The organism is Thalassolituus oleivorans MIL-1, assembly GCF_000355675.1.
GTDB lineage: Bacteria > Pseudomonadota > Gammaproteobacteria > Pseudomonadales > Oceanobacteraceae > Thalassolituus > Thalassolituus oleivorans.
The window spans coordinates 1,383,090-2,305,835 of sequence record NC_020888.1 but is presented as its reverse complement, the minus strand read 5'-3'; the positions used below and the strand labels follow the sequence as shown (position 1 = coordinate 2,305,835).

The window sequence follows — 922,746 nt, the reverse complement described above, 5'->3', positions numbered from 1 at the left end:
ACCACGATTACGGTATGAACGATGGCGATTATACTTTTCCAGAAAAAGCGAGCGCTATTAAGGCTTTCTTAGAATATTATCCTTTACCTGATCTACCAAATCCTCAGGCTGGCCCTTGGTATAAGTTCCGGTACGCACAAGCCGAATTCTTTGTATTAGATACTCGCTCTAATCGCGATCCGAATGGCGATGTCGATGACGCCAATAAATCTATGCTCGATGGCGAAAATATCGAGAACGACCAGAAAACTTGGCTGTATGATAGTTTGCTAACTTCCCCTGCTAAATGGAAGTTCATTACTTCTGGTAGTCCATTTAATCCGACGTGTAAGCCTGCCGATGGTTGGGGAGCCTTTGTTACTGAACACGACGAGATTGTCGATTTTGTTAAAGACAATAATATAAAAGGCGTGATTATTTTATCCGGCGATATACACTCAGGCGGTGCAATGGATGATGGTACAAACTCTGGGTTAATAGAGTTTTCGGTTCCTCATACCAATATGCAAATGTCGCCAGTTAATGGTGGTTTTACTACAACGACTCCAGGTGATTGGTCAGAGTATTTAAACCCTGGGGTAAGCGCAGGTGGCAGCAGTAATGCGGGGTTTGGTTGGATTAATGTATTGACTAATCCTGATCGGGTAGAAATTCAAGTTGTTCATGAAAATGGTGACGTGACAAATAGCGATACTATTGTTTTTGATGAAATGTGAATACTAATAAAGCCGGCTTAGCCGGCTTTATTAGTTTTTGTGTAGAGCATTTATTGTACTGCGGTTTGAGCTTCGATTAAATTATCATTATTAGTAATTAAGTCGCTTAACTGTGTGTTGGCTAAATCGTTGTTCCAGATTTCCATGTAGTAGAAACCATTATCGATTGCTAATTGCAGAGCTGCTGCAAGTTGCTCTTCTGTGAGAGGGTTCAATCCAGTGCTGACGGCTCCTACCAATTGCACGCCTGCAAAACTCTCTTTCTGCACGTTTTTCAGAATTGTAAACATGGATGTGTATACATTTTTAGCATTGTGCTCACTCCACCACGCCGCTAACACGCCGAATCGTTTGCCGTATAGAGCTAAACCGTGATCAACAACATCGGTTGCGATTTTATCGCTGAAGAACACAGGGTGTACTTCGACATCGATGGGCTTATTCGGAAATGCAGTTGCATACGCATCAATAATGGTTGTCCATGAGTTGATGAGCAGTTCTTCGGTGTATCCCGCTGTTTCGAAGTCAGTAATTTGTGCAGAATTGAATGTGTACTGCATTTCGAAGCCATTGGTCGTTGAATTGGTGATGTGAACCAAGTCAATGAATTCATTACCACTGTAGCGCGCGCCAAGCTCTTCAATAAAGGCTTGATAGTAGCTTAGGTATACGGTGTCCCATGGTAACGGAAGACTCACGACATTTCCGCGTAGAGTGTATTCGAACATGGTCGCTCCTTCTTCGGCCAGCCAAGTAGGTGCGTAGGGTCCGTTTAAAATAGCTAGCGCAATTTTCGTGTTGCGTTGTTCGGCGTAGCCGATTTGTTCATCAAGGTAAGACCAATCGTAGATACCTGCTTGCGGGTTCATATCAGCCCACGAAATACGCACCAATACACCGTCTAAATAATCAAGATTTTCGGTATCGCGGTTAATTGATGAGTTGGTCTGAGAGGTTGGGCCACAGCTGCAAAATGTACCTGATACTTTATAAGTAGGTTCAACAACAGGATCAGTAACAACAGGATCAGTGACAACAGGATCAGTAACAACAGGATCAGTGACAACAGGATCAGTGATAACAGGATCAGTAACAACTGGATCAGTAACAACTGGATCAGTAACAACTGGATCAGTAGTCGGTGTATCGTTTGAATTTGATGGAGGATTTAGATCAATAGGAGCTGCTCCACCGCCACAGCCAACTAATAGTAAGCTGGATAGTACAAGAAACAAGATTGAAGTTAGCGCGTCCGATGCATTTTTAAAGGGGGCTTTATTGCCAATTTTATTGTTGAGGGTTTGCATAAATTACTACTCTTTTTAGGTAATGCTGTCGGTTTTTTTGCGCTCGTTATTTTGTTTAAGGAGCTTTTTTATACTATTGACAGCGCTGAGTTCGAGCCACTTCATCCTGTAACGTTCAGATTTGAATTGTAATTGGAGGGTAATATCGCCACTCCGAATTAGACCGGATGCGCTACTTGGTGGTTATTCGTAGGTTGGGTGTGATGCGGCTAGGCCATTTTTGCCGATTGAGTAGGTTTACAGTTGCAGCCGACAACGATAAAGTACTGCCTCTTTTATTTTCATGTGGCCTGTCGTGGGGGCCACCACTGACGAGGTCGATATGCCTGTTATTACCCTTCCTGATGGTTCTCAACGTAGTTTCGAAAATCCAGTAACTCTGATGCAAGTTGCCGAAGATATTGGCCCCGGTTTAGCGAAAGCAACTGTGTGTGGTCGTATTAATGGTGAATTGGTCGACGCATGTGAACTCATCACAGAAGACGCTAACGTCACCTTGATTACCGGTCGTGATCAAGAAGGATTAGAAGTTATTCGTCACTCTTTTGCTCACTTGGTTGGTCATGCGGTGAAGCAGCTTTACCCAACGGCGAAGATGGCCATTGGTCCTGTGATTGAAAACGGCTTTTATTACGACATCGATTACGAACGTCCATTTACACCAGAAGACGTTACTGCAATCGAAAAACGTATTGGTGAGCTCATCAAAACCGACTATGACGTCGTTAAAAAGATGACACCTATAAAAGAAGCGCGTCAGGTCTTCCTAGACCGCGGTGAAGATTACAAGGTTGAGTTGATCGACGACTTGATCGAAAAAGGTGAAACCTCTGTTGGTTTGTATCACCACGAAGAATATACCGACATGTGTCGCGGCCCACACGTACCTAGCACTCGTGTGATGCGCATCTTCAAGTTGCAGCGCGTATCGGGTGCCTACTGGCGCGGCGATGCTAAGAATGCGCAGCTTCAGCGTATCTACGGTACTGCGTGGAACGACAAAAAAGAGATGAAAGCGTATCTCACTCGCTTAGAAGAAGCAGAGAAACGCGATCACCGTAAACTGGCGAAGCAATTGGATCTATTCCACTTGCAAGAAGAAGCGCCGGGTATGGTGTTCTGGCATCCAAACGGTTGGACCATTTACCAAGTACTTGAACAGTACATGCGTAAAGTACAAAACGATGCCGGTTATTTAGAAATCAAGACGCCACAAGTGGTAGACCGTGTGCTGTGGGAGAAGTCTGGCCACTGGGAGCACTATTCAGATGCGATGTTCGTAACTGAATCAGAAAAGCGCACCTATGCGGTTAAGCCTATGAACTGCCCATGCCATATTCAGGTATTTAACCAAGGCCTGAAGAGCTACCGTGATTTGCCAATGCGTTTGGCTGAGTTTGGCTGCTGTCACCGTAATGAGCCATCAGGTGCATTGCACGGCATTATGCGTGTGCGTGGTTTTACTCAAGATGACGCGCATATTTTCTGTGCTGAAAACCAAATTCGCAAAGAAGCGGCCGACTTTATTAAGTTGACCCTCGACGTATACAAAGACTTCGGTTTTGATGACGTTGAAATGAAATTATCGACTCGTCCAGAAGGACGTATCGGTGATGAAGCTTTATGGGATCAAGCAGAGTCTGCACTTGAAGACGCTTTAAATGAAGCGGGCTTGAAATGGGAACTACAACCGGGTGAAGGTGCCTTCTATGGCCCTAAAATCGAATTCTCACTACGCGATTGCATTGGTCGCGTGTGGCAATGTGGTACTATCCAGCTCGATTTCATGTTGCCAGAACGCTTAGGCGCACAATTTGTTGACGAAGATGGCGAGCGTAAGACGCCAGTGATGCTACATCGTGCTATCCTAGGCTCGTTCGAACGATTTGTGGGTATCTTGATTGAACATTATGCAGGTGCGATGCCGCCATGGTTGGCTCCCCAGCAAGTGTCAATTTTGAACATTACCGATAATCAGGGTGAATATTGCCAAAATCTTGCGCAAAAACTCAAATCAGTTGGCTTCAGGGCTAATGCGGACTTGAGAAACGAGAAGATCGGCTTTAAAATCCGCGAGCACACTTTACACAAGGTACCTTACCTGCTTGTGGTAGGGGATAAAGAAGTAGAAACAGACACTGTTGCTGTGCGTACACGTAAAGGTGAAGACCTTGGCGTGATGAGCATTGATGCATTCGTTGAGATACTGAATGGCAGCATCGCGCAGCGCGGGCGGTTTGGAATGGAGAATTAGATCATCAGACGTGATAACAGAAAGGGCGGCCGTAACGATAGAGCCGCGATAAACGATCAAATCCGTGCCACAGAGTGCCGATTGATTGGAGCGGATGGCGAGCAAGTTGGCGTCGTCACTATCGAAGAAGCACTGCAGGCCGCACAAGAAGCCGCACTGGATCTAGTACAGATCTCAGATGGCGACCCAATTGTCTGTAAGATCATGGATTTCGGCAAGAAGCTTTACGAAGAGAAAAAGCAGAAAGCCGAAGCCAAAAAGAAACAGCATCAGGTCCAGATTAAGGAAATGAAATTCCGTCCTGGAACTGAAGAGGGCGATTACCAAATTAAATTACGTAATTTGGTACGCTTCCTCGAAGGCGGCGACAAAGCGAAAGTTTCGCTACGTTTCCGTGGTCGTGAAATGGCACACCAACATATTGGTATGGAGCTCCTGAAGCGCATCGAGAAAGACCTCGAAGCACTGGGTACAGTTGAGCAACATCCTAAAATGGAAGGTCGCCAGATGATCATGGTTATCGCCCCTAGCAAAAAGAAATAGTCTGGTCTGCAAATGAAGGTCAATACCCTAGCTTTCGGGCTGGGGTTTGTTCGTTCTACCAGCTATTACAGAGACAAGTGCACATGTGTGCAGCGAGTTTCTGTTGATATGGCAGATGTAGTACAGGGTCTTAGTTTCTGTGCGCATCACTAACTTTTGGAGTAACCCATGCCTAAAATCAAAACTAAGAGCGGCGCTGCGAAGCGCTTCAAAAAGACCGCAAACGGCTTCAAACACCGTAAAGCGTTCCGTAGTCACATCCTGACCAAGAAGAGCACTAAGCGTAAGCGTCACCTACGCGGAATGACTCAGGTACATGCATCAGACAAAGCTCTGGTTGCACGTATGCTTCCTAATCTTTAATTGGTCTGTTCAGGAGATAAACTATGGCTCGTGTAAAACGTGGTGTTGTCGCTCGTCGTCGTCACAAAAAAATTCTGAAGCAGGCTAAAGGTTACTATGGCGCTCGTAGCCGTGTATTCCGTGTAGCTAAGCAAGCGGTTATTAAAGCTGGTCAGTATGCTTATCGTGACCGTCGTCAGCGTAAGCGTCAGTTCCGTCAACTGTGGATCGCGCGTATCAACGCCGGTGCTCGTGTTAACGGCTTGTCTTACAGCAAGTTCATCAATGGCTTGAAAAAAGCGACTGTTGAAATTGACCGTAAGGTTCTGGCTGATTTAGCAGTAAATGAAAAAGCAGCGTTTGCGGCTTTGGTTGAAAAAGCCAAGTCCAGCCTGTAATTTCATCGGTTAATAACCGAAAATTGATGCCACTTCGGTGGCATCTGCGGAATAGGGGAGTGGCTTTTTAAGGCATTCCCCTATTTTTTTGTCAAAACGAACTCAACCGCTGGAAAACAACGATGGAAAACCTTGAGGCTCTGACCCAACAAGCGCTGGCTGCGACAGAAAGTGCACAAGATGTTGCTGCGCTAGACCAAGTGCGGGTGCAGTACTTAGGCAAAAAGGGCGAAATTACTTCCCTGATGAAAAACCTAGGCAATGTCGCACCAGAAGATCGTCCAAAGATCGGTGCTGTCATTAACGTTGCCAAGGATCAGGTACAAGACGCAATTAATGCGCGCAAGCTGGCTTTAGAAACCGCCGCGCTTAATGCCAAACTGGCGTCTGAAACCATCGACGTCACCTTACCTGGCCGCGCCGTGCAGGAAGGTAGCTTACACCCAGTAACGCGTACCCTAGAGCGTATTGAAGCTTTCTTCAGTAATGCCGGTTATCACGTTGCTGAAGGCCCAGAAGTGGAAGACGACTTCCATAACTTTGAGGCACTCAATATTCCATCTCATCACCCTGCGCGGGCGATGCACGATACCTTCTATTTTGATGCCACCACACTGCTGCGCACGCATACGTCGCCGGTGCAGGTGCGCACCATGGAATCGCAAGAGCCACCAATCCGCATTATTTGTCCGGGTCGTGTGTATCGCTGCGATTATGATCAAACTCACTCGCCAATGTTCCACCAAGTGGAAGGCCTGTTAGTGGATAAAGGCATTAGCTTTGCTGACCTAAAAGGCACGATTCAGCAGTTTTTGAGCGTGTTCTTTGAAAAAGACCTAACCATACGTTTGCGTCCTTCGTATTTCCCGTTCACTGAGCCATCGGCTGAGATTGACATTGAATGGGTTATTGAAACACCAGAAGGCACTAAGCGTCGTTGGTTGGAAGTGGGTGGTTGCGGCATGGTTCACCCTGAGGTGTTCCGCCACGTCAATATCGATCCTGAAGAATACACCGGATTTGCCTTCGGTATGGGTGTAGAACGACTCGCGATGTTGCGCTACGGCGTTAACGATTTGCGCTTGTTCTTCGAAAACGATCTGCGCTTCTTACAGCAGTTCCGTTAATTTTCACCCCATCGTATTAGAGCAATTTAGGTAAAGGGTTACACAGATGAAATTCAGCGAACAGTGGTTACGCGAATGGGTACAGCCAACAGCCAGTACCCAAGAATTAGTAGATCAGCTAACGATGGCGGGTCTTGAAGTTGATGGTTTTGAAGCCGTAGCAGGGCAATTTACTGGCGTTGTGGTTGGTCAAGTGGTTAGCCGTGAACAGCATCCAGATGCTGATAAGTTGAGCTTATGCCAAGTGACCGATGGCACCGAAACCTTCCAGATAGTGTGCGGTGCAGCCAACGTGCGCGAAGGTTTGAAAATTCCCTTCGCTAAAATCGGAGCAGAGCTTCCTGGCGGTTTTAAAATCAAAAAAGCCAAGCTGCGCGGCGTCGAGTCATTCGGTATGTTGTGTGCCGAAGCTGAACTCGGCATGGCAGAAAGTTCTGATGGCTTGATGGAGCTGCCAGACTCAGCACCCGTTGGCCAAGATATCCGTGTTTATTTAGGTTTAGACGACGCCATTATCGACGTTGATCTAACCCCTAACCGTGGCGACTGTTTAAGCATTGCCGGTATGGCGCGTGAAGTGGGTGTATTAAACCAAGTGCCAGTGAATGGCCCTGTGATTAATGCCGTTCCGCCGTCTATTAGCCAAGCACCTGAAGTTCAAGTACTCGCACCAGACGCCTGCCCACGCTATTTGGGCCGTATTATTCAAGGCATTAACGTTAATGCTGAAACCCCGTTATGGATGGTTGAAAAACTACGCCGCAGCGGTATTCGCTCAATTGATGCCGTGGTCGATATTACCAACTACGTTTTGTTGGAACTTGGCCAGCCGATGCACGCGTTTGACTTAAACAAAGTTGAAGGCGGCATTCGCGTGCGCATGGCCGAGCAGGGCGAAAAGCTAACTTTACTCGATGGCCAAGAAATCGAACTCAACAGCGATACGCTAATGATCGCCGACCATGCTAAGCCATTGGCCATTGCCGGTATCATGGGTGGTGAATTCTCAGGTGTGAGCGGCGACACCCAATCACTGTTGCTCGAAGCTGCGTTTTTCAACCGCATCACGATCGCTGGTAAAGCGCGTGGTTATGGCTTGCATACCGATTCATCACACCGTTTTGAGCGCGGTGTCGATTTTGAATTGGCTCGCACCGCGATGGAACGTGCGACTCAGCTCATTATGGATATCTGTGGCGGCCAGCCCGGCCCAATCACCGATGTCACCAGCGAAGCCGACTTACCGGTTGCGGCCACGATTCCACTGCGTAAATCACGTATCGAACAAGTGCTTAGCCTAACCTTGCCTGACGTGGACATCGAAAACATGTTAACGCGTTTAGGCATGGTGCTGACGTCCACTACAGAAGGTTGGAGCGTCGCTGCCCCTAGCTATCGTTTTGATATGGCGATTGAACCCGATCTTATTGAAGAAATTGCCCGCATCTATGGCTATAACCGTTTACCAGTGCGTACTCCTGCAGCGGCCACACCGCTCGCCAAAGTACCAGAAGCTAAGATGCCGATTAAAGACCTGCGTCGCCAGTTGATTGCTCGTGGTTACCAAGAAGCAATTACCTACAGCTTCGTAGAACCTGAACTGCAAAAAGCCCTCGACCCTGAGCATGACGCACTGGCTCTGATGAACCCGATTTCAGCAGAAATGTCCGTTATGCGTACCAACTTATGGGCGGGTTTGGTGAATGCAGCGTCTTATAACCTCAAGCGCCAACAACCGCGTGTTCGCATGTTCGAAACCGGTTTGCGTTTTGTGCCAACCGCCGACGGACTTCAGCAGACACCAACATTGGCCATGCTGATTACCGGTACACGCTTCACCCAAAGCTGGACTGAAGGTGAAACACCAGTCGACTTTTACGATTTAAAAGGCGATTTGGTTAGCTTATTAGCGCGTGGTGGTGAGACTGAAGCGTACCAATTTGTTGCCGCGTCGCATCCCGCCTTACACCCAGGCCAGTCGGCCCAAGTGCTGAAATATGGCAAAGCGATCGGTTGGGTTGGAGCCATCCACCCGAATACACAAAAGCAACTAGGCCTTAAACAAGCCGTATTTGTTGCTGAATTGGATCTTGAAGCTGTTCGCGATCTATCTGTTCCACGCTTTGCCGATATCTCACGCTTCCCAGAAATGCGTCGTGATTTGGCGGTTGTGGCGGAGCAATCTATCCAAGTAGACCAGATTTTCAGCACAATTCGAGCCGCGGCAGGGGATTACCTCACAAAGCTCAACCTGTTTGATGTGTATGTGGGCAAAGGCATTGATCCTGATAGAAAAAGTCTCGCTTTGGGCTTGACCTGGCAGCATCCTTCGCGCACTCTAACTGACGAAGAAGTGAACGATTCGGTGCAATCCGTACTCGCGAACTTACAAGAGAGTTTAGGAGTTACGCTAAGGGGTTAGCATGACCGCTCTGACCAAAGCAGAACTAGCAGAAAAATTGTTCGAAGATCTTGGTCTAAACAAGCGTGAGGCAAAGGACATGGTGGATCTCTTTTTTGATGAGATCCGCGACAGTCTAAGTCGCAACGAGCAAGTGAAGTTGTCGGGTTTCGGCAACTTCGATTTGCGCGATAAACGCCAACGACCAGGACGCAATCCAAAAACCGGCGAAGAGATACCAATCTCAGCGCGTCGCGTTGTCACATTCAAACCAGGGCAAAAGCTCAAAGTGCGGGTAGAAGCGTATGCTGGAACCCAGCCACAATAACGAACTGCCCCCCATACCAGCTAAACGCTATTTTACCATTGGTGAAGTAAGCGAGCTGTGTGACGTAAAACCGCATGTTTTACGTTATTGGGAACAAGAATTTCCGCAACTTAGCCCAGTAAAGCGGGCAGGTAATCGTCGCTATTATCAACGCCAAGACGTCATCATGGTGCGCGAAATTCGTGCTCTGTTGTACCAAGATGGCTACACCATTGGTGGTGCGCGTCAGCGTTTAGACGAAGCCGGAGACTCCAACGCCGTCGCCATGGACAAAGCCCTCATCAAAAATATGATTCGCGAACTCAAAGAGTTAGAAGACGTGCTCAAAGGGTTTTAATTAAACCCTGTTGATCACACAAAAAACTTCACCTTTTCAGACACTTAAGTATACTTACCCGACCTGTTCGCAGGTAATTGTCGGGGCGTAGCGCAGCCTGGTAGCGCACTTGTCTGGGGGGCAAGGGGTCGCAGGTTCAAATCCTGTCGTCCCGACCAATTTCTTATCTGCAATTCAAAAGCTTAGTTTTACTCACGCTTTAATCGAATATCTTCCCATCAATAAAACCGTCTCGTTTATCTGAAAGCTCGCATTGGTTTTATCGCTGTATTTTATTAATAAACAGATAGGCACTATTTCAATAAATAGAGACATGCTGACCAAACTTATGTTTGGGTACTTGAATATCTACATGTCCGAATATTGTAAGCGTAGAAACTGACATATTTCAGCGGGGAATTTGGCTATGGTTATCCGTGACCTCCGTTTGTAAATGAGTACTGTTTATGTACAGTATATTTTTAAGGAAGCAATAAACTGCGGCACACTTTACAAATCCGGTTGCACGCTTTGCTGGTGGGTGATAGCTTAATCTTCACTTAAATCAGCAAGTTACAAACTTGGTTTACAAATTAGTGTGCCATACAAAACCGAAATAGTGTGCGCGCACACTTTCACCGAATGGATTAACAGTGTAATGGAATACGCCCCTTTTAAAACAATGAGTTACGGTAAAATCGGAACTTTGTCAAAACCGGCAAAGTGTGCCGGCATACTATTACGCTGTTAGGTCTCAACACTAGGAGTGTGCAGATATGAACGAATACGATGCCACGACCATAGCCGTTAGTTTTTTAATTACTTGGAGTATTGGTTTACTACCCCCTGCATTAATCCGCTATGCAATTATCAGGCGGCCTATATCAAAATGGGTGGCCATAGCAGTTTGTGCTGTATTTTGGTTCGCCAACATCATTATATTCACGGCTTTAGGTAGTCAAAGCAAAACGCACGCTGCGCTTTATCTGATTGCGTTTGTCTCCTATTGGATACTGCGAAAAGAGCCAAAATCTGTAACGTCAGGTGAAGAAAATGCTGATAACTCGGTGCAACATGAAACAAAGTAAAAAAATTCTAGGGCTTTTGTCCTTGCTGATGGTCAGTAGCTCAAAAGCCGAAATCAACCCCCATTTTTCATGCGAGTTTAATCAGTCTGTATTCGTTGACGCCTTAGGTCTTTATGAAGCGTCAAAATGGTCTTCTAAAGGATTTAGCATTCAAGGCGATTATGTTGTTTTAGATAAAGGGAACCTAAAGCTAAAACTAACAACCAATATTGACAAGTTCGGCACAATTATTCTTAGAGGTGCTGAGCAACGCGAGGGTTATCAATTCAGCCTAGAAAGCGGGAAATTCATTTATGTCCAGCTGATGCTTCCACTTGCTAGATCATGGACAGTAACCGGCACATGCAGCAAAGACTAAAATACAAACGACCTAAAGACAATAAATCAATAAATAAGACAGTCAAGATAAGAAGATAAGAGAGTAGCCGGCAATTTACTCTTTTAAATTTTCGCGACAAGATTTTATTGGTGCTGTAGGAGTATGCGGCGGACTTTTCGGTGATATTGCTTAATATCAGCGATTTTTAGGCGAGACTAAATCTCAGAAGGCTTCTGAATTAGGATGGGGTGTGTTCAATTAGATTGTCGAGGTTAAGAAAGCCTTAATTTACAGGCTTGAATTCCTGCTGTTCGTCGTCGTTCTCTTTGTTTATCCCAAAAACAACTGATTTTTGATTTCACTTCATTGACAGCGCCAACGACGCCTTTGAATTCAGATTCAAAATTCTGGGTAATATAGAGCCAGTGTTCTGCATCGATTCCAAGCCGGTGCATGATAGCGGGTTCGCATTCTGAAATGGAGCCTCGTTTATTTTCTCTGATTTGGCGGCCAGTCCAGTCGACTAATTCTAAATAGTCCGTCAGGCGCATTGGTATGCCCTCAGGCATATCCTGTTTCGGATTTCCGGCAAAGTTGAGAAGTTCAGGCACTTGTTGCTGGGGGTGGTTGGGGGAGTAGGCTTCTTTTGCTTTCTCAGCACGTTTTTTAACCGATGTGTGCTTAGATTCTTCCGGTGTTTTTGCTATGGCTGCGCGCACTGGATTTAAATCGACGTAGGCCATGCATGCGGCTAGAGCTTTTTCATCCAGCAAGGCTTGGGATTTAAATCGGCCTTCCCAGAAATGGCCCGTGCATTCATCTTCATCATTTGCTAAGCGCGCGACTGTTTCATTTAACCGGCGCATAAACCAGCTGATGCTCATTAATCGTGAGCGCCATTCTTCGATATTTCGTCGCAACAATATCCATTGATCCTCCCGCAATTCCTCGCCACGTTCAAACTGCTGTGAAACGAGGGTGCCTTTATATAACTGATGCCAGCGTTGAACGACTTCAATGTCGGTTAACCCTTTAGACTTGGCTTGGTTGATATGAAGTACTGCGTGGAAGTGGTTCGACATTACAGCGTAAGCTGCGATATCAATACAGTAGACCTTGGCTTGTTCGAGTAGTAGATGCTCGATCCAGCCGCGCCTATGCTCAAAACTACGACCTTCCTCGTCTGTTCCACATAGGAATGCACGCCTGACACAGCGCGAAACACAGTGGTAGTAGGGTGTGGCTTCGATTGATATAAGCTCTTTTCTCGGTTTAGGCATCCTAGCCTCCTGCAACTTGCTTCGTATTTTCAAACTAGCGGTATTGACGTTCCTGATCAATCGGGCATTCTTCTTAGGATGACTGTCCATACACGCGCTGGTAATTACATGCTGCGTAGAACTAAAGAAGAGCGTTTAAAAGGACTACCGACCAAAACAATTGTTTCTGGATTACAGCAGCCTCAGACCGAAGTGGTAGTGAGACCTGAACTTGCCGTTACAATGACTGGTAAACAGCTAGAAGCCTATGATGATGCTATAGAAGGTTATAGAAATAAACGTGCTGAAACTGATGCTAGGGGCTTGGCTTTAACCGTACTAAGCCAACTGAGAGCTATATCTTTACACCCAGCACTTAGCGAAATAGATCGTTATTTATTGACGGTTCGTTCAGCTTCGGATGCCCGCTTACAGATGTTTGAGTCAGCTAAGCTTAAGGCATTACTTGCCATCCTTGATGAAGTCAGTAAAAAAAGCGAAAAAATAATCTTGTTCATGACAACTAAAAGCCTTCAGAGGGCTTTAAAATTTTGGCTCGACAAAATTTATGGATTAAATATCTCTGTTATCAATGGTGATACTAAAGCTGTTCAAACTCGTTCTGACGTACTTAGCCGTAAGCAATTGATCTCACAATTTGAGGCCGTTCCCGGTTTCAATATACTTATAATGTCTCCAGTAGCAGCGGGGGTGGGGTTGACTGTAGTTGGTGCTAATCATGTTGTTCATTTAGAGCGGCACTGGAACCCGGCGAAAGAAGCTCAGGCATCTGATCGTGTATATAGAATAGGGCAGGAGCGAGCGGTTAGCATATATTTACCAGCATCTCTTCATCCAAATCTAGATGCGTTTGATGTACACCTTGATAGATTACTACAGGGTAAGCTTATGATTAAAGATGCTGTTATTACTACTTCTGATGTATCAGAAAGCGATATGGCAAAAGCGATGGGGCTTGCTTAGAAATTACTAACTGATTTGAATAGGTCTTGCCTTCTATAGTGATATTTATTATTACTATGCAATAGTAATTGTAGTACTGGTTTGAATCGCCCCTAGTTTCCTAGACACTCTTTAAAGTTACAATGTATTTAAAGAGGAGGCCGAGATGGCTGGTGAACGATATAACGAAGAATTCAAGATCGCAGCAGTAAAGCAAGTGACCGAACATGGTTACTCCATTGCTGATGTTGCTCAGCGTTTAGGCATTACAACTAAGAGCTTGTACAACTGGCGTGATCGTTACGGCGAGAATGCGCAAGCCTACCACGAGAAGCAATCCAGTCATGAAGAGCTGCGTAAGCTTAAAGCGGAGCTAAAACGTGTCACAGAGGAGCGTGACATATTAAAGGAGGCCGCCGTGTTCTTTGCTGCCGAGTCAAAGAAAAATACACGTTCATAAAATCTCGAACAGATCGCTACTCCGTTCGTACCCTGTGTCGAACACTTGAAGTTCATCCCAGTGGGTTTTATGCCTGGTTAGCGAACCCCGAAAGTACACGGCAGAAAGTTGATGAGTATCTACTCGGATTTATTAAGCAATTCTGGCTTGAGAGTGGTTGCGTTTATGGCTATCGAAAAATCCATAAAGATCTAAAGCATGCAGGAGAACACTGTGGAAAAAATCGTGTTCATCGACTGATGCAGCAGGCACAAATACAGGCAGAGCGGGGCTACAACCGAAAAACACGCTATGACAGCGGCGAGTTATCCACCGTTGCCCCTAACCTACTGAATCGTGAATTTGATGTATCCAAACCGAATACCGTATGGGTCACCGATATTACCTACATTCGTACCGATGAGGGCTGGCTGTTTCTAGCGGTAATCATTGATTTATTCTCACGGCAGGTCGTTGGCTGGTCGATGAGTGAACGTATTAATACCGATTTGGTACTGAATGCAATCACGATGGCGTGCTGGCGAAGGAGCCAAAAGGTGAGGTGATCGTGCATTCCGATCAAGGTTGCCAATACACAAGTTACGACTGGCAAAGCATGTTAAAAGCCAATAACTTAACCGTCAGTATGAGCCGTAGAGGGAACTGTCATGATAATGCCTGTGCGGAAAGCTTCTTTGCCTTGCTAAAGCGAGAACGTATTCGCCGTAAAATTTATCGCACAAGAGAAGAAGGAAAAGCGGATATATTTAATTATATTGAGCTGTTTTATAATTCCACACGTCGTCATGGTAATAATAATGACTTGTCGCCAAGGGACTATGAAAAGAATTATTTTTTGAAGCAAATGGGTGTCTAGGAAACTAGGGGCGATTCACGCTACAGATAAGAGTCAAATATTCGAAAATAACAAGTACAAGCCATACTGTGAAAAGGTGCGAAGCATTGCGGCTCTCGATTTTTTATCTCTTTCGTATGACCAAATAAATGGCAGTGGTTATGTGGTGGATTCTTTAGAGTCTGCGCCTTGGTGCTTTATGAACGCATCCACATTCGAAGAGTCGATACTTCTTGCTGCAAACTTAGGTAACGATGCAGATACAACCGCTGCAGTTTGTGGGCAGATATCGGGAGCTTATTATGGTGTGGATTCTATCCCTGAAAAATGGAGAACAAAACTAGCCATGAGTAAGGAAATTGAAGCCCTTGCTTTGGCTCTGTTTGGGAACCCCGAGAGCTAACAAGCTTGTCTAGTTGACGCTTGATCTTCCCCCGTTTTAGCGCATCATATTTAATAAATATTTAGAGATTGTCCGTAGAACTATTCACTAATTCCAAAAACCTATGCACAATTTTCCATATCAAAAAACATTAAACTTTAAGAATTCTCTGTATGAATTTACCGAATATCACCTTGTTGGCAAAGATGCGGTGCTGGTTGCCCCAGTGCTGGGTATCATTCGCGATAGGCTAGGTCGAGCAGGGCTGCGCTTTGAGGAAGTACTTTCGGTGCCAAACGGTGATCAGATATTTTAAGGTAATCAATGAATAAGTCAGTGCAGTCGCTTGGTTTGGTCGCCGTGGTGTTAATCGCTTTTGCGGCTAATTCGCTGCTGTGCCGTTGGGCATTGCTGGTATTTCATTACGATCCTGTCGTGTTTACTGTGTTGCGTTTATTCAGTGGGGCAGTGACTCTGGTTGGGTTGTTGTATTGGTTGCCGTCGAAGCCCCGTTTGCGGTTGCTACCTTTTAGTTCGCGCCGGTTTTGGTTGTTGGGTGCGAGCTTGCTGTTGTATGCGCTCATGTTTTCGTTGGCTTATGTTCAACTCGATACCGGCGTTGGTGCCTTTATTTTGTTTGTTGCTGTGCAATTAATGCTGTTATTGGTTGCGCGGTTTACCGGTCAACGACTCAATAAACAACAGGTGCTCGGCGCTTTGATTGCGATTGCTGGATTGGCATTACTGCTGTTACCGAATGCGGATGGCACTTATATCGGCTACGCGGGTCTGATGCTGTTAGCAGCAATGGGCTGGGCCGCGTTTGTGTTGTTAGGCAAGGGCTCGGTCGCACCACTTGTGGATGTTAGCTCTGCGTTTGTTGCTGCAACTCTGTTGATGTTGGGTTTGTTTTTTGTATTAAGCATTCCATTCGGGCAGTCATTCGATATCGACTGGTTTTCTAACGCTTTCTTTTTGGCTGTTACTTCTGGCGCATTAACGTCTGGTGTTGGTTATTATCTGTGGTATCGAGTGTTACCGTTAATTGGCGTACAAAAAGCCGCGCAGTTGCAGTTATTGGTGCCTGTAATAGCAACCGTTATGGGTAGCCTAGTATTGGGCGAGGTATTGACGTTTATTGCTGTGATAGCGAGTGCTGTGATTGTCTTTGGCGTTTGGTTGTTTTTGGTGGCGGCTGTAGAGAAGTGATAGATTTCTTGTAAGTGTCACCTGTAGTTAATAAACTCGAAGTTTCAAAAGACAGTAACGTCATTATTTACAAAATGGATTTTAAAATGAGTGAGATTCTGCTCTGCAATCAATCGTTAAGCCCTCAAAACTTTCAACTTCAATGCGGTATTGAAATTGATCAAATATCGGCCTTTAGCTGCTTAAAACCAACAATTATGGCCGCTAACACGCCATATGTTATTGGTAACGACCAATCAGGTGCTAGCCGAAGTATTCTCGCTCAGCTTTCTCCTGCACCCGTAGCAAAAGAACTAACCAATCTCTCTTTATCGTACGGTGGCGACAATATCGTGGCATTGGCTGAAATCACCGAAAAGCTTAAAGAGTACAATATTGGCCTCATGGGCGCTTCGACAAGTGTCTATGCTAATCGATTGGGTGGGTTTGCAGGCTCTGTTAAAGATTACCAAGCGGCTTTAATGGAATATCGCCAGGCGATTGTCTCTAAGTCACCAATGAAAGCTGCTATGAAGCTGAAGGCGCAGGTTGCATTTGAGAAGATGCAGAGTCAGTTTCGTAATGAGTTAAAAATGGTTACTGCGCAAGTAAAAGCCCGCCGTGGTATTCCGCTGACCAATGTTGAAAGAGCGACGAATATTGCAGAAAGTAGCCGTAATGTTGCCAAACTAAATGTCACGAGTCAGGTTCAAGCTAATAATCTAGTGAAATTTACCAAGTACGCTAAAGTCCTAGGTAATGGACTTGCTGTTATCGATTTTGGTAGTCGCGCTGGTAATATCCATAATAGCTATCAAGCCGGTGATAATTGGGAACGTGAACTATTTGTTGAGTCGAGTAGTTTTGCTGCTAGTGCTATTGCAGGGACTGTTGCAGTCAACGCCGGGGTCGCAGCGTTAACTTTACTTATAGTGGCCACTCCGGTTGGATGGGTCGGTCTACTAGTGGGTGGTGCTGCTGTTGCAGCTTCTGCTGCGGGCGCATCAATGTGGATTAATGGTCAAGTCAAGGAAAATGGTGGCGACTGGTATGATCGAATTATGAACGGGATTAAATAGAATGAGTTTACTTTCTCAACTTCTAGCGATTGCTTGCGTAATAGGTTTTTTTGCAGCTATATTTTATGTGCTTTTTGGGCAAATAACAGTGCGAAAACTTAGAAAAAATCCTAAAACTAAGGATAAGCTAGGATTTGAGTATGTTAGTGGGTGGGATATTATTAACGTAGCCCAGTCTCTCTCTATACCTCGTAAACTAAGTAAAAAGCTTGAAAATACTCCATTATCTTTCTTGTACGCTAATTCGGAGCTACTGCATGATCAAACAAACCTGTCAGATCGTATTTTAGCTGCAATATTTTATTGGTTGTTAACAATATCGGGAGTAATGATGATTTTCTTAGCGATTGCGGATACTTTAGGTTTTTTCGATTCGTGAAAATTGCTTGCTTTGAGTGTATTTTAGGTTTTCTGGAACGATATTTTGTATGTAATATTGGTTGCTAAATCATTAAACACTGTAATACCAACACTTAAGGAAGAGTGATGTATCCATCATCTTACCCTCACGATGAAATAGTTAGCTTGTATCCAGGAGTCTATTTTTTACACGGCAGTATAAAAATGGGGCCCGGGATGCGAATGAATCGAAATATGGTCATTCTTAAAAGCGGGCAGGAGCTAACGTTAATTAATCCTGTTCGTATGAGTGAAGAAGGGCTTTCTAGTTTAGATGAGCTTGGCGACGTCAAACACATAATGAGACTTGGCGACTTCCATGGGCTTGATGATGCATTTTATTTAGATCGGTATCAGTGCGAATTCTGGGCGCAAGCAGGGCAGGTTACTTACCCTCAGCCGAAAGCAACTCAATTGATAACGACAAACTCAGTTAGCCCATTTCCAAATTCAGAATTTTTTATTTTTGAGTCTGCTAAAAACCCTGAAGCGGCTTTATTTCTTAAAGATAATAAGCTTCTGATTACAACCGATAGCGTGCAATATCATGCGGATTGGAGCTATTTTACTTGGTTCACTAAAATTGCCTTTAAACTGCTTGGCTTTAAAATCGGAGTGAATATTGGTCCGCCGTGGCTCAAAGGCGTGACACCTAAAGGCGGATCACTCAGGTCTGACTTTGAAAAATTGTTAGCTCTCGATTTTGACGCCATTGTCTCTGCTCATGGCCGACTTCTTGAGTCTGGTGCAAAGGAAGCTCTTACTGCGGAGGTTCGGAGAATCTATAAATGAGTTCAAAAAACGCTCAAGCTTTATTCATCCCTTAGCGCTACTACTGGGCTAAGCTTCGAGGCTTGCCAAGCAGGCCTTATCCCTGCAATTAATCCAATGATTACCGAGCTAATTAAGGCGCTGAAAAGGTAGATGACATTGGGTGTCATGGGAAACTCGGGTAGGGCGATGCTGAGTATGCCAAGCACGAGTAGGGCAAAGCCCATTCCGGCTAAACCCCCTAATAGCGATAGCGCGATTGCTTCACCAACAAATATTCCCAGTAATTGACGTCGTGATGTGCCAATGGCGCGTAGTAAGCCTATTTCGGGAATGCGCTCGGCTAGATTGGTGGTCATCACGGTAAATATTCCAACGCCGCCGACAATGAGTGAGATCGATCCCAGTGCGGCTATGCCGAGGGTCAGCATAGATAAAATGCGGTTTAAGCTGGCGAGCATTTCGTCTTGGGTGACTAAGGTAAAGTCTTCTTGGCCGTGACGGGCAATCAAGCGTTGTTTTATTAAGCTGGCCATTCGGTCTGAGGTGGTGGCGGCTGAAAACACGACATCAATTTCCATTAGGCCTTCACGATCAAATAAGCTAAGTGCTCTATCGGCGGGGATATAGACCATGTCGTCGAGATCAAATCCTAGCATTGAGCCTTTTTCTTGCATTACACCGATCACTCGATAGCGTTGTCCTCCTACGCGAATAATCTCGCCTAGCGGATTGCTGGTGGCAAATAATTCGCTTTTTACTTTGTGGCCTAGCACGGCGTAAGCGGGGGAGTTTTGGCGGTGGTTATCGGGTAAAAAGCGTCCGCTGGCCACTTTAAAATCCCATGCTTTTACCATGCTTGGGGTGGTTCCATAGATTGTGGTGTTGCGGACTTTTTCTCCATGGCGAATAGGGCCAGAGCCTTGAACGTTAGCCACTACATGCTCGGCCCCCGGTAGATTTTCCAGCAGGCGAAGGTCGTCCATGGTGAGTAAGCGCACCGAGCTAATAAGGCTACCCATCCCTGAGGTTTCGGTTTTACCTGGGCTAATGGCAATGATGCGGGTGCCAAATTGCGAGAAGTTATCAAGCACATAGTGGCGTACGCCTTCGCCGAGTGAGGTCAGCAGCGTAACGGCGGCTATGCCTATGGCAATCCCTAGAGCGGTTAATAAGCTTTTAAGTGGGCTCGCTAATACGGATGAAAGTATCAGTCGCAGCCAATCAAGCCAGCGCATCGCTATTTACCCCCGCGTTTTTGCAATGCCAGCACGGGTGCTTGAGCGGCAGCGCGTCGTGCTGGCAGCCACGCAAATAAGAGTCCTGTGCCGGCGGCAACACCTACGGCGGTTACGCTTGCCCACCATGGGGCATGAAAGGGCACGTCGGGGAATTGTTGGCGCGCTAGCCAGAGGCAGGCTTCGGCAGTGACTAGTCCAAGCGCGGCACCACAAACAGAGAGCATTGAGGCTTCAGTAATAAATAGTATTTTCACTTCGTGACTCGATGCCCCCAGTGCTTTTAATAAGCCAATTTCTGCGCTGCGTTGCGATACGCTAATAACGGTCATATTCATAATCAGAACACCGGCAACGATAAGGCTGATGCCGCCGATACCGGCGATGGCGAGGGTAAGTACCAGTAGAATATTATCGAAGGCGGCGAGAAGAGAGTCGGGTGTTGTCACCGTAACGTCGAGTTGGCCGTCATGCAGCATTGTCATTTGTTGTTCGATGTTAGAAATTAATGCGGGTATTGCTTGCACTGAGCGCACATCAATCATTACGCGAAATAAGCCTTCGGTATTAAACAATTGCATGGCATTAGCAACAGGAATAATTAATGCGTCGCTCATATTAATGCCAAGCCCTGTGCCGGTGTCGGCAAGAATACCGATCACCCGACAGCGGTATTGCGAAAGCTTTAACCACTGGCCAATCGCTATGCGTGGGCCAAATAACTCGTGCTTTAATTGCGCGCCGATTACGCAGTCGGGTTGGGTTTGATTTAAAGGAATGTCCGCTAATATTTTTCCTTGGCGAACTTCGAGTTGTCGTACCGCAAAGAAGGCGGCATTGGTGCCAATAATTAACGATTCGCGGCTGCGGTTACCGGCACTGATACTGGTATTACCGACGACTAAAGGTGCGATACGCTCGACATTGCGCAAGCGCAGCAAACTGGTGGCATCATCAAGGGTGATATCACGCGTGCCTTCGCCGCTAAGTGGTGGCATGCCGCCGCTGGTTTCTTTGCGTCCTGGCAGCAAAAGAATGGTGTCTTTGCCGAGGGATGAAAATTCGGTCAATACGTATTGGCGACCGCCTTCTCCTAGGCCAGTTAATAGCACGACTGCTAATACACCGATGGCCATAGCCACCAATTGCATGATGGTGCGAAAGCGTTGCCGCGTGATGGCGATAAGGCTAAAGCTGATTTGATCGCGCAGGGTCATCACGCGCGATTGTCCTCAACAATACGACCATCGACCATGCGAATTCGGCGGCCGGCACGCAAACCGAGATCGGTATCGTGGGTGACGACGATTAGGGTGGTGCCGTTGTGATTTAATTCTTCTAATAAATTCACCACTTCTTCACCGGCTTGGCTATCAAGGTTACCTGTTGGTTCGTCGGCGAGCAGCAGTGGGGCGTTCATAATTGTTGCGCGTCCGATGGCAACTCGTTGGCGTTGGCCGCCAGATAGCTGTTCGGGCTTGTGGCCGGCGCGATCAATTAGCCCTAAACGCTTGAGTACAGGGTCGATACGACGACGGCGCTCACTAGGTGCTATGCCTGCAAGCATGAGTGGAAGTTCGATATTTTCGCGGGCGCTTAAGCGTGGAATTAAATGATACGACTGAAAAACAAAACCAATGTGATCGCGGCGAAAAGCGGCACGCTGTTCTTCGCTCATAGGTACGGTATTTTTACCGGCTAACCAATATTCGCCATCGTCTGGTACATCGAGTAATCCCAACATATTGAGTAGCGTCGATTTCCCTGAGCCAGACGGCCCCATCACGGAGATGTATTCGCCTTTATCAATATGCAGGTGAATATCATTGAGCGCGTGAACGGGTTGATCGCCAAGAATAAAAGTGCGATGAACACCTTTAACATCAATCATCTTTTGTTATTCCAGAGTCGCTTGCTGGTGTAATTTTTACTTTGATTCCTGGGTTTAAATCGGGAATATCCAAACTATTAATCACAGCATCACCAGCCTTGAGTCCGGCCGTCACTTCGCTCCATGTCCAGTTGGTTAAACCCAGCGTTAATGGCACTTCTGCGATGGCGTCGTTTTGTACCGTTAGTACTTTGTTGCCTTCCAGCAATAATTCGGTAGGAATGCGCACAACGTTATCACGCGATGCGGTAATGACTTCGATATCGGCGCTGTAACCAATAAGTAGGTCGATATCTTGTGGCAAGCTACTGAGTGTGACGTCGACATCGACGGTACGCGCTTGTTTTTCAAGATCCTGAACATAGGGTGCAATCCGGCTAACAAGCCCTGTGAATGTTTGATCTTGGAAGGCATCTAAGGTAACCCGAGTTTCCATGCCGATTTTGACTTGTGCAGCATCGACTTCATCAATCGGCGCACGTACATACAGGCATTCTTGATTGATCAGATCAATGGCTGGTGGGGTGGCAACGCCCGGAGGCGAGGGCGTGGCATATTCGCCAACTTCGCCGTTAACCTCGGCAATAATTCCGGCGAACGGAGCGCGTAATTCAGTTTGCGCTAGACGAGCTTGTTGTAAATCGAGGGCGGCTTGTACTTGCTGAATTTGTGCATCTTGCTGCTCGCAGGCGAAACGGCTGATGTCGGCAACGGTATTGGAGCGATCTAGCTGTTCTTCCGATGCCATGTTCCTTTTGCGTAAGTCGCGCAGGCGTTTGGCGTCGCGTAAATCGGCTTCAGCTTGGCGGCAGCGCGATGCTTTATTGGATTGTGCGATGGCTACTTGGGCCTGAGCTTGAGCGATGCCCGCTTTAATGTCGTCGTTCCACAAGGTCATGAGTAATTGCCCAGCGACGACGGTATCGCCTTGCTGCACTAATAACTGATTCACCTGCCCACCTTGGGTAAGGGATAAATGCGAGCGTAAACAGGCTTGCACGGTTCCGGAACGAGTGTTGGAGACTAACGACTCTACCTTGCCAACCTGAACAGGAGTGGTGGTAACTGCAACTGGGGTTTCAGGCCAGAGGCTTATCGCCGCAATGATGGCAACAACAGTGCCGCCAATGATCAGTGCCGATTTCATGATGAGCCTCCTAATTTGGGTATTTCACCTTACGGTGTTTACACAAAAATAGGAATGATACAGGTCAGTTTGATATCGTCATTTCACAAAAACATAATTTTGCTAAGGAAGCTACGTTATCAATTTTGACGATGGCGCATCTTGTTACGACGGCGTTGGCGGTAAGCAATCTTTGATAATGTTGTAAAGCTCTGGCCGGTTATCACGAATTTCCTCTGTGCTTAACCCCTCTAATGAATGAGGGTATTTAAGCCAAGCGTCAGTTTCGTAAAGGTAATAGTCGGGCACTCGGTTGGTGCGATTTCGCGCTGGCTTGAAGTAAGGAACGGCAATGCGAATATCGTGTGGTGTATTGCGGCGTGCTAGGCGGGTTAGCTCATTGACTATGGCTTCGATGGAACGACCACTGTCGAATACATCGTCGACGATCAGCAAGCTATCAGAGTGCTGAATATTTTTTACTAAATAGCCGAGGCCATGCACAGCCACTTGCCGCGCTTGTTGATCTATCCCTTGATAGGACGAGGTTCGAATGGCGATGTTATCGGTATCAATGCCGTGATAGCTGAGATATTCCTGTACCGCGATGCCGATTGGTACGCCGCCACGCCATACGGCGATCATAAAGGTTGGCCGAAAGTCAGATTTAAGTATTTGCTCAGCTAGTTTCCATGAGTCTTCGAGCAGCCCTTGCGCGCTGAGGTATTGCTTGTCACTCATGTCGATCTCCTGTTTACCAAGCAGAGCTGCCAAAGTTATTATCTGACCAATCGGTCAAGTGTTAACATAGCCTGTACCTGGTTTGGTTAACAAGAGGAAAGGTGATGCAGAAGCAATTTATCGCGGAACAAGCCGTCATTGAGGACGCTTTCCGCTTAGGGGTAGAAATTTTCCGTAGTGATTTTCGCCCCACCTGCATTGTCGGACTTTGGCGTGGTGGCAGTTCAGTTGGTATTTATGTGCAAGAGTGCCTGCAAACATTGGGAGTTAAGACAGACCATATTGCCTTACGAACGTCATATCGAGGCCAGCCGGCGTATCAAAGTATGGTGAATGCGCCGCAAGAAATTCGAGTTCACGGCACTCAGTATTTAATCGAGCGGTTAAATGCGGAAGACAACTTGCTCATTGTCGATGATGTTTTTAGCACCGGCTATAACGTTAATGCTGTTATTCAACGGTTAGAAAGTAAGTTGAAACTGAATATGCCAGAGCAGGTGAGAATCGCGACCTTATATCGACGCCCCAGTTTGAATCGCACGAATTTATCCCCAGACTTTTATCTATACGAGACAAATGATTGGTTAGTATTTCCGTATGAACTTAAGGGATTGAGTCGTGAGGAGATCGAACAATTTAAACCTTCACTTGCGCCATTAATGCACTTTCCATAGCCAGTGGATGAGCTGTTATAAAACGAATCCGCTAGATGGAGGCGCATTTCTTAAGTGACGCCTTGCCTTGCTGAGCGTGTAATGTTTATGCTTACTTCCAGAATAAAAATCTTTCTATCTAGAAACAGGGACAGTATCTATGACTCCTACTCAAGACCAAGTGCTCGCAGGGCAAGCGGTTTATACATCTAAAACATTATCGCTTTATGATTTTATTGTTTTGGGGATATCGAATCGTTACATCTGGAAGTGTCCGACGCCACGGATTGAAGCGCACTACAATGCGCACGTAACGGCGAACCATTTAGATGTAGGGGTTGGCAGTGGTTATTTTCCCGATCATTGCCAATTTCCGACAGCGACTCCTCGCGTCGCTTTGATGGATATGAATGACAGCACGTTAGTTTATGCATCTGAACGTATCGCGCGTTATTCGCCCGAAACTTATCGCCAAAATGTTCTCGAACCTGTGACGGCGGTGATTAAACCGTTTGATTCGTTGGGTATTAATTATTTGTTTCACTGCGTGCCCGGAAAAATTAGTGAAAAAGCCATCGCATTTGATCATCTCATTCCATTGATGAATTCAGGTGCAACCGTATTTGGTTCTACGATTTTACAGGGTGATGTGCCGAGAAATTGGATGGCGAAAAAGCTGATGGGTTTTTATAACAAAAAGGGCATCTTCTCGAATTCAGAAGACACCCTTTTTGAGTTAAAACACGCTCTGGAACAGCGCTTCGATAAGGTCACATTAGAAGTACAAGGCTGCGTCGCTTTGTTCTCCGCAAAAGTACGCTAACGGACGAGTTACCACATCAAATCATCTGGAATTTGATACGCGGCGTAAGGATCATCCTCCGCCAATACGTCGGCTTTTTTGTCTGCAACTAAGATGAAGAGGTTGTCGGCGCGCTCACGGATTTTATCCGCGACGGGCACGGGAATAACCGCGTAGCTGTTGCCGTGGGCAATGATCGCCAGTTGTCCGCGCGAGAGGCGATCCCACACCGCTTGATCGACATAAATATGCTTAACCTTCGTGCCATCAACAAATTGATATTTAATATCACCATATTGTGCAGCAATGGCATTATTGGTTACTAGTTGGCGCACTTGTGCGGCAATGGCTTTTAAGCGGGCTTCTTCTTCGCGTTGACGGTTTAATTCGCGATCGCGTTCAGCTTTTTCTTTGCGAACAGCTTCTGCCTTGGCTTTAACATCATCCAATTGATTGTCTTGACCAGTGCGTTGCAGGTGTTCCTGCTTTTTCATTTCTTTCGCAGCTTTTTTGGCTTTTTGTTTATCGGCCAATCCGGCTGCGAGCAATTGTTCTTGTAAAGACTTTGCCATAGTTCGCTCGCTTAGTGTTTTGGTGGCCAAACGCCAGCAGGGATAAGAGCACCGAGTTGCGTAATGGTGGCGTCGCGTTGTGCTTCATCATCGGCCACTACCGTCACATGGCCAAGTTTGCGGGCAGGGCGCGCTTCTTTGCCATACGAGTGACGGAATGCATTGGCGATATTTTCTGCCGCAACGGCCGGTTCTTCATCGCTGATCACGTTGAGCATAGCAATAGCGTTGTGACGAGCGCGTGTTGCGCCTAAATCTCGGCCAGTAATTGCCAGCATGTGATTGCGGAATTGGCTGGTGTCTGCGCCTTCTATCGACCAGTGGCCAGAGTTGTGGACGCGAGGAGCCACTTCGTTAGCGACTAAGCCTTTTTCTGTTTCGAACAATTCTAAGGTGATGGTTCCAACATAATCTAAGCTATCCGCGAGTTGGCGAATATAACGCTCTGCTTGAGCGGCTTTTTCATTGCTCAAGCCGACAGCTGGATAGAGGCTGTAACGCAGGATGCCTTCGTGGTGAATATTTTCTGTCATCGGCCAAACGACCATGTTGCCTTGACGATCACGGCTGGCAATAACAGAGGTCTCACGCAAGAAAGGTACAAAGGCTTCAGCAATCAGTTCGCGATTCCCAATGCTTATCCAAGCAGGTTCGGCATCGGTCGGTGCGCGTAGAACATATTGGCCTTTGCCATCATAGCCTTCGGTCGTGGTTTTCAACACAATCGGAAGACCAAGCGTATTAATGGCTTGTTTTAAATCATCAAGCGAATTTACTGCGCAGAAATCGGCAGTATCAATGCCGGCAGCTCGCAGAGCATTCTTTTCCAGCAGGCGATTCTGAAATGTTTTGAGCGCCGTCAAACTTGGATAAAGCTTATCGGCAATGCCTTCAAGCTGATCAACAATCGCCGCAGGAATGTTCTCAGTCTCGTAGGAAACCACATCTACATTGGCAACAAACGCGGCCAGATCGGCATCGTTGTGCGCGCGCAGGTCATATAAAGAAACCTCAATGTCCGCCAGATCTTTGATGCTGTCAGATAGCATTTGGCCAAGCTGGCCGTTACCTAAGATACCTACTTTCATTCTTTATCCTGTATTCATCTAACTGCCACAGGGTGGCCGTTTAATTACGACTCGATTCGCGGATCTGGCTGAGCCAAAACGCTGTCGGTTTGTTCTGCGCGGAAGGCGTCAATACGTGCTAACAAAGTATCATCGCTAGTGGCTAATATCTGCGCCGCGAGTAAACCCGCATTTTTGGCTCCAGCATCACCAATGGCCAACGTGCCGACGGCGACGCCACCTGGCATTTGAACGATTGATAACAAAGAGTCGATGCCATTCAGTGCGCGAGATTTAACTGGAACACCTAATACGGGTAGCGAGGTTTGAGAGGCCGCCATACCCGGTAGGTGGGCAGCACCGCCAGCGCCAGCGACAATTACTTTGATGCCACGAGATTGCGCGGTTTTAGCGTAGTCGAATAATAAGTCTGGGGTGCGATGAGCAGACACGACTTTGACTTCATAGCTTACGCCGAGTTTGTCGAGCATGTCGGCGGTATGTTGCATTGTGGGCCAATCGCTTTTAGAGCCCATGATGATTCCAACTAATACAGTCATTTGAGGCTATCCTCGTCGATCCAGAAAGCGGCGCATTCTAGCACAAGGCTGGCGGCAAGACAGCGATTGCGAATTAGTGATTGAAAATGCGTACTATTTGCTATTTTTTTTGTATGCTGGCGTTATATACCCATTTGAACATTTTGGTCATCCACCGTACTATTGAACAACTACTCAATAGCGATAAAAGCTAGGCAATAGCTGCCTCATGGCCCGCTTTGACAAAGGATCTGTCATCATGATTATAGAATCGGACAAACCGATGAAATCTCAAACTGAAGTATCACCGCCTAAGCGCAAGCCTAGTGGTGCCAATGGGGATGATCGCCGACTCGCGGGAATCTTAACCTTAGACGCGAGTGGGTATGTAGAGTCCTCAAATGTGGCTATGCAGCATTTGTATGGCGATATTTGTCGTAATGGGCAACATGTTTCAGTTTTTTTCCAAACTCCCATCGCTTTAGGCAACACTGCAGATACCATCAGCACTAAGTTGACGGGTAGTAATCCCATTCCTGTGAAAGTGACAATCAGCCCGTTAACCTCGTCGGTCATTCCGCAAGGTTATGCGGTTTTGGTTGAAGCCATTAGCACAGGTGAATTACTGAACAATCGCACTTTCTTGGCGGCCCTCAGTCATGAGTTGCGCACGCCACTGAATAGCGTACTTGGTTTTAGCCAAATATTGCGCACAGAGTTGTCTGGCGAGCAGGCTGAATCGGTTGAGATGATTGAGTTTGCAGGGCAGCATTTGTTGGCGTTAACCGATCAACTATTGGCAATGCTGCAACCTAATGCAGCGCCCGAAGAGAATGAAGCGTTTTCAACTGAAACCTTAGCGAAAGACTGTGTACGCCTAATGACGCACCAAGCACGAGCTAGGGGGATTAGTCTGCATATCGAGCCTAATAGCCGTTGGCCGGTGATTCGGCAGTCGCGTTTAAGAATGCAGCAAGTTCTAATTAACTTTTTATCGAATGCTATTAAATACAATCGCGCTAACGGGCATGTCCATGTGCGCGGCATGATGTTGCAAGAAGCTGGACAGCCTTGGTTCCGGTTGGCAGTAAGAGACACAGGATTTGGTATTGAAAACGGCAGCGATGATGCCGTATTTGAACCTTTCGTACGCCTTGAGCAATCTAAAATGCAAGCCAGTGGTTTAGGTTTGGGATTGTCGATTTGTCAGGAGATGGCGAAATTGTTGGGCGGGCGTATCGGTTACGTCAGTGAACCTGGCGCGAGTACGACGTTTTGGATTGAAATTCCAGTATCGCCACCGGTGAGAGATACATCTAAAAAATAAATGCAGCTTAGGTTCAACATTGAATCTAAGCTGCGCTTAACTACAAGCTGATTTCAGCGTTATTAATTTTCGTTTCAATCTCGCTGGTTAATACCTCATAAATACTATTTTTCGAGGTTAAGACCAGTAGAGGTTCATCAACCTTATCTAAATGATAAGCCTCTTCTTTTAACTCTACCTTGCGGTATTTAAATGTTCCTGTGACTTCTTCTTCTTCACGAATGCGAAGAAATAACGGAATGGCATAGGCGGGTAATTTGTTGCGTACATGACGTGTTACGCTGTCCCAATCCATTTGATCAAGCGGAATTCGTGGAGTGATGGTTGCCATGCCGGCACGACCATCCGTGTGCGGAATTTCAACACCGTAAACGACCGCATGTTGAATGTCGGCATGTTCCATTAATACCGATTCAATTTCGGTGGTGGCAACGTTTTCGCCTTTCCAACGGAAGGTATCACCTAAGCGATCCGCGAAGGATACGTGCTTCCAGCCTTGATTATTGACTAAGTCACCGGTGTTAAACCAACAATCACCTTGTTTGAATACATCGCGGAAAAGCTTCTTATTGGATGCTTCTTCGTCGGTGTAGCCTTCAAACGGCTGTTTGTCGTTAACTTCAGTAATCAATAATCCAGTTTTACCAGCTTTGATTGGAATCATATAACCGGCGGCATCACGACGTGGTTTATCTTCTTCAATATCGTAATCAACAATATTGTATGAAAGAGGACAGAAACCGGCCGTTTTATCCAGATTAAAACTGTTGGTGAAGACCAAATTGCACTCACTCGCTCCATAGAATTCATTAATGTGATGAATGCCAAAGCGATTTTTAAATTCCATCCAGATATCAGGGCGTAAGCCATTACCAACGACGACCCGAATATCGTGATGACGATCGGTATTTTTGGGCGGCGTATTTAATAGGTAGCGGCAAAGCTCACCGATGTAGCAAAACGCAGTGGCGTTGTGCATGCGAACTTCATCCCAAAAACGCGATACGCTGAATTTACGCGAAATCGCGATACAGGCACCGGCACCTAGAACGGCGGCAAGTGATACTGTTAGGGCGTTGTTGTGATAAAGCGGCAGACTGACATACATGATGTCGGACTTGCGCAATTTCATGGACGCTAAGCCCATGCCTGCCATCGACTTAAACCAGCGGTAATGACTCATTACCGAGGCTTTTGGCAAGCCTGTTGTACCTGAAGTAAAGATGTAATAACACGGTTGATGCATACGCACTTCACCTGTGCTTGCCGGGTTTGAACGTGCTTGGTTGGCGCAGGCGGCATCGAGATCTTTATAGTGTTTAGGACAACCGACGCTGCCGTTGTCGCTGAGGTAATAAAGCGCAGAGCGGACGTCATCGTTTAAGTCGGCTTCGACGGTGCCAACGTTGTCTAGCATTTCTTCGCCAACAACGATGAGTTTTGGCTGTACCAAATTTAAACTATGTAACAACACTTCACCGCGTTGGGAGGTGTTGATCATAGAGCAAATAGCACCAAGTTTAACGGCAGCAAAAACGCACACTAATGTTTCAGGGCGATTTTCTAATACCACCGCAATGGTATCGCCTGAAGAGATACCTTTCGATACAAAAAAGTGCGCCATTTGGTTCGCACGTTCATTGACCTGTGCGTAAGTTAGGGTGATATCTTGGTAGCGAACAGCAATGTGATCGGGCTGTTGGCGAGCGTGTTTTTCCAACAATAAACCGATGGATTTTTTCTTCTCTGGTTTCGAGGTCACGAGTTCGAACACACCCTTTAACATAACAGGGATATCGGGAATTTGACCAATCAGTTGGGTCGCAATATTAACGAGAGATACGTTTTTTTCTGGTGTACTAGCCATGGTGTTCTTACTGTTAGCCTCTGATTGGTTGACGTCGGAAACGGTCATGGGGTTAGTTTTTTATATTTTTTATAGGATCGTTGAGGGCTAGTGTTAACACTAGCCCTCAATCGAACTTATTTCAGCTGAGCAGATGATTTGCCCAATAAACGACGGGCAACAATCAATTGCTGAATTTGCTGCGTGCCTTCGAAGATATCTAGGATCTTCGAATCGCGCGCCCATTTTTCCAGCAGTTCATCTTCACTGTACCCTAAGCTACCGAGCATTTCGACACATCCAAGGGTAATGGCATTGGCGGCACGTCCAGCTTTTGCCTTCGCCATAGAAGCTTCCATCGAGTTTGGTTGACCATTATCGGCCATCCAAGCTGCACGTAATGTGAGCAGACGAGCGGCTTCCCATTCGGCTTCGTAACGATAAAGCTGGGCTTCTAACTGAGCACTGGTTTTTAACGGACGATTGTAGGCCGCATCAATTTTGAGTGATTTTAAAATTTCGCGGGTGCGATCAAGCGACGCCTTCGCCACACCAATGGCCATTGCAGCAACCACAGGGCGAGTGTTGTCGAACGTTTGCATTACCCCAGCAAAGCCTTTCTCGACGTTTACTTCTGGGTCACCGAGCAAATTACTTGCAGGAATTCGGCAGTCGGTAAAGGTAATTGCGGCCGTATCGGAAGCTTTAATGCCTAGCTTCTTCTCTAAGCGCACAACTTCCATGCCGGGTGTGCCTTTTTCAACGATAAAGGATTTGATCGCGGCACGACCCAATGAACGATCGACGCTGGCCCAAACCACAACGCAGTCGGCGCGTTCACCAGAAGTCACGTAGATCTTTTCACCGTTAATGATGTATTCATCACCGTCTTTGATCGCAGTGGTACGAACAGCTGCAGAATCTGAACCAAAACCAGGCTCAGTAATAGCCATTGCCGCCCATTTACCACCAAAGCGCTTGAACTGTTCGTCGTCGGCAACGGCTGCAATGGCCGCGTTACCTAAGCCTTGGCGTGGCAGAGTCAAGGACAAACCAACGTCGCCCCAGCACAGCTCGGCCAAGCTTAGAACGGTTGATAGGTTGGTGCCGTTCTGAACACCTTCGCCTTTATGCTTGTTATCTTGCTTTAGTTTGCCTGCACCGGCGCCTTCACCTGTGGTGCCATCGTTCATACCATCCATGATGGCAGCCAGCATATCCAGTTCTACCGGATAGGCATGCTCCGAACGATCATATTTTCGTGATACCGGACGGAATACGTTTTCAGCAACCTGACGTGCCTGATGTACTAGGCCACGGAATTTTTTTGGATTCTCTAAATTAATCATCTTGCCAACTCCTTACAGGTGTAAACCGCTGTTAACGCATGCCAATACACGTAAATCACGATACCAACGTTCAGCTGGGTGCTCTTTGGTAAAACCATGGCCACCTAACAGCTGTACGGCATTTGTACCAATCTCCATGGCTTTATCAGCACATAGAACATGAGCTAAATAAGCTTCACGATGGAAAGGTTTACCCATCTCGGCCAAGGCTGCCGCGCGCCAAGTCATCAGGCGCATAGATTCCATTTCAATGCCAATATTCGCCACCATAAATGCCACCGATTGACGATGACTGATAGGTTCGCCAAATGCCTCGCGCTCATTCACATAAGGAATCAGATAGTCTAGCGCCGCCTGACAAGCACCAATGGCAAGGGCGCACCAGTGCAATTGCCCTAGGTCGATAAAGGACTGGTAGTTGAAGGTGTCGTCCCCAAGCATGGCATCTGAGTCAACATGAACGCTGTCGAGTTTAAGAGTACCGGTCGCGGTGGCGCGCAAGCCCATTGCTGGAGCAGCTTTCCAGCTAACGCCTTCACTGTCTCCGCGTACAAAGAACAAACGAGGCTGTTTTTTGTAGCGAGCAGCAACTAAATAAAGGTCGGCTTCACCACCAAACGGCAAAAGGGTTTTAACCCCACTAATTTCAAAACCCCGTTTGGTTTTCTTTGCCTTAGTTGCCAACATTTTAGGGGCAAACAAGGCATTAGGTTCTTGTACTGCAATTGCAGCTTTAACGGGTTTTTCGCCTAAGTAGTTAGGCAGGTAGGTATCTTTTTGCTTGGGCGTTCCCCAGCGTACAATTGCATTCGCTACACCAACCGGTGCTAGAGTTGCGAATGCTAGGCTCATATCACCCCAAGCGAGTTCTTCGGCAATAATGGCACTGGTGGTAGGGCTGTAGCTTTGTGCTGCACCACCAAGAACTTCAGGTACTGAGAAAAAGTTAAGACCCAGTGCTTGAATGTCTTCAAGGTAATTTTCAGGTAGGGTCATCGCTTCGTTAGCATCATGTGCTAAACCGCGAACGACTTCTTCAGCATACGAACGAACAGTGTCTTTGATCATTTGCTGTTCGTCGGTCAGGGTTAGATCAAACAACCCATGAGCGGCAGGAGCTGCTAGAAGTAGCGGATCAGCTGCTTTCTTCTTGGCTTTATCGGCTTGTAGCTTGCCTACAAATTGAAAGCCTTTTTTGGTCCATAGGTATGCAATACGTTCGGCCGGTTTACGTAGGCCGTATTTTTTCGCTAGTTCACTGCCAGCGAAGCGACTGGCTAAGCCTAAACCGAGTCCCTGAATATCTTTTGACATAGAAATTGCCTTTGTTATTTGGGGTGTACGTTAACCATAAACTCTGAGCGTTTCATCGCTGTCGATGTAACGCAATATTGTCATACAGTTTGACAGATTTAGCTTGCGACTCATTGGCATGGGTGACTGGCGAGCTTGGTCCGAAATGTCAGTCTACCTTGGTTGTCGCCGAGATTGATGATTTCTATTGACTCGATATAGCACCTTATCTTGGGCTAACCCTTTTGTATGGGTATGATGTTCGGCTTACTTGTTTTATCAGGACGTGTATCACCTATGCTGACATTGCTTTCTCCAGCCAAAACACTCGACTTCGATACGCCACCGACGACTGATCGTTTTACACAACCGGATTTTTTAGAAGAATCAGCCCTGTTAATTGACGGTTTACGTCATTACTCACCAGACGAGTTGGGGTCATTAATGAAGCTAAGCCCAGCCTTGTCAGAGTTGAACGTACAACGCTATCACGATTGGCAATTGCCGTTTACGCCCGATAACGCTAAGGCGGCGTTATTGGCTTTTAAAGGTGATGTTTATACTGGTTTGGATGCGAATACGCTTAGTGAAGAGGATTTAACATTTGCTCAGCAGCATGTTCGCATTCTCAGTGGGTTGTACGGTTTATTACGTCCGTTAGATTTGATTCAACCGTATCGTTTAGAAATGGGGACGCGCTTTAAGAATGATCGAGCAGGGGACTTGTACGGTTTTTGGGGAGCAAGCATTACAGAAACATTGAATGGCTTGCTGGCAGAACAGAAAACGCCAACGATCGTGAATCTAGCCTCTAACGAGTACTTTAAGTCGGTTAAAACTAAGCAATTGGCTGGCGAATTGATCACACCCGTATTTAAAGATGAGAAGAACGGAAAATTCAAGATCATCAGCTTTTACGCTAAGAAAGCGCGTGGCATGATGGCTGCGTTTCAAATTCGGGAACGAATTGATCGAGCGCATGATCTCAAAGCGTTCGATGTAGCAGGTTATCGTTTCAATGATGAAGAATCTACGGCGACGACCTGGGTGTTTAAACGAGCAGAGAAGGACATACCGAATGCGTAAGTTAGTAGTATGCGCAGCACTGACGCTGAGTTTGAGTGGGTGTGTACTCGCGCCACAAGTGATTCAACTCAATCAAGAAGCGACCGTGACTGCCGGACAACTAAGTTTGAGTCGCGATGCGCTCGTCCGCGTTGTCGATGATCGTATGGTGGATGGTCGTCAACCTGAGCCCAATGAATTGGGAAGTCGTGGTGGTCGATTGGCTGAAAACTCTCCACTTAATAGCGAGAATAGCTTAAAAGATGTGCTGACGACTCGCATGCAAAACTCACTTACTCAGCTAGGTTTTGGTGCCGCAAGTCCTCTAGAACCATTGAAATTACAGTTAAGCGTAAAAGAATTTAGTTACGGTTGTAATGACGGCATGATGGTTAATGATTGCAGCGTGCGTATGCGCTTTGAGCTGACAGTTATTGATGGCGCAACGACTTTTACCAAGCCTTATGGCGCTAATGAAAGTCGTCGAGTGGCCACCGCGCCAGTTAAAGAATACAACGAAAAGTGGGTTAACGAAGTGCTCGATCGTTTATGGCAGTACATGTTTAATGACGATGAGTTACGTGCAGCCCTTGGTGTTCAATAACCATAGGTTGTAGCTTTATAAGATATAAAAAAACCGGCCTGACGCCGGTTTTTTTATAGTTACGATTTTTTAACCGTTGGATGTACGTTTAGTTATCTAAGCGCTGAGCTGTCATCGCGCCTTGGGTCATATGCTCATAGTCGAGCAAGATATAACCGGCTTCTTCTAAAATAGCATCCTCTTCTTCTGGTTTCTTAGTCTCGTCTGACTTATCTGCTTCAGCTTTGGCGGGCGTCTCTTCGCCATTACTTGCAGCATCATCAAGTGCTGTTAGAAGTTCCATACCTTTCGCTTTACGGCGCTTGTTTTCTAGCGATAAGCGGCGCTCGTCATTGGCTTCACGTTCTTTTTTGCGCACTTCTTCGTTCAGTGATACTTCTGTTTTGTCGCGCATTTCCGTAATCATTTCTTTTTGTTCACGTAGGAATAAAAAGTCTGGATTGTGTTCAATGCGGGCATCGTGTAATTCACGCAAATGCGGCAGAGTCGGTGTAATCGTGTTAATGCCTGCTTTGCGCGCAGGTTGGATGGTATCCCATGGTAAGGCGGCTTTAAGAGCGCTTTCACCGATCTTCTCTTTATCAAACAGAGAAGGGAACAACACATCAGGAATAACACCTTGATGCTGCGTACTATCACCCGACACACGATAGAACTTAGCTTGAGTGATCTTCAATTGGCCCTGAGTCAGCGGACGCAGCGATTGCACCGTGCCCTTACCAAAGGTCTGACCGCCGACAATTAAGCCGCGACCGTAATCTTGAATAGCTCCAGCGAAAATTTCAGAAGCAGAAGCGCTTAAGCGGTTAACTAAAACAGTCATAGGGCCATCGTAAAGCACTTCTGGGTCTTGATCTTGTAGTACTTCAACGCGGTCACGAATCCCACGTACTTGCACGACAGGACCTGTAGGAATAAATAGCCCGGTTAAGTCGATGGCTTCTTCTAAAGAACCACCACCGTTGTTGCGCAGATCAATAATCAGGCCATCAATGCCTTCTTCTTTCAACTCTGTAATAAGCTTACGAACATCGCGAGTTGTGCTTTTATAATCTGGACGGTTTTCCATACGACCTTGGAAGTCGATGTAGAAGGTTGGGATATCAATCACGCCAATGCGACGGGTTTTGTCGCCATCTTTTAGCTCAATGATTTCTTTCTGGGCTGACTGTTCTTCCAACTTAACTTCGTCACGCACGATAGAAATGACTTTGCTATCACTACCGCTGCTATCTGCCGGTAGGATTTCTAAGCGAACTGTGGTGCCGCTAGCGCCACGAATTAAATCGACCACTTCATCCAAACGCCAGCCGATAACATCAACAATCTCACCATCGGCATCTTGTCCAACGCCGACGATTTTATCCGCTGGCGACAAGTTGTTGGCTTTGGCTGCCGGTCCACCAGGCACAAGACGCACGACCTTAGTGTGTTCATCTTCGGTTTGAAGCACCGCGCCAATCCCTTGCAAGGATAGGCTCATATTGATATTGAAGTTTTCTGAATTGCGCGGAGAAAAATATTGCGTGTGTGGATCGAATGTACGAGTCACCGCGTTCATGAATGTTTGGTAAGCGTCTTCCGGCTTGGATAGATAAACGCGATTGAGCTGATTTTGATAACGGCGGGTTAGCAGCTTGATGATGTCATCTTGCTCTTTGCCTGCCAGTTTAAGATTCAGAATCGAGTTCTTTAAGCGTTTGCGCCATAACTCATCAAGTTCTGCTGCGGTTGTTGCCCATGGGGCATCTTCGCGATCAAGCTCTAAGGTTTCGTCTTGTTTGTAATTGTAGTCTTTGACGTGGTTGCTCAGTTCGTTCAATAAAAACGATAGGCGCTCTGCCACGCGTTGCTCGAAGCGATTGTAGATAGAGAAGGCTGGAGCCATGTTGCCGCGACTGAGGGCTTCGTCTAACGACGTACGATATTGCTCAAATTCTGCAATGTCGCTGGCCAGCATGTAGCTGCGAGTACTGTCGATATCATCGAGTAACGTATCAAGAACTTGCGATGACATCGCGTTGTCTAAGCGTTTGCGCTCGTAATGTCCCCGTAACAGATTACTCATAATCTGTTGTGTTGTGACTGCATGTTCCTGTGCCGGTTGAAGCGGTGTAAATGGTGTACCGGGAGCGATATCTGGAATTGTTGCAACCGACGCCATTGAGAACATAGCCAATAGGCCAGTACAAAGAGGGCGCAAAATGTATTGTTTTTGGGAAAACATAGGCTGAATTGTATTCCTTTTTGTTGTCCATTTGTGCTGTATGTCCAGCATCAATTAATTGTCATTCAACATTGTGTTGCTTATGTATAGCAAACACTGAGATGATTTGGACCTATTTGTTATATCAAAAACATAGACGTCTAATTCAATAACTGCCCAACTACATACTAGTAGAACCTATTGGATTGGTTGTTACCACTATAATTCCCGCACTTTTGTGAAGAAGCGTAGGGAATTCCTAAGTTCTACTAGGAAAGGAGTCTATTTTGGCACGCGTTACTCTCGATTTACCGGATAAGTTCACATTCATTACTCGCATGGCCGTACGAGTATCTGATATTAACTATGGCAACCATCTCGGCAATGACCGTATGGTGTCGTTGTTACACGAGGCGCGTTTGCGCTATTTGCGTAAATACGATTTTGGTGAGTTCAACGTTGGTGGTGTCGGTATCATGGTTACTGATATCGCGGTTAGCTTTTTGCAACAGTCGTTTGTCGGTGATGATCTGACTTTTCAGGTCGGTATTACGGATTTCAACAAATATGGCTGCGACTTTATCTACATGGTTACCAATGAGTCACAGGATCGAGTTATCGCTACCGCGAAAACCGGTATCGTGTTTTATGACTATGACGAGCGCAAAATAACACCCGTTCCACCAGTGTTTTATGAGCGTTGTGCACCAGATCAAGTATTGGCCATGGAAGAATAAGGCACTCGTAAACCTGTTACGAGTGACTGAAATAAGCCGTGATGAAATCTAAAAACGCACGGCTTTTATTGGCAAGGTAGCGATTCTGTGGGAACACCACCTTGATCGTTCGAACAGGGATGTCCATCTCGCTAAACAATCTAACTAACTCCCCACTATTTAAATGGCGCTCGGCGATGTACGTCGGTAAAGCTGTAATCCCCATTCCTGTAATACAGGCTTCATAGACCAGATCAATATCGTTTACGGTGAGCTTGCGCTCTATGCTCGCTAAACTGAAACCATGATCTTTTTCAAACTGCCGTAACCAATTGATCCGCGCATACTCGGCATTCGCAACGACTAAGATACGGTGGTTAGCTAGATCTTCGAGGGAGGTTGGAGTCCCCCATTTTTCTAGATATTCAGGTGAAGCACAGATGACGATGCGTTGTTCGGCGACCGGCTTCGCAATAAGACGCGAATCTTCTAACGAACCGATGCGTAACGCGAAGTCGAATCCCTCTTTAACAATGTCTACCGGACGGTCGGATATGTGCAGGTCAAAACTGATGTCTGGGTATTTATTGGAAAAGTCGTTAAATATCCGAGCGAGTTCACGGCGACCGAAATTCGACATCGCGGTGATGCGCAATCGCCCCTTAGGGGTATCATCGAAGTCGGTGACAAGCTTTTCGGCTTCGCTAATGGAATCCAGTATATTTTCACAGTGCTGATAGAACATCTGTCCAGCTTCTGTTGGGCTAACCGAACGTGTTGTTCTGTTAAGTAGGCGTACACCTAGCCGTTCTTCAAGAGTGCTGATCTGCTTACTGACAGCCGATGGAGTGACCCCTAGGGCGTCGGCAGCGGAAGTAAAGTTGCGAGTACGAACGACGGCGACGAAGGTCTGAAGCGGATCGATACGAGACATAAGTGAATTAAACTCCATAAACTAAAACATAATGTCATTATAATTAAGTTAATGGAAATAAATAGCTCAAATTGTCCTAGGTGAGACCAATAGCTAACGAGACTTATATTCTTGTTATGTTATGGGGTCCTAGTGCTTCGATTTAGGTTGGTAGAGATTTAGTAATCCTGCGCTAACAATCAGGGTAGCTCCCAGCCATGTGGTCCATAGCGGGAGTTCATCCCAGAAGTACCACCCCATGACGGCGCCATAGAGCACAGCGCTGTAGGCATAAACTCCAACCTTGCCGGTAGGGGCAATTCGATAGGCACGGGTGAGTAATAGTTGCCCAACCGTCGCCACTAGGCCCAATAATAAGATCCAGCCCCACATATCATTGGGCACTGGTTGCCAATTCAGTGCCGCCCCCGGAGCCGAAACAATAGCGGCGATCAGTCCAAAGTAAAAAACAATGGTCTGACTTGATTCAGTGGCCGACATACGGCGTATCGTGACCTTTGCTAAAGCGGCGAGAAAGGCGCCTAGTAAAGCGACTAACGCAATAAATGTGAAGGTACTGTCATCAGGGCGCAATATGCACGCGACCCCGGCAAATCCAACAGCGACGGCTAGTAGGCTGTAACGCCCGGCACGCTCACCTAGCCAAAGCAGGCCGATGAGTGGCATAAAGAATGGGCTTGATAGCTTCACCAAAAAGGCTTCTGTTAATGGCATATGGCCCAAAGCCCAGAAGTAGCAATACATGGCGGAAACACCGACTAGTCCGCGCATGAGATGCCAATGCCACACTTGGGTGTGCAGAAGCTTTCTTCCTTGTTGCAGCACGAGTGGCGCAAGTATGACTAATCCAGCGGCATTGCGAAAAAACACGATTTGCTCTGTGGAAAGCGTATCTGATAGATACTTGATCATGCCGCCCATAACCGCCAGTAATGCTTCGCCCATCAATAGAAACAGGGCGCCCTGACGGAGTTGATGTTGATGCACGTCGTGTCCTTAATACCGAGAAATTTGACCTATGCTGCACTTGTGAAATCAAGCCCAAGTCACCATATATGCCTGACTAGCCAGAAGGTCGGGTTGTGCATTATACGTCAGTGGTTATGCAACTTGCTCTGGATCAATACAGATAATCATTAGAAATTCTAAACTTTTAGCATTGGTAACTTGAATTTTATTAAAGTGACCGCATCTTAGCGTTAACAGAATTGAATCCCAAGAATGGGGAGCAGGAGACACACTATGCGTATGGATCGTTTAACGACCAGTTTGCAAAACGCCTTAGCTGAGAGTCAAAGCTTGGCGCTGGGCCAAGACCATAATCAAATCGATACTGTGCACGTACTATTGGCATTGTTAGAGCAGCCAAGTAGTTCTATTAAAGATGTTTTACGTCGCTGTAGCGTCAACGTGCCAGAGCTTGAAAAAACCTTACGTGGCGTTTTGAAAGATCAGCCCCGCGTCAGCAGCCCTGATGGCAATATTCAAATCGCACCTGAGTTAGGTCGATTGTTAAATTTGGCTGATAAAGAAGCGCAAAAACGCGGTGATCAGTTTGTATCGAGCGAACTCTTCTTATTGGTCGCTTTGGGGGATAAAGGTGCCACTGGGCGAGCCTTAGCTGAGGTTAAATTAACATCGGATGCGATTGATAAAGCCATTACTGAAATGCGAGGAGGCGAAGCCGTGAATGATGCCAATGCCGAAGACAATCGTCAGGCTCTGGGCAAGTACTGTATTGATCTCACCGAGCGCGCAGAAGCCGGAAAGCTCGATCCTGTCATTGGCCGTGACGATGAAATTCGTCGCACCATTCAGGTATTGCAACGTCGTACTAAAAACAACCCTGTCTTAATTGGTCAGCCCGGCGTTGGTAAAACAGCCGTGGTGGAAGGTTTGGCGCAACGCATCGTGAATGGCGAAGTACCAGAGAACCTTAAAAATAAGCGCATTTTGTCGCTGGATATGGGGTCTTTACTGGCCGGTGCTAAATACCGTGGCGAATTTGAAGAGCGCTTAAAGTCAGTACTTAAAGATGTGCAGAAAGAAGAAGGGCGCATCATTCTTTTTATCGATGAATTACATACCATGGTTGGCGCTGGTAAGAGTGACGGTGCAATGGACGCGGGTAACATGCTTAAGCCTGCGTTAGCGCGCGGTGAGTTGCATTGCGTTGGCGCGACTACGCTGGACGAATACCGTACTTTTATTGAAAAAGATGCGGCTCTAGAGCGTCGTTTCCAAAAAGTGCTGGTGGATGAACCGAGCGTAGAAGATACCATTGCCATTTTACGGGGCTTAAAAGAGCGTTACGAAGTGCATCATGGTGTACAGATTACCGATAGCGCGATTATTGCAGCGGCGAAATTATCGACTCGTTATATCGCTGATCGTCAATTGCCGGATAAAGCCATTGATTTGATCGATGAGGCAGCATCGCTGATTCGGATGGAAATCGACTCAAAACCACACGATATGGATAAGCTCGAACGTCGTTTGATTCAGCTTAAAATTGAGCGCGAAGCACTGCGCAAAGAAAAAGACGATGCGGCTAAGCAACGCTTGTCGGATCTTAATGAAGAAATCAATAAAGCTGGCCGTGCCTATGTTGAATTAGAAGACGTTTGGAAGAAAGAAAAGGCCTTGCTCGAAGGCGCTAGTAAATCAAAAGAATTGCTCGAACAAGCGCGTATTGAAATGGATGCTGCGCGTCGCGCAGGTGATTTGCAGCGCATGTCGGAGCTGCAATATGGCACCATTCCAGAGTTAGAAAAGCAGTTGGCGGCAGCGAGCGAAGCGGAAGCTTCTGGTTCGCAAGAGTTCACCTTGTTACGTAACAAGGTCACGGAAGATGAGATCGCCGAAATCGTGTCTAAATGGACCGGCGTACCCGTCAGTAAAATGCTCGAAGGTGAGCGTGAAAAATTATTGCGCATGGAGTCTGTGTTGCATGACTCGGTTGTCGGCCAAGATCAAGCCATTGCCGCGGTATCGAATGCGGTAAGGCGCTCGCGGGCAGGCTTGTCAGATCCTAATCGCCCTAACGGTTCTTTCTTGTTTTTAGGACCAACTGGCGTGGGTAAAACAGAATTGTGCAAAGCGTTAGCGAATTTTATGTTCGATAGTCGCGATGCCATGATCCGTATCGACATGTCGGAGTTTATGGAGAAACATTCGGTGGCGCGTTTAATCGGTGCGCCTCCAGGTTACGTTGGCTATGAAGAAGGCGGGCATTTAACCGAAGCGGTACGCCGTAAGCCGTATTCAGTGATTTTATTAGATGAAGTAGAAAAGGCGCATCCGGATGTATTTAACATCTTGCTGCAAGTATTGGATGACGGTCAGTTAACCGATGGGCAAGGTCGTAAGGTCGATTTTAAAAATACCGTCTTAGTCATGACTTCTAACTTAGGTTCGGACGTTATTCAAAGCATGTTTGCCAATGAATCGTACGAAGCCATGCGCGATGCTGTTATGGAAATTGTGGGTGCGCACTTCCGCCCAGAGTTTATTAACCGTATCGATGAGGCTGTGGTTTTCCATCCACTAGAAAAATCGCAAATTCGTGGTATTGCTGATATTCAGTTGCAGTTGCTGCGTGATCGCTTAAAAGATCGTGATCTCGGTTTTGAAATGTCGGATGGTGCGATTGAACGTTTGGTTGAGGTTGGTTACGACCCTATATTTGGTGCTCGACCACTCAAGCGCGCGATACAGCGTTCGATTGAGAATCCACTGGCGCAGGATATTCTCGCAGGGCGGTTTATGCCGGGCAGCACCATCGTCGCTGAAGTAAAAGATGGAGAATTGGTATTCACTGGTCGTTAACATTGGTTAAGGCTTGATTTGGACGCTAGCCCTAAGCCCGATATACTGCGGCAACTTCACAATTAAATAGTGAAGTTGCCGTTTTTATTTGGGGGAAGGCAGTATGACAAGACTCATGGGTCTAGTGTCAGGGATAGTTTTTGTCGCGACGGCAGTGATGGCAGGGTGCGCGGGACAGCCGGAGCATATTAATCTGCCAAGTAATGCTGCTTTGAATTGTGTCGTCATGGAAAGCGTTGTGGTGGTTGATGGCAAGCTGACTATCGCAGCAGGAGAAAAACCAACACCTGGCTATAGTGTCGAGTTGAGTAAGCAACAGCATGAAGATGGGGATCTCATGGTTGAGTACTTTATTGCGACGCCACCATCTGGGCGCATGTTGCCGCAGATGATGACCAGTCCTTGTCGTCGTATCGAATTACCGCGCGACTGGCATAGTGTTACGGTGGTTAATCGCGATACGAGTCAGCAATGGGTGTTTGAACATCCCTAAGCACAGCGATAAAAGGCAGCCTTATGGCGATTATTCTCGGTATTGATCCAGGTTCACGTTTAACCGGATTTGGTGTGATTAATACGGTTGGACAACGAATAGAATATATTGCCAGCGGATGCATTCGTACTGGGGCCGGCGATCTTGCCGATCGTTTGAAAGTCATATTTGAAAGCGTCACGCAATTGATCGAATTACATTGCCCGCAGCAATTTGCCATCGAGCAGGTGTTTATGGGGAGTAATGCCTCGTCTGCTCTTAAGCTAGGGCAAGCAAGGGGGGTCGCTATTGTGGCGGCTAGTATGCAAAATTTGCCAGTACACGAATACGCACCGCGCACGATTAAGCAGGCGGTAGTGGGGACTGGTGCCGCTGACAAAGAACAAGTGCAACATATGGTTCAACGGTTATTAAAACTTCCTGGTATTCCTCAAGCCGATGCCGCCGATGCCCTAGCCATTGCGATCTGTCATGCGCATACCACTGCCAGTTTAATCAGCCAAGCTGGGCTTACCCAATTTCGTCGTGGTCGGTCGCGTTAATCGAGCGCAAAACTCAATGATGCGTTGAGTCTCAGCGTCTTTTGCTGATAGGCTAGCCGCTTTCAGTCATCCCTTCGTTGTGTCGTCATCATGATCGGTCGTTTACAAGGTTTTATCATTGAGAAGCAAGCGCCAGAGCTGCTTATTGATGTTCATGGCGTGGGCTACGAAGTCCAAGCGCCGCTATCTACTTTCGCAGTACTGGGAAAGCTCGGTGATCCCGTCACTTTATATACCCACCTCGCAATTCGCGAAGATGCTCACCAGTTGTATGGCTTTAGCGATAAGAGCCAACGTAGTCTCTTTCGTACCTTGATTAAGGTGAGTGGTGTTGGTCCAAAACTAGGTTTGGCCATTTTGTCAGGAATGGACGTCAGTGCGTTTGCGCGCTGTGTTCATCAAGAAGACATTTCGGGTTTGACCAAATTGCCCGGTGTTGGCAAAAAAACCGCTGAACGGTTAATTGTTGAAATGCGAGATCGTTTAATCGAATGGCAAGCGCCAGCGCCGCTATGGGCGGCGGTTGAGCAAAATGAGCAAGCGGGTAAAAACCAACTACTGCAAGAAGCAGAAGGTGCCTTGGTTGCTTTGGGCTACAAGCCTCAAGATGCGAGCAAGATGCTGATGAAAGTGGCGGATACCTGCACCAGTGCTGAAGATATGATTCGCCAAGCTCTGCGCAACACCTTAGGTGGCGCATGATAGAGAATGATCGCTTTATTGCCGCAACACCATTATCAGGTGAAGAGCGCGTAGAAGAGCGTCAAGATCGCGCTATTCGTCCGCGTATGCTCGCCGACTATATCGGTCAGCCCATTGTGCGTGAACAGATGGAGATCTTCATCGGAGCCGCTCGCGCTCGTGGTGAAGCGCTTGACCACACTTTGGTTTTTGGTCCTCCTGGGTTAGGCAAAACCACCTTGGCTAACATTATTGCCGAGGAAATGGGCGTACAAATTAAATCGACTTCTGGCCCGGTGATGGAGAAAGCAGGTGACCTTGCTGCCATGCTGACCAATTTAGAAGAGGGCGATGTTTTATTTATCGACGAAATTCATCGCTTAAATCCAGCGGTTGAAGAAGTTTTATACCCAGCGATGGAAGACTACCAACTGGATATTATGGTTGGCGAAGGTCCATCGGCACGTTCGATAAAAATCGATTTACCGGCATTTACCCTTGTGGGAGCGACAACGCGCGCGGGCTTATTAACATCTCCTCTGCGTGATCGCTTCGGCATTGTGCAGCGTTTAGAGTTTTATAACGTTGATGACTTGAGCCATATTGTTGCGCGGTCGGGGCGTTTAATGGAGCTAGAACTCGATAACGCAGGAGCGCGCGAAATTGCTCGTCGTGCCCGTGGTACTCCGCGTATCGCTAATCGCTTGCTGCGTCGAGTGCGGGATTATGCCCAAGTAAAAGGCACGGGAATTGTTGATCAAGACATCGCCAATGCCGCGTTAAATATGCTCAATGTCGATGCTCAAGGTTTTGATCACATGGACCGACGCTTATTGCTGACCTTGATGGAAAAATACGATGGTGGCCCTGCCGGTGTAGATAGCCTTGCAGCATCCATTGGCGAAGAACGCGATACCATCGAAGATGTACTTGAGCCGTATTTAATGCAGCAGGGATACATCACGCGCACGCCACGTGGTCGTATCGCCACTAAGCTTGCGTATTTGCATTTTGGTCTCGATTTACCTAGCCGTTTCAACTCGGAATCGAACGATGTTTGAATGGCCGTTACGGGTATATATCGAAGATACAGATGCCGGCGGTATTGTTTATTACGCCAATTACCTTAAGTTTTTTGAGCGTGCTCGTAGCGAGTGGTTGCGTAATATCGGATTTGATCAACAGGTATTAATGCGAGACGCTATTCGTTTCGTGGTGCGCGAAGTGAATGTGAAATATCGTCAGCCAGCTTTGCTGGATGATGAAATCATCGCGACGGTTGAAGTCGCCGCGCTGGGAAAAGCGAGTATGACATTGAACCAGCGCATTGTTCGCCGGTCGGATAACCAGAGCCAGTTATCCTCTAGTGAGCAGATGTTAGCCGAAGGTTCGGTCAGTATTGCCTGTATAGATGAAAACGGACGTCCTAGGGTAATTCCTAAGGATGTCGCCCAACAAATTTCAATGACAGTGACAACTCAGGAGTCGTCGTGAACGAATCGATGTCTATTTTTAATCTGGTGATGAACGCAAGTTTTGTCGTCCAGCTCGTTATGTTAATGCTGGTGGTTGCCTCCGTTGTTAGCTGGGTCGTAATTGTACAGCGTACGCGCTTGCTATCTGCTAACCGTCAACAAAATCTTGAGTTTGAAGAGCGTTTTTGGTCGGGTGTTGATTTCAACGAGTTATATCGTGAATGTCAGCAAAGTGAAGTGCCGAGTCCGATGGAAAGCGTGTTTATGGTGGGTTTAAAAGAATTCGGCAAAATGCACAAGCAAAACAATAGCGATCCAGAGACTGTTATGGCGGGAGTGCAGCGTGCGATGCGTGTTGCTATTACTCGTGAAAGTGAAAACTTAGACAACAATCTTTCGTTCTTAGCGACGGTTGGTTCAACCAGCCCATATGTTGGTTTATTCGGCACTGTGTGGGGGATTATGCACTCGTTTCAAGGCTTGGCTAGCGTTAAGCAGGCAACGATTGCAACGGTTGCTCCTGGTATTTCAGAGGCCTTGGTAGCAACCGCTATGGGTCTTCTGGCGGCTATTCCAGCCGTTATTTTTTACAACCGTTTTGTATCTCAGGTCGACAAAATGGTGAGTAACTTGCACACCTTCGGCGACGAATTTTCTTCATTGTTGTTCCATCGTTTGCATAAGATTCAGCAATCAGCACGCGCAGGGGCAGCGGAGAAGTCGTAATGGAAACTATGCAGCCTGCACAAAAACGCCGCCCAATGGCGGAGATTAACGTTGTTCCTTATATCGATGTCATGTTGGTGTTGCTCATTATTTTTATGGTGACGGCACCTATGCTGGTGCAAAGCGTGCCCGTTGATTTGCCGGACGTAGACTCGACGCCAACAGAAATTGATCCAGACGACAGCACCATTATTATTTCGGTAAATGACCGTGGTTTGTATTTTATTGAGCGCGATGAGGCAACGCCGAAAGCGATGACATTGGCTGATGTAACAAGCTATGCCGACAAAGTTCATAAAGCGACGCCAGCGACTCGAGTATTGATTCGCGGCGATGAAAAAGTACCCTATGGGCGTGTCGTGTCGCTTATGGGAGGGCTGCAAGCGGCGGGTATTAATAACGTTGGTCTAATTACTGAAGCGCCAGATCCACAGGCGCGCCCATAGTATGAGCTGGAAAAGTCCGAACAGCTATCATCTGCCCGTTGTTGCCGCCGTATTGATTCATGCTTTTGCAGCATTCTTGCTGGTGGCTGAATGGCGACGCAGCGAGCCGCATATGCCAGAGCCTGTTCCTCAGCATCTTATTGCCAATGTCGTACAGACCGAAAATCAGGCAGTAAAGCAGCGTGAGAAAGAACAGCAGAAGAAAAGGGATGATAAGGCTAAGCGCGAAAAATTAGCCCGAGAGAAAGCTGCAAAAGAAAAAGCGGCGAAAGCAGCTCAAGAAAAAGCAGCTAAGGAAAAGGCCGCAAAAGAAAAGGCCAACAAAGAGAAAGCCGATAAAGCTGCGAAAGACAAAGCAAATAAAGAAAAGCTAGCAAAAGAAGCAACGCTTAAAGAGAAGGCGGCGAAAGAAAAATCCGCAAAAGAGCAAGCGCAGCGCGAAAAAGCAGCTCAGGCAGCAGCCGAGCAGGCTTTACTAGAGCAAATGGCGCTAGAAGAAGCCTCAGCAGAAATGGCTCGGCAAGAAGCCGCTGCTAAAAAGGCTGCCGATATTGAAAGATCGAAACAAATTGCTGCGGACAGCCAAACTCAGATTCGTTTAAAAATCGAATCTGTCTGGCAATACCCTCCAGCGGTTCAGCCTGATCAAGAAGTGGTTATGAAGTTAGTTCTAGTACCAACTGGGCAGGTTATACAAGCGCAAGTGGTTAAGGGCAGCGGTAATGCGGCGCTGGACCGTTCGGTAGAGCAGGCGATATATAAAGCGTCGCCACTACCTGTGCCGCAAGATATTCGAGTTTTTGAACAGAACTTCCGTACATTTACAATGAAATTTAGACCGGAGAATGCATCGTGGTAAAGCGCTATAGTTGGTTGTTGTTTTTATTTGTGATGAGCACGGCACGAGCTGAGTTAGTGATTGAGGTAACTCAAGGTAAGCAAAGTGCAATTCCGATTGCTGTTGTGCCTTTCGAATGGACCGGTGCGATTGCATTACCCGAAAATATCAGTCAAATCGTCACCAATGATTTGGCCAGCTCGGGCTATTTTAAAACCTTATCTAGCGCCTACATGATTAGTCAGCCAACAGAAGTTGCTGATGTTATCTATGCAGATTGGTCGCGTTTGAAACAAGATTTTGTGGTGATTGGACGTGTGACGGCAGCCGAAGGCGGGTACGCCATCGAATTCCATGTACTTGATGTTCATCAGAAAATTGAATTGCTGCGTCACCGTGTGAAGGCTACGGCTGGTCAGCTACGTGATTTAGGCCATTACATCAGTGATTATATTTTCAAGCGCTTAACGGGTGTGCCGGGCGTTTTCTCTACGAAATTAGTTTATGTCACGACCAATCGTGAGCGTACCGCCTTTAATTTGAACTTTGCTGATGCTGACGGGGCGCGCGAACAGCTAATTTTTAAATCTAAGCAGCCGATTATTTCTCCTGCTTGGTCACCTGATGGTAAAAAAGTGGCGTATGTCTCGTTTGAAAATGGGCGTAGTGAAATTTACTTCCAAGAGTTAGCCACAGGTAAGCGCGAAAAAGTCGTCGCTTTCAGCGGATCGAATAGTGCGCCATCATTTTCACCTGATGGAACTAAATTAGCCTTTGTTCAGTCGAAGCTTGGTAATCCGGATATTTACGTCATGGATTTGAACACCCGTAAGGCAACTCGTATGACGAGCCATTACGGTATTGATACTGAGCCACAATGGTTAGCCGATGGACGCCATATTGTATTTACGTCCAGTCGAGCGGGAGGTCCACAGATTTACAAACTGGACACTAAAGACCAGTCGGTTGAACGGATTACCTTCGAAGGCAGTTACAATGCACGTGCACGAGTGACTGCAGACGGTCGCAAAATGGTATTTGTGCATGGTAATGGCGACTCATTTCATATCGCTTCCCAAGATTTAGAAACGGGAACGGTAAGAATATTAACGACAGATACAAATTTGGATGAATCACCTAGTGTTGCACCTAACGGAAGTATGGTAATTTATGCCGCAAGTGAATCAGACCGCAGTATTCTGGCCGCTGTATCCGTGGATGGAGAAGTTAAATTTCGCCTTCCGTCAAAATATGGTGACGTTCGGGAACCAGCGTGGTCACCCATTTTAAAATAATCTCCTCTTAACTACTCGATTGGGAAAACTGTTATGCAAACAACAGCACTATATAAAGCTTTGGGTTTGGCCTTTGGCGCTCTTTTGGTTACTGCTTGCGCAAGCAAAGGTGACATGGAAGAAGGCGCGGGTTCTTCAATGACTGCGACTGAACAACAAGCGAACGAAGCGGCTGATGACGCAGCAACTCGTGGTGTTGAAACAGCTTCTCTCAGTGGCGAAGCTTTGCAAGCAGAAGCAAATGCTGCACAAGCTAAGTTAATGGAAATGACTGTTTTCTACTTCGATTTCGATCAAACCACGATCAAAAGCGATAGCAAAGCAGCATTGTCTGCACACGCAGCGTATTTAGCCGCTAATAAGTCAGCTCGCGTTGTATTAGAAGGTCACGCTGATGAGCGCGGTACTGTTGAATACAACCTAGCTCTTGGCGAGCGTCGTGCAATGGCTGTACGTCGTTATTTATTGGCTAATGGCGCTGCTGCTGGTCAATTAGAAGTTGTTAGCTTTGGTGAAGAGCGCCCAGCAATGATGGGTCATGACGACAAGAGCTGGTCTAAAAACCGTCGCGTTGAAGTGAAATACCAGAGCCGTTAATGAATAAAACAGTCCTCACACTGGCGCTGGTCGCTGTTGCGGCCGCCGCAAGCGCTGATGACGACTGGGTTTCAGTTGGTGCTACCCGTGTGGTAGCACCTGCTAGTTCAACCCCTGTCGATACTACTCAAAGAAACTTTTCTCCTTCCATAACTCAATCCGTTGCCGCTCCAGCAGCAGATAACACTCTCGTTTCCGAACTGCTGACTCAAATAGAGCAAATGCAGGAGGAGATCGCGATGTTGCGTGGTCGAGTAGAAGAGCAAGACAATCAAATTCAAACCATTCAGCAAGAGCAGCAAGATCGTTATTTAGATCTTGATCGTCGTATTGCTGCCCTGATGGTTGCAGAACCCGTTATTGACGATGTGCCTAAAGTCGTCGCCACTAGTGGCTCAAATGTCGCGTCCTCAACGCCAAGCGTCGCGCCTGGTGATGCTTACAAGGCTGCGATGACACTGGTGCGTGAAAAGAAGTTCTCAGAGGCTGGTGCTGCGTTTGATACCTTCGTCAGTCAGTATCCTAGCGATCCTTTAGTGCCAAACGCTCGATATTGGTCGGGTGAGGTGAATCTGGTGGATGGCCAACTTGATCGTGCGGCAGAGCGTTTTCGCACCGTGATTGGTGATTTTCCTGATAGTGCCAAGGCGGCTGATGCGGCTTATAAGCTTGGGGTAACGATGCATCGTAAAGGTGATGATCAGCAGGCCCGTATGTGGCTACAGCAAGTGATTGATCGTTATGCTGGAAAAGCTGATGGTACTGTGTCGTTAGCTAAGTCTTATTTAGGTAAAATTGGCCAGAAAGCGCCATAAATCCCAGTGTTTTTGGGCGATTTATTCGACGATCGCCCCTTTGAATTCCCCGTAATTCCTTACCTAAGTCCCTGATAGTGAAACTTTTTTTAAAAAAAGTCTTGCGGGTTTCTAAAAATTAAGTATTATATGCGCCTCTTCCGGGTCGTTAGCTCAGTTGGTAGAGCAGTTGGCTTTTAACCAATTGGTCGCTGGTTCGAATCCAGCACGACCCACCACTATTATCCTCTGCGGATAATTAGGGAAAAGGAAGATCTAAGTTGCTGAATTTGTTGATCTTTTAATTTATTTTGTTAAGATGCACAGCAGCTAAGGGTCGTTAGCTCAGTTGGTAGAGCAGTTGGCTTTTAACCAATTGGTCGCTGGTTCGAATCCAGCACGACCCACCACTTATTCTAAAGGGGGAGAAAGTTTACTTTCTCCCCTTTTTTTATTTGTACTACCCCTCGCTTTTATTTGTTTAAAACAGTGTTGTGATAAAATGCGACGGCCTACCTCAGCGTCATGTTTTGCTGAGATATTGAGTTTAATGATACGAGAGCATTATGTCTGTTGTTACTAATGAACAATTGATTGTCCGCGATTTTTGGGCGAAACCTTCTGGTGATATGGACCCAGCGTATCGTGACGCCTTAATTGAAGAAATCCGTGAATTGTTAGTAAAAGAAGATGCCGTGATCGTCGCTCATTACTATACAGATCCTGAAATTCAAGCCTTGGCAGAAGCAACTGGTGGTTGCGTATCAGATTCTCTTGAAATGGCACGATTCGGTGCTCATCATCCCGCCAGCACATTGTTGGTTGCTGGTGTGCGTTTTATGGGGGAGACTGCAAAAATTTTAAGCCCAGAGAAGCGCGTATTAATGCCAACTCTTGAGGCTACTTGTTCTCTTGATATTGGCTGTCCGGTTGAGGAATTTTCTGCGTTTTGCGATCAGCACCCAGATCGTACCGTCGTAGTGTATGCCAATACATCGGCAGCAGTGAAAGCGCGTGCTGATTGGGTAGTGACCTCTAGCATTGCATTGGATGTCGTTAATCACCTAAAAGACCAAGGCGAGAAATTAATATGGGCGCCTGATAAACACTTAGGTGATTATGTCGCCCGTGAAACCGGCGCCGATATGTTGCTTTGGGATAGCGCTTGTATTGTACATGACGAATTCAAAGCTAGGGCTTTGGAAGATCTAAAACGCGTTCATGCTAATGCCGCCATTTTAGTTCACCCAGAGTCACCAAAAGCAGTGGTGCAGATGGCCGATGTTGTTGGTTCAACTAGTCAGTTGATTGCCGCAGCTAAGAATCTGCCAAATGACACTTTGATCGTTGCGACTGATAAAGCTATTTTTTATAAAATGCAGCAGGCCGCTCCGGATAAATTGTTAATCGAAGCGCCAACAGCGGGCAATGGAGCAACATGCCGTAGCTGCGCTCATTGTCCTTGGATGGCAATGAACGGTTTAGAAAATATTCGTGATGTATTAAAAAATCACGATCAAGAAATCATTATCGAAGAGACGCTGCGCCAGCAGGCAGTGGTCAGCTTGCAACGTATGTTGCAGTTTAATCCAGTACCTGTGGTCTGATCGCTTTTCCTTTTGGTTGAGAGTTGTGCATCCTCAGTGCAATTATTGCAGTGATGTGGGACTCTCGGTCATTGCTTTTAAGCGTTCTTTGAGCGCTGCCTCCTGATAAAAATCATGACGTTTACGCGCTTCTAACAGCGCCACATCCATTTGTTTTAACGCGTTGCTGCGTTGCCCGCTAAAGTACAAATATTCAGCCAAAGCGCGATGCGCAACAATCGGTTGATTAGCCTTGTAGGCTACGTTACTCAACTGCTGCCATGCACTTGGTTCGGTTGGGTAGAGTTCGGTTTGCTTACGTAACAATTGGCTGGCTTCGGTTGCGCGCCCAGCCTCCACCAGTAATGGTGCATACGGTTTTACTAAAATTCGATCATTGGGATTCAGGCGCAGAGCATCGTTTAATACTTTGATGGCTTGATCATTATTGCCATTGAGTGCGAGCAGGCGTGCTTCTAGTGCTATGGTCGCACTATGTTGGCGCCAAGGGGATTCTATTTGCTCAATCTGAGCTAGGCCCTTGTCTGGATCACGGTTGTTGAGGTAGATATTGGCGAGGTTGTAATGCAAAGCCGCGTTTTTAACACCGGTTGTTCTGCTTAGTTCTTGAATAAATTGTTCTTCTGCCTTGCTATCTTTTAGTTGGTAACGGCGGCGAGCATCATTGCGTAACACGCTAAATTCGAAGCTGGCTAAGCGTGGTCTCGCTGGGTATTGTTCAGCACGGTTGGCAGCATCAGCAACACGACTAGAGGTAATTGGGTGAGTCAGTAAAAACTCGGGCGGGGCTTCGCGGTAGCGGTTGGCGTTCAACATGGCTTCGAACATGCTTGGCATTGCTTGAGGATCTAACTCTGCTCCTGCTAAGGTCAGCATACCTAAGCGATCGGCCTCGCGCTCAAAATCACGACTATACGCTAGCTGGTTGTGTATGCTGGCGGCCTGACTTGTCACTAATCCGGCAAAGCCTGCATCGGGATTATTGGTGGCGATTAATAAAATACTCGCCAGTAGCGTTGCTAGAGCGATGGGGTCACGACGCTCGGCATTTTCGATCTGCCGGGAGAAATGGCGCTGACTTAAGTGAGCCAGTTCGTGTGCAAGCACCGCGGCAAGTTCGTCGGTGTCATTAGCGTACAAAAAGATACCGTCATTAATGCCGATGATGCCACCAGGCACAGCGAAGGCGTTTAATTCGGGGCTATCGACGACAATGAATTCCAAATCCATTTCTCGCAGTTCGCTGTGTGGAACTAGGCGATATATCAGATCTTCGAAGTAGGTGAGTACTAAGGGGTCGTCTAAACTGGAAACTTGGGAACGAAGCTGCCTTAACCATAAGCGCCCAAGGTCGTGTTCTTGTTGCATGGAGACATAGCCAGACGCTCGGTCGCCTAGTGCCGGAAGTTCGCTGTCGGCAAAACTGACAGAGGAACCCATTAGCAAACCTGCGATCAGACTGATCGTTCGAACATTCAAGAAGTCGTTCCTAAAAATGATACGTTGGTTAGACACAAACCTTAGTAAGAGTTCGCATAGAATATCGCGTTCGGACAGTAACGTGCATAGCGCTCTGGCGGCACTTCCGTATAATGCACAGCCCAGTTTGGCAAAAGGTGGTAAAGGTGTCTAATTCTATCGCGTCTGCTGCTCAATTGGATGCTAGCGAGTTAATGTGTCCTATGCCGTTATTAAAAACAAAGCTGGCTCTGCGTAATCTTTCGGTGGGGGACGTGCTGCATGTCATTGCTACAGATTCTGGCAGTTGGCGTGATATTCCGCGATTCTTGCAGTTGAGTACGCACGAACTATTGGCTGCAACTGATGTTGATGGCCGTTATGAATTTTGGATTAAGAAGGGAGCTTAACTATGCTGAAGGTCGTTCGCGGCTGGATTGATCGCTATTTCTCTGATGAAGAAGCCTTGTTGTTGCTTTTCATTATCGGCGGTTTGCTGCTCCTAATTATGGCCTTGGGTTCGGTGCTGGCGCCGTTTTTAACGGCGATGGTCGTGGCTTATCTTCTTCAGGGCGCTATGAACTTCTTTAAGGGTCTTGGTCTAGGGCACTTATCGGCCACTGTGGTGGTATTCCTGCTGTTCTTGTCAATTTTGCTGACGCTGCTGTTGATTATTTTGCCCGCCACTTGGAAACAAACGACTCAGTTCTTTTATGAATTGCCGCGCATGGCAACGAAAGGGCAAGAGTTGATGATGTTGTTGCCAGAGAAATATCCTGATTTAGTAACGGTAGAGCAGGTTAAGCTTTGGACGCAGCAAATTCGTGATGAAATAGCTTCGATTGGACAGTTGGCGCTGACCTTCTCGGTATCGGGTATTACTGGTGTTATGGGGCTACTCATATACTGCGTTTTAGTACCGATTTTAGTTTTCTTCTTGCTGAAAGATTCCACCAAAATCGTTCAGTGGTGTACCGCCTTTTTGCCAACCAAGCGCAATTTATTGAATAACGTTTGGGCAGAAATGGATGTGCAAATTGCAAATTACATCCGCGGTAAAGCGGTTGAAATCATTATTGTTGGTGGCGTGAGTTATGTAGCGTTTGTCATTATGGGAATCAACTATGCAGCACTTTTGGCGATTGGCGTCGGCTTGTCGGTATTGATTCCATATATTGGTGCGGCAGTGATCACGGTGCCTATTGCGCTTGTTGGTTATGTGCAGTGGGGGTGGACCAATGATTTTATTTATCTACTCACTGTGTATGCCATCATCCAAGGTTTGGATGGTAACGTGCTAGTGCCTTTGCTATTTTCAGAGGTGGTAAATTTGCATCCGGTCGCGATTATTGTCGCCGTTCTTGTTTTTGGTGGCCTTTGGGGATTCTGGGGTGTCTTTTTTGCCATCCCCCTAGCAACTTTATTCAAAGCGGTGATACGAGCTTGGCCCGCGGGCACAACGAACGCGCCAGTATAGAGTAACTGACTTGTCACATAATGGTTGCGCCAGTAGTATTGCGCCTCTGAATTTTTCGCTCATCGCGACCCTTTTTATTGGGAGTAGTGTTTCATGATTACCGGCAGTATTGTTGCGTTGGTTACCCCTATGCATGCCGACGGCCAAGTAGACTGGCAAAGTCTCGATCGCCTGGTGGATTTCCATATAAACGAAGGTACTGATTCCATCGTTGCTATGGGAACTACCGGTGAGTCGGCCACTCTCACAACAGAAGAACACATTGGTGTTATTGAAGCCGTGGTCAAAAAGGCTGCGGGTCGTCGTCCTATCATTGCGGGTACTGGGGCGAACAATACCGCTGAAGCGATTGAGTTGACCCAAGAAGCAAAACGCGTCGGTGCGGATGCTTGCTTGTTGGTGACGCCTTATTACAACAAACCGCCACAGCGTGGTCTGATTAAACACCATGAGGCCATTGCGGCTGCCGTTGATATTCCACAAATTTTGTACAACGTACCTGGCCGCACAGCGATTGATATGCTGCCAGAAACCATTGCCGCGTTAGCGGATGTTGAGCAAATCATCGGAGTTAAAGAAGCGACTGGTGATTTAGACCGTGCGCGTAAGCTGATTGATCTGGTTGGTGACCGCTTGGCGGTATACTCAGGTGATGATGAAACAGCCTACGAACTGATTTTATTGGGTGGTAAGGGGAATATCTCGGTTACTGCCAACGTTGCGCCGCGACTAATGCATCAACTTTGTATGCTGGCATTGGACGGCAAAGCCGATGAAGCGAAAGCACTTAATGATTCATTGATGTCTTTGCATAACGCTATGTTTGTTGAAGCAAATCCAATTCCAGTGAAGTGGGCTTTAACACGCATGGGATTGATGCAAAATGGCATTCGATTGCCTCTTGTTGAATTGGATGAACGTTTTTATCCAAAAGTAGAACTGGCTCTGTCAGCTCTAAAACTGATTTAACGGAATACTATGCGAATTCTTTTCCTGCTTGTGCTGGCATCTTTAAGTGGATGCAGCTGGATGTTCGGAGACACTTTTCGTGACCGAACCAACGATTATCTGAAGGCAGAGGAAGCGCCTAGTACTCAGTTACCCACGGACATGGCTCCTTTGGTGGAAGATCGTTTTGCTATTCCTGACGCGCCGCAATCTGAGACGTTAGCGAGTGGCGAAGAGCCGAAAAAGTTTAAGGTGCCAAAGCCGGATCCAATGCCTGATGAAGCAGCGATGGACGATGAGTCGGCGACGTTAAGTCAGTACCGCGATGACAGTTTGAATCCGCGTCTTGAGCGAGACGGTGCTGGCAGCCAAATTTTGCGCTTAGATAGTGGCTTTGCTAACGCATGGTCGAAAGTAGCGGATGCGTTAACAGAAACCTCATTTAAGCTCTCTGATCTCAATCGCAGTGTGGGTACGTACTATCTTGAACTGCCAGCACCTGTTGCCGAAGATGCCGAGAAGAAGAGTTGGTGGGGACGTTTGTGGAGTAGCGACGAGCCAGAGTTTGTGACTTACCAACTGAAGATGAATCGTGCCCGTTTGGGTGTGTATTTATCCCTCTTGTTAGATACCGAAACTTTGGCAGACGATGCTCTGACCAAAGAAGTGCTGACTGAGATTAAAACCCAGCTAACGAAGTGAAATACGCATCGTTAGGTAGTGGCAGCAAAGGAAACGCCACGATAGTTCAGCAGGATGATGTGTGCGTACTGATTGACTGTGGCTTTTCTAAGCGCTCGCTGATGCAGCGCTTATTAGAGGCTGGTGTCGATCCAGGTCAGCTGCATGCCTTATTTGTTACTCATGAACACGGTGATCACGCACGCGGGGTTGTTGCTGTTTGTGATCATCTCAATATTCCCTTTTATGCATCCTTTGGTACTGCCCGAAAAATGGACTGGGTTGGACACGACCGTTGGCGGTGCATACGAGCAGATGAAGCGGTTCGTGTTGGTAGCCTAGAAATTATCCCTGTTGTTGTTCCTCATGATGCTCAAGAGCCACTACAATTCGTTTTACAGAATGCAGATGGCCACAGGCTTGGTATACTATCGGACCTCGGCTCGCTGACACCGCATTTAGTCGATGTGTATCAGGGCTGTCATGGCTTACAAGTTGAAGCAAATCACGACCCGCAGCTATTGCAAACAGGGCCATATCCGCCTAGTTTGCGTGCTCGCGTTGCTGGTGCATTTGGTCATCTTAGTAACCAGCAATGCGCAGAATTTATACGACGGGTAAACTGGCCCGGCTTGCGCCACATAACGGCAGGGCATATCAGTGAAAAGAACAATGACCGATATTTGGTAAGCCAAGTATTGGCCGAGGCAATCGGTTGCGAGCCGCACGAAGTGACGTTGCTCGAACAAGATATGATATCCCCGTGGTATCACCTCAATGACCAGTAATTATTGACCAGTAACGAATTTTGAAATTATTTCCGGAGAACCCCATGGAAAAGCGCGAATTACTCTACTCAGGTAAAGCAAAATCTGTGTACACCACAGATGATGCGGACTACATGGTACTGGAGTTTCGTAATGACACCTCTGCCTTCGACGGTAAGAAAATCGAACAGCTTGACCGCAAAGGTATGGTGAACAACAAGTTCAACGCCTTCATTATGACCAAGTTGGCAGAAGCGGGTATTCCTACTCACTTTGAAAAACTACTGTCTGATACTGATTCTCTCGTAAAACGTTTGGACATGATTCCTCTAGAGTGTGTTGTACGTAACGTCGCTGCGGGTAGCTTAGTACGTCGATTAGGCGTAGAGGAAGGTATTGATTTAGTGCCACCAACGTTTGAATTGTTCTTAAAGAATGATGCGCTGGGTGATCCTATGGTTAACGAATATCATGCGCGCTCTTTCGGTTGGGCCGAAGAAGAAGAACTCAACAAAATGAAAGAGCTAACCTTTAAAGTGAACCAAGTGTTAAAAGCTTTGTTTCTTGATGGTGGTATGTTGTTGGTCGACTACAAGCTTGAGTTTGGTTTATTCAAAGGTGAAGTGGTGTTGGGTGATGAGTTTTCTCCAGACGGTTGTCGTTTGTGGGATAAAGAAACTCGTGAAAAACTCGACAAAGATCGCTTCCGCCAAGGTTTGGGCAATGTGATTGAATCGTATGAAGAAGTGGGTCGCCGTATCGGTGTTCAGTTCTGATCGAGCGTTTAATAAAATCTTAATCATTTGTGGGCGATAAAAGGCCCGCAAATGATTGGCAAAGTTTCCAATTGTGTGCAAACTAAGGCAACTGGTTTAGACCGGTTCCGTAGGAACAGATCACAACAATAGGAATATTCTGATGAAAAAGACGGCCATTGCAGCCTTTATCGTTGCGCTAGCACCCGTTGCATCCCACGCAGATTTATTGTTCACCGTTGGTGCTAAAGCCAGCGTATGGAACGCCGAACCAACAGGCCAAATTGACGACGACATTTCTGTTGATAGCAGCAATAACGGTTTAGGTCTCGACTCTGAAAATGGCACTCAGTTGACTGTGTTTTTTGAACATCCAGTGCCTATGCTACCGAATATCAAGTTAAAGCAAACCAGCTTAGACCTTTCTGGTGACGGTACTCTTGCTCTTTCTACTAGTTTTAATGGTCAAGCGTTCGCAGGACCTGTAACGAGCGATCTTGATTTGTCCCATACCGACGTAACCCTATACTGGGGCTTGCCGTTGCCACTTCCATACGTCGATATTAACTTTGGTTTAACGGGCCGTATGTTTGATGGTTATGCTGAAGTTAGCAACACACTGTCTGGTACTGAGCGTGTTGATTTAGATGCCACCGTTCCTATGGTTTACGGTGCAGTAAAAGTGGATACGCCTTTTGGTGTTTATGCTCAAGTTGATGTGAATTACATTGGCTACAGCGGTAATACTCTGTCAGATATTTCTTATGGTTTAGGTTACGACCTTCCAGTGCCAATTGCGGATATCGGCCTAGAAGCTGGTTACCGCTCTTTAAGCATGAAAACAGATGAAGATTTAACAGATATCGCGACAGATGTTGATGTGTCTGGTCTTTATTATGGCGCTTCGGTTTCAATCGGTTTTTAAGATTTGAAGCGAGCTAAAAAAACCGACGTTAACGTCGGTTTTTTTGTTTAAGGCTTAGACTCAAGTGCCGCTGCGTTTTCGGCACGATCTATTCGTTCTTTTATATCTGGGTGGGTATGCAGTAGTTCCTCCCAGCTATAATCATCGCTGTCGGCTTCTGGATCAACACCATGGGATGCCGCGAGTGATCGCATGGCTATAGCGAAATCATTCGCAGAAATACCAATATCTGGTGCGTGGTTGAATGCAAAGTTATCGGCTTCAGCTTCCATGTCGCGACTATAAGCATTTTGTAATAAACCTACGCCCGCACCGATCACGGCCTCTCCGGCACCATCAATGTCACCAGCCAGCATGGTATATATAACAGCGGTAATCGTGCTTTGGGTGATCATTTGCAGGCTATGTCGATATTCAATATGACCAATTTCATGCAATAGCACGGCTTTTAGTGCATTTGGTTTGTCGGTTAGTAAGGTAATTAAATCGTCGGTTACAACCACAGTACCATCAGGAAGAGCAATTGCGTTGGCACCGATAGCGCTATCTCTAAATAATAGTTGATAGTGTGGGTGTGCTAGAGGCAATGGATTGATTACGGCAAACCATAAGTCATTGATGCTCGCTTGCTGCTCGTCGCTTATCGAGGTGTCATCGAACATGCTTTTGTCTAAAAGGGTTAGGGTATGCTCACCTAAAACGTCTGCGACACCGGTAGGTAAGTGGGGTACAACAAGTGCGGTTGTCGTTGGAACTGCGCGGGTGATAATCCACCAAAAAATAATTGGTACCAGAATTGTCGCGGCAATGATTGCGACTATGTGTGATTCCAACCATTCAATGAAGCGCGACCCTTGGCTCAATGATGGCCAGCGAAAATATACATCGTCGGGTGTAAAAGTTGCCTTATCTGCAAAAATTAGATCTACGGGAAGGCCAGGAATCGCACTGCCAAGGCTAACTGAATCAGCCGTTGCGGATCGAATCGGCGCATCATCTAATAGTTTGTGTAACCTGATGTCGCCGTTATCTAGCAGAGTAAGTCGCGTTTGTTGACTAGCGGACTCGCCAGCCAACAAATATAGTCCGGTTAACGTTCTCATTAAATCAATGAAACGTCTGCATCGAACAATCCAGCAGCTTCTTCGCCAAATGCACTATCAGTAATACCAACAGTATTAATCAGTTCGTTCATCTTAGGCAGAACTTGCACTTGGGTGCACTTCGATAAATAGTCCAATTTACGTATCAGAGCGATTGGGTGTCCTAGGCCGATAGTGAATATTAAGATGATTGCATTTGATACGGTCAACCACATGTAAGGAATAACTTTAACCGAGGACGAAAAACGAGCGACGTTTTCAACTTGTAAGTTATTCACTACATGGTTGCGAATCATGGCGTTAAACAACGCCATTGATAAATAGCCAGTTAAAAACATAAGGCCGTAAAGTGGCAAGAAGATGGAAAGTATGAGCTGCTTAGAAGCTTTTGGGTCTTCGCTTTTGAATGCGGTGAAATCGACGCCAGAAAAGATTAGTGTTGCCCCGATGGCAATGACCGCGATACTCAATAAGAAAGCTGCCAGTGCCGCCAGATAGTACTGTCCTGTACTGGTGTTAAGACTGAACTTCTCACCGCCGAAGGTAATATTGTTCATCATAAATAATTGAATGCGGCGCATTACCCAAGGCATCGCTAAATACAAGGTGAATATCGATAAAATCGGTAACACAATGAAGTTAATGAGCGCATCGGTATAAGTTCCAGTAAAAGAGAAGCGAATATTACGATAGGCCGTCATATGAAGTGTGAAGCGAATGCCTTGAATGATTAGCCACGGGAGGGCGAGTAATAATACGCCGTATAAAATTAGGCCAGCTATCGGAAAAAAGTTAGCGATTGTGCTTAGGGCAACAAAAGCGATAACCGCAATAAAGCGGCCTCTAAGAATTTGCAATGGTGTTGCTAGGTAAGCTAAACGATGCCCATCAACCTGAGTGTGCCCGTAAAGGTACTGAGTATTGCGTACTTTCGCCCATGCGCTGTAGATACCTAGCGTTACTATCGAGAGCAGTAAATTGACATGCCACAGTTTAAAGTAGCCAAATTTAGTCGCAGAAAATTGCACAGGAAGTGATGGGGCAGACGCAATGCTTGCCCCATTTATCGGATTTGTCATTCTAACATCCTTGTTTAGGCTGGTATTAAACCAACTAGGTAATAATTTTTACAATAATAAATAATATGTCGGGTTATGTCTTTTAAAAATTATAGGGCATCACGCACAAATTCGGCCAGAATGTTGTCAGTGTCACGATTACCAATAGCTATGCTAATAACATCGGCTCGTACTCCATGGATTGCATGCTTGCGATAATTGGAGTCTAAATAGCAGCGATCAAGAGGGCAAAAGCGGAAACCTATTTGCATTGAAAGGGAACGACTGCTGGTTTGTGGATAAGCAACTTCTGGTGGAACATGCCAGCTGATGTCATCAAACAAGCCTGGCTCCCAGCGCCAACTATTTTGCAAAGTTACTAAAGATTCGTAATCTTTAAAGTTGAGCACAGCAGCGACCCAGCGTTGCCCATCTTCGCGCTCAACCAACTGGGCCATTTGATTTTCTTCTTTTTCGTCTCGCAGGGTAAACTCAAGCACAGATTTGGCTTTTTGTCCTGGCTGGTAGAGAGCATTTTCGTCGGGAAATATCGGGCTGTAAACTTTACTGCTCGGTAAATTACGCATGCCAACAATGGTGAAACTTTGTTTATCTTCGCCGTAATTGTAACGAGCTGCTTGCAGCTCAAATTCAACAAAATACGTTTTTCCTGCAGTGAGTTGGGCACCGTGATTCTCAAACAGTGATGTGATGTCGATGCTGGTTAAATTACGATCATTTTCCCAGGCGTTGTGTGCGTCGTTAAGACGAGTTTGAATTCGAGTGTCGCGTTCAGCGGCGAGCTTTTGTGCTTCTCGTGCTGCTTCTTCTGCGCGTTGTGCTTCAAGCATTTGTAGGCGTCGAAGTTCGGCGGTTGATTGCCCGCTGCAGCCTGCAATAAATACCAGTATGAGAGATAGCGAAATAATGCGTAGCATGGTGTGTCCTTGATATCTTCTTTTGCTGAGATTATACCCATTCTTCGCAGTTATGGGGTTTTAAAGCAGGCTAACTTTTGCATGATATTCCTTTATTCTTTGTTATTGTGGCCTGAGTCGCCAAACGGTGGACAAAACTTTGAGCATATGACACGCTTCAACGTGGATTAAATAGTCATGGTGATTTGCGTGCGATATCTATTTATTGCTTTAGCAACCCTATTAGTGGCATGTCAGCCGTCGAATATGGCCGGTGTGCCCGATAAAGAGTTGCGCCAGCGTAATTATAAATGTGCAATGGCTAGTGGGCTTTCGCCTGCGGAAATCCAAGTGTGTAAAAACATTCGACGCGAATGTGATGAGCGTGCGAGTAAGGGTAATTACGTCTGTTAAGGGTTATCGTCTAGAGTCGGCAAACAATCCTTTACGTTTATGGTCATAACCGCCGTAGGAATTGCTGCTTGGCTGTAGTAGGGTATTCGCCTTTATAATCTCTTCTTCAGGAAAGAAACATGAAATTATTAAAAATGGCTCCAGCGTTATTGTTGGGTACTGTATTGTTGACCGGTTGTGGTCAGGAGGAATCTGTGAAGTTAGAAAGTGCCGCTGATCAGGCAAGTTATGGTGTGGGTCTGAACATTGGTCGTCAATTGTCTCGCGAACCATTCGAGATGAATGCTGAAGCAGTTATTGCAGGTATTCGTGATGCGATTGGTAATGTAGAACCAAAATTGAATGAAGAAGCGATTCAAGCTGCATTCCAAAAAATCACCGAAGAGCAAGAGCGTAAGCAGCAAGCATTGAATGATGCAGCTGCTAAAGCTGGTCAGGATTTCTTAGCCGAAAATGCTAAGCGCGAAGGCGTGAAAACGACTGAATCTGGCTTGCAGTATGAAGTGATCACCGCAGTGGCTGAAGGTGCGACTCCAGCAGCCACTGACCAAGTGCGTGTTCATTACCATGGCACTCTAATCGACGGTACTGTATTCGATAGCTCGGTAGAGCGTGGTGAGCCTGCTCAATTCCCAGTGAATCGCGTAATCCGCGGTTGGGTTGAAGCTTTGCAAATGATGAAAGTGGGTGAGAAGTGGAAGTTGTTTATTCCGGCTGACCTAGCTTACGGCGCGCAAAGCCCAAGCCCTAAAATTCCAGCTAACTCTGCTTTGATCTTTGAAGTTGAATTGTTGGAAATCGTTGGTCAAGATAAAGAGTAAGTTCTTTATTCTGATCTAAAAAATGCCTCCTTTTGGAGGCATTTTTGTTTTTACAGTACCGTTATATTTGCTAGGCGAAGGATTCGCTACTTTCAGCGTCGGCGTGGTCTGTTGTGGCGGTTTGGTATAGTCCGCAATTTTGCAAATGTGAAACGGTTCTTTTTAAGGTGGCGAGTTGTTTGTCATTCAATGCTTGTTGGTGTTGGCAACGACGACACTCAAATGTTTTGCTTTGTAGCAAGACAGACGCAGGGTTTGATGTATAGAAGTTACATTCCGGACATGGAATCGGGTATTGAACAAGAGGAGCAACAGAAGACATAACAGCCACAACATAATAATTTGTTGGGTGGTATTTATACACGATTTTGGAATGTTTTTTAAGACTAACTGAGCAGAATGTCAGCTATAAAGAGTTGGTCGGGGTAGAGAGATTCGAACTCCCGACATCCTGGTCCCAAACCAGGCGCGCTACCAGACTGCGCTATACCCCGAACTTGCTGTTTGTTGGCTCCCCGAGTTGGACTTGAACCAACGACCAATAGATTAACAGTCTACTGCTCTACCGACTGAGCTATCGGGGAACTTCGTAACAGCGAGGCGTATATTACGGAGCGTTTCGTTTTTCGTCAATGGCTTTTTTCGATAAAAAACAAAAAGTTGGGGCTGTATCGTCGAAATGATGAAGTTGTGAGGCGAATAAGCAATTCGCCTCACAATTTTCCTGCTTCCTGACTACATTTTCATGTTTTCAGGAGAGTGTGCGATCAGTCTTTCTTAAACACGTTGTTGTACACGTAGTTTGTTGCTTCAACAAAACCGTCGATGCTACCGCAATCAAAACGACGGCCTTTGAATTTATACGCCAGTACGCAGCCATCTTGAGCCTGTTTCAGTAGCGCATCGGTAATCTGTACTTCGCCATTTTTGCCTGGCTTTGTGTTCTCAATAAGTTCGAAGATGTCCGGAGTCAGGATGTAACGACCGATAATCGCTAGATTGCTTGGTGCATCTTCTTTGGCTGGTTTTTCAACCATGTCGGTAACACGGTACAGACCGTCTTTCATGTATTCGCCAGCGATTACGCCGTACTTGTGTACCTCATCTTCAGGTACTTCCTGAATAGCGACGATAGAACAGCGGAACTGCTTGTATAGCTTAACCATTTGCGCCAATACGCCTTCTTCGCCTTCGTCAACAACACATAAGTCATCGGCAAGAACAACGGCAAAAGGCTCATCGCCCATCAGATAACGACCAGAAAGGATGGCGTGGCCTAAGCCCTTCATGTGATTTTGACGTTTGAAGGCAAATTCGTTTTCGTCGATAAGCTTACGAATAGAGGTCAGCAGCTCTTCTTTGCCGCTACCAGCGATTTCGCGCTCTAACTCATAGCTGATGTCGAAGTGGTCGGCAATGGAGCGTTTACCGCGACCAGTGATGAAACCGATGCGGTTCAAACCCGCGGCTGCTGCTTCTTCAACGCCGTACTGCACCAAAGGTTTATTAACGATTGGTAGCATTTCTTTAGGCATAGCCTTTGTTGCAGGCAAAAAACGTGTGCCATAACCGGCAACAGGGAACAGGCATTTGCGAATCATATTTTTCTATCCTTGTCTGATACAGATGAGAAGGTGGAGTTTGCATAGATTATGTCAGATTTGTTGCGGTTTTACGTCAACCCTAAAGGGCGTTCACCGTGACCAACAGCTCTTATGCTAAAACGTGCGTGCATTATATCAGCATCGCTCTGATTCACTATGGTGCAAAGATAATGCCGACGGTATAGAACCTGCTTGTCTACACTAGTAATACGACTATTTTGTGACAGGCGTTAGGTTGAGGGGGAACCCAAAGCATGACGTGGTCTACAGAGGCGTCAAATGGTACTAGCAGACTTGGCATGGACGTGACAGGATCTCTACGAGATGTTTTAGCACCATCAAGCAATTAGATTGAGGCGAGTTGTTATAGCGGCGCCCTGAAATTGAACAGCGGAGGTGAACGATGCACATTAATGCACCATATGAGCTGGTGTTATTTGGCGGGCTTGGAGATTTAGCATTACGTAAGTTAATGCCGGCGCTATATCTACTGTATCGAGATGGTCGTTTACCCAGCGGACGTATTTTCGCCGCCACTCGCCAAACACTAGAGCGCGAGGATTTCTTAGGGCGTATTGAAAAAGCGCTCAAATCACATCTGCCATCTGAATATTTAGAATTAGCAACGTGGGAAGGTTTTAGTCAGTGCCTGCATTGCTTGACGATTGATCTTAATAGCGCGCAAGGTTATCTCGATCTCGCTACGACATTGGGCAGCGATGATCCAAATCGTGTGTATTATCTAGCAACAGGTTCCGATCTTTATACTCCTATCTGCCAAGGGTTACACGATAGTGGGTTGATCAAAAGCAACAGTAAAATCGTCCTCGAAAAGCCCATCGGCCATGATTACGAATCGGCATCTGCCATTAACAATATCGTTTCTGAATATTTTGACGAATGTCAGATTTATCGTATTGATCATTATTTAGGTAAAGAGACGGTACAAAATCTAATGGTGCTGCGCTTTGCCAATTCATTGTTTGAGTCGCAATGGAATCAGCATTATATCGATCATATACAAATCACTATTTCAGAATCTATTGGAGTCGAGAAGCGCGCCGAGTTTTATGAACAAGTGGGTGCAATGCGCGATATGTTTCAAAATCACCTGCTGCAATTGCTGTGTATCACGGCAATGGAGCCTCCGGCTCGGTTAGATCCGGATTCTGTACGCGACGAAAAAGTAAAAGTATTGCGCGCCTTAAAACCGATTGTTGGCAATCACATTAGCGATAACGTTGTTCGCGGCCAGTACGATGCCGGTGTTGCTGAGGGCAAGCCAGTTCCACGCTATCGAGATGAGCCGGGCGTACACCCTAAAAGCATGACTGAAACTTTTGTCGCGGTAAAAGTCGAAATTGATAACTGGCGTTGGGCGGGGGTTCCATTTTATTTACGTACAGGTAAACGTCTGGCTGAGCGAGCATGTGAGATTGTGGTGCATTTTAAAGAAATACCGCACTCAATATTTCCATTGCAACATAAAAGCACTATGGCTAATAAATTGGTGTTTCGTCTGCAACCGGATGAAGGCGTGCGCTTAATGTTGTGCGAAAAACGCGTAGGCCCAGGTATGAATGTGCGACCAATGAATTTAAGTTTAAATCCTGCAAATCATAAGCAAACCCGAGTGCCAGAGGCTTACGAACGCTTGTTGTTCGATGTGTTGAGCGGGAATGCGACTTTATTTTTACGTGATGATGAATTACTAGAAGCGTGGCGTTGGGTTGATCCTATTTTAAGCTATTGGGAAGAAATCGAACAACGTCCAGAACCCTATACTTCTGGCTCTTGGGGTCCAGCGGCAGCCACATTGCTGTTAGCGAAAGAAGGGCGGTTATGGGACGAAAATAGCTAAATATACTGTATTTATCTTAATCGGTAGAAACAGTTGAGGAGTTTAGAATGAGTGGTAATCGATTTAAAAGTTCGGATGTATTAGCCAAACAATTAGCGGATGATCTTGCTGAGCGCATGGCTGAAGCAATTGAAGTTCGAGGCCGAGTGTGTATCGCCGTCAGTGGAGGAAGTACGCCAATCCGCTTTTTTGAAGAACTGTCCACACGAGATATCCCTTGGCAAAAAGTATTAATTACATTAGTTGATGAACGTTGGGTTGATGAAGACAATGCAGCGAGTAATGCCCGTTTAGTACGCGAGCATTTATTGAAAAATAAAGCGGCGAGCGCCTACTTTTTACCCTTAAAAAATCGCGCGAAAGATCCGGTCTCTGGGTTTATGGAGTGCGAGAATAAATTGCATGAATTGATGGTACGCCTAGATTTTGCTGTGCTAGGTATGGGTAACGATGGGCATACTGCTTCTTGGTTCCCTGATTCCGATGCCTTAAGTAAATGTCTAAACGAAGGTGGTGCCGCATGGTGTTGTCCGGTTATTGATGAGCCTATTGAACTTCCGCGTATGACGCTCACATGGGGTCTTCTGTCTAATTGTCGTCACCTGTATCTGCATTTTGAAGGTGCTGATAAAAATGCCGTATATGAGCAGGCAACGGAAAAAACAGAACGCCAAAATATTGCGGCAATGCCAGTGAGAACCTTGCTGTACCAATCTCAAGTGCCTTTGAGTATTTACAGGAGCGAATAATGCATCCCGTTATTGTTAGTGTCACCGAGCGAATTAAGCAGCGTAGCCGACAAACTCGTGCGGCCTATTTGCAACGCATAGCCGATGATTTGGCGAACGGCCCTGTGCGAGGACAGCTTAGTTGTACTAATTTAGCTCATGATTATGCTGCGGCTCCAGACAACGATAAATTGATTTTAAAGTCGAGTCATCGTGGTGCAAATATTGGAATTGTTACGGCGTATAACGATGTTTTATCGGCTCACGCGCCGTACCAAGGTTATCCCGATATATTGAAACGAGCTTTGCTCAAGGCTGGGCATGTTGGCCAAGTAGCCGGTGGTGTTCCAGCAATGTGCGACGGCGTTACGCAAGGACAAACCGGTATGGAGTTGTCCTTGTTTAGTCGTGATGTTATCGCCATGAGTACCACTATTGCGTTGTCACACCAAGTTTTTGATGGCGCTTTAATGCTCGGCATCTGCGATAAAATCGTTCCCGGTTTATTAATGGCGGCGTTACGCTTTGGTCATATCCCTGCGGTATTTGTTCCGGCTGGGCCGATGCGCAGTGGTATTAGTAACCAAGCTAAAGCAAAAGTAAGACAGGCGTTCGCTGCAGGAGATGTCGGCGAAGAGGAATTGCTCGATAGTGAAATGAAGTCTTACCACAGCAGTGGCACCTGTACTTTTTATGGCACTGCTAATTCCAACCAAATGCTGATGGAAATTATGGGATTGCAGTTGCCGGGGTCTTCATTTGTGAACCCCGATGATGCTTTACGCCAGCCATTAACCGAATTAGCGGCGCAGCGCGTGAGCGAAATAACGGCATTGGCGCCCGATTATACTCCGATAGGGCAAATGGTTGATGAACGTACCATAGTCAATGGCATTGTCGGCTTACTGGCGACCGGCGGCTCAACGAATCATAGTATTCATTTAATCGCCATTGCGCGCATGGCTGGTATTCAAATCGACTGGCAAGACATGACAGATTTATCGGATGTTACGCCTGCTTTGACACGAGTTTATCCTAACGGAAGTGCGGATATTAATGCCTTTCATCAAAGCGGAGGCATGGCATTTTTAATGCGCGAACTCGCGGATGCTGGACTACTTCATACCGATGTAAAAACCATTATGGGTAATGGATTACATCACTATTTTCAGGAACCATGGCTCGACGATCATGGCGTTATTCAATGGCGTCCAGCTGTCAGTGAAAGCTTGGATTTATCGGTATTAGCCCCTGCACATGCGCCGTTTATGCGCGAGGGTGGAATGAAGCTAGTGCACGGTAATTTAGGTCGCGCCATGATGAAAGTATCGGCGGTTCCTGATGATCGTTGGGTTATCGAAGCGCCTGTTCGAGTATTTACCGATCAAGAGCAAGTGTTGGCAGCTTATAAAGCAGATCAATTAAATTGCGACGTTATTGTTGTGGTTAAAGGGCAAGGGCCGCGGGCAAACGGTATGCCGGAATTGCATCAGCTGACTCCCGCACTAACTAACTTACAAGATAAAGGCTTTCGTGTTGCCTTAGTAACCGATGGACGATTATCCGGAGCGTCAGGGAAGATTCCAGCCGCGATACATCTATCCCCTGAGGCTCTCGTTGACGGCCCTCTGCACATGGTCAAAGACGGCGATGTTATTCGCTTAGATGGACACGCAGGAACATTAAACGTATTAACCGAGGACTTCGCACAAAGGAATATATCAGCCTTTGCGCCTTTGGATGTGAGCAGTTCAACGATGGGTGTGGGCCGAGAATTATTTACGGTATTTCGTCGCAACGCCGGTTCTGCCGACGAAGGTGCGATTAGCATAGGATGGGAGTGAAGGATTATGTGGGATTTATGGTTAGAGCGCGCAAAACCTGTGATGCCTGTTATCGTTATTGATGATTTAGACACGGCCGTTCCTATGGCTCAAGCCTTGGTCGCAGGAGGGGTGCGTTTATTGGAAGTTACCTTGCGTACTGCGCACGGATTGGAGGCCATTAAAGAGATTAAAAACGCGGTGCCCGAAGCTATCGTAGGCGTAGGGACAGTGACCTCAAGTAAAGATTTAGAAAATGCTCTAAAAGAGGGCGCGGAGTTCGCAGTAAGCCCCGGATTTACCCGCGATATTTTAGCCTGTGCGCGCGAGTGGGGCGGTCCATTTTTACCGGGTGTATTGACGCCGACAGAGGTTATGCAAGTTCGTGACGCGGGCTTTATGTGGCAGAAATTCTTTCCAGCAGCAGCGGCTGGCGGCGTGGATATGCTGAAATCCTTAGGTGGACCATTTGCCGATGTGCGTTTTTGTCCGACCGGTGGAATTGGCCCTGAAACCTATCACGATTATTTAGCTTTAAAAAATGTCTTTGCCGTGGGAGGAAGTTGGTTAACGCCGAAGGAGGCAATGTCGGCACGAAACTGGCAAGCCATTACGACTATCGCTATCGCTACCTAAGGATGTTGAATGTCAGATGCTGCGCTCGGACAGTTCGCTTACCGTTTAAAACGGATTTATGGAAACTCAACAGACGTCGATGCACTCGCTAACGACCTTCTGCGTGTCTGCCAAAACTATGTTGAAGCAAATCAGCGCACGTTACTCCAAGTGCCGACCAGTGCAGATTCTCCGCGCTGGTCTGAACAAGACGTTATTTTAATTACTTACGGCAATAGTATTCAGGCGCCCGGAGAGGTGCCTATGCAAACACTCGCCAAATTTTTGTCTGAGCGCTTGTCCGGAACGGTCAACGCTGTGCATATTTTACCGTTTTTTCCCTACAGTTCGGATGATGGTTTTTCGGTAATTGATTATCGCCAAGTCAATCCGGAGTGGGGTACTTGGGATGATGTTGCGAGTATTGCTGCGTCGTTTGATTTAATGGCCGACCTAGTCATCAATCATTGTTCACGTGAAAATTTGTGGTTTGTTGATTACATCGGTAATCATGAACCCTATTCGGAATACTTTATCGAGGTTGATCCAAGTACGGATGTTTCTTTGGTCACGCGCCCACGCAATACGCCGTTGTTGACTCCTGTGCATACCCATCGAGGTGTTCGCCACGTATGGGCGACTTTTAGTGAAGACCAGATAGATTTGAACTTTGCCAATCCCAAAGTATTGCTCGAATTTATTCAGATTTATTTGTTTTATATTGAACGCGGGGCACGCTTTATTCGACTCGATGCCGTGGCCTTTTTGTGGAAACAAATTGGTACGCGTTGTTTGCATTTGCCGCAGACTCACGAGGTGGTAAAACTGCTGCGTGATGTCGTCAATTTTGTAGCTCCTGAAGTCGTCGTAATTACTGAAACCAATGTGCCAGTTGTCGAAAATCTAAGCTATTTTGGTGAATCTGACGAAGCGCATATGGTATATCAATTTGGCTTACCTCCTTTGGTATTGCACGCTTTAAATCGAGGCAATTCATCCTTTATATCGGATTGGGCTGACTCTATTCCTGTATTGCCTAAAGGATGTACGTATTTAAACTTCACGGCATCGCATGATGGCATTGGGGTTCGTCCTGTGGAGGGGATTCTACCTGAGCGGGAGGTACAAGATTTAATCGACTGCATGCATCGTTTTGGTGGCTTTGTGAGCATGAAAGCGAATAGCGATGGTAGCGAAAGCCCATATGAAATAAACATTACGCTATTCGATGCGTGTATGGGGACAAGGCGCGGGGTTGATCATTTTCAAGTTCAGCGCTTCTTATGTTCTCAAGCTATTATGTTGGCGATGCAGGGCATTCCTGCACTGTATATTCATAGCTTTACTGCATCGGCGAATGATTTAGCCCATGTGGAGCAAACAGGACGTACGCGATCCATCAATCGTAAGGTTTGGGATAAAGACGAGCTAGAATATTTGTTATCGAATTCGGTAACGGCACAAGCGGAAGTTTTTCACGAATTGAGTCGTATGATTCGGATTCGACGCAAACAACCGGCGTTTAGCCCTGATGCTCGCCAAGATGTGGTGAAAATTAACTCTGACGTATTTATTTTAAAGCGTACCAGTGTTGATGCTTCGCAACGTATCTATGCGATATCGAATGTGACGGAGCGGATACTTAAATTGCCGTTAGCGGCATTGGGATTTTTAGAAAATGGCTTGATGGATATTCTTGCGTTGGAACCAACGACTTTGATCGACGAGCTAGTCTTGTACCCCTATCAAACGGTTTGGCTTACTCAAAGTGTTTAGCCAATAAAAAAGGCAGTCGCGTTTTGTAACGGCGACTGCCTTTGACGATTTGAGCTAGTTTATTACGCTATGCGGCGTGTTTTAACTCAGTGCCTCTTCTTTCGCACTTGTGCTGGTGACGGCAGGTTTGACTTCTTCTTTCTTTTTACGGAATGGTTCGACCAGTTGCTGCCAGTAGTTGTGAAGCGGATAGCCCGTTTCGTCACCTAAGCCGATTTTGGTCGGCATGTCACGATCTCGCGGTAAATAGAAGGTACCGAACATGTGGTCCCAAATAGTAATAATAGAGAAATTCTTAGCTTCTGACATTTTGGTCGAGTGATGCCAGCGGTGATTTTCGTTGGTCGCGAAGATGTAGTTAAACCAGCCGTGACGTAGATCAACGTTCAAATGGGTAACCGTACTTAGAACCGAACCAATAATCGAAGCTGCGATAAAAGCTTCGTGGCTAATACCCGTAAGCATCACGAAGAAGAGCGGAACGTAGCGGCGGAACATGGCATCTACAGGGTGCACACGGTACGCATTCATAAAGGTTACTCGATGTGCGCAATGGTGAATGGCGTGGAAGTTCCAGAAAAATGGAACTTCATGCGCCATGCGGTGAGTAACATAGAAAAAGAAGTCCATGATCAATAGGCCAAGTACTACTTGTGCCCAGTATGGCAAGCTAGCTAAGCCAAACTCAGCATCGATAATGCCGTAGTGGATCAACAAGCTAGAAGACGATAGGGCAAAAACAACACCGACACCCCAAGTCTGGATGGTGTTTACGAGGCCGATTGTTACCGAGTTAGAAATGATATCCGTCAGCAGCTCGTTCTTTTCTAACGGTGCTTTCACCTTAGGTGCAATCAATTGGAAGGTTAAGCTTACAACGTAGAATGGCAGTACAAAATATAGGAACAATTTACCCATATCGTCGCCGATAAGGTAGATAGCCACGAAGGCCAGTATAAGTGAGATGTAGGTAAACGTTCGAGTTAGTAGCCAATGAAGTGCTTTCATCGCTCTCTCCGCGGTAGTTAATAGTTATTATGGTCTTAGTCTATCGTATCTGATGACTTTAATAATAAGATAAATCAGGCCAAGTCGATGTTTTGTGTTGGGAGATAGAGGAAAAATAGAATTGTTGTGCTAAGAAGCCAGTCCATGGCTCTATTCGATACAAATTTGAAGGTTAAAGATCATCCTCATCGTCATCTTTGAGCCGTTCTTGGCGTTCTTGTTCTTCCGCTAGTACAGCTTTGATCTCTTCTAACACTGCATCGACGTCGGCTTCTTCGGTTGGCCCATCAAAGTGTCCGGTGAGCTCAATATCAGGATGCAAGTCTCCTTCCTCGTACAAGGCCCACATTTCTTTTGCGTATTGAGTGTCCAGTAGTTCCGGCGCGAACTGACCGTAATAGCTGCGGATTTTATTCACATCGCGAGCCAGCATGGCTTCTGCATTGTTGTTCGCGGCAGCATCCACGGCTTGTGGAAGGTCGATAATAACGGGGCCATATTCGTCGACTAAAATATTGAACTCGGACAAATCACCGTGAACGATACCAACGCACAGCATACGAACTATGTATTCAATGACTACTGCATGATCTTCAATCGCTTGCTCGGCCGACATAGTCACTTCGCCAAGGCGTGGCGCGACATAGCCATCTTCGTCGGTTATTAGCTCCATCAGCAGTACGCCATCGATGCAGGCATAAGGCGTTGGTACTCTAACGCCAGCGTCGGCCAATTTATAAAGCGCATCGACCTCGGCATTGTGCCACGTCGCTTCTTGTTGCTTACGACCAAACTTGGAGCCTTTTTCCATCGCCCGAGCACGACGGCTGTTGCGTGTTTTTCGCCCTTCTTGGTACTGCGCAGCTTTTTTGAAGCTGCGTTGAGCGGCTTCTTTGTATACTTTTGCGCAGCGAATTTCAGAGTCGCTGCGGACAACGTATACATCGGCTTCTTTACCGCTCATAAGGCGGCTAATAACTTCATCGACAAGGCCTTCGTCGATTAGGGGCTGGATTCGTTTCGGAGTTTTCATGTCGCCTTTTTACAGGATTCCTAATAAAAAATATACGGCCAGTAGGGATACTGTATGTGGGTCAGAGTGGAAGTGTGAGCTGATCATCAAACAAGGCTGCAGTATATAGCAGCCTTGTGTGATTTTGCCCTAGGCGTTGTCTTCTTCGACCGCTTCGTAAATACGGTCGAGAATGTCAGGCACCGCTGAGATTACTCGGTTCCAGCTAGGGATAAAGGGAGTTTCCATGGGGTTGGCTAAGAAATGTTCGCCCGCATTCATGATGTTTTCTGCAAACAGCTCTACCGCTTTCTCTTCGCTGTGGCGATCAACGGTTAGTCCATTCATACGCGCATCATTGTAATAAGTTTCAATAAAGTCTAAGGCAATCCGGAAGTAGGTCGCCTTGATACTGCGGAAGGTTTCGGTGCTGAATACTTCGCCTTGGGTCGCTAGTTTGCGGAAAATAGCTTTGCAGATATCGGTGCTCATTTTCGACAAGCCGGCCGCTGCATCATCTGGGGATAGTGGTTGGTGTTTATGATCGTAGTTATCTGCGATATCTACTTGGCAAATACGATTAGTCGAGTAGTTGCGACGCATTTCAGATAGAACACCAATTTCTAAGCCCCAATCACTTGGAATACGGATGTCATTTAGCACGTCGGCGCGCATCGAAAATTCACCTGATAATGGATATCTAAAGCTATCTAAGTACTCCAAGAAGTCGAGAGAACCATACACTTTTTTCAGTGCGCGAATTAACGGCGTTACGAGTAAACGGCTGACACGGCCATTGAGTTTTTGATCGGCAATGCGTGCGTAATACCCTTTAGCGAACTCATAATTGAAACCAGGATTTGCAACAGGGTAAATCAGACGGGCAAGTAGGCTGCGGTCGTAGGTGATGATGTCACAATCATGTAAGGCAACGGATTCTGCACGACCTGATGCCAAGACATAGCCATAGCAATACCAAACGTTACGCCCTTTACCCAGCTCGGTGGGAGCTAAACCTTGCTCGGCCAACATCGCATCTAGCTTCTTCAGGCGCGGGCCATCGTTCCATAAAATACGATGGTGTTGCGGTAATCGTGAGAAAAAATGCTTAGCATGTTCGAACTCGGCTTCGGTGGCGCGATCAAGACCAATCACAATTTCATTGAGATAAGGCACTTGGGTAAGTTCTGTGATGATGTTATCAAGCGCTGGGCCTTCAAGTTCGGAGTACAGCGATGGAAGTACTAACGACATTGGTCGAGTTCGAGAAAAACTCATCAGTTCTTTTTCTAAGTCTTCTAACGGTCGATCGACTAAATTGTGTAGCGTAGTGATGATGCCATTCTGATAAAAATCAGCCACTGCGAGTCTCCTTCAGCAGTTGTTCTAATAGAGGTAATAGTGTCTGGTTCCAGCCCTTCGGACCATGACTCGTTGCGTACTGCACAGCACTATTATTTATTTTAAGTGTCGATTTCTTGCCTGGAATAACAATTGGATAGTCGGCCGCTTCTAACATGGCTCGGTCGTTATCGCTGTCACCCAAAGCAATTACAATAGGGTTAGCTTGCCACAATTCTTGATAGTGGTGGCGAAAAAAGATTACGCCTTCGGCTTTATCAACTTGCGACATAACGTGAAGAAAACGTCCCCCTTCGAGAAGTTGTAATTTGTGTTCAGTAAGGGCTAGCTTAAATGCTACTAATTCAGCTTCGCTGCCTTGCCATAGAACGGGCTCTGTACCATCACGAGACTTAGCGCTATGGGCGTCTTCGATAGAAAGCCCTGTCAGAGCGGCTACCTCTGTAGCTGGCATATCGTTGAAGCCTCGAAAGTGAAATCCCTGCTGACGCAATTGATGAAGCACTTTCAATATGGCGGAGTAACGCAGTCCTATAAACTCGGTGTTGTAACCTGTCCCTTCTGCTTTGGGGATGAAAATAGCGCTGCCGTTTTCACACACAAAAGGATCGTGGTTATCTAACGTCCGTCTTAGCTGATAGACCTCATTATAGGTCTTACTGGTATTGAATATTAACGGAATCTGATGGGTGTGAAGCCAAGTTAATGCGGGTTTGGCTGCCGCAGTGCTGTAGTTATCATGGTCCAGTAGTGTTCCATCCAAGTCGGTCATGACCACGATTGGTAGGGCAGGACGAATGGATTCTTCTATCATGCAAGCCTCCCGTCAGTCTGTATCACGCTGTCGACACAGTGCTGATGATTGATGGTAAGTACTAAGTCAGCATAACTCGGAAGTGAACTTAATGCCTCCTCTGTCAGCCGCTGATAGTGTTGAATAAAACGGGCTAGCGCTATTTCATCCAAGCTGCGGTCTTCACCGTCACCGCGGCGATTACGAATATTCTCTTCCTCCTGTTGGGTGCGCCAGCGGCTAACCGCTTGCATATCAGGTACTTTGAGCATGACCAATGTATCAATGGCATTGAACCAGTCGTGGTAGTGATATTTCAGCTGCTCGTTAACCCAGCGTCGCCAGTGTCCGCCAATGTCTTCTTTTTCTTCTAAGTCATTGATTGGCTGCTCTAATGCTTGTTCTGGAACGGCCTGACAGCCAACACACCAACCCTCAAACAGAATCATGTCGATAGGACCTTCTATTTGATGCCATTGATCTTCTGGCAAGCGATCATCGGATACCTTATCGAACGCTGGAATGGCTACTTTATGGCCCGCGCTTAAGCGCCGTAATTTGCCGAATAGGGTTTGTCCTAGTTCATAATCATGCGTGCCCGGTACGCCACGAGTAATTAATAATGGGTGAACAGTAGCTGCAAGTTCTTCGCGTTCGGCGTGAGTTAGGTACAAATCGTCAATGGAAACGATAGCGACGTTCCAGTTAAAGGCTTCTTTATAGATTTTGGCTAAGGCTAAACTGAGAGTGGACTTTCCTGAACCTTGCCCGCCATGAATGCCAATAATGGGCGGCAGTGCTGCATATCGCTTCTTGCTAGCGAGCCATCCTGCAAGCGGCAGCCAAACCTCTTGCCATTGGCATAACCAAGTCTTCGGAAAGTTACTCAAAACGACACTGGCTTGATCCAACAAGGCCAGATCTTCGGAGTCTTGGGCTAATTCCGCAGGCCAAAGGTTTTCATGTGTTTTCATAGTGACTGTCCGTGACGGTTTCCCTATTGATACTTCGGACTTGCAGTCTCTGTGCCAGTACTCGCCGTCCCGTCGGCTTCATGCGATCATGGCATTTGGTAAAATGAGTTTAGATTATTGATGCATTATATTGGTGCGTGCAATGACTAATGAATATGATTGCACTTATTTGGTGCGAAAGGAGTGTTAAAATTATGCAACGTGTTGCTTATCAGGGAACTCAGGGTGCTTATTCGCATTTAGCGTGCAGCCACGTTTTTCCCGAATGGGAAGCCGTTGCTTGTGAAGACTTTTTTTCTGCCATGAATATGGTTAGTCAAGGTTTGGCCGACCGCGCCATGATTCCACTGGAGAATTCTACGGCGGGGCGTGTGGAAGAAATCTATCGCCTGATACCTAAGACCCAGTTGTTTGTTACTGCCGAGCATTTTGAGCCTGTTAATCATTGCTTATTGGCTCTACCGGGTGTTCGATTAGAAGATATTCGCGAAGTATCTTCGCATCCTCAAGCTTTGGCGCAGTGTTACCAGCGCCTGCATAGTTTGAATATTAAGGCTGTTGCAGCGGTCGATACGGCTAAGTCTGCACAAGTATTGAGTCAGGGAAATAATCGTCAGGCGGGAGCGATTGCTTCAGCATTAGCTGGCGAGTTGTATGGCTTGGATATAGTGCAAGAGAACTTTCAAGATGTGACCGGCAATACCACTCGCTTTCTCGTTTTTAGCCAACGAGAGGAGCATCAAACCTTTATTCCAGATGCTAAGTACATCACTAGTTTATTGTTTTCTGTACGGAATATTCCGGCTGCTCTTTACAAAGCATTGGGCGGTTTTGCGACGAATAATGTCAATATGATAAAGCTAGAAAGCTATATGGATGGTGGCACTATGCACGCGAGCCACTTTCATGTGGATATTCATGGGCATCCACAACAAACCAACGTTGCTAATGCCTTAGAAGAGTTAGCGTATTTCGCACGCGAGTTGAGAATTCTGGGCAGTTATCCCGCTCATAGTCATCGCAGTCGAGCAGCTTTTATTTGATATAAATCGATCAAATAAGAGGCGTTTTCTTGTTCGGTGACCATTGCTGGCACAGGCGGTGGAGGGCTTCTTTGCGAATAGGTTTGCTGATAATACCGTCCATTCCGCTTTCTTTGGCTTGATCCTCTAGGTCTCGAGCAGGGTGGGCGGTTAAAGCAATGATGGGAGCTCGATGCCAATTATTGGTGGCTTCTGTTGAGCGAATATTAACGGTTGCTTCGAAGCCATCCATGATTGGCATTTCACAATCCATCAGAATTAAATCAGGCTTTTCGTGACTGAGTTTATAGGTCTCAAATAACTCCTGGCCGTTGTCGAACACTCGATAGGTTACCCCTAAGTGTTTTAGCAGGCCGCCGATCACTTTTTGATTTACAAAATTGTCCTCAGCAATCCAGATCACAGGTGGGGATTCATTTGAACAATGTTCTTGCTCAAGTAGCTGCTTTTGCTGCAATCGTAGTAGAGCATTCAATAATTCAGTGGTACGTAGTGGACGTTGCAATTGAATGTCTGAAGAGAAGCGTGACCAGTGCTCGTCGACTAACAATAGTGAGCTGGAATAACCGCGAGGGCGATTGTCGGGCGAATCGGTTATTAATACCACATTATTAGTGCTGTGCTGGTTTTCTGCGTGCATACCTAGCGCTAACAAAAAGTCGCTGACTGTACTCTGCTCGATTGGATTATTTAATTGTAAGTGAAAGTGGCTATAGCTTAATGAAGGGAGATCTATTTTGTCGGCAGGCATTACATTGGGTAGCTGCAGACGAAAGCTAGCCCCCTCACCAATGGAACTGCTAACTTGAATTTTAGCTCCCATGGCATCGGCTAGACGTTTACAAATTGCCAGTCCTAGTCCGGTTCCACCGTGGGTGCGGGAAGTCGAAATGTCGGCTTGAGAAAAACTATCGAATAACCGTGTAATGTACTCTTTGTCTATACCGATACCTGTATCTGTGACGGTTAGTATTAAATCATTATTAGCAATTTCTGCACTGACACAGACATGGCCATGTTGCGTAAATTTAATGGCGTTACTGATAAAGTTGAGCAATATCTGCTTGAGTCGTAATTCATCCGCGATGATAGTGCGGAATAAGGGAGGATGAATGTTTGCGACCAGTAATAACTTTTTTTCGCGGCTTTGACGACTGTAGAGCATTAAAGCGTTGTTGATCAGCTCGTGAAGGTCTAGCGGCCGGTGTTCTATTTGTAATTTGCCCGACTCAATTTTAGAAAGATCTAGAATATCATTGAGAATACTGAGTAAGGATTCACCAGAATCAGCGATGGTGTCGATATACTGGCGCTGTTGCTGATCTAAGAGCGTGTGCTGGAGTAATTCAACCATACCGAGTACTCCATTAAGTGGAGTGCGAATTTCGTGGCTCATCATTGCCATAAATGCCGATTTTGCGCGGTTGTCGGCTTCACTTTGATTGCGATTTTTTACGGCTTCTTGCAATCTTTTTTGCGAGTTTATCGATTCTTCTTGCGCTTTTAACATGGCGCGCTGGCTTTTAATTAAGGCCAAACGTTGTTCACCTAAACGCCAAACAATGGCAAGACTATGCACCAGAATTAGCCCAGCAGCACCAATATGAGATACATATTGCAATGGCAGTGACATAGGAATAATTCCTTGACGACTTAGGTCGTGCAGAATAATCGCCAAAGCCATTAAATACAGGCCGATAATATATAGTCTTCCTGAACCGCGTTGAGATAGTCCCGCCATCGTAGTGACTATGATTAACAGAATAGGAATGATTAGTGCCAGAGTCATCATCACTGAAATTGCGTCGGGGTAATCAGGTATTTGTGTGGCTATAATTGCAACTATTGATAATGCGATGGCCAAATTCTTCATCGCCTTTACCACCTTGGGAAAACGCGGCTTTGCGTCTAGAAATTCCGAAGAAAATAATGATGCAAAGAGTAGACAGAATGACGACATGAAGATGGTTGCTCGTTCTTCAAACCAAGGGAAATCTGGCCAGATATAGCGGTATCCCATACCGAATAAGGCGATAAAGAAAATCGTGTAGCTGGATAAAAAAGAAACAAAATACAGTATGTAACGACGTCGAATGGCAATGTAGAGTGCAAAGTTATAGATACCGATGGCAACTAAGAAACCAATATAAATGCCGAGAACGATGTCACGATTTTGCGAGTGATTTTTTAATTCAGCTTGTGTCCATAAGCTGAGCGGAAATTGCAACATACCAGAGTTCTCAATTCGAAAATACAAGGTGTAATTACCTGTGCTTGAGAAATCTAAAGGCACTTGAAACTCAAGATCATTAACTAAGCGTTGTTCATAAGGCAGGTGATCGCCCAGTTCGTATTGCCCTATGAGAGTGTCTTGCTGGAATACGAATACATCCAGTTTGTCGATCAGTGCATACCCAATTAACGCCGACCATTGATCATAAGGCGTTGGAACATCGACTTGCAGACGATACCAGATAGGATGACGTGTGATGCCAGGGTTGGGGATTTGTGCCGTTTGCGGCTGCCAGTCGAAAACTTGCTGCTGGATATCTTGCGGATTAGTTAATGGTGTGACTTCTTCCCAAGCGTCGAGTTGGCGTCCGAGTAAATTGCCAGAAATACTTGGTTCTAGTGTAAGAGCCTGCGTCGGTGCTGTTGTAACCAGTAATAATAAAACAAACAGCACAAGTTGCATTCGAACTTATCTCGGCAAAATTGATAGTTTAATCAGTTTATAGCCTGATTCTACCGCTGTCATCGTTTGGGCAAGTGTAATCTACCTGACTTTGATGGAACTAAGTGATGGTTATTGCGAAGCCTTTCTCTGATTTGCGCGGTAACTACCAGGAGTTACCCCCGTCCATTTACGATATGCCCGTTGAAATGCACTGCTTTCAGTGAAACCAAGGTAATCTGCAATGTCGCGAATGCAGGTATCACTCTGGGCAAGCAAGCGCGAAGCCTCTTGTTGGCGAAAGGCATCTTTCAATTGTTGATAGGATATTTGCTCTGCAGCAAGGCGGCGTCTTAGGGTGGCTGCCGATGTACCGAGAGTATCCGCGGCTTGATTAAGGCTAGGTAAGTTATTTGGCTGTGATTGTTGCAACAGCTTACGTACCCGCCCAGTCATGCTTTGATGCGGGTTTGGCCGTGCTAAAAAATCCGCAGGTGAGTGCTGCAAAAAAGCGCGTAAACTCGCTGGCGTTTGAATAATGGCTAAATCTAAAACACGCGCAGGTACGATTAATGCCGTTGCATCCGCATCAAAGTTAATTGGCGTGGCAAAAACCGTTTGATACAAGGCTGCATGTTGAGGTTTAGGGTATGCACAACTAACCGATAGCAATGGAATACCTTGACCTACAAGCCAGCTACTAAAGCGATGCCAGACCGCGAGTAGGGATTCACTGAGAAAACGATCCGGATCGAATGAAGGATTGTGTTCAATGACGATTCGAGCAAGGTGCTCACTCTTTTCTATGCGTATACCGGGCGCGCCAGCAACTAAGCTGTAAAAACGCTGTGCTCTATGTAGGGCATGATCAAGCGATGTACAGGAAATGACGGCCTTAGCCATCATCGCAAATGTACCAAAGCGAACAGGAGTCGGGGCAAAGCCCATGCACTCGTCGTTACAATGTTTCCAGATCGCTATCATTAACTGGCTATAGCTTTGGGCGTCTAACCCAGCTTTGCAGTTGTCGAGGGCATCGGTGCTTAGTCCGGCTAACCCCAATATTTCTTTGCGGTCAAAACCAAAATGAGTCGCTCCGCGAAGCGGCGGGTCAATAAATAAGCGAGAAATTACTTGGGCAGACATAACGCACAATGGTGATTAATTAAGTGCGCCACGTTAACGCCTGTTGATAGAAGTCACAATGGCCTTTGTGGCCAAATTAGCTGGGCCGGTGCTGATAGAGGGTTGTTTGATTGCGGCCACTTTCCTTTGCATGGTAAAGCGCCTTATCTGCGCTTTGTAACCATTCATGAGCACTATGAGTGTCTTTTGCTAATGAAGCTACGCCAAAACTAGCGGTTATCTTGGGGATATTTGGGGTGTCATTTCCGGAATTTAATAATAACACTGCGCGGCGGAGTTTCTCCGCCGTCGCCGTTGCTTGCTCACCGTTTTGGCCGGGAAGCAGCAGCCCGAAAACCTCACCACCGAGGCGAGCTGATAAACGTAGACCAACGGCTTTTTCGAGTAATTTCCCAATATTACTAAGCACTTGATCACCTTGCTGGTGGCCGAAGTGACCGTTATAGGCACGAAAATTATCTAAGTCGAAGGTGACTAAGCTGCATTCATTTCCGGCTGCTTGGCATTCGTTAAATTGCTGTATTAACTGAGGTTCCCAACCAGCGCGATTCCATAAACCCGTTAACGGGTCTTTGCTTTGAATTTCGGTCAGTGTCTTATTCGCATTTTTCACGTCGGCACGACTGACAGCAATATCAGTTACGTCATAAATAATGACGCAAATATGATTTACCTGCCGGTCGAGAGATTCTAGTGGAATAATACTCGTGTTTTGGAACATAAACGCCGTACGGCCGGTGATCGGCCGCGAGTTTTTAAAGCGAAATAAGTAGGGGCGCTGCTCCCAAATGGTGAAGGTGCGAGTTTTTAGTTGAAATACCGGTTCGGATTTTTGCCGAAACCACGCTTCAGGAATTTCTTCAAATAATTTAAAGAGATTTTGTCCTTTGGCCTTCTGCGGACTGATGGCGCTATGACTTTCCATAAAGCCATTCCACACATGGATGTTGTAGTCGCGATCTAACACGACTAGCCCAACATCAATATTTTGTAGTATATCCATCAGCCAATGGATATCGCCGATTTCAATATGGGTTTCGCTCATGCATTAGTCCAATAAGAAATCAATTTTTTGATTGAGGCGTGCTACAGAATCTTCGGTAAACAGCAGTAGCAGGTCGCATTCAATGTTCACATGTTCGATGGTGTAGTGGATTTCGATTGCCAGCGTACGCTGCCATTGTTGATTGCCACTTTTTAATATGTCATCGACTTTACAGTGCTGCCCTAAAACGACGGGATGCCCTTGGGTAAAGTGAATTTCTAGTTGTTCGCCGATACCATGAGTACAGGCACCAATCAAAATTGAACTCACATCCATCAGGAGTTCCAACTCGGCTTGGCGGTTAAGTGGACCGGTGTAACTCATAAGTTTGGCGAGGTCGGCAAAACTGGTGTCGTTGAAGAGTAGTAATGCTTCACCAGCAATACCGGAACCAATAAACCCTTGGCATACGGCTGAGACAGCGGAATCGGTTTCGGCATCTTGAATTGCCATATGCAGGTCGCTGCATTCAATAATATTGACCCTTGGAATGGGCAGCACGACATAGGCGTCTAGCAGTCGTGCTAGGCGATCGGCAGCTTGCCCCATAGCAACGTTGGTCAATTCTTGATAACAGTCGCGTTGATCTTCGTTGAGTATTTCGTGCGCAGCACTCATATCAAGCCTCAGTCATAATGCCGTACTCAACCAGCACTTGGCGGGCCTTGTCGGCATCTATGGGTTTCTTGATAAAGGCCATAGCACCGAGTTTGCGAACTCGCTCTTGTGCATCAGGTTGAATATCGCCAGATACGACGATAACCATTGCCGGTAAATCGCGTTGTCGGATGGTTTCGAGCACTCCATATCCATCGAGATTTGGCATCGTCAGATCAAGAAATACCACTTCACCGAGCCCTTTGCTGATGGCTTCTACACCTTCAACGCCGTCGCAGGCGAAGTGGACTTCTACGTCCCAACCGCTCGGAATCGCTCGCGCCATTTGTTTACGAGCAAAGCTGGAGTCGTCACAAATAAGTATGTTGATCGTCATAGATTGGATTCAAAGTTGCAAAAGCATGAGTAAGTAATAGTTGCCCCTAACCATATGGGCAACTTTATTACGGTAACTTTTTGCAGTCTGTAACGACTATGAATCGTAAGTTTGGCGCAAGCCTATGGAAGAATACGTCAATTTGCTAGTCACGGCGGTCATAGACCACAACGAGCTGACGACTTAGGGCGAGCAGGGCGCCATCTGCTGAGAAAATACGCGCTTCTGTATGTGCGTAGCCGCCGTGGGCCTCACGTATGTCAGCTTCGTAATACAACCAGTCTTTGCCTTCTATGGGTTTGGCTAAATCGGCTAATGGTGTGATCATTTCAACGTTCCAAGTAACGCTGGCACAAGGTGCAACACGCTTTAGCTTTTGCAAGGTTGTCGGCGGCCAAGCATCAATCAGCGCGAGTAAATGTGCATCGGTAATTTGGGTATCGCAATCGCTAAACCGCATCCAACCATGAACATGGTCGTGTGGACTGTTGGTAAATGGGATACCACCGCTAACATAGGTAAAGTCAATGTGCTTAACGAATTCGGGTGTCATTCCGGCAATGTAAGGTAGCTTTTGCCCCGAACCAGCCTCGCCGCAATTTTGGTTGGCTGGACTGACAACGATGTCCGAGTTCCGCGTACTGCCATAACAGGCATTGATGACGGTGCAGCATTCGTCATTTTGGTGTACTTGGGCTTGCCAATGGCTCACCGAACGGCCTTGGCGTAAAGATTGTGTTGCGATATTGAAAGGCACTTCCGTTTGTAAGGGACCACAAAAACTAACGCTGACAGAGCGTAACGGCTTGTCACTATCGGAATCTATTGCAGCTTCGATAGCGGCTAAAGCCAGTGCTGCAGACATTCCACCAAACGTGGTTTTACCTTGTCCCCACGACCCATCTAATGTGATATCTGCCTGAGTTTCTGCGGCCTGATAGTAATGATCAAATTTTTGCATAGTGTCTTACTCATTCACTGGGTCTGGTTTTCAATAACCCGTATTGAAGCAATAAAAATGAGCATAAGGCTAGTAGTGACTACATTGCTCAGATGGAAAAGATTGTTCTGAGCATTTATGTTAGTCATCGTGTGCGTTTTGTTCATTGTGATTAAAGGAAATTCGGGTATAACGACCCATATCGAAAGCTCACCATTTGCGCCACCACGATTCTTCTAACGGAGAACTGCTAGTCTGGTGCAATAACGCTTATTGGTGCTAGCCCGCATTGTCGGAGTAATTATGAGTAATATGCAGGAAAAACATATCGCCAATACGGAGAAAGCCGCGCGCTTCTTACCCGTGTTACCCCATTGTAAATTACTAGGAATGACCATTGAGTTTGTTGATGATCAAATCTTGGTGATGCGCTTGCCTTACAGCCCAAGTATCGTTGGTAATCCATTAACGGGTACGGTGCATGGGGGCAGTTTGACGACCTTAATGGACACCGCTTGTGGTACTGGCGTATTTACCTTTTTGCCTGGACATGAGTTGTGTCCGACACTGGATTTACGGGTTGATTATATGAAAGCCGCGACAGCAGGTTTGGATTTATTCGCCGTGGCAAAGGTGACCCGGATTTCGAGCAGCGTTGTATTCACTCGTTGCGATGTCATTCAAGGGAAAACTTACGCGGAGGCTGTTGCGAATGCAGAATCTGAAGGCTTAACAGGTGATTTAGTAGCAACCTGTGCCGCCGCCTTTATGCGTATAGGCCAAGCGATGGGGACAGCGAAATCGGGGGATGCAAAATGACATTTGAACAAGTATTAACCGCGGCGCGTAATAATAAAGATTATCGCGCCCTGATAGAGTCCATCCCTTATGCTCAGTTGATTGGTTTACAGCCGGTTGATCAAAGCCAGCGCACAGATGGCTTGAGCGCGCCGCGATTTTATTTACCCAAAAACCCGAATAATATCGGTAACCCAATTTTACCCGCGATACATGGTGGCGTTATTGGTGGCTTTATGGAAATGTCGGCGTCATTGCATTTATTGATGACGATGGACAGTTTGGCCATGCCGAAAATTATTGATTTTTCACTCGATTATTTACGGGCGGGCCGACATCAGGATACCTACGCTGAGTGTCAAGTTTGGCGTCAAGGTAACCGCGTGGCAAACGTCGCGATTACTGCTTGGCAAAACGATATTGATCAGCCTATTGCCACGGCGCGTGCGCATTTTCTGTTGGTGTAACGGATTATCGATGAGTGTTTCGTGCTCCTAAATTAGGGGCTTGTTCAACTTCCAAGGTCGTCGTACACTCCAAGCTCAACTCTGTCGGGGTGCCTGATCGGTTTTTTTAAACCACACAGGCTGAGATCGCAATTGCGGGTCCCGTTGAACCTGATCTGGTTAGTGCCAGCGTAGGGAACAGAAGTCAGCACAAAATCGCTTGGTTATTTTTCAAATAGCCTTTTGTGTGCACTCGCTGTTGTCAGTTCTTGGCATTATTACGGCGAGTCCCTTCTTTCTTCGTCGCTGCTGCGCCTGATCCTTTAATCAAGGAATCGAGCATGGCTAAACTACAATCCGAATACTCATTAGATACATCTGCACACTTGCGAGATGCGCCGCTATCCAATCAATCCTTTCCGGGATCTCATAAAATATATGTGGAAGGCGACGGCCGCTCACATAATGTGAAGGTTGGTATGCGTGAAATTGAATTAAGCCCGACAATTCATGCGAATGGACGAGTCGAGTTCAATGCCAAGCTACGTGTTTATGATACCTCTGGCCCATACACCGATCCAAAACAAATAATGGACGTTTACGCAGGGCTGCAACCACTGCGAAATGATTGGATTGAGAGCCGCGGTGATACTACCGAACTTCAACAATCAACGTCGGAATACGCTCGTCAGCGCGAGCAAAATATCGCACTTGAGGCATTACGCTTGCACCGTCGTAGGCTGTCGCGGCGAGCAATTTCTGGCGCTAATGTGAGTCAGATGCACTACGCACGCCGCGGCATTATTACTCCCGAAATGGAGTATGTAGCGATCCGTGAAAATCTCGGGCTCAGTTATCAAAGTTTGGAACAGGCCAAATCTGAACATCATTCAGGCCAATCATTTGGTGCCTGCATTCCTACCATGATCACTCCCGAGTTTGTGCGCTCCGAAATTGCTGCAGGACGCGCGGTGCTGCCATGTAATGTTAATCATCCCGAAAGCGAACCTATGATTATAGGTCGTAATTTCCGCGTTAAAGTGAACGCTAATATCGGTAATTCAGCAGTCACATCGTCTATTCCTGAAGAAGTCGACAAAATGATTTGGGCAACTCGCTGGGGCGCGGATACGTTAATGGATTTATCGACTGGCGATAATATTCATGAGACTCGTGAGTGGATTATTCGCAATTCCCCAGTGCCTGTTGGTACGGTACCTCTGTATCAAGCTTTAGAAAAAGTGGGTGGTATTGCCGAAGATTTAACGTGGGAAATATATCGCGACACATTAATCGAGCAAGCAGAACAGGGGGTGGATTATTTTACCATTCATGCGGGAGTACGCCTTGCTTTTATCCCTATGACAGCGAAACGTTTAACTGGGATCGTAAGTCGCGGCGGTTCTATTATGGCAAAGTGGTGTTTAGCTCATCATCAAGAATCTTTTCTTTATACCCATTTCGAAGATATCTGCGCCATTATGAAGGCCTATGATGTGAGTTTTTCGTTGGGGGATGGTTTGCGCCCGGGGTCCATTGCCGATGCTAACGATGAAGCGCAATTTGCAGAGTTACGCACGCTAGGTGAACTAACGAAAATAGCGTGGAAGCACGACGTTCAAACCTTTATCGAAGGCCCTGGTCACGTGCCGATGAATTTAATTCGCGAAAATATGGAAGAGCAATTAAAGCATTGCCATGAAGCGCCATTTTATACGCTAGGCCCCCTGACCACTGATATCGCTCCTGGTTACGACCACATTACCTCTGGCATCGGCGCGGCATTAATAGGTTGGTATGGCTGCGCCATGTTGTGCTACGTCACACCTAAAGAACATTTAGGATTGCCCAATAAAGAAGACGTAAAACAAGGGTTGATTACTTATCGAATTGCAGCCCATGCCGCCGACTTGGCAAAAGGACATCCGGCAGCACAGTTGCATGATAATGCCATGTCGAAAGCACGGTTTGAATTCCGTTGGCAGGATCAATTTAACTTAGCCTTAGATCCCGATACGGCCCGCGCTTATCACGACGAGACGTTACCGAAAGAAGGTCATAAAGCAGCGCATTTTTGTTCTATGTGCGGGCCTAAGTTTTGTTCGATGAAAATATCTCAGGAAGTGCGCGCCACAGCAGAAGATAATGAAGAAGCGTTAAAGAAAAAGGCTGAGGAATTCCGTCAGCAAGGTGGAGAGATTTACCTATCAACCCCGGGCCAAGATGAGGTGTTGTTATGATGTCTTTATCTGCAGACTCCAGTTGCCGAAAGTCGATGCAAGGGCGCAAAGTGATTATTGCTGGTGCCGGATTAATGGGGCGTTTAATTGCTTGGCGCTGCGCTCGGATGGGGGCGCAGGTTAGGGTATTTGATAGCGCGAGTGAAGCCCAGCCAACCAGTGCAGCACACACTGCAGCGGCAATGATTGCCCCCTTTAGTGAGCGTCCTTTGTGCGATTCTCAGGTATTCAATTTGGGTTGTCAGTCGCTTAATTTATGGCCTGAATTGTTAGAGTTGCTGAGTCAAGATTCGGCGATCGCGGTACGCTATTTACAGGCCGGTAGCCTGCTTGTATCACATCCAGCAGATAGCGCAGAAAGTGAACAATTTGCAGCACAGTTAGATCATCATCAACGCCAGCAACCACAAATTTACAAAGATGCTGTGCGACATTTAAACAAAGCCGATATAGAAACGCTGGAGCCGCATCTTGCCAACCACTTTCAAACCGGTTTTTGGATGCAATATGAAGCGCAGGTGGATAATCGTGCCTTGTTGCGCGCGTTGAGAGAAGCAGCCGAGCATTACGGTGCTCGATTTGTTTTTGAAAACCCGATTCACGTTAGCGATAACAGTTGGTTTTGTCAGGATGAGCTTTTGTTTGCCGATGACTACTTCGACTGTCGCGGTATAGGGGCGAAAAAAGACGTCGAGGGTCTGCGAGGGGTTCGTGGCGAAACTATATGGGTGACGTGTCCTGAGGTTGATATCAGTCGGCCGGTACGTCTGCTACACCCTCAATATCACTTATATCTCGTGCCGCGCGGCAATGGCGTTTATCAGTTGGGCGCCACTGAAATTGAGAGTGAGGATCGCTCTGCCGTGAGTGTGCGCTCGGCGATGGAAATGTTCAGTGCACTTTGGTGTCTGGCCCCAGCATTGGCAGAGGCACGCATAATTGCGTTAGAAAGCAATCTTCGTCCGGCTTGTTTGGATCATAAACCTTTGATCCAGAAAGACGGAAAAGTCGTTCGTATAAATGGTTTATTCCGCCACGGTTACTTATTAGCACCGGCATTATTAAATATTTTAGAAACCGAATTTAATTTTGAATTAGGAGTAGCGCAATCTAAATCGCTATTGCTAGGCGGTCATAGTTATTTTGCGGAGGCTGCTGTATGTCGAACCTGCTGATCAAAATAGTATTCAATGGCGAGTTAAAATCGGTTTCTTCTAAATTCACGTTATTGCAAATTTTAGAGCAAGAGGGTTATCCAATTCCGCCAGACTCTAAGGATGCGGAACGGAATGAAACTGAACACGGGAAACGTTATATCGCAGCAGTAAATCAACGTATTATAAGCGCGGATGACTATTGGCAAATTCGATTACAGCCGAATGATACGATTGATGTATTAGGAGTCATTACTGGTGGCTAATTTAGTAATTGCAGAGCAACTTTTTAATAGCCGATTATGGTTAGGTTCTTCTTTGTATCCTTCGCCTACTGTAATGCTAGAGGCGTTTGCCGGTGCTCGTCCCGGTGTGGTTACCTTATCGTTGCGACGGCAGACGGCTGGAGAATTACACAGTAATGATTATTGGCAAGTATTAAAAAATTGGGCAGTAAATAATAACGTCCTGCTATTACCCAATACCGCTGGTTGTCATAGTGCTAAAGAAGCAATTTTACTTGCGCATATGGCTCGCGAATTATTTTCAACTCCGTGGATTAAACTAGAAGTCATTGGTGATGAGCAGACCTTGCAACCTCATCCGTTTGAATTAGTGCGCGCAGCGGAGCAGCTGGTTAATGATGGCTTTAATGTCCTGCCTTACTGTACTGATGATCTTATTTTATGTCGTGAATTACTGGCTGTCGGTTGCCCTGCGGTTATGCCTTGGGCAGCGCCTATCGGTACTGGAAAAGGTTTGTTGAATCGCTATCAATTGCAAAACTTACGTCAGCGTTTGCCGGATGCGGTTTTGATTATAGATGCAGGTATTGGTAAGCCATCTCAAGCGATGGAGGCCATGGAGCTTGGTTTTGATGGCGTGCTATTAAATACCGCGGTAGCGCGTGCGATCGATCCTGTTGCAATGGCACAAGCTTTTAAAGCGGCAGTGGAAGGTGGGCGCATAGCATGGCAGGCTGGACTTATGGTCGAGCGCAGCGCGGCGGCGCCATCGACGCAGTCATGGGGATTACCTTTTGGCGGGCAGCCGCCGCGAGAAGATACATTATGAGTACGCTCGATACGCTATTACATCGCCCTCGTGTTTGGTCTATCGCAGCTTCTGACAGTTCGGGTGGGGCGGGAGCGCAAGCTGATTTAGCCATGACCCATGCACTCAATGTCGACTGCGTGACCTTAATTTCGGCAATTACTGCGCAAAATAGTGTCGGAGTTCAAAATCATTATTCATTGCCGGTAGAGCAGTTGGAGCAGCAATGGCAGTCGAGCTTAATCGACGGGTTGCCTAGCGCTATTAAACTCGGTTGGTTACCTCCGAGCGAAGAATTTAGAACATGGCTTTTAGCTCGATTGTCGGATGTGGCTTGTCCTATTATTTGGGACCCAGTAAAACAAGCCTCGGGCGACGGCTTGCCGACGCCTGATGATGATTTATTTTGGCGCGATTTATTGCCATTGATCACGGTCATTACGCCGAATTTAGTCGAAGCCCGATGGTTAATTGCCGACGAACAAGCGTCACTTCAACATGCGATAACGGCGTTGCATGCATTTGGGGTTGAAACTGTCTGTATTACCGGCGGTGATGATGTAAACGATAAAGCGGTATTAACCTACGTAAGTCATCAAGCGGAGACACTGCGTTCAGAAGAGCCGGAATGCCAAGTGCTCCCGCAATTCGCTATTAAACAAACTCGATTCGCTTGGCAGGCGCATGGCAGTGGTTGTCATTTTAGTGCCGCGTTAGCCGCCAATATTGCAAACCAACAACGGTGTTACGATGCCATTTTATTTGCAGCAATTTATGCGCAAGCGGCGTTTCAGAATGCATCTTATCGGGGGAGCGGCTATCACAATTGTTTTGCCATTAATCAATTACCCAGCATAGATGCTTGGCCTGAAGTTATACCGTTATCTTCATTAATGGCTAATGCTGTTAAATCATCACCAAAAGTCGGTAGTTTGGGCCTGTATGCGTTGACCAGTGAATTAGCGCATCTAGAGCAATTGTTGGCGTTAGGTGTGGATACCCTTCAATGGCGGGTAAAAGATCCAACCGCCGATTTTACTGCGCAAACGCGCACGGCTATGCAGTTATGCCGTGATGCTAATACGCGCTTCATTATCAATGATTACTGGCAGCTCGCCATTGAATTGGGTGCAGACGGTGTGCATTTGGGACAAGAGGACTGCGTTACCGCGGACTGGCAGGCTATTCGTAATGCAGGCTTGATTACTGGCATTAGTACTCACACTGAATGGGAAATTGCTCACGCCCGAGGTTATCAGCCCAGCTATATTGCTTTTGGGCCTGTGTATAAGCCGCTGTCAAAAACCTTACGATATCTGCCATTGGGCTGCGAGCAAATCGCCGTTTGGCAGCAGAGGTATGGTTCGGAACGAGCTTTAACCTGTATCGGCGGTATTACCGGAGATCAAGTGGCTGATGTTGCCGCTACGGGCATTCCCTCTATTGCCATTGTAACGGCCTTGTTGCCTGGGCCGATGCAAGTAGAGCAGCATTGTGCAATGCGTCAACATTATCCGCGACCTTAGACCTAGCCTAGCGTTTTGTGCGTCATGCACTGAATTCGAGCAAAACACAAACTTGCTCTTGAAATGCTTCTTCTTACCCCCACATTAGATTTATCAGATTTGATGTGGCTCTATTAAGGAGAAAGCAATGAACGCTGCAAGCAAAGAAACATTAGGATTTAAGACCGAAGTTAAGCAACTACTGCACCTAATGATTCACTCTTTGTATTCGAACAAAGAAATCTTCTTACGTGAACTCGTGTCCAACGCCTCGGATGCATGCGATAAATTACGTTTTGAAGCACTGCAAAACGATGCCTTGTTGGAAGGTGGTGCAGATCTAAAGATTGATATTCATTTCGATAAAGACGCACGTACCGTGACGATTGAAGACAATGGTATTGGTATGACACGCGACGACGTGATCAACCACCTTGGTACGATTGCCAAGTCGGGCACGGCTGAATTCTTAGGTAAATTAAGTGGTGACCAAAAGAAAGATTCACAACTGATTGGTCAGTTCGGTGTGGGCTTCTATTCTGCCTTTATCGTTGCTGATAACGTTGTTGTAGAGACACGTCGTGCCGGTGAAGATGCCGCAAATGCTGTTCGCTGGGAGTCTGCCGGTGAGGGTGAATTCAGCCTAGAGAACATTGAAAAAGCAGAGCGTGGTACGCGTATTGTTTTGCACCTAAAAGAAGGTGAAGAAGAATTCGCTGATAGTTTCCGCTTGCAGTCATTAATCAAAAAATATTCGGATCACATCGCGATTCCGGTATTTGTCCAAGCCGACGCAGAAGAAGCCGCTGGCGAAGAGGGGGAAGAAGCAAAAGCCCCTGAAGCCGTTAACCAAGCCAAGGCCATGTGGACTCGTAGTAAATCAGACTTAACAGACGAAGATTACACCGAGTTTTACAAGCACATTTCACACGATTGGAATGCGCCATTAACTTGGATGCATAACCGTGTTGAAGGTAAGTTAGATTACACCAGCTTGCTTTATATTCCGGCGAAAGCACCGTTTGATATTTGGAATCGTGATGCTAGCCGTGGTTTGAAGTTATACGTTCAGCGCGTATTTATTATGGATGACGCCGAACAGTTCTTGCCTTTATATCTGCGCTTTGTAAAAGGTGTACTGGACTCTAACGATTTATCGTTAAACGTATCACGCGAAATTCTGCAGCAAGATAAGCAGGTCGATAGCATGCGCTCTGCGTTGGTGAAGCGTGTACTGGATACCTTAGAAAAAACCGCTAAAAACGAACCTGAAAAGTATCAATCTTTCTGGGATCAGTTTGGTGAAGTGCTAAAAGAAGGCCCTGCTGAAGACTTTGCTAACCGTGAAAAAATCGCTGGATTGTTCCGCTTTGCTACTACGTTAAGTGAAGGCGAAACCGAGAATGTTGGTCTTGCTGATTATGTCGCGCGCATGCGTGAAGGTCAGAAGAAAATCTACTTTATTACCGGCGACAACCACGCAGCGGTTTCTACGAGCCCGCACTTGGAGTACTTCAAGCGCAAAAATATCGAAGTGCTATTGCTGACTGATCGCGTTGATGAGTGGATGGTCAGTCACTTAGCAGACTTCGACGGTAAGGTGTTCCAAGACGTCACGAAAGGTGAGTTGGATCTTGATGAGCTGGCTGATGACACTGAAAAGGATCAACAAAAAGCACTTGAAGATAGCCATAAAGATTTAGTCGAACGTATTGAAAAAGCATTAGAAGGCGAAGTGAAATCGGTGCGCGTGACCTCTCGTTTAACCGACTCACCGGCTTGTATGGTTGTTGGCCAGTACGACATGGGCGGTCATTTACGTCGCATGATGGAAGCTGCTGGGCAAAAAATGCCAGAGCCTGAAATCGCTCTTGAGGTTAACCCATCACATCCACTGATCGAGCGTTTGGACCAAGAGCAAGATGAAGAGCGCTTCGTCGACCTTGCTCGTTTAATCCATGCCCAAGCCCAGTTAGCGGAGGGCAGTCAATTGAAGCAGCCCGCTTTATACGTTGCTCGTTTGAACAAGCTGTTGCTAGATCTGATGAAGTAAGGCAATGAATCGGGTGGCGACGGCATTTAAACGCCGTCGCCACACTGTTATCATGCCTAGTCTAAACGCGACGTGATTGCTCACCGTCGCGATTTTTTATATTTGGGGAAGACGATGAAATTGACCATAGCAAAGATGGCGCGATTGTTCGCCGTTGGTGCGCTGACAGTAAGTGGTAGCTTGGTTCACGCTGGTGGTTCACTCGATTTAAGCCTGTCAGACGACAACGTTCGTTTGGCATACGATGCAACGCAATTGAGCACAGGCATGCACCTGAATGCCGCTGTGTTACACAACTCCAGTGATGGCGACATCATTTCTGGTGGCGTGCATGTGGTTGATGTTCGTAACAATCAGAGCGATCTTTACATTGGTGTTGGCGGTAACGCATACGCAGTGATTACTGATAACGCCGATGGTGCTGCAATTGGTGTGGGTGGTTTTTTCCGCTACAGCATGCCGTTTAATCGCGATCTCGCGTTAGCCGGTTACGCCTACTATGCGCCGCCAGTTATTTCGTTTTCAGAAGTCGAAAATATGGTCGATTCTGATATTCGTATTCAATATAACTTGCTGCCAACGGCCCACTTGTACACTGGATTTCGCTACACCAGCATTCAGTTTGAAAACGCCAATAGTCGTTACAAGTTAGGCGAAGGTTTACACCTTGGCTTTAAATTGGATTTCTGAGGACGCTTACTTGTCTAAGTGGATCGGTTTTACCAATCAAAAGTTATATCAAGTACGCTTGCTGCTAGAGCAGAGAGAGCGCTTGGACGGTCCTGAGGCCTTGCTTGATGGATTAGAGCAGGGCGCTCAGTACTTGTTGTACGATGCTTACGTTTCTTATCTAAACGAATTGGCTGAGATGGCGAATTATCGTCAGCCAGTTGCCACACTTGAAGATTTATTAGCACATACACCGCTCGTAACGGGTGAAATGAAAGAAATACAGTTTCTTCGTGCTGACAGTTTTTCGTGGCTGACTGCTATGCTCAAAGCAGTTGCCGAACAGGCGCAGCCAACTTCATCAAGGACTATTGAAGTCGACACCTTCGATCCGTTTGGTGATGCAGCAAGTTTAAATTCCATTACTTTGCTTCAAGATAACGCGTCACCTGCTAGCAAATGGTTAAGTCAGTTGAGTGATTTGATCGATGCTCAACGCGAGAATCGCCAAGAAAGCTAAATAGACAGTTCAAGGATTACAGTTACGTGCCACTTTAACTTAGTGTTAAAGGTGCATGCTGTGATAAACTCCCGCGCCCACTTTTGAGAGGCGGATATGGCACGCTTTTTTGAAATAGTTGAATTATCGAACGGTGACATTGCGTTGCGCCGTGCGGATGAACAAGACGGTGATGCACTTGTGTGTATCCACTTTTCTGAAGACGCTAAGGCTAGTTTACAGGCCCATCATATGGATGTGGCTCGCGTAATGCTTGAAGCCGGAGTGCGTAAGGTCGGTGAGCTATCTGGCATGGAAGTAGAGCGCGAAGATTTCGATGCGCCAGAACACCATCGTAGCTTGCATTAATTGCTTAAGTTTTAGCTTGCGGTTACGACGCCCAAAAAAAAGCCCCATCCCAATGGGGCTTTTTTATGTTTTGCATACAGTAATCGTTTTGATTATGACTTCATAGCGAACGGGTCAATACAACATGGCTGCCGCTATTGATCGCTAAACTGCGAATCTCAGCGCGATCCTCAGTACTAAGATCGCCACACCACTCGATAATCAAATGGCTTGTTTTCGCCTGCAGAATGCGTTGACAAAGGGTTAGTTGCGATTCGCAGTTGCTATCCAGGTGAACCACGGGGGAGTCACTAAGACCCACGCTTTTAAGCCAGTGCTTGTTCATGCTGAGATTTGGACTGAGCCACATTAACCAACGCTGATGGGCATTGCAGTGCGCTAGCATAGGTAAAAGTTGGAAGGGCTGAATGGCTCCACCTTCACTTACTATTACCTCCGTTAAGCTACCGCTGTTTGTGTGGCCTAACTTTGCGTGGTCAACCATGCGACCTAACGATGGTGTGATACTCGTACTCGCAGACATTGCTGGCTGTTCAATTTCAAAGCTTAACTGGCGCATAACAATCCCCTTAATCAAACGTACTACTTATCTAATCAATTAACTGCGACGAACCACACCAACGTACAGACCTTCCACGGCAAACTCCGTTTTTTTTAAGTCGACCTCAATCGGTTGATAGTCTTCATTTTCTGGGAATAAGGTGACGTGATTACGGTTCTTTTGATAACGCTTAACGGTCACTTCTTCACCTACCCGGGCAACGATAATTTGGCCATTGCGGGCGGTATCCATCTTGTGAACTGCTATGAAGTCGCCATTCATGATGCCAATGTCTTTCATGCTGTCACCGTGTACTTCAAGTAAAAAGTCGGCTTCAGGTTTGAAAAAGGATGGTGGGATTTCGCAATAATCGTTGATGTGCTCTTGTGCCAAAATAGGCTCTCCAGCCGCCACTCGACCTATGATAGGTAGGCCTAGATTCGCTTCTTCGACGATACGTAAGCCACGTGATGCACCAGGCATCATTTCGATAGCGCCTTTGCGAGCAAGGGCTTTTAAGTGCTCTTCAGCGGCGTTGGGCGACTTAAAACCTAGCTCTGTTGCTATTTCAGCGCGAGTCGGTGGAAATCCTGTCTCCTCTAATGAAGAGCGGATAAAGTCCAGAACCTGTTGCTGCCGTGCGGTGAGCTTAACCATGATGTTTTGTCCAAGCTGTTAATTCATACAGTAAGTGGAAATATATACAGTGTTTTTTGCTCTGTAAAGCCCCAGAAACCGCTAAATACTAATTTTTATCATTGTCCACTGTGCTCTTAGCTCGGAATTTGGCGGTTTCTTACTTGCGAATAAAGCGTTTTAAACGTATGTTTCAAACACTCGTTAGTTGGATGCTAGAGACATGGCACAGAAAGATACGGCGAAGTGCATATTGGATGCCGCCGAAGAATTATTCTCAGAGCGGGGGTTTGCTGAAACCTCCCTGCGTAACATCACGACCAAAGCCGGTGTCAATCTGGCGGCTGTGAATTATCATTTTGGTTCAAAGAAGTCGCTAATTCAGGCCGTGTTCGCGCGCTTTTTAACGCCTTTTTCTGAAAACCTTGCTGAAGCATTAGAAGCTTACAAATCTCGCCAAGCTGACGACGGCATTGAGCTGCATGGTTTATTGGTGTTGTTATCTGGTGTTGCCTTGCGCAGTGGCGGTACTCGGCCACAGCGTTTGGATATTTTCATGCGTCTGCTCGGTTTAGCATATACCCAAGGCCAAGGACACTTACGCAAATTCTTGAAGTCTGAATATGGCCCTGTGTTCCAACAGTATATGGCCTTAGTGACAGCGGCTACACCTGAGTTATCGGATGCTGATCGCTTTTGGCGAATCCACTTTATGTTGGGCGCTACCATGTTTACTTTATCGGGCGTTGATTCGTTAACTGCCATGGCGGAGCATGATTTAGGTGAACCAACCAATGTGGCGCAAGTCGTAGATCAACTCTTACCTTTCTTAGGGGCTGGTCTAAAAGCTCCGGCTCTGAAAAAATCGGTGTAGTTGTTTTTAGCGTCAGCTTCTTGGAGCGAACATGTCGGACGAATGTCTGATCGAAATATCTATTGAAGACCAGCTTCTGCGCTTTACCAGCGCAGGGCTATGTATTCAATATCCGGTATCGACAGCGCTGAATGGAGCTGGAGAGGCAGAGGGGTCTAATTGTACTCCTCGTGGATGGCATAAAATTAGAGCCTGCATTGGCGCTGAACAGCCGCTTAACAGTGTTTTTGTTGGTCGTCGTCCCACAGGTGAACGTTATTCGCCTGAGCTTGCTCAGCGTTATCCTAATCGAGATTGGATCTTGTCTCGTATTCTTTGGTTACAAGGGCAAGAAATCGGTCGCAATCGCTTTGGTAATGTCGATAGTGCACGTCGTTATATCTATATTCACGGCACACCGGATAGTGAGCCTATGGGGGTGCCGCTGTCACATGGTTGTATCCGTATGCGTAACCAAGATGTCGTTGATCTATTTGATCGTGTATCTGCGGGTACCCCCGTTTGGATTCAGGCACACAGTTTTAGGACTATCCCATGTCGCAACCTTTAATCATTCAAAATAACGCTATCGGTGTGGTTGCTGATATTGCGGGGTTTGAGCTAACCGCGAATGATAAAACCTTTTTAATGCAGCCAGAAATTTGCGGTTTAATTTTATTTAGTCGTAATTATCAATCGCCGCAGCAATTGCAGCGCTTAACCCAAGCCTTACATGAAATACGCCCTGATCTATTGATCAGTGTGGATCAAGAAGGCGGGCGAGTGCAGCGTTTTCGCGAGGGCTTTACAAGGTTGCCCGCGATGCTGAGTTTCGAAAATGACTACCTGAAAAACCCTGACCAAACCCTGCAAGATGTTCGAGATCTTGGTTGGTTAATGGCGGTAGAGTTGCTGCAACACGGTGTCGATTTAAGTTACGCGCCAGTACTGGATATTGAACGCGATTGTTCGCGGGTAATTGGTGATCGTGCTTTTGGTCATAACGCTGAAAGCGTTATGGCATTATCGCAGGCGTGGGTTAGTGGTATGCAAGATGCTGGAATGTGCGCTGTTGGGAAGCATTTTCCTGGGCATGGGGCAGTTATTGGCGATTCGCACCACGAGTTGCCGATTGATAATCGTTCTAGCGCCGAGATTAACGGTGACATTGCGCCGTTTAAGCATTTAATGGATCGACAGCAGCTTGTCGGCATTATGCCGGCACATGTGCGTTATCCTGCCGTTGATGCCGATAACACTGCTGGATTTTCAGCGAAGTGGCTACAGGGCTGTTTGCGCACTGAATTGCAATTTACTGGTGTTATTTTCAGTGACGACTTATCAATGGCGGGCGCAGCCAGCGGTGGTGATTATTTCCAACGTGCCAGCCTTGCTGCACGTGCGGGATGTAATGCTCTGCTTGCTTGTAACAACCGCGAAGGCGCCGAGCATATTGTGGCGGCAGTGCGCGAGCTACAGAGCAACGGTTATCAGAGCTTAAGCCTAGCGCAATTAATACCCGCCAGTTACGACATTGACCCAGAGCGCTATCAGGCCGTAAAAGCGCGCCTGTTATTGGCCGGACGCATTGCCTAGAAAAGTTAATCAAACGAATTTAAGTACGACGTAATAGAGAATTTTGATGCAAGACATTCCCGTAGTGACATCGCCAATGCAGCCACTGATTGCCATTATTGGTGGTACTGGATTGACCGAATTAGAAGGGCCTGAGTTAACTCAAACTCACGACATCAATACCGCGCTGGGTAAGCCCTCGTCATTGATTCAAGAGGGAACTTGGAATGGCCAGCGTGTATTATTTTTGGCTCGTCACGGGCATCCTCACGCTGTGCCACCGCACAAGGTAAATTATCGCGCAAACATACTCGCCCTTCAGCAACTTGGTGCGACCCATATTGTGGCTGTGAATGCGGTTGGTGGTATCCATTCTGAGATGGTTTCTGGCCGTATTGCCGTGCCGCATCAGATCGTCGATTACACCTATGGACGCGAGAATACCTTTTTTGATGGTGACTTCCGTCCTCTGGATCACATTGATCTTACTCACCCATACGATGAAACTTTGCGCCAAGCACTTATGGTCGCAGGAAAGCAAGCGGGCTTAAGCGTCAGTGATTTTGGTGTGTATGCCGCGACGCAAGGCCCGAGGCTGGAAACTATTGCTGAGATCGTGCGTCTTGAACGTGATGGCTGTGATTTGGTTGGTATGACGGGTATGCCCGAGGCGGCTTTAGCCCGTGAGCTTAATATTCCTTACGCCAGTATTTGTTTGGTGGTGAATCCGGCAGCGGGCAAAAGTGATGGCGAAATCACCATGGACGAGATTCGTGCTGTTATTGGCACTGGGATGGGTCAGGTGCGCGACATGTTGGGCGCGTTACTGGAGAAGTTTGCCCAAAGCTAATGCTTAATTGGTGGGCTAGGCTTGAGCTAAGGCTGCCCGTATGGGTGGCCTTTTTCGTTTGTTGTGGGTCTTTATTCGCCACTATTTCAAAAGCGTGGCCATAATCAACCGTTTCTTTTCGTTCTGTAAAGTCGGTAACCGACTGTAACAAAGTGTTGCCGCTCGGAAATATCTCTCATATATTGAACGCACTGTCAGGTATCGCCGGGAGGGTATTTGAGAGTAGGGCGTCCAAGGTGCTGTTGATCGCCAGTGATTAAAGATTCGATATTTATCAATAATTACTCGCCCAAAACGAAGTAAGCTAAATGCATAAAAATAATAATTACCGACACTAAATTTCACCTTAATAAGAAATGTTAGTGTCTCAGATCGAGGCCTCCACATGATTGCTAAGTCGCCACGTTTGTCTTGTAAGTTTTTTGCGATTAACCAAGTGTCTGTACCTATGTTGATAGAAATGCACACCATTTTTAATAACTACTACGAGAATGCCGATCTAGATACTTTCATTTTGGATATGAGTAAAAAGTCGGGTGTGTTTGTATTAAAAGATCTAACCAATAAGCGTATCGTTGGCTTTAGTACTTGGACTGAAATGCCAATTACTTATAAAGGTGAGCAGGCAATTGGTGTATTCAGTGGTGATACCATTGTCGAGGAGGCTTACTGGGGTAATAAAGCAATGCATACTGCATTTGCATTGCAGGCGGTAAAAACAAAATTAAAAAATCGTGGCGCTAAAGTATTTTGGTTATTGATCTCTAAAGGCTACAAAACCTTTTTGTTAATGACTAATAATGTTCCTGTACATTACCCGAGCATAAATCCAGATAACCAGCGTAATGCTGATTTAAAAGAAGTCGTCGATACGTATTGTAAGGCTTTATATCCATATGCTTATGACGAAAAAAATCAGTTGTTAGATTTTGGTGATAACTACCATGCCCTAAAAAGTCACGTTGCAACTATTTCGCCGAGTATGCGTGCCGAAAATCGCAATATTCAACTGTTCGAACGCTTAAATCCTACGTGGCAGCGTGGCACAGAATTGCCATGTGTCGCTGAGATTTCACTAGATTGTATAGTTTTCTTTTTCAAGAAACTGATGTTTGGTCGTCGTAAAGTTCGCGCAGAAAAATTCGGCAAGAGTTTGGCTTGATCTTTATCATTTGGTCGACAATGAACCTTGGGTTAGAGTGGTGCTGTTGCCACTCTAATCGAATAGGACGTCGTCATGGTTCCTCCCTCGGATACAGCAAAAAATCGCTTAATTGAAAGAATTTCGCAGTGGCGCGATGAGCGTTATCATGCTCAGCGACGCTGGAGTTTCGCTCATCACCTCGTTTTATTCGGCTCTATAATTGCCAGTGTTCTTGCTGGTACGCTGATTCAAATCAATATGACCCAGCATGCTTCTTTGCTAACGACGTTAGCCGCAGTATTGACTGCTATTGCTGCGTCTGGCGGATTTGAGCGTAAGTGGAAGAGTAATCGTTTAAGCCGTAGTCGAGCAGATCGAATGCTACTCGCGCTTGATGACGATGAAGCGGATTTGCATGATGTAAGAGCGCAATTAGCTCAAGCCATTGAAAAGCATGATATGGAAGTCGTTGGCGAGAAAGACGACGTCGATGATTAATCGCCTTTCTCTATCGTTAAGTGGTATTACTCGATCGGAGTAACCTTCACCACAATGCCTAGCATTGGATGGTCGAGGTAATGTAATTCGCCGCTGCGCATGCGGCGGGTTTGACGAATAGTGGATGCACGCAATGGAATGCTGTGGGGTTGAGCTTCTGATTGTTCACCGCTTGGCAGCCACTCGCCTGATTGGTCACTGCTGGGTAGTGTTAATACATCCAACGGCGATTCCGCTACATCATGGTAGTGCTGCACTAAGATATCGGTATTAAAGTGCAAATAGCGACTGCGATGCAGGCTAAATTGCCCGGTTATTTCGATATCCATGTCGCGCTTCAATTCAATATGTAGCGGGTGTGGTAGTGCCAATCCTTCTTCTTGAATCGGTTCAGCCCATACTTCATGCCATACCACTGTCATATCACTACGGTAGTTGATACGGTCGATGGCATCATTGAGTTCAGGTGCTGCTAACTCTAGTTGCTTAGCGGTTGGTACATCGGAAAAATCATATCCAGCCAGTAGCGCATTATAGCGCTGCTGGACTGCACTTGGGTTTAACCACCAAGTCATAGAGTTAATTGGGTCGATTAATGGCTCAGTCGTTGTCTCTGTTGCAAGATTTGAGTCGGTATCGCTAGCGATAGCGGCAGCCCAGTGCTCTTGCGCCATATTTGCCTCATCGAGATAGGCAACGATCATCACCTCCACGCGATACCACGGAGTAGCACAAGCCATAGAGGAGCATAACAACATGAATGTCGCGGGAAGAGCGGTACGCATTGTATTAACCACGAACTGAATCACGAATTAGGGTCCTTTTGCAGGTCGGTAAGAATCTGGTCGACGGTTTTGAATCGACTTTCGATAGTGTCCATTGGGAAGAAGAAACGCAAGGTATGTCCATCTTCAAGTCGGAAACTGGCCGAGCGTGTTTGCACTAGTTTAATCAACACAAACGGGTTGATCGAGGTTTCACTACCAAATTCGATCTTACCTTGGCTGGCAGAGGCGTCCAAACGCACGATGCCTAATGGTGTTAAACGCAATTTGAGTGATGTAACTCTAAATAGTTGCTTCGCTGGCTCTGGTAGCAAACCAAAACGGTCGATCATCTCTACTTGCAGCTCTTTCAACTGATGATCATCGGTCGCACTGGCGATACGTTTATACAGGGTTAAGCGGCTGTTTACATCGGGTAGATAGTCGCCTGGGATTAACGCTGGGGTATACATATTAACTTCGGCGCCATGTGGCATGGATAAGTCGACGGAAGGTTCTTTGCCCGAGCGAATGGCTTTTACGGCTTGTTCTAGCATTTCCATATAGAGAGTAAAGCCAATGGCTTCAATCTGCCCGCTCTGTTCGTCACCTAACAATTCACCCGCACCACGGATTTCCAAATCGTGGGTAGCCAGCATAAAGCCTGCGCCTAAATCTTGAGCTGCTGAAATCGCCTCTAAGCGTTTTTCCGCGTCCTTAGTAACCTTACGATCTACTGGCGTGAGTAAATACGCATAGGCTTGATGGTGAGAACGGCCAACACGGCCTCGCAACTGGTGCAGCTGCGCTAAACCAAATTTATCGGCGCGATCAATGATAATGGTGTTGGCCGATGGAATATCGATACCCGTTTCAATAATGGTGGTACATACCAACATATTGAAGCGTTTGTGGTAGAAGTCGCTCATCACGCTTTCTAGTTCGCGTTCTGACATTTGTCCATGAGCAATGCCGACGCGGGCTTCGGGAATCGATTCTGCTAAATCCCGGGCTACTTTTTCGATGGTTTTTACTTCGTTGTGTAAATAATACACTTGGCCGCCACGTAATATTTCACGCAGTACCGCTTCTTTAATGGTGGCGTTATCGCTTTGACGAACAAAGGTTTTAACACTTAATCGTTTCGCTGGCGGTGTGGCAATAATCGATAAATCGCGAATACTCGCCATCGCCATATTCAAAGTACGTGGAATAGGCGTTGCTGTTAACGTAAGAATATCGACTTCGGAGCGAAGCGATTTAATACGCTCTTTTTGCGTTACACCAAAGCGGTGCTCTTCATCAATAATCAATAATCCGAGATGTTCAAACTTCACATCTTTTTGCAGTAATTTATGCGTGCCGACAACGATATCGGTTTTACCTTCCACCATACGTTCAAGCGCGGCTTGGGTTTCTTTGGCGGAATTAAAGCGCGAAAGCACATCCACTTTTACAGGCCATTCAGCAAAGCGGTCAGCAAAGTTCTGATAGTGCTGCTGCGCTAGCAGGGTCGTGGGGACTAATACAGCAACCTGCTTACCACTTTGTACGGCTAAAAATGCGGCGCGCATAGCGACTTCTGTTTTACCAAAGCCCACATCGCCACACACTAGGCGATCCATAGGACGAATATCAGTCATGTCGCTAATTACGGCATCAATTGCAGTTTGCTGGTCGGGTGTTTCTTCGTATGGGAAGCCCGCGGAGAAGCGTTTGTAATCGTCATCGGGTTCGGTAAATGCAAAGCCTTTACGCGCTTGGCGACGCGCGTAAATATCCAATAACTCGGCTGCCGTATCGCGGATTTTTTCGGCGGCTTTACGCTTCGCTTGGCTCCATTTATCGGTGCCTAATTTATTTAACGGCGCATGTTCATGTTCTGCACCACCGTAGCGAGAGATTAAATGCAAGGCAGAAACAGGAACATACAATTTGTCGCCGTTAGCATATTCCAGTAATAAAAATTCGTTAACTTGGCCGCCAGCGTCGAGAATTTGTAGGCCCATATAACGACCAACGCCGTGATCCAAATGGACGACGGGGGCGCCTTCTTTTAATTCCGATAAATCACGAACGACTAATTCGCTATCAGTTTTCTGCTTTTGTCGGCGACGACGTTGTTGAATGCGTTGGCCAAATAATTGATTTTCGGTAACAACGAATAAATCGTCACCAATTTGTGCGCCTTGCTCTAATGGCCCAATAATTAAACCTAGCGGTTCGTCGCCGTCGATAAACTCTTGCCACTCAACGACATCTTGCGGATGAATATGAATGCGGCCTAACAGTTCGCGCAGCGCTTCACGCCTCCCGGCGGATTCGACGCAAAATAAAACCCGACCATTGGTGTTGCTCAACCAAGTTTGCAAGCGCTGCAGCGGTTGCTCTAAGCGTGAATCAACACTGACATCGGGCAGTGCTTGGGTATCGAAGTCGATAGCGCCCGAGCGCTTTGGCGCACCCTCTAAAAACCACTGAATTTGTGGGTAGTCGTTGAGTTTTTCAAATAGTTGGTTGGTCGCTAAAAATAATTCAGCGGGCGCCAGAATAGGGCGCAAGCGATCATAGCGCCGACTTTCATAGCGTTGTTCAACGTCTATACGAAATTGGCTTGCTGCTTCTTCTAAACGAGCATCGTGAATAATCAGCGTATTTTTCGGTAAATGATCAAAAATATTGCCAAGATCATCGCTAAAAAATAGTGGTAAGTAATATTCGACACCGGCTGGTGCAATACCTTGAGTGACATCGGTAAAGACGGGGCACGCTTTAGGGTCATGTTCGAAAAAATCAAACCAACGTGCTTTAAAGGTACGAATAGCGGCCGTGTTTAATGGAAACTCACGCGCAGGCAAAATACGTATGGCATCTACCTTGTCGATTGTGCGCTGGCTTTCCGGGTCGAACGTTCGCAGCGAATCAATTTCGTCATCGACGAGATCGACACGGAAAGGTAGCTCTTGGCCCATTGGATAAATATCCATAATGGCACCACGAACTGCAAACTCACCGTGCTCATAAACGGTATCGACACAGTGATAACCCGCGATTTCGAGTTGGCGACGGGTATGCTCAGGATCAAAATTACCACCGACATCTAAAACAAAACTCTGCCCTTGATAAAAGCTATTAGGTGGTAAGCGATGAAGCAGGGTAGTGACTGGAACAATGAGCACCCCTTGTTTTAGATCATGCAGTTTACTCAGTGTGGCGATGCGCTGGGAGACGATGTCTTGGTGTGGCGAGAAAACGTCGTACGGCAAGATTTCCCAATCGGGGAAATGCAGAACAGGTAGATGCGGAGCGAAGAAACGAATTTCTTCTTCAAGGCGTAAGGCGCTACCGGTATCGGTAGTAATTACCAGTGTTAGACCGGCCTGTTGCTGTGCTGCGGCGGCTATGGCTAATGCTTGGCTGGCGCCCTGCAAACTCCCCCAGAACCGACGCTCGGCAGCGCGATTATGAATTTCAGGGCTGAGTGGACTGACCATGGATGCTCCGCAGAAGGTGTAAAAAGGCGGCTAGTGTAACGAATGGCATACACACTGTTAACCAAAATGGTGATATTGGCAGTGCCAAACATTTGTGAAACCGATTGTATCTGGGCATAATGTGCCCCCGAATTTTGCCCACTGATTTTTAACGGAAGGTGAACCCGTGAGCCAAGACAAACACGACGTCTGTTTGCAGGACTGGATGGACCGTGAAGCCATCGCTGAATCTATGATTCCTCTTATTGGTACTTTGTATCGTAAGAAGAATATCGTTACTTCAATCTACGGTCGTCCGGTTGTTAACCGCTCCGTTATCGATTTGCTTAAAGCGCACCGGTTTGTGCGTCACATGGAAAAGCAAGCACTGTCAGTGCATGACACTTTCCCAGTTGTGAAAGCATTGCTGGAATTAGATGTTGCTCAAGCGCACATCGACATTGGTAAATTGGCGGTTAAGTTCGCTGCAGAAGCCAACGGTCGTGACGTTGCAGCATTTGTTGCAGATGAATTGAAAGACGTTATTGGCCATGCTGCTCCAATTTCTGAAGATCGCGATGTTGTTCTTTATGGCTTCGGCCGTATTGGTCGTTTACTCGCACGTATCATGATTGAGAAAGCGGGCGCAGGTAATAGCCTACGTTTACGTGCAATCGTGGTTCGTCGTGGTAAAGGTGATGACCTAGTTAAGCGTGCGAGCTTGCTGCGTCGTGACTCAGTACACGGTACTTTCCGTGGTACTTTGAGCATTGATCACGAAAACGAAGCCATCATTGCGAACGGTAACTACATCAAGATCATCTACGCCAATAACCCTGCTGAAATTGATTACACTCAGTACGGCATCAAAAACGCATTGGTGATTGATAACACTGGTGTATGGCGCGATCAAGCTGGCCTGTCTCAGCATTTGGAAGCGAAGGGCACTGCGCGTGTATTGCTGACTGCTCCTGGTAAAGGCGAGTTGAAGAACATCGTTTACGGTATCAACAATGGTGATATTGAAGCATCAGATAAAATTTTATCGGCGGCTTCTTGTACTACCAACGCTATTACACCTGTGTTGAAAGTTATGAACGATGCCTACGGTATTGTGAATGGTCACGTTGAAACTGTGCATTCTTATACCAATGACCAAAATTTGATTGATAACTATCATAGCGGTGATCGTCGTGGTCGCTCAGCGCCATTGAACATGGTTATCACTGAGACTGGTGCCGCTAGCGCGGTTGCCAAGGCATTGCCTGAATTGAAAGGTTTGTTAACTGGTAACGCTATTCGTGTACCAACTCCAAACGTTTCTATGGCCATTTTGTCATTGAACTTGAAGAAAGACGTTACCGTGGAAGAAGTTAATAACTATCTACGCGAACAGTCTTTGCACTCAGCGGTACAAAAGCAAATTGATTGGGTTAATTCTCCTGAAGTTGTTTCAACTGACTTCGTGGGTAATAGCCATGCAGGTATTGTGGATGCGAAAGCAACCATCGTTAACGGCAACCGCGTAAATCTGTACGTTTGGTACGATAACGAGTACGGCTACAGCCGTCAGGTTGTGCGTATTGCGCAGCAAGTGTGTGGTGTGGAATATCCGACCTATCCAGCACGTGGTTAATTTATAAACAATTAAATTAACTGAACGAATGTAAATTCGTTAATTTAAAAAAGCCGTTGCCTATGCAACGGCTTTTTTTTGTCTAAGCTTTGAACAATATTGGAAAAGGGCCACGACAAACGTCGTAATCGCGCCGTAATTGGCAGTATCACCGGTGGATTATTCGATGTGTGGTCTTTATACTTAGCGCGATTTTTTACTTGGGAAAGAAGTCCAAGTGCTTGTTTCCTGTGCAAAAAGATATTTTACGTTCCGCGAACCCAATTCGGGTCTTTGCTGTGCGTGTTTTTTTGCATCTATCAGGAGCATTCACATTGGAACTACACGTGATTAGGCGAGGCGTATGATCAATATCAAGAAGGGTCTCGACTTACCAATCACCGGCAACCCTGAACAAACCATTACAGACGGCCCAAAGGTGACGCAAGTTGCTGTTATGGGTCCTGATTATGTTGGCATGAAGCCAACAATGGCGGTTCAGGAAGGTGATCGAGTCAAGAAAGGCCAGGTGTTATTCACCGATAAGAAGACGGAAGGGGTGCAATATACGGCTCCTGCTGCTGGTGTGGTGAAAGCCATTAACCGTGGAGCGCGTCGTGTATTTCTATCTGTTGTTATCGAACTCGATGGTGACGAAGAAGAGACCTTTACGAGTTATACGCCAGAGCAATTAAATTCTCTGGATGCGAAAGACGTTGAAGCAAACCTAGTTGCATCAGGTTTGTGGACGGCTTTGCGTACTCGACCATATTCGAAAGTACCGGCACTGGGTAGCCGTCCAAAAGCGATCTTCGTGAACGCTATGGATACCAACCCGCTAGCAGGTAACCCTGAATTGGTCATCAAAGGACAAACTGAAGCCTTTAAAAATGGCTTACGTGCGTTGCGTCGCTTAAGCGAAGGCAAGTTGTTCGTGTGCAAAGCACCAGGTGCATCCATTCCTTCTGCGGGCGTTGAGCAGACGGAAGAGTTTGCTGGTCCGCACCCTGCAGGTTTGCCGGGTACTCATATTCATTTCTTGTACGCCGCTAGTGCTAATCGCACGGTATGGACTGTGGGCTATCAAGACGTCATTGCGATCGGTAAGTTGTTTACTACGGGTAAACTATTTACCGATCGTGTGATTGCGTTAGCTGGCCCGCAAGTGAATAAGCCGCGCTTAGTTCGCACGCAATTAGGTGCTTCGCTTGCTGAAGTGACTAAAGGCGAATTGAAAGACGGTGAAAACCGCCTGATTTCAGGTTCTGTGTTTGGTGGACGTACTGCGTCTGGCGAATTGAACTTCTTAGGTCGTTTTCATAACCAGGTATCGGTATTGCGCGAAGGCCGTGAGCGCCCCATGTTGCATTACTTAACACCGGGTACTAACCGTTTTTCTGTGATGCCTATCTACTTGTCAAAATTGATGAGCAAGGTATTCGACTTTACTACTACAACCAACGGTAGTGAGCGCGCCATGGTGCCGGTCGGTTCTTACGAGCGCATTATGCCTCTCGATATTTTGCCAACTCAACTGCTGCGAGCGTTGATTGTAGAAGATATGGAAAGTGCTATTGCTCTGGGTGCGCTGGAATTGGACGAAGAAGATATCGCGCTGTGCAGCTTTGTTTGCCCAGGTAAGTACGAGTACGGTCCGATTTTGCGTAAAAATCTCACCCGAATAGAAGCGGAGGGTTAATTATGGGCCTGCGTAGTATGTTAGATAGTGCCGCTCCTCACTTCGAGAAGGGTGGCAAGTTTGAAAAAATGTATCCGCTATATGAAGCGATTGATACTGGCTTATATTCACCACCGAATGTAACCAATAATACATCGCATGTGCGCGATGGTATCGACCTCAAACGCATCATGATTACTGTGTGGATGTGTACTTTCCCAGCAATGTTCTTCGGTATGTACAACATTGGTTTGCAGGCGAACGATGCCATTGCAGCGGGTGCGGGTACAGCGATGGAAGGCTGGCGTGAAATGCTAATTGCTCTTTTGGGCGGTAGCGCACACAACGCAGCCAGTATCTGGGACAATTTTGTTTACGGTGCTGCTTACTTCCTTCCTGTTTATGCCGTTACCTTCATTGTTGGTGGCTTCTGGGAAGTATTGTTCGCAACGATCCGTAAGCATGAAGTGAACGAAGGTTTCTTCGTGACCTCGGTGTTGTTCGCTCTGACTTTACCGCCAAGCATTCCATTGTGGCAGGTTGCCCTTGGTATCAGCTTTGGTGTTGTGATTGGTAAAGAAGTTTTCGGTGGAACCGGTAAAAACTTCCTGAACCCAGCCCTTACCGGTCGTGCTTTCTTGTTCTTTGCTTACCCTGCCAATATGTCAGGTAATGCGGTATGGACGGCAGCCGATGGTTATACCGGTGCAACAGCGTTAGGTATGGCAGCTGAAGGCGGCGTAGATAACGTGGTTCAAGGTGGCATCAGCTGGATGGATGCATTCCTAGGGTTTATTCCTGGTTCTATGGGTGAAGTGAGTACATTAGCCATCATGATTGGCGGTGCTGTGTTACTCATCATGAACATTGCTTCTTGGCGCATTGTTGCCGGTGTCATGATTGGTATGGTGGCGACATCATTGCTATTGAACGGTATTGGCTCTGACACAAACCCAATGTTCGCATTGCCTTGGTACTGGCACTTAGTGGTGGGTGGTTTTGCTTTTGGTATGTTTTTCATGGCGACCGATCCGGTATCGGCATCGATGACCAATAAAGCAAAGTGGTACTACGGTGGCTTGATCGGCTTTATGGTTGTGCTCATCCGCGTAATCAACCCTGCTTTCCCTGAAGGCATGATGCTAGCCATTCTGTTCGCAAACTTGTTCGCACCTTTGTTCGATCATTTTGTGGTTCAGGCAAACATGAAGCGGAGGATTGCCCGTGTCCAGTAATAACGACAGCATTCAAAAGACCTTAATTGTAGCGATCTTACTGTGCTTGGTGTGTTCCGTTATCGTGGCGGGTGCTGCGGTAGGTCTGCGCAAAGAACAGCAAGCGAACAAGCTGCTGGATAAGCAAAAAAATATTTTATCTGCAGCCGGTTTACTTCACGGTGATAAAAGTATCGCTGAACAGTTCAAGCAAGTAACGACTCGTATTGTTAACTTAGAAGCAGGCCGTTTCGCAACGGACGCAGAATTAGCTGAAATTAAAGCGGCTGGCCTTGATCCGAAAAACTTCGATCAACGTAAGTCGTCAAAAACGCCAGCTTTGTCGCGTGCACTTGATGGCAATGAAGACCCTGCCAGCATCAAGCGTTTAGAAAAATACGCAGCGGTGTACATTGTGAATAACGATACTGGTATCGAAACCATCGTATTGCCTGTTCATGGTTACGGCTTGTGGTCGACCTTGTATGGGTTTATCGCGCTGAAAGGCGATATGGACACCATCGTTGGCTTAGGTTTCTACTCACATGCTGAAACTCCAGGTTTGGGCGGTGAAGTAGACAATCCTAAATGGAAAGCCCTCTGGGAAGGCAAAGAGCTATACGACGATCAAGGCAACGTTGCCATTACGGTTGTTAAAGGTTCAGCTGAAGCGGGTAATTCACACCAAGTAGATGGTTTGTCAGGCGCTACCTTGACCAGCCGCGGTGTTAAAAACCTAGTGCGTTTCTGGGTTGGTGACAAAGCATTCGGTAGTCTGTTAACTAAATTGAAAGAGCAGGGGGCCTGAGATGTCTGATATTAAAACTGTCCTCACGGAACCGTTATTCAGCAAAAACCCAATTGCTATCCAAATTTTGGGGATTTGTTCGGCGCTGGCAGTAACAACCAGCCTAAAAGTAACCTTGGTAATGTGTATTGCATTAACGGCGGTAACGGCATTTTCGAACTTTGGTATTGCCTTAATTCGTAACCATATTCCGAATAATATTCGTATTATCGTGCAGATGATTATCATCGCATCCTTGGTAATCGTAGTAGATCAAATTCTGAAAGCCTACGCCTATGATATTAGTAAGCAGCTATCAGTATTCGTCGGTCTAATCATTACCAATTGTATCGTGATGGGACGTGCTGAAGCGTTCGCAATGAAGAACGGTCCTGTATTGAGCTTCTTTGATGGTATCGGTAACGGTTTAGGTTATTCCGTTGTGTTAATCACAGTGGGTACTATTCGCGAATTGTTTGGTGCAGGTAAATTGTTGGGCTTCGAAATCCTACCATTGGTAACCGATGGTGGCTGGTATCAGTCTAATGGTTTGTTACTGTTACCACCGTCTGCGTTCTTTATTATCGGCGGCTTTATTTGGGTATTACGTACCGTACGTAAAGATCTAAATGAAAAAGCGGACTTCAAAATTTTGCCTAATACCGAACATTCAGGAGGCCACTAATGGAACATTATGTCAGCCTTTTAGTTAAGGCGGTTTTTGTTGAGAACATGGCACTCGCCTTCTTCTTGGGTATGTGTACTTTCTTAGCCATCTCAAAGAAAATTGAAACGGCGATTGGTTTGGGCATTGCGGTGGTTGTCGTGCAGACGATTACCGTTCCTGCTAACAATCTGATCTATACCTACTTGTTGAAAGAAGGTGCTTTGTCTTGGGCTGGTGAAGAATACGCTAGCGTTGATTTAAGCTTCTTAGGTCTGTTGACTTATATTGGTGTGATTGCAGCGATTGTTCAGATCATGGAAATGGTTTTAGACAAATACGTACCAGCTCTTTACAACGCGTTAGGTGTATTCTTACCTCTGATTACCGTTAACTGCGCCATCATGGGCGGCTCGTTATTCATGGTAGAGCGTGATTACAACTTTGCAGAAAGTACCGTTTACGGTATCGGTTCTGGCTTAGGTTGGGCACTAGCGATTGCCACATTGGCTGGTATTCGTGAAAAGTTGAAGTACAGCGATGTACCTGCTGGCCTGCAAGGCCTAGGTATTACCTTCATGACCGTCGGTCTGATGTCGCTGGGTTTCATGTCATTCTCTGGCGTATCACTGTAAGGAGTCGATTGTGGAACTTGAAATCATACTCGGCGTTGTCATGTTCACTGGGATCGTATTGGCACTGGTTGCCATCATCCTTGGTGCACGTAGCAAGCTGGTCAGCTCCGGAAAAGTAAAAATTCTGATCAACGGTGAGCGCACAGTTGAAACAGAAGCGGGCGGTAAGCTGTTGCAAACACTTGCATCTAACAACATCTTCTTGTCATCTGCTTGCGGTGGCGGTGGTACTTGCGCCCAGTGTAAGTGCATCGTGTCTTCCGGTGGTGGCGAAATGCTGCCTACTGAAGCGTCTCACTTTACTAAAGGTGATGCTCGTGAAGGCTGGCGCTTGTCTTGTCAGACTCCAGTTAAACAAGACATGGTTGTTGAAGTACCTGAAGAAGTGTTCGGTGTTAAGAAGTGGGAAACGACCGTTGTTTCTAACCCTAACGTAGCGACCTTCATTAAAGAGCTTACGTTGCAACTACCTGAAGGCGAAAGTGTAGACTTCCGTGCAGGTGGTTATGTGCAGCTTGAGTGCCCGCCATACGAGATTAATTTCTCTGATTTTGATATTGAAGAAGAATATCGTGGCGACTGGGAGCGTTTTGGCTTCTTTAACCTGAAAGCGGTTAATAAGGAAGACACCATTCGTGCTTATTCAATGGCGAACTATCCAGAAGAACGTGGTCTGGTGAAATTCAACATTCGTATCGCGACACCACCTCCGGGCACTAAAGATATCAACCCAGGCATCATGTCGAGCTATGTGTTCAACCTGAAGCCAGGCGATAAAGTGACAGTGTATGGTCCATTTGGTGAATTCTTCGCCCGTGATACCGATGCCGAAATGGTATTTGTTGGCGGTGGTGCAGGTATGGCACCAATGCGCTCGCATATCTTCGACCAGCTAAAGCGTTTGAACTCCAAGCGTAAGATCAGCTTCTGGTACGGCGCACGTTCATTGCGTGAACTGTTCTATAAAGAAGACTACGACATGTTAGCGGCTGAAAACGAAAACTTCGAGTGGCATGTTGCTATGTCTGATCCTCAACCAGAAGATAACTGGGATGGCTTAACTGGGTTTATTCACAACGTACTGTTTGACGAGTACTTGAAGAACCACCCAGCTCCAGAAGATTGTGAGTTCTATATGTGCGGCCCGCCAATCATGAACCAATCTGTCATCAAGATGTTGCTGGATCTCGGTGTTGAGCCAGAAAACATCATGCTGGATGACTTTGGTGGTTAATCACTAAGGTTATTCAAGGAAACCGCACTTCAGTGCGGTTTTTTTTGGCCTAGAGAAAATGGAAATAGTGGTTGTCCATTAATGAGTTGTGGGAATATATGCCGTGAAAGTGGGCCAGAGAAGTCAAAAATGGCGAAAACTTTACCTATTTAATGATCTCCGTCCATTATGCGAGCGGTCTTTCTTGTCAGAATACGTTATGATGACGCATGGCTGTAACAGGCCTGCGCTAAGCTGAGAATGTCTATTTTTTATACAGAGAATTCCATGAGCGAACAACATAATAAAGAAAACGCACCGATCAACTGGGTGCCGGCAATTATGTTTGCCGTCACAACACTCGGTGTTCTTACCATAGTGCCATGGTACGGAATCACCTATGGTTACAGCACGTCTGCATGGGTTGCATACGCTGTAATCACTTGGCTAACCGGCATGAGCATCACCGGCGGTTATCATCGTCTATGGTCTCACAATAGCTATGAAGCACATCCATTACTGCGTATTTGGTACGCACTATGGGGCGCCGCAGCTCTTGAAAATACTATTTTGCACTGGTCTTCTGGCCACCGTGTTCACCATCGTCACGTTGATGACGTTGAGTTAGATCCATACTCTGCAAAACGCGGTTTTTGGTTCTCTCATATGGGTTGGATGCTACGCGAATACAAAAGCGGCATTCCTAACTTCGACAATGTCAAAAATCTAATGAAAGACCCAATTGTAATGTGGCAGTACAAGTACTACGGCCCAATCGTACTGGTTATGAACATCGGTGTGCCGTTGGCGCTCGGTTTTATATTCGGCGATGTATGGGGCATGTTACTACTGGCTGGTTTGTTGCGTATTGTGACTACTCACCACGTAACTTTCTTCATTAACTCAATTGCTCACAAGTGGGGCTCGCAGCCATACACAGATGAGAACACCGCACGTGATAACGCATTCTTCGCGTTTTTAACACACGGTGAGGGTTACCATAACTACCACCATATTTTCCAAACAGATTACCGTAATGGTATTCGTTGGTATCACTGGGACCCAACCAAGTGGTTCATCGCCGCCTGTTCATGGGTTGGTTTGACTAGCAATCTCCGCGTCGTGCCAGATTTCAAAATCGAACGCGCGAAAGTGAAGATGCAGTTTAAGCATGCCCAAGAAAAACTAGCAAAAGCTGAAAACTCAGAGAAGTGGACAGTACTGCTAGAAAAAGAATACGAAGAGTTCCGCGAAATGCTGAACGAGTGGACCGAGCTTCAATCAGAACGATTGGATGAAACTCGTAAGCATTTACGAGAGAAGTGGGAATCCGCAGCGATTCATACGCGCTTTAAAGAACTAGATTATTCTTTGAAAATGCAGAGCAAGCGTCTGCAAGCAATGATGGCGGAAGCTCGCGTTGCTTAATTAATTAGATAACTCTAATTAAATAGAAACCACGCCTCGGCGTGGTTTTTTTATGGGCGTAAAAGGCATCAATGCTTAAGCGCTGACCATGTTGATTTTCCGACGATACCATCGATGATTAAACCTTTCGATTGCTGAAACGAAACGACGGCAAGTTCGGTCGCGGCACCAAAATCGCCATCAATTGAAAGCCGATAGCCTGCGGCAGCAAGTAATTTCTGTAATTCAATTACTGCGTTACCGAACGAGCCGCGTCTTAGCACCACGGTATTTCCACCTTCCTGAATAGCCACCCGAATACCTTCTAAGTTAGCTATTGCCGTTTTCGATTTTTGTAGATACTTACGTCTATCTTCCAAACCGTTCTGGCCACCATTAACAAGCGTGGTTACCTTGATTAAATCATCGCCATCCGCAATCTCATTTATGTTGCGGCGTTTCCAATATTCGCAGGCGATTTTTAATGAGATAACAGGTTCGGCCGCAATTTCTGGATGCTCTTCTAGTGGTAAATCCAATATATCGCCGATTTTTTTATAGTTATAGCGCCCCGTTAATTGAATCAAGCCACGACCCTTATAACGCTTGCCATCGCCTGCGTGTATATTGCCCAAGTCAGTTCGGCCTTCGTAAGCTGCACCCGAGGCAAATTCCTCGGTCGTGCGGAAGCCCGCACACTCATGAGTTATTTGTCCCATAAAATGGGCAATGCGTAATTTGGTATTAATATCGTAAGAGTCGAGAATTGGAGCAAATACAGCGGATATTTGCCCTACAATATGCGCCTGTGCCTCCGCTTTCGATCCTGAAAAGCGAGGTGCAACGGCTAAAATAAAATTGCCATCGACGGGTATCATTCACTTGCCCTCCGTTGTAAATGATTTATTCAGTACACCGAATAAAACTATTCCAGCTAAGCAAACTACTTATTTTGATGCTTCCCATTTTTTAGCACTCACGACCATTAGGCGCAAGTGAACTGTATATTGGCTGACACGATACACAGGTCGCTGACTTATATTAAAGCCCCTATCGCTGTAATCTAATAACGCCTGTACAGACGTTGTCATAAAAAGTCGGTACTATGTCGCCATCCGTATGGGTACATATATTATGTGCTAACTCAACTACAGGAGCAGATGATGGCTAACGTTGTTATTACCGGTGCAAACCGCGGAATTGGCCTTGAATTGGCTCGTCTATATGAAGCGCGTGGCGATTCAGTTACGGCGATATGCCGTGAAGGGAATGAAGAGATTGAAGACATTGCTGATCAAGTGATTGCGGGCATTGATGTGACCGATGAAGAGAATCTTCCTAAGGTCGTGGGGATGTTGCATAAGTTGCTGGATGGCCCTGTCGATATCCTCATCAACAATGCCGGTTTGTTTACCAATGAAACGGTTGCAAATATGAGCCTAGAGGGTATTCGCCAACAAATGGAAGTGAATGCCATAGCACCGCTGAACGTTACCATGAACTTCCTGCCGCTTATGACAGAAGGTAGCAAGGTCGCGAATATTACTAGCCGCATGGGCTCAATCGCCGATAATACATCCGGCGGGTATTTTGGTTATCGCGCCTCGAAAGCAGCGCTAAACGCAATTGGTAAGAGTTTGGCAATTGATTTGAAACCCGCCGGTGTCGCAGTGGCCCAAATTCATCCGGGTTATGTACAAACGCGCATGGTCGGTTTTACCGGTGATATCACACCGGCTGATGCCGCAGCGGGTATAGCAGCACGTATTGATGAGCTAACACTGGAGAACAGTGGTGGCTTTTGGCATTCCAATGGCCAGGCATTACCCTGGTAACAACACGTTAAGGACACATGATGGCTAAGCCTCGTATCGTTAAAAAGCAACACAGCCGCTTGTTAGGCGATTTCTTGATCGACTGTAGTCAAGATGCAGCTTGGACAGACAAACTAAAGAATCTGACGCTAGAAGGTAAGTTGGATACCGCAGTTGATGGTTTTCCTGCTGAGTTTTTAGGTTTCTGCCCAGAAGCTGAATACTTAAAACTGCAATACTGCATCGAACGCGTTGAACTGGCTGATGTGCCGCGCGCTGCTTCATGTTGGTGGCCGGTAGATGAGAATACACATTACTATGTGTGTTACCCAGCTCAGTTCCCACAAACCACCGTATTTATGGCGATGGATTTTGACGAACACGGCGCTTGCTGCAACTAAGCACCAAGCATCTGAGTGAGGATGGTTAAATCAATGCAGCCATTGGCATTAACACCCGATGTACTCAAACAGCGTTTGCGTGAGCAACGTGATTTGTTTAATCAATCTCACTCAACCCGCCTGCATCGCGCCATCAGTTGGTGGCAAGCGGCGTTAGATCACAGCGCTGATGATGACATGCGTTTTATCGCTGCATGGATCAGTTTTAGCGCTTGTGTTGTCACCGACAGAGACAATCTAAGCCTTGCAGAACAGTCGGCATTTAACGACTTTATTGCCCGCTTAGTTGCGTTAGACAGTGACGAACGAATTTACGACTGTCTTTGGCATCAATATTCAGGCTCAGTAAAAGCCCTGATTAAAAACCCCTATGTATTTGCGCCGTTCTGGCAATCGCAACGCTCAGGTGACGAACACTGGAAATCGCTTTTCGATCAATCCTCAGTCGCTGCGTTAAACGCATTAAGCCGCCGTAAAGTACCCGAATTACTCGCCATCGTATTAGATCGCTTATGCGTACTGCACCAACAGGTAGTCAATGGCGGAGCAACCTACAAAAGCCAAGTGAATCGAGATCAAGTTATTGATGGTGGTAATTTACTACTCACATTAATGCCAATCATTATTGCCATTATGCTCGACGCCGCCGACCAAGAGTGGGGCGAACTTGCCTATCCCGTTGTCGGTAACGCTAGCTCCTAACGTCATAACATCACTTAGCGTTAGCCGCATTTAGTTATGGAACCTGTTAACTCGTCCTTTGTCCAACCCAGTACATGCATCATACACACGCCGTGTAAGGGGTAATATCATGGTCAGTAAGCAAGCATACCAAGAGCAATTGGAGGCTCGTTTGCTCGTCATGCAGACGGAAATCGACCAGCTAAAAGTAAAATTGCGACAGGCAGAACGTGCGCTAGAGGAATATAAGGTCGATTTTGATTCGGACGGTGCCTTGGAGGAAATGAATGAATACTTCGAAGAAATCCGAATTACCCTTTACGACCTAAAAGCCGCAAATGATGAAGTATGGCAGCCTTTAAAGACAGGCATTGGTGAAGCGTGGAATGCGCTTAACGACAACCTAACTGATATTCATCATCGAATAAAATAGACTCACGTATCCTTCCCGTAATAAATGCAAAGCCAATGAATTTAAAGCAACCTTCTGAGTGTTGATCGAGACATCAGGTTCATTCGAAAGGAAGCTTAAAAACATACCCACATGCTCGGCACTTAACTCCGTTGGGTGCCGTAACCTATGAAAGCGGATATAAAAACGAATCCAATAGATATGCGTGTTTTATATATATGCGTGTTTTAAGGACGAATACTGTACCGATTTAAAAGCATAAACTGACGTGTACCCGTCAGGAATTTGCTCTTGGCCATCCATGACCTCCAATTGTAAAGATATACTGGTTGTTTGTACAGTATATTTTTACAAAGGCAAGGAGTTGTGGCACACTTTACAAATCGTGTTGCACGCTTTGCCAGTGGGTGATAGCTTAAACTCCACTTAAATCAGTAAGTTACCAAACTGGTTTACAAATTAGTGTGCCATACAGAACCGAAATAGTGTGCGCGCACACTTTCACAGAATGGATTGTCAATGTAATGGAATATGCCCCTTTAAAATCAATAAGTTGCGACCAAGTCGGAACTTTGTCAAGATCGGCAAAGTGTGCCGGCACACTATTATGCTGTTATACGGTGGTCGTAGTAAGTCTGATTTCGACCCTAAGCGGACGTTTGAAAATTATATTCTTCAGCCTGAATAACCTGTTTCTGATAGCTAACGGGATTCTAAAATACCTAGACATGTCAAGAGAAAGATTAAGTGATTAAGCCAAATTGGGATATTTTTAAAGCTAAGTTTAGTGAAAATCCTCAATCGAATTTTGAGTGGTTCTGCTATTCACTTTTCTGTCAAGAATTTAAGGTTCCGGCTGGTATTTTTAGATATAAAAACCAATCTGGAATAGAGACAAGTCCGATTACCAAGGGCCATGAAGTAGTCGGCTGGCAATCAAAATTCTATGACACTAAGTTGTCAGACAATAAGTCTGAGCTGATAGGGATGGTTGCAAAAAGCAAAAAGAATTATCCAGACCTAACCAAGATCATTTTCTACACCAACCAGGAATGGGGACAAGGTAAGAAGGAAAGTGATTCAAAGACCAAGAAAGAAGTCGAAAATACAGCAAAAGCATCAGGCATAGAGATAGAGTGGAGAACAGCAAGCTTTTTTGAGTCTCCATTTGTAACAGTTGAGAATGAGACATTTGCAAAACACTTTTTCTCCCCAGATAAAAGCATCTTTGATCTATTGGAAGAGAAGCAGAGGCACACATCGAATGTGCTGAATGAAATTCAAACTGATATGGGTTTCAACGATAAAAAGATCGAGATAGACAGATCTTATCTCTTAGAGAGTCTGCGTAAAAACCTGGATCAAAAACAGATTCTCATCGTAAGCGGCGTGGGCGGTGCTGGGAAAACAGCGGTCATCAAGAAGCTTCATGAAAAAGAGAAGGATAGTATTCCTTTTTATGTCTTTAAGGCTAGCGAATTCAATAAGGACTGTATTAATGACCTATTTAAGGAATATAGCTTAGAGGGTTTTTCGGCCGCTCACCGAAAGGAAACACACAAAATCATAGTGGTTGATTCTGCTGAAAAGCTTTTGGACTTGACCAACACAGATCCTTTTAAGGAATTCCTAACGATTTTAATAAAAGATAATTGGAAAATAATCTTCACTACTAGAAACAACTATTTGTCAGATTTGAATTATGACTTTGTTGATATCTATAAGATAAGACCAAGCAACTTTAGTATAGGCAATCTGAGTCAGAAAGAATTATCAGAAATAGCACATGCAAATGGTTTCAACCTTCCTAAAGATGTGAGGTTGTTGGAGTTGATCACAAATCCTTTCTATCTGTGCGAATATTTAAGGTTCTATACCGGCGAGAATATCGACTATGTGAATTTCAAAGAAAAGCTATGGAACAGGATAGTTGTTAAAACGAATCCGGCCAGAGAACAATGTTTCTTATCAACGGCTTTTCAGAGGGCTGGTGAGGGGCAATTCTTTGTCACCCCATCCTGTGATTCGAAAGTTTTAGATGCGTTGGTCAATGACGGAATTCTTGGCTATGAGACAGCTGGCCACTTTATTACACATGATATTTACGAGGAATGGGCGTTAGAAAAGAAGATTGCCGTCGAATACATACGCAAGGTGAACAACAAGGATTTCTTTGAAAAGATTGGAGCATCTCTGCCAGTCCGTCGCAGTTTTAGAAATTGGGTGTCAGAACGTTTGCTATTCGATTGGGAGTCCATAAGGCAATTTATAGTTGAAGTAATTCAGAGTGATGACATCTCCAACTTTTGGAAAGATGAGCTATGGATATCAGTCTTGCTTTCCAATCATTCAGAAACAGTTTTTGAATCGTTCAAGGGAGATTTGATTAGTAACGATCAGAGATTGTTAAAAAGACTGACCTTCTTGCTAAGGCTGGCTTGCATGGAAGTTGATTATGACATTCTAAAAATACTGGGAGTTAATGACTCAAACCTTCTTTCCATTAAATATGTGCTGACCAAGCCAAAGGGAATGGGCTGGCAGAGCGCGATTCGTTTCATCTACGATAATTTAGACGAGATAGGTGTCAAAAATATCAACTACGTATTGCCGGTGATTCATGAATGGAACAAAAAATCCAAAGAGGGTGAGACGACCCGGTTATCTAGCCTGATCGCTCTTAGGTATTATCAATGGACCATCGAAGAGGATGTCTATTTGTCTCGGGGAGACCATAAGGAAAATTTATTACAAACTATCCTCCACGGGGCAGGCATGATTAAACCGGAGATTGAAGAAATATTCGGAGATGTTATAAAAAATCGATGGAACAATCATAGAGATCCATTTTGCGATTTAATGAAAGCAATCCTGACCGACATGGATGCTCAGCCTGTCTGGATAACTCTTCCAGAACATGTCTTACAGATTGCTGATCTGTTTTGGTATCGTCAGCCTCAAAAAAACGGAAGTTTTTATAGTAGGATGGACGTTGAAGATGAGTTTTGCCTGAGTGGTTCTCATCACGATTACTTTCCTGAAAGTCCGTATCAGACCCCCATCTATTGGTTGCTACAGTCAGCGCTAAAAAAAACCATCGACTTCATTGTAGATTTTACAAATAAGACAACGGAATGTTTTGCTCACTCTCGCCTTGCGGGAAATGAAATAGAAGAAATTGATGTGTTTATCGGAGAGGGGGAGTTTGTCAAGCAATATATATGCAACCGGTTATGGTGTTCGTATCGAGGAACACAGGTTTCCACCCACTTGCTTTCATCTATTCACATGGCCTTAGAAAAGTTTTTTCTTGAGCACTGGAAAGACGTGGATTCCGAAATACTGGAACGCTGGCTTCTTTATCTTCTGCGTAATACTAAATCAGCATCCATTTCAGCAGTGGTGACAAGCATTGTCCTGGCTTACCCAGAGAAGACGTTTAATGTCGCTAAAATACTTTTCCAGACAAAGGATTTCTTCCATTTTGACACGAATAGATTGGTGCTGGATCAATCACACAAGAGCTCACTTATCTCGCTGAGAGATGGTTTTGGAGGCGCAAACTACAAGAATGCTCTCCATGAACAAGACAGAATAAAGGCTTGCGATGATCCTCACAGAAAAAAATCTCTTGAACAGCTTGCTTTGAGTTACCAGGTTTTCAGAAGTGAGGATACATCTGAGGAAGAAGCTGAGAAAAGGCAGAAGGTTTTATGGGGTATCTTTGACAAATACTATAGCCAGCTTCCAGATGAAGGCCAGGAAACCGGGGCCGATAAGACCTGGAGGCTTTTCCTGGCGAGGATGGATCGACGAAAGATGAAGGTTTCCACCGAAGAGAAAGAAGGGGGAATCGAGATATCTTTTAATCCTGAAATTGACTCTAAGCTCAAGGAGTACAGTGAAGCATCATTAAAGAAGAGTTCCGAGCCGATGAGATACACTTCTCTGAAGTTATGGGCAAGCTATAGAAAGGACAAGGACGAACGCTATAAACAATATGAGCAGTACGAGAAGAACCCTCAACTAGCCTTAAAAGAAGCTAAGGAAATAATCGAGAGGCTCAATTCGGATGCTGATGAAAGTTTCAATCTATTTAATAGTGCCATACCGGCGGATGTTTGCTCCATCCTGACTATTGAGTATTTCAATCAGCTTTCCGAAGAAGAGAGAGAATACTGTAAAGATATTATTTTGGAGTATACGCAGATTCCACTGATGCCTAATTACCAATATCAGATATCAGACGGAACCACGTCGGCCATTTCAGCACTGCCAGTAGTGTTTCAGAATTTTCCGACGGAAAGGGATGGCATCAAGGTATTATTACTCCTAACATTGTTTGATGATTACCCTATTGGTATGGGAGGGAGTAAGTATTCCATCTATCCTAGTATGGCGATTCATAAGTTATGGGATGACCATTTTGAAGATATGCAGTCTCTGTTGATTGGATATTTTATGCTCAAACCAAAGTATGAAGGATTGAGAATAAAACTTCGCAATGAGGGCTACGAAAAAGGAGTCTATGAGATTGACGAACAAAAGTTCAGCGAGAATTTCTTCAAGGAGTATGAACACGACCTGCAAAAAGTAATCGGGAATACGGTTTCGATAGATGACTTAAAGGAGCTGGATAAAACTGATCTACATATATTAAATACGGGTTTTCAATTGATTCCCATGAAAACGGACAATGCTATACATAAACAGATTGCATTATCCGTAATCGCCACATTTGCAGCTCCTCTGTTATCTCGTGAGCGAGAAGATAAAATAGACTATTCAGTCCGCCATGCCTTTCTGGAAAGGTTTGCGTATTTTGTTCTTAATGCTTCAGAGCAAGACATTCCCAATTATTTGAAACCATTTCTTGATGACTTCAACGGATCAGAGCCTATCGCGGATTTATTTAACGAATTAATTTTAGCAGAAGATAGGTTGGATACTTACGATAATTTCTGGAAGGTCTGGAATCTATTTTTAGAGAAGATGGTTAATCTGTGTAAGGATGGGGATGGATACTGGCATGTGGATAGAATTATAGAAAGCTATTTATTTGCACGAGTTCCTTGGAAAGAAACAGCTACTGATTGGCATACATTCAAAGATAGCAATAACCAATTTTTCTCAAAAATAGCCAAGAATATTGGTCATTGCCCATCAACGTTGTACGCTCTGGCTAAATCGCTGAATAACGTCGCTAGTCGGTATCTCAATCCCGGTATAGCCTGGTTGTCTGAAATGTTGACTAGCAACGAAGGATTGTGGGAAGCCAAACTCGAAGCCAATACAGTTTATTACCTAGAAAGTCTCGTCAGAAAGTATATCTACAAAGAGCGTGAAAAAATTCGAAGGACAAAGCAATTGAAAGAAGAGATTTTGGTAATATTGGAGTTCTTGGTAGAGAAGGGTTCTGTCGTCGGGTATATGTCACGAGAGAACATATTATGACGCCCTAAATCAGGAATGTCCGATTAACAGGTGCCTTATAGTGATAATATTAATGGAAGTCATATTGAAGTTTCCCTTTGATCAACAACGAATGTCCGCTATTGGCCGAAATTAGACATCACGAAGATGGTGCAGGTAACGTATAACAAACGCAAGCACTCGGAACAATTTCGGCTTCGCTCCAAATTGTCCGGTGTTGCGGGCGTTATGTGTACGGATAACGGACAATGAAGTGCCAAGAATGTAAGAAAAATGGAATCAACCCATTGAGTAAAATGGGCTTAATTTTTGGTCTGGAGGTTCGGTGCTCGCAATGTGGTACAGCTTATCGGCTTCACAAAGGGCTTTCGTTCTTCATTTCGGTAGCTCTCCAGTTCTCAATATTGGTCTCGATTTTTTACGCGTTTGTTCAACTGGAAAAATATATAGCTTATGTAGGAGTAGTCCTAGGTTTCACGCTACTGGGAGCTATTGCCTTGGTGCTTCCGGTAAAAAAATTGCCCGGATTAAAGCTACGAAGGACTAGAAGTTGACACATAGCCAAACCATTAAATATGCTCCCTTCGGTCGCCGGACCTCGTTGCACTCGGCCGTTTATGGTGGGCGTTAGGTGTAAAGGAAGTTCAGAGTTGTTCGAATGGTTCAGGAAGCGAAAACAACCATATAACGAGAATCAAATTCTAAATGATGGTTTAGATTATGCCATGGAGTTTGGCTCAAATTGGTTGCAACCAATTCAATCCCGACTTGTTAAGTTATACCCTAAACTCTCAGACATTGAACTTGATGATTACAACTCAAAGTGCCAAGCCGCAATGAAAACCGGACACGATCAAGTTTATGCTTTAGCTGAAGAATCAGGAAAAGATGCATCATTTGATGCTTTTGTCGCAAGCTATTCGAAATCATTCCCTTGGGTAAATGATAAAAATTTAAAGCATATTTTTTCTCAGGGTATGTATTATGCTTGGAAAGATATGGGGTGGTAATTTACACCTAACAAGTTACTCAAAAGGACGCAAAACGCTTGGCTTGCGCTCCTCCGTCGCTAATTTTAGCCAAGCATTTATGCGCCCATTAGTAAGGCGTTAAATTTACAAGGAGAGTCCTCGAAGAATGGACGAGTTTTTTAAAACTAAAGTTGGTTTTACTATAGGGTTACTGGCTGCAGTTTTCACCATAAAGCCATTGATAGATGCCAACAGTGACCTTGGATTTCTCGTTTTTGGTCAAAAGATTACCATTGAGTGTGCATATCTTTTCTTGATGGCCAGCCTAGGGCTGGCTGTATACTTTATATCATTACAGTTTGCTTCGCAGAGACATGTCGGCATTTTTGATAAGGCAAGTAATGCCTGTTATGCAATTGCTCTAGCTACTCCTCCGGTATATGGGGCATTCTGGGGGCTCACGGTTATAGCGGGTTTTATCGGCACGTTAGTGGTTCAAATACCTCCAAATATACTGACTTTAACCTCAGGTGCTATATCGGGAATTTTGGGAAACTATTTGTTCAAATTTCTTACCAAATCGATACAGTTGAAGTTTTATAAGGCGGAGAAGGAAGAAGAAAGAAGGGAAGATCTTCGCTTGTTGGCAAGAGCTTCAGACCTATTCAACTCGGGAATGTATGACCTTTCTGTGCTAGAAGCCAGCAAGGTAGTCGAATCTCTGATTAGACGATTGCTTGAAACTAGAGAGTCAAATTTCAAAACTATATCAATGTATGAGCTGATTCAGCTCGCAAAAAAGCATCATTTACTAGCTAGTGATGATATCAATCTTCTTCATGAGATACGTAAGTATCGAAATGACTCGGTTCATAAGTTAGATGCAGTAACGAGAGAGACCTCTGAGCGAGTTTTAAATCTTTCAAGAGAACTAATAGTTAAACTCGAATTAACTCCAGAATCTATCGGCTATGAATGGCTAGAAAAAAATAGAGAAAAAGTTCTTGAGATATTCAAAGAAGGCGATCCCAAAAAATGTAAAAAACCTATTGAAATGCTAAAAACTGCTTGGCGGGATCGGGATGGTGCTATTTGGTTAGAAATATCAGATTTCTTTGAGGTGGCTCTAATTCATAATCCAGGCCTAATTGTAAGCATGTTTGTCGGGGATGAGTGCTTATTAGAAAGCTGGCTTGAGTGCGCAGACGTTCAGCTTTTCACCGACTTTAGGGGCGGAGAAACCGCGCGCTTAGAGTATTCTCAAAAGCTCATACTGAAAGCCTTATCTGAGTATATAAAGACTGAAAAATCTCCAGACAGTTTAAAAGTCGCAGACAAGATACTTTCCACTATTGAATCTGCCTCTGTTCAAGAGATTGTATGAAATTTAACAAACGCGTCAATTAGGACGCTCGCAAGCTCGCGCCTATTACGCGGGCGTTAGAAGTATCGAGATATGAGTGAAATAAAATTTTTGTGCTTTAATCAAGTGAATCCAGAAGACTTCTTGGCGATTGTCAATGAGGAATCTTTGAGAATACATTTAATCGATCATCCATATTTTGATGCCACCAGCCTTCAAGCGTGGATGGAAGATAAAATTAGAGTGGATGCGATACAAGGCTGTCGTATTCGGGCAGTTAATATAGATGGTGAATTAGCCGGTTGGTGTGGAATTCAGCCAGATGATAATGGTTTTGAATTAGCTATTGTTATCTCACAAAAATTCTGGGGTTTTGGTATACCCATTTTCAAAATGCTCATGTGTTGGGCTAATGAGCTGGGGCATAAAGAAATACTATTTCATCTACTTGATAGTAGACCTGAGTACAAGGCACTAATTAAAATGTCTACAAAAGTTCATAAAACAAAACAATTAGGTCGGTGTTTTACGACCTACCATATTGCAGTAGGTAAATAGTGCGCGTAAAAACTTCTAACAAAAATAGTCAAGGCGACCCCAAAAAACGGCGCGCTTGCTGTTGGCGTTATGTTGCTATGAGAGAATATGAGGCATGAATATAGATTGGAACTTGGCAGCAGCCGTAGGAATGCCAATACTTACACTATTCCTAGGCGCTTTAGTTAATCACCTCATAGAAAGTCGGCCAAAACTTATTAGCTATTTAGGATTTATTTCTTCACATCGCCTTGCGCCTCAAGCCGACGGATCTCCTGGACCAATAGTCAACACTCATTCGGTAATCATAAAAAACACAGGGCGCAAAGCGGCATCAAATGTTCGCTTAGGTCACAACTTTCTACCAAACGTTAATGTCTATCCGGATGTAATGTATGAGATCAGGGATCTTCCTGGTGGAGGAAAAGAGATATTATTTCCAACCCTCGTTCCTAAGACCGAGGTAAGCATCAACTATCTTTATTTTTCTCCCGATACTTGGGAGAAAGTAAACACACATATCCAATCAGATGACGGACCGGCCAAAGTCGTAAATGTTCTTCTCCAGCCACAAGTCAAACCTTGGTTACTTAGGTTAATTTGGGCATTCATCGTTACTGGGGTTATCACATGTGGGTACTTGTCTGTAAAAGCAGTTCAGTGGCTAGCAACATAACAATCGCATGCAGTCGGATGCTGATCTAGCCGCCGTGCTGGATTCATGGGAAGTGGCTACGCGTCTAGCGCATACCTTTATGACGGATGAGTTTATCGCCCAAGAACGTAAGAATGTTGCGGAAATTTATATCCCCAATACTGATACCTGGGTTGCCGAGATCGACGGCGTCGTAGAAGGCTTTGTCGCTTTGATCGGTAACGAAGTTGGGGCGATATTTTTGCAGCCAAATTGGCATGGAAAAGGCGTGGGTAAGGCGCTAATGGACAAAGCGCACGCGTTGCATGGGGATTTGGAAGTCGAGGTGTTCAAAGAGAATACTATCGGCAGGGCATTTTACTTGCGCTACGGTTTTGAATTTTTAGAGCAAAAATTGCATGAACCTACAGGACAGCAAGTGCTGCGGCTAAGATTTAAGGCCTAGTCAATAAAGCCAGTCGTTGACTGGCTTTATTGTTGTTACACGAGTGAAAACTTACTTTTCTAGCACTTCAAAGGTAACACCGGCGAAGTCTTGTAAGCGATCGATGTAGCGTTGATCGAAGATAGATCCCGGAGTCCAGAAACCGCCTTCTTTATCGCATTTTTTCCCATCTTTATGAAAATCCAATGCTAAACCCGCAGCCGCTTGGCCGAGTAGCTTGCCGGTTGATCCGTAGCCTGGGTCCATGTCGCCGGTGACGCGCGTTAAGATGTTGCGGCCATCTTTGGTTAGGCCGGCAAAACGGATATCGTAAAATCCTGCTTCTTGAGCTTTTGGACTAGGACCCTGACCAGGTTTAGGTAATACGAAGCGTTCTAACAGCCAGCGTGTCGGTTTAATTGCAGCACCTGCCATAAAAGCACCTAAACCAAGGGTAATACCAGTGGCCATGGCGCGACCTTTGGCACCGCGTCCAGTGAGCATGGTTTCTTCATAGGTAAAATCGTTGCCGTATTTCTTACCCAGTAACGCATTGCTACGATGAACAACGCGGGTATTGATCGCAGCCATAATAAAAGGCGCTGACCAAGCTTTGAATTGTGAATCGAACTTTGCGCCACGCTGGTCTACTTGCTTGGTGCTAAAGCGATGTCCTGGAGGGCAGATTGAATAGGGGTCGGCCAGTTCTTTCCGCAGACTTGGGTTGGCAATGTATTCTTTGGTTAGGTTGACGATGCTGGCGATTGTACCGCCCGACATACCGCCCTTGGCCGCCTTTACGCGCATTTTAACGCTAGGTGCAACACAGCCAAATTCCTGCTCTGCTTGTTGTTGTAGGAAGTAGACGCCCATATCCGATGGCACTGAGTCGAAACCGCAGCAGTGGACAATACGCGCGCCAGAGGCTTTTGCTTTGGCTTCGTACTTTTCTAACATGCGTTTTATCCACTGGGGTTCGCCGGTTAAGTCGCAGTAGTCTGTGCCAGTTTCGGCGCACACTTTGACTAGCGGTTCGCCATACAGTGCATAGGGCCCAACGGTGGATACAATGACGTTGGTTTTTGCACATAAGTCACGTAGTTGCGCTTCGTTAGCGGCATCGGCAATCAGCATAGGGACATTTTTAGCGTCGTCACCTAGGGCTTTCACTAGAGTGCCACGAACTTTTTGTAATTTGATCTCCGAGCGGCCAGCAATAGCCCACTTAAGTTCTTTGTTTAATCCAAACTGAGCGGCGATATAACGTGTCAGGATGGCTCCTACGAAGCTAGTAGCACCAAAAATAATAAGATCGTATTGGCTTTCACTGGTTGTCGGTGTCGCTGCTTTTGCCTTCGCCGGTTGACGGGTGCGCGTTGTTTTAGTGGGTTGCTTAGTCGCTTTGGTCATGGCGCGAATCCTTCGTTATTCGAGTGATTGATTAACTCATGGGTTAACTGTCTGTGAACGTTAGCAGTCTTTACTCTGGGTGATAAGGGCCGATTACGCTAAGTATGCAGCGTTCTTCAATATGGTATCCTTAGAAAATTAATATATGGAATTCCATATATGTAGAGCGGGTGATACCATCATTACCAATAAATTTAAGGTGTGGGTTCTGATGGATTCGCTGACAGTTTGTAAAGCACTCGCTGACGATACACGTTTGTGTGTCCTACTTCTTTTACTCGAAAGGGGGGAGTTGTGTGTGTGTGATTTGATGGATGTGCTGATACTCAGTCAACCTAAAGTCTCTAGGCATTTAGCTATGTTACGAAATGCCGACTTGGTGTGCAGCGAACGCCGAGGGCAGTGGATGTACTATCGCTTAGATCCAAACTTACCCGCTTGGGTAACTTCTATGTTGCAAGCTGCTACGCAGGGTTATGTCGCGCGCATGCAGGAATTGACTATCAATAGTGATAATGGAGGGCAGCCATGCTGCCAAACCGCATGTTAAAACTTCTTTTTATTTGTACCCATAACCGCTGTCGCAGCATTCTCGCCGAAGCGATTAGTCGCCACGTTGCCGGAGACGTGTTTGATGTCCGCAGCGCGGGCAGCCAACCTGCAGGTATTGTGTTCGATGGTACGCTGAATTTTTTGCACGAGCAGGGCATCTCGACTGCTGGTCTGCGCAGCGAATCCTGGGATGTTCATGAGGCGTTTAAGCCGGATGTGGTCATTACGGTGTGCGATAGTGCAGCAGGTGAAGCCTGCCCCTTGTGGATGGGCAATGCTATTCGCGTGCATTGGGGTTTGTCTGATCCTTCTAAAATGAGCGATGGCAAAGCGCAGCAACAAGCCTTTGCCAAGGTGGCCGATGTATTGACTCAGCGAATTAAAAATTTGGCGACAGAAGATTGGACGAGTCACAACAAAGAAAGTATTCAGCAATTATTTAATCAGCAGGGAGCCGTTCGCTAATGGGCTTGTTTGAGCGTTTTTTAACCCTTTGGGTTGGTGCGGGTATGTTGGCAGGTGTAGCGCTTGGTTTGTTTTTTCCTGCGGTATTTACCTGGGTGGCAGGGGCAGAAATTGCGCATGTGAACTTAGTCATCGCGGTTCTAATTTGGTTAATGATTTATCCAATGATGATTCAAATAGATTTTGGCGCTATTCGCGATATCGGTAAAAAGCCCCAAGGCTTGATCCTCACCCTAGTGATTAACTGGTTAATCAAGCCGTTTACGATGGCGCTGTTAGGGTGGCTGTTCTTTAAAATCTTTTTCGCTAGCTGGGTCGACCCGCAAACAGCGAATGAATATATCGCCGGTATGATTTTATTGGGCGTCGCACCTTGTACCGCGATGGTCTTCGTTTGGAGCCAGTTAACCAAAGGTGACGCTAATTACACGTTAGTGCAGGTATCGGTCAACGACGTCATTATGATTTTTGCCTTTGCACCGTTAACCGCTCTATTGCTTGGCGTCACTGACATTTCAGTGCCTTGGGATACTTTATTAATCTCGGTGGTTTTGTATGTGGTTCTTCCACTGATAGCGGGTATCGTTACTCGACGGTTGCTGCAAGCTGATAACGTTGCGAGCTTTGTTGGCAGGTTAAAACCATGGTCGATTGTCGGTTTGATTTTAACGGTAGTGATATTGTTTGCACTGCAAGCTCAGGTCATTACCGAGCGCCCGTTAGATATCCTGTTAATCGCGATTCCATTGATGATTCAAACGTACGGTATTTTTGCCATTGCCTACTTCTTGGCATTGAAAATGAAGTTGGCGCATAACATTGCAGCCCCCGCTTGTATGATTGGCACCAGTAACTTTTTTGAGTTGGCGGTTGCGGTCGCGATTTCACTGTTTGGTTTGCATTCCGGTGCAGCATTGGCCACGGTGGTCGGGGTTTTGGTCGAAGTACCCGTTATGCTGTCGCTGGTGGCGTTTGCTAATCGTACGCGGCATTGGTTTAGTTGAACGATTGCATGCCAGTGGGGCTGGGCGATGAGAAAGCTCATGTGCGGGTGTACATAGCGAATCGCCCACCGCTCAGCGACTACCTAGAGTTAGCGGAATGCCGACCTATGGTTATCGGTGAGATTGCTCGTATTGCGCAAGAAACGGGTAATCATTGGCGCAAAATTTTTAACGTGTACGCTAAGCTAATGGCTGAATATCGTAGTGAGGCCATGACTTCAACTTGGCAAGCGTGGCGTGACGACGTCTTATTGCAGCAGGGCTCAGATACGGCTTTGTTATTTTCCACCGTGCCTGATTCGAACCTTGGAGATACTATCCCTATAGAAGCCATACATCTGTGGATGGGTAAGGGCTTCGCCAGTGAGAATGGCTTTTTCGCAGAGCAGGGCAGTGAGTGGTTGGATGCACACTTTGCAATTAATCGTCGTAAGCGCTGGATACTGTGCCCTTATTTTGATTATCGTCAATTGTCGAATGAGCGTATTCAACGCTTAGCCGTTTTGATGAAGTCGTTTTCAGTTTGATGTTTTTCGAGTTTTACAGGATATGACGTTACTTATGGCCGAACTAAATGAAATGGGCTCGTTGAATTTTATTTGCCTCGGCATTTTTCTGTCGTGCTGGATTGGTTATGCCCGTTTTGCTCATTTTATGGCTAAGCGCACTGCGTCGTTATCGTCGGTGCTGCATGTCCATCGAATTAATTGGATGCGTCGCATGTTGCAGCGTGAAGTCCGTGTCGGTGATGCAGCGCTTATTGCCAACATTGAACGTAATGTGAATTTCTTTGCATCGTCTTGTGTGTTGATTATTGCTGGTTTATTAACTGCGATTACTGCTACTGAGAAAATTAAAGATATGCTAGGTACAGTATCATTTACGGCGGGAGATACTCTGCCGCAACTCGAACTTAAATTAATGGTGTTGTTAGGTATTTTTATTTATTCGTATTTTACTTTTACTTGGTCAATGCGTCAGTTCGGTTTTGCGTCGGTATTAATCGGTGCCGCTCCGTCGCCAGACGATACAACGGTCACGGCAAATGATCGTCGTAGCATGGCGATTTACAGTGCAAAAGTCATTGATCAAGCAAGTCGCAGTTATAACAATGGATTGCGCGCCTTTTATTTTTCTATGGCAGTATTATCGTGGTTTATTGGGCCTTATGTATTTATTGGTGCCTCGCTCTTGGTGACTACCGTTTTGTATCAGCGTGAATTTTTATCGAGTTCATTAAAAGCGTTAAAGCAGGCAGAGAACGTCGGCGAAAAAGTATTTACCGACGATAAAGAGCTTTATCGTCGCTAGAGGGTCTGTCCCGAACATACGGACTCACTTTATTCGCTCGTGATATCGTCCTCATCTGCGATCAAATCATCATTGCCGCGCAGTAAGTCTGCATTACCGCCTACCGCGCTGGTATTTATGGTGCGGGTGCGCTCTGTCGCAAAACGCAATAGATAATTAGGCCCGCCGGCTTTCGGTCCTGTTCCTGATAGCCCCATGCCGCCAAAAGGTTGTACCCCAACGACCGCACCAATTTGATCGCGATTCACATAAACATTGCCTACTCGAATACCTCGTTCAATGCGGCTGGCAGTATCGGGATTGCGACTATGAACGCTTAGAGTCAGGCCGAATCCCAAGCTATTAATGTTGCTGATGAGGGTGTTGAGTGATTTTGCACTGTAGCGATAGATATGCAAAATCGGTCCAAAGTGTTCTTCGCGTAGGGCTTCAAAGTCGGTAATTTCATAGGCAACAGGAGTGACGAAGGTGCCTTCTTCAGGGGCTTTGGGTGCCTTGCCGACGCACTTCGCATGTTGCTCTAACCAGCGAATGTGACGCAGTAAATAATGTTGGGCACGGCTATCAATGACTGGGCCCACGTCCGTGCTGAGCGAGAGTGGGTCGCCCACACTCAGTTCTAGCATGGCACCGCTGAGTAGCCTGATTACCTCGTCAGCAATGTCGTCTTGCAGGCAGAGTACACGCAAGGCGGAACAACGTTGACCGGCACTGCCAAAGGCGCTGCGTAACACATCGCGTACTACTTGTTCGGGTAAGGCGGTGGAATCAACTATCATGGCATTTTGACCGCCGGTTTCGGCGATAAAGGGCACCATTGCACCATTGCGCTGTGCCAGTTGCAGGGCAATTTGTCGAGCTGTCTTATGTGATCCTGTAAATGCAACACCGGCTAAATTAATATCGTTAAATGCGGCGCTGCCAATGTCTACACCACTGCCGGGCAGGAATTGTAATAAGTCTTTTGGAATGCCAACTTGATGAGCAATTTCTACGGCGCGCGCAGCAATGAGTGATGTAGCTTCAGCGGGTTTGGCGATGACCGAGTTTCCTGCTGCTAAGGCGGCGGCAATTTGTCCAATAAAAATGGCCAAAGGAAAATTCCAAGGACTAATACATAGCCATACACCGCGACCTTCGTAATACAGCTCATTGCATTCACCGGTTGGCCCAGTGAGCTTATTGGGTTGCGCGAAATGTACATCAATTTGGCGGGCATAATAACGACAAAAATCCACTGCCTCGCGTAATTCATCAATACTGTCTTGTACGGTTTTTCCGGCTTCTAATACACACAGCGTTATAAGCTCAGCGCTGTGGTTTTCGAGCGCGCTGGCGAGCAGCATCAGCCAGGCTTTGCGCTCTTGGTTGGCATAGCGAGGGGCGAGTAAACGCCAGCGCTCAAATCCTGCCGCTCCAGCATTCATGACGGCGGCAATATTATCAGGGTTGAACCACTGGCTGCGACCAATTTGGTATTGCGCTGTGAAAGGAGCGATGACCGGTTTGTCGGCGAGTAGAGCGCCTTTACCTGTGGTTGCGGTAATGGGTCTGGCTTCCCACTGATGACTGCTCCAGCGGCGCATATCATCGAATAATAATTCGCGTTGCAATGAGATATTTAAATTAATCCCATGTGAATTTCGACGATTCTTGCCATATATATCGCAGGGTAAAGGGGTGGCTGGGTTTGCGGAATAATTTAGATCGCGCGCCAGTTCTAATGGCGATCGAGTGAGTGTTTCGGGGGCTACTTCGTCGTCCCATAAGTGATGCACGAATGACGTGTTGGCACCGTTTTCCAATAGTCTTCGCACGAGGTAAGGCAATAATTGCTGATGTTCGCCGACGGGAGCGTAAACTCTAACGGGTTCGTTTCTGCGGGTGTGCCAGTGCGCATAAAGCGCTTCCCCCATGCCATGTAGGCGCTGAAATTCATAACTAGGTGTGGGCTTTAGTGCATCCGCCATATTGGTAATCGCAGCCACTGTTTGGGCGTTGTGGGTAGCAAATTGGGGGGTAAGCCCAGGGGTGTGGCACAGTAAAAAACGTGTACAGGCTAAGTAAGATATATCCGTGTGTGCTTTACGTGTGAAGATCGGATAACCCTCAAGGCCACGTTGTTGGCAAAGCTTGATTTCAGTATCCCAATACGCGCCTTTAACCAGCCTTACTTTGATGTGAGTGTCGTGCTCTAGTGCCAGTTGGTTGAGCCAACCGAGCACGGGTAAAGCGCGTTTGCTATAGGCTTGCACGGCCATGCCAAAACCGCCCCAGCCGATGGCTTCTTGTTCGAATACCGACTGAAAAATACTGAGCGATAGTTCTAAGCGATCGGCTTCTTCAGCGTCCAAGGTGATGGCGACGTTAAGTTGTCTTGCCTCTCTTACTAAGCTTGCTAAGCGTCCTCCTAATTCTGAAATCAGGCGAGGATGTTGGCTTTCTTCATAACGCGGATGAAGGGCCGAAAGTTTAATGGACAATGAGTGTGGGTGGCCGTCGGTCTTTTGACTTGCGGCTATGCGTTGTAGGGCCATTAAGTAGCTATTGGCATAGCTTTCGGCGTCGTCCTCTGTCATCGCGGCTTCGCCAAGCATATCGAATGAGTAACATATTTTATCCGATGCCATACGGCCTGCATTGCTAAGGGCTTGATCGATGGTATGGCCTACGACAAATTGGTCTCCTAAAAGCTGCATAGCTCGTTGCAGCGCAGCGCGAACAAAAGGTTCACCTGAGTGGCCGACAAGCTGCTCGAAGATAGTTCGGCTACGTTGACTTGGATCGTCATTGTGATCTTGGCTCCAGCTAGCGAATGTGGCACCTGCTATGAGCCCTCGGGTCGCCATATTGACCCAAAAAGAATCTGAGTGACCTAAGTGCTGCTTCCAGTTCACATGGCTCATTTCTGCCCGAATAAGTGCATCACGGGTGCGTCGATCTGGAATGCGTAACAAGGCTTCGGCCAGCACCATAAGGGTTAAGCCCTCTTGGCTACTCAGGCTATATTCCTGCATAAAACGTTCGAATAAGGGCAGGTGTTCACGCTGTGCTCTGAGCTCGTGAACTAAAGTAGCCGCTTGCAGGCTGGCTTGATGTACTTGTTGCGAGGGAACGGAGGCGGCTAGTGATCTCACCCAACTGGTTTCGTCAGGGGCATAAAGGTGACGAATGTGTTGAAACCACTGACTGCAACTTAAGGAAGCATAAGAACCGTTAACGATGGCATCGGGTTGTAATGTCTCAAGCATGCAATTGCTCCTGCGCTGGGTCTTGTCAGTATGATCTTAGGGCGACACGGATAGCGAGCAGCCTGTCGCATTCCTTTGCGATCACGATAATCTGACAGGTTAGATACATTATAGGTCTATTGAGAGGTGTTGCTGGTTTCGATGCAACTCGGTTTCTGATGGCGGGAATAATGTGCATAATACGGGCATTGAAATTTGATCTGGAGTGCGTCGTTTGAATATTTTGTTGATCGTGGTGATTGCTGCTTTGCTTGTTTATGGCTTAATGCGCGCAGGTGTTGGTGGTAAAGGTGCGGCGGCAACCGCGGCAGAAGGTGAGGCTTTTTTGGCCGAAAATCGCGATAAGCACGGTGTCACTGAAACCAGTTCAGGACTGCAGTACGAGGTACTCAAGCAAGGGCATGGTGATCGTCATCCTACGGCTTCCGACAAAGTGCTGGTGCATTATCATGGCACGTTACTGAACGGTAATGTTTTTGATAGCTCGGTTAAACGTGGTGAGCCGATTGCGTTTGGCTTAAATCAAGTGATTCCTGGTTGGACCGAAGGTGTTCAGCTCATGACCGTTGGTGAAAAAACACGTTTTTATGTACCGGCAAATTTAGCATACGGCAGCCGTCGCGTTGGTGATATTCCTGCGGGGTCGTTATTAATTTTTGATGTCGAATTGCTCGAAATTCAAAGCTAGATCTATTGCATCTCGAATATAAGGTTGTTGCCAATGTGGAAGGCATTTAAAGCTCAGTTAGCGCGTTGGCTGGGCTTATCTTCGGAGGTGGCTTTGCCTGAATGGCAAGCCTCTTGGTCGCAGTTTTTATCTCAGCATGTTGCCTTTTATCGGCACCTTTCTCTTGATGATCAGCGTTTGTTTGAGCAACGTTGTTTATTATTTTTAGCCACCACTCCGGTGATTGGCGGCGTTGCCGTTGATGTCACGGATGATGATCGTTTGCTGGTGGCCGCCAGTGCCGTGATTCCGGTTTGGGGCTTTCCGCATTGGCATTACGTTAATTTAAAAGGCGTATTTCTACTGCCAAGCCGTTTTAATGAACACTTTGAATGCGGCGGTCCCGATGCGCTGATTTCCGGCATGGTGGGTACAGGCCCTATGGCCGGTAAGATGGCCTTAAGTAAACCGGATTTACATCTCGGTTTTAATAATGACCGCGACAAACATAATGTCGGCATTCATGAATTTGTGCATTTGGTCGATATGGCCGATGGTGCTTGTGATGGCTTTCCTGAGCGGTTATCTGAGTTTGCGGTGAGCTTGCCTTGGTTGAGTTTTGTGCAGCAAAAAATTCGCGAAGTAGAACTGAATAATTCCAATATTCGTGATTATGCGGCGACCAATTCGGCGGAGTTTTTTGCTGTGGCTTCGGAGTATTTTTTTGAACGGCCGAAAATGCTGCAGCAGAAGCATCCGAAGCTGTATCAATACTTAACCGATTTTTATCAGCAGAATATGGCTGAAATGCAGAGCGACTTACAGCCCTTTAAAAACAGTCCTTGCCCATGTGGTAGCGGTAAAAAATATAAGCGTTGCTGCATGAAAAAAGCCTAGCAATTTCTTGTTAGGCTCTCTTATTAGGCAGTTCTGTACTTTTACTACAACGATATCTAGCGAATCAGTCAATACTGCGCTTGGTTATATTCTTACGGCCAGCAAATAACGAGTTACCATTATTCTCGGCAGAGCGATCGCCACCGGCTTTTTTGCGTTCACCAGTACCGGTATTACGCGGCGGCGTCGCTTTATTGCTACGACGTTTGTTGGCTTTTTTACCCAGCGGTTGTTCTTCTTTGCGCTTGCGGCTTTTAGGCGCGCTATCGGGCACGCGGTGATTCGGTACGTGGCCAATTAAATCTTTGCGCGGCAGTATGCGGCCAATCAGTTGTTCGATCTCGCTGAGCGTATCAATTTCGTGCGCCGCCACTAATGAAATCGCCACGCCTTTTTCACCAGCACGACCGGTACGACCAATACGGTGAATATAATCTTCGGCCACTGGCGGGAGATCGTGGTTAACCACTGCTGGTAGGTTTGCAATATCTAAACCGCGAGCCGCGATGTCGGTAGCAACTAATATCGGTAATTTATGCGTTTTAAAGGCATTTAAAATACGATTGCGTTCGCTTTGGTGTTTATCACCATGTAATGCTTCGGCTTTAAAGCCTTCTTCTTTTAATTGCTCTAATAAAACATTAGCACCGGCTTTGGTCTTAGTAAAAATCAGCACTTGTGACCATTTATTTTCGCGCAGCAGGGTGATGGTCGCGTTGCCTTTATCGGTATGATCTACTGGCACTAGCCATTGCTTAACATCAATGCTGGTGCGGTTTGCTTGAGCCTGACCGAGTGCGGTGGCATTGGGCATGATCATAGCGGCCAGTTCACGTACTGGCTCGCTTGATGTCGCGGAGAACATCAGATTTTGGCGGGTGGCCGGTAAGCGTTTAATAATCAGCTGTAAGTCATCGGCAAAGCCCATATCTAATAGGCGATCAGCTTCATCCAAAATCAAACACTGCAATGCTTCAAAATCGAGGATGCGGTTATTCATCAGCTCGTATAAACGACCTGGCGTCGCGACAACAATGTCGCAGCCTTTGAGTGCGTCTTGACGCTGGCGTGCGTTATCTTGCCCGCCACAAAGCATGAGTACTTTTTGATCGGTTAACTTGCCGTATTGATTTAGGCTGGCTTCGAGCTGTTGTGCTAGTTCACGCGTGGGCGCAATGACCAACACTCGCGGTAAGGCTTTATCGTATTCATTCAACGGACGCGGGTGTTGCGCCATCAGTTGTAATACCGGCAATACGAAGGCGGCTGTTTTGCCGGTTCCGGTAGGTGCTGCAGCCATTAAATCTTTACCGGCAAGCACCAAAGGAATGGCAGCTAGCTGAATCGGTGTAGGGGATTCGTATTTTAATTGCGCTAAACGTTGTAGTAGCAGCGGGTGTGTTAGTAGGTTTGAAAACGTTGCCATAGCTGAGTCTCAGTGTTTCGCGGCTTGCAAAACAGTTGGTTGAATTTCAATGCTACGATCCGTATTCCCTAACCATAAGGTAGCGTCTTGGATGCTTGCCTGTAAGCGCATGGTGCGCTGGGCTAGGGTATCCAACTGTTCTATTGCTGTTGGGTTCAGCGCAATGACCGCTAAGTTATCAAAGCGGCTGCATTTTTGTTGGTTTTGCTGCCACCAGATATCGAAAGCATTGCCATGATAACCATAGAGGATGACTTGGCGCGAACGACTGCAGGCTTTGCGCAGGCGTTTTTCATCCGGACAGCCGAGTTCAATCCAAAGCTCGATCTCATCCGATAGGCTTTTTTGCCAAAGATCTGGCTCATCATCCGTGCTCAGACCTTTAGTAAACTCTAAACTTTCAGAAGCATTTAATACGAAGGCGGCAATACGAACCATCATACGTTCGGTGGTTTCCGACGGATGTTGTGCCAGAGTTAAGTTATAGGTCTGATAATGATGACGATCCATATCAGAGACGGATAACTCCGCTTTGTAGATGGTTGCTTTAATAGCCATGAAACTTTGCCGATGCTGAATAGGGGTTGAGCGAGAGCGGGTACTCTACTGCTTTTCTGGCATGACGCAACGCTTATCCTTACTTGTCGGAAACTTTATCTAATTTAAGTGTTCATATTTGATAGATAGTGGCCTATATTGTCATTAATAATTCATATGTGAATATTTATGGAATACTCATCAGTTAGTAATTTAGTCGTGCTAGAGCAGTTGGGTGAGCGTTTTCGCAGTGCTCGTTTAAGCCGGAACTTAACTCAAGCGCAGTTGGCTGAGGCATCGGGCGTCAGCTTGTCGACGCTAAGGCGTTTGGAGAGCGGGGCGGATAACGTCAGCTTAATGAATATTATTGCCTTAATGCGCGCCCTGGGTGTGGTCGATCAACTCGAATTGTTACTACCGCCTCAGCCTCCTAGTCCTATGGCGAGCTTGCAGAATAGCGGTGCAGGGCCGCAAGTCGATAACGGCAGCGAGCGGCAGCGTGCATCTGGCAGCCGTCAGGTAGCCGAAGATAAGGGCACTTGGACATGGGGCGATGACGCGTGATTTCTGTGGCAGAAGTGCGTCTCTGGGGTATAACCATTGGTGCTGTGCAATGGGATGCGCAGCGTCAGCTTGGTTTCTTTGAATACGCTAAGCCTTTTTTACGCTCGGGCATTCAGCTTTCGCCATTGCATATGCCGCTGGGTGCCGGCGTGTTTTCATTTCCTGCTTTGAATAAAGAATCGTACAAGGGTTTGCCAGGTATGTTGGCGGACTCTTTGCCTGATAAATTCGGTAATTTACTGATAGATCAGTGGTTAGTGAGTCAGAATCGCGAACCGGGCAGTTTTAACCCGGTGGAACGTCTTTTATATATGGGCATACGTGGTATGGGCGCGCTTGAGTATTTACCAGAAACTCCACGCACTCGCATTCCTGATCAGCAATTAGAAATGACTAAACTGGTGGATTTGGCTAATCGAGCCCTAGCTCAAAAGGATAGCTTGGCTGCTAAGTTTGGTTATTCTGCCAATGACTCTATGGCCGATACTCAAGCCTTGCAGCAGATTATTTCTGTGGGTACGTCGGCTGGTGGTGCTCGCGCTAAAGCCGTGATTGCATGGAATGAGGCAACTCATGAAGTTCGCTCTGGGCAATTGGATTGTCCTGAGGGTTTTGAGCATTATTTGTTGAAGTTCGATGGTGTGCAGGGTAACCGTGATAAAGAGTTGAATGATCCACAAGGGTTTACTCGTATCGAATATGCCTACTCGCAAATGGCTAAAGCCGCTGGGATCGACATGATGCCGTGTCAGTTGTTAGAAGAAAACGGGCGCGCGCACTTTCTAACAAAACGCTTTGATCGAATTGGCGGCAAAGATAAATTGCACATGCAAACGCTCTGTGGTGTTGCGCACTTCGATTTTAATATGGCGGGTGCGTATTCTTATGAGCAAGCGTTTCGGGTGATGCGCCAAATGGGCTTGCAGGATTTGCATCTAGCGCTTGAGCAGCAATTTCGTCGTATGGTGTTTAACGTTATGGCACGTAATCAGGACGACCATACGAAAAATATCGCCTTCTTAATGAATAAGCGCGGTGAATGGCGCTTGTCTCCCGCTTATGATGTGACCTATTCGTATAATCCGAGCGGCGAGTGGACATCGAGTCATCAAATGAGTGTTAACGGCAAACGCGATGGATTTGTGCTGGATGATCTGCTTGCTTGTGGCGCGATGGCGGATGTCAGTGAGCGCCGTGTTAGAGCGATAGTGGGTGAAGTGGCGGAGGTATTAAAAACTTGGTCTCAATATGCTGACGATGCGGGTATTGAGGCAAGTTGGGCGACTAAGATTGGCGCCAGCTTCCGTAAAATATAAGTGATCATATATGAGCGTTTATCGGTTTTTATTTCGATAAGTGCTCATATTTGATTGTTTGTGTTCTTGTTTAGGTGTTATCACGAGCCCATAGTTCTAGCATCAAACGTACGCGTTCGTCGCAAGGCTGGTGGCTGAAATCAAGATCCTCATACAGCTCAGTAATGCCGCTAGCATTGCTGATCTCGTCACTTAAACGACCAATTTCCATACTCACTTCGCGACCGCAGCTGTCATAGAGTTTATCGAGCAACTGAGTTACTCGCTCCATATCCTCGGCGATAAGGAAGGGTTGTTCTAGGTCGTGTTCTAGTTCGCGAATAACCGACCAGCCCGTTTCTCCGCGCTGGAACAGGGTGTCTTGAGTGATGCCGTGCAGATCTTCTAATGCGTAGTCCCAGTCTTCCCAATCGTCCTCTGGTTGGACAAGTGTTGTTTTGATTGAGCCATCATCGAGTGACCAAGCAATCGCAATTGGGTGCGCTTCCTCTTCATAAGAGCTGCCATCAATCGCGATAAAGTGTGGATACTTCACAATAATTTCTGCCTCTCAACTCGTTCATGGAGGCAGGAATTTATAGGCAACGTTGGCGTTTGGCAAGTCGCTCGCAAGTTCGGTCGGCTGGGTGCAGATACAAGCTTGCCTGTTCTGCGCTAACGGGGTGACCGTAATAATAGCCTTGTGCAAGATCGCAACCATTGCGAATAAGGAAATCCGCCTGCTCGGCATTTTCGATACCTTCGGCGACAATTAACATATCTAGGTTTTTACCTAAGGTGATAATCGAAGCGGCAATGGCTTGGTCGGCGCTGCTTGAACTGAGGTCTTTGACGAAGGTTCGATCAATTTTAATCGCGTCGACAGGAAGATTTTTAAGATAATTTAGTGAGGAGAAGCCCGTACCAAAATCATCCAGATAGATAAATATACCGTTTTCACGGAAGTATTCGAGTACCGCGCGGGCATGACTTAAGTCTTGCATCAACAAGCTTTCGGTTATTTCTATCGAAATAAGCTCCACGGGAACGTTCATGTCGCGAATGATTTGTATAATTTCGTAGTGAAAGTTTGGAATTAAAAACTGCCGTGGCGAGATATTAATACTGATGTTGGCACTATAGCCTTGGTCGTACCAGTCTTTGGCTTGCAAGCACGCTTGTTGCAAAATCCAATAGCCTATTCGCCCAATCATGCCGGCATCTTCGGCTATATGAATAAAGCTCTCTGGTGAGATAAATCCGCCATTAGCTTGAGGCCAACGAAGTAGGGCTTCAAAACTGTGAAGATGGCCAGTTTCCATACCATCGGGCAGATCGCGCAAGCAAACTTTTGGTTGATAAAATAGTTCTAGCTGGTTCTTTTCTAGGGCACTACGGAGGTTGGTTTCTAATGACATGCGTTGCAGTGCAATGCGCTCAAGGGCAGGGGTAAAAAAGTGGAAGCAATTCTTGCCGTTAGCTTTGGCGCGGTACATGGCAATATCGGCGTTACGCATTAATATCCCCGAGTCTTCGCCATCGGTTGGATACATAGCGATTCCCATTGAGGCACCGATAACAAATTCACGTCGATCAAGTCGAATAGGTTCGTAAAGCGTTTTTAGTACACCTTCAGCTAGTGTTAGGACATCTTCATGCCCTTCAACTTGTTCGAATATCACCACAAACTCATCACCGCCAACGCGAGCTAACGTATCTTGTTTTCTGAGGTTCGCTTGCAAACGTGCGGATACTTCTTTTAGTAATTCGTCACCATGGTTATGGCCAAGACTATCGTTAATGGTTTTAAAGCCATCAAGGTCTAGGTAGCACAGTGCAAAACGTCGATGCTTGCGCTGAGATGTTGCAATGGCCTGTTCTAGGCGCTCTTGCAAACGTACGCGATTTGGCAGGCCTGTCAGACTATCGTGGTACGCCTGAAAGGTAATGGTGGCCTCTTTTTCGTATATCTCACTGATATCGCGCAGCATCCATATTAATCCCGCGACGCTGTGGCGGCAGGCGTAGACCTCTAACCAGCGGCCATCTTTCAGGCGATAGACTTCGTGGCTATCGCTGCCAAGCGCACTCAATGCATCTACTTGTTTGTATAGTAAGCTCGGGTTAGTCGCGAGACTTAGGAAATTACGAAATAAATCGACGCCAGACATAGTGCTCATACGCTCTTGGTCGAGCATTACTAACTCTATGTAGCGACTATTGAAAGCAATAGGAGCATCATCTTGTCCAACAACTAACACACCTTCCTTTGAGGCGTTTAATGTCGCATTTAAAATTTCGTATGAGTGTGCAAGGTTTCCCTGCGCTTGGCGCTGGTTTTCGATATTGCGAATAAGGCTATCATTGCGTTCTATTAAAGTGCGCGCACTCATTTCTAGCGATTCTTCAAGCTGAGCACGCTCCAGCTCGTTGGCACTATAGGTATTACTGATGCAGGCCAGCAGGGCGGACATATCGTCACTGAGTGGCGCATCTCCCGAAATGAATTTCTGTACTTGTTGTTTCAGAAGCTGGTGCATGAGGTGGTAAAACCTTCTTTGCTAATGGCCCAAGTCGTTATGCTCGGGCTTATTTTTATTATTGGTACTCATTTGATGAGGTATCGTCCTCATCGGCTCTTCGATTATGAAGGGCGAATATCTGCTTCGGGCCGTATCAGACTGTCTAAAGTATTAATTACTTCGGCCTAATCGGCATCATTTTCAACTGCTTCCTACAAGAATGCCCTTTGTGATTTATTAAAGAAAGACATTTGATGGATATAGATCTCATCCCCTACGGGCTTATGTCGTTCAATAAATCCAGCGATGTGTCATCGTTGGAAGGCAATCCTAATTGGTCAAACAAACAATTGAGTGTGTGAATGGGTTGTTCCATTTTCAAACCCTCTCTTGCTTGAGTGTTCGATCATTCTAACAGGTCTGCGGATCAGTTTGCGAACTGGCCTCTTTGGAGTCATGGCGCCCCATGTCTCGTAAGTGGCGATAATGCCCAGCTAATGCGGCCCAGAGCGTAGGATAACTACGTAATTCGTACCCTAACTCTTTTGCGCGTTCTTCAATTAATGGGTGAAGAGCTGGATAGTGAACATGGCTGATTCGTGGGAATAAATGATGTTCTGCTTGGAAATTTAAACCGCCTAATGCCCAAGTTAAGAAACGATTATTAGTAGCGAAATCCACTGTTGTACGCATTTGGTGTACTGCCCATTCGTCTTGCAAAGCGTCGTTTTCATCTGGGCGAGGGAATTCTGCTTTGTCGACTACATGAGCCAGTTGGAAGACAACTGCGAATAAAAAGCCTAATGCTGCGTGCATAATCAGGAAACCCCAGATAACTTGCTCTGTCGTCATCACCATGGCGGGAAGTACCAGATATATGCATAAGTAAGCCGCTTTAGATATCCAAAATTCAGCGTGATCACCAAATGACATTGGCTGGCTATAGGCGCGTTTAGCTATTTTTTGGCTTTTATAGGCTTTGAAGTCCAGAGCAAAAAACCAAAACAAGGTTGTGATGAGGTACAAAAACCACACGTATATGTGCTGAAAGCGATGGAAGGGGCGGCGTTGTTGGTGCGGGCTCATGCGAAATAGGCCTAGTGCGTCAATATCTTCATCGGCTTCATCGACATTGGTAAAGGCATGGTGATTGCGATTGTGCTTCTGAGCCCAGTAGAAGCGATTGCTGCCAATCAAATTGAACGTCAATGCCATAAGACGATTGAGTTTGCGCGATGAACTGAAAGAGTCGTGTGCGCCATCGTGCATGATGTTAAAACCAACTAACGCGGTAGCAACACCGTGCAGCAGCCAAGCAGCCATGGCCCAATTACCTGGCAACCAATACAGCGCAGAGTAGGAAAATGCATACATAGCCAGAATGACTAAAGCTTTATTGTGTAATCTTCTATCGCCCGTTTTATTAAGCCCAACTGCTTTGAAATAGCCATTTGTTAGGGCTGATAGCTGCTGATATACAGGACGCTGTCCGCTAGGGAAGTGAATATTACTCATTATATCTCTTATTCTTTTTTATGGTGAGTTAGTGCCATAGGCTGGCTTCATAATACGATATTAGACGCACAGCGCCACAAATATGTCGTAATGTTGCTGTGATTTAGTTACGCAGTGTTACCCGACTGTGCTCTAGATCACACTATCAAGCACTTTTTTGTGTCTGCTTACGAAATGTACGGGGAGACATACCTAGCCAGCGGCGAAACGCCCGGCCGAAGTTGGAGGGATCGTTGTAGCCAAGCTGATGAGCAATCTCTTCGACACTAATGCGCGTATTTTGCAGTAAGTGCATTGCTTGCTCACGCCGTGCTTCATCGACAATGTTTTGATACGTCGTATTCAGCTGCGCTAGCTTGCGGTTAATTGTTCGCGGGCTGGAGTTTAAAGTTGATGCCATCACGGTCAATGTTGGAAATGCGTCCATTTTTTCCAACTGGCGTCGAATGCGTGTTACTAAATCCTGCCCACTATCGAGCTCTGACAATAATTTTTCACATTCAGTTTCAGCCATACGTCGCGCAGTGTTGTTTGCTGTCGAGACTTTGACGTCAAGTAAGCTGCGTGGAATGCAGAGTTGGTTATGTGCTTGCTGCAAATACACCGGCAATCCCAATAATCCTTCGTAACAGGACACAGGGCGCACAGGTTTTTCAGTTAGGCGCACAATGGCATTTAATTCCTGTTCGCCGCGAGTGAGAAAGCGGGCAATCGTCACGAAGGTTGAAATGATGTTGTGAACGACAAATGAGAAAGTCGTTGGCATGGCTGCTAAACGGTTGATTTGAATAATCGCTGAGTCATCGTCGTGGATAAATCGAATATCAGCCAGCAGAGTGCGAGTGCGGGCGTAACGAATTGCAAGAGATAGAGCTTGCCCAAGATTGTCGCTGGCCATAATGGCGAATCCTAAGAAGCCATGGCTAGAAATGCTCATGCGTTTGCCATGCTCAAGACCTAGCAAAGGATCGCCACTCAAAATCAGCGCATTTTCAATGACCTTGTGGTATTGCAACGGTGAAATAAACTCATCCGGAGAGGCTAGCGATTTAACAGACAAGCCAGTGCCTTGCGATAACTGCGCAGTATTTATACCTTGTTGGGCCAGTAGGTCGATTAACTGGGACAGGTATTCAGTTGAAATAAAGGCGCGTGATGCGGCACTAATGCTGCTGCTCGACATAGAAAACGTTAAAACTCCAAAGTTCCGTGGCGTTATATGACCAGAATCATGTCACGAAATCCACTGTTACTTAGATGTCCTTTCCGTCATAGTCTTGTCATTAAAAAAACAATGACACAAGTCTATGAGGAGCAACCGACGTGGAAGCACAATTCTGGAATGGTAAAAGAGCCCCTGGCGTAAGCGATACTATTAATTTGGATGAGTACGATTCCGTTGTAGAGGTGATCGAGAGCGCTTTCAAACGTTACGCTGATCGTCCTGCATTCACCAGCATAGGTCACACACTGAGTTACCGTGATATTGACAATTATAGCGCGGCTTTCGCTTCTTACCTGCAAAATCACACCACACTGAAAGCGGGTGATCGTATTGCGATCCAAATGCCTAACATTCTGCAATTTCCAATTGCTATGTATGGTGCTCTGCGTGCAGGCATGGTGGTCGTAAATACGAACCCGCTGTATACCGAACGTGAGATGTTGCATCAATTCAACGATTCGGGTGCGAAAGCCTTGGTGTGTATGGACGTGTTTGCGCGTTCTGTACAAAACGTATTGAAAGATACCGGTTTGAAGCACGTCATTGTTACCAGCTTGGCCGATATGTTGCCGCAGCCAAAGCGTACTTTGATCAACTTTGCCGCGAAGCATGTTAAGAAAATGGTCCCTGGCTACAGCCTACCTGACGCTATTGGCTTCCGTAAAACGCTTAAGTTGGGTGCGCGTGCAGGCCGTTATCGTGCAGAACACTTGATTGGCTCACAGCAAACCATCATTTTGCAGTATACCGGTGGTACTACGGGCGTTGCCAAAGGTGCAGAATTAACCAATCAGAATTTGATCGCTAACATGCAGCAAGCGCGTTCGTTGCTGATGCAAATTGATGCCAGTGGTAAACCAATTAAGCCAGAGGGCGGTGCGAAGGTGGTTGCGCCGTTACCTCTTTATCATATCTATGCATTTACTGTGCATTTGATGGCCCTATTTGAGATGGGTGATCAAAGTATTCTTATCGCTAATCCGCGTGATACAGGCATGTTTGTGCGTATGATTAAACCTCATAAGCTGACCGGCTTTGTTGGTTTGAATACCTTGTTTGTATCCTTGATGAACCACCCAGAATTCAAAAACTGTGACTTTAGTGAGCTTAAACTGACTTTGTCTGGTGGTACCGCGCTGGTGGCTGATACCGCTAAACGTTGGAAAGAACTGACGGGTAGTGGCATCTCTGAAGGTTACGGCTTAACCGAGTGTTCGCCTGTGGTGTGCGTTAACCCGACCGGTGGTTTGGAGCGCTTGGGTACCGTTGGTCAGCCAGTTCCTGGTACGGCATTAAAATGCATTGATGACCAAGGTAATGAAGTGGCGATCGGTGAACGCGGCGAATTGTGTGTCAAAGGCCCACAAGTTATGAAGGGTTACTGGAATCGTCCAGAATCTACTGCTGAATCATTTACCCCTGATGGTCAATGGCTGCGTACTGGCGACGTCGCTGTTATTGATGAAGACGGTTTCGTAAAAATTGTTGATCGTATTAAAGATATGGTTTTGGTTTCTGGCTTTAACGTTTATCCAAATGAGATTGAAGACGTAGTTGCAACGCATCCTGGGGTTGAAAACTGTGCGGTTATTGGTGTTCCAGATGTGAAGACAGGAGAAGCTGTTAAGCTCTTTGTTGTCGCTATCGATAAGAACCTCACTGCAGACGATATTATGGCCCATTGCCGTTTGAGCCTCACAGGTTACAAGCTGCCCCGCCATATTGAATTCCGCGACGAGTTACCAATGACACCTGTCGGTAAAATTTTACGTCGCGAGTTGAAAGACGAAGAAGCGGCGAAGCGCACTAAAGAAGCGACGCCAGCCTAACGCTATCACGGCTCAAATCGTCATAGTGCAATTCAAGCGCCCGCCATACACTGGCGGGCGTTTTGCTTTTGGTCGATAGTTTTACGATTCTTAGTAAATTCACCCATTTGACGCCTATATAAGGCAGTCTAGCCAATGGCTAGGCGGCTTTCGGCTGTAAGAATGCCAACGTTTACACCTCCATAAGAAGAGATGGTTTTAATGATTCAGTATAAAGCGCCTATGCGCGACATTCAGTTTTTGATTAACGACGTTTTTGATTTTCAATCTCACTACAAAAATATCCCTGGTGGCGAAGAAGCTTCTCCTGAAATGGTTGATGCGATTCTTGGCGAAGCTGCACGTTTCAGTGAAGAAGTATTGTCTCCGCTTTATCAAGTGGGTGACGAAGGTTGTACCTTCGACAATGGCGAAGTAACCACACCTAAAGGCTTTAAAGAAGCCTACAAGCAGTATGTTGATGGTGGCTGGCAGGGTATGTCTGCTCCAGTGGCTTACGGCGGCCAAGGTTTACCATTGTCATTAGGCGTTGTTAAGTCTGAGATGATGGCGACGGCTAACTGGGTTTGGAACATGTACCCAGGCTTGTCTATGGGTGCTATGAATACTGTGTATATGCACGGTACTGAAGAACAAAAGCAAACATACTTAATTCCAATGACCGAAGGTCGTTGGACCGGCACTATGTGTTTGACAGAACCACAATGTGGTACTGACTTAGGCCAAGTAAAAACCAAAGCGGAATTAAATGCGGATGGTAGCTACAACCTAACCGGCACTAAGATCTTTATTTCGTCTGGTGAACACGATTTCACTGACAATATTGTGCACATCGTATTAGCACGTCTACCAAATGCTCCAGAAGGTACTCGTGGTATTTCTTTGTTTATCGTGCCTAAGTTCAATGTGAATGCTGATGGTTCATTGGGCGAACGCAACCCAGTTACTTGTGGTTCTATCGAACACAAAATGGGTATTCACGGTTCTTCAACCTGTGTGATGAACTTTGATAACGCTAAAGGTTTCTTGATCGGACCTGAAAACAAAGGTTTGCAGTGCATGTTCACGTTCATGAACACGGCACGTATCGGTACCTCTATTCAAGGCGTTGGTGCGGCTGAATTGTCATTCCAAGGTGCATTACCATACGCACGCGATCGTCGTTCTATGCGTTCATTGAGCGGCAAGAAGAGCCCAGATAAAGTAGCTGATGCCATCATCGTTCACCCAGACGTACGTCGTATGCTTCTGACTCAGAAGGCGATTGCAGAAGGCGGTCGTGCCATGTTGTATTACGCTGCCATGCTGGCCGACAAGATGACAGCTGCTCATGATCGTGGTGATACAAAGGGTTATGAAGAGTGGGATGATAAATTAGGTTTCCAAACGCCGATTTTGAAAGCCTTCTTAACCGAACTTGGTTATGAAGCCGCTAACCACGGCGTACAAGTTTACGGTGGTCACGGCTTTATTAAAGAATGGGGCATGGAACAAATTATCCGTGATACTCAGATCGCTAAGTTGTACGAAGGTACAACCGGTGTTCAGGCGCTCGATTTACTGGGCCGTAAAGTATTGATGGGTAAATTGAAGCCATTCAATGATTTCCGTGAAGTGGTTAGTGAGTTTATTATAACTCATGAGAACAAAGCTGAAATGAAGCCATTCATTAAGCAATTGAAGCGTTCTATGTTGGCATGGCGCATCAACACTATGCGTATCGCCTATAAAGCATCGAAAGATCGCGATATGGTTGGTTCTGCGTCGGTTGATTACTTGATGTATTCAGGTTACATCGTGATGGCATTCTTCTGGGCGAAAATGGCTGATGCTGCCTTTACTCAGTTGAAGAGCGGCGGCGATGCTGATTTCTATCGTGCAAAGATCCAGACAGCTGAGTTCTACTACGACCGCATGCTTCCGCGTGCAAAAGGTCACGGTAAAATGATGTTGAAAGATCCGAAGTCTCTGATGCAGATGAAAGACGAACACTTCTCTTTCTAAGCTGTAGTGGAGCAAAAAAATCCGGCTTATAGCCGGATTTTTTTTTGCCTATTATTTTTTAAGCTGTCGTTCTTAAGTATCCATTTGATCAGGAAACAGGGAGAAGCTGTAACGCGTTTCTAGGCGGTTTGGAGATACCAGTTTGCGCGACAACTCACCACGAAAGCGAGAGGTCACTATAAAATGACTGAGGTCGACATGCGGATGTTCAGGCGTCTCTTCAATACCATCAATGAGGTCAAAGGTAGCGACTACAAATGCCATATCATGATCAACACGCAGCTCTAATTCGAATTGACGGCAATTTTCTAGTACCGGTTCTTGTTCAAATAGGTGCTCTAACAGAAACACAACTAACCCAGGGTTCTCATTCATCATCAATGAAAAGGGTAGCTTCGTATTCGTTTGAATATCTTTAAAAGATTCAGATTCTCGTAACCAGCTTTGAATACAAGAGGCCATGTCGATAGCGGTTGTTTGGTCGTTGAGCGAAATATTTAAATATTTTTGGTAGACCGCTAAGCAAGAGGTCGCCTCAATCTCATTTTCTGCCGATAGCTTTTCTAGTTGCTTGAGTAGTAGGCCGTCGAAATGCATTTGGGTGACGCTGCTACTGTCGGCTTCCATACGGTCTAAGCGGGTTTGCAGTTTACGAATGGTGGCGTTAGCGCGCTGTTGCTCGTCATACAACTCCTCGGTGCGCTGTGTGACCTTATTCTCTAATGACACTGCCAATTCTTGAGCCTGACGACTGGCGGTGTGTTCTTTGGTCTTATCGACAATGCAAATCAAAACTTCATGTGGACGGCTTTCATTGTACTGAATGATTTGAAAGGTAATGTCGAAGTAACATTTTTCGTTGCGGAAGTTCACCATAGTGAACTCACCATGAATTCGCGATATACGCCCGTATAAGAGTTGATTGATGCGTTCGCGTTGTTCCGGCCCTTTGATGCCTCGAATAAGATCGCGGAAACGATCCATTGGATGCGCCATTGATTCAAGTTCGGTCTGGGTGGTGGCTAACTGGCGTGCAAAGTGGTTATTGCACGTTAGGCGGTCTTGATTAGGGTAATACTGACAAAAGCCAAGCGCGGCATTGTCGATGGCAACGGATAGTTGTTCTTTGGTGTCTTCCAGTTGCTGCTGCGACTTCTGTCTATCAATCATGTCCAGTTTGAGCGTATTTCTCATTTGATTGATGGCTGCAGCCACCATATCCAGTTCATCGTTGCGTTGTTTGTTACCGGAAAAGGTGAGCTCTTGATCGAGATTTTTTAGGTTGAAGGCGCCGGCCCATTCAGCCATGGTCGACAAGCGTCGGGTGATTAACTGGCGCACCATAAAGAGGACGAATATAGAAACTGAAAATGTTTTGAGAAACTGGCTGACGAGAATGTTAACGGCTTTATGTTTCAAATCATCATAGAGGCCAGAGTAATCAACATTGATGTATAAACTGCCTAACTGATACGACTGAGCTGCACTCTGATGGGTGAGTTCGAAGGAATACTGATGATCCGTACGGGCATAAATATCGCCGGCGCTTTGAATCAGTTTGTTACGACTTTCAATATATACGTAAACAACGCCTGGAAAGTTAAGAATACCGTTGAGCTGAGATTCTATCTGGCGATTATCAAAGTTCCATAGGCTGTAGCTGACACTTTGCTGGTAACTTGACTGGATTTGATTGAGATTGTGGCTTACCTGCGATACGCCGCGTTTATAGTCAGAAAATAAAATAAACGACGATGTCGCCATCGTTACTATAAAACTGAATCCTAAGATGTACGACAACAGCCGCAGGCCGACATGACTGCGTTGAACAAAGTCGTTATCCGGTAAAGAGTGTTTCAAAGCCTCAATATCCCTCTGTTTTCGTAAACGCCTATTGGCCCGATCTAAATATAGGCCATGCTTGGCTATTTTTCTTTTTTTTCATGACTGGAATGGAAAACTTATGCCACATTTGGGTGAATTAGCCAAAATGTGTACTCTAGTTGATCTGGAACACGGTAACTATTGGCTATAAAAGACACATCCTTTATTTCTTGATGTACATCAACGTCGCATTTCATCCAAGTCGTAACCTGCACTCATTCCGTTACTGCACAGACTAAGGAGTGCACTATGAAACTGTTAAAAACCCTGTTAGCCACCGCGATCGTAACCTCTACGATTCCAGCTATGGCGTACGAAGCAGGCGATATTGTGGTGAAGGCAGGGATTATTAATGTTAATCCTAAGTCTGATAGTGGGATTGATGGCGTCACGGTAAAGGATGATACCCAGCTTGGTCTGACAGTGACCTATATGGCTACGCCTAAGATTGGTGTTGAGGTACTCGCTGCCACGCCGTTCAAACACACAGTTGAGGCCGGTGGTGAACGCATTGGTACGGTAAAACACTTACCACCAACGATCTCAGCACTGTATTTTCCATTGTCTGGCGAATCGAAGTTGCAGCCTTACCTTGGCCTTGGTGTGAACCACACGTTTTTCTTTGATGAAGAGGGTGCGGTTGCTCATTTAGGCAAGAGCACAGGCTTAGCCATGACGCTTGGAGCTAACTATGATTTGGGCGACAACATGTTGGCGAGTATCGCGGCGTGGAAAGTTGATATTGACGCTGAGTTAAATGACAGCGGTACTGATGTTGAAATTGATCCAATCGCGATAATGGTATCTTGCGGATATAAGTTTTAAGCTGTTATCCCATCGTTAGATGAAACAAAAACGCCATGCTAAGCATGGCGTTTTTGCTTTAAAAAGTCTGAATCTTTGTTTTAGAACATCTTAGCAACGACACTATCGGGCATTTTTTTCATTAATATCCTGAGGAAGTTCCAAGGCCATGCTGGCACGGTTGCTTCCTTTTTGCGCTTACGAATAGCTTCTGCCATTAATCTTGCGGCTTTCGGTGCTTCGATGACAAACGGAAATCTCTCCATGTTGTCGGCTAAGTCTGTTTTGATAAACCCTGGGTGTATGGTCGTTACTTGAATATTTTTTTTGTGCAGCTCAGTTCGCACTGCCTCAAGGTAATTGCTAAGGGCTGCTTTACTCGCTGAGTAAGCGGCACTGCCCGGAATGCCACGGAAAGCCGAGAACGAAGAAATGCCTACGAGATGTCCGCGATCTTGTTCGCGGAAGATAGCAATCGCGGCGTCAATGGTCGCAATTGCGCCGAGCAAGTTTGTTTGGATAATGCCGACGTCAATATCCAGTTTGCCGTTACCTGTGCGGCGTACACCTGTGACTCCTGCGTTAGCAATCAATACATCGATACTACCTAAGCGTGCGGCTAGGGTCTTTAAAACGGGGGCGACACTTTCTAGATTATTTACATCTAATGTTTCGTAAATAAATTGCTGTGATGGGTAGCGAGCGTGTAATTCAGTGCAAAGTACTTCCATGTTTTCAGCTCGGCGAGCGCATAGTCCAATATCGTAACCACGGCCGGCGTACTCCCATGCTAATGCGGCTCCGATACCTGAAGATGCCCCGGTGATGACGATGCGCTGCGACATGTTAATTCCTCTAACGATAGATGTTGTTATTAGTATGGGGGGATTTTTAGATACCAGTTATAAAGTAAAAAGGGCCAATTGACCATTGCTAGAGATACTGCAGGCGCGATCTTTTACAGCCGCATTTAAATCGTGGATGAACGCCTTAAAAATTAGAGCAGCGGTGCCATTAGGCGGCATATTTTACCAAGAAGCTGTTTGTGCCAACGTGAGTCAACGAGCGTTGGATGAGAGTGCTGGAAATCTTCAAGCAACATGATTTCGATTTTCCTCGCAAAGTCATGATCTTGTACCAAAGCATTTGCTTCAAAATTAATACGTAGAGAACGGTTATCAAGATTGGCACTACCGACACAAGCCCACTCATCGTCGATCAAGGCAACTTTTTGATGCAAGAAACCATCGTCGTAGGTAAAAAACTGGATACCTGAGCGCTTTAATATTTGAACGTACTCTCGTGTTGCTTGAGTTACTAGCCAGCTATCGGATTTACCAGGAAGCAATATGCGAATGTCGACACCTCGTAATGCTGCTAGCTGTAATGCAGAAAATACGGTTTGATCCGGAACAAAATATGGGCTAACAAGCCAACAGCGTTCTTTTGCTTGATGTATTAAATGGGTAAAAAATAAGCTGCCACTTTCGTAAAAATCAGCGGGACCGCTGTTAATGCACATGACCTTTTGCTCGCCAAATACAAACGGCATGTCCCAATTTAATTTTGGTTCGATACCGGTTGCCCAGTGCCAGTCTTCGGTAAACGAAAGTTGAAAGGCTAAGCTCGCAGGCCCTGATATACACATGTGAGTATCGCGCCAGCGCCCAATTTCTTGATTCAATCCCAGGTATTCTTCGCCAATATTATAGCCACCTGTGTATGTTACTTGGCCGTCGATAACGACGATTTTACGATGATTACGAAAGTTTAAATGAGTTCTGTTGCGTAGTTTTATGGGGTTGAAGCGGCTAACTTCTACGCCGCTAGCAATCAGGCGGTGCAAAAACTCGTCGTCTAAACCACCAGAGCCTAGCTCGTCGTATAACAGATAAACGCTTACCCCAGATGCTGCCTTCTCGCACATAACATCAGCAAAACGTTGGCCTACCTGGTCATCGCGGAAGGTATAAAATTGCACGCACAGAGTTTGTTGTGCGCACTGCATGCTGTTCAATATAGCGTTATAGGTTTCGTTGCCCGTGGTCAAAATATCACAGTGATTGCCGTCCAGTTGTCCGATTCTAAAGAGCCTTTCTAACGGCTTTGTTATCGGATTGGTTGGGCATTTGTGTGCGGCTAAGACATTACGGGCTTGGCATTCAGTGGCGCTGATTCGGTCATCGCCATGACGGCGAGCACGACGGTAAGCTTGGAAGCGCCGAGAACCGAAGAAGAGGTAAAAGGGGAGCGAAAGTGCAGGCATTAACAGGAGAGCAAGAACCCAAGCGATCGTTCCTTGTGACGTTCGCCCTTGCCATAGCGCATCGATGGCCGCCAGTATGCCGAAGCTATACAGGAATATTGGCCAGATCCACCATTCGAGTTCTTGCATTATTCTCCCGTTAAGCGATGACCTTTTTACAGACCAACTAAACGCATGAACTCGTCACGCGTAGCTTGATTTTCGCGGAATGCGCCTTTCATGACAGACGTGCGCATCATAGAGTTTTGCTTTTGCACTCCTCGCATCATCATACACATGTGTTGCGCTTCGACAATAACACCGACACCACGACAGCCGGTAATTTCTTCGACTGCTTCGGCGATTTGTTTGGTCATATTTTCTTGGATTTGTAAGCGACGGGCAAACATATCGGTAATACGAGCGAACTTAGATAGGCCTAGTACATTTCCGTTGGGTAGATAACCAATATGGCAACGCCCGATAAATGGCAACATGTGATGTTCGCACAGCGAATAAAATTCAATGCCTTGTACCACGACCATTTCGTCATTATCGCTGGTGAATACGGCATTGTTGACGACTTCATGGAGATTGGTCTCATAGCCGCTTGTTAGAAACTGCATGGCTTTGGCGGCGCGTTTCGGAGTGTCTAGCAAGCCTTCGCGATTTGTATCCTCGCCTAATTCAGAGAGGACCTGTTGGTACAGGGTTTCAAGATTCGACATGTGATTACCGTAGTTAAATTCTATACCTGAGTATTTTACTCAAATTTTAAATACTTATACAAAGAAACTTCTATGTATAAGAAAATTCTTTTACAGAGAGCGGTGCTGCGTGGGAAATTGGGCCCATTTGGCTAAGAAACGTCTCAGCAGCAGTCGGCATTTGCTTGGCGTCTGTCCATAACAGTTGCAATTCACCACTTTTGTTATCGTCTAGTATTACTGGCAATAATTGTTGTACACGTCGCGCGATAGCGTTACCCGAGTCAATCCATTGAATCTTCGGCCATTGTTTTTGTAGTAATGGATTTAACAGGGGGAAGTGTGTACAGCCTAATACTACATGCGTCATGGTAGGAGTGGAGTCGATCCACTTTCCAACATGCTCTATTAGAGCGCTGTTTATGTCATAACCCAGCATAAATTCTTCTGCCAATAACACCAGTTCACTACTGCCAAAGCGATGAACACTGCAACCTGATGCAAATTCTGCGATCAAATCGTCAGTGTAAGTACGATTGATGGTTGCCGGAGTGGCCAATAGCCCTATGTGACCACCAGGTGCGGAATTTGCCGCTACCTTTATTGCAGGGACCACACCAACAACGGGGATAGAGAGTTGCTGCCGCAATGCAGGCAAGGCGATGGTACTGGCGGTATTGCAAGCGATGATCAGTAGATCTGGTTGCAGTACTTCTACCGCACTGCGGCAGACGTTCACTATGCGGCGCAGCAGCACATCATCCGGCTGTACGCCGTATGGGAATGCTGCGTTATCCATCAGGTAAGAAAGCGCTAAGTTCGGAAGTAATTGTCGAACTTCTTGCAAAATACTGAGGCCGCCGACACCAGAGTCGAAAATGAGAACCGTATGTTTCATTGCACTGCAAAAAAATGAAAGGCGGCAGTTTAGCAAAGAAATGCAAATCTTTCCCCAGCCCGAGCGAAATGACAGCAAGCATCTATACTCTTTTCAACTTGATAGGAGCTGTAAGCGAGTGGAACTAAAGGAATTACTGGAGAATGCCCGCCGTAATGAAGCCTTGTTACAGCGTTTACAGGCATTCGAACTGCAATTGTTATCCGCCCAGTCTTGGTTAGATTTTCTGACGCTGTTACTCGAAGCCTTACCGTCTCAATTCGAATTGGATGCCGTTACCCTGAAGGTCTGTGACCCCGAAGGCGTTCTCAAGGCTTCTATGCTCCAATCTCTCGATTTAGAACAAGGTACTTTACTGAATCAAATTGAATTTAAAGCATGCTTGCCTATGGTCAAAGCGGAACCGATTGCACCGCCACCACCATGGCGAACTGGATTGGGCTTACCCTTAATTCGAAATGGCGAATATCTAGGGCAATTGTGCTTGTACTCATCAAACTCCGATCGTTTTCAGAATGGCATGGCAACTGACTTTATGCAGCACTTGGCGGCGGTGATCGCTGCTTGCTTAATCATGGTGAAGCAGTCTGAAGAGCAATCGCGTTTGGCACTAACCGATCCGCTTACCGCTACGGAAAATCGTCGTGGTTTTGAGCGCAGTTATCAACGCGAATGGTCGCGCGGGCAGCGTCAATATCATGTGTTCGCGATGGTATTGCTGGATATTGATCATTTTAAAAAGGTGAATGATATTCATGGTCATGGCACCGGCGATCGAGTATTGAGACAGCTCTGTAAGACATTGAAAGGCGTTATGCGCCCAACGGATCATATTGGGCGCTTAGGTGGTGAAGAATTTGCCTTATTGTTACCAGGCTGTCAGCCGGATCAGTTAGAAATGGTGGCTGCGCGTATACAGCAAGCGATCCGCGATATGGATGTGCGTAATGATGACGGTAAGCAGGTGCCGATTACCTCATCTGGCAGTTATTTGTCAGTTACTCCGCGCCCTCATCAAAACTTGGGTTTAGCGGATTTGTTAGACCATTTAGACGGATATCTATATCAAGCGAAGGGGAAGGGAAGGGACTGCTTCATTCATGCTGCCGATTGAATTGGATCCGCTCTTACTCAAAAAATAAGAGCGGGATCTATTAATTAATCACGCAACTTTTTATCATCGCGGTAATCAGTCGGAAATTTACTCTGGCTTAAACGTCAGGGTAAAGGTCACTGGCACGACTTCAGAAATGCGCTCTAATCCAGCCATCTCCCGTAATTTTTGAATGCCAGCAACCAAATCAAATTGATTAGCTTGGATTAGAATTGGCAAGGCGCTGCTAACAACAACAGAGCCATCCGCTACGGGTGAAATAAATACAGGCAATTGGATTGGCACTTCTTTACCGTGTAGCGATAGTAGGCCGGACAAATCTAAACTTTCTAATGAACCTACGTTCGCTTTGCTCATCATGTCTGCTGGTATTTGCGCAGTAAACGTCGCGGTTGCAAATTTTGGCGTTTCAAATAAAAACTCCTGCATGCGTTCGTTTCTAATCGGTATGCCTGTTTCGACACTGGTGAGATCAACGATCAAGGTTGCTTTTCCATCGTTGGTGACGCTACCCGTTAGGTGCTTAAACTCATGCACTTCTGTTTTATGAGTATTTTTCGTCGATAAGAAATGTATATGCGATGGCTCTGACAACTGCCAATCAGCACTGGCTGCCATCGAAACCAATAGAGTAGAAGCCATTAACAATGAGCGCATAATATCGTCCTCCAGAACGGGGTTATTGCAAAAGTGTCACTTGCGGAAAAGAGTAACTGCTAAGCCAACGGAACTCTCGCTCTATCGCCGCTTTATGTTGTTCTTCTAGCCTAAGACGACGGCTATCCAGTGCAAATTGCTCTTTTCTCGATAGTTCTTTGTACGCTTGTAAAATTGGCATGTCACGCGTTGCATCATAATGATTACGAATCATGTGTAGTTCTTCGCGTGCCCATACCTCGGCATCAAGGCCGTGCAATAAATAATGGGTACGTAAAACGCCTTCAGTAATTTCACATTGACCAGCAATCACGGCACGGGCAATAAAACGAATATCGCCAACCAATTCTTCTTGGTGTTGGCGAAGGTGTAATTCACCTGCGGCTTCTTCATCTTGCTGTGCTTGCTTCATGGCGCTGACTTGACGTGTCAGACGCCATGCATAGAGGGATAGGCCAGCAATGATAGTAACGGCCAGCACCAAAAATACGAGGGTGGTGGTTGTCATAGTGGTAGCTCCTGCAGAAGGGCGATCATGATAACGCGTCGTTCTATAAATGCCCAAGTGTTCTCAGTGCATCACTTGCGGTCATGAAAATCTGTCCCGGCTGCAACTGAGTGAGCAGATTGGTTTTCCCCAGTTGATCCATAACGGGACCTTTGAATTCCGCGAAGTGGAGTTGGATGCCTTGACCTCGTAATTGTTCCAATATTCGTTCGAGCGATTCAAAACCGCAAAAGTCGATGTAATTAATGGCACTGCCGACAATGATCACGTGTTTCACCGATGACTTCGGAGAAATGCGGTCATAGATGTAGTTTTCTAAGTACTGGCTATTGGCAAAATATAGATTTTCATCAATACGGACGATGAGTAATTCTGGACTCGTTTCTACTTGGTGGCGCTCGATACTGCGTAAACGCTCGGAGTCACCTAAGCGCCCAATTTCGACCACGTGGGGTTTACTCGTGCGGCGCAAGTATAGAATTAAAGAAATTCCTATACCGATGACAATTCCTGTTTCGGCTCCCCATATCAGAACCCCCATAAACGTTAGCAGCCAAATGAGACCGTCACTGTATTGAAAGCGCCACGCGCGCCAGCCATCTTGCCAGCGAATTAAAGACCAAACGGCGATGGTGTTAATGGCTGCTAGAACAGCGTGCGGAAGAGTCACAAAGAGATGGCTGGCGAATAGACAAACAAAAATAACACTAATGAGAGTGACGAGTCCTGCGACTTGACTACGGGCTCCAGCGCTCATGTTCACCATGCTGCGGCCAAAACTGCCAGAGATGGGGTAGGCCTGAGATATCGCTGCGCTTAAGTTGGCAACACCCAAGGCCAATAGTTCTTGATTAGGTGAAATTCTGTGACTTTGCTGCATTGCCATCGCGCCGGCGATCGAGATGTTCTCAAGGTACGCAATAAGAGCAATCACAAAAGCAGGAGCGATTAAGCTGCGCCAATCGACGTCACTGAAGGCGGGGATTTGCAACGACGGCAGCCCTGCGGGAATATCACCGACAGTCGATATCGGTAAGTCCGCAACTTGAGTCAGTAATATACCGACCACCACAATGATTAAAGGCCCTGATTTAGTCACGAAAGGCAAAATGATTGCGGACATTTTCCAGCGCGACATTATTTTGGGTACATAACCTTGCCAAAATATCAGAACAAGAATTGATGCCACGCTCATCATTAAAGCCATCGGCACCGCCTCATGCCAATGTTCTAAGGTATATGCAATCGGAAACCAGCTGCCGCCACCATGAGGAATATCAATACCCGTGAAGTACTTTAGTTGATTGATAATAATGACGATGGCCGCAGCACTGGTAAAACCCGATATGACCGAGTGACTCATAAAAGAAGTCCAACTACCCAAACCAACCGCAAAAAATACTAATAGCCAAATTCCTGTTAATCCCGCCAAGACGGTCGCATGTGCTGCGAATTCAGCAGTACCTGCTGCTGCGAAAGGTAAGAGGGCGTCTAACGTCATGAGAGAAACAATGGCGACTGGGCCAATAGCGAGGGTTGGGCTGGTACCTAAAAAAGCATAAACGGCTAGCGGTAGAAGTGAGGCGTATAGCCCGGCTACGGGGGGCAGTCCAGCCAGCAGGGCATAGGCAATACTCTGGGGGATCAGCAGAATAGTCACAATTAAACCAGCGGTTATATCTGCCGGTAGCCATTGGCGCTGATAGCCACGCAAGGTATTTGAGAACTTCATGCGCTGGCATCTCCATGCTCTGGTTCGCAGTAAAGTTGATTTAACAATTGAATGATTCGGCTTACTTTATCATCACACAGACGGTAGTAAATGCACTGCGCCTGACGGCGAGTAGTGACTAGCTTTTGGCCGCGTAACCAAGCGAGATGTTGAGATAGGGCTGATTGGCTTAGAGGCAGGGTGCGGCTTAATTCGCTAACCGCTACTTCGCCATCGCGTAAACTGCATAAAATACTGAGGCGGTGCTCATTGGCCATCGCTTTGAGGAGTTGTATAACCGCTTCGCGATTAACAGAATTAGTCTCATCTGTTAGTGAATGGGTCGTAGCTACCATAATGCCTCCTCAAAAAGTGGCGATACTGGTATTAACTCATTACGGGTGTTAACACCAAGCAAGTTAACAGAGTGTATATTAAATATTGCTAAATAAGAATATTCTAATTTAGTAATTTTTATGGCAAGGTAATCATCTGTCTATTGCTCGAAGCTAACAAAGGGGCCGGTAATGAAGGTTGATATTCGCACTTACTTTCACGACGACACGTCGACGTTCACGCATTTGTTAATAGATACAGCGACGTCTTATGCCGCGGTAATCGATCCTGTGCTCGGCTTTGATCAAAAATCAGGGCGCACAGATACTGAGTTCTTAGATGAGATCTTGGGAGATATTCAGCGGCTGCAATTGACCTTGCTGTACATCATGGAAACCCATGCCCATGCGGATCATTTGACTGGCGCTATGTACCTGCGGGAGAAAACCAGTGCAGAGATTGTCATCGGATCCGCAATTACCGAAGTTCAGAGTATATTTAAGCGAGTTTTCAATGAAGGCGAGGCATTGGCAACCGATGGTTCGCAGTTCGATCGACTATTGCGGTCTGGTGATACTTTAGTATTGGGTGAAAGTGAAATTGGTATCATTGCAACCCCAGGACATACGCCAGCTTGCGTGAGTTATACCGTTAACGACTCTGATGTTTTTGTTGGTGATACACTTTTTCCACCGGATGTAGGCACGGCACGCTGTGATTTTCCGGGCGGAGATGCAGGTACTTTATTTGATTCAACTCGAACACTTTTAGCCTTGAGGGATGACGTTGTTTTGCATCTGTGTCATGACTATCCACCGGAACCTCGGGACATTATAAGTTGTGTGACGGTAAAGCAGCAGCGAGCCGAGAACATTCATGTGCACGACGGTATTAGCCGTGAGTCTTTCATCGAAATGCGCAATCAAAGGGACAGTGGCCTAGAGATGCCGCGCTTAATATTACCGTCCTTGCAGGTGAATATTCGTGCTGGCGCATTCCCAGAGGCAGAGGCAAACGGCGTCAGTTATTTGAAGATCCCTCTAAATGCACTCTAAAAACCTGTTAACTCTGTGTTTTTACAGCAAATATGGTGATTTCTAGGCGTTTTCCCTCTGGCATTTTTTAATTTATCCGTTAGGCTAAATTCAGTTACATAAAAAGGAATAAGCCATGCTGGTGAATAACCGTTGGGTGAGGGCGTCTGGAAGCCTGCAAGATAAGCCCATCAGTATCCAGTTTCGCGAAGATTGGCAGCTTGCCATGAATAGCGAAAAGTATTCGATCTGCGTGCAGATCGCTTGGCATGCTTCAAGTATTGACGATAGCACCGGTTTCCCCGGTATTGCTGAACAAGCCAGAATCGTCGAGTTCACCGAACTTCTGCAAACGCGTTTAGAGCTTGGCGAAACTGCGGTTTTGGCCATGATGATTACCCATGACGGTATTAACCAATGGATAATATACAGCTCTGATCTAGAAAAATTGCAGGCTGGCTTAGATACTATCCCGACCAATAATGGCTTGTATCCCATCGAGGTCGTCGCTGATGACGACCCAGAGTGGAATACTTTTACTCAGGTTTATCAGCGGATTCAGCCAGAAGCAACAGTCTAGCCGCTTCGATTACGGCGAGTTCTTGTTCAACCATAACGGGCGTTTCCAGCGTGATGCGTCCGATTTTTCCCGCCCGTAGTTCATGCAGTACTAATTCGGATGCTTTGTGCAAATCAGTGACGCCACCAGGGCGTAGGCATCCTCGTTTAGCACCAATTTGTTGTAGCCCTTCGTCGCCGGTTGCGGGTATTGCTTTTAATTTATATCTTTCTTGCAGCTCTTTGCCGTAATGATTTAGCAAAAAGCCAACTGCAAACGTTGCGACATCAATGTATTCGATAGCGGTGTCTTTAACCGCTCCGCTAGCGGCAAGACGGTATCCGCTCAGTTCATTTTCAAATTTTGGCCACAGAATCCCCGGAGTATCCGACAAAATAATGCCATTTTTGAGATCGATCATTTGATTGGCTTTGGTCACGGCGGGTTCATTGCCGGTGCGCGCGATGTAACGTCCTGCCAACGCATTGATCAAAGTAGATTTTCCAACGTTCGGGATACCCATAATCATGACGCGAATCGACTGTTTCTTTTCGCTGCGTTTAGCGCCAATCTGTTTGCATAGGGTTATCAGTTTTTTAACCTGACTACGATCTTCTGCGACTAACGGCATTGCTTGGATGTTGTGTTGCTGATTGTAGTAATCCACCCAAGCTTGGGTGACAAGGGGATCGGCTAGATCGGCTTTATTCAATAGCTTGATACAAGCCTTGTCTTTGCACAATTCTTCGACAAATGGATTGGTGCTTGAAAAGGGTAGGCGTGCATCGACCACCTCGATAATAAGGTCAATGTCTGGCATTGCCTCGGTGATCTTGCGGCGGGCTTTGTTCATGTGCCCAGGAAACCATTGAATGGCCATAGTGACGCTTTCCATTTGACGAACGAGTGAAAGGGCGGCACATTGTAAAGCATGACCCACTAAGAGCAACTGCCTTGGGTCAGAGAGTGACACAGATTCGTCATGAACGACGTGTACTCTTACGGGATGGCAAGTGCCCGTATGAAGTGTTTGGGATTGGAGACAACAGATGGATGTCTTACCTGAAGATTTTGCACAAACTGCCAGAAAGCAAGGGAGACAAGCTTCAGCAACGGTTTCTGGCCGTCGCCGAGCGGGCTTTCTTGTTGGCAATAAGTTTGTCTTTTCAGATCAATACGAAATTCTCTGGATGCAAGCTGGGCCAGGTGAATTTCGCGAATTGCGTCTTTGGCGTAAATAAGTAGCGAAACATTGCTACACATTAAGCCGGCAGCGAGATTTCGCCGCCTGCTTTTCAATTGAGGTTTGCTATTAATTAGCGAGCACAGAGGCTTCTTGCGCTTCGTTTTCCTCAACGGCGTCTTCGTCGTTTGTTTCAGCTTCTAGGTCTGTCTGCATTTCTAAGGTCGCTGAAACCGTGTCGATAGCGGTCGTTTCTGATACTTGAGCAGTGCCCTCAAAACTACCTTCAAACTCACCGGTGTCGTTTTCGTTGACTTGGTCGGTTGCCGCTATTGTGTCGGCTTCAGATTTTTTAGCTTCAGTAGTAACGTCCACTTTCTTTAGTGGTTTTTTCTCTAGTTTTTCTTTTTGACGTTCTATTTTGCTGAATTGGCGGTCGTGAGCCGTCCATACACCGGTGCGTATAGGTACATCACGGATACCATTCTCTTCAGCAATTTCTTCTGCAATCGATTTCGCGGCTTCGTCTGCATCGCGCGCCATCAATTTGCGCTCGCCGGGTTCAATGCGACTCAACAGATCGACAAGTGCGCTCGATAACACCTCTTGCGCGACCTGATCACGGCTTTTCTGAAAACGACGGGCGATAACACCTAGCATGGCTAGATCATTGGCATCGAGGCGCAAGCCGAGTTCTGCCAATGTCATTTCTTGTTCGCGTTTAGCGCGTTCTTCTTCGTAATAGCGGTCGATGAGGGAATGAGTATTGGGTGTGTCGATATCTTGCATAGGTCGTATCCGCGCTAATTGAATAGCCGCGTACTGTAGCGATAATTCGTGTTGGTGTGCAACCTCAAGGGAGTGGTTTATAGTAACGGTCAGATTTTTTACACACTTGTTCTGTTATCGGGGCAAGGATAATGGCGGTTTATAGGAGGCGGCTAGATGAATACCGTACAAAGTACTATCGAGCGTAAGCTAGGTGCACTGACCCCCTTACATGTTGAAGTCATAAATGAAAGCCATATGCACTCTGGGCCAGCGACCGATTCTCATTTTAAACTTGTGGTTGTGTCTGCCGCGTTTGAAGGGATTAGAGCGGTTGCTCGTCACCAGCGTGTTTACCAGATATTGGCAGAAGAATTGGCTGGAGAGGTACACGCTTTAGCATTACACCTTTATACTCCTAACGAATGGCAGGTAACGAATAGCGTTCCTGCATCTCCTAACTGTAAGGGTGGTAGTCTCGTTGATTAAATTTCTGCAGGGAAGCGTGTTGGTGGTGTTAAGCGCGCTGTCGTTCTCGGTAGTTGCAGCTGATGATTGGAATGAAGCAACCTACGATGAAGAGGACGACATTCGAGTCTACACTCGTCATGTCGAGGGTTCAGATACCTTGGCGTTTAAAGCCATTACCTATGTGTCTGGGAGTCTAACAGCGGGGGTTGCCTTGCTTCAGGATGCACCAAGAACCAAGGATTGGGTTTTTAATTGCAAAATCATGGAAGAGATTGAGTTAATCTCCGACACCCAAGGCATATACTACATGATCACTAATATGCCTTGGCCCGTAAAAGATCGCGATAGCATTACTGAAACTCGGGTTAGCCAAGATCAAGAATCCTTGGTGGTGCGGGTCGATATGAAGGCACGTAACGATGTGTTTCCATCCAATGACGATTTTATTCGCATCCGAGAAATGAACGGTTATTGGCTATTTACACCGAAAGAAGGCAATCAAATTGAAGTTATATACGAAGCGCACGCTGATCCTGGCGGCGGTTTGCCGTCTTGGTTGGTCAATAGTTTTTTGGTAGATGCGCCTTTAAATACGCTGCGCGGTTTTCGCCAGTTAATCGGCGAAGAGATTTATCAAAAGGCCAACCGAGCATTTATTCGCGAAGCTAAATAGCTATCAAATAAACAACAATCGCCCTTGGCGAGGGACTTTTGTTGTTTTATTCGGTTATTTTTGGCCTTCTTTATCTTGAATGTCACAATTGTCATAATCCTGTAACAATTCCAGCGTACCGTTCGGCCAGTCCAATCAAGGTAGTTTCTGATGATGACCCAACGTCTGCGCTTTGCATTTTCTGCTGTTTTTCATTTCTGTGCCTCAATGGCGATTATTCTTGCTCCAGCTACCAACGCTGAAGAACTGAGTTCGTCACTTTTTGCGGCAGTACCAACTTATGATGATGTCCAACTGTTTCGTATTGACGGTTCTAATACGATTGGGGCTGAGTTAGCACCGCGTTTAGTAAAAGCCTGGATGGAGGCTCGCGGTACAGATAAAGCCGAAATTCGTACAACAGACATTGAAAATGAGGTTGATATTATCGGCTATCACGCGGCGACCAATAGTCGTCTAACAGTGCACGTCGCCGCTCATGGTTCTGGAACAGGGTTTTCCGCATTACGTGACGGTGTTGCACAAATTGCAGCAGCTTCCCGCCCTGTAAAGAGCAAAGAAGAAGCACTATTTCCAGGGTTAAATTTAACGAGCCTTGATAGCGAGCATATTATTGGTATCGATGGATTGGCAGTGATTGTTCACCCTCGTAATCCGCTCAATCGATTAAGCGTGCAGCAAATAGAACGTATTTTTAGTGGTGTTGTAACCGATTGGGCTGACGTTGGCGGAACTCCGGGCAAAATAGAAGTACTGGCTCGTGACAATAAATCAGGCACTTGGGATAGTTTCAAATCTATGGTGCTGGGCAAGTCGGAATTGCTGACAACGGCCCGCCGTTTTGAATCCAACTCTGAGCTTTCCGCAGCCGTTGCTAATAACACCAACGCCATCGGTTTTGTCGGCCTATCGTCCGTTAACAACAGCAAAGCCTTGGCGGTTTCTGATGGACAAGTGAAAGCCTTATCGCCCAATCAATTGACGGTTGCAACAGAGGACTACGCTTTGTCGCGACGGTTATTTATGTATACACAAGGTGTATCTGATAATACCTATGTGCGAGATTTTCTAAATTTTGCATTGGCGAATGAAGGGCAGCGTTTAGTTGCTGATACCGGATTTGTCTCGCAGGAACTGCATGCCGTAATACCAGAAAACTATGATGAGCTTCCAGCCGACTTCCGCGAATTGACATCGGGTGCCCAGCGTTTATCGATTAATTTTCGTTTTATGGAAGGTAGTGCTCAGCTAGATAATAAAGCACAGCGAGATCTAGATAGATTGGCGGCGTATTTAAAACAGCAGCCTAATGGTGAAGTCGTATTGGTTGGTTTTGGTGATACACGTAAAACTGAATCACGCTCGCAACTATTGTCGAAGCTACGAGCTATGGCTGTTCGACGTGAACTGGTGCGTCAAGGTATCTACCCTGATAAAACTGTCGGATTTGGTGATGAGCTTCCAGTCGCAGCGATTCAAGGCAATGACGGTCGAGTGAAAAACCGTCGAGTTGAAGTCTGGCTGCGTAATGGATACGAAGCTGTAGAGCCGAGTGCTTTAATTGCAGACGAAAGCCAAGCTGCCCGATAAAGCATTATGAATAAAAAGCCCCGTTGAAACGATATTTCAGCGGGGCTTTTTTATGTTCTGATATTTGTATTTAATTCAGCGGGTTAGTTACTTATTTGCACCATTTAGCTGCAAATACAGTTCAATAATACTCACTGGAATGTTGGCACACATCTGGTCGGACAGTTCAGAGTCTTCGTCGATATCGGCCATTTCAGGTTCATCCATGAATAAACCGGATGCGTACATGATCGGGAATAGGAACTGAGCAATCAGTTCTTCATTACTGGCGTACCAAGCTTCTTCTTGCAATAGTACGGCGGACATAAAGCCCATCGCCCAGCTCTCTAGTGGTGGTTCGCCGTCATCGTCCATTAAGCTAAGATCGGTTGGTACTGGGAAGTCCTGTCCTGAATCCAGCCAAGCTTGGATTTCTTTGCTCAGTTTCACCATTAAAGCGGTCACTGTGGCTTTGTTTGCCGGTGTGAAACTGGTGGTTTCGTCGAAAGCGCAATCCCAAACGTCTTGCACGTCGAATTCAACTGGGCCGGTAAGTAGGGCGGTGATAAAGCCATGAACGGCAAAGAAGTCGAAGCTGTCGTTACGATCAGCTTCATCTTCCAGCAAGTTACCTAAGGTTTCGAGTTCTTCTTCCGATAAGGCTGGGATACTATTCAGGTCAGTCATACAATACTCCAAAGTTTGCGCAATCCTAACAGGCTTATGAATCAGCGGAAATCCTACAAGCGTGAAATGTGGCTCGAAGTTGCAGGTGAGTCAGTACGCGTGCTGATTTCGGCATCGGCGCGTAAGACCATGCGTCTGCAAATTACCGAAGAGGGTGCGGTGGATGTACGCGTGCCTTTGCACTGCAATCAAGGCGATGTCTTAGCCTTCGTTAATGCCAATCATAGCTGGTTAAAAGAGCGACGCGACATTGCTAGCGAGCGATTACAGCAACGTGAAGGCAAGGTCGTGATCTTGGGTAAGGAGAGAGTGATTACCCCCAGTGCGTTAGACTCCTTCTTAGTAACCGATCAGTTGGTCTGGGTTCCGGAAGGTTGGGATACGGCTAAAGTTGATAAAGCAGTGGATCGTTGGTTACGTGCGGAAGGTCGCTTGATATTTGAGCAATTGATTGATCAATGGTGGCCTTTTTTCAGCAATTTCAATGTCCGCCGTCCAACCCTGCGCATCAAGAAAATGCGAACTCGGTGGGGCAGCTTATCAACCCGTGGCTATATCAACCTGAATTTGGCGCTGATGCAGTTACCGCTAGACTTAATTGAATTGGTCGTTGTTCATGAGCTTTGTCATCTTAAACATTTTGATCATGGTCCCGGTTTTCGTCGGTTAATGACAGAGTGTTTACCTGATTGGCAGCAGCGCGATAAGCAGTTAAACCACTTATCGCAAAATGTGCTCTAGCCGTTTAGCGATTAGCCACTGCCATATTGATCCATAACTGCGAATACCAATAGAAACGGCCGGGTTGGCTGCGACTAGGTGCTGTGCAGTTATAACGACTTCTGCCAGCGGTAATCGCATTTTGGGCTTGTACCGTTAGGCTTAATAGTTGATTTTTTTCTTGGCGTCGAACGGCTACTTCACCCTCACCGCTGGCGTAACACTGTACGAGATTTGGCGTAATATCATCGCGATTGAATGAGAGTGAAAGTACCGGCGGATTATTTTCTTGCAATATCGGATTTAAAACCTGCTCGGCAGGCACAGGTAAAGCTAAGGAGTGCAGCTTGGTACGTAAGGTATCGATACCCGCGTAAACACCAGACGCAGGGTAGCGCGGTAGTATCTGCGCATGGCTGGTGCTACCAATTGCGCCGCTCTGTTGACCAAAAGCGATGTAATTATTGTCTTTTAACCATTCCGCTATGGCTAAATTGTACTCGCCGTATGGGTAAGCAAATAATCGCGGACTATGACCAATTTCACTTTTTATGCGCTGCTCTGCTTGGCCAATCTGCTGAGTTAGCCAGTCGTTATTATCCATTCCTTGAGGCGGTTCTAGTAAGTAAGGATGCCCAACGCTGTGATTAGCGATACGCACTCCGTGGCGGTCTAGTTCACGTAACTGATCCCATGACATCGCCACGGTATGACCTTCATCAACCGCTTGAGTGTTAACAAAAACGGTAAACGGCCATTGGCGTTCTTTAAGTAGCGGCCAGGCATTTTCATAAATTGATAAATAAGCGTCATCAAAAGTGATCGCGACGGCGCGCTCCGGTAATTTTTCTCCAGCGAGCACAGTACGGACAGCATCATTCAAGTCGACGACTGTCATATTTTCTTGCTCAAGCAAGGCCATATGCTTGGCAAATCCATCTGGACTGATACTCGTCACCGCTGGGCTGTCGTTAGCGATATGGTGATACTGTAAAACAACGAGGTCAGCTTGTGTGCCGACGGAAAATCCCAATAGCGTAATGGTAAAAACCAAAGTCCATAGAGAGGTCAATAGATATTTCATCATTCTAGACCTTAAAATTGCAGTTTTAACCGCTGATAGGCGGCAGTAATTTCGCGGAAGCTAGCATCATCACCACCGCGATCCGGATGATGTTGCATGGCTAGGCGGCGGTATTGTAAACGTATTTCTTGGTTACTCACGGGCTCAGATAGTTCCAACAGGGCTAAATCTTGATCACGATGACCGGGTTCAAGCATGAGCAACCAAAAGCTGGATAGTAAGTTTTCGACGCCTTGGCGATCAGTACTGAGATTATTGATATCTAGATAGTAAGCCGCTAATGGATCTGCGCTCGTTAGAGGAGTGTTCGCAGTTGGCTCACCTGATCTTTTTTCGGCGTTGTCTGCCTGCGGCCAAGGTTCTAATACTATGTTCAATGCACTGATGTTGAGTATACCTGCTTTCGCGTTTATCAAGCGTTCACGCAACTGATAAAGCCAATGCATCAGCATAAAATGCGTTTGGAAGAGTGTTAGGTTATCGCTCATCGCATCCTTGCGGAAAACGCTCTGCTCGGGCTGCTGCAGCCAGCGGATGATGTCATATTCGCTGTAAGAGGAACCATCGGCCAAACAGCACGCCAGCAAGTCGAGCATAGGCTCGCTATCCAGCGCCTCAGTAGGCGACAAGTTAAGAAGAGGGCCTGAGGCCGATATAAGGCTAGTCATGGCGCTAAGCTTAGCACAGAGGGCAGGTCGGTTGTGTTCAGGGACTAATCAGGCTCAGTGTCATCGAGCAAGCGGCGAGCGAAACCCGGCAGTCTATGGCGAATACGTGATAATTTATCTGAAATTTTACGAAAGCGGCTGCGCAGTGCTTTAAGCTTGCGTTGCAGGGCCGGCCAAGCGCTCACCATCAATGACAAGCCGAGTATGATCATGATTAGCCCTAGAGGAACAGGCATGGGCATAACAATTAAACCAGCGATAACAAGTAAGATACCGAAAACCAGATTAACACTGCGCTTCATCATGTAGAGTGATTCACCAAAATATTGAGAATAGCCAATCGCCGCAATGACGCTGACACGCAAACATTGCGGAACCATGACAATGCGGTATGGCGCCGAATAAAAATAGATAAAACTAGGAAGATCATGAGCGATAGTGAAAAAACATTACCTAATCGTAGCGACTTAATAACCCCTGAAGGAGAACAGGCGCTACGCGACGAATACGATTTTCTATGGCGCAAAGAACGTCCAAAAGTGACGCAAGAGGTATCAGATGCGGCAAAATTGGGTGATCGATCTGAAAATGCTGAATATATTTATGGCAAACGCCGTTTACGTCAAATTGATAGCCGCGTTCGGTTTTTATTAAAGCGTATTGAACATGTCACTGTAGTCGATCGTATACCTGCCGATACAAGTAAGGTGTTTTTTGGTGCGTGGATCGAGCTAGAAGATTTGAATGGTGAGTTATACCGTTATCGTATAGTGGGTGCCGACGAAATCGATTTGCCGCGTGGGTATATCAGTATCGATGCACCGTTAGCACGCGGCTTAATGGGTAAGTCACTCGACGATGAAGTGGTGGTTACATTGCCTAAAGGTAAGGTTAGTTATGACGTGGTCAGTGTTACCTATCAACGCCCTGATTGGGACACAGGGCCAAGTGCTGCCGGTCAACCAGCTTGGGTTAAATAGCCGTCCTGATATTGTTGAGTATTAGCATGCACGGCAAAGCGAAAAGGACTCTGCTAGTCTGCATAGAGGAGGATGTACTAATGACCCTACAATTATTGGATCTAACCAAGCAAGTAATATTGGCTGCCAGTATAAGCCTTGCGCCAGCTTTGCTACATGGTGCAGATGCAGATGTTCAAGACGCAAAAATTGCTGAGGTTATGGCACCAACCGATATTACAGAATCCTACGTCATGCCTGTTTGGGTCGATCAGGTTCAGCGTGTTTGCCCTTGGCGTTCTAATGCTGGCGAGGGGTATATCCGATTGATTCGAAGTGAGCACGACGGCCGCCATGGAATTATTTTGCAGTGGATCCGCAAAGGTATCGCTGGCGCTCCGACGCAAGCGATATCAACGATTGCGGTTACTGAACTTGATACTACGTACCAAGTACGAGTGAAAATGCCAGAACCAGAATTGTCAGACTATGCTTGTTACTTAACGGCGATGGGCGAAGATATGATGACAGAGCAGCGCTATAAATTTGATTGGATACTCAAAGGTCCAGGCGAATACGAATTTCATGCGACGCATATGTTAAACGGCGGAATGTAAAAAGGCCGAGAACCCCCTCAGCCTTTTGCGATACTTTGATTCCTAGTATTGCCGTTTAGTCGATCTGTACGACATCCAAACGGGTAAATAAATGCCCTTTATCTTGTTGGTCTTGTAGGTTGTTGAAGTCCCATAATTGGCGGTCACCTAACTGAGAGGGAGCAATATTGCAAATTGCCGAGAAGATATTCTCGCTACGCCCCGGCTGTTCACGCTCCCACTGTTGTAGCATCATCTTGATGTTTTGACGCTGCAAGTTTTCCTGAGAACCACATAAGTTGCATGGAATAATCGGAAACTCTTTCGCATTAGAATAGGCTTCGATGTCTGTCTCTTTGCAATACGCCAGAGGACGGATCAATACATGCTTCTTATCATCGCTAAGTAGCTTAGGTGGCATCGACTTAAGTTTGCCGCCGTGAAACATGTTTAAGAATAACGTTTCGATGATGTCGTCTCGATGATGACCAAGAGCGATTTTGTTGGCACCGATTGACTCTGCAAAGCCGTACAAGGTGCCACGGCGCAGGCGAGAACATAGGCTACAGGTAGTTTTACCTTCTGGAATGATTTCTTTCACCACACTGTAGGTATCTTTTTCCACGATATGGAAGGGTACCCCAATTTGGCTTAGGTATTCGGGCAATACATGCTCAGGGAAGCCAGGTTGCTTTTGATCCATGTTGACCGCTATGAGCTCAAAATTAACAGGTGCGCTTTTTTGCAGACCCATCAAAATATCGAGCATAGTGTACGAATCTTTGCCTCCAGACAGACAAACCATCACACGATCACCTTCTTCGATCATGCAATAGTCTTCAATCGCTTTGCCGACATTACGACGTAAGCGCTTTTGAAGTTTGTTGAATTCTAGTTTTTCTTTGCGGTCATCGACGGATTCGATCATTGGCTCACCCCACTGATTGGCGTGCGCTTTATATCAAAATGACGGCATGAGAGGAACCCTAAGCAGGCTAGAAGACAGCTTAAGCACAGTTGTTACTGGCTAGACGGCTGCACAGACAAGATTAAGCGGCAGCCACTTTCATCGGGCGAATTAGCTCTTTGTACCTTGCTATAAAATCGGCGATGCTCAGATCGTCGCGGGGGTGATAGTATTGCTTCCATAGCTCCGCAAGCAATTCAGGCGTCGGATTATCTGGAAGTACAAATTCGGGGTGACGTAGATACGCTAAAAGTGCAATGGCAGTAGCGTAACTTAGATTAGTGGTGAGTTCGGCATGTGGATGAGTAAGAAAATCATGCTGACTGGCTAGGCCACGCACTTTACTCGCTAGCTCAGGCTGATGTCCTAGGTAGTCATCCCAAATATGGCGATGAGTTAAACCATGCATCTGGTAGACCCCAGAGGTACGCTGCCCCTCGGCTTTTAAAAAGGAGCCGAGTTCAGATTCAACGGCGGCTGTGGCAAGTAATAACGCCTCCGCACCAGCACTTTGAACGCCTAAACGTTGTAATGTTGGCTGAATAATACAGCGTTTAAAGTCTTCTGCAGCTATTCCCATTAGGGGGCTCCTAAGTACGCACCGTTAAACGTGTGGTGCTGTTTATACAGTATGTAGGACAAATTCAATTAATCTGCTTTGCCTTGTGCGAATAACGTCATTTTTTGGACATATTTGCGATTAAACTCACATTCTTAGCAAAGATAACGCAAAGCTCATGCCTACTTCTGAACGGGAGGCATTTTTGATCCTGCCATACGCTACAGTTGCCGTATTCGGCAATTGCTAACGGGTTAGTTACGCTTGAACATGACGAATGGATGAGCGTGCGATAACAAAAAGCCGGTTAAAAAACCGGCTTTTTGTTACTCGTCGTGCTTCTCACAATGCGTCGATGATACTAGCCCCGCCATTTCGTAAAGCGCATCCATGTCGCGCAATATAATTTCTTTGCCTTGGGTTTCGATCAGTTCGTTATTTTGGAAGCGAGTAAATACGCGACTAATCGTTTCTACGGCTAAGCCTAAGTAGTTACTGATATCAACGCGAGACATCGGCAAACGGAAATGGGAAGCGGAAAAGCCACGGCGCTGATAACGTTGTGAAATATCGAGTAAGAAAGAAGCAACGCGTTCTTCGGCGTTTTTCTTACTCAATAACAGCATCATATTTTGATCGTGGCGAATTTCAGTACCCATGGTGCGCATCAACTGTTTACGTAAGTCGGGTAGTTCATCAGCCAATGTATCAAGCTGCGGTAAAGGAATTTCACAAACCGTCGTGGTTTCTAATGCTTTTGCCGTCAACGGATAGCAGTCAGCCTCATAACCTGAAAGTCCAATCAGTTCGCTGGCAAGATGAAAGCCAGTAATTTGCTCTTCGCCGTTACTCGCCAGTGTGTAGGTTTTTAGGGCACCTGTACGAACAGCAAATACCGATTGGAAGGTTTCGCCTTGCTGGAATAATAATTGGCCTTTTTGAATCGGGCGACCACGACGAATAATATCGTCCAGACGTTCCATATCCGTATCTTTAAGCGATAGCGGCAAGCACAGAGCATTAAGAGAACACGTTTGGCAATGTGGTTGAGTACCACGTAATGGTGTGCTGGAAGTAGGAGAGGTTGATGGCGTCTTCATGATCGAATTCCCGTTAATCAATTTGCACTGGAGCGAATATCGCCGATATTACTTGTGATTTATACTAACTATTCGCAATAGGGAGCCAAACTGATACTAAGGTCCATAGCCCGTAGAGCATCAGTAGTGCGCCCGAGATTTTCCGTACGATAGCACGATTAAGCATTTGCATCAGTGTTGCCGCAGCAAGACTTGCTGAAAATATAGCCGGTAATGTGCCTAGCCCAAAAGCAAACATAGCCAGAGCTCCATCGAGAGGTTGTCCATTGGCAGCAACCCAGCTCAGAGTGCTGTAAATGAGTCCGCAAGGTAACCATCCCCATAACGCGCCGAGTAATAACTGGCTGCGCATGGTTGGGCGTCCTAGCTGCTTCTGCGCAAGTGGACGAATAAGACCCCAAAGGCCTTGCCCTAAGCGCTCTACTTGGGTCAGCCAAGATGCCCACTTAGCAACATACAATCCCATTAAAATTAACATTGCACCTGCAATCGTCCGCAGACCGAGCATTAACCATTGATGTTGCGATTGCAGCCACAACCCGAGTGCACCGACGAGAGCCCCTGCTAAGGTATAACTGGTAATGCGCCCTGCATTGAACAAAATAGCAGCGCGGATTCTATGCTCGCGATCCGTATTTCCGGCAGCGGCGGCAATACCCCCGCACATGACAAGGCAATGACTGGCGCCAAATAATCCCAGTAGGATTGCAGTAATAAATGACAGCGGTTCTGTCATTGCTTATCAGGGTCTTCATTAGAGTCAGCGTTAGAATCATCTTGCTTATCTTTGCGCTGAATTAAGTGCTCGTCATCATCAAATAGAATCTTGTGTGCTGGCGACTCTAGATCATCGAATTGCCCGCCTTTTACCGCCCAAAAAAATACGAATACAGCAATACCGATTAAGGCAATAGAAAGGGGAACCAAGACGTAAATAATATCCACGATCAAGCCTCGTTAAGGGATAGTGGGCGATTGCGAATTAAACGCAGGGCGTTAAATACAACCAAGAGTGAGCTAAACGACATACCAATGGCAGCGGCCCAAGGTGGAATTAATCCAGCAGCGGCCAACGGCAATGCAATCAGATTGTACAGTAATGCCCAGCCAATGTTTTGACGAATAATATGGCGCGTACGCCGAGCAACATCAAGTGATGAAATAAGCGCTTCGAGTCGACCGTTGGTGAGTAACATATCGGCATTGGTTTTGGCGAGGTCGGATGCTTCATTGACCGCCAACGATACATCAGCACCGGCAAGAACAGGGACATCATTGATGCCATCTCCAACCATCATGACGCGTTCACCTTGTTGCTGCCAATGTCTGACCGTTTTTAACTTCTCTGCGGGACTAACCCCAGAGCGTACATCGTCGATACCAAGGCTTGCGGCAATGGTTAGAGCAGCAGGGCTTGGGTCGCCGGTTAGTAGCGATACCTGAATACCGCGATCTTTAAGTGCCTTAATGACGGGTTCGGCACTGCGACGTACTGAATCGTTCAATAAAAACCAAGCTAACGGTTGCTGTTCATCTGCCAGTAAAAGCCATTGTCCGGTGTCGCTATGTGGATGCTCAATGCCATTTGGCCAAGCGAAATCAGCCCGTCCAAATCGTAGCGTTTGACCATTAATTTGGCCACTAACGCCTTGGCTTGGGTGATGAAGTACATCACTCGCTTGAATATTTAACTCGGGGACAATACTGGTGAAAGCACGAGCAATCGGGTGCGTAGCATGTTGTTCAAGGGATGCTACTAAGGCTATTGCTTCGTCGGTCGGTAAGGCTGTCAGGATTTCTACTCGCTCTAGCGTTAATCGGCCTTGAGTTAACGTGCCGGTTTTATCGAATACAACCCGCTGAATGGTGGTTAGTGCTTCAAGTACATGCCCCTTACTGATCAAAATACCCTGTTCGCGCAGCGCCGTCGTTGCTGCGGTAAGGGCAGTAGGTGTGGCTAGTGACAGTGCACAAGGACAAGTGACGACCAGCACTGAGAGCGCGATAAAAAATGCATGCTCGTTGCCCATTAGCCACCAATAGCCAAAGACAGATCCGGATATCAATAAAACGGCGGCGACAAAGCGGCTAGCGATACGGTCGGCGAGTAAGGCGATTTGCGGCTTTTCTTGCTGTGCTCTATCCATTAAACGCATGATGGTGGAGAGCTGAGCTTCAGCACCTGTCGCGCTTACCTGCATCAACAAGGGGCTTTCTATATTGATAGTTCCGCCGATCAGTTTGGCTCCGGGTGCTTTCGCTATGGGTAAATATTCCCCTGTTAATGCAGCTTCATCGACGCTGCTTTGTCCCTCGATAACGATGCCGTCGGCAGGAATTGGATGACCCGGTTTAAGCAGTAAAATATCGCCAATGCGAATATCTTCGGTGGCAATTACTTGCTCATTTTTATCACTAACTGAATCCAGTCGCAGTGCCACATTCGGCAGCAAGGTCATTAAGTTGTTGCCTGCTTTACCCATACGATGACGGGCACGCATTTCTAGAAAACGTCCCAGCAATAAGAAAAATGTGAACATACAAACGGAATCAAAATAGACTTCGATTCCTTGATTAAATGTGCTCCAGACACTGGCGCAAAACGCTAAAACAATAGCCAATGATACAGGAACGTCCATCGTCAGATGACCAGAACGAAGGCTACGAATTGCAGCATCAAAAAATGGTCTAGCAGAAAACAGCACCACAGGTAAAGTCATAATCATAGCGGCGAAGCGCATGAATATTTCGTATTGCGTTGCCATACCGACATAGAGTGGTACAGACATCATCATCACTTGCATAGTACCAATACCGGCAACCGCCAAACGACGAATCGCTTGTTTCCCTTCTCTAGCTTGAGTTGTTTCTTGCTCTGTTGCGGAAAACGGCGAAGCTTTATAACCAAGCCGATAAATCGCTTCAATGATTTGCGATAACTGGATGTCCGTATCTTGCCAGCGCACGACCAAACGATGATTGGATAAATTCAGTGTGGCTGTTAGCACACCGTTCAACTGGCTAATACGATGTTCGATCAGCCAAGAGCATGCAGCACAACTTATGCCATCAATAATGAGTGTTGCTTCAGCGTAGTCTTTACTGTGTGCGACGAAGCGACGCTGTAACGCTTCACTATCATACAATTGCAAAGTTTCGCGGACAGTAAGTTCGCTGACGTCATCTTCTGCAGGAGAAAGATCAGGTAATTCGGTGCGATGGCGGTAGTAATCTTTCAGCCCTGAAGCAACGATAGTTTCTGCCACCGCTTTACAACCAGGGCAGCACATAGGTTGCTCAACACCATCAATGATGGCCGTCCATTGATGGTTGCCTTTGGTAGGCTCACCACAATGGAAACAAGCTCCGGACAATTGGCTAGCAGCAGCTAAAGAACTCATTGTTTGCCGAGGGTGAAAGCCTTATTTTCTTCAATTATTTCTGTCTCGCGAATGCGCCATTTTTGCTCGCCACTCAACAACCATACGTGACGCTTTTGCGGCAATTCTAAATCGTTGATACCTACATAGCTGCCATCGTCTAAGCGTTGCATTAAGACGGTTTCATCGAGGTCTTGCAGAGTAGGATGAATCAATTGTAATTGCAGGGTATTTGGTTGCTCATCGAGATAACCGCGCAAATTTATGTGTATTTCATCGCCGATAAAAACAATGTCTGCAGCGATTTGTAGGCGTTGTGCGTATTCATCGTGTTTAAGATCTTCGGTGTAGTTCACGCCATCCTTGTAGTAGGTGTCGTTTACTAATGAATCTTTGGTGTTAACTGCCAAATAAAGCATCACCATTCCCCAGCAAACAGAGATCAAAGGTAAGCCTATTACTAACAGCATCATAGGTTCTTTGTGCCACGGGCGGTGTTCTTGCTTTTCAGTATTCATTAACTTCTCTTTTCGTGAATAGGCATCTATCGACGTTTGCAATACTTTGAGAATGCGTACTTTGTATCTAGCAATGGAAATCGCTGGATAGCAAAAAGCGCTCAAGTGTAACCACTTGAGCGCCGGTTCTCCAGTATCGAACTGTCAAGTTTAATCAACCGCGTGGAGCTATAAAGCGACTTTCCTCACGCGCGATTTCTTCCCCGGTATCTTTATCGTACACAACGAATTCAATATCCGTCTTACTGCTTGGAAGTTTGGCTTTTTCTGGATCGATTTCCAAATCGACAATAACCTCTTTGAGTTCGTTTACACGCAATGTGTACTCCGTGAGGCCATCCATTTTATAGTGCTCAAGGCCTTCCATTTTAAGCACGTAGATGTGCGGCTCTTGCGACATGTTGATCATTTTAAGTGTGTAACTATTTCGTACAGTATCGTTTGCCGTTAACTGATATAGCTGGCCACGGTCGCGCTCAATATCTAACTGGAATGGTGTACGTGTAGCAATGGTGTAGGTTAAAGCACCCATCATAGTTAGCAGGACCGCTGCATAGCCAAAGAGGCGAGGGCGCATAATATGCGTTTTCTTACCCTCTAAATTATTCTCAGTGGTGTAGCGAATTAACCCTTTAGGTTTATCGAGTTTTTCCATAATGGAATCACAGGCGTCAATGCACAGTGCACAGCCGATACATTGATATTGCAAACCATCACGAATATCGATACCGACAGGGCATACCTGTACACACAAAGAGCAATCGACACAGTCGCCAAGTTTGGCTTGTTCTTCTTGGTTTTCTACTTTTTTACTGCGCTTGCCGCGTGGTTCGCCGCGATTGTAGTCGTAAGAGACCGCTAAGGTATCGTTATCGTACATCACCGACTGAAAACGAGCGTAAGGGCACATGTAAATACAGACTTGCTCACGCATCCAACCGGCATTGATGTATGTTGCAACACCAAAAAATAAAATCCAAAACAGCGCCCAACCATTAATATTGAGCGTAAAGAAATCTGGGACTAATTCGCGAATTGGGGTGAAATAACCAACAAAGGTGACGCCGGTCCAAACGGCAACCACAATCCAACCAATATGTTTAATGGCTTTTTTGCGGAATTTAGTCGCGCTCATCGGTTCTTTATCGAGCTTTATACGTGCATTGCGTGTACCTTCAACACGCTCTTCAATCCACATGAAAATAAACGACCAAGCGGATTGTGGGCAGGTATAACCACACCAAATTCGGCCAGCTAGGTTAGTAATAGTGAATAAACCAAAGGCACAAATGATTAAAATAGAAGACAGCAATACAAAATCTTGCGGCCAAAAGGTCATGCCTAAAATATGAAATTTGCGTTCAGGCAGATCAAATAAAATTGCCTGTCGGTCGCCCCAGTTAAGCCAAGCCGTACCAAAATAGCCGAGCATTAAAGCCCATAACGACCAACTACGAATTTTTTGGAAAACTCCAGATATAGCGCGCACGTAAATTTTTTCGCGCTTTTTGTACATACTTTGGAGTTCAGGCTCTGGTGTGACATTTTTGACCGGAATTTGACTCATAACGGTAAATCACCCTCGTTAGTAAAACTAAAAGAAGAGTCGAGCAAAATAGGGGGATGAACAATTATCTAACACCCTCTATATAACGCTGTAATCATATAGTTTTTACTAGGCTTCTTTAACGAAAAAAGCGGCACTCGGCCGCTTTTTTCATATTTTGTTGCCGTAGCTCAATTTCTAACTTCGGCAGGGCGTGGGGTAGCGACTACCCCACTGGTTCAACTTACTTCTGTGATAAAGAATAGATGTAAGCTGATAATACATGCACTTTATCTTCACCTAAGATTTCAGATTGTGCAGGCATTTTACCGTTACGACCGTGCTTCAAAGTAAATTCGATTTGCTTTGTTGCGCCGCCGTACAGCCATACGTCATCGGTTAGGTTCGGAGCACCAACCAACTGGTTGCCTTTTCCGTCTGCGCCGTGACAAGCCATGCATAGTTGCTGGTACTTAGGAGCGGCTTTTTCAGCAGCTTCTGTGCTGTGTTCTAAACCAGACAAGCTACGAACATACTGAGCCATTTCAGCAACGCCTTCATCACCCAATACAGGGCCCCAAGCTGGCATTGCACCCTGGCGACCGTACATAATGGTTTGCTTGATGTTCTCAGGCTTACCACCATACAACCAATCGTTGTCGGTTAGGTTAGGGAAGCCCTGAGCGCCTTTAGCAGCAGTGCCATGACACACGGAACAGTTGCTTTTGAACAGACGTTGGCCAGTTTGCAGCGCGTCTTCGTTCTTCGCTAGTTCTGCTATATCGGTTGCGCGGTATTCAGCGTATAGCGGCGCGATCTCTTTATCGAATGCTTGAACTTCCGCTTTCCACTGGTTAGTTGACGTCCAAGTTACTTCCTGATCATCAACCGTTACCGTTAACCAACCGTCATAGTTACCTAAGCCGTAAGCGGATAGGTAGCCAAAACCAAATACAATGGTGCCCCAGAACATAAATACCCACCAGCGCGGTAGCGGGTTATCCAGTTCTTCGATGCCATCATAAGCGTGACCAGTAGTCTGGTCGGTTTCTTCCTTACGCTGCCCTTTGCTGGTGTACATAATCAGCAAACCGCAGCCAATCATGGATCCCAGCACAATCGCTGCGATCCACACTTGCCAAAAAGTGCTTAACATATTTTATTTACTCCGATCGTTAGCGTCGTGCGCAGGCATTTCCTCGTTCTCTACGAACGGGATTTTAGCGTCGTCATCAAAGCGTTTCTTGCGGCTCGAGCCGTATGCCCACCAGATAACTCCGGAAAAGGCGATAAGAGCAAAGATTGAGCCGAGGCCGCGCACGTCGTTAATGTCCATGGGATTACCGTTTAGTGATCACAGTGCCCAGGTGCTGCAAATAAGCAACCAGAGCTTCGATTTCAGTTACACCGTCAACCGCTTCTTTAGCACCTTCGATATCAGCATCTTCATACGGTACGCCGACCATACGCAGAGCTTCCATTTTCTTAGGTGTTAAACGCCCGTCAACCTTGTCCTCGAATAGCCACGGGTAAGATGGCATAACCGACTCAGGAACAACGTCACGAGGGTTGTACAAATGAGCACGGTGCCATTCATCTGAATAACGACCGCCAACACGAGCCAAATCTGGACCAGTACGTTTAGAACCCCATAAGAATGGATGCTCGTAAACTGACTCGCCTGCAACAGAATAAGGGCCGTAGCGCTCAGTCTCTGCGCGGAATGGACGAACCATCTGAGTATGGCATACGTGACAACCTTCACGGATGTAGATATCACGGCCTTCCAGTTGCAACGCAGTGTATGGCTTTAAACCTTCAACTGGCTTGTTGGTATCACCATGCCAAAATAGTGGAACAATTTCTGCCAAACCAGCCCAGCTGAGAGCGATAACTATCATCACAACCATCAGTGGGAGGTTTTGCTCAATTTTAGAGTGATTCATTTAATAAACTCCTTATGCCTGAGCTGCAGCGGTGTTGTTAGCTAATGACTTATTGGCATCGCGTACGGTCATATACACGTTGAACAACATCAACAACATACCTGTCAGGAACAAAGCACCACCCAACACACGAACCGCATAGCCCCAGTGTGAAGCGGCGACTGACTCTACGAAGCTGTAGGTCAAGGTGCCGTCAGCGTTAACTGCGCGCCACATCAAGCCCTGCATAATACCGTTTACCCACATCGCAGCGATGTAGAATACGGTACCGATAGTCGCCAACCAGAAGTGAGCGTTGATCAGCTTGGATGAGTACATCTCACCCGCTTTACGACCGAACATAATAGGAATCAAGTGATACAGAGCACCGATAGATACCATAGCAACCCAACCTAACGCACCAGAGTGAACGTGGCCGATGGTCCAGTCAGTATTGTGAGACAGAGCGTTTACGGTTTTGATCGACATCATTGGGCCTTCGAAGGTAGACATACCATAGAAAGACAAAGAGACAACCAAGAAGCGTAAAATAGGGTCTGTACGTAGCTTATGCCATGCACCAGACAGGGTCATCATACCGTTGATCATACCGCCCCAGCTTGGCGCTAACAGGATCAAAGACATCACCATACCGGAAGTTTGCGCCCAATCTGGTAGTGCAGAGTAGTGCAAGTGGTGAGCACCAGCCCAAACATAGATAGAGATCAATGCCCAGAAGTGAACAATAGACAAACGGTAAGAATAAACTGGACGGCCAGCTTGCTTAGGTACGAAGTAGTACATCATACCGAGGAAACCTGCAGTCAAGAAGAAACCAACTGCGTTGTGGCCCCACCACCACTGGATCATGGCATCAATAGTGCCCGGCCAGATAGAATATGACTTAGTAAGTGATACCGGTACCGCAAGGTTATTACCTACATACAGGATCGCAATCATGATCATGAATGCTGCGAAGAACCAGTTAGCTACATAGATATGGCTTTCTTTACGAATTGCCAACGTACCCAAGAAGTTAACGACGTATGCAACCCAAACCAGAGTTACCAAAATATCGATAGGCCATTCTAGCTCAGCATATTCTTTGGTAGAGGTTAGGCCCATCGGCAAAGTAATAGCTGCTGCAACGATAACGGCTTGCCAACCCCAGAAGGTGAAGCTTGCTAATGTGTCGGAGAACAGAGAAGTACGACATGTGCGTTGCACGATGTAGTAAGAAGTTGCAAATAAGGCGCAACCGCCAAAGGCAAAAATAACCGCATTGGTATGCAACGGACGTAAACGACCGAAAGAAAACCAAGGGGTATCAAAGTTGAGTTGTGGCCATGCCAGCTGAGCGGCGATGAGAACACCAACCGCCATGCCAACAATGCCCCAAACAACGGCCATGATGGCAAATTGTCTTACCACCTTATAGTTGTACTCGGGATGGTCAAATGCTGTGCTCATGATCATATTCCATTTAACAGCGAGGGATTGAGGGTTAAAAAAATCGGCGCAATTATGGTGTTTGATGACAATTTTTGCAATCAATCCCCCAAAAAACACCTGAATTTACAGAGGCTTATAGCCAGTTTTTTGAGTAATTAGACTTGCAAATAAGAACAACTCTCACCAAAGAGCGAAACAGTACACTGCTAAACTCCTTATGCCGGCCGTTCCAGCATAGCCCAACACGATGCAAGAATGGCAAAGTGAATAATATGGTTGTCACAAAGGCGCATCTTGACCTAGAGCAACTTGTCACATGACTTTCACAACTGGTTACAATATTGACATCGCAATCCATAAAGTAAAAATAGTGTACAAGACTTATACAAAAAACGGCAACCCTGAAGATCCATTGTTTATTTTTGCCCATGGAGCCGGGGCTGATAGTCAAAGTCAATTTATGACTGACATGGCTGAGCGTATAGCGGCCTTTGGCGTTTATGTTGTTCGATTCGACTTTCCTTATATGGAAAAGCGTCGTGAAGATGGTAAAAAAAGACCGCCCGATCGTGGTCCTAAACTTATCGATGACTGGCAAACCGTTATTTCTGACCTAGATCGACCCTGCGTCATCGGTGGTAAATCCATGGGGGGGCGTATAGCCAGTATTGTTGCTATGGCCGAGGATCAATCTGGTCTAGTTAAAGGGTGTGCCTGTTTAGGCTATCCGTTTCATCCTGCGGGCAAACCAGAAAAGCAACGCACTGAGCATTTGATGAAAATAGGTAAGCCACTACTAATCGTCCAAGGCTCTCGCGATACCATGGGTACGTTTAACGATGTATCGAGCTACGGTATAGACCGTGCAATTGAATTCGAATGGTTGGAGGATGGTAATCACGACCTAAAACCAAGACGAGTTTCAGGGTTTACTCACGAACAGCACCTGCAAAAGACTGCGGAGAGAGTTGCGAAGTTTGTTAAAGCCAATCAGTGATGTGTACTAGGTAAATCTGTAGGAGGTACTCAGGTGAATCTGTAGGAGGTACTCAGGTGAATCTGTAGGAGGTACTCAGGTGAATCTGTAGGAGGTGCTCAGGGAGCGAAGCGAGCAGTGCCGAATTGTGGCATTGAAAAATCTCAGCATTCACCGCGATCACGAATAAAAAACGTTCGTTGAGTCGCTCCTACAGGCAAGCGAGCAGAACAATTAAGCCGTTAAAATCGTAAATTTCTCCGGCTGGGTCAAAATCGGGCGAATACTACCAATGACGCGTTCTCGCTCGTCTGACTTAGACCAAGTCGTCCAAGCTTGTAGGCTTTGCCAGTTAGTAATAATCACGCGGTGATTGCTATCTTTAGCGTCCTTATAAGTCGCACCCGATACATAACCATGTGCTGCTACCATCGCTGACAAGGTATTTTTAATGGCTTCATCGTATGTTGATTCCATACCATCTGCGATCATGCGCTCGATAATGACCTTAATCATTTTGTGCCTTTCCTTACTCATAAATTTCTACCGTGTAAGGTAGGGGCGAGCAGGGTGGATTGCAATTATAAAAACAAAAAAAGTGTGCAAAAAACGCAAATCAGCCTCAGCATTCTCGATACCAGTAGGCAAAGCTTGAGCGCTTATCTTCAAATTGCTAACGTCTGCGCAATATGACTCGCCATAGGCCATTCAGGTAAGGGTAAGACAACAATGGAAAAATTTGATCTCATCCAAACCATTCACCGACGTCTGCAACAGAATCCCGAAGGTATCAATCGGCTGACGCTGACGCTCGAACTTAATTGCACTCCTCCAGAACTCAGTGATGCGATCGCGATGATGCGAGACGAATATGGTGCACCGATTCAATACCGGGAGTCAGATCGCACCTATTATTACGATTCCGCCCAACTTGCATTTCAGCTCCCAGGAGTTTGGCTAACAGCCCAAGAACTTCGCGGCATAGTGACCGTGCTTAATATATTGCGTGAATTAAACGATGGTCTAGTCGCTACAGAACTCGAGCAAGTGCAGCAGCAACTGCAAGACTATATGCAGCAACGCGGCTTAAAACCCGGCGATATTACTCAGAGGATAAAAGTGCTGAGTGTAGGACGACGTAGCGTTAATAACGTCGTATACCAACAAGTAACCGATGCCTTATTTAGCCGTAAACAAATTGAAATCCAATACGCTTCTATCAAGCAAACGATCAGCCGTCGTAATATAAGCCCACAAACACTCGTGTTATATCGCGATAACTGGTATCTCGATGCGTATTGTCATCAGCGTCAACAACTGCGCACCTTTATGCTTAGCCGAATAAATTCAGTCGTCATGAGCGCAAAAAATGCCATTGAATTTAATAACGAAGAATTAAAACAGCATTTTCATAATAGCTACGGCATATTTTCGGGTGAGAACACTCATACTGCAGAACTACTATTCAGTACTCACGTTGCGCACCAAGTCGCGCAACAACAATGGCACCCCCATGCCAAAGGGCAGTGGCAAGGTGACGATTACCAATTAACGCTGCCATACAATGATCAGCGAGAATTATTGCGCGACTTATTAGCCTATGCTCCCTATGTACAAATTATCGCCCCAGCAGAGCTCAGAGAAGCTTATATTCAACGTCTTCGAGATGCGTTAAGTATTAATCAGTAGTCGCGATCCAAGTGCTGAAAATAATACCGTTGCAGTTGATATGCTTTATGGGCATTGAGCACATTAGCAAGGTAACGGGGCAGGGGCGTAATACCGAGTTCGCCCATCTCGCCAAACAGTACAATGCATTTACTCCGCTCCAATCCCCCTTTATTGTCGAACCTAATAAGGACATACCAAGAGGGGAGATCCCATGAGTGAAGATGCACTGCTTCAAGCCCCAGCCGTTAAATACAATAACCTGCAAAGCTACCGGCTAATTGAGCTAGTAGCCCAATGGGAAGGGCGCTTAACCGTTAACCATTTGAGCGACGTGTTTGGTGATAACCGCTCAACGGCCAGTCAACTCATTCAAAGTTACATAGAACAGTGCCCTGATAGCTTGATATACAACCCAGCGATTAAGGGCTATGAACCAACGGAGGAGTTTATTCCCAGCTTCTGTAGCGGTACGCTCGACGAATATATGCAACTAATGCGGCCGTACCTGTCGCAAAATACGACAGGTACTCAGGTGCAATTCAACATCGAACCCGATCCGCGCCTAAGCCCGGAGCGCCAGCGTATAGTTGCACTTGATTATGATATGAATACCACACTGGATGGTCGCTAAAAGCGCACCTATAGAGTCCGAGCTGCATTACTTATTTATTGGTTGCAGCACCTACGCCTTGATCGGTACCGTGAAAAAGCCGAAGGTCAGCAAATCATTATCAGTCCCGAAAGCCAAATTACACTCGCTCCTTACATGCCAAAATGATTTTCGCGGCTTCGATTCTCTGCAACGCTACCCTTTGAGCTTACATCCTGTATGATCTTGGCATCGATTATTAGGGGGCATTATGGCCAAGAGTTTTGAAGTGCAGGGGATTATTCACTCTATCGAAGAAACGAAAACCTTCGGTAACAATGGTTTCACTAAGCGCGAGTTTGTCGTTAAGTTAAGTGGCGAAGGCGAGAATGCCGATTACCCGAATTATGTAGCGCTTGAGCTAATCAAAGATAAATGTGCCTTGATGGATCAGTATCAAATTGGCGACGAGGTGAACGTTCATTTCAACTTAGGCGGTCGTTTGTGGAACGCGCCAGGTAAACCAGAGAAGTGTTTCACTAGCTTGCAGGCATGGCGCGTTGAACGCTTAGGTGCAAGTGCTGGTCAATTTGGTGGCGGTCAGCAATTTGGTAGCGCGCCAGCGCCATCGCAAGCATTTGATAATTTTGATGATGACGTGCCTTTTTAATAGGTACTGAAATATGCGTATTCTTGTGGCCGGTTCCTCCGGTGGTATTGGTAAAGCCGTAGTTTCGTTATTGCGAGAGCACGGTCATACGGTGTTTACCGTTAGTCGTGCTGGCGAAGTCGGTGCTGCTCACTGCATTGCGGATTTGACGAGTCCTGAATCAGTGGCGCAAGTTTCGCAATTTCTAAATCGGGTTTTACCACCGAAAGTGTCGCTAGATGCGGTGTATTGCTGCGCCGGTATTTTGCATACGGGCTGGAATATGCCAGAGAAAACCTTAGTGCAAATGTCTGCCGACTGGTTACAGCAAAGCATGGCAGTGAATGTGCTAAGTCATGTTCATCTAGCACAAGCGATCGCCCCGTTAGTGACTCGCAGTCAGCCTTTACGTTGGTTATCGTTATCGGCAATGGTCGGCAGTGCAACCGATAATGGTTTGGGTGGCTGGTACAGCTACCGTATGAGCAAAGCTGCGTTGAATATGTTTGTTAAAAACCTGTCGATTGAGTGGGGCCGAAAAAGTCCTCAGTCGGTGGTTGTCGCGGTTCATCCTGGCACGACCGACACCCTGTTATCGCAGCCATTTCAGGCGGGAATAGCTGAAGGTAAATTGTATACACCCGAGCAAAGCGCCGAGCGTATGGTGGCGGTGATGGAGGGCTTAAAGCCGGCTCAAAGCGGGCACTTTTTACACTGGGATGGCTCGGTGCTACCCTTCTAAAACTCAACTCGAATATCCCAACCCGGTAATGTTAAACCCCGAGCATTAAGTTGTAGTTCTTCTGGATGTGGTTGTTGTTCTTTATCTTTGTACGGCAGTGGTAAATTTCTGACTCGCATCGCATTTAAGTAGGCGTTTTGCCGTTGTTTTATCTGTTCGTTTTTATCTAGATAGACTTTCCATAAATAGTGTTGATTGTCTCGTATTAACGCTTGCTCGATATTCTCTCGTGTTGCTCGACCACTTAAGACCCAGCCTGTAGCGTTATTGCCGCCAAAACCTTTGCTGTTAATAAAGGCTAGATCTAGCCGTTCAGAGCGTTCTTGTTGATGGCTTAGGCGTATATCTAAATTGTCTTGAATTACATCTTCTGCAATCGCATCAGCCGTCGTTATTCCCGGTAATATGCCTGTTTCCCAACTCCCTAGTGTCATTAATAATTGGTCGGCAGAAGCGGCGGCAATGGAGTGTCCGATATGCGCCTTAATTGCGCAGACAGGCCAGCGCTTTATGCCAAAGGCGCCCGCGCAGCGTGACAAAAGTTCTGATTCGGTTGTGCGATTGTGCGGCGTGCTGCTGCCGTGGGCATGAATAAAACTGCGTTCTTTTACAGCATATTCCCCTAATGATTTTTGCGCGCTTGCTAGTGCTTTACCTAGACTTAAATAGTTGCCGATACCAGGCGCCGATATTGAATTTTTGTGGCCGTCAGCATGAATAAACACATCACCAACGCTGCCGTAAATGGTTAGACCCATTTCTAGCGCTAACTCTCTATCGGCAAGCACAAAACACTGAGCCGACTCAGCGATACTAAAACCTGCGTTGTTGGCGAATGGGCGGCTGGCTTTTTGGTAATTCGGTGTTTCAGTTTCACTTAATTCGTCGAGGGCACGCAGTCGTTGCTCGGTTGCGAGTGCGGTCATGGCATTAAAGCCTTCGACAATGCCCGGTAATATTGGCGCTTCACTATTACCCACTAAAACTAAGCGGCGGCGTTTGCTGCGAATATCATCCAGACCCATGCGTAAATTGTATAAAAAGCTCGCACAAGCACCATTGCTGCTGCCTGTAGCGCCCGCGTTGCCAAGAATATACGCATTAATAAAGTCTGCTGGCATGCTGCTCATGCCTAAGGGCAATTGGCGCGACGAGTTGCGTTGGCCTAAATGTGCGGCGCTGAGCATACCGCCGAAGCCTTCTGGATCAAGCTGACCAGCCGCTGACCCGCAATACACGGCAATTTGGTCAGGGCTGAGGTGATGCTTAATATCTTCAACCGTTATCCCTGAACAACCGAGTGCATCAGCGGCGGCATACAGTGCCATTTGTAATCCGCGAGGATGATGACGTGCGGGGTAGAGGCTAGAAGGATCAAAGCCTTTGGGTAACTGGCCGCCGCTTTGAACGTCACTGCGTTTACTGGTGATACGGAAACATGGGTTGCCCTCAGCGTCGGTAAACGGTTGGTTAAACGGCATCGCATTGGCGTCCCAGCTAATGTTATCCCAGGCGCGCACGCAAGAGTGTTGAAGTAGGTTTTCATTTGCAGGAGAGCTTGTCAGGGTTGCCAGTTCGGCAAGGGTTTGTTGTTTTAGTTCAGGGCTTAGGGCGTCGTATACCACACGTCGAAATGCTTGATGGCCTGATGAGCGGCCAGCGGCGTTAATACCGCCAAAGCCTGCAATAACGACATCTTCATGGTGGGTAGACATAACGCGGGCCTCGCTGTCGAATAAGTCAGATTGTATTGATCTAGTTTAGGGTGCTTTAAATTTGCTAAATAGAAAGATAAGGTCGTTTTATGGTACGTTTTAGCCAGTGCTCAGTTGCTTTTAGATCAATAGTATTAAGGAATAATCACAGATGACTGCCGATGCTCCAATTCCGCTAAAGCACGTTACTCTGCTGCAGCTTGAAGCGATGTTGCTATCGAGTATTGCTATGCCTCTAGAAATGCTCGAGGCATTAAGAGCAAGGCTAAGGTTGCGAACATCGACTCGTAGGCAAGCAAACTTTGTGACCGAGGTCGGGCAGTACTCTGTAACAGGCGAGCAACCACAACCGCTTGGCGGGCTGGTGTTGGAAGGACAGCGCTCAGTCTTGGATATCGCAGACACCGACGTGATTATTATCCCAGCCTTGTGGCGGCAGCCCGAAAAGTACCTAACGAATGCTAAGCCCCTACTGGATTGGCTGATAACTCGATTTCAGCAAGGAGCAACTATCGTTGCGATTGGTTCTGGCGTTTGGCTACCAGCAAAAGCCGGGTTGTTGAATGGCTTACCAGCGACCACGCACTGGCACTCTTTGGCGGCCTTTACCGCGATGTTCCCTAAGGTTAAATGGCAGCATGATCATTTACTCACCCAAGCTGGGCGTATTTTTTGCGCAGCAAGCATTAATTCGGGGGCGGATCTTATTATTCATTTGATTGGCTTGAATTACGGCCGCGATTTAGCTTTACAGGTTGAGCAGCAGTTTTCCCCTGAAGTAAGAAATCCGTTTGAGAAGCGCGTGTTTCAAGCGGACTTGGCTATGCAGCATGCCGATGAGGCGATAGCTTTGGCCCAAAGCTGGTTACACCAAAATATGAACGAAGTATTAAGCCTACCTCTTTTGGCATCTTTGGCTGATCTGAGCGTGCGCCAGTTTAGTCGCCGGTTCGTCATGGTTACAGGAGAAACACCAGTACGCTATCAACAAAGGCTACGTTGTATGGCTGCCAGGGACTGGCTGCAAAACAGTAACTTAGGTTTAGCTGATATTGCTAGCCAATTGGGCTTCAGTGACGCTAGCCACTTTGGGCGGGTATTTCAGCGTTGGGCTGGAGTAACCCCCGGAGTGTATAGGAATCAGGTGCGGCGAAAAATCTTTGCGGTGTCGCCATCTTCCGAAATAACGTGAGAATCTACTGATACGGCTGTTAATAGAGGGATAGCCTTAACGCCTCATAAATGTTGACTATACTTTGTGCAGACGGGTCAGAATAGAAGGGGAGAACATGGAAGTAACTCGCGGTAATAGTCGGCCGGAAGAGACCGCAGACTCTCGTTTTTTAGCGCTGAAATCCGGAGCGTTCGATACATTTCTGCATCATTCTGATATGGGTGTCGCGATTCTTGATTCTGATCTTTGCTATCGCGCTATTAATGCAACCTTAGCGCAATTTAATGGTGTGTCAGTCGAAGGCCATATCGGCCGTTCTGTTAGTGAGATTCTGCCGAAGCTCGCTCCAATCGTTGTTCCCGCTTTGCAAGCAGTGCTTACTACTGGCGAAAGCTTGGTTGATATCGAGATTAAAGGCGAAACACCTAGTACTTTAGGTAGAATCGGTGTTTGGAAAGCATCGTATCTGCCTATCAATGACGACTCCGGCAATACCGTCGGTATATTGGCTATCGCCGTAAATAGAACGATCGAGCATGAGTTGGCACAAGCTAAGAAGGAATCTGATGAACTCGTACGTCGCGTACTAGACGGTCTATTCACCTTTGTCGGTATGTTGACTCCAGATGGCACTGTTATCGATGTCAATAAGTCACCTCTTGAAGCTGCTGGTATTTCTATCGATGACGTTTGTGGTAAGAAGTTTTGGGATTGCTATTGGTGGAATTACGATCCTGATATTCAACGACAGCTTCGTGATGCCTTAGAAAGCGCAAGAGCTGGAAATGTCGTTCGCTATGATGTTGTCGTTAGGATGGCTGGTGATAGTCGAATGACGATTGATTTTATGTTGTCTCCTTTACGGAATGCACAAGGTGAAATTACGCATTTAATTCCATCAGGAAATGATGTCTCCGCGCGGGTAGTAAGTGAGCAGAAACTCCGCTACAGCGAGGAGCGCTTTCGTCGGGTGGTGGAATCCACAGCTGATGGATTAATTATGATCGACGAAAATGGCAGTATCCTGCTGGCCAATAGCCGCGCAGCGAGTATGTTCGGTTATAGCAAAAAGGAATTCTATCAATTAACGATTGAAAGTTTAGTTCCCGACAGCATCCGAGATCATCATAGCGCCTTACGCGAAGGCTACCAAGCGGCGCCCCAGGCTCGCGGTATGGCATCAATGCAAGAACTCTACGCTAAGACCAAAAAAGGCGATTTATTTCCTGTAGAGATTGGATTAACACCGTTATCGTTCGAAGGAGGAACTCGAATTTTAGCGACTGTTATGGATATCACGATTCAAAAAGATATACAGAAAAATTTAATTCGAGCGCTGACTGAAAAAACGTCACTATTAAATGAAGTTCACCATCGCGTGAAAAATAATCTACAAGTTGTATCGAGTTTACTTAGTTTGCAAGCGCGGAGTGTGCCTGAGGAAGCTAAAATTCATTTTGAGGAAAGTCAAAGTCGAATTAAAGCGATGGCGCTTATTCATCAGCTTCTGTACGAGCAAAAGAATTTTGATAGGGTTGAGTCCGTTGCCTATTTACAGCGCTTAAGTGATTTGTTACGTCGTAGTTATTCTAATGCATTTCATCGAATTACTATGACTGTAGAGTCTAATAATGAATCATGTTTCTTAAGCTTAGAGCACGCCTTACCCTTCGGTTTACTGGTTAATGAATTGGTCACTAATGCTGTTAAACATGCGTTTGTGGGACGAGATTCCGGACATATTAATCTAGTAATGGAGAGAAAGGGGGATAATGCAATTTTAACAGTCAGTGATGATGGCGTCGGATTGCCGGATGGATGTCGCCCTGGCACTGGCGGCTCTTTGGGGTTTCGGCTAATTCCAGGCTTGGTGGATCAAATGGATGGCGTTCTTGAAGTATTGGATACTAGTGGCACTGGCTTTCGATTAATGCTGAAGCTCGCGGGAGATAGCGAATGAAGCATCGAAAAATATTAATTGTCGAAGACGAGAAGATAACAGCCCTAGATTTAGAATTAACGCTTGTCGATTTGGGTTATATCGTCGTCGGTTCGGCGGCGAATGGCGAAAATGCAATAGAAATGGCGCAGCAATTAAAACCTGATTTAGTGCTCATGGATATTCATTTAAATACCCCTATGTTAGGAACAGAAGCCGCGCGTATTATTGTTGAAAAGCAGCAGCTGCCGGTCGTATTCCTTACTGCTTATACAGACAATCGAAGCTTAGATGCTGCGAGCAACTGCTTGCCGTACGGTTATTTAGTTAAGCCATTCGAAAAGCGTGAAGTGGATGCGACTATTCGTATCGCATTTGCGCGCTACGATGCTGATATCGAAATCCGCTTGTCCGAACAACGTTTACGTTTGGCTCTTGATGCAGCGCACATGAGTGTTTGGGAGTGGCAGTCGCCATCGACGTTGAATACGACTAATACCGCTCAATTGGTTGCTGTTGATCCTCCAGGTGTCATTTCCCAGCCGTTGGATATGCTTTTGGAACATATCCACCCTGAGGATCGTATTGCTGTTCAGCAGGATGTAGAAAACTCCGCTCATTTTAGTCGTATCATTCGTATGCGTAAGTCGCAGCAAAGTGAATACCGCAGAGTAGAGTTATTTGCTAATTTATTTCTCTGGTCTGACAACAATTGTCGCGTAGTCGGTGTTGCGCAAGATGTCGATGATAGATATAAGGCGGATGAGAAACTTCGCCAAGCAAGTGCTGTTTTTAATTGTACATCTGAGGGAATTGTTATCACCGACGGTGGCCGGAAAATTATTTCTGTTAATCCTGCATTTGAAGAAATTACTGGCTATGAATTAAGTGAGGTTAAAGGATTAGATCCTGACGACTTCCTTCACGCCCGCCGGCATAGCGACCAATTTTACCCGCGACTGCACGACGAAGGTAAAAATTTCTGGAGCGGAGAAATTGGTTGCAGCACTAAAAGTGGCCATAGATTTCCCGCTTGGGAACATGTCTGTTCGGTTTACGACGAAGTTGGTCATTTAACCAACTATGTATTCACTTTTTCTGATATTTCTGAACTACGTCGAGCAGAAAAAAATCTTGCGAGAATGGCTTACTTAGATGCCTTGACGGGCCTTGGTAACCGCGTACATATGGAACGAGTGTTAGAAGATGCAATGGAGAGACGCGACGATAGTCGCTCATCCGTTGCTGTACTTTATATGGATTTAGATGGATTCAAAGTAGTTAACGACACATTAGGACACTCTGAAGGTGATCGATTATTACAAATATTGGCGCAGCGTTTTCAGGATTCTGTGCGCGAAGGCGATATCGTTACTCGTATTGGCGGTGATGAGTTCGTTATTGTTGTTCAAGATATCGAAAGCGAAGTAGGATTGCGGAAAATGGCGCAGAAGTTATTGCGTGCGGTGCAAGCGCCCATTGAGTTAAATCGTGAAACGGTAGAAGTCTCCGTCAGTATAGGCGTGGCGATATCAAAACCATCAATTAAAGATTTTGATGAATTACTGCGCGCAGCCGATACAGCGTTGTTTGAAGCTAAGCACCAAGGTAAAAATAGAATCTGTTTTTACGATTTCGTCTTGGCGATGGAGTCGGGCGAAAGATTGCGTATAGAGCGCCATTTAAAACAGGCGTTGAATAACCATGAATTGACTGTTGAATACCAACCACTTATTGATATTGATAATCAACGTGTGCGTGGTGCAGAGGCTTTGTGTCGTTGGTACCATCCCGAGTTAGGCATGATTCCGCCAGATCGGTTTATACCGATTGCTGAGCAAAGTGACATGATCATTAATATTGGTGCTTGGGTATTACAGGAAAGTTGTCGAGCAATTCGAGGCTGGCTTGATGCTGGAATTAAAGATGTTTCGGTTGCCGTGAATGTCTCGGTTCGTCAATTGTGTGATACGTCATTTTGTAACATCGTTGCAGCCGCATTGAAGAAATACGATCTCGATGTATCAAGTCTTGAATTGGAGATTACTGAGAGTGCTTTGCAGTCAAACGATAGAGTAAGAAATCAGCTAGACCAGCTTCGAACGCTCGGGGTACGTTTGGCTATTGACGATTTTGGTACTGGATATTCATCATTAAGTCGCTTAAAACACTTACCGATAGACAGAGTTAAGATAGACCGTTCTTTCGTGAAAGATTTACCTAACGACGAAAGTGACATAGAAATTTGTCGAGCGATTCTTGCCTTATGCAAAGTGTTAGATATGCAAGTGACGGCAGAGGGCGTAGAGAACGAAGCGCAGCTTAATATGCTGAGAGACATGGGGTGTGGATGTATTCAGGGCTATTATTTTAGTCGCTCGCTAGTGTATGAACGCTTTATTGAATGGGCTAAAGCCTACAATAAAATCGCCTGAAACCCTGTTGTGGTTGAGGTATCATTCTAGCCAGTTGTTACTTTGCTACGGATGAAACTATGACACCACAACACGGTTTATTTGAAGAGCCAGGCAACCGCGCGCAGTATTTAGAGTATACCCTTAAACAGGGTGTTGCTCTTGACGATATTAAGTGTGCGTTACGTCGAGCTACCAGCCGACTTCCAAATGTCTTTATTGCTATTGCCTTTGGTTCAAACTGTTGGAATTCTCTACAACCTCTTTGGAGGCCAACGCAGTTAAGTGACTTCGTTGAGCAAGCTTCTGCTAAAGGGCACTTAATGCCTGCCACTCAGCAAGATATTTTCTTTTGGGTTCATGGCGAAACATCAAGCGATGTTATGCCTGCGGTGATTCAGGTGAGTCAAGCAATGGCTGTGATTGCTGATTTAACTTTAGATCTTAATGGCTATAAAGCGCCAGATGCACGCATAATTACAGGCTTCGTTGATGGAACCGGTAATCCTAAAGGTGATAAGCGACACACTGCGGCTGTAGTGCCTGATGGGCAAATAGGCGCGGGTGGTTCGTATGTACTTGGTCAAAAGTGGACGCATAAACTGCCTGAGTTTTTGCAACTAAGCGTGCCTGCGCAAGAGCAGGTTATGGGTCGCACGAAAGAAACCAATATTGAAATGGAAGGCGCAGCCATGCCGACGAATTCACATGTGGCGCGCACGGATATTGATGTTAATGATACTCCAATGAAAATGTATCGCCGCGGTACACCGTACGGCAATGCCGGTGATTATGGCTTGTACTTTTTGGCATTTGCGTGCGAACAAACGCGCTTTGAACACGTGATTGACAGTATGCTTGGCAAGGATGACGGCGTTACCGACGCCATGATGGATTATAGCGATGCGAAAACAGGATCGTATTGGTTTATGCCGAGCCAAGAGGACTTAGATGCTTTGCTAATGGCATAATCACTGATTGAGGAAATAAAAATGCCCGCAAACTTGCGGGCATTTTTATTTTAGGACGAGCCAATCACTACAAAAAATTAAGCTTCGATGGGCGAAGCCCAAAGGTCGTATTCGTCGGAGTGGTCGATTTCAACTTCAATAAAATCGCCGGGTTCACAATCGGTGAACTCATTTAAATACACCATGCCGTCGATATTTGGTGCATCGGCCATAGAACGTCCAATAGCGCCTTCTTCATCTACCTCGTCAATTAATACTGTCATGCGCTGACCAATACGACGAGCGAGTTTTCGGGTACTGATTTCTTGCTGCTTGGCCATAAATCGGTCCCAGCGCTCTTGCTGGATATCTTCTGGAACATGATCAGGTAAATCGTTGGCCTTAGCACCTTCGACTGGACTGTATTTAAAGCAACCCACGCGATCTAATTCTGCCTCGTCTAACCAATCCAACAGTATCTGAAAGTCTTCTTCAGTTTCGCCAGGAAAACCAACGACGAAGGTAGAGCGAATCACAAGTTCAGGGCAGATCTCACGCCATTTTTTAATACGTTCTAGCGTGTTTTCTGCGTGCGCAGGGCGTTTCATTAACTTAAGAATATTTGGACTTGCGTGTTGGAAAGGAATATCCAAGTACGGCAGGATCTTACCTGCTGCCATCAGTGGAATAACATTGTCCACGTGAGGGTAAGGATAAACATAGTGTAGACGTACCCATACGCCCATTTTACCTAGCTCTTCACAAAGGTTGAGCATATCAGTCTTGACCGGCTTGCCATCCCAAAATCCGGTGCGGAACTTCATATCTACACCATAGGCGCTGGTATCTTGAGAGATCACTAGTAGCTCTTTAGTGCCCGCAGCCACCAATCGTTTAGCTTCATCTAATACGTCACCAATAGGGCGACTCACGTGCTTGCCGCGCATGTCTGGGATGATGCAGAAGGTACACTTATGGTTACAGCCTTCTGAAATTTTCAGATATGAATAGTGACGAGGGGTGAGTTTAACGCCTTGTGGTGGCACTAGATCGGTAAATGGATCATGTTTCTTTGTTGGTGGAACCCATTCGTGTACCGCTGTCATGACTTCTTCATAGGCCTGTGGGCCTGTGACGGCAAGTACTCCGGGGTTCTTTTCTTTAATGAGAAGAGCGTCCGCACCTTTACCCATACAGCCGGTAACAATGACTTTGCCGTTTTCGGTCATGGCTTCATTAATTGCATCTAGTGATTCTTGTTTGGCATCGTCGATAAAACCGCAAGTGTTAACAACCACGACATCGGCATCGTTGTATGTGTTAACGACTTCGTAGCCGTCTAATCGCAACTGTGTAAGGATACGCTCTGAATCTACTAGCGCCTTTGGGCAGCCGAGGGATACAAACCCTACCTTACCATTGCTTGAGCTTGGTATTACGGCACCTTCGGCCATAGGGATTGTAGAAATATCATCAGACATAGCAGAGCGCCTCACACGGGAAATGCACTGAATCTTATGATGTTCAGCGCAGTTATGAATATCGGGGCGGGATTGTACCGAGTTTAGGCGTGGGAGTCATCGACCGCTTAGTCGATGTGAATCTAGCTGGCTTTGGGCAAACTGCTCAACACTGTGCAGTTGCGGCCTTTTCCTTTCGCTTCATATAAGGCTTTATCAGCACGTTTGATCAGTTGATCAAAACGTAAGTCGCGATTGCTTAATTGGGCAACACCAATGCTGACGGTAATATCAATATTTGCCGGTTGAAGCTTTTCAATATCCTTACGGATTTCTTCAGCTTTGGCGATTGCTTGCTCTTCATTGCAGGGCTCTAAAATAACCAAAAACTCTTCACCACCAAAGCGCGTGATGGAATCTTCGACGCGGAACTGATCTTTTAGGAATTCACCAAGCTGTCTTAGCACAAGGTCTCCGGTTAAATGGCCTCGGGTATCATTAATACTCTTAAAATGGTCAATGTCGATGAGCAGGATCGACAACGGCGTTTTATGACGCCGTGATCGCGCTAGTTTTTGTCCGACCACTTCAAGCATATAATGCCGGTTAGTTAACCCTGTTAACTGATCAATCATGGCGAGTTCGTGCAGCTTGTCTTGCTGTTGCTTCAGGGTAATGTGCGTATCGACACGGGCAGACAGGATTAATGGCCTAATCGGCTTGGTAATATAATCTACGGCGCCCAAGCGTAACCCTTGCTCTTCATCATTGACCTCATCACGACCGGTAACGAAGATGATTGGAATATACTTGGTTTCTGGTAGAGATTTTAGCTTTCGGCAAACGGCGAAGCCATCCATGTCTGGCATGACGACGTCGAGTAATATCAGGTCTGGCTTATGTTTGGTCGCGATAGCGATGCACTGCTCGCCAGATGTTGCAGCCTTGACCTGATATCGTTGTTCTAGAATAGCTGCCATTACCTGCAAATTTGTAGTTGAGTCATCCACAATCAATACAGTGACTTTAGCTTTAGTCATTTAGGCCGAAGTTCTTTAGTTTGCTATTGAGTCCCTTAAGAGTAGCTTGTGCTGCGAAAGTATCAAATTGCAGGATTTCGTTCGTCAGTTGCTGGCATAACCCCTCCAATTCACTATTGCATAACGGTAGGCGTAAAGGATTTAGGCTATCTGGGCTAATGTAGTCGTCTTGTTCTAATTTCTCTTTGAGATCTGCGAGAATCGGTAGGATCGCTTTGGTATTTTTCAGAGTGTCGGTTTTTGTTGCAGAAATTACTGGTGAGTCACTTGATTTTTTTATAAATAGTGCAAGAAACTGCTTGCTAGCTATCTCTAATTCCTCCCAAAGTTGAGGTAATTCCTCTTTTTGTTCAAGTCGCGCTGCCTTTTCCATTTTTGCGGCTATCTGCTGCAGTTGATTGGCCGATAAATTGCCTGCAACTCCCTTTAGCGTGTGTGCTGTATTGATTAACGTGATTAAGTCGTGATTATTAATGGCCGTGCGAATTTCGCGCATACGAATGGGTTGATCTTGGCAAAATAGATCGACCAGTCGATTTAATAACGATTCATTATTTAGCACACGATCTAGCGCGCCTCTTTTATCCCAAATCTTGACGTCGCGGCTACCTTGGATAGTTTCGGAGTTGGTAGTAAGTTGGTTTTTTTTTGTTTTAACGATTTGACCTTTTGTCATTGGTTGAATCCAAAGGCATATTTTTTCAATAAGTTTGCGAGGATCGACAGGTTTAGACAGATAATCATTCATACCAGAATTCAAACACTTATTTCTATCGCTCTCCATTGCATGGGCTGTCATGGCAATAATGGGAATATCTTTTATATGGAGGGTTGAGTTTCCTTGCCGTATCTCACGAGTAGCTTCATAGCCATCCATCACGGGCATTTGACAGTCCATCAAAATAAGTTGATAGGGCGATGTTGATGGTTTTGAAAGCATCTCTATTGCTATTTTTCCGTGCTCTGCAATATCTACTTGCAAGCCAAGTTCGAGCAAAATTTCACTCGCTACCAGTTGATTAACAGTATTATCTTCGACTAATAGAACTCGTTCGCCATTAAATCGAATGTGATCAATGGTTGCACTATTTATCCCTCTGTCAGCAGTTACTTCTTGCTTCGACAGATAAGGACTCGTATGGCGTAATAACGTTAATAGTGAATCGGTTGTTGTTGGTTTCGTGGTATTGATATCGAAAACTTTGTGATCCATATTTTGATCGTTAACATCTAATTTCATGGTGCTTACGAGTGCGAGTTTCATAGTGCCTAATATGGGAATTTTTCTTATGTGATTGCACAATTGAACACCATCCATTCCGGGCATATCCATGTCGATAATGGCTGTGTCGAAAAGAGGGAGTTCGTCATCTAATTGCTGTTGACAAGTCGCTAAGGCTTGCAGACCACTTGTGCATTCAACAACGGTACAACCCCATTGACGTAGCTGCGCTACAAGAATTTTACGATTACTATTATTGTCATCCACGACCAATATGTTGCGTTCTTTACAGTCTGATGGGATTTCGGGTAACCGAGTCGTAGCGCACTTATTTACCTTTACACTAGCAACGAATCGACTACCTTCATTGGCTGCGCTGTTAAGGCGAATATCGCCGTCCATTAGATGACATAAATTTTTAACGATGGCGAGCCCTAATCCGGTCCCGCCAAATTTTCGAGTTGTGGATGAGTCTACTTGGCTAAACGCTTCAAATAGATTGCTTTGCTTCTGTTTATCAATACCTATGCCTGTATCTTTTACATCTATTGATAACTGCCATTGGGTTGCATTGCTTGTTGTTAGGCTAACGCGAATAACGACTTCTCCGGCATCGGTAAATTTAATCGCGTTACCTACCAAATTGGTTAGAATCTGTCGGATTCGTCCCGAATCACTGACGATGAAATCATCACATAAGTCCACTACGTCTAATATAAGTTCTAAGCCCTTCTCTTGGGCCATTGGCGCCATACCTTCGGTGAATTCTCCAAGCATAGTGCGTAGATTAAATTCTATGTTTTCTAGTTCTAGCTTTTTGGCCTCGATTTTAGAGAAATCAAGAATGTCGTCGATTAAAGCTAGAAGCGAGCGAGCACTGCTCTGAGCTACATGGAGCCTATGTGCTTGGGTTTCGTTGAGAGGCGTATTTTTTAATAGCCCTAGCATACCTAGCACACCATTCATGGGCGTTCGGATTTCATGGCTCATACTTGCCAAAAATTCACTTTTTGATTTTGCTGCGGCTTCGGCTTCGGCTTTGGCTTCTACTAGCGCCGTTTCAGCCAATTTTTGCTCGGTAATATCGCGAAAACTCCAAACTCGACCTCTTGGAATGTGATGAATACTCATTGGTAGCGAGGATACTTCGATAGTACGACCGTCAAGGGTTTGTGCGATATCGAATGTGCCTTCTGTAGAATTAGATTGAAAATTAATATGATGTTTTGCTATTGAATTACCGTTAATTTGCTGCTTAACATGACGAAATATTTCTTTTGGATTATTAATTTCTTCCTGATTCGATAGAGCCCATATTGTGGAGAATTGTTGATTAAATCGCTCAATTTCTCCTTGGTTATTAACCACCAAGATTCCGTTATCGGTTGACTCTAGTGTTGATTCAAGTAGAGACAAAGTTTCAAGATTTTCTTGTTCTGCTCTCTTCTTATCGCTGACATCTTGAAATGAACCAAATAGGCGCACGCACTTGCCATTTTCAAACTCTGCCTCTCCGCGCGCAACGACCCAGAGCGCTGTCCCCTTGGCCGTGATTATTTCTAATTCTTCCGTCCAGGGATCTCCATCGATGATGGCGCGCTGTACTGTATTCGCGATCCTATCTCTGTTTTCTCCGGGTTTGTAAAAGCTAAGAGAGGTCTCCATGTCGGGAACAAACTCCTTGGAAACTTCATGAATTTCTTTGGTCATAGGTGACCAATAGAGTTCATTAGTAACCATATTCAATTCCCAAGCACCGATACGAGCTTGTTGACTCATAGCATTAAGTAAATTTTGTTGGCGGCTTAGCTCTAAATCGCTTTCATGGCGTGAAAATTCATCACCGATCCATTTAGAAAATAGTTGAATTAAACTTAAATCATTATCGCTAAAGGGGCGTTGACGTGCTTCTGGACCCGAGAAATTGATGGTGCCATAACGTACGTTATTGACAATCACAGGGGCTCCGATATACGACTCTAGGCCGAATCCCTGATAACAAGGGTGATCCTTAATATTGCTATTACCTGCGTTGTGGTAGGCCAGAGGACCATTTGCCGCAAGTGTATGAGTGCAGTATGTATTGCCTAGTTCAAACTCATCTCCAGGGGCGATTTCATTGTTAGGCGTTAGAGTATAATCAACCGTGTATATTGGATCTTCAATATGACTAATAATCGCAATAGGCAAATTAAATATTGAGCGACCAAGTTCTAATATTTCATTGATTTTAGTTTTAAGAACCGTCGATCTATCCGCGGTAATCTCATGTAAACGCCTTACCGCTTCTAAAGTTGTGCGTTGATCGGTTATGTCATTTCTAATAGCGATATAGCCCTGAAGCTTATTTTCGCTATCGCGTAATGCAACAATTGTTGTATCTACCCAGTATAATGTCCCATCTTTGCGGCGGTTACAGATTTCTCCGTGCCAAATTCCGTCCCGCTTTAAAGAAATAAACATGGTTCTAAAGAAATCTAAGTCGTGAATGCCAGACCGCAATAAGCGATGATTTTGACCAATGAGCTCTTCGCGAGAGTAGCCGCTAATATCACAAAATTTGTCATTAACGTGTTTAATGGTTCCATGGATATCAGTAGTAGCAACGATCGCATGTTGATCCAGTGCAAATTTCTGCTGCTGAAGTTGATGTAAGGTTTCCTCTGAAGGATTGACCTTACTCTGGGCAGGGATCTGAATCGTGGCCATATTTGTCCTTTCCAGTGTTTTTACGTCAAATATCAATGGTTTAACAGTGAATAGCACTTAGTATAGTCAAGCCTCAGGATTGTGTAGGCCAACGACTTCATTGAAGCTGATCTCGGTTCTTCCGATTGGTGTGCTGTGCTAGCATCGGGAAACGATTCAATCAGGGAGAGGACTTTCCGTGAAATACCTAATGATGATTTTAGTAGTAGCGAGTAATGGCGCACTAGCAGGGCAGTATTATGAGTGTAAGGACGCACAAGGGAAGAAGCTGTTTTCACAGATGCCGTGTCCGAGTCAGTATGTCGATGAAGAAGTGAAGGTGTTTAAAGACGAAGGATCAAGCATGGCAGGTGAGGCCTCCCGTGAAGAAGCACCATTACGGCGTGATTATGCGCAAGAGCTATCAGATAGTAACAACTCTATCAGGCTTAATCGCCAGATTGAACGTTCAGAGAAGAAGCTTGAAATGCTTAGGCAGTCTTATGAACGCGATACATCGAAACTTAAGGTCGATGCCATGGAGATCAGCGGAGTTAACGCGCGTAATCGAGCTCAGCAGGTTATAGATCAAATTAATGCTCGCGAGACTAAGTACATCGCTGAGAGAAAGAAAGAGGCAGAAACACTGGAAGCAGCCAAGAAAGCGTTAAAAGAACTTGAAAATTAATTTGACTAATGACTTCTTAGTAAGTGCTTAAGGCCGATGAATATGAGTATTTTGCAATGGCTTAATCCGCGCCGAATAGTTGATTATCTGCGCGTGTTTGATGAACAAGCCGAACAAGAACGCGTTGGTCTCGATCAACATAATGAGAAGCGTCGCGTATGGTATGTTATAGCTGTTGCGTGTTTATGCTTGTTATTGGTTCATTATGTTAAGTACAGCAATAATGTTTCACTGGTATTGACCTGGTGGGATGCTTTAACGGATTCGAACCTACAACGTTGGTATCGTAGTCATGAATATCGAGAATTAATCGGATATGTGTGGTGGGGGTTTTGGAATCTAGCCGGATTTCTTTTTATACCTATGCTAGCGATTAGGTTTATTTTACGTGATTCGTTAGCGAACTATGGTTGGCAAAAAGGCGATGTCGCTGCACATTGGCTTGGTTATGTTTTACTGGCATCTCCCATTCTCTGCTTCGCCGTTATAGCCAGTTTTGGTAATGACTTTTCGCGGCATTATCCCTTCTATAAAATGGCTCATGCCAGTTGGTTTGATCTACTTGCATGGGAAACTATATATATTCTGCAATTTGTTGCAGTTGAATTCTTTTTTCGAGGATTTTTAGTCAACGGCTTGCGACGCCAATTTGGCAGCTTAAGTATTGCTGTGATGTGTTTGCCCTATCTGATGTTGCATTTTCCTAAGCTATGGCCTGAGTCTTTTGGTGCTATTTTATTTGGCTTTTTTCTCGGCGTGCTCGCTTTACTATCGCGATCAATCTGGGGCGGGGTGGGGGTACATGTAGGCATTGCGTTAACGATGGATATCGCCGCGCTATTGCAAACACGCGGCTTACCTGACAGCTTCTGGCGTTAGTGGATCGAGGCTTTTGGACGCTTAGCGGCGTCCATTGAGTTCGTCTAACTGTTTTAACATCGTGCCCATGATTTGCTGGTAAAGCAGGTTGCCGCTATGAAGATCTTCAACCCCCATATCAATGCTAGGGTTGTCGTTAACTTCAATAATGACAGCGCGATCGCCACTTTCTTTTAGATCAACGCCGTAAAATCCATTCCCCATACACTTTGCCGCTTTAAGAGCTGTTTTAATCACTTTCTTCGGAACCTTATCAACCGCCATTGCGTCGGCGTTGCCGGAGCGATGAGATCGGGCGCTATGGTTATATATCTGCCAGTGGCTTTTCGCCATAAAGTAGCGACAGGCATAAATCACTTGGTTATCCATGATGCCTATACGCCAGTCGTAATCGGTTGGCATAAATTCTTGTAGCAAAAGTAAGGCTGAGCGTTCGCTTAAGCGGTCGATGCATTCGACTAAGTCAGCGCGCGTTTTGGCCTTTTCTACACCAATAGAAAAAGAACCATCCGGTACTTTAACAATGATGGGAAGACCTAGGTCGGCAATAAGCTCGTCAAGATCGTTATCTAGTTTACCCATAATGAGCCGAGTTTTAGGGGTGTCTACTTCATAGCGATGTAAGCGCTCGTGCAGATATACTTTGTTGGAGCAACGCATGATGTCCGTTGGACTATCAATCACGAGCAAGCCAAGGTTCTCAGCATTCTGAGCTATTTGATAGGTGTGATGGTCTACGCGTGTTGTTTCGCGAATAAATAACGCATCATATTCGCCGATGCGAGATGCCTCTTTGTGGGTAATGAAGTCAACATTAAGGCCGATATCCTTACCTGCTTTTTCAAATGCTTTCAAAGCACCTTTATTGGATGGTGGCAACTGTTCATCGGGATTTACCAGAATGGCAAGATCGTATTTGTAGCGTTTACTACTACGACGGTTGCGCCAAATTTTATGGCTGAAGGCATCCAGTGCAGCAGCAAATTGAGTCTCGGCGGCTTCATCTAATTCATCCAAAGAGCGTGCTTGGATATTACTAATAGTCCACACACCAGCCTGATGTCGAGTGAGAGTGACATCCAATACTGGAAAACCAAAGGTATCGAACAGGCGTTTAGCCACCCCCACCAATTCGCTATTTTCGGTTTGGCCGAAGTAACAACGCAAATCAATGTTATCTTCGTTTTTGTGTTTTTTCCAAACGCCGTCCAATACTCGCCCATGACGGAGTGGGAGTGGTTGACCTGCCTCGAAACTATTGAGTTCTCGTATGGCGCGTACCGACGGAAATACCTGTCCGCCGCGGGCTTCTGCTAATAGTGATCCGTAATATCCAGAGCTTAGATAGCTATAGTCGCGGCACAGGTTGATGACATAGCCTCGGGTCTCGGCAAAGTCACTCAGGTACTGCTCAATCGCAACGACTTGATTGGTTGGATAATAAGGGCTCCAGTCGGTCAACTGGTCTAACAGAACGAGCAATGGTTTCATGAGGGGTCCATAACAGACAAAGAAAGAACAAAAATCGATTCCCGATTTCTGCTTATAGTAGGACTAAAAATTGTTGTATGCCAATAAAAACCGAAATACGACTAAATAATTTTTTTTTGGTTTAGATGAATGAAAAAAATAAACTAAACACTTTTTTTTAGCCTAGCGTAGGACTATGCTCAGCGCTTTCCGGCGACCCATTTGCTGACGCCGCAGCTTAGTGTTTTGGATGCTGTATAAGATGAATATGGAGCCTCGTTTGGCGACACTTGCTGATGTAGCCGCTCTTGCCGAGTTAGAGCAAGCGAGCTTCACTGGCGACAGTTTATCGGCACGGCGTTTTCGTCACTTCATTCGCAGTGAGCACAGCGAGCTTTGGTGTTTAGGAAATCCCATTCAAGCTTATGCATTAGTGCTATTTCATCGCGGAACATCGTTGGCTCGCCTTTATTCTATCGCTGTTGATCCAGCCGCCAGAGGACGCGGTTTTGGCAGTCAGTTACTGCATTGTGTCGAGCAGCAGGCATTGCGACGTCATGTGTTGTTTATGCGTTTAGAAGTTCGTCAAGATAACATGGCCGCTAAAACACTATATGAATCTTCGGGCTATCGGATTATTCGTACGCTTAAGAGTTACTACGAAGACGGTGCCGACGGTTGGCGTTTAGAAAAGCATTTAAAACCTACTGTAGCCATCCCTCATGATTTGCCCTTTTACGCCCAGACAACGCCATTTACCTGTGGTCCATCTGCGCTGATGATGGCGCTTCATAGCATTGATCCTGACTTTACGATGACTCGCTTAGAAGAGCTTAATTTATGGCGTGAAGCGACAACGATATATCTCACGACTGGGCATGGTGGTACGTCTCCGCAAGGATTGGCATTGGCAGCGCTTAAACGCGGTCACGACGTAACTATGTGGTTATCTGATCGCTCGATTGCGTTTTTAGACGGGGTGCGTAGCGAGCACAAACGCGAACTAATGACGCTAGTAGGTGAGGATTTTCAAGCCCGCTGTGATCGTGATGGCGTGACGACCGATACCGGTGTGCATACGGTTGCCGATTTGCGCTTAGCATTGGCGCAGGGGAACCGTATTTTATTGCTGATTAGCACTTATCGATTAAATCGTAATAAGGCACCTCATTGGGTATGGCTGGTTGCGATTGATGACGACTATGCCTATTTGAATGATCCTGACATTGATGAAGAGCTCGATCAGGTTGCAACCGACAATATGTATGTGCCGGTGAGCTTAGATAATTTTGGCGCTATGATTCAGTACGGAACGAAGCGATATATGGCCGCGCTTCTTATTCGATAGCTTGAATATACTGGCCAAGGATCAATTAGCTTCGTGGATGTAGGGTTCTTCTTTACTGCCATCCACGAGTTCATCGAGTTCTGGTGCGCGACCTGCTCGTAGAGCAACCCAAGCGGCGACGTCTTCACGCCATTCTTCCATTGGCCGTAATTTAGGGGCGGCGAGTAATTTCGCTTCTGTACCTCGGCTAGCAAAAACCAAGATGTGTTCAACTTTGTACGCTCGTAATGCCATCGGTGTCACCTTACGTTAGACGCGCGCAGTTATAACAAACCAGCCGTCATTGGGCCAGCCTTGATGAGACGATGTTTACTCACTGTCATGCAGGGTAAAGCCGTCGCGAAATGGCAGTAAGGTTTTGGCATCGCGTTGATAAGCTAATATGTGTTGGCGTTCTTCTGCTAAAAAATTATCTACGGCGTCGTGGAATTGCGAATGCACTAACCAATGAGCACTGTGTGTCAGCATAGGCTCAAAGCCGCGACTGATTTTATGTTCGCCTTGAGTGCCGGGGTCGAAGTGACCGATACCTTGTTCAATACAGAATTCAATCCCTTGGTAGTAACACGCCTCGAAATGCAGAGAATCGAAGTCGTCGATGGCTCCCCAATAACGCCCATAAAGGTTGTCGTCATCGTAAAAACATAAAGCCGCTGCAATCGGCTGTTCGTCTTTATGTGCTAGCACCATCATCATTTGTGAGTTCATCGTAGATCGCAATTGTTGAAAGAAGGCTTGATTTAAATAGCCTTGCGAGCGACGGCGTAAATAGGTGATTTGATAACATTGGTAAAAGAACGCGACATGTTCAGGCGTTATTTGTTCATGGGTAAGGCGCGTCATACGAATGCCTTGTGCAGCAATTTTTTCTCGTTCTTTGCGCACGGCTTTGCGTTTGCGGCTGGTGAACTGATTTAAGTATTGGTCAAAGTCTTGATAGGCGCGATTGTACCAGTGAAACTGGCAAGCATTACGGATCAAAGAAGCTTGATTATTATCTGTCTTAAATTTTTTAACCTGTGCGAGCGTATTCGTTTCGGGGAAATTGATATGCCATCCCGATAATCGTTTTGTTAGGCAGTATTCGCTGATGGCTGCTAGAGCATCAGGCCATAGAGATTGATCACCGATTAAACGCGGCCCAGTAGCTGGGGTAAAAGGAATAGCGGCTAAAAGTTTAGGGTAGTAGGCTAATCCATTGCGCTGATAGGCATCAGCCCAACTCCAGTCAAAAACATACTCGCCGTAACTGTGCTCTTTTATGAAGGCGGGCATAGCCGCGATTAATTGCTGGTTTTCAAATGCCGCGAAGTAGGCCGGTATCCAGCCGCTGTCGTCACCAATGCATTCAGTGTTTTCGAGTGCTGCGAGGAAATCGTAGTCTAAAAAAGGATAACGAGTATCTCGTAACGCTTGCCATTGAGGGCGCGATAACTGAGTGATACTGCCTACTTGTTCGAAACTCGCCATAAATCAGTGACCTGCTGCCTGAGTACACCTATCATTAGAGCTATCATATAGGTTTTGTTGAATGTGTTTGGAGAGTGATTATGTTCCGGTTAGATGAACGCCTGCAAGGTGATACCGTATTTGTAGGTCGCTTGCCGCTATGCCAAGTGTTGTTGATGAACGATAGCCGTTATGTGTGGTTGATTTTGGTGCCTGCGCGCAATGACGTGTTTGAGTATTATCATTTGTCGGCGCAGGAGCGTGCGCAGTTGATGGAAGAATCGACTTGGGTCGCAGAAAAATTAGCCGATCATTTTGCTGCTAAATCGATGAATATTGCCGCATTGGGTAATGTTGTTCCACAGTTGCACGTTCATCATGTGGTACGGTTTGCTGATGATCCTGCTTGGCCAGGGCCTGTTTGGGGCCATAGCCCAGCAGTAAAGTACAGCGCTGAGCTGTTAGAAGCGCGTGTAGCGGAAATAAAAGATTTATTGTCGAGTCATTTTGTGTCGGATTCATACTTGGAAAACGATGAAGAAAATACGGTTTACTGGTAACAAGAGGCTTAGCTATGCGTATTTATCGCCAGTTTATGAATAATCCATTACGTAATTTTAATTATTTAATTGCGTGTGAAGAAACTGGGCAGGCTATTGCTCTTGATCCATTTAATGGTGAGGCCATGTTAGCGTTAGCTCAACAAGAAGGCTTAACAATTAAGTTGATTATAAATACGCATGAACATCATGATCATATTGAAGGCAACCCTGTTGTGCAGGCTGCAACAGGCGCTAAAATTTGGGCGCATAAGAATGCTTTAGGTAAAATTCCTAATCAAAGCCATGGATTGGTAGCAGGGGATTTTATTGACCTCGGTAGTATTCATTTAACTGTACTATTTACTCCTGGCCATACCCCGGTTCATTTATGCTTACTAGCGAAAGAAGATACTGCAGAGCCGGTACTATTTTCAGGTGATACTTTATTCAATGCGTGTGCTGGCAATTGCTATAACGGTGGTGATGTGGATGTAATGTACGATACTTTCGTATCACAGTTGATGCCACTACCCGATAGCACTTTGATATATCCCGGCCATGATTATATGAAAAATAATTTAGCTTTTGCCAGCGCTCGCGAACCTAGTAATAACATGATTAGCTATTGGCAGGATCAGGTGTCGGCATTCGCACCAGATGAAATGCCTATTATGACGTTGGGGGAAGAGCGACAATATAATCCATTTTTACGGTTGCATGAAAAATCAATTCGAGAGCAATTAGAAAGAGAATTTCCCCATTTAGGATTGAGTGATCGTGATGTATTTAAAGCATTGAGAACGATGCGTGATAAATGGTGAGGAATCAGCATAAAAAAAGCGGCTTGCGCCGCTTTTTTTATGTTTCTTTTTTCAAAGATACAAATTACAGAGTCATATCTTTCAGCTTTTTCAGCGGTAACACTTTCAAACGAGTAGTGGCTGGCTTAGCTGCAACGTCCATTGTTTCGCCCGGACGGAACGGGTTTGGAACGTTTTTACGCGCTTTTTGAGCTGGCTTCTTAATGGTCTTGATCTTCAATAGGCCTGGTAGGGTGAATTCGCCTACAGCACGCTTCTTGATGTGACGTTCAATCACGATGCCCAGCTCTTCTAAAACTGCATTCACTTCCTTACGAGTAAGGCCTGTGTTTTCAGCAATTTCATTTAGAATCTGAGTTTTGGTGTACTTGTCTTTTAAAGCAGTAACTTTGCGTGCAGCTGGAGCTGCGGCAGGTGCAGCAGTCGTCGCAGGGGCTTTTTTCACAGCCATAGTGTATTCCTTGTTATCAATATACCGGAAGAGCGTCACTCGAAAACCGAGAGGCTCAACGATTCTTATGCAAAAAAGAGAGGCGTGCAAGCGGCAAACCCCTATTTTTTAGGGCTTATGTCACCAATTAGCCCATCTTTTTTAAGAACCAAGCAAATACGTCGCTGTATTTCACTGGTACGATACGTTGAATACGATCCATGAGGCGAGCATCTGGTCCAATTAGAATGCGACGCTTACCGCCTTTGACGCCATTTAGGATCACGTCCGCGGCCTGTGCAGGAGTCGTGCGAGCCAGCTTTTCAAATTCTTTGGCTTGCTGCTCTAATGATTTGTCGCCGGTCATTGATGTTTTCATTCGACCATTGTTAACGATATTCGTTTTGATACCGCCAGGGTGCACCGTCGTGACGAAGACATTGGTGTTCTTTAACTCTTGGCGTAACGACTCCGTGAAGCCACGAACCGCAAACTTAGTGGCGTTGTAAGCTGACTGAGTAGGTAGGGCGATAATCCCGAAGATGCTTGATACGTTGACGATGGCAGCTTCTGGACGTGCTTTTAATAGCGGCAAGAAGGTTTTGGTGCCGTAAACAACCCCCCAGAAGTTGATATTTACAATCCATTCCATATCTTCATACGTCATACGTTCGACGGTTTCAGATAATGCAACGCCCGCATTGTTGATGATCATGTCAACCTGGCCATGATCTTCTAACACCTGTTCGGCATAGGCTTCAAACGCTGCTCGATTAGATACATCGAGCGTATGTAGGGTGACTTTGCCTTTGCCATGCAGAGTGCTGCGGGTTTCTTCTAAACCATTCATATTAACGTCAGATAGCGCGAGGTTTGCGCCTTGCATGCTGAGCTGTTGTGCTAATGCACGGCCAATACCTGACGCCGCGCCAGTGACAACGACGACTTTATTTGCGAATGATTGCATGAATAGATTCCTTCGAAATTCTTTGTTGTTGTGTTAGTGAAGTTGAGATGCAGACTACAGGAGCCACGGGGCATCTCAAGGTGCATTTACGTCGTAGTTCGGCGTTTTTGCTGCAATTACCCGTTTAACACCACCTTTTGTTGCAACTTGCCTTAACAGCTAGCCGTTCTATTCGCTATAATGCCCCGCTTATTTATTGATGCTCGCTGTCCTACGTTCAGGAATGTTTGTTACAGTGAGTCGCGGTCGACGCTGATACTGGGTCGAATCGCACCGAGAATATACAAGAATGCATAGGGCGCCCCTAAGGTGTTGGCCCTCAACTTATGACTACTGATGCAGGACCAAGCAATGCGCACTCACTATTGTGGTGATATCAACGAAGCTTTGATCGACCAAACCGTAACTTTCTGTGGCTGGGTGCATCGTCGCCGTGACCACGGTGGTGTGATTTTCCTTGATGTGCGCGACCGCGAAGGTTTGGTGCAGGTAGTATTCGATCCCGATACCATTGAAGCGTTTAATACTGCCGACAGTGTCCGTTCGGAATTCGTTATCCAAATCACTGGTCGTGTTCGCGCTCGCCCAGAAGGCACTACGAACGCGAATATGCGCACCGGTATGATTGAGATCTTAGGTAAAGAGATCACAATCCTAAATAAGGCCGTAACTCCGCCGTTCCCGCTAGATGGTTACAGCGATGTGGGTGAAGAAGTTCGTCTGAAATACCGCTACATGGATATGCGTCGTCCAGAGATGCAAGACAAGCTGCGTTTCCGTTCGAAAGTAACCTCATCTGCGCGTCGCTATTTAGAAGATAACGGTTTCTTAGATATTGAAACCCCGATTCTGACTCGTGCTACGCCAGAAGGTGCGCGCGATTATTTAGTGCCTAGTCGTACGCACGAAGGCTCGTTCTTCGCATTGCCGCAGTCACCACAGTTGTTTAAGCAGTTGTTGATGGTTGCTGGTTTCGATCGTTATTACCAAATTGCTAAATGTTTCCGCGACGAAGATTTGCGTGCTGATCGTCAGCCTGAATTTACTCAGATCGACGTTGAAGCTTCTTTCATTAATGAAGAAGACATCATGGGCCTTGCCCAAGGCATGATTAAGCAAATTTTTGAGAAAGAATTGAATGTGGATTTGGGTGATTTCCCACGCATGCCATTCTCAGAAGCCATGAGCCGTTACGGTTCAGACAAGCCAGATTTGCGTATTCCAATGGAATTGGTCGACGTTGCCGAATTCTTGCAAGATATCGAATTCAAAGTATTCGCTGGCCCAGCAAAAGATCCTAAAGGCCGTGTTGCAGCACTTAAAGTGCCGGGCGGTGCAGAGTTAAGCCGTAAGCAAATCGACGAATACACTAAGTTTGTTAGCATCTATGGTGCTAAAGGCTTGGCGTGGATCAAAGTTAACGAAATCGAAAAAGGTGTAGAAGGCCTACAGTCGCCAATCATCAAGTTTATCGGCGATGACAACACCATGAAAATTATGGATAAGTTGGGCGCTAAAAACGGCGACATCGTATTCTTTGGTGCCGATAGCACAAAAGTTGTAAACGAAGCGTTAGGTGCATTGCGTTGTAAAATTGGTGAAGATCTCAACATGTACACCGCAGAATGGGCGGCATTATGGGTTGTTGATTTCCCAATGTTTGAAGAGAACTCAGACGGGTCTATCTCTGCGTTGCACCATCCGTTTACTGCACCGTCATGCAGTGCTGAAGAGCTACAAAATGCGCCTCTTGAAGCATTATCTCGTGCTTACGATATGGTACTTAACGGTTGTGAGTTGGGCGGTGGTTCTATTCGTATTCATGATGAATCTATGCAGCACACAGTATTTAAAGTGCTGGGCATTAGCGAAGAAGAACAACGCGAGAAGTTCGGCTTCTTATTAGACGCATTAAAATTCGGCGCACCCCCACACGGTGGTTTGGCGTTCGGCCTAGATCGTTTGATCATGTTGTTGACTGGTGCTCAATCTATTCGTGAAGTCATTGCCTTCCCGAAAACTCAGTCGGCGGCCTGCGTTATGACACAAGCACCGGGTGAAGTAAGCAACCTACAGTTGCGTGAGTTGCATATCAAACTGCGTGAAAAAGCGAAGCCAGTGGCTGAGTAATACTCACCATTCAGCTCGTTAAATAAGAAAGGCGCCTCGGCGCCTTTTTTATTGAATTGATTTCTCAGCATCAACTCAAAGCATTAGTCGGTGTCAGACTGACTATCGTGACTTTGTCACCATTTTGAAAATCATTGGCCTAGTCGCAACAAACTGCTCACTGCCTGCGGCATTGCACTGGTTAAACGCAAACTCCTCTCGTTAAGCTCCTAAATCTTCTCCGTAGTGATGCGGGAGGACCAATAACACCATTCTCATTAAAGGGATATTTATGAACAATCCGAGATACTCTCGCCTGACGAAAGCCATATTGGCTACGACCGTCGCAGTGACCTTAGGGCAGGTTGCTAATGCCGCCGCCGACGTTGATATAGATGATGACGGCCTAATTGAAATCAGCACACTACAACAGCTCGATTTAATGCGTTACGACCTTGCTGGTACAAGCTTGGCGATAGCACAGGTTGTCCTGCCACTGGCTGTAACGGTTATGAGCTGGTTAATGATCTGGACTTCGATACTAACGGCAATGGCGTTGCCGACGCAGGTGATGAGTTCTGGAATAATGGTTTGGGGTGGACACCGATAGGTTGGATATCTCGGTATTCTATTTCAAATTTTACTGCGATATTTGAGGGAAACTCGCACACAATTTCTAATCTTTACATGTCTGGATTTAATAGTAATTACGCCGGGTTATTTAGTAAGGTAATTAACGCAGAATTTAGAAATATCGAATTGGATAGTCCAAAAATTCTAGCCAATGGAATTCAGTCTCGTAACTATGTCGGTAGTCTGGCTGGTTATGCCAAAGGCTCAATACTAAATAATATTTCAGTAAATAATATTACAGTGGAAGGGTATAGCTCTGTTGGAGGCGTTATTGGTTCTTTCAAGGATGCTATATCGGCAACGGATATAGCGGTCACTGGTACGTTGAATACCTATTCGAATACGGGGGGGATTTTTAGTTCTGCAATGGGTGTGTCTCTCGGTAGTTTATTAGTGTTAGAGAATCTTAGTTTCAATGGCACTATTTCGACAGACGACAATGCTGGAGGAGTTGCATCAATAATGAGTTTTAGCAGTCTTACTAATTGTACTATCAGTGGCGAGGTTTCTTCTTATGGTTTTAGTAATGGTGGTGTAGCTTCACTTGTAGCTGATTCAACTGTTAGCCAATGTCAAGTGCAAGCAGATGTTATGGCTAAGCAGGAAGTTGGCAGTCCATTTACAACTACATCTTATTTCACGGGTGGATTTTTTGGGGATATGAGAAGTTCGCAATTAACTCGTTCTAGCTTCACTGGGAATATTCAATCTATAGATCGTTATGTCGGTGGGGTAACCGGTGCCATTTCGGGTAGTTCAGTTATTCAAGATGTTTCTGTTAGTGGAAACATTAATGCAGATGATTGTTGTACCGGAGGAATTGTAGGGGCTGCGGTTTCTTATATCGATTACGATTTAACGTCTGTTGAAATTGATAATGTTATTGTTACAGCAACGATTAACTCGGGTGCTAGTCAGTGGGCGGCAGGCATACTAGGCTCTAATTGGGCGTCTGCTGAATTGGTTGAAAGTGCATTTAACGTAACAGATACTTATTGGGATGCTGATTTAGCCAGCGGTTTGCCAGCATCAGTCAATAATATTCCTATGGGCGGTGACGGCAAGTTAACCTTCGAACTCCAATGCCCAACAGCCCCAGGCGATGTAAGTTGTGATCCAACCATCTTCGCCGATTGGGATGCCACCGTTTGGGATTTCGGTACTTCTACCGATTATCCAGTACTGCGGTAAGGTGTTTATCTAACTAAGTGCAAACTTGGTGGATGAAAAATTAAACAGGCGCTTCGGCGCCTGTTTTTTTATGTCCATTGTTTTTAGGCTTTTCTTCTGCATTGGTACGGTTGAAATAGTCTTTGTGGTAATGTTTGCCAGTACTGCCGGAACCCTATTTAGCCTCGGCGGTTATTCTCATCTTAAAGAGGAATGATAATTATGAAACACACCGTATTAGCTCTTATCATGGGCACAGCATTAGCTTTGCCTGTATACGCCGACGATTCTAAGCAATTGACGCCAGAGCAAGTCGAAGCGATTAAGCAAAAGCGTGATGAAATGCATCCTGAAATGAAAGGCAAAAAGGCCGAGATGGATGCTAAGAAAGCAGAAATGGATAGTAAGCGCGCTGAGCTAGAAGCTCGTAAAGCAGAACGCGAATCCATGGAGAAAAAGAAAGCTGAGTTGGATGGTAAAGCTGGCAAAAAAGCCGAGATAGAAAAAACAAAAGCTGAACGTGATGCAAAACGCGCTGAACTTGAAGAGCGTAAAGCTAAGCGTGAAGAAATGGATTCAAAACGTGCAGAGCTTGAAGATCGTAAGGCTAAGCGCGAAGAAATGGACGCAAAAAAGGCTGAGCTTGAAGAGCGTAAGGCGAAACGCGAAGAAATAGAAGCTATGGAAAAGAAGCGTGCTGAAGTAGAAGATCGTGCTAAAAACGAAGCTGCACCTGCGAAAGAAGCTGCAAATAAAGCAGAGAAAGAAGAAAAGAAAGAGAAAAAATGGTGGCAGTTCGGTGAATAATGACTGAATTATCATCCAATAAAAAACCCGCATAATGCGGGTTTTTTATGGTTCAAAATCGTTCAGTAATTACTGAGCTTGATAATCGAACATAGAGAACCAGCTCTCCGCTACATGAGAGTCGTGCTCTGCACCATTAAAGTAGCTTTCTGCGGCTTGGTTATCTTTTAGCTGCACTTCTAAGAATGCAGTTACTAGAGTGCGGAACTTAGCTTTTTGATCTGGGTTGCTGCTGCCGAACCAGTCAAAGTGGCTAGCACCAGTATAAATTGCCAAACCTCGCTCGATATTGGTTGGCAATGAGGCGTAGAAAACATCGCTGTAGTAGGCGAGTTCGTCGTTTTCACTGCCTAGCACCAGCATTGGCTCTTGAATGTTTTCGTATGAAGGTGAGTATTGACCTAACCAAGGTGCTAGTGCGATAGCGCTCTTATAGCCAGTTCCCATTTCTCCGGCTGCTAATAATACGCCGCCGCCGCCCATAGAAAAGCCCATAAGGTTACGGTTATCAAGATCAATTTCGCCTTTGATAGGGCTGCCAGTGCGGCTATTTTCAGTTGCCAACATGTCAAAACCACCATGTTGTGCTGTTGCCCATACTGGTGGAAATCCTAAAGTGTTAGTTGGTGTCATGGTGATAACAACGTAACCATGAGTGGTCAGATGCTCAGACAGCCATTCCATTTGTTCTTTAGTATTAGTAAAGCCGCCAGTTAACGTAGTGGCAGGGTACGGGCCATCATTCAGATCGCAAGGATAAGTAATACGCGCAGATGCGTAGCTACTAGAAGCGATGCCGTCTTCGTATGAGCATATTTCGTAGCTACCTGGATTAGTTAAGTCTTGAGCGGTTGGATCTGTGGGTTCTGTTGGTGCACCGCCACCAAAACAACCTTGAAGGAGCGCTGCACACGCAATCGGTGCAATACGGAAAGCGGTTAAATATTTCATACCTGACCCTGCTATTTTTATAATTAGTAGGGCCAGAATACGGATCTCAAGTGTGACGTCATTCGCTTTTTTCGACTTTTTCTAAAGTAGTCCCATCGGGGTACATAATTGGCCATATATGACGATGAATCACAGAGTTTCGGTGATCATTAGGTATCAATAGGAGCGATGGCGAGTTCCGTTCGATACCCTAATGAGCTATCTGATGTCACCGCGCAAGGACAGTACACGTTCTTGTAAATATTCTGGTGACGCATCCATGGGCTGAACTTGGTCGCCTGCAATCAGCTCTACTCGTGACCAAAAGCGACGCGGCATGCGGGTGAGGGCTGGGCTACCTTTATGGCTGAAAAAGCTGCCCCATAAACCACGCAATGCCATAGGTATAACGGGCACGGCATCACTTTCCAAAATTTTGCTTACACCATTACGGAAAGTGTCCATTTCTCCGGTGGTTGTCAGCTTTCCTTCTGGAAATATACACACCACTTGGCCATCACGTAATTCTTCAGATATGCGTTGGAACGCCATTTCATACGCTTCTGGATCGGCTTTCTTGGAGTCTATTGGTATGGCTTTGCCAGTACGGAAAATAAAGTTGAGAACGGGGATGTTAAAAATGGGCTTAAACATTACAAAGCGAACAGGGCGTCGACAAGCCCCGCCGATAATTAAGGCATCCATAAACGAGACATGATTACACACGAGTACGCATGGGCCTTCTTGCGGAATTTTATGCAAGTCGGTATGAGTAACACGGTAAATAGTATGGGTGATCATCCAGATTAAAAAGCGCATCGCGAATTCTGGAATCACGGTATATATGTAGATAACAACCAGAGCATTCAGTACTGCCAGCAAGGCGAAGAACTCAGGAATGCTCCAATCAAATATACCTAACAGTACAAAGGCGGTTGCTGCTGAAAGTACCATAAATAGAGCGTTCATAATGTTGATCGCGGCGATTGTCCGCGAACGATGTGCTTCTTCCGAACGCTCTTGCACCATGGCGTATAACGGCACTATGTAAAAGCCGCCAAAAATACCGATCAGGGCAAAGTCAGCGATGACGCGCCAAGCACCCGCCTGGCTAATAAATGTCTGAGCATTAATAAGCTCGGTTCCGGCCGCGATAAGTGGATGGAAATATAAATCCAAGCCGAAAATAGTTAATCCGATAGAGCCAAACGGTACTAGTCCGAGTTCCACTTTATGCCCAGATAAACGTTCACAAAGTAGAGAGCCTAGGGCGATACCGATAGAGAAGGTGGCGAGAAGAACGGTCACTACACTTTGATCACCGCCAAGGTTTAAACGCGTAAATCCATAGAGTTGCGTTAGGTAGGCCGCACCTAAAAACCAAAACCAAGAGATTGCCATAATGGCTAAAAAGACGGGTTTATTAGTGCGACTAAAAGCAACCGTCCGCCACGTTTCGGTAAAAGGATTGAAGTTGATTTTAATATCATTACCTAACGACGGCGCACTAGGTATCTTACGGCTAGTGATATACCCCAGTAAGGCGATAGCGATAATAATGGCGCCAATAATCTCTGGACCTTGGTCGCTGATAGCGAACAGGCCTGCTGTAATCGTGCCGAGAAGAATCGCAAGGAAAGTACCCATTTCTACCAAGGCATTGCCGCCCACTAATTCATCGGAACGCAAGTGCTGAGGAATAATGCTGTATTTCGCTGGGCCAAAGAAGGCCGACTGTGTGCCCATTAAAAATAGCAACAGCATTAAGCCCCATGTATAACCCATTAAGAAACAAGCACTGCCAAGAATCATAATGACGATTTCAAGCAATTTGACGTAGCGAATTAAATGAGACTTCTCATACTTGTCAGCCAATTGTCCTGCCAGCGCAGAGAACAAAAAGAAGGGCAAAATAAAGAGGAGGGCACCAAGATTATTCATCAAGTTAAGATCGAGTCCCGAGCTTAATAAGCCGAAGGTCACCATGGCCATCAACGAATTCTTAAACACGTTATCGTTAAATGCGCCTAAAAACTGGGTCCAGAAGAAGGGGGCAAAACGACGAGAGCCCAATAGAGCGAATTGCGAATGTTCGCGCGGGGCAGGATTGTTGAGTGGCTGTTTGTTTTGGCCTTCCATGTGCGTTCCTTGTGAAATTGTTATTAGCTAACCAGATTATCTATCTTACGTTGCTTCCTGTCAGTAGGCTTATTTGTCAGGGGTATTTGCAGCGAGGTGCAAATCAATTTGTTGAGCCTGATAGCACCAAAGTATGTGTTCGTCGGTTTCGCTGCGGAAACGTCTTGTATAAGTATGTTGGAACGGCGTTTCCAGAACATTGTGTTGAATGAATTGAACCTCGCCTTTCTCATCTTGCTCTCGCCAGCAAATCATTCCAGCTTTGTCTTTATAGAACAGCAAGTCTCCTAAATTCCAGCCTAATTTAGGAGTTTCTTGCACTGAAATATCGTTATTCGTGCGGATGCGTTCAATGGATGCAGAAATTGAAAATTTGTCATTTTTCCATTCGAGATTTTGCAGGTCGGTTGGGTAATTTAACGGGTTACCACGGCGATCCGTATGCTGAAGTCGAATAATAAGTTGATAATGGAGCATGATGCGCGCACTGAATTTGAGTAAGGCGACATTATATCAGTTACAGATCCGGCCACCCACCGACACTGGCGGTTATGAACCTTGGCCCAACGTGCAAACCTGCTTAAATGGTTCTCAGTGAATAACAAAAAATTAGCTTTAAGGTATTTCTATGAATCTCATTGGCAAAATTGTTCTCGTAACCGGCGCAGGCAGTGGTATTGGTCGTGAAACCGCCAAAGCCTTTGCAAAGGAAGGGGCTAAGCTCGTGCTATGTGATATCAAACCCGAAGCCGTGGCCGAAACTGCGGATCTTATCGGTAGCGCGGTGGTTCTTACTGACGTTGTTGATGTTGCGAGTAAGAATTCGATGAAAGCGTTTGCTGAGCGGGTATCTGCAGAAGTCGGCGTTGTCGACGTATTGGTGAATAATGCCGGTGTTGGCTTAGCCGGTGGTTTACTGGATGTATCGGAAGAAGACCTTGAGTGGGTGATGAACATCAATCTTTGGGGAGTAATGCACGGCTGCAAACAGTTTGTACCGAAAATGGTAGAGCGTAAGCAGGGTGGGCATATCGTTAATGTCGCATCGGCTGCCGGTTATTATGCGTCTGCGGGTATGTTGGGATACAACACATCCAAATTTGCAGTATTTGGTTTTACTGAGGCGTTGCGTGAAGATATGCGTCCATTCGGTATTGGCGTTACTACCGTATGCCCGGGGGTTGTACATACCAATATTATTAATGAAACCCGTATGGCGGGGGCGGCTGATGAAGCAGGCATTCGCAATAAAATTGATAAAATTTATGCCAAACGCGGTTATGGCCCCGATAAAGTTGCTGCGGCGATTGTTAAGGCCGTGAAAAAGAATAAAGGTATATTACCGGTCACTCCGGAAGCTTGGGTAATGTACGTTATGAATCGCATTTCCCCTGTATTTTCGCATTGGCTATTTGGCAAAGTGGAACGTGCTTCAACTCCTGAAACAGCAGGATCTTCGTTTACACATCCGCAATATAAACGCTGACTAAAGCATGAAGTGCTGCCATTCTGACAGCACTTCTATTTCTACCGGACTTACTCGTTATTGCTTAATATTCAATTCGTAGCGACTCAATAATTCCTCATTTGTGCCAACGTCTTTTCGTATGGTCTCGAGATATTTGGCCGCTGACTTATCACCCTTTAAATACAGATCAAACCAAGCAATTGCCATGGCTTTATAGCTTTCACGATTGGTGGTGATTTCTGCCCGATACCATTGTTGATGACGACCGTTACGATAAACAGCCAGCGCATTATCAACTCCAGCGCTGGTCACTCGGCCGTAGATCTCTTCAATAGACTCGTTGGTTACGAGTAAGTCACGATCTCCCGCAAGAATCATGGTGGGTACTGCAACGTTTACTTTTAAGCGATCTTCCGCTTTCAAAAATGGTGCAAAGGCCGCTAATGCTTTAACGTCTTTTTGCAGTTCACTACCGGCTAGTAGGGTCCCGCCACCGCCCATGGAGAAACCAGCGATGCCGCGGCGTTCGATATCGATTTTGCCTTTTAATGGGCTGTCGATTCGGTTGTTTTCTGCGATGAGTGTTTTTTGTCCGCCAAGATGAGCCGCTGTCCATTGCGGTACGTCGCCGTAGATATCAATTGGGGACATTGCGAGTACAACGTAACCTGCGTCGGCCATTGCTTCGGCCATCCATTGAAGATTCCGATAAGTATTGTTGTAGCCTGCAGTAAGGGTGGTTGCAGGTGTTGGCGCCGATAGCTCACATGGGTAAAAAAATACGGCCTCTTTATAGGCTTCGGTAGCGGGCATTTCGTGTTGGCAAGTCTGAGCCAGAGCTTTTACCTGAATTGAACTTAGAATGAGTGCTAGCAGTAATCGTATAGGCAGACGTGTAAATTGGGTTGTCATACGTATTCCATCTTTTTATTGTTTTTAAGTAATGATTTATATGAAACCTAAACGGCTTGAAGAAGAGTTGCAACTTTCTATTCATAATAAAAAAGCCCGCTAGTTTCCTAGCGGGCTTTTTACTTTTATTTCAGGCTAGCTGAGATAAAAGAGGGCAGTCTTACTTATCTGAAGCAATCAGAGCAGTGGCTCTAGCTGTTGGCGGCGATAATATCGCGCAACACCATCGGCAGAATGCCCTTGTGGCGAATCTGCTCAAGCTCCGATGAGGTATCCACGCGCGACAGTAGCTCGACCTGTTCGGTTGAACCGTCAGTCCGCTTGATCGTCAGCGTCACAGAGCCACGTGGCGCCATAGTATCAATGCCCGCCAGATCAAAAGTCTCAGAGCCATTCAGGTTCAGAGAACCCAGCGTCACGCCTTCTGGCAATTGCAGTGGCAGTACACCCATGCCGACTAAGTTGGACTTGTGAATACGCTCAAAGCTCTCGGCAATAATCGCTTTCACACCCAACAGCGCCGGGCCTTTTGCAGCCCAGTCCCGTGATGAACCCGTGCCATACAGCTTGCCGCCGAATACGACGGACGGCGTGCCTTCCTGCTGATAGCGGGATGCGGCATCGTAGATCGACATCTTCTCCGCGTCGCCGTTAGTGTTGTAGTAATTCGTCACCGCCCCTGTGGTGCCCGGCAGCATCAGGTTTCTTGCTTTGACGTTACCGAAGATACTGCGCAGCATAACGTGGTGATTACCGCGACGTGCGCCGAGGGAGGTCAGATCATTAGCATCAACGCCGATCGACAACAGGTACTCTCCCGGTGGTGAATCCGGGCGGATGCGGCTCACAGGCGAGATATGGTCGGTAGTGGTGTTGTCATCACACATCACCAGCATACGTGCGTTGCTGATGTTGTTCAGTGAATCTTCTGGTGTCTCCAGAGCGAAACCATCGAAGAAAGAGATTTCCTGAATGTAGCTGGATTTTTCGTCCCACTGATACACCGGGCCGGTCGGTGATTCCAGCGTCTGCCAGGTCTCCGGGCCAGCGAGTGAGTTTTCGTAGGTTTCACGGAAGGCTTTCGGGTCCATGCATTCGTGCATGGTTTGCGTGATTTCCGCGTTGCTCGGCCAGATATCTTTCAGGAATACATCATTGCCCTGAGCGTCTTTGCCCAGCGGCTCTTTAGTGACATCAATATTCACATTACCGGCGATGGCCATAGCAACGACCAGCGGCGGCGACATCAGGAAGTTGGTGTCGACATCTGGGTGGACGCGGCCTTCGAAGTTACGGTTACCGGATAACACGGAAGACACAATAACGTCGTGGTCACGCAACGCCGCTTCAATACTCGGTGCCAGTGGGCCAGAGTTACCAACACAGGTCGTACAGCCGTAACCTGCGGTGTTAAAACCGAGGGCATCGAGGTGCGCCTGCAACCCAGCTTTGGTTAAGAAATCGGTTGCCACCGGTGACCCTGGGGCAAAAGAGGTTTTTACACCATCGGGCACTTTCATGCCCAGTTCATTGGCTTTTTTCGCCAGCAAGCCTGCGGCAATCAACAGACCCGGGTTGGAGGTGTTGGTGCAGGCGGTAATCGCCGCGATCACAATATCGCCGTCTTTCAGAGTACGCTCCGGCAGCGATTGGAAGATACCGGCTTCGTCAGCCTTAACAGGCGTGACAGTGACTTCTTCCGGGGTGCGCGAGCCAACCGTTGCTGTCTGTTGGAATACTTTGCCGATATCGCCCAAAGGTAGACGGTCTTGCGGTTTTTTAGGTCCGGCAACGGAAGGCTCAACTGTCGATAAATCAAGGTGCAGCAGGTCAGTGTAGCGCGGGAGTTTCTGGCCAGCTTTCCACGCCATGTTCTGCGCCTGATAGTAGGCCAGCGGCAAGTCGCCATCACGGCCAGTCGCCTTCATGTAATCAGCGGCGATTTCATCAAACGGGAAGAAGCCCATGGTCGCGCCGTATTCTGGTGACATGTTGGCAATGGTCGCGCGGTCAGGCAGTGACAGATTAGCGCTGCCTTCACCCACGTATTCAACGAATTTGCCCACAACACCGCGCGGGTATTTACGCAGCATTTCGGTGATGGTTAATACTAGGTCGGTTGCGGTCACGCCTTCTTTCAGAGCGCCCGTCAGCTCAACACCAATCACTTCTGGTGCCAGCATCTGCATTGGCTGGCCCAGCATGGACGCACCGGCTTCAATACCACCCACGCCCCAGCCAACAATACCCAGCGCGTTGGCCATTGGGGTGTGGCTGTCCATACCGATGAGCGTATCCGGGATCATAAGGTCATCTTGATTGAGGTAGCCCTGAGCCAGATACTCCAGATTCACCTGATGCACGATGCCCGTTTGCGGCGGAATAATACGAATAGTATTGAACGCCTGCGCCCCCCATTTGAGAAAGCCATAACGCTCTTTGTTGCGTGCGGCTTCCAACTCGCCATTAATGCGCAGCGACGCCGGGCTGCCGGTGTTATCCATAGTCACCGTGTGGTCGATCACCAGATCAGCACGCACCAGAGGCTCAATGATCGCTGGATCAAGACCCATACGCTGTACCGCAGAGCGCATCGCCGCGAAATCGACGATGGCTGGCGTACCACTCAGATCGTGCATGATCACACGACCCGCCGTGAACGGAATCTCTACCGGCTCGGTGCCCTGATGCGCTGGCCAGTTACCCAGAGCCTGCAGCTGCTCAACCGTGATGCCGTTTTTGCCGACATTACGAGCGATGCCCTCAAGAATCGGGCGCAGAGAGAAGGGCAGTTCATCGAGATTGATACCTAAGCGCTCTGCCGTCTCTGGCAGGCTGTGAAAACGATGGGACGTGCCTGGCAGAGTCTTGATCGAGCTGGATGGGTCAAAATTAGTGGCTGATGTCATGCTGGGTACCTAGTGAGAACAGGGTGTGCCGGAAGCTTATGAATTGTCAGCAATTTTAGCGACATGAGGGGGTAAATCAAGGTTTGCGAGCGCCGGTTGGGCGGGATTGTATACAACTTTGCGTAATTCAAGCGTAAACGTCAGCACTCTTTGTGTCAGGGAGCGGGTGATAGTGCTATAAAATATCGCAGCCCACGACCAACCCCCTCCGACCGTACGCATTTCTTGGCGAGTAAGTCACCCAAATCACGGGTCGCGGTGGCCTTGGAACATTTGCCTAGCGCGGCGTATTTTTGCGCGCTTATCCCGTTAGGGAAGCCTTCTTTCCCAGCTTTGAATACCTTGTTTAAAACCGTCTTCTGACGCTCTGACAACTCCGTATTCTTGTGTCGCTGCCAGAAATCGGTTTTCTCAAATATCGTCGCTACCTTATCTGCGGCTTCTCGTTGTGCAGCCATCAGGGTTTGGATAAACCAGCTGAGCCAGGCAGTGATGTCGAGCACGGCAGGGTCATCCAGTTCAGACGTGTCGCAGCAACTTGCGGCATTCAGTTGGCGATAATATTCCTTTTTGCTCTTTTCTATATGTGTCGACATGCTGAGTATGACTGGCATGCCCAGGTCTTGCGCAAGGGCATATTCGATGATGGCACGGCCGATACGGCCATTACCGTCATCAAACGGGTGAATAACCTCAAACCACAAATGCGCGATGCCGGCGCGAATCACGCCCGGCACTTGCTGGCTGTCTGGATTATTAAACCAGTTCAGGAACTCAGCCATTAACTCATCGAGATTCTGAGCGGCCGGTGCCTCGTAGTGCACTCGCTCATATCCAACCGGCCCAGAAACGATCTGCATGGGCTCTGGGCTATCACGCCATTGGCCTACAGTGAGTTCGTTGTGCAGGATATTGTCTTCAAAGCCTGCGAGCACCATACGGTGCCAGTTGAACAGCATCTCTTTGCTGAGTGGCTTATTGAAATGTTTGCGCACGTCCACAAGCAGCGCCGCCATTCCCTCGGCTTTAACGTCAGCGACGTTGATGGGATTAGGGGTCAGGTTCAGATAGTTCTGTAATGAGGAGCGCACACTGGTCGGGTTCAGGCTCTCACCCTCAATCAGGCTGGTATTGATCGCCTCATCCACCATAAGATCCAACTGAGCGGCGATAGAGTCCCTCTGATCCGTCTGCGACAGGCGGCCGGACAGCTGGGAGGCTTGCTTGGCGTATTGGTAAGCCAGAGCTGATAGCTTGCTGCTGTCGTAGCTGAAGCTGGGCCAATGTTTGTGTTGCCAGATGTAGTTCATGGACTGCCCGGGTGGTTGTGTTGTGCCTTGTTTATAGTGCTATGAGCCGCAAATTTCACATTTGCGGCTCATTATTGTTGGTTATTTGAGCCGTAAAGGCAAGTTTTGCGGCTCAAGCAGTTTTCTGCATGAGCTGAGAATGGTAGCTTTGTGGCTGATTATGGAGCTAAACGCTATTAGGGTAAGCTGGGTGTCGGTAGGAGGTAGAACCCGAGAAGCAAGAAACCAAGGCAGATTATCTTTATATCAGGCTGTGAGGGACAGACTATGAGCAATGAAAAAGTCAAAAGCGTGGCGGAGAAGCGGAGTGAGATGAAAGCCGAAACGATTCAGGGTGCCATCAAGCGGACAAAGCAGCTTATCCGCAACAATAACGCAGACAATCTTGAAGAGCCGGAGGGGCTCGCGTCGGGGGATATGAAAAAATTTCTGAGTGGCCCTGACGAATATGAAAAGGATGATAAAGATGACTAATATAAAAGATTCCAGCCAGGTGTCAGAGCAGGATAAGCAGCTGAAGCCTCTTGCTGGTGAAATCGATGCCAAAGATGCAAAAATAAAAGTATTTCTGGCAATGCAAAAAGCGAAAAATAAAATTTAAAAAATAGCAGCTTTTAAAATTTTCAGTCAGTTTTTCTGCAGTATATGAAGATGATGGGTTGGTCTGAATTACGCCGACTGTTCAAAGCTGGTACAAACCTGCCGGCCTATCAATTGTCAACAGTCTCTTACTATGACCGTCCATGTAATTCAGCAGTCTACCTTGATACTAAAAATGTATTAATGGTCATGGTGCTCTATAAATAAAATTCGAACTACATGATTAATTCCATGGTGGCTTTATCAAACCTTAACTCTTTAAGGTCTTTTTGGGATATTCTAAATTGAAGACAGTCCAAATCTCCGAATCCCCACATCATCGTATCATCAAAACCAAGTTGTAAAAGAAGAATTGAATCTTGATATGAACCTTCATCATAAGTCCTAGCTCCATCGGGTATACCATAGCCAAGCACTTGGTGAGGCTGACGGCAACTTACTTTTATATAGCTCTCAATTCTCTCTAACTCAATCTTGTTAAATGTTGATGTGCCATTTGCTGTTAGATCAATTAACCAATTACGAGCTTCGGGAAAGCTTGAAATTGATGTTTCAATAGCAATGCGTATTTTAAATAGAACTTTCGATTTAGAAGTGTTATGTACAGAAGAAAGATAACTATTAGTTACCCAATTTTTGAATTCGGAAGATATATTTCTAGGTACTTTCTGATCAAACTTCTGGAGTTTTGATTGATAAAGCCAGTTATCAGTTTCTTTTTGCAGTTCTAATAATAACTGATAATTTTCGTTTACTTCTTGAAGTTGATTCCCTCTTTTAAGCTCCTTTGTTAATACTGTGCAGAAAAACTCTATATGTAACCAAGCTTGTGGCCAATTTTCTACAAAAGTACCTTTTTCAATTCGGTTGCCCATATATTCGATTTGCCCAACGAGCCATTGAGGTAAGTTTTCCCGTCCAACTACTTCGTAAATTGATAGGTCGGTTTTATATTGGTGCTCAAAGCAATTTATTTTGTATGTTAAGTCTATTTGATCTGAAATGATTCTGTCTTGTTCATCCCGTCTGTCATCCCGGTTTTCTTCATTGTAGCTATAGATTGGGTTGCCAATGTCTTTAAATTTTACTGGGGATATTTCATATTTTGGGAAGCAAGCTCTTGGATAAGATTCAATGACCTCTTTATGACGGAAAAGAAAAAGCCCCGTCATCATCATCTCATCGTTAAATGAAGGTAGCATTTCAATCGTAGGTAAAGTTATTTCATTGCAGATTGAGTCAGAATAAACAACACAGACAGGATAGGGGCGGGCACGTTCATCAAACGTTATGTCGTAAAAAAAATATAAAATGCCTGCTTTTGGGAGTTCTTCTTGTGTTTCACTTAAGTCGGCTAAATTAATTTGAGCAAGAAAAGGGAGTTGTACTACTTTTCCTGAGTACATGGTCGTCGGCCATTTAATATTTTTAGGTAAAGTTGGATATCCACCAAAATAACTAAGCTTTCCAGTGTTAAAAATAGACTTAAGTAGAAAGAACGCATCTTTACCAAATTTAGAAATATACTCGTCTTTACTATAAGTCATCTGAAGCTCCATCTCATTTTTATTACATAATAATGCAGTGTTTCTGGTTGTCACAATAACAAAAAAACCGGCGCCTCTTTCGAGTGCCGGTTTTTTATTTGCTTAGCCCGCTGCCTCAACCTGAAGATCAGGGCAGCGGGCTATTTCCCTCAAAAGCTTAAACAGCTTTCAGAGGGATCGCTGGACGCGCTAGATCTTTAGAAGGTGGCGCGAAGCTAGTTAGGTTAATACCGTCTACTGCTTCTTTGTACTCTTCTAACGTCGGGAAGCGACCTAGGATACAAGAAAGCACAACCATTGGTGTTGAACCTAGTAGTGATTCACCTTTCTTCTCGGCGCTGTCTTCTACTACACGGCCTTGGAAAAGACGGGTAGAGGTGGCAAGAACAGTATCACCTGCTTCTGCTTTCTCTTGGTTACCCATACATAGGTTACATCCAGGGCGCTCTAGGTACATGATGTTTTCGTACTTAGTACGTGCTGCTTCTTTCGGGTTGGCATCAGAGAATTCGAAACCAGAGTATTTCTCTAGTAGTTCCCAATCACCTTCTGCTTTTAGCTCATCAACGATGTTGTAAGTTGGCGGCGCGATCACAAGCGGTGCTTTGAAGCTGATTTCTTTGCCTTGTTTTTCCATGTTACGGAACATTGCAGCGATGATTTGCATGTCGCCTTTGTGAACCATACAAGAACCAACGAAACCTAGGTCAACTTTACGGTCGTTGTAGTATGACGCTGGACGGATAACATCGTGGGTATAACGCTTAGATACGTCTTCGTTGTTTACGTCTGGGTCAGCAATCATTGGCTCGTCGATTTGGTCTAAATCAACCACGATTTCAGCGTAGTACTTAGCAGTATCGTCTGGCGCAAGCGCTGGCTCTTCACCAGACTTGATGCCGGCAATACGCTTGTCAGCTAGGTCGATTAGACCTTGTAGCATGCCCGCTTCGTTTTCCATGCCTTTGTTGATCATGATCTGGATACGTGACTTAGCAAGCTCTAGAGACTGAATTAGAGTCTCGTCAGTAGAGATACAGATAGACGCTTTCGCTTTCATCTCTGCAGTCCAGTCAGTGAAGGTGAATGCTTGGTCAGCCAGTAGCGTACCGATTTGTACTTCGATGACACGACCTTGGAATACGTTTTCGCCACTGAATTGCTTAAGCATTTGTGCTTGAGTTGAGTGAACAACATCACGGAAATCAATGTGGTCTTTCATGTGGCCTTTAAAGGTCACTTTTACAGACTCAGGGATTGGCATGGCACATTCACCAGTCGCAAGTGCGATGGCAACCGTACCAGAGTCAGCACCGAACGCGACACCCTTAGACATACGAGTATGAGAGTCTCCACCAATGATGATTGCGCGATCATCAACAGTGATGTCGTTCAATACTTTGTGGATTACGTCGGTCATTGAGTGGTAAACGCCTTTCGGGTCACGTGCAGTGATTACGCCGAATGCGTTCATGAATGCCATCAGTTTAGGCGTGTTGGCTTTCGCTTTGTTGTCCCATACAGAGGCTGTGTGACAACCAGACTGGAATGCACCATCAACGTCTGAAGAAATAGTAGAAGCAGCCATGGCTTCTAGTTCCTGACAGGTCATTGGGCCAGTGGTGTCTTGAGAACCTACGATGTTCACTTTAACGCGAACGTCAGAACCTGTGTGTAGAGGAGTCTTAGACTTAACACCCACTGCGTTGCGGTTGAAGATTTTTTCAACAGCCGTCAGGCCTTGGCCTTCAATAGAGATTTCTTTAGAGGCAGCGTAAACAACCGGCGCTTCAATGCCCAGAGTTTCAGCAGCGAAGGTTTGCAGTTTCTTACCGAAGGTTACTGCGTAAGAACCGCCAGCTTTCATGAATTCCACTTTTTGTGGAGTGAATGCTGATGCAACGTCTACCAGTACATTGCCTTCGCTGTCGAGCAGCTTCTTGGCTTTGGTGTCGATGGTCAGAACGGTACCTGTCTTAACAGAGTAGGCTTCTTCCAATACTGGGTCGCCATTTGCGTCTTTTACTAGGTTACCGTCCGCATCTACTTTCTTAACCCAGTTTTTCAGGTCAAGACCGATACCGCCGGTTACACCAACCGTGGTCAGGAAGATAGGTGCGATACCGTTGGTTCCAGCAACCACAGGGCGGTTGTTGATGAACGGGATGTATGGAGAGGTTTTTTCACCGGCCCACAGTGCCACGTTGTTCACACCAGACATACGGGAAGAACCTACGCCCATGGTGCCTTTCTCAGCGATCAGCATCACTTTAGCGTCTGGGTTGTCTTCGCCCATTTTTTTGATTTCTTGCTGAGCTTGCGGAGAGATCATGCACAGGCCGTGCAGTTCACGGTCAGCACGTGAGTGTGACTGGTTGCCCGGAGATAGAAGGTCAGTAGAGATGTCACCTTCTGCAGCGATGTAGGTGATGACCTTAACTTGCTCTGGAATGTCGTCCAGCTTGGTGAAGAATTCCGCTTTCGCGTAGCTTTCTAGAAGATCTTTCGCAATGGCGTTGCCTGCTTTAAATGCAGCAGATAGGCGCGCATAGTCAGCATCGTATAGGAATACTTGAGATTTAAGTACTTCACCAGCGGCTTTTGCGTTCGCGTCGTCAGACAGGGCGATGTCGAGTAGCGCTTCAACAGAAGGGCCGCCTTTCATGTGAGACAGTTGCTCTAGTGCGAATTCAGCAGAGATTTCTTCTACTTTTTCTTGACCAAGAACGATCTCTTTTAGAAATTTAGCTTTAACAACCGCTGCAGGGGTAGTACCAGGCAGAGTGTTGTAGATAAAGAAGTTAAGAGAAGCTTCGCGGTGCTCATTGCCGGTGTCTTTAATTTGGGCAATGATTTCAGATAGCAGTTCTTCGCTATCGATTGGTTTTGGGTGTAAACCCAGATCCTTTTTACGAACCTCAATTTCTTCCAGATATTCTGAATACAGACTCATTAGCGACCCTCTCAAAGCCTCAGTAGCAACGTATGGGCACTTTAGTCAGCAACGAGGGATAGTGTTTCGTTCTGACTAAGTACCATTAAGTATGAAGGTAGTTTTCTGAACAGACGATCAGCCTATGCAGGGATCTACCTTTTTTAAGATAGCATGCAGTATACAGCAATAATGGCGTCAGGCGCATTAGTCCCCTTGATGTGCATCATTCATAAAAATAATGAGTGTCAGGTCTAATATTTCTCCGGCTTATCTGAGCATTCGGCTGCGGCTGACATGATTATCAGGGGCTTTCTGCTGTTTGTTTTTGCTGTCTTTGGGCGTGTATTAGCCGGGGAGGTACGGCTTAGTTGCGCCTCTTGTGGTACGCCCTGGCTGTCTTGAATTTTGTTGTCCGGAATTTGGCATAAATGGCCTGCTCCGAGCCATTGAGTAGTCTGTATAGTCAGTAAAAACAATAATCCCGGTCTCTGCCGGCGATCAGCAGCTAGGACGACAGCATGACTATTCAGACGCATAAACGCACCTGCAGCCTGTGCGAGGCCACCTGCGGTATTGAAATTGAATTTAATCCTGCAACGGAAGAGATACTGTCAATTAAGGGAGATAAAGACGACCCTTTTAGTCAAGGTTACATCTGCCCTAAAGCGACGGCGCTGCAAGATCTGCATGAAGATCCGGACAGAGTAACGACGCCAATGTTGAAAACCGAGTCTGGTTGGCAACCGATAGGCTGGACGCAAGCGCTGGACATTGCCGCCAAACGGTTTGCTGAGATTCAAGCTAAGCATGGCAAAGATGCTATTGGTTCTTATCTAGGCAACCCTAACGTTCATAACTATGGCAATTTGTTGTTTGGACCTTTGTTGCTCAGGGCTTTGGGTTCAAAAAATAAGTTTTCTGCTACATCCGTAGATCAGCTTCCGCATCATATGGCGAGCTTGCATATGCTTGGCCATCAACTTTTGTTGCCGATTCCGGATATTGATCGAACCGACTTCATGATCATTATGGGTGCGAATCCGTTGGCGTCGAATGGTAGCCTGATGACAGCACCAGATTTTCGGGGGCGTATCCGCGCCATACAAAAACGCGGTGGTAGAGTGTTGGTGATTGATCCGCGTCGCACCGAAACAGCCAAGGTAGCGGATGAGCACTGGTTTATTCGTCCAGGGCAAGATCTGGTTTTGTTGTTGGCGATTTTAAATATTTGGACCAACGAACAGCGCGATGAATTGCCAACGTTACCGGACTATGTCGAGAGTCTTGATCTTGCAAGTTTATGCGCAGGATTCACTCCCGATATCGCTGCCAAGGCGACCGGCATTGATGAAAGTAATATTCGTCAGCTAGCGAAGCAGTGGTTAGCAGCCCCATCGGCTGTTTGCTATGCCCGAATGGGCTTATCCGTGCAGCAGTACGGCGGTTTATGTCAGTGGTTGGTGAACGTATTGAATATCGTCAGTGGCAATTTTGATCGCCCTGGTGGCGTGATGTTTACTAAGCCAGCAATTGATTTACCGGCTATTTTGGCGGCTCGTGGTGGACGCGGACATTTTGATAGATATCGTAGTCGTGTGCGTAAATTGCCTGAATTTGGCGGAGAATTTCCTGTCGCTGTAATGGCGGAAGAAATTCTTACTGGGGGGCAAGGGCAGATACGTGGCATGCTGACGGTCGCAGGCAATCCAATCATCTCAACGCCAAACAGTGATCAGCTTAACCGTGCCTTTGAATCTCTCGATTTTATGGTGTCGATAGACTATTTCATTAATGAAACGACTCGTCACGCCGATCTAATTCTTCCCCCTTGTGGCCCGTTAGAGCGTGATCATTATGATCTGATTTTCAATACGTTTGCGGTGCGTAATGTGGCGAAATATGCGCCTGCTTTGTTCGATAAACCAAAGGGCGGCAAAGAAGATTGGGAAATCTTGTTAGGTTTGGCTAAGCGTTTAAATCGCGGTTCTCTAAAGACTCGACTCCAAACCTCACTAACCTATGCCGTTATGAACTGGCTCAAGCCAGTGGGTATTCTTAAAGTCCTGCTTAAACGAGGACCGTATCAGTTGGCATTGAAAACGTTGATTGAAACGCCAGAAGGTTTAGATCTTGGTGCGTTGGAGTCTTCCATGCCGAATCGTTTGTTTACTAAAAACAAGAAGTTATCGCTAACTCCTAAGGTTTTTGTCGATGAGCTTCAGCGGTTGCGCACAGCATTGTTAGCGCCACAAAGTGACGATTCACTGTTAATTGGTCGCCGCCACGTACGCAGTAACAACTCTTGGCTACATAACAGCCGTCGTTTAACCAAAGGGCCAAGACGTGATCGGTTGTTACTGAACCCTGTCGACGCCGAACGTTTAGGTATTGCAGAAGGGGACACGGTTAAGGTGACGTCGAGGGTGGCGACGCTCACAGTGCAAGCTGAGCCTTGTGACTCCATGATGTTGGGTGTTGTGAGCTTGCCGCACGGTTGGGGTCATGATGAAGATGGCGTGCAACTGGCTCAAGCGCGACAAGCGGGTGGGGTGAATACTAATCGTTTAACTGATGATCATTATTTGGATGAGTTGACCGGAAATGCGGCCCTTAATGGTGTCTCGGTAACGATTACTCGCGTCGCTTAAAGATGCTTTAGCTCGTGATCATTGTGTTTGACGCGAGCTATTGCCACAATGCCGATTCCTTACTGAATAGAGTGTTACCCAGTGCAAATCGTTGCCGACGAAAATATCCCGTTACTTGATCAGTTTTTCTCAGAATTTGGAGATATCGTTCGAGTGCCAGGCCGAACTATGACGGCTGCTGATGTAGCGGATGCCGATATCCTTATCGTTCGTTCCGTTACTCAGGTGAATGAGCAGCTGTTGGCAGGCAGTAAGGTGAAGTTTGTTGGTACTGCGACGATTGGTACAGATCATATTGATCTCGATTATTTAGAAAAAGCAGGCATTGGTTTTCGTAGCGCGCCGGGATGCAATGCTCAAGCCGTGGTCGATTATGTGTTGAGTGCACTGAGCGTTCTTGTTGATAGCCGCGGTATTGCCTTTACTGAATTATCAGTTGGTATTGTTGGGCTGGGCAATGTCGGATTGCTGTTGCGCAATAGGCTAGAAGAGATGGACGTTGAGGTGATTGGCGTTGATCCATTTAAAGATCCGGAAGACGTGGGAGTTTTGTCCTCCTTTGAAGAAGCTCTAAGTGCGGATGTCGTGACATTCCATACGCCCATGACGAAAAGCGGTGACCATCCTACTTGGCACATGCTGAACGCTGAAACCCTCGCCAAGATGAAACCGGATGCTTGTTTGATTAACGCAGCTCGTGGGGCGGTTGTCGATAATGCGGCCTTGTTAGAACACTTGAAAGCAAACGACGACTTCTCTGCAATCTTGGATGTTTGGGAAGGTGAACCCGAGATAAATACTGAGCTGTTAGATTATTGCTGGCTAGGTACTCCCCATATTGCGGGATACTCGTTGGATGGCAAGATGCGCGGTACCGAGATGGTATATCACGGTGTTTGTGAATTCTTTGGCTTACCTATCCGCTGTAAATTGGCGCAGTTTTTACCAGAACCCGGAATTAAACGCGTTAACTTTACCGAGCAAGCGCCGGTTCATCAGGCTTTACGCACGGCTATTCGGGCTGCTTATGAAATTCGTGTGGATGATGGCGTGTTGCGATCAGCGATGCGTCGATCTAAGAATTTACGCGAGACATTTGATCGCTTACGTAAAGAGTATCCACTGCGTCGTGATACACCAACGTTACGAGTTGGAGTTCCAGCGCGAGCGCATGATTTGATGGATGCCTTGACTTCGGCAGGATTTGACGTTCGCACTAAGTAGCTATTTAGCTACGATTCCTTGATTAGATACGTTCGTAACAGAAAGCTCACTCGTGTGGAATCTTGTTCCATGCGAGCGCTCTCCAGTATTTGAAACACGGGTTGGTTTGCTATTGGCTCAAGCGCTAATAACCGTGAAAACGCTTTACTGGTAAGCACAAAATTATCGACGGACTCCTGTCGGTCCATAGCACCAAAACGAACAAAACCTTCATCTTTGAGCCAGCACAGGGCACCAAGTGCAGCGATGTGTCTGGCGCTATGAAGTCCAAATTCGTCCATATCGTCAGGGCCCGCGATATCTTCCACAAACAGAGTTTTTGCTGCAGGAAAAGACTGCAGGCCCATTAGTAGGGCTACTGCGCAATCGTTAAAAAATTCGTCGATATGAACGTCTAGCATACTTATCTGCAGCCTGTTACAGCTGCTGATAGGTTTCGAAGAAATGCTTGGTTTTATCCAAGGCGTTGGTCAGATCTTCCGGGCGTGGTAAGAACACAACGCGGAAGTGGTCTGGGGCTGGCCAGTTAAAGGCCGTACCATGAACAATCAAGATTTTCTGCTGTTCAAGTAAATCCAATACCATGCGCTCGTCATTACGAATATTAAAGCGTTTCGCATCCACTTTGGGGAAGCAGTACAGCGCCCCTTTTGGCTTAACACAGCTAATGCCAGGAATATCGTTGAGCATTTCATAAGCGATATCGCGCTGCTGACAAATACGACCCGTAGGGGCGACTAAGTCATCAATGCTTTGATAGCCACCAAGCGCGGTTTGAATAGCGTGTTGCGCTGGAACGTTGGCACACAAACGCATGCTCGCTAGCATTTCCAGACCTTCGATGTAGTCTTTAGCTTTGTGCTTAGCACCGCTGATAATCATCCAACCAGAACGGAATCCAGCCAAACGATAGTTTTTGGATAAACCGTTGAAGGTAATAATCAATAAATCGTCGGCAAGGGCGCCGGTTGAAGTATGCGTTGCACCATCGAACAATATTTTGTCGTATATCTCATCTGAGAAAACGATAAGGTTGTGTTCGCGCGCAATTTCTAGCATCTCAAGCAATAAAGCATCAGGATAAACTGCGCCCGTCGGGTTGTTCGGATTGATCAACACCATGGCGCGCGTTTTATCGGTGATCTTGCTGCGCATATCATCAAGGTCGGGATACCAATCTGATTGCTCGTCGCAGATGTAGTGCACCGCGCGCCCACCAGCTAAGCTGATCGCGCCAGTCCAGAGCGGGTAGTCTGGCGCAGGAACTAATACTTCATCACCATTATTCAGTAGACCTTGCATGCACATCACGATCAGTTCGCTGACGCCGTTGCCTATGATGATGTCTTCAATTGTTACATTGGCTATGCGCTTTTGCTGAGCGTATTGCATGATAGCTTTGCGCGCAGAAAATAAGCCCTTTGAATCACAGTAGCCTTCAGAGTCTGGGAGGTTATAGATAACGTCCTGAATGATCTCTTCTGGCGCGTCGAGTCCGAACGGTTTTGGATTGCCGATGTTAAGCTTCAGAATTCGATGACCTTCTTCTTCCATGCGTTTGGCCGCCTGTAGTACAGGTCCACGTAGGTCGTAGAAAACGTTAGCCAGTTTGTTGGATTTTAATATTTCCTGCATGGAACTCGATCTGCCTGTGTTGCATCGAAAAGAAAAGGAGGCATCATACTCCGACCCCGTGCGCTTCGAAAGTGGGAACACCTATGAAAAAGCTTGTTAAAACAGCCGATGAATGGCGTAAGACCTTATCTCCTGAATCCTATCGCGTTACTCGAGAGGCTGGAACAGAGAGACCATTCACTGGGCAATACTATGATAGTAAAGATGAAGGCACCTATCGCTGTGTCTGTTGTGGTGAACCTTTATTTTTATCTGACAGTAAATTTGATTCAGGTTGCGGCTGGCCAAGCTTCAGTGCTCCCGTATCACACGAAGTGATTGATGAGCGTACCGATACGAGTCATTTTATGGTTCGTACCGAAGTAACTTGCAAGCATTGCGACGCGCATCTAGGTCATGTATTTACCGATGGGCCAGCACCGACTGGATTGAGGTATTGTATTAACTCGGCTTCGTTAACCTTCGATAAAGCATCTACCAAAGAATAGGCACCTGGGGAAATAGCCTGAATTCAGAAGGCTGTTCTCGGTTGTTAAAGTATATTGTATGCAATATAGTTTCGTGCAATGTAAATGCAGCCGCGGTTGCGCTATAAACGGGAGAGAGTTGAGATGACGGTTTTAAATTACACTATGCCATTACTTAATGGTGTTGAGCAGGATCTATCCGAATACGCAGGCAAGGTTGTATTGGTCGTGAATACCGCAAGTAAATGTGGTTTCACATATCAATATGAAGGCCTTGAAAGCATGTATAACGCCTACAAGGACAAAGGCTTGGTCATTTTAGGCTTCCCTTGCAACCAGTTTGGCAAGCAAGAGCAGGGCAGTGAGGCGGAAATTGGAGCGTTTTGCCAAAAAAATTATGGTGTCTCCTTTCCAATGTTTAGCAAAATTGAAGTGAATGGCGACGACGCTGCGCCTTTATATCAAGCGCTTAAAACGGCTGCTCCCGGATTGATGGGAACTAAGGCGATAAAATGGAATTTCACGAAGTTTTTAATTAATCGTCAAGGTGAAGTCGTGCGCCGTTACGCACCAACCACCAAGCCAGAAGAATTATTAACCGATGTCGAGACTGAATTGGCACAAGCGTAATGTCGATTAAAAAATACCCTCATTTGTATTTGTCGAATCAAACTTGTTTTGCGGCTTATACCGTGGCGCGACAAATTACCCAAGCCTACCACCCGCTATTAAAGCTACTTGGCCTGACCTATCCCCAATACTTAGTGATGCTAGTGCTATGGGAAGCGATGGAAAATAATCAGCAGTGGTTAAAAGTCGGAGATATTTGCGATGAGTTGATGCTGGATACGGGCACGGTTACGCCGTTACTCAAGCGTATGGAGACTTCGGGATCTATCGTTCGTCAGCGCTCGGAAAGTGATGAGCGTATCGTGCTTGTGGGGTTAACGGAACAGGGAATGTCATTGCGTGAGCTGGCTTCAACGGTGCCGAGTAATTTGATGTGCCGAGCTGGAGTCTCTATCGATGAGGTAGCCTCCCTGAGGGACCACTTGTGGGGCTGGATAAAACGCTGGCAGAAGGCAAAAAATCAGTCGTAGTTCTTCTTTTTCCAAGCCTCGTCGGCCTCTGCTAGCTCTTCCGTTTCTGCCGACAGCCGTGAGCTGGTATGTGTTTCATAGCGCTGCTGCTCTAAGTTAGTTATTTCTTCGGATAGTGCACTCATTAACTCCTGCAAATCGTGCGGGAGTTCCCCTAGCGCTCGAAGTGCGTCTTCAGCACGTTTCAAAAAATGGATAGCCTGATTCGGACTGTTCTGCTTTAACGCATTTTGAGCACGAGCTTGATAAACACCGATGCAGATTCGGGTGTTGAGCATGCGTCCTTCTTTAATGACTTGGCGAGCGATGTTTGTTTCGACAATTTGATGCCCGTAGGCTTCTTTCACAAGCTCCAGCAAGGATACGACTGATTGACGCAATGCCTGCGCTTTTTTTAGGTCTTTTGGCATTGGGTAGCTGAGCGGTGGAGGAGGGTTGTTTTGCCATTCTTCGGCCATCGCCGCTGCGCGATTGGTGCGCGCATTTGGCGGGATTCCGAGTAATTGGATTTGTTCTTGGTGGTATTGAATGACTCGAGCAATGAATTGCAGTGCTTCTGGGCTTAACCATTTACTGAGTTCTTCTCCGTAGAGGCATGCCTTATTCATGTTGTCGCTATGCATTACAGCCTGCCTTAAGCGTTCCAGACGGCGCTGTTCTAACCATCGACTGAAGGTTAAAGCAGCGAGCGCTGCAAATGCAGTGACGATGGCAATAGCAATTAGCAAACTGGTGCTCATGGCGTCTTATTCCTGTCCCTTCGGGCCTGATTGAGGTTCACCTGCTGTGTTAGCTCTGACTGAAATATAACCAGGAGCATTAAACATAACGTCTAAAACCAGTGTAGACCGAAAATTTTACATTGCAGGGCTTGACGACTCGTCGATACGAAAATAGAATGCGCGCTCTTTGATTAAGACGTCCCCATCGTCTAGAGGCCTAGGACACCGCCCTTTCACGGCGGTAACAGGGGTTCGAATCCCCTTGGGGATACCATCAAAAATGTTTTGCGGGAATAGCTCAGTTGGTAGAGCACAACCTTGCCAAGGTTGGGGTCGGGAGTTCGAATCTCCTTTCCCGCTCCAAATATTTTTGTTGGTATTACGCCAGACGCTTGATCAATAATGTTGTTGAAAAAGTAAGAAAAAACGCTTGCAAATCAACAACAAAGCGCTAGAATGCGCAGCACTTAACGCGATGTCCCCATCGTCTAGAGGCCTAGGACACCGCCCTTTCACGGCGGTAACAGGGGTTCGAATCCCCTTGGGGATACCAATCTTTTTAAGATTCGGTATACACCAGGCAGAAGCGTTAGGTAATAAGCGGGAATAGCTCAGTTGGTAGAGCACAACCTTGCCAAGGTTGGGGTCGGGAGTTCGAATCTCCTTTCCCGCTCCAAATTCAAAAACCTCAGTGCGAAAGTACTGGGGTTTTTTTATGCGAGAAACTCCCGACCCAAGGGTCGAGAGCTGGAGCGCCAGTCCGATCGATCTCCTTTCCCGCTCCAAATTCAAAAACCTCAGTGCGAAAGTACTGGGGTTTTTTTATGTGACAGAGTTTGAGAGCTGGAGCGCTTTTGGGGCGCTCCAAATCGACGACTATTATCGCAATGCGCCATGCGCTGCCTGATAGTCGAATGTTTTACCGTCACTTTCAGCTTCTGCTGCCATGTCTTCTAAACGCTGAAAGCGTTCTATCTCGTCATCTGCTAGAAAATGCAGGCAATCGCCACCGAAGAACCATAGTAAGTCGCGATCGATAGCGGGCATTAGTTGCGGGTGGTGTGTTGCGATATTGGCTAATAGATCATGGCCTGATTCATAACCTGAACCAGTTTGTTGCACCAGTTGGTCAATAACGAGCTGTAATTGCTGTAGAATCTCTTCCGAAATTGCTGTGCTGTCCTGCTTGCTCGCATTTAGCAGACGAGTTTGGGTGTTTTTAAGTAGCCCTAAGTGATAGTCCAGACGTTCGCTCATTCGATCTCTCATAAGGTTATAGGTATGGTTCCGGCATTAATGGTGGAAGGCCTCGCTAAGGTATATGGCAACGGCTTTGAAGCCTTAAAAGGTATAAACCTCACAGTACAGCAAGGCGATTTCTTTGCTTTGCTGGGGCCAAATGGTGCGGGTAAGTCAACCACCTTGGGTATTGTATCGAGTCTGATACAGAAAACATCTGGTTCGGCATCTATTATGGGCTTTGATGTGTCCAAGCAGGCATTTGATGCCAAGCGTCATTTGGGCGTCGTACCGCAAGAATTCAATTTTAACCAGTTTGAAAAAGTGTACGACATTGTCGTTACTCAAGCGGGGTACTTCGGTATGACTCGCAAAGAAGCAGCAACCAGCACTGAAAAGTTGTTACGTCAGCTTGATCTATGGGACAAGCGTGATCAGCCGTCAAGAATGCTTTCTGGTGGTATGAAGCGTCGTTTGATGATTGCTCGTGCTTTGGTGCATGGTCCGAAAGTCTTGATTCTGGACGAGCCAACCGCGGGAGTGGATATCGAACTACGTCGTTCAATGTGGGCTTTTATGCAAGAGCTCAATAAAAGCGGTACTACCATTATTCTTACGACCCACTATTTGGAAGAAGCGGAGCAGTTGTGCCGTAACATCGCCATTATCAACAAAGGGCATATTGTTAAGTGCATGAGTACCCGCGAGTTACTGAGTCAACTTAAGACCGAAACCTTCGTGTTCGATTTGATATCCCCGGTTGCTGAATCATTCAACTTGCCGGGTTTCGAAACGAATATTGCTAATTTAGAAAGCATTGAAGTCACGGTTGAAAAGGGGCAAAGCATTAATCAAATTTTTGCTTTGCTAACCGAACAGGGGGCTGAAGTTCGTAGTATGAGAACCAAGTCAAATCGTTTAGAAGAGCTATTTGTCGGCTTAGTTCAGGGAGACAACGCATGAGCTTAATGCGCGTACAATGGGTAGCCTTCAATACCATTCTAGTGAAGGAAGTTCGTCGATTTATGCGTATCTGGCAGCAAACCTTATTGCCGCCAGCCATTACGATGACACTCTACTTCGTGATTTTTGGTACTTTGATCGGTTCGCGAATTGGTGAAATGGGCGGCGTAGATTATATGTCCTTCATTGTTCCTGGTTTAATCATGATGAGTGTTATTACTAACGCGTATGGCAATGTGTCGTCGTCGTTTTTTAGTAATAAGTTTCAACGCAGTGTTGAAGAAATGATGGTGGCTCCGGTTCATCCGGTGACAATTTTATTAGGATATCTTGGCGGTGGTGTCGTGCGCGGAGTTCTTGTTGGCGCTATCGTAACGCTTCTGTCGTTATATTTTACCGACTTGAAAATCTATAATATTTGGATCGTGGTCAGTGTCATACTGCTATCGGCTATTTTGTTCTCACTTGGTGGTTTTATTAATGGAGTTTTCGCTACTAAGTTTGATGACATTGCCATTATACCGACCTTCATTATTACGCCTTTGACCTATTTAGGCGGTGTGTTTTATTCCATTAATCTTCTGCCTGAGTTTTGGCAGGGGGTATCAAAGTTAAATCCAATTTTGTACATGGTGAATACCTTCCGTTACGGCGTGATGGGGGTGTCTGATGTCAGTGTTGTATTTGCATTTGGTATGTTGATTTTCTTTATCGTCATTTTAGCCGCGTACAGTGTTTGGTTGTTGCAGCGCGGCGTAGGAATGCGACAGTAGTAGGAGATAGTGTTATGGCATCAGTTCACAGCGACAACAATCCATTGGGTCAGGTATCTGCCTATCGCGATACCTATGATCCGAGTGTGCTGTTTCCAATTGAGCGTGACGAAAGCTGGAGGGCACAAGGATTAGACCGCAATCAATTCCCCTTTTTCGGCGTTGATATTTGGAACGGTTACGAGATTTCTTGGTTGAATGCCAAGGGTAAGCCCTTGGTTTGCACGGCGGAGTTCCGGATTCCAGCCACTAGCCGTTATTTGATTGAGTCTAAGTCATTCAAGCTCTATCTGAATTCCTTTAATCAGTCGCGCTTTGACAGCGTAGACGCTGTAAGGGCGCTCATGGTTGCCGATTTATCTGCTGCGGCAGGTGTGGCTGAAGGGACGTTTGTAGACGTTATCTTTCATGGCTTTGATACGCAATTTCCGTTAGCGCCAGAGGCGAAATGCTTAGATGATATTGATATCGAAGTATCCAGCTACGAACTTGATCCTGAATTTCTGCGCGCTAATGGGGATGAAATTTTCGACGGCTGGCTCTGCAGTCATCTGTTGAAGTCGAATTGTCCTGTGACAGGGCAGCCCGATTGGGGCAGTATCTTCGTTTATTATCGAGGATCCAAGATCGACGAAGCGGGCTTGTTGCAGTACTTAGTGTCCTTACGTCAGCACCAAGATTTTCACGAGCAGTGCGTCGAGCGCACCTTTAGGGATATTTCAGCACGCTGTCAGCCGGAAGCATTGACGGTTTATGCTCGCTATGTGCGACGTGGCGGTTTGGATATCAATCCGTTCCGTAGTTCTATGACGGATGCAAAAGCAGAGAATTTCAGGCTGTTTCGGCAGTAATTGGGATTTTTCGGTCGTGTCATTAAGTGCGTCAGGCGACGCACTTTCCGCGTAACTTGCGTGCTGCTTTTTCTAGCGCGTCAGCCACTTTATCTTTATCTTCTTCGCGAATTTTATCCGTTTCCATGTGTAGGGCAAAGCCTTCGATATCGTGGTTAACATAGTTATTATCGATACCATTATCTAGGCGATAATCGACCACTTGAAAGGTGGGTATCGGATCGCGAAAACCTTTAACAATTGCATTGGATCGACTTCTACATACGATTCGGTCTCGTACTAAGCTGTAGGTATCTTGGGATATTAAAATTTCTCCCGCTTCAGCTTCGGTCTCTAGGCGGCTGGCTAGGTTAACTTCTTTACCGATAATGGTGTAATCCATGCGGCTTTCTGTACCAAAGTTACCGACTGTGCAGTAGCCCGTGCTGATACCCATTCGGATCTGTAAGGGCGTTGTTAATCCATGCTCAGCCCAGCGTTGGCGAAGTTTGTCCATATGACGACGCATTTCGATGGCCATAGATACACAAGCGAGTGCATCGCGTTTGGTGCCTTTGGTTTTGGGATCTCCAAAGAAAATCATGATGCCATCACCAATAAATTTATCGATGGTGCCGCCATATTTCAGCGCGATTTGCGACATATCGGTTAGATAGGTATTCAGTAAGTCGGTGAAGGCTTCCGCTTCCATTTGTTCTGATAATGCGGAAAAGCCGACGATATCTGAGAAAAATACGACTAGTTTTTTACGTTGTGTTTCTAGACGAGCTTGTCGGCGTCCTGAAAAGATCGACTCCCATACCTGCGGGGCAACGTACTTAGATACCTGATGCGATAGCGCTTGGAAGCGCTCTACTTGCCCTTGAAACTTCAGTTTCAAACGAATAAGGTCGCGGGCTTGGCGATAGCTGTTATACGCCGTAAGAGCCAGATGCACACCGACGCCTGTTGCAGTAATTAAAAATACTTCTGTTGGTAATTGAGGCATAGGGGTATAGCCAATCACGAGGTAGGCTGCCGCTGCACCTGAGATAAGCGAGACAATACAAAATGCCCATGCGGTGAAGCTACCCACAACAATAAAGCTGGTGTTGATCATGATGAGAAAGAGTACAACCAGCTCCATTGGGAAATTAATGTAGCCAAGAAACAGACCACACCAAAGTGCGTCACCATGAATAAGAAATTGGCGTGTAATATAAGCGCGACGACGACGGAAAGGGCGACTTAGTATATAAATGAGATGTGGATACGTTAGCGCAATGACTGGGACTATCATCATTTGCTCACCGTAGTAACCATAATGCATGGCCGCAAACATCGCTAATGCAGCGACCCCGTAGCCAAATATGCGAGCTACATAGTCCTGTCTTGGCAAGGTCGTCTCGGAGAAATGAGAGAGGTCTTGTGGACTAGCCATGCTCACATCCTAGATTGTTATTATTATGTTAGGTAAAACCTATCACTTCTAGTGACATAGTCTTAGATCTAAGTATATACCGTTAAATTAAGGGCGCAGCAATAGCCTGTCTGGAATGTCATGAACCATGTTGGGTATTATGCGCCAAATGAATAACTAAAGAGAAGGTCAAAAAATGGACGCAATTAAGGCGATTACTGAACGAGTTTCCGTCCCTCAATTGACAGGGCCCGACATTACTATGGCGCAAAAAGAGACATTGTTTCAGGCTGCCTTGCGAGCTCCTGATCACGCATGGTTAAGACCAAGCCGATACATCACCATTAGTGGAGACGCACGATCAACGCTAGGGGAGATCTTCTTGCAATCAACACCGGAGTGGGAGAGCCTCTCTGAGGAGCGCCAACAGAAGCTGAGAGGCATGTTGCAGCGCGCTCCATTGGTTATTGTTGCGGTCACGCGGGTACAAGATCATCCCAAAGTGCCACGGGACGAACTATTACTATCAACCGGTGCTGGCATACAAAATATGCTGACAGCTGCTTGGGCTCTAGGATTAGGAGCAATTTGGCGCACCGGAGATATGGTGCATAGCGAAGGTGTCCGTCAGGCATTGGAACTAACCACTGACGATGTCATCACTGGGTTCGTTTATATAGGCCACGTTAACTGCACACTGAAGCAACCGCCAGTGATGCTATCTACCGACTTTGTTAGCGAATGGAATGGCGAAACTCTTGTAAAAACAAACGACTAGGCAAAGTGTATTGACGCTTCGTAAGTGCCTGCGTATAGTACGCGACCTCTGAATTGCGCTTTTAAGGCGTGCATTTAGAAATTGGTGAGGTGTCCGAGTGGCTGAAGGAGCACGCCTGGAAAGTGTGTATAGGTTTATCCCTATCGAGGGTTCGAATCCCTCCCTCACCGCCAATATTTAAGAAAAAGCCCCGTAATTCGGGGCTTTTTTGTGTCTGTTTGATTAGTCGTCCCCCAATCCGTCCCCTAATGCTTTTGAGAATTTTGTGACCTGGTGTGTTGTAAATTTGCAGGGTGAGTGCTTCAGTGCAGTCACGTTTTCGACTTTAGTCCTTCACGTAATAGTCTGACGATTAACTCGTTTCTTTTGATTCCTTTGTTTGCCGCTGTTTTGTCCAATTTTTCGATCAAATCGTTAGGGATCATTGAGTTTATTTGCTTCGCATCTTTGTTTTTTGTGCGATAGTTACTTGAATTGAATTGATTTCTTAACTTTCCTATCAATAGTTTGACTCCAGCCAGTCCATCACTATGTATCAAGGCGTCTAGGGCTATTATTACCTCGATTTCGCTATCAAATGGACCGTTAAGTAATGAGCAGGTATTCACATTATCATTTATAAGGGATAGTTTTGCGCTAGTATCGTCCTTAAAAAATCGTGAAATGAATATCGTTTGCTGTTGATGCGACTTCCAACTATTTTGTAGTTCTTCTGCAATAACCTCTCTATGAGGTCTGTCGTTTAAATTTTTTGATGTGGAACGAATAGCATCAAGAAAGGCAATAATGTGTTCTTTATCAGTCGCATTCATAGCTTTTAGAGATTCTTCGTACATGCGTTTATCAATCTCCTTCTCTATATCCGATTTGCCGAAGAGCTCCCATTCATTACTCACTTGAATGGGTATATTTCTCAATAGCCATTTGAGTTGACGCTGATCGGTTTTTATCCAGTCAATGACATTATTTTGAGCAACTGAATCGCCCCTAGTTTCCTAGACACCCATTTGCTTCAAAAAATAATTCTTTTCATAGTCTGAATCGCCCCTAGTTTCTTAGACACTCTTTAAAGTTACAATGTATTTAAAGAGGAGGCCGAGATGGCTGGTGAACGATATAACGAAGAATTCAAGATCGCAGCAGTAAAGCAAGTGACCGAACATGGTTACTCCATTGCTGATGTTGCTCAGCGTTTAGGCATTACAACTAAGAGCTTGTACAACTGGCGTGATCGTTACGGCGAGAATGCGCAAGCCTACCACGAGAAGCAATCCAGTCATGAAGAGCTGCGTAAGCTTAAAGCGGAGCTAAAACGTGTCACAGAGGAGCGTGACATATTAAAGGAGGCCGCCGTGTTCTTTGCTGCCGAGTCAAAGAAAAATACACGTTCATAAAATCTCGAACAGATCGCTACTCCGTTCGTACCCTGTGTCGAACACTTGAAGTTCATCCCAGTGGGTTTTATGCCTGGTTAGCGAACCCCGAAAGTACACGGCAGAAAGTTGATGAGTATCTACTCGGGTTTATTAAGCAATTCTGGCTTGAGAGTGGTTGCGTTTATGGCTATCGAAAAATCCATAAAGATCTAAAGCATGCAGGAGAACACTGTGGAAAAAATCGTGTTCATCGACTGATGCAGCAGGCACAAATACAGGCAGAGCGGGGCTACAACCGAAAAACACGCTATGACAGCGGCGAGTTATCCACCGTTGCCCCTAACCTACTGAATCGTGAATTTGATGTATCCAAACCGAATACCGTATGGGTCACCGATATTACCTACATTCGTACCTATGAGGGCTGGCTGTTTCTAGCGGTAATCATTGATTTATTCTCACGGCAGGTCGTTGGCTGGTCGATGAGTGAACGTATTAATACCGATTTGGTACTGAATGCAATCACGATGGCGTGCTGGCGAAGGAAGCCAAAAGGTGAGGTGATCGTGCATTCCGATCAAGGTTGCCAATACACAAGTTACGACTGGCAAAGCATGTTAAAAGCCAATAACTTAACCGTCAGTATGAGCCGTAGAGGGAACTGTCATGATAATGCCTGTGCGGAAAGCTTCTTTGCCTTGCTAAAGCGAGAACGTATTCGCCGTAAAATTTATCGCACAAGAGAAGAAGGAAAAGCGGATATATTTAATTATATTGAGCTGTTTTATAATTCCACACGTCGTCATGGTAATAATAATGACTTGTCGCCAAGGGACTATGAAAAGAATTATTTCTTGAAGCAAATGGGTGTCTAGGAAACTAGGGGCGATTCAATCCACCGATACACATGGTGTTAATCATGTGAACTTTGCCTTGCTGGACTTGTTTGGGTACACATTTGCACCCCGTTATGCCCAGTTTGGAACAGTAATATCAGATCTTTTTGATGTGAGTGAGGGGGAAGAAAACAAGGCGACACTCTCGTTGAAAAAGCCTATCAATACCACGTTAATTGTCGATGAGTGGGATAGTATTCAACGGATCATAATATCGTTACAGCAAAAGACGATAACGCAGGCAATGCTTGTGAGAAAGCTTTCTGGCTACAGTCAAAACCACCCTTTACTGAAAGCGTTAACTGAGTACAACCGAATGCTCAAGGCCATGTATTTATTAGACTATATTGATGACGCCAGCCTAAGAACTTATGTCCAACGAGCTTTGAATCGCGGGGAAGCCTATCATCAATTACGTCGCGCTATTGCTCATGTAAATGGAAATCGTTTTCAAGGAAAGTCAGACGATGAAATCGTCTTATGGAACGAATGTGCAAGGCTTTTAACGAACGCCATTATCTATTTTAATTCGCTGATCTTGAGCCGATTACTAGAGCACTTTAAGGCAGAGGGTGACGATCAAAAATTGGAAATCATTAAGCAAGTTTCACCAGTGGCATGGCATAATATAAACTTGAACGGAACTTACAGCTTTAGCTTTGAACAAAACTTACTTGATTTAGATGAAATTATGCAATCAATAGTACAGAATGAAAATTAAGAGGCCTGTGAATGTCATGTTAGCTGTGGGTTGTAGCGATAAGTGTTACATTAGGCGGGGATGTCCCCAGAACCCCAATTTTAGTCATTTAAACACATGCAAAAACCGTATCATCGAAGCTGAGTATACTGTAGTGGATAAAGAGCGAAGTAAGTAAATCGTGCGTATTATGTTGGTAGAAGATGATGCTCCATTAGGTAATGCAGTTAAACTTGCACTGCATGATGCGTCCTATGCGGTAGATTGGGTTCAAGATGGAGAGTCTGCCTTACGCGCTATAGAGCTTGAAGAATATGCACTTATTTTACTTGATCTTGGTTTACCTAAAAAAGATGGCCTAGAAGTTTTACGCGAGCTTCGAAAGGACAAAAATAAACTGCCAGTCATCATCATTACTGCACGTGATGCAGTAGAGGACCGAATACGAGGTTTAGATTACGGTGCCGATGATTATTTAGTAAAACCATTTTCCATAGACGAGTTACATGCCCGTATTCGTGCTGTGATCCGTCGCAATCACGGTGTTGCTGATCCAGTTTTAAGCAATAATATAATTACACTTAACCCAGTTAACCGCGAAGTGTCTCGAAATGACCAAACTTTTCAGCTCACCGCTAAAGAATATGCTTTGCTGCATGCCTTGATGCTCAGGCTCGGTGCAATTTTATCTAGAGAAAAACTCGAAGAGAGTATTTATGGTTGGAATGAAGAGGTGGCGAGCAATGCCATTGAATTTATTATTCATGCTTTGCGTAAAAAACTCGGTAAAGATGTGATAAAAAATGTACGGGGAATGGGCTGGATGGTGAGTAAATGAACCGGAAACTATCCTTACAACGAGAACTAAATAAGTGGATCATTCTTAGTTCGTTAGTATTGGTCTTGCTCGGTGGTGTGATTGCAGGAGGTATCGCTTTTTTTCAGGCTAGGGAGCTGCAAGATAATACCTTAACCAATATCGCTAACTTAGTTCGTACCGGAAAACTACAACAGTTAATACTCGATCATCAAGATTCAGAAGAAGAAGAATCTATTATCATCCAAGAACTTGGTAAACAAACTTACTTTTCGAATATTCCCTCCACTGTTAAAGATGGACTGCAAACCTTAGTCTTAGATGATGAAGAATGGCGAGTATTCACTACTACACAACAGCAAAGTCAGCGTCGATTTGTCATCGCCCAACAGACCGAATTGCGTGACATGATTGCCTGGAGTAGTAGTTTGGCCGTTTTTTTGCCCATCGCGTTGCTGGTTGGTATTCTGCTTATCCTTATTCATGTGATTATCCGCGCGCAATTCTTGTCACTGGGTAAACTGACCAAGGTAATGGATAAGCAGGATGGCATGCACTTAGCGAAAATTAACGAACTTTCCTCTAAAGACGTGCCAATTGAAATCGCTCCATTTGTTTTCTCTATTAATGCCTTATTATCGAGAGTTGGACAGGCGATGCAAAAACAACAGCGTTTTATAGCCGATGCGGCCCATGAATTACGCACCCCCATTGCTGCTCTGGCTTTACAATCCGAAAATCTTGCTCATGCAACGACAGAACAAGACAGAGAAGAACGACAACATGTTTTACAACAAAGTTTGCTGCGTTTACGAAATTTGGTTGCGCAACTGCTTGATTTGGCTCGTTTACAAAGTGAAGAAAACGTCAGCATACAAGAAATATCCTTTAACATGGTGGTTCAGGATGTTAGTGCAGATATGTTTCCAATTGCAGAAGCTGCTGATATAGATCTTGGAATGCTCAGACAGGACGAAAATATTATTGTAGGTGATAAGCAAGGGCGATTAGGTCAGCTGGTGCGCAATGCGATTGAGAATGCCATACATTTTACTCCTCACGGAGGAAAAGTGGATATAAGCCTATACAAACAGGACGGCAAAGCTGTTTTAATTGTTGAAGATAGTGGCAAAGGCATTCCAGAAGCAGAGCTAGAGCAAGTCATGCAACCCTTTTACCGGGTTATGGAGGGTGTGCAGCCGGGAAGTGGTTTAGGCTTGGCAATAAGTCATGAGATTGCACAACGCCTAGGTGGGAGCATAATACTAGCGAATCGTGAACACGGAGGGCTGCAATTTAAGTATGAGCAACCTTTACTATAAATGTTAGTTTTTTTGTTTGAGTTGCTGGGGACATAATAACCAATTGTCTTAAGTCACTATGTAATCCTTTAAATTCAAATTTCACAGCGAACTGCCACTTTGCCACAGACATAAAACGTAGGTCAGAAAATCATGTTTTATAAAAGAGATACTCAAATTTAATCAAAATCACGCCTGCTTTTTAGCAGTAAATATAAGTGGCAGGGTCAGCGAAGCCATTTGGGCTTTTAAAACAATAGAATGAACGGTAGTCGGCTAGGATTACAGCAAAGTAATGTGTGAGTAATCACTTGGAAATGTTCGAGGAGTATATTACCATCGTTATCACTTGCTCAATTCATTTATTCAACTGTAGGTAGCTAATTTTTTACCTGCGATAGATACCAATAGTCCATTTGAAAGCAACATAATTAATTTTAAGTGACTGTTTTAGAAGCAACAATAAAATTTTATTAGTGCTCGTTACAGCAGCTCGATTGCCATATTTTTTTCAGTTTAATCGTTATTTTACAGGGGGATTCATGAACTCAAAACTTTCTCATAATCAAGCTAGGCGTCGTTTTGTGAAAGGTACTGCTGCTTTAACTGCACTCGCTTCAACCGGAATGATGAGTTCCTTTACTTGGGCTAGTCCACCAAATAAACAATTGACCGGCAAATTTTTTAACTTAGATATTGGTGAAAAAGAAGTCAATGTCACAGGAAGTACAGCCAAAGCCACATTGGTTAACGGTTTGCTTCCAGGGCCAGTATTGCGAATAAAAGAAGGTGACGAGGTAACAATTAAAGTAACCAATTATCTCACAGAAATGACTACAATCCACTGGCACGGAATGATATTGGATCCAGAGATGGACGGTGTTCCGGGCATTAGCTTCCCTGGAATAGAGCCTGGTGAATCGTTTGACTACAAATTTAAGGTCGTCCAAAGCGGCACTTACTGGTATCACGCGCATACATTAGCTGAACAAACTGGTGTTTATGGGGCATTAATTATCGATTCTCTCAATCCCCTCGAAGAAGAAAGAGTTGATCGAGATTATCCCGTAGTTTTAAGTGATTGGACTGATGAAGATCCCGTTGATGTCTATCTTAATTTAAAGAAAATGGGAGGGTATTATAACTATCAGCAACTTACAGCAGGCGATTTTATCAATGATGTATCCAATGTAGGTTTGGCCAAAGCGTTTAAGCAACGTCAACCTTGGAACAAAGCAAGAATGAGCCCGACGGATTTTAGCGACATAAGTGCTGCAACATATACCTATTTAATGAATGGAAATTCACCAGCTAGCAATTGGCACGGAATAGCCAATAAAGGTGAAAAAGTCCGTTTAAGATTTATTGGAGCCTCGACAGCCACATTTTTTGATATTCGTATTCCTGGCCTCAAGCTAAAAGTGGTTTCAACCGATGGTCAAAATGTTCAACCGGTAGTTGTAGATGAATTCAGGATTGGTCCCGGTGAAACCTATGATGTGATAGTCGAAATTCCAGATAATCAAGCATATTCGGTTTTTGCTCAGGCACTTGACCGCTCAGGCTATGTTAGTGGTACGTTATCAGCCCAAAAATCGATGAAAGCATCACCGCCACCAATCGATGCGCCGGTACTTCTATCTATGGTTGATATGATGGGAGAGATGGGAAAAAGCAGCAGTGATAAAGGTATGCAGATGATGCCTAATCACCTTGCGATGCAAAAGATGGAAAATCAGGGCTTAGCTAAGGCTAGTAAACAGGTGAGGCATGCTTCAACCGAGTTCGGGGCTGGAGTTGATATGCGAGTCGATATGCCCAGAACAAATCTTGACGATCCAGGGGCAGGTTTAAGAAATACCGGCAGACGAGCATTAACCTATGCCGATCTGAAAAGTTTAAAAGTTCCAGAAGATACGCGCACACCGACTCGAGAAATCGAAATGCACCTTACCGGAAATATGGAACGTTTTATTTGGTCAATCGATGGCCTTAAATTAAACGAAGCAAAACCTCTCCATTTTCCTTTAGGTGAGCGCATCAGAGTCATATTACATAACGATAGCAATATGCTGCACCCTATGCATTTACATGGGATGTGGTCTGACTTAGAGTCACCAGAAGGCGGTTTTCAGGTGCGAAAACACACTATTACCGTACAGCCAGCTCAACGAGTGAGCTTTCTTGTTACTGTTGATGCGCCTGGGCGCTGGGCATTTCATTGTCATTTACTTTACCATATGGCCGCAGGCATGTTTAGGGAGGTGGTAGTAGCATGAAAATTTTTAATCAACACTCAATCAATGGTTTTTTAATTACCCTCTTTCTGAGCATAATGTTGCCAAATATGGTGCGGGCTAGTGAAAAGGATACTTCAGTAAATAACGCTAGAATGAAAATGGATTCGAATCAAAGCAAAGAGAAGGAAAAACCTCAGAGCTCAATGTCCATGAAAACTGATTCAAATGAAAGCATGGGAAAAGAAAAAGCACCGGATTCAATGTCCATGAAAATGAATTCGAATGATAACAAAGCAACAGGTACACGCGACCCCTTTGCTAATTCAGGAGGTTACGAATATACAGGTATGGGAGGCTGGGAAGAAACTGATGAAATGACTGTTAGTAAGGTCATATTTGATCAATTAGAGTACCGAAATGGAAACAATACAAAACTTAACCGCTGGGATATGCAAGGTTGGCGAGGTACAGACTATGAAAAGTTTTGGGTTAAATTTGAAGGCAGAGACATTAAATCCGAAAGTGGTGGTGAATTTGAAGTTCAAGGGCTATACAGTAAAGCCGTATCGGCGTATTGGGATATTCAGTACGGCGCACGATATGATCGTGCATACGGCAGTGGAAAAAACGATGAACGCTATTTTGGTGTAATTGGTGTTCAAGGGCTGGCACCCTATTGGTTTGAAGTTGAACCCGCTCTTTTTGTTGACAGTAATGGTAAAATATCGGCTCGTATAGTCGCAGCTTACGATCTTCTGCTTAGCCAACGATTAATTTTACAGCCAAGAGCAGAAATAAACGCTTCTGCAAGCGATTTACCGGAGCTTGGCATTGGGCAAGGTGTCAATGATTTTCAACTTGATCTGCGTCTTAGATATGAGTTTAAAAGAGAGATTGCGCCGTATATAGGTATTACTTGGCAGAAAAAATACGGAGACTCTGCCAAATATTCTCAACAACAAGACAGCTCATCTGAGTTTACTGAAGTTGTGTTAGGTGTTCGAATTTGGTTTTGACCTTAGCGCTATAAATACTATGTATACCTTGTGAAATGATAAGTCTAAAAAACGTTACTCATTAAATGGAACTTATCAATTTTTATTTGCATTTTGACATGACCTATTAAATCGATAATTTTAAAATAAAAGAGGCAAGCATGAGTAACAAAGAATTACACCGTTCAGACCGAGTAGGGTGGCTAAGGGCAGCTGTATTGGGTGCCAATGACGGCATTGTTTCTACTGCCAGTCTCATTATTGGTTTCGCTGTTGCTAGTGCCACTCAAGAAAACATCCTCCTTGCCGGGATCGCTGGGTTAGTTGCTGGCGCAATGTCGATGGCTGCTGGTGAGTATGTATCTGTTAGTTCCCAATCAGATACAGAGAATGCCGATTTGGCGCTTGAAAAAAAGTCTCTAGAGCAAGATTTTACGTTTGAGTTAAATGAACTATCGAAGATATATGAAGGCAGAGGACTTGAGCCTGATTTAGCGGCAGAAGTTGCAAAACAGCTAATGGCTCATGATGCTTTGGGGGCACATGCAAGAGATGAGATCGGTATATCTGAAAATGTAAATGCGCAACCTATTCAAGCGGCTTTTTACTCCGCAGGAACCTTTACAGTCGGTGCAGCACTTCCACTGCTAGTCGCCTGGTTTATCCCTGGTAATCTTTTAATATATACGGTTGCAATCCTTTCACTTGTTTTTCTAGCGCTTCTTGGTGGACTAGCAGCCCGTGCGGGAGGTGCTTCCATTACTGTCGGTGCTTCTAGAGTTGCATTTTGGGGAGCACTCGCAATGGCATTAACGGCTGGAGTGGGCAGGCTATTTGGCGTCGCCACCTAGTAATATTCCACAATTAATTTTAATAACCCAAAATAAGATATTCAATGAATATATTTAATACAACAAAGCAGTACCTGCAAGAACGTCAAACAAGATCAGTTAGCATTCTTCATGTAGCAATTATTGTTCTAATTTCAAGCCAGCTCATTGTTAGTAATTTTATGGCTTTTAGTGACACCGGAGATTTAAGTTCTAACACAATCGAGTTTTACGGAACTTGGCTGCATATCATCACAGGACTTTTTCTTATACCCGTAGCTATTACGTTTCTTATTGTGGAATTAAGGCGGCATAGCCTTAAACATTTTTTTCCCTATCTTTATGGGGAGTTCACTCAGCTAGGCGGTGACATCAAGCATTTATTGAAGTTTAAACTTCCTGAAGCAAGTGATTATGGTATTGCTGGCAGTATTCAAGGTCTAGGTTTAGGAGCATTATTTTTAGTCCTATTTACTGGCTTGTTATGGTTTATTACTTGGAATGCTAATCTCTCATGGTCACATGATATAGAAGATGTGCATAAGCTCTTAACGGGATTAGTACAAGCATACATGATTGGACACGGTGTTATGGGCGTTTTGCATATTTTTGTCTATTCAAAGTCTCTGAAAGGCGGCTAACAATAAAATGGATAGGCAATAACAAATTTGGCCCCTACAATAGCATTCGCCCCCCGACTCCCAATAATGGCAAAGCTGGTATATTTCTCGTAATACCATCGATCGAACAACTAGATTACCAAGCACTTATTAAAAATAGTGATGGTTAACCCAGCGATCAAATACCCAAATAATAATCCGGAAATTTGTGATCAGATAAACTTAATACTGCTTATTTAAATTGGATTGAATGTCTTTTGTATTGCACTGTATGTTACATACCGCTCTTTGATTAATTATAATAATCATTAAGGCGACAACAATCCTGGCACAGGGTGTGTTTTTTTAAAAAACCATCTGGCATCAGCACTTTTGACTCACATGTATTATCTATAATAGTTTTAGTTTATACACTTTTTTAGAATACTAATGATTTCAAAAATCTAAACTGATTAACCTAATTTTAATTTTCCTCGTTAGGCAAAACCAAAGTCAATATTAAGTGAACAATCAGCGCACGGTAAGCAGTTCTTAAGAATAATTGAATATCATACAGGCACTTAACAAGGTGTTCGTATGAATCCAAAACTCCCCTATATTATTTCCTTAGTCGCTTACTTATGTGGAGCCAACCTCGTCCTTGCTGCAAGCGAAGAGGCACAACCTAATTGCGATCAAACCACTAACCTAAATCTTAAGACTAATGACATTTTTGATTTAACCGATCCAGACACCATATTTTTACATCACTGGGCAAATTTATTACACATAAAAACAAAAGACATCACTCTAATAAATGAAAGCGCATTTTTTATCCAAAAGTGCGACATCGCACAAGCTGATATTGATGAACTGGAACGCCACCTAAGAAAGCAAAAATATATCCGTGAAGCAAAAGTCACGGTGAATGATGATAATAAAGTTGATGTTGAGACCTGGGATAATTGGTCACTTATGCCAACAGTCGACTTTGGAAGAAAGGGGGGTATTAATAAATATGCCATTGGCATAAAAGACCGCAATTTGCTGGGTTTAGGCATTGATGCAGAGCTTGAATATTTTAGTAATAACCAGAGAACCGGTTACAAGTTTGACACTCATTTCCCACTTTTTTTAGACCGAAATATTAATGCTAGTATTAGGCTAACAAGTAGTGACGACGGCAGTTCACGAGCCATTTTCCTAAACAAAAATTTTGTAAGCTTTGATACTGAACAGGCCTATAAGGTCGGCATCAATAACTTTAATCAAATTGATACTCAATTCCAAAATGGCGTTACGGTTGCTAAATATAATCACGACCAATCCTATGCCGTTGCACATTGGCAATGGCTACTCAGCGACTCTAATAATGAAACGTTGAGATACGGTATTGGTTATATACGAGATAAACACCAATTCTCTGACTTAGCTATCCCAACGCTTTTTACTTCAGGCTATCTACCTGAAAACAGAGACTACCAATATCCCTTCTTGAGCCTAGAGTATCTGCAAAAGGACTATAGGAAGTTAACCAATTTTAACCTAATCAACCAAATTGAAGACTTTAACATTGGCTGGCACGTTTACGGGCTAATCGGTCGGGACTTTTCAAATACGCCTCAATCGCCTGATGCAATTTGGGAGTTTACGTTTTCTAAAGGGCTCCAAACGTCTGAAAACGGGTTTCTGTTTTTCGATGGCCAATTTAAAGGGGAATTTAATTCAACTTCCGTAACGCAGGACCGAACGCAACTATCGTTTTCAACTGAGTATTTCCATAAGTTTAATAACAATTGGGGGGCCTATTTTAAAAATTCTAACACCATCAGCAAGAACCCATTCTTAGATGCCCCTATAGCACTAGGAGATGACTCAGGTGTTAGAGGATACCCTTTAAATTATCAGCATGGTAAGAGCACAACCCAATTCACTCTAGAGGCTAGATATTATCCTCACATTAACATTTACAAGTTATTTGAATTGGGTGGAGCAGCCTTTATAGACACCGGCAAAGCCTTTGGAGATAGTCCAATTGGCAATGTGAACAACTCTACTCTTACATCCGTGGGCTTAGGAGCTAGGTTTTACTCTACGCACTCCAGTGAAGCTCAGGTCATTCACATTGACATAGTCAAACCGCTCTCCACTGATATGGGGTTCTGGGGACATCTGAATCGCCCCTAGTTTCCTAGACACCCATTTGCTTCAAAAAATAGTTATTTTCATAGTCCCTTGGCGACAAGTCACTATTATTACCATGGCGACGTGTGGAATTATAAAACAGCTCGATATAATTAAATATATCCGCTTTTCCTTCTTCTCTTGTGCGATAAATTTTACGGCGAATACGTTCTCGCTTTAGCAAGGCAAAGAAGCTTTCCGCACAGGCATTATCATGACAGTTCCCTCTACGGCTCATGCTGACGGTTAAGTTATTGGCTTTTAACATGCTTTGCCAGTCGTAACTTGTGTATTGGCAACCTTGATCGGAATGCACGATCACCTCACCTTTTGGCTTCCTTCGCCAGCACGCCATCGTGATTGCATTCAGTACCAAATCGGTATTAATACGTTCACTCATCGACCAGCCAACGACCTGCCGTGAGAATAAATCAATGATTACCGCTAGAAACAGCCAGCCCTCATAGGTACGAATGTAGGTAATATCGGTGACCCATACGGTATTCGGTTTGGATACATCAAATTCACGATTCAGTAGGTTAGGGGCAACGGTGGATAACTCGCCGCTGTCATAGCGTGTTTTTCGGTTGTAGCCCCGCTCTGCCTGTATTTGTGCCTGCTGCATCAGTCGATGAACACGAGTTTTTCCACAGTGTTCTCCTGCATGCTTTAGATCTTTATGGATTTTTCGATAGCCATAAACGCAACCACTCTCAAGCCAGAATTGCTTAATAAACCCGAGAAGATACTCATCAACTTTCTGCCGTATACTTTCGGGATTCGCTAACCAGGCATAAAACCCACTAGGATGAACTTCAAGTGTTCGACACAGAGTACGAACGGAGTAGCGATCAGTTCGAGATTTTATGAACGTGTATTTTTCTTTGACTCGGCAGCAAAGAACACGGCGGCCTCCTTTAATATGTCACGCTCCTCTGTGACACGTTTTAGCTCCGCTTTAAGCTTACGCAGCTCTTCATGACTGGATTGCTTCTCGTGGTAGGCTTGCGCATTCTCGCCGTAACGATCACGCCAGTTGTACAAGCTCTTAGTTGTAATGCCTAAACGCTGAGCAACATCAGCAATGGAGTAACCATGTTCGGTCACTTGCTTTACTGCTGCGATCTTGAATTCTTCGTTATATCGTTCACCAGCCATATCGGCCTCCTCTTTAAGTACATTGTAACTTTAAAGAGTGTCTAGGAAACTAGGGGCGATTCATCTAGCAATAATCGCGCAGATCAGTTTAGTCATTGGGGCGATGGTACTATTCGCAGAATGGGAGGAACATCTGTTGATTGGACACCTTTCCAGCAGCCGCTCAGAATTAAGACGAGTGGCCGAACCACTAGATTCGAATACGAACCGGGTGGCAAACGCATGCGTCAGGCAACTGCCAACTTGAGTACGACCTATATCGATGACGACCTCAAACATATCATTGATAGTGGGGAGAGCGTAGATAAAGAAAGCTGGATACATACAATCAAAGTTAATGGCCAGGCCGTTGCGGTCATAGATAAAACGCTAGGCGAAGCAGATAAAGTATCATTCATACACCGTGATCTGGTCGGTAACGCTGATACCGTCACCGACATCCACGGCAACATCATGCGTATCACCAAAGCCGACGAACAAGTTCCTGCTTATCCTGTGTACGCTCCATACGGAGAGCTTTTAGGGTACGCTTCCAAAACAGATAACGCGCTCGAGGGTGAGGGAACCGTTGCAGAACAAGGGAGTTATCGCGAAGCCTTTGAGCGTAAATCCAGTGCTAATGATGAAATCGCTGAATTCATTGACATCAAAATGAAAGAAACCGGCATTAACGTGAATAACTGTACCCTCGGAAAAGTCTGCTCCCAATCAACAGGCCAGACCCGGGTTACATTTACGGCTGCGAGTCAAGCGAGCTTCCAAGGCCAGATCATAGACCAACTGCCAGGCTTTACCGGGCATGAGACGTTGAAAGAGCATGGTCTGGTACACATGAATGGGCGTATCTATTCACCTAAGTACGCGCGCTTTTTGAGTGCTGACCCAACGGTGCCTTACCCTACGCGCTGGTATTCGTACAATCGCTATATGTATGTGGGTGGTAATCCTGCAAGCCGATATGATCCGAGTGGGTTTACGGACTTGTATGCAGATGGACAATGTCCATCCTGCAATGAACCACCTATTGTCGTGACTGCTCCGGCTCCGCCACCACCGCAGCCGTTTGATCAGTATTGGGCGCAGCAGATAACAACGAATGCGATTAATCAATCGATAAATCAGACGAATAATTCTTTTGCACAAAAGGGGTATTCACCTGAGAAAGGTGGATGGCATGACTACACTGTGGGGCCTAACTCAGTTTGTGCAGCAGCCTTAGCGTGTACACAAAAAGAAATGGTTGATCAATTCGCTAGGTTTGCAGTCCCAGGGCAGGACCCGTCGAAACCTGTTTCTGATGGTAGTACATATTGGGTTTTTGATCCCAGAAATGGAATTCCGGCAGGAAAGGTTTTAACAACGGTTAGTGATAACGGTATGTCAATTATCAATACAACTCTTTCGTTGCATGTTTTGCATGATGGACAAATAACACGAAATTTGTCTCAGGACGATCGCGGAGCTTGGTTTGTAACGACAAGAGGTATTGGGAATAATGTCATTCCATTAACGTCGATAGGTTGTGATACTTGTGCGTCCGTAAATTCATGGCAAGGTCCCAAAATCTTTAATTATGTCGATGCCCAAATGAGGGCAAATATCGAAGCTCATCATCGCTAGGCCCATTGGAGTTATTGATGAAAATACAACGTAATAAATTTACTGTAATTACATTTTTTTTATGCGGCCTAATATTTTTTATAGCTGTAGGAATGCAAGTTTTGGCAAATAAAAATACAACACAGTTGGCTGATGAGCCAATATATGCACTTAATGTCTTTATTGATGATGTAGAACAGAGAGATCGTCTTTTCGATCAGTTAAGGAGGTTTTCTGATAAACATGCATTTGCTATACGAATTGCACCTACTACGCCTGAAGATAAGAATCTTATAAGCCATATGTGGCGAGAAGACATTAAGCTAGTGATGGTTAATCCGTTTGAGGAAGAAAAATACAGGATTTATTTTTATAAAAATAGTGCTAATGCTGTACCGGAAGATATTTTAAATCTATTGGTTTTGGAGCTTAAATCCTTTTTAACTGACACTCCTAGTGTGATAGTTACAGAGAGAAAATAAGCTTATTTGATTAAAAAATATCAAGAAACTACAGCTTTTGTAATAACATAAGAAAGTTTTGATATGAGGAATATTCGGCAACGTCATGTGGATCATGAAAGCTGACGAGCAAGTACCCGCTTATCCTGTATATACTCCTTACGGAGAGCTCTTAGGGTACGCTTCCAAAACAGATAACGCGCTCGAGGGTGAGGGAACCGTTGCAGAGCAAGGGAGTTATCGCGAAGCCTTTGAGCGTAAATCCAGTGCTAATGATGAAATCGCTGAATTCATTGACACCAAAATAAAAGAAACCGGCATTAACGTTAATTACTGTACACCCGGAAAGGTCTGCTCCCAATCAACAGGTCAGACCCGGGTAGAATTTACGCTGGCGAGTCGGGCGAGTTTCCAAGGGCAGATCATAGATCAGCTGCCTGGATATAATCGTCAAAGACAGCGACTCTAAATATGGTAGGTCTTTCATATCCGAAGGCTTCATTTTCGAACAAAATCTCAGCCATAGCTTTGCAGGTAGAAGTTAGGGCTAATAAGGTTAATAGCAGATGAAAGGGTCTTGCCTGCATGGCTCTAAATCTCACTGAAGTGTTGCGATGAGTATAAGTATAACCGTTGTTTTCTTACTTGATTGAGAAGAAGGCCCACTTCCTTGTGGGCTCAGGTGCCGTAGCAAGCATACTTGCCTGGCAGCTGGAATATTTGCAGACCTTCCCGATGTGGTACATCATGAGAAAGTAGTAGTTTTAGATGATAAGCAAAAAGGACTCGCCCTAGGGGAGTTCGCATCGTTAATGGCAAATCGCTATTTTTACACCACTGAGGTGTGGGGATGGCTTACACCGATAATCTTCAGGTGGATGTAGCGACCTTCGGCTGGCCATTCAATAGAAGCTCCTTTATTCAACCCGATCAGAGCTTCCCCAGCAGGGCTGAGAATAGAAATTTTATCAGATGAACCTCTGCATTCTCCTGGGTAGGCCAGTTCTAATTGGTACGAGGCTCCAGTATCTTCATTTACGAAATTGACAATTGAGTTCATGGTGACGACATCCTCTGGGATCTCTCCTTCAGCAACACGCTTTGCGCGATCCAACTCTTCTCCTAAGCGTTCGGCAAGGCCAGTTTGATTTGGTAACTGATCGAGGATCTGACAAAGGCGTTTATAATCGCTGTTTAGTAAAACGATGGGCGGAAGTGTGGGCATTATTGTCTCCTGATAGTGAATTCTTGTGATTGAGGGCAGCTAAGCGCCGGACCTCAATGTAAAACTCGCTCAGGTCCGGCGATAAGAATGGAAGGCAGGCGTCTCCAGCACGCGATCTCCCCGCGTGCTAATGATCTTCAATGGTAATGTGTTTGATATGCTCACAGAGTTTTTTTCTCGATGCGATTCTGTTGGTCAAAAAGAACTATACCACTGGCGTCTATTGTTGTCAGTGGTATGTAGGCTACTTCTCTCAGGACAGGATTATAGTTGCTCGGCAGGGCCGAAGAACTCGAAATGGAGTAGAGAGGGGGGAACTTGGAGTTCCGAACATATCTGTTTTACGCACGCCATGAACGGTGTTGGCCCCAGACAGAATACCTCAGCATTGCGATCAGCAGGCAGGTGTTGTCCGAGTATGCTGAAATCTATATAACCGACTGCATCAGGCGTATCTATTTCGTCTGGTTGTTCGTAGATGGTGACGCATTTCAGGTTGTCATGCTGTCGCTCCAGTTCGCTCAGGAGCTCCTGGAACGCTTGGTGGCGACCATTGATTGCTGCATGAATGAAGGTCACTTTCTGGCCGCTGGCAATGCAGTCATTGAGCATACTTATGGCTGGAGTGATACCAACGCCTCCGGTGACTAACAAAACGGGACGTGAAAGTGTTGAAGGTAATACGAAGTCACCAGCGGGAGCGGTCAACCATACTTCGTCATCTATGCGTGCTTTATTGTGAAGGTACGAAGAGACTAATCCATTGCTTTCCTTTTTAACCGAAATGCGGACGCCTCGCTTTCCAGGAGCGTCAGACAAGCTATAGTTGCGCCGAACCGGTTGGCCATCAATCGTGAGTACAATTCCGACGTATTGACCCGGTGTGAAGTCAATTACGACCTCACCAGTATCGGGGGTGAGATAGAAAGATGAAATTACATCGCTTTCCTTTTCTATACGCTCAATCAGGAATCGCCTTTCGCCTCGCCAGCCACCCTGGCGCTTGGCGTGAGCAGCATACAGCTCTTCTTCCGTTTGAATTAGTAGACTGGCAAGCTGTTGGTAGGCGGCTCCCCACGCGTCTGCGACTTCTTCTGTGACGACATCTCCCAGAATCTCACTGATCGCTTCCATAAGGCACTCGCCGACGATGGGGTAGTGTTCTGGCAAGATGTTCAATGAACAGTGCTTGTGCGCAATAAGGCTGACGGCATGACTCAGAACCCCTAGGTGATCGATATTAGTCGCATAGGCGACCAAGGCATTTGCTAGCGCCTGTCGTTGAGTGCCTTTTTGCTGGTGTGTCTGATTAAACAGCCCAATTACTTCTGGATAGCGTTCGAACATCAACGGGTAGAAGTAATCGGTAATCTCACGCGCGTGCGCGCCCACTACTGGCGCGGTCGTTTTAATGATATTAATTTGGTGAGTGTTTAGCATGAATGATCTCTGTATGTAGTTAGTTGTTGTCGATGTCGTTATTACGACTGAGGATGAGGCTGTGTGTCGGTGGTTGTGGAGGCTGAGCTTTGGTAGCTAAGGGCGTGTTCGCGTGCGCATTCCACTAGCTCTGCTAAATCCTCGGGACTGATATCAATAAATGAATCTTGTTGGCGTAGCGCGTACTGATAATCTTCCACAGTCAATTCAATTAGGTTGTTTTCGCTAATTGAAGGGTGGGGATGCGGCGTGTGATACACCAGTGGTACCGGGTAGCGTCGCCATGGATAGGCATAGTTGTATATGACAGCCGCACCGACTAGTGTGCCAGCGTTTAATAACGCAGGTACCATAATGAACTGATATCCCATTGCCTCAATATCGGCCCCACCAGTGACTGCGACCAGTGCAACCGCTGCCCCGGGTGGGTGAAGACAGCGAAGATAGTGCATGCATATGACCGAAAAGCCGACAGCGGTTACTGCAGCCGCCGCATCATGCTGAATCCAGTGGCTACACGTGACTCCCAGGGCAGCTGATGTTAAGTAACTTCCCATGACAGGCCATGGTTGCGAGAGCGCACCATGCGGTACTGCAAATACCAATACTGCAGATGCTGCGACCGATGCCATGACCAATGTAAGGGGGTGGTTGGTGGGGTATGCACTGAGCACGCTATATATGGCGAGAATACCTACTGCCGCTCCGATTCCAGAAATTAGCTTCTCTGTGTGGGATGTTGTATCAGACTGAACTCCTAGATAATGAAGCACGCTATATATCAGTAAAGAATTTCTTTTCATCGTTTTTGTTGCGCTTGGTACTGAAGACGAAGGATGTAGCCTAGTTTGATGCCTACCGCGCTGACCATGGCAGTGCCATGACCCGCTACCAGAAGATGAATAGGTAATGATTGCTCAAAGATCGTCACGATGGCTAAACAGACAAGTACGAGAGTTGTTGAAATGCTCATCGCGAGAAGACTAATAACGTTCAGATTCATGCTTACACTCCGCTAGTAGGAATGCGATGCACTATATATGGTCTTAATATTTTTAATAAATGATAAATTATTGTACTTTATATAAATAAATTTAATATAAAGTGATCAAATATGGACGCTGTCCTAGTTCGTACTTTTCTTGAGGTTGTTTATGCTGGAAGTTTTGTTCGAGCAGCAGAAAGCCTTCACGTCACACAAGCAGCGGTCACTGCCAGAATACGTAGCCTTGAAGATTCGATGGGCGCTCGCTTGTTTGTCCGTAACCGGGCAGGCGCGTCTCTCACTCCGGAGGGAGAGCGCTTTCTGCCCTATGCAAATACGATCATTTCCGCTTGGGGCAGGGCTCGTCAGAGCATAGCTATTCCTGAAGGGCATACTGAACGTCTCAGATTGGGCAGTGAAGCGACATTATGGAATCCTCTTCTGACGCAGTGGGTATCTTGGTTGGAGGCTGAGCTGCCGGAGGTCGCGGTCGATGCCTCCGTCGCTGAAGCTAATGACCTGAATCGAGCGATGGAAGAGGGGCATTTAGATGCTGTCATTTTGCATCGACCTAATTACTTTGCTGGGTGTTGTGTGGAGCAATTGTTGGAGGAAAAGCTAATTCGTGTGCAGAGTCCTCTGGGGGCTGAGCCAGACATTTATATCGACTGGGGTAGGGGTGTAGAGAAACAGTATTTAGCCTCGTTAGCGTCGCGAGAACAAAGTGCATACTCTTTTAATTTCGGACCTGCAGCTTTGCAGTTTATGCTTGCTGTTGGCGGTAATGGGTGGTTTCGTAGTCGTGTGGTACAGCCTTACCTCGATAACGGAAGGCTGATTCGTATGCCTGACTCCGATGAATTTACTTATCCTATCTTCCTTGCATATCGGTCTGGTCGAGGTGAAAGCCTCGATAGAGCCTTGAAAGGTCTTCGTGAGGTGTCAGCAATCAATACTCCCTGGTTCTTGTGATTGATGTGTATTAAAAATCATTAAAAAGTTGTAATTCCATAGTACTTCAGTTTTTACGATTAAGGATGTACACGGCAGATGTTGGATGCTAGAAACCATTTGGTGGAGGAGATTCTGGGCGGGGCCCTCATCGATCAATGTTAATAAAGCCCTTTGGTCCTTACTCATCAAGCTGGTATCGCAAAGCTTTTCATTCCAGCGTTGAGTCTATTGATATTAGAAAAATAAGAAAAATACTAAAGAATATTTATGCTCAAAGTCTCCAATCATAGCTAATCATTGGGCAATGTATGACTTAGACAGTGCTCCAGAAAAAGCTTTACCTCCTGAAATAAACGTCGAGTATATTTGCAGTTGCCGGATATTAATGGCGATGATGTTGCGCAGTCGATCGTTAACTTGATGGGCGAAGATGCTCCAAAAATTATTATTATAAGTGCATATGGACGGGCATTAATCGGGAATGAATTTGGCGATGACATACCAGTTTATAGTGACTTTTTAAGTAAACCGATTACACCTTTGCAGTTATCTGAATCGGTAGAGCGAGTGTTGAATAATCGGGAAAATCCTGTAGTCGAAAACAATGGACGTTTGCAGCGTTTAAAGGGTAAGCACTTGTTAGTGGTAGAAGATAATATTATTAATCGTGAAATAGCTTATGAACTTTTAGCTGCCGAGGGCGCTAACGTGGATTTAGCGACAGGCGGGATTGAGGGGGTTGATAAAGTTATATCAGGCACTTGTGTTTATGACCTTGTTCTTATGGATATTCAAATGCCCGATATCGATGGCTTAGAAGCCACACGAAGAATTCGTGCTGATGGCCGTTGGAATAATCTCCCCATCGTGGCTATGACGGCTAATGTCTCATTAGAAGACCGTGAGGCTTGTGCTGCGGTTGGAATGAACGCTCATATCAGTAAACCAGTTGATCTTGAAGAGCTAGTAAATACGGTCTTATTGGTGGGGATGGGAACCTCAACTGAGGATAAAAATGTATCGACGAACGATAGCTCTTATGAATTGATTGAAGATAAGTTAAGTCTTCTGCGAAGATTCAATAATAATAAGAACCTATTTAAAAGAATGCAGAGTATGTTTGTACCAGAAATGCAAACAATCATTGAGGAAGTTGCTTTGTGTTGGCAAACCAAACAATGGCATGAAAGCACGAAAGCCCTACATACGTTAAAGGGTGCCGCTGGAACAATGGGGGCCGTTCGTCTTTCTCGACGTGCGCGAGATATGGAGGAAAAGTTTAAATTAATAAATGATGATAATGCTGTCGATGTTGAATGTTCTGGCTTATTAGTAGAGCTTATAGAGTTAGTTCAGCTCAGCGATGGGGCATTGGCTAGTCTGATCGATAATGACGAAAGATAAGCGCTAATGGATACTTTCACTTGAGCCTAATGGTGGATAAGAAGCATTTACATTGTGTTTGATCGTTGCCTAAAATCCGTTTACCTGTCTTGTTGTAGCTATTTTTACTAATGATTCAGTTCTTTTCTGGATGGGCGGAATAAAGCGCCTGTCCTTCTTAGATTGAATAGTTGTAGAGAAGTTATTTCTTAGCTTGTTTTCAATGTGGCTTTAAATGCCATATCTTTTGCGTATTCTTTAGGGGGAAAATCCAGTCCTCTACAAAGGTATGTTTGTAATCTTGCACTCATTGCTACATTAATAATTATAAAAACGACAAGGTCATCACATGGATACTAGTAGTGAATGTATCCCTCTTGGGCACATTCAGACGTATTTTGATTTACGCCGCACATTGAAGCTGGATGCTACTTGGCTTATGGATAGAGCGAAACTGAGCGTCCAAAAGCCTGATGAAACGCTGGAAGCTATACTCGGTATTGACGAGCAGCGCTTTTTTAAAAATGCCAATATTGAGCTTCGACCGGGTGAAGAAGGCGGCTTTATCAATACTAAGCAGTGTGTAGCCTTGGTTGATCAGGCCGTAAAACAACTCGATATGCCATATCTTGGTTTGGTCATGGGGAACCTAATGACTGCAACTTCGCATGGCATGGCTGGTTTAGCTGCAGTAACTCAACCGACTTTATGGGATTGTGGTCTGGCCGTAACTCGTTATTGTCAGGAGTTATTTCCACCACTGGAAATGTCTGTACGCCTTGAAGGCCCTATAGGTATGTTTGTTATCGAAGAGAACATTTCGTTAGCTCCGTATACCCATTTCTTCATGGAGTTGAATGTCGTTAGTTTTTACAACATTTTTTGTGATTTAGTTGGCGCGGATGATGAACCACATTTGGTCGAATTTGGCTATCCTGAGCCTGCTTGGGGTAATATCTATCGTCGTTATTTTCGCTGCCCCGTTGTGTTTGACTGTCCCGAAACTCGCATTGTCGGGAAGTCGTCCCTGAAAGACAAAGAGTTACCATTAGCTAACCGACTAATGGCGATAACTGCTGAAAAAACCTTATTTGAAAATATCCCAACCAAGGCTATACGGTTATTACCATTACGACTTAGGCGTTTGCTTGTGCGGTACTACGGTGCTTTTCCATCCCTTGAAAAAGCCGCCAGTGAGCTAGGCATGAGTGGACGAACGATGCGCCGAAAATTAGCGGAAGATGGAACGTCCTATCAGTCTGAACTTGATAGGGTGAGGGAGAAATTCTCACGCGAATACTTTGCTCGTGGGGGGAACTCGATTACTGAGTTGGCATTACTGCTCGGTTTCGCAGATTCATCAGCGTTCGCCAAGGCATTTCGGCGCTGGACCGGTATGGCCCCTACCGAATATTTAGAACGGCGCAGTCATCACAATTAATTGGAACGCATTAGTTATTGGTGGCCATATAAAGCCGAGTATTGGCCGCTTAAAATTGGATGGATAATGTCGCTTCAATTCGCTTCAAATGAACAGATATTTAATTTATAAATGGCCATTAATAACCGACTACTGTCCGCTTACGGCCAGCAAGTTAACACTCTAGGGAGTACTGTTGTTACAAGGTTTCATCGTTTCCTAAATCGTGAAATCTAAAAATAACAACAATATTCCCTAGGAGCGCATCAATATGATGTCCAAACGTATTCTTAAAGCCGGTTATATCGGCTTGTTAGCTTCAATGTTACCTGTTGGCGTAGCGATGGCTGCACCGTCAGTGGGTCCATCTGGAATGGATTTCTACGAAGTGCCGTCGATTTATGCCGGTAGTAACGGAGATCTTATTTGGTATCGTTCTGCCACTGTTGATGTAGGTGCTAGCGTAGTGTCTAAAGCGTGGAACGTTATGTATCGTTCTACGGATTCTTTAGGTGCAACCAACACAGTTACCGGTACAGTTATTGTTCCTAACGCTGCATGGACTGGCCCTGGTGAGCGTCCAACCCTAAGTTACGCCGTAGGTACTCATGGTTTGGCACAAGGTTGTGCACCATCACTGCAATTGGCCGGTGGTACTGACTACGAAAATCGTAACATTGCTGCGGCGTTAGCAAAAGGTTATGCGGTATTAGTAACGGACAACGCGGGTTACACCACTGGTGATTCACCAACCTACCTAGCAGGCGAATCGCAAGCGCACGCAGTTCTGGATATCTTCACTGCGGCATCGCAAATTCCTAATGCTGGCATCAGTGCAAATGCACCTGCAGTAATCTGGGGTTACTCTCAAGGTGGTCAAACTGCATCTTGGGCTGGCGAAGTACAAAAGTCTTATGCTCCAGACCTTAACCTAGTCGCTATCGCTGCTGGCGGTACTCCTGCTGATTTCCCATCCACTGCAGCGTACTTAGATGGTAGCGCAGGTGCTTCTTTCCTATTGGGCGCGGTTGTTGGTTTGGCTGAACAATATCCAGATGATATCCCACTAGATGAGCTAGCAAGTGCCAATGGTCATGCTGCTATTGCAGTTGCTAAAGACCAATGTGTATTTGAATCTTTGTTCGACTTTATGAACGACAGCATTTCTGAATACACTGTCGGCTCTAAAGGCTTAACAGAACTGTTAGCGATTCCATCGGTTAATGATGCTGTGACTGCGCAAAACTTGGGCGACGGAAAGCCTTCTGTGCCTGTATACCAATATCATGGTCAAGCGGATGAATTCATTGAAATTGAACAACACGCAGCGTTGAAAAAACGCTATTGCGGTAAGTTTGCAAAAGTGACATTTGATATCTTCCCAAGTGAGCATATCGTTACTCAATTCCAAGCGGCTCCGCATGTGTTGGAATGGTTTGACGAGCGCTTTGCCGGCACCTCAGTTGATAACAGCTGCTACAGCTTCTCTCAAGCGCCTAAGTCAAATGCCAATCCTGGTGGCGGTGATTTCGTCGTATCTCTGAATGATTGGAATCTAGGTGCAACAATCCATCTTGCGACCTTAGATCAGGATGTGATCCTGCCTGAAGATTCTTCTTTGACAGCTGATACGAACATTACTCAAGGCACCTTGATGGGGTCAATGTCGGTGCCAGATTTTGATACTAAGTTGAACATCCTAGTGAATCTAGATGTGAACCTGAGTATTGAACCTGTAGGTCCAATTACTGGTACTGCTGGCTTAAGCCGTGATGGCATGTTGAATATTGACGGTCAAGCGGACGCTAATGTTCTGATCAATGCTGCTGGTTTTGGCTGGTTGAAATTACCGTTTAACTGTACTACCACAAGCCCTGTTGCTTTCCCAATTGCCTATGAAGGCCCAATTGGTGATTTAGGTGCAGGATACCTAGAGTTTAATGGCACGACTGAGTTCTCTGAACTTAAGTGCGGTTGGATGACGAGTTTGTTCAACAGCTTGGTTGCAGGCCCTGGTCAACAGTATCAGTTCACTGTTACACCTCCAGCTCCTACTCGTTGGTAAGCAGTAAAGTGTGATAAATAAATGTGCCGAGAGTGTTTGCTCTCGGCCATTTTTAATTCATTAGAGGAATAGGCGATGAATAATAAAAATACAGCCATTCGTGTTGGTATAGCTTGCTCATTACTTACCATAGCAGCTGTCGGTGTTGTTGTTTGGTTAACACCTGATAGTACGACGGTTAAAAATACTGTTGTGGCTTCAGCTGACTATAACGTACCAACAACTACGACGTACTCGAAAGAAGAGCTGTCTAAAATGGACGCTAAAGATATTATTAAAATGCAAATGGTTGCAGAAACTGCGGCAATTGCTGCCGTTGAATTGGAACCTGTCGTTGCTCCCTTAACAGAACGCCCGGAATATGTATCTTCTCCGGAATGGATTATTTTGAATGGCGTTGCATCGCGACATGAAACTCCCGATCTAGAACTTGTGCGTTTAGTTAACTTATTGCGCTTTAACAAGCAGATGGAAGCGTTAAACAAAGCAACGGACGACAGTGTTCGCATAAAGCTTGCTGAGGCGATACTACGACAAATGCCAGATCGTGTTAGCAATAAAGAAATGTCGATTGAAAAAGCACAGTCTATTCAATTGTCTCTAATCAATACGCTCTATACAGATCCCGAACAAGTTCGAGAACGCGCGGCTGAAGAAGCTGAACGCATTGGTGCGCAATTTCAAATTCGCCAATCTTAAAATTAAACAATGGGATGCGACATTGTCGCGTCGTTGTTCCGAAGAGGCCAAGGCTTGCATGCCTTGGCCTTTTTGTTTCCTCTCAGAATTCTATTTTCGGCAGATCTGTGGCGTGTGCTATCTGGCTACTTTACAAGTATCAACTATAGTTAATTCACATATGGGTTGGCGTCTGCCACGGGAATTTAGTGCTCGAATTTGGTGGTTTGGGGGTATCGGTGTTTTTCAAACAAAAAGAACGAGGGCCATCGTTGGCCGAAACTGAGGCGATGCGTCGTCGTCTTGAAATGTTGGAACGAGAGAATGAAGTTCTGCGCAAAATCAAAATTGTAGCGGATATGCGCAGTCAATATAGTTTAGAGCAGCTGCAATATACGACCTCATTGCAAAAGCTATGGTTTTCTTCTTCGGTTACTGTGGACGATATTCGTAACACAATGGCAGCCTCTGCGGCGCGTCTCGCAGGAGAAAATGCACAAGTTGATGCTTCCGTTGCTAAGGTCTCAGATATCAGAGGTACGCTGGCGAATCTTGCCAGTCAATTGACGGATATCCGTGATAAATCTGCGGATGCCTCCGAGGCTGTTAGTGGTCTAAAGAATGTCGCGTCGGGTATTGAGAATTTTGTCGGTTTAATTCAAGGCATTTCAGAACAAACTAACTTGTTGGCTTTGAATGCTGCGATTGAAGCGGCACGAGCAGGTGAACAAGGGCGTGGTTTTGCCGTTGTTGCAGACGAAGTACGCACGCTTGCTCAACGAACAGCAGAAGCGACGGCTGAGATCGGAAGTTTGATTTCAACCGTGGGTAGCGAAGTCGACAGGGTGTCTGAAGGTATTGGAGCCGTGGGGGATCACGGGGCTGCTTTATCTGATGAAGTACGTTTGGTTTCTGAGCACATCAATGCAATAGGGGATGTGTCACGCCATGTTTCCAATAGTTTCTCTCATACCGCGAGTGAAAGTTTTATTGAAACTGCAAAGTTGGATCATGTCGTTTGGAAAGCTCAGGTATATCAATGCATTTGGCAAAATAAACCACAGGTATGTGAATCTCTTGCAGATCATACTCATTGTCGCCTGGGTAAGTGGTATATCGAAGGTGAGGGGAAGCAGCGCTACAGCCATCTTGCTAGCTTTGCCCGATTGGATGAGCCTCATCGGCAAGTGCACGATTCGGGCTTTAGGGCGATGGCTGCCTTCAAAGATCAGGATCGCGAAAAAATGTTGAAAGAGCTTGAGCGTATGGAGTCTGCTAGCACCCAAGTCATTCGTATCCTTTCTGAAATGGAACGAGAAATTAACGCTAAAAACTAATGCTAAGACTATTTTCTCGTCTGAGGTTGTTCGGATGCGGTGCTAAGTGGGTGCGATTTCTCTATAATCGTGCCCACTTTTGTTTATTCGTATCTGAAATAGAGATTCCTTATGACGGTTCGTACCCGCGTTGCACCATCTCCTACTGGCGATCCTCATGTTGGCACTGCCTACATAGCGCTATTCAATCTTGCATTTGCTCGTCAGCATGGTGGTGAATTCATTCTACGTATCGAAGATACCGATCAAGTTCGTAGCACTCCAGAGTCTGAGCAAGCAATTCTGGATAGTCTGCGTTGGCTGGGAATTGAGTGGTCTGAAGGCCCGGATGTTGGTGGTCAGTACGGTCCTTATCGTCAAAGCGAACGCAAAGACATTTATGTTGAGCATGTGGAGCAATTGTTGGCTTCTGGTTATGCATTCCGTTGTTACCGTACCGCTGAAGAATTGGATGCCATTCGTTCACAGTTGCAGCAGGATGGTACTAACTCGGCTCTGAAAGCATCGCATTTAGAATTGCCAGCAGAGGAAGTGGCTCGCCGTGAAGCCGCAGGTGCCCCTTATGTAATCCGTATGCGTGTACCAGAAGAGGGCGTGTGTGTTATCAATGACATGTTGCGCGGCAGTATTGAAGTGGAATGGTCACAGGTTGATGCTCAGATTCTAATGAAGTCTGATGGTATGCCAACCTATCATCTAGCCAACGTCGTTGATGATCACTTGATGGCGATTACGCATGTGATTCGGGGCGAGGAATGGATCAGTTCCGCGCCTAAGCATAAATTGCTGTACGAATATTTTGGCTGGGAAATGCCGACTATCTGTCATATGCCTCTGTTGCGTAATCCAGATAAAAGTAAGCTGAGTAAACGTAAGAATCCGACCTCAATTATGTTCTACGAGCGTATGGGCTTTATGCCGGAAGCGGTACTGAATTACCTTGGCCGCATGGGTTGGTCTATGCCTGACGAACGTGAAAAATTCAGCCGTGACGAGATGTTTAGTCATTTCGATATTCAACGCGTGTCGTTGGGTGGCCCCGTATTTGATATGGAGAAATTACGCTGGGTAAATAGCCTATGGCTACGCGAGTTGGATGCAGAAACCTTTGCACAACGCTTTGCTGCGTGGGGATTACGTCCTGAACGTTTGATCCCAATCATTCCGCATATTCAGCCGCGTGTAGAAGTCTTCTCTGATGTGGTACCACTAGCCGGGCATTTCTTAGCAGGGCTAACGCCGTTGACGGCTGCTCAATTTGAGCATAAAGCCTATGATGAAGAGCGTCTGCTAAATGTACTGCAATTTGGTTTGTGGCAGTTAGAAAGCATTCGCCATTGGGAGCCTGCAGAGATCGAAGCCGCTTTGTTTGGCTTGGCTAAGCAAATGGATATTAAGATTCGTGATTTCTTATTCCCATTCTTTATCGCCATTGCGGGAACTTCCGCGACGATTTCAGTGTTGGATAGCATGGTTATTTTAGGCCCAGACATGAGTCGTGCGCGTGTCCGTCATGCTCTGGGTGTTATCGGCGAAGTCGGTAAGAAAAAGCTAAAGAAGATGGAAAAGGATTACCAAGGTTACCTTGCGGCAATGGCGGCTGAGCCTGTTGCTGCGCAAGAGTAATTTCTTGTCGGTAGTTACGACGCATATTAGGGCAAATGCTCGTTTGGTTTTTGGTCAAGCGGGCTACAGATAACCAATGTCTCGTAAGTCCTTGTTTTAGAGAAATATTTCTCTAAGTTCTTGTTGACAGTGTTAGGGGGCGTAAGTAAGATACGCCCACGTTTTGAGACGGGGCCTTAGCTCAGCTGGGAGAGCGCAACACTGGCAGTGTTGAGGTCAGCGGTTCGATCCCGCTAGGCTCCACCAAAAACGTATCTGTTCGTCCTTGTGTCCCCATCGTCTAGAGGCCTAGGACACCGCCCTTTCACGGCGGTAACAGGGGTTCGAATCCCCTTGGGGATACCAACGAAATTATCGCTATAAATCCTTCCGATTTTTCTGCTTTACCCTATAAATTTATTATTTTTATCCGCGACAACAACTCACACTTTTGACGGTTAATCGGTACAATATCGCCTTTTCAATTTAATGGAATCGGTATCATGGTGCACATCCCGAACGCGATTAAAGAAAAAGCACGGGCTGTTCGTATGGTGGTGTTCGATGTAGATGGCGTATTGACTGACGGAACGTTAACGTATTCGGCTTCTGGTGAAGAGGTCAAACACTTCAATGTCAAAGACGGCGTTGGCATTAAACTGCTGAATCAATACGACATTATCACTGCCATTATTTCCGCTAAAAGTTCTGCGCCGTTACAAAAGCGGGTAGAGGATCTCGGCATTACGCATTTTTTTCCAGGCACTAAAGATAAGTGGGCTGTTCTGTCTCAATTGATGGATGAGCTGCTGATCGATTCTGGTGAGGTCTGCTACGTCGGTGATGATGTTATTGATTTAAAAGTCATGCGTCGTGTTGGATTAAGCATTGCTCCTAAAGATGCATTTTGGATGGTACGTGAGCATTCGGATTTAATTACCGATGCTGAGGGCGGAAAGGGCGTCGCGCGCGAAGTTGCCGATATTATATTAGCCAGTCGCATGCCCCTAGAAGAAGCCTATATTAAGGCCATGTTGCCAGAATTTGAGGAATTAAAATCGTGAAAATATTAGTTACTGGTGCCGCTGGTTTTATTGGTGCATTTACCAGTCAGCGTTTTATCGAACAAGGTCATGAAGTTGTTGGTATCGACAATCTAAACGATTACTACGACGTTAATTTAAAATATGGCCGCTTGGCGTGGTTGAATGCCTTGCCTCAGTTTGAATTTAAGCAAGTTGAATTGGGCGATACTCAAGCGGTTAATGCTGTATTTGCAGAGCATCAATTTGATCGTGTTGTACATTTAGCCGCTCAGGCGGGTGTGCGTTACTCAATTACTAATCCGCACGCATATGTAGAAAGTAACTTAGTGGGTTTTGTTAATATTCTAGAAGCGTGTCGCCATAATAATATCGAGCATCTGGTTTACGCATCCTCTAGTTCCGTTTATGGATTAAATACCGATATTCCATACAGTACATCAGACCGCGTGGATCATCCGGTATCTTTGTACGCGGCAACAAAAAAATCCAATGAGTTAATGGCTCATACGTATTCGCACTTGTATGGTCTACCGACAACCGGCTTGCGGTTCTTTACGGTATACGGACCTTGGGGGCGTCCTGATATGGCGTACTTTAGTTTTACTAAGGCTATTTTAGAAGGTAAAACCATCGACGTTTATAACCACGGAAAAATGCAACGCGACTTCACCTATATCGACGATATTGTTGAAGGTGTTACACGTATTGCAAATAAAATTCCTACTGGCGTTGAAGGCTGGTCACCAGAGTCTGGAGATACCAGTCGCAGCTCTGCGCCCTATAAAATTTACAACATTGGTAATCATAATACTGTTGAACTTGGTACCTTTATTGAGACTATTGAGAAGGTGCTGGGGAAAACTGCCGATAAGCGTTACCTCGATATGCAGCCAGGTGATGTGTTGGCGACGTATGCCAATGTTGATGATTTAATTGCCGATGTGGATTTTGCGCCTAACACGTCACTAGAAGTGGGGTTAGAAAAATTTGTTCGTTGGTATCACGAATTTTATAAGGTTTAACATTCATGTCGGATTATAAAATTGTTATTCCAGCTCGTTATGCATCAAGCCGACTGCCGGGTAAGCCATTAATTGATTTGGCTGGTAAGCCAATGATTCAGCATGTATATGAACGTGCGTTGGCAGCGGGTGTTTCAGAGGTAGTGATTGCAACGGATGATGAGCGCATTAAATTGGCCGCAGAAGCATTTGGTGCCGAGGTAGTGATGACCTCACTGGATCATGAAAATGGTACTGAACGCATTGCCGAAGTTGCACTCATCAAAGGCTGGGCTGACGATGTGGTCATCGTTAATCTACAAGGGGATGAGCCGCTAATTCCACGTGAATTAATCGAACTAACAGCGAAGGGTTTATTAGATAATCCGGAAGCGGGTATGAGTTCTGTGTGTACTCCTATTCACGATGTGGAAGAAGCATTTGATCCCAATGCCGTGAAAGTGGTTCTGGATCAGCGCCAATTTGCTATGACCTTTAGTCGTGCTCCGATTCCTTGGGATCGCGACTTATACAAACAATCACGCGATACATTGACGAGTCGTATGCCGGTGTTGCGTCATATTGGTATGTACGGTTATCGAGTGTCGTTTCTTAAGGCTTATCAGACTATGGAGCCTTGTGCATTAGAGCTAACGGAGTCGTTAGAGCAGTTACGGGCACTCTGGTATGGCACTAAAATCCATATGTCGGTTATTGAACAGGCACCGGGGCACGGTATTGATACCCCCGCAGATGTGGAGCGTGTAACTAAATTGCTACTGGCGTTGTAATTTAATTATTCATGCTTGCTATCAAAGCCACTGTAAAAGTGGCTTTTTTTTTGAATGTTATTCTACACTGAAGGTCTGATTTTAGATTTTATTATTATCAAGGAGTTCTCGATGGCGTTATCTTTAACAGAAAAGCTTGGTGCTGCTGGCTTGCTGCCTTTTGTCGCAACGACTGCTTCACTGTATTTGGGGGTCGATTACGCTGAGCCGCTATTTCGCTTGTATTCTTTTGCTATTTTGGCCTTTATGTCCGGTAGTTGCTGGGGTATGGCGCAAGGAATTACCGATGAATACGGTGCGAAAGATAATACGACGCTCGTGGCCGCTATTGGTGTTTTTTTATTAGGATTATGCGCGTATTTTGTACCGCTAGTTTTTGCGACTGGCTTGTTTTCATTGGGCTTTATTATTTTGTTGTGGCTAGAAATGCGTGCAATTATTCGCCGTGTTTATTCGTATCGTTATAAACGCCTACGCTGGTCATTAACCTTAGTTGTTGTTATTTGTGAAGCGATTGTGTTTAGCATTTCAAGTGGTATTTTACCAAGCGCCTAAATCATTAGGCGCCGACCTTCTTTTAGTGGTGTTGCTTGTTGCAAAAGCGTTTTTGCTCTTTCGACATAGTGTCGAGTCCGTGCGGTATCCGACATTGAGGCAAAGCCTTTATTTTCATCCATTAGGGTAAGCCAACCCCAAGATTCTAGTAATACTTGGCTGTGTTTTATGGTGCTATTTACTTTAATATTTATGCGGCTGCTTAATCGTTGTTGTAATTTAATGAGCGGATGAGACGACTGTGAACCGTGTTCGGCTCGCAAAATGATCTCAACCTGTCGTTGGCGGGACGCTCTTAGGTACCGATTTATGGCATTGAGGAGTGTGGTATCCGACCATAAAGGATGGGTGAGATCTTCGATCAGTAAAAAAACTCGAACAGGGCCGCCTTGTAGTGCAATTTGTAGCCAGCTAGAAATTGAGAGTAAATCATTCAGTTGGTATCGTTCTGAATCGATTTTGGGTGTGAGTGTTGTCGTTTGGTGTGGTGATCCAATTGCCTTGTGCATCGGCAAATGTGGAATACCGGCATCTAGAAAAAACTCCGGATTTGCGGTGAACCCATTGCGATGGTAAAAGCCAAATGCATGAGTCTGTACGTTTGCTTTGATCTGCTTTACGGGTAGATGGCTGCGAGCGTGTTGTTCTATCGCTCTCAGAAGGCGACTTCCCCAGTGTTGTTGACGGTGTTCGCGTAATACGGCCATGCGGCCAAAGTGTCCGTTGTTTAGCAGTCGCGCACAGGCCACCGGACGTTTGCCATCATAGACGATGAAGTGGGTGGCTTTTAGATCGTCGTCATCCCACTCCAGCTCTTCAGGTACACCTTGCTCCTCAATAAAGACGCGGCGACGTATGTCACGCAAGGCATCGCGGTGCTTACTCCAGTCAGTCGTTACAATCTCCATCAAAAACTCCTTGAGTATCACTTTCTACGTAGATCATTTGCTGAGCCCAAAGCTGTAGCAGCAAACTTTTTCCTTGATCGTCGAGTGCGAGATGTTGCAATTGATCTATCGAATACTGCCGATAATCCCCCAGAGTGGCAACCAGTTGGGTGCATGACTTTGGTAGAACAGTGCATTCGCCATGATTGAAGAATAGGCACTGGTTGTCGTCTGTAAAGTAGGCGAATCGTGCGTGTTCGTGGCGTAGCAGTGATTCGCCTTCAACGGTGTCGAGCCATTCGTCCCAGGTGATTTCGTTTTCCGCTTCTGGAAGAAGCTCGCTGTACTTGGGTTCCGTCATTAGCTGTCCAAGAATTTTGGCAAGAACTTCTGGTTTTTGCAGTTCAGAGGTGAGTAGATTTGCCAAGCGCTCAGTTGCTTGCTGGTCGATCCTAGATGCAGATACAGCGGGTTGAATTCCTGCATCGCAGTAACGTTGGTTTTCGGTCAGGGTTGGCAACACAACATCAAGACTTGTTTCCAGCAACTGGCTAACCGATGGTGCTCGAAAACCGATGGAGTAAGTCATGCACTCGCCTTGGGCAATGCCGTAATGCGCGAGTTGCGGTGGTAGATACAGCATATCTCCGGGGTTTAGTACCCAGCGTTCGGTTTCTTCAAACTCGCTAAGAATACGCAGGCGGGTATTGCCAATAATTGGTGAGTTACTGTCACAGTGCTGACCGATTCTCCATTCTCGTTGTCCTTCGGCTTGCAATAGAAATACGTCGTATTGATCGTAATGCGGGCCAACGCTACCGCCATCGACTGCATAGCTAATCATTAGGTCGTCAATGCGCCAGCTCGGGATAAAGCGAAAATGCTCTAGTAGCTCTGCGGCTTCCGGCACCCAGTGATCAATGGCTTGGATCAGTAAGGTCCAATGACTTTTTGGGAGTGAGCGATAATCTGTCTCTGAGAATGGACCTTTGCGAATTTCCCACGGACCATCTTGCCCTTGTTCTAGTATTAAGCGCGACTCAATATCGTCCTCAAGACTTAATCCAGCGAGTTCCTGCGCACTTAATAGTGGCTCAAAGTTAGGCCAAGCATTGCGAATTAACACGGGTTTCTGCTGCCAGTAGTCACGCAGAAACTCGTCGATGCTTAGGTTGCCAAGAAGATGCATAGTCATCACTCAATAGAATGGAATCGATGGTAAAACGGTCAGTTAAAAAAAAGCCTCCAAAGTGGAGGCTTTCATCATCAGTTATTTTAACAACTGGTTAAACGGCCTTCGCCTGCGCAGCGGCATTACCTACATAACTTGCTGGGGTCATGGCATTCAGCTCGTCTTTTGCCGATTGCGGTAACTCTAGAGTTTCAATGAACTCGATCATAGCGTCACGCGTAATCGCTTTGCCACGAGTGAAGGCTTTTAGTTTTTCGTATGGCTGTTCGATACCATAACGACGCATAACCGTTTGAACGGGCTCAGCCAATACTTCCCAAGCTTTATCCAGATCTTCTGCCAAACGCGCAGCGTTGACTTCTAACTTGCTGATACCTTTAAGGCTGGCTTGGAACGCTAATAGGCTATAACCAATGCCAACCCCCATATTACGCAGAACTGTTGAGTCGGTAAGGTCACGCTGCCAGCGAGATACAGGCAGTTTGGTCGCCATGTGAGCGAATACAGCATTGGCTAGGCCAAGGTTGCCTTCCGAGTTTTCGAAATCAATTGGGTTAACTTTATGCGGCATTGTTGAAGAACCAACTTCGCCAGCAATCGTACGTTGTTTAAAGTAACCAAATGAGATGTAGCTCCAAATGTCGCGGTCAAAATCAAGCAGGATAGTGTTGAAGCGTGCCATCGCATCAAATAGTTCAGCGATGTAATCGTGCGGTTCAATTTGCGTGGTGTATGGGTTAAAGGTTAAGCCCAATGAGGATACAAATACCTGCGCGTTATCAGCCCAATCAATGCTTGGGTAGGCTGAAAGGTGAGCATTGTAGTTACCGACAGCACCATTGATTTTGCCAAGGATTTCGACATTCTCGACCTGACGAATTTGACGTTCTAAACGAGCAACGACGTTCGCCATCTCTTTACCAAGGGTCGTTGGCGACGCAGTTTGGCCGTGTGTACGTGATAGCATTGGCAATTCGGCGTTGTCGTGAGCCAGCTTACGAATGGCGTTAGCGACTTCTTTCATCATAGGAACAACAACGTCATCGCGGCCGGCTTTTAGCATCAAGCCATGAGACAGATTGTTGATATCTTCTGAAGTACAAGCAAAATGCACGAATTCAGTAACAGCTTGAAGTTCGTCGTTGCCTTCGAATTTTTCTTTAATGAAATACTCAACCGCCTTTACGTCATGGTTGGTGGTTGCTTCAATCTTTTTAATGCGTAGAGCGTCGTCTTCGCTGAACTCACTCACGATAGCGTTCAGTTGCGCATTGGTTGCTGCTGAAAATGCAGGGACTTCAGCAATGCCTTGATGATCGGCCAAGCGTTGCAACCAGCGAATCTCAACTTCAACACGGGCACGAATAAGGCCGAATTCAGAGAAAATAGCGCGCAGCGGTATTGTTTTGCTGCCATAACGGCCATCTAGTGGAGATATTGCGGTTAATGCAGACAGTTCCATGGATACTCTCGACGGGATCAAATGGTGAATTAGGAAGGCGCAGGATTTTACCGGATTTTTTCTCTTTTCTCAGCCCCGAATCGTAAATTTCCTCATTGAAATTCTGTCAAATTCAAGTGATCGCATGTTATTGACAATAATTTGCCTAGGCAAACAAGGCACTTTTGTTACAATCGCCGGTCAAAATTTTGGATTGTCCGCCATATTCCTATTGTCGCGGGTGATTCTGTATAGGAAGCACACAGGTAACATTCTATGCTAGATAGTTTGTTGGGTTACTCCGATAGCCCGTATTGGTTGGTCCTTGTCATTATTGTATCGACGTTCGCCTTGGAAGATTTGGCGATTATTGGTGCTGCGTTGTTGGCGGCAAGTGGCCGCGTGGCACCTGAACTTGCTTTTGTCTCAGTCTGTGCCGGTATGTTTATTGGCGACACCGCTTTGTATCTTTTGGGGCGCCTGGCTCATTCATGGCCTTGGTTATCGCGTCACCTGCAGAGCCCTATGATTCAACGCCAAATTCAACCTTTGCAACAAACCCCTTGGCATCAGCTGGCATTAATTCGTTGCATGCCAGGATTGAGAACTTTTGGTTATATTGCGTGCGGTATTGCTCGGGTTCCTTTACTGCCGTTCTCATTTGCTAATGCCTTGTCGATTGTTGCTTGGGCTGCGGCGCTGTTTTTTGTAGCTTTTTTCCTTGGTCAACAATTTGCAGATTCGATGCATGAATGGCTAATGTGGCTTGTGCCTGTCGCTTTGGTCGCTTTCTTTTGGGGGCAGTGGCGATTACGACAAAATATGGAAGGTGCGGTGTAATACCGTTCCGTACCTTCATAAAAATCATGTATAAAAAAAGCATTCCTAGGAATGCTTTTTTTATACATGCAATACCGCACTAGGCGCTGTTACAGTGCTACCATTGCGCCTTTATTAACACCTTCGAATGCTCTTACGCAGACTTCGACGGAAGGGTGGTCACGCTTTATTTCTTGGGCTAGATGGGCGGCTATCAGCTCAACGGTCGTATCCGTATCCATCAGGTAGCAACAATCTTTAGGAAGGCTTAGGGTGAATTCACCCTGTTGTGCATGATAGTGGAAGTGCAGGTGCTCTTCTGTCTGATTCGACAGATCTTCAACCGTTCCGAGATAAATGTCTTCCCAAGTGTTGGCCCAGTGCTGTTCTAAGCTGGGATTACGTTCACCATCAATAAATATTTCAATACGGGAACGATGACCATGCGCTATTCGCTGACAATTGCCATCATGCTTCTTAAGACCATGACTGTAGTGGTAGTTGGCACCGTGAATGTTTTCGTTTTCAAACGTGAGTGATAACTGCTCAATACTTCCAGGAAAAGAAGAAGATAGCTGAGTGATCGACCATTCGGCGACGGTTAGGTCATTGATTACCTCTGCGTCAACCAAGGCAACGGCTTGCTGCGGAGCTGTCATGGTTAAGTGCTGACCATGACCGAAGTGCCAAGTTAAGGTTATCTTGTCGTCATGCAAGCAGTGCTGCAAAGCAGGGGAGCGAACCGGTATCAAAAGACGATGGTCTAGCTCTAAGTCGAGCCAGTTTCGTAAGGTTTTTTTTACGATACCAAAATCGCAAACCATTCCTTGTTCATCGAGTGCGCCCTCTAAAACAGCCGAAGCCCACCAAGTTTCTCCGACGAGACCTCGGTGTGGATCGAGATAGCTAAAATCGACGTTGGTCAATTGGTCTACGAATAAATGCATACAGCCCCCTTCAGGTGTGGCGGCATTTTATCGGATTATTGGTCGCGGGGAACCTTTTGCTTGCAAATCATTACTTAGTCTTTTGTTGTTCGGGCTAGTGGTCGGCTTAAAGCCTGCTATGATAGCGGCATTTGTTGGCCGTCAGACCCCCGTTGGCAGGCCGTCGTTAAGGAAATGTGTGTGTTGAAATTACGAGTATTAGGCAGTGCGTTGTTGATTCCCGCTTTATTAGCAGGGTGCAGTGATAATGGCAGTTCTAGAAGTAGCAGTTTTATTAATGTCTATGTTCAGGCCGGGCAGGAAGACTTTTCTGATGCTTTGATTCGTTATGTTGCGGTCACTGAAGCTGGGGCGTTGGCGGAAAATAGCGATAAGCAGTTGGTATCGACTACTTACACCTCCAACAACGAAGCGGAAGCGACCGTCGCTATCTTGGCTGAAGAGTTATCCTACTTCGATATTATTGGCCGTGTTGCTGATGCCGATGCGGACGTTGCTGCCACGTCTCGTAAGTGCCAAGTGGCCAGCGGTTGTACTTACGGTGATGTTAGCGTTGCTTTTGGTGAAACGTACAATCCGGTAACAACCCCAGAATGGCGAGCCGTTGCTTATTCGTTGGCGAATAAAGAGCGTGTTCGTGTTACTCCGTTGACTGATTTGGCGGCGCAATTGGCGTTTGCGAAAGTGTATAGTGAGGCTAGTTCTGACACCCAAGATGGAGGTTGGTTAGATACCGGCTATTACTCAGCCTATTCTGTTGAGCAATCGGTATCTCAAGTCTCCCGTTTGTTTGGAATTACCAATATCCAGACCGCTGAGCCGGCTGATTTAACTCAACTTAATGATTGGCGCAAAGCCAACTCCGTTGATGCAATCAATAGTATTCGCTACGGGGCACTATTGGCTGCTTGGCAATCTTTAGAATTAAGTTACACGCCAACGTCCGATTTACCTACTTATGCAAGCGCGGTGGGCGCCGATTTAGTCGCTAACGATGGACAATTGTTTGAGATGGGTGGAAGCCAAACACTGAGTCTTGATGATTTGTATACCTTAGCCAAAGATAACTTAGCTGCAATCAGTGTCAGTAATGCCACCGTACAGGGTTTTGTTGATTCAGTGATCAGTGGTTTTGAGGCTGATCAGGCTGGGTTTACAGCGGACACCTTAACGGTGGTGACACCAGATACGCTCGCTAATCTTTTTGGTACTAACTATAGCGATTTCACTATTGGTTTACAGCGCACTAAGGCCTTTGTCGATATCCTGCGAGATTATCAAGAGACTTTTTTTGAGAGCGGTTATAAGGCCCAAATTGATAGCTATACCGATCAGCTAAAAGCAATTGGCGAAGCTCACGCCGATGATCTCGACGCCATTGTGCTGGCTTTCCGTCAAACACAAGAACTCTATGTTGATTGTTATTTGAATGGTGCTTGCCCTGCGCTTGATTCAGGTTGGACTTGGTTGACCGATGCTAACTATGACGCAGCAACGGCAACGTTAACGCTGAATGGTGGGGCGATTACGGTGAACTACATGGTCGCTGACGTGAATCTCACGGATGCTGACACAACGCCAACCAGCTCAAAAGCTATTGATATATTGATCCGAGGTACCTATAACGAAGGTGATTTACGTTTCATTGTTGATAATACCTATGCCAATGACGATCCAAACGATGACATATCGTCCAGCTCTGGCGTGCGTATTTACTATACGGAAGCCGTTTCGGCACCCGCTGATAGCGCCTCGAACCCTATCTTAGGGTATGAGATTCGTTGGTCTGATTTTAGTCTTTATGATGTTGCAACAATTTCGTCAGACGCAGAGAACGAAGTAACGGGTTCGTTCCGTTTGTTCTATCGCGGTGTCGCTGATCCTGAAACCTCCGGGTCTATGCACTACAACATCGATACTGTTGTTCTAAACGGCAGAATTTCGGATGTTGTGGGTGATGACGGTGATAATGATCAAAATATCACTACCGTTTTCATCTCGGCTAGTAGTGCTAATGCAGATTCCTATTATGGTGAATCCGAGTTTGCGTCATTCAATGGTTTCTTTAATCCAACGGCTTCGACTACTTATGTGAAAGGGCAAGTCGAAACGGCTGTAGCCTCTTATAAGTTAGGCAATGAAACCTTGAATGGAAACGATATTGAGTATCTCGATTACTATGTGCCGTCGGCAGAATCTTATCGCTATCGTTTTTATCCAACCGTTTACCGCGCTGATACGAGCGATATTGATAAAGATGGCGACATCGAAGAATTGATCCCTACTCATTATCTTGAGCAATGTTTGCTAGAAAATACGGGTTCGGCATGGAGCGTCGTCAGTTGCGAGCCTCGTCAGCGTCTTAATGCTGAACGTGATGTGCAGCAAGCCATTAATGACCTTTGGGAAATTGGTGTGTTTGCTCGTCTGGATGTTCCAGGGCGCGGTGCATACTTCATTGAGTGGCCCGTAAATGCTCCGGATGAAAATGGTTGTTTGACCTTAGCGGATTTGTCGACCGATGAAGTTTCGTTTGACGGTGAGCTTTATGATCCTGAAGTACTTGGATTGACGACAGCGCGGTTTACTAGTGAGGTGGTTCTTGAATACGACGGACGCACGTCCACCTCTGAACCAAGAACCGTGCTGGATGTCTTGGTAAGCGCTCCAACTGCAGATTCAATTGATGTAACGGCAGCGTTATCTCATGATTATTCATCATTAACTCTAAATGATGTGTATCTTGGTGCCGGGTCGCAATTGGATCGTCTTTTGGTTAATTATAATACCCAGTCCGCATTCGGAGAGGACGGAAGCGTTGCCATATATAAAGACGGTGTGTCACTCACGTTAGATGATGGCACCACGAGTAGCGTTGACAGTGAGCTAACAGCTTATGCCAACCTAGATTACCAATTAGGTTCTGAGCCTTATCGCTATGTTCTCGACCAAGAAGGTAATTATGACCGCTGCGTGACGTCTAATGTTGCCGAGTATGGAGAGACCCGTAATTTAGATGATGCTGTTTTTTATCTCAACTTTCGCGATGTCGTTTATGGACGTATCGCCAAAGAGAGTGGCGTGTGGATTATTCGCTACATTGATGGCTCGTGGGAAAGTTTGTTGTAACGCGTTTACTAAAACCTAAACAGCCTTAAATAAAAAGGGCCGCTATCAGCAGATAGTGGCCCTTTTTGTTTTGCCGAATATCTCGATGGACTAGAAAGATCCATAAGAAATCGGGCTGTGAATCCTTACTTGAGTATTCGGGCGTTGACCTTGTAGTGAGTGAGCGGGGGCGCTCTTATCACCACTTAAACCACTTTCAACCTGATCGATATGCCCACCTTTTGCTAAAAAGGCTTCGATATCCTTTTGTAGTTGAGTACGGCGGTCTTCTAGCTGCGCTTGGGGGTGCTTTTTAGATGCCATGTGCAATCTCCATGATTGAGTTGAGATTTACTTGTATCATATCTGAATTAGTTTTGTATATGTTTTGTATAGGTATATTTGTATTGTGGTTAACTAGAAGGGGCACAGCATAAAAATCCAGAGCAACGGCCGCCTCGAGCCATTAGCAGTCCGGAATGACTTGCGTTATACTCCGCAGCCTTAAATTTTCACGTTATCTACCTTTATAAGTGGGTGACATTGGTCTGTGGCTCGGTTGAAATCCGAGCCCCTTGATTGAGGCGAAACAATGACTGATTACGTTCAGAAGGGTGGCATTCAAGTTGCTCGTGAGCTTTACGATTTCGTAAACGACAAGGCAATTCCTGGTACTGGTATCGATGCAGAGAAATTCTGGTCTGAGTTCGATGTATTAGTTAACGAATTAGCGCCAAAAAACAAAGCCTTGCTTGCTAAGCGTGATGATCTTCAAGCTAAGATCGACGCCTATCACACCGAACGTAAAGGGCAGCCGCACAATCACGCTGAATACAAAGCGTTCCTGCAAGAAATCGGTTATTTGCTACCTGAAGGCCCAGCTTTCGAAGCTGAAACTGCAAGTGTAGAGCCTGAGATCGGTCAAATGGCTGGTCCTCAATTGGTTGTGCCTGTTATGAATGCGCGTTTTGCACTGAACGCTGCCAATGCGCGTTGGGGCTCTCTATACGATGCACTGTACGGCACGAACGTTATTTCTGAAGAGAACGGTGCTGAGAAAGGCAAAGGCTACAACAAAGTACGTGGTGATAAAGTTATCGCTTATGCTCGTGGCTTCTTAAATGATGCTGCGCCGTTGGCGTCGGGCGATCACGTTGGTAGCACCAAATACGCAATTGAAGCAGGCAAGCTAGTGGTTACATTAGCCGACGGCTCAACAACTGGCTTGAAAGACGCTTCTCAGCTAGTTGGCTTTAACGGCGACATGGCTGCTCCTACGTCAATTTTATTGAAGAACAATGGCCTGCATTTTGAAATTCAAGTAGACGCTTCTACTCCTGTTGGTTCTACTGATACCGCGGGTATTAAAGACGTATTGATGGAAGCGGCTTTAACCACCATCATGGATTGCGAAGACTCAGTTGCTGCGGTAGATGCGGCAGATAAAGTTGTTACTTATGGCAACTGGCTGGGCTTAATGAAAGGTGATTTGGCAGAAGAAGTTTCTAAAGGTGGCCAGACTTTCACTCGTACCATGAACCCTGATCGCGAGTACATGGGCTTGAACGGTGAAACCGTTAAGCTGAAAGGTCGCTCGATGCTGTTCATCCGTAACGTTGGTCACTTGATGACTAACCCTGCAATTTTGATTGCTGACGGTAGCGAAATTCCAGAAGGTATCATGGACGGCATGATCACTACTTTGATCGCTATTCACGATTTGAAAGGCAATGCGCCATTCCAGAACTCAACTGCGGGCTCTGTAAACATCGTTAAGCCAAAAATGCACGGTCCTGAAGAAGTTGCATTTGCTAACGAGTTGTTCGGCCGTATCGAAGACGCACTTGGCTTGCCACGCTTCACTATGAAAGTGGGCATTATGGATGAAGAGCGTCGCACCACGGTTAACTTGAAAGAGTGTATCCGCGCCGCCAAAGACCGCGTAGTGTTCATTAATACTGGTTTCTTGGATCGTACTGGTGACGAAATCCATACTTCAATGTTGGCGGGTCCTTTTGTACCTAAGACCACGATGAAGCAGCAGACTTGGATCAATGCTTACGAAAACTGGAACGTTGACACAGGTTTAGAAACTGGCCTGCAAGGTCGTTCGCAGATCGGTAAAGGCATGTGGCCAATTCCAGATGAAATGGGTCAAATGATGGAACAGAAGATTGTTCATCCTAAAGCGGGTGCGAACACGGCTTGGGTTCCATCACCAACAGCCGCTACTTTGCACGCAATGCATTATCACTTGGTTGATGTATTTGCCGTTCAAAATGAATTGAAGAGCCGTGAACACGCGTCTGTCGACGATATCTTGACTATCCCACTGATGACTGCTGAACAAGCCTCTGCATTGACTGCTGAACAGGTTCAGAAAGAAATCGACAACAACTGCCAAGGTATCTTAGGTTATGTTGTTCGCTGGGTTGATGCAGGTGTTGGTTGCTCAAAAGTACCTGATATCAACAACGTAGGTTTGATGGAAGACCGTGCGACACTGCGTATCTCTTCTCAGCACATCGCTAACTGGTTAGAGCACGGTATCTGTACTCGTGCGCAAGTTGAAGATGGCTTGAAGCGTATGGCTGTTGTGGTTGATGGTCAGAATGCTAATGATCCAGCTTACATTGCGATGGCGCCTGGTTTTGATGGTATTGCCTTCCAAGCTGCGTCAGATTTGATATTTAAAGGCAAAGAGCAACCTAGCGGTTACACTGAGCCATTGCTACATGCATACCGTCTAAAGTTCAAAGCTGCGCAGTAATTTGTAAGGCTCTTGACCTTCTTAGACAAAAACCCGGCAACTGCCGGGTTTTTTTATGTAAAATCGTCGTAAACAGAACACTATTCGCTATTCTGTGTCATAGGCATAGTTACAATGAACTCAGTCATAATGAGTAAAAGAATAATATGAAATCAATCTCACGCTTAACCTTGTTGGCCCTAGCCGCCGCTCTCGTCACCTCATGTAGTGGTAATTCCAGTTCAACAAAAGGCGGTACTGTCGACGACAACACATTTCTAACTGGTTACGTCGGCGCTAGTGATATTAGCTTATCGAAGGTGCATGCTGTGCCTCTGGATTATGAGGGGCAGCCGGATACCGAGGTAGATGCCAACGGCAACGTCAGCTTCAAGGGGCAAGTAACGACCAGCTCGCTTACCACTGGGTTTTATCAAGTTAACTTGGCAACATCTTATGTCGGTGCGCCGCTTATTTTGATTGCTGAAAACAAAGATGGACGAACTACTTACAAATGTGAGTTGGTTGATGGTTGCGGTGCTGTAGCCTACAAGGGTGATGTGCCATTGGATACGGATTATCAAATTCGTGCGGCGGTAGGTGAGTCACTTGAAGCTATGCGGGTGAACATCAATTGGATTACCGATTTGGCCAGCTCACTCGCAACCACTGTTTATATTGATGCTAATGGCGATAACACGACCGATACTGAGAAGACGGGTTTTTATTCGGAATACTCTATCGAGATTGCTAATTTACATGTATCAGAAATGTTTGGTATTAGCGATATTATTTCGGCGACTCCTATTTCCCCGGCGAGTTTAGCATTCGAAACAACTCTGGCGAGTTCAATGCTGGAAGAAGGGATAATGTACGGCGCTTATGTGGCAGCTGTGCAAAAACTTGCTGTGGATCGTGATATTGATTATTACGCAGCTGTAAATTTAGTTCTCGAAGAGTTTCTGCTGAATCAAGGTCAGATTTTCCAGAAAAATACTGCGAGCAGTGAAGTGTCACTGTACGAGTTAACAGAAGCGGCTGCAGACATACTCGACGCCAACATTGCTTATCTAGAATCCGTAAACACGATTGTTCCTGCGGAAGCTGATCGTGCAAGTACCTTGTTGCGTAATCGTGCTGCTAGTTTTATTGATGGTGAATTAACTGCTGTCCAAATTGATGTGCCAGAATCACTCGCGTCTTGGCAAACCAGCTTGGAGAAATCAAAGACATTTATTACAGACCTTAATAAACGTTTCTTGAACTTTAAAGGTGATAATCCGAATGAGGTTAGTTTTATTGATGGCGGTTATGCTGACTCTTTAGAGCTTTATTATGATGGTTACACGAATGTTTATAATGCTATTTCTCCACAATTAGACGCTGTGTTACAAGATGTTCGTGACGGTATTTCTTATTATCTCGATTGTCTCAATAGCTCGACCACCTGCGCTAGTTCTACGACCACTAATGGTCGTTCCCTAGTATATTCTGCGAGTGATAAGACGGTATCTATAAGCGGTACATTAACCCTGTCTTATGATGCTTTAGACACGGGTAGTATTGTTGAAAACTCAATTACAACCTATTTGGCATTTGACGTTTATACCGAGGGCTTCTTAGCATTAAATGCAACTGCTACAACGGATGCTACTAACGTAACGTTCGATACATCAACTAACTCGATCGATGTTGAAGAGCGTCCGCATTTCCGTTTAATTTACAATAGCCATTATGAAGTGCCTCCAGCATTTTCTACTGATGAGGCAGGCGGTATAGACGTTGCTTGGCCTTCGGTGAAACTTAATGTCGCCATTAATGATGAACCCCATGAAGTAGAAGTTCTATTTGAGACCAGCTTGTTTGGCGTTTCTGACCCATATGATTCTGCAGTTGAGGTTCATTATAACCCTACAGCAGTAGTTTTTTGGTTGCGATCTAGCGGTGAGGATTTAGGCGAAATTTCCAATAGTACTGGAGGGACGTCTACTCTACAAAATTACACAAGCTTGATAATGGAGGCGTCTACTGTAAACGGAAACGTTTATTATGCCGATTCTAAGTGGCCGGAATTCAGTAATCTTTTCATTAAGCGCCCAGAAAGTGCTCTGGTTACAAATGTATCTGATTTAGCTACTTTCTACCGCTCGACGGAACAAGTAACGACTGATACAGGCGCTACCGACTCGACTTCTGATGATACTGTTGAAACGGCGGAATATATCGATATTGCCATTGCAGGCGGAAGTATTGGACGCTATAGGATCTTTCCATATAACGCCAGCTTAGACGCCAGTAATCTCCAGATTTGTACTATGTCCGATACCGCTGACATCACCGCACGAGAGGAACTCGCTTGTGGTTCTATTACCCGAGTCGGAGGGATAACTAATCTCGATGATTTCTTGCAGTTGCAATTTGAGGGAGGCGTACTTGACTATCACGAAGTGGCAGCTCAGGGGGGCTACAAAATTACGTTGCCTACGGACGCTGATGGTTTGCTTATTCCATTTGCAGAAGATGTTGAAGTTGCCTTCGATGGTGTATTAGAAAACACCTATCAGCTCGGGATTGGAGCATTGTATTTAACAGCGACCGCGAATTACGTTACTGACGTAGAAAACCGAGAGCTGACACCGACGATTTTAGACACGTCATTAATTCGTAAAGTTAAAGATTATTTCGAAGTAACCACAGTCTTTGGTTATGACTACGATTATATTTTATCGAATATCCCTACGGGAGCTAACGCCCAAAGTTTTAATATTTCTTATCTTGTTGAGTATTCAGAAACGTCAAATGTGAATATCGAGGTGGGATCACTGGTTGTTTTGCGTAGCGGAGTCACCTTATTTGGTGCTGCAGAGTCGATAGGGTTGCTTTCAACATCTCGTGTTGAGTACAGCGTTGGCGATACCAACAATGCGTGCGGCGCCTACAATCGCGATGAATTAGTATCTGGCGATGATTGCGAGGCGGTTGCCTATTTGCGCTATCGCGGTTCGCTGATGGCAACGATCCGTGAAGAGCGTCCGGGTGTTTATATCGTTCGTTACGTTGATGGTACTTGGATTATGCTTGGTGAGAGTTAATATCACTGCTGGGCTGTTTCTATGTGCGAGTTGTATAGCCCATGCCGACGGTAGGATATACAGTTACTTGGATGTAGAAGCTAGCTCAGAGCCTGTTCCAATTGGCGATATGATCGATGGTTGGGATAGTACTTTCAAAAGCGGCGATTATGCCTATGCCAACGCATCGGCAGTGATTGGTGTTGATGTAAACAGTTGGATATTAGAACGAGAAACTCGTTGGTATTACTATTTGACATTTAGCCCAGATACGGCGGCTTGGTACCGAGATTTAGATCAAGGAAATGAGCGTACATCCCAAGATCAAATAGAGCTCAGTGCTAAAGTCCTAGAGGCTCAAGGATTGCGCTTTGGCCATCGATTTGAAGGCGAGCGCTGGCAGATGACACCAAAGTTGGCTGTTTATAAAGTTGGTCATTTTCAGTTTGGTCAATTAAACGGTGTGTCATTTGATGGTACGGGGCGTAATGTTTCAGTAGAGCTCAATTCATACTTTGATGAAGATAAGGTTCTAAACTATAAAGCCGATGTGCCGGAAGGTACTGGGGTGAGTTTGTCTATTGCTGGTGATTGGCAAATTACTGATCAATGGGCAGTGGATTACGAATTCAATGATTTGTTTAATCGCTGGGTGTTCGAGGATGCAGCTTTTAATAAAGGGTGTGTTAACCTCGGTAGTGTTGACGAAACAGTGTGCACCAGCAGTAGCTCAGCTTCCGGTCGATCTGGTCAAGAGAGGTTAGTTGAGACCATCCCTGTCACCAGCAAAGCAAGACTTATTTACCAACCACTAGGATTAGCTCTCGCAGGGACCATGCATGGTCGTTATGAGCGTTTGAGTCTCGCTAAGTTTTGGTCGTTGGATAAAATTGATCTTGGTGCATCGATATACAGCACCAATCAATTCGGTCTGCATGTTCATAATCGCTACTTTCAGCTTGATGTGATTTCTGATGATCGGCGTATTCATTACGCTCGTGATGCCGAAGTAACTCTCGGTGTTAGCTTGCCTTGGTAGGGCTGTCGTTTAATACTCAGACATGAGGCACTGGTAACGCCTGCGGTTTTATCCAAAATCCGCTATCATGCGCCTTCAAAATATTTCCACGGATACGGCATGTACCTCGAGTACTTTGGTTTTCAACGGCTACCTTTTACGATCGCTCCAGATCCAGAATTCTTATTCCCATCGCAAGGGCATCAGGAAGCCTTGGCGCATCTTAGTTATGCTCATACGGGGCACGGCGGTTTAATTTGTTTAACGGGTGAAGTGGGCGCGGGTAAGACGACATTGTGCCGCGCTTTTATGCAACAGTTGCCAGAGCATACACATCTTGCCTACATTTTTAATCCACAATTATCACCGCTTGAATTGCTGCAAAGTTTATGTGACGAATTGGCGGTTGAATATACCGAAGATGCTACTCTGAAATCCTTGTACGCTGTTCTCAACGAAGCTTTGTTGCGTTGTTACGCTAAGCGCCATCGTGTTATCTGCGTTATTGATGAAGCCCAGTGCATGCCTGCTTCTTTGTTGGAACAAGTAAGGCTGCTGACCAATTTAGAAACAGACAAAGAAAAATTACTTACGTTAATTTTGGTAGGTCAACCGGAGTTGCGTGATATTTTACAGCGATACGACTTACGCCAGTTAAATCAGCGTATTACGGCTCGCTATCATCTGAATTTATTATCGTTGGCTGAATGTCGCGCATATTTGGATCACAGAGTCCAATGCGCACGCCGAACACTTGAACCTGAATCAGTATCTTTATTTGATGCCGCTGCAGTAAAGGTTATTTGGCAAGCTAGTCGGGGAGTGCCACGTTTAATCAATAGCTTGGCAGATAGGAGCTTACTTGGCGCATACGCTTCGAGTAAAGCACTGGTTACCCGATCTATCGCGAATCAGGCTGTGCGTGAAGTGTTAGGAGACCCGCAAAAGAGTGCATCAGTGACTCAATCGTCGCCATTTCGATTTAAAACCGTCATCGGTACTTTACTCCTTCTCTTATCGTTAGTGGGTTTAGCGGCTGGCGTTTATAGCCAGCGAGATACGATCAATAAAATGATTACTGGTCTGAATCCAACCAACGATCCGATTAAAATGCTTGCTCAATCTCAAGGCGTAAATGCTGAAACTTGCATCGCCATGCCAGATCTTGGCTATGAATGCCTGTGGGCAGACTGGAGTTTGCTTGAATTAAGATCATTGCAGCAACCGACAGCCGTACGCAGTCTTAATCGTGGTTGGGTGCTATTAGATGCCAGTGTTACTGACTATACAGGAGAAGCCGTAATACTCTGGCGACGTTTAGATGGATACAGCGGTTTAGTTCGCCCTGGGCAACGTTCAGGGGTCGTTAGCTGGGTCCGTCAGAGGCTTGGAGTAACTTGGAATCAAGATTGGCAAAGCATCGGACCTGGCGGTAAGGCTGTGATCATGGACGACGATTATTATGATCCAATATTGGCAGAAGCTGTCGGTAAATTTCAGCAGGGTGAAGAACTGAAGCCTGATCGTATTATAGGTCCAAGAACTTTGTTGCATATGCAGCGCGGGGCGCAATAAGCATGTCTTATATTTTAGAAGCACTAAAAAAATCCGAAGCCGAACGCCAGCGAGAAAATACGGAAAATGTTGGTGCTCCGTATGTGCCGATTGTCGCTAAAAACATATCTGCCGGGCCATCACTGCCATGGATGCTGACAGCGTTGTTAGCCGGAATTGTATTAGCAATTATATTATTTTGGTGGGTATTCCCGCGCTACGGTTCCGCGCCAGTTAACGATAATGAAATTACTAGCGAAGTGGATCTAACGCCAACATCTATAGCGCCAATTGAGCAGTCGTTAACGGTTCAAAACGAGGAGGCGTTGAGCGTCGAAACTTCTGCAGACGTTGAATTGCCAGCTCCTAATGCGGTGATTTTAGCAACGCAGAAAGAGCCTGATACGGTTCGTGTTTCTGGATTAGCAGACAATGTTGGTGAAAAACCTCGATCATTACCACCCATTGAAGTATTGCAGCGACTACCAACATTAGAAATCAGCGGTCATCTCTACAGCTCGATTCCAGAAAATCGCAGTGTAACTATGAATGGTAGAGATTGGAGTGAAGGTGATTTGATCGTGCGCGGAGTTTATCTTAAAGAAATTACGGCCAGCGGTTTACTGTTAGATGTCGAAGGCTGGCCTCTGCATATTGGCCGCAGTCGGGGATGGCAGGCCTTACCAGATGTTAGGTAAAGAAACGAAAGAGCGCATTCAAGCCTTATATCGCGAGTGTATCACCGCCTTAGATTTGCGTCCTAGGTATGGCCAGCGTGTAATGATCGCTGAAATTGCTAAATCGTTAGGCAGCATTCACGAAGATGAAAAAGGTGCTCGTGATAACGATGCCGGAATTGTTGTTGTAGAAGCAGGAACGGGTACTGGTAAAACGCTCGCGTATTTATTGGCTGCACTTCCAATTGCAATTGAACGTGAAAAAAAGTTACTTATTTCCACGGCGACAGTAGCGTTACAAGAACAAATATTAGATAAAGATTTACCCGCATTAAAAAAACACCTTTCCATGCCCTTTAATTTCGCCTTGGCGAAAGGACGTGGGCGTTATTTGTGCATCGTCAAGCTTGATAAGGCGCTGCAGCATTTATCAGGTATGTTGGCGACGATTGATTTATTCGAACAAACACCGGAAGAAAAAGATAAAGATCTATATGAGTCTATGCTTGCGTCTTATGGTCGTGGAGATTGGGATGGTGATCGTGATCGCTGGAAAGATGAAATTGAAAATGGTCAGTGGAGTCATTTAACCGCTACTCATAGAGAGTGTTCCAATCGCCGTTGTCCCCACTTTCAGAACTGTGCTTTTTATAAAGCGCGCAATGCTATGGACGAAGCCGACGTTATCGTCGCTAACCATGATCTAGTGTTGTCCGATTTATCGTTAGGTGGGGGCGCAGTGTTACCCGCACCAGATAGAACCATTTATGTATTTGATGAAGGTCATCACCTAGCCGATAAAGCGTTAAATCATTTTCGTTTGGATATGGGAATCCGTTCTCAGCGTCAATGGTTAAAGCAACTTGAAAAGGCGCTAGAGCAATTTATCGCAGCGGCCGGTATTCCGCATTCTATGATGCATTCTCTGCGTGAAGCCCCGGCACAAATACAAGAATTGAGTCAGAATATAAGCCTAATTTGGCCGCTGGTTATGGATATGATTGGCGACCAAGATAGATTGCGTTTCGAGTTTGGTCGCACACCAGAAACTTTACGGGGATTGTTAACAAATTTAAAAGGGCCGTTGCAGCCTTTATTGTTATGTTTAGATAAGCTTAACGACGCCTTACAAAAATCACTCGACCCTAAGGAAGAAAGCGAATTCGGTCGTGATATTGCTGAGTCTTGGCAGGCCCCGATGGGAATGATGTTTGCTCGTGCCGAACAGATGTCAGAAGCACTTTCCTGGCTTAGCGCTGAAGAGGCGGAAGGGCAGTTACCCATAGCGCGCTGGTTAAGCAAAACGCCTTTTGGTGAAGATTGGGATATTGTGATGAGTGCTTCCCCCATTGCAGTTGCCGATCAGTTACGCAAAAATTTATGGTATCGGTGCTATGGTGCGGTAGTGACCTCTGCAACTTTAACGGCATTAAATAGTTTTAATAACTTACGTTGGGAGTCAGGTTTGCCAGATTGGGCGAATTACCAGCGAGTGGCCAGTCCATTTAATTATCCTGAATTGGGCGAAATACAAGCCGTACAGTTAAAGTCCGATCCTAAAAGTGAGCAGTTTCAAGATGATGTTCAAGATTGGCTAAAAGAAAATATTAATTTGGAAGTGGGGACTTTAGTTTTATTTTCATCGAGATTACAGCTAGAGGCGACACGGGATTATTTTCTTCGGGATTGGTATGACCAATTGTTGTGTCAGGGTTTTTTACCCAAGGCAGAAATTGTACGCCGTCATAAAGCAAAAATTGATGATGGCAAAGGCAGTGTTATTTTCGGCTTAGCTAGCTTTGCCGAAGGTATCGACTTGCCGGGCGATTATGTAACGCATGTGGTTATTGCGAAAATTCCATTTGCTGTACCTAACGATCCAATACAAGCAGCAACAAGTGAATGGCTAGAAAGTAATGGGCGAAATCCATTTATGGAATTAACTCTGCCGGCGGCATCTATTCGCTTGATTCAGGCGTGTGGACGATTGATTCGTAAAGAGGATGACCGTGGAAGAATTAGCATATTAGATAAGCGTTTGTTGTCGCATCGTTACGGTAAGTTGCTGTTGGATTCGCTACCGCCTTTTAAACGAATACCTTAATGCTTTTCAGATAGACATAAAAAAACCGCCATCGGCGGTTTTTTTATGCTCATTGAAGAGCTGTCTTATGCGAGCTTTTCCGCCACTTCCCCGGCAGGGATCTCGCGCACCATCAGGAGGTGTTCGGTTAAATACTTTAATAATGTATCTGCTTGCTTTAGATCGCGTTGGATCAATAAGCAGCGCAACGTTTTCTTTTCACGACCCAATATGCGTACGTGATACGCAGCACCTGTTTCAGGAATCTCCAAATACAGTTGATCGTCAGCTTCTGATAAAGCTAAATCCACATGGATTTGTTCTAGTTCACAACCGCTAAAGTTAATGTTCTGGATGCGAACAACATGCTCTTTACCTGTTGAGCGATCAATTAAGCGATAAGGTTGTTCTAGTGGACGGTGACGCCCCTGTAGTCGTTGATTGCCGTGATCATAGGCTTGCGGATCATATATTTCGATGCCGTCGATGCCTTTCAAATCATCACCACGCATGAAGCGATGAACCAGCTCCATAGAAGACTCTTTCTGTTCGAATTGCGCTAAGTGATCAGCATTGCGGATGACCGCAAACGTACCGTTGACACATTGGCGTGCCACCGCTGCGTTTTCTTGTGGCAGAGTGAAATTGTCGTATTCACCCGTTGCGATCAATGTTTCGCAAGTAGGGAAAGACTTAAATCCACCGAAACGTAATAAACGACGAGTGTTCTGCGCATAACGCTGACGCTCGTTGTCGTCTAAGCGAGCGATCTGGCGGAATAATAGGCGACGATAAGTGGGTCCAACCGCGGTTTCTTCTAAGCGGTTGTGATTAATCAAATTGCAGACAGCGGTAGTTGCGAAGGCGTTCATATCGCCAGATTCAAGCAAGCCTACCGAATCTTCAAGTAGCGTAATTAAACTCTCGCGACGGAAGCAAGTAATACCCGAAATCAGTAAGCGTTCAATCATATTTGGATAAGCAGCAGCGAACAGGGTAGCCATTGCTGACCCATAACTCACACCCATTAGCTGAACTCGTGCCACACCTTGGGCGTTAAGAAAGCCCGCAATAAGATCGGCAAAATCTTCCATATTTAGTTCAGGCGCTAACTGATCGTTGCTACCTTGAGACGGGAAGTCAGCCAAAATTACAGGGTGAGTGGTGATAATCTGTTCAACTTCATTTCTAAATGAAGTGAAGCTTTGGAATGCACCGCCCAAAAACATAACTGGCGACTTATGCATGTTGCCCGGACTTGCGAAGGCAAGAAACTGGACCTTGTAGCCATCAATCATCTGTACTGATGGAGTGGCTTTTAATTCTGCTGGAGAAAACGTAGAGAACTGCATAACACAATCGACTCTTTTATTCTTATAGTTCAACTACTCTACCCCAGTTATAGACAAATAACCATAGTTGTATGTTTTCTTTACGAATTACTTAGAAAGTTATAACTACTTGATTTTATTGGTTATTTTTTTGATTTGGCCGTATTTTCCAGACAAATGGCGCCAAAAGTGATGTCTAGTTCAACTTAATTTCTTGGTGCATTCATCTGGAATGTAATTCCTTCAGGGGTCACATTAACACCAAATTCCCCATTGGGTGTAGTGAAGGATTGCGCTGGGATTCCGTTGGCATTTGGTATTTGTAATTGGAATCCTTGTGAGCCCGAGTTGGAGCTAATCCCTGATTCTGGATTCAGTGTAGTGCCCGTTGGGAACTGCAATGTGCTGTAGTCTATTGGTGCTCCGTCTGGCAAGCCTAATACAGCGCGCAGGTTATCTTCGCGAGCCAGTTTGTTAGGGTCCATATTTGGAGTAGCGAAGTCGTATGAGGCTCTGGCATTTAGATCATTAGCTTGCTGATCAGTAATGGTCAGATTTTGTTGTTGCTCAATCAGGGCAAACGAATCCATCTCGCCATCGAGTGTTTGTCCTTCGGAAAAATCTTCTTCTAGGGGAGACACACGAATAAGTGTGCGCTTCTCGTTGGCTGGTACTGGCGCTTTCTTTCTGACGATGACAGTGGTGTCTTTAATGTACTCCTCCGTCATTTCTTCAGGTGGAATCTCAACAATTTCGGCTTGAACGGCATTGAAGCCGAAACCGGTAAGAATAGAGAAGCAAATGGTCGCTGATGTTTTCATGATGAGATCCCCTGACTGGTTCCTACAATCCTAGTGAAATCAGCCTGAATCACAAGGCGCAATGCGACACAAGTGTGTGGCCATTTGTGCCTATCGTGCAACTGTGTTCGAGAGTCTTGTAGCGGTTTGTAACTGGAAGCTCAGTACTCTGTATCGCGAATCTCTAATTTTTGTTGCACTGCTTGGCCCTAAGTGTCGATTATTAGGCTGTAGTCGGGCAATATGGCGTCCTATTTTCGCCACTGTGTAGTCTTTTTTATGGCACGTATCTCTTCATCCTTACCGTTATGGATTGGTTTGCGTTATCTATCCGCAAAACGTCGCAATCATTTCATTTCATTCATTTCGCTATCGTCCATGATAGGAATGACCTTAGGCGTAGCAGTACTCATCTTAGTGTTATCGGTGATGAATGGCTTCGACCACGAACTACGTGAACGTATTTTGGGCATGGTGCCACATGCTGTGCTCTATGAGCGTGGCGGTGTTCAAGACTGGCAAGTTCTGGCTACTCGTGTTGAAGGCTTTCCCGGTGTCGCTGCTGCGGCTCCGTTAACACGTCTACAAGGTATGTTGGGTTACGGCGGGCGAGTGCAGGGGGTTATGATCACAGGAATCGACCCAGCTGTAGAAGCGCGCGTATCTATTCTTCCAGATCATATTACCGACGGCACGCTTGAAAGCCTGCAGCCGGGCTCATACGGTGTTGTACTCGGTGAATTGCTCGCTCAACATTTAAATGTGATTGTCGGCGATAAGATCACCTTAATGTTACCTGAAGCTACTCTGTCGCCAGCGGGTGTGCTCCCACGCATTAAGCGCCTGACGGTTACCGGCATATTTTCAGTGGGTGCCGAGTTGGATGCCAGTTTGGCTGTTATCAACTTGGAAGATGCTCGTCGCCTGGGACGTTTAGATTCACAAGCTCAAGCCTTACGTATTCGCTTCAACAACTTGTTTGATGCACCGCAAGGTGTCTGGGAAATCGTAAACGAGCTGGATGGTTACTTCAGCGCTAGCGATTGGACTCGTACCCACGGCAATCTATTTCAAGCGATTAAGTTAGAGAAAACCATGATTGGTTTATTGTTGCTCATCATTGTTGCGGTGGCAGCGTTTAATATTATTTCTACGCTTGTCATGGTGGTTACGGATAAACAAGCTGACATTGCTATTTTGCGCACGATGGGTGCCAAACCCTCAACCATCATGGGAATCTTCATGGTGCAGGGGTTGTCGATTGGTATTGTCGGCGTGGTTCTAGGAACAATACTCGGAATTATTGGTGCGCTTACCATCGCGGATATCGTTGCGTGGGTCGAGCACGCGTTTAACTTTCAAATTTTAAGTGCAGAGGTCTACTTCATCTCGTATTTGCCATCGCAGTTGCAGTGGTTAGATGTCGCCATTGTTACCTCAGCGTCTTTATTGTTGAGCTTCTTTGCTACCTTGTACCCATCTTATCGCGCATCCCGTGTGCAGCCTGCGGAGGCCCTTCGCTATGAGTAATTCTCCGATTGTTCTCTCGGCTCGTGGGTTGCGCAAAACCTACACCTCGGGTCCTCAGCACGTTACCGTTTGGGAAAACGTCGATCTCGATTTGTACGCCGGTGAATCCATCGCCATTGTTGGTGCATCAGGTAGCGGAAAAACGTCATTGCTTAATGCACTTGGTGGCCTCGATTCTGTGGATGCGGGCGCTATTGAAATTGCTGGTCACAAGCTCAACGACTTGAACGATAAGCAAAGAACCCAGTTGCGCAATAGTGATATCGGTTTTGTGTATCAATTTCACCATTTGCTGCCAGAGTTCACGGCATTAGAAAATGTGATGTTGCCGCAGTTGATTGCTGGGGTTTCCCGCAGCGATGCTAAAAAGAGAGCGGAAGAATGTTTGGCCCAGCTCGGCTTGGCAGCGCGTGGATCGCACAAGCCGGCAGAGTTATCGGGGGGCGAACGTCAACGTACAGCCATTGCTCGTGCTCTGGTTAATAAACCAAAACTGGTTTTACTTGATGAACCAACCGGTAACCTCGATCAAGATACCGCCAAGCAGGTTGAGCTTGTGATGGATGAGCTTAGAAATTCTGTTGATACTGCTTTTGTGACCGTCACTCACGATATCGAATTAGCAGGGCGCATGCAGCGACGTTTTCGCTTACTGGATAAGCAACTACACATTCTATGAGGCTGTTAGTACTGAGCTAAATACGAAGATAGAACTAAGCCACTGCAAAGTCAGTGGCTTTTTTTTGACCGAGATTTTATATCTATGGGGTTGGCGGGGTATCACTGTTTTGGCGGCGCTCGCGGTTGAGCTTACGTTTTTTCCAGTTGCTAGCGACGTGCATGCGCCAAGCGAGCTGGATCGACAAATAACCACTGACCGCCAAGACGATTCCAACGGTGAGCGAGCCAACGAACAGTGGAATCCAGATGGCAGTAAGTTCGTTTAAAGCCCAGTCGAGCGATAGCTCAATATGGAAATCACCAGGCGGGGTCCCTAGCATCAAAGCACCAAGAAGGTAGGTGCCGTAAAAAATAGGTGGAATGGTAATCGGGTTGCTTATCCACACTAAGCCCATGGATATGGGTAAATTGGCATTGATGTAGAAAGCAAAAAAAGCGGCGATGCCCATTTGGAAAGGCAGCGGCAAGAACGCTGTAAATAGTCCGATTAAAAATGCTCGTGCGACGGCGCGCCGATTGATATGCCAAAGATTTGGCTTGCTAAACAACGGCGACAGGAATTTTAGCGACGGATTTCCCCTAACTTGCTCGGGCGAGGGGAAAAGCTTCTGTAAAAATTTTTTAGGCATGCCTATCGCCGCTGGAAAATCGCGCGGTGATTATGCCGGTATAGCCATGGAGTGGCAATGTATCTCATCATTCTCTTTACGATTGCAGGCCTTATATTTGGGGTTTTGCTAGCGCCGAGCCAGTTAATCTATTTATGGACACTTAGTTGTTGTGCATCAGCTGCATGGATTGCTTTACGTCTTCTCAACCTGTGGTTAGAGCGTCGGCGTAATTCATCGCCGCCGATAAAGATCAGCATAGCGTATGGGCGCATTTGTGTTGTGCTGGTTTTGTTATCGTTTGGTAGTGTTTGGAGTGCTGTTTGGTTATCGCAGCAACTCGAACATCGGCTGCCAATGAGCGCAAATGGTTCTGATATTTCTCTCTATGGCTGTATTGATCAGGTGTTAGATCGAGAGTTGGTTATACGTAACGGCGAACCTATCGTCGCTAAGTTAAAGCTGCTTTTACAGGTTGCTGAGTCACCTTATTCTCTAAGGTATGTCAGTCTTAGTTGGTATTATCCCAAGCAGAAATTATCCACCGGCCAGTGTATTCAAGCGACGGTTAGGCTGCGCTCCCCCCGTTCGTTTGCTAATGGCCTCCCGTTTGATTATGAAGCCTATTTGCTGATCCAAAGCATCGATGCCAGCGGTTATATAAAGACAATAGATACCGTGCTTGCCGATGAGCAATATTCACCTGCAATCCATCGTAATCTTTGGATCGAACAGCTCGCGAATAACATACCTTCAGGTGCATGGCCTTGGATTGCTGGCTTAGTATTGGGGGAAAAGGATGCATTCTCTACTGAGCAATGGCACTTAGCCCGCAATACCGGAACCCTACACTTACTGGTCGTGAGTGGTTTGCATGTTGGTTTGGTTGCGATCATAGCCACGCTTTTCTCAAATATCGTACTTCGTTTTATTGTATTTGTTCGCGGCCGCAGCGTGGGCTTTGCGATTTGGCTGCCGGCGCTTACTGCGATTGTGGTGTCGGGAGGATATGCTTGGCTGGCGGGCTTCGGCGTTTCGTTGCAACGTTCATGGCTGATGGTGGTCATCGCTGTGCTCATTTTTCAGTTTGGCTACCGCGCTAGACCTTTGTATCCGCTATTACTCGCACTACTACTAATGCTACTGGCTAATCCGTTAGTCATAACCCAAGTTGGATTTTGGTTTTCATTCAGTGCCGTTAGCGCCTTGGTGATTTTTTTCTCGGGTCGAAAAACGTCGTGGTTAGAGGCTGCAACGTTACCGCAGTGGGTGGTGTTTTGTGTTTGCTTACCGATAGCACTCACCTTTGGCCAGCCGGTAAGTCTGATCCATTGTTTGATTAACTTGATCGCTATCCCTGTGCTGACCTTAGCCTTGCTTCCGCTAAGTCTACTGGCATTAGCAACTCGCTGGGATTGGGCATATAGCTTGTTGGCACAAATAGGCGATTGGTATTGGTATGGCTTGGCCTTGATCGCGCCCGAGCCGAGTTCAGCTGTTTGGTGGTTAGAACCTATCCCATTAGTCTTATGGTTGATATTTCTAATCCTCTTGCGCTTGAGTGGCAACTTTATCTTAGTGATTGGGCTGTTCAGCGTGAATGTGTTCTTGCTGCTTTGCGGGGGGAAGCCTAAGCCAGATGCATTGGTAATGCTGGATGTAGGGCAAGGGCAGAGCGTGTACGTTACCAGCCACGGAAAAGCACTTGTGTTTGATACTGGGCCTGCGTTTTCTGCAACCTTTAGTGCTGGCGACGCGATTCTGCTGCCTGATCTGTTACGGCGCGGCACCAGTGAGATATCGGCACTTGTTGTTAGTCACTCTGATCTTGATCATGCCGGTGGCCTAAGTGGCGTTTTAGCTGGCCCCATACCGATAAAAACGAACTATTTTGGCCAACCGTTAGCGGCTAATCTTGGCGAATATGCTGGAGAGGGTGACGCTTCGAGCCAAGCACTATCGTGTCATCGTGATCGTTACTGGCGGGTTTACTCCACTGATTTGGCGATGCGCTTTTTTCCAATCCCTGAAGAGATACGAACAAGTGATAACGATGCCAGCTGTGTCGTGCAGGTTGTTTGGCATGGGCAACGGATTATGATTTCCGGTGATGCTAGCCAAAACGTCGAGAAGTGGTTGGTTAAAACCTACGGAAATGACCTTAAGTCGGATGTTTTAATAGTTGGCCATCACGGCAGTCGCACTAGCACAGCCGAGCTCTGGCTCGATGCGGTGCGGCCTAAACAGGCTTGGATCAGTGTGGGCTTTCAAAGCCGCTTTGGGCATCCCCATCAGGAGGTAATGGAACGATTAGCTGCGCGCGGGATCGATATCATCCGTACCGATGAACGTGGTCGTTGGCAAATGAATGCTGACGGCAGTGGAGAAGGGGCGCGCGATGGTTGGCAATTTCTATGGCGGCAGCCCTAAATTTGCTTTGTTAAATCTGGCCATACGCAACAGAGGGGCTTGTCCCTCGGCTGCCTTGTGCTAGAGTACGGCCCAAAATAACTGGCAGGAGTAGCTAGATATGCTGGAGATCATCCAGAGCGGTGGTTGGATGATGGTGCCGATTATTATCGCTTCCATCTTAGCGTTGGCCATATCCGTAGAACGGTTTTGGACCTTGCGTGCAACACAAATAGCCCCAGCGGATTTGTTATCCCGAGTATGGGGATGGATGAAGAATAAGCAGCTTGATGCGAATCGCATTAAAGAGCTGCGCGAATCCAGTCCTCTTGGTCGTGTTTTAGCAGCTGGCTTGATGAATGCGCGTAATGGTCGTCAGATCATGAAAGAAAGTATTGAAGAAGTTGCCTCTCACGAAATTCATGAGATGGAACGCTATCTAAATGCACTGGGCACAGTAGCTGCGGTTGCGCCATTGATGGGCTTATTGGGTACCGTATTCGGTATGATCCAAGTGTTTTCAGAGATTATGATCCAAGGTACGGGCCAAGCTAACGTTTTAGCCGGTGGTATTTCAGAAGCACTGATTACAACGGCAGCCGGTCTTGTTGTCGCCATTCCAGCCTTGATTTGTCATCGTATTCTTCAGCGTCGCGTTGATGAAATCGTCGTATTCATGGAACAAGAAGCCATTAAATTGGTTGACGTGTTGCATGGTGAGCGCGAAGTTTCTGATCCGGTCGAGTCACGGGAGTCTCGTGCGTGAACTTTAAGCGCCAAAGCCGTGAACAGGTAGAGGTTAACCTCACCCCTCTGATTGATATCGTCTTTCTGTTGCTGATCTTTTTTATGGTATCCACTACCTTCACTAAAGAGCAGCATTTGAATATCGATCTACCAGAGGCAAGTGCTGAAGCATCTGAACAACCGCCTGAATCCTTGGATATTTTGATCACTGCCGCTGGTGAGTATTCAGTGAATGGTCAAGGTTTAGTGAATAACCAACTCGATACATTAAAACGAGCATTAACGACCAGCTTAAATGGTCGCGAAACGGCTCCCGTTGTATTGACTGCAGATGCTAAAACGCCGCATGAAGCGGTGGTTCGTGCCATGGATGCCGCAGGTCAGCTGGGTCTTGTTAATCTCAGCATTACTACCCGTCAACCCGTAAAATCTGAGTAATTCATGTCGCAAGAACATACGGCTGGGCGTCTTTACCGACGCCTTCTGACTTACGTCTGGCCCCATCGCTTTGTTTTCGCCGTGAGTATTCTCGGCTTCTTAATGTTCGCATCTTCAGCGCCAGCGCTGGCACACTTGATGGGCGTGGTCGAAAAAACGCTACAAGCACCTACCCAAGAAAACATCATCTTTTTAGTCGCTGTCCTCTTCGGCGTTTATTTGTATCGTGGTGTCGGTACATTTTTGGGCAAGTATTTTACCGCCATTGTTGGTCGTGAAGTTGTTCATGCTCTGCGTACGGAATTGTTCGGCCGCATGTTGCGCTTACCAAGCCGCTACTATGACGGCGAATCGACCGGGCGTCTTATTTCTCGTGTTATCTTCGATGTAGAACAAGTTAATGGCGCATCAACACGGGCGTTGACGACCGTTGTACAGGAAGGTGCAACGGTTGTTTTGTTGATGGGCTATTTGATTTGGCTTGACTACACCTTAACGGGGATCTTCTTAGTGATCGTGCCGGTTATGGGGCTTTTGGTATCACTGGCAAGCAAGTTTTTTCGGCGCTACAGCCGCCGCATTCAAAAATCTGTTGGCGAAGTTACGCAAATTACCAATGAGTCGATCAGCGGTTATCGCGAGGTGCGAACTTACGGAGCAACCGAATACGAAGAAGGTCGCTTTGCTAAAGCCAGCGACAATAATCGCCGCCAAGTAATGAAGTTTGAGTTAACGAATGCCATTAGCGTACCGGTTACTCAGCAAGTTATCGCATTGGGCTTGGGCGTGATGGTGTATCTGATGTTTCAACGCGTAGCCGCTGGCAGCATGACATCAGAAGCATTTCTGCAGTTTATTACTGCCGCTTCGTTAATCGCCAAGCCTATCCGCGCATTAACTGATATCAACTCGGTCATTCAAAAAGGCCTAACCGCCGCTGAGTCTATTTTCTTGGTATTAGATGCCGATATCGAAAAAGACACAGGAACAGAAGCATTGCCACGCGCCAAAGGCGTTGTATCTTTCAAACACACCCGTTTCCGTTACGACAACGCCGCGGACGAAGCCGTGAAGGGCGTTGATTTAGATATTCCTGCAGGTACATCCGTGGCCTTTGTTGGCCGCTCCGGCAGTGGTAAAACGACATTGGTTAATCTATTACCGCGTTTTTACGAAGCCAGCGGCGGTGAAATTTTGATCGACGGGCACGATATTCAAAGTTTGACGTTGGATAGTCTGCGCGATCAAATTGCCATCGTGAGCCAGCAGGTAACTCTGTTTAATAGCTCTATTCGTGACAATATCGCCTATGGCTGTCTACAAAATAAGACAGACGAAGAAGTGCTCGCCGCAGCTAAAGCTGCCCATGCCGATGAGTTTATTCAAAAACTCCCTGAAGGCTACGCTACGCAAGTGGGCGAAAACGGCGTTATGTTATCGGGCGGTCAACGTCAGCGTATTGCGATTGCGCGCGCTATTTTAAAAAATGCCCCAATCCTGATTTTAGATGAAGCTACATCAGCGCTCGATACCGAATCAGAACGTCATATTCAGGCGGCAATGGAAGAAGTCATGAAGGGCAGAACGACCTTAGTTATTGCTCATCGCCTTAGCACCATTGAAAACGTCGATCGCATCGTGGTGATTGATAACGGCCATGTAATTGAGCAAGGCTCGCATGCCGATTTGATAAAACAAAACGGTGCTTATGCCCAGTTGCATCAATTGCAATTCAGCGAGCTGTAATGGCCGAGCGCAACGATTCTGCTGGGCTTGGTGCGCGTTTAGCAAAGCGCATCGAGCACAATTGGTACGCTCGCGCTGCCGGTAATTATTGGTTACTGCCACTCTGGCTTATATTCGTTGCAATAAGTTCGCTGCGCTTAATGCTGTTAGCGCCTTTTCGGCGACAAAAATCCGATCTTACCCCAGTGATCGTTATTGGTAATATCGCGGTTGGTGGTACAGGTAAGACACCTTTAATCACTTATCTGGTTGAGCGCGCACGCTCCTTAGGGTTACGTCCTGCGGTGGTATCGCGTGGCTATGGTGGGCATTCCGATACGTATCCATTATTGGTTAGCGACAGCACGGCGGTTGCTCAATGTGGTGACGAACCAAAACTTTTGCAACAACGCTTACAATGCCCTGTTGTGGTAGATCCCAAGCGCAGTCGTGCAGTCGCTGCTCTTAACGCTAAAGTGGATATCATTTTCAGCGACGACGGCTTACAACATTACGCCATGAAGCGCGCTGCTGAAATTGTGGTGAGTGATGTGACGCGCGGTTTTGGTAATGGCTGGCGCCTGCCGATTGGCCCTCTGCGCGAGCCTATGTCGCGGTTGCAATCGGCGGATTTACATATCGTTAATGGCTCTGATTTTATTGTCGAGCCAAGTGCCTTAATCGAAGGTACGACAGGGCGTAGCGTGCCCTTGGATTTTTTTGCTGGGCAGCAGGTGCACGCCGTAGCGGGGATTGGTAATCCGCAACGTTTTTTTACAACCTTGCGTGCATTAAACTACCAACCCATTGAACATGCCTTCCCAGATCATTACGAATTTACTGATACAGATCTGCGTTGGAATGATGATAAAGCCGTTATTATGACGGAGAAAGATTGGGTCAAATGCGCGGCTTTTAAGCGCGAAAATCAGTGGTATTTGCAGGTAAACGCGCACCCAACCGAGGCCACAAAAGCCAAGCTGGATGCGTTATTAACAAAAGTTTCAGGCGGTACAGCTACGCAATCGTAAGCTGAATGCCGCGCCAGAATTTAAGAGGATGAATTATGGATAAGCAGTTATTAAGCATGCTGGTTTGCCCGCAATGCAAAGGTAAATTGAAATACGAGCGTGAAGCTCAAGAGCTATTGTGCACGTTCGACGGTTTGGCTTTTCCGATCAAAGATGGTGTTCCTGTCATGTTAGAAGGCGAAGCGCGTCGAATGTCGGAAGAAGAAAAGCTCGATAAAGCCAATGCGGCCACTCATGTGTATGGCGATAAACCGAACGCATGATTCGAGTATTGTTTGTTTGCTTAGGTAATATCTGTCGTTCGCCAACCGCGCACGGGGTTTTACTCGAGCGCCTGCAGCAAGAAGGCTTAGCCGATAAAGTCGAAGTCGATTCGGCGGGCACTGCTGGCTGGCATGTTGGCAAACCTGCGGATGAGCGTTCGCAAAAAGCGGCTGCAGCCCGCGGGTTCGATTTATCTAAATTACGCGCGCGTCAGGTTCAGATCAGCGATTTTAGTGAATTTGACTATGTGCTGGCGATGGACGAATCCAACCTTGAAAATCTCAAGGTCTTATTGGTTCAGGCTAAAACTTCGGCCAATACATCCGCTAAAAAACTGACCGAACCCAAATTGTTTTTACGAACCTATAGCCGAAGTTACGACGAGCATGAAGTGCCTGATCCATATTACGGCGGCGACTCGGGTTTTCGGCATGTTCTTGATTTAATCGAAGATGCTTGCGATGGCTTGATCGACGATATTCGTAAGCAGCTGCGGTAAATCATTAATGACGGTGAATATTCAGCATCAAGTCGATTTAACCAGTGCCAACACACTTGGGCTTTCGGGCCGAGCAGCAGCGTTTTCGCATTACACATCGCTCGGCTCTCTAATCGAATTACAACAATCAGCTCGCGAATTAAACCTTCCTTTGCGCGTGTTGAGTGGCGGCAGCAATATTTTATTGGCGGAGCACGTCAATGCTTTGGTCATAAAACCCGCCGCAAACAATATTCGCTTAATTCGTGAAAATAATACCCACGTTTGGGTCGATGTGGATGCGGGCGTCGATTGGCATCAATGGGTATGTGCCAGTATTAATTATGGTCACGGATTAGAGAACTTGGCATTAATACCGGGTTTGGTAGGCGCAGCACCCGTTCAGAATATCGGAGCGTACGGTGTTGAAGCTGGCGACTTTATTGAGCAGCTTGTTGGATACCAACTGAGTACCCAGCAGCTGCGAGTGTTATCGGGTGAAGAATGCCGTTTTAGTTATCGGAACTCGATATTTAAGCGCGAATTAAAAAACGACTTCGTTATTATGCGAGTACGGTTTCGTTTGCAAAAACACTTTACGCCCACATTAAATTACGCACCGTTAGATCAGCTTAATGCCGATCGCCTGACCCCCGCAGAATTAATTTACACCGTTGTCGATGTGCGCAGTTCTAAACTGCCTGATCCTAAAATAACACCGAATGCCGGTTCGTTTTTTCATAACCCCGTTGTGACAGAAATATATGCCGCAGAGCTTCGCCAGCGCTTTCCAGCTATGCCTCAATATGGGCAATCCGTCGGGGTTAAATTAGCGGCAGGGTGGTTGATTGATCAATGTGGTTTTAAAGGCAAAGCCTTTGGGCCAGTGTCTATGTACGAGAAACAAGCATTGGTATTAACCACCAGTAAAGGTGCGACCTTATCCGATGTGCATAATTTGCAAAAAATAGTTCAAACCAAGGTATTTAAAACATTTGGTGTTTGGTTGGTGCCCGAGCCACAGGTATTTGATTAGTTAGCTTGCTGAATATCGAAACTAATTTGATCGTTAATAAAAAAGCCTGCGCGGTTTCCCGTACAGGCTTTTTTAATTAAAACGAAAACTTAGATAACTGCGGGGCCGAGTCTTTCTCCCAGCGAATCATCCAGCCTTGTGTATCATCCCAATCTCCCAACACTATGCGTTCACGGGCTTCACCTTGGTGTTGCCAATGATGCACATTGGGGCGGTGGGTGTGACCATGAATCATGCGTGCAACACCCGCTTCATCTAAGGCTTTATCAACCTCAATTGGCGTTACATCCATAATCTCAGCGCTCTTCATTTGCTGACCGGATTGGCTTTCTGAACGAACATGGCGCGCAAACGCAATGCGTTCTTCCAACGACTTGCCAAGGAAATCGGCCTGCCATTGTGGACTACGAAACATCTGGCGGATCTTCATATACTCAACGTCTTGGGTACATAAGCTATCACCGTGCAGAATCACCGCGCTTTCATCGCCATGATGAATCACACTGCCTTCGGCGACCATGTTCGCGCCAATGTCGGCACAAAAGGCTTCGCCGAGTAGGAAGTCGCGATTGCCGTGCATTAAATACACAGCAATACCACGCTCTACAGCATTCCTTAGCGTCGCTTTAACACCATCGACAAACGGATCGTTGTAATCGTCGCCCATCCAGACTTCAAAAAAATCACCCAGAATATACAAAGCCTCGGCATCGGTTAAACCATCGACAAAGCCTTTAAAACCCGCAGCCATAGCCGGCCGTTGATGTTCTAGGTGTAAATCGGATATGAAGTACAGCGCCATTATTCGATGATTTCTGCTTTTTCGATGATCACATCTTCTGCCGGAACGTCTTGGTGGCCCATCTTCGTGGTGGTGCGAACCGCTTTGATGCGGTTAACCACATCCATACCATCAACTACTTTGCCGAATACCGCGTAGCCCCAGCCTTGAGTATCTTTAGACGTGTGGTTCAAGAAAGCGTTGTCAGCAACGTTGATAAAGAACTGCGCGCTGGCAGAGTGAGGGTCCATGGTACGAGCCATAGCCAAGGTGCCTTTGGTGTTCTTTAGGCCGTTGTCTGCTTCGTTTTCGATGCTGTCGCTGGTTTCTTTGCTCTTCATGCCCGGCTCAAAACCGCCACCTTGAACCATGAAACCGTCGATAACACGGTGAAAAATCACGCCATCATAGAAGCCTTCTTTTACGTACTTTTCGAAGTTAGCAGCGGTTTTTGGTGCTTTTTCGAAGTTCAGTTCAATTTTGATGTCGCCGAAGTTGGTTTTTAGCAGGATCATCTTGTGCCTCAGAGTTAGAAATCGAGTATCCCTATACGGGATGGAACGCGTATAATACCGCCTTTTTCGCGGCCTTACAGCGCCGACGCGGTTTCTTGTTGCTGAAACAGACTATTTTCTTAGCAAAATATGAAATCGTATTGAAAACTGTACCGACACTTTATGGATGGTTATGACTGATACAACTGCCAACACAGCGAATACTAGCGCTAACTTCATCGCTAAAATCATTCAAGATGACCTCGATAACGGGCGTGTCACGCAGGTGGTTACTCGCTTCCCACCTGAGCCGAACGGGTATTTGCACGTAGGTCATGCCAAATCGGTATGTTTGAACTTCGGCTTGGCTGAACAGTTTGGTGGGCGTTGTAACCTACGTTTTGATGACACCAACCCAGAAAAAGAAAGCCAAGAATTTATCAATGCCATCAAAGATGACATCACTTGGTTGGGCTTTCAGTGGGCGGGCGAGATTCATTACGCCTCCGATTACTTCGATCAATTGCACGACTGGGCGGTGAATCTGATTGAATCGGGTAACGCCTATGTGTGTGATTTGTCGGCTGATCAAGCGCGTGAATACCGTGGCACCCTGACCGAAGCCGGTAAGCCAAGCCCATACCGTGAGCGCACAGTTGAAGAGAACCTTGACCTATTTGCTCGTATGCGTGCGGGAGAATTCGACGAGGGCGCCAAAGTGCTGCGCGCTAAAATCGATATGGCATCGCCTAACATGAACATGCGCGATCCGATTCTGTATCGCATTCGTAAGGTTCATCATCATCAAACCGGTGATAAGTGGTGCATCTACCCGAACTACGATTTTACTCATGGCCAATCGGATGCGATTGAAGGTATTACACACTCAGTGTGTACTCTTGAGTTTGAAGATCATCGCCCGCTGTATGAATGGTTCCTAGCGAACTTGCCAGTGCCTGCGCAGCCACGTCAGTACGAATTTGGTCGGTTAAACCTCGACTACACCGTGACTTCTAAGCGCAAGCTAAAAGCCTTGGTTGATGAGAAGGTGGTTGCCGGTTGGGATGACCCTCGTATGCCGACCATTTCTGGGATGCGCCGTCGTGGCTTTACTCCACGCTCAGTGCGTAATTTTTGCGACATGATCGGTGTCAGCCGCAGCGATGGCATGGTCGATGTTGCAATGCTAGAGCACGCACTGCGAGACGACCTGAACAAAAACGCACCGCGCGCTATGTGTGTGATTAATCCGCTGAAAGTTGTGATTGAAAACCTGCCAGAAGATCATTTAGAAATGGTTTCAGCAGATTATCACCACGAACTGGATTTGGGTTCACGCGAAATGCCGTTTACCCGTGAAATCTTTATCGATCAAGACGACTTTAAAGAAGAATACAGCAAGAAATTCAAAAAGAAATTTACCCCAGGTAAGCGTATTCGTTTGCGTCATTCGTATGTAATTGAAGCAACCAGCTACGAAAAAGATGAGCAGGGCAATGTCGTGCTCGTGCGCGCCAACCTAATCGAAGGCACCCTCGGTACTAATCCAGCCGATGGCGATAACCCGAAAGGCGTTGTGCATTGGGTGTCGGCGTCACACGGCATTCCAGCCGAGCTGCGTTTATACGAGCGCTTATTTACCCATGCATCACCAGACAAAACCGACGGCGACTTTATGGAATACGTGAATACCGATTCACTTAAAGTGGTTACCGCTTGGGTAGAACCGGCATTGGCCAATGTCGGCCCAGAAAACAACTTCCAGTTTGAGCGCGAAGGCTATTACGTATCGGATCGTTACGATCACGCCACGGATAAGCCAGTATTCAACCTCACCATCGGTTTGCGTGAAGACAAATCACTGACAGAAGCATAAGGAACACCATGAGCTTGCAGATATACAACACACTCACTCGCCAGAAAGAGACTTTTAAACCTTTAGTAGAGGGTAAAGTCGGCATGTACGTGTGTGGCATGACGGTTTACGACTTTTGTCATTTGGGTCATGCGCGAGCCTTCTTAGCCTTTGATTTGATTGTGCGCTACATGCGTCATATTGGGCTGGAGGTTAACTACATTCGTAACGTCACCGATATCGACGACAAAATCATTAAGCGCGCCAATGAAAATGGCGAACCGTTTTTAGATTTAGTCGATCGTTTTGCCAATGCCATGAACGAAGACTTCGATCAACTCGGTATTGGCCGCCCAACGCACGAACCTCGTGCCACGGCGCACATCGACGACATTATTAAATTAGTAAATACACTGATTGATAAAGGCTTTGCCTACGCCGTTCCGAATGGCGACGTGTATTACCGCGTACGCAAGTTTGAAGGCTACGGCAAACTCTCGGGCAAAGTACTGGATGATCTTGAAGCCGGTTCACGTGTAGACGTTGATACCGACAAAGAAGATCCACTCGATTTCGTATTATGGAAAGCCGCTAAACCAGACGAGCCACATTGGGAATCACCGTGGGGCATTGGTCGCCCGGGCTGGCACATCGAATGTTCTGCCATGTCGACTTGCTGCTTAGGCGAAACCTTCGATATTCATGGCGGTGGGCCAGACCTTAAATTCCCACACCATGAAAACGAAATTGCGCAAAGCGAAGCCGCCACCGGAAAAACCTACGCAAACACCTGGATACACGCTGGTGCCTTGCGTTTAGGCGAAGAAAAAATGTCTAAATCATTAGGCAACTTCTTCACCATTCGCGATATTTTAGAAAAATACAACGGCGAAGTGGTGCGCTTCTTCTTGATCTCAAGTCATTACCGCTCGCATGTTAGCTATATGGATAACAGCCTTGATGAAGCGCATAGCAAATTAGAGCGTTTTTATAACGCACTGCAAGAAGCCAACGTGGGTGACGCTGCCGATATCGACAACGAATACTCACAACGCTTCCACGCAGCCATGGACGACGACTTTAATACCCCAGAAGCCATCGCCGCTTTATTCGACCTCGTGCGCGAAGTGAATAAAACCACCGGCGAAGAACAGCTCGCATTAGCAGGCCAGTTAAAATACCTAGGCGGTGTACTAGGTTGCTTACAAGCCGACCCACAAACATTTTTGCAAGCCGGTGCCGGCGACGAAGCTGCATGGATTGAAGAAATGATCGCCAAACGCATCGCCGCTAAAAAAGCCAAAGACTTCGCCACCGCCGATGCTGTGCGTGATGAACTGGTTGCTAAAGGCATTGTGTTAAAAGACGGGCCAGAAGGGACGGTGTGGACTAAGTCTTAAATTAGTAGAATTTCAAACTAATAAAAAAGACTTAGATTGACCACAAAAACGCCGGGCACTGCTCGGCATTTTTGTGTTTGTTGTATTACATATACGAAAAACGACAAGTCACAATGAAAACTTCATATGTAAAGACATACTGATATATAAACAGTATATTTTTATAACAGCCTAAAAAATTGGCACACTTTACAAACGCGATTGCACGCTTTCACCGAGAGTGGTAGCTTAAACCTACTAAAAATCAGTAAGTTACAAATCTGGTTTACAAGTTAGTGTGCCATACAAAACCGAAATAGTGTGCCAGCACACTTTCACAGATGGATTGTACGTGTAATGGAATATGCCCCTTTTAAAACAATGAGTTATGACCAAATCGGCGCTTTGTCAAAACCGGCAAAGTGTGCCGGCACACTATTAAGCTGTTAAGCCTCCTCGGGAGTCAGGGATTTCTATGAAGTACGAAGAAAAGATACTTGAAGGGAAATATGTTCGTCTAGAACCTCTATCCACTTCGCACAAGGAAGGGCTCATCGAGGCGATTTCTGATGGGGAGTTATGGAATCTATTTGTAACCTTAGTCCCCAAACCCAGTGATATTGATGCGTTCATAGATAATGCCATTTCGGCTCAGAAAACCGGTGATGGCTTGGCATTCGCAACAATAGATAAACAGTCAGGTAAGGTTGCTGGCTCAACCCGATTCATGAAAACAGATTTCATAAACAAAAGAGCTGAGATTGGCTATACGTTTCTTGGAAAGTCATACCAAAAAACAAGAATAAATACCGAAGCGAAGTTATTGATGCTCACGCGTCTCTTCGAATCAATGTCTTTTAATCGAGTTGAAATCATTACAGATTACCTAAATAGTAATTCGCGCAATGCAATATTACGCCTCGGTGCAAAAGAGGAAGGTGTTTTGCGAAATCATATGCTCATGCCTGATGGTCGAGTCAGAGACTCTGTTCTGTATAGCATTATTAAAAATGAATGGGGTGGCGTAAAAATGAATATTTTAGATAAATTATCAAGCAGGGCTTAACAAGCATGTCAACCGGACAATTTTTTGCTACGCTCTTTTGTGAATTTCGCTTCGCTACATTTTTTCACAAAAGCTCTCCGCAAAAAATCGCGCGGTTACATGGGCGTTAGGCTTGCAAGTCAATTAATTATGGATGTACGGAATGTCTAAAAATAGTAGTTACGGATTTTTTAAGTTGTTTACCAATTACTTCTGGCTTGGGATTGTTTTTGTTCTACTGGCAATTGTCTTGGATTTGCAATTCCCTCAAATGCAATTTGGCTATAAAGTTTTGGTTAAAATGTTTGAGTCTGTAGGTATAGCAATACTTGTTGCTTCAATATTCACTTACGCAAGTGGTACATCAGAGTTTGTTGAAAAAATTAAAAGTTTATTGCAAGACATTGTTGTAAGTAGAAACTTTCTGGGAAATATAGACTCTGAAAGCAAGAGGGAAGCATTAAATGCTTTAATCAAGCCATCAATGGAGGAAAAGCGAGCTTATTCAAATATTGAAGATTATCTGAATACCTATATAAACCAGGCAATGGATGTAACTAGCAAGTGTGTTCGAAGTAACTACTTAATTAATGCAAGAGCTTATATTGATTCTGGTACAGTTTTTGTGGATTCAAGTATTTCCTATCGACTTTATCCAACCAAAGATGGCTATAGTGACATCAGGGTCGGTTTCCTTAAAGGAGAAGAGAAATCATCTTGCCGTAGAGTTGTTGTAAACACGCCTCATGGTGAGCGTCAAGTAATTGATGACTTTAAGTATGACGATATTGATATCGATGCAGGTGCTGCCAGATTGTCAACTATCACTCTCTCTAAATATGCCAAAAATTGCTCACATCTCGATATCTCAATTGATATGACAGAGGCAGGATCTGATCACTGGGTTATGCTTTCGTTTGCGACTCTTATTCCAACAGATGGATTTAGGCATGTCCTGCGCTGTGAGGATGGCCTTGTAATAAATGCTCATCACGCATTCATTCATGGTGCTAAATTCTATATCGATCAACCCTCAAATACCGAATTGACCGCATCATGTAACGAATGGATAAACGAGGGGACAGGACTTTCGGTTCTAATTTCGTTGCCCCATGTAGTACAGCCTAACAAGTCAAAGCACTCGGACGCTGATCTTCCCCCGATTTAACGGACACCAACATCTAACAGATGAGGTGTCCAATGCCAAAATACACAAAGCCCAGAAAGACGTGGCAGTACTCAAATGAATTCAAAGTTAAAGCCGTTCAGTTGAGTTTGATTGACGGTGTTCAGGTTAAAGAAGTCGCCGTTACTCTCGACATACATCCGTTTATGCTGTCACGATGGCGAAAAGAATATCGTGAAGGAAAGATCGTGGCAGATAAACGTAAAAAAGTAACTGAAGTATCTTCTAAGCAAGCCAAAGAACTCTCGAAAGTTAAGCGATTAGAAGCTGAAAATCGCAAGCTTAAGCAAGAGGTCGACCTACTAAAAAAGTGGCAACGGTTTCTTGCGGAGGAACATCAGCAAGGTATCGATTCATCGAAAGATTCGGACTAGATCTGGGGATTAAATCGTTGTGCTTTTGGCTCGGTGTCTCTCGAAGTGGTTATTACGATTGGCGTAAGCGCGAAGATTCGAGCCGCACAAGTGAAGATGCACTACTAAAGATTGAAATTCAGAAAGTGTATGACAAGGTCGAAGGGCGCTACGGCAGCCCTAGAGTTTGGAAAGCACTGCAAAACCAAGGATTTTGCGTCAGCAGGAAGCGTATAGCGCGCTTGATGCAAGAGATGGGCTTAATCGCGCGCGTTACTCGAGTAACCTACCGAGCACCCGGCATGAGGCGTTTCCTTGCCTCGGGTGAAAACCTGAGATCTGATGGTGCGGTGCCTGAAGCAAAGAACAAAGTATGGGTTGCGGATGTGACGTATCTCAAAGTAAAGAAGCAGTGGCATTACTTGTCAGCGGTCATGGATCTTCACTCACGGCGCATTGTTGGTTGGAGCTTAGATACGAAAAGAACGACGGAAGTAACCAAATAAATAGACAGTCACGATAAAAGAGGAAGCGGCAATTCACCCCCTTATATTTCCATGAAAAAATTTTATTTACGCTGGAGGAGGGTGCGGCGGAATTTTTGGCGATATTGCTTAAAATTAGCGATTATTAGACGAGATTAAACCTCAGAAAATAATAAATAAGACAGTCAAGATAAGAGAGGAGGCGACAATTCACGCTCTTATATTTCCACAGAAAAATTTTATTTATGCTGGAGGAGGGTGAGGCGGATTTTTTACCGATATTGCTTAAAATTAGCGATTTTTAGGCGAGATTAAATCTCAGAAGGCTTCTGAATTAGGATGGGGTGTGTTGAATTAGATTGTCGAGGTTACGAAAGCCTTAATTTGCAGGCTTGAATTCCCGCGGTTCGTCGTCGTTCTCTTTGTTTATCCCAAAAACAACTGATTTTTGATTTCACTTTATTGACGGCACCAACAACACCCTTGAATTCAGATTCAAAATTCTGGGTAATATAGAGCCAGTGTTCTGCATCGATTCCAAGCCGGTGCATGATAGCGGGTTCGCATTCTGAAATGGAGCCTCGTTTATTTTCTCTGATTTGGCGACCAGTCCAGTCGACTAATTCTAAATAGTCCGTCAGGCGCATTGGTATGCCCTCAGGCATATCCTGTTTAGGATTTCCGGCAAAGTTGAGAAGTTCAGGCACTTGTTGCTGGGGGTGGTTGGGGGAGTAGGCTTCTTTTGCTTTCTCAGCACGTTTTTTCACCGATGTATGCTTAGATTCTTCCGGTGTCTTTGCCATGGCTGCGCGCACTGGATTTAAATCGACGTAGGCCATGCATGCGGCTAGAGCTTTCTCATCGAGTAGTGCTTGAGACTTGAAACGGCCTTCCCAGAAATGGCCCGTGCATTCATCTTCATCATTTGCTAAGCGCGCGATTGTTTCATTTAACCGGCGCATAAACCAGCTGATGCTCATTAGTCGTGAGCGCCACTCTTCGATATTTCGCCGTAGCAATATCCATTGATCCTCCCGCAATTCCTCGCCACGTTCAAACTGCTGTGAAACGAGGGTGCCTTTATATAACTGATGCCAGCGTTGAACGACTTCAATGTCGGTTAACCCTTTAGACTTGGCTTGGTTGATATGAAGAACGGCGTGGAAGTGGTTCGACATTACAGCGTATGCTGCGATATCAATACAGTAGACCTTGGCTTGTTCGAGTAGTAGATGCTCGATCCAGCCGCGCCTATGCTCAAAACTACGACCTTCCTCGTCTGTTCCACATAGGAATGCACGCCTGACACAGCGCGAAACACAGTGGTAGTAGGGTGTGGCTTCGAGTGAGATGAGTTCTTTTCTTGGTTTAGGCATCCTAGCCTCCTGCAACTTGCTTCGTATTTTAAAGCTAGCGGTATTGACGTTCCTGATCAATCAGGCATTCTTCTTAGGGTGACTGTCCATAGTAGCGCGGTCCATAGTAGCGCGTTCGGGGATCTGGTGTAAGCCCCGTGCATTCAGGCGAACAGTACGCTGTGATTTCAGCGATGTCGAAGAAATACGGACTACCGGACGCAGTGCCGTAATTATCCGCTCAGATAAGTTCCATCTGGTGTTGCCGGTCTGGAGTCATGAGCAGGATCAGGAGTTCGTCAGAGACCTGATGCTCTGGCTGGTGAAAGAAACAAGGGTTCTACCCCGAATTTTTTGAAGGAGTGTATGAAATGAGCAGACCCCCTTTACCGCCGTTTAATGAGCAAACCGCGATTGAGAAAATTCGTCTCGCGGAGGATGGCTGGAACTCCCGAGATCCACACAAGGTTGCGTTGGCGCATCGCGAGCATTAATGAGCATCCGATCCGTGAAGACGAGCGGAAGTTTCATTGGCCATTGGGACGTCGCCCTGACGACCATCCGGGTTTAAGCGAATTGGGGTTTTAGGATGAGGGTTCTAGGACGGGGCTTTCTATGAAACGGCTATGATTTTGATCCACTGGTACTGGAGGGAGAGTTGAGTCTTCAGGATTGATTGCGTTTCGAGTTAAGCCTCTGGTTCCGTTTCTCACGGCAATTGTCTACAATGTTGGCTCTCGCAGGAGAGAGCCAGCGCTGCTGGCCACCGAAGGCGCAAACTCCCATAAACGCTCAGGTACCCAGGACTGCGACTCAGAAACATTTGCCATCTGGAGAGCGGTGCTCAGGCACCCACCGAAGGAGCAAGCCGGCCATACCTATGTGTCCGGTCAAACTCTCAGGTACCGAGGACAGGGGGAGGGGCACAGACTTTCACTGGAGCTCTGTGTGCTTACGACTGTCTATCTTATTGCTATTACCGCTGAAGCCATGTCTGGGGCACTTGCCGCCGGCAAACGTCAGATGGATATGTTTGGCGTGGTGTTGATTGCTTTTATTACCGCGCTCGGCGGCGGTACTGTGCGCGATATGTTGTTGGGTAACTTCCCGGTAAACTGGACCCAGCATCCTTCCTACATTTATCTGACGATTACTGCCGGTTTAATGACCATGGTGGTCGCGCGTTTTATGCATCGCTTGCAGCAACTGTTCTTGATTCTGGATGCTATGGGACTGGTGGCTTTCACCATCATTGGCTGTAATGTTGCGCTGGCCCTGAATTACGACCTGCCGGTGGTGATTATGTCGGGTGTCATTACCGGTATTTTTGGTGGCATTCTGCGCGATATTCTCTGCAATCAGACCCCTCAGGTGTTGCAAAAAGAACTTTACGCGAGTGTTTCTCTTTTGGTTGCAGGGCTGTACCTGACGCTGCACGACGCTGGGTTTGATCATGACCTCACCTTGCTGGCTTCGTTCAGCTGTGGCCTGGCATTGCGTTTAATCGCTATCCGATGGCAGTTATCTCTGCCGGTATTTTCATACAGCCCTGAGCGCTGGCAGGATTAGTCCTAACTATAACTAAATGGACAGTCACTCTAATCAATAACTAAATGGACAGTCACTCTAATCAGTTACTCTCACGAGTTTAAAGAGAGCTATTTTTGGATACGCATTTATTGGAGGTAGCATTTAGTGGAAGTCCCCTTTAACAGGCCAACCAAGGAACAGATTAGAGAATTACCGGTTTATCAAGGTGTTGATCTGGCTAATATTGTCGTTGTAACCAATAAGGCGGAGGCAATTGCGGCTGTCTCTGAGTTGATAAAACATTCAGTGCTTGGGTTTGATACTGAGAGTAAGCCTACCTTTAAAAAAGGAGAGGTAAGTTCTGGCCCTCATCTTATTCAGCTATCTTGCCTGTCAAAAACATTCATTTTTCCTACGATATTTCCTGAAGCCGTTGAGGAAACTGCTCAAGTATTGAGTAATGCAAGCATCAAAAAAGTCGGCTTTGGGTTGGCTGATGATAAAAAAATAATTCTTCAGAAGTTTGGTATTAAGGTAGAAAACACTCTAGAGCTTTCGTCAAAAGTGCAGAAGTTTACCGGTGTTAAACAGAAGGTAGGCGCGAGAGTTGCTGTTGCCATGTTGTTTGGGCAACGTCTAACAAAAAGCGCTCAGACGTCCAACTGGGCTGCATTTCCGTTGCAGGATTATCAGTTAAAATATGCGGCGAACGATTCATACTCTGCACTGTGTGTTGAGATCGAGATTGAGAAATCAAACAACTCATTTGTTTAGTTTTCTAGTGACGAGCTAGACGTACATGGACAGTCATCGTTATGCGGATAGTTTAAGAAGTACATGCACAGTCATCGTTACGCGTAGTCATAGTTATGCGTAAAAATAAAAAATTCAACTGCAACTTTCCTCAAGCTCGCACCGTATAAGCATGTAACCCTCAGCAATTAATATCTTTGAAGGAGCATAATATGCCGCACCGAGCTTACCCTCTGAACAATGTTCAACAACTAGCCGATAATTTTCAAGGCCACTGCACATGGGACTTCAGTCAAGGCTTCCCCTTGCACTTTATACAAGCCCCAACTGGCAACGGGATTTGTATGGGATTATCTTGCCACTGGATCAAGTATCATGCATTGGATGATTCACTGGTAACCCACTTGGGTGCCTACCGGATTCCCAATACGCGCACTTTTATTCCATTCAATCATAATGAATACCAGCGCATTTCTCAGTGGCAAAATAATTTAGCTACTTTTCCAGACTGGAGAATGGGATACCAGAACTGGTTTCGTAATCAGGGTATTGGTATTCACTCTAGTACCCGAATACCTATGAACAGTGGTGCCCTGAAAACTGAATTGGAACGCATTCAAGGTGGACATGTCTTGATTATCCTGGATGGACAACGCGCTAACGGCTCTCACGCTATTTCAGCTTATATCGGCCAGAACGGAGAAGACGTCTGCTTCTTTGATCCAAACTACGGTGAGTACTGGTTTCAAAACCGTAACGATTTTTTCTTTTTCCTACATCTGTTTTCCAATTTCTGTTATGGCCATAACCATCAACGGCATACCGGCTTTAACCGTTACGAAATTGTGCGTCTCTATCGCCAGTAACGCTTGGAACAGAAATAACGGCAAAGTAACCCAATAGGGCCTGACTCGATCTACTTGGGCTCTATTCTCTTAATCTGTTGTCTACGGTCACACTAGATCTCTGTATTTATTCAACACGCACTTACCCAAACCCCAACATCCAGCTTCGATTCTGCAAAACCCGCAAAGGATCCAGATATCGGCGGCACGGCTTCTGCTAACCGTGATACGGCGACGGGGATGTGATCTGTGCCTACTATGTCGCCTATCGTCGGATCAAATCCTTTCCAACCGCCGCCGGGTATATACACTTCGGCCCATGCGTGAGTCGAGCCTACTTGGTTCGACATTAATGGCGCATGCAAATAGCCACTGACAAATCGAGCTGCGAGCCCGAGGCATTTAACCGCTTCCATAAACAGCAGGGCAAAATCACGGCATGATCCAGAACCGAGCGAGAGCGTTTGCTCGGCGGTTTGCACGCCGGGCTCTTCCCTTACTTTGTATGAGAGTGTGGTGTATACGGTTTTAGCAAGTCGTTGTAGCAGGGTATAAGTTTGGACTTGTTCGCCTGACTTCCAGACATTAAATATCCAGTTATTCAATAATTCTCGCGTTTTTTGGTCGGGTAATACCCGGTAGGGTGATAGTAAAAACTGATCGCTCTTGCTGTATAAAAAAGGATAATTAATCGCATAATCAGCAACGATGAAATCCAACGGTGATTCATTGTACTGTTGAATAATGACTTCACTTTCAATGGTGAGTTGCTGTGTAGGGCTGGAAAAGTTAGCGATGGCAACCGAATTACCTTCGACATCACGATGCCAATAAATTTTCGCATCGGGTGAAATTTTCAATACAAACGATTCGATGCGCAGGTCGTGACCTTCACGTGGGCGCAAGAGCAGATGCTGGGCACCGAGCGTTACTGTGTCGCTGTAGTTGTAATACGTGCGATGAATAATTTTATAACGTTTCATAATGATCCCAAGGTGGGTTACAAAATCATCATACCCTAGCCGGTGATGATGCGTGGGTTAATGATCAAGCAATCTGGCCACTGGTTATTAGTTTCAATAATCGCAGTATGTGACAGCGAATTCTTGTTTTTAAAATGAGGATACAAATCGGCTGGTATGCTGTCAGAATTATCAATGTCTGTGTATTCACTCTTAATAAATACAAGGTTTGCCCATGTTCTCTGTTGCGTCTTCTGTTTTTAGGCTTCATTGGTTTTTACTTCTGTTTTCGCCGCTCTTTTTTAGTGGCGCGTTGGCGGACGTCTCGCCCAAGCCTAATGTAATGGTTAAAGGTTTTAGTAAGCCCTGGGGGATGGCTCAGGTGTCGGATAAGCATTTACTGATTACGCAAAAAGCGGGTTCGTTGGTGTTGTTTGATATGGATTCTGGAGTTAAAACATTGGTTGGTGGGGCGCCGAAGGTGGCGGTGATAGGGCAAGGTGGCTTGCTGGATGTTGCGGTACCTTCTGACTATAAGCTGGGTGATAGCGATTTAGGTTGGATTTATTTCACTTACGCTACGCCCGTCAATAACGACATGGGCGCAACCGCACTCGGGCGAGCGAAGTTGAATGATTCGTTAACGGCGCTACAAAATTGGCAAACCTTGTTGGTGACTAAGTCGGCCAGTGAGGAAGGGCGTCATTTTGGTAGTCGTATCGCGTTTATTGGTGATTATGTGTTTTTTGGCGTGGGTGATCGCGGTAATCGCGCCAATGGCCAAGATCTCACTACGCACGCCGGAAGCATAATACGATTGCATCGTGATGGGCGTGTGCCGGCAGACAATCCTTTTGTCGGAAGAGGAGGTGCATTGCCTGAGATCTGGAGTTATGGCCATCGCAATCCACAAGGTTTGGCGGTTCGTAAAGGTCAGTTGTGGGAGAGCGAACACGGCCCGCGCGGTGGTGATGAGCTAAATCGTATCGAAAAGGGCGGTAATTACGGTTGGGCTGAGGTGTCTTTAGGTAAGGAATACTGGGGGCCATTAAGCGTCGGTGAGGAGTCTAAGCCCGGCATGATTGACGCTAAAAAGGTTTATATACCCTCTATTGCACCGGGAAGTTTGCTCACGGTTAAGCAAAATCGGTATGACTGGCAGGGTGATTTTTTATTGGGTGCGCTGAAATTGCAGCATCTAAATCGCGTAGTGATGAGGGGCGAATCGGTTACTAATGAACAGCGTTACTTTGAAGAAGAAAATCAGCGGCTAAGGGCGCTGTTGGAAGATTCGAAAGGTCGTATCTGGATTGCAACTGACAGCGGCGAGCTCTGGCAGTTGCAATGATCTAGGTGCTTTTTGCGGTTTGGTTAGGCTTTATGCAATGACTCACAGGCAATTAGCGTGTTCTCTAACAGCTTTGCGCGGGTCATTGGGCCGACGCCACCAGGAACTGGAGTGATAAAACTAGCGCGCTCTGCGGCAGCGGCAAAATCAACGTCGCCAACCAGTTTGCCGTTGTCTAAGCGGTTGATGCCCACGTCGATAACGATGGCGCCTTCTTTGATCCATTCGCCTTTTACGATGCCAGGCTTACCAACCGCAACGACCACGATGTCGGCTTGGCTTACAAATGACGCTAGGTCTTTGGTAAAGCGGTGACAAGTCGTCACTGTGCAGCCTTTTAATAGCAGTTCTAGCCCCATTGGGCGGCCAACGATATTGGAAGCACCAACAATTACAGCGTGCATGCCGGTGATGTCGTGACCAGTGCCGTCGAGTAAATCTACGATGCCAGCAGGGGTGCAAGGGCGTAATAGCGGAATACGCTGCGCTAAGCGACCTACGTTAAATGGGTGAAAACCATCAACATCTTTGGTTGGTGCAATGCGCTCTAAAATTTCATCAGCTTTTAAACCAGCGGGTAGTGGTAGTTGTACCAATATGCCGTCGATTTCAGCGTCGTTGTTGAGTTGATCAATTAGCTCGATCAGTTCTTGTTGGCTGGTTGTAGCGGGTAAATCGTAAGCTTTGCTGATGATGCCAACTTGTTCGCAGTCTTTACGCTTGTGCGATACATAAACTTCTGACGCAGGGTCTGAGCCGACAAGAATTACCGCTAATCCGGGAGCGCGTTGACCGGCTGCTAGCCGTACCTCTACCTTGCGTTTAATGGATTCACGCATTGCTTCGGCAGTTGCCTTGCCATCGATCAGTGTTGCGGTCATAGGAGCGATTAACCTGTAGCTATTCATCAAAGCGCGCGATTTTCTCACGCTGAGCGGTTAAAACAAAGAGGGTAGGGGTTATGAATCACCACTAAACCTCAAAAAGAGTGGAACCGGTTGTTTTTACACATTTTTTTCAAAAAGTCGTTGACGACCCAAGGGGCGATCTATAATATGCGCAGCCACTTGAGGGGCATTGCTCTGATAGTGTTGTTCGGGGTATAGCGCAGTCTGGTAGCGCGCCTGGTTTGGGACCAGGATGTCGGGAGTTCGAATCTCTCTACCCCGACCATTTAATCCCTTGGATTGAATGGACATGCGCCCGTAGCTCAATTGGATAGAGCATCGGCCTTCTAAGCCGAGGGTTGCAGGTTCAATCCCTGCCGGGTGCGCCATTATTTGGCAAGCTCAGCAAACAATGTGGTGGCCGTAGCTCAGTTGGTAGAGTCCAGGATTGTGATTCCTGTTGTCGCGGGTTCGATCCCCGTCGGCCACCCCACTTCTTCCCCGTATACCTCCTAATCTTCTCTAAATGTTCCGCGCCTGTAGCTAATCTGGCAGCAAATGGTTTCATTCGCTTTAATCCTTGGGCTATAATCCGCGACCTTCAGAATTTATTGTAGCGAGCCGTTAGCTTGTTGCGTCATTGTAATCGTGTATTGAGAGGCATCTATGCAAGTGTCCATTGAGACAACATCTGGTCTTCAGCGTTGTATGACCATTGGTGTTCCAGCAGCAGAAGTAGAAGAGAAAGTTGTTGTTGAACTGAAAAAGCTGTCAAAAGGCCGCCGTATTGATGGTTTCCGTGCTGGTAAAATTCCTCCAGCCGTAGCGAAAAAAATGTTTGGTAAGCAAGCTCGTTACGAAGCTATTTACCAGCAAATGCAACAGTCTTTCTTTAAAGCTGTTCAAGACGAAGATTTGAAGTTGGCGGGTATGCCTAACTTTGAGCCGACCGTTGATGAAGACGGCAAAGACTTAGAGTTCAAAGCGACGTTTGAAGTATATCCAGAGATCACTCTTGCTGATTTCTCTGCAATTGAAGTTGAGCAAAAAGCCGCTGAAGTGACTGATGCGGATCTTGAAAACATGCTAACAAACCTACAAAAGCAACATGCTAAGTGGGAAGAGAGCACTGAAGCTGCCGTTGATGGCGACCAAGTAGTTATTGATTTCGAAGGTTTCATCGATGGTGAAGCGTTTGAAGGCGGTAAGGCTGCAGGCTATAGCCTAACTTTGGGTTCTAACTCTATGATCCCAGGTTTTGAAACGGGCCTTGTAGGCGCGAAAGCGGGCGAAGAGAAGACGCTTGACGTTGCTTTCCCAGAGGATTACCACAAAGAAGAATTGAAAGGTAAGCCTGCTCAGTTCAAAGTATCTGTGCAAACCGTTAAGAAGCCTGAGCTGCCAGAATTGAACGCTGAGTTCTTTGGTTCGTTCGGTATCGAAACTGCTGACTTGGCTGAGTTTAAGTCAGAAATCCGTAAGAATATGGATCGTGAATTGGCTCGTGGCTTGCGTAACCTAGCTAAGCAGCAAGTGATTGCTGGTTTGGTTGAAAGCAACAATATCGACGTACCAGCATCGCTCGTGGATCAAGAAATTGATCGCCTGCGTCAGCAAGCTGTTCAGCAGTTTGGTGGTGGCCAGAAGTTCGATATGAACATGCTGCCGAAAGAATTGTTCAAAGAACAAGCCGAAAAGCGCGTTGCGATTGGTTTGTTGATGAACGCAGCGATCGAAGCTAATGAATTGACGCCTTCGGCAGAAAAAGTAGAAGCTTTGATTGAAGAAGTTGCTGCGTCATATCAAGATCCAGAAGAAGTACGTACTTATTACAACACTAACCCACAGCAAAAAGCTCAGGTTGAAGCTTTGGCTTTGGAAGAGCAGGTTGTTGAGAAAGTTCTGGCTCAGGCTAAAGTGTCTCAGGTTGAATCCAATTACGAAGAAGTTATTCGTTTGGTGAATCAATCTGCACGATAAGTTTCTGATCGGAACTGACATTCAGCCAATTCAAGGCTAAACTCAAAGCAGCCGTTATCGAAGGATACGGCTGTTTTTGTTAATATTCATAGGTCAGGGAGTGCAGAGTCCGAATGTTTGACTCCAATAAAGAACAATCAGAAACTATCCAGAATGCTCTGGTACCCATGGTCGTAGAACAGTCCGCTCGCGGTGAACGTTCCTACGATATCTATTCCCGATTACTGAAAGAGCGCGTTATTTTTCTAGTTGGGCCAGTTGAAGATCATATGGCTAACTTGGTTGTTGCGCAGCTGTTGTTCTTAGAATCTGAAAATCCGGATAAAGATATTCACCTGTATATCAACTCTCCTGGTGGTTCGGTTACCGCAGGTATGTCGATTTACGACACGATGCAATTTATTAAGCCAGACGTTAGCACCATGGTCATTGGTCAGGCTTGTAGTATGGGTGCCTTTTTGTTGGCAGCAGGCGCGCCGGGTAAACGCTTCAGCGTTCCAAATTCTCGCGTCATGATTCACCAGCCAAGTGGTGGTGCTCAGGGTCAAGCAACAGACATCTTGATTCAGGCTGCTAACATTCAAAACACGAAAGAGCGCTTGAACAGCATTCTGGCTCATCATACGGGTCAGTCTCTAGAGAAGATTGCCGCAGATACAGAGCGCGATAACTTCATGGATGCTGATGTGGCAAAGGCTTATGGCCTAATTGATGAAGTGCTGACTAAGCGCGGCTGATAGAAAGTAACCCAGATATTTTCTCTTCTGGGTTGAAATACTGACCGAAAGGACCCATCTTTTCGGTATACGCATAGAAAATTACGAGGCAGTCGAATGACCGACGATACTAAAGGCAAAGGCGAAGATGGCGGCAAGCTGCTCTACTGCTCCTTTTGCGGTAAGAGTCAGCACGAAGTACGCAAGCTGATTGCCGGCCCTTCGGTGTTCATCTGTGACGAATGTGTCGACCTGTGTAACGACATTATTCGCGAAGAAGTGCAAGAAGCCGAAAATAAAGGTGGTTCAGATAAGCTGCCGACGCCACAAGAAATCAAGGGTACCCTTGATGAGTACGTTATTGGGCAAGATAAAGCCAAGATCGTGCTAGCGGTAGCGGTTTATAACCACTACAAGCGTTTGCACTACGGTGCAGGCAAGGCCGGTGTTGAGCTATCTAAAAGTAACATTTTGCTGATTGGTCCTACTGGTAGCGGTAAAACGTTATTGGCAGAGACCTTAGCGCGTTTGCTGAATGTTCCTTTCACTATTGCCGATGCAACTACGCTGACTGAAGCGGGTTATGTGGGTGAAGACGTTGAAAACATCATTCAGAAATTGCTGCAAAAATGCGATTACGATGTAGAAAAAGCGCAGCGCGGTATCGTCTATATCGATGAGATCGACAAGATCTCTCGTAAGTCAGATAACCCATCGATTACTCGTGACGTATCGGGTGAGGGTGTGCAACAAGCTTTGCTTAAACTGATTGAAGGTACAGTAGCATCTGTTCCTCCTCAGGGTGGGCGTAAGCATCCACAGCAAGAATTTTTACAGGTCGATACCTCTAATATTCTATTTATTTGTGGTGGTGCATTCGCGGGCTTGGATAACATCATTCGCGATCGTTCTGAGAAGAGCAGTATTGGTTTCTCTGCGACCGTGAAAGGCAAAAAAGATCAGAAGGCCGTTGGTGATGTTCTACGCGCAGTAGAGCCATCCGATTTGGTTAAGTATGGTTTGATTCCAGAATTTATCGGTCGTTTGCCTGTTGTGGCAACACTGGATGAGCTGGATAAAGATGCCTTAGTTCGTATCTTGACTGAGCCGAAGAATTCTTTGGTTCGCCAATACGAAAAACTGTTCGAAATGGAAACGGTTGAGCTTGAATTCCGCGAAACAGCCTTGGATGCAATTGCGACCTTGGCTATGGAGCGTAAGACGGGTGCTCGTGGTCTGCGTTCGATCATGGAGGGTGCATTATTGCAGACCATGTATCGTGTGCCTTCTGAAGAACATGTAAGCAAAGTAGTGATTGAAGATTCTGTTATTCGTGGCGAATCTGAGCCTATTTTGATCTATGAAAGCACAGACGTTGGTAAGGTTTCACCAGACGACGACTGAGCAAATTTTTTTATAGATTGTTCTGAAAGATAAACAAAAGGGACCTCTGGTCCCTTTTGTTGTTTCTATGGCTTGTAATCCGCTGAGATCACCCCCACTATATTTTTATAGCGTTAACGTGACATCATTTTTACATTAGGTGCCTTTCATGAGTCGTGAAGTATTGCCTCTTTTACCACTACGCGATGTAGTAGTTTTTCCAGCCATGGTTATTCCATTGTTCGTCGGTCGTGAGAAGTCTATTCAGGCTCTCGAAGAAGCGATGAATGAAAATAAACGTATTATGTTGGTTGCACAAAAGGATGCAGCTGATGATGCCCCCACGCTTGCTGATATGCACGAGACCGGAACGATTGCGACTATTTTGCAATTATTGAAATTGCCAGATGGTACGGTGAAAGTTTTGGTTGAGGGTGAGGTTCGTGCTCATCTTAATGACATGATCGACGAAGGCGAAATGTTCCGTGGGGATGTTACGGTACAAGAGCCAAAAGAATTAACTGAGCGCGAAAATGAAATTCTATTGCGTTCATTAACAGGTCATTTCGAACAGTATGTTCAGTTGTCGAAAAAAGTACCAAGCGAAGTTTTATCAACCATCTCTTCCATTGAAGATGCTAGCCGTTTGGCTGACACCATTGCTGCACACATTTCGTTGAAATTAGACGAAAAACAAGATGTGCTGGAAATGATTGACGCAAAAGAACGCGTTGAACATTTAATGGAATTAATGGAATCCGAAATTGATCTGCTGAAAGTCGAGAAGCGAATTCGCGGCCGTGTGAAAAAGCAGATGGAAAAAAGCCAGCGCGAGTATTATTTGAATGAGCAAATGAAGGCCATTCAAAAAGAATTAGGTGATTCCGAAGACGGCACTAACGAATTTGATGAGTTAACTCACCGTATCGAACAAGCAGGCATGCCGAAGGACGCTAAAGATAAAGCCGATGCGGAATTAAAGAAATTACGCATGATGTCGCCTATGAGCGCAGAAGCATCCGTTGTGCGCGGTTATCTTGATTGGTTAGTTAATGTGCCGTGGAAAAAACGCAGTCGCGTTAATAATGATATTGCTAATGCTCGCGATATTTTAGATGCCGATCATTATGGTCTAGAAGAAGTTAAAGAACGCATTCTCGAGTATTTAGCGGTGCAGAGCCGTGTAAAAAAAGTAAAAGGTGCCGTTCTTTGCTTGGTAGGCCCCCCAGGTGTTGGTAAAACATCTTTGGGTAAGTCCATTGCGCGTGCGACTAATCGTAAATTTGTTCGCATGGCTTTGGGTGGTGTTCGCGATGAGTCTGAAATTCGTGGTCATCGTCGTACCTACATTGGTTCGATGCCAGGCAAACTTATTCAGAAAATGTCGAAAATCGGCGTGAAAAATCCATTATTTTTGTTAGATGAAATTGACAAAATGGGTATGGATAACCGCGGTGATCCAGCTTCTGCTTTGCTAGAGGTGTTAGATCCTGAGCAAAACTCGACTTTTGCGGATCATTATTTAGAAGTTGATTACGACCTTTCGGATGTGATGTTCGTATGTACTTCAAATAGTATGGATATTCCGGGCCCACTATTGGATCGCATGGAAGTTATTCGCATACCGGGTTACACAGAAGCCGAAAAAGTAAGCATTGGTCGCCGGTATTTGCTGCCAAAGCAGATTAAATTGAATGGTTTGGGTGATAAAGAAATTTTAGTACCCGACGAACGTCTAAGCGACATAGTACGCCATTATACTCGCGAGGCTGGCGTTCGTGGTCTTGAGCGCGAAATTGCGAAATTATGCCGTCGCGTGGTTAAAGCTAACATGCTGGATAAAACGACGAGTCAGCGTGAAATTACAGCTGAATTGCTAGAAGAGTATCTAGGCGTTAAAAAATTCCAGTACGGTTTGGCCAGTGCTGATAATCAGATTGGTCAGGTTACTGGGTTGGCATGGACATCCGTTGGTGGCGAATTATTAACGCTAGAATCAGCAGTAACGCCAGGCAAGGGTCGAATTATTAAAACTGGCTCGTTAGGTGATGTGATGCAGGAGTCTATTCAGGCTGCGCTGACGGTTATTCGCTCGCGAGCCGCCGGTATGGGTATTGCTGAAGACTACTTCGAGAAGCACGACCTTCATGTGCACGTTCCAGAGGGGGCTACGCCGAAAGATGGTCCTAGTGCTGGTATCGGTATGGCAACGGCCCTTGCATCGGTTATGACCGGCATTCCTGTACGAGCTGAAGTGGCCATGACGGGTGAGATCACGCTGCGTGGTAAAGTGTTACCGATTGGCGGCTTGAAAGAAAAATTGTTAGCTGCTCACCGCGGTGGCATTAAGACGGTCATTATTCCTAAAGAGAACGAAAAAGACCTTCGTGATATCCCTGACAACATAAAAGCGGACCTAAAAATCGTTCCGGTCGATTGGATCGATGAAGTTCTAGATTTGGCCTTGGAAAGAGCTCCGGAGCCATTGTCTGGTGAAATAATAACCAAAGAAGAAGGTTCCGTACAAAAAGACGACACAAGTCGTCCAAGTACACACTAAGGCGGCTTGACGCTCTAAGGGCTAGTTGGTATAAATCAACGCTCTTAGATTTCCTGTAGCGAATGCGAGTCGCAGAACAAGAATTAACCATTGTGTACACAATAAGGGGATACGTGTGAACAAGTCTGAATTGATTGACGCTATTGCAGCATCTGCTGACCTGCCTAAAGCTGCGGCTGGCCGTGCTTTAGATGCAATGATTGAAAGCATCGGCAATGCACTTAAAGAAGGTGATCAGGTTGCACTGGTCGGTTTTGGTACTTTTCTAGTAAAAGAGCGTGCTGCTCGTACTGGTCGTAATCCACAAACTGGCGCACCAATCGAAATCAAAGCGGCTAAAGTACCAGGCTTCAAGCCAGGTAAAGCTCTGAAAGACGCAGTTAACTAAGTTACTGCAAGTAAGAAGCAAAGGGTTTAGGACCGGTAGTTCAGTTGGTTAGAATACCGGCCTGTCACGCCGGGGGTCGCGGGTTCGAGTCCCGTCCGGTCCGCCAGAATGAAAGCGCATCCCTGATGCGCTTTTTTTATGCTGACAACGTTTGTCGGCTTAGGGAGGAATCATGTTACAGACGATGCGCAATAATGCGCAGGGTATGATCGCTAAGGTGATCGTCGGATTTATTATTTTTGTATTCGCTATTTGGGGTGTCGAAAGTATCGTTACCTTAGGTGGCGGTCCTAAGCCGGCAGCAACTGTTGGCGGTGTTGATATCTCTGCAGAGGAAGTTGCTCGTGCAGTGCAGCAGCAGAAAAATGAATTGCGCCGCCAGTTCGGTGAACAATTTGATGAGAATTTATTTAATGATCAAATGCTGCGAGATTCAGCGCTTGAACAATTAATTAATCAAACCGTCGCTAAAGTTCAAGCTGACGATATGGGATTGCGCGCATCAACTCGTTTAATCGACGAAATGATTGTAGCCACACCAGCTTTCCAATCTGATGGTGTGTTTGATCGCGAGCAATTTGTAAATATTTTGCGAATTAATGGCTTAACGCCATTAGCCTACCGCGCACAATTGGCTGAATCTCTGAAAGTAAATCAGGCCCGCGCCGCATTTATATTGTCGAGTTTCACTACGCCACTTGATGTTAAGTTGCAGCAGGCATTGGCAAACGAACAACGTACAATTAGTTATTATTCAGTTAGTGCGAAAGATTTAACAGCGTCTGTTGAATTAACAGATGAAGATGTTCAGGCGGCTTATGAAGCTAGCCTAGAAAACTTTATGACGCCTGAAAGCGTAGCGATTCGTTATGTTGAAATTTCACGCGCTAGCATTGAGAAAGATCAAGACGTATCAGAAGATGACTTGAAACTTGCCTATGAAGATCATGTTGCTAAATTAGCAGCTGCAGAAGAACGTAGTGCTAGTCATATTTTATTAGAAATAAAAGATGATCGAGACGAAGCTCAGACCTTATCACTGGCTAGCGAATTGAAAGCTCGCATTGATGCGGGTGAATCATTTGCTGCAATTGCAAAAGAATACTCAGACGACAAAGGCACAGCCGATGTCGGTGGTGACTTGGGTATTAATTTGCGCGGTACGTTTGATCCGGCTTTTGAAGATGCTCTATATACTCTGAATGAAGGTGAGGTTAGTGCTCCTGTAGAAACCGAGTATGGCGTTCATTTAATTCGTGTAGATCACATAAATGTGCAAGAGATTCCGAGCCAAGACGCAATTCGTGATGAATTAGCGGCGCAGGTTCGTAAAGAGAAAGCCGGTTTTGCTTTTGCTGAGCTAACTCAGGAATTTTCGAATACAGCGTTTTCGGCAGGTAGCATTAATGAGCTAGCGGATGCGATGAATTTAAAGCCACAAGAAACTGGCTTATTCACAATGGATAAAGGCGAAGGTGTTGCGGCAGAAGAGAAAGTACGTCGTGAAGCATTTACCGATAACATGAAGTTAGATCATGAGCTTAGCTCTGTTATTGATTTAGATGATCGCGCTATCGTATTTTCTGTTAGTGATTATCAAGAATCGGTGGCTAAGCCTTTAGCTCAGGTGCGTGCTCAAGTGGAAGCCCGTCTAACTCGTGAAAAAGCATTGGCAGCAGCAAATGAAAAGGCGCAAGCCATCCTTGCTGGTGATGAGTCGGTAGAATGGAAAACGGCAACGGGTACTGTAGCGCAAAACATGGGTGTTGCTCGCGCGGTGCAGCAGCGTGCCTTTACGTTAGCTGAAGGTGAAGCCGATGTGGTTGGCACCCCTGAAGGTTACTCAGTGGTTAAGCTTGATAATGTCGATCGCAAAGATTGGAATGACATGGAAGTAACTGAAGAAGCTGCTCAAGCGTCCCGCATGCAGCGCAGTCGCGAAGACATGATCAGCTATCAAGCTTGGTCTAAGTCAGTAACAGATATTGCTCGTTAATAATTAAATGGTGGTCGAAAGATCACCGTACGATTAATAAAAAGGGGCGATAATTATCGCCCCTTTTTATTGCCTGCGTAGCTACTCAGGCTTCTTCACTATTGTCTTCCATATCGGCCATGCTCATGGCGCAAGTATTGAAACCACCATCGACGTAAATGTTTTGCGCTGTAATGCCTGATGCCATATCCGAGCATAAGAAAACGGCGGTGTTGCCGACCTCTGCCGCAGTAATGTTACGCCCTAAGGGGGCGCGTTCGGCATTTCGTTTTAGCATACGGCGGAAGCTTTTGATACCGGATGCAGCAAGCGTGCGAATAGGCCCTGCAGAGATCGAGTTTACTCGAACATTGTCCTTGCCTAGGCTGCCTGCCAAATAGCGCACAGACGCCTCTAATGACGCCTTGGCAAGCCCCATTACATTGTAATTTGGCAGTGTTTGCTGTGATCCATGATAGGTAAGAGTAAGCATGCTGCCTTGACGGCCTTGCATTAATGGCTTCGCTTCTTTCGCCATCGCGACAAAACTGTAAGCGCTGATATCGTGGGCAATGCGAAACCCTTCGCGTGTCGTGACGTCGATGTAATCACCGTCTAGCTCATGAGCGGGCGCAAATCCCACCGAGTGAACGAGAATATCAAGTTCACCCCATTGATCCTTCAATGTTGCGAAGACGCTAGCAATTTCTTCATCTGAGCCTGCATCGCATGGTAAGCAGATCGTTGACCCCCATTGAGCTGCCATCTTTTCAACGCGGTCTTTTAATTTTTCACCCTGATAGGTGAATGCAAGCTCAGCACCTTCACGGTGAAAAGCTTCGGCAATAGCGTAAGCAATTGATAATTTACTGGCGACGCCGACAATCAGCGCTTTTTTGCCCGTGAGCATACCCATAAAATTTCGTCCTTTTTGCGTAGCCTTATCGTAGGCAATTATTCTAATTTAACGGATGTCCTGTGCTGCTAGGATACACCGATTTGTTGATAGATTAAGTTGTCTTAAGACGCAGACTTATTCTTTATTGTTAAGTTCTTCTTTGTCACTTGATAGATGAAGATCGTGAATGACGGGAGGTCTTTCTTCGATTTTCTCATTGTCGGATTGCGAGAGTGTATCAGCTCTAAGCTTGCGGTCTATCCAAAACAATCCACCAGTGACTGGATCAAATGGGTCGAATATATCAGAGCTTATTCTAGTTCCAATAGTTGCAGGAAGCTTGAGCCACTGCCAATAAGCATAGCGTTTTATCGGAATGTCGTAGATTAGCCATGACGGCCCCGGCTGCTGGTATAAATCAAGCAGTGATTGAAACCGCGTGCTGGCATCGTCTTTTGCAGATGTCTTTAACAAAGCGATGTCAAAATCGTTTGTTTTAAGACGGAATTTCAGTTCTCTTTGATTCACCCAAATAGGATGTAGGCGAACATTGTACTTGATGGACTTTAATACTAGCTCCGCCAGCCATGAGCCATCCGCAGGATCTGTGTATAGCACGTCGATATCAACTGGCTCTGCAGGTTCTTGCGCGATAAGGTTGTTAATTAAGGCATGCATTTCACTCGTGAAAGTCAGCGCCTCGGCTATTGGCAGTCGCGCCATAATCTGGCGCTGTTGTTCGGCTGAATGCTTTGACGAATTAAATACTAAAGCCGCAAATGGGCGTTCGCCTTGATGGGCAAACTGCAAACGATTGATATGCTTTGTTAATGTTAGCTTGCGTAGCCATTCTGATTTCCAATTGGCATCGCTCGTGGTGTTGATCACATCCACGGAGCCAATGCCGAACTTCGCGGGTGTCTTTGCGGATTGAACTGTTAGCGTAACTTGCTTCGGGTTGAAGCGATAAGCTAAGAATTTTTGTTTGTCGCCCCACCAATTTGGTGTTCTGTAAAAAGATATTTCGTTTGGACTTGGGTCACTATTTATTTCGTATGGTCCCGTGACTGGTTCAATCATCCAGTCAAAATCATAGGGCCAAGCGTCACTAGATTGATAAAAATGGGATGCCAAAGGGCGAAAATCACATAAAAAATCAAAGACCGAATTATTCCACTGATAAAAATGCAAGGTGAATTCGCTCGGATTATGAACCGTAATGGACTCGAGTATTTGATTTATATAATTACGCTGATATTCAGTGTCATGACCGCCTGATGTTAAAAATAATAGGGTATAAATAACGTCGCTGGTTGTTACCGGTACGCCATCTGACCAGCGCGATGATGGATCAATTCTCAGTGTGATTTGCCGTTCTGCTGCATTTATTGCCCATTCGCTAATTAGCATAGGGATTAACGCATCGGTATTCGGATGACGTGCCAATAAGGGGATTTGTAATTTGCTCAGTGTTTCACTGATTACGGTTGGGGTTTCTGGTCCGAATCTGCGCCAATGAAGAATAGGCGAGGGCGTTGTTAGGTGTAAGTGGCCCCCTTGCTTGGCACTTTTATCCGCCCAAATCGGCTGGTCTAAACCGCTACTCCAAACGAGTGAATCTGTGTCTATTGTGTTTTCGTAGTCGAGAGTAATGGCACTGCATTGCAGTGCCAGCAATTGGACAAGGAGAGCTAAACAGAGGCGAATTGTAATGGCCATCCTGTATTCTATTTTTCCTCTGTTTAAATTCTATCGCTAATTTAGCGCGTGACGTCGACGTAAAGAGTGAGCTTTTGCCCTGGCTGTATATATTTTTTACGAACCTCGTTGGAATTCCAGCGTTTAAGATCAGCCATGCTAACTTTAAATTTTTGCGAGATGCCAGCCAGTGAATCGCCGTTACGAACACGATAGTTAATTTTTCGTATGACTTCGCGTTTGCTCGATGCTTTTTGCGCACTCCAGATTACGAGCTTTTGACCAACTCTCAATGGATCTTTAGGCGCTAAGCCGTTCCAGCTGGCGAGCTGACTGACTGTTACGTCATGATTGCGCGCGATTTCCCAAAAGCTGTCACCGGATTGAACATTGTATTCAATACGTTGATTGCTATTTTTGGGTTTACGCAAATTTTTAATGCGTTCCATGCGCTGGCTTAAACTATGAGAATAAGTATCTTGGCTTTTAAAGGCACTTGGGATCAGTAGTTGCTGGCCGGCAAAAATGGTGTTGCTACGCAATTCATTTGCTTGCTGTAACGCATCCGGTGTCGTGCTGTAGTGGCGCGCTATGGTGTTTAGGCTATCACCATTCTTGACCTGATAGCGTTGCCAACGTACGCGCTCGGACGACGGTAGCTCTGTTAGGCGCTGTTCAAATAGCTCTTGTTTCTCGACCGGGATTAATACCTCATGCGGGCCTGTCGGACGAGTTGCCCAGCGATTAAATCCTGGGTTTAACTTATACACTTCATCAAGGTCTGTATCGGCAAGCTCGGCAACCTGTGATAAATCTATTTGGCCGCCGGTATTTACCACGGCAAAGTAAGGTTTATCTTCGATAGGCGTTAAGGTCAGGCCATAACGCTCTGGATATTTAATGAGTTTGGCTAATGCAATGAGCTTAGGTACATAGGCTTGCGTTTCTCGCGGTAAATCTAGCGACCAAAAATCGGTCGGTAAACCTTTCTCGCGATTTTTACGAATGGCTTTGCGCACAGTGCCTGCGCCAGAGTTGTAGCTCGCCAGAGCCAGCAGCCAGTCTCCATCGAATTGCTGTTGTAAAGCATCTAGGTAGGATAATGCTGCTTCAGTGGCCGCACGGATATCTCGGCGGCCGTCATGCCACCAATCTTGTTGTAAGCCAAAATCTCGACCAGTTGATGGTATAAACTGCCACACACCTGAAGCGCGACCATGTGAATAGGCGAATGGATCGAAGGCACTTTCAACGACAGGCAGCAGGGCCAGCTCTCCGGGCACTTCCCGAGCTTCGATTTGTTCAGCGATGAAATAAAGATAGCGAACGCCTCGGTCGGCAACGCGATCAATGTAACTCGGATGAGATCGATACCAATTGAGTTGCGCTGTGATACGGTCGTTATCAAGCTCAGTATCAAGCTTGTATGACGCAATGACGCGCTCCCAGATATTTTCGTATTCGGTTTTCGCTGTCTGATCAGCTTGCCATTGATCGAGTACTTCTAGCTCTTGCACGGTTTCGCTGTCCACTATTGGGGCGAGCGTCACCGGTTGAGTTGTAGAGCAGCCCGCGAAAATCAGGGCAAACAACCATAGTGAGATATGCTTCATGTGATTACAATGCAGTTTTGGTTCTGTCAGTCTAAGTTCCGAACGCACGGCTAGCAAGGTGAAAGGGGCCAAATGAGACACAGTAATCGTATAAAAGTCGAAACACAGCAGTCTTGGCTGCAAAGAAACGATACTCAACGCCTGTTGGCGCTTGAGGGCGGATGGATAGCCGATTGGGTTTGTCAGCTTCACGGGCATCAATTGGCCTACGCTGGAGTCGATGATCATCCACGTTTTATGCGTGAAGCCCGAATGCAACATTGCTTTCGGCTCGGCTTACCGTGGCAGCGCGGTTTGGTTGATGTTCAAGCGCAAATTCACGATGCGCATTGGCCATTGGCTGACGAATCCGTCGATGCGGTTATTTTGCAACACGCATTGGATATGACTAGTCGTCCTCACCAAATGATTCGAGAGGCGACACGCAGTATTGTACCAAGTGGATATTTAATCGTTGTTGGTTTTAACCCTCAGTCTTGGTGGGGGGCGCTGCGCTGGGTAAGAACGTTTTCAGCGGAATTACCGTGGGTTGCTAATCCAGTTGCGCCTAAACGACTTGTCGATTGGCTAACGCTGTTGGATTTTCGTATAGAAAGTGTGACTCCTGTTGCCCATAGCTGGCCGCTGAAGTTGTTTTCGGAAAGTGTCAGTCGTCGTATTGATCGTGTTATGGCGGGAACAAACTTCCCGCCCGGTAACGCTTATGTTTTGGTGGCAAGAAAAACGCAAGCTGGGATGACGACCATTCGACCACGTCGTCGAGCTGCACCGGAGCCGAGATTTGGTTTTGCCGTTCCGGCAGCACGGGTGCCAGAAAATCCTGCATCCCATCATCTATATCAAGCAGGAGGAAAGTGTGAAAGTTGAGTTGTACACGGATGGCGCATGCAAAGGTAATCCCGGCCCAGGCGGGTGGGGAGCCTTGCTACGTTATGGTGATAAGGAAAAAGAACTCTGTGGTGGTGAATCTGACACGACCAATAATCGTATGGAATTGATGGCTGTTATCGAAGGTTTGAAAGCATTGAGTCGGTCCTGTGAGGTAATCCTGACCACAGATTCCAAGTATGTAATGCAAGGCATTAACGATTGGCTTGCCGGCTGGAAACGTAACGGTTGGAAAACCGCTGCGAAAAAGCCCGTTAAGAATCAAGACTTATGGCAAGCCCTAGACGAGCAGTGTACTCGTCATAAAATAGAATGGCGCTGGGTGAAAGGGCATGCAGGGCACGCCGAGAATGAGCGGGCGGATGAGTTGGCTAATCGTGGTGTCGAAGGAGTTAAGCAGTGAGACAAGTCGTACTAGATACTGAAACCACAGGTATTGGTGAAGGGCATCGAATAATTGAAATCGGCTGCGTTGAAGTAATAGAGCGCAAATTGACCGGTCGCCATTTTCATGTCTACATCAACCCTGACAGAGCTATTGATGCCGAAGCTGTTGAAGTTCATGGGATCACTAATGAATGGTTAATTGAAACAGGTGCCCCTTTATTTGGGCAAGTAGCCGACGATTTTTGTGATTTTATTTCGGGTGCTGAACTAGTAATACATAACGCAGCGTTCGACGTTGGCATGATGGACGCAGAATTTAAGCGTTTGAATATGCCCTTAACTCGTACCTTCTGCGGTGTACTTGATACCTTGCTGATGGCGCGTGATTTACATCCGGGTGCGCGTAATAGCTTAGATGCCCTGTGTAAACGTTATGGTATTGATAATAGTCATCGTGAGCTTCACGGGGCATTGCTGGATGCAGAGATTCTCGCCGATGTGTATCTAATGATGACGGGTGGCCAAACGGATCTGGCGTTGGCGGTAGAAGAGCAACAAGAGCAGCAAGAGGTTGTTATTGATATAAGTGACATTGATTTATCAAAAACCGAACTGGCTGTGATTCGAGCGTCGGCAGACGAGCTTAAAGCCCATGACCAAATGTTAGATTTACTCGATAAGAAAAGCGAAAACGGCGCCATTTGGCGCCGTGTTTAAACTCTAATCAAAACCAGCTTAGAGTAGGTGGGTTACCGCAAGGTAACCTACCCCTGTCATTACGATGGTGTAAGGCAAAGCCATAATAACCATCTTGCCGTACGATAATCGAATTAGCGGTGCGATAGCTGAAGTTAGCAAGAACAAAAAGGCTGCTTGGCCGTTAGGCGTTGCAACGCTTGGCAAGTTAGTGCCCGTGTTAATCGCCGTCGCTAAATGATCAAACTGCAAGCGAGTAATGTTGCCAGCAGCATAAGCTTGATGAACTTCGGAAATATACACCGTCGCCACGAATACGTTATCGCTGATCATGGATAGCAAGCCGTTAGCTAAAAAGAATACGCCCGGCTGAGCTTCGCGGGACACGTTATCAGTGTTTAAAATCCAGTCGATAATAGGTGTGAATAAATGCTGGGTGTGGATTACACCTACAACAGCGAAAAATACAACCAATAAGGCAGTGAAGGGCAAAGCTTCTTCAAAGGATTTACCGATTTGATGTTCTTCAATGATGCCATTGAATGCCGTTAGTAAAATAATAACAGCCAAACCAATCAAGCCAACCTCGGCCAAATGCAGCGCCAAACCAGCGACTAAAAACAGTGCCACTGCACCTTGCAGCCAAAGTTGCGCAATACGCTTTTGAGGCATGTCTTTATTTTGTTCTTCATTAAAGTGTTGAAGAATGCGGCGGACGTTATCTGGCAGTTCAGCGCCATAGTCAAACCATTTGGTTTTTTCGAGTAGGACACACGTGAGCAGCCCCATAAACAACACAGGCATACTGACAGGAGCCATTTGCACGAAGAAATCAATAAAGCTCCAATCAGCCACATCGGCAATGAGTAGATTTTGTGGCTCTCCCACCATAGTGCATACGCCGCCGAGCGCCGTACCAACAGCACCGTGCATTAATAGGCTACGCAGAAATGAGCGAAAGGTGTCTAGATCCTGACGGTGAATTTCTTTTAAATGGACATCATCACTGTGGTCATGGCCGGCATTAAATTCCTTATCGCTGGCGACGTGGTGGTAAACGCTATAAAAGCCAACAGCAACACTGATCAATACGGCTGTAACTGTCAGCGCATCAAGGAAGGCCGAAAGGACTGCTGAAACGATACTGAATAGTAATGACAGGACAACCTTGGAACGAACCCCAAGCAATATTTTAGTGAATAGAAACAGCAGCAAGTCCTTCATGAAGTAAATGCCGGCAACCATAAACATCAGAAGAAGGATGACGGGGAAGTTTGCCAATGTTTCTTTATAAACGACTTCAGGCGTTGCTAAGCCAAGGACAACGGCTTCGATGGCCAATAAGCCACCGGGTTGAAGCGGGTAACACTTTAATGCCATTGCTAGGGTAAAAATAAACTCTAGGATAAGCACCCAGCCAGTAACGACAGGCCCTAGGGTGTTTACTAAAACTATATTGGCTAGCAAGAATGCAAGTATGGTTTTCTTGTACCAGACGGGCGCATTCCCTAAAAAATTGCTGACAAATGCGCCAGAAAGAGTGGTTGGCATATCAATATCCTTGGTTGTACGGAATTGTAACGTGGGCAGCAATGTAATCAGTTTTAATGCAAAAGCAACTGAATCCCAATTTTGAGGTCTCAAAATGAACCGAATAGGTCAGGTTCAAGCCCGTTTGTCAGAATTGCTCATAATTACCACGTATAGTGAGTATAGTTGAGAGAATAGGCTATCGCTAAAAGGCTTCACGCTTTTGCTGTGCTGCCGTTAGAATGGCCAAAACGATAACAATGATAAGAAGTATCATGGCTGAAATTACGACAGGAAATGACATCGCCCAGTTTGCCGCCTCTTTGCATCTGGTTCGTGCGGAAGTCGATAACGCCCTCGATCACGCCTCGGCTCAGCTCGACGCGTACGCCAATGGCGGCGGTAAAGAAAGTCTTAGGACTTTTCTGGAAGAGATACAACAGCTACGCGGCACCTTTAAAATGCTGGATTTTCGTGCGGGCGAGCGTCTGTGCGAGGAAATAGCTGAGCTTGCTCGCTCTTGGCGTAGCGATGAAGTGTCCCCCACCATCTTAGGTGCGTACACTCAAGCAGTGGTGTATCTGAAGCAATATATTGAGTTGGTTGTTGATGACAAGCTGGTTTCGCCTAGCTTGCTGATTCCAACAATTAACTTGTTACGTCGTTCACGTCACGAAAGGCCACTGCCAGAAGCTTACTTCTTTTTAGTGAATTTACGTCCTCGTATCGAAACACCGCCTGCGATATCGGGTACATCGATATCGTATCGTCGTGTTCGCCAGTTGCTGCAATTAGGCATGTTGGGCTTAATTCGTGGCGCTGGCCGCCACGGACCAATGCAAATTATTTTGCGCGCTATTGTTCGTGTGGAAGAGGATGCTCGAGGCACTCCATCTTGGTCATTCTGGCTGGTTGCTAAAGCTGCGGTTGAAGCACTTGGTCAGCCAGCCTTTGAAGTTACTAATCAGCGTATTTCTCTGCTGGGAGTTCTTGATCGGCAAGTGCGTCGAATTCAACAGTCAGAAGGCGCGGCCTTACAAGAGAAGCTACCTGACTGGGTATTGAAAGAACTTCTCTATCTGGTTGCTTTGGCAGAACCAGATTCTGAAGCTGTAATCACTGTTCAAGAAAAGTTTCAGCTATCCGGCACAGTTCGTGAGCTTCAATTGGTTGAATCGCGCCGCAACCTTATCGGCCCAGACCATTCGGCGATGTTGTCTTTTGCGCGTGCGCTACAAGACGAAGTTGAAAGTCTGAAAGACATTATAGATCGCAATCAACGCAACCCAGATATGGCGGTTGATGATGCTGAACTGGTTGAACGTCTTGATCGTATCGCTGATACCTTGGCAATGGTTAACATGTCAGAAGCGGCTCAGCGTGCCGAAAGTTTAGTCGCCATGATCCGGAAAGGTTCGCCAGAACTGAACCATCTTGCCGATGAAGTTATTCGTATTGAGCAAGATATCTACACATTGACTCATAAGGTTGGTGCAGATAATGGTCAGGTGATTGATCAAGTAACGTTAAACGAGGGTCGTATCAGTATTGTTGCTGAAGCCGTGACAGCGCTGGTGATGGTTAAGCGCGCAGTGGCTTCATATTTAGATACCGGCGATAAGTTGCATGTTCAAAATGTTGGTAAAAGCTTGCATGATGTCGGCGGCGCAGTCTTATTTTTAGAAAAGCCCATGTTGCGTGATATTTTATTAGAACTTGAAGGCTTTATCGTCGCCAACGTATTGGAGTCGCGTCAAGCGCCTCAGCAGCGCCAGCTAGAAGCATTTGCAGACTCGGTAACGGCGATTGAATACTTCCTCGATACGCTCAATGGTCCATCGGCGGGCGCTGACGAAGCGATTCGTCTGGCTACAGAGAGTTTGAATTACTTACGAGAACCACATGTTGCAGGGTAGTCTCACTACAATATCAACCATTGCCATCGTGATCGCGTTAGTCGCGATTGTGCTCTTATGGAGCGGCAAAGGTTGGTTTACTCAGTGGTTGAAGGGTACTGTGGGCTTTTTATTATTAGCCGCATCGGTATGGACCATTCTGCTGCTGTGGGATTTGTGGACTTATCGGGCGGTTGTGGCGGAACATCCGTTAGCAACCGTCAGTATTTACGAAATTGCTGATCAGGAGTATGACCTGACCTTAGTTGATTCTGATGGCAATGAGCAGCGTTTTAAAATTCTCGGCGATCAATGGCAATTAGACGTTCGCTTGCTGGTGTGGAGTGGTCCATTGCTTGGTTTAGGGTTTGAGCCTCTATATCGTTTGGATCGTTTGTCTGGTCGTTACTTATCGTTAGAGCAAGAGTTGTCCGCACCGCGAACAGTATATTCTCTGTCTGAACCTAAGCCGTTTGATGTTTGGAATGCTATTCGCAATTATGACTTATGGCTGGATGCCGAATTTGGTAGTGCGGTGTACATGCCGCTGCTGAATGGCGCCGTATACGGTGTTCATCGAACATCAAAAGGTTTGATTGCTCGTCCGCTGAATGACGTTGCAGAGTCGGCCTTGCTCGGTTACTGGTAGAGATTGATATTAGATTATAAAAAAAGGGCCGCAACACTGAGTGTTGCGGCCCTTTTTTGTTGTTAGCTATTAAGCTGGGAACAATTCGCCCAGTTTGGTTGCTAACATCATGTCGCCTTCAACGCGCAGTTGACCAGACATGAAAGCCATCATGCCGTCAGTTTCGCCAGAAGCGATGCCTTTGAACGTTTCGCTGTTCATGATCAGGGTAACGTTAGCATCATCAGATTCGCCTTGAGCTACTGCACAAGTGCCGTCTTTAACGATCAGGTGATACGTGTCAGCATCTTCGATATTGAATTGGAAGATCAGATCCAAACCAGCAGCAGCGGCAGGATTGAATTTTGCATTCATTTGTTCAATGATTTCAGCAGCAGATGACATAAGGTTTTCCTATAGTTTGCTTCATTAAACAGGAGATCAGCTGAGATGTTACAGAGTTCAGCATCCTGTTATGACAACGTCTGTAGTCAGACTGCACAACTCTATGTTTCCTCTCAAAATGTGTCAACGAAAATTCATACGATTGTTTGATTTAACCCGTTAAGACAGTTGGGTTTGCGATCAACGGCTGAATTACGCGATTGCGCATGAAACAATTAGTTTCGGCTGTTCTTGAACTTGTACCCAGCTGCGGTTCGGTTATGCTGGCGGACTATTTGCATTTATAAAGGGTTTGAATGTGGAATTCCTAGCCGAGTACGGTTCATTTTTACTAAAGGTTGTTACCTTAGTTGTCGCGGTTCTGATTTTAGTCGGCGGTATTGTGAGTATCGCTGCACGGAATAAGAAGTCATCGGACGGCGAGTTGGTTATCAAAAAGGTCAATGAAGAGCTGGAAGATAATAAAGACCAGCTAGAGTACGCCGTTAGCAGTGAAGGCGAGCTCAAAGCGTTAGAAAAACAACGCAAGAAAGAAGACAAAGAAAAAGAGAAGAAAGAAAAGAAGCTTGCTAAAACAGCACCAGACCCAGCAGTAGCTCGTAAGAAGCGTGTATATGTCATCGATTTTGATGGTGATATTCGCGCTAGCGACGTCGAACTGATGCGCAAAGAGATCACGGCTATTCTTACGCTGGCGGAAAAGAATGATGAGGTTGTCGTGCGCTTAGAAAGCGGCGGCGGCATGGTGCATTCTTATGGATTTGGCGCATCACAACTTAAGCGTATTCGTGATCGTGGCATACATCTTACAGTGTGTGTCGATATGGTTGCTGCTAGTGGCGGTTACATGATGGCATGTTTGGCCGATCGCATCGTTGCCGCGCCTTTTGCCATCATAGGTTCAATTGGCGTTGTCGCTCAATTGCCGAACTTTAGTAAAGTGCTGAAAAAGTACGACGTAGATTATGAGTTGTTTACGGCTGGTGAGTACAAGCGCACCGTTACTATGTTTGGTGAAAATACCGATAAAGCTAAAGAGAAGTTTCAGGCGGACCTGGAAGAAACTCACGATCTTTTTAAACACCATGTTAAACATCATCGCCCGCGTGTTGATATTGAGGCTGTGGCAACGGGTGATATTTGGTACGGCGTTCAAGCTATCGACCATAAGCTAATAGACGAAGTTGGTACCAGCGACGACTATCTAGTTGCTGCTTGTGACAATGCTGATGTCTACACAGTGCGTTATGAATTTAAGAAGACGCTGCAAGAGAAGCTAGGCTTTGCTGTGCAAGTTGGCTTTGAGCGTGCAGTGACTCGTGTATTAACTTCTTTGCAGAATCAAATGCAAAGCAAAGGCTAAATAAGGATTGAATATGACCTTCCTCGCATATCGCGTGACTGAAACTGAATCGGGAATGACTGCCACTTGGGAGTCGCGCGAAGATGATCAACTGCCAGCTGGTGACGTTTTGATCGATGTTCAGTACTCGTCGGTTAACTATAAAGACGCGTTGTCCGCGAGCGGCAATAAGGGCGTTACTCGTGCGTTTCCGCATACCCCGGGTATTGATGCTGCGGGCGTTGTGGTTAGCAGTACGGATGCTGCTTTTAAAGCTGGTGACGAGGTAGTTGTATTTGGTTATGACCTAGGTATGAATACTGAAGGTGGTTACGGCCAACGCATTCGTGTTCCTAGCGCTTGGGTCTTGGCTAAGCCTGCCGGTATATCAGCAGCTGAAACAATGGCTTGGGGGACGGCTGGCTTTACCGCGGCTCTTAGCGTACAGAAATTAGAACGCGCAGGCATGCAGCCAAGCAAGGGACCTGTGATTGTGACTGGCGCTACCGGTGGCGTAGGCTCTGTTGCTGTCGCTTTGCTCGCTAAGCTTGGTTATGACGTGGTGGCGTTGTCGGGTAAAGCTGAGCAAGAAGCTTGGCTTAAAGAGCTGGGCGCTAATCGTGTGATAGGGCGCGATGAAGTCATGGCGCTGAAAGGAAAAGCGATGGCCAAGCCTCTGTATCAGGCGGCACTAGATACGGTGGGAGGAGATATGGTTTCGGCCTTGATCCCACAAATTATGCCAGAAGGTGCAGTATCAACTTGCGGCATGATTGCAGGCGTTAAAGTTGAGGCAAGCGTATTCCCATTTATTCTTCGTGGTGTCAGCCTTCTAGGCGTCGACTCAGTGGAAATTCCGCAGGCAGAAAAGCAACTCGTGCTGAATAAAGCGGCTGCAGAGTGGAAGCTAGCGGGCTTAGAAACAATGACCACAAATGTCGCGCGCAGCGAGCTTGCTGGTATATTAACCAAAGTACTCAATGGCCAAGGTGTGGGTCGTTATCGTGTTGATTTAAACGCCGAATAACGACGAGGCATTTTTGTTTTAAATCTCGTTCTATCTCTTTTCAAACCAACCTACAGAGAAATATCCCAGCTGTAGGTTGGACTTGAGCCTCAGTAATATCTCGCCATTAATCTCGTCTAAGTTTATCGCTAACAGCAATTGGGTTGGGATAGCTGAACACCACTATATAGCTCGAAATTACGAAAGTGACGATGGCTGTTGCTTGTATGAGTAGTGAACCCTGTTCGCTCAACAGTTGACTTTGCAGCGCGACAAAAGCCACCAGTAGCGAGAATTCGCTGATCTGGCCCAATCGAAAACCTACATCCCAGGCAAGTTGCGGGCGCTCGCTCAAATTACCGAGTAGGTAGCGGAAGCTTATCGGTTTGATAATCAACACCGCTGCCGCTAATACTAAGGCTGGTAGCCAGACATCCCCCAGCAAACCAAAGTTTACTCCGGCACCTAAGGTGAAGAAGAACATCACGAGAAAGAAGTCCCGTAAAGGTTTTAAGCTAATGGCGATGAATTGCGCGATGGGGCTCGTCGCAAGGGTGACGCCAGCAATGAAAGCACCAATCTCATGGGTTAAACCAACCAGTTTCGCGCCTTCAGCGACGGTTAAGCACCAACCGATAGCAAGTATGAATAAGTATTCGTGATAGCGGTCAAAGCGCATGATTAGCGGCAGTAAGACCATCTTTACAATCAAGTAACAGCCCACGGCTAGCAGTGGCAATGCCACAAACGGCTGCCATACCGGCATGCTTGAGTTGCCTTCTAAAACGCCGAGTAAAATAAGCGTGAAAATAGCGAGCATATCTTGGATTAGCAATAAGCCAATCATCAGTTCGCCGACGTGTTTATGATGCAGCACGGTGGTTGGCAGTAACTTTAAGCCAATGATGGTGCTCGAAAACATAAAGGCGAGGCCGACGATAATGGCGTCCATCTCGCTAAAGCCAAATGCAAGTGTGAGCCCAAAGCCTGCGGCAAAGAAAATGGCAGAGCTGGCGAGTGCAACCAGCATGGCTTTCTTCAGAACCGCAAAAAGGGCCGATGGCTGCATATCGAGGCCAAGTAAAAAGAGTAAGAAGATAATGCCAATATGAGCCATATCGGTCAGCGCGTCAGGGTGTTCTATCCAGCCCATTCCAAAAGGACCAGCAATCGCGCCAAGAGCGATATAAGCAATAAGAACGGGTTGGCGGGTGTATAACGCAATGGTCGCTAGCACCATGGCACCGGCGAAAATCAAAAAGAACGAAAAAACAATGTCTTGCTGCATGTAGCTCCCTGCGTAAGACAGTTAGTTTATAGAATAAGAGAGTATGGCAGACGCAGAAGAGAATCCATGTAATCGTTATGAATAACGACTACATGGATTGATTAGGCAGCTTTGATAACTGGCTAATTAACGACGACGGAACAGCGGACGCTGATCTGCTACGTCATTTTGATAACAAACAGAGAAGGTGCCGAATGCCGCCAAGGCAACATCGACTTCCTGATCATCGCGTAAAGCAAAGGTGTCGAAGCCACAACGCTTCATGAAGAAGAGCTGATCTATCAATACGTCACCCACTGCACGCAATTCGCCAGTATAGCCATAGCGTTCACGCAGCAAGCGCGCCGCTGAGTAGCCACGGCCATCGCTGAACTTAGGGAAGTTAATGCTAATGCTCGCGAACGCTTTGCTGTCAGCACCGATTAAATCGGCGGTATCGCCGCTGTCGAGAAACAGATGAAGGGCCTCACCTGAAGACAGCAGCGCATCTTTCTCTTCTTGCCATTGAGTCAGCGTAATCGTGTTCAAAGTGGCGTCGTCAGCCAGTTTGGCTTGGGTGTTAAGCAGCTTTGCCATAGACGGCCTCCTTGAATGAATCGTGACCAATACGACGGTATGCTTCTAGGAAGCTTTCTCCATCAATGCGTTGAGCTACATAGAAGTCGAGTACTTTGGCAATGACATCAGGCATATCTGCACGTGCAAACGAAGGCCCGAGGATCTTACCAATAGATGCTGATGCATCACCGGCGTTACCGCCAGAATTGCCACCGAGTGATACTTGATAGAACTCTTCACCTTTCTTATCAACACCCAAAACACCGATATGGCCAATGTGGTGGTGACCGCAGGCATTCATACAGCCTGAGATATTTAGATCGATTTCGCCAAGGTCATGCTGGTAATCAACATCTTCGAAGCGCGCCTGAATGGCTTCCGCAACTGGGATGGATTTCGCATTGGCTAGGGCACAGAAATCGCCGCCTGGGCAGCAGATCATATCGGTTAGCAAACCCAGTGTTGGAGTAGCTAAGCCTAAAGCTTTTAATTTCTGCCATAAACCAAATAACTCGGTTTGTTCAACATCGGGCAGAACTAAGTTCTGTTGGTGAGTAGAGCGCAATTCGCCAAAGCTGTAGTCGTCAGATAACTGCGCAATTTGATCTAGCTGCTCAGCTGTGACATCGCCCGGCGGTGTACCAATTTGTTTTAACGTTAGCGTAACAATGGCGTAACCGGCTTGCTTGTGCGCACGCACGTTGCGACCCAACCAGCGCGCAAACGCTGCGTTTTCTTCGCGCGCTGCAACTAGCTCGGCAGGATCGTTAGTCAAGGCTTTGTACGCAGGATCAACAAAGTGCTTTTTAACACGATTAAGTTCAGCTTGAGTCAGTTTACCTTCACCGCCTTTGATGCGATCCCATTCGTCTTCAACTAGCTCACGCATGCGCTCAATGCCGAGTGCTTTCACTAGAATCTTAATACGGGCTTTGTACTTGTTATCGCGACGACCAAATTGGTTGTAAACGCGAATAACAGCATCTAGGTAGGTCAGCAAGTCTTCTTCCGCTAAGAACTCACGGATTTCTGTTCCTAGGATCGGAGTACGACCTAGGCCGCCGCCAACCAAAACGCGGTAGCCGATTTCGCCGGCTGCGTTTTTAACGATATTGATGCCGATATCGTGCATAGCGATAGACGCACGGTCTTCACCGGGTACGGCGTTGACCGCAATCTTGAACTTGCGCGGTAAAAACGCGAATTCAGGATGGAATGTTGACCACTGGCGAATGATTTCACAATAAGGACGGGGATCCGTAATTTCTTCGGCAATAACACCCGCATACTCGTCGGTAGTGGTGTTACGAATACAGTTGCCGCTGGTTTGCACCGCGTGCATTTGCACTTGTGCTAAATCAGCAAGAATCTGCGGACAGTCCGGCAGGGCTGGCCAGTTGAATTGCACGTTTTGACGAGTAGAGAAATGGGCGTAACCCTTATCGTAATCGCGTGCTACCTTGGCCAATGCGCGCATTTGCGCACTGTTTAGCTGACCATAAGGCACAGCGACGCGCAGCATAGGTGCGTAGCGTTGAACATAAATACCGTTTTGCAAACGCAGCGGTAAGAATTCGTCGTCGGCGATTTTGCCATCTAAGTAGCGCTCCATCTGCCCTTTAAACTGGGCGACGCGCTCGTTCAGCAGTTGCTGATCGTACTCATCATAAACGTACATAATAATCGGTTGCCATTATTGAGTATTGTAATTGCTGCGCACCTTACCAAAGCTTGGCTATCCTGAAAATCAGTATTTTCCTATATTCGTTATCGGAAAAGCCGAACGAATAGGGATTGCTGGCTTAGTGGTGGTCTGTCGGAAGTGGGAGGAGCAATAAGCGCTCGGGATAGTCGGTAAATACTGCTTTTACACCGGCTTTCCATAACTTTTGCGCGGTTTCGTGGTCATTGACCGTATAAACCGCCATGGGGGTTCCGGCGGCATGAATGTCCGCCACGGCCACTGGATCAAAAAAATCCGCAGCAAAGTGCAAACCGGTACTGCCAGTATCTTCTAGGCGTTGTTGCCAATCTCTTGGAATCGCCTCAACGTTCAATGCGCGAGTGATATCGGGTAAATGTTGCTGTGCCGCCGATAGGGCTAGCATATTAAAACTGCTAAATAATAAGGTGTGTTCAAACGGTACTTGCTGCAGGGCTTTGGCCATTGCCCAAACCGTCTCTACTTCGCGGCCAATCGTCGGTTTAATTTCTAGATTCAGGTTTAGCTCTAGTTGGTTCGCTAGGGCTAATAAGTCAGTGAGCGTGAGAATACGCTGATTGGCATAAAAGGGCGAAAACCAACTGCCTGCATCCAGTGTTTTTAATTGTGCTAGTGTTTGCTGAATAACTAAGCCGCGTCCATCCGTGCAGCGATTCACGTCGTTGTCGTGAAATATGACGGCGATGCCGTCTGCCGATATGGTGACATCCACCTCTGCCCAATGAGCGCCTTGCTGCGCTGCCAGCTCAATCGCTGCAGCCGTATTTTCTGGTGCTAAACCGCTAGCGCCTCGATGCGCAATGACGGGGGATAGATGTTGATAAGCGGATGGGTGTTCTGCGGGAAAACGTAATGGCATGAGGCAGGCTCAACAAGTCAGATCATACGCTAATGTGGGCCCAATGGCGCGCGCGCCAAATAAACCCGTAAATTGCCGATAACGTAATACGTTGCAGCGCTTGAAGCAACCAGATTCCAGTGAGTCCATAGCCTAAAACGGGGCCTATGAGATAGGCGAGGGGTAAGAATACTCCCCACTGCATGAGTAAATTTATTTTTAATACTTTGCGGCTCGCGCCTGCTCCTAGGAGTGCCTGGGTTAAGGTAATGGCTGCGACTTCAAGAACGATATTCAGACCTATGATTCGCAGCGGCCACGCTCCTAAAGCAATTAACTCTTTGTCGGCTGTGAATATACGCAGTACCCATTCGGGCGCTATCCACATAGGTAAGCCAAGTAGGCCTAAAATGATAATCGCTACTCGCGCAACATCAATTCCCCAGCGATAAGCGTTCTCTTTGTGCTCTTGCCCTAGCGCTTGCCCAACCAAACTAGCCCCTGCGATACCCAAGCCTACGGCGGGTAAAATGAGCAGTAACTGTAATTGCGTCAGAATATGGCCGATGGCTTGTTCTTTGGTGCCAATCATTCCGATGATCAGGAATAGGCAGCCGGTACCGAGAGCGAATAGCGTCTGCTGAATAGAATTCGGCAGGGCCAAACGACTAAGCTGAAGTAGAGTGCTTTTGGTTGGTAGGCTGAGACTAAATCGTTCTGTATGGTGAAAAAAAGTGACCCAAAAAAAGACCACAGCCGCCAAGGTTGTCGCGACGGCTGTGCCAATGCCAGAACCTACAGTCCCTAGGCCTTGCCATGTGTTTGGGCCGAGAAATTCACTCAGGCCGAACATAAGAAAGTAGCTAACAATCGCGTTGGTTGCGTGCATGAAAAGTAAGATTTTAAGGTAAATCTTTGATTCGCCAATGCCACTCCAGAAACCACGAAAGACAAAGCCCATGCCTACGAATGCCAACGCCGCAGTGCGCCAATCGAAATAAGGAATGGCAATATCTAGAACGGCTTGATCGCGGGTAAAAAGCCCGAGGTAGCTTGGGGATATCCCGATAAATAGCAGAGTAAAGGGTATTCCGACCACGATAGTCAGAAACAAGCCTGCCAACATAGGTTCGGTCATTTGCTGGTAACGCTTGGCACCGAAATGTCGCGATACAATGGCCTGCACCGCAGCGGATAATCCCATCATCATAGAGACAATGATGAAGCTGGCGTAACTGCCAATACCGACCGCTGCTAGCGCCGTGCCGCTAATCCTACCGACTAGCAGCGCATCGATTAAATTGATGACGCTTTGTGACACCATGCCACCGATAATCGGTAAGCCAATGACTAGAATTCGATCCAAACGATCTCTACTTACGCCGCTGGCACGGGTAAGTAGATGTATGGCGCGAGTCGTCATTATCTATCGTAACTAAGGTTAGGCGATAGCCAACGTTCCATGGTGTCGAGTTCCATTCCTTTGCGTTCGGCAATGCTAGTCACCTGATCTTTATCGATCTTGCCTAGGCCAAAGTATTTCGCCTCCGGATGAGAGAAATACCAGCCGCTAACCGACGCAGTTGGATACATGGCGAAGTTCTCGGTGAGATTGACGCCGGTATGTTGCTCAGCATTCAGAAGGCGGAACAAGGTTGCCTTTTCGGTGTGGTCTGGGCAGGCAGGGTAGCCCGGTGCCGGACGAATACCTTTATAGGTTTCTTTAATTAGCTCTTCATTGCTGAGTTTCTCATCGGCGGCATAGCCCCAGATCTCTTTGCGCACAATTTCATGCATGCGCTCAGCAAATGCTTCGGCCAAACGATCAGCCAACGCCTTGATCATGATGCTGTTGTAATCATCGTGGGTTTTGTCATAGCGCTTGGCCAGCTCTTCGGCTTCAATGCCGGAGGTCACCACAAAACCGCCAATGTAGTCTTGCTTAGTACCTTCTGGTGCCACGAAATCTGCCAGTGAATAGTTCGGCTGGGCATTTGGTTTATCGGTTTGCTGACGTAAGTGGTGAAGTATCGCAATTTCTTCACTGCCATCTTCGTTGAATACCACCAAATCATCTGCGCCGCGACGCTGTGCTGGCCATATGCCGACAACGGCGCGAGCATTGAAGAGCTTCTCATCGACGATGCGTTTCAGCATGGCTTGAGCGTCTTTGAAAAGGTTAGTTGCCGCTTCGCCCACCACTTCGTCTTCAAGAATGCGCGGGAATTTGCCCGCCAGCTCCCATGAGAAGAAGAACGGCGTCCAGTCGATGTACTTCACTAAATCGGCTAAGTCGAAATCGCTGAATACATGAATGCCAGGTTTTAGAGGTGCCGGTGGCTGATAATTATCCCAGTCGCCTTGATAGCCTTTGCTGATCGCGGTTTCGTAAGGCAAAAGCGCCTTTTGTTTGCGATTGGCGTTGCGTGCGCGCACTGTTTCGTACTCTTCGCGCAGCTCGGCAATAAAGTCGATCTTAGCTTGTGGATTGACCAGTTTTTGCGCAACACCCACTGCTCGTGATGCATCGGCAACATAAACAGCGATGTCGTTCTTGTATTGTGGCTCGATTTTAACGGCGTTATGGGCCTTCGAGGTGGTTGCACCACCAATCATCAATGGCAAATGGAAGTTAAGGCGTTGCATTTCACGCGCGACGTGAACCATTTCATCCAGTGATGGGGTGATCAAACCAGAAAGGCCAATAATATCGACGTTTTCTTCTTTGGCGACTTTCAGGATTTTTTCTGCAGGCACCATAACACCGAGGTCAATTACCTCGAAGTTGTTACATTGCAGGACCACGCCAACAATATTCTTGCCGATATCGTGCACGTCACCTTTTACCGTTGCCATCAGAATCTTTCCCTGAGTTTCAGACTTGCCGTCTTTTTCAGCTTCGATAAATGGTAATAGGTAGGCAACCGCTTGCTTCATTACGCGCGCGCTTTTAACAACTTGCGGTAGGAACATTTTGCCGGAACCAAATAGGTCTCCGACCACGTTCATGCCATCCATAAGCGGGCCTTCAATCACCTCAATTGGGCGAGCAAACTGGTGCCGCGCTTCTTCGGTGTCTTCAACGACGAAGGTGTTTACGCCTTTTACTAAGGCATGAGTTAAGCGTTCGCGTACCGGAAGATTACGCCATTCTTGAGTTTCTTCTTCTTTGACTGAGCCATCGCCGCGGTATTTTTCCGCAATTTCAAGCATGCGATCAGTACCGTCTTCGCGACGGTTAAGGATGACATCTTCAACACGCTCTTTTAATTCGGCTGGCAGGTCATCGTATACCGCTAGCTGACCAGCGTTAACGATCCCCATGCTCATGCCATTTTGAATGGCGTGATACAGGAATACCGAGTGAATTGCTTCACGGACAGGCTCGTTCCCACGGAACGAGAAGGACACGTTACTGACGCCGCCGGAGATCTTAGCGTGGGGCAGGTTGTCGGTAATGAATTTACAGCTGTTGATGAAATCAACGGCGTAGTTGTTGTGTTCTTCGATACCGGTGGCCACGGCGAATATGTTTGGATCGAAAATAATGTCTTCTGGTAAAAAGCCAACTTCATCTACCAAAATACGATAAGACAACTCACAAATTTCGTTTTTGCGCGCTTCGGTATCGGCTTGGCCTTTCTCGTCGAATGCCATTACCACAACCGCTGCGCCATAGCGCATGCAACGCTTGGCTTTAGCAATAAACTCTTCTTTGCCTTCTTTTAGCGAGATCGAGTTCACAACCGCTTTGCCCTGAATGCACTTAAGGCCGGCTTCAATGATTTCCCATTTAGAGGAATCAACCATGATAGGCACGCGCGAGATATCGGGCTCTGAGGCAATTAGGTTTAGGAAGCGCACCATAGCTGCTTCGGAATCCAGCATGCCTTCATCCATGTTGATGTCGATGATTTGTGCGCCGCTCTCAACTTGCTGGCGGGCAATGCTCAGGGCTTCATCGTAATCTTCATTGATGATCAGACGTTTGAATTTGGCGGAGCCGGTGACGTTGGCACGTTCGCCGACGTTAACGAACAAGCTAGTTTCGTCGAAGTTAAATGGCTCTAGACCACTTAAACGGCACGCCGGTTTGATGTCCGGAATCACGCGCGGCTTGTGTTTTTTAACAGCATCAGCAATGGCTTTGATGTGCGCCGGAGTCGTGCCACAGCAACCGCCGATGATGTTTAAGAAGCCACTGGAAGCGAACTCTTCAACGATAACCGCCATGTCTGCAGCTGACTGGTCGTATTCACCAAATTCATTCGGCAAACCCGCATTGGGGTGTGCAGAAATGAAGGTTGAAACCTTATTCGATAATTCTTCGATATGTGGACGCAGCTCTTCGGCGCCTAGCGCACAGTTTAAGCCGATGGTTAAAGGCTTAGCATGAGCGACTGAGTTCCAGAAGGCTTCTGCTGTTTGACCGGTTAGTGTACGGCCACTGGCGTCGGTAATAGTGCCAGAAATCATGATCGGCAACTCTTCGCCGCAGCGCTCAAACACTTCCTGCACTGCAAATATCGCTGCTTTAGCATTCAGTGTATCGAATACCGTTTCGATCAAAATAAGATCGGCACCGCCCGCCATTAGGCCTTCGGTTGCTTCAATGTATTCTTCTACCAATTGATCGAATGTAATGGCGCGGTAGCCGGGGTCATTCACATCAGGAGAAATTGAGGCCGTTTTACTGGTTGGTCCTAAAACCCCAGCCACGTAGCGTGGAATACCTGTTTCAGCTTCAACTTCTTCCGCCACACGACGCGCTAGGGCGGCGGCTTCACGGTTAAGTTCGACCACTAAGTCTTGTAGGTGGTAGTCGGCTTGAGAAACACGAGTTGAGTTAAACGTGTTGGTCTCAACAATATCGGCACCGGCCATAAAATATTGGCGATGAATACCGGCTATGATTTCAGGCTGAGTCAGTACCAATAGGTCGTTATTGCCTTTCACTTCTTGGTGAAGGTCGGCAAAGCGCACACCACGATAGTCTTTTTCTTCAAGCTGGTGCGACTGAATAAGCGTCCCCATGCCGCCGTCAAGAATATGGATGCGCTCAAGCATATTGCGTTTCAATTGCGCGATTCGGGCTTGGCGTAGTTCAGTGAGATTGGCAGACATAGGCTTAAGCTGACTCATGGTAACGGTTCAATATTTAAACGATGTAAAAAAGGCGACGAATTGTAGCAGAGCCAGAACAGGTTGTCTTACCCAACTGTTTTGCTAGGGTATTTCGTAGAAGGCGTCGAATCAGGTACAATGCAGGCATTATTTAGAGGGGTACCACATGACAACTTACGTAACCATTACTCCGGATGCAGAAGAGTACTTGGCATCGCTGCTCGACAAACAGAGCGTACCGGGGATGGCTGTTCGTATTTTCATCACCCAGCCAGGGACTCGCCATGCAGAAACTTGCCTAGCTTATTGCCGACCTGAAGAGGTTAGCGCAAATGATGTCATCCAAGAAATGGCTAAGTTGCTTGTGTATGTTGAAGCGATGAGCATTCCTTATTTGGAAGAGTCGTTGATTGATTTTGCTAAAGATCGCATGGGTGGTCAGCTAACCATCAAGGCGCCAAACGCCAAGATGCCGAAAGTGAATGCCGATAGCCCAGTCGAAGAACGCATTAATTATTTGTTGTACACCGAAATTAATCCAGGTTTGGCCGCTCACGGTGGCGATGTCAGCTTGGTTGAGTTTACTGAAGATGGTGTTGCGGTTTTGAAGTTTGGCGGCGGTTGTCAGGGCTGCAGTGCGGTCGACATGACCCTCAAGGATGGGGTTGAGGCGAGTTTGATTGCTAAGATCCCAGAGATCACTGCGGTGCGTGATGTCACCGATCATACGAAAGCGGACAATGCTTATTTTAAATAAGCTCTACTGCGAGTGAAAATGTAGTGCGAAAAACCGGCAATAGCCGGTTTTTTTGTTTTTGCGCGGATTATTAGCTTACAAAGCCATTACCCAATGATACCTACGGTAACAGTTGGGTAATGACTCTAGTTGCGAGTTCTACAGAAAGCTCTCTATCACCGCACCTGTGCGGTATTCGCTATCAGAGATGGACTCGTGTCGGCAAAGTTTGATTTTTGCTGACAGCGGCGCCACGGGGCCACCACAACTGCTGAGACACAGTTCAGCTGAAGCACCCAATGGAAGCGGCTTATCACTCTGCAATTGCACGCCGCAGCTACTTAGATCTAAGCAGGTTAGGTCGATTTCTTCACCGCTGCTTAAGCGGAGGCTGGCGGGGGCGTCGATTTGCATACGAATGAAATGACGTTTTTCTTGATATTGGCGGGCGTTATAGCTCATGCAATAGCTCCTGATAGGATGTCGAAAAACCGACGTAAAATCATACTTCTGAAATTGCAGCATCCTTCGTGCCAAAAATACAGTCATTTGCAGCAGTTACGACAAAGGTTGCTAAAGCATTGCAAGGCCGAGCAGATGGCGTTAGTGTTCGCCCATTGTGTAGGTGTTGGGAGACACGAATGGCCGCAAAAGTGCTGGTCATTGACGATGATTCAACGGTTCGCGATAGTATTTTTGCGTACTTAGATGATTGCGACTACGACATGCTGAGTGCGGCCAGTGCCGCTGATGCATGGGAACTGTTGAGCCATCAAACCGTCGATGCGGTAATCTGTGATCTTAAAATGCCGGGAATGAACGGCATTGAGTTGTTAGAGCGAATAAAGTCCAAACAACCTGATTTACCAGTGATTGTCGTCTCTGGTGCAGGGGTTATGGATGACGTCGTCCGTGCCTTGCGTTTAGGCGCGGAGGACTACCTCGTTAAGCCCATCATGGATCTGGAAGTGTTGCAGCATTCAGTGCGTAAAGCATTAGAACGCAGTCAGCTAGAGGCTGAAAACAGTGCTTACCGCGATCATCTTGAAAAAAACAATCGTGAGCTGCGCCTTGGCTTAGAAGAGCTCAGAGCCGACCAGCTTGCGGGTCGACAAGCGCAATTGCGTATGTTGCCAGACCCTCTCGATTTTGATGGCTTGCATTGCGAACATCGCATTATACCGTCGCTGTTGTTAAGCGGGGATTTTCTCGATTACTTTGAGCTTGATGAAAATCGCATCGTATTTTACATTGCGGATGTATCCGGGCATGGCGCCTCATCGGCTTTCGTGACGGTTTTGCTCAAAAATCTCACCTATCGCTTACGCCGGAACTTTCACCGTGGTTCCAGCAGCGATTTGTTGTATCCCTCACAGGTGCTTGATCGCATCAATGGCGAGCTATTAGCGTCTGAGCTAGAAAAGCACTTAACCATGTTTTATGGCGTGTTCTGCACCCGAACTAACTCGTTGCGTTACAGTGTTGGCGGGCATTTCCCGATGCCGGTTCTCGTGACGGATGAAGGTAGTCGGTATTTGGAAGGGCGTGGTATGCCAGTGGGGCTTTTCCCTGAGGCCGAATATCTAGATTATGAGATGACGTTGCCAGAAAACTTCAATCTTTTGCTCTTTTCTGACGGAATACTGGAAATCATGAAAGAATCGTCCTTGAATGATAAGGAGGCTTCTTTGTTGCGACTCACGTCGGCAAGCAAAGGTGGTCTTGAGCAGCTGGGCAACATGCTCGGTCTCAACGAGGATCTTGAGGTCCCCGATGATATTGCGATGGCGAGTATAAGCCGAGGCAAGTTATGACATCAGGTAGGGTACAAGTCGCTTTTCACCAGCGCATGCACATTATCCGCTTATTGGGAGATGTGCGTCTGAATCTATGTTCCACACTAGAGCGCTATCTGGACGACATTTTAGCGCGTCCTGATTTCGATAACGTTATCGTTGATTTGTCGGCTGCGGATGGCGTCGACAGTACGACCTTGGGACAAATCGCTAAAATTTCTATTTTGTGCCGTGACCGTTTCGGAATTGTTCCGACTATTTCGAGCCCGAATCCTGGTATCACTCGAATATTGCTCAGCATGGGTTTTGATCAGGTTTTTCATATTGTTGATGAGCCTTTTAAAGACGAAGCAAGCTTTCAGGAGTGGGTGGCAGATTCATTGTGTGAGGATGAGGCGCGCGAGCAAGTTATCGCCGCTCATCGAGTGCTGATGAGTTTGAACGAGAAAAACAAAAACACATTCAAAGAACTCGTCGATTCGCTAGAATCGGATCGCAGTCATAGCTAATACCAACGTAGGTTGAAGTTCTTTTATCGTCGATAGGCTCGGCGTTTTTCATAGGGGGTTATGTGGATATCCAGCGCGCAGCGGTGATTGGCGGCGGTAGCTTTGGCACGGTTGTGGCCAATATCTTGGCAGACAATCAAATTCAAACAGTGCAGTGGATGCGCAACGAAGTTGTTGCAAGCGCCATCAATACAAGTCACACCAATCCGGATTATCTTCCTGGGGTAGCACTTAATCCCGAACTGAAAGCGACTACCGATTTACTTGCAGCAGTAAAAGACGCCGATGTTATTTTTGTGTCGGTACCTAGTCATTCGGTGCGCCAAGTCGTTACATCGTTTGCGGCAGAACTAAAACCAGAACAAGCACTAATCAGTACAACGAAAGGTATTGAGCATGATGGCTTTTTGTTGATGAGTCAGGTGTTGGCGGAAATTTGCCCAAACAACCCAGTTGGTGTGTTAAGTGGGCCTAACCTCGCCAAGGAGATTGGTAAAAGGGAATTGGCGGCAACTGTAATTGCTAGTGAAAACAGTGAGTTGCGACGCAATGTTCAAGATGCTCTTAGCTGTAGCTACTTCCGAGTTTATGCTTCGAACGACCTTTATGGTGTGGAGCTAGGTGGCGCTTTGAAGAACATTTATGCCATCGTGTCTGGTTTCGTTGCGGCGCTTGGGATGGGTGAAAATACTAAGAGTATGATTATTACTCGCTCGCTGGCTGAGATGAGTCGCTTTGCGGTCGCACTTGGTGCTAACCCATTAACTTTCTTAGGTCTGGCTGGTGTTGGCGATCTTGTAGTGACCTGTATGTCGCCCCTCAGTCGTAATTACCGCGTTGGTTATGCCATAGGTCAAGGCAAGACCCTCGAGGATGCGATAAAAGAACTGGGTGAGGTTGCAGAGGGGGTGAATACTCTGAAGTATGTGCGAGCGCGAGCAATTGAGCTTGATATTTATATGCCGCTGGTTATGGGCGCTTATGAAATATTGTTTAACGGAGCGCAACCTAAGGATGTCGCCCAAGGCTTGATGACGGGTGATTATGCATCTGACGTTGAGTTTGCATTGCCTAAACATGAAATTTAAAACGAGTAGAACATGAGCGAATTGAAAAAAAGTGTGGCGTCTGATGCCTTTTGGTTAAAGACGTTGTATCTGGTTGGTTTTTTTGTGGTGTATCGAGTGCTGGATTTAGTGCTGTTGTTGCTAACGATTGCACAATGGGGGTTTCAGCTCGTTAGTGGTGAGCCGAATCATGCGCTAAGAGATTTTGGTAGCTCCTTAGGAAAGTACTTGGCACAGGTGGTTCACTACCTGTCGGGTGCTAGCGAGGATAAGCCTTATCCTTTCCAAGATTGGCCTGACGCGGATTAAGCTATGCGTTTAGTTATTGTAAGGCACGGCGCGGCGGTTCCTGGAGGCGACTTGGATGCTGAGCGCGTTCTTCAGCCGCAGGGGCATGATCAGGCAGTCGCTGCTGGGAAATGGCTTCGCTCTCGTGACTTTACCGCTGCGCAAGTTTTGTCGAGCCCGTATATTCGGGCGCGACAAACGGCTGAACATATCTGTGATGAAGTCGGTTTGCCAGAACCCGCATTGCAAGAAGTACTGACTCCTGATACATCGGCGCAGTTAGCTGTTGAGCTATTAACTCAACTCACTAGCGATGTGATTATTGTTTCTCATCTGCCGCTGGTCGGAAGGGTGGCCTCTTTGCTGGTTGAGGGGCAGGTGCTTGATCAGCCTTGGTCGACAGGAGAGTGCTGGGTACTTGAGGGGGATGTCTACGCTGCTGGCTGTATGCAAGTGAGCGCAGTTTGGTATCCAGGGTGCGTCGAGTAAGTACTGTAATTCCTGTGTTGCTTTACCATATGGCTTTAACTAACTGATTCTAGCCGTAAATTCACCTTGTCGATATTGGGTACAGGCGCTAGGTTAACAGCTTTGTAGCTTTGCAGTAGTCACTCGAACGTATTATGAAAGACATTCTTCACCTATCTCACGCCAATGGCTTTCCCGGCGGCAGCTACGACACGATTGCTAGCTTTTTGGCGCCGCATTACGATGTCCGACACACTGATAGATTTGGTCACAACCCTTTGTTTCCTGTGACGGATAACTGGCCTCATCTTGAACGCGAACTTATCCATTATTTTGAGACGCAGTATCAGCAGCCCGTGATTGCCGTAGGACACTCATTGGGTGGCGTCCTAAGCATGATGGTGGCATTCAAACGCCCTGATCTTGTTAAAGCCTTCGTCATGTTGGATTCACCATTGCTAACCACAGTTCAAGCTAGAGGATTGCAGTTCGCTAAGCGATTTGGATTGATTGAACGCTTTATGCCGATTCGCCGAACTGAGGAACGCCGCACTGAATGGGCCAGCTTCGATGAAGCGATGGATTATTTCCGCGGCAAGACGCTAATGAAACGTTTTGATGAACGCTGCCTTATGGACTACGTTAAAGCTGGTACGGAACCATTTGAAGGCGGTCTCAGGTTGCGTTTTAACCCAGAGATTGAGGCTAGTATCTGGCGATCTATTCCACACACGCTTCGCCCCATACATAATCTAATGGTTCCTGGTGCTGTTATTGGGGGACGAGACAGTGATATCTTTCGACGCGTGAATGGCGCCCATATGCAAAGTCGACTCAATATGAAGGTACGCTGGTTGCCAGGAGGTCATATGTTTCCATTTGAACATCCCGAAGATACTGCTGAGCAGATTCATCAACTACTGCGTGAAATGCTCGGATGAGTCAGTTGTTTTCCGATCAGATGTCGGGGTTGCACGGCTTAGATTGGCATTCGCAACATGCAGGGGTTCCTGTCGTTGCACTGCATGGCTGGCTGGATAATGCCGCCAGTTTTTCAGCTCTAGCCCCTTTGCTTTCAAATCACCGAATCATTGCACTAGATCTTCCTGGGCATGGTAAATCACCATGGAAGGGTGCTGATGCTGACTATTCTATCTGGGGTTATACCGATGTTCTGTGGCAGGTATGCCAGCAATTCGGCCAGCCAATTCACTTGTTAAGCCATTCAATGGGCAGTGCTACCGCCATGTTTCTTAGTGCGGCTTTTCCGGAGTTAGTGAAGTCTGTCGTTATGCTAGATGCAGCGGGGCCACTAACAACCCCCGAGGATCGGCTGGCAAATCAATTACGCGAGGGTGTGCTGGCACAGCAACAGTTAGTGCGTCCATCCCGAAAATTTGCGGATTTTGATCAAGCTCTGAGTGCTCGTTTACGCGGCTCTAGCGTGTTGACTGGCGAATGTATTGGTCCTGTGGTTGAGCGCAATTTACAGCCAGCAGTTGGTGGTGAGCCGGGTGAGTTGGAGTGGTCTACCGACCCACGTTTACGCCTTGCTTCTCGTCTGCGCTTAACCGAGTCGCAAGTGAGAGCAACTTTGGCTGCGATTAAAGCACCGGTTATGGCTATTCGTGCCGCGGACGGTTTAATACCGGAAGCTATGTTTAAAGATCGCTTGGGTGTCATTGATGATTGCCGGTTTGTTGAATGCTCTGGGCATCATCACTTTCATCTCGACGCAAGTACTGCTCCGGCGATTGCTGAGTGTATATCTGCATTCTGGCTTGAAGTTGAAGGTGCTTCAGCGTGAGCTGGCGACAGCCTCTTTGGTTTGTGGTGCTCCTGAGTCTATTACTTGTTAGTTTGATGGCCAGTTGGCATGTCCATGAGCGTCTGCATTACAGCTATGACATATGGTATGACGTATACGATATCGGCGAGCACATAGATCATTATGGACCTCGAAATAAGTATATTCACGGGCTAAACGACCTGAGCAAAGCAGACCATGTGTATTTGTTTAATCAAATTTCAGATGCGGTGCATGCTGGCGGTAAAGGGCTGGCAGACATTCAGTTCACGGATAAATTTGGTAAAACCAAGGCCTTATTGCACGACAGCGAAATCGTACATTTGCAAGATGTTGCTAATCTCATTGATAAGCTTGATCTCGCTGGAGCGATAGCACTGCTTATATTATTGGCTGGCTTAATTATCCTGCGCATCCATAAAGTGCGTCCGCGCTGGAAGGTGCAGCTTGGTATCTTTGTTGGGTTGTTGATTTTTGTTGGCGTGGTCGTTTTGATTGCCGGGCCAACCGCTGTGTTTTATCAGCTGCATGTGTGGATCTTTCCGGACAATCATCAGTGGTTTTTCTATTATCAAGAATCGTTGATGAGCACCATGATGAAGGCCCCCATATTGTTTGGTGGCATGGCCGCAACCTTAGTAGGGTTGGGGTTATTGATGTTCGTGATGGTGTTGCTGTTGCTGATACGTCGTTTTAAATTCTAACGATGCAAGGTGCCTGTTTAGAAGTCAGGCTGGCAAACAATTTCAAATAACTCGCCACTTACTGGGTGGCGAAAATCCAGTTCACGGGCGTGTAATTTCAATCTGGGCTCCAACTCGGCTCCTGCACCGGCATACAGCGTATCGCCGACGATTGGGTGACCTATTTGCTGCATATGTAAGCGTAGTTGATGAGATCGCCCTGTTTTTGGGTGCAACTCAATACGTGTATTGCCATCTTCTTCAGCCATCTTATTCCAGCGTGTGAGCGCATAGCGACCATCGGTATGACTGATCATCTGTAATGGACGGTTCGGCCAGTCGACTATGATTGGCATATTGATACAGCCCATATTGCCTTTAACGCGACCGAGCACGACAGCTTCATAGACTTTGCGGGTTGTTTGTTTTTCGAACTGCTGCTGAACACCTGTAAGTGCAGCTTTGTTTCGAGCAAAGACAAGAATGCCTGATGTGTCTTGATCGAGGCGGTGAATTACTAAGATATCGCCATAACGCTCAGCTAAGCGTGATACCGCAGAATCTTTAATGTATCGACCAGGAACACTCAATAAACCAGATTGTTTGTTGATGATGATGATGTCGTCGTCAATGTGCAGCAAGTTCATCTGTGTCATGAGGGGAGCGATGCTTATCCAATAAAGTGGTGTAGCGACCGTCAGCACATATGCGTGCTAAGCGTCATCGTTATCTTGAGCGCGGGGATACTAACACGCAGGCTGTGGCTCTCCAAAGGGTTAGGTGTAATGTGAGCCCCGCGAAGGGGCTGCGACGAATTAGCCTGCGTGCTGTGGCAGGTTACGAATGAGCAAGGCGCGCTGAATTGGAAATACGTTGGCGTTAAACGAGGGTTTTGGAATGCGAACAGTAAAGCCAGACCCCGGGGCATCTGTTCTTAACTGCCCATTCATTGATGAAATCGCTGTTAAGGTAAAGCAAATGTTTCCAACGGTGGTCATTAACTCCATGCTGTCGCCAACTTCGAAGCGGTTTTTTACTTCTACGATTAGTTCGTCAGCAGAAGCATCTATGACTTCGCCGACAAATTGTTGTCCTGTCGACATGGATGATCCGCGCTCATAGTTTTGATGTTCGTCGTGAACGTGACGACGAAAGAAGCCCTCGGTATAACCACGATTGGACATATTCTCGAGGGTATCCATTAAGTTGTTGTCAAAGCCACGTCCGGCTACCGCATCATCAATTGCTTGGCGATAAGCTTGGGCTGTTCGTGCAACGTAGTAGTGTGACTTAGTGCGGCCTTCGATTTTTAATGAATGTACGCCGAGTTCAACCAGTTTTTGAATGTGCTGAATCGCGCGTAAGTCTTTCGAATTCATAATGTAGGTGCCGTGCTCGTCTTCGAATGCCGGCATATAGTCGTTTGGACGATTTGGTTCTTGCAATAACACAATGCGATCCGTCGGCTTGCCAATACCTAGCGTTGGATCAAACTCGCTCACACCGGTAGGTATAATGTTGCCAGTATCGGTTTCTTGCGCGTCATGGGCTTGGTACTGCCAGCGGCAAGCATTGGTGCATGTGCCTTGGTTTGGATCGCGGTGATTCATATAGCCAGATAGCAGGCAGCGACCAGAATAAGCAATGCAAAGTGCACCGTGAACAAAGACCTCTAATTCCATTTCAGGGCTATGTTCACGAATGTCCGCGATCTCATCCAGTGATAACTCGCGCGATAAAATTATGCGGCTGATGCCCTGACGCCGCCAAAATTCAACCGTTGCGTAATTGACGACGTTGGCTTGGACCGATAGGTGAATCTCAGTATCTGGCCATTTATCTTTCACCATCATAATCAAACCCGGATCAGACATAATGAGCGCATCTGGCTTCATTTCGATCACAGGTTGAATGTCGCGCATGTAAGTTGCGACTTTGCTGTTATGCGGCGCGATGTTGCTGGCAACGTACAGTTTTTTACCGCGAGCGTGAGCGTAGTCGATACCTGTCGCGAGATTATCTAGCGTAAAGTCGTTATTGCGCACGCGCAGACTGTAGCGTGGTTGCCCAGCGTAGATGGCATCTGCGCCGTAGGCGAGTGCGTATTTGAGATTGTTAAGCGTACCGGCTGGCGATAGGAGTTCGGGAGTCATAATGATCACATGAAGCAAAAAGCCGCCAATTTTAGGCGGCTTTATACTTGGCTCATTGATCTGGGTCAGCTTGTTGAGTGTGAGATTAGCGTTCTAATCCAAATAGGCTGGCATCGCTTTCGTTTAGAGTGCGGAAAAACAACTGTGGCAACGGACGTTGTGTTTTGCCGTTGAGTTGTTCTTGCCATTCGTCTTTAAGTGCAGACCAGTATTCTTTTAATGGCTCGCTATCGGCACCTAATTCATCCATTTCTTCGTATAAGCCGAATAGGGTGTTTTCGATAAGGGAAAGATCATCGCATTCCGGATCAAATAAGCAGTCGACAGCACTGCTCAGGCTAGCAAAACATAACTCAGTTATTCGCCAAGCAAGACTGTCATCTTCTTCTAATGTTTCGCGCCAATCTTGAAACTCGACATAAAACCGCTGCAAGTTGGATTCGGATTTTAACTCACCGGATAAAAAGCTTAGAGTCTTACGTACTAGTTTTTGAAAAGGGGTGATATCGATATTGTTATGCTCGCCCCAAAAAATAACATGTACTTCATTGATGCTTGCGATGGCTGTGCATATCGCAGAACGCGCCACGGCGCTTGAAGAGCTGAACATAAAAGGGCACCAAAAGGAGAGTCAAAAGTGCCGCTATGGTAGTCATTTCATATAGTGATGTATATCAAATCAATATAGGGGGAAGGTATTTATGGTTCTGGCTAAGGTGGTCGTCCATATCTTTTTTGTGGTCGCTGATATAGAGGTCATAAAATGCAAAATAGGTCACATATGGAAAAATATTGCTGATATATGCTTGTAAATCGCCGTTGACTTTGCATTTTTAATAAGCTTCGCTATTGTTTAATAACTGTACAACTATTGGTGTGTAATAAATGCGATGAATACGAACATTAAGTTTATTGATATCCAGACGCCGGAAAGTGCTTTTAAGGTCGATGTTGATGAGTTAACGCCATTGGGATTTGAATGTGTGTTAGATCCTCAAACAACACAAGGCCTTAGGGATGAGTGTGGGCGATTTAAGGTATTTTCAATTGAGTTAAGTTTGCTAACCCCGCAAGGGCGGCAAGTCGTAACTGGCGAATGCCAAATTCATTCTATACGCCGAGTATCGGCAACGCAGGCCGCTGTATGTGCACGGTTTACTCATATTGGTACGAATGGATATCGCTGGATATCAGCTCATATGGCGATGGTTTCGTTGCCAGAACAGGGGTTTCGCCGGCATGGCACCTAAGGGGCAGCTCGATTTAAAGCGCAGTAGAGTTTATTAGCTGCGCTTGCGACACTCATATACGACAAAGCGTTTATCAGACGATAAGGAATCAACACTCGCAAATAAACTTTTAAGCTTGGCCAAATAGGGTAGGTGCCTATTAGCTATCACTAGTAATGTGCCGCCGGGGTTTAATTGTTGCTGGCTCTGCAAAAACATAGCTTCAGCTATGTTGGTCAACTGTTTGTGTCCGTCATGAAACGGCGGGTTACAGACCACCCAATCTAAAGATTCTTCAACGGCTTGAAGTATATTGCCGTGTCTCACGTCGATACTTAAGTCATTAACCTCCGCGTTTCTGCGGGCTGATTCAACTGCCAGTAGTGAGTCATCGGTCGCGATGACGCGAGTTTCTGGGTGTTTTTGTTTGATACTCAAGGCTAATAAACCATTGCCGCAGCCAAGATCACAAACAGTGCCGGTCATAACGTTAGGGAGATGTTCAAGCATTACGCGGGTACCAATATCCATTTGTTGGCGGGCAAATACGCCGGGCAGTGCACTTAGGTTTAGACCTGATTCGGTTTTATAACCTTTAAAACGGTCATTGCTGTTTAGCATTGACTCACTAGGAGTTAGCTCGATAAGTCGTGCTTTACGGACGATTTTGTACTGCACATAGCGGCTGGCGTTCTGTTCTAGCCATTGCAACCAAGATACTGGGATATGTTTAGCCATACCTGCAAGATACACAGTCGCTGTTGGTGCTACTGCTGTTATCAATGCCAGTTGGTCGAGGAGCTGCTCCCAGTTTTTTGGAATCTTAATCAGCACCTGTTGAGCGATTACTGGGCTATCTACGAAGTCGGCTTGGGCTAAATGGTTGAGCGCTCGATTGCGCTGAGTGGCAATTCTGCCACTGGCGCTATCGTTGTAGCTTGCTGCATGAGGTAGGGCGCAGGATAAGGCGCCATGACGGTCGTTGAGCAGAAGTGTGCTTATCGATGCCGAGTGATTGCAGTGCTCAAGCAGATACTCATCCGCTGCATCCCAAGGCAAGCTGACGTGCGCGGGTACTTTGGGGTAGCAATCGAGCGTGAGCCCAGTGTGTTGCCACACTGGCATCAGTAGAAGTCACCTAGATCTTTTTTCTCTAGCAAATCGAGTAGATCGGTTGGTTCATCTTTTTCTGCTGCTGCGCGTGCAGCCTGACGTGCTTCTTGCTTTTCACGTACAGCACGAATTTTTGCATTAAGTTCGCTCGCCGCTTTATTTTTAGCGTCGGAGCTGGCTTTGGCCTTGATCGCTTGTTCGCGAATAAGCTCTTTCTTAGCTTCTGGATTTTCATCCAAAAACTTATCGAAAACAGATTTAACTTTGTTTTTTACCCGCTTACCGGTTTGGCGATCGGTGCCTTCTGCGCGTTGGAGCTTAGAAATGCTGCCGGTTTTGATGCCATGAACGCGGCTGAGTGAGCGGGTTTTCTTCTTGCGGGACATAATAAGGCTACTTCTATCAATTTGAGGCCCATTCTACCGCAGGCGCGCTCGGGTTGGTATCCGGTGACATACAAGTCGTATAATCCAGCGGCTTTGAAATTCGGCCTTTAATGGATGTAATAACTGATGTATTGGCAAACACTGCTTTTCACCCTCGAAACCACGATGCCTGTCATTCTGTTGGTGGTGCTCGGAATTTGGCTAAAGTACCGAGGAATTGTCGATAGCGCTTTTGTCGAAGCTTCGTCCAAGTTGGTATTTAGGGTCTCTTTGCCGGTATTGATGTTTATGGCGATCGCAACGGCGGATATTCAGCTTGAGCTGCACTTAGAGTTAACAGTATTTGTCGCCTTGGCAGCTGTAATTGCTTATTTTGCTGCGGTCGGGTGGGCGACATTGGTTGGTGTGAACGTGGTGCAATATGGCGCTTTTGTCCAAGCCTCGTTTCGTAGCAACTTGGGAATTGTTGGTTTAGCGCTTTGCATCAATGCCTATGGCGATGCCGGAGCGGTTCTTGGTGCTCTCGTCCTTGCGGTGGTAACGCCCATTTATAATTTATTATCAGTATGGGTGCTAGCGCAGCAAGGGCAGGCGGTTAATTGGCGACAGCAGTGGGTTGCCATGGCTCAAAATCCGCTCATTATAGCCATTGTGTTGGCAGTACCTTTTAGTGTTAGCGGGTTAGAGATTCCAACGATGGTTGCTCGAGCTGGTAATGCACTCGCTTCCATGACTCTGCCATTGGCGTTGATTGGCATTGGCGCTTCATTGAGCGCCAGTGCTCTTAAACAGGCTAATCGATTAACTTGGCATATAGTTGGGCTTAAACTCCTGATATTGCCTTCGCTTGTTGGGGGCGCTGCGTGGTGTATAGGGTTTCGCCACGAAGAGTTAGCCGTCATTGTGCTTATGTTCGCCAGCCCTACAGCTGCGGCGGCTTTCGTTATGGCGGGGGCCATGAAGGCTGATGTAAAACTGACCGCAAACGCTATTGCGTTAACGACATTAGGCGCAGGGATTACTGTAAGCGGCTTCGTCTATGTTATCGGGCTATTACCACTGGTATAGTGAACACAAAATAAGAATGAACAACCAATACGGAGTTAGCGCGGACGTCTATGAAAAAGAAGGACTCCCATTTTCTAGTTTACATTGCCAGCTCAGCATCCCTCGCACCTGAGCGGTTTGAATGTGAGCGTCTTTGCGCTGCGGCTGGGATGCTTACGAATGGCATGGTTTGGCAGCACGATATTGTCGAATACGATTGGGCTCTGGTGCGTCGGCAAATTGAAATGGCAGATGCTTTTCTGTTTGTTCTTGGTAGTGAGTACGGTCAGATATCTCAAACGGGGATTAGTTATCAGCATCGAGAATTGGTTCATGCGCGCTCATTGCAAAAGCCGGTCGTTGCGCTAATTAAGAATACCCACGATGGCTCACGACAATCAGAAGATGCTCGTCGACTGGCAGATTTTCACGCTATCCTCATGAAAGAAGTACCGTTCCGTGTTTGGCATTTACGCGATGAATTGTCAGTTCATGTTAATTCGACACTACAAGGCTGGCAGCGCACTAACGCTGGAACGTGGGTGCGAGAAGATAAAGCCCCAGAAATATCGATACCTGTTGCGTTCAAAGCAGCGCCAAAGATAACCGTATCGACACCTAGAAAAAGTTTTCAATCACCAGGCAAAGAAACAATTAACTTGCTATTGCAGGCAAATGTTTACCGCAATGGCAATTTATCATTGCAGCGGCAAACACTAGAGGTGCGAGAAGACCAACTGTGGCAGGGGATTTTACCTTTACTACGTCTTGGCATCAGTGAGGAGCGTCTGCGAGCGCAGGTTGAGAATTCGTTAACACCCAAAATGAGCGTTTTGCTTCTAGGGCAGCACGAAGGCGCTCATGCGGTGGATGATGTGCGCGTGGAACGTGCTCAGTTTAATGGGATTTTAACGACGTGGCGCGAGCGTGGCTTGGTTGAATGTTCAGCTGACAATGGCCGAACTCTTTGGACGTTGCCGCCGAGTTCCGACTAATTCAATGCCTGCCTCGACGTCTGCAGGCGCGTCGTTTAGCTATTATCGGCTAGCAGAGCGTTTTTTTGTTCCAATTCAGTCTTCATACTGTCGCACACTGTGTTGCATAGCTCGAAGATGAATGGAGCGCCGATGGAAAAAAACGCCATATTCCCTTCTTGACGACGACGCACTAAGCCATGAGTTCGCAATGTTGATAAATGCTTTGATACGTTGGGTTGAGATGCGCCGGTAACGGTGACCAGCTCTGTAACTGACTTTTCCCCAGACTGTAGATGATGCAGTATCTTCAGACGCATTGGGTCTGCCAGCAAGCGAAAGCGCTGAGAAATAAGCTCTAACATTTCATCGGATAACATTTGTTGCATGTATATTCTCCACTAAGCCGTCCATTTTATGGTAAATAAGGCTTTTGGAATATAACTGAGTAGGTATTTCGTTGGGATTTTCTCGATATTTTCAATATGACGACTGCTGGATTGTGAAAAATACTGTTTCTGTTGATTTTACGTGGTTGAGTGCCTGACTTTCATGCAAGGCAGGTCAACACTCGGTATACTGCAGGCCATCTGATTAGAGGTGATTATGCGCATATTTTTTGGCTCAAAAGCGATTGGTCGCTTGAGTTTTTGTTTGGCTATCAGTTCCGTTCTTCTGTTGGCGTCATGTTCGCGCCTATTTAGCCCAGATATATTACATATCAGTGGTCCTACGATGGGCACTCAATATCACATTAGCTGGGTTGATACTGGGGACGTTTCGGAAGAGGCTTTGCAAGCTTTGGTTGATTCGCGCCTGCGTGAGATAAACCATTCGATGTCCACTTACGATAAATCATCTGAGCTATCGTTATTAAATCAAAGAAAGGATGTTGACCCAGAAGCTTGGATCGATGTTTCCGCCGATCTTATGGCGGTGCTGCGCGATGCTGACGAGGTAAGCCGGTACAGTGTTGGGCGTTTGGATGTCACTGTTGGTCCGCTTGTAAATCGCTGGGGTTTTGGCCCTGACGATGAGCGTGGAGTTCCTTCTACTGAAGAAATTGCGAAACTACTGGAACAAGTCGGTATGAAGTCACTCATACTGAGTAGAGATAAAAATCAAATTCGCATGTTGCGGCCTTTGTATATTGATCTCTCAGCCGTCGCTAAAGGTTGGGGAGTTGATGAAATCGGACGTTTGCTGGCATCGCATGGTGTTAACAATTATTTAGTCGAAATCGGTGGCGAGTTGCGAACTCGTGGTAGCAAGCCTGAAGGCGCTTGGTCGATTGCGGTTGAACGCCCTGTATCGACTGTAGCTGATCGTCAGGCCGAACTAATACTTAGCCTCGGTGACAATGCCGTGGCCACCTCTGGCGATTATCGCAACTATTATGAAGAAGGCGGCGTGCGCTATTCTCATACGATTGACCCATTGACGGGTTATCCGATTCGTCATGCGTTAGCTTCTGTAACTGTTGTTCATGACTCATGCTCCTTGGCTGATGCGTGGGCTACTGCGTTAAATGTAGCTGGGCCTGAAGCAGCGATTGCGCTTGCAGAAGCTAATGATCTTGCTGTGTTTATGATTATTCGAGAGGGGGACGGATTTACCGAAATGGCATCCTCTCGCTTTCAACAGAAATTTCAATCTACTCCAATCAATGGTGCAAACCATTAAGGAAATCTGATTATGTCGACAATCATCATCGCCTTTGGCGTTATGCTATTCATCGTTGCTGCTATGGCAATTGGTGTGATTATGGGACGCAAGCCAATTGCTGGCTCTTGTGGCGGTATGAGCGCCATCGGTATGGACACCGCGTGTGATGTCTGTGGCGGTGATAAAAATCGTTGCGAGAAAGAAAGTAAAGAAGCTGGAAAGGCGTCGGACAACGCCGATTTTTACGATGCGACTAAGCGCTAATCCTGCGTTATTGTAAAAATAATCTAGAATTACAGAATCTTAATTACCAGAAGCTATAACGGAGTATTACGCATGGCGGATTATCACTACGACGTCGTTATCATCGGCGCGGGCCCTGCGGGTGAGGGCGCGGCGATGAACGCTGCCAAGAAAGGCAAGAAAGTAGCGGTCGTTGAAGATAAAAGCATGCTGGGTGGTAACTGTACGCATTGGGGTACGATTCCATCTAAAGCCTTGCGTCACGCGGTAAAACAGATCATTCAGTTCAACACCAATCCAATGTTTCGCGAAATTGGTGAGCCGCGTTGGTTTTCATTTCAAGGTGTGTTGAAAAACGCTGAACGCGTTATCGCCAAGCAGGTTAAGTTGCGCACAGAGTTTTATGGTCGCAACCGCATCAGCGTCTACACCGGCATGGCGAAGTTTGCCGATGATCACACTATTGATGTTTATCATGGCAGTCAGAGCAATACGCGCCTACATGCTAAAGAAATTGTGATTGCGACGGGTTCTAGTCCTTGGCGTCCGAAAAATATCGATTTTAATCATCCGCGCATCTACGATTCGGATACGGTACTTGAGCTAGACCACACGCCACGCACCATCATTATTTATGGTGCTGGTGTTATTGGCTGTGAGTACGCCTCTATATTTTCTGGCTTGGGCGTGAAGGTCGATTTGATTCACCCCGGCGATCGTTTATTGAATTTTTTGGATGATGAAATTTCAGACGCCTTGAGTTATCACCTGCGTGATAAAGGCGCATTGATTCGTCATACCGAGCAATTTGAATCGGTTGAGGCCAATGATCGTTATGTCACCATGACCATGACTTCAGGTAAAAAGGTAAAAGCAGACGCTTTCCTTTGGGCTGCGGGTCGTACCGGTAATACCGAGCACTTAGGCCTAGAAGCAATTGGCTTAAAGCCTAATAGTCGTGGTCAGCTCGATGTGGACGGAGAGTACCGTACGGCACTTAGCCATATTTATGCGGTTGGCGATGTTATCGGTTGGCCATCATTGGCATCAGCGGCTTATGATCAAGGTCGTGCCGCTGCCGCGATTATTGCGTCGCCAGAGGATTTCCGTTATGTCGATTCCGTACCAACCGGTATTTATACCATTCCGGAAATTAGCTCGATTGGTAAAACTGAGCGCCAATTAACAGAAGAAAAAGTGCCTTACGAAGTAGGTCAGGCTTTCTTCAAAAATATCGCTCGTGCGCAGATTACCGGTGAAGGGGTAGGTATGTTAAAAATCCTATTTCATCGTCAAACTCTCGAGCTATTGGGAATTCATTGCTTTGGTGACCAAGCCGCTGAGATTGTGCACATTGGTCAGGCTATCATGCAGCAAAAAGGCGAAGGTAATACCTTGCGCTATTTTGTAAATACCACATTTAACTATCCAACAATGGCAGAAGCGTATCGTGTTGCAGCGCTGAACGGCTTGAATCGTTTGTAGGTTTAATGGGTTTAAATGAAAACGGCGCTCTTTATGAGCGCCGTTTCTGTTTCTGGCCTTTAAAGCCACGTTAATCGCGGTAAGTATAAATTCGCAGGCTTGGCAGTAGTGGTACGTCCGATAGCTGAAAATCGTCGCGACTTTGTCTAGTGCGCCCAACGGGCGGCTCAAGAGGAATGTCTTTGTAAGACGGCAAGTCCGCATGAGGATTATCTGTGGGCAGAAATAACGGCAGCGGTACATTCATCGCTTTGCGATGAGTTTCGAACACTAAATTAGCACGCACTACTGGCGCGAGGGTTTGCATCTGCGCTAGCTTGGCGTTACTTCTTAATTGGCCTAGACGCTCCAGCTGAATCTGAATATGTGGCTTGTCTGCACCAAGGTTTAGCAGTTTATCTTCAGCTTCTTTGATGCTGATGCGTTTAATACTGCGACCATTGTTGTACCAGCTAAAACCAACGCGCTTGGGCATTTCGTTCAATAACGGAATATGCCGCACGCATTGCTTTAAATGGATGCGCGCCAAACCGGCATTGGTGAGATTCTGGCGAAAGCCAATGAGGTTTTCGCTGAGTCGCTCACTTAGCAATTGCCACTCTTTATTACCTAAGGTCTCTTTCATATCTCGAATGGCGACACGAAGTTGATCTTTGTTGGTATTGATTTCAGTAATAAGTGCTTGGGTTTGTGGGTCAGCTAGGATCAAGCCGTGACGACTGCGCGTTTCGCGGCCGTCCTGATTATCCTGATACCAAAAGTCACTTATCAAATTACACAGTGAATTTAGCGGTTTTAACCCTGCGGCTTGCTCTGCATGGCTAAGCGGAAACCAATGGTTTGGGTTCTGCTGTTCAATATGCTGGCGAAGCTTTGCCATCTGAGTAACAAGATCGGCAAATTGCGTTTTGATATCAAAGATCATATCGGCAAGATTAAGCCTGTTCGCGGGCTATTAGTTTGGCTCTAATAAACTCGCCATGGGGAATATATAGCAAATCAGAGATACGACGAATCATATGTTCTTCGTACTTATCTAAGCCGTTGCTGGCGTACGCGACAGCCCATAACCCAACGATCAACTGAAATTTTTGCGCTTCGCTGAAGCGCTTGTGAACGGCCTCGGTAAAGCGAAATAGATCGACAGAATCTTTGGCTTTTGCACTGGCTTCTGCCATCAAAGTTTCGGCATCACTTTTGGATATGGCGAACAATTTGCTCAGCACCATAATCAAAGCCGTTTGTTCTGCAGCGTCAATTGAGTGGTCGGCGCTCATGATCTCGACCAGTAATACAGCGGACGCCAATTGGACGTCCACCTCTTGTACCGGCTCAGTCGGTGCTAACAACTTGGAGAAAAGCGCTTTGATCATGCTAGCTCGCTGAGTTGTTGCTCAAGCAACACTTGATCCGCTGCAAAACGGCGAATGCCATCGGCTAGTTTGTCGTTAGCCATAGTGTCTTCGTTCATCGCCCAACGGAATTGAGCTTCTGAGGCACTGTGACGCTCAATATCGGTGGACGCTTTTGCGGGTTCCAAGCGACGCTCTAGTGATGTGTTGTCAGCGGTTAATGCTGCCAATAGGTCAGGGCTAATAGTTAGCTTGTCGCACCCCGCTAGCGCCTCGACTTCGCCTGTGTTGCGAAAACTTGCGCCCATTACAACGGTTTTATAGCCATGTTGTTTGTAGTAGTTGTAGATCTGTGTCACCGACACAACCCCAGGATCGTTCTCGCCGCTATAGTCGGCGCTCGGGTCCTGAGCTTTGTACCAATCCAGGATGCGGCCTACAAACGGAGAAATTAGAGTTGCACCCGCTTCGGCACAGGCGACGGCCTGAGTGAAGTTGAAGAGTAGGGTTAGGTTGCAATGAATACCTTCCGCTTCTAATTGTTTAGCGGCTTGAATACCTTCCCAAGTGGAAGCAATTTTAATCAATATGCGCTCGCTGCTGACGCCGGCATTGGCATACATAGCGATCAGCTTGCGTGCTTTTTTAATCATAGCTTCAGTATCGAACGATAAGCGCGCATCGACTTCAGTTGAAACCAAACCAGGAATGATGTCGAGAATTTCACAGCCAATGGCCACAGCAAGGTGGTCGCAGGCGTTGATGATAAAATCTTCACCGTTGTTGGCGGTTTTAGCCCATGCTAGCGCAGCTTTAATGTGAGCTTGATAGGCTGGCAGCGTCGCCGCTTTTAAAATCAATGATGGGTTAGTCGTTGCGTCTTGCGGTTTATGTGTGCGGATGGCATCAATATCACCTGTGTCCGCTACCACCACCGTCATTTCACGCAGGGCGTCCAGTTTGCTCATGGTCGATCCTGTTGCTTATATAGATAGTGAGTTAGAGTGTCTTAAGGCAGGCGTGACGTCAACGGAAGGGCGCAAGTCTTTATTAAAAAAGGCCATTCATTACAAATACTTGGAGAAGTTTATGAAAGTTTTTGCTGTTATCGCTTTAATGCTAACCAGTCTGCTGGCTATCGCCGAAGAATCGGTGTGGTTAGATGTTCGATCTGCGCAAGAATTTGGCGGTGGCCATGTGCCTGTTGCGCTGAATATTCCACATACTGACGTGGCAGAAAAAGCGCCAGCACTTATCCCGAATAAAGACACAAAAGTGTACGTTTATTGTCGTTCGGGTCGTCGTGCGGATGTCGCGCTAAAAGCGCTGCAAGCGCAAGGGTATACCAATGTTCATAATGTTGGCGGCCTAGAAGAAGCCGAAGAGCTATACGATACTCAGCGTCCGCGCTGATAATGTTGAGGTGAGGGCTGTAACGCTAGAAGCTCTCACCTAAGCATTTGTTCAGTTATATCCCATCAAGGCTAAGGCCTGCTCCATAACCTCGATGCCAGCATCTTTGCGATGTGCATTCTCGCTAAGATGGCGACGATACATACGTGCCCCAGGTTGGCCATTAAATAAGCCTAATGTATGGCGAGAAATGTGGTGCAGAGTCGCCCCTTTGCTCAGTTGTGCTTCTATGTACGGGTATAAGCTTCGGATTAGTGCTGCTTTATCCGCATCTTCTTCACTGATGGATCCTTCGTTGTAATAACGCGCATCCACATCAAGTAGAACCGCAGGGTTGTGGTATGCCTCGCGACCGAGCATGACGCCATCAACGTGAGTCAGCATTTCTGTGATTTGATCGTGATTGGTAATGCCGCCATTAATGATGATTTCGAGATCAGGGAATTCCTGCTTTAAGCGATAAACGAAATCGTATTTCAACGGCGGAACTTCGCGGTTTTCCTTTGGTGACAAGCCCTGAAGGATCGCTTTGCGCGCATGAACGATAAAGGTTTTACAGCCAGTGGTAGCGATTTTGCCAACGAAATCGCGCATATGCTCGTAGGTATCGAGGTCATCAATACCGATGCGATGCTTGATGGTGACATCGATATCCGTCGCATCCTGCATCGACTTAATACAATCTGCGACCAGATCTCCATGACCCATCAAGCAGGCACCGATCATATTGTTTTGCACTCGGTCACTGGGGCAACCCACGTTTAAGTTAACCTCATCGTAACCCCAATCTTGAGCAAAGCGCGCGCACTGAGCTAGATCGGCTGGATTACTACCGCCGAGCTGCAATGCCAACGGATGTTCCACGTCATCGTAAGCAAGAAAGCGTTCGCGATTACCATGAATCAGCGCACCAGTGGTCACCATCTCAGAATACAGCACCGCATGCTTAGTTAATTGCCGCCAAAAATAGCGGCAATTGGAATCGCTCCAGTCCATCATCGGCGCTGTGCTAAAACGACGGTTCACCGGTTTGCTGTCGTTAGCAGTACTGGTGAGGATGTGTTCGGGCTGGGCAGGTGCGTATTCTTGCGTCATGGTTGAGGTAAGCTGGCTTAAAAATTAAGGCCGTATTATCGCATATAGGGCCCAAGGACGCACCCAAAGCGGGTTTTGAAACGGCTGCTGTTTATTGGTAACAGACTAAAACAGCAGTGCAAATAGCCTTTTATTTCTTAATTTTTTGTAAAAAACCGATCAATGTTCATCACTTTAAATCTAACGGTTTAATTAATGCCGAGACGGTTGATTGAGCAACTCTTCGCAGGCCTTTAGATAGCGTTTGCGATTGGTTAACAAATGCCAGCGCTTGCCACCTACCTGACGCCATAAAATGGCACCGCGAATACCGGCGAGCAGCAACGCGCGCACGCGATTGGCGGTGTAGTTGGTTTGTAGGTAGGTTGGGTTGCCGGTAACTCGAATACGAAAACTAAGGTTGCTTAGCGTTTGTTTGTATAGTCCCGCTAGTGCGGCAACGGTGTTTTCGTGTGTTGGGGAAAAGTGTTGAGCTTGGCGCGAGGCGGCATCAATGCCTTGACCAAGTTGCGAGATCATTGCTGGCGATTTAAATAATTTTCGTTCCAAATGCAGCAGGCTGAGTGCGTAGCGGGTAACGTCGGGATTTAATCCGCGCGGGTCGCGTTTGCATACGACTTGTAGCTGGCGCAAACCTATTCCTAAGTTAAGCTTGGGATCGCCATAAACGTCATTAAAATGCGCTGGCGATTGTTCGAATAGGCTTTTTATAAGTGGATCGCTGGCATCACCTGCGATGTCACCAGTCCGCGCGAGCTGTTCTACCAAGGTTGCTGCTTGAAATACCGCGGCGAGAGCAATGGCTTGTTCATGGCTACGATTATTCATTTAAATTTCCTGTCTGTTCGATAACACCGCCGCCAAGACAGTTGTCATCAAGGTAAAACACCACAGATTGTCCCGGTGTGATAGCTCGTTGTGGCTTGCTGAATTCAACCCGATAACCCGTTGCGGTTGAGTAAATCGTGCAGTCTTGATCATCCTGACGATAACGTACTTTCGCTTTGCATTGTAGCGGTAGTGGGGAGGGTTCTTCGTTTACCCAGAATACTTGATCTGTGGTCAGCCATTCTTTAAATAGCAATGGGTGCTCTATGCCTTGAACAGCTATCAGTACATTGCGCTCTAGGTCTTTGCCTGCGACGAACCAAGGTGCATCGGGGTGATTCTTCAGCCCACCGATGCCAAGCCCTTGGCGTTGACCCAGCGTGTGATACATCAAGCCTTGGTGCTCGCCGATGTCTTCGCCTTCTGGGGTTTCAATTCGGCCCGGCTGCGCGGGAAGATATTGCTGTAAAAAGTCTTTGAAACGTCGCTCACCGATAAAACAGATGCCAGTCGAATCCTTTTTATTGTGCGTAATGAGGTTGTTTGCTTCAGCAATACGTCGAACTTCTGGCTTTTCAAGCTCACCCACGGGAAATAAGGTTTGTTCTATCTCGGTCGCGGCGACAGCATGTAAAAAATAGCTTTGGTCTTTATTGGCATCAAGACCTTTAAGTAAGCATGTTTTGCCATCCCGCTCCCCGCGACGCACGTAGTGGCCGGTTGCGATCAGATCTGCGCCTAGATGTTTGGCGTATTCTAAAAATGCTTTGAATTTTATTTCGCGATTACAAAGAATGTCTGGGTTTGGCGTGCGGCCAGCTTTGTATTCGTTGAGAAAGTATTCGAACACATTGTCCCAGTATTCAGCGGCGAAGTTAGCCTGATGCAGTTTAATGCCCAAGGTGTCGCATACTTGTTGCGCGTCGGCTAAGTCATCCTTTGCTGTGCAGTATTCTGTGCCGTCATCTTCATCCCAGTTCTTCATGAACAAGCCTTCGACCTGATAGCCTTGTTGCATGAGAAGATAAGCTGATACCGATGAATCAACGCCGCCGGACATGCCGACAATGACTTTTAATGCTGCAGTCTCAGTCATGTTTATGGATGCTCAGTAATGATGTCTAGAGGGTAGTGTCGCCCAGAAATATAATCTTCCGCGCAGGTTAAAACCATAGGGCTACGCAGGCGCTTGCTGGCACGAAGTTCTTCAATGGTAAGCCACTGAGGGCCAATAATGCCTTCATCAAGTTCTGCATTCGGGTCGTGGTTTGTGGCCTCGCCAATGAGGCAGTAGCGATGATAAGTAATACCATTGGCGGGTGCTGTATAGGTGTAAAGCCCAAGCAATCCGGTAATGGCGACATGCCAGCCGGTTTCTTCTAGGGTCTCGCGAATTGCCGCGGCTTCGACGGTTTCGCCAGCTTCGATATGCCCCGCCGGTTGGTTGAATACCGCTTCGCCGCCACTTAATTCTTCAACCATTAGAAAACGGTCATCGCGCACCACTATCGTGGCTACGGTCGCGTGGGGTGTCCAGCGCTTATTCATGATGAGTCCCGTGTGGAAATCGCGGCAGTTTACCTGAAGTATGGGGTGGCACTCAAATCAGCGGTTTTTTTTATTAGCTTTGTTTGGGCGGTTTATTTGCTGCCCTGAGCGAATATTTTTTCGGTTGCCAGTCGGCTTTTGGCTGTTGCGCGGATTTTGTTCCTTGCTGCTTGGGGTAGGCATATGAATTTCGAGGGTGCATGAGCTGCCGGGTTGGATAAGTGAATTGCTAGAATTGGTCTTATCGAATAACGACCAGCTCCCAATCGCAACTCTGACTAAACGCAACGTAGGGTGGCCGATGTGAGCAGTCATTCTCCGCACTTGGCGATTTCGTCCCTCACTAATTTGAATTTCTAACCAACTGGTGATGTCATTTGCTCGCTGACGGATGGGCGGGTTACGCTCCCACAAAGTTGGCTCGGGAATAATGTTCACTTTGGCAGGGCGGGTAGGCCCGTCTTTCAATACAATCCCGTGACGCAGAGCCTCTAATGAGGTCTCATCAGGTATACCTTCCACTTGCACCCAGTAGGTCTTAGTCATTTTGTGACGTGGATCGGCAATTCTGGCTTGCAGGGTGCCACTGTCAGTCAGGAGTAGTAGGCCTTCCGAGTCATAATCCAAACGACCTGCCGGATAATGATTTGGTGTACTAATATAACTGCTAAGCGTTGCACGACCTTCTTTGTCGGTGAACTGACAAAGGACGTTAAAGGGCTTATTGAGTAGGATGAGAGATGCCATAATTCTGTAAGAAAACTACTTATTCTTTTGTCTAGCTTGCATTTTTTGTAGAAAAACTACAAATTAGCGCACCTGAACACAGAGCTCAGAGCAGTCAAATTGTAGCCGGTTGCATATTATCGCACGTAATCGGCGGACAAATAGCCTGATTTTACGGTGGGCCAAAAGCCTGCTAGTACATCGGGTGGCGCGAAACAGCAGACAGCATCACGCAACAGGAGAAAGAATGTCTACGCATAATTCCAAAATCATTTACACCCAGACGGACGAGGCGCCAGCATTGGCGACTTATTCGTTCCTTCCTATCGTTAAGGCATTCACGGAATCTGCGGGCGTCGTTGTAGAAACTCGCGATATATCGTTAGCGAGCCGGATTTTGGCCAACTTCCCAGATTATCTTACTGAAGAGCAGCGCCAAGCGGATGCGTTGACCGAGCTTGGTCAACTAGCAGCAAATCCAGACGCCAATATTATTAAATTGCCGAATATCAGTGCGTCGTTACCACAGTTAAAAGATGCGCTTAAAGAGTTGCGCAAGAAAGGCTACGCCTTACCATTATATCCAAATGATCCTGTAACTGAGGCCGATTTTGAACTGCGCGCCCGTTACGACAAAATTAAAGGCAGCGCTGTAAATCCAGTGTTGCGCGAAGGCAATTCCGATCGTCGTGCTCCTGCATCTGTCAAAGAATATGCTCGCAACAATCCTCATGAAATGGGAGCGTGGTCGAGCGACTCTAAGAGTCATGTTGCGCATATGAGTCATGGCGACTTTTACGGTAGTGAAAAATCGGTAACACTTGCTGAAGCAACTGACGTGAGCGTTGAGTTTATTGGTGCCAATGGTACGAATAAGACGCTTAAGAAAAAACTGTCACTGCTAGCGGGTGAAGTGATTGATGCCTCTGTATTAGAGCGTAAAGCGTTGCGTGAGTTCTTGCGCGCTGAAATAGCGGATGCAAAAGCAAAAGACGTGTTGCTGTCTGTCCATTTGAAAGCAACCATGATGAAAGTGTCTGACCCAATTATATTCGGTCACGCAGTGTCTGTATTTTATGCTCCAGTATTTGAAAAATATGCGGATGTATTTGAAGAGCTGAATATCGACGCGAATAACGGTCTGGGCGACGTGCTTGCCAAGATCAAAAAGCTACCAGACGATCAACGATTAGCAATCGAAGCTGATATAACTGCTTGCTATACCGATCGCCCGCGCTTAGCCATGGTTAATTCTGACAAGGGTATTACCAACCTGCACGTGCCAAACGATATTATTGTCGACGCATCAATGCCGGCAATGATACGTGCCTCCGGTAAGATGTGGGGCAGTGATGGTGGTTTGCACGATACTAAAGCCATTATTCCAGATCGCTGCTACGCGACGATTTATCAAGTAACAATCGACTACTGTAAAAAACATGGTGCTTTTGATCCTCGCACTATGGGCAGTGTTTCGAACGTCGGTTTGATGGCTCAGCAAGCGGAAGAGTACGGTTCGCACGATAAGACCTTTCAGATCGAAGGTGATGGTGTAGTTCGCGTAGTGGATGCTAATGGCAATACTTTGATCGAACACACTGTTGCAGAAGGCGACATTTGGCGCATGTGTCAGGCCAAGGATGCTCCTATTCGCGATTGGGTGAAGCTTGCTGTCACTCGTGCTCGTGCTACGGGCAATCCAGCAATCTTCTGGCTTGACGAAAAACGTTCTCACGATGCTCAGTTGATCGCCAAGGTTAATGCTTATCTGCCAGAACATGATATTTCTGGGCTGGATATTCAGATTATGAATCCAGATGATGCGACTCTGTATTCTCTTGAGCGCCTAAAACAAGGCTTAGATACTATTTCGGTAACAGGTAACGTACTGCGCGATTATCTAACCGATCTATTCCCTATTTTAGAAGTTGGCACCAGCGCCAAGATGTTATCGATCGTGCCGCTAATGAATGGCGGTGGTCTGTTTGAGACGGGTGCCGGTGGCTCAGCTCCTAAGCACGTTCAGCAGTTCCTAGAAGAAGACTTCTTACGTTGGGATTCCTTGGGTGAGTTTATGGCCTTGTCGGCATCGCTGGAGCATTTAGCACACGTTAACGACAATGCTCGCGCTTCTGTTTTGGCTGAGACACTAGACAAAGCAACCGGACAATTGTTGGTTGAGCATAAGTCACCAGGCCGTAAAGTAGGCGGGATTGATAACCGCGGAAGTCATTTCTACTTGGCTTTGTACTGGGCTAACGCTCTTGTTGCACAAGACAAAGATGCGAGTTTGAAAGCTTACTTTGAGCCTATGGCAAAAGCTTTGGCGCAAAATGAAGCTAAAATCGTATCTGAACTCGAAGAGGTGCAACGTAGTAGTGTTGATATCGGTGGATATTATTTGCCAGATCCTGCTTTGGCAGAAAAAGCTCTTCGCCCAAGCAAAACCTTAAATGCCATCATTGATCAACGCTAGTTGGTTAATGATGCATAAAAAAAACCGCCATTTTGGCGGTTTTTTTATGTCTGAAATATGGAAGATTAATTAAGCATCCTCGTATTCACGCTGCTCACTTTGGGTGGTTATAGGTGCTTGTTCATTTTCTGCGACGTCAAGAGCGCGGATGTTGATGGCGTGAGAGCCTTTGTCGCTGGGTTTGATATCAAACTGCACAGCCTGACCGGCCTTAAGAGTACGATATCCATCCATTTGAATGGTCGAATAGTGTGCGAAAAGATCCTCGTTGCTGTCATCGGCAAGGATGAAGCCATAACCTTTTGCATTGTTGAACCACTTTACTTTCCCTGTTTTCATAAAAGCCTCCCTAATGAGCCTAACTTCAAGGACGAAATCTAGGGCGAAGATCTAATATTCGCCGTCCTGGCTAAAACCAAGGGTTACACTACGCCCTGTTTTTTCAGGCGTCAATACCACATTTCTTGTATTGAATTGAAGATTGGCGGGGTTTGTTAACCCCGCTATAGAGCATTAGGATTTAGGGCGTTATGATGTGATCACCTTTGCAATATTCGAAAGAGTCATGAGCGATATTTCAGAAATTCATCTAAGCTTAAAAAGTGAAGATACACATACTGATGGTGATAGTGGTGTTGCGGTTGAAACAATCAAGCCCCAGCTAAAGCGTCCACCGATGTACAGTGTGGTAATGATCAACGACGATTACACTCCAATGGAGTTCGTTGTTGATGTGTTGCTACGGTTTTTCAACAAATCGCCAGAGCAGGCGACCCAGATCATGCTGACCGTTCATACTAAGGGCAGTGCGGTTTGTGCAGTCTACACTCGAGATGTTGCCGAAACTAAAGCGGCACTTGTGAATCAATATGCTAGAGACTGCCAACATCCATTGATGTGTGAAATCACACCGGCAGACGACTAAGCTTTGGAGGCGCTATGCTGAACCGAGAACTAGAGCACACTTTAAATGAAGCATTTAAAGAGGCTCGCTCCAAACGTCATGAGTTTATGACGGTGGAGCACCTGCTACTGGCCTTGCTGGATAATGACGCAGCGGCGGCAGTATTACAGGCTTGTGGTGCGGACGTCCTCAAGTTACGGAAAGATCTTGAAGAGTTTGTAGAATCTACCACACCACTGATCCCCGAAGCCGATGGGGAGCGTGAAACACAACCTACGCTAGGGTTTCAGCGAGTTTTACAGCGTGCTGTGTTCCATGTTCAGTCTTCTGGTAAAACAGAAGTGACAGGGGCAAACGTATTGGTTGCCATATTTAGCGAGCAAGAAAGTCAGGCTGTGTATTTCTTGAAGCAGCAAAATATTGCTCGAATAGATGTTGTTAATTACATTTCGCATGGCATTTCTAAAGTGTCTGGTCCTGAGGAGTCGTCAGATCAGATGTCTGAGAATGGCGATGATGAGGGCGAAAGTGCAGGTAAAAGCGCACTTGAAGGTTATGCGGCCAACCTTAATCGTCAGGCGCGTGAGGGTAAAATTGATCCCTTGATCGGGCGTGATATGGAAGTGAATCGCTTAGTTCAGATTCTCGCACGTCGTCGCAAAAATAATCCTTTGCTCGTGGGCGATTCAGGGGTGGGCAAAACAGCCATCGTTGAAGGCTTGGCGAAGCGCATCGTTGATGGTGATGTGCCGGAAGTAATCCAAGATGCAGTGGTGTATAGCTTGGATATGGGGGCATTGCTAGCGGGTACTAAATACCGCGGTGATTTTGAAAAGCGTTTCAAAGCATTGTTAGCTGAATTGAAAAAGCAGCCTCATGGGATTTTGTTTATCGACGAAATTCACACCATTATTGGTGCCGGTGCAGCATCTGGCGGTGTGATGGATGCCAGTAATCTACTTAAGCCTTTGCTTAGTTCTGGCGAGATTCGTTGTGTTGGCTCTACCACATTCACTGAATTCCGCGGGATTTTTGAGAAGGATAGTGCTTTGACACGTCGCTTCCAAAAAATTGATGTTGCTCAGCCTTCGGTTGAAGATACCTATAAGATCCTGAAGGGGCTTAAGCCTAAATTCGAAGAGCACCATAATCTTCGCTATACAGACAAAGCACTAAAGGCTGCTGCTGAACTAGCAGATCGTTACATCAATGATCGCAATATGCCCGATAAGGCGATTGATGTTATTGATGAGGCTGGCGCGTTGCAGCAACTGCTGCCAGCGAGCCGCCGCAAGAAGGTGATTGGTGTGGCGGAAGTCGAGCAGGTTGTTGCGGCTATTGCTCGCATTCCACCTAAGTCGGTATCGTCGTCCGATAAAGAATTGCTCTTCAAGCTTGAAGATAAGTTGCAGATGGTTGTGTTTGGCCAAGATGAAGCCATTCAAACGCTCTCTACCGCGATCAAGATGTCGAGAGCAGGCCTTAGTGCTCCCCAGAAGCCGATAGGATCGTTTTTGTTTGCAGGTCCAACCGGTGTCGGCAAAACAGAGGTGACTCGTCAGCTTGCTTCTGTGATGGGTATGGAACTCGTGCGCTTCGATATGTCGGAGTACATGGAGCGCCATACGGTTTCTCGCTTGATTGGTGCGCCTCCAGGTTATGTTGGCTACGATCAGGGTGGCTTGCTCACAGAAGCGGTTAATAAGAACCCTCACTGCGTATTGCTACTGGATGAAATCGAGAAAGCTCATCCTGAAGTATTTAATATACTCTTGCAGGTTATGGATCACGGTACATTGACGGATAACAACGGTCGCAAGACCGATTTCCGTAATGTGATATTGATTATGACCACCAACGCTGGTGCTGATCGAATGAGTAGGGCGAGCATTGGCTTTACGCATCAGGATCATAGTGTTGATGGGGCAGAAGAGCTGAAGAAATTCTTTACCCCCGAGTTCCGTAACCGTATCGACAATATCATTCAATTCGCACCGTTAAGTCGCGATACGATTTTGCATGTGGTTGATAAGTTTCTGGCTGAGCTACAAGGCCAGTTGGACGATAAACGCGTTATGTTGAATGTGAACAATGACGCACGCTTATGGTTAGCTGAACACGGCTATGACGAAAAGATGGGTGCTCGTCCTATGGCTCGCTTGGTGCAAGATAAGATCAAGAAGCCGCTCGCAGAGAAAATTCTCTTTGGGGATTTAGCTCAAGGTGGGGAGGTCGACATTGACGTCGAAGACGGTGCCTTGGTAATTGAAGTACCTGAAGCAGTGCCGGTATAACCGGCACAACACAGACCCGACAATGCGCCTTTAAGGCTAATTGTCGGGTATCTGTAAGATCAGCGTGCCCGGTACGTAATTCGACCTTTGGATAGGTCGTAGGGAGTCAGCTCAACCTTAACCTTGTCGCCAGTTAGGATGCGAATGTAGTTCTTACGCATTTTGCCGGAAATATGAGCGATCACGACGTGACCGTTCTCGAGTTTTACACGGAACATTGTGTTGGGAAGGGTATCAACTACCTCACCTTCCATTTCAATGTGATCATCTTTTGCCATTTAACACCTGTTTAGACCTTGCACAACGCGGGCGCATTCTGCCTCAATTTTACGTTTATAGCAAAGGCCTATCTCAGCCACGATCAATCCATTTATCGTTTCGCCATGCTTGTAGTGGGCTGTACTGCTCTTTATATGCCATTTTGCGACAATCTTTGACCAAATATCCTAGATAATTAAATTCCAGCCCCAGCCAAACCGCTAATTGGGTTAGTCGGCAAATAAGTACAGTGCCTAGCGATAGTGACTCGAGTTTTGGTTGATAAAAGCAATAAACGGACGAGACGCCGTCATCAAAAACATCAAATACCATACAGCCGACGAGTACGCCGTCTATACGAGCATTTAAAAAGTAGGTGTTGCCGAAATGCTCGGTTAAAAACTCATTGAATTGCTGTCGGCTAGGCGGGTACATGTCACCGTCATGATGACGCTGGTTAATATATTGCTCAAATAACTGGTAATGCTCATCTGTGCTGCGGGCACTTTCGACGCTCAGCTGAATATGCTTAGAAGCGATTAACTTACGCTTCATTGTTCGGTTGTAACGCATATCTTTTGCCGTCACTCGCACTGCTGTGCATTCATTGCATGTTGGACAGTTTGGTCGATAGACCAAGCGCCCACTGCGACGAAATCCAAGACGGTTAAGATGACTCAGCTCTTCATTATTTAGCCAATGTCGTGGATCTGCATATAAGCTTACCGCCTCTCTGTCGGGGAGATAGGCACAGGCGTGTGTTTCAGGAGGGCTGTAGAGTAAAATCGTTTTCATAGTGTGATTGTCTTTGCGCTACCTTTTTAAAACAACTGGCAATGCACGGATTGTTGGCTTGGTCGTGTTTAGAATCAGTTGTTTCTCAAAATCATCCCTATCAAGTTCGATCAGCCCAAATCGCGCCAGATGCTCCGTTTTCATTTGGCAATCGATTAACTCAATGCCCAATTCAAATAATTTTGGTGCTGCAGTCGCAAAGGCTCGCTTCGATGCATTCGGCTCGTGAGAAAACATGGATTCGCCGAATATGACTCTGCCGATCATCAGACCATAAAAGCCGCCCGTTAATTCGCCATTAGCATTCCAGTGTTCAACGCTAATCGCACGCCCTGCGCGGTGGAGGCTTTCGTATGCGTCGATCATGTCTTGGCTAATCCAAGTGCCAACGTCTTTTGAGTCGGAAAAACCGCGCGGCTCAGCGCAAGCCTGCATGACTCTTCGAAAAGCAATATTGGCGGTAATGTGGGCTTTTGTGCTATTTAAATCTTTGCGAACTGTCCGCGGTATGCGAAAGCTTGCTGGGGTAATGACGGCGCGCGGCGAAGGGGTCCACCACATGCGTTCTTCTTCTGGGTCATTCCAAGGGAATATACCTTGACGGTAGGCAGTGTCTAGCCATAAGGGCGAGACAATACCGCCGCCCGCTAATAGGCCGTTAGGCTCATGCATCGCTCTTGATGTGTCGGGGAACGTAGGGCGCTGGTAATCATCTAACCAATCAATCATGGATAACCCGTGATAAACTTCGACAAAGAAGTGTTTGAAATCAGGAAGTTATTTTGCCACAGGATCATTCTGAAAGAGACCAGCTTAGCGCAAATGCCGCCACCAGCGGCTGGGCTAAACGCCACGACATTTGGTTCTTGGTGTTAACCCTTGGTTGTGTTTTGTTGCTCGCATCATTGATTTCGTACAATCCAAAGGACATTGCATGGTCCGCTGTTGGAGCAGCCAATACCGCTAACTCTATCGGGCGGGTGGGCGCTTATCTTGCAGATTTACTTTTCCACCTTCTCGGATATTTGGCTTTTGCGGTGCCTGCACTTATCTTGGCTAAGCTTTGGCTGTTGTTTCGCAAAGCGCCGAGTGTCGGTAGTAAAATATGGTTAACCCGCACCGGTGGGTTATTGTTATCGCTGATGGCATTGTGCGGCCTTGCAGAGATGAGCATTTGGCAGGGGATAGCATTGCCTGCCGGTAGTGGTGGGATTCTCGGTGATGTGCTGATAGCACTTGTTTTGCCGCTATTCAGCTTTTTGGGTACGGCGCTCATTTTGACTGCCTTGCTGGCGCTGGGCTTGGTCTTGTTCTTAGAATTTTCGTGGCTCGCTTTGTTCGAACGAGTGGGGGCGTTGTGCATTAAATTGATCGCGCAGTTAACTTCCAAACCCGAAAAATCCTCAACTGACGACGAACATATGTCAGATGCAGTTCCACAGTATATCGATCGTACGTCGTCAGCTGATGAGTTGTTACGTTCGGAAAAACCTTCCTTATTTGCAAAAATAAGCACGGTTTTTGCTCGAAGAAAAAAACAACCGGCGCAAAAATTAGCAACGGAATCACTTAGCAGGGGCATTCATCGTGGCGACAATACATTCGAAGATGATGACATCTTAATCCCAAGCTGGGGTGGGGCGACTACCGATGATAGTGATCTTGAATTTAACACCGTATCAAGAAAACAGTCACAACCTGTGAGTTCTCCAGCCCGAGCTTCGTCAAAATCCGATGAGTATAATGATGAAACGCCTTGGGATGATGAGCCAATTCCAATCATTACGCCTCCAGCTAAGCCTCGTGCCAAGTCTGCTAGTGGTCTTGTGCCAGCGCCTAAAATGCTTGTGGTCGATGAAGATGATATTCCCATTGAACCTCTGGAAAAACGAGAGTCTCGTCAAAGTGATCGCGCCAAACGAGACCTGCAAGGGAGCTTGTTTAAAAAGGATGAGCCACTACCATCGATAGCTTTGTTGGATCCTCCGCGCACGGATCAAAAAGCAGGATTCTCTCCGGAGCGTCTGCGTGAAATGTCAAAATTACTGGTGCAGAAGCTGGCGGACTTTGGTGTCAAAATTGAAGTCACGGCGGTAGCGCCCGGTCCAGTTATTACTCGCTTTGAGATTCAACCTGCGCCCGGTGTTAAAGCCAGTAAGATTACCGGCTTGGCAAAAGATTTGGCGCGTTCTATGGCCATGATCAGCGTGCGCGTAGTCGAAGTGATTCCCGGTAAGTCGGTGATGGGGATCGAAGTGCCTAACGAGAACCGTGCGGTCGTGTCACTTTCGGAGGTCTTGGCGTCGGAAGAATACGATAAATCGAAATCGCCTCTTACTTTGGCGCTTGGTCACGACATTGGCGGCAATCCTGTTATTACCGATCTGGCTAAAATGCCGCACTTGTTGGTTGCTGGTACAACGGGGTCCGGTAAGTCGGTTGGCGTGAACGCCATGCTGGCCAGTTTGCTGTTTAAGTCAACGCCGGAAGAGCTGCGCTTAATCTTAGTCGATCCAAAAATGCTGGAGCTATCGGTTTACGAAGGCATTCCTCATTTGCTCACGCCCGTGATCACCGACATGAAGGAAGCCGCAGCAGGTTTGCGTTGGTCGGTTGCTGAAATGGAGCGACGCTATCAGCTTATGGCTGCTATGGGGGTGCGAAATCTAGCGGGCTTCAACAAAAAAGTTAAAGATGCCATCGAGGCTGGTACACCTCTCACCGATCCAACTTGGCAAATTGATAAGTCATTCCATACGTCGCCACCGTTATTAGAAACCTTGCCATACATAGTGATTGTGATCGACGAATTTGCCGACATGATGATGGTGGTTGGCAAAAAAGTAGAAGAATTGATCGCCCGTATTGCGCAAAAGGCGCGTGCTGCGGGTATCCACTTAGTGCTTGCCACACAGCGCCCGTCAGTGGATGTGATTACAGGTTTAATTAAGGCTAACGTACCAACACGCATAGCCTTCCAGGTGTCATCAAGAATCGATTCTCGTACGATTTTAGATCAAGGTGGTGCAGAGCAATTACTGGGACATGGTGACATGCTTTACATGCCACCTGGTAACGCCGTACCAGAGCGTGTGCATGGGGCATTTGTTGATGATGACGAAGTGCATCGTTTGGTAGCTGAGTGGAAGCTGCGCGGCGAACCTAATTATATTGAAGAAATCACACAAACAGCGGAAGAAGGGGTTGGTATTCCAGGTGACGAAGACGGGGAGCAAGATGATCTTTATGATCATGCCGTTGCTTTTGTAATCGAGTCTGGAAAGTGTTCCATCTCATCCGTGCAGCGCAAATTACGCATTGGCTATAATCGCGCGGCTCGTCTGGTAGAAACAATGGAGGCAGCAGGCGTAGTGTCTTCGCCAGCACACAACGGTTCGCGCGAAGTCTTGGCCGGTAATAACGGTCATTGATGCTTTGAATTTTATTTAAGGATTATCCCACTGATATGAAGTCTATATTCACCGCTGGTTTTAAAGCTTTGTTCTTAACCGCTACATTCGCAATGGCTCAAACGGTTTTGGCCGCAACGCCGCTTGATGACTTTCTGCAGCGTTTGCAAAGCGTCACTAGTATTGATGCTCAATTCGAACAATCAACGGTCGATGCGCAAGGGCAAGAAATGCAAACAATTACTGGGCAGTTAATTGTTGCTCGCCCCGGTAAAATGCGCTGGCAGACAAATCCACCGTACGAGCAACTCGTGGTATCTGACGGTGAGTTGGTCTGGATATATGATATGGACTTAGAACAAGTAACCATTCGCAACTTAGACCAACGACTACAGGAAACGCCTGCATTACTGCTGAGTGGTAACGTCGCTGAAATTGCTCAAAATTATAGTGTTGAACGTCTCGATTCCGACAAGCTTGAGCGCTATCGCCTCACGCCAAATGATAAAAGCCAGTTGTTTGTGGCCCTAGAGTTTGACTATAAGGCCAATACTTTACAGACCATGCGCATCTTTGATGCCGCGGGGCAAACCACCCTGATTGAATTCAGCAAACAACGCGTCAATCAGGCTTTGGATTCTATGACATTCGTATTTGATGTGCCTGAAGGCGTGGATGTGATCGACGGACGCCATGGCTTCTGATCTATTCTCTGAAGGTGCGCCTTACGAACCGCTAGCGTCGCGCCTTCGTCCTAACACCCTTGATGAATATATTGGCCAGCAACATGTGGTTGGCCAAGGTACGCCATTGCGTCGTGCTTTGGATTCTGGGCAAATACATTCGGTGATTTTCTGGGGCCCTCCGGGTGTTGGTAAGACCACCTTGGCGCGTCTTATTGCGCATTACGTCGATGCCCAGTTTCTCGCTATTAGTGCGGTCATGTCGGGCGTAAAAGAAATACGTGAAGCGGTAGAGCGTGCCAAGCAGGTTCGTGCTCGCGGTCGTAAAACCTTGTTGTTTATCGACGAAGTTCATCGTTTTAATAAGTCGCAGCAAGATGCTTTTTTGCCATATGTCGAAGATGGCACCTTTGTTTTTGTCGGGGCGACGACAGAGAACCCCTCTTTCGAGTTAAATAACGCTTTACTGTCGCGTGCTCAGGTTTACGTGCTCAAAAGTTTGCAGCAAGCGGAAATCGAGCAAGTGGTGCTCCGCGCACTGGGTTTTTGCGACGTGAGTGGTGATGAGGCTGCTGTTGAATATATTGCCCAAGCTGCGGATGGCGATGCACGTCGCGCCATCAACTTGGTCGAGCAAGCATTGCAGCTCAACGGCAATACCAATCTTTCAAAAGAAGATGCAGCAGCGGTATTGGTGACCAGCCTACGTCGCTTCGATAAAGGCGGCGAAGCGTTTTACGACCAGATTTCAGCCTTGCATAAGTCTGTCCGCGGGTCCGATCCGGATGGTGCTCTGTATTGGCTATGTCGAATGCTGGATGGGGGGTGCGATCCGCTTTACGTGGCTCGTCGTGTTGTGCGTATGGCCAGTGAAGATATTGGTAATGCGGATCCGCGCGCGCTAACACTCTGCAATGATGCATGGATGGCGCAAGAGCGGCTGGGTAGCCCTGAAGGCGAGTTAGCGTTGGCCCAGGCTGTCGTGTATTTGGCCTGCGCGCCAAAAAGCAACGCAGTGTACAGCGCCTATAACCAAATGCGGCGGCTTATCAGGGAGTCGCCGGGGTATGAGGTTCCATTGCATTTGCGTAATGCGCCGACAAAGCTAATGAAATCACTCGATTATGGTGCTGAATACCGTTATGCCCATGATGAGCCGGATGCCTTTGCTGCGGGTGAAGCATACTTGCCTGAAGAGCTTGCTGAGCAGCAGTTTTATCAACCAGTGCCGCGAGGGCTGGAGCAAAAAATAGGGCAGAAGCTAGAACACTTAAGACATCTCAATAAAATCAGCGTTAATAAACGTTATCAGCAGAAGGAAGACACATGACGTATTTGTGGATTGCTCTTGGCGGTTCCCTTGGTGCGATGGCCCGGTTTGCAATGGCTAGCGCCGTGTTTAAGTGGGCCGACAAGCCGTTTCCCTATGGTACGTTATCGGTGAACCTGCTAGGCTCCTTTGCCATTGGCGTGGCCTACGTTTGGCTGGTTCAGCACCAGTGGGGTGAAGACTATCATCGGCAGATTGCAATGATAGGTTTTCTCGGTGCATTTACGACGTTTTCCACATTTTCATTAGAAAGCGTTACCTTGCTGCAACAAGGACGGATGTTGGCATTTTCTGCTTACGTCGGTGTTAGTGTTTTAGGTTGTCTTGGGGCAACGCTGGCAGGTATTTGGCTATCTAAGTCTTTGACTTAATCATTGGTACAGAAGAACAATGCTCGACATTAAATTTATACGCGACAATCTAGATGATGTTAAAAATAGTCTTAACAAAAAAGGCTATGTCTTTGATGATATTGAATTTTCTAAGCTCGATGAACGTCGCAAAGGCGCAATGACTCAAGCTCAGTCGCTGCAGGCTGAAAAGAAAAAAGCGTCTAAGCAAATAGGCGCTTTGATTGGCCAAGGCATGTCGCCAGAAGAAGCCAAAGCACAAGTTATGAGCAGTATTGATGCGGATTTGTCGAAAGCCGAACAAGATGCGAAAGATGCTGAGCAGGCCCTGCAAGAACTGCTAATGACGATCCCGAACGTGCCTATGGCAGAAGTGCCTGTTGGTAAAGACGAAGATGATAATGTTGAAGTCTTGAAATGGGGTACCCCGGCGGAATACACATTTGAGCCGAAAGATCATGTTGATCTTGGTGCTCCGTTTGGTTTGAATTTCGATGCTGGGGCGCTAGTCGCTGGCTCACGATTTGCCGTGATGAGCGGACCCATCGCCCGCCTGCATCGCGCTATTACGCAATTTATGCTTAATACTCATATCGACGAGCATGGCTACGAAGAAACCTATGTGCCGTACCTTGTTAATCGCCAAGCACTAGAAGGCACAGGTCAGTTGCCCAAGTTTGAAGAGGATTTGTTTAAAATCCCACAAGCCCAAGGCGAAAAAGATTTATATCTAATACCTACTGCTGAAGTGCCGGTTACCAACCTGCTACGTGACGCCGTAAACGACACACAATTGCCAGTGAAAAAAGTGGCGCATACGCCATGCTTTCGAAGCGAAGCGGGCTCCTATGGTCGTGACACGCGTGGCATGATTCGTCAGCACCAATTTGACAAGGTCGAACTGGTGCAGTTTGTACGAGCTGGAGATTCAGAAGCGGCACTTGAAGAGCTAACGGGTCATGCCGAAGCCATTCTACAGAAGTTGGAATTACCTTACCGCAAAGTGATTTTGTGTGGCGGGGACTTGGGCTTTTCGGCAGCCAAAACGTATGACTTAGAAGTGTGGCTGCCCGGTCAGCAAAAATACCGAGAAATCTCATCTTGCAGCACCTTTGGTGACTACCAAGCGCGCCGCATGCAAGCACGCTGGCGTAACCCGGAAACCGGTAAGCCCGAGCTATTACATACGCTCAACGGGTCTGGTTTGGCGGTTGGTCGTACCTTGGTCGCTGTATTAGAAAACTATCAAGAAGCTGATGGCAGTATTCGTATTCCAGCAGCATTGAAGCCATATATGGGCGGTCTTGATCGTTTGAGAGCAGCTCAGTAATTGTTGAATTTAGGTTTGAGTTTTAAGTAGGGCGCGACAGTTATGATGACGTTACCACTGGTATTGCGCGCTGATCGCCGCCAGTTTGTAGTAATTGGTGGCGGAGCAGTAGCAACGCGAAAAATTCAAACGCTGGTAAAAGCGGGTTGTCACCCTAGGGTGATTTCTCCTCAGGTATCTGCCGAGGTGCAAGCCTTGGCAGATAGTGGTGCAATTACTCTCAACCTCGAAAAAGTCGGTTTTGATCAGGCTTATTCCTCTGGTGCATTTGTTGTTCTTGCGACGGATGATGCGGAAGTGAACAAAGCTCAGGCTGATTTGGCTAAGCAGTTAGGTGCGTTAATTTGCCGGGTTGACGACCAAGAAGACAATGACTTTATCTTTCCTGCCGTCGTTGATCGTTCGCCGCTACTTATTAGCGTTTCTAGTAGCGGTGCCTCACCAGCCTTAACTCGCCATATAAAGCAACGTTTAGAAGCCTTTTTACCTCAGCAGTATGGCCACCTAGCAAACGTGGTCGAATCATTGCGAGCGCAAGTGAAGTCGGTGGTCGAAGCGACAAAACGACCTAGCTTCTGGCGGCGATGGATGCAAAGCCAAGCGCCCGATTTAATTCTCGCTAAACAAGAAACGAAGGCCGACGAAATTACGCAGGCTTTATTGGCTGGTGAGCATCCGTCGCGCGGTGAAGCCTTTCTTGTAGGGGCGGGCCCTGGAGATCCAGACCTTTTAACTTTTCGTGCTCTGCGTTTAATTCAATCCGCTGATGTTGTGTTTTATGATCGCTTGGTTAACCCTGCAATTATGGAATTCCTTAGTCCGGATGCAGAGCGCTTTTACGTAGGCAAGGCTCGAAGCGACCATTCAGTGCCACAAGATGGTATTAATCAATTACTGGTGCAGGAAGCAAAAAAAGGGAAGCGAGTTCTTCGTCTTAAGGGAGGGGATCCGTTTATATTTGGCCGCGGCGGCGAAGAAATAGAAGAGCTTGCGGCCGCCGGCGTTCCGTTTCAAGTGGTACCGGGAATAACGGCTGCGAGTGGCTGTTCTGCATACGCTGGTATTCCACTAACGCATCGCGATCATGCGCAGAGTGTGCGCTTTGTGACTGGGCACCTAAAAAATGGCACTTGTGACTTACCGTGGGGAGAATTGATACATCCATCGCAAACACTTGTGATTTACATGGGATTGGCTGGATTGCCGCATATTTGCCAGCAGTTAATTGCCCACAACATGCCAGCAGCAACACCGATCGCTTTGGTAGAAAAAGGTACGTTGCCTGACCAAAAGGTGCATGTTGCCACATTGGAAACGATGCCCAGTTATATCGAAACTCACGATATTCAAGCGCCAACACTTACCATTGTAGGTTCTGTGGTCGCGCTACATGAAACGTTGAAGTGGCGCTAACTCAGGCCGCAAGAAGCTTTTTGATATAAGCAACCGTTTGCTTTGGGAAAATTCGACTATGCTTAACCTTAACTAGATAAATTAGGGTCGGGCTAAGCATGAATTTCCTGAACACACTGAGCATTAAAGCCAAAATTCAAATGATCGCTGGTGTAGCAATTTTGGGCTTTATAATAAGCTTGGTTGTAAACAGCAATATCAACAGCGCTAACTCAGAACGCCTACGCATGGTGCAGAATGTATTCTTTCCAGTCGTTCAAGAGTCTCGCTCAAACCTTGTTCGCCTATCTCGCATAGAAGAGTTATTTTCAACGGCAGTTACCACAGGTGAAGAAGATTTTATAAAGGCAGCAACTCGGCTTCAGGAAGAAATGAATGTGGGGTTTGCGACCTTATCGAAGCTGTGGCCTGACAGCGAGTCCCAAATTTCAGCTAGCAAGGAGGGTTTTAATCGCTACTTCAAGTCTGCGCTGGCGCTATCCGAAGGCATGATCACCGGAACCTTGGCTCCGGCCGGAATGGCGGGAGCGGTAGAAACAATGAATCTTGCCTTAGAAGCTTCCCGAGCTAGCCTGCAAAATTACAGTGAAACTAGCGTCAACGCTTTTAACGATATTGTTACGTCATCGAACCAGTCAGCCCAGCAAGCTTTAACCTTAGGGGTATTGGTTACCGTCGTTACCCTTATCATTCTGATTGCTGTTGCGTGGAGTACCAGTCGCTCGATTCGTACGGCTGTTGTAGGTTTATTGCATTCGCTGAAAGATATAGCGTCAGGAGAGGGGGATTTAACCCGTCGTATTGAGAAAACGTCTCAAGATGAAATTGGCGATGTGGTTGATTGGTTTAATCAGTTTGTCGATAAATTGCACCGTAGCATTGGTGAGGTGGTTCGCTCCACTCGCCCATTGGCTTCTGTATCAGCGGACCTCGGCAGTCTTACTAATGAAACGTCTCAGATTACAGAACGCCAAAGTCTAGCGGCCGAGCAGGTATCTGGGGTTGTTGAAGAAATGGTAGGCAGTGTGAAAGCGGTATCGCTTAATGCGAGCTCAGCAGCTAAGGCCGCGCAAGAGGCTGACAGTACTGCAAAGCAAGGCCGTGCTATCGTTAATGAAACAGTGAAAAGTATTAATAGCTTGGCCGGTGAGGTTGAGCGTGCCAGTGAAGTGATTCGCCAGTTAGAGTCTGACACTGCTAATGTTGGTAGTATTCTTGATGTTATTAAAGGCATTGCGGAACAGACTAACTTACTTGCTCTTAATGCTGCCATCGAAGCTGCACGAGCAGGTGAGCAAGGTCGAGGCTTCGCAGTTGTGGCGGATGAAGTTCGCACGTTAGCTTCACGAACCCAAGATTCAACTCAAGAAATTCAAACTGTTATAGAGCAACTTCAGGCAGCGGCACGATCTGCTGTGGATGTCATGAGTTCTAGCAAGGAGCGCGCGCAAACCAGTGTCAATCAGGCCGCGAAAACGGATGAGAGTCTGCAAGCGATTACCGAGAAAGTTGAATCAATTACAGCGATGAATAATCAAATTGCTGCGGCAACTGATCGTCAAGAGAAAGCCGCCTACAGTATTAAAGAAAACGTTGTCGGTATTCGCGAGACATCGGAGATTGCGATGGCGAGTATGCAGAAGGTTGAGGCTGCTAGTAAGGCCCTGACAGATATATCTAGAACTCTCCAAACCGTGACTGATCAGTTCAAAGTGTGAGTTTGTTCTCTGAGTAAAAAAGCCCCTTGAGGGGCTTTTTTTGTTTCTATTGGTAGAAATAAATCAGCTAGATTATTGTGCAATCACGCCCTGACCAAGCCTTGGTGCAATCGTCTAATGCTTGCCCAAAATCATCATTTTGGCGAATTAGGCAAAGAGCGAGCGCTGCGGTATTGAGTACAGCGGTTTCACCATAAATGCTGCCTGTCTCGCCGCGCCAAAACGATATTAGGGCCGATGTGTCGGTATTCTCGGGTTTGTCAGCAAAGTGGCTTTGAGTATTTGCAATTTCGATTTGCCCGCTGCTGTCGGCAAATCGGAAATCGGCTATACACTTACGTTCTGGATTGACCTCGAACTCTCCGCCTTCACCCTTTATGACCAACGCGAGTTCATGGTTAAGCTTGGCTGCCTCTGTATGTATTGCTCGATAGTTGGGGTGGAAAACCCCCTGAACTGACGGTACTCCGTTTGGTGAAATTGTTTTCATAACGGTATTTATTGGGGAGCGAACGCCCAAAATACTTTTCAGTGATAGCCATTGCTGCAGGCGCTCATTGATTTGAGCGCAGGGCAGGTACACTAATGATTCTGTTTTGATTGCGCTGTTGTCTTCGCTAACGATAGGTAAGCCTAGTTCTTTAAACACTTCATGAGCGTATTTACGCCCTGGGGTGTGAGACAGTGTGCCATGCACGAGAATGCGATAACCCATTTGACTAAGAAGCAATGCAGATAGCATCCACCAAAAGGGTTGGCGTCGCTTTCCTGCATAGCTAGCCCAGACCAAATCAAATTCATCCGAGCCTGCAGGCCAGTAGTGATTTGCTGCGGCAGAAAATCCGGCTATTTCCTCGGGTGTTTCTTCCAAAACTCGTAGAAGCATAAATATCGCGCCTAACTGCTCAGGGTGATAATTGCCTTCAAGCATTTGCGCGAGCGTGAATTTAGCTTCGTCTTGAGTCATGTTGCGACTAGCATTTTTTCCACGTGCCAATATGCGAACATAGTCAGCGAGAGGGTGGTTGTTCAAAGGCAGTTCTCCGGTCTGGGTAGGCCCGCGATTTTGGCGGCGATTTTTGCTGGACTGCCAGGAAATAATTTCAACAGGTATATGCTCGTGCTTTTTTCTGGACCCAGTGATTCTTTTAAATGACGAGTTAATGGGCGCATTGCAGGCGATAGATCGTACTTAGCATGAAATTCACGCAGTGCATGTAGAACCTCCCAGTGCGCATTGCTCAGTTCGATACCTTCGTTGGAGGCAATGCTCTGAGCGACATCAGCATTCCAATCGGCGAGATTTAATAAAAAGCCGTCATTATCGGTACTAAATGTCATTTCCAGCTAACAACCTTGTTGAATCGCAATGTTAGGCCAACCCATTCTGCGTCGTTAATGAGTTTTAGGTCAATTTCTTGCGCTAGATTCGCTAAACCCCTGCAGTCCACATCTTGTGTTCGAGCAAAAATATTCGACGTCATCGCAGTGAGTTTCCGATTGCTAATTTGATAGCAGCCGTCACCGATCAGCATTAGGCCGTCATGCGGGTTAATGACAGTGCTTAGGTCTGTTAATGTTTGTGTTTTGCCGGATAGGATTTGATGGAGAATCATTAAAGCACCATGCAGTGGTCTGCGTCCGCTTGCCAACTGGCGTACGCTTCTTCTGAGAGAGATGTGGCCGATTGGTTGATGTTGGTTGTTGCCAATCCGCGCGCTGTTAACTGATTTTCGAAGTAGGTTATATGCTCACAGCCGTACATCTCTAGTGCAGCTATTAACTTTTGCGGAGATTTTCCTGCTGGTTTTCGGGCTTGCTGATTAGTTATCAGCCAAAAGATTCCATCACCGATAAACGTCAGGCGAACTTCGTGATCGAATGCGAGCATCGCCAATACAAACTCCAATGTTTCGGTATCGGGAGTAGGGGCGGTATTAATGGTAATTAGGAGCTTTTTCACAGGTGTCGGCTTCTGTTTAAAATTGAATTACTCGGTCGCTATCATTCAGAGCTTCCGCCATCTCGCCCAATCCGCACAACTCGAAGCAATCCGCTAGCGTCGCTTCACCGAGGTTGTATCGTTTCGCTTCACGGCAATCTGTAACTCCTCGACGCAATGAATTGGCAATGCATGCCTGAAGTGGAGTGTCTAAATCTTCTTTCAATTGCCGCCAGAGGTGTAATGCAGATTCTTGCCCCTGCGGCGGTTGCTGGGAGGCTAGCCCTGCATAAACACCGTCACCATAAAAGAACACTCGCCGTATGATGTGACCATCCTTGACAGCTGCATTTGCAAATTCAGTCGCTGCTAGGTGTAGGTCTGTAGAGTTTGGACTTGATGTAACAAGCAGTGTAAAGGTTGCCATATGTGTGCCTAGTCTAAGTCACCGACAATGATAAGTTTACTTTGAGGTAAAACCAAACAGAAAGGCGAGATGGCGGATCATTAAGTGTATTTTAAAAAATTTCGCTAAAACGTTGATTTTTAGTTAAAAAATTATTGACGGTCCATAAATATCGGGTATTATACGTCTCGGTTCGGAGGGATGGCTGAGCGGCTGAAAGCACCGGTCTTGAAAACCGGCATAGGTTAATAGCCTATCTAGGGTTCAAATCCCTATCCCTCCGCCACTTATTTTAAGAAGCCAGCAGCAATGCTGGCTTTTTTTATGTCTGCTCGATGGTTAGGAATCAGGGTGTGTTGTTAAGGTTAGCGCAAAGCAATCATAAGAACGGCGCTACTAACTAATAGCAGCGACCCGACCATAACCCATTCGACAGCAACTAGCCGGCTCCAGCTTTTGGGGCAGCTTGTTGCAGAGCGTATAATCGGCGGAATGTGTTCTAGTTGCATAAATAGAGCTCAGCTGAACATGAGCTTTAAGCTTGGACTCGGAACGCGTTTTTTAATACCGCCATTGTGTAGTCTTGTGTGTTAAATGGCAATTACTCGTTACCAGCACTGACCTTAGTGGATAAGTATTCCGCGACGGAGCGTCCAAGTGCATTTAGGTTGTACCCTCCTTCTAACACACTGACCCAAGGTGTGCGCCTCGCTGCGCATGCTTTTGCTATCTCTCTGCCAATCCACGAAAAATCATCATCTTCAAGATTTAACTCCGCCATAGGATCTGCTTTGTGACCATCAAAGCCAGCGGACACTAAAATCAACTCTGGCGCAAATCGCCTTAGTTCTGGAAACCAGCTGCTTTCGATAGCTGCGCGAAAGGTCGCGCTTCCCGTGCCTGCATCAAGATGAACGTTCACTAAATTATTGTAACGGTTATCTTGATAGTGCGTGTAGGGATAGAAGGGGTGTTGAAAGCTTGAAAGAATAAGAAAGCGCGGATCATTGCCTAAGATATCAATAGTCCCATTGCCTTGGTGGGCGTCGAAGTCCAGTATGGCGATACGTTGCAGGTGATGGACGTCAGCCGCTCGCAACGCAGTAATGGCAACGTTATTGAAAAAGCAAAACCCCATTGCTTTGCGGTGTTCTGCGTGGTGACCCGGTGGGCGTACCGCCGCGAAGGCGTTGTTGTACTGGTCAGCTAGTACGGCATCAAGGGCGGCTGTGCATGCGCCTACCGAGTGGATCGCGGCGTGAAGTGATCCTGATGTCATAGGGGTGTCTTCATCAACGTAGATGCAGCCTTGTTGTGGTTGGATTAACCCCAGTTGCTCTACATAACCTGGGCTGTGCGCACGTAAAATGTCCGGCAAATTAGCTGCCGGTCCATTGACGTGAATCAGTTGATCCCAAAGGCCTCGGGCTTTAAGCTCCTGTTCAATTGCCATGATGCGCATGGCATGCTCTGGGTGGTCGTCACCAGTGCCATGTTCGAAGTGTTGATCAGAAGTAAAATATGCGGTGCTCATATGCACTCTTTCTCGGTGTTTTGATCAGTGTAACGACGGCACCGGAATTCGCAAAATTTGTATTGGAATTGTTTTTTATGGGTACGCGATCGCTGGAGTATTTTTTTCAGCCACAAACAATTGCCGTTATTGGTGGTTCTGAGCGCCCGGGAAGTTTGGGCGGTGCGATTGTTCGCAATTTATTAGCAGGGCAGTTTCCTGGGAAAATATTGCCGGTCAATACGCGAGGATATCCTACGGTTTATGGTATTCCTGCAGTGTCGCGGATTTCCCAGTTAGATGTTGTTCCTGATTTAGCCATCATCTGCACACCCGCAGAGACAGTTCCTAAAGTTATTAAACAACTCCATGCGCTTGGTGTTGGCGCCGCTATGTTGCTGACTGGCGGTATTGCTCGCACGCGATCTTGGCAGTTTCGACCGTCTTCAGATCGTTTGAATGAGGTTATCCATCGTACACGCATGCGGATATTGGGGCCAGACTGCATAGGCATGGTAATTCCGCAGCGAAATCTTAATGCCAGCTTTTTGCACGTTCCTGTGCGTCCAGGTCACATAGCTTATGTTGGTCAGTCGGGAACGTTGGCATCCGGTGTTATGGACTGGGCTTATAGCCGCAATATCGGATTTTCTCATGTGGTGACGCTTGGTAAAAGCCAAGACGTTACCTTGCCGGATTTGATTGATTACATTACCCAAGAATCCACGGTCCGGACTTTGCTTATTCAGCTAGATGAAATTCGCTCTGGTAAGGCATTGCTCCGGGCGTTGCGAGCTGCTTCAAGGCATAAATTGGTGCTCGCGGTTAAAAGTAATCGTTTTCAAGATAGCCCTCTAAATAGCATTGCTACTCCGAAAGGCTTGCGCCGACGTGATGATCTCATTGATGAGGTGCTGGCTCGAGCTGGCGTCTTGCGTGTAAATGCCACTGATGAGCTGTTTGATTGCGTCGATGCGCTAAGTCGTCGTCGAGAGAGCTTTGGCCCGCGTTTGGCCATCATAGCCAATGGGCGCGGGCCCGCTATATTGGGGATGGATAGGCTGCTTTATGACAAAGGACAGCTGGCGCAATTATCATCGGAAACTCGTGCGCATTTGCGCGGTATCTTGCCACAATACGTCAAGGCTGATAATCCCATATTGCTGAATCCAGAACTTAAGCCGCAACAGCTAAGTGCTGTTGCGAGTGCGCTTCTGCGAGATCGTCAGGTTGATGCAGTTCTCGTTATCTATATTCCTAGCTTGGGATCAGATCCGCTTGCTAATGCGCAGGCGCTAGTTGAAGTGGCCTCAGCATCCAATAAAACAGTATTAACTAGTTGGATGGGAGAGTACTCCGTTGAAACGGCTAGGGATTGCTTTGATAAACATGGAATTCCTACATTTGAAACGCCGGATAATGCAATAAAGTCGTACATGTATATGGTTCAGCATCAGCGTACACAAGAATTGTTGCGCCAGACGCCTGAGAGTTTAGAAATTCCTGTCTCAGCTCAGCATAACGAGGTGGATCGCGAAATTCTGGCTTGTCATAAACCTGGGGATTTCTTACAGCCGAGTTATGCCTATAAGTTGTTAAGCTCGTACGGTTTCGCTTGCGCTGACAATTTATACAAAACCAATTTGGATGAATTGATCTCCGCTTCGGGGCAAATTGAGGGGCCGTGGGTTCTACGCGTCCATCATCGCAATTATTTATATCCATTTGCTTATGGTGACAATCCTAGAGAACGTTTGCGTAGTGTTGTGCGGGATATTCGTGATCCTGCAGACATCGCTCCTGCGGCGAGAAAGCTTGAGGCGGCAATTGAAAAAACCTTTCCAGAGAGTCCAGTGCTTGGATACACCTTGCAAACCATGCATCGCGCATTAGATAACCTGCAGTTTTCAATAGGTATCGGGCGAGATAGCGAAATTGGACCTTATCTCTTCTTTGGTGGGGGCGGCACAACAGCAGACATATTGGTTGATCGACAGGTGGGTTTACCACCGCTAAATGCCAACTTGGCAGAAAAGCTTATTCGTCGCTCTCATTTTTATGAGGTGCTACAAGAGCGGTCAGAAAATCCAGAGCGTGAGCTGTTAACGTTGGAACGCTGGTTGGTTGCACTTTCGCATATTGCATTAAATCACCCTTGGCTTGCAGGGTTAGAGGTCAATGCAATTCGTCAGCAGGTCGGGCGATTCAGAGTTATCGGGGTTGCTGCAGAAGTGGGTGTCGCAGTTAAGAGTGCGATTTTGCCTTACCCGAAAGAATTGGAGCAGCAATATACGAGTGGTACGTCGCGAGAATATCTGATTCGCCCTATTCGCGGCGAAGATGAGCCTTTGTTGAATGCTTTTTACCATCGCTTGAGTGCAGAATCTTTGCGATTGCGCTTCTTTTCCGCGCGCCGCCAGTTTGATCACAAGGAGTTAGCTCGACTAACTCAAATTGATTACGATCGCGAAATGGCGTTTGTAGCACTCAATGGTGACGCCATGTATGGGGTTGTTCGTGTTTGGATTGATCCCGACGATGTTGCTGCTGAGTTCTCTGTCATTATTGATGATAACTGTCGAGGTGAGGGGCTTGGTCGTCGCTTAATGGCGGGGATAATTGAGTATCTAACCACTCGGGGCGTGTTGCAGATATACGGGACGGTATTGCCAGAAAATGCAGGGATGTTGAAATTAGCTGAGCGACTAGGGTTCTCGCAAAAATTGAATAGTCGCGACGGAGTGATGGAAATTGCTAAAGAACTCAATCCTTTACGTCATGGTTGGCAGCGTAAACGCATATACCCAATGTGAAGGGTTTGCTATATTTCTGCGACAGCAGCAATGCGCTGTTAATAATGTTTGAGGTAGGCCTTTGATAAAAGTACTTGTTGTAGATGATCACGAGTTGGTGCGGTCGGGCATATCTCGCCTGCTGGCTGATTCACCAAGTATTTCTGTGGTTGGTCAATCAGAGAGCGGTGAGGATGCTGTTCGTCAAGCGAAAGAACTTGAGCCAGATGTTATCTTAATGGATATACGTATGCCGGGTATTGGTGGCCTTGAGGCTACCCGTAAAATCTTACGATCACATCCCGAAATGCATGTCATTGCAGTAACTGCTTGCGACGACAAGCCATATGCTTCGCGCTTATTTCAGGCGGGAGCGGCTGGTTATATCACCAAAGGTGCGGATGCTGATGAAATGGTGCGCGCTATTGTTAAAGTGAAGTCTGGGCAGAAATATATCAGCCCCGAAATTGCGCAAAGAATGGCGCTCAAGCCGTTTCAAACGGAACTCGAATCGCCGTTTGAGCAGCTATCAGAGCGTGAACTCCAAATCGCTTTGATGATTGTTGGTTGCCAGAAGGTATCTGAAATTAGTGAACGGTTATTTTTGAGCCCTAAAACCGTTAACAGCTATCGCTACCGCATTTTTGAAAAACTCGATATCGAAAGTGATGTTGAGATGACCCTGCTAGCCCTGCGCCACGGTCTTATTGACCCAATTGACGGTGGTTGATGTCGAATTTTGACATTCCTGCTTTTCTACGAGGACTGACTCAGCGGTCAGGCGTCTACCGAATGTATAGCCTTGATTCTGAGTTGCTATATGTTGGTAAAGCAAAAAACCTCAAAAATCGGGTTTCTAGTTATTTTCGAGCCCGCGGTCTCAATGCGAAAACGGTTGCGTTGGTTTCGCGGATTGACCATATCGAAATTACCGTCACTGGCAGTGAGGCTGAGGCCTTGCTGCTTGAACAGACGCTAATTAAAAAGCATCGCCCTCAGTACAATATTTTGCTGAAGGATGATAAGTCATACCCGTATCTGCATCTCTCTGATCATGCGTATCCATTACTAAGTTATCGTCGAGGAAAGCGTAAGGGTGCCGGGCGTTATTTTGGCCCCTATCCAAACTCTTCTGCAGTAAGGGAGGCGCTTAGCTATTTACAGCGGCTGTTCCAAATTCGCTCCTGCGAAGATTCCTATTTTAATCATCGTAGTCGACCTTGTTTGCAGCACGAGATTAAGCGCTGTTCGGCACCCTGCGTAGGTATTATTAGTGCAGATGATTATCGTCGTGATATTGAGCATGCGACGTTATTTCTCGAAGGTAACAGTCGGGTTTTGCTGCAAGCCCTACAGGCGTCTATGACTGCTGCGGCGGAAGCTTTGCAATTTGAGCGCGCTGGTGAAATTCGTGATCAAATTGAATTGTTGCGGCGCATTCAGGAGCGACAATTCGTTGAGCGCGGTGATCACAATGCCGATGTTTGGGCTGTGATCGAATGGCAAGAAATTTTGTGTGTACAGCGTATGACCTTTCGAGCTGGAAGGATGGTAAATAGTCAAAGTTTCTTTCCGGAGGATAGGGCTGGCGACGGTTTGGAGACGGTACTCATAAGTTATATGAGTCAGTTCTATTTGGGTGGGCATGCTGCAGATGGATTGCCTGATGTTATCGTTGCAGATGTCGCCATTGAAGATTTAGTTGTTCTGTTAGAAGCTTTGCGCATTCAAGAAGGTGCGAAAATGACTCATGCTCGCGGCGTTCGTGGCGAGCAGCGTCAGTGGCTGCATATGGCTCAGGAAAATGCCCGAGCGGGGGCGCAGACTCGTATTTCGGGGCGCCAAGCAGCTAAATTAAAAATGCAAAAAGTGGCTGAGCTATTAGGCTTGGCTGCCGCGCCGGGGCGCATTGAATGCTTCGATATCAGTCACGCCCAAGGGGAGGCGGCTTATGCCTCCTGTGTGGTTTATGGTGATGAAGGCTTAGATAAAAAGCGCTATCGTCGTTTCTCGGTGAAGGAGGTGACAGCGGGGGATGACTACGCGGCGCTGGAAAACGCAGTGACACGTCATTTGACACGTTTGAAAGATCAGGATGATTTACCAGGGTTATTGTTAATTGACGGTGGTAAAGGGCAGATCAATAGAATATCGACGGTGCTAGAGAATTTAGCGATCTCTAACTTACCTGCATTTGGTATCTCTAAAGGAACGACTCGCAAGTCAGGATGGGAATATCTGTGGGAGGCAGGTGCGGAGCGACCTATAATGCCGAACGCTCATGATGAGGGTTTCCGTTTATTGCAGCACGTGCGCGATGAAGCGCATCGCTTTGCAATTACTGGGCATCGAAAAGAACGAGCAAAAAGTAGAGGCCAGTCGGAGATTGAATCCCTTCCGGGTATTGGCCCTAAGAGACGCAAAGAACTACTGCTGCATTTTGGTAGTTTAAAGAATATGCGAGGAGCGCCAAAAGAAGAAATTGAGCGAGTCCCGGGTATTAGCAAGACACTCGCTGCGCAAATATTTGCGCGGCTACATGGCGAAGAGTAGGAGATTAGCAGTATATGAACGTGCCAAACATTCTCACCTTAGGGCGTATCTTAATGATCCCTATGATGGTGATTGCATTTTATTGGTTTGGTGAGCACGGCAAGATTTGGGCGGCCATTTTGTTTGCATTGGCCGCTATCACGGATTGGTTTGATGGATATTTAGCACGGAAGTTGAATCAGACAACACCTCTCGGCGCATTTCTTGATCCTGTAGCGGATAAATTGATTGTATCAGTGGCACTTGTTTTGCTGGTTGAGCATTTCTCGGCCGTGTGGCTAACCATTCCGGCCAGCATTATTGTTGGTAGGGAAATTGTAATTTCAGCCTTGCGCGAGTGGATGGCGGAACTGGGCAAGCGCGCAAATATCGCTGTTAGTTATGTAGGGAAGGTGAAAACTGCGCTACAGATGGTGTCGATCACCATACTTCTGGCCGCTGACGGGGTGCCGCTATTCACAAATATGGGTCTTGTAAGTCTTTACCTTGCTGCAGTTTTAACCATTTGGTCGATGCTGGTGTATTTAAAAGCTGCGTGGCCTGAGCTTAAAGGGCGCGGTTAGATCGTATTTTTTATGTACAAATTTGCGAAAGTTATCGCTAAGTCGTTAAAAACAAAGAAAAAAGCTTGACTAACTTGGCGCGTCGCATAAAATGCGCCTCACGTTTAGCGGGAATAGCTCAGTTGGTAGAGCACAACCTTGCCAAGGTTGGGGTCGGGAGTTCGAATCTCCTTTCCCGCTCCAAGTATTTTAGATGTTTAGGTTTCGCCTAGATGTTGAATTGCTAAAACGGCGCGATAGCAAAATGGTTATGCTGCGGATTGCAAATCCGCCGATGCCGGTTCGATTCCGGCTCGCGCCTCCATTGTTAAAAGATGCCTGAACTTCAGGTTTCTTTATTGCAGGCAGTAAGTTGACTCAGCATGAGTCGCCTGTATACACCCGATGCCCGGGTGGTGAAATTGGTAGACACACAAGACTTAAAATCTTGCGACTTAACGGTCGTGCCGGTTCGATTCCGGCTCCGGGCACCATTTTATCCTCTCTTAAGCTCTGTTACGCTTCGGTTATAATCCAGCGACTATCCGTCTTTTTCTTGCTGATACCACCAAGAGATATATACGCTATGTTTCCGCAATATATTGAACCTATTTTTCGTCCACCAAGCGAAGCTCGCTCGCTGATATTTCAAGTAACGAATGGTTGCTCTTGGAATAAGTGTACTTTCTGCGATATGTACACTCAGCCGCAGAAAAAATTTCGAGCACGCGATGAAGCAGAGGTTTTGGCTGAAATTAAACAGGCTGCCGCCATCGGTCCTCGATTTGAAAAAGTGTTTTTAGCTGATGGTGATGCATTAGTATTGCCTACTCGTCGTCTTGTTAATATTTTGCGGTCTATTAAGGCTGAGCTTCCATGGGTGACGCGAGTTGGAGCTTATTGTTTGCCACGCAATATACGCAAAAAATCAGTTGGTGAGTTGAAAGAGTTGGCCGATTTAGGCTTTGGTATTGCTTATGTCGGTGCGGAAAGTGGCGATGACGAAGTATTAACTGCGATATCCAAAGGTGAGACTTATGAGAGCACTTTGGATGCCCTTAATAAGCTTAAGGAAGCCCGAATAAAGACTTCGGTTATGGTTTTGAATGGTATGGGAGGAGTTGCTCTTAGCGAGCAGCATGCTGTTAATTCAGCTCGTTTGATGAATGAAGCACAGCCGGATTTTCTGTCTACTCTTGTTGTCAGCTACCCTCTCGGTGATAGACGTGTTCAGGAGGGGTTTGCGGGGAATTATCAGCTGCCGAATCAGCATGATCTCTTTGTAGAGCTGCGCCGCTTTATAGACACGCTGGAGCTTAGCAATACTGTATTTCGTAGTGATCATGCATCCAATTATCTGCCCCTCAAAGGCACCCTAGGTGCCGATAAAGAAGAGATGCTTAAGCAGCTTGATACAGCGATTAATCAGCCTGACAGGATTGCATTACGTCAGGAATGGCAGAGAGGGCTTTAATTGTGACGCTTGATGAATTAGCACACCAGTTAGGCATTAAAGCTACCTCTAGTAAGTTACCTCCGGTTATGAGTTGGAATCCAGAGTTATCAGGTGACATGGATATGGTCATTCGCAAGGATGGAACTTGGTGGCATGAGGGGGTGAAGATAGAGCGCAAGAAGTTGGTGCAGGTGTTTTCTACCATTTTGCGCAAAGAGGGCGATGACTATTTTCTGCTTACTCCAGTGGAAAAATGGCGAATTCGGGTCGAAGATCTTCCGTTTGTTGTCAACATGATTGAGCGGGATCAGGGTGGGCTATTTGCGGCGCTAAACATTGATGGTGTGGTAGAAATCACCACAGACAACTTCGCGCTGTCAGAACTTGACGGCCTTATGATTCCAATGATCCATATTCGCGATGGGTTGTGGGCAAGATTTTCACGTAATGCCTATTACCAACTAATAGAAGAGTGCGATGCGATTGAGGATGCGACCCCAGAGGTTAGTGTAAGGGGCGGACTTGTCTCGCTGGGGTAACTTCACACCAGTGAGACTGGGACTGATTGTGCCAGTGTGGCGTAAATCGTCGTCAATATGGTCGACAAGACCATTCTCAAGCCAAAACCCAAAGAAATGTTGTGTAACCTATTGTATCCCTTGTTTTAGCCCCCTAGACTGTTGCTGACACTAATAATAATCATGGAAAGATCATGAAAAAAATAGCATTCTCTCTAAGCGTTCTGGCGGCATCGTTGTCAGCACACGCAGAATTATCAGAACTAGGTGATTACGATCTTACAAAGGTTACCGGTCAGGCTGGAGTTGATATCGAGTTAGATTTAGCTTTGGATATTGGTAGTATCGTTTATACCGATACCACTGATGGTCTAGATGGCGATGGCGGCTCTTTGTCTATTAGCACTATACATATCGGGGGCGGTGAGGGGCGCAGTACACTGTTTGGTTTCCCCAATCCTGGCAATACCGCAAATATCGATGACTTTAAGTTTATCATCGACATAGACTCAACTGGTAAGATGGTTCTTAACGGTTCACCAACAGATGGTATTAGTCCTGTTGATTTCGAAATCACAGTTGACGAAGTATTTCTAAGTGCTGCAAACGGCACTAAAGGTGCAACTCTAGTGGACGGTTTTAGTGTTTACGGTGGTGCTTTGTATTTTAAAGCAACTATCGAAGATAAAGTAAATGCGGCCTCTCAGATGTACACCAATATTCAGCTGTCTGCGCAAGTTGGTATCGAGGATATGGATATTGATCTGACCTCTATGCTTGGCTTGAAAATTGACAATATGGTTGTTGCTGGTGCGGAATACTTCGAAACAATCGAGGAGAACGGCAGTCCTACGACAACCTCTCGAGTGGCTACTCTTAGAGCAAATATGTTTGCTGAGCCTGACGGGTCGGGCTTCGTAGTCGATTTTAGCAGTGGCTTGAGCGCCACAAACGTATTTGATATTTATGCTCCAGAAGTATCACTAGGCGGTCAAATGCTTGGCGCTATTTCATTGGATGATGTAGATATTCGCGGTGTATCTATGAAATTCGCCGGTCACTAATTCACCTTGTTGGTGTCAAGAAAGAGCCTTTGGGCTCTTTTTTTTGCTTGGTGATTGGCAAGTGCGGTGGGGGCTTTGCGGGTCAGGCTCTCGAAACAATAGTGGGATTAATAAAAAAGGAGCCTTTCGGCTCCTTTTTTATTAATCAAACACTTACATGTTCGGATAGTTCGGACCGCCAGTACCTTCGGGGGTTACCCAGGTGATGTTCTGTGCAGGATCTTTGATATCACAGGTTTTGCAGTGAACGCAGTTTTGAGAGTTGATCTGGAAGCGTTGACCTTTCTCATCTTCTACGATTTCGTAAACTCCAGCAGGGCAGTAACGCTGAGCTGGCTCATCGTACTTAGGCAGGTTTACCGCGAGTGGAATGCTGGCATCTTTTAGTTTCAGATGGCATGGCTGGTCTTCCGCATGGTTTACGTTACCGATGAATACCGAATCCAGCTTGGCAAAGCTCAATTTGCCGTCTGGTTTAGGGTAGTTGATCTTCTTGGATTCAGCAGCCGGCTTAAGGGTGGCGTAATCCGGGGTTGTGTCATGCAGTGTCACAGGGATCGGGAAGATGTTTTGGTCGATGAAGTTAAATGCTGCACCGCCAAACATACCAAATTTGTGCATAGCAGGACCGAAGTTACGGCTACGCTCAAGTTCTTTGTAAGCCCAAGATGCTTCAAATGATGCGGTGAATTCAACCAGTTCATCGTTTTCACGACCAGCACTGATAGCTTTGAACATTTCTTCAGCAGCGATCATGCCGCTCTTCATTGCAGTGTGCGTGCCTTTGATCTTGGCGAAGTTCAGAGTGCCAGCGTCACAACCAATCAATAAACCGCCTGGCATGGTCATTTTAGGCAAGCAGTTAACGCCGCCTTTAGCGATAGCGCGAGCGCCGTAAGATACGCGCTTGCCGCCTTCCAAGTATTGTTTTAATACTGGATGGTGCTTCATGCGCTGGAATTCATCGAATGGGCTGACGTGTGGGTTGCTGTACGACAAGTCAGTAATCAAGCCAACGACAACTTGGTTGTTTTCTGAGTGATATAAGAAGAAGCCACCAGATGACTTGGATTCATTTAATGGCCAGCCAGCGCCATGTATTACCAAGCCTTCTTCATGTTTCGCTGGGTCGATATCCCAAAGCTCTTTAATACCGATGCCGTAATGCTGTGGATCTTTGCCGGCGTCTAGTTTGAAGTCGGCTATCAGTTGCTTGCCTAGGTGGCCGCGACAGCCCTCAGAGAAGACAGTGTACTTGGCGCGCAGCTCCATACCGGGAGTGTATTCGGCTTTTTCACCGCCGTGAGCATCAACGCCCATGTCGCCGGTAACGATACCTTTAACGATGCCGTCTTCGATGATCGTTTCAGCAGCAGGGAAGCCTGGATAGATTTCCACGCCTAGGTTTTCCGCCTGTTCGCCGAGCCAGCGACAAACATTGCCTAAGGAGACAATGTAGTTGCCGTCATTGTGCATAGGCTTTGGAATTGCCCAGTGTGGCGTTTTGATGCCTTTCTCACCACTGGTTAAAAAGTACACTTCGTCGCCTTTGACTGGCACGTTAAGTGGAGCGCCTAGCTCTTTCCAATCTGGGAATAACTCAGTCAAAGCGCGATCTTCTATGACGGCGCCAGACAAAATATGGGCGCCAATTTCGGAGCCTTTCTCAACCAGACATACAGATAGTTCTTGACCCGCTTCGTTGGCGAGTTGTTTGAAACGACAAGCAGTCGATAGGCCAGCAGGGCCAGCACCGACGATGACTACGTCGTATTCCATTACTTCACGTTGCATAGTTTATCTCCTCAATATGAGCGGGGAGCGACGGGATCAGAGGATCCACATTATTTTCTTATCACCCGAAAATTTTACTGATAACGCTTAATTCGTACCAATTTCTACAGGGCAGTTGTTCGCACTCTATAGGCTGAAAGCTTGTTACGGGCTTTAAAACGGCTCGCCATTATACGATTGTGCAGACGTCAGGCAACTGATTTAAGGCAAAAGGCGCGGTAAATCAGGGCTTTCGGTAGCATATCAGGCCGCTGCTATTGACGCTCAAGGCAAACATCACAATAATGTTGCGCGCTGGAAAGGGTATCCGTTTGTGACTGTGTCATCTGTCGGTGTGTTATTAGGCCCTTTATTCATCCAACTAGATAAATACGAGGAATCTATGAAGGTTCTTGTCGCTGTTAAACGCGTAATCGATTACAACGTGAAAGTCCGCGTTAAATCAGACAACTCTGATGTTGATCTGACCAACGTCAAAATGGCTATGAACCCATTTTGCGAAATCGCAGTTGAAGAAGCTGTGCGCCTGAAAGAAAAAGGCATCGCAACTGAGGTCGTTGTCGTTTCTATCGGTCCTAAAGTCGCTCAAGAGCAGATTCGTACTGCTTTGGCGCTTGGTGCAGATCGCGGCATCCTGATCGAAACCGAAGAGAAGCTAGAATCTTTGACTGTTGCCAAGTTGCTGAAAGCAGTTGTTGAAAAAGAGCAGCCTCAAATCGTATTGCTGGGTAAACAAACCATCGATAGCGATAACAACCAAACTGGTCAGATGCTTGCGGCATTGACTGGTATGGGTCAAGGCACGTTCGCTTCTGAAGTGGCTATTGATGGCGACAAAGTAAGTGTTACTCGTGAAATCGACGGCGGTCTGCGTACTGTTGCTCTGAAATTGCCTGCTGTTGTAACGACTGACTTGCGTTTGAACGAACCACGTTACGCATCTTTGCCAAACATCATGAAAGCCAAGCGTAAGCCTCTTGATGTGACTACACCTGCTGACTTGGGCGTAGAAGTTAAGTCTACTATGGCTCTAGTTAAGGTAACTCCGCCGGCTGAACGCTCTGCTGGTATCAAGGTCGGCAGCGTAAGCGAGCTGGTTGAGAAACTGAAAAACGAAGCCAAAGTGCTGTAAGAGAGGATTGTGTAATGTCTATCTTAGTAATCGCAGAACACGATAACGCCGCTCTTAAAGGCGCTACTCTGAATACTGTTACTGCTGCTGCCAAAATTGGTGGCGATGTTGTTGTTTTGGTTGCTGGTAGCAACTGCGGCGCGGTAGCTGAAGCTGCTGCTAAAGTTGCTGGTGTAAGCAAGGTATTGCTTGCTGACAATGCAGCATACGAATATCAATTAGCTGAAAATATGGGCGAATTGGTTGCTGAAATCGGTACTGGCTACAGCCATATTTTGGCTTCTGCTACCACTACTGGTAAAGATTTCTTGCCACGCTCAGCTGCATTGCTTGACGTGAATATGATCTCTGAAGTAATCGGCGTTGAATCTGCTGATACCTTTACTCGCCCAATTTATGCGGGTAACGCTATTGCTACCGTTAAGTCTTCTGACAGCATCAAAGTGATGACTGTTCGTGCAACTGCATTTGATGCAGCGGCAGCAGAAGGTGGTTCAGCAGCAGTTGAAGCATTAGATGTTGTTAAAGATGCTGGCTTGTCTGCATTTGCTGGTGAAGAACTGGCTAAATCAGATCGTCCAGAACTTGCTGGCGCCAAGATCGTTATCTCTGGTGGTCGCGGTATGCAGAATGGCGACAACTTTGAAATGCTGTACAAAGTTGCTGATAAAATCGGCGCAGCGGTTGGCGCGTCTCGCGCAGCAGTTGATGCTGGTTTCGTTCCAAACGACATGCAGGTTGGTCAGACGGGTAAGATCGTTGCTCCAGACTTGTATGTTGCTGTTGGTATCTCAGGTGCGATTCAGCATTTGGCTGGTATGAAAGACTCTAAAGTCATTGTTGCCATCAACAAAGATGAAGAAGCGCCAATCTTCCAAGTTGCTGATTACGGCTTGGTTGCTGATCTATTCGATGCAGTTCCAGAATTGGAAAATGCTCTGTAAGATCAGGCACTTAAAAGAACCCGGCTACGGCCGGGTTTTTTTATGTCATCGAGTTGTCATTTTTTCGTAATAAGGTAAGTTACCGTCTAATCGAAAGAATCGAATAAAGGAATAGAGATTGAACATCACCGTTATTGGCACCGGTTACGTAGGCTTGGTTACTGGAGCCTGTTTTGCAGAGATGGGCAACATAGTTGCCTGTGTGGATGTCGATGTCGAAAAAATCGGACTGCTAGAAAGTGGTCGAATTCCAATCTATGAGCCAGGTCTAGAACAAATTGTTCAGAATAATCGCTTGGCTGGGCGTTTAAATTTTACGACCGACCTGACGTCAGCAATGACTTCATCTGATGTATATATCATCGCTGTAGGTACCCCTCAGGATGATGATGGCTCGGCGGATCTGCAGCAGGTTTTGGATGTGGCCAAGGATATTGGTCGCAATTTAAATCAACGCGCAGTTGTCATTAATAAATCAACCGTCCCAGTTGGTACTGCCGATAGCGTTCGTGCCGTCATAGCTGAGCAGCTGGCCGCTAGAAACCTTTCGCTTGAATTTGACGTCGTTTCAAATCCAGAGTTTTTGAAGGAAGGCGCGGCGGTTGAAGACTTTATGCGTCCAGATCGGATCATTCTTGGTGTTGAATCAGATTACGCCAAAGAAGTAATGTCGGATTTGTATCACACCTTTTCACGTAATCACGACAAGCTCATGTTCATGGGGGTTCGTGATGCCGAGCTTACCAAGTACGCTGCCACTGCCATGCTTGCAACCAAAATTTCGTTTATGAATGAAATGGCAAATCTTGCCGAGCGCATGGGGGTTGATATCGAGAATGTTCGCAAAGGAATCGGCTCCGATAGTCGTATTGGCTACTCATATATCTACCCAGGGAGTGGTTACGGTGGCTCTTGCGTTCCTAAAGATGTAAAAGCTTTGATGCGCATGGGGGACGAGTTCGGTTACCCAACTCAGATTCTCAAGTCCGTCGAAGCATGCAATCAGGCGCAAAAACAACGCTTGTTTGAGAAACTGACCGAACGATTCGGAGCTGAGTTCAGTGGCCGAACAATCGCAATATGGGGGTTGGCATTTAAACCCGGTACGGATGATATGCGAGAGGCTAGCTCCCTTGTTCTGATAAACCAGCTGGTTGCGGCTGGCGCCAAAGTGCGTGCTTATGATCCCGTTGCGATGGATGAGGCAAAGCGGCATTTTCCGTCCTCTTATTTTAAGGATGGATGCGTTACTCTGTGTGAGCACCAATACGACGCACTAACAGACGCAGATGCATTGGTGCTAGTGACGGAGTGGAAGCCCTTCCGTCAACCCGACTTTAATGCCATTAAAAAACTACTGAAACATCCCATCATTATTGATGGGCGAAATCAGTACGATCCGAAGAGCTTATGCCGCCAAGGTTTTGATTATTCGGGCATTGGCCGTATTTCAGGAAAAATATGACTAATCAGGTTTCTGAGGTTGAGGTAGATAATCCGCCTCTAATTGATGATGTGGTGCATGCTGTGCAGGGTGGCCAGCTAAGCACTCGCTTGCCATTTAGCTTTGCTAAGCGCTTTGGAGTGATCGTTGAAGGGCAAGGGGATGGACTGACACTTGTATATCGCGAAGGTCTAAGTGCCACCGCCTTAATGGAAGTTCAACGACATCTGTCCGCCCCATTTAATATGGTTGTTGTCGGCGATGACGAATTTAATCGACGACTAGGCTTGGCTTATCAAAGCGATTCTTCCGAGGCCATGGATATGGTTGAAGGGTTAGGTGAGGATATGGATCTTGCTAGCTTGGCAGATTCCGTTCCAGAGACTGAAGACCTGCTCGAACAGGAAGGCGATGCGCCTATTAAACGCCTGATTAATGCTTTGCTCACCGAAGCGGTAAAAGAAGGTGCTTCCGATATTCACGTTGAAACCTACGAAAAACGCTTAGTTGTGCGTTTTCGTGTCGATGGTGTATTGCGTGAAGTGGTGCAACCTAAGCGGGCTTTAGCTGCTCTGCTTGTTTCTCGCATTAAGGTTATGGCTAAGCTGGATATCGCTGAAAAACGAGTTCCACAAGATGGCCGTATCGCACTGCGTATCGGTGGTCGCGAAGTGGATGTCCGCGTATCGACAATGCCCTCAAGCCACGGCGAGCGCGTGGTTATGCGCCTATTGGATAAACAGGCCGGTCGTTTGGGTCTTGGCCAACTGGGTATGGCGGCGCGAGACCTCGCGGCCATGCGCAATATTATTAGTAAACCCCATGGCATTATTTTAGTGACCGGCCCTACGGGGTCGGGTAAGACCACAACGCTGTACGGGGCACTAAGTGATCTCAACGATACTAGCCGTAACATTCTGACAGTCGAAGACCCTGTTGAATACAGTCTGCCGGGGATAGGTCAAACACAGGTGAATTTAAAAGCGGATATGACGTTCGCTAAAGGCTTGCGAGCTATTCTTCGTCAGGACCCCGATGTGGTTATGATCGGGGAGATTCGAGATCTAGATACGGTTGAAATTGCCATTCAAGCGAGTTTGACTGGTCACTTAGTGTTGTCGACACTGCATACAAATACCGCTGTAGGTGCGATTACGCGCTTGCAAGACATGGGGGTCGAGCCGTTTTTGCTGTCATCGAGTGTGATCGGTGTTATCGCTCAACGTTTAGTGCGTGTACTCTGTAATGATTGCAAAACATCGACCATCGCAGATGCCTCTGAGTGCAAAATCCTAGATGCAGATGAAGCTAATCCGCCGAAGATTTTTCACGCTAAAGGCTGTGAAAAGTGCAATCAGCTTGGATATCGAGGTCGCCAAGGTATTTATGAAATCATCGAAGTCGATGAAAAACTTAAAACCTTAATTCACGATCAAGTTGGCGAACAAGATCTCGAGCGTCATGCTCGTGTTTTGGGGCCGAGCATTCGCCAAGATGGTATTCGTAAAGTTCTTGCCGGAAGCACCACTATCGAAGAATTGTTAAGGGTGGCGAAAGCTTAATTTATGGCTGCGTTTGAGTATCAAGCTCTTGATCAGAAGGGCAAGCAAAAGAAAGGCGTCCTTGAGGGGGATAGTGCTCGTCAAATTCGCCAACAATTGCGTGAAAAGGGCTGGATGCCAGTTTCTGTCGAGGCGACAACTGTAAAGCAAAAGGGTACAGGGGTATTTAACTTTGCCCCGTCTCTTTCGGTTGCTGAATTGTCTTTGCTGACCCGTCAGCTAGCAACACTTATCGCTGCCGGCCTCCCGATTGACGAATCCTTACGAGCACTTTCTGAACAAGCGGGTAAGCAACGTATCAAAGCTATGGTGCTGGCCATCCGAGCCAAAGTTCTGGAAGGTTATACGCTGGCAAATGCCTTGGCTGAATATCCGCGTGCATTCCCTGTTTTATACCGAGCAACCGTTAGTGCAGGCGAACATGCAGGGCATTTGGATGCAGTTCTTAATCGTCTAGCAGACTACACAGAGTCGTCCCATATATCGGGGCAGAAGATTAAACTTGCTGCCATGTATCCGATCATCCTGAGTATCGTAGCGTTGGGGATTGTCGTTGGCTTGTTAACCTATGTTGTCCCCGATATCGTTCAGGTATTTGTTAAAAACGGTCAGGAGTTGCCTTGGCTGACGCAAACTATGCTCGACATTAGTACCTTTATAACCGACTACGGCTTAGTAACTGCCATTATTGTGATTGTTGGAATAGTGGCTTTTGTACGTGGACTTAAAAGTGAGAAATTCCGGTTTGGGTTTCATGTTTTTTTACTTAATGTGCCCGGTTTAAATGGATTTGTGCGCGATGCTAATACGGCTCGGTTTGGTAGTACGCTAGCCATCCTAACGAGTAGTGGCGTGCCACTCGTTGAAGCCATGCGCATCGCTAGTCAAGTTGTCACCAATATGGCAATTAAAGATTCATTAACCGCTGCTACCGTGAGGGTTAGTGAAGGTGGAACGTTAAATGGCGCACTTGCTGAAACCAAGCATTTCCCACCGATCATGTTGCACATGATAGCCAGTGGCGAAAGCAGTGGAGAGCTAGATTCAATGCTCGCTCGCACTGCATCCCAACAGGAGGCCAACCTTGAAAATACAATTTCAGCCTTGGTCAAAATTTTCGAACCCGTGATGCTTCTTGTGATGGGGGTAATTGTTGCCACTATTGTTGTTGCCATCATGCTCCCAATTCTTGAACTTCAAAAAATGGTGCAATAGGAGAATGATAATGCCCGTTAAAAAACGCCAAGCTGGTTTTACCTTGATCGAAGTAATGGTCGTACTAGCAATTATCGGCGGTATTATGGCCTTGGTCGCAGGTAACATTCTTGGAGCTGCAGACGATGCTCTAATCAAAACAACCAAAAGCCAGATTAAGTTGATCGAAGGCGCATTGGATATGTACAAGTTGGACAACTATACCTATCCAACTACCGAGCAAGGTTTAGAAGCGCTTGTTAAGAAGCCTTCAGGTTCGCCAGAGCCAAAGAACTATCGTAGTAGTGGTTACCTAAAAGGAAATTCGGTGCCTACTGATGCGTGGGGTGGTGAGTTCTTATACTTCTTGAATAAAGGTCAGTACGAGATCATTTCTTTAGGTTCAGATGCCTCTGAAGGTGGCGAAGCCGACGCCGCTGATATCAGCAGTCAGGAAATGTAATGACACATCGGCAGCAACAGCAGCGGGGGTTTACCCTGTTAGAAGTAATGGTGGTGCTTGTCATCATCGGCTTGTTGCTGTCGATGGTTAACCTTGGAGGTAGTGGGCGTCAGGCGCAAAGCGAAACTGAACAGCTTGCTCGCCGCTTTCAAGGTGCATTCGACATGTATCGCGAAGAAGCCGTATTTCAAAATATCGATCTGGGTGTGGCAATACTGCCGGAAAGTACCACCTTGTTATCCTATCAAGATATCAACTCTCAAGAGTTTACTGCTGGCTTGGATCGCGAAGAGCTCGATGCGCTCGCTAAGAATCCGTGGCAAGCCTACAGTGGGCGATTAGGCGCTACGATAGAAGTGCCAGAGCAAGTGTCGCTTGCGTTGTTTGTTGAAGGGGTTGAGGTCGATACCGAAACCTTGCAAGGCGATGGGGATGATGAAGGACCGCTGCCGGCCCTTTTATTTTTGTCATCGGATGAGTACACGCCGTTTCGGATAGAGCTTGGACATATTGATGATCAGGCGTTTCTTATTACCGTGAAAGGTGATGGATTTAATCCAGTAACCATTGAGGTGGAACGCTTTGAAAATTAAGCGCAGCCGCGGCTTCACCCTGATTGAAGTGATGATCGCCATCACCATCTTTGCTGTTGTAGCGGTAACAATTACCGACACCGCCAGTATGCGCGTCAATAATCTACTTTATATGGCCGATAAGTCGTTAGCGTCCTATGTTGCAGAAAATCGCATGGCAGAAATTCGGTTGGCAGGTCAGCCCGCAGTAGGAACAAGTAACGACACGACCAAGCTTGCCGATCGCGAATGGCGCATTAATGTGGTTGTTGAAGCGACGGCTTTTCCTGGCCTGAATCGTGTCACTGTTTCTGTGGCTGACATCAATAACAAAGAAAACTTCTTAATTTCGCTGGCAACTATTATGGGCACTCATTGATATGAAGCGTGTGTCCGTACCACCGGTTTTAAACCCTAAGCAGTCACGACTGCAAAGAGGCTTCACCCTTTTGGAAGTGATGGTAGCGATTAGCATTACTGCCATTATTGGGGTCGGTGCTGTGCAGTTATTAAGTAATATCAGCGAGGCGTCGCGTAATACTGATATTCGTTCAGAGCAATTGGCTGGCCTTCAGCGTTTTAACCAAGTCATTACTCGCGACTTAGAACAGTTTATTAATCGCTCAATTCGAGATGAGTACGGCGACACCCAGCCATCGTTACTGCTGGATAATGGCGACTACTTACTTGAGTTTACTCGAGCGGGGTGGCGTAACTCTCCAGTCGCTAACGATCCGCGCTCGACACTTCAACGAGTAGCCTATCGTATAGAGCCGCTTGATAGTGATGAATGCGAAAGCGCTCGATTGAGGCTAGAGCAGTGGGGCGAGACAGACCCTAAAGGCGATTGTCTAGTGCGTTATTTCTGGCCGCACTTGGATCGTTCCACCGACATTGAAGTGCAATCGCAAGTGGTGCTAGAGCAGGTGGTTAGCCTCACGATTGAGCTTACCGCCGAAACTGCTCCCACTGAAGTCGGTGCACAGCCCGAGCGCACAAATTACGATAGCTGGCCGCCAGTTTCGGATCCTAATAAGCCAGAGTATCCGATTGCTATGCGTTGGCAGATAGAACTGCCACGGCTTGGTTTTATCGAGCGACTTTGGTTGTTAGCTCATGACAAGGCTGATACCTGATGCTTGCGTTGTCGTCACGTCGAAATTACACCAATAGGTTAACTGGTAAAAACCGGCAGTCTGGCATGGTACTGCTAATGGTGCTGCTAATATTTTCTATTGTGGCAATTCTAGCTACCTCCATGATTGAGCGGCAATCTATCGACTTAGAACGAGTTTCTGGACAGCTCGCGCTGCAGCAAGCCAGAGAATTTTCGTATGCCGCAGAGCAGGCTGTACGACAAGGTCTTTATATGGACTGGGAAGCCGATAAAGAAAAGGATCACCTCGGTGAGGAGTGGGCGGTTGATAGGTCATTTCCGCTAGAACCAGGAACGATATTTCTGCATTTATCGGATGCCCAAGGACGTTTTAATCTTAATAGTTTGGCACCAGACGCTCCGAACAAAGCTATTCAAACGACACGTTTTCGCCAGTTGCTGAATTTGCTTGGTTTGGATGTTGAGCTGGCAACCGAGTGGGCCAATTGGTTGAATCCAGAGAGTCAGGATGATGATCGCTATCTATCGGCGGAAGTTCCTTACCGTGCCGCCTATCAAGACTGCAAACATACCTCAGAGTTGTTACTAATCGAGAATATGGATGCTGCGTCATACAGCAAATTAGAACCTTATGTCGCTTGTCTGCCGGTTACGGCTCAGTTGAACGTCAACACTGCGCCAGCCATTGTGCTGGCTTCATTAGATAGCGAGCTTACCCTTGCCGATGGGCAGGCCATTGTCAATGCGCGCGGAGACGATGGTTTTAGCAGTGTTGATGATTTTTGGGCGCTAAGTCAGGTTGAGCCCTTTACCAAGGCACGTACAAACGGTCAGAATGACGACAATGATTCCGACGGCAACAATAACGATCAGGAAGTAGATAGTCGCTGGAGTAAAACGGATTTCTCTGTTCGCACAGAATATTTTGAATTGTTTGCCCGAATCGATTTGGGTGGGCGTATGGCAACACTGGAAGCGGTAATACATCGCGCTGTTGATACCGGAATTATGACCACGCTATATCGTGATTTTTCACGGCGAGAATCGCGTCCGGTAGACCCAGTTAGCACAGCTAATCAAATAGAGTAATAGGATGACAACGAACGCAATCAGAGTGCAGTGGCATGCCACTCTAGGTCAATGGACAGTCCATACCAATCAAGAAGTGAAGTCGTTAGAAGAATGGGCGGACACCCTGCCGGAATTGACGGCGGTAACCCTGCAGCTATCGGCAAGTAACTACGTTGCTCACTGGGTATCATTACCCGGTATTAAAGCGCGCATGGTGAATCGTGCCATGCCGTACGCTTTAGAGGAGTTGATTCTTGGCGACCTAAACGATTTTACCGTGCTCACTTCTGGTAGCTATAAAACCTATCATCGAGCGTATGTTGTTGCCAATGATATCACTGAGCGTTTATTAGACTTGTGTGACTTGCACCATGTGAGAGTTCAAGCGCTAGTTCCTGAAACAGCAGCCTTGCCGCTTATTTCAAGCATTCAATACGATGCGGGAGATTGGTTGATTCAGCTGCCGGGACGTTTTGAAGGGCGAGTACCGGAGAGTGCAATTGCCGCCGTTTTAGAGTCAGTGCTTGCAGATTTTACCGCCGATGAATTGATTATTGTTGGCAATAACCTCGATCAAGCCAACTTATTAAAAACCAGTATCGAAACCGGCTATCCAGATTGCTTCGCTTCGATACGTATAGAGCCTACGTCGCCCGCTTTATTGTCGATCCCCGCAACAGCTGATTTGCTGTCAGGTAAAGGTCTGGCTCAGCAAGAAACTCATAAGGCCAATAAGTGGTGGGCTGGTATTGCGGCCATGACGGCAGTATTTGCAGTGCTGTCGGGTTTGTATTTGTTTGCAGACAATCGGCTTAAAGCTCAACAAGTCGCAGAAGTTAGAAGTCAAAGTCTAGCCTTGTACAAACAGTGGTTTCCCGGCGAGCGGGTTCGCAGTTTAGAGCGTCAGTTCCGTGAAAAATTAGATGGTGGTGCGACTGCAGGAAGTGGTGGTTTTATCGCCATGATGGCCAATGTATCACGAGTTTACGCCAGTGCGTCTTTGCAAAAGAGTATTGAGTTGCAAAGTGTTCGTTATGCGGATCGTCTTGATGAGCTGGTGATCGAAGTCACTGCAACGGCAATGGGTGATTTACAGACCTTCAAGCAGGCATTAGAGAAAAGTGGAATGACAGCCGATATTGCATCAGCAACGACCGATAAAGGCGTTGTAAAAGGGCGCTTAAAAGTTGGAGGGGCTGCCGCATGAAAGCGTTAACCGTGATCACAGATCAACTAAATAAAGATCCTCGCGTTACGGCCGCGAAAGATTGGTACGGCCAGCTTCCTGGGCGTGATCGTAATATTGTTAATGGCGTAGCGATATTTGCCGCATTAGCTATCGTGTTCTCGATTGTATTTGCCCCTATGTTAAAGCGCCAAGATACACTCGCAGTTGAGTTGGATAAACAGCTGGCACTTTATAATCTAATGGCAAACAACGGTGCGCAATTCAACAATGGCACCACTGGGGTTAATGCCGCAGCGGAGCAGCCATTGCTGGCTGTTGTGACGCAGCAAGCACGTAAAAGCAACATAACCCTAACGCGCTATGAGCAAGATGGCAGCGGCTTGCGTATTTGGCTAGAGAATGTTTCATTCGACGACACCATTACATGGCTAGAAGCACTGAACTCACGCTTCGGCATCGTCGTGAATCAGATTAATATCGACAAAGACACTCAGCCGGGTCGTGTTGATATTCGGGCTACTCTTGTGAGGGCCGGTAGTTAATCGCAGTTGATAGCACAGTCGGCTGGGCATCACTCCATTGCGCTACATCAAATCGCACCATCCAATCGAGGCAAGCAATGAATTACGATTATGATCTTTTGGTCATTGGAGCAGGGTCTGGCGGAGTGCGGGCATCCCGTATGGCGGCAGCTCGCGGCAAAAAAGTGGCAGTTATCGAAAGTCGTTATTTGGGCGGTACTTGCGTTAACGTCGGTTGTGTTCCCAAAAAGCTATTCGTGTACGCCTCTGAATACGCAAGCCACTTAAAAGAAGGCGCAGGCTTTGGTGTTCATGCGACGTTAGATCAATTCAGCTGGCCTGAATTACGCGATAATAAAACCAACGAAATCAAACGCTTAAATGGCATATATGACAATATGCTTAAGAATGCAGGCGTTGAAATTATTAATGGCACGGGCTCGATTATTGATCCTCACACAGTGGCTGTTAGCGAACAAAAGTTAACGGCAGAGCGGATTTTAATCGCAACGGGTGGCTGGCCTTTCGTCCCTAAGGTTCCTGGGATTGAATTCGCAATAACTTCGAACGACGTATTTTATCTCGATGAATTTCCACAACGTATCGTCATCGTCGGCGGTGGTTATATTGCTGTTGAGTTTGCTGGCATCTTCAATGGTTTGGGCGCTGAAACAACGCTCACGTATCGTGGCGAACAAATACTGCGTGGATTTGATAGTAAGGTTCGTGAGTTCGCCGCCAACGAAATTGCCAAGAAGGGCGTGCGCATTAGTACGGGTTGTGACATAGAAAAAATAGAAAAGCAGGCTGATGGCAGTTTGATTTGCGCATTCACTAATGGCGAAACGATCGCTTGTGATGCGGTCATGTATGCCACAGGACGCCGCCCGATGACCGATGGTTTAGGATTGGAAGCTCTTGGTATTGCTATGCGTGAAGATGGCACCATCATTACGGATGACCACTTTAAAACAACCGTCGACAGTATTTATGCATTAGGTGACGTAATCGGCACGCCGGCTCTAACACCTGTTGCATTGGCGCAGGGCATGACATTTGTTGCGCAGCAGTTCGACGGCGATGCCACTCCGACAGACTACAACACGATAGCCACAGCGGTTTTCTGCCAACCGAATATCGCGACGGTAGGGTTAACCGAAGAAGAAGCTGCATGCCAATTTGGCGGTGATGTCAGTGTGTTTGAATCTGAGTTTCGGCCAATGAAACACACGATGAGCGGCATGAGCGAACGCGCTTATATGAAGTTACTAGTACAAACCAGCACAGATAAAATTCTTGGTGCGCACATGGTCGGTGTTGATGCCGGTGAGATCATGCAGGGGTTGGCTGTGGCGATGAAGGCGGGCGCAACTAAAGTAATTTTGGATAGCACTATCGGTATACATCCAACCGCTGCTGAAGAGTTCGTTACCATGAGAACACCATCTCGCCAGTTGTGATCCTTTAGTTGTTTAGCAATAAAAAAGCCCGCCCTTATTGTGATGAATAGGGGCGGGCTTTTTGTTTTGTGCATCTTGTTCAAGCGACAAAAATTAACCGCAGAAAACCACTCGTACGCTATCGAGCACCAGCTGCGCATCTTCAATCGCAGCAAGTACCGCAGCGCGTTCAGTATCAACCGCAGCCAGCATGGCAGGCGAAATATTGCGGTTATGCTCGGCTAAGGCAACTAAACGTGCTTTTCTGTCTGTATACGCGACATCGGCTTTGTTGCGGGCGCGTTCAATCATTTTACCCAGCTGATTGCCGCCCATTTTCTCTAGGCGCGCGATGAGGGGCTTAATCTCGGCTTCTTTTTGCTCAAGTAAGCCTCGTCCTGTTCCGCGCTTTAGAGGTAGAACAAACGGTGCACACTCAGGCTCATTAACCTTTAGATCACCTTTCGGTGTCATGGTTAGATGCATAGCGTCAGGTGGTAGATAACGCTCCACACGCAATGCCTTAGGTGCTGGGCAGCGCGCAGCGAACTGCAACTGCAAGTAACAATCGCCGGTTTTGAACTCATGATTTTCGACATAGCCCACCGCGGCATTGCCTGCAGGTCCGCTAGTAATAAGCTCAAGCGCCTGATCAACAAAGGGGTGTTCCCAACTCAAGAATTGGACATCGTCGCGTGCGAGGGCAACCTCACGACGAGTCGTGGCCATGAAGCCATCTTCAGGTAGGTGCGGCATATCTGGTACTAGCATGTGATCGCCTGGGGCAATGGTTATGCAATCGCCGCCCAGTTCAATCAACTCAAGGCCAAAGGCATCGGCGAACAATTCAAGGAAGTCATTTAAGTCGGCTTCGTCTTCGATATGGGCAATGCTCATATCTCTGGCTAATTTACGTGCACGAGTAGGGTGGCAAGAATGCAACTCGAGCAAGCGATCACGACCAGTTTCCAATGCAGCCAGTAATTCAGTACGTTCAGTTGCTAGCTTCTGCGTTAACTCAGTAAGATCGGTCGCGTTGTTAAGCGCTGTCTCTATCTCCAAGCGATTACGTTCAAGTAATGGCTGAGCCGCAGGGTTAGGGCGGCTAAGCGCATCTAGCCCATCATTAAGCAAGGTTGCCCATTGCTGGGTGATGTGGCCTTCAAATACTGGGATGTGAATCTGGATATCGTGCTTCTGGCCGATACGATCTAGACGACCAATGCGCTGTTCAATTAAGTCGCAGTTAAGTGGCAAATCGAACAGAACTAAGTGACGGGCGAACTGGAAGTTACGGCCTTCGCTACCGATCTCTGAGCAGAGAAGTAGTTTTGCACCTTGTTCCTGATCGGCAAAGTAAGCAGCCGCACGATCTCGCTCCACTAAATCCATTTGCTCGTGGAATACCGCCACTTGAATGCCATGCTTCTCCCAAAGGTACGCTTCGATGTCGAGTACCGTCGTCGCTTTGTGACAGATCAGTACCACCTTATCGGTTGGATTGGATTTTAACAGAGCATTCAACCATTCGACGCGCGGATCCATGTCGCACCAGTTAGGCATATCCATTTCTGGGTGCAAACCCGGCAAGCCATCACCTTGGTAGTCTTCAGGGCATGGCAGTGTGGTGATGCTTGGAACGCGTTTAGGAAACCCAGTAACACCGTGACGGGTATTGCGATATAGCGCCCGGCCAGGTCCGTGACGATCTATTAAAGCATCCAGCTGACGATTGCGGTCGGCATCTGAACCGAGATCGGGTAACAATTCGAGCAAGTGTGTTTGCTGACTCGCGCTCAGCTCTTTATCGCTCGCAATCTCTGCTGCTAGTTCTGCAATTGGCTGATAGGCCTGTTGCTCTTCGATAAAACGATCTAGGCTCGTATAGCGTTGCGGATCAAGCAATCGCAGGCGCGCAAAGTGACCAGCAACGCCGAGCTGCTCAGGTGTTGCAGTTAGCAGTAACAAGCCTGGCGACTGCGTAGAGATATGCTCAACTAAGCTATAGCTGGCATCTTGGCCTTCTGGCGTCCATTCAAGATGGTGCGCTTCGTCGACCACCAACATATCCCAATCGCTAGTAAGGATTTGAGCAGCCACATCATCTTCGGTAGCCATCGATAGCGGGCAGAGAAATAGCTGGTCTGATTCAAATAGATCATCTTCCTCGGCAATGGCGGCACGGTTAACTACGGCGAAGCGCAAATTGAAACGGCGCGTCATTTCCACCAGCCACTGATGCAACAAGTGATCAGGAACCAGAATCAACACCCGTTGAATGCGCTGCTGTAGTAGCAAACGATGCAATATAAGGCCCGCTTCAATGGTCTTACCTAAACCCACCTCATCGGCTAGCAGTACGCGAGGGATGGCATCTTGGGTGACCTGTTCAGCAATATAGAGCTGATGCGCTAATAAACTCGTGCGAGCACCAAGCAAACCATAGAACGGACGCTGACGTAGCTTAGCTAAGCGCTGCAAGGCCGTTTGGCGTAATTCATAAAGGTTGTTGTTGTCGATTTGGCCGGTAAATAAACGGTCGGATGGGGAGTTAAGCTGAATATTGCCGCTTAGGTGCGTTTCAGGGATAAATTGATCGGCATCACCGTAGAAATAAATACCTTTCTGTTCCTGCACTTCGGTGATGGTCATTGCAGAGCCATCTTGCAGCGGAACCGTATCGCCAACAGCGAAAACAACGCGAGTGAGCGGGGCATTGTCCGCAGCATAGGTGCGACTATCATCAATAACTGGGAAGTAAACAGTTACAATTCGGAAATCGACACTCTGCACGAGTCCTAAGCCTAAATCCGTTTCAGCTTCACTGATCCAACGCTGACCAACGATATACATAACGACACTTTACCTAACTAAAAATAAGAGCCCTAAAGCCACAATTGGCAATGCCAGCGAAATCATAAATTGAAATCGGCAATGTAACAGTGACGAGGGATAATGGCGGCGAAGTTTATAGTAAAGTGGTGCAAATGCCCACTGCATGGACTGGAATGTGATCATTGCCGCCGTTGCCAACTCGTAAACTCCTCACCAGAAGGTACAATGGCAGTCATTGTAAAAATTAGCCCCGCACTGGAGGTGCAAGTTGAGTCAATCGAATACAGGCATGATCATTAATCCACTAGCAGGAAAGCTTCCTCCTGAAGAGATTTTAGTTAACGTCGCTAAGCTGGTTACTGCGTATTACAGCGAAGTCCCTGATCCTGCGATTGCTGCTCAGCGTGTTGCTTTTGGTACTTCCGGCCATCGTGGTAATTCATTCAATAAATCCTTCAACGAAGCCCACGTATTGGCGATAAGCCAAGCAATTTGTGAATACCGCAAGCTGCAAAATATCAATGGTCCGCTGTTTATCGGGATTGATACCCACGCCTTATCTGAGCCGGCGCTTGTTAGCTCCCTCGAAGTACTCGCCGCTAACGGGGTTGAAGTGATGATAGCTCCAGCAGGCGAATACACACCAACACCGGCGATTTCACATGCCATTCTTTGCTACAACTTAGGCCGCACCACCGGTCTGGCTGATGGTATTGTCATCACTCCGTCGCACAATCCACCGAGCGACGGTGGCTTCAAATACAACCCAACCAACGGCGGCCCGGCCGATACCGATGTGACCAAATGGGTTGAGCAACATGCCAATGCACTGTTGGAAGATGGCTTGCGCGGCGTAAAACGCATCTCTTACGAGAAAGCACTGAAAGCGCCGACAACGCATGTGTACGATTTCCTCAATAACTATGTAAACGATCTCGACAGCGTGATCGATATGGATGCTATCCGTAACGCCGGTGTGCGTATGGGCGTTGATCCATTAGGCGGAGCAGGGGTGCACTATTGGCCAGCCATTGCTGAACGTTACAAGCTTGATCTTACAGTGATGAGCCAAACAGTTGATACCACGTTCCGTTTTATGAGTGTCGATTGGGATGGCAAGATCCGCATGGACCCATCGTCGTCTTATGCGATGCAAGGGTTGATTGCGTTAAAAGACAAATTCGATATCGCCTTTGCTTGCGATACGGACCACGACCGCCACGGTATCGTGACGCCGAGCTCTGGCCTTATGCCGCCGAACCATTACTTGTCCGCGGCCATTAATTACTTATTTCAAAACCGCCCCGACTGGAAGCAAGATACCGCCATTGGCAAAACCTTAGTAAGCAGCCAGATGATTGATCGTGTGGGTGCAAAACTGGGTCGTAAGGTTGTTGAAGTACCGGTCGGCTTTAAATGGTTCGTCGACGGCTTGGTCGATGGTTCTTTGGGCTTTGGCGGTGAAGAAAGTGCAGGGGCGTCCTTCTTGCGCCGCAATGGCCAAGTCTGGACCACGGACAAAGATGGCCTTATTCCTGCTTTGCTGTCAGCAGAAATTATCGCTAAAACTGGGCGTGATCCAGCGCAGATGTACCAAGACTTAGCACGCGAGATGGGCGAACCCATCGAAAATCGTATTCAAGCGGCGGCGTCTCCGGAGCAAAAAGCCAAGCTGTCGAAGCTATCACCAGAGCAAGTGAAATCAACGTCGTTGGCAGGCGAAGCGATTACCGCCGTCCTGACGAAGGCACCGGGAAATGACGCCGCGATTGGCGGTTTAAAAGTGACCACGGAAAACGGTTGGTTTGCAGCGCGCCCATCGGGCACCGAAGATATCTACAAGATCTACGCCGAGAGCTTTAAAGGCGAGAATCATTTGCAGGATATTCTCAATGAAGCGCAGCAAATCGTTGATGCCGCACTAAGCCCTCAAGATTAAGACAAGGACGAAAAATGAATATAAAGACCAGCGAATTTAAAGTCCCTGAAGGCATCGCTGTGGATTTATCCAGGCTTCCTACTCAGGTTGAGCCGGTCTATCGAAGTAAAAAAGAATATAAAGAACTGTTAGCTGAACAAGTTGCTGCGCTAAGTGCGCAGCAACAGTTGCAATACGCCGATAACAGTCATTCTTTACTGCTTATATTTCAGGCAATGGATGCTGCCGGAAAAGACGGGGTCATCAAACATGTCATGTCGGGTGTTAATCCGCAGGGCTGCCAGGTATTTAGTTTTAAACACCCAAGTGCTCAAGAACTGGATCATGATTTTTTATGGCGCACCACTCAGTGCTTACCTGAGCGCGGACGTATCGGTATATTCAATCGCTCATACTATGAAGAAGTTTTAATTGTACGAGTGCACCCCGAAATTCTTAAAAATCAAAAACTTCCGGACAGTCTGCTAAATGATGATGCGATTTGGCCTAATCGCTATAAATCCATCGTTGATTTCGAACAGCACATGCATCGCAATGGCACTAAAGTCATTAAGTTCTTTTTGCACTTGTCAAAAGACGAGCAACGCAAGCGCTTTATTGACCGCATTGATCAACCAGAGAAAAACTGGAAGTTCACAATAGCTGACATCAACGAGCGGCAGCACTGGGACGACTACATGAGGGCCTATGAATCCTGCTTGAGTGCAACCAGCACAGAGTGCTCGCCTTGGTATGTGGTGCCGGCAGACGATAAAAAGAATGCACGCTTGATCGTTTCCCAAGTCATCTTAGATGCCTATAAAGATATGGATATGAAGTATCCAGAAACGAGCGAGGAGCGGCGACAAGAGTTGCTCTCGATCCGCGAGCAATTAATCAATGATTGATGCTGGTAGTAAAGGGATGTTTATTGTGTGGGAGTGCGACGAAGTAATGCTGATACTTCCGGTGTCACATAAAAATCTTTAAAAATCATAAAGTTATAATTTTCACCGTTTTTTTCAGCAAACAATGTATCAACTTTAGTTCCAAAAATCAGAACTAAAGTTGCATCATTAAGGCATCTTAAACTAATGTTGATACGAAGCTGCTAGGCCACTAGGCTAGCTGCGTGTCCTTGGGGTATCTGTATGCAAACAAGCAAGCAGTCACCAAAGGCAAAATTACGCAGTTCAATTTTTGCCTCCTACAGAGCCAGAAAACACCGGCTCAACAATCTTTGGCTCGTATATAGCCCAAAAACAGACTCAGACTGGGTAATCAGTAGTGACAGACAACTGATTTACTGGTTGGTCGTTCTCGAAGCCGATCCCTCAATCGTCGACTTTGTCATTGCAGATAAGGGGTCCGCGACATCCAAGAGAGAGCCCGCGCATCTTGCGACAGTCCAGCTCGCTAGCGGAGTTACTGAGATGCACTTCACGTCTGAGCCTGAAGATCCAGGACATGCTCAGTATAAAGTTTTCAGCCCTATGGACCTCACTGCGAAAGCCAAGCTATCTGTTAGATGGATGAAGGCAATTAGTTTTGCGGCAGCAATCCGCCAACAAGAATTATCGGTTCAAACCATGGAGATCTTATCCGTAGTCACTCGATTGGGCAGTGGTACTATCGGTGAGTTGGTTTCCAATTTTTCCAACATACAAGTTGATATTCTAATTGGCTTGATTGTGCGGATATCCGCTGCTAGCACAATTCGCCTCGATCTTACAGATAACTCGATATCCTATTCCACTAGGTGGGAAAAGTATGAGCCAAAAACAAAAGTGGAGTAGGAGAGAGCTTAATGCCATAGACAAGGCAAGCTGGCCAACAGTTAGGGAGGATAGCCTGCCTATCGATATGGCAGAAAAATTCCGGTCCAGAAAAACGGCGGTAAACTTATACATCGATGGAATCTCTACAAAAGACATTGAGGCAAGAACAGGCATTATTCGAAGTAATCTTCCTCGGCTAATTAAACGATGCATGAATGTTCATCCTGATGGCAGGGTGTGGGGATACAGAGCACTAATCCCGAACATAAGAGTAGCGGACTACATTAGAACAAAACCCGCTGGTATTAAGCGCCCTCAGCAAAGAGGTGGACATTCGGGGGCTCTTAGAGCATTGCTCAATGAACACCCTGGACTGTATGAAAAACTTGTAGATTTGATACTAAAAAAATCAAAAGCTTTACGCATTAATGAGCACAAAATATCTGGAACGATCTTGCATAAGATATTTCTTGATAGCCTTCCTGGCTTTGGGGTAAGTAAAAATCAGTGGCCTTACACGACGTTAAACCTAGGGCGCAGAAGTATTCAGCAATTCATGAAGGATATTGTCAGCGAACACTTTTCTAAAAGCGTTTCAGCAACAGGAGAATCAAACGCAAAGGCTCATATGCCTCTAGGTACCGGGCACAGTAGGATTTTAGCTTTCAGCGAACCATATGATGCAATTGAAATTGACGCATATTCAATTAATGCAATGCTATGTGTAACGTTCAAAAACCCAGAAGGAATTGATGTCGAAGTTGTATTGGAGCGACTATGGCTAATAGCTGCTGTGGATCATGCATCAACAGCGGTTCTTGGATACGAATTAGTATATAGCAGTGAAGTATCTGCTGAGGATGTTGTTAGACTAATATCCCGATCTGCCAGTCGAAAATGGCAACCTAAGGATCTCCACATTAAAGGATTAAGATACCCGGAGTCCGGTGGTTTTCCGAGCTCAGAAATTAAAGACTGTTATTGCGCAGCCTGGAGTTGTTTGTTACTTGATGGTGCACTTGCTCACTTGTCTACATCTGTACGAGAGCATGCCAGGAGAAGACTAGGATTCATACTAAACTGGGGGCCCGTAGGGCACTTCGAGCGGCGCCCAAACGTTGAGAGATTCTTCAAAGGGCTATCAGACAATGTATTCCGAAGACTTCCCTCTACAACAGGCAGCAACCCTGGAGTAGGCAGGGCAATTAATCCGGAAGAAAAAGCAAGAAAATACAAAATTAATGCTGAGGAAGTAGAGAGCCTAGTAGACGTCTACATAGCAAGTCACAATGGAACTCCGACAGAGGGGCTAACCTTTCTATCCCCATTAGAGTTTATTAAGCATTTCTCAGGCCTTGGTCCAGAAAAATTTATATTTAGGCATACCTTACATGATGGTGAAAGCTCCATCGCCATTCCCTCCGCTATGACTTGTACAATAAGAGGTAATATTAAGCAGGGCAGAAGGCCATATATACAGATCGACAGAGTCCGTTACACTAGTGCCGTATTAAGCCAAACACCCGCTTTAATCGGAAAGAAAATCTCTATCGAGATTGATGAAGATGATATGCGCCAAGTTAAAGCATATCTTACCAATGGCGCAGAGTTAGGGTTTCTAAAGGCAATTGGGCAGTGGGGCGTAACCAAGCATAGCAGAAAAACGCGGAAAGCGATTAACTCCTTAATTCATAAAAGGATACTTTCCATTGCCAGTATGGATGACCCGGTTCAAGCATACCTGCAACACCTTGCCTCTATCGATCAGAAGAAATCTCAAAGCACCCCTAATCCCAGTTGTGCACTAAAGGCCGCTAGAGTCGCGAAGGAATCCGGCATACAACCAAAAATAACGAATCGACAAGAACCGAATAACATTAGCGCTAAAACATCCAGGGTTAATGATAAGCCTGATGAAGTGATAGGTGAATTGAAGCTCGACTTAAACGCACTGGTGAACAGGAAACGTTAAAAGTAGGTATAAGCATATGGTGGCAGACGATACTCTTTCTTCAGATGAACGAGAAACCATACGGCGATCACATCCTATTGCAGAACGAAACTACAAAGTTCTAACCCCTACTATAGAAAATACATACAAAATAATTCGCGACAGAGTCGGAATGCGCCGCACAGGAGCGCTTTTGTACGCTGCACCAAGAACAGGAAAAACAATGTGCGCCAGCATTGTAGAAGTTCTATTGAATCATGAATTCGATCATACATATGTAATTAGATTTACTGCTGACAGCAGAGGATCAGCTAGAAATGATGTTGCGATTGTTCGCGACATACTAGAAGGCGATGGATTAATTTTCAGAACCCAAAAATACCAGGACTTACTGTCAAAACTTATAATCCATATAAAAACAATGACTAATTCAATTGGTGGCAATCAATTCGTATTGATCATTGATGAAATGCAAATGCTTTCTGAAGACGACTATCGCGTTCTCCTGGTATTGCAGAACCGCCTGGAGCTACACCACATCTCGATGACCACCATTGGGTTTGCACAGCCAGAGATATTGGAGCGAATTTCAGCAATGATTGTGACTAAGGCATTGAACTTAATTGCGAGATTTCTTTGCGAACCTATTCAGTTCGAAGGCTGCAATGAAAGCGACATTAAGAATATACTTTCAGTCTATGATAATGAAAAACGTTATCCTGAAGAGTCTCAATGGACATACACACGATTTTACTTCCCTCAAGCATATGAGGCAGGATTCAGACTTGCCAACTTTGAAAGGATGATCTGGGAAGCATTGTCAGATGCCACGAGACCACTAGGTACCGCATCCATCCCTATGGAGTACCTTACTAGGACCATAGAATACATCCTTATCGCGAATACTCGTCACGACTCTCCATTCTTTTTGCTAAACAAATCAATTGTTGAATCCGCCGTAAGGGCTAGTGGGTTAGAAATATTTTCTGGATTGATGTCAACATAACGAGGTGAAGAAAATGAAAGACAAGCTGACATGGGATGTTCGATTTCCGCTACCATATGAGTCATCGTGGAGTATATTTTCTCGAATTCAGATGCTAAATCTCATTAATCCAAATAGGTTATTCGAAATAATTAGGAAGCCAGAGATAGTAAATCCATGGGAAATAAATCTAAGGTCAAGCAAATGGCTAGACTTCAAAAAGCTTTCAGAACTCCTAGGCGTGGATGAACGAAGATTAAGAGAAGGATTCCTGGATCAGATTGGTTTTGAAGACTCCATTACTTTAAGAAGTCACAATGGGATTCGCTTTTGTCCAGACTGTCTACAAACCGGGTATCACAGTGTGTTCTTTGATCTTGATTTTATCGACACATGTCCCATTCATGAAGTAGAGCTAAGCAAAAGATGCGTGAAGTGCGAAAACGCCATATTAAGGTATGGGGCTAAGTATAGCGACACACAAGACAGCAGGGCTGGGATAAGCCCTTTTTGGAAAACATCTTGCGGGCACGTATCATTTGATTTAAAAGAAATTCTAGAAGCGTCCAGTCCATTGGAAGCAACATCAGTAGGGGATAAAATAGTCACCTGGTGGACTGCAATAAGATCGAAGCTACCAATGGTTCAGCAATCATTTGAAAATTGGATAGACCTGACCAATTACCAAAAGTCGATTGTCTCCGCAATTGCTAATATTCATAAAAATAATATTATCAACGTATTTGACAAGCCAAGCGGCGGTGTTGACTATATCTATGTTATAAATCGACCGCCTGGTATAAATACAATGGAATCGGATATTTCGGCATTAATCAAGTGCTACAAATCAATCCGGCGGCATATCTATAAGACATGGATTAATAAAGATCACAAAGCCTGCTATGCCGAGCTGCACGGCCTAAGTAGGACTGAAAGACTCGCAATTCCATTAGAATACGTCTGCCCTATGTCGTTGAGTTATATAATATGGACGACTCAAATAGAGAGGGAAATCAATAGGGAGTGCATTCAAAACTCTTACCTCTTTCAGCAAGGAGAATGCAACTTCTGCAACTACGCAATATCTCAATTTTACTCGATAGTTGGTCTTATATTGAGTTCATCGCAAGCAGGAGAGAGCCTGATGCTTATAAAAAATCAGGGTTACAGATTGAGATATCATGGCATAGCTTGTTCAGATGAGAATGAATTGCGCGGATTTCTAGCATTTCCAGCCAAAGATTACCTAGCGGGAGAATCGCTGAGAACTTGCAATTATCGAAGAGACTGTAGCATTAGCATGGCAGACGATTATTTCATTGACGAACTATATAATTGGGCCTGGTCATCTGACATTCTAAGGGATGAGAGTGTGATGTTTCGAATCAAGACAACAAAGAAGACTCGAGGAATTCGTTATAATTACATAAGCATATAAAGTAAGTAATAGCAAAATAGCATCATTTCCACCAAGCCCATTGAAAGTGACCGTATAAGCTGACTTCAACGTGTTAACCAATTGATACTCCCTAGAATGTCATGGCTACAGATTAGGGAATTGAGCACGTAACACCGATCCTGCAATTTGATCTCCATAATGTTGAAGTACTAGTGCACTGTATCCGCAAGATTGTTCCGCCGGGCATGGAGTCGGTTGAATATGAAATTATTGTTGATACCGACGAGTCGGATCGCCGTCTCGAGTTGCTGCACGATAACGTACGCAAGTACGGAACGGTGTTTAACACCGTTGCACCGGGCACTTACTTAAAAGGTACGCTAACGCGTAGATGTCAACAAGGCGCGGACTCAGACTAAGTCCGGCAGCTTGTCAGAGGCTGATCACCAGATCAGACGCCGGGCGACTGCAACAAGCCAGCACAACGGCATCGTCGCCGCTCTGGCTGCCGCTGACGTCACCCAGGCTGACGGTGATGCGGCAGCGGCCACAGGTACCGTTGCGGCAGTCGGAATCCACCGGCGCGCCCATGGCTTCCAGTACATGCAGCAGCGACGGAAACCCCTCGGCGTTGAGGGGCTGGGTATCCCACTACACCTGAAAATTACCGCACTGGCTGGATGGGGCTGAAAACAGTTCGAAATGCAGCCGGGAATCCTCCACGCCCAGTTCATTCAGACCGGCTATCAACTCATCGGTCATAGCCTGGCCGGTACAGAAAAAATAGTGGGCGTCCTGGCCGCAAAACTTCCGGCGATTTCGTCTGCCAGAGCCTGCTCGCGGGAAATGGTGCCTAGCGGACAGTTGACAGTGATACCGACGAAGAACTGAGCAGCTGATTCAAGTAACAGCTAAGGCAGACAGCATGATCTAGAGGCCATGAATGGCCTCCTTTTACTTAAGGTAGAATATGAAACACACAGAACTTGAAATGCCTGGCCGATATCACGGACATCCGAACAGGCTTCGTAATCTCCCCTTAAAATCCGCATAGATTGATTTCGCCAGGAATGTTGCTCGGGAAATTTTGGCTTGTAAGAAGACAACGCATTCAAAGAGCTAAAGCCAGAAAAGAGCTGCAAATTTTATCAGACGCTGGCTACGGGCGATCAGCCAGTATGGACGGCATTTAAAGGATGCGGCTTCTGACTTTGACTGACGCTTGATGCACCCATCATCCATATATATGGATTTTCATATATTCAAGTGTTAATATTTGCCGCCTCAACCAAATCATTGGTACCAGGCATGAATGTACTCTTTGTTTGCACCGGCAACTCCGCCAGATCACAAATGGCAGAAACTGTGCTTCGCAGCATGGCACCGGATTCTTTTACGGTGGCAAGTGCTGGCACATCACCGGAAGGGGTTGATGAACGTACTATTGCGGTTCTATGTAAGGCGGGCTTTGATACCAGCGGCTTACGCTCCAAAAGCGTGGATGAGTTTGCCGGACAAACTTTCGATTACGTCATTTCACTCTGCGACAAGGCCCACCAGGAATGTAAACACTGGCCGCATGCCGGTGTGCTGATGGCATGGGACTTTCCCGATCCGAAAGAAAGCACTGATCCGCTGGCTTTCACCCGCACTCTGCAGGAAATCAGCGAACGTATCCGTCTTTTTGTTCTGGTTCACAGCAAAAGTCCCTCTGTAGTCGCGGCTACGTTGACCCCGCTCGAGTTCTATAAAGCACTGGCCGACGAAACCCGTCTGCTGTCGCTGCTTCTCATCACTCATGAGAGGGAGCTTTGTGTGTGTGATCTGATGGCTGCATTGGATGAATCGCAGCCTAAAATATCGCGTCATCTGGCTCATTTGCGCAAAAGCGGCATTTTGCTGGATCGGCGTCAGGGGCAGTGGGTGTATTACCGTCTGCACCCAGAGTTACCAGAATGGTCGAGCAATATTCTGCGTTTAACCCTTGAACACAACCCCGATTATCTGACGATGGCGCTAAAGCGTTTGTCGGCCACCTGCTGAGTGAGAAACTATTCCATGAAAATTCTGTATATCTGTACCCATAACCGCTGCCGCAGCATTTTATCGGAAGCTGTCACTAATCATCTGTCCCAAGGGGAAATTGAGGCCCGTAGCGCTGGCAGTCAGCCAAGCGGTGAAGTGCATCCATTATCTCTGAAGTATTTAGCCGAGGCGGGGATTTCTACCACCGGCCTGAAAAGTCAATCCTGGGACGAGTTTGAGGATTTTGCTCCCGACCTGGTCGTCACTGTCTGTGATTCTGCGGCGGGTGAAACCTGCCCTGTGTGGTTTGGCAAGTCACTGAAGGTTCACTGGGGCCTTGAAGATCCATCCAAGCTGGATGGTACAGAAGAAGAAAAAGCAGCTGCCTTCCGCCATACCATCCGCTTAATTGAGGAACGAGTTCAGGCTTTACTGACAATATCAGAACTCACTCCTGCCGAGTGGCCTGCAGCGCTTGATGCTCTGGGGGCTCACTGATGAGTCGGGAAGATATGAGCCTGCCAAATCTGGATGAAACTCAGTTTCACATCCCATCATCCGGTGCTTTCAGTCGCCAGTACTCAACGCATAAGCCGCGTTTTTTGTTGCTTTACGGATCGTTAAGAGAGCGTTCTTTCAGCCGTCTGGTGGTTGAGGAATGTGCCCGTTTGCTAACTCGTATGGGTGGTGAGGTCCGTATATTCGATCCGCAGGGATTACCCTTGCCAGACAGCACAGATGATCAGCATCCCAAAGTGAAAGAACTCAGGGAGTTGGTAATCTGGTCGGAGGGGCAGGTCTGGTGTTCGCCGGAACGGCACGGTGCGATGACCGGGATTATGAAAGCCCAGATTGACTGGATTCCGCTGTCCCAAGGTGCAGTGCGCCCGACCCAGGGTAAAACCCTGGCGGTTATGCAGGTCGAAGGTGGCTCTCAGTCATTTAATGTGGTGAATCAGCTACGGGTGTTAGGCCGTTGGATGCGCATGATTACGATCCCTAATCAGTCATCAGTAGCCAAGGCGTTTCTGGAATTTGATGATAACAACCGCATGAAACCTTCCGGTTATTACAATCGCATCGTCGATGTTATGGAGGAGCTGATGAAATTCACATTGCTCACCCGTGACAACAGCGACTATCTGGTCGACCGCTATTCAGAGCGGGTAGAAAGTGCTGAAGAACTTATGAAACGCGTTAATCAACGATCGCTTTAGGAGAGTGTAAATGGGCCTGTTTGAACGTTATTTATCGGTATGGGTGGCGTTGTGCATAGCTGCCGGTGTGTTGCTGGGGAATCTGGTTCCTGGCGTGTTTGGTCAGATAGCGGTGCTTGAATATGCACACGTTAATCTGGTAGTTGCCGTACTCATTTGGCTGATGATCTATCCAATGATGATCCAGATCGACTTTGGGGCCATTAAAGATGTAGGCAAAAAGCCAAAGGGGTTGATGCTGACACTGGTCATCAACTGGCTGATCAAGCCTTTTTCTATGGCTATGCTGGGGTGGCTGTTTTTTAAAGTCTTCTTCGCAGGCTGGGTCGACCCACAATCTGCCGGGGAATATATCGCTGGTATGATTCTGCTTGGCGTTGCTCCCTGTACCGCGATGGTCTTTGTCTGGAGTCAGCTCACCAAAGGTGACCCAAATTACACGCTGGTTCAAGTTTCGATCAACGACATCATCATGATTTTTGCCTTTGCACCTCTGACGGCATTTTTGCTTGGAATCAGCGACATTCAGGTACCTTGGGAAACATTGCTGCTGTCGGTTGTGCTGTATGTTGTATTGCCACTGATTGCTGGCGCGGTTACCCGTAAAAAACTGGATAAGGCAAGCGATCATAGTCGTCTTAATGGATTTGTTGCGATGCTGAAGCCATGGTCGATCATTGGCTTGCTGGCGACTGTCATTTTGTTATTCGGTTTTCAGGCTGAAACCATTATTGAAAAGCCGCTTATTATCGGCCTGATAGCGATCCCATTACTGATACAGACCTATGGCATTTTCGCGATTGCTTACATTGCGGCAAAGCAGATGAAGCTGCCACATAATGTAGCCGCTCCTGCCTGCATGATCGGTACGTCCAACTTTTTCGAGTTGGCGGTAGCGGTGGCTATATCGCTGTTTGGCCTGCATTCCGGAGCGGCACTGGCAACGGTCGTTGGTGTGCTGGTTGAAGTGCCTGTGATGTTGTCGATCGTGTGGTTCGCGAATCGCACCCGCCACTGGTTTGATTAATACGGATACCCGGGAGACATTTATTCTCCCGGGTGCTTTCGAACTTCATATGTTTGTAGATGGGGGTGCTTCAGCGTGATCGTTATTCACCATAATCCAGACTGCGGTACATCCCGCAACGTTTTGAAAATCATTGAAGATTCAGGGTATCAGCCTGTCGTCATAGATTACCTTTCCATTGGCTGGACCCGTGCGCAGTTGCTCGGACTATTTGCTGCCGCCAATTTGACACCCAGAGAGGCTCTGCGTGAAACAAAGTCACCCGCCGATCAGCTTGGCTTGCTTGATCCAGGTGTTACGGATGACCAAATACTTGATGCCATGCTTGAGTACCCGGTATTAGTTAACCGACCTATAGTCTGCTCTCCCAGCGGAGTTGAATTGTGTCGTCCGAGCGAAAAGGTGCTGAATCTTCTCGAGTCCTGGCCATCCGGGCCTTATTTTAAGGAAGATGGTGAAATGATCATCGATGATTCCGGTCGCAAGGTTGAGGATTGATTTCTTCAATTGGCTGGATGTGGAGATAAACCGATGAAGAGCCTGGTACGCACTATTCGCCTGCATGAGCAGGAGCTTAGGCAGTTTATATACCAGCGTGTGGCCGATAAGGCGTTGACGGATGATCTGACCCAGGAGGTATTCCTGCGGGCCATCGCTCAAGGCAATGGTTTTTCTGACATTCAGAATCCGCGCGCTTGGCTATATCGTGTTGCCCGTAATGTATTAACAGATCACGCACGCCGGGTACGCCCCGTATCTGAGCTATCCGATGACTACTTGCAGGAAGAGCACACAAGCGACACTGTCGATTTGTTGAGCGAGTGCGTGGAACGGAATCTGCAGAATCTGGCGGCGTCCGACAGACTGATCATTGAACAGTGTGATCTCAAGCAGCAGACGGTAAAAGATTATGCCGTGGCTAACGGCCTCTCGCTTCCTGCCGCCAAGGCCCGGCTATTGAGGGCTCGCCAGCGCCTGCGCGACTCTATCATCAACCGCTGCGACGTCAGATTCGATGAGCTGGGTAACGTTTGTGATTATCAGGTGCCGGAATCCCATGGCCGGATGAAGGACTAGTCAAGCCAGACGTCTGCCAGGCGTGCACAATCTTGCTCTTCATCATCGCCTTACAACTCCCGTAGCTTGTATATTTACACAACTTTTTATGCATCCTTTTGGCAGGTTGTGCGTCTACTTAGAAAAGTACTGGGGTTATGCGATGTTCAAGGTATTTACCGATTTTGCCGATTGGCTGGTGTTTGGCATATTAGGGATGGCTGCCGACAGTAAGGCTGGTGACGCGCTTCATTTCTTCGTTGAGGACGTCAGCAAGATTTTTGTTCTGCTGCTGGTCATGATATATGCGATCGCCCTGCTGCGTGCCTCGTTAAATGTTGAGCGGGTAAGGGACTTTCTGGCTGGCAGAAATCGTGGCGTCGGCTATCTGCTGGCCTCTGGCTTTGGTGCCATTACGCCGTTCTGCTCCTGTTCCAGCATTCCCGTTTTTCTGGGGTTCAGCTCCGCCGGTATTCCAGTGGGGATCACCATGTCTTTTTTGCTGACCTCCCCCCTGATTAATGAAGTGGCCGTTCTGTTGTTGCTCAGCCTGTTGGGCTGGAAATTCACCGTACTCTACGTTGTTGTCGGCATGTTGGTAGGAATGCTGGGGGGCTTGTTTCTGGACAGCATCAAGGCTGAACGCTGGTTACAGTCTTTTGCCGCCAAAGCGTTGGAAAATGCCCGTCAGAAAGATACTCCAGAACTGCAGTCCTCGCCAGAGGTGGTTGCGATCACGCTGAATGAGCGTCATCAGTTCGCTAAAGAGGAAGCACTGGAAATCTTTGCGCGCGTATGGAAATGGGTTGTTATCGGCGTTGGCCTTGGCGCTGCCCTGCACGGTTTTGTGCCCGATGGCTGGATAGAAAAATATCTGGGTGCCGGACAGTGGTGGTCCGTTCCGGCGGCGGTTTTGGTGGGGATTCCTCTGTATTCGAATGCTACCGGGGTGATCCCGGTGATGGAAAGTCTTATCACTAATGGCCTGCCTATCGGCACCACTCTGGCATTCTGCATGAGTACCGTAGCTGCCAGTTTTCCTGAATTTATTCTGCTGAAACAGGTTATGCAGTGGCGCTTACTGGCGATTCTGTTTGCGATGCTGCTTGTGTCATTCACATTGATCGGATGGATCTTTAATGGTCTTTCATTTCTTTTTTAATAGGAGTGCGTGATGAAAGTATTCAAAGTGCTGGGAACAGGCTGTGCAAAGTGTAAGAGTACTGTGCAACTTATCGAAGAGACTGCAAAGGCACAGGGAGCCGAAGTAAAGGTAGAAAAGATAGAGGACCTGCCACAAATCATGGCGTATGGTGTTATGTCGACACCGGCTGTAGTGATGAATGAGACCGTTATTCACAAAGGCAGCATCCCAGACCGCGCAACTGTTATTAAATGGCTGGAGTCCTGATCATGAGTGCTCCGGATGCATTACCTCAAGCCACAGAATACTGTCCGACTACAACTATGAAACGCCTGGGCGAGAACAATATTCTGATTGTCGATGTACGCTCTGTTGAAGATTATTCGTTGCTGCGACTTGATGTTCCTGAACAAATACATATTCCTTTGGAGCAGCTTGAAGAGCGTTTTACCGAAGTACCAGCCGGACGGGATGTTATTGTAGTGTCGGTAGACGGTTCCCAAAGCCTGAAGGCAACGTATTTTCTGATGTATCAGGGGTATACCTCGGTTGCGAATATGAAGATGGGTATCCGTCAATGGCTTAAACGAGACTTTCCGGTAACCGGTGATATTGCAGCATGGCAACAGAAACATCCGGCTGACCACTCAGAAGGCTGCTGTTGAACTTTGTAATAAACGCAGGGTATTTTCATGACTAATAATCAAAAGAAAATGACATTTGATGTTGTCGCGACACGCACGGATGCACACGGCAGCATTGCCCGAACGAAATCAGCCGAAATCATGCTGGATACGGATCTTGCAGGACGCACTGACGCGTTTAATCCGGCTGAACTCCTGCTGGCCGCATTGTCGGCCTGTATGATCAAAGGTATTGAGCGCGTAACACCGATTTTGAAATTTGATCTGCGCGCTGTCGAAGTAAAAGTGCACGGCATCCGTCAGGATGTTCCGCCGGGCATGGAGTCGGTTGAATATGAAATTATTGTTGATACTGACGAACCGGATCGCCGCCTCGAGTTGCTGCACGACAACGTGCGCAAGTACGGAACGGTGTTTAACACTGTGGCTCCGGGCACTGAGCTGAAAGGCATCATGCGCCGTCGCACAGAATAACTGATACAGGAAGCACAGCGCTTGTCTCATCTCCATGGTGGACCTATGTCCTCACACCAACATGCCCCTATACGTTACGGGCGGGTCTTCGCTGTTGGAGTGTTGCTCAATCTGGCCTTCGTGCTTGTAGAGGCCTGGTATGGCTGGAAAGGCGATTCCCTGGCCCTACTGGCCGATGCAGGCCACAACCTCAGCGATGTTGCCGGGTTGTTGCTTGCCTGGGCAGCGTTTGGTGCAGCAAAGTTTAAGCCAAATGCGCGACACAGCTACGGTTGGCGTAAGGGGTCCATCATTGCCAGCTTCATTAATGCAACCATACTGTTAGCAGCAATGGGGGCGCTCGCTTGGGAAGCCGTGGGACGGCTGACCACTCCTGCCGGTGTAGACGGCATGACCGTCATTATTGTCGCGGCGATTGGCTTGGTTATTAATTCAGTCACCGCCTGGATGTTCATGCAGGGCAGTCAGCAGGATCTCAATATTCGGGGGGCTTTCCTGCATATGGCCGCTGATGCACTGGTATCGGCTGGCGTCGTATTTGCTGGTGTTCTTTATTTATGGCAGGGCTGGAGCTGGCTTGACCCGGTGATAAGCATACTCGTTGCGTTGGTAGTGATGATCAGTACCTGGTCATTATTTCGGCGCTCATTGCATTTGCTGTTTGATGGAGTGCCTGATGACATTGATCTGCCAGCGATCCGTGCTGGACTGCAGGCACTTAAGGGAGTGGCGGCGGTACATGACCTTCATATTTGGGCCATGTCGACTACCGAGAATGCCTTAACCGCTCATCTGTTGATGATAGATGGGCAGTCACATGACGATCTATTGAGCCGTGCGACTGATCTTCTGGAAAGCGAGTTCGGACTGCATCATGTGACCCTCCAGCTGGAGCATTATGAAGGCGGAGCGTATCGGGAATCAGAGAATTGTGTGGATTGAAATATTTTCGACTCATATAGAGTGTAAGTAATTATCACGACCTTAGACCAGCTACTGCCTTGGAATGCTGGTCTGGATGCGGGCTCAAAATAAGTGGCGCAGTATCGATAAGGGCAAGCGGATCAATTTATTCACATAAGCTTTGTACACTCTATGATAATCGCCCATATACGTTACCATCTTTATATTCAGATCATCATTTTCAAGCGCGTGAAAACAAAGTCCGAATCAAGCTTTAGTTACCAACTTTTTTTACAGATTACAGCAGCTCTCACGGAATTATTATCCCGGCATTTTGCCCTTGCTCCCCCAGCGTGTGGAAATACAAGCAGACTATTGCCTGTATAGGTTTTACTGATGGGTGTCCGGGATTATTGAACCACTACACACAGTACCGATTCTATTGCTGCCTGGAGAGACCTGCCAAAGCGCTCGCAATGAGTTCTTCAGGGGGCTCTTCATAGATGATTGTCGTGGATGGATTAACGTGACCAGCGACTTTCTGAGCTACCTTCACAGACTTTTTCTGATTGTGAATGATGTCCGTTATGACCGAGCGTCTACCGCTGTGCGAGCTCGCTTTTTCCACGCCAGCCCAGTTTCGTAGCATATGAGCCATATGCTCCTGCAAAGTATTGGGGGAATAGGGCGTACCTTTCTGCGAGAGAAAAAGAGGGTCTGAAGGGCGCAGCTTAGATTCTTTGCTCATTCTCCTGCGTAAATGTGTCTCGAGGCTTCGACGTAGCTCATCATCAATCAAAGGCAGATCTCTCGACTTTCCGCGATGCTTCTTTTCCGGTGGATAAAAGTCCTTGGGATTAACCGCTACCCCAGCCTTTACCAAAGACTCTATCTGCTTGACAACACTATCAAAGGCGTCAACGGTGAAGCTAAGCGACTTTCGCGTGTAAGTAGATTGAGATCGACGAACAGCATTGGCACCCTTGGTATAAGCGGCAGGCAAACTCATGACCTCTAGCAATTTGAAGTCAGTGCCGGTTGGATTTAACTGGGCGACCTCTTTAATCTGAAGCAGAGCAATCTCCTGAGCTCGCAAACCAAGCCTGAAGGAGATTTGCATGATGGCCAGGTTCTTCTCTGGGTGGCGATGAGTTTTTATCACAGAGAAGAGTTCTTGCTGCTGCGAAGGAGATAGCACTCGGGCTTGACCAGACTTCGCCATAAGGGCATCCATAAATAATCCGTACAAATGCTATTTTAACGGATTATTGTGAAAAATGCTTTCCTTAATACGCCAGGAGCTCTACGCAATCTGAATGTTCTAAGGTTACCCTATGCGTACCGAGACCTTTTGTACGCAACCAAAAGTGGCAATAGACTGGTGGCGATTCAGTGTGCGGTAGCCAGCGAACCCATGATTGCCAGCCCTGCAAAACGCTGACATAGCTAAAGAGGTAGCTCATTATGATCAAAGCCACATCCTCTGTAAGACTGGAAAGTAGTCTTATTAACGCAGCGACAATCGCTGGCATCCCTCTGAAACGCAGCGCAGCAGAACAGATTGAGTACTGGGCGGAGATTGGCCGCAAAGTTGTCAAGGCAGTTGATCCGGAAGTCCTGCTAGCCGTACAGAGTGGACTTGCGGTTCTTCGTATTGAACCCACTGCATCTTCTCCTATAGATACAAACGAAGTATTCCCAGTCGATCGACCCCATAATTCGGGGGCTTTAAGAGAAGCGATTGCCGCAGGCTCCGTACGATACCAAGCATCAATCTCAAAGCCAGGTTATTTGGAAGCTTGTTATCCTGATGGACATATTGAAGTAGGACGTTTTACTAACGGACGATTCCTCCCGGAGTAAACTACTGCGACTCACTTCCTCTGGCGATCATCACCATGCAATAAAACAGAGTCGAAGCGAAGCTACTGAACTAAAGATGATACTTGGAGGAAAAAGGTCGACGTATCAATATTAGTTCCGAATCCGTATCAACTTTACTTCGTCGGACTGTGGGGGATTGCGGTGACCGGGTGTGAATTATTGCTTACTATTTCCGATAATTGTTATTATCGGAATCTAGGTAAAACCCAAACCCTCATTGGATATTATCGCTCCAGGTTTGGTGCTATGGAGCACTACATTAGGGAAATCCTAAACAAAACACGAAAATCAACGATAGGTTTTCGTAAATAACGTTTAAATACAATAAGTTATATAGTATTTGTTTTCCCGGAACGATGCTAAAAATCGGTGTTAAATCTGGGAAAACGAGGAGAGTGGCGGCCACTCTCCTGTAAAACAGCGAAGATCGATTATTCTTTGATCAGGTCTGGATCAAGGATTTTTTGTAGATCTATCTGTTGAGAGTCTTTTAGCGAGTTCTGTGAAAAATCAAATTCGCCATGAAAGACAAAATGTTCCCATGCCAGCATAGACGACGCCTTAATCTTCTTTAGTAGCAGGGAATACTCAACATCTGTTTTGGCTTCTGACAGACGTTTGGAGAGATACATAAAATTCCAGCAAACGATGACATTTTTAAGTAGTCGCTTGCAGGTCTCTGCGATCTCCTGATCTTCTTTAATTGTCTGCACATAATCTGCTCGTCCAATGGCCAGCGCTCGATCAAGTTTATTCCCTGCCTCCCCTTTATTTAACTGGCGGTGGATGGCTTTTCGCATACCCACGTCGTCGGCATACCGGAGCAAGAACAACGTTTTTGGAATACCTCCAAATGCTTTTAGTGCTTCGTAAAGAGGGTTGTTTTTTGAGTATGAGTTCATTCGTTTGAAGATTTGAGACGCTGTAACTTCGCCTAGCTTAATTGACGCGCATAGACGAAGAATATCTTCCCAATAATATATGTATGTGGTGGTACGATGAGGTTGGTAGGCGCGGGCACACCTTTATAAACGCGGCCTGCAAGATCAAATTTCGAACCGTGGCAGGGACAAAAGTACAAGCTGTGAATCACACCTATCATTCCGTTCGCCCGATACTCCGGCACACATCCTAGATGCGTACAAATACCCACAACAATTAAAATCTCTGGCCGAATACTTCGCGTGTTGTTTTTGGTATATTCGGGCTGATTATTAATGTCAGATGCGGGATCACGCAGTTGACCAAGGTGTTCTTCGCTTTCCAATATGGCGAGACTCTCTTCAGTTCGACGTAATAAGAAAACAGGTTTACCCTGCCACGCTACACTCACCATCTCTCCCGGCTCAATTTTATCGACATTCACTTGCACCGGTGCGCCGATGGCTTTCGCCTTGGCGCTGGGCTGCCACGATCCAATAAAAGGAATCGCCGCCCCCATCACACCGACTCCTGCAACAAAACCGGTGGCGACGCCTAAAAAGCGTCGTCGATTGTCATTGGGTTCTTTACGTTCCACACTTTCACCTTGTTATACAGACAAATTGTTGGGATTGTCTGGTCACTCTAAAACATCTTATTGTGAGCTCACTGGACTTTTTACTACTACAAATACGCCTCGCACACATAACGGCGCATCATGCGATGACTGTTAAAAAACGTTCCATTTTTTTGAATACAGATTTTCATCATTTTGACCCAGTCGGAGCGACGCTCGTAATACATTGGCAAAGCATCACATTCGAGCTTTTGGTAAAGGCTTAACGCATCGTTACCGTTTTCTGATTCCGAGACACCGCCAATAGCCCAACCAGTTTGTCCCTCGACACATCCCTCTATCCACCATCCATCCATGACACTCAAGTTGGCAACACCGTTAATAGCCGCTTTCATTCCACTGGTGCCCGAGGCTTCAAAAGGTCGTAACGGCGTGTTTAGCCAGATGTCACTGCCCGCTACGAGCAATTTGGCTTGTCTAATATCGTAGTTTTCTAAAAAAACAACAGGAATATCGCCTCGAAGCGACTCACTGAGAATATGCAATTGTTGGATAAGGTGTTTTCCATCAAGATCATTTGGGTGCGCTTTACCACCAAGGACTATCTGAAATGGGTACCGGGCCGCTATCTGCTTAAGGGTGTCGATGTTTGTAAACAATAAATCCACGCGCTTATACGATGTCATTCGTCGAGCAAACCCTAGTACCGGTAAATCATTTTCGAGTAATACGTTTTGAGTTTGATTAATATGATTGATCAACTGAGTTTTTGCGGTTTGATGGGCCTCCCATAATTGATCGCATGGGATTACATCAACGTTTCGTAGTAATTCAGGCTCATGACACCAACCAGGTAAATACTCGTCAAACAATTCAGCGAGTTGCGGGCATACCCATCGATGTGGATGAATGCCATTTGTAATCGCGTGAATACGGTAACCAGGAAACATCTCACGCGAGACATCAGCGTGTTTTTTTGCCACGCCATTCACGTATTGACTTCCGTTCAATGCCAAGCGCGTTAAATTGAGACTTTCGTCGCCAGCCATTTTTTTAAGAATAGTTACTTCGATTTCGGCGCCAATCACGTCCTCCACTAAATCGTAACCAAAGCTGTCATGTCCTGCACCAATCGGAGTATGCGTCGTAAAACAACATAAATCTCGAACACGCGGTAGGTCAAACGGAAACTCGCCAGCCTTAACATCATCCGACCGGAATGGAAATTGTTTAAGAAGTTCGGGAACCAAAAGTGCAGCATGCCCTTCGTTCATATGGTATCGAAACACACTAAATCCCAAGGACTGTAGAATCCGTTTTCCTCCTATACCTAGAATGGCTCCTTGTTTTAATCGGTAACGTGAATCACCTCCATATAAATAATGCGTTAGTTTTTGGTTTTCGGGAGTGTTTTCATCAAGATACGTATCCAACAACAAGATAGGTATGGTTCCATTCATATGTCCGTTGAGTTCGTACAACCACGCTCCGATCCAAACGTCTTCGCCATCCAAATGAATGGACGTTTTTACATGTAAACGAGTTGCATGCTCAGAAGGCTCCCACGTTTCGGGTGATTCCGTTTGCCTACCGTGCAAATCAAGATGCTGACGAAAATAGCCTTCACGACTTACCAAAGTCACTCCTACCATTGGCAAATCCAAGTCGGCTGCGGACAACATGGAGTCGCCAGCAAGCACGCCTAATCCCCCGGAATACGTCGGCAAATTTTCATGCAACGCGATTTCCATGGAGAAATAGGCAACACGAGATTTATTGATAAAGTCGTTTAACATATTTTCGTCCTATCACCGCAATTATTATTTTTTTCGCTTTGTAGGTTGACTTGCACTGCCATGGCAACTCCAAGGCTCTGTCTTTGCATTCTCCTGGATATTTTGATCAACAAAGCGGTAGTAGCCTTCTTTGAAATGCGTCCACCAGTCGTGACTGACTTCAATTTCATGTCCTTTGAGGATCTCTTCCAGCCCGTCAATACAGGTTCTGGTCGCGTCGTACGCGAGGTTGAGCACGTGAGACTTTTCATCAAACGATACTGCGTCAATTCCATAAACCTGATCAATTTCAGCTAATGCCTGTTCCAACGTTTCTTTCGTAGTTGTTTCAAGCTTCAAATGACGCACTACCAAGCTTACTTCTGAAACGCCTAATCGATGTTCTGTGTTTGTCATGAGAATTTTCCTTTACTAGTGTGAATGTGTTGGTTCTTTTGCGACATTCCACGCGGGAATCCATGCAGGCGTACGGTCTTGATAAGCCCGATATTCGTCACCAAATTCGGCCAAGGCCATGGCCTCTTCACGCCTGGCCAAACGGATATATACCCAGACCAATATCGGAAACATGACGACGGTAGGAATGGTTGGCCACTGCAATAAAAATCCAAACATAATTAGAATAAAAGCAATATATTGAGGGTGTCGGCAGCGCGCATACCAGCCAGAGGTTGCGAGCGATCGCGTTTGCTGAGCTTTATGCAAAACCGCCCAGGCGGAGGACAATAGAATAAACCCAAGGAAAATGAGTAGATTGCTCGCGATATGCAAGGGATCGAAATGTGCATTCCCCTCAAATCCGAATAAGGTATGCAGCAAGTGGCCGTTTTCATGTGCTAAAAAATCGACACCCGGATATTTTTCCGCCAACCAGCCAGATAAAAAATAGATCGTCAGTGGAAAGCCATACATTTCTGTAAACAACGCGACAATAAAAGCGGAAAAGGCGGTAAGGCTTCGCCAATCCGTTTTCGTTTTCGGTTTAACAAAACTAAATGCGAAAAAAATAAAAATGGCGGAATTTAAAATCACCAAAGTCCACAAACCGTATGAAGATTCGCCGTGCATAATACGCCTCCTTAATGTGAGTTATGTTTATGAGTTTGTTTGCGACCCTCTTCCAGGCCACGCTTATAGGCTTCGGACTCATTACCTGAACCCTCACCCTGTTCATCGTGCTCAGCATGATCATCGTGCCCTCCATGACCTCCGTGCATAAAAATGTGCATTAGTGGGCAGAGTAAAATAATAATAAAAGGCAAATACAGAAACAGATGCTGCCGATGTTCCATCAGCAAAAAGTACGTCACCGATGCAATAAGTCCCATAGATGCAAAGCCCTTAGGGCTCATCCAAAACGATTGTTTTTGGTTACTCATGAGAAGCTCCTCAGAGAATATTGATAGAGAGTAACAATGCACCACACTGTTACCCATGAAAAAAAAGACCAGGCCAACAGCCCGACTACGAATGTATCCATCCCCATTTCCCAATCCCATTGAGAAAGATCAAGATGCATCATGGCGCCGGAGATATAGCGCAACGTATCTGGCGCAATTACGACTGCTATTGAACAAAGTACCCAAACACCAGCAACGTAACCTGCGGTAACTGTGGCGATTTTTATTGAATTAATGTTCATTGCGAGACTCCTTAAACGAAAAATCACTCGCTCGCGCCGGTCTCTTATCATGAATCCAGCTCAGTGCCTGCACAGGAACAACGGATACAAGACCTTCACTTTCAGAACCGCTGTAAGCTACCTCTGAAATTAAGCGACAAAGGTCATTAGCCTGTTCATTGGCTGCGTAGATTTCCATCTGAATATGTTTAATCAAATGGTTTTCGTTAAAGCTATCAAAGTAGCGACCACGACCCCTAACGGGATGTAAGGTAAAACCATGAACGCCGTGTTTGATTAATTCATTTTCTACATTTTCCAAACGAAACTCATCAAAAATAGCGACGACTTTACATAGACTCATGCTGTACCCCCTTCCACTTTTATGGAGCCTTTGTACATTTGCATTTGGCAGTGAAATGCGTACTCACCAATACTTAAATTTGGAATATGAATTTTAATCGGCTTATTGAGTGGTAACGTTTCACTGATGTCCAATTCAGGAATCAATAGAGTTTCTGAACAAGGGGATGCATCTTTTCTAAGAAAGGTGATGTCGTGAGAAGTACTCCCATCCAATAAAATATGAGAGGGCTTATACACACCATTTTCGACAACCACGACTACGTCATTTCCACCCAATATTTCCGCTTTAGGCTTGTACAACCAAAACCACCACACGATGAGTGCAATTAAAATTAGTCCACCTATATTTACAATTAACATACTATTTACCCTCAGTGTTCTTTAGCTTTAAATAGACGTAGACGATTTGCGTTAGTCACGACCGTCAATGATGAGAAAGCCATCGCGGCACCAGCGATGACAGGGTTCATCAATATCCCTAGCACGGGATAAAGAATACCGGCAGCCACAGGAACACCCGCCATGTTGTAAACAAAGGCTCCGAATAGATTTTGTTTAATATTGCGCAATGTGGCTTTACTTACGGCAATGGCATCGGCTAGGCCGTGCAGCGAACCGCGCATAAGTGTGATGTCCGCACTTTCAATGGCTACGTCTGTTCCGGTACCGATCGCAAACCCGACATTAGCCAATGCCAACGCAGGCGCGTCGTTGATACCGTCGCCTGTCATCCCGACAATTTCACCGGCCATTTGCAATTCTTGTACTTTTTTTGCTTTATCCTCTGGGAGAACTTCGGCTATAAATTCCGAAATTCCGACTTTTTCTGCCACCGCTTTGGCGGTATCTCGGTTGTCGCCGGTGAGCATGACGACGCGAATCCCATTTTTTTGCAGACGTTGTATCGCTGAAATGGAGTCTTCTTTAATGGGGTCCGCGACTGCAATAATGCCGGCGAACTGACCATCAATGGCAAAGTACATGGGTGTCTTTGCTTCGGCCGCTAGCAATTGGGCTTTTTCGACAAAATTAACTCCCTCTATGACCAACGAAATATTACGTTCATGCATGAGCTTTTCATTGCCAAACAGCACCTCATGCCCGTCAACGTTTGCTTCGACTCCCCTAGCGGTAATGGCGTTGAAGGAAGAGGCTTTACTTAATTCGATAGACTTTTCTTGCGCTGTTTCGATAATGGCGATCGCTAAGGGGTGCTCGGAACCTGCTTCAACACTTGCCGCCAACTGCAACACCTCCTCTTCGGTGCGGCCAGGGGCTACAACAATATCGGTAACTTTGGGTGATCCCAGAGTTATCGTGCCGGTTTTATCGAGGATCATTGCGGTAATTTTGGAAGCCGTTTGCAGCGCTTCGCCATTGCGGATAAGCACACCAGCTTCAGCAGCCTTACCTACCCCAACCATCACCGACATCGGTGTAGCGAGGCCCAAAGCACAAGGACAGGCAATAATCAGAACCGTCGTGGCGGATACAATGGCAAATGCTATCGCGGGTGCCGGCCCAAAATTGAGCCATGCTAAAGCGCTTATGACAGAGACAATCATGACAACAGGGACAAAATACGCAGAGATAAGGTCTGCCAAGCGTCCTATTGGCGGTTTCGAATTTTGCGCGCGTTTCACCATATTGATAATTTGCGCCAGCGCCGTGTCCTTGCCAACACGGGTTGCCCTAAAAACGATGCTACCGGTCTTGTTTAGCGTACCTGCGGCCACCTTGTCACCTTCCGCTTTTTCGACTGGCATGGGTTCACCGGTTAGCATGGATTCATCGATCGCCGTGTGTCCGTCCGTTACCGTACCGTCCACCGGAACTTTTTCACCGGGACGGGCTCGTACCAAATCACCCAATAAAACCTGTTCAATGGGTAGATCGATCTCTTTGTCGTCTCGAATCACGCGTGCAGTTTTAGCTTGTAATCCAATTAAACGTTTTATGGCTTCACTGGTACGACCTCGTGCCTTGATTTCAAGCGCCAAGCCCAAGTCAATGAGGCCAATAATGATCGCCGTCGCCTCAAAATAGACGTGTCGCGCTTGGGCTGGTACAGCCTCTGGGAAAAACACCACTACCATGGAATACAGCCAGGCAGTACCGGTTCCTAGCGCTATTAGCGTGTCCATATTGGCAGAGTGATTGAGGAAAGATTTCCAGGCACCCACATAAAAATGACGTCCAGACGCAAGCAGTACCCCGAGGGTGAGGATCCCAATAATCAACCATACAATTCGTTCCGTTGTCGTATTAACGCTCATCTCACCAGTAATTAGCGCATAAGCCATTAGTGGTGCGCCCAAGGCTAACGCTATCCACGTCTCACGCATTAATTTTTTGTAGTACGCCAGATCTGCTTGTTCTTTTTCATCCAATGCGTCTGGATCCGAGCCGGATGAACCGACTTTAGCGTTGTACCCTACACTTTCCACGGCGTGAATTAACGCTTCTGGATCTGCCGTCCCTGAGACACTTACGGTACGCTGCGCAAAATTCATTTCCGCGTGCTCAACACCCGATACCGCTTTCAGTGCACCTTCAATTTTACCTACGCAACTGGCGCAACCCGCTCCTTCAATAATTAATTCAGTCATCAGCGACGACGTTGATGTCACTGCGGAAGATTCGGCTTGCTCAGAATGGCAATGGCCTTTGGTTTCACTCATCGTTTAATCCTCGCGTGTTATTAGGTGAAAAAATTTCGATTAAGTGGCAAATCATATGCCCCGTGGGTTCGGCATCAGGTAGTCCGTTCCATTCACGCACCGCGTGGCGCATTCGATCCCGCAATTTCTTGGTTTCCGAAAATTGTGCCTCAGTTTCCAATAAACGCTGCTCGATCAACAACCTCACAACAGGACACGGCGTGCTCTTTTTGTCCGCCACCGCTAAAATTTCACCAATATCTGCCACCGTAAACCCAAGTGCCCTCGCACTGAGAATAAAACGCATGCGAGCCTGGTCTCTCGCACCATATTCCTTATAGCCATTACCGGGACTCTTAGTGGGTGACAAGTAGCCTTTACGGGTATAAAACCTAACGGTTTCTGCACTGACGCAAAGCTCTTTGGCTAACTCTTTGACTCGCATAATGAGGCTCTCTCAATCACAGTAAAAAGAAATTCCTAGGTTTTAATCCTATGTTTAATCTTTTTTTGCACTCTAAACCTGCGTGCAAGACACAGGTCAAGTAGTTTATGGGTTATGTTTTTCTCCTTTCATCGTGGCTTTATAATGCTTATGTGTTTTAGCCTGCTCTAAATCATCTTTAGTCTTTTCTTCCTCCTTTTTATCTTTCGATTGGTCGGTATGGGCTTGATGAGACTCACCTGGCATGGTGGCCTTGTAATGCTTATGGTGTGTCTTTTTCGACTCCTCAGTCGAAACATCTTGCTTACTTTGCTCTGCGTTTTTATCCACATATTCCTGATGCGATTTTTCTGGCATGGTTGCCTTGTAATGTTTATGTTGCTCATTTTCGTCCGCCAAAACGACGACAGAAAAACCAAACACCACTGAAATAATTGAAGCTGTAGTAATTCTTGCAAATTGAGTTTTCATTGTTTAGTACCTTTAGTATTTAGTTAAGTTATAGGTTTTTTAGATAATCCAACAACGCATCGATTTCTGCGCCATTCAACGGCATTTTTGGCATGGGCGACGAAGGATTATTGAATTGAGGGTTTTTGAGCTTTTGGATAAAAAATTCCTCACCCTTGCTGCCAACAATTGAATCTAAAGCTGGACCAACGCTACCGCCTTTACCTTTTATACTGTGACAACCCTGACAACTGTATTTTGTAAATAATACTTTCCCGCTTAAGGTTGGTTGGTTGTTTTGAGAGGTATTACTTTCGCCAATATCATTTTTAACCAATGCTACAAACTGCATCACGGCATCCGTTTCTTTACCCGTTAAATGTGCCTTTTCACGCATGTGCGGCATGATCACGGCCCACTCTTCGAGAGAAAACTCATCCAGTGAACGCGCATTGTGGCAACGCGTGCAGTTGTTGTTGAATACCTCCGCACCATTTATGGGCTGTGATTCTGCGTTCACCCACGCTGCGTTAAACGCCAGCCACACGAATCCAGAAATGTATAGTGGTGATTTTTGTAATATTTTTGAAAATGATTTCATGGTTAAATTCTCCTAGAAGCCGTAACTTAATTGAATGGCAAGGCGCTGATCATCTTCACCCTCTTCCACATCGGTGTCGTCATAAGCGATCTTGATAACCGCGCGGGCATCTAACCAATAATTAACGCCCACCATCCATCGGCTGGCTTCTGCCAATTTATTGGTTTCTGCGTATTCGAGAACCAATTCAGTTCCCGCTAACGATGACCAAATCTTTCCTGTTTGCAGCGTGCCTTGTAGATACCAACCATCTCGTTTAAAGGTGTGGATCTCGTTCTCACCTTTCTCTTCCTCAAGACCATCCGTTTGAGTTTCAATATACTCACCGCGCACCAAGTAGTGTGATCCAATCAGATTTACATCAAATCCTTGGGCCGTAAAATCTAAGGTTTCATCGTCATCATACGTGGCGCTGTAATAGGAAGTGCCGACCTCAATACCCGGCAACATGGCATAAGCCACGCGCCCACCAAACGCCTTATTTTTATTGTTGTCACCACTACCAGCTTCGAACGCAAGCTCTGGAAGCTCTGCATGTCCATCTTCTTCCGTAGCTTCTTCTGCGAGATCTTCCTCATGCTCATCCGCTTCTATTCCTGGACCATTTGTACTGTATAAATCGACAAAGATTTTTTGATGATTACCTATAACAAAGGTTTGCTGAATGGCAACCCCAACATCACTCAAAATGGGCAGCAATGCTTCCATTGCCTGGCTACTACCGTGAGAGCCATAAATTCCTGGCGTCCAAGGGGAACGATTGATCCAACTGGGGTGAATGTTTGGCCCGAATTGACCAAAAGGAACCAAAAACTTACCGGCCGTAAGCGTGGTGGTATCAGTAAGAAAATAATGCAAATCGGCGTATTCCAGTTCAACTTCGGTTTCGCCTTCTGCATTTAGACTGATCTCCGTTTCAGCTTCGACATGAACTTTGTCACTTAGACTAAATAAAAATATCGGCACGAAACGTGCGCTATAAGCACTACTGTCCTGAAGCTCGCTGGTTTCGTATTTCACGTCACCGTAACCGCTAAGTACGAATCGCGCGCTATCAATTTCACTGGCATTTGCAGCTGATAACGAAGACGCAGCGACGGTTATCGCCGCCAAATATTTAACAGGCATTGAATATCTCCCCTTACATGCCGGCGCAATATTGCACATGCACAAAAAAATAATATTGGTATAAAGAGGGAGGGTAAAAATGTTGTCGCTTAAGCCTCACATGCCGCGGTAAACACATGCACGGGAAGAGGTTTTATTTGCCAGATAACAAATTTGGAAACGACAGACGGATTTGCCCTAGGTTAGGCAAAAATGGGAGGACGAATAAGAGACTGATCGTGTGCAGCTAATACATAAGTGTAATGAACTGTAGGTTCAAAGATAGAAAAGCTTTTAAGTATTACCCCGAGCCCCATGTGCGTTACGGCATGGCACTGACAATGGCTCATATCTCCATTTAAACAAGGGCCGCAGTCATGCGTGGACATCACTTTTGTTGCCGTATGATGTTCATGAGCTGACGCTTCATCGGTGTCAATGTCTAGATGTGTATCTGATACTGCTTGAACTGCATCGTGCTCAATGGATGAATGGTCGTGAGAACTATGATCATGTGAATCACCCGTAGACGAGCTAGAGAACGCAAGCGATAGTAAGGGCTGACTGAGCAGCACCCATACTAACATTATCGCTTTAAATCGCTTGCCAGCCATAGATCCACCTAGAATATTAGCTTACGCTATTGTAGGAGTATTGTGGCAGCTTTAAATTTTAAAGGTATTGATGTAGATCAACCAGATCAAACCTAGGAGTAATTTTACCATAGTAAACATCCAACTCGAACAAACACGCTAAAACCACTCACAATTCTACTTTGTAGAAACGGCACCTAAAAAACATATCAGATATTTCCAACACAACAATAAAGCGAAGCGAAAAAATAATTAAAAAGCATTACTCTTTTCACAAATAGCTGCCCGCTCAAGGAAAGGAACAACAATATTCGCTAGTGTAAATATCAGTGTGAATGACCTCCATGGCCACCACTATCGCTTGGCGTATAACCTGTCGTTTCACAAGCGCTCAATGTACCAACAAGCCCCAAAATCATAAGCCCCAATAAAATATGTTTTTTCATCGTATATTCTCAATGATTAATAATTTGATCGCGACATTGCACCGTCACGCTATTTTACGCTATCCAACAGTTTGTTTACTTGCTTAAGAAAACGATCGCTTGATTTTAATGTACGATCCAGCTCCTTAAAATAATCTATTTCCGAATCTTTATTTATGCACCGGCGTACGGAGGAGTCCGACGCAAGCTCGTTGCGCAACAAGAGCAATCTCGATCGAAGTGAATTTAGCTGAGCATCCAAACTTTTTCTCATCCCCTTTAAATCACTCTCGGACTCAAATTCCGATTGATACGTAGTAATGTACTCCGTACTCTTCCTCAACTCCCTGTTTGGATCCTCACCATTGTGTGCATAAGCTTTTCCAGCAGAAACTATTAAAAATAGGGCTATTGGTATTAATTTTAATCTCTCATTCATGATAATGCTCATTGTCCTTAAAAAATGGCTACCCAAACCAGCAACTAAGCGGATAGCTAATATCAGGCGATGGAGCCTTCTTTAATGACGCCCATCATTTTTCACTTTGTTCTCGTGCGGTAATTATTTGGTATTGCTCTGTACTTAGATCAGGTAAGCGCTGAAGAAATGCCACCATTGACCAAATCCGATTATCATCATGGCCTAGCCCCCAAGCAGGCATTCCTGACGCCTTGATACCATGCTTAATTATCCAAAATTGACGCGCCGCTGCTTTTTCGTCACTCAGTTCATGCGCATGACCATGTTCGTCATTTTGCATGCTTAAATTTGGCGGCATTGGATACAAGCCCTCACTGAAATCAGATCGCATTTTCCCTGGCTTCAAATGGCAGCTCGAACACATATCATTATAGTCAGCACCACCAGCCAGTAAACGATCTGGATCATCCAAATTGGCTGGCACAACTACATTTTTTGCCGCTCTAGCTATAGACTGCTCTCGTAAAGTTTCCAGCACCCAATAGGTTAATTTATTGTGCGGAACATCTGCCCCCATTGGATAAATTCCCGAATATATAAATCCAACACCGCCAATAAAAACAGCAAAGAAAAATATTGCAGTGTATTTAATGCTTTTCATAGATATCTCTTTTTATACAAACAAAACAGCCATGCGATCTAATTATCCGAAAAATATAAACGTCCTAGAAATTTATTCAAACAAGTCAGTGGGATCCATGATCATGGGATGACGATTTATCATTTTTTTTGGATGAATCCTCTTGATGATCATGACCATGGTTTTCGTTGGCTTCGATAACACCTTTTGTACTGTTCGATTCGTCATGTTTCATCTTACCCATACACTTTTTCATCATCGCCTGCATAACAGGATCATTCATATCCATTTTATTGTGGTCCATTTTTTCCATTGGTGCACAATCTGGTTTTGCAGCTTGTTCCATATGCTCTTTCGGATCATGCGCTAACGCGGACACTGTGTACAACGTACTTGAAAATGCTAGACATAATGTGACGATGTTCTTTTTCATTTTGGAAATCCTCTAATTAAAAATATGACTTACTTTTTTACAACTAAAACCAAAAACGCAAGCCCGCGACATAACGTGTTTCAGAGCTTGCCTCACCAGCAGAACGTGCAAAGTCGGCTGTGTTGCCAAACATTTTTTTTCGTTCAACGCCGACATACGGTGCAAACTGTCGAGAAAATTCATAACGCAACCGCACACCGAATGCTGATGAAGAAAGGCCTTGCCCAACACCGTTGAATTCATCGTCTTTACCGTAGCCGGTTATTTCAGCGCGAGGCTGCAGTATCAGTCGCTGTGTAAGCATCAACTCGTATTCAGCCTCTACAGCGAGCGCGGTTCTACCATCAACATCAACGTAGCCCGCCACATCCAACTCAAACCAATAAGGCGCTAAACCTTGTACTCCCACGGCCAGCCATTGTCTGGACTCGCCCTCTTCAGCACTGTCAACTCGAACGCCTATTTGGGTGTCCCAAAAAGTGGATATTGCATGACTCCAAAGAATATCGGTTTGACTTTCTTTGAGCGTGCCCTTGTTAATATCGCCTTCAGCCTTAACAACCAATCGATCGTAAGTCGTGCCAACCCAAGCTTGCACATCATAAAGACTTATTTCACTGTCACTATCGTATTCAAAGCGATTGGCGAGAAACGATTTAAAGACATGCTCATCAGCAAGTTTTAATTGTCGCGGCCCGCTTTGCACATATGGCCCTTCGGTAAGGGTATATCCGCCAGAGTAGGCATGCGGATCACGAAGATCAGATACATTTGCTCCCATATTTGTGTCGTTATCCATTGATCCGGAATTTCCACTTAAATGAGGTTTGGACGTCTCTAGCATTTCAGTCTCAAGCTCGCTTTCATGGCCCATTTTTTTGTGGTCCATTTTTTCTTCGGTCACTTTTTCCTGGTTCATCGTTCCATGACCAGAATGTTCTTGAGCCTGAAGTAACGGACTTATAAGCGTTAACGCACCAACTGCAAAAGCTGTTTTAATAATTTGTTCAATTTTCATAATTCTCATGACACCACCACTTCGCGGAACATGCCTGCATCCATATGAAAAAGTAGGTGACAGTGCCATGCCCAACGCCCGAGATCGTGCGGTGTCGTTACGAAGCTTATCCTCTGAGCTGGCTGAACAGGAATCGTGTGTCTGCGAACCAGCGGCTCACCTTTATCGTTTTCCAGATCACTCCACATTCCGTGCAAATGCATTGGGTGGGTCATCATGGTGTCGTTTTGCAAAATGACGCGCACGCGTTGACGGTGCTTCAGATGCACCGGCGTGCTTTTGCCGAACTCTAAGCCGTCAAAGGACCAGCTATAGCGCTCCATATTACCGGTGAGATGCAGTTCGATTTCACGCTCGGGTATGCCACTATCAAGAATGCCATCTCGCGATCTCAGGTCGGATAGCGTCAGCACTCGCCGACCATTATTACGTAAACCAACGCCCGGATCGTCGAGGCTGGTGCGAGGCATATCCACACGCATATCGACAGAAGGACCAAATTCCGTGCTGGCATGACGCACGGTTTGTGAGGGCATTGCTAAAGGGTTTTGATGTGTGGAATGAACGCTGTGGTCCATCGCCATGCCACCGTGATTCATACCCGGCATGGAATGACCCATCGCCGCGTGATCCATCGCAGCGCCGTCATCACCGTGAGACATCGAACCCATCATATCCTTCATCTCAAGCCACTCAACGGGGTCGAGGTCTGGAATTTCTGCGCTAAGGCCTCGCTCGGTCGCTAATGTTCCACGCGCATACCCTGTTCTATCCATGCTCTGTGCAAAAACCGTATACGCATCGTCTTTAGGCTCCACCAAAACATCGTAAGTTTCACCGGGACCAAAACGAAATTCGTCAACGCTGACAGGTTCGACATTTTGCCCATCTGCTTGCACAACCGTCATTGCCAACCCTGGAATACGGACATCGTAAAAGCTGTTGCTCGCGGCGTTAATAAACCGCAGCCGAATTCGCTCGCCCTTCTTGAACAGACCGGTCCAATTTCCGGCAGGTGTGGTGCCATTCATCAGATACGTCAGTGTTGATGCGGATAGGTCGGCCAAATCCGTAGGATTCATACGCATTTGGTTCCACATCCGTCGCTTTTGCATGGCGTCTTTTATGCCGCCATTTGAAGCGTCACGTAGAAAATCTATAACCGTTGGCTGGTTGAAATTATAAACGTCACCCTGGATTTTCAATTTACTGAAGACACGCATCGGGTCCTCATCAGTCCAGTCGGATAGCTGCACCACATAATCCTGGTCTGATTGAATGACTTCTTTTTCACGGGGCTCAATAATCAGGGCACCATACATCCCTGTCATCTCCTGGAACCCACTATGAGAGTGATACCAATATGTACCACTTTGCTGGAGCGTGAACCGATAGACAAACGTTTCACCCGGCGCAATACCTCTAAAACTGATGCCCGGAACGCCATCCATCTGAAACGGAAGAATAATCCCATGCCAGTGAATCGATGTAGGCACTGATAGTCGGTTTGTTACGCGAATCGTGACGTCATCCCCTTCACGCAGACGGATCGTTGGCGCAGGAATTGACCCATTAATTGTAGTGGCTAGACGAGTCACACCCGTGAAATTCACCGGCGACTGCCCAACCACTAAATCTATCTCGGAACCTTGTAATACAGGTGCAGAACCTGAGCGAGTGTGGGGCGACAACTCCCCAGCCTGCAAAACACTTGGCATTGCCGCCAGGACGCCGCCAAGCGCTAGTCCCTTAACAAAGCGCCGACGTGGCAACATAAGGTCAGTCATATCGGAATCACTCATATATCACTCTCGAACTAAACAATGCTATACACCATACTGCTTCAAGGCTTTCACACACATGACCAAAAGATGACAATTCTGTAATCTTGCCGTCACCTTGTTGTTAGTTAGATTTGACATACTATACGCTTGGGATATTGAGGAGCGGCATGCGACTTTTAATAGTAGAAGATGAACAAAAGACTGGCGATTACCTGAAACAAGGATTGAGTGAAGCTGGGTTCCTCGTGTCGCTTGCGAGAACTGGACTCGATGGACATCATTTGGCTATGACTGAAGAATTCGACCTTTTGATTCTTGATGTCATGCTTCCGGACGTGGATGGTTGGCGAATTCTTCAATCACTACGCGAGTCGGGACAAAAGACACCCGTGCTTTTTCTGTCAGCCCGAGACAATGTCGACGACCGAGTTAAAGGATTAGAGCTTGGCGCAGATGACTATTTGGTTAAACCCTTTGCATTTGCAGAAGTGTTGGCCAGAGTTCGTACACTGCTGCGTCGAGGTCAAGCTCCTGCAATAGTGGATCAGCTTCAAATTGGCGATTTAATACTGGATATTCCTCGACGACGCGTCACACGACAAGGAAAGAAAGTTAACCTAAGCCACAAAGAGTTTTGCTTGCTGGAATTATTGGTTCGCCGACAAGGTGAGGTACTCACGCGCTCACTCATCGCCTCCCAAGTGTGGGATATGAACTTTGATAGTGACACTAACGTCATTGATGTCGCCATTCGCCGCTTACGCAAGAAAGTGGACGAAGGTTTTGACGTTAAGCTCATCCATACAATAAGAGGAATGGGCTACACCCTAGACTTGGAACGCAATGATGATTAGCCATACACGACGACCGCTCTCTTTGACGCTGCGTGTGCTTTTTTTTGTTGCTACCGCATTTGGTGTAAGCCTGGTAGTGATCAGCCAATTATTGCTTTCTTCCATAGAACATCATTTCATCGAACAAGATGCGGACGAAATTAATGTGATGGTTAACTCGATTAAAAAAGCACTTCACCAATCGCCCACTGACACACTCAAGAATCAAGAGGCACTCTCTCAAGCGATATCTGGACATCATGGCGTTTATTATCAAGTCGAACGCAATGGCGTCTTGCATTACAGCTCATCAGATATAAATTTTCGTCCGCCAACCACGGACTTTCCTGTGGTAAAAAATATTACGGCAAACACACTGCAAACATGGAGAAATAAAGATAGAGGCTATCGAGGCATCGTAACCTTGGTAACCATCGATAAAAATCAATATCGTATTATAAGCGCGATCGACAGAGATTTTCACCAAGGCTTTCTCAAAAAATTTACGCAAAGTGTTGCGTTGATTCTATTTGGTGCCGGTGTTCTTACATTGATTGCGGCTGGGCTAGGCGTTTATCAAGGGCTGAAGCCTTTACGAGGGCTACGCGATCAAATGGATTTTATTCAGACAGATAAATTAGATTCTCGGCTCGATATGCACTCAGTGCCTGTAGAGTTGAAACCGCTAGTTCAATCGTTTAACCATATGTTAACGCGTATTGAAGAGGGGTTTATTCGGTTATCTCATTTCTCTGCTGATATAGCCCATGAATTGAGGACGCCGCTGACTAATATTGTGACGCAAACACAAGTGGGATTAAGTAAAGAAAGAAGAACTGAAGACTACCAAGAACTATTGTACTCAAATCTTGAAGACATGGAGCGACTGAGCAAAATGGTGAGCGATATGCTGTGGCTTGCCAAAAGTGAAAACGGATTAATCAACCCAAGCTTCGAGACAATCAATCTCCAGGAGGAAGTTCAGTCGCTTTTCGATTTTTTCGAAGCACTCGCAGAAGATACTCACATCACCTTGGCGATCTCTGGCAACACCTCCAATATATCTGGGGACCGTGAATTAATACGACGAGCATTGACCAACTTACTATCGAACGCCATTCGGCATACACCAGAAGGAAAAACTATAAAGGTAGTTCTCGTTGATACTGCCAATGATATGGTTGGTATTTCTATCACGAATGAAGGCAGTACAATTTTATCGGAACATTTGGAGCGTATTTTTGATCGATTTTATCGCGTCGACCCATCTCGGCAACGGCACGGGGACGGTACAGGGTTAGGACTCGCCATTGTTAGAACCATCGTTGAAGCTCACAAGGGTGTAATTCACGCACAATCCAATAGCCATTCCACGACATTCACCATACATCTTCCAGTCGATGGCCCTTCTCACTAAAATAAATTGAAAGGACAAAATATGTCTCAAGAAACTGAACGATCAAGTCATTATAAATCGAATAGTTTGTCTTTATGGGGCACTGTAATGCTAGGCACAGGCGTCATGATCGGCGCGGGTATTTTTGCGCTTACCGGTCAGATCGCCGAAATGACCGGCCCACTTTTTCCATTGGCCTTTCTGGCCGCAGCAATTGTTGTGTCTTTTAGCGCCTATTCCTACATTAAGATATCGTCTGCTTACCCCTCCGCCGGAGGCATAGGCATGTATCTTCATAAAGCTTATGGTCACAGTTTGCCCACGGCCTTCAATGCACTATTAATGTACTTTTCAATGGTAATTGCTCAAAGTTTTCTCGCACGAACATTCGGTTCATATAGCATGCAATTGTTCGGAGGAGATCAAGACGGTTACATGGTTTCACTTCTTGGCGCAGGTCTTATTATTTTTGCTTTTATTGTCAACCTGTTAGGCAATCAACTAATTCAGAGTATTGCTTCGTTTATTGGCGTTCTCAAGATCTCTGGCATCATAATATTTGGTTTGATCGGCGTGTGGGTTGCAGACTCAATTAACGTTGACTTCGCCAGTCAATCTGAAGCGGGAGGAAGCATCGGCAATTTTCTTGGCGCTACGGCACTCGGCATCCTTGCATTTAAAGGGTTTACCACTATTACAAATAGTGGATCGGAAGTTAAAGACCCCAAAAAAAATATCGGCAAGGCGATAATTATTTCCATTTCTGCTTGCGTGGTCATTTACTTATTAGTGGGGTTCGCAGTTTCCAGCAATCTATCACTTGATGAAATCATCGAGACCCAGAACTACTCTTTGGCCGCAGCAGCCAAGCCAGCACTCGGCGACATTGGCGTTTGGTTCACCGTTGCGATCGCGATCATGGCAACAACCGGTGGCATCGTTGCAAGTATTTTTGCGGTGTCACGTATGCTCGCGATGCTAACGGAAATGAAACTTGTACCTCATAGCCATTTTGGCATGTCAGGTAGGATTCAAAAGCATACGCTTGTTTACACCGTTGTGTTGGGTTTAATTCTCACAATATTCTTTGACCTCACGCGCATTGCTGCTTTAGGCATCGTTTTTTACTTGATTATGGATATCGCTATTCAATGGGGTGTTCTACGTCACTTGCGTGAAGACTTAAAGGCAAATGCAGTGATACCCAGCATTTCTATTTTTTTAAACTTGGTAGTTTTGGGTGGGTTCGTTTGGGTAAAAATCAATTCTGATCCTTTCGTTATCATCGTTTCAATACTAACAATGACGGCTATTTTGATCACTGAATGGGCTTTTCTCAAGTATGGAAAAAGCAATAAAAATGAGCATGCGCATCATTAACAAGAGTATGAGTACAGCGTGCGCTCAGCTGATTTAACATCAATAGTCGGGAACTAAACAAAAATAGCTAGAGGATATTATCATGCAAATTGAAACCTTAAGAGATGTACTGCTCTGGACCAAGGAATTTCACCAACACTTAAGTCAGTGCCTATCTCACTGTGTAGATAAGAACACCGACGAACGAGCTAGGATGATTCTAGCTTATCTCTCAGATCACGAAGAAAGCCTGACAAAGGTTGTCAATGGCTTTGAAACCACAGGTAATGAACACGCACTGAATACTTGGTGCTACGAATATGTCAACAAACAGCCTGTCGTTCAGCATGCACACTGCGATGCACCTTTTTCCGAGCTTGATTCCGAGCAGATAATCGAGATAATTGTCAATCAGCACCAACAGGTAATTGAACTTTATCGTTTTCTCGCCTCGCGGGCGGATATACCTTCTGCTCGGGAAATGTTGACGTCACTCCGATTGTTAGAAGAGCACGAATTGATGCGCATGGTGCAATCGACAAATCGCTTTGAGGATATGTAGATGGCCAGTTCTTGATTATAGATACCAAAAGTAAATTGAAATCAATGGATCATTAATGCAGTCGACTTTACTATGATTAATCTATTGGCCCTTCAGTACTAATGATCAGTGAGATGCGTCACTGTTCCCCTACTTTTAAAAAAAGATTGTCGGTCCTGGATTTAGTCGTCAGTCAGGAGCTAGGTCAGCAATAAAGACTGGCGCGAAGCCACCACCCTCAGTTCTAAAATTAGTTGTTTGCCCTTGATAAAGACGGGCCGCCAATAATTGAATTTCGCCGGCATAAACATAAGCGCGAAGATCCATCTTCAAAGTCGTTTCTTGTCCATCGACCAACATCCCTCGCTTACTCGGCATCACTATTTTTTGCGCGACATAGTCACCTTTTAATATTTCATTCCATACTCGCTTGGTGAGTTTGTCGCCACGATAAGTCGCACGACTACCAAAGCCCGTAGCAGGCTTGAAAAAGAGTTGCTTTCGGTCTTGCCATAGCTCCGTAGCGTTCTCATTCGTAACTCTATATGTGGCTGGAATACCTGCCTGTAAAATAGCAATATCCCCTTCATTTGCTCCCAGATGAGCTAATGCATACCCATCACTTAATAGAATGAGATTACGCTTATTTGCGTAGAGTGCGTGATGATATGGATTTGGCGTCACAACTACTCCATTAGTTTCAAAAGCTTGGCGCAGTGCTAGATTTTCTTTCTGTTCTAAGGTGAAATCAGTTAACCGATTGTAAACTAAATCAATAATCTGATTTTGACATTGAAGTTTACCATCAATAAGTTCTAGCTCACTAGGGTCGGCAATAACGGCGGTTAATCCTGCTTTTTCGAACAAACGTTGCGCCATTACAAATTCAGGATATAAAAATTGTTGCTTTGGATTTTCATCAATAATAGCGATGACTTTAAGCGGCTTGTCTTCGCGCTGTAATGCCCACTCGTGTAAAAACATAGCCATGAACTCTGCTTCAATGTCTGTTTTTAATAGTGGTAAAGGTATATTTTCTACACGACAACATTTTACTTGAGCATTCGCTAGCGCTGCATTTAGTAATGCACCACCTGCATTGGTATTAATTTCAATAAGTTTTGGGCCTTGTTCACTCATGTGAAAGTCATAGCCCATAAATACACCTTCGGTCTCCATACCATTCGTCCCTATGTTAGGAGCCTGCTCTAATACTTGTCGCTCGTATCCAGAAAGTTTAACAACTTGTGCAATCGCACCAATAATGTGACGCATTTGCTCTGCATGAAGTGGCGAAATAAAGACGCTCGTATTCGAGAACAATTGTGGATGGGTGGCGAGTACATCTTGATTGAGAGTATCGGTCTGCAAAAAGGTGTGGAGCTGCGTGCGGTCCAATGTTTTACAAAAACAACTTCGATTTAATCGGTCCGCAATGCTATCACTCACGGGCTCACTGCCGTGATCAGGTACGTCGTTTATACTAGCCATACGTTTGTCCCATTGTAAATACGTTTACGCCTTCCCCGACGCGAGTAAGACCAGGCGCACGGAGCGATATTTATTGCCAAACTCATCCAGCATCGATTTCTTTTCTCTTCTTGCTAACAAATCTGGACAATTACGATTCTTACCCGAAAACCAAGACAAAACGACACTTAACCCCGAAGTCACAAGGTTAAGTGCAGCCACAAACTACTTATTTTTCTGCGATATCGTATATTTTCACATCCCCATCCAGCACTTTTGCTGTAGCGTAATGTTCATTTAAGATAGTTAATATTTTTACGGTCCCGACTTCGACTAGCTCGTAATCCGACTCTCCGTCTTCAACCACATCTTTTCTAAACGTTGAACGCACAACACGAAACTCATCCCCCTCACTCGCGCCTTCTCGGCTACCGATACACATCATTATCTTCCCATCTTCAACATCTACAATCTGACCTTTCATTAGGGCTTTATGATAGGTCTGCGAGCTACATGCACCCAATGCAATAATAACGACTAAAACCACACTTGAAAGTAACATTTTATTTTTCATTTATTCATTTCCTTTCTTGTTAAAAACTAGCCAGGTGCATAGTTAAATGCACCTGGCTTGGTTGTTACGAGACACGTTTTTTCCACATAAAATAAACTGCGGGCAAAACTAGTAGTGTTAAAAATACAGCGCTCACCATACCGCCGACCATCGGTGCTGCAATACGGCTCATTACTTCTGAACCTGTGCCGCTCCCATATAAAATTGGGAGCAAGCCTACAATCACAGCCGCTGCCGTCATCATTACCGGTCGAACACGAAGTCCTGCTCCATCGGTAACAGCCTGACGCAGCTCATCTAAGGACAAAGTCTCTTTACCTGACTGTTCTTTAGCACGAAGCCAAGCTTGATTGAGGTACACCAACATGATTACGCTTATTTCTACGGCTACACCTGCCAGTGCAATAAAACCCACACCTACCGCGATAGAAAAGTTGAAGTTTTGCCAGTACATAAGCCAAATACTGCCAATCAATGCAAAGGGTAAGGTGCCCATTAAAATTGCGACCTCAATAAAACTTCGGAAGTTTATAAACAGCAAAATGGCAATAATGGCCAACGTCAAAGGAATAACGTAATTTAATTTTTCTTTGGCTCTTTCCATATATTCAAATTGACCCGACCAACCCACTGAATACCCCGCTGGCAAATCAAGTTGTTCTGCTACGATTTTTTGTGCATTTACCACGTAAGTGCCGACATCGATGCCGTCAATATCAACGAATGTCCACCCATTGATCCGGGCATTTTCACTTTTAATTCCTGGAGGTCCGTCGGCAATGATGACATCAGCAACATCACCCAAGGCAATCCTCTCACCTCGGGCGGTGACAATAGGAAGCAAAGCAAGTTGCTGTGGAGAATCCCGATAGGACTGGGGGTACCGTATATTGACTGGATAGCGTTCAAGCCCTTCTACCGTTTGGGTAACGTTCATTCCACCAATAGCGGATGCAATAACTTCTTGCACATCAGCGATATTCAAACCATAACGAGCCGCTTTAGCGCGATCAATATCCACATTAAGATATCGTCCGCCAGCAACACGCTCAGAGTACACCGACGCTGTGCCTTCTACATCTTTGAGTATCACCTCTAACTGCTTGCCGATATCTTGGATAACCGATAAATTCGGACCGGCGATTTTTATCCCCACGGGGGTTTTAATCCCGGTTGCCAGCATGTCAATGCGGGTTTTAATGGGCATTACCCAAGCGTTTGTAACACCGGGTAGTTTTACTAGAGCATCAAGTTCCTTTTTCAACGATTCGGTAGTAACCCCGTCGCGCCATTCACTTTGTGGCTTTAGTTGTATGAACGTTTCAATCATCGTTAGTGGAGCGGGATCAGTAGCGGAATCTGCTCGCCCTATTTTCCCAAATACAGTTTTAACTTCCGGCACGCTCGCGATTAATTTGTCGGTTTGCTGCAACAGCTCTCGGGCTTTACCAATTGAAATACCGGGGTAAGTGGTGGGCATGTACATCAAATCCCCCTCATCCAATGGCGGGATAAATTCACTGCCGATCTTTCCGAGCGGCCACATCACTGTAGAAAGGAGCAATACAGCGATAACCAGCGTCATTTTCGGAAAAGTGAGCACCTTTTTCAGTACCGGCATATAGACGGCCGTAAGAAAACGGTTTATCGGGTTCTTATGTTCGGGCAATACTCGACCCCGAATAAAGTAGCCCATGAGAACAGGGACCAAAGTGATTGCGAGTGCAGCCGACGCCGCCATGGCATAAGTCTTGGTAAATGCCAGCGGACTAAACATCCGACCTTCTTGGGCCTCCAGCGTAAACACTGGGACAAAACTCACCGTAATAATGAGCAAACTAAAAAATAAAGCGGGCCCGACTTCTGACGCGGATTCAGCCACAATTTGCCAGCGGTTTTCGTTTGTCAGTGGTGTTTTTTCCATATGTTTGTGCATATTTTCAATCATGACGATAGCACCATCGATCATCGCTCCAATCGCAATCGCGATACCTCCTAGGGACATAATGTTGGCGTTTATGCCTTGCGCGTGCATGATCATAAATGCTGTTAGTATGCCGACGGGCAAACTGAAAATAGCCACTAAAGATGAGCGAATATGAAACAAAAACACCATGCAGACCAACGCCACAACCACAAATTCTTCAAGTAACTTGTGCCATAGATTTTCCACTGCACGATCAATCAATCCCGAACGATCATATACGGTGACAATTTCCACCCCTTCTGGCAGACCTTGTTTTAATTGCTCCAACTTTGCCTTGACGCCATCGATGGTTGTTTGAGCATTTTCGCCAAAGCGCATCACCACAACTCCGCCAACGGTTTCACCTTCGCCGTTGAGCTCGGCAATTCCGCGACGCATTTGTGGGCCGATACCGATATCCGCAACATCTTTTAATAGCAAAGGCGTACCGTTTTCATTAACACCCAGCGGGATATTCCTAAGGTCCTCTTCACTCTGAATATAGCCGGTCGCCCGAACCATATATTCGGCTTCGGCCATTTCTACTACAGAAGCCCCTACTTCCTGATTCGCGCGCTTAATGGCCATTTGAATATGCGATAGTGGAATATCAAACGCGCGCAGCTTTTCTGGGTTCACGGTCACTTGGTATTGCTTAACCATTCCGCCAATAGCAGCAACTTCAGATACGCCTGGCACGGTTTGCAATTCATATTTTAAAAACCAATCTTGCAAGCTGCGCAACTGGCTGAGGTCATGTTTGCCTGTTCTATCAATCAGCGAATAAATGTACACCCAGCCCACACCCGTTGCATCCGGCCCTAATTGTGGCTTAGCGGCAGGAGGTAAAGACGGAGCGACTTGACTTAAATATTCCAATACACGACTTCTCGCCCAATAGAGGTCCGTTTTTTCATCGAAAATGATGTAAACGAATGAGTCGCCAAAAAAGGAATAACCACGCACAGTAACCGCGCCAGGCACTGACAACATGGCTGTCGTCAGTGGATAAGTCACTTGATCTTCGACCACCTGTGGTGCTTGTCCGGGGTAAGACGTTTTAATAATAACTTGGACGTCACTTAAATCCGGAATTGCATCCACCGGTGTTTGCTTCAAGGAAAACAGTCCAACACCGACAAGAATAAATGTAGCGAGTAGCACAAAAAAACGGTTGCCCACAGACCAACGAATAATGGATTCAATCATGATCTATTGCCCTCCGTGGTTCATGTTGTCTTGGTCCATGTTGGAGTGATCCATCTGACTATGGTCCATTTGAGAATGATCAATCTCGCCATTATCCGTTTGACTGCTAGTTGCCTTTGTTTCATTCATTTGACCATCGTTCATTTCCGTATGATTCATTTGACTGTGACCCTTCGTGGAGTGATCGGCTGCTTTCGAAGCATCATCCTTTTCGGATGCAGAAGACATAATATGTGTTCCCGTTATTTCGTACTGACCACTGTCCAACTTGGTAATTTCCATATGTAAACGTGTTCCAGGGGATAAAGCCTCGATATCCACTTTAGGATTCACCTGAAAATCCATGGTCATAACTGGCCACTCCCAGGCATCAATGGCTTCGTGGGTGACTGTAACCATTCGATGATTGAGCATAAGACTTTGGATTTCGCCTGGGACCCACACCGAACTTGGCTTGTCATCGCCATGATGCATACGTTTGAAATCCGAGGTTTTGCTGGATTCAGAATCTAAGAGAAACTGCGCCGACGTCACGACTTTTTCACCTTCTTTAAGGCCATCGAGTATTTCAGCAATGGATTGGTCCTGCCGACCGACCTTCACGGCAACCGATTTAAAACTGCCTTCTCCAAGTGCGAGTACGACGCGATCCTGGCTCCCAGTACGTATCAGCGCTTCACGAGGAATGACCAACAGCGGCTCGGAGCTATCTGCATGCACCGAAACTTGGGCAAACATATTCGGTTTAAGCGCTTCATCTGGATTGTCGAAACGCAGGCGCAATCTCACTGTGCGGGTCTTACTGTCTAGTGTTGGGTATATATAATCGACGCGTCCTGTCCAGGTCTTACCCGGTAGATAATCCAGGGTCATCGTGACGGGGTCGCCGACACTCACAAGCGAGGCTTGACGCTCGAAAATTTCCGCCTCAACCCACACTTGGTCGAGCGCTCCAATGCTCAGCATGGTCGTGCCCGGCTGAACAAAAAAACCTTCTCGGATATTAAGGTTATCAACTACCCCTTTTTGTGGTGCATAGAAAGTTACTGTTTGTTGAATCGCGAGAGTACGCTTAAGTTGCTGAATAAACGCCGGCGGTATTTGTAAGGCTTTCAAACGATCTTCTGAGGCCTGAACTAAACGCGAATTTTTGCGGTTTAAGGCGAGCAATAACTCTTCTTGCGCATTCACCAATTCAGGGGAGTAAAGTGCATACAGTGGCGCACCCAAGTCAACTCGATCCCCCGCCGCTTTCACGTAAAGCTTCTCAACCCAACCGGAAACGCGAGGATGAATATGAACCAGCTGATCTTCGTCATACTTGACGTACCCCACTGTGACGATTTCACTGTGCAGAGGCTTGCGCTCGACCAGCCCAGTCCGCACACCGAGATTATTGATGACATCAGGTGAAATGCTGATCGTACCGGGCCCTTCGTCATTCGCCTTTTCACCACCTTCGTAGACGGGAATTAGGTCCATGCCCATGGGCGATTTACCAGGTTTATCTCGGCGGTAATTGGGGTCCATTGGGGCCACCCAATACAGTGGTTGTTTTTCCGTTGAGGCGGATTTCCCGCTATTGGTTTCTCCTCCTCCCGAAAATATCAACGTAAGCGCAATACCTGCGACGAGGCCCCCAATTGCAGCCGCGATAGAAATGGGAGTGAGTTTTTTTGAGTTATTCATGGTCAATTAGCTCTCCAGAAGCACTGGACACATCGGTCAGTACTGCGCTATTTTTGCTGTGGGAGGGATTCAGGAAGTAGTTCAGCTGTGCAACGATTTTGTGAATGTCGACCTCGACATTCAGTGCCTCAATACGCGCATTGAGTTCGGCAATGCGTGCACGAACCACTTCGGCAAAATCACCGTCGTCGTGGGTGTAGGCTGTCAATGAAGTCTCCGCCTGCTCAGACATTTCTTTCAAGAGCCGTGAGCGGTAGAGTTCTCGTCGATCGAGTAAGCGGCGGTACTGACTTTCGGCCGTTTCAAAGCCTGAACGCAATTGACGTAGCACCAAGGTACGTTCGGTTTTAATAGCTTCGCGTTCTGCGACTGCCGCTTGCACTTGTTTGTCTTGACGCTTACCGGTGAATAGCGGTACATCCAAACTCACCCCAACAGAGAAAAAATCGGCTCGATCATTACCCATTGGATCGGCATCACGATACCCATAGCTAGCATTGATTCCCCATTGTGGCTTATAGCTTTGCTTCGCCAGTTTCACTCCCGATTCTTCGGCGCTGATTTTCTGGTCAACACTTCGAATTTTTGGGTGTGCCATCAATATTTGTGCGAGTTTTTGAGCCCTTATGTCTGTCTCAATTTCATTAATCAGGGGATCGTTGAGATGTCCAGCTCCCAAATTGCTCGGCATTTCGATATCCAGTTCATAGCTGGAATCTGCCAACCACTCCCCCAATTGTGCCAATTGCGATTCCCGTCGTTGTCTCAGCATCGTCAAACGGTCTTCCAAACGGGTCAGCTCCAGCTGCGCCCGAATCAGATCTTGCTGCCGAGTTCGTCCAGATGCCGTGGTGTAACTCGACTGCGCCACATCGACAAGATGCTCGAACAAGCTTCGATCTTGCTCTATTAATGCGATGGTCTTTTGACTGCGATACACCTCCAGCCAAAGCTGAGCCACTGTCACCGACACTTGTGCCCTTCTATCCTCCCGAACAAGCGGCTGCATTTGGCTCATTTTTTCTAACTTTTCCTGGCGCAGGGCCAGTGTCTTGCCCCGCGGAAACATTTGGCTAACACCCACCTTAAACTGCGTCATTCCTTCCTGCGCAAAATCGAAGCTATCGATAGGTAAATTAGCAATCCCGAGACTGACCGTCGGATCGGGAAGTGTGCCCGCACTAATACTCAAAGACTCTAAGCTTTCCTCACGAAACCGGCTCCCATCGAGCCATGGGTCCTGTGATTGTGCTTTTTCGATGGCCTCCAGCAAACTGTATTGCTCAGCATGCAAATCGACTGAAATGCCGCTCCAAACTAGCGCGAGCGCCACGCACAAAGGGCGTATTTTGTATTGTGAATTGCCGATCATTGATGTTGCTCCTCAAGGGACGCGACTTCGGCATATACCTCGGTAGTACCGTCCTTTTTCACCAGAATCACACTGTATGGGTTAAAACGATCGCCCATTTCCATTCCCGGACTTCCGGCTGGCATACCAGGCACGGCCAATCCAGCGGCGTTTTCAGGAGGGTTAGCTAAAAAAGCTGTGATGAATTTGGCAGGAATATGCCCTTCAAAAAAGTAACCATCCGCACTCACTCCGGTATGGCAAGTTTGCATATTGGCGGGAACACCCAGCTTTTTCTTAATGCTATCAAGCGAGTTTTGATTTCGAACGGTGGTGTTAAAGCCCGATTCCTCAAGATGAGTGACCCACTTACCACAACACCCACAGGTTGGACTTTTGAAGACTTCAAGCGCAATTCCTTCCTGCGCCTTTGGCGCTTCAGACGCAGAACAGGCAGCCAGAACGGCAAAAACAAATAGAATTAGACTTTTGGATAAAAGATTCACGAGAATACCCTCGATATTCGGCTCCATTAATCGGAGCATGAAATTTTTGAGGGCAAATGCCCCCGCTAACGGTCCGACTGTAGACGGACTAATCCTGTGTTAGCGGAGAATTGGGGGACGATAGAGGGAGCTGGATAATTTTGCGACTAAACCCAAGTTAACATTCTGACTTTGCATTTGACGCACGTTAAATACAGGAGTGTTCAGGCTGCCGACAAGAGCGCTGGCGGTGTGACAGCCCATCATAGTACAGCCATCCTCACAACAATCTGCAGGGGTATTATCACTGTGGGGTTTGACCGACTTATCGTGGTCACCATGACACCCGCTCATCATTTGGTCAGCAGGAGCAGATGCTGGATTATCCATGGTACCGACAAACGCTAACGACTGGACCGAATAGGCCAGTAGCGCGATGAACACCCAAAGAAGGCGCCTTTTGTTGGTATATTTTGAAGTCACACATCAGCCCAAATTAAGATCAATCTCTACATAGGATAACCCAATTACATAATGGTTCAAACCTACACTTAAGAGCTTGACCCAAATCAAAACCGGGCGATTCAGTATGATTGTGCTCTGAGGTCCGGGAAGGGAACGAATGAGGGGGATTAGATACACATAGTCATTATTGATTTGGCTAGGTCTAACTGCGGCTAGCACGCTGTAACTGTGCATGGAAAGTGAAGCTCCGTTTTCAGCGGATTTTTGAGAGCATTACGTCAAGTCCTTCATGAGGATCGGCACCGATGACACGACAGTACTCTACAAATTCTAAAAGCTCGATCTTGCGGCGATCCTGCTCCATCTTGCCGATCACAGAATGATGACGGCCTAATTCCTCGGAGACCGCTCTTAAGGACAAACCGCTCTCCTCCCGCTTTTGCTTCATCCAAGCGCGCAGTTTATCGTAATGAGGTGAGTAGGAGGACGGTTTCATTGTCTCGATGATAGAGACAATGCAGAATGTCGCGAAATTCGAGACAACACACGCGACAAAATACCTCATGAGTACGATTCAGATAAAACCCGAACTCCTTCATGCGCTCACCGCGCTACAAGGAGACTCCTTCACGGTAGCGATGCTGACGACATACTATCTGGATCGCCCAGAAAGTCCGCACAGAAGTAAGAAGCCGGCGAGACAGTTTGTCTATCGAAATATGGTGCGTTTGATGAAAGCGGGACTAATGGAGAAATTGCCAGACGATGGTGGTTGGCCTAAATACCAGCTTACGCAAAAGTTTAGATCTCAGTATTCCAGCCTAAAGAAGCCGGCCAGTGCACTCTCTACTTTACCACCCAAAGCTGCCCCGCCAGTAAAAGCACTAGCAAAAGCAAAACCCAAAAAGATTCAGCCCAAAAAACCTGTCGCGGCATTACGTGAGAGACTCAGTAAGCACCGATCCGACATGTTGTGTGCATTGGGCGAGGCAGAGGAATACGAATCTCTTTGTAAAGAATTGCCTGAATTCAGCGAAGAAGCACAGTCTCTTTATGCTGAGGCAAGGGAACGTAGCGCCCTGCTCCTCGGAAAAATCAAGGCATTGGAAAGTCTTCTCTCATCGAACAATTTGCGGTAACCCCTTATGAAGTTAAGACGTTGGCAGCGTGAAGCTGTGTCACGCTGTTTATCTCGGTACCGTAATGGTCAAGCCCACTTTCTCTGTCTGGCCACGCCTGGTGCAGGTAAAACTTTCATGGCGTCTACCGTTGCGAAAAAACTACTGAATAGTGGTGAGATTGATCTAGTGTTCTGCTTCTCCCCTTCCATCAATGTTTCCAGCTCCTTTCAGGCCACATTGGAGGGCGTTCTCGGATATCGATTGGATGGACTGTTGGGAGCGAAAGGCCATGTGCTGACCTATCAATCCATGCTCAACCTCGACCAAACGTTCTGGTCACTACTGACGTCGCACCGTACGCTGGTGATATTTGATGAAATACACCACTGCGCAGGCGATCATCTCGGTAACGCCAATGCCTGGGGCCAAAAAATCATCCAGCATATTCAAGGTAATGCGACATATAGTCTTGCGCTGACGGGCACTCCATGGCGTTCGGATCGCATCCCTATTGCATTGACGTCCTAATGTCATGAAGGAACGGTCCATTGCGACTATACCTACGGCTTGGCGCAAGCAATCAAGGATGGCGTGTGCCGCACTCCTAGAATTACCGGCATTGACAATGAAAAAATTTCCGTGAAATGCGAAGGCAAGGAGGATGTGTATCGTTCGATTAATGATCTCCTAAAGAGCTCGCATTGCACCTACCAGCAACTTCTTGAAAACAGAACGCTCATTCAATACTTAATAGAACTTAGTCAGAAAAGCCTAAGCTCAATTAGGAAGTCCAATCCCAACGCGGGTGGACTTATTGTGGCGGCTTCAGTAGAGCATGCCATGCTCATCGCTACAATTTTAGAAAACATCTGTGGAGAGATTCCGGCCATAGTTACCTACATGCATGAAGACTCCCAGCAGGCAATTCAACAATTTCGTAATGCGAACACCAAATGGATTGTTTCGGTAGGAATGATTAGCGAAGGGACTGATATTCCGCGTTTACAGGTGTGCTGTCACCTTACTAGAGTCAAGACGGAATTGTATTTTCGACAAGTTCTGGGGAGAATTTTGAGAGTGCAAAATAATGCACATGAAGACGCACTGCTCCTCATGCCCGCCGAACCTAAATTAATGGAATTTGCGCACCGTATCGCCGAGGATATCCCATCGTCCACTGCGGTCTCGATAAAGATGATGGAGGAGAGCATAGCGCCGGACTCCACTGCAGAAGAAGGTTTTACTGCAGTCCCGCAAGACACCACGGAACATATTGAAAACTTGTCTGATCTAACATCTTTAGCGCTAGGTGACCCAGACGATGGCAATACTCCTCTTCCCTTTACCAGCTTGGCAGAAGCCTACGAAACTACCCTTGGGCTATTTGGACGATTCAAAAAACGCATGGTCAGCTTTTCGCCGGTTGCCGGATGAACATCAAAGAATCTTTAGAATAACCCAACCAAACGACGTTTCAAAAAAAACGCACTAGCGGCAAAGCTAAGTTTGCAGCTATTCGAAACGGTCGTTGGAGTAAGGAAAGATTTGGCCACAATCTTTCAATAACTGCCTTACGCCGTCGGCCTGATGGGACTCTAGTACTAACCGAAATTATCCCGCGCTTCGATACCAGCATAAACATCTAAATATCACCAAGCCAAAACTTGTCAGTCTGCTGTAACACCCTAAAAGGTAATCGGCCATATATGCGAATGATTCTTATTTGCTATGGAGGAATTCGGGGTTTTGTTTAGGATTTCCCTATTGGGACGTAACATGCGCCTGAATCCGCTGATATTAATACTATGGGTGGTATTATGGGGCTGGCTCTGGGGTGCTGTTGGAGTACTTATTGCCGTGCCTTTATTGGTCTGCCTGAAACTTGCCGCCGCGAGACTCAATATTCTGTCACCTTGGGTACGCCTGATCGAAACGCCGGGCTAGGAATCGAGTTATTTTTTTCGTAAAGAGATTATGTAAGGTGCCGTCTTGCTACTCAGCTTATTAGAAATTTGAGAAGTCGAAGCCTGCTCAAACCAATCGACTAGAGCTAAAAAGCCCAGCAAGCTAAATCTCACTGGGCTTTAATCGCCTTCCCCTACCCGATCTTTTATTCAGATATTTAGGCAGATTTAAGCATTTCCCTCACCACATAATGCAAAATACCACCGTGTTTGAAATACACGGCTTCGTTGGCGGTATCTATCCGCGATTTAAGGTCGCAGGTTGTGGTTGAGCCATCTTTGTAGGTGATGGTCATTTTTAGGGTTTGCCCTGTGGTGATTTCACCCGATAAGCCTTCGATGCTGATGGTTTCTTCACCGGTCAGCTTGAGGGTTTTGCGATTGGTGCCCTCAGGAAATTGCAGCGGCATGACGCCCATACCAATCAGGTTAGAACGGTGAATACGTTCGTAAGATTCTGCGACCACGGCGCTAACGCCCAACAAACGAGTGCCTTTGGCGGCCCAGTCGCGACTGGAGCCGGTGCCGTATTCTTTACCGGCAATAATAACCAACGGCGTTTTCTGCCCTTGGTATTTCATAGCGGCGTCGTAAATGGCCATCTGCTCGCCGGTGGGCACAAACTTGGTGTAGCCGCCTTCAACATTGTCGAGCATTTCGTTTCTTATGCGCACATTGGCGAAGGTGCCGCGCATCATGACTTGATGATTACCACGACGCGAGCCGTAAGAGTTGAAGTCTTTTGGTTCGACGCCATTAGCTTGAAGGTATTTGCCAGCAGGGGTATCCGGCTTAAAGGAACCCGCTGGTGAGATGTGGTCGGTAGTTACCGAGTCACCCAGCAAGGCCAGAATATTGGCATTCTTGATATCGCTAATCGCATCAGGCTCTTCTCGCAGCCCTTCAAAGAATGGTGGGTGCTGGATATAGGTGGAGTTGTCAGTCCAGTCATACACTTTGCTTTTCGGGAATTCGATCCCCTGCCATATGGCATCACCATCGAACACGGCGCCGTATTCTTTGTGGAACATCTCGGTGTTTACTTTAGCAACCGCGTCAGCCACTTCCTGCTGGCGTGGCCATAAGTCTTTCAGGTACACAGGCTCGCCGTCTGAATCAATGCCGAGCGGCTCTTTGGTCAGGTCTATCTGTACGTTGCCGGCTAAGGCGTAAGCAACAACCAATGGTGGTGATGCCAGCCAGTTGGTTTTTACCAGCGGATGCACGCGCCCTTCGAAATTACGATTACCTGAGAGCACTGACGCCACGGTCAGGTCGCCGTCGGTTATGGCTTTCTCAACCTCATCGGGCAATGGGCCAGAGTTACCAATACAGGTGGTGCAACCGTAACCCACTAAATTAAATCCAAGTTTATCTAGGTCAGTATCTAGCCCCGCGACTTTTAGATAGTCGGTGACTACCTTAGAACCTGGCGCCAGCGAGGTTTTAACCCAAGGCTGTGTTTTAAGGCCTTTCTCGACGGCTTTTTGGGCAATCAAACCGGCAGCCATCATTACACTTGGGTTCGAGGTATTGGTACAAGAAGTAATAGCGGCGATGACCACAGCCCCGGGATTTAATCGCGATTTAACGCCTTTCATTTCTAGCGGCTGACTGGAAGTGAGCTCATAGCTGTCGTGAATGCCGACCGCTGTTTGGCCACCTTCAGAATCGAGTTTGGTTTCTTGGGCTTGCTCTGTGCCTTCGGCGGTTGCCATCAACAACTCAAACGACGCTTTCATGTTTTTTAAAGCGACACGATCTTGTGGGCGCTTAGGGCCGGCAAGGCTTGCTTCCACTTCGCCCATGTCCAGTTCAAGCTTGTCGGTATAGATAGGCTCATGCCCCGGCTCACACCATAACCCTTGAGCTTTGGCGTACGCTTCGATCAACTCCAGCTGGCTTTCTTCACGACCGGTTAGGCGCATGTATTTGATGGTTTGCTCATCTACCGGGAAGAAGCCACAAGTCGCGCCGTATTCCGGTGCCATGTTGGCAATGGTCGCTCGATCAGCCACGGGCATGTCTTGCAAACCGTCACCATAAAATTCGACGAATTTACCAACAACGCCTTTTTTGCGCAGCATTTCGACAATGGTCAGCACTAGGTCAGTAGCGGTTATCCCTTCTTTGAGTTTACCACTGACCTTAAAGCCCACTACTTCAGGGATCAGCATGGATACCGGCTGGCCTAGCATGGCAGCTTCAGCCTCAATGCCGCCCACGCCCCAACCAAGAATGCCCAGCCCATTGATCATGGTGGTATGAGAATCCGTACCCACTAATGTATCTGGGTAGGCTACTGTTTTGTCACCAATGGCTTTATGCCAGACCGTTTTGCCTAAGTATTCGAGATTAACTTGATGGCAGATACCGGTACCCGGTGGCACGACCCGGAAGTTATTAAACGCATGCTGGCCCCACCGCAAAAACTCGTAACGCTCTTGGTTACGTTCCATCTCGATGGCAACGTTATCTTTAAAGGCGGAGGCATCACCGAAGTGATCAACCATGACCGAGTGGTCGATCACCAAATCTACCGGAGTGAGTGGGTTGATCATTGCGGGATCTTTGCCCGCCGCTTCCACGGCAGCACGCATGGCGGCAAGGTCGACTACGCCGGGCACACCGGTAAAATCTTGCATCAGCACGCGCGCGGGGCGGAATTGAATTTCGGTGTCTGATTTGCGGTCTTTCAGCCATTTCGCCATAGCATCAATGTGCTTGCGCTCTACTGTGGTACCGTCTTCATTGCGGAGTAAATTTTCGGTGAGCACTTTGAGCGAGAAAGGTAGTTGGTTCAAATCGCCGAGCGTTTCTGCGGCTTTGGGCAGGCTGTAATAATGGTAGGTTTTACCGCCAGCTTCGAAGCTGGATAGAGTATTGAGACTATCTTTATTAAGCTCTTTATCTAATTCTGAAATCGACATCTGATGCCTCCTGTTTGTTAAAACTAACGTGCCGGAACCCTGATGCGACCGGAATTGTGTTACCTACAACAGGAATACCATAGTAAAGAGTTTATTTCCGGATTTAAGTAAGGTGCGGGAAAAACGGTTTAGTTCATATTGAATCTAGCGCTGAAGATGCTAAGGTTCATGGCTTACTTAACTTCACGGGTTTTAACTTCGGTTTATGAATCGCAAAGTACTGTCTTATCTGCTATTGATCTTGATTGCATTGCAATCTGTGATCGCTGCCGCGGATGTGCATCCTTTTGATGATTCAGAGTTAGTGCCCCATTCTTCGGAATACGCAAATGATGCAGCCGAGTTAACACCAGAACACTCGACGGTTAGCAATACTTCCGAGCAAGACCTTGCTATCGACGAAATATTTCACTGCCACCACCATGGCTGTCATTGCCATGTGTATCTATCCGACAGTCTCAGCGCTACGGATTATTTGTATAAACATCCGCGGCATAACGCCTACCAAGCCATTATTCCTGTGGCACCATCCTCGTCGTTGTACCGACCTCCTATCGTCTGATTTTACTGCTTAAGTTTTTTCCTGCGCTGTCGTTTTTATCGCGATGCGCGGTTGGCATTATCTTAAATAAGTAGGATCTACTTCATGTTACCACTACATACTGCGCCTAGTTATAGGGCGTGGAATCGTGCTCTGCGCTACATCTGCAAGCGCGGCGTTCTGTTCAGTTTTTTATTGTTTACGTTTTCTTCAGGGCTTAATGCGGCGCCTGAAAACTCAGCCATTACGCTCACCCAAGCGGTGCAGCGCACATTATCTGAGAATCCATCCCTTGCCGTATTCCCCTACCGCTACGCCGCACTTGAGGCACAAGCAAAAGCCGCGCAATTGCGGCCCGGTTATGAGTTGAGTGTTGATGCAGAAAACATCGCCGGCAGCGGTGCTTTTTCGGGTTTAAACGCCGCCGAGCTAACAATTGCTTTGTCTTCAGTGATCGAAATGGGCGACAAACGCTCAGCCCGCAAAGGTGTGGCATATGGCAATCGCTCCATTCTGTACGCCCAACAACAAGTGGAATCTTTATCGTTATTGGGTGAAGTCACACGCCGCTACGTTGAAGTTCTGGCCGCTCAGGCATTGGTCGAGCTGGCAAAAGACGCAGCCCAACTGGCCAACGACAGCTTACGCATTGTTGAAAAGCGCGCTAAGGCAGGCGCAACCCCCGAGGCCGAAGTTAAACGAGCACAAGCCGCAACCGAGCAAGCGAAGCTTGCGTTACTGGCAGAGCAACAGCGGCTGTCGTACCTCAAAGTGGCGTTATCTGCTTTGTGGGGAGTGACTACCCCGGATTTTGAGGTGGCTGAGGGGGATCTATTTCAGTTTGGCAACGACGTTGAATTTGAGGTGTTGCTCGCCAAAGTGAAACGGAATCCAGCGATAGATATATTCGCGACACAGGCGCGTTTAAAAGAGGCTGAAGTACGACTGGCTAGAACCCAATCCCGAGCCGATATTACATGGTCATTGGGTGTGCGACGCATGCAGGAAAGCGATGACACTGCTTTGGTTGCAGGCTTTAGCGTCCCGCTGTCTGCCGGTAAGCGAAATTCCGGTGCCGTATCGACCGCACTTGCGGAACAACATGAGGTGTCAGTTCAACGTGAGGTCACCCTGCTCGACTTACACACCCAGCTATTTCGAGCCTTTCACAACCGCAAGCAAGCCATAACAACGGTTACCACCTTACGCACTGCCATTATTCCGGCCCTTAAAGAAGCTTTGGTCGAAACCCAGGCGGCCTACCAACGAGGTCGCTACGGCTATCTCGATTATGTCAGTGCCCGCCAAGAGTTGCTGAGTGCAGAGCGCACTCAAATTGAGGCAGCGGCGGCGGCATTAACCTACGGCGCGGAAATTGAGCAGCTTACGGCTGAGCCCCTGGCAAGCACTCAATACGGCGAAGACTCCACCTTTTCAGGAACAGCACAATGATTTCCAATACTTCAATGACAACAAAGCTTATCTGTCTAGCGGCTTGTTGCCTCAGCTTGGTATCAGGCCAAATTTTGGCCGAGACAGATCATCAAGAAGAAGATCTCGGACACCAAGAGGATGTACAAGAAGACCATGCACAAGAAAACCACGACGAAGAAAATCACGAACATGAGGAGCCTGATCACGAAGAACATGACGAAGGCCATATTGAACTCACTCAAGAGCAAATTGAGGTCCGGCCGGTAAAAGCGTTGGAATTAGCCACTTTGCAAATAAGACATTGATTCATTTAGCTTTTCTGACAAAGGCTGGATAAAATCCTTACCGAGATAGCGAATCCTGAAGCTGCTTAAACTGTCCCTGAATCACCGCTTTTTCCTGAAGAATCAACCTGTTCTCATCGGACAGAGCTTCCACTCTATTCTGAGAGACTATCAGATCCGTTTTAGTGGCCTCCAATGCTTGGGATAGTACGGCCACTTGCTTATCGGCATCTGCTTTCTGGCTGGTAAGTGCGGCAATATTATCCGCCAGTTGTTCACTTTTATGTTGCTGCTCCCGGCTTTTTGCCGAGGCGTCGTTAAGTCGATGCTCCAAGTTCTCGATATCGACCACTTGTCTATCCAAGGTGCTTTTGTTCATCGCATTGGCCTGTTCGAGCTCATGCGTTTGTCGTTGTAAGTGCGCATTAGTGTCTATCAGTTCGGACGCGCTTGACTCGGCTTGGATGAGCCGGTGTTGCAGGTCTTGAATCTGGTCTTTCAGGCCCTGGTTAACCACGTGGAATTGCTCGCGTTCCTGCTGCCGATCTTCGGCGGTGCGTTGCTGGTAGTGTTCAAAGTGATCACGAATATCCTTATTTTCCTGCTTGAGTTCTGCAACGCTTTCCTTTAATTCAGCAGTTCGTGAAAGGGCTTCGTCGCGTTGAGCCTCTGCCGTTGCTAGCTTAATGCGTACATCTTCCAGGGACTTGCTTTGCAGGGCTTTTGCTTCGGTAATTTGCGATAGCTGGGCGTTCAGATCCTGTTGGCGGTCGGTAAGCTGCGCGATGCTGTTACGGGCCTCAGTCAATTCTTTCCGGAGTTGATCATTCGATGCCTTGAATTCGTCGCGGGATTGCGCGATGCGCTGGTCGGCCATCTGCTGAACCCGTTCATGTAAGGCTTTTACTACCTCGACGAGATCATTCGGCAACCCGCTCACATCGACCACCTCCCCATTATCTGACCGCCAGCGCTTGAGTAGTGGTGCAATGGTGCTTTTGCTGCCGGTTCCCAAATGCTCGCGGACACGATCTACGGTAGGCTCCTGGTTCTGGATTTTGATAGCCTCTGCGGCTTTCGAGACATCGTAGTAAGTGATTCCGGCGCGAGCCATGACAGTTTCCCTCGGTGATTATTTAGTAACGTATTACATAGCACGTAATATAACATAATATATTGACTTTTATGCAGCCAATAAAAATTAAATAGTAACCTTCGATAATGAATGTTATCGTGGGTTATGAGTGAGAAATGAAAAATTGATGTTTGTAACACCAGTACATTGGTGCCTTCCAGCGACCCACAGAAAAGGGATAACCATGGATAACTACACACCCAAACTCACATCGGATTCGCCATTACGTAGTGAGCAATCAGTTTTGCCGTCGCTGGCAGAATCCGACTCACTGCGCCACTATCTGCAAGCGGCGACCTCCAATAACACGCGAACAGCCTACCGTTCAGCGATTCGGCAGTTCGAAAAATGGGGCGGGCGGTTGCCCACGGATCGGGATACCCTGGTGCGTTACCTGGTGGCCAAGGCCGATGTGCTGAATAGCCGGACTCTCGCCCTTCACCTCACGGCCGTTAGCCAATGGCACCACTACCAAGGGTTGACTGACCCGGTTCGTGATCCGCTGGTATGTAAAACCATGGAGGGCATTCGCCGCACCCATGGACAGCCCAAGCGCAAGGCCAAGGCGTTGCGCTTGGAGCACATCGCCCAACTAGTAAATTACTTGCGGCACTTACCGGACAACAAAAAGAAATACCGGGATATTGCCTTGGTACTCACCGGGTTCTTCGGCGCCTTGCGTCGCAGTGAGCTGGTTGCTCTTCAGGTCAATGATCTGGTTTGGGAGCCGGAGGGGCTGCTCATCCGGTTGCCGCGCTCCAAGACCGACCAGCAAGGCATGGGTTTAATGCGAGCTTTACCTTACGGAAAGGCCGCTTGTTGTCCGGCTACCGCCGTGAAAACTTGGTTAGATGCAGCGGGCATCACCAGCGGTCCGGTGTTTCGTCCCACCAACCGCTGGGATCACATTCAGGAAAAAGCGCTGGCTCCAGGTGCGGTCAATGCTTTGCTCAAAACGCTGGGGCAAGCCTGTGAGTTTGATTTTGTGCCTGAACTCAGTAGCCACAGTTTCCGTAGAGGGTTATCCACATCGGCAGCGCGTGAGCGAGTGGATTTTGAGTTGATCAAGAAACAAGGCGGCTGGAAGAGCGATGCCACCGTCTGGGAGTATATCGAGGAAGGCCAGCAGCTCAGCAATAATGCGTCAATTATCTTAATGGAGAAGATGGCAACCCTGATGGATGCTGAATGATTCGGTCAACATTCGGGGCAGAATCAATGTATCGGGCCAAACCCAAATACCAAAGCTGGTAATGTTACCGCCACGATCATGGATCATTCTGGCCGCTGTACACCATCGATAAAATATTGTAGACTTTCCTACCTTTGTGTAACTAAATCTACAATATATGAAATGGGTATTACTGATCTTATCCCTGCCCACCCAAAACGCGACAGTGCGTATGCGGGTATGGCGAACCCTCAAGTCCTCCGGTGCAGCAGTATTGCGTGACGGCGTTTATCTGCTTCCCCATCGACCAGAACATCAGCAATTGTTCGATGGCTTGCTGCAAGAAGTAGAGGCAAGTGAAGGCTCAGCCTATGTGCTCCTGGTCGATACCGAAGATGCTGGCCAATTCAGCGGCCTGTTTGATCGTCAGGATGATTACGCCCATCTTTTACACGAGCTGCCCCCAATAAAAGAATTGGCCAGTAGTTCCCTGCAAGAAGCAACCAGACAGCTGCGTAAACTGCGCAAAAACTTCACCGCTATCGCCGCAACGGATTTTTTCCCCGGTGAAGCGCAGGCACAAACCCAGCAGGCGCTGCAACAGCTTGAACTTCAGCTCAATCGCCAGTTATCGCCCAACGAACCCCATGAGCACACCGGTGAAATCCCACGGTTGGATATCAGCCTCTATCGCGGGCGGTTATGGGCAACCCGTCAACGTCCCTGGGTGGATCGCCTTGCCTGTGCCTGGCTAATCCGCCGTTTTATCGATCCGGAGGCTCGCTTTGTGTGGTTGCAAGCACCGAAGGATTGTCCCGCCGATGCGCTGGGCTTTGATTTTGACGGAGCCAGTTTCACTCACCTGAATGGCAAGGTCACTTTTGAGGTTCTGCTTGACAGTTTTAGGCTCGATCACCCTGGCTTAACGCGCTTGGGGGCCTTGGTGCATTTTCTGGACGTAGGGGGTATCCAGCCCAGTGAAGCCAGTGGGCTGGAGCAAATCCTGTGGGGATTGCGCAACAGTATTCATGACGACGATCAACTCATCGCCACGGCTAATGGTGTCTTCGATGCCTTACTGGCTGCTTTTACAAATAAGGAAACACACCATGAGTAACACCACCGAATTAATAGCTCACCAGCCGGTTGAAGCGCCTGCGCCGGTCAGTTTTTGGGAAGCCTTCCGTTTCTGGTTAAAGCTCGGGTTTGTCAGCTTTGGTGGCCCGGCAGGCCAAATAGCCATCATGCACCAGGAGCTGGTGGAGCGCCGGCGCTGGATCAGCGAAAAACGGTTTTTGCATGCGCTCAATTACTGCATGGTGTTGCCTGGTCCGGAGGCGCAACAACTTGCCACTTACATTGGCTGGTTAATGCATCGTACCTGGGGCGGTATAGTGGCGGGTGTGCTGTTTTTGTTGCCATCACTCTTCATTTTGATTGGACTCTCGTGGGTATATATCGCTTACGGCGACGTAAGTTGGGTAGCCGGTTTGTTCTACGGTATCAAACCGGCGGTGACTGCCATCGTCGTGCATGCCGCCCATCGCATTGGTTCACGCGCGTTGAAAAATAATGTGATGTGGGCGATTGCTGCCGCCGCGTTTGTGGCCATTTTTGCACTCAATATCCCATTCCCTTACATCGTGATTGCAGCGGCACTGATTGGTTATTTGGGTGGGCGGTTTCTACCTGACTACTTCAACAGCGGCGGTGGCCATGGCAAGGCTGATAAATCCTTCGGCACCGCGTTATTCGATGATCACACACCCACGCCCGCGCACGCCATGTTCCGCTGGTCGCGTTTCAGCATGATCTTGATCTCCGGTGCATTACTCTGGGCTGTTCCGCTGTTTGCACTTTGGAGTTATTTCGGTTGGGATCACACACTGACACAAATGGCCTGGTTCTTTACCAAAGCGGCACTACTCACTTTCGGTGGTGCCTATGCGGTATTGCCCTATGTTTATCAGGGTGCGGTCGGCCACTATGGTTGGCTCACGCCCACGCAAATGATCGATGGCCTCGCGCTCGGTGAAACCACACCAGGGCCGCTGATTATGGTGGTGGCCTTTGTCGGTTTTATTGGGGGATATGTACAAGCCGTATTTGGCACCGACATGGTATTTCTCGCGGGCGCAGTAGCCGCCACCATTGTCACCTGGTTTACCTTCTTGCCCTCGTTTATTTTTATTTTTGCGGGTGCCCCCTTTATTGAAACGACGCACAATGATTTGAAATTCACTGCGCCACTCACGGCCATCACGGCGGCGGTGGTAGGTGTGATCTTGAATCTCGCCCTGTTTTTCTGTTACCACATTTTGTGGCCAGAAGGCTTTGATGGGCGGTTTGAATGGATATCAGCGGTAATTGCTGTTGCAGCGGGTATCGCATTATTTCGTTACAAAATGAATGTGATGAAGGTGATTGGCATGTCGGCGCTTGTTGGGCTTGCGGTGTCGTTAATGGGGATTAATTAAGTCATCTTTCGATCTGCTCGAACTCATTGCTTACACTTAACGGAGGAAAACCAATGAATGATTTTAACCAAAACAAACGTGATTTCCTGGCTACCAGTGCGACCGCTGCCGCAGGGTTGCTTATTGCATCGGCATCAAATGTTAGCGCAGCTGAATCGTCGTCTCAGGCAGCACCTAAAGGAGCAAATTGGATGATCACCGAAATAAAACCAAAACCTTTATCCTTCAATGCCGCAAAATTAAAAGGCCTTTCTGCCAATTTGATCGAGTCGCATTGGACTAACAATTACAGCGGTTCGGTAAAAACATTGAATGCGGTGAATGATCAGTTGAGTCAGGCACTCGCAAACCCCGACACGCCAGCGTTTCTCTACAATGATCTCAAGCGGGAGCATTTGATTCGCACAGGCTCGGTCATTTTGCACGAATTATATTTTGATAACCTGGGCGGTAATGGCAAAGCCGATGGTGAATTACGCTCAGCTTTCGCCAAACAATTTGGTACTTTTGATCGCTGGGAAACCGAATTCCGCAAAATCGCTCAAGGCTTGGGCGGTGGTTCCGGGTGGGTTGTTCTGGGGTATAACACGCATTTCAATAAGCTGGAAAATTATTGGATGGGTGATCACGCACATTTCCCGGTAGGCACAGTTCCGTTGTTGGTCATGGATATGTATGAACATTCTTATCACATGGACTTTGGCGCGGCTGCCGGTAAATATATTGATGCTTTTTTCAATAATATTAATTGGGATGAGGTTGCTCATCGGCTCCAAGCCACTCACACGAAGACAACATCCTAAAAACGCTATTGGTATGCCTTCTCTTAGGGGGCATACCATTCGCTTCGGCGCAACCAATCAAGGACACGGACGTTATTGATCCGGCGCTGAGTGACGTGTGACTAAATTAAGAGAAAACCAAATGGCGACCAGAAACCTGCAACTAGCCCACCTGCGAAAACTGTCCCAACTGAAACTGCCATTAACAAAGTAGCGGATCGATGGCGGCCATTTACCAGACAGCCTATCCGCGGATCAAGTCAGATATCACGCATGTCGAGTTAGGGGATGTCTACACACCGACACCGGAAGAGCAGCAGTTTGCTGTGAAACATTGCAAACGGGCGAGCACTTCCTTTCTGGGATTACTAATCCAGTTAAAGACGACCCAACGATTAGGCAGATTTGTCACATTGGGTGAAATTCCAAACGTCATCATCGCACACATCAAAAGCCAGTGTCGTTCAAGAGCATCATTCAAGGATCTTCAAACCTATTACGTGTCAGGGGCAAAGGATCGTCATGTAAAACTGATTCGACGTTATCTCGATATAAAACCCTACGATGCAGCCAAGACCTCCGGATTAACAAAGAGTTGGGCGCAAGAGGCGGCAACAACTAAAGAAGCCCTGCCGGATATCATCAATGTCACGTTGGAATACTTGGTCAAGGAGCGATACGAGTTGCCAGCGTTCAGCGTGCTTGAGCGAATCTGCCAAACAGCCAGAGCGGAAGTCAACACCCGGTATTACGGTCAACTGTGTGAATTTTTGACGGCTGAAAGTCGCCAGTGCATCACGGATATTCTCCGTTCCAGCACCGGGCCGAATGGTTTTGGCTGGAGCACGCTGAAAAATGAACCGAAACGCCCAACTCCTCGCAATATCCATGCGTACATCCACTACCTGGAATGGCTGACCTCCCTGCAAACACTACTGCCTGCGGATTTGGGGTTGCCACCGGTGAAACACCAGCAGTTTATCGACGAGGCCAAGGCCCTGGATTACGCCGAATTGATGAAGCTAAAGCTGAACAAGCGACTCGCTCTGGTCATCGTTTTAATCCGACACCAATACGCACGAACTCTGGATAATGCCGCCGATATTTTTATCAAACTGCTGTTAAAAATGGATCGCTCGGCGCAGAAACTGTTGGAGAAATACCTTGCAGACCATCAAAAGCAAACTGATCATTTGATTTCTGTGCTGACTGGAACGGTCAAGGTTTATTTGGATAAACCCGAATCGGTGTCAGCTTTTGATCCTGTCCTAGGAAAGAACAGCGATCAGTTGCTGCAAATGTGTGAACACTACATGGCGTTCGCGGGTAACAACTACTTGCCGTTCATGGTTCAACTCTACAAAAAGCAGCGATCAACGTTGTTTCGCACGATTGAAATACTCAATCTGGCTTCGTCCACGGAAGACAAGGATCTGCTGAATGCATTTCAATTTATTTTGAAATACAAACAACGGCGCGCCGAGTTCCTGTCCATTCAAAGTGATCCAAACGATCCATCCTCCAAAAATGTCATCAACATTCGCTGGATTCGCGAAAGCTGGTGGAAACTGGTCACAGGAAAATCGACTAAATCAGCGCAAGTCACCGAGGTCAATAAAACCTGTTTTGAGCTGTGTGTGTTTGAACGGATCGCCGAAGAACTGAGTACCGGTGACTTGTTCATTCCCTACAGTGAAACCTTCGATGATTACCGGGAGCAAATGATCACCTGGGAAGAATACGAGGCGCAGCTGCCTACCTATTGCGAGGAGGTAGGACTTATCGCCGGTGATACTGAATTTGCAAGAACACTGAAGGAGTCCATGGAGGCGAGCTGCCAGAAAGCTGATAGCCAATTTCCAGAGGATGAACTGGTCCGTATAGAAAACGGGAACCTGATTATCGGTAAACCAAAACCGGATCAACCTTCGCCAGAGGTCGAAGAAATTGGAGCGCTCTTGCGCGATCGCTTGGACAAGATCAACCTGCTCGATGTAATCATTAATGTCGAAAAATGGTTGAACTTGAACAAACATTTTGGCCCGTTGTCGGGTTTCGAGTCACGTATCAGCGACCCGGTGTTACGTTTTGTTCTGACGGTGTTTTGTTACGGCACCAATATTGGCCCTACCGAAACCGTGCGATCCGTGCAGGGTGTGTCGCGCAAGCAAGTTGCATGGCTTAACTTAAAGCGCACTACGGAAGCCCGTCTCGATAAAGCGATTGCTAAGATCAACAGCGAGTACAAGAAATACCGGCTCATTGAGTGTTGGGGTTCGGGCAACAGTGTGTCCGCTGATGGCAAGCTCTGGGATCTCTACGAAGATAATTTACTATCGGAATACCATATTCGTTACGGCAGCTATGGCGGCATTGCCTATTACCACGTCTCAGATACCTACATTGCGTTGTTCAGCCGGTTTATCCCCTGTGGTGTCTACGAGGCGATTTATATCCTGGACGGTCTGCTCAACGACGAATCAGATTTTAATCCAGACACCGTTCACGGGGATACGCAGGCGCAATCAACACCGGTATTTGGCCTGGCGTACCTACTGGGCATCAAGCTCATGCCGCGTATCCGAAATATCAAAGATCTCAGCTTCTACAAGCCTGACCGCGCTATGGTGCTTAAGCATATTCAGTCCTTGTTCAAAGAGCCTATCAAGTGGGACCTTATTGAAAAGCACTATGCGGATATGATGCGAACAGCTATGTCCGTTAAAGCAGGAAAAATTACCGCCTCGACAATCCTGCGCCGGTTCGGCACCAAGAACCGGAAAAACAAGCTGTATTTTGCGTTCCGCGAACTCGGGCGAGTGGTCAGAACTATGTTCCTTTTGGAATACATCACCGATGTTGATCTACGCAAAACGATCCAGGCAGCGACCTGTAAGAGTGAGGAGTTCAACGAGTTTGCACGTTGGTTGTTTTTTGCGAATGCCGGAAAAATTCCCGCTAACCTAAAGCATGAGCAAAGCAAAATCGTGAAATACAATCATTTGCTGGCGAACTTCACAATCCTATACAACGTGAACGCGATGACGGAAGTGTTTAACCAGTTGAAGTCGGAGGGCCACAATATCACCCGCGACCTCATGGCCGCATTCTCGCCGTACCATACCGAGCACTTGGGCAGATTGGGAAGCTTTGAGCTGGATTTGACCAAGCAGGTTAAACCAATGTCATTTGAGTTGCTGGTTGATTAAATCTTTATTATTCAGTTAGTTATACTCGAAGTGGCTAATTCCAACACTTTTACCGGCCGGACCTCAAATTCAGCATTCAGGCATTAGCTTAGCAACCGTTACTGCTGGGACTATTCGCGATGTATTGCCTGTGTATGGCGTTATTGCCATCAATGCCGAGCGCGTACAGGCAGTAACAGCGCGCTTTGATGGGATTGTTCGCAGCGTGAATAAGCGTATTGGCGATGCCGTGCACAAGGGCGATACGTTATTGACCGTAGAAGCCAATGAGAGCTTGAGAACCTATGCGATTAATGCCGCCATCAACGGTGTGGTAACCGAGCGCAATATCAATACCGGTGAGCACACAACCGCTGCGCCGTTGCTGGTAGTGCAGGACTTATCAACGGTTTGGGTCGACTTGTCGATCTTCCCTAAAGATGCCGCTCAGGTTGGTTTGGGGCAGCGGGTTCGTATTAACAATCTTGATGGCAGCCAAAGCGCCACAGGTGACATCATTTATATAGCGCCGCTAGGCCAAGGTGCAAACCAAGCGATGACCGTACGCGCCTTGATCGCCAACCCTAACGGCGCATGGAAACCCGGACTCTTTATCAACGCCAATATCACCCTTGCCGAAGTCAAAGCACCTCTAGTCGTGGCCAACTCTGCGGTGCAGATTGTCGAAGACAAGCCGGTCGTTTTTGTTCAAGGAAAGGAAGGTTTTGAGCCTCGCTCCGTGACACTAGGGCGCAGCGATGGCGAGCACAGCGAAGTGCTTGCAGGGCTGGTGAATGGTGACGTTTATGTCAGCAAAAACAGCTTTATTCTGAAATCGGAGCTGGGCAAGGAGGACGCCGAACATGCGCATTAATCCATTGTTGCTCGCCTTCGACCGGTCATCTGAACTTAAAATAGGCGTTCATTATGATCGATAAACTGATTCAATTTTCTATCGCCCGCCGCTGGCTAGTGATCTTTTTAGTAACGGCCGTTGCCGCATTAGGTGTCTGGAATTATCAGCACCTCCCTATCGATGCCGTGCCGGACATCACCAATGTTCAAGTGCAAATTAATACCGAGGCGCCGGGCTATTCACCGTTAGAGGTCGAGCAGCGCGTGACTTACTTGGTCGAGCTGGCGATTACCGGCTTGCCGTATGTCGAGAGTACTCGCTCGCTGTCGCGCTACGCCTTATCTCAAGTGACGGTTGTGTTTGACAAAGGTACGGACATTTATTTTGCTCGCAACCTGATCAACGAGCGGCTGCAACGCGCGAAGAGTGAAATGCCGGTTGGCATTGAACCTGTGATGGGCCCGGTGGCCACAGGGCTGGGGGAGATTTTCCATTATGCCGTTCATGCGCAACCGGGTGCTTTACAAGATAACGGAGAGCCGTTTGACGCGACGGCCTTACGCACCTTGCAGGATTGGGTGATTCGTCCGCAATTGCGTTTAGTGCCTGGCGTGACCGAAGTGAACACCATCGGCGGTTTTGAAAAGCAGTTCCACATTACTCCTGCCCCCGCCAAACTGCTGGCCTATCACCTCAGCTTTGACGATATCGTCGCAGCGCTGCAGAACAATAATGCCAATGTCGGTGCGGGCTATATTGAGAAAAACGGCGAGCAGTATTTGATTCGGGCTCCCGGACAAGTGGCAGACATTCCAGCTATCGAGAAAATTGTCGTTGCGCGCCGCGCTGGCGTACCGATTACCGTTGCTGATGTGGCCGACGTTGGTTTCGGTAAAGAACTGCGTACTGGGGCAGCAACACTCGACGGCGAAGAAACCGTATTAGGTACCGCCGTGATGCTGCTGGGAGGCAATAGCCGAACGGTATCGCAAGCGGTGTCCGCTAAGCTGGTGGAAATAAATAAAACACTGCCACAAGGTGTTATTGCCGAGCCGGTATACAACCGTACCGTATTGGTTGATAAAACGATCGCTACGGTGCAAGCCAATCTGGCCGAAGGTGCGTTACTGGTGGTGGTAGTACTTTTGGTTATGCTGGGCAATGTTCGCGCCGCCTTGCTGACGGCTATGGTGATTCCACTGTCCATGTTGATGCTAATGACCGGCATGGTGCAAACCAAGGTCAGTGCCAATTTAATGAGTTTAGGCGCACTCGACTTCGGCTTAATTGTTGATGGCGCGGTGATTATCGTTGAGAACTGCATAGCACGACTGGCGGCACGACAACACCAACTGGGCCGCACCTTAGCACTGGAGGAACGTTTTCAAACCGTGTTTAGCGCCACGCGCGAAGTATTCACCCCGAGTTTGATCAGTGTGTTGGTGGTTATTTTGGTGAATCTACCTATCTTGGCACTGACCGGCGTGGAGGGAAAAATGTTCACGCCAATGGCTATGGCCGTGATTATGGCCCTGCTATCCGCTCTAGTCTTATCGCTGACCTTTGTACCCGCCGCCGTAGCGCTGTGCCTGAGCGGCCACATTGAAGAAAAAGACAACCTGATTGTGCGCAATTCTAAGCGGTTGTATGCCCCAGTCTTAGCCTGGGTGCTCAAGTTTCGCCTACTGGTGTTAGCGGCGGCGCTCGTCTTTGTGGTGTTGGTTAGTGTTATGGCAACACGCATGGGGACTGAGTTTATTCCGAACTTAGATGAGGGAGATATTGCCATTCAAGCGTTACGCATTCCCGGCACTAGCCTGACCCAATCGCTGGATATGCAATTTCAATTGGAAAAAGCAGTGCTGGAAATACCAGAAGTGAAAACCTACTTTTCTCGGGTAGGAACGGCCGAGGTCGCCAGCGATCCGATGGGACCTAATATTTCCGACGGCTACGTGATGCTCAAAGATCACAGTGAATGGCCGAATCCCGACAAAACCAAAGCGCAGCTATTGGATGAAATCAGCGCCAAGCTCTCATTACTGCCGGGAAATGCTTATGAAATCAGCCAACCGATTCAGCTGCGCTTTAATGAGTTGATCTCGGGCGTGCGCTCTGATTTGGGGATTAAAATCTTTGGCGATGATTTGCAGCAATTGCTTAAATCGGGGGGTGAAATCGCCGCCTTACTGAACGGTATTGAGGGTGCAGAGGGCGTAAAGGTAGAGCAAGTATCCGGCTTGCCGATCCTGTCGATTGAAGCTGATCGTTCTGCCTTGTATCGCTATGGTTTAAATGTGGCCGATGTACAAGATGTCGTTGCTGCCGCCACTGGCGGTGAAGAAGCTGGGCTTATCTTTGAGGGTGATCAACGCTTCTCTATCGTGGTGCGATTGGCCGAGCATGTAAGAAGCGACTTAAGCGCATTAGAGCGCTTACCGATTCCACTGCCCAATGGTGGTTATGTGCCGTTGCAAGAAGTGGCTAGCCTCACCTTAGCCCCCGGCCCTAATCAAATCTCGCGCGAGAACGGTAAACGCCGACTGGTGGTCAGCGCTAACGTTCGCGATCGCGACTTAGGTGGGTTTGTCGCCGAAGTTCAAGACAAAATGGCGCAAAACGTAAAACTACCACCGGGCTATTGGTTGGAATACGGCGGCACCTTTGAGCAGCTGCAATCAGCCTCGCAACGGTTAAGCCTTTTAGTGCCAGTAACTTTGGTGATGATTTTTGCGTTGCTGATGATGACCTTTGGCTCGGCGAAAGATGCTGCCTTAGTTTTTAGTGGTGTGCCTCTGGCATTGACCGGTGGTGTGATCGCCTTATGGCTGCGCGATATCCCCCTATCTATCACGGCTGGCGTAGGCTTTATTACCTTGTGCGGGGTTTCGGTGCTGACAGGAGTCATGATGGTCTCGGCATTCCGCGATGTGCTGAATCGCGGCGAAGCCATTGAACAGGCGATTATCGATGGCGCTATGATGCGCTTACGGCCGATATTAATGGTCGCTTTAGTGGCTGCATTAGGCTTTTTGCCGATGGCACTCAACACTAGCACGGGGGCCGAAGTTCAAATGCCACTGGCGACGGTCGTGATCGGCGGCATTATATCGTCGACATTGTTGACGTTATTGGTGTTGCCCGGTCTTTATCGACTGACGTGGCGAGCCGCAAAAAATAAGGACGATCATAGCGCTGCGGACTGATTGCTAGAATAGATTTTCATCAGTTACAGTCCGAGTTATCGCAGCAGTTTAGTGCTGCTGCGATAACAACTCATAGCCCGCCACGACATCAAACAACTCTTCATCTATCGCGCTTTGGCGCAGCCTATTAAATTCGCGCCCCAGCTTTTCTTGCAGGTCGTCGATATTCTTTTCTGCCCGTTGCATGGCCGCTAAGCGACTGGCGTTTTCACTGGCGAGTGATTCGGCACAGGCACGAAATATCGAAATAAACAAATACTCCCGAATAAGAGCCCTTCTGGTTCGAATATTCACCTGACGCTCGGCTTTGCCAATGGGGCAAAGTATCTCTGGCCGATGACTATTTGGCCATTCGATCTCCGCTAGGCTTTGTAGCCATTGCTGATCAAGTGGTAATAATCGCTGCAGCGTCGGCTCATAAAGTGCGCCTGATGTTGGGCGATTGTGAAAAACATAGATGCCATATGACGTGTTATAAGGACTATTACTGCCCTTTTGATTATTTTCTTGGCGTTCGGTCGCCTGTTGAATTTGCGCGACAAGATGGCCAATTAAAGGCGCTATTCCGATGACGCTGGTCGGCAAATTATAGGCTGCACCCAGCTTTGAATGTGCATCCGCTAGCCGTGTTTGAACTCGTTCGCCTACAGCCCAAATAGTTGGTTTTCCCGGCAATTTGCCGAGCGATTTAACAGCAAACTGAGCGATGTCTTCATTAAATTGTCCGACTAAACCTTGATCGGAACCAAATACGATGGCGCCGATCACTTCAACTTCGCTTTCGTTAATATCGGTTTTACTTAGATCCGTATCTGCATGTTGTGCTATCGAACTAGCACGGAAACTCGAAACTGACCATTGATCAATGCGTAGCTGGGATATTATCCGGCCTCAATTCGAATAAGCTGGTCATCATCCCAGGCCTGCAAACCAAATTTCTAGCCTTTAGTATTCGTCATTTCTCGCCGATCAGCCGCTTAGTGGGAACTATAAAAATACGCGCTGCAATGCGCAAAGGTAGATAAGTGCGCAACATTATATAAACAAAAAATGGCAGCGTTGAGCTGCCATTTTTATTTTGCGGTTTACCCTGCCTGATTAACTAAACTCGGTTAATCTCGACAGTAACATGCACTAATTCGTCATGAATGCTCAGCTTCTCGCGAATAAAATCAGCACTGGTATCGGCCTTCGTTGCAACAGCCAAAATGCAAGAATACTTCCCCTTACCTACTCGCCATACGTGCAAATCCGTAATTTCGATATCGAAGTCGATATCCCCAATGACTTCTCTAACCTCTTCCACCACAGGAGCATCCATTTCAGCATCTAGCAAAACACGTCCAGTTTCTTTCAATAAACCGACGGCCCAGATAGCTACCAAGCCAGCACCGACAATACCCATAATGGGATCCAGCCAATCAGCGCCCCATAACTTGCCGCCAAACAAAGCGATAATCGCCAGTACGGATGTCGCAGCGTCGGTAAGCACATGAATATAAGCCGCACGCAAATTAAGATCTTTATGATGGTCGTGCGAGTGGTCGTGCCCGTGATGATGGTCATGCCCATGATGATGGTGGTGATCATCTTTTAGTAACCAAGCGCAGATAAGGTTTACCAACAAGCCCAAGGCAGCAATTGAAATCGCTTCGTTGTAATGAATGGGCTGTGGCGACAATAAACGCTCCACTGATTGAAATAGCATTAAAGCGGCAATACCGACTAAGAATAAGGCACTAGCAAAGCCACTTAACACCTCTATTTTCCATGTGCCGAATGCAAACCGTTTATCGTTAGCCAAACGGCGTGCAGCAGCATAGGCAAAGACCGAAAGGCCGAGCGCCAACGCATGTGAGCTCATATGCCAACCATCGGCGAGCAGAGCCATGGAGTTATAGATCCAGCCCCCAGATATCTCCGCCACCATCATTACCAGCGTTAAATACACCGCCCAGCGGGTATTTCGCTCTGCCAGAGGATTGCCTTCGTCGAATATATGGGTGTGTTTGAGCGAGTCAATATCGTGTGTGGATGTCATGCAATTACTTCTTAATTCTCTATGATTCATATACTGTACCCCAGTATACTATTTTCAACCAGAAGCAACGCAATCGGAAAATAAAATGTCGCACCTTACTGAATCTAAAAAACCTCTGTTAACACGAGTGCGTAAAATCAAAGGGCAAGCGGAAGCACTTGAACGCGTACTGGAAGGCGCTCCCGACTGTACTGCTGTACTGCAGCAAATCGCCGCCATACGTGGTGCGGTAAATGGCTTGATGACGGAAGTACTTAATAGCCATATTCGCGAACACTTAGGGGCTAATGACCTCTCACCAGAGCAGCGCGCAACAGAAGTTGATGAGGTACTGTCGATTCTAAAGAGTTACCTTAAGTGATCAGCCTCTTCCTCAATATTCTCCCGTAGCTATTTCCGATAATTTGAACGGCAACCTAGAGTGGCGTACTCTAACGCAAACGCCACTTAACGCCTCTCTCGGGTTTTTGCATGTCTAAAGCACCAAACTCCACAGCACCACAGCCGGTTATCGATCAACTTGAATATATAGGCAGCCCTCTCGCTTACGCGCGAAAAACAATGAAGCGAATTCCTGAGCTTGAAAAGCTTCCTGGGGCTTTTGATGATCTTATCCACTCCCTAACCTTTTTAACGGCGTATAACGGCAGCGGCGCAACCTTTAATAGCTATCGCCGTGAAATCGAACGTTTATTGCAATGGTGCTGGCTAATTCAAAAAGTCACACTGACAGATCTAGGTCGCCAAGATATAGAAGCCTATATTCACTTCTGCCAAGATCCACCGAAGGCATGGACGGGCGACCGACAAGCGGCTCGCTTCACTGGCCCTGAAGGCGAGCGCAAGGCCAGCACTATATGGCGGCCTTTCGTGAGTAAGGCCGACAAGATAGGACGCATGTCATCAACCGCACTTTCGCAGAAATCACTGCAATCTGTATTCGCCGTACTGTCGACTTACTTTAATTTTTTGCTGCAAGAAGATTATTTAAAAGTTAATCCCGTCGCCTTAATTCGCCAAAAAAGTAAATTCTTGCAACGCCACGCTTATCAAGAACCTGTGCGCCGCTTATCGAACATGCAATGGGACTTTATTTTAGAAACCACCGAGCAATTAGCTAAGGAACACCCTGCCGAGCACGAGCGCACCTTATTTGTTATGAACTGTTTGTTCGGGATGTATTTACGAATATCGGAATTAGTTGCCGATGAACGCTCCGCTCCGGTAATGGGTGACTTCCAAAAAGATCAGGATGGCAATTGGTGGCTGCGAGTTGTTGGTAAAGGCAACAAAGCACGCATGGTAACAGTATCCGACGACATGCTAAAAACGCTGAGACGCTACCGCACCCATCTTGGGCTTCCACCTCTCCCCTATGTCGGCGAGCAAACGCCGCTTGTGGCTAAATTACGTGGACGCGGCCCAGTGACCAGCACTCGTCAAATTCGCTACATGGTACAAGCCTGCTTCGATCGTGCGTTAGATAGAATGAAATCCGATGGCCTAGAAGAAGAGGCACGAGAGCTACGCGTTGCGACCGTCCACTGGCTGCGTCACACCGGAATTTCTGAGGATGTGAAATTCAGACCCAAAGAGCATGTCCGCGAGGACGCTGGGCACGCCAGCATGGCAACGACAGATCGTTATATTGATACGGAAATGCGCGAACGTCATGCCAGCGCACGTCATAAGAAGATTAAGCCAGAGCTTTAATAACTAGCAAAGATGCTGACGGGATTACATGGCAAGACGGCGGTTAGGTATGGGAATTCCTGACGAGCTTTAAGCCGCTAGAGTATTTGGTCGTAGAGTTTGAGTGCATGTTGATCTGACCGTTTTTTGCCATGAATGGCAAAACCGAGCCTCCACGGATGGATTCACGGCGAGTCAGAAAAACATGTACTCAGGCTCAGCGCAGACTAAACAACCACCCTTAATGCATGTACTGGCCGCCGTTGGCTGAAATATTAGCCCCAGTAATAAAGCCAGCGCTTTCAGCCGTTAAAAAGCTAACCACACGAGCGATATCTTCTGGCTCACCAAAGCGACCAACTGGAATGTCTTTACGGATGGTTTCACGAATTTCTTCTGGCACATCCATAATCATACTGGTGGCGATATAGCCCGGAGACACGGTATTTACCGTCACTCCCTTTCCTGCCACTTCTTGCGCAACCGCCTTAGTGAAACCATACATACCGGCTTTTGCTGCTGAATAGTTCGCCTGACCAAACTGACCTTTTTCGCCGTTAATGGAGCTGATATTAACAATGCGCCCCCAGCCTTTAGCCAACATGTCATTGATAACCAACCGCGTCATGTAGAAAACCGACGTCAAGTTAGTAGCGATAACATCATCCCAATGTTCCGGAGTCATTTTTCGCAACGTAGTATCGCGCGTGATACCACCGTTATTAACCAATACATCGACCGTGCCGAAGTCTTTATGAATACCTTCAATACATGCTTCGCAAGACGCCCAATCGCGAATATTGCCGTACGCAAGTGCGATGTCATATCCTTCAGCCTTCATTTCTTCCTGAAATTTTTGTGCTTTGTCATGATTACCACCAGAGTAATATCCAGCTATCACCTGATAGCCATCATCCGATAACTGCTTGCAGATGGCCTTCCCCAAACCACCAGTACCGCCGGTAACTAATGCTATGCGTTTGCTCATGTTCTACTCCTTCAGTTTATTGTTTCACACAGTCTTTACTTCTCGTCTTAAGACTATCGCGCGCAGATAGAAGTTAGAATGACAAAGGCATAATTACCAACGCCAGAATCCGCCAATTACTGACTTTCGTAAAGCCGATTGGGCAAACCTGCCACTGTTGTAAGAACTGGGCTATAATCGCCCACTTTTTGGCACGTCCGGTCCCTAACATGATGAAGTTCGTAATTAAGCTATTTCCTGAAATCACCATTAAGTCGACATCCGTTAGAAAACAGATGACGAAGATTTTACGGGCTAATTTACAAACCCTAATACGTAAACAGGGAATCTCTGCGGACGTACAAAATCGCTGGGACAGCCTCATTGTTTTAGTCAATCATGATGACGAAGCAACCCACCGTAAGGTTGTTCAGATATTAAGCCACACCCCTGGCATCGGCTTTTCCCTCGAAGTCTCTGAATATCTTTTTGAAACCCTCGACGAGGCGTATCAGCGCGTTCGCGATGTCTACGCCGAACGAGTGTCAGGCAAAACGTTCTGCGTTCGCATTAAGCGCTCAGGGATTCATGACTTCACCTCCAACGACGCTGAAAAATATATGGGCGGTGGATTTTTAAAAGAAACCGGCGCACTAAAAGTGGTTCTAAAGAACCCAGAAGTAACCGTGCACGCCGAGATTCGCAACGATAAGGTTCAGGTAGTTACCAACAACATTAAAGGGCTTGGCGGCTACCCTCTCGGCAGCCAAGGTGAGGTTTTATCCCTTATTTCTGGAGGATTTGATTCCGTAGTGGCCAGTTACTTAATGACTCGTCGCGGACTGAAAACACATTTCTGCTTCTTCAACTTAGGGGGCAGTGCCCATGAAATTGGCGTGAAACAGGTAGCCCACTATCTGTGGAGCACCTACGGTGAAAGCCATCGCGTTAAATTCGTTACCGTGCCATTCGAAGACGTTGTTACTGAGATTTTAACCAAGGTAGAAACCAGTCAGATGGGCGTTGTGCTTAAACGTATGATGCTGCGAGCAGCCTCAGGCGTTGCCGATAGCTTGCGACTGCCTGCCATCGTTACCGGCGAAGCAGTTGCTCAGGTTGCCAGTCAAACCATTACCAATCTCGCCGTCATCGACCGCGTATGCGATCACATGGTCTTACGCCCGTTAGCTGCCATGGATAAGCAAGACATTATCAATATTACCCGTCGTATTGGTGCCGAAACCTTCGCTGCTCGCATGCCAGAATACTGTGGTGTTATTTCAATCAACCCAACCACCGTCGGTGATCGCGCACGCGTAGAAGAAGCTGAGAAAGCCTTTGATATGGGTGTATTAGAAACAGCCTTACAAAAAGCCTCTTACCAGCGCATTGATGAAGTTTTAAATGGTAGTGAGAGCGGATTAGAAAACGTTGAAATCGTTAACACCCCAAGCGTTAGTGACATCATCGTTGATATTCGCCATCCCAATGAAATTGAAGAAGCACCCCTAACACTAACCAACAACACCGTCATTGAGATCCCCTTCTTCGAACTGGAAGGCCGCGTAAACACCCTGCCAGAAGCCGGACGATACTTGCTCTACTGCCAAAAAGGCACCATGAGTAAAATCCACGCGCATCATTTAAACAGTGATGGTAGTAGCCGTTTTGCGGTGTTTATGGAGCAGATTAAACCTAAGACGAGTGCTTAAGCTTTAAGATTAGAATACTGGCTTGGACGTAAAACCCAAAGACGTTGCTGCTTTGGGTTTTACAATGGATATTAAATATAAAACGCTTCAACAGTGCCTTTTAACTTCATCAAAAGCGGTTGTCCACGGCGATCCAAAGCCTTTGGCGACGCGATTTTAATCCAACCTTCGCTAATGCAATATTCCTCAACATCGTTGCGCTCTTTGCCATTTAAACGAATACCGATATTGTGCTCGAAAACTTCCTTCACATAATGCGGACTACGAGGATTGCTCGAAAGATGATCCGGTAAGGCTGGCTGAGAGGCTGTATCGTTCATGGTGGTGACCTAAAAAAATTAGCTTAATGAAAAGTGCGCCAGTGTAGACAATATGCCCTTAACGCTCAAGGGTTGCGTATCCATGCAGGCGGTGATCACGGTATGCGATTCACTCCGCAATCAACCTGTAACAAACTAGATGAAGCCTCAGATCGATTTTTGCTTAGAGAACAAACCATCCAAATACTGAATAATATCACTCGACTCATAGAGCCATTGGGCATTTTCGCCCTCACCTATGCGCAAGCAAGGGACTTTCACACGGCCGCCTTGAGTTTCTAATGCCTCGCGATTTTGAAGGTGTTTTATGTCTCGCTTTTCAATATCAACATTCAAACGATGCATCGCACGACGAGTCTTTAAACAAAAAGGACAAGCGTAGAGCTGATAGAGCGCCAAATCTTTTGCTTTTGCCTGCACAGCAGCCTGATCAGCCTCGCTGCGCTTCATAGGTTTTGGATTCGTCAGCCAGCTAACAAAGACGAAAATCAACCCTAAACCATTTCTTAAAACTTTTAACAGCATAATCATCCCTACCTATGTGGTAACGTCGAACGACAAAAATCTTGAGGCGGAGTGTATAGGGTTGAAGTCGATTGTAAAACTCTAGGATGAAACAGATTCAATGCAGGAGAGCATTAATCGTTTTGCAGTTTTCATTTAAATTGATTGAAGCTCAGCAAGTTTTACTTTGTTTACCTCTAAGAGGGGGAGCATTACGCCCCATCAACATAACACCCGTTTCAAGAAAAAAACGATAACAACCATTACGGCTTAAAAGGCATCCTTTTTGCTTCATCACTAGGGGTGATGTCTCGTTCTTTTGGCTTTTTGTTTGGCTTCTCTTTGATTAATGGCCACGGTAATTCACCAAAGCTCTCAGTAAGGGACATGTCAGGGCAAGTTGCCTTGACCTGATCCCATTGAGCCTGAGTCGACTTCCCTACTTTTAAGTGCATCGAGTCGATTATTGAATCGCAAAGTGCGAAAAGTGGTTTCGCTCTAATTTCATTCTGCAAATCAACCCCGCGCAAATCAAAATAAATTACTATAAAGTTTTGCGCTGTTATAGGGTAGGAAACAACCCGCGTAAGTGACGGATTGTCTCGCCCCCCGTTTGCAATAAAGTGCAAATCAAAAAGTGCTCCTTGAATGCTTTCCGATAAAGGCAGTACACTCCAATTTACTGGCCCGCGAAAATGTGGTTGCTTCCCGGAACGACGATAACCATAGGCATGATCAAAGTAATCGGAACAAGCCATTTCAAATGTTCTTGGATGGAACAAGTTTGACCGTTCAAATTTAGATCCATTTTCAGTAGAAACTAAAATAGCTCGTGTCGTTAACCATTCCTTCATTCCTCCAAACCATGGAGCAGTAAAATACCAAGTATTCTCATAAAATACTTCTTGATTCCAATAATCCCTTGGTCCATCTGAGTTGTTGTATACGCGCCCCCATCCTCCTTTGGCTAAAATATTGGCAGAGCCAGGTCTGATCGCATCCACCGCACTTCCACTACCATCAAAACTAAAAACAGGGTTGGACCAAGGAGCATTAAAATAAAAGCTTGTATCTCCAAGTAACCACTTGTTTAGTCGTGGTTTTGAGAAATAGGGACCACGAATCTCGGTGGGTTTATGCTTGCTGTCCCGTTCAACTGAGAAAGGAAAAAATTTTAACCAGTCAAACATGGCCATCAACCTCGACTCATACGTTCTTTGAGTGAATTGTATGCAAATTGCAGCGCACCTACTGATCCTGTAATTGTTCCAATAGTAGCCAGCAAGGGGGAGCCAGTGGCTACCCCTCCGGCTAATGCACCAATACCAATTACGGTATTGGTCGCCATCGTTCCATTGGCCAACTCCCTGCTGTAGTCGTCCCAATTGTATGGGTCATTTTTATCGGCAGCCCTTTGTGCATTCCCAATGGTAGCACTTAAGGCTGCCTTGATATGACTATTACTTCTCAGCAGATTTTTATCGGCCAACATGCCCATTTGCGTCGCCGCTTGAAACGCTGGCCGAGGATCAGAGGTTGCCCAGCACATTTTTACGATATGTTTCTCATCTTTGAAGGAGATGTTTTTCGCAACTAAGGTCGTCAATGCTTGGGTGAGCACCACAGAACCACCTCGTTCGGAGGCCCAAACCACCCCTTTCTTATTCTTTGACTGCTCCATAGCGTCGGCCAGCAATCCCGCAAAACCATAGGTTTTGCTTACCGCTACAGCGTTGTAATTACGCATTCCCTTTAGCTTGCTTCCCAAAGGGGAATAAAACAGATCAAAGTCGCATCTTAATGCAGCACTGCTTCCAAATAGTTCATTTGATTTCTTTACAGCTTCTCTGGCAGCTTTTAACGGGGATTCATAGTTGGTGTTCGAGATCACGACATCTCGATTTTCTTTGGCAGTTATCCGGTGATTATTTCGGTATCTGACTATAATGCCGCTACCATCCTTAGTCACACTATACACTCCGGGCTTCTGCTCACTCCCGCGAGCAATACTCTTGTACTCATCACTAAGATCTAGGCGGGTAATGGCTAAAACATCATTAGGGCGGCGCTCTATGGTGGCTGCTATGCCAGGAACAAACACCACCACTTGCTGAAAGCTGTTGGTTTTATAGTCATTAATATTGGGGATAAATACATTGGTTTTACCGGTTAAACCGGTGGATAAAGCACTGAGGTGCTTCAATGCCATTAGCGGGTAGTAGTACCCTTCTTTGGCAGCTCTTTCTAGAATAAGAGCATCATCTTCGGTGTTTGGGGTAAAACGAGGGTTTTGCCAATTCCTGGGGTATTGAGTTGCAATCCTTGAGAGGATTTTACTAAGTTCATCGCGTTAGTCCCTTGTCGATGGTGTCGACTCTTGCCATAAAGAAAATGGCAGGTCGTTTTGTTCAGTTTATTGATTATTGTAAGAAGGCATAGAGGATACCTATCTGGCACAATTTTGAAAAGCGCCCGCAACGCTCGCGGTATAGTAAAAAATCCAATCATTGTTTTCATATAGCAATCTAGTTATGCGATAAACCGACTAAGCCGCCCCTCAAAAGCATCAAATACTAAAACACTTCCAAAACCACTACCCAACTAACGGTTCCATTCTGACGTAGTTATTCCTATCATCATGGCCTTAGAAATTTAAGGATCGTCTAATGGCCAAGATTGTAAGTTTTAATATCAATGGTGTGCGTGCTCGTCCGCATCAACTAGAAGCCATTCGTGATCAGTTAGCCCCCGATGTTATTGGCCTTCAAGAGACTAAGGCTCACGATGAAGTATTCCCCTTGGCAGATATCGAGGCGCTGGGTTATCACGCTGAGTTCTTTGGCCAGAAGAGTCATTACGGCGTGGCGTTATTAAGTAAGCAAGCGCCTGAGTTTGTGCAGAAAGGTTGGCCGTGGGCCGATGAGGATGCACAACGCCGTGTGATCCATGCGGCCTTCCGAATTGATGGTGAATTGTGGCATATCATCAATGGCTATTTCCCGCAGGGGGAAAGCATTGATCATGAAACTAAGTTCCCTGCTAAACGCGCGTTTTATGCCGATTTAATGCGCTATCTGGATGAAAAGTTCACGCCGACAGATCGTGTTTTAATTATGGGTGATATGAATATTTCGCCTGAAGACAACGACATAGGTATCGGTGACGCGAACCGCAAGCGTTGGTTAAAAACCGGCAAATGCAGTTTTCAACCAGAAGAACGTGAATGGTACGAACGCTTATTAGCCTGGGGTTTAAAAGATTCTTACCGTAAGCACTACCCTACCAGCAATGACACTTTTAGCTGGTTTGATTACCGCTCAAAAGGGTTTGAGGACACACCAAAACGCGGCCTGCGTATTGATCACATCTTGGTTACCGAGCCACTGCATCAAGCTTGCACGGCGGCGGGTGTTAGTTATGATATTCGCGGCACAGAAAAGCCTTCCGATCATGCGCCGATTTGGTCGAAATTCGAATAACATCTATTGATTTTAAAATTCAATTCAATAAAAAAGAGGCTGCAATCGCAGCCTTTTTTTTATCAGTAATGACACTAGCTTTATTAACCTAAACGTTAAATCAATTAGCCTGTAATACCGGCAAATCTAAATCCGAACCAAAAACCCAAGGAGTTATTGCAGCCGTCGCACCATTATTGTCCTCGTCGATTGCGCCCCAGCCATAGTAGAGCGTTTTACCAACTAAACAGCCTATGTCGTCTGCGGCTTCTGGGCACTCAAGCTGCGCAACCGTTGCTCCAAGAGTTTCGGTAATAATGCCTTCATCCTTGTAATCAAGCCCTACACCAGATGCCTGACCTGTTGCGTCGGTGGCCCAATAGCTTGAGCTTAGGGTAAATTCACTGGCGTAACCAATCAATCCACCAACACGGTAAGTACCCGACACAGCGCCAGCAGCGTAATTGCTACTGATATTGCCAGCGTTATACGTAGTTCCAACTAAACCGCCGACATTGTCGTCACCAGTCACAGAACCGCTTGCGTAACCACTATTTAGTAGGGAGTTTTCGATATAACCGACAACACCACCAACAAACGAACTGCCTGTCACGGCGCCAGCAGCATAACTGGTGCTCACCTGAACCGATTCATAAACCATGCCTATTAAACCACCAACATAATCACGACCAGTAACATCACCTATCGCATAACTTTGCTTAACCACGGTTGAATATTCGACGTCTCCGGCTAAGCCACCAACAGCATCATTTCCGATAACAGCACCCGTTGAGTGGCAGTTTGAAATTTGAGCTGAATAATATGCCCCGCCAGTTAAAGCACCGACATAATCATGGCCAGAAACACTCATTAAATCACCGGTAAGCGCGACGCTAAGGAGCGTTGCTCCGCTCACATAACCAAACAGGCCAACGTCATCTTGATTTGGTCGATTAATATAGAGGTTGCGAATTTCAAAGCCATTACCATTGAAGCTAGCAGTAAATGGCGTTGCAAAATTACCGATCGGAGACCAGCCTAAATTAGATCCGTCGCCTAAAGGATCGTAGTAACTATCACCTGAATCCAATACGCCATTGCCGTTAGTATCAAAATCTAAATCACTCGTAAGTTCGTATCCATTGCATACACTGCCAGGACAACCCGCCGCGCTTGGGCCATCACCTTTATTACGACCAGTTCCGTCGGGTTGATTTCTTATCCAGTCCAGCTGCTCTAAGGTCGCAACATCAATAATGCCGTTATTGTTGTTATCAACATCGGCATTATCACCAACACCATCGTTATCGAGGTCGGTTATTTCGGTGCTGTCGTTTGGAAATACATCGGCGTTATCACCCACACCATCACCATCTGAATCTAGTGTTTCGGTTGCATCGTTGGGAAAGGCATCAGCGTTATCACCAGTGCCGTCCGTATCACTATCAGCCCACTCGGTGTTGTCATCTGGGAACACGTCTGAATTATCGCCAACTCCATCACTATCAGAGTCGGCAGTTTCTAGCGGGTCATCTGGAAACGCATCGGCGTTATCGCCAGTACCGTCCGTATCACTATCAGCCCACTCGGTATTGTCATCTGGGAACACGTCTGAGTTATCGCCAACCCCGTCGCCATCAGTGTCAGTTGTTTCAGCAGAGTCGTTAGGGAATGCATCGGTGTTATCACCAACACCATCCATATCGCTATCGCCCCACTCACTTGAATCATTGGGGAATATATCTGAGTTGTCGCCGATACCGTCCATATCGGCATCAACCGTCTCCAACGGATCTGCAGGGAAGACATCCGAGTTGTCGCCAACACCATCCCCATCAGTGTCCGCCCATTCGCTAGCGTCGCTTGGAAATGCATCCCCATTGTCGCCAACGCCATCGCCGTCGCTATCTATGGTTTCGGAAGCGTTAAAAGGGAGTTGATCTGCAATGTTCCCTACGCCGTCACCATCGGTATCTTTAGTTTCAGTAGCGTCGTTAGGGAACGCATCAGCATTGTCGCCTACACCGTCGCCATCGCTGTCTAGGGTTTCTTTGGCGTCATTAGGGAATGCATCGGCAAGATCGCCAACGCCATCACCGTCGGTATCTTTGCTTTCACTTGCATCATTGGGAAAGGCATCTAACTCGTCAGGAACGCCATCACCGTCGCTATCAGGATTTTGCGCAGATGGGTCTGGAGTGGGCGCGATAATCATGGTTGAGTCAGCTGCATTGTTATCGTCACCACCACAAGCGGTAAGGACCAGTGTGCAGACGCCCAAAAGCAGGAGTTGACGAGTTTGATTCATAGAACATCCATTTATTGCAACACGACAAAGACAATTGACTAAACTCAGGCGATATTACCAATTTTGTTAAAATTTGTAATCTACGCAATGTAGACGTTCCCTAAGTCGCAGTATTTGCAATATGACAGACGTATCGTTTTGGGCGATTCCCGTAGTGTTTTGGCTTATTCAGGTAAATAAGCTAGCCACTGCTGGGCTACAACCGCGCTACCTGCCACCCCTAGCGCTTGCTGGAAATAGCGGCGAGCGGTGTTTTTGTCGCCGTTGTCAAAGGCGCAGCCGCCAACCAATAGAAGACCATCACCTTTTTTGTTGGAATCAAGGCCCAATTCCTGCGCTTGACTGAGAAAACCTTCAGCTGCTATGCAATCACTGCTGCGCACCGCAAGTTGCATGGCATAAAACGCCAGTTGCGGTTCATTGGTTTTGATCGCTGCTTGGCTTAACACGATGGCGGCATCGTCATCTTCGCGCCCAAGTTGCCACGCGGTTGCCAGCAATTTCATATTAGCTTCGCTATCGCTCACGGTTAAATTCTTGTCGTTATCCGCCAACCATTGTTGCAGTAACCGTGCAGCTCGTTCCGGCACACCTTGCGCAATAAGCAATTGCGCCAAAGCAATCAATGAGCTTTCCTGGGTTAGATAACCGCCAGCATAGGCTAACTCTAACACCGCCAACTGCTGCTGTGGCTGCTCTAGCAGTTGATACATAGATGCGCGCTGTAGCCAGTAATTCTCGTTATTCGGCTTAAGAGTTGTGAGTTGCCCTAGCGCCTGCGCGGCCTTGTTGTAACTTTTCGTTTGGTACAAGGCTGAGGCCAGCATCACCAACCAGTTTCCTTCCGGTAGCTTCTGTAGAGCAGCTTGGGTATTGATAGCTTTATTAAGCCAAGGAATGGACTCGCCATAGCGCTGTTGTATTTGCAGACAAATCGCCAACAGCGCAAAGGTGGACGGAGGAACGGCTGTGGCCTGACTCTCGGCAGTGGCAATAGCCTTAAATAGTAGGCTTTCAGCCTTTTTAGTGCGCTGCTCTCTCCTTTCTTGGCCTGCCAAATAAATCTGGGCCAAATTACTACTAAGGTTGAGCTGTTGATCTGGCGGCAAGGCGTCCAAAGCCAAGGCATTTTCTAACGATTGCTCAGCATCAGTCATGCGTTCTTGTGCTAACGAGATTTGTGCTTGCATCTGGTAGCTCAATGCCAAACCCAACCCGGGATTCAAGTCTTTAATTAATTCTTCGAGAACACGGTCTGCACCCGACCAATCACCGTCAGTCATTGCCGTTTGCACTTGTTCCAGAGTGCGATACGTTGCAGGCGATAGCGAATCAGCCACGGCGGATTCGCTCAGGCTAAGAAACAGCAGCATGGATAGGAGTGCGTATCGTAAAGTTCGAATATGCATCGTTATTTGCTCTGTATAAAGTCGATGGTTTGTGTGGCCTGTTGCTCTACAGCAACACCATCGACCACTTTGGGCTTGAACTTGTAGCGATACATAGCGCGAATCGCTTCACGCTCAAAAATACCGGCGGGTTCAGCTTTAACAACCTCAACCTGAGTAACTGAGCCATCAACACCAATACTCAAACGCGCCGTCACGTAGCCTTCGATGCCGCGCATTTTCGCCTTAGCGGGATAGGTGGCAGGCATGCGCACCAATGGCATGGCATCAGAATCACCTATTCCAAATCCGGCAATACTGGCGTCACCAATAGAACCAACACCCACCACGAAAGATGGAGTGATTTGCGGCATATTAACCAAGGCCTGAGTCGGCGGCGTTAATGTTTGCGCGGTGGCTAACGGTGGTCTTGGTGGTGGTGCATCCGCCGGTGGCGGCGGCAATTCGCGCTGGCGAGTGCGGGTCTGGCTATCGTTTTGCTGTCTGATAAAGTTGATTTGCGCTGAGTTATCGGCACGCTCGTAGGTTTGTTCAGGCGCAAGCACCATACGGCTCATCAACCAAAACAAACCAGCGACAACCAACGCTCCTGCCAGCAGAGCCAATGGGATTCGCAACCAACCAATCACCATTAGGGGGCTTCTCGTGCAGCAATAGAGATATTAGTTATTCCGGCCAATCGAATTTGGTCCATCACTTTTACTAGCAAGCCGCTAGGGGCAAACTCATCTGCTTGAATAATTGCAGCGCCTTCGGGGTTATCGGCCTTCATGCGTTCGATATTCGCCCTAACAGAGCGCACATCAACCACGCGCCGATCGATCCAAATTTCGCCATTGGCACGAATCGCAACCAATAAATTGCTACCCGTTTTTTGTTCGGCAGTTTCTGCACTGGGGCGATTAACCGAGATGCCGGACTCTTTTACAAATGAGGTCGTGACAATAAAAAAGATCAGCATGATAAAGACGATATCGAGCATTGGCGTGATATCAATATCCGCGCCGTCGATATCGTTATTAACGTGACGTTTAGCCATGATTGCCGCTCCTCAGTTCTAGTCCTTGGTGCGAACTTAAGCGTTCGTTCAGATGCCGCTCGTTACGAGTACTCAAACGCGAAAATCGAGATTTAAAATACAAGCCCGACAAGGCCACTACCAAGCCCGCCATCGTCGGCAATGTAGCTTGAGAAATGCCGGAGGCCATCGCCCTCGCATTGCCCGTTCCAGTTACCGCAAGCACATCAAATACACTAATCATGCCGGTCACTGTTCCCAACAATCCCAGTAGTGGGCACACCGCTATCAGCACGGCAATTAGCGACAGCCACCGCTCGCCCTGTGCGCGAAACTCGCTTAACCAATATTGACGAATACGTCGCGCCTGCCAGCTTTGATGCTCGCCTCGTTGCTGCCAGCGCTGTTCCAATTGCCGCATTAACCGTGGTTGATCGCGATAGAAAAACCATAGGCGTTCTAAAATCAAACTCCACAACAGCAATGCAGCCAATAGCACGCCATATAAGACAAAGCCGCCGCGGCCGATAAACTCGGTCAACCACTCAGGCAACATGCGATTTCTCGTTTGATTTCTCTAACGCTTCGGCCATGAGTCCTGCTGATTGTTCATCCAAAACTTGCACTAAAGCACGGCTGCGCGAGGCAACCCAGTTGTGCATTAGCAATAAAGGAATGGCGACAACTAAGCCGAGTACGGTGGTGATCAAGGCTTGGGAAATCCCGGCAGCCATCAGCTTGGCATCCCCAGTACCGTAGGTGGTAATCGCTTGAAACGTTGCGATCATACCGGTTACGGTACCGAGCAAACCGAGCAAGGGTGCAATGCCTGCTAATAATTTAATAATGGATTGGCCGCGCTCTAATGCCGGCAGCTCGCGTAAAACGGCTTCGTTCAAGCGCGCTTCGATTAACTCGGCATCGTGATTAAGCGGTATATCTTTTGCGACTAACAAGACGCGCCCAAGGGCGTTGTCGGCGGTTGGAGTGAGCATATTCGCTCGCTGCTTACTGACGCCACGACCTATCAATCCCAGCATGGCAATGCGCCACAACGCCAACAAAACACCAGCTGCACCTATGACAAGAATCAGGTAGCCAACCTCGCCGCCCTGCTGAATTCGTTGTTTCCAAGTTGGGGCGTCCATCGACAACCCAAGCAAGGCACCTCGACTTGGATCAAGTGCGACGGCTGCAAAACCATTCGATGCGCTCAGCGGATAATCGCTGAGTAAATTTGCTTCATCAGGTTGTTGCGCAGGCTGCGACAGTTGCTTTAACTCGTCATCCCACAATAGATAACCAGGTTTTTTGGCCTGCGGATCAGTAACCACATTGAAAGTACCAAAACGCACGACAGCCTGCTGAGCCGTTGTGCCATCAAGCAAGGTGACCGGTGCCGTTAACTGGCGAATCTCGCTTGCTCGGGTAACTTCCAGTTGAAAGGTGTGCCACAGCTCTTCCAGCTCAGGAATTGCGGGCAAGCGTTTAGCAGCCGCCAACGCATTAAGATCGGCAGGATAGTCGCCATCAATGCGGGTAAGACTGGTATCTAAAACTGAGTGTAGATCCCCTGCGACTTGGCGCACCACACCAAACATTTCGCCAAGGTTGCCGGTGCGCAAACGCAGGGCTTCGGCGGCGTCTTGCAGAGCTTTGTCGTTGCTATCGAATTGCTCTTTTAGGGCTTGGGCGCGTGCTTTTTCAGTCGCAAGTGCCTGCTTCGCCGCCGCTAGCAACTCGGTTTGCTGTGCGAGATCCGCTTTGAACGCGGCTTCGCGTGCACGATTAATCTCTGCTTCCGCGTCCTGCCACTGATTGGCACTGGTTAAGAGTTCGATATTGGCACTTCTAATTTTCTCGGCATTAGCATCCGCAGCTTGAACGGCTGGAGATATTACTCCGGCTAGCCCGAGCAGTAATAAAGTCGCGGACGTGACTCGACCTAATGGCTTAAACATCACCGCCCTCCTTGTTCGCATTCTCCACTTCACTTTGAACAAGCGGCGACGCTAACGGCACGGTAATTAATTGCGGGGCTGTGGTTTGGCGCGCGACCTTAAAGGCTTGCTTAATATCGGCCAGCATGTCGCTCGGAAGTTCGCGCCAGCCATTACTGCTCATAAGCCAAGTCCAAGCCTGCTGTTGATCCTGGCTTAAACGATATAAGCCAATTCGACCGACTCGGAGCATGTCATAGGCTTGGCCGTCTACTCGTTCGCGATAGGCCTCAAGGGTGCGTCCGTATTCAAGTTCAATCTGAAAAGCTTCGAGCACTCGACGGTATTTTTCTGAAACGGATACATCGGCGCGCTGAAGCATATCCCGCAGCAGTGCTATCCGACTTTGGCGTTCATCTAACGAAAACGGCAAGCCTTGCTCTGTGTTGCGTTGCAGGTCGTCGATCATGCGTACCATCAGCGGCAATATGCCCTGTTCAGTTTGATCAATAGCCGCTATCTGCGAATCATAACCTGCCAGTTCTTCTTGCTGGTTGGCAACGATAAGCGCCATCTGCTGATTGTATAACCGCAACTGCGCAACTTCGCCCAGTGCTCGGCGAGTATCCGCCAAACGTGACAGCGTTGCGTCATCAAGCTTTTCTATTCGTGCTTGCGATTGTTGGCCATTGCGATCCGTTGCTTTAATGATGCTCAAAGATGTATTGGCATCAGTAGTTGCAGCTTGCAACGAGGTGGCTGGGTTTTGCGGTTCCGCCTGAGCTGCGAGAGTAAACACAAAGCCGATTAAACAGCCGATGAGCAAACCCCGAGAAGTCGGAGGCAACGCCAAGTGATTGAGCCTTTTCATACCATGCCTGTATTTGTGCCTGTCCGATATAAACAAGCCGGCATTAAAGCCGGCAGTGTCATTTGGATTAATCTGCTGAATTAAACTGCTTAATAGTCGGTTGCGATCAAGCCTAGTTTTGCGGCCATTGCATCCGTACCGCGTGGCGCCACAACGGCCATACTGCCATCTTGGCCCTGCAAATACTGTTTAGCCACACGTTGCACATCCGCCCAACGAGTGGCTAGCAAGCGCTGGCGATACTCTTGGCGTAATGCGTATGTGCGACCGGTCTTGTCCATATGGTACGCCTGCTTAGCCTCACCTGCTGGCGAGCCCGGGCGGTCCATGCCGCCGATAATACCAAGTATTGCCTGTTCAACCAGCTCATCGCCATCTTTGCGTTCCAGCACCCAGTCGATAGAGTTACGGAACTCGCGGAAAGTTTCTTCAACGCGCGGATCACGATACGAATAGAACTTGAAGCAAGCCAAACCCGAATCTTGAGTCGCGCCAGCACCGTATGCCCCACCCTGCTCACGAATAGCCGTGTGCAAATAGCCATTGCGCAACACACCACCCAATACAGCTAACGGCGCAGCGTCTTCGTGGGTCATGGTAACGGTCGATATAGCCAAGGCACAGAAGTTAACCTGTGAATCGACCATCCAATAAGTCGAGCTTGCCACCGGCGACCATTCAATTTGGCTAGTGGCTAATTCACTAACACCCGTCCAGTTTCGACCAAGACTACTAACATGGCTTTCTGCAGCTTGCTCATCATGAACCAACAAGGCGGCATCAGGCGTAGTGCGCAAACGACCAAATACGTCACTCATCATTGCACTGATTGCACCAGCGCCTTCTTCTTTCGCTTGCTTGGCACGCTGTTTCACGCGCAGAGTTTGTGGCAAGCCTGCTAGCTCATTCATGAAGTTGGCGGTGCGATTTAGCGGTGCAGCTGCGAGGGACATCGCCAACGAATGACCACCACCAGTGATGCCTTGTTCTTTGCGGGATTTGGCGTGATTCAACAAATCCAACAAACGTTTTTCTTCATTAAAAACAGGCGTTTGCCATGTTTCTTTCATCAAGTTACTAAAGGCGTCCGCTTGACTGCCAAGCGCCTTGCCCGACATAACAAGGTAACCCTCGATCTTATCGCAGTCGGAAATATTCGCCTTCATCGACGCATAGGAAGTTAGGCTACCTACGATGGCCGTTTGACGTTGCTGTTGCGTTAAATAATCGTGACCACCCGCGCCAACTTCCGTCCAAACCTGAGTGAAGTAAGGCAACCAGCTAAGCTGTTCTGCGGTTAATGCTGGCAGTTCTGTCATCAACTGTTGGTAGATAATGCCATTGGTTCCAGTAACGTATTCAGCCGTCGGTAATCCATCCGTATGCTCTTTGCTTGGCGCGACATAGCTTAAATCCGGCTTCACATCATCCAGCGTCACTTGGGGTAGTAAACCCGGATCATCTTCTTGTTCTTGACGCTCTTTCAAGGCATTAGCTTGTGCTTGAACGGCAGCGATATCTGCGTCATTCATACCTGCTTTCATGCTTTCTAGACTTGCCAGCTCAAGACGTTTAGCTTCAGCGTTCAATCCGGCATCAGGCTTCAAAGTAAAACGCACCCGATGGCGGTTATTCAGCAACAGGCGTGTTACGGCTTCTTGCATAAATTGCGGGTTTTGAATTTTTGCACGCAGGCGCTCAAGTGCTGGATCAAGATTGACCAAGGCAACTGGGTCGCCGTAGTGAATTGCAGCGGGCAAGGCATTAAAGATTAACTGCAAGCCATAAGGGTAGCTGTCGCCACCGATTTCACGCTGATGCAACTCTAACTGGTGCAACGCGGCTTCGATGGTATCTTGGGCGACGCCCTGCTCGGCCACTTCCTTCAAGGTGTCCAGCACCAGCTGCTCAACGGCGGCTGCATGTTCCGGCTCGCTGCCCTCGATGCCGCACATAAAGCTCATTTCACGGTTGGAGTCTTCCAGTCCGCACAGTGGCGATGGTGAACCACCTAATTCGGTTTGTTCCAGTGCTTTGCGCAACGGCGAGGCGCTGTTATCCAGCAATACTTGGCTAACAAGATTTGCTTCAAGCTGGGCATCCAAATCAATCGAATCACCCAATAGCCAGCCGATAACATGATGGGTTTGCGCACCCACGTCATCGCTATCGACGCCGTAAGCAGATTCAACCGCAACGGGTGCGGCATAGCGCTTTTCCGGTTGTACATGCCATTGAGTATCTTGGCGTTCGAAGCGGCTTAGCGCTTGGTTATCAATTTTGTCGTGCAGCGCCGTCACATCCATATTGCCAAAGGTCATGATAATGGCATTGGATGGGTGATAATGGCTGCGATAAAACGCGACCAACTCGTCGTAGCTTAAGTCGGTAATCGCGGCTGGTTCACCACCACTGTTGTAATGGTAAGTTGTGGTCGGGAATAAATAGCTACTAATACCCTGCCATAGCTGCGATACCGTCGATGACATCGCGCCCTTCATTTCGTTAAATACTACGCCTTTATATTCTAACGGCGACGTTGGATCTTCATTGTCAGTCAGTTCAACGCGATGACCTTCTTGGGCAAAATCGAGTGGATCTAAACGCGAGAAAAATACCGCATCCAAATAGACATCAAGCAGGTTGTCGAAGTCTTTAGCGTTTTGTGAAGCAAATGGATACGCGGTCCAGTCGCTACTGGTCATGGCGTTCATAAAGGTATTAAGCGAGCGCCGCGTCATCATAAAAAACGGATCGCGCACCGGAAAACGCTCACTGCCACACAAGGCCGTGTGCTCTAAAATATGCGCCACACCCGTTGAGTCGTGCGGCATGGTCCGCACCGCTACAAGAAATACATTTTCTTCATAATCCGACTGCATATGAAAATGAACAGCGCCGGTCTTTTTATGCTGATAACGATGAATAACAACATTTAGCGATTCAACCGGAGTTGCATCCAAATGAAGAAACGCGGGGTTGCGGGAGATTTCGAAATTCTGGCCAGTAACGGTGTTCTGAGTCGATTCGGGTGTCTGCAACATGGAGTCTCTGCTTTTCCTTGTATAGTATGAAGCGTATCTTAACAGGTGATGACGCCTAACTTAAACGTCAACAGTACGCAGGAAACACGTGAGCTACAACGACAAGATTCCCCTCATCACCACAGCGAACAGTAAATGAATTTTGGAGATAGCTAGATGACGCGCGATTCAAGGAAGGTTAGCCACCGCGAGACTGATTGGTGGAACGAAGAATTCCCAGTCAATCAAGAATGTATGTACCTAAATCATGCGGCTGTTGCACCTTGGCCAGACCGATCACGTAAAGCCGTTATTGAGTTTGCTAACGAAAATGCAGGGCTTGGCGCTAGCCATTACCCCGAATGGATTCCTACGGAAAACCGTCTTCGTGAAAATCTTGGATTATTAATTGATGCCCCTGTCGACAGTATCGCGTTGGTCAAAAACACCTCAGAAGCACTTTCTTTCGTTGCGTACGGGTTGAATTGGAAGTCTGGCGATGTCGTAGTGATTAGCGATCAAGAATTCCCCTCAAATCGTATCGTTTGGGAATCGCTCAGCAATAAGGGAGTTACCGTTAAGACCGTCAGTGTTGATGGCGACACCCCTGAAGCAGAGCTGATAGCCGCAATACAGCAATCTCCACGCTTAGTATCTATCAGCGCAGTGCAATACGGCACTGGCATTGCGATGGATTTAAGGCGTATTGGCGAAGCGTGTCGCGCGCACGGCGTACTGTTTTGCGTCGATGCAATTCAAGCGGTGGGCACAGGTCCATTCTCAGTTACGGATACTCATGCTGACTTTGCCATGGCTGACGGTCACAAATGGTTGCTTGGTCCTGAAGGCTTAGGCTTCTTTTATGTGCGCCCTGACGTTATGGAGCAATTAGCGTTAAGTGAATTTGGCTGGCATATGGTCGAACACTTAGGAGACTACAGCCGCAAAGATTGGCAACCAGCAACAACGGCGCGTCGCTTTGAATGTGGCAGCCCAAATATGCTCGCCGCGTTTGCGTTTGCTGCAAGCACCGACTTATTGTTAGAAGTTGGCTTAGATGTTATTCAAGAAAAAATCGCTAGCAATATCGCTTATCTGCGCAGCGGCTTAGAAGACATTGGCGCGGATATCTTAACGCCAGCTCATGCCGAAGGCCGATCAGGGATTATTACCTTTCGCTTTTCAAATATCGACAGCGAAAAACTTTATCGGCAATTGATGGGGATTGGTGTTGTGTGCGCAAGTCGCGGCGGCGGTATACGTTTTGCTCCGCACTTCCACACCACAGCAGACGTATTGGATGATGCACTGGATGCTGTGGCGAGATTAACAAATCGCAGTTAAGTCATTTAAGTCGATTGTCGCAAAGCGGTAATTGCGACAACCGGACTAAATTAACACGTTATTATTAACTTGCGCTTTTACTGCCAAACAAACGCTTTTTCAACCAAAGTAATGGCAGAAACAAGACGAACCAGAACTTTTTCAGCGCCAACAATGCCATCGCTATCATGCCGGTTTTAGCCAATACTTTACCGGCAATTAAACCACCAATACCGTATGCTGCGACCGTGTCGATATCCGGATCGAATTGACTATACAAATTGCCGTCGTTGAAATTTGCCATACCAAGAACTTCATCGCGCGCCATATTGATTTCTTGTAGCTGATCAATATTGGCAATAAAGTTCATCAATAAATACCCTTTGCGTCCAAGAATACGAACGTTGTAATTCAAGGTATTTACGTCCATATCGCCAAAGCGTATTTCTTTTGCCCAATACAACTTATGCGTAATAGCGTCGTAATATGGAGCTTCAGCCCAACCAACGAGTTCCAGCGTGTCGTAACCTTGCTCAACGCGATATTTTGACTCTTTGCGCGTATCTGCCTGAAGACCTTCCAGTAGTTCTTGATAATCAATTTCGCCGGCATCTTCATCAGATACAAAACCCTCTTCAGAGTACGCCAATTCAACACCCCAAGCCGCATTATCAATCGGAGTGTATTGTGCTGGGAATAACATACCTAAACCCAGTTCACCAGGAGGATTACCCCAAGCATCTTCAAGCACTCGCTTGCTGTCTTCTGGGTTTAAATAATAGTAATTCTCCGGCACTTCAAGCGTGGCTAAACCAGCACCTAATTCAATCTTGCCAGTATATAAAGTTAAAGAACTTAAAAATTCGATTTGTTGGCGATAGCCTTCCGATTCGTCGCCTGTCAACTCAGGTAAGATGAACGCTGACTCGGTGTAAGTATTTTCAACGGCATCCTCACTTAGTACGCCATTGGAAAGCAGACATGCTGCGCTAAATAAAAACGCTTTTAATAGATTCGACTTCATAACATCCTCTGTATTGGCCGTGCTTCATTGCACGAAGTGATTCACTCGGGTGTGAATTTCGGCGGAAGTCGATAACAAATGTCATGAGGTGTCACAGGCCTAATTGGTCCGTTTGTTTGAGGTTCGTATTGGTGCAGCCATCCATTCATCGCACCAAAAGCCATCGTTTAAGTCGTTTAATTACCTGCCTAGCCCACTCAAGAGTATTAATAAAACCCCAACAACCTATTGATTTTATTAGCCTTTAAATATGTCCGTCAATTTATCTGACCAATAAGTCAAGTTTTGGCATTGAAGATGCAATATTGGCGACTGGGCAATATCGCCCTTTCTGCTACTGGCCAAGGATGCTGCCAAACTGCGCTTATTTTAGAGGCAAGAATGAAGGTAATACTTGGCCCCCGTCGGTTTGGCTACGACCGAATAAGTAGTTTTCGCACTTGTATGCGTATCTCTTACATCGCAGTAGCTTCTATTTTCTGCGGATCACTTACCGCGCACGCGGCAAATCAAGCACTAGAAGCCGACGAGTTTTTAGATACCTATTGTTCGCGCTGCCATAACGACGAGCGTATGTCAGGCAATTGGTCTTTATCTATGGTGCAAGCCGAGAGCGTAGCTAAGGGGCATGACCTTGGCTCGTGGGAAAAAATTCTGAGTATGATTACACGCGGAGAAATGCCGCCCGTAAACAAACCACAACCCAGCGCATCTGAACATAAAGAATTCAGTTCATGGCTTCAGACATCACTCGATAATTACAGCATTGAAAATCCTAACCCAGGCCGCTCAACCATTCGCCGCCTGAATCGTGCTGAATACAGTAATGCCGTAAGGGATTTGCTAGCACTAGATGTCGACATTAAAGATGAATTACCGGCTGATGACTCAGGCTATGGCTTCGACAATATTGCCGATGTATTGACTGTTTCACCCACTTTAGTGGAGCGCTACATTCGCGTTGCAGGCAAGATCAGCAAACTTGCAGTTGGACTGGGGCCTAACGAACCATTTTCGACGATATATACATTGCCCAAAGATGGTTCAATTATGAACCAAGGCATTCCATCCTATAACCATCGCATGGGCGACCACCTTCCGCTAAATTCACGTGGCGGTGGCGAATTTTCGTATTACGCTCCGCATGACGGCACTTATAAAATTGGAGGATATTTAAACGCAAATACCAATAATGAGGTGGATCGCTTACTAGAAAATTACGTCAGTATAGAAGTGCCATTGAACGCAGGTCCGCACCACATTGGCATGACATTTCGTAAGCGGCTTGCCTTGGATGAAACAGTGCAAACGCTTCACAACACAACTGACATCGTTGTATTACCGACACTTCCTCCGACAAGCATGACGCTAGACTTTGTCGTCGATGGTGCTCGCGTCGGCAGTGTCGATGTGCCGTCTTATTATATGACGCCTCGGTTTGCTCAAGTTAATTTCTTACGCGATGTGTTAGAAATGAATATCGATGGGCCGTTCAATGCCTCAGGTCCTGGTAAAACACCAAGCCGCGATAAAATATTCTCTTGCCTTCCCGAAGCTGCCTCAACAGAAGATGAATGCGCAGAAGAAATAATCGCAAACTTAATGCAGCAAGCTTACCGCCGACCTGTTAATAAAAGCGATACACAACCACTCTACGCTATATATAAAGAGGTTAAAAACGACGCCGATTTCAACCATGGTATTGCGACTGCAATTCAAGCTCTACTGGTATCACCGAGTTTTCTGTTTTTGTTTGAACAAGATCCAGAAAATAGCAAGCCAGGAACAGTACACCCTATTAGCGATATTGAATTCGCTTCGCGCTTGGCCTTGTTTTTATGGAGTAGCCTACCCGACGACGAACTGCTAGCAGCTGCGAATAAAGGCGTACTGCGCCAGCCAAAGATTTTAAAGCAACAAGTTAATCGCATGCTGAATGATAACCGAGCTATTGCATTAACCGAAAACTTCGCCGGCCAGTGGCTTTATTTACGAAATCTAGAATATCAACGTCCGGACGTTTTCGAATTTCCAGAATTTGATGTGCCACTACGTCAAGCCATGCTGGACGAAAGTGAATGGTTCTTTGCCGATATTGTGCGCAACAATGCCAGCTTGCTTAATTTTATTCGCAGTGATTACACGTTTATTAATGAACGGCTAGCACGGCATTATAATATTGAAAATGTCAGCGGCCCCGCGATGCGCAAAGTAGAGCTGTCACCTTCTGATGGTCGCGGCGGCTTACTCGGCCAAGGTAGCATTTTAACGGTTACTTCATACGGCAATCACACCTCGGCAGTTAAACGCGGAAAATGGATTCTCGATAATTTACTCGCTGCCTCGCCGCCACCTCCTCCGCCAAACATTCCTGCTTTAGTGGCGAAACAAGGCGGGAAAGAATTAAATGCCCGTGAACAAATGGCATTACATAGGGAAGACCCTGCTTGCGCTGGGTGTCATTCAAAAATGGATCCTCTAGGGCTTTCTCTAGAAAATTTCGACGCTGTTGGTGCATATCGTCAATACGATACGGGCCGAATAATTGATTCATCGGCAGTTATGCCTGACGGCACGCAGTTCGAAGCGCTAAGCGGACTGCAAGATATTTTATTGCAGCAAAAAGACCAATTTACTCAAGCATTTACCCAGCGACTACTGACCTACGCCCTAGGTCGCGGATTAGAGCCTTACGACCAACCTAAGGTTAGAGCCATTGCTAAAGCAGTCGCTGATGACAATTATCGCATTCACACTCTGATTTTAGCCATTGTGAATAGCGAACCATTTAATCTACGCAGGACACCTGACGCATGAAAGACACCTTATCAATCAGCCGTCGTTCACTTCTTCGCGGGCTTGGTGCGAGTATCGCTTTGCCACTATTAGAGTCGATTGCACCCGCAGCATACGCAAACACCCTTGAGAATAAACCCAAACGCCTGAGTGTTTTTTATACGCCAAATGGTATGAGCATGGATAGCTTTACGCCATTAACTACTGGGATGAATTACGCTATGACACCCATATTGGAGCCGTTAGCAGCCTATCGGAATCAATTTTCTGTCATTTCCGGTTTAGCTCATTACAACGCTAGTGCACTCGGTGATGGCCCGGGCAGTCATGGTCGCAGCTGCGGTGCTTATCTCACTGGAGCACACCCTAAACGGACTGAAGGTTCAGATTTGCAATGTGGTATTTCCATGGATCAGGTCGTAGCCAATCATTTTGCCACCGAAACACAGTTAGCGTCACTTGAGCTTGGTATTGAGCCATCTAGCTTGCTCGGCAGCTGCGATATCGGTTACAGCTGCACTTACACCAACACATTGTCATGGCGTAGCCCTACCGTCGCGCTTCCCGTAACCGTAAATCCGCGTGATGTCTTTGAACGATTATTTGGCGATGGCATGTCGCTAGACGAAGAAAGCAGGCAAGCTCAATTCAAACGCAAATCAAGCATTCTCGATTTTGTACGCGACGATGCCGCGCGATTAACTAAAAAAATGGGGATGAATGATCGGCGCAAAATGGATGAATATTTAGCCTCTATTCGCGACGTTGAACGTCGTATCCAGAAAGCCAGCTCGCAAAAAATAGACACAAATGCTGGCGACTTAATAATGCCAACAGGCATTCCAAACTCGTTCGAAGACCACGTAAAGATAATGATTGATCTGCAAGTTTTAGCATTGCAAACGGACATGACGCGTGTTTGTACTTTTATGCTAGGACGCGAATTAAGTAATCGCACTTATCCCGACATAGGCGTACCCGACTCACATCACAGCCTCAGCCACCACGGCGGCAACCCAGAGAAGATTGCCAAACTCGTTAAAATAAATCGCCACCATATGGAACAGTTTGCCTACTGCCTCGAGCGCATGAGTTCAACCAAAGATGGAGAATCAAGTTTGCTCGACAGCACTTTATTAATGGCAGGAGCGAGCTTAGGAGAACCTAATGCGCACGACAACATGAACCTACCCGCGATTATTGCAGGCGGAGGCCTACAAGGTAACCGACACATTGCCGTCGAAAAAAATACGCCGATGTGTAATTTAATGCTGTCGATGATCAATAAGCTGGGCGTGCCAGCTGAGTCGTTTGGAGATAGCACAGGCCTTTTACATGAGCTGTCAGCCTAGGATTTAATGCCATGACCTCTATGTTAAATATAATTATTTTTTCAGTTTTTTATGTCGCAAGTTCAGCCGCTTTGGCCGCTAACAAAAATGATAGCGAGAAACTACTTGATGCGATCCGCCTAGGAGACGCCAATAAGGTCGAGTATATTCTGGATAATGGTAGCAACCCGAATCAGTTACTAGCTGATGGTTCAACGCCATTAGCTTGGGCTGTGGAAAGTCAAAACCTAAGCAGTGTGAAAATTCTGTTAAAACATGGTGCGAAACCTAATCTACAAAATCCTGCAACGACCTTCACGCCATTGAGTTTGGCTTGCCAGTATGGTCACAATGAAATAATTGAATTACTACTCAAAGCGAAAGCAAATATCAACGCCATTGACAGTGAAGGCATTTCGCCATTTTCTCTTTGTGCTGGCACCGCTTCGAGCAAAATCATAAAACGCATGTTAAAAATGAAAGCAGACATCCACTTGAGCGATAAAAAAGGCCAGACGCCACTAATGAGAGCGGCCGCCTACAATAAAATGGACACAGTAAAGTTATTAATTAAGCACGACGCTCATATTGATCAGGTTACTAATGCAGGATTTACCGCTTTATTCTTCGCCGTTAAGAGTGGTAAACCAGAAGCAGCTTTAACACTGTTAACTAATAACGCCGACGCCAGTCATATTGGCCCAGAAAATACCACATTAGTGCAATTAGCTATGTACCAAAGCAATTATCTTATTGCTCAAGAGTTAATCAAACGAGGTGCTGATCTAACGGCATTCGATCGCAATGGGCAGCAACTATTACATGCCGCGGTGTTGGCCAATCAACCTGCACTGGTTCAGCTATTGATAAATAAAGGCGCGGATTTGAATACTCCAACAGGAGAGTCTCTAGTTAAATGGCGCTATGAAAGCAATTTCAAAACCGCGCCCTACGAACCACCATTTACCCCAGCGATTCTTCTCGCTGCACAGCATGGCCACGGCGAAATAATGAAGATATTAGCCAGCGCTGGCGTTGATATAAACGTTACTTCGGAACACGGTAACAACATCACTCTGGCCGCCGCAGGCAGTAATAGCCCTCAAGCTTTGGCAACAGCCCTTGCACTATCACCCAATGCCAATATCAGCAATAAGTATGGCCAAACCCCGCTGCACATTGTACTTGAAACAAGTTCCGGCGATGATCTGCAGCAGATGCTAACCTTACTTGCGCAGTATGGGGCCAATGCCGACATCCGTAATAGTAAAGGTGTTAGTGCAATGGATATAGCCACAGCCAAGGAGTACAAAGGCAAAGCTACATTTGCGGCCGTATTTCAACACTCTCTAGAGGAAGCTTTATGAAGAATTCGTATTTATTGCGTCACACAGCCATTGCCGGTCTTGCTCTTACATTGTCGTGCAGCGCCATAACCTCATTTGCAGCAGATGTCTCTTCGGCAGCAGACGTTATTGATACTCGCCAACACGGATTTAAAAAAATGGGGGGCGCCATGAAGGTTTTCCGCACCCAGCTTCGTGAAGATACTCCTGATGCAAACGCCATGAGTGCTGCTGCCGATACGATAGCGCTATATGCTAAAGATGTTTCTACTTGGTTCCCTGAAGGCAGTGGTGCTGATTCAGGTTTAGACACAGATGCGCTCGATTACATCTGGAAAAATCCAACCAAATTTGATCGATACAGCCAGGACCTAGTAAGGACATCTCAACAGTTGGTCGAAGCAGTAGCAAGCAACGACAAAGGATCCATTAAAGCGGCAGTTGTCGCCGTCAAAGATAGCTGTTCCGACTGTCACTCTAGCTTCCGCGCTGACTAATATTGCTTGGCCGCTTGGAAAAATAAATCTATGAGTCAAAACAACACGTCATTACAACCTGTTTGGGATATTCCAGTGCGCCTTGGACACTGGCTAATGGTTCTGTTATTTGCTGTCTGTTGGTGGAGCGGTGAAAATCACGAGATGACCTGGCATCGCTACGCTGGATATGGGTTGTTCGGTTTAGTGTTATTTCGACTATATTGGGGAGTCGTTGGTACACGTACTGCACGATTCTCAAATTTTGTTAGTTCTCCGAAAGCCGCATTAACTTATGCGCGTAATCATATTTTTAAATCGAACTATGATGAGAATCGCCCGAATAAAGCCGGACATAATCCATTAGGCGCATGGAGCGTTATCGCCTTACTAGGTTTTATCCTTTTGCAAATTGGTTTGGGGTTATTTGCTGTCGACGTCGATGGTTTTGACGGTGGGCCATTAAGCGACTTTGTGTCATATGACACGGGTAGGCTTTGCGCTGAAATTCATGAAATAAGCTTTAGCATCTTGATGACACTCATCGTTGTGCACATTGCTGCAATTGCCTATTACAAGCTAGTGCGCAAACAAAACCTAGTGCCAGCCATGATTCATGGCAAAGCCAACATTAGTCAATCAGAAGCGATTAAGGCAACGCCGTGGTTGCGAGTATTGATCGGCTCAGCGGTCGCTGCGCTAATTGTCTGGATAATAGCCAAGTAACCCTTGGCTATTATCACATCGTATGGGTCATTCGATCAGATTTAACGGCACCCGCTAAATAAGTTTCTATTTTGCCGCGAGCAATTTCATCATCACCCGTAAACTGCACGCCGATACCTGCAACTTTATTGCCCTGAGCGCCCTTTGGTGTCACCCAAACAACCCTACCTGCAACTGGGATTTTTTCCGGCTCTTCCATCAACTTCAACAACATAAATACCTCGTCGCCAAGTTGATACTGTTTGCTGGTAGGAATAAATAACCCGCCATCACGAATAAACGGCATATAGGCTGCGTATAACACTGCCTTATCTTTAATAGTCAGAGATAAAATACCGCTGCGGCCACCTAAACTCATGCCGAACTCCCAGACCTTTGAATGAGTAACGCTTGCCAGTCGAGCAATAAAGATTCGACCAACAACATCTTATTATGATGACTAGCACCAGACAGTAATTGCCCGTTAGTTAGCCGTAATTTGTCTTGCAAGGTTATCAGCTTTATTTTGTCGGTCATAGCGTAACTCGACAGTTCTGTGACGGCATTGGCATAGAGTAAATGTTCATGTGGCACTTGCATCATGGCCTTCATGCAATCACAGGTTAAGCCGTAAAACCAAGTGATAATATCGCCCAGTTCAAACTTACTCCAGCCGTCAGCAACCGTTTGCAGTGGTGCAGAACCTTTGGACCATTGCAGTAATAACTCAAGCCAACGCTGCTGTGTATCGCCTGCAGCTCCGGAAAGCCAATCACGAGCCGCTAACGGCGCGTTGTTATTCATGCGTAAAGCATGCTCGGCGATTGCTGTTTGTACACCAGTAGCTGTTAGCCACTGCAACGCCAGTTCTGCCTTCGGAGCTGCTAACGATAAACGCTGACAGCGACTACGAATAGTCGGCAATACAGAACCAAAACGCTCAGTTTCTAGCAACAGAAAGCTCTCACCCGGCGGTTCTTCCAAGGTTTTAAGTAAAGCGTTCGCAGCGTTGGTATTCATTACTTCAACAGGGCGGATAATAACCACTTGGCAGCGACTAATTTGCGGTGTCTGCGAAATAAAATCATTGATATGGCGCACCGTATCAATACGAATTTGTCGACTGCCCTCTTCTGGCTGACCGATCTGAAAATCAGGATGACTACCGGCGGCCCAAAGCTGACAGCTATGACAGTGCCCACACGCATCATCACTAGGGTTTTGACACAACAGCCAGCGCGCGATATGCAAAGCTAAATCGTGCTTACCGATGCCTTTTGGCCCAGTAAGCATAAGTGCATGAGGTAAACCGCTATGACGATGACGCTTAATGAGATCAGCCCAAACCGACTGTTGCCAAGGCAAAACCGCGCCATTAATCGCGTTATGCGTGGCTGCTGGTGTAATCACACCCATTCCTCAAGGAGCATGACAACGTGTGTTTGCACATCGGCCAAAGGCTGTGAGGCATCTACTATCCTGAACCGTGCTTCGCTCGCGGCCAGCGCCTGAAAACCTTGCTGTACACGCTCAAAAAATGCACGCTGCTCCACTTCGAAACGATCCGTTTCTTCACCAGCAGATTGCCCGCGTCGCTGCGCCCGCCCCATGCCAACATCCAGCGGAGCATCCAGCAGTATAGTTAGGTCAGGCTCCAGCCCTTGCTGTACTAATTCTTTTAAGGCGTGAATAGTGGTTTGATCTAATCCTCTACCGTACCCTTGATAAGCAATGGTGGAGTCTGTAAAACGATCGCATAGCACCCAAGCTCCGCGCTCTAACGCTGGCTTAATAACCTGCAGAAGATGTTGAGCGCGAGCCGCAAATACCAATAGCAGTTCGGTAAGTGGCTGCATGGTTTCGCCGTGATGCGCTTTTAATAGATCATTACGAATACGCTCCGCAATCTCAGTACCACCCGGCTCGCGGGTGACAATCACTTCGAAGCCACGCTCATGTAGCCAATGTGCAGCAAACTCGATATTGGTCGATTTGCCAACACCCTCGCCACCTTCAAATGTGATAAACCGCCCTTGCATGGTGTCATTCGTCATAATGTTATTTCAAATTCACTAGTTAACAGTAAAACAATCACTGCTCTGTTTTTGGAGCCGAACGATAATCTTCTCGGCGTCGCATTTGATATTTTCTTACCGCAGCGTTATGAGCCGCTAGGGTAGCAGAGAAGGCGTGAGAGCCATCCCCTTTAGCAACAAAATACAAAGCGTCACCATCTTGTGGATGCAAAGCGGCATCTATTGCCGTGCGCCCCGCCAATGCGATCGGTGACGGCGGTAAACCATGACGACGGTATGTATTGTAGCGGTTGCTACTATCGCGCAATTGAGCTCGAGTTAAATTACCATCGAACTCTGGGCCCAATCCATAAATCACGGTCGGATCGGTTTCTAAACGCATATTTTTTTGTAGTCTACGCACAAACACACCAGCAATCATTGGTCGCTCGTAAGCCGCCCCAGTCTCTTTCTCGACAATAGAGGCCATGATCAAGGCTTGATATGCATCACGATACGGCAAGCCAGAAGCCCGATTCTGCCATGCCTCTGCTAGGTTATCCTGCATTCGTTGATACGCCTGCAGAATAATGGCAGAAGCCGTCTCATGACGCTGATACACATAGGTATCAGGGTATAACCAACCTTCTGGATTACCTTGAACACCAATAACCTTAGCAACCGCCTCGGCGGTCAATGGCTCGATATCTTGAGTTAAATGCGGTGCTTTTGCGATAACAGCAAGCGCTTCCCGTAGCGGGCGTCCTTCGATAATAGTTAGGCGGTAAGTAACGGCTTTAGCGCTAGCGAGTAAAGCTAACAGCTCGCTATTTGTAAGCCCCGCTGGAATGTCATACTCGCCAGGACGCAATACGCGAGTTTGCTTAGTTAAACGCGCAGTTACTCGCAACAACAAAGCAGAACGCAACCAGCCATCACGCTGCCAACGCTCCGCCATACTGGTTAACGTATCGCCACGCTGAACATCAATACGAACAGAAGAATTATTTAGGTTGGGTAATTCCCATAACCAATATGCTGTAACCCCAACCCCGCCAATTACGAGAAAACTCAGCACCGACAAACTGATAAGCCACTTACGAAAACTAGACGTCGATTTTTTATGTTTTTTGGATGCTTTAGCAGAAGTTTTTTTAGATCGGTCGCGCTTTGTCAAAACAAGGACTCCAGAGCCTTTTGCCACTGCTGGGCTTGAACGAAACCAGAGCTATCTTCATGCCAATGAATATCGCCTGATTCGTCACCTACAAGGCAGCGTACAGGCTGAAATCCGGCAAGGCTATTACAAAACACAACACCATCAGCTGAAATAAGCTGTTGTAAGGACATTCTTTGCTCTACAAGCTCAACCTCTGACTTTAACCACTCACGTACAACGCCACGAACACCGCACAAAGAAAGGTCAGGGGTTAGGAATTTTCCATTCTTAATAACAATGAGATTACTCATACAACCCTCAATCACATTGCCTTCAGCGTCCATCATGACGCTTTCCTGCCAGTCGTCAGCAAACGCCTCACGGGCAAGTACTTGTTCCAAGCGATTGAGATGCTTAATGCCCGCGAGCAAGGGCTGCTGCGCTAACCTAACTGGGTTTATACCTACACACAGACCGTCAGAATTGCGCTCCCTACCCCACAGTGGCGCAGAGAAGTGTTGAAATAGCACATTAGCCCGAGTCGACGAAGCGGCATAACCTCTAGGGCCGCCTCCTCGCGTTACAATAACCTTAGCAGCCAAAGCATCTGGTGATGGAACTAAAGGCAAAGACACTAATGCATCCTGCACATCTCTCATCAACGGTTCGCTAAAGCGCAAACGTTTAAAGCCATCGTTTAGTCTAAGGTGGTGAAAAGCCCACAGCGGAATTGCACCGCTATCGTTTAGCCGCAGGGTTTCAAATACGCCGTCGCCATAATGTAAGCCGCGATCATCGGCGGGCCAGCGCACAGGCTGCCATGAGCCCTCTCGCCATTGCCAAGTATGTTCAATCATCTTCCACACCAGTGAGTGACTGACTTCGGCGTACTTACCGAAACCAAAGCTTTGATAGTACCGTCAATGCCTTACAACGAAACCATGACAAACGTCACTCACGTTGAATATTACACGCATAAAAAAAGCCGCATCTAAAGACGCGGCTTTCAGACATTGCAAATCTTACAGATTGGCAATGATGTAGTCGATTGCTTCCTGAACGGTAGTCAGCTTCTCTGCGTGCTCGTCAGGGATTTCGGTTTCGAATTCCTCTTCCAAAGCCATTACCAGCTCAACAGTGTCTAGTGAATCTGCACCAAGATCATCAACGAAAGAAGATGAAGCTTTTACGTCTTCTTCTTTTGCGCCTAGCTGTTCACATACAATTTTCTTTACACGTTCTTCGATATTGCTCATGGTTTTTTCCTACCGTTTCGTTATTTCCTGAAGGTCGTTAACGACCTCAACCCATATTCATGCCGCCATTCACATGAATGGTCTGACCTGTAATGTATTTCGCGTCGCTACTAGCCAAAAAGGCTACCGCTCCGGCGATGTCTTCAACACTGCCAAAGCGCTTACCCGGAATGGTCGCTAGGATGGCGTCTTTTTGCGTTTCAGGCAAGACATCTGTCATGTCTGTTTGGATAAATCCGGGCGCAATACAGTTAACTGTAATGTTTCTGCTGGCAATTTCCTGCGCTAAAGAACGGCTAAAACCCTCTAAACCAGCCTTCGCGGCGGCATAATTGGCCTGACCGCCATTACCTGTTGTACCAATAATCGAGCTGATGTTAATGATACTACCGGCCTTTTGTTTAAGCATTGGCTTCACTAATGCTTTACAGACACGGAACACGCCATTCAAGTTCGTATTAATGACTGCATCCCAGTCGCTCTCATTCAAACGCAAGAATAAATTGTCGCGTGTAATGCCCGCATTATTAACGACAATCAACGGCGTGCCAAATCGAGTTTGCAAATCAGCCAAAGCCGCATCTGTTTGTTCACTATTAGCGATATCAAGCAACAAGGCATCATGCTGAGCACCATGCGACTGCAAACGCTCTCGAAGAGCCGCTACACCGCCTTCTGATGTTGCAGTACCAACCACTCGATAACCATCACGAATAAGGCGCTCCGCTATAGCCAAGCCAATGCCACGTGAGGCACCTGTCACTAACGCTAGTGATTGATCCGTCATATTAGGCTCCTTGCACTCGGCTAATAGTGGCAGCTAAAGCACTGCTATCACCTGTAGTTTCAACATCTAAGGTTTTGTCTATGCGCTTAACCAAACCGGCTAAAACTTTTCCGGGGCCAATTTCTAATGCTAAATCACTGCGATCACGCACCGCCTGAACTGCTCCAGTCCAATTGACTGGGCTATACAATTGCTCCAGCAAACGCTGAGGAATTGCCTCTAGCGTTGCTGTTTGATTGTCGACGTTGTGGTACACAGGAAACGCCGGAGCACGCCACTGGACACTCGCCAAGGCATCATTGAATTCTTCGGCCGCCGCTTTCATTAAGCTGGAGTGAAATGGACCACTTACCGACAACGCCAATGCCCGCTTAGCACCAACAGCCTTAGCGACTTCGATACCTTTTGCGACACCCGCCGTATCCCCGGCAATCACAATTTGTCCTGGCGCGTTGAAATTTGCAGGTTCCACAACCCCTGCAATAGCGGCCTCATCACAAACCGCGCGAATCTGTTCTTCATCCAAACCAAGTACAGCCGCCATACCGCCCTGACCTGCCGGAACGGCGGCATCCATTAACTGACCCCGACGTTTAACCAAACGCACTGCATCAGCAAAAGAAATAGCGTCAGCGGCGACTAGGGCTGAATATTCACCCAGAGAGTGACCGGCAGCAGCAACAACATTTAGCGCGGGGCACTGAGCCTGTAAAACACGCCAAATAGCCGTGCTTGCCGTTAGCAATGCGGGCTGAGTGTTATAGGTAAGATTGAGTGTGTCTGCTGGACCTTGTTGAATCATGGCCCATAAATCGAAGCCAACCGCGTCGGACGCTTCAGCAAACGTTTCTTGAATAATACTGTAGTCAGAAGCAATATCGGCCAGCATACCAACCTGCTGCGCCCCCTGCCCCGGGAAAAAAGCAATTACGTTCGTCATTGCAACGCCTTATAAATTCTTGTCGTTACTCGTTATTATTAGTCGGACCATTTACACCGGCAAACAATAACGAGCTACCGATGTGTCTTACTTTACGGGGCGCTATTGTGACAATAAACCATCTAAAATGCATAATTTAATTGCCTTGGTGGCACATAACCCCAACAAAGCCATTATTCGGGCGAATTCAGCCCTCGCTGTAAACGATCAAATTCCGACTGTAAACGCGCCTGATCGGCCGTTTTCGTTTGTTTAACTAGATATTCCAATGCGTATTTAATTGTTTTCTCATCCGACTTGCCGTGGGTTTTGGCGACATGACCGCAAACTCCCAACAGCATTGCCCCACCATGTCGAGCAGGTGAAATACGTTTCTCTATACGCTTAATGGTGTGTCGCCACAACGGAATCAACCAGCGTAAACTCTTACTGTTACTTAGTTCATCCGCCATCATAGTGGTCAACCAATCAGCCAGACCCTCTGTCGTTTTTAGCGCAATATTACCGGCAAAGCCGTTACATATTAATGCGTGTAAATCGCCATTAAAAACATCATCCCCTTCGGCAAAGCCGGCGTAGCATTCAGGGGCCGCACGATGCAGCAACTTACCAGCCTCGCGAATATCCTCTGGGCCTTTATTCGATTCCTTGCCGATATTAAGCAAAGCAATAGACGGCTTCATTATTCCTCGCGCACGATACCAACTGATCGCAAGCAAACCGAGCTGAGCCAATTGCTTTGGGCTCATCTCTAAATTCGCGCCTAAGTCCATCATCAGCAACGGCTGTTTACGAGTAGGGATCTGTGTTGCAAGTGCCGGTCGATCTATCCCTCCAAGCGTGCCTAGCAATCGCTTGCTAAGAATCATCAAGGCACCGGTATTGCCGACCGAAAGTACACCCTGAGCATCACCCGACGCATGGGCTTGAATCGCCACACCCATCGAACTAGAAAGCCCTTGGCGTAAAGCGCGCGCAGGTTTATCAGCCATGTCGATGTGACTCTGGCAAGGTTTGATCAATACACGATCAGAAAATCGCGATAATGCTTTTTGAGCATCAATATGAAGCGAGGTTTCGAGGGGGAGTATCAAGCGAAGGTCGGGATGATTTTGCAGCACAGTAGCGCAAGCCCGGAAAGCAACGCGGGGACCTAAGTCCCCGCCCATTACATCTACCGCGATGGTAAACATATTAGTTGTTGCCAGTCTCCACGACTTTCTTGCCACGGTAGAAACCGTCTGCAGTCACATGGTGACGACGATGAGTTTCACCGCTAGTGCTATCAGTAGACAGAGCGATAGACCCAGTGTCTAGCGCATCGTGTGAACGACGCATGTCGCGTTTTGAACGAGATACTTTGTTTTGTTGAACTGCCATTTTTATTGGCTCCTAACTTAATCGCTATTTCTGTTTAAGCTTAGCTAACACATCAAACGGATTTACCCGATTGACGTCTGAATCTGTATAGTCAGGCTCAGGCTCAGGCTGCATTATCTGGCACTCACTCTCTGGGTGCATTGGGAAATTAGGAAGCGACAAAAGCACTTCATCTTCAATCGTAGACCAAAGATCTAATTTTCCGTCTTCATCCAGCTCAACAGGTTCTAGTTGCCTAGGCAACGCTTTCGCCTGTTCGTCATTTAATACAAAACCCAGCTTGTACTCGCCCTGCAAAGGAATGGTTACATCACCTAAACAGCGCTGACAGCACATTACTACGTTTGTATGAAAACTTCCGGTCAGAACCCTTTTACGATCCGTTCCCCGCTCAAATACCATTTGGCAATGAATGGGTTCGTCACAACGCACAACGGCGTCGTTTAATCGTTCTAAGTTTGCACTGTCGATATACGCAGTAAACTGTTGATTACTATCAACAAGTTTGCCCGCATCAACACGCTTGGGGAGCTGAGCCTCTGCCATAGTGCGCGACATCATAGGTATGTCAGTCTCTCATGTCAAAATTATTTAGCGCAGAACCATTGTCTGCTGTGCGAAAAACGAGGCAACTCCATGCCCAAAGCTAGTACCGAATCGGCCCATCACTTCTTCCCAAGGATTTGGCTTATAGGTATAGCTTACCAAATCTTCAACATTTAGCTTCTCACGAGCGATTTGACTGCTGGAAGCAAGGCCATCAATTAAGCCCATCTCCAACGCCTGCTCACCCGACCAAATCAAGCCACTAAACATGTCAGGCGTCTCCTTTAAACGGTCGCCGCGACCTGCTTTTACCTGCGCAATAAACTGCTTATGAGTAACCGACAAAACACTCTGCCAAAATTCTTTTTCGTCTTTATTCTCAGGAAGGAACGGATCAAGGAAACCCTTATGCTCACCCGATGTGTACTGGCGACGTTCAACACCCACCTTTTCCATCAAGTCGACAAAGCCAAAACCAGACCCGACAACACCAATAGAACCGACCAAGCTAGCCTTATCAGCGTAAATCTCATCAGCTGCGGCAGCAATGTAATACGCACCGGAAGCGCCCAAATCCATAATCACTGCATAAACAGGAAAATCAGGACGAATTTCTTTTAAGCGCTTGATCTCATCGTATACATATCCCGACTGCACAGGACTACCGCCAGGACTATTAATGCGCAAAATCACACCGACAGCATTCTCTGAATCAAACGCATCGCGCAGAGCACCAATAATATTGTCAGCGCTCGCATCCTGATCGGCAGAGATCACGCCGTTCACCTCAATAACAGCAACATGCTCTGATGCTTTTGAAGGAGCGGACTCCGCACCGCCCGGCATACGAAACAAGGCCAAGATGGCAAAAACATAAAAAGCAGTCAGCAACTTAAAAAAGATACCCCAGCGACGCGACTTGCGCTGCTCACCCTGCAAATCCATCACCACCTTTTCAATCAACTTCCATTCTTTACTATTGTCAGCAGGACGCTGATTTACTTCATTCTGGTTATCCATGGGTACCTATCCAAAGTTCAAGTTCTTGAATGCTATGACAAATTGCGCGCGGTCCACAAGCGAGCAACACACTTTCATCGTGCGCGCCATGACTCATACCGACAGAGTCCATACCTATTGCTTTCGCCATATCCAGATCATAACTGGTATCACCCACCATCAGCGCTTGCTCGGGCTGCAAATCCAGCTCGACCAATATTTCTTTTAGCATCTGAGGATTGGGCTTCGACTTAGTTTCATCGGCACAGCGCGTTATGTCGAAGCAATGGCGAATCGCCATATCATCCAACATGCGATCCAAGCCTTTGCGACTTTTACCTGTCGCAACCGCTAAACGATAATTACTACGAAGGCGTTCGAGCATATCCCTAGCCTCAGGAAAAAAATCCATCCCAACCTGACTATCAACAACAAAATAGTGCGCATAGGCGGCCGACATAACAGGAAGCTGATCAGCGTGAATATCTGGCCATACAGTCTTAATAGCCTCAGGCAAACCCAGACCTATAATGTTTTGGACTGCAGAATCAGGCACTTCTGCCAGACCAATATCGCGAGCCGCTCGTTGCATGCTATCGACAATACGCCCAGTCGAATCAACTAGGGTTCCATCCCAATCAAAGATAATGACCTGATAGCCCTTCTCTTGCTTACTCATAAGCCACCACCCTGCCACTCGCAACCTACTTTTTTGAAAAGATGACGCAACTCCTCACCCGGCTCGGCATTTAAACATAACTCCTCACCTGTCGACGGATGACGAAACGCCAACTGGTGTGCATGCAGACATAACCGCCGCACACCACGCTGACGATCAATGTCTTGCTCAGACTTATCGCCGTACTTTTCATCGCCAGCGATCGTACACCCTTGAGACTGACAATGAACGCGAATCTGATGGGTCCGCCCCGTCACGGGCTCCGCTTCAACCAATGAATAATGAGAACCGCTCGCCAGCAGCGAATAACGGGTATGCGATGTTTTGCCTTCATCATCGACCAGTACAATGCGCTCACCGCTTTTTCGTTCAGTGCGCAGCAACGGCAGCTTTACATCCGCCACCCCTTCAGGCCATGCACCATGCACCAGAGCGAGATAGCGCTTCTTTATGCCCGACTTATTAGCAAGCATGCGCTGCAACGCCGTCAGCACAGAGCGCTTTTTTGCTACCAGAATAATACCTGACGTATCACGATCCAAACGGTGCACCAACTCTAAAAAGGTATGATCAGGACGCATTTTTCGTAATGCTTCAATCATTCCCAGACTTACACCACTACCACCATGAACGGCCAAACCATGAGGCTTATTGACCGCGAGCAAACCGGCATCTTCATAAACGATGGCAGAATCCAACAAGCCATTCAGAGCTGGCGAGACATCAGGGGTTTCGTTTTTATCCGGCACGCGAACAGGCGGAATTCGAATAATATCGCCACTCTGCAAGCGACTATCGGCTTTTACCCTTCCTTTATTAACCCGAACTTCGCCTTTGCGAATAATTCGGTATACCAGTGTTCGCGGAACACCTTTTAGTGCGGTTAACAGGAAGTTATCTACCCGCTGACCATGATTATCTTCGGTAATCTCGACGAGCGTGACCTTGGTTTGGTCCGGCTGCTGATTCGACATGCGGTTAAACGCCATTGAACTAATGAAAAATATTTGCGAACGGATGTTTGCTGTGTTTGGGCATTGTTGCTATATTCGCCAACGGTCCTTGCCCACATTGTAACGTGACACACCGTAGAGGCATGACCCAGACCGATAGCGGTCAAGTATAAGGAAGAAGACTATTTGTTAACACTCTTCCTGAGAATAAATTCGGCGGAATGAATCCGTCTGGTGAGATAAACCGTGCAGCGACCTGCAGGCAATCTCCCATTAACAAATTATGGACAGTGTTGGTGCTCAATCAATAAGAAGCACCACTGCGTGACAGGTCTGGCGTCCCGGAAGCGGCGCAGGCTACTGCTGCAAAGCACCCATAAATATTTTGCTAGTGGCCGACCCCACCTAAAAAAAGAGCGAGGGGACGGCATTGCCGAGCCGGTACGTTGCCATAAAAGAGCACAACGTACAGCATGAAAAGAATGCTAATAAACGCGACTCAACCTGAAGAGTTGCGTGTAGCCCTCGTGGACGGACAAAAACTTTACGACCTAGATATTGAATCTGGCTCTCGTGAACAGAAGAAGTCTAACGTTTACAAAGGCCGCATCACCCGTATCGAACCAAGCCTAGAAGCCGCATTCGTCGACTTCGGCGCAGAGCGCCATGGCTTCCTTCCTTTGAAAGAAATCTCGCGCGAATACTTCTCTAAAGATCCAGGCCCTGGCCGCATCAACATCAAAGACGTACTCCGCGAAGGCCAAGAAGTTATCGTTCAGGTCGATAAAGAAGAACGTGGCAACAAAGGCGCAGCGTTAACGACTCAAGTTAGCTTGGCTGGCCGTTACCTTGTTTTGATGCCAAATAATCCTCGTGCCGGTGGCATCTCCCGCCGCATCGAAGGCGATGAGCGCACCGAACTGCGCGAAGCTATGAAAGACGTTACCATCCCTGACAAAATGGGCGTTATCGTCCGCACTGCAGGCATTGGTCGCGCATCTAACGAACTTCAAGCTGACTTGGATTACCTAGTACAGCTGTGGGATGCGATTCAACGCGCCTCCGAAGAGCGCAAAGCCCCCGTTCTATTATTACAAGAAAGCAATGTAATCATTCGCGCTATTCGCGACTACCTGCGCCAAGACGTTGGTGAAGTATTAATTGATACCGACGCAGCATACGCCGAAGCATTAGCCTTCGTTGAACAGGTGATGCCGCAGTATCAAAACAAATTCAAGCGTTACGATGACAGCGTTCCACTGTTTAATCGTTACCAAATCGAAAGCCAAATCGAAAGCGCCTTCCAACGTGAAGTTAAGCTACCGTCTGGTGGCTCGATTGTTATCGACCCAACCGAAGCTTTGGTATCGATCGATATCAACTCAGCGCGAGCAACGAAAGGCGCTGATATCGAAGAAACGGCGGTCAATACCAACCTTGAAGCAGCAGATGAAATTGCTCGTCAATTGCGTTTGCGCGACATGGGTGGTTTGGTTGTTATCGACTTTATCGACATGCTGTCTAACAAGAACCAGCGTGAAGTTGAAAACCGTCTGAAAAAAGCCCTAGAAATGGATCGCGCCCGCATTCAAATTGGCCGCATATCTCGCTTTGGCTTGATGGAAATGTCGCGTCAGCGCTTACGCCCATCACTGGACGAAACCAGCGCACACGTATGCCCTCGCTGTAACGGCACAGGCGTTGTACGTGATACGCAGTCTACCGGTCTTTCAATTTTGCGCTTAATCGAAGAAGAAGCCGCAAAAGAAAACACCGGACAAATTCGCGCTATCGTTCCAGTCGCTATTGCTAGCTTCTTGTTAAACGAAAAGCGTGGCTTAATTGCCGCTATTGAACAGCGTCATGGCAGTAAAGTGGTGGTTCTTCCCAATCCACACATGGAAACACCGCACTACGAAGTGATGCGTCTGCGTCCTGACGACAGCCAAATTGACGAAGTTAGCTACGAGCACAAGTTCGAAGAAGAAGAAGCAGAATATCTTGCTGAAACTATCGGTACTGAAGCATTCCGACCACAACAAGCCGCCGTTAAATCTGTCGCCCGCACAACAGCAGCACCTACAGTTGCCACAGCGCAAGCACAACCAAGTGCAGGCTTGTGGGGCAAGATCAGTAGCGTATTAAGCTCGTTGTTTGATAGCGACGACAAAGCCGCTCAAAAAGAAACACCAAAAGCGGAAGTTAAGCCTGCAACGACCAGCAAGAACGATAACAGCCGCAACCGCAGCAACAATCGCTCTGATCGCAACCGCTCGGACAATAACGACGAACGCGGCAATAACAACCGTCGCGAACGCAAGCCGCGCAACGACAAGCGTAACGATGGTGAGCGTCCTGCGCGCAATGATCGCAACACCAACACTCAAGGTGATAATTCATCTCGCGGTGAGCGCCCTGCACGCACGGAGCGTCCAGCTCGTGGAGAACGCCCTGCGCGCAATGATCGTCCGAATCGTAATGAACAAAGCGCCAATGCTACCGATGAAGCACCTCGTCAACCGCGCAATCGTGATGAGGCAAGTGTCGACGGTGGCGAAAACAGCAAACGCGCCCCTCGTCGTGATCGCTCTCGTCGTGTACCACGCCCTGAAGCAAAAGCGGATACCTCAGTAGAAGCCGCAGCAGAAGCAGAAGTGCTAGCAACTGCAGCAGCAAACGCTGAGAAAGTTGAAAGCACAGATGCCAATGGCAACACCACTGAAACAAACGCAGAGCGTAGCTCTCGTCGCAGTCGTGGTCGTCGTCGCAGCCGTGGACCGCGCAACGAAGAACGCACTCCAACGACAGACGAAGCACAAGTAACTACCGATGCTGAAGCAACAGAAACAACGAGCGAAGCGCAAGCTGACCTAGTTAAAACTAACGCAGTTAAAGTTGAGGCGCCTGAAGCTAAAAACGTAGAACCTACTGCAGAAAATGAATCTGCAGCAACTTCAGAAGAAGCAGACGCTAGCGATTCGGTTGAGACGAAACCGAAGTCTGAGCGTCGCTCGCGTGGCAATCGCAACAACCGTTCGCGCAACTCAGCCAAAGCCGATAGTGAAGAAACTCAAGCCGAATCTTCTATTCAAGAAGAAAGCACTGTTTCTGAACAATCGACTGACACTGTAGCTACCGAACCCGCTGATCGAGAAGCTGTGGCGGAAAAAGTATCTGAAGCCAAAACAGAAACGACACCAAACACGGCAGAAGCTCCAGCAGTATCTAGCGAAGCACAAACTGAGAAAGCCGATGCATCAACTCCAGTAGAAAAAACTGAAGTTAAGATCGCCGAGGAAGCCCCAGTGATTGCAGAAGTCGCCAAGCAAGAAACTGCACCTACAACACCCGCGGAACAGCAAAAAACTGAAGAAGCTGTTGTGATTGAAACAACCAGCGAAAGCAAGACAGAAGCTGATACCAAGGAAAATACTGCAGAGCAAGCATCACGCCAGCGTCGTCGCCGTCGCTCTCCCACTGCCGGTGGTCGCGCACCAAACGATCCTCGTAATCGTTTAAATGCCAACACTGAAAGTGACAGCACTAACGACTCAGCTGACAGCAATGCCAGTGATAAAGCAGATAAAGCAGGCAACGAGCAGGATTAACCCCCTACTCCCATCCCGCTAGATCTTGCTAACTTGGCAAAAAAAGCCCCGATGAATCGGGGCTTTTTTTGCCTAAAAATCAACATAAGTTTGAAAGATAAAAAATCAACAGACACAAAAAAGGCCACACTGAGTGCAGCCTTGATTTTTCACTTGTAAGCTACACAACATCTTAGCCATCAAGTGCCGGACTTAGCATACCCTTTAAAAAGTATCGCCCGGAACACGAACATTACCTTCCATAATGACACGCGCACTGCGGCTCATAACGGCCTTCGTCGCCGTCCACTCACCATCAACCAGCGCAGCCGCAGCACCAACGCGCAAGGTACCAGACGGATGTCCGAAGGTTACAGAGTCGCGCTCTACACCGCCAGCGGCTAAATTCACTAACGAGCCAGACACCGCCGCTGCAGTAGCAATCGCTACAGACGCTGTGCCCATCATGGCATGGTGTAATTTGCCCATCGACAATGCGCGCACACAAACATCGATATCGTTACTCGCGATCTGCTTGCCGCTAGACGCTTGATAATCTGTCGCTGGTGCAACAAACGCAATCTTGGGCGTGTGCTGACGCTCAACTGCTTCTGCGATATCTTTAATCAGCCCCATTTTCACCGCACCGTATGCGCGCATAGTTTCAAAACGAGCCAAGGCATCAGCGTCTGAGTTGATATCTTTCTGCAACTCTGTACCGGTATAGCCAATATCCGCAGCATTCATGAAAATAGTTGGAATACCGGCATTAATCATAGTCGCCTTGAAAGTGCCAATGCCCGGAACTTCGAGATCATCGACGACATTACCGGTTGGAAACATTGAACCTTCGCCATCGGCTGGATCCATAAATTCGATAACCACTTCAGCTGCCGGAAATGTCACACCGTCCAACTCAAAATCACCCGTTTCTTGTACTTCTCCATTGGTCATAGGCACATGAGCAATAATGGTTTTTTGGATGTTTTTTTGCCAAATACGAACAGTACAAATACCATTTTCAGGAATACGATCCGCATCAACCAAACCTTTGCTAATCGCAAACGCGCCGACCGCAGCCGTCAAATTGCCACAATTACCCGACCAATCAACGAAGGCTTTATTAATAGCCACTTGGCCAAACAAGTAATCAACATCGTGATCTGCCTGTTCGCTTTTTGCCAAAATAACCGTTTTCGATGTACTCGACGTTGCTCCGCCCATGCCATCAATCTGCTGACCGTAAGGATCTGGACTACCTATCACACGCAACAATATCGAATCACGCGCAGCGCCGGGCACTTGGGCTGCTTCAGGTAAATCAGTAAGACTAAAGAAAACGCCTTTTGACGTGCCGCCACGCATGTATGTGGCCGGAATCTTAATTTGTGGAGCGTGACTCATGAGTGACTTGCCTTAATCTGAGATGTTGAACAAAGCTGGCGCTAGTATATCGCATGCTAGAGTGAGTCTCTAATGCTCAAAACCGCCAAACTGTCGAAGCAACAACCAAGAAATAAGCCCTAGCAGCTTATTGCAACATAAACCGAACATCTCTATCGAATATCGCTATTTTTATGAGCTGTCGTAAATCTCACTAAGTGCCGATGACATATCAACTGGCGAAATAACTTTAGGTGATTGCATCCGCCATGTGGGAAATTAAACATCAGCGGCCACTATTGCCGCTGATGTTGTTTTTAGCTGGCTAAAAAAACTAATTTTTTACTTCTGATTCATTGCGACGCGCTGAAGCCAGGCAAGGCTTCAAGATCACCGTCAACGGACACCACACAATTGCGTTGCCGCTTGGCCAAATACAGGCGACGATCGGCGGCGTCGAGCATATCCATAAGGCTATCGGTAGCCTGAGTATCATCCATGCCTTGCAAACTCTCGATACTGGCCACACCGGCACTAACTGTCACGCTTGGTATCCTCTCATCCAGTGATACCCCAGCAACCAATTGACGCAAACGATCCGCGATTGCATGAGCTTTGGCGATTTCAGTGTCGTTCAGTAGTAGCAAAAATTCCTCATCACCCCAGCGACTCAGAGTATCGTTATCCTGCAGTTGTGAACTAATGCAGGCTGCAAACCCAGTCAGTACCTCATCGCCGATGGCGTGGCCATACAGATCATTGATTCGCTTGAAATGATCAAGATCAAACATCACCACTGACACCGGCCGACCATGACGCAGTGCCTGAGCCCATGCATCCTGTAGCAGCGGCATGATACCGTGCCTATTCACCGTACCAGTAAGAGCATCAGTTACAACAAGACGTTCGATGCGCGCACGTAAACGCTCATGCATCAACAATACAAAACCACCAGTAACTAACATCGCCATCGCCAATTGAAATACCAATACTGGTGCACGGAGGCCATCGCTTAGATTTTGTGAGGAGCTAGGCGGTATATCGACATCGTTCCATGTCAGCAATAAACCCAATCGCATTACCAGCGAAATCAGCATCATCAAGGCAATCAGCCGAGCACCCCAGAACCGCAGTAACGGCCTTAATACCCAAAGCGTGACCGCCGAGTAACCCATGGCCATGACACTGAATAGAAACATCTTATGCGAAAGCGATTCCAGCGGTAAGGCAAGCAGGTACAACAGTAGAGCCGAGCCCAAGGCTTGCGCAACCACCAAGATCGGACGCGCAGGATGACCCGCCACACTGCGCAATGCTTGCACATGAGCAACCAGACCTATGACTCCAAGACAGCCCGCAACACTGGTAAAGTCCCTCCCCACTGTAAATGGCAAACCGAGCAATGTAGCGACGGCCGCACACCGGCCCATCGCAAGCACAATATCGCCAAACACCCAGGTTCCAATCCCACGGGCATCATTCCCCATACCAATGCGAGACAGCAGCAACACCGCCGCCAGAGCGAGTGATGTTATTGCATTAGTGAGTAGCAGAGACGCAGGATCAAGAGTCAAGGTAGCGATCCTTGGATACCATGACCTCGGAAAAGGTTATAAACGGACATGACTTCCGCGAGGGTATTTGCCGAAGTTAATTGGACGGCTGATGTCTTCTTCGTCACAGTTGTTGTTTTGATCCCAATAAGGAGAAACTCAAATCACCACATGCGCAATAGAGTAACAATAAGATTACTGATGGATCTAATATTAGACATTAAAACTTCAATATCCACTACCGACACTGTTCACGAACCACTCACCTTCGTAATCTGTGGACTGCGGAGCACCAACGATCCTTTTGCCAACCTTCCAGCATCCGTTTAGGCAAAACTAGCGGAAGACTGATAAAGAGCCAAGATTTACGGATTGATTAGATGCACAAAAAAGCCCGCTCTCGTTACCAATAGCGGGCTTTTTCTTTACTTAATCCGTGTTTCGATTAAGCGTTTTTCAGGAAATCCTGAGCAAACTTCTGCAATACACCGCCAGCGTCGTAGGTGATTACTTCGTCTGCGGTATCCAAACGACAGGTCATTGGCACTTCTACAACTTCGCCGTTTTTACGGGTAATAACCAAAGTAAGATCACAGCGCGCTGAGCGCTCGCCGATGACGTCGTAAGTTTCCGTGCCATCGAGGCCGAGCGTTTTACGGGTTGTACCCGGTTTAAACTCCAGCGGCAATACGCCCATACCAATCAGGTTGGTACGGTGAATACGTTCAAAACCTTCGGCGGCAATGGCTTCTACACCGGCTAAGCGCACACCTTTGGCGGCCCAATCGCGTGACGAACCTTGGCCATAGTCGGCGCCAGCGACGATAATCAGTGGCTGTTTGCGTTCCATGTAGGTTTCAATCGCTTCCCACATACGGGTGACCTTGCCTTCCGGTTCGATACGCGCCAACGAGCCTTGTTGCACGTTGCCGTTATCGTCCAGCACCATTTCGTTCAGCAATTTCGGGTTAGCGAAGGTTGCACGCTGTGCGGTTAAGTGGTCACCGCGATGAGTTGCGTAAGAGTTAAAGTCTTCTTCCGGTACGCCCATTTTGTGTAGGTATTCGCCAGCCGCACTATTCATCAAGATCGCGTTCGATGGCGACAAGTGATCGGTGGTAATGTTGTCTGGCAGCACTGCCAAAGGACGCATGCCTTTTAGGCTGCGCTCGCCTGCTAAGGCTCCTTCCCAATATGGAGGACGACGAATATAGGTACTCATTGGGCGCCAGTCGTACAGTGGGCTATCGGCCTTTTTAAACTCGCCTAAATCAAACATAGGAATGTAGATTTCGCGGAATTGTTCTGGCTTAACGCTGGCTTTAACAATAGCGTCGATTTCTTCATCAGATGGCCAGATATCTTTCAAGCGTATTTCTTTGCCATCAACCACCGCCAATACGTCTTGTTCGATATCAAAGCGGATAGTACCGGCAATAGCATAAGCAACAACCAGTGGCGGCGATGCTAAGAAAGCTTGTTTCGCATACGGATGAATACGGCCATCGAAGTTACGGTTGCCCGATAACACGGCGGTGGCGTACAAATCGCGGTCGATAATTTCTTGCTGGATTACAGGATCAAGCGCACCCGACATACCATTACAGGTAGTACAAGCGAAGGCGACAATACCGAAGCCGAGCTTTTCTAATTCAGGTAATAAGCCAGAATCTTTTAAGTACAACTCAGCAACTTTAGAGCCCGGTGCAAATGATGATTTAACCCAAGGCTTACGCACTAAGCCCAGTTCGTTGGCTTTTTTCGCCAACAAGCCTGCCGCCACAACGTTGCGCGGGTTCGAGGTGTTGGTGCATGAGGTGATCGCCGCAATAATGACTGCGCCATCCGGCATAAGACCTTGCGCTTCCTCTGCTTGAGCGGATGCCAAGTTGCCAGATATACCTTTCGCCGCAAGATCGGCAGTCGATACGCGCGCATGCGGATTGGACGGGCCTGCAATGTTGCGACCCACGCTTGATAGATCAAAACTCAGTACGCGTTCGTACTCGGCGGTTTTAAGATCATCAGCCCAAAGGCCAGTTTCTTTCGCAAACGCTTCAACCAGAGCCACTTGTTCAGGCTCGCGGCCTGTTAGCGTTAAGTACTCGATGGTTTGTTCGTCAATTGAGAACATAGCAGCAGTTGCGCCATATTCTGGTGTCATATTGGAGATAGTTGCACGGTCGCCAATGGTTAAGCTTGATGCGCCTTCACCATAAAACTCTAGATAGGCCCCCACCACGCGTTCTTTACGCAAAAATTCGGTTAGCGCTAATACGATGTCGGTTGCGGTAATGCCAGACTGACGTTTGCCGGTTAGCTCAACACCGACGATGTCTGGAAGACGCATCATGGATGGATGACCGAGCATCACAGTTTCAGCTTCAAGACCACCAACACCCACAGAGATGACACCTAACGCATCTACGTGCGGGGTGTGCGAGTCGGTGCCGACACAGGTGTCTGGATAGGCAACGCCATCGCGCGCTTGCACTACAGGTGACATTTTCTCTAGGTTGATTTGGTGCATGATGCCGTTACCGGCCGGGATAACGTCGACGTTATCGAATGCGGTTTTGGTCCATTCGATAAAGTGGAAACGGTCTTCGTTGCGGCGCTCTTCAATGTCGCGGTTTTTCTGGAAAGCATCCGGATCAAAACCACCGCACTCAACAGCCAACGAGTGATCGACAATCAGCTGAGTTTGTACCACTGGGTTTACTTTTGATGGATCACCACCCTGCTCGGCGATGGCATCACGCAAGCCCGCTAAGTCGACCAAAGCGGTTTGACCTAAGATATCGTGAGTTACAACACGCGCTGGGTACCAAGGAAAATCCAGATCGCGCTTGCGATCAATTAACTGAACCAAAGATTCGGTTAACACCGCTGGATCGCAGCGACGAACTAACTGCTCGGCCAAAATACGCGAAGTGTATGGCAATTTGGCGTAAGCGCCTGGTTTAATCGCATCAACGGCTGCGCGAGTGTCATAGTATTCCAGCACACTATTCGGCAGTGGTTTGCGAAACTCAGTATTCATGTTGATCATGATGATCTCTCTCAAAATCTTTTAAGGTCGTAATAGCGGCTGCGATACGAGCGTCCGCAGCCCTAACATTCAATATTGCTTGCTAATTAACGCGCGCTAATCGCCGGTACTGAACGCGGCTCAACACCGACATAATCAGCGCTTGGGCGGATGATGCGGTTATCGGCGCGCTGTTCCATAACGTGTGCCGCCCAACCCGTGAGGCGGCTGCAGACGAAAATCGGGGTAAACAACTTGGTTGGAATGCCCATGTAGTTGTAAGCCGAAGCATGGAAGAAGTCGGCATTACAGAACAATTTCTTCTCGCGCCACATCACGGCTTCGCAACGTACAGAGATGTCATACAGAGAGGAGTTGCCATTTTCTTGTGCCAACTTCTCAGACCACACCTTAATAATGTCGTTACGTGGGTCAGATACGCTGTAAATCGCGTGACCAAAGCCCATGATTTTTTCTTTGCGAGACAACATGCCCAACAGGGTTTCTTCCGCGTGATCAGGGTTTTGCATACCTTCGATCAATTCCATCGCCGCTTCGTTTGCACCACCGTGCAACGGGCCGCGCAAAGAACCAATTGCCGCAGTAACGCAAGAGTGAATGTCACTTAGAGTTGATGCACATACGCGCGCGGTAAAGGTGGAGGCGTTGAATTCGTGTTCAGCATACAAAATCAAAGATACGTTCATCACTTGCTCGTGCAGTGCACTTGGCTTTTTGCCATGCAATAAATGCAAGAAGTGAGCGCCGATAGTGTCGTCGTCCGTTTCGGTTTCGATGCGCACACCATCGTGGGAAAAGCGATACCAGTAATTAATAATGGATGGGAAAGCCGCCAGCATACGGTCGGTCATATCTTGTTGTTGATCAAAGCTTTCTTCGGTTTCTAGATTACCCAATACCGAACAGCCGGTACGAATAACATCCATTGGATGCGCAGTTGCAGGAATGCGTTCAAGCACTTCTTTCAAAGCTTGCGGCAAGCCACGCATAGCTTTCAACTTAGTTTGATAATCGCTTAGCTCAGCTTGAGTAGGCAACTCGCCTTTCAGAATCAGATAAGCAACCTCTTCAAAAATGCAGTTGTTCGCTAAGTCTTTAACATCGTAGCCACGGTACGTTAAACCTGAACCTGATTTACCTACCGTCGATAATGCAGTTTTACCAGCAACCTGACCGCGCAAACCCGCGCCAGATAATTGTTTTGCTTCAGCCATGTATGTGTCTCCAAATCGATAATTGAAAATGTATCCGAAGTATGAGGCTCGACGTAGTGCCAACCCCTACTTCTTAATTACTTGTTTTTGCCTTCAGCAAAAAGCGCGTCCAACTTCTGTTCGAAGTCGTGGTAGTTCAAGTAATCGTACAGTTCCATACGGGTTTGCATTAGATCAACCACTTTTTTCTGGTCGCCTTCAGCAAGAATGCTTTTATATACCGTTTCCGCGGCTTTATTCATTGCGCGGAATGCACTCAATGGATACAAAACCATAGCAGCGCCCCACTCGCCCAACTGTTCGCGATTCCACAATTCGGTTTGGCCGAACTCAGTGATGTTTGCCAACAACGGCACATCAATCGCTGCAGCAAACTTACGGTAATCTTCTTCAGTCTTAATCGCTTCAGCGAAGATGCCATCAGCACCAGCAGCAACACAGGCTTGAGCACGAGTGATCGCAGCTTCTAGACCTTCTTGAGCAAATGCATCGGTACGCGCCATGATAAAGAAGCTAGGATCGATGCGCGCATCCACCGCTGCCTTGATACGATCAACCATTTCGTTTTCAGACACGATTTCTTTGTTAGGGCGATGACCACAACGCTTTTGTGCTACCTGATCTTCAATATGAACCGCGGCTGCGCCCGCTTTTTCCATCTGCTGAATAGTACGAGCAATATTGAAAGCCCCGCCCCAACCCGTATCGATATCAACCAGCAACGGCAGAGATGAAGCTGCAGTAATACGACGAACATCTTCAACAACATCATTCAGAGAGGTCATACCAAGGTCAGGCAAACCATAAGAAGCGTTAGCAACACCGCCACCGGAAAGGTAGATAGCTTGATGACCAATGCGTTCTGCCATCATGGCGGCATAGGCATTGATAGTGCCAACAATTTGCAATGGCTTATTGTCTTCTAGCGCTTTACGAAATTTTTGACCAGGTGTCATTCCAAGAGTCATGAGCGACCCTCCTCTTGTGCAAGTAGTATTTCAAGATTATTCAACGACGCCTGAATGTGGCGACGCATAAGTAATTCGGCAAGTTCCGCATCTCGACCAGCAATAGCCTCAACAATACGCTGGTGCTCTAGCAAAGCCTGCTGCGGACGCTTACTGCTGGTACTGGTTTGATAGCGATACATACGTACGATGTGATAGAGATCACCGCATAGCATCTGATGAAGACGATGATTCTTACTACCTTTGATAATACGGTAATGAAAATCAAGATCACCGGCTTTTTGGTAATAGCTCTGGCCTTGTTCAGCCGCAATGGAGTCTGCGTGCTCGCGCAGTAAGCCATGAAGCTCGTCAATTTCGACATCGGTCATACGCTCAGCCGCCAGCCTGCAAGCCATGCCCTCGAGCTCTAAACGGACTTCATAAATATCTTTGAGTTCTTGCAGACTAAGCGAAACAACGCGAGCACCCGCATGAGGGATGCGAACAACAAGATTGCGAGCTTCAAGCTTTTGAATGGCTTCACGCATAGGAGCGCGACTGCCGCCATAGCGTTCAACTAAATTCTGCTCCGACAAGCGCTCACCAGGACGTAATTCACCGCGAACAATGGCAGTCGCCAGCTCAGTGAATACTTTTTCTGCTAAGGTTAGAGCGATATCAGTCACGCGTATAATTTCTCCAGTTGTCGACAAACCAGTAAAAACTGACGCTAGATTACGCCTTTATCTCGATTTTTCAACTCGAAAAACGTAACGATTGTATACAATCCAAAGCTTTCCTCTTATTCCGTTGCTACAAATATGATCAGCAAGTACAGTGCTGGCCTAGTTGGAATGCATTAATAAGGGTTAGCAACATGCCATCGAACGAACGCATTGCCATTATCGGTTCAGGCATTGCAGGATTAAGTGCCGCTTGGCTCTTGTGCAAAGATCATCAAATCACCTTGTATGAAAAAGCCAGCAAAGCTGGGATGGGTATCTACAGTGTCAAAGTACCCAACTGCAACAAGACCGTCGACATACCGCTAAGGGTATTCACCCCTGCCTACTACCCTCACCTGCTTGAATTGTATGCAAGAGCGGGAGTGGTCACCGAAAAAACGAACCATTCAGCAGCTTATGCGGATGAAAACAATCGTCTATTTTTTCACTACGGCAACCTGTTATTAGGCGGTAAAAGCCTGAGCTTCCCGAAGCACCTATCCCCTAATTTACTACGCCTTCATGTAACAACCTTTCAGACGCTGCACGCAAACAAAGACAATACTGACCTATGCCAGCTAAATTTCGACGAGTTTTTAACACAAACAGGTCTCTGTAACGACTTTACCAAACGCATACTCCTACCCGCGCTTGCGACTGTTTGCACTTGTGATTACCAGGATGTACTTAACTACCCCGCTGATATCATCATTAAATATTTGACCTGCGGCGTTATGGAAGACGGACTACTGCGCGCCGTTGATGGTGTAGATGATGTGATTACCAAGCTGCTCGACCCAAGCGTGAACCTGAAAACCAATATAGTCATTAATAAAATTGAGCGCTCTGAAAATGGTGTTGAGATTCACACCAACGACAACACAGAAAGCTATGACCGCATTATTATTGCAACGCAACCTCACCATGCCGCCCTATTGCTCGGCGATTCCCAGCAATCGTCGTTACTCGCACAAGTCCCTATCGCCCAATCGCGAATGATAGTTCACACGGATGCAAATTTATTGCCTCCAAGCCTTCTACCACTGGCACCAGTAACTTACTACTTAGAAGAAGACGCTTCGCGTCCGGAGGCAGCCGTTCACTTAAACAAAGCAATTACTGAGCTCGATTGCCCAACCCCACTATTTCAAACATGGAATCCGCTGCGAACTCCGGCAGATGGCAGCATGCTAGCCGATGTGAAGTTCGATCGCCCAATTTTGACGAAGCAAAGCCGACAGGTAATCACAGCTCTGCGCGAACAATCGGCATCAGAACGCATATTGCTAACGGGCTCCTACCTCTGCGATGGCATTCCGCTACTCGACGGCGCAGTGCAGTCATCACTGCGTATCGCAAAACTTCTTAATAGCTCCCGAGCTTGGTAATCGCCCATAAAAAAACCGGCTATCGCCGGTTTTTTTTGACTCGCTTAATCTTTACCGCTCATTACTCAGGCATTGAAAGCGCCTTAGGAGAAACGATCACACCATTGTTATCAGCGTACACAAACTGGCCAGGCACAAACTCAACGCCGCCGAATTTAACAGTTACGTTTACATCACCTAAGCCACGCTTATCCGTTTTTAATGGATTAGTTCCCAACGCTTGAACGCCAAGTTCTGTTTCCATAATGGCATCAACGTCACGAATACAACCATAGATGATCAGGCCTTCCCAGCCATTTTTAGCGGCTTTCTCCGCCAGCATGTCACCCAAAAGCGCGTGGCGCATAGAACCGCCACCATCAACAACCATGACCTTGCCTTTACCGTCGGTATCAACCAACTCTTTCACTTTAGAGTTATCTTCAAAGCACTTAGCGGTAACAATTTCACCACCAAAGGATTCGTGTAAACCATAATTATTGAACATAGGTTCAACCACTTGAACTAGGTCTGGGTATTCATCACATAGATCAGGAGTTAGGTAATGATTCATATGTAAGTCCTTAATTTAAAAGAGAATTAATATCGCCAACGTTATAACGAAAAATTCCGTTAGGCGCTAGCGGTGTCTGCATTGCCATTGCCCGAGCAACCGCTTCGCCCGGCAACGATTGATAAGTACCCCAACACTTCACAGTTAGTAGTCGGGCTGCCAACCACTCAACTGGACGGCTCGATTCACGCGCTCCATAAATAACGGACGGCTGCCAAAACATCAGTGAATCAAAACCAATGGCCTCTACATCTTTTTCCATCTCGCCCTTTACACGACTGTAGAAAAATGATGACCGGACAGATGCGCCAAGCGCACTCACGACAGCAGCAGCATTAGCACCTGCTGCCCTTGCCCATTCCGCACAGCGAACAACAAGATGATGATCGACCACCTGCAGCCCTGCCTTGCCCGATACCTTTTGAGTCGTGCCTAGCGCGCAGTAAAAATCATCTACATGCTCAATCGCTGGCCGATCAAGCGCCGCAAATGTTTTAGCAATTACCTTTTCGTGAACTTTGATACTTTCTACTCGACGGGCTAATACGATAATGCGTTGATACCGATCCGACTCAATTAAATGACTCAGTAGATGGGAACCTACCAAGCCCGTAGCACCAACGATTAACGCCGTTTTAGCCTGCACTTCAGGCATACGCACTGAGCCAACGCGAAATCAGTGGCCATACGTCTTTTTCGGCTGGACGACTAACCACCATATCGATATGGCCATAGTCTTCTGAAAAACCGTTAGCCTTACTGAGTAAAACATCCTCTTTAGGACCACCGTATTGGCGATAAAAACGCTGGCAATATTTGGCAGGATCCGTGGTATCGGCAACACCAGATAGCCCGAGCAAGGGTGTTGACGACAAACGCCAAAGCGGCAACAAATCTTTTGCTTGCGCCTTCCAGCGACCAAACCAATCTTGGCGCGCCAAGTATTCGTTAATAACGCCGGCCGGTTCATTTTCTGGACCGATCCGCAACTGACGCCCATCCAATTCTTGACGAAATGAGACGATTCGACGCAGCACAAAACCAACGCCAGGAAACCACAAGTACCAAGGGCGCATTACCATCTGAGAACCAATGAGCACAATACCAGAAGGCTTTTGCGGTAACGCTCGCGCCGCCAGTGCAGTGGCTATCATGCCACCGCCCAGTGAATGTCCGATCCAAGCTGGCGTTCTGCCAGTTTGTTCGGCAACAAAGGCTTGTGCAGCAGGCAAATCGTACAAGGCATAACGCTCAACAGAGTTATTCACGTAATCTTGGTTACGCGGCGACAAGCCGTGTCCACGATGTTCCAAGAGCCATACATCAAAGCCCTCATCCAACAAAAACCTAGCCAAGCCCTGACCACTTCGTGACAACCAAAAGCCACGATTGGTGAAACTACCGTGCACTAAGATCAACGGCAGTCCGGAATGACTGACATCTTGACGCCCGAGACGAGAAATAGCGATTTGCACACTATGGTCAGGATCAAGATTGTGCTTGATCAAATACGTATCTTCCGTGATAGCTCCGACACAATCTGCTTTTAGCAAAGAGACCGGAAATAGTTCGCTGCTGCTTTTCATTTAGCCCTGCTTACCTGCAAGAAAAAACCACGTATCCAAAACTGAATCTGGGTTCAATGAGATACTGTCGATTCCGTGATCCATTAACCACTTAGCAAAATCAGGATGATCCGATGGGCCCTGACCGCAAATACCTATGTACTTGCCCGCTTTTTTACAAGCGTTAATGGCATTTTCCAACAAGGCCAAAATCGCCTCGTTACGCTCGTCAAATAAGTGCGCAATAATACCGGAGTCGCGATCTAGCCCCAATGTCAGCTGGGTTAAATCGTTCGATCCAACTGAAAATCCATCGAAGTGCTCTAGGAACTTGTCAGCCAAAATCGCATTAGCTGGTAGCTCGCACATCATGATCAACCGCAAACCATTCTCGCCGCGGCGTAAACCGTTTTCAGCCAGCAGCTCGACTACCTGCTCAGCCTCGCCAACAGTGCGAACAAACGGCACCATAATCTCGACATTGGTAAAACCCATTTCGTCGCGGACTTTACGCATAGCTCGGCACTCAAGCTCGAAACAATCGCGGAAGTTTTTAGATATGTAACGAGACGCACCACGGAAGCCCAGCATTGGGTTTTCTTCCTCTGGCTCGTATAACCGACCGCCAATGAGGTTAGCGTATTCGTTCGACTTGAAGTCTGACAAGCGAACAATCACTCGCTTTGGCCAGAATGCAGCTGCAAGAGTCGAAATACCCTCGACCAGCTTCTCAACGTAAAACTCAACTGGGCCAGCATAGCCCGATATGCGTCGTTCAACGGTTGGACGCAATTCATCGGGCAACTGGTCGAAGTTCAGCAGCGCTTTAGGATGCACGCCGATCATGCGGTTAATAATGAACTCCAAACGCGCCAAACCAACGCCAGCATTTGGCAAGGATTGGAAGTCGAAGGCACGGTCAGGATTGCCAACGTTCATCATAATTTTCAGATCAAGATCTGGCATGGATTCAACGCTATTCGTACGCACGTCAAAATCCAATGCGCCTTCGTAGACAAACCCCGTATCACCCTCTGCGCAAGATACTGTTACTTCATCGCCATCTTTGAGCTTTTCAGTCGCATCTTCGCAACCAACCACTGCCGGGATGCCAAGTTCGCGCGCGATAATCGCTGCATGACAAGTACGTCCACCACGGTTAGTAACAATAGCCGCTGAGCGCTTCATTACAGGCTCCCAATCAGGGTCCGTCATATCAGCAACCAGAACTTCGCCGTCCTGCACCATATCCATGTCGTCAATGTTACGGACTACACGAACACGCCCCTTACCAATACGATGACCAATGCTGCGACCTTCTGCCAAAACGTTACCTGTTTCTTTCAACAAGTAACGCTCCATAACGGTTTTACTGGCGCGACTTTTAACCGTCTCTGGACGAGCTTGGACGATATAAAGTTGACCATCGTCACCGTCTTTCGCCCATTCGATATCCATTGGACGGCCATAATGACGCTCGATAATCATCGCTTGCTTAGCGAGCGTTTCAGCCTCGGCATCTGTTACCGAAAAAACTTGGCGCAATTCTCGATCGACACGCTGAGTCTCAACTGAGTTGCCGACTGACGCATCCGCGCTGTACACCATTTTAATCGCTTTGCCACCTAAATTGCGTCGCAATATCGCTGGCCGACCAGCATCAAGGTTGGCTTTATGAACATAGAATTCATCGGGGTTAACAGCCCCTTGTACGACGGTTTCACCTAAGCCATAGGATGAAGTGACGAATACAACTTGGTCGAAGCCGGATTCTGTATCAAGGGTAAACATCACACCGCTGGATGCTGTCTCACTGCGTACCATGCGTTGAATGCCTGCGGATAATGCGACTTTATGATGATCGAACCCCTGATGCTCGCGATAAGCAATCGCGCGATCATTGAATAGAGAAGCAAATACATCTCGAATTGCGTGGAGAACGTTCTCAACACCAACAATATTCAAGTGTGTTTCTTGCTGACCAGCAAATGAGGCGTCGGGTAAATCCTCTGCTGTGGCGGAAGAGCGAACCGCTAAGGCCACCGTTTCATTACCTTCTTGCAGCTCAATCAGCGCTTTGCGCACCGCGGCCTCTAATGCTGGAGGTAATGGCGCTTCGTGAATCCATTGGCGTATTTGCTCGCCTGTCGTCGTCAACGCTGGAATATCGTTAACATCCAAACCCGCAAGCGCCTGCGCAATTCGACCATCCAGACCTTCGTAGCTTAAAAACTCTCGATAGGCGTCCGCAGTTGTGGCGAATCCGTTTGGAACCGATACTCCAGCGTTGGTGAGATTACTGATCATTTCCCCGAGAGATGCATTCTTGCCACCCACTCGTTCAACATCTTCAATGGAAACCTGATCGAACCTAAGTACGTAATCGGTCAACGCGTTTCTCCTCTGCCTTTTAACGTGGGGTCTAATCGCCTATAGTGGCGACTGCGTAATACTAAGTGCACACCAGATAAATTTCCATATGAAGCGATACGCCTACTTTATTTCCGACGGTACCGGCATCACTGCTGAAACTCTGGGCAACAGCCTGCTTTCACAGTTTGATAAAATACAATTTGAACGCGTCACTCTGCCTTACATCGACTCAGTTGAAAAGGCCGAGGCCGCCGTGGCTAAAATAAATCAAGCTGCCATAGACTCTGAGTCATCTGCGATTGTGTTTGACACTATCGTCGATAAAAACATCCGCGCAATTATCGATACTGCCGATGCATTCAAAGTTGACATATTTGCAGCGTTTTTAGCTCCGTTAGAGCGCGAACTCAACGTCGACTCGTGCTATACCGTTGGCAAATCACACTCACCGACGGATTCGGCCAATTATCTCAGTCGAATCGACGCAGTCAACTTCGCGCTCGATAACGATGATGGTGCTAAGACTCGGCATTATGAAGAAGCTGACATCATTTTAATCGGGGTCTCACGATCAGGAAAAACACCAACCTGCCTCTATTTGGCGATGCAGTTTGGTATAAAAGCCGCCAATTACCCTCTGACAGAGGATGATATGGCAGACTTATCTTTGCCGGCGTTTTTACAAATGCACAAGCATAAGTTATTTGGCTTAACCATTGATCCCGATAGACTATCTGCAATTCGTAATGAAAGACGAGCTAACAGCCGCTATGCGTCATTGAAGCAATGTTATCACGAAGTGGACGAGGTGGAGCTGCTATATCAACGTGAACAGATTCAATCAATTAGCACTACAGATAAATCCATTGAGGAAATTTCGACGCGAATTATGGCGCTGGCTGGTCTGCAACGCCGCCTTCAGAGCTAGCTCTCTCATTCATATGCCGTGCAATCCAGCGCGGCTTCATAAACACCAAGCTGTGATCAGCATTGGGGACTGCGTAGTACGTCCAGTCATTCGCATTTTCGGCTAACAAACGATGACGACCATGCATGGAGGCATAGCTCAACTCACCAACAAAGCTTGCGCCAGAAACCTTAGGCATCCAACGGGTAAAAATACCAGCACCACGCAACAAAGCATCACTAACAGCATGCAACGCCTGAGCAAAACCCTGCGACTCGCCCATCAAGCGCTGCACTGTAATTTCGTCCGCGCGACCGCGCTTTAAACGGTGAGGTGATACCAAATCTAGAAATTCAAAAAAAGGAACACTGTCATCCGGCGCTTCAGCAATATGCTCCGCGACGCGAATATACTCCTCGCCACGCTGCCGTAGCTCAACAGCATCACCCGAAAAGAGCATCGCCGGCTCGATTAAAAAACAATGCCCAATAGTAAAATCACCCAGCAAGTCAGCCGTCACCAAGCCGCCAAAACTATACCCGGCAATATCAAAACAATCCCAATCCAGAGCAACTAACAACTCTCGAATTGCTTCCACGTAATCGGCGACTACGGGCCAAGGCTTATGCCCTATAAATTTACTAGCACCCATACCGGGCAAATCAGGAATTAAGACCTCGTCCCACTCACTCAAGTAATTGGCGATAAAGGTCCAGGTAAGCTCACCGGCAACGCCAGCACCATGCAATAGAACTAGACGCCGATGTTTTTTCGATTCGTGCGGGTACTGCAATAACGCGGCATGAGTATCCGCTACCGCCGTGCGGATATTAATCGGGTGATGTTCCATCGGCCCACTTAACTTCTAAAGACATGGTTTTTGTTGTGGCGCCCTCGAGGTAAATAATCATGGCCGCCACATCAGCATCCTCAAGCAAAATACGAGTCTCCTGATAAGCAACACTGTGCCAATTCTCTGGATACTCATGCAGACCCAATTTATTGTCAAAATAAAGGGGCTTCAAATCACTATTTAAAGCAATAATTGACGCCTCTACCGGCTCACCTCGAACACGCAAAACCACAAAACGCTGACCGGAAGTTTTCTTTCCCGCCTTACCTATTCGCACATACCAAGCAGGACGATCTCCTTGCTTCAATGCAAACGGCATAAGCAAATCAGGATCAGGATACATGCGAGATTTAAAGGGTGTCAGGGCATCAATAAATGCTTGCTCATACATATTGCAGCAGGCGCCATCCTGTACCTTTTCATCTAAACGAAATGGTGGGGCAAATATATGATCATGACTCTCGGTAACGCTCTGGGCCGCCTCCTCTTCGTCTTCCAGACCTTCGGGACGCATCTCCGTATGAACAATACCAGCCTCATCAATCCAAATATAAAAAGGTGGCTTATCTTCTAAATCTTGTTTTTGCTGAATTTTGAGCTCGTCTTCCGATAAATACTGAGTATCGTCGCCGGGCAACTTTGGAATATCTCCACCTACAACCGGCGCAGGCATATCTTTCTTCGCGCTAGATTTGTCAGCTGAGGTATCTTTAGGAACAACACTATTATGGATGCGACCTTCTGCATCAATCCAAGTGTAATACTCATCTTCGGCATATGCCGAAGATGAGCAAATAATAGCTAATACTATTAGAACTTGGTGCGGAAACTGATACCAGCGGCGCCAATGGTTAGCTTGGTGTCGATATCCAGACCTGGATACGGGTTGGTCACAACACATGTTAAACAGTTCCGGTTAAGTGAATTACTTGAATTAGGATAGTCATCAAAATTCTCAGCATTTTGTGGATCAGCACGGATATGCTGAACTGACTTCATAAAGCTCAAAGACAAGTCTACAACAGTATCCAAGTCCCACTGGTAACCTAAACCAACGCCGTACAACCGTGCAAAGCCAATAGGAGCCTGCAGACTACGAGAGTCGTCTGGAATAGAACTCTTACGAGGCTCCAAACCTGCACGTAGCTGAATACGTGAGTTAAGATCCCAAGATGCACCCACTTTATAATTCCACACACTCTTAAAGTTTAGCGGCATCGTCAGAGTAGAGGATGTCACCAAATCAGGAGACAAGGTTCTCGCTGTCGATAAAAAGCTCACATCGCGGTCAAACTCAAAATACAGCTCATCCCACTTATCGTAGTCGGTCCAACCTAAATCCAAATTCAGATGGAAAACATCAAAATACTGGAATGCCACACCGGCCTGAAAATGCTGAGGATATGTCAGTTCGGTAGTAACAAAACCTCGCTCTCGCTTATTACCCGTAGGCAATGAGAATATCGCCCCACCAATAGCACCAATAATAGACGACCTAAAATTACGGAAGAAATCCGCAAATTCATCGGTATATTCCAAGTCATAATCGCCTTTCAATTGGCTCGTTGCTTCACTTTGATAGCCTACGCCAAACTTAAACCAGCCATTCGGCTCCCACAACAAACCAAGGTTAAATGAGGGTGACAGACTCTCAGTAGTGTTAATCTTCAAAGTACCGACATCATCAAATGGACCAACATTACCGCCACATAGCGTCAATAAAGGCGCCAGCGGATCGTTACCGGTAGGCTCACCCGTCTCAGCATCAAAACACCCAAACGCATCTTGAAGCTCCTCAAGCACGCCGACCAGAATGTTAGGTGCGCGAATATCTTGCTCAAGTGCAACCGCCTGATGCGAAAACAGCAGACCTGCGCCCACAGAAAACTCATCAGTCACCTTGTAACCAAATGATGGAGACAAATAAGTTAAGCGCTGAAGTGCAATCGTTTTAGCCTGATAGCGCCCTGGATCATCATCACCCTTTGAAAAGCCGGCAGCCATTGGCGCATAAACAGCGTTCGCAAATGTGAATTTAGAGCCCGGTGGATTAATAGATATACCGGCCGAAGGCAACGCCAACACAGGTAAAGGAACGCCAACCAAACCATATCCGGGGATATAAATAGCCACATCAGCATGGCTATTGCCTTCATTCAAAACTGGGTCTTCATGTATAGGCAAAAGCCCAGATTCGGTATCGTCATATCCTTTAGGCAGCGCAAAAGAAGCCTCAGAACGCAACATAACACCCTGTAACTGAACCTGAACCTGACGCCCTTCCAGCTTCGTCAAACCGGCGGGGTTGAAGTGAATATCCATGATACCAGTTGGATCAGCAGTCACTGCGTTACCCAACGACATTGCCTTGGTATCAATAAACAGGTTCTGTACGAGTTCTGCTTTTGCAAGACTCGGTACTAACAATGCCACCAACAGTAAAATTCGCATATTGTGTCGCCATAACCTTGTCATTTTTATAGTTTTATTAGCCATGACTGGTTAGTTACCAGCAGAAGGTTTAATACCCTCGACATCAATCGGTAGAGACAAACCAAGCAAAATATCCGGGGACAACTCTGTCATACCAAAACCAACGTTTACGTTAGCAATTGTTTTTGGAGACACCCGCACACCAAGAGCAAAGTTCATAATACCGCTCATTTGACTGCCTGATACTGAGCTAACAGTTGAACCCGTAGCAGTATCATATAATTCAAAACGCGATTGATCGTTAAACGACCCTTGGAATGAAGCGCTCAAAGATACGTCGTACGACAACGAATAAGCAAAGCCCATAGAAAAGGATAAGCTACTGCCAGAATGCACTTCACGAAGAATCGAACTACCTCGGCGTTGATTTAGATCGGTTAATGGCAGCGTGTAGCCATAACTTAACGAGCCGAATAGAACCACTGGATCAAGAACCTTAGAAGCACTCACCCCGCCACTCAAACCCCAAGTACCGGAACCAGTCGGCAAGCTTTTCGTTTCATCTATTTCATAGGGGCTATCGCCTGTAGGCAAGCGTAACGTTGCAAAGTAGGTCTGACTAATTTTGCCTGGAACATATTCAAATGGCTGCCAACGAACCGTACCTGAAAGATCACCTACGCCGTAGGCAGTAAGCTCATCTTCTGTCTCAAACTTCGCAATCAGCGGTAAACGACCACCAATTGTCACGTTATCCATCAATCCATAATCCAATGAAAACGAGTTCGTCATGGTATGGCTGGCCACAGGACTCACATTTGCACTGCTAATCGTAGAGTCGCCAGTTACTTGGCCATCACTATTCACGTTAGGAGTGATTGTTAAATCAATCCGCTGATCGCCGTAGTAGCTATAATCAAAGTTGTAGTTAACGGAAACGCCGCCACGTTTCAACATCGAATAATTCTTTTCTGCTGCCTCGAAAACCTGCTCAAGTGCCTTTTCAGTATCAGCGTCGTTATCCTGCTTGGTGAGGGCTTCACGTGCCTTATCCATATCGGCTGCTTCATCAGCAACAACTGCACTGGCAAATGCCAACAATAAGGGGATCGAAATTAGTTTGGTACGAATCAACATGGAAATTCCTTAATTCTTTATCGTTATTATTTTCTGCGGAAGCGAAGGTGCTTCTCAATTACATCTGAGCGATCAGTGGCAACATATGTATTGAAGTCATCCGGATCGGCACCATCAGCCTTCGTTTCTACGAGAACCTCGTAGACGATATTTCCGTCCTCATTTCTTACTGCCTTACCGTCAGCATCTAACTTAGGTCCAAAGCTCGTCTGAGCATTGTCTTTCATCGCGTAAATCTGATTGCTAATCGTATGCTCGCTACGAATTTGGAATTCAGGAAATTCACGGAAAGTATTTTCCGCAATAATATAATCAGAAACAAAACGCATATCTTCTTCGTGCAACTCTAGACCGGTTGCGGGTTTGTGGCCGTTCGGAAACACTATAAAAAGAACGTTATTGTCCCAAATTTCGAGAAATCTCGGCAACGTAAAACTTATATTCCCCAACGCTGGATCAGCCACATAAACGCGCCCTTCATATACAGAACGAATCACAATGAAATGCTTGAAACCTGCATAGTGGATCGGCGCAATCGCAGGATGATCTAAAGCTATTAGATCCTCCTCTTCAGCCTTAAACCCGCCAGATGGATGTCCTAGCGCAGTTACCAAACGCTTCATATCGAGCAGTGAGAAACCGCGACGCTGAACGATGCGCTCGGTTTCGCCGAAGCGCAGCAAACCTTCCATCACTTGGCGCTCTTGGAAGTTTCTACCCAAGTAGTAATCCAACAAGGTTGTTAATGCAGCAGAGCCACAAGAATAATCATAGACTTGACGTACCACGTTTTTAAAACGCTTAACGGAGAGTGGCTCCACGTTGACTACCTGATCTTGCTGATAATCTTCGTTTACCGCAACACGAACGATGGTATCGCCGGGCTGACGATCGTTCACGATGGCCAGCTCGTGCACCATAGCAAACCCAATTAGTGATCCTAGAAGAATGACAAACACTACACGTAGGCCAAAGGCCCCTCCGTATTGTTATTATAATTTTGTTTAGTCATCTTACATGTTACATAAAATCACACTATCTACCAACCAAAAATGCGCCATCGGCGCACTTTTTTGTCTTATTTTAGGCATAAAAAAACCCGCCTAAGCGGGTTTTTTTATTTCACCAGCAAATGATCTTAGTGACCAGATACAGTGATAGTTGCACCAGCCATTTGGATGTTGCTGATACCAACAGAACCAATTGATGGGCCTGCAGTAAATACGCCGGTAGTAGCGTCAGTTGTGCCGCCTAGAGTAACTGCACCTAGGGTCAAGTCACCAGCAATGCTGTTAACTTTGATGTTGAAGCCGCTTGCGTCAGCCCACATAGTGGTATCAACTTCCACGTTCTGGCCGTCGTTATCAAAAGTGATACCGCTCACGCCAACTTGACCGTCAAGTGCAGACAAAGAACCGGCAGTAATCTTGAAAGAAGACTGAGAATCGATCACGGTCTTAGTGTCAGCAGTGAAAACACCAGCTGCATCATAAGTACCTTTACCGATAGTAGTGTTTGACACACCCAAATCCATTGACAAGCTCAAGCCTGAGATCAGATTACCAGAGTTAGCGCCAGCAGCATTAACCAAATCAACCGAACCAACACCAATCTTAAGACCAGAAACAGCGCTAGTAGCAATATTCATGATACCGTCTGAAGTAATATCGATCACGTTTTCAATAGTCAGAGTACCAGAGTCAGTACCAACAGTAACAGTGCTTAGAGACAAGCTACCGCCATCAGCCACATCAGTATCAGTGTAAAGGATTTCACCAATAGAAATAGCGTTAGCGCCTTCCAATGTAATGTTCAAATCGATACCAGCTTGACCAGTCGCAGCAGACATAGTCGCTTCATCCATAGCAACCAACTCAGCGTTAGCAGCGAAAGATACTGCAGCGATTGATACTGCTAGTGAAGCTTTTTTAAGAAATTTCATTTGTGCACACTCCTGATTGTTTTTCTATTATGTCGGCCGCTGTGTGGGCGACCTATCATCAGTCTGCCAGATCTTCTTCAGTGAGTCACTGGAAACCGAATGACTTTATCAATGGGTTTCAATATTCTTAGCTTCGAGTTACCTCAGAAGCTGGATACCAATCTATTATGTGGCTTTGGTGTTGTCCACCACTTTTTTACAAAAAATTACGGAACATAGCCCTAAGAGCTCAAACAATGCTAGAATCACCGCTCCAGCAGTGAAATAAAATCCTTAAAAATCAAATAGTTAAGCTCAATTCACAACCCTTGATTCTGGCATAAAATGACACACGACAAACTCCCCTTTACACCAGCTAAGTTGTTGAATTGTTTAAGCTTTCTTGAGCATCCGATTTTACTACTCAATGGCCTTAGTGGTGTAAATTACACTTCCCTGACGGTTGGCCAATCTTCCCACCCCCCTAGATTCGCCATTTTGGGCCACAAGCCCTTAAAGTCCCTTAAGGTTGTTAAAGATACTGACTATTCCAGCCTTACTGTCTATCCAGACACGCAAACTAGTACGCGCTTTGAGCAGCCAGAGCACTTTATCTCTGGCTGGGCAGGTATCATTCATTACCCTCAATCACACGCCAGTGAACCCGAGGGGCTATTCAATTACTACGATGCATCTATATACCTAGATTTTGAAAGTGATGAATGCTTCCTGCTAAGTCACTACCCACTGACTGAAGAGCGTAAAAAAGAACTAAGCCAACTTCGAGAGATCGAGCCACAAAAAACTGCAATAAACGCAAGAAAATGGACTCCGGGCTGGACTAAGCGTCAATACCAAACAGCATTCGAGCGAGTTCAAGACTACCTGCTTGCTGGCGATTGCTATCAAGTTAACTTGGCTATGCCTTTCTTTTGCGGCGACGATCTAACAGATACCAATCCCCTCCCCTTATTAGAGGCATTCGACGCTCCTTTTTCCGGTTTTTTCAAAAACGATCGCTACTGGATTGCAACAGTATCTCCAGAACGATTCGTTAAGGTAGAAAATGGCATCATTACTACCAGCCCAATAAAAGGTACTAGCCCTCGCCATCCAGACCCTAAATGTGACGAAGCAAATCGCAATCAGCTTCTCGCCAGCGAAAAAAATCAAGCAGAGAACTTGATGATTGTAGATTTGTTAAGAAACGATTTAAGTAGATCTGCGGAGCCGCACAGCGTGAAGGTTGAAAAACTATTTGCGCTGGAGTCACATGCCAATGTGCACCATATGGTCAGTACCATTACTGCAAAACAGAAAGCGAGCCTTACCCCCATCGATGTTGTAAGAAATGCATTTCCGGGGGGCTCTATTACAGGCGCGCCCAAAGTTCGAGCAATGCAGATCATCGAGGAGCTTGAGCTACAAAACCGTGGGGCCTATTGCGGATCAATGGGATACTTTGATGATAGCGGTTTAACCGACTTCAATATTCTTATTCGGACGATTACGGCGACCAAAGATGGCGCTGTCTGCTGGGGAGGCGGAGGAATCGTTGTCGATTCAACCATGGACGACGAGTATCAAGAAATATTAAATAAAATAGGAAAGATTCTAGCGACACCTATTTAAATAATGCAGATACAAAAAATGGGGCATAAAGCCCCATTCCTTTGCGTAGTATTTGCTAAAATTACAACGTCAAATCGCGATTACTGGCCTTGATGAATTCTTTCTTCAAATCTTCGTAGGTATGAACCGCTGGGAATTGTGGAAACTCGTCGATCACATTTTGCGGGGCGTGAAACAAAATCCCTGCGTCAGCTTCGGCTAGCATCGTCGTATCATTGTAGGAATCGCCGGCCGCAATCGTACGGTAATAAATAGTTTGCAATGCACGAATAGATTGACGCTTTGGATCAGCCTGGCGAAGTTTGTAATCCGTCACTCGCCCAGTTTCATCGGTAATCAAACGGTGACAGAACAAGGTTGGAAAACCCAACTGGCGCATCAACGGCTGAGAAAATTCATAAAACGTATCCGACAAGATGATCACTTGAAAACGCTCACGCAACCAGTCTACAAACTCAACAGCCCCATCCAAAGGTTTTAAAGTTGCGATAACATCCTGAATGTCCTGTAACTTAAAGCCATGCTGATCAAGCAAGCCCAAACGCTGCTTCATTAATACGTCGTAATCCGGAATATCTCGCGTCGTCGCCTTGAGCGCATCAATACCGGTCTTTTCTGCAAACTCGATCCAGATTTCCGGAACCAGAACACCCTCAAGATCTAAACATGCGATTTCCATGACTACCCCATCAGTCAGATTGATTTAGCGCCGTACTCTAGCCAGAAGCCCATACAAACACAATACGAATGCGGCATTCAGTACGCTAAAGCGGAAGATTTTTCCATTAATGAAACTAAGAATATGCGTTTTTATTATTATTTGTACTAACAGTGGCATGGTAACCTAGTCGCAATTTCGATTAACACATCGGTTTAGAACATGAATAACGACTTAAAGGCACTAAACGAAGCCTTCACTGATAAACGCCCCAAAGATCTAATTCGCCACGCACTCGAACAACATAGTGCTATTGGAGTTTCCTTCAGCGGTGCTGAAGATGTCATATTGGTCGATATGGCAGTGAAATTGAACGCAAACGTCGATATTTTCACTTTAGATACAGGGCGTCTACACCCTGAAACCTATGAATTTATAGAGAAAGTGCGCAGTCATTACGGAATCAAAATTGACATCCGTACGCCAGAACAACAAGCACTGCAGACATTTGTGCGCGAAAAAGGCCTCTTTAGTTTTTACGAAGATGGCCATCAAGAATGTTGCGGCGTACGTAAAATCGCCCCTCTAAAAGCCAAGCTAGCGACATTGGATGCATGGATCACAGGCCAGCGCCGTGACCAGAGCCCAGGGACTCGCAATGATGTGAACTTGATAGAAATAGACAGCGCCTTTCAAGGAGCAAACGGCGAGCTAACCAAGTACAACCCTCTTGCACTTTGGACTTCAGCGCAGGTGTGGGAATACATCAAGATATTCGACGTGCCATTTAATAGCTTGCACCAGCAAGGCTTCGTCAGCATTGGCTGTCAGCCTTGTACACGCGCGACACTGCCGAATCAGCATGAACGCGAAGGCCGTTGGTGGTGGGAAGGTGCCAGCCACAAAGAATGCGGACTGCACGCAGGCAACATCATCAGTAAAGGCTAAACAGCCAACAAAAAAGGACGCCTAGGCGTCCTTTTTTAGTTAAGCAATTCAACTAATGGAGAGGCAAATCAACATTAGCAAACAAAGCATCTAATTCCTGACGATTATGGCACTGAGCCGCTTTTTCGATGACTTCACGCGTTAAATGAGGAGCAAAGGCAGCAATAAAATCAAACATAAAGCCGCGCAAGAATGTCCCCTTACGGAAACCAACCTTGGTCACACTGGAAGCAAACAAATGACTTGCATCCAAAGCCACAAGATCCTCATCTAAATCCTTATCCACCGCCATTGTAGCGACAATACCGATACCAACACCAAGACGCACATAGGTTTTGATGACATCAGAATCCGCTGCAGTAAAAGCAATACGAGGGGTTAAACCACGACTTTTAAATGCCTCATCCAGTTTCGAGCGCCCAGTAAAGCCAAACACATAAGTGACTAAGGGATAAGCTGCAACTTGCTCCAACGACGGCTTAGGATGTTGCGCCAAGGGATGATTTTTAGGGACAAGAATACTTCGATTCCAGCGATAGCAAGGCATCATAATCAAATCACCAAACAACTCCATGGCTTCTGTCGCTATCGCAAAATCAGTAGTGCCATTGGCAGCCATCTCTGCAATCTGCATTGGAGTGCCCTGGTGCATGTGTAAGGACACATCAGGATAGTGCTTCATAAAACCTTCGATTACACCCGGCAAAGCATAGCGAGCCTGAGTATGCGTCGTCGATATCGACAAGCTTCCGCGGCGCTCATCACTGTACTCTTGAGCCACCTGCTTAATGCTTTCTACTTTTCGTAGTATTTCGCCTGCCACCTGCAGAATCGACTCCCCTGCCGGAGTAATGCGGGTTAGATGCTTGCCACTACGAGCAAAAATCTCAACACCTAACTCGTCTTCTAACAAACGAATCTGCTTACTGATGCCTGGCTGAGATGTGTAAAGTACTTGAGCGGTCGCTGATACATTTAGATCGTGGTGAGCTACCTCCCAGATATAACGCAATTGCTGTAGCTTCATACTCCCTCCGATCCAACCTTTAAATTTGTTATAAAAATATAAACAAATATTCCTTTCCAGAATACATGCAAGTCTCTACATTGGCAGCAATTACTATAGAAGCATGAATATATACGCCACAAATTTGCCAAAATGACGACTAAACCGTAAGTAACGTCCTGCTAGTTTAGCCTACTCATCCTTGCGCATCCGCTTCCTTAGAGCCACAAGTATTACTGTAGACCATTTTTCATGGATATTTTGTTATATATAGCCGCCGGTGCAGCCGTTGGTCTGATCGTCGGCATTACCGGAATTGGCGGTGGGGCATTAATGACACCACTGCTACTTATGTTTGGTTTTCCACCGCACGTTGCCGTTGGCACAGACCTACTTTACGCCTCTCTCACCAAAGCAACAGGAGCGTGGAGTCATCACCAACAGCAGCATGTGCGCTGGGGCCTAGTTCGTCTGTTAGCCCTTGGTAGCATTCCTTCTGCAATCGTAACTGGCATTGCACTTACGTATCTTTTCACCGACGCAGATGACTATGGCCACCTTCTCAAAAACACATTAGGTGTAATGCTGATACTGACTGCCGTTGTTATCTTGCTGCGAGTTCGCATTCAGCGCTACGCTCAGCGCTATAATAATCGCAACTTAGCGCGTTATCGACCAGCAGCAACAATCACCATGGGCGTTCTCCTCGGTATTTTTGTCACCCTATCCTCTGTTGGCGCTGGCGCCATTGGCACGGCAGTTTTAATGATGCTTTACCCAGCATTACGATCGACCCACATTGTCGGAACGGATATTGCGCACGCCGTACCTTTAACCCTCACTGGCGGACTGATTCATATGCACATGGGGAACGTCGACTTTTTCCTATTAGGATCACTCCTCATTGGTTCCATTCCAGCGATCCATATCGGCGCCATCCTGAGTCGCAAAATGCCAGAAAAATTATTAAAGCCATTACTCGCGAGTTTACTCATGATACTTGGCGCTAAATACGCCTTCTTCTAACTAGGTAAATATCAAACGTGTAGCTCTCAAAGGAAATGGATTTGGCCATGGCAGGTTAGTCAGCAACAAATGCCGGCTCTTTGAGCAATGCCCGCAAAAGCGTTACTACACTCTTATAAAAGAGGAGATAACACGTGACGCAAAATCTACTAACCACAGAGCAAGTTTGTGACATTCTTGGCTTAAAGCCAGTAACAGTGAAGCGCTATGCCAAAGAAGGCCTTCTCGATAGCATTCCTGACAAAGGAAAACTGCTGTTTGAAGAAGAGAAAGTAAACAAGTTTAAAGCGCTTCAAGCCAAGCTTCGCTAACCCCCCACTGCTCTCGGTGAATTGCATCACAGATGCAATTCACCGCCCTGAAACACCCTGTTAACTTAACTTCCACCATTATTCAGCCTCGATGCCAGCTTAAATATTAAGCTAGCTAAACCTATTTACTTAAGTTTAAGTTGGTAGTAGTCTTTTAATCGTAAGCCTACTTATCATCACTGAGCTTAGTATGAAAACAAACGATGTCGTTCAATACTTCAAAACCAAAAGCGCCATCGCAAAAGCGTGTACCGATGACGGCTGGAAGCTAACCAGCGCTGCCGTATCCCAATGGGGGGATGAGCCTCCACTTGGCCGTCAGAAACAGATTGAAGCATTAACCAACGGAACATTACGTGCGAATGCGGACCAAGCAACCGCAGCGAAGCAAAATACAGACCTCACCAGCCCAAAAGCGCCAGGAACCGATATGACCGACAATCGCGTAGAAGATCTCAATATTGAATCGATCGTCCCGCTGATTACTCCAAATCAGCTAAAAAAAGAAATGCCTATTACGGATGCTGCCATCGCGAGTGTATGCAAAGGCCGCCAAGTCGTCCGTGACATCCTTGATCGCAAAGACCACCGCATATTCGTTGTGATCGGGCCTTGTTCAATTCACGATGTTGAAGCGGCAAAAGATTACGCCATGCGTCTGCGTGAATTAGCAGAAGAAGTAAGCGACACTTTATACTTGATCATGCGTGTTTACTTCGAAAAGCCACGCACGACAGTAGGCTGGAAAGGTTTAATCAACGACCCATACATGAATGATACGTTCAAAATTCATGATGGCCTGCATATTTCGCGCAAGCTATTGATCGATTTAGCTGAACTCGGCTTGCCTCTATCGACTGAAGCGCTGGATCCTATTTCGCCACAGTACTTACAAGACTTAATTACTTGGTCAGCAATTGGCGCACGTACTACCGAATCGCAAACTCATCGCGAAATGGCTTCTGGATTATCATCGGCTGTCGGATTCAAAAACGGCACTGACGGTAGCTTAACAGTGGCAACCAACGCCTTAATGTCAGTCGCTAACCCTCATCGTTTTCTGGGTATTGATCAGGCTGGCAGCGTGTCGATTGTCTCTACTAAAGGCAACCCATACGGTCACGTTGTGTTGCGCGGCGGTGGCGGCAAACCAAACTATGACTCAGTGAATGTTGCCCAAGCAGAGCAAGCGCTGGATAAATCGGATCTTATGAAAAACATCATGGTTGATTGCAGCCATGAAAACTCAAACAAGAATCCGGCATTGCAGCCACTGGTAATGGACAACGTCAGTAATCAAATACTCGATGGCAACAAATCTATTATTGGCTTAATGGTTGAATCAAACATCAAGCACGGTCGCCAGAATATCCCCGCCAATCTGTGTGATTTGGAATACGGCCTATCAGTAACCGATGGCTGTATTAGCTGGGAAGAAACTGAAGAAGCTATTCGCACTATGCGCGCTAAATTGAAAGATGTATTGCCAACTCGCGGCAAGCCATAAACTCCAAGAAAAATAAAAGCCCGCCTAGTATTACTAGGCGGGCTTTTTTTGTCTTAATGCTCCGGCTAACGATTATTCATCACCAAAGACATCAAATTCATCATCAAATGCATCCTCACTCACCCCATCGTTGATTAAATACTCACGACGCTGAAGGTAAGCGCTGCGGAAAAAGATGTACTTATCGCCACTAATCAGCCCTTCTGAGGCGATTAAATCGGAGCGCAGATCGACAATTTTCAACCCCAGTAATGCAGCATCCTGAGCATAATTATTGCCAAAATAGGCATAGCTCAAATTTGAAGAGTAATCGACTGCGTTGCCGGCCACATCTCGAACCGTACGAGGACCAAGGAACGGCAATACGATATATGGACCCGAACCAACCCCCCAATAACCAAGGGTTTGACCAAAATCTTCGTCATGGCGCTCTAATCCGATAGAACTTGCCACATCAAAAACCCCAAAAAAACCGACCGTAGAGTTGATAATAAACCGAGCGGTATCGGATAACGCTTGGGTCAATTTGAACTGGGCAACATCATTTGCAACAACTAAGACTTCACCAGCATTAGAGTACATACTGGTTACCGAATTATCGACAAATTCTGGAGTAATATAGTTATAACTAACGGCTACTGGGCGCAGAACGTAACGATCCAAACCATCATTAAAAGCAAAGACCTTGCGATTAAAGCCCTCCCAAGGATCGTTATTCTCCTCAAGAGCAACTACCTGTGCCGTCACCGAGCAAATTGCCAAGGCAAATAACGATGGTAGGGCCGACAAAGCACTTTTTGCTTTCATTGATTTTTCACCACACGATCGACAATCAAAATTTGCGTTCCATTGTAAACGAATTAAGCGTCACTATTTGAATCTATTCTGGCACCTAATAGTAAACCCTGTTCCTGCCACTGTTCTAATATTTGTAAACCGCCCTGCAAAGCCGTATCGGACAATCCCATACCAGCCTGATTCAACAGGGCAATAACCGCATCTTGACCGGTTAGTTCTTCGTCTTGAAGTATAACTAACAAGCCTAGAGTAAACGGATTCGTATGTAAAAACCGGACAGTATCATGTCGGTCTCGATAAACAATCAGTGCAGTGGCTTGTGGCAGTAACGCGGAATTAGCGGCAGAGGCATTGTGCACAGGGTATTGATAAAACGCCCCCTCGGTCGCCGCAGCTAATACGGGAACATGGCTGCTTAAATCGGCATTGGGATCAAAATCCCTAGGCTGCTCTACCTCAGCCACATCAACGGCCAATTCCAGCCACTCATAGTGAGCCAATTCCTTTAAGTAGGGTATATCATCAGCTTTCGGCGAATATTCTTGCGCCAAGAAGAGTAGGAATTCTTCACTGATCTTTAAAAAATACGGGGTGTGGCATTCATGCTTTAAGAAAAATTCTTCACTCAGCTCACGCCAGCGTTGCTCGCCAAGAATTTCTGCGCATACAGGAAAGGTAGAGTCGAGAAATCCACAGACATTGTTAAAGAATAAATCGCGATAAATTTTCAGCCGACGCGGTTCAATATCGCCAACTATTTCCGTTTCAACTGGCTGCTCACCACGGCTACGAATATACCGCGTAAATTGATACTGAATACTTTTAAACGGTATGGAGGACATTCGTTCTAGACTTCCCTTGATTCTCAACATCGTGTTGCAGAGAGCGAATTTGCTCTAACTCCGCAAATAAGTCTTCAACGGCAGGAAAGTTAAAATCGCGTTCAAGCAAGGTCGGTAACACGCCATGTATTTCATACGTCTGCTTTAATAGATCCCAGACAATATCCTTTACCGCATCGCCATGAGTATCGATGAGTAAATCCGGCGCTTCATCAAAATGCCCCGCAACGTGTAAATATCGAATACGCTCGGTTGGCATCGCCTTGATAAATGCCAATGCATCAGAACCATGATTAATACTATTCACGTAAACATTATTCACATCCAACAGCAAATCACAGTCCGCTTTATTAAGCACAGCAGCCACAAACTCAGCTTCCTCCATCGCCTTACCGGGCTCAGCATAAGCAGACACATTTTCGATAATTAATCTCTGGCCAAGAATATCTTGCACCTGACTAATACGATCAGCCACATAGTTTACGGCGTCATCAGTAAATGGAATCGGAAGCAAATCGTATAGATGCCCCTCATCACCGCAGTAACTCAGATGCTCGCTGTAAGCCAAAACACCATGCTCATCTAAAAAGCGTTTTACCTGACGAACAAAATTAAGGTCTAACGGCGCTGGACTACCAATAGAAAGCGACAAACCATGGCATAAGAAGTCATACCGTTCGGTATAACTTCTTAACGAATGCGCTAATCGTCCACCCAACCCAATCCAATTTTCTGGAGCAATCTCCATAAAATCAACCGGCAAATGCTCATGCTCGGACAAGGGAGCCATTAACCCCCTTCTCAACCCAAGCCCAGCACCTTGAACATGACGATTAAACGCAGACTTATCCATAATTACTGCTTAGCGCCGCACTTACCTTCGCCACACTTACCTTCATGGGCAGCTTTCTTTTCTGCGCCACATTTGCCTTCGCCTTCAGACTTGGCGCCGCACTTGCCTTCGTGTGCAGCTTTCTTTTCCGCGCCACATTTGCCTTCGCCGCACTTGCCTTCGCCTTCAGACTTAGCACCACACTTGCCTTCAGCTTCAGACTTGGCGCCACACTTACCTTCTTCATGATGAGCCGCAAGTTTGTAGCCAGACTGCAATTCAGCAGAAGCAAATGGGTTCTCAGCAGCACTGGCCGCAGGTGCTTGAGCGATAGCAGCGATAAAAGCGGTACCCAAAATTGCACTTACTGATTTGATAGACTTGTTCATAAATTATTCCTTGTGAGTTAGCAGTCAAGTATTGCATCGTTAACATACGATAACCAATGATACGATTTTAATCACATATTGGATGCGTGCGCTATAAAATATTTGACTTATCCACCCTGCACTATATCAGCCCAGCGTTTTTGCAGGCGCTTAAGAGAAACTGGCTCCTGAGTACCTAACGGCTGTGCGAATAACGATATCCGCAACTCCTCGAGCAACCAGCCAAATTCGACTAATGTACTACGCAACGCAGCATCATTCTTTTCAGTCAAATCTCGCCAAGGCGTATAAATTGACTCAAACTCAATCATAGATTGGCGATCTCTGGGTAAATTACCCTGCAATTTATCCAAGCGATACTCTATCCCTTTCAAGTAACGACTATATGATTTCAATCGAGGCCAATCAGCCTTTAGCATGAAGCCCCGCTCCAGTAACCGCTCTAAATGTGCTTTTGCATCACTGAAGGCCATTGCCTTGTCTAGTGAAACAGCCCCGCGCATATGCTTCAGTATTTGATGACGAATTTTTAGCCACTCCACAAACAATCCCATCAAGGTTTCTGCGTGGGCCCACAACTCACCACGGCGATCTAAACGTTGATTAAATTCGTCTTCATTTCTCGGCAACGGTTCGGATTGAGGTAACAATATATGAGCAAATACCGCCGACAATAAATCATTTACCAGCTCTGATTCACTACCCAATCCTTTAGCCAGCAACCAATGAGGCTTCATTGACTTTTGAATTAATTGTTTAATATCTCGTTCTTGAGGGGACAAGGATTGCCGCAACAAATGCAATACACCTTCACGATGTGATTGCAAGGCAGCATCCGAGTCGGCTTCAACCGTCAGCTCGACACCGCTTTTAGTTGCTTTTAGGCAAGGGAAAGCACGAACAGGTAAACCATTGATTTTAGTTTCTGTCGCCGTCGGTAATGAACCGAAATCCCATTTCTGAATATCTGAACGCTGATATCGGTCATCACTCAAGGTGAGCATTTGAACCTGGCCTGCGTCACCAAATCGCTCAATCAAGGCACGTAGATCGCGCCCCTGCTCTACTTGTTTTCCATCTTGCACAATGCGAATGTTCATTTGAAGGTGTGCTTCTAACTGACCGTTTTGCAGAACATCCAGTTCAATTTTTGGTCTTAAAGTTCGATTAATAAACTCAAGTAATTGCACAAACAATCCGCCAGCATCAGGATTTGCTTGCCGGAGAAACTCAGTCGCAGTGTCTGGCACAGGGACAAATTGCTTACGAATGTTCTTCGGCAGGCCTTTAATGATGGCTATCACTTTATTGGCGACAAGTCCGGGGACGAGCCATTCAATACGAGATTCAGGCACTTGCCGTAACATCGCCAAAGGCACTGTTAGCGTAACACCATCATCACTGGCGCCCGGTGCAAATGAATAAGACAATGGAAATGCCAACCCTTGCCACTCCAACTCAGCTGGATAGGCATCAACACCAATACCCGATGCCTGCGGACTTAACAGCATATCTCGAGTAAATTGAACCGAACTCTGCTCTACTTTTGAGGCCTTGTTATACCAACGCTCAATATCGCGAGCGCTAAACAAATGAGTCGGTAAATGAGCACGATAAAAATCTGCTAAATAGGCATCATCTAATACTAAATCTCGCCGGCGAGCTTTTTCTTCATATTCAGTCACATCACGCAATAGCCGGATATTATCTTGATAGAATCCCACTCGACTCTTTAATCGCTGAGCAACTAAACCTTCTGTAATTAAAATTTCACGCGCTTCTTCAGGATGGGTAGTCGCGTAATTAACCCGCTTTTTCGGATTAACTATTAAGCCATATAACGTACTTTGCTCAAACGCCAAAACTTGCCCACGTTGCGTACTCCAGTGCGGCTCAAAATATTGATATTTTAATAACGGCTTGCCTATCTCTTCGATCCACTCAGGTTCGATTTTGGCTAACGTTCGAGCATAGAGCCGAGAGGTCTCAACCATCTCTGCTGCCATTACCCATTTAGGAGCCTTCTTATAAATACTGGAACCTGGGAATAAAAAGAAACGACGATTTCGTGCGCCTAAATATTCTTGCCCCTCAGCCTTGAAACCGATCTGACTTAACATGCCAGACAATAGCGCTTTATGTACGGCTTCGTAATTAGCGCTTTCGTCTCGCTCTTTAAGACCTAATTCCTTGCATACAATATGTAACTGGCGGTGAATATCACGCCACTCACGCATGCGCATAAATGATAGAAAATGCTTAGTACACCATTTACGCAATTGATTTTGAGTCAATGCTTGACGTTCAACTTCGTAGGCATTCCATAAATTAATCATGGCAACAAAATCTGAGTCGTCATCCGCCCAGAGTTTATGTTTTTCAGCTGCTGCTTGTTGCTTCTCTGGTGGACGCTCGCGCGGATCTTGTACCGTCATAGCCGAAGCAATAATTGTTAGTTCGCGCACGCACTGCTGCTTATCGGCTTCCATTAATAAACGTGCAATACGGGGGTCTAATGGCAAGCGAGCCATTCGTTGACCGAGAGGCGTGATACGCTTTTTCGCATCAACCGCTTCCAGCTCCGCCAACAAAGTAAAACCGTCTTTTACAAAGCGCTCATCAGGTGCATCAACAAAGGGGAAATCGCGAATATCGCCTAAACGCAAATCCAGCATTTGTAAAATAACAGACGCTAAATTGGTTCGACGAATCTCTGGATCAGTAAATTCCGAACGAGCTATAAAATCTTGTTCTTCATATAAACGAATGCAAATCCCCGGAGACGTTCGCCCGCATCGACCAGCCCTTTGATTCGCACTGGCTTGAGAAACCGCCTCAACCGGTAAACGCTGAACTTTACTGCGATAGCTATAACGACTGATACGGGCAACGCCAGAATCAATAACATATTTAATACCCGGAACCGTTAACGAGGTCTCGGCTACGTTCGTGCTCAGGACAACACGACGACCGCCGTGGGGCTTGAAAATTCGTTGTTGATCAGCGCCACTCAAACGTGCATAAAGTGGCAATATATCCGTGGCAGGCAAATCGCTACGACGCAGAAATTCGGTGCATTCCCGAATCTCACGCTCACCCGGCAGAAATACTAAAACATCACCCGGCTGACCGTTTTTGCTGTCTTCCAAGCGTAATTCATCTAAAGCATCGCGAACACCTTCAAACAAGGATCTATCTTCTTCGTCTTCGCTGATGCGCACCAAAGGCCGATAACGCATTTCCACAGGAAAAGTACGGCCCGATACTTCAATAATCGGCGCATTATCAAAGTGTTTTGAAAACCTCTCAACATCAATAGTAGCGGACGTAATAACCAGCTTTAAATCACGACGTTTTTGCAGTAATTGATGTAAATAACCGAGTAGAAAATCAATATTTAGACTGCGCTCATGCGCCTCGTCAATAATGATGACATCGTATTCATTAAGAAAACGATCTCCTTGAGTCTGGGCTAGTAAGATACCATCGGTCATCACTTTAATGCGGCTATCGTCTTGGCTCTGATCGGTAAATCGAACTTGATAACCTACCGCCTGACCAAGCGGTGTTTGCAATTCATCGGCGATGCGTTGTGCAACTGCACGCGCAGCCAACCGACGCGGTTGAGTATGGCCAATACGCCCGAAGCGACCCAATCCCGCTTCAATACATAACTTTGGTAACTGTGTGGTTTTACCCGAACCCGTTTCACCAGCAATAACAACGACCTGATGATTTTGAATTGCCTGCAAAATATCATCGCGGCGCTCACTCACAGGTAGGTCGGGATAGGTTAATGCTAGTGGCTGTGAACGTGATGCAACCACTTGCTGGCTACGCTGAATTCGAGCAATGAGCTTTTCGGTATCCTTGATCAAGGTGGCATTTGTAGCTTCATCATCAGCTGCGCGACCTTTCGATAAGGCTTCCAAGCGCTTCACCTGCTGACGCAACGAATGACGATCTTTAATCAGGCACTGATCCACAGCCTTGTACAACTCAGGGAGATCAAGCTTCATGCGTACTCTTCACCATTTTCTATAAATGCCATTAAACAAAAACGCCCCATATCAAGTGATATGAGGCGTCATTGTAACACTCTCGTAGCGAGCATCGCTCGCCAACCAGAGGGTTAAGTTTACTTACTTGTGCTTAGCGAGTTCAGCATCGCGCAGTTCACGGCGTAAAATCTTACCAACGTTGGTCTTTGGCAATTCATCGCGGAATTCAACAAAACGCGGGACTTTATAGCCAGTAAGGTTTTCACGAGCAAAAGCGATAACGTCTTTATCGGTAAGCGCAGGATTTTTAGAAACCACGAACACTTTAACCGCTTCAGAACTCTTAGGATCAGGAATACCAATCGCTGCTGCTTCAACAATATCAGGATGCGCCACAATCACTTCTTCAACTTCGTTTGGATAAACGTTGAAGCCAGAAACAATGATCATATCTTTCTTACGGTCAACGATTTTCATATAACCGTCTTCCATAATCACAGCCATATCGCCTGTTTTAAGCCAACCATCTTCAGTAATAGTTTCCGCAGTGGCTTCTGGACGCTGCCAGTAACCTTTCATAACTTGCGGACCTTTAACACAAAGCTCACCAGGTTCTCCGATTGGTAACTCATTACCTTCTTCGTCAATCACCTTACAGGTAGTCCCTGGAACAGGCATACCAATAGTGCCTAGCTTGATGTTGTGATAAGGGTTAAACGAAACCACAGGAGAAGTTTCTGTCATACCAAAGCCTTCAGCAATGTCACAACCAGTCACTTTCTTCCATTGATCCGCAGCATCTTTTGTTAACGCCATACCACCAGAGATGGTCAGCTTTAACTTGCTGAAATCAATATTGCGGAAATCTTCTTGTCCACATAACGCAACAAACAAGGTGTTCAAACCAACGAAGCCACTGAATGGTTGACCTTGCAGAGTTTTAATAAAGCCCGGAATATCACGAGGGTTAGGAATCAGTACTGAGTGATTCCCCGTCTCTAGCAACACCATACAGTGCACTGTAAAGGCGTAAATATGGTAAAGCGGCAGAGGAGCAATGATGGTTTCTTGACCTTCTTCCAACACCATAGTGAAGATGCCATGACACTGCAGCATGTTCGCCATCAGATTGCGATGAGTTAACATAGCACCTTTAGCAACGCCGGTAGTACCACCGGTGTATTGCAGCACCGCTACATCTTCTGCATCAACATGTACTGGCGTATAGGATTTACCAGCACCTTTACTCAGCGCAGCGCGCAGACCTACAGCGCCGGGAATATTGAAATCCGGCACTTCTTTTTTAACGTATTTCAAAACGCTGTTAATCAAAATGCGTTTTACGGCACCGTGCATGTCACCAACATTGGTAACAATAACGTGCTTAATACCCGTTTTTGGAATTACATGGGCAGCTTTATCCGCCATGTTTGCCAGTACAACCAGCGCTTTAGCGCCTGAGTCGTTGAACTGGTGTTCCATTTCACGTTCGGTGTAGAGTGGATTGGTGTTCACAACCACCATACCTGCGCGCATCGCGCCGAACACAACAACGGGATATTGCAAAATATTCGGCAGTTGCACCGCAACTCGATCACCGGCCTGCAAGGTAGTTTCATTTTGTAAATAAGCTGCGAAAGCCGCACTCTTTTCATCTAGCTCGGCATAGGTCAGTACTTGGCCTAAGCATGAAAATGCTGGACGCTCGGCAAACTTCTTAACGAAGCCATTAAAGATCTCGACGACTGATTCATGCTGATCAACGTTAACCGTGGTTGGATAACCTTCCGGATAGCGCTCTTGGAAAAACTCAACGTTCATACCACCTCCTAATAAACCCTGACAAAATTATCGTTATGTTCAGAGTTTGTGAAAATCAGACGACCAATCTACTCCCCTAAAGCAGATATGCAGGCCGAAAAGCGTTCCGGAGTTTAACTGTTTTCCTCGAGTGCGGCAAAACAGTCAGGAGGCTATTTGAATAAAAGTGCGCAAGTTTGACATGAGAAATGCATTTCTCAGCCAATGACAAGAATAAACGATCAATTTATGCACAATTCATGGTCAGTAATGCGGCAATTAGAGACTCGCTGCTACTACTGACCAATCTAACAGACGATAGAAAGTAACTCGTCGTCTTTGGAAAGAAATTTGTAATAAACACGGCACACACTAAAGCTTCTCGATCTATACTTAATGCCTATTCGTTTCAGCGACCCATGCGTTACAAGATACGATATTGGCCAATACACAGTTACCAACAAGATTAGGATGATCCATGACCAGCATATCTAACCGCCCTTTCGATGAAATTGTCATTGGAGAGCAATGCCAGCGAACGCACACAGTTACCGAGCGTGATCTCGTCTTATTTGCTGCGGTATCCGGCGACCACAACCCTGTGCACCTTGATGCTGAATACGCAGCAACAACTGCTTTTGGCGGCCAGATCGCTCATGGTATGTTTACCGGCGGGTTGATTTCAGCAGCTCTGGCGATGCAACTGCCAGGACCCGGCACTGTTTACATGGGTCAGACCTTGTCATTCAGAAAGCCCGTCATGATCGGCGATTCACTGACCGTTGTATTAACGGTACGAGAAAAACATACTGAAAAGCCTATCGTCACCCTCGATTGCAGCGTGACCAATCAGCATGGGAAAACAGTTGCCACTGGTGAGTCGGTGGTTATGGCACCAACAACGAGTGTTACGATCGATACGCCGGATCTGCCCAATATCAGCATTAATGGCAAGTGATTTAAGCGCAAAATTTAGACATAAAAAAAGCCGCAAACGCGGCTTTTTTTATTTGGCTTAAATTATGGATTAAATCGGATTGGATACTCCGCTTTCGTCACATCTAGGCCAGGTCGATCTTCAAATTGCATCTGACGACATTTCGATTCTAATCGACGAATCAACTTGTCATCTTTCAACTCGCTCTTGATCGCCTTACATTCACTAACGCTGCCGTTAGGCTCGATGACTAGGGCTAAGGTTACAGCACCCGCCAACGTTGGATTTGCTCGCAAAGCTCCGCGATAAATCCGATCGTAATGAACGTTGTAGGTTTCAAACGCTAGACGCAACTCTTCTTGGCTACGCTTGCGCGACTCCTTGGTCTGTGCGACCTGTTCTGGTGTTAACTCCACAGCTGTTAACGTACGATCAGACAAAGTCTCACCCGCGGTTGCTGTCGTTAATGTCGCAACATCAACACCACCAGAGCTGCGCGAAGCTGCCGCACGATCAACCACAGAACCCACATTCGTCGCCTTATTACCCGCATTACTCAAACCGGAACTTGAGGTCTTCAGGGCAGCAACAGGAACTTCTGAGCGCAAACTACTTAAAGCTGCCAAAGCATCAGCACCGAAAGCTTCTTTCGCTTTCTCTTTCGCCGCTGCGCGCTTCTCTTCCGTTGCTTTCACTTCTGGCTTACGCTCAGGTTTAGGCTCTGGTTTTGGTAGCGGTTTAGGCTCAGGCTTTGGTTCGGGCTTAGGCTCTGGTATCGGTTCAGGCTTTGGCTCGACTTTCGGCTCTGGCTTCGGCTCAGGTTTTGGTGGTTTCACCACTTCCTTCTTTTTACGTTCAATCATCTTGGCCAATTGTGGCGGTATCTTTTCTAACTCGCTGCGATCTTTCTCCGGCAAATTAATCAAAGGTACAGCAATACTGGTAACCAATACGATCAGCAACAATACCCACAAAAAGGCGCGAAAACGGCGGCCGTCGCCACTATCACTCCAAGGTAATTCAGGAGGACGATACTGCGACATTACGCACCCCCTGGCTGCAGTTGATTAACAGCAAGCGAGATGTTGTTGAACCCAGCTTTCGAACAGGTATTCATTACCTTTTTTAACACAGCGTAAGCAGTCCCTTTATCACCAACAATAGTAATAGGACGACCTTGCTCCTCAAGCTCGGGAGGCAAAGGCTTGCGTGCGGCGCGGTAATCTAGCTCTTGCTTTAAAGCTGCGATTAAATCCGCAGGATCTTTACTCAAGGATGCAACCGAAGCCACAACTCGCCCTTGAACAAGAACATCTTCGCGAGTCACTAATACCGTCAATTGATCATCAGGCTTGTTTTCAGCCAGCGACACCGGTAGCTCAACCGTATCCGTATTTTGCACTTCTACTTCTGACTGGTTCACCATCAAGAAAAACACCAAAATGGTGAAAATATCCATCAGGGCCGTCAAGTTTAAGCTGCTTTTATTGGCGTTACGCTTATGGTTGCGCTGCATTCGTTTTGCACGACGAGACATCTTCATGGTGTCACCTCCGTGCTCTCAGCATCACCCAGCGAAATATCCGGAAATAGCACAGCATCGACCAGCGACGCCGCAACTACGGCAGGATAAATACGCGCAGTATCCATTACTGTTACCAAGGTTTGATAATCAACATCGGACTCCGGCAGTAAAACGATGTCCGTTTTATCTGCGAATACTGGGTTTTTCTTCACATCTTGTAATGCGCTAGATAAACCTTCGAAATCGAATTTATCACCAATTTTTGGCAACTCTTTTAAAGATTCTGTTTGCTCCATATAAGTACGAGAGATAACAAAACCCGTTTTTCGAATTGTCACTTCAAGCGTGACATCCTCGGGATTAATCACTGCCGGATCATTTTGATCACCGGTAGGAAGCCTGAGATCTAACACCGCAAGCTGAGAGAACACCATGTTCAACAGCAATACTGGCACTAGTACAATCATCAGGTTCATAAAGGATGTTACGTTGAGCTCCGCCTCTTCTTTTAATCGCTTATGGCGTCTCATCGGAAGCTAAACCTTTATTGACCGTTATTACCAGGAGTACCGTTTTGGCCAGCTTTACGCTCAGTGATGATGTTAAGAAACTTCACCCCAGCCATTTCGATACTATCAACGATTTCGCTGGTTTTAGTTTGTAGATAACTGTGCATTAACAGCAAAGGAATAGCGGCAATCAAACCGAATGCTGTGGTGTTCATCGCAACCGAAATACTCTGAGACAACAGCGTCGCCTTCTCGGCAGGTGCTGCGTTTGCAACCGCGGTAAAGGCCGCAATCAAACCCATAATGGTGCCTAAAAGGCCCATCAGAGTAGCAATGTTCGCGAGTGTTGCTACGTATTGTGTGCGCTTTTCTAATTGCGGAATTGCTTCCATCAAACCTTCTTCTAACGCGTATTCAATTTCTTCACGACGTTGTGAACCAGGAATACGAGCGATACCCGCAGCAAAGATATTGCCGATATGGGTATTAGACGAATTGGCGTAATTCAAGGCGCTGCGTAAGTCACGCTTTTGCAACATAGGGAGAAGTTCATCAAAGGCACTGCGGTTTCCTGATTTCTCTTTCAATAGAAAAAAGAAACGCTCCAGAGAAATCGCTAAACCAATCGCCATAATGATCGCGATTGGCACCATGAAGGCACCGCCCTCTTGGAAAAAACGAATGATAGTATCCATGACATCTCCACTTAACTTTTTGTTGTTTTACATGCAATAAACGAGACGCAAAAATCTCGTTAAACTTGGTTATAAAGGCCAGCAATATTAAACAATGCAACGCCTCATGCTTCTGTCTGATTTAACCATTAAATAACAGTTAAAAGAACCGTGAATCACTTCACTTCTAACAATTCTTTCAAACGAGTGAGATGTTCCGGCTTCTCAGTATAAAGTTCACCGTAACGCATCTCGCGCCCTAAACTATCCCGACTTATTGGCTGAAACCAATGGCGAGAATAACTCGTTACAGGCTCATACAAACGCCCTGTACCTGGAGGTGGCTGCCACGCAGTTACATACAATACGTTTGGATTCTCGCTATTACCTTTAATCGAGATACCTTGCAAACGGACGACACCGTCATCCTCCTCAGCCCAAGTGAGGGAAGAGATCATCAGGATGAATAAGCTGCTTATTAGTATCAGTAAACGCATTATCACTCCTTAACCGCTTCAGTTCCGGAACGACGTTCCAAATCGGTAATCCAGACATCCAGATTTTTATCATCGCCCAACAATGCTTTTGCCTGTTTGTATTCTGCCAACGCACTAACCAAATCGTTGCGATATAAGTCATACAAAATACCTAAATTATAATGCGCTTCAGCATCTGTAGGATTACACGCAATCGCGGCTTTATAACTTTGCTCGGCCTCGGCAAATAAACCTAATTCTCTTTGTGGTAAGGCTCTCACTCGATGCACAGGGCAGTAAGGCTTAAGCATGACGGGTTGAGCAATAGCTGGTGTATCTGTCTCAGTCTTTTCAGCCGCGCCGGTATCGGTTGGCGCAACAAGTTTTTCCTCAGCAGGCTCTGTGATTTCTGTTCCGGTAGGAATAACGACCTCGGAACCTTCGTCCGTTGGAGGTTCTGCATTTAGCTCCTCCTCGGTCAAACCGCTTTCTGATTCCACCGCTGCTTGTTCGCCACTCGCTTCTACTGCCATAGTCAGCGAATCATTGGTACTGGGCTCTAGATCAGTCACTGTGTTACCAGCATCAACCGCTTGCCCTGCTATATCGTTAGAGCCGTCAGCGTTTAACGACAACGCTTCTTGCTGTTTTGCCGCCGCTAATTGGACTTCTAATGCTGCATTAATTTCATCCACATGCGCCAAGGCATCCAGACTTGCTTGGTATTCACCGGTGCGGTAAAGAGCTAAACCCAAATTAGTCCAAACACCGGGTAAATCTGGATGCGCTTCAGCAAGCTCCGTCCAAAAAACAACGGCATCTTCGTAATTGCCATCTTGCAACAACACCAAACCATTTTGATACGTAGCCTTTAAACCTTCTGCCAAGGGTTGCGCAGTAGGACTTAAATCTTCAACAACGGCGATAGGCGCTTTTGTTGCGCAGCCGGCAAGAGTGGCCAGCAATAACAGGCTAGCGAATCTGATCAACATACGTCGCTACCTTTTCTGGTTTGTTATATTGACCTGGCATTAACTCAGCCATAGATGAAAAACTCTTTTTAACCCACTGGTCGTATAAACCATCATAAGTACGGCGAATGTTTGTTTGGTGAATATCAATCGCTGCTTCATCCAGTGGGAAAGCTTGATCTTCTAATAAATACTGATATTCCTCAGCTTCAACCTCATCCATACCTTTGGGTTTTTCCGAAGTCATTAACGCCTTGCTCATTTGTGCGTACATATCTGCAATATGGAATGTTGCCGGAGTCGTAAATTCGAGAACTTCCATTTCTACCGCTTGGGTATAGCGTTTTAACGCACGCTGCATAGGTTCGTTTTTACGCACAATACTCTTAGCTAATGGCAAGGTTATTTTAACTTTTTCAAAGGCTATACGATCGAACTCAGCGAGTTGAAACGCAGCACTAGATGCTAAATAACGTGAACGCTCTGTTTGTTGATCTTTACCGTTGCGATGCAAACGAATAATTTTATCTAACCAAAAACGACGCTTGTCTTCATCCCCTTGCAGAGCGTAGATCTGATCTAACTTATAATGCGCTTCAATGGCTGGATCGAAAGGCGTTTTATAAGTGTGGGCGTAACGTTTGTACATCACGATCGCATTATCTAGATCATTGGCCTTTTCGAAATACTCAGCCGATTGAAAGCAAGCGATCCGACGTTCATCTTCTTCTTTTGCATCATTTGATAACGTCATCAATTCAAATGCCGCCTTGCGCCACTCGCCTTTGCCTTCGTAAGCAACAATCAATTTGCTAGGAATATCTTTTGTCAGTTCATGATTTGGATACTCCTGTCGGAATTTTAACAAGACGCCCTCAGCTCGGTCGTAGTCTTGCATCTCCATCAACAGGGTAGCTGCATCATATTCTGCGTTTACCTTCAATGTGCTTTCTGGCACGACTTCAGCCAAACGTAACCAATGATCTACTGCCTGTTGTGGCGCATCAACTTTCGCCTGCTCACCTTGCTTATAAATTGCCGCTGCAGCCTTTTGACGAAGATCAGCACGCTCTTTACGCGATAATTTTTCGTATGTAGAAGCACTCAACAAAGCGGTCTCCGCTTCATCATAAAACCCCAATTCAAAACTTGAATGACCTTGAACTAACGAAGCGCCATAACGATAACGAGGGGGTAATTCGACACCGGTTTCCTGAGATAACCGAGCGGTAGATAACGCTTGCTCGTAGTATTTATCTTTCAGCAAAGTCTCTGCTGTATTTACCAACACTGTGCCGCGACGCGGGTCGTCTGGAAACTCCGTTACGAAGCGTTTAGCACTGGCAACATTTAGCTGACGCCATTCTAATTCGCGCTCAGGCACTGGCTTATATTTAGCATAGGCAAGTAACGCAGCATATCCGGCCTCGGCCGCATCCTCGTAAAAGGGATATTGATAGGCCACGATTTCATAGTTATTGCGTGCATCGTCGTAACGCTCTAGATCGAACGAAATTTCGGCCAGTAAGAAATGTGCTTTTACGGTATCAGCCGCCTCTGGGAAACTACGAATATACTCACTGTACCAACGAGCGGCTTCGTTAAAACGCTCTTCTTTTTCCGAGCGCTTTTTAGCCGCTTGGGCCCAGCCATGAGAAAAGGTTGCTAGATCCCAAATATATTTTGAAAGCGCAACGGTGATTTCTGCTCGTACTTTAACGTCATGTGACTCCCAGTACGGCGTTCCTACCCCGAAACGCTCGTTATAAATTTCTTTATGCTTGCGTAATAGCTCAGGATAACCTGCCGTTTCATAGCCTGTAATTAAACGCTCATAATAGCTAGGCGCACGATCTGAATCAGGATAGCGATCAACATAAGCACGCAATGTAGAAGCGGCACTTTTGTAGTATTTCTTTTCGTAATACTGATCCGCTAGCTGGGCATACAGCTTATATTCGTAATAACGAGCACCGTGCTCATCAAAGAAGTGAGCTATTTGATTCCAATCACCTAAGTAATCAAACATGATCGCCATGATACGCAAAGTGTCATTTAGCAAATCAAGATCACCGCCCTGCGCAGCTTCAAGCGTCGCCTCATCAGGGAAATGTTCATCAAGCATGCGCACAAAGGCAAGTAAGCTTTCTTCGTAACGTGCTTGTTTGAAAATACTCCAACCCTGCAAATACTCTGCATCGCGGTAAAAACGATTAGCAGCGGGACCTACGCTGATAAGTGCCTGATAAGCGGCCTCGGACATTTCATAATCACCAGCCGCATAAAGCAACTGACCTAAACGAAATTGTGCTTCTAAATAATAAATAGAGCGCGGATACCGTTTAACCAGCTCTTCTAAAACGCTAATCGCTTGATAAGGTTGACCAGCTAATGAATATGCCTTGGCCAATTGATAATAAATAGCGTCATTATCGACACGATCAGGAAACGCTTTCAGCAAGTTCTCGTAGTCGTCAATTGATGCTTTGGCTAGGATTCGATCTTCGGCCAAAGCAGCTTCATCATCGACAACTCTCTCCATTCGGATTTCGTCAGATTGTAATTTCAAACCGGCAATACGGTGAGCAACACGCACTCGCATTTCAGGATCAGTCGCCACCGCCAAATAGGCTTGATAATACCGTACTACATCCTCATGACTAACATCGATAGGCTCGTTAGAAACCGATCGTACTTTAAGGCTACCAATATCAGCGATGCGTATCGTTTTATCACTACGGCTAAATAAACTACAACCGCTAGTGACCAAGGTCGCAGAAATGAGAATTAACGATAAAAAGTATTTCATTTATCGCCTCCTGCGGATCGCATTTTACGCTGCAGGGAGTCGTCGTATAAACGCGCAATCGCTAGGCGAGACTGAGCTAAGTACTCATTTAATCGTGCACGCAATGTCGTTAAATACTCATCGGTCATCGTCTGCAAATCATCGAGTTGACGTTGGTGTAATTCTTCCACTTGAGCCAATTGAATATTCAATGATTGTTGTAGCCTAGTAACGCGTTCGGGAAATCCTTTCCAGCTACTATCTGCCCATTCTAACGATGTACGCGTGTTCTCAACTTGAACTAACAGTTGCTCAGTAACAGCGCGGAGTTTCCAATGATGACGTGTAGTATCCCAACGGCGTTGCGGCTCTTGCTCATAAATATTCCAGAGCTGAATACCGCGCATTCTGCGCCAGCGCTCTTTATAAGGAGCCAAATCGCGTGTGGGTGTACCCACTTTTGATAAATACGATACGTTAGGGACAACATTACGAAGTAAATCAATATTCTTATGTTCAGATTCAGATGCATAAGCAAACACAGCTTCATCTTCAGCCATCAAACGATCTTGCACGGCTAAAGTACGGCGCAGTAAATCCATGTGCTGTCGCTCTAATGTAGCGAGTCGCTCTTTTCCGCCCATATTTTGTAATGTTTGCTGGCGAACAACCAATACATCCTGCCATAGCTCTAAATCATGTTTCTGACGTTGTAAATCGTGCTCCATGCGGTCGAGATCATGTAGCCTAGCCAAGCGTTCAACGAATGCTGGCTCGTCGATTAACCCCTGAGCAAAAAGTGCAACCGGCGTGTCAGGAACATCTGCAAGGCGCTGACGCTGCCATCCCCAACCTTCACTTTGATTATCTAACTGCCAGTGGAGTATCCACTCGTGAATCTGAACAGGATCACGAAAATTGTCGAGCGCTTCTAGCATATTAACAATTTTTGCTTCCGCACTTGTATACGCCTGCACCGACTCATTAGTAGCTTCAATTAATTCCAATGTATGAGGAACAGCAAGGAAAGACTCAATGACCGCTGGCTGAAATCCATCATATTGCTGCTGCAATATCCGCCAAGGCTGAAGCGCATCCTCATAGCGCCACTGGCCTAGTAAATTCCAACCATAGTGCAATAAGCCCGGCGCTGAAAACACAGACTCCAAACTCATTTTTTGAAAATAATCATTAGCCATTTCTGGCTTATCGTGGTCCATCGCTGAAATTCCAGCGACCAATAGAATTCGGTCGCGCAAAGCATTACCTTCCTTATTTTTAGGGAGATAAAAAATGCTATCCGCAATCAAACGCTCTAAATCTCGACTACCGAAATTTTGCCGAATCATTACTAAAATAAGGTTATAGCGAGCTATGCCAGTCCAAATACTTTCGTCAGCCATAGACCTTAAAATAACACGAGCATCGCTAATCCGACTTTGTAGGGATAAGCTTGAGACCAAGATAGAGTATGTCTCTTGTAAGTTACTCTGCGTTATTTCCGGGGCGGCCTGAAGAGCATTACGAGCGCTAATTTCTGCGCGTTCCCACTCACCTAAATCGTACCAACGTTTAGCTAGGTAGTACCAAGAATCACCACTTGCTGTGGTCGTAGTAATACCTGCATTGAAAAATGCTTTTTCAGCCTCATCTTCTAAACCCAGCGCCAATAACATAGCCGCACGCATAACTTCAGCTTCTTGTTCAGGGCTCTCATCCGTTTCGCGCAAATCTTTCCATGCCGCCAAAGCAGCAAGACCTTCGTGATAGTCACTGGTTAAATAATGATAATAATAGTTTCCACGCAATAAACGCTCTTCGGCATTGGCACCGTCATCAACTTCATCGAAATCGAAATCGACGTCCAATAAACCATCCACGAGGTCATCTGCCTGCACTGAAGCAAGCATCGACATTGTCACAACAAAAACGAGAAAAAGTAATCGCATTGGTTTACCAGTACTTCAACTGTACCCGGGCACTTTGCCGCTCTTCAAAATCCTGAATTACTAATTCAGTCAACAGTGGCTTACTGGTTTTTTCGACGATATCTTCCGCAATCAGCTCACGCCCTTGACCGAGATGATCGACTCCGCGAACAACGGCACGAACAGTGTGTTTACCTGGAGACAAATTAACATCGCCTAATGGCTGTACTGCTCCCATGCGTAAAGCCTTAACTTGACGTTCGGTATAAATGTGTTGAATTTGAGATTCACCATCAACGCTTAATTCAATCGACAATGGTTCAAAATACTCCCCATGAGATAAGGATAAATGAAAGGCTGCACGCGTCGTTGCAGGACTCAATAAATCTTTTTCTAGTTGATATAGATCTTTGTTCAATTCCAACACTGATTGTTTAACACTTTCTACGTCTTGGCGAATAGCAGCATCCTCTGCGTTCGCATACGTACAAGTTAGTAAAAATAAAACACTAAAAAATAACTTCATTAAAATATCTCCGGACCTTATTGGTCGCGCACATCAGAAATCCAGCGCATCATCGTAGCTTCAACTTCACCGTAACTTTCATCAAGATCACCTATAATTAAATGATCCAATACCCCGTCGGGACTGATTAACATAACCGCTGGACGAGGTTCAAATAACCAAGATTGCTGCCATTTTGCTTCATAACGTAAAACCGGCAAACGCATCTTAGGTGGTTCATCGTCGCCTTCCGGCACCCATACAAACCAACCCAATAATCCATCAATTTCCAAACTTTCAGCCAGCAATTGGTAGCGCGCAAGTGTCTCAGAACATGCATTACAGCGATCTAGCCAAATCAACATCAAGGGCTGTCCTCGCACCTCGGTTAAACGCTGGCCAAAACCGTTGACCGAGAGCATGGTGAAATCATCAACCTTATCACCAGGCTTTAACGTTTCTAATGCGCTGGCCGGTAACGCCAGCAACATTAGTAGTAAATACCGAACGACATATTCCATTGAATCCCCTCGTTAGCGCCTAGCGCTTTCAAGCGCTGATCATCGACTCGATATTGACGTGTACCAAAGCTGTACCAGTAATTCGTTGTATTTAGCTGCCACGACAGACCAAGTGCAGTGTAACGGCCGCGGGTATCACCCGTTTCTTGGCTACCCATCGCAACCTCAACCGCCATTAACCAAGGGAATGTGTGCTCGCCAAAGGTACTTGCTGTACCTTGCAACAAGGCGTAGCCAACCCCTGCCGTCGTAAGCACGACTTGCTCTCGTTCTTCGAGTACTAAGCCTTTATCAAGGGTGAAGTCAAAAAAAGAACTGAAGCCTAACTCTCCAGTGACATACCAGCGCTCTCCGGCAAAGTAGCGCGCTGATAAATTCAAACCGGGTTTTAATTCGTCTTTTTCAGCTACGGTATTACTAAAGCCAATACCTATGGTGCCGTGCTGACGCTCGACAGAATCTAAATCTTCTAGCCCTGAGTATTTGACCTGAGGGTCGTAAATATCGGTACTGGATCGCTCAGCTGAAGCTGTCGATGCGAAAAAAAACGCACATATAGCAACAGCAGTAGAAAACTTCATAGCCTTAACTTCCACGCCAACGACACAGAGGAATGATTCACCATGTCAGAATCTAGAGAAATATTGGTGCCGACTCGTAAGGCGACATCTAAGTAACGCTCCGCAGCCCAGACAACCTCAGCGGACACAAGCGCCAGCGGAACAATCTCATCGGTGTCTGAATTCCAATGGTTACTTCCGCCATATTCACTGCCTACCCCGAGGGCGGCAGAGCCGAGCACTTGAAAATTTAAAATACTGCCGATCTGTCGAGTTAACCCAACTTCACCAATTGACCAACCAAAAGCGCCATGATCTGACACGGTATAACGACCGAATAGATCCTGATCATGCAAGGGTATGACCGCACCGAAACCTAAGGCGGATTCACTATTCCAATTGAGTTCTAAACGCCAATCACTTGGACGAGCATCGTTACGCAACTGCCACATTTGAGCAACGCTGACGCTTTTAACAAGATGAAGTTCTGATAGAGGTAGCCAGCCTTGTTTGCGACCATCACTGAGCAATAACCAGTCGCCACGAACGGCAATAGGATCCATGACATGATCGCTAGATACTTCGAATACAATAGGGTACGCCGCACCAGGCCCCTTATGGAGTCGTACGTATTCAATTTCTGCCTGCGCAGTTGAAGTCCATAGAAGTACAAGCGTGTTCAGTAACACGGCTACTATTGTCGCCTTCAGATGTTGGCTAAACGCCACAACCGGCATATTTACCGCCCTATTCTTGTTATTTTTATGGGAGCGTCCATGCCGATCAATCTTGATTTTAAGATACGGTACATCACTTCCCCATATAAATTAATCGCTCAATAGTAACCTTCTAAAACCTTTACTTACTGAGAAATTTCATCGCATTCTCCAAACCAGTAAGGGTTAGAGGATACATTTTATCTTTTACGATCTCGCGAATTGCTCCCAAAGAACCACCCTGCCCCCAGTGTGATTCTGGTGCTGGATTCAACCAGACCATTTTTTCGTAGTGATCGGACATACGCTGCATCCAAACCGCCCCCGGCTCTTCATTCCAGTGCTCGACACTACCACCTGCATGAGTCACCTCGTATGGAGCCATCATGGCATCACCAACAAAGATAACGCGGTAATCACTGCCATATTTGCGCAAAATGTCCCAAGTTTCTGTGCGCTCGTTCATACGACGGATATTATTTTTCCATACGCTCTCGTACAAACAATTATGGAAATAAAAGGTTTCCATATGTTTGAACTCGGTACGAGTCGCGGAAAATAACTCTTCACATACGCGAACGTGAGGATCCATAGAGCCGCCAACATCAAAAAACAGCAGCACTTTAACGGCATTGTGACGCTCAGGCACCATTTTAATGTCAAGAAAACCAGCATTTCGGGCAGTTGAGCTAATGGTATCACCCAAATCGAGCTCATCTGCCGCGCCTTGACGGGCAAATTTGCGCAATCGGCGCAACGCTACTTTGATATTACGCGTACCTAATTCGATGCTATCGTCTAGATCTTTGTAGTTGCGCTGTTCCCAAACTTTAATCGCTTTCTTATGTCGCGACTGCCCTTGATCAATACGAATGCCTTCGGGGTTGTAGCCATTGGCTCCGAATGGCGATGTGCCGCCGGTGCCAATCATCTTGTTGCCGCCCTGATGACGCTTATGTTGCTCTTCAAGGCGTTTCTTAAATTCTTCGATGACCTTGTCTAGGCCGCCAAGCGCTTCGATTTTATCCATTTCTTCTTTCGACAGCATGCGCTCGAACTCTTTACGCATCCATTCGGCTGGAATCTTTGCGTCCTCCATCATAGAAGGCAATGAGTCCAAGCCTTGGAAATAAGCGCCAAACGCTTTATCGAACTTGTCGTAGTGTTTTTCGTCTTTGACCAAGCACAGGCGAGCTAACGCGTAAAACTCGTTCATATCGGCAAAGGCAACATGTGCCTGTATCGCATTAACGAGATCTAGGTATTCTCTAACGGAACAAGGTACCTTGGCACGACGCACAGTCTCGAAGAAATCGATTAACATTGAATTAGCCTTTGCGACGGCTCATGAACGCGAGCTTTTCTAGTAACTGCACATCTTGTTCATTCTTAACAAGCGCACCGTACATAGGTGGAATCGCCTTGCTATGATCTTTATTGCGCAGCACGTCAACGCCTACATCATCCGCCATCAACAGCTTCAACCAATCGATCAACTCAGAAGTTGAAGGTTTTTTCTTCAAACCGGGGACTTTGCGCACGTCAAAGAATACATCCAGTGCTTCACGTACAAGATCCTTTTGAATGTGCGGATAATGCACATCAACGATGGCTTTCATGGTATCGCGATCAGGGAAGTCGATGTAGTGGAAGAAACAACGACGTAAGAATGCATCCGGCAGCTCCTTCTCGTTATTACTCGTGATCAAGATAATTGGACGATGCGTAGCGACGACACGCTCTTGAGTTTCATAAACAAAAAACTCCATTTTATCGAGCTCTAACAATAAATCGTTCGGGAACTCAATATCGGCCTTATCAATTTCGTCGATCAAAAGCACTACTGGTTTATCAGCAGTGAACGCTTCCCACAACTTACCTTTAATAATGTAATTAGAAATATCGTGGACTTTGTCGGTACCAAGCTGAGAATCACGTAAACGTGACACAGCATCGTATTCATATAGCCCTTGGTGGGCTTTAGTTGTGCTTTTGATGTGCCACTGAATCAAATCAGTACCCAGCGATGTAGCCAGCTGTTCTGCCAACATGGTCTTTCCAGTGCCAGGCTCACCTTTTAGCAACAACGGGCGCTGCAAGGTAATAGCTGCATTTACCGCCATTTGCAGATCGGGCGTTGCAACGTACTCACCAGTCCCCTGAAATTTCATAGCTACCTCTGTTTAAGCTTCATCAAAACAGGCCAGAGTATAAGGATGCCAGTGGCACTCAGCAAGGGACTGACCATATTACTCTTCGCTACACTCAGCAATTAGGCAAACAGAGACCTGAGATCGGTGCGCATTTTGGCCAGTTTAAAAAAAACCGCTTGTGAATCAATCACAAACGGTTATTTTTTAGCCTAGCTCGGGATGTCATTTCATATGAATATGACTCTCTCGATTACCCCTTGTTTAATGGGTCGTCGTCATCGCCAAACGGATCTTTATCATCATCGTCGGCCTTTTTGAGCTCGTCCTCAGCATCAAACTCACCCCAATCATCACCGTCTTCGGTATTATCAGCTCCGTCTTCAGGATCAATCGCAAAGTCGTCCGCCGCAACATTGATATTGGTATCACTCCCCATCGAGGTTGGCGCCCTTCCTCCTGCTGGAATTTCTTCTTCACCATCCGTCTCAAAATCATCAAAATCGCCGGCTTCTAAATCTGCATCATCCAGTTCGCCGAGATCCAAATTTGCTGGAACTACACGCTCTGCCTCGCTGGCACTTCCGGCTTTCTTGCGACTAAACCACCAGTAACCAGCTCCACCAACAATAGCAAGATTGGTAATACCCAACAGAAGATAAATCCACCAAGCAATACCTTCATCTTCCTCTACAACCTCAACTTCAGTTTGTTCGGCATATTTATCTGCCAAGTCAGGTACTACCGGCTCTGGGATAGGCAATTGTGGCGGAACTTGCGCATCCACTTCCTCTGGTGGCAACTGCGCTTCTACCTCGTTCTCAGTTTCGACAACAGGAGCCACTGGCTCAGCCATCGGCTCCGTCTGAATCGGCGGAGCAACGTCTATTGGCGCAGTAACAACCCCTTGTAATGGAAAGTCGACAACAATAGCCTCAGGTTTACTCTTGAATGTTTTTCCGCCCTGAGAAACTCCGCGAATATTGATGGTTATCTCGTAACGCCCGTCACCTTTTTCATTGGTAAGATCGAGAACCCATTTCTGGTCGGGTGCGCTGTATTCCATGTTTTGAATAACAGAACTTCCGTCTGGACTAGCAATTTTGGCTATGATGCGACTTAAACCGGTATCAATAGAATCTCCCTGTGGAGTCACAGTAATAAGAACACGCTGTTGATCCGGAAAAGGTTCTGTTTCTACTTTCAGCGGCTCAGCAAGTACCGCTGTTAACACTTGTCTGCGCTGAAATGTACGACCGATAGCATTGACTTCAATGCGATATTCTCCGGGCATCGACAACCGGCTCATGGTTTCGCGAAACACACCTTCAGGGGGCAGGTTTTCAGGGTCAGATAGCAGCTTACTACCCGTGCGGCCATCAGGAGCGGTAACCTGCATGCTAATATCGGTCAATTGCAACACCGCTGGTTCAGTAACGACCTCACCTTCATTCACCAGCGCAATGTTCATATCAATCGGAGCGCCGGAAAATAGATTAGCGGGAACACCCGATACCGACAGTTTTAAATCAGATAAAATTTGCACTCGATTATCTGGGTCAACATCGGCGTCGACAGACCACTCACCGGCCTCTGGGCCAGAAACAGTAATCAAATCGAAGTTTAAATCATGATGCCAACGCACATTGTCTTGGTTATCAGCAACGGCTTGGGTAATAACGGCGCCAGAGGGTGAAATTAATTGTGTCTCTCGCCCTGAAGTCCCCCTAAAAATAAGGGCAGTAAATTCTTCAATACTCGAATCAATATCAAAATGATTGTTAGTTAGCGGTACTTGTTCGGCAGGAACAGCGCGATCAAACGCTTTTAAAAACGCTGGCATCAAATCGTCGGCTGTATTGGCCTGCAGGAACAGCCCGTCGGTCTCCATCGCAATTTGTTGCAAGGTTTCTAGATCTGCGGCGTTCGACAATGCCAAAGTATGAATTTTTGCTCCAGCCTCAATATATTTCGGCAAGACTTCTTTTATTAGTCGTTGTCTTTCAGCCGAGTTCACCTTTGTGGTGGGGTCACCGCCCGATTTATCCATATCGATACGGCCGTCAGTTAGCAAAATGACCGTATGTTGATAACCGCTATCAGGGGCCATTTGCCACAATGCCTTATCTAAGGCGTCAACAAGGTTGGTATTAAGCCCGGCAGAGTTTATTTCAGAGGATTTTGCTTTAGCATTGCGCCGCCAACTGGCATTAACGGTATCCAGTGGCACTAACATGTTGACGTAGCGACCAAAAGTCCAAACGCCCGCACGGCTATTATCAGGAAGTAGTTCGACTAGCAGATTAAGCGCCGGGCGGCGCAAATTCTGCGGGTCGGTGTCTTTCATACTGCCAGAGATATCAATAATTATCCTGACATCCCCCGGCTGAGTGTTTTGCTCAGCCGCCGTCGCTTGATTGGCAACAAACAGCAGGAGTGACAGAATCACTCCAGTCAGTCTCATACAGCGCACCATAAGCTCTCCGGCGGATTTAAATTAGAGACTGGTCTCAAGTACACGACGACCTTTCTCTGTAATGTGCCAACGCACACCATCTTTTCCACTCACCTTACCTGCCAAGCTACGCGAAGTAAGCACCTGCAAGGTTTTTAATACAGTAACCTCCTCTTGGTTAGCTTCACGGCAAACACCCGCCAACGAACGGAAAATAAAACGACCGTTAGATAGGATTTTCAACACTTGCCCTGAGGTAATATCCAAGTCGGTACTGGCTTGAGTAATTTGCGGATCTAAACTCGCGGTATCATGTTCGGTTTCGGTATCAATCAAAGGTAATAATTCGCTTTGAATAATACGAAGATTTTGTTCAACCTCTTCTGAACGCTGACGCGCACTGTGCGCTTCGTTCAAAATACGATCGGACATGTTATCGATAAAGAATCGACTCAAAAGTGCTGACACCAAACAGAAACCGGTAAAGATGAGCAACTGTGACGGATCACCCTGACTCTCTAAAACCAATTCGCTATTGACCATATCCAGCACCACTGGCACTAGGAAAGATGCACCAACCCCAACCACTAAAAAGCGTGGCAAGCTTGCCGCGTCAGGATCTTTGTCACCGTACAGGTAATAGTTTACTAAGCCGCCGAAAATACCAGCCAACAGCATAACCGTTGCGAGAATAAATATATGATTTGCCATGGTCCCAACCTCTCGTTCATTGATTCGGTAACGCCCCAAATCCTATGAACAGCTCCCCTGATAGATATTTACGTTAGTGCGGTATCGGAAATTCAGACGCGATACGCCATGAAATCAACAACACCTGCCTAAATAAAACTAGCAAAGTTTTACTGGTTAGCCAGAAAAGTAATAAATAAATCAGTTAACCGATCATTTATTAAACAAGCGAGCAGTAAAAAAGAAAGAAAATCAGAGAGATTGATGAAATAAACAAGAAGAAATTGGCGGCCGAAAGATAGGATTTACCGCCTAGACTAACGACGCCACTACAGGCGTCGTTTCAGATAAAAACGACTATACTCCAGCTTCTGAGTCGTCGCTGACATCTTTCATGCGGATAAGAGAAACCAATAAGCCCACCCCCAACACGACAGCACCAATAGCCAATGCGGCTGCAAACCACGGAATGCAGTAGTTAATAGACTCTGGCCCACTGATTAAAAACGTAAAGGCAACCACAAGAAAACCTGGCGCCCAATACATAGAACCCTGTTCAATAGGAACCGGCGTAAAGATAAGCACCGCACCGATCAAACTGAATAAGTAGTAGCCGACACCCGGCGTTTTCACCCAAAAAAGTAATTTTCCCCAGCACCAATACGCCACTAGCGCTGAAACTAAATACAACAGCCAAAATTGGCCATACGTTATTACACTATCCACGTTATGCTTTCCATATGATGCGATCTTGCCAATCGTCTTCGTCAATTAAATTGTCGGCTATGCCCTTGTTGCGCATCGAAATTCCAGCTTCATGTACCGACTCTTTCGTACCTGAAATCAGAGGATGCCAATCATACAACGGCTTTTTTTCCGCCAGTAAACGGTAGGCGCAGGTTTCTGGCAGCCAAAAAAAAGTCTGAGCTTGATCCGGTGTTAACCAAACGCAACTAGGCACGAGCGTATTGCGTTGCTGGTATTCTGTGCATTGGCAATTGTTCGTATCTAAATAACGGCAATGAACATCGGTGTAATATACCTCGCCGGTTTCATCGTCCTCGAGCTTATGTAGGCAGCACAGCGCACAACCATCGCACAACGACTCCCATTCAGAAGACGTCATTTCACCCAGCGTCTTGCGCTCCCAAAAAGGTTGATGGCTCATTCTTTATCAATTTTGCAAAATAGATCGAGCATGTAAGGTTCTTTTGCCGGTGGCATTTGCAAGTAGTACCCCTTTTCTTCGAGCGCTGCTAACACTTTTTCTGTATCCGCTCGGCCAAGCGATTTTTCTGGAGTTAAGATCATGGTCATTGCTAACTCTGGCTTGCCAAACATGGTCATTAACCCTTCAGGTACGCGAGTAAATGCATCTTTACGCGTGACGTATAGATACATTTCGTCTTTCTTTTTTGTCTTGAAGACGTCGCACAAAATTTTACTCATGATTGCTTTTTTCCACTTTGCTCGCAGCTACACCCTGCGTCATCATTAACAATAAAGTTTGGCCAATTACATCCTTACGCCACCCACTTAGCACTTCGGGAAGCTGGTATTGACCGTCGTGATACCCAGAGCGCACTACAAATTCAAGTGCGCGTTTATTAGCCAACAGCTCAGTTGGTATATTGAGCTGCTCGGCCGTGAGCGTCACGGCATCTTTTAGATCTTTCATCGATTGCGCGGCGATCGGAGATAAGGGACGATCAAGCTGCTCTGGCCAAAAGGCCTCATCTTTGGTCATCGCCGTTTCGACAATTTTCAACAAAATATTGCCAGCGTCACGAACGATCGGCGGCTTAACACCTGCCTTCACCAATTGATCGCGATTTTTAGCCTTAAAACGCGCGATATTCCACAGTGAATTATCATCGACAACCTTATTTCGTGGAACATCACGATTACGTGCTTCTTGTTCGCGCCATACAGTCAGTTGCTGCAATATATATTGCTCTTGCGGGCGCAACTTCCAAGCCAACTTAACCTTGCGATACAAGGCTAGATACGAATCATCAATCTGATCAGATGCGTCGAGTAAACGCGTACAATCTTCCGCTAGCCACTCTTCTCGCCCGAGATCTCGCAACTGCTGACGCAATACAGGGTACAACTGATACAAGTAATGAACATCTGCCACCGCATAATCTACTTGCTCTGGACGCAGAGGACGATGCAACCAGTTGGAGCGCGTTTCTTCTTTGGGTAGATCAATCTCTAGCAACGCCATCACTGCGCGCTGGAAGCCCATAGAGCCCCCATGCCCCGCTAGTGCTATGCCTAGTTGACTGTCCGCCAATGGGCGCGGAATAACGCCGGTCAAACGTCGACAAACTTCTAAATCTTCGGCGCACGCGTGAAATACTTTCAGTACAGTAGGCGCCTGCAATACCTCAACAAACGGGGTCCAATCCTTGATCAATAAAGGGTCAATAAGGTAACAACCCTTCTCTCCCGCTATTTGAATTAAACCTGCTTGCGGATAAAACGTCGTCGTTCTTACAAATTCGGTATCAACGGCTAGGTAGTCTTCTGTCAGCCATTGTCGACAGGCATCAGTCAGAGCGTCGTGATCTGCAATCCACAGTGGCTCCGGTATATCAAGGCGGCTCATTTAGCCCCTCCAATCATCGGTTGCGCTATGAAATCGCTAAACGACTGCATTAACGTATGAGAATCCAATAAAAAACGCTGTAGATATTGTGCGGTAACATCTCCTTCAACAGAGCCGGTTAACAGCAAATATACTGTGTTCGGTTTTATGCTACTTACGCGCTGTTGCAAGGCAGCCAACGGTAGTTGCGAAGGCCCAACACCAGCGACAGGCGATAGCACGCCGTGCAAAACAAATAATTGTCCCGAATAACCCAGATCACAAAGTATTTGCGCCTGCTCCAACTCAGCAACAACCGCCAGCCATTCATGCCCCCGCGCGAGATCATCACACACCGAACAATGATCTTCGGATATGTATATCTGGCAACGTTCGCAAGGGCGGATGCTCAGCAATGCCGACTGCAAAGCCTGCGCAAGCTCATCACCACCGGCTCGGTTTAAAGCCCAGCGCGCCATTCTGCCTGCCGCTCGTTCGCCAATTCCCGGAAGAGAATCGAAGGCGCTGACTAGAGCTTTGTATTCCGCTGGCAACTTCATAAATAACGCGTCGGCTCTGATCTTAGAATGGCAGCTTCATACCTGGCGGTAGACCCATTCCAGCAGTCATCTTCGACATCTGCTCTTGATTGTTTTGTTCTATTTTACGTACTGCAGCATTGACAGCAGCAGCTAGTAAATCTTCTAACAGCTCTTTATCTTCACTCATGATGGAGTCGTCTAACTCAACGCGCTTAACATCATGGCGACCATTCATTGTCACTTTCACTAAGCCGGCACCAGACTCACCGGTAACTTCGGCTTCGGCCAATTCTGCTTGAGCTTTTTGCATCTGCTCTTGCATCTTTTGGGCTTGCTTCATTAGGTTGCCCATTCCACCTTTAATCATACAATTCTCCTAACAATCGATTAATTAACTAACCGGACGGATGGTTTCTTCAACAACTGCACCACCCATTTCCGACAAAATATGATTGACCACAGGGTCGGATTCAATCGCCTGCTTCGCCGCATAAAATGATTCAGCATGCAGGCGCTGACGTCTTTGCTCTGGAGTCTCGCCTCGCGGTGAAACCAACTCCATCTCAATACGCACATCAGCAATCAATGCACTGAGTGCATCTTGGATTCGTAGGCGCTGAGATTCATTAAATAATGCCCCTTGCGCCGGATCGACATCAAAACGCAGCACGCCGTCAGCAATTTGTACTAAAGCACTGTTGCGTGCGATTGCCATCGGTAATCCCGCAAGCTTGAGACGGTCGACCCATTGCCACCACGTATGCGGCTGTAATTCGGGCAGTTCGCTTTGCTCAACCGTGTCGACAGATACCGTATCAGTTGCAACCATTGTACCGCGCTGCTCCGCTACCGGTATAGCCGAGGCGACAGAAGTGGCAGGCGTATCCATCAACGAGGTCGCCATACCGCGCGCAATTGGTTTATTTTCTGACCCCGCTTCTTGCGATGGATTATCCCAAGGCACACCTATGCTGTCTTCGGGTGTGACGCCATCAAGGCTATTAGCTGAAACGTTAGATGCAGGCTCGCTAGAAAATGCTGGCACATCATCAAAACGGTCGGATGAATTTGCCAGAGGGGGAATCGCATCAGACTCAACACTCACAGGTTGTTCTACCTGCACTGCCTCTTCCACAACGACCGTTGCTGCTTCAGACACAATTGGTACGGAGGGCTCTAATCGACTAACGGTGTCGGCTGCTACAGGAATAGTCTCAGCTTCGTTAGCCGTACCAGCTGCACTGAGTACATCAGGCTGTGACGTTAGGGTCTTTTTTTTTTCAGTTGCCACTTGTAGGGCACTGACTAAATCGAGTTCTGGAACCACATCTGGCGCAGGCCGGAAAGCCAGCATGCGCAGCAATACCATCTCAAAACCTTGGCGCGGCTCTGGTGCCATGGCTAAATCTTTTCGACCCTGGAGGGCAATCTGATAATACAGCTGTAAATCTTCTGGCTGCATAGCCATACCAAGCTTCAATATAGCATCACGATCACCTTGTGAGTTCTCGATAGCATCTGGCACCACTTGCGCTAAAGCGGCACGGTGCCAAATATGCAACAACCCCTGCAACACTTCATCGAAATCAGGTCCGTGTTCCGCCATTGCGGCCACTTCACTCATAACCTCAGCAGCGTTCGCTTTTGCCATAACCTCCGCCATCTTAAACAGACGACCGCGATCCATGGTGCCTAACATAGCGTTGACCTGCTCTTCGCCAACAATACCCTCGCCATAGGCAATAGCTTGATCGGTTAGGCTTAAGGCATCGCGCATACTGCCCTGAGCGGCACGTCCTAGCGACCACAGAGCAGGTTCTTCGTATTGAAACTTCTCTGCGTCTAGCACCCGTGCGAGATATTCAACTATCCGCTCAGGTGTCATATTTTTGAGGCTGAACTGTAAACAACGCGACAGAATAGTCACCGGCAATTTTTGCGGATCTGTAGTTGCTAACAAAAATTTAACGTGCGCTGGTGGCTCTTCTAGAGTTTTCAGCAAAGCATTAAAACTGTGCGAAGAAAGCATGTGCACTTCGTCGATCAGGTAGACCTTAAAGCGACCACGGGTTGGTGCGTACTGAACGTTATCAAGCAGTTCGCGAGTGTCTTCAACGCGGGTGCGAGAAGCAGCATCCACTTCTATAAGATCGACAAATCGGCCTTCTGCAATTTCTTTACAAGAACCGCAAACACCGCAAGGTCGGGCACTAACGCCTTCTTCGCAGTTCAGACATTTAGCAAGAATTCGAGCAATGGTAGTTTTGCCAACACCACGGGTGCCTGTAAATAGATAGGCATGGTGTAGGCGGCCTTCGTTTAAGGCATTGATGAGTGCTCTTAGCACGTGCTCTTGACCCACCATTTCGTCAAAGAAACGTGGTCGCCATTTACGCGCAAGTACCTGATAACTCATTGAAATTTTAAAACCCAAGGTTGACCGATAGGTCGCATAATACCTTGTAGAGCAGGGAAAGTCAGGGGAATTTGGAGATGACCTCTACCAGCCACACCCCGGCACACGAGATAACCGCTACCGTTGCTCCCTTCCGGGCCTGGCGGGGTTCGCGGTGTATCGTTGCGAGGGGACCGGCAGAGGCCACCATAACGTCTTGAGCTAGCTCAAGAGGCCGGTACAGTATCCAAAACTCACATTGAAATCAAGTAGTTATGAAAGCCTATAACAGCAAATTAGTTACATGTGCAGCCATTGGCGCAGCGCTTCATTGATAATATCCGCTCGTGCAAGCCCAAGCTCTTCTGCGGCTTCGTCAACTCTGGCAACAACATCAGCCTGCAATTTCACTTCTAAGCGGTGAAAGCCAGATTGCTTATCACGCATACGCTGCGAGCGCTTGTTATACCGCGACTGCTGCACCCTATCGTACGGGTTACTTCTAGGCCTGCCTGGTCGGCTAGGCGAAAACAGATCCATGGTGGTTCTGTCTTCAGGTTGAATAGACATCCGCACTCCTCTTAGCAAAAACGCGGCAATTATCGCCAGCAAGAAATGAAAAGCAACGCTAAGTGACAGGTTTAGTCTTGCCAATTACAAATCGGCGCAATACTGTTAAGGCATAGTTTCAAAAGAATCAGCAAATACATGACAAAAAATACGCAATTAACTGCCGCACAAGTTACCCAACACATCGACATCAACGCACTTAACTTCGAAACAACCGCCAATCTAGAAACCTTTCATGGGGTACTCGGCCAAGATCGAGCTGTTAACGCCATTCAATTCGGCGTTGCCATGCAACGACCTGGCTATAATATTTTCGTCATGGGCGACACGGGCACAGGCCGTTCATCCTATGTCCGCGATTATTTAAAGAGCGAAGCCAAGCGTCAGCCGACACCGGATATCTGGTGTTACATGAACAACTTTAAAAATCCGCGCGAACCAAGAGCACTGGCGTTATTACCGAATGAAGCGAGCGAATTTCGCAAACTGATCAATGAATTAATTGATCAATTACTAGCCACATTTCCGGCTGCGCTAGAACACCCTGCCTATCAACAAAAAAAATCAGCAATTGACTACGTATTTAATCGTCGTTACGACAAAGCCATCGAATCTGTCGAACGTGAAGCACATAAACGGGGAGTTGCGGTTTATCGAGATTCCAATGCTATTAGCTTTACACCAATGCGCGAAGGCAAGGCTCTGGATGAAACCGAATTTGCACAACTCAGCGAAGAAGAGCGCGAAACCTTCCATAATGATATTGCCGAATTAGAGCAAATGCTCAGCGATCAATTGTCGGAATTACCGCAATGGAAACGCGAAAGCAGTAATGAATTACGCAGTTTAAACCAAGAAACCATTCGCGATGCGATTACTCCCCTGTTGGCTCATATCCGTAAAGATTTTGCTAGCCACGAACCTGTGATGGAGTATCTCAATGAAATGGAAGAATACCTACCAAGCTTAGTATTGGAGGAATTAGTCGAAGAGCGCATTATGGATTTGCGTGAAGAATACGCAAAGCGCAGCAGCTTAGAAGAATCCCTATTACCGAACATTGCAACACATCACAACCCAGATAGCGGCGCTCCTGTTATTTATGAGCCGCACCCAAGCTACGCCAATTTGTTTGGTCGCATTGAATATGCCAGTGAACAAGGCGCGCTGGTCACCAACTACCAACGTGTTTGTCCCGGTGCCTTACATAAGGCGAATGGCGGTTATTTAATGCTTGATGCCGATAAAGTATTAGGCGAACCGTTAGTATGGGAAGCACTAAAACGAGCACTGCAATCACACGAGCTAAAAATGGACTCGCCCTATTCTGAAATGGGCATTTTAAATACAACCTCACTACTACCTGCGGTTATTCCTCTCGAATTTAAACTGGTGTTAATTGGCTCGCGCAATATCTATTACCTACTTCAGGAATACGACGAAGACTTTAAGCGCTTGTTTCGTGCTGTCGTCGATTTCGATAACGACATCACACTAACTGAAGATCATTTAGTGGCTTATTCGCAACTGTTAAAAAGCCGCGTCGAAGAACAAGGTTATAGCGATTTAGATCGTGCCGCAGTGGTACGCATGGTGCGTTACAGTGCCCGCTTAGCAGAGCAACAAGACGTATTAAGCGCGCGTGTTGGTGAACAGTTTGATTTATTGGCTGAAGCGAATTTTATTCGCCTAATGGCTAAAGATGAATTAATCCAACCGATTCATATTGACCGCGCACTCGCCGCAAAACAAGAACGTACAGGGCGCGTATACGACAAACTTTTTGAGCAAATGCTCGACGGAACCGTTCTATTAGAAACCAGCGGCGAAGCCATCGGTAAAATAAATGGTCTTACCGTAATGTCTCTTGGTGATACCAGCTTTGGTTCGCCAGCCCGCATCACTTGTACCGTGTACCCAGGCAGCAAAGGCGTTGTCGATATTGAACGCGAGGTATCCCTCGGCCAAGCGATTCACTCCAAAGGCGTGATGATTCTCAGCGGCTTTTTAGGTAATCGCTATGCGCAAAAATTTCCTCTGGCCATATCGGCTCATATCGCTATGGAGCAATCCTACGGCTATATTGATGGCGACAGCGCCTCTCTGGGTGAATTAGTGTGTTTGATTTCAGCCTTGATCCAAACGCCAATTGACCAAAGCTTCGCCATCACAGGCTCAGTTAACCAATACGGGGAAGTTCAAGCCATTGGCGGTGTAAACGAAAAAATTGAAGGTTTCTTCCGCTTGTGTTCAGCGCGCGGATTGACTGGTAAACAGGGCGTTATTATCCCTTATTCTAATCGCAGAAATTTGATTCTTAACGACGAAGTGGTTGCTGCTGTTGAAGCAGGAAAATTTGCAATTCACTGCGTTAAACATGTTGATCAAGCCATTGAAATATTAATGCATCGTGAGGCTGGAGAAGTAAATAAAGATGGTGGATTCCCGCAAGGTACGGTCAATGGTGAAATCATTGGACGCCTTGAAGCCATTGCCAAAATGAGTGATAAAAAATCGGATAACGATTAAAACCAGAAAGCACTAACAATAAAAAAGCGCTCACTGAGCGCTTTTTTATTGTTCTAACTTACGCCCCAAGCGCGCGTGAGCTCTTAGACGCTCATCCAGCAGCCGGAAGTCGACAGGCTTAGCCAACACGCTATCCATTCCGGCATCGAAACAACGCTGTCGCTCACTATCAGAAACACCTGCAGTTAACGCTAAAATTGGAAGACTGCACCCCATTTCACGTAATAATTCAGTGGTTTCAATACCGCCTAACACGGGCATATGGCAATCCATTAAAATAACATCAGCCTCACGCCACGCACCGCTATCTAGCATATCTTGACCATTATCAAAAATATGAGGGGTCATTCCTTGTCGAGTTAGAATGACCCGCAATATCTTCTGATTGGTCGCGTCGTCTTCGCAAACGACAACCGTTAGACCTTTTGTATCGACAACCTCAGCGGCTTGAGCTGGAGTAACATTAACAACCGATAAAGGAATTTCCACCCAAAAACGACTGCCTCGCTCGGGCTCACTCACAACACCAACAGAGCCGTGCATTACCTCGGCAAGATTACGGCATAAACTTAGGCCTAGGCCAGTACCGCCATAGTTTTTAGACGTCGAGGAGCTCCCTTGCTCGTAGGCATTAAAAATTTCGCCTAAACGATTCGACTCTATTCCTGCACCATCGTCTTCTACGCAAATACGCAGTAGAAACCGTTCCTCAGCTTTGCAACCAGATACACTGACATTAACCATGCCACCACGATTAGTGAATTTGTAAGCATTACTTAAAAAGTTAATCAGTATCTGTTGAATACGGGCCGCGTCGCCAATCAATAGGTCAGGAACCTCGTCAGCAACAATGTGCGTAAATTCTATTTCTTTACGCTGCATATTGGCCGAAAATATCGCCATACTGCGCTGTAACCAATCACGAATATTGAATCCTTCTTCATGCAGTTGCAGCTTGCCCGCTTCGATTTTTGCAACATCTAATACATCATCAACAACTGCAAGTAACGCCTGCACAGTAAAACTGAGATCTTTGAGTAACGATGCTTTAGCCTCAGTATCACTATCGCCTTCGAGCAACTCAACAATACCAATAATTCCTGAAAGCGGATTACGGATCTCATGGCTCATATGGGCGAGAAACTGAGTTTTAGCTTGTGATGCTTTAGCCGCTACTTCACGTTCTTGCTCAACTTGAACGACTCGTCCAGCAAAATACTCCGCGGTTAAAATATCCCTATAACCGCGTAAAGCGGTGGTCAGAGACACGAATAAACGCTCTTGCGTAGAATCGCTTTTCGCAAGGTAATCATTGATGTCGTAGTTTTGGACAACACGATACTCAGGAGCAAATCCAGCTTGTCCTGTACGCAAAATAATTCGAATTCTCTGGTTATTACTAACCTTACGAATATGTTCAACTAGTACGAGTCCAGCATCATCCTGCTCCATTACGACATCCAATAGAATGACGGCGATATCTTCACGCGCCGCTAATATTTGCCGTGCTGCAGCGGCACTGCTGGCCTCTATAACGGATATTGGAATGCCTTCAAATCGAAAGCGAGATAGAACTAGTCGAGTAACATCAAGAACGGACTGATCGTCATCAACGACCAACACAGGGATGGGACTAGGTAAAAACTGATTAAACTGAACAGCAGAATTCATGCCTTTATTGCGCATTCAACCCTTTCCTTTGCCATTTATTAGCAGATCCATTTGCTTAATATCACCATTAAATAATAGTCAGAGTTCAGCATGTGCTGAACTCAACATTCGCGTTAGTTGTCACCCAACATGTCACGCTTTAACTTGCTTTGAACCGGGTCGTCACCCAGCCAGATTGCGAACATAGCTTTCTTAAACTCTGCACCAGGTACAACTGCCTGCTCTTCGGAGTTGCGATAAATTACAACTCCACGCTCTGGGTCGTATACCAAATCAAAAACATCATGATTTTGCAAAGTCGTTCGAAATGCGCCAACCATTGTTTCTATTTCGTTTTGTATCGGTGCCGTATTGCCATGAGTCGCTTGTACAAAACCTTCATGAGCCGCGTCCGCAAAGCGATCTGCCGTAATCATATCGGAAATGATATAAATACGCATGGCCAGAGGCTTATCTGCGGACAAGTAGACCAATATATCTAAGTCTTCATCCGCAGCGGTATCTTCTGGAAGATACAAAGCACACACATAAAGATGATAGAAAAACTTAGTACGAACTCCGGCACCTTTGAGTACCAATGGCGTCTCTAGCAACGGCAACTCATTTTCAATATTGATACCTTCTACTTTCAGAGCCTGAGCACCAGAGATAATAAGAATGGAAAGTACAACACCTAACAGCCAGCGTACAAGACAGGAATAAGAGACCATAACGCATCCTTTAAATTCAATAAGTCATGTGAAAATAGCAATTGCAAGGTGGCAAATATCAACGAAAGGATAAGCGCTAAGCCAGCCTGACGTAATGGTAGCACGACTGTCATCCTAGGGAATGGCCGAAAAGACGCCAAACTAACCCATAATTGCTAGTTTTAGCAGAATGATTCTCTTGGATAGTGACTCATAACGTCCTATCGCATCGCAAACACTGGATGCAATAGGAACGCACATTATTGCTCAGCGAAAATCTTTTAGATTTTTCTGAACAAATAAGAGTGTCAGCTCAACGAGATTTTCACCGGAATCATAGAAGCGATCGTCTAGTTCTGCGATTTCATCAGCATGTTCGCTTTCGATTTGATCAAACAAATCGACGCGCTCATCTTCATCGGTAGGTACTTGGCGATCTTCAAACATATCAAGAAGTCGATCCAGTAAAATACTGGTCTCTTTAGCTTTGATTCGCTCAAGTGATTCTAGCGTTTCTTCAGCTCTAGCACCGGCTTCGTGATGAATGAATTGAACGAAACCGCCGTTCTCCATTTCACTCAATAGCTGATCGATGCAATAAACGGTTTTTTCCGCTTCTGTCAGTGAGTCATATCCCATCTCAGATTCTTTGTCATAAATGACATCAGTGATCTGAAGAAATGAATCAGTTTCATCGGCAACATCTAACGCTGCCTGAATCTCCATGTTCATAAATTCCTACTCGTCTTACTCATAAAACCAATGGTAAAGCCACAATAGCCTACCCAGTTGAGTTTGACAAAGATTTTAAAACAACGAATTGACAATTGCTTTTAGCCACCACTTGCAGGGATTGCCAGTCGCTTGATAAAAGCCGCTGTTGCCTCAGGATCTTCCATGGGAAAGCAATGCGTCCCTGGCTGCTCAAACCAAGCCACATTACGATTTATACTGGCTGCACGCCGCGCCGCGCGGTTAATAAACGGGTAACTTTTTTCAGCAACCAGAATATAAACCGGGCACTTAACTGAACGCACGGAATGCCACAGTTGATAAGGGTACGACCCAAATATCGACGCCTCCCAGAATGGATCACAGCTCAACACACGCTCAGCGCCGTCAGAATATGTTCCAAACTCAACAAAAGCATCAAGCGCACTAGGGTGCCAAGACCGATATAAAGACTTACGGCCAAGATCACTTTGCAGCTCGTCCTTGCTTGGCCAGCGACGACGACGCTGTTGCACTGCCTTAACTAATTTTGTTCGCTGCCAGAAACCGGTTTTGCGCAACAACCTCTGTGTTAATAGGATTTCAGACGAAAACAACGCAGGGTCTAGCAAGATAATACGAGTGAATAGATTAGGTTGGGCCGCTGCCATTAGCAGCGTCATTACGCCCCCCATTGAGTGACCAACCCCAACTAAAGGACCACTAGTGCGCGAAATGATACTTTCAGCAATGGTTGCAGCCATAGCATTCCAATCAGGCTGAATGCTATCTGGCTTATGTGAAACGCCGTGTCCCGGTGCATCGGTAAACAATAACCGACGGTCGTTAGGTAACAAAGCTGCAACCGGCTCAAGAGTACGAGCACAAAAACCGTTGCCATGAAGAAAATGAAAGCCTTCCTCACTCTCAGAACCAGAACGATCATACCCACCTAGCTCACCATCATGCCAAGCCGTGAGATCGCTAATACGCATATCTGAATCGGTCATCTTGAGTCCTTAACATTTTCAGTCGCAACTAAGCATAGGTTTCAACCAGCCAGCCACCACTTTTTGTCATATTTGCAATGCGGAGAAGGGTATCACGCTAGCGCTCTTTAGAATCTGCAACTAGGGTAAAAGTGTTTCCCATAAACATAATCAAAAAGGATCCAGTCATGACTGCAGCGACAACCCTTCGCGCGTTAGAAGCAAACCGCTTATTCACTGATTTAAAGGACGCCGAAGCGCGCCTTTCCCAAGCCGCTCGCGACCTCAAAGCCGGTGTTATTTCCGAGGAGGAATACAACACTGAGGCCGAGCTTTGCATCAAAATTATTCGAGCCTGTAGCCTTTTGCATTAAGCAAAGACGCTTCTACGCCGCAGCCGGTACGCCGCTGTGAAAACGGAACTCTGTATCGGGCGTTAGAATCAAGTCTCTTTCTGCAGCACGCAGTTCGTCGATTCGCTGACTAATATCAGCGCTGGCATACTGTCGTGCCAAACCAAGATAATCTTGATAATGACGCCCTTCCGAGCGCAATAACGAACGATAAAACTTGGCCAAACGCGCATCGAGATGAGGTGACAAACAGGCAAAGCGCTCACACGAGCGAGCTTCGATTAGCGCACCGATGATCAATACGTCGATCAACTCATCCGAACCGTTTCCGCCTTTGCGCACTTGTTCGCGCAGGCTGGAGGCATAGCGCGAAGATGATAAGTTGCGATAATGAACACCGCGCTCTTTCATGATCCCGACCACTTGCTCGAAGTGCAGCAACTCTTCACGCGCTAACTGGCTCATTTTCTTGAGCAGGTCATCACGATCAAGATGACGATACAGTAAGGTCATTGCGGTATTTGCGGCTTTTTTTTCACAGTTAGCGTGATCAATGAGCAAGATATCTTGCTGCTTCAGCGCTTCTTCAATCCAAGCTTCAGGCGTTGGGCAAAGTAGAAATTCATTGATTTCGTTTAACACCGCTTGCAGGTTCATTCGCCGATCTCCAATAACGATTCTAAAATAGCGCGAACATCACCACTAATAACCACAGCATTTTGGCTTGCGTCATCCAACAAACAAAAAGTAACAACGGCATCAACCACCAAATCTTTCGGTTCACCGTTTTCTAAGCGCCAGACCTCTTGGCTAAACTTCGCGCTCTTATTGCCAATTGCTGCAACGGATGTGGATACTCGCAACACATCACCGAAAACCGCAGGCTTGCGATAATTGATATTAATATTGGCTACGACAATCGCGAGATCTCGCTCTTGAAATTGTTCGACCAAACGATGATGACCAAGAAAATCCCAACGACTTTCTTCTAAAAACTCCAGATAACGTCCGTTGTTTACATGCTGATAAATATCGAGGTGATAACCTCTAACAATGATGTCGACGGACAAAACAGTTACCTAAGGGTGATAAGTGAGCGCGGATTTTAATCAATATGCCGCAATTGAACAACGAAGAGGCCGATTTTAACTAACTTGACCGCGTCGCCAACGTAAATCATGCAAATTCATACCCAGCGGCACATCTCGACGCAATGTCGCTAACACTCGCGTCAACAGAGCCTGTTGCCAATACTGAGCCAACGTTGCAGCCAACTTTTCTGGTAATAGCTGTGGAAAAGCCAAGGCCATATCTAACGAGCCACAAGTATCTAGCACACTGCCTGCGCCTTTAGGGCCAATTCCAGGAACGCCGGGTAAATGATTGGTGGTATCGCCGGTCATTGCCCAAAAATCGACCAGTTGATGAGGCGGTAATCCCCACTTTTGCTTTACGCCTTCAACGTCGAAGGCTGTGCGATCAAAATGATTGCGCAGTTGAATGCGCGGTGTCACCAACTGACAAAAACCTTTATCAGTTGATAGGATAGTGACCTCAAGCCCGCCCGCCGAAGCGCGGTCGGCCAAACTCGCGACGATATCGTCAGCCTCCCAACCCGCGACATCAATGCACGTGAGCCCTGCATCGGTTAAGCCAGCTCGAATCTCAGGCAAACCGGCTTGCAATGTCTCAGCCATAGGCGCACGCCCAAGTTTATAATCAGGCCAGAGGGTATGCCGCCATGTTTCACATTTTTCTTCAAATACCACGACACAATGACTAGCACCGACAGCCTCTGCTGTTGCCGTTGCAATGGTCACTGAACGAGCACGAGTGCCTTCTACCGGCCACTCGCCGCCCTCAAGAGCGGCATAAACGCGACGGATTAAATTCATCGCATCAATGATCAGCAGGTGCATCGCCACCCTCCTCTATTTGCTCTGCGACAATTACCGACTGACTTTGCTGCGCTTGCCACAAACTCGCATACGCTCCTTTTCTTACTAATAAGTCGGCATGCGTACCCTGTTCCAATACTTCACCATCTTGCAGTACAGCGATTTGATCCGCATCGACAATCGTGGATAAACGATGGGCAATAATAAGGGCCGTATGGCCTTTGGCAACTCGGCGAATTTCACCCATAATCGCCCGCTCGGTATGGGAATCTAACGAGGATGTCGCTTCATCAAATACCATAATATCTGGGCGTTTTAATAACATTCGAGCAATCGCAATACGTTGTTTTTCACCGCCAGATAATTTCAATCCGCGTTCACCTACTAAAGTATCTAGGCCTTCGGGGCAAAGCTTTAACAAGCCATCAAGACTAGCCATGCGCACGACTTCAAGTAACTCTGCTTCCGTCGCTTCCGGCCGAGCATAAAGCAAGTTGTAGCGTAAGGTATCGTTAAATAAAACCGTATCTTGGGGCACTATACCCAGTCGTTCGCGTAGAGACTTTTGCGGTACATTGCGAATATTTTGGCCGTCGATAAAAATGCCACCGTCTTGCGGATCATAAAAACGAAATAGCAGTTTAGTGATGGTCGATTTACCAGCACCGCTACCACCCACTACTGCTAATGTTTTGCCAGGCTCTAGGATTAAATTCAGGCCTTTTAAAATAGTGCGCTCGGTACGATAACCAAAATTGAGGTCGCGTAGCTCAACTTTACCTTGGGTGACTTTAAGGACATCTTGCCCGCTATCAGCAACTGCTGTTTCCTCGTCTAGCAAATCAATCATGCGTTCGATATTCGCCATCGACGCTTTAATTTCTCGATACACAAAACCCAAAAAGTTAAGCGGTAAAAACAACTGGAACATAAATGCATTCACAAGGGTGAAGTCACCCAGCGTCATGATTCCTTCAATTACATAATAGGCAGCGAACATCAACATGGCGGCCATGGCCACACTAATAATTAAAGCCTGACCACTATTTAGCGTAAATAGCGACAAACGATTCATACGCCTTGCGGTCTCCCACTTAGCTAGCGATTCATCGTAGGCACTTGCTTCACGTTCTTCTGCAGTAAAGTACTTAACCGTTTCGTAATTTAATAAACTATCAAGTGCACGGGCATGCGTGGTCGAATCCATTTGATTCGCTTCACGCACGTAGCGCGTTCGCCACTCCGTTACACGAATGGAATAAATTACATACAGGGTTACCGCCAACGACGTGATAAAAGCAAATACTGGCGGGTAATTCGCCAATAAAATACCGACAACTAATAGTAGTTCTAGCAAGGTCGGCAAAATATTAAAAATTAAAAACCTAAGTAAGAAACTGATGCCATTAACACCGCGTTCAATGTCGCGCTGTAACGCTCCGGTTTGACGATCCAAATGAAAAGCTAAGCTTAAGCCATGCAGGTGACGAAATACCTTTAATGCCATGCGGCGCATCGCCCGTTCCGTCACGCGACCAAACAACAAATCTCGTACTTCACCAGCAAATACCGTTAAAAATCGTGTAGCACCGTAAGCAACCAACAAAGTTAAAGGGAACGCCACCCACCAAGACACCGGCTCGCTAACGGCTTGTAAGTGATCGACTTGGTACTTAAGTAAAAATGGCATGCCGACACTGGCTAATTTAGCAGCAACAAGACACAACGCCGCTAACACCAAGCGCCCGCGATACTCCATAAGAAACGGCCACAAAATACTCAGCCAATACGCCGGACGTAAACGCTCGGGGGGGGCTACCGGCGTGCTTTGAAAACTTCTCATGGATGACTTTCTCTGATTCGGGTGATTTGCCATACTGGCGGCAATACAAACGGGCTATCATAAGCTTCGTTAACCAACGATGCGAAGGCGAGTTTCATGCTCAGCCCGTCGAGGATAAGGATCAAACTGCAGTGATTCAACGCATTTCCCGTCTTAAGGCCGCATTACCTGAGCTAACCGAGCTCGAACGCCTTATCGACGAAGGCAGCCAGCACATGCGCATCCGTGTTCCTGCTCACATTCAACACGGCGAAGACCACCTTCCCTTTTATGTCATCGAGATGGGGTCTACCCGCAAAGATGCTCCAGTACTGGCTTTAGTAGGTGGTGTACACGGTGTCGAACGTATCGGTACTCAGGTTATATTGTCGTTTTTAAAGACCTTAATCCGCCGACTGCGCTGGGACCCCGCTGCTATTGAGCAGCTTCATCGTATTCGGTTAGTTATCATACCGATCGTCAATCCCGGCGGCATGGCGGATAACAGCCGCACTAACCCCAACGGGGTTGATCTCATGCGCAATGCTCCAGTCGAAGCACTGCAACGTACCCCTTTTTTAGTTGGTGGGCAGCGCATCAGTCCAAAACTACCTTGGTATCGTGGCGAACGCGACAAACCGATGGAACCCGAAAATCAGGCACTCACGGATGCCATCCATCACGCTTTAAAAGACCAGCCTTTTTGCATGAGCCTAGATTGCCACTCAGGATTCGGTACCAAAGATCGCCTGTGGTTTCCGTATGCGAAAAGCGTCGATCCTTGGCCCGGCATTGATAGTGCACATGCCATGACTGAATTATTTGAATACACCTACCCTCACCACGACCTTTATTTATTCGAACCGCAGGCCCACAGCTACACCACGAGTGGCGATGTATGGGATTATCTATACGACGACTATCGCACCTCACAACCTAACGGTTGTTACTTACCGATGACATTAGAAATGGGGTCATGGCTATGGGTAAAGAAGAACCCTCGCCACCTATTCCGCTATCACAGCCTGTTCAATCCAATCTTGCCGCATCGCCAGCAGCGAATTTTACGTCGACATTTAACATTTTTTGACTTTCTGATGTCGGCAACGGCAACGATGGCAAACTGGGCACCAACGGACGCACTAACTCAACAACATCATCACATGGCAGCACTCACACGTTGGTATCCTGGACGCTAACAGAATCGGCCTAGGTAAAGTTAAGAACTTAGCGGAGGTAGTGTGATCTGACCTCGTGATCCGTTACACTGATCGCCTTATTTTATTGTGACCTAGGCCTGTAGCCATAGATTAACGCTACTGCCACTTGACGAGAAAGCTGACCGAACCATGCCCTTATTCCGCGCATCTGCTATCCGTACACTATTCGCAACGGCCGCTTTGGCTATTTCTGCGACTTCTACCCATGCCGAAATCAATGCCGACTTAGGTTTAAGTTCTGAATACGTGCGCGATGGCATAAGTCAAAGTGGTGGCAACGTCGCTATACAAGCCGGTGCAACAGCAACCAGTAACACCGGTTTTTATGGCGGCATTTGGGGTAGCCAAGTTGATCGTAATGGCGACAAGGTGCAAGCAGAGTTTGATGCTTTTGGTGGCGTTTATGTCCCTCTTAGCGAACGCTTCGCCGTTGACTTAGGCGCAACTCGCTATACCTTTCATGGCGACATGGATCGGGATGGGGATAATTACAACGAAGCCTTTGCGCGTATTCTATTCAACGATGCATTAACGCTTGGCACTCGCTACTCAGATGCTTATATGGGCAGTAATTATGCTCATCGCTCGCTCGAGCTCGGTTACACCATGACTCGTGGTACCTTCTCTATTGAATTGTTTACCGCCCAACATCGTTATCTGGAAATTGATGAGAACGTCAACTACGGCGCAGAACATCAAGATGATTATTGGCAGTTTCGCGTTGGTGTTGGTCGTACATATAACAAGTGGGATTACCGCTTTGTACTCGACCGTACTAACCTAGGTAGCGATTACGACGCCGGTACAACCATTCAGTTTAGCGTTCATCGCTACTTTAATATCTGGTAAATCGATGCCAGATTCTCTCTTGCCGCCGGTGGTTATGCTACGAGGATTAATTCGCAGTAATTTCCACTGGGGAGATTTCCCTGAACGATTAGCACCTTGGTGCACGAATATCATTCGACCTGAAATCCCCGGCAACGGTTTTCGCTTTAACGAAAAAACCCCCGCCAGTATTCATGCATTAATGAAAGATGTACGCCAACAAGTGATCGCCCAACATAACGGGCCAGTTATCATTGTTGCTGTCTCTATGGGCGCCATGATTGCGATGGAATGGGCGCGTTGCTATCCCGCGGAAATCGCCGCCATGCATCTTATTAATACCAGTTTGGCGAATATGTCTTTGCCATGGCAGCGCATGCAAGCACCCGCACTTCTATCACTAGTTGCACACGCCACGGGCCGAGATCGATTAGAAAGTTGCATTATGCGCTGGACCATGAATTTAGCGGATCGCAAATCCTTGCAAGATCGGTGGCTAGCGTTTAATCGCGAGCATCCTTTAACGTGGGGAAATGGAATCGCTCAGATGTGGGCCGCTAGCCGCTACCGCGGACCGTTAACGGCACCGATTAAAGATGTGTGGTTTTACAATGCGGAAAAAGATCATTTAGTAAAGTCAGCCTGTACCGCACGTATTGCATCAAAATGGCAAAAGCCCTTGGATACACATCCTACCGCGGGACACGACCTACCAATGGACGCTGGAGACTGGCTAGCCAGTTTAATCGGTCCGCGCTTAAATCTAATGGTTTAACCCAGTCCAGACGACTTAATCTGTATTCTCGACCTGACTAATCGCCGCTTCTTCTTGTGGCGACTTAATCAAATCTTCAAACGACGTGACAGAACCATTAGCCATCCATGGTATGCACGGCATAAATTTGCCTTGGCATAGCGTAGGAAACGTATCAGACAATACGTTGAAGATTAGCTTAGTGTTGTAGCCTCGAGGGAAACGCACCTCACCCGACGACAATATTTTGGTAGGAAAGCTATGAATATGGCGATAAAAACCTAACAAGGTTTGGTTATCAAACACCAATAGAGTGAAATACTGGTGATAGTCCTCTCCGCGCACTCGTTCTAAACCAATCAGGGTGCGCTCGCCATGACGGCCAAAAAAGTAAAACGACATCACTTTATCGTTTACGTGATCATCAAGTAATGGCGAATGCGTGCGGTGTAAAAAGGCCTCAGTCCATTCCGGGGTAACGGCAAGCGCCCCCTTAACAATAGGTGTTGCTACCGGCTCGTCTAAGGTAACTGCCCCATCCTCTGGCGCTGACTCAGCATTAGTAGCGTTAAGGCTTTCAGCAGCGTCAATCACGTCACCCTGCTCTGCATGAGTGCAGACAGCGAGTGGAAAATTTAACAAGCTACCAAACAGACCCATAATTATTATTTTTTTGATCGTCATGTGGTCCATGCACTCATATCAAATCATCTTTCTCGCGCGGCAAATTGGCCACCGCGCGTTCTAATTAACCCACCAAGTCTATGGCTGAGTAAGTTCGAGCTTCATGCCTAAATACTTTTCTAGATCAGGCAACACAAATGCATCGTCTTCAGATACTAGGCTAATAGATACACCCATAGCACCTGCACGGCCAGTACGACCAATACGGTGAACATAATCTTCAGGATCTTCTGGCAAGGTGTAGTTAATCACATGGCTAACGCCATCAACGTGAATACCACGACCAGCAACATCGGTTGCCACTAAAATATTCACATGCCCATCGCGGAAGCGTTCCAGCGTGCGCACGCGTTTTTGCTGCGCAACTTCACCAGACAACAACACAGACACATGACCGTGCTTATTTAGTTTGTCGCAGAGATTACGAGTTAAATCACGACGGTTAGCGAAGATAATGCAACGTTCTGGTTTTTCTTCGTTTAGCACCTGCTCAAGCACACGGTACTTATCAGACTCTGCCACTAAGTAGCACTTCTGCACGACGCGATCTGTCGTTACTTGCTCAGGCTCAATCACGACCTGATGCGGATCTTTGGTCCACTGGTCGATCAAAATACGAACATCGTAGTTGAACGTTGCTGAATACAGCAGCGTTTGACGCTCATCTTTGGGCGGCGTTGAACGCACGATGCGACGAACATCAGGGATAAAGCCCATATCTAACATGCGATCGGCTTCGTCTAGCACCAATACTTCAATCTGATCGAGGAACACATCTTGGCTGCGCATAAAGTCAATCAAACGTCCCGGTGTAGCCACCAGAATATCGACGACTTCATCACGTAAAACCTTACGTTGCTGCTCGTAATCCATACCGCCAACGACGGTCAGAACATTCAAGCCGGTATACTTGGCCAGACCTTCAGCGTCTTTGCCAATTTGCATCACTAGCTCACGCGTTGGCGCAATTACCAAAGCACGGGGTTCACTGGCAAAACGCTCTGCCGGTACATTAGTGAGCAAGCGATTTAAAATGGTTAACAAAAACGCTGCCGACTTACCCGTGCCCGTTTGTGCTTGGCCAATGGTATCCCGACCGCGCAAGGCTGCTGGTAAACTCTCGGCCTGAATAGGCGTGCAATAAGTGAAGCCGAGTTTATGAATGCCCTGCATCACAGAATCTGGAAGGTCTAAGTCGTGGAAACGCGTTTTGCCTTCTTCAGGTTCAACCTTAAATTGGCTGATATCCCACGGCGCTTCGACAACCGCATTTGCTTTAGTGCGCTTATGTTCGTGCTTTTCGCGACCCGCAGCGTGCTGCGGACCATTTGTCTTTGCCGTAGTGTTAGCCGGCTTACTGCCCTTATTGGCAGTGGATGTCTTCGCGACGGCTGGCTTTTTAGTATCTGCCGTGCTTTTGGATTGCTGCTTCGGTGGCGTATTGGTCGGCGCCTTACTCTTTCCCGAAACTGCTTTTAACAGTTTTTTTAACAAAACCTGCTCCGCTCTATATTCGTTCTGGTGCAAACAGGTGCGCACCAAATTGTGAATGTCGTTGATAATAATCTAACAGGGCCTTTTTTAATACGCTTGCCCGCATAGGAAGGCCATTTGCAAGGTAGTTTTGTGCCTGTTTTACCACCGCAGCCCGAAAACGCGCAATACCCGCCGCCACCGCGACCGGATCGCCGTTCAAATTATCAGTACTAAGGTAAAACTTACGACCGCAAGCCTCAGACAAAATCCACTCAAGCGCCTGAGGTTTAACCTCTACATGTTCAAACTCTCGCTGGCGTTCCGGGCTGCGGCCATCAGGTTCATACCAATAACCGAAATCGACCAACAAGCGCCGCGGTTTACCTGCGATACACCAATGGCTGATTTCATGCAGTGCTGAGGCGTAAAAACCATGAGCGAAAATTAGGCGATGATATGAACACTCATCGTTTGCAGGTAAATATTCCGGCTCATTATCACCAGCAATCAGACGCGTGTTTTCACTGTGCGCAAACAAGCCATCAAACAACTCAATCAAATCTTGAACATCCAGTACGCGTAGCGGAATAGCTAAAGAGTCCCCCTCCAACGGAAGGGTATGTAATGGAACGCTGTTATTTGACATCGGCATAGTAATAAATCGGTATCTGGCTGGTTCTTACTCGGTGTTAAGTGCAAAATGCGCCGCGACAACTATTTTTAATCATCGCACCCCCTATGAATCACGGACACTAGCGGCATGACGTTTAAAGCTCAAGAAGTTAAAGCCATTATACGCCTGACTTTGCCCATTCTTGCGACTCAATTAGCACAAATTGGCATGGGTACGATTGATACCATCATGTCTGGCTATGTTAGCACTCGCGATCTTGCTGGTGTAGCAATCGGCACTGCCATTTGGATGCCTATTTGGATGCTGCTGGCAGGTATATTGGTGGCGCTATCTCCTATGACTGCGCAGATGAATGCCGCACGTCAACGCGACGCCATGCCAAGGTTATTGGCTGCTGCCATCTATCTAGGGCTTGTCGCCGGAGCCTTAGCCGGTATCGTCGTAGCCGCTATCGCTTACAGTCTACCTAGCATAATTGAAGACACCGCTACCGCCATCATTGCTCGCGATTATCTCTATTTTATTGCACTCGGTATGCCACCGTCTGGCATTTACTTGGCCTACCGCTTTTACGCCGAAGCGGTAAACCATGCCGTATTCCCAATGCGCATTATGCTGGTAGCACTACTAATGAATATTCCACTCAATTATATTTTTGTATACGGTGCGCTGGGCATGCCAGAAATGGGCGGCCCCGGTTGTGGTGTAGGCAGCTTGCTCGTCATTCTATTTTTAATGGTGGCCAACGCATGGGATACACGCCAGCGTCGTATCACTAAAGAATTCCCACTCTGGGAACACGTACGTCACCCCAATATGGAATACGTCAAAGACCTATTTCGTATCGGTATGCCCATAGGCATTGCCATCTTTTTTGAAGTAAGCTTATTTACCGTGATTGCCCTTCTTATTACCGATTTAGGGCCAACCGTCGTCGCTGGTCATCAGGTAGCACTGAATATTTCATCGCTCACCTTTATGATCCCGCTAAGCGCTGGTATGGCGCTCACCGTTCGAGTGGGTCATCACCTTGGCAGTAAAGATATTATCGCCGCACGAACCACGGCTTGGCTCGGTGTAAAGCTTAACTTCGGACTAGCACTGTTTAACGCGACAATTATTGTCTTGGGTGCAAGCTATATCGCCGGACTCTACTCCCCCGATCCGCTGGTGGTTGCTGTAGCGTCCTCCTTAATGATTTATGCCGCTATCTTTCAAATATCGGATGCCGCGCAAATTGCCGCCGCCGGAGCTTTGCGCGGTTATCGCGACACGGTCGCTGTAATGATAATTACCTTCGTCGCCTACTGGTTAATTGGCCTGACCTCAGGATACTGGCTGGCCTATGGCGAAAGCACGCAACTGGGGGCTAAAGGTTTTTGGATGGGATTAGTGATTGGCCTGTCTTGTGCGGCAATCGCACTGTGCTGGCGCTTGTATTTAATTAGCCAAAGGCCGGAAGTTATAAGTACTGAAGAAAAAGCACTCAATAATTGAGTGCTTTTATTTTTTAATAATAACAAAAGTAACTTACTTAGCTTGCTCGCACCCTGATCAATTAAACCTACCTTAACAAAGAGTATTAAACCCAACCCGCCACATACACCACAAATATATAGCGCAGACCCTTTCCTATTCCTACCAATAACAAGAACGGCCAAAACTTAACCCGCATAATGCCAGCTATCAGGGTCAACGCATCACCACCTAATGGCAGCCATGCTAGCAAGAGCGACCATACGCCATACCGTTGAAACCATGCCTGCGCTTTTTCGATTTGTTTATGTGAAAAATAGAACCAGCGCTTATTTTGAAATTTTAGTATATAAAGCCCAAGGACCCAGTTAACAACTGCCCCCAGCGTATTGCCTAAGGTTGCGACAGCTACCAAGATCCACGGATCTCCACCATCGCGCAGTAGCGCATATAGCAGTACTTCAGAGTAAAACGGTAGGATAGTTGCGGCTAAAAATGCGGAACTAAATAACAATAAATAAGAAATCACAAAGATGCTCGAACGTTAGAAATAGAGAATCATCGACCCACTTTCACACACGACACCAACCAACGAAATAACGCCAATTGTGACGGTAGATAAAATAAATATTCGGGATGCCATTGCACGCCTTTTACTGGCGCACCAGTAGTGCTTTCAATAGCCTGCACAATATTATCACGATCTCGCCCCACTACCTTTAAGCCTTCTCCAGGACGATTAACCGCTTGGCTATGTAAACTGTTAACCCACAGCGCTCCTCGCTTGCAAATGCCTGCTATTCCAGACTCGGGGTCAAGCGTGACATGCTTAGTTGGTAATAAACTAGGACGATTCCGAGTATGCACTCGGGTATCGCGTATATCCTGGAATAACGAGCCACCCAATACTGAATTTATTAACTGAGCCCCACGGCAAATACCAAGCAATGGAATGCCCTGATCTAGTGCCTTTTTAATCCATTGTATTTCTAGCGCATCGCGTTCGGGATCTGTTTTACTTTTTGCATTAATATCACCACCATAATGTTCAGGCGCGATATCGTTCCCGCCACCAATAATTAACGCATCTAATGGATGTCCACTCGGCGAATGCTCTACTGTAATTCGCTCAGGAGTTGCACCGATAAGCCGCAATGCGAATGACGTACACCACCAACTTGGAGCCCATCGACGTGCATTTCCGGTTACACCAACGCGTGGTCTTTTAGCCATTGATCTATTGTCTCAACCCATTCTGTTCGACTTATATCCAGCAGTGGACGCTGACGTTCGATACTTAAAAATTCCGCCGATAGCTCAGTAATAGCTTCTGGCATATTGGCTAGTTTCTCGACCACTAGCCAAGAGTTATAAGGCACTAGCAACGACCAATCGCTATGTTCAATACGACAATCTGGCAAACGATAATGAAATGCTGGGCGCGCTTTAATTCGTGGGTCATCAACGACACTTCGGACTCTTTTTTCATCTATCGTAGCTAGCAATGGCAACAGATCTAAGCCGCGATTACGACTCGGATTGTGCTCTAAATAGTCGTCAAATATTTGATCCATATCCGCGTTTGGATGTGATAAAACCTGCCTTAAGTAGGCTTTTGAATACAAGTCAATATAGGGGCTAATACGCCGCGCAATGTCGATTTTATGAGTATCCACTATCCACCATTGCAACAACGCATAGGCTCGAATATAAGTGCCTAATGTCTTCGCCGTTAGATCAGGTAACTCAACATTAACGTGAACGCCGTACGCAGAAATAAATGATTCCTCTGTACCAACAGCACCTGCCTCGCGCAATGCATCAACCATTGGTAATAGCTCGTTTAACCGAGTAACAGCGATAGGTGGGCAAACCACTTCGATAGGAACCAACAGAGGGGCGACACGGCTAAGTAGATCGACCCATGTACGATCTTCATTTGGGCCACTTTCTTTAGCGGCTTTTGACTTGAGGTAAGCCCAGTCTATTTCGATATTGAACTTGCCAAATTCGGTGCTCGTCAGTTCAACCTCGGCTTCGGTTTTATGACTAATATGCGCGTTTAGTACGCGCTCAACCGTATCGACAGTCTGAATCAAATCGATGCCCGAAAATTCAAGTTCAAAGCCCACTCGCCTTGGATCACCATTTTCTTTGCATGGCTGCGGCGGTAGTTCAAATCCACTGCTGTTTATATCGACCATATAGAGATCTACTTCGCCTCATTGAAATATCGTATTAACAATACACGGATAGCTGAACTATCGCATGTTTTGTCCGAATATTGGCTAAAAAACACCCCTTCCTTTGTTATTGATCTAACCCCATTGTGATAGCATAACCGCCATTCTGCCGCCTAACGCGGCCACTAAGATCTAAGAACCGAGATCTGACCATAAAATAAGTTCAATATATAAGAACAGGTATCCCACATGAATGCAGAAGTCGCTTACGAAGTAAGTATCAATCCCGCCACGATGGAAGAGATTGGTCGCTTACCTTTAACCACTAAAGCCGAATTTGAAGACGTATTTAAACGTGCTAAAGCAGCCCAAAAGGAATGGGCAAAGCTGTCGTATAAAGCGCGTGGCAAGTACGTGTTAAAAATGGCCGACTACATTCGTGATCATGCCGATGAGTTATCTGAAATCATCAGTCAAGACAATGGCAAGCTGAAAATCGACGCTCTGAATACCGAAGTATTGCCATCCATTATGGGTGCTACTTGGTATGTTAAAAACGCGCCAAAAATATTGAAAGATCAATTATTGCCGCCGTCATCCATGTTGTTTTTCAACAAGTGGTCGAAGCGCGTTTATCAACCTATCGGTACTTTGGGGATCATTAGCCCATGGAACTACCCATTCAGCATTCCATTTGGTGAATTGGTCATGGCTCTGATGGCAGGTAACGCGGTTGTATTGAAAGTTGCTGCGCAAACACCACTGGTTGGCCAAGCCATTGAACAAGTCGTCAAAGCCTCCGGTTTACCCGAAGGATTATTTACTCATGTAGTGGGTTCTGGCTCGAAAGTGCTTGATTCAATGCTTGAAAATGGCGCTAACAAAATATTCTTCACCGGTTCTACCTTTGCTGGTAAGCAAGTAATGAAGTCTTGCGCAGAATATTTAGTACCCTGCAGTTTAGAGCTTGGCGGTAACGATGCCATGATCGTTTTGGAAGATGCTTCCATTGAACGAGCTGTCAATGGTGGCATGTGGGCTGCCTACCAAAACGCCGGTCAATCTTGCGGTGGCGTAAAGCGCGTTTACGTGCACGAAAAAGTATATGACGAGTTTGTTGCAATGAGCATTGCTAAAACTAAAGCACTGCGTCACGGCTCCAATGGCTACGATGTTGACTTAGGTTCAGTCACTACGGAAAAGCAATTTCAAACGTTAGAAAAAGAGCTGCAATTAGCGCTTGATAATGGCGCCACTATTGCTGCTCAGTCTCAACCTGTAGGCGAGCAAAAAGGTTACTTCTTCCCTGCAACGCTACTCACCGACGTAACGCCGGATATGGCGTTTATCCAAGAAGAGATTTTTGGGCCTTTCATGCCAATCGTCAAAGTACGTTCGGAAGCTGAAGCCATTGAACTGGCAAATAAATCACAATACGGTTTAAGTGCATCTGTATGGACTAGCAGCAACGCGCGCGGTAAACGTGTGGCGATGCAATTAGAAGCAGGAGCCATTGCAATTAATGACCACCTGTATACCCACGGCATCGCCAACACCGAATGGGGCGGACCGAAAGAATCAGGGATTGGTCGCACTCACGGTGCGCTCGGTTTGCACGAAGTCAGCGAATCTAAAATCATTAACTGGGATCTAATGCCGGGCATTAATAAAAACAATGCATGGTGGTTCCCATTTGATGAAGCAATTTATAAAACCATGCTGGAACTTACCAAATACGCTAAGCCGACCTCTGTATTCCAGTGGTTAATGCTGAACGTCACAGTTATCCCTAAAGTATTATTACGCATGGCATCAAGTTGGAAAGTTGATAAAAAGTAAGCTCAACGCTTATCGACGACAATCGTGAAACTTAGTAAACGATTAGGTCAGCTAAAATCCATGGTTGCAGCAGACTACCAGCATATCTGGGACTGCTGCTGTGATCATGGGTTGCTTGGCGCTTCTTTGCTAACAAAAGACAGGCAACATAACACTAGAGCAACCATACACTTTGTGGACATTGTTCCGGAACTGATGCACACGCTCAGCCGTAAACTAAACCAATTTTATCCCCTAGAAGATTATAATTGGCAGACCCACTGTCTTGACGTTACTCAACTCCCCCTTAAAGACTTTCAAGGTAAACATCTAGTCATTATTGCTGGCGTTGGTGGCGATTTAATGATGCGCTTTATCGATACGATTATTAAAAACCATCCAAATACTGACATTGATTTTTTGCTCTGCCCTGTACATCATCAATTTGCCTTACGAAAACTCCTAAGAAGCTATCAATTTAGCCTAAAGCAAGAAAGCTTAATTGAAGAAAATAAGCGCTTTTATGAAATTCTATTGGTCTCTAACCAATCGAACAAAAACGCAGAAATCAGCCCTACCGGTAAAGCAATCTGGCAAGCGGATTCAAAACAGCAGGCAGTTATATGCCAAAATTATTTAGAGAAAACTTTAGCGCATTACCAACGCATTGAATTAGGTGGAAATAACTTAGCCAGTGAAGCTATAAAGGCGTATAAAACGCAATTATTTAACGATCAGCAAGGCAAACCGACACCATTTAAATTTCACCTTAAAATAAAATAGTTTACCTAGTTCTACTTAAATAGCGCATGATGGACACCTCTCCTCCCGCCTGAGGCCCTGTTCAAGGCGGAATTAACACTAAGCAACACTTCTTATAACACCTCGATGCTGTGCTGAGAGCACTAGTCGCCGCGCAACTACCTAAAACTGTCGTAATTTCCGGCACAACAGTGAACGTCAGGCTTTTATCACAAACAGCCGTTACGCTAGATATGAATACAATTACACAACCTGCGCCATAACACTGACAATAGAAATAACGGTGTGAAATTTAAAAGGACCCTATTGGGCACTGCTGTCCCACAGTTTGGGACAGCAAACAAAAAAGCCTGACTCCAAGTGTTATTCTGTTGTTACCACACACCAGAAAAAACAAGGAATCAGGCTTTGTCACATCATAACACCGCTTTTCATCAGTTGCTCAAACCAGTTTCGAGACATGAATTTGAGTCCCTCGCAAAAATCCATCATTCCGGCCAGAAACTACGCTCTGCTACGCGATGGGATCAGTTCATTGGCATGTTTATATCCCAGGTTTCTGATCGACAGAGCCTGAGGGATGTCCAATCTAACCTGGAGGCTCAACGCCATAAGCTCTACCACCTTGGGGCCAAGCCCATTGCTCGGTCTACACTCGCCCGGCTCAATGAAAAGCAGCCAGCAGAGCTTTATCAAGGGCTATTCGGAAAGTTGCTTGCCCGCTGTAAGAACACACCTGGCAAACACAAATTCCGCTTCAAGAATCCGCTCTATTCACTGGATGCCAGTGCCATTGACCTGGCCATGAATTTGTTTCCTTGGGCGGCGCACCGTGAAGACACCGCAAACGTGAAACTGAGTGTCGGCCTGAATCATGGCACTCTGATCCCAGAGTTCGTGGCACTCAGTGATGGCAATGAAAACGACATGATCGAAGGACGAAAATTCGATTTTCCCAAGGGAAGCATCGTTGCTTTCGATAAAGGATACTTTGACTACGAGTGGTATAAGACACTGACAGATAAAGGAATTTTCTTTGTCACCCGACTACGAGCCAATGCAGTCTATGAGATTCATGCCGACTATCCGGTCAAGCCAAACAGTGGTGTATTAGCGGATCAGGACATACAGCCGAGCAGCGCACATGCGCTGAAGCGAGGTGCGCCTCCGATGAGACGAGTGGTCTACCATTGCTCAGAAACAGACAAGACTTATGAGTTTTTAACCAATCATTTTGACCTCTCAGCCAAAACCATTGCTGGGATCTATAAGGATCGTTGGCAGGTTGAACTCTTCTTTAAGGCCATCAAACAGAGCCTGTCTATTAAGACGTTTCTGGGACGATCCCGGAATGCGGTAATGACTCAGATATGGATAGCGATGATGGTCTATCTATTGGTTGCTTACGCGCGATATGCAGCACGCTCTGGCTGGACAGTGCTGAGGATGTTAAGGGTGCTTCAGATGAATCTGTTTGAGCGAAAGACGCTTGAGGAGGTGCTTAATCCGTCGCCTCCCGACCCAAACAAAAATGAGCCTCAGATGAGGCTCGTTATATGATCCCTAAACTGTGGGACAGCAGTGCCCTATTGGGTCCTTTTTTATACGTGCAATTTTAAGCAGCTCCTCAGAAACTAACACCGTCCAAGCCGTGATAAGCACATAAATAACACTGAACAATTAGTCATATTATTTATTAACGATGACTCACCTAATGTTATAGCTCATTTCGTTATAAAAATTCAAAAAAACGAAAACAAAGATGTTTGACATAGTAAATTCGTCTACTCAGAATGATTTTTCAATATTCCATTGATAAAGGGAAACCATCATGGCCAGCTCATCTGATATAGACTTAAACGACAATATTATCGACCTTTCGCGCCTTTGGGAGCAATATCCGAAAGCAGATGTACTCGCTATTTGGATGGGCTTAAGCACCAACAATGACAAGGGTATTATTTTAGACAATATGGAAGCTGGCTACACATTAAGGGTTATTTACGGAGGTGGCTCCGCCGCGTTCAGTAAAACCAATCTGTTTTGGGTTGGCGGTGTGGTTAAGATTGTGGGAGCTGTGACTAAGGCGGGTATAGACGCCGCAACGGATGGCGAAGGTATCATTGTAAACCCAAGTATTGACGCTATATCCGATGGCCTGAACAGTGCTTTCTCGGGGGCGAGTATTGAAGGCAAAGTACGTAATTTCTGGGGCCAATCTGATGGTGGCAAATATGAAATTGATGAAGGTGGTGTGATCGTATGCATGCCCTCTGCTTACGGCACAATATACAGTAACGACGATACCCACCTAAAAGATGACGGCGTACACGAAGATGGGCGTATACAAAAATACTATAAGCCAGCAATTGTAGATGCTAATTCCTTTTTTCCATGCAATCGCCCGGGCGGCCTGATGGAGCAAACAGCCAAACGATCGGGAGCTGCCTGCATACTTGCTTGGGATAAAGAAAGTGCCTTTGGTGACAATGTCGGTTGGTACGAGATAAAAGTGGTTGTTTCTCGCCCTGGCGTTACGGGTGAAGAAGCTGAGAATGCAGTCTCGAACACTCACATCTTTAATAATTAGTACCAATACCCATCAGTTATTTTTTAAATTAAAGCCCCAGTACACCACTGGGACTTTACAATTTTAAAGAAATAAATTTTAGAGGGGGAAATCTAGATATATACAGAATATATAAGCCAAATTCAAAAATTTAAATTGGCCGAAATATTTATCAACTCTAGCTTCAGCTTCATTAAGACTCTACCTTAAAGCGTTTGAGTAGCCGATCCAACTCACTCGACGTATCTGATAGCTTTTTATTTTCGGAGGTCATATGACTGGCTCCAGAAGCGGTTTCCGCCGCCATCTGATTAATTCGGTCAATATTTAAATTAATCTCAGAAAAGACCGAACTCTGTTGCTCAGTTGCACGGGCTATATCCACATTCATATCTTTAATCCGCCCCACAGATGCAGTAACAGATTCCAGTGATGTATTAGCTCCCGCTACTTGTTCTACAACGTAATGTACCTTGTCTCGGCTTAAGTTCATTACCGATACTGCTTTTTCTGATCCTTTTGCTAAGCGTTCAATCATTCGATTAATTTCTTCAGTCGATTGTTGTGTACGACTGGCTAGAGATCGAACCTCATCTGCAACTACGGCAAAGCCCCGCCCTTGCTCGCCAGCACGTGCTGCTTCAATAGCAGCATTTAGTGCTAATAAGTTAGTCTGCTCGGCGATACCACGAATCACATCCAAAACCGAAGAGATGCTATCGGTTTCTGTCGCCAAGGATTGTACTGCGTCACAGGCATTGTCGACCTGAGTCGAAAGATCATCCATTGCACTAATGGCACCAGTCACGAGTTCGCTAGCACTTCGAGTATCTGCGTACACAGTTTCTGCCGACTGTGACGTTTCTGATAGACTGCTTGCGATATGCTGAACGTTAGCTGTTAACTCAGTTGTTGCAGTCGCAACCTGCTCGACTTCGTTTTGCTGAGCGTTTGAACCTATGCTCGCTTGCTGCGCCATCACCATCATAGATTCTGTTGAGGATGAAACCTGATGGCTTGAATCGCGCACACGCCGAAGCACATCAACTAGCTGCTTACGCATTATTTCAAGCCCTTCCGCGACAACTCCAATTTCATCATTGCGCCGTGACTTCGTTTCGTGAGTAAGATCTCCTTTAGCGATCAAATCCAATGCATATACGATTCTAGGCAGCCAAGCCAGCGCCCCTTTCATAGCAAAGTAAAGTGACATCAATCCCGTAAAAACCAATATAGAAACACCTAAAAACCACCATTCAAGCGACCTAATTAATGATTTTTGCTCGAGCATGAGCTTATCTGTACGTTCTTCTATGCGAGCAAGAAAGCCATCAACCTGCTCTGACATTGCTGAAGCAGCATCATCAAATGAAGACATTAAGGCATTGCCAGCAGAAGGACCGCCACTCACGTAGGCTTGGGCCATACTCTTACCCGTTTTATAATAGTTATCAAAAACCGGTAGCATTTCCTTGTAAGAGGAGGCGTTGACTGGATCGAGAACCTGCAACTCACCAATTATCTGAGTGAAGAGTGCGGCATTTGCTTCAGCTTCTGTAAAACCGTCATCAAGTCCATCCAGACCTCGTGTTGCACTGATGTCCGTAAGCCACTGCTGTACCTCTACAACCGCCAGTTTAAGAGAATGGGCTCGATTCAAGATAGGAATATCATGGCTACTTACCCCAGCTGCTAATGAATCCAACGCCCAACTCTTACTCATAACCATGGCAGCTTCAAGCAGCAAGATACCGCTGAGTACTATGATTAATAGGGAAAAACGCTTACTCAGAGAAACAGTCGACGTCTTTCCTACACCATCCATTTTTGTTTTACGCTGAACCATTATGGCAATCCTTCAAATTAGGCGGCTTGACTGCTATACGCCGACGGCCAAAGCCCACACAAACAGAGCGGGAATGACATTCATTATAGGCCAATTTCTGCAATCGCAAGTCGGAGGAGGTTTTATTCTCAAGGAATCATTCCTTGGTATAGATATAGGCGATCAAAGCCCACATTGCTGAGAAGAGCACGAGATTTCTAGGTGAGGCTATGGCGGATTTCGTGATTACAGCATCGATTTCTAATATCGTTGGAGCACAGCGCACCAACAAAGTCATCGCTACATAAAATATTGTAAACGCTCAAAAACATCCGAAATAATCGCATTTAGTATTGCGCCCAATGCGAAAAATATTGCTAGCATTAACATAAAGAAAAAAATAATTTTAAACTCAACAAATTGACCCTCCAACGCCTTCCCGAAATCCCCCCGAAGTAACTTATTAAATTCATCCCCTCTCGCTTTGCGCAATTCCTCTTTTATGGCCTCAACGCTATCACCAAAGAATATTCTGAAGAGCTCATATCCGAAAAGGAATACGAGCAAGCCTGCAATACCATGAGAAATATAAAAGATCATGCTTCGTGCCTAATTAAAACTTCAAAAAACCATTCCTAAACCGGAAAGTTAAAAATCATACAATGCCAAATTTACTGTAGTGACATTAATTAGTTTATTTTCAACTCTTAAGAAACGCTACTAAGCTAGCAAATTCCTCATAACATTGTACAACAGAATCTCAAATAAGGGCGAAGTCCGCCAAGCCGAAAGCAAGTCCTAAAACGACCCAATCAGTAAAAATGTCATGGTAATTACAAGAAGAGGTTTATGAAAAATTAGCTTTTATCATTCTCATCTTATTTTTCGGGCACATTTTAATTCATCTACTAGAGTGAAAACATCTGCTGATTTTCTCAATTAAATCGCAGCCACCTCCCCGAATAGAGACCTCAGATCATGACTAGAAAACTCCTTGCTCTCAACTTGTGTTTGGCGCTGGGAGCCTGCAGCAATGGCGCTTCAGACTCAGCCAGCAGCGACACAACGAATACCATTAGTTCCTCAGACTTAGTTCTACCGTCACAAATATCTTTGGTAGAGCCGAAAGCATCAGATACAAATCAAGCACCAGCATTCCTTGCCCAAGCCCCAGCATCAGAAGGAGGCTTCCTCGAAACGGGAACAGACTATAGTGATGCTCCGCAGCGTTCTCACGTATGGTTGGAAGCACTAGAACCACTCGCAACTGTTGATAGTATTTTGTGTTTTATCGGCCAACTAAAACCTGAATTAGAGGTCAATGAGGGGCCGTATACCGTGTTAGCAGATATGGATAGTTGCTTTGAAAACGACAGTGGCGATAACGATCAAAGCTCCGGGAGCCAAGGTGCCGTTAACTACACCGAAGTCACTGTAGACTCAACTCGCGGCGAAGCGTCGGATGCTCCATTGAATGTGCATATTTGGTTTGTTATGGATAACGGTGATTCCAGTCAGGCGATTCGAGTTAACGGAGTTATCAGTGAAGGCGCTTCAGAACAAAACCCTTTTGGTTCTTTTGTTCTTAGCTACCAATTCTCAGATGCACTCGATTCAGACGATCCAGATGCTTACGGTAAAGGGGAGTTAGCGACGGTTGATACGCTTGCTGGCTTCCAAGGCTTTACCTTATATGAGTCATCCATTCGCGGGCCGGAAGAAATGTACGAAACCGCGGCAAGTGTTGTTGTTAATCCATCGGAAGATAACGGCATAGCATTAACTGGCTTTCGCCAGATAGGTAACGACGCCGCGGAGGCGAATAAAGCCTTTGCGATTTCTTACAACAGCGACAATTTACTACTACAAAAAGCGGCGACCTTCGAGCAACTGGCTTATAAAAACGATGACCAAAGTGGCACTTGCCTATCACGCAATAGCTTTACAGAAACGGTTTGGCGCTATGGTTTATATTCAGTAGCAAACGGATCATCGGTCGAATTAAATTCCGGCTTTCCATTTTTGTATGACGCAGATATTGATGGTAACTATGATTCACGCGGTTATGCCAGCTATTGGGGTATTTGGACCGAAGGAGGTCAGGACGATCTTTCTGGTGTTACCGTTCAACGAGAAACCTTCGATGGTACTACCGGCACTGAGTATGAATTAATCCAAGCTAAGGGACGCTTAATGAAAAACACCGTTATATCACTGAATTTAACCGATATTGATGGTATCGAGTTCGAATACTTTGAATGGAATAATTCGAACAATACTGGCACCAACTTTATCGTTGTATACGATTCTGAATCTGGTGACTTTATTAAAACAGCCACTGTTGAGTATGGTGAAAACGGACAAAATCGAGTCGAGCTAGAGTCACCTGTTGCAATGAGTTTAATGTCAGGCCAAAACCTTCATATGTTTTCAAATCAGTTAGGCGGAGGCGTTCAATTTCTTGAGGGCAGCACGGCAATCACCTTCTTCAAGCAGGAGTTTGTCACCGGTAATGAAACAGGTACAGGTGAATTATTCGACAGCGGCACCGCAACTCTCTATTGCTATGAAAACTGTCCTAAGGCTGGTATGACATCGTCGGATCTTGATACCTACGATGGCCCATACTTAACCGATAGCACAGATGTTGGATCTCCAATCACTTACACCATATCCAATTCTGGTGCGAATACACTTGAACTAATGATCAGTACCGATGCCGTTGCCTATCCAACCGATTCAGAAAATAGCAGCAACAATCAGCATCCGTGGGGAGTTCGCTCCGGCGGTATGGTAACCGATACCTCTAGCCTAAGTGCGACTACTGATGTTTATGATTCTGAAATTGTGACTGTTTTCTACGAATTTGAGACTGGCCCTAATTCTTGGAATCGTCAGGCAGCCCTTATTGACTCTTCGGGTGACATCGTAAGCTTCGATAAGCCCTTAGAATTCACCTATCGTCATGAAGATGCCAATGATCGCACCGGCAGCGCCGGTAATTACGATGGTCAAACCGTTATGCTTAACTACGGAGGACTAGGCGATTTATGGGGAATTCCTAGCCTAACGGACACAGAACGCGGCTACTTCACACCCGCATTTAATATAGCGGATGCGGTGGTCGTTGGCAGCGATGACGAATACGTAGTTAAAGCCTTAGAGATCGAACAAAAAATGGAACGTACCGATGGTCAATGTACTAGCTTAGTATTGAACGATCCTGCTGTGCCGGTGCCGACTACGGTAAATGGGACACTAAACAACGAAGCGGTTCCTACCGTAACTGATGCACCCCGATATATTGCGGGTGAATCGACTACAGAGTAAGAATACTTACGCTGCTTAAACATAAATAACCCCTGCAAGCAGGGGTTATTTACATCAACTTAAACCGTTACTTAAACCTCTATAGGTTCGCCAATATTTCACTTGGACTGTAGCCTTTTATCACACTGCCGTTTACCAATAAAACAGGCACGCCACTACCACCAAGCGCACGATGCTGGCGCTTACCCTCTTCCGATTTTTCAATATCATATTCGAAATACGGAATCTTCTTTTGATCTAAAAATTGGCGAGCTTTTTTGCAGTAACCACACCAAGAGGTGGCATATAAAATAACCTTACCATCATGTAATGCGGCATAGTCAGGTGGTGGATTAATGTAATGTAGTATTTTATCGCGCTGATCAAAAACAACTAACGCGAGAAACAATAAAATAATTTTCGTCAATTGATAGCTCCATGCTCTGGAAATTTCAAAACCGAGGGTTCAATCATTCCACAAATGCGCCATCATTCTGGGATACTGAACAGGTCGAAAGTGGGTAAATTGGATATCACGCACATGGGTAAAGTCGGACCAAATCAGTTGACTACCCTTCATCCAGCGAGTTGGTTTTATTCTTATCTCTATCGTTTGTTTTTCTGCCGCCGTCGCTTCGCGCAGCTCACCGACCGTTCCATACAAACGCACACCTGGCGGTGTCGCGAACCGTCCTTTTAATAGTGATTTAAACCAATAGGATGATTTGGTATTCACCGCCATCAGGCAGATATTAGGATTGGTTTCAATATTTTTAGCGAGCTGTGAGGTGAAAGTATCAAAATAATACCCAGTCGCATTATCCCGAAGAAACACGGTGCCTATTGGCGTGACATTCGGTAGTCCGTTGCTATCAACGGATGCAACAGAACAATGAATGCTCGACTTTTGTCCTGCCAGCACAACACTAACGATTTCTTTCCAATGTTTTAATAATTCCATCGCACTGTCCTTAGTTTTCCCTTACAAATAACCAAACAGCGTAAGAGTTGCAACTTAATTCGAACAATTTACCCTTCAGGCAAACGCTCGCCATCCAATAAACACACGACTTCATCTCCTACTTTTATGCTGCCACCACGCAATATCTTTGCGCATAAGCCACCATGCCCCAGCATCGCGGCATGACCGCCCTGCCCCAACACTTCATCCATGCGAGAACAAGGATGACAGGCAGCAGTTGCTAGAAATATGGCGTCGCCAATACGAAATTGTTGATGCCTTAATGCATTTAAGTTAACGCCGCTAATAACAATATTGCGGCGTAAGCGCGCGGGATCAATACTGCTGTATTTCAGTAGCTGGGCAACTACATCAATATGTTCGGCGCTAATAAACGTCACTTGCCGACCAGAACCAGGACTGCCGTCCATACGACGATCGCCCTTCAATCCAAGCGAGGCGATGGCTTCCGCCTCGGTTATCCGAATCATAGGTTCCCGGCGCGCTGGACGAACGCCGATCCATTCAACTTTTCCCGCTGGAAGGTCGGCACTGAAACGACCAAAGAGTGCTTGCTGTCGGTTCATCGCCGCCTCGATTTGGAGTGTTAGTTATGGGGCTGGGTTTGGAATGGCTTTATGAATTACTTCAATTTCTGCCAAAACATCCGAGCTTAATATTACATCAACGCTGCGAATATTTTCTTCCAACTGCGCCATCGTTGTGGCACCAATAATATTACTAGTAACAAATCCTTGTTGGGTAACAAACGCGAGTGCCAACTGGGCCGGTGACAGACCAATATCATTTGCAAGTGCCACATAGCGCGTAATTGCAGCTTCGGATTGCTCACTAGTATACCGTGTAAAACGGCTAAATAAGGTGATACGACCGTTCTCTGGTCGTTGTCCATTCAGGTATTTGCCACTCAACATACCAAATGCCATCGGCGAATACGCCAATAACCCTACCTGCTCACGATGCGACACTTCGGCCATACCGATTTCATAAGTACGATTTAATAAGTTGTATGGGTTCTGCACACTGACTGGGCGAGGCATCCCCAACTTATCAGCAAGCGCGAGAACTTTCATCGTGCCCCACGGCGTTTCGTTGGACAAACCATAGTGTCGTATCTTCCCGCTTTCTAATTGAGTTTTTAATGCCAACAAGGTTTCTTCAAGCGGGGTCGTTTCTACATCATCGTGTTCATAACCAAGACGGCCAAAAAAGTTGGTCGGTCGAGCGGGCCAGTGAATCTGATAAAGATCAATGTAGTCAGTTTGTAGGCGTTTAAGACTAGAATCCAATGCCTGCTGAATATGGTCTGCGGTGAGTTGCGGGCCGTTACGAATATGCGTCATCCAATCGCCAGGACCTGCAACTTTAGTAGCCAGAATAAAGTCATCACGGCGGCCGCGTTTAGCTATCCAAGTTCCAAGATATTGTTCCGTACGACCTTGGGTTTCTGCCTTAGGAGGCACAGGATACATTTCGGCGGTATCGATAAAGTTGATACCCGCATCTAGGGCAAAGTCGAGTTGTTGATGTGCTTCCGCTTCGGTATTTTGTTCGCCCCAAGTCATTGTACCGAGGCAAAGTTCGGTTACTTGAATATCCGTCGTTCCTAGCTGTCGCTTTTGCATAACGTGCCCATTCTTAATTTCGAGTTGGCTCATTATGCTTAGCCCGCACGGCGATTGAAACCAGTGCGAGCCAAAGCTGTCGGTAAGAATTATCTAGATTGCAGCCCTGATATCAGTATCGGTGCGGAATTGAGTTAATTGTTGCTCTAACGAATCAGAGAGTTCCGTTAAAGCATTGCAAGCTTTATCTAAGTGTCTGGCGGTCACTTGATGTTCGTCTGCAGCACGTGTGACCTCACCTAAATTATTATTCATTTCACGGGCAACCTGTTCTTGCTGAGTAATACCGGCTGCCAGTTGGAGATTAAGATCTTTAACCTTCGTCATAGCGGTAGAAATAAGTGCCAATTGTTGTTGGGCGTGATCAACATCTTCGGCACAAGCCTTAGTCTCTTCAGCACTCTGTTCCATCGCGTCAACGGCCGCTTTAGAACCACTGGTGATCACTTCAATCACTTGTTTAATCTCGTCAGTGGCAACTCCTGTGCGTTGCGCCAATGTGCGAACCTCGTCGGCGACTACCGCAAAACCGCGCCCTGATTCTCCGGCTCGGGCAGCTTCAATCGCGGCATTCAACGCCAACAAATTAGTTTGCTCTGAGATACTAGCAATTACCTCCGCAACAGAGGCAATTTGAGCAGCTGAACTATTGAGTTCGGTAATGGCCGCTGCGGAGGTTTCGAGTTGATCTAACAATGAAAACACCCGATTGCGCGCTTGATCCATAATGGTTTCGCCCTCACAGGCATGCTGACTAGCTGACTGCATGTCATCGGCTGCGTCACGCGCATGCCCCGCCATTAAGAATATCGTATCCACCATCATGGTCATGGATTCCGCGATCCTATCAAGTTCTTTGTGCTGACGCTCAGAGCCATCACTTACAATCAGCATGCTTGTTTTTAACTTTCCGGTAGACCTTGTTAAATTACGGCTATTGTCTTGAACTGCGGCAATGAGAGATTGCGTTCTCTTGCGCATGCTATTAATGCCCTCCGCTAAGATAGCCATCTCAGCCGTGCTGGACGTTGGACACTCAGTACTTAAATCGCCCTGAGTCATACCCGTTAAGTTTTGTGCGATACGCGCCAATGGTCGCTGAATGGAAGTCACAAAATAATGACCCAACAGCCACATGACGAACCCCCAAGCGGTTAATAATATGCCAGCGCGAATAAAACGCTGATTCACTGCGGCATCTAGCTCGTCTATATAAACACCAGTACCAACAATCCAATCTGTACCCGATACTTTGGTAACAGCCGTCAACTTTAGCACTGGAATATCACTACCCGGCTTGGGCCATTCATATTCCAAATACCCAACTCGGTCCTTAAACGCTTCGGTTTTCATGCGTTGAAATAATTCACGTTTTTTTGAATCTTTGGCCTCCAACATCGACTGACCTTCAAGTACCGGCTGATAGGGATGTACGACCATATTCAAATCTTCATCAATAATAAAAAAGTACTGCTTTTGATCATAACGAACTTGGCGCACAAGATTGGCCGCTTGGGTTTTCGCTTCACGGTTAGACATGCCTTGAGCTGAACGAATCACAGCCTGAATCTGTGAAGATTGAGCATCAATTAGCTGACCAAGCTCTATTTTTTTTTCACGCAACATATCATCACGATATTGCAATACCTCAAAAAACAGATAGGCCGCGACTACAAGAAATACTGCACTAAAAGTCAGCAACAACCGCTGTGATATCGTGATTTTAGCCTTATCCATAGTATTACTTCCCCAACCTCGCATTAGCTTAATTTGATCATCAGCTTAATTCATCGAACTAAAAACTTAGCTCTACTGATAAATTACACAGCAAATATAGTCGGAGTTAGAGGGTTTGCTGGATGAGTTTTGCGGTTGGTTACAACTTAACAACAAATGCTAAGCCATTGACCTGTAAGGAAAAGTTAGACGACCCGCATTTTCGACAAAATGACAATAACGCCGCTTTAGCGCTGCAGCCACAAGCGTCGATACTGATGCGCTCGTCGTCTATCCGGCATAGTGTCTAGAATGGGTAGTAGCGCATTAGCAATTATTTCGCGCTCATCGGGTGTGGCCTCGATGGCCAACAATATCTCAATCGCTTGGCAGTAATCCTCGCCAGCCGCCAAGCGCCGGGCGTTCTGAATACTGGCTGCTAAGTGTTGATGAATATCGTTAGGCTCCGGCTTAAACTGACGGGCATTTACTCGTGCGATTAATAGTTGAAATGCCGGGGCGCGGGTTACCGCATCCGGCAGGGTAGCTATTTTTTGCGCTAACGCTTCAAAATGCTCACTTACGATAAGCTGTTCTAATTCGGCGAGTAGCGCAGGCGCGTTTAACGAATCGGTTGCATTTATTTGCGTAGGCATAAGCACCGATGCCATGAACTCTTGTAATTGCTTACCGGTTATTACTCCTGCTGCCCTAGCCTGCAACTTGCCACCAACAAATAATAATAAGGTCGGTAATTGTTTTATCTGCCAGCGTTGCGCCAGCGCAACTTCTGCTTCGGCATTCAGCTTCACAATCGTTAGATTTGGCATGGAAAGCTGAAGGGTATTTAACCAAGGTTCTAACGCGCGACAAGGAGCACAGTGCGGTGCCCACACGTCGACCAATACAGGAGCATGCATCGAGCCATCTTCAACCAAGACGGAAAAACTTGAATCAGTAACTTGAAGAAAGGTCTTGGGCATCAGGAAATTCCAGTTGCGCAACAACGAATGGCGCTAACATACACCAAAATCCTAGAGGGTGACATTCTTACAGTCTGTTATAATTCAGCCATGACGACATCTACCTCAACCGTTAAACACATACTCTTAATCGCCCTTATCACTCTTTGGCTGGGAGGATCTCTTTTTGGTCTTTGGTGGTTTCAACAGAAACAACTAAGGCCATTTGTCGCAGACACCGATCCTGTTGAAGCGATGCAGATAGGCGCTGTGGACACAGCCTTGTCGGCCATTTTGCAGCGCTTACCCGCAAGCGAGATTGAACAGCAAATTATTCTGTTGCACCTATGGAATCCCGATTGCTTATGCAATGCGGTAAGTCAGCGTCATTTAGATTCATTATTAAGCCACTTTACTAAGCAAGAATTACGCGCCATAGCACTAGCACCCGCTTCTATCACAACAGAGCAAATCGACGATTTTCAACGTTTGAATGGTCAGCGTATGGAGTTGCTGGTATTAAAACCTGAAGATGAGCTACCACTGTCGGCTAGCCCGGGTTTAGCCTTGTACAAGGTTGAAAACAGCAATGCCTACCAGCTAAGTTACTATGGCGCTTATGGCTTTGGTGCCCTCTGTACGCTATCGGAAGATAGTTTATTCACTAATATGGTGAACGATATGAAGCACGGCTCATACGGTCCCTTTATGAACGTTGCTGGTAGCGGATGTTTTTGTCCGTGGCCGAAGGCTTTTACGCAACTGCCCTAATCGCCTAACCAGCATTTTATAGTCAGCCTTATCCGCTTTTTCACTTAATTCACCGTATAAAAACGCATCCATTAAACTGGCAACGTCACGGCTCTGTTGATCGAGTTCAGGCCAAGCAAGACCTAAACGCGCTAAGTAACTGGAGCCGGTTTCACCTATTAATGGCTCCAGTCCACTGCGCTGTGCGCGATTCTGTAACGCCACCCAAGCTCGTTGTAACGGCGGCAATTGCTTTGGTCTATCTCGCCACCACAACACAATAGCCGACAATAGAAACAATCCACCCAAAACAGCCGCAAGCATATAGAGGCCATCAAGATAACTACCGCGATCAAACCATTGCTTTAATAACTTACCTTGGCGCTGCTTATCGTAAGACAGCACCCAGCGCTGCCAATAGTAGTTAGCCGAATCAAGTTTTAAACGCAGACTGTTAATCCAGCTTATACCGCGCATTTTATGGCTAGAGAATATTTGCTCACGTAAAAAAGTACCTTCCTTTTCTACTGCTCGCTCTAGGCCATATTCAATTCGATCCGGTGCGACCGCTGCCGTTGGGTCGAACCGCATCCACCCCATAGTAGGAATCCATAACTCCACCCACGCATGAGCATCGTATTGACGTACCGTCAAATAGTTTTCTTGCGCATTCCACTCACCACCTTGATACCCGACAACGACTCGCGCAGGTATACCAACCGAACGCGCAACAAACGTCATCGCCGAGGCATAATGGGCACAAAAACCGCGCTGGGTACTAAATAAAAACTCGTCAATATCGTTATCTTTAAGTAGCGGTGGTTCTAATGTGTAGAAAAAAGGATTTTGTCGGAAATAGGTCAAAATGCTTTGTGCAAATGCCCAGTCGGTTACGGCCCCAGAATACAAATCATTGGCCCACTGCCGAGCCTTGATATTACCCTGACTGGGCAATTGTAAATATTGTTTGCGCTCAAGCCAGGTCAATCCATCAGCTTGATTGCTGGCCGTTGGATCAGACCACGCACGATATCGTAGCCGTTGAAATAATGGTTTACGGGCTAATAGAAAATCTGCATTGGTCACACCGGTATTCTCTTCTAACGCTTGAACACCGCGTAGTGAGAATAAATATTGCTGATCGGTCGGCTCTTGAATAATGTCGTAGCCAATACCTTGATCATCTCGATTATCAAGATCGCGAGGATTAAACCATTTAGCCGTAGTCACAGGTTTCGATGGCTGCCATGCATTGCCATCGTAAAAATCCAGCATTAATGCGCGCCAATAAAGTTCATTTTGAGGTGGACGTCGATTGTCATCAAAGGTTACTCGAAAGGCTAATTTGTCCGACTGACTTAAACTGGCGATATCACCCGGTGCCATCTCCGTCGACAGCGCTGTATGTGCATCTTTCGACTGTAAGCCAATACTCCATAACGGTCCTAAACGCGGAAATAACAAATAAGCAAAAAGCATAAAGGGTAAGGCCGCTGCCAATACCGAAGCGCTGTAACGCGCAATAGGGAGTGCACCCACATTACCCGCCGGGGTACTCATGTGCAGTGCGACCATAGAGCTAGTAATAATCCACACAGAACTAATGCCAATAAGCGCTGCAGTAATGGATTGATTGAATAAAAATCCACAAACTAATAAAAAATAGCTGATAAATACGACGACATAAGCGTCGCGCTGAGTTTTCATCTCAAGTAATTTCAGCATAGCCGCCATCACTAAAAAAGCGGATGCTCCTTCCAGCGACAATTGTCGATCAAACGAAATAACGACAACCGCACCCGATAACATGACAACCAGTGTTTTAACCAACTTATTTGGATACGGTAATCGCCCCGCATGAGTTAACGCCCGCCAGCCGACACAGATAGTTAATGGAATTAAAAACCAAATGGGTAAGTGTTCAGTATGCAGTAACAACGAAGAACCAAATCCAGCGAGCAACCAGAGTAAAGAAATTCGAGGGATCGCATTGGCCGCTTGTTTCATTGTTTATCCTGCCCATATAACGCCAAGGCTTCTAAGCAGGCTTGTAGATGAACGTCGCTATTTGCGGGCGGAATTTCTATAGTCGGTAATTGTAAACCGTAGCGCCAACCATTGTGATGAGCCTCTAATACCCAGCCACAAAGTCGTGATAAGCGGCGCTCTACGTTGGCGACATTCACGTTATCCCAACGCAACCAACAGAGTGCGCCATCGTCGTGATCGAATTGTTTAGTCATTAACCCTTTGCCACGAGCTAAATGTTTCCAGGCAATTTGTCGCATCGAATCGCCAGGCTGATAATTACGCAGGCCATTAAAATCTTGCTCCCCCGATCTATGTGCAATAGCACCTAGTACCGTTTCCCCCTCTTCGCCGTCACCTAAAATCAAAGGTGAAGATTCGGGCGCGGGATATACCAATACACGGTAGTCGAGTGCCACCCAAGACCATGCTGTATAAAACCCTAATGGAAAGCGACTTTCGACGCGTAAACGCCCGGCTTTAAAATAACCACGTTTCGTGGTTCGCTGCGATAAGCGCGCAATGACACGTCCATTCGCAGGAATTGTGTGCATCACTAAGGGCTCGCCGCGATAACCCACCAGAACTCCAGCGGCCATGCGCTTAGGTTGCGCAGAAAGGGTTACCGGTAGATCTAACATTTCTCCGGCAAACACTGGATTTGCGTGCCCTGCTGTCAGCGTTAGGCCAGACAAATTAGCGAAGGTGAACCACATACTCGTCAGTGCAACGCTAAATAACCAAAACGTGACGGCATAAATCAGACTGTTTTGATAATTAATGGCCGTTACCAGCATAACCAACAAAACAAAGCCGAGCATGAAACCAACTCGACTCGGTAATATAAATACCGAACGATGAGATAAGGCTAACATCGCAGTACTTGGTATACGTTGATCTAACCATGTAGCCCAACGTCGTTGAAAAAAAGCTCGCATGATTTAAAGCAATACCGGCACGCGCGTTAAAATTGTTTGCGATGCGCTATGAGCACCACCACCGGCACTATCACCTAAACGGTGATCCGCTACCGCAGGAAGTACGGCCTGAATATCTTCGGGTAACAAATACAAACGTTTATGCACCACGGCCCATGCTTTGGCGGCACGCAGCAGCGCCAGTGCACCGCGTGGCGATAGTCCATAAGCGTAGCCACCTTGGGTGCGCGTAAAGGCGACAATACGTTGTAAGTAGTCCAAGACACTGGACGACGCTTTAACTTTGAGTACCGCCGCTTGTAATCGAGTTAGCATGGCATGGTCGATGGTCACATTTAGACCTGCAATCATCGAACGACGATCCACCCCTTCTAACAATTCACGTTCAGCACGCTCATCGGGATAACCTAATTGAATACACATTAAAAAACGGTCGAGCTGTGATTCTGGTAAGGGAAATGTTCCCGCCTGAGAAATCGGATTTTGAGTGGCTATCACAAAGAATGGATCGGGCAATGGACGCGTCTCGCCTTCGACGGTGACTTGGCCTTCTTCCATCGCCTCTAACAAGGCGCTTTGCGCCTTAGGTGTAGCGCGATTAATTTCGTCAGCAAGCAATAACTGGCTGAAAACAGGACCCGCATGAAAACGGAATTGTCCGTGATCGCCTTCACGCTCGAAAATACTGACGCCAAGAATATCCGCAGGCAGCAAATCGCTGGTGAATTGAATCCGGTTGTAATCAAGGCCCAACACTTTAGCCAATGCATGAGACAAGGTAGTTTTGCCCATGCCCGGTAAGTCTTCAATCAGCAGATGACCTTTTGCCAACAAGCACGTCAGCGCTAGTTTTAGTTCTGGCTCTTTACCAAGGATAACTTTATTGAGTTGTTCTAATGCGTTGGCAATTGGCTCAGCCATGAGGACACCTTAAAAATCGACAGCCTTCGAGCTTAAGGGTAAAGGTAGGATAAAATCCAGTTTTTAAGGGAATTTGAAAAGCATCTACGGGGATAACCCGCAGATGCCGCTAACAGATTACAGAGCGTCTAAGCCGCTGGCTAAATCCGCAATAATGTCTTGAACATCTTCTAGACCAACGGCGATACGAATCAAGGCTTGGCTAATACCTGCAGCATCGCGCTGCTCATCGGTTAAACGACCATGGGTCGTCGTGCCCGGATGCGTCACCGTCGTTTTAGTATCACCTAAGTTCGCCGTAATGGAGATCATACGTGTAGCATCGATGACCTTCCAAGCCGCTTCGCGACCTCCGGCGACCTCAAATGACAAGACACCGCCCCCCAGAGTTTGCTGACTCATGGCAAGCTCATGCTGAGGATGCGTAGGCAAACCCACATAATTGACTTTGGTGACTTTGGGATGCTGTTCTAACCATTGCGCTAACGCCAATGCGTTCTCGCTGTGCGCTTTCATTCGCAGACCAAGTGTTTCTAACCCCTTTAAAAACACCCACGCATTAAATGGGCTCATGGTTGGACCAACGGAACGCAATACACCAACAACCGGCTCAATTAATTCCGCAGACCCCACCACTGCACCGCCAATACAACGGCCTTGGCCGTCGATATATTTGGTGGCCGAGTGAATAACCAGATCGGCACCTAACGCTAACGGCTTTTGCAGCGCTGGGGTACAGAAACAGTTATCCACCACCAATAAAGTGTTGGTTTCTTTGGCTAATTCAGCCAACGCACGAATATCCGCAATTTCAGTTAACGGATTTGACGGCGACTCTAAAAACAACATCTTAGTGTTGTCTTTAATCGCTGCGCGCCAAGCATCAATATCCAATAAATCAACGTAGGTAATATCGACATTGAATTTACGCAAATACCGTTCGAACTGAATATTGGTACTACCAAATACACTGCGTGACGACACTAAGTGGTCACCCGCTTGCATGTGAGCAATACAGACAGAATAAATAGCCGCCATACCGGATGCAGTAGCAGCACACAGTTCACCACCTTCAAGTGCCGCTAAGCGTTCTTCAAAGGTGCGAACGGTTGGATTCATGTAGCGTGAGTAGACGTTACCCGGCACTTCGCCAGAAAAACGCGCAGCTGCCTCTGCGGCCGAGTTAAATACATAACTGCTAGTCGTGAAGATAGCTTCTGAATGCTCACACTCATGAGTACGAACTTGTCCAGCTCGCACTGCTAGCGTATCAAATCCGGCATCGGTTAAATCGGATTGATAACGGCCATTAAATTCTGAAAAATCCTTCATTACCTGATCCCCTCAGGACTCGGTTTCATCGTTATGTAGATCGATTGCAACGTTTTCTACAACGCGCTTACCTTCTTTTGTTGCATCATTACGCAGCTGAGAAAGACGTTCGAAATACTCATCGTTAATATCGCCAGTGATGTAGTTGCCGTTAAATACCGAGCAATCAAAACTCTTGGCTGATGTTTTACTGCCTTCTAAACACGCAGAAACGAGATCGTCGATATCTTGATACACCAACCAGTCGGCACCAATTGCCGTGGCGATTTCTTCTGTGGTTCGACCGTGAGCGATAAACTCTTCTTTCGCCGGCATATCGATACCATAAACATTAGGGTAACGAACCGCCGGAGCCGCTGAAGCAAAATACACTTTATTCGCGCCAGCATCGCGAGCCATTTCGATGATCTGCTCGCACGTTGTACCGCGAACAATGGAATCATCGACCAACAACACGTTTTTACCGCGGAATTCTAAATCCAAGGCATTAAGCTTTTGCTTAACGGATTTTTTACGCAACTGCTGGCCCGGCATAATAAAGGTGCGGCCAATGTAGCGATTTTTCATAAAGCCTTCGCGATACTTCACGCCTAAACGATTGGCTAATTCCAAGGCAGATGAACGGCTCGTATCTGGAATTGGAATCACAACGTCGATATCGTGATCAGGGTACTGACGCAAAATCTTTTCTGCCAGCTTTTCACCCATGCGCAAACGCGCTTTATAAACTGCAACGCCATCAATAATAGAATCAGGACGCGCAAAATAAACCTGTTCGAAAATACACGGCGTTAGCTCAGTGTGCTCAGCACATTGCTGAGTAAACAACTGACCATCCTCTGTGATAACAATCGCTTCCCCAGGTGCTATGTCGCGTTCGATTTTATAACCAAGCGCATCTAGAGCAACCGATTCAGAGGCAACCATGTATTCCATGCCTGTCGCAGTCTCGCGAGAGCCGAAAATCGCAGGGCGAATACCATGAGGATCACGGAAAGCTACGATGCCATAGCCGCTAATCATAGCAACCACGGCATAGCCACCACGAATACGCTTATGAACTTCGCTCACTGCTTTAAAAATAACGTCTGGCGTTGGTAGCAACTGACGCTGTTCTTGCAACTCGTGAGCAAAGATATTCAACAAGACTTCAGAGTCTGACGTCGTATTAATATGACGTAGATCTTCGCGATAGATATCGTCTGCCAACTCTTCTGTATTAGTCAGGTTACCGTTGTGTGCCAAGGTAATCCCATAAGGCGAGTTAACATAGAACGGCTGAGCTTCCGCCGAACTCGAACTACCTGCCGTTGGATAACGCACATGGCCAATACCCATATTGCCCAGTAAGCGCTGCATATGACGAGTGCGGAATACATCACTCACGAGACCATTATCTTTACGCAAACACAGTTTGTTGCCGTAGCTAGTCACGATACCCGCGGCATCTTGACCACGGTGTTGCAATACTGTCAGGGCATCATAGATAGCCTGGTTGACATGGGATTTGCCGACAATACCCACTATTCCGCACATGCGCGTGTAACCTCAAAAAGCTAGAGTTTAATTAGTAGTCGTCATCACCTGAGTTACTGTTGATGGCAGCGTTTTTCGCGCCCAATCAGCAACTGTTTCTAGGTGAGGTATAAAGAGGGAATCCTGCCACCACTGATCTTGTGCCACTGGCGTGAACTGCGCCAAAAACACAATCGCAACTAGGATCAAAAGGCCGCGGGCAAGTCCAAAGACCATACCGAAAACCCGATCCGTACCGCTCAGTCCCGTCATCCTGACAACTTCAGACAATAGATAGTTCAGTAAAGCACAGACAACTAAAGTGCCTGCAAAAAGAATAACGAAAGCGACGATCCAACGAAGAGAGTTCGTTTCAATCTGTCCAACCAGTAAGGTTGCCAAGTTGGCGCTAAAGAAGCGCGCAACCAAAAATGCTGCGACCCACGAGGCAAGTGATAGCGCTTCTTTCACAAAGCCGCGCTTTAGACTGATCAGGGCCGACACCACGACAACGGCCAGTATCACCCAATCAATTACCGCCATTCGTTGCCTCTGAGTACTTCAAGAAAGCGCGCAGTATACCAAAGCACGCTGGGTAAGAAAGCTCTAATCGTTGGGCTCTTCTGTGGATTAACTCTCAGCCTTGTAGCGCCGCAGATAGATGTCTTTCTGCTTCAACTCTGCTTTAAGTGCTGCTTGTAATTCTTCAGCCTTCGCGCGCGTTAATTCGGGCCCAACATAAACGCCTGTATGCTTTGTTTCGGCGAATTCTTGCACATAAGCCTTATAACCTAACCCGCGTAATTTATCGCGTAAGCGATGAGCGTTATCGCGCTGAGAGAAGACACCAATCTGCAATGTCCATGCATATGGCATTTGCTCATCATCCAAACTTGAGCGATCACTTTGAGCTCCACCGCGAGAGGTATCGTCATGATCAACCACTACGATATCAGGTACGGATACCATTTTTTCAGCTTCACCGCTGGCTAACTGCTCCAGCTCTTTCCTCACCTTTCGTTCATCTTCTAACGTTGACCACTGAGGTGGCTCTGGCATGGGAGGAATGTCTGAACTCAATCCGCGATGAGTACGTGAACCATCTAGCACCACAGGCAGCACCAATGCAGCGATACCAACCGTGACGAGCGCGCCTAATATGCGCTTTTTAAGGTGTAGTTCCATTATGCAACTCCCTGTCCGCTGCTCTGCATTTGCCGATCAGCTTGATGAGCATTTAGCCAAATTTGAGCCGCTTCAACCGTATAAAATGACCCAGCAATAAGCCAATGTCCTGTTGCATTTGTCGCTATTAACATATTCAGCGCCTGTTCAACGGTATCCCACTCTTGCACTTGAATGTCTGCAGCAAAATCGGCGCGAGCGTGCAATGCTTGAGCACTTAAACCGCGATGACACTGAGTCAGACTAACAAGATGGAAAACCTTACTTGCTGGTAAAACCCGCAATACACCCTCGACATCTTTATCGCCCAACATACCGAGCACAATACCGTCCACTTGAACTAACTGCTGACCAATAAACTCAGCTGCTTGAGGATTATGGGCAACATCAAGAGTTAAACGCAGAGCGCCAAAATCAAATGTCTGTAATCGCCCAGGAACAGCCAAGGTCGAAACTACCTCAACAACCTCGGCATAACTCGGCAATTGATTGATCAAAGCCAATGTTTGAATGGCAGTAGCAACGTTTGGATAAGGAATTTTAGGTGTCGGTAAAGCCCAACATTGCGGACTACCGCGACTATCACGAAATCGCACTTCCACACCGGAATCGCTTCGTCGAGCGCTAAATTCATCGTCACGCCCAACAAACTGCCCGCCAATATTCTCCACTGTTGTTGCAGCAGTATCGGGAGCATCCGGCTGACCGCAAACTAGAAAACAGTTTTTGCGAGCGATACTGCACTTTTCATAAGCGATTTCTGCGACCGTATCACCCAACCAAGACTGATGATCCAAACCAATACTGGTCACTACGGAAATATCCGCGGCTGCGATATTCACCGCATCAAGACGACCGCCTAATCCAATTTCCATCACACAGGCATCGACACCCTGCTGTTGAAAATAAATCAACGCCGCTAACGTACCGAATTCAAAATACGTGAGCGTCGTATCTCCACGCGCGGCTTCGATATGAGCAAAGGTTGCGCATAAATCAGCGTCGCTGATATCAACACCATCAATACTAACGCGCTCGTTGTAACGCAAAATATGCGGCGAACTGTATACACCAACGCGCAATCCACGTTGGCGTAATAAAGCTGCTATGAGCGCGCTGGTGGTCCCTTTGCCGTTGGTTCCACCCACCAAAATCATCAGTGGTGCAGCTCGTAAGCAGCCCACTGCTGCTCCAACCTTGGAGACACGCGCTAGACCTAGTTCGATCTCCGCCGGATGAATGCCTTCAAGATGGGTTAACCACTCGTCTACGCTAGAAAATGTTTGCAACATAATGACTGGCTTACGCGTCCATCGCTAAACGCATCGTTCTTAATATGTCGGACACTTCTTTAATCGCAACGTCTGGTTGGTGTTGGTTTGCGGCAATACGATTAACCAACGCACTACCCACAATCACACCATCAGAAATTTTCGCAACCTTGGCGGCAGTTTCGCCGTTCTGAATGCCAAAGCCCACACCGACAGGGATGCTAACGTGCTTACGAATACGCTCTAAGTTGCGTGCAACGTCATCAATATCCAAGGTATTCGAGCCAGTCACACCCTTGATAGACACGTAATACACATAACCACTACCAGCGTGACCAATGCTTTCGATACGCTTATCAGTGGTGGTTGGCGCAATCAAATAGACCACATCCAGCCCTGCTTTTTTGAAGATGCTATCAACGTCGTGCGCTTCTTCTGGCGGTAAATCCACCATCAAAACACCATCAACACCCGCCTTAATAGCAGCATCGACAAACGCCTGATAACCCATGGCTTCAACAGGGTTCAAATACCCCATCAACACGATCGGAGTAACGCTATCTTTGCTACGGAATTCCGTCACCATAGCCAATACATCACGCAATGACGTACCGTGCTCTAACGCGCGTTCGCACGCCAATTGAATGGTCGGGCCGTCAGCCATTGGGTCCGAAAACGGCACTCCCAATTCAATGATATCGGCACCGGCTTCTACCATCGCATGCATCATAGGCACAGTAGATTCTTTCAGCGGATCACCCGCCGTTACGTAGGGGATCAGCGCTTGGCGACCCTGTTCTTTTAAAGCAGTAAATACAGTATTGATACGAGACATTTTTTTAATCCTACCAATTCCTCTCGATATGTTGATCGCGAGGAAGAATAATTATTTCTGAGCACCCTATAGAGAGCTATACCTAAAAAGCTATACCTAAAGAGCTTCAGAACCGTCGCGAGCGATGGAAAGACAAGGCAAAAATCAGCGAGGTAGCGCAGTGTACAAGTCGTACATGAGCATACCGAGCTGATTTTTAACGCCGTATTTCCGAGCGCAGCAGGTTCATAATCAAGCGGTTACACCGTCTAACGTGGCAACAGTATGGATATCTTTATCCCCACGCCCAGAAAGATTCACCACAATCACCTGATCTTTGCTCATAGTCGCCGCTAGCTTCATCGCATACGCAACGGCATGGGCAGACTCTAACGCTGGCATAATGCCTTCTAAACGCGTCAGTTTATGGAAAGCATCCATCGCTTCGTCATCCGTAGCGGCAACGTATTGAGCACGCTTAACGTCTTTCAACCAGCTGTGCTCTGGGCCAACGCCAGGGTAATCCAAGCCTGCCGAAATCGAATGCGTGCTCATGATTTGGCCATTATCGTCTTCCATTAAGTAAGTACGGTTGCCGTGCAGTACGCCCGGGCGTCCTTTACTTAGCGGCGCAGCATGATCATCGCCATGCAAACCTAACCCGCCGGCTTCAACACCATACATGGCAACTTCTGGATACTTAATGTAAGGATAAAACATACCAATCGCGTTTGAACCGCCACCAACACACGCAACCACAGCATCAGGCTGACGACCGATTTGGGTATCGCATTGGCGAATCGTTTCACGACCAATCACGCTCTGGAAATCGCGAACCAGCATAGGATATGGATGTGGGCCCGCAGCCGTGCCGATCACATAATAGGTATCATCGACATTCGTAACCCAATGACGCATCGCTTCATTCATCGCATCTTTCAGGGTTTTGGTCCCCGATGTTACTGACACAACCTCTGCGCCTAACAACTTCATGCGATAGACGTTGAGCTTCTGGCGCTCAACGTCAGTCGAGCCCATAAATACCTTACATTCCAAACCGAAGCGCGCGGCTACGGTTGCAGAAGCTACGCCATGTTGGCCAGCCCCGGTTTCGGCAATGATCTTTTTCTTGCCCATAAACTTAGCCAACAAGGCTTGGCCTATGGTGTTGTTAATTTTGTGAGCGCCGGTGTGGTTTAAATCTTCGCGCTTCAGATAAATCTGCGCACCACCACAATATTCAGTAAGACGTTCGGCCAAATATAACGGGGATGGACGGCCCACATAATGGGCTAAGTCCGAATCAAATTGCGCCTGAAACTCAGGATCTTCACGCAGTTTTTCGTAGGTAGATTGCAGCTCATCAAGCGCTGCTGTCAGTGTTTCAGAAACAAAACGTCCGCCGAAAATACCGAAATGGCCACGCTCATCTGGAAGTTCAACATTGAAGTCTGTGTTGGTCGACACGGTACACCTCTTTTACAAATTCGTTGATTTTGCCGTGATCTTTGATCCCTTTTGCTGCTTCTACGCCGCCACTTATATCGACGGCAAACGGCGCGACTTGTTCAATCGCGGCAGCAACATTTTCGGGGGCTAGGCCACCGGCAAGAATAATAGGTTTTGGTGGTGTTGCTGGAACCAGAGACCAATCGAATGTCTCTCCTGTTCCTCCGGGCACACCCGGCTTATAGCTATCTAGAAGGATGCCCAGTGCGTTTGGGAACCGCAGGCACGACGCCACCAGGTCCGACGCTTGCCGGACACGGAGGGCTTTGATGTAGGGACGATTAAACTGCCGACAGAAGGCATCTTCTTCATCACCATGAAATTGAAGTAGGTCAATTCTAACGCTATCTAAAACGCTTTGCACCTCTTCTACGGTAGGATTTACGAACAAAGCGGTAACGCTTACGAACGCTGGCACATCGGCAACAATAATTTTCGCCGCAGCAATATCGACCGCACGCGGACTGGGAGGATAAAACACTAAGCCTAATGCGTCCGCACCTGCATCAACGACAGCCGTTGCATCTTCGGCTCGGGTAATACCGCAAATTTTAATGCGTGTCCGCAACATGCCCTGCTCTCCTACTGAGATTCAGCTCCGTCATGTAGAGCTATAAAAATAGACGAAGCATGATAGCAAAGAGAGTTAAGCGGCGTCACAATTGAAAGCGCCTTGAAGATAACGGTATAAGTTATTTAAAGAGATCAATTCAGCCTCAGCGAGACGCTAAGTTATACTTTCACCCACCGGCACCAAATTTTTGCCTTTGGCCAAGCGCCGATATTCACTCGGAGAAGAGCCAACCCATTGTCGAAAATCGCGAGCAAAATTGGACGAATCCGAATACCCCAACGATTCGGCAACTTGTTGAATCGGTATATGTTGCAACACCAATAAGTCAGCGGCATCCCTTATTCGAGCTTGCTCTAATAAAACGCTATAGGTAAAGCCCTCAGCCGCCAGATGACGCCGCAACGAGCGTGCAGAAATATGCAACATGTCCGCCAGCTCCTCCAGCCGAGGGTAACCATCCACTGAACACTTTAATAAGCCCTTAACCTTCGCGACGGTTGTCCTATGCTCGTACTGATAGCTCAACAGTTGCCGCTCTCGGCAGCGAGTCAGTGCTTGGGCAAGTACCGTTGAATTTTGTAACACTAAAGGCAAATCAAGATACGTCGTTGAAAATGATAACGAGCATTCCGCCTGATCAAAATCCACTTGTCCAAAGCGCTCGAACAACTGTGCTGCATCATACGAAAGTGGCGCAGCATGATTTAACGAAATGCGCGATTCAAACTCTCCGCCCAGTAAGAAATGAAAACTTCTACGCCAACTGAACAAACAACTCGCGTTCCAAAGATTTTGCAAATTAGAGCTCACCCAAGGCGTTACCATATGATGGATAGTGCAAATCTCGTCGGTCTGAGTGACATCAAAACTGGATACCCCCAGAGACACTAGAGGGCCAAAATCTTGTAATAACTCTAAACAATGTCGTAGTGAGGAGGCGCACATCATTGCTTGGCCTAAATCGCCATACGCCGTAGGCTGTAGCTGCCAACCAAGCTCGCCCGCCAGATAATCTGACTCATTCTCTAACACTGCAGCCATGATATTCAGCAGATCGCCTAACGATATGTTAGGCCGGCCGGCGGAGATATCACTGGCGCTACCCCATTTTTTTAACAAGCTTACGTAGGCATCAGGAACTTGCTGCGCAAGCCATACTGGCGTCGCTGAATCTGAATATGCCGCACGAGTATTTAAAGACATGGAGATGAATCCTTTCTTGACCATCCCTGACCGAAAATCTGGCCTTAAAGCCTCTACTCCGATGCGTGACGGTAAATTATGGTTGTTATTCTTATAATAAATATGCAACTGGAGCGTGCTATGAACAACGATAAAATAAGCCAATGGGTGGCCGCAGGCCTATTTTCCATCATTCTTTCAGGTTGTGGATCTGAGAGTCAAACCATTGTTGACGATGTACCTGACGCAGAAAATCTACTGTTTACAGACGACGGACGACTGTTTGTTTCAGGTGGCTCAAACGTTTTTGAAATCGTTAAAAAGCCTGATGGTAGTTTCATTAAACTGGATACCTTTCATGGCGACTGCACCGTTGAAGGAATTATTGTCCGCGATAATTACCTCTATGGAGTTTGCAATAATCTAAGCTCGCCAGATTTTTTAAAATCCTTTCTTATTGGTGGCGAAATAGTGCCGATGGATTCGGCCATTACCAATAGCTCAACAGATGGCATGCATCCGTCAATGACGCTCACCACTCTTTCACCACTGGCGGATGTCCAGATAGCTAATGGAATGGAGGTTGATGATGAAGGTAACCTATATTTTTCAGACTCTGGCGACAGCCGTATTTTTAAAATTATCCTGTCTGATCCAACCACCGTGGCCGACCTTCAAGTTTGGGCTGATAATTTCGAATATTTTGCTAACGGTATTAAATGGGTGGGCGACCGCTTATATACAACCGCAATGAAAAGCGGAACCATTACAGCTCAATTCGGCTATATCGAACGTCAACCAGATGGTAGCGGCGGTGATTTTGTACCCGTTTATGAAAGAAAAAGCACCGTACTCGATGACTTCCTTCCAACAGCCAACGGCTTTCTACTCACTGATTATCTAAAGGGAAGTTTGGTATATCTTCAGGACAACAAGGTCGTAGCAGAAACACCCAAGGACACCTTCTACTCGCCAACTGCCGTTATTATCGGTCAACCACCGATGTTCAGTAACGACGTCGTTCTGGTAACCGAAAAAGGGATTATCTTTGAGCAAAATAGTATGCAAGGTAACAAACTGGGTTTATACCAATTACCTTGGAGCCTGAATTAACCCTAAGCAGACGAAAGGCTGCTTCACTGTAAGTGAAGCGGCCCGACCTACTTAGCCTCCAACTGTAAAATTGGCTCAAGTAAAGCGGGTCCCCAAGGATCACAAGGAATATCAAACTGGGCAGGATAGTGCACACCAACGAAGTACAAACCTCCGCCCGGAGCCGTAACGCCTGCTTTTGTTCGATCTTGCTGCGCCAATACCTCTGCCATCCACTCTACTGGCTGATGACCCTCACCAATAGGCAGTAGCACCCCCACAATATTACGCACCATATGATACAAAAACGCGCTCGCCTCAAGCTCTACCATAATAATGGAGCCCCAGCGTTTAACAGTAATTGCATGCATGGTTTTTATCGGTGACTTCGCTTGGCAATCTTTAGCTCTAAACGAGGTGAAATCATGCTCACCTAACAAAGCTTGTGCAGCCTCATGCATACGGTCGGCATCGAGTGGGTATTTCCACCAGGTTAACTGATCATGCATTAACGCTGGCCGCGCTTGATTGTTATAAATGAGGTAGCGATAGCGACGCGCTTTTGCCTTGTAGCGGGCGTGAAACTCATCGTCAATTGCATCAACCCATTGCAACGCAACGCCACTAGGAAGATTAGTATTTACACCCATCAACCAACTGTAATTAGTGCGAATGGCATGACTATCAAAGTGAATCACTTGGCGCGTGGCATGAACACCGGCATCGGTACGGCCAGCGCAGCCAACTTCAACGGGATGATTCGCGACCTTAGAAAGTGCTGCCTCAAGGGCTGCTTGTACGGTAGGTTCATCATGGTGTTTTTGGCGTTGCCAACCATGAAAACGCGCGCCGTTGTATTCAACAACGGCGGCGTAACGACGGGTATCAGTCATAGATCAGGCGAGATTATCCATTAACTCGCGAGCATCCTGCTTCTGTTGATCACTACCCTCTTGCACAACTTCTTGTAGCAACTCTTTCGCACCATCAACATCCTCCATATCGATGTAGGCACGAGCAAGGTCGAGCTTAGTAGCGCATTCGTCGGTACCAGCTAAGAAATCAAACTCATCATCTGACGCCGCTAGTTCATCTAAATCGATACCACCAATCAACTCGGCCGCACTGTCATCTTCACCGGCACTTAAGCCATCAAGAATAGACAGGTCATCGTCTTCAGTCGCTACTTCATCATCGTTAGCTTCTGCATCATCGGCAATTGCTAGATCGAACTCTGCCAAATCATCTTCGGCCTCGGCTAGATCATCTTGAACATCGGCCATAGGCATAGCTTCATCAAGATCATCAGCGCCAGATACGATTTCCGCATCCGCAGCTTCAGTTCCAATAGCGTCAAGTTCTGCTTCCAATGACTGCAAATCAACATCGCTATCGTCAGACTCAAAGCCCGTTTCTGCGTCCATATCGAAAGCTAAAACATCATCTCCTGAAGCCGGCGCCTCTGCCGTCGTCTCAGCGAGTTCCACTAAGTCGTCGTCTTCAGAATCGAGTTCTTCATCTTCCACTTCGGTAGTAACAACAGCCTCTGGCTCTTCAGCAAAATCAATGGTTTCGAGATCTAACTCAGCTTCCATTTCATCTTCTGCAAAATCAAAGTCATCAGCTACGAGTTCATCCTTAATTGCAGCCACTTCTGTTACAGCAGGCTCATCAAATTCTATTGACTCATCAGCGTCATCACCCAAATCGAAATCAAATTCGTCGAGCTCATCGTCCGCTTTCTTTTCAGCTAGCTCGACCGACTCTGCAACATCAAACTCAAGCTCATCACTTTCGCTGTCAAACTCGTCATCCAAATCTGGCGTATCAAGCGATAACTTTGGGCCTTCGCTCGCGACATCGAAATCAACGTTAGCGTCTAAATCTAAAGATGGTACTTCCTCTAAAGACTTTCCGAGACCATCGTCAGCAACGGTTTCAGTATCATCACCAAAATCCAATGCATCACCAAAGTCTAAACCACCTGCAAATTCATCATTCTCGTCATCGAGCGATGGAATTTGACCGTCATCTAGAGACATTGCTCCAGCAACAACGGCTGCTCCCGCAACCATAGGATCTAGAGGAGATGATAAACGCTTACGCAAATCTTCTGCCTGTGTACTAGCGATAATATCGCCAAGCTCACTCAGTTCTCCTTCAGCCTTTGCAAACGCTTCCGCATCATCTACTTCGGTATAAAGCTCAAGTAATTTCAATCGTAAATCAGTGCGGCTTGGCTCAGACTGAATTGCCGAGGATAACAAGTCGATTGCTTGATCAAACTTTCCATAAGCGATGTAGATTTCCGACTCGCTAATGGCATCTTCAGTTTGGGCAACGGTTTCGTATTTACCTTCGTCCTCTTCTGCAAACTCATCCAGGCCAAGATCTTCATCGCCAAAATTAGTTTCAGCTACGGCAAGATCATCATCGCTTAAATCAAAGTTATCTAACGTTTCGTTATCAAACTTACCATCACCCATCACCACCGGTTCTTCATCGAAGTCGGCGGTTTCGTCTTGAGTGTTGTCGTCTGATTTTTTACGACGACGCAAACCAACCAGAACAAGCAAACCAATAAGCAATGCTCCACCGCCGATCATAAGTTCATCGCGAAACTCCATGACCTGATCAAGAATGCTCTTATCTTTGGCTTTAGCCGCTTCTTCAGCTGCTAATAACTTAGCTAATCGTTCTTTACGCGCTTTAATGGCTTCCGCTTCAGCATTAGCCGCCGCTTCTGCGCTTGGCTCTACTGCCGCTTTAGGATCAGTTTCCGCAGCATAGTTGTAGTCTTTAGCTGTTTCCGTCGTTGCGCCATCCGCAGACTTTTCACCGACAACGGCAGTTTCAGCGGCTGAATCAACAGGTTTAGCAACGACAGCATCAGTAGCTTGTGGATTTACTTCAGCATTAGCTGCTTTAGTATTTGAACCACCGACTTGCATGTTAGCCAGTTGATCATCTTTCAATGCGACTAAGCGTTGTAAAGTATTAATCTGTTCTTCAAGAGCCGCTAGACGTTTGGCTAGCTCTTCGTTTTCACGACGGCCTTTGTCTAAGTTCTCTAGCGCAATAGACAAATCAGCTTCCATTGCCTCTTGACGGCTTGCACTACCACGACCAACTTCGCCGCTAGCACCCTGCGCATCTTTGTTATTGCTTGGCGCGGTAACTAAACGAACTTCACCACCCGTTTCTGAAGCGCGAGAACCTGTACCAGAATTCTTACGACCGGTAGCATCAAGTTGTGCAGCACCAGCTTTAATCGCTTGGTTCTGACGAGCAACTTCTGCAACAGCTTGCTGTGTTGGCACACCACGGATCTCATCCGCAGTTGGAACGCGCAAAGTTTCATGGGATTTAAGGCGATTAATATTGCCGTCGATAAAGGCGTTTGGATTCGCTTCTTGTAACGCCACCATCATCTGTTGCGGTGATACAGCACGATCCGGACGAGTCGCTACAGCGATCTGCCATAGAGTGTCATTCGGCTGAACCTTGTAGGTACCAGGTGCGGCTGCCTCATTAGCCCAACGATTATAAGACGGCTGCGCACCAGCCACCGGAGCTCCAGCAGGCTGTTGCGAAGTCACGGAGGTGGTCGATGTCACCGATGATGCCGGTGTGGCAACCAACGGATTGATCGTCGCTTCTTGGAAGACTGGCGGATCTAGTAATACGGTGTATTCCCGCAGTACCCGACCAGCAGGCCAGTTCAGTTCTACCAAGAAATTTAAAAATGGTTCGTTGATCACGTCTTTAGAAGTGACCAAAACGCGGTTACCTTCAACTTTGAACTGAATCTTAGTTAAAAAGTAATAACGATCAACGCCTGCACGTTCAAAGTCATTGGCCGACGCCAGTGAGGGTTTAATTTCCCACTGAGTCAGATCACCTGCATCAACCAGTTGAATCTCTGCATTTAGCGGTTGATTGAGTGCAGACTTCAGAGTCATTTCACCCAAGCCTAAAGCCAGCAGTTCAGACGATAACGTCAGACCTCCAGCCAGCAGCAAGCTATTCGCAAGTAGGCGCTTCATTATTGCTTCCTTGTTGTCGTTTCAGGCGATTCGCTCGCCAGCGTTTTACTAAAACGGCTTTTTTATAGATATTCCTGACCCAGCTTACTTATCGATTCCATTCATAAGCAGTCGGTAGTATCAAATATAAAAGTAGTTTGCGCAATATTTTGCCCAGCTTAGCAGGGATAAAAGCGTGACGTATGAAACACTTAGAGAATTATTTCGAGAAAAGAGATCAAAAGCGGGGCAATGCCCCGCTCTTTTTTGCCTATTTTTTAAGCAGCATTAAGCAAAATGCGCAACATTCTGCGAAGTGGCTCAGCCGCGCCCCATAATAACTGGTCACCAACAGTGAACGCAGAAATGTATTCTGGGCCCATGGTCAACTTACGGATACGCCCAACAGGAATGCTCAATGTACCGGTAACTTTTGCCGGTGTAAGCTCATGCATACTGGCTTCGCGCTCATTTGGAATCACTTTTACCCAATCATTGTGGGCAGCCAAAATAGCTTCAATCTCGCTGACTGGAATATCTTTTTTCAGCTTGATAGTGATCGCCTGGCTGTGACAGCGCATCGCACCGACACGCACACACAAGCCATCAATAGGCACTGGCTTTTCAGTCGTTCCCATAATTTTATTGGCTTCAACCTGAGCCTTCCACTCTTCACGACTCTGGCCAGAAACCAATTGTGAGTCGATATAAGGGATCAAACTTCCCGCCAAAGGTGCGCCAAACTGTTCTTTTGGATAATCATCACTGCGGATAAATTCTGCCACCTGACGATCAATGTCCAAAATAGCCGTCGCTGGATCATCTAACTTGGCTTTTACATCGCTGTGAATAGCACCCATCTGGCTGATCAACTCACGCATATTCTGCGCACCAGCACCCGAAGCCGCTTGATAGGTTTGCGGAGCAACCCACTCAATCAAATCTTTTTCGAACAAACCGCCTAATGCCAACAACATCAAACTAACGGTGCAGTTACCACCGACGTAGGTTTTAACGCCGCTCTGAATGCCCGCTTCGATGACCTTATTGTTCACTGGATCAAGAACGATGATTGCATCTTCCGCCATACGTAATGAAGACGCAGCGTCGATCCAATAACCATTCCAGCCTGCTTCACGCAGCTTTGGATACACTTCTTTGGTGTAATCGCCACCTTGGCAGGTAATGATCACGTCCTGCGCTTTTAACGCATCAATATCAAACGCACTCAACAGAGTGCCGCAATCTTTACCAGCGAAATCTGGAGCTGCTTTACCCGCCTGAGAGGTGGTAAAAAATACCGGCTCGATCAGGTCGAAATCTTTTTCTTCTTGCATGCGCTGCATGAGCACAGAGCCCACCATGCCGCGCCAGCCGACTAGGCCTACTTTTTGTAGAGACATGTTTAAAACCTTTTATCCTTATAGCAAAGCAGCAACAACTGCTTCGCCCATTTGTTCAGTGGAAACTTTTTCCATACCCGCCGACCAGATATCACCTGTGCGTAAGCCTTGATCCAATACCTTGCTTACCGCCGCTTCAATCGCATCGGCTGCCGCTACTTCATTCAGTGAATAGCGTAACATCATCGCCGCTGACAAGATGGTTGCCAATGGATTAGCAATGCCTTGACCTGCGATATCCGGTGCCGAACCATGACATGGTTCGTACATACCTTTGTTGTCTTTATCCAACGACGCCGACGGCAACATACCGATAGATCCGGTGAGCATCGCTGCAGCATCCGACAGGATATCGCCAAACATGTTCCCGGTAACCATCACATCAAACTGCTTCGGTGCGCGAACCAGCTGCATCGCGGCGTTATCGACATACATGTGCGACAACTCGACTTCAGGATACTCTTTACCAACTTCAATTAAAATTTCGCGCCACAGCACAGTCACTTCTAATACGTTGGCTTTATCCACGGAGCACAATTTTTTATTGCGTTTCATCGCCGATTCAAATGCAACGCGAGCGATACGACGAATCTCAGATTCGTTATAAACGTAAGTGTTATAGCCTTCGCGTTCGCCATTTTCTAACACGCGAATGCCGCGTGGCTTGCCGAAATAAATACCACCGGTCAGTTCGCGTACGATCAAAATATCCAAGCCAGAAACAACTTCAGGCTTCAAGCTAGAGGCATCGGCCAATTGCGGATACAAAATCGCAGGACGTAAATTACCGAACAATTCCAAACCAGAACGCAAACCTAACAGGCCTTTTTCAGGACGTAATTCGCGATCTTCTAGGGCATCCCATTTAGGACCACCCACAGCGCCTAACAAAATAGCGTCGGCTGCACGCGCTTTGCTCATGGTTTCTTCTGGCAGCGGCGTACCGTGTACGTCATAGGCCGCTCCACCGACCAAACCATTCTCTAGGGTCAGGCCGAGGTTAAATTTTTCATTCACAGTGTTTAATACTTTCACCGCTTCGGTGACGATTTCTGGGCCAATACCGTCGCCCGGTAGTACGAGTATGTTTTTGCTCATTCTTTTCTCAACCTATATTTGCAATTCTGTATGGGCATATCCGGCTTTATTCGCCGCTAGCTTCAGGGCCTATCCGGCTTTATTCGCTACGAGATTCAGGGCGTATCCGGCTTCATTCGCTGACCCGCCGTAAATCCGTCCTTGGAGGCTCGAGCTGCGCCATCCATGGCGCAGACGGTCAGTTCACTGAACCCGAATACACCCTTTATTCCATCTAAACCGAGATTAAAACGGTATAGAAATCCAATATTAAGCATCACTTAAAAACTGAAGCTGCATTTCACCAGCAGAGTACAGCGCTTAAAAATCATGAAACATTGTACAGACCAGGCGAATATCAACCAGCGTCAAAAAATACGGCTAATATTTCACAACTAGACTGCGACGTTTCAAATTACCAAACATTGTACCGTATTTGCTCGGCTGACCGTCTGCGCCATGGATGGCGCAGCCGAGACTCCAGGGATGGATTCACGTCGAGTCAGCGAGTAAATGCGGTACAAATGTTGTGCAGCCTAAAGCCTAACCAATATCAACCAGTGTCAAAAAATACGGCTCATATTTCACAACTAGACTGCGGCAGCTCAAATTACCAAACATTGTACCGTATTTGCTCGGCTGACTACTCCGCCATGGATTCCGAACCCGAGTTTCCCTTTATGGTGTAACGGGATGGATTCACGTCGAGTCAGCGAGTAAATACGATACAAATGTTGTGCAGCCTAAAGCCTAACCAATATCAACCAGCGCCAAACAACCACGGCGATTTCTCGCGACGATTCGCTTCATACGCACGAATGTCATCAGCGTCGATTAACGTCAAACCGATATCATCCAAACCATTCAGCAAACAATGCTTGCGAAAGCTATCCACCTCAAATGGAATTGTTTCACCATCTGGCGTAACAATGGTCTGCGCTTCTAAATTAATTGTTAATTTATAACCTTCATTGGCTTCAACCGCTTTAAATAAACGATCAACGGTTGCTTCGTCTAACACGATTGGCAACAGACCATTTTTAAAGCTGTTATTAAAGAAAATATCGGCATAGCTTGGCGCGATGATGGTGCGGAAACCAAAATCTTCCAATGCCCAAGGCGCGTGTTCACGGCTCGAACCACAACCAAAGTTTTCACGAGCCAATAATACCGACGCACCTTGATAACGTGGTTTATTCAATACGAAATCAGAATTCAGCGGGCGACCACTGTTATCCGCATCTGGCTGGCCTTCATCCAAATAACGCAATTCATCGAATAAATTGGGGCCGAAACCGCTGCGTTTAATCGACTTTAAAAACTGCTTAGGAATAATCATGTCCGTGTCGATGTTGGCACGATCCATTGGGGCAACAATGCCCTCTTGTACTGTAAATGGTTTCACTGTTATCCCCCTTAAAGTTCGCGAACATCGACAAAATGACCGGCAATCGCGGCTGCCGCTGCCATCGCAGGGCTCACCAAATGCGTACGACCGCCGTAACCCTGACGACCTTCAAAGTTACGGTTAGACGTTGAGGCACAATGTTCGCCATTACCTAATTTATCCGCATTCATTGCTAAACACATTGAACAACCAGGCTCACGCCATTCGAATCCAGCAGCAATAAATATTTCGTGCAGACCTTCTTCTTCAGCCTGAGCTTTTACTAAACCAGACCCAGGTACAACCAATGCTTGCTTCAAAGTAGCCGCCACTTTACGACCCTTGGCCACTTCAGCCGCAGCGCGTAAATCTTCGATACGGCTGTTAGTGCAAGAACCAATAAAGACGCGATCCAATTGAATATCGGTAATCGCTTGGCCCGGCGTTAAGCCCATGTACTTATAAGCACGTTCGAAACCAGAACGTTCTACATCATCTTTAGCGTCTTCCAACGTTGGCACACGACCATCAATGGTAGTGACCATCTCAGGTGAAGTACCCCAAGTCACTTGTGGCTTAATATCTTCGGCGCGAATTTCTACAACTTTATCGAATACCGCGTCATCGTCAGACACTAAATCTTTCCACGCAGCGGTTGCCGCTTCCCACTGATCCGCTTTCGGCGCATATGGGCGACCTTTTACATACGCCGCAGTGATGTCGTCATAAGCAACCATACCTACGCGAGCACCGGCTTCAATGGCCATGTTACACATGGTCATACGGCCTTCCATGCTCATTGAGCGAATAGCAGAACCGCCAAATTCCATCGCGCAACCGTTACCACCGGCGGTACCAATAATTCCGATCACATGCAAAACAACATCTTTACCTGTGATAGCTGCGCCAAGCTCACCTTCAACCTTGATCAACAAGTTTTTCATTTTGCGCTGAATCAAACACTGGGTGGCCATCACGTGTTCAACTTCTGACGTACCAATACCATGCGCCAAGGCTGCAAAGGCACCGTGGGTTGCCGTATGCGAATCACCACACACCACGGTCATGCCTGGCAATGTCGCCCCCTGTTCTGGGCCAACTACGTGCACAATACCCTGACGGATATCTTGCATTTTGAATTCGGTGATACCAAATTCATCGCAGTTTTCATCTAAGGTTTTCACCTGAATACGCGATACCGGATCTTGAATACCGGCAATGCCTGATTCACGTTCAAATGAGGTCGTTGGCACGTTGTGATCTGGTGTTGCCAAGTTGGCGTCCAAACGCCAAGGTTTACGACCCGCAATGCGTAAGCCTTCAAAAGCCTGGGGCGAGGTTACTTCGTGCAGTAATTGACGGTCGATATAAATTAAGGCAGTACCATCATCTCGTTCTTTAACAAGATGTTGTTCCCATAATTTGTCGTACAAGGTTTTCCCGGCCATGTGGATGACTCCTTCTATGCTCTGCGGGTTGCTATCACTGTGCACAGGATACCGCAGGCAGGTAACAACTCAAATTCATATTATTTCTAGTTTGAATTCCAAATAGGAATACAATAAATTAAACACATTCTAAGGCGAGAATGGTTATGGATACGCAATCACTAAAAGCTTTCTTGGCTGTTGCTGGGCATCGTTCATTTTCTGCAGCCGGGGAAGATCTTCATCTAACCCAATCAGCGGTAAGTAAGCGCATTCAAATGCTAGAACAGCAAATTGGCGTTACCCTATTCGACCGCCACAATCGCACCATTAGCCTTACAGAAGCTGGTCATAACCTCCTTCCGCGAGCGCGCGCAATACTCGATTTAGTCACCGACACAGAACTCCATCTTGTAAATATGGAGGGCCAAGTCAGTGGGTATCTCTCACTTGCGACCAGCCATCACATTGGTCTGCATCGTCTACCACCAGTATTACGAGAATTCGTTCAACGCTACCCAAGCGCCCAACTCAATTTAGAATTCATGGGATCTGAGCGAGCCTATCAAGCCGTGACATTACGCCAAGTTGAACTCGCCCTAACGACGTTAGAGGAAAGTGATGCCGAAGACGTAGAGCAAATACCGCTATGGCAAGACACTATGGTGTGCGTCTGCGCTCCGGATCATCGCTTGGTTCAGTTAGAGCAAGTTACATTAGAGGATCTTGCCAGCACGCCTGCGATACTGCCGCAACCAGATACTATTACTTATCGTTTAGTCGACGAAGCCTTCCGCGAGCGCGGCTTGACCCTCAATGCGCCAATGCCGACCAATTACTTAGAAACCATCAAAATGATGGTGTCGGTCGGTATGGGCTGGTCACTACTGCCGCAAAATATGGTTGATGGCCAGCTCCACACACTAGTCTGGCCGGGCACCTCTCCCATTCGCCACCTAGGACTCATCCATTTAAAACACCGCACGCTCTCTAACGCAGCAAGAGCCATGATTGAGTTGCTAAATGATCATTAACGCAAACAATCCACGGCTAAACCCTAACAGTCATAATACATAGGCAATATTGACCCAACACAAGACAACTCGATCGTGCTAGCGTTAAGGTAATTGAAATACTTTGAAGCTTGGGAGAAGGTTATGTTGGACATCAACCACATTTTAGTCGTGCTGGATCAAGAACATCCCGAGCAATACGCACTCGACCGTGCTGTTTGGCTTGCCAAAGCAACCAATTCAGATCTCACATTAATGACTTGTGCATGGGATACCTATGGTGATGATAACGCTCGTATCGACGAAGCAACGCGCCACAGTATTAAAGGTGCCCTGAGCCAACGCGCACAGAGCTGGCTCGATAGCCTGCTAGAAGATCGCGATGTCGCCAATGTTACTGTGCGCACCGAAGTTCACTGGCAAAAGCATCTTCACGACGGTGCCATTGAATCTATACGCAATACAGATTTCGATTTGGTGATAAAAGGCACTCAACCGCACACATTATTGCAGCGGATATTTACACACACCGATTGGAATTTAATGCGCCATTGCCCAGCTCCAGTTATGTTGGTGAAGTCTGCAACACCTTGGAAGCACAACCGTGTTCTTGCTGCTATCGACTCCACCTCGCGCGATACTGGCCATGAATTAATCAACGACAATATCTTATCCTTCGCGGAGCACTTGGCCGATCATTTTGAGACCGACCTACACTTAGCCAATGCCTACCCTATGGTGGCTGTAGCTTTTGCCATGGTTCCTGAAGTCACAGCCCCTGATGACATTCAAAAATACATTACCGAACAGCATGAAGAAGGCTGTGCCGCTTGGGCCAAGAAATTCAATATTGCTGATGATCATATTCATATTGGCGAAGGCGATACCGATGTAGTAATTGCCGATATCGCCAAAGAAACCGAAGCAGATCTTGTTGTTGTGGGCACTATCGGTCGTGGAGGATTAAGTGGAGTATTGATCGGAAATACCGCTGAAGCTTTAGTAGATAAACTCGAATGCGATATTTTAGTGATAAAACCACAAGATGGCGTACGCCCAGACATCTCTTAAGGAAGCCAGACATGGAAGCGCTCGCCGCAGGACGTTTGAAAGAAGAACTGGATGCAGCACTCACTCAGCATCCAAGAATGCAACTTCTACTAGAACGAGCCTTGCGTAGCGAGGCTGTCAAAACAGCCATTGTGCATCCGGTAACTTCCAACTCTCTAGCAGGTGCTTTGGCGGCGCATAATTTAGGTCTTATTGACGCTATTTTAGTAGGCCCAGAAGAGCGCATTATTCAATGTGCTGCTGACAACAACCTCGATATTAGCGCCCTCCCCATACACAATAGTGAGCACAGCCATCACTCCGCCGAAGTAGCCGTGTCATTGGTACGACAAGGCGCCGTGAATGCGTTGATGAAAGGGGGTCTATCGACCGACGAATTGTTGGGTGCCGTCCTCGATAAAGTGAACGGTATACGTACCGAACGACGTATAAGCCACGTATTTTATCTGGATATTCCGCTATATCACAAAGCCTTACTTGTTACCGATGCGGCAATCAACATTCAACCAAGCCTGCGTGATAAAAAAGACATCGTCGCTAATGCCATAGATCTGGCTCACCATATTGGTATTTCTTGTCCAAAAGTCGCTATTTTAAGTGCCGTTGAAAAAGTAAACCCTGATATACCTAGCACCATAGAAGCAGCGGCTCTGTGTAAAATGGCAGACCGCAAGCAAATTATTGGTGGATTATTAGATGGCCCATTGGCCTTTGATAATGCCATTAACCGCGAGGCTGCATTAGAAAAAGGCATTGAATCTGAGGTTGCCGGTGATGCAGATATATTATTAGCACCCGACCTAGAGGCAGGTAACATCCTCGCCAAGCAATTAATGTACTTAGGCAATGCACTCGCAGCGGGTGTGCTTGTCGGGGCGAGAGTTCCAATTATTCTTACTAGCCGAGCCGAAAAAACCGCAGGACGGATATTATCTTGCGCTCTTGCCCAAGCAGCAGCTCAACCTCTAACAATATCGATTTAACGGCGCGATGCATTAAACCTCGTAATTTTTCTGTGATTAGCTATCCTAAATTAACGAGAGTAATTTACGCACCAAGACTTATCGTCGCGCTTCATGCCAGTGCATAATTTTCTGAACCATATTATTCCACTGGCGTCACATACAGACGCACTCTATTTTCTAAATTTCACAACAATCGTTCACACAACATAAAACGCTGATTTCTAAGCTTATTTCTAATTCAAAAAGCAAAATACATAAAAAAATATTATTAATTGTTTTTTGGAACAACCATTGCAACGCACTATTAGGCAGCAAATCGACAAAGCAAATACATCGTTTTTACGAATACAATTTCGTGAATTCCAGGCAGGAGACGCTTTATGTCGAACGACTGGCAAGACACAATTAAGTTTGCGCAAAATTTCCGACGTGAACTGCACCGTAATCCAGAGCTATCTTGGCAGGAACTACAAACAGCTAATACGGTTAGAGAAGCATTAACCGAGCTAAATATTCGCTGGCGCGCGTGCGCGGCTACCGGCACGGTTGCCTATATCAATGAATCTGGCACTGCACCAGCTATCGCTTTACGTGCCGATATCGATGCCCTACCCATCGTAGAAGAAACCAATAAAGAATGGTCATCAAATAATCCAGGCTGCATGCATGCCTGTGGTCACGACGGCCACACAGCTACATTAATTGCTACTGCACGCTGGTTAAAACAACACGAAGACGAACTCGAACGCCAAATAGTTCTTATTTTCCAGCCTGCCGAAGAAGGCGGCCATGGTGCGCGTGAAATGATAAAGGACGGCGCATTAAAAGGCGTTAGCGAAATTTATGGCTGGCACAATTGGCCGGCCATGCCATACGGTACGATGGCCTGTCCGGATGATATTGTAATGTGCGGTAATGGTACCTTTACTATTCGTTTAATCGGCAAAGGCGGTCATGCGAGTCAGCCTGAAGCCTGTGCTGATCCACTGCTCGCTGCCAGTGCCATGACCATTGCTCTGCAACAAATTTGCAGTCGTCGTATAGCACCGCAACAAACAGCAGTAGTCAGTGTGACTAAATTTCAAAGCGGCGATGCACTAACAGTGACACCACAATACGCCGAACTTGGCGGCAGTATTCGTGTACCCGACGAAGCAACTCGGACTCTTATTAATAATTTAATTACCGAAATTGCCACACAAACCGCTGGTGCTTATGGCGTTAAATGCGAGATAGAACACACTCCCCGCTACAGCGCGACCATTAACCATGAAAAACAAGCGACAACAGCGCGCTTAATATGGTCGCAATTGCATGGCGACGCAGGTTTAGCGCATGGCCAAGCAACCCCTATTATGGCCTCTGAGGATTTTAGCTACTATTTAAATGCCATTCCTGGCGCATTTGCGCTGATGGGCAGTGACGATGGCAAGGGGCATAACATGCCCTGCCACAGCCCTTACTACGATTTTAACGACCGCTTAATTGCTGACGTTTGTCGCTGGTTTTGCCGCTTAAGCGGTATGCGGACACCACCCTAGCCCCAGCCTTTTTTAAAACTTGCTTTAACACGATATTTTTTAAAAAAGGAAATCTTATGACTATTTTCGAACAGCGCGAATCTGCGATTCGTGGCTATAGCCGCGTATACCCTGTTGTTTTTGATAAAGCCCAAAATTCCCGTCAAACAGACGATCAAGGCAAAGAATACATCGACTTTTTCGCTGGCGCCGGCGTACTCAATTTCGGCCATAACAACCCCTTAATGAAGCAAGCCATGATTGATTATTTGCAAAGCGACGGCGTGCTCCATAGCCTCGATATGCAAACCACAGCCAAAGCTGAATTTATGCAGGCATTTACCGACATTATTTTAAAGCCTCGAAATATGCCGCATAAAATGCAATTTATGGGGCCAACCGGCACCAATGCGGTAGAGGCAGCAATGAAATTAGCGCGCCGCGCCACAGGGCGAACTGAAATTTTAGCCTTCAGCCGCGGCTTTCATGGCATGACCTTAGGTGCACTTGCAGCAACGGCAAATCAATATTTCCGCGGCGCTGCTGGCGTGCCATTAACATATGTCAGCCATACGGCATTCGGCTGCGAAAAACCTTGTGTAGGCTGCAAGCAAAACTGTGGTTTAGATAGCTTAGAAGCATTACGCAATCGCTATCTTGATCCGTCTAGCGGTCTGGCCGCACCCGCTGCCATTTTATTAGAAACCATTCAAGCCGAAGGTGGTGTCAATGTTGCCGGTAAAGAATGGATTAAAAAAGTCGAGGCATTAGCCAAAGAACTTGGTGCCGTATTAATAATCGACGACATTCAAGTCGGCTGTGGCCGCACAGGCTCGTATTTCAGCTTTGATGATCTCGATATTGAGCCGGGTATCGTGTGTTTAGCCAAAGGCATTGGTGGCGCAGGAACGCCCATGGCAATGAATCTCGTACATCCTGATTTAGATAAGCTTTGGTCACCCGGTGAACATACAGGTACTTTCCGTGGCCAAAACTTGTCGTTCGTCGCCGGTAAAGTGGCTTTAAGCTACTTTAAAAACGATGAATTAATGAGCGAAGTAAAACAAAAAACAGAGCAAATGAAAGAAGCCTTACAGCCATTATTAAAAAGCGACAGCAGCCTGCAATTACGCGGTAAAGGCATGGTCATGGGATTGGACGTCGGTAGTGGCGAGCGCGCCTCCGCTATTGTGCAAAAATGCTTTAAAGATGGTCTTATTATTGCGGCCTGCGGTACCGGCGGACGGGTATTGAAACTTATCCCACCGCTCACTATTCCACAAGAAGATCTCGTCGCTGGCTTAAATATTTTAATCAATGCCACTCGCTCAGTGATGGAGGAAGCCGCATGATTAAACGTGATGATATGACTTTCCCGGCAGAAGAATATGAACGCCGTTTGGGTGATTTGCGCGCTCGCATTGCTGAGCGTCATTTAGATGCAGTCGTGATTTCTGATCCAGAAAATATTATGTATTTAACCGACTACCAAACAACCGGTTATTCTTTCTTCCAAGCCTTAGTTGTACCGCTAGAAAAAGAACCGTTCATGATTACGCGAGCACTGGAAGAATCGAATGTGATTGCGCGTACCTGGGTGGAGGTCACCCGCCCCTACCCAGATACCGGCGATGCCATCCAAATGCTGGTCGATGCCCTGCGTGAATTTGGTTTATCGAATAAGCGTATTGGCTACGAGCGCAATAGCTATTTCTTCCCGGCGTATCACCAAGATGTGATACACACCACGCTAAAAGACGGCAAGTTACTCGATTGCTTTGGCATTGTGGAAGAAGGCCGAGTGTGTAAATCATCGGTTGAAATTGAATTAATGAAAAAAGCTGCCTTCGCGACTGAGGCCGGTATGGCTGCAGGTATTGCAGCCTGCCATGCAGGCGCTACCGAAAATGAAATTGGTGCGGCAATAAGTGCCGGTATGTTCTGCGCTGGCGGCGAGCCACCGGCGGTAATGCCCTACGTGACCTCTGGCCCGCGCACTATGATTGGTCATGCCACATGGGAAGGCCGGGTTATTCAACCCAACGAGCATATATTCTTAGAAGTCGGCGGTTGTTATCGCCGTTACCACACCGCCATGATGCGCACCGTCGTATTGGGTGAATTATCCGATTCTATGTACAAAGCTCAAGAAACGATGAAGCAGGCATTAAATGCCGTGCATCGCATGGTGCAACCCGGCATGACGGTATCTGACGTCGATAATATGGTGCGCAACATTATTACCGACAATGATATTGGTGCTCGTTTAATTACTCGCTCTGGTTACTCCATCGGCATTGCCTTTCCACCAAGCTGGGACGAAGGCTACATCGTCAGCTTAAAACAAGGTGAGTCGACCGTTTTGAAAGAAGGTATGACCTTCCACGTAATTCCTTGGATGTGGGGCGTTGATGGCGATAAAACCTGCGGTATTTCCGATACCATTTATATTACCGATGACGGCTGCCGTTCATTCTTCGATATGGATCGCGACTTTAGCGTCAAGCCCAACGACGCTGAAAAACCCCAGTTAATAGGCATAAACGATATTAAAATGCCAAAATCGGAACCAACAATACCAGAACCTATCGAACTGCCTACTTCCAAAGAAAACGCTAAATCAGCAAAGAAAAAAGGAGAAAGCTATGTTAACTCCTAACAACCCAACCACGGGGGAGGCGCTTCCCATCTTTCCGTCCTTAGATGCAGCGAAAGCTAAACGTATTGTTGGCATGGCGGTTACCGCCGCCCCATTATGGGCGGACACACCGATTGCCGAGCGCGCCGATGCATTGCGCCGCGTCGCCAAATGCCTACGCGATGCCAAACATGAATTAGCTCGCCTGATGGCCGAAGAAATGGGAAAACCACTACGCGAAGGCCTAGCCGAGGTCGAAAAGAGCGCAGGATGCGCAGAGTACTATGCCGATAACGGCGCGCAGTTTTTAGCTGCAGAAACGCTCGCCTCTGACGCCTCACATAGTTATGTTAAATATCAGCCACTCGGCACAGTGTTGGGGATTTTGCCTTGGAATGCACCGGTATGGCTGGCGTTGCGTTTTATGGCTCCGGCACTGATGGCGGGTAATACCTGCATTATGAAGGCCGACCCGAATGTCCCGCGCACCGCGGTTGCCTTAATTGCTGCATTCCATGAAGCGGAATTACCCGGTGGCGTTGCACTAAATCTGCCAATCACCACGGATCTTATTGGCGAAATAATTGATCATCCCGGTATTAAAGCCGTGTCGTTCACCGGTTCGAGTAATGCCGGCAAAAAGGTTGCCGCGCGCGCCGCAGCAGGCCTTAAACCCGCCGTTCTCGAACTGGGAGGGTCTGACCCTTGCATCGTACTGGCAGACGCCGATTTAGAAAAAGCGTGCGATATTATTACCCTATCGCGGCTAATTAATGCAGGCCAATCTTGCATCTCGGTAAAACGCGTTATCGTCGAAGAGGCCGTTTACGACGATGTATGCGAACGCCTATATCAACGTTTTAGTCAGAAAACCTTAGGCGACCCGCGCAAAGAATCTGACTCCCTAGGGCCGATTGCACGCGAAGATTTACGCCTTGGTTTGCATGATCAAGTGAAACGCACCATTGATGCTGGCGCCCGTTGCTTGTGCGGCGGAGACCTGCCCCAAGGCGATGGCTTCTTCTACCCAGCCACCTTGCTACTCGACGTCATGCCCGGCATGGCTGCCTTTGATGAAGAAACCTTCGGGCCGGTACTGGCAGTGAGTAAAGCGCGTGATTTAGACCACGCACTGGAACTGGCCAACACCACCGCATACGGACTTGGGTCGAGCATTTGGACGACGGACGAAAATAGCATTGAACGCGCTATTTATACGCTGCAAGCGGGTCAAGTCGCCGTGAACGGCATTGTAAAAACAGACCCTCGATTACCCAGCGGCGGTATCGGACTGTCTGGCTACGGACGCGAACTTGGACCCCAAGGGATTCGTGAATTTGTGAATATAAAACAAGTTTGGATTGCATAATTAACGACTATCGCACTGGGCAGGAGCAGTCCTTCCCAATGCATATGATGGGCAAGCACAGCGAAGCAACAAGAATAAATAGCAATTCTAGCTGTACCATAAGTTCGCTGGCTTTTATGCTAGGGGTCTATTTTACAGATTTAACGACCAACATTAGTTGCCTATGTCTAAACGCTTATTACTTGTCGCCCATGCGCCTTCGGAAAATTTACGCCGCTTAGTTGAAGCTATGTCCGATGGTTTTGAAGAAGCCGAATGCGAAGACGTAAGTTGGGAAGTAAAATCGCCCTTCGATACCGACGCGTACGACGTGATTACTAGTCAGGCAATCGTGTTATTAACGCCCGAAAATTTAAGCTACATGAGCGGCGCATTAAAGGATTTTTTCGACCGTGTTTACTATCCCTGTTTAGAAGTTACCCAAGGGTTACCGTGCGCAGCTCTGATTCGTGCAGGGCATGATGGCACAGGCACCCAAAATGCCCTATCGACTATAACGACAGGTCTAAGATGGCGCTGGGTACAGGATCCGATTATTTGCCAAGGCGAATGGCAAGATGATTTTCTTCTGCAAGCACGGGAATTAGGAACCGCAATGGCGATGGCACTCGATCAAGGCATTATTTAATTCGAGCATAAATTTTGGGCGTAAAAAAACCGGGCAAGCCCGGTTTAAAAGGGGGAGCAATCAGTAGCTAGTCAGAGAAATCAAACAAAGACTAACTGCGATGTAAGAGCAATCCCTTGATTCAAAAGTTCCCATGGCGAGTTTTAAATTGCATTTAAATGATTCGGCGCACGCCTTTTTTCGTTAACATTTCCTCTATTTCCGCCAAGCACGCTGGATCGTCAATTGTTGACGGTGCAACATACTCCTCACCATTAGCAATACTGCGCAACACTTTACGTAAAATTTTACCTGAACGAGTTTTTGGTAAACGCTGCACCACAATAGCGTGATGGAAACTTGCCACGGCACCGATTTGATCACGCACACGCTGAATTAACTGTAATTCAAGCTCGCTGTCGTCGATCGTAATACCATCTTTTAATAACACTAACCCCATCGGCTCCTCGCCTTTAAGATCGCTGTTTTGACCAATAACAGCGCATTCAGCAACCGCATCATGCCCTGCCAATACCTCTTCCATTTCACCGGTCGATAAGCGATGACCGGCGACATTAATAATGTCGTCGGTACGCCCCTGCACAAACAAATAGTGTTCGTCATCTAAATAACCACCGTCACCAGTAATGTAATACCCCTTATAGGTATTTAAATAACCTGATTCAAAACGGCTATGATCACCCCAGATCGTCGGTAAGCACCCCGGCGGCAAAGGTAATTTAATCGCGATACTGCCTTGTTCATTTGCAGCAACTGGCTTTCCTTTGGAGTCTAAAATTTCGACGTTATACCCAGGTGAAGGTCGCGTAACCGACCCTGCTTTTACCCTTGTTAATCCAAGACCGACATGATTACCGGCAATCGCCCAACCGGTTTCTGTTTGCCACCAGTGATCGACCACAGGTTTCTTCAGATGCTCAACAACCCACTCATAGGTCGGCGGATCAAGGCGCTCACCCGCCATAAAAATCGTCTTGAGTTTACTTAGGTCGTATTTCTCGGCGAGCTTACAATCTGGGTCTTCTTTACGAATCGCACGAAATGCTGTCGGCGCAGCGAACAGCCCCTTAACACCGTGTGCTTCACATACTTTCCAAAATGCACCAGCATCTGGAGTTCTTACCGGCTTACCTTCATAAAATACAGTGGTACAGCCCGCCAACAATGGCGCGTACACAATGTAAGAGTGCCCAACCACCCAACCAACATCCGATGCCGCCCAAAACACATCACCAATGCCCATATCGTAAACCGAGGCCATACTGTATTTCATGGCAACAGCATGGCCGCCATTATCGCGTACGACCCCTTTAGGCTTACCAGTCGTGCCCGAGGTATAAAGCACATATAGGCTATCGGTAGACTTAACGGCAACACAGTCGGCGGGAGTGACGTTATACACGGCCTCTTCCCACGTAATATCCATATGAGCCACTAATTCACATTTACATTGCTCTCGCTGCACAATAATGCACGTATCGGGTTTTGCGGTCGCCATAGCGATGGCATCATTCAAAATCGGCTTGTAAGGAATGATCTTATTGACCTCAATACCGCACGAAGCCGAAACAATAACTTTAGGTTCGGCATCATCAATTCGCACAGCCAACTCGTGTGGAGCAAATCCGCCAAACACCACAGAATGAATCGCCCCCAAACGCGCACAAGCCAACATAGCGATAGCAGCCTCAGGAATCATAGGCATATAGATAATGACGCGATCGCCCTTGCCAACGCCTTGGCGCTTTAGCCCTCCGGCAAAATGCGCAACCTCTGCAGTCAGCTCTTTGTAGCTATAACTACGCTGATTACCGGTAACAGGCGAATCATAAATTAACGCAGTTTGCTCTCCACGCCCCTGCAGTACGTGATAATCCAACGCTAAAAACGCGGTATTTAGCTCGCCATCGGCGAACCAACGGTCAATGCCATTTTCATCTTTCGAAAGAATCTTAGTCGGTTGCTTAAACCACTGAATTTCCTGCGCTTGGCGCTTCCAAAACGCTTGTGGATGCTCCAGCGCTTCGCGATATTCTTCTTGATAACTCATAAACACCTCCGTTCGTATTATGACCTTACGCTAGGTGCATGCAGGTGAGTATTCGACCAAAGATAGTGTTAACTATGCCACGTTTTCGCTAACGCCTGTTTACGCCGCTGGCACTCCGCCAAGATACGGGTTTTGTCTTCGACGCTGGCGTTGTGCCAAGCTAGGATTTCCGCAAGCGAGCGTCCACAGCCAACACAGACATCGTTGGCATCTAAGCAGCAGTTACGAATGCAAGGACTGTCTATCGGGGAGGTATTGTCACTAGAATCAGACATCGACATCCTTCTACAAGAAAAAGCTCGACAGTTAAGATCACTTGAGACGGCGACGAGGTCAAGTTCATCAGAAATACCGCCCAGATAGTTCTAATTAATCGAATGATATCCTCGATATAACTCAATATTCGTTCGAATTAATAAGCGATATTCTCATCAAATGCTGAATTTACCAATCAAACCGAGGGCATCCAAATGATCTACTTACGTCCAGCTAAACAACGTGGTGCAGCCAACTTTGGCTGGTTAGACAGCAATCACAGCTTCTCGTTTGGTAACTACTATGACCCTAAACACATGGGGGTTTCGGTGCTTCGCGTGATCAACGACGACTTCGTTATCGCTGGGGCGGGCTTCCAAGAGCATGGCCACCGGGATATGGAAATTATTTCCTACGTACTTGAAGGCGCAATCGAACACAAAGACAGCATGGGCAATAGTTTCGTAGTGCCCGCAGGCGATATACAACGCATGAGCGCGGGAACTGGCATCACACATTCAGAGTTCAACCACTCTAAAACCGAGGCCATGAAGTTTTTACAAATATGGATTACGCCGAATAAAACCGGCATCAAACCTAGTTATGAACAAAAAGCAGTACCGCAAAATGGCACCCTGACCCCACTGGTAACAGCCGACGGGCGTGAGGGCAGTTTAATGATGCATCAAGATGCTGCGATGTATCGCTTAGTCCTCCAACCAGGTGAAAACATCGCACTTGATAGCGGCGAGCGAATTGGCTATTTGCACATAATATCCGGCAGTTTGACGGTAAATAGTAATCAACTTATACAGGGAGATGCGATAGGCGTTAAAGACGAAGTATTGAAAGCGCTAAATACCGGTAATACTGAATTAACGGCATTGTGGTTTGATTTACCACGAGGAAATTTTCCGAGCTAAATTGGCTACAGAAATTACGTTAAATTATGCGAGAAATAAGACCAACTCAAAATATAGAGCACCTAAATCGGCGAGATCTTAGGTGCCCTAACCCATCAATCTCGCTCGTGCGTAGGAATAACGAAAATTGGACACGTTGATTTATGCAAAACCCCTTCACTAACACTACCCACAAGAAGCCGATACATAGCGCCGTGGCCGTGCGTGCCTATAACAATCATGTCTGCTTCAAGCTTTGTCGCTTCAGCTAGAATTGTATCCACCGTCACGCCTTGTATAAGAAGTGCCGTGGTATCTATACCTGTATTACGAAATCTATCGGCAATCGCCTGAATTTGCCGATGCTCTTCATGAAATTTCTTCGACATATTATCACGAACAGTTTGCGGACCTACGTCCATCCCTACGAACTCAGGATCAGGTGCAGCAACGTGTAAAAGCCATACCTTCGCAGACAGTGCATTAGCGATTTTTTCAGCCTCGACCAATACCGTTTCGCCCGACTCTGACAAATCCACAGCAACCATTATCTTCATAATTTTCTCCATAACTGCCCTTCTAGTTCGAACTGCCTTCATCTGAAGATCGCGACAGTGCGCACTTAGAGAGTAAAAACATATTGAAGAAGAACCAGCAACCAAAGGTCCTTCGTAATCATGAAACTGAAAGTATCAGACTTCCGTAACAAAAGACTATGGCATTTTGCTCTTTTTTTCTTAGCGGACATCAACAAAAAACGCTAAGTACAAAAGACAAGTACAAAAGACAAGTACAAAAGACAAGTACAAAAGACAAGTACAAAAGACAAGTACAAAAGACAAGTACAAAAGACAAGTACAAAAGACAAGTACAAAAGACAAGTACAAAAGACAAGTACAAAAGACAAGTACAAAAGACAAGTACAAAAGACAAGTACAAAAGACAAGTACAAAAGACAAGTACAAAAGACAAGTACAAAAGACAAGTACAAAAGACAAGTACAAAAGACAAGTACAAAAGACAAGTATAAAAGCCTTTATCTTGCGTTCTGTTGTAATACATAAAGATCGAGTTTTTGATCAATGAGGTAATGAATGGCGTGTTCAAACGTACCTAGCTGCAATTGATCTTGATAGTTAATCACGACCATTGACGTTTGGTTGTAGTTGTATGGCTTAAATTTAGGCATAAGAACCACTCCATGTGAGAGGCTCTATTTTATCAAAAATAGACGTGAAAAATAGGTTTTTCTACAGCCTCAACGCCTAGAGAATGCGCAGCTGCTGTCGCATTGCTTGACTCACTATGTGTATATGCGCAATACTTTATACACATTGGTAGATTATACATAGCGAGGCCGAATATGCGAACCAATATTGATATAGACGACAAACTGATGAATGACGTGCTAAAGGCTACTGGCCTAACAACCAAAAAGGATGTGGTGGAGCTTGGCCTTAAGACCTTGATAAGGTTAAAGAAACAAGAGGGTATAAAGAGCTTTCGAGGCCAGCTGAAGTGGACGGGTGATCTGGATGAGATGAGAAGCACCACATGATTGTTGTGGATTCCAGTGTATGGATAGACTATTTCAGTGGCACTGATAATAAGCAGACGGACAAGCTTGATAATGTTCTTGGCCTTAAACCGGTGGCTATTGGAGACTTGATACTGACGGAGGTATTGCAAGGCTTTAGACATGATAAAGACTACAAGGCTGCTAGAGCGTTATTTGAGGATGTTACCATTTTCGAAATGCTAGGCACTGACATGGCACTAAAGAGCGCAGATAACTTCCGAGCTTTAAGAAAAAAAGGAGTTACTGTGCGAAAAACTGCTGATGTGATTATTGCTTCCTTTTGCATCGAGCGAAAACTTCCTCTTCTTTTTTCTGACAAAGATTTCAAGCCATTTGTGAAGCACTTGGGGCTGGCAGAGGCTTGAGATACACATAACGAGCCTGTAGAAAAACCTATTTAAAAGCCGTTTCTTCAAGCTTCTTCCTTTGTTAATGATCCAATTCGATAATTAATAAAAATTGAATCTACTTCTGATTATCTCAGTGATATTTTGGCTTTTTAGGTAATTACTCGGCTACGAGCCGCTATCACGCCCAAATACCCGCTTTATCTTGCCAGTTCACCGTACCGCATGATCTTTTCTATGTTGTGAATCATGCAGTACAACTGCCATTGGCCTTGAACTTTCGCTTTGCCTCGCAAGCCAAACTGTTTCCGGCCTTTATTGGTTCCTATATTGGTAAAGACTGGCTCTACTGTCGACATTCGATGGCTATAAATGTGTTTGCCATGGTCACTGTCCACTCTGGGTTACTCGCATCATCCCTGATGCTCGCCCTTTCAGGGCTGACGTACCAATTTGTTCCCGACAAATTGGTCATCCAAACTGTATACGTGGGTTTGCGTTTGTCGTTGATGGTAAAGGAGACTTGTCGTCCTGCGCCTTTGCGATGGTTCGCAGCTTCGGGGTTTTCCATGCATTCATGTTTTAAGTTGCAGTTTCTGCATTGCAATAATCGACCTTCGAAGAAGGCTTTGGATTGCCCAGTTTCACTCAAACGCTCACCACGAAAACTGAGCTTCTCTCCGGCTGGGCAATGGCAGGTCATTGCCGTTGGATCGAACTTAAACTCTGTTGCGGGGATTACGTTGCGACATTCGCTCTTTGGTTTTTCTTGATGACGCTTTCCGTACTTTTCCTTTTGATCTAAGAACTTTGGATCACGCGAGCGGAATTGATTATCAGGAATTTTGTGGCCGAAACGAATTTCAGCGGCTTGTTAATGAGTTGCAAGTTCACAAGGCTCTTTAGGAAACGCCATTGAGAAATCGGGGCAGTACCCAACAAACCGATCATTAACCTCTATTTCAGGATACTTCGGTTTAAGAAGCTCATATGTCACCTGAACTGCTTCATCGGTTGAATCAGCACCAACAACAGCTCTCGCAACATACAATATTTCTTTATCAGAACCCGTCTTCCAGAAAGTAACTTCGTATCGTCTCATGACTATCCTTTTCAATTACTCATTAACGCTGCGTGATCTTGCCCCGATAAAACGGACACATGAATTTTCATGCTGCTATTCGCTCGTATTCCATCGGTGAACAATAACCAATCCCGAATGCAGCCGCTTTCGATTATAAAAATCATTAATGTAACGTCCCAAAGCATACTTCAATTCTTCGCCTGATTGGAAGTTCGTGCATCGGATTAATTCTGCTTTCAATGTATGAAAGAATGATTCCATATGAGCATTGTCAGTACATTTACCTGGGCGGCTCAAACTATGTAAGATGCCATGCCGTTTAAGATCCTTTTGGTATTCGGCTCCTCTGTACTCAACACCTCGATCCGTGTGCAGCATAAGTCCCTTCTCTGGCTTTCTTTTCTTTATAGCAGTTGCCAATGTTCTTTTGGTTACTTCCGTCGTTCTTTTCGTATCTAAGCTCCAACCAACAATGCGCCGTGAGTGAAGATCCATGACCGCTGACAAGTAATGCCACTGCTTCTTTACTTTGAGATACGTCACATCCGCAACCCATACTTTGTTCTTTGCTTCAGGCACCGCACCATCGGATCTTAGATTTTCACCAGAGGCAAGGAAACGCCTCATGCCGGGTGCTCGGTAGGTTACTCGAGTAACGCGCGCGATTAAGCCCATCTCTTGCATCAAGCGCGCTATACGCTTCCTGCTGACGCAAAATCCTTGGTTTTGCAGTGCTTTCCAAACTCTAGGGCTGCCGTAGCGCCCTTCGACCTTGTCATACACTTTCTGAATTTCAATCTTTAGTAGTGCATCTTCACTTGTGCGGCTCGAATCTTCGCGCTTACGCCAATCGTAATAACCACTTCGAGAGACACCGAGCCAAAAGCACAACGATTTAATCCCCAGATCTAGTCCGAATCTTTCGATGAATCGATACCTTGCTGATGTTCCTCCGCAAGAAACCGTTGCCACTTTTTTAGTAGGTCATTCTCCTGCTTAAGCTTGCGATTTTCAGCTTCTAATCGCTTAACTTTCGAGAGTTCCTTCTCTTGCTTAGAAGATACTTCAGTTACTTTCTTTCGTTTATCTGCCACGATTTTGCCTTCACGATATTCTTTTCGCCATCGTGACAGCATAAACGGATGAATGTCGAGAGTAACGGCGACTTCCTTAACCTGAATACCTTCAATCAAACTTAACTGAACGGCTTTAACTTTGAATTCATTTGAGTACTGCCACGTCTTTCTTGGCTTTGTGTATTTTGGCATTGGACACCTCATCTGTTAGATGTTGGTGTCCGTTAAATCGGGGGAAGATCAGGCGCGTAGTTGATTGACTTGTTATACGCTGCCAGATTCACTTTCTGAAGTCTCTCGACTTAATTTATTAATAAGACTCGGCACTAACCTTTCGCTGGCACCAGCGAGTAAAGCAACAGCAAGAACTAGGTAATACTCGTTATTTTGATATACCTCGCCACCGAAAATAAGGCCTGACTTCACTAAAAGTGCCATAAAAAAACCACCGATACAGCCTGCTACGATCCGAGACATTCCATCAAGAATATGTGCTACCTTTCCTTCAGTTGCGTTAATTTTAATATTAGATGTTCGGGTTACTATGGACATCAGAGCGCCCACACCTCCAATTATAAAGGATAGAAATATTTCTGAATTTAAAATTTCTATGTATTCTTTCAGAAGAAGAGACGCCAAATACAATAAAAATAATACTGAGACAGAAATATATGCAGAACTATAAAACCACTGCCTCCCCAGCTCTCTATTTTTTTGTGCTATATGTTGCTTTGCCTCATTTATTAGGGACGTTGCCATTACTAAATCATTTCGCATAAAAGCCCTACTCAATGCTTCAGCTAGCAATTTTCTACAACTAAATAAGTATGGCGTGCCTGCCAGAAATTCAGATTTTGCCTCTTGAATTGCAACCTGATTTAAGACTGCGCTAATATCTTCCGGTAACTGCCTATTGACCTTCCACATAATATTGTCATAAATATCAATATAAACAATTGTATCGGCACTCTTTTCTATAACAGCTTTAATTTCAACGCCATGATCAGGATCTACGTCACCTATATTTAACTTAGCATAACTCACATGAATTCCTCGATTGACGATTTTTTATAACGTCGCAAATCAGCCGCGCCGCTTTTTGGCGTCGGCTGGATTTGCCTTGTTATGTGCGGCTTTCAATTATTTGCCTCAATTGCTGAATGCTCAACGCAGGACGCGTGATGTGAATCATTGCATGACAGTTAGGGCACACAGGAACCAACTCTGTTACAGGATTGAGTTCATATTCCTTTCTGATTTCTGAAATTGGCACAATGTGGTGAACATGAATATAGTTCTTACCAATTTCACCATATGTTTCTTCAAAATCGAATGAGCATACTGCGCATTTATAGCCATGATGAGTTAGGCATTTTGACCTTGCTTCTGCGCTCCGTTCATACTGATTAACTGTTACAGTTTTAGAAGCACCTTCTTTAAATACTTCCTTGGGATCTACTTCCTCGGGTAAACGAGTTCCTTGTGTTTCGTCGGACGCGTACCAACTATTATCAATGCGGACTAATGTTTTTTCGGTCAGCTTTGGCGTAAAGCCTTTGATTTTTGCTGGTGCGCCATCTTCTTCACTTGCTGCCATATATTCCATCGGGAAGGTTTTGAGCTGGTAGCCTTCTTCCTCAATCAACCTGATATGTTCTCGTGACTGAGGATAACCGGGCTGCTTACCACCCTTAGGACTAATTTCCCAATCTTCGCTGAAAATGAGGGTCATATTCCCGTCATCATTAACATCCCAGGCACCAAAAATGATGAGCTTTTCCGCATCATTGATAAACGACCAGCTCCAGTTCCAGTTCTTACAGGTTGCCCCTTGAGATTCTATAAATTGTTTTCTACTCATGCGGAGCCTCGATTCTTAAGCACATAACGCCCCGCTAGAAGGCGAGCGAAGCGAGTCCTAGTAAAGGCCACGCTTTTTGTGACCGCAACGAATTTCAGCGGTTTGTTAGGCGGTGCCATGCCGAAGCGCCACTACGTTGAGCCCAGACACCGCAAGGTACAAGACGCCAGATATACTTGCCGGATATTGCTGGGTAGCAATACACGCAATTATGATCCCCAGGCCAAGCAGAGAGAGCAAGACGTTACTAACTAGTAATATTTTTCGTAGACTCCTTCCTACAACTAAGGGATAGCCAAGTATGGTTGTCAAGTTTGGATTAATAGCAACGGCTGAACCAAAGTAGTTAGCTGAAAGGCCTAAAACGAATAGCCCACCCATCAATGTATACAGGTTTCCTGAGCTTGATTTTAATAGCAATAGAATTGCACCGGAGAATATCAAGATCGACAAAAACCAATTAAATCCACGTAGTAATGCGTAGTTCTTTTCAATATTGGTTGATTGCATTTAAATCTCCTTACTCAGCTTAACGCCGTGCTTAGGGGCCGCAGTGCAGCGCAGCGTAACGGAGGTCCCAGCGCAGCGACTACAGCACCTTGTTAAGCATTTTTGGGTTTATAAGCAACGATATTCACTGTGCCCTTGCCTTTATACTTCTTCATTTCAAAATCACTGCTGAGGCTCTGAATAATCTCAGGCAACTTTGTTGCCCCATAGGTTCTTGGGTCAAAATCAGGCGTTGATCGTTTAACAAACGACCCCGCAGATGCTACGTTTGCCCAGCCTTCATCATCTTGGTATTGCTCCCACGCTTTCTTAAGCAGAGGCACCAACTCTGAAGTGCTCGCTTTCTCTGACGTGGTGACTTCGTGAACTACAGGCTCTGATTCAGGGGCTGGCGATGATTCAGCACCTAGGTTTTCCGTGAAAATGAAATCGTCACAGGCATTTCTAAATGAAATTGGCGTCTTCTTTTCACCGACACCAAAAACAAATATTTCTGACTCTCTAAGCCGAGAGGCAAGCTTTGTAAAGTCACTGTCACTCGAAACCAGTGCGAAAGCATCAAATTTTCCAGAATAGAGCAAATCCATTGCGTCAATAATCATTGATGCGTCTGTAGAATTCTTACCTGTTGTGTAAGCAAATTGCTGAATTGGCTGAATTGCCAATTCATTTAAAGATTGCTTCCAATTTTTGAGATATTCACTAGACCAGTCTCCGTACGCTCTTTTTATTACAACATGCCCATGCGCCGATATCTCGTCCAAGATTGCTTTCACTTTCGAATATTGAGCGTTATCTGCGTCAATTAGTACAGCTACTTTCTTGTGATCATCCAAATCTTTCATTCAAACTCCAATTTTGATACTGAGTATGCTTAACGCCTACAGCAGGCGCGCCGCTTTTTGGCGTCGCTTGCCTGTACTTGTTAGCAGTTGATATCTAGCCACCTTAAAGTTCGGCATTTCTTTTAAATCTACAAAGTCGAAGCCGCACTGCTGGTAGAAGCGATGGAGTTCTGACCGGTCGTCACAGTCCAAGCGAAGCCAGCTAAGGCCTCTAGCATCGGCAGCTCGAAGAACCTTTGAGACAGCTATTATCCCGTTTCCTTTGCCCTGAAAAGTTGGATCGAGAGCGAGTTTGTGTACGAACAAACTATCATTCTCATTGATTTCAGGCCAAAACATTGGATCGGACTCTTGAAGGAAGACCACTCCAATGCGCCTATCATTTAGCATCAAAAAGTGAAGGTCCTCCAGACTGTAGGACTCTTTCAGACCCTGCATCGATACTTGATCCATCGTCCACAAATGCCGACCTAAATGCGCTAGACGATCGACGACTCGACACAGAATTTCTGAAGCGTTGGTCCAGTCACTGCTTTTTGTAGCTTTCGCTATGTCCATGAGCTACTTCCTGCTAACGCTCAGCTTAACCGGGCGGCTTTGGAACGCCAGTGGAAAAGCCGGTCCGTGTTCAAGCTGTTGTTAGAGGCGATAGTAAGCCGCATCGCCTCCGGCTGCCCTTGAAACCCTAGGCTACGCCAGAACGATAGTGCCACGTAGTTGTCCGAATGAACATCAAGCTGCACGGCATGCGCGCTACTCCACACCTCTCCTGTCAGGAACCTGAACGCGCTACGTCCAACACCTCCGCGGCGATACGGTTGCCTGATCAAAAACTGACGCAGGTGAATCTCGGAGCCACCTCTGAACAAGGCATATCCAATCGGCACGATTGACCGGAAAAACAGGACGCACTCATAGTCACGGAGAGCCAACCAAGACCTCATACGCTATTCTAACGCCTGCCGATCAAGATCCGTCTTGTGACCGGACGCTTCGATCATCTCTTGGTTCAGTTCCGCTAAAATCGGCGCGTCCAACTCTGTTGCGTAGCGGGCTTCTTCCATGCCGGTCTCCTGCGCTCTAACGCTGCATTCAGCGGTTTAACCGCTGCAATGCCTTGTTATAGCTTAGTTTTGAATCGGGGTACATAATTCGATTAAGATGCCAGACGGACAACGAATGTAGGAAACAATCTGCCCCCAAGGTTTTGTTTCAGGCGACTTTAACTCAACAGCACCATATTGTATTGCACGCTGATGGAGGCCACTAACATCAGCGGTTACGAGCGCTATTTCTATGCCTAATGGTTTATCAGATTCCGTAGAGCTTATATACCCGCCAGAAAAATTTGATAGCCCTAACTCATGAGATGCGAAGGCTAGAGTTGTTTCACCAGAATCCAATTCCCCATAGTCATTTTCGTCAGTGATAAAGCGTCGTTTCATTTCAAATGCTTTTTCAAAGAATGTCAAAGCCATATCGACATCACATACATAATTGATTGTGTATCCGAATTTTACCATTCGATATTTTCCTTTAGTTATTCACTGCTTGATTTACAAAGTACGCGATATTTTTTTGAGAAATATCGTCACTTTCGTATATCTTTAGGTGGCGCCTCTTTTTACCACTACCTTCCAAAACAGAGTCAGTATCTATAAAGTTAGCCCCATTACTGAATTCGATTGAAATATGTTCTTTGTATGTATAAATGCCACCAACCAATATATTTGACACATTAAAGACCAAACCATCATATTTAATTCCTTCAACTAATTCTTCATTAGCCTTTAAGAAGATATCCCTTATTGCAATCACCATATCAAACTGCTCAGAGGATATGGACTGTATATCAGAAAGGAAGTCGTTTACTTTGTCGCTCGTTGAAAAATCCATATTCCTCATACTCCCAATGCTGGAGAGCTATAACAGCTTAATAGTGTGCCGGCACACTTTGCCGGTTTTGACAAAGTTCCAATTTGATCGTAACTCATTGTTTTAAAAGGGGCATATTCCATTACACTGCTAATCCATTCTGTGAAAGTGTGCGCGCACACTATTTCGGTTTTGTATGGCACACTAACTTGTAAACCAAGTTTGTAACTTATTGATTTAAGTTGGGTTTAAGCTATCACCCACTGGCAAAGCGTGCAACCCGATTTGTAAAGTGTGCCACAGTTTCTTGCCTTTGCAAAAATACACTGTATAAATAACCAGTACACCTTTACAAATGGAGGTCACGGATGGCCAAGAGCAAATTCCTCACTGATATACGTCAGTTTATGCGCTTAAATGGGTACAGTATTCGTACTGAAAACACCTACATCTATTGGATTCGTTTTTATATCCGCTTTCATAGGTTACGACACCCAACGGAGTTAGGTGCCGAACATGTGGTTATGTTCTTAAGCTTCCTTTCTAATAAACGTGATGTCTCGATCAACACTCAGAAGGTTGCGTTAAATTCACTGGCTTTTCTGTACAACAAGTATCTTAATCAGCCGCTTGGGGATCTGGGTTTTACATATGCAACTAAGCCCCAGCGTTTACCTACGGTCATTTCGTCAAATGACGTTGGTAAAATTCTTAATTGCATGAATCCTCGTGATCGGCTGATATTTTCGCTTCTGTTTGGATCAGGGCTGCGTATTTCTGAATGTATGAGATTGAGGTTAAAAGATTTAGATTTTGAACATGGCTCGCTCTCTGTTCACGACGGCAAAGGGAACAAGGATCGTACAACGATTCTTCCAGTAAGCCTTAAACCTCTTTGTGATGAATTTGTACAAAGTGCGATTAAGATTCAGCAAAAAGATAATACGGAGGGAGTTGGCCCTTCTATGCCAAGGGCGTTAGGGAGAAAGTATACTCATGCTTATCGGCAGCCTGCATGGATGTTTTTATTTCCTTCAGCCACGCTATGTCGCCATCCTCTTTCTGGGATTCTATGCCGACATCATTTGGACGCTTCCGTTGCGCGCAAGGCGCTAAGCAAAGCCGTTGCCAGCAGTGGTATTCTGACGAAACGGATTACATGCCACACATTTAGGCACAGTTTTGCGACAGAGTTATTGAGAAACGGCAGAGATATTCGAACAGTTCAGGAGTTGTTAGGCCATAGTGATGTTGCCACAACACAAATTTACACTCACGTATTGGGGCAGCATTTTGCGGGCACAACCAGTCCATTAGATTATTTGCAGTAATAAACACCCACAAAAAAGCCCGCGATCTTTGCAGATAGCGGGCTTTTTAAAACGCTAATTAACTTACCAGCCGGTGAGTTCTTTTAGTGTTTTACCAATGTCTGCAAGGCTTTTACACGTTGCAACACCGGCATCGTTCAGCGCGGCAAACTTCTCGTCTGCTGTGCCTTTGCCGCCAGAGATAATCGCACCGGCATGGCCCATACGCTTACCTGGAGGTGCTGTTACACCAGCAATATAGGAGACAACAGGCTTAGTCACGTTAGCTTTGATATACGCTGCGGCTTCTTCTTCTGCAGTACCACCAATCTCACCGATCATAACAATGGCTTCGGTTTTTGGATCTTCTTGGAATAACTTCAAAATATCGATGAAGTTACTACCAGGAATTGGGTCGCCACCAATACCAACACAGGTTGATTGGCCAAAGCCGTAATCTGTGGTTTGTTTAACCGCTTCGTACGTTAATGTACCAGAGCGAGAAACAATACCGACCTTACCCGGCAGATGAATGTGGCCCGGCATAATGCCGATTTTACATTCGCCTGGAGTGATAACACCTGGGCAGTTTGGTCCGATGAGGCGCACGCCTAATTCGTCGCATTTAACTTTTGCATCCAGCATGTCCAAAGTAGGAATACCTTCGGTAATACACACAATCAATTTGATGCCGCCGTTGGCTGCTTCAAGGATTGAGTCTTTACAGAATGCAGCCGGAACATAAATAACTGAAGCTTCTGCGCCGGTAGCAGCAACGGCATCGGCTACGGTATTAAATACTGGCAAACCTAAATGCGTTTGACCGCCTTTACCTGGGGTAACGCCGCCAACCATTTTTGTACCGTAGGCAATGGCTTGTTCAGAGTGGAATGTACCCTGTGAACCAGTGAAGCCTTGGCAAATAACCTTGGTATCTTTATTAATTAAAATACTCATTATTTGCCCTCCGCAGCTTTAACTGCTTGTTCTGCTGCATCCGCTAAGCTGGTTGCTGCAATGATATTTAGTCCGCTGTCGGCCAGTACTTTAGAGCCTAACTCAGCGTTGTTACCTTCGAGTCGTACAACAACCGGTACTTTCACACCGACTTCTTTTACGGCACCGATAACGCCTTCGGCAATCATGTCGCAACGTACGATACCGCCGAAGATATTAATCAATACAGCTTTTACGTTTTCATCAGATAGAATAATTTTAAACGCTTCTACAACGCGTTCTTTGGTAGCACCGCCGCCTACGTCGAGGAAGTTAGCGGGCTTGCCACCATGCAGCTTTACAATGTCCATGGTGCCCATGGCTAGGCCTGCGCCGTTAACCATACAGCCGATATTGCCATCGAGTGCTACGTAGTTTAATTCGAATTTCGCTGCGTGTGCTTCGCGCTCGTCTTCTTGCGAAGGATCATGCATTTCTTGCAGATCTTTATGGCGATATACAGCGTTGCTGTCGATATTCAATTTGGCATCTAGGCAATGTAGATCGCCTGCTGTGGTAACAACCAGCGGGTTAATTTCTAACAATGCTAAATCTTTTTCGTGGAACAGCTTCGATAAGCCTAAAAAGATCTTAACGAATTGGCTAACTTGTTTGCCTTCCAGACCAAGTTTGAAGGCTAATTCACGTCCTTGATAAGGCTGTGCACCAACCAGCGGATCGATTTCTGCTTTTAGAATTTTTTCTGGCGTTTCGTGTGCAACTTTTTCAATTTCAACACCGCCTTCGGTCGACGCCATGAAAACAACGCGACGACTTGAACGGTCAACGACAGCGCCCAAGTATAATTCTTGTGCAATATCCGTGAGCGATTCAACCAGAATACGACTTACCGGCTGGCCTTTTTCGTCAGTCTGATAAGTTAGTAGGTTTTTTCCCAACCACTTATTAGCAAACTCTGCGATTTCCTCTTTTGAGGAAACGAGCTTTACACCGCCCGCTTTACCGCGGCCACCGGCGTGTACTTGAGCTTTAACAACCCAACGGTCACCACCAATTTTGTCGGCGGCTGCAGCAGCTTCTTCGGCAGTTTTGGCTGCATAACCAGTAGAAACTGGTAGGCCATACTGAGCGAAAAGCTGTTTACCCTGATATTCGTGAAGGTTCATCGCTTTTATCCTGTTGTTCAATTAATGCTGGTGTATATACAGCCATAAAACAAAGGCCCGGTAAACCGGGCCTTAGTATTATTTCTTCGTGCGGCGATTCGCTTTATGGATCGCTTGGTTATTCACAGCGAGCGCTGCTTCATGAACCGCTTCAGACACGGTTGGGTGTGAGAACACCATCATACCAATGTCTTCTGCACTGGAGCCGAACTCCATCGCAATCACCATTTGCTGGCATAGATCACCAGCATTTGGCCCAATCACGCTAGCACCCAAAATACGGTCGGTTTCTGCATCAGCAATGATTTTAACGAAACCATCGGTATCTGCAGAGGCCATAGCACGACCATTTGCAGCAAATGGGAACATGCCTACATTGTATTTTTCACCGGCTGCTTTTAGTTGGTCTTCGGTTTTACCAACCCAAGCAATTTCTGGGTGAGTATAGATAACAGAAGGAATTACGTCGTAGTTCAATTGCGCTTTATGGCCAGCAATACGCTCAGCAACCATCACACCTTCTTCAGATGCTTTATGCGCCAACATTGGACCACGAACAACGTCACCTACAGCCCACACGCCTGGAGCGTCGGTTGAGCAGGTTTCATCAACGTGGATAAAGCCACGCTCATCCATATTAACGCCTGAGTCACCGGCCAATAAACCTTCGGTAAATGGACGACGACCTACAGCAACAATTAATTTATCGAACTCTTCTGACTTCTCGCCTTCGGAGTCTTGGAAAGTAACGACAACGCTATTTTCTTTCAACTCAGTACCGGTTACACGTGCACTAACACGGATATCCATACCTTGCTTGGTAAATAGTTTTTGCGCTTCTTTGGCTACGGTTTGATCAACTAAGTGTAGGAAGTTATCTTGTGCTTCTAGCACAACAACTTCAGAACCTAAACGGCCCCATACGCTGCCTAATTCCAAACCAATAACACCAGCACCAATAACGCCTAAACGCTTAGGCACTTCGGTAAATTCCAACGCACCCGTCGAATCAACAACAATATTGCCCGACAAAGGCGCCGGTGGAATATTTACCGGAACAGACCCAGTAGCAATAATTACGTTGCTTGCTTCGATTATTTCAGTCGTACCTGCGTGATCGGTAAATTCAACTTTTTTACCGGCTAGCAGTTTGCCTTTACCTTCTAATGGAGTAACACCATTAGCTTTAAATAAGGTAGCAACGCCCATGGTCAGATTTTTTACAATCTGCTCTTTACGCTTAAGCATCACGCCGATGTCCATCGACACTTCACCAACAGCAATACCGTGAAGACCAAATTTTTCTTTGGCTTCTTCGTATTTATGCGAGCTATCGAGTAATGCTTTTGAAGGAATACAGCCCACGTTTAAGCAGGTACCGCCAAACACAGGTTTATTTTCTTTATTCAACCATTTATCGATACAGGCTGTGCTTAAACCTAATTGTGCACAGCGGATAGCCGCAACGTAACCAGCTGGCCCGCCACCGATCACTACGACATCAAACTTCTTGCTCATGTGTAATTCCTTAACCTAACTGTTGAAATACCCGTTGCTTAAATGTCTAGCAATAAACGAGCTGGGTCTTCCAGAAGGTCTTTAATGGTAACCAAAAATTGAACTGCTTCCTTGCCATCGATCATGCGGTGATCATATGACAGCGCCAAATACATCATAGGTAGAATAACTACCTGACCGTTAACGGCCATTGGGCGTTCTTGGATCTTGTGCATTCCCATAATCGCCGTTTGTGGCGGATTTAGGATTGGCGTAGACATTAATGAACCGAAAGTACCACCATTAGAAATGGTGAATGTACCACCTTGCATTTCATCAATACCCAACTTGCCATCGCGAGCACGTAAGCCGAAATCTGCAATCGTACTTTCAACTTCAGCTAATCCCATGCCATCGGTGTCGCGCAAAATAGGCACAACTAAACCACGTTCAGTTGATACCGCAACGCCAATATCCTGATAGCCGTGATATACCATATCATTGCCGTCAATAGACGCATTGACCGCAGGGAAGCGCTTCAATGCCTCGGTGGCCGCTTTCACAAAGAAAGACATAAAGCCAAGCTTAACGCCGTGCTTCTTCTCAAACTGGTCTTTGTACTTTTTACGCAGCTCCATGACTGGCGCCATATTCACTTCGTTGTACGTTGTCAGCATGGCTGCTGTTTGTTGCGCTTCGACTAAACGACGAGCAATCGTTGCACGCAAACGAGTCATTGGTACGCGTTTTTCAATTCGCTCACCATCGGAGACAAAAGCAGGGGCTGCTGGTGTTTCTTTCTTCGGCGCAGGGGCAGCACTAGGTGCTGGCGCTGCCGGTTTACTATCACCTGTTTTAAGATGATTTAGCACGTCTTCTTTGGTGACACGGCCGTCTTTACCGGTTGCAGCAATAGAAGCAGCCTGAACACCGTTTTCTTCTGCAATTTTACGTGCCGCAGGACTCATGATTACGTCGCCGGACGGTGCAGCTGAAGCAGCCGCAGCAGGTGCCGAGGTTTGTGGAGCAGACGCTTCAACAGCACCCTCAACAAAAATAGCTAGAACTTCATCACTTAATACAACATCACCCTCTTCTTTCAGTAAGTTCTTCAACATACCGTCAGCAGGTGCGACTACTTCAAGTACCACTTTATCAGTTTCAATATCGACCAATAGCTCGTCGCGCTGAACTGCTTCGCCCGGCTTTTTATGCCAAGTTGCCACTGTGCCATCCGCAACTGACTCAGGAAAAGTGGGTGCCTTAATTTCGATGCTCATTAGTTTTTCCTTAATATTCCTGATTTGCCTAGCCCGCTAAATTTAGGGCGTCACGAATTAATTGTTCTTGCTGCTTCAAATGCAGCGCCATGTAACCTGCAGCCGGCGACGCAGATAAATCGCGACCAGCGTATTTCAAATGTAGTTTCGGATTTAAATCTTCCGCCACACGACGCATATGATGCTGACTACTAAACCAAGCTCCCATATTCATTGGTTCTTCTTGCACCCAATAAATCTCTGAAGCATTTGTAAATTTAGATAGTAGTTTAGTCAATTGTTTCGCAGGGAACGGATAAATCTGTTCAATACGTACAATCGCAATATTGTCGATTTCTTCTGCGCGACGACGTTCTAATAAGTCGTAATATACTTTGCCGGAGCACATTAAAATCCGATCTACTTTTTCCGGCTCGATCTGATCAATCTCATCCAGACAAGTGCGGAAACGACCATCGGTTAATTCTTCCAATGTGCTTGTCGCTAACTTATGACGCAACAAACTCTTAGGAGACATAACCACTAGCGGCTTACGCAACGGACGAATCGCCTGACGACGAATCATGTGATAAACCTGAGCTGGTGTAGAAGGGACACAAATCTGAACATTGTGTTCCGCACATAATTGCAAATAGCGCTCTAAGCGAGCTGAAGAGTGTTCTGGGCCTTGACCTTCATAACCGTGCGGTAACAACATGGTTAAGCCACATAAGCGACCCCACTTGTGTTCACCACTGGAAATGAATTGGTCGAATACCACCTGCGCGCCGTTCGCAAAGTCACCAAACTGAGCTTCCCAAATCACCAATGTTCCCGGTGTTGTAGTCGCATAGCCATATTCAAAACCTAACACAGCTTCTTCAGATAAAAGCGAATCGTACAATTCAAAAGGGGCTTGGTCCGCACTCAAATTCGCGATTGGAGAATAAGCAACGCCGTCTTTCTGATTGTGCAAAATTGCGTGGCGATGCGAGAACGTACCGCGACCAACATCCTGACCAGTAATACGCACGGCATGACCTTGATCAACCAAGGTTGCATAAGCCATTACTTCTGCAAAACCCCAGTTGATTGGCATAGCACCCGCCGCCATACGACGACGGTCTTCCATAATTTTCTCAACTTGGCGCTGCACCTGAAATCCGTCTGGGATTTCTTGCATTTGATGCGCTAATTCCTGCAAACGCTTAACGTCGAAGGTGGTATCAGCTTTGGTTGTCCATTCGTGGCCCAAATAAGGAGTCCAATCTACGAACAATTCTGTGTTTGGTTCTTTAACCAAACTTTTAACCACATGTTGACCATTATCCAGTGCAGTTCGATATTCTTCTTCCAACTGCTTGCTGTACTCTTCTGTCAGGGTACTTTCAGCAATTAATCGCTCGGCATACAAAGTACGCGTGGTCGGTTGCGCTTTAATTTTTGCGTACATTAATGGCTGAGTACCTGATGGCTCGTCCGCTTCGTTATGGCCACGACGGCGATAACAAACCAAATCGATTACAACGTCTTTTTTGAACTCGTTGCGATAATCAACCGCTAATTGAGTCACAAATAATACTGCTTCAGGGTCATCGCCATTAACATGAAGAATTGGCGCTTCTACGATTTTTGCTACGTCGGTGCAATATTCCGTGGAACGAACATCTTCACGTTTGGACGTGGTAAAACCAACTTGGTTGTTGATTACGATGTGAATCGTACCACCCGTTTTGTATGCACGTGTTTGCGATAACTGGAAGGTTTCCATTACAACGCCCTGACCAGCAAAAGCGGCATCACCGTGGATTAATACGGGAACAACTTTTTCGCCAGTTTTGTCTTTACGACGATCTTGACGCGCACGAACAGAACCTTCAACAACTGGGGATACGATTTCCAAATGCGATGGGTTAAATGCCAACGCCAAATGAACTTCGCCGCCAGACGTCATTACGTTTGAAGAGAAGCCTTGATGGTATTTAACGTCGCCATGAGATTGATAAGATGCCTTACCATCAAACTCATCGAATAAATCAGACGTTTTCTTACCTAAGGTGTTAATCAAGGTATTTAAACGACCACGGTGCGCCATACCGATAACAATTTCTTTAGCACCGTAAGTTCCGCTACGTTGGATTAATTCATCCATTAACGGAATTAAACTTTCGCCGCCTTCCAAACCAAAACGCTTAACACCTGGGTAACGTGAACCTAAATATTTCTCTAAGCCTTCGGCTGCGGTTAGGCGCTCAAGTAAATGTAGTTTTACTTCTTCACCGTATTTAGGGTGTGCACGTACACTTTCTAAACGTTGTTGAAACCAACGTTGCTCAACAGTGTTAACGATGTGCATGTATTCAGAGCCAACGGTACTGCAGTAGGTGCGCTCTAATGCATCAACGATGTCTTTAAGAGGAGCTTCAGCCTGACCAATAAACAACGAGCCAGTCTGATATACCGTGTCTAAATCTGCGCGGGACAACCCATGAAACTGCAAATCTAAATCGGGTACAGATTCACGAACCATTAATCCTAATGGATCGAGTTTAGCGTGCTGGTGACCACGGCCACGATACGCATTAATTAATTGTAGAACTTGAACTTGCTTCCGTTCGAAATCACTACTTACCGACCCTTGTGAAGCTGGACGAGAGCGGTGTTGATTTTTTGAAAGAAGTAAAAATTGTTCCCGAATGGGCTTATGGGGCGTGTCGACTGAAGTTGATTCATCAACTCTGGGTAACTGATCAAAATAGTTACGCCACTCTTCCGGCACTTCATTAGGATCCCTAAGGTAAGTTTCGAAGAGTTCTTCTATATAGGCAACGTTACCTCCCGATAACTGGGAAGTACTCCATAGTTGCTCCATTGTATGCTCGTGCATTTACGACCACCCTGTTTAATACATAAACGAGGGAATCACCCACAGAGTGTACGCACCGACTCTAGCGCAAGGCGAGATAGAGGGCCGACCGGATAGATCGCGAGGCCTCTGAGATGACCGGGGATGCCCCGTTCCCTCAACTAAAGATTTAGCTTAGTCAAAAATAGGACTTTGTGAGTTCTATTTTTAAAAAATGTTAACGTAAGTGGGCTGTATGTCCAGCCCAACTTACGTCTAATACCACTAGAAGGTCTGTGATATCGTTTTACAGCTGCTGAGAAAGCAACATATTACGAATGTGACCAATGGCGCGAGTTGGGTTCAAACCCTTAGGGCACACATTGACACAGTTCATAATGCCACGGCAACGGAAAACACTGAATGGATCGCTCAATTCCGCCAATCGTTCTTGTGTCATCGTGTCACGGCTATCCGCTAAGAAACGGTATGCCTGCAACAAGCCAGCAGGACCAACAAACTTATCTGGGTTCCACCAGAAAGATGGGCAAGAGGTTGAGCAGCATGCACACAGAATACACTCGTACAAACCGTCTAACTTCTCACGCTCTTCTGGAGTTTGCAGACGTTCGATAGCCGGAGCTGGTGTATTGTTCACCAAGTAAGGCTTGATCTTTTCGTACTGCTTGTAGAACAAAGACATGTCGATAACCAAGTCACGAATAACTGGCATACCAGGTAATGGACGCAGCACTAGCTTGTCCATTTTGCCTTTTGTTGCTTCAGAGATTGGCGTAATACAAGCCAAACCGTTCTTACCATTAATGTTCATGCCATCGGAGCCACATACGCCCTCACGGCAAGAACGGCGGTATGAGACCGATACGTCCTTCTCTTTTACTAAGTTCAGAACATCCAGAACCATAAGATCTTTTCCCGCAGGGAGAGCAATCTCATAGTCTTGCATGAACGGCGCTGCATCCTTTTCAGGGTTGTAGCGATAGATACTAACTAACATAACAACACTCCCCGATTAATAGGTACGGATTTTCGGTTGGAACGCTTCCATGGTTTTGGGAGCAAAGTTCACCGCGCGCTTGCCGATGGTCTTAGTCTGAGGAATATACAAAGAATGGCATAACCAGTTCTCGTCATCGCGCTCAGTAAAGTCATTACGAGCATGCGCTCCGCGAGACTCTTTACGCTCAACCGCTGCTACCGCAGTTGCATAAGCTGTTTCGAACAGATTATCCAACTCAAGTGCTTCGATACGGGCGGTGTTAAACGCTTGGCTCTTATCTTCAAGCACAGTTTTCTTAACGCGCTCACCGATTTCATCCAGCATTTTCAAACCTTTTTCCATGCTTGGACCGTCGCGGAATACGCCGAAGTACAATTGCATAGTCTTTTGAAGATCCGCACGCACTGTCGCCACTTTCTCGCCAGTCGTCGAAGTATTCAGACGATTCAAACGAGCCATTGCGCGTTCGATATCTTCGTCAGATACGTCAGATGTCTCAAAACCATCTTTAAAGCTTTGTTCAACGCGCAAACCAACGGCACGACCGAACACGACCAAATCAAGCAATGAGTTACCACCCAAACGGTTTGCACCGTGAACCGATACACAAGCGATTTCGCCAGCAGCGTATAAGCCCTCAACCACAACGTCATTGCCTTCAGCATCAACAGTTAGCGCTTGACCACCGATGTTAGTCGGCACACCGCCCATCATGTAGTGACAGGTAGGAACAACAGGGATTGGTTCTTTCACAGGATCTACGTGCGCAAACGTACGAGACAGCTCAAGAATACCAGGCAACTTAGCATTAAGAGTTTCTTCGCCAAGATGATCCAGTTTCAGGAACACGTGATCGCCGTCTTCACCACAACCACGGCCTTCTAGAATTTCTAGAACCATAGAGCGAGCAACAACGTCACGACCAGCAAGGTCTTTCGCGTTTGGAGCATAACGCTCCATGAAACGTTCGCCGTCTTTGTTGATCAGGTAACCACCTTCACCACGACAACCTTCAGTTACCAATGTACCTGCGCCAGCAATACCCGTTGGGTGGAACTGCCACATTTCCATATCTTGCATTGGTACACCAGCACGCAACGCCATACCAACGCCGTCACCGGTGTTGATCAATGCGTTTGTCGTAGACTGATAAATACGACCAGCACCACCTGTCGCTAAAACAGTTGCCTTAGCTTTGATGTAGCTCGTTTCACCAGATTCGATGTCAATCGCGATAACACCAGCAACCTGACCTTTAGAGTTTTTCACTAGATCAACGGCATACCATTCGTTTAAGAATGTAGTACCGCCTTTCAAGTTACCCTGATACAGGGCGTGTAATAGTGCGTGACCTGTACGGTCAGCAGCAGCACAAGTACGAGCTGCCTGAGTAGGATCGTTTGGACCCTTAGATTGACCGCCGAAAGGACGCTGATAAATACGACCTTCTTCAGTACGAGAAAACGGCAAGCCCATATGCTCTAGTTCGAACACGGCTTGTGGACCTACTGAACACATATATTCAATAGCGTCTTGGTCACCGATGTAATCGGAACCTTTAACCGTGTCGTACATGTGCCAGCGCCAATCATCATTCGGATCATTGGAAGCGATAGCACAAGTAATACCACCCTGCGCCGACACAGTGTGTGAGCGAGTTGGGAAAACTTTAGTCACACACGCGGTTTTGATGCCAGCTTCAGTCAACTGAAGTGCTGCACGCATACCCGCACCGCCGCCACCGATAACGATAGCGTCAAAAGACATTGTTCTGATTTTTGTCATGACTTACACACTCCAGAGAATGTCGATGCCCCAAACTAGGTATGCGAATAAAAACGCCGCGGTCACTAGTTGGAAAGTAAAACGAACTGCGGCTGCTTTTAGGTAGTCAGTAGAGATAGTCCACATACCAACCCAAGCGTGCGCGCAAATGGAAATCAGTGTTGCCAAACTGAAGACTTTCATCCAAGTCTGAGCGAACAATCCTTGCCATTCTGCGTATTGCAGATCCGGAGAGGCGATCACAAAGCCAAGCAGGAACAGAGTGTATAGAGCGAGAATTACGGCAGTAAGACGCTGAACCACCCAATCGTATAGGCCACTACGACCTAAGTTTGTGACACTTGCTACCATACCCAGACTCCCGCCAAAACGATCACGATTGTGCCCAACACCAAGGTGATGATGGCACCAGTACGTCCGCCTTCTTTGGTTTCACCAATTCCCATATCCATCAACAAGTGTTTAACACCTGCCACCAAATGGTAACCAAGAGCAGATAAAATGCCCCAAGTGATGAACTTAACCAAACCGTTATCAAAACCCGCTTTCAGATCAGCAAAAGACTGTTCTGATTCTAGAGAAGCTGCTAGTGCGCCTAGCATGAAAGCTACAGCGAAAAACAGGATAAACCCAGACACACGGTGAATGATGGACGCCTTAGCAGGAAGTGGGAGGTCAATAGTAGTCAGATCTAAATTTGTAGGTCTATTGCTATTCACGGCTCTTATTCACTCTCATATGGGCTCAGACTTCTGAAAATTCAGAGCTAAGCACAGGCTCAAGAAGATTGCTCAAATCGCTGTACAAGTTTTGCACAACTTTTGGGCTGCGACAAATTATAGTCACCGCGGCGATGTTTTACAAACCAAACTGACGCTATATCTATACAAACTAAGACCTTAGGCGAAGGAAGGTTACAAACAGAACCATCTATACTTGACTGTAATGTTGGATACTGAGAAACGTGACAGGTAATTGACAAACAAAGTTCAGAACCTATAGTTGTCCCCCTTATTTTGAAGTAACGCCTTTAATTAAGGTGCTCTGAATAGTCGTCTGAGAATAATCGTTTGATTCCAGAGAAGGCTCAGCCATAGCAACTAATTAGCTTGTTACAACTGAGATTCCCGGAGTGCTTGCAGAGACTCCTTAAGGTTTAAATTAGAACAGTAGGAGGCCTATCCATGGCTGACAAAAAAGCAATACTGAAGGTTGATGGCATTGAAGAAGCATTGGAATTACCAGTGTATGAAGGCACTGTAGGGCCAGATGTTGTTGACGTTCGTAGTCTGACTGGTAAAGGTCTATTTACCTACGATCCTGGCTTTGTATCGACCGCCGCGACTGAATCTAAGATCACTTATATCGATGGTAACGCAGGTATTTTATTGCACCGCGGTTACCCTATTGATCAGCTTGCTGAGAAGTCTGATTACCTAGAAACTTGTTTTTTACTATTGCACGGTGAACTACCGACTGCAGCAGAAAAGCAAACCTTCGTAGACACCATCAAAAACCACACCATGGTGCACGAGCAATTGAGCCACTTCTTCAATGGCTTCCGTCGTGATGCTCACCCAATGGCAGTTATGTGTGGTGTTGTTGGAGCACTTTCTGCGTTCTATCACGACTCGTTAGATATCCATGATGAACACCACCGCATGGTATCTGCGCATCGCTTGATCGCAAAAATGCCAACATTGGCAGCAATGGTATACAAGTATTCTATTGGCCAGCCGTTCATGTATCCAAAGAACGAATTGAGCTACTCAGAAAACTTCTTACACATGATGTTCAACACCCCATGTGAAGACACCAAGATCAGCCCTGTTCTAGCAAAAGCAATGGATCGTATTTTCTTATTGCATGCTGACCACGAGCAAAACGCTTCAACGTCTACTGTGCGTTTGGCTGGCTCAACGGGTGCTAACCCATTCGCATGTATCGCTTCTGGTATTGCGGCATTGTGGGGCCCTGCTCACGGTGGTGCCAACGAAGCTGTGTTGAAAATGTTGAATGAAATCGGTGATGAATCCAACATCGATGCCTTCGTTGCCAAAGCAAAAGACAAAGATGATCCATTCCGCCTAATGGGCTTCGGTCACCGCGTTTATAAAAACTTCGATCCACGCGCCAAAGTAATGAAGCAAACGTGCGATGAAGTATTGGCAGAGCTCGGCATGGAAGATGATCCATTGCTGAAAATTGCTATGAAACTGGAAAAAATCGCTACCGAAGATGAATACTTCGTTAAGCGTGGCTTGTATCCAAACGTCGATTTCTATTCAGGTATCATCCTGAAAGCCATCGGTATCCCAACTGAAATGTTCACCGTTATCTTTGCAACCGGCCGTACTCCAGGCTGGATCGCACATTGGAACGAGATGATCAGCAGCGATTACCGTATCGGTCGTCCGCGTCAGTTGTACACTGGTCACACCATGCGTGATTACCCGAATAAATAAGCTGGGTAGATCACTATCATGCCGAAAGGCATAACAAAAAAGCCGCTCACTGAGCGGCTTTTTTGTATTCAAACCCTGTCAGTTATAAGGAGCTTTCAATGATAAAAACCACAGACAATATTCATTTTATTGGCTTAGGCAATATGGGATTTCCGATGGCAGGCCACCTTGCTAATGCAGGGTTTAATGTCAGTGTGTTTAATCGTACTCCGAGTAAATCCTCCAATTGGCTAGAGAATTTTTCGGGAACCGCCCTATCCACACCAACGGCCAATATCGAAAGCTCTAACGTGGTTATTCTGTGTGTCAGTAAAGACGAAGATGTGCGCGAATTGCTTACTGGAGATAACGGTATAATATTCAAATTATCAGCCAATACCGTCATCATTGATCACTCGACAACCAGCGCCCAATTAGCCATCGAAATGGCCAGTGCAGCCTCCGAGTACGGTTGTTTCTATGTCGACGCTCCCGTTTCTGGTGGTCAGCAAGGCGCAATTAATGGCCAACTCAGCCTTATGGTGGGCTGCCCAGCGGAGGTGTTTAAACAAGTTCAAACTGCAACAGCACCGTATACAAAGGCGATTGTACATATGGGCCCCGTTGGCAGCGGACAAAAAACCAAAATGGTTAACCAAATTTGTGTGGCAGGACTGATCGAGGCTCTAGCTGAAGGGCTTTTCTTCGCTGAACAAGCTGGTTTAGATACCCAGAAAGTAATGGACGTGGTTTCTCAGGGGGCGGCCAGTAGCTGGCAACTCGTCAATCGTCATAAAACTATGATCGCTGGTGAGTATGAACACGGCTTTGCCGTTGATTTAATGCAAAAAGACTTGGCCATCTGCTTGCAAGAGGCATCTGAATTAAAGATCGAACTACCCGCAACACGAGCAGTCAGTGGATTTTATGCCGACCTACAAGCCAACCAATTAGGGCACTGCGATACTTCTGCCCTACTCCTACGCCTACAAAAGAGAAAATCAGCGGGCTAACCTGACACCCATCACGCCTAAGCATCCCACTGACACAAACTCATCTATGCTAAATAAAGAATAGCTTGAGTGAATCACCATGAACCAAACGCTGCGTCACACTCTAGAGGGGCATACTGCAGCCCCCGACCAACTAGACTGGAGTCAAATCCACGAAACGCTGGCAATGCTGGCGCTCGCCGTCGCGCAAATAGATACGTCCTTAGTGGAAGGCAACAATTCAATTAATTCCCTTACGGCAAGCTTTACCCGAATGGCCGACCACACTCAGCTAATTATTGATCGAGTTACCGCGCTGGATGCAGGGGTAGGCAGCGAAATCGCCGATTCTGCGCGTATCATTCAAAGCGAAGTGATGAGTGCGATTGTCGCTTTCCAGTTCTATGATCGCTTAACACAACGAATGGAACATGTTGGCGATAGCCTTGAGCGCACAGGCCACCTAATATCCAATCCAGAAGAACGCTACCACTTGGCGTCTTGGAAAACGCTGCAAAATCATATTAAAAGTAATTACACCATGGAGGCAGAGCGCATTATGTTTGAACACATTATGGCCGGGCACTCCATTGCTGAAGCACTACAAATTTATCATCATAACTTTAATGCAGAAGTGAAGGACGACTTCGATACCAGCGATGATATCGAATTATTTTAACCATCTTAATTGCCGCTATTTACGTTGAGCCTTTGCCGAGGCAAAGCCCTTCGCTCCCATAAAAATAAAAGGCATTAGTGTGCAAGTCAAAATCGACGACCACCAGCAGTAATCGTCATATTTTTTTGATTTTTAAATCATTCCAAGGCGTTTTTTCATTAAACGCTGAACTTCGTTGGCCATAGCTTCGGGCGCAAATTTCGACAAAAAGCCATCGCAACCCACTTTCTCTACCATCGCTTTATTAAAGTTACCTGATAAGGATGTATGCAATACAACGCAGCTATTCTTCAACTCGGGATCTCGACGAATTTCAGTCGTAAGCATATAGCCGTCCATTTCAGGCATTTCGGCATCGGTAATGATCATCATCAAATTATTTTGGATATCGCGACCTTGTTCTTTCCAATGCATGAGCAGTTGATACGCCTCAAGACCGTTGTGTGCCTCGATAATATTAAGGCCCATTGGTCCAAGTACCTGCCTCATTTGTTCAATCGCGACCTTAGAGTCATCAACAATCAAAATATCCTTGCCATGAATGCGCTCTAACAGCTCTTTATCGTAAATTTCTGGTGATAATTGCACGTTGTATGGTGCAATTTCAGCCAGCACTTTCTCTACATCAATAATTTCAACGATGCGATCATCAATACGAGTAATTGCCGTTAAATAGTGCTGACGCCCGGCTCCGCCCGGAGGCGGCAAGATTTCATTCCAATTCATATTCACAATACGATCGACACCACCCACCAAAAAGGCCTGCACCGTCATGTTGTACTCAGTAACAATGATTGTGGCCTCGCTGTCCGCGGTTTTTAAGGTGCCCATTTGAATTGCTTGACGCAAGTCGACCACAGGCACGGTTTGTCCGCGTAGGTGAGTTACACCTCGTACAACGGGATGACGATCAGGAATCTTAGTCAAAGGCGGTAAACGCATGACTTCCTGCACTTTAAATACGTTAATCGCAAAGTGTTGGCTGCCACCAAGGTGAAACAACAACAGCTCTAGGCGATTCTGCCCAACCAGCTGCGTGCGGGCGTCAACGCTACTTAGCATACCGCTCATAATTCACTCCAACGTTCTTATCTTTCAGAAGTGTAGACAAGCGAAACGAAAACGCATGAAAAACCCGTCTACACTAATATCAATATTTGAAGAATGCAGGTCTCGATCTGCGATGAACGGAGCTATTACATGAAGCAGCAACCCCTTCCACTGCTCGCCCGCCAGCCAATTCTTGATAGAGAGTTGCGGGTGGTAGCGTATGAGCTGCTTTGTCGTCCCATCCCAAGCGATAACTTAGTGTGGCAAAGCGCCAATGGCGATCAGGCAACGAGTGAAGTCGTTATCGGCGCTATGCACGAAATTGGCTTAGAGCTTGTGACTGGTGGCCTCCCCGCTTTTGTCAATTTGACCGAGCAGTGGCTACACACACCACTGGCCATAGAACCCGATCACTTGGTCGCTGAAGTGTTAGAACACATTAAGCCGACAGCTGCGAACATGGCTGCGGTGCAAATTCTCCGCGACAAAGGCTATCGCATTGCTATAGATGATTACATTGGCGGTGCAGAGCAAAGCCTTTGGCTGCCTTTGGCTGATATCGTTAAAGTCGATTTGCTCGGGTTAGAAAATATGGAGATGCTCGGCGAGTTAAAAGATAAATATCAAAGACCTGGACTTCAGTGGCTGGCGGAAAAAGTCGAGAACTACAATCAGTATGAATACTGCAAAACGATAGGTTATGACTTATTTCAGGGCTATTTCTATAGCAAACCGATGATTTTGTATGGCCATCGCTTACCCGATAATCAAATGGCAGTGCTGCAACTGCTGCAAGCACTAAACCGCAAAGATGCCGACATTAATGAAATTGGTAAGATTTTACAGACCGATCCGCAGTTGAGTTTTCGTCTACTGCAGATGGTGAACTCCAGTGCGATGGGGTGCACAACAAAAGTAACCTCCATCCAACGGGCAATTATGATGCTTGGCCTAGATCGAATTCGTAACTGGACCAGCTTATTGGCGCTCGGCCGCCTAGACAGCAAACCTCGAGCGCTACAAGAGCAAGCCATGACACGAGCCTTTACCGCGCAAGAGCTTGCAGGCAGCAATCCCTCCCTAGAGCCTGACACAGCTTTCACATTGGGTTTATTTTCGCTTCTCGACGCATTCATGGACGTCAGCCTTGAAGATATCTGCTCACGATTAGCCCTTCCCGATAACTTGAGTGAGGGACTACTGCGCCACGAAGGCCAATACGGAGCCCTATTACAGACACTTCAGCTTATCGAAAAAGGTGAATGGAATAAGATCCCGTGGAAGTTAATCGGAATTACGCCCGACCAAATGAGCCCGTTATTAAAACGCGCTTTGGTACTCACACGTGACGCACTTTCAATACCGGCATAAAACACAAACCGATATTAGGCGGTGCGCACCAGCGCTGGCTGAACCGTCGTACTGGTCTCAGCTACCGGTAACGAATAATGCTGATGCCAAATCTCGCGATAACGCGAAGCTTCTTGCTGCCACTGAGTATCTGACCACGCCAACAATGGCTGACAGATAGCTCGAATACGATCTTCAAATATCATTCCGCCGTCTTCCACCAGCAGCCCAATGCGCGTGCGACGCAATAGTAAATCATCAAGATGAACCACAGATTCATGCGCAGCAGCCCAGCGCAACTCTGCCCACAAAGCACAAGAACCGGGGACTTCTGACAATTCATTTTCTTCGGCTTCGGCTAGCAACTGATTTAAATCCGAACCGTAGTGGCCACCCAAACGTCGCTGTTGTTGCGGTGTTAAGACGCTAAAGCGTGGATGCGAGGTATCTGCAGGGGCCAAAACGGCGGCATCGTCGTCTTGATCGGGCATATCCGGTAAATAAGCCTTAGCCGTATTGAGTACATCCAATGCGATCAACCGAAAAGTCGTTAACTTACCGCCACTCACAGTGACTAGACCTTGATCATCCCAAATTGAATGGTCGCGCTTTTCCTTCGATGGGTTAAGGGCGCCCGAAGAAACCAGAGGACGAACACCGGCCCAAGAAGAAATTACATCATTACTGGTGATATGAGCATCGGGATACTGATGCGCTAAGAGAGCCAACAAATAATCCAATTCTTGCTGGGTCATACTGGCCTCAGTATTGGATGTATCTGGGTGATCTAAATCGGTTGTTCCTACAACAGTGCGACCTTCCCATGGGTAAACAAAAATGGGACGCTGATCCTGAGGATGCAATACGGTTAGCGATACCGGAACCGGTAATTTTTCTGCAGACAGTACGATATGGCTACCTCGAGCAGGCCGAATTTGCGCTTGCTCTCCCTCTTGGGCTCGCAGAACATCAGCCCATGCACCCGTTGCGTTGACTACGGCGTTGGTAGATAACGTAATCCGTTCACCGGTCAATTCATCGGTAATATGTACCGCACTGACTTTACCGTCGATACGTTCAACGCCGGCTACAGCCGCGTAATTGATAACTTCTGCGCCATCACGTATCGCCTCATGCAATACACGCATAACTAAGCGTGAATCATCGGTCACCGCATCAGCGAATTCAGTACCACCCAACAGCCCCTCTGTCGCTAAGCCCGGCAACATCTTGCTTAATTCAGTGGCATTGTGGAATTTACGGTAACGCTTACCAGCTAAAAAATCGTAAACCATCAATAACAGACCAAAGATCTTTGGTCCGGGGAAGCGCCCTTTGTAATGCGGCATAATGTAAGGCATTTGGTCAACCAGACCTGGAGCTTCGCGCATTAGACGCTCGCGTTCGCGCACGGAGTGAAGCGTTGTTTTGATATCCCCCTGAGCAATGTAACGCAGCCCACCATGAACCATCTTTGATGACCGACTAGATGTGCCCCAGGCAAAATCTTGGCGTTCGACGAGTAACACACGTAAACCTCTGCGCGCAGCCTCCCGAGCAATTCCCGCGCCCGTTATGCCACCACCAGCAATTACCAAATCCCACGTTTGGGCGCAAGTTGAGAGCCGCGCGACAATATTTGTTGAGCGCCGAACATCCCAGAGATCACTAGTGTTTTCGCACTGTTTCATCAAGTTAATACTTCCTATCGGTGGCTCTGTACATTCTGTTACAGACTTAATCTTGCCGCATTGCCTAACAGTCCGTCAGTATAGCAGCTGGCCTCACTGGAAATTCGTCTGTTTCAGTCTGGTTCTAAAATAATAGTGACAGTAGTTTCAGGCCTGCTATGAAAAATAACAACAATTTGCTAGGCAGTGCATCAACGGCCGTAATGCGCCAGTTTTTGCATGCCGCTCGTGATTACGGCATTGAACCAGAGGACGCATTGGAAGCGTGTGGGCTTCCAACAGGCGTATTGGACAATCAGATCAGTCGCACAACCGGCTCCGATTTACAGTCGTTGCTGCGTTGGCTTATCGAAAAAAGTGGAGACCCTCTTTTCGGCTTGCACATTGCAAGGCACATCCAACCTGGCGCCTATAGCCTCGTTGGTTATATGGCAATGAATAGCCGAACCGCTCGCGAAGCTTTAATGATGGTTCCACGTTACGAAACCCTCATTGGCGATATGGGCATCACGAAAATCGAACGTCGTAACGGCAATATGCTGATGCATTGGGTTTGTCATTACACAGATCCCATCGTTAGGCCCCAGTTAATCGACAACGTTGTTGCATCTTGGGTTTATTTTGCTCGCTGGCTAACCGAAATGCCGGAAGGCAGACCGTTAGAGGTGTTAATCGAACATGCGGCACCGAATGACAAAATGCGAGCCGAGTACGAAGAAATATTTCAGGCTCCAGTTACCTTTAATGCCAACATGAATGGTTTAGTGTTTTGCGAATCAATCTTGGACATCAAGCTACGTCAGCCTGATCCTGCATTGCTTTCGGCACTGGAGCACCATGCGGCAACCTTGACCTCCGAACTTCAAAGCAGCAATAGTCTTGTCGTGCAGGCGCGATCCATTCTACTAAGCATGATGCAGTCAGGATTACCACGTCGAGATAGGGTTGCGGAACAATTGGGTATGGCAGAACGGACACTACAGCGTCGTCTCGGGGAAGTTGGAACCTCGTATCAGCAGTTACTCGATAGCCTGCGCCATGAGATGTCGATGGAATGGTTAACGCACAGTGACTTATCCATTTCTGATATTTCCGATCGTCTCGGATTTAGCGAGGCACGTTCCTTTCAACGTCGCTTTAAAGCTTGGACGGGAATCACGCCGGGAGAATTCCGACGTGCTCACCATGGGCAGGCAGCAGCGACAGCGCGAAGCGTGTCTTCTGACATTGCAAATACTACCGAGAAAGAAGAGCAGTTAGATGCGTAAACACTCGCTCGGGTGAGATATCGCGATAGCACGGAGGCTGAATAGCCTCCGAATCTGGTTTTAAACAGGTTTTCGATAAACAAGGCGCACACGAACGTGTGCTACTCATTACCGTCACGGCAGGCCCCAACACTCCCGTCAACGTCGCATTGGTCGCACCGTATATCGCAACAGCAGGAACCGCTAATGCGGCAACGACGTGCGATAACCCAGTATCAACACCCACTACCGCTTGGGCATTGGCCAGATAGGCATTCAATGCGTTTAAACCCATCTTCGGCAGTACAATCGCGTTCGGAATACTAGCCGCAATACGTTGAGCTCGTTCGTGCTCCTCTTCATTACCCCACGGCAGTATCGCCTTACGACCAGAATCAGCGACTTTTTGTGCGAGTTCACGCCAGTAGGCTTCGGGCCAAAGCTTGGTAATCCAAGTCGTACCATGCAGAAACACCCAATAATCGCCATCAACATCAGGACGAGCCCAACGACTAGCATCAACACCATAATTCACGTCGGTTGTTGGCAATTTATAGCCCAAACTCTGAGCAAACAATTTTCTGACGCGAGGAATCGCATGTTGTCCTTTTTCAACATTTTGCGGATGCTGGTAAGCCAATGCCGCTAACGGTTCGCGACAACTATGGCGACTCAAACCAAACCGCGGGCCTTTAGCCATGCGTGTAAACACAGCACTTTTGATTAACCCTTGAGCATCCAGTACGCAGTCGTATTCTTGCGACCGTAATGTCTGCCAGAATGCCTTCATCTCTGCGCGATTTTGGCTATCGCGCAAGTTTTTTCGCCAACGCCGCCAAGCGACTGGAATAACGCGTTTAACTGCGGGGTGCCAAGTAGGAATATCGGCAAAGCCTTCTTCAACAACCCAATCTATCTCAAGATTAGGAATCGCACGAAATGCGTCTTCAACCGCCGGTAACGTATGAAACACATCCCCCAGCGATGAGGTTTTAACAAGAAGTACTTTCACGCACGGCCCCTTAATTCATGAAGGCCGCAACTTTACCGCAAAGGCAGCCGCTGCTCCAATTTATACATCGCCAATCCAATCGTCTCGACTTGACACCTAACCGTGGCAAGAGGACTATTCCGCCCTTTGCGCCTATGCGCGATATTCAGTTGTTAATGCTAACAAGGCCGAATGAGTGCCAAGAAGGCAATATGGAGAATGTGTAGTGCTAAAGTCCTGGAAGTTTTGGCTTGGGTGTTTACTGCTAATCGCCTTGCTTTGGCTGGTAGAGCGCAGCTATGGCTGGACGGCGGTATTAGCTAGCTGGCAAAGCATCCCCTTAGATTCTCTTTTAGTCGCACTCACGCTCATCTTCATTAGCTACATATTACGCGCAGTGCGTTTTTACGATTTTTTTTATAGCAACTGTCGCGGGCATTTTGTCGCCTTAACTCGCTTAACCGTACTGCATAACTTTTTCAATAACCTCTTGCCTATGCGCAGCGGTGAAACGGCATTCCCGTTACTCATGAAGCAGTACTTCAACGTTCCTTTCCGCCATAGCGCACCGGCCCTATTGTGGCTGCGTCTGTTAGATCTTTATGCCTTACTGATGTTGGCCCTGTTGTCTTTGCATTCCTTGTGGCCAGTGGCGCAGGAAATCAAGATTGCCGTCGGCGCTACGCTAGTCGCACTGCCATTACTGGTGCTACCACTGCAAATTGCTATTAAAGAATTTCTACTTGGTCGCGAATCTTCGTGGGCACAGAAAGCGAGCGAACTGATGCACGCCCTACCCGATTCAGCATGGAGTTATAGCCGCGCGCTTTTCTGGACCATTATCAACTGGGCGCTAAAGCTGGCCGTCTACACTTGGCTACTGCAACAATTCACCAATATTGAATTTTTCCAAAGCTGGATGGGCGCTACCGCTGGCGAACTAAGCAGTGTTCTGCCAATTCATGGGATAGCAGGCGCTGGCACATACGAAGCCGGTGTTTTAGTTGGCTTGCTGCCTTGGGGGGTAGAGAACGATGTTGCCTTGGCTGCCGCCGTTAACCTTCACTTATTTGTACTGGGTAGCACTTTATTGCTAACTGGACTGATCGCTGCCGCAACCTTTGCGGTTAAGCGTCCTTACGCCGCAGACTAGTGCTGTGGCGTTATCGCCATTTTCACAACGTCTTATCCCATAATTGCGACAGCTTATTTGCCCTTTGGCTATTTTGTCACTCGCCCCTTTTGGGTATGATCGCGCTTCAACTTTTTTCGCCAAACCGACAGAGTGGTACAGACCTTGACCGAGTCAAATACGACGACAACTACCATGCCTTCGCTCTCGATTGTTATTCCTATGTATAACGAGATCGAGAACGTATCACCAATGGTGAGCCGTGTTCATGAAGCCATGGCAGCTTATAACGGCCCTTGGGAGTTATTGGTCGTCGACGACGGAAGCACTGACGGCACGCCACAAGCACTGCACAAAGAAAGCAAAGCTTATGGCAACCATGTACGCGTCGTCGAACTGCGTCGTAACTTTGGTCAAACCGCAGCAATGCAAGCGGGTATTGACGAAGCTCGCGGTTACCTAATCGCCACCTTAGATGGCGATTTACAGAATGATCCAAATGACATTCCACGCATGGTTGCGCATTTGATCGAACGCGATTTGGATTTGTTAACGGGCTGGCGCAAGAATCGCAAAGATGATTTGTTTTTACGTAAGATTCCGTCACGCATCGCTAACCGCCTGATTGGCAAAATCACGGGGGTCCGCATCAATGACTACGGCTGTTCACTCAAGATCTACAAATCATCTGTGATCAAGCAAGTACGCTTATATGGTGAGATGCATCGCTTTATTCCAGCATGGGTAGCAGCAGTTGTTCCACCAAGCCGTATCGGCGAAATCGTGGTTAACCACAATGCGCGCGTGGCCGGTGAATCTAAGTACGGGATTTCCCGTACCTTCCGTGTGATTTTAGATTTGCTCTCGGTCTACTTTTTTATGCGCTACCGCGCACGCCCTGGTCACTTCTTTGGCTCTATTGGCTTAGCTCTAGGCTCAGTGAGCGGATTACTTTTGGTCTATCTAGCATTCGTTAAATTTGCACTTGGTGAAGATATCGGTAGTCGCCCACTCTTCATGATTGCAGTGGTTTGTATGATTGCTTCATTACAATTTTTAACGACTGGCGTTTTGTCTGAACTGATTTCTCGTACTTATTTCGAGTCATCACAGCGCCAACAGTATGTGATTTATCACCGTACAGATGCTTGCGATGTCGATACTGATTGCTGGGCAGAGCCTGAAATGAAGATGCCAGAAAGCTCTGAAGGCGAAACGCCAGAAGCGGCCACGGATTCGGACAAGCATGCGTAAATTGCCTATGCCACTGTGGCTATTTGCCACAGTGGCAGCCGTATTCTTTTTGAATTTGAACGGCTATCTGCTGTTCGATCATGACGAAGGTGCGTTCAGCGAAGCTACTCGCGGCATGTTTGAGCGCAATGACTTTATTACCACCTATCTCAACGATAGAGTGCGTTTTGATAAACCTATCCTTATTTACTGGCTACAAGCTGCCTCTATTTCAATCTTCGGTACTGAGGTTTGGGCTTTCCGGCTACCGTCAGCCTTAGCCGGCTTATCGTGGGCACTGTGCATTTTCTTCTTCGTACGTCGCTACGTCGATACTCATTCAGCTAAAGCCGCGGTTTTAATTGCAGCAACCGCGATCGGTATCAACGGCATTGCGCATGTCGCTACCGCGGATGCCTTGCTTAACGCCCTACTCGCGGCAACCTTGTTGTCCATGTATCGCTTTAGCCAAGCGCCGAACAATACGCAGTTGTACCTAATCTATGCATTAATGGCCTTAGGCGTATTAACCAAAGGGCCCGTGGCTGTTGCCATTCCCTTGATGGTGGCGGCACTGTTTTTCCTAACCTCTGGATTAAAACGTGAGTTTTGGCGGGCGATCTTTTTTGTACCCGGCTGGATAGTATTTATCGTTATCGCCGCCCCTTGGTATGTATTGGAATACCAAGCGCAAGGACAGGATTTTATTGATGGCTTTTTCTTAAAGCACAACGTCAATAGGTTCAATAATGCGATGGAAGGCCACGACGGTGGTTTTTTCTTCTATCCGCTAGTTTTGCCGTTTTTACTAGCACCCTTCGGTGCCTTGTTACTGCGTATAGTACCGACTGTACGCCATATCGCAGGATCACGTTTTGATCTACTTGATCGCTTTTTATGGATCTGGTTTTTAGTGGTATTGGTACTTTTTAGTTTAGCCAGTACTAAGCTGCCGCATTACATCTTGTATGGTGCAACGCCGCTCGTCATCTTGATGGCCCGTTATCGTAGCTTGCTGCAAAGCCGCTTATTCAGTTTGGTATTTCCTGCGATTTTGTTCGCGGTTTTCATTGCCTTCCCACTGTTGATTCCAACCATTAAAGCGGGTCTTACGAATCCTATTGAGATTGCCGTCGCAGAGCGCGCTGGTGATTACTTTGATCAAAACTTTGCCATTTTAGCAGCCGTAGCGGCGCTAATTAGCTTGGCCTTGATACTTTGGCGTCGCTTTAGTCCTTGGTTCAGCTTGGTCATGGTGGGCATAGTTCAAGCACTTTTCATTTGGTGTGTATTTGTCCCAACGTTCAGCGAAACCCAACAGCGTCCAGTATACGAAGCTGCACAATTTGTAAAACAACTGGGTGTACCTGTCGTAACTCAGTCAATTGATATGCCAAGTTTTAACGTCTATCTCGACAAGGTAACTGAACGTCGCAGCCTAAAAATTGGCGAAATTGGTTTTGCCCGCGAAGACCGATTATCGTCGATTGATCACTACCAAATACTGTTTCAGTCTGGGCCTATTGTCATTATTCAACGCACCGCGCCTGCTAGAGGCATTGGTAACGAACCCGCCAGTACTTTAAAGGAAGATGGCAATGATCAACCATGAGCGACTTATATTTGCAGCAATCACTGCCTACTTGTTGTTGGCATTGGCGCTGATATTTACCGATAGCAATACCGATACCTTTATCGCTATTCAGGCGCTCACTCAGCGCCTTCCAGACGTATTCTGGGGCAATATGACACTGGTCGCAGATACGCTGTTTGCAGTAGCTGTATTAACAATTGCCTGCAGCTTCAAACCCACCCTATTCAACCAGTCGTTCGTGTTATTGGTGCTCGGTGCTGTATTCGTACAGGGATTAAAATTTGCACTGGATATTCCACGACCTCCTGCGGTGCTCAATCGCGAAGTGCTGCACGTTATCGGACCATTTTTAAAAAATCACAGCTTTCCTTCTGGGCACTCATTTACAGCCTTAGCCACCGCTGGACTATTAGTGCTCAATACTCAGCGCAGCACATGGGCTGTCATCGTACTGATCATTGCCAGCGTCGCCTCCCTATCGCGTGCCGCGGTTGGTGCACATTGGCCTTTAGATATCTGTATTGGCTCGGCTAGCGGGCTGCTATTCGCTTGGTTAGCCATCAAAATCGTCAAAGAGTACACTTGGCTACAAACGCAGGGATTACGATTAACTGCCGCGGTGCTAATGACCATCGCAAGCTGTGCTTTGCTGTTTCACGATAGTCGTTATCCTGATACAAGACTCCTCGGAGGAGTGGCCAGCATCCTTGCCGTTTGTGTTGTCAGTTATCGGTATTGGTTCCTTAACTGGCGTCAACGCAACCGCGTAGAAGCAACAGAGACATAACGGCAATTAACTTTTTCTTTTTGCCTTTTTCGCCAGTGCTTTATAGTGGTTGCCTTGAGTGGTTATGGGATACCTTTAATACACGGTGATCCCAATATTTAGAGTTAACGTTTTTACGGTTCCAGAGTATTTATCATGCGTCGAGTTGTAGTTACAGGTTTAGGGATTGTTAGCTGTATCGGAAACAATCAATCCGAAGTTCTTGCCTCATTGCAGGCCCAACGTTCTGGCATTCGTACCATTCCTGGGTACGAAGAACTTGGACTTCGCGCCCACATAGCCGGCGTTCCACAGATCGAAATGGACGATCTCATCGACCGTAAACTACGCCGCTTTATGGGCGACTCTGCGGCTTATTCTTATATTTCCATGCTAGAGGCTATTGAGGATTCAGGTCTGACACCTGAGCTTATTAGTCATCCTCGTACGGGCTTAGTTGCTGCATCTGGTGGCGCATCCAGCAGCGAAATTGTTGAAGCCGTCGATATCATGCGCGAAAAAGGCATGCGCCGTGTTGGCCCTTATCGCGTGACTCGTACTATGGGGAGCACAGTATCAGCAAACCTAGCTACGGCATTTGGAATAAAAGGCATTAACTACTCCATTGCATCTGCCTGCGCGACCAGTGCTCATTGTATTGGTCATGCCATGGAACAAATTCAATGGGGTAAGCAGGACATCGTCTTTGCCGGTGGTGGTGAAGAAGAACATTGGTCGCAAACCATGCAGTTTGATGCCATGGGCGCCTTGTCCACTAAGTACAACGAAACCCCAGAAACCGCTTCTCGCCCTTACGATGCTCATCGTGACGGCTTCGTTATTGCAGCCGGTGGCGGCATCATAGTGCTCGAAGAGTACGAACACGCTAAAGCTCGCGGTGCGACAATCTACGCCGAAATTATAGGTTATGGCGCAACTTCGGATGGTGCCGACATGGTGGCTCCGTCGGGTGAAGGTGCAGAACGTTGCATGCATGATGCGTTAGAAATGGCTGGAAACCCTACCATTGACTATCTGAACACTCATGGCACTAGCACACCCGCAGGCGATATCACTGAGCTAAAAGCTGTCAATCGAGCATTCGCTGGTAATATGCCACCAATCAGTTCGACTAAGTCACTGACAGGTCACTCATTAGGCGCTGCGGGTGTTCAAGAGGCGATCTACTGCTTACTAATGCAAAAGCATGGGTTCATTACGGGTAGTGCCAATATCAGTGAACTAGATCAAGAAGCCGTTGGCATGCCTATTGTGACCGAGAACCGCTCTGCTGAACTTAAGACTGTTATGTCTAATAGTTTTGGCTTTGGTGGCACCAATGCAACACTGGTTTTCCAGAGCGTATAAAAATGACATACTCGGGCTGCTCATAAACCGATGATTTTTTAACCATTGGTTTACCCAATTTGAGCAAGCATTGACTAATCCACCGGTTCATTAGAAACCGGATATAAAAAAGTACAGATCAAGCGACGCGTATTAAGCGACTTATTCAAGCTGAATGGTTAAGCGACACCCAACCAGATGCGCACCGCAATTGATCTCAGGTACAGGTGGAATACACAACGAATGACACAATTAGATTTAAGTGCGAACACTGACTCGACAAAACACATCGACGAGTTATTTCAGAAGGCAGAGCAACTGTCGGCTGACTTTTCACTGTTCCCAGAATATGAAGATAACGCTGTAGATCACAGCGTTAAGGGCCTTATCGCGCCTGAAGATTGCAAGCTAGAACTTGATCGTCTGAAGTCGCTTAACATCGACAACTATATAGAACAGGTTGTAGCACCGAGCGAAGGCTCACAGCGTATTGGCGCAAAGGCCATTGTTCAACATATAGCGCTGCGTATTATTTCCGAATTGGAAGATGGGCCACTCTATTGTGCTGAAGCAGAAGTCGACTTTGGCGGTCATGCTCGACGGATTGGTTTTATTTGCCAAAACCGTGAATTCAACAATGGCACATGGGGTGCACAACACCACAACAAGGCCGCGCAGCAAGCACGCGTGTTTGCTAGCCGCTCAATGCCTATTGTTACTTTCATCGACACCCCAGGTGCCGATGCCAGTGAACAAGCCAACGCCAATAACCAAGCTCACTCCATTAGCCATTTAATTACTGAAATGGCCAATAACGATGTGCCTACGCTAGGTATTATTTGGGGTGCGGGATATTCAGGCGGTGCTATTCCTTTAGCAACCACCAATATCTTGTTATCGGTACGTGATGGTATTTTTAATACGATTCAGCCTCAAGGTTTGGCCAGTATTGCACGTAAGTACAACCTGTCGTGGCAGGAATGTGCGAAGTACGTCGGAGTGTCGTGTTTTCAATTACGCGAATCAGGGATTATTGATGGCATTATTGATTACGCGCCAACAGATGCCGACGAAAAACGTGTAAATCTTTTAAAGGCGATTACCACTGGTATTGAGTCAATCGAAAACAGTGCAAAAGATTTCGCCCGCACCAATCCTGATTTGATGCTGCATTATCAACGCAGTGTGGAACGATTCTTAACGCCTTCCGAAAAATTATTAACCCTACAAAAAGGCTCTAATTTCTTTTTAGCGCAGTCGCCAACCGAACACATCAACATCTTCGGTTTGACTTATCGTTACACTCGCTATCTGACGCTACGTCGTCGTATTCATTCAACGACGCTCGAAAATTATGGCCGATTAGCGGAAAAAGAAATTCCTGAAGGACAGTTGCAAAAGCGTTTGCAACGCGAAACTAAGCGTAAATTCCAAAACTGGCTGCAAGCACCAGAAAAGATCGTTTACGATGATGACCTACATAAATCGTGGAAAAACTTCTGGGCTAAATACGAAGATCGTGAAGGCAGCCGCAGCACGATTGCGCGTTTATTCTTGGGTGAGCCAAAGAATAACTATTTAAAAGCCAAGCAAGATTTATGCTTTAACCTCGGTTTGTATTTATTTAATCGTTGGAAATCTGACGCAACCGTCAACTTCCAAGGTTTAATGAATTATCTAGAAGATTACAAACAAAGCCGTTTTTTATTACGCGCCAACGACATTTTAGATGCCGTTGCCGTTGCTGAATTTCTAGAGCACAACCCGCACCCTCTGGCGACCTATATTCGTGAGCAATTACCTCATGAAACTCGTCAAGAGTTAACCGAAGGTTTAACGAAAGAAAAATCGAAAGGGGCACTACGTCAGTCTTTGGCTACTGCGTTAAATACGATTTTAAAAGACGAGTTATTACCTGAAGATATTCGCGCATCGCTAAAATTATCGACCCGTACAGAAGCCCTGTCTAACAGCGTAGCTAGTATGAAGGTTGAAGCGAACCGTCGTATATTGGAAGAAGCCTTAGCGCCATATATTCAGTTCCGCCAAGAAAACATTCAAAATCCGGCGCATCCAGACATTACGATTCTTGATGCGATTTTGCATGACGAACTACGTTATGAATTTTCGCAAGTATGTCAAAACATGCTGGTATTTGGCCGCTTGTACGACAACTTTATTCACAACTTAGGCAGCGTTGCCAAAGAAGCGAACGAGAATCGCAGCTTAAGTCGCGAAGCGGTAAAAGCACTACTTGAGAAATCATTATCTGAAGCAACAGCAGGTGATACTTATACTGCAGCTGAGCGTGAATCGTTTAACCATTGGTTGAGCTATTTTATTAAAAGCTCACAGCGTGGTGATTTCCTAAAATCAGTAGAAGAATGGAAGAAGCTGGCGTTCCCACGCTTATCCGACACTCTATTTGTTGTTATTACTTTTATTTTCGAGAAGTTGCTGTCGGAATATCATAGCGCCGAGCTTGATGGTAAGAATTACAACGGCCGTATAAACCCTGTATCGATTGGTCGTCGTAAAGACTTCTGGAACCGCTTGACCATGGCCTACCACGACTTGTTAATTCAAGAAGTGCTGGACGATGCCAAACGTCAGAAAAAGACATCTGCTAGCGCCCTAATTGAGCGCTTCTTTAGCGATTTCGAAGAGTTAAATGCAAACCTAATGTCGGCAGACCCTGTCGCCTTCCCCGGTTTCCGTAATTCTATTGAAGATGCTTTAAAGAAAGGCATTAAACCATGTGGTGTTATCACGGGTTTAGGCACGATTAAAGTGGGTGGTCGCGAGCAGCGCGTTGGGGCTTTGATCTCGAACTTAGAATTCCAAGCGGGTGCCTTTGATATGGCCAGTGCTGAGAAATTCTGTAAGTTAATGGTTGAATGCGCGCGTCAGCATTTGCCACTGGTATGCTTTGTTTCTTCTGGCGGCATGCAAACCAAAGAAGGCGCTGCAGCGCTATTCTCAATGGCAGTAGTGAACGATCGCTTAACCCGTTTTGTACGCGATAACGACTTACCGATTGTGATCTTTGGTTTCGGAGACTGTACCGGTGGTGCGCAGGCGAGTTTTGTTACTCACCCTCTCGCGCAAACCTATTACTTCTCTGGTACTAACATGCCCTTCGCTGGGCAAATCGTTGTACCTTCGTACTTGCCAAGCACGTGCACACTATCGAACTACTTGTCGGTATCTTCGAAGTCGATGGACGGCCTCGTCGCTCACCCATTCTTACCAGAATTGGATGAACGCCTGCGCGCTATCGACCCCGATATGCCAGTGGCTCGCTATACAGTCGACGACGTACTGGCGCGTGTACTTGAAGGTTATGTAACCGCTGAGCGCATGGCTCCAGATACTGGTAGTAATGCAAGCAAGCTGAAGAAGTATGGCGAAATCAATAAAGTATTGATTCATGCCCGCGGCTGTACTGCGGTTAAATTAATTCGCAAGGCGCAAGAAAACGATATTAAAGTGGTTTTAATTCAGTCTGACCCAGATATGGAATCCGTTCCTGTCGATATGTTAGGACCTCAAGACCGCGTCGTTTGTATTGGTGGTAATACCCCAGACGAAAGCTATTTAAATGCCAAGTCAGTTTTGCGTATCGCTCACCACGAAGGCGTCGACGCTCTGCACCCAGGTATTGGTTTCTTATCCGAGAGCAGCCAGTTCGCTGCTCTATGTGGTAACCACGACATTAATTTCGTCGGACCTCCAGTATCGTCAATGGAAACCATGGGCAACAAGTCGAACGCTATTAACACGGCCATGCGCGTTAATGTTCCTGTTGTTCCCGGCTCTCACGGTATTCTTACTAGCTCGGCGAATGCCGCTAGCGTTGCTGACGATATTGGCTACCCAGTGCTGCTTAAAGCAGTGCACGGTGGTGGCGGTAAAGGGATTCAAGTGGTGTTGTCTCCGGATAATATTCATTCCCTATTCCATCAAATTTCGACCGAAGCAAAAGCAGCATTCGGTAACGGCGATGTCTATTTAGAAAAATACGTCACTTCATTACGCCATATCGAAGTTCAGGTATTGCGTGACAAACACGGTAACACTCGTATTTTAGGTCTGCGTGATTGTTCGGTGCAGCGCAATAACCAGAAGATTTTCGAAGAATCTGGTTCAACCATGTTGCCGCGTGAACTTGAGCAAAGCGCTTACGACTTCGCTGAAAAACTAGCCGATGCGGTTAAATATGTCGGTGCGGGTACGGTTGAATTTATTTTCGATCTCGACTCAATGGCGATCTACTTCATGGAGATGAATACTCGTCTTCAAGTAGAGCACCCTGTAACTGAGCTCGTGTCAGGTATTGATATCGTTACGACTCAATTCAAAATTGCCGAAGGCGGCAGTATTGAAGATATGTCGCCTAAAGCGAATGGTTATGCGATTGAAGTTCGCGTTAATGCTGAAAAAGCGGTGCGTAAAGGCGATAACGTCGAGTTCGTTCCTACACCAGGTACTATTCGCGAATGTGTCATGCCAGCATGCGATCATATCGAATTAATTTCGATGGCTGCGCCGGGCAAAAAAGTGTCACCTTTCTACGACAGCATGGTGGCGCAGATTATTTGTTACGGTACGGATCGCAACGATACCATTAAGAAATTGCGCACGTATTTAGAACAAGTACGTATCACCGGTGTTTGCACTAACATTCCATTGTTAAAGCGTGTGCTTGATGATGAGGTTTTCTGCAACGGTGTGTACGACACAACCTATTTACCGCAGTTCTTAGACCGTATTGACGTGGATGCTTTGATTCTCGATATCGAGGAATCAGCGGACATGAACGCTGATGCAGTTGATGCATCGCAGTTGAAGATCGAAGGCTCTGATGAATTGAAAGTACTGTCACCTTCAACCAGTATTTTCTACGGATCATCGTCGCCTAGCGAACCCGCGTTCGTAAAAGAAGGCGATATCATTGGTGTCGATCAAACATTGTGTTTGATGGAAGCCATGAAGATGTTCACACCGTTAAGCTTGAAGCAATTCAATCGTACCGGAGCTGAACTGTATCCTGCTAATCAGAAGTTTAAGGTCACGCGCATCATGAACAGTGATGGCCAGCAAGTGAATCAAGGCGATCTACTATTTGTGGTTAAGCCAATCGCAAGTGCTGAGAACGCAGCTTAATTGACTCCCAATGCCCGTTTAATTACGGGCAATAAAAAGAGCGCCTATTGGAAATGATAGGCGCTCTTTTTTTATGTCGTTACCTTGGTACCTCTAACCGGTTTAAACTCCGAGTATAACCATTGGTTTATCGCCCTTCTGCGGCTCACATAAGCTAATACGTGATGACAGTACGTTATCACCTTTGTCTTTTATGTTCGCCAAATAGGCTTTTACTGCGGCTGAGCGCTTTTGCGCATAATTAAACCAATCCTCACCCCATTGCTTAGCTTCATCATTGCTCACCACTGGGCAGACTTGCAGCTCCAAGTCGGTCTTCTTACTCATCATTTTACCGACTGTATCTAAATACTCTTTCTGCTTATCTGTTAACTCAGTTGCCAAAGCTACATACTCAAGATCATTTAAGCGCACGGCAAATAATTGATCACCAGCAAATGACGCTAAGCTAATAAAAGCGCCATAGGGCTGCAAAGATTGTTTTAAATAATACAGAGTCGCCGTTTTTAACGCTTTAGTGCTGATCTGATTGATCACGTCGTTGATTCCAACGTCTGGATCTGTGATATCACCGGACAAAGGTACTTCTAACTTGATGTTGTTATTATCATCTCGCAATACTGATAAGGCAGTATCTAACGGCATCGCAATTTGTTTGCTAATACGATTAATAGTGTCTTCGTCGGCGGGTTCTAACTTGCTATTTTTTAATAAAATATCTGTGTTACCGCCTAACTGACCGTCATGCAATGTAATATTGGCATCTACTTTCAACATGCCTTTCTTCACACGATAGCCCATTGCTTGAACCACATACGAATTAAATGCCGGTAAGTTTAATTGATCGATAGTAAAAGTTAACTCACCTTCAGGTAGGTCATTTTTCAGGCCCAAGGCACCTTTAAGAACAATACGATTATAAGTATCTAATCCAGTCACTATCGTCATTGGAATAGCAGTTTCTAGATTAGCGGTATCAACAGGGCCCGTTTCTAATTCATAAATTCGCAAATCAGAACGCAAAACAGGACTAACGCTTTCATCAGTCCAATGCACTTGGCTTACGTTATCGTCATCGCCAATTTGCTTAACGCCAGCAATACGCACGCCAAATGCCTTAGATGGCGCAACGTCGTCTTCCGTTAGCGATTCGGTATCAGCTGGCTGGCTGGCTTCTGGAGCCGTCGCCGGTGCACTGGCAGGAATACCGATGATATTGCCATTAGCAGCACGCGTGACCGTTGCTACAAGCCCTGCATAGGTATGTAAGCCCGTAGTTAAACCGATCTGATTAACGGCAATATCGGGGATGTGGTATTCCTGTAAGCTTAATAATGGAACAGCGCTATTAGCCCCATACACGTTTAGTTCCTTCACATCCACTTGCTCGACATTTTGGTAGTCAGTGCCACCGCTAACACCGTTAACCGTTAAACTGGCTAAGGTCATATTACCGTCGGTTAAATGCTTAGCACTCAAATCGGTTATACCAAATTTTTGTAGGGTAATATTAGGCGTTGTTCTTAATTCGGTAACATTGATATTTTCCCAACCAAGTGATGCTAAGCTCACACTTTCAAGACCACCGGCAACATCAGCGGCAGTGAAATTACCCGCATAAATTTTTTCGATACTGGCAACGGCAGTCGCAAGATCAACATCGACATTGTCGATTGAGAAATCCTCTAGCTGCACATTACCTTGCTCGGGTAAGTCTGCACTGGCACCTGTCAGGGTTATATTGGTAATCATTACACCCGGATCGGTTGTAATATTTTTCGCCGTCATTGAATGCATACCCAATGACTTTAATGCTGCTTTAGTAACACCGAAATCAGTAGTATTTAAGTTATCCGCTTTAATATTGCCAACCGCAGCCGTCGCGTTAGCCAAATCCACTTGAACATCGTCAACGATAAAATCGCCTAGCTCAGCACTACCTTGCTCGGGCAACTCAGTAACTAAATTATTCAGCGAAAGCTGTTTGATACCGAAAACAACACCGGCTTCGGAATAACTTGCGTCCACACCATCTAGTGATAGCTTGCTAAGCACTAACGATTTAAGCGCATCACCAGTGATGTCTAAATCATTTACAACACTATTAGCCGTTAATCGCGGGTTGGTGAAAACATCGTATAAACTACCGTCTAAAGTAAACGTAAGCGGTTTTTCTAACGCCATGGCCTGTGGTTCTGTCAGATTAAATTCCTTTACCGTTAAATCAATGGTTACAGGAACCGCAGCATGACTAGCGCTGTTTAATTGACTGAGGGTGATGCTCTGCAAGTACACCCCAACACTCAAGCCTTCTTGCTTCCAATGAATGGTGTTGTCGGTGAATTCCACTGAATCGACCAAAAATATCCACGGGCTGCTAGAATCGTCGCTGGCAGTTTCTTCAGCTGAAACAGGTGCATCATCGCTTGCCAACGGAATTGGAAAACCTGCAAGCACTAACTCATCACTGGTTTGTTTACCGTTAAAACGTAAGCCGTGCAGAGAGGCCTGCTGAATATGAATTTCTTTATTAAACAAGCTAGCCAAACGTACATTGAGGGCCAGCTTATCTAAGCCAACCTCAACCTGCTTGCCAGTGCTTTTCGACGGATACTGTGCATCAACGTCTTTTAGTAAGATATGACCATTCCAAGGCGATATTCCCCAGTCACCAATTGTTAGCTGATAACCATCGCCAAGCTTAGCGTACTCCTGTTCGATGTAACGTAAACCGAACTTAGGTACCGCCCAGAAAATAGCTATGTATAACACGACGAAGGTCACTAAAGTCACGGCGCTTATGATGGCAATGCGACGCGATGCAGACGAACTCATTTGAAAATCTCCGAAATAAATCAAGAAAACATTAACGCTGAAACTATAAGGATATTGCTCTCTCTAATTAGACCACAAAGCTTGCCGTAAACCACTGGCCCGCTCGACCCTTGTAGCAACGCCCGACTGCCAACACGGCAAACTGGTTAAACACTGAAAAGAGACTTTGGCCCGCGTAATGGCGGTATAAATAAGCTCTCGGCTAATCACCGTTTGCCACTCTAACGGCAGTATCAAATACACATGCTCAAACTCCGAACCTTGGCTTTTGTGCACTGTCATGGCAAAGGCGGTTTCATGTGGTGGTAAACGACTTGGTAGTAGATAACGCATAGCGCCATCACTGGCAATAAAGGCTACGCGATCTTCTCCTTCATAAGAAACTAAAATCCCGATATCGCCGTTAAATAATCCCAGATCATAATCGTTACGGGTAATCATCACCGCCCGCCCCGGATACCACGCGCTATTACTACCGGAAGAACTCGCCGGTAACATACCCGTCTCTTTAAACAGACGTTCAATCTGGCGATTAGTTTCTTCAACGCCAAATTGCCCTTGGCGCACTGCTACCAGCACTTGAAAATTGTTAAAGCACTGCAATATTTCAGCAGCAGATGCTTGCTCTCTTACTGCGCGACAATAATCTTGATATCCAGCAATCACGCGCTGTTGCCACGGTAACACGCGTAACCGGCCCTCAACGGCACTGTGCCAAGCAATCGCTAAATCATCATATTGCCCAAAAAGAGTCACCGCCTCGTCGCTATTACCCGTATTCACCGCCGCTGCTAAACGGCCAATGCCGCTATCTTTATTAAAGCGATGGGACACGCGTAAATGCGCTACGGCATTCTGCATCGACGCATATGCTCGATCAGCGACCGCCGTTAAATCAAATCCAGTAATGCGACTGAGACGCTGCGAAAATTCAATATCCGGTGCATGACTGGTGCCCGCATCACATAAATCCGCCAGCACACTGCCCGCCTCCACCGAGGCTAACTGGTCTTGATCGCCCAATAATATAAGCCGCGTATCGGCAGCTAATGCTGAAAATAAATGCGACATCATGGGTAAATCGACCATAGAGGCTTCATCGACCACCACGCAATCATAGGGTAACGACCGACCTTGATGATATTTAAATCCGCGCGGCGACCAACCCAATAAACGATGCAGGGTAAAACTCTCGTCGGGAATTCGCTCGCCATTGGCAACACGATCACGAGCATAGCGAATCGATTCTGTCATACGTGCCGCTGCTTTTCCTGTGGGCGCAGCCAAAGCAATACTTAAATTCGGATTCTGGCTTAACAAAGCGCTTAACAGCCGCGTTACAGTTGTCGTCTTCCCTGTACCTGGGCCACCGGTAATCACAGTAAAGCGCTGCAAGCAGGCACTGGTTGCTGCCACGGCCTGCCAATCAACTACTGGCGTATCACCACCATCGGATGATGGAAATAATGTTCGAATTGCCGTCGCTAATTCGTCATCGTTAACTAAAAGTGCATTATTTAAGCGCTGTTGAATATGATTAAACACTCCACGTTCGTAGCAATAATAACGCGACAAATATAAGTTGCCTTGAAACAAGGTTAAGGGCGGCTGTTCTTCTGCGCCGGTGTAATCCTTTTCATCTATATTCTGATCGGCAATATGGGCAATAACGTGGCAATCAGCCAGCAATACGTTGAGATCAACTGGCTTTGGCCAAAGGTTTTGCCATTCGGGCAACGGACTTCGCGCCAAAGGTAAGCACACTTGCCCTCTACCTAATACCAAACTCACACCAGCGGCAGCCAAAAATAATGTCGTCGCCTCGGTTTGTGTTAACGGCTGAGAACGCTCTTCTCTTCGTTGAAATTCGTAGTCGACAATCTGCTTGGCAAGTTGCACATCAATACTGCGCAAGCGACCCCGACTTAACATAGCGTCGATTAAAGTCGAAAACTCGGTATTCAGCAGAGTCGTATTTAGCAGGAGTTTTTGTGTTTGCATTATGCATCAACTCCCAATAATACCTTGCGCCATTGAGCCAGTGCGGTTAAATCCGGCGGCAAATAAAACACACCAGCGTGATTAGCCTTCGCTTGCTCTGCTCCATCAGATGCTGAAGACCTTGGCACGCTCGGCTCTGCGCCAAATAAATCGCCCTGCATGGCATTAACCGATTTGTTCACCGCTTTTTGTTTTTTCGCATCGACATCTGGCATCACAATGTCATCGAATACCTCACCCGTGAACTCAGTAATCATGCCACGTAAATACAAATAATAGGTGCCACCTAAATGCTGCTCTGGCGAATAATTCGGTAAGCGCACCCGCAACAGTTGATCCAACGCCACTGTATAGATCCATGCCTGAAGGTCGTAGTTGTGATCTTTCATCGATTCCCGAAGTGACTCTGGCTGATAATTTTCAGCCGAATTACCCAAATGATTCGATTTATAGTCAGCTACGTAATAACGTCCATTTCGACAAAAAATCAAATCAATGAAGCCTTTTAAATAGCCTTGTAAACTATCAAATTGTAGGGCGCGTTCTTCAAGCAAGCGATTCACCTCTGCCGAACTGAGTTGTGCAATCGGTAAATGGAATTCCATTTCATCTAGACGCTCATCACGCTTCAGCTGAGCTAAGGAAAATTCGGATTCAAATTCTGAAACCAGAGGACATGTCACCACTTGTTGCAGCCACTGCGCTAGCGCTGGTTCAAGTTCGATATCTAAACCAAAATGCTGCAATTGCTGTAGGCAGAGTTGGTGTAACTTAGCCGCATCGACAAAATCCCAAACTTCCAATATGGCATGCAAACAGGTACCCGGTGTGGCCCCTTTAGGGAAGGACAACGCCGCTGGAATATTCGCTTGTTGTATATCTATCGTTGAGTCATCAATTGCGTACGGACTTGCGAGCCGAAGACTCTCGGCTTCGACGTCGAAAGTCGGCTGATCCGTCTGCTCCAATATCAACGCATACACCCCCGTGGGCGCAGCATGGGCATGACTCGCCGCCGTTAACTGGCTGTAACTGCTCACTCGCCATAAGTCACGAGAGTAACCGTTAAAATGATTCGCAGTTATCGTGGCATTCGTATCGCTGATATTAAAATCGTCACTGCCCAGCCACACAGGCATTGGCCCTTGATAAATAACCTCGCTATTAAAGTCAGCAATGTCACCACTAACATCACATTGCAACAAATAACCGAGTGCGGAGAAAGCCAGTTGCGGAACATCTTTCTTTTTCGAATCCGCAGTACTGACCCAAATAAAACAGGCATGACGCGCACGGGTTAACGCAACGTACAGCAAACGTAAATTCTCGGCGGTGTTATCGCGAATTTGTGCATCTTTGGCTTTTTGATCGGGCGCAAGATTAATCACTAAGCCTTGTTTATCGTCAACGTAATGCGCTTCGCTTTGCGAGAAGGGTATAAAACTGTCTTCCCAAAGATAGGGCAAAAACACTAAGGGATATTCCAAACCTTTAGATTTATGAATGGTGACAATATTCACTAGGTTTGCATCACTTTCTAACCGCAATTGCGCTTCTTCACCGCTGCGCTCTGTGGCAAATACCTGATCACCAAACCAGCGAATTAATGCCTGATGGCCGCGCAAACGGCGACTGCCCTGCTGTAGCAATTCACCTAAGTGCAATAAATTGGTTAAGCAGCGCTCACCATCGTCTTGGCTGCGCAAGCGCACCGCACGCTGATCATCTTCCAGCCACTGCATCATGGCTGCCATCACACCGCGCTTTTGCCATAACTCGTGATATTTAAACATCACGCTTAATTGCTGTTCCCAAGCACGTTCATCATTTAATAAATGATCGAGTCTATCTGCACTCAAACCATAGGTTTGAGTACTTAGTGCCGAACGCACGGCGCGCTCATCGCTTGGCTGCGCAATGGCTTGTAACCAAGAGAAAACATCGCGTGCCTCCTGCGAATCGTAAACGCTATCGCGGGTTAAAAAGACACTACCAATCCCTAAGCGACTTAATTCATGGCGAATACGCCCCGCTTGCTTGCGCGAATACACCAGCACAGCAATATCACTGGCTTGCACTGGCTTGTTATCGGGCGACTCACCGAACGAACCGCCGCCCTGCAATAAAGCCTGAATTTGGCTGGCACATTCAGCGGCGACACGAGCACGCTCAGCCGCCCTTGATTCGCCCGCACCGCCTTGCCATAAATGCAATAAGGGCAGAGCTTGTGCTGTACTTACTGTGCTTGCCGCATTTTGCGCACTGAGCTGTAAACCGCCATCATCGCGCCGACCACTCGCTGCAACCGACATAAATTTAATGTCGTCGTCGAAAATAAACGGCTTAGCATGCGCTTGCCATAATTGGTTAACCGCTGCAACTAAACCACTGTGACTGCGATAGTTGGTATCTAAGGTAAAACGGCGCTCATCCGGTAAGCTGCGGCGCGCTTGAATATAGGTAAAAATATCCGCGCCACGAAAACCGTAAATCGCCTGCTTAGGGTCGCCAATCATATACAAGCCATAACCCGGCTTGGCGTCAGCGGATTGATACGGATAAATACGGCTAAAAATACGATATTGCAGTGGATCGGTATCTTGAAACTCGTCGATCATAGCCACCGGATACTGAGCGCGAATATGCGCGGCCAATAACTGGCCTTGGGGGCCGGCAAGGGCTTGATCTAATAAGCGTAATAAGTCGTCGGGCGTTAATGCCCCTGAGCGTTCTAATAATTCTAAATAACGGGCTTTTACCGAAAAATACCAGCTTTGCTGCAACGCTAGGCTTAATTGATTCGCCACCGGTAAAAAGGCATCCACTGCAGCAAATAACGCATGGGTTGGCGCTTCGCCTTTTTTGGTTTTTTCCAATAGTTCTTCTTGGCCAAAGCGATACAGATTCGCCGTCGCTGGCAAACTAAAACCTGAGGTTAAATAATCGTTGGCTTGCTCTAACCAGTTCGGCAAATGCTTTTTACTGTATGAACGCTTATCCACACCCGATTGCGCAATGAGATCAGTAACATCAGTTGCACCAAGGCTATGCCACAATTCAGCTACGCGTTGATATAAGGCTTCGGCCTTGACCCACTCTTGCTCCAACTCAAATGACGTATTGGCTTTGACAATATTCGGCGAGAAAACAAAATCAGGGCGCGATAACCAATTGCGAATCAAGCTGAATAATTTATCGGGGCCGCTAAACTGCGAGCAAACAAAGCGACTTTGATCTAACCCTAAGGGATAACTGCTACTGCGCCAGACATCTTCGCAGGCTTGTTTTAAATAATCGCCAGCATCCAGTACTAACTCGGCATCGAACACCACAGCGCTATCGAAGGCGAATTGCTTGAGCATGCGCTGGCAAAAACCGTGAATGGTATAAATCGCGGCTTCATCCATTTGCGATAAATTAAGCTGTAACCACTTAGTTAATTCGCGCGAGGTTAGCGTCGCAGAATCGGAATGCGCAACTTCCGCTAACCAACGATCTAATTCATGGGTCGCTTCTTCACCGGCGTTTAACGGTGCTTGCTGGCGCGACAAGACGTGCTCGAAGGTTTCGCGAATGCCCTCACGAATACGCCCGCGTAACTCTTCGGTGGCGGCACGAGTAAAGGTCACCACCAATATTTGATCTGTGCCTAAGCGTGGCAAATCCGAACGATGCGCCAACAGTAAACGTTTATACAATTGGGTAATGGTGTAGGTTTTACCCGTGCCCGCACTGGCCTCGATTAACGATTGGCCTTGCAGTGGGAATTGATCAATATTGAGGCGCTTCATAAGTCGCCTCCATTTTTATCAAAACCGGAATCACCATCGGCACTGGTATCGTGGGCTTGAATCGGGCTCATCAGCCACTGCCATTTATCCAGCCAGCTTGCGCGTAATTCGTCATCGAGTAATTGTCGTGGCAAATCCGGCAGGCAACGCTGACTTTCGATTTGAGCAAACTCGCCGATATCACGGTTCAATTGCTCGACAATAATTTTATCGTGTTTTTCTTCATCATTTTTTAGCAGCGTCCAGAGTATGTCGGGCAGTTGATCGCTCGGCTCACACCAGTGCTGCCAATACAGAGCTAAACATTGCTGCACATAGGCCACGGCCTCGGCATGCGATGGCGCACTTAAGTGTTGCTCCAACAGCTTTTTGTTGTAGCCAAAAATATCGGCACCAGTAATTGAGTTTCCTCCATCACAGGCAACAATAAACACTAGATCTAGCCACAAAGATAATAAGTGGCTGCCGCGAATATCGCCGACGCGGTAATGCAATAATCGCCCAGCGAATACTTGCTGTAATTCACCCTCAATCGTTGTGGTGGTTAAACCCACATTGGGGATTAATGCCTCACACTCGATACTCAACGAACGCGACTCTGCCGGTGCCGCTAAATGACTTTGCAAAGCTTCAATTAATTCCGCGACATCTTCGACCAAACCTTCACCGTGCACTTGGCCAATATTATTAACCGGTAAATGACCCAAGGCTTGTTGTTGCTGGGTAAATTCGAACACATTGGCATCGTGGCCAGAAAGCGCTTGATCCACTAGTTGATTGCGTAATTTATAACGCTCTAAACCATCGAGATTAAACGGTTCTTCGTTGGTGTGTTCTTGCCAATATAAATTTAAATCGGCTTTTAAGCGGCGACGTAAAAAGAATGCAGATGGCTTAAGCAACGCCTCTTTAATATCTTTCCACGCCACCGTGCGCGTATCGAGATCAGCAGGAATATTCAACGGCGCTGTTAAAAATGCCTGCGCTGCGCGATTGGCATCCACTGTTTGTGCGCCCACATTCGCCACCGCGGCCCACAAAGGATGATGGCTTATCACACTGCGAGGATGCGTAGGCTGATATACCGCTGAGCTGAACGGCTGCAAGGGTAGCTCTTCGATGAGCCAATTGTGCATCTGCTCGCGGCTTTTGCGCGCGGGTAAATCTGTGCAATCGGCAAGGCAAAAACCATCGCAGATATAATCAATTAATTCGCTCACCAATACCGACGGTTGCAACTCGCTATTTTCGCGGCTATCACGACCACGATAACTGATATAGAGTTTTTCTTGCGCCGAGCACAGCGCTTCTAAAAATAAATAGCGGTCGTCGTCGCGACGGGAGCGATCCCCACGACGCGATTTCCCTGACACCATTAAATCGAAACCAATTGGTGTGACTTGGCGCGGATAATCTTGGTCGTTCATACCCAGCATGCAGACAATTTTGAACGGAATAGAACGCATCGGCATCAAGGTACAAAAATTCACAGGCCCAGTTAAAAATCGTTGCCAACCGCCCTGTTGCCCTAATTGCTCGTTAAACCAGGTTTTAATCACCGCCGCTGGCAAGTCGCCATCGTAAGCGGCATCTGCTAATTCCTGACGCCAGCGCTCTATGGCATCGCGCACACGCTGCAATGTCATGGTGTCGTCTAAATCGGGTAGATATAAATCATTTAATAGTTGCGGTAAGGCGCTTAGCCATTCATCCACGTTATGCGACTGGCTAAAAAAGTGCTGCCAGTTTTCCAAAGCATCAACAAAGCTCAGCAATTTACCCAGCAATTCTGCGGCATTACCTTCCACTGCACTGACCGGCCAATCACCCTGCCAGTGGGTTGCTTCGTCGCTCGTGCTGTTAATATCCGGCAGCATTAAACCCAGCAATAATTGGCGCAAACCTTTGCGCCAACTGTTTTGCTCGAAATTCGGTAAGCCCAATTGCTGACGATGATTGCCATCCAAGCCCCAACGAATTTGCGCGCGTTCGAACCAATCGCGCAATGTATCTAACTCGTTTTCGTCGATATCAAAACGACGACGAATGGCGGCAACATCCAGCCAGTCTTGTACATCGGTGAGCAATAACCGGCTGTCGGCCAAGCCCATTAAACTGATCACGCTATCGAGTAAGGGGTTTTCGCTCACCATGGATTGGTCGGCAATGGCCCACGGAATACGCTGGCCTTCCGGTGCGCTGGCGAATACCGCATCAATGTAGGGCGCGTATAAATCAATATCCGGTACCATCACCACTATATCGCGCGGATGCAAGGTGGCATCGGCACTTAACCAAGCCAACAATTGATCGTGTAAACGCTGCACTTCGCGCAAGGCACTGTGCCCAGCAACAAATTGCACACTGGTATCGTTAGCCGCCACCACTTGCTTAAACTGACTGTGCGTTAACGCCTCTTCGCCATAGGCCAAGGCTTGGCGATCAAATAATTCTAAAATATCCGCCTGTACTTGCTTGAGCATTGTTAGCCCAGTAGCGGCGGGATCAACCCAAGCTTCCACATCGGTAACGCGGCCATCCTCCGCGCCATCGTGAACTAAGGTTAAAAAATCTCGACCCAAACGGCCCCACGAGGCTAATAACGGATTACCACGTTCTAAATACTCTGCGGCCTCCGGCTGCTGGCGCAAAATTCGGGCTTGGCGGCGATCATCAACAATATCGCCCCAGAAATTACGGCAAGGATTAAGCAAAAAGAAATGCACGTCGATATGATCCGAAATCGCATTCAATACCTGCCAATACGACCCCGGTAAGGCAGCAATACCAAACACAAACAGACGCTTCGGCATAGACGCTAAGCGTTCTGGGTGTTGCCCTACCAAATCGCTGAGCTGCTCTAACAAGCGCGCGCGGTGATCTAGGCTATTGCCCAAGGCTCTAGAATCAGCAACCAAAGCGCGCCATAAATGCGGCTGCCACGGCTGCGAACTGACATCGGTATCATCGACCTTATCGTCGCCGCGCTCCCACGCCAGCAGCCAATCAGGTCGATAAACCAAATATTGATCGAATACGTCGGCAATTTTATGCGCTAACTGATAGCACTTAATGCCTTGTTCATCGTGCTCTAGATAATGCTTAACCGGCGCAAATAAGCCGCCATGCTCAGGATCACTCACCAATGCCGGCAGCAGACGCATCAACTTCCAAGCCATTGCCTGCTTATCAAAATGCGAACGTTCGGGAAGCTCAGGCTTTAACTGGTTAAATACTGTCCAGACGTAAGACGACGGCAGCGGGAAATCGACCTGCGCCGCAATGCCCAAACCATCGGCCAACTGCAACTTCAACCAATGCGCCATACCCTGACTCTGCACCAGAATCGCCTCCCGCGCCAAAGGACTAGGCGGCTGCTCGCGCATCAGCGCAAGCATAATGCCCTTTAGAACATCGAGATCATTGGAATGATAAAGCCGAAACATACAATCCTTGAGGTATTGGACATGAGCCATAAGTGCATAAACAAGGCTTTAGATTACCAGAATTTGACCGGGATGAAGACCAATCAATACACTTGGCAAACAACTCCAAGTGATCACTCAAAATCAACTGGGGCCAATCTGAAAGTTGATCTTAATTGCCGCGCCTGCAGCGAATACCTACTATGAACATATCGGGTTTAGTTATAATCCGCGCTGTTGGGTATTAGAACGCGACGCTTGTATTAAAAACTAAAAAATTAAAATGGTACTTAATCAATGGATTCACTAATAGATTCCCAAGAAATCCTTAAACTCTTCAAGAACACGATTGGATATGTTTTTTGCATCATTCTTATCTTTGAAGGCACTAAACGTATATTCCTAAAACCAAGACGTAGATATTCATTTCTTCTTTTATCTCTTGGGATTTCATACGTAATGATCTCCAGCACAGCTTATTTTCACTATGCGAATAAGTTTGAAAAGGTATCGAGACCATCAGATAAATTTAGTCTGAATCCTAACATCCCCGAGGACTGGAGAGCCGAATCACCCCCAGACGAGCGAGAAAATTACTCGAAAATAATGGCGAGATTTTACTATAATGAAACAGGCTCTTTGATCAATTACGTCGATCAAACCGGAACTTGGAGGCCGTATTGCCCCACCGATGATGATGTAAAAATGAGAGATGTAAATATAGAGTATAAATTTAAGTTAAAAAACCTAGAAAATAGTTACCGTAAAGCTGCTTGGAACTTGATAATAACGGCCATTTTCTCTGCTTTATTTGGATTTTTAGCCTCCAGAAAGATGATCTAACGCTAATCATCAAAAAGTGGGAGATCTGTTTCACTCCCGCTCATATGCTCGCCTTCTCTGCCAGCAACTTTGCCCTAATGCCCATCAGCAATTTACCAAATTCATTGTCACCGCGCATATCGCGGCCACCGCCCCAGAAGTAGTCGTACTGGCTGACTTCTTTAATGGCTAGATCGCCAGAATTCAGCAGCACTTGTGCCACATCCGGATGGGTACGGCATTTGATGTAGGTGCCGCGGGTCATGTAGGTGACGCTATTCTTTTTCCAGTTTTTGCGTTTTTGGTGTTTTCTACTTTTGCCTAGTTTGGATGCTTCAGCCGGATGAGACGCCTGGCGGATTTGTTCGCGATACTCGGCATCGTCGAACTTCATGGCTTGGTAGTAGTGCTCTACCGAGGGCCATTCAAAACCATCCAGCTCAAATGCATGTTTAGAATATGAGGCTAACGGATGGGTGGCATCATCGCGTGTTAGGGTCAGTAGATTTTCATCTTGTCGATCAAAAAACATAGCGCGTTTCCAAATAGATCTATAGCAGACGAGTATTATATAGACTTCTTATTGGAAGTATTCAGTCATTAGGCGTTTTCGAAAAGATCGATATATTATCGGTTGAGTATTGATCAATTGAGTGGTTAATTAACGGTTTCTTGCCAAGCGTCATTAGTCAACCATGAACCCAATTCTCATCTCCATCGGCCTGCTCTTGTGCAGCAATGTATTTATGACCTTTGCATGGTATGCCCATTTAAAAGAACTCAACAATAAGCCGTGGATTATCGCTGCCCTGGTAAGCTGGGGAATTGCTTTACTGGAATATCTATTTCAAGTGCCTGCCAATCGCATTGGCTATACTGTTCTAAGTGTTGGGCAGCTAAAGATCATTCAAGAGGTTATTACTCTTACGATCTTTATTCCATTTTCCGTTATGTACTTAAAAGAGCCTTTAAAGCTAGATTATCTTTGGGCTGGTATATGCTTGTGTGGCGCAGTGTACTTTATGTTTCGGGATAAATTATAAGCTGACTACCATCGACTCTTTAGCCCTAAAAGACCTTAGCTTTGAAGAAATCTGCATTAGACCAATCACTATCTATACAGGGCGTTTTTGCTTCTGATGTGGGCCCACCCGCACTCATGCTAAAGCTCGATGACCTAGGGTACCACCCAACATCCATATGGCAGCAGACAACCCGATTGGAGTTTGCTTCATTGGCGTCAGAATTTTCTTCTCTTCTGATGAATATTAGGTGAGGAAAATAAAAAAACATTTATAATCGCACTTTCAAACGCAATAGGTTTGATGCCGTATGTAGCCGTCAGTTTGGCCACTATAGACTTACGGAGTTGAGAGGACAGACTTACTGACGTTTGTAGTCTAGAGTTGCTTGAAGTAACACTGTACTATTTTGCACATCATAGGCATTTTGTACTTTCAACCATTCAGATCGTAAGTGTCAGTACTAGGTTTGCGCTTTGACTACATTGCGATCTACACCTAAAGCACCAAATCCAGCCATTGGTTCAGTTATTGCAAATACAGTACAGCACTTGGCCTATTGAGCTGTATATCGGCCACAACATGCAAAAATCCACACATAAAAGATGATTCTTCAGGGGAAGTATATGAGCGGTAGTCAATCTCGTTTTAACGCAATTGCAGACATTAACAAAGCAGTACCATTTGAAACCAAAATGACTGATTCGCTGAAGAAAATCTGGGCAACCGATGTTTTCAGCATGGCGCAAATGGAAGAGTCGCTATCTAAGTCTGCCTATAAGGCTATGAAGAAAACGGTTCAAACAGGCGCTGCCTTACCTAACGACGTAGCCGATGACGTAGCGGCCGCAATGAAAGATTGGGCAATGGCCAAAGGTGCAAAATTTTTCTCGCATATTTTCTACCCAATGACGAACGCTACTGCTGAAAAACACGATGGTTTTATCATTACCAATCCAGAAGGCGCTGCGATCACCGAATTCTCTGGCAGCTTACTGATTAAAGGCGAGCCTGATGGTTCATCGTTCCCGAACGGCAGCCTACGCATGACCAATGCCGCGCGTGGTTATACAGCTTGGGACCCGACCAGCCCTGCCTACATTATGCATACGCCTAACGGCGCTGTGCTGATGATTCCTAGCGTATTCATGTCTTGGACTGGCGAAGCACTGGATAAAAAAATCCCCCTATTACGTTCTAACGCCGCTATGAACGCCGCAGCACAAAAAGTGCTTACGCTGATGGGTGAAGAAGAGATCGCAACCCTGAACTCAAGCTGTGGTGCCGAACAAGAATACTTTTTGATCGACGAACGATTTGCCAATGCACGCCCCGACATCCTATTGGCAGGACGCACCTTATTTGGTGCTTCACCAGCAAAAGGTCAGCAATTTGATGATCATTACTTCGGTGCAATTCCTGAGCGTGTTCAAGTTTTCATGCAAGACTTCGAAGATAAACTGTATCGCTTAGGTATTCCCGCCAAAACGCACCACAATGAAGTGGCGCCTGGTCAGTTTGAAATTGCGCCTTACTTTGAATCCGCCAACATTGCATCCGATCACCAGCAATTGTTAATGACCCTGATGAAAACTACGGCTAAGAAGCATGGTTTTTTCTGCCTGCTTCATGAAAAGCCATTCGCGGGCGTCAATGGTTCGGGAAAACACGTTAACTGGTCTGTCGGTAATGCCACTCAAGGTAACCTACTCGATCCAGGCAGCACGCCAAACGACAACCTAAATTTCTTGCTATTTTGTGGCGCAGTTATTCGTGGCGTGCACAAGTTTGGTCCGTTATTGCGTGCCGTTATTGCTTCCGCTTCCAACGATCATCGTTTAGGCGCAAACGAAGCGCCGCCGGCGATTTTGTCGGTTTACTTAGGCGACCAATTAGAGAAAGTATTCGACGACATCAAAACGGGCGCTCTGCATGTGCCTAAGAGCGGCGGTCTAATGGATCTTGGCTTGGCGCAAATTCTTAAGTTTGAACGTGATCCGGGCGACCGTAACCGCACATCACCATTTGCCTTTACCGGCAACCGTTTTGAGTTCCGTGCAGTGGGTTCATCGCAATCCGTTTCTGGCCCTCTGGTCGCGATGAACACTATGCTGGCAGATTCACTAGAATGGATCGCTGAAAAGTTAGAAGCTCAATTAGAAAGTGGCAAAGACAAAGCCGCTGCGGCTTTTGCCGTTATTAAAGAACTGATGGAATTACACAGCAACGTGATTTTCGGTGGTGACGGTTATTCCGCTGAATGGCATAGAATGGCGGTAGAAGAACGCGGCCTAAGAAATGCGCCAACCACTGCTGATGCATTACCAGCGCTGAAAGAGAAAGAAGTGGTCGAGCTATTCTCAAACACTGGCGTACTGACACCAACAGAATTGGCAAGCCGTTTTGAGGTTTATGCTGAGCAATACGTTCTGTCGGTTGAAGTAGAAGCTAAGCTGGTCATTGAAATGGCAACCACTATGATTTATCCAGCGGCGGTTAAATACTTATCAAGCATGGCGTCCACCGGCTTTACACTGGAACACTCTCCGGCAACTAAAGTCGCTGCAGCCGCGACCGCGATGATGGCATCTGTTGAAAAACTCAGTGCAGCACTAGAGTCTGAGCACTTTGATACTACAGAAGCACACATGAGTTTCCTGGCCGCTGATGTTCGTGCATTAATGGTCGATATTCGTACTTCGGCCGACTTGCTTGAAACACTCGTTGCCGACGATTTATGGCCACTACCGAAATATCGCGAAATGTTGTTTATTAAATAATATTTAATAACAGATTAAATTAGGTAGATTTAAAGCAATAGCACTGGGATAAAACCCGGTGCTATTTTTTATTAGTTTTAAGCGTTATTAACCAGCACTTTTCTATCAGCCAGCTCCATTTTTAAGCTACTAGCAACCTCTGGCGACGTTAGCTTTCCGGCAAAAACATTGAGCCCCTTCATCAAATTTGCGTCATCCAATAAAGCCTGCTTTGTGCCTTTATTTGCTAAGGCCAATACGAACGGTAGCGTCGCGTTGTTTAATGCTAGCGTAGAGGTTCTGGCGACAGCGCCCGGCATATTTGCCACACAGTAATGAACGACACCTTCTTCTACATACGTTGGGTCACTGTGCGTCGTTGGCCGAGCGCTTTCAACGCATCCGCCCTGATCGATGGCCACATCTACAATCACAGAGCCACGTTTCATGGTTTCTAAATGACTGCGGCGCACGAGTTTTGGAGCTGCCGCACCCGGCACCAAGACCGCACCAATCACAAGATCTGCCTCAGGTAGGTAATGATCAATAGCGGTAGCCGTCGAAAGTACCGTCTGTATGCGGTTACCGTATTGCCAGTCCAATTCGCGTAAGCGCGGCATTGATGTATCCATAATCGTGACGTTAGCGCCCATACCGATAGCCATCATAAGTGCATTAACACCAACAACCCCGGCACCAATAATCACTACATTTGCTGCTGGAACACCCGGGGCTCCGGATAACAAAACACCACGTCCACCGGCTTCCATTTCTAAACAATGAGCGCCAGCCTGCACTGCAATACGCCCAGCAATCTCAGACATAGGAGCCAATAGGGGAAGTCGTCCGGCGTTATCAGTAACCGTCTCATAAGCAATGCAGTTAGCACCACTCGCCATAAGCCCTCGTGTCAAATCAAGTGCAGGCGCTAGATGCAAATACGTGAATAACGTGTGATGAGGCTTAAGTAGAGCAACCTCTTGAGACTGAGGCTCTTTGACCTTAACAACCAGCTCTGCTTTAGCAAACACCTCGGTGGCATCGCAAGCAATAGAGGCACCAGAGTTGAGATAACTCTCGTCACAGAAGCCAATTGCGTGCCCAGCATGGGTTTCTACCCAAACTTCGTGGCCTGCTTGTATCAATTCACGAACGCTCTGCGGTGTTAAGCCAACGCGATATTCATGGTTCTTGATCTCTTTCGGAACACCAATACGCATAATTCATCTCCATGAGCCGACTTAGTTTCAGCATAGCAACGAATTGGCGCACTACACCATCCTTATTCATTTAGCCCAACAACAGAAGTGAAGCATCAAGCGAGCAATTACTCCGTGATTTAAGAGCACTTGCACAATTATTGAACGTATTACCTCACGGTATAAATAGCGAACGCGCCAAAATACGACAGGCTCTAAAAAATGGACAATATAACCTAAATATTAAGTAAGAAACTCATGGCACGATAAATTCAATCGAATTAATATTATGCCCTCCCGAAAAAACCCCTTTTATAGAAATGCAAAGGACGCCATATGGATATCACTTCAGATCAAGTCGTGCAGTTAGGCAAAAATCTTTTATTCTTTAATAACGGTGGAAAAAATGCTGCTTGGATGACTAAAACATCCGCAGCTTTCCCTGAAAAAGGCGTAGAAGATTATTATCTATGTGGTATGACCTTAGTCGATACCGCCAGCGGACAAGGACTTGGCTTTAAAGCCGAGCAAACGAATTTCGATTCGAAGTATATTAATTTCCAAGATCAAAAAACGTCGATGGCATGTGCCGACAACGTAAAAGTCTTGGCCAGCGGCGGTTTTAGCGGCTGTATTTTTCAGCTATGGCGCGACGAAAAAGGCCTGGCTTGGGGAACGCATGTTTATAAAGGGGTTGACGTCAATGCGGATATTTCACTTGCCGCAAAAGCCAAAGGCTGGACTTTGCTGTACAGCATAGATACCGCAGGCAAAGGCAAAGATGGCTCTGAAATATTTGTCGTCGCTGTTTTAGGACCAAAAAACGCCGATATCATCTCGCAACGCGTAAAAGGCGGAAAATGTGAAAAGCTCGTCGACTGGTATACGGTTTACGATTGGAAAACGGCATCAATCCCGGGCATCGTAGAAGCAAGCTAAAGCTGTCTGTAACCCCATCGAATAGTTCAAAGCTGAATCAAGCAGCTTTGAACTCATTCATCTCCCGCCTGCCCCCCATCACCTGACATGGTCTTTTACACCCTCAAATAATAATAACTATCATTTGCATTATCGTTATCATCTAATATAATGCCCGCAAATTGATTATTGAGGGAAGCTCATGAAGTTATTCAACGGCTCAAGCTACATGCTATTTCAGCGCCACCCACTTAGCCTCGCAGTTTGCAGTATTGCCGCATCAGCCATCTTCACGACATCCACAGCGCATGCCGAATCCGACCAAGAAGTCATTAAACTCGATACTGTTTCTGTATCGGCAGAGCAAATCAATGACGCCTCTGAGCGTAAAGAGCAGCTCGTCGATGCAATATATACAGACTCTGAAACCCGTGCCGCCGCCGGCCTACCACTCACCAACAAAGAGACGCCACAAAGTGTCAGCGTGTTCAGCCGCCAACGCATGCAAGATCAAAATCTGAGTACACTCAACGACGTGCTCTCACAAACATCGGGCATATCCGTAAAAGAATACGACAGTGCTCGTCAGTACTATTACTCACGTGGCTTTGAAATAAACACCATTCTTATTGATGGTGTACCTACCCTCTTTGACCCTGGTTGGGGTACCGGTGAGAACTCCGCAAACACCACAATTTATGAACAAGTAGAGATTATTAAAGGAGCTACAGGCTTAATGTCCGGTAGCGGAAATCCGTCTGCAGCGATCAACCTTGTGCGTAAGCGCGCGAGCAGTGAAGAGTTCACAGGGACAGCCGATTTGGGTTTAGGTAGCCGTAATGAAATAACGGCAACCCTCGACCTAGCCTCGGGCTTGAATGAAACAGGCAGTGTACGTGGTCGCGCTGTGATCCACCGCGAGCAACAAGATTCATTTCGTGATGTTGGCGACAGCACACAAAACATTATTTATGCCACCACAGAAGCCGATCTATCTGATGAAACGCAGCTGACATTAGGCGGTAGCATTCAAGAAAATATAAATAATGGGCCAACGTGGGGAGGTATTCCTGCTTGGTACGACGATGGTACTCGTACTAATTTCAGTCGCTCTAAAACCACATCGGCCGATTGGGCCTACTGGAATACCACACACAAAAATGTGTTTGCCGAAATTAAACACAGCCTGAATGAAAAATGGGATTTAAATGCCCGCTATAACTACGGTACTTCCGATGGTGAATCACGCCTGCTATATGTATTTGGTAATCCTAATCGCGCAACTGGCGACGGCATTACGGCATACTCTGGTGGTAACTTCGGAACGGAATCCAATTACAACATGCTGGATCTTTTTGCGTCGGGTTCTTACGAAATGTTTGGTCGTGATCAAGAAGTCTCCATTGGCGTATCGCGCTCGGAGCGCCATTTCACCGCCTATTCTGCATTTGCAACCAGCGTTGCACCTATCGGCGATTTCAACGAATGGGATGGTACCGGTTATCCTGAACATATCTGGGGCGAACGATTTTTATACGAAGAACAAACCGACACTCAAACAGCGCTGTATGCATCAACACGTATCAACTGGACCGAACAATTTTCGACCATCATTGGTGGTCGTTTAACGGATTTAGAAATTGATCGTAAAGCCGCTGCTTATAATGATGCCCAAGTCATCGAGCATAATGGTATTTTTACACCTTATTTAGGCGTTTTGTACTCGTTTAACGACACCTACACCGCATACGCTAGCTATACCGAAATATTCTCTCCACAAAACGAACGAAGCCAAAGTGGTGAAGTTCTCAATCCTATTTCAGGAAACAGTTATGAGCTAGGTTTAAAAGCGGGTTTTGCCGAAGATCAATTATTAGCGACCGTCGCTGTATTTAAAACATTGCAAGATGATTTAGCAGCAGTCGATGGTACCAACACCGTCAGTGGTTCAGTCGATCAAGCCTACAAGGAAGCCGAAGGCGCAACCTCGAAAGGTTACGAAATCGAATTAGTGGGTGCATTAACTGAGACGTGGGAAGTTCAGCTCGGCTGGACTAAATACGAAGTTGAAGATGCTCAAGGCGAAAAAATAAATACCGAGCAACCTCGCAGTATTTTCAAATCATACACTCGCTATCAACTTCCCGGCGCACTTAATAAGATAACCGTCGGCGGCGGTATTAATTGGGAAAGTGAAAGCTATTCAACCGCAACTAACCCTGTCTCTGGCACCCCTGAAAAAGTACAACAGGAAGCGTTTGCCTTGGTATCCCTCATGGCTAAATACCAAATAACCCCAGAATTTAGCACACAACTGAACGTCGATAATTTAACCGACGAAACCTATTACACCAACATAGGGACGTTCGGACAGATCGCTTATGGCTCTCCGCGCACTCTTTCTCTCTCTGCTAAATACAACTTCTGAGTAACGTTATGGCTTTATTCTGGCAAGTCACCAGAAGTTATATCAGCCCAGTAGTAGCCGCTTTTCTTGGCGGCTACCTATTCACATGGGGCTTAGTGTCCCTTTTGATTAGTGGCATGGTGTATCTAGGTGGTGATTTTCACAACGCAGAAACCGTCGGATTTTTGCTAGCGTTTCCGATATTCCTATTCATGTTTTTCTGGATTTTTATCGGTCAACGACGCTGGTTACCTTACGGTACTGCCTTTATCGGCGGTGTAAGTATGACAGCCGCTGCCTACGGGCTGCAGACACAGTTAATTCAATAGAAGGCATCACCGTGAAATTTGCAAACACTCGCCAAGCGATGGCATGGCTACATACTTGGCTAGGATTGATTTTTGGCTTTGTACTGATGATTTGTTTCTTCTTCGGTGCACTCTCTGTTTTCGACCGAGAAATCGATCGTTGGGCTATTCCAGATACGCGTTTTGATCCACAGCCGATGCCGTCATTCGATACCATGCTTCTCGATGTATTCGAACGCACCGAACCCGATGTCGCTGAATATAATCGTTTGATGCCTATCTACCATGATCCAGACGCTGGAGATATGACACCGCGCACGGAATTACCGGCCGACGAATACTGGGCATATACCACCCACCGTGATCCAGTATTGCTTATGGGCATTGGCTTTCGCGTACCAAAACCATTGAATACCGAAGAGCATAATCATATTCATGGCAGAGTAACAATTGATCCGCGCAGCGGCGAAGAATTACCGAGTAATTCCCTGAAAATCGGCAGCGACTGGTTTTACCCACTGCATTACAGTCTTAATTTAAACTGGAATTTCATCGGCTTCTATATTGTCGGTATTGCGGCCTTTTTTATGCTGGTAGCGCTGGTGAGTGGCGTTTGGATTCACCGTAAAATATTTCGTGAATTTTTCACCTTCCGAAGAGAAAAGAAAACACAGCGGGCAACCTTAGATCTGCATAATATGAGTGGTGTCGTTGCCTTACCATTTCATTTCTTTTTTGCGCTAACGGGTCTTATCATTTTCGCCGCCTTCTATTACCTCCCTGTTACCAATACCATGCTCAAACCGCTTCATAATATGCATGAAACTATTGAAGCAGATACGACCGGATTACCTCATGAGCGTTCAGGAATTGCGGCTTCGATGGCCTCAGTTGATGATATGGTAAGCGAAGCAAAACGACGTTGGGCTGCACGCGATATGGCGGGTGAAGTTGGCTTTTTAATGGTTCACCATGTCGGTGATGCCAACAGCTACGTCAGTATTTATCGCGCTGGCAGTGATCGTGTATCGCTTGTTGGTGAAGGCATACATTTTAAAGCCAGCAACGGCGAAGTATTGCGTGAAGATCCTCCGCACTCTACTGCGGAGAGCATTGCGGAATTTTTAACCGGCTTACACCTTCAGCATTTCGAACATTGGTTTTTACGTTGGCTCTACGTTTTGGGCGGCCTACTCGGGTGTGTATGCATTGCCACCGGCTTTATATTCTTCACCGAGAAACGTAAACAACAGCACGCGAAAAATAACAGGCAAGGCAGTCGTATCGTTGATGCATTTGCCATTACGACCGTCACGGGCATTGTCATTGCAGCAGTGACTATGCTGCTAGCCAATCGACTACTGCCTGCGGATATGCTCAATAAAGGTGACTGGGAAAAGTGGATTTTCTGCATTGCATTAGCGTTCAGTTTTTTACATGCCACCCTACGCAGTGAACCCGTTGCCCGAGGTGAAAAAAATCCGGCGTGGCGTGAGCAATGTTTGCTTATTGCTGGTTTATCCATCACAGCGGTGACAGCCAACTGGCTTACAACAGGAGATCATTTAATTAAAACAATCTTCACTAATCCGTATTGGGCAGTGGCAGGCGTCGATTTAAGTTTATTAGCGGTTGCCGCTACAAGCTGGAAAGCAGCGTCACACCTGCAACCTGAAACCAACAAAAAGGAAGACTCTTCTTCTAAGGCTGCATATGAATAACAATACCTTGTGGCTGATTCTTGCCATCATTTTAATGTTTATAGCAATGAGTTGGCTGGCCCTATCGCTACCAAGTCACTGGAAACAAGTTAGATCGGGAAAACCAGCGTCCACGCGCTTGCGTATGATAGGTTGGAGTGCAATTTTTTTATCAGCGCTGTGTTGTTTTAAAGCGGACCATGCTTCGATGGCTGTATTGGTGTGGCTTATGATAGGTGCAGCCGCAGCGGCCAGCATAGGCATGATATTAAGTACGCGCCCTCATCGACTCAAATGGCTATCCCTCGGCAGTTTTGCCGAGGGATCCAAGCACTAACCATTAACGTCGGTACTATTTATCCATCGTTTCTTTGATTTCTTCTTTCGCATCAGAGGCTTCGTCTTCAATGTCCTCTTTCAGCTGCTCAGCCTTACTTTTTTCGGTTCCTGTTGCTTTTGCAATCGACTCTTTCGCGTCTTCTGCGGCTTCCTCAGCAGAATCTTTAGCATCGTGCGCTGATTCGCTAATCGTTTCTGCGGTATTTTTCGCAGCATTTTCTACATTTTCAGCCGCATCTTTCATCGAATCTTTTGCATCGTCACTACATGCCGCTAATACAAGACCCATTGCTGCCGTAGCCAATAACATTGAAATACGCTTCATTTTAATCTCCATTTTCAGTATTAAACTTAATACTTCGTCAGGGTATACAAAAGAAAGTTCAATGTATGCTGTTATTCTCTAAAATGAGATTATTTTGATGAATATCTAAATGCAGATAAAAATATTGGTTTTTAAACTATAAAAAAGCCCACATTAAATAATTCTCATCAGAAAATTACTCATTGCAGGCTGCTTTATGGCGGGTTTCTTTCTGCCTAACGCTTAATTCGACCCTTTGGCTTAAAACCAGGGCGAGGCACATGACGGCCTCGATTACTCACATCTTCAGCAGGAATTAATGCATTAGGGCCAGAGCCGATTAAATCGGTACGTCCCATGGCTTTTAATTCTTCTCGTAGCATTGGCCAGTTTTTAGCATCGTGATAACGCAAGAAGGCTTTTTGCAGACGACGTTGAGCAATATCCCGCGGAATGTGCATCTTCTGCGATTTATAACTCATGCGCTGTAATGGGTTGCGTTCCGAGTGATACATAGCCGTTGCCAGAGACATTGGCGATGGATAGAAGGTTTGTACTTGGTCTACGCGCATTTTTTGCTTTTTTAACCACAAGGCTAAATTCATCATATCGCTATTCTCCGTTCCCGGATGAGCAGCAATAAAATACGGCACTAGGTATTGTTCTTTACCGGCTTCCTTCGAGAATTTATCGAACATGCGCTTAAATTCATCGTAGGTGCCCATACCCGGCTTCATCATTTTGGTCAGTACGTTTTGCTCAGTGTGCTCGGGAGCAATTTTTAACAAGCCGCCAACATGATGGGTTACCAATTCACGCACGTACTCAGGGTCTTTTACCGCAAGGTCGTAACGCAGACCGGAGGCGATGGCGATACGTTTTACACCAGGAATTTTGCGTGCAGCGCGATACAGTTCCGTCGTCGGCTTATGGCTAGTTTCCAAATTCTTACAAATGGTTGGGTACACGCACGACAAACGGCGACAATTCTTAAGAATCGTTTCGCTCTTACAGGTCAGGTGATACATGTTGGCCGTAGGGCCACCCAAATCGGAAATCGTACCGGTAAAGCCCGGCACTTTATCTCGAATTTCTTCAATTTCAGTCAGTACCGATTCTTGCGAACGGCTCTGAATAATACGGCCTTCGTGCTCGGTAATAGAACAGAAGGTACAACCACCAAAACAACCACGCATGATATTGACCGAGAAACGAATCATGTCGTAGGCAGGAATCTTGGCGTCACCATAGCTCGGATGCGGAATACGCGCATACGGGAAACCAAATACCGAATCCATCTCGTCGGTTTCCAGCGGTATCGGTGGTGGATTAACCCAAATCTCACGCGTGCCGTGTTTTTGAATCAGCGGGCGCGCGTTATAAGGGTTAGCTTCTTGGTGCAATACGCGAGATGCGTGAGCATACAAAGCGCTGTCATTGCGTACTTTTTCGAACGACGGTAAACGCACATAGCTGGTGTCTTTATCGTGTTCAACTTTGCGCTGCAACGGCATAGGCACAATCTTGATCGGCATGACATCCGAATCCGCGCCCTCTTCCGTCTTGTTGTCTGTGCTGCACGACATTTTTTCAGTGTCTTTCATCTCATACGGATTCGGGATCATGTCGATATGTCCCGGCCAATCAATACGAGTGGAGTCGATTTCAGTCCAACCGGCTGGCGGCGCTTCACGCACAATGGTCGTACCACGTAAATCGGTGAGTTCAGAAACACTGCGGCCTTGAGCCAAGGCATGAGTCAAATCAACAATGGCTCGCTCAGCATTACCATAAAGCAGAATATCGGCGCCCGAATCGATCAATACCGAACGACGTACTTGATCGCTCCAGTAATCGTACTGGGCTATGCGACGCAAAGATGCTTCGATACCACCAATAACAATCGGTACATCTTTATATACTTCGCGGCACTTTTGCGAATACACAATGACAGCGCGATCAGGACGTTTACCTGGAACACCACCCGGTGTGTAGGCATCATCACTGCGCACTTTCAAATCGGCGGTATAGCGGTTGATCATGGAATCCATGTTGCCGCCGGTCACACCGAAGTAGAAATTCGGCTTACCGAGCTTCATAAAGTCTTGCGGATTATTCCAATCTGGCTGGGCAATAATACCGACGCGAAAGCCTTGAGACTCGAGCATACGGCCCATCACCGCCATGCCGAAGCTTGGGTGATCGACATAAGCATCACCCGTCACCAAAATCACATCACAGCTATCCCAGCCGAGCACATCCATTTCCTCCCGTGACATCGGTAAAAACGGTGCCGTACCGAAGCATTCTGCCCAGTAGGGATAGTTAGAAAAGAGGTGTTGTTCTTGCTGAGACATGGAAATCGCTAAGGTTGACTACTTTGGTCGGACATTGTCCCAAAATAGCGGCCCAGACTAAAGCAGAATCGTGTAAAACTCGTGCTTAGCCTCGATATTCGCTCGCAAAGACAGAATATTAACTAAACACAATAGGTCTAGCGGTTCGTCGCGTTTGACCGTTTAAACTTTCTATTGACCACGGTCAGGCCAATAGAACGATAAACATCTCAGCAAAAACTGACTGTTATTGATACTATTAGCCCAACCAAAAGCGGAATTGATTCTGATCCATGTCCCTCGACGCCCCCCAAATTAGCAGCGCTAGCTCCAGCCTTAAAATCATGCTTGTGGATGATCAACCGGCTCGTGCGGCGATTCTTGAACAGGCGCTAACCGACGCAGGTTGCACGGTTGTTGCGCGCCTCAGTAGTGCCCAAGGCTTGATGAAGCGTGTAGAAGAGCATCAACCAGACGCCATTATTATTGATATCGAAAGCCCCGACCGTGACATGTTGGAACACATGAGTGTACTAAACCAACATAATCCTAAGCCCGTCATCATGTTCTCTGACGAAGACGATTCCAGCACCATTGAAAAAGCCATTCGCGCAGGCGTAAGTGCTTATATTGTCGATGGCTTGAACCCCAAACGGGTGAAATCCATTATGGATGTGGCGGTTGCGCGCTTTCGTGAGTTCCAAGCCCTACGTGGCGAGTTAGAAAAAACGAAGAATCAACTCGCCGACCGTAAGCTGTTGGACGAAGCCAAATCGTTATTGATGAAACACAAGAACCTCAACGAGGAAGAGGCTTACCACGCCATGCGCAAAATGGCGATGGATCGCGGGCAGCGCATGGTGGATGTTGCGAAGAACATCATCTCTGTAATGAACTTGTTTAATGATTGAGCAACAAGCAATGACCAAAAACAACGTAGCAACATCAGGACTTGAGCAACCGAATTTAAAAATCGGCTATATGCCCTTGTCCGATAGCCTTCCCCTGCTCGTCGCTGACGAAATGGGATTCTTTGCTCGCGAAGGATTGAGCGTTGAATTGCAGCAAGAAGTATCATGGGCCAATATTCGCGATAAAGTACTCGTCGGCCACTTAGATGCGGCACAAATGCTTGCACCTATGTTATTAGCCACCCACTTAGGCATTGGCGGTTTGCGCAAGCCGATGCAAACAGCGTTCGCCATGGGTTTGAATGGCAATGCGTTTACCATCTCTAATAACCTCGCCGCCGAATTAGCAGCGACAGACATACGTGATATCAGTGGCAACGCAAAGCAGGCACTCGACGCGCTAAAAACCGTTATATCCCAGCGCAAAACCGAGAATAAACCAACACTGATTTTCGCGATTGTTTTCCCCTTCTCTATTCATAATTTTCTATTACGAGATTGGTTGGCCAGTGCAGGAATCAATCCCGATAGTGATGTGCAATTAGTTGTACTGCCCCCTTCACAAATGGTGGATCACTTAGCGTTACAACATATTGACGGCTTTTTTGCTGGCGCGCCGTGGAACACAGTAGCTATTCAACGGGGTGTTGGTGAGTGTTTAGTCTCTGGGCCTGATTTATGGAGCAACGCGCCAGACAAGGTACTAGGCACCACTCAACAGTGGGCGAATGATAATCCCAATACGCTTAACTCTATGATTCGAGCACTGTACCAAGCCTGTGCATGGGCCGATGCGAATCGCGACGACGCGGCAAAACTACTCGCCAAGCACATTCATTTACCGGTGGATGCTGTACAACCTGCTCTATCGGGTAAGTTTGTCTACCGTAAGCGTCAACCAGCAACTCAAGTCGATGATATGCTCGTGTTTAATCGCTACCACGCCAATTATCCATGGCCAGAACACGGACAATGGTTTTTAAGCCAAATGCAGCGCTGGAGCTGGGCGGCCGATAATTTGGATAATGACGCCATCGTTAACGAATGCTACGCAACCGCTACCTACCGGGCTGCATTGGCCGATCAGGCTTTGCCACCAACTTCGCATCAATTACGTTTTGATATTCAACAAGCGTGGGAACTGGACGATACGGCAATGGGCGCAACCGGCTTTAAATATCGCTAACAAAGATGAATCACGAAAAAGTGTCGCTCCTACAAGTTTGAATCGGCTCATTTAGTTAAGCTCCGCTCTTACGACTCTTTATAAGTAAGAGCGGATCTTATCGCGATTTTTTATTTACCCCTCAAACCAAAACACTACCTCCCTAACCCAAATATAATGCACCACAAATAAACCCCACCCTTCGCGCTCGCCCTTATTTAGCGCAAATAATGACAACCAATGTCACTCGCGTGCGTGCACCATCCTAGCTCATATCAGATTACTATCTGTCATTATTGATTTTATATGGTGCAAACATTAATTAAAAAGCCGATTTCATTCCATTTATTAAGGGATTAAAAAGTTGGCACAAGCTTTGTATTAGGTATTTCAGGATCTCAACGGCGAAATCCAACTTTTAGACACAAATACAAGCAAAGGCGCTTATTACGTAATTATTACGTCATAAGCGCCTTTTTTTTGGTTTCAAAAAAGGGGAAGCACAATGCGGGGAACAAAAACACTACGTCGCACGTTCATTAAGAGCGCGCTCGTATTAGCAACAGGCATGGCGACGCTGATATCACCTTATGCGTTGGCGAAAGACTACCCAGAAAAAGAAGAACTAAAATTCGGCTTTATTAAATTAACCGATATGGCTCCTCTAGCGATTGCTTATGAAAAAGGCTTCTTCGAAGACGAAGGCTTGTATGTAACATTAGAAGCACAAGCAAACTGGAAAGTACTATTAGACCGAGTAATTGATGGTCAGCTTGACGGTGCTCACATGCTCGCGGGCCAGCCTTTGGGCGCCACTATTGGCTTCGGCACTAAAGCCGACATCATTACCGCTTTCAGCATGGATTTAAACGGTAACGCAATTACTGTTTCTAACGACATCTGGGAGCAAATGAAACCCCATGTTCCTATGCAAGCCGATGGCAAGCCAGTTCACCCAATTAAAGCTGATTCTCTTAAGCCAGTTGTTGATAAATACAAAGCGGAAGGTAAGCCTTTCAACATGGGTATGGTTTTCCCAGTATCAACGCACAACTACGAGCTACGTTATTGGTTAGCGGCTGGTGGTATTAACCCGGGCTATTATGCTCCTGAAAAAGGCGACACTTCTGGCAAAATTAAAGCCGATGCTTTGCTATCCGTAACGCCATCACCACAAATGCCTTCCACCATGGAAGCCGGTACGATTTATGGCTACTGTGTAGGCGAGCCGTGGAACCAACAAGCTGTATTTAAAGGTATTGGCGTACCCGTTATTACCGATTACGAAATCTGGAAAAATAACCCAGAAAAAGTATTCGGTGTTAGCAAACAATGGGCAGAAAAATACCCAATCACTCATAAAGCCGTTGTGAAAGCATTGATTCGTGCAGCAGCTTGGCTAGACGAGAACAACAACGCCAACCGTCCTGAAGCAGTAAAAATTCTGTCTAAACCGAACTATGTCGGCGCGGATTATGAAGTTATTGCGAACTCCATGACAGGTACCTTCGAATACGAAAAAGGCGACAAGCGTGACGTGCCTGATTTCAACGTATTCTTCCGTTATAACGCCACCTACCCTTACTACTCAGATGCCATTTGGTACTTAACTCAAATGCGTCGTTGGGGCCAAATCTCTGAACAAAAACCAGATAGCTGGTACATGGATATTGCGAAGCAAGTTTATCGTCCAGATATCTATGCAACAGCAGCAAAAGAACTGATTAAAGAAGGCAAATTAAAAGTCGCCGACTTCCCAGACTTTGCCACTGAATCTGGATTTAAACCTGCGCAAGTCGATTTCATCGACGGACTTACTTACGACGGTAAAACACCAAACGCTTATATCGACCAATTTAAGATTGGCTTGAAAGGCAACGAAAAACCGTAAGTTGTTAATTATAACGCTTTAGACATGAAGACCGGGCGAGCCATACGGCTCGCCCACCCAAGGAGTAGAATTATGAACATTGCGCTATCGAACATTGCCTGGTTAGAGCCGTTCGTGAAAGTCGCCAAAGGTGAGAACGTTGCTCAAAACGTGCAACTCATTACCAAAACAATCGGTATTCCACTGGTCGGTATTTTAGTATTTTTAATGCTATGGTCAGCCGCCGCTAACAGTATCGACACGTCACTCGGTAAGTTTCCTGGCCCAGCGCAAGTGTTAGAGCAATCGAAGAACTTATTGGCAGAACATTTTGCTGAACGTGAACGTGCGGAAGCATTTTATGAGCGCCAAGAAGAGCGCAACGCACAACGTGTAAAAGACGACCCAACTTATGTACCAAAAATCCGCGATTACACCGGTAAAAACACCTATATAGATCAAATTGGTACTAGCCTAGTCACCGTATTAAGCGGATTTTTACTAGCGTCTATTTTAGCCATACCACTGGGCATTGTTATCGGCTTAAGTGCAAACCTGCACGCCGCCTTCAACCCCGTTATTCAAATTTTCAAACCCGTATCACCGCTTGCTTGGTTACCACTGGTGACTATGGTTGTTAGCGCGTTATACGTTACTGACGATCCTGTTGTACCAAAATCATTTATTACCTCCGTTGTCACCGTGATGCTGTGCTGCCTGTGGCCAACCGTTATTAATACTGCATTTGGTGTAGCAACCATTCCTAAAGATTTAGTGAACGTGAGCCAAGTACTTCGTCTGAACTGGATAACTCATGTACGTAAAATTGCGATTCCGGCATCGATTCCTATGGTATTTACCGGCCTGCGCTTATCGCTAAGCATTGCGTGGATGGTACTGATCGCGGCAGAAATGCTGGCGCAAAATCCCGGTTTAGGAAAGTTCGTTTGGGACGAATTCCAGAACGGCAGCTCCGACTCATTAGGCCGAATTATGGTCGCTATCATCACCATCGGTTTAATCGGCTTCTTCCTTGATCGCGTCATGCTGAGAATTCAGCGCAGCGTATCTTGGGACAAATCAGCCACTTTGCGTTAAGGAAATATCATGAATCCATTACTCGAATTAACTCAAGTTGGTATTGAATTTCCAACGCCAAAAGGACCATTTTGTGCACTACAAAATGTGAACTTAAAAATTGCAAAAGGTGAGTTCATATCACTGATTGGCCACTCAGGCTGCGGTAAGTCGACTGTGCTCAATATTGTTGCAGGTTTATATCAAGCAACGACAGGCGGTGTTGTATTAGAAGGTAAAGAAGTAAACGAGCCGGGCCCGGAACGTGCGGTCGTGTTCCAAAACCATTCACTCTTACCTTGGTTAACGGCTTACCAAAATGTGGAACTAGCGGTTCAGCAAGTATTTAAAGGTAAAAAATCTAAAGCTGAAATGAAGGCGTGGATTGAACACAACCTTAACTTAGTACACATGGGGCACGCCATGCACAAACGTCCAGATGAAATTTCTGGAGGTATGAAGCAGCGCGTTGGTATCGCCCGTGCTCTATCAATGGAACCCAGTGTTTTGCTATTGGACGAACCTTTCGGAGCGCTCGATGCTCTGACCCGCGCCCATTTGCAAGATTCACTAATGGAAATCCAAAAAGATTTAAACAGCACCGTCATCATGATCACCCATGACGTTGATGAAGCTGTATTGCTGTCTGATCGCATTGTCATGATGACCAACGGTCCTTCTGCAACAGTCGGCGAGATTTTAAATATCGAATTAGAGCGCCCACGTAATCGTATCCAACTGGCCGATGATCCAACCTATAACAAATATCGCCAGCAAGTATTGAGCTTCCTCTACGAAAAACAAAGAAAGGTCGACGATTCAATGCCCGTAGAGAAGGCAAAAGAACCCGAAAAAGAACAAGCAGCAGAAAAAGTTGCTTAAAAAATCCAAAACTAAAACTTAAAAACTCAGAACTACCAGGCTTCGATAAAGGAGAATGCCATGAAAGCGCAAAAAACATTACTTGCTATTGCATTGGGGTTAGCAGCTAGCCAAACGTTCGCTGATGCTATTAGCGATGGCAAATTCTACGCTGACGTAACGGCCCGTTTTGAATCTGCAGATCAAGATAACGGCGCCAGCAAAACAGCTAACGCCTTAATTGCAGATACTGCTTTTGGATATGAAAGCAAAGATTTTTCTGGCTTCAAATTTCTAGCTGAATATGAAGTTGTCAACGCTATGATTGATAACTACGCTCCAGAAACAGCCGGTTTTGATACGGTTGCTGACCCTGAAGTTCGTGAATGGAACCGCGCCCAAATCAGCTATGCCAACGATGGCTATACCGCTGTTTTAGGTCGTCAGCGTATTATTCTAGATAACGCCCGCTTTGTTGGTAACGTCGGCTGGCGCGCAAACGAACAAACATTTGATGCAGCAACCGTTGGCTACACCATCGGCGATGTGGCGGTAAAATATTCATACATTGATCAAGTAAACAGCATTCTTCCTAAATTCGATGCTGACGTTACCGATCACTTATTAAACATCAGTTACAGTGGTATCAAAGCCGGTAAGTTAACGGCATATGCGTATTTGCTAAAAGACGATGACACCGACGCCAAGAACGATACATTTGGTGCAAGCTTTGGTGGTAAAACCGCAGTAAATGATCTGTCTGTGATCTACAGCGCCGAAGTCGCAACTCAATCTACCGATGATTTCGATGCTCTCTACTACGCATTGGAAGGCGGCGTTGTTGTCGATGGCATCACCATTGCTCTTGGTAACGAAACATTAGGTAGCGATAGCGGCGACTACGGCTTCCAAACCCCGTTGGCAACTAAGCATGCATTTAACGGCTGGGCAGATATGTTCCTAGCCACTCCGAAAGACGGCTTAAGCGACACTTACTTAAAAGTCGCAGGTATGGCTGCTGGCGTTAAATTGGTTGGTGTATACCACGACTTTAAAGCTGACGAAGGTAGCAACGACTACGGTAGCGAAATCGACTTGCTAGCCGTAAAAAAGCTGAACGACAAGGTAACGGTTGGTGCTAAATACGCAACCTACTCGGCTGAAGACACTTATGTTGACACCGATAAGTTCTGGCTGTGGGCACAAGCTAAATTCTAATAACGTGCTGCTGTAAAACATTCGTTGTTTAGCGGTCGGTAACGGCCGCTTTTTTGCTTAAAATTGATTATAAAAAGAGATTCCGCATGACTGATAATGTATTGGTGATAATTGGTAACGGCATGGCAAGCAACCGTCTACTGGAAGAATTGGGTACCGATCACCCTTACAGTCAGATTCATGTATTAAGTGACGAGCCAATCGCTCATTACAACCGCATTATGTTATCGCCATTACTAGCGGATGAAACAACACTTGAAGCCATCACCCCACACGATGCACCTTGGTACGAAGAACACCGAATCGCAATACACTTAGATCATGCTGTATCAACTATTGATAAATCAGCAAAAAAAATCACCTGCATGAATGGCAACGAGTTTTTATACAATGCACTCGTATTTGCCACCGGAAGCCGTTCTGCAATACCGCCATTAGAAGGTACAGATAATCGCTCGGTGATTGGCTTTCGTAGCATGACGGATGTCGATGCAATGACCACACGCTTAGCCGAACTTGAACATGCCACTGTTATCGGTGCAGGTTTATTAGGTGTTGAGGCAGCGGTTGGTTTACGTAGCCGCGGCGTACGCGTCACCCTATTGCACCGCAACCCTGTTTTAATGAACCGTCAGCTTGACGAAACAGCCTCGCAATTATTAGAGCACGAACTCATTGCTCGCGGTATCGACGTTATCACCGGCGCTACTCCTCAGCGCTTAATCTTAACTCCCGCCGGTGACCTCGCGGCGTTAGAGCTAACCAAAAATGGTGAATTGATAACAACGCCAACCCAGTTGGTGGTATTTGCGACGGGCATTATTCCTAATATCGAATTAGCAGCAAGCGCTGGCATACTCACCGGTCGCGGCATTTGCGTTAATAGTAAAATGGAAACATCGGAACCTAATGTGTATTCATTGGGCGAATGCTGTGAATTCGACGGTACAACCTATGGCCTAGTGGCTCCGATATGGGATCAAGCAAAGGTACTAGCACGCCGCTTAAAAACCGAAGACACGGATAAAAGCACATTAATCGACTATATTGAGCGCACTCATCTAACCAAGTTAAAAGTATCGGGATTGGATGTGCACAGTATTGGAGAATTCGATGCCACGGACGATTGCGAAATTTTAGATCTAAAAGACCTAGTTGATGGCGTTTATAAAAAGTTAGTAATTCGCAACAATCGAATTATTGGCGTGCTCTGTGTTGGCGATGTAGCCGACAGCCATTGGTATTTCGAGTTAATGTCAGAAAATCGTGATATTAACGCTATTCGCGGACAATTGATTTTAGGCCAAGCCTATTGCGCGGCGGCTTAGTAGAGATCTATTGATACAAGTAGCTAGGCTTTTTTAGAAATGAATGCCTAGCTGTAACCCGTAAGCATCTCGATTTTCTTTATTATGAATTTTAGAATCAAAATAGCGCCGTACATAGGGATATATACGTACACCACCCAAATCAATCGAAACGCCGAGTTCGGGAAAGAAAGCACCAATACTTTCTTTCTCACATTCTTCTTCTGAGTCAGTGTCGACATCCTCATCACACACCAACGATTCACCTAAGAAAATTCCGACGCCACTTAGGATGTTTACATGCGAAAAATCAGTATGGAACAATAAAGATATCGAATATCCCGCAAAAACATCCTCAACGCCTTCGGAGTTCTTACCAAAGTACAACACTCCAGAAAGACGGCCTGAGGTATACGCAGAAATATCGCTCATGATTGCCAATTCAGCGCCTGATCGAGTACCTCCAGGTTCCTGAAAATAACCAAACGAAACACTTCCGACGGGTTTGCCATCATTAAAGTCGCTAAAGTCACCACTAGGATAACTAATATCAGTAATCAGCCCTTCAGCCGCAGCCATCGGCGAAACGCTAACGAACAATCCAAGCGAAAATACCATTAGTAACCGGCAATAACTCAGCATGAATTTATTGTTTTTATTAGTCATAAAAAACACAGCGTTAACTCCAAACACGCTAGCCAGTTGCGAGAAAATATCCTTGTGCAATCACCACGATTAACAAGCCAAAGCTAATAACCTGCCAAACTCGGCCACTATTCTGCTGTAAAAGAGGACGTCGTTTAAAACTACGAATCAAGTCTGGATTCGGTTTCAACAAATCATTCCAAAACTCAGAATACGCCTGTTGACGCTGCTTCAGATCAGGATGACAACCCTTTTGGATTGCTAAATCTAACCAACGCGGTAAATCAGGACGATGCTCAGTTAACGCTTGATACGACCACTCGCTAATCGAACGAGCACCACGACGATGAACTTGATCCATTTTAAATGGCTGCGCTTGGCTTAGCATTTCATAAACCATAACGGCTAGCGAAAACAAATCACTTTGCATCACTGCTACACCATCCAAAACATATTCCGGCGCAATATAATTAACCGAGCCTACGGGGCAGTCCTCTTCAATTGCCGAACGTATTTCTGCTAAGCCACGAACCGCAACGGTGCCGAAGTCGATCAGTTTTACCTGACCCGCCGTTGTGATCATCACGTTCTCTGGCTTGAGATCACGATGCACCATCCCTGCTCGTTGAAAGACACGCAAGCCATGGATAATTTGCTCGACGATACCACGAACTTCGTTGACGCTGGCACTAGGATGATCGTGAATCCACTGGCGAAGATTCGCACCTTCGATTAATTCACAAATATGATACAGAAACCGTCCTTCAGGCTCAGGCGGTAAAATACGCATGACATGTGGATGATCTATTCGACTCCCCACCCACTGCTCGCGGACAAAACCTTCGAGGTAGACCAAATCTTCTTCAAAATTTAGTGACGGCGCTTTGAGTATGTAGCGCTTGTTATTACGCAGGTCGAGAACTTTGTACAGATGACTACGAGTACCCGCATACACAATGTGCTCAACTCGATACTGATCAATCCGGTCACCCACTTTCAATACAGGAGGAATCGCTCTATCGGTTAATTCTCGCTGGGTTTCTTCCAAGTTCATTTCAGGAACACGATCAACCCGCAAGATAAAGCAGGTTAAATTATCATCACTGCCTTTTTCCAACGCTAATTCGACGGCTCGCTTTGCAACACTCTCAATATCATTTTGAGCATTCGAGGTCGACTGAGTTTGCAGAGGTGACAGCAACTCAATAAATTCCGAGTTAGTACAAAAGCCATGCACGCCGTCCGTGGTACAAATTAAAATATCACCGTCATGAATATCAACCGTGTGATAATCAACCTCAAGATGCGTATCCATCCCTAAAGCGCGACTTAAATATTCACGGCCATTGCCATGACGATGCGTATGATCGCGAGTGAGTGGCTCTAACGTGGTACCTCGCAAACGCATAATGCGACTATCGCCAACATGAAAGACATGCAGCGTATTCGACTTTAAAACGACCCCACTAAACGTCGTCACCAAACTATTATGACGTGCAGAAGCCTGTTGGCCATGATGATACAACCACGCATTCAGTGAGCTAAGTACCTTTCCAGCGGCGGTTTTAACGTCCCAGCTATCGGGGGTACTGTAATAGTCATTTAAGAAATGCGTAACGCTGGTGATACTGGCTTGCTGGGCGTTTTCGCTACAGCTCACACCATCGGCGATACAGGCAGCAATACCTTTATAGCGGGTTATAGATAACGTCGGCTGATACGCAGCAAAGGCATCTTGATTTTCAGTTTTAATGCCAGCACTGGTGAAACCACCGTAGGTTACGGATAACTCTGAACTCATGGGAGACTCGCGTGGAGTATGGTTGGAGGTAGCTTACCAAGTTTGGGGCCACAGTGCAGTGTGTAGCCCCGAATTGAAAACCGCGGCCTAAGCCGCGGTGTTTATCAATCAGCCATGCCCGACACTGATCATTTCAACCGAACCGTCTTCACGAACTTCAGCAATGTGCCCTTTAGGTTCTTCCATCATTAGTAATGCAATAAAACCAACAACGGCAGTTCCCGCAATCACCAAGAAGAAAGTCGAGTAATCAACAAACGACAATACGGTTAAGTAAGTAACAGCACCGACGTTACCATAAGCACCTGTCATACCGGCAATTTGGCCAGTCAGACGACGTTTAATCAAAGGCACCACAGCGAATACTGCGCCCTCACCTGATTGTACGAAGAATGAACATGCCATCGCCGCAACAACCGCCAACCATAAAGGCCATTGGCTATCAACCATCGACATCAGCAAGTATCCGACCGCTAAACCAGCGGTTAAAATTAACAAGGTCGGCTTACGACCAAACTTATCGGACAGCCAACCGCCACCAGGACGAGACATTAGATTCATAAAGGCGTAAGCCGATGCAACCATACCGGCAACCACTGGGGTTAACTCAAAGGTTTCAGCAAAGAACAATGGCAACATAGATACCACGGCCAGTTCCGAACCAAAGGTGGCGAAATACAAAATGTTTAGTACAGCAACTTGCTTGAATTTGTACTGATGCATTTCTGGCACTGGGGTATGAAAGATATTTTTATTGACCTTCCAAACGTGAGATACCTCATAAATAAACAACAGTACTAAGCCCACATAACATAATAGCGATGTGGTTTCAGACAGCATAGCAACGCCGGACGGCGACAATTTCCACGTTAATAAGGCAAGTGCGGCATACATAGGCACTTTCATAATCAGCAAGAAGAAGAAATCGCCTTTGCTGGTCACTTCCATTGCACCCATATTTTTTGGTTTAAAGTAAGTCGATCCTTTAGGTGTATCCGATACATTCATATAGTACACAACACTGAATAACAGACTCATTAAACCCGTTAAACCAATGGCATAACGCCAACCTTCATCACCGCCAAACCAAATAGCAATCACAGGCAAAGTAAATGCCGCAGCCGCAGAACCAAAGTTACCCCAACCGCCATAAATACCTTCTGCTGTGCCTAATTCATTGGCAGGGAACCATTCACTCACCATACGAATACCGATCACAAAACCGGCACCAATAAAACCGAGCATAAAACGCGCAATGGCTGCCTGTACGAATGTGTCGGCCAAAGCAAACATAAAACACGGAATAGCACATACGGCGAGCAAGGCAGAGTAAACAATACGTGGGCCATAACGGTCAGTTAACATACCGATCACGACACGCGCTGGAATTGTTAATGCGACGTTCAAAATTAATAAGGTTTTAATTTCTGATTTTTCTAAGCCCAAACTTGCAGCAATGGCTTGCAACATAGGCGCAAAGTTAAACCACACCATAAAGGTAATAAAGAAAGCCATCCAACTCAAATGAAGGACCTTCATTTTGCCGGTGAAAGCAAAAAGATTAAATTTTTCAGCACTCATTTTCTAATTTCCATTATTTTCTTGATCTGGGTGTAACCGCTGGCACGAGAAAAAGTGGCTTATCCGGCCACTTTCACCACACCATTTTCAATCGTTACTGGATAGTTTGGAATTTTTACATCTGCATCTTCCAAACACTCACCCGTCGTCAAATCAAAGTGCTGTTTGTATAACGGTGATGCCACCACTGGGCGATCACCAATCGAGCCTAAGATACCGCGCGATAATACATTAGCATTACCGAATGGATCAAAATTACTAATGGCATAAACCTGCTCGCCTTCACCGTAACGAAATACGGCAACCTGCTTGCCATTCACCAGCGCACACACGCCGGTGTCAGGATTAATATCGGCCAACGAGCAAACGTTTGTCCAAGTAGTCATAGTATTCCCCTGCTGTTCTGTATGTGATGTAGTTGTAGACATAAATCGCTCCTTATTACTCGGCAGTGACATTGACTAATGCAATGCGCTCTTTCTCAGTTGCAGGGCGACGCTGTCCACGTTCACGCACAAATTGCAGATTATTGTCTTGCTCATCCGCGTTAATAAAATGGGCAAAACGTTTTAGTTTTTCAGGTGACTCAATGGTGGTTTTCCACTCACACTGGTAAGTATCAACAACTTTAGTCATTTCATTTTCTAATTCAGTTGCGATGGCCAATTTATCGTTAATTACAACGTCACGTAGGTAATCCAAACCACCTTCCATGTTTTCCATCCACACCGATGTACGCTGTAAACGATCAGCAGTACGCACATAGAACATCAACACACGGTCGATGTATTTAACTAAGGTGTCATCATCAAGTTCGGTTGCGAACAAGTCTGCATGACGAGGGCGCATACCGCCGTTGCCACACACATACAAGTTCCAACCTTTTTCGGTTGCGATAACACCAATGTCCTTCGACTGTGCTTCAGCACATTCACGAGTACAGCCAGACACCGCAAATTTAATTTTGTGCGGAGAGCGTAAACCTTTGTATCGATTCTCTAATGCCAATGCCATTGAAACGCTGTCAAGAACGCCGTAACGACACCAAGTACTACCAACACACGATTTAACAGTACGCAGTGATTTACCGTAGGCATGGCCAGTTTCGAACCCTGCATCTACTAGTTTCTTCCAGATAGCGGGTAATTCATGTAATTGTGCACCGAATAAGTCGATACGCTGACCACCCGTAATTTTGGTGTACAGGTCATACTCTTTAGCGACTTGGCCTAACACAATGAGTTTTTCTGGAGTAATTTCACCGCCAGCAATACGCGGGACAATAGAATATGTACCGTCTTTTTGCATGTTGCCCAAGAAGATGTCGTTGGTATCTTGTAACGGCATTAACTCTTCTTTCAGCACATACTCATTTTGGTACGACGCCAAGATAGAACCCACTGTCGGCTTACAAATTTCACAACCGTGGCCAGAGCCATGTCCAGATACCACTTCTTTAAAGCTGGTGTAGCCTTTAATACGAATAATGTCGGCCAACTCAGCACGCGTGTAAGCAAAGTGCTCACACAAGTTATTGTTAACTTCAACACCCATAGATGCTAACTCGGCGTCCATCACCTGCTTAACTAAGGCAGAACAACCGCCGCAACCCGTCGATGCTAACGTGGCCCCCTTGATGTCCCCCATGGTGCAACAGCCACCTTGAACCGCCGCATTAATATCGCCTTTGGTGACATCAAAACAAGAACAGATTTGAGCCGTATCAGGCAGTGCCGACACGCCTAGACCAACCGCAGGCTCGTCACCCATTGCTGGTAAAATTAATGCCGCAGGGCTACCCGGAATATCCATATCATTAAGCATTAGTTGCAATAACGTGCCGTAGGCTTCAGCTTCGCCCACCAATACCGCACCCAGTAATTTCTTACCGTCAGCCGAAACAACCAAGCGCTTATATACTTCGGCAACATCATCGCTAAACACATAGCTTTGTGCTCCCGCCGTATGACCGTGCGCATCCCCAATCGACGCGACATCAACACCTAAAAGTTTTAACTTGGTGCTCATATCTGCGCCTTTAAAGGCAAGTGCTGGGTCTTCATGGGTAATTAGTTGGCTAACAATATGTTGGATCGCTACTTTGGCCATCTGATAGCCAGGAGCAACCAAGCCGTAGATTTTGTTATCCCAAAGCGCACATTCACCAATCGCATAGATATCTTTTTCTGATGTTTGGCAATAATCGTTCACAACGATACCGCCGCGCTCACCCATATCTAAACCAAATTGGCGTGCTAATTCATCCTGAGGGCGAATGCCTGCAGAAAATAAAATCATGTCGGTTTCTAAGAAGGAGCCATCCGCAAAATTCATGCGATAACGGCATTCTTCACCCGCCACAATTTCTTTGGTGTTTTTCTCGGTATGAACCGTTACACCTAAATCTTCGATTTTACGGCGTAATAATTTACCGCCGCCTTCATCTAATTGAACCGCCATTAAACGCGGAGCAAATTCAACAACGTGAGTTTCTAATCCCGCCTCACGCAAAGCATTAGCCGCTTCCAAACCTAATAAACCACCGCCCACAACAACACCGGTCTTACTCACTTTTGCCGATGCAGAAATAGCTTCTAAATCTTCGATAGTACGGTATACCAAGCAATGATCTTGATCTTTGCCAGGAATAGGAGGAACGAACGGATAAGAACCTGTCGCCAAAACTAACTTATCGTAGCCTTCAACGCGTCCAGTAGAGGTCGTAATGGTTTTATTGTTGGCATCAATACCAACGACTTTATCGCTAACAATATAGGTAATACCCAAGTCATCGTAATGATCAGGAGTCGTTAGTGATAAATCTTCTGCGGTAGCGCCGGAAAAATATTTACTCAGTTGAACACGATCATATGCCAGACGTGGTTCTTCTGAGAAAGTAATGAGATCAAATTGGGATGCGTGTTCTGATGTGGCTAGAGTGTTTAAAAAGTTGTGACCAACCATGCCGTTGCCAACGACTATTATGCGTTTCTTGCTCATTATGATGTCTCTCTATCTGGTCATATATCGGAATTCTCCTTGGGTGCGCCATTGCTCTATTTCCTCATTACGCCGTTGTAGTGGGAAACATCGAAAGTTGTTTAGCAATTGTAATGCCAAATGAAAAATCGCAAGTAAATACGCGGGGAACGGTCAATATTCGACCAAACTTAAGTGAAACGAAGTCGGCAAACACAAAGCTTTAGCACCAAAGTGCAACAAAATAGACATACGAAGCACTATTGCAGTGCAAAAAACCAAAAGCTTAATTGGGAATCGTCGGTGTGGATTTGCTGAAAACATAATCAATGCCTCTGGATACCCTCATAATACCGTCGTGGTTGCTGACTAAGAGAAAGTAAATATAGACTTGGCACCAATCTTGATACGTAATAAACCAATGAGGGAATTCTAGTAGCTACACTCCTGAAGACTCTCCGATACCAAAGGCGGTATCACCATTTTGTGTTGTGTAAGAAGAGCATTGGCGCTCACAGGGATTCTGTGAGCGCTTTTTTTTTGGTTAAAAAAGGCAAACGATGATGATAACGGAATTGCAACAGACCAATACCACATGCCCCTACTGCGGAGTAGGCTGTGGTGTAACTGTTCAATACCAAGCCGGAGAGATATCACCAACGGCCAATCTAACAACAGCTCAAACGGGCAGTGTTCAACCCGTCGCTGGCATGCAAGCTCATCCTGCTAACTTTGGTCGCCTGTGCGTAAAAGGCTCTGCACTGCACGAAACGATTGATCACACCGACCGCCTTCTGTATCCAACCATGAACGGCAAGCGTACGAGCTGGGATAAAGCTCTAAGCCTAGTAGCCGACAAGATTCAGCAAGTTATACATACCCACGGCCCAGACGCCGTTGCCTTTTATGGTTCAGGCCAATTATTAACAGAAGACTATTACGTTGCGAATAAGCTAATGAAGGGCTTTATTGGCAGCGCCAACATGGACACCAATTCGCGCTTATGCATGGCCTCTGCGGTAGCCTCTTATAAGCGTTCGTTAGGATCTGATACCGTACCGGGCAATTACGAAGATTTAGAAAAAACCGACTTATTGATTATGGTCGGTAGTAATGCAGCATGGGCACACCCCATTTTATTCCAACGCATTGTTGCAGCTAAAAAAGCTAATCCGGCAATGAAGGTCGTAGTGATCGACCCTCGCCGTACCGCGACATGTGATATTGCCGACCTGCATTTAGCTATTCGCCCTGGATCGGACACCTTTTTATTCAACGCCCTGCTGACTTATATGGATCAAAGTAACGCGTTGGATTACAGCTTTATTCATAACCACACCGATGGTATTGCCGAAGCGCTTGAAAGCGCCAGTGCCAGTAGCGCAACCTTCGAAGAACTCGCTCAGCCTTTAGATGTCTCCAGCAGTGATTTAAATCTATTTTTTGAATGGTTCCGTGATACACCAAAAACAGTGACGTTTTATTCTCAAGGCGTAAATCAAAGTTCGGCTGGCACCGATAAAGCCAACGCCATTATTAACCTACATTTGGCTACTGGACGTATCGGAAAAGAAGGTGCATCTCCCTTCTCGATTACCGGCCAACCGAATGCAATGGGTGGCCGTGAAGTTGGAGGGCTGGCAAATCAACTTGCAGCCCATATGGACTTTAGCGCTGCAGAACGCGATTTAGTACGCCGCTTTTGGCAGGCGCCAACCATTGCTGAACGCCCTGGTCATAAAGCCGTCGACTTATTCAATGCAGTAAAAGAAGGCAAAATTAAGTTTCTTTGGATTATGTCGACCAATCCATTGGTGAGCATGCCCGACGCCGACGATGTTAAAGAAGCGATGAAGCGTTGTGAATTAGTTGTGGTATCAGATTGTATGGCCAACACAGATACCACCGCCGCAGCCCATGTATTATTACCGGCAGCAAGCTGGGGCGAAAAAAATGGCACAGTCACCAACTCCGAACGTCGAATTTCTCGTCAGCGTGGATTCTTACCTTCGCCGGGTGAAGCCATGCCCGACTGGTGGATTATCTCTCAAGTTGGTCGTCGCCTTGGCCATGAAGAAGCTTTTAATTACGAACACGCAAGTGATGTATTCGACGAGCACGCCCGTTTATCCGCGTTTGAAAATAACGGTAAACGCGACTTCGACTTATCCGGTTTAGTCGGCATGAGCCGCAGCCAGTACGATGCACTCGCACCGATTCAATGGCCAGTTAACGACCAATACCCAAGTGGTCGCGCGCGCTTTTTCGACGACGGTCATTTTTACACCGCTACCGGTAAAGCCAAATTCATTAACGTAGAAGCACGCCTACCCGAAGTACATTCCCAAGGCGACCTAGTGATGAATACCGGTCGTATTCGCGATCATTGGCACACCATGACGCGCACGGCAAAATCTGCACGTTTAGGCCAGCACATCGCTGAGCCATATGCTGACATTCATCCTGACGATGCGAATCTGCGCGGCATTAAACACGGCGACTTAGTCGAAATACATAATGAGCGCGGCCATATTATTGTTCGCGCACAAGTCATTAACGATGGCCGCCAGCGCAAAGGCGAATTATTTGTACCAATGCACTGGACCAATCGTTACGCCAGCAAAGCGCGCATGGGTACTTTAATTGCCAAAACAACCGATCCCATTTCTGGCCAGCCAGAATTAAAATTCACTCAAGTGAACGCGCGCCCATTTAATACCGCTTGGCAGGGATTTATTCTAAGCCGCAAAGACCTTGGCCCACTTCCTGCCGACTATTGGATTTATGGCGTTACCGAGACTGGTCACGGCTATGAAATTGCCGACCGTGAATCGCCACTCGCATTAATCGAAACCCTAAAAGCACGCCTACCCGAAGGCGACTGGATAACGCTGAGCGATCCTAGCCACAACCATTACCGACTCGCCCTACTCACGGATGGACGCCTACAAGCTGTCATATTTATTCATCAAAATTACGATTTTGGCGCACGCCAGTGGTTGATCGAACGCTTTAACGACGAAACGCTCAGCGCCAATGATCGCAAAGCACTGCTTGCAGGCCGCCCATTAGGCAAGCAAGCCGACAAAGGCGCGATTATTTGCTCCTGCTTCCAAGTAGGCGAAAACACCATCAAAAACAGTATTCAACAAGGCTGCTCCACCGCAGAAGCCCTAGGCGAAGCATTAAAATGCGGAACTAACTGCGGCTCGTGCATACCCGAATTAAAAGCATTAATACAACGCGAAGCGCTAGCAACCAACGCAGCCGACGCCATGACTGCCGAATAAGTGGATATCAAAATGAACAGTAAAAAAACACTTAGCCTTAATACAAAACAATCAGAATCTAACCAACAAACACTCGGTAAAGTATGGCTAGTAGGCGGCGGCCCAGGTGACCCAGAGTTACTGACGATTAAAGCCATGCGCGTATTAAGCGAAGCGGATATTGTGTTGTACGACAGCTTAATTTCAGAAGAAATACTCGCCATGCTACCAAAGAAATGCACCCGCATTCATGTTGGTAAACGCTGTGGCGCACACAAAATGACCCAAGTGGATATTCAAAAGTTACTGCTCACCAGCGCCCGTAAATACGGCAAAGTTGTGCGCTTAAAAGGCGGCGACCCATTTATCTTTGGTCGTGGCGGTGAAGAGCTAGAATATTTAATGAAACACGGCGTAGAAGTGGATATCGTACCCGGCATTACCGCCGCCGGAGGCTGCGCTGCCGCAGCGAAAATCCCACTCACACATCGCCAATATGGCAACGCCCTAATGCTCGATAGCGGCCACACCCAATTTGGTGATTACGAACCCAGCCAAAATCCGACCCGCGTATTTTATATGGGCCTGAAACAAGCCGGAATGATCACCGCACGTTTATTGGGCGATGGCCTCAACGAATCAACCCCCGTAGCCCTGATCGCCAACGGCACACTACCCAACCAAGAAGTACACACCGGCGTACTGATGGACCTACCGCGCTTAGCCGAACGCTATTCAGCCAGCGGCCCCGCCTTAATTATTGTGGGTGAAGTCGCCGCCTTTGCCGCCCGAAACCAAATACAAATGACCCGTCAGGCAGTGGCTTGAGTACGAACAAAAGATACCGTAAAAAGCTAGGCGGCTGACACAGCCGCCGACCGCCTAACTTGGATTAACCCTTTCCCGTAAGAGCGAAACTTTTTCGCCATAACCTCGATTTAATAGCAACAAATATTGATCTCACGAAGGTATGAAACATGCTCTAATTGCAGAGCAATTAGCTGTGCATTTGAAATTCAGTCACATCAACGCCTTTAATGGAACTAACTGGCTCACTTGAATATTCAGACATTACCACACAGCGATTCCTATCAAGGCGTAGCCAGAAAACGCTGATAAAAGCTTCTGACCTTGCACTATATCTATAAAAAAGACGCTCAGATTTATTGATAGCTTTATAGTTTGCATACAGTATATCTAGTGAATTGGTCGATTTTTTGCGCGTTTACGCCCCACCACCAAAATCTCCATGCTCGAATTGCCGCTAACGATTAATAGAAATACAAGACTAATCAATAAGTTAGAAACTTGGGCAGATTGATAGTGTGCCAAATATAAAGGTCAAATCAGCGTGTAAACGCACATGCGCGTTTGCACGCTATATGAGGTACTTGTTTAAGTCACTTTTCGTAGCAGAGACAGTGGGTTAGACTCGAAACATAAAAAGGAAGCGAAGCGTCAAAACGCGCATGCGCATGAATAAAACTGTTATGTTTGAAAATAAAAATTAAGGAGAAAATATGCCAACGATAACGTGTAGTAATGATGAGTGTGGAGAAGAGATCCAGTTCAGTCTCTCTGAATTAGAAGTTGAAGACTCAGAGTCATCTGGTAATCATACAACTCAATATTGTGCCTCCGGCGAGGTTTTATGCAAGATGTGCAATAGCCAAACAGAAGTAAGGTGTTCTTGGGATGAGCTAAACGATACCGGTGAAGTACTAAGCTTGGATTTTACCTGAACCTCAAACATAACAAGCCGCTGAAATTCGTTGCGGCCACAAGAAAAGCGTGGCCTTCACTAGGACTCGCTTCGCTTGCCTTCTAGCGGAGCGTTAGCTGCCCATATAGTAAATAGCATTGAACTTACAAATGGGAAATATTGATAAGTCGAAAGCAGGCAAATGAATGGACAATAGAGTTTATTACGGGGAATATTCCCTCAAGCATTGGATCGAACTACTTCTCAAGAAGAATATTATTCTTCCAGACTATCAGCGTTACTTCGTATGGAGTGAAAGAAAAGTAGAGACTCTCATTGATACGTTTAGGAAAAATCAGTTTGTACCTCCCATTACAATTGGTGCCTTTAACTCAGGCGGAATGAATGAAAATTTAATTCTTGATGGCCAGCAAAGAATTACCAGCATCGTTTTGGCGTACTTAGGGTTGTATCCTGACATTCAAACATATAAGAAAGCCATCGAAGAGTTTGCCAATGACAATGATGACCCCGATGAAGAAAGCCAATTTGACAACATTCTTGAGTGGAATGTTGGTGAGTTGACAAGCAAGGGGAAAAGCAAAGAAGAAATATTGGGCAAAATTCGTGACAAAAACTACAAAGCGATAAGTTTAAATTTGGATGATGATTTTCTTGAAAAGAACTTTTTAGGTTTTTCGTACCTTGTCCCAAAAACATCTAATGAAAAAGAGCAGCAAAAATATTACTCCTCTGTATTCAGAAATATAAATATTCAGGGGGAACCCCTGCTTCCCCAGGAAAGTAGAGCATCACTATATTTTCTTGATCAAGATCTTGTTAATCTGTTTTCGCCTGATTTTTCAAAAAAAATATTAATCAAAATTATTAGCAATGAAACGAAATCTGACTTTGTTCGATATTTAGCACTTTTATCGCAATATTATAATGATGGTGACGAAAAGAAAGTAGCTAGAAGCTACAAACAGAGAATGGAAAAATATTATGAGGAGTACATTTTCGCTGCCATTAGCAATGAGAAATCGGCGATTTTTGGGGAGTTTTCTAGTGTATTTCCAGATAAGAATTATGAGAACAGTCTGACCGGGTTGGAAAACGCTCTTGAAGAACTAGGTGTTTTCGGGGATTATTCTTCTATTGTTGATGTTGATATGTATCTTTTCGGGCTGGTTTACCACACGCTATTTCGAAAGAAAAAAATAGATGTATCTCAATCAGAAGAATTAAGAGAGAGCTTGGGAATCGCTATAAATCGATATAAAAAAGATCAGTCCCACCAGAAGAGTCCAAATAACCTAGGCCACTTAAGAAGCCGCATTAGTGATTCAATATCTATTTATGGAAGATATGCAATCAATGAATCACAATAATTTTATCTTGTCATCGACATCAAGCATGCTGGGAGATGTTGTGTCTGCCACCAGTGGCGTAGGTTTCGGTATAGAAACATATCCAATATGTGACTACGTTATGCAATCTGTTTTTTTAAAAATGACCGGCGCTCTAGAGCAAAAAATGAAATGCATTAGCTGGGAGATGGCAACCAACGATTATGAATATCGATATTTTAGATATTCTCAAAATCCACTGGGTGAGTGCTCTAGCTACAAAGAAAAAAAAGAAATTTACAAGGATTTGGTTGATCAAATAAGCAAGTTTAAAAATGAAGCATTTGACCCGCATTCTATTGGCAGAACCAATATTCTGAATGAGTCGTCAATGCAAGTAAAGAATTCATTTATGGGTTCAAATTTAATGGTCTGGGCGCAAAAAGGCTTCAACGAATATCAAGAAATTTGGAGTGCAGTTTCTGAAAAATATTTTGTCCATGACAAAAATAATTTATTTACTAATAAAAGTAATTTGCCAAGGATGGGAAGTACAAAAAAATCCCTAGATGAAATATATACCGATCATTTATATAGGCATAGAAATAGAGTTGCTCACAATACTTTTTCGTACCAACAGAATCTACCCACTCTAAATACATTAGTCGGTGGAGGGTATGTATACGACAACTATTTTGTCTATTTTTCCATACTAATATTGATAGATAACATTTTTATAAAATTGTTTGAAGAGTACCTGCGTTCTCTTGAAGACTTTTAATGTTGCGGCTGATTCTTGATTTCGGATCTGTCATAGCTAACAAGCGCCAGCAATCCGACAGTAATCTTCCCCCGCTTTAACGGACACCAACATCTAACAGATGAGGTGTCCAATGCCAAAATACACAAAGCCAAGAAAGACGTGGCAGTACTCAAATGAATTCAAAGTTAAAGCCGTTCAGTTGAGTTTGATTGACGGTGTTCAGGTTAAAGAAGTCGCCGTTACTCTCGACATACATCCGTGATCTTCCCCCGATTTAACGGACACCAACATCTAACAGATGAGGTGTCCAATGCCAAAATATACAAAGCCAAGAAAGACGTGGCAGTACTCAAATGAATTCAAAGTTAAAGCCGTTCAGTTAAGTTTGATTGAAGGTGTTCAGGTTAAAGAAGTTGCCGCCACTCTCGACATACATCCATTTATGCTGTCACGATGGCGAAAAGAATATCGTGAAGGCAAGATCGTGGCAGACAAATGATCTTCTCCCGCTTTAACGGACACCAACATCTATCAGTTAGGTATCCGATATCTAATATATGACTTTCCCATGACTCGATAAAAAAATCTTTAATACCCCAAAAACTCATAATCAAAGTACTTTCTATGCTCGATACCAGCGAGATTAGAATTTACTTTGTTCGGATGTTTGTACTCTTTCCAGTTGGCGACGTTACGCCCAGTGTTGAGTTTAGGAAAGTCGTCGTCGCCCTGCGCATCTATTCCTAGAAACTCTTTCATCTTGCGCAGACTACCCTGCTCGCTGACATCTATAGATAAAAGATCTTCTCGATCTTTAAAATACTCAAACACGGCTTGCTGATGGCGTTGATAGCAGTCTATGAGTTCATTAGCTGATAACGGCAGCGTCGGTGAAAAGGTATGGTGAAAGCTACGCTTTAAGATGGGGTTAAAATACCCAGTTTTAGGTTCTAAATGTGGTGCCATTTTTTCGAGGAGCATGGTAATTGATGGCACCCACTCATCCATATTTCTCGATAAGTAGATAAACTTAGAATCAGGAAATAATTCATCTAAATGCCGGTAGTCACTAAAACACGGAGCGTCGGATATGGCTTCCGCTACTTCAAAGGCTTTTTTAGTGAACGCGGTATGAGCTACTAAGAACCCCAGTTCGAGTAACGCAACACTGATACTCGTAGTGCCTGTTCTGGGTAAGCCGATGATAAAAATCTTAGACATCTGGTGTTTCTAGCTATAAAAGGCGGTAATTATAGTGGTAAGTAGTTTGAGTTGACGACGATTAACATGGCATTCGATTCTAAAAATCACAGGCAAATCATCTTAAGCTGTTATATTCGCAAACCTAGCAGCCCACTTGTCACCGTTCGCCTTATCACAATTCTCTTCGGTATCGTACGAGATCTGAGCGTTATTGATGCTAATACCGATACCTGCGAGCGCCTTTTGAATAGTAGCGTTAAACTCAAGGTGGCCATTATTCGTCTTAAAATTTTCTAAATTTTCATTCGTATCGAAAATACAAATCACCTTTAAACTTCTCGGAAAGCTCGAGTAGTTAACCAAATGGGTTAGCCACTGAAATCCGCTATTTTTTGTTAAGGCAGCTTCGCAAACATCGGTCAGAACTTCGCAAATTTGTTTATCTATTTTCTTATCGGTTTTGCGCATAACTTAATAGGCTCTACTAGTAAAAACTCTTCAATCAGCTGGCAAACTATCAGTTGCGACTACCCTTTCTAAGGCATCGTATTCATATACGGTATCCAACATACCATTTTCATTAGTATCAACCTCTGCACGAACAAGGCGACCTAAAGAATAGTATTTCACTTTAGCGGGGGTCTTAGTTTTAGCATTGATTACTGTTATTCGCTGCAAAACGTCATCTGAATAATCTTCGACGAGGTCGTAAAATCCGTCATTATTAGTATCTGATTTCGATATACTGACATTGCCATTATCATACAAATACATGGTTTCAAAAACACCGTCGAAGTTATTATCAGCCGATGTTCGTTTGGCTATACCGTAGTAGTCAAATGAAGTTTTAATGTCAATTTTCCCATCTAAATTTCTGTCTATTGTTGACTCAGAAACACGCCCCCCTGCGTACTTCCAATGTTCATCAAGTACTCCGTCACCATTTATATCAACACCGTCATAAGTTACGGGAGAACGAAGTGACATAAATGTTGCAAACACCCCGACTAAACAACCGACACCTAGCAAAGTGATTACGTTCAAAATACCGGTCATGCCACTTCTATCTGCTTTCCTTTCAATAGGCGTCGAACTTTCTTTTTCAGATATTTCTGGCAGATCCATTAACTGACCTTTTTCCCAGCTAGAAATTACAGTGGACGCTACAATAAAATCATCGTCGCTAACCATTACCCTTATCAAACCGAGTGCGGGTAACTCTCCCATTCCACCTTGTAAATAAGCACCGTCGACTTGAGAAAATATGCCGCGCTGATTCAAAACATCGACAGCCAACTGCGCGTCTAACGCATTTTGAGCAGAATAAACAAGTTTCATTATGCTATTTCACGCCTTCAAGTTATCTGGATGACACGGGCAGTTGGTCATATGGTCGTTCACCATGCCCATGCTCTGCATAAAGGCATAACAGGTTGTGGGGCCGACAAAGCCAAACCCTGCTTTTTTTAGTGCTTTGCTCATGGCTTGGGATTCTGGGGTTTGTGCTTGAGCTTCGCTCATATTTTTGAGGTGATTCACTTTGATTTCGTTGCCGACAAATGCCCAAAGCCATTCCACCATATCAATGCCCTGCGCTTCCATTGCTAACCATGCTTTGGCATTTTTACGAATGGCTTCAAGTTTGCCTGCATGGCGGATAAGTCCTGCATCGGTTAAGCAGTCGGCGATGTCGGCATCGGTCATTGCGGCGACTTTTTCGGGTTTAAATTGATGAAAACGCTTACGGTAGTTATCGCGCTTTTTCAGCACGGTAATCCAACTGAGTCCGGCTTGTTGGCCTTCAAGACAGATTTTTTCGAATAATTGGTTGCGATTACGATTCGGCACGCCCCATTCGTTGTCGTGATAGGCAATATAGATATCACCTTGCGCCCAAGGGCAAGTTTGTAGGTCTTTCATGGGAGGCGTCCTGCTAATCGTATGAGGCTGCGAATGTTTACAGCCAACGGGTTGTTACTATTAAAGCAGCTAGGGCTGCGGATGTTTCTCGAACACGAGCATACGATTATTCGCGGGCATTTCAATATCGTGCAATAAATGCAGTTGATGCTGGCGGCCAAGCAAGACGATTTGTTCAAAGTCTTTAATGCCGCTATCAGGGTCACGCATTCTCAGCCATTCGTTTAAAGCAATATTGCCTTCGCTGGTAAAACGACCATCGTAATTGTACGGGCCGTACAAAAGCACTAGGCCGTTGTCTTTTAACGAACGGCTAATGCCTTTAAACATGGCGACGACTTGGCTCCAGCCAACGAAATGAACGACGTTGGCGCTAAACACCGCATCCATATTTCGTAGTGGCCAGATGTCTTGGCTAATATCGAGTTCGACTGGAGGTAAAAAGCCAGCCTGTTTTGAATGCTCACGCCAAGCTCGAATAGCAGATAAACAGCCCGGCAACTCCGATGGCTGCCAATGAATTCCGCGCAGTTGCTCAGTCATATAAGCGGCATGCTGGCCTGTGCCACTGCCCACTTCAAACACCACCATATCTGGGGTCAAGAAGCGCGACAGCACGTCTGCGATGGGCTTTTGGTTGCGTAGGCAAGATTCCGCTACCGGCAACTCTGCGTGTGTCGCTAGCTTAGTCGATTGTATATGCGGATCTGCCGGTTGCATGTCGTTTCCTGACCGCCGAGTGTGTATGCCAGTATCGCATAGTGAAGCATGAGCTCAACCCCACAAAAGACGAATCTGGTCGCAATATGACAAGAGAATTTAGGATAATTGACTATCGCGAAAGGCTAAATTGCTGCCAAGGCTCACAAGCTTTAGAATAGGGCCATCTATTCATTCTTCGGAAGTTCAAATACAGCTTATGCGCGCCACTCAATTCTTGATCGCCACTGAAAAAGAAACCCCTGCCGATGCCGTCGTTATTAGCCATCAGTTGATGATGCGTTCAGGCATGATCCGTAAACTTGCTGCCGGTTTATATACATGGATGCCCCTTGGTTTACGTTCGTTGCGCAAGGTTGAAGCCATTGTTCGTGAAGAAATGGAAAATGCTGGCGCGCAAGAAGTGCTGATGCCAGCCGTTCAGCCTGCTGAATTATGGGAAGAAACCGGTCGTTGGTTCCAATACGGTGGTGAATTGCTGCGCGTTAAAGACCGCCACAATCGTGAATTCTGTATCGGCCCTACTCACGAAGAGGTGGTTACTGATTTAGCACGCAACCAGCTGAGCAGCTATAAGCAGTTGCCTATGAACCTGTTCCAAATTCAAACCAAGTTCCGTGATGAAACCCGCCCTCGTTTTGGTGTGATGCGTGCGCGTGAGTTCATCATGAAAGATGCGTATTCATTTCATGCTTCGGAAGAGTGTTTGAACAAGACCTACGAAATTATGCACGCGGCATACTCTCGTATTTTCACCCGCTTAGGCCTAGATTTCCGCCCAGTATTGGCCGATACCGGCTCGATTGGTGGCGCTTTATCGCACGAATTCCATGTGTTAGCCGATTCTGGTGAAGACGATATCGCCTTCTCTAACGAGAGCGATTACGCCGCGAACGTCGAGCTTGCTGAAGCTGTTGCACCTGCTGGCGAACGCCCAGCCGCTAGCCAAGCGATGACACAAGTATCTACTCCAGATGCCAGCAGCATTGATGCTTTGGCTACTTTACTCAACGTAAACGCCAACCAGATCCTAAAAGCGATTGTGGTTCGTGGTACGAGTGAAGATGAAAATGCCGATGAAGATACGGCAGGCGAGCCAGTTGTGCTGTTTATTCGTGGTGATCACGAACTCAACGAAATCAAAGCTGAGAAATTGCCGGGTGTGTTATCGCCGCTGCAATTTGCTAGCGATGCGGAAATTCAAACCATTGGTGGTGTTACCGGTTTTGTTGGCCCTCGCAATTTGTCCGCTCGTTGCTATGTTGATCGCAGCGCGGCCCATCTAGCCGATTTTATCTGTGGTGCTAACGAAAAAGACGCTCACCTGACCGGCGTAAACTGGGATCGTGATGTCGAGCTACCTACCGTTGCTGATTTACGCAATGTGGTTGCTGGTGACCCAAGCCCTTGCGGTAAGGGTGTTTTGGATATCAAGCGTGGTATTGAAGTTGGTCATATATTCCAGCTAGGCACTAAATACTCAGCCGCGATGAAGGCCACGGTATTGAACGAAAACGGCAAAGATCAAACGATGATCATGGGTTGTTACGGTATCGGTGTGAGCCGTGTTGTAGCCGCTGCCATTGAGCAAAACTACGATGACAACGGCATTATCTGGCCAGATGCGATTGCGCCTTTCCAGATTGGTATTGTGCCGATGAACTATCATCGTTCAGAAGTCGTGCAAGCGGCGACTGAAACCTTGTACACCCAGCTAAAAGAAGCCGGATTTGATGTGTATTTGGATGATCGTGATAAAAAGACCAGCCCAGGCGTTAAATTCGCTGATATGGAATTAATGGGTTTGCCACACCGCATCGTATTGAGTGATCGCGGTTTAGAAGGAGGCTTGGTGGAATATAAGCACCGCGCTGGTGAAAAAGAAGATGTCGCTCTCGACGGCTTAGTTGAGTTGTTACGTCAGCGAGTTAAATGCTGATCTGGCCATTCATAAAAGCACGCAGTAATCGTTGGGTTACTGCGTTCGCTTTTATATTTAGCGTGCTGCTAACACCCGTTAGCAGTCATGCTATCAATGAAGAAGAACACGACCCCGCTTTACGAGCCGCCCTGCTAGACGCTGTTTCGAATGCAGACTCTTTTGAAGATAAATTCGATGCCCAAGTATGGCTCGTTGATATGTCAACTCGCCTTCGTCGCTATGTAAAAGATGACGAACGACGCCTAGAATTACTGCGCATGATTCACGCCGAAGCTAAACGCGCTAATATCCAGCCTGAACTCGTACTCGCCGTTATTCAAACAGAAAGTGCCTTCGACCGTTTTGCACTCAGCTATGTCGGTGCGCAAGGCTATATGCAGGTGATGCCATTTTGGAAAAATGAAATTGGCCGCCCTGAAGACAACCTGATGGATACTCGTACTAACTTGCGTTACGGCTGTACGATTTTAAAGCACTACCTAGATCGCGAAAAAGGCGATTGGATTCGTGCTCTTGCGCGCTACAACGGCAGCTTAGGCCGTACTAAATATCCTGAAAAAGTAATGAATTACTGGCAAAAACATTGGTTTGTTGCGCAGTAAACGCGTTCTCTTGAATCAACCTACTTAATCAAATTAAGAATCGTTTTAAACTCGGGCGCGCGACAATCTTGCACAAGCTCATACAAGCACATCTCGACATTGGTTAAGCCCACACCCTTGGTCGCTAGCTTCGTTATTGCTAGGTCCTTACTTGCTTCTACACGCGAGGCGATGCTATCAACCACCACTTCTACGTTAAAACCTCGCTCTTTAAGCCCTAGAGCGGTCTGATACACGCAGATATGAGCTTCGACACCACATACTAGCCAATTATGAACATTCGCCTGCTCAACAGCGTTACAAAAGGCTTCGTTGGCACAACCATTGAAGGTGAATTTGGCAATAGGACTCAAGGGGGCCAACAACAGCGCAAGCTCCGGTACGGTAACGCCAAGCTTCGTTGGATTTTGCTCTAGCCACACAATTGGCAAACCTAGCGCTTTCGCTCCCTCAATCAGAGTGGCAATACGCTGAATCACCTGATGGCCATCACCCACTAAGTGCGCGAGTTTGCCCTGAACATCGACAACGACCAGCCCTGTATCATGCTTATTTAACAATATATCGTCCTCAGTAATCTCGTTACCGCAGCAAACCCTAGAACCAGCTTACACTTAGTAACCTTAACAATAATAAGTATATATTGGTCATTCCGAGCAGAAGATCTAAGCTAGGGAGTATCTATTATCAGCACCCAGAGGCTTATGAGCGAGCACGAAACGAGTGAGCACGATTCTAACGAGGCGAATTACAGTGCCATCACTACCATTCTCAATAGTTTAGATGCTTTGGTATATGTCGCTGATATTGATACTCATGAACTTCTATTCTTCAACGACTACGGCCAAACCCAATGGGGAGCACCCGAAGGGCGTCGTTGTTGGGAGGTACTGCAAAAAGGTCAGCAAAATCCATGCGAGTTTTGTACTAACCCTAAACTCGTCAACGAACATGGAGAACCCAGCGGGGTCTATGTTTGGGAGTTCCAAAACACTCACAATGGCAGTTGGTATCAGTGCCGGGATCAACTGATTAAATGGCCTGATGGCCGTTTGGTGCGCATAGAGATAGCGACTGATATCACCGAACGTAAACTCATGGAACAAGAGCTACACGAAGCTAAAGTCTTAGCTGAGAAAGCTGCTGATACCGATGTTCTCACTGGGCTGAATAACAGGCGATCATTTTTTAAGCGCGGCAATGAAATTATCAGCGACTCGAACCTGAGACATCATCCTATTTCAGTAATCATGTTCGATTTAGATTACTTCAAACAAATCAATGATGATTTCGGACACGATGCCGGAGACGAAGTGCTTATTGATATTAGCCATGCGGCGGTAAAAGCATTACGACAAGACGATATATTTGCACGCCTTGGAGGTGAGGAATTCGCTGTATTATTACCGAATACCAATCATCTACAGGCCATAGAATTGGCCGAGCTAATACGTAAAGCTCTCGATGAGAACATAACGATATACAATAATGAAAAAATTTCATGCACTGCGAGCTTTGGCGTTAGCAGTAAATTAGATTTATCGAAAACCTCGCTCAAAGAATTAATAAGCGAGGCTGACAAAAAACTTTATCGCGCCAAAAATAACGGAAGAAATACGGTTATCGGCTAACTTCTCACTCTATAGGATTGGCACATTCAAAACTGGCCGGTTCAAACTTACAACGAACTTTACGCGCCAAGCTCAACATATCCGGATCATAGTAGCCCTCATCACGCAGCCTAAGTCTTGAACTTTGCATTATTGATTGATATTCCGGCATTTTGTCTTCAGGAACAGCAATCCATACACTATCTGGAATCTCGCCAATTTGGGCGTTAATAACGGTTTGGATATCGAAATAGAGGCCCATAAATTCTTCTCGAATTAACTGAGCAAATTCTTTAGGAAACTTATCGGTATGCCCAACAAGTTGCAGCGTCATCTGAAAGAAAGGGTATGAAATAATCCCACCACCATTACTAAGCCCCTTATATAGCTCCATGACATTGTAGGCCACTAAAGGTGCGGGGATAATATCAACGCCACGATTATTAAACTTAGAGCCAATATTCACAATCGCTGTCGGCACCGGCTGAGCACCAATTCGAGCGACCATTTTAACTTGTTGGTCATCGTAATCCATTACGGCAAAGCGTTTACCCGCGACATCAGCCAAGGTATTGATACTGCGATCATTCACAAAAAGATAAACGGCACCTAATGGTGCGTAACCCATAACAACAAATTGCCCTTCTTCCATTCTGTCGGCTGCTTTAGGACTGGTAATTGCACGCATAATTAAATTCAAGTGCTTTGAATCTGGCACCGCCCCCAACGCATCCAACGTACCCGTATAACGATTAAATGAACGTGCTCTTAGCCCTGTAAACAAGGCAGCATCACACTGCCCCGCTTTTAAATCTTCTGTAAGTACGCCCTCATTCGTGTATGCCTTTAAGTCTATCGATATGCCTAACTGCATCATCAAAGTAGAGCGGTCGAAGGCAAGATTATAGATCGGCCCTGTTTTGCCGACCGGATCCCAAACACAAATTGATCGGGGTGCCGTATTTTGAATATCAGGGTATAACTGCCGAAAGGCGAGAATACGAGCCGAAAGCTCCTGCGTTTGGTCCATCACCTGCCCAGACAGCTGCTCGCTTGTGAGGGCTTTATCAGGGTCATCGGCGTGTAATGACACCGATAATATTGAAATAAAAATACTGGTAAAAATTGCGATCAGACGCATGTTACATACTCCAAATGTAACGCTGCCGTCCGACAATCAGAAGACAACTACCCATCGAGTGTAACCGCAAAGACATACAAACTAACAGGGCAAACAGAACTTTGTATTCAACATTAGAAAATATACAAAATTCAACTGCCTAAATTAATAGAGCAATAAAAAAGGCTCCCGAAGGAGCCTTTTTAAGGTTTATTAAACGACCTGATATTACAGATCTTTCAATGCACCAATCATATCTTGCAGAACTTTTTTCGCATCGCCAGCAACCATTAGGCTGTTGTCGCGAATAAGAAGTTCGTTTGGAATGCCAGCGAAACCTGGCGACAAACCACGCTTAACCACAACCACTGTCTTAGAGTTATGCACGTTCAAGATTGGCATACCATAAATTGGTGACTGCGGATCTTTAGCAGCAGCAGGGTTCACAACGTCGTTAGCACCTAGAACGATGGAAACGTCGGTTTGTGAAAACTCTGGGTTAATCGTATCCATTTCGACCAACTGGTCGTAAGGAACTTCCGCTTCCGCCAACAATACGTTCATGTGACCAGGCATACGACCTGCTACAGGGTGAATAGCGTATTTAACGTTCACACCTCTAGCTTCCAGCATGTTCGCGAGTTCACGAGTCGCGTGTTGCGCTTGAGCAACAGCCAAACCATAACCCGGTACGAATACCACTTTTTGTGCGTTATCAAGCAACATGGCCACTTCATCAGCGCTTGAGTATTTAACTTTACCATCATAGAAGGCATCGTTTTCACTTTTGCTAACACCAGCACTTGCTGCCATAGAGCCACCGAACAAGACGTTGGTCAGTGAACGGTTCATCGCTTTACACATGATACTGGTCAGAATGATACCGGAGGCACCCACCAACGAACCGGTGATGATCAAACCATTGTTGCCCAATACGAAACCAGCAGACGCACCCGCCAAGCCTGAGTATGAGTTAAGCAAAGACACCACAACTGGCATGTCGGCACCGCCAATAGGCATTACCAAGCAAACACCCAACACTAGGCATAAAACGATCATACCTGCGATCAGAATATCTGAGTTCAAAGGATCAACATAAGCAAAGTAGCCTCCGCCAACCACTAAGGTTAACAATACCACTTTAACGATGGCTTTAAACAAACCGACTTTCTTAGCATCACCAATTTTGCCTTTTAATTTACCAACGGCAATTAAAGAACCGGTTAGGGTCACAGCACCAATCAGGATGGATAAAATAACGGCAATAGACCAATCGTATGTAGGAACGAATTTACCCATCTCAGCCAGTTTTTGGCTTTCTAGATAGTTAGCTGCGGCAACCAGCAAAGATGCACCGCCACCGACACCGTTTAATGCGGCAACCATTTCTGGCATGTCGGTCATGGCAATTTTCTTAGCCAATACGGCACCTAAAATACCGCCGATTAATACACCAACAATAATCCAAGTGTAATCAACAACGTTGTAGTCCAGCAAAGCTGCAACCACAGCAATCAGCATACCGATTGCTGACATTTGGTTACCACGTACTGCTGTTTTTGGGGTGGTCATACCCTTGATGCCAAGAATAAATAAGATGGCAGCAATCAGATAACCAAAGTTAATTAAAATTTCCATGAATGCTTTACCTTACTTCTTTTTAAACATGTTGAGCATGCGGTCGGTTACCATAAAACCAGCCACAATATTAATCGTAGCCAGCGCAATCGCGACCACACCCAACACAGTAGACAGCACAGTCGTATGCTCGCTGCCACCAGAACTGATGATTGCACCAACCACAACGATGCCCGAAATAGCGTTAGTGCCGCTCATTAACGGAGTGTGTAGTGTTGGTGGAACTTTGTTAATAATTTCCACACCGACGAAAACTGCCAGTACGAAAATCGTCAGCATCATGATGAACATTTCCATCAGAATTATTCCTTCTCTATCTGGGCTTTAAGAGCCGCGTGTTTGATTTCGCCCGCTTCGGTGATCAAGGTGGCGGCCACAATGTCATCTTCCATATTCACATTCAATTGGCCGTCTGCGGCCATATTGAGTAAGAACGTGGTGATGTTTTTAGTCAGCAATTGCGACGCATGTACCGGTACACGACCTGCATGGTCGACGTAGCCAATGATGGTTACGCCATCAAGATAGACTTTTTCATTTGCCACTGTGCCTTCGACGTTACCGCCACGCTCAGCCGCTAAATCGACAATTACGCTACCTTTTTTCATGTAGTGCAGCATGTCTTTAGTAATCAGAACCGGTGACGTTTTACCTGGAATCGCCGCCGTAGTAATCACTAAGTCAGCTTGCGATACCTTGATCGTCATCTGCTCGCGCTGCTTGCGGTAGAACTCTTCTGACTTCTGTGTGGCGTAACCGCCAGTGCTTTTGCTGTCTTCTTGTGGCAAATCGAATTCAACGAACTTAGCGCCCAGCGACTCAACCTGTTCACGCACTTCTGCGCGAGTATCGTAGGCTTCAACCACAGCACCTAAACGACGAGCTGTAGAAATAGCCATCAAACCAGCAACACCCGCACCAATAACAAATACGCGAGCAGGATGAATAGTACCTGCTGCTGTCATCAGCATTGGGAAGTATTGTGGCAGTGCCATAGCACCCGCTAATACTGAACGATAACCACTGATCGCGCCCATAGAGCTCAGTACGTCCATGCTCTGTGCACGAGTGGTACGAGGAATAAACTCTAAAGCAAAAGAACGAACTTTGCGTTCTGCCAAGGTTTTAATTAATGGCTGATTGAACCACGCATCCAACAAACAAATTAAGGTTTGGTCTTCACGCAGCAACTCAGCTTCTGAAGCTAATGGCTGACGTACTTTTAAAATGATGTCTGCTTGGGCATACAAGGCTGCCGCATCGGGAGCAATGCTCGCACCACAATTACGATATTCGTCGTCATGGTAATGTGCATTACTACCTGCACCTTCTTGTACTACGACTTCAAAGCCTGCAGAAAGGAGTGCTTGAATCCCAGCAGGGATTTGCGCAACTCGATTTTCCCCAGGAAAAATTTCCTTAGGAATACCAATCAACATAATTAAAACTCCAAATGTTATAAATCGTTAAATACGGTATCACCACGAACCTTTAGGCAAGCGGCGATTCACTAGTAAGCAAGCTGCGCTTAGGCGCTAGTTAATTTTAATGTGCTTAACGTGTGCTCACGCACGCGAGCTAATAAATCTGCATCATTAACTAATGATTCACCGTACGAAGGTACAAGTTCCTTTAATCGTGCTTGCCAGTCGCCAGTAAGGCGTGACGCAAAACAACGTTCAATCACTTCAATCATGGCTTGTGCAGCAACCGATGCACCCGGAGATGCACCAAGCAAGGCCGACATAGAACCATCTTTAGAAGCAACTAACTCAGTACCAAATTCTAGTTTTCCGCGACCTTTCGCATCTTTCTTAATGATCTGCACGCGTTGTCCGGCTTCAGCCAACGTCCACTTATCACTGCGAGCTTCAGGAAAGTAATCACGCAAAGCGTTAACGCGATCTTCGTGCGACTGACGCACTTCACCAATTAAGTATTTGGTTAGATCCATGTTATTGACGCCAACATCCATCATTTGCACTAAGTTGTTTGGACGAATTGATTTGATCAAATCAAGCTTCGAGCCTTTCTTTAAAAACTTAGTGGTAAATCCAGCAAATGGACCAAACAACAAGGCTGGCTTGCCGTTAATGATGCGAGTGTCTAAATGCGGCACCGACATTGGGGGCGCACCTAAAGCAGCCTTGCCATACACTTTGGCGTGATGACGCTTTACCGCTTCATCGTTCTGACACACTAACCACTGGCCAGATACCGGGAATCCGCCATATCCTTTACTTTCTGGAATACCGGATTTTTGTAGCAATGGTAAAGCACCGCCACCCGCGCCTAAAAACACATTGGCCGCATTAATAGTCACAGTTTTACCTGTGCCTAAATTCTTTAAACGCACATCCCAACGCTTGTCTTTAGCGCGTTCTATATCGGTTACCTCATGGCTAACCATCAAATTGAACTGCTCGTTAGATTCAAGTGAAGCGATTAAATTACGAGTAAGTGAACCGAAATCAACATCCGAACCATGTGAAATGCGTGTTGCAGCAACTGGTACGCTAGTATCGCGACCAGTCATTACCAAAGGCATCCACTGATTTAGAACGGCGAAGTCTTCGCTATATTCCATTTCTTTGAACAAATGGTGCTGAGATAGCTTGCTGTAGCGCTCACGTAAGAAAGCGACGTTTTTCTCACCCCACACAAAGCTGATATGCGGCGTCGGATTGATGAACTGATTAGGGGCAGGCAATTCACCCGTCTTTACCAATGACGACCAAAGCTGCAACGAAATCTCGAAGTTAGCATTGATGCTTAACGCACGATCAATTTCTACGCCTTCAGCCGTTTCAGGGGTGTAATTCAGTTCGCAATAGCCCGCGTGTCCAGTACCGGCGTTGTTCCAGCCATCAGTACTCTCGTGGGCGACGTGATCCAAGCGTTCCGCCAGAATCAGTTTCATAGAAGGGTCTAGCTTGCTAAGTAGAGTGGCCAGAGTCGCGCTCATAACACCACCCCCCACTAACAGGGCGTCTGCTTGTATCTTAGGCATGGATTTTTTCCTGTAGGTAAAAATCGATTACAAAACCGGTGCGGATAAGCACCCAACAATGGTGGCTTTTGGCCTTTAAACCATCGAGTTTAAATTTAAGGACGCTTTGTACACAGAGTTGTAATATTTCTCAAGGGCTATATATAGATAGTCTTCATTTTTGATATGAATAGTAGTCAGGCCAAACGAATCAGACGTGAATAGTCAGAAGCGCGATTTGGCTCGAAAACCCGTATCAGGTCTGGGTTACGGCTAAAAACAATGAAAATTGAGGCGCCAAATACCCGAAGTTAAAATCAATACTGACTTCAACGGTGGCTTAAGAGTCAGGTGAAAAGTTTCCCACAAACAATCCGTTGATCTGAAAGCGTCTTGGCCTGCCCTGCTAGCAATTTATCATCCAACTGAAACTTTCCCACGGCAGTTCGATGCAGTTTAAGGACGGGATTACGAAAGCGGCCAAACATGCGCTTGATTTGATGATAGCGGCCTTCTTCTAGCGTTACGCGACCGACGCACTCGCTGATACGCTCAAGCTTTGCAGGTTTAGTGGTGATGTCTTCAAAGGGAAAATAGATGCCGCCCTGAAGACAACCTGATGGATACTCGTACTAACTTGCGTTACGGCTGTACGATTTTAAAGCACTATCTTGATCGCGAAAAAGGCGACTGGATTCGTGCTCTTGCGCGCTACAACGGCAGCTTAGGCCGTACTAAATATCCAGAAAAAGTAATGAACTACTGGCAAAAGTATTGGTTTTTCGCAAAATAGGCCAACACGTCCTTCCTTTATAAAATATGTCGATATTCAGCCTCAGCAACAGACTCTGTACGATTAGAAGTACCAAGGCTTCGGAATATTTTACGAATATGCCACTTTACCGTATCTTCACTGACAAATAATTGATTGGCTATTTCTTTATTCGAGTAGCCTTTTTTTATGTATCGTAATACTGCGATTTGTTTTGTCGATAAATTATATTTTTCAGCTTTTCCCATCTGAGCGCCTAATACCACGGAAGAGCTATCTTCAGCACTGCTCTCCTCTTGCGTTAATAGGCTTTTCATTGTGTAGAGCTTTTTCATTTTAGGCATAACCTGCTCTAACCGGTAAGCCTGTGACCTAAAACTATAACGACACCCTAATCGTTCCATAATTTCAATTGAAAATGCGACGTGTTTTTTAGCTTCATGAATTCGTTCAAGACCAAAAAATACTGCGGCAGAAGATAGGTAAACGCTCATCAATAAACGCTCATCACAATGACGACGAGCCATTTTAATGGCAGTAACAGAATGAATATACGCCTCATTAAAATCTTCATCTTGCAATAAACTATAGATTTTAATCAGCGCGCTCTTGATTTTCATTCTATTAACATGCGTAAGCCTTACATTCTCAGAAATATTCGAATCATGAAAATTAAGTAAGTTTATAGGATATGGCATTGGATAGTTTTTTTGATATAAATCCATTATTTCTAAATCACAGTATTGCACCAAACGCGTCAATCCTTTATCCAATGCGTGTAGCTTCATCCTCTCGCAATACTCTATGGCTGAGGCGGCATCATTACGAGAAATCATTCCGGCAGTAATAGAGAATAGAGTTGAAACGGCTACTTCAGTAAAACAATAACTAAAGATGAAATCCATAACATGCGCTATTGGTATATTAAGACTGCTACGCCCCTGAGTCTCTAATTTTATTTCAAAATCTAGTATCAGTAATAGACGTTTGCAAAAATGATTGTCGTCTACTTGAAAGTTTTCATCTACCTTAATTCGCTGCATTTTCTTCTCTGCTTGAGAAAAATCACCAACAGCGATGTTATGCAAAATTTCAGCAATATGGATCCATCCATATGCGAAACTTTGGCTCAACGGCTGAACGTGTGCCTTGGCCTCGGGCAAAATGGCCTTGAATTTTCCAACCTGATCACTAATCGCATAATTAACCGCTAAACAGGTGAGTGCGATCCCTTTACCACTGGCATTATTCTCACCAAATTCAAGCAGCCATTCCTGACACATGGTTTCGCTAACAAACAACTTATCATGATTTGCATACCCCACTGCACGCACCAAAAGAGGCCAACCTTTATGCATATGATTCGAGTTAACAGACAAGTGATGCAATAAAGACTCGGCACGCTCATGCTCTTGACTAAAATAGAGCATCCAAGCGCAAAGAATTACCAAAGCAGGGTTTTCTAATAATTCTTTTTGAGGTATCTCAAACAACCAACTTTTAAGTGAATCTGTCTCTCCTTGAAGCAAGGCCAAATCAACAATGACATCCGTATTAATACGATGAGACCACTGGTAATCATTCGTTAAAATAGCCATGCTGATCGCATGCTGAAATCGTTTGTTTTTCCAATACCAATACGCCGCCCGCTTGATAGATCGAGAACGTTCTTTGGGCGCTGTATCTTGATATCGTCTGGATAAATGTTTAGCGATAGCTGACTGAATACAATAACCATCCTGGTGCTTTTTATCACGACTTAAAAATAGTAACTGCTGGCTTAATTCCTCAATCAAACGCCATGCTTGTGTGGTTTTATACACATGATCGTATAACCGCTCAGTGAGGCTGACAAAATCAGATACCTGCAATAAAAACTCATATTGTTCGTCATCTAATAATGTAAATACATAATTATTTAGAAAGTGGGTTATTTCTGAATACTCTAAAATAGTATCTGCAGGGCGGTAGTTCATTGATACCAGCACACACAATGCCGCCCAACCATCGGTCATGACTTGAATGTCATGCCATTGTTCACGCACCAAACCGGCACATGTCGGATGGTGAGCTCCCCAGCACATTAATTCTTCTTCTGTTAACGCCAAATCTTGTCCATTCAATTCGATAAGCACATGCCTTAAACGTAAGCGCGTGAAAGGCAATTTCTGGGCACTGGCTATTGAAAAGTACACGCATTCAGGTGTACTGAGTACAAATTCTTCAAAATTTTCAAAATGGATCAATCTATCTTCGGCATCGTCAATACATATCAAAATCGGTGTTTCATTGTGCTCTGTTATCATCCACAAGTGACTTCCTAATGTTTCTAAATCAAGTGGCGGCTGCTGATTCAAAATCTCTAATGCAGGTGTGGGTGATATTTGCTCCCAAAGAGCCTTCACAAGAGCATCCTCTGAGGACCCTGTCGAGGCAAGACTCAACCACACAACCGTCGCATTATAACGCTGTATGTGTGCCAAGCCATGTTGAGCAAGCAGCACTGTTTTACCGTAGCCCGGTAATGCCTGACACAGCACAACCCGTTCCCCCTTATCATATGGTATACTTAAGCGCACGCGCTCGAGGCAGTGACGATTCACCTGCATCAGCTTTTTTTTGATGCGCTGCTGGTTTCTTGATTCATCTTCAATCAACCCCTTTCATCTCCATTTTTGATTAATGACCATCAAGAGCTCACCCATAGTTCACGCCCCGTTGTTCCTATCGTTTCATGCTTTTCCAGTAAAAACTACTCTAAAGTGTAGTTGTCGGTATCGCTGATTGAAGGGGATAGTAAGGAATCCTCCGATATTCGCATGACTATGAGTTCAGGAGAAACCACCATAAAAATAAAAGTCCCACACAGGAGACACCTATATGAATACAACGACCCAGGCGCTCGGACCGCTGACGCCTTATGTTGATAAAAAACGTTACCTTTGGCCACTTGCGGTTTTTTGGCCATTAGCTCCTATGGTCGGTATCTGGTTAGTCTATCAAACAGGTATAGAACTTTTTTATGCCGCCGTGTTGGTGTTTTGGTACGGAGTGATCCCCCTCCTAGATACCATGTTTGGTGAAGATACCAGCAACCCCCCAGAAGAGGCTGTACCTAGTCTTGAAAACGACCGCTACTACCGATTTTTAGTCTATCTAACCGTCCCCATGCATTACATCACACTAGTGGTATCCGCTTGGTGGATTGGCACTCATGATATTTCTTGGTATGGATTCCTACTGCTCACCCTCTCGGTTGGCGCTCTTAATGGCTTAGCGCTCAATACTGGACACGAATTAGGACACAAAAAAGACCGTTTTGATCGTTGGATGGCTAAAATTGTATTGGCCTCCGTAGGTTATGGCCACTTTTTCATTGAACACAACAAAGGGCATCACCGCGACGTCGCCACACCTGCCGATCCAGCCACCTCACGCATGGGTGAAAGCATCTATACCTTCTCTAAGCGTGAACTGCCTGGCGCGTTTCGTCGCGGGTGGGATTTAGAAGCGGTACGCCTAGAGCGCTGCGGAAAAAGCCCATGGTCTCTAGACAATGAAGTACTGCAACCCGCGATTATTACCGTGGCACTGTATGCTGTATTGCTTGCTCTGTATGGCCCATTGATGTTGATATTTTTACCACTACAAGCGGCATTTGCATGGTGGCAGCTCACCAGTGCTAACTTTATTGAACATTATGGTTTATTACGTCAGAAAAAACCTGATGGTCGTTACGAACATCAAACGCCTTACCATTCTTGGAATAGTAACCACATCATGTCTAACTTGATGTTGTTCCACTTGCAGCGTCATTCGGATCATCATGCACATCCAACTCGCTCTTATCAGTCTTTACGCGATTTTAAAGGTCTACCAACACTGCCCAGCGGCTATCCAGGTATGTTCTTTATGGCCCTGTTTCCTGGCTGGTTCCGCTCAGTCATGGATAAGCGTGTTGTTGAATGGGCTGATGGTGATTTAGATAAAATCCAGATCCATGAAGGCTGCCGTGAGCAATACGAACAACAGTTTGGTCATAAAAAAGCCGCCTAATTAAGAAAAAGCTTAGTCTACTAAACACTGTAGGTTAACGGGCTGCACTCTCTTGAAGAAAGTGCAGCCCAGTGCCAACATGAATACCTGTTGGTTCAAATAACAAAAAAGGAAAATATCCCCATGGCAAAATATCAGTGCCCAGATTGTGAATACATTTATAATGAAACCACCGGCGAACCTCATGAAGGGTTTCCCCCCTCTACCTTATGGGCCGATGTACCTGACTCTTGGTCTTGCCCTGACTGCGCGGTACGCGACAAACCTGACTTCAGATTAATTGAAGGCAGTGCCGTAGCTGAAAAAGTTGTGATTAAACCCGCCGCTCAACCCACAGCTGCTAAAAAAAAAATCCCAGTGAAGAAAGCCACACTGGGGAAAGTCGAGTCCGTTAGTGATGACAAGGGCCCATTACGTAAGTGGGTATGCATTACGTGTGATCATATATATGATGAAGCTCTCGGCGATGAAGCTGAGGGTTTTCCTCCTGGCATGCGCTTCGAAGATATCCCTGAAGACTGGTGCTGCCCTGATTGCGGTGCGACCAAAGATGATTACACTGTCTTAGAAGATAAATAAAAATAATATAAACCTATTAAAAAGGAAGGCATATGAACTCCACCATTCAAACGGCTGTATTCCCGTCTGACGATACAAACCCGATTATTTCAGATGCCTTCAAACAGCAACACGATCGTACTGAAGAGCGCCGTCAAAATTTTAACTATGCACAACGCGTTGCCATCTTAGAAAAATTAAAACACGCCATACAAAGTCGAGAGAAGGATATCTACCAAGCGCTTTATGCCGACTTTAAAAAGCCTGAAACCGAAGTTCAGCTAACCGAAATATTCCCAGTTCTACAAGAAATTCGTCATACGCTAGCGCATTTAAAAAACTGGATGAAAACCAAAAATGTTAAAACCTCATTATCAGTACTGGGCACCAAAGCCAAGTTACGCCCTGAAGCAAAAGGCACATGCTTAATTATAGCCCCGTGGAACTATCCCTTTAATTTAAGCTTTGGCCCATTAGTTTCTGCATTGGCAGCTGGCAATTCGGCCATCATCAAACCTTCTGAAATGACGCCTCATACATCCGCCCTAGTTGCCGACATTGTTAAAAACACCTTTCCACCTGACTTGGTTACCGTCATTGAGGGCGATGCAGTCGCTTCACAAGCCCTGTTAAAACTGCCTTTTGATCACATATTTTTTACCGGCAGCCCTCAGGTCGGAAAAATCGTCATGGGCGAAGCCGCTAAATCATTAGCCTCTGTCACCCTAGAATTAGGTGGAAAATCACCGACCATCGTCGGTCCAACCGCCAACATTAATAAAGCCGCACGCAATATTGTGTGGGGGAAATTTGCGAACAACGGTCAAACCTGTATTGCGCCTGATCATGTCTTTGTTCATCGCGACATAGCCGAAAAATTTACTCAGGCTGTAAAAAAAGAAGTGCAACGTGTATATGGTCACTCCAAGGATGCACAAAAGCAGTCACCCGATTACTGCCGAATCGTGAATGATCGGCATTTTGGGCGTTTAGAATCACTCCTCAATGATGCTCGTGATAAAGGTGCCAAATTTATTCAAGGCGGTGATATGGATGCCAGCGATAATTATCTTGCTCCGACTGTTTTGACGCATGTTTCCGATGATATGAAAATCAATCAGGAAGAATTATTTGGGCCTATCTTACCGATTATTGAGTTCGATGATATTCAGTCAGTAATTACCCGTATTAATGCCAACCCAAAACCATTAGCCTTATATATATTCTCTGACGATAGTGCTTTTGTTGACCATATAATTACCTCAACTAGCTCTGGTGCTGTGGGTGTTAATTTAACCGTAGTCCATTTTCTTCACCCTAATTTGCCCTTTGGTGGGGTTAATAACAGTGGTATTGGTGTTGCTCATGGATATCATGGCTTTCTTGCTTTTTCTCATGAAAAGGGCATATTGCAGGATCAAACATCCATCACTCACATGCTCTTTCCTCCATACACACCCACGGTCAAACGACTCGTTAATATGGTCGTTAAGTTCTTAGGTTAATAACCACTAAAATAGGAATTATGTTCATGTATGATTATATTATTGTCGGTGCTGGATCCGCAGGATGCGTACTTGCCAATCGTTTATCAGCCGATAGCTCAAAGCGTGTATGTTTACTAGAGGCAGGCCCTGCCGACAAAAACCCTTTCATTCATATGCCTATTGGTATCGCATTATTAGCGAACAATAAAACGCTCAACTGGGCTTTTAATACTGAAAAGCAGAACAAACTGAATAACCGCGAGTTATTTTGGCCAAGGGGTAAAACACTTGGGGGGTCTAGCTCCATTAATGCCATGGTATATATTCGTGGACATGAAAAAGACTTCGATGAATGGCAAAAATCAGCCGGTAACAATTGGAGCTGGGATCGTGCGCTCACGTTATTTAAACGCCTAGAAAAAAATGAACGTTTTGGTGATTCACAGTATCATGGCAATCAAGGCGAGTTGTCCGTTAGTGAATTGCAGACAACCAACCCTTTAAGCAAAGCATTCATTGAGGCTGGGCAGCAAACCGGCTTGCCACTGAATGATGACTTTAACGGTGCAAGCCAAGAAGGCGTTGGATTTTATCAGGTAACTCAAAAGAAAGGCCGCCGCTGGAGTTCAGCTAAAGCCTTCTTAACCGGCGCATTGGATAGACCCAACTTAGACATTATTACCAATGCTCGTGCGACCCGTGTGATATTCGATAGCACCACCGCTAGCGGCGTCGCTTATCAACAAGGTAACAACAGCGAGCAAGTCATGCTCAATCAAGGTGGCGAGGTATTATTGTCTGGTGGAGCCGTTAACTCACCCCAGCTGCTCATGCTTTCGGGAATTGGGGCGGCGGATGAATTAAAAAAACACAGCATTTCTGTGATTCATAATCTTCCTGAAGTGGGCAAAAACTTACAAGACCACCTTGACATCACATTGATGAATACGGCGAATTCGAGCCTTCCGATTGGGGTTGCATTCGGTGCAATCCCTAAGTCTATTGGGGCCGTGTTTTCTTATATATTTAAAAGCAAAGGATTTCTTACCTCTAACGTGGCAGAGTCCGGTGGCTTTGTAAAAAGTGATGAGACTCGTGATCGCCCCAATGTTCAATTTCATTTTTTGCCTGTTTACTTAAATGATCATGGTCGAAAAATCACCCCAGGATACGGCTTTACGCTGCACATTTGTGATTTATTACCGAAAAGCCGTGGTTTCATTGGCTTAAAGAGCGCTGATCCACTGGCCGATCCATTGATTGATCCATGCTACCTTGAACATCCCGATGATTTAAAAACCATGATGGATGCTGTCAAAATTGCCCGTAAAATATTCCGCTCTCCTGCTATGTCTGCTCACACCAAATGTGAGTTATTGCCTGGACTGGATGTTCAAACGGATGCGCAACTAGAAGCGGATATTCGTAAACGGGCAGAAACTATTTATCATCCGGTCGGCACCTGCCGAATGGGCGCAGATGAGAATTCTGTTGTTGACCCTGAGCTGAAGGTACGTGGCGTACAAGGCTTACGCGTGATTGACGCATCCATTATGCCAACCTTAGTGGCGGGTAATACCAATGCGCCGACCATGATGATTGCTGAAAATGCCGCCGACATGATTTTAGGGAACATTTAATCGCGACAAAACGCCTTATGCGCAATAATTCTCTTGTTAAGGGCCACATTGTGGCCCTAATAACCTAGCGATAAAAATAATGCAGATTTTATGTTATTCAATTTCAGTTTTCACTTAAAACTGCCACTGAAAAAAGCGCTTCAATTAAAATTCCTCCTTAATTATTTTAATACATTCAACCGCGACTAAATTTTTAGCCTGCCCAGCTGCCAGTTCATTATCCAGATAAAACGCCCCCACTGAGATTCGATGCAATTTAAGTACCGGATTACGAAAACGACCAAACATGCGTTTTATTTGGTGATAGCGGCCTTCTTCGAGGGTTACTCGGCCAACACAATCGCTCATACGTTCAAGCGTTGCTGGCTTAGTGGTGATGTCTTCAAAGGGGAAATACATACCGTCAGAAAAAGCGTGTATGCATTCATCGCTAATAGGTTTTTCAACCGTGACTTCGTACACTTTAGCGACTTTATTTTCAGGTGACATTAAATACCGTGACCACTCGCCATCGTTGGTAAGTAGCAACAAACCCGACGAGTTTAAATCCAGACGCCCAACGATATGTAAATCTGGGGCGTAAAATTCGCCGTTTTTATATTCACTCAGAAGGTCTAACACGGTGGTATGCTGATCGTCTTTGGTGGCACTAACAACACCCACCGGTTTATTCAGCATGATATAACGGCGGGTATTGCTTTGCAGTATGTCACCATCAAGGGTGATATGCCTGAACTGATCAATAATCTGTTGCGCATCGGTAGCGATACGACCATCCACTTGCACACGTTTTTGCGCAAGTAATAAACGAATATCACCTTTTGGAGTGCCGGTTTTTACGCTTAAAAATCGGTCGAGACGGGATTTTTTCGATTGCACAATAACTTAACGAGCGCGCTTAATCATGCGTCCGGCTACGCTCTGCCGGTTTCCATAATTCAGTGAGGAGATAGGTTTTAAAATCATCGGCGTATGGCTGAGATTTTAGTCCTTCACGCATGCAGGCAAGCCATGCATCGCGTTCCGCAGGGCCGATGGATAAATGTCGATGTGCAGCGGGAATATTTATTGGACCGTATTTGGCGCTGTATAATTTCGGACCGCCGAGCCAGCCACACAAAAACCGCGTGAGTTTATCACGCGATTCTGTCAGGTCGTCTTGGTGCATGGCCCGAATCATTGCCGCTTCGGGTAATACACTCATGGCATCGTAAAATGTATCCACCAATTGGCGAATGCCCTCTTCTTGTCCTGCGGCACGGTAGGAGGCATCGCCCTCGCCGTACGCTAGAGTTTGATCTGTCATTAAGCAAACTCTTCCATAAAATCGAGCGCCGCTTGGTGGCGAATCGTGCGGCGATGATTCGCCCACAATTCTTTTACTTTGTCTTGGTTGCACTCTTGGCGATCAACCAGAACGCGGGTTTGCAATTCACCCTTGCATTGGCCACCCACTAACGGCACTTTGCTGAACACAAATTGGTTAGACACCAAGTCCATAAATGGCCCTGATTTACTGGTCGGCATAATAAACAATAACTGCAAACCTAAGCTTTCAGTTAAATAGTTAATCACTTCTTTCGAACGGGTTTCATCCATTTTAGAGAAGGCTTCATCGACCAATACCACACGCAAGTGGGTATCACCTTCGTTAAAGCGGAAGGCAGAGGTAATCGCAGCAGAACGAATAATATAAGCCGGAGTCTCTAACTGACCACCCGACCCTGTGCCGTATTGGCTAAGCGCAATCGGCTCTTTGTTCGCAGGCTGCTTATAAATTTCGTAAGCGCGGTAATTTCGATAATCAGAGATACGCTCTAATTCGCGCATCGCTTTTTGCTCATCGTCATCCAACAGCATTGCCATCAGATGATCGCGAACTTTCTTCGATGCTGCAGAAATATCCGCAGTAAATAAGGTAGCGCCATCACCTAACGATGGGTTTTTAATTACCTCATCAAAGAACTGCCAATATTCCTTATATTCAGGCACCCATTCCCAATCAAACCAATAGGTTTCTCGGTCGGCACCGAACTGGTGATGAGCCAATTCTTTGTTTAGGTCTTCCAGAATACGTTTGCCATCATTAATGGCTTGATAAATGGAGTGACATAGGTTGGTGATAAAGACGTTATTGAAGCTTTCGCGCAGTTGCGCCAGCTTGTCTTGTTTCTCAACCAAAATATTGTTTTTCAAACGGTTATGAACGCGTTCGATTTCACGCTGCAAACCACACACGCCTTTAAAGAAATGGGCGCTGTGCTCTTCGCGATAATCCGGTGCATAAACAATCGCATCGGCGGTTTGGCAACGCAGATTGTGCTCGTTAATATTACGCTCAATTTCGTAAGCCGTGGCATTAAGCTCTTGGGATACGCTCTTACGCATATTTTCGATGGCTTCGGCTGGGCTGTCATTGGCTTCCGCATCGGCGGCGGCGAGACGTGCTTCTGAATCAAAGTCTGGCCACACACTCACGATAGCGCGTAGGTTTTCTTCTTTTTTATCGGCGATTTCAGAAGTTTTTTCCTGCATATCGCTAAGGTTTTTACAGAATTTTTCGCTGTCGTTTAACATTTGCTGTAAACGACCTAGCTCACCATCCAGCTCTTTAATCACGGCATCGAGTTCATCGGCTTTTTCTTTTAAGCCAGTAAATTCGTCTTCCATATTGCTAAAGTCGGATACGTCGACTTGGTTCAAGGCTTTTTCAGCTTGATCCATTTGATACTGAGTATCTAACATGCCCTGCATTTGGTCGGCGAATGTTACGTGACGCAGTAAATTAACGGCATCCAATAATTGCTGTGCTTGGCGGAACTGATGATTAGCTTCGTTAGCTTGTTCAGCCAAGGTTTCTAATTCACCACGCTTGGCCGATAGCGCACGTTCGCGCGCGCCCAAACCAAATACCAGTTCGGTATCATCTAAGTCGCAACGATAAATTGAATACGCACCCGAACCCAAGCCTTCCTTAGTAACACCACGACGAGTTAAACGCAGAGTGTGTAGGTCTTCGACTTGTTCTACCGTGCCGTAGCTGGCTTCAAGGTAATAACGTGCGGTCGCGTGTTCGAACGACATCACATTTAAAATCGAATTCGACGGCAGCTTTAAACGCTCGCAGTCTTTCTTCGCTTTTTGCCCTTGAATAACGCGAGCACGGCTACCACCAGGAATCGAACGCAAAATATGCGCCGCTTCGGCTTCAAATGCTGCTTCAACGATAATACTGAAACGCGCACCACCAATATAACCTTCAATGGCGCTCTGCCATGCAGGATCGGTCACTTCAACGTAGTCGGCAAGTACGCGCGGATCAGCTTGTGGGCACTCGCGCAGAATGGCTTCAAGTGCTTGGCGCACGAAACCGGGGTAATTTAGCTGACGCGCTTCAAGGCTATCAATGTCGCCTTGTTTTTGATTCATGCGCGCTTGTACTTGTTGGAATTTTTGTTCGCGACGGTCGACGTTACGCGCAATTTGATCGCGCAATGAAATGCCGCTGCTTTCTAAATCCACATTATGGAAGCGGTCACGCCATTGATTCACCAATGATTGCTGCTCACGCGCTTCGTCTAAGTGCGCTTCTAGCGGCGACAAATCGACCCAGTCTTTACCCAGTAGTTTACGGAAATCGACCGCATCTTGATCTTTAATGGCTAATACTTGTTTCGCTTGATCAAGAATTCGCTTGGAACCTAACGACGGAATTTCTGCGGCAACTGACGTCTTTTGCAAAGCACCGTGTACTAACTCGGTCGCGCGTAAACTGGCCTGCAATAGCTGCTCTTGTTCCAATAAAGGAATGGCTTGCTGTTGCAATTTCTTTTTGCCATCAGCTAAAGCGCTTTCAGCCGCATCTTTATCTTGCAGCGCATCGATACCACGACGACGCGCTTCCATGGTGATCAGCTGTTCGCGTAATTGCTTGCGGCGATCTTGGGCAACATCACGCTCTTTTTGCGTTTTATTTAATTGCTCGCGAAAGTTTTGTTGCTGTTCTTTTGCGCTTAAATAACTGCGTTGGTCATGTAAAAAACGGCTGCGCGCAGCGGTATATTCCAGTACGTTGTAATCAATCCATTGATCAATATACCGGCCCGTCGCGCCTTTGGTGCTGTTCAATATTGCGATGGTTTCAGCCAAGGTATTAGCATCGGATTCCATCGCATAGATGGTTTTCATTAAGTCCGATACGCTGCGAATAGCATCGCCCATATCTTTGGCTTCGAGAATTTCGTTAGCCACAAAGCCGTTAATACTTTTAACCGGCTTATAGGCCATAAAGCGTGAGAAAGTACGCGCTGCGTTCATGGCTTCACGTTCTGGCACCGCATCATTGCGACCACGTAAAGCTCCATATAAACGACGTAAATACTGTTTTTTCGTATCGTATTTTTCAATATTGTGCGGTTCGATACGACGCGCTAGATTTTTACCGAGTTTATTCAACTCGACGACATTACGCTGACCATCGGCTTGATCTAACAAGAAGTCGTTTAGCGTTAACTGCTCGCCGGCAATAATAAAAAACTGCAAATCATTTTGACGTGCAACAGGCTGGCTACCGGCGCGATCAATCGACGCACTCACGCCGATAATCGCGGTAAACGGCTCACCACTTTCGCCACCTGTGCCATCCGCACTGTTCGCCGTTGGATGAAATACCGCGGCTAAATAGCCAACAGCACCGCCGGGGCGCGCATAACTGCCATCGTCACAACCTAAAACATAAGAGGCCAAGGTACGCACGTTTTTACCGCGACCACGTTGGGTAGCTTCGTCCTGACCGGGGTTGTAATGGAACAAGGTATCGTGCGCTGCCGTCATGATGGTTTGAATGGCATCAGCTGCGGTCGTTTTACCTGAACCGTTACCACCAGAGAGCAAATTAATGGGGCCAAATTCAAATTCAGTGGCCGGAATATTGCCCCAGTTAACGTATATAAATTTCTTTAAAAACATGGCAATTATTCCCCAAACAAGCTGGCAGGTTGATGTGAACGCTGCGGCTCGTTATTTGTGTCTTCGTCAGCTTTTACGGCTGCTGCTTGTTCTGTGTTTTCAGCTAAATCAGCTTCTTCAGCAGGATCTGAATCGGCAGCTTCTGCCGTAATTTCTGCTTCAGACTCTGCGTCGGCGACAACAACGTCTTCCGTTGTTTCTTCGACAGTTTCGACTGCGTCCCCATCTTCGGAGTCAGTCAATTCAGCAGCGACTTCAGCTTCTTTTTCTGGCACAGGTGTAGTGTCTAGTGCCGCGATTTCAACATCATCAGAGTCATCCTCACCATCCATCAGTTCGGTTAAGACTTGATCACTGACGTAACTCATAATCATAGGGCGAATGCGCAACCACATGTCGCCATCACCTAAAGTCTCTTCGTTAGCAATTTGCACTAAACGTAATTGTTTTAAGCGACGAAATAGCTGTTTACGATCCGTTAGGTTATCGGGCAAATTGCGCTTCAAAAGGTTTTTCATGGCGATACTTAACGCTTCTAGCGAGGTCATCACGCAACCTTGATCGTCAACCGCTCCTTCACGCAGCGCCTTGTCGTACTGAGCACGCAATACCAAGGTTAATGCGACTTCCGCTTGGTTTAGGCGCGTACGGAAGGATTGCTGACCACCAAATTCTTGGTCTTCATCCATGCCCGGAACTTGTGAACCTGGTGGAAATAACCGCACGAATTGAAAACGGCGGTCGTGTTGAATACGCACGCCAATCAGCGATAAATATTCACCCACTAATTCTTCTAAACGCACATAGCGATCATAAAGTGTTTGTTCGATCTGAGATTCATCACGACAAATAACGCCGTAATCCAGCAAACGAATTAATAACTCGGAATAATCGCGCTGGCTCAGTCCTTCTTTTTCTAATTCTTTTTCAATCGACTGCAACATACTCAAGACTCTTTCTGAACCAGTTCAAAGGTAAAATGATCTTTTTTGGTGAAATACACATCGCCCTGTTCTCGGGCTGGGCTTTCATCATAATCAATACGGAAGGTGAATTCGGACGACAAGCCGTCGGCTGCACCTAGGCCAATAGCATGCGCTACGGCGAGGAAATCTTGCGCCGATTCAATCGGCATATCTCGGGTTGATACCGGCTTACCCGTCGACAATTGGCGTTGCATGTAGTTTTTCAAAGCCTGCTGATTAACAAGGAAGGCTTGATCCAACACTTGCTGCACATAGATGTCGCGACGCGCTTCGATATCGAAATCGCCTTGGCCATCGTCTAAATGCGCTTCGATATGACGACGATGACGCGGCGCAGCCATACGCACTTGGCCAGGATCCACTAATCGCACTTGTGGCACGGCCATTAACTCACCGGCCCGCTCTAAAATGCTGTTTTGTTCTTTCTCGGTCTTACTGGCCAAGTGCTTACACACGGTCAGTACGTCATTTTTAGACTGCGACGCGAGATAACTCATTTGACGAATAATGATGTCTGCACGTTTGGTAAAGCTTTGCAGTGCGCGACGCAGTGCTGGCAGCATGATGTCACTGGCATTACGCAAACGCATTTCGATGCCATCAAGCAAAGTCCAAAATACCGACTGCCCTTCTTGCCCTAGTTCCGGCAGGAGTTCACGTAAGCGACGCTCGGTCTTCGCTTTGAAAGCGACGTCTTTTTTACGGATAGCATTGATGATCTTTTGAATAGTATCGCGATGCTTCTCAACGTTGTCCGCCGACAAACGCACAGATAGATCGGGCTGGAAGCGATTCTCCATAAAATCGAAGAAGGCTTCACTGGCACGCTGAATAAGAAGCTGATCTTCCATCTCACGCACAAGATCACGCTTACGTTCTTCCAGCTCGGCAATCACATCGGTGAAATCACTAATAATACGCTCAGAGTATTCATAGGCGTCCAACAGGTCATAGATATCGCCGCGCTCTAAGAAAGATTCTAGCGAGTTACGTGTGTTGCGCGTATTACGATGGCGAGTGCGCGCCATTGAACGACTTTCGGTGATGAATGGCTCTGTGAATAAGCGCCCGTAGCGAGTAAACGCAAAGGTACTTTGCAACGTGGCTTCATCCACCTGCTTTTCTAACCAACCATGTTCTAAAAGTTGATTGAGTACCCAACCGGCTTGCTCGCGGCTGTTACGAAAGCGACCGTCTGGCGTATCGTCAGCTTCTTCGCTGCCATCCGCCAATACAGGGGCACGTACAAGCGCCTCTTGAAATACCTCAACCACCGTATCACGTTGAATTGCTTGGCCATAATCCGCACTGCTGGAGCTATACAGTCGCTGATACAGCTCGCGTAAGCACTCCATAATCTGTGCCCGGTACTTGCCGGTCATGGGGCGGAAAAACTGCCCTCGTTCCTGTTCAAAAAACATACGATTCAATTCAATTTGTCGCGATTCAAACGCGCTAGATTACTGAAAGCAGAGCGCCTTGACCAGTGCAGAAACCAATGAGTGTGTAACCATAGGTGAATGCTTCGCCCTTATGCAGGTTCGAGCTATACTAAGTGCGCCCTGAAAAGGAAATCTTCTATGCAGCAACACCCTGAAACTCGTGCCAAATCACTCTTTTTTGAAGTCGGCACTGAGAAGCTTATCGAACTGTCTCTGGCCTCGTTTGGCCTGTATAGCTTCTATTGGACCTATTGTAACTGGCTCCAGATTGCCCGTCGTGGTGGCCAAGTAAGCCCCATCTGGCGCACCTTGGTTAGTGTTGTCTATCAATTCGACCTATATCGTAGAATTAGTAAAACTGGCGAAGAGTTTGGCGAACCTACACGCTGGAAGCCTGCTCGCCTTTATTTTCTCTACTTGCTGTTTACCCTAATGCCCATATGGATGCTTATAACCGACCATTATTGGGGGCTATTAGCCAACCTAATGACTTTGCTACCTAATCTATTGGTTAACCAAACCATCAACAAACTTCACGATCAGCGTATGCATTTCTTTGCTAAAAACACTGAGCTATCTGGCTTGAATTGGGCACTGATAGTAAGCGGCATGATTGCTTGGCTTACCCTGATGACGTATGCGTTGGTTCAATAAGCTTTTTGCTTCTATAGGATTTGTCATATTTGCACTGGGCAATCTGCTACCTGCGGCATCTGCAGACACGCCTCAAGACTTAGAACGTCTCGTGATTTCCGCACCGGGAAGTCAGTATATTGGCAGGCACGTTCAGTATATCGAAGATCATAATCGCAGTTATCGATTAGAAGACGTCATGCGCTCCTCTGCTTGGCAAATGGATGATAAAGAAAGTCTTAACTTTGGTTTTAGCGATTCTGCTTACTGGCTAAAAATCAAACTGACTAGTGATGTCAGTGGTAATTGGTATTTTTGGAATCGCTATTCACTCTTAGATAAAGTAACACTCTACTTATGTACTGCAGATTCTAAGCGACGCTCCCAGTGTCGTATATCAACCGCTGGGGATTCATTACCTTTTGCGGAAAGAGAAATAGCCCATCCCAATTTGATTTTTGCTTTACCGCTCACCGCTGGTAATAGTTACGACGCTTACATATTTGTCGATACGCAAGGTACATATCAACTGCCAATAGAACTTATTGATGGCGAAAGTCTGCGCTCTGGCTTGTTAGGCAATAACATACTGCGAGGTGGATATTACTCCATGATGATTGTCATGGGGCTTTATAACTTATTTATATTTTTTTCTATACGTGATCGAAGTTACCTATTTTACTCTGCCTTTGTTGCCTCATTCTTATTGTTCCATATGTCGTATGAAGGCTCGGCCTTCCAATATTTTTGGCCAAACTATCCAGAATTAAACAACATTGCTCTACCCTTCTTTTTTGCTTTGGCTCAGTTGGCAATGAGCTGGTTTATCCCCTCGTTTTTACGCTTAGAAAAATATGGTCCAACCAGCTTTCGACTCTTTCGTATATTCAGTGCATTGGCCATCGTTTTTATGGCATTGGCACTGATTACGCCCTATCGCTTCAGTGTTTCTACACAAAACCTGTTCAGTTCATTAATGGCAGTATCAGCTTTAGTTATCAGCACCTCGTTCTGGCTAAAGGGACACAGAGGTGCGCGTTTTTTCACCATTGCTTGGGTTATGTTAATCACAGGTATGGTTGTTGGTAATCTTAGTTCTTTAGGAATCGCCCCTACTAATTTGCTAACGCTATTTGGATATCAATTTGGTTCATTTTTCGAAGTTATCTTCCTATCACTTGCTCTCGGCGAACGTATTATTCGCTTACAAGATGAGCATACGAGAGCTCGAAAGAAAGTGGTCGAAAGCCAGCAAGAGGCCATCCGTTACTTACAACGATACGAAGATATTTATCAGAATTCGATTAACGGCCACTTCCGCATGGACGATAGTGGTGCAATTATTAAAGCCAACAAATCATTCACCAAGTTATTCGGCTATCAAACCGAAAGTGAGTTATTAGCCAGCAATATGCTATTAACCGACTACATAACAACCAAGAAAAACAGTGCCGAACTATGGGAAAATTTAAACAAGAATAAGCGTGTGCAAGGTTTCCCGATTACTATTCGCCCATATAACTCTACATCTGATTTACAAGTGCTAATTACACTGCGTCACGACCAATCGGATGACGCTTCTATTTGGATTGGGTCGACGTTAGATGTTACTCATCGTCATCAAAACGAGCTTGATTTACAACGATTGCAAACAGAAAAAACCCAGTCGCTTCGCCAGTTAGTTATGGGCGTATCCCATGAAATGAATACACCACTGGGGAATATTCAACTGGCGACCACATTCGTCGAAGATCAAATAGCCTCTCTGCCCGATAAACAAATGCAACAAGACATTCTTACCGGTTTAACACATATCACAACGGGTGTGCATCGTTTGAGCGAACTGAATGCATTAATTCGCTCATCAGCCGTTGCTGATCATCCCCATCAACCAGAGACCTTACTACTACGAGTTTGGATACAGGATTGGCAGCAACGTATCGCCAATCGCTTTCCTGATATCGACTTAGATGTCGACATCCCCCAACGTAATGCTATTTGGCATGGCTACGCCGTTGCACTCGATCAGATACTAAATCAATTAGTCGATAACTCATGGACGCACAATGAAAAAATGCGTCAATTAAAACAACGAGTCAAAATTAATATCTACATTAATATGGGAAAAGAACTCGTCGTAAAATATTTTGATAATGGCATAGGGATTAAGCCCGAGCTTCGAGAGGAGATTTTCATGCCTTTCTACACCACACAGCGTATCACGGCTAAAAGCAAAGGGCTTGGCCTGTATCAAACACGTAATCTAGTCGTCGAACTAATGAAAGGTGAAATTAGTTGGCCAGAGACCAACAAGGGATTTAGCATCTGTTTGCACTTACCTGACATGGCCTATACATCGCAAGAAACGACGAGAATCAGATAAGCGTAAGCAAAAAAAAACGCCGATAATCGGCGTTTTTTATTACAGCATTACAACTTACAAAGTAGCAGCTAACTCACTCGCCATGCGAATAGCGCGCTTAGCATCTAACTCACCTGCGAACTCTGCACCACCGACAAGGTGAACTTTATAAGGTGCCGCTTGATCGTCTTTCAATGACTCATACAAACCAGCAACCGATACTTGGCCTGCACAGACAACGACGTTATCGACATCTAGTACACGTTTCTCACTACTCTCACCTTTAGTGATGGTAATGTGCAATCCTTGATCATCGACACTATCGTAGCTCACGCCACCAATCATTTCGACACGTTTCATTTTTAGAACGGCGCGGTGAACCCAGCCAGTGGTTTTATTCAAACCCTTACCGTGTGAACTGGTTTTACGCTGTAACAAATAGACCTTGCGTGGCGACGCTTCGACGTCGGCTTTAACCAAACCGCCACGAATGGTGTTCGTTAAATCAACGCCCCATTCTTTCATCCAAGCATTGATGTTCAGTGTCGTAGATTCGCCTTCGTGAGTTAAATATTCACCCACATCGAAACCAATACCACCGGCTCCCATAATCGCAACCGAACCACCCAGCTTAAGATTATTCGCCAGTAAATCTTGATAAGAAACGACTTTTGGATGATCAATACCTGGCATGTTAGGCATGCGTGGAGCAACACCCGAAGCAACCACGATATCGTCAAAACCACCACTACGAAGTTCGTCTTCAGTTACAGTGTGATTCAATTTCAATTCAACGTTGTATTTAGCCAACATAGTTTCGTAGTAACGAATAGTTTCACGGAACTCTTCTTTGCCGGGAATTTTTGATGCGTAATTAAACTGACCACCAATTTCAGCGCGACCTTCGAATAATGTAACTTTGTGACCACGTTCAGCCGCAACAACCGCTGTTGCTAAACCTGCAGGACCAGCACCAACAACAGCAATTTTCTTCGCCTTGCTTACTTGACGATAGATTAATTTCGTTTCATGACATGCACGCGGATTCACCAAACAACTAGCGCGTTTATTGGCGAATGTATGATCCAAACAGGCTTGGTTACAGGCAATACAGGTATTAATTTCGTTGGTACGACCTGATGCCGCTTTATTCACCCATTCTGGATCGGCTAAGAATGGACGCGCCATCGACACCATATCCGCCTTACCAGAGGCCAAGATATCTTCGGCAGTGTCTGGCATATTGATACGGTTAGAAGCGATCACTGGAATATTTACGGCGGCTTTAACACGAGCGGTAATATCAGCGAAAGCACCGCGCGGAACCGAGGTAACAATGGTCGGTACACGAGCTTCGTGCCAGCCGATACCGGTATTGATTAAGGTAACACCGGCTTTTTCTAACGCTTGAGCTAACAAAATAACTTCGTCGATATCCGAAGCTTCTTCGACTAAATCCAACATCGACAGACGGAACATAACGATAAATTTATCGCCAACTTCAGCACGAATTGCTTTAACAACTTCAAGCGGAAAACGCATACGGTTTTCGTATGAACCACCCCATTCATCATCACGCTGGTTGGTGCGTTTGTTCAGCATTTGGGTAATGAAATAGCCCTCAGAGCCCATCACCTCAACACCGTCGTAGCCTGCTTTTTGAGCAAGACCGGCCGCACGCGCATAATGACCGATGGTTTTGGCTATTTGCTTACTGCTCAACTCTTTTGGTTTAAACGGATTAATTGGCGCTTGAATCGCAGAAGGAGCAACGTTCAACGGCGTGTAGCCGTAGCGGCCCGCATGAAGTAACTGCAACAAGATTTTACCATCGGCTTCATGAACTGCAGATGTTACCTTGCGGTGAAATGGCACCTGCCAGCTGCTCATCATCTTAGAACCGAAAGGTAATAAATCACCGGCACGGTTTGGCGAAAAACCGCCGGTCACCAACAAGGCAGCACCGCCGCGGGCACGCTCGGCAAAGTACTCAGCCAACTCACCAAAGTGCCAAGGGCGATCTTCTAAACCAGTGTGCATAGATCCCATCATCACGCGGTTTTTCAGCGTGGTGAAGCCTAGATCTAATGGTTCAAAAATATGTGGGTACTGACTCATGGTTGCTGCCTCGGTCATAACAAGTTGTTTTTTATAGATGCAGCCAGTTTAGCCCGCTTTGCGGCAAAATAAATGACCGTAACGAGCAGATCAGTGATCATTTAGAACAAGCATCATTGTTTAAAGAGAATTATGAGTTATTGCTTTGGTTTGTTGGACGATTTGGTAGCAACTGGCGCAAGTTGGCACTCCTGTCGTCACTGCTCGCTGGCGCTCCCTGAGTAACTCCTACAGAAACGCCGTCTTCAAACAAATAAACAGATGCAGTCAGAAAGGATTGTAGGAGGGAGTCAACGAACGTTTTTTGTTCGTACTCCCGATTGCAAATTGGCCCCCTAGTCTTCGCTAACATCAATCCCAGGAATCATAACGCCAGCAGCCGCTCGCTTAGCTAACTCAACGGCCATGCGACGGGCTGCATGCCGATACATCATGGCGACTTCAGATGAGTCATCGGCAGCAACCGCTGGCGTGCCGATATCACTCTGTTCGCGAATGTATTTAGACAATGGCAATGAACCTAACACTGTGGTGTTGTATTGCTCAGCCAGTCGATCGGCACCATCTTCACCGAAAATATGTTCTGCATGGCCGCAATTCGAGCAGATATGCATGCTCATATTTTCAATAATACCTAGCACCGGAATATTCACTTTATTGAACATTTCTATGCCTTTTTTCGCATCAGCGAGGGCAATTTCTTGTGGCGTGGTAACAACCACAGAGCCTGATACTGGGAATTTCTGGCTCAGAGTTAACTGAATATCACCTGTACCCGGCGGCATATCAATGATGAGATAATCCAGCTCACCCCATTGGGTCTGGGTAAGAATCTGCATCAGAGCACCTGACACCATCGGCCCACGCCACACCATTGGTGTACTTTCGGTCACTAAGTACGCCATCGACATGGTTTTAAGACCATGCGCCTCAATCGGCACAAACCATTTACCATCAAGCGTGTCAGGGCGCGTGCCTTCTTTAACTCCAAGCATAATACCTTGGCTTGGGCCATAGATGTCGGCGTCGAGCAACCCCACTTTGGCACCATCTTTCGCTAGAGCAATCGCAAGGTTAACCGCTGTTGTCGATTTACCTACGCCGCCTTTACCGGATGCGACAGCAACAATGTTTTTTACGTTCTCTACCGCTTCAACACTGTTTTGGCTTTTGCTCTCAGCAACCGACCAAGTTACGTTCACGCTTGCGCTGTCACAGCCGTCGATATTTTCAAGCGCAACTTGCAGCATTTGAGCAACGCCACTTTTCAAAAAATCGGATGGATAATCGAGGTGGATGTCGACACTTACACGACGACCGTCTATACGAATATCGCGTACACAGTGTGCGGCGACGAGATCAGTTTCAAGATACGGGTCAGTATAACTTGCCAATGCAGCGTTAACTTGAATCAGAGATAACTCAGACACAATCCACTCCTATACATAAAAATCGGGATGTTGGATTGTACGCCGCGGTACACCGAATGTCAGCGAGTGTTGGAGGAACAGTTGGTTGTATGGGTGTTACCCTACGTCTGAAATCGTTATAATCGCGCTCGTCGGACAGGAGTAGTGATTAAGGTTGCCTGTCCAGCCCCCCTTTCGACCGTCAACTCCTAGCGTCATTCAGATGAGATTCGAGTAAACAGTTAATGGTGCATTTAAATATCACTCTACGACTCCTTGCCTTACCCATCGTTTGGGTTGGTATTGTGCAGTTGGTATTTGCCGCACTTTCTGAGTGGCTATTTCTTGATCACATGGTTGTTAGTTTTTTAATTCCTAGCTTAAGCATGCTCAGTGTTGGCGCAATCTTATATTTCAAATATCGCACCATTGATTTATCTAAAGCCAGTTATCGCGATGCATTAATTTATGCGACAGCAACGTGGATAGTATCTGGAATATTAGCGGCAATACCGATAGAAATTATCGCCGGCGTTAGCTTTACCGATGCCGTATTCGAGTCTATCAGCGCGCTAACGACGACAGGGGCAACCGTGCTATCTGGCTTAGATAGCATGCCAAAAACATTTTTAATGTATCGCCAATTCCTACAGTGGATGGGGGGTTTAGGCATTGTAATTTTTGTGGTTGCCGTACTACCTATGCTCAACGTCGGTGGTATGAAGCTGCTAAAAGCCGAAACACCGGGGCCAGTAAAAGACGACAAACTCTCTCCTCGCGTTTCGAGCACTGCACACTATTTGTGGGGAGTGTATATATTCATCACCCTCGCCTGCATTATGGCTTATTACATTGGTGGAATGTCGTTATTTGATGCCGTGGCACATAGCTTCACTACGGTATCAACAGGAGGCTTCTCAACTCACGACACCAGCATGGGCTACTTCAATAGTCATACCTTACTCTGGATAAGCAATCTCTTTATGGTGCTCGGCGCTATCAACTTCGGGCTGCATTTTCGTGTATTTAGACATCGCGATTATTCCGGCTACTTTCGCGATGAAGAGACGCGCGTATTTTTAATCATTATTTTAGTGCTCTCGATTTTAGTCGCTGGCTATCTATTCTTCGAAGATACCTACACCAACCTATTTGAATCGATGAGTTATTCCACTTTCCACATCATTTCCTTTATTACCAGTACCGGCTATGGCGCCTCGGGCTTTACCGAATGGCCTGCTGCAGCCACTTGCGTATTAATTATGACGGGCTATTTAGGAGGATGCGCAGGATCAACAGCCGGTGGCAATAAGATTATTCGTAACATTTTGACGGTTAAAATCTTTAATCGCAGCCTCAAACAGATGATTCACCCGCACGGTAAATTTGCGATCAAATATCAACGAAGCCCAGTACAAACAGAAGTACGAAGCGCTGTGATGGCGTTTATGTCGTTTTCAGCGATTTCAACTATCATAATTACCCTAATGCTAATGACAACAGGCTTAGATTTTTGGTCATCGCTGTCTGCAGTAGCGGCATGCGTGAATGTATTAGGGCCGGGATTTGGTGCACTCGGTAATAACTTCGCGCCAGTGACCGATGCTGGAACTTGGTTACTTTCTGGCGCAATGATATTAGGACGTTTAGAGTACTTCACGGTATTCGCAATATTCTCGCCTATGTTCTGGAAAGACTAAGAACGGTTACCCCAGATTTTTGCGATTGCGCGGTCGCTTCCTAAAGCACCGACGATGACGCAAACCCACCCAGCAATAAAAAATACCACGCTCGGGATCATGGCTCCGAACTGACCACCCACGATTGCTAAGACAATCGAAATCGTCGACAAGGCTAAAAACAAACTACCAACACCAATCAGAATGGTGCGATGCGACGGTTTGTAGCTATATTCTTCCGTTCCTGCTTCTAACGGTTTCAAAAGCGGCGAAAATAGTTTTCTTAAAGTATCTTTCATAAATCCTCTAAATTACGACCAAATAATTGGTATGAAACGTATCTGAGTTGTGAATTAAACGTGCTCTGGAATCATGGGCACGGCACTCAGTAATTGCTGAGTATATTCATGCTGTGGATTCTGCATCACAGCTTCGGTTGAACCTTGCTCTACAATTTTTCCATCCTTCATGACTGCGACACGATGGGCAATATGCGGAATAATGGATAAATCATGCGTGATAAACAAATACGACAGCCCCATTTCTTGCTGAAGCTCTTGCAGTAGTTGCAATACTTGGCCACGAATAGATACGTCTAACGCACTGGTCGGTTCGTCACAAATAATCAGCTGAGGTTTCACGGCAATGGCACGAGCAATGGCAATACGCTGACGCTGCCCACCAGAGAACTCATGCGGGAAACGGTCCAAATGTTCCGCCTCTAAGCCAACACGCTGCAAAATTCTGCGGATTTCTTGTTCACGCTCAGATTTGCTCCATTTACCGTCGTTACCACCAACGTTTAAACTAATCATCCCCTCTTCGATAATTTCCCGCACCGTCATACGCGGATTCATCGACGAAAATGGATCTTGGAAAATCACCTGAATACGTTTACGCAGATCGATAAACTCCGATTCATGCAGCTGATCAATGCGCAAACCATTAAAAAGCACCTCACCTGAGGTCGTTGGAGTTAGCCGCAAAATTGCCCGGCCTGCAGTACTTTTACCCGAACCAGACTCGCCCACTAAGGCCAACGTTTCGCCGTGGCCAATGGTTAAGCTAATGCCATCAACGGCCTTGGTATAACCGGCTATTCGTTGCAGTACGCCCTTGCGTTGAGCAAACCACACACAGACATTGGTCATTTCTAACAAGGGTGTTTGTTCTTTGTTAATCGCCGCACGGAAAGAATCCTGGCGCGGTAACGAATGAATTAGCTGGCGACTGTACTCATGCTTAGGGCTACTAAAAAACTCATCTCGTGGAGCTTGCTCTAGCAATTGCCCATGGCGCATAACCGCAATACGATCTGCCATTTCCGCAACAACACCCATATCGTGGGTAATGAGTAAAATACCCAGCTGACGTTTTTTACGCAGCTCATTTAATAAATTCAGAATCTGCTTTTGAATGGTCACATCTAAAGCGGTTGTAGGTTCATCGGCAATCAATAACTCCGGTTCGCATGCCAAAGCCATGGCGATCATGACGCGCTGCTTCTGCCCACCCGACAACTGATGCGGATACCAAGAAGCACGTTGCTCCGCATCCGGAATTCCTACTTCTTCCAGCAATGCAATAACATCTTGCTTAAGCTCAGCCCCCGAACGTTTACGATGCAGCGTTAATACTTCACCAATTTGTCGACCAATAGTGTGTACAGGATTCAACGAACTCTGGGGCTCTTGAAATACCATAGCGATACGACGCCCGCGCACCCCGTTCATTTGCGCTTCCGTTAGGGTGAATAGCGACTGTCCAACCAAGTGCACATCGCCACTCGCAATATGCAAGCCGTCGCTCAGTAATCGCATGATCGCTAACGAGGTCACCGATTTACCGGAACCACTCTCTCCTACCAAAGCGAAGACTTCACCCGCATCAATATGAAAGCTAACGCCATCCACTAAACATTGCTGACCAACGCTGACGCTTAAATTTTGAACTTGCAATAATGTAGACATAACGACTCCTAAACCCGCCCATGAACAGAACGAGGATCGAAAGCATCACGCACACGATCAGAAAATAAGTTAGCCGCTAACACCAACACAAACATCAATATAAATGCCGCGGATACCGACCACCAAACTACAGGATCACGGGCCAATTCGGAGCGCGCTTCGTTAATCATATTGCCCCAACTAGCCATCGATGGATCAACACCAACACCGATATAAGAGAGCACCGCTTCGGCTAACACAAACGCGCTAAAATCGAGAACCAGTGCAATCAAAATAATATGGTTCACATTGGGTAAAATATGCCGGAAGATAATACGCCAATTCCCGACACCAAAGGCATGTGCTGCTTGTACATATTCTAACTGGCTTAGTTTTAAGGTTTCTGCACGCAACAAACGGCACAATCCCGTCCAACTGGTAACACCTAAAATAAAGCACAAAGCAATAAACTTGAAATCTGCACGTTCACTGATGAGCTTAAATTGCTCGGGGTTAGTTTCGATATACACATCAATTAATAACACCGAAGCAGCGATTAATAAGATGCCGGGAATTGAATTTAATGTCGTGTAAATATACTGCACGACATCATCTATCTTACCCTTGAAGTACCCAGCAGAAATACCAAGTACCACTGCCAGCGGCAAGGTTACCAAGGTTGCCAATGTACCAATTAATACACCGGTACGAATGGCTTTAATACTTTGATAGAGCACATCTTGACCAACCTTATCAGTACCCAAAATATGATAATACTGACTTAAGTTCAGCACCCAACCACATAGCAATACTAAAATGGTTAAGGTGGTATAAATAACGGTCCAAGGCAATGGATGCTCGACGGGCGGCTTACGCCGACGCCACGCCGAATGTAAAAAAATCACTAAAAGACAGGGCAGAATCGTTAAGCCAATTGCTCGGGCTGTCTTAACCCAGATATCCAATACATGCTCTTCATCGCGGACAATATGCTTACCTCCGTGCTCTAAACGCGGAAAGGCACGAATAACATAACCGGCATCTGATTCTTGGTTTTCTTTTGCAAACGAATACAAAGCAAAGGGAGCTGAATAGGTTTTTTCATCTTGGCTATCGAGATCGTGCAGAATAATATCCAACACACTACGCACGTCTTGGCTGTAATGAACAGTCCCATCTGCTTCTTGGGCAACCGCCCCATCACCGCCCTCAACTGGCGGTAAAGCCGTACGAAAATGCAGCGAATCCAATACAGCAATCAACACATAAAAGACAATCACAATAAAGGCACCGGAGCCAATTCGTGTGGTAAACACATGACGCCACCGAGCGCGAGCAACTGGATTACGGCTTAAATTTATAAAAAATGCTATCAAGCTAAACAGCAAGATAAAGATAAGAATATCGCTCCATAAGAGCATGGGCTGAAACATGCTGAAATCACTAAACCTTGGCAATGTCATGATAAGCGCACCCTTGGATCAACGAGGGTGTAAGAAATATCGGTTAGTAATAAACCTAAGATATAAAGCACAGAACCTAGAAACACCATCGACCGTACAATGGCAAAATCTTGTGCCTGAATCGCATCTAGGGTGTAACTCCCTAAACCCGGAATCCCAAAGAAAGACTCCACCAGCAGGCTGCCCATAAAGAGCGAGGGGATAACCACCACCACGCTGGTTAAAATCGGAATCAAACCGTTAGGTAATATATGGCGGAATAACACGGTTAACTCAGGCACACCTTTAGCCCGCGCGGTACGAACATAATCTTTACCGGATTCTTCTAGAAATAAGGTTCGGTATAAGCGAGTACCACCACCAATGCCACTGATTACCCCAATAATTACTGGCAGTATTAAAAAGCGAATGGCATCAGGGCCGGATAAATAGCCCGATATCGGCACTAAATGCCAGAGTTTGGCGAAAAAAAACTGACCGCCAATCACGTAGAAAACGCCAGAAATCGACATCAACACCACACACAAAACCATAGCGGCGGTATCGAAAACGCTGGCTCTGAACATCACCACGAAGAGTGAAAAGGCAATATTAACCGCAATACCTATGATAAACGTCGGCAGCGCCACCATTAAACTCGGCCACATGCGCTGTTGAATATCGGAGCCGATATTACGTCCCTCATCCGACTTACCAAAATCAAAGGCGAATAGGCTCAGTGATTTTTCATAAAAAATGGTATCGGTCACTAAACCCAAACCACCCGCTTCTGTATTAAACATGAGCGGTTTGTCGTACCCGCGCTGTGCCTTCCACTGTTCAATCGCTTCTTCCGATACGTGCTTATCACCTAGCTGAACACGAGCCATTTGATCGGGTGTATTCACTACAAAAAACAGTGCGAAGGTTAAGAGATTAACGCCTAGTAAAATCGGAATGGCGTAGCCCAAACGGCGAATAATATAAGCCAACATGTTAGTGCCCTCCTACATTGCTAGAAGAAGCGTCATCTGCAATACGGTGCTGCTGGCGACGTCGGTAGGCAATCCAGCCAGGAAAGGCAAAAATCGCTATTAGTAAAGCAACCAGCCATAGTGGCGCCAGTATCGGCTGATTCCATTCGTGCTGTTTTTCTCCACGAAGCTGCGGATCAATTTTCAAATACTTCAAAATAGACTTACTAATACCGTGAGGCTTACTGTTGCTCACCCATTGATTATTTAATACATATGAATGCGGATGCCATGCCGAAGCCCATGGAACATCGTGCTGCATAATACGGATCATGCGACGAATAATTTCCATACGCTCTGGCGAGTCTTCCATTAATTTCATTTTTTCAAACAGGCGATTGTATTCCGGGTTATCGTAGTTCGTTGAGTTCACACCCGAGCCTCCAGAAACCACTTGACCGTTAGCGCCGTACAGCAGGAATAAAAAGTTTTCGGCATCAGGGTAATCGGCCATCCAACCCCACTGAAACATCTGCGCATTGCCTGTTTGCATTTTTTCTTTAAAACGATTGTAGTCGGTGCCACGTATATTGAGTTGCACGCCGATTTTCTTAAACTGTTTTACCATCCAGTTTTGCATAGCACTTCCGCCAGAACCTCCGGTGGTATCTAAGTTTAAAACTAAAGGTTCGCCCGTTGTGGCGGAGCGTCCACCAGGGTAACCAGCTTCAGCTAATAAGCGTTTTGCTTCGTCTATTGATTTACGCTCGGCACTGCCATCGACCCAATCGTAAACATACGGGTTAATACCTTCTTCACCGGTTTGGTAACCAAAAATCCCCGGTGGAATTGGGCTCATGGCGTCTTCACCGCGACCATTCATAAAGATAGAAATCATTTCTTTCTGGTCGTATGCAATCGCAATAGCCTGACGTAACTTACGTGCTTTTTCGCGCTGCTGGGCATCGCCTACGTTACCAACAATAGGGTCCAGCATGTTGAAGGCGAAATAATAGGTGCCCGGAACAACCTCTAAATCTAAGGTCACACCACGCTCTTTCATATCATCGCTTAAACTAATACCTTGGCTGCCCACGCTAATTGCTTGGTCGAAGCTATCGCTAGCAATACCAGAACGGTCGTAATAGCCCTGCAAAAATTTGGTCCATAACGGAATGGCTTCTTTTTCTAGGCGGTATACGGCTTTATCTACAAACGGCAGTTTTGCACCGGCATCAGTTAATAGACCGGCGGCTTCGTCACTCGGCTCACCTTCCGCGGGATAGCGATCATCACGGTAGTTTGGATTGCGCTCTAAAATGATCACTTCGTTAGGATCATTGCGAGTCATCATGAATGGCCCAGTACCTACCGGATACCAGTTCAAAACAATATTGCGATCGGCTAAACCCGGCTGATGATAAAAACGATCAACCTCACGTGCCATAGGCGCAAAGAAATGAAACGCTAACCAATATTTAAACTGAGGATATTTACCATTTAAGCGCACGCGATAGTGGTAATCGTCGATCACTTCAACACCACTCATCGTCAGAGTATCTAAATCAAGCCAGTCATTGGGTTGTGTTAATGATTTTCTTGCTTCGGTGACTGCATCGCTAAATTCTGTCATCCCTACGATGTATTCGCTTAATAGACCACGAACTGGCGACAGCAATGTCGGATCGGCAAGACGCTTAATTTGATACACATAATCTGCGGCAACTAATTCGCGGCTGCCCTGTTCGGTAAAATCGTCAAAATGCTGATACGCCGCACTGGCTTCTGGAGACGCAAATAAGTAACTCGGTTCACCTGCGCTATTCAAAGCAAATGCCGGATGCGGCTGATATTGAATGCCGGGCTTTAATTCGAATAAGTATTCGCTGTAGGCCACATTTTCCGCGTCTGCACTCACTTGATTACCATCGGCATCAAGATAGCTAATATCCGGCATATGTGTAAGGGTATTAGGTTCTAGCTCGTAGGGGCGCTTTAAATAGTGGTACTGCAGAGGTGCATCGTAAATTTGGTCGATAAATCGGCCTTCGTCGGCACTGTACGAGCGAGCTGGATCGAGGTGTTTAGGACGTTCAGAAAAGCTGGAGTAAATGATGTTTTTGCCAAACTCATCGGCTAAATGGGGGTTATTCCAAGTTTCCTCGCTGCAACCCGCTAGCAATCCACTGCTCAATAACACAGTGATTGCCACACCGCATCCCGCTACTCCTCGACCACGAGGCCTAAACAACCGGCTAAGCGGTACTAAACAAAACGCTGAAATCATTTTTTGCTCTTAATACCAGTTCAAATGGCTGGCTTATGGTTATTATTCCCCGCCATCGCAACAACACTAAATGGCTTGTAACAGGTTAACGTTAGAGTGTGCCAAGATTTTTAGGCTTAGCAAGCCCTTGATGGCCATATACTCAGAAGCCACCAGCACCTCGACAAACGACAATAACAAATTCCGAACTTGCTACGCATCAATATCATCGGCTTACGAACCACATAAAATCCCAAGAGTGCATCACCAAGAGAATCTTATGACTACGCCAACTGAACTCGCCACAACGATTGCTGATGCGCCCTACGCTTGTGACAGTGAGGCGCTCATCGAACTGCTTGCTAGCACTAAGGTTGGATTAAGCAAAACCGAAGCCGCAGCACGGCTGGCACAATTCGGCCCCAACACCCTCCCCACGGCTAAGCCCGTACCCGCTTGGCGACGACTGCTAAAACAAACACAAAACATGATGATCTATGTGCTCGCTGGCAGCATGCTTATCAGCCTTGGGTTGCAGCATTTTATTGATGCCGGGGTGATCTTCGCAGTTATTGTTACCAATACCTTGGTAGGTTTCTTTCAAGAAGGCAAAGCCGAAAATGCCTTACGCGCCATTATGTCGATGACAAAAACTCAATGTTTAGTCATGCGCGACGGCGAACTACTCAGCCTCAATGGCGCACAACTTGTCCCCGGCGATGTTGTAATGCTTCAGGCGGGAGATAAGGTCCCTGCAGATTTGCGTATTATCAAAAGCAAAGACCTGTACTGTGATGAATCCTCCTTAACGGGGGAATCACTACCCGGCGCAAAATCAGTGGTCGCGGTTGCGGCAGATACGCCGCTCGCTGAGCGTTCATGTATGGCCTACATGGGTACGCTCGTAAGCCGTGGTAGCGCCCACGGTTTAGTATGTTTAACCGGAGCAAAAACAGAAATCGGTAAAGTCAGCACTATGGTCGACAAGATCACCACTGAACCGACGTTACTGCAAAATCAGATCGAGCAATTTGCCAAGCGCCTGACCATTGTCATTATCATTGCCGCGGTCATCACCATAGCGATTGGCATGGGTCTTTATCAGTACGATATTGGCACTATGTTTCAAGCGGCGATTGCCATTGCAGTAGCGGCAATTCCAGAAGGTCTTCCTGCCGTCGTTACCATTGTATTAGCCGTAGGCGTGCAACGCATGGCCAGCAAGAATGCCCTGATGCGACGCTTGCCATCGGTTGAGGTACTGGGTTCTGTTGATATTATTTGCACCGATAAAACAGGAACACTCACCGCAAACGCCATGACGGCTCGACGCATCGTCAGCGCGCACCATAACTTTCATATTCATGGTGAAGGTTACGATCCCGAGGGCGAAATTCACAGCAACGATACCGATACATCGGCGCAACATGGTGCGTTTTTGAATCAAGCCGCCATCGTTGCCTTACTGTGTAACGACTCCAGCATTCAACCGCCTAATCTCGATAACACAGATTGGAGTGTTAGTGGCGATCCAACGGAAGCAGCCTTGTTAGTCTTCGCGTTGAAACATGATTTAGTCAAAGAGCAGATCCAACGCGAATGGCCACGAGTCGATGAAATCCCGTTCTCCAGCGATGCACGCTACATGGCTACCCTGCACCACAATCACGATGGTCAGCGTCTTATTGCTGTTAAAGGTGCCCCAGATCGAATAATCGAGTTTTGTGATCAACAGTTTGGTCCTCAAGGTTCAGAGCCACTGGATAGCGAATATTGGCAAGCCCAAATGGACGACTTGGCATCACAAGGCATGCGCGTTTTGGCGTTGGCCTACCGTGACGACATTGATAGCCAGAGTTTAAATCATCAGCACGTTGAACAGCATTTAACCCTACTGGCCCTGATCGGGCTGAATGATCCGCCACGGGCAGGAGTAAGCGAGAGCATTCAGCAATGTTATAGCGCCGGCATTCAGATAAAAATGATAACGGGAGACAACCCGATCACAGCCCTCGCCATCGCTAAAGAGCTAGGCATGAATGCCGATGAGGTAATGACAGGAGCCGAGCTGGATCAACAATCCCCCGAGCAACTGGCCGACAGTGCCGAACGCTGCCACGTATTTGCCCGCACCAGCCCTGCCAATAAGCTCCAGCTAGTAAATGCCTTACGTGCTCGCAACCACACCGTTGCCATGACCGGCGACGGCGTCAACGATGCCCCCGCACTACGCCAAGCCGACATTGGTGTTGCCATGGGCAAAAAAGGCACGGATGCGGCACGCGATGCTGCCGATTTTGTCCTGACTGACGACAACTTCTCGACCATTACCCATGCCGTTGCCGAAGGCCGCAGTGTTTACGACAACATAGTCAAAGCCATCATATTTATTTTGCCCACCAGCTTAGCCGAATCCTTGGTTATTCTAGCGGCGATATTATTAGGGCAATTACTGCCCATCACCCCAGCGCAAGTGATTTGGGTAAACACCATTACCGCCATTACACTGGCACTCACATTAGCGTTTGAGCGCGCCGAAAACGACATCATGCTGCGGCCGCCGAGAAGCAGCCAGCAACCACTCATTACATTAGCCTTGCTTTGGCGCACCGCCTTTGTTGGTGTAGGTGCTGCGGCCATTATTTTTGCGTTGTTCCGTTATTATTTAGCCCAAGGGGCAAGCGTCGAAATGGCACGCACCGTCGCGGTAAACGCCTTGGTAATGATCGAAGCGTTATATTTACTCAACTGCCGATTTTTACGCCGAAGTATTTTCTCGCTGTCGTTATTCAAAGGCGCAATGCCCAGCCTGTTGGGCATTTTAGCGGTTGCCATATTGCAACTCGGTTTTAGCTACTGGTCGGTTTCACAATCCATATTTGATCTTGCCGATTTAGCGCTGCACGACTGGCTGATTATTACCTTAGCCGCTAGCCCTTTAATTTTGTTGGTTGAGCTAGAGAAAGTGGTACTGCAGCACTGGTATTCGGCGTCGCCATCACCCCAGTAAAACTAAGGCGATACCTCGATTTCATCGGGATATCGGCTATTGCGGTACGTTTTGACGTAACAGTTACTATGCTTATTCTAATTCGTGCTTAGAAACTCCAAAAACCGTGTTGTACGACATAAAGAAGTTTTGGGATAATGCGCGCCCAAATTCAATCTGGCGGGTTTGCCGTTGCAGACCAGCCTCCGGAGCCACTGATGACCGACTACCTGCTCATTCTGGTAAGTACCATCCTGGTAAACAACTTTGTACTGGTTCAGTTCTTAGGCTTGTGCCCTTTTATGGGGGTGTCGAACAAGCTAGAAACCGCCATTGGTATGGGTGCAGCAACGACCTTCGTACTCACGCTGGCATCGGTGTGTAGCTACTTGGTTTACACCTACCTATTACTACCGTTTGACCTCGCCTATTTAAAAACCATCAGCTTCATCATGGTGATTGCAGTGGTCGTAGGTTTCACTGAATTAGCCATTCGCAAAACCAGTCCTTTGCTCTATCGCGTACTGGGTATTTTCTTACCATTGATCACCACTAACTGTGCAGTTTTGGGTGTTGCCCTATTAAACATCAAACGCGACAACACCTTTGTTGAATCCATTCTGTACGGTTTTGGTGCTGCGGTTGGCTTCTCACTCGTTATGGTCTTGTTCGCTGCACTACGCGAGCGTCTTTCTGTGGCCGATGTACCAACGCCATTTAAAGGCAACGCGATTGCGATGGTCACAGCAGGATTAATGTCGTTGGCCTTTATGGGCTTCACCGGCTTAGTGAGCATTTAAGGGGGTATGTAAGCATTATTATGAGTACGACCTTAACCACAATCTTGATCGCTGTTGGCATGCTCGCTGTATTGGCCACCATTTTTGGTGCTGTACTGGGCTTTGCGGCGGTGCGCTTTAAAGTTGAAGGCAACCCTATTGTTGATCAGATCAACGGTCTGCTACCGCAAACGCAATGTGGCCAGTGCAGCTATCCCGGTTGCAAACCTTACGCAGAAGCCATTGTTGGCGGCGAAAAAATCAATAAATGCCCACCCGGTGGCGAAAGCACCATTCAAGCCTTAGCCGATCTTCTTGGTGTTGATCCAGAGCCACTTGACGCTGAACACGGTGCTGAAAAAGCGGTGCCGACTGTGGCCTACATCCGTGAAGACGAATGCATCGGCTGTACTAAATGTATTCAGGCTTGCCCTGTCGATGCCATTTTAGGCGCCGCCAAACAGATGCATACCGTGATTATTGACGAGTGCACTGGCTGCGATCTTTGTGTTGAACCCTGCCCAGTAGACTGTATTGATATGGTGCCTGTCAGCGTCGATAAATCCAGCTGGTATTGGCAAGCGCCCACCTCAGGCGTTGAGTTGATCGCCACCGACCGCCGTAAACTCGCTGTTGGAGAGCACGCATGACCCACCAGATTCGTATTTTTGATTTCGACGGTGGCATTCATCCAGCCGAGAACAAAGCGCAATCCACCCAGCGCCCTATTCGCTTGGCTCCCATTCCAAACGAATTGGTATTACCACTACATCAACATATTGGTGCAGCCGCTAAACCCATCGTTGCTGTGGGCGAAAAAGTATTAAAAGGCCAACTAATCGCCGAAGCGGCAGGTTTTGTAAGCGTACCGCTGCACGCACCAACTTCCGGCGAAGTTATTGCCATTGAGCCACGTTTAGTACCCCATGCATCAGGACTAAGCGAAGACTGTATTGTTATTCGCCCTGATGGTGCTGATCGCTGGATTGAACGCCAGGGATTACTTGAGCAACTGGGCGTCGACGACGTTACCGACATTCCGGCCGCACAACTGGTAAACCACATCCGTGATTGTGGAATTGCAGGTATGGGCGGCGCAGGCTTCCCTACGGCAGTGAAACTGAATATTGGCCAACGCAACATCGGCACTCTTATTCTCAACGGTGCCGAGTGCGAACCTTATATCACCGCGGATGACATGCTGATGCGCGAACGCGCTCATGAAGTCGTACGCGGCGCGCAAATTTTGCTGCACATATTAAATGCCAGCCAATGTTTGATTGGTGTAGAAGATAACAAACCCAACGCCATTGCCGCGCTGAATGCCGCCTTAGTGGATTTACACGAAGAACATCATATTGATGTCGTAGTGATTCCAACTAAGTATCCAAGCGGTGGCGAAAAGCAGTTAATCCAAATTTTAACGGGTGAAGAAGTCCCTGCGGGAGGCATCCCTGCCGACCTTGGCATCGTTTGCCAAAACGTCGGCACCGCTAGCGCCATTGCTCGCGCAGTGGATCATGGCGAACCCCTCATTAGCCGTATCGCCACCGTTACCGGCGATGCCGTTCATTCCGCTGGTAACTGGGAAGTATTAATTGGTACACCGGTTGGCGAATTACTTGAGCTTGCCGACTATACGGTACAAAAACGCGAACGCGTGATCATGGGTGGACCAATGATGGGCTTTGCTTTGCCTTCATTAGATATTCCAGTAGTGAAAACCACCAACTGCCTGCTCGCCCCAACCGAAAAAGAACTGCCCACTAACAAAGCATCCATGGCCTGTATTCGCTGCGGTATGTGTGCAGATGCATGCCCTGCCGACCTGTTACCACAACAGTTGTACTGGTTTAGTAAGGCTGAAGAATTCAACAAGGCTGAGCAACACAACTTGTTCGACTGTATCGAATGCGGCGCGTGCTCCTATGTTTGCCCAAGTGAAATTCCGCTGGTGCAATACTATCGCTACGCCAAAGGCGCCGTGCGTGAAGAACGTGCAGCCCAAGCAAAAGCCGATCAAGCGCGTGAGCGCTTTGAACATCGCTTAGCTCGCCAAGAGCGCGAACAAGCAGAGAAAGAAGCCAAGCGTAAAGCACGGGCCGAAAAAGCCGCACAAGCACAAAGTGCCAAAGCCGATGCACCAGCCGTTACTGACGGTGTAGTTCCTGCTCCGAGTGCTGATTTAGAAAAGCTACAAAAGCAATTTGATGCAAGCCAAGCTGCCATTGCCAAAACCAAAGAAAAATTAGAAGCCGCGAAAAGCGATCCAGAGCAAGCCGATAAAGTGGCCTTGTTTGAAGCGGCCTTGCTTAAAACCCAAGACAAAATGAAAGACCTTGCTAAGCAATTGGCTGTCGCGAAAAAAGCAGCGAAAGCAGCCCCTGCCGCCGATAGCGATGCCGACAAGGGTGATCCGAATAGCCCTGAGCGTTTAAAGAAAAAATGGGATATGGCGCAAACCCGCTTAGATACCGCTGAAAAACGTTTAGCCGAAGCACGCGAACAAGGTGCTGATACAGTCGCCGCCTTGGAAACCGGTGTCGAAAAACAAAGAGCGCGCGTCGACGAAGCAAAAGCTGCCTACGAAGCCGCGTTAGCTGCTCCAGCAGCCAGCACTGAAAGCCAAGCGAAGACGGCAACGGCGGTAGATGCCGACGCCCTCGCGAAGAAAATTCTGGCCCAGACTGATCGCCTAGAGAAAGCCAAAGAACGTTTGGCGATGGCTCAGCAAGAAGGCCTAGACACCGTCGATGCATTAACAATGGCGGTTAATAAACAGCAAGACAAATTGACCCAGCTGCAACAGCAAGCTGAGTCTGCCTCGGAGAACCCATAACATGACGAGCACATCATGGCCTTGTTAACGCTGTCGTCCCCACATACCCACGGGCCAAATCGCACTGGGCGTTTAATGCTAACCGTTGCCCTTGCCACGCTGCCTGCACTCGCCGTAATGACGGTATTTTTTGGTTACGGCACACTGATCAACGTTGTTCTTGCTAGCCTTGTCGCTGTCGCCAGCGAAGCATTAATGCTGACCTTGCGTAAGCGTCCGGTGATGTTCTTTTTACGCGATAACACGGCGCTAGTAACGGGTGTACTGCTCGGTTTGGCCCTGCCACCATTTGCACCTTGGTGGATTACCGTATTAGCCACCGCCTTCTGCATCATCTTTGCTAAGCACTTATACGGCGGTATGGGGAACAATCCTTTCAATCCTGCCATGATCGGATATGCCTTAGTGCTCGTGTCATTTCCGGTGCAAATGACGACTAACTGGGCGCTGTCATTTCAAATGTCGGGGCACGATGTACTGCCATTTTTCGATACGTTAAAAACCATCTTTACTCACAGTGGTCTAGTCGATGGCTATAGTGGTGCCACCCCGTTAGACGATTACAAACACCTTATTAGTACCGAAACCGCCAATAGCTTACTGCAAAAAGCGACCTTTAATGGTTGGTTAAACGGTGGTTGGGAATGGGTAAACCTCGCCTTTATGGCCGGTGGTTTGTTCCTCATGTTTAAACGAATTATTACTTGGCACATCCCAGTATCACTATTGATCGCTCTCTCAACCTGCTCTCTCGTATTTGGTTGGGACGCGGACATGTACACACCGCTGTCGTTACATCTGCTTAGCGGTGCCACTATGCTCGGAGCCTTCTTCATTGCCACCGATCCAGTATCCGCATCAACGACACCGCGCGGAAAACTCATTTACGGCGCAGGCATTGGTATCTTGTTGTACGTGATCCGTACTTGGGGAGCATACCCAGATGCAGTGGCTTTTGCCGTATTGCTGATGAACTTCGCGGCGCCATTTATTGATGCATACACCCAGCCGCGAACCTACGGCCATAAAAAAGCCCGCCGCGGCTTAACGGCTAAGGACTAATTCGTATGAAAGAACTCTTCGCCTCAATTCGAAAAAATGCGATTGGCCTTGGGTTATTTGCCATCGTCACTGCGGGGGCCATCGCCGTAGCTCAAGTATTCACGGCAGATCGTATTGATCATAACCGCCGCGCAGCAGAAGCCCGTGCGCTAAACGATATCGTTGCGGTCGGTAGCTATGACAACGATTTACTTAACGATGTGATATCGGTCGACTCACGTTTTAATCAGCAACTGTTGGGCCCGCTGCCTGAAGATGCGCAAATTCATTTAGCGCGGCAGCAAGGTGAAGTGAAAACCGTTATTCTGCCAGTGATCGCGCCTGATGGTTATACCACCGAAATCGGTATTATCGTTGGTGTTAATCGCGACGGTACTATTGCTGGTGTACGTGTTGTTTCCCATCGCGAGACGCCCGGTTTAGGCGATAAAGTTGATATTCGTAAATCAAAATGGGTATTAGATTTCAATGGCAAATCACTGCTTAATCCTAAAGCAGATAGTTGGGCGGTGAAGAAAGATGGCGGTGAATTCGATCAATTTACTGGTGCCACTATTACCCCTCGTGCCGTTGTACGTGCCGTGAAGAAAGCATTGCTGTTTTTCAACATGCATAAAGAGCTGCTGTTAACCTCGCGCTTAGTAGAACCGACCAGCGCTGCTTCAACCTCCTTGAACAATAAAGAGAGAGATGCCAAATGAGCGAAAAATCGTTAAGCGATATTAGCCTCGACGGCCTATGGAACAACAACCCTGCTCTCGTTCAACTACTGGGTCTCTGCCCTTTGCTTGCGGTTACGGGCTCGGTGGTCAATGCGCTAGGGCTAGGCTTAGCCACTATGATGGTATTGGTAGGGTCAAACTTCTCTGTTTCGTTGATTCGTAATCACGTATCCGATGCTGTGCGTTTACCGGCATTCGTGATGATTATTGCGTCGTTCGTCACCGTTGCGGAATTGGTGATGCAAGCTTTCACCTACGAGCTGTATGAAGTACTGGGGATTTTTATTCCACTGATCGTTACTAACTGCGCCATCTTAGGACGAGCCGATGCCTTTGCCTGTAAAAACCCCATTTTACCCTCGGTCGTTGATGGTTTTATGATGGCCATGGGCTTCACGGTTGTTTTAGTCATATTAGGAGCAATGCGCGAAATCATCGGTCAAGGCGTCGTATTCAGCAATATGGATCTATTGTTCGGCCCAAGCGCTGCACATTGGAAGATTGAACTGATCTCTGGTTATCCCGACTTCCTTTTTGCGATATTGCCACCAGGCGCATTCGTTGCGATGGGCTTATTAATTGCCGGTAAGAACATCATTGATGCGCGAATCAAGCGCCGCGCAGAAGCCCAAAAAGTACCTGTGCAAGCGGGTGCAAAACGTGCTCGTGTGACTGGAAAAATCAGCTAAACCCGCAAAAAAAATCGCTCGTCCTGTTTAACCTAGGACGAGCGACTCTTTGATCTAACTATCTAATGATCAGCCGAGCTAAACCTAACCCCGCACGGCTGCGAATTGCGGCAAATTGGTCTGGGATAAACGCAATACGCTATCCACATCAGAAAAGAAACTCGATAACAACGGCTGAGCAAAACTCAGGCTACCGTTTAGAAGTATCGCACTGGTCGCAAACAAAAACAGCACTGCCATGGCGTTGATACGGTCACGACGCTGCGGGGATAAGCCTCCCGCGTACTTCTCCATACCTTTACCTAGCTTGTTTAGCGCTGGAATCATACGTTGCACGATAACGGCTTCTGCCGCTGGCGTTGCTTTGCCATAGATACATGCCCACATACGCCCATGACGGCATACGATTCGCTCAATATCGCCATCAACTGGCTGGCGGTAAAGGATATTCATGATTACTTGCTGTAAGTGTGGCTGGGCCGCTAACACCTGATGCATCGAATAGTTATCCGACACAACATATACCTGCTCATCGAACTCAGCATTACCTACCGTCGATTTACTACTAATACCAAGAATTCTGAACAACCGATCCATGCGTGTTTCACGCTTGATCACAAAATCGTATCCGAGGGGAGCTTCAACACCGAGCATTTCGAAAGAACTAGAGAATAGCGAAAACTTGAAAAGACTGAATTGATAACCGATGCCGTTATAACTGCCACTAGCACCGGTCCAACGTGCACTGTAACGATGGTATGCCACACCAAGTAAGAAACCCATCAAAGTGATCGAGCAAAGTGATATCCACATAGTAACCATCCTATCTTGGTATTTTAGAGTCCAAATTACGGATTCTTCGTCATCGCTATTGAATAAATACACGACAACCCAAGGCCTAACGTCTGCAAAATCAGGGTTTTACATCAACCACACGCCCGTTAGGCAACTTTATAAACACTAGTACATCTTCACCGGAAAAAAAGTTGACGCCAGAAATAAGTCGCAATATTGCTAACTTTGGCCGGATAGTCATATCCAACCTGCCCTAGCGGCTCTTCTTCTGTATAATCGCGCCCGCAAACTCAATGCTCTGCATTGAAATCACTACCGATAACGCACCGGATTTACGTTCCGGCCAGCGAGGAACTTATGACTGAACATACTCCATTCGTCGTCTGTGCGATGTATAAATTTGTAACATTAAACGATTTCGAACTGTTACAAAAACCCCTTCTTGATGAAATGTTACGTCTTGATGTCAAAGGCACGCTGCTACTGGCGAATGAAGGAATCAACGGCACGGTTGCCGGCAGCCGTGAAGGCATTGATGCCCTTCTTGATTACCTACGCCGTGATGAACGCCTTGCAGACGTGGGCACCAAAGAATCGTTCGACGACGAAATGCCGTTTTACCGCACCAAAGTAAAACTGAAGAAAGAAATCGTGACGATGGGCGTCGAAGGTATCGATCCTAAGCGTGTGGTTGGCACTTATGTGAAGCCAAAAGATTGGAATGCCTTGATCTCCGACCCAGATGTGATTCTGGTAGACACTCGCAACGACTATGAAGTTGGTATCGGTACTTTCAAGGGTGCCCTTGATCCAAACACCAAAACCTTCCGCGAATTCCCACAATACGTGAAAGAAAACCTCGATCCGCAAAAACACAAAAAAGTCGCCATGTTCTGCACCGGGGGGATTCGTTGTGAAAAATCGACAGCCTACTTAAAAGAACAAGGCTTCGACGAGGTTTACCACCTTGAAGGCGGTATTCTCAAGTACTTAGAAGAAGTGCCAAAAGAAGAGACGATGTGGGAAGGCGAATGTTTTGTGTTTGATAACCGCGTAACCGTCGATCACGACTTACAAAAAGGCCACTTCGATCAGTGTCACGCCTGCCGCCGCCCGATTACAGAAGACGACAAACAATCGGAACATTACGTCCAAGGCGTTAGTTGTCATCATTGCATCGACGAATACGATGAAGCCCAGCGTGAACGTTTCCGTCAGCGTGAACATCAAATGCAGCTAGCCAAAGCCCGTGGTGAAGATCACTTAGGTAACGATTTGGCCGCCATTATTGAAAAACGTCGTTTAGAAAAACTAGCGCTAAAAAATCAACAGCGTAAGCACGATGGTAAAGCCGACGCATAAATAACCGTAATAGAAGCTTGGTATATTAAAAAACCGCTGCTACTTCAGCGGTTTTTTTATATCCATCGCTTGTAGAATGATTAAAATTTGTTCATTACACTGCAACCATATTCGCTCGCATTACGTATAGGTATATAAGGACATTCTTTGTGGATAACGAAATGTTAATGAATTTAATAGCACGGTGTGCGCTGCGAGAGCAAAAAGCGCTAGAAGCCTTATATCAGGCTGCCGCTGCTTATCTTAACGGCGTGGCCTTTCGTATCCTTGGTTCTGCCGATAGCAGTAACGACGTACTGCAAGAATCTTTCGTACAAATTTGGAACAACGCATCGAGCTATACACCAGCGCAAGGAAATCCAACGACTTGGATGACCAGCATTGTGCGTTATCGCGCCATTGATAAACTGCGGCACGAAGCGCGCCATCAAAATCGTCCGCATCACGAAGCGGAAACTGAAATTCTACTAAACACCCCAACTGAAGAGACTCAAGAAGAGATCTACAGTCGCTTTCGCTTGAATGCACAATTAAAGAAATGTTTAGAGTCGATGAACGACAAGTTCAAACAAAGCCTTGAGCTGGCCTACCTGTACGGTTACTCACGCGAAGAACTCGCCGATGTCTTAGATACCAACATTAATACCGTCAAAACTTGGTTAAAACGCGGAGGCGCTAAACTAAAAGTATGCATGGAAGGCGAAAACGGTGGATCAAATAATGATTAATGCAGACGATAAAAACGCCCTCGCCCTTGAATATGTATTGGGTACTCTGCGCGGAGAAGAGCGCGAAGCTTTTGCCAAACAATTACGCTCGGATGACAGCTTGATGCAAGCGGTGCGTTACTGGGAACAATCCCTTATGCCCGCGCCTGAAAGCGTGCCTTCTCTAGCACCTAACCCTGACACTTTCGCCAAGATCCAAGCAAGAATTAATAACAACGAGCAATCAACGGCTCAAGAGAAATCAGTCACTTTCTGGGAAAAACTGCTGCCGTGGAAAATAGTCACTGGCGCTGCGTTTGCCATGTTACTGCTAATGAGTGGATTATTGCTCAACAACTCCATCAATCAGAACATCGGCCTCAATGCCGATTACGTCGCAGTACTGGTTGATAACAATGACGCGCCTATTTTAACGGCCCTCACCTCAAGCAATGGAAAAACGCTGTGGTTAAAGTGGGAAGATTGGCAGGCTCCGCAAGATCATAGCCTGCAACTTTGGGCTAAATCTCGTCGTGACGGACAAATCCGACCGTTACTGGTGTTTAATAACCGCGAGCAAAAGGAAGTACAAATCGACGAAGCAACATTGCGTTTAATTCGAGACTCTTCCGATTTAATTATTACCAAAGAAGAACAAGGTGGCTCGCCATTGGATGAGCCGAGCGACATAGTGATTGCCAAAGGGGTCTGCATTCGCCTTGCTGTCACGAAGGACAGCGCATGATCACTATTAACTATCGTCATGGGCTAAACCTGCTAGTGGCTTTCATATTGACTGGGATACATCCAGCCTATGCTGCGACATTTGACGTGCAAGACAGAGCACTACACGCTTGCTTGCAAGCACTTGCCGAAAACAATGGCTGGAGCAAACCCGAGGATGTCACTGAGATAAAATGTCACAGCAAAGACATTCGTTCTATGGTTGGCTTAGAGCAATTTACCCAGCTGCAATCACTCTCGCTATACAACAATAAGCTTGAACAACTGGATGTTGATCTGACATTACTTAAACAACTAAAAACCTTGAATTTGGCCCGTAATAATTTAAGTCAATTCAACCTTACCGATTTGCCTAATCTCAGTGAGCTTTACCTGTTCGATAACCAATTAGACACACTAACACTATCGAATTTAGTAAAACTTCAAACGCTCAAAACCAACAATAATAAAATTGAACACTTTACCTACTCAAATATGTCGCAACTAGAAAAGGTTTATATTTTCAATAATAAACTCGCTGCCATTGATATTTATAGTTTGCCCAAATTGCAATATATGGACTGTCGCCAAAACCCAATGCCAGACTCACTCTACGATGAAATGGATAAAAAAGATGATGTTACTTTCCTCCATGACGGTAATGCCGAAGATTGGTAAATCGATATTTTTTTCGACGATTTTAATAACTCTTTTAGCCGTTATCGCCGCAACCTCACAGCCCGTTGTCGCCCTAGAATACACGCTAGAAAACCACACATTTGAACTGGGCACCCGCGCGCGCCTAGCCCATGTCGATGCCGAAGAAAATGCCCGCGCCGCATCTCTGTTAATCCGTTTGCGAGCAACCAGTGAGTGGTCGCAACAGTTCTCAACCTTATTTGAACTTGATAGCGTCGCCTTAGGCTGGCAAGACGAATTCAGTAATGGCGAGCATTTTAATGGCCATCCTGTGATTCCTGATGTGGCGGGGACGGATCTAAATCAAGCCTTGTTGAGTTACTCCCCAACGAACACTTTGCAGCTCACACTCGGTCGAGAAGCTCTCAATCTAGGTAACCAACGTTTTGTCGGCACTAATAGTTTCTGGCAAAACGAACAAACATTAGACACCGCTGGTTTTAAACTTGAGTTTGGTTCGGCCTCCAACGTGATGTATCGCTATGTCGATAATGCAAACCGTATTAACGGCCAAGATGCGGGTAAAAAACTCAGTCCTACGGATAGTAACTACGCCGCTAACAATGGCATACGCCCGCCCCAATTCCTTGGCGATCATGATCACAATACCCACCTTGTATTTGCCCATTTTAAAGAGTGGGATTTATCCCAAATCGATGCCTACTACTTTGATATGGAAATCAAAGACGCCAAGGCGCTTTCCAATCAAACACTCGGCCTACGCTATGAGTACAAAGGACGCTGGAACGCTCTAAGGACATTAGCGCACGCTGAATTAGCATTACAAGAACGCACAGACATCCATAATGACGCCCTGCTTCAATTTTATGATATCGGTGGCGGCATTGGCTTTGATCATCATGAAATAACACTCAACGTTCAGCGCCTAGGTGAAAAAAATGGAGTTAGCTTTGTTACCCCACTAGCATCGTTACACGATCACAATGGTTGGGCTGACAAGTTTTTACTGACCCCAAACTCAGGTCTGCGTGACTACTCTCTACAGTACATCTGGCGTAAGAGCCCGATAAAAATAGATGCTCGCTATCACCTATTTAATACAGATGATGACAACTCACGTATTGGAAAGGAATTCGATATCGACGTCGGCTATAAAATTAACACAATAAATAGTGTCCTACTTCGCTTTGCTGATTTCACCGCCACTGCTGACGGTTTTGAACATGAACAGAGAGTATTTTTAATGTTTACACACAACCTGTAGGCCCTTATCTGCCTCCATTCACGCCATCATGTGCGCGTTGTAAACATCTTCATTCTATTTTGAAACTTTATCGAATATCGCTCCGTATACCTACATAACCTTAACTAGAGTTATACGGAGTCTATCGTGAAGAATCTAATTGCCCCAATAAAATGCTGCTCTATCACCATATTATTTGCCACTTTAACCGCTTGCGGAGGCGGAAGTGGAGGTAGCAGCAATACAGCACCGATTGTCAATGATCCAGTAACTGAAGCGCCAAGTGTGATTGATGCTGATGGTGATGGTATTCCTGACGCCGACGACGCCTTCCCGCTTGATGCCGCAGAGAGCATCGACACCGATGGCGATGGCATTGGCAATAACTCCGACAGCGATGATGACAACGATGGGATTGCCGACACTAACGATGCCTTCCCACTTGATACCTTAGAGAGCGTCGACACCGATGGCGATGGCATTGGCAATAACGCCGATGAAGACGATGATAACGACCTCGTGCTCGATACAGACGATATTGACGACAACAATAATGGGCTCATTGAAATCAGCAGCCTAGAACAGCTAGATTTCATCCGTCATCACCTCGATGGCAGCGCATTAGGTGACGGCATTGAAAGCAGTACTCTTGGCTGCTTCATAGATACCGGCTGTATTGGCTATGAATTGACACAAAATTTGGATTTCGACATCAATAGTGATGGCGTTATAGATTCTAACGACGCTCCTTTCTTCGATTACGATACAGATGGCGAAAACAATGGTTGGTTACCCATTGGCGATAACACAACCCCATTTACCGCCCAATTTAACGGCAATGGGTTTGAAATTCGAAACCTATTCATCAACCGTCTTTCAGCCGATGATGCAACCAGCGGCAAAAACATTGGACTATTTGGAGTCGTCTCCGCAGGTACGTTAAAAAATATTGGTCTCGGTGGTGCCGTAATGACAATAACAGGAGAAACCAGCGTCGGCAGTTTAGTGGGACGTTTAATTGATGGCTCGAAACTCAGTTCAAGCTATTCGACCGGCAATGTCACCGGAAAGAATAATTCGATCGGCGGACTCGCAGGAAATATCGCCAACTCACACCTTAATACCTGCTATGCAACCGGCGCAGTCAACGGCAGAAGTAATGTTGGGGGCTTAATCGGTGCGGCATCCAGCTCCAGCACGGTCAAAAGTAGCTTCAGTACGGGTGCCGTAACCGGTAGTGAAAACCAAGTTGGAGGCTTAATCGGGTTAATCGATAATTCCGATCTAAGCACTAGTTACGCAATGAATTCAGTGACAGCAAACACCAATATATTTCTTGGCGGCCTAGTAGGCAAACTGCAAAACTCGGCCACCATCACCACTAGCTATTGGGCAACCGATATTTCTGGCTTGTCACACAGCATCCATAGTGATGGGAACCGACCAGGCGTGCTAGGCGTCACATTAGAAGAATTACAATGTCCTACCGCCGCAAACGATACAACGTGCATTAACACCGGAACCCTGTATGAGGGTTGGGATGCGATTGACGAAGACAACGACGTCAACACGCCCTCTATTGCCCCCTGGGATTTTGGAACCAACACTAGCTTGCCTGTTTTCAAATAACCCACAAAATCCCAAGAGCAGGTTACACCAACTCTTGGGGTTTTCTATTGTTCGATCTTAGTATACAGCTATGTGAATACAGGCCCATTAAACAAAAGCCGCTGATTATTCAGCGGTTTTTTTATACCCCTTATTTACAGCTCGTCGCCTGATCACGCAGTTATTGACCAATCGTTCCAATATAAATATAGTGACACTCAGCCGAGGAGAAAATAATGGCAAGACCTCTACAATTCGAACGCCAAAAAGCGATAGATGCCGCTATGCGAGTTTTTTGGCAGCAAGGATATTCAGCCAGCTCCTTGCAGCAACTACTCAATGCCATGCAGATTAATCGAGGCAGCCTTTATGCCGCCTTTGGTGATAAAGCTGGATTATTCACAGAGGTAATCGACAACTATCAGAACCGAATACAAGCCGTTGTTATTGGTTTATTGAGTAACGAACTAGATCCAGCGAAAGGCATAAAAGATGTCTTCGAGTTAACACTATTGGCATTAACGAAAGATTCATTAGCGCTGGGCTGCTTGCTCGTTAATACCATTAATGAGCTATCCCCTATTGATTCTGATCTCGCTAACCATGCAGCCAAGAAATTAGACGCCGTGGAGCAAGCTTTTATAACTGCATGTAAGCGCGCCCAAACACTCAATCAGATGACCACAGAAATAACGCCAGAAAGTGCAGGAAAGATGCTAATGACCAGCATGATTGGCTTGCGAGTACAAAGTCGTCGCGGCGTTGAAATATCTGACTTACGACAAAGCATTACGCCGTTACTCAATATGCTGATGCCGACGTTAGATAAACGCTAATGAAAACACTTAGGAATTAATAAACAATGAATCGCTTAAAATCTTTGTTCCTTTCAACATGGATCACACTGCTTGCTATCGGCGTTATTCGTGGCCTTTGGGTGCTAACCCAAGAAACCGAAGCGACCGTTTGGTATTGGGCAGTATTTGCATTAGCGTCTCCACTGATATTCTTTGCGTGGATTTTTTTGACGCATGTCGCCCGTACTGCGATGGCTAGCAAGGCTACCTTTGCAATAACACTTTTCGCTTTTATCGGTGCGTTGGCCACCTCAATATCGACCTCGGAACCACTGATCTGGATCTTAGTGGTAGCCGTGATAGGAAGTGCTTTATACGAATGGTGGTATTCAAGATTTAGAGATAGAAGCAGCGCTATCTTAACTGTTGGAAAATTACTCCCCAATTTAGAATTGATGAATACCGAAGGCGCGGTAATTAAAACCAATGAATTAAATAAACCATTATTACTGATTTTCTACCGCGGTAACTGGTGCCCATTGTGCATGGCGCAGATTAAAGAAGTAGCTACTCAGTATCGCGAATTGGCCGAAAAAGGCGTTGAAATCATGCTTATTAGCCCACAACCGCAAGGGCATACCGCCTCGCTTGCCGAACGCTTTGATGCGCCTATGAGCTTTTTAGTGGATCACGACAATGCCATGGCCAAACGATTGGGAATAGCCGCATCAAACGGCCTGCCAGTAGGATTAGAAGCCTTGGGTTACGACAGCGATACCGTTATGCCAACCGTAATAATGACCGACGCAAACGGTAAAATATTATTCGCTGATCTTACCGATAACTATCGAGTAAGACCTGAACCTGATGTGTTTTTAAACGTGTTTACTGAAGCGGGTATTTAAACCAACACTTGCCGCGTATTGGCAATGTAATGATGAATCTGATTTTCAGTCTTGGTATCAATCATCACTTCAGGACGACGTCCATTAGGACAAGGCATACGCGGTGTTGTACCAAACAAGCGGCAAATCAGCGGGCGTTCGTCGTACACAGTGCAGCCATTAGGGCCCAAGTGAACGCAATTAAGATGTTCCCATGCCGCTTCATGTTCAGCATCGGTTTTAACTGGTAGGCGTGACATCTCTTCTGAAGAGGTGGTCACAGGGCCACAACAATCATGACACCCTTCAACGCACTCGAATGTGGGAATGCGTTCGCGCAAGCGCGCAATGATATTTCGATTAGTGTCCATTGATATATCCAAGGATTTGTCGTGCAATCATAACCAAGGGAAGCGATTATGCTCAATCAAACAACTGTATTATTTTAGTAAGAAGTGCATTGATCGGTTCAACAATTGATGGTCAGTAGAATTAGAAATTAACACAAACGAAAAAGGACGTTCCTCGAGATCATTTTAAACCATGATTTTCGATCTTAGAGGAAAGTCCGTCCAGTATTACCTGCGCTCTTTTGCAGTAAATTTTTAAAAAAAATCAGAAATTGTATGCTCGGACAAGTCGACAAATTCGCCCGCATCGAAGAAACGTCCATAGCAAGTGGGACAAACTTCAAACCAAATATGTGGCTGCTTAACATCAACCATGTTCAAAATTTTACTATTAGGACACACGGGACACTTTAGATCCCACACCTCGTTGTATTTTTTACCGACTTCTGGATCACCAATATCTATACCAGAAGCAATTTCTTTAAGGTCTTCATGCTCAAGCATATCGAGCCATAAACCCTTACAATTTAAACAATGCTCTACATCACCAAATGGCGTGTGTAATTGCTCAAAGTTTGACTCGCATTTAGGACATTTCATTCGTTTTTCGATACAAATAAAGATACAAGACTAAATCTATCCGGGCCACTCTGTCCATTCAATCGGACAGTTATCATAAGAAGAATGCCTGATTACTCAGAAACTTCAATACCACTGGTTTGAAAACACAAGAAAGGAACTCATATTACTCGAAGCCACACCTTATTATCAGTCCCTTACGCGCTGTGTAAGGCATGCTTTTCTATGCTGAAAAGTTAGCGATGATCGTAGTTTTGAACACAGGCGCGGCTGGATCGAGTATCAGATGATTTATGCGTCAATCAAATGAAGCGATTGCGCGTCAGGCTACTGACAATTACCGCCCTATATGCTGATTTAGCCCAAAAAGCCCGTATTGTTAAATTCTAAGGCAATAGACTCACTCAATATTTTTATAACTAACAGATATCTGGCGCATTTAGCCTCTTGTTGACTAAGTGACAAGAAGGCATGTTTAACGCGTGAGTACATAGAGTAGGTAACGATTGGTCTGTATTTATCGGTGTAATTGATAATAGCAACAGGCTAATAACGTTCAGGTTTATACCGCTTAAGATTTGCGCTCACGGTAACGCTCTGGCGATTCATCCTGATGATCTTAGTACATGACAATAAAATTACTGGAACAATGGAAATTAGGGAAGAAATGTTATGCTTTTAAAAATAAAAAAGTACTTTACGTGTGCTGCACTCATTGGTATTACAGCATTTTTTGGTGGTTGTGGCGGACTAGAAGATCCGGCGGAGTCCTTGATTAAATGGAAAATCGAAGGCCGGTATGACCTAAAATATATGACGAAGCAAGGTGTGACATACAGCGTCACATCTCCAGATAGTGTTAATTTTTCGCTAAATCGAATATCACCTACGGGTGAAGTTGATTGGGTGAAAAACTTAGACCTAATTAACACCAAAGACGAAGTCGGTTTGGCAACTTTATATCTTCAAACAGGAGATGACGGTACAAACCGGCTAGTGGTGTACACATCTGATTTTAAGCCTTCAACCACCCTAAAACCGGCAAGTACGGATTATCATATCTTGGTACTTGATGAAAATGGTGATGTAAGAAATGAAATTCTTACTGAAGGGGAAACTTTTCCAGGTGGAAATTATAACTACAGCATCGATACTGAGATTCCTGGACTGATTATTCGCTACAAAAATCATGACCTTGAATTAATCTCTGAAAGCAGCACCATCACCGTCGCAATGCCAGTGAGCGTCTCAGATTATAGTATCCGCAGTGTATACCATACCGTAGGCGGTGTTGTGGCCTTTATGGATCATGATAGCGTCGACACACTAGCAGACAAAATCGCCTATATCAGCCTATCTGGAGAAATTAAATGGATTGAAGATGCTCCCGAAATGGTCACTGTCGGTTCTCAGCCACAGAAATCAACCTACTTGAGAACTAAAGTCGAAAATGGCATTTGCGAATATACTTTGCAACCATTTGATGACACTGGCTTGCAAACGCTTTCGACCTTTTCTTGTCCAGAATCACAAGGATATACATTTTCCGAAATTGAAATCATGGGAGATGATATTCATTTTGCTAAAATTTTCGAAGGATTAAACTACACTCGACGAGATTTAAATACCGGTGAAATTCAAGCAAGCTATGAAAACCCCGTTGATACGAGTGGCGCACATGTTTCATCTGCAAATATTGGTGCAAAATACCGAATTAGCGAAGAAGGTCAGATTTCACTACCTTACCTTGTCACTACAGAGCATGACGCTGTCGATTTAATACTGAACGCTGGTGTTCACCAATCATACCGTTCAGGGGTTGTGATTTTAAATAACGATATGTCGATATTTGCAGAAATCGAGTTTCCTGAATATCACGTCTATTCATGGCTGTTTCGTTGCTATAGCTGGTGTAGTGACAACGGCGATGTTCGCTCTGGATACGACCTTCAAGATATTAAGATAGTCGATGATGAGATCTATGCATCGCTTCGCTACAAAGAATACGACAAGGTTAGTGGTACTTACACTTATTACTATTACCTTGCCGCGCTAAATTAAGTAATCGATGTTTCCACAAGGATGTGGTTATCATGCAGTAAGGGCCAAGAAAAACGATTAATCTCAACCAAACAACCGCATTATTTGTAGTAAATCAGACTTGATTTGACAGTTACCCTTTCGCCCTATATCGCTTGCCAGGAGCGTATTCGCACCACTACTGCATACGCTCTCCATAGACATTTTTCTAAGTTTATTGATTGCATCAGGGCCGCCCAGCTTTCCAGTAAAAAAGTCACCGCTAAACTCTATAACTCCTAGTTCTTTGTATGCGACTCCCGGATTAGTAGCGTAAATAGCGAAACCATATTCTATCCCACGAGATTCTGCTTTATAGCTTCCGGCCTTATTGAAGCTGGCCGTACTACAAGCAACTACTAAAATGCCTAAACCTATACTGACTAATATCTTAACTAACTTCATACTTCCTCTTTGTTTTTGGTATAACAATTTATTCATGCGCATGCGCGTATACACACCAAACCGTCTTTACAATTTGCGCGTTATCACTCAAGCCGCTCTTGTAACCAATTGATTGATCAGTAGATTTCTTAGATAAGAAAAACAAAACGCGCACTCTAAAAGTTGGATTGGCGATTAAACGCGTAACAGATCCAATATTGGCTTATAGCAGTCAGTCGGGTACTCTCGAACGCTGTTTCAGCTCAATGACAATAATAAGGAGCCAATAGTGACTACAGAATGGGCCTATCACAGTGCCACTCAGCTTTTAGATGCCATGAATAAGGGCGAACTCACTAGCCGTGCGCTGGTTGAGTATTACCAACAGCGCTTTGTTAAGGTGAATCCTGATGTTAATGCCGTTGTAGCCACTAACTTTGATGCGGCTCTCTCCCGCGCCGATGAGGCTGATCAGGCACGCAAAGACGGTATCAGTTGGGGGCCGCTGCATGGTCTGCCAATGACGATTAAAGATACCTTTGAAGTCGTCGGTATGCCTTGCACCGCTGGCGCTCCGGCACTTAAAGCTCATACTCCTAAAAAGAACGCTCACGCTGTCGAACAGCTGTTAGATGCAGGGGCGATTATCTTTGGTAAAACCAATACGCCTTTATATGCGAGCGATATCCAGAGTTATAACAAGATCTATGGTACAACGAATAATCCTTGGAATTTGACACTAACGCCGGGCGGCTCTTCTGGCGGCGCTGCTGCGGCTCTGGCCTCCGGTATGACACCGATAGAGCTTGGCTCTGACATTGGTGGCTCTATTCGAACTCCTTCTCATTTTTGTGGGGTGTACGGCCATAAAGTTACTTACGGCATTATTTCTTGTCGTGGGCATATTCCTGGTCCACCGGGAATGCTAAGCGAGCCTGATCTTTCGGTGGCCGGCCCTATGGCTCGGTCGGCTGATGATTTGAAGATGATGTTGGATATTATCTCTGGGCCAACGCCTCTGATGACGGATGCGTGGCAGCTGAACTTACCAGAACCTAAGCAAAAAAATCTGTCAGATTTCAAAGTATTAATGTGGCTAGATGATCCACTGTGCCCTATTGATGATGAATTACGGCCTGCCTATCTGAAGCTCAAGTCACATCTGGAGGCCCAAGGTGCTCAAGTGACATTGGGCGAACCTGATGGTCTAACGCTAAATTCATTTTTCCCAACGTATATGAGCTTGCTTGGAGCTGTTCTGGGTTCATCTCTAAAAGGTAAACAGCGCATTGCGACCAAGGTATTTGGCACTTTGGCTAAGTATTTCGGTAAATATATAGGTGCTAGTGCTTCAGGAGAGGATTTCTTGCTGGGTATGGTACAGCCTCACGCTGATTGGATTCGTAGCAATGAAAAGCGTCATCATCTGGCACAGGCTTTTGAAAAACTCTACGAAAAATACGACGTTATTCTTACTCCGGTAACGATGACCGCGGCATTTGAACACCAACAAGTTGGGCCGGTGCATCTGCGTAAGTTGGATGTTAATGGCGAGCAACGTAATTACTCCGATATGTTTATGTGGATTGCGCCTGCCACCTTGCTAGGTTTACCAGCCACTAGTGCGCCTGTAGGCCAAACCTCTGGCGGCTTACCGGTAAATATTCAGATTATTGGTAATGCCTACAAAGATAAAACCACATTGCATTTTGCGAGTTTGTTAGAGAAGTCGATGGGCGGCTTTAAAAATCCACCCAAATATAACGTGTAATTCGAACAAAAAAACCGGCAATTGCCGGTTTTTTTAATGCTAGATTCTAACTCTATTATTCTTTATTGGCTGACAATGAGTGCAAAAACTCCAACTGATATTGCAAATTCTGAGAAAGCACAGGTTCGAAATATGGTTCAAAGTGATTAGCATCAATCATTTTAGTTTGAACGTAGTCTTTGTTTCTATTTTCAATATTCATTCGATTAAATGGTGCAACCGAATCGCGAGATGCGCCAATCAATAACGTAGGTATTTTAATCTTGGCTAAACGCTTGATCGGACGATACATGCCAATCGTTAAAACTGAGCGAGCAGCAACTCGGTTATCGTATTGAATACCGGCAATCTCAATTCCACGATTCATAGCATCTTCAGCCCCATCGCGATCCATTGAACCAAATTCACCCGGTGCTGAAACGACCGGAATGTAGATTGGGCGTCGACCCATAAAACAATCAGTGATGCCGTAAGCACCAAAGCGCAACAAACTTAGCAGCGGAATCGCTTTCACTGCATCTTGGCCATCAAGCATAGGAACCTGAGCGATAGCACCCAAAAGTTCAGGGTGTTGCGCGGCGGTATCCACTACATGACCGCCGCCAAACGATGTGCCCCAAAGCACAATTTTCTTCTCGTTGACCACTGACTGTTGCTTCAAATGGGTAAGCGCCGATTCAACGTTACCGACACGTTTTATTGGATTAATGCAGTTTCGCGGCAAGCCCTCACTGCTTCCCCAGCCAGGGTAATCGAACGTCATGACCGCGTAGCCTGCGGCGATGAATGCAGCAATAAATGGCCCTGTGAGTGCGCCCTGAACACCGCCCCAGCCATGCACCATAAGGATTGCAGGTAAACCATCACTTGTTTCAGCTCCGGCCTCCGGAAGGAAGAGTGACGCCGCGCATTGCACGCCGTCGGAGTAGAAAACCGATTTCACCTCTAACGGTTTGCTATCTGTATTCGTAACAACTGCTTTTGGACTCGTCATCGCTAATTTCCTCATCAAGCGCTGGAAACACCCAGACCTAGGATGCACGCTTCGATGCGAAGCCTATTTGTCTTGAATGCCATTCAAGACGTAATATTAGCGTCATCCTTGTATACTGGTCAAGCAATCTTCAAACGAGAACTAGCCCTCTTATGGCCAAGAACAAACGACATGTAGACAAAGAACAGAAAGCTGAAGAGATCGAACTGGCGGCAATGGAACTCTTCATTGACGTAGGTTTCGATGCCAGCTCTATGTCGATGATTGCTAAAGCGGCGAACGTCGCTCCCAATACTCTGTATTGGTATTTTAAGAACAAAGATGACCTGCTCATTGCAGTTTTGAACCGACTCGTTAACGCCAGTATGAAGCTATACCCCAGCATGATGACGAAACCTTTAACCGAGCAAACCATCTGGTTATTGAATCAGTTCAAACAAACAAAAGGGCTAATTTCAACCGTACACACTCGTATAGTGCATTCACCTAGCATTGCGACGTGGCATGATAATTTTCATCGAATGATTGAAATGTTACTAACCGCACAATTGACGTTAAATGGGATTCCTAAAGACAAAATTCCATTTGTAGCAAGTGCGTTAACCTTCGTGGTTGAGGGTCTTCTTTCGCATGAACACAACCAAGAAGAAGAACAAGAAATGATCAACTGGGTACTGCGTACTCAGTGATGATATTTAACTGAGACTTACGGACATATTCCAGCGCCTCCATCTGTTAGATCTGATGTCCGTTAAAGCGGTTTAATCATCATAAATATAGCGAGGCAAATAACGATAAGTGATATTGTTAGGCGCGGTGATTTTCACAACCCCTTAGTAGAAAAAGGTTAATGCTAGTGCTTAAACGTCTTGATCAAACCCTGAGTAATTTGGGTTATTGCTCGCGCCGCGAAGTGCGTTATTTGATAAAGAATAAACGGCTGCGTATCGACGGCGAATTAGCCACCAACGCCGCGCAAAAAGTTGATCCCAATGCAGTGAGTATTGATGGGCAACCGCTGGAGCATATCGGTAATATACTCGTTATGTTGCACAAACCCCTTGGTTACGTGTGTAGCCATGACAGCAGTGAAGGACCGCGCATATACGACTTATTACCCACCATTTGGCAAGCCAGAAACCCTCAAGTTGTCAGTATCGGCCGCTTGGATAAAGAGACCAGTGGGTTGATTTTAGTCACCGATCAATCAGCGCTAGTACAACAACTCACGTCACCTAAACATCATGTAGATAAAGTCTATGTCGTTACGGTAGACCAAGTCTTAAATAGCGATATTATCGAACAATTTGCCCAAGGCATTGCGCTAGAAAGTGAAACTACCCCCTGTTTACCAGCCACGCTTGAGATTGTTGACCCATACACGGCCAAAGTAACCCTCAATGAAGGTAAATACCATCAAGTTCGGCGCATGTTTGCCGCTTGTGGATACCATGTTACAGCCTTACACCGTGAAAAGTTTGGCGAGTATATCTTGGGTGATTTGCCAATAGGAGAATGGCGCGACTTGCTTTAAAAATAGCTCCCATCGAGATGGGAGCCATGCGCTTGCATTTACATCAAAAGCTATGCCGTTATTTGTTCTCGCAACGCTTGCGCAGCGCGAACCATAGACTTTAATGCTGGCGTCACTTCCTCCCAACGTCGGGTTTTTAATCCGCAATCTGGATTGACCCAAAGATTGTACGCAGGCACAACGTTCAACGAATCTTCGAGAATTTCGCTCATTGCGGAAACATCCGGCACATTAGGACTGTGAATATCATAAACACCAGGGCCGATGCCATTGTGATACGGCTCGCGCTTGAGTGTTTGTAATAATTTATTCGCCGAGCGGGCCGTTTCTAATGTAATAACGTCAGCGTCCATCGCTTGAATTGCAGTCAAAATATCATCGAAATCGGCATAACACATATGGGTATGAATTTGAGTTTCTGCGGCTACACCGGCATAGGTATAACGGAAGCTATTAACGGCCCAATTTAGATACGTTTGATGCTGATCTCTACGTAAAGGTAACGCCTCTCGCAGTGCGGGTTCATCTATTTGAATAATACTAATACCGGCACATTCTAAATCGAGCACTTCATCTTGAAGAACAGCAGCGAGCTGATAAGCCGTGCTTTCCCAAGATTGATCATCGCGCACAAATGCCCACTTCAATAAGGTAATTGGCCCAGTTAACATTCCTTTTACCGGTTTAGCGCTGAGGCTTTGCGCATACTGACTCCAACGTACTGTCATCGCTTGTAAGCGTTCAATATCACCGTAAATAATCGGCGGTTTAACACAGCGTGAACCATAACTTTGCACCCAACCATTAGCCGACACAGCAATGCCTTCTAATAGTTCGCCAAAGTATTCGACCATGTCGTTACGTTCGGCTTCGCCATGCACAAGCACATCTAAACCAATATTTTCTTGGGCTTTAATGCAATATTCAATTTCCAGCTTTAAGCCGCACTCGTAATCTTCAAGGGTAATATCGCCTTTTTTAAAGCGTTTACGCAGGCTACGAATGGCATCGGTTTGCGGAAAAGAACCTATCGTTGTAGTGGGGAAGTCAGGTAAATTTAATTGCGCTTGTTGGCGTGCCAAACGTTGTGCATAGGGTAATTCACGCTGCCATTGGCGTGACGCAGCCTCAATTGCTCGCGCTTTAACAGCGGCTTTATGTACACGTTTTGATTGCTGACGGCTGATGACTCGTTCGGCTTGCGCTAACCAATCACGACCTAACAGTACCTTAGCGTCATCAAGTGCATTGGTTAATAAGCGTCCTTCTGCGAGTTTTTCTTCGGCAAACGCCAACCAATGGTCAGCACCATCGGCTAAATTCGTTTCGGATTTTGCAGAATAAGGAACATGCAATAAAGAACAGGATGTCGCAATCCACAAGCGTTCTTTTAATTGAGAGGCCAGCGGTGCCAATAACTGATAGCTTGCGGTTAAATCGCTGCGCCAAATATTACGCCCGTTAATAATCCCTAACGACAATACTTGCGTCGGTTTTAGCAGCGCTAAACTTGGGGCTAATTGTTCCGGTGCGGAAACAATATCAAGGTGCACACCTTGCACTGGCAACTCAAACACCCTACTTAAATTATTCTCTAAACCACCAAAATAGGTTGCGATTAAGATATTTAGATGAGCCGTTGCTAAACTCTGATAGGTCGATTCAAAAGCGTTAAGCCAAGCTTCCGGCAGATCCAAAACCAATATGGGTTCATCAATTTGTACCCACTCAACGCCTTCGGCTTTGATGGTTGCTAATAACTCTTCATACACAGCGAGTAATGGCGCGAGTAATTCAAGGCGATCACAACCGTCGACACTGCGAGCCAAATACAAATAACTTAACGGCCCTAAAATAACCGGTTTAACCTGTTTGGTTTGCTCCAGCCCTGCTCGAATTTCTTCTAGTAAGAGTTCAGGATTAAGATTGAAGGTGTCGTTGGCATGACACTCAGGTACTAGATAGTGATAGTTGGTATCAAACCACTTGCTCATTTCACAGGCCTTGGTTGGTGTACCACTGGGGGCGCGACCACGAGCCGCTAAAAAAAGCTGATCGATTGTATTGTTAGTTGTGTTCGTCCGTTGCGGTAAATGTCCGAGTAAAAAACTGGCATTCAGTACGTGATCATAAAGACAAAAATCGCCTACAGTTAAAACATCACATCCGGCTTCTAATTGCGTTTGCCAGTTGTTATGTCGTACTGCGTGAGCACGAGAAATTAATGTCGCTTGATCGATTTCACCGCGCCAATAAGATTCGAGTGCCCATTTAAGTTCGCGTTGAGGTCCTACTCGGGGAAAACCGAGGGTATGAAAAGTAGTCATGATAATTCCTGATCTTCATGCGTATTATTAAAGTACGCTTAGAGTGTCAGGAATCAATCATGAATAAAAACGATGTTTTTTAATGATAAATTGAATTTTTTTAATGTTAGTCCGCAGGGATGCATTGAGTAGAGTCATCGACTTTACGCATGACCAATAATATTTGGCCAACGTGTAAGCCGAATTTACTCATCTTAGTTTCATTAACCACAACGCCGTCGGCCACCTCAAACATCCAGTCATCCATATTTAAATCAATGGTGTCACCGGGTTCACCGTAACGCAGTGTGTAAGCCATATGAATTGCATTACCAGCAAACTCCATGTGCGTTGGCTCGGGCACATCGGAGGCTTGGGCGATGTAATGATCGCCTTCTGGGGTCAATGTCCAAATACGCGTTTCACGCTTTGGTTCTGCGCCCGCCTCATCCGTAAAATAAAAAACTTCATCTAACGTACCCACGCCCTTGTCATCCCAACTGCCAAGAATTTGCGCATTAAACTGGCGAATTTGTGCGCCAGAGCGATCACGTACGACACCATCGGCGCAAATTTTTCCGTTGAAGTAATTCTCAGGGGTTAACGTCGGGCTTCGTCCAGCGGCATGATCGACGCCTAAGCTTGAGCATCCCGATAGACTGATAGACGCCCCAACAAATAAGATTGCTGACGCGAAGACGGAGAGTTTTGACTGGGATAGAGACGTAATAAGCTGCATAAGAATTCCTAACTTGCGATGCAAAAGTTATTCAATAGTTGTACAGCCTACCACAAAAACAATCCGTTTCTAGGGGCGTTTAAACCCCATACAGATTCATTAGCCAACCAATTAGCAATACTTGAGGCACAGTAACCAGCGGTAAAAAGAGTGCGATTTTCCAGCTCTTGGTGGTGTCTTTAAGCACCATAACCTCGGTGTAATCGGTCGCGGCACCGGCCATCAAGAAGGTAAAAGCGTTACCCGGTGCTGCAGCACGCGTTAACAAATCGGCAGCAATCGGGCTTGAACCCTCAGAGCATACTTCGATAACACTGGCGGCCAACAAGGTCAGCAATAAGCCGCCTGCCGTTGCGCCGAACCAAACACTGAAAATATCTTCTGGTACAAAGGCACGAATCAAGGCCACTAGCACCACGCCAAAAACGACCCAGCGTAATACCATTTTCGATTCTTTCAGGCCGCCCCAAAACATCTTCGCCAGCGCAGGCAATGACCAATCATTAGAGGCCCAAGTTGCTTTCAAGGTCGGCCAAACATCGACTTTCTCAAAATCTTGGCTATTTGGATTAGCGGGTAAGGTACCGCGCTCAACCAAGATATCAAAGATCCACCCACTCACCCAGGCAATAACGAGCGAACCGGCAATAAAGGCTAATGTCCATGGCAGGCCGATTAATCCAATCAGAATTAATGTCAGGGTTAATGAATTCCACGGGCTGGCGATTAAAAATGCCATCACTTGGCCGATGCTCGCGCCTCGTTCATATAGCTTCATCGCCACCATTAGGATGCCGTGATTGCACAAATCAAGCAGTAAACCTGCAATCGTCGCGCGCAACACGCCAGTCTTACTGCCGCCTCGGCCAAGCACAGACATAATGAGTTCGCGGGGAATCCTGCCCAGTAGCCCAACGAAGAAAGCCGCCGATAAAATACCCCACCACATGGCATTTACCATCTCGTAAGAGGTATGCAACATGCTGTTTACCCAGGGAATCTCGATGCTGTGCCCAAAGACTAAAAAGCCGATATATCCGAGTAATACCGCAGGCGCACAGGTCCATAAAATCCAGTCAATTGAGCCCTTATCAGCAGGTGCACAACAACCGCCATCGGCGTCGTTACTTGTATCTTGGCTGTTTGGCGTTCCACAACAAGAGGCTGCGATGGCTGGTTTAGCTGGCGCAGTACCACAACAAGAGGAGGTTGCTGCTGGCTTTTCCATTTCAGTATTGCCGCCACAGCAGGATTCTTCTTTCTTCGGCTTTTCTGAGCCACAACAGGAGTCTGAATTGCTCATAACTTCTCCTAAACCTTCTTAATAATACTGATCTCAATCGAGATGAAGCTCAGCTTAAACCTATGAGCGACTCACAGGTCAAGCGCCATGATGATGCCCCTCGATAAGATGACAAATATGTTCACCGCAGGGTTCGCAATCAGGAATATTCTTCCACGCACTGGTCGCTTGCTCCATGCGCTCAACTAAGGCCGCTAAGGACGCGAGCTTTTCTTTCGCTTGCTGCAAGCGTAACTCGATCATTTCGCGGGCATGGGGGCAAGGCGACTCACCCTGCTCGGCATCCAGTAAAAGCTGCTGGATATCCTCAAGGGTAAAACCTAATTCGCGAGCATTGAGAATAAAGCCTAAGCGCTGTTGCTGAGTGGCATTGAATCTATGGTAGCCGCTATCGTCTTTAGGCGGATTCAGTAAACCAATGCGCACGTAATGACGCACCGTGTTGGCATTGATATCAAAGTGGCGGGCAACTTCATTCACCCGTAACGAGGTGTTCATAAGCGCGGCTCCTAATATGAGACTGCGCTTACAATAAACCTGCGAGTTGCTCACAGGTCAAGAGTGGCGATGACGTTTTTAATCGTCGGAATACACTAAGGTATCATACGGAGCGCCAATTCCATGTTGCTGATAGTCGCTCCCACCTTCATTAATCGCTGGATTACTGCCTTCAATATCTAATTGTATATGCACCAATCCCGACGTCTGCAGTTGCGTACAGTACAAACCATAGTCGCTATACAAAACTCGATGCGCCCAACTGTACTGAGTAGGAAAAACAAAACTGACTTCACTGGTAATGGCTAATGTCTGGGGATTTAAAGTGACATCAAACACTGCATTAGGCTGGTTGATATCCGCGTCTTTGGTAATGTCGGACGACAAGATATAGACGCGATAATCGTCACCATCGGTATAGGGTGCAAACGTTAGATGTAAAAGACCAGCCGTTGATCCGAGCGAACCACCCAAGGTGACAAACTCAAGCGTTGCATCAGATAAGATTCGACCAAATGTCCCTGTGCCAGCCCCGCTACCCCCTAACAACACAAACCAAATATTGTTATCTGGCCCAGCACACATACCAACGACGGTTGAACCTTGCGTAGAGGGAATATCAATGACCTCAGGCGTTTGAATATTCGTGCCGGAGTAATCGCCCTCGCTCGGTGTACACCTCACGATTTTGCTATCGGTATCAATAGAGGCATATACCTCACCCGTCAGCGGATGCTTAATCACAAAGACCGGTGATTGAGGCACAGTCCATAAGGTGTAGTTAGATGGGTCTTCTTTATTCACACGACAAACATAATATTCTCCCGTGTCGTCACTCGGATTCTTGCATGAACACCACAAATCATCACCGTATTCAGACACACAGTGTGGCCCCATGCCTGGCCTAGGCACATCAATTGTTGCTTGCAGTGTCGGAGCTTCGGATGCCACGGCACCCGGTGTTAAGCGCAATAGCTGAGAGTCATTTTGCAAGGTAACCCAAACATCGCCCGCATAGCTTGAGGAAGCCGTTACACCATGAAGCTCGGATGTCGAATTACCAATTTGATAGCTATAAGCATTGATAGGACAGCCCGAGTCATCTAAATCCAATTGGATTAGCGTGCTGTCATCCATCTGCGATAACACGATCATTTTCCCGTTATTCACGAGCGCTAATTCGTGCGTCATCATTGCCGCAGGTAATGGATATTCGTTAATACGCTTAGTATAGGCCGTACCTTGAGTCGCGGTCTTAGGTGTGATGCTCGGTATCATGATGTCCCATCCAATGGTGTTATTATTTAATATTTTTAGCGACTGGCATTACAACGCATGAATACGTTGTAATATTTCGCCATAGGCTTCCTGCTTATCTGGTGCGGCGATCATGGCTTTGAGTGTCATACATATAGCGGCCATTTTGACCACTGCCATTGACTCATTTAACTGATTTTTCCCGAGCGCCGCCAGTGCATCAGTGAACGCTGTCATAACAGTAATCACGCTATGACCATATTCATCCGCAGACCCTAAAACACTCTCCAGTACAAATTTTATTGCCGCTTCGATTTCTTCATTAATCGCTACATTCGATTCTTCTTTATGCCCATTTAAAGCGACATTTGACTGATCGACCTGCTCGGCCATTTCAGCGAGATTCGTCTTAGCACTTTTATCGAAGGAGGCGCTTATAGAAGCCGTCAAAGCTTCAGCTGCGTCCTCAGTCGCAACACTAGGCTTTGCACCAAGTTTAGTTTTTTCGTTCCCTATAGGGGGTGTAGCAGCCGTATCAATACTATAGATCTGCATAACACCTTGAGTTGTTGCTGCTTGCATTAAAACAGCAAGTTGTTGTTGTGCATTCACAGCGTTATGCGCTGCATTGGATAAAGCCTGCGCCGTTGCCTGATATAAGTTACTCATAGCCATAGCGGGCGCCTCAGCAAGAACTTTAACGTTCGCTTGGGTCACGGCATCGGTGATTTGGTTATTAACAGCCATAGTAGTTCTTCCCTTAACATCAGTGGTGATCAGACAGTCGAGGAATCTACCATATTAGCCATAGCTCTATAGATCAATCAAAATAGTTATCTAGAATTGGTAATTTATCTCTAGTAAGAATTACCAGTGAGGAAAAATAAAAAAGGAGCCTAAGCTCCTCTTTTATTTTATTAACGCGTAATAGTCATATATGTTGAAAATTTTAGTGCCGCTCAAAGATACGGACATGACGGATTACTTTTGATTTGCTAGCTGAATGATTAGCTGAAACGACGCTTTCAGTGCTTCCAGTGGTTCGCCACCGGGTGCCGCTTTTTTCGTACACTCGTTAATCAACACTACGTAATCCGTTACTAACGGCTTTTGCGGATAACGTTGAGAAAGTTGAGTCACTAACGTCGCTCGATAATCATTAATCTGCTTTTGCAGACTAGCGACCTTATTTTTATCGTTTGCCACCGTAGCGGCAATGCTCGGCGTAATAATTTCATTTTGAATATACGAATTATAAGCATCGAGTCCCTTTTTAATGGCGCTAACATCATTCTTAGAATAAAGGTCAGACGCTTGACTTACTTTAACGTTAACGAAATCTAGAATACCTTGGCATCCTTGCATCTGATTCACTAATGGCGCAGCGATAGCCAATTTTGCCACTGTGCTTAATACTATGATCGATAATAATTTTACTAGTGTCATATTATTTAACTTCCTTAGTTTAATAATTACAGAGTAACTTTAATGTCGGCAATAATAGCGTTCGCAATATCACGTGCAGTATTCACATCATCAGCGCGCGCTAAAGCCACACCTAAACGACGCTTGCCACTCACTTCGGGTTTACCAAATAAACGAATCTGGGTATTTGGACGCGCTAATGCGGTACTTAAATTTCCAAATTGCATTTGATTAGAATCGCCAGCCACCAGCAATACCGAAGAAGCCGACGCGCGGTGCAATTCAATGTTAGGAATCGGCAGACCTAAAATCGCGCGTGCATGCAAGGCAAACTCGGATAAATCCTGAGAAATTAACGTGACTAAGCCAGTATCATGCGGGCGTGGTGATACCTCACTGAAGATGACGTCATCACCTTTTACAAACAACTCAACGCCAAATAAACCGCGACCACCGAGATTATCGGTTACCGCTTTTGCCACCTCTTTCGCGCGCGTCAAAGCAGCATTTGTCATTGCTTGTGGCTGCCATGATTCTTGATAATCGCCATCTGCTTGGCGGTGGCCAATCGGTTCACAAAAGCTAGTGGTGATATTGCCAGCTTCATCGTTGTGACGAATCGTGAGCAAGGTAATTTCAAAATCAAAATCAACAAAACCTTCAACAATCACTTTGCCTTTACCAGCACGGCCACCTTCTTGTGCATAGGCCCAAGCGTGATCAATTTGGCTTTCGTCACGCACTAAGCTTTGTCCTTTGCCCGATGAGCTCATAATTGGCTTCACTAAGCATGGAATACCGATCTCAGTGATCGCGGCGCGGAATTCTTCTTCGCTACCTGCAAAGCGATAGGTCGATGTCGGCAGACCAAGCGTCTCGGCGGCTAAACGACGAATACCCTCACGATTCATAGTCAACTGAGTCGCACGTGCCGTTGGAATAATATTCACGCCCTCTTGCTCTAGGGCAGCCAGAGTATCGGTTGCAATGGCTTCAATTTCCGGCACCACTAAATCCGGCTTTTCTAACTCAATAACAGCACGCAGTGCATCGCCGTCTAGCATGCTAATTACATGACTACGATCCGCTACTTGCATTGCCGGTGCATTGGCATAACGATCAACAGCGATCACTTCACAGCCCAAGCGCTGTAGTTCAATGGCAACTTCTTTGCCGAGTTCGCCCGCACCACACAATAAAACGCGAGTTGCCGTTACAGAAAATGGTGTACCAATAGTCGTCATGGAAAATTCACTTTATAAATCGGTTAGAAATGAGTGACAACGAAAGCTAGTCGTTTACCGGAATAAAATTCATAGCACTGCGCTCACGCTCACCTACTTTTTGCAGTACTTGGCGACGCTCGTCATTACTGTATGCGCCCCAGCGAGTAATCTCTTCGCCGGTGCGATAGCAACCAACGCACAGATCATTTTCATCAAGAGCGCAAATACTCACGCAAGGGGAACGCACAGGCGTTGTCATACTCGTTTACCTTCTACTGGCGCTGAGCACCTTATAATTCAATTTCTTCAAGCTGCTCGATATAACGCTTAGCGTTTTGCACATAATGAGCTGCGCTACCTTCGAGCATTTTTTTCTGAAATTCGTTCAATTCACGTTTAATCACAGCGGGCGACCCCACCACTAACGAACCATCGGGAATTTCCATTCCTTCTGGAACCAGTGCATTTGCACCAATGATGCAGTGCTTACCAATTTTCGCGCCGTTTAAAATCACAGCATGAATACCGATTAATGAATAATCACCCACTGCACAGCCGTGTAGCATAGCTTGGTGCCCAACGGTTACACCTTTGCCCAACGTCAATTTCACGCCTGGGTCAGTGTGCAATACCGCACCATCTTGTACGTTGGAATTCTCGCCGATGGTGATGACGTCGTTATCACCACGCAAAATAGCACCAAACCAAATGCTGCTTTGATCTTCTAATACGACACTACCAATCACTTTTGCGTCATCGGCAACGAAAACGTCTTTGCCTCGGGTTGGGCAACGTTCACCCAGCTTATAAAACATGCTGTGCTCCTATTTTAGACATGAGAACCGCCATTTAAAGTTCAGCTGACATAGCGATATCACTATCCCATAAATTATTCATCATTTCGGCGATCATCATGGCTGTTAAACCCCAGATGTAAAATCCTTCGAAGTCGTAACTGGGTATGCGTATGTTACCCATTTCAAAATAGCGACTTGGGGGCTGTTTAAAATGTGCCAGCGGTACTTTGAATACCGCATCAAGTTCATCAAGGTTAGGCACTAAGGTTACTCCGGCTGGAATTAACGCCAGCACAGGCGTGACCAGATAGCCAAACCGGGATACAACCTGATCTAGCTCACCTAGCACTATGACGTCACTGGGATTCAAGGCGACTTCTTCTTGCGCCTCACGCAGGGCCGTAACCACAATATTCTCGTCTTCAGGGTCGCGCTTGCCACCTGGAAACGCAACTTCTCCCTTATGTGACGACAAGTGAGTTGCACGCCGAGTCAGAATAACGTGAGGTTCGGCCTCCATGGTTATTGCAACCAATACTCCTGCCTCCGCGAGATCCGGTTGAGAAACGCGTCGAGGCGCATGAAGGGCTAGCCGCTCAGTTAAATAGGCTTGGAGATCTAAGGTCGTCATGCCTCTATTGTAAGGTCTGACTGAGAGTCGGGCTAGCGTCAAAATACAAACGTTTTCTCATCCTTATTTGGCGACATATGACTATTACTTATACAAGTTTAATCTTTAAAGAGTACCAATCATAACAAACCAATCTTAAAAATCCCTCATGCCTTTTCCTGAACAATTGGTTAACTTTATGTTTTTAAACGACTTTCCCCACTTACACACTGTTACATGGTAATTTTTTCCTATGATTATCAGTCAGTTAGACAGGTTAAACAATTTAGGGGGCGGATGTTTACTAACCAATCATTGGGGTAGACTAAATCCAGAAATTTGCAAATCCCTAGCGCTAAACTGCTCAAAACATCGAGTGCGCTTCTGACCTGAGGTATTGAATGTGGAAATGCCAACTTTTGATGAAATGGTGCGTTTAGCCAAGACAGATCCAGAGACATTAGAAAACATCCGTCGTGTATTAATCGAAGACTTAATTGCGGATGCTCCAGAATCTTATCAGCGCCGTTTACGTGGATTGCAATTCCAAATCGACATGGAACGCCGTAAAGCCGGAAATCCTATGGGCGCTTGTGTTGCTATATCAAAGATGATGCACGACAGCCTATTCAAACTACGTGAAACCATGAACGGCTTTACTGGCAAGAGCGAATTTGTTGAGCCAGAGCCAAGTTATAACACTAGCGCTGAAGTATTACGCTTCCCCCTACTGGCGAACCGTTAATCCTTTAGCAGCCATTAGCCGAGCATTGCATTTCGCTATATTGGCTAACCGGTAATATAATTGCCCCGCAGACATTTAACTGACGGGGCGACTTATGAAATATTGCAGCCAGTGCAAAACTGGTATCGAGTGGAAAATCCCCGCGGGCGACAATCGCCATCGTTATGTTTGCCCTGCCTGCGACATCATTTTTTACGACAATCCGCGCATCGTTGCTGGCACTATTGCTGAACATGCTGGCAAAATTTTATTGTGCCGCCGCGCCATTGAGCCGCGTAAAGGTTACTGGACTTTACCCGCTGGATTTATGGAAAACGGTGAGAGTACTGAAGAAGCCGCATTACGTGAAACCCGCGAAGAAGCTAATGCTGAAGTTATTATTACTTCATTATTCAGCATGATCACAGTGCCGCACATTGCCCAAGTTCATATCTTTTTTGCCGCCGAATTACCTAAGCCTGAGTTCAGTTCAGGAGAAGAAAGCTTAGAGGTTGAGCTGTTTGCACCGGAAGATATTCCTTGGGATGAACTCGCATTTCCAACAGTTAACCGCAGCTTAAAACTCTATCTGGAGAACCCCACCCCAAGGCATGCACACGTGTTTGATATTTTGCCGCATCAAGCTCTGTCGGTAGAAGAAGCATCGCCAAAGAGCTAAGCAATAGTGAAGGGTTCTAACGATCGCTAGAACTCTTCAATTTTGGTTACATCGTACGCTGGGGTTTCATAAGGGTGTGCCAGCTTCAAGGCGGCAACGGCGCCGGCAATTTGACCGTCAGAACAAACCAATTCAATACGATATTCTGGCACCTGCTCCAGAGTACCTTCAGCGCCAATAAATGGCTTCGCGCCTTTTAACGGACGAAATTGCCCCATACCAAGTACCTGCCAACAACATTGATCGTAATCGCCAATCGTACCTGCGCCGCCAGCAAATACGGCTTCTTTAACGGTTTCTGAATGTGATTCGGGAACGTAGAACACGAGTTTATACATGCATGCTATCTCCGTGACATTTAAATGGTCGGATTATCGCGTGATATCTTCTAATTCAATCAGTTGTTGCAGCGCAAATTCGTTGCTATCACCGCAGATAGAGTGCTCCGCGGTGAACGCTGAGCAGACAGCAGGACGTTCCGGAGATCCGAAGATATCGCACAGGTTATCGTCGTTTAACTGGATGCAACGGACGCCCGCTGGTTTCCCATGCGGCATGCCCGGAATGGCAGATGTAATAGATGGTGCGATACAACAAGCACCACAACCTAAACGACATTCCAAGTAATACTCCCAGATGAACCTAATAGCGGTAGCGCATTGTATCGCTTCGGCGCTTTTCCTTCAGTAACTTCAACGTCATTAGGTTGTAGCGGTTGGCATATTGACGCAGGCGCAATAATGCGGTGCGATCTTCTTCGATATTGGCGAAACTTTGCCAACGAGTATTGAGAGGCTCGACCGGTTGAGTACTCCAAACTTCGACTTCTCGTGCAGTTACTCCAGGAGTTTCGAGGGTGTCGTGTAATTGAATTCCAACAAATGCGTATTGCTCGCGCTTAAAGGCCTCCTTCGCATCTTGAACCGGGTAAGCGAACTGACTCAGATCAGTAACGGGACTGTCAGTCACCACTTTATCGGCAACGGCATTCAGGCTATTCATTAGCATCATGCATACTAACGCTCTGAGTAATTTTATCGTCGATGTTTGCATCAATCACACCTTGTGCACATTGTCGTCAAATGATCAGTCTAGCAGTTGTGCGTCATTCGACTTGGCAGTGCCTTGACTGGGCTGACGTCTCCGCTGACATTTAGCACGCTTGCCAATACCTACCCCCTAGGATAGCCTTGGCGCCTGCATTTTTTAGACCTCGGGGCCAAGATGATGAATACCCTGCTACGTACCGCATTCAGCCTACTGTGCGCAGCGCCTTTGCTCGCTGCTCCTGTTCAGGCAGAACCAACCAACTTTCGAGTTGGTCTTGGCATGCTGCGCTATGACGTTCATCCGGCGGCCGATTATATGCCCGATTTTCGCAACACTGGGTTCACGTTTTCGGCAGAATTCCCACAGGATAATTATGTTGGCTCACGCTTTATTATCTATCGCGAAGACGATGATGATGTCTCACTTTGGGGGTATGAAACCCAATTAATGTGGGGCTATGGCTTGGCTCAACCGGGTTTCCGTATTTACACCGGCCCAGCATGGCATCGCGAAGTTATTCGCAGTCAAGCGAATGGTTCGCGCCAGCAACGAGTATTCAATGGTTGGGGTTGGCAGCTTGGTACAGGCTGGCAGATTGGTGCCATTACTCTGGATGTGGCAGCAACTTATCGCGATCCGAAAGACTATCGTGACGAGAACAAACGTGCCGGTAATAACGTTATCCCAGACCCTATTTTGAGTAATGTACTGGTAAGCTATCGCTTTTAAGGCTGAGCTAGCCAGAGTCGCAAGCGCGACTCATGTGTACCTTATTGCACTCTAGAAATTCCGAAATCGAAAGGAACGAGTTATGACGAATCCCGTCACCGTTAAATACATGTCTCGCGCCGAGATCGAGCGTCTGATGTACAGCCTCACCGCAGAACAAGGCAATGCCCAAGCAGAACTATTTGAAGCGCTGGTACGCCGCCTGCTTGAGATTATGGAACAAGACGCCCGCTAGTACTTGTATAGACCTAATGTCCCATTAGATGCGCCCCTGCAATTGGGGCAACTTCGTCCACACTCATCTCGACGACCCGCTCAACTCCCTCCTTGTATTCGTCTTACCTGTGCTAGATCAAAAATTTAAACGTCATTACCTATACTCTGTGTAATCAAACTCTTACCTTGCGTTTTCTATATTAGTATATTCTAATACAGTAATATTAATTTGATCGCTAACGTCTACTAAGGAGAGGTTTCCTGTATGCGCCCTTCATCAACATGGTTATCCATCATTGCCGCTGGTCTGTTCTCTAGCGCACTGCATGCCGACACCGCCCCTAGCAGGGTTATGGCAGTAGAATTAACCCGCATTCCTGTGGTTGAAACCTTAGACGCTGCCTTAGAGGCGGTGTATCAAGGGACTATTTCGGCACAAACCAGCGGTGTAATTAAGGCCATACATGCCGATGTTAACGATCAAGTCGCAAAAGGTACTTTGTTAGTTGAAATAGTAGATACCCAACAACAAGCTGGCGTTGCTCAGGCGAAGGCATCGCTGGCGCAAGCCGAAGCGATGAATGAAGATGCACAAACCTTGTTGCGCCGAAACAGCCGCTTGCAAAAGCAAGGCACACTATCGGAAGGAGAATACGACCGCACCCTTGCTCAAGCAAAAAGCACAGCAGCAGCAGTGCAAGCAGCCAAAGCCATGTTGGATCAAGCGCAAGAGCAATTGTCTTATACTCGGGTTATCGCGCCCTACTCTGGTATTGTCAGCGCTCGCTACATAGAACCTGGTGAACTGGTTAATCCGGGGCAAGCGTTAATGAGTGGTTTAGCTCAAGGAGAATTGCGTGCCGTTACCGATGTGCCGCAACGCGTAGCACAGCGCTACAATGCCCAAACGAATAAGAAAGTCGATGTAATAGTGAATGGCATTGTCATTGCGCCTACCAAGATCACCTTATATCCGGTTGCCGACAGCCGCCACCACAGTGTGCGCATGCGTGCTGATTTACCGCCGCAAACCGATTTAAATGCCTTTCCGGGTATGTGGGCCAGCGTACAAATTAGCACCGGCGAACGCGAAGCCATTTTTGTGCCCAATACTGCCGTGTTAAATCGCTCAGAATTAAATGCTGTATACATTAAAAATGCGACGGGCATTCATTTACGCCAAGTACGCGTGGGCAACGCCTATGGTGATCAAATTGAAATTTTGTCGGGCTTAGAAGTCGGAGACCAAGTAATGGTCGATGCCTTAGCACAACTTGCGACGCCCGATTTATCTAGCAACGCGCCGAAAGGAGAATAACCATGTCGGAGAACACCACGACATTAGGCATCTCTGGAAAAACCGCAAAAGCCTTCCAAAATTCGGCCATTACTCCGTTGTTGGCTTTGCTCGGATTATTGCTTGGTTTTTTCGCGATAATGGTAACGCCGAAAGAAGAAGAGCCACAAATTGATGTGACGTTCGCTAACGTATTTATTGGATTTCCCGGTGCTTCTGCACGTGAGGTCGAACAATTAGTCGCGATTCCTGCCGAGCAAATATTATCAGAAATTAAAGGCGTGGATGACATTTTTTCGATTAGCCAGCCTGGGCAAGCGATTTTAACAGTAGCATTTACCGTCGGCGTTCCGCGTCAAGAAGCCATCCTGAATTTATACAATCAGGTTTATAGCAATAACGACTGGTTCCCACAGAATTTAGGGGTACAAGCTCCAATCATAAAACCTATGGGCATTGATGATGTGCCGATTATGAGCATTACTCTGCGTTCTGATGACGCAACCGTAACCGCTGCTCAACTTACCCATGTAGCCCATGCATTAGAAACCGATTTAAAACAGGTTGCCGGTACGCGCGATATTTATAGTATTGGTACACAGCCAGCGGTGGTTGAAGTAAAGCTCGACCCAGTACGCATGAATGGCCACGGCCTCGCATTTGATGATGTGCGTAATGCATTGGCCAGTGCCAATGTTGGCGGCAACCCAACCTCATTGGTGCAAGACAACCGCGTTATTCAAATTCAAGCCGGTAGTTTTTTAGAAAATACCGATGCCCTCGGCCAGCTGATCGTTGGTATTTATGCCGGTGGCGTTGTCTATTTAGCCGATGTTGCCGATATTTCGCTGCAAGCGGACACTCCAGAACAGCACGTTTTTTATCGAACGCTAGGGCAATCAGCGAGCCAACCAGCGGTAACATTAGCCATTGCTAAACAGCCGGGTACCAACGCTGTTGACATTACCCAAGCCATTGAGGCGCGCCTAGAAAGTCAAAAAGACCGTTTAATTCCAACCAACGTTAGTGCAGAAATCACCCGCGATTATGGTTTAACGGCGGCAGATAAATCCGATAAATTAATCGCTAAATTACTCTTTGCCACAGCGGCGGTTGTAGTATTGGTTTTGGCGACCATGGGCTGGCGCGAAGCCATTATTGTTGGCAGCGCCATTATTATTACCCTCGCCATTACCCTATTTGCGAGCTGGGTTTGGGGCTTTACCCTAAACCGCGTATCGCTGTTCGCGTTGATTTTCTCTATTGGTATTTTGGTCGACGATGCGATTGTGGTGGTGGAAAATATTCACCGTCATATGCACCAAGGCGGGAAAAAATTATTAGAGGTTATTCCAACCGCGGTAGATGAAGTTGGTGGCCCGACCATTTTAGCGACCTTCACTGTGATTGCCGCATTAATGCCGATGGCATTTGTATCAGGACTGATGGGCCCCTATATGAGCCCTATTCCAATCAATGCTTCTACGGGTATGTTGATTTCTCTCATTGTTGCCTTTGTGGTAACACCTTGGTTGTCGTACAAATTACTGCAGCGCCAAGCTTTACAGTTCGAGAACACAACGGTAAATCATGACGACAGCGAAGTAAAAGAAGACGGTTTATACCGCTTTTTTAATAAAGTTATGCGCCCCTTTATTGAAGGCCCACAAGCGGGTAAAAAGCGCATTTTGTTGTTCGTCGGTATTACTGGGCTAATTTTCCTCGCGGTATTGCTGCCAGTATTTAAATTAGTCGTCATGAAAATGCTGCCATTTGACAATAAATCTGAGTTTCAGATTGTGGTCGACATGCCCGAAGGCACACCACTAGAACAAACCTTAGTAGTGTTAGAAGCATTAACCGATGAACTCATGACAGTGCCAGAAATTCGCGACGTTCAGTTGTATGCGGGTACGGCGGCACCGATTAATTTTAATGGTTTAGTGCGCCAATACTATTTGCGCAGCCTGCCTAATCAAGGCGATGTGCAAGTTAACTTGGTCGATAAACACCATCGCGAACGCCAAAGTCACGATATTGCAGCCTCGGTTCGCGAGCCACTGCAGATTATTGGCGCTCGTTATAATGCCAACGTAAAAATCGTTGAAGTACCACCTGGTCCACCAGTAATGGCGCCTATCGTGGCTGAAATTTATGGCCCCGAATATGGTCGCCAAATCGACGCCGCAAAAGCTCTAAGTGCGCAATTTTCTGCCACTGCCGATATTGTTGATGTGGACACTATGGTCGAAGCCGATCAAGAAAAATGGACGATTCGAATTGATCGCCAGCGCGCTGCGCACTTAGGTGTTGCTCAAGCAAGTATTGTGCAAGCCATCAATACAGCCGTAGGCGGTGAAGATGTTAGCTATTTGCACACAGGTGACCACAAATATCCTCTGCCTATTCGGTTAGAGCTGAGCGAAGGCGATAAAGTCAATCTGACCAATGTACTGACCATGAAGGTACGCGCAGCGGATGGCACCTTTGTATCGCTTGCCGATCTCGCTAGCATTGAACGCGGCATAACCGACAAGAGCATTTACCACAAGAACTTAAAGCCGGTCGTTTTTGTAACGGCGGATATGGCCGGCGAACTGGATAGCCCACTTTATGGCTTGTTCGATATTGCCCTCAATTTAAGTGATGCCGGATTAAACTGGAATCAGTCGTATATTGCGGCACCAGAGCTAGCCAACGATATTGAGCTGAAATGGGATGGTGAGTGGCAAATCACTTACGAAACCTTCCGTGACATGGGCATCGCTTATGGCGTGGGTATGATTTTGATCTATCTACTCGTCGTTGCTCAGTTCCGCTCCTACCTAGTGCCGCTGGTGATTATGGCCCCTATTCCACTCACTGTGATTGGGGTTATGCCGGGCCACGCACTATTTGGTGCGCAGTTCACGGCAACCTCGATGATCGGCATGATTGCCTTGGCAGGCATCATAGTGCGCAACTCCATCCTACTGGTCGACTTTATTAATCAGAAGTTTGAAGAAGGTATGCGCTTTGAAGATGCAGTGGTTACATCTGCTGCTGTGCGCGCACGTCCGATTGTATTAACCGGCTTAGCAGCCATGATAGGTGCCTTCTTCATTTTGGATGATCCGATTTTTAATGGCTTGGCCATTGCCTTGATTTTCGGAATTTTGGTGTCCACCATGCTGACGTTGGTTCTTATCCCACTGCTGTACTACACTGCTATGAAGTCTCGATTTAAGCGCTAATCAAAGCAATGCCATCACCCAATGGGCCAGCGGGCCTATTGGGCTTTCTGCCGAGTGCCGATTTCAGGTAGAATCCGCGCTTAAACATGGAGTTCTTACTTCAAGGAATGCCGCATCGCGGCAGTTAATGGCAGGAGTTACACGTGTCCACCCGATCAGGAAATCTGGTAGATTCCATCAGGCGATCAATTGTTCGTCGTGTCTCTCTATCAATTATCGTTACCGTGTTAGCCATTGGCACGGTCGCTATGGCGGCAATTATTTGCTGGCACTATCAGCGTCAATATGATGACTTCGAAAGTAGTACGAGTAATGTTACAAACGCCTATAGCAGTGCTATTGCTGGCGCTATGTGGCACCTCGACACCAGCCAGCTAAACCTACTCGCGGACGGGATTCAACAACAAGAGTCTGTATCTTATGTGCGTATTAATGACCGTGGTGCGTTAAACATCGAGCGCGGCATTCGCCCTTATCATCGAGATATCCAAACCAGCGACCTGCTCTACAACGGTACGCCCATTGGTCAATTAGAAATAGCTTTCAATCGTGAAAGCGTTTTCTCGACCACCATACAGACTATCTTGCCTAGCCTAATTGCGCTGCTCGTAGGCTTATCGCTGTTTGGAATTATTCTGGTTGTGATACTACAAAGGGTCGTTAGTAGCCGCATTCAATCGCTGGCCCTTGAAGTCCGTGATCGTTTAGAAAACAATCGTTTTGAACCGCTATCGCTACAGCCGTCATCCTCTCATGATGAAATCGATTCTCTGATTCGCACCTTTAATAAACTGAGCGAACGTATTCTTGATGAATTACAACAAAAAACAGTAGCTCAGCAACAGCTGTCCGTCGTCAACCTAGAACTAGAAGACAGAGTGAAGCTGCGCACTTACCATTTACAAGAGACCGTTACCCAGCTCAACCAAACCTTGATTGATTTAAACACAACTCAAAGCAAGTTAATTGAAGCCGAAAAGCTGTCGGCTCTGGGCGGCATGATAGCGGCTATTGGCCACGAAATTGAAACGCCACTGGGTTTATGTTTAACCGTTCAATCCTGTTTAAAAAACGATGTCATCGCCCTCAAACGCGCAATGCCAAGCGGTGCTATTAATCAAACGCAAGATGCCATGGCCGCGGTAGATGAAAGCCTAGCCATGCTCGACCGCAATTTAAAGCGTTCGGCAGAGTTAATGAAAGGCTTTAAAGAGGTTTCTGCTGGCCAAATTGGCGATGATAGACAACGAATTTCGTTACTTGAAACCATTCAGGAAGTTGTCGCGGTATTAACGCCAAAGCTACGTCAAACCAAGCATACTATTAACATTGATTGCGCCAGCAACTTAATGCTCCAAGGCTCTGCAACGGCGATTAGCCAAGTGCTAACCAATTTAATAATGAATTCTCTTACGCATGGTTTTCATAATATCGACGAAGGCGAAATCCGCATTCAAGCCGGTGAAAATCACGAATGGATTATTCTGCGCTACAGCGACAACGGCGTCGGCATGAGCGACGAAACCAAACAAAAGATATTTGAACCTCTATACACCACACTGCGTGGTAAAGGCGGAACAGGCCTAGGAATGCACTTGGTTTACAATATTATTCGGCAACGTTTAAAAGGCGATATTACGTTAGAAGAATCCGATGTCGGCGTTGTGTTTAGGATGCAAATCCCAAAACAAAAACGCCGCCAAGCGAGTTAAGTTTAAACGCTCGAAAGATTGCGTTTTAAACTGCCCAATCCCCGCTGAACTTGATCCAACAATTGATACAAGGTTGGCAATACTAACAAGCAAACGAACGTTGTAAATAAGATACCAAACCCTAAAGATACAGCCATTGGGGTAATAAATTGTGCCTGTCTGGATGTCTCGAAGACCATGGGGGCCAAGCCACCAAAAGTCGTAAGAGTCGTTAACAAAATAGGACGAAAACGACGAACACCCGCCTCAACAATGGCTTGATGCGCGCTCAAGCGTTGCTCTCGCCGTATACGGTTGGCGTAATCAACTAAAATTAAACTATCGTTAACAACGACACCCGCTAAAGCGACAATTCCCATGATGCTCATGATACTTAAACCATAACCCAGCATTATGTGCCCAAGTATTGCTCCTGCCGCTCCAAAAGGAATAACCAGCATAACCAATAAAGGTTGGGAATAACTTTTAAAAGGCACCGCCAATAACATATAGATTAGTAATAACGAAAATGATCCATACAGGGTCATACTACTCATACTTTTTTGCGTATCCGCTTGGCGGCCACGAAAATCGAAATCAACGCTCGGATACTTAGAACGTAAATCGGCGAATACCTCTTGTTGCAGCAATGTCATTACCGCAGGAACTTGTTCTCGCGGTTCGACTTCGGCAGTTACCTTCACAATCTTGCGTCCATCACGACGCGATATCGTTGCTGGCGATAGTGATTTTTTCAGCTCAGCAATATCCATTAGCGGCACATACCCGCCCGCGGGCGTTAATATCTGCAAGCGTTCGATATCCGCACTACGATTACGCTCGGCTTCAGGCAAGCGCACTAATACGGTTACCTCGTTACGTTCTCGTTGTTGGCGTAGTGCCCGCGAACCATATAAGGCTGCACGAATTTGACTGGCGACATCGTTAGCCTGTAGACCTAAACTACGCCCAAATGCATTGAGCTCAACATCCCATTCAGGTTTACCACTGGTAAAACTACTGGCAACGTCGGTGACACCACCAATACTGGCCATTGCATCCGCCAACTCAGCGCTTGCCTGTTCTAGTACGTCAATACGGCTTCCGCGCAGCTCTACCGTCAAACCGGCACCACCTGACGGGCCACCGCCACGTTCAGCATCAAACGTGACACTGCGTACACCCGCAATTTCACCGATAGCCTCACGCCAGCGCTTTACCAGTTCATTGGACGTCACTGGGCGTACCTCAGAATCGACTAAGCGGCCTTCAATCTCAACTGACGTACCATCGATATCACCTTGAACACTCAACAGTAAAGGCTTACCTTTGGCTTCAATCGGCGCAACGACTTCGCGCAAACGCTTCTCGACTAATTCCCTAACTTCCAACGCCTGACTGAACGGGGCATTGGACGGTAATTCGATTGTTGCAACAACAAAACTACCCTCTAAACGCGGGAACATACTAAAACCCATGCGCCCACTTGCAGCCCAAGCCAGTACCATGCACATCAGCATTAATGCAATAGAGATGGTTACCAAGGGTGCAGCGAGACAGCGCTCTAATGCTGGGCGATAAATTGTATTAATAAAACGATGTAAATTTTTATCGGTGCGGCGTTGCAAGCGCTCAATCCAATTTAATTTGCGATCACGATCTCGCGCTTTTAAATGGGCTAAATGAGTTGGCAAAATAAATAGTGCTTCAATCCAAGATATTAAGAAGCAGCTGATAACGACAATTGGAATAGCGATAAATAGCTTACCCATCATGCCGGGCAGGGCTAACAGCGGTAAAAAAGCGGCGATATTGGTCAAGATAGCAAAGGCCAAAGGCATCGCTACTTCATGGGCCCCTTTAACCGCTGCATCACCAAAGGGCATACCGCTTTGCATATGCTCATAAATATTTTCACCCGCAATAATGGCATCATCGACGACGATCCCTAGCGCCACAATAAAGGCAAACATAGAAATCATATTGATCGACACATCCCAAAATGGCAGTAACAATAACGCGCCCAAGAATGCGGTCGGAATCCCCATTGTCACCCAGAATGCCAGACGATATTCCAAAAATAGACTGAGCAATACCATGACCAAAATTAAGCCAATGGCAGCGTTTTTCATCAATAAACCAACACGCTGATTGTAGGTTTCCCCATCGTCATCGGTAACCAGCAATTCCACGCCCGGTGGTAGCTGGGGAATGATAGTTGCTAATTCTTTATGGACTGCTTTAGCAACGGTCAACGGCGTTTGCTCTTCAGCACGATAGATATCAAAGCGCATCGAGGTTTGGCCGTTGTATGTCACTAGGCGATTGCTATCGCTAAATCCTTCTTGCACGGTCGCAATATCACCCAAGCGCAAGAGAACGCCAGAGGCATCACTGATAAGCGGCAACTGCTGAAATTCTTCCGCCCAATAAAGACGATTATCTAAGGTCACTAAGATATCGCCGCCGTCGGTGCGCACGGTACCCGCGCTTTGTTCTAGGGCATTATTACTAATTAACTTAGCGACGTCGGCTAGCGATAGGCCATAGCGCTGCAATGCCGCTTGTTGAATTTCGACATGAATTTCATGTTCTGGTGTACCTTTTAACTCAATCTTTGAGATATCCGGTGAATTCAATAATTGATCTTTAATATCTTCCGCTAGACGTTTAAGCGCAAATTGATCCATCGGCCCAAACAGCGCTAGCTCCACAACTTCACGCGAGTGGCTAGCAATACTGACTACCGGCCTCTCGATACCATCAGGAAAAGTCGATATGTTATTCACTGCTTGCTGAATATCTTGGTAGGCTTGCTGACGATCGGTTTCGTTATCAAGCTCGACCATTACCGTCGCCGAACCTTGTGCTGCAGACGACGTAATTTCTGCAAATCCATCAAGGCCAGACAATTCATTTTCAATAGGCAGAAGGACACCTTGCTCCATTTCTGACGGTGTCGCTCCCGGATAAGCCACATTGACAATAATCATGTCTACGTCTGTCGCGGGTATAAACTCTTTACGAATCGTCAGCGACATTAAAAAACCGCCAATGATTAAAAAAGCCATCAACAGATTAGGGGCAACGCCATGGCGAGACATCCATGCGACTGGACCGCGAGAATGTTTTTCGCTCATGGTTTATCTCCCTGCGCTTGCACACGTAAAGGTAAACCTATGACTGGCGTATCTAACTGGCTCATCAGTAATTGATCACCCGCCTCAAAGCCGCTCTTAATCCAGACACGTTCGCGCCCACGATAAATAACATCAAGCTGACGCTTTACCAGCTTGCTCGTATTTACTGCCCAAGTACTGTCATCATCATTTAATCGACGACGATCCATAACAATGGCATCAATAATTTCGCGACCGTATAAAACACAATCAATGTAGTCGTTAAGCAACACAGGCGGAACATCACTATCTGGCGAACTTAATGGATTATCCAAAGCCAATACAACTTTAACCTGGCGGTCGGCACTATCGACATCGGGTAATACGTTAAGAATGCGCGCCTGTCGTGTTTTACCTGCCCAATGTTGCTGAGATAACGTGACCGCATGTTGATTATCAAGCCAAGGTAAAAAAGCACGCGGCATTTTCACTTCAATCCAAAAGGTATCGGTTGCCACTAAATCAAATAAGGTACTGGCGCTACCAACCTGACTACCGGGGCTCACTTTACGACTCATTATTTGACCATCGAACGGCATACGAATTTCAGTTCGAGCTAAGTCGAGTTTCGCTTGTTCAACCGCAGCTTTGGCACTGGCAACTGCCGCGCGAGCTGCTGCTAACTGTGGTTCGCGCATCACTAAAGCACGATCACTGGCGCTTAATTTAGCCGCCGACAGTTGAAATTCTTCTGCCGCTAAATCAGCCTGACCTTGCTCAACCGCAAGATCTGCCTCTACTTGAGCCAGTGCCGCTTGTTTTTGTTTTACGGCAAAATCGAAATCAGCACTTTCTAAGCGCGCGAGTAATGTTCCTTTTGAAAGGCGCGCACCAGGAATTGCCTCTGGAGAAATCCATTCAACTCGGGCGCTTACTTGTGCCGCTAGCGATACCTCATCGGACGCATTTACGGTACCGCCCGCCGGCCACGTTGGGCGGGTAGTTTCGCGTTCTAATTCTCGCGCTTCGACCAAACGGGCAACGACCTCAGGCGCTTTACGCTCGGGTTTTGGGTTGCTATTTTTTATCCACATAGTGGCCGATACACCGCCAGCTAAAATGGCGATGGTGATTAAAAGCTGCGCTGTGCGGCTCATTGCGATGCACCTTCTTCTGTAAACTGGCCGTGACTAACCGACTTATAAAGTTGAATTCGAGCTAAGACTTGCGCCCATGTAGCATCGAGTAAACGAGTTTCTAGATTTAACACATCTTGCTGAACGCTCAGCAATTCCAGAAAGCCTGTGACACCACGACGATAGCTGGAGTTTTGAACTTCTTGGGTTTGCTTAGAGAGCGTTAATTGGCGAGTTAAGCTTTCTACTAGAGCAGCAGATTGCTGTTCGGTAATCAGTGCTTCTTGTACCTCTTGCGCCGCTTCAAGCAAGGTTTGCTGATAATTGGCGACGGCTTCTGTTTCAAGCGCTTGCTGGCGCTGAACTTCAGCGCGACGCTGACCGCCATCAATCAAGGGCAGCACTAAAGAGCCCGCAAGCGATGCCACCCAATTATCTAAAACGTTACTAAAACGTTCATCTTGGCCTTGATAGCTCGCGCTAAGAGTAAAGCGAGGGTAGCGGTTGGCCACCGCTGCTGCCACTCCAGCACCAGCAGCCTGAAGATTATAAAAAGCGGTTTCGACATCGGGACGCTTTTTTAGCGCTGCAGAACTGACACGGCCATCCAACGGACTCAATGTAGGAAGCGGAGCCAAAGCGTTGATTTGTTCATCGGTCAGCGCAGCATCACCAACTCCAGCCCATAAGGCCAATTGCTGACGATAAATACTGCGCTGTCCTTCAGAAGTAATAATGTCGGCGTGAATGGATTCTAATAACTGCTCTTGCTGCCATACGTCGGTAACGCTGGTTTGACCACGCTGATAACGCCCCTGCACAACCTTCAATGCCGACTCAATGCGCTGCTGTTGGCTATTTAATAACACCAACATTTGCGTCTCTTTACGCAGCCCTAACCAAGCCGTTGCAACCTGCCCGGCCACCGTATTGGCCAATGTACGAATACTGGCTTCGCGGCTATAGCTGGTGAATTCGCTTTGGCTATTAACGGCCCCAATCGCCCCCCACAAATCGACTTCGTAGCTGGTCGATAAACCGGCACTCCACTGATTATTCGTGCTTTGCGAAACGGCCGAATCAGTCCACGTGCGGGAGCGGCCTAGACTTGCATCTAAAGTAGGATAGTTATCGCTACGAGATGAACGCCAACTTGCCATGCTCTGCTCTAACCGCGCACGGGCAGCTTGCAAGCTATAGTTTTGTTCAAGACCAGTCGTTATCCAATGGGATAACTCGGCATCATCAAATGCCTGCCACCAAGCATTTTCACCTTGAATAAGACGATCATTTTGAGACACCGAAAAAACCGGGGCCAACTCAATAGGATCAGGTTGTTTTGTACTTACAGAGCTGCAAGCACTCAAGAAAATGACTAGGCAGGGTATGGTCCGACGTAGGGTTACTGTCAAAACCACATCTCCACGACACCAAATAAAAAAATAAGAGCTCACATGATAATGAGCTTAGAGAGAAGCAAACAAGTGCTTTACCCATCTTTACCGAAAGTCATTCTCATTTACGTCAAAACACAAGAATTTCCAGGTATTAATAGAGATGCCAGCGCCTAATAAGGGCCGGCATCAGCACAAGTATCGAGTAGTCGTTAATAATAGAAGTTCAGTGCCACTTCGACAAAATCGTCACGGCGCAATGTATACAAAAGATCATCTTGAGTATCAGCACCCAATAAGAATGCGTTCACATCTATCGTCATATTGCTTCGTAAGCGTGTACTTGCCTCCAAGAAAAACGACCACGATCCTGCATTGTCTAAATCTTGAGTGACACCGGCTAATACCTCGCTAGAAGCAGCATCGTTAAAAGCAAAGCGCATACCCGCAAAGATATCGTTTTGCGATGTCGTTAGGCTGGCATCACGTTCGTCATATTGGTATTCCAGTAACAAGCCTAGATCCATTGAGCTATCGAAAGGGCCAACAAGGGTATATTCAAAACCCGATACCGCAGCACTATAATCCTCTAATGTTGGATCATTGTACTCACGACGCAATAATTCGGTTTTTAACAACCACCCTTCTAGCGAATATTGCACCGTCGCCGCCGCTTGATTTTGAATTGCATAGTATGGAGTTAACGCGGTCACCACTGGCGTGGCTCCTATCAACTCAATGTCAGGTAAGTAAGCCGGATCTCTTGATGTGCCACGAAATAGCGACACACTCAAATCTAACGGATACTCCATCAGCTCTATCGAGCGGCTCCAACGCAGCGCTAAATCCGTATGACGCTGCTCGGCATTTGCTTGATAAATAGCGTCGTCGTTGACCACATACGGAGCACGCAAGCGCCCCTCTTCTCCGGCAAAGGTACGTTCGCGAAATCCTGGTAAAACGAAAGCTTCAAACGTACCACTGTCGCTTAACCAAATTCCATGCACCATCGGCTGACCCAGTTTTTCATCACCGTCGGCAGCATCTACGCTATCGGTTTGGTTAATAACATCGACCAAATGCAACGATTCGGTTACTCCCCAGAAAACCTTGCCAATACCCGCTCGGATTTCCCAAGGCCCCTGCCAATGCATCCACATTAGTTCGCGAATATCACCGTGACTACGTTCGTCATCAGCGGCGTCATAGCGGTAATAAGGTACAAAGCTAACCCGTTGCGAATTATCGGCATCATCCCAAACAAATTCAGGTTTAATAAAGGTCGATAACTGATTACTTGTTTGCTGCGAATAAGCGGCATCTTCAAAAAAATGCCGCCCTTCTACTCCGACATTTAAGCTAACGTCAATCGCATAGGCCGAAGGGACGATTGCGCTAGTCGTTGCCAGTATCGCGGCACTGAATATCTGCAAGCCCTTCATCATTAGCGTGCTCGCTGTAATGTTGCTTGACTAAAATCGTCTTCTTTTAGCCCAATATTAAAATTCAATTCTGAAGTAATTAAACGTGTGCTTTTTCCGTTTTGATGATTTTGCATATCAAGAATGGCTGCGCGCCAGTAACGGTCGCTATAAACATGCCACTCGCTCATTTCTAGCGTTTTCAACAAGGCATCTTTACGATCATAGTACTCGGTTTTTACTGGGCGTAGATGTTCAGTATCAAGCCAGGTAATTTGTTTTGTGTAACCTGAATTTTCATCCACTGGAATGCTTTCCAGTACATGACACGTCCATTCACCACACGGCTCGTCGCGCAAGTAATTAAACTTATATTTCTCGGGCTCGTAAGAACTCATATCTTCATAGGCAAATTCGCTACCCATAAATGGGCCGGATTTATTTCGCGAAGATATACGTTTAACACGTTTCAGCGCTGGCAGGTACAACCACTGGTCATCTGACTTATCGACGTGCGAGAAGTTTAAAAAGGCAGTGCCTTTTACATCTTTTGGCTCATCAAAAATCGTTAAGCCTTTATCGCCATCGTCGTTAATCTCAAAAGACTGAAACCGCATCTTGCGAATGCTCTCTTCACCTTGAGCATTGCGTAAAATCATCGTCATATGAGCTTCAGAATCACCCCAGCCGGTGTCGCGAGCTTTGCGGTCAGTTGCAATTTCTAAACCACGGGCTTCATCTGCAATCGAGGGTTGAGCTAATAGACATAGGCCCGTTAGTACCGTTACTAATAATTTCATGCAATTTCTCCTTTCGTTTCAGCAATGTCAGCTTCGAGGAGCTTTTCAGCACCCTTGCTCTGATTTTTTATTGTCGATTTATCCGTTTCATCTCGATCAAGCCACAATAACAAGGGTGGCAAGAAGAAGAAATCAATGACCAAGGCAATAGCAATAATCATCGACGTTGCCATCCCCATATCCGAATTTAAGCGGAATGATGAGAACGACAATATGTAGAAACCCATCACCAATACCACGGTGGTAATAATTAAGGCGCGACCAACACTGATAAAGGCGTAACGAATAGCGGCTTCAGTATCTAAACCATCCTTACGCGCTCGTTGATATTTGCTCAAAAAGTGGACGGTATCGTCGACGATGATTCCCAAAGTCATAGAAGTAACAATGGATAACCCTAAGTTAATTTCGCCCGACATAACGCCCCACACACCAAAACCGACAACGGCGGGAGCAAGGTTAGGAATCAAACTAATTGCGCCTAAACGAACTGACCGTAACGCAAATACTAAGATGGCAGAAATCAGCACCATAGCAACTGCCATACTAATAATCATGCTGTGCATGTTCGCTTCACCAATATGCGCAAACATTAAGCCTGGGCTGGCACCAGCCATGCGAACATTAGGCGCATGTTCTGCGATCCACGCTTGCGCACGTTGTTCTAGATCAACAATTTCGCGACTACCTAAATTCTTTAAAGTACTGGTAACACGAGTAGATGACTTGTCGATATTTATTTGGTTGTTAAGATCCAGACCATATGGCAACGACATTTCGTATAGCAGTAAATATTGCGCCGCCAATTCACGTTCTTCAGGAATTCGATACCACTCGCTATCGTCACCATGCATATTCAAATTTAAGCGTTTGAAAGTATCACTAATGGTCGATACATGATCCACCTCTGGCTGAGCACGAAGCCACTCAGAGAATCCGCGTACGGTTTCAATAAATTCAGGCTCGCTGACACCACCTTCAATACCGGAATATAAGGCCCAATCAATACTTTGCGAGCCAGATAACGTATCTTCTTGTTTATTCACCGACTGACGGAATTCAGTTGCATCTGAAAAATAAGCAGTAGCTACGTCATTAATTTGATTTTTAGTAATCAAAGAACCAACAGCCACAATTAAAATCGCACCACCCACCAGCAAAGCGCGTTGACGAGCAACAATAAAATCAGCTAAGCGCGCCATTCCCTTCGAATCGTTAGTCGCTTTACCAACCTTAATGGGTAGCAGCATTAAAATTGCTGGGAACAAGGTTACCGATAACAAATAGGCAGTCATGACGCCCATCGCGCTCAAAATACCGAAATCGGCAAAAACTGGGGACTCAGAAAACGCCAGCGTCATAAAACCAATGGCCGTGGTGGCACTGGTAATAAATACCGGCATCCAATTTAAATCAACGCTGTATTGAACCGCCTGCGCTCTGGTTTTACCTTGGCGCATGGCAAATTGCATTGTAGCAATCATATGCACGCAGTCGGCAACCGCGATTGTTAGTACGACAATTGGAACGTTAATAGTGCCCGTCGATAAGAAAAAGCCTGTCCAGCCTCCCAACCCCATGGTGGCCGCAACACTTAATACCAAAACAATAATAGTGGCCAACATAGCCAATATACTGCGAAGTAATACGGCGAGTAGCACGATAATTAATAGCAGCATGGCAGGAATCAGGGTCGACATATCCTTCTGCCCTTCCGTTGCGAAGCTGCTGTTCATTGGCAACACCCCAGTATGGAAAAACTCCACACTTGGATACTGCTCAGCAAATGTCTTACTTAATGCTTTAACACTTGCCATCACCTCAGCAACATAGGCGGTATTATCCGTTGCACTCGGTAGTTGTAATGTAACGTTTACTAATGCCACCTCACCAGATGCCGACACCATACGTCCTTTTAACGCCGGTTCGGCCAAAGCGATACTGCGTATACGCGTTAAGTCGTCCGCCGTTAAAGATTCTGGGTCTAGCACTAAATCTTCAACAATCATGTCGTCTTCTTCAGACCACGTATGCTGGAAGTTAGTTAATGAGTCCACACGACTTGAATACGGCGTCTGCCAAGCAGCTTCAGTGTAATCTTTAACTAAAGTAAGAAATTCTGGAGTAAAAACCTCGCCATCCTTAGGCACCATTAATACTGCAATATTATCGTTTTTATTAAAGATTCCCTGCATTTCTTCAAAATCATTTAACGGCGCATAACCTTCTTCGAAATAGATTTTGTAATCACCGCGAAATGTTAAATTTTTACCACCCGCTGCAGCCAACACGCTTAACACTAAAAATAACACTAAGAGTATGACCGGATGATCAACAATCCAGCGTTGCATGATTGCTTTCATTTTACTGTTCTCCTTGAGGTGCCACTTCTGGCCGCTGATTGTGCAAAAGCATAGTTAATTCAGGCGCAAAGACTTCTTGTGCAATTCGGTCCCATGTTTCGGTGTAGTCATATTCTTTCGAGGAAGGCGTAACGCCCATGCCGTCCATAATCAAATTGGCGGCAATCAGCGGCAAATTTCGCTGGCTAATTTCACGGCTAGATTCAGTATCAAAGCCTGTCGTTGTTAACGCACAAACGCCGAAGGATGTCGACCAGTTAAGAAAGGTTAAAGCGATTTCATCGAAATTATCATCGGCGGGAAGAGCACCTTCGTCTCTTGCTTTGCGTAATGCCTCTCCCGCCAATCCAAATAAATATTGATCCATTTCAATAATCTTAGCCGCGCGTTCAGGCGCAACCTTTTCCTGAAACCCTGGCGTCCTACAAGTAACAACCGATAAAAACATGGTTGGATTGACGCGCGAATATAGTGAATATGCAAAATGAAATGCCAATAACCGTTCGCGCGCGTGGCCATCAAAGGCATAAGCACGAGTCATTAATTCGCCAACGTAGTGCATGCCGCGTAAACACAAAGCGGCTTGGCAATCTTCTTTACCACTAAAGTGGTTATAAACCGTGCCTTTAGAGAAGTTGCAATTACGAATTAATTTCTCCATGGAGAATTCAGCAAAACCCTCTTGCTCTAATAAATGCAACGCAATATCGAGCAATTCGTTTTCCCGCTCTGCCCATTTTTCTTCACGCGAAAGGCGGGGTTTAGGCGCAAAGAAGGAAGTACGATGGCCGAGAATACATAGGCCCGACTTATCGTTGTCCTTACTATTGGTCGAACACATAACACCTTCAGGCTGAGCATTCGCAGCAGCGGCGTGCTTCCAACAGTGACGCTGAAGATATTCTTCATGCGCCTTTTTTAAGTTTTCGTACTGCTGATACAACCAAGCGAGACTAATCATATTTGACGATCCGTCGATTTTTGACGAACCGTCATATTATGGAGTTGAGCAGACTTTGCAAGGATTTATTGCGGAGTGATTAATGCTAAAACAGAGGGAAATGAAGATAACGGTATAAAATCTATTACAGGAGAGCTTCGCGGCAAGTGAACCGAACGTAATATCTATATCACGCTAGCCGCTCGACGCAATTTACTGCCAATGGCGACTTCTATGAAGAATGGACCGGCTTTGGTGGTAAACGGAATAACAATCACTGGAGCGCTAATAGAGTGCTCGATGTCCTTATCGCCGGCAATTAAGCTTGGCTTTGCCATTTCAAAGTTGTAGCCCTTTTCCCATAACAACTTGCGCGCCCCACCCGACAACATATTGGTTAGCTCACCGGTAAGGTCATGGCAGGTTTCATCCACCTCGGCAATTTCTTCGCCCAACATCTTGCTGCTAATGCACACGATAGCACCGGCAGAAAAACTAATCGCAAGAGAACCGTGGACGGAATCACCATCCATAGGGATAACACCGGTCACAACACCTAAAGGACCAACACCCTCTTTGATGTAGGCTTTACCATGTTCGCAGGTCATGGAAGCCATCGTCGCCAGTATGTTGTCTATTGTTTCGATGAAGGGATTTATAAAATCTACGTTCATAGAATCTGCCACCTCTTTCCATCAGTGTAGTTTAGGCTGGCCGTTGTCGAGTGCTATTTTTGGGAAAAGAAGTCGGTATTTATAGACAAAAAAAGACGCCATTTGGCGTCTTTAAAGATCAATAATTCATAATCAACATTAATTGATCTGTTTTTAGGGGGTTAAGAAAGCGAAAAACTACAGGCCTTTAACCGCATAGATACCATCGGCATTACGCCAAAAACTGCGGTAATCCATGCCATAGCCAAATACGTAACGGTCTTCGACATCACAGCCGACGAAATCGACAGCTAGATCTGGATTTTTACGATTGTGAACCTTGTTCACGAGCACCGCGGTTAACACCTCTTTGGCACCTTGCGCAAAGCACGATTTAACCACTTCGGCTAAGGTGTGGCCTTCATCAAATATGTCATCCAAGATGAGCACTGTACGGCCATCCATCGGAATCGACGGTGGCGCCTGCCATTGCAGATCCGTTTGCCCAGTAAACTCGCCGCGATAGCGAGTAGCATGCAAATAGCCTTGTTCTAAAGGAAAGTTCAAACGCGTTAATAGCTGCCCAGCCATCACTAGGCCGCCATTCATAATGGCGTAAACAACTGGCATGGTATCACTCAATTGTGCGGTGATTTCACCGGCCATACGGTCCAATGCCGCTTCTACTTCTTCTCGACTCTTCAGTAAATCGGCCTCAGCCATTACAGTTTGGAGTTCTTCGCGGGTCAAGGACTGACTCATTCTATCTACCTTAAATTAATATCGAGGCACAAAAACAGCTGCACCATCACAAAGCGGTGTATGTTAGCACTGCGAGCGATCATCGCAACGCTTGCCGACTTTCTTTGTTGTTAAAAGCCGCAAGGAACCAGTTGCGACAATGGATAGTCATACACTGCAGTTACTAGGATTATTATTATGAAGCTTAATTTTACGAAACCCGTTCTCCTCTCTGTATTGGCTTTAACACTCGGGGCATGTGCTAGCTACCCCAAGAGTGTCGCGGTAGATACCCCTGATAATCTGCCGACACTGTCACAATTACAGCAAAACCCTGAAGCCTATGTTGGCAGCCAAGTCGTTTTAGGTGGACGCATTGTCGCCGTAACCAACTATGCCGACAGCAGTACCGTAGAGCTTTTGCAATTACCGCTGTATACCAGTGGACGTCCTAAAAATGATGTTCGCTCGACTTCAGGGCGTATTCGTGTGCACTTCGAGCAGCTGCTTGATCCAGAAGTTTATGCCAAGGGCCAGCTACTCACCGTACGTGGCATCATTTTGGGTAAAGAAGACAGCACCATCGGTGAACATCCCTATTCGTTCGTCAGTATTGATGGCAACGGCATATACCTATGGCCGGAGCGCGATGATCCTGAGGTGATCTACATCATGGGTGTGCAAAATGGATTATTCCCATACTATCGCGAACCACGCTACGTGCCCGTGCGCAGCACTAAACCGACCACTGCTGAGTAGCCTTGTCCTATGTTATGATCGCGGCTTTACGCGTTTTCATCAGGATTTAGCATGACTCCAACTCTGCAATTGGCCTCCGATTTAATTGCCCGTCGTTCAGTTACCCCAGACGACGATGGCTGTCAGCAACTTATGATGGAACGCCTCGGCGCTGCTGGTTTTAATAACGAGCCACTGCGCTTTGGCGACGTCGATAATTTTTGGTCACGCCGTGGTACAGAGAAACCTGTATTCTGCTTTGCAGGTCATACCGATGTGGTTCCTACTGGCCCAGAAACTAAGTGGGAACACGCCCCCTTCGAACCACTGATAAAAGACGGCATGCTCTACGGTCGTGGTGCCGCCGACATGAAAGGCTCTTTGGCCTGCATGATCATTGCGGTGGAACGCTTTGTAGCGAAACACCCAAATCATAAAGGCTCTATCGCATTTTTAATCACCAGCGATGAAGAAGGCCCGGCGCATAACGGCACGGTAAAAGTGGTCGAAACGCTTGAAGCCCGCAATGAAAAAATTGATATGTGCCTAGTTGGCGAGCCGTCGTCTACCAATCTCGTGGGCGACGTGATTAAAAATGGCCGTCGTGGTTCATTGGGCGCAGTGCTAAAAGTAAAAGGGATTCAGGGTCATGTGGCCTACCCTCACTTAGCTAAAAACCCTATCCATGTTGCGGCTCCGGCATTGGCTGAACTCGCAGCAGAAAAGTGGGACAACGGTAACGACTTCTTCCCCGCCACCAGCTTTCAAATCTCCAATATCAATGGCGGAACCGGTGCCACCAACGTGATTCCTGGTGAATTAGAAGTGGTGTTTAACTTCCGCTTTTCTACCGAATTAACCGCCGACATTCTGAAAGAACGCACTGAAGCGATTTTGGATAAACACGGCCTAGATTACGAAATCCAATGGAACCTCAGCGGTCAGCCGTTCTTAACCGCAGCAGGCGCTTTAGTCGAAGCCAGCGTGGATGCTATTCGCGCTATTACTGGCCGCGAAACAGAACTGTCTACCGCCGGTGGCACCTCCGATGGTCGCTTTATTGCACCGACTGGGGCACAAGTTTTGGAATTAGGGCCGTGCAATGACACCATCCATAAAGTAGATGAGTGTATTAAAGCCGAAGACCTGAATGTATTAACGGATATCTACGAACGCTTGCTCGAGAACTTGCTGGCCTAATGACTTCGTTACCTACCATGTCTCTGCCAGCCTCTCTCCTCGTTTGCCCTGTGTGTAGCAACACGCTCGAGCAATACGACAAACGCTGGCAGTGCCGCAATAACCACAGCTTTGATGAAGCCCGCCAAGGCTATTTAAATCTGCTATTGGCGCAGCATAAAAATTCGAAAGCCCCCGGCGACGACCTAGCGATGGCCGATGCTCGCGCTCGCCTGCTCGATTCGGGAGTTTATGAGCCGGTATCGAACCTGCTTAATTCCAATGTACAAGGCTTGCCACAACGTATTCTTGATATTGGGTGTGGTGAGGGCTATTACACCGCGCGCTTGAAACAACACTTGGCGAACCAAGGTTGCGCGGCGCAGATAGTAGGATTGGATATATCCAAAGACACCATCCGCCGAGCCGTACGCCGCGATCGCGATATCCAATGGATTGTCGCCAGTGGTGCTCGCCCTCCGGTCGCTAACCACAGTATGGACTTAGTGATTAGCTTGTTTACACCGCTCATGCCGCAGGGCTTAGAGGGTATTATTCATAGCGATACTGACATCATTTTGGTGAACACAGGCCCGCAGCATTTAATTGAACTGCGCCATATTATTTATGATGAAGTGCGCTTAGATACCTTCTCGCCTATTGCTAAAATGGCCGCAGCGGGTTTTGAATGCGTTGGCGAAGATGCGGTACAACAAACCATTCATCTAACCAGCTCGCAACACATTAGCGACCTACTCATGATGACACCTCACCATTGGCGCGTGACACAGGCCGCGCGGGAGCGTTTACTGGCACATACCAAGTTAGATGTCAGTATTGATGTGGTGTTGCATCGTTTTCGGTTAAGCAAAAATAAAATCGCTATCGCGGGAACTGAATCCAAATGACTCAGTCGGACTTCTATTTGCTGAAAGAACAAACCATTGAAGATCAGTGGTTATTCGCCTGCCGCTTGGTGGACCAATTGGTGACCAAAGAAGGCAGACAAGTACTAGTACAGCTAGATGATCGTCAGCAGGCAGCCGCTTTTGATGACCTACTTTGGACCTACCGAGCAGACTCTTTTGTGCCTCATGCACTGCTAGATGCTCAAGATGCACCGATAGATTGCCAAGTAAGCATTGGCTGGCTCGATGATCCAGGGCATCAACATGATGTGCTAATCAACTTAAGCCAAGTTTTACCGAATTTTTTCAGTCGCTTTCAACGATTATGCGAAGTGGTTGTTCAACATGACCAAGTGTTGGAATACACTCGTAATCACTTTCGCTTTTTGAAAGATCGTGGCTATCCTCTGCAACACCGCGATATGCCACTACAACACTTAGACAAGAGAGCGCGCTGATGAACAACAAGGATGAATCGCGAAATTTACTCAGTGAACTGGAAAATCTACAACGGGTTCTAGACGGCGCCGATGCCGGAACACTAGAAGACGATCATATGGATATTCCAGTACTGGACGATTTATTTGACGGCGACGATATCCAAGCAGCCATCGAACAAGCGAGCTCTGCAGAGTCTGCTCAACTTGCGAACGCAAAATTCTCCTCGCCGCTCGTGTCTAGCAACCCCTTTTTGCCGCAAGCCACCATCGACCGCCTTGCCCACGAGCGCAAAGCAACGATTGAAGACGTCACCAAAATGTCGGCTGCGCCAGCGCCGAAACAAGCAAGCACTAGCCGCTTTACTCCCAATCCTAGTAGCCAAGGTCAGACCTCGACAGCAAAAGAGCGCGCTGAAAAAGCCGCCAGCGTTGAACACAGCATGAATGAAACCAGTTCAGCATTGCTCTCGCTCCTGCAGCGCGAGCGTCTAATCGACGAACTGGTTGACGATATAATGCCGCTATTGAAAGGCCGATTGCGCAATCGCATTCGCCAGCTAATCGAATCTGGCCAATAAACCCAAATTGCACCACCAGAGCCTTACCCTAGGCTCTGCCCTCCGCGCTCGAATTCCGCTATAATCTCCGCCATTTTTAATACTTCATATTTCTGGGCTGGCCCATGCTGCCAGCCCGTATCGACTTGAGTAGCAGCAACGACTATGGATAAGACCTATAAGCCCGGCGCAATCGAACAAACTTGGTACAAAGAGTGGGAAGAAAAAGGCTACTTTAAGCCTTATCAAGACGGCTTAACCGGCGAAGGTTATTCCATCATGATCCCACCACCAAACGTCACCGGCTCGCTGCACATGGGTCATGCGTTTCAGCACACGTTGCAAGATGCACTGGCGCGCTACAAGCGTATGCAAGGTCAAAAAACCTTATGGCAAGTCGGTACCGACCACGCCGGCATCGCTACGCAAATGGTAGTAGAACGTAAACTGGCGGTAGAAAACCAACCGGATCGTCACGCCCTTGGTCGCGAAAAATTCTTGGATAAAGTCTGGGAATGGAAAGAACAATCTGGCGGCACCATCACTAGCCAAATGCGCCGTTTAGGTAACTCAGTAGACTGGGAAACCGAGCGCTTCACTATGGACGATGGTTTTTATAAAGCCGTACAAGAAGTGTTTATTCGTCTGCATAAAGACGGCCTAATTTACCGTGGCAAACGCCTAGTAAACTGGGACCCGAAACTGCACACCGCCATTTCTGACTTAGAAGTTGAGAACAAAGAATCGAAAGGTTCGATGTGGCACCTGCGCTACCCGTTAGCCGATGGTTTAAAAACCAGCGAAGGAAAAGACTACATCGTCGTTGCCACTACTCGCCCTGAAACCATGCTGGGCGATACCGGCGTTGCGGTAAACCCAGAAGATCCGCGCTACAAAGATCTCATCGGTAAACATATCGTACTGCCACTCACTGGCCGTTTAATTCCGATTGTGGGCGACGAACACGCCGACATGGACAAAGGCACCGGCGCGGTAAAAATCACCCCAGCGCACGACTTTAACGACTATGAAGTTGGTAAGCGTTGCGGCCTACCAATGATCAACATCCTTACCTTTAACGCCGACATCCGTGATCAGGCCCAAGCCTTTAACACCGACGGCAGCGTTAACGACACCATCGACACCACCATTCCAGAAAAATATCGTGGCATGGAACGCTTTGCCGCGCGCAAAGCCATTGTTGCTGACATGGATGACCTAGGCCTGCTCGACGCCATTAAAGATCACGATTTAACCGTTCCCTACGGCGATCGTGGCGGCGTTGTGATCGAGCCAATGCTCACCGACCAATGGTATGTCGATGCCAAAACCATGGCTAAGCCCGCAATCGAAGCCGTTGAAAATGGCAACATTCAGTTTGTGCCTAAATCCTACGAGAACATGTACTTCTCGTGGATGCGCGACATTCAAGATTGGTGTATCTCGCGTCAGCTTTGGTGGGGTCACCGCATTCCAGCGTGGTATGACAACGAAGGCAATGTCTACGTTGCTCACGACGAAGCCGAAGTACGTGCACAAAACAACCTAGGTGCCGACGTAGAACTGCGCCAAGATAACGACGTATTGGATACTTGGTTCTCCTCTGCCCTATGGACCTTCGGCACCTTAGGCTGGCCTAACATCGACGACCCAGAAGTTGCCAAACGACTGGCTGACTTCCACCCAACCGACGTATTGGTAACGGGTTTCGACATCATCTTCTTCTGGGTTGCACGCATGATCATGATGACCATGCACTTCTGCAAAGACGAAAACGATAAGCCACAAGTACCGTTTAAAACCGTCTACGTGACCGGTTTAATCCGTGACGAAGTGGGCCAAAAAATGTCGAAGTCTAAGGGCAACGTGCTCGACCCACTCGACATGATCGACGGCATCAGTCTCGATGATTTAATGGACAAGCGCACCGGCAACATGATGCAGCCACAGCTGGCAGAAAAAATCGGTAAGCGCACGAAAAAAGAATTCCCAGAAGGCATCGCCCCACACGGCACTGACGCCCTGCGCTTTACTCTTGCCGCCATGGCCTCAACTGGTCGCGACATCAACTGGGACATGAAGCGCCTAGAAGGCTACCGTAACTTCTGTAATAAATTATGGAACGCCTCACGCTACGTGATGTTGTCTATCGCCGGTGAAGAAGCCGTAGAAGCAGCCGCAGCGAACGGTACTAACATCGCCATTACTGATGCTATGAAAGCAGCCTGTGGTGCAAATGGCGAACCGGGGGCTTTATCACTGGCCGATCGCTGGATTATTTCTCGCCTGCAAACCGCAGAAAAAGAAGTACGCCGCCACATGGACCAATATCGCTTCGATATGGCTGCGCAAACCCTGTATGAATTCATCTGGAATGAATACTGCGATTGGTACTTAGAATTATCTAAGCCTGTACTCTGGGATGCCAACGCTAGCGCAGAAGCCAAACGCGGCACCTTAGGCACACTCGTACGCGTGTTAGAGGCTACCTTACGCTTAGCGCACCCGATTATTCCGTTTATTACCGAATCGATCTGGCAGCAAGTGAAAGACTTGGCGGGTAAACAAGGCGACACCATCATGCTGGCCGCTTACCCTGAGCCACAAGATGCCTTTATCGATCTCGAAGCCGAAGCCGACGTCGAATGGCTAAAAGGCGTGATCACCGCCGTGCGTAACATCCGCGCCGAAATGAACATAGGCCCAAGCAAAGAACTGGAAATCTTGTTAAAAGACGGCGACGACGAAGACTTCCGTCGCGCTGACGACAACCAAGGCTTCTTAATGAAGCTGGCCAAGCTCAGCAAGATTACCTGGCTGAACGAAGGCGACGACATTCCAATGGCAACCACACAACTGGTTGGCCAAATGGAAGTGCTCGTACCTATGGCTGGCCTAATTGATAAAGACAAAGAAATCGCCCGATTGACCAAAGAGATTGAAAAACTCGACAAAGAAATCGGCCGAATCGCTGGCAAGCTAAACAGCGCAGGTTTTGTTGATAAAGCCCCAGAAGACGTCATCGCCAAAGAACGCGAGAAACTGGCGGGTTATGAACGCGACCAAGGCAAGCTGCGCGAGCAGATTGTCGCGATAGCGGCGCTTTGAGAGCGGCCCAGTAAAAGAAGCGCTCTCTTCCTAGCTCGAAATAAAAACCGCCCTATTGGGCGGTTTTTTTGTTTTACGAACCGATAACGGAGAGCCCCTAATTAGTAATTTGTTCAGCCTTGCAAACCATAACACTTAGTCCTATGATCTATTGTAACAAGCAAAGGAATGCTTATGCGTATATTCAAAACTAGTCATTTTAGTAAATGGGCTAATAAAGAAGGTCTGAGCGACGAGACACTACTTCTAGCAGTCTCGGAAATAGAATCCGGACTGGTAGATGCCGACCTTGGCGGAAACGTATACAAAAAGCGCGTGGCAACCAACAATCGTGGTAAAAGCGGTGGAAGCAGAACCCTACTGGCGTACAAAGCAGGCAATAAAGCTTTCTTTGTATATGGATTTGCCAAGAATGCGAGATCGAATGTTACCCAGATAGAGCTTAAAGCCCTGAAAGCATTAGCAAAAGAACTGCTTATCTACAGCAACAAAGAATTAGTCAACGCCATAACCTATGGCGAAATCGTAGAGGTATTGCAAAATGACTGACTCTATTCTCGACAGCATCCACAAAACAGCGTTAGGCCTGCACAACGCCGGTGTAATGAAAGACACCACCCTTCGTGAGTTTGATGCCCTCTGCCTGCCTCCGGTAAAAGAATATTCTGCATCACAAATCAGGAGCATCCGTACCCAAAACCACGCAAGCCAAAGTGTTTTTGCGGCTTACTTGAATACCAGCGTATCAACCGTGCAAAAATGGGAACAAGGCATAAAAAAACCAAATGGCCCATCTTTGAAATTGCTGAACATCGTGGAAAAGAATGGTTTGCAAGTATTGGTGTAGTGCTGCTCCCCAATATCTCATAAAATCGGAAGATAAATTCGTAGGTTGGATTAGCGCGAAGTACGTAACCCAACAAAAGACTTCAAGGATTAGTGAAAATGAATGGATACACTGAGTCAAAAAAAGAAACATTTTTGAGTAAAAGTAATTTTATAGACTTATTCTTTGCAATATTGCTTCTGATAGTATTTTGGACTTTTTATTTTGGCATCCCACTAATACCGGCATCATTTCATGAAATGGCAGCAGCCTTCGGGCAAAGCGGTCCTAAGGCAACGGAGCTTTTTTATGAGTATTATATTTACATACCTGTATTATATTTTTTAGTCCAAGCATCTTATATTGGTTATTTCATAAAGGTCATGATCTCGGGTAGAGACAAAAAGTTATTTAAACGTATCACAATCATTAACATTCTGGCATGTGTACTTATATTTATCGTCACTATGGTGTGCGTTTATCTGCCATTAGCTTCTGAATCGACCCTGGCTTTCTAGACACTAATTTAAAAAATAGCTCTTTCCATAGCCCCTTAAGTTTGACTATACAAAGATGGGAGTTATTAGCATTAAGGTTTTACGTGATTTATCTTAGAAGGCTAAAAACCGGATCAGGAACCTGTGCTGCTTGCACCAAAAAAATTAGAGAGCAAACTAAGAAATAAATGCTCTGACGCGCTTGAATCAGGATGAATCGAAAAAATGTTTAAAATACTTCTATTAATTTTTGCAGGTATCGTTGCAATAGGCCTACTAGTGATCATATTCTTTATAGGATCACTTATTTACTCAGCCTTTGGAATGGGCTATGACAAAATCAACAAAAGTCTTAGTGATCTATATTACTCGAAAGACAATAAAGTATACTTCGTCAGAGGCGGAAATTTTTTTGAGCTAGGCCCTACATTAATAGAGGATGCAGACTTAGCGTCGCTAAAAGTACTTTCAGCCAATTATGCACTTGATATGAACAATGTTTATTTTCAAAGTGAGAAGTTGCCCTTTGCAGACACATCGTCTTTTTCAGCCCTAGATAGCTACTATGCCAAAGATAATAACCATGTATATTATTTTGGAAAACCGATATCAGACATAGACCCTAATACTTTTGAACTTATCGGCACCTCATATTTTTCGAAAGACAAGAATAACGTCTTATATTTAGGGAATAAGATTAACAATGCAATACTGAATCGCCCCTAGTTTCCTAGACACCCATTTGCTTCAAAAAATAATTCTTTTCATAGTCCCTTGGCGACAAGTCATTATTATTACCATGACGACGTGTGGAATTATAAAACAGCTCAATATAATTAAATATATCCGCTTTTCCTTCTTCTCTTGTGCGATAAATTTTACGGCGAATACGTTCTCGCTTTAGCAAGGCAAAGAAGCTTTCCGCACAGGCATTATCATGACAGTTCCCTCTACGGCTCATACTGACGGTTAAGTTATTGGCTTTTAACATGCTTTGCCAGTCGTAACTTGTGTATTGGCAACCTTGATCGGAATGCACGATCACCTCACCTTTTGGCTTCCTTCGCCAGCACGCCATCGTGATTGCATTCAGTACCAAATCGGTATTAATACGTTCACTCATCGACCAGCCAACGACCTGCCGTGAGAATAAATCAATGATTACCGCTAGAAACAGCCAGCCCTCATAGGTACGAATGTAGGTAATATCGGTGACCCATACGGTATTCGGTTTGGATACATCAAATTCACGATTCAGTAGGTTAGGGGCAACGGTGGATAACTCGCCGCTGTCATAGCGTGTTTTTCGGTTGTAGCCCCGCTCTGCCTGTATTTGTGCCTGCTGCATCAGTCGATGAACACGATTTTTTCCACAGTGTTCTCCTGCATGCTTTAGATCTTTATGGATTTTTCGATAGCCATAAACGCAACCACTCTCAAGCCAGAATTGCTTAATAAACCCGAGTAGATACTCATCAACTTTCTGCCGTGTACTTTCGGGGTTCGCTAACCAGGCATAAAACCCACTGGGATGAACTTCAAGTGTTCGACACAGGGTACGAACGGAGTAGCGATCTGTTCGAGATTTTATGAACGTGTATTTTTCTTTGACTCGGCAGCAAAGAACACGGCGGCCTCCTTTAATATGTCACGCTCCTCTGTGACACGTTTTAGCTCCGCTTTAAGCTTACGCAGCTCTTCATGACTGGATTGCTTCTCGTGGTAGGCTTGCGCATTCTCGCCGTAACGATCACGCCAGTTGTACAAGCTCTTAGTTGTAATGCCTAAACGCTGAGCAACATCAGCAATGGAGTAACCATGTTCGGTCACTTGCTTTACTGCTGCGATCTTGAATTCTTCGTTATATCGTTCACCAGCCATCTCGGCCTCCTCTTTAAATACATTGTAACTTTAAAGAGTGTCTAGGAAACTAGGGGCGATTCAATCCGAATTAAAGAAGCATAAACTAGCACTTCTACTAATTAGTGAGCGGCCCTCTGGTTGGGATAGTATTATTGGAAATCACATCAAAGAATTAAATAAAAATTCTTTTTACCTATTTGACGTTTTCCATACCCTTAAGCATGAATACCAATTTGGAAGAAATAATGACAAAAACCTAAAAACTATCGCGACACTAATAAAAATGTCGATAGCAAAACATGAAAAAGGGATTGAGTCACCTGGCGCCAAGGTTATCAACAAAGTTTCTGATGATGTTTTGCCTAAAAGGATGCCTGCAGAGTAACCTTAAGAAACAGCCACCAAAAGGTGGCTGTTTCTCATTTATCTATTAACTCCCTCCTCCTCTTCAGTTCCTAGTTCAATGGGGGCAGAGTTGTCGATATTTAAAGCGTTACGTCGTGGACAGGAACGTAAGTATTAGCCACAACGCTTAACCAGTGCTTCGCCAATGATGCCTTTAAACCAAGGTGATTTGGCAACGCCAATCAATAGGATGATTGGTATGACCCAAAGCAGCGGTTTGAATATTTCTAGTAGGTCTAGCTGAAGCATTACTCAGTACTCCTTTAGGTCGATACATCCATATTGCGAACTCGCTATTAATTATCTAGTTCATCCATAGCAACAAGTTCACTTAGCTAAAAACTTCTCAAACTCAACGCCTGTCGGCTTATACTTGTTAATAACATCCAACATATTCTGAGATACAAAAATACCTGTATGGTTATCTTCTGCTATCTTAAAGAATCCAACCGTTGGTACTTTGCTTGAATCAAAAACAACCGAGCTTACGCCACCAAAGCTATTAAATTCGGAGTTTTCCTTATCAAGGCAATCAGCTACCGACAGTACATTCACTAACCACATGCGAATACCTGACCACTGAAGCGGTATAAATTGACAAGTATCTTCAGCCGCTTCTTTTAAGTGCTCGTACAAATCTTGAGTAATAACGAAAGATCCAATATTGAGCATGGATATATCAGCAAGTGGCATTCCAGTATCTTCTTCGTCGACCACAATATTAATAGGCGTGTCGATATTCAGTGGCTTACCTTTACACCTAATGACTTCGGAACCTTCTGGTACGAAGCTTTTAAAATTCTCGTAATCTACTTCGATTGATACGACAACATCAGAAAGCACCATTACTAACCTCCATTACTTCCTTTCTCTTTAATCGTCGATCTATTGGAAACGTGCCAACGATTATACCCTGTGCAATACGTCGTAGTATCACCCTTGCATGGGCTGAACTCATAGCCTGCTCTAAACATGAGGTTATGTTTAGATAATATATCTTTCTGTGCAGTGGTCTATGGGCATAATTGAAATCAGGGTAGCCAGATAGATTTTTTTTAAAATTAGGAAGCCAAACTCCATTGGTTGGGTCGTCTATTCTTAATTGATATTGAGCTAAAATCTCTCTTGCAGCAATTGCACGTGCGTGACCACCACTGACAATTGCATGAGCTTCAAAATTTGAATCGGGGCGGACATATTGAACGGTTTCGAGAAACCTACCTAGTCTTTCTGACTTATGCTCTTCAGCCATTAACTCACTTTGAGTCATGTGAACGCCTTGCCCAACATACTGTGAGAGCGCCTCCTTCATAGCCCTTACTTTAGTTTCAGTAATAACCTCGGCTATTAATCTATTAGTTTCTTGATCAAGACGGCCATTCACAGTAAGAAGCTGCGTTAGACCAAGTCGGAAGTCTAATTCATCTACTTCTAAATATTCGGGATCACGCATGACTTGCTCCATTTATTGTTACTCCAACCTCTTCCCTTTGCTTCAACCACGGCGATTTGGCGACGCCAATCAATAAGATGATTGGAATGACCCATAGCAGCGGTTTGAATATTTGAAGTAGATCTAGCGGGAGCATTGCTCATCCCTATTGAGCCCTAATCATCCGATAGTAACCAAATATTGTCTTCTGTGCTAATTCGTCTAACGATTATTTGATAGCGGGTACTTCAACGGTGCGTATTGCCCTATTCCTGATCAATTCATATGGCAATGAATCTACCGTGCTGGTTGACGTTCCAAGCAACACACACGGTAGGGATATGGTGAAAGATTGCATGAGATTGCGATCCCCCTTATTACTATTTAGGTGTATTGGGTAATTTTGCCAATTCTAGTTTTAATGAGGGGTTTCGAACGCTGGATGTCAGGCAATTGACCGCTTGAATCACTCCGTATATCAAACCAAATGCGATGCCTCCTATTAGAATAATCGGTGATAAAGCCACTAATACTATTATTTTTGCGATGTTCATAATGCCTACCTCAACTTGATGTGTAGGGCCATTATGGTCGGTGGACGTTAACCGAAACTTAAAAAATATGTACTTGCTTACCTATGCTCCCTTTGCTCTCCATAATAAGAAAGTTGCCTGATTGTTCTATTCGTTCCTACCGACTAGCTTCCTATTAACAACCAATATGGGCTGAGAGGGTTACGGGTTGAATAATAGTTTCGACACATCGTACCAAAGATGGTACATTCCTTGATGGCTGTACATAGCAGAAAAATGATTACGGCTGTTTTCTATCGTTCTGACAATGGCAATGAGCCCGTTCGAGATTGGTTGTTGGAGTTATCTAAGGATGATCGAAAGGCCGTCGGCACTGATATTAAAACCGTTGAGTTTGGCTGGCCGATAGGAATGCCAGTATGTCGCCCTATGAAGGACGGCTTATATGAAGTCAGAACGAATCTCTCAGACAGACGAATTTCACGAGTACTATTCTGCTTCCGCAGCGAAAAAATGGTTCTACTACATGGTTTTATTAAAAAATCGCAGCAAACTCCCAAGCCTGATTTAGATTTGGCAAAGAGACGAAAAAGAGAGGTAGGTAATGGCTAAACGTAATCAGCATTTAGGATCATCCTTCGACGAACTACTCGAAGAAACCGGTGAACTTGCTGAAGTTAATACTGTATCTATAAAGCGTGTAATTGCTTGGGAAATTACTCAAAAAATGGCAACCGAGAGGCTGTCTAAAACCAAGATGGCGGAGCTAATGCATACTAGCCGTTCAGCCCTAGATCGCCTGCTTGATCCTGAAAACACCTCGGTAACTCTCAATACATTAGACAATGCTGCTCGTGCGATTGGTAAAACTCTGCGCATTGAGTTGGCTTAAACGATCACACCGCTTCCGGCAGATGCCCTACTTTAACGTAGATTAGTGCTCCGTCTTCTTTGGTAAATGGCGTGTGCTGGCTTAGGTGTGGGCTACGCAGCCAGCTGCCTTTAGGATAGCTGCCGTGCTCGTCGTGAAACGTGCCTTCAATAACAAATATCTCTTCGCCGCCCCAATGCCTATGCGGATTAAATTGAGTATTGGGTGCCCATTTTACCAGTGCAACATTCTCGCCTAGATATGAATGCAGGCTCATCACGGTTAAGCCGTCGACCAGCCCTTGTCGCCACGGTTGAGCGTTGGTATCTACTGCACACTGGCGTTGGTCGGCGCTATCGAACTGATGCAGTTTGACGAAAATGATGGCGCCTTCGGGGCCGACATGTGGCGAATGCGATGACCCAATAGGATTGCGCAGGTATGAGCCTTTGGGATACTCGCCGTGTTCATCAGCAAAGATGCCTTCAAGAACGAATATTTCTTCACCACCGCCATGTGTATGCGCCGGAAAGCGGCTATTAGGTGCATAGCGTACCAGCGACGTGGCTCTCGCGACTTCATCACCAATGCGATCCAGCATCATACGTTCAACACCGGCGGTTGGGCTGTCGACCCAGTTGTAGTCGTTGGGGGTTATGACCACTCGTTGACTAAAATCATCGTTTAGGTGCATGTGTTTAGGCTTCCGGCTTGTAGGCTTGCTGTGCGAATAGGCTTCAGTTTAAGTGGCTCAAGCTGAAGAGTCATTACCAGCAATCACCGCTGCAAAAAAACGCCTTAGAGGTTATCCAAGAGTTTAACCCTAATGAATGGTAGAATCCCTGTACAAAGATTACACTGCCCGCCATTAGACCCCTTGCGCTACTCGGCTGCTTAGCCGTGTATCTCACCCTTGTAGGAACCCAATGAAAAGAACCTTTAAGTTAGACCACCCTAAAATCAAAGTGCCGCGTGTTGTTGACTCTATCAAGCACGACATAAAGAAGTTTTTGAAGAAAGAACGCCAAAAAGATCTACCTAAGGGTGCGACCTACTGGGATTTCGATTGCAAGCTTGGCCAGTCGGAAGAGTCGGCAGTTGAAGTACGCCTGCCAGCGTTAGCGAAAGGTATCGATGAGCTTGTTGCGAACAACATTATGACTATTTATGTTGAAATCACGGCAAAAGCTATTGAAGCCGGTGAAAGCCAGCCCGTGCAGGAGGACTAGTTATCAATACCAACGATATCCTGCGCCGTGTGCGCTATATGTTCGATTTTAACGACGAAACCATGCTGTCTATTTTCAAGCTGGGCGGCTACGACGCCACTAAGCCTGAATTACTGAGCTGGTTGGCTCGTGATGAAGCTCCTGAGTTTGCTGTGTGTGCCGATGAAAATCTTGCGCGCTTTTTAAATGGCCTGATTATTAAAAATCGCGGCCCTAAGGGTGACGAAGTACCTGAGCCTGAGCGTAAGCTGACCAATAATATCGTATTGCGTAAGTTGAAAATCGCGCTCAATCTACAAGCCGATGACTTGTTAGAGATGCTGAAGCTTAACGATTTTAATTTGGGCCAGCACGAATTAAGCGCCCTCTTTCGCCGCCCAGACCATAAAAATTATCGCGAGTGTTTAGATCAATTGCTGCGTAATTTTTTGGACGGCATGGAAAAGCACTACCGAAAGAAATAGGACTTTAGACGATTCCCTAAATTTAAAATTAAGAAATATTTAAAAATGGCCATTAGATTTTGGCCATTTTTTTGATTTTAAATTCGTAATTAAGCTCGTTTAATAAGCCGAATTAAAAAGAGTAAAATTACCGCTCCGAGTGTGGCTGTAATAATTGAACCAATGAGGCCCGCTACCGCAATACCAAGCACACCAAACACATAACCACCAACCACGGCGCCTAAGATGCCAATAACGATATCACCTAGCAACCCAAAACCACCGCCCTTTGTAATTACTCCAGCCAGCCAACCTGCAAGTGCACCAATCGCTAAAAATATGAGAAGCTCTGTCACGTCCATAATGTTCTGCCCTTGTTAAATGTATGACTTTAGAGTTGCGCCTCTGCTTTTAAGTTCACTTATTTTCGTTGCCATAAAAAAGCCCCGAATCTTCGGGGCTTTTTTATCTCTTAATAAATCCCCTATTTTCATAGAGGAAAAAGATTAAGGCGTTGTTGTTGTATCCGACGGTGGTGCAAGAATCGTCAAGAAGTCGAGGAATCCTTGTAATCCACCTAATGGGTCTGGGTTAGCGCTGGTATACGTCCGTTGCGAACCATCCATCAAGCTGATCATCAGACCATCTTGGCTGTTACCTAAGTGTGCCGTAGCCACTAAGGTTTCATCCGCATAGATATAACCCGCCGCACCCGATAGGAAGATACGCATTGCATTAGCTGTCGAGTTCTTCTGGCTAATATCAATGTATCCAGCTTGCTCCAAGGTCATGGTGTAAACACCGCCTCCTTCTGATATGTCATAGACCTGAGTACCGCCATAGACAAGATTAGCAGCCACTTCATCTTGAATTTCCTGCCATCTTTGTGCTGTAGGTGCGACAAACACTGCATTCGTATCAATTAGACTAAGTGCATAATCCTTCATCACATCAATGATCGGAGATAGCCCTTCAATAGTCACATTGCTAGATGACGTCACCGCAGGTAAACCAATTTTGTCTTCGACTTTCGCCGTGGTCATATAACTGGTGTCGTTGATCTCTAAGCGGAACAAATCTTGTCCGCTAATAGAATTCAAGGTTTCACCTGCAGGATTAGTTCGGCTCAACGAAGATACATACACATCGAATACCGGGCCTGTTTTAGTGCCCTTCAATACTAAGCGGTCAAAGACAAAACCAGCATCCAACTCATTCGTCTGGAAAACCAGACTATTGTCGGCGCTAACAATTTTCAAAGATCCACCTAATGAGCGTAAAGCAACACGCAGATTAATCACCTCAAGCAACGCGTTCAGCTCTGTTTCTACTTGAGTTGTATCGTTATATCCACTTTCCCCAAATAAGCCAACCGGGGGCTTATCTGCAAAAGGTGCCAAGGCTGTACTCGGACTGTCCGACACATCCAGATTGAAACAAACGTTAGTCAACACCAGCTTGGCCGTACTGTTGGTAATAGTGCCGTTGTAGCACATGTTTAATCCACCCTGAGGAGTATATCCGCCTCGACCACCGAGCAAATTACGTATATCCGGAATTACAGCCGTCACATTAAAGGTTTGCCCTTGTGCTGTTCCAGTTACCTTCAATTCACAAGAATTGCTAGAAGACAGTGAACAACGGTTACTAAATGCATTAGCCTTAGTAATCTTCGGTGAAACACCCGTAAAGTCAGCCGATGGAACTGGGTCATCACATGCCAAATAAGGGTATGTATTCGCTAGAGGCACACAGACCGACGTGCTAACACCGTAGCCAAGTAATTCTGAAAACGCAGCCAATAAGTTCGCAGTATTAGTCTGATCTTCCGTTGTGACATACAACCAATCCAAGCTACGGTTGGTCTGGTTGATGCCAGCCTCTGCCGCTGCAACTTGGGCATAGTAGTAGTCATAGACCTCCAACGGCGCAACTGCACGGTCGAAGTTAGCCACGTCGTAACCTGTCGCTTCCCCCAAGGTTGTGACGTTGCGGCATTCGGTGCGATCAACCAACGGATCGGTATCTAAACAAATACTTGGATCAGTCGCTTCTGGGCTCCAGCGAGTTACCAGTGCATCGAAGCCTGCAATCATGCTGTCGAGGGCTGAATCAACATTCACATAGTTAGCAACCGTCTTCGCACTGATAATGAAGGTATCGAAGCCAGTGTAATCAAGTGATGTCGTACCATCGCTAAGATTCAACGCGGTAACGTCAATCGTGCCCGACTTCAACGGCATCTGACCGCCAAGTACACCGAACATCAGACCCAGCCCATCAGAAATAGTGTTCACTGATAAACCCTTAACCGTCGCTGTTTCTTGCAAACTTGCAGCAAATACAGCATGGCGAACGCGATTCATATCTGTTGCTACAGCTTGGGATAACTCAAACGGCGAGGTGATATCAATAACGCGTTGCAGCATGTAGTTCTCATCACCGAAACCAAACAGCTCTGACAGGCGACGATGCGTTAACAAAATGTTGTTATCGTCAATCGCTTGTGGGAACTGCTGTAACCATACCGCCGCCATATTGGTTAATGGAGTCACCGCAATTGGGCCGTCGAAGTCGGCACCACTGACGATGGTATCGAGCGTTAGGCCAACTTCTGGGGCACCGGTTTCGCCATAAAGTGCGAAGGTCGATAGCACACAGCCACTTGGAGTATCACACACCATCGCACTGTTAGCGTCGGTAGTAACGCGCACACGTACTGGAGCAGATTGCGGGCCAAGATCGAAGCCGAAGTAACCCTGCGCATCCGTGGTAGTCGTGCCGATTAGATTCCAAACATGATCGCCGTTGCTATCCAAACCGCCGTAGGTTGCTGCTTCTACCGTTGCATTAGACAGCACACCTTTTACTGCGCGACCAGCCACTGCAGGCTCAGCCTGAACACTGATATCGAAAGTTTGAGTATCGGCATCTGATCCATCAGTCACGCTAACCACGACGGTTTCGGTACCTGTTGCCGATGGAATCCAGCGGATTTCACCGGTAGTAGAATCGATCGCCATACCGGAAGGGCTAGTGGTTAGCGAGTAACTAATGACATCGCCTTCAACATCACTGGCGGTGACGTTGTACGCATACACTTGATTCTCGATTGCCGTTGTTACGGCTGTAGAGGTAACCATAGGCGCGTCGTTAACCGCTGCGACATTCACTGTTACTGTGTTAGTCGCTGAGGCAACGCCATCGGTTACTTGCACGATGAAGCTATCACTGCCATTGAAATCAATGTTTGGCGCATAGCTAAACTGAGAGCCGTTCATGGTAACGATGCCGTGCAGCGCAGCCGCGTTAACAGACCAAGCTAAGCTATCGCCATCCGCATCCGTTGCACTGAAGGTCAGGCTACCAGTGTCGTCGTCTTCGTTAGTATTCAACACCGATGTGCTACCTTCGGTAATCACTGGTGCGTCGTTAACCGCGGTGATGGTTACTGTCACAGCAATCGTGTCAGTTAATTCACCGTCTGATACTTGAACACTAAAGGTATCAGTACCATTGGTATCCAACGACGGAACATAAGTCACCAAGCCAGTACCATCAACGGCAACACCACCTTGTGAAGCGCCAGAGCCAACAGGAATCGACCAAGTCAGAGTGTCACCATCCGCATCGGTCGCCGCCAATGACAATGTCGCTTGGGTATCTTCGTCAGTCGTCATGGTGGCGGTAGCGCCATTCGTGATCACTGGCGCTTCGTTGACAGCATTTACCGTCACGTTAACCGTAATGCTCACATTCGAGGTGCCATCACTCAGTTGCACAACAAAGCTATCGTTGCCGATGAAGTTTGCAGTCGGCGTGTAAGCAGCTGACACATTGGTGCCGCTACCACTGATACTCGCAACACCATCGGTTGCATCAGTAATCACGGTCCAGCTTAGGTTAGCTGCATCAGTGTCGATATCCACTGCCGTCAGCGCCACGCTTCCTGCTGTATTTTCATCAGTGATTAAGTTGATCGTGCTGCCCTGCGCAATTGCAGGTGCATCATCAACCGCATTCACAGTCACGTTAACCGTGATGGTATCGGTCAATTCGCCATCGCTGATTTGAACAACAAAGCTGTCGCTGCCATTAGTATTCACACTTGGCGCATACGTCACTAACATGCTAGCGCCGGTATTAACCGCGTTCACGCTGGCTGTGCCATTCGCTGCCTGAGTCAGAATCGTCCAGGTAATGCTGGCTGCAGCGGTATCAATATCCGTTGCATTGAGCGTTACGCTGCCAGAGACATCTTCATCGGTCACAATCGCTGCTGTGGTTTCAGTAATGGCAGGCGCATCGTTTGCTGCATCTACCGTTACATTCACAGTAATCGTGTCGGAGTCAGTGCCATCGGTTACGTTCACAATAAAGCTATCAGCACCGTTGTAATCTGCACTTGGCGTGTAATTCACAACTTTGCTTGTACCTGTACCAGAAACCGTTGCCGAACCATTAGCGGCCACACTGGCGATAGTCCAAGTCAATTCAGCTGCTGCGTTATCCGCATCCGTTGCATTAAGAACCAAGCTAAAGGCTTGCGGAGTTGCATCTTCCGACATAGTCACAGATACACTCTCACCTTCAGTGATGACTGGCGCATCGTTAACCGCCGTCACCGCAATAATGAAGTTCTGTTCTGAACGCAAGGTTTCATCCGATGCAAACAGTTGAATCGTAGCGGAGGTATCGCCGTTGATAGGCGTCCAAGACAGCTCACCCGTTGTTGGATTAACACTCATGGTCGCTGGTGCGCTAGCGCCTAGGCTCCAAGTCAGAGTATCGCCATCAACGTCCGTCGCTGCTGGTACATAGCTATATACCTGACCTTCTGTTGCGGTAGTAATCGCAGTAGAAGTAATCACTGGCATATCGTTCACAGCATTCACTGTCATAGTCACTGTGATGGTATCGGTTAAAGCACCATCAGAAACCTGTACTACGAAGCTGTCCGTACCATTGAAGTTGGTATTTGGCGTGTAGTTAACCGTGTTGCTCGCGCCGTTACCTGACACAGAGGCCGTACCGTTAGTCGCAGCCGAACCAATGGTCCAAGTAATCGTGCTGCCATCAACGTCGGTTGCATTCAAAGCAAAGGTCTTAGCCGTATCTTCATCGGTGCTTTGAGCTGACGTTTCGCCCTCAGTAATTACTGGTGCATCCGCAATCGGCGCAACGCTTACATTCACTGTAATCGTGTCTGATGCGCTGCCATCGCTAACGGTAACCACGAAGCTATCAGTACCATTGAAGTTGGCATTTGGCGTATAGCTAACGGTTTTGCTCAAACCGCTGCCAGTTACCGTTGCCGAACCATTGCTAGCCGCAGAAGAAACAGTCCAAGTGAGTATCGCTGAATCCGCATCGGTCGCGTTCAACGTCACAGAGCCAGCCGTATCTTCGTCAGTGCTCAGAGCTGCTGTCGCACCTTCGGTAATCACTGGCGCGTCGTTAACTGCACCAATGGTAATGGTGAAGCTTTGAGTTGTCGTCGCAACACTGTCGGTTACTTCAACAACGACGTTCTCGCTAATGGCACCATTGCCTGGCGTCCAAGTAATAACACCCGTAGCAGAGTCAATATTCATACCTGATGGTGCCGTCGTTAGGCTCCAAATCAGCGTATCGTTCTCAGCATCCGTCGCGGTGGCAGTGTAGGTATAAACCTCACCTTCTGTTGCTGACGTAATTGCAGTGGACGTAATCACTGGCGCGTCGTTGGCAGCATTCACCGTCACATCCACGGTGATGGTATCGGTCAACGAACCATCGGTGATGCTGACGATGAAGCTGTCGCTACCGTTGAAATTGGCGTTCGGCGCATAGCTCACCACTTGGCTTAAGCCAGCACCAGAGACTGTCGCAACACCGTTAGTGGCTGCTAAACCCACAGACCAGTTAATGGTATCGCCATCAATATCGGTTGCGTTCAGCGTTACCGTACCAGACGTATCTTCGTCCGTTGTAATAGCGGCCGTTGTTTCTGTAATGGCTGGTGCATCATTGGCAGCATTCACCGTCACATTCACAGTAATGGTATCGGTCAAGGAATCATCAGTGATTCTAACAACGAAGCTATCAGTACCGTTGAAATCAGCATTCGGGGCATAGCTCACAACTTGGCTTAAGCCAGTACCTGACACGGTTGCAACACCGTTAGCGGCTGCTGAATCCAAAGCCCAAGTGATGGTATCGCCATCAATATCGGTTGCGTTCAGAGTTACCGTGCCTGAGGTATCTTCATCCGTTGTAATCGCAGCTGTTGTTTCTGTAATGGTTGGTGCGTCGTTCACACCACCCACAGTCACGGTGAAGCTTTGCGTTGCATTCGCTTCGGCATCAGCCACTTGAACGGTGATATCTGCAGACGTCACGCCATTCGCTGGCGTCCAGCTGATCACACCGCTGTTGGCATCAATAGTCATGCCTTCAGGAGACTGAGTGAGGCTCCAAGTTAAGGTATCGCTTTCTACGTCAGAGGCCATTGCCGTGTAGGTATACAACACACCTTCTGTCGCATGCGTATTGGCGGCTGAATTAATAAAAGGCGCATCGTTCACAGCATTAACGGTGACATTCACTGTGATGGTGTCGGTCAACGCACCATCGGTGATGCTGACAGTAAAGCTATCGCTACCATTGAAATCTGCATTAGGTGAGTAACTGACTGTTTGGCTTAAGCCAGTTCCCGTAACGTTCGCGGTACCATTGCTCGCAGCAGAGGCAATAGACCAAGTGATATTGGCTGCGTCAGTGTCGGCATCAGTCGCGTTAAGAACGAGATTACCAACAACGTCTTCATCAGTAGTTAACGTTGCAGTTTCACCTTCGGTAATTACTGGTGCGTCGTTAACTGCGCCCACAATGACAACAAAGTCTTGAGTTGCAGTGGCAGCGCCATCGGTAACTTCGACAGTCACATTGGCATCAGTAGCACCATTCGCTGGGGTCCAGATGATCTCACCGCTATTTGCATCAATCGTCATACGATCTGGAAATTGCGTCAGACTCCAAGTGAGCGTGTCGTTTTCTGCATCAGTTGCAGTAACTGTGTAGCTGTATATTTCGCCTTCTGTGGCCACGGTAACTGGGCTAGAGGTGATTTCGGGGGCATCGTTTACTGCGACAACAGTAATGGTAAACGTTTGAGTCGCTGAGGCATCAGCATCAGCAACGACTAGCGTTACATTAGCGGTTTCAACTCCGTTCGCAGGTGTCCAGCTGATCACACCGCTGCTGGCATCAATAGCCATGCCCTCTGGGAACTCAGTTAAGCTCCAAGTTAAGGTATCACCGTCGATATCGCTGGCTGTTGCGGCATAGGTATAGGCTTCGTCTTCCGTAGCGTCTGTTACGGCAGCCGATGTCATAACCGGCGCATCGTTCACAGCATTTACGGTCACATTAACGGTAATGGTATCGCTTAGCTCACCATCGCTAACGGTAATAGCGAATTCATCACTACCATTGAAATCTGCATTCGGCGTATAGCTAACCGACTTACTGCTGCCAGTGCCCGTTACGCTTGCCACACCGTTAACCGCTACTGACGACACTGACCAGGTTAGGCTTGTTGCAGCCGTATCAATATCGGTGGCATTAAGACCTAGACTTGCCAACGTATCTTCTTCAACCGATAAGGTTGTTGTTGCGCCTTGGGTAATCTCAGGGGCATCGTTGACTGGCGTAACGGCGATAGTCCAACTTTGAGTCGCAGGTACTGAACCACTCTCACCGCCATCTCGCACAACAACAGTCACTGGCACGCTGACGTCGTCATTAGTAGGCGTCCATTCGATCAGACCCATGCTAGATACCGTCATGCCTGCTGGAGCGGTCGTCAATTCAAATGTCAGATCCGTACCGTTGTTGGCATCATCAGGGTCAGTGACTTGAACTGGGTACTGATAAACCATGCCTTCTGTTGCAGTAACAATCGCTACAGACGTGATTTCTGGCGAATCGTTAACGCTGCCAACCGTGATGGTCCAGCTTTGCACAGCGGCAACCGCACCGTCTTCACCACCATCAATAACTTCTAAGGTTACGTCGGCAGTCGTTACAGTACTTCCTGGCGTCCACTGAACAACACCGGTCGTTGATACCGTCATACCTTCTGGCGCTTGAGTTAGCGTAAAGGTTAAATCCGTGCCGTTATTGGCATCATCAGCATCAGAAACTTGCGCAGTGTATTGATACTGCGAAGCTTCAATCGCATTAGTCGACGGAGCGCTAATAAACACGGGGGCATCATTGACTGCCGCAACATTCACCGAAATTGCGATGGTATCGGCTAGCGAGCCATCCGACACAGCAACAACAAAACTGTCGGTACCACTAAAATCTGCATTTGGGGTGTAGTTAATGGTTTTGCTTAGTCCAGTACCTGATACGGACGCTGAACCATTATTTGCAACGGATACAACAGACCAAGTTAAAGTCGCTGAATCAGCGTCGGTAGCGTTAAGAGTAATGCTGCCAACGGTATCTTCGCTGGTATTGATTTGTGCAGTATCGCCTTCTGTAATCACTGGAGCGTCGTTAACGGCACCAATTTCAATAACGAAGGTTTGCGTAGAACTAGCGGCGCCATCCGATACTTGAATAACGACCGTTGGATTAGTAGCAGCATTACCCGGAGTCCAGTTAATAACTCCAGTATCGGCATCAATTTCCATGCCGGCTGGTGCTTCAGTCAGACTCCAAGTCAGCGTATCCCCTTCCACATCGGATGCAGTGACAGCGTAACTGTAGGCAACGGCTTCAGTGGCTGATGTATTGGGTACTGAAGTGATAGCAGGAGCATCATTCACTGAATTAACAGTCACCGATACGGTGATCATATCGCTTAGAACACCATCACTTACTGTGACTATAAAGCTGTCGTTACCCGAAAAATTGGCATTAGGTGTATAGGTAACGGTTTGAGTTAAACCAGAACCCGAAACACTCGCTTGACCATTAGTCGCGTCATTAGCAGACCAACTAAGGTTAGCGGCATCGGTATCTAAATCGGTGGCACTTAATACAGTTAGAACTAGGTTATCTTCGTTAGTTGTTAACGAAACGTTTTCACCTTCGGTGATAACTGGCGCGTCCCCCGCTTCGGTCACGGTGACATTAACAGTAATCGTAGCAACTAGCTCCCCGTCGCTGACTGCGACAACAAAGCTATCGCTACCGCTAAAGTTTGCAGTTGGCGTATAGGTAACAGTTTGACTTGCACCCGTACCACTGACAATCGCTGCACCATTGAGTGCATCAGTATCGATCGTCCAAATGAGGCTGGCAGAATCAGTATCAACGTCCGTTGCGTTTAGAGTTAGTGTCGTTGCCGTATCTTCATCAGTAACAAGCGCGGTCGCTTCACCTTCAGTGATGACAGGCGCATCGTTGACGGCAGTCACAGCCACAGTAAAGCTTTGGGTATCGTTAAACTCACCGTCAGAGACTTCGACAACAACAGCCTCGCTAGTCACAGTCTCAGCAGGTGTCCAAGTAATAACGCCAGTAGCCGAGTCGATAATCATTCCTTCAGGGGCAGTGGTTAAACTCCACTGCAGAACATCATTCTCTTCATCAGTAGCACTGACTTCGTAGCTATAGGTTTCGTCTTCTGTTGCCGTTACCACTGCTTCTGAAGTGATAACGGGGGCATCGTTAACTGCAGTAACAGCAATAGTGAAGTTCTGACTGGCGGGCTGTACGCCATTTTCACCACCATCGGCGACTTCAATGGTTACATCGACAGTGCCTTCGTGGCCCACTGGGGTCCATGCAATCGCGCCAGTTGCAGAAACAGTCATACCCTCTGGTGCAGTCACGAGGGTAAAGGTCAAATCGGTACCGTTATTGTCATCATCTGGATCGGCAACAACAAGTTGGTAGACATACGGCGAATCTTCAGTCGCCATTGTTGGGGCGACAGATGTAATAGTTGGTGCATCGTTTACAGCATCAACACTGATCGTCCAACTCAAGCTCGCTGTAGCTGCTCCGTTTTCACCACCATCAGCTACCATGGCTTCTACAGAAGCAGACGTTACATTAGCAGGCGCAGTCCAAGAGATAACACCCGTTGAAGAAATGGTCATACCAGCTGGAGCGCTGGTTAACGAGAAAGTTAAGTCTGTGCCGTTATTGGCATCATCTGGATCAGTAACTTGCAGCGCGTAGGTATAGGTAGAACCCTCAATCGCGGAGGTCGATGGCGAACCAATAAATGTAGGTGCATCGTTGACCGGAGTAACATTGATAGAAAATGACTGTGTTACTGGTTCTACGCCGTTCTCACCACCGTCAGCAACGGAAACTTCAACGCTCTCGCTATAAGCTGCCGCGCCATTTTCAGTAGGTGTCCACTGGATCAAACCAGTCGATGAAACCGTCATTCCCGCTGGGCTATTCAATAAGGCAAAAGTCAGGTCAGCGCCGTTATTATCATCTTCTGCATCAGACACGTCTAATTGGTAGCTATACGCCACATCTTCAGTGGCGACGGTCACAGGTGAAGATTTAATATCCGGTGCGGTGTTAGTAGTAACAACCTTCAAGTTCCACTTTTGGCTTGGTCTCGCTACAAAACCGTTTTTCCAATCTTCTTCGCCATCGGTAACGGTGACATTAATTCTAAGACCAGGATCCAACAAACCTATACCCGGATCGGTTGGAACTTGCCACTGCAATAAACCCGTTGGGGAAATCGTGACACCGTACTCTTCTGGTGACACCCCTAATAATTCAACAGACGGAAGCGAAACCGCAAAAATAAGGTCGGTACCATTATTGACATCATCAGGATCGTTAACTTCAAGTTGATAACTAAAAGTAGTGCCGGCGACGGTAGTCACTGGCGCAACAGAGGTAATTACCGGCTTGTCATTGATATGCTTAACAGGCAGAAGGAATGTCTGACTACGTGAAACCGTACCATTTTCATCGGAGTAGGTCGCTTCGATAGTGACGTTCACCGTGTCACCATGCTCATCCGTTGGAGTCCACTGAACCAAGCCATCAGGACTAATAGTCATGCCGCTAGGCCCGCTCACTAAGCGGAAAGACAGATTTTCTGCCAGCACAGCACTGGTTACGAGGGCATATTCCCAACGCTCGTCTTCCGTAGCTTGCGTTACCGGATCTGAAAATATATCCAGAAAGGCAGCGGCTTTATCCGGGTCAGTAATAACGATATCAACCGTTGTAGAACCACTATCCGAGGAACCACCGTCTGAAGAACAAGCAGACAGCACCAAAAACATGGACAACACGAGACCAAAGCGAACGTATGACAAGGAAGCACCTCTCCAAGACGCGAGCAATCATCGTTCTACTTGGTTCAGTAGCGGAGGTGAGATCCGAATGCGACGATTGTTATTTTTATAATTATTTGCTCACTGGCCGAACTATCTAAACCACTCGTGGCAGCGGACAAGTTCAGACAGATAAGGTTTTCTGCAGACCATACTAATGAAAAAGCATGGCTATATCTATGGAAACCGACGACATTGACAGACATTTTACCTAGTTTGACTGAGAAATGGCCCATACCAATTAACTAGCGATTACTCGACTTCGTCAGGCAAAATACAGTTATTCTGCTGGCCGTTCTGTAATGATGACCTCACTCCACTCAGGAGCTAAAGTAAGACTAAGAATGAGAATTAACCAAGTCATGAATATTCGCGGCGGTTAGATTCACTATAGTTTGGCGCGCCTCAGGACTGATCCAAGCATTATGGGGAGTAACAATAAGATTTAGCGGCACACAACTAACATCCAAAGCATCTAACAAGGGATGACCATTTAATGGTGGTTCAACCGGTAAGACATCAACCGCTAGACCGGCGATATTTTTCTGAACCAAAGCATTCAAAACAATTATTTCGTCAATTACGCCTCCGCGAGAGCAATTAACAACTAAACAATCTCGTTTTAATAAGTGAATATTTTCTTTATTAAGCAAGTGGTGCGTATCATCTGTCAGCGGACAATGAAAACTAATAATATCCGCCGTTTTTATTGCTTCATTAAATGAGGGGCGACGACTCTCGGCAGTCCCCGGCCGAGCTGTAAAAACAACACTCACTCCGAATGCTTCAGCTAATTTAGCGACCGCTTTACCAAGCGTCCCCTGCCCTACAATAACTAATTTCTTACCAAACAATTCACTCGTTGCGTGCGTCATCAAACAAAAATTCTTGCTTAAATTCCAGGCCCCTTTAGCAATGTCGCGCTGATACAAAGGCAACCGAGCAGCCAATGCAAGAATCAACATGAGCGTATGCTGAGCGACAGACTGAGTACCATAATTCGCAACATTAAACACGGGAATATTTCTTTGTCTTGCTTCAACAAGATCAATATTATTAGTGCCTGTTGCCAACACGAAAATCCCTTTAAGATTCGCCATAACCGCAGCAGAAATTACAACTTTATTGGTAATGACTAAATCAATATCTTTAACTCTATCTAGCAACTCAGCAGGTGACGTTCTATCGTAAATATTTAATGTCGTCACTGCATTAGCAATTGGCTCCCAATTAATATCTGAGCCCATCGTATCGGCATCCAGAATTACCGCCTTCATTGATCACCTCACCAAATAACAATAAATCACTGAAAAAGGCTGCTGTCCGCCTCTCGGGCAACCCAAATCCCACCCACCAACAGGCAACCTTCAAAAACTCGACTACACTTGAACCTATCACTTGGCTAACGATAGATGAGCTCGGCATAAAGCACAGCTCATTAGTTAGCAATATGGAGGAAGGTTTCCCATGGTAGGAACTATCGACAACGCTCAGACTAGCTTAACAGAGCAGATGGAGCAGATAGAAACGGACATACACCGCATATCAAACAAGCTAAATAACGATGGGTTTATGTCTAAAGCACCCGCCGCCTTCGTAGAAAAGGAGCGCGACAAGCTTACTGCACTGAAAAAAGAGCAAGCAAAAGTAAAAGCTCAATTGAACGCCGCAGACAAGTAACTCTTGATCAATGCAATATTTGCGGTGCCGAGCCTAAACGATTGTTACCCAAAGGCACCTCAAGCATGTTACTGCCCTGACGCATAGGTTGATTAATCATTTCGTCGTATGCACTCTGCTGACGCAACACCATTTGCTCGACCGGTAACGACTCAAATAACGCCTGCAATTCCAATATTTTAAAGCTACGTAGCAGCACACCCTTGTCGTCGGTCACGTAATGTTCCGCACCATCAAGTAAAACAGAAACTTGATAGAGACTCATATCAAGAGAGTGGATAATCACCTTAGAAATTATTGGCACGGCACGTAATTGCTTGATAGTTATCATCGCCACCTACCCGTAAGTTTTGCATAAGATATGTACAAGAAATACTGTACTGAGAATCCTGCGCTAAGCCAAGCCTTCTTTAGTCGTTTTGACGGGTGCGTTTTATGAAACGCGCATTACAGTCGACATCGACCAATGTAAAAATACTATAGCGCTTGGCTTTAACTTTAACGTAGCTGGCAACTTCTTTATGACGACTTGGATGATGAACTTTGAGCACCCGAGCAACATGAAAGATCTCACCCTGCTTACCGAAATAACTCAAGGCTTTGTCGTTGCTGGCAGAAATGGCATCACGATCAGAGCACACTGGCTCAGCACCAAGGAAAACCGAATATGGCAAAAGAAAAACCATAAGAAAGAGACGAGAAAGCTTCATCCTTAAAGCCTAGCCTAAACTCGGTCAATTTGACCAAATTTCAGACACAAAAAAGCCGCAAGCCATCCCGGACTTGCGGCAACCCTCTTTGAGCACAAAGAATTCTTACAATAGCCCCCTCAGGCTAAAATCAATCGTCTGAGCCCATCACACCCAGAATCTGCAATAAGCTCAGGAACAGGTTGTAGATCGATACATACAAGGTCACTGTTGCCGAAATGTAGTTAGTTTCACCACCATGTAAAATTGCACTTGTCTGGTAAGCAATCATGCCACTCATCAAGACAATGAACATGGCAGATACAGCTAGAGAGATCATCGGCAGACCAATAAAGATGTTCGCGATACCTAGGCCAAAGGCAACTAGGATACCAACCATTAAGGTCTTACCCATGTTACTGAGGTCTTTACCAGTTGATAGCACCCAACCGGACATAGCAACGAAGATCAAACCCGTTAGACCCAAAGCAGTTGCAATCGTCGCAGTACCACCTGGCAACTTAGCGTACATCGAAACAATAGGACCTAAAGTTAGACCCATGAATCCAGTCAGTGCGAAGGTAAGCACGATGCCCATTCCGCTATTTTTGGTTTTCTCAATCGCAAACAACAAGCCATAGAAACCAACCAAGGTAATGATGATTCCTGGATGCGGCAAATTAAACGCCATCGACAACGCCGCTGTTCCAGCGCTGAAAATCAAAGTCATGGCCAACAAGGCATAGGTGTTACGCAATACTTTTGCGCCATCAACCGCATACTCAGGGCGATTTACCTGCGTCTCTTGATAGGATTCCACCGGAGAAACGCTAGCCACTTGAGCGACACTCTGAGGTTTATCTGAATTTAAATAATCTGGGCGGTTCATAATCCACTCCTTTTGATGATATGACGTAGATTGTATTCAAGCACAATATAAAATAATATTCGAATTATCTTTAGGCTATCACTCGGTTTTTTCGAAGTATGAAACGTCTCAACTACAAGCATTTGCAGTATTTTCATACTGTAGCAGAGCTCGCTAGCGTTCAAGCCGCGGCTGAAAAATTGAACGTTACGCCACAAACCATAAGCGGACAACTGCGTACTCTAGAAGATGAGCTGGGCACACCGCTTTTTCAAAAATCTGGTCGAGGCCTAGAACTCACCGATACGGGACGCCTCGTACTTGATTACAGCCGCGACATTTTCCGTCTTGGAGATGAGCTGCAAGAGGTACTGCAACTCGGCGTCAGCCTTCGCCCGATGGAATTACGTGTAGGCATTGTCGATGCCCTGCCAAAATCCATCGCACATAAACTGTTGGCTCCAGTACTAGCATCCGCTGAGCCGATGCGTCTGATATGTCGCGAAGAGCAAATGACAGCACTGCTTGGGGAGCTGGCGGTACACAGACTCGACGTTGTTCTGGCTGATAGCCCAATGCCAGCTGGTATGAATGTAAAATGCTTCAATCATCTTCTAGGGCAAAGCTCTATTGCGTGCTTCGCAACCTCGAATCTTCATAACGGCAACCAGAGCTTTCCGGAATGCCTAAACAATTCACCCGTCCTTCTACCTACCGACTCATCATCCGCTTTGCGAACCAACTTACTTAGCTGGTTCCAACGCCGCGAACTCACCGTCAGAGTTGCGGGCGAGTTTGATGATTCCGCTCTAATGAAAGCTTTTGGTAGCCAAGGACACGGCTATTTCTTCGCACCTGCAGTGATTGCAGATGAAATTTGCCAGCGTTATAAAGTAATTAAAATCGGAATAATTGCCGAACTTAAACAAGAGTTCTACGCCATCGCGGCAGAAAGAAAGGTAACGCACAGTGCTGTTAGGGAAATGACGGAACGCGCTCAAAGCGGAAGATTGTGGAGTGATATCACTCCACAACCTGACTAATCACTACAGAAAGTTATTCTACCGGATTAGTACACTCATCGCGGCCCGGTGCAAACTTACAACGAATTTTACGCTCTAAACGTAACATCGCAGGATCATAAACGCCTTGATCACGCAACTTGAGACGAACATCGCGCAACATTATTTCTTGTTTTGCCTTATCCGCTTCATTCATGTCGATCCAGAAATTCTCAGGAATAATGGCCTGTTCTTTGTCCACGCGACGCGCGTAGTTTTCGAATTTAAACAGGAAGTCTTCTCGCAGAATCTGCGCTAAACCAGCAGGAAACTTATCCAAACGACCAATTAGCTGTACCGTTGACTGAGCAAGAGGCTCACGCAAAATACCAATGTTAGGACTCACCTGCCCGCTACCCATTACTAAGTAAGCAATAATTGATGAAATCATTGATGATGTTTCGCCATCGGCAAATGTCTGCACGGAAGCCATCATGCTACCCGGTACGGCATCCGCTCGAATTGAAGATGCGATAGCCGCCATTGCAGGGTCATCTTCCGAGATCGCTAATTTACGATTTTTCAGTGACATCAAACTACGTTGCGAGCGATCACCCATAAACGCATAAGTACCGCCGATAGTCGCCAAGCCCAAGAACACATACTCATCACCAGTTAGGCGATCAGCCATTTTAGGGCTGGCCAAAACCTGCATTAACAACTGAAGATGTTGACGTTCAGGCAACCCCCCCATTGATTCGATAGTGCCGGAAAAACGATTAAATTCGAGAGCACTGCCACCACTGATGAGTGCTGCGTCGCACACATCGCCAGAACGCAGTTCATCGACCAGCTTCTTCTCGTCTTGGTAAGCAATAATCGTTAGATCCATACCATAATGCAAAGAACGAAGCTTTTGATCATCTGCAGCAGAGGCGATTGGGCCTGACTTGCCGAGCGGATCCCAGATACAGAAAGTGCGATCAATCTTTCCGTTCACAAACTGATCAGAATATAACTTGCGTAACGCACGAATACGCTTTTCCAGCGGCAAATTAGGGTTCATTACCGTTGTTTCGAGTTTATCAAGGCGTTTACCGGCTAAATCGTCTGACGACGTAGCGGCGTACACTTGAGATACCCCCAACAAAGTACCCAGTAGTATGGTGAGAAATGTCTTGGCGCTCATTCCGTATCCTTTTTTATTGTCAATTCAGCATCAGCTACGTGTCTCTTGAATTCCCATGACACTGTGAATTCACTGCATCCTAACGCTAGCCTACCTAACCTACTCATTTGCAGATTTAAGGCAGGGACGCGGAGGATACCGCTTTCTGAATTGTTATAAAGTGTTAATAAACACAATGACCTATATTGTCATATTTTTTTATTTTTATTCATCACAGATTGCTTCAAGCAACTGATTTAAACGTTACCGACACACGTCGATTCTGCAACCGTAGTGATAACATTCAAATGCGCCAACGCGCAATCACTTTGGCGGCCACAGGCCGCTTATTCAGAAATAAACTTACCCAGTTCATTTCTAAGCTTAAACAGCCCAATAGACTTAAAGTTTTAATGCCTATTTACTTACTCCTGCACTAACACCTCGCTTCGCCATACTCCTTCTGCCGATAAAGTGCTGGCCAAATATGGTAATAGCTTATCCAGTTCGGCCTTTAGCGTCCAAGGTGGATTAATTACTATCATCCCAGAAGAAGTCATACCATGTTCTAACGTGTCAGAACCGATACCCAGTTCAAATAATTGGATATTACGTATGCCAGACTTTATCAAAGCCGCCTCCATACGATGCACTCGCTCCCGCTCGACCACTGGATACCAAAGCGCAAAAACACCTGTAGCGAAGCGCTTATGGGCCTTTACCAGAGTTGAAATAGCATTGTCGTAATCCGACTTCAACTCGTATGGAGGATCCATCAAAACCACGCCTCTGCGGCTTTGCGGCGGTAAGCGCGCAATCAGCCCTTGGAAGCCATCGCTTTGTTCCACGATAAAACGTCGATCTCGACCAAGATGATCATTAAGTAAATCGAAATCCGTTGGGTGCAGCTCATAGAGAAATCCCTTGTCATAAGGACGCATCCATTGACGGGCTATTTCTGGTGATCCTGGATAGTAGCCTTCACGGCTGGTTCGAATTTTATTTGCAGCCTCATCACACTGCACCACCGTTTGCAGATAATCATTCAACTCAGGTGTTTGATCCTCGCGCAGAGGGCCAATACCCGTATCGAACTCGCGATTTTTGGTCGCGTGTGTCGAACTCAATGCATAAACACCGGCGCCTGCGTGGGTATCAATGTACGCATAGGGCTTATCTTTCTGTCCCATATAACGCAACACATGAACCAACACCTGATGCTTCAGTACATCAGCAAAATTTCCTGCATGAAACGAATGGCGATAACTAAGCAAAGAACACCTTCACACTAATTCTGGCTATAAACTTCAGCCTATAAAACAACAAAGCCCGACAGCACTGACGCGCTATCGGGCATACTTAATCGCCGGACTTACGGGCGATCGTCTATTTCTTCTAACTCTGGAGGCATCAGATCTTCACGGCTAATGTTCATCGCCAGTAAAATATTCGCCGAAATGTAGATCGAAGAATAGGTACCAACAACCAAACCGATCATCATGGCCACTGAGAAGTTATGAATCATATCGCCGCCAAACAACATCAATGCCAACACCACAAGTGCGGTAGTTGCCGATGTCATCAGCGTTCGATCTAAGGTTTGCGTCAATGATTCATTGATGATGTAAGTTGAATCGCCTTCGCGCAGAATACGGAAATTCTCACGAATACGGTCATCAACAACGATCGTATCGTTCAAGGAATAACCAATAACAGCCAATAAAGCGGCCATTACCGTCAGGTCAAACTCCCACTGAAACAAGGCAAACATACCGATGATAATGATAACGTCGTGAAACAACGACATCACCGCACCGACCGAAAACTTAAACTGAAAGCGCGCTGCAACGTAAATCATGACGACAGCAAGTGCTAGCAATAAAGCCATACCGCCTTGGTCACGCAATTCTTCGCCGACGTTCGCACCCACAAATTCACTGCGCAAGAGCGTCAACTGATTGCCCGTACTGTCGGCTTGTAATAGCCCGAGCACTTCACCACCCAAATCATCACGAAATGATTCAGACATCCGCACCAACACATCCGTTTCAGAACCGAAGTTCTGCACGGTTACATCGCGATATCCTGCGTTATTCAGTACCGCAGAAATTCCTTCAATTGGCACAGGCGTTTCATACTGTACTTCCAGCAAGGTTCCACCGGTGAAATCCAAACCTAGATTCAAACCACGCATGGCAATAGCGGCTAAAGAAATAACCAGCAAGGTTAACGATAGAATAGTCGCGACGTGGCGAAACTTCATAAAGTTCATCGTTTTCATACTTTGCCTCCTATCGACAGTGACTCAACACGACGGCCACCATAGATCAGGTTAACAATCGCGCGAGTTACTACAATCGCTGTAAACATAGAGGTCAAAATACCGAACGATAAAGTAACCGCAAAACCTTTCACCGGACCCGTTCCCACGGCAAATAGAATCACCGCTACAATTAACGTGGTTAAGTTCGCATCAAAGATCGTTAAGAATGCACGATCATAACCTTCATGAATCGCTTGTTGAGGCGAGCGTCCGTTTTTCATTTCTTCTCGAATACGAGCAAAAATCAATACGTTCGCATCCACTGCCATACCGACAGTTAATACGATACCGGCAATACCAGGTAGCGTGAGTGTGGCACCAATAATCGACATCAACGCCACTAGAACTACAATATTCGCAAGCAAAGCAATATTGGCCACGATACCAAACACGCGATAGAAGACAGTCATAGCCAACAGCACTAGGCCCAAGCCGATAACTACCGACTGAACGCCCATTTGAATGTTTTCTTTACCTAAGCTCGGCCCCACAGTACGTTCTTCAACGAAGTACATTGGCGCAGCCAAGGCTCCAGCACGTAGCAACAAAGACAACTCTGACGCCTCACCCGATTCTAGGCCCGTAATGCGGAAGCTATTGCCCAAAGTACTTTGAATGGTGGCCAAGGAGATAATCGACTTTTCTGTAATTTGAATTGTTTTCGGCTGCTCTACACCGTCAACCAACTCGTACGTTGTTTTCGGCTTACGCTCGACGAACAACACGGCCATACGACGCTGAATCGCCTTAGCAGTTACCTGTGTCATCATCGCGCCGCCTTTAGCGTCGAGATCAATATTCACCTGTGGCATACCGTTTTCATCAAACGATGGCTTAGCATTCGTTACGCTATCACCGTTAGTGATGACCGTTTTCTCTAACTTAGCCGTACGATACTCATCCGCGCGGAATGGATATTCCTCTGTTTGAAAGCGACTCACACCTGGCAGAGCTTCCAAACGGAATTCAAGGTTGGCTGCCTTGCCTAAAATCTTTTTCGCTTCAGCTGTATCCTGTACACCCGGTAATTCAACCACGATGCGATTACGACCCTGACGCTGGACCAAAGGCTCAGCAACGCCCAACTCATTCACACGATTGCGGATAGTGGTTAAGTTTTGCTTCAATGCATAATCTTCAAACGACTTGATCTGCTGTTCATTAATGGTCAGCAATAAATCAAAGTATTGCCCTTCTTGCTCGTCCGTAATCACAAATTCACGATATGACTTAGCAATAAAGTTACGCGCATCGCCGCGCACTTCCGCCGCATCAAAACTCAAACGTAAGGTCTTGTCTTCAACCACGACGCGGCGATATTTGATATTTTCTTCACGCAAGCGAGTACGCAGTTCTTGGCGATAATTGTTAATCTTGCCAGTCACATATTCGTCCATATCCACTTCCATTAGAAAGTGAACACCACCACTCAAATCTAGACCTAGCGTCATTGGACCTGCGCCCAAATCAATCAGCCACTGAGGTGTCGTTGGCGCCAAGTTCAAAGCAACAATGAATTCATCACCAATGACACGCTGCACAGCGGATTTAGCGGGTAGTTGCGCATCAGAAGAGCGCAATCGCAACAGCGCAGTTTGGCCGTTTTGCTCTTCACCAAAAAACTCAATTCCGGCGTCGTCTAGTGACTTGTGAACACGCGATAAGGTTTCTTCAGTTAATTCAGCACCGGATCGCGACGGCGTAATTTGAATCGCTGGATCTGGCGGATATAGGTTTGGTGCGGCATAAATAACGGATAGAACCAACACCACCACTATCAGGAGGTTTTTCCACAACGGGTATTTATTGAGCATAGGACTGCCCTTATTCCTTCTAATACATACAAAGACGGCCTCCATTCGGAGACCGTCTTGGGATCAGGTTGGCGTTACGCCTTAACCTCTTTGATAGTGCCTTTTGGAAGCACTGCAGTTACTGCTACTTTTTGCACTGGGAACTGAATATTGGCAGCCACTTCGATGACGACATATTCTTCAGTTACCTTAATCACTTTACCCAGCATACCGCCAGCAGTAATGACTTCATCGCCAGCAGCCAAATTACCCATCAGATTTTTATGTTCTTTCTGACGCTTGCTTTGTGGACGCCACAACAAGAAGTAGAAAATAACTAAAAAACCACCGAGGAAAACCAACTGACCTGTCATACCCATAGGGTCTTGAGATACAGCCGGACCTTCTGCTAATGCTGCACCAGACGCCAACAGGGCCATTGCTGCCAAAATTACTTTCATGAAATATCTTCTCCCAATGTTTAAAACAAATTAAATCGAACAGTTTACTCAGCAGACTCTTGAAGTTGGTCGGTATGCTGATCCAAAGACGGCGTCGTTTTGCCGCGTTTGGCATAGAAGTCGTTAACAAACTCGGCAAATGTACCCTCTTCCAACGAGCGGCGCAAACCGGCCATCAAGGTCTGGTAGTAATGCAGGTTATGAATACTATTGAGCGTTGCACCTAATATCTCTCGACAACGATCTAGATGATGCAAATACGCGCGACTGTAGGACTTACAGGTGTAGCAATCGCATTCAGGATCGATTGGACCGGTATCAGAACGGTTGGCAGCATTACGTAACTTTACAACACCCGTGTGGGTAAACAGGTGTCCGTTGCGCGCATTACGAGTCGGCATCACGCAATCGAACATGTCGATACCGCGGCGAACCCCCTCAACCAAGTCTTCTGGCTTACCAACGCCCATCAAGTAACGTGGCTTATCTACTGGCATCTGAGGAGCAATATGACGCAGCACTCTCATCATATCGGGTTTCGGCTCACCGACACTAAGGCCACCAACCGCATAGCCATCGAAACCGATATCTAACAAGCCCGCCAGCGATTCATCACGTAGCGATTCGTACATACCACCTTGGATAATGCCAAATAACGCTGATGGATTGTCGCCATGTGCATCCTTCGAACGCTTTGCCCAACGGAGTGACAGGCGCATAGAATCTGCCGCTTCTTTTTCAGTCGCAGGATATGGCGTGCATTCATCAAAGATCATTACAACGTCAGAGCCAAGATCGCGCTGAACCTGCATTGAGCTTTCTGGGGTCATTAGTACCTTGTCGCCATTGACTGGGGAAGCAAAGGTAACGCCCTCTTCGGTAATCTTGCGCATGTCGCCCAAACTGAATACTTGAAAACCGCCGGAGTCGGTTAATATCGGTTTATCCCAACCAATAAAATCATGTAAGTCACCGTGTGCTTTAACGACTTCAGTACCAGGACGTAACATCAAATGAAAGGTATTACCAAGAATGATTTCGGCACCCAAATCCTCAACTTGATCTGGATTTAAGCCTTTGACCGAACCATAAGTTCCTACCGGCATAAACGCTGGTGTCTGCACTTCTCCACGCGGAAAACGCAAGGTGCCACGGCGAGCAAAGCTACCCTCTGTTTCCTGATGGTGTAAATCGAACTGCATAAAGCATTCGCGTGATGTATCTGTACTCATTGGGCATCCTGTTGGAATTCAGCCGGCACAGGTGCCGAGCAAGGCAAAAACATAGCATCGCCATAACTGTAAAAGCGGTATTTGTTGGCCACTGCGTGCGCATAGGCGCCCATAGTGTTATCACGGCCGGCAAACGCCGATACCAGCATAATCAGTGTTGATTCAGGCAAATGAAAATTGGTAATCATGGCATCAACGCTGCGGAAGCGATAACCCGGATAAATAAATATGCGACTGTCCGCCGCGTACGGCGCTATCTCGCCGTTCTGACTTGCGCTCTCTAAACTACGTACCGAAGTTGTACCTACGGCCACAACACGCTTTCCTGCCGCACGAGTCGCCTTAACGGCATCGACCACCTCCTGGGTCACTTCGATGTACTCAGCGTGCATTTCATGCTCAAGCACATTGTCTACTTTCACGGGCTGAAATGTCCCAGCACCTACGTGCAAAGTCACATAGGCAAACTGTACGCCCTTGTTACGCAAACGCTCTAACAATGGCTCATCAAAATGTAAGCCTGCCGTCGGTGCGGCAACTGCTCCCGGTGCCTTGGCATAGACGGTTTGATAACGCTCACGGTCTTCTTCCGTATCGGCTCGCTCCATGTAAGGCGGTAAAGGCATATGACCAACCGCATCTAAAATCTCGAACAGTGGACGATCATCAAGAAAACGTAGATGAAAAAGTGCACCTTCACGACCAACGATCTCAACTTTAACGCCGCCTAAAATAATAATTTGTCCGGGTTTCGGCGACCGCGACGAACGAACATGAGCTAACGCTTCGTGTTCATTTAGAACCCGTTCAATCAGCGCCTCTAACTTACCGCCACTGACTTTTTCGCCAAATAACCGAGCGGGAATCACGCGCGTGTTGTTGAATACCAACAAATCACTCGGATTCAACATCTGCTCAAGATCGCGAAAAATATAATCGCTACACTGCCCGTCCGTGGGATTGAGTACCAAGAGTCGCGAGGAACTGCGCTCGGGCATGGAGTATCTGGCAATCAGCTCGTCAGGCAGATCGAAATGGAAATCTCTGGTTTTCATAATTTAAAAAGTTAACCAATAACGTAGCTCTGTCGCCGCAGTAGACCTAATTGGGGTCTAACAGCCACTTATTCAATAGGTGCGCAAGATTACCGGAGATGAAGCACTAAGTTAAGGAAATCATTAGAAAAAAACTGTTGACACTTTTTCTTTTGGCAGTAATATACGCGGCCACTGACCGATGATGATTTGCCAGAGTGGCGAAATTGGTAGACGCAGGGGATTCAAAATCCCCCGCCTTTGCGGGTGTGCCGGTTCGAGTCCGGCCTCTGGTACCAAATTATTGTCGTGAAGTTACTTTCCGTTATTCGTTGCGCCTTGCAACAATAACGTAGGGCCCAAGTGGTGGAATTGGTAGACACGCAGTGTTCAGGTCGCTGTGAGCTATGCTCGTGAGAGTTCGAGTCTCTCCTTGGGCACCATTAGTGATAAGGTCAATTTCAACTCTCGCTCAAGATTTCTTAGACCACGGCAAAAATTTTACTAGTTCCCTCCCCCAGAAAAAATAAAAGTACCGCGTAGCCCATATTAACGTATCTACTGATAACGCCAGTTATGACAGTTAATTTTCGAAATCCAGTTCCATAAACTTGCTCCTCATCTTCTCCTTAGACTAATTGCTGTTCCCTTAGGGCCACCGTTGACTAAGCTTTAGGAATAATGCGACGGAGATTGATCAGCATGCTAAGACAACCAGTCAAATTGGCTACACCCATAGCGATCGTAAGTGTTATCGGCATTGTCACTACTCAGGTTTTACCTAAAGTCCCCATACCCGCCAGCCTATCAACCTTGTTTGTCGCATTACTAGCTGGACTTTGTGGCATTGGAGCGACCCTATGGGTCTTCGTACGACCGCTCGAACGCTTCAATCAAGACTTATTAGAAACCCTGAGCGGTGCTAAAAAGCAAATGAGCCCGCACCCTGCTCTCGGTAAAGACACTCAGCAAATAAATGACTACCTAAACGCTGTGCAATTAATGCAAACACAACTGTCAGAACACGGCGGTAAAATTGCGATTGCAGCGGCAGAAATGTCATTCGCTGCGGATCAACTAAAAGCAAAAGTTCACGACGATGTCATCGATACCCAGCGAATCGTCGCCAGCACTAATCAAATCACTACCAGTGTTGAGCAAATGGTTAACCAAACCAAAGAAGCAGCAAAAACAGCAGACGAAGCTAAATCAATTAATTTGACCGGAAAAGAAGCTGTTGCCAAAACCATTCCGCAAATGGAAGGCACGCGAGAACAAGTCAATACCAATGCGGAATAGATTTCTCAACTCGAAGCAAAATCCGAAGAGATTAAAACTGTTACGCGCATTATTAGTGACATTGCGGAGCAAACAAATCTACTTGCTTTAAATGCGGCCATTGAGGCAGCACGTGCAGGAGAGCAAGGACGAGGATTTGCTATAGTGGCAGATGAAGTTCGTGCCTTAGCCGCTAAAACATCTAGCGCTACAGAACAAATTGGTAATACCGTAAATGAAATTAATTTAGAAATTAAAAATGCCGTTACCAATAGTAAAGATTTAATTCAAACGATAGATCTTGGCGTTCGTATGACGCAAGACGTCAGTAAGCATTTAAATGACATCTACGACAGATCTGAACATATTCAAGCTAGCATAGGATCATTGGCAAGTAACGTTGGTAGCAACAGTACTAGCATCCACGAGATTTCAACCATAGTTCATCAAACAAGTGATCGCTTAGCTCTAACCGAAGTAGAGATAGCGTCAATTTCTGAAAAATCATTGTCTTTATCTGAAACAGCCGAACGCATTTATGAATCCTTTGGTGTCGCCAGTTTAGGGGAGCATCACGACAGTGCAAAATTTGCCGCCTTAAATGCAGCACAACAAATAAGCGAGGTATTCGAACGCGCCATTGAAAATGGAAAAATAACAATGGCAGACCTCTTTGATGAACAATACACGCCTATTTCAGAAACTAACCCACAAAAATTCTCAACCCGTTTCGATCGCTTTACAGACGACGTACTTCCTGCGATACAGGAGCCGATATTAGATCAGTACAATCATATAGCGTATGCCGGAGCAGTTGATCGTAACGGTTATTTTCCGACCCACAACAAACGTTTTTCCAAAGTACTAACGGGGGATCTAGCCACCGACCTAGCCAACAACCGCACTAAACGTATTTTCAACGATCGTACGGGATCTCGATGTGGCTCCAATACCAAGCACTTCCTATTGCAGACCTATAAACGAGACACTGGTGAAGTTATGCATGATCTGTCCGCGCCTATTTATGTTAACGGCCGCCACTGGGGTGGTTTTCGAATTGGCTATCGAAGCTTATAACTGTAAATATAAAGCCCAATAAAAAGCCCCATTAGAGAGATCTGATGGGGCTTTTTAATATCCATTATGACGACTGTGTTTTTATCTATTGGTATACAGTAATCCGATTACGGCCATTCGCTTTAGAGTAATATAATGCTTCATCAGCTAACTTAACCCATTCATCTTGCGTATCACTGCGATTCGGCGTACCACCGTGGATACCAATACTGATGGTCACTCGAAGGTTGGCACCGATACGATCGAAGTCTAAATTCTCGATACAAATTCTAATTGTTTCTGCTAATTCCTTAGCGCGTGTATTCTCCGTATTTGGCAAAATAACAACAAATTCCTCACCACCATAGCGGGCAATTAAATCGGTATCTCGATTCACGGTTTGACGAATAGCTTGAGCGACTGATCGCAAAATTTCATCACCCGCCTGATGACCAAAATCGTCGTTTACACGTTTAAAATGATCAATATCTAACATAACCACCGATAAAGGCTCATTTTCGCGAATTGCCCTAGCAAATTCGCGCTCCATTACCTGATCGAAATAGCGACGATTTCGTACATTCGTTAATGCATCGGTTGTACTCATTAATTGTAAACGACGGTTAACACTTTCTAACTCAAGAGTGCGCTCTTTGACACGAACCTCTAAGGTTTCGGTAGCACGACGTTGAATCTCAAGTGCTGACGCTTGCGCTTCGCGCGCTGCTCGCTCGTGTTCTAGCGCTTTCTCTTGGGCATGGCGTGCATTTCGCTCTTGCTCTAGAGCCTCACCTTGAGCTCTACGCGCTAGCTTCTCGTGTTCGAGTGCGGAAATTTGTGCTTCATAGCGGTCACGCTTTTCTTGATTTAAACGATCGGCCAAAGCAAATGATAATAAAATAACCTCCAATGCCGATCCAATTTGAATGGCATTCTCGGTGAAGAAATTACGTGGTACTAAATTGAACTTATTCAACGCTAATATCAGTCCTCCCAACACCATTGACGACCAAGCAATCGTGTAATAACGAGCGGCAGAGTATCCCTGCCCCCAGCGTAAAATACCGACGTACAACGCAGTCGACAAGGCCATAAAAGCAGTCACGATAAGAATTCTAATCAGTAAATGGTAAGGAAGGAAACTGCTCATCGCGATAATGCCCACACAGGCAATAATGAATGTCAGTAACAGTCTATCAAACCACACAGCACCATCTTTTAAGAAGAGGAAATTGCGTGTAAATATACCCGCAAAAATCACAACGCCTGCCAGCATTACAATAATACTTTGATCATTCCATGTAGTCGCTTCTGGCCATAAATACTGAAAACTCATTCCTTGAAGGCTCGCTAAGAACCCTGTCATTGATGCAACGTAGAGTGCGTAATAAAGGTAATTGATCTCTCTAACCGATAAGAATACAAATAAATTGTAAAGCATCATGATCAGCATAGTACCGTAATACAAACCTAACCAAAGCACTTGATTTTGGTCATGCACAAAGAAGTCGCGCTCTTCCCATAAGCTCACGGGGAATTGCATAGAACTAGATGTATCAACTCGGAAAATCCATTCTTGGGTTTCTCCGGCGTTCAAACTCATAGGTAATACAAAATAGCGATGAGGAATAATACGATCATAAAAGCGCTGTTTATCACCGAGTGTATCCACTGTCCATTCAGAGCCTGATTGACGACGATGAACCTCGATATAATCCAGAACGGGATAAGAAATACTCATTAACCGATCGACTTTAAGTGCGGTCGGATTGGTGAACACCATGCGAAACCAATAGACAGAATCCGTATAGCCAAACGCTAAAGATCCATGATCTAATTGCTGCCAATGTTCGTTTGACAGATCATCTATTTTAGCGCTGTGATCAACATCTTCATAAAACTCTAAATACCGATCGAGAGATTCGCCTGAATACAAGGTCAACACATCGATCATCGGTGCCCCGTCCTCAAATACCCCTGGTATCTGTTCCGCACGAGCACCCAACACAAATAGCATCATAAACAACGCGATAGAAATCTGTTTCAACATAAGTTCTTATTCCTCTTCCTGAGAAATAGTGTAGATCAGGCTTACGAAATCGCCGTATTAATGACTCAGTTGTGAGTGGCAAATCACAGATTAAGCCGCCCGGCTATCCTTACGGGCCCAATCTAACCACCAATAACGCCAATCTTCCGGCGAGGCAGTTAATATCTCGTTCGAGATAACTAATTCGATAGGACAAAAACAGAATGCTACAGATCGACACGAGGGCGATACAAAGACAAGGTAAGATCCGGAAATAGATCACAAAACCATGCATTACCTAGTGATATTGTAGGGAACTATCGCGAATCGATAACATCTATGCTCGCGGACTTAATGAGGTACAAGCAATGAAGAAAGGAATTCTCGCCTTTTTAGCGGTTTCGCTGCTGTTACTGAGCGGCTGCAAAAATGAATATAGCGGAAATGTCGGCGGAGCCTCAAACGGCGGTGACGGCAGTCTACCGGGCATATTTAATGAAGAGGGCAAACGCCAATACGATACCCAATGCGCTTCGTGTCACGGCGTTGATGGCAATGGTACTTCTATTGGGAGTCCCCTCGTGGCTTGTGCCACCTGCACCAGCGTTGAGGTACTGACCGACGAAATCACTCGCACCATGCCGATCTCAAAAACTGAACAATGCGTTGATCAGTGCGCTACCGATACTGCCGAATACATACTCTACGCATTCAATGGTTCCAATCTTTCCGCTGCGGCAACAGCGTTAAACGGTGTTACCAACGAAGATGCTGTACTGACACTGCGTAAAGCGACCTTGCAACTTGCCGGTCGCCTACCCACAACAACTGAAACCAGTGCAGTGCAAAGTGAAGGCGATAGTGCGTTATCCAGTGTGCTCGATGTATTAATGAACGAGCCAGTATTCTATGAACGTTTAATGGAATTCTTTAACGAACAACTCCTCACCGATAAATATCTCAGTTCGAATTTGTACGAAGGCGGCATCAACCTACTCGATAATGATGATTATCCTAACCGTAAATGGTACGAAACGGCCTACCCTGGCGATGCATTAAGCTCAATACGCAGCTGTGTTCGTACCATTACCAATGACGCAGTATCTCGCGCGCCACTCGAATTAATTCGTTACGCGGCCATGAACGACCTACCGCATACTCTTTATGTAAATGCCGATTACATGATGGTGAACTGGTATAGCCAACAAGTTTACGACGCCGAGCTACTTGATCCCGCTGCAACATTTGCGCAAACCACCGATCCTGTATGCGATGAAAACGATGTTCAGCTGTACTACGACCCTACCGATTTTAAACCTGCACGTATTACTCGGGCACTCGAACACGAAACCGGCGGAGTTCCACATGCAGGCGTACTGACATCGCCCATGTTCTTGAATCGGTATCCGACCACCCTAACCAACCGTAATCGCCACCGCTCACGCATAGTGTTCGATTACTTTATGGACACCGATATATTGCAAATCGAGGGTGACCGCCCCGGCGATGGTATAGGTAATGGTTCCGCGAACCCGACGTTGCTTGATCCTGCTTGCTATACTTGCCACCAAGTAATGGATCCTGTCGCTACTGCTTTCCAGCATTGGACCGATCGCGGCCAATACATAGTCACAGGCAGTACTTCCTCAAACCAATGGGATAGCTCTGACATTGAGCCCGCCGGTTTAAACGGTAAAACAATTCCGCTTTCTGGAGCCGACGGTTACTTCCGCAACATGTTGCAGTGGTTGGGCACTCAAATCAGTAACGATCCACGCTATGTACGTGCCACTGTGCGTACACTTTATACTGGCTTGATTGGTAGTGATCCACTACAAGCTCCCGGCGAAGATGCGTCCGAAGACGAGCAGCTTGCCTACACCAGCCAACGCACCATATTAAACGCCATAGGCCAAGCAATGGTGGCCGACGGTTGGCGCATTAAAACGGCAGTTAAAGGCATTATTTTAAGCTCTTACTACCGAGCAATTGCCATCGACGAAGCAAAACTTATCGTCACGGATCACATTGGTTCAAGCCAGTTCCTTAGCCCAGAGCAAGTACAACGAAAACTCAATGCAACTCTCGGTTTCGGCTGGGATGAATTCAGATCCGAAGACAATCGTATTATGTACGGAGGCATGGACTCAGACTCCATCACTGAACGCATTACCGAACCTAGCGGCCTTGTTATTGCCATTCAAGATCGTATGGCCAGCGAAATGGCCTGTCGCGCAGCCGCACTCGATTTCACTCGCAGCATCGACAAACGCAAGCTGTTCGTCGACGTTGAAACCAGCACAGACCCTCGCAACGACGAAGGCGTGATATTAACGGCGCAGGTCGCCCGAATTAAAAGCAACATAGCCCACCTTCACTGGGTATTAATTGGGGAACAAGTAGCAACCGACTCTGCAGAAGTACAAGCTACTTACGATTTATTTTCAGCAGTGCTTAGTGAAGGCCAAGAAATGCTTGAAAATAAAGACGCCTACGACCCTCGCCCTTCAACCTACCTTGAATGGGAATGCCGTGCTCGTTGGTACCGCGACAAAGACGGCCGGACGGATGGCGATTTACCTGAAGAAGACCGAATAGAAGAAGACAGCAATTACGTTATCCGCGCATGGATTGCGGTGATCGCCTATTTATTATCCGACTATCGCTTTGTGTACGAATAAGGAGCACGCCATGAAACGCCGTAACTTTTTGCAATTGATGGCTGCTACTGGAATGACGGCACACATGCCGCTATGGTCGCCAAAAGCACATGCTGCCTCTGCACTCGACAAATACCTCGTCGTGGTTAATGCCAGTGGCGGTTGGGACCCAACCTCATTGTGCGATCCAAAGGGTCTGAACCAAGCCTACCCAGATCAATCCGACCGCCACGAGGGCTCAACGAACTCGGTAGAAATCGATCCTACCAAACAAATTGGCGATATTCGCTGGAGCGCCGTCCCCGAGACAGCATCCAATAACGTTGATGTTCTTACTCGCATCACCGAACAATTTGATGGCTTTTTCACCACTTATGCCAACCGCATGACAGTAATTAATGGCATAGATACGGGCACCAATAACCATGACTCAGGCAACCGCGCTATCTGGTCAGGCAACTTAGATGCAGGTTACCCAAGTATATCGGCTTATTACGCGGCAACGGTGGCACCGAACCTACCCATGGCGTTTATTAGTAATGGCGGTTATGACTTTACCGATTCATTAGTGCCTCGCGCTCGCGCCAGCAATGCCGACTTTATTGATCAGCTCGCCGATCCAAATAAGTATTACAACGACATCGGCTTTTTGTACCGCGACAGCACCCGCACAATCAATCAATACGATCGTGTAAAAGAAGCTCGCGCAGCACGTTTAGCGCGACAAATAGAAAATGAAACCTTACCCCTACGGCGTAAGCAGTTAAGCCAATTATTTGGAATTCGAAGCGAAGAAAGTAATCTTGGTCAACTCAGTGTGCATTTGGACGATATCAAGGCCAATGTCATACCTGATGAAAACTGGCACGAAAATCGTTCTGATAGTTTAAAAAACCAAGCACAAGTCGTTGTTGCTGCGTTTAAAAGTAATTTAGCTGCCAGCGCTAATTTAAATATCGGCGGTTTTGATACCCATGGCAATCACGATTCCAGTGCCTATCCGCAATTAGGTGATTTACTAGAAGGCGTACATTATTTAATGGCGGCGCTAGAATTTGCTGGTATTGCCAATAAAACCACCGTCGTTATTGGCTCTGATTTTGGTCGCACGCCGTACTACAACTCAGGCAACGGTAAAGATCATTGGCCAGTAACCAGCATGATGGTTATTCACCCGACAGCCACTGGCGGACGTGTATTTGGTGCATCAACCAGTGACTTTAATTCTCAAACCATTAATCTACAAACCGGTATTGCAGGTACAGGGGCAAATGACCTTATCTTAACGCCAGAACACGTGAACTACTCGCTGCGTACCTTGCTTGGAGTTAATAACAATGTTCTGGCTGAGAGCTATCCCTTAGCGAGCGATGCGTTCAATATTTTTGCGTAAGGAATGAGACATGCGTATTGGTGTACTTTTTAGTTTATTGTTGCTGAGCTTTGCAAGCATTGCAGGCGCAGAAACCAAACAACCGGCCCCCGCTTTTACTTTGCCTAAGCTTGTAGGTGAAGGCACTTATAGTTTGAGTCAATTTCGCGGCCAAGTTGTGTATCTGGATTTTTGGGCGTCGTGGTGTGGCCCTTGTCGCAAATCACTCCCTCTGTTAAATAACTTACGTGGCGAACTGCATCAACAAGGGTTCGAAGTATTGGCGGTTAATTTAGATGAAGATAAAGCCAGCGGCTTAGATTTTTTAAAAGAAGTGCCCGTATCCTATCCAACACTTCACGATGCTAATGGCACTACGCCGAATGCCTACGGCTTACGCGGTATGCCAACCTCTTATTTGATCGACCGCAACGGAATCATGCGCGCCGTCCACATGGGATTCAAACCTTCAGACATGACCGAAATTCGCGCCCAAGTGATGCAGTTGCTGAACGAGAAAGCTCGATGAAACGTATTTTGTTCTCAATGATTTTGGTTTTAAGCGTCGCAGCCTGCAGTAACGTGCAACCGTGGGAACGCGGCTATTTAGCTAGAGATATAATGGCATGGGATATTGATGGGCAAAAAGCCGCCTTCGATCGCCATATTAATTTTAGTAAGGAAGGATCATCAGGTGGTGGTCAGGCTGTAGGAGGCGGATGCGGCTGCAATTAATTGCCGTGCAGATTCTCTATGAAATCAAATAAAAAAAATGTTTTAGCCGCGCTGGCTGCCGCTGCCGCAATGCCTATCAGCACGAATAGCCACAGCTTAGCAGCCCCGCAAGACAGTAAAATTGGTTATCGTTATAGCCAATACCAAGAAGCCGACGCTCCGCGTGAGCGTACATTTACCCCGACAATAGAACGCTATCAAATAGACGTTCATCAATTGCATTATGGCCGCCCAATAACCGGTAACTGGTATATTAATACCGATTTACAATACGAAACCCTAACCGGTGCTTCGCCACTGCAAACCTACGAAAATACCGATGGTAATAGCGTTCTATTAATGACAGGCGCGAGTATTGATGAACAGCGCACCGACCTAAGAGTTGCCCCTACCCGCTATTTTAGCCAAGGCAGCATTGGTGGCAGTATTGCTTACTCAACTGAAGACGATTATCAGTCCATCGCTTTAGGTCTTGAAGGTCAGTTAGAACTAGCAGATCAACTAACAACACTCCACGGCTCAATTAGCGTATCTAACGATACACTATCGCCAACGGATGCTTATTTATCCAGTATTCGTCAAGATGCTGAAGGCAACGATAAACGCACTATTTCTATTTACGAAGGTATCTCACGCGTATTAACAAAAACCAGCGTCGTGCAAGCTGGTATTGGCTATACACATCAAAGCGGCTATCTGTCAGATCCCTATAAATTTGAAGACAGACGACCGGGGCAACGCGATCAAGTAACGCTTGATGGGCGCTACCGCTTATATTTTAACGTTGGTGACGGTGCCGCCTTGCACCTAGATTATCGCTATTACTCCGACGATTGGGGTATACGTTCACATACAATTACCACCCGCTGGGCGCAAAGTTGGAAAGCCAATCAATGGACGTTCAACCTAATTCCAAGCCTGCGCTACTATCGCCAAACGGCTGCTAGTTTTTATCGGCTGGAGCAAAACCCACCCGATGAGGAATTAAGTTCGTCCGACGCCCGTTTATCAACATTTGGGGCCCTTACTTATGGTATCGAAGGCCAAGTTAAATGGCAGCGTTGGTTAGTTAGCTTAGATATTCAGCAATATGACTCCGCTGAAAACTTAGCACTTATCCAAACCAGCTCTACCGAAACTCCGGCTTTAGTCGATTACCAAGTCGTAAGTCTGGGTATTGAATACCGGTATTAATTTGCAATTACTTCGTCACAAATTTACGGCTATGGCATCGCCCTGCGAGGTGATGCTGCCCTATATCGACTCAAATAAAGACGATGTACAAAGAGTTGCACAAGCCGCAGAAGAAGATGTTCGACGTATCGAAACTAAGTACAGCCGCTTTCGCCCTGATAGTATTCTTAGCAAAATAAATAGTAGCGATGGGCAAAAAACCACCATCGACGCCGAAACTCATTACCTATTAAATTATGCGTCCGTTGCATTTGAGTTAAGCGATGGTCTGTTTGATATCACCGCAGGGGTATTGTCAAAACTGTGGGATTTTCGCAATGGCATTATTCCATCCCCTGAAACGATAAGGACAAATCTTGCATATGTTGGCTTTCAACATATTCGATTTAATTCGAATAGCATTATCCTTCCCGCGGGCATGTCGCTAGATTTTGGGGGTATTGGTAAGGAATACGCTGTCGACTGCGCCGCAGCAATCTGTAAATCGGCGGGAATAACACACGGCATTATTGACCTCGGTGGCGACCTACACGTTATTGGGCCACAACCCGACAACCGACCATGGAAAGTCGGCGTGCGTAATCCTCGCGCACCTGAAAATGCCATTGCAGAGCTAGCGATAACGCAAGGCGGCTTATCCACTAGCGGCGACTACGAACGCTATTTTGAACACTCAGGTAAGCGTTACTGCCACTTACTGTTACCGAAAACTGGAATGCCAGTGTCGTATTGGGCTTCTGTTTCTGTTGTTGCCCCGAGTTGTTTATTAGCCGGAACCTTGTCAACAATTGCCATGTTAAAGCAAAGCGATGCTAGGATGTGGCTGGATGAACAAGAAATTCAGTACCTTGGTATTCACCCCGACCTAACGATTATTGAACGTAACACTGGTGGATAAATTTTGTTCTACGGTTAAAGTGTTCTACTCTACTGAAAAATTAACTTAATAAAAAAACGCAAACGAAGTTTCGACCAGCAAATCGCATTGACTTGGTCGAGATAGAGAAGGATTCGACATGACCACGCTAAAATACACTAACACGGTATTTATTACAGGCTGCTCTACCGGCATAGGACGGGCGTTAGTATTAGCTTGCCTTGAACGCGGCGACCTCGTTTTTGCCACTGCCCGTAAAATAGAATCATTAAGCGATATCGAGCACGAGCGGCTGGTACCGATTGCTCTAGACGTCAACGACGATGCCGCTATAGCAAAAGCAATGGCCATTGTTACTGAGCGTGTGCATCACATAGACTTGCTAGTAAATAACGCTGGTTATGCAGCGATGGGACCAGTATTAGAACTATCCCACGATAAACTTCTTGCCCAATTTGAAACCAATGTCTTCGCACCTCTCGCTGTTACTCGTGCCGCACTCCCACTATTGAGAGCGGCCAATGGGGCTCAAGTTGTTAATATTGGTTCGGTTTCGGGCATATTAACGACGCCATTTTCTGGTGCTTACTGTGCAACTAAGGCGGCGCTACACTCTCTTTCTGACGCTATGCGTATGGAATTAGCGCCATTTAAAATTCGAGTTGTCACGGTGCAGCCCGGTGCCATTCAATCGAGTTTTGGCGAGAACTCGCTATCAAGTATATCAGGACTGATTGCCGAAGATTCTTTATACGAACCAGTGAAAGCAGATATTGAAGCGCGTGCTATGGCTTCTCAGCAACACCCCACCACAGCTGCTGATTTTTGCGCGACCTTACTCAGGATATTAAAAGATAATCCAGGAGCCGTTGTTCGCATTGGTAATGGCAGTATGGCCTTGCCTTTAATGCGACGCTTGTTACCCATCAGCTGGTTAGATGCGATTTTAAGTAAGAAATTTGGCCTTAACAAACTGCGCTAGTTTAGCGCAATTTTCGGCGAGAAAGGCTTAAAAAGAAAAAGTTCGAGAAATACCGGCAACAAGACGAGTATCGCCTTGCTTGATATCTAATGTGGTTTTCGTTGCGGCGATTTCCACATCAAAGTTTTTATACTGCGTTATGTAAGCAACTTGATAATTTAAATAAGAAGGTGCCCTTCCCAGTCGTATTCATTTGTATCCATAGACGCTAGACGATCCACACTTACACGAAGCAAGTGATTTTCAGCAAGTGCAAGCGCGTGCGCTAATTGCACAATATTGTGCGCCGCATCAGTACCCGAATAATTCCAGCTATACCAAATATTAACTTCGCTAATACCAGCCTTCGATTCATAACTAGTTAACGCATAAATTTCGTTAAATGCTAATTCATCCGATTCTTTATCACCAAAATATTGGTAATAAACAGTACCTAAATCAACGCTAACCTGTGCAGAAACCGATAATACCATACCCGCATAGATATCGACCTCCGCGGAATTATCGTACCCTTCACCAAAATCGACATTACTTGCCCAAGCTCCAACATATAAATTGTCGCTATTAGCCCAATCCAGACTCAACTCCAGCGCTGGATCGCCTTCAGTTTGAGTAACACCATTCGCGACATAATCGCTAAATATCCCAGCGGTAATAGATAGCTCCGCTTGTGAATACAATGGCAGCATAAATAAACACACAGCAAACGTTATTGATCTCTGAATACGCATAACGATTTCCTCTAATGGCTATTGATAATGATTACTATTATCTAGCCAAAAAAATACAGACAGCAGTTGCTGTCTGTATTGTAGGAGGTTTTTAAATTCTTGCTAAAAATTCTAATACGATGGCTAGGCTATTCGGCGCGATGCTCACGAACTAAATATTCGTGTGATTGCATTTCTAACATACGGGAGGTAGTACGCTGAAATTCAAACTCCAACTTACCTGTTTCATATATATTAGGGATAGCTGCATCAGCCGACATAATCACCTTAACGCCACGATCATAAAACTCGTCAATTAGGTTGATAAACCGACGCGCTAAATCGTCATTTTTGGTGCCCATCACGGGAACATTTGAAATCAAAATGGCGTGAAATAATTTACCCAACTCGATGTAATCATTTTGCGAACGCGGACCGTCGCATAACGCCGTAAACTCAAACCAGCCGATATCGTCACACACTGCTTTAGCTGGAATCTTACGCCCTAAAATCTCTACCTGAGTATTTTCTACGACATGGCGAGAATCAGGAATTAAGCCGTCAAAACTGGTTTTCAAGCTGGCTTCAGCACTACCATCGAGTGGGAAATGGTATAACTCAGCTTGCTCTAAGGTACGCAACCGATAGTCGACGCCGCTATCGACATTCACAACTTCAGTAAACTGATTTAATAATCGAATCGCTGGCATGAAACGGTCACGTTGTAAGCCATTTTTGTACAAGCCATCAGGCACAATATTGGAGGTTGCAACCAAAGTAACACCGCGATCGAACAGCTCTTGCATCAAGCCGCCCAAAATCATGGCATCGCCGATATCGGATACAAAGAACTCATCGAAGCAAATAACAACCGCTTCGCTGGCAATGCGATCAGCAACAATCATTAACGGATTTTTCTCACCCGTCAGCGATGTCAGATCTTTATGGACTCGCTGCATAAAGCGATGGAAGTGAGTGCGCATCTTGCGTTTAAACGGCAGTGCATCATAAAAGGTATCCACCAAGTAGGTCTTGCCACGGCCAACACCTCCCCAAAAATAGATGCCCTGCTCTGGTACAGGCTTCTTCTTGTTGAGCTTACCAATGAGCTTACTCACAGCCCCTTGGCCAGCACGACGCTTCTCAGCAGCGACCAAATCATCGTATAAACGCTGGAGATGCTTTACTGCCATCTCTTGCGCAGCGTCGTAAGAAAAATCATCGCGTTGAAGATCCGCTTGATACAGTTCCCAAGGGGTAGACACAGGCACTCTCCGTCACAGGGGCAAGTTAGATAGGCGTAAATTCGAGGCGCGCAATTTATCTAAGCTGACGTCAAAGTGCAAACGCCAACACGGCAATCCGCCTGCCTAACTCGACAAGGCTAAGCGATAAGCTCAGCAATAATGGTTAAAAATGACTGTTTAAGGGCCGTCAATCGTCCATGAAAAAAATGGCTGCCATCAGTAAATATCTGAAAATGCGGTGCAGGAATCACCCGCGATACCCAATCATCTACTTCTCTAAACGGCACAACCTCATCGGCATCGCCCATCAACACCCAAGTTTCAAAATCATGGGGCAGCATCATAGGCGCATCAAAATGATGTACTGCCGGAGCCATTAGCACCAAACCATTAACCCACTCAGGTTTATTAACAGCGGCCAAACAAGCCATTCCAGCACCAAACGAGAACCCAGCCAGAATCACCTTAGTCCAACCCAACTCCTCTTTGGCATATTTCAATGCCGCAAGCACATCATCTTGCTCGCCCTGACCATCGTCATGAACGCCCGTGCTTTTACCGACGCCCCGAAAATTAAATCTCAACGTATTTAACCCTGCATCACGAGCCGCCCGTACCACGGTTGTGACCACTTTGTTATCCATAGTGCCGCCGAACAAAGGATGTGGATGACACATGAGCACGCCCCAATCATGATCAAGATTCAAGCTTCTCGCTTCTAAAACACCCGTATTGGTGCGAATGTCCACTAAAAACTCATCACTCATTTACAATTCTCTCTCGGTTTTTCAAGATGGTGCCTAGCTATGTTCCAGCACACAAGCGGAACACGATATCCTTATAGCTAAATGTTATTGATTGCACCTTCTTATATGCCAGCCACCTTGGTATATTGCGCTCAAACTAAACTCGCCCGTTTTCTATCAATCAGGCCGACTATGACCGACTACAATCTGACTCACTTGAAGCAGCTGGAAGCGGAAAGTATCCACATCATTCGTGAAGTGGCTGCAGAATTCGACAATCCAGTAATGATGTACTCCATTGGTAAAGACTCTGCGGTAATGCTGCATTTAGCTCGCAAAGCTTTTTACCCTGGCAAACCACCATTCCCTTTGATGCACGTAGATACCACGTGGAAGTTCAAAGAGATGATCGCTTTCCGCGATAAAATGGTTGAAGAAATTGGCATGGACTTAATCGTTCATACTAACCAAGAAGGTGTCGACCAAGGCGTAGGTCCGTTTACTCATGGTTCGTCTAAGCATACCGACATCATGAAAACTCAGGGCTTAAAGCAAGCGTTAGACAAGTATGGCTTCGATGCTGCCTTTGGTGGCGCTCGTCGCGATGAAGAGAAATCACGTGCAAAAGAACGTGTTTACTCATTCCGTGATGCAAAACACCGTTGGGACCCTAAAAATCAGCGTCCTGAACTATGGAATATCTACAACGGCAAAGTAAACAAAGGTGAAAGCATTCGTGTATTCCCATTGTCGAATTGGACCGAACTGGATATTTGGCAATACATCTACCTTGAAAGCATCCCGCTAGTACCATTGTACTTCTCTGATGTACGCCCTGTGGTAGAACGCGATGGCATGTTAATCATGGTTGACGACGACCGTATGCCGTTAAACGAAGGCGAAGTGCCAATGATGAAATCTGTGCGCTTCCGTACCTTAGGTTGTTACCCATTAACTGGTGCCGTTGAATCTGAAGCAGCAACATTGCCAGAAATTATTCAAGAAATGCTGCTCACCACCACATCTGAACGTCAGGGCCGCGCAATTGACCACGATTCATCCGGCTCGATGGAGAAGAAAAAACAGGAGGGTTACTTCTAATGTCTAACCAATCTGAACTGATTGCTTCCGATATCCTTGAGTACTTGAAGCAGCACGAAAACAAGCAGATGTTGCGTTTTTTGACCTGCGGAAACGTCGATGATGGTAAATCAACCCTAATCGGTCGACTGCTGCACGACTCAAAAATGATCTACGAAGATCAATTAGCCGCCATCGAAAAAGACAGCGCTAAATCAGGCACTACCGGCAACAAAATCGACTTAGCATTGCTAATGGACGGTTTGGCCGCAGAGCGTGAGCAAGGCATTACCATTGACGTTGCCTATCGCTACTTCAGCACGACTAAGCGTAAGTTCATCATCGCGGATACCCCAGGACACGAGCAATACACTCGTAACATGGCGACCGGTGCATCGACCTGTGATCTTGCTATCATCCTTATTGACGCGCGTTACGGCGTACAAACCCAGACCAAACGTCACAGCTTTATTGCGTCGTTGCTGGGCATTAAGCACGTCGTTGTAGCGATCAACAAAATGGACTTGATGGGTTTCGACGAAGCACGCTTCCATGAAATCAAA

The 922,746-nt window shown here is 46.5% G+C and carries 836 protein-coding genes, 22 tRNA genes, 1 other RNA gene, 10 pseudogenes and 3 riboswitches (2 of these 872 running past the window's edge); of the genes and pseudogenes, 449 read left to right on the top strand and 420 right to left on the bottom strand.

Annotated elements, in window-relative coordinates; translation table 11 throughout:
- Nucleotides 1–716, top strand: partial view of an alkaline phosphatase D family protein gene (locus TOL_RS10570; RefSeq protein WP_015487313.1) — the 3' portion only. It extends 634 nt beyond the left edge of the window; only the last 716 of its 1,350 coding nucleotides appear in the window; its start codon lies beyond the left edge, outside the window; it ends in the stop codon at nucleotides 714–716.
- Between the two features lie 50 nt (nucleotides 717–766).
- On the opposite strand, the gene TOL_RS10565 is transcribed toward TOL_RS10570, so the two are convergent.
- Complete coding sequence (locus tag TOL_RS10565) at nucleotides 767–2,023, bottom strand: beta-galactosidase (protein WP_015487312.1); 1,257 nt, start codon at nucleotides 2,021–2,023, stop codon at nucleotides 767–769.
- A gap of 322 nt (nucleotides 2,024–2,345) precedes the next feature.
- Between TOL_RS10565 and thrS the strand changes: the two genes are divergently transcribed.
- From thrS to TOL_RS10510, 11 genes are all read left to right on the top strand, one after another.
- Nucleotides 2,346–4,277, top strand: coding sequence for a threonine--tRNA ligase (gene thrS / locus TOL_RS10560; RefSeq protein ID WP_041588928.1), 1,932 nt, complete (start codon nucleotides 2,346–2,348; stop codon nucleotides 4,275–4,277).
- Nucleotides 4,278–4,820 carry a translation initiation factor IF-3 gene (infC, locus tag TOL_RS18965; RefSeq protein WP_162471234.1) on the top strand — a complete coding sequence of 181 codons (543 nt, stop codon included), beginning with the start codon at nucleotides 4,278–4,280 and terminating at the stop codon, nucleotides 4,818–4,820.
- Between the two features lie 168 nt (nucleotides 4,821–4,988).
- Nucleotides 4,989–5,183: a 50S ribosomal protein L35 gene (gene rpmI, locus TOL_RS10550; protein ID WP_015487309.1), complete on the top strand. Its 195-nt coding sequence runs from the start codon at nucleotides 4,989–4,991 to the stop codon at nucleotides 5,181–5,183.
- A gap of 23 nt (nucleotides 5,184–5,206) precedes the next feature.
- Entirely contained in the window at nucleotides 5,207–5,560 is a 354-nt protein-coding gene (rplT, locus tag TOL_RS10545) for a 50S ribosomal protein L20 (protein ID WP_015487308.1), read from the top strand.
- A gap of 122 nt (nucleotides 5,561–5,682) precedes the next feature.
- Nucleotides 5,683–6,687 (top strand): phenylalanine--tRNA ligase subunit alpha, encoded by a 1,005-nt coding sequence (gene pheS / locus TOL_RS10540; protein WP_015487307.1) that lies wholly within the window; start codon nucleotides 5,683–5,685, stop codon nucleotides 6,685–6,687.
- Between the two features lie 46 nt (nucleotides 6,688–6,733).
- Entirely contained in the window at nucleotides 6,734–9,109 is a 2,376-nt protein-coding gene (gene pheT / locus TOL_RS10535) for a phenylalanine--tRNA ligase subunit beta (protein ID WP_015487306.1), read from the top strand.
- A 1-nt stretch (nucleotide 9,110) separates the two neighbouring features.
- Nucleotides 9,111–9,416: an integration host factor subunit alpha gene (ihfA, locus tag TOL_RS10530; protein WP_015487305.1), complete on the top strand. Its 306-nt coding sequence runs from the start codon at nucleotides 9,111–9,113 to the stop codon at nucleotides 9,414–9,416.
- Complete coding sequence (locus tag TOL_RS10525; protein WP_015487304.1) at nucleotides 9,394–9,753, top strand: MerR family transcriptional regulator; 360 nt, start codon at nucleotides 9,394–9,396, stop codon at nucleotides 9,751–9,753. The genes ihfA and TOL_RS10525 overlap by 23 nt, the downstream gene beginning before the upstream one ends.
- Nucleotides 9,754–9,834: 81 nt before the next feature.
- Nucleotides 9,835–9,911: transfer RNA gene (locus TOL_RS10520), tRNA-Pro, on the top strand.
- Nucleotides 9,912–10,508: 597 nt separating this feature from the next.
- Nucleotides 10,509–10,820 (top strand): hypothetical protein, encoded by a 312-nt coding sequence (locus tag TOL_RS10515; protein WP_015487303.1) that lies wholly within the window; start codon nucleotides 10,509–10,511, stop codon nucleotides 10,818–10,820.
- Nucleotides 10,807–11,178, top strand: a complete 372-nt coding sequence (locus TOL_RS10510) for a hypothetical protein (RefSeq protein ID WP_041588475.1) — start codon at nucleotides 10,807–10,809, stop codon at nucleotides 11,176–11,178. Before TOL_RS10515 ends, TOL_RS10510 begins: the two co-directional genes overlap by 14 nt.
- A gap of 233 nt (nucleotides 11,179–11,411) precedes the next feature.
- Here the strand turns inward: TOL_RS10510 and TOL_RS10505 are convergent, their stop codons facing one another.
- Nucleotides 11,412–12,419, bottom strand: coding sequence for a transposase (locus TOL_RS10505; protein ID WP_015487301.1), 1,008 nt, complete (start codon nucleotides 12,417–12,419; stop codon nucleotides 11,412–11,414).
- A gap of 108 nt (nucleotides 12,420–12,527) precedes the next feature.
- Here TOL_RS10505 and TOL_RS10500 point away from each other — a divergent pair, with 108 nt between their 5' ends.
- The 8 genes and pseudogenes from TOL_RS10500 (at nucleotide 12,528) to TOL_RS10460 (ending at nucleotide 18,496) form a co-directional block, all read left to right on the top strand.
- Nucleotides 12,528–13,382 (top strand): helicase-related protein, encoded by an 855-nt coding sequence (locus tag TOL_RS10500; protein WP_041588474.1) that lies wholly within the window; start codon nucleotides 12,528–12,530, stop codon nucleotides 13,380–13,382.
- A 145-nt stretch (nucleotides 13,383–13,527) separates the two neighbouring features.
- A pseudogene (locus TOL_RS10490) lies at nucleotides 13,528–14,677 on the top strand (IS3 family transposase).
- Nucleotides 14,670–15,059 carry an ADP-ribosylglycohydrolase family protein gene (locus TOL_RS10485; protein WP_015487299.1) on the top strand — a complete coding sequence of 130 codons (390 nt, stop codon included), beginning with the start codon at nucleotides 14,670–14,672 and terminating at the stop codon, nucleotides 15,057–15,059. Before TOL_RS10490 ends, TOL_RS10485 begins: the two are co-directional and overlap by 8 nt.
- 103 nt (nucleotides 15,060–15,162) lie before the next feature.
- Complete coding sequence (locus TOL_RS10480) at nucleotides 15,163–15,354, top strand: hypothetical protein (protein WP_015487298.1); 192 nt, start codon at nucleotides 15,163–15,165, stop codon at nucleotides 15,352–15,354.
- Nucleotides 15,355–15,362: 8 nt separating this feature from the next.
- The gene (locus TOL_RS10475; protein WP_015487297.1) at nucleotides 15,363–16,247 is read left to right on the top strand and encodes a DMT family transporter; all 885 of its coding nucleotides are present in this window, start codon (nucleotides 15,363–15,365) and stop codon (nucleotides 16,245–16,247) included.
- A 74-nt stretch (nucleotides 16,248–16,321) separates the two neighbouring features.
- Complete coding sequence (locus TOL_RS10470) at nucleotides 16,322–17,305, top strand: hypothetical protein (protein WP_197537890.1); 984 nt, start codon at nucleotides 16,322–16,324, stop codon at nucleotides 17,303–17,305.
- 1 nt (nucleotide 17,306) lies between these two features.
- On the top strand, nucleotides 17,307–17,684 hold the full coding sequence (locus TOL_RS10465) for a hypothetical protein (RefSeq protein ID WP_015487295.1): 378 nt from the start codon (nucleotides 17,307–17,309) through the stop codon (nucleotides 17,682–17,684).
- Between the two features lie 107 nt (nucleotides 17,685–17,791).
- Nucleotides 17,792–18,496, top strand: a complete 705-nt coding sequence (locus tag TOL_RS10460; RefSeq protein ID WP_041588473.1) for a DUF4336 domain-containing protein — start codon at nucleotides 17,792–17,794, stop codon at nucleotides 18,494–18,496.
- Between the two features lie 20 nt (nucleotides 18,497–18,516).
- Here the strand turns inward: TOL_RS10460 and TOL_RS10455 are convergent, their stop codons facing one another.
- From TOL_RS10455 to TOL_RS10435, 5 genes are all read right to left on the bottom strand, one after another.
- Complete coding sequence (locus tag TOL_RS10455; RefSeq protein ID WP_015487293.1) at nucleotides 18,517–19,713, bottom strand: ABC transporter permease; 1,197 nt, start codon at nucleotides 19,711–19,713, stop codon at nucleotides 18,517–18,519.
- Nucleotides 19,714–19,715: 2 nt separating this feature from the next.
- The gene (locus TOL_RS10450) at nucleotides 19,716–20,930 is read right to left on the bottom strand and encodes an ABC transporter permease (protein ID WP_041588472.1); all 1,215 of its coding nucleotides are present in this window, start codon (nucleotides 20,928–20,930) and stop codon (nucleotides 19,716–19,718) included.
- Entirely contained in the window at nucleotides 20,930–21,604 is a 675-nt protein-coding gene (locus TOL_RS10445) for an ABC transporter ATP-binding protein (protein WP_015487291.1), read from the bottom strand. Before TOL_RS10445 ends, TOL_RS10450 begins: the two co-directional genes overlap by 1 nt.
- Entirely contained in the window at nucleotides 21,597–22,751 is a 1,155-nt protein-coding gene (locus TOL_RS10440) for an efflux RND transporter periplasmic adaptor subunit (protein WP_015487290.1), read from the bottom strand. Before TOL_RS10440 ends, TOL_RS10445 begins: the two co-directional genes overlap by 8 nt.
- A gap of 144 nt (nucleotides 22,752–22,895) precedes the next feature.
- Nucleotides 22,896–23,471, bottom strand: a complete 576-nt coding sequence (locus tag TOL_RS10435) for a phosphoribosyltransferase (RefSeq protein ID WP_015487289.1) — start codon at nucleotides 23,469–23,471, stop codon at nucleotides 22,896–22,898.
- 104 nt (nucleotides 23,472–23,575) lie between these two features.
- Between TOL_RS10435 and TOL_RS10430 the strand changes: the two genes are divergently transcribed.
- Together TOL_RS10430 and TOL_RS10425 are read left to right on the top strand one after the other, a co-directional pair.
- A complete protein-coding gene (locus tag TOL_RS10430) occupies nucleotides 23,576–24,145 on the top strand; it encodes a phosphoribosyltransferase (protein WP_015487288.1) in 570 nt (189 codons plus the stop codon).
- 139 nt (nucleotides 24,146–24,284) lie between these two features.
- The gene (locus TOL_RS10425; RefSeq protein ID WP_015487287.1) at nucleotides 24,285–24,947 is read left to right on the top strand and encodes a methyltransferase type 12; all 663 of its coding nucleotides are present in this window, start codon (nucleotides 24,285–24,287) and stop codon (nucleotides 24,945–24,947) included.
- Between the two features lie 8 nt (nucleotides 24,948–24,955).
- Here the strand turns inward: TOL_RS10425 and TOL_RS10420 are convergent, their stop codons facing one another.
- The 3 genes from TOL_RS10420 to purE are packed head-to-tail and all read right to left on the bottom strand — an operon-like array spanning nucleotide 24,956 to nucleotide 27,125.
- Nucleotides 24,956–25,498 carry a DUF2058 domain-containing protein gene (locus tag TOL_RS10420; protein WP_015487286.1) on the bottom strand — a complete coding sequence of 181 codons (543 nt, stop codon included), beginning with the start codon at nucleotides 25,496–25,498 and terminating at the stop codon, nucleotides 24,956–24,958.
- Between the two features lie 11 nt (nucleotides 25,499–25,509).
- Nucleotides 25,510–26,586 (bottom strand): 5-(carboxyamino)imidazole ribonucleotide synthase, encoded by a 1,077-nt coding sequence (locus tag TOL_RS10415; RefSeq protein WP_015487285.1) that lies wholly within the window; start codon nucleotides 26,584–26,586, stop codon nucleotides 25,510–25,512.
- Nucleotides 26,587–26,630: 44 nt separating this feature from the next.
- Nucleotides 26,631–27,125 (bottom strand): 5-(carboxyamino)imidazole ribonucleotide mutase, encoded by a 495-nt coding sequence (purE, locus tag TOL_RS10410; RefSeq protein ID WP_015487284.1) that lies wholly within the window; start codon nucleotides 27,123–27,125, stop codon nucleotides 26,631–26,633.
- A gap of 238 nt (nucleotides 27,126–27,363) precedes the next feature.
- Here purE and TOL_RS18370 point away from each other — a divergent pair, with 238 nt between their 5' ends.
- Nucleotides 27,364–28,431: a sensor histidine kinase gene (locus TOL_RS18370; protein ID WP_015487283.1), complete on the top strand. Its 1,068-nt coding sequence runs from the start codon at nucleotides 27,364–27,366 to the stop codon at nucleotides 28,429–28,431.
- A gap of 40 nt (nucleotides 28,432–28,471) precedes the next feature.
- Here the strand turns inward: TOL_RS18370 and TOL_RS10400 are convergent, their stop codons facing one another.
- The 3 genes from TOL_RS10400 to TOL_RS10390 all read right to left on the bottom strand — a co-directional run bounded on the left by TOL_RS10400 (nucleotide 28,472) and on the right by TOL_RS10390 (nucleotide 32,940).
- On the bottom strand, nucleotides 28,472–30,298 hold the full coding sequence (locus tag TOL_RS10400) for a long-chain-acyl-CoA synthetase (RefSeq protein WP_144055358.1): 1,827 nt from the start codon (nucleotides 30,296–30,298) through the stop codon (nucleotides 28,472–28,474).
- A 116-nt stretch (nucleotides 30,299–30,414) separates the two neighbouring features.
- Entirely contained in the window at nucleotides 30,415–31,626 is a 1,212-nt protein-coding gene (locus tag TOL_RS10395; protein ID WP_015487281.1) for an acyl-CoA dehydrogenase family protein, read from the bottom strand.
- 12 nt (nucleotides 31,627–31,638) lie between these two features.
- Nucleotides 31,639–32,940 (bottom strand): acyl-CoA dehydrogenase family protein, encoded by a 1,302-nt coding sequence (locus TOL_RS10390; RefSeq protein ID WP_015487280.1) that lies wholly within the window; start codon nucleotides 32,938–32,940, stop codon nucleotides 31,639–31,641.
- Nucleotides 32,941–33,216: 276 nt separating this feature from the next.
- On the opposite strand from TOL_RS10390, the gene yaaA reads away from it, so the two are divergent.
- Nucleotides 33,217–34,005: a peroxide stress protein YaaA gene (gene yaaA / locus TOL_RS10385; RefSeq protein WP_041588924.1), complete on the top strand. Its 789-nt coding sequence runs from the start codon at nucleotides 33,217–33,219 to the stop codon at nucleotides 34,003–34,005.
- Entirely contained in the window at nucleotides 33,998–34,588 is a 591-nt protein-coding gene (locus tag TOL_RS10380; RefSeq protein ID WP_015487278.1) for a YajG family lipoprotein, read from the top strand. Before yaaA ends, TOL_RS10380 begins: the two co-directional genes overlap by 8 nt.
- A gap of 88 nt (nucleotides 34,589–34,676) precedes the next feature.
- On the opposite strand, the gene TOL_RS10375 is transcribed toward TOL_RS10380, so the two are convergent.
- Entirely contained in the window at nucleotides 34,677–36,815 is a 2,139-nt protein-coding gene (locus TOL_RS10375) for a carboxy terminal-processing peptidase (RefSeq protein ID WP_015487277.1), read from the bottom strand.
- Between the two features lie 266 nt (nucleotides 36,816–37,081).
- Here TOL_RS10375 and TOL_RS10370 point away from each other — a divergent pair, with 266 nt between their 5' ends.
- Nucleotides 37,082–37,531 carry an acyl-CoA thioesterase gene (locus TOL_RS10370; RefSeq protein WP_015487276.1) on the top strand — a complete coding sequence of 150 codons (450 nt, stop codon included), beginning with the start codon at nucleotides 37,082–37,084 and terminating at the stop codon, nucleotides 37,529–37,531.
- Nucleotides 37,532–37,547: 16 nt separating this feature from the next.
- Here the strand turns inward: TOL_RS10370 and TOL_RS10365 are convergent, their stop codons facing one another.
- Together TOL_RS10365 and TOL_RS10360 are read right to left on the bottom strand one after the other, a co-directional pair.
- Nucleotides 37,548–38,444: a LysR family transcriptional regulator gene (locus TOL_RS10365; RefSeq protein WP_015487275.1), complete on the bottom strand. Its 897-nt coding sequence runs from the start codon at nucleotides 38,442–38,444 to the stop codon at nucleotides 37,548–37,550.
- A gap of 129 nt (nucleotides 38,445–38,573) precedes the next feature.
- The gene (locus TOL_RS10360) at nucleotides 38,574–39,431 is read right to left on the bottom strand and encodes a DMT family transporter (RefSeq protein ID WP_025265286.1); all 858 of its coding nucleotides are present in this window, start codon (nucleotides 39,429–39,431) and stop codon (nucleotides 38,574–38,576) included.
- 255 nt (nucleotides 39,432–39,686) lie between these two features.
- Here TOL_RS10360 and clpB point away from each other — a divergent pair, with 255 nt between their 5' ends.
- From clpB to nadA, 15 genes are all read left to right on the top strand, one after another.
- Nucleotides 39,687–42,272 (top strand): ATP-dependent chaperone ClpB, encoded by a 2,586-nt coding sequence (clpB, locus tag TOL_RS10355; protein ID WP_015487273.1) that lies wholly within the window; start codon nucleotides 39,687–39,689, stop codon nucleotides 42,270–42,272.
- A 103-nt stretch (nucleotides 42,273–42,375) separates the two neighbouring features.
- The gene (locus TOL_RS10350; RefSeq protein ID WP_015487272.1) at nucleotides 42,376–42,765 is read left to right on the top strand and encodes a protease complex subunit PrcB family protein; all 390 of its coding nucleotides are present in this window, start codon (nucleotides 42,376–42,378) and stop codon (nucleotides 42,763–42,765) included.
- Nucleotides 42,766–42,788: 23 nt separating this feature from the next.
- Nucleotides 42,789–43,307, top strand: coding sequence for a crossover junction endodeoxyribonuclease RuvC (gene ruvC, locus TOL_RS10345; RefSeq protein WP_015487271.1), 519 nt, complete (start codon nucleotides 42,789–42,791; stop codon nucleotides 43,305–43,307).
- A gap of 90 nt (nucleotides 43,308–43,397) precedes the next feature.
- On the top strand, nucleotides 43,398–44,009 hold the full coding sequence (ruvA, locus tag TOL_RS10340) for a Holliday junction branch migration protein RuvA (RefSeq protein WP_015487270.1): 612 nt from the start codon (nucleotides 43,398–43,400) through the stop codon (nucleotides 44,007–44,009).
- Nucleotides 44,006–45,049, top strand: a complete 1,044-nt coding sequence (ruvB, locus tag TOL_RS10335) for a Holliday junction branch migration DNA helicase RuvB (RefSeq protein ID WP_015487269.1) — start codon at nucleotides 44,006–44,008, stop codon at nucleotides 45,047–45,049. The genes ruvA and ruvB overlap by 4 nt, the downstream gene beginning before the upstream one ends.
- Complete coding sequence (ybgC, locus tag TOL_RS10330) at nucleotides 45,042–45,482, top strand: tol-pal system-associated acyl-CoA thioesterase (RefSeq protein WP_015487268.1); 441 nt, start codon at nucleotides 45,042–45,044, stop codon at nucleotides 45,480–45,482. The genes ruvB and ybgC overlap by 8 nt, the downstream gene beginning before the upstream one ends.
- 8 nt (nucleotides 45,483–45,490) lie before the next feature.
- Complete coding sequence (gene tolQ, locus TOL_RS10325; protein WP_015487267.1) at nucleotides 45,491–46,189, top strand: protein TolQ; 699 nt, start codon at nucleotides 45,491–45,493, stop codon at nucleotides 46,187–46,189.
- Complete coding sequence (tolR, locus tag TOL_RS10320; RefSeq protein ID WP_015487266.1) at nucleotides 46,189–46,635, top strand: protein TolR; 447 nt, start codon at nucleotides 46,189–46,191, stop codon at nucleotides 46,633–46,635. The genes tolQ and tolR overlap by 1 nt, the downstream gene beginning before the upstream one ends.
- A gap of 1 nt (nucleotide 46,636) precedes the next feature.
- Nucleotides 46,637–47,494, top strand: coding sequence for a cell envelope integrity protein TolA (gene tolA / locus TOL_RS10315; protein ID WP_015487265.1), 858 nt, complete (start codon nucleotides 46,637–46,639; stop codon nucleotides 47,492–47,494).
- Nucleotides 47,488–48,768, top strand: a complete 1,281-nt coding sequence (gene tolB, locus TOL_RS10310; RefSeq protein WP_015487264.1) for a Tol-Pal system beta propeller repeat protein TolB — start codon at nucleotides 47,488–47,490, stop codon at nucleotides 48,766–48,768. Before tolA ends, tolB begins: the two co-directional genes overlap by 7 nt.
- A gap of 33 nt (nucleotides 48,769–48,801) precedes the next feature.
- The gene (gene pal, locus TOL_RS10305; RefSeq protein WP_015487263.1) at nucleotides 48,802–49,365 is read left to right on the top strand and encodes a peptidoglycan-associated lipoprotein Pal; all 564 of its coding nucleotides are present in this window, start codon (nucleotides 48,802–48,804) and stop codon (nucleotides 49,363–49,365) included.
- The gene (ybgF, locus tag TOL_RS10300) at nucleotides 49,365–50,180 is read left to right on the top strand and encodes a tol-pal system protein YbgF (protein ID WP_051052402.1); all 816 of its coding nucleotides are present in this window, start codon (nucleotides 49,365–49,367) and stop codon (nucleotides 50,178–50,180) included. Before pal ends, ybgF begins: the two co-directional genes overlap by 1 nt.
- 142 nt (nucleotides 50,181–50,322) lie before the next feature.
- Nucleotides 50,323–50,398, top strand: a tRNA-Lys gene (locus tag TOL_RS10295).
- A gap of 95 nt (nucleotides 50,399–50,493) precedes the next feature.
- Nucleotides 50,494–50,569: transfer RNA gene (locus TOL_RS10290), tRNA-Lys, on the top strand.
- 219 nt (nucleotides 50,570–50,788) lie between these two features.
- Nucleotides 50,789–51,766: a quinolinate synthase NadA gene (nadA, locus tag TOL_RS10285; RefSeq protein WP_231848022.1), complete on the top strand. Its 978-nt coding sequence runs from the start codon at nucleotides 50,789–50,791 to the stop codon at nucleotides 51,764–51,766.
- A 42-nt stretch (nucleotides 51,767–51,808) separates the two neighbouring features.
- Here nadA and TOL_RS10280 read toward each other — a convergent pair whose 3' ends face one another.
- Nucleotides 51,809–53,206 carry a M48 family metalloprotease gene (locus TOL_RS10280; RefSeq protein WP_015487260.1) on the bottom strand — a complete coding sequence of 466 codons (1,398 nt, stop codon included), beginning with the start codon at nucleotides 53,204–53,206 and terminating at the stop codon, nucleotides 51,809–51,811.
- Nucleotides 53,207–53,391: 185 nt separating this feature from the next.
- Between TOL_RS10280 and TOL_RS10275 the strand changes: the two genes are divergently transcribed.
- From TOL_RS10275 to TOL_RS10245, 7 genes are all read left to right on the top strand, one after another.
- On the top strand, nucleotides 53,392–53,634 hold the full coding sequence (locus TOL_RS10275; RefSeq protein ID WP_025265295.1) for a sulfurtransferase TusA family protein: 243 nt from the start codon (nucleotides 53,392–53,394) through the stop codon (nucleotides 53,632–53,634).
- Nucleotides 53,635–53,636: 2 nt separating this feature from the next.
- Nucleotides 53,637–54,701, top strand: a complete 1,065-nt coding sequence (locus TOL_RS10270) for an AI-2E family transporter (RefSeq protein WP_015487258.1) — start codon at nucleotides 53,637–53,639, stop codon at nucleotides 54,699–54,701.
- 93 nt (nucleotides 54,702–54,794) lie between these two features.
- Nucleotides 54,795–55,670, top strand: coding sequence for a 4-hydroxy-tetrahydrodipicolinate synthase (gene dapA, locus TOL_RS10265; RefSeq protein ID WP_015487257.1), 876 nt, complete (start codon nucleotides 54,795–54,797; stop codon nucleotides 55,668–55,670).
- Between the two features lie 9 nt (nucleotides 55,671–55,679).
- Complete coding sequence (bamC, locus tag TOL_RS10260) at nucleotides 55,680–56,351, top strand: outer membrane protein assembly factor BamC (RefSeq protein ID WP_081601121.1); 672 nt, start codon at nucleotides 55,680–55,682, stop codon at nucleotides 56,349–56,351.
- On the top strand, nucleotides 56,348–57,118 hold the full coding sequence (locus TOL_RS10255; RefSeq protein ID WP_025265297.1) for an MBL fold metallo-hydrolase: 771 nt from the start codon (nucleotides 56,348–56,350) through the stop codon (nucleotides 57,116–57,118). Before bamC ends, TOL_RS10255 begins: the two co-directional genes overlap by 4 nt.
- A 44-nt stretch (nucleotides 57,119–57,162) precedes the next feature.
- Complete coding sequence (gene purC, locus TOL_RS10250; RefSeq protein WP_015487254.1) at nucleotides 57,163–57,873, top strand: phosphoribosylaminoimidazolesuccinocarboxamide synthase; 711 nt, start codon at nucleotides 57,163–57,165, stop codon at nucleotides 57,871–57,873.
- Nucleotides 57,874–58,015: 142 nt separating this feature from the next.
- Nucleotides 58,016–58,777, top strand: coding sequence for a TIGR04219 family outer membrane beta-barrel protein (locus tag TOL_RS10245; RefSeq protein WP_015487253.1), 762 nt, complete (start codon nucleotides 58,016–58,018; stop codon nucleotides 58,775–58,777).
- A gap of 47 nt (nucleotides 58,778–58,824) precedes the next feature.
- On the opposite strand, the gene TOL_RS10240 is transcribed toward TOL_RS10245, so the two are convergent.
- From TOL_RS10240 to TOL_RS10230, 3 genes are all read right to left on the bottom strand, one after another.
- Nucleotides 58,825–59,880 carry a M48 family metallopeptidase gene (locus tag TOL_RS10240; protein ID WP_015487252.1) on the bottom strand — a complete coding sequence of 352 codons (1,056 nt, stop codon included), beginning with the start codon at nucleotides 59,878–59,880 and terminating at the stop codon, nucleotides 58,825–58,827.
- Nucleotides 59,880–60,959 carry a YjgN family protein gene (locus TOL_RS10235; RefSeq protein WP_015487251.1) on the bottom strand — a complete coding sequence of 360 codons (1,080 nt, stop codon included), beginning with the start codon at nucleotides 60,957–60,959 and terminating at the stop codon, nucleotides 59,880–59,882. Before TOL_RS10235 ends, TOL_RS10240 begins: the two co-directional genes overlap by 1 nt.
- Before the next feature lie 89 nt (nucleotides 60,960–61,048).
- Nucleotides 61,049–61,876 carry a hypothetical protein gene (locus TOL_RS10230; protein ID WP_015487250.1) on the bottom strand — a complete coding sequence of 276 codons (828 nt, stop codon included), beginning with the start codon at nucleotides 61,874–61,876 and terminating at the stop codon, nucleotides 61,049–61,051.
- 177 nt (nucleotides 61,877–62,053) lie between these two features.
- On the opposite strand from TOL_RS10230, the gene TOL_RS10225 reads away from it, so the two are divergent.
- Nucleotides 62,054–62,269, top strand: a complete 216-nt coding sequence (locus TOL_RS10225; protein WP_015487249.1) for a hypothetical protein — start codon at nucleotides 62,054–62,056, stop codon at nucleotides 62,267–62,269.
- A 119-nt stretch (nucleotides 62,270–62,388) separates the two neighbouring features.
- On the top strand, nucleotides 62,389–63,090 hold the full coding sequence (locus tag TOL_RS10220) for a BamJ family beta-barrel-assembly machinery protein (RefSeq protein WP_015487248.1): 702 nt from the start codon (nucleotides 62,389–62,391) through the stop codon (nucleotides 63,088–63,090).
- 417 nt (nucleotides 63,091–63,507) lie between these two features.
- Here TOL_RS10220 and TOL_RS10215 read toward each other — a convergent pair.
- From TOL_RS10215 to galU, 3 genes are all read right to left on the bottom strand, one after another.
- A tRNA-Pro gene (locus tag TOL_RS10215) sits at nucleotides 63,508–63,584 on the bottom strand.
- A 14-nt stretch (nucleotides 63,585–63,598) separates the two neighbouring features.
- A tRNA-Asn gene (locus tag TOL_RS10210) sits at nucleotides 63,599–63,674 on the bottom strand.
- Nucleotides 63,675–63,857: 183 nt separating this feature from the next.
- Complete coding sequence (gene galU, locus TOL_RS10205) at nucleotides 63,858–64,691, bottom strand: UTP--glucose-1-phosphate uridylyltransferase GalU (RefSeq protein WP_015487246.1); 834 nt, start codon at nucleotides 64,689–64,691, stop codon at nucleotides 63,858–63,860.
- Between the two features lie 406 nt (nucleotides 64,692–65,097).
- Between galU and zwf the strand changes: the two genes are divergently transcribed.
- From zwf to TOL_RS10180, 5 genes are read left to right on the top strand one after another with little or no spacing between them, the layout of a single operon-like run.
- Nucleotides 65,098–66,555 (top strand): glucose-6-phosphate dehydrogenase, encoded by a 1,458-nt coding sequence (zwf, locus tag TOL_RS10200; protein ID WP_015487244.1) that lies wholly within the window; start codon nucleotides 65,098–65,100, stop codon nucleotides 66,553–66,555.
- 47 nt (nucleotides 66,556–66,602) lie between these two features.
- On the top strand, nucleotides 66,603–67,304 hold the full coding sequence (gene pgl, locus TOL_RS10195) for a 6-phosphogluconolactonase (protein WP_015487243.1): 702 nt from the start codon (nucleotides 66,603–66,605) through the stop codon (nucleotides 67,302–67,304).
- Nucleotides 67,304–69,127, top strand: a complete 1,824-nt coding sequence (gene edd / locus TOL_RS10190) for a phosphogluconate dehydratase (RefSeq protein ID WP_015487242.1) — start codon at nucleotides 67,304–67,306, stop codon at nucleotides 69,125–69,127. The genes pgl and edd overlap by 1 nt, the downstream gene beginning before the upstream one ends.
- Nucleotides 69,128–69,133: 6 nt before the next feature.
- The gene (gene eda, locus TOL_RS10185; RefSeq protein ID WP_015487241.1) at nucleotides 69,134–69,742 is read left to right on the top strand and encodes a bifunctional 4-hydroxy-2-oxoglutarate aldolase/2-dehydro-3-deoxy-phosphogluconate aldolase; all 609 of its coding nucleotides are present in this window, start codon (nucleotides 69,134–69,136) and stop codon (nucleotides 69,740–69,742) included.
- 9 nt (nucleotides 69,743–69,751) lie between these two features.
- Nucleotides 69,752–71,497 (top strand): sugar phosphorylase, encoded by a 1,746-nt coding sequence (locus TOL_RS10180; protein WP_015487240.1) that lies wholly within the window; start codon nucleotides 69,752–69,754, stop codon nucleotides 71,495–71,497.
- A gap of 81 nt (nucleotides 71,498–71,578) precedes the next feature.
- On the opposite strand, the gene TOL_RS10175 is transcribed toward TOL_RS10180, so the two are convergent.
- The 5 genes from TOL_RS10175 to TOL_RS10155 all read right to left on the bottom strand — a co-directional run bounded on the left by TOL_RS10175 (nucleotide 71,579) and on the right by TOL_RS10155 (nucleotide 76,646).
- Nucleotides 71,579–72,505, bottom strand: coding sequence for a sterol desaturase family protein (locus tag TOL_RS10175; protein WP_015487239.1), 927 nt, complete (start codon nucleotides 72,503–72,505; stop codon nucleotides 71,579–71,581).
- 172 nt (nucleotides 72,506–72,677) lie between these two features.
- Complete coding sequence (locus TOL_RS10170; RefSeq protein WP_015487238.1) at nucleotides 72,678–73,538, bottom strand: PA4780 family RIO1-like protein kinase; 861 nt, start codon at nucleotides 73,536–73,538, stop codon at nucleotides 72,678–72,680.
- Nucleotides 73,539–73,667: 129 nt separating this feature from the next.
- Nucleotides 73,668–74,879 carry a glycosyltransferase family protein gene (locus TOL_RS10165; RefSeq protein ID WP_015487237.1) on the bottom strand — a complete coding sequence of 404 codons (1,212 nt, stop codon included), beginning with the start codon at nucleotides 74,877–74,879 and terminating at the stop codon, nucleotides 73,668–73,670.
- Nucleotides 74,872–75,693 (bottom strand): HAD-IIB family hydrolase, encoded by an 822-nt coding sequence (locus TOL_RS10160; RefSeq protein ID WP_015487236.1) that lies wholly within the window; start codon nucleotides 75,691–75,693, stop codon nucleotides 74,872–74,874. Before TOL_RS10160 ends, TOL_RS10165 begins: the two co-directional genes overlap by 8 nt.
- Nucleotides 75,690–76,646, bottom strand: a complete 957-nt coding sequence (locus tag TOL_RS10155) for a hypothetical protein (protein WP_015487235.1) — start codon at nucleotides 76,644–76,646, stop codon at nucleotides 75,690–75,692. The genes TOL_RS10160 and TOL_RS10155 overlap by 4 nt, the downstream gene beginning before the upstream one ends.
- Nucleotides 76,647–76,840: 194 nt before the next feature.
- Here TOL_RS10155 and TOL_RS10150 point away from each other — a divergent pair, with 194 nt between their 5' ends.
- Complete coding sequence (locus tag TOL_RS10150) at nucleotides 76,841–77,689, top strand: prephenate dehydratase (protein ID WP_015487234.1); 849 nt, start codon at nucleotides 76,841–76,843, stop codon at nucleotides 77,687–77,689.
- A 10-nt stretch (nucleotides 77,690–77,699) separates the two neighbouring features.
- Here TOL_RS10150 and TOL_RS10145 read toward each other — a convergent pair whose 3' ends face one another.
- The 6 genes from TOL_RS10145 to TOL_RS10120 all read right to left on the bottom strand — a co-directional run bounded on the left by TOL_RS10145 (nucleotide 77,700) and on the right by TOL_RS10120 (nucleotide 84,509).
- Complete coding sequence (locus TOL_RS10145) at nucleotides 77,700–80,384, bottom strand: hybrid sensor histidine kinase/response regulator (RefSeq protein WP_015487233.1); 2,685 nt, start codon at nucleotides 80,382–80,384, stop codon at nucleotides 77,700–77,702.
- Nucleotides 80,385–80,495: 111 nt separating this feature from the next.
- Nucleotides 80,496–81,509, bottom strand: coding sequence for an AraC family transcriptional regulator (locus TOL_RS10140; protein WP_015487232.1), 1,014 nt, complete (start codon nucleotides 81,507–81,509; stop codon nucleotides 80,496–80,498).
- Between the two features lie 76 nt (nucleotides 81,510–81,585).
- Nucleotides 81,586–82,554: a sensor domain-containing diguanylate cyclase gene (locus tag TOL_RS10135; protein ID WP_015487231.1), complete on the bottom strand. Its 969-nt coding sequence runs from the start codon at nucleotides 82,552–82,554 to the stop codon at nucleotides 81,586–81,588.
- A 3-nt stretch (nucleotides 82,555–82,557) separates the two neighbouring features.
- Entirely contained in the window at nucleotides 82,558–83,172 is a 615-nt protein-coding gene (locus tag TOL_RS10130; protein ID WP_015487230.1) for a hypothetical protein, read from the bottom strand.
- A gap of 1 nt (nucleotide 83,173) precedes the next feature.
- On the bottom strand, nucleotides 83,174–83,548 hold the full coding sequence (locus tag TOL_RS19170; protein WP_015487229.1) for a response regulator: 375 nt from the start codon (nucleotides 83,546–83,548) through the stop codon (nucleotides 83,174–83,176).
- 145 nt (nucleotides 83,549–83,693) lie between these two features.
- Nucleotides 83,694–84,509 carry an acyl-CoA thioesterase gene (locus TOL_RS10120; RefSeq protein WP_015487228.1) on the bottom strand — a complete coding sequence of 272 codons (816 nt, stop codon included), beginning with the start codon at nucleotides 84,507–84,509 and terminating at the stop codon, nucleotides 83,694–83,696.
- A 282-nt stretch (nucleotides 84,510–84,791) separates the two neighbouring features.
- Here TOL_RS10120 and TOL_RS10115 point away from each other — a divergent pair, with 282 nt between their 5' ends.
- The 11 genes from TOL_RS10115 (at nucleotide 84,792) to TOL_RS10065 (ending at nucleotide 95,274) form a co-directional block, all read left to right on the top strand.
- A complete protein-coding gene (locus TOL_RS10115) occupies nucleotides 84,792–85,307 on the top strand; it encodes a PaaI family thioesterase (protein WP_015487227.1) in 516 nt (171 codons plus the stop codon).
- Nucleotides 85,304–85,753 carry a PaaI family thioesterase gene (locus TOL_RS10110; protein WP_015487226.1) on the top strand — a complete coding sequence of 150 codons (450 nt, stop codon included), beginning with the start codon at nucleotides 85,304–85,306 and terminating at the stop codon, nucleotides 85,751–85,753. Before TOL_RS10115 ends, TOL_RS10110 begins: the two co-directional genes overlap by 4 nt.
- Before the next feature lie 75 nt (nucleotides 85,754–85,828).
- Nucleotides 85,829–85,947: riboswitch (TPP riboswitch) on the top strand.
- A 126-nt stretch (nucleotides 85,948–86,073) separates the two neighbouring features.
- Nucleotides 86,074–87,972: a phosphomethylpyrimidine synthase ThiC gene (thiC, locus tag TOL_RS10105; protein ID WP_015487225.1), complete on the top strand. Its 1,899-nt coding sequence runs from the start codon at nucleotides 86,074–86,076 to the stop codon at nucleotides 87,970–87,972.
- Nucleotides 87,969–89,147, top strand: coding sequence for an FAD-dependent oxidoreductase (locus tag TOL_RS10100; protein WP_015487224.1), 1,179 nt, complete (start codon nucleotides 87,969–87,971; stop codon nucleotides 89,145–89,147). The genes thiC and TOL_RS10100 overlap by 4 nt, the downstream gene beginning before the upstream one ends.
- Nucleotides 89,132–89,392, top strand: coding sequence for a sulfur carrier protein ThiS (gene thiS / locus TOL_RS10095; RefSeq protein WP_015487223.1), 261 nt, complete (start codon nucleotides 89,132–89,134; stop codon nucleotides 89,390–89,392). Before TOL_RS10100 ends, thiS begins: the two co-directional genes overlap by 16 nt.
- The gene (locus TOL_RS10090) at nucleotides 89,385–90,200 is read left to right on the top strand and encodes a thiazole synthase (protein ID WP_015487222.1); all 816 of its coding nucleotides are present in this window, start codon (nucleotides 89,385–89,387) and stop codon (nucleotides 90,198–90,200) included. Before thiS ends, TOL_RS10090 begins: the two co-directional genes overlap by 8 nt.
- On the top strand, nucleotides 90,197–91,705 hold the full coding sequence (locus TOL_RS10085; RefSeq protein WP_041588471.1) for a bifunctional hydroxymethylpyrimidine kinase/phosphomethylpyrimidine kinase: 1,509 nt from the start codon (nucleotides 90,197–90,199) through the stop codon (nucleotides 91,703–91,705). The genes TOL_RS10090 and TOL_RS10085 overlap by 4 nt, the downstream gene beginning before the upstream one ends.
- 127 nt (nucleotides 91,706–91,832) lie before the next feature.
- On the top strand, nucleotides 91,833–93,737 hold the full coding sequence (gene htpG / locus TOL_RS10080) for a molecular chaperone HtpG (protein ID WP_015487220.1): 1,905 nt from the start codon (nucleotides 91,833–91,835) through the stop codon (nucleotides 93,735–93,737).
- A gap of 114 nt (nucleotides 93,738–93,851) precedes the next feature.
- Nucleotides 93,852–94,427: a YfaZ family outer membrane protein gene (locus TOL_RS18365; RefSeq protein ID WP_015487219.1), complete on the top strand. Its 576-nt coding sequence runs from the start codon at nucleotides 93,852–93,854 to the stop codon at nucleotides 94,425–94,427.
- Nucleotides 94,428–94,437: 10 nt separating this feature from the next.
- Nucleotides 94,438–94,926: a DUF6586 family protein gene (locus TOL_RS10070; protein WP_044019339.1), complete on the top strand. Its 489-nt coding sequence runs from the start codon at nucleotides 94,438–94,440 to the stop codon at nucleotides 94,924–94,926.
- A gap of 96 nt (nucleotides 94,927–95,022) precedes the next feature.
- On the top strand, nucleotides 95,023–95,274 hold the full coding sequence (locus tag TOL_RS10065; protein ID WP_015487217.1) for a hypothetical protein: 252 nt from the start codon (nucleotides 95,023–95,025) through the stop codon (nucleotides 95,272–95,274).
- A 100-nt stretch (nucleotides 95,275–95,374) separates the two neighbouring features.
- Here TOL_RS10065 and TOL_RS10060 read toward each other — a convergent pair whose 3' ends face one another.
- Nucleotides 95,375–95,833, bottom strand: coding sequence for a cell division inhibitor SulA (locus tag TOL_RS10060; RefSeq protein ID WP_015487216.1), 459 nt, complete (start codon nucleotides 95,831–95,833; stop codon nucleotides 95,375–95,377).
- 39 nt (nucleotides 95,834–95,872) lie between these two features.
- Nucleotides 95,873–96,472, bottom strand: coding sequence for a transcriptional repressor LexA (gene lexA / locus TOL_RS10055; protein WP_015487215.1), 600 nt, complete (start codon nucleotides 96,470–96,472; stop codon nucleotides 95,873–95,875).
- Nucleotides 96,473–96,674: 202 nt separating this feature from the next.
- On the opposite strand from lexA, the gene TOL_RS10050 reads away from it, so the two are divergent.
- From TOL_RS10050 to TOL_RS10025, 6 genes are all read left to right on the top strand, one after another.
- The gene (locus tag TOL_RS10050; protein WP_015487214.1) at nucleotides 96,675–97,325 is read left to right on the top strand and encodes a TetR/AcrR family transcriptional regulator; all 651 of its coding nucleotides are present in this window, start codon (nucleotides 96,675–96,677) and stop codon (nucleotides 97,323–97,325) included.
- A gap of 31 nt (nucleotides 97,326–97,356) precedes the next feature.
- Entirely contained in the window at nucleotides 97,357–97,875 is a 519-nt protein-coding gene (locus TOL_RS10045) for a L,D-transpeptidase (RefSeq protein ID WP_015487213.1), read from the top strand.
- On the top strand, nucleotides 97,860–98,900 hold the full coding sequence (nagZ, locus tag TOL_RS10040) for a beta-N-acetylhexosaminidase (RefSeq protein ID WP_015487212.1): 1,041 nt from the start codon (nucleotides 97,860–97,862) through the stop codon (nucleotides 98,898–98,900). Before TOL_RS10045 ends, nagZ begins: the two co-directional genes overlap by 16 nt.
- Before the next feature lie 46 nt (nucleotides 98,901–98,946).
- Complete coding sequence (locus TOL_RS10035; protein WP_015487211.1) at nucleotides 98,947–99,729, top strand: S-methyl-5'-thioinosine phosphorylase; 783 nt, start codon at nucleotides 98,947–98,949, stop codon at nucleotides 99,727–99,729.
- A gap of 385 nt (nucleotides 99,730–100,114) precedes the next feature.
- Entirely contained in the window at nucleotides 100,115–100,891 is a 777-nt protein-coding gene (locus TOL_RS10030; RefSeq protein ID WP_015487210.1) for a hypothetical protein, read from the top strand.
- A 75-nt stretch (nucleotides 100,892–100,966) separates the two neighbouring features.
- Nucleotides 100,967–101,371 carry a hypothetical protein gene (locus TOL_RS10025; RefSeq protein ID WP_015487209.1) on the top strand — a complete coding sequence of 135 codons (405 nt, stop codon included), beginning with the start codon at nucleotides 100,967–100,969 and terminating at the stop codon, nucleotides 101,369–101,371.
- 26 nt (nucleotides 101,372–101,397) lie between these two features.
- On the opposite strand, the gene TOL_RS10020 is transcribed toward TOL_RS10025, so the two are convergent.
- A complete protein-coding gene (locus TOL_RS10020; protein WP_015487208.1) occupies nucleotides 101,398–102,180 on the bottom strand; it encodes a CsiV family protein in 783 nt (260 codons plus the stop codon).
- Entirely contained in the window at nucleotides 102,177–105,629 is a 3,453-nt protein-coding gene (mfd, locus tag TOL_RS10015; protein WP_015487207.1) for a transcription-repair coupling factor, read from the bottom strand. The genes TOL_RS10020 and mfd overlap by 4 nt, the downstream gene beginning before the upstream one ends.
- A gap of 205 nt (nucleotides 105,630–105,834) precedes the next feature.
- Here mfd and TOL_RS10010 point away from each other — a divergent pair, with 205 nt between their 5' ends.
- From TOL_RS10010 to TOL_RS09975, 8 genes are all read left to right on the top strand, one after another.
- Nucleotides 105,835–107,244, top strand: coding sequence for a glyceraldehyde-3-phosphate dehydrogenase (locus TOL_RS10010; RefSeq protein WP_144055439.1), 1,410 nt, complete (start codon nucleotides 105,835–105,837; stop codon nucleotides 107,242–107,244).
- A 343-nt stretch (nucleotides 107,245–107,587) separates the two neighbouring features.
- Nucleotides 107,588–108,922 carry a Na(+)-translocating NADH-quinone reductase subunit A gene (locus TOL_RS10005; protein WP_015487205.1) on the top strand — a complete coding sequence of 445 codons (1,335 nt, stop codon included), beginning with the start codon at nucleotides 107,588–107,590 and terminating at the stop codon, nucleotides 108,920–108,922.
- Between the two features lie 2 nt (nucleotides 108,923–108,924).
- Entirely contained in the window at nucleotides 108,925–110,136 is a 1,212-nt protein-coding gene (locus TOL_RS10000; RefSeq protein WP_015487204.1) for an NADH:ubiquinone reductase (Na(+)-transporting) subunit B, read from the top strand.
- Entirely contained in the window at nucleotides 110,126–110,923 is a 798-nt protein-coding gene (locus tag TOL_RS09995; protein ID WP_015487203.1) for a Na(+)-translocating NADH-quinone reductase subunit C, read from the top strand. Before TOL_RS10000 ends, TOL_RS09995 begins: the two co-directional genes overlap by 11 nt.
- Before the next feature lies 1 nt (nucleotide 110,924).
- On the top strand, nucleotides 110,925–111,587 hold the full coding sequence (locus TOL_RS09990) for an NADH:ubiquinone reductase (Na(+)-transporting) subunit D (RefSeq protein ID WP_015487202.1): 663 nt from the start codon (nucleotides 110,925–110,927) through the stop codon (nucleotides 111,585–111,587).
- The gene (gene nqrE / locus TOL_RS09985; protein ID WP_015487201.1) at nucleotides 111,587–112,201 is read left to right on the top strand and encodes an NADH:ubiquinone reductase (Na(+)-transporting) subunit E; all 615 of its coding nucleotides are present in this window, start codon (nucleotides 111,587–111,589) and stop codon (nucleotides 112,199–112,201) included. Before TOL_RS09990 ends, nqrE begins: the two co-directional genes overlap by 1 nt.
- A 10-nt stretch (nucleotides 112,202–112,211) precedes the next feature.
- Nucleotides 112,212–113,435, top strand: a complete 1,224-nt coding sequence (gene nqrF, locus TOL_RS09980) for an NADH:ubiquinone reductase (Na(+)-transporting) subunit F (protein ID WP_015487200.1) — start codon at nucleotides 112,212–112,214, stop codon at nucleotides 113,433–113,435.
- A gap of 267 nt (nucleotides 113,436–113,702) precedes the next feature.
- Nucleotides 113,703–114,842, top strand: a complete 1,140-nt coding sequence (locus TOL_RS09975; protein ID WP_015487199.1) for an acyl-CoA desaturase — start codon at nucleotides 113,703–113,705, stop codon at nucleotides 114,840–114,842.
- 68 nt (nucleotides 114,843–114,910) lie between these two features.
- Here the strand turns inward: TOL_RS09975 and TOL_RS09970 are convergent, their stop codons facing one another.
- Entirely contained in the window at nucleotides 114,911–115,699 is a 789-nt protein-coding gene (locus tag TOL_RS09970) for a peptidoglycan-binding protein (protein WP_015487198.1), read from the bottom strand.
- Nucleotides 115,700–115,984: 285 nt separating this feature from the next.
- Here TOL_RS09970 and TOL_RS09965 point away from each other — a divergent pair, with 285 nt between their 5' ends.
- From TOL_RS09965 to TOL_RS09950, 4 genes are all read left to right on the top strand, one after another.
- The gene (locus tag TOL_RS09965; protein ID WP_015487197.1) at nucleotides 115,985–116,656 is read left to right on the top strand and encodes an SDR family oxidoreductase; all 672 of its coding nucleotides are present in this window, start codon (nucleotides 115,985–115,987) and stop codon (nucleotides 116,654–116,656) included.
- Between the two features lie 20 nt (nucleotides 116,657–116,676).
- Nucleotides 116,677–117,036, top strand: a complete 360-nt coding sequence (locus tag TOL_RS09960) for a hypothetical protein (RefSeq protein WP_015487196.1) — start codon at nucleotides 116,677–116,679, stop codon at nucleotides 117,034–117,036.
- 33 nt (nucleotides 117,037–117,069) lie between these two features.
- Nucleotides 117,070–117,738, top strand: coding sequence for a hypothetical protein (locus TOL_RS09955; RefSeq protein WP_015487195.1), 669 nt, complete (start codon nucleotides 117,070–117,072; stop codon nucleotides 117,736–117,738).
- A 109-nt stretch (nucleotides 117,739–117,847) separates the two neighbouring features.
- Nucleotides 117,848–118,150 (top strand): sll1863 family stress response protein, encoded by a 303-nt coding sequence (locus TOL_RS09950; protein WP_015487194.1) that lies wholly within the window; start codon nucleotides 117,848–117,850, stop codon nucleotides 118,148–118,150.
- On the opposite strand, the gene TOL_RS19520 is transcribed toward TOL_RS09950, so the two are convergent.
- On the bottom strand, nucleotides 118,121–118,309 hold the full coding sequence (locus TOL_RS19520; RefSeq protein WP_411200148.1) for a phage integrase N-terminal SAM-like domain-containing protein: 189 nt from the start codon (nucleotides 118,307–118,309) through the stop codon (nucleotides 118,121–118,123). The genes TOL_RS09950 and TOL_RS19520 overlap by 30 nt on opposite strands.
- A 567-nt stretch (nucleotides 118,310–118,876) precedes the next feature.
- On the opposite strand from TOL_RS19520, the gene avs4 reads away from it, so the two are divergent.
- The 6 genes from avs4 (at nucleotide 118,877) to TOL_RS09915 (ending at nucleotide 127,533) form a co-directional block, all read left to right on the top strand.
- The gene (avs4, locus tag TOL_RS09945; protein ID WP_015487192.1) at nucleotides 118,877–123,583 is read left to right on the top strand and encodes an AVAST type 4 anti-phage nuclease Avs4; all 4,707 of its coding nucleotides are present in this window, start codon (nucleotides 118,877–118,879) and stop codon (nucleotides 123,581–123,583) included.
- A gap of 629 nt (nucleotides 123,584–124,212) precedes the next feature.
- A complete protein-coding gene (locus TOL_RS09935; RefSeq protein WP_041588469.1) occupies nucleotides 124,213–124,572 on the top strand; it encodes a hypothetical protein in 360 nt (119 codons plus the stop codon).
- Nucleotides 124,573–124,699: 127 nt separating this feature from the next.
- Nucleotides 124,700–125,917, top strand: a complete 1,218-nt coding sequence (locus TOL_RS18760) for a HEPN domain-containing protein (RefSeq protein WP_015487189.1) — start codon at nucleotides 124,700–124,702, stop codon at nucleotides 125,915–125,917.
- 72 nt (nucleotides 125,918–125,989) lie between these two features.
- Entirely contained in the window at nucleotides 125,990–126,454 is a 465-nt protein-coding gene (locus tag TOL_RS09925) for a GNAT family N-acetyltransferase (RefSeq protein WP_015487188.1), read from the top strand.
- Nucleotides 126,455–126,548: 94 nt separating this feature from the next.
- Nucleotides 126,549–127,109, top strand: coding sequence for a hypothetical protein (locus TOL_RS09920; protein WP_015487187.1), 561 nt, complete (start codon nucleotides 126,549–126,551; stop codon nucleotides 127,107–127,109).
- Between the two features lie 7 nt (nucleotides 127,110–127,116).
- Nucleotides 127,117–127,533, top strand: coding sequence for a GNAT family N-acetyltransferase (locus TOL_RS09915; RefSeq protein WP_015487186.1), 417 nt, complete (start codon nucleotides 127,117–127,119; stop codon nucleotides 127,531–127,533).
- A gap of 51 nt (nucleotides 127,534–127,584) precedes the next feature.
- On the opposite strand, the gene TOL_RS09910 is transcribed toward TOL_RS09915, so the two are convergent.
- Nucleotides 127,585–128,922 carry a saccharopine dehydrogenase family protein gene (locus TOL_RS09910; protein ID WP_015487185.1) on the bottom strand — a complete coding sequence of 446 codons (1,338 nt, stop codon included), beginning with the start codon at nucleotides 128,920–128,922 and terminating at the stop codon, nucleotides 127,585–127,587.
- 211 nt (nucleotides 128,923–129,133) lie between these two features.
- On the opposite strand from TOL_RS09910, the gene TOL_RS09905 reads away from it, so the two are divergent.
- Genes TOL_RS09905 through TOL_RS09885 form a run of 5 tightly spaced genes read left to right on the top strand, consistent with a single transcriptional unit; the run spans nucleotide 129,134 to nucleotide 132,254 of the window.
- Entirely contained in the window at nucleotides 129,134–129,472 is a 339-nt protein-coding gene (locus tag TOL_RS09905; protein WP_015487184.1) for an ArsR/SmtB family transcription factor, read from the top strand.
- Nucleotides 129,451–129,939: an arsenate reductase ArsC gene (locus TOL_RS09900; protein ID WP_015487183.1), complete on the top strand. Its 489-nt coding sequence runs from the start codon at nucleotides 129,451–129,453 to the stop codon at nucleotides 129,937–129,939. Before TOL_RS09905 ends, TOL_RS09900 begins: the two co-directional genes overlap by 22 nt.
- Nucleotides 129,939–130,943 (top strand): ACR3 family arsenite efflux transporter, encoded by a 1,005-nt coding sequence (gene arsB / locus TOL_RS09895; protein WP_015487182.1) that lies wholly within the window; start codon nucleotides 129,939–129,941, stop codon nucleotides 130,941–130,943. The genes TOL_RS09900 and arsB (TOL_RS09895) overlap by 1 nt, the downstream gene beginning before the upstream one ends.
- An 8-nt stretch (nucleotides 130,944–130,951) precedes the next feature.
- Entirely contained in the window at nucleotides 130,952–131,470 is a 519-nt protein-coding gene (locus TOL_RS09890; protein WP_015487181.1) for a DUF6942 family protein, read from the top strand.
- 34 nt (nucleotides 131,471–131,504) lie between these two features.
- A complete protein-coding gene (locus tag TOL_RS09885) occupies nucleotides 131,505–132,254 on the top strand; it encodes a DUF599 domain-containing protein (RefSeq protein ID WP_051052399.1) in 750 nt (249 codons plus the stop codon).
- Between the two features lie 29 nt (nucleotides 132,255–132,283).
- Here the strand turns inward: TOL_RS09885 and putA are convergent, their stop codons facing one another.
- On the bottom strand, nucleotides 132,284–135,505 hold the full coding sequence (gene putA / locus TOL_RS09880) for a bifunctional proline dehydrogenase/L-glutamate gamma-semialdehyde dehydrogenase PutA (RefSeq protein WP_015487179.1): 3,222 nt from the start codon (nucleotides 135,503–135,505) through the stop codon (nucleotides 132,284–132,286).
- A gap of 214 nt (nucleotides 135,506–135,719) precedes the next feature.
- On the opposite strand from putA, the gene TOL_RS09875 reads away from it, so the two are divergent.
- Entirely contained in the window at nucleotides 135,720–136,193 is a 474-nt protein-coding gene (locus tag TOL_RS09875) for a BamJ family beta-barrel-assembly machinery protein (RefSeq protein ID WP_015487178.1), read from the top strand.
- A 33-nt stretch (nucleotides 136,194–136,226) separates the two neighbouring features.
- The gene (locus TOL_RS09870) at nucleotides 136,227–137,069 is read left to right on the top strand and encodes a zinc-dependent peptidase (RefSeq protein WP_015487177.1); all 843 of its coding nucleotides are present in this window, start codon (nucleotides 136,227–136,229) and stop codon (nucleotides 137,067–137,069) included.
- A 64-nt stretch (nucleotides 137,070–137,133) separates the two neighbouring features.
- On the opposite strand, the gene TOL_RS09865 is transcribed toward TOL_RS09870, so the two are convergent.
- Both TOL_RS09865 and TOL_RS09860 read right to left on the bottom strand, forming a co-directional pair.
- The gene (locus TOL_RS09865; protein ID WP_015487176.1) at nucleotides 137,134–138,495 is read right to left on the bottom strand and encodes a DEAD/DEAH box helicase; all 1,362 of its coding nucleotides are present in this window, start codon (nucleotides 138,493–138,495) and stop codon (nucleotides 137,134–137,136) included.
- Between the two features lie 9 nt (nucleotides 138,496–138,504).
- Entirely contained in the window at nucleotides 138,505–139,053 is a 549-nt protein-coding gene (locus tag TOL_RS09860) for a YaeQ family protein (RefSeq protein ID WP_015487175.1), read from the bottom strand.
- Nucleotides 139,054–139,221: 168 nt separating this feature from the next.
- On the opposite strand from TOL_RS09860, the gene TOL_RS09855 reads away from it, so the two are divergent.
- Together TOL_RS09855 and TOL_RS09850 are read left to right on the top strand one after the other, a co-directional pair.
- A complete protein-coding gene (locus TOL_RS09855) occupies nucleotides 139,222–139,596 on the top strand; it encodes a helix-turn-helix domain-containing protein (RefSeq protein ID WP_015487174.1) in 375 nt (124 codons plus the stop codon).
- A complete protein-coding gene (locus TOL_RS09850; protein WP_015487173.1) occupies nucleotides 139,593–140,912 on the top strand; it encodes a type II toxin-antitoxin system HipA family toxin in 1,320 nt (439 codons plus the stop codon). The genes TOL_RS09855 and TOL_RS09850 overlap by 4 nt, the downstream gene beginning before the upstream one ends.
- 70 nt (nucleotides 140,913–140,982) lie before the next feature.
- Here the strand turns inward: TOL_RS09850 and TOL_RS18360 are convergent, their stop codons facing one another.
- From TOL_RS18360 to TOL_RS09830, 4 genes are all read right to left on the bottom strand, one after another.
- Nucleotides 140,983–141,447, bottom strand: coding sequence for a hypothetical protein (locus TOL_RS18360; RefSeq protein ID WP_015487172.1), 465 nt, complete (start codon nucleotides 141,445–141,447; stop codon nucleotides 140,983–140,985).
- 40 nt (nucleotides 141,448–141,487) lie between these two features.
- The gene (locus tag TOL_RS09840) at nucleotides 141,488–143,431 is read right to left on the bottom strand and encodes a putative bifunctional diguanylate cyclase/phosphodiesterase (RefSeq protein ID WP_015487171.1); all 1,944 of its coding nucleotides are present in this window, start codon (nucleotides 143,429–143,431) and stop codon (nucleotides 141,488–141,490) included.
- A gap of 393 nt (nucleotides 143,432–143,824) precedes the next feature.
- Complete coding sequence (locus TOL_RS09835; protein WP_015487169.1) at nucleotides 143,825–144,928, bottom strand: fatty acid desaturase family protein; 1,104 nt, start codon at nucleotides 144,926–144,928, stop codon at nucleotides 143,825–143,827.
- Between the two features lie 145 nt (nucleotides 144,929–145,073).
- On the bottom strand, nucleotides 145,074–146,111 hold the full coding sequence (locus TOL_RS09830) for an AraC family transcriptional regulator (RefSeq protein ID WP_015487168.1): 1,038 nt from the start codon (nucleotides 146,109–146,111) through the stop codon (nucleotides 145,074–145,076).
- Nucleotides 146,112–146,251: 140 nt separating this feature from the next.
- Between TOL_RS09830 and TOL_RS09825 the strand changes: the two genes are divergently transcribed.
- Both TOL_RS09825 and TOL_RS09820 read left to right on the top strand, forming a co-directional pair.
- Nucleotides 146,252–147,982, top strand: a complete 1,731-nt coding sequence (locus tag TOL_RS09825; RefSeq protein WP_015487167.1) for a long-chain-fatty-acid--CoA ligase — start codon at nucleotides 146,252–146,254, stop codon at nucleotides 147,980–147,982.
- Between the two features lie 201 nt (nucleotides 147,983–148,183).
- The gene (locus TOL_RS09820) at nucleotides 148,184–149,986 is read left to right on the top strand and encodes an acyl-CoA dehydrogenase C-terminal domain-containing protein (protein WP_015487166.1); all 1,803 of its coding nucleotides are present in this window, start codon (nucleotides 148,184–148,186) and stop codon (nucleotides 149,984–149,986) included.
- Nucleotides 149,987–150,058: 72 nt separating this feature from the next.
- On the opposite strand, the gene TOL_RS09815 is transcribed toward TOL_RS09820, so the two are convergent.
- Entirely contained in the window at nucleotides 150,059–151,846 is a 1,788-nt protein-coding gene (locus tag TOL_RS09815) for a HAMP domain-containing protein (protein WP_144055356.1), read from the bottom strand.
- A 273-nt stretch (nucleotides 151,847–152,119) separates the two neighbouring features.
- On the opposite strand from TOL_RS09815, the gene TOL_RS09810 reads away from it, so the two are divergent.
- Nucleotides 152,120–152,695 (top strand): OmpW/AlkL family protein, encoded by a 576-nt coding sequence (locus TOL_RS09810; protein ID WP_015487164.1) that lies wholly within the window; start codon nucleotides 152,120–152,122, stop codon nucleotides 152,693–152,695.
- 80 nt (nucleotides 152,696–152,775) lie between these two features.
- Here the strand turns inward: TOL_RS09810 and TOL_RS09805 are convergent, their stop codons facing one another.
- From TOL_RS09805 to murI, 4 genes are all read right to left on the bottom strand, one after another.
- Nucleotides 152,776–153,519 (bottom strand): SDR family oxidoreductase, encoded by a 744-nt coding sequence (locus tag TOL_RS09805; RefSeq protein WP_015487163.1) that lies wholly within the window; start codon nucleotides 153,517–153,519, stop codon nucleotides 152,776–152,778.
- A 152-nt stretch (nucleotides 153,520–153,671) separates the two neighbouring features.
- On the bottom strand, nucleotides 153,672–155,069 hold the full coding sequence (cls, locus tag TOL_RS09800; RefSeq protein WP_015487162.1) for a cardiolipin synthase: 1,398 nt from the start codon (nucleotides 155,067–155,069) through the stop codon (nucleotides 153,672–153,674).
- Between the two features lie 26 nt (nucleotides 155,070–155,095).
- Complete coding sequence (folE, locus tag TOL_RS09795; protein WP_015487161.1) at nucleotides 155,096–155,647, bottom strand: GTP cyclohydrolase I FolE; 552 nt, start codon at nucleotides 155,645–155,647, stop codon at nucleotides 155,096–155,098.
- 70 nt (nucleotides 155,648–155,717) lie between these two features.
- Nucleotides 155,718–156,524, bottom strand: coding sequence for a glutamate racemase (gene murI / locus TOL_RS09790; protein WP_015487160.1), 807 nt, complete (start codon nucleotides 156,522–156,524; stop codon nucleotides 155,718–155,720).
- A gap of 118 nt (nucleotides 156,525–156,642) precedes the next feature.
- Here murI and TOL_RS19430 point away from each other — a divergent pair, with 118 nt between their 5' ends.
- The gene (locus TOL_RS19430; protein ID WP_015487159.1) at nucleotides 156,643–157,638 is read left to right on the top strand and encodes a DUF484 family protein; all 996 of its coding nucleotides are present in this window, start codon (nucleotides 156,643–156,645) and stop codon (nucleotides 157,636–157,638) included.
- 87 nt (nucleotides 157,639–157,725) lie between these two features.
- Here the strand turns inward: TOL_RS19430 and TOL_RS09780 are convergent, their stop codons facing one another.
- The 4 genes from TOL_RS09780 to TOL_RS09765 are packed head-to-tail and all read right to left on the bottom strand — an operon-like array spanning nucleotide 157,726 to nucleotide 160,870.
- Nucleotides 157,726–158,295 (bottom strand): YceI family protein, encoded by a 570-nt coding sequence (locus TOL_RS09780; protein ID WP_015487158.1) that lies wholly within the window; start codon nucleotides 158,293–158,295, stop codon nucleotides 157,726–157,728.
- A gap of 22 nt (nucleotides 158,296–158,317) precedes the next feature.
- On the bottom strand, nucleotides 158,318–158,803 hold the full coding sequence (locus tag TOL_RS18355; protein ID WP_015487157.1) for a DUF2489 domain-containing protein: 486 nt from the start codon (nucleotides 158,801–158,803) through the stop codon (nucleotides 158,318–158,320).
- Between the two features lie 43 nt (nucleotides 158,804–158,846).
- Complete coding sequence (locus TOL_RS09770; protein ID WP_015487156.1) at nucleotides 158,847–160,535, bottom strand: SulP family inorganic anion transporter; 1,689 nt, start codon at nucleotides 160,533–160,535, stop codon at nucleotides 158,847–158,849.
- Nucleotides 160,532–160,870, bottom strand: a complete 339-nt coding sequence (locus TOL_RS09765) for an ArsR/SmtB family transcription factor (RefSeq protein ID WP_015487155.1) — start codon at nucleotides 160,868–160,870, stop codon at nucleotides 160,532–160,534. The genes TOL_RS09770 and TOL_RS09765 overlap by 4 nt, the downstream gene beginning before the upstream one ends.
- A gap of 171 nt (nucleotides 160,871–161,041) precedes the next feature.
- On the opposite strand from TOL_RS09765, the gene TOL_RS09760 reads away from it, so the two are divergent.
- Both TOL_RS09760 and TOL_RS09755 read left to right on the top strand, forming a co-directional pair.
- A complete protein-coding gene (locus tag TOL_RS09760; RefSeq protein ID WP_015487154.1) occupies nucleotides 161,042–161,905 on the top strand; it encodes an MBL fold metallo-hydrolase in 864 nt (287 codons plus the stop codon).
- Between the two features lie 115 nt (nucleotides 161,906–162,020).
- The gene (locus tag TOL_RS09755) at nucleotides 162,021–162,464 is read left to right on the top strand and encodes a DUF695 domain-containing protein (RefSeq protein ID WP_015487153.1); all 444 of its coding nucleotides are present in this window, start codon (nucleotides 162,021–162,023) and stop codon (nucleotides 162,462–162,464) included.
- Here the strand turns inward: TOL_RS09755 and ylqF are convergent.
- Nucleotides 162,421–163,323 (bottom strand): ribosome biogenesis GTPase YlqF, encoded by a 903-nt coding sequence (ylqF, locus tag TOL_RS09750; RefSeq protein ID WP_015487152.1) that lies wholly within the window; start codon nucleotides 163,321–163,323, stop codon nucleotides 162,421–162,423. The two genes, TOL_RS09755 and ylqF, sit on opposite strands and share 44 nt — an antisense overlap.
- A gap of 169 nt (nucleotides 163,324–163,492) precedes the next feature.
- On the opposite strand from ylqF, the gene TOL_RS09745 reads away from it, so the two are divergent.
- The gene (locus tag TOL_RS09745; RefSeq protein ID WP_015487151.1) at nucleotides 163,493–163,684 is read left to right on the top strand and encodes a hypothetical protein; all 192 of its coding nucleotides are present in this window, start codon (nucleotides 163,493–163,495) and stop codon (nucleotides 163,682–163,684) included.
- Between the two features lie 71 nt (nucleotides 163,685–163,755).
- On the opposite strand, the gene TOL_RS09740 is transcribed toward TOL_RS09745, so the two are convergent.
- Nucleotides 163,756–164,415, bottom strand: a complete 660-nt coding sequence (locus TOL_RS09740; protein WP_015487150.1) for a hypothetical protein — start codon at nucleotides 164,413–164,415, stop codon at nucleotides 163,756–163,758.
- 156 nt (nucleotides 164,416–164,571) lie between these two features.
- Here TOL_RS09740 and TOL_RS09735 point away from each other — a divergent pair, with 156 nt between their 5' ends.
- The 3 genes from TOL_RS09735 to TOL_RS09725 all read left to right on the top strand — a co-directional run bounded on the left by TOL_RS09735 (nucleotide 164,572) and on the right by TOL_RS09725 (nucleotide 167,128).
- Nucleotides 164,572–164,883, top strand: a complete 312-nt coding sequence (locus TOL_RS09735) for a BolA family protein (RefSeq protein WP_015487149.1) — start codon at nucleotides 164,572–164,574, stop codon at nucleotides 164,881–164,883.
- Nucleotides 164,876–165,538 carry an START domain-containing protein gene (locus TOL_RS09730; protein ID WP_041588467.1) on the top strand — a complete coding sequence of 221 codons (663 nt, stop codon included), beginning with the start codon at nucleotides 164,876–164,878 and terminating at the stop codon, nucleotides 165,536–165,538. Before TOL_RS09735 ends, TOL_RS09730 begins: the two co-directional genes overlap by 8 nt.
- Before the next feature lie 150 nt (nucleotides 165,539–165,688).
- Nucleotides 165,689–167,128, top strand: a complete 1,440-nt coding sequence (locus TOL_RS09725; protein ID WP_015487147.1) for a substrate-binding domain-containing protein — start codon at nucleotides 165,689–165,691, stop codon at nucleotides 167,126–167,128.
- A gap of 87 nt (nucleotides 167,129–167,215) precedes the next feature.
- Here TOL_RS09725 and TOL_RS09720 read toward each other — a convergent pair whose 3' ends face one another.
- On the bottom strand, nucleotides 167,216–167,794 hold the full coding sequence (locus tag TOL_RS09720) for a YecA/YgfB family protein (RefSeq protein WP_015487146.1): 579 nt from the start codon (nucleotides 167,792–167,794) through the stop codon (nucleotides 167,216–167,218).
- 36 nt (nucleotides 167,795–167,830) lie between these two features.
- On the opposite strand from TOL_RS09720, the gene TOL_RS09715 reads away from it, so the two are divergent.
- A complete protein-coding gene (locus TOL_RS09715; protein WP_015487145.1) occupies nucleotides 167,831–168,535 on the top strand; it encodes a M48 family metallopeptidase in 705 nt (234 codons plus the stop codon).
- A gap of 4 nt (nucleotides 168,536–168,539) precedes the next feature.
- On the opposite strand, the gene TOL_RS09710 is transcribed toward TOL_RS09715, so the two are convergent.
- Genes TOL_RS09710 through TOL_RS09700 form a run of 3 tightly spaced genes read right to left on the bottom strand, consistent with a single transcriptional unit; the run spans nucleotide 168,540 to nucleotide 170,646 of the window.
- Nucleotides 168,540–169,601 carry a polysaccharide deacetylase family protein gene (locus tag TOL_RS09710; RefSeq protein ID WP_041588466.1) on the bottom strand — a complete coding sequence of 354 codons (1,062 nt, stop codon included), beginning with the start codon at nucleotides 169,599–169,601 and terminating at the stop codon, nucleotides 168,540–168,542.
- Nucleotides 169,602–169,609: 8 nt separating this feature from the next.
- Complete coding sequence (locus TOL_RS09705) at nucleotides 169,610–170,266, bottom strand: DNA-J related domain-containing protein (protein WP_015487143.1); 657 nt, start codon at nucleotides 170,264–170,266, stop codon at nucleotides 169,610–169,612.
- Nucleotides 170,267–170,310: 44 nt separating this feature from the next.
- Nucleotides 170,311–170,646: a PGPGW domain-containing protein gene (locus tag TOL_RS09700; protein WP_015487142.1), complete on the bottom strand. Its 336-nt coding sequence runs from the start codon at nucleotides 170,644–170,646 to the stop codon at nucleotides 170,311–170,313.
- A 48-nt stretch (nucleotides 170,647–170,694) separates the two neighbouring features.
- On the opposite strand from TOL_RS09700, the gene greB reads away from it, so the two are divergent.
- Together greB and TOL_RS09690 are read left to right on the top strand one after the other, a co-directional pair.
- Nucleotides 170,695–171,246: a transcription elongation factor GreB gene (greB, locus tag TOL_RS09695; protein ID WP_015487141.1), complete on the top strand. Its 552-nt coding sequence runs from the start codon at nucleotides 170,695–170,697 to the stop codon at nucleotides 171,244–171,246.
- An 80-nt stretch (nucleotides 171,247–171,326) separates the two neighbouring features.
- Entirely contained in the window at nucleotides 171,327–171,842 is a 516-nt protein-coding gene (locus TOL_RS09690; RefSeq protein WP_015487140.1) for a hypothetical protein, read from the top strand.
- A gap of 55 nt (nucleotides 171,843–171,897) precedes the next feature.
- On the opposite strand, the gene ttcA is transcribed toward TOL_RS09690, so the two are convergent.
- The 12 genes from ttcA to ccoN form a co-directional block, all read right to left on the bottom strand.
- A complete protein-coding gene (gene ttcA, locus TOL_RS09685; protein WP_015487139.1) occupies nucleotides 171,898–172,749 on the bottom strand; it encodes a tRNA 2-thiocytidine(32) synthetase TtcA in 852 nt (283 codons plus the stop codon).
- 121 nt (nucleotides 172,750–172,870) lie between these two features.
- Nucleotides 172,871–173,368, bottom strand: coding sequence for a hypothetical protein (locus TOL_RS09680; RefSeq protein WP_015487138.1), 498 nt, complete (start codon nucleotides 173,366–173,368; stop codon nucleotides 172,871–172,873).
- A gap of 305 nt (nucleotides 173,369–173,673) precedes the next feature.
- Nucleotides 173,674–174,447 carry a fumarate/nitrate reduction transcriptional regulator Fnr gene (fnr, locus tag TOL_RS09675; RefSeq protein ID WP_015487137.1) on the bottom strand — a complete coding sequence of 258 codons (774 nt, stop codon included), beginning with the start codon at nucleotides 174,445–174,447 and terminating at the stop codon, nucleotides 173,674–173,676.
- A 64-nt stretch (nucleotides 174,448–174,511) separates the two neighbouring features.
- Nucleotides 174,512–175,183: a sulfite exporter TauE/SafE family protein gene (locus tag TOL_RS09670; protein ID WP_015487136.1), complete on the bottom strand. Its 672-nt coding sequence runs from the start codon at nucleotides 175,181–175,183 to the stop codon at nucleotides 174,512–174,514.
- The gene (gene ccoS / locus TOL_RS09665; protein ID WP_015487135.1) at nucleotides 175,180–175,392 is read right to left on the bottom strand and encodes a cbb3-type cytochrome oxidase assembly protein CcoS; all 213 of its coding nucleotides are present in this window, start codon (nucleotides 175,390–175,392) and stop codon (nucleotides 175,180–175,182) included. Before ccoS ends, TOL_RS09670 begins: the two co-directional genes overlap by 4 nt.
- 2 nt (nucleotides 175,393–175,394) lie before the next feature.
- Nucleotides 175,395–177,848, bottom strand: a complete 2,454-nt coding sequence (locus TOL_RS09660; RefSeq protein WP_015487134.1) for a heavy metal translocating P-type ATPase — start codon at nucleotides 177,846–177,848, stop codon at nucleotides 175,395–175,397.
- Entirely contained in the window at nucleotides 177,845–178,345 is a 501-nt protein-coding gene (locus tag TOL_RS09655) for a FixH family protein (protein WP_015487133.1), read from the bottom strand. The genes TOL_RS09660 and TOL_RS09655 overlap by 4 nt, the downstream gene beginning before the upstream one ends.
- A 154-nt stretch (nucleotides 178,346–178,499) precedes the next feature.
- Nucleotides 178,500–179,912 (bottom strand): cytochrome c oxidase accessory protein CcoG, encoded by a 1,413-nt coding sequence (ccoG, locus tag TOL_RS09650; protein WP_015487132.1) that lies wholly within the window; start codon nucleotides 179,910–179,912, stop codon nucleotides 178,500–178,502.
- A gap of 223 nt (nucleotides 179,913–180,135) precedes the next feature.
- Complete coding sequence (ccoP, locus tag TOL_RS09645) at nucleotides 180,136–181,047, bottom strand: cytochrome-c oxidase, cbb3-type subunit III (protein WP_015487131.1); 912 nt, start codon at nucleotides 181,045–181,047, stop codon at nucleotides 180,136–180,138.
- 3 nt (nucleotides 181,048–181,050) lie between these two features.
- Nucleotides 181,051–181,227 carry a CcoQ/FixQ family Cbb3-type cytochrome c oxidase assembly chaperone gene (locus tag TOL_RS09640; protein WP_015487130.1) on the bottom strand — a complete coding sequence of 59 codons (177 nt, stop codon included), beginning with the start codon at nucleotides 181,225–181,227 and terminating at the stop codon, nucleotides 181,051–181,053.
- Between the two features lie 4 nt (nucleotides 181,228–181,231).
- Nucleotides 181,232–181,837 carry a cytochrome-c oxidase, cbb3-type subunit II gene (gene ccoO / locus TOL_RS09635; protein WP_015487129.1) on the bottom strand — a complete coding sequence of 202 codons (606 nt, stop codon included), beginning with the start codon at nucleotides 181,835–181,837 and terminating at the stop codon, nucleotides 181,232–181,234.
- Between the two features lie 12 nt (nucleotides 181,838–181,849).
- Nucleotides 181,850–183,286 carry a cytochrome-c oxidase, cbb3-type subunit I gene (gene ccoN / locus TOL_RS09630; RefSeq protein WP_015487128.1) on the bottom strand — a complete coding sequence of 479 codons (1,437 nt, stop codon included), beginning with the start codon at nucleotides 183,284–183,286 and terminating at the stop codon, nucleotides 181,850–181,852.
- A gap of 298 nt (nucleotides 183,287–183,584) precedes the next feature.
- Between ccoN and TOL_RS09625 the strand changes: the two genes are divergently transcribed.
- Nucleotides 183,585–184,265 (top strand): alpha/beta family hydrolase, encoded by a 681-nt coding sequence (locus tag TOL_RS09625; RefSeq protein WP_015487127.1) that lies wholly within the window; start codon nucleotides 183,585–183,587, stop codon nucleotides 184,263–184,265.
- A gap of 213 nt (nucleotides 184,266–184,478) precedes the next feature.
- Here TOL_RS09625 and TOL_RS09620 read toward each other — a convergent pair whose 3' ends face one another.
- Nucleotides 184,479–184,760, bottom strand: coding sequence for an antibiotic biosynthesis monooxygenase family protein (locus tag TOL_RS09620; protein ID WP_015487126.1), 282 nt, complete (start codon nucleotides 184,758–184,760; stop codon nucleotides 184,479–184,481).
- Between the two features lie 213 nt (nucleotides 184,761–184,973).
- On the opposite strand from TOL_RS09620, the gene TOL_RS09615 reads away from it, so the two are divergent.
- The 4 genes and pseudogenes from TOL_RS09615 to TOL_RS09595 all read left to right on the top strand — a co-directional run bounded on the left by TOL_RS09615 (nucleotide 184,974) and on the right by TOL_RS09595 (nucleotide 187,895).
- Entirely contained in the window at nucleotides 184,974–185,933 is a 960-nt protein-coding gene (locus TOL_RS09615) for a helix-turn-helix transcriptional regulator (protein ID WP_015487125.1), read from the top strand.
- 193 nt (nucleotides 185,934–186,126) lie between these two features.
- Nucleotides 186,127–186,693 (top strand): annotated as a pseudogene (locus tag TOL_RS18350) (BrxR family helix-turn-helix transcriptional regulator).
- An 82-nt stretch (nucleotides 186,694–186,775) separates the two neighbouring features.
- On the top strand, nucleotides 186,776–187,174 hold the full coding sequence (locus TOL_RS09600; protein ID WP_015487121.1) for a DUF3127 domain-containing protein: 399 nt from the start codon (nucleotides 186,776–186,778) through the stop codon (nucleotides 187,172–187,174).
- A 13-nt stretch (nucleotides 187,175–187,187) separates the two neighbouring features.
- On the top strand, nucleotides 187,188–187,895 hold the full coding sequence (locus tag TOL_RS09595; RefSeq protein ID WP_015487120.1) for an SDR family NAD(P)-dependent oxidoreductase: 708 nt from the start codon (nucleotides 187,188–187,190) through the stop codon (nucleotides 187,893–187,895).
- Here TOL_RS09595 and TOL_RS09590 read toward each other — a convergent pair.
- On the bottom strand, nucleotides 187,892–189,610 hold the full coding sequence (locus TOL_RS09590; RefSeq protein WP_015487119.1) for a beta-ketoacyl synthase: 1,719 nt from the start codon (nucleotides 189,608–189,610) through the stop codon (nucleotides 187,892–187,894). The two genes, TOL_RS09595 and TOL_RS09590, sit on opposite strands and share 4 nt — an antisense overlap.
- Nucleotides 189,611–189,761: 151 nt before the next feature.
- Between TOL_RS09590 and TOL_RS09585 the strand changes: the two genes are divergently transcribed.
- The 4 genes from TOL_RS09585 to TOL_RS09570 all read left to right on the top strand — a co-directional run bounded on the left by TOL_RS09585 (nucleotide 189,762) and on the right by TOL_RS09570 (nucleotide 196,108).
- Nucleotides 189,762–190,802: a GlxA family transcriptional regulator gene (locus TOL_RS09585; RefSeq protein WP_015487118.1), complete on the top strand. Its 1,041-nt coding sequence runs from the start codon at nucleotides 189,762–189,764 to the stop codon at nucleotides 190,800–190,802.
- A 97-nt stretch (nucleotides 190,803–190,899) separates the two neighbouring features.
- Nucleotides 190,900–192,744, top strand: a complete 1,845-nt coding sequence (locus TOL_RS18345; RefSeq protein WP_015487117.1) for a PAS domain-containing protein — start codon at nucleotides 190,900–190,902, stop codon at nucleotides 192,742–192,744.
- Nucleotides 192,741–195,158, top strand: a complete 2,418-nt coding sequence (locus TOL_RS09575; protein ID WP_015487116.1) for a two-component system response regulator — start codon at nucleotides 192,741–192,743, stop codon at nucleotides 195,156–195,158. Before TOL_RS18345 ends, TOL_RS09575 begins: the two co-directional genes overlap by 4 nt.
- A gap of 59 nt (nucleotides 195,159–195,217) precedes the next feature.
- Nucleotides 195,218–196,108 carry a Dyp-type peroxidase gene (locus TOL_RS09570; protein WP_015487115.1) on the top strand — a complete coding sequence of 297 codons (891 nt, stop codon included), beginning with the start codon at nucleotides 195,218–195,220 and terminating at the stop codon, nucleotides 196,106–196,108.
- A 77-nt stretch (nucleotides 196,109–196,185) separates the two neighbouring features.
- Here TOL_RS09570 and rimO read toward each other — a convergent pair whose 3' ends face one another.
- The 3 genes from rimO to TOL_RS18340 all read right to left on the bottom strand — a co-directional run bounded on the left by rimO (nucleotide 196,186) and on the right by TOL_RS18340 (nucleotide 202,518).
- Nucleotides 196,186–197,568 (bottom strand): 30S ribosomal protein S12 methylthiotransferase RimO, encoded by a 1,383-nt coding sequence (gene rimO, locus TOL_RS09565; protein ID WP_015487114.1) that lies wholly within the window; start codon nucleotides 197,566–197,568, stop codon nucleotides 196,186–196,188.
- Between the two features lie 122 nt (nucleotides 197,569–197,690).
- The gene (locus TOL_RS09560; RefSeq protein ID WP_015487113.1) at nucleotides 197,691–198,587 is read right to left on the bottom strand and encodes a diguanylate cyclase; all 897 of its coding nucleotides are present in this window, start codon (nucleotides 198,585–198,587) and stop codon (nucleotides 197,691–197,693) included.
- Nucleotides 198,580–202,518, bottom strand: coding sequence for a response regulator (locus TOL_RS18340; RefSeq protein WP_015487112.1), 3,939 nt, complete (start codon nucleotides 202,516–202,518; stop codon nucleotides 198,580–198,582). The genes TOL_RS09560 and TOL_RS18340 overlap by 8 nt, the downstream gene beginning before the upstream one ends.
- Before the next feature lie 178 nt (nucleotides 202,519–202,696).
- Here TOL_RS18340 and TOL_RS09550 point away from each other — a divergent pair, with 178 nt between their 5' ends.
- Entirely contained in the window at nucleotides 202,697–203,185 is a 489-nt protein-coding gene (locus tag TOL_RS09550; protein ID WP_015487111.1) for a DUF4124 domain-containing protein, read from the top strand.
- Nucleotides 203,186–203,227: 42 nt separating this feature from the next.
- Nucleotides 203,228–204,064 carry a CPBP family intramembrane glutamic endopeptidase gene (locus TOL_RS09545; RefSeq protein WP_015487110.1) on the top strand — a complete coding sequence of 279 codons (837 nt, stop codon included), beginning with the start codon at nucleotides 203,228–203,230 and terminating at the stop codon, nucleotides 204,062–204,064.
- Nucleotides 204,065–204,085: 21 nt separating this feature from the next.
- On the opposite strand, the gene TOL_RS09540 is transcribed toward TOL_RS09545, so the two are convergent.
- Nucleotides 204,086–205,555 (bottom strand): RimK family protein, encoded by a 1,470-nt coding sequence (locus TOL_RS09540; protein ID WP_015487109.1) that lies wholly within the window; start codon nucleotides 205,553–205,555, stop codon nucleotides 204,086–204,088.
- Between the two features lie 241 nt (nucleotides 205,556–205,796).
- Here TOL_RS09540 and TOL_RS09535 point away from each other — a divergent pair, with 241 nt between their 5' ends.
- On the top strand, nucleotides 205,797–206,882 hold the full coding sequence (locus TOL_RS09535; RefSeq protein WP_015487108.1) for a GNAT family N-acetyltransferase/peptidase C39 family protein: 1,086 nt from the start codon (nucleotides 205,797–205,799) through the stop codon (nucleotides 206,880–206,882).
- A 21-nt stretch (nucleotides 206,883–206,903) separates the two neighbouring features.
- Here TOL_RS09535 and TOL_RS09530 read toward each other — a convergent pair whose 3' ends face one another.
- Nucleotides 206,904–207,116: a hypothetical protein gene (locus tag TOL_RS09530; RefSeq protein ID WP_015487107.1), complete on the bottom strand. Its 213-nt coding sequence runs from the start codon at nucleotides 207,114–207,116 to the stop codon at nucleotides 206,904–206,906.
- Nucleotides 207,117–207,191: 75 nt separating this feature from the next.
- Complete coding sequence (locus TOL_RS09525; protein WP_015487106.1) at nucleotides 207,192–208,352, bottom strand: GNAT family N-acetyltransferase; 1,161 nt, start codon at nucleotides 208,350–208,352, stop codon at nucleotides 207,192–207,194.
- Nucleotides 208,353–208,432: 80 nt separating this feature from the next.
- On the opposite strand from TOL_RS09525, the gene TOL_RS09520 reads away from it, so the two are divergent.
- The gene (locus TOL_RS09520; protein ID WP_015487105.1) at nucleotides 208,433–208,891 is read left to right on the top strand and encodes an HIT domain-containing protein; all 459 of its coding nucleotides are present in this window, start codon (nucleotides 208,433–208,435) and stop codon (nucleotides 208,889–208,891) included.
- Nucleotides 208,892–208,905: 14 nt separating this feature from the next.
- On the top strand, nucleotides 208,906–209,694 hold the full coding sequence (locus TOL_RS09515) for a hydroxyacylglutathione hydrolase (RefSeq protein WP_015487104.1): 789 nt from the start codon (nucleotides 208,906–208,908) through the stop codon (nucleotides 209,692–209,694).
- 64 nt (nucleotides 209,695–209,758) lie between these two features.
- Here the strand turns inward: TOL_RS09515 and TOL_RS09510 are convergent, their stop codons facing one another.
- Together TOL_RS09510 and TOL_RS09505 are read right to left on the bottom strand one after the other, a co-directional pair.
- Nucleotides 209,759–210,145 (bottom strand): HU family DNA-binding protein, encoded by a 387-nt coding sequence (locus tag TOL_RS09510; protein ID WP_015487103.1) that lies wholly within the window; start codon nucleotides 210,143–210,145, stop codon nucleotides 209,759–209,761.
- 127 nt (nucleotides 210,146–210,272) lie between these two features.
- Nucleotides 210,273–211,091 carry an SDR family NAD(P)-dependent oxidoreductase gene (locus TOL_RS09505; protein ID WP_015487102.1) on the bottom strand — a complete coding sequence of 273 codons (819 nt, stop codon included), beginning with the start codon at nucleotides 211,089–211,091 and terminating at the stop codon, nucleotides 210,273–210,275.
- A gap of 351 nt (nucleotides 211,092–211,442) precedes the next feature.
- Here TOL_RS09505 and aspS point away from each other — a divergent pair, with 351 nt between their 5' ends.
- The 4 genes from aspS (at nucleotide 211,443) to TOL_RS09485 (ending at nucleotide 215,810) form a co-directional block, all read left to right on the top strand.
- Nucleotides 211,443–213,221, top strand: coding sequence for an aspartate--tRNA ligase (gene aspS, locus TOL_RS09500; RefSeq protein WP_015487101.1), 1,779 nt, complete (start codon nucleotides 211,443–211,445; stop codon nucleotides 213,219–213,221).
- A 271-nt stretch (nucleotides 213,222–213,492) separates the two neighbouring features.
- Complete coding sequence (locus TOL_RS09495; RefSeq protein WP_015487100.1) at nucleotides 213,493–213,810, top strand: hypothetical protein; 318 nt, start codon at nucleotides 213,493–213,495, stop codon at nucleotides 213,808–213,810.
- 77 nt (nucleotides 213,811–213,887) lie between these two features.
- On the top strand, nucleotides 213,888–215,024 hold the full coding sequence (locus TOL_RS09490) for a hypothetical protein (RefSeq protein ID WP_015487099.1): 1,137 nt from the start codon (nucleotides 213,888–213,890) through the stop codon (nucleotides 215,022–215,024).
- A gap of 201 nt (nucleotides 215,025–215,225) precedes the next feature.
- A complete protein-coding gene (locus TOL_RS09485; protein ID WP_015487098.1) occupies nucleotides 215,226–215,810 on the top strand; it encodes a hypothetical protein in 585 nt (194 codons plus the stop codon).
- Between the two features lie 69 nt (nucleotides 215,811–215,879).
- Here the strand turns inward: TOL_RS09485 and TOL_RS09480 are convergent, their stop codons facing one another.
- From TOL_RS09480 to TOL_RS09470, 3 genes are all read right to left on the bottom strand, one after another.
- Nucleotides 215,880–216,761, bottom strand: a complete 882-nt coding sequence (locus TOL_RS09480) for a poly(ethylene terephthalate) hydrolase family protein (RefSeq protein WP_015487097.1) — start codon at nucleotides 216,759–216,761, stop codon at nucleotides 215,880–215,882.
- Nucleotides 216,762–216,959: 198 nt separating this feature from the next.
- Entirely contained in the window at nucleotides 216,960–218,879 is a 1,920-nt protein-coding gene (locus TOL_RS09475) for an MFS transporter (protein ID WP_015487096.1), read from the bottom strand.
- A gap of 69 nt (nucleotides 218,880–218,948) precedes the next feature.
- Complete coding sequence (locus TOL_RS09470) at nucleotides 218,949–219,356, bottom strand: hypothetical protein (RefSeq protein WP_015487095.1); 408 nt, start codon at nucleotides 219,354–219,356, stop codon at nucleotides 218,949–218,951.
- 151 nt (nucleotides 219,357–219,507) lie between these two features.
- On the opposite strand from TOL_RS09470, the gene TOL_RS09465 reads away from it, so the two are divergent.
- A complete protein-coding gene (locus TOL_RS09465) occupies nucleotides 219,508–220,365 on the top strand; it encodes an SDR family NAD(P)-dependent oxidoreductase (protein ID WP_015487094.1) in 858 nt (285 codons plus the stop codon).
- A gap of 57 nt (nucleotides 220,366–220,422) precedes the next feature.
- Here the strand turns inward: TOL_RS09465 and TOL_RS09460 are convergent, their stop codons facing one another.
- The 3 genes from TOL_RS09460 to TOL_RS09450 all read right to left on the bottom strand — a co-directional run bounded on the left by TOL_RS09460 (nucleotide 220,423) and on the right by TOL_RS09450 (nucleotide 225,478).
- A complete protein-coding gene (locus tag TOL_RS09460; protein ID WP_015487093.1) occupies nucleotides 220,423–221,259 on the bottom strand; it encodes an alpha/beta hydrolase family protein in 837 nt (278 codons plus the stop codon).
- A gap of 191 nt (nucleotides 221,260–221,450) precedes the next feature.
- Entirely contained in the window at nucleotides 221,451–224,168 is a 2,718-nt protein-coding gene (acnA, locus tag TOL_RS09455) for an aconitate hydratase AcnA (RefSeq protein WP_015487092.1), read from the bottom strand.
- A 155-nt stretch (nucleotides 224,169–224,323) separates the two neighbouring features.
- On the bottom strand, nucleotides 224,324–225,478 hold the full coding sequence (locus TOL_RS09450; protein ID WP_015487090.1) for a Fic family protein: 1,155 nt from the start codon (nucleotides 225,476–225,478) through the stop codon (nucleotides 224,324–224,326).
- 267 nt (nucleotides 225,479–225,745) lie between these two features.
- Here TOL_RS09450 and TOL_RS09445 point away from each other — a divergent pair, with 267 nt between their 5' ends.
- A complete protein-coding gene (locus TOL_RS09445; protein ID WP_015487089.1) occupies nucleotides 225,746–225,952 on the top strand; it encodes a hypothetical protein in 207 nt (68 codons plus the stop codon).
- Complete coding sequence (locus TOL_RS19425; protein ID WP_015487088.1) at nucleotides 225,945–226,079, top strand: hypothetical protein; 135 nt, start codon at nucleotides 225,945–225,947, stop codon at nucleotides 226,077–226,079. Before TOL_RS09445 ends, TOL_RS19425 begins: the two co-directional genes overlap by 8 nt.
- A 214-nt stretch (nucleotides 226,080–226,293) precedes the next feature.
- Here the strand turns inward: TOL_RS19425 and TOL_RS09440 are convergent, their stop codons facing one another.
- Together TOL_RS09440 and TOL_RS09435 are read right to left on the bottom strand one after the other, a co-directional pair.
- On the bottom strand, nucleotides 226,294–227,625 hold the full coding sequence (locus TOL_RS09440; RefSeq protein WP_015487086.1) for a DUF1963 domain-containing protein: 1,332 nt from the start codon (nucleotides 227,623–227,625) through the stop codon (nucleotides 226,294–226,296).
- 157 nt (nucleotides 227,626–227,782) lie between these two features.
- The gene (locus TOL_RS09435; RefSeq protein ID WP_015487085.1) at nucleotides 227,783–230,578 is read right to left on the bottom strand and encodes a bifunctional aconitate hydratase 2/2-methylisocitrate dehydratase; all 2,796 of its coding nucleotides are present in this window, start codon (nucleotides 230,576–230,578) and stop codon (nucleotides 227,783–227,785) included.
- Between the two features lie 500 nt (nucleotides 230,579–231,078).
- On the opposite strand from TOL_RS09435, the gene TOL_RS09425 reads away from it, so the two are divergent.
- Nucleotides 231,079–233,208, top strand: coding sequence for a molybdopterin-dependent oxidoreductase (locus TOL_RS09425; RefSeq protein WP_015487083.1), 2,130 nt, complete (start codon nucleotides 231,079–231,081; stop codon nucleotides 233,206–233,208).
- An 81-nt stretch (nucleotides 233,209–233,289) separates the two neighbouring features.
- Complete coding sequence (gene pdxB / locus TOL_RS09420) at nucleotides 233,290–234,432, top strand: 4-phosphoerythronate dehydrogenase PdxB (RefSeq protein ID WP_015487082.1); 1,143 nt, start codon at nucleotides 233,290–233,292, stop codon at nucleotides 234,430–234,432.
- Between the two features lie 8 nt (nucleotides 234,433–234,440).
- On the opposite strand, the gene TOL_RS09415 is transcribed toward pdxB, so the two are convergent.
- Together TOL_RS09415 and TOL_RS09410 are read right to left on the bottom strand one after the other, a co-directional pair.
- Nucleotides 234,441–234,833, bottom strand: coding sequence for a hypothetical protein (locus TOL_RS09415; RefSeq protein WP_015487081.1), 393 nt, complete (start codon nucleotides 234,831–234,833; stop codon nucleotides 234,441–234,443).
- A gap of 16 nt (nucleotides 234,834–234,849) precedes the next feature.
- Nucleotides 234,850–236,067, bottom strand: coding sequence for a pyridoxal phosphate-dependent aminotransferase (locus TOL_RS09410; protein ID WP_015487080.1), 1,218 nt, complete (start codon nucleotides 236,065–236,067; stop codon nucleotides 234,850–234,852).
- A gap of 83 nt (nucleotides 236,068–236,150) precedes the next feature.
- On the opposite strand from TOL_RS09410, the gene msrB reads away from it, so the two are divergent.
- The 3 genes from msrB to TOL_RS09395 all read left to right on the top strand — a co-directional run bounded on the left by msrB (nucleotide 236,151) and on the right by TOL_RS09395 (nucleotide 237,634).
- A complete protein-coding gene (gene msrB, locus TOL_RS09405) occupies nucleotides 236,151–236,555 on the top strand; it encodes a peptide-methionine (R)-S-oxide reductase MsrB (RefSeq protein WP_015487079.1) in 405 nt (134 codons plus the stop codon).
- 123 nt (nucleotides 236,556–236,678) lie between these two features.
- Nucleotides 236,679–237,164 (top strand): glutathione peroxidase, encoded by a 486-nt coding sequence (locus tag TOL_RS09400; RefSeq protein WP_015487078.1) that lies wholly within the window; start codon nucleotides 236,679–236,681, stop codon nucleotides 237,162–237,164.
- Nucleotides 237,164–237,634, top strand: a complete 471-nt coding sequence (locus TOL_RS09395; protein WP_015487077.1) for a MarR family winged helix-turn-helix transcriptional regulator — start codon at nucleotides 237,164–237,166, stop codon at nucleotides 237,632–237,634. Before TOL_RS09400 ends, TOL_RS09395 begins: the two co-directional genes overlap by 1 nt.
- Here TOL_RS09395 and TOL_RS09390 read toward each other — a convergent pair.
- Entirely contained in the window at nucleotides 237,625–238,374 is a 750-nt protein-coding gene (locus tag TOL_RS09390; RefSeq protein WP_015487076.1) for a hypothetical protein, read from the bottom strand. The genes TOL_RS09395 and TOL_RS09390 overlap by 10 nt on opposite strands.
- A 180-nt stretch (nucleotides 238,375–238,554) precedes the next feature.
- Between TOL_RS09390 and TOL_RS09385 the strand changes: the two genes are divergently transcribed.
- The 4 genes from TOL_RS09385 (at nucleotide 238,555) to TOL_RS09370 (ending at nucleotide 239,032) form a co-directional block, all read left to right on the top strand.
- A tRNA-Glu gene (locus TOL_RS09385) sits at nucleotides 238,555–238,630 on the top strand.
- A gap of 13 nt (nucleotides 238,631–238,643) precedes the next feature.
- Nucleotides 238,644–238,719, top strand: a tRNA-Gly gene (locus tag TOL_RS09380).
- A gap of 114 nt (nucleotides 238,720–238,833) precedes the next feature.
- Nucleotides 238,834–238,909 (top strand) — tRNA-Glu (locus TOL_RS09375).
- Nucleotides 238,910–238,956: 47 nt separating this feature from the next.
- A tRNA-Gly gene (locus TOL_RS09370) sits at nucleotides 238,957–239,032 on the top strand.
- A 203-nt stretch (nucleotides 239,033–239,235) separates the two neighbouring features.
- Here the strand turns inward: TOL_RS09370 and TOL_RS09365 are convergent.
- Nucleotides 239,236–239,613: a PA2817 family protein gene (locus TOL_RS09365; protein WP_015487074.1), complete on the bottom strand. Its 378-nt coding sequence runs from the start codon at nucleotides 239,611–239,613 to the stop codon at nucleotides 239,236–239,238.
- A gap of 24 nt (nucleotides 239,614–239,637) precedes the next feature.
- Here TOL_RS09365 and TOL_RS09360 point away from each other — a divergent pair, with 24 nt between their 5' ends.
- From TOL_RS09360 to queF, 3 genes are read left to right on the top strand one after another with little or no spacing between them, the layout of a single operon-like run.
- Nucleotides 239,638–240,558, top strand: a complete 921-nt coding sequence (locus TOL_RS09360; RefSeq protein ID WP_015487073.1) for an ABC transporter ATP-binding protein — start codon at nucleotides 239,638–239,640, stop codon at nucleotides 240,556–240,558.
- Nucleotides 240,555–241,331 (top strand): ABC transporter permease, encoded by a 777-nt coding sequence (locus tag TOL_RS09355; RefSeq protein ID WP_015487072.1) that lies wholly within the window; start codon nucleotides 240,555–240,557, stop codon nucleotides 241,329–241,331. The genes TOL_RS09360 and TOL_RS09355 overlap by 4 nt, the downstream gene beginning before the upstream one ends.
- Before the next feature lie 14 nt (nucleotides 241,332–241,345).
- Nucleotides 241,346–242,182 carry an NADPH-dependent 7-cyano-7-deazaguanine reductase QueF gene (gene queF, locus TOL_RS09350; RefSeq protein WP_015487071.1) on the top strand — a complete coding sequence of 279 codons (837 nt, stop codon included), beginning with the start codon at nucleotides 241,346–241,348 and terminating at the stop codon, nucleotides 242,180–242,182.
- A 31-nt stretch (nucleotides 242,183–242,213) separates the two neighbouring features.
- Here queF and TOL_RS09345 read toward each other — a convergent pair whose 3' ends face one another.
- Nucleotides 242,214–243,602: an adenylate/guanylate cyclase domain-containing protein gene (locus TOL_RS09345; protein WP_015487070.1), complete on the bottom strand. Its 1,389-nt coding sequence runs from the start codon at nucleotides 243,600–243,602 to the stop codon at nucleotides 242,214–242,216.
- Between the two features lie 175 nt (nucleotides 243,603–243,777).
- Here TOL_RS09345 and TOL_RS09340 point away from each other — a divergent pair, with 175 nt between their 5' ends.
- Together TOL_RS09340 and TOL_RS09335 are read left to right on the top strand one after the other, a co-directional pair.
- Nucleotides 243,778–244,359 carry a nitroreductase family protein gene (locus TOL_RS09340; protein WP_015487069.1) on the top strand — a complete coding sequence of 194 codons (582 nt, stop codon included), beginning with the start codon at nucleotides 243,778–243,780 and terminating at the stop codon, nucleotides 244,357–244,359.
- 83 nt (nucleotides 244,360–244,442) lie between these two features.
- Nucleotides 244,443–244,532 (top strand) — tRNA-Ser (locus TOL_RS09335).
- Nucleotides 244,533–244,670: 138 nt separating this feature from the next.
- Here the strand turns inward: TOL_RS09335 and TOL_RS09330 are convergent.
- Nucleotides 244,671–245,195 carry a hypothetical protein gene (locus TOL_RS09330; protein WP_015487068.1) on the bottom strand — a complete coding sequence of 175 codons (525 nt, stop codon included), beginning with the start codon at nucleotides 245,193–245,195 and terminating at the stop codon, nucleotides 244,671–244,673.
- Nucleotides 245,196–245,459: 264 nt separating this feature from the next.
- Between TOL_RS09330 and TOL_RS09320 the strand changes: the two genes are divergently transcribed.
- From TOL_RS09320 to TOL_RS09280, 9 genes and pseudogenes are all read left to right on the top strand, one after another.
- Nucleotides 245,460–246,610, top strand: a protein-coding gene (locus tag TOL_RS09320; protein ID WP_399347676.1) for an IS3 family transposase whose coding sequence is annotated in 2 segments (ribosomal slippage) — nucleotides 245,460–245,703 and nucleotides 245,703–246,610 — 1,152 coding nt in all. Because the reading frame shifts where the segments join, the coding sequence is not laid out codon by codon here.
- Between the two features lie 13 nt (nucleotides 246,611–246,623).
- Nucleotides 246,624–247,352, top strand: a pseudogene (locus tag TOL_RS09315) (Tn3 family transposase); the annotation flags it as partial.
- Between the two features lie 169 nt (nucleotides 247,353–247,521).
- Entirely contained in the window at nucleotides 247,522–248,169 is a 648-nt protein-coding gene (locus TOL_RS09310; protein WP_269450281.1) for a response regulator, read from the top strand.
- Complete coding sequence (locus tag TOL_RS09305; protein WP_015487065.1) at nucleotides 248,166–249,470, top strand: sensor histidine kinase; 1,305 nt, start codon at nucleotides 248,166–248,168, stop codon at nucleotides 249,468–249,470. The genes TOL_RS09310 and TOL_RS09305 overlap by 4 nt, the downstream gene beginning before the upstream one ends.
- A 521-nt stretch (nucleotides 249,471–249,991) precedes the next feature.
- Nucleotides 249,992–251,728, top strand: coding sequence for a copper resistance system multicopper oxidase (locus TOL_RS09300; RefSeq protein WP_015487064.1), 1,737 nt, complete (start codon nucleotides 249,992–249,994; stop codon nucleotides 251,726–251,728).
- Nucleotides 251,725–252,705, top strand: a complete 981-nt coding sequence (locus tag TOL_RS09295; RefSeq protein ID WP_007103506.1) for a copper resistance protein B — start codon at nucleotides 251,725–251,727, stop codon at nucleotides 252,703–252,705. The genes TOL_RS09300 and TOL_RS09295 overlap by 4 nt, the downstream gene beginning before the upstream one ends.
- A 140-nt stretch (nucleotides 252,706–252,845) precedes the next feature.
- Nucleotides 252,846–253,535, top strand: coding sequence for a VIT1/CCC1 transporter family protein (locus TOL_RS09290; RefSeq protein WP_007103505.1), 690 nt, complete (start codon nucleotides 252,846–252,848; stop codon nucleotides 253,533–253,535).
- 44 nt (nucleotides 253,536–253,579) lie between these two features.
- Complete coding sequence (locus tag TOL_RS09285; RefSeq protein ID WP_015487063.1) at nucleotides 253,580–254,155, top strand: cytochrome b/b6 domain-containing protein; 576 nt, start codon at nucleotides 253,580–253,582, stop codon at nucleotides 254,153–254,155.
- Between the two features lie 555 nt (nucleotides 254,156–254,710).
- Nucleotides 254,711–256,300 carry a BamA/TamA family outer membrane protein gene (locus TOL_RS09280; protein WP_015487062.1) on the top strand — a complete coding sequence of 530 codons (1,590 nt, stop codon included), beginning with the start codon at nucleotides 254,711–254,713 and terminating at the stop codon, nucleotides 256,298–256,300.
- Between the two features lie 4 nt (nucleotides 256,301–256,304).
- Here the strand turns inward: TOL_RS09280 and TOL_RS09275 are convergent.
- Nucleotides 256,305–257,455, bottom strand: a protein-coding gene (locus tag TOL_RS09275; RefSeq protein ID WP_173391449.1) for an IS3 family transposase whose coding sequence is annotated in 2 segments (ribosomal slippage) — nucleotides 256,305–257,212 and nucleotides 257,212–257,455 — 1,152 coding nt in all. Because the reading frame shifts where the segments join, the coding sequence is not laid out codon by codon here.
- A gap of 222 nt (nucleotides 257,456–257,677) precedes the next feature.
- Between TOL_RS09275 and TOL_RS09265 the strand changes: the two genes are divergently transcribed.
- The 3 genes from TOL_RS09265 to TOL_RS09255 all read left to right on the top strand — a co-directional run bounded on the left by TOL_RS09265 (nucleotide 257,678) and on the right by TOL_RS09255 (nucleotide 259,984).
- Nucleotides 257,678–259,075, top strand: coding sequence for an RHS repeat-associated core domain-containing protein (locus tag TOL_RS09265; protein WP_015487060.1), 1,398 nt, complete (start codon nucleotides 257,678–257,680; stop codon nucleotides 259,073–259,075).
- A 17-nt stretch (nucleotides 259,076–259,092) separates the two neighbouring features.
- Nucleotides 259,093–259,536, top strand: coding sequence for a hypothetical protein (locus TOL_RS09260; protein WP_041588463.1), 444 nt, complete (start codon nucleotides 259,093–259,095; stop codon nucleotides 259,534–259,536).
- Nucleotides 259,537–259,621: 85 nt separating this feature from the next.
- The gene (locus TOL_RS09255; RefSeq protein ID WP_015487058.1) at nucleotides 259,622–259,984 is read left to right on the top strand and encodes a hypothetical protein; all 363 of its coding nucleotides are present in this window, start codon (nucleotides 259,622–259,624) and stop codon (nucleotides 259,982–259,984) included.
- Between the two features lie 360 nt (nucleotides 259,985–260,344).
- Here the strand turns inward: TOL_RS09255 and rnk are convergent, their stop codons facing one another.
- From rnk to TOL_RS09235, 4 genes are all read right to left on the bottom strand, one after another.
- A complete protein-coding gene (rnk, locus tag TOL_RS09250; protein ID WP_015487056.1) occupies nucleotides 260,345–260,740 on the bottom strand; it encodes a nucleoside diphosphate kinase regulator in 396 nt (131 codons plus the stop codon).
- 264 nt (nucleotides 260,741–261,004) lie between these two features.
- Entirely contained in the window at nucleotides 261,005–262,180 is a 1,176-nt protein-coding gene (gene hmpA, locus TOL_RS09245; protein ID WP_015487055.1) for an NO-inducible flavohemoprotein, read from the bottom strand.
- A gap of 41 nt (nucleotides 262,181–262,221) precedes the next feature.
- Entirely contained in the window at nucleotides 262,222–262,983 is a 762-nt protein-coding gene (locus tag TOL_RS09240; protein WP_081601115.1) for an HPP family protein, read from the bottom strand.
- Nucleotides 262,980–263,183: a hypothetical protein gene (locus tag TOL_RS09235; protein ID WP_015487053.1), complete on the bottom strand. Its 204-nt coding sequence runs from the start codon at nucleotides 263,181–263,183 to the stop codon at nucleotides 262,980–262,982. Before TOL_RS09235 ends, TOL_RS09240 begins: the two co-directional genes overlap by 4 nt.
- A gap of 111 nt (nucleotides 263,184–263,294) precedes the next feature.
- Between TOL_RS09235 and TOL_RS09230 the strand changes: the two genes are divergently transcribed.
- The 14 genes and pseudogenes from TOL_RS09230 to TOL_RS09170 all read left to right on the top strand — a co-directional run bounded on the left by TOL_RS09230 (nucleotide 263,295) and on the right by TOL_RS09170 (nucleotide 276,000).
- Nucleotides 263,295–264,137 (top strand): LysR family transcriptional regulator, encoded by an 843-nt coding sequence (locus TOL_RS09230; protein WP_015487052.1) that lies wholly within the window; start codon nucleotides 263,295–263,297, stop codon nucleotides 264,135–264,137.
- Nucleotides 264,138–264,485: 348 nt separating this feature from the next.
- Complete coding sequence (locus TOL_RS09225; protein ID WP_041588462.1) at nucleotides 264,486–265,523, top strand: response regulator; 1,038 nt, start codon at nucleotides 264,486–264,488, stop codon at nucleotides 265,521–265,523.
- 328 nt (nucleotides 265,524–265,851) lie between these two features.
- Nucleotides 265,852–266,943 (top strand): AraC family transcriptional regulator, encoded by a 1,092-nt coding sequence (locus tag TOL_RS09220; protein ID WP_015487050.1) that lies wholly within the window; start codon nucleotides 265,852–265,854, stop codon nucleotides 266,941–266,943.
- Nucleotides 266,944–267,193: 250 nt separating this feature from the next.
- The gene (locus tag TOL_RS09215; protein WP_015487049.1) at nucleotides 267,194–268,987 is read left to right on the top strand and encodes a lipase family protein; all 1,794 of its coding nucleotides are present in this window, start codon (nucleotides 267,194–267,196) and stop codon (nucleotides 268,985–268,987) included.
- 75 nt (nucleotides 268,988–269,062) lie between these two features.
- A complete protein-coding gene (locus TOL_RS09210; protein WP_015487048.1) occupies nucleotides 269,063–269,686 on the top strand; it encodes a hypothetical protein in 624 nt (207 codons plus the stop codon).
- Nucleotides 269,687–269,955: 269 nt separating this feature from the next.
- Nucleotides 269,956–270,588: pseudogene (locus TOL_RS19420) on the top strand (methyl-accepting chemotaxis protein); the annotation flags it as partial.
- A gap of 15 nt (nucleotides 270,589–270,603) precedes the next feature.
- Nucleotides 270,604–271,002 carry a CZB domain-containing protein gene (locus TOL_RS19305; protein ID WP_231848020.1) on the top strand — a complete coding sequence of 133 codons (399 nt, stop codon included), beginning with the start codon at nucleotides 270,604–270,606 and terminating at the stop codon, nucleotides 271,000–271,002.
- 111 nt (nucleotides 271,003–271,113) lie between these two features.
- Nucleotides 271,114–272,628 (top strand): glutamate--tRNA ligase, encoded by a 1,515-nt coding sequence (gene gltX / locus TOL_RS09200; protein ID WP_015487046.1) that lies wholly within the window; start codon nucleotides 271,114–271,116, stop codon nucleotides 272,626–272,628.
- A gap of 170 nt (nucleotides 272,629–272,798) precedes the next feature.
- Nucleotides 272,799–272,874, top strand: a tRNA-Ala gene (locus TOL_RS09195).
- A 23-nt stretch (nucleotides 272,875–272,897) separates the two neighbouring features.
- A tRNA-Glu gene (locus tag TOL_RS09190) sits at nucleotides 272,898–272,973 on the top strand.
- 137 nt (nucleotides 272,974–273,110) lie between these two features.
- Complete coding sequence (locus tag TOL_RS09185; protein WP_015487045.1) at nucleotides 273,111–273,671, top strand: KdsC family phosphatase; 561 nt, start codon at nucleotides 273,111–273,113, stop codon at nucleotides 273,669–273,671.
- A complete protein-coding gene (locus TOL_RS09180) occupies nucleotides 273,668–274,675 on the top strand; it encodes an NAD-dependent epimerase (RefSeq protein WP_015487044.1) in 1,008 nt (335 codons plus the stop codon). Before TOL_RS09185 ends, TOL_RS09180 begins: the two co-directional genes overlap by 4 nt.
- A gap of 5 nt (nucleotides 274,676–274,680) precedes the next feature.
- Nucleotides 274,681–275,445 (top strand): 3-deoxy-manno-octulosonate cytidylyltransferase, encoded by a 765-nt coding sequence (gene kdsB / locus TOL_RS09175; protein ID WP_015487043.1) that lies wholly within the window; start codon nucleotides 274,681–274,683, stop codon nucleotides 275,443–275,445.
- A 111-nt stretch (nucleotides 275,446–275,556) separates the two neighbouring features.
- The gene (locus TOL_RS09170; RefSeq protein WP_015487042.1) at nucleotides 275,557–276,000 is read left to right on the top strand and encodes a DUF3429 domain-containing protein; all 444 of its coding nucleotides are present in this window, start codon (nucleotides 275,557–275,559) and stop codon (nucleotides 275,998–276,000) included.
- On the opposite strand, the gene TOL_RS18335 is transcribed toward TOL_RS09170, so the two are convergent.
- The 3 genes from TOL_RS18335 to purB form a co-directional block, all read right to left on the bottom strand.
- Complete coding sequence (locus tag TOL_RS18335; protein WP_015487041.1) at nucleotides 275,997–276,908, bottom strand: GNAT family N-acetyltransferase; 912 nt, start codon at nucleotides 276,906–276,908, stop codon at nucleotides 275,997–275,999. The two genes, TOL_RS09170 and TOL_RS18335, sit on opposite strands and share 4 nt — an antisense overlap.
- A complete protein-coding gene (locus TOL_RS09160) occupies nucleotides 276,889–278,076 on the bottom strand; it encodes a cupin domain-containing protein (RefSeq protein WP_015487040.1) in 1,188 nt (395 codons plus the stop codon). Before TOL_RS09160 ends, TOL_RS18335 begins: the two co-directional genes overlap by 20 nt.
- A 97-nt stretch (nucleotides 278,077–278,173) precedes the next feature.
- Nucleotides 278,174–279,541 carry an adenylosuccinate lyase gene (gene purB, locus TOL_RS09155; RefSeq protein WP_015487039.1) on the bottom strand — a complete coding sequence of 456 codons (1,368 nt, stop codon included), beginning with the start codon at nucleotides 279,539–279,541 and terminating at the stop codon, nucleotides 278,174–278,176.
- Between the two features lie 255 nt (nucleotides 279,542–279,796).
- Between purB and TOL_RS09150 the strand changes: the two genes are divergently transcribed.
- A complete protein-coding gene (locus TOL_RS09150; protein WP_015487038.1) occupies nucleotides 279,797–280,360 on the top strand; it encodes a DedA family protein in 564 nt (187 codons plus the stop codon).
- Nucleotides 280,361–280,449: 89 nt separating this feature from the next.
- On the opposite strand, the gene TOL_RS09145 is transcribed toward TOL_RS09150, so the two are convergent.
- Complete coding sequence (locus TOL_RS09145; protein WP_015487037.1) at nucleotides 280,450–281,286, bottom strand: 6-carboxytetrahydropterin synthase; 837 nt, start codon at nucleotides 281,284–281,286, stop codon at nucleotides 280,450–280,452.
- A 180-nt stretch (nucleotides 281,287–281,466) separates the two neighbouring features.
- Here TOL_RS09145 and TOL_RS09140 point away from each other — a divergent pair, with 180 nt between their 5' ends.
- Entirely contained in the window at nucleotides 281,467–284,415 is a 2,949-nt protein-coding gene (locus TOL_RS09140; RefSeq protein ID WP_015487035.1) for a hypothetical protein, read from the top strand.
- A gap of 90 nt (nucleotides 284,416–284,505) precedes the next feature.
- Here the strand turns inward: TOL_RS09140 and TOL_RS09135 are convergent, their stop codons facing one another.
- Entirely contained in the window at nucleotides 284,506–284,718 is a 213-nt protein-coding gene (locus tag TOL_RS09135; RefSeq protein ID WP_015487034.1) for a hypothetical protein, read from the bottom strand.
- Between the two features lie 268 nt (nucleotides 284,719–284,986).
- Between TOL_RS09135 and TOL_RS09130 the strand changes: the two genes are divergently transcribed.
- The 6 genes from TOL_RS09130 (at nucleotide 284,987) to dinG (ending at nucleotide 295,567) form a co-directional block, all read left to right on the top strand.
- Complete coding sequence (locus TOL_RS09130; protein WP_015487033.1) at nucleotides 284,987–287,164, top strand: malate synthase G; 2,178 nt, start codon at nucleotides 284,987–284,989, stop codon at nucleotides 287,162–287,164.
- A gap of 146 nt (nucleotides 287,165–287,310) precedes the next feature.
- Nucleotides 287,311–290,235, top strand: a complete 2,925-nt coding sequence (locus TOL_RS09125) for a hypothetical protein (RefSeq protein WP_015487032.1) — start codon at nucleotides 287,311–287,313, stop codon at nucleotides 290,233–290,235.
- A 67-nt stretch (nucleotides 290,236–290,302) separates the two neighbouring features.
- Nucleotides 290,303–291,253, top strand: a complete 951-nt coding sequence (locus TOL_RS09120; protein ID WP_015487031.1) for a hypothetical protein — start codon at nucleotides 290,303–290,305, stop codon at nucleotides 291,251–291,253.
- A gap of 99 nt (nucleotides 291,254–291,352) precedes the next feature.
- The gene (locus TOL_RS18330; RefSeq protein WP_015487030.1) at nucleotides 291,353–292,807 is read left to right on the top strand and encodes an ExeA family protein; all 1,455 of its coding nucleotides are present in this window, start codon (nucleotides 291,353–291,355) and stop codon (nucleotides 292,805–292,807) included.
- Nucleotides 292,808–292,809: 2 nt separating this feature from the next.
- Nucleotides 292,810–293,484, top strand: a complete 675-nt coding sequence (locus tag TOL_RS09110) for a general secretion pathway protein GspB (RefSeq protein WP_015487029.1) — start codon at nucleotides 292,810–292,812, stop codon at nucleotides 293,482–293,484.
- Nucleotides 293,474–295,567 (top strand): ATP-dependent DNA helicase DinG, encoded by a 2,094-nt coding sequence (gene dinG, locus TOL_RS09105; RefSeq protein ID WP_015487028.1) that lies wholly within the window; start codon nucleotides 293,474–293,476, stop codon nucleotides 295,565–295,567. Before TOL_RS09110 ends, dinG begins: the two co-directional genes overlap by 11 nt.
- 65 nt (nucleotides 295,568–295,632) lie before the next feature.
- On the opposite strand, the gene TOL_RS09100 is transcribed toward dinG, so the two are convergent.
- Together TOL_RS09100 and TOL_RS09095 are read right to left on the bottom strand one after the other, a co-directional pair.
- On the bottom strand, nucleotides 295,633–296,898 hold the full coding sequence (locus TOL_RS09100; RefSeq protein ID WP_015487027.1) for an alpha/beta fold hydrolase: 1,266 nt from the start codon (nucleotides 296,896–296,898) through the stop codon (nucleotides 295,633–295,635).
- A 185-nt stretch (nucleotides 296,899–297,083) separates the two neighbouring features.
- Nucleotides 297,084–297,698, bottom strand: coding sequence for a hypothetical protein (locus TOL_RS09095; RefSeq protein WP_015487026.1), 615 nt, complete (start codon nucleotides 297,696–297,698; stop codon nucleotides 297,084–297,086).
- A 258-nt stretch (nucleotides 297,699–297,956) separates the two neighbouring features.
- On the opposite strand from TOL_RS09095, the gene TOL_RS09090 reads away from it, so the two are divergent.
- Complete coding sequence (locus tag TOL_RS09090; RefSeq protein WP_015487025.1) at nucleotides 297,957–299,207, top strand: lipoprotein-releasing ABC transporter permease subunit; 1,251 nt, start codon at nucleotides 297,957–297,959, stop codon at nucleotides 299,205–299,207.
- A complete protein-coding gene (locus TOL_RS09085) occupies nucleotides 299,200–299,886 on the top strand; it encodes an ABC transporter ATP-binding protein (protein ID WP_015487024.1) in 687 nt (228 codons plus the stop codon). The genes TOL_RS09090 and TOL_RS09085 overlap by 8 nt, the downstream gene beginning before the upstream one ends.
- 82 nt (nucleotides 299,887–299,968) lie before the next feature.
- On the opposite strand, the gene TOL_RS09080 is transcribed toward TOL_RS09085, so the two are convergent.
- Nucleotides 299,969–300,517 carry a DUF2062 domain-containing protein gene (locus tag TOL_RS09080; protein WP_041588461.1) on the bottom strand — a complete coding sequence of 183 codons (549 nt, stop codon included), beginning with the start codon at nucleotides 300,515–300,517 and terminating at the stop codon, nucleotides 299,969–299,971.
- Between the two features lie 57 nt (nucleotides 300,518–300,574).
- Between TOL_RS09080 and TOL_RS09075 the strand changes: the two genes are divergently transcribed.
- The 8 genes from TOL_RS09075 (at nucleotide 300,575) to murB (ending at nucleotide 308,624) form a co-directional block, all read left to right on the top strand.
- Complete coding sequence (locus TOL_RS09075) at nucleotides 300,575–302,926, top strand: DNA internalization-related competence protein ComEC/Rec2 (protein ID WP_041588460.1); 2,352 nt, start codon at nucleotides 300,575–300,577, stop codon at nucleotides 302,924–302,926.
- Nucleotides 302,927–303,026: 100 nt separating this feature from the next.
- Entirely contained in the window at nucleotides 303,027–303,671 is a 645-nt protein-coding gene (locus tag TOL_RS09070; protein ID WP_015487021.1) for a MotA/TolQ/ExbB proton channel family protein, read from the top strand.
- Entirely contained in the window at nucleotides 303,668–304,090 is a 423-nt protein-coding gene (locus TOL_RS09065; RefSeq protein WP_015487020.1) for an ExbD/TolR family protein, read from the top strand. The genes TOL_RS09070 and TOL_RS09065 overlap by 4 nt, the downstream gene beginning before the upstream one ends.
- A 3-nt stretch (nucleotides 304,091–304,093) precedes the next feature.
- Nucleotides 304,094–305,836, top strand: a complete 1,743-nt coding sequence (gene msbA / locus TOL_RS09060; protein ID WP_041588459.1) for a lipid A export permease/ATP-binding protein MsbA — start codon at nucleotides 304,094–304,096, stop codon at nucleotides 305,834–305,836.
- Complete coding sequence (gene lpxK / locus TOL_RS09055) at nucleotides 305,836–306,846, top strand: tetraacyldisaccharide 4'-kinase (protein ID WP_015487018.1); 1,011 nt, start codon at nucleotides 305,836–305,838, stop codon at nucleotides 306,844–306,846. Before msbA ends, lpxK begins: the two co-directional genes overlap by 1 nt.
- 35 nt (nucleotides 306,847–306,881) lie before the next feature.
- Nucleotides 306,882–307,109, top strand: coding sequence for a Trm112 family protein (locus TOL_RS09050; protein ID WP_015487017.1), 228 nt, complete (start codon nucleotides 306,882–306,884; stop codon nucleotides 307,107–307,109).
- A complete protein-coding gene (locus TOL_RS09045; protein WP_015487016.1) occupies nucleotides 307,106–307,609 on the top strand; it encodes a low molecular weight protein-tyrosine-phosphatase in 504 nt (167 codons plus the stop codon). Before TOL_RS09050 ends, TOL_RS09045 begins: the two co-directional genes overlap by 4 nt.
- 7 nt (nucleotides 307,610–307,616) lie before the next feature.
- Nucleotides 307,617–308,624, top strand: coding sequence for a UDP-N-acetylmuramate dehydrogenase (gene murB / locus TOL_RS09040; protein WP_015487015.1), 1,008 nt, complete (start codon nucleotides 307,617–307,619; stop codon nucleotides 308,622–308,624).
- A gap of 76 nt (nucleotides 308,625–308,700) precedes the next feature.
- Here the strand turns inward: murB and TOL_RS09035 are convergent, their stop codons facing one another.
- Both TOL_RS09035 and TOL_RS09030 read right to left on the bottom strand, forming a co-directional pair.
- The gene (locus TOL_RS09035) at nucleotides 308,701–309,426 is read right to left on the bottom strand and encodes a UDP-2,3-diacylglucosamine diphosphatase (RefSeq protein WP_015487014.1); all 726 of its coding nucleotides are present in this window, start codon (nucleotides 309,424–309,426) and stop codon (nucleotides 308,701–308,703) included.
- On the bottom strand, nucleotides 309,426–309,920 hold the full coding sequence (locus TOL_RS09030; RefSeq protein ID WP_015487013.1) for a peptidylprolyl isomerase: 495 nt from the start codon (nucleotides 309,918–309,920) through the stop codon (nucleotides 309,426–309,428). Before TOL_RS09030 ends, TOL_RS09035 begins: the two co-directional genes overlap by 1 nt.
- 166 nt (nucleotides 309,921–310,086) lie before the next feature.
- Between TOL_RS09030 and TOL_RS09025 the strand changes: the two genes are divergently transcribed.
- The 5 genes and pseudogenes from TOL_RS09025 to TOL_RS19300 form a co-directional block, all read left to right on the top strand.
- Nucleotides 310,087–311,775: a glutamine--tRNA ligase/YqeY domain fusion protein gene (locus TOL_RS09025; protein ID WP_015487012.1), complete on the top strand. Its 1,689-nt coding sequence runs from the start codon at nucleotides 310,087–310,089 to the stop codon at nucleotides 311,773–311,775.
- Between the two features lie 8 nt (nucleotides 311,776–311,783).
- Nucleotides 311,784–313,154, top strand: a complete 1,371-nt coding sequence (gene cysS, locus TOL_RS09020) for a cysteine--tRNA ligase (RefSeq protein ID WP_015487011.1) — start codon at nucleotides 311,784–311,786, stop codon at nucleotides 313,152–313,154.
- A gap of 454 nt (nucleotides 313,155–313,608) precedes the next feature.
- Nucleotides 313,609–314,199 (top strand): GNAT family N-acetyltransferase, encoded by a 591-nt coding sequence (locus TOL_RS09015; RefSeq protein ID WP_015487010.1) that lies wholly within the window; start codon nucleotides 313,609–313,611, stop codon nucleotides 314,197–314,199.
- A gap of 142 nt (nucleotides 314,200–314,341) precedes the next feature.
- Complete coding sequence (locus TOL_RS09010; RefSeq protein ID WP_015487009.1) at nucleotides 314,342–315,346, top strand: hypothetical protein; 1,005 nt, start codon at nucleotides 314,342–314,344, stop codon at nucleotides 315,344–315,346.
- Nucleotides 315,347–315,378: 32 nt separating this feature from the next.
- Nucleotides 315,379–316,220: pseudogene (locus tag TOL_RS19300) on the top strand (IS3 family transposase); the annotation flags it as partial.
- Nucleotides 316,221–316,570: 350 nt separating this feature from the next.
- On the opposite strand, the gene TOL_RS08995 reads toward TOL_RS19300, so the two are convergent.
- Nucleotides 316,571–317,578 (bottom strand): transposase, encoded by a 1,008-nt coding sequence (locus TOL_RS08995; protein ID WP_015487007.1) that lies wholly within the window; start codon nucleotides 317,576–317,578, stop codon nucleotides 316,571–316,573.
- A 350-nt stretch (nucleotides 317,579–317,928) separates the two neighbouring features.
- Between TOL_RS08995 and TOL_RS19295 the strand changes: the two genes are divergently transcribed.
- The 4 genes from TOL_RS19295 (at nucleotide 317,929) to TOL_RS08980 (ending at nucleotide 320,706) form a co-directional block, all read left to right on the top strand.
- A complete protein-coding gene (locus TOL_RS19295) occupies nucleotides 317,929–318,051 on the top strand; it encodes a DUF1348 family protein (RefSeq protein ID WP_015487006.1) in 123 nt (40 codons plus the stop codon).
- Between the two features lie 236 nt (nucleotides 318,052–318,287).
- Nucleotides 318,288–318,376, top strand: a riboswitch (glycine riboswitch).
- A gap of 1 nt (nucleotide 318,377) precedes the next feature.
- Nucleotides 318,378–318,482: riboswitch (glycine riboswitch) on the top strand.
- A gap of 23 nt (nucleotides 318,483–318,505) precedes the next feature.
- Nucleotides 318,506–319,126, top strand: a complete 621-nt coding sequence (locus tag TOL_RS08990; protein WP_015487005.1) for a trimeric intracellular cation channel family protein — start codon at nucleotides 318,506–318,508, stop codon at nucleotides 319,124–319,126.
- Nucleotides 319,127–319,252: 126 nt separating this feature from the next.
- Nucleotides 319,253–319,861, top strand: coding sequence for a 3'-5' exonuclease (locus tag TOL_RS08985; RefSeq protein ID WP_015487004.1), 609 nt, complete (start codon nucleotides 319,253–319,255; stop codon nucleotides 319,859–319,861).
- A gap of 191 nt (nucleotides 319,862–320,052) precedes the next feature.
- Entirely contained in the window at nucleotides 320,053–320,706 is a 654-nt protein-coding gene (locus TOL_RS08980) for a YopT-type cysteine protease domain-containing protein (RefSeq protein ID WP_015487003.1), read from the top strand.
- Nucleotides 320,707–320,816: 110 nt separating this feature from the next.
- On the opposite strand, the gene TOL_RS08975 is transcribed toward TOL_RS08980, so the two are convergent.
- The gene (locus TOL_RS08975) at nucleotides 320,817–321,668 is read right to left on the bottom strand and encodes a transglutaminase family protein (protein ID WP_015487002.1); all 852 of its coding nucleotides are present in this window, start codon (nucleotides 321,666–321,668) and stop codon (nucleotides 320,817–320,819) included.
- A 214-nt stretch (nucleotides 321,669–321,882) separates the two neighbouring features.
- On the opposite strand from TOL_RS08975, the gene TOL_RS08970 reads away from it, so the two are divergent.
- Nucleotides 321,883–322,995 (top strand): PQQ-dependent sugar dehydrogenase, encoded by a 1,113-nt coding sequence (locus TOL_RS08970; RefSeq protein WP_015487001.1) that lies wholly within the window; start codon nucleotides 321,883–321,885, stop codon nucleotides 322,993–322,995.
- A gap of 23 nt (nucleotides 322,996–323,018) precedes the next feature.
- Here the strand turns inward: TOL_RS08970 and folD are convergent, their stop codons facing one another.
- Nucleotides 323,019–323,876: a bifunctional methylenetetrahydrofolate dehydrogenase/methenyltetrahydrofolate cyclohydrolase FolD gene (gene folD / locus TOL_RS08965; protein WP_015487000.1), complete on the bottom strand. Its 858-nt coding sequence runs from the start codon at nucleotides 323,874–323,876 to the stop codon at nucleotides 323,019–323,021.
- A gap of 215 nt (nucleotides 323,877–324,091) precedes the next feature.
- On the opposite strand from folD, the gene TOL_RS08960 reads away from it, so the two are divergent.
- The 10 genes from TOL_RS08960 (at nucleotide 324,092) to TOL_RS08915 (ending at nucleotide 332,905) form a co-directional block, all read left to right on the top strand.
- Nucleotides 324,092–324,168, top strand: a tRNA-Pro gene (locus tag TOL_RS08960).
- Nucleotides 324,169–324,194: 26 nt separating this feature from the next.
- A tRNA-Arg gene (locus TOL_RS08955) sits at nucleotides 324,195–324,271 on the top strand.
- 28 nt (nucleotides 324,272–324,299) lie between these two features.
- A tRNA-His gene (locus TOL_RS08950) sits at nucleotides 324,300–324,375 on the top strand.
- A 173-nt stretch (nucleotides 324,376–324,548) separates the two neighbouring features.
- Nucleotides 324,549–325,862 (top strand): trigger factor, encoded by a 1,314-nt coding sequence (tig, locus tag TOL_RS08945; RefSeq protein WP_015486999.1) that lies wholly within the window; start codon nucleotides 324,549–324,551, stop codon nucleotides 325,860–325,862.
- A 113-nt stretch (nucleotides 325,863–325,975) separates the two neighbouring features.
- Nucleotides 325,976–326,599, top strand: a complete 624-nt coding sequence (clpP, locus tag TOL_RS08940) for an ATP-dependent Clp endopeptidase proteolytic subunit ClpP (RefSeq protein WP_015486998.1) — start codon at nucleotides 325,976–325,978, stop codon at nucleotides 326,597–326,599.
- Nucleotides 326,600–326,695: 96 nt separating this feature from the next.
- On the top strand, nucleotides 326,696–327,982 hold the full coding sequence (gene clpX, locus TOL_RS08935) for an ATP-dependent Clp protease ATP-binding subunit ClpX (protein ID WP_015486997.1): 1,287 nt from the start codon (nucleotides 326,696–326,698) through the stop codon (nucleotides 327,980–327,982).
- Between the two features lie 148 nt (nucleotides 327,983–328,130).
- The gene (lon, locus tag TOL_RS08930) at nucleotides 328,131–330,521 is read left to right on the top strand and encodes an endopeptidase La (RefSeq protein WP_015486996.1); all 2,391 of its coding nucleotides are present in this window, start codon (nucleotides 328,131–328,133) and stop codon (nucleotides 330,519–330,521) included.
- A gap of 115 nt (nucleotides 330,522–330,636) precedes the next feature.
- On the top strand, nucleotides 330,637–330,909 hold the full coding sequence (locus tag TOL_RS08925) for an HU family DNA-binding protein (RefSeq protein WP_015486995.1): 273 nt from the start codon (nucleotides 330,637–330,639) through the stop codon (nucleotides 330,907–330,909).
- A gap of 29 nt (nucleotides 330,910–330,938) precedes the next feature.
- Nucleotides 330,939–331,015, top strand: a tRNA-Asp gene (locus TOL_RS08920).
- Between the two features lie 66 nt (nucleotides 331,016–331,081).
- Nucleotides 331,082–332,905, top strand: a complete 1,824-nt coding sequence (locus TOL_RS08915) for a SurA N-terminal domain-containing protein (RefSeq protein ID WP_015486994.1) — start codon at nucleotides 331,082–331,084, stop codon at nucleotides 332,903–332,905.
- A gap of 85 nt (nucleotides 332,906–332,990) precedes the next feature.
- Here the strand turns inward: TOL_RS08915 and TOL_RS08910 are convergent, their stop codons facing one another.
- From TOL_RS08910 to TOL_RS08900, 3 genes are all read right to left on the bottom strand, one after another.
- A complete protein-coding gene (locus TOL_RS08910) occupies nucleotides 332,991–333,800 on the bottom strand; it encodes an enoyl-ACP reductase FabI (protein ID WP_015486993.1) in 810 nt (269 codons plus the stop codon).
- Nucleotides 333,801–333,917: 117 nt separating this feature from the next.
- Nucleotides 333,918–335,501, bottom strand: a complete 1,584-nt coding sequence (locus TOL_RS08905; protein ID WP_015486992.1) for an ABC transporter substrate-binding protein — start codon at nucleotides 335,499–335,501, stop codon at nucleotides 333,918–333,920.
- A gap of 41 nt (nucleotides 335,502–335,542) precedes the next feature.
- Complete coding sequence (locus TOL_RS08900) at nucleotides 335,543–337,093, bottom strand: LysM peptidoglycan-binding domain-containing protein (protein ID WP_025265472.1); 1,551 nt, start codon at nucleotides 337,091–337,093, stop codon at nucleotides 335,543–335,545.
- Nucleotides 337,094–337,165: 72 nt separating this feature from the next.
- Between TOL_RS08900 and TOL_RS08895 the strand changes: the two genes are divergently transcribed.
- From TOL_RS08895 to dnaQ, 3 genes are read left to right on the top strand one after another with little or no spacing between them, the layout of a single operon-like run.
- Nucleotides 337,166–337,960 carry a class I SAM-dependent methyltransferase gene (locus TOL_RS08895; RefSeq protein WP_015486990.1) on the top strand — a complete coding sequence of 265 codons (795 nt, stop codon included), beginning with the start codon at nucleotides 337,166–337,168 and terminating at the stop codon, nucleotides 337,958–337,960.
- A complete protein-coding gene (gene rnhA / locus TOL_RS08890) occupies nucleotides 337,950–338,384 on the top strand; it encodes a ribonuclease HI (protein WP_015486989.1) in 435 nt (144 codons plus the stop codon). The genes TOL_RS08895 and rnhA overlap by 11 nt, the downstream gene beginning before the upstream one ends.
- Nucleotides 338,381–339,085 (top strand): DNA polymerase III subunit epsilon, encoded by a 705-nt coding sequence (dnaQ, locus tag TOL_RS08885; RefSeq protein WP_015486988.1) that lies wholly within the window; start codon nucleotides 338,381–338,383, stop codon nucleotides 339,083–339,085. The genes rnhA and dnaQ overlap by 4 nt, the downstream gene beginning before the upstream one ends.
- Nucleotides 339,086–339,103: 18 nt before the next feature.
- On the opposite strand, the gene nhaB is transcribed toward dnaQ, so the two are convergent.
- Complete coding sequence (gene nhaB, locus TOL_RS08880; protein ID WP_015486987.1) at nucleotides 339,104–340,615, bottom strand: sodium/proton antiporter NhaB; 1,512 nt, start codon at nucleotides 340,613–340,615, stop codon at nucleotides 339,104–339,106.
- 254 nt (nucleotides 340,616–340,869) lie between these two features.
- On the opposite strand from nhaB, the gene TOL_RS08875 reads away from it, so the two are divergent.
- Together TOL_RS08875 and TOL_RS08870 are read left to right on the top strand one after the other, a co-directional pair.
- The gene (locus TOL_RS08875; RefSeq protein ID WP_015486986.1) at nucleotides 340,870–342,510 is read left to right on the top strand and encodes a FimL-related protein; all 1,641 of its coding nucleotides are present in this window, start codon (nucleotides 340,870–340,872) and stop codon (nucleotides 342,508–342,510) included.
- The gene (locus TOL_RS08870; protein ID WP_015486985.1) at nucleotides 342,497–343,138 is read left to right on the top strand and encodes a hypothetical protein; all 642 of its coding nucleotides are present in this window, start codon (nucleotides 342,497–342,499) and stop codon (nucleotides 343,136–343,138) included. Before TOL_RS08875 ends, TOL_RS08870 begins: the two co-directional genes overlap by 14 nt.
- Nucleotides 343,139–343,207: 69 nt before the next feature.
- On the opposite strand, the gene TOL_RS08865 is transcribed toward TOL_RS08870, so the two are convergent.
- Nucleotides 343,208–343,522 carry an SCP2 sterol-binding domain-containing protein gene (locus TOL_RS08865; protein WP_015486984.1) on the bottom strand — a complete coding sequence of 105 codons (315 nt, stop codon included), beginning with the start codon at nucleotides 343,520–343,522 and terminating at the stop codon, nucleotides 343,208–343,210.
- A 298-nt stretch (nucleotides 343,523–343,820) separates the two neighbouring features.
- On the opposite strand from TOL_RS08865, the gene sohB reads away from it, so the two are divergent.
- Both sohB and TOL_RS08855 read left to right on the top strand, forming a co-directional pair.
- Nucleotides 343,821–344,885 (top strand): protease SohB, encoded by a 1,065-nt coding sequence (sohB, locus tag TOL_RS08860; RefSeq protein ID WP_015486983.1) that lies wholly within the window; start codon nucleotides 343,821–343,823, stop codon nucleotides 344,883–344,885.
- 13 nt (nucleotides 344,886–344,898) lie between these two features.
- Entirely contained in the window at nucleotides 344,899–345,891 is a 993-nt protein-coding gene (locus TOL_RS08855) for a YhdH/YhfP family quinone oxidoreductase (RefSeq protein WP_015486982.1), read from the top strand.
- A 106-nt stretch (nucleotides 345,892–345,997) separates the two neighbouring features.
- On the opposite strand, the gene TOL_RS08850 is transcribed toward TOL_RS08855, so the two are convergent.
- The 6 genes from TOL_RS08850 to metH all read right to left on the bottom strand — a co-directional run bounded on the left by TOL_RS08850 (nucleotide 345,998) and on the right by metH (nucleotide 355,419).
- Complete coding sequence (locus tag TOL_RS08850) at nucleotides 345,998–347,158, bottom strand: cation:proton antiporter (protein WP_015486981.1); 1,161 nt, start codon at nucleotides 347,156–347,158, stop codon at nucleotides 345,998–346,000.
- A 126-nt stretch (nucleotides 347,159–347,284) separates the two neighbouring features.
- The gene (locus TOL_RS08845; RefSeq protein ID WP_015486980.1) at nucleotides 347,285–347,734 is read right to left on the bottom strand and encodes a DUF934 domain-containing protein; all 450 of its coding nucleotides are present in this window, start codon (nucleotides 347,732–347,734) and stop codon (nucleotides 347,285–347,287) included.
- On the bottom strand, nucleotides 347,718–349,394 hold the full coding sequence (locus TOL_RS08840) for a nitrite/sulfite reductase (RefSeq protein WP_015486979.1): 1,677 nt from the start codon (nucleotides 349,392–349,394) through the stop codon (nucleotides 347,718–347,720). The genes TOL_RS08845 and TOL_RS08840 overlap by 17 nt, the downstream gene beginning before the upstream one ends.
- Before the next feature lie 124 nt (nucleotides 349,395–349,518).
- Nucleotides 349,519–350,298: a glycerophosphodiester phosphodiesterase family protein gene (locus TOL_RS08835; protein ID WP_015486978.1), complete on the bottom strand. Its 780-nt coding sequence runs from the start codon at nucleotides 350,296–350,298 to the stop codon at nucleotides 349,519–349,521.
- Between the two features lie 22 nt (nucleotides 350,299–350,320).
- Nucleotides 350,321–351,700, bottom strand: coding sequence for an MATE family efflux transporter (locus TOL_RS08830; protein ID WP_015486977.1), 1,380 nt, complete (start codon nucleotides 351,698–351,700; stop codon nucleotides 350,321–350,323).
- On the bottom strand, nucleotides 351,700–355,419 hold the full coding sequence (metH, locus tag TOL_RS08825) for a methionine synthase (RefSeq protein WP_015486976.1): 3,720 nt from the start codon (nucleotides 355,417–355,419) through the stop codon (nucleotides 351,700–351,702). Before metH ends, TOL_RS08830 begins: the two co-directional genes overlap by 1 nt.
- Before the next feature lie 148 nt (nucleotides 355,420–355,567).
- Between metH and nfuA the strand changes: the two genes are divergently transcribed.
- Nucleotides 355,568–356,158, top strand: a complete 591-nt coding sequence (gene nfuA / locus TOL_RS08820; RefSeq protein WP_015486975.1) for a Fe-S biogenesis protein NfuA — start codon at nucleotides 355,568–355,570, stop codon at nucleotides 356,156–356,158.
- A gap of 138 nt (nucleotides 356,159–356,296) precedes the next feature.
- Here the strand turns inward: nfuA and TOL_RS18325 are convergent, their stop codons facing one another.
- Nucleotides 356,297–356,599, bottom strand: a complete 303-nt coding sequence (locus tag TOL_RS18325) for a PilZ domain-containing protein (RefSeq protein WP_015486974.1) — start codon at nucleotides 356,597–356,599, stop codon at nucleotides 356,297–356,299.
- A 179-nt stretch (nucleotides 356,600–356,778) separates the two neighbouring features.
- On the opposite strand from TOL_RS18325, the gene TOL_RS08810 reads away from it, so the two are divergent.
- The 8 genes from TOL_RS08810 (at nucleotide 356,779) to TOL_RS08775 (ending at nucleotide 362,776) form a co-directional block, all read left to right on the top strand.
- Entirely contained in the window at nucleotides 356,779–357,951 is a 1,173-nt protein-coding gene (locus TOL_RS08810) for a SpoIIE family protein phosphatase (protein ID WP_015486973.1), read from the top strand.
- Nucleotides 357,948–358,442 (top strand): STAS domain-containing protein, encoded by a 495-nt coding sequence (locus TOL_RS08805; protein ID WP_015486972.1) that lies wholly within the window; start codon nucleotides 357,948–357,950, stop codon nucleotides 358,440–358,442. The genes TOL_RS08810 and TOL_RS08805 overlap by 4 nt, the downstream gene beginning before the upstream one ends.
- Nucleotides 358,443–358,504: 62 nt before the next feature.
- Nucleotides 358,505–359,530, top strand: coding sequence for an NAD(P)H-dependent glycerol-3-phosphate dehydrogenase (locus TOL_RS08800; RefSeq protein WP_015486971.1), 1,026 nt, complete (start codon nucleotides 358,505–358,507; stop codon nucleotides 359,528–359,530).
- Between the two features lie 12 nt (nucleotides 359,531–359,542).
- The gene (locus TOL_RS08795) at nucleotides 359,543–359,818 is read left to right on the top strand and encodes a DUF4389 domain-containing protein (RefSeq protein ID WP_015486970.1); all 276 of its coding nucleotides are present in this window, start codon (nucleotides 359,543–359,545) and stop codon (nucleotides 359,816–359,818) included.
- A gap of 3 nt (nucleotides 359,819–359,821) precedes the next feature.
- Complete coding sequence (gene sixA, locus TOL_RS08790) at nucleotides 359,822–360,286, top strand: phosphohistidine phosphatase SixA (protein WP_015486969.1); 465 nt, start codon at nucleotides 359,822–359,824, stop codon at nucleotides 360,284–360,286.
- Nucleotides 360,287–360,420: 134 nt separating this feature from the next.
- Nucleotides 360,421–361,206 (top strand): alpha/beta fold hydrolase, encoded by a 786-nt coding sequence (locus TOL_RS08785; RefSeq protein WP_015486968.1) that lies wholly within the window; start codon nucleotides 360,421–360,423, stop codon nucleotides 361,204–361,206.
- Nucleotides 361,203–362,072 carry an alpha/beta fold hydrolase gene (locus tag TOL_RS08780; protein WP_015486967.1) on the top strand — a complete coding sequence of 290 codons (870 nt, stop codon included), beginning with the start codon at nucleotides 361,203–361,205 and terminating at the stop codon, nucleotides 362,070–362,072. Before TOL_RS08785 ends, TOL_RS08780 begins: the two co-directional genes overlap by 4 nt.
- On the top strand, nucleotides 362,069–362,776 hold the full coding sequence (locus tag TOL_RS08775) for a lipoprotein intramolecular transacylase Lit (RefSeq protein WP_041588458.1): 708 nt from the start codon (nucleotides 362,069–362,071) through the stop codon (nucleotides 362,774–362,776). Before TOL_RS08780 ends, TOL_RS08775 begins: the two co-directional genes overlap by 4 nt.
- Nucleotides 362,777–362,793: 17 nt before the next feature.
- Here the strand turns inward: TOL_RS08775 and TOL_RS08770 are convergent, their stop codons facing one another.
- The 3 genes from TOL_RS08770 to TOL_RS08760 all read right to left on the bottom strand — a co-directional run bounded on the left by TOL_RS08770 (nucleotide 362,794) and on the right by TOL_RS08760 (nucleotide 365,518).
- Nucleotides 362,794–363,411, bottom strand: coding sequence for an RluA family pseudouridine synthase (locus TOL_RS08770; protein ID WP_015486965.1), 618 nt, complete (start codon nucleotides 363,409–363,411; stop codon nucleotides 362,794–362,796).
- Nucleotides 363,412–363,570: 159 nt separating this feature from the next.
- On the bottom strand, nucleotides 363,571–364,908 hold the full coding sequence (gene trhP / locus TOL_RS08765; RefSeq protein WP_015486964.1) for a prephenate-dependent tRNA uridine(34) hydroxylase TrhP: 1,338 nt from the start codon (nucleotides 364,906–364,908) through the stop codon (nucleotides 363,571–363,573).
- An 85-nt stretch (nucleotides 364,909–364,993) separates the two neighbouring features.
- Nucleotides 364,994–365,518 carry a hypothetical protein gene (locus tag TOL_RS08760; protein ID WP_015486963.1) on the bottom strand — a complete coding sequence of 175 codons (525 nt, stop codon included), beginning with the start codon at nucleotides 365,516–365,518 and terminating at the stop codon, nucleotides 364,994–364,996.
- A 280-nt stretch (nucleotides 365,519–365,798) separates the two neighbouring features.
- Here TOL_RS08760 and TOL_RS18955 point away from each other — a divergent pair, with 280 nt between their 5' ends.
- Complete coding sequence (locus TOL_RS18955) at nucleotides 365,799–366,158, top strand: hypothetical protein (protein ID WP_015486962.1); 360 nt, start codon at nucleotides 365,799–365,801, stop codon at nucleotides 366,156–366,158.
- Between the two features lie 33 nt (nucleotides 366,159–366,191).
- Here the strand turns inward: TOL_RS18955 and TOL_RS08755 are convergent, their stop codons facing one another.
- Both TOL_RS08755 and TOL_RS08750 read right to left on the bottom strand, forming a co-directional pair.
- Complete coding sequence (locus tag TOL_RS08755) at nucleotides 366,192–367,262, bottom strand: class I SAM-dependent methyltransferase (protein ID WP_015486961.1); 1,071 nt, start codon at nucleotides 367,260–367,262, stop codon at nucleotides 366,192–366,194.
- A complete protein-coding gene (locus TOL_RS08750) occupies nucleotides 367,262–367,636 on the bottom strand; it encodes a hypothetical protein (protein ID WP_015486960.1) in 375 nt (124 codons plus the stop codon). Before TOL_RS08750 ends, TOL_RS08755 begins: the two co-directional genes overlap by 1 nt.
- A gap of 126 nt (nucleotides 367,637–367,762) precedes the next feature.
- On the opposite strand from TOL_RS08750, the gene TOL_RS08745 reads away from it, so the two are divergent.
- Together TOL_RS08745 and TOL_RS08740 are read left to right on the top strand one after the other, a co-directional pair.
- Nucleotides 367,763–368,704, top strand: a complete 942-nt coding sequence (locus tag TOL_RS08745) for an AEC family transporter (protein ID WP_015486959.1) — start codon at nucleotides 367,763–367,765, stop codon at nucleotides 368,702–368,704.
- 50 nt (nucleotides 368,705–368,754) lie between these two features.
- Nucleotides 368,755–369,678, top strand: a complete 924-nt coding sequence (locus TOL_RS08740; RefSeq protein ID WP_015486958.1) for a DUF4062 domain-containing protein — start codon at nucleotides 368,755–368,757, stop codon at nucleotides 369,676–369,678.
- A 35-nt stretch (nucleotides 369,679–369,713) separates the two neighbouring features.
- Here the strand turns inward: TOL_RS08740 and TOL_RS08735 are convergent, their stop codons facing one another.
- The gene (locus TOL_RS08735) at nucleotides 369,714–370,046 is read right to left on the bottom strand and encodes an ArsR/SmtB family transcription factor (protein ID WP_015486957.1); all 333 of its coding nucleotides are present in this window, start codon (nucleotides 370,044–370,046) and stop codon (nucleotides 369,714–369,716) included.
- 217 nt (nucleotides 370,047–370,263) lie between these two features.
- On the opposite strand from TOL_RS08735, the gene TOL_RS08730 reads away from it, so the two are divergent.
- From TOL_RS08730 to sthA, 3 genes are all read left to right on the top strand, one after another.
- On the top strand, nucleotides 370,264–371,340 hold the full coding sequence (locus tag TOL_RS08730; RefSeq protein ID WP_015486956.1) for an FAD:protein FMN transferase: 1,077 nt from the start codon (nucleotides 370,264–370,266) through the stop codon (nucleotides 371,338–371,340).
- A gap of 12 nt (nucleotides 371,341–371,352) precedes the next feature.
- Nucleotides 371,353–371,586 carry a (Na+)-NQR maturation NqrM gene (gene nqrM / locus TOL_RS08725; protein WP_015486955.1) on the top strand — a complete coding sequence of 78 codons (234 nt, stop codon included), beginning with the start codon at nucleotides 371,353–371,355 and terminating at the stop codon, nucleotides 371,584–371,586.
- A 72-nt stretch (nucleotides 371,587–371,658) separates the two neighbouring features.
- The gene (sthA, locus tag TOL_RS08720; RefSeq protein ID WP_015486954.1) at nucleotides 371,659–373,050 is read left to right on the top strand and encodes a Si-specific NAD(P)(+) transhydrogenase; all 1,392 of its coding nucleotides are present in this window, start codon (nucleotides 371,659–371,661) and stop codon (nucleotides 373,048–373,050) included.
- Between the two features lie 70 nt (nucleotides 373,051–373,120).
- Here sthA and TOL_RS08715 read toward each other — a convergent pair whose 3' ends face one another.
- From TOL_RS08715 to tal, 3 genes are read right to left on the bottom strand one after another with little or no spacing between them, the layout of a single operon-like run.
- Nucleotides 373,121–373,975: a hypothetical protein gene (locus TOL_RS08715; RefSeq protein WP_015486953.1), complete on the bottom strand. Its 855-nt coding sequence runs from the start codon at nucleotides 373,973–373,975 to the stop codon at nucleotides 373,121–373,123.
- Between the two features lie 10 nt (nucleotides 373,976–373,985).
- Nucleotides 373,986–374,423: a tellurite resistance TerB family protein gene (locus tag TOL_RS08710; RefSeq protein WP_015486952.1), complete on the bottom strand. Its 438-nt coding sequence runs from the start codon at nucleotides 374,421–374,423 to the stop codon at nucleotides 373,986–373,988.
- Nucleotides 374,420–375,370 (bottom strand): transaldolase, encoded by a 951-nt coding sequence (gene tal, locus TOL_RS08705; RefSeq protein ID WP_015486951.1) that lies wholly within the window; start codon nucleotides 375,368–375,370, stop codon nucleotides 374,420–374,422. Before tal ends, TOL_RS08710 begins: the two co-directional genes overlap by 4 nt.
- A gap of 121 nt (nucleotides 375,371–375,491) precedes the next feature.
- On the opposite strand from tal, the gene TOL_RS19035 reads away from it, so the two are divergent.
- Nucleotides 375,492–375,815: a rhodanese-like domain-containing protein gene (locus TOL_RS19035; RefSeq protein ID WP_041588861.1), complete on the top strand. Its 324-nt coding sequence runs from the start codon at nucleotides 375,492–375,494 to the stop codon at nucleotides 375,813–375,815.
- A gap of 51 nt (nucleotides 375,816–375,866) precedes the next feature.
- On the opposite strand, the gene dusA is transcribed toward TOL_RS19035, so the two are convergent.
- The 5 genes from dusA to TOL_RS08675 all read right to left on the bottom strand — a co-directional run bounded on the left by dusA (nucleotide 375,867) and on the right by TOL_RS08675 (nucleotide 380,033).
- On the bottom strand, nucleotides 375,867–376,910 hold the full coding sequence (gene dusA / locus TOL_RS08695; RefSeq protein ID WP_015486949.1) for a tRNA dihydrouridine(20/20a) synthase DusA: 1,044 nt from the start codon (nucleotides 376,908–376,910) through the stop codon (nucleotides 375,867–375,869).
- A 192-nt stretch (nucleotides 376,911–377,102) separates the two neighbouring features.
- On the bottom strand, nucleotides 377,103–377,738 hold the full coding sequence (gene hflD, locus TOL_RS08690; RefSeq protein WP_015486948.1) for a high frequency lysogenization protein HflD: 636 nt from the start codon (nucleotides 377,736–377,738) through the stop codon (nucleotides 377,103–377,105).
- Nucleotides 377,731–378,834, bottom strand: a complete 1,104-nt coding sequence (gene mnmA, locus TOL_RS08685) for a tRNA 2-thiouridine(34) synthase MnmA (RefSeq protein ID WP_015486947.1) — start codon at nucleotides 378,832–378,834, stop codon at nucleotides 377,731–377,733. Before mnmA ends, hflD begins: the two co-directional genes overlap by 8 nt.
- Before the next feature lie 2 nt (nucleotides 378,835–378,836).
- The gene (locus TOL_RS08680) at nucleotides 378,837–379,286 is read right to left on the bottom strand and encodes an NUDIX hydrolase (RefSeq protein ID WP_015486946.1); all 450 of its coding nucleotides are present in this window, start codon (nucleotides 379,284–379,286) and stop codon (nucleotides 378,837–378,839) included.
- A gap of 57 nt (nucleotides 379,287–379,343) precedes the next feature.
- On the bottom strand, nucleotides 379,344–380,033 hold the full coding sequence (locus tag TOL_RS08675; RefSeq protein WP_015486945.1) for a pseudouridine synthase: 690 nt from the start codon (nucleotides 380,031–380,033) through the stop codon (nucleotides 379,344–379,346).
- A 226-nt stretch (nucleotides 380,034–380,259) separates the two neighbouring features.
- Between TOL_RS08675 and TOL_RS08670 the strand changes: the two genes are divergently transcribed.
- Nucleotides 380,260–382,488 (top strand): NADP-dependent isocitrate dehydrogenase, encoded by a 2,229-nt coding sequence (locus TOL_RS08670; RefSeq protein ID WP_015486944.1) that lies wholly within the window; start codon nucleotides 380,260–380,262, stop codon nucleotides 382,486–382,488.
- A gap of 69 nt (nucleotides 382,489–382,557) precedes the next feature.
- On the opposite strand, the gene cspD is transcribed toward TOL_RS08670, so the two are convergent.
- Entirely contained in the window at nucleotides 382,558–382,827 is a 270-nt protein-coding gene (cspD, locus tag TOL_RS08665; protein WP_015486943.1) for a cold shock domain-containing protein CspD, read from the bottom strand.
- A 226-nt stretch (nucleotides 382,828–383,053) separates the two neighbouring features.
- Between cspD and clpS the strand changes: the two genes are divergently transcribed.
- Nucleotides 383,054–383,413, top strand: coding sequence for an ATP-dependent Clp protease adapter ClpS (gene clpS / locus TOL_RS08660; RefSeq protein WP_015486942.1), 360 nt, complete (start codon nucleotides 383,054–383,056; stop codon nucleotides 383,411–383,413).
- Nucleotides 383,414–383,427: 14 nt separating this feature from the next.
- On the top strand, nucleotides 383,428–385,686 hold the full coding sequence (gene clpA, locus TOL_RS08655) for an ATP-dependent Clp protease ATP-binding subunit ClpA (RefSeq protein ID WP_015486941.1): 2,259 nt from the start codon (nucleotides 383,428–383,430) through the stop codon (nucleotides 385,684–385,686).
- Between the two features lie 59 nt (nucleotides 385,687–385,745).
- Here the strand turns inward: clpA and infA are convergent, their stop codons facing one another.
- The 3 genes from infA to aat all read right to left on the bottom strand — a co-directional run bounded on the left by infA (nucleotide 385,746) and on the right by aat (nucleotide 387,468).
- Nucleotides 385,746–385,964 (bottom strand): translation initiation factor IF-1, encoded by a 219-nt coding sequence (infA, locus tag TOL_RS08650; protein WP_015486940.1) that lies wholly within the window; start codon nucleotides 385,962–385,964, stop codon nucleotides 385,746–385,748.
- Nucleotides 385,965–386,037: 73 nt separating this feature from the next.
- Nucleotides 386,038–386,739, bottom strand: coding sequence for an arginyltransferase (locus tag TOL_RS08645; protein ID WP_015486939.1), 702 nt, complete (start codon nucleotides 386,737–386,739; stop codon nucleotides 386,038–386,040).
- Between the two features lie 18 nt (nucleotides 386,740–386,757).
- Entirely contained in the window at nucleotides 386,758–387,468 is a 711-nt protein-coding gene (gene aat, locus TOL_RS08640) for a leucyl/phenylalanyl-tRNA--protein transferase (RefSeq protein WP_015486938.1), read from the bottom strand.
- Nucleotides 387,469–387,521: 53 nt separating this feature from the next.
- On the opposite strand from aat, the gene TOL_RS19475 reads away from it, so the two are divergent.
- The 7 genes from TOL_RS19475 (at nucleotide 387,522) to TOL_RS08605 (ending at nucleotide 396,973) form a co-directional block, all read left to right on the top strand.
- On the top strand, nucleotides 387,522–390,170 hold the full coding sequence (locus TOL_RS19475; RefSeq protein WP_015486937.1) for a DNA translocase FtsK: 2,649 nt from the start codon (nucleotides 387,522–387,524) through the stop codon (nucleotides 390,168–390,170).
- A gap of 35 nt (nucleotides 390,171–390,205) precedes the next feature.
- On the top strand, nucleotides 390,206–390,853 hold the full coding sequence (gene lolA / locus TOL_RS08630) for an outer membrane lipoprotein periplasmic chaperone LolA (RefSeq protein WP_015486936.1): 648 nt from the start codon (nucleotides 390,206–390,208) through the stop codon (nucleotides 390,851–390,853).
- A complete protein-coding gene (locus TOL_RS08625; RefSeq protein ID WP_015486935.1) occupies nucleotides 390,843–392,162 on the top strand; it encodes a replication-associated recombination protein A in 1,320 nt (439 codons plus the stop codon). The genes lolA and TOL_RS08625 overlap by 11 nt, the downstream gene beginning before the upstream one ends.
- Complete coding sequence (gene crcB / locus TOL_RS08620; protein WP_015486934.1) at nucleotides 392,159–392,533, top strand: fluoride efflux transporter CrcB; 375 nt, start codon at nucleotides 392,159–392,161, stop codon at nucleotides 392,531–392,533. Before TOL_RS08625 ends, crcB begins: the two co-directional genes overlap by 4 nt.
- A gap of 19 nt (nucleotides 392,534–392,552) precedes the next feature.
- A complete protein-coding gene (gene serS, locus TOL_RS08615; RefSeq protein ID WP_015486933.1) occupies nucleotides 392,553–393,842 on the top strand; it encodes a serine--tRNA ligase in 1,290 nt (429 codons plus the stop codon).
- 42 nt (nucleotides 393,843–393,884) lie between these two features.
- The gene (cysG, locus tag TOL_RS08610) at nucleotides 393,885–395,255 is read left to right on the top strand and encodes a siroheme synthase CysG (protein ID WP_015486932.1); all 1,371 of its coding nucleotides are present in this window, start codon (nucleotides 393,885–393,887) and stop codon (nucleotides 395,253–395,255) included.
- 98 nt (nucleotides 395,256–395,353) lie between these two features.
- Nucleotides 395,354–396,973 carry a methyl-accepting chemotaxis protein gene (locus TOL_RS08605; RefSeq protein WP_015486931.1) on the top strand — a complete coding sequence of 540 codons (1,620 nt, stop codon included), beginning with the start codon at nucleotides 395,354–395,356 and terminating at the stop codon, nucleotides 396,971–396,973.
- Between the two features lie 67 nt (nucleotides 396,974–397,040).
- Here the strand turns inward: TOL_RS08605 and TOL_RS08600 are convergent, their stop codons facing one another.
- From TOL_RS08600 to tusD, 5 genes are read right to left on the bottom strand one after another with little or no spacing between them, the layout of a single operon-like run.
- On the bottom strand, nucleotides 397,041–398,006 hold the full coding sequence (locus TOL_RS08600) for a glycosyl transferase family protein (protein ID WP_015486930.1): 966 nt from the start codon (nucleotides 398,004–398,006) through the stop codon (nucleotides 397,041–397,043).
- Nucleotides 398,003–398,314, bottom strand: a complete 312-nt coding sequence (locus tag TOL_RS08595) for a TusE/DsrC/DsvC family sulfur relay protein (protein ID WP_015486929.1) — start codon at nucleotides 398,312–398,314, stop codon at nucleotides 398,003–398,005. The genes TOL_RS08600 and TOL_RS08595 overlap by 4 nt, the downstream gene beginning before the upstream one ends.
- The gene (locus TOL_RS08590; RefSeq protein ID WP_015486928.1) at nucleotides 398,311–398,589 is read right to left on the bottom strand and encodes a DsrH/TusB family sulfur relay protein; all 279 of its coding nucleotides are present in this window, start codon (nucleotides 398,587–398,589) and stop codon (nucleotides 398,311–398,313) included. Before TOL_RS08590 ends, TOL_RS08595 begins: the two co-directional genes overlap by 4 nt.
- Nucleotides 398,589–398,936 (bottom strand): DsrE family protein, encoded by a 348-nt coding sequence (locus tag TOL_RS08585; protein WP_015486927.1) that lies wholly within the window; start codon nucleotides 398,934–398,936, stop codon nucleotides 398,589–398,591. The genes TOL_RS08590 and TOL_RS08585 overlap by 1 nt, the downstream gene beginning before the upstream one ends.
- A gap of 16 nt (nucleotides 398,937–398,952) precedes the next feature.
- Nucleotides 398,953–399,342: a sulfurtransferase complex subunit TusD gene (tusD, locus tag TOL_RS08580; protein WP_015486926.1), complete on the bottom strand. Its 390-nt coding sequence runs from the start codon at nucleotides 399,340–399,342 to the stop codon at nucleotides 398,953–398,955.
- Between the two features lie 174 nt (nucleotides 399,343–399,516).
- On the opposite strand from tusD, the gene TOL_RS08575 reads away from it, so the two are divergent.
- Nucleotides 399,517–399,607, top strand: a tRNA-Ser gene (locus TOL_RS08575).
- Between the two features lie 315 nt (nucleotides 399,608–399,922).
- Here the strand turns inward: TOL_RS08575 and TOL_RS08570 are convergent.
- Nucleotides 399,923–400,855 (bottom strand): histone deacetylase family protein, encoded by a 933-nt coding sequence (locus TOL_RS08570; protein ID WP_015486925.1) that lies wholly within the window; start codon nucleotides 400,853–400,855, stop codon nucleotides 399,923–399,925.
- Nucleotides 400,856–400,932: 77 nt separating this feature from the next.
- On the opposite strand from TOL_RS08570, the gene TOL_RS08565 reads away from it, so the two are divergent.
- The 10 genes from TOL_RS08565 (at nucleotide 400,933) to TOL_RS18320 (ending at nucleotide 409,759) form a co-directional block, all read left to right on the top strand.
- A complete protein-coding gene (locus TOL_RS08565) occupies nucleotides 400,933–403,647 on the top strand; it encodes a bifunctional acetate--CoA ligase family protein/GNAT family N-acetyltransferase (RefSeq protein ID WP_015486924.1) in 2,715 nt (904 codons plus the stop codon).
- Nucleotides 403,648–403,708: 61 nt separating this feature from the next.
- Nucleotides 403,709–404,356, top strand: a complete 648-nt coding sequence (gene uvrY / locus TOL_RS08560) for a UvrY/SirA/GacA family response regulator transcription factor (RefSeq protein WP_015486923.1) — start codon at nucleotides 403,709–403,711, stop codon at nucleotides 404,354–404,356.
- Nucleotides 404,356–406,179, top strand: a complete 1,824-nt coding sequence (uvrC, locus tag TOL_RS08555; protein ID WP_041588456.1) for an excinuclease ABC subunit UvrC — start codon at nucleotides 404,356–404,358, stop codon at nucleotides 406,177–406,179. The genes uvrY and uvrC overlap by 1 nt, the downstream gene beginning before the upstream one ends.
- A gap of 14 nt (nucleotides 406,180–406,193) precedes the next feature.
- Nucleotides 406,194–406,742, top strand: coding sequence for a CDP-diacylglycerol--glycerol-3-phosphate 3-phosphatidyltransferase (gene pgsA, locus TOL_RS08550; RefSeq protein WP_015486921.1), 549 nt, complete (start codon nucleotides 406,194–406,196; stop codon nucleotides 406,740–406,742).
- Nucleotides 406,743–406,849: 107 nt separating this feature from the next.
- Nucleotides 406,850–406,925 (top strand) — tRNA-Gly (locus TOL_RS08545).
- Between the two features lie 47 nt (nucleotides 406,926–406,972).
- Nucleotides 406,973–407,046, top strand: a tRNA-Cys gene (locus tag TOL_RS08540).
- Nucleotides 407,047–407,128: 82 nt separating this feature from the next.
- Nucleotides 407,129–407,215: transfer RNA gene (locus TOL_RS08535), tRNA-Leu, on the top strand.
- Between the two features lie 92 nt (nucleotides 407,216–407,307).
- Nucleotides 407,308–408,195: a radical SAM protein gene (locus tag TOL_RS08530; RefSeq protein ID WP_015486920.1), complete on the top strand. Its 888-nt coding sequence runs from the start codon at nucleotides 407,308–407,310 to the stop codon at nucleotides 408,193–408,195.
- Nucleotides 408,196–408,197: 2 nt separating this feature from the next.
- Nucleotides 408,198–408,716 carry a DUF1285 domain-containing protein gene (locus TOL_RS08525; RefSeq protein ID WP_015486919.1) on the top strand — a complete coding sequence of 173 codons (519 nt, stop codon included), beginning with the start codon at nucleotides 408,198–408,200 and terminating at the stop codon, nucleotides 408,714–408,716.
- 173 nt (nucleotides 408,717–408,889) lie between these two features.
- Nucleotides 408,890–409,759 (top strand): DUF6160 family protein, encoded by an 870-nt coding sequence (locus TOL_RS18320; protein ID WP_015486918.1) that lies wholly within the window; start codon nucleotides 408,890–408,892, stop codon nucleotides 409,757–409,759.
- A 153-nt stretch (nucleotides 409,760–409,912) separates the two neighbouring features.
- Here the strand turns inward: TOL_RS18320 and TOL_RS08515 are convergent, their stop codons facing one another.
- Nucleotides 409,913–411,553, bottom strand: coding sequence for an electron transfer flavoprotein-ubiquinone oxidoreductase (locus tag TOL_RS08515; RefSeq protein WP_015486917.1), 1,641 nt, complete (start codon nucleotides 411,551–411,553; stop codon nucleotides 409,913–409,915).
- A 382-nt stretch (nucleotides 411,554–411,935) separates the two neighbouring features.
- Between TOL_RS08515 and TOL_RS08510 the strand changes: the two genes are divergently transcribed.
- From TOL_RS08510 to gorA, 13 genes are all read left to right on the top strand, one after another.
- Nucleotides 411,936–412,685 carry an electron transfer flavoprotein subunit beta/FixA family protein gene (locus tag TOL_RS08510; protein ID WP_015486916.1) on the top strand — a complete coding sequence of 250 codons (750 nt, stop codon included), beginning with the start codon at nucleotides 411,936–411,938 and terminating at the stop codon, nucleotides 412,683–412,685.
- A gap of 14 nt (nucleotides 412,686–412,699) precedes the next feature.
- Nucleotides 412,700–413,629: an electron transfer flavoprotein subunit alpha/FixB family protein gene (locus TOL_RS08505; protein ID WP_015486915.1), complete on the top strand. Its 930-nt coding sequence runs from the start codon at nucleotides 412,700–412,702 to the stop codon at nucleotides 413,627–413,629.
- Nucleotides 413,630–413,747: 118 nt separating this feature from the next.
- Nucleotides 413,748–415,094: a UDP-glucose dehydrogenase family protein gene (locus TOL_RS08500; protein WP_015486914.1), complete on the top strand. Its 1,347-nt coding sequence runs from the start codon at nucleotides 413,748–413,750 to the stop codon at nucleotides 415,092–415,094.
- On the top strand, nucleotides 415,091–416,635 hold the full coding sequence (gene gspE, locus TOL_RS08495) for a type II secretion system ATPase GspE (RefSeq protein WP_015486913.1): 1,545 nt from the start codon (nucleotides 415,091–415,093) through the stop codon (nucleotides 416,633–416,635). The genes TOL_RS08500 and gspE overlap by 4 nt, the downstream gene beginning before the upstream one ends.
- Nucleotides 416,636–416,638: 3 nt before the next feature.
- Nucleotides 416,639–417,850, top strand: a complete 1,212-nt coding sequence (gene gspF, locus TOL_RS08490) for a type II secretion system inner membrane protein GspF (protein ID WP_015486912.1) — start codon at nucleotides 416,639–416,641, stop codon at nucleotides 417,848–417,850.
- A 10-nt stretch (nucleotides 417,851–417,860) separates the two neighbouring features.
- Nucleotides 417,861–418,292, top strand: a complete 432-nt coding sequence (gene gspG / locus TOL_RS08485) for a type II secretion system major pseudopilin GspG (RefSeq protein WP_015486911.1) — start codon at nucleotides 417,861–417,863, stop codon at nucleotides 418,290–418,292.
- Nucleotides 418,292–418,885 (top strand): type II secretion system minor pseudopilin GspH, encoded by a 594-nt coding sequence (gspH, locus tag TOL_RS18315; protein WP_015486910.1) that lies wholly within the window; start codon nucleotides 418,292–418,294, stop codon nucleotides 418,883–418,885. Before gspG ends, gspH begins: the two co-directional genes overlap by 1 nt.
- Nucleotides 418,875–419,243 carry a type II secretion system minor pseudopilin GspI gene (gene gspI, locus TOL_RS18310; protein WP_015486909.1) on the top strand — a complete coding sequence of 123 codons (369 nt, stop codon included), beginning with the start codon at nucleotides 418,875–418,877 and terminating at the stop codon, nucleotides 419,241–419,243. The genes gspH and gspI overlap by 11 nt, the downstream gene beginning before the upstream one ends.
- Nucleotide 419,244: 1 nt before the next feature.
- Complete coding sequence (gene gspJ / locus TOL_RS08470; protein WP_041588454.1) at nucleotides 419,245–420,000, top strand: type II secretion system minor pseudopilin GspJ; 756 nt, start codon at nucleotides 419,245–419,247, stop codon at nucleotides 419,998–420,000.
- Nucleotides 420,000–421,070 carry a type II secretion system minor pseudopilin GspK gene (gspK, locus tag TOL_RS08465; RefSeq protein ID WP_015486907.1) on the top strand — a complete coding sequence of 357 codons (1,071 nt, stop codon included), beginning with the start codon at nucleotides 420,000–420,002 and terminating at the stop codon, nucleotides 421,068–421,070. The genes gspJ and gspK overlap by 1 nt, the downstream gene beginning before the upstream one ends.
- 4 nt (nucleotides 421,071–421,074) lie before the next feature.
- The gene (gene gspL / locus TOL_RS08460) at nucleotides 421,075–422,259 is read left to right on the top strand and encodes a type II secretion system protein GspL (protein WP_015486906.1); all 1,185 of its coding nucleotides are present in this window, start codon (nucleotides 421,075–421,077) and stop codon (nucleotides 422,257–422,259) included.
- Complete coding sequence (gene gspM, locus TOL_RS18305) at nucleotides 422,256–422,783, top strand: type II secretion system protein GspM (protein ID WP_015486905.1); 528 nt, start codon at nucleotides 422,256–422,258, stop codon at nucleotides 422,781–422,783. Before gspL ends, gspM begins: the two co-directional genes overlap by 4 nt.
- A 77-nt stretch (nucleotides 422,784–422,860) precedes the next feature.
- Nucleotides 422,861–424,222 (top strand): glutathione-disulfide reductase, encoded by a 1,362-nt coding sequence (gorA, locus tag TOL_RS08450; protein WP_015486904.1) that lies wholly within the window; start codon nucleotides 422,861–422,863, stop codon nucleotides 424,220–424,222.
- A gap of 93 nt (nucleotides 424,223–424,315) precedes the next feature.
- Here gorA and rapA read toward each other — a convergent pair whose 3' ends face one another.
- Nucleotides 424,316–427,054: an RNA polymerase-associated protein RapA gene (gene rapA, locus TOL_RS08445; protein ID WP_015486903.1), complete on the bottom strand. Its 2,739-nt coding sequence runs from the start codon at nucleotides 427,052–427,054 to the stop codon at nucleotides 424,316–424,318.
- 271 nt (nucleotides 427,055–427,325) lie between these two features.
- On the opposite strand from rapA, the gene pgm reads away from it, so the two are divergent.
- From pgm to TOL_RS18950, 7 genes are all read left to right on the top strand, one after another.
- Nucleotides 427,326–428,975 carry a phosphoglucomutase (alpha-D-glucose-1,6-bisphosphate-dependent) gene (pgm, locus tag TOL_RS08440; protein WP_015486902.1) on the top strand — a complete coding sequence of 550 codons (1,650 nt, stop codon included), beginning with the start codon at nucleotides 427,326–427,328 and terminating at the stop codon, nucleotides 428,973–428,975.
- A gap of 14 nt (nucleotides 428,976–428,989) precedes the next feature.
- Nucleotides 428,990–429,862 (top strand): ADP-polyphosphate phosphotransferase, encoded by an 873-nt coding sequence (locus TOL_RS08435; protein ID WP_015486901.1) that lies wholly within the window; start codon nucleotides 428,990–428,992, stop codon nucleotides 429,860–429,862.
- Nucleotides 429,863–430,105: 243 nt separating this feature from the next.
- Complete coding sequence (locus tag TOL_RS18300; RefSeq protein ID WP_051052392.1) at nucleotides 430,106–430,750, top strand: hypothetical protein; 645 nt, start codon at nucleotides 430,106–430,108, stop codon at nucleotides 430,748–430,750.
- Nucleotides 430,725–432,704, top strand: coding sequence for a hypothetical protein (locus tag TOL_RS08425; protein WP_015486899.1), 1,980 nt, complete (start codon nucleotides 430,725–430,727; stop codon nucleotides 432,702–432,704). The genes TOL_RS18300 and TOL_RS08425 overlap by 26 nt, the downstream gene beginning before the upstream one ends.
- A 16-nt stretch (nucleotides 432,705–432,720) precedes the next feature.
- The gene (locus TOL_RS08420; RefSeq protein ID WP_041588453.1) at nucleotides 432,721–433,689 is read left to right on the top strand and encodes an ATP-binding protein; all 969 of its coding nucleotides are present in this window, start codon (nucleotides 432,721–432,723) and stop codon (nucleotides 433,687–433,689) included.
- 13 nt (nucleotides 433,690–433,702) lie between these two features.
- Entirely contained in the window at nucleotides 433,703–435,106 is a 1,404-nt protein-coding gene (locus TOL_RS08415; protein WP_041588452.1) for a TniQ family protein, read from the top strand.
- A 173-nt stretch (nucleotides 435,107–435,279) separates the two neighbouring features.
- Nucleotides 435,280–435,486, top strand: coding sequence for an osmotically inducible protein OsmC (locus TOL_RS18950; protein WP_197537910.1), 207 nt, complete (start codon nucleotides 435,280–435,282; stop codon nucleotides 435,484–435,486).
- Between the two features lie 13 nt (nucleotides 435,487–435,499).
- Here the strand turns inward: TOL_RS18950 and TOL_RS19515 are convergent, their stop codons facing one another.
- Entirely contained in the window at nucleotides 435,500–435,676 is a 177-nt protein-coding gene (locus tag TOL_RS19515; protein WP_420823084.1) for a 2Fe-2S iron-sulfur cluster-binding protein, read from the bottom strand.
- Between the two features lie 699 nt (nucleotides 435,677–436,375).
- Between TOL_RS19515 and TOL_RS19470 the strand changes: the two genes are divergently transcribed.
- The 11 genes from TOL_RS19470 (at nucleotide 436,376) to TOL_RS08345 (ending at nucleotide 443,596) form a co-directional block, all read left to right on the top strand.
- Nucleotides 436,376–437,110: a metalloregulator ArsR/SmtB family transcription factor gene (locus tag TOL_RS19470; RefSeq protein ID WP_041588851.1), complete on the top strand. Its 735-nt coding sequence runs from the start codon at nucleotides 436,376–436,378 to the stop codon at nucleotides 437,108–437,110.
- A 15-nt stretch (nucleotides 437,111–437,125) separates the two neighbouring features.
- Nucleotides 437,126–437,590 carry an arsenate reductase ArsC gene (locus TOL_RS08390; protein WP_015486894.1) on the top strand — a complete coding sequence of 155 codons (465 nt, stop codon included), beginning with the start codon at nucleotides 437,126–437,128 and terminating at the stop codon, nucleotides 437,588–437,590.
- Nucleotides 437,590–438,309: an arsenical resistance protein ArsH gene (gene arsH / locus TOL_RS08385; protein ID WP_015486893.1), complete on the top strand. Its 720-nt coding sequence runs from the start codon at nucleotides 437,590–437,592 to the stop codon at nucleotides 438,307–438,309. The genes TOL_RS08390 and arsH overlap by 1 nt, the downstream gene beginning before the upstream one ends.
- Before the next feature lie 10 nt (nucleotides 438,310–438,319).
- The gene (gene arsB / locus TOL_RS08380) at nucleotides 438,320–439,336 is read left to right on the top strand and encodes an ACR3 family arsenite efflux transporter (RefSeq protein WP_015486892.1); all 1,017 of its coding nucleotides are present in this window, start codon (nucleotides 438,320–438,322) and stop codon (nucleotides 439,334–439,336) included.
- 75 nt (nucleotides 439,337–439,411) lie between these two features.
- A complete protein-coding gene (locus TOL_RS08375; protein WP_015486891.1) occupies nucleotides 439,412–439,834 on the top strand; it encodes an arsenate reductase family protein in 423 nt (140 codons plus the stop codon).
- A gap of 33 nt (nucleotides 439,835–439,867) precedes the next feature.
- Nucleotides 439,868–440,413 (top strand): sigma-70 family RNA polymerase sigma factor, encoded by a 546-nt coding sequence (locus TOL_RS08370; RefSeq protein ID WP_015486890.1) that lies wholly within the window; start codon nucleotides 439,868–439,870, stop codon nucleotides 440,411–440,413.
- Between the two features lie 142 nt (nucleotides 440,414–440,555).
- Entirely contained in the window at nucleotides 440,556–441,554 is a 999-nt protein-coding gene (locus tag TOL_RS08365; protein WP_041588449.1) for a permease, read from the top strand.
- Between the two features lie 12 nt (nucleotides 441,555–441,566).
- Nucleotides 441,567–441,803 carry a thioredoxin family protein gene (locus TOL_RS08360; protein ID WP_015486888.1) on the top strand — a complete coding sequence of 79 codons (237 nt, stop codon included), beginning with the start codon at nucleotides 441,567–441,569 and terminating at the stop codon, nucleotides 441,801–441,803.
- A 2-nt stretch (nucleotides 441,804–441,805) separates the two neighbouring features.
- Nucleotides 441,806–442,201: a rhodanese-like domain-containing protein gene (locus TOL_RS08355; RefSeq protein WP_015486887.1), complete on the top strand. Its 396-nt coding sequence runs from the start codon at nucleotides 441,806–441,808 to the stop codon at nucleotides 442,199–442,201.
- A 27-nt stretch (nucleotides 442,202–442,228) separates the two neighbouring features.
- Nucleotides 442,229–442,654, top strand: coding sequence for an OsmC family protein (locus TOL_RS08350; RefSeq protein ID WP_015486886.1), 426 nt, complete (start codon nucleotides 442,229–442,231; stop codon nucleotides 442,652–442,654).
- A gap of 45 nt (nucleotides 442,655–442,699) precedes the next feature.
- Nucleotides 442,700–443,596, top strand: a complete 897-nt coding sequence (locus tag TOL_RS08345; protein WP_051052390.1) for a cation diffusion facilitator family transporter — start codon at nucleotides 442,700–442,702, stop codon at nucleotides 443,594–443,596.
- A 400-nt stretch (nucleotides 443,597–443,996) separates the two neighbouring features.
- Here TOL_RS08345 and TOL_RS08340 read toward each other — a convergent pair whose 3' ends face one another.
- Nucleotides 443,997–444,779: a site-specific integrase gene (locus TOL_RS08340; protein ID WP_041588849.1), complete on the bottom strand. Its 783-nt coding sequence runs from the start codon at nucleotides 444,777–444,779 to the stop codon at nucleotides 443,997–443,999.
- A gap of 242 nt (nucleotides 444,780–445,021) precedes the next feature.
- Between TOL_RS08340 and TOL_RS08335 the strand changes: the two genes are divergently transcribed.
- Entirely contained in the window at nucleotides 445,022–445,420 is a 399-nt protein-coding gene (locus TOL_RS08335) for a TA system antitoxin ParD family protein (protein WP_015486882.1), read from the top strand.
- A gap of 452 nt (nucleotides 445,421–445,872) precedes the next feature.
- On the opposite strand, the gene TOL_RS08330 is transcribed toward TOL_RS08335, so the two are convergent.
- The 19 genes from TOL_RS08330 to TOL_RS08235 form a co-directional block, all read right to left on the bottom strand.
- The gene (locus TOL_RS08330; protein ID WP_231473339.1) at nucleotides 445,873–446,385 is read right to left on the bottom strand and encodes a Tn3 family transposase; all 513 of its coding nucleotides are present in this window, start codon (nucleotides 446,383–446,385) and stop codon (nucleotides 445,873–445,875) included.
- A complete protein-coding gene (gene petA / locus TOL_RS08325; protein ID WP_025265533.1) occupies nucleotides 446,376–446,960 on the bottom strand; it encodes a ubiquinol-cytochrome c reductase iron-sulfur subunit in 585 nt (194 codons plus the stop codon). The genes TOL_RS08330 and petA overlap by 10 nt, the downstream gene beginning before the upstream one ends.
- A gap of 86 nt (nucleotides 446,961–447,046) precedes the next feature.
- Complete coding sequence (gene glgP / locus TOL_RS08320; RefSeq protein WP_015486879.1) at nucleotides 447,047–448,735, bottom strand: alpha-glucan family phosphorylase; 1,689 nt, start codon at nucleotides 448,733–448,735, stop codon at nucleotides 447,047–447,049.
- A 24-nt stretch (nucleotides 448,736–448,759) separates the two neighbouring features.
- On the bottom strand, nucleotides 448,760–449,131 hold the full coding sequence (locus TOL_RS08315) for a hypothetical protein (RefSeq protein WP_015486878.1): 372 nt from the start codon (nucleotides 449,129–449,131) through the stop codon (nucleotides 448,760–448,762).
- Nucleotides 449,132–449,146: 15 nt separating this feature from the next.
- Nucleotides 449,147–449,767: a methyltransferase family protein gene (locus TOL_RS08310; protein WP_455431893.1), complete on the bottom strand. Its 621-nt coding sequence runs from the start codon at nucleotides 449,765–449,767 to the stop codon at nucleotides 449,147–449,149.
- Nucleotides 449,768–449,814: 47 nt separating this feature from the next.
- The gene (locus tag TOL_RS08305) at nucleotides 449,815–450,114 is read right to left on the bottom strand and encodes a DUF2933 domain-containing protein (protein ID WP_015486876.1); all 300 of its coding nucleotides are present in this window, start codon (nucleotides 450,112–450,114) and stop codon (nucleotides 449,815–449,817) included.
- Nucleotides 450,111–450,377, bottom strand: a complete 267-nt coding sequence (locus TOL_RS08300; RefSeq protein ID WP_015486875.1) for a DUF5676 family membrane protein — start codon at nucleotides 450,375–450,377, stop codon at nucleotides 450,111–450,113. Before TOL_RS08300 ends, TOL_RS08305 begins: the two co-directional genes overlap by 4 nt.
- Nucleotides 450,367–450,720: a P-II family nitrogen regulator gene (locus tag TOL_RS08295; protein WP_015486874.1), complete on the bottom strand. Its 354-nt coding sequence runs from the start codon at nucleotides 450,718–450,720 to the stop codon at nucleotides 450,367–450,369. Before TOL_RS08295 ends, TOL_RS08300 begins: the two co-directional genes overlap by 11 nt.
- Entirely contained in the window at nucleotides 450,717–451,082 is a 366-nt protein-coding gene (locus TOL_RS08290) for a cupredoxin domain-containing protein (protein WP_015486873.1), read from the bottom strand. Before TOL_RS08290 ends, TOL_RS08295 begins: the two co-directional genes overlap by 4 nt.
- Before the next feature lie 11 nt (nucleotides 451,083–451,093).
- Entirely contained in the window at nucleotides 451,094–453,403 is a 2,310-nt protein-coding gene (locus TOL_RS08285; RefSeq protein ID WP_015486872.1) for a heavy metal translocating P-type ATPase, read from the bottom strand.
- Nucleotides 453,396–453,827, bottom strand: coding sequence for a MerR family transcriptional regulator (locus tag TOL_RS08280; protein ID WP_015486871.1), 432 nt, complete (start codon nucleotides 453,825–453,827; stop codon nucleotides 453,396–453,398). The genes TOL_RS08285 and TOL_RS08280 overlap by 8 nt, the downstream gene beginning before the upstream one ends.
- A 105-nt stretch (nucleotides 453,828–453,932) precedes the next feature.
- Nucleotides 453,933–454,298, bottom strand: a complete 366-nt coding sequence (locus TOL_RS08275; protein WP_015486870.1) for a hypothetical protein — start codon at nucleotides 454,296–454,298, stop codon at nucleotides 453,933–453,935.
- A 28-nt stretch (nucleotides 454,299–454,326) separates the two neighbouring features.
- Nucleotides 454,327–454,878, bottom strand: a complete 552-nt coding sequence (locus tag TOL_RS08270; protein WP_015486869.1) for a c-type cytochrome — start codon at nucleotides 454,876–454,878, stop codon at nucleotides 454,327–454,329.
- 12 nt (nucleotides 454,879–454,890) lie between these two features.
- Nucleotides 454,891–456,006, bottom strand: a complete 1,116-nt coding sequence (locus tag TOL_RS08265; protein ID WP_015486868.1) for a hypothetical protein — start codon at nucleotides 456,004–456,006, stop codon at nucleotides 454,891–454,893.
- Nucleotides 456,007–456,188: 182 nt separating this feature from the next.
- Nucleotides 456,189–456,599 (bottom strand): hypothetical protein, encoded by a 411-nt coding sequence (locus TOL_RS19270; RefSeq protein WP_015486867.1) that lies wholly within the window; start codon nucleotides 456,597–456,599, stop codon nucleotides 456,189–456,191.
- Between the two features lie 937 nt (nucleotides 456,600–457,536).
- A complete protein-coding gene (locus tag TOL_RS08250; protein ID WP_041588448.1) occupies nucleotides 457,537–458,085 on the bottom strand; it encodes a c-type cytochrome in 549 nt (182 codons plus the stop codon).
- Between the two features lie 85 nt (nucleotides 458,086–458,170).
- Nucleotides 458,171–458,497, bottom strand: a complete 327-nt coding sequence (locus TOL_RS08245) for a hypothetical protein (protein WP_015486863.1) — start codon at nucleotides 458,495–458,497, stop codon at nucleotides 458,171–458,173.
- Nucleotides 458,498–458,540: 43 nt separating this feature from the next.
- On the bottom strand, nucleotides 458,541–459,515 hold the full coding sequence (locus TOL_RS08240) for a copper resistance protein B (RefSeq protein WP_015486862.1): 975 nt from the start codon (nucleotides 459,513–459,515) through the stop codon (nucleotides 458,541–458,543).
- A 5-nt stretch (nucleotides 459,516–459,520) separates the two neighbouring features.
- Nucleotides 459,521–461,317, bottom strand: a complete 1,797-nt coding sequence (locus tag TOL_RS08235) for a copper resistance system multicopper oxidase (RefSeq protein WP_015486861.1) — start codon at nucleotides 461,315–461,317, stop codon at nucleotides 459,521–459,523.
- Nucleotides 461,318–461,466: 149 nt separating this feature from the next.
- On the opposite strand from TOL_RS08235, the gene TOL_RS08230 reads away from it, so the two are divergent.
- The 4 genes from TOL_RS08230 (at nucleotide 461,467) to TOL_RS08215 (ending at nucleotide 465,449) form a co-directional block, all read left to right on the top strand.
- Nucleotides 461,467–462,153, top strand: coding sequence for a heavy metal response regulator transcription factor (locus TOL_RS08230; protein WP_015486860.1), 687 nt, complete (start codon nucleotides 461,467–461,469; stop codon nucleotides 462,151–462,153).
- Nucleotides 462,143–463,549, top strand: coding sequence for a heavy metal sensor histidine kinase (locus TOL_RS08225; protein WP_223248640.1), 1,407 nt, complete (start codon nucleotides 462,143–462,145; stop codon nucleotides 463,547–463,549). The genes TOL_RS08230 and TOL_RS08225 overlap by 11 nt, the downstream gene beginning before the upstream one ends.
- A 21-nt stretch (nucleotides 463,550–463,570) precedes the next feature.
- Nucleotides 463,571–464,908 (top strand): APC family permease, encoded by a 1,338-nt coding sequence (locus TOL_RS08220; protein WP_015486858.1) that lies wholly within the window; start codon nucleotides 463,571–463,573, stop codon nucleotides 464,906–464,908.
- Nucleotides 464,909–464,990: 82 nt separating this feature from the next.
- Nucleotides 464,991–465,449 carry a hypothetical protein gene (locus tag TOL_RS08215; protein WP_015486857.1) on the top strand — a complete coding sequence of 153 codons (459 nt, stop codon included), beginning with the start codon at nucleotides 464,991–464,993 and terminating at the stop codon, nucleotides 465,447–465,449.
- A 168-nt stretch (nucleotides 465,450–465,617) separates the two neighbouring features.
- Here the strand turns inward: TOL_RS08215 and TOL_RS08210 are convergent, their stop codons facing one another.
- From TOL_RS08210 to TOL_RS18745, 8 genes are all read right to left on the bottom strand, one after another.
- Entirely contained in the window at nucleotides 465,618–466,877 is a 1,260-nt protein-coding gene (locus tag TOL_RS08210) for a hypothetical protein (RefSeq protein ID WP_041588844.1), read from the bottom strand.
- Nucleotides 466,878–467,127: 250 nt separating this feature from the next.
- The gene (locus TOL_RS08205) at nucleotides 467,128–467,472 is read right to left on the bottom strand and encodes a hypothetical protein (protein WP_015486855.1); all 345 of its coding nucleotides are present in this window, start codon (nucleotides 467,470–467,472) and stop codon (nucleotides 467,128–467,130) included.
- 64 nt (nucleotides 467,473–467,536) lie between these two features.
- Nucleotides 467,537–470,647, bottom strand: a complete 3,111-nt coding sequence (locus tag TOL_RS08200) for an efflux RND transporter permease subunit (RefSeq protein ID WP_015486854.1) — start codon at nucleotides 470,645–470,647, stop codon at nucleotides 467,537–467,539.
- Nucleotides 470,648–470,650: 3 nt separating this feature from the next.
- Nucleotides 470,651–472,336 (bottom strand): efflux RND transporter periplasmic adaptor subunit, encoded by a 1,686-nt coding sequence (locus TOL_RS08195; protein WP_015486853.1) that lies wholly within the window; start codon nucleotides 472,334–472,336, stop codon nucleotides 470,651–470,653.
- Nucleotides 472,329–473,708: a TolC family protein gene (locus TOL_RS08190; protein WP_015486852.1), complete on the bottom strand. Its 1,380-nt coding sequence runs from the start codon at nucleotides 473,706–473,708 to the stop codon at nucleotides 472,329–472,331. Before TOL_RS08190 ends, TOL_RS08195 begins: the two co-directional genes overlap by 8 nt.
- A complete protein-coding gene (locus TOL_RS08185; protein WP_015486851.1) occupies nucleotides 473,705–474,193 on the bottom strand; it encodes a DUF411 domain-containing protein in 489 nt (162 codons plus the stop codon). The genes TOL_RS08190 and TOL_RS08185 overlap by 4 nt, the downstream gene beginning before the upstream one ends.
- 99 nt (nucleotides 474,194–474,292) lie before the next feature.
- Entirely contained in the window at nucleotides 474,293–474,616 is a 324-nt protein-coding gene (locus TOL_RS08180) for a hypothetical protein (RefSeq protein ID WP_015486850.1), read from the bottom strand.
- A gap of 274 nt (nucleotides 474,617–474,890) precedes the next feature.
- Nucleotides 474,891–475,085: a helix-turn-helix domain-containing protein gene (locus tag TOL_RS18745; RefSeq protein WP_081601103.1), complete on the bottom strand. Its 195-nt coding sequence runs from the start codon at nucleotides 475,083–475,085 to the stop codon at nucleotides 474,891–474,893.
- Nucleotides 475,086–475,152: 67 nt separating this feature from the next.
- Here TOL_RS18745 and TOL_RS08170 point away from each other — a divergent pair, with 67 nt between their 5' ends.
- The 4 genes from TOL_RS08170 (at nucleotide 475,153) to TOL_RS19510 (ending at nucleotide 477,702) form a co-directional block, all read left to right on the top strand.
- Nucleotides 475,153–475,776, top strand: a complete 624-nt coding sequence (locus TOL_RS08170) for a hypothetical protein (protein WP_197537909.1) — start codon at nucleotides 475,153–475,155, stop codon at nucleotides 475,774–475,776.
- A 6-nt stretch (nucleotides 475,777–475,782) separates the two neighbouring features.
- Nucleotides 475,783–476,286 carry a DEAD/DEAH box helicase gene (locus TOL_RS19150; RefSeq protein ID WP_015486846.1) on the top strand — a complete coding sequence of 168 codons (504 nt, stop codon included), beginning with the start codon at nucleotides 475,783–475,785 and terminating at the stop codon, nucleotides 476,284–476,286.
- 39 nt (nucleotides 476,287–476,325) lie between these two features.
- Nucleotides 476,326–477,192 (top strand): DEAD/DEAH box helicase, encoded by an 867-nt coding sequence (locus TOL_RS19145; RefSeq protein ID WP_197019448.1) that lies wholly within the window; start codon nucleotides 476,326–476,328, stop codon nucleotides 477,190–477,192.
- A 294-nt stretch (nucleotides 477,193–477,486) separates the two neighbouring features.
- On the top strand, nucleotides 477,487–477,702 hold the full coding sequence (locus tag TOL_RS19510) for an AI-2E family transporter (RefSeq protein ID WP_081601102.1): 216 nt from the start codon (nucleotides 477,487–477,489) through the stop codon (nucleotides 477,700–477,702).
- A 178-nt stretch (nucleotides 477,703–477,880) separates the two neighbouring features.
- Here TOL_RS19510 and acnA (TOL_RS08155) read toward each other — a convergent pair whose 3' ends face one another.
- Nucleotides 477,881–480,652 (bottom strand): aconitate hydratase AcnA, encoded by a 2,772-nt coding sequence (gene acnA, locus TOL_RS08155; protein WP_015486843.1) that lies wholly within the window; start codon nucleotides 480,650–480,652, stop codon nucleotides 477,881–477,883.
- 205 nt (nucleotides 480,653–480,857) lie between these two features.
- Between acnA (TOL_RS08155) and TOL_RS08150 the strand changes: the two genes are divergently transcribed.
- The 3 genes from TOL_RS08150 to TOL_RS08140 all read left to right on the top strand — a co-directional run bounded on the left by TOL_RS08150 (nucleotide 480,858) and on the right by TOL_RS08140 (nucleotide 482,932).
- Nucleotides 480,858–481,214 (top strand): hypothetical protein, encoded by a 357-nt coding sequence (locus TOL_RS08150; protein ID WP_015486842.1) that lies wholly within the window; start codon nucleotides 480,858–480,860, stop codon nucleotides 481,212–481,214.
- A gap of 84 nt (nucleotides 481,215–481,298) precedes the next feature.
- Nucleotides 481,299–482,645 carry a TolC family protein gene (locus TOL_RS08145; RefSeq protein WP_015486841.1) on the top strand — a complete coding sequence of 449 codons (1,347 nt, stop codon included), beginning with the start codon at nucleotides 481,299–481,301 and terminating at the stop codon, nucleotides 482,643–482,645.
- Nucleotides 482,642–482,932, top strand: a complete 291-nt coding sequence (locus TOL_RS08140; protein WP_015486840.1) for a hypothetical protein — start codon at nucleotides 482,642–482,644, stop codon at nucleotides 482,930–482,932. Before TOL_RS08145 ends, TOL_RS08140 begins: the two co-directional genes overlap by 4 nt.
- A 37-nt stretch (nucleotides 482,933–482,969) precedes the next feature.
- On the opposite strand, the gene TOL_RS08135 is transcribed toward TOL_RS08140, so the two are convergent.
- Nucleotides 482,970–484,025, bottom strand: a complete 1,056-nt coding sequence (locus TOL_RS08135; protein ID WP_007645345.1) for a DNA-binding protein — start codon at nucleotides 484,023–484,025, stop codon at nucleotides 482,970–482,972.
- 205 nt (nucleotides 484,026–484,230) lie between these two features.
- On the opposite strand from TOL_RS08135, the gene TOL_RS08130 reads away from it, so the two are divergent.
- The 7 genes from TOL_RS08130 to TOL_RS08100 all read left to right on the top strand — a co-directional run bounded on the left by TOL_RS08130 (nucleotide 484,231) and on the right by TOL_RS08100 (nucleotide 495,726).
- Nucleotides 484,231–485,238, top strand: a complete 1,008-nt coding sequence (locus TOL_RS08130) for a site-specific integrase (protein ID WP_011711679.1) — start codon at nucleotides 484,231–484,233, stop codon at nucleotides 485,236–485,238.
- Nucleotides 485,239–485,395: 157 nt separating this feature from the next.
- Nucleotides 485,396–486,334, top strand: a complete 939-nt coding sequence (locus TOL_RS08125) for a chromate resistance protein ChrB domain-containing protein (protein WP_011711678.1) — start codon at nucleotides 485,396–485,398, stop codon at nucleotides 486,332–486,334.
- Nucleotides 486,327–487,694 (top strand): chromate efflux transporter, encoded by a 1,368-nt coding sequence (chrA, locus tag TOL_RS08120; protein ID WP_007645338.1) that lies wholly within the window; start codon nucleotides 486,327–486,329, stop codon nucleotides 487,692–487,694. The genes TOL_RS08125 and chrA overlap by 8 nt, the downstream gene beginning before the upstream one ends.
- A 53-nt stretch (nucleotides 487,695–487,747) precedes the next feature.
- Complete coding sequence (locus TOL_RS08115) at nucleotides 487,748–488,497, top strand: superoxide dismutase (protein ID WP_007645336.1); 750 nt, start codon at nucleotides 487,748–487,750, stop codon at nucleotides 488,495–488,497.
- Between the two features lie 200 nt (nucleotides 488,498–488,697).
- On the top strand, nucleotides 488,698–491,685 hold the full coding sequence (locus TOL_RS08110) for a Tn3 family transposase (protein WP_011711676.1): 2,988 nt from the start codon (nucleotides 488,698–488,700) through the stop codon (nucleotides 491,683–491,685).
- Between the two features lie 130 nt (nucleotides 491,686–491,815).
- Nucleotides 491,816–492,538 (top strand): efflux RND transporter periplasmic adaptor subunit, encoded by a 723-nt coding sequence (locus TOL_RS08105; RefSeq protein WP_015486839.1) that lies wholly within the window; start codon nucleotides 491,816–491,818, stop codon nucleotides 492,536–492,538.
- Nucleotides 492,539–492,591: 53 nt separating this feature from the next.
- Nucleotides 492,592–495,726, top strand: coding sequence for an efflux RND transporter permease subunit (locus TOL_RS08100; protein WP_015486838.1), 3,135 nt, complete (start codon nucleotides 492,592–492,594; stop codon nucleotides 495,724–495,726).
- 48 nt (nucleotides 495,727–495,774) lie between these two features.
- Here the strand turns inward: TOL_RS08100 and TOL_RS08095 are convergent, their stop codons facing one another.
- Nucleotides 495,775–496,554, bottom strand: coding sequence for a F0F1 ATP synthase subunit gamma (locus TOL_RS08095; protein ID WP_081601101.1), 780 nt, complete (start codon nucleotides 496,552–496,554; stop codon nucleotides 495,775–495,777).
- A gap of 274 nt (nucleotides 496,555–496,828) precedes the next feature.
- Nucleotides 496,829–497,767 (bottom strand): CDF family Co(II)/Ni(II) efflux transporter DmeF, encoded by a 939-nt coding sequence (dmeF, locus tag TOL_RS08090; RefSeq protein ID WP_015486836.1) that lies wholly within the window; start codon nucleotides 497,765–497,767, stop codon nucleotides 496,829–496,831.
- Nucleotides 497,768–497,852: 85 nt separating this feature from the next.
- Between dmeF and TOL_RS08085 the strand changes: the two genes are divergently transcribed.
- Both TOL_RS08085 and TOL_RS08080 read left to right on the top strand, forming a co-directional pair.
- Entirely contained in the window at nucleotides 497,853–498,128 is a 276-nt protein-coding gene (locus TOL_RS08085; protein WP_015486835.1) for a metal/formaldehyde-sensitive transcriptional repressor, read from the top strand.
- Between the two features lie 110 nt (nucleotides 498,129–498,238).
- Entirely contained in the window at nucleotides 498,239–499,480 is a 1,242-nt protein-coding gene (locus tag TOL_RS08080) for a tyrosine-type recombinase/integrase (RefSeq protein WP_015486834.1), read from the top strand.
- Between the two features lie 220 nt (nucleotides 499,481–499,700).
- On the opposite strand, the gene phbB is transcribed toward TOL_RS08080, so the two are convergent.
- On the bottom strand, nucleotides 499,701–500,447 hold the full coding sequence (gene phbB / locus TOL_RS08075; protein WP_015486833.1) for an acetoacetyl-CoA reductase: 747 nt from the start codon (nucleotides 500,445–500,447) through the stop codon (nucleotides 499,701–499,703).
- Nucleotides 500,448–500,656: 209 nt separating this feature from the next.
- On the opposite strand from phbB, the gene thiI reads away from it, so the two are divergent.
- Entirely contained in the window at nucleotides 500,657–502,138 is a 1,482-nt protein-coding gene (gene thiI / locus TOL_RS08070) for a tRNA uracil 4-sulfurtransferase ThiI (protein ID WP_015486831.1), read from the top strand.
- Between the two features lie 71 nt (nucleotides 502,139–502,209).
- On the opposite strand, the gene TOL_RS08065 is transcribed toward thiI, so the two are convergent.
- The 4 genes from TOL_RS08065 to TOL_RS08050 all read right to left on the bottom strand — a co-directional run bounded on the left by TOL_RS08065 (nucleotide 502,210) and on the right by TOL_RS08050 (nucleotide 505,171).
- A complete protein-coding gene (locus tag TOL_RS08065) occupies nucleotides 502,210–502,458 on the bottom strand; it encodes a DUF3297 family protein (protein ID WP_015486830.1) in 249 nt (82 codons plus the stop codon).
- A gap of 147 nt (nucleotides 502,459–502,605) precedes the next feature.
- Nucleotides 502,606–502,983: a glutaredoxin family protein gene (locus TOL_RS08060; protein ID WP_015486829.1), complete on the bottom strand. Its 378-nt coding sequence runs from the start codon at nucleotides 502,981–502,983 to the stop codon at nucleotides 502,606–502,608.
- Nucleotides 502,984–503,225: 242 nt separating this feature from the next.
- Nucleotides 503,226–504,152, bottom strand: a complete 927-nt coding sequence (locus tag TOL_RS08055; protein ID WP_041588841.1) for a hypothetical protein — start codon at nucleotides 504,150–504,152, stop codon at nucleotides 503,226–503,228.
- 5 nt (nucleotides 504,153–504,157) lie between these two features.
- Nucleotides 504,158–505,171, bottom strand: a complete 1,014-nt coding sequence (locus TOL_RS08050) for a hypothetical protein (RefSeq protein ID WP_015486827.1) — start codon at nucleotides 505,169–505,171, stop codon at nucleotides 504,158–504,160.
- A 457-nt stretch (nucleotides 505,172–505,628) separates the two neighbouring features.
- Between TOL_RS08050 and xthA the strand changes: the two genes are divergently transcribed.
- Nucleotides 505,629–506,441 carry an exodeoxyribonuclease III gene (gene xthA / locus TOL_RS08045; RefSeq protein WP_015486826.1) on the top strand — a complete coding sequence of 271 codons (813 nt, stop codon included), beginning with the start codon at nucleotides 505,629–505,631 and terminating at the stop codon, nucleotides 506,439–506,441.
- A 100-nt stretch (nucleotides 506,442–506,541) separates the two neighbouring features.
- Here the strand turns inward: xthA and TOL_RS18295 are convergent, their stop codons facing one another.
- The 8 genes from TOL_RS18295 to TOL_RS08005 form a co-directional block, all read right to left on the bottom strand.
- Nucleotides 506,542–508,728, bottom strand: coding sequence for a thrombospondin type 3 repeat-containing protein (locus tag TOL_RS18295; RefSeq protein ID WP_015486825.1), 2,187 nt, complete (start codon nucleotides 508,726–508,728; stop codon nucleotides 506,542–506,544).
- A 164-nt stretch (nucleotides 508,729–508,892) separates the two neighbouring features.
- A complete protein-coding gene (locus TOL_RS08035) occupies nucleotides 508,893–510,137 on the bottom strand; it encodes a tetratricopeptide repeat protein (RefSeq protein ID WP_015486824.1) in 1,245 nt (414 codons plus the stop codon).
- 2 nt (nucleotides 510,138–510,139) lie between these two features.
- Nucleotides 510,140–510,769, bottom strand: coding sequence for an energy transducer TonB (locus TOL_RS08030; protein WP_015486823.1), 630 nt, complete (start codon nucleotides 510,767–510,769; stop codon nucleotides 510,140–510,142).
- Nucleotides 510,769–511,176: an ExbD/TolR family protein gene (locus TOL_RS08025; protein WP_015486822.1), complete on the bottom strand. Its 408-nt coding sequence runs from the start codon at nucleotides 511,174–511,176 to the stop codon at nucleotides 510,769–510,771. The genes TOL_RS08030 and TOL_RS08025 overlap by 1 nt, the downstream gene beginning before the upstream one ends.
- Nucleotides 511,169–511,711 carry a MotA/TolQ/ExbB proton channel family protein gene (locus TOL_RS08020; protein ID WP_015486821.1) on the bottom strand — a complete coding sequence of 181 codons (543 nt, stop codon included), beginning with the start codon at nucleotides 511,709–511,711 and terminating at the stop codon, nucleotides 511,169–511,171. The genes TOL_RS08025 and TOL_RS08020 overlap by 8 nt, the downstream gene beginning before the upstream one ends.
- The gene (locus TOL_RS08015; protein WP_015486820.1) at nucleotides 511,701–513,116 is read right to left on the bottom strand and encodes a MotA/TolQ/ExbB proton channel family protein; all 1,416 of its coding nucleotides are present in this window, start codon (nucleotides 513,114–513,116) and stop codon (nucleotides 511,701–511,703) included. The genes TOL_RS08020 and TOL_RS08015 overlap by 11 nt, the downstream gene beginning before the upstream one ends.
- Nucleotides 513,109–513,966: a DUF3450 domain-containing protein gene (locus TOL_RS08010; protein WP_015486819.1), complete on the bottom strand. Its 858-nt coding sequence runs from the start codon at nucleotides 513,964–513,966 to the stop codon at nucleotides 513,109–513,111. The genes TOL_RS08015 and TOL_RS08010 overlap by 8 nt, the downstream gene beginning before the upstream one ends.
- Nucleotides 513,967–514,055: 89 nt before the next feature.
- A complete protein-coding gene (locus TOL_RS08005; RefSeq protein ID WP_015486818.1) occupies nucleotides 514,056–517,010 on the bottom strand; it encodes an insulinase family protein in 2,955 nt (984 codons plus the stop codon).
- Between the two features lie 156 nt (nucleotides 517,011–517,166).
- On the opposite strand from TOL_RS08005, the gene TOL_RS08000 reads away from it, so the two are divergent.
- Nucleotides 517,167–518,333, top strand: a complete 1,167-nt coding sequence (locus TOL_RS08000) for an aminotransferase class V-fold PLP-dependent enzyme (RefSeq protein WP_015486817.1) — start codon at nucleotides 517,167–517,169, stop codon at nucleotides 518,331–518,333.
- Between the two features lie 64 nt (nucleotides 518,334–518,397).
- Here TOL_RS08000 and TOL_RS07995 read toward each other — a convergent pair whose 3' ends face one another.
- A complete protein-coding gene (locus TOL_RS07995; RefSeq protein ID WP_015486816.1) occupies nucleotides 518,398–519,336 on the bottom strand; it encodes a DUF2167 domain-containing protein in 939 nt (312 codons plus the stop codon).
- 381 nt (nucleotides 519,337–519,717) lie between these two features.
- Here TOL_RS07995 and TOL_RS07990 point away from each other — a divergent pair, with 381 nt between their 5' ends.
- Genes TOL_RS07990 through TOL_RS07970 form a run of 5 tightly spaced genes read left to right on the top strand, consistent with a single transcriptional unit; the run spans nucleotide 519,718 to nucleotide 526,011 of the window.
- Nucleotides 519,718–522,153: a DUF1592 domain-containing protein gene (locus TOL_RS07990; RefSeq protein WP_015486815.1), complete on the top strand. Its 2,436-nt coding sequence runs from the start codon at nucleotides 519,718–519,720 to the stop codon at nucleotides 522,151–522,153.
- Nucleotides 522,150–523,484, top strand: coding sequence for a DUF1552 domain-containing protein (locus tag TOL_RS07985; protein WP_015486814.1), 1,335 nt, complete (start codon nucleotides 522,150–522,152; stop codon nucleotides 523,482–523,484). Before TOL_RS07990 ends, TOL_RS07985 begins: the two co-directional genes overlap by 4 nt.
- A gap of 11 nt (nucleotides 523,485–523,495) precedes the next feature.
- Nucleotides 523,496–524,830 carry an ankyrin repeat domain-containing protein gene (locus tag TOL_RS07980; protein WP_015486813.1) on the top strand — a complete coding sequence of 445 codons (1,335 nt, stop codon included), beginning with the start codon at nucleotides 523,496–523,498 and terminating at the stop codon, nucleotides 524,828–524,830.
- Nucleotides 524,827–525,306 carry a c-type cytochrome gene (locus TOL_RS07975; protein WP_015486812.1) on the top strand — a complete coding sequence of 160 codons (480 nt, stop codon included), beginning with the start codon at nucleotides 524,827–524,829 and terminating at the stop codon, nucleotides 525,304–525,306. The genes TOL_RS07980 and TOL_RS07975 overlap by 4 nt, the downstream gene beginning before the upstream one ends.
- Nucleotides 525,307–525,336: 30 nt before the next feature.
- The gene (locus tag TOL_RS07970) at nucleotides 525,337–526,011 is read left to right on the top strand and encodes a cytochrome b/b6 domain-containing protein (RefSeq protein WP_015486811.1); all 675 of its coding nucleotides are present in this window, start codon (nucleotides 525,337–525,339) and stop codon (nucleotides 526,009–526,011) included.
- Between the two features lie 13 nt (nucleotides 526,012–526,024).
- Here TOL_RS07970 and TOL_RS07965 read toward each other — a convergent pair whose 3' ends face one another.
- From TOL_RS07965 to rluC, 14 genes are all read right to left on the bottom strand, one after another.
- Entirely contained in the window at nucleotides 526,025–526,369 is a 345-nt protein-coding gene (locus tag TOL_RS07965) for a PilZ domain-containing protein (RefSeq protein WP_015486810.1), read from the bottom strand.
- On the bottom strand, nucleotides 526,366–527,400 hold the full coding sequence (locus TOL_RS07960; protein WP_051052385.1) for a DNA polymerase III subunit delta': 1,035 nt from the start codon (nucleotides 527,398–527,400) through the stop codon (nucleotides 526,366–526,368). The genes TOL_RS07965 and TOL_RS07960 overlap by 4 nt, the downstream gene beginning before the upstream one ends.
- Nucleotides 527,397–528,044 carry a dTMP kinase gene (gene tmk, locus TOL_RS07955; protein ID WP_015486808.1) on the bottom strand — a complete coding sequence of 216 codons (648 nt, stop codon included), beginning with the start codon at nucleotides 528,042–528,044 and terminating at the stop codon, nucleotides 527,397–527,399. The genes TOL_RS07960 and tmk overlap by 4 nt, the downstream gene beginning before the upstream one ends.
- A 37-nt stretch (nucleotides 528,045–528,081) precedes the next feature.
- Nucleotides 528,082–529,182, bottom strand: a complete 1,101-nt coding sequence (mltG, locus tag TOL_RS07950) for an endolytic transglycosylase MltG (protein WP_015486807.1) — start codon at nucleotides 529,180–529,182, stop codon at nucleotides 528,082–528,084.
- A complete protein-coding gene (pabC, locus tag TOL_RS07945) occupies nucleotides 529,179–530,021 on the bottom strand; it encodes an aminodeoxychorismate lyase (RefSeq protein ID WP_015486806.1) in 843 nt (280 codons plus the stop codon). The genes mltG and pabC overlap by 4 nt, the downstream gene beginning before the upstream one ends.
- Nucleotides 530,022–530,186: 165 nt before the next feature.
- Nucleotides 530,187–530,420 (bottom strand): acyl carrier protein, encoded by a 234-nt coding sequence (gene acpP, locus TOL_RS07940; RefSeq protein ID WP_015486805.1) that lies wholly within the window; start codon nucleotides 530,418–530,420, stop codon nucleotides 530,187–530,189.
- A gap of 46 nt (nucleotides 530,421–530,466) precedes the next feature.
- A complete protein-coding gene (gene fabG / locus TOL_RS07935; protein ID WP_015486804.1) occupies nucleotides 530,467–531,207 on the bottom strand; it encodes a 3-oxoacyl-ACP reductase FabG in 741 nt (246 codons plus the stop codon).
- Nucleotide 531,208: 1 nt separating this feature from the next.
- Nucleotides 531,209–532,147 carry an ACP S-malonyltransferase gene (gene fabD / locus TOL_RS07930; protein WP_015486803.1) on the bottom strand — a complete coding sequence of 313 codons (939 nt, stop codon included), beginning with the start codon at nucleotides 532,145–532,147 and terminating at the stop codon, nucleotides 531,209–531,211.
- Between the two features lie 173 nt (nucleotides 532,148–532,320).
- Nucleotides 532,321–533,340 carry a phosphate acyltransferase PlsX gene (gene plsX, locus TOL_RS07925; RefSeq protein ID WP_015486802.1) on the bottom strand — a complete coding sequence of 340 codons (1,020 nt, stop codon included), beginning with the start codon at nucleotides 533,338–533,340 and terminating at the stop codon, nucleotides 532,321–532,323.
- A 1-nt stretch (nucleotide 533,341) separates the two neighbouring features.
- Complete coding sequence (gene rpmF, locus TOL_RS07920) at nucleotides 533,342–533,527, bottom strand: 50S ribosomal protein L32 (RefSeq protein WP_015486801.1); 186 nt, start codon at nucleotides 533,525–533,527, stop codon at nucleotides 533,342–533,344.
- Between the two features lie 24 nt (nucleotides 533,528–533,551).
- Entirely contained in the window at nucleotides 533,552–534,088 is a 537-nt protein-coding gene (locus tag TOL_RS07915) for a YceD family protein (RefSeq protein WP_015486800.1), read from the bottom strand.
- Nucleotides 534,089–534,118: 30 nt separating this feature from the next.
- Nucleotides 534,119–535,093, bottom strand: coding sequence for a S49 family peptidase (locus tag TOL_RS07910; RefSeq protein WP_015486799.1), 975 nt, complete (start codon nucleotides 535,091–535,093; stop codon nucleotides 534,119–534,121).
- Entirely contained in the window at nucleotides 535,086–535,751 is a 666-nt protein-coding gene (locus tag TOL_RS07905; protein WP_015486798.1) for an HAD-IA family hydrolase, read from the bottom strand. Before TOL_RS07905 ends, TOL_RS07910 begins: the two co-directional genes overlap by 8 nt.
- Complete coding sequence (rluC, locus tag TOL_RS07900) at nucleotides 535,748–536,725, bottom strand: 23S rRNA pseudouridine(955/2504/2580) synthase RluC (RefSeq protein ID WP_025265587.1); 978 nt, start codon at nucleotides 536,723–536,725, stop codon at nucleotides 535,748–535,750. The genes TOL_RS07905 and rluC overlap by 4 nt, the downstream gene beginning before the upstream one ends.
- Nucleotides 536,726–537,177: 452 nt before the next feature.
- Here rluC and rne point away from each other — a divergent pair, with 452 nt between their 5' ends.
- The gene (rne, locus tag TOL_RS07895; RefSeq protein ID WP_015486796.1) at nucleotides 537,178–540,312 is read left to right on the top strand and encodes a ribonuclease E; all 3,135 of its coding nucleotides are present in this window, start codon (nucleotides 537,178–537,180) and stop codon (nucleotides 540,310–540,312) included.
- Nucleotides 540,313–540,516: 204 nt separating this feature from the next.
- Here the strand turns inward: rne and prpF are convergent, their stop codons facing one another.
- The 6 genes from prpF to TOL_RS07865 all read right to left on the bottom strand — a co-directional run bounded on the left by prpF (nucleotide 540,517) and on the right by TOL_RS07865 (nucleotide 549,129).
- Nucleotides 540,517–541,695, bottom strand: coding sequence for a 2-methylaconitate cis-trans isomerase PrpF (gene prpF / locus TOL_RS07890; protein WP_015486795.1), 1,179 nt, complete (start codon nucleotides 541,693–541,695; stop codon nucleotides 540,517–540,519).
- A 332-nt stretch (nucleotides 541,696–542,027) separates the two neighbouring features.
- Nucleotides 542,028–543,248 carry a GGDEF domain-containing protein gene (locus TOL_RS18290; RefSeq protein ID WP_015486794.1) on the bottom strand — a complete coding sequence of 407 codons (1,221 nt, stop codon included), beginning with the start codon at nucleotides 543,246–543,248 and terminating at the stop codon, nucleotides 542,028–542,030.
- Between the two features lie 424 nt (nucleotides 543,249–543,672).
- Nucleotides 543,673–546,270 carry a Fe/S-dependent 2-methylisocitrate dehydratase AcnD gene (gene acnD, locus TOL_RS07880; protein WP_041588825.1) on the bottom strand — a complete coding sequence of 866 codons (2,598 nt, stop codon included), beginning with the start codon at nucleotides 546,268–546,270 and terminating at the stop codon, nucleotides 543,673–543,675.
- A gap of 95 nt (nucleotides 546,271–546,365) precedes the next feature.
- Nucleotides 546,366–547,493, bottom strand: a complete 1,128-nt coding sequence (gene prpC, locus TOL_RS07875) for a bifunctional 2-methylcitrate synthase/citrate synthase (protein WP_015486792.1) — start codon at nucleotides 547,491–547,493, stop codon at nucleotides 546,366–546,368.
- Nucleotides 547,494–547,570: 77 nt separating this feature from the next.
- Nucleotides 547,571–548,461 (bottom strand): methylisocitrate lyase, encoded by an 891-nt coding sequence (prpB, locus tag TOL_RS07870; protein ID WP_015486791.1) that lies wholly within the window; start codon nucleotides 548,459–548,461, stop codon nucleotides 547,571–547,573.
- Nucleotides 548,458–549,129 (bottom strand): GntR family transcriptional regulator, encoded by a 672-nt coding sequence (locus TOL_RS07865; protein ID WP_015486790.1) that lies wholly within the window; start codon nucleotides 549,127–549,129, stop codon nucleotides 548,458–548,460. Before TOL_RS07865 ends, prpB begins: the two co-directional genes overlap by 4 nt.
- Before the next feature lie 191 nt (nucleotides 549,130–549,320).
- Here TOL_RS07865 and TOL_RS07860 point away from each other — a divergent pair, with 191 nt between their 5' ends.
- Nucleotides 549,321–550,556, top strand: a complete 1,236-nt coding sequence (locus TOL_RS07860; protein WP_015486789.1) for an FAD-dependent oxidoreductase — start codon at nucleotides 549,321–549,323, stop codon at nucleotides 550,554–550,556.
- Nucleotides 550,557–550,617: 61 nt separating this feature from the next.
- Here TOL_RS07860 and rraA read toward each other — a convergent pair whose 3' ends face one another.
- The 4 genes from rraA to ppsA are packed head-to-tail and all read right to left on the bottom strand — an operon-like array spanning nucleotide 550,618 to nucleotide 555,065.
- The gene (gene rraA / locus TOL_RS07855) at nucleotides 550,618–551,109 is read right to left on the bottom strand and encodes a ribonuclease E activity regulator RraA (RefSeq protein WP_015486788.1); all 492 of its coding nucleotides are present in this window, start codon (nucleotides 551,107–551,109) and stop codon (nucleotides 550,618–550,620) included.
- A 10-nt stretch (nucleotides 551,110–551,119) separates the two neighbouring features.
- Nucleotides 551,120–551,764, bottom strand: coding sequence for an NAD-dependent epimerase/dehydratase family protein (locus TOL_RS07850; protein ID WP_015486787.1), 645 nt, complete (start codon nucleotides 551,762–551,764; stop codon nucleotides 551,120–551,122).
- Nucleotides 551,757–552,695: an alpha/beta hydrolase gene (locus tag TOL_RS07845; protein ID WP_015486786.1), complete on the bottom strand. Its 939-nt coding sequence runs from the start codon at nucleotides 552,693–552,695 to the stop codon at nucleotides 551,757–551,759. Before TOL_RS07845 ends, TOL_RS07850 begins: the two co-directional genes overlap by 8 nt.
- On the bottom strand, nucleotides 552,696–555,065 hold the full coding sequence (gene ppsA / locus TOL_RS07840; protein WP_015486785.1) for a phosphoenolpyruvate synthase: 2,370 nt from the start codon (nucleotides 555,063–555,065) through the stop codon (nucleotides 552,696–552,698).
- Between the two features lie 88 nt (nucleotides 555,066–555,153).
- On the opposite strand from ppsA, the gene ppsR reads away from it, so the two are divergent.
- On the top strand, nucleotides 555,154–555,975 hold the full coding sequence (ppsR, locus tag TOL_RS07835; RefSeq protein ID WP_015486784.1) for a posphoenolpyruvate synthetase regulatory kinase/phosphorylase PpsR: 822 nt from the start codon (nucleotides 555,154–555,156) through the stop codon (nucleotides 555,973–555,975).
- Here ppsR and TOL_RS07830 read toward each other — a convergent pair.
- The 6 genes from TOL_RS07830 to TOL_RS07805 form a co-directional block, all read right to left on the bottom strand.
- Entirely contained in the window at nucleotides 555,935–556,804 is an 870-nt protein-coding gene (locus TOL_RS07830) for an alpha/beta fold hydrolase (RefSeq protein ID WP_015486783.1), read from the bottom strand. The genes ppsR and TOL_RS07830 overlap by 41 nt on opposite strands.
- Complete coding sequence (locus TOL_RS07825; RefSeq protein ID WP_041588447.1) at nucleotides 556,785–557,480, bottom strand: hypothetical protein; 696 nt, start codon at nucleotides 557,478–557,480, stop codon at nucleotides 556,785–556,787. Before TOL_RS07825 ends, TOL_RS07830 begins: the two co-directional genes overlap by 20 nt.
- Nucleotides 557,481–557,617: 137 nt before the next feature.
- On the bottom strand, nucleotides 557,618–559,258 hold the full coding sequence (locus TOL_RS07820) for an OmpP1/FadL family transporter (protein WP_015486781.1): 1,641 nt from the start codon (nucleotides 559,256–559,258) through the stop codon (nucleotides 557,618–557,620).
- A 51-nt stretch (nucleotides 559,259–559,309) separates the two neighbouring features.
- Nucleotides 559,310–560,377: a hypothetical protein gene (locus tag TOL_RS07815; RefSeq protein WP_015486780.1), complete on the bottom strand. Its 1,068-nt coding sequence runs from the start codon at nucleotides 560,375–560,377 to the stop codon at nucleotides 559,310–559,312.
- 26 nt (nucleotides 560,378–560,403) lie between these two features.
- Nucleotides 560,404–561,297: a C39 family peptidase gene (locus TOL_RS07810; protein WP_015486779.1), complete on the bottom strand. Its 894-nt coding sequence runs from the start codon at nucleotides 561,295–561,297 to the stop codon at nucleotides 560,404–560,406.
- A gap of 218 nt (nucleotides 561,298–561,515) precedes the next feature.
- Complete coding sequence (locus TOL_RS07805) at nucleotides 561,516–562,319, bottom strand: DUF6160 family protein (RefSeq protein ID WP_015486778.1); 804 nt, start codon at nucleotides 562,317–562,319, stop codon at nucleotides 561,516–561,518.
- 324 nt (nucleotides 562,320–562,643) lie between these two features.
- On the opposite strand from TOL_RS07805, the gene pabB reads away from it, so the two are divergent.
- Nucleotides 562,644–563,930: an aminodeoxychorismate synthase component I gene (gene pabB / locus TOL_RS07800; RefSeq protein WP_015486777.1), complete on the top strand. Its 1,287-nt coding sequence runs from the start codon at nucleotides 562,644–562,646 to the stop codon at nucleotides 563,928–563,930.
- Between the two features lie 61 nt (nucleotides 563,931–563,991).
- On the opposite strand, the gene thrH is transcribed toward pabB, so the two are convergent.
- Nucleotides 563,992–564,609 (bottom strand): bifunctional phosphoserine phosphatase/homoserine phosphotransferase ThrH, encoded by a 618-nt coding sequence (gene thrH / locus TOL_RS07795; protein ID WP_015486776.1) that lies wholly within the window; start codon nucleotides 564,607–564,609, stop codon nucleotides 563,992–563,994.
- A gap of 201 nt (nucleotides 564,610–564,810) precedes the next feature.
- Between thrH and TOL_RS07790 the strand changes: the two genes are divergently transcribed.
- Nucleotides 564,811–565,536, top strand: a complete 726-nt coding sequence (locus TOL_RS07790; RefSeq protein ID WP_015486775.1) for a phosphoadenylyl-sulfate reductase — start codon at nucleotides 564,811–564,813, stop codon at nucleotides 565,534–565,536.
- Nucleotides 565,537–565,588: 52 nt separating this feature from the next.
- Here TOL_RS07790 and cysB read toward each other — a convergent pair whose 3' ends face one another.
- On the bottom strand, nucleotides 565,589–566,563 hold the full coding sequence (cysB, locus tag TOL_RS07785) for an HTH-type transcriptional regulator CysB (RefSeq protein WP_015486774.1): 975 nt from the start codon (nucleotides 566,561–566,563) through the stop codon (nucleotides 565,589–565,591).
- Nucleotides 566,564–566,794: 231 nt separating this feature from the next.
- On the opposite strand from cysB, the gene TOL_RS07780 reads away from it, so the two are divergent.
- The 3 genes from TOL_RS07780 (at nucleotide 566,795) to TOL_RS07775 (ending at nucleotide 569,386) form a co-directional block, all read left to right on the top strand.
- Entirely contained in the window at nucleotides 566,795–567,568 is a 774-nt protein-coding gene (locus TOL_RS07780; protein WP_015486773.1) for a sulfite exporter TauE/SafE family protein, read from the top strand.
- Between the two features lie 134 nt (nucleotides 567,569–567,702).
- Entirely contained in the window at nucleotides 567,703–567,879 is a 177-nt protein-coding gene (locus TOL_RS18740; protein WP_015486772.1) for a helix-turn-helix domain-containing protein, read from the top strand.
- A gap of 190 nt (nucleotides 567,880–568,069) precedes the next feature.
- Nucleotides 568,070–569,386, top strand: coding sequence for a 3-deoxy-7-phosphoheptulonate synthase (locus TOL_RS07775; protein ID WP_015486771.1), 1,317 nt, complete (start codon nucleotides 568,070–568,072; stop codon nucleotides 569,384–569,386).
- Between the two features lie 72 nt (nucleotides 569,387–569,458).
- Here the strand turns inward: TOL_RS07775 and TOL_RS07770 are convergent, their stop codons facing one another.
- The 6 genes from TOL_RS07770 to TOL_RS07745 form a co-directional block, all read right to left on the bottom strand.
- The gene (locus tag TOL_RS07770) at nucleotides 569,459–570,193 is read right to left on the bottom strand and encodes an MlaA family lipoprotein (protein WP_015486770.1); all 735 of its coding nucleotides are present in this window, start codon (nucleotides 570,191–570,193) and stop codon (nucleotides 569,459–569,461) included.
- 53 nt (nucleotides 570,194–570,246) lie between these two features.
- On the bottom strand, nucleotides 570,247–571,026 hold the full coding sequence (locus tag TOL_RS07765) for an HvfC family RiPP maturation protein (protein WP_015486769.1): 780 nt from the start codon (nucleotides 571,024–571,026) through the stop codon (nucleotides 570,247–570,249).
- Entirely contained in the window at nucleotides 571,007–571,879 is an 873-nt protein-coding gene (locus TOL_RS07760; protein ID WP_015486768.1) for an HvfB family MNIO-type RiPP peptide maturase, read from the bottom strand. Before TOL_RS07760 ends, TOL_RS07765 begins: the two co-directional genes overlap by 20 nt.
- Before the next feature lie 2 nt (nucleotides 571,880–571,881).
- Nucleotides 571,882–572,247 carry an HvfA family oxazolone/thioamide-modified RiPP metallophore gene (locus TOL_RS07755; RefSeq protein WP_015486767.1) on the bottom strand — a complete coding sequence of 122 codons (366 nt, stop codon included), beginning with the start codon at nucleotides 572,245–572,247 and terminating at the stop codon, nucleotides 571,882–571,884.
- Between the two features lie 107 nt (nucleotides 572,248–572,354).
- Nucleotides 572,355–576,266: an ATP-dependent RNA helicase HrpA gene (hrpA, locus tag TOL_RS07750; protein WP_015486766.1), complete on the bottom strand. Its 3,912-nt coding sequence runs from the start codon at nucleotides 576,264–576,266 to the stop codon at nucleotides 572,355–572,357.
- Nucleotides 576,267–576,389: 123 nt separating this feature from the next.
- Entirely contained in the window at nucleotides 576,390–578,069 is a 1,680-nt protein-coding gene (locus tag TOL_RS07745) for a long-chain-fatty-acid--CoA ligase (RefSeq protein WP_015486765.1), read from the bottom strand.
- A 457-nt stretch (nucleotides 578,070–578,526) separates the two neighbouring features.
- Here TOL_RS07745 and TOL_RS07740 point away from each other — a divergent pair, with 457 nt between their 5' ends.
- Complete coding sequence (locus TOL_RS07740; protein WP_015486764.1) at nucleotides 578,527–579,006, top strand: MaoC/PaaZ C-terminal domain-containing protein; 480 nt, start codon at nucleotides 578,527–578,529, stop codon at nucleotides 579,004–579,006.
- Between the two features lie 62 nt (nucleotides 579,007–579,068).
- Here TOL_RS07740 and TOL_RS07735 read toward each other — a convergent pair whose 3' ends face one another.
- The 25 genes from TOL_RS07735 to ybfE form a co-directional block, all read right to left on the bottom strand.
- Nucleotides 579,069–580,028, bottom strand: a complete 960-nt coding sequence (locus TOL_RS07735; protein ID WP_015486763.1) for an AgmX/PglI C-terminal domain-containing protein — start codon at nucleotides 580,026–580,028, stop codon at nucleotides 579,069–579,071.
- Nucleotides 580,028–580,528 carry an ExbD/TolR family protein gene (locus TOL_RS07730; protein WP_015486762.1) on the bottom strand — a complete coding sequence of 167 codons (501 nt, stop codon included), beginning with the start codon at nucleotides 580,526–580,528 and terminating at the stop codon, nucleotides 580,028–580,030. Before TOL_RS07730 ends, TOL_RS07735 begins: the two co-directional genes overlap by 1 nt.
- Entirely contained in the window at nucleotides 580,525–581,040 is a 516-nt protein-coding gene (locus TOL_RS07725) for an ExbD/TolR family protein (protein ID WP_015486761.1), read from the bottom strand. Before TOL_RS07725 ends, TOL_RS07730 begins: the two co-directional genes overlap by 4 nt.
- A gap of 14 nt (nucleotides 581,041–581,054) precedes the next feature.
- Entirely contained in the window at nucleotides 581,055–581,714 is a 660-nt protein-coding gene (locus TOL_RS07720; RefSeq protein WP_015486760.1) for a MotA/TolQ/ExbB proton channel family protein, read from the bottom strand.
- 155 nt (nucleotides 581,715–581,869) lie between these two features.
- Nucleotides 581,870–582,190, bottom strand: a complete 321-nt coding sequence (locus TOL_RS07715; RefSeq protein ID WP_015486759.1) for a hypothetical protein — start codon at nucleotides 582,188–582,190, stop codon at nucleotides 581,870–581,872.
- Nucleotides 582,191–582,192: 2 nt separating this feature from the next.
- Complete coding sequence (locus TOL_RS18285; RefSeq protein ID WP_015486758.1) at nucleotides 582,193–583,161, bottom strand: tetratricopeptide repeat protein; 969 nt, start codon at nucleotides 583,159–583,161, stop codon at nucleotides 582,193–582,195.
- Nucleotides 583,142–585,949, bottom strand: a complete 2,808-nt coding sequence (locus tag TOL_RS07705) for a tetratricopeptide repeat protein (protein ID WP_015486757.1) — start codon at nucleotides 585,947–585,949, stop codon at nucleotides 583,142–583,144. Before TOL_RS07705 ends, TOL_RS18285 begins: the two co-directional genes overlap by 20 nt.
- Nucleotides 585,946–587,877 carry a tetratricopeptide repeat protein gene (locus tag TOL_RS07700; RefSeq protein ID WP_041588446.1) on the bottom strand — a complete coding sequence of 644 codons (1,932 nt, stop codon included), beginning with the start codon at nucleotides 587,875–587,877 and terminating at the stop codon, nucleotides 585,946–585,948. Before TOL_RS07700 ends, TOL_RS07705 begins: the two co-directional genes overlap by 4 nt.
- A gap of 4 nt (nucleotides 587,878–587,881) precedes the next feature.
- Nucleotides 587,882–588,382 carry a hypothetical protein gene (locus TOL_RS07695; RefSeq protein ID WP_015486755.1) on the bottom strand — a complete coding sequence of 167 codons (501 nt, stop codon included), beginning with the start codon at nucleotides 588,380–588,382 and terminating at the stop codon, nucleotides 587,882–587,884.
- Nucleotides 588,383–588,399: 17 nt separating this feature from the next.
- On the bottom strand, nucleotides 588,400–588,882 hold the full coding sequence (locus TOL_RS07690; protein ID WP_015486754.1) for a hypothetical protein: 483 nt from the start codon (nucleotides 588,880–588,882) through the stop codon (nucleotides 588,400–588,402).
- The gene (locus TOL_RS07685; RefSeq protein WP_015486753.1) at nucleotides 588,852–589,463 is read right to left on the bottom strand and encodes a hypothetical protein; all 612 of its coding nucleotides are present in this window, start codon (nucleotides 589,461–589,463) and stop codon (nucleotides 588,852–588,854) included. The genes TOL_RS07690 and TOL_RS07685 overlap by 31 nt, the downstream gene beginning before the upstream one ends.
- A complete protein-coding gene (locus TOL_RS07680) occupies nucleotides 589,460–590,179 on the bottom strand; it encodes a hypothetical protein (protein WP_015486752.1) in 720 nt (239 codons plus the stop codon). Before TOL_RS07680 ends, TOL_RS07685 begins: the two co-directional genes overlap by 4 nt.
- Nucleotides 590,180–590,300: 121 nt before the next feature.
- Nucleotides 590,301–591,482, bottom strand: coding sequence for a vWA domain-containing protein (locus tag TOL_RS07675; protein ID WP_015486751.1), 1,182 nt, complete (start codon nucleotides 591,480–591,482; stop codon nucleotides 590,301–590,303).
- 4 nt (nucleotides 591,483–591,486) lie between these two features.
- The gene (locus TOL_RS07670) at nucleotides 591,487–592,329 is read right to left on the bottom strand and encodes an AAA family ATPase (RefSeq protein ID WP_015486750.1); all 843 of its coding nucleotides are present in this window, start codon (nucleotides 592,327–592,329) and stop codon (nucleotides 591,487–591,489) included.
- Between the two features lie 232 nt (nucleotides 592,330–592,561).
- The gene (locus TOL_RS07665; protein ID WP_158505912.1) at nucleotides 592,562–594,772 is read right to left on the bottom strand and encodes a vWA domain-containing protein; all 2,211 of its coding nucleotides are present in this window, start codon (nucleotides 594,770–594,772) and stop codon (nucleotides 592,562–592,564) included.
- A gap of 33 nt (nucleotides 594,773–594,805) precedes the next feature.
- On the bottom strand, nucleotides 594,806–595,474 hold the full coding sequence (locus tag TOL_RS07660) for a YEATS-associated helix-containing protein (RefSeq protein WP_015486748.1): 669 nt from the start codon (nucleotides 595,472–595,474) through the stop codon (nucleotides 594,806–594,808).
- Nucleotides 595,475–595,810: 336 nt separating this feature from the next.
- Complete coding sequence (locus TOL_RS07655) at nucleotides 595,811–596,179, bottom strand: hypothetical protein (protein ID WP_015486747.1); 369 nt, start codon at nucleotides 596,177–596,179, stop codon at nucleotides 595,811–595,813.
- Nucleotide 596,180: 1 nt separating this feature from the next.
- The gene (locus TOL_RS07650) at nucleotides 596,181–596,621 is read right to left on the bottom strand and encodes a YcgN family cysteine cluster protein (RefSeq protein ID WP_015486746.1); all 441 of its coding nucleotides are present in this window, start codon (nucleotides 596,619–596,621) and stop codon (nucleotides 596,181–596,183) included.
- Nucleotides 596,618–596,902 carry a YcgL domain-containing protein gene (locus TOL_RS07645; RefSeq protein ID WP_015486745.1) on the bottom strand — a complete coding sequence of 95 codons (285 nt, stop codon included), beginning with the start codon at nucleotides 596,900–596,902 and terminating at the stop codon, nucleotides 596,618–596,620. Before TOL_RS07645 ends, TOL_RS07650 begins: the two co-directional genes overlap by 4 nt.
- The gene (gene rnd / locus TOL_RS07640; RefSeq protein WP_015486744.1) at nucleotides 596,895–598,067 is read right to left on the bottom strand and encodes a ribonuclease D; all 1,173 of its coding nucleotides are present in this window, start codon (nucleotides 598,065–598,067) and stop codon (nucleotides 596,895–596,897) included. Before rnd ends, TOL_RS07645 begins: the two co-directional genes overlap by 8 nt.
- The gene (locus TOL_RS07635; RefSeq protein WP_015486743.1) at nucleotides 598,064–598,606 is read right to left on the bottom strand and encodes a toprim domain-containing protein; all 543 of its coding nucleotides are present in this window, start codon (nucleotides 598,604–598,606) and stop codon (nucleotides 598,064–598,066) included. Before TOL_RS07635 ends, rnd begins: the two co-directional genes overlap by 4 nt.
- A 22-nt stretch (nucleotides 598,607–598,628) precedes the next feature.
- Nucleotides 598,629–598,955 carry a YbaB/EbfC family nucleoid-associated protein gene (locus tag TOL_RS07630; protein ID WP_015486742.1) on the bottom strand — a complete coding sequence of 109 codons (327 nt, stop codon included), beginning with the start codon at nucleotides 598,953–598,955 and terminating at the stop codon, nucleotides 598,629–598,631.
- Nucleotides 598,956–598,979: 24 nt separating this feature from the next.
- Entirely contained in the window at nucleotides 598,980–601,004 is a 2,025-nt protein-coding gene (gene dnaX, locus TOL_RS07625) for a DNA polymerase III subunit gamma/tau (protein WP_015486741.1), read from the bottom strand.
- 82 nt (nucleotides 601,005–601,086) lie between these two features.
- An RNA gene (gene ffs / locus TOL_RS18600) (signal recognition particle sRNA small type) lies at nucleotides 601,087–601,183 on the bottom strand.
- 100 nt (nucleotides 601,184–601,283) lie between these two features.
- Complete coding sequence (gene ybfE, locus TOL_RS07620) at nucleotides 601,284–601,553, bottom strand: LexA regulated protein (protein WP_015486740.1); 270 nt, start codon at nucleotides 601,551–601,553, stop codon at nucleotides 601,284–601,286.
- A gap of 138 nt (nucleotides 601,554–601,691) precedes the next feature.
- On the opposite strand from ybfE, the gene TOL_RS07615 reads away from it, so the two are divergent.
- Complete coding sequence (locus TOL_RS07615; protein WP_015486739.1) at nucleotides 601,692–604,082, top strand: Lon protease family protein; 2,391 nt, start codon at nucleotides 601,692–601,694, stop codon at nucleotides 604,080–604,082.
- 45 nt (nucleotides 604,083–604,127) lie between these two features.
- Here TOL_RS07615 and TOL_RS07610 read toward each other — a convergent pair whose 3' ends face one another.
- The 4 genes from TOL_RS07610 to TOL_RS07595 form a co-directional block, all read right to left on the bottom strand.
- Nucleotides 604,128–605,768, bottom strand: a complete 1,641-nt coding sequence (locus TOL_RS07610; RefSeq protein ID WP_015486738.1) for an ATP-binding response regulator — start codon at nucleotides 605,766–605,768, stop codon at nucleotides 604,128–604,130.
- A gap of 98 nt (nucleotides 605,769–605,866) precedes the next feature.
- On the bottom strand, nucleotides 605,867–606,463 hold the full coding sequence (locus TOL_RS07605) for a chalcone isomerase family protein (RefSeq protein WP_015486737.1): 597 nt from the start codon (nucleotides 606,461–606,463) through the stop codon (nucleotides 605,867–605,869).
- Nucleotides 606,464–606,709: 246 nt separating this feature from the next.
- Entirely contained in the window at nucleotides 606,710–607,174 is a 465-nt protein-coding gene (locus tag TOL_RS07600) for a DMP19 family protein (RefSeq protein WP_015486735.1), read from the bottom strand.
- A 101-nt stretch (nucleotides 607,175–607,275) separates the two neighbouring features.
- Nucleotides 607,276–608,163: an alpha/beta fold hydrolase gene (locus TOL_RS07595; RefSeq protein WP_015486734.1), complete on the bottom strand. Its 888-nt coding sequence runs from the start codon at nucleotides 608,161–608,163 to the stop codon at nucleotides 607,276–607,278.
- Between the two features lie 167 nt (nucleotides 608,164–608,330).
- On the opposite strand from TOL_RS07595, the gene TOL_RS07590 reads away from it, so the two are divergent.
- Nucleotides 608,331–608,516 (top strand): hypothetical protein, encoded by a 186-nt coding sequence (locus TOL_RS07590; RefSeq protein ID WP_015486733.1) that lies wholly within the window; start codon nucleotides 608,331–608,333, stop codon nucleotides 608,514–608,516.
- A gap of 12 nt (nucleotides 608,517–608,528) precedes the next feature.
- Here the strand turns inward: TOL_RS07590 and TOL_RS07585 are convergent, their stop codons facing one another.
- The 4 genes from TOL_RS07585 to TOL_RS07570 form a co-directional block, all read right to left on the bottom strand.
- Nucleotides 608,529–609,152: a MiaE family protein gene (locus TOL_RS07585; RefSeq protein ID WP_015486732.1), complete on the bottom strand. Its 624-nt coding sequence runs from the start codon at nucleotides 609,150–609,152 to the stop codon at nucleotides 608,529–608,531.
- On the bottom strand, nucleotides 609,149–609,565 hold the full coding sequence (locus TOL_RS07580; RefSeq protein WP_015486731.1) for an acyl-CoA thioesterase: 417 nt from the start codon (nucleotides 609,563–609,565) through the stop codon (nucleotides 609,149–609,151). The genes TOL_RS07585 and TOL_RS07580 overlap by 4 nt, the downstream gene beginning before the upstream one ends.
- A 75-nt stretch (nucleotides 609,566–609,640) precedes the next feature.
- On the bottom strand, nucleotides 609,641–610,414 hold the full coding sequence (locus TOL_RS07575) for a 5'-3' exonuclease H3TH domain-containing protein (protein ID WP_015486730.1): 774 nt from the start codon (nucleotides 610,412–610,414) through the stop codon (nucleotides 609,641–609,643).
- A complete protein-coding gene (locus TOL_RS07570; protein WP_015486729.1) occupies nucleotides 610,395–612,236 on the bottom strand; it encodes an ABCB family ABC transporter ATP-binding protein/permease in 1,842 nt (613 codons plus the stop codon). The genes TOL_RS07575 and TOL_RS07570 overlap by 20 nt, the downstream gene beginning before the upstream one ends.
- Before the next feature lie 131 nt (nucleotides 612,237–612,367).
- Here TOL_RS07570 and TOL_RS07565 point away from each other — a divergent pair, with 131 nt between their 5' ends.
- The 3 genes from TOL_RS07565 (at nucleotide 612,368) to TOL_RS07555 (ending at nucleotide 615,038) form a co-directional block, all read left to right on the top strand.
- The gene (locus TOL_RS07565; protein ID WP_015486728.1) at nucleotides 612,368–613,414 is read left to right on the top strand and encodes a M14 family metallopeptidase; all 1,047 of its coding nucleotides are present in this window, start codon (nucleotides 612,368–612,370) and stop codon (nucleotides 613,412–613,414) included.
- A 150-nt stretch (nucleotides 613,415–613,564) separates the two neighbouring features.
- A complete protein-coding gene (locus tag TOL_RS07560; protein ID WP_015486727.1) occupies nucleotides 613,565–614,284 on the top strand; it encodes a TorF family putative porin in 720 nt (239 codons plus the stop codon).
- Between the two features lie 4 nt (nucleotides 614,285–614,288).
- Nucleotides 614,289–615,038: an alpha/beta fold hydrolase gene (locus TOL_RS07555; protein WP_015486726.1), complete on the top strand. Its 750-nt coding sequence runs from the start codon at nucleotides 614,289–614,291 to the stop codon at nucleotides 615,036–615,038.
- 15 nt (nucleotides 615,039–615,053) lie between these two features.
- Here TOL_RS07555 and TOL_RS07550 read toward each other — a convergent pair whose 3' ends face one another.
- The 3 genes from TOL_RS07550 to TOL_RS07540 form a co-directional block, all read right to left on the bottom strand.
- Nucleotides 615,054–615,701 carry a hypothetical protein gene (locus tag TOL_RS07550; RefSeq protein ID WP_041588442.1) on the bottom strand — a complete coding sequence of 216 codons (648 nt, stop codon included), beginning with the start codon at nucleotides 615,699–615,701 and terminating at the stop codon, nucleotides 615,054–615,056.
- Nucleotides 615,702–615,779: 78 nt separating this feature from the next.
- Nucleotides 615,780–617,195: an ATP-dependent RNA helicase RhlB gene (gene rhlB / locus TOL_RS07545; RefSeq protein WP_015486724.1), complete on the bottom strand. Its 1,416-nt coding sequence runs from the start codon at nucleotides 617,193–617,195 to the stop codon at nucleotides 615,780–615,782.
- Nucleotides 617,196–617,208: 13 nt separating this feature from the next.
- On the bottom strand, nucleotides 617,209–617,829 hold the full coding sequence (locus TOL_RS07540; protein ID WP_015486723.1) for an elongation factor P hydroxylase: 621 nt from the start codon (nucleotides 617,827–617,829) through the stop codon (nucleotides 617,209–617,211).
- Between the two features lie 108 nt (nucleotides 617,830–617,937).
- On the opposite strand from TOL_RS07540, the gene TOL_RS07535 reads away from it, so the two are divergent.
- Nucleotides 617,938–619,308: an MATE family efflux transporter gene (locus TOL_RS07535; protein WP_015486722.1), complete on the top strand. Its 1,371-nt coding sequence runs from the start codon at nucleotides 617,938–617,940 to the stop codon at nucleotides 619,306–619,308.
- Between the two features lie 85 nt (nucleotides 619,309–619,393).
- Here the strand turns inward: TOL_RS07535 and TOL_RS07530 are convergent, their stop codons facing one another.
- Genes TOL_RS07530 through TOL_RS07520 form a run of 3 tightly spaced genes read right to left on the bottom strand, consistent with a single transcriptional unit; the run spans nucleotide 619,394 to nucleotide 621,491 of the window.
- Nucleotides 619,394–619,816: a YqaA family protein gene (locus tag TOL_RS07530; RefSeq protein ID WP_015486721.1), complete on the bottom strand. Its 423-nt coding sequence runs from the start codon at nucleotides 619,814–619,816 to the stop codon at nucleotides 619,394–619,396.
- Nucleotides 619,817–619,845: 29 nt separating this feature from the next.
- Entirely contained in the window at nucleotides 619,846–620,520 is a 675-nt protein-coding gene (locus TOL_RS07525; RefSeq protein ID WP_015486720.1) for a gamma-glutamyl-gamma-aminobutyrate hydrolase family protein, read from the bottom strand.
- Nucleotides 620,493–621,491, bottom strand: coding sequence for an amidoligase family protein (locus TOL_RS07520; protein ID WP_015486719.1), 999 nt, complete (start codon nucleotides 621,489–621,491; stop codon nucleotides 620,493–620,495). Before TOL_RS07520 ends, TOL_RS07525 begins: the two co-directional genes overlap by 28 nt.
- A 228-nt stretch (nucleotides 621,492–621,719) precedes the next feature.
- On the opposite strand from TOL_RS07520, the gene TOL_RS07515 reads away from it, so the two are divergent.
- The 4 genes from TOL_RS07515 (at nucleotide 621,720) to TOL_RS07500 (ending at nucleotide 626,640) form a co-directional block, all read left to right on the top strand.
- Nucleotides 621,720–623,309 carry an aldehyde dehydrogenase family protein gene (locus TOL_RS07515; protein WP_015486718.1) on the top strand — a complete coding sequence of 530 codons (1,590 nt, stop codon included), beginning with the start codon at nucleotides 621,720–621,722 and terminating at the stop codon, nucleotides 623,307–623,309.
- Between the two features lie 24 nt (nucleotides 623,310–623,333).
- On the top strand, nucleotides 623,334–624,071 hold the full coding sequence (locus TOL_RS07510) for a tRNA (adenine(22)-N(1))-methyltransferase (RefSeq protein ID WP_081601097.1): 738 nt from the start codon (nucleotides 623,334–623,336) through the stop codon (nucleotides 624,069–624,071).
- 387 nt (nucleotides 624,072–624,458) lie between these two features.
- Nucleotides 624,459–625,610: an IS4 family transposase gene (locus TOL_RS07505; RefSeq protein WP_041588441.1), complete on the top strand. Its 1,152-nt coding sequence runs from the start codon at nucleotides 624,459–624,461 to the stop codon at nucleotides 625,608–625,610.
- 271 nt (nucleotides 625,611–625,881) lie between these two features.
- On the top strand, nucleotides 625,882–626,640 hold the full coding sequence (locus TOL_RS07500; RefSeq protein WP_015486715.1) for a hypothetical protein: 759 nt from the start codon (nucleotides 625,882–625,884) through the stop codon (nucleotides 626,638–626,640).
- A gap of 172 nt (nucleotides 626,641–626,812) precedes the next feature.
- On the opposite strand, the gene TOL_RS18280 is transcribed toward TOL_RS07500, so the two are convergent.
- Nucleotides 626,813–628,465 (bottom strand): methyl-accepting chemotaxis protein, encoded by a 1,653-nt coding sequence (locus TOL_RS18280; RefSeq protein WP_015486714.1) that lies wholly within the window; start codon nucleotides 628,463–628,465, stop codon nucleotides 626,813–626,815.
- 279 nt (nucleotides 628,466–628,744) lie between these two features.
- The gene (locus TOL_RS07490) at nucleotides 628,745–629,044 is read right to left on the bottom strand and encodes a hypothetical protein (RefSeq protein ID WP_015486713.1); all 300 of its coding nucleotides are present in this window, start codon (nucleotides 629,042–629,044) and stop codon (nucleotides 628,745–628,747) included.
- A gap of 378 nt (nucleotides 629,045–629,422) precedes the next feature.
- Between TOL_RS07490 and TOL_RS07485 the strand changes: the two genes are divergently transcribed.
- Nucleotides 629,423–631,774 (top strand): hypothetical protein, encoded by a 2,352-nt coding sequence (locus tag TOL_RS07485; RefSeq protein ID WP_015486712.1) that lies wholly within the window; start codon nucleotides 629,423–629,425, stop codon nucleotides 631,772–631,774.
- Between the two features lie 79 nt (nucleotides 631,775–631,853).
- Here the strand turns inward: TOL_RS07485 and TOL_RS07480 are convergent, their stop codons facing one another.
- The 6 genes from TOL_RS07480 to TOL_RS18275 all read right to left on the bottom strand — a co-directional run bounded on the left by TOL_RS07480 (nucleotide 631,854) and on the right by TOL_RS18275 (nucleotide 637,059).
- Entirely contained in the window at nucleotides 631,854–632,180 is a 327-nt protein-coding gene (locus TOL_RS07480) for a glutaredoxin family protein (RefSeq protein ID WP_015486711.1), read from the bottom strand.
- A 39-nt stretch (nucleotides 632,181–632,219) separates the two neighbouring features.
- Nucleotides 632,220–632,714: a pyridoxamine 5'-phosphate oxidase family protein gene (locus TOL_RS07475; RefSeq protein ID WP_015486710.1), complete on the bottom strand. Its 495-nt coding sequence runs from the start codon at nucleotides 632,712–632,714 to the stop codon at nucleotides 632,220–632,222.
- Nucleotides 632,715–632,782: 68 nt separating this feature from the next.
- A complete protein-coding gene (locus TOL_RS07470) occupies nucleotides 632,783–633,301 on the bottom strand; it encodes an MOSC domain-containing protein (RefSeq protein WP_015486709.1) in 519 nt (172 codons plus the stop codon).
- A 24-nt stretch (nucleotides 633,302–633,325) separates the two neighbouring features.
- A complete protein-coding gene (locus TOL_RS07465; protein WP_041588805.1) occupies nucleotides 633,326–634,360 on the bottom strand; it encodes an NADP(H)-dependent aldo-keto reductase in 1,035 nt (344 codons plus the stop codon).
- A gap of 93 nt (nucleotides 634,361–634,453) precedes the next feature.
- Nucleotides 634,454–636,097, bottom strand: a complete 1,644-nt coding sequence (locus tag TOL_RS07460; RefSeq protein WP_015486707.1) for a methyl-accepting chemotaxis protein — start codon at nucleotides 636,095–636,097, stop codon at nucleotides 634,454–634,456.
- 227 nt (nucleotides 636,098–636,324) lie between these two features.
- Nucleotides 636,325–637,059 carry a thioredoxin family protein gene (locus tag TOL_RS18275; protein WP_015486705.1) on the bottom strand — a complete coding sequence of 245 codons (735 nt, stop codon included), beginning with the start codon at nucleotides 637,057–637,059 and terminating at the stop codon, nucleotides 636,325–636,327.
- Nucleotides 637,060–637,149: 90 nt separating this feature from the next.
- Between TOL_RS18275 and TOL_RS18945 the strand changes: the two genes are divergently transcribed.
- On the top strand, nucleotides 637,150–637,809 hold the full coding sequence (locus tag TOL_RS18945; protein WP_144055344.1) for a DUF6436 domain-containing protein: 660 nt from the start codon (nucleotides 637,150–637,152) through the stop codon (nucleotides 637,807–637,809).
- On the opposite strand, the gene TOL_RS07450 is transcribed toward TOL_RS18945, so the two are convergent.
- From TOL_RS07450 to TOL_RS07395, 12 genes are all read right to left on the bottom strand, one after another.
- On the bottom strand, nucleotides 637,732–639,795 hold the full coding sequence (locus TOL_RS07450) for a transglutaminase TgpA family protein (protein ID WP_015486703.1): 2,064 nt from the start codon (nucleotides 639,793–639,795) through the stop codon (nucleotides 637,732–637,734). The genes TOL_RS18945 and TOL_RS07450 overlap by 78 nt on opposite strands.
- Entirely contained in the window at nucleotides 639,792–640,754 is a 963-nt protein-coding gene (locus TOL_RS07445) for a DUF58 domain-containing protein (RefSeq protein WP_025265649.1), read from the bottom strand. The genes TOL_RS07450 and TOL_RS07445 overlap by 4 nt, the downstream gene beginning before the upstream one ends.
- A gap of 3 nt (nucleotides 640,755–640,757) precedes the next feature.
- Nucleotides 640,758–641,675, bottom strand: coding sequence for an AAA family ATPase (locus TOL_RS07440; protein WP_015486701.1), 918 nt, complete (start codon nucleotides 641,673–641,675; stop codon nucleotides 640,758–640,760).
- A gap of 117 nt (nucleotides 641,676–641,792) precedes the next feature.
- A complete protein-coding gene (locus TOL_RS07435) occupies nucleotides 641,793–643,007 on the bottom strand; it encodes an O-succinylhomoserine sulfhydrylase (RefSeq protein WP_015486700.1) in 1,215 nt (404 codons plus the stop codon).
- Between the two features lie 12 nt (nucleotides 643,008–643,019).
- Entirely contained in the window at nucleotides 643,020–644,543 is a 1,524-nt protein-coding gene (gene purF, locus TOL_RS07430) for an amidophosphoribosyltransferase (protein ID WP_015486699.1), read from the bottom strand.
- A gap of 27 nt (nucleotides 644,544–644,570) precedes the next feature.
- Nucleotides 644,571–645,065 (bottom strand): CvpA family protein, encoded by a 495-nt coding sequence (locus tag TOL_RS07425; RefSeq protein ID WP_015486698.1) that lies wholly within the window; start codon nucleotides 645,063–645,065, stop codon nucleotides 644,571–644,573.
- A gap of 87 nt (nucleotides 645,066–645,152) precedes the next feature.
- Nucleotides 645,153–645,707, bottom strand: coding sequence for an SPOR domain-containing protein (locus TOL_RS07420; RefSeq protein ID WP_015486697.1), 555 nt, complete (start codon nucleotides 645,705–645,707; stop codon nucleotides 645,153–645,155).
- On the bottom strand, nucleotides 645,707–646,999 hold the full coding sequence (locus tag TOL_RS07415; RefSeq protein ID WP_015486696.1) for a bifunctional folylpolyglutamate synthase/dihydrofolate synthase: 1,293 nt from the start codon (nucleotides 646,997–646,999) through the stop codon (nucleotides 645,707–645,709). The genes TOL_RS07420 and TOL_RS07415 overlap by 1 nt, the downstream gene beginning before the upstream one ends.
- Nucleotides 647,000–647,009: 10 nt before the next feature.
- On the bottom strand, nucleotides 647,010–647,813 hold the full coding sequence (gene trpA, locus TOL_RS07410) for a tryptophan synthase subunit alpha (protein ID WP_015486695.1): 804 nt from the start codon (nucleotides 647,811–647,813) through the stop codon (nucleotides 647,010–647,012).
- 231 nt (nucleotides 647,814–648,044) lie between these two features.
- A complete protein-coding gene (gene trpB / locus TOL_RS07405; protein WP_015486694.1) occupies nucleotides 648,045–649,259 on the bottom strand; it encodes a tryptophan synthase subunit beta in 1,215 nt (404 codons plus the stop codon).
- Nucleotides 649,231–649,872 (bottom strand): phosphoribosylanthranilate isomerase, encoded by a 642-nt coding sequence (locus tag TOL_RS07400; RefSeq protein WP_015486693.1) that lies wholly within the window; start codon nucleotides 649,870–649,872, stop codon nucleotides 649,231–649,233. The genes trpB and TOL_RS07400 overlap by 29 nt, the downstream gene beginning before the upstream one ends.
- A gap of 156 nt (nucleotides 649,873–650,028) precedes the next feature.
- Nucleotides 650,029–651,078 carry an AraC family transcriptional regulator gene (locus TOL_RS07395; RefSeq protein WP_015486692.1) on the bottom strand — a complete coding sequence of 350 codons (1,050 nt, stop codon included), beginning with the start codon at nucleotides 651,076–651,078 and terminating at the stop codon, nucleotides 650,029–650,031.
- Between the two features lie 120 nt (nucleotides 651,079–651,198).
- On the opposite strand from TOL_RS07395, the gene TOL_RS07390 reads away from it, so the two are divergent.
- Nucleotides 651,199–652,170: a hypothetical protein gene (locus TOL_RS07390; protein WP_015486691.1), complete on the top strand. Its 972-nt coding sequence runs from the start codon at nucleotides 651,199–651,201 to the stop codon at nucleotides 652,168–652,170.
- A 47-nt stretch (nucleotides 652,171–652,217) separates the two neighbouring features.
- Here TOL_RS07390 and truA read toward each other — a convergent pair whose 3' ends face one another.
- From truA to leuC, 6 genes are all read right to left on the bottom strand, one after another.
- Entirely contained in the window at nucleotides 652,218–653,042 is an 825-nt protein-coding gene (gene truA / locus TOL_RS07385; RefSeq protein ID WP_015486690.1) for a tRNA pseudouridine(38-40) synthase TruA, read from the bottom strand.
- 3 nt (nucleotides 653,043–653,045) lie between these two features.
- Nucleotides 653,046–656,195, bottom strand: coding sequence for a FimV/HubP family polar landmark protein (locus TOL_RS07380; protein WP_015486689.1), 3,150 nt, complete (start codon nucleotides 656,193–656,195; stop codon nucleotides 653,046–653,048).
- Nucleotides 656,196–656,452: 257 nt separating this feature from the next.
- The gene (asd, locus tag TOL_RS07375; RefSeq protein WP_015486688.1) at nucleotides 656,453–657,577 is read right to left on the bottom strand and encodes an aspartate-semialdehyde dehydrogenase; all 1,125 of its coding nucleotides are present in this window, start codon (nucleotides 657,575–657,577) and stop codon (nucleotides 656,453–656,455) included.
- Nucleotides 657,578–657,595: 18 nt separating this feature from the next.
- Nucleotides 657,596–658,675, bottom strand: a complete 1,080-nt coding sequence (leuB, locus tag TOL_RS07370) for a 3-isopropylmalate dehydrogenase (RefSeq protein WP_015486687.1) — start codon at nucleotides 658,673–658,675, stop codon at nucleotides 657,596–657,598.
- A gap of 739 nt (nucleotides 658,676–659,414) precedes the next feature.
- Nucleotides 659,415–660,059, bottom strand: a complete 645-nt coding sequence (gene leuD, locus TOL_RS07365) for a 3-isopropylmalate dehydratase small subunit (protein ID WP_015486686.1) — start codon at nucleotides 660,057–660,059, stop codon at nucleotides 659,415–659,417.
- Nucleotides 660,060–660,070: 11 nt separating this feature from the next.
- Nucleotides 660,071–661,489 (bottom strand): 3-isopropylmalate dehydratase large subunit, encoded by a 1,419-nt coding sequence (gene leuC, locus TOL_RS07360; protein WP_015486685.1) that lies wholly within the window; start codon nucleotides 661,487–661,489, stop codon nucleotides 660,071–660,073.
- Between the two features lie 146 nt (nucleotides 661,490–661,635).
- Between leuC and TOL_RS07355 the strand changes: the two genes are divergently transcribed.
- The 8 genes from TOL_RS07355 to TOL_RS07320 all read left to right on the top strand — a co-directional run bounded on the left by TOL_RS07355 (nucleotide 661,636) and on the right by TOL_RS07320 (nucleotide 670,672).
- Nucleotides 661,636–662,502 (top strand): LysR family transcriptional regulator, encoded by an 867-nt coding sequence (locus TOL_RS07355; RefSeq protein WP_015486684.1) that lies wholly within the window; start codon nucleotides 661,636–661,638, stop codon nucleotides 662,500–662,502.
- A 123-nt stretch (nucleotides 662,503–662,625) separates the two neighbouring features.
- The gene (gene uspE / locus TOL_RS07350) at nucleotides 662,626–663,552 is read left to right on the top strand and encodes a universal stress protein UspE (protein WP_015486683.1); all 927 of its coding nucleotides are present in this window, start codon (nucleotides 662,626–662,628) and stop codon (nucleotides 663,550–663,552) included.
- Nucleotides 663,553–663,563: 11 nt separating this feature from the next.
- Nucleotides 663,564–664,535, top strand: a complete 972-nt coding sequence (locus tag TOL_RS07345; protein ID WP_015486682.1) for a bifunctional enoyl-CoA hydratase/phosphate acetyltransferase — start codon at nucleotides 663,564–663,566, stop codon at nucleotides 664,533–664,535.
- Between the two features lie 362 nt (nucleotides 664,536–664,897).
- On the top strand, nucleotides 664,898–666,058 hold the full coding sequence (gene doeB2, locus TOL_RS07340) for a N(2)-acetyl-L-2,4-diaminobutanoate deacetylase DoeB2 (protein WP_015486681.1): 1,161 nt from the start codon (nucleotides 664,898–664,900) through the stop codon (nucleotides 666,056–666,058).
- Between the two features lie 56 nt (nucleotides 666,059–666,114).
- Nucleotides 666,115–667,389 (top strand): aspartate aminotransferase family protein, encoded by a 1,275-nt coding sequence (locus TOL_RS07335; protein ID WP_015486680.1) that lies wholly within the window; start codon nucleotides 666,115–666,117, stop codon nucleotides 667,387–667,389.
- Complete coding sequence (gene doeA / locus TOL_RS07330; protein WP_015486679.1) at nucleotides 667,386–668,696, top strand: ectoine hydrolase; 1,311 nt, start codon at nucleotides 667,386–667,388, stop codon at nucleotides 668,694–668,696. Before TOL_RS07335 ends, doeA begins: the two co-directional genes overlap by 4 nt.
- Complete coding sequence (locus tag TOL_RS07325; RefSeq protein ID WP_015486678.1) at nucleotides 668,683–670,044, top strand: NAD-dependent succinate-semialdehyde dehydrogenase; 1,362 nt, start codon at nucleotides 668,683–668,685, stop codon at nucleotides 670,042–670,044. The genes doeA and TOL_RS07325 overlap by 14 nt, the downstream gene beginning before the upstream one ends.
- A gap of 163 nt (nucleotides 670,045–670,207) precedes the next feature.
- Nucleotides 670,208–670,672 carry a flavodoxin family protein gene (locus tag TOL_RS07320; protein ID WP_015486677.1) on the top strand — a complete coding sequence of 155 codons (465 nt, stop codon included), beginning with the start codon at nucleotides 670,208–670,210 and terminating at the stop codon, nucleotides 670,670–670,672.
- A 154-nt stretch (nucleotides 670,673–670,826) separates the two neighbouring features.
- Here TOL_RS07320 and TOL_RS07315 read toward each other — a convergent pair whose 3' ends face one another.
- Together TOL_RS07315 and TOL_RS18735 are read right to left on the bottom strand one after the other, a co-directional pair.
- Nucleotides 670,827–672,722, bottom strand: a complete 1,896-nt coding sequence (locus TOL_RS07315) for a propionyl-CoA synthetase (RefSeq protein ID WP_015486676.1) — start codon at nucleotides 672,720–672,722, stop codon at nucleotides 670,827–670,829.
- Nucleotides 672,723–672,790: 68 nt separating this feature from the next.
- Nucleotides 672,791–672,997, bottom strand: a complete 207-nt coding sequence (locus tag TOL_RS18735) for a DUF1289 domain-containing protein (RefSeq protein ID WP_015486675.1) — start codon at nucleotides 672,995–672,997, stop codon at nucleotides 672,791–672,793.
- Nucleotides 672,998–673,192: 195 nt separating this feature from the next.
- Here TOL_RS18735 and TOL_RS07310 point away from each other — a divergent pair, with 195 nt between their 5' ends.
- Nucleotides 673,193–673,900 carry a pirin family protein gene (locus TOL_RS07310; RefSeq protein ID WP_015486674.1) on the top strand — a complete coding sequence of 236 codons (708 nt, stop codon included), beginning with the start codon at nucleotides 673,193–673,195 and terminating at the stop codon, nucleotides 673,898–673,900.
- Nucleotides 673,901–673,995: 95 nt separating this feature from the next.
- On the opposite strand, the gene TOL_RS07305 is transcribed toward TOL_RS07310, so the two are convergent.
- Together TOL_RS07305 and TOL_RS19030 are read right to left on the bottom strand one after the other, a co-directional pair.
- On the bottom strand, nucleotides 673,996–674,436 hold the full coding sequence (locus tag TOL_RS07305) for a universal stress protein (RefSeq protein ID WP_015486673.1): 441 nt from the start codon (nucleotides 674,434–674,436) through the stop codon (nucleotides 673,996–673,998).
- Nucleotides 674,437–674,915: 479 nt separating this feature from the next.
- Nucleotides 674,916–675,068: a hypothetical protein gene (locus tag TOL_RS19030; RefSeq protein ID WP_015486671.1), complete on the bottom strand. Its 153-nt coding sequence runs from the start codon at nucleotides 675,066–675,068 to the stop codon at nucleotides 674,916–674,918.
- A gap of 174 nt (nucleotides 675,069–675,242) precedes the next feature.
- Here TOL_RS19030 and TOL_RS07295 point away from each other — a divergent pair, with 174 nt between their 5' ends.
- Nucleotides 675,243–675,437, top strand: coding sequence for a type II toxin-antitoxin system VapB family antitoxin (locus tag TOL_RS07295; protein WP_015486670.1), 195 nt, complete (start codon nucleotides 675,243–675,245; stop codon nucleotides 675,435–675,437).
- The gene (gene vapC, locus TOL_RS07290) at nucleotides 675,434–675,823 is read left to right on the top strand and encodes a type II toxin-antitoxin system VapC family toxin (RefSeq protein ID WP_015486669.1); all 390 of its coding nucleotides are present in this window, start codon (nucleotides 675,434–675,436) and stop codon (nucleotides 675,821–675,823) included. Before TOL_RS07295 ends, vapC begins: the two co-directional genes overlap by 4 nt.
- A gap of 182 nt (nucleotides 675,824–676,005) precedes the next feature.
- On the opposite strand, the pseudogene TOL_RS19415 reads toward vapC, so the two are convergent.
- The 12 genes and pseudogenes from TOL_RS19415 to TOL_RS07235 all read right to left on the bottom strand — a co-directional run.
- Nucleotides 676,006–676,206, bottom strand: a pseudogene (locus TOL_RS19415) (transposase); the annotation flags it as partial.
- 71 nt (nucleotides 676,207–676,277) lie between these two features.
- Nucleotides 676,278–676,649, bottom strand: a pseudogene (locus tag TOL_RS19505) (transposase); the annotation flags it as partial.
- Nucleotides 676,650–676,679: 30 nt separating this feature from the next.
- Nucleotides 676,680–676,907: a hypothetical protein gene (locus TOL_RS07285; RefSeq protein ID WP_015486667.1), complete on the bottom strand. Its 228-nt coding sequence runs from the start codon at nucleotides 676,905–676,907 to the stop codon at nucleotides 676,680–676,682.
- Nucleotides 676,908–676,974: 67 nt separating this feature from the next.
- A pseudogene (locus TOL_RS07280) lies at nucleotides 676,975–678,157 on the bottom strand (IS3 family transposase).
- A 72-nt stretch (nucleotides 678,158–678,229) separates the two neighbouring features.
- Nucleotides 678,230–679,009 (bottom strand): hypothetical protein, encoded by a 780-nt coding sequence (locus TOL_RS07270; protein WP_015486665.1) that lies wholly within the window; start codon nucleotides 679,007–679,009, stop codon nucleotides 678,230–678,232.
- A 79-nt stretch (nucleotides 679,010–679,088) separates the two neighbouring features.
- The gene (locus TOL_RS19265; protein WP_015486664.1) at nucleotides 679,089–679,826 is read right to left on the bottom strand and encodes an HNH endonuclease; all 738 of its coding nucleotides are present in this window, start codon (nucleotides 679,824–679,826) and stop codon (nucleotides 679,089–679,091) included.
- Between the two features lie 105 nt (nucleotides 679,827–679,931).
- Nucleotides 679,932–680,336 (bottom strand): hypothetical protein, encoded by a 405-nt coding sequence (locus TOL_RS07260; protein ID WP_015486663.1) that lies wholly within the window; start codon nucleotides 680,334–680,336, stop codon nucleotides 679,932–679,934.
- Nucleotides 680,337–680,428: 92 nt separating this feature from the next.
- Nucleotides 680,429–681,181 (bottom strand): NYN domain-containing protein, encoded by a 753-nt coding sequence (locus TOL_RS07255; protein ID WP_015486662.1) that lies wholly within the window; start codon nucleotides 681,179–681,181, stop codon nucleotides 680,429–680,431.
- A gap of 36 nt (nucleotides 681,182–681,217) precedes the next feature.
- Entirely contained in the window at nucleotides 681,218–681,739 is a 522-nt protein-coding gene (locus tag TOL_RS07250) for a GNAT family N-acetyltransferase (RefSeq protein WP_015486661.1), read from the bottom strand.
- A gap of 20 nt (nucleotides 681,740–681,759) precedes the next feature.
- Nucleotides 681,760–682,125 carry a GNAT family N-acetyltransferase gene (locus tag TOL_RS19500; RefSeq protein ID WP_041588440.1) on the bottom strand — a complete coding sequence of 122 codons (366 nt, stop codon included), beginning with the start codon at nucleotides 682,123–682,125 and terminating at the stop codon, nucleotides 681,760–681,762.
- Nucleotides 682,126–682,308: 183 nt separating this feature from the next.
- Nucleotides 682,309–682,704 carry a VOC family protein gene (locus tag TOL_RS07240; RefSeq protein WP_015486659.1) on the bottom strand — a complete coding sequence of 132 codons (396 nt, stop codon included), beginning with the start codon at nucleotides 682,702–682,704 and terminating at the stop codon, nucleotides 682,309–682,311.
- Nucleotides 682,705–682,717: 13 nt separating this feature from the next.
- Nucleotides 682,718–683,077, bottom strand: coding sequence for a DUF1801 domain-containing protein (locus TOL_RS07235; protein ID WP_015486658.1), 360 nt, complete (start codon nucleotides 683,075–683,077; stop codon nucleotides 682,718–682,720).
- A 347-nt stretch (nucleotides 683,078–683,424) separates the two neighbouring features.
- Here TOL_RS07235 and TOL_RS07230 point away from each other — a divergent pair, with 347 nt between their 5' ends.
- The gene (locus TOL_RS07230; RefSeq protein ID WP_015486657.1) at nucleotides 683,425–684,387 is read left to right on the top strand and encodes an integron integrase; all 963 of its coding nucleotides are present in this window, start codon (nucleotides 683,425–683,427) and stop codon (nucleotides 684,385–684,387) included.
- 63 nt (nucleotides 684,388–684,450) lie between these two features.
- On the opposite strand, the gene sucD is transcribed toward TOL_RS07230, so the two are convergent.
- From sucD to sdhC, 9 genes are all read right to left on the bottom strand, one after another.
- Complete coding sequence (sucD, locus tag TOL_RS07225; protein ID WP_015486656.1) at nucleotides 684,451–685,323, bottom strand: succinate--CoA ligase subunit alpha; 873 nt, start codon at nucleotides 685,321–685,323, stop codon at nucleotides 684,451–684,453.
- The gene (gene sucC / locus TOL_RS07220) at nucleotides 685,323–686,489 is read right to left on the bottom strand and encodes an ADP-forming succinate--CoA ligase subunit beta (RefSeq protein ID WP_015486655.1); all 1,167 of its coding nucleotides are present in this window, start codon (nucleotides 686,487–686,489) and stop codon (nucleotides 685,323–685,325) included. The genes sucD and sucC overlap by 1 nt, the downstream gene beginning before the upstream one ends.
- 78 nt (nucleotides 686,490–686,567) lie before the next feature.
- Nucleotides 686,568–688,007, bottom strand: coding sequence for a dihydrolipoyl dehydrogenase (lpdA, locus tag TOL_RS07215; RefSeq protein WP_015486654.1), 1,440 nt, complete (start codon nucleotides 688,005–688,007; stop codon nucleotides 686,568–686,570).
- A 38-nt stretch (nucleotides 688,008–688,045) separates the two neighbouring features.
- Nucleotides 688,046–689,266 (bottom strand): 2-oxoglutarate dehydrogenase complex dihydrolipoyllysine-residue succinyltransferase, encoded by a 1,221-nt coding sequence (gene odhB, locus TOL_RS07210; RefSeq protein WP_015486653.1) that lies wholly within the window; start codon nucleotides 689,264–689,266, stop codon nucleotides 688,046–688,048.
- A 28-nt stretch (nucleotides 689,267–689,294) separates the two neighbouring features.
- The gene (locus TOL_RS07205) at nucleotides 689,295–692,132 is read right to left on the bottom strand and encodes a 2-oxoglutarate dehydrogenase E1 component (RefSeq protein ID WP_015486652.1); all 2,838 of its coding nucleotides are present in this window, start codon (nucleotides 692,130–692,132) and stop codon (nucleotides 689,295–689,297) included.
- Nucleotides 692,133–692,397: 265 nt separating this feature from the next.
- Nucleotides 692,398–693,108: a succinate dehydrogenase iron-sulfur subunit gene (locus TOL_RS07200; RefSeq protein ID WP_015486651.1), complete on the bottom strand. Its 711-nt coding sequence runs from the start codon at nucleotides 693,106–693,108 to the stop codon at nucleotides 692,398–692,400.
- Nucleotides 693,109–693,123: 15 nt separating this feature from the next.
- Entirely contained in the window at nucleotides 693,124–694,896 is a 1,773-nt protein-coding gene (gene sdhA, locus TOL_RS07195; RefSeq protein ID WP_015486650.1) for a succinate dehydrogenase flavoprotein subunit, read from the bottom strand.
- Between the two features lie 3 nt (nucleotides 694,897–694,899).
- A complete protein-coding gene (gene sdhD / locus TOL_RS07190; protein ID WP_015486649.1) occupies nucleotides 694,900–695,247 on the bottom strand; it encodes a succinate dehydrogenase, hydrophobic membrane anchor protein in 348 nt (115 codons plus the stop codon).
- Nucleotides 695,241–695,615 (bottom strand): succinate dehydrogenase, cytochrome b556 subunit, encoded by a 375-nt coding sequence (gene sdhC / locus TOL_RS07185; RefSeq protein WP_041588438.1) that lies wholly within the window; start codon nucleotides 695,613–695,615, stop codon nucleotides 695,241–695,243. The genes sdhD and sdhC overlap by 7 nt, the downstream gene beginning before the upstream one ends.
- A gap of 465 nt (nucleotides 695,616–696,080) precedes the next feature.
- Here sdhC and gltA point away from each other — a divergent pair, with 465 nt between their 5' ends.
- From gltA to TOL_RS07170, 3 genes are all read left to right on the top strand, one after another.
- Nucleotides 696,081–697,361 (top strand): citrate synthase, encoded by a 1,281-nt coding sequence (gene gltA, locus TOL_RS07180; RefSeq protein ID WP_015486647.1) that lies wholly within the window; start codon nucleotides 696,081–696,083, stop codon nucleotides 697,359–697,361.
- Between the two features lie 98 nt (nucleotides 697,362–697,459).
- Complete coding sequence (locus TOL_RS07175) at nucleotides 697,460–698,353, top strand: NAD(P)-dependent oxidoreductase (RefSeq protein ID WP_015486646.1); 894 nt, start codon at nucleotides 697,460–697,462, stop codon at nucleotides 698,351–698,353.
- Between the two features lie 79 nt (nucleotides 698,354–698,432).
- Nucleotides 698,433–699,011, top strand: a complete 579-nt coding sequence (locus TOL_RS07170) for a hypothetical protein (protein WP_015486645.1) — start codon at nucleotides 698,433–698,435, stop codon at nucleotides 699,009–699,011.
- 132 nt (nucleotides 699,012–699,143) lie between these two features.
- Here TOL_RS07170 and TOL_RS07165 read toward each other — a convergent pair whose 3' ends face one another.
- A complete protein-coding gene (locus TOL_RS07165) occupies nucleotides 699,144–700,082 on the bottom strand; it encodes a chemotaxis protein CheV (RefSeq protein WP_015486644.1) in 939 nt (312 codons plus the stop codon).
- 129 nt (nucleotides 700,083–700,211) lie between these two features.
- Between TOL_RS07165 and TOL_RS07160 the strand changes: the two genes are divergently transcribed.
- Nucleotides 700,212–701,432 carry an EAL and HDOD domain-containing protein gene (locus TOL_RS07160; protein ID WP_158505910.1) on the top strand — a complete coding sequence of 407 codons (1,221 nt, stop codon included), beginning with the start codon at nucleotides 700,212–700,214 and terminating at the stop codon, nucleotides 701,430–701,432.
- A 14-nt stretch (nucleotides 701,433–701,446) separates the two neighbouring features.
- On the opposite strand, the gene TOL_RS07155 is transcribed toward TOL_RS07160, so the two are convergent.
- Nucleotides 701,447–703,102 carry a glycerol-3-phosphate dehydrogenase/oxidase gene (locus TOL_RS07155; RefSeq protein WP_015486642.1) on the bottom strand — a complete coding sequence of 552 codons (1,656 nt, stop codon included), beginning with the start codon at nucleotides 703,100–703,102 and terminating at the stop codon, nucleotides 701,447–701,449.
- Nucleotides 703,103–703,260: 158 nt separating this feature from the next.
- Here TOL_RS07155 and TOL_RS07150 point away from each other — a divergent pair, with 158 nt between their 5' ends.
- A complete protein-coding gene (locus TOL_RS07150) occupies nucleotides 703,261–704,370 on the top strand; it encodes an AraC family transcriptional regulator (protein ID WP_015486641.1) in 1,110 nt (369 codons plus the stop codon).
- Here TOL_RS07150 and waaC read toward each other — a convergent pair.
- Complete coding sequence (waaC, locus tag TOL_RS07145) at nucleotides 704,339–705,361, bottom strand: lipopolysaccharide heptosyltransferase I (protein WP_015486640.1); 1,023 nt, start codon at nucleotides 705,359–705,361, stop codon at nucleotides 704,339–704,341. The genes TOL_RS07150 and waaC overlap by 32 nt on opposite strands.
- A 205-nt stretch (nucleotides 705,362–705,566) precedes the next feature.
- On the opposite strand from waaC, the gene TOL_RS07140 reads away from it, so the two are divergent.
- The 6 genes from TOL_RS07140 (at nucleotide 705,567) to TOL_RS07115 (ending at nucleotide 716,578) form a co-directional block, all read left to right on the top strand.
- Nucleotides 705,567–706,493: a lysylphosphatidylglycerol synthase domain-containing protein gene (locus TOL_RS07140; protein WP_015486638.1), complete on the top strand. Its 927-nt coding sequence runs from the start codon at nucleotides 705,567–705,569 to the stop codon at nucleotides 706,491–706,493.
- A 174-nt stretch (nucleotides 706,494–706,667) separates the two neighbouring features.
- Nucleotides 706,668–707,726, top strand: coding sequence for a glycosyltransferase family 2 protein (locus tag TOL_RS07135; RefSeq protein WP_015486637.1), 1,059 nt, complete (start codon nucleotides 706,668–706,670; stop codon nucleotides 707,724–707,726).
- The gene (locus TOL_RS07130; protein ID WP_015486636.1) at nucleotides 707,719–709,317 is read left to right on the top strand and encodes an ArnT family glycosyltransferase; all 1,599 of its coding nucleotides are present in this window, start codon (nucleotides 707,719–707,721) and stop codon (nucleotides 709,315–709,317) included. The genes TOL_RS07135 and TOL_RS07130 overlap by 8 nt, the downstream gene beginning before the upstream one ends.
- Complete coding sequence (locus tag TOL_RS07125; protein WP_015486635.1) at nucleotides 709,304–710,086, top strand: phosphatase PAP2 family protein; 783 nt, start codon at nucleotides 709,304–709,306, stop codon at nucleotides 710,084–710,086. Before TOL_RS07130 ends, TOL_RS07125 begins: the two co-directional genes overlap by 14 nt.
- Before the next feature lie 135 nt (nucleotides 710,087–710,221).
- Nucleotides 710,222–711,433, top strand: a complete 1,212-nt coding sequence (gene fabB / locus TOL_RS07120; protein WP_015486634.1) for a beta-ketoacyl-ACP synthase I — start codon at nucleotides 710,222–710,224, stop codon at nucleotides 711,431–711,433.
- Nucleotides 711,434–711,655: 222 nt separating this feature from the next.
- Nucleotides 711,656–716,578: an ATP-binding protein gene (locus TOL_RS07115; RefSeq protein ID WP_015486633.1), complete on the top strand. Its 4,923-nt coding sequence runs from the start codon at nucleotides 711,656–711,658 to the stop codon at nucleotides 716,576–716,578.
- Nucleotides 716,579–716,680: 102 nt separating this feature from the next.
- Here the strand turns inward: TOL_RS07115 and TOL_RS07110 are convergent, their stop codons facing one another.
- The 5 genes from TOL_RS07110 to TOL_RS07085 all read right to left on the bottom strand — a co-directional run bounded on the left by TOL_RS07110 (nucleotide 716,681) and on the right by TOL_RS07085 (nucleotide 729,984).
- Nucleotides 716,681–719,413, bottom strand: a complete 2,733-nt coding sequence (locus TOL_RS07110) for a DUF748 domain-containing protein (protein ID WP_015486632.1) — start codon at nucleotides 719,411–719,413, stop codon at nucleotides 716,681–716,683.
- 63 nt (nucleotides 719,414–719,476) lie between these two features.
- The gene (gene recD, locus TOL_RS07105) at nucleotides 719,477–721,414 is read right to left on the bottom strand and encodes an exodeoxyribonuclease V subunit alpha (protein ID WP_015486631.1); all 1,938 of its coding nucleotides are present in this window, start codon (nucleotides 721,412–721,414) and stop codon (nucleotides 719,477–719,479) included.
- A complete protein-coding gene (gene recB, locus TOL_RS07100; protein WP_015486630.1) occupies nucleotides 721,414–725,205 on the bottom strand; it encodes an exodeoxyribonuclease V subunit beta in 3,792 nt (1,263 codons plus the stop codon). The genes recD and recB overlap by 1 nt, the downstream gene beginning before the upstream one ends.
- The gene (recC, locus tag TOL_RS07095) at nucleotides 725,202–728,651 is read right to left on the bottom strand and encodes an exodeoxyribonuclease V subunit gamma (protein ID WP_015486629.1); all 3,450 of its coding nucleotides are present in this window, start codon (nucleotides 728,649–728,651) and stop codon (nucleotides 725,202–725,204) included. Before recC ends, recB begins: the two co-directional genes overlap by 4 nt.
- 862 nt (nucleotides 728,652–729,513) lie before the next feature.
- Nucleotides 729,514–729,984, bottom strand: coding sequence for an NADAR family protein (locus TOL_RS07085; RefSeq protein ID WP_015486627.1), 471 nt, complete (start codon nucleotides 729,982–729,984; stop codon nucleotides 729,514–729,516).
- Nucleotides 729,985–730,147: 163 nt separating this feature from the next.
- Here TOL_RS07085 and TOL_RS07080 point away from each other — a divergent pair, with 163 nt between their 5' ends.
- Together TOL_RS07080 and TOL_RS07075 are read left to right on the top strand one after the other, a co-directional pair.
- Nucleotides 730,148–730,495: a DMT family protein gene (locus tag TOL_RS07080; protein WP_015486626.1), complete on the top strand. Its 348-nt coding sequence runs from the start codon at nucleotides 730,148–730,150 to the stop codon at nucleotides 730,493–730,495.
- Nucleotides 730,496–731,100: 605 nt separating this feature from the next.
- Complete coding sequence (locus tag TOL_RS07075) at nucleotides 731,101–733,254, top strand: glutamine synthetase III family protein (RefSeq protein WP_041588436.1); 2,154 nt, start codon at nucleotides 731,101–731,103, stop codon at nucleotides 733,252–733,254.
- Nucleotides 733,255–733,331: 77 nt separating this feature from the next.
- Here TOL_RS07075 and ald read toward each other — a convergent pair whose 3' ends face one another.
- Nucleotides 733,332–734,453 (bottom strand): alanine dehydrogenase, encoded by a 1,122-nt coding sequence (ald, locus tag TOL_RS07070; protein WP_015486624.1) that lies wholly within the window; start codon nucleotides 734,451–734,453, stop codon nucleotides 733,332–733,334.
- A gap of 315 nt (nucleotides 734,454–734,768) precedes the next feature.
- On the opposite strand from ald, the gene TOL_RS07065 reads away from it, so the two are divergent.
- From TOL_RS07065 to TOL_RS07045, 5 genes are all read left to right on the top strand, one after another.
- A complete protein-coding gene (locus TOL_RS07065; RefSeq protein ID WP_015486623.1) occupies nucleotides 734,769–735,371 on the top strand; it encodes a hypothetical protein in 603 nt (200 codons plus the stop codon).
- Nucleotides 735,372–735,552: 181 nt separating this feature from the next.
- The gene (locus tag TOL_RS07060; protein WP_015486622.1) at nucleotides 735,553–737,778 is read left to right on the top strand and encodes a TonB-dependent siderophore receptor; all 2,226 of its coding nucleotides are present in this window, start codon (nucleotides 735,553–735,555) and stop codon (nucleotides 737,776–737,778) included.
- 8 nt (nucleotides 737,779–737,786) lie between these two features.
- Entirely contained in the window at nucleotides 737,787–738,086 is a 300-nt protein-coding gene (locus tag TOL_RS07055; protein WP_015486621.1) for a hypothetical protein, read from the top strand.
- Between the two features lie 11 nt (nucleotides 738,087–738,097).
- A complete protein-coding gene (locus TOL_RS07050) occupies nucleotides 738,098–739,786 on the top strand; it encodes a PepSY-associated TM helix domain-containing protein (RefSeq protein ID WP_015486620.1) in 1,689 nt (562 codons plus the stop codon).
- Complete coding sequence (locus TOL_RS07045; RefSeq protein ID WP_015486619.1) at nucleotides 739,779–740,102, top strand: DUF3325 domain-containing protein; 324 nt, start codon at nucleotides 739,779–739,781, stop codon at nucleotides 740,100–740,102. The genes TOL_RS07050 and TOL_RS07045 overlap by 8 nt, the downstream gene beginning before the upstream one ends.
- A 15-nt stretch (nucleotides 740,103–740,117) precedes the next feature.
- On the opposite strand, the gene TOL_RS07040 is transcribed toward TOL_RS07045, so the two are convergent.
- On the bottom strand, nucleotides 740,118–740,429 hold the full coding sequence (locus tag TOL_RS07040) for a hypothetical protein (RefSeq protein WP_015486618.1): 312 nt from the start codon (nucleotides 740,427–740,429) through the stop codon (nucleotides 740,118–740,120).
- A gap of 215 nt (nucleotides 740,430–740,644) precedes the next feature.
- Entirely contained in the window at nucleotides 740,645–742,765 is a 2,121-nt protein-coding gene (locus TOL_RS07035; RefSeq protein ID WP_025265705.1) for a YgiQ family radical SAM protein, read from the bottom strand.
- Between the two features lie 272 nt (nucleotides 742,766–743,037).
- On the opposite strand from TOL_RS07035, the gene TOL_RS07030 reads away from it, so the two are divergent.
- From TOL_RS07030 to TOL_RS07000, 7 genes are all read left to right on the top strand, one after another.
- On the top strand, nucleotides 743,038–743,655 hold the full coding sequence (locus TOL_RS07030) for an ANTAR domain-containing response regulator (RefSeq protein WP_015486616.1): 618 nt from the start codon (nucleotides 743,038–743,040) through the stop codon (nucleotides 743,653–743,655).
- Nucleotides 743,648–744,841, top strand: coding sequence for a CmpA/NrtA family ABC transporter substrate-binding protein (locus TOL_RS07025; protein ID WP_015486615.1), 1,194 nt, complete (start codon nucleotides 743,648–743,650; stop codon nucleotides 744,839–744,841). The genes TOL_RS07030 and TOL_RS07025 overlap by 8 nt, the downstream gene beginning before the upstream one ends.
- A gap of 484 nt (nucleotides 744,842–745,325) precedes the next feature.
- Nucleotides 745,326–746,711 carry a CmpA/NrtA family ABC transporter substrate-binding protein gene (locus TOL_RS07020; protein WP_015486614.1) on the top strand — a complete coding sequence of 462 codons (1,386 nt, stop codon included), beginning with the start codon at nucleotides 745,326–745,328 and terminating at the stop codon, nucleotides 746,709–746,711.
- Between the two features lie 72 nt (nucleotides 746,712–746,783).
- Nucleotides 746,784–747,788: an ABC transporter permease gene (locus TOL_RS07015; protein WP_015486613.1), complete on the top strand. Its 1,005-nt coding sequence runs from the start codon at nucleotides 746,784–746,786 to the stop codon at nucleotides 747,786–747,788.
- A 9-nt stretch (nucleotides 747,789–747,797) separates the two neighbouring features.
- Nucleotides 747,798–748,649: an ABC transporter ATP-binding protein gene (locus tag TOL_RS07010; RefSeq protein WP_015486612.1), complete on the top strand. Its 852-nt coding sequence runs from the start codon at nucleotides 747,798–747,800 to the stop codon at nucleotides 748,647–748,649.
- Nucleotides 748,650–748,709: 60 nt separating this feature from the next.
- Nucleotides 748,710–749,846, top strand: coding sequence for a hypothetical protein (locus TOL_RS07005; protein ID WP_015486611.1), 1,137 nt, complete (start codon nucleotides 748,710–748,712; stop codon nucleotides 749,844–749,846).
- An 86-nt stretch (nucleotides 749,847–749,932) separates the two neighbouring features.
- Nucleotides 749,933–751,174: an NAD(P)/FAD-dependent oxidoreductase gene (locus TOL_RS07000; RefSeq protein WP_015486610.1), complete on the top strand. Its 1,242-nt coding sequence runs from the start codon at nucleotides 749,933–749,935 to the stop codon at nucleotides 751,172–751,174.
- A gap of 33 nt (nucleotides 751,175–751,207) precedes the next feature.
- Here TOL_RS07000 and TOL_RS06995 read toward each other — a convergent pair whose 3' ends face one another.
- The 5 genes from TOL_RS06995 to nirB all read right to left on the bottom strand — a co-directional run bounded on the left by TOL_RS06995 (nucleotide 751,208) and on the right by nirB (nucleotide 758,180).
- Nucleotides 751,208–751,819 (bottom strand): hypothetical protein, encoded by a 612-nt coding sequence (locus tag TOL_RS06995; RefSeq protein ID WP_144055342.1) that lies wholly within the window; start codon nucleotides 751,817–751,819, stop codon nucleotides 751,208–751,210.
- A gap of 28 nt (nucleotides 751,820–751,847) precedes the next feature.
- Nucleotides 751,848–753,599 (bottom strand): bifunctional protein-serine/threonine kinase/phosphatase, encoded by a 1,752-nt coding sequence (locus TOL_RS06990; protein ID WP_015486608.1) that lies wholly within the window; start codon nucleotides 753,597–753,599, stop codon nucleotides 751,848–751,850.
- Between the two features lie 108 nt (nucleotides 753,600–753,707).
- Nucleotides 753,708–755,180 carry a NarK family nitrate/nitrite MFS transporter gene (locus tag TOL_RS06985; RefSeq protein WP_015486607.1) on the bottom strand — a complete coding sequence of 491 codons (1,473 nt, stop codon included), beginning with the start codon at nucleotides 755,178–755,180 and terminating at the stop codon, nucleotides 753,708–753,710.
- A 59-nt stretch (nucleotides 755,181–755,239) separates the two neighbouring features.
- Nucleotides 755,240–755,608 (bottom strand): nitrite reductase small subunit NirD, encoded by a 369-nt coding sequence (nirD, locus tag TOL_RS06980; protein WP_015486606.1) that lies wholly within the window; start codon nucleotides 755,606–755,608, stop codon nucleotides 755,240–755,242.
- 13 nt (nucleotides 755,609–755,621) lie between these two features.
- Nucleotides 755,622–758,180 carry a nitrite reductase large subunit NirB gene (nirB, locus tag TOL_RS06975; RefSeq protein ID WP_015486605.1) on the bottom strand — a complete coding sequence of 853 codons (2,559 nt, stop codon included), beginning with the start codon at nucleotides 758,178–758,180 and terminating at the stop codon, nucleotides 755,622–755,624.
- 539 nt (nucleotides 758,181–758,719) lie between these two features.
- Here nirB and TOL_RS06970 point away from each other — a divergent pair.
- The 7 genes and pseudogenes from TOL_RS06970 to TOL_RS06945 form a co-directional block, all read left to right on the top strand.
- Nucleotides 758,720–761,449 (top strand): nitrate reductase, encoded by a 2,730-nt coding sequence (locus tag TOL_RS06970; RefSeq protein WP_231848014.1) that lies wholly within the window; start codon nucleotides 758,720–758,722, stop codon nucleotides 761,447–761,449.
- Nucleotides 761,450–761,461: 12 nt separating this feature from the next.
- Nucleotides 761,462–762,256, top strand: a complete 795-nt coding sequence (cobA, locus tag TOL_RS06965) for a uroporphyrinogen-III C-methyltransferase (RefSeq protein WP_015486603.1) — start codon at nucleotides 761,462–761,464, stop codon at nucleotides 762,254–762,256.
- A gap of 692 nt (nucleotides 762,257–762,948) precedes the next feature.
- Nucleotides 762,949–763,170: a hypothetical protein gene (locus TOL_RS18935; RefSeq protein ID WP_015486602.1), complete on the top strand. Its 222-nt coding sequence runs from the start codon at nucleotides 762,949–762,951 to the stop codon at nucleotides 763,168–763,170.
- A 166-nt stretch (nucleotides 763,171–763,336) separates the two neighbouring features.
- Entirely contained in the window at nucleotides 763,337–764,521 is a 1,185-nt protein-coding gene (locus TOL_RS06960) for a DUF262 domain-containing protein (RefSeq protein ID WP_015486601.1), read from the top strand.
- Between the two features lie 40 nt (nucleotides 764,522–764,561).
- Nucleotides 764,562–765,260, top strand: a complete 699-nt coding sequence (locus TOL_RS06955) for a hypothetical protein (RefSeq protein WP_197537906.1) — start codon at nucleotides 764,562–764,564, stop codon at nucleotides 765,258–765,260.
- A 112-nt stretch (nucleotides 765,261–765,372) separates the two neighbouring features.
- Nucleotides 765,373–765,504, top strand: a complete 132-nt coding sequence (locus tag TOL_RS18930) for a transposase (protein WP_015486599.1) — start codon at nucleotides 765,373–765,375, stop codon at nucleotides 765,502–765,504.
- Nucleotides 765,505–765,552: 48 nt separating this feature from the next.
- Nucleotides 765,553–765,738: pseudogene (locus tag TOL_RS06945) on the top strand (IS3 family transposase); the annotation flags it as partial.
- Between the two features lie 92 nt (nucleotides 765,739–765,830).
- Here TOL_RS06945 and TOL_RS06940 read toward each other — a convergent pair.
- The 5 genes from TOL_RS06940 to TOL_RS06920 form a co-directional block, all read right to left on the bottom strand.
- Nucleotides 765,831–766,463 (bottom strand): sulfotransferase, encoded by a 633-nt coding sequence (locus TOL_RS06940; protein WP_015486597.1) that lies wholly within the window; start codon nucleotides 766,461–766,463, stop codon nucleotides 765,831–765,833.
- A gap of 102 nt (nucleotides 766,464–766,565) precedes the next feature.
- Nucleotides 766,566–766,913, bottom strand: coding sequence for a hypothetical protein (locus TOL_RS06935; RefSeq protein WP_015486596.1), 348 nt, complete (start codon nucleotides 766,911–766,913; stop codon nucleotides 766,566–766,568).
- Between the two features lie 30 nt (nucleotides 766,914–766,943).
- Entirely contained in the window at nucleotides 766,944–767,783 is an 840-nt protein-coding gene (locus tag TOL_RS18270) for a putative signal transducing protein (RefSeq protein ID WP_015486595.1), read from the bottom strand.
- 9 nt (nucleotides 767,784–767,792) lie between these two features.
- A complete protein-coding gene (locus TOL_RS06925; protein ID WP_015486594.1) occupies nucleotides 767,793–768,365 on the bottom strand; it encodes a DNA-3-methyladenine glycosylase I in 573 nt (190 codons plus the stop codon).
- A gap of 69 nt (nucleotides 768,366–768,434) precedes the next feature.
- A complete protein-coding gene (locus tag TOL_RS06920; protein ID WP_015486593.1) occupies nucleotides 768,435–769,085 on the bottom strand; it encodes a DUF938 domain-containing protein in 651 nt (216 codons plus the stop codon).
- Nucleotides 769,086–769,284: 199 nt separating this feature from the next.
- Between TOL_RS06920 and TOL_RS06915 the strand changes: the two genes are divergently transcribed.
- On the top strand, nucleotides 769,285–771,024 hold the full coding sequence (locus TOL_RS06915) for a proline--tRNA ligase (protein ID WP_015486592.1): 1,740 nt from the start codon (nucleotides 769,285–769,287) through the stop codon (nucleotides 771,022–771,024).
- Nucleotides 771,018–771,629 (top strand): lytic transglycosylase domain-containing protein, encoded by a 612-nt coding sequence (locus TOL_RS06910; RefSeq protein WP_015486591.1) that lies wholly within the window; start codon nucleotides 771,018–771,020, stop codon nucleotides 771,627–771,629. The genes TOL_RS06915 and TOL_RS06910 overlap by 7 nt, the downstream gene beginning before the upstream one ends.
- Before the next feature lie 20 nt (nucleotides 771,630–771,649).
- On the opposite strand, the gene TOL_RS06905 is transcribed toward TOL_RS06910, so the two are convergent.
- Nucleotides 771,650–772,189 carry an isochorismatase family protein gene (locus TOL_RS06905; RefSeq protein ID WP_015486590.1) on the bottom strand — a complete coding sequence of 180 codons (540 nt, stop codon included), beginning with the start codon at nucleotides 772,187–772,189 and terminating at the stop codon, nucleotides 771,650–771,652.
- A gap of 144 nt (nucleotides 772,190–772,333) precedes the next feature.
- On the opposite strand from TOL_RS06905, the gene TOL_RS06900 reads away from it, so the two are divergent.
- Nucleotides 772,334–773,260, top strand: a complete 927-nt coding sequence (locus TOL_RS06900; protein ID WP_015486589.1) for a sensor domain-containing diguanylate cyclase — start codon at nucleotides 772,334–772,336, stop codon at nucleotides 773,258–773,260.
- Between the two features lie 4 nt (nucleotides 773,261–773,264).
- Here the strand turns inward: TOL_RS06900 and TOL_RS06895 are convergent, their stop codons facing one another.
- The 5 genes from TOL_RS06895 to mqo all read right to left on the bottom strand — a co-directional run bounded on the left by TOL_RS06895 (nucleotide 773,265) and on the right by mqo (nucleotide 779,007).
- The gene (locus TOL_RS06895) at nucleotides 773,265–774,380 is read right to left on the bottom strand and encodes a putative solute-binding protein (protein WP_015486588.1); all 1,116 of its coding nucleotides are present in this window, start codon (nucleotides 774,378–774,380) and stop codon (nucleotides 773,265–773,267) included.
- 207 nt (nucleotides 774,381–774,587) lie between these two features.
- Nucleotides 774,588–775,997 carry an NAD(P)(+) transhydrogenase (Re/Si-specific) subunit beta gene (locus TOL_RS06890; protein ID WP_015486587.1) on the bottom strand — a complete coding sequence of 470 codons (1,410 nt, stop codon included), beginning with the start codon at nucleotides 775,995–775,997 and terminating at the stop codon, nucleotides 774,588–774,590.
- Nucleotides 775,998–776,009: 12 nt separating this feature from the next.
- The gene (locus TOL_RS06885; protein WP_015486586.1) at nucleotides 776,010–776,294 is read right to left on the bottom strand and encodes an NAD(P) transhydrogenase subunit alpha part 2; all 285 of its coding nucleotides are present in this window, start codon (nucleotides 776,292–776,294) and stop codon (nucleotides 776,010–776,012) included.
- Between the two features lie 5 nt (nucleotides 776,295–776,299).
- A complete protein-coding gene (locus TOL_RS06880; protein ID WP_015486585.1) occupies nucleotides 776,300–777,436 on the bottom strand; it encodes a Re/Si-specific NAD(P)(+) transhydrogenase subunit alpha in 1,137 nt (378 codons plus the stop codon).
- A gap of 89 nt (nucleotides 777,437–777,525) precedes the next feature.
- Entirely contained in the window at nucleotides 777,526–779,007 is a 1,482-nt protein-coding gene (gene mqo, locus TOL_RS06875) for a malate dehydrogenase (quinone) (protein ID WP_015486584.1), read from the bottom strand.
- A 580-nt stretch (nucleotides 779,008–779,587) separates the two neighbouring features.
- Between mqo and TOL_RS18715 the strand changes: the two are divergent.
- A pseudogene (locus tag TOL_RS18715) lies at nucleotides 779,588–779,779 on the top strand (lytic transglycosylase domain-containing protein); the annotation flags it as partial.
- Between the two features lie 17 nt (nucleotides 779,780–779,796).
- Here the strand turns inward: TOL_RS18715 and TOL_RS06870 are convergent.
- On the bottom strand, nucleotides 779,797–782,415 hold the full coding sequence (locus tag TOL_RS06870) for a helix-turn-helix transcriptional regulator (RefSeq protein ID WP_025265738.1): 2,619 nt from the start codon (nucleotides 782,413–782,415) through the stop codon (nucleotides 779,797–779,799).
- A gap of 223 nt (nucleotides 782,416–782,638) precedes the next feature.
- Here TOL_RS06870 and TOL_RS06865 point away from each other — a divergent pair, with 223 nt between their 5' ends.
- The 4 genes from TOL_RS06865 (at nucleotide 782,639) to TOL_RS06850 (ending at nucleotide 787,499) form a co-directional block, all read left to right on the top strand.
- Nucleotides 782,639–783,814: an alkane 1-monooxygenase gene (locus TOL_RS06865; protein WP_015486581.1), complete on the top strand. Its 1,176-nt coding sequence runs from the start codon at nucleotides 782,639–782,641 to the stop codon at nucleotides 783,812–783,814.
- A gap of 123 nt (nucleotides 783,815–783,937) precedes the next feature.
- Nucleotides 783,938–784,393, top strand: coding sequence for a rubredoxin (locus TOL_RS19495; protein ID WP_015486580.1), 456 nt, complete (start codon nucleotides 783,938–783,940; stop codon nucleotides 784,391–784,393).
- A 32-nt stretch (nucleotides 784,394–784,425) separates the two neighbouring features.
- The gene (locus TOL_RS06855) at nucleotides 784,426–785,877 is read left to right on the top strand and encodes an aldehyde dehydrogenase family protein (RefSeq protein ID WP_015486579.1); all 1,452 of its coding nucleotides are present in this window, start codon (nucleotides 784,426–784,428) and stop codon (nucleotides 785,875–785,877) included.
- Between the two features lie 26 nt (nucleotides 785,878–785,903).
- The gene (locus TOL_RS06850; RefSeq protein ID WP_015486578.1) at nucleotides 785,904–787,499 is read left to right on the top strand and encodes a GMC family oxidoreductase; all 1,596 of its coding nucleotides are present in this window, start codon (nucleotides 785,904–785,906) and stop codon (nucleotides 787,497–787,499) included.
- Between the two features lie 144 nt (nucleotides 787,500–787,643).
- Here TOL_RS06850 and TOL_RS06845 read toward each other — a convergent pair whose 3' ends face one another.
- From TOL_RS06845 to TOL_RS06825, 5 genes are read right to left on the bottom strand one after another with little or no spacing between them, the layout of a single operon-like run.
- Nucleotides 787,644–788,378, bottom strand: a complete 735-nt coding sequence (locus TOL_RS06845; protein WP_015486577.1) for a pseudouridine synthase — start codon at nucleotides 788,376–788,378, stop codon at nucleotides 787,644–787,646.
- A gap of 19 nt (nucleotides 788,379–788,397) precedes the next feature.
- The gene (locus tag TOL_RS06840) at nucleotides 788,398–788,805 is read right to left on the bottom strand and encodes a group II truncated hemoglobin (RefSeq protein ID WP_015486576.1); all 408 of its coding nucleotides are present in this window, start codon (nucleotides 788,803–788,805) and stop codon (nucleotides 788,398–788,400) included.
- A complete protein-coding gene (locus TOL_RS06835; RefSeq protein WP_015486575.1) occupies nucleotides 788,805–792,467 on the bottom strand; it encodes an ATP-binding protein in 3,663 nt (1,220 codons plus the stop codon). The genes TOL_RS06840 and TOL_RS06835 overlap by 1 nt, the downstream gene beginning before the upstream one ends.
- 5 nt (nucleotides 792,468–792,472) lie before the next feature.
- Entirely contained in the window at nucleotides 792,473–793,411 is a 939-nt protein-coding gene (locus tag TOL_RS06830) for a DUF4194 domain-containing protein (RefSeq protein ID WP_015486574.1), read from the bottom strand.
- A 2-nt stretch (nucleotides 793,412–793,413) separates the two neighbouring features.
- Nucleotides 793,414–794,874 (bottom strand): Wadjet anti-phage system protein JetA family protein, encoded by a 1,461-nt coding sequence (locus TOL_RS06825; RefSeq protein WP_015486573.1) that lies wholly within the window; start codon nucleotides 794,872–794,874, stop codon nucleotides 793,414–793,416.
- A 159-nt stretch (nucleotides 794,875–795,033) separates the two neighbouring features.
- Between TOL_RS06825 and TOL_RS06820 the strand changes: the two genes are divergently transcribed.
- Nucleotides 795,034–795,549: a hypothetical protein gene (locus TOL_RS06820; RefSeq protein WP_015486572.1), complete on the top strand. Its 516-nt coding sequence runs from the start codon at nucleotides 795,034–795,036 to the stop codon at nucleotides 795,547–795,549.
- Nucleotides 795,533–797,911, top strand: coding sequence for a sensor histidine kinase (locus TOL_RS06815; RefSeq protein ID WP_015486571.1), 2,379 nt, complete (start codon nucleotides 795,533–795,535; stop codon nucleotides 797,909–797,911). Before TOL_RS06820 ends, TOL_RS06815 begins: the two co-directional genes overlap by 17 nt.
- Before the next feature lie 54 nt (nucleotides 797,912–797,965).
- On the opposite strand, the gene TOL_RS06810 is transcribed toward TOL_RS06815, so the two are convergent.
- Both TOL_RS06810 and apbC read right to left on the bottom strand, forming a co-directional pair.
- Nucleotides 797,966–800,008 (bottom strand): NADPH-dependent 2,4-dienoyl-CoA reductase, encoded by a 2,043-nt coding sequence (locus TOL_RS06810; RefSeq protein WP_144055340.1) that lies wholly within the window; start codon nucleotides 800,006–800,008, stop codon nucleotides 797,966–797,968.
- A 335-nt stretch (nucleotides 800,009–800,343) separates the two neighbouring features.
- On the bottom strand, nucleotides 800,344–801,438 hold the full coding sequence (apbC, locus tag TOL_RS06805; RefSeq protein WP_015486569.1) for an iron-sulfur cluster carrier protein ApbC: 1,095 nt from the start codon (nucleotides 801,436–801,438) through the stop codon (nucleotides 800,344–800,346).
- A 224-nt stretch (nucleotides 801,439–801,662) separates the two neighbouring features.
- Here apbC and TOL_RS06800 point away from each other — a divergent pair, with 224 nt between their 5' ends.
- Complete coding sequence (locus TOL_RS06800) at nucleotides 801,663–803,117, top strand: TrkH family potassium uptake protein (RefSeq protein WP_015486568.1); 1,455 nt, start codon at nucleotides 801,663–801,665, stop codon at nucleotides 803,115–803,117.
- On the opposite strand, the gene TOL_RS06795 is transcribed toward TOL_RS06800, so the two are convergent.
- From TOL_RS06795 to TOL_RS06775, 5 genes are read right to left on the bottom strand one after another with little or no spacing between them, the layout of a single operon-like run.
- The gene (locus TOL_RS06795; protein WP_015486567.1) at nucleotides 803,114–803,395 is read right to left on the bottom strand and encodes a hypothetical protein; all 282 of its coding nucleotides are present in this window, start codon (nucleotides 803,393–803,395) and stop codon (nucleotides 803,114–803,116) included. The genes TOL_RS06800 and TOL_RS06795 overlap by 4 nt on opposite strands.
- 54 nt (nucleotides 803,396–803,449) lie before the next feature.
- The gene (locus TOL_RS06790; RefSeq protein ID WP_015486566.1) at nucleotides 803,450–805,066 is read right to left on the bottom strand and encodes an ABC transporter ATP-binding protein; all 1,617 of its coding nucleotides are present in this window, start codon (nucleotides 805,064–805,066) and stop codon (nucleotides 803,450–803,452) included.
- 8 nt (nucleotides 805,067–805,074) lie between these two features.
- Nucleotides 805,075–806,508, bottom strand: a complete 1,434-nt coding sequence (locus TOL_RS06785; RefSeq protein WP_223248650.1) for an ABC transporter permease — start codon at nucleotides 806,506–806,508, stop codon at nucleotides 805,075–805,077.
- Nucleotides 806,505–807,482, bottom strand: a complete 978-nt coding sequence (locus TOL_RS06780; protein ID WP_015486564.1) for an ABC transporter permease — start codon at nucleotides 807,480–807,482, stop codon at nucleotides 806,505–806,507. The genes TOL_RS06785 and TOL_RS06780 overlap by 4 nt, the downstream gene beginning before the upstream one ends.
- A gap of 1 nt (nucleotide 807,483) precedes the next feature.
- Entirely contained in the window at nucleotides 807,484–809,673 is a 2,190-nt protein-coding gene (locus TOL_RS06775; protein WP_231848013.1) for an ABC transporter substrate-binding protein, read from the bottom strand.
- 334 nt (nucleotides 809,674–810,007) lie between these two features.
- Between TOL_RS06775 and TOL_RS06770 the strand changes: the two genes are divergently transcribed.
- The 7 genes from TOL_RS06770 (at nucleotide 810,008) to TOL_RS06740 (ending at nucleotide 818,807) form a co-directional block, all read left to right on the top strand.
- Nucleotides 810,008–812,737, top strand: coding sequence for a cation-translocating P-type ATPase (locus TOL_RS06770; RefSeq protein WP_015486562.1), 2,730 nt, complete (start codon nucleotides 810,008–810,010; stop codon nucleotides 812,735–812,737).
- Nucleotides 812,738–812,934: 197 nt separating this feature from the next.
- The gene (gene rsxA / locus TOL_RS06765) at nucleotides 812,935–813,516 is read left to right on the top strand and encodes an electron transport complex subunit RsxA (protein WP_041588778.1); all 582 of its coding nucleotides are present in this window, start codon (nucleotides 812,935–812,937) and stop codon (nucleotides 813,514–813,516) included.
- Between the two features lie 20 nt (nucleotides 813,517–813,536).
- Nucleotides 813,537–814,145 carry an electron transport complex subunit RsxB gene (gene rsxB / locus TOL_RS06760; RefSeq protein ID WP_015486560.1) on the top strand — a complete coding sequence of 203 codons (609 nt, stop codon included), beginning with the start codon at nucleotides 813,537–813,539 and terminating at the stop codon, nucleotides 814,143–814,145.
- Nucleotides 814,142–816,334, top strand: coding sequence for an electron transport complex subunit RsxC (rsxC, locus tag TOL_RS06755; protein WP_015486559.1), 2,193 nt, complete (start codon nucleotides 814,142–814,144; stop codon nucleotides 816,332–816,334). Before rsxB ends, rsxC begins: the two co-directional genes overlap by 4 nt.
- Before the next feature lie 15 nt (nucleotides 816,335–816,349).
- A complete protein-coding gene (gene rsxD / locus TOL_RS06750) occupies nucleotides 816,350–817,396 on the top strand; it encodes an electron transport complex subunit RsxD (RefSeq protein WP_015486558.1) in 1,047 nt (348 codons plus the stop codon).
- A 5-nt stretch (nucleotides 817,397–817,401) separates the two neighbouring features.
- Nucleotides 817,402–818,097 (top strand): electron transport complex subunit RsxG, encoded by a 696-nt coding sequence (gene rsxG / locus TOL_RS06745; protein ID WP_015486557.1) that lies wholly within the window; start codon nucleotides 817,402–817,404, stop codon nucleotides 818,095–818,097.
- Nucleotides 818,094–818,807, top strand: a complete 714-nt coding sequence (locus tag TOL_RS06740) for an electron transport complex subunit E (RefSeq protein ID WP_015486556.1) — start codon at nucleotides 818,094–818,096, stop codon at nucleotides 818,805–818,807. Before rsxG ends, TOL_RS06740 begins: the two co-directional genes overlap by 4 nt.
- Before the next feature lie 84 nt (nucleotides 818,808–818,891).
- Here TOL_RS06740 and TOL_RS06735 read toward each other — a convergent pair whose 3' ends face one another.
- Nucleotides 818,892–819,620 carry a hypothetical protein gene (locus TOL_RS06735; RefSeq protein ID WP_041588434.1) on the bottom strand — a complete coding sequence of 243 codons (729 nt, stop codon included), beginning with the start codon at nucleotides 819,618–819,620 and terminating at the stop codon, nucleotides 818,892–818,894.
- Nucleotides 819,621–819,959: 339 nt separating this feature from the next.
- Here TOL_RS06735 and trhO point away from each other — a divergent pair, with 339 nt between their 5' ends.
- The 8 genes from trhO (at nucleotide 819,960) to TOL_RS06695 (ending at nucleotide 827,607) form a co-directional block, all read left to right on the top strand.
- On the top strand, nucleotides 819,960–820,964 hold the full coding sequence (gene trhO / locus TOL_RS06730) for an oxygen-dependent tRNA uridine(34) hydroxylase TrhO (RefSeq protein ID WP_015486554.1): 1,005 nt from the start codon (nucleotides 819,960–819,962) through the stop codon (nucleotides 820,962–820,964).
- A 149-nt stretch (nucleotides 820,965–821,113) separates the two neighbouring features.
- Nucleotides 821,114–821,692, top strand: coding sequence for an RNA polymerase sigma factor (locus tag TOL_RS06725; RefSeq protein WP_015486553.1), 579 nt, complete (start codon nucleotides 821,114–821,116; stop codon nucleotides 821,690–821,692).
- The gene (locus tag TOL_RS18265; RefSeq protein WP_015486552.1) at nucleotides 821,685–822,416 is read left to right on the top strand and encodes an anti-sigma factor; all 732 of its coding nucleotides are present in this window, start codon (nucleotides 821,685–821,687) and stop codon (nucleotides 822,414–822,416) included. The genes TOL_RS06725 and TOL_RS18265 overlap by 8 nt, the downstream gene beginning before the upstream one ends.
- Complete coding sequence (locus TOL_RS06715) at nucleotides 822,413–823,072, top strand: leucine-rich repeat domain-containing protein (RefSeq protein ID WP_015486551.1); 660 nt, start codon at nucleotides 822,413–822,415, stop codon at nucleotides 823,070–823,072. Before TOL_RS18265 ends, TOL_RS06715 begins: the two co-directional genes overlap by 4 nt.
- Nucleotides 823,029–824,318 (top strand): alginate export family protein, encoded by a 1,290-nt coding sequence (locus tag TOL_RS06710; protein WP_015486550.1) that lies wholly within the window; start codon nucleotides 823,029–823,031, stop codon nucleotides 824,316–824,318. Before TOL_RS06715 ends, TOL_RS06710 begins: the two co-directional genes overlap by 44 nt.
- Nucleotides 824,319–824,444: 126 nt before the next feature.
- Nucleotides 824,445–825,926, top strand: a complete 1,482-nt coding sequence (locus TOL_RS06705) for an EF-hand domain-containing protein (protein ID WP_015486549.1) — start codon at nucleotides 824,445–824,447, stop codon at nucleotides 825,924–825,926.
- Between the two features lie 215 nt (nucleotides 825,927–826,141).
- A complete protein-coding gene (locus tag TOL_RS18260; RefSeq protein ID WP_015486548.1) occupies nucleotides 826,142–826,741 on the top strand; it encodes a TetR/AcrR family transcriptional regulator in 600 nt (199 codons plus the stop codon).
- A 26-nt stretch (nucleotides 826,742–826,767) separates the two neighbouring features.
- Nucleotides 826,768–827,607 (top strand): redoxin domain-containing protein, encoded by an 840-nt coding sequence (locus tag TOL_RS06695; RefSeq protein ID WP_015486547.1) that lies wholly within the window; start codon nucleotides 826,768–826,770, stop codon nucleotides 827,605–827,607.
- Here TOL_RS06695 and TOL_RS06690 read toward each other — a convergent pair.
- Together TOL_RS06690 and TOL_RS06685 are read right to left on the bottom strand one after the other, a co-directional pair.
- Entirely contained in the window at nucleotides 827,604–827,957 is a 354-nt protein-coding gene (locus tag TOL_RS06690; protein WP_015486546.1) for a YkgJ family cysteine cluster protein, read from the bottom strand. The genes TOL_RS06695 and TOL_RS06690 overlap by 4 nt on opposite strands.
- Before the next feature lie 234 nt (nucleotides 827,958–828,191).
- Nucleotides 828,192–828,536: a TFIIB-type zinc ribbon-containing protein gene (locus tag TOL_RS06685; protein WP_015486545.1), complete on the bottom strand. Its 345-nt coding sequence runs from the start codon at nucleotides 828,534–828,536 to the stop codon at nucleotides 828,192–828,194.
- Nucleotides 828,537–829,187: 651 nt separating this feature from the next.
- Here TOL_RS06685 and TOL_RS06680 point away from each other — a divergent pair.
- Entirely contained in the window at nucleotides 829,188–830,576 is a 1,389-nt protein-coding gene (locus TOL_RS06680) for a hypothetical protein (RefSeq protein ID WP_015486544.1), read from the top strand.
- Between the two features lie 63 nt (nucleotides 830,577–830,639).
- Here TOL_RS06680 and TOL_RS06675 read toward each other — a convergent pair whose 3' ends face one another.
- The gene (locus TOL_RS06675) at nucleotides 830,640–831,035 is read right to left on the bottom strand and encodes a hypothetical protein (protein WP_144055339.1); all 396 of its coding nucleotides are present in this window, start codon (nucleotides 831,033–831,035) and stop codon (nucleotides 830,640–830,642) included.
- 232 nt (nucleotides 831,036–831,267) lie between these two features.
- On the opposite strand from TOL_RS06675, the gene TOL_RS06670 reads away from it, so the two are divergent.
- On the top strand, nucleotides 831,268–832,749 hold the full coding sequence (locus TOL_RS06670) for an amidase (RefSeq protein ID WP_015486542.1): 1,482 nt from the start codon (nucleotides 831,268–831,270) through the stop codon (nucleotides 832,747–832,749).
- A 55-nt stretch (nucleotides 832,750–832,804) separates the two neighbouring features.
- Here TOL_RS06670 and TOL_RS06665 read toward each other — a convergent pair whose 3' ends face one another.
- A complete protein-coding gene (locus tag TOL_RS06665) occupies nucleotides 832,805–833,743 on the bottom strand; it encodes an alpha/beta hydrolase (protein WP_015486541.1) in 939 nt (312 codons plus the stop codon).
- A 152-nt stretch (nucleotides 833,744–833,895) separates the two neighbouring features.
- Between TOL_RS06665 and TOL_RS06660 the strand changes: the two genes are divergently transcribed.
- On the top strand, nucleotides 833,896–834,432 hold the full coding sequence (locus tag TOL_RS06660) for a TetR/AcrR family transcriptional regulator (RefSeq protein WP_015486540.1): 537 nt from the start codon (nucleotides 833,896–833,898) through the stop codon (nucleotides 834,430–834,432).
- 161 nt (nucleotides 834,433–834,593) lie between these two features.
- The gene (locus tag TOL_RS06655) at nucleotides 834,594–835,277 is read left to right on the top strand and encodes a pseudouridine synthase (RefSeq protein ID WP_015486539.1); all 684 of its coding nucleotides are present in this window, start codon (nucleotides 834,594–834,596) and stop codon (nucleotides 835,275–835,277) included.
- Between the two features lie 50 nt (nucleotides 835,278–835,327).
- Here the strand turns inward: TOL_RS06655 and metE are convergent, their stop codons facing one another.
- From metE to TOL_RS06600, 11 genes are all read right to left on the bottom strand, one after another.
- The gene (metE, locus tag TOL_RS06650; protein WP_015486538.1) at nucleotides 835,328–837,604 is read right to left on the bottom strand and encodes a 5-methyltetrahydropteroyltriglutamate--homocysteine S-methyltransferase; all 2,277 of its coding nucleotides are present in this window, start codon (nucleotides 837,602–837,604) and stop codon (nucleotides 835,328–835,330) included.
- A gap of 106 nt (nucleotides 837,605–837,710) precedes the next feature.
- The gene (locus TOL_RS06645; protein WP_015486537.1) at nucleotides 837,711–838,322 is read right to left on the bottom strand and encodes a DUF3833 domain-containing protein; all 612 of its coding nucleotides are present in this window, start codon (nucleotides 838,320–838,322) and stop codon (nucleotides 837,711–837,713) included.
- 79 nt (nucleotides 838,323–838,401) lie between these two features.
- Nucleotides 838,402–839,625 carry a permease gene (locus tag TOL_RS06640; RefSeq protein WP_015486536.1) on the bottom strand — a complete coding sequence of 408 codons (1,224 nt, stop codon included), beginning with the start codon at nucleotides 839,623–839,625 and terminating at the stop codon, nucleotides 838,402–838,404.
- A 78-nt stretch (nucleotides 839,626–839,703) separates the two neighbouring features.
- Nucleotides 839,704–840,123 (bottom strand): MerR family transcriptional regulator, encoded by a 420-nt coding sequence (locus TOL_RS06635; RefSeq protein WP_015486535.1) that lies wholly within the window; start codon nucleotides 840,121–840,123, stop codon nucleotides 839,704–839,706.
- A 78-nt stretch (nucleotides 840,124–840,201) separates the two neighbouring features.
- Nucleotides 840,202–841,401 carry an NHL repeat-containing protein gene (locus TOL_RS06630; RefSeq protein ID WP_015486534.1) on the bottom strand — a complete coding sequence of 400 codons (1,200 nt, stop codon included), beginning with the start codon at nucleotides 841,399–841,401 and terminating at the stop codon, nucleotides 840,202–840,204.
- A 48-nt stretch (nucleotides 841,402–841,449) separates the two neighbouring features.
- The gene (locus tag TOL_RS19465; protein ID WP_015486533.1) at nucleotides 841,450–842,127 is read right to left on the bottom strand and encodes a RebB family R body protein; all 678 of its coding nucleotides are present in this window, start codon (nucleotides 842,125–842,127) and stop codon (nucleotides 841,450–841,452) included.
- Between the two features lie 234 nt (nucleotides 842,128–842,361).
- Nucleotides 842,362–842,826, bottom strand: a complete 465-nt coding sequence (locus TOL_RS06620) for a hypothetical protein (protein ID WP_015486532.1) — start codon at nucleotides 842,824–842,826, stop codon at nucleotides 842,362–842,364.
- A gap of 26 nt (nucleotides 842,827–842,852) precedes the next feature.
- Entirely contained in the window at nucleotides 842,853–844,049 is a 1,197-nt protein-coding gene (gene purT, locus TOL_RS06615; RefSeq protein WP_015486531.1) for a formate-dependent phosphoribosylglycinamide formyltransferase, read from the bottom strand.
- A gap of 46 nt (nucleotides 844,050–844,095) precedes the next feature.
- Entirely contained in the window at nucleotides 844,096–844,290 is a 195-nt protein-coding gene (locus tag TOL_RS06610) for a DUF1289 domain-containing protein (RefSeq protein WP_015486530.1), read from the bottom strand.
- Between the two features lie 31 nt (nucleotides 844,291–844,321).
- Nucleotides 844,322–844,846, bottom strand: coding sequence for a gamma carbonic anhydrase family protein (locus tag TOL_RS06605; protein WP_015486529.1), 525 nt, complete (start codon nucleotides 844,844–844,846; stop codon nucleotides 844,322–844,324).
- Nucleotides 844,847–844,880: 34 nt separating this feature from the next.
- Nucleotides 844,881–845,459, bottom strand: a complete 579-nt coding sequence (locus TOL_RS06600; RefSeq protein ID WP_015486528.1) for a CoA pyrophosphatase — start codon at nucleotides 845,457–845,459, stop codon at nucleotides 844,881–844,883.
- Between the two features lie 388 nt (nucleotides 845,460–845,847).
- On the opposite strand from TOL_RS06600, the gene TOL_RS06595 reads away from it, so the two are divergent.
- Both TOL_RS06595 and TOL_RS06590 read left to right on the top strand, forming a co-directional pair.
- Nucleotides 845,848–846,183: a DUF3135 domain-containing protein gene (locus TOL_RS06595; protein WP_041588771.1), complete on the top strand. Its 336-nt coding sequence runs from the start codon at nucleotides 845,848–845,850 to the stop codon at nucleotides 846,181–846,183.
- Between the two features lie 94 nt (nucleotides 846,184–846,277).
- Nucleotides 846,278–846,841: an NUDIX hydrolase gene (locus TOL_RS06590; protein ID WP_015486524.1), complete on the top strand. Its 564-nt coding sequence runs from the start codon at nucleotides 846,278–846,280 to the stop codon at nucleotides 846,839–846,841.
- A gap of 26 nt (nucleotides 846,842–846,867) precedes the next feature.
- On the opposite strand, the gene TOL_RS06585 is transcribed toward TOL_RS06590, so the two are convergent.
- From TOL_RS06585 to TOL_RS06575, 3 genes are read right to left on the bottom strand one after another with little or no spacing between them, the layout of a single operon-like run.
- Nucleotides 846,868–847,179 carry a YqfO family protein gene (locus TOL_RS06585; RefSeq protein ID WP_015486523.1) on the bottom strand — a complete coding sequence of 104 codons (312 nt, stop codon included), beginning with the start codon at nucleotides 847,177–847,179 and terminating at the stop codon, nucleotides 846,868–846,870.
- Between the two features lie 33 nt (nucleotides 847,180–847,212).
- Entirely contained in the window at nucleotides 847,213–847,464 is a 252-nt protein-coding gene (locus tag TOL_RS06580; protein WP_025265790.1) for a YkgJ family cysteine cluster protein, read from the bottom strand.
- 19 nt (nucleotides 847,465–847,483) lie between these two features.
- Nucleotides 847,484–847,894, bottom strand: coding sequence for a hypothetical protein (locus TOL_RS06575; RefSeq protein WP_015486522.1), 411 nt, complete (start codon nucleotides 847,892–847,894; stop codon nucleotides 847,484–847,486).
- Between the two features lie 171 nt (nucleotides 847,895–848,065).
- Here TOL_RS06575 and TOL_RS06570 point away from each other — a divergent pair, with 171 nt between their 5' ends.
- The 5 genes from TOL_RS06570 to TOL_RS06550 all read left to right on the top strand — a co-directional run bounded on the left by TOL_RS06570 (nucleotide 848,066) and on the right by TOL_RS06550 (nucleotide 855,078).
- Nucleotides 848,066–848,620 (top strand): hypothetical protein, encoded by a 555-nt coding sequence (locus TOL_RS06570; RefSeq protein WP_041588429.1) that lies wholly within the window; start codon nucleotides 848,066–848,068, stop codon nucleotides 848,618–848,620.
- A gap of 82 nt (nucleotides 848,621–848,702) precedes the next feature.
- Nucleotides 848,703–848,855, top strand: a complete 153-nt coding sequence (locus TOL_RS06565; RefSeq protein WP_015486520.1) for a hypothetical protein — start codon at nucleotides 848,703–848,705, stop codon at nucleotides 848,853–848,855.
- A 246-nt stretch (nucleotides 848,856–849,101) separates the two neighbouring features.
- Nucleotides 849,102–850,154, top strand: a complete 1,053-nt coding sequence (locus TOL_RS06560; RefSeq protein WP_015486519.1) for an efflux RND transporter periplasmic adaptor subunit — start codon at nucleotides 849,102–849,104, stop codon at nucleotides 850,152–850,154.
- A 2-nt stretch (nucleotides 850,155–850,156) separates the two neighbouring features.
- The gene (locus TOL_RS06555; RefSeq protein ID WP_015486518.1) at nucleotides 850,157–853,366 is read left to right on the top strand and encodes an efflux RND transporter permease subunit; all 3,210 of its coding nucleotides are present in this window, start codon (nucleotides 850,157–850,159) and stop codon (nucleotides 853,364–853,366) included.
- Nucleotides 853,367–853,509: 143 nt separating this feature from the next.
- A complete protein-coding gene (locus tag TOL_RS06550) occupies nucleotides 853,510–855,078 on the top strand; it encodes a sensor histidine kinase (RefSeq protein ID WP_015486517.1) in 1,569 nt (522 codons plus the stop codon).
- 2 nt (nucleotides 855,079–855,080) lie between these two features.
- Here the strand turns inward: TOL_RS06550 and TOL_RS06545 are convergent, their stop codons facing one another.
- The 9 genes from TOL_RS06545 to TOL_RS06505 all read right to left on the bottom strand — a co-directional run bounded on the left by TOL_RS06545 (nucleotide 855,081) and on the right by TOL_RS06505 (nucleotide 867,645).
- Complete coding sequence (locus tag TOL_RS06545; protein WP_015486516.1) at nucleotides 855,081–858,197, bottom strand: efflux RND transporter permease subunit; 3,117 nt, start codon at nucleotides 858,195–858,197, stop codon at nucleotides 855,081–855,083.
- Entirely contained in the window at nucleotides 858,194–859,333 is a 1,140-nt protein-coding gene (locus tag TOL_RS06540; protein ID WP_015486515.1) for an efflux RND transporter periplasmic adaptor subunit, read from the bottom strand. The genes TOL_RS06545 and TOL_RS06540 overlap by 4 nt, the downstream gene beginning before the upstream one ends.
- Nucleotides 859,330–860,730 (bottom strand): TolC family protein, encoded by a 1,401-nt coding sequence (locus tag TOL_RS06535; RefSeq protein WP_231848011.1) that lies wholly within the window; start codon nucleotides 860,728–860,730, stop codon nucleotides 859,330–859,332. The genes TOL_RS06540 and TOL_RS06535 overlap by 4 nt, the downstream gene beginning before the upstream one ends.
- A 188-nt stretch (nucleotides 860,731–860,918) precedes the next feature.
- Nucleotides 860,919–862,151 (bottom strand): hypothetical protein, encoded by a 1,233-nt coding sequence (locus TOL_RS06530; RefSeq protein WP_015486512.1) that lies wholly within the window; start codon nucleotides 862,149–862,151, stop codon nucleotides 860,919–860,921.
- Complete coding sequence (locus tag TOL_RS06525; protein ID WP_015486511.1) at nucleotides 862,151–862,927, bottom strand: outer membrane lipoprotein-sorting protein; 777 nt, start codon at nucleotides 862,925–862,927, stop codon at nucleotides 862,151–862,153. The genes TOL_RS06530 and TOL_RS06525 overlap by 1 nt, the downstream gene beginning before the upstream one ends.
- Complete coding sequence (locus TOL_RS06520; RefSeq protein WP_015486510.1) at nucleotides 862,924–865,290, bottom strand: efflux RND transporter permease subunit; 2,367 nt, start codon at nucleotides 865,288–865,290, stop codon at nucleotides 862,924–862,926. Before TOL_RS06520 ends, TOL_RS06525 begins: the two co-directional genes overlap by 4 nt.
- Before the next feature lies 1 nt (nucleotide 865,291).
- Nucleotides 865,292–866,251, bottom strand: a complete 960-nt coding sequence (locus TOL_RS06515; protein WP_015486509.1) for a TetR/AcrR family transcriptional regulator — start codon at nucleotides 866,249–866,251, stop codon at nucleotides 865,292–865,294.
- A gap of 164 nt (nucleotides 866,252–866,415) precedes the next feature.
- Nucleotides 866,416–866,904: a chemotaxis protein CheX gene (locus TOL_RS06510; protein ID WP_015486508.1), complete on the bottom strand. Its 489-nt coding sequence runs from the start codon at nucleotides 866,902–866,904 to the stop codon at nucleotides 866,416–866,418.
- Between the two features lie 177 nt (nucleotides 866,905–867,081).
- Nucleotides 867,082–867,645 (bottom strand): hypoxanthine-guanine phosphoribosyltransferase, encoded by a 564-nt coding sequence (locus tag TOL_RS06505; RefSeq protein WP_015486507.1) that lies wholly within the window; start codon nucleotides 867,643–867,645, stop codon nucleotides 867,082–867,084.
- 177 nt (nucleotides 867,646–867,822) lie between these two features.
- Here TOL_RS06505 and TOL_RS06500 point away from each other — a divergent pair, with 177 nt between their 5' ends.
- From TOL_RS06500 to TOL_RS06455, 10 genes are all read left to right on the top strand, one after another.
- Nucleotides 867,823–868,383, top strand: coding sequence for a Slp family lipoprotein (locus TOL_RS06500; protein WP_015486506.1), 561 nt, complete (start codon nucleotides 867,823–867,825; stop codon nucleotides 868,381–868,383).
- A gap of 51 nt (nucleotides 868,384–868,434) precedes the next feature.
- Entirely contained in the window at nucleotides 868,435–869,562 is a 1,128-nt protein-coding gene (gene dapE, locus TOL_RS06495) for a succinyl-diaminopimelate desuccinylase (protein ID WP_015486505.1), read from the top strand.
- Nucleotides 869,562–870,449: a methyltransferase gene (locus TOL_RS06490; protein ID WP_051052384.1), complete on the top strand. Its 888-nt coding sequence runs from the start codon at nucleotides 869,562–869,564 to the stop codon at nucleotides 870,447–870,449. Before dapE ends, TOL_RS06490 begins: the two co-directional genes overlap by 1 nt.
- Nucleotides 870,446–870,907, top strand: a complete 462-nt coding sequence (locus tag TOL_RS06485; protein ID WP_015486503.1) for a DNA polymerase III subunit chi — start codon at nucleotides 870,446–870,448, stop codon at nucleotides 870,905–870,907. Before TOL_RS06490 ends, TOL_RS06485 begins: the two co-directional genes overlap by 4 nt.
- Nucleotides 870,907–871,467 carry a hypothetical protein gene (locus tag TOL_RS06480; protein ID WP_015486502.1) on the top strand — a complete coding sequence of 187 codons (561 nt, stop codon included), beginning with the start codon at nucleotides 870,907–870,909 and terminating at the stop codon, nucleotides 871,465–871,467. Before TOL_RS06485 ends, TOL_RS06480 begins: the two co-directional genes overlap by 1 nt.
- A 144-nt stretch (nucleotides 871,468–871,611) precedes the next feature.
- The gene (locus TOL_RS06475; RefSeq protein ID WP_015486501.1) at nucleotides 871,612–874,554 is read left to right on the top strand and encodes a valine--tRNA ligase; all 2,943 of its coding nucleotides are present in this window, start codon (nucleotides 871,612–871,614) and stop codon (nucleotides 874,552–874,554) included.
- Nucleotides 874,555–874,728: 174 nt separating this feature from the next.
- A complete protein-coding gene (locus tag TOL_RS06470; protein ID WP_015486500.1) occupies nucleotides 874,729–875,103 on the top strand; it encodes a type II toxin-antitoxin system RelE/ParE family toxin in 375 nt (124 codons plus the stop codon).
- A complete protein-coding gene (locus TOL_RS06465) occupies nucleotides 875,096–875,401 on the top strand; it encodes a helix-turn-helix domain-containing protein (protein ID WP_015486499.1) in 306 nt (101 codons plus the stop codon). The genes TOL_RS06470 and TOL_RS06465 overlap by 8 nt, the downstream gene beginning before the upstream one ends.
- 98 nt (nucleotides 875,402–875,499) lie before the next feature.
- Nucleotides 875,500–875,898, top strand: a complete 399-nt coding sequence (locus TOL_RS06460) for a hypothetical protein (protein ID WP_015486498.1) — start codon at nucleotides 875,500–875,502, stop codon at nucleotides 875,896–875,898.
- 204 nt (nucleotides 875,899–876,102) lie between these two features.
- Nucleotides 876,103–876,603 carry a DKNYY domain-containing protein gene (locus TOL_RS06455; protein ID WP_015486497.1) on the top strand — a complete coding sequence of 167 codons (501 nt, stop codon included), beginning with the start codon at nucleotides 876,103–876,105 and terminating at the stop codon, nucleotides 876,601–876,603.
- Between the two features lie 4 nt (nucleotides 876,604–876,607).
- Here TOL_RS06455 and TOL_RS06450 read toward each other — a convergent pair.
- A protein-coding gene (locus tag TOL_RS06450; RefSeq protein WP_399347676.1) for an IS3 family transposase occupies nucleotides 876,608–877,758 on the bottom strand; the annotation gives its coding sequence in 2 pieces (ribosomal slippage) (nucleotides 876,608–877,515 and nucleotides 877,515–877,758; 1,152 coding nt in all).
- Nucleotides 877,759–877,795: 37 nt separating this feature from the next.
- Between TOL_RS06450 and TOL_RS06440 the strand changes: the two genes are divergently transcribed.
- Nucleotides 877,796–878,125: a hypothetical protein gene (locus tag TOL_RS06440; RefSeq protein ID WP_041588426.1), complete on the top strand. Its 330-nt coding sequence runs from the start codon at nucleotides 877,796–877,798 to the stop codon at nucleotides 878,123–878,125.
- Nucleotides 878,126–878,259: 134 nt separating this feature from the next.
- Here TOL_RS06440 and TOL_RS19410 read toward each other — a convergent pair whose 3' ends face one another.
- The 3 genes from TOL_RS19410 to TOL_RS06430 all read right to left on the bottom strand — a co-directional run bounded on the left by TOL_RS19410 (nucleotide 878,260) and on the right by TOL_RS06430 (nucleotide 879,598).
- Nucleotides 878,260–878,394: a hypothetical protein gene (locus TOL_RS19410; protein ID WP_015486496.1), complete on the bottom strand. Its 135-nt coding sequence runs from the start codon at nucleotides 878,392–878,394 to the stop codon at nucleotides 878,260–878,262.
- A gap of 78 nt (nucleotides 878,395–878,472) precedes the next feature.
- Nucleotides 878,473–878,991: an imm11 family protein gene (locus tag TOL_RS06435; RefSeq protein WP_015486495.1), complete on the bottom strand. Its 519-nt coding sequence runs from the start codon at nucleotides 878,989–878,991 to the stop codon at nucleotides 878,473–878,475.
- On the bottom strand, nucleotides 878,978–879,598 hold the full coding sequence (locus TOL_RS06430) for an AHH domain-containing protein (RefSeq protein ID WP_144055338.1): 621 nt from the start codon (nucleotides 879,596–879,598) through the stop codon (nucleotides 878,978–878,980). The genes TOL_RS06435 and TOL_RS06430 overlap by 14 nt, the downstream gene beginning before the upstream one ends.
- 788 nt (nucleotides 879,599–880,386) lie before the next feature.
- On the opposite strand from TOL_RS06430, the gene TOL_RS06425 reads away from it, so the two are divergent.
- Both TOL_RS06425 and TOL_RS06420 read left to right on the top strand, forming a co-directional pair.
- A complete protein-coding gene (locus TOL_RS06425) occupies nucleotides 880,387–880,722 on the top strand; it encodes a type II toxin-antitoxin system RelE/ParE family toxin (protein WP_231848010.1) in 336 nt (111 codons plus the stop codon).
- Nucleotides 880,715–881,002 carry an XRE family transcriptional regulator gene (locus TOL_RS06420; RefSeq protein ID WP_015486489.1) on the top strand — a complete coding sequence of 96 codons (288 nt, stop codon included), beginning with the start codon at nucleotides 880,715–880,717 and terminating at the stop codon, nucleotides 881,000–881,002. Before TOL_RS06425 ends, TOL_RS06420 begins: the two co-directional genes overlap by 8 nt.
- A gap of 4 nt (nucleotides 881,003–881,006) precedes the next feature.
- Here TOL_RS06420 and TOL_RS06415 read toward each other — a convergent pair whose 3' ends face one another.
- On the bottom strand, nucleotides 881,007–881,675 hold the full coding sequence (locus TOL_RS06415; RefSeq protein ID WP_015486488.1) for a cupin domain-containing protein: 669 nt from the start codon (nucleotides 881,673–881,675) through the stop codon (nucleotides 881,007–881,009).
- Between the two features lie 232 nt (nucleotides 881,676–881,907).
- Here TOL_RS06415 and TOL_RS06410 point away from each other — a divergent pair, with 232 nt between their 5' ends.
- Both TOL_RS06410 and TOL_RS06405 read left to right on the top strand, forming a co-directional pair.
- Nucleotides 881,908–882,210, top strand: coding sequence for a DUF6172 family protein (locus TOL_RS06410; RefSeq protein WP_015486487.1), 303 nt, complete (start codon nucleotides 881,908–881,910; stop codon nucleotides 882,208–882,210).
- Between the two features lie 2 nt (nucleotides 882,211–882,212).
- Nucleotides 882,213–882,674, top strand: coding sequence for a YehS family protein (locus tag TOL_RS06405; protein WP_025265820.1), 462 nt, complete (start codon nucleotides 882,213–882,215; stop codon nucleotides 882,672–882,674).
- An 89-nt stretch (nucleotides 882,675–882,763) separates the two neighbouring features.
- Here TOL_RS06405 and TOL_RS06400 read toward each other — a convergent pair whose 3' ends face one another.
- The 3 genes from TOL_RS06400 to TOL_RS06390 form a co-directional block, all read right to left on the bottom strand.
- Nucleotides 882,764–883,015, bottom strand: a complete 252-nt coding sequence (locus TOL_RS06400) for a GlsB/YeaQ/YmgE family stress response membrane protein (protein WP_015486485.1) — start codon at nucleotides 883,013–883,015, stop codon at nucleotides 882,764–882,766.
- Nucleotides 883,016–883,159: 144 nt separating this feature from the next.
- Nucleotides 883,160–893,950 (bottom strand): tandem-95 repeat protein, encoded by a 10,791-nt coding sequence (locus TOL_RS06395; RefSeq protein WP_015486484.1) that lies wholly within the window; start codon nucleotides 893,948–893,950, stop codon nucleotides 883,160–883,162.
- Between the two features lie 356 nt (nucleotides 893,951–894,306).
- Nucleotides 894,307–895,245 carry an NAD(P)-dependent oxidoreductase gene (locus tag TOL_RS06390; RefSeq protein ID WP_015486483.1) on the bottom strand — a complete coding sequence of 313 codons (939 nt, stop codon included), beginning with the start codon at nucleotides 895,243–895,245 and terminating at the stop codon, nucleotides 894,307–894,309.
- A 190-nt stretch (nucleotides 895,246–895,435) separates the two neighbouring features.
- Between TOL_RS06390 and TOL_RS06385 the strand changes: the two genes are divergently transcribed.
- Complete coding sequence (locus TOL_RS06385) at nucleotides 895,436–895,648, top strand: hypothetical protein (protein ID WP_015486481.1); 213 nt, start codon at nucleotides 895,436–895,438, stop codon at nucleotides 895,646–895,648.
- 7 nt (nucleotides 895,649–895,655) lie between these two features.
- Here TOL_RS06385 and TOL_RS06380 read toward each other — a convergent pair whose 3' ends face one another.
- The 3 genes from TOL_RS06380 to TOL_RS06370 form a co-directional block, all read right to left on the bottom strand.
- Nucleotides 895,656–895,979 carry a DUF6482 family protein gene (locus TOL_RS06380; RefSeq protein WP_015486480.1) on the bottom strand — a complete coding sequence of 108 codons (324 nt, stop codon included), beginning with the start codon at nucleotides 895,977–895,979 and terminating at the stop codon, nucleotides 895,656–895,658.
- A gap of 79 nt (nucleotides 895,980–896,058) precedes the next feature.
- Nucleotides 896,059–896,358 (bottom strand): hypothetical protein, encoded by a 300-nt coding sequence (locus TOL_RS06375; protein WP_015486479.1) that lies wholly within the window; start codon nucleotides 896,356–896,358, stop codon nucleotides 896,059–896,061.
- Between the two features lie 130 nt (nucleotides 896,359–896,488).
- Complete coding sequence (locus TOL_RS06370; protein ID WP_015486478.1) at nucleotides 896,489–897,226, bottom strand: Bax inhibitor-1/YccA family protein; 738 nt, start codon at nucleotides 897,224–897,226, stop codon at nucleotides 896,489–896,491.
- A 98-nt stretch (nucleotides 897,227–897,324) separates the two neighbouring features.
- Between TOL_RS06370 and nhaR the strand changes: the two genes are divergently transcribed.
- Entirely contained in the window at nucleotides 897,325–898,248 is a 924-nt protein-coding gene (nhaR, locus tag TOL_RS06365) for a transcriptional activator NhaR (protein ID WP_015486477.1), read from the top strand.
- Between the two features lie 13 nt (nucleotides 898,249–898,261).
- Here nhaR and TOL_RS06360 read toward each other — a convergent pair whose 3' ends face one another.
- The 7 genes from TOL_RS06360 to queA all read right to left on the bottom strand — a co-directional run bounded on the left by TOL_RS06360 (nucleotide 898,262) and on the right by queA (nucleotide 906,238).
- Nucleotides 898,262–899,395, bottom strand: a complete 1,134-nt coding sequence (locus TOL_RS06360; protein WP_015486476.1) for a putative solute-binding protein — start codon at nucleotides 899,393–899,395, stop codon at nucleotides 898,262–898,264.
- A gap of 404 nt (nucleotides 899,396–899,799) precedes the next feature.
- Complete coding sequence (locus TOL_RS06355) at nucleotides 899,800–900,648, bottom strand: 23S rRNA (adenine(2030)-N(6))-methyltransferase RlmJ (protein WP_015486475.1); 849 nt, start codon at nucleotides 900,646–900,648, stop codon at nucleotides 899,800–899,802.
- A 98-nt stretch (nucleotides 900,649–900,746) separates the two neighbouring features.
- Complete coding sequence (secF, locus tag TOL_RS06350; RefSeq protein WP_015486474.1) at nucleotides 900,747–901,655, bottom strand: protein translocase subunit SecF; 909 nt, start codon at nucleotides 901,653–901,655, stop codon at nucleotides 900,747–900,749.
- Entirely contained in the window at nucleotides 901,652–903,511 is a 1,860-nt protein-coding gene (gene secD / locus TOL_RS06345) for a protein translocase subunit SecD (RefSeq protein WP_015486473.1), read from the bottom strand. Before secD ends, secF begins: the two co-directional genes overlap by 4 nt.
- Before the next feature lie 74 nt (nucleotides 903,512–903,585).
- Entirely contained in the window at nucleotides 903,586–903,951 is a 366-nt protein-coding gene (gene yajC / locus TOL_RS06340) for a preprotein translocase subunit YajC (RefSeq protein ID WP_015486472.1), read from the bottom strand.
- Nucleotides 903,952–903,995: 44 nt separating this feature from the next.
- Nucleotides 903,996–905,153 (bottom strand): tRNA guanosine(34) transglycosylase Tgt, encoded by a 1,158-nt coding sequence (gene tgt / locus TOL_RS06335; protein WP_025265828.1) that lies wholly within the window; start codon nucleotides 905,151–905,153, stop codon nucleotides 903,996–903,998.
- Nucleotides 905,154–905,179: 26 nt separating this feature from the next.
- The gene (gene queA, locus TOL_RS06330; RefSeq protein ID WP_051052382.1) at nucleotides 905,180–906,238 is read right to left on the bottom strand and encodes a tRNA preQ1(34) S-adenosylmethionine ribosyltransferase-isomerase QueA; all 1,059 of its coding nucleotides are present in this window, start codon (nucleotides 906,236–906,238) and stop codon (nucleotides 905,180–905,182) included.
- A 191-nt stretch (nucleotides 906,239–906,429) separates the two neighbouring features.
- Between queA and TOL_RS06325 the strand changes: the two genes are divergently transcribed.
- The 4 genes from TOL_RS06325 to TOL_RS19020 all read left to right on the top strand — a co-directional run bounded on the left by TOL_RS06325 (nucleotide 906,430) and on the right by TOL_RS19020 (nucleotide 908,572).
- Nucleotides 906,430–906,516 (top strand) — tRNA-Leu (locus TOL_RS06325).
- 58 nt (nucleotides 906,517–906,574) lie between these two features.
- A tRNA-Leu gene (locus tag TOL_RS06320) sits at nucleotides 906,575–906,660 on the top strand.
- Between the two features lie 259 nt (nucleotides 906,661–906,919).
- Nucleotides 906,920–907,516, top strand: coding sequence for a methyl-accepting chemotaxis protein (locus TOL_RS19025; RefSeq protein WP_015486469.1), 597 nt, complete (start codon nucleotides 906,920–906,922; stop codon nucleotides 907,514–907,516).
- Entirely contained in the window at nucleotides 907,517–908,572 is a 1,056-nt protein-coding gene (locus tag TOL_RS19020) for a methyl-accepting chemotaxis protein (protein ID WP_081601089.1), read from the top strand. It abuts the gene before it with no gap.
- Between the two features lie 85 nt (nucleotides 908,573–908,657).
- Here the strand turns inward: TOL_RS19020 and TOL_RS06310 are convergent, their stop codons facing one another.
- Entirely contained in the window at nucleotides 908,658–910,601 is a 1,944-nt protein-coding gene (locus TOL_RS06310) for a sensor domain-containing diguanylate cyclase (RefSeq protein ID WP_015486467.1), read from the bottom strand.
- A 347-nt stretch (nucleotides 910,602–910,948) separates the two neighbouring features.
- Here TOL_RS06310 and TOL_RS06305 point away from each other — a divergent pair, with 347 nt between their 5' ends.
- The 7 genes from TOL_RS06305 (at nucleotide 910,949) to TOL_RS06275 (ending at nucleotide 918,400) form a co-directional block, all read left to right on the top strand.
- The gene (locus TOL_RS06305) at nucleotides 910,949–913,261 is read left to right on the top strand and encodes a c-type cytochrome (protein WP_015486466.1); all 2,313 of its coding nucleotides are present in this window, start codon (nucleotides 910,949–910,951) and stop codon (nucleotides 913,259–913,261) included.
- Nucleotides 913,262–913,271: 10 nt separating this feature from the next.
- A complete protein-coding gene (locus TOL_RS06300) occupies nucleotides 913,272–914,633 on the top strand; it encodes a DUF1501 domain-containing protein (protein ID WP_015486465.1) in 1,362 nt (453 codons plus the stop codon).
- 10 nt (nucleotides 914,634–914,643) lie between these two features.
- Nucleotides 914,644–915,141: a TlpA family protein disulfide reductase gene (locus tag TOL_RS06295; protein ID WP_015486464.1), complete on the top strand. Its 498-nt coding sequence runs from the start codon at nucleotides 914,644–914,646 to the stop codon at nucleotides 915,139–915,141.
- Entirely contained in the window at nucleotides 915,138–915,347 is a 210-nt protein-coding gene (locus tag TOL_RS06290; RefSeq protein WP_015486463.1) for a DUF4266 domain-containing protein, read from the top strand. The genes TOL_RS06295 and TOL_RS06290 overlap by 4 nt, the downstream gene beginning before the upstream one ends.
- A gap of 18 nt (nucleotides 915,348–915,365) precedes the next feature.
- Entirely contained in the window at nucleotides 915,366–916,541 is a 1,176-nt protein-coding gene (locus TOL_RS06285; RefSeq protein ID WP_015486462.1) for a DUF3570 domain-containing protein, read from the top strand.
- A 31-nt stretch (nucleotides 916,542–916,572) separates the two neighbouring features.
- Nucleotides 916,573–917,439, top strand: coding sequence for an FAD:protein FMN transferase (locus TOL_RS06280; RefSeq protein WP_015486461.1), 867 nt, complete (start codon nucleotides 916,573–916,575; stop codon nucleotides 917,437–917,439).
- Between the two features lie 118 nt (nucleotides 917,440–917,557).
- Complete coding sequence (locus TOL_RS06275; RefSeq protein ID WP_015486460.1) at nucleotides 917,558–918,400, top strand: SDR family oxidoreductase; 843 nt, start codon at nucleotides 917,558–917,560, stop codon at nucleotides 918,398–918,400.
- Nucleotides 918,401–918,558: 158 nt separating this feature from the next.
- Here TOL_RS06275 and TOL_RS06270 read toward each other — a convergent pair whose 3' ends face one another.
- The 3 genes from TOL_RS06270 to TOL_RS06260 all read right to left on the bottom strand — a co-directional run bounded on the left by TOL_RS06270 (nucleotide 918,559) and on the right by TOL_RS06260 (nucleotide 921,124).
- A complete protein-coding gene (locus tag TOL_RS06270; protein WP_015486459.1) occupies nucleotides 918,559–919,131 on the bottom strand; it encodes a TorF family putative porin in 573 nt (190 codons plus the stop codon).
- A 128-nt stretch (nucleotides 919,132–919,259) separates the two neighbouring features.
- Entirely contained in the window at nucleotides 919,260–920,375 is a 1,116-nt protein-coding gene (gene zapE, locus TOL_RS06265; RefSeq protein WP_015486458.1) for a cell division protein ZapE, read from the bottom strand.
- Nucleotides 920,376–920,494: 119 nt separating this feature from the next.
- Nucleotides 920,495–921,124 carry an alpha/beta hydrolase gene (locus tag TOL_RS06260; protein ID WP_015486457.1) on the bottom strand — a complete coding sequence of 210 codons (630 nt, stop codon included), beginning with the start codon at nucleotides 921,122–921,124 and terminating at the stop codon, nucleotides 920,495–920,497.
- 171 nt (nucleotides 921,125–921,295) lie between these two features.
- Here TOL_RS06260 and cysD point away from each other — a divergent pair, with 171 nt between their 5' ends.
- Nucleotides 921,296–922,204 (top strand): sulfate adenylyltransferase subunit CysD, encoded by a 909-nt coding sequence (cysD, locus tag TOL_RS06255; RefSeq protein WP_015486456.1) that lies wholly within the window; start codon nucleotides 921,296–921,298, stop codon nucleotides 922,202–922,204.
- Nucleotides 922,204–922,746: the start of a sulfate adenylyltransferase subunit CysN gene (cysN, locus tag TOL_RS06250; RefSeq protein WP_015486455.1), read on the top strand. Its footprint extends 1,068 nt past the window's final position; the window shows 543 of its 1,611 coding nt (coding positions 1–543); its start codon is at nucleotides 922,204–922,206; its stop codon lies off the right edge, out of view. Before cysD ends, cysN begins: the two co-directional genes overlap by 1 nt.

What these genes read in the sequence shown, in the direction of transcription:
- TOL_RS06585 (WP_015486523.1), bottom strand. Translation starts at nt 847,179, where the DNA reads ATGTATAAACTCGTGTTCTACGTTCCCGAATCACATTCAGAAACCGTT.
- TOL_RS06275 (WP_015486460.1), top strand. Translation starts at nt 917,558, where the DNA reads ATGACCACGCTAAAATACACTAACACGGTATTTATTACAGGCTGCTCT.
- TOL_RS08010 (WP_015486819.1), bottom strand. Translation starts at nt 513,966, where the DNA reads ATGAAAAGGCTCAATCACTTGGCGTTGCCTCCGACTTCTCGGGGTTTG.
- TOL_RS06690 (WP_015486546.1), bottom strand. Translation starts at nt 827,957, where the DNA reads ATGGACACTAATCGAAATATCATTGCGCGCTTGCGCGAACGCATTCCC.
- TOL_RS06920 (WP_015486593.1), bottom strand. Translation starts at nt 769,085, where the DNA reads ATGCAACCGGCAGATCCGCATATACAATCGACTAAGCTAGCGACACAC.
- TOL_RS07345 (WP_015486682.1), top strand. Translation starts at nt 663,564, where the DNA reads ATGGAAGCGCTCGCCGCAGGACGTTTGAAAGAAGAACTGGATGCAGCA.
- TOL_RS07915 (WP_015486800.1), bottom strand. Translation starts at nt 534,088, where the DNA reads ATGATGTCGCGCACTATGGCAGAGGCTCAGCTCCCCAAGCGTGTTGAT.
- TOL_RS08835 (WP_015486978.1), bottom strand. Translation starts at nt 350,298, where the DNA reads ATGCCATTACGTTTTCCCGCAGAACACCCATCCGCTTATCAACATCTA.
- gspM (WP_015486905.1), top strand. Translation starts at nt 422,256, where the DNA reads ATGAAAGCGTTAACCGTGATCACAGATCAACTAAATAAAGATCCTCGC.
- TOL_RS06710 (WP_015486550.1), top strand. Translation starts at nt 823,029, where the DNA reads ATGATGTTACTTTCCTCCATGACGGTAATGCCGAAGATTGGTAAATCG.
- TOL_RS09145 (WP_015487037.1), bottom strand. Translation starts at nt 281,286, where the DNA reads ATGCATTTATTCGTAGACCAATTGACCAACGTCGATTTTAGCTATCTC.
- TOL_RS09620 (WP_015487126.1), bottom strand. Translation starts at nt 184,760, where the DNA reads ATGATTAAGGTCATTATCGAGCGCATGATCGCAGATGGTATGGAATCA.
- TOL_RS18955 (WP_015486962.1), top strand. Translation starts at nt 365,799, where the DNA reads ATGAATACGAACATTAAGTTTATTGATATCCAGACGCCGGAAAGTGCT.
- TOL_RS08745 (WP_015486959.1), top strand. Translation starts at nt 367,763, where the DNA reads ATGTATTGGCAAACACTGCTTTTCACCCTCGAAACCACGATGCCTGTC.
- TOL_RS09440 (WP_015487086.1), bottom strand. Translation starts at nt 227,625, where the DNA reads ATGACTTATAGTAAAGACGAGTATATTTCTAAATTTGGTAAAGATGCG.
- TOL_RS09280 (WP_015487062.1), top strand. Translation starts at nt 254,711, where the DNA reads ATGAATCCAAAACTCCCCTATATTATTTCCTTAGTCGCTTACTTATGT.
- TOL_RS08065 (WP_015486830.1), bottom strand. Translation starts at nt 502,458, where the DNA reads ATGAACGATACAGCCTCTCAGCCAGCCTTACCGGATCATCTTTCGAGC.
- TOL_RS07745 (WP_015486765.1), bottom strand. Translation starts at nt 578,069, where the DNA reads ATGAACGTTGAGTTTTTCCAAGAGCGCTATCCGGAAGGTTATCCAACC.
- TOL_RS06305 (WP_015486466.1), top strand. Translation starts at nt 910,949, where the DNA reads ATGAAGAAAGGAATTCTCGCCTTTTTAGCGGTTTCGCTGCTGTTACTG.
- TOL_RS06915 (WP_015486592.1), top strand. Translation starts at nt 769,285, where the DNA reads ATGCGCGCCACTCAATTCTTGATCGCCACTGAAAAAGAAACCCCTGCC.
- TOL_RS08515 (WP_015486917.1), bottom strand. Translation starts at nt 411,553, where the DNA reads ATGCAACGTGAAGTAATGGAATACGACGTAGTCATCGTCGGTGCTGGC.
- TOL_RS07160 (WP_158505910.1), top strand. Translation starts at nt 700,212, where the DNA reads ATGAAGCAGCAACCCCTTCCACTGCTCGCCCGCCAGCCAATTCTTGAT.
- TOL_RS08355 (WP_015486887.1), top strand. Translation starts at nt 441,806, where the DNA reads ATGAGTGCTCCGGATGCATTACCTCAAGCCACAGAATACTGTCCGACT.
- TOL_RS08435 (WP_015486901.1), top strand. Translation starts at nt 428,990, where the DNA reads ATGAATATAAAGACCAGCGAATTTAAAGTCCCTGAAGGCATCGCTGTG.
- fnr (WP_015487137.1), bottom strand. Translation starts at nt 174,447, where the DNA reads ATGAAGACGCCATCAACCTCTCCTACTTCCAGCACACCATTACGTGGT.
- TOL_RS07035 (WP_025265705.1), bottom strand. Translation starts at nt 742,765, where the DNA reads ATGTCTCAGCAAGAACAACACCTCTTTTCTAACTATCCCTACTGGGCA.
- TOL_RS19025 (WP_015486469.1), top strand. Translation starts at nt 906,920, where the DNA reads ATGCTAAGACAACCAGTCAAATTGGCTACACCCATAGCGATCGTAAGT.
- TOL_RS06795 (WP_015486567.1), bottom strand. Translation starts at nt 803,395, where the DNA reads ATGAAAGATACTTTAAGAAAACTATTTTCGCCGCTTTTGAAACCGTTA.
- TOL_RS07575 (WP_015486730.1), bottom strand. Translation starts at nt 610,414, where the DNA reads ATGCACCTGCTGATCATTGATGCGATGAATTTAATCCGTCGCGTTTAT.
- sucC (WP_015486655.1), bottom strand. Translation starts at nt 686,489, where the DNA reads ATGAACCTTCACGAATATCAGGGTAAACAGCTTTTCGCTCAGTATGGC.
- TOL_RS08135 (WP_007645345.1), bottom strand. Translation starts at nt 484,025, where the DNA reads ATGGCTCGCGCCGGAATCACTTACTACGATGTCTCGAAAGCCGCAGAG.
- TOL_RS09125 (WP_015487032.1), top strand. Translation starts at nt 287,311, where the DNA reads ATGAAATCAATCTCACGCTTAACCTTGTTGGCCCTAGCCGCCGCTCTC.
- ccoG (WP_015487132.1), bottom strand. Translation starts at nt 179,912, where the DNA reads ATGAGTCAAATTCCGGTCAAAAATGTCACACCAGAGCCTGAACTCCAA.
- TOL_RS06675 (WP_144055339.1), bottom strand. Translation starts at nt 831,035, where the DNA reads ATGAATAAATTGTTATACCAAAAACAAAGAGGAAGTATGAAGTTAGTT.
- clpP (WP_015486998.1), top strand. Translation starts at nt 325,976, where the DNA reads ATGTTTGACTCCAATAAAGAACAATCAGAAACTATCCAGAATGCTCTG.
- TOL_RS07685 (WP_015486753.1), bottom strand. Translation starts at nt 589,463, where the DNA reads ATGAAGTTTTCTACTGCTGTTGCTATATGTGCGTTTTTTTTCGCATCG.
- xthA (WP_015486826.1), top strand. Translation starts at nt 505,629, where the DNA reads ATGGCCAAGATTGTAAGTTTTAATATCAATGGTGTGCGTGCTCGTCCG.
- TOL_RS09540 (WP_015487109.1), bottom strand. Translation starts at nt 205,555, where the DNA reads ATGAAACCATTGCTCGTTCTGTTAGACCAGTTGACCGACTGGAGCCCT.
- secD (WP_015486473.1), bottom strand. Translation starts at nt 903,511, where the DNA reads ATGCTCAATAAATACCCGTTGTGGAAAAACCTCCTGATAGTGGTGGTG.
- TOL_RS18325 (WP_015486974.1), bottom strand. Translation starts at nt 356,599, where the DNA reads ATGAGCTATAACGCCCGCCAATATCAAGAAAAACGTCATTTCATTCGT.
- TOL_RS07055 (WP_015486621.1), top strand. Translation starts at nt 737,787, where the DNA reads ATGGCTTTATTCTGGCAAGTCACCAGAAGTTATATCAGCCCAGTAGTA.
- TOL_RS07675 (WP_015486751.1), bottom strand. Translation starts at nt 591,482, where the DNA reads ATGTTAATCGATTTCTTCGAGACTGTGCGTCGTGCCAAGGTACCTTGT.
- sthA (WP_015486954.1), top strand. Translation starts at nt 371,659, where the DNA reads ATGGCGGATTATCACTACGACGTCGTTATCATCGGCGCGGGCCCTGCG.
- TOL_RS10060 (WP_015487216.1), bottom strand. Translation starts at nt 95,833, where the DNA reads ATGCGCCAGTTAAGCTTTGAAATTGAACAGCCAGCAATGTCTGCGAGT.
- TOL_RS06590 (WP_015486524.1), top strand. Translation starts at nt 846,278, where the DNA reads ATGAAATATTGCAGCCAGTGCAAAACTGGTATCGAGTGGAAAATCCCC.
- TOL_RS09085 (WP_015487024.1), top strand. Translation starts at nt 299,200, where the DNA reads ATGAGTAATTCTCCGATTGTTCTCTCGGCTCGTGGGTTGCGCAAAACC.
- TOL_RS07805 (WP_015486778.1), bottom strand. Translation starts at nt 562,319, where the DNA reads ATGAAATTTCTTAAAAAAGCTTCACTAGCAGTATCAATCGCTGCAGTA.
- TOL_RS09400 (WP_015487078.1), top strand. Translation starts at nt 236,679, where the DNA reads ATGACGGTTTTAAATTACACTATGCCATTACTTAATGGTGTTGAGCAG.
- TOL_RS06630 (WP_015486534.1), bottom strand. Translation starts at nt 841,401, where the DNA reads ATGATACCGAGCATCACACCTAAGACCGCGACTCAAGGTACGGCCTAT.
- TOL_RS07075 (WP_041588436.1), top strand. Translation starts at nt 731,101, where the DNA reads ATGAGCGGTAGTCAATCTCGTTTTAACGCAATTGCAGACATTAACAAA.
- TOL_RS07595 (WP_015486734.1), bottom strand. Translation starts at nt 608,163, where the DNA reads ATGACCGATTCAGATATGCGTATTAGCGATCTCACGGCTTGGCATGAT.
- TOL_RS18930 (WP_015486599.1), top strand. Translation starts at nt 765,373, where the DNA reads ATGCCAAAATACACAAAGCCAAGAAAGACGTGGCAGTACTCAAATGAA.
- TOL_RS06770 (WP_015486562.1), top strand. Translation starts at nt 810,008, where the DNA reads ATGACTACGCCAACTGAACTCGCCACAACGATTGCTGATGCGCCCTAC.
- TOL_RS06605 (WP_015486529.1), bottom strand. Translation starts at nt 844,846, where the DNA reads ATGTTTTATAAGCTGGGTGAACGTTGCCCAACCCGAGGCAAAGACGTT.
- TOL_RS07260 (WP_015486663.1), bottom strand. Translation starts at nt 680,336, where the DNA reads ATGCAATCAACCAATATTGAAAAGAACTACGCATTACTACGTGGATTT.
- TOL_RS07695 (WP_015486755.1), bottom strand. Translation starts at nt 588,382, where the DNA reads ATGAAGTTATTTTTTAGTGTTTTATTTTTACTAACTTGTACGTATGCG.
- TOL_RS07165 (WP_015486644.1), bottom strand. Translation starts at nt 700,082, where the DNA reads ATGAGCGGTATGCTAAGTAGCGTTGACGCCCGCACGCAGCTGGTTGGG.
- TOL_RS10525 (WP_015487304.1), top strand. Translation starts at nt 9,394, where the DNA reads ATGCTGGAACCCAGCCACAATAACGAACTGCCCCCCATACCAGCTAAA.
- TOL_RS09715 (WP_015487145.1), top strand. Translation starts at nt 167,831, where the DNA reads ATGAATCAGCGGAAATCCTACAAGCGTGAAATGTGGCTCGAAGTTGCA.
- TOL_RS10480 (WP_015487298.1), top strand. Translation starts at nt 15,163, where the DNA reads ATGCACAATTTTCCATATCAAAAAACATTAAACTTTAAGAATTCTCTG.
- rnd (WP_015486744.1), bottom strand. Translation starts at nt 598,067, where the DNA reads ATGAGCCGCCTTGATATACCGGAGCCACTGTGGATTGCAGATCACGAC.
- TOL_RS10400 (WP_144055358.1), bottom strand. Translation starts at nt 30,298, where the DNA reads ATGGCTAGTACACCAGAAAAAAACGTATCTCTCGTTAATATTGCGACC.
- TOL_RS09870 (WP_015487177.1), top strand. Translation starts at nt 136,227, where the DNA reads ATGTGGAAGGCATTTAAAGCTCAGTTAGCGCGTTGGCTGGGCTTATCT.
- metH (WP_015486976.1), bottom strand. Translation starts at nt 355,419, where the DNA reads ATGAGTCAGCTTAAGCCTATGTCTGCCAATCTCACTGAACTACGCCAA.
- TOL_RS09910 (WP_015487185.1), bottom strand. Translation starts at nt 128,922, where the DNA reads ATGACCAAAGCGACTAAGCAACCCACTAAAACAACGCGCACCCGTCAA.
- TOL_RS08025 (WP_015486822.1), bottom strand. Translation starts at nt 511,176, where the DNA reads ATGGCTAAACGTCACGTTAATAACGATATCGACGGCGCGGATATTGAT.
- queF (WP_015487071.1), top strand. Translation starts at nt 241,346, where the DNA reads ATGGCATCAGTTCACAGCGACAACAATCCATTGGGTCAGGTATCTGCC.
- TOL_RS06565 (WP_015486520.1), top strand. Translation starts at nt 848,703, where the DNA reads ATGACGAATCCCGTCACCGTTAAATACATGTCTCGCGCCGAGATCGAG.
- TOL_RS08285 (WP_015486872.1), bottom strand. Translation starts at nt 453,403, where the DNA reads ATGAGTGAAACCAAAGGCCATTGCCATTCTGAGCAAGCCGAATCTTCC.
- TOL_RS09490 (WP_015487099.1), top strand. Translation starts at nt 213,888, where the DNA reads ATGTCTGGATTTAATAGTAATTACGCCGGGTTATTTAGTAAGGTAATT.
- secF (WP_015486474.1), bottom strand. Translation starts at nt 901,655, where the DNA reads ATGAAAACGATGAACTTTATGAAGTTTCGCCACGTCGCGACTATTCTA.
- TOL_RS19410 (WP_015486496.1), bottom strand. Translation starts at nt 878,394, where the DNA reads ATGCTTCAGCTAGACCTACTAGAAATATTCAAACCGCTGCTTTGGGTC.
- TOL_RS08730 (WP_015486956.1), top strand. Translation starts at nt 370,264, where the DNA reads ATGCGCATATTTTTTGGCTCAAAAGCGATTGGTCGCTTGAGTTTTTGT.
- rsxA (WP_041588778.1), top strand. Translation starts at nt 812,935, where the DNA reads ATGACCGACTACCTGCTCATTCTGGTAAGTACCATCCTGGTAAACAAC.
- TOL_RS10130 (WP_015487230.1), bottom strand. Translation starts at nt 83,172, where the DNA reads ATGAGTGCTGCGCACGAAATACTCAACGAAGATCAACGCGACTGTTAT.
- TOL_RS09920 (WP_015487187.1), top strand. Translation starts at nt 126,549, where the DNA reads ATGAATATAGATTGGAACTTGGCAGCAGCCGTAGGAATGCCAATACTT.
- TOL_RS07990 (WP_015486815.1), top strand. Translation starts at nt 519,718, where the DNA reads ATGAAGGTAATACTTGGCCCCCGTCGGTTTGGCTACGACCGAATAAGT.
- TOL_RS09660 (WP_015487134.1), bottom strand. Translation starts at nt 177,848, where the DNA reads ATGAGTTCTTTAGCTGCTGCTAGCCAATTGTCCGGAGCTTGTTTCCAT.
- TOL_RS07130 (WP_015486636.1), top strand. Translation starts at nt 707,719, where the DNA reads ATGCGTAAATTGCCTATGCCACTGTGGCTATTTGCCACAGTGGCAGCC.
- TOL_RS06800 (WP_015486568.1), top strand. Translation starts at nt 801,663, where the DNA reads ATGGTGCATTTAAATATCACTCTACGACTCCTTGCCTTACCCATCGTT.
- TOL_RS10050 (WP_015487214.1), top strand. Translation starts at nt 96,675, where the DNA reads ATGGCACAGAAAGATACGGCGAAGTGCATATTGGATGCCGCCGAAGAA.
- TOL_RS09585 (WP_015487118.1), top strand. Translation starts at nt 189,762, where the DNA reads ATGACTGCCGATGCTCCAATTCCGCTAAAGCACGTTACTCTGCTGCAG.
- TOL_RS07570 (WP_015486729.1), bottom strand. Translation starts at nt 612,236, where the DNA reads ATGAGAAGTTTTCAAAGCACGCCGGTAGCCCCCCCCGAGCGTTTACGT.
- TOL_RS08115 (WP_007645336.1), top strand. Translation starts at nt 487,748, where the DNA reads ATGAATGATTTTAACCAAAACAAACGTGATTTCCTGGCTACCAGTGCG.
- TOL_RS07285 (WP_015486667.1), bottom strand. Translation starts at nt 676,907, where the DNA reads ATGAGACGATACGAAGTTACTTTCTGGAAGACGGGTTCTGATAAAGAA.
- rluC (WP_025265587.1), bottom strand. Translation starts at nt 536,725, where the DNA reads ATGTCGAATCAGCAGCCGGACCAAACCAAGGTCACGCTCGTCGAGATT.
- thrS (WP_041588928.1), top strand. Translation starts at nt 2,346, where the DNA reads ATGCCTGTTATTACCCTTCCTGATGGTTCTCAACGTAGTTTCGAAAAT.
- TOL_RS06505 (WP_015486507.1), bottom strand. Translation starts at nt 867,645, where the DNA reads ATGAGTCAGTCCTTGACCCGCGAAGAACTCCAAACTGTAATGGCTGAG.
- TOL_RS08865 (WP_015486984.1), bottom strand. Translation starts at nt 343,522, where the DNA reads ATGTCATCTGCTGCTGAAATCATTGAACAAATGAATGCAAAATTCAAT.
- odhB (WP_015486653.1), bottom strand. Translation starts at nt 689,266, where the DNA reads ATGAGCATCGAAATTAAGGCACCCACTTTTCCTGAGTCAGTTGCGGAT.
- mqo (WP_015486584.1), bottom strand. Translation starts at nt 779,007, where the DNA reads ATGCCTAAGATACAAGCAGACGCCCTGTTAGTGGGGGGTGGTGTTATG.
- TOL_RS08740 (WP_015486958.1), top strand. Translation starts at nt 368,755, where the DNA reads ATGAAAAAGAAGGACTCCCATTTTCTAGTTTACATTGCCAGCTCAGCA.
- TOL_RS18355 (WP_015487157.1), bottom strand. Translation starts at nt 158,803, where the DNA reads ATGACAACCACCACCCTCGTATTTTTGGTGCTGGCCGTTACTATCATT.
- TOL_RS09780 (WP_015487158.1), bottom strand. Translation starts at nt 158,295, where the DNA reads ATGCGCTCATTGTTAATGGCTTCTACTCTATTGGTTTCGATGGCAGCC.
- TOL_RS10030 (WP_015487210.1), top strand. Translation starts at nt 100,115, where the DNA reads ATGATTGCTAAGTCGCCACGTTTGTCTTGTAAGTTTTTTGCGATTAAC.
- TOL_RS10140 (WP_015487232.1), bottom strand. Translation starts at nt 81,509, where the DNA reads ATGTCTGCCCAAGTAATTTCTCGCTTATTTATTGACCCGCCGCTTCGC.
- TOL_RS08735 (WP_015486957.1), bottom strand. Translation starts at nt 370,046, where the DNA reads ATGCAACAAATGTTATCCGATGAAATGTTAGAGCTTATTTCTCAGCGC.
- cobA (WP_015486603.1), top strand. Translation starts at nt 761,462, where the DNA reads ATGAACAGTAAAAAAACACTTAGCCTTAATACAAAACAATCAGAATCT.
- TOL_RS06510 (WP_015486508.1), bottom strand. Translation starts at nt 866,904, where the DNA reads ATGAACGTAGATTTTATAAATCCCTTCATCGAAACAATAGACAACATA.
- tolR (WP_015487266.1), top strand. Translation starts at nt 46,189, where the DNA reads ATGGAAACTATGCAGCCTGCACAAAAACGCCGCCCAATGGCGGAGATT.
- thiC (WP_015487225.1), top strand. Translation starts at nt 86,074, where the DNA reads ATGGCTAAACTACAATCCGAATACTCATTAGATACATCTGCACACTTG.
- TOL_RS07520 (WP_015486719.1), bottom strand. Translation starts at nt 621,491, where the DNA reads ATGGTCGATATAAACAGCAGTGGATTTGAACTACCGCCGCAGCCATGC.
- TOL_RS08190 (WP_015486852.1), bottom strand. Translation starts at nt 473,708, where the DNA reads ATGATCGGCAATTCACAATACAAAATACGCCCTTTGTGCGTGGCGCTC.
- TOL_RS09010 (WP_015487009.1), top strand. Translation starts at nt 314,342, where the DNA reads ATGTCTAAAAATAGTAGTTACGGATTTTTTAAGTTGTTTACCAATTAC.
- purB (WP_015487039.1), bottom strand. Translation starts at nt 279,541, where the DNA reads ATGGAACTGTCTGCATTAACCGCAATATCTCCACTAGATGGCCGTTAT.
- TOL_RS07080 (WP_015486626.1), top strand. Translation starts at nt 730,148, where the DNA reads ATGAACCCAATTCTCATCTCCATCGGCCTGCTCTTGTGCAGCAATGTA.
- TOL_RS09915 (WP_015487186.1), top strand. Translation starts at nt 127,117, where the DNA reads ATGCAGTCGGATGCTGATCTAGCCGCCGTGCTGGATTCATGGGAAGTG.
- TOL_RS08970 (WP_015487001.1), top strand. Translation starts at nt 321,883, where the DNA reads ATGTTCTCTGTTGCGTCTTCTGTTTTTAGGCTTCATTGGTTTTTACTT.
- sdhD (WP_015486649.1), bottom strand. Translation starts at nt 695,247, where the DNA reads ATGGTAGCAAGTGTCACAAACTTAGGTCGTAGTGGCCTATACGATTGG.
- TOL_RS08100 (WP_015486838.1), top strand. Translation starts at nt 492,592, where the DNA reads ATGATCGATAAACTGATTCAATTTTCTATCGCCCGCCGCTGGCTAGTG.
- recB (WP_015486630.1), bottom strand. Translation starts at nt 725,205, where the DNA reads ATGAAGCGCCTCAATATTGATCAATTCCCACTGCAAGGCCAATCGTTA.
- sdhA (WP_015486650.1), bottom strand. Translation starts at nt 694,896, where the DNA reads ATGACAAAAATCAGAACAATGTCTTTTGACGCTATCGTTATCGGTGGC.
- prpF (WP_015486795.1), bottom strand. Translation starts at nt 541,695, where the DNA reads ATGAGTCACGCTCCACAAATTAAGATTCCGGCCACATACATGCGTGGC.
- TOL_RS09595 (WP_015487120.1), top strand. Translation starts at nt 187,188, where the DNA reads ATGCGTATTCTTGTGGCCGGTTCCTCCGGTGGTATTGGTAAAGCCGTA.
- TOL_RS07470 (WP_015486709.1), bottom strand. Translation starts at nt 633,301, where the DNA reads ATGAACCGACAGCAAGCACTCTTTGGTCGTTTCAGTGCCGACCTTCCA.
- ruvC (WP_015487271.1), top strand. Translation starts at nt 42,789, where the DNA reads ATGGCGATTATTCTCGGTATTGATCCAGGTTCACGTTTAACCGGATTT.
- TOL_RS10110 (WP_015487226.1), top strand. Translation starts at nt 85,304, where the DNA reads ATGACATTTGAACAAGTATTAACCGCGGCGCGTAATAATAAAGATTAT.
- acnA (WP_015487092.1), bottom strand. Translation starts at nt 224,168, where the DNA reads ATGACATCAGCCACTAATTTTGACCCATCCAGCTCGATCAAGACTCTG.
- TOL_RS07310 (WP_015486674.1), top strand. Translation starts at nt 673,193, where the DNA reads ATGATCTACTTACGTCCAGCTAAACAACGTGGTGCAGCCAACTTTGGC.
- TOL_RS09640 (WP_015487130.1), bottom strand. Translation starts at nt 181,227, where the DNA reads ATGGACATTAACGACGTGCGCGGCCTCGGCTCAATCTTTGCTCTTATC.
- TOL_RS07020 (WP_015486614.1), top strand. Translation starts at nt 745,326, where the DNA reads ATGCGGGGAACAAAAACACTACGTCGCACGTTCATTAAGAGCGCGCTC.
- metE (WP_015486538.1), bottom strand. Translation starts at nt 837,604, where the DNA reads ATGACTACTTTTCATACCCTCGGTTTTCCCCGAGTAGGACCTCAACGC.
- gspF (WP_015486912.1), top strand. Translation starts at nt 416,639, where the DNA reads ATGGCTGCGTTTGAGTATCAAGCTCTTGATCAGAAGGGCAAGCAAAAG.
- yajC (WP_015486472.1), bottom strand. Translation starts at nt 903,951, where the DNA reads ATGAAAGTAATTTTGGCAGCAATGGCCCTGTTGGCGTCTGGTGCAGCA.
- TOL_RS09300 (WP_015487064.1), top strand. Translation starts at nt 249,992, where the DNA reads ATGAACTCAAAACTTTCTCATAATCAAGCTAGGCGTCGTTTTGTGAAA.
- TOL_RS07965 (WP_015486810.1), bottom strand. Translation starts at nt 526,369, where the DNA reads ATGAGTTTAGGTGGCCGCAGCGGTATTTTATCTCTGACTATTAAAGAT.
- TOL_RS08300 (WP_015486875.1), bottom strand. Translation starts at nt 450,377, where the DNA reads ATGAACATTAATTCAATAAAAATCGCCACAGTTACCGCAGGTTACGTT.
- TOL_RS07975 (WP_015486812.1), top strand. Translation starts at nt 524,827, where the DNA reads ATGAAGAATTCGTATTTATTGCGTCACACAGCCATTGCCGGTCTTGCT.
- aspS (WP_015487101.1), top strand. Translation starts at nt 211,443, where the DNA reads ATGCGCACTCACTATTGTGGTGATATCAACGAAGCTTTGATCGACCAA.
- crcB (WP_015486934.1), top strand. Translation starts at nt 392,159, where the DNA reads ATGACGTATTTGTGGATTGCTCTTGGCGGTTCCCTTGGTGCGATGGCC.
- TOL_RS08855 (WP_015486982.1), top strand. Translation starts at nt 344,899, where the DNA reads ATGACCTTCCTCGCATATCGCGTGACTGAAACTGAATCGGGAATGACT.
- TOL_RS07585 (WP_015486732.1), bottom strand. Translation starts at nt 609,152, where the DNA reads ATGAACCTGCAAGCGGTGTTAAACGAAATCAATGAATTTCTACTTTGC.
- TOL_RS18280 (WP_015486714.1), bottom strand. Translation starts at nt 628,465, where the DNA reads ATGGTTCAGCGTAAAACAAAAATGGATGGTGTAGGAAAGACGTCGACT.
- TOL_RS06825 (WP_015486573.1), bottom strand. Translation starts at nt 794,874, where the DNA reads ATGTTTTTTGAACAGGAACGAGGGCAGTTTTTCCGCCCCATGACCGGC.
- TOL_RS08915 (WP_015486994.1), top strand. Translation starts at nt 331,082, where the DNA reads ATGTTACAGACGATGCGCAATAATGCGCAGGGTATGATCGCTAAGGTG.
- TOL_RS08295 (WP_015486874.1), bottom strand. Translation starts at nt 450,720, where the DNA reads ATGAGTCTATGTAAAGTCGTCGCTATTTTTGATGAGTTTCGTTTGGAA.
- trhP (WP_015486964.1), bottom strand. Translation starts at nt 364,908, where the DNA reads ATGACTCCCGAACTCCTATCGCCAGCCGGTACGCTTAACAATCTCAAA.
- TOL_RS09965 (WP_015487197.1), top strand. Translation starts at nt 115,985, where the DNA reads ATGGCTAACGTTGTTATTACCGGTGCAAACCGCGGAATTGGCCTTGAA.
- TOL_RS07425 (WP_015486698.1), bottom strand. Translation starts at nt 645,065, where the DNA reads ATGGCGGTAATTGATTGGGTGATACTGGCCGTTGTCGTGGTGTCGGCC.
- rraA (WP_015486788.1), bottom strand. Translation starts at nt 551,109, where the DNA reads ATGAATCATTACCTAACTCCTGATCTATGTGATGAATACCCAGACCTA.
- TOL_RS08110 (WP_011711676.1), top strand. Translation starts at nt 488,698, where the DNA reads ATGGCGGCCATTTACCAGACAGCCTATCCGCGGATCAAGTCAGATATC.
- TOL_RS10450 (WP_041588472.1), bottom strand. Translation starts at nt 20,930, where the DNA reads ATGACCCTGCGCGATCAAATCAGCTTTAGCCTTATCGCCATCACGCGG.
- TOL_RS08415 (WP_041588452.1), top strand. Translation starts at nt 433,703, where the DNA reads ATGAAAGACAAGCTGACATGGGATGTTCGATTTCCGCTACCATATGAG.
- cysG (WP_015486932.1), top strand. Translation starts at nt 393,885, where the DNA reads ATGATGACGTTACCACTGGTATTGCGCGCTGATCGCCGCCAGTTTGTA.
- TOL_RS09705 (WP_015487143.1), bottom strand. Translation starts at nt 170,266, where the DNA reads ATGACTAGCCTTATATCGGCCTCAGGCCCTCTTCTTAACTTGTCGCCT.
- TOL_RS10430 (WP_015487288.1), top strand. Translation starts at nt 23,576, where the DNA reads ATGCAGAAGCAATTTATCGCGGAACAAGCCGTCATTGAGGACGCTTTC.
- TOL_RS09840 (WP_015487171.1), bottom strand. Translation starts at nt 143,431, where the DNA reads ATGCACCAGCTTCTGAAACAACAAGTACAGAAATTCATTTCGGGAGAT.
- edd (WP_015487242.1), top strand. Translation starts at nt 67,304, where the DNA reads ATGCATCCCGTTATTGTTAGTGTCACCGAGCGAATTAAGCAGCGTAGC.
- TOL_RS07590 (WP_015486733.1), top strand. Translation starts at nt 608,331, where the DNA reads ATGACTGCAGCGACAACCCTTCGCGCGTTAGAAGCAAACCGCTTATTC.
- TOL_RS07025 (WP_015486615.1), top strand. Translation starts at nt 743,648, where the DNA reads ATGATTGAGCAACAAGCAATGACCAAAAACAACGTAGCAACATCAGGA.
- clpB (WP_015487273.1), top strand. Translation starts at nt 39,687, where the DNA reads ATGCGTATGGATCGTTTAACGACCAGTTTGCAAAACGCCTTAGCTGAG.
- TOL_RS09700 (WP_015487142.1), bottom strand. Translation starts at nt 170,646, where the DNA reads ATGGTTCCGCAATGTTTGCGTGTCAGCGTCATTGCGGCGATTGGCTAT.
- TOL_RS07475 (WP_015486710.1), bottom strand. Translation starts at nt 632,714, where the DNA reads ATGGAATTATTAAAACATTGGAAAGAAATCGTTAGTGTTGTGCTGGCA.
- TOL_RS09865 (WP_015487176.1), bottom strand. Translation starts at nt 138,495, where the DNA reads ATGGCAACGTTTTCAAACCTACTAACACACCCGCTGCTACTACAACGT.
- TOL_RS08055 (WP_041588841.1), bottom strand. Translation starts at nt 504,152, where the DNA reads ATGTTTGACTGGTTAAAATTTTTTCCTTTCTCAGTTGAACGGGACAGC.
- TOL_RS07450 (WP_015486703.1), bottom strand. Translation starts at nt 639,795, where the DNA reads ATGAAACAAGCGGCCAATGCGATCCCTCGAATTTCTTTACTCTGGTTG.
- TOL_RS08205 (WP_015486855.1), bottom strand. Translation starts at nt 467,472, where the DNA reads ATGAAAAATAAAATGTTACTTTCAAGTGTGGTTTTAGTCGTTATTATT.
- TOL_RS10445 (WP_015487291.1), bottom strand. Translation starts at nt 21,604, where the DNA reads ATGATTGATGTTAAAGGTGTTCATCGCACTTTTATTCTTGGCGATCAA.
- TOL_RS10425 (WP_015487287.1), top strand. Translation starts at nt 24,285, where the DNA reads ATGACTCCTACTCAAGACCAAGTGCTCGCAGGGCAAGCGGTTTATACA.
- TOL_RS10470 (WP_197537890.1), top strand. Translation starts at nt 16,322, where the DNA reads ATGGATTTTAAAATGAGTGAGATTCTGCTCTGCAATCAATCGTTAAGC.
- TOL_RS07000 (WP_015486610.1), top strand. Translation starts at nt 749,933, where the DNA reads ATGACTGATAATGTATTGGTGATAATTGGTAACGGCATGGCAAGCAAC.
- ybfE (WP_015486740.1), bottom strand. Translation starts at nt 601,553, where the DNA reads ATGTCTATTCAACCTGAAGACAGAACCACCATGGATCTGTTTTCGCCT.
- TOL_RS09235 (WP_015487053.1), bottom strand. Translation starts at nt 263,183, where the DNA reads ATGAATCTGAACGTTATTAGTCTTCTCGCGATGAGCATTTCAACAACT.
- TOL_RS08810 (WP_015486973.1), top strand. Translation starts at nt 356,779, where the DNA reads ATGGCCGCAAAAGTGCTGGTCATTGACGATGATTCAACGGTTCGCGAT.
- hrpA (WP_015486766.1), bottom strand. Translation starts at nt 576,266, where the DNA reads ATGAAGCTTGATCTCCCTGAGTTGTACAAGGCTGTGGATCAGTGCCTG.
- TOL_RS18335 (WP_015487041.1), bottom strand. Translation starts at nt 276,908, where the DNA reads ATGGAGATTGTAACGACTGACTGGAGTAAGCACCGCGATGCCTTGCGT.
- ttcA (WP_015487139.1), bottom strand. Translation starts at nt 172,749, where the DNA reads ATGATCGAATCCGTCGATGACCGCAAAGAAAAACTAGAATTCAACAAA.
- TOL_RS09820 (WP_015487166.1), top strand. Translation starts at nt 148,184, where the DNA reads ATGATTCAGTATAAAGCGCCTATGCGCGACATTCAGTTTTTGATTAAC.
- TOL_RS10230 (WP_015487250.1), bottom strand. Translation starts at nt 61,876, where the DNA reads ATGCTACGCATTATTTCGCTATCTCTCATACTGGTATTTATTGCAGGC.
- TOL_RS06820 (WP_015486572.1), top strand. Translation starts at nt 795,034, where the DNA reads ATGCAGCAACACCCTGAAACTCGTGCCAAATCACTCTTTTTTGAAGTC.
- gspL (WP_015486906.1), top strand. Translation starts at nt 421,075, where the DNA reads ATGACAACGAACGCAATCAGAGTGCAGTGGCATGCCACTCTAGGTCAA.
- TOL_RS06680 (WP_015486544.1), top strand. Translation starts at nt 829,188, where the DNA reads ATGCTTTTAAAAATAAAAAAGTACTTTACGTGTGCTGCACTCATTGGT.
- TOL_RS09955 (WP_015487195.1), top strand. Translation starts at nt 117,070, where the DNA reads ATGCAGCCATTGGCATTAACACCCGATGTACTCAAACAGCGTTTGCGT.
- TOL_RS09135 (WP_015487034.1), bottom strand. Translation starts at nt 284,718, where the DNA reads ATGGCATCTAAAAAGCACCCCCAAGCGCAGCTAGAAGACCGCCGTACT.
- TOL_RS07825 (WP_041588447.1), bottom strand. Translation starts at nt 557,480, where the DNA reads ATGCCTGCGCCGGTTGTAGGTGGAGATATTCCAAAGTTGCCCGGCGAC.
- TOL_RS06460 (WP_015486498.1), top strand. Translation starts at nt 875,500, where the DNA reads ATGAATGGATACACTGAGTCAAAAAAAGAAACATTTTTGAGTAAAAGT.
- TOL_RS09990 (WP_015487202.1), top strand. Translation starts at nt 110,925, where the DNA reads ATGTCTGATATTAAAACTGTCCTCACGGAACCGTTATTCAGCAAAAAC.
- fabG (WP_015486804.1), bottom strand. Translation starts at nt 531,207, where the DNA reads ATGACGGATCAATCACTAGCGTTAGTGACAGGTGCCTCACGTGGCATT.
- TOL_RS06910 (WP_015486591.1), top strand. Translation starts at nt 771,018, where the DNA reads ATGCTGATCTGGCCATTCATAAAAGCACGCAGTAATCGTTGGGTTACT.
- TOL_RS09725 (WP_015487147.1), top strand. Translation starts at nt 165,689, where the DNA reads ATGATGACCCAACGTCTGCGCTTTGCATTTTCTGCTGTTTTTCATTTC.
- TOL_RS06520 (WP_015486510.1), bottom strand. Translation starts at nt 865,290, where the DNA reads ATGAAAGCAATCATGCAACGCTGGATTGTTGATCATCCGGTCATACTC.
- TOL_RS08840 (WP_015486979.1), bottom strand. Translation starts at nt 349,394, where the DNA reads ATGTACGTTTATGATGAGTACGATCAGCAACTGCTGAACGAGCGCGTC.
- zwf (WP_015487244.1), top strand. Translation starts at nt 65,098, where the DNA reads ATGCACATTAATGCACCATATGAGCTGGTGTTATTTGGCGGGCTTGGA.
- TOL_RS07305 (WP_015486673.1), bottom strand. Translation starts at nt 674,436, where the DNA reads ATGAAGATAATGGTTGCTGTGGATTTGTCAGAGTCGGGCGAAACGGTA.
- TOL_RS09340 (WP_015487069.1), top strand. Translation starts at nt 243,778, where the DNA reads ATGGACGCAATTAAGGCGATTACTGAACGAGTTTCCGTCCCTCAATTG.
- TOL_RS10380 (WP_015487278.1), top strand. Translation starts at nt 33,998, where the DNA reads ATGCGTAAGTTAGTAGTATGCGCAGCACTGACGCTGAGTTTGAGTGGG.
- ybgC (WP_015487268.1), top strand. Translation starts at nt 45,042, where the DNA reads ATGTTTGAATGGCCGTTACGGGTATATATCGAAGATACAGATGCCGGC.
- doeB2 (WP_015486681.1), top strand. Translation starts at nt 664,898, where the DNA reads ATGTCGAACGACTGGCAAGACACAATTAAGTTTGCGCAAAATTTCCGA.
- TOL_RS07065 (WP_015486623.1), top strand. Translation starts at nt 734,769, where the DNA reads ATGGATATCACTTCAGATCAAGTCGTGCAGTTAGGCAAAAATCTTTTA.
- trhO (WP_015486554.1), top strand. Translation starts at nt 819,960, where the DNA reads ATGACTGAACATACTCCATTCGTCGTCTGTGCGATGTATAAATTTGTA.
- tolQ (WP_015487267.1), top strand. Translation starts at nt 45,491, where the DNA reads ATGTCTATTTTTAATCTGGTGATGAACGCAAGTTTTGTCGTCCAGCTC.
- TOL_RS09095 (WP_015487026.1), bottom strand. Translation starts at nt 297,698, where the DNA reads ATGAAAACATCAGCGACCATTTGCTTCTCTATTCTTACCGGTTTCGGC.
- thrH (WP_015486776.1), bottom strand. Translation starts at nt 564,609, where the DNA reads ATGGAAATCGCATGTTTAGATCTTGAGGGTGTTCTGGTTCCGGAAATC.
- TOL_RS08225 (WP_223248640.1), top strand. Translation starts at nt 462,143, where the DNA reads ATGATGATTAGCCATACACGACGACCGCTCTCTTTGACGCTGCGTGTG.
- TOL_RS08270 (WP_015486869.1), bottom strand. Translation starts at nt 454,878, where the DNA reads ATGAAATCATTTTCAAAAATATTACAAAAATCACCACTATACATTTCT.
- TOL_RS18270 (WP_015486595.1), bottom strand. Translation starts at nt 767,783, where the DNA reads ATGAAACTTGTTTATTCTGCTCAAAATGCGTTAGACGCGCAGTTGGCT.
- TOL_RS07315 (WP_015486676.1), bottom strand. Translation starts at nt 672,722, where the DNA reads ATGAGTTATCAAGAAGAATATCGCGAAGCGCTGGAGCATCCACAAGCG.
- TOL_RS10235 (WP_015487251.1), bottom strand. Translation starts at nt 60,959, where the DNA reads ATGACAAATCCGATAAATGGGGCAAGCATTGCGTCTGCCCCATCACTT.
- arsB (WP_015487182.1), top strand. Translation starts at nt 129,939, where the DNA reads ATGGGCTTGTTTGAGCGTTTTTTAACCCTTTGGGTTGGTGCGGGTATG.
- TOL_RS09900 (WP_015487183.1), top strand. Translation starts at nt 129,451, where the DNA reads ATGCTGCCAAACCGCATGTTAAAACTTCTTTTTATTTGTACCCATAAC.
- TOL_RS08830 (WP_015486977.1), bottom strand. Translation starts at nt 351,700, where the DNA reads ATGACGACTCGCGCCATACATCTACTTACCCGTGCCAGCGGCGTAAGT.
- TOL_RS06640 (WP_015486536.1), bottom strand. Translation starts at nt 839,625, where the DNA reads ATGAGCAATTCAGACTCCTGTTGTGGCTCAGAAAAGCCGAAGAAAGAA.
- mnmA (WP_015486947.1), bottom strand. Translation starts at nt 378,834, where the DNA reads ATGACTGAGACTGCAGCATTAAAAGTCATTGTCGGCATGTCCGGCGGC.
- TOL_RS06865 (WP_015486581.1), top strand. Translation starts at nt 782,639, where the DNA reads ATGAATACAACGACCCAGGCGCTCGGACCGCTGACGCCTTATGTTGAT.
- TOL_RS07600 (WP_015486735.1), bottom strand. Translation starts at nt 607,174, where the DNA reads ATGAACATGGAGATTCAGGCAGCGTTAGATGTTGCCGATGAAACTGAT.
- TOL_RS07085 (WP_015486627.1), bottom strand. Translation starts at nt 729,984, where the DNA reads ATGTTTTTTGATCGACAAGATGAAAATCTACTGACCCTAACACGCGAT.
- TOL_RS08905 (WP_015486992.1), bottom strand. Translation starts at nt 335,501, where the DNA reads ATGGCCATTACAATTCGCCTCTGTTTAGCTCTCCTTGTCCAATTGCTG.
- TOL_RS08900 (WP_025265472.1), bottom strand. Translation starts at nt 337,093, where the DNA reads ATGAAGCATATCTCACTATGGTTGTTTGCCCTGATTTTCGCGGGCTGC.
- TOL_RS08505 (WP_015486915.1), top strand. Translation starts at nt 412,700, where the DNA reads ATGTCTATCTTAGTAATCGCAGAACACGATAACGCCGCTCTTAAAGGC.
- TOL_RS08565 (WP_015486924.1), top strand. Translation starts at nt 400,933, where the DNA reads ATGGGTACGCGATCGCTGGAGTATTTTTTTCAGCCACAAACAATTGCC.
- TOL_RS07690 (WP_015486754.1), bottom strand. Translation starts at nt 588,882, where the DNA reads ATGGAATATGTCGTTCGGTATTTACTACTAATGTTGCTGGCGTTACCG.
- TOL_RS18735 (WP_015486675.1), bottom strand. Translation starts at nt 672,997, where the DNA reads ATGTCTGATTCTAGTGACAATACCTCCCCGATAGACAGTCCTTGCATT.
- TOL_RS08875 (WP_015486986.1), top strand. Translation starts at nt 340,870, where the DNA reads ATGGCTGAAATTACGACAGGAAATGACATCGCCCAGTTTGCCGCCTCT.
- cysB (WP_015486774.1), bottom strand. Translation starts at nt 566,563, where the DNA reads ATGAAGCTACAGCAATTGCGTTATATCTGGGAGGTAGCTCACCACGAT.
- TOL_RS10170 (WP_015487238.1), bottom strand. Translation starts at nt 73,538, where the DNA reads ATGAAAACTCCGAAACGAATCCAGCCCCTAATCGACGAAGGCCTTGTC.
- TOL_RS09925 (WP_015487188.1), top strand. Translation starts at nt 125,990, where the DNA reads ATGAGTGAAATAAAATTTTTGTGCTTTAATCAAGTGAATCCAGAAGAC.
- plsX (WP_015486802.1), bottom strand. Translation starts at nt 533,340, where the DNA reads ATGTTTACCATCGCGGTAGATGTAATGGGCGGGGACTTAGGTCCCCGC.
- TOL_RS09960 (WP_015487196.1), top strand. Translation starts at nt 116,677, where the DNA reads ATGGCTAAGCCTCGTATCGTTAAAAAGCAACACAGCCGCTTGTTAGGC.
- TOL_RS06380 (WP_015486480.1), bottom strand. Translation starts at nt 895,979, where the DNA reads ATGATAACTATCAAGCAATTACGTGCCGTGCCAATAATTTCTAAGGTG.
- TOL_RS18370 (WP_015487283.1), top strand. Translation starts at nt 27,364, where the DNA reads ATGATTATAGAATCGGACAAACCGATGAAATCTCAAACTGAAGTATCA.
- gorA (WP_015486904.1), top strand. Translation starts at nt 422,861, where the DNA reads ATGAATTACGATTATGATCTTTTGGTCATTGGAGCAGGGTCTGGCGGA.
- TOL_RS07725 (WP_015486761.1), bottom strand. Translation starts at nt 581,040, where the DNA reads ATGAGACGCCATAAGCGATTAAAAGAAGAGGCGGAGCTCAACGTAACA.
- bamC (WP_081601121.1), top strand. Translation starts at nt 55,680, where the DNA reads ATGCGAATTCTTTTCCTGCTTGTGCTGGCATCTTTAAGTGGATGCAGC.
- TOL_RS09475 (WP_015487096.1), bottom strand. Translation starts at nt 218,879, where the DNA reads ATGGAAGGCCAAAACAAACAGCCACTCAACAATCCTGCCCCGCGCGAA.
- rsxD (WP_015486558.1), top strand. Translation starts at nt 816,350, where the DNA reads ATGGCCTTGTTAACGCTGTCGTCCCCACATACCCACGGGCCAAATCGC.
- truA (WP_015486690.1), bottom strand. Translation starts at nt 653,042, where the DNA reads ATGACTGATACCCGTCGTTACGCCGCCGTTGTTGAATACAACGGCGCG.
- TOL_RS08005 (WP_015486818.1), bottom strand. Translation starts at nt 517,010, where the DNA reads ATGTTGCAGACACCCGAATCGACTCAGAACACCGTTACTGGCCAGAAT.
- cysS (WP_015487011.1), top strand. Translation starts at nt 311,784, where the DNA reads ATGAGCTTGCAGATATACAACACACTCACTCGCCAGAAAGAGACTTTT.
- TOL_RS06280 (WP_015486461.1), top strand. Translation starts at nt 916,573, where the DNA reads ATGGCATCGCCCTGCGAGGTGATGCTGCCCTATATCGACTCAAATAAA.
- TOL_RS10065 (WP_015487217.1), top strand. Translation starts at nt 95,023, where the DNA reads ATGGCACGCTTTTTTGAAATAGTTGAATTATCGAACGGTGACATTGCG.
- TOL_RS07205 (WP_015486652.1), bottom strand. Translation starts at nt 692,132, where the DNA reads ATGCACGAGCATACAATGGAGCAACTATGGAGTACTTCCCAGTTATCG.
- TOL_RS09485 (WP_015487098.1), top strand. Translation starts at nt 215,226, where the DNA reads ATGAAACACACCGTATTAGCTCTTATCATGGGCACAGCATTAGCTTTG.
- TOL_RS07155 (WP_015486642.1), bottom strand. Translation starts at nt 703,102, where the DNA reads ATGAAACAGTGCGAAAACACTAGTGATCTCTGGGATGTTCGGCGCTCA.
- TOL_RS06985 (WP_015486607.1), bottom strand. Translation starts at nt 755,180, where the DNA reads ATGAGTGCTGAAAAATTTAATCTTTTTGCTTTCACCGGCAAAATGAAG.
- TOL_RS09035 (WP_015487014.1), bottom strand. Translation starts at nt 309,426, where the DNA reads ATGGCGCTGTACTTCATATCCGATTTACACCTAGAACATCAACGGCCG.
- TOL_RS06850 (WP_015486578.1), top strand. Translation starts at nt 785,904, where the DNA reads ATGTATGATTATATTATTGTCGGTGCTGGATCCGCAGGATGCGTACTT.
- TOL_RS07380 (WP_015486689.1), bottom strand. Translation starts at nt 656,195, where the DNA reads ATGAAGCGCCTACTTGCGAATAGCTTGCTGCTGGCTGGAGGTCTGACG.
- TOL_RS08030 (WP_015486823.1), bottom strand. Translation starts at nt 510,769, where the DNA reads ATGGTGATTGGTTGGTTGCGAATCCCATTGGCTCTGCTGGCAGGAGCG.
- TOL_RS07170 (WP_015486645.1), top strand. Translation starts at nt 698,433, where the DNA reads ATGAACCAAACGCTGCGTCACACTCTAGAGGGGCATACTGCAGCCCCC.
- TOL_RS08605 (WP_015486931.1), top strand. Translation starts at nt 395,354, where the DNA reads ATGAATTTCCTGAACACACTGAGCATTAAAGCCAAAATTCAAATGATC.
- TOL_RS07465 (WP_041588805.1), bottom strand. Translation starts at nt 634,360, where the DNA reads ATGCAAAAGCGACAGCTAGGAACGACGGATATTCAAGTAACCGAACTT.
- clpA (WP_015486941.1), top strand. Translation starts at nt 383,428, where the DNA reads ATGCTGAACCGAGAACTAGAGCACACTTTAAATGAAGCATTTAAAGAG.
- TOL_RS09310 (WP_269450281.1), top strand. Translation starts at nt 247,522, where the DNA reads ATGTTGGTAGAAGATGATGCTCCATTAGGTAATGCAGTTAAACTTGCA.
- sucD (WP_015486656.1), bottom strand. Translation starts at nt 685,323, where the DNA reads ATGAGTATTTTAATTAATAAAGATACCAAGGTTATTTGCCAAGGCTTC.
- TOL_RS10240 (WP_015487252.1), bottom strand. Translation starts at nt 59,880, where the DNA reads ATGAGAACGTTAACCGGACTATATTTGTTGGCTGGCGAGTCCGCTAGT.
- pgm (WP_015486902.1), top strand. Translation starts at nt 427,326, where the DNA reads ATGATCATTAATCCACTAGCAGGAAAGCTTCCTCCTGAAGAGATTTTA.
- nagZ (WP_015487212.1), top strand. Translation starts at nt 97,860, where the DNA reads ATGTCGCAACCTTTAATCATTCAAAATAACGCTATCGGTGTGGTTGCT.
- purT (WP_015486531.1), bottom strand. Translation starts at nt 844,049, where the DNA reads ATGACGACTATTGGTACACCATTTTCTGTAACGGCAACTCGCGTTTTA.
- TOL_RS09415 (WP_015487081.1), bottom strand. Translation starts at nt 234,833, where the DNA reads ATGCTAGACGTTCATATCGACGAATTTTTTAACGATTGCGCAGTAGCC.
- TOL_RS06270 (WP_015486459.1), bottom strand. Translation starts at nt 919,131, where the DNA reads ATGCGTATTCAGAGATCAATAACGTTTGCTGTGTGTTTATTTATGCTG.
- TOL_RS06500 (WP_015486506.1), top strand. Translation starts at nt 867,823, where the DNA reads ATGAAGCTTAATTTTACGAAACCCGTTCTCCTCTCTGTATTGGCTTTA.
- nhaR (WP_015486477.1), top strand. Translation starts at nt 897,325, where the DNA reads ATGAAACGTCTCAACTACAAGCATTTGCAGTATTTTCATACTGTAGCA.
- TOL_RS08910 (WP_015486993.1), bottom strand. Translation starts at nt 333,800, where the DNA reads ATGGGTATGCTCACGGGCAAAAAAGCGCTGATTGTCGGCGTCGCCAGT.
- TOL_RS06540 (WP_015486515.1), bottom strand. Translation starts at nt 859,333, where the DNA reads ATGAGCCGCACAGCGCAGCTTTTAATCACCATCGCCATTTTAGCTGGC.
- pgsA (WP_015486921.1), top strand. Translation starts at nt 406,194, where the DNA reads ATGAACGTGCCAAACATTCTCACCTTAGGGCGTATCTTAATGATCCCT.
- TOL_RS07395 (WP_015486692.1), bottom strand. Translation starts at nt 651,078, where the DNA reads ATGTCTTTAAATACTCGTGCGGCATATTCAGATTCAGCGACGCCAGTA.
- TOL_RS08750 (WP_015486960.1), bottom strand. Translation starts at nt 367,636, where the DNA reads ATGTCCCGCAAGAAGAAAACCCGCTCACTCAGCCGCGTTCATGGCATC.
- TOL_RS07815 (WP_015486780.1), bottom strand. Translation starts at nt 560,377, where the DNA reads ATGTTGATTCGTACCAAACTAATTTCGATCCCCTTATTGTTGGCATTT.
- TOL_RS09050 (WP_015487017.1), top strand. Translation starts at nt 306,882, where the DNA reads ATGGATAAGCAGTTATTAAGCATGCTGGTTTGCCCGCAATGCAAAGGT.
- TOL_RS08510 (WP_015486916.1), top strand. Translation starts at nt 411,936, where the DNA reads ATGAAGGTTCTTGTCGCTGTTAAACGCGTAATCGATTACAACGTGAAA.
- TOL_RS09230 (WP_015487052.1), top strand. Translation starts at nt 263,295, where the DNA reads ATGGACGCTGTCCTAGTTCGTACTTTTCTTGAGGTTGTTTATGCTGGA.
- TOL_RS09410 (WP_015487080.1), bottom strand. Translation starts at nt 236,067, where the DNA reads ATGCAGGAAATATTAAAATCCAACAAACTGGCTAACGTTTTCTACGAC.
- TOL_RS06885 (WP_015486586.1), bottom strand. Translation starts at nt 776,294, where the DNA reads ATGGAAATGTTCATCATGATGCTGACGATTTTCGTACTGGCAGTTTTC.
- TOL_RS06300 (WP_015486465.1), top strand. Translation starts at nt 913,272, where the DNA reads ATGAAACGCCGTAACTTTTTGCAATTGATGGCTGCTACTGGAATGACG.
- ccoN (WP_015487128.1), bottom strand. Translation starts at nt 183,286, where the DNA reads ATGAGCACAGCATTTGACCATCCCGAGTACAACTATAAGGTGGTAAGA.
- pabC (WP_015486806.1), bottom strand. Translation starts at nt 530,021, where the DNA reads ATGATTGAACATACTTGGCAATGGCGAGAGGGCTCATGGCAGCCTGTG.
- TOL_RS08980 (WP_015487003.1), top strand. Translation starts at nt 320,053, where the DNA reads ATGCCGCACCGAGCTTACCCTCTGAACAATGTTCAACAACTAGCCGAT.
- TOL_RS10435 (WP_015487289.1), bottom strand. Translation starts at nt 23,471, where the DNA reads ATGAGTGACAAGCAATACCTCAGCGCGCAAGGGCTGCTCGAAGACTCA.
- TOL_RS07645 (WP_015486745.1), bottom strand. Translation starts at nt 596,902, where the DNA reads ATGAGTAAAATTTTGTGCGACGTCTTCAAGACAAAAAAGAAAGACGAA.
- rplT (WP_015487308.1), top strand. Translation starts at nt 5,207, where the DNA reads ATGGCTCGTGTAAAACGTGGTGTTGTCGCTCGTCGTCGTCACAAAAAA.
- phbB (WP_015486833.1), bottom strand. Translation starts at nt 500,447, where the DNA reads ATGAGCAAACGCATAGCATTAGTTACCGGCGGTACTGGTGGTTTGGGG.
- TOL_RS09395 (WP_015487077.1), top strand. Translation starts at nt 237,164, where the DNA reads ATGTCGATTAAAAAATACCCTCATTTGTATTTGTCGAATCAAACTTGT.
- TOL_RS07515 (WP_015486718.1), top strand. Translation starts at nt 621,720, where the DNA reads ATGAATGCAGAAGTCGCTTACGAAGTAAGTATCAATCCCGCCACGATG.
- purE (WP_015487284.1), bottom strand. Translation starts at nt 27,125, where the DNA reads ATGACTGTATTAGTTGGAATCATCATGGGCTCTAAAAGCGATTGGCCC.
- TOL_RS10100 (WP_015487224.1), top strand. Translation starts at nt 87,969, where the DNA reads ATGATGTCTTTATCTGCAGACTCCAGTTGCCGAAAGTCGATGCAAGGG.
- TOL_RS06555 (WP_015486518.1), top strand. Translation starts at nt 850,157, where the DNA reads ATGTCGGAGAACACCACGACATTAGGCATCTCTGGAAAAACCGCAAAA.
- TOL_RS09770 (WP_015487156.1), bottom strand. Translation starts at nt 160,535, where the DNA reads ATGAAGTTCTCAAATACCTTGCGTGGCTATCAGCGCCAATGGCTACCG.
- TOL_RS09625 (WP_015487127.1), top strand. Translation starts at nt 183,585, where the DNA reads ATGACTTTCACAACTGGTTACAATATTGACATCGCAATCCATAAAGTA.
- TOL_RS07860 (WP_015486789.1), top strand. Translation starts at nt 549,321, where the DNA reads ATGCCATCGAACGAACGCATTGCCATTATCGGTTCAGGCATTGCAGGA.
- ylqF (WP_015487152.1), bottom strand. Translation starts at nt 163,323, where the DNA reads ATGGCCATTCAATGGTTTCCTGGGCACATGAACAAAGCCCGCCGCAAG.
- TOL_RS19510 (WP_081601102.1), top strand. Translation starts at nt 477,487, where the DNA reads ATGGAGGAATTCGGGGTTTTGTTTAGGATTTCCCTATTGGGACGTAAC.
- TOL_RS09365 (WP_015487074.1), bottom strand. Translation starts at nt 239,613, where the DNA reads ATGAGCGAACGTCTGGACTATCACTTAGGGCTACTTAAAAACACCCAA.
- TOL_RS06735 (WP_041588434.1), bottom strand. Translation starts at nt 819,620, where the DNA reads ATGTGGATATCACTTTGCTCGATCACTTTGATGGGTTTCTTACTTGGT.
- TOL_RS09285 (WP_015487063.1), top strand. Translation starts at nt 253,580, where the DNA reads ATGAATATATTTAATACAACAAAGCAGTACCTGCAAGAACGTCAAACA.
- TOL_RS07905 (WP_015486798.1), bottom strand. Translation starts at nt 535,751, where the DNA reads ATGAGTAAGCAAGAGAAGGGCTATCAGGTCATTATCTTTGATTGGGAT.
- TOL_RS10415 (WP_015487285.1), bottom strand. Translation starts at nt 26,586, where the DNA reads ATGAAAGTAGGTATCTTAGGTAACGGCCAGCTTGGCCAAATGCTATCT.
- TOL_RS07720 (WP_015486760.1), bottom strand. Translation starts at nt 581,714, where the DNA reads ATGGATACTATCATTCGTTTTTTCCAAGAGGGCGGTGCCTTCATGGTG.
- TOL_RS06990 (WP_015486608.1), bottom strand. Translation starts at nt 753,599, where the DNA reads ATGAGTTCAGAGTTATCCGTAACCTACGGTGGTTTCACCAGTGCTGGC.
- TOL_RS08715 (WP_015486953.1), bottom strand. Translation starts at nt 373,975, where the DNA reads ATGATCTTTGATATCAAAACGCAATTTGCCGATCTTGTTACTCAGATG.
- TOL_RS06475 (WP_015486501.1), top strand. Translation starts at nt 871,612, where the DNA reads ATGGATAAGACCTATAAGCCCGGCGCAATCGAACAAACTTGGTACAAA.
- pal (WP_015487263.1), top strand. Translation starts at nt 48,802, where the DNA reads ATGCAAACAACAGCACTATATAAAGCTTTGGGTTTGGCCTTTGGCGCT.
- TOL_RS08755 (WP_015486961.1), bottom strand. Translation starts at nt 367,262, where the DNA reads ATGCCAGTGTGGCAACACACTGGGCTCACGCTCGATTGCTACCCCAAA.
- TOL_RS10085 (WP_041588471.1), top strand. Translation starts at nt 90,197, where the DNA reads ATGAGTACGCTCGATACGCTATTACATCGCCCTCGTGTTTGGTCTATC.
- TOL_RS06935 (WP_015486596.1), bottom strand. Translation starts at nt 766,913, where the DNA reads ATGCGCAAAACCGATAAGAAAATAGATAAACAAATTTGCGAAGTTCTG.
- TOL_RS18345 (WP_015487117.1), top strand. Translation starts at nt 190,900, where the DNA reads ATGGAAGTAACTCGCGGTAATAGTCGGCCGGAAGAGACCGCAGACTCT.
- TOL_RS18760 (WP_015487189.1), top strand. Translation starts at nt 124,700, where the DNA reads ATGGACGAGTTTTTTAAAACTAAAGTTGGTTTTACTATAGGGTTACTG.
- TOL_RS06525 (WP_015486511.1), bottom strand. Translation starts at nt 862,927, where the DNA reads ATGAAATTATTAGTAACGGTACTAACGGGCCTATGTCTATTAGCTCAA.
- TOL_RS06660 (WP_015486540.1), top strand. Translation starts at nt 833,896, where the DNA reads ATGGCCAAGAACAAACGACATGTAGACAAAGAACAGAAAGCTGAAGAG.
- TOL_RS08215 (WP_015486857.1), top strand. Translation starts at nt 464,991, where the DNA reads ATGCAAATTGAAACCTTAAGAGATGTACTGCTCTGGACCAAGGAATTT.
- dmeF (WP_015486836.1), bottom strand. Translation starts at nt 497,767, where the DNA reads ATGACATCCACACACGATATTGACTCGCTCAAACACACCCATATATTC.
- TOL_RS07705 (WP_015486757.1), bottom strand. Translation starts at nt 585,949, where the DNA reads ATGAAATACTTTTTATCGTTAATTCTCATTTCTGCGACCTTGGTCACT.
- dusA (WP_015486949.1), bottom strand. Translation starts at nt 376,910, where the DNA reads ATGACGCAAGAATACGCACCTGCCCAGCCCGAACACATCCTCACCAGT.
- TOL_RS09590 (WP_015487119.1), bottom strand. Translation starts at nt 189,610, where the DNA reads ATGTCTACCCACCATGAAGATGTCGTTATTGCAGGCTTTGGCGGTATT.
- TOL_RS06390 (WP_015486483.1), bottom strand. Translation starts at nt 895,245, where the DNA reads ATGAAGGCGGTAATTCTGGATGCCGATACGATGGGCTCAGATATTAAT.
- TOL_RS06290 (WP_015486463.1), top strand. Translation starts at nt 915,138, where the DNA reads ATGAAACGTATTTTGTTCTCAATGATTTTGGTTTTAAGCGTCGCAGCC.
- TOL_RS18295 (WP_015486825.1), bottom strand. Translation starts at nt 508,728, where the DNA reads ATGAATCAAACTCGTCAACTCCTGCTTTTGGGCGTCTGCACACTGGTC.
- cspD (WP_015486943.1), bottom strand. Translation starts at nt 382,827, where the DNA reads ATGAAAACAGGGAAAGTAAAGTGGTTCAACAATGCAAAAGGTTATGGC.
- TOL_RS10460 (WP_041588473.1), top strand. Translation starts at nt 17,792, where the DNA reads ATGTATCCATCATCTTACCCTCACGATGAAATAGTTAGCTTGTATCCA.
- TOL_RS07650 (WP_015486746.1), bottom strand. Translation starts at nt 596,621, where the DNA reads ATGAGCCATCAACCTTTTTGGGAGCGCAAGACGCTGGGTGAAATGACG.
- recD (WP_015486631.1), bottom strand. Translation starts at nt 721,414, where the DNA reads ATGCAAACACAAAAACTCCTGCTAAATACGACTCTGCTGAATACCGAG.
- TOL_RS08350 (WP_015486886.1), top strand. Translation starts at nt 442,229, where the DNA reads ATGACTAATAATCAAAAGAAAATGACATTTGATGTTGTCGCGACACGC.
- TOL_RS08590 (WP_015486928.1), bottom strand. Translation starts at nt 398,589, where the DNA reads ATGATTCTCCATCAAATCCTATCCGGCAAAACACAAACATTAACAGAC.
- TOL_RS18330 (WP_015487030.1), top strand. Translation starts at nt 291,353, where the DNA reads ATGTACCTCGAGTACTTTGGTTTTCAACGGCTACCTTTTACGATCGCT.
- TOL_RS08425 (WP_015486899.1), top strand. Translation starts at nt 430,725, where the DNA reads ATGAGCCAAAAACAAAAGTGGAGTAGGAGAGAGCTTAATGCCATAGAC.
- TOL_RS10000 (WP_015487204.1), top strand. Translation starts at nt 108,925, where the DNA reads ATGGGCCTGCGTAGTATGTTAGATAGTGCCGCTCCTCACTTCGAGAAG.
- TOL_RS06620 (WP_015486532.1), bottom strand. Translation starts at nt 842,826, where the DNA reads ATGACACTAGTAAAATTATTATCGATCATAGTATTAAGCACAGTGGCA.
- prpB (WP_015486791.1), bottom strand. Translation starts at nt 548,461, where the DNA reads ATGACTCTTGGAATGACACCTGGTCAAAAATTTCGTAAAGCGCTAGAA.
- TOL_RS09030 (WP_015487013.1), bottom strand. Translation starts at nt 309,920, where the DNA reads ATGATCCTGCTAAAAACCAACTTCGGCGACATCAAAATTGAACTGAAC.
- sixA (WP_015486969.1), top strand. Translation starts at nt 359,822, where the DNA reads ATGCGTTTAGTTATTGTAAGGCACGGCGCGGCGGTTCCTGGAGGCGAC.
- TOL_RS06655 (WP_015486539.1), top strand. Translation starts at nt 834,594, where the DNA reads ATGCTAGTGCTTAAACGTCTTGATCAAACCCTGAGTAATTTGGGTTAT.
- TOL_RS07320 (WP_015486677.1), top strand. Translation starts at nt 670,208, where the DNA reads ATGTCTAAACGCTTATTACTTGTCGCCCATGCGCCTTCGGAAAATTTA.
- TOL_RS07535 (WP_015486722.1), top strand. Translation starts at nt 617,938, where the DNA reads ATGACGTTTAAAGCTCAAGAAGTTAAAGCCATTATACGCCTGACTTTG.
- TOL_RS09025 (WP_015487012.1), top strand. Translation starts at nt 310,087, where the DNA reads ATGGTTATGACTGATACAACTGCCAACACAGCGAATACTAGCGCTAAC.
- TOL_RS07760 (WP_015486768.1), bottom strand. Translation starts at nt 571,879, where the DNA reads ATGGATAAGTCTGCGTTTAATCGTCATGTTCAAGGTGCTGGGCTTGGG.
- TOL_RS08315 (WP_015486878.1), bottom strand. Translation starts at nt 449,131, where the DNA reads ATGACAAACACAGAACATCGATTAGGCGTTTCAGAAGTAAGCTTGGTA.
- TOL_RS18260 (WP_015486548.1), top strand. Translation starts at nt 826,142, where the DNA reads ATGGCAAGACCTCTACAATTCGAACGCCAAAAAGCGATAGATGCCGCT.
- TOL_RS07850 (WP_015486787.1), bottom strand. Translation starts at nt 551,764, where the DNA reads ATGCCTGAAGTGCAGGCTAAAACGGCGTTAATCGTTGGTGCTACGGGC.
- TOL_RS09830 (WP_015487168.1), bottom strand. Translation starts at nt 146,111, where the DNA reads ATGTCGAGCAGCAGCATTAGTGCCGCATCACGCGCCTTTATTTCAACT.
- TOL_RS07200 (WP_015486651.1), bottom strand. Translation starts at nt 693,108, where the DNA reads ATGTTAGTTAGTATCTATCGCTACAACCCTGAAAAGGATGCAGCGCCG.
- TOL_RS10120 (WP_015487228.1), bottom strand. Translation starts at nt 84,509, where the DNA reads ATGCAAAAATTTGATCATTACTATCAGGCCGCAGAAACTCAGGCAGAT.
- TOL_RS19470 (WP_041588851.1), top strand. Translation starts at nt 436,376, where the DNA reads ATGAATGTACTCTTTGTTTGCACCGGCAACTCCGCCAGATCACAAATG.
- folE (WP_015487161.1), bottom strand. Translation starts at nt 155,647, where the DNA reads ATGTCGAATCTTGAAACCCTGTACCAACAGGTCCTCTCTGAATTAGGC.
- TOL_RS09080 (WP_041588461.1), bottom strand. Translation starts at nt 300,517, where the DNA reads ATGCCTAAAAAATTTTTACAGAAGCTTTTCCCCTCGCCCGAGCAAGTT.
- TOL_RS08220 (WP_015486858.1), top strand. Translation starts at nt 463,571, where the DNA reads ATGTCTCAAGAAACTGAACGATCAAGTCATTATAAATCGAATAGTTTG.
- TOL_RS06455 (WP_015486497.1), top strand. Translation starts at nt 876,103, where the DNA reads ATGTTTAAAATACTTCTATTAATTTTTGCAGGTATCGTTGCAATAGGC.
- TOL_RS09330 (WP_015487068.1), bottom strand. Translation starts at nt 245,195, where the DNA reads ATGTACGAAGAATCTCTAAAAGCTATGAATGCGACTGATAAAGAACAC.
- TOL_RS06490 (WP_051052384.1), top strand. Translation starts at nt 869,562, where the DNA reads ATGACTTCGTTACCTACCATGTCTCTGCCAGCCTCTCTCCTCGTTTGC.
- TOL_RS07995 (WP_015486816.1), bottom strand. Translation starts at nt 519,336, where the DNA reads ATGAAGTCGAATCTATTAAAAGCGTTTTTATTTAGCGCAGCATGTCTG.
- TOL_RS09680 (WP_015487138.1), bottom strand. Translation starts at nt 173,368, where the DNA reads ATGGGAATAGCTGCAGAAGACTTTAAACGCTGTATTATTCAGCCAACA.
- TOL_RS07445 (WP_025265649.1), bottom strand. Translation starts at nt 640,754, where the DNA reads ATGCGAGCTTTTTTTCAACGACGTTGGGCTACATGGTTAGATCAACGT.
- rne (WP_015486796.1), top strand. Translation starts at nt 537,178, where the DNA reads ATGAAAAGAATGCTAATAAACGCGACTCAACCTGAAGAGTTGCGTGTA.
- ruvA (WP_015487270.1), top strand. Translation starts at nt 43,398, where the DNA reads ATGATCGGTCGTTTACAAGGTTTTATCATTGAGAAGCAAGCGCCAGAG.
- TOL_RS06715 (WP_015486551.1), top strand. Translation starts at nt 822,413, where the DNA reads ATGATCACTATTAACTATCGTCATGGGCTAAACCTGCTAGTGGCTTTC.
- nfuA (WP_015486975.1), top strand. Translation starts at nt 355,568, where the DNA reads ATGACAACTTACGTAACCATTACTCCGGATGCAGAAGAGTACTTGGCA.
- TOL_RS18320 (WP_015486918.1), top strand. Translation starts at nt 408,890, where the DNA reads ATGAAAAAAATAGCATTCTCTCTAAGCGTTCTGGCGGCATCGTTGTCA.
- TOL_RS09525 (WP_015487106.1), bottom strand. Translation starts at nt 208,352, where the DNA reads ATGGCGAGTTTCGAACAAGTAGGCAGTATCACTCAGTTATCGCGCCCT.
- nqrM (WP_015486955.1), top strand. Translation starts at nt 371,353, where the DNA reads ATGTCGACAATCATCATCGCCTTTGGCGTTATGCTATTCATCGTTGCT.
- pheT (WP_015487306.1), top strand. Translation starts at nt 6,734, where the DNA reads ATGAAATTCAGCGAACAGTGGTTACGCGAATGGGTACAGCCAACAGCC.
- TOL_RS19500 (WP_041588440.1), bottom strand. Translation starts at nt 682,125, where the DNA reads ATGAGGTCTTGGTTGGCTCTCCGTGACTATGAGTGCGTCCTGTTTTTC.
- uvrC (WP_041588456.1), top strand. Translation starts at nt 404,356, where the DNA reads ATGTCGAATTTTGACATTCCTGCTTTTCTACGAGGACTGACTCAGCGG.
- ihfA (WP_015487305.1), top strand. Translation starts at nt 9,111, where the DNA reads ATGACCGCTCTGACCAAAGCAGAACTAGCAGAAAAATTGTTCGAAGAT.
- yaaA (WP_041588924.1), top strand. Translation starts at nt 33,217, where the DNA reads ATGCTGACATTGCTTTCTCCAGCCAAAACACTCGACTTCGATACGCCA.
- TOL_RS18300 (WP_051052392.1), top strand. Translation starts at nt 430,106, where the DNA reads ATGCAAACAAGCAAGCAGTCACCAAAGGCAAAATTACGCAGTTCAATT.
- TOL_RS07775 (WP_015486771.1), top strand. Translation starts at nt 568,070, where the DNA reads ATGAAAACAAACGATGTCGTTCAATACTTCAAAACCAAAAGCGCCATC.
- TOL_RS09450 (WP_015487090.1), bottom strand. Translation starts at nt 225,478, where the DNA reads ATGAACTACATCTGGCAACACAAACATTGGCCCAGCTTCAGCTACGAC.
- TOL_RS06635 (WP_015486535.1), bottom strand. Translation starts at nt 840,123, where the DNA reads ATGAACACCTCGTTACGGGTGAATGAAGTTGCCCGCCACTTTGATATC.
- TOL_RS06575 (WP_015486522.1), bottom strand. Translation starts at nt 847,894, where the DNA reads ATGCAAACATCGACGATAAAATTACTCAGAGCGTTAGTATGCATGATG.
- TOL_RS09305 (WP_015487065.1), top strand. Translation starts at nt 248,166, where the DNA reads ATGAACCGGAAACTATCCTTACAACGAGAACTAAATAAGTGGATCATT.
- cysD (WP_015486456.1), top strand. Translation starts at nt 921,296, where the DNA reads ATGACCGACTACAATCTGACTCACTTGAAGCAGCTGGAAGCGGAAAGT.
- TOL_RS09690 (WP_015487140.1), top strand. Translation starts at nt 171,327, where the DNA reads ATGACCCTACAATTATTGGATCTAACCAAGCAAGTAATATTGGCTGCC.
- TOL_RS08305 (WP_015486876.1), bottom strand. Translation starts at nt 450,114, where the DNA reads ATGAGTAACCAAAAACAATCGTTTTGGATGAGCCCTAAGGGCTTTGCA.
- TOL_RS10180 (WP_015487240.1), top strand. Translation starts at nt 69,752, where the DNA reads ATGTCAGATGCTGCGCTCGGACAGTTCGCTTACCGTTTAAAACGGATT.
- TOL_RS09425 (WP_015487083.1), top strand. Translation starts at nt 231,079, where the DNA reads ATGACTATTCAGACGCATAAACGCACCTGCAGCCTGTGCGAGGCCACC.
- TOL_RS08595 (WP_015486929.1), bottom strand. Translation starts at nt 398,314, where the DNA reads ATGACATTTAGTACCGATAATGACGGCTTTTTATTAAATCTCGCCGAT.
- TOL_RS19295 (WP_015487006.1), top strand. Translation starts at nt 317,929, where the DNA reads ATGAGCAGACCCCCTTTACCGCCGTTTAATGAGCAAACCGCGATTGAG.
- TOL_RS09240 (WP_081601115.1), bottom strand. Translation starts at nt 262,983, where the DNA reads ATGAAAAGAAATTCTTTACTGATATATAGCGTGCTTCATTATCTAGGA.
- TOL_RS09810 (WP_015487164.1), top strand. Translation starts at nt 152,120, where the DNA reads ATGAAACTGTTAAAAACCCTGTTAGCCACCGCGATCGTAACCTCTACG.
- TOL_RS09100 (WP_015487027.1), bottom strand. Translation starts at nt 296,898, where the DNA reads ATGCAGTTCTCTACGTTTTCTCCAGCAGAATTAAAAGCCACTCCATCA.
- purF (WP_015486699.1), bottom strand. Translation starts at nt 644,543, where the DNA reads ATGTGCGGAATAGTGGGTATTGTCGGCAAATCCCATGTCAACCAGGCT.
- acnA (WP_015486843.1), bottom strand. Translation starts at nt 480,652, where the DNA reads ATGTCGATTTCAGAATTAGATAAAGAGCTTAATAAAGATAGTCTCAAT.
- rsxB (WP_015486560.1), top strand. Translation starts at nt 813,537, where the DNA reads ATGAGTACGACCTTAACCACAATCTTGATCGCTGTTGGCATGCTCGCT.
- lpxK (WP_015487018.1), top strand. Translation starts at nt 305,836, where the DNA reads ATGGCCGAGCGCAACGATTCTGCTGGGCTTGGTGCGCGTTTAGCAAAG.
- gltX (WP_015487046.1), top strand. Translation starts at nt 271,114, where the DNA reads ATGACGGTTCGTACCCGCGTTGCACCATCTCCTACTGGCGATCCTCAT.
- tusD (WP_015486926.1), bottom strand. Translation starts at nt 399,342, where the DNA reads ATGGCAACCTTTACACTGCTTGTTACATCAAGTCCAAACTCTACAGAC.
- murI (WP_015487160.1), bottom strand. Translation starts at nt 156,524, where the DNA reads ATGAAACATACGGTTCTCATTTTCGACTCTGGTGTCGGCGGCCTCAGT.
- TOL_RS06385 (WP_015486481.1), top strand. Translation starts at nt 895,436, where the DNA reads ATGGTAGGAACTATCGACAACGCTCAGACTAGCTTAACAGAGCAGATG.
- pheS (WP_015487307.1), top strand. Translation starts at nt 5,683, where the DNA reads ATGGAAAACCTTGAGGCTCTGACCCAACAAGCGCTGGCTGCGACAGAA.
- TOL_RS08235 (WP_015486861.1), bottom strand. Translation starts at nt 461,317, where the DNA reads ATGAGTGATTCCGATATGACTGACCTTATGTTGCCACGTCGGCGCTTT.
- TOL_RS09860 (WP_015487175.1), bottom strand. Translation starts at nt 139,053, where the DNA reads ATGGCTATTAAAGCAACCATCTACAAAGCGGAGTTATCCGTCTCTGAT.
- galU (WP_015487246.1), bottom strand. Translation starts at nt 64,691, where the DNA reads ATGATTCGCAAATGCCTGTTCCCTGTTGCCGGTTATGGCACACGTTTT.
- TOL_RS07555 (WP_015486726.1), top strand. Translation starts at nt 614,289, where the DNA reads ATGCCAGATTCTCTCTTGCCGCCGGTGGTTATGCTACGAGGATTAATT.
- acnD (WP_041588825.1), bottom strand. Translation starts at nt 546,270, where the DNA reads ATGAATACTGAGTTTCGCAAACCACTGCCGAATAGTGTGCTGGAATAC.
- TOL_RS09950 (WP_015487194.1), top strand. Translation starts at nt 117,848, where the DNA reads ATGGTCAGTAAGCAAGCATACCAAGAGCAATTGGAGGCTCGTTTGCTC.
- TOL_RS07985 (WP_015486814.1), top strand. Translation starts at nt 522,150, where the DNA reads ATGAAAGACACCTTATCAATCAGCCGTCGTTCACTTCTTCGCGGGCTT.
- pabB (WP_015486777.1), top strand. Translation starts at nt 562,644, where the DNA reads ATGACACACGACAAACTCCCCTTTACACCAGCTAAGTTGTTGAATTGT.
- TOL_RS07485 (WP_015486712.1), top strand. Translation starts at nt 629,423, where the DNA reads ATGACTAGAAAACTCCTTGCTCTCAACTTGTGTTTGGCGCTGGGAGCC.
- TOL_RS08170 (WP_197537909.1), top strand. Translation starts at nt 475,153, where the DNA reads ATGCAGAATGTCGCGAAATTCGAGACAACACACGCGACAAAATACCTC.
- TOL_RS09805 (WP_015487163.1), bottom strand. Translation starts at nt 153,519, where the DNA reads ATGTCGCAGCGCATCGTCATCACCGGGGCATCTTCAGGTATCGGAGCC.
- TOL_RS06970 (WP_231848014.1), top strand. Translation starts at nt 758,720, where the DNA reads ATGATGATAACGGAATTGCAACAGACCAATACCACATGCCCCTACTGC.
- tolA (WP_015487265.1), top strand. Translation starts at nt 46,637, where the DNA reads ATGAGCTGGAAAAGTCCGAACAGCTATCATCTGCCCGTTGTTGCCGCC.
- TOL_RS08680 (WP_015486946.1), bottom strand. Translation starts at nt 379,286, where the DNA reads ATGAATAAGCGCTGGACACCCCACGCGACCGTAGCCACGATAGTGGTG.
- TOL_RS08770 (WP_015486965.1), bottom strand. Translation starts at nt 363,411, where the DNA reads ATGACACAGATGAACTTGCTGCACATTGACGACGACATCATCATCATC.
- arsH (WP_015486893.1), top strand. Translation starts at nt 437,590, where the DNA reads ATGAGTCGGGAAGATATGAGCCTGCCAAATCTGGATGAAACTCAGTTT.
- TOL_RS08060 (WP_015486829.1), bottom strand. Translation starts at nt 502,983, where the DNA reads ATGCTGTTAAAAGTTTTAAGAAATGGTTTAGGGTTGATTTTCGTCTTT.
- TOL_RS08625 (WP_015486935.1), top strand. Translation starts at nt 390,843, where the DNA reads ATGGCTTCTGATCTATTCTCTGAAGGTGCGCCTTACGAACCGCTAGCG.
- TOL_RS08290 (WP_015486873.1), bottom strand. Translation starts at nt 451,082, where the DNA reads ATGTTAATTGTAAATATAGGTGGACTAATTTTAATTGCACTCATCGTG.
- TOL_RS06425 (WP_231848010.1), top strand. Translation starts at nt 880,387, where the DNA reads ATGATTACGGCTGTTTTCTATCGTTCTGACAATGGCAATGAGCCCGTT.
- TOL_RS08250 (WP_041588448.1), bottom strand. Translation starts at nt 458,085, where the DNA reads ATGAAAAGCATTAAATACACTGCAATATTTTTCTTTGCTGTTTTTATT.
- TOL_RS09520 (WP_015487105.1), top strand. Translation starts at nt 208,433, where the DNA reads ATGTTCCGGTTAGATGAACGCCTGCAAGGTGATACCGTATTTGTAGGT.
- TOL_RS07970 (WP_015486811.1), top strand. Translation starts at nt 525,337, where the DNA reads ATGAGTCAAAACAACACGTCATTACAACCTGTTTGGGATATTCCAGTG.
- TOL_RS08995 (WP_015487007.1), bottom strand. Translation starts at nt 317,578, where the DNA reads ATGCCTAAACCAAGAAAAGAACTCATCTCACTCGAAGCCACACCCTAC.
- TOL_RS07390 (WP_015486691.1), top strand. Translation starts at nt 651,199, where the DNA reads ATGAACAACGATAAAATAAGCCAATGGGTGGCCGCAGGCCTATTTTCC.
- TOL_RS08050 (WP_015486827.1), bottom strand. Translation starts at nt 505,171, where the DNA reads ATGGCATTGAAGCACCTCAGTGCTTTATCCACCGGTTTAACCGGTAAA.
- TOL_RS08390 (WP_015486894.1), top strand. Translation starts at nt 437,126, where the DNA reads ATGAAAATTCTGTATATCTGTACCCATAACCGCTGCCGCAGCATTTTA.
- TOL_RS10565 (WP_015487312.1), bottom strand. Translation starts at nt 2,023, where the DNA reads ATGCAAACCCTCAACAATAAAATTGGCAATAAAGCCCCCTTTAAAAAT.
- mfd (WP_015487207.1), bottom strand. Translation starts at nt 105,629, where the DNA reads ATGGTCAGTCCACTCAGCCCTGAAATTCATAATCGCGCTGCCGAGCGT.
- dapA (WP_015487257.1), top strand. Translation starts at nt 54,795, where the DNA reads ATGATTACCGGCAGTATTGTTGCGTTGGTTACCCCTATGCATGCCGAC.
- dapE (WP_015486505.1), top strand. Translation starts at nt 868,435, where the DNA reads ATGACTCCAACTCTGCAATTGGCCTCCGATTTAATTGCCCGTCGTTCA.
- TOL_RS08785 (WP_015486968.1), top strand. Translation starts at nt 360,421, where the DNA reads ATGAAAGACATTCTTCACCTATCTCACGCCAATGGCTTTCCCGGCGGC.
- TOL_RS10220 (WP_015487248.1), top strand. Translation starts at nt 62,389, where the DNA reads ATGAAATTATTAAAAATGGCTCCAGCGTTATTGTTGGGTACTGTATTG.
- TOL_RS09745 (WP_015487151.1), top strand. Translation starts at nt 163,493, where the DNA reads ATGGATGTCTTACCTGAAGATTTTGCACAAACTGCCAGAAAGCAAGGG.
- TOL_RS19465 (WP_015486533.1), bottom strand. Translation starts at nt 842,127, where the DNA reads ATGGCTGTTAATAACCAAATCACCGATGCCGTGACCCAAGCGAACGTT.
- TOL_RS18265 (WP_015486552.1), top strand. Translation starts at nt 821,685, where the DNA reads ATGATTAATGCAGACGATAAAAACGCCCTCGCCCTTGAATATGTATTG.
- TOL_RS09710 (WP_041588466.1), bottom strand. Translation starts at nt 169,601, where the DNA reads ATGATGAAATATCTATTGACCTCTCTATGGACTTTGGTTTTTACCATT.
- TOL_RS10270 (WP_015487258.1), top strand. Translation starts at nt 53,637, where the DNA reads ATGCTGAAGGTCGTTCGCGGCTGGATTGATCGCTATTTCTCTGATGAA.
- TOL_RS10455 (WP_015487293.1), bottom strand. Translation starts at nt 19,713, where the DNA reads ATGCGCTGGCTTGATTGGCTGCGACTGATACTTTCATCCGTATTAGCG.
- TOL_RS09460 (WP_015487093.1), bottom strand. Translation starts at nt 221,259, where the DNA reads ATGACAACCCAATTTACACGTCTGCCTATACGATTACTGCTAGCACTC.
- TOL_RS09760 (WP_015487154.1), top strand. Translation starts at nt 161,042, where the DNA reads ATGAAGGTTGATATTCGCACTTACTTTCACGACGACACGTCGACGTTC.
- TOL_RS07820 (WP_015486781.1), bottom strand. Translation starts at nt 559,258, where the DNA reads ATGCGAATTTTACTGTTGGTGGCATTGTTAGTACCGAGTCTTGCAAAA.
- TOL_RS07550 (WP_041588442.1), bottom strand. Translation starts at nt 615,701, where the DNA reads ATGACGATCAAAAAAATAATAATTATGGGTCTGTTTGGTAGCTTGTTA.
- TOL_RS06960 (WP_015486601.1), top strand. Translation starts at nt 763,337, where the DNA reads ATGGACAATAGAGTTTATTACGGGGAATATTCCCTCAAGCATTGGATC.
- TOL_RS07700 (WP_041588446.1), bottom strand. Translation starts at nt 587,877, where the DNA reads ATGCGATTACTTTTTCTCGTTTTTGTTGTGACAATGTCGATGCTTGCT.
- nirB (WP_015486605.1), bottom strand. Translation starts at nt 758,180, where the DNA reads ATGAGCAAGAAACGCATAATAGTCGTTGGCAACGGCATGGTTGGTCAC.
- TOL_RS06695 (WP_015486547.1), top strand. Translation starts at nt 826,768, where the DNA reads ATGAATCGCTTAAAATCTTTGTTCCTTTCAACATGGATCACACTGCTT.
- TOL_RS10475 (WP_015487297.1), top strand. Translation starts at nt 15,363, where the DNA reads ATGAATAAGTCAGTGCAGTCGCTTGGTTTGGTCGCCGTGGTGTTAATC.
- putA (WP_015487179.1), bottom strand. Translation starts at nt 135,505, where the DNA reads ATGCTTGAGACATTACAACCCGATGCCATCGTTAACGGTTCTTATGCT.
- dnaX (WP_015486741.1), bottom strand. Translation starts at nt 601,004, where the DNA reads ATGAGTTATCAGGTACTTGCGCGTAAATGGCGACCACGTTTCTTTGAC.
- TOL_RS06560 (WP_015486519.1), top strand. Translation starts at nt 849,102, where the DNA reads ATGCGCCCTTCATCAACATGGTTATCCATCATTGCCGCTGGTCTGTTC.
- TOL_RS09570 (WP_015487115.1), top strand. Translation starts at nt 195,218, where the DNA reads ATGACACCACAACACGGTTTATTTGAAGAGCCAGGCAACCGCGCGCAG.
- TOL_RS09885 (WP_051052399.1), top strand. Translation starts at nt 131,505, where the DNA reads ATGGCCGAACTAAATGAAATGGGCTCGTTGAATTTTATTTGCCTCGGC.
- TOL_RS09215 (WP_015487049.1), top strand. Translation starts at nt 267,194, where the DNA reads ATGATGTCCAAACGTATTCTTAAAGCCGGTTATATCGGCTTGTTAGCT.
- TOL_RS07770 (WP_015486770.1), bottom strand. Translation starts at nt 570,193, where the DNA reads ATGAAAGCAAAAAGTGCTTTGTCGGCCCTACCATCGTTATTTGCCTTG.
- TOL_RS08675 (WP_015486945.1), bottom strand. Translation starts at nt 380,033, where the DNA reads ATGGCATCTCTCATCCTACTCAATAAGCCCTTTAACGTCCTTTGTCAG.
- TOL_RS07810 (WP_015486779.1), bottom strand. Translation starts at nt 561,297, where the DNA reads ATGGTGCACGAGCTGGCCATCGTGAACGATCGTCAGCCCGGCGATACC.
- TOL_RS09975 (WP_015487199.1), top strand. Translation starts at nt 113,703, where the DNA reads ATGAGCGAACAACATAATAAAGAAAACGCACCGATCAACTGGGTGCCG.
- TOL_RS18365 (WP_015487219.1), top strand. Translation starts at nt 93,852, where the DNA reads ATGAAATTGACCATAGCAAAGATGGCGCGATTGTTCGCCGTTGGTGCG.
- clpX (WP_015486997.1), top strand. Translation starts at nt 326,696, where the DNA reads ATGACCGACGATACTAAAGGCAAAGGCGAAGATGGCGGCAAGCTGCTC.
- hflD (WP_015486948.1), bottom strand. Translation starts at nt 377,738, where the DNA reads ATGAATAATCGTAGCCATGAACAAGCCATTGCTCTCGCCGCGGTATTT.
- TOL_RS06855 (WP_015486579.1), top strand. Translation starts at nt 784,426, where the DNA reads ATGAACTCCACCATTCAAACGGCTGTATTCCCGTCTGACGATACAAAC.
- TOL_RS08340 (WP_041588849.1), bottom strand. Translation starts at nt 444,779, where the DNA reads ATGGCGAAGTCTGGTCAAGCCCGAGTGCTATCTCCTTCGCAGCAGCAA.
- TOL_RS07415 (WP_015486696.1), bottom strand. Translation starts at nt 646,999, where the DNA reads ATGTTGCAAACATTTTCTAGCGTAGACGAGTGGTTAACCCATCTTGAA.
- tmk (WP_015486808.1), bottom strand. Translation starts at nt 528,044, where the DNA reads ATGACGAATGACACCATGCAAGGGCGGTTTATCACATTTGAAGGTGGC.
- TOL_RS07500 (WP_015486715.1), top strand. Translation starts at nt 625,882, where the DNA reads ATGGCCAGCTCATCTGATATAGACTTAAACGACAATATTATCGACCTT.
- TOL_RS08895 (WP_015486990.1), top strand. Translation starts at nt 337,166, where the DNA reads ATGAGACACAGTAATCGTATAAAAGTCGAAACACAGCAGTCTTGGCTG.
- TOL_RS06785 (WP_223248650.1), bottom strand. Translation starts at nt 806,508, where the DNA reads ATGACATTGCCAAGGTTTAGTGATTTCAGCATGTTTCAGCCCATGCTC.
- fabD (WP_015486803.1), bottom strand. Translation starts at nt 532,147, where the DNA reads ATGACGAACGTAATTGCTTTTTTCCCGGGGCAGGGGGCGCAGCAGGTT.
- TOL_RS09160 (WP_015487040.1), bottom strand. Translation starts at nt 278,076, where the DNA reads ATGCATCTTCTTGGCAACCTAAGCATCGACGAGTTTCTGCGTGACTAC.
- TOL_RS06790 (WP_015486566.1), bottom strand. Translation starts at nt 805,066, where the DNA reads ATGTCTACATTATTGCAAGTTCAAAATTTAAGCGTCAGCGTTGGTCAG.
- rsxC (WP_015486559.1), top strand. Translation starts at nt 814,142, where the DNA reads ATGACCCACCAGATTCGTATTTTTGATTTCGACGGTGGCATTCATCCA.
- TOL_RS09575 (WP_015487116.1), top strand. Translation starts at nt 192,741, where the DNA reads ATGAAGCATCGAAAAATATTAATTGTCGAAGACGAGAAGATAACAGCC.
- TOL_RS09505 (WP_015487102.1), bottom strand. Translation starts at nt 211,091, where the DNA reads ATGCAATCATTCGCAAATAAAGTCGTCGTTGTCACTGGCGCGGCGTCA.
- TOL_RS06410 (WP_015486487.1), top strand. Translation starts at nt 881,908, where the DNA reads ATGAAAAGAACCTTTAAGTTAGACCACCCTAAAATCAAAGTGCCGCGT.
- arsB (WP_015486892.1), top strand. Translation starts at nt 438,320, where the DNA reads ATGGGCCTGTTTGAACGTTATTTATCGGTATGGGTGGCGTTGTGCATA.
- TOL_RS09295 (WP_007103506.1), top strand. Translation starts at nt 251,725, where the DNA reads ATGAAAATTTTTAATCAACACTCAATCAATGGTTTTTTAATTACCCTC.
- TOL_RS09070 (WP_015487021.1), top strand. Translation starts at nt 303,027, where the DNA reads ATGCTGGAGATCATCCAGAGCGGTGGTTGGATGATGGTGCCGATTATT.
- ccoO (WP_015487129.1), bottom strand. Translation starts at nt 181,837, where the DNA reads ATGAATCACTCTAAAATTGAGCAAAACCTCCCACTGATGGTTGTGATG.
- TOL_RS08420 (WP_041588453.1), top strand. Translation starts at nt 432,721, where the DNA reads ATGGTGGCAGACGATACTCTTTCTTCAGATGAACGAGAAACCATACGG.
- TOL_RS10045 (WP_015487213.1), top strand. Translation starts at nt 97,357, where the DNA reads ATGTCGGACGAATGTCTGATCGAAATATCTATTGAAGACCAGCTTCTG.
- TOL_RS18340 (WP_015487112.1), bottom strand. Translation starts at nt 202,518, where the DNA reads ATGGCCACGATTCAGATCCCTGCCCAGAGTAAGGTCAATCCTTCAGAG.
- TOL_RS09435 (WP_015487085.1), bottom strand. Translation starts at nt 230,578, where the DNA reads ATGAGTCTGTATTCAGAATATCTGGAAGAAATTGAGGTTCGTAAAAAG.
- TOL_RS10280 (WP_015487260.1), bottom strand. Translation starts at nt 53,206, where the DNA reads ATGGGTTCCTCTGTCAGTTTTGCCGACAGCGAACTTCCGGCACTAGGC.
- hmpA (WP_015487055.1), bottom strand. Translation starts at nt 262,180, where the DNA reads ATGCTAAACACTCACCAAATTAATATCATTAAAACGACCGCGCCAGTA.
- TOL_RS08150 (WP_015486842.1), top strand. Translation starts at nt 480,858, where the DNA reads ATGAATCGCAAAGTACTGTCTTATCTGCTATTGATCTTGATTGCATTG.
- TOL_RS09220 (WP_015487050.1), top strand. Translation starts at nt 265,852, where the DNA reads ATGGATACTAGTAGTGAATGTATCCCTCTTGGGCACATTCAGACGTAT.
- htpG (WP_015487220.1), top strand. Translation starts at nt 91,833, where the DNA reads ATGAACGCTGCAAGCAAAGAAACATTAGGATTTAAGACCGAAGTTAAG.
- TOL_RS07740 (WP_015486764.1), top strand. Translation starts at nt 578,527, where the DNA reads ATGACCAGCATATCTAACCGCCCTTTCGATGAAATTGTCATTGGAGAG.
- TOL_RS08280 (WP_015486871.1), bottom strand. Translation starts at nt 453,827, where the DNA reads ATGCGAGTCAAAGAGTTAGCCAAAGAGCTTTGCGTCAGTGCAGAAACC.
- TOL_RS09470 (WP_015487095.1), bottom strand. Translation starts at nt 219,356, where the DNA reads ATGCTCCATTATCAACTTATTATTCGACTTCAGCATACGGATCGCCGT.
- TOL_RS06530 (WP_015486512.1), bottom strand. Translation starts at nt 862,151, where the DNA reads ATGATGAAGGGCTTGCAGATATTCAGTGCCGCGATACTGGCAACGACT.
- TOL_RS10225 (WP_015487249.1), top strand. Translation starts at nt 62,054, where the DNA reads ATGGTGATTTGCGTGCGATATCTATTTATTGCTTTAGCAACCCTATTA.
- TOL_RS06835 (WP_015486575.1), bottom strand. Translation starts at nt 792,467, where the DNA reads ATGTTTTTAAAGAAATTTATATACGTTAACTGGGGCAATATTCCGGCC.
- TOL_RS06880 (WP_015486585.1), bottom strand. Translation starts at nt 777,436, where the DNA reads ATGTTGATTGGTATTCCTAAGGAAATTTTTCCTGGGGAAAATCGAGTT.
- TOL_RS09890 (WP_015487181.1), top strand. Translation starts at nt 130,952, where the DNA reads ATGCCAGTGGGGCTGGGCGATGAGAAAGCTCATGTGCGGGTGTACATA.
- TOL_RS06610 (WP_015486530.1), bottom strand. Translation starts at nt 844,290, where the DNA reads ATGACAACGCCTGTGCGTTCCCCTTGCGTGAGTATTTGCGCTCTTGAT.
- tal (WP_015486951.1), bottom strand. Translation starts at nt 375,370, where the DNA reads ATGAGCAAACTGGACGCCCTGCGTGAAATGACGGTGGTGGTAGCGGAC.
- TOL_RS07110 (WP_015486632.1), bottom strand. Translation starts at nt 719,413, where the DNA reads ATGAGTTCGTCTGCATCGCGTCGCATTGCCATCATAAGCGCCGTGACT.
- TOL_RS08015 (WP_015486820.1), bottom strand. Translation starts at nt 513,116, where the DNA reads ATGTTTAAGCCATTAGGTCGAGTCACGTCCGCGACTTTATTACTGCTC.
- TOL_RS09530 (WP_015487107.1), bottom strand. Translation starts at nt 207,116, where the DNA reads ATGGCATTACGAGCGTACAAAGTTGAACACATCTTGGTTTTTGCTAGC.
- TOL_RS09835 (WP_015487169.1), bottom strand. Translation starts at nt 144,928, where the DNA reads ATGAGTAATATTCACTTCCCTAGCGGACAGCGTCCTGTATATCAGCAG.
- TOL_RS07040 (WP_015486618.1), bottom strand. Translation starts at nt 740,429, where the DNA reads ATGAAGCGTATTTCAATGTTATTGGCTACGGCAGCAATGGGTCTTGTA.
- TOL_RS06570 (WP_041588429.1), top strand. Translation starts at nt 848,066, where the DNA reads ATGATGAATACCCTGCTACGTACCGCATTCAGCCTACTGTGCGCAGCG.
- TOL_RS19170 (WP_015487229.1), bottom strand. Translation starts at nt 83,548, where the DNA reads ATGACGATCAACATACTTATTTGTGACGACTCCAGCTTTGCTCGTAAA.
- ruvB (WP_015487269.1), top strand. Translation starts at nt 44,006, where the DNA reads ATGATAGAGAATGATCGCTTTATTGCCGCAACACCATTATCAGGTGAA.
- TOL_RS09090 (WP_015487025.1), top strand. Translation starts at nt 297,957, where the DNA reads ATGGCACGTATCTCTTCATCCTTACCGTTATGGATTGGTTTGCGTTAT.
- TOL_RS06260 (WP_015486457.1), bottom strand. Translation starts at nt 921,124, where the DNA reads ATGAGTGATGAGTTTTTAGTGGACATTCGCACCAATACGGGTGTTTTA.
- TOL_RS06810 (WP_144055340.1), bottom strand. Translation starts at nt 800,008, where the DNA reads ATGAGTCAGTACCCACATATTTTTGAACCATTAGATCTAGGCTTCACC.
- infA (WP_015486940.1), bottom strand. Translation starts at nt 385,964, where the DNA reads ATGGCAAAAGATGATCACATTGAAATGGAAGGTGAGGTAGTTGATACC.
- rpmI (WP_015487309.1), top strand. Translation starts at nt 4,989, where the DNA reads ATGCCTAAAATCAAAACTAAGAGCGGCGCTGCGAAGCGCTTCAAAAAG.
- nqrE (WP_015487201.1), top strand. Translation starts at nt 111,587, where the DNA reads ATGGAACATTATGTCAGCCTTTTAGTTAAGGCGGTTTTTGTTGAGAAC.
- prpC (WP_015486792.1), bottom strand. Translation starts at nt 547,493, where the DNA reads ATGGCTGAAGCAAAACAATTATCTGGCGCGGGTTTGCGCGGTCAGGTT.
- TOL_RS07460 (WP_015486707.1), bottom strand. Translation starts at nt 636,097, where the DNA reads ATGGATAAGGCTAAAATCACGATATCACAGCGGTTGTTGCTGACTTTT.
- leuC (WP_015486685.1), bottom strand. Translation starts at nt 661,489, where the DNA reads ATGGCCGGGAAAACCTTGTACGACAAATTATGGGAACAACATCTTGTT.
- asd (WP_015486688.1), bottom strand. Translation starts at nt 657,577, where the DNA reads ATGTCTCTACAAAAAGTAGGCCTAGTCGGCTGGCGCGGCATGGTGGGC.
- TOL_RS09480 (WP_015487097.1), bottom strand. Translation starts at nt 216,761, where the DNA reads ATGAAATATTTAACCGCTTTCCGTATTGCACCGATTGCGTGTGCAGCG.
- TOL_RS10375 (WP_015487277.1), bottom strand. Translation starts at nt 36,815, where the DNA reads ATGTTTTCCCAAAAACAATACATTTTGCGCCCTCTTTGTACTGGCCTA.
- gspE (WP_015486913.1), top strand. Translation starts at nt 415,091, where the DNA reads ATGACTAATCAGGTTTCTGAGGTTGAGGTAGATAATCCGCCTCTAATT.
- TOL_RS10420 (WP_015487286.1), bottom strand. Translation starts at nt 25,498, where the DNA reads ATGGCAAAGTCTTTACAAGAACAATTGCTCGCAGCCGGATTGGCCGAT.
- TOL_RS09765 (WP_015487155.1), bottom strand. Translation starts at nt 160,870, where the DNA reads ATGGTAGCTACGACCCATTCACTAACAGATGAGACTAATTCTGTTAAT.
- nadA (WP_231848022.1), top strand. Translation starts at nt 50,789, where the DNA reads ATGGACCCAGCGTATCGTGACGCCTTAATTGAAGAAATCCGTGAATTG.
- TOL_RS07250 (WP_015486661.1), bottom strand. Translation starts at nt 681,739, where the DNA reads ATGGACATAGCGAAAGCTACAAAAAGCAGTGACTGGACCAACGCTTCA.
- TOL_RS06830 (WP_015486574.1), bottom strand. Translation starts at nt 793,411, where the DNA reads ATGTTGCAGTCGATTGAAAAAGAATTAGAAAAAGAAGGACTGAGCCAG.
- TOL_RS09655 (WP_015487133.1), bottom strand. Translation starts at nt 178,345, where the DNA reads ATGAATACTGAAAAGCAAGAACACCGCCCGTGGCACAAAGAACCTATG.
- TOL_RS07755 (WP_015486767.1), bottom strand. Translation starts at nt 572,247, where the DNA reads ATGAACAAGTCTATCAAATCAGTAAGTGCAATTTTGGGTACCGCTTTT.
- TOL_RS07665 (WP_158505912.1), bottom strand. Translation starts at nt 594,772, where the DNA reads ATGAGACTGACTGGAGTGATTCTGTCACTCCTGCTGTTTGTTGCCAAT.
- ald (WP_015486624.1), bottom strand. Translation starts at nt 734,453, where the DNA reads ATGCGTATTGGTGTTCCGAAAGAGATCAAGAACCATGAATATCGCGTT.
- TOL_RS06435 (WP_015486495.1), bottom strand. Translation starts at nt 878,991, where the DNA reads ATGGTGCTTTCTGATGTTGTCGTATCAATCGAAGTAGATTACGAGAAT.
- TOL_RS06420 (WP_015486489.1), top strand. Translation starts at nt 880,715, where the DNA reads ATGGCTAAACGTAATCAGCATTTAGGATCATCCTTCGACGAACTACTC.
- doeA (WP_015486679.1), top strand. Translation starts at nt 667,386, where the DNA reads ATGATTAAACGTGATGATATGACTTTCCCGGCAGAAGAATATGAACGC.
- TOL_RS06480 (WP_015486502.1), top strand. Translation starts at nt 870,907, where the DNA reads ATGAACAACAAGGATGAATCGCGAAATTTACTCAGTGAACTGGAAAAT.
- TOL_RS07540 (WP_015486723.1), bottom strand. Translation starts at nt 617,829, where the DNA reads ATGCCGATGTCAAATAACAGCGTTCCATTACATACCCTTCCGTTGGAG.
- TOL_RS08975 (WP_015487002.1), bottom strand. Translation starts at nt 321,668, where the DNA reads ATGAAACGTTATAAAATTATTCATCGCACGTATTACAACTACAGCGAC.
- TOL_RS10115 (WP_015487227.1), top strand. Translation starts at nt 84,792, where the DNA reads ATGAGTAATATGCAGGAAAAACATATCGCCAATACGGAGAAAGCCGCG.
- clpS (WP_015486942.1), top strand. Translation starts at nt 383,054, where the DNA reads ATGAGCGATATTTCAGAAATTCATCTAAGCTTAAAAAGTGAAGATACA.
- purC (WP_015487254.1), top strand. Translation starts at nt 57,163, where the DNA reads ATGGAAAAGCGCGAATTACTCTACTCAGGTAAAGCAAAATCTGTGTAC.
- rnk (WP_015487056.1), bottom strand. Translation starts at nt 260,740, where the DNA reads ATGCCCACACTTCCGCCCATCGTTTTACTAAACAGCGATTATAAACGC.
- TOL_RS06415 (WP_015486488.1), bottom strand. Translation starts at nt 881,675, where the DNA reads ATGCACCTAAACGATGATTTTAGTCAACGAGTGGTCATAACCCCCAAC.
- TOL_RS07845 (WP_015486786.1), bottom strand. Translation starts at nt 552,695, where the DNA reads ATGAAAAGCAGCAGCGAACTATTTCCGGTCTCTTTGCTAAAAGCAGAT.
- TOL_RS09390 (WP_015487076.1), bottom strand. Translation starts at nt 238,374, where the DNA reads ATGAGCACCAGTTTGCTAATTGCTATTGCCATCGTCACTGCATTTGCA.
- TOL_RS10395 (WP_015487281.1), bottom strand. Translation starts at nt 31,626, where the DNA reads ATGATTAATTTAGAGAATCCAAAAAAATTCCGTGGCCTAGTACATCAG.
- TOL_RS08245 (WP_015486863.1), bottom strand. Translation starts at nt 458,497, where the DNA reads ATGAAAAAGAACATCGTCACATTATGTCTAGCATTTTCAAGTACGTTG.
- TOL_RS19030 (WP_015486671.1), bottom strand. Translation starts at nt 675,068, where the DNA reads ATGCCTAAATTTAAGCCATACAACTACAACCAAACGTCAATGGTCGTG.
- TOL_RS08125 (WP_011711678.1), top strand. Translation starts at nt 485,396, where the DNA reads ATGAAATGGGTATTACTGATCTTATCCCTGCCCACCCAAAACGCGACA.
- TOL_RS07980 (WP_015486813.1), top strand. Translation starts at nt 523,496, where the DNA reads ATGACCTCTATGTTAAATATAATTATTTTTTCAGTTTTTTATGTCGCA.
- TOL_RS09510 (WP_015487103.1), bottom strand. Translation starts at nt 210,145, where the DNA reads ATGGCTGTGAAAAAAGCCCCTGCGACGACTGCTGCACCTGCCGCAGCT.
- TOL_RS08195 (WP_015486853.1), bottom strand. Translation starts at nt 472,336, where the DNA reads ATGAATAACTCAAAAAAACTCACTCCCATTTCTATCGCGGCTGCAATT.
- TOL_RS06645 (WP_015486537.1), bottom strand. Translation starts at nt 838,322, where the DNA reads ATGCAGCTTATTACGTCTCTATCCCAGTCAAAACTCTCCGTCTTCGCG.
- TOL_RS06740 (WP_015486556.1), top strand. Translation starts at nt 818,094, where the DNA reads ATGAGCGAAAAATCGTTAAGCGATATTAGCCTCGACGGCCTATGGAAC.
- TOL_RS07680 (WP_015486752.1), bottom strand. Translation starts at nt 590,179, where the DNA reads ATGCCGGTTGTGGCGTTTAGCCAACATCTGAAGGCGACAATAGTAGCC.
- TOL_RS06815 (WP_015486571.1), top strand. Translation starts at nt 795,533, where the DNA reads ATGCGTTGGTTCAATAAGCTTTTTGCTTCTATAGGATTTGTCATATTT.
- TOL_RS19425 (WP_015487088.1), top strand. Translation starts at nt 225,945, where the DNA reads ATGACTAATATAAAAGATTCCAGCCAGGTGTCAGAGCAGGATAAGCAG.
- TOL_RS06665 (WP_015486541.1), bottom strand. Translation starts at nt 833,743, where the DNA reads ATGACGAGTCCAAAAGCAGTTGTTACGAATACAGATAGCAAACCGTTA.
- TOL_RS09445 (WP_015487089.1), top strand. Translation starts at nt 225,746, where the DNA reads ATGAGCAATGAAAAAGTCAAAAGCGTGGCGGAGAAGCGGAGTGAGATG.
- TOL_RS07780 (WP_015486773.1), top strand. Translation starts at nt 566,795, where the DNA reads ATGGATATTTTGTTATATATAGCCGCCGGTGCAGCCGTTGGTCTGATC.
- chrA (WP_007645338.1), top strand. Translation starts at nt 486,327, where the DNA reads ATGAGTAACACCACCGAATTAATAGCTCACCAGCCGGTTGAAGCGCCT.
- TOL_RS10175 (WP_015487239.1), bottom strand. Translation starts at nt 72,505, where the DNA reads ATGAAAGCACTTCATTGGCTACTAACTCGAACGTTTACCTACATCTCA.
- gltA (WP_015486647.1), top strand. Translation starts at nt 696,081, where the DNA reads ATGGCTGACAAAAAAGCAATACTGAAGGTTGATGGCATTGAAGAAGCA.
- TOL_RS06360 (WP_015486476.1), bottom strand. Translation starts at nt 899,395, where the DNA reads ATGAGCGCCAAGACATTTCTCACCATACTACTGGGTACTTTGTTGGGG.
- rapA (WP_015486903.1), bottom strand. Translation starts at nt 427,054, where the DNA reads ATGTATATCGTTGGTCAGCGTTGGATCAGTGAAGCTGAAACGGATTTA.
- TOL_RS06470 (WP_015486500.1), top strand. Translation starts at nt 874,729, where the DNA reads ATGCGTATATTCAAAACTAGTCATTTTAGTAAATGGGCTAATAAAGAA.
- greB (WP_015487141.1), top strand. Translation starts at nt 170,695, where the DNA reads ATGAGCGATAGTGAAAAAACATTACCTAATCGTAGCGACTTAATAACC.
- TOL_RS06430 (WP_144055338.1), bottom strand. Translation starts at nt 879,598, where the DNA reads ATGCGTGATCCCGAATATTTAGAAGTAGATGAATTAGACTTCCGACTT.
- TOL_RS10025 (WP_015487209.1), top strand. Translation starts at nt 100,967, where the DNA reads ATGGTTCCTCCCTCGGATACAGCAAAAAATCGCTTAATTGAAAGAATT.
- TOL_RS19035 (WP_041588861.1), top strand. Translation starts at nt 375,492, where the DNA reads ATGAAAGTTTTTGCTGTTATCGCTTTAATGCTAACCAGTCTGCTGGCT.
- thiI (WP_015486831.1), top strand. Translation starts at nt 500,657, where the DNA reads ATGATGAAGTTCGTAATTAAGCTATTTCCTGAAATCACCATTAAGTCG.
- TOL_RS09360 (WP_015487073.1), top strand. Translation starts at nt 239,638, where the DNA reads ATGGTTCCGGCATTAATGGTGGAAGGCCTCGCTAAGGTATATGGCAAC.
- TOL_RS10350 (WP_015487272.1), top strand. Translation starts at nt 42,376, where the DNA reads ATGACAAGACTCATGGGTCTAGTGTCAGGGATAGTTTTTGTCGCGACG.
- TOL_RS09600 (WP_015487121.1), top strand. Translation starts at nt 186,776, where the DNA reads ATGGCCAAGAGTTTTGAAGTGCAGGGGATTATTCACTCTATCGAAGAA.
- TOL_RS09170 (WP_015487042.1), top strand. Translation starts at nt 275,557, where the DNA reads ATGGCGTTATCTTTAACAGAAAAGCTTGGTGCTGCTGGCTTGCTGCCT.
- TOL_RS06780 (WP_015486564.1), bottom strand. Translation starts at nt 807,482, where the DNA reads ATGTTGGCTTATATTATTCGCCGTTTGGGCTACGCCATTCCGATTTTA.
- TOL_RS06515 (WP_015486509.1), bottom strand. Translation starts at nt 866,251, where the DNA reads ATGATTAGTCTCGCTTGGTTGTATCAGCAGTACGAAAACTTAAAAAAG.
- TOL_RS07235 (WP_015486658.1), bottom strand. Translation starts at nt 683,077, where the DNA reads ATGGATTTTTCAACGAGCGACAAAGTAAACGACTTCCTTTCTGATATA.
- lon (WP_015486996.1), top strand. Translation starts at nt 328,131, where the DNA reads ATGAGTCGTGAAGTATTGCCTCTTTTACCACTACGCGATGTAGTAGTT.
- TOL_RS07630 (WP_015486742.1), bottom strand. Translation starts at nt 598,955, where the DNA reads ATGATTAAAGGTGGAATGGGCAACCTAATGAAGCAAGCCCAAAAGATG.
- TOL_RS08140 (WP_015486840.1), top strand. Translation starts at nt 482,642, where the DNA reads ATGATTTCCAATACTTCAATGACAACAAAGCTTATCTGTCTAGCGGCT.
- TOL_RS10245 (WP_015487253.1), top strand. Translation starts at nt 58,016, where the DNA reads ATGAAAAAGACGGCCATTGCAGCCTTTATCGTTGCGCTAGCACCCGTT.
- TOL_RS09255 (WP_015487058.1), top strand. Translation starts at nt 259,622, where the DNA reads ATGTGGATCATGAAAGCTGACGAGCAAGTACCCGCTTATCCTGTATAT.
- TOL_RS10515 (WP_015487303.1), top strand. Translation starts at nt 10,509, where the DNA reads ATGAACGAATACGATGCCACGACCATAGCCGTTAGTTTTTTAATTACT.
- TOL_RS10135 (WP_015487231.1), bottom strand. Translation starts at nt 82,554, where the DNA reads ATGAGCGAAACCCATATTGAAATCGGCGATATCCATTGGCTGATGGAT.
- TOL_RS09210 (WP_015487048.1), top strand. Translation starts at nt 269,063, where the DNA reads ATGAATAATAAAAATACAGCCATTCGTGTTGGTATAGCTTGCTCATTA.
- TOL_RS08530 (WP_015486920.1), top strand. Translation starts at nt 407,308, where the DNA reads ATGTTTCCGCAATATATTGAACCTATTTTTCGTCCACCAAGCGAAGCT.
- ppsR (WP_015486784.1), top strand. Translation starts at nt 555,154, where the DNA reads ATGAAGCGATACGCCTACTTTATTTCCGACGGTACCGGCATCACTGCT.
- rsxG (WP_015486557.1), top strand. Translation starts at nt 817,402, where the DNA reads ATGAAAGAACTCTTCGCCTCAATTCGAAAAAATGCGATTGGCCTTGGG.
- TOL_RS07605 (WP_015486737.1), bottom strand. Translation starts at nt 606,463, where the DNA reads ATGGTCTCTTATTCCTGTCTTGTACGCTGGCTGTTAGGTGTTGTACTT.
- TOL_RS06840 (WP_015486576.1), bottom strand. Translation starts at nt 788,805, where the DNA reads ATGACAGATCAAACTCTAGCGTACGGCGAGGGCGATGCCTCCTACCGT.
- TOL_RS09290 (WP_007103505.1), top strand. Translation starts at nt 252,846, where the DNA reads ATGAGTAACAAAGAATTACACCGTTCAGACCGAGTAGGGTGGCTAAGG.
- TOL_RS09265 (WP_015487060.1), top strand. Translation starts at nt 257,678, where the DNA reads ATGCGTCAGGCAACTGCCAACTTGAGTACGACCTATATCGATGACGAC.
- ccoP (WP_015487131.1), bottom strand. Translation starts at nt 181,047, where the DNA reads ATGTTAAGCACTTTTTGGCAAGTGTGGATCGCAGCGATTGTGCTGGGA.
- TOL_RS07060 (WP_015486622.1), top strand. Translation starts at nt 735,553, where the DNA reads ATGAAGTTATTCAACGGCTCAAGCTACATGCTATTTCAGCGCCACCCA.
- TOL_RS08710 (WP_015486952.1), bottom strand. Translation starts at nt 374,423, where the DNA reads ATGATCAAAGCGCTTTTCTCCAAGTTGTTAGCACCGACTGAGCCGGTA.
- TOL_RS18275 (WP_015486705.1), bottom strand. Translation starts at nt 637,059, where the DNA reads ATGCCCAAGACCTTTCTTCAAGTTACTGATTCAAGTTTTTCCGTCTTG.
- TOL_RS07010 (WP_015486612.1), top strand. Translation starts at nt 747,798, where the DNA reads ATGAATCCATTACTCGAATTAACTCAAGTTGGTATTGAATTTCCAACG.
- thiS (WP_015487223.1), top strand. Translation starts at nt 89,132, where the DNA reads ATGTCGAACCTGCTGATCAAAATAGTATTCAATGGCGAGTTAAAATCG.
- TOL_RS07490 (WP_015486713.1), bottom strand. Translation starts at nt 629,044, where the DNA reads ATGATCTTTTATATTTCTCATGGTATTGCAGGCTTGCTCGTATTCCTT.
- TOL_RS09260 (WP_041588463.1), top strand. Translation starts at nt 259,093, where the DNA reads ATGAAAATACAACGTAATAAATTTACTGTAATTACATTTTTTTTATGC.
- TOL_RS08080 (WP_015486834.1), top strand. Translation starts at nt 498,239, where the DNA reads ATGTCTAAAGCACCAAACTCCACAGCACCACAGCCGGTTATCGATCAA.
- TOL_RS07790 (WP_015486775.1), top strand. Translation starts at nt 564,811, where the DNA reads ATGAATAACGACTTAAAGGCACTAAACGAAGCCTTCACTGATAAACGC.
- TOL_RS07295 (WP_015486670.1), top strand. Translation starts at nt 675,243, where the DNA reads ATGCGAACCAATATTGATATAGACGACAAACTGATGAATGACGTGCTA.
- queA (WP_051052382.1), bottom strand. Translation starts at nt 906,238, where the DNA reads ATGAAAACCAGAGATTTCCATTTCGATCTGCCTGACGAGCTGATTGCC.
- TOL_RS07030 (WP_015486616.1), top strand. Translation starts at nt 743,038, where the DNA reads ATGTCCCTCGACGCCCCCCAAATTAGCAGCGCTAGCTCCAGCCTTAAA.
- TOL_RS09545 (WP_015487110.1), top strand. Translation starts at nt 203,228, where the DNA reads ATGAGTATTTTGCAATGGCTTAATCCGCGCCGAATAGTTGATTATCTG.
- TOL_RS08345 (WP_051052390.1), top strand. Translation starts at nt 442,700, where the DNA reads ATGTCCTCACACCAACATGCCCCTATACGTTACGGGCGGGTCTTCGCT.
- TOL_RS06285 (WP_015486462.1), top strand. Translation starts at nt 915,366, where the DNA reads ATGAAATCAAATAAAAAAAATGTTTTAGCCGCGCTGGCTGCCGCTGCC.
- nhaB (WP_015486987.1), bottom strand. Translation starts at nt 340,615, where the DNA reads ATGCCAACCACTCTTTCTGGCGCATTTGTCAGCAATTTTTTAGGGAAT.
- TOL_RS06310 (WP_015486467.1), bottom strand. Translation starts at nt 910,601, where the DNA reads ATGTTGAAACAGATTTCTATCGCGTTGTTTATGATGCTATTTGTGTTG.
- TOL_RS07715 (WP_015486759.1), bottom strand. Translation starts at nt 582,190, where the DNA reads ATGCGTTTACTGATACTAATAAGCAGCTTATTCATCCTGATGATCTCT.
- TOL_RS08845 (WP_015486980.1), bottom strand. Translation starts at nt 347,734, where the DNA reads ATGGCAAAGCTGCTTAACACCCAAGCCAAACTGGCTGACGACGCCACT.
- TOL_RS09075 (WP_041588460.1), top strand. Translation starts at nt 300,575, where the DNA reads ATGTATCTCATCATTCTCTTTACGATTGCAGGCCTTATATTTGGGGTT.
- TOL_RS07325 (WP_015486678.1), top strand. Translation starts at nt 668,683, where the DNA reads ATGTTAACTCCTAACAACCCAACCACGGGGGAGGCGCTTCCCATCTTT.
- TOL_RS07610 (WP_015486738.1), bottom strand. Translation starts at nt 605,768, where the DNA reads ATGCGCAATAAAGGCATGAATTCTGCTGTTCAGTTTAATCAGTTTTTA.
- TOL_RS10160 (WP_015487236.1), bottom strand. Translation starts at nt 75,693, where the DNA reads ATGATAGAAGAATCCATTCGTCCTGCCCTACCAATCGTGGTCATGACC.
- TOL_RS06895 (WP_015486588.1), bottom strand. Translation starts at nt 774,380, where the DNA reads ATGCGTCTGATCGCAATTTTTACCAGTATTTTTATTTCAATATTATCG.
- TOL_RS06685 (WP_015486545.1), bottom strand. Translation starts at nt 828,536, where the DNA reads ATGAAATGTCCTAAATGCGAGTCAAACTTTGAGCAATTACACACGCCA.
- TOL_RS07560 (WP_015486727.1), top strand. Translation starts at nt 613,565, where the DNA reads ATGCCCTTATTCCGCGCATCTGCTATCCGTACACTATTCGCAACGGCC.
- TOL_RS09045 (WP_015487016.1), top strand. Translation starts at nt 307,106, where the DNA reads ATGATTCGAGTATTGTTTGTTTGCTTAGGTAATATCTGTCGTTCGCCA.
- TOL_RS08870 (WP_015486985.1), top strand. Translation starts at nt 342,497, where the DNA reads ATGTTGCAGGGTAGTCTCACTACAATATCAACCATTGCCATCGTGATC.
- TOL_RS09905 (WP_015487184.1), top strand. Translation starts at nt 129,134, where the DNA reads ATGGATTCGCTGACAGTTTGTAAAGCACTCGCTGACGATACACGTTTG.
- TOL_RS09345 (WP_015487070.1), bottom strand. Translation starts at nt 243,602, where the DNA reads ATGGCTAGTCCACAAGACCTCTCTCATTTCTCCGAGACGACCTTGCCA.
- TOL_RS06370 (WP_015486478.1), bottom strand. Translation starts at nt 897,226, where the DNA reads ATGAACCGCCCAGATTATTTAAATTCAGATAAACCTCAGAGTGTCGCT.
- TOL_RS07175 (WP_015486646.1), top strand. Translation starts at nt 697,460, where the DNA reads ATGATAAAAACCACAGACAATATTCATTTTATTGGCTTAGGCAATATG.
- TOL_RS08230 (WP_015486860.1), top strand. Translation starts at nt 461,467, where the DNA reads ATGCGACTTTTAATAGTAGAAGATGAACAAAAGACTGGCGATTACCTG.
- TOL_RS06465 (WP_015486499.1), top strand. Translation starts at nt 875,096, where the DNA reads ATGACTGACTCTATTCTCGACAGCATCCACAAAACAGCGTTAGGCCTG.
- lexA (WP_015487215.1), bottom strand. Translation starts at nt 96,472, where the DNA reads ATGGTTAAGCTCACCGCACGGCAGCAACAGGTTCTGGACTTTATCCGC.
- TOL_RS08780 (WP_015486967.1), top strand. Translation starts at nt 361,203, where the DNA reads ATGAGTCAGTTGTTTTCCGATCAGATGTCGGGGTTGCACGGCTTAGAT.
- TOL_RS08000 (WP_015486817.1), top strand. Translation starts at nt 517,167, where the DNA reads ATGACGCGCGATTCAAGGAAGGTTAGCCACCGCGAGACTGATTGGTGG.
- TOL_RS06600 (WP_015486528.1), bottom strand. Translation starts at nt 845,459, where the DNA reads ATGACGACCTTAGATCTCCAAGCCTATTTAACTGAGCGGCTAGCCCTT.
- TOL_RS10440 (WP_015487290.1), bottom strand. Translation starts at nt 22,751, where the DNA reads ATGAAATCGGCACTGATCATTGGCGGCACTGTTGTTGCCATCATTGCG.
- TOL_RS07730 (WP_015486762.1), bottom strand. Translation starts at nt 580,528, where the DNA reads ATGAAGATGTCTCGTCGTGCAAAACGAATGCAGCGCAACCATAAGCGT.
- TOL_RS10390 (WP_015487280.1), bottom strand. Translation starts at nt 32,940, where the DNA reads ATGTCAAAAGATATTCAGGGACTCGGTTTAGGCTTAGCCAGTCGCTTC.
- TOL_RS19265 (WP_015486664.1), bottom strand. Translation starts at nt 679,826, where the DNA reads ATGAGTAGAAAACAATTTATAGAATCTCAAGGGGCAACCTGTAAGAAC.
- leuB (WP_015486687.1), bottom strand. Translation starts at nt 658,675, where the DNA reads ATGAGCAAAAACATACTCGTACTACCGGGCGACGGTATTGGCCCAGAA.
- TOL_RS08645 (WP_015486939.1), bottom strand. Translation starts at nt 386,739, where the DNA reads ATGAAAACGATTTTACTCTACAGCCCTCCTGAAACACACGCCTGTGCC.
- TOL_RS08275 (WP_015486870.1), bottom strand. Translation starts at nt 454,298, where the DNA reads ATGAAAACTCAATTTGCAAGAATTACTACAGCTTCAATTATTTCAGTG.
- TOL_RS08145 (WP_015486841.1), top strand. Translation starts at nt 481,299, where the DNA reads ATGTTACCACTACATACTGCGCCTAGTTATAGGGCGTGGAATCGTGCT.
- trpA (WP_015486695.1), bottom strand. Translation starts at nt 647,813, where the DNA reads ATGTCTCGTATCAATACTGTATTTACTGCTTTAAAAGAACAGGGTCGC.
- TOL_RS10505 (WP_015487301.1), bottom strand. Translation starts at nt 12,419, where the DNA reads ATGCCTAAACCGAGAAAAGAGCTTATATCAATCGAAGCCACACCCTAC.
- TOL_RS09495 (WP_015487100.1), top strand. Translation starts at nt 213,493, where the DNA reads ATGAACAATCCGAGATACTCTCGCCTGACGAAAGCCATATTGGCTACG.
- TOL_RS07765 (WP_015486769.1), bottom strand. Translation starts at nt 571,026, where the DNA reads ATGTCCTCCATACCGTTTAAAAGTATTCAGTATCAATTTACGCGGTAT.
- TOL_RS08370 (WP_015486890.1), top strand. Translation starts at nt 439,868, where the DNA reads ATGAAGAGCCTGGTACGCACTATTCGCCTGCATGAGCAGGAGCTTAGG.
- TOL_RS10510 (WP_041588475.1), top strand. Translation starts at nt 10,807, where the DNA reads ATGAAACAAAGTAAAAAAATTCTAGGGCTTTTGTCCTTGCTGATGGTC.
- TOL_RS06890 (WP_015486587.1), bottom strand. Translation starts at nt 775,997, where the DNA reads ATGGAAATTTTAATTAACTTTGGTTATCTGATTGCTGCCATCTTATTT.
- TOL_RS09720 (WP_015487146.1), bottom strand. Translation starts at nt 167,794, where the DNA reads ATGACTGACCTGAATAGTATCCCAGCCTTATCGGAAGAAGAACTCGAA.
- TOL_RS07670 (WP_015486750.1), bottom strand. Translation starts at nt 592,329, where the DNA reads ATGAAATTTCAGGGGACTGGTGAGTACGTTGCAACGCCCGATCTGCAA.
- TOL_RS07240 (WP_015486659.1), bottom strand. Translation starts at nt 682,704, where the DNA reads ATGGTAAAATTCGGATACACAATCAATTATGTATGTGATGTCGATATG.
- TOL_RS07420 (WP_015486697.1), bottom strand. Translation starts at nt 645,707, where the DNA reads ATGGAACTACACCTTAAAAAGCGCATATTAGGCGCGCTCGTCACGGTT.
- TOL_RS06295 (WP_015486464.1), top strand. Translation starts at nt 914,644, where the DNA reads ATGCGTATTGGTGTACTTTTTAGTTTATTGTTGCTGAGCTTTGCAAGC.
- msbA (WP_041588459.1), top strand. Translation starts at nt 304,094, where the DNA reads ATGTCGCAAGAACATACGGCTGGGCGTCTTTACCGACGCCTTCTGACT.
- rpmF (WP_015486801.1), bottom strand. Translation starts at nt 533,527, where the DNA reads ATGGCAGTTCAACAAAACAAAGTATCTCGTTCAAAACGCGACATGCGT.
- TOL_RS10005 (WP_015487205.1), top strand. Translation starts at nt 107,588, where the DNA reads ATGATCAATATCAAGAAGGGTCTCGACTTACCAATCACCGGCAACCCT.
- TOL_RS07400 (WP_015486693.1), bottom strand. Translation starts at nt 649,872, where the DNA reads ATGTTGCGGACACGCATTAAAATTTGCGGTATTACCCGAGCCGAAGAT.
- TOL_RS08570 (WP_015486925.1), bottom strand. Translation starts at nt 400,855, where the DNA reads ATGAGCACCGCATATTTTACTTCTGATCAACACTTCGAACATGGCACT.
- TOL_RS08020 (WP_015486821.1), bottom strand. Translation starts at nt 511,711, where the DNA reads ATGTTGCCTGAGTGGTTGACCGAGTTTATCGGCCGCGGCGGCTTTGTC.
- TOL_RS08850 (WP_015486981.1), bottom strand. Translation starts at nt 347,158, where the DNA reads ATGCAGCAAGACATTGTTTTTTCGTTCTTTTTGATTTTCGCCGGTGCC.
- TOL_RS09560 (WP_015487113.1), bottom strand. Translation starts at nt 198,587, where the DNA reads ATGACTAAAGCTAAAGTCACTGTATTGATTGTGGATGACTCAACTACA.
- TOL_RS08795 (WP_015486970.1), top strand. Translation starts at nt 359,543, where the DNA reads ATGAGCGAATTGAAAAAAAGTGTGGCGTCTGATGCCTTTTGGTTAAAG.
- TOL_RS09535 (WP_015487108.1), top strand. Translation starts at nt 205,797, where the DNA reads ATGAATATGGAGCCTCGTTTGGCGACACTTGCTGATGTAGCCGCTCTT.
- recC (WP_015486629.1), bottom strand. Translation starts at nt 728,651, where the DNA reads ATGTTTCGGCTTTATCATTCCAATGATCTCGATGTTCTAAAGGGCATT.
- gspK (WP_015486907.1), top strand. Translation starts at nt 420,000, where the DNA reads ATGCTTGCGTTGTCGTCACGTCGAAATTACACCAATAGGTTAACTGGT.
- TOL_RS09755 (WP_015487153.1), top strand. Translation starts at nt 162,021, where the DNA reads ATGCTGGTGAATAACCGTTGGGTGAGGGCGTCTGGAAGCCTGCAAGAT.
- kdsB (WP_015487043.1), top strand. Translation starts at nt 274,681, where the DNA reads ATGTCGGATTATAAAATTGTTATTCCAGCTCGTTATGCATCAAGCCGA.
- TOL_RS06900 (WP_015486589.1), top strand. Translation starts at nt 772,334, where the DNA reads ATGAGCGAGCACGAAACGAGTGAGCACGATTCTAACGAGGCGAATTAC.
- TOL_RS08130 (WP_011711679.1), top strand. Translation starts at nt 484,231, where the DNA reads ATGGATAACTACACACCCAAACTCACATCGGATTCGCCATTACGTAGT.
- ybgF (WP_051052402.1), top strand. Translation starts at nt 49,365, where the DNA reads ATGAATAAAACAGTCCTCACACTGGCGCTGGTCGCTGTTGCGGCCGCC.
- TOL_RS06595 (WP_041588771.1), top strand. Translation starts at nt 845,848, where the DNA reads ATGCCAACTTTTGATGAAATGGTGCGTTTAGCCAAGACAGATCCAGAG.
- TOL_RS08760 (WP_015486963.1), bottom strand. Translation starts at nt 365,518, where the DNA reads ATGTTCAGCTCTTCAAGCGCCGTGGCGCGTTCTGCGATATGCACAGCC.
- TOL_RS09615 (WP_015487125.1), top strand. Translation starts at nt 184,974, where the DNA reads ATGGAAAAATTTGATCTCATCCAAACCATTCACCGACGTCTGCAACAG.
- TOL_RS07015 (WP_015486613.1), top strand. Translation starts at nt 746,784, where the DNA reads ATGAACATTGCGCTATCGAACATTGCCTGGTTAGAGCCGTTCGTGAAA.
- TOL_RS08805 (WP_015486972.1), top strand. Translation starts at nt 357,948, where the DNA reads ATGACATCAGGTAGGGTACAAGTCGCTTTTCACCAGCGCATGCACATT.
- TOL_RS06400 (WP_015486485.1), bottom strand. Translation starts at nt 883,015, where the DNA reads ATGGACGTGACAGAGCTTCTCATATTTTTAGCGATTGGTGCACTTGCA.
- TOL_RS07615 (WP_015486739.1), top strand. Translation starts at nt 601,692, where the DNA reads ATGACAAAAAATACGCAATTAACTGCCGCACAAGTTACCCAACACATC.
- TOL_RS19270 (WP_015486867.1), bottom strand. Translation starts at nt 456,599, where the DNA reads ATGGCTGGCAAGCGATTTAAAGCGATAATGTTAGTATGGGTGCTGCTC.
- tig (WP_015486999.1), top strand. Translation starts at nt 324,549, where the DNA reads ATGCAAGTGTCCATTGAGACAACATCTGGTCTTCAGCGTTGTATGACC.
- TOL_RS07125 (WP_015486635.1), top strand. Translation starts at nt 709,304, where the DNA reads ATGATCAACCATGAGCGACTTATATTTGCAGCAATCACTGCCTACTTG.
- TOL_RS09855 (WP_015487174.1), top strand. Translation starts at nt 139,222, where the DNA reads ATGGAATACTCATCAGTTAGTAATTTAGTCGTGCTAGAGCAGTTGGGT.
- TOL_RS09150 (WP_015487038.1), top strand. Translation starts at nt 279,797, where the DNA reads ATGCTAGATAGTTTGTTGGGTTACTCCGATAGCCCGTATTGGTTGGTC.
- msrB (WP_015487079.1), top strand. Translation starts at nt 236,151, where the DNA reads ATGAAAAAGCTTGTTAAAACAGCCGATGAATGGCGTAAGACCTTATCT.
- TOL_RS18935 (WP_015486602.1), top strand. Translation starts at nt 762,949, where the DNA reads ATGCCAACGATAACGTGTAGTAATGATGAGTGTGGAGAAGAGATCCAG.
- cls (WP_015487162.1), bottom strand. Translation starts at nt 155,069, where the DNA reads ATGCAAGAACTCGAATGGTGGATCTGGCCAATATTCCTGTATAGCTTC.
- pgl (WP_015487243.1), top strand. Translation starts at nt 66,603, where the DNA reads ATGAGTGGTAATCGATTTAAAAGTTCGGATGTATTAGCCAAACAATTA.
- murB (WP_015487015.1), top strand. Translation starts at nt 307,617, where the DNA reads ATGACGGTGAATATTCAGCATCAAGTCGATTTAACCAGTGCCAACACA.
- TOL_RS06925 (WP_015486594.1), bottom strand. Translation starts at nt 768,365, where the DNA reads ATGAAAGACCTACAAACTTGCCCTTGGGCGCAAGGTGATATCTATATT.
- TOL_RS07635 (WP_015486743.1), bottom strand. Translation starts at nt 598,606, where the DNA reads ATGAAGTTGCCAGCGGAATACAAAGCTCTAGTCAGCGCCTTCGATTCT.
- gspH (WP_015486910.1), top strand. Translation starts at nt 418,292, where the DNA reads ATGACACATCGGCAGCAACAGCAGCGGGGGTTTACCCTGTTAGAAGTA.
- TOL_RS10150 (WP_015487234.1), top strand. Translation starts at nt 76,841, where the DNA reads ATGCAACGTGTTGCTTATCAGGGAACTCAGGGTGCTTATTCGCATTTA.
- TOL_RS18745 (WP_081601103.1), bottom strand. Translation starts at nt 475,085, where the DNA reads ATGAAGCAAAAGCGGGAGGAGAGCGGTTTGTCCTTAAGAGCGGTCTCC.
- TOL_RS10155 (WP_015487235.1), bottom strand. Translation starts at nt 76,646, where the DNA reads ATGAAAACACATGAAAACCTTTGGCCTGCGGAATTAGCCCAAGACTCC.
- TOL_RS08670 (WP_015486944.1), top strand. Translation starts at nt 380,260, where the DNA reads ATGTCTACGCATAATTCCAAAATCATTTACACCCAGACGGACGAGGCG.
- TOL_RS07660 (WP_015486748.1), bottom strand. Translation starts at nt 595,474, where the DNA reads ATGGCAAATCATATATTTATTCTCGCAACGGTTATGCTGTTGGCTGGT.
- gspG (WP_015486911.1), top strand. Translation starts at nt 417,861, where the DNA reads ATGCCCGTTAAAAAACGCCAAGCTGGTTTTACCTTGATCGAAGTAATG.
- TOL_RS18945 (WP_144055344.1), top strand. Translation starts at nt 637,150, where the DNA reads ATGACGACATCTACCTCAACCGTTAAACACATACTCTTAATCGCCCTT.
- TOL_RS09970 (WP_015487198.1), bottom strand. Translation starts at nt 115,699, where the DNA reads ATGATACCCGTCGATGGCAATTTTATTTTAGCCGTTGCACCTCGCTTT.
- TOL_RS07230 (WP_015486657.1), top strand. Translation starts at nt 683,425, where the DNA reads ATGGCCAAGAGCAAATTCCTCACTGATATACGTCAGTTTATGCGCTTA.
- TOL_RS06485 (WP_015486503.1), top strand. Translation starts at nt 870,446, where the DNA reads ATGACTCAGTCGGACTTCTATTTGCTGAAAGAACAAACCATTGAAGAT.
- TOL_RS10035 (WP_015487211.1), top strand. Translation starts at nt 98,947, where the DNA reads ATGCAAGACATTCCCGTAGTGACATCGCCAATGCAGCCACTGATTGCC.
- acpP (WP_015486805.1), bottom strand. Translation starts at nt 530,420, where the DNA reads ATGAGCAATATCGAAGAACGTGTAAAGAAAATTGTATGTGAACAGCTA.
- TOL_RS06545 (WP_015486516.1), bottom strand. Translation starts at nt 858,197, where the DNA reads ATGAGCGAAAAACATTCTCGCGGTCCAGTCGCATGGATGTCTCGCCAT.
- TOL_RS07115 (WP_015486633.1), top strand. Translation starts at nt 711,656, where the DNA reads ATGACACAATTAGATTTAAGTGCGAACACTGACTCGACAAAACACATC.
- TOL_RS07435 (WP_015486700.1), bottom strand. Translation starts at nt 643,007, where the DNA reads ATGAAGGATTTTTCAGAATTTAATGGCCGTTATCAATCCGATTTAACC.
- serS (WP_015486933.1), top strand. Translation starts at nt 392,553, where the DNA reads ATGCTCGACATTAAATTTATACGCGACAATCTAGATGATGTTAAAAAT.
- TOL_RS08085 (WP_015486835.1), top strand. Translation starts at nt 497,853, where the DNA reads ATGTCGCACCTTACTGAATCTAAAAAACCTCTGTTAACACGAGTGCGT.
- TOL_RS07045 (WP_015486619.1), top strand. Translation starts at nt 739,779, where the DNA reads ATGAATAACAATACCTTGTGGCTGATTCTTGCCATCATTTTAATGTTT.
- lolA (WP_015486936.1), top strand. Translation starts at nt 390,206, where the DNA reads ATGAAGTCTATATTCACCGCTGGTTTTAAAGCTTTGTTCTTAACCGCT.
- TOL_RS07005 (WP_015486611.1), top strand. Translation starts at nt 748,710, where the DNA reads ATGAAAGCGCAAAAAACATTACTTGCTATTGCATTGGGGTTAGCAGCT.
- TOL_RS07355 (WP_015486684.1), top strand. Translation starts at nt 661,636, where the DNA reads ATGGATACGCAATCACTAAAAGCTTTCTTGGCTGTTGCTGGGCATCGT.
- gspJ (WP_041588454.1), top strand. Translation starts at nt 419,245, where the DNA reads ATGAAGCGTGTGTCCGTACCACCGGTTTTAAACCCTAAGCAGTCACGA.
- dinG (WP_015487028.1), top strand. Translation starts at nt 293,474, where the DNA reads ATGTTAGGTAAAGAAACGAAAGAGCGCATTCAAGCCTTATATCGCGAG.
- TOL_RS10010 (WP_144055439.1), top strand. Translation starts at nt 105,835, where the DNA reads ATGGACCGTGAAGCCATCGCTGAATCTATGATTCCTCTTATTGGTACT.
- TOL_RS09015 (WP_015487010.1), top strand. Translation starts at nt 313,609, where the DNA reads ATGAAGTACGAAGAAAAGATACTTGAAGGGAAATATGTTCGTCTAGAA.
- TOL_RS10465 (WP_015487295.1), top strand. Translation starts at nt 17,307, where the DNA reads ATGAGTTTACTTTCTCAACTTCTAGCGATTGCTTGCGTAATAGGTTTT.
- TOL_RS07830 (WP_015486783.1), bottom strand. Translation starts at nt 556,804, where the DNA reads ATGGAACATCACCCGATTAATATCCGCACGGCGGTAGCGGATACTCAT.
- glgP (WP_015486879.1), bottom strand. Translation starts at nt 448,735, where the DNA reads ATGTTAAACGACTTTATCAATAAATCTCGTGTTGCCTATTTCTCCATG.
- TOL_RS08335 (WP_015486882.1), top strand. Translation starts at nt 445,022, where the DNA reads ATGATCAAAGCCACATCCTCTGTAAGACTGGAAAGTAGTCTTATTAAC.
- TOL_RS07150 (WP_015486641.1), top strand. Translation starts at nt 703,261, where the DNA reads ATGAAAAATAACAACAATTTGCTAGGCAGTGCATCAACGGCCGTAATG.
- TOL_RS09515 (WP_015487104.1), top strand. Translation starts at nt 208,906, where the DNA reads ATGCGTATTTATCGCCAGTTTATGAATAATCCATTACGTAATTTTAAT.
- TOL_RS07735 (WP_015486763.1), bottom strand. Translation starts at nt 580,028, where the DNA reads ATGTCGCAGTATCGTCCTCCTGAATTACCTTGGAGTGATAGTGGCGAC.
- TOL_RS10500 (WP_041588474.1), top strand. Translation starts at nt 12,528, where the DNA reads ATGCTGCGTAGAACTAAAGAAGAGCGTTTAAAAGGACTACCGACCAAA.
- TOL_RS09670 (WP_015487136.1), bottom strand. Translation starts at nt 175,183, where the DNA reads ATGACAGAACCGCTGTCATTTATTACTGCAATCCTACTGGGATTATTT.
- folD (WP_015487000.1), bottom strand. Translation starts at nt 323,876, where the DNA reads ATGACCGCAACACTGATCGATGGCAAGGCAACTGCCGAAGCAATGCGT.
- TOL_RS07440 (WP_015486701.1), bottom strand. Translation starts at nt 641,675, where the DNA reads ATGGCTGAGCCAATTGCCAACGCATTAGAACAACTCAATAAAGTTATC.
- lpdA (WP_015486654.1), bottom strand. Translation starts at nt 688,007, where the DNA reads ATGAGCAAGAAGTTTGATGTCGTAGTGATCGGTGGCGGGCCAGCTGGT.
- TOL_RS18285 (WP_015486758.1), bottom strand. Translation starts at nt 583,161, where the DNA reads ATGTTGATCAGATTCGCTAGCCTGTTATTGCTGGCCACTCTTGCCGGC.
- TOL_RS09185 (WP_015487045.1), top strand. Translation starts at nt 273,111, where the DNA reads ATGGTGCACATCCCGAACGCGATTAAAGAAAAAGCACGGGCTGTTCGT.
- TOL_RS09740 (WP_015487150.1), bottom strand. Translation starts at nt 164,415, where the DNA reads ATGCAAGATATCGACACACCCAATACTCATTCCCTCATCGACCGCTAT.
- TOL_RS09735 (WP_015487149.1), top strand. Translation starts at nt 164,572, where the DNA reads ATGAATACCGTACAAAGTACTATCGAGCGTAAGCTAGGTGCACTGACC.
- TOL_RS10365 (WP_015487275.1), bottom strand. Translation starts at nt 38,444, where the DNA reads ATGTCTCGTATCGATCCGCTTCAGACCTTCGTCGCCGTCGTTCGTACT.
- TOL_RS10145 (WP_015487233.1), bottom strand. Translation starts at nt 80,384, where the DNA reads ATGCAACTTGTGCTGTTTGTTTTATTATTACTGGTTACAACAGCACCG.
- nirD (WP_015486606.1), bottom strand. Translation starts at nt 755,608, where the DNA reads ATGTCTACAACTACATCACATACAGAACAGCAGGGGAATACTATGACT.
- TOL_RS09465 (WP_015487094.1), top strand. Translation starts at nt 219,508, where the DNA reads ATGAATCTCATTGGCAAAATTGTTCTCGTAACCGGCGCAGGCAGTGGT.
- TOL_RS08265 (WP_015486868.1), bottom strand. Translation starts at nt 456,006, where the DNA reads ATGCCTGTTAAATATTTGGCGGCGATAACCGTCGCTGCGTCTTCGTTA.
- TOL_RS06375 (WP_015486479.1), bottom strand. Translation starts at nt 896,358, where the DNA reads ATGAAGCTTTCTCGTCTCTTTCTTATGGTTTTTCTTTTGCCATATTCG.
- TOL_RS06995 (WP_144055342.1), bottom strand. Translation starts at nt 751,819, where the DNA reads ATGACTAATAAAAACAATAAATTCATGCTGAGTTATTGCCGGTTACTA.
- uspE (WP_015486683.1), top strand. Translation starts at nt 662,626, where the DNA reads ATGTTGGACATCAACCACATTTTAGTCGTGCTGGATCAAGAACATCCC.
- TOL_RS07525 (WP_015486720.1), bottom strand. Translation starts at nt 620,520, where the DNA reads ATGGCTAAAAGACCACGCGTTGGTGTAACCGGAAATGCACGTCGATGG.
- TOL_RS07135 (WP_015486637.1), top strand. Translation starts at nt 706,668, where the DNA reads ATGCCTTCGCTCTCGATTGTTATTCCTATGTATAACGAGATCGAGAAC.
- rimO (WP_015487114.1), bottom strand. Translation starts at nt 197,568, where the DNA reads ATGTCTGATGATATTTCTACAATCCCTATGGCCGAAGGTGCCGTAATA.
- TOL_RS09110 (WP_015487029.1), top strand. Translation starts at nt 292,810, where the DNA reads ATGTCTTATATTTTAGAAGCACTAAAAAAATCCGAAGCCGAACGCCAG.
- TOL_RS08360 (WP_015486888.1), top strand. Translation starts at nt 441,567, where the DNA reads ATGAAAGTATTCAAAGTGCTGGGAACAGGCTGTGCAAAGTGTAAGAGT.
- vapC (WP_015486669.1), top strand. Translation starts at nt 675,434, where the DNA reads ATGATTGTTGTGGATTCCAGTGTATGGATAGACTATTTCAGTGGCACT.
- TOL_RS07910 (WP_015486799.1), bottom strand. Translation starts at nt 535,093, where the DNA reads ATGGATAACCAGAATGAAGTAAATCAGCGTCCTGCTGACAATAGTAAA.
- TOL_RS07335 (WP_015486680.1), top strand. Translation starts at nt 666,115, where the DNA reads ATGACTATTTTCGAACAGCGCGAATCTGCGATTCGTGGCTATAGCCGC.
- eda (WP_015487241.1), top strand. Translation starts at nt 69,134, where the DNA reads ATGTGGGATTTATGGTTAGAGCGCGCAAAACCTGTGATGCCTGTTATC.
- TOL_RS19495 (WP_015486580.1), top strand. Translation starts at nt 783,938, where the DNA reads ATGGCAAAATATCAGTGCCCAGATTGTGAATACATTTATAATGAAACC.
- TOL_RS06940 (WP_015486597.1), bottom strand. Translation starts at nt 766,463, where the DNA reads ATGTCTAAGATTTTTATCATCGGCTTACCCAGAACAGGCACTACGAGT.
- TOL_RS08240 (WP_015486862.1), bottom strand. Translation starts at nt 459,515, where the DNA reads ATGAAAATTGAACAAATTATTAAAACAGCTTTTGCAGTTGGTGCGTTA.
- TOL_RS09130 (WP_015487033.1), top strand. Translation starts at nt 284,987, where the DNA reads ATGACTGATTACGTTCAGAAGGGTGGCATTCAAGTTGCTCGTGAGCTT.
- TOL_RS08365 (WP_041588449.1), top strand. Translation starts at nt 440,556, where the DNA reads ATGTTCAAGGTATTTACCGATTTTGCCGATTGGCTGGTGTTTGGCATA.
- TOL_RS19150 (WP_015486846.1), top strand. Translation starts at nt 475,783, where the DNA reads ATGAAGTTAAGACGTTGGCAGCGTGAAGCTGTGTCACGCTGTTTATCT.
- tgt (WP_025265828.1), bottom strand. Translation starts at nt 905,153, where the DNA reads ATGCAGTTCGATTTACACCATCAGGAAACAGAGGGTAGCTTTGCTCGC.
- TOL_RS08200 (WP_015486854.1), bottom strand. Translation starts at nt 470,647, where the DNA reads ATGATTGAATCCATTATTCGTTGGTCTGTGGGCAACCGTTTTTTTGTG.
- aat (WP_015486938.1), bottom strand. Translation starts at nt 387,468, where the DNA reads ATGATTGATTGGTTAGATGATTACCAGCGCCCTACGTTCCCCGACACA.
- TOL_RS07255 (WP_015486662.1), bottom strand. Translation starts at nt 681,181, where the DNA reads ATGAAAGATTTGGATGATCACAAGAAAGTAGCTGTACTAATTGACGCA.
- fabB (WP_015486634.1), top strand. Translation starts at nt 710,222, where the DNA reads ATGCGTCGAGTTGTAGTTACAGGTTTAGGGATTGTTAGCTGTATCGGA.
- TOL_RS08035 (WP_015486824.1), bottom strand. Translation starts at nt 510,137, where the DNA reads ATGCATATTCGAACTTTACGATACGCACTCCTATCCATGCTGCTGTTT.
- TOL_RS09355 (WP_015487072.1), top strand. Translation starts at nt 240,555, where the DNA reads ATGAGCTTAATGCGCGTACAATGGGTAGCCTTCAATACCATTCTAGTG.